575 protein-coding genes, 1 tRNA gene and 18 pseudogenes (1 of these 594 cut by a window edge) are annotated in these 662,749 nt (G+C 71.3%); 272 read left to right on the forward strand and 322 right to left on the reverse strand.

Going from position 1 to position 662,749, the window contains the following annotated elements; translation table 11 throughout:
• Nucleotides 1-82, forward strand: partial view of a threonine/serine dehydratase gene (locus ABZT02_RS00265; protein ID WP_356012657.1) — the 3' end only. Its footprint begins 878 nt before the window's first position; 82 of the gene's 960 nt are visible here — the last part of the coding sequence; its start codon lies beyond the left edge, outside the window; its stop codon occupies nucleotides 80-82.
• Between the two features lie 157 nt (nucleotides 83-239).
• A complete protein-coding gene (locus ABZT02_RS00270; protein WP_356012659.1) occupies nucleotides 240-1,874 on the forward strand; it encodes a serine/threonine-protein kinase in 1,635 nt (544 codons plus the stop codon).
• On the opposite strand, the gene ABZT02_RS00275 is transcribed toward ABZT02_RS00270, so the two are convergent.
• A complete protein-coding gene (locus ABZT02_RS00275; RefSeq protein WP_356012661.1) occupies nucleotides 1,866-3,296 on the reverse strand; it encodes a serine hydrolase domain-containing protein in 1,431 nt (476 codons plus the stop codon). The two genes, ABZT02_RS00270 and ABZT02_RS00275, sit on opposite strands and share 9 nt — an antisense overlap.
• Before the next feature lie 86 nt (nucleotides 3,297-3,382).
• On the opposite strand from ABZT02_RS00275, the gene ABZT02_RS00280 reads away from it, so the two are divergent.
• The 4 genes from ABZT02_RS00280 (at nucleotide 3,383) to ABZT02_RS00295 (ending at nucleotide 6,803) form a co-directional block, all read left to right on the forward strand.
• On the forward strand, nucleotides 3,383-4,354 hold the full coding sequence (locus ABZT02_RS00280) for an LLM class F420-dependent oxidoreductase (RefSeq protein ID WP_356012663.1): 972 nt from the start codon (nucleotides 3,383-3,385) through the stop codon (nucleotides 4,352-4,354).
• A gap of 131 nt (nucleotides 4,355-4,485) precedes the next feature.
• Nucleotides 4,486-5,514 (forward strand): hypothetical protein, encoded by a 1,029-nt coding sequence (locus ABZT02_RS00285; protein WP_356013646.1) that lies wholly within the window; start codon nucleotides 4,486-4,488, stop codon nucleotides 5,512-5,514.
• A 61-nt stretch (nucleotides 5,515-5,575) separates the two neighbouring features.
• Nucleotides 5,576-6,013: an SsgA family sporulation/cell division regulator gene (locus ABZT02_RS00290; RefSeq protein ID WP_356012665.1), complete on the forward strand. Its 438-nt coding sequence runs from the start codon at nucleotides 5,576-5,578 to the stop codon at nucleotides 6,011-6,013.
• A 97-nt stretch (nucleotides 6,014-6,110) separates the two neighbouring features.
• Nucleotides 6,111-6,803, forward strand: a complete 693-nt coding sequence (locus ABZT02_RS00295) for a DUF2238 domain-containing protein (protein ID WP_356012667.1) — start codon at nucleotides 6,111-6,113, stop codon at nucleotides 6,801-6,803.
• On the opposite strand, the gene ABZT02_RS00300 is transcribed toward ABZT02_RS00295, so the two are convergent.
• Together ABZT02_RS00300 and ABZT02_RS00305 are read right to left on the reverse strand one after the other, a co-directional pair.
• Nucleotides 6,724-7,209 carry a DUF6328 family protein gene (locus ABZT02_RS00300; RefSeq protein ID WP_356012669.1) on the reverse strand — a complete coding sequence of 162 codons (486 nt, stop codon included), beginning with the start codon at nucleotides 7,207-7,209 and terminating at the stop codon, nucleotides 6,724-6,726. The genes ABZT02_RS00295 and ABZT02_RS00300 overlap by 80 nt on opposite strands.
• A gap of 83 nt (nucleotides 7,210-7,292) precedes the next feature.
• Nucleotides 7,293-8,276, reverse strand: a complete 984-nt coding sequence (locus ABZT02_RS00305; RefSeq protein WP_356012671.1) for an aldo/keto reductase — start codon at nucleotides 8,274-8,276, stop codon at nucleotides 7,293-7,295.
• 151 nt (nucleotides 8,277-8,427) lie between these two features.
• Between ABZT02_RS00305 and ABZT02_RS00310 the strand changes: the two genes are divergently transcribed.
• Nucleotides 8,428-10,125, forward strand: a complete 1,698-nt coding sequence (locus ABZT02_RS00310; protein WP_356013648.1) for a cholesterol oxidase substrate-binding domain-containing protein — start codon at nucleotides 8,428-8,430, stop codon at nucleotides 10,123-10,125.
• Here ABZT02_RS00310 and ABZT02_RS00315 read toward each other — a convergent pair.
• The 3 genes from ABZT02_RS00315 to ABZT02_RS00325 all read right to left on the reverse strand — a co-directional run bounded on the left by ABZT02_RS00315 (nucleotide 10,122) and on the right by ABZT02_RS00325 (nucleotide 13,507).
• Nucleotides 10,122-10,721 carry a TetR family transcriptional regulator gene (locus ABZT02_RS00315; RefSeq protein ID WP_356012672.1) on the reverse strand — a complete coding sequence of 200 codons (600 nt, stop codon included), beginning with the start codon at nucleotides 10,719-10,721 and terminating at the stop codon, nucleotides 10,122-10,124. The two genes, ABZT02_RS00310 and ABZT02_RS00315, sit on opposite strands and share 4 nt — an antisense overlap.
• Nucleotides 10,718-12,193, reverse strand: coding sequence for an MFS transporter (locus ABZT02_RS00320; RefSeq protein ID WP_356012674.1), 1,476 nt, complete (start codon nucleotides 12,191-12,193; stop codon nucleotides 10,718-10,720). The genes ABZT02_RS00315 and ABZT02_RS00320 overlap by 4 nt, the downstream gene beginning before the upstream one ends.
• A 96-nt stretch (nucleotides 12,194-12,289) precedes the next feature.
• Nucleotides 12,290-13,507 (reverse strand): FAD-dependent monooxygenase, encoded by a 1,218-nt coding sequence (locus ABZT02_RS00325; RefSeq protein ID WP_356012676.1) that lies wholly within the window; start codon nucleotides 13,505-13,507, stop codon nucleotides 12,290-12,292.
• 333 nt (nucleotides 13,508-13,840) lie between these two features.
• Here ABZT02_RS00325 and ABZT02_RS00330 point away from each other — a divergent pair, with 333 nt between their 5' ends.
• The 3 genes from ABZT02_RS00330 (at nucleotide 13,841) to ABZT02_RS00340 (ending at nucleotide 15,581) form a co-directional block, all read left to right on the forward strand.
• Nucleotides 13,841-14,185 carry a tyrosinase cofactor gene (locus ABZT02_RS00330; RefSeq protein WP_356012677.1) on the forward strand — a complete coding sequence of 115 codons (345 nt, stop codon included), beginning with the start codon at nucleotides 13,841-13,843 and terminating at the stop codon, nucleotides 14,183-14,185.
• 33 nt (nucleotides 14,186-14,218) lie between these two features.
• Nucleotides 14,219-15,043, forward strand: coding sequence for a tyrosinase family protein (locus ABZT02_RS00335; protein ID WP_356012679.1), 825 nt, complete (start codon nucleotides 14,219-14,221; stop codon nucleotides 15,041-15,043).
• An 85-nt stretch (nucleotides 15,044-15,128) separates the two neighbouring features.
• On the forward strand, nucleotides 15,129-15,581 hold the full coding sequence (locus ABZT02_RS00340; RefSeq protein ID WP_356012681.1) for an SRPBCC family protein: 453 nt from the start codon (nucleotides 15,129-15,131) through the stop codon (nucleotides 15,579-15,581).
• A 21-nt stretch (nucleotides 15,582-15,602) separates the two neighbouring features.
• On the opposite strand, the gene ABZT02_RS00345 is transcribed toward ABZT02_RS00340, so the two are convergent.
• The 3 genes and pseudogenes from ABZT02_RS00345 to ABZT02_RS00355 form a co-directional block, all read right to left on the reverse strand.
• Nucleotides 15,603-16,301 carry a ribonuclease H gene (locus tag ABZT02_RS00345; RefSeq protein WP_356012683.1) on the reverse strand — a complete coding sequence of 233 codons (699 nt, stop codon included), beginning with the start codon at nucleotides 16,299-16,301 and terminating at the stop codon, nucleotides 15,603-15,605.
• 22 nt (nucleotides 16,302-16,323) lie between these two features.
• Nucleotides 16,324-16,695, reverse strand: a pseudogene (locus ABZT02_RS00350) (TetR/AcrR family transcriptional regulator); the annotation flags it as partial.
• Nucleotides 16,696-16,755: 60 nt separating this feature from the next.
• Complete coding sequence (locus tag ABZT02_RS00355) at nucleotides 16,756-17,556, reverse strand: VOC family protein (RefSeq protein WP_356012684.1); 801 nt, start codon at nucleotides 17,554-17,556, stop codon at nucleotides 16,756-16,758.
• A gap of 232 nt (nucleotides 17,557-17,788) precedes the next feature.
• Here ABZT02_RS00355 and ABZT02_RS00360 point away from each other — a divergent pair, with 232 nt between their 5' ends.
• Nucleotides 17,789-18,688: an SGNH/GDSL hydrolase family protein gene (locus ABZT02_RS00360; RefSeq protein ID WP_356012685.1), complete on the forward strand. Its 900-nt coding sequence runs from the start codon at nucleotides 17,789-17,791 to the stop codon at nucleotides 18,686-18,688.
• A gap of 28 nt (nucleotides 18,689-18,716) precedes the next feature.
• Here the strand turns inward: ABZT02_RS00360 and ABZT02_RS00365 are convergent, their stop codons facing one another.
• Nucleotides 18,717-19,199, reverse strand: coding sequence for a VOC family protein (locus tag ABZT02_RS00365; protein ID WP_356012686.1), 483 nt, complete (start codon nucleotides 19,197-19,199; stop codon nucleotides 18,717-18,719).
• A 123-nt stretch (nucleotides 19,200-19,322) separates the two neighbouring features.
• Between ABZT02_RS00365 and ABZT02_RS00370 the strand changes: the two genes are divergently transcribed.
• The 3 genes from ABZT02_RS00370 to ABZT02_RS00380 all read left to right on the forward strand — a co-directional run bounded on the left by ABZT02_RS00370 (nucleotide 19,323) and on the right by ABZT02_RS00380 (nucleotide 21,897).
• The gene (locus tag ABZT02_RS00370; protein WP_356012687.1) at nucleotides 19,323-20,546 is read left to right on the forward strand and encodes an epoxide hydrolase family protein; all 1,224 of its coding nucleotides are present in this window, start codon (nucleotides 19,323-19,325) and stop codon (nucleotides 20,544-20,546) included.
• A gap of 123 nt (nucleotides 20,547-20,669) precedes the next feature.
• Nucleotides 20,670-21,293, forward strand: coding sequence for an ATP-dependent Clp protease proteolytic subunit (locus ABZT02_RS00375; protein ID WP_356012689.1), 624 nt, complete (start codon nucleotides 20,670-20,672; stop codon nucleotides 21,291-21,293).
• 1 nt (nucleotide 21,294) lies between these two features.
• Nucleotides 21,295-21,897 (forward strand): ATP-dependent Clp protease proteolytic subunit, encoded by a 603-nt coding sequence (locus ABZT02_RS00380; protein ID WP_356012690.1) that lies wholly within the window; start codon nucleotides 21,295-21,297, stop codon nucleotides 21,895-21,897.
• 17 nt (nucleotides 21,898-21,914) lie between these two features.
• On the opposite strand, the gene ABZT02_RS00385 is transcribed toward ABZT02_RS00380, so the two are convergent.
• Nucleotides 21,915-22,343: a helix-turn-helix transcriptional regulator gene (locus ABZT02_RS00385; protein WP_356012691.1), complete on the reverse strand. Its 429-nt coding sequence runs from the start codon at nucleotides 22,341-22,343 to the stop codon at nucleotides 21,915-21,917.
• Nucleotides 22,344-22,431: 88 nt separating this feature from the next.
• On the opposite strand from ABZT02_RS00385, the gene ABZT02_RS00390 reads away from it, so the two are divergent.
• Together ABZT02_RS00390 and ABZT02_RS00395 are read left to right on the forward strand one after the other, a co-directional pair.
• Nucleotides 22,432-23,211, forward strand: a complete 780-nt coding sequence (locus ABZT02_RS00390; protein WP_356013650.1) for a class I SAM-dependent methyltransferase — start codon at nucleotides 22,432-22,434, stop codon at nucleotides 23,209-23,211.
• Between the two features lie 220 nt (nucleotides 23,212-23,431).
• Nucleotides 23,432-24,328 (forward strand): RNA polymerase sigma factor SigF, encoded by an 897-nt coding sequence (locus ABZT02_RS00395; protein WP_356012693.1) that lies wholly within the window; start codon nucleotides 23,432-23,434, stop codon nucleotides 24,326-24,328.
• Nucleotides 24,329-24,453: 125 nt separating this feature from the next.
• Here the strand turns inward: ABZT02_RS00395 and ABZT02_RS00400 are convergent, their stop codons facing one another.
• Nucleotides 24,454-24,912: an ATP-binding protein gene (locus ABZT02_RS00400; RefSeq protein ID WP_356012695.1), complete on the reverse strand. Its 459-nt coding sequence runs from the start codon at nucleotides 24,910-24,912 to the stop codon at nucleotides 24,454-24,456.
• 87 nt (nucleotides 24,913-24,999) lie between these two features.
• On the reverse strand, nucleotides 25,000-26,250 hold the full coding sequence (locus ABZT02_RS00405) for a DUF6777 domain-containing protein (protein WP_356012696.1): 1,251 nt from the start codon (nucleotides 26,248-26,250) through the stop codon (nucleotides 25,000-25,002).
• Between the two features lie 168 nt (nucleotides 26,251-26,418).
• Between ABZT02_RS00405 and ABZT02_RS00410 the strand changes: the two genes are divergently transcribed.
• Together ABZT02_RS00410 and ABZT02_RS00415 are read left to right on the forward strand one after the other, a co-directional pair.
• Complete coding sequence (locus ABZT02_RS00410) at nucleotides 26,419-27,696, forward strand: streptophobe family protein (protein ID WP_356012697.1); 1,278 nt, start codon at nucleotides 26,419-26,421, stop codon at nucleotides 27,694-27,696.
• A gap of 44 nt (nucleotides 27,697-27,740) precedes the next feature.
• The gene (locus tag ABZT02_RS00415) at nucleotides 27,741-28,154 is read left to right on the forward strand and encodes a nuclear transport factor 2 family protein (protein ID WP_356012698.1); all 414 of its coding nucleotides are present in this window, start codon (nucleotides 27,741-27,743) and stop codon (nucleotides 28,152-28,154) included.
• On the opposite strand, the gene ABZT02_RS00420 is transcribed toward ABZT02_RS00415, so the two are convergent.
• The 4 genes from ABZT02_RS00420 to ABZT02_RS00435 form a co-directional block, all read right to left on the reverse strand.
• A complete protein-coding gene (locus ABZT02_RS00420; protein WP_356012700.1) occupies nucleotides 28,155-29,132 on the reverse strand; it encodes a serine/threonine-protein kinase in 978 nt (325 codons plus the stop codon). It abuts the gene before it with no gap.
• On the reverse strand, nucleotides 29,122-29,667 hold the full coding sequence (locus ABZT02_RS00425; RefSeq protein WP_356012702.1) for a hypothetical protein: 546 nt from the start codon (nucleotides 29,665-29,667) through the stop codon (nucleotides 29,122-29,124). The genes ABZT02_RS00420 and ABZT02_RS00425 overlap by 11 nt, the downstream gene beginning before the upstream one ends.
• A 7-nt stretch (nucleotides 29,668-29,674) precedes the next feature.
• On the reverse strand, nucleotides 29,675-32,008 hold the full coding sequence (locus ABZT02_RS00430) for an FHA domain-containing protein (protein ID WP_356012704.1): 2,334 nt from the start codon (nucleotides 32,006-32,008) through the stop codon (nucleotides 29,675-29,677).
• 114 nt (nucleotides 32,009-32,122) lie between these two features.
• Nucleotides 32,123-32,533, reverse strand: coding sequence for a hypothetical protein (locus tag ABZT02_RS00435; RefSeq protein WP_356012706.1), 411 nt, complete (start codon nucleotides 32,531-32,533; stop codon nucleotides 32,123-32,125).
• A gap of 332 nt (nucleotides 32,534-32,865) precedes the next feature.
• Here ABZT02_RS00435 and ABZT02_RS00440 point away from each other — a divergent pair, with 332 nt between their 5' ends.
• Together ABZT02_RS00440 and ABZT02_RS00445 are read left to right on the forward strand one after the other, a co-directional pair.
• On the forward strand, nucleotides 32,866-33,249 hold the full coding sequence (locus ABZT02_RS00440) for a nuclear transport factor 2 family protein (RefSeq protein WP_356012707.1): 384 nt from the start codon (nucleotides 32,866-32,868) through the stop codon (nucleotides 33,247-33,249).
• 72 nt (nucleotides 33,250-33,321) lie between these two features.
• Nucleotides 33,322-33,606: a DUF1905 domain-containing protein gene (locus ABZT02_RS00445; protein ID WP_356012709.1), complete on the forward strand. Its 285-nt coding sequence runs from the start codon at nucleotides 33,322-33,324 to the stop codon at nucleotides 33,604-33,606.
• A 161-nt stretch (nucleotides 33,607-33,767) separates the two neighbouring features.
• On the opposite strand, the gene mgrA is transcribed toward ABZT02_RS00445, so the two are convergent.
• The gene (gene mgrA / locus ABZT02_RS00450; RefSeq protein ID WP_356012711.1) at nucleotides 33,768-34,763 is read right to left on the reverse strand and encodes an L-glyceraldehyde 3-phosphate reductase; all 996 of its coding nucleotides are present in this window, start codon (nucleotides 34,761-34,763) and stop codon (nucleotides 33,768-33,770) included.
• A 124-nt stretch (nucleotides 34,764-34,887) separates the two neighbouring features.
• Here mgrA and ABZT02_RS00455 point away from each other — a divergent pair, with 124 nt between their 5' ends.
• The 3 genes from ABZT02_RS00455 (at nucleotide 34,888) to ABZT02_RS00465 (ending at nucleotide 38,042) form a co-directional block, all read left to right on the forward strand.
• Complete coding sequence (locus tag ABZT02_RS00455) at nucleotides 34,888-35,766, forward strand: LysR substrate-binding domain-containing protein (protein ID WP_356012712.1); 879 nt, start codon at nucleotides 34,888-34,890, stop codon at nucleotides 35,764-35,766.
• Nucleotides 35,767-35,892: 126 nt separating this feature from the next.
• Entirely contained in the window at nucleotides 35,893-37,452 is a 1,560-nt protein-coding gene (locus ABZT02_RS00460; protein ID WP_356012713.1) for a carotenoid oxygenase family protein, read from the forward strand.
• 80 nt (nucleotides 37,453-37,532) lie between these two features.
• A complete protein-coding gene (locus tag ABZT02_RS00465) occupies nucleotides 37,533-38,042 on the forward strand; it encodes a DUF664 domain-containing protein (RefSeq protein ID WP_356012714.1) in 510 nt (169 codons plus the stop codon).
• Here ABZT02_RS00465 and ABZT02_RS00470 read toward each other — a convergent pair.
• Complete coding sequence (locus tag ABZT02_RS00470) at nucleotides 38,030-39,094, reverse strand: adenosine deaminase (protein WP_356012715.1); 1,065 nt, start codon at nucleotides 39,092-39,094, stop codon at nucleotides 38,030-38,032. The two genes, ABZT02_RS00465 and ABZT02_RS00470, sit on opposite strands and share 13 nt — an antisense overlap.
• A 55-nt stretch (nucleotides 39,095-39,149) precedes the next feature.
• Nucleotides 39,150-39,542, reverse strand: a complete 393-nt coding sequence (locus ABZT02_RS00475; RefSeq protein ID WP_356012717.1) for a VOC family protein — start codon at nucleotides 39,540-39,542, stop codon at nucleotides 39,150-39,152.
• A gap of 178 nt (nucleotides 39,543-39,720) precedes the next feature.
• Between ABZT02_RS00475 and ABZT02_RS00480 the strand changes: the two genes are divergently transcribed.
• Both ABZT02_RS00480 and ABZT02_RS00485 read left to right on the forward strand, forming a co-directional pair.
• Complete coding sequence (locus ABZT02_RS00480; protein ID WP_356012718.1) at nucleotides 39,721-40,428, forward strand: dienelactone hydrolase family protein; 708 nt, start codon at nucleotides 39,721-39,723, stop codon at nucleotides 40,426-40,428.
• 990 nt (nucleotides 40,429-41,418) lie between these two features.
• Nucleotides 41,419-41,874 carry a pyridoxamine 5'-phosphate oxidase family protein gene (locus ABZT02_RS00485; protein WP_356012719.1) on the forward strand — a complete coding sequence of 152 codons (456 nt, stop codon included), beginning with the start codon at nucleotides 41,419-41,421 and terminating at the stop codon, nucleotides 41,872-41,874.
• A gap of 4 nt (nucleotides 41,875-41,878) precedes the next feature.
• On the opposite strand, the gene ABZT02_RS00490 is transcribed toward ABZT02_RS00485, so the two are convergent.
• A complete protein-coding gene (locus ABZT02_RS00490; RefSeq protein WP_356012720.1) occupies nucleotides 41,879-42,784 on the reverse strand; it encodes an aldo/keto reductase in 906 nt (301 codons plus the stop codon).
• A 52-nt stretch (nucleotides 42,785-42,836) separates the two neighbouring features.
• A complete protein-coding gene (locus tag ABZT02_RS00495) occupies nucleotides 42,837-44,615 on the reverse strand; it encodes a TIM barrel protein (protein ID WP_356012721.1) in 1,779 nt (592 codons plus the stop codon).
• Between the two features lie 398 nt (nucleotides 44,616-45,013).
• On the opposite strand from ABZT02_RS00495, the gene ABZT02_RS00500 reads away from it, so the two are divergent.
• Complete coding sequence (locus tag ABZT02_RS00500; RefSeq protein WP_356012723.1) at nucleotides 45,014-45,808, forward strand: IclR family transcriptional regulator; 795 nt, start codon at nucleotides 45,014-45,016, stop codon at nucleotides 45,806-45,808.
• 71 nt (nucleotides 45,809-45,879) lie between these two features.
• On the opposite strand, the gene ABZT02_RS00505 is transcribed toward ABZT02_RS00500, so the two are convergent.
• The 6 genes and pseudogenes from ABZT02_RS00505 to ABZT02_RS00530 form a co-directional block, all read right to left on the reverse strand.
• Nucleotides 45,880-46,302, reverse strand: coding sequence for a PPOX class F420-dependent oxidoreductase (locus tag ABZT02_RS00505; protein WP_356012724.1), 423 nt, complete (start codon nucleotides 46,300-46,302; stop codon nucleotides 45,880-45,882).
• A gap of 61 nt (nucleotides 46,303-46,363) precedes the next feature.
• The gene (locus tag ABZT02_RS00510; protein ID WP_356012726.1) at nucleotides 46,364-47,251 is read right to left on the reverse strand and encodes an NAD(P)-dependent oxidoreductase; all 888 of its coding nucleotides are present in this window, start codon (nucleotides 47,249-47,251) and stop codon (nucleotides 46,364-46,366) included.
• A gap of 87 nt (nucleotides 47,252-47,338) precedes the next feature.
• A pseudogene (locus ABZT02_RS00515) lies at nucleotides 47,339-48,078 on the reverse strand (tRNA-dependent cyclodipeptide synthase).
• Nucleotides 48,079-48,253: 175 nt separating this feature from the next.
• A complete protein-coding gene (locus ABZT02_RS00520; protein WP_356012727.1) occupies nucleotides 48,254-49,576 on the reverse strand; it encodes an aldehyde dehydrogenase family protein in 1,323 nt (440 codons plus the stop codon).
• A 189-nt stretch (nucleotides 49,577-49,765) separates the two neighbouring features.
• Entirely contained in the window at nucleotides 49,766-50,935 is a 1,170-nt protein-coding gene (locus ABZT02_RS00525; RefSeq protein WP_356012728.1) for an RNA polymerase sigma factor, read from the reverse strand.
• Nucleotides 50,935-51,291 carry a YciI family protein gene (locus tag ABZT02_RS00530; protein WP_356012729.1) on the reverse strand — a complete coding sequence of 119 codons (357 nt, stop codon included), beginning with the start codon at nucleotides 51,289-51,291 and terminating at the stop codon, nucleotides 50,935-50,937. The genes ABZT02_RS00525 and ABZT02_RS00530 overlap by 1 nt, the downstream gene beginning before the upstream one ends.
• Nucleotides 51,292-51,385: 94 nt before the next feature.
• Here ABZT02_RS00530 and ABZT02_RS00535 point away from each other — a divergent pair, with 94 nt between their 5' ends.
• On the forward strand, nucleotides 51,386-52,432 hold the full coding sequence (locus tag ABZT02_RS00535) for an acyl-CoA dehydrogenase family protein (protein ID WP_356012731.1): 1,047 nt from the start codon (nucleotides 51,386-51,388) through the stop codon (nucleotides 52,430-52,432).
• Here ABZT02_RS00535 and ABZT02_RS00540 read toward each other — a convergent pair.
• The 7 genes from ABZT02_RS00540 to ABZT02_RS00570 form a co-directional block, all read right to left on the reverse strand.
• Entirely contained in the window at nucleotides 52,429-53,253 is an 825-nt protein-coding gene (locus ABZT02_RS00540; RefSeq protein WP_356012732.1) for an alpha/beta hydrolase, read from the reverse strand. The genes ABZT02_RS00535 and ABZT02_RS00540 overlap by 4 nt on opposite strands.
• Before the next feature lie 57 nt (nucleotides 53,254-53,310).
• On the reverse strand, nucleotides 53,311-54,456 hold the full coding sequence (locus tag ABZT02_RS00545; RefSeq protein WP_356012733.1) for an LLM class flavin-dependent oxidoreductase: 1,146 nt from the start codon (nucleotides 54,454-54,456) through the stop codon (nucleotides 53,311-53,313).
• 33 nt (nucleotides 54,457-54,489) lie between these two features.
• Nucleotides 54,490-55,674 carry an SfnB family sulfur acquisition oxidoreductase gene (locus ABZT02_RS00550; protein WP_356012734.1) on the reverse strand — a complete coding sequence of 395 codons (1,185 nt, stop codon included), beginning with the start codon at nucleotides 55,672-55,674 and terminating at the stop codon, nucleotides 54,490-54,492.
• Nucleotides 55,675-55,679: 5 nt separating this feature from the next.
• Entirely contained in the window at nucleotides 55,680-56,234 is a 555-nt protein-coding gene (gene ssuE, locus ABZT02_RS00555; RefSeq protein ID WP_356012735.1) for an NADPH-dependent FMN reductase, read from the reverse strand.
• Nucleotides 56,235-56,302: 68 nt separating this feature from the next.
• Nucleotides 56,303-57,520, reverse strand: a complete 1,218-nt coding sequence (locus ABZT02_RS00560; RefSeq protein ID WP_356012737.1) for an acyl-CoA dehydrogenase family protein — start codon at nucleotides 57,518-57,520, stop codon at nucleotides 56,303-56,305.
• A 13-nt stretch (nucleotides 57,521-57,533) separates the two neighbouring features.
• The gene (gene sfnG, locus ABZT02_RS00565) at nucleotides 57,534-58,643 is read right to left on the reverse strand and encodes a dimethylsulfone monooxygenase SfnG (protein ID WP_356012739.1); all 1,110 of its coding nucleotides are present in this window, start codon (nucleotides 58,641-58,643) and stop codon (nucleotides 57,534-57,536) included.
• Between the two features lie 123 nt (nucleotides 58,644-58,766).
• Nucleotides 58,767-58,850 (reverse strand): putative leader peptide, encoded by an 84-nt coding sequence (locus tag ABZT02_RS00570; protein WP_350760414.1) that lies wholly within the window; start codon nucleotides 58,848-58,850, stop codon nucleotides 58,767-58,769.
• Nucleotides 58,851-58,988: 138 nt separating this feature from the next.
• Here ABZT02_RS00570 and ABZT02_RS00575 point away from each other — a divergent pair, with 138 nt between their 5' ends.
• The 3 genes from ABZT02_RS00575 (at nucleotide 58,989) to ABZT02_RS00585 (ending at nucleotide 63,266) form a co-directional block, all read left to right on the forward strand.
• Complete coding sequence (locus ABZT02_RS00575; protein ID WP_356012741.1) at nucleotides 58,989-59,909, forward strand: LysR family transcriptional regulator; 921 nt, start codon at nucleotides 58,989-58,991, stop codon at nucleotides 59,907-59,909.
• 420 nt (nucleotides 59,910-60,329) lie between these two features.
• Nucleotides 60,330-61,856 (forward strand): SDR family oxidoreductase, encoded by a 1,527-nt coding sequence (locus ABZT02_RS00580; RefSeq protein WP_356012743.1) that lies wholly within the window; start codon nucleotides 60,330-60,332, stop codon nucleotides 61,854-61,856.
• A 36-nt stretch (nucleotides 61,857-61,892) separates the two neighbouring features.
• Entirely contained in the window at nucleotides 61,893-63,266 is a 1,374-nt protein-coding gene (locus ABZT02_RS00585) for a deoxyribodipyrimidine photo-lyase (protein WP_356012745.1), read from the forward strand.
• On the opposite strand, the gene ABZT02_RS00590 is transcribed toward ABZT02_RS00585, so the two are convergent.
• Nucleotides 63,241-64,263: a MerR family transcriptional regulator gene (locus ABZT02_RS00590; RefSeq protein WP_356012746.1), complete on the reverse strand. Its 1,023-nt coding sequence runs from the start codon at nucleotides 64,261-64,263 to the stop codon at nucleotides 63,241-63,243. The genes ABZT02_RS00585 and ABZT02_RS00590 overlap by 26 nt on opposite strands.
• A gap of 180 nt (nucleotides 64,264-64,443) precedes the next feature.
• Here ABZT02_RS00590 and ABZT02_RS00595 point away from each other — a divergent pair, with 180 nt between their 5' ends.
• Nucleotides 64,444-64,884, forward strand: a complete 441-nt coding sequence (locus ABZT02_RS00595) for an SPW repeat protein (RefSeq protein WP_007379839.1) — start codon at nucleotides 64,444-64,446, stop codon at nucleotides 64,882-64,884.
• A gap of 85 nt (nucleotides 64,885-64,969) precedes the next feature.
• Here the strand turns inward: ABZT02_RS00595 and ABZT02_RS00600 are convergent, their stop codons facing one another.
• Complete coding sequence (locus tag ABZT02_RS00600; protein ID WP_356012748.1) at nucleotides 64,970-65,695, reverse strand: phosphotransferase; 726 nt, start codon at nucleotides 65,693-65,695, stop codon at nucleotides 64,970-64,972.
• Nucleotides 65,696-65,725: 30 nt separating this feature from the next.
• Here ABZT02_RS00600 and ABZT02_RS00605 point away from each other — a divergent pair, with 30 nt between their 5' ends.
• Together ABZT02_RS00605 and ABZT02_RS00610 are read left to right on the forward strand one after the other, a co-directional pair.
• Nucleotides 65,726-66,277 carry a GNAT family N-acetyltransferase gene (locus ABZT02_RS00605; protein ID WP_356012749.1) on the forward strand — a complete coding sequence of 184 codons (552 nt, stop codon included), beginning with the start codon at nucleotides 65,726-65,728 and terminating at the stop codon, nucleotides 66,275-66,277.
• Between the two features lie 43 nt (nucleotides 66,278-66,320).
• Nucleotides 66,321-66,866, forward strand: a complete 546-nt coding sequence (locus ABZT02_RS00610; protein WP_356012750.1) for a hypothetical protein — start codon at nucleotides 66,321-66,323, stop codon at nucleotides 66,864-66,866.
• Here ABZT02_RS00610 and ABZT02_RS00615 read toward each other — a convergent pair.
• Nucleotides 66,859-68,298 carry a hydrolase gene (locus ABZT02_RS00615; RefSeq protein ID WP_356012752.1) on the reverse strand — a complete coding sequence of 480 codons (1,440 nt, stop codon included), beginning with the start codon at nucleotides 68,296-68,298 and terminating at the stop codon, nucleotides 66,859-66,861. The two genes, ABZT02_RS00610 and ABZT02_RS00615, sit on opposite strands and share 8 nt — an antisense overlap.
• Nucleotides 68,299-68,528: 230 nt before the next feature.
• On the opposite strand from ABZT02_RS00615, the gene ABZT02_RS00620 reads away from it, so the two are divergent.
• Nucleotides 68,529-68,792: a GlsB/YeaQ/YmgE family stress response membrane protein gene (locus ABZT02_RS00620; RefSeq protein WP_356012753.1), complete on the forward strand. Its 264-nt coding sequence runs from the start codon at nucleotides 68,529-68,531 to the stop codon at nucleotides 68,790-68,792.
• Between the two features lie 173 nt (nucleotides 68,793-68,965).
• Nucleotides 68,966-69,847 (forward strand): GNAT family N-acetyltransferase, encoded by an 882-nt coding sequence (locus ABZT02_RS00625; RefSeq protein WP_356012755.1) that lies wholly within the window; start codon nucleotides 68,966-68,968, stop codon nucleotides 69,845-69,847.
• Here the strand turns inward: ABZT02_RS00625 and ABZT02_RS00630 are convergent, their stop codons facing one another.
• The 3 genes from ABZT02_RS00630 to ABZT02_RS00640 all read right to left on the reverse strand — a co-directional run bounded on the left by ABZT02_RS00630 (nucleotide 69,848) and on the right by ABZT02_RS00640 (nucleotide 72,030).
• A complete protein-coding gene (locus tag ABZT02_RS00630; RefSeq protein ID WP_356012757.1) occupies nucleotides 69,848-70,765 on the reverse strand; it encodes an NAD(P)-dependent oxidoreductase in 918 nt (305 codons plus the stop codon).
• Between the two features lie 69 nt (nucleotides 70,766-70,834).
• Nucleotides 70,835-71,611 carry a GNAT family N-acetyltransferase gene (locus tag ABZT02_RS00635; protein ID WP_356012759.1) on the reverse strand — a complete coding sequence of 259 codons (777 nt, stop codon included), beginning with the start codon at nucleotides 71,609-71,611 and terminating at the stop codon, nucleotides 70,835-70,837.
• A gap of 41 nt (nucleotides 71,612-71,652) precedes the next feature.
• The gene (locus ABZT02_RS00640; protein ID WP_356012760.1) at nucleotides 71,653-72,030 is read right to left on the reverse strand and encodes a MerR family transcriptional regulator; all 378 of its coding nucleotides are present in this window, start codon (nucleotides 72,028-72,030) and stop codon (nucleotides 71,653-71,655) included.
• A 58-nt stretch (nucleotides 72,031-72,088) separates the two neighbouring features.
• Between ABZT02_RS00640 and ABZT02_RS00645 the strand changes: the two genes are divergently transcribed.
• Entirely contained in the window at nucleotides 72,089-73,288 is a 1,200-nt protein-coding gene (locus tag ABZT02_RS00645) for an MFS transporter (RefSeq protein ID WP_356012762.1), read from the forward strand.
• A gap of 32 nt (nucleotides 73,289-73,320) precedes the next feature.
• Complete coding sequence (locus ABZT02_RS00650; protein WP_356012764.1) at nucleotides 73,321-73,800, forward strand: nucleoside deaminase; 480 nt, start codon at nucleotides 73,321-73,323, stop codon at nucleotides 73,798-73,800.
• 602 nt (nucleotides 73,801-74,402) lie between these two features.
• Here ABZT02_RS00650 and ABZT02_RS00655 read toward each other — a convergent pair.
• Nucleotides 74,403-75,101, reverse strand: coding sequence for a chaplin (locus ABZT02_RS00655; protein WP_356012766.1), 699 nt, complete (start codon nucleotides 75,099-75,101; stop codon nucleotides 74,403-74,405).
• Between the two features lie 258 nt (nucleotides 75,102-75,359).
• On the opposite strand from ABZT02_RS00655, the gene ABZT02_RS00660 reads away from it, so the two are divergent.
• Both ABZT02_RS00660 and ABZT02_RS00665 read left to right on the forward strand, forming a co-directional pair.
• On the forward strand, nucleotides 75,360-76,946 hold the full coding sequence (locus ABZT02_RS00660; protein ID WP_356012768.1) for an alpha/beta hydrolase: 1,587 nt from the start codon (nucleotides 75,360-75,362) through the stop codon (nucleotides 76,944-76,946).
• Nucleotides 76,947-76,971: 25 nt separating this feature from the next.
• Nucleotides 76,972-77,520 (forward strand): GNAT family N-acetyltransferase, encoded by a 549-nt coding sequence (locus ABZT02_RS00665; protein WP_356012770.1) that lies wholly within the window; start codon nucleotides 76,972-76,974, stop codon nucleotides 77,518-77,520.
• Here the strand turns inward: ABZT02_RS00665 and ABZT02_RS00670 are convergent.
• Nucleotides 77,517-77,945 (reverse strand): MarR family transcriptional regulator, encoded by a 429-nt coding sequence (locus ABZT02_RS00670; RefSeq protein WP_356012772.1) that lies wholly within the window; start codon nucleotides 77,943-77,945, stop codon nucleotides 77,517-77,519. The genes ABZT02_RS00665 and ABZT02_RS00670 overlap by 4 nt on opposite strands.
• Before the next feature lie 66 nt (nucleotides 77,946-78,011).
• Between ABZT02_RS00670 and ABZT02_RS00675 the strand changes: the two genes are divergently transcribed.
• Complete coding sequence (locus ABZT02_RS00675; RefSeq protein WP_356012774.1) at nucleotides 78,012-78,440, forward strand: PaaI family thioesterase; 429 nt, start codon at nucleotides 78,012-78,014, stop codon at nucleotides 78,438-78,440.
• A gap of 64 nt (nucleotides 78,441-78,504) precedes the next feature.
• On the opposite strand, the pseudogene ABZT02_RS00680 reads toward ABZT02_RS00675, so the two are convergent.
• Nucleotides 78,505-79,206, reverse strand: a pseudogene (locus ABZT02_RS00680) (amino acid permease); the annotation flags it as partial.
• 89 nt (nucleotides 79,207-79,295) lie between these two features.
• Here ABZT02_RS00680 and ABZT02_RS00685 point away from each other — a divergent pair.
• Nucleotides 79,296-80,393, forward strand: a complete 1,098-nt coding sequence (locus ABZT02_RS00685; protein WP_356012776.1) for a chemotaxis protein — start codon at nucleotides 79,296-79,298, stop codon at nucleotides 80,391-80,393.
• Nucleotides 80,394-80,427: 34 nt separating this feature from the next.
• Here the strand turns inward: ABZT02_RS00685 and ABZT02_RS00690 are convergent, their stop codons facing one another.
• On the reverse strand, nucleotides 80,428-80,841 hold the full coding sequence (locus ABZT02_RS00690; protein WP_356012778.1) for an SsgA family sporulation/cell division regulator: 414 nt from the start codon (nucleotides 80,839-80,841) through the stop codon (nucleotides 80,428-80,430).
• Nucleotides 80,842-81,218: 377 nt separating this feature from the next.
• On the opposite strand from ABZT02_RS00690, the gene ABZT02_RS00695 reads away from it, so the two are divergent.
• Entirely contained in the window at nucleotides 81,219-82,649 is a 1,431-nt protein-coding gene (locus tag ABZT02_RS00695) for a SpoIIE family protein phosphatase (RefSeq protein ID WP_356012780.1), read from the forward strand.
• Between the two features lie 5 nt (nucleotides 82,650-82,654).
• On the opposite strand, the gene ABZT02_RS00700 is transcribed toward ABZT02_RS00695, so the two are convergent.
• Nucleotides 82,655-84,148: a hypothetical protein gene (locus tag ABZT02_RS00700; protein WP_356012781.1), complete on the reverse strand. Its 1,494-nt coding sequence runs from the start codon at nucleotides 84,146-84,148 to the stop codon at nucleotides 82,655-82,657.
• A 243-nt stretch (nucleotides 84,149-84,391) separates the two neighbouring features.
• On the opposite strand from ABZT02_RS00700, the gene ABZT02_RS00705 reads away from it, so the two are divergent.
• Together ABZT02_RS00705 and ABZT02_RS00710 are read left to right on the forward strand one after the other, a co-directional pair.
• Nucleotides 84,392-85,531 (forward strand): aminoglycoside phosphotransferase family protein, encoded by a 1,140-nt coding sequence (locus ABZT02_RS00705; protein ID WP_356012783.1) that lies wholly within the window; start codon nucleotides 84,392-84,394, stop codon nucleotides 85,529-85,531.
• Nucleotides 85,532-85,804: 273 nt separating this feature from the next.
• The gene (locus ABZT02_RS00710) at nucleotides 85,805-87,760 is read left to right on the forward strand and encodes a peptidoglycan recognition family protein (RefSeq protein ID WP_356012785.1); all 1,956 of its coding nucleotides are present in this window, start codon (nucleotides 85,805-85,807) and stop codon (nucleotides 87,758-87,760) included.
• A 114-nt stretch (nucleotides 87,761-87,874) separates the two neighbouring features.
• Here ABZT02_RS00710 and ABZT02_RS00715 read toward each other — a convergent pair whose 3' ends face one another.
• The 9 genes from ABZT02_RS00715 to ABZT02_RS00755 all read right to left on the reverse strand — a co-directional run bounded on the left by ABZT02_RS00715 (nucleotide 87,875) and on the right by ABZT02_RS00755 (nucleotide 95,237).
• Nucleotides 87,875-88,372: a hypothetical protein gene (locus tag ABZT02_RS00715; protein WP_356012786.1), complete on the reverse strand. Its 498-nt coding sequence runs from the start codon at nucleotides 88,370-88,372 to the stop codon at nucleotides 87,875-87,877.
• 152 nt (nucleotides 88,373-88,524) lie between these two features.
• Nucleotides 88,525-89,124: a hypothetical protein gene (locus tag ABZT02_RS00720; RefSeq protein WP_356012788.1), complete on the reverse strand. Its 600-nt coding sequence runs from the start codon at nucleotides 89,122-89,124 to the stop codon at nucleotides 88,525-88,527.
• On the reverse strand, nucleotides 89,121-89,729 hold the full coding sequence (locus ABZT02_RS00725) for an ABATE domain-containing protein (RefSeq protein ID WP_356012790.1): 609 nt from the start codon (nucleotides 89,727-89,729) through the stop codon (nucleotides 89,121-89,123). Before ABZT02_RS00725 ends, ABZT02_RS00720 begins: the two co-directional genes overlap by 4 nt.
• 83 nt (nucleotides 89,730-89,812) lie before the next feature.
• On the reverse strand, nucleotides 89,813-90,733 hold the full coding sequence (locus ABZT02_RS00730) for a universal stress protein (protein ID WP_356012792.1): 921 nt from the start codon (nucleotides 90,731-90,733) through the stop codon (nucleotides 89,813-89,815).
• Between the two features lie 107 nt (nucleotides 90,734-90,840).
• Nucleotides 90,841-91,083, reverse strand: a complete 243-nt coding sequence (locus ABZT02_RS00735; protein WP_356012794.1) for a DUF397 domain-containing protein — start codon at nucleotides 91,081-91,083, stop codon at nucleotides 90,841-90,843.
• Nucleotides 91,084-91,178: 95 nt separating this feature from the next.
• The gene (locus ABZT02_RS00740; protein ID WP_356012796.1) at nucleotides 91,179-92,345 is read right to left on the reverse strand and encodes a thiolase domain-containing protein; all 1,167 of its coding nucleotides are present in this window, start codon (nucleotides 92,343-92,345) and stop codon (nucleotides 91,179-91,181) included.
• Nucleotides 92,342-93,385, reverse strand: coding sequence for a thiolase domain-containing protein (locus ABZT02_RS00745; protein ID WP_356012798.1), 1,044 nt, complete (start codon nucleotides 93,383-93,385; stop codon nucleotides 92,342-92,344). The genes ABZT02_RS00740 and ABZT02_RS00745 overlap by 4 nt, the downstream gene beginning before the upstream one ends.
• The gene (locus ABZT02_RS00750) at nucleotides 93,382-94,323 is read right to left on the reverse strand and encodes an OB-fold domain-containing protein (RefSeq protein ID WP_356012799.1); all 942 of its coding nucleotides are present in this window, start codon (nucleotides 94,321-94,323) and stop codon (nucleotides 93,382-93,384) included. The genes ABZT02_RS00745 and ABZT02_RS00750 overlap by 4 nt, the downstream gene beginning before the upstream one ends.
• Before the next feature lie 113 nt (nucleotides 94,324-94,436).
• A complete protein-coding gene (locus tag ABZT02_RS00755; protein WP_356012801.1) occupies nucleotides 94,437-95,237 on the reverse strand; it encodes a crotonase/enoyl-CoA hydratase family protein in 801 nt (266 codons plus the stop codon).
• A gap of 177 nt (nucleotides 95,238-95,414) precedes the next feature.
• Here ABZT02_RS00755 and ABZT02_RS00760 point away from each other — a divergent pair, with 177 nt between their 5' ends.
• Nucleotides 95,415-97,031 (forward strand): acyl-CoA synthetase, encoded by a 1,617-nt coding sequence (locus ABZT02_RS00760; RefSeq protein ID WP_356013652.1) that lies wholly within the window; start codon nucleotides 95,415-95,417, stop codon nucleotides 97,029-97,031.
• A gap of 145 nt (nucleotides 97,032-97,176) precedes the next feature.
• A complete protein-coding gene (locus ABZT02_RS00765; RefSeq protein WP_356012803.1) occupies nucleotides 97,177-98,955 on the forward strand; it encodes a sulfatase in 1,779 nt (592 codons plus the stop codon).
• Here ABZT02_RS00765 and ABZT02_RS00770 read toward each other — a convergent pair.
• On the reverse strand, nucleotides 98,933-99,658 hold the full coding sequence (locus ABZT02_RS00770; protein ID WP_356012804.1) for an alpha/beta hydrolase: 726 nt from the start codon (nucleotides 99,656-99,658) through the stop codon (nucleotides 98,933-98,935). The two genes, ABZT02_RS00765 and ABZT02_RS00770, sit on opposite strands and share 23 nt — an antisense overlap.
• Before the next feature lie 231 nt (nucleotides 99,659-99,889).
• Here ABZT02_RS00770 and paaK point away from each other — a divergent pair, with 231 nt between their 5' ends.
• A complete protein-coding gene (paaK, locus tag ABZT02_RS00775) occupies nucleotides 99,890-101,224 on the forward strand; it encodes a phenylacetate--CoA ligase PaaK (RefSeq protein ID WP_356012806.1) in 1,335 nt (444 codons plus the stop codon).
• Here the strand turns inward: paaK and ABZT02_RS00780 are convergent.
• Nucleotides 101,190-102,686: an acyl-CoA synthetase gene (locus tag ABZT02_RS00780; RefSeq protein WP_356012808.1), complete on the reverse strand. Its 1,497-nt coding sequence runs from the start codon at nucleotides 102,684-102,686 to the stop codon at nucleotides 101,190-101,192. The genes paaK and ABZT02_RS00780 overlap by 35 nt on opposite strands.
• 63 nt (nucleotides 102,687-102,749) lie before the next feature.
• On the opposite strand from ABZT02_RS00780, the gene ABZT02_RS00785 reads away from it, so the two are divergent.
• Nucleotides 102,750-105,146 carry a penicillin acylase family protein gene (locus tag ABZT02_RS00785; protein WP_356012810.1) on the forward strand — a complete coding sequence of 799 codons (2,397 nt, stop codon included), beginning with the start codon at nucleotides 102,750-102,752 and terminating at the stop codon, nucleotides 105,144-105,146.
• Between the two features lie 3 nt (nucleotides 105,147-105,149).
• Here ABZT02_RS00785 and ABZT02_RS00790 read toward each other — a convergent pair whose 3' ends face one another.
• The 3 genes from ABZT02_RS00790 to ABZT02_RS00800 all read right to left on the reverse strand — a co-directional run bounded on the left by ABZT02_RS00790 (nucleotide 105,150) and on the right by ABZT02_RS00800 (nucleotide 108,813).
• On the reverse strand, nucleotides 105,150-106,703 hold the full coding sequence (locus ABZT02_RS00790) for an acyl-CoA synthetase (protein ID WP_356012812.1): 1,554 nt from the start codon (nucleotides 106,701-106,703) through the stop codon (nucleotides 105,150-105,152).
• The gene (locus ABZT02_RS00795; RefSeq protein WP_356012814.1) at nucleotides 106,700-107,809 is read right to left on the reverse strand and encodes a nitronate monooxygenase; all 1,110 of its coding nucleotides are present in this window, start codon (nucleotides 107,807-107,809) and stop codon (nucleotides 106,700-106,702) included. Before ABZT02_RS00795 ends, ABZT02_RS00790 begins: the two co-directional genes overlap by 4 nt.
• 152 nt (nucleotides 107,810-107,961) lie before the next feature.
• The gene (locus ABZT02_RS00800) at nucleotides 107,962-108,813 is read right to left on the reverse strand and encodes a helix-turn-helix transcriptional regulator (protein ID WP_356012816.1); all 852 of its coding nucleotides are present in this window, start codon (nucleotides 108,811-108,813) and stop codon (nucleotides 107,962-107,964) included.
• 87 nt (nucleotides 108,814-108,900) lie between these two features.
• Between ABZT02_RS00800 and ABZT02_RS00805 the strand changes: the two genes are divergently transcribed.
• On the forward strand, nucleotides 108,901-109,680 hold the full coding sequence (locus tag ABZT02_RS00805; protein WP_356012818.1) for a glucose 1-dehydrogenase: 780 nt from the start codon (nucleotides 108,901-108,903) through the stop codon (nucleotides 109,678-109,680).
• Between the two features lie 26 nt (nucleotides 109,681-109,706).
• On the opposite strand, the gene ABZT02_RS00810 is transcribed toward ABZT02_RS00805, so the two are convergent.
• The 5 genes from ABZT02_RS00810 to ABZT02_RS00830 all read right to left on the reverse strand — a co-directional run bounded on the left by ABZT02_RS00810 (nucleotide 109,707) and on the right by ABZT02_RS00830 (nucleotide 116,243).
• Nucleotides 109,707-111,278, reverse strand: coding sequence for an NAD(P)/FAD-dependent oxidoreductase (locus ABZT02_RS00810; protein WP_356012820.1), 1,572 nt, complete (start codon nucleotides 111,276-111,278; stop codon nucleotides 109,707-109,709).
• A gap of 73 nt (nucleotides 111,279-111,351) precedes the next feature.
• The gene (locus ABZT02_RS00815) at nucleotides 111,352-113,601 is read right to left on the reverse strand and encodes a serine/threonine-protein kinase (protein ID WP_356012822.1); all 2,250 of its coding nucleotides are present in this window, start codon (nucleotides 113,599-113,601) and stop codon (nucleotides 111,352-111,354) included.
• Nucleotides 113,602-113,661: 60 nt separating this feature from the next.
• Complete coding sequence (locus ABZT02_RS00820) at nucleotides 113,662-114,528, reverse strand: oxygenase MpaB family protein (protein ID WP_356012824.1); 867 nt, start codon at nucleotides 114,526-114,528, stop codon at nucleotides 113,662-113,664.
• A 9-nt stretch (nucleotides 114,529-114,537) separates the two neighbouring features.
• Nucleotides 114,538-115,752: an acyl-CoA dehydrogenase family protein gene (locus ABZT02_RS00825; protein WP_356012826.1), complete on the reverse strand. Its 1,215-nt coding sequence runs from the start codon at nucleotides 115,750-115,752 to the stop codon at nucleotides 114,538-114,540.
• 116 nt (nucleotides 115,753-115,868) lie between these two features.
• Nucleotides 115,869-116,243: a ferredoxin gene (locus ABZT02_RS00830; RefSeq protein WP_356012828.1), complete on the reverse strand. Its 375-nt coding sequence runs from the start codon at nucleotides 116,241-116,243 to the stop codon at nucleotides 115,869-115,871.
• Nucleotides 116,244-116,385: 142 nt separating this feature from the next.
• Here ABZT02_RS00830 and ABZT02_RS00835 point away from each other — a divergent pair, with 142 nt between their 5' ends.
• Nucleotides 116,386-116,763: a DUF6479 family protein gene (locus tag ABZT02_RS00835; protein ID WP_356012829.1), complete on the forward strand. Its 378-nt coding sequence runs from the start codon at nucleotides 116,386-116,388 to the stop codon at nucleotides 116,761-116,763.
• 113 nt (nucleotides 116,764-116,876) lie between these two features.
• Here ABZT02_RS00835 and ABZT02_RS00840 read toward each other — a convergent pair whose 3' ends face one another.
• Complete coding sequence (locus tag ABZT02_RS00840; protein WP_356012831.1) at nucleotides 116,877-118,616, reverse strand: glycoside hydrolase family 15 protein; 1,740 nt, start codon at nucleotides 118,614-118,616, stop codon at nucleotides 116,877-116,879.
• A 654-nt stretch (nucleotides 118,617-119,270) separates the two neighbouring features.
• On the opposite strand from ABZT02_RS00840, the gene ABZT02_RS00845 reads away from it, so the two are divergent.
• From ABZT02_RS00845 to efeB, 3 genes are all read left to right on the forward strand, one after another.
• Nucleotides 119,271-120,644 (forward strand): Tat pathway signal sequence domain protein, encoded by a 1,374-nt coding sequence (locus ABZT02_RS00845; protein ID WP_356012833.1) that lies wholly within the window; start codon nucleotides 119,271-119,273, stop codon nucleotides 120,642-120,644.
• A 627-nt stretch (nucleotides 120,645-121,271) separates the two neighbouring features.
• A complete protein-coding gene (gene efeU / locus ABZT02_RS00850) occupies nucleotides 121,272-123,305 on the forward strand; it encodes an iron uptake transporter permease EfeU (RefSeq protein WP_356012835.1) in 2,034 nt (677 codons plus the stop codon).
• Between the two features lie 62 nt (nucleotides 123,306-123,367).
• A complete protein-coding gene (gene efeB / locus ABZT02_RS00855) occupies nucleotides 123,368-124,639 on the forward strand; it encodes an iron uptake transporter deferrochelatase/peroxidase subunit (protein WP_356013654.1) in 1,272 nt (423 codons plus the stop codon).
• Nucleotides 124,640-124,827: 188 nt separating this feature from the next.
• Here the strand turns inward: efeB and acs are convergent, their stop codons facing one another.
• Together acs and ABZT02_RS00865 are read right to left on the reverse strand one after the other, a co-directional pair.
• Complete coding sequence (acs, locus tag ABZT02_RS00860; protein ID WP_356012837.1) at nucleotides 124,828-126,819, reverse strand: acetate--CoA ligase; 1,992 nt, start codon at nucleotides 126,817-126,819, stop codon at nucleotides 124,828-124,830.
• Nucleotides 126,816-127,463: an acetate uptake transporter gene (locus ABZT02_RS00865; protein ID WP_356012839.1), complete on the reverse strand. Its 648-nt coding sequence runs from the start codon at nucleotides 127,461-127,463 to the stop codon at nucleotides 126,816-126,818. The genes acs and ABZT02_RS00865 overlap by 4 nt, the downstream gene beginning before the upstream one ends.
• Before the next feature lie 565 nt (nucleotides 127,464-128,028).
• Between ABZT02_RS00865 and ABZT02_RS00870 the strand changes: the two genes are divergently transcribed.
• The 4 genes from ABZT02_RS00870 to ABZT02_RS00885 all read left to right on the forward strand — a co-directional run bounded on the left by ABZT02_RS00870 (nucleotide 128,029) and on the right by ABZT02_RS00885 (nucleotide 130,762).
• Complete coding sequence (locus ABZT02_RS00870) at nucleotides 128,029-128,379, forward strand: VOC family protein (RefSeq protein ID WP_356012841.1); 351 nt, start codon at nucleotides 128,029-128,031, stop codon at nucleotides 128,377-128,379.
• 350 nt (nucleotides 128,380-128,729) lie between these two features.
• Nucleotides 128,730-129,722: a dihydroxyacetone kinase subunit DhaK gene (gene dhaK, locus ABZT02_RS00875; RefSeq protein WP_356012843.1), complete on the forward strand. Its 993-nt coding sequence runs from the start codon at nucleotides 128,730-128,732 to the stop codon at nucleotides 129,720-129,722.
• Nucleotides 129,723-129,759: 37 nt separating this feature from the next.
• On the forward strand, nucleotides 129,760-130,359 hold the full coding sequence (gene dhaL / locus ABZT02_RS00880; RefSeq protein WP_356012845.1) for a dihydroxyacetone kinase subunit DhaL: 600 nt from the start codon (nucleotides 129,760-129,762) through the stop codon (nucleotides 130,357-130,359).
• Nucleotides 130,352-130,762 (forward strand): PTS fructose transporter subunit IIA, encoded by a 411-nt coding sequence (locus tag ABZT02_RS00885; protein WP_356012847.1) that lies wholly within the window; start codon nucleotides 130,352-130,354, stop codon nucleotides 130,760-130,762. The genes dhaL and ABZT02_RS00885 overlap by 8 nt, the downstream gene beginning before the upstream one ends.
• A gap of 101 nt (nucleotides 130,763-130,863) precedes the next feature.
• On the opposite strand, the gene ABZT02_RS00890 is transcribed toward ABZT02_RS00885, so the two are convergent.
• Nucleotides 130,864-131,562 (reverse strand): glycoside hydrolase family 75 protein, encoded by a 699-nt coding sequence (locus tag ABZT02_RS00890; RefSeq protein WP_356012849.1) that lies wholly within the window; start codon nucleotides 131,560-131,562, stop codon nucleotides 130,864-130,866.
• A 345-nt stretch (nucleotides 131,563-131,907) separates the two neighbouring features.
• On the opposite strand from ABZT02_RS00890, the gene ABZT02_RS00895 reads away from it, so the two are divergent.
• On the forward strand, nucleotides 131,908-132,891 hold the full coding sequence (locus ABZT02_RS00895) for a fibronectin type III domain-containing protein (RefSeq protein WP_356012851.1): 984 nt from the start codon (nucleotides 131,908-131,910) through the stop codon (nucleotides 132,889-132,891).
• 166 nt (nucleotides 132,892-133,057) lie between these two features.
• Entirely contained in the window at nucleotides 133,058-133,609 is a 552-nt protein-coding gene (locus tag ABZT02_RS00900; RefSeq protein ID WP_356012853.1) for a hypothetical protein, read from the forward strand.
• A gap of 44 nt (nucleotides 133,610-133,653) precedes the next feature.
• Here the strand turns inward: ABZT02_RS00900 and ABZT02_RS00905 are convergent, their stop codons facing one another.
• The 3 genes from ABZT02_RS00905 to ABZT02_RS00915 all read right to left on the reverse strand — a co-directional run bounded on the left by ABZT02_RS00905 (nucleotide 133,654) and on the right by ABZT02_RS00915 (nucleotide 137,224).
• Nucleotides 133,654-134,196: a PadR family transcriptional regulator gene (locus ABZT02_RS00905; RefSeq protein WP_356012855.1), complete on the reverse strand. Its 543-nt coding sequence runs from the start codon at nucleotides 134,194-134,196 to the stop codon at nucleotides 133,654-133,656.
• A gap of 22 nt (nucleotides 134,197-134,218) precedes the next feature.
• Nucleotides 134,219-136,234, reverse strand: coding sequence for an NADPH-dependent 2,4-dienoyl-CoA reductase (locus ABZT02_RS00910; protein WP_356012857.1), 2,016 nt, complete (start codon nucleotides 136,232-136,234; stop codon nucleotides 134,219-134,221).
• Nucleotides 136,235-136,342: 108 nt separating this feature from the next.
• On the reverse strand, nucleotides 136,343-137,224 hold the full coding sequence (locus ABZT02_RS00915; protein WP_356012859.1) for a helix-turn-helix transcriptional regulator: 882 nt from the start codon (nucleotides 137,222-137,224) through the stop codon (nucleotides 136,343-136,345).
• 128 nt (nucleotides 137,225-137,352) lie between these two features.
• Here ABZT02_RS00915 and ABZT02_RS00920 point away from each other — a divergent pair, with 128 nt between their 5' ends.
• Nucleotides 137,353-138,120, forward strand: coding sequence for an SDR family oxidoreductase (locus ABZT02_RS00920; RefSeq protein WP_356012861.1), 768 nt, complete (start codon nucleotides 137,353-137,355; stop codon nucleotides 138,118-138,120).
• A gap of 71 nt (nucleotides 138,121-138,191) precedes the next feature.
• Here ABZT02_RS00920 and ABZT02_RS00925 read toward each other — a convergent pair whose 3' ends face one another.
• The 4 genes from ABZT02_RS00925 to ABZT02_RS00940 all read right to left on the reverse strand — a co-directional run bounded on the left by ABZT02_RS00925 (nucleotide 138,192) and on the right by ABZT02_RS00940 (nucleotide 141,242).
• Nucleotides 138,192-138,560: a hypothetical protein gene (locus ABZT02_RS00925; RefSeq protein WP_356012863.1), complete on the reverse strand. Its 369-nt coding sequence runs from the start codon at nucleotides 138,558-138,560 to the stop codon at nucleotides 138,192-138,194.
• Nucleotides 138,561-138,666: 106 nt separating this feature from the next.
• Complete coding sequence (locus ABZT02_RS00930) at nucleotides 138,667-138,936, reverse strand: DUF3040 domain-containing protein (protein ID WP_356012865.1); 270 nt, start codon at nucleotides 138,934-138,936, stop codon at nucleotides 138,667-138,669.
• A gap of 21 nt (nucleotides 138,937-138,957) precedes the next feature.
• Nucleotides 138,958-140,193 (reverse strand): cation:proton antiporter, encoded by a 1,236-nt coding sequence (locus ABZT02_RS00935; RefSeq protein WP_356012867.1) that lies wholly within the window; start codon nucleotides 140,191-140,193, stop codon nucleotides 138,958-138,960.
• Nucleotides 140,194-140,366: 173 nt separating this feature from the next.
• Nucleotides 140,367-141,242, reverse strand: a complete 876-nt coding sequence (locus ABZT02_RS00940) for a hypothetical protein (RefSeq protein WP_356012869.1) — start codon at nucleotides 141,240-141,242, stop codon at nucleotides 140,367-140,369.
• A 263-nt stretch (nucleotides 141,243-141,505) separates the two neighbouring features.
• Here ABZT02_RS00940 and ABZT02_RS00945 point away from each other — a divergent pair, with 263 nt between their 5' ends.
• The gene (locus ABZT02_RS00945; RefSeq protein WP_356012871.1) at nucleotides 141,506-143,587 is read left to right on the forward strand and encodes a SpoIIE family protein phosphatase; all 2,082 of its coding nucleotides are present in this window, start codon (nucleotides 141,506-141,508) and stop codon (nucleotides 143,585-143,587) included.
• A gap of 328 nt (nucleotides 143,588-143,915) precedes the next feature.
• On the opposite strand, the gene ABZT02_RS00950 is transcribed toward ABZT02_RS00945, so the two are convergent.
• Nucleotides 143,916-145,163 carry an MFS transporter gene (locus tag ABZT02_RS00950; RefSeq protein WP_356012873.1) on the reverse strand — a complete coding sequence of 416 codons (1,248 nt, stop codon included), beginning with the start codon at nucleotides 145,161-145,163 and terminating at the stop codon, nucleotides 143,916-143,918.
• Nucleotides 145,164-145,296: 133 nt separating this feature from the next.
• Between ABZT02_RS00950 and ABZT02_RS00955 the strand changes: the two genes are divergently transcribed.
• The gene (locus ABZT02_RS00955; protein ID WP_356012874.1) at nucleotides 145,297-146,223 is read left to right on the forward strand and encodes a LysR family transcriptional regulator; all 927 of its coding nucleotides are present in this window, start codon (nucleotides 145,297-145,299) and stop codon (nucleotides 146,221-146,223) included.
• Here the strand turns inward: ABZT02_RS00955 and ABZT02_RS00960 are convergent.
• Entirely contained in the window at nucleotides 146,220-147,011 is a 792-nt protein-coding gene (locus tag ABZT02_RS00960) for a putative protein N(5)-glutamine methyltransferase (RefSeq protein WP_356012875.1), read from the reverse strand. The genes ABZT02_RS00955 and ABZT02_RS00960 overlap by 4 nt on opposite strands.
• Before the next feature lie 224 nt (nucleotides 147,012-147,235).
• Between ABZT02_RS00960 and ABZT02_RS00965 the strand changes: the two genes are divergently transcribed.
• Nucleotides 147,236-147,673, forward strand: a complete 438-nt coding sequence (locus ABZT02_RS00965; protein ID WP_356012877.1) for a MarR family winged helix-turn-helix transcriptional regulator — start codon at nucleotides 147,236-147,238, stop codon at nucleotides 147,671-147,673.
• Here ABZT02_RS00965 and ABZT02_RS00970 read toward each other — a convergent pair.
• Entirely contained in the window at nucleotides 147,670-148,380 is a 711-nt protein-coding gene (locus tag ABZT02_RS00970) for a GNAT family N-acetyltransferase (protein WP_356012879.1), read from the reverse strand. The genes ABZT02_RS00965 and ABZT02_RS00970 overlap by 4 nt on opposite strands.
• 20 nt (nucleotides 148,381-148,400) lie before the next feature.
• Nucleotides 148,401-148,508 (reverse strand): annotated as a pseudogene (locus ABZT02_RS00975) (NADP-dependent oxidoreductase); the annotation flags it as partial.
• A 169-nt stretch (nucleotides 148,509-148,677) separates the two neighbouring features.
• On the opposite strand from ABZT02_RS00975, the gene ABZT02_RS00980 reads away from it, so the two are divergent.
• The 5 genes from ABZT02_RS00980 to ABZT02_RS01000 all read left to right on the forward strand — a co-directional run bounded on the left by ABZT02_RS00980 (nucleotide 148,678) and on the right by ABZT02_RS01000 (nucleotide 153,234).
• Nucleotides 148,678-149,283, forward strand: coding sequence for a sulfite oxidase-like oxidoreductase (locus ABZT02_RS00980; protein ID WP_356012881.1), 606 nt, complete (start codon nucleotides 148,678-148,680; stop codon nucleotides 149,281-149,283).
• Nucleotides 149,276-150,046 carry a ferredoxin reductase gene (locus ABZT02_RS00985; protein ID WP_356012883.1) on the forward strand — a complete coding sequence of 257 codons (771 nt, stop codon included), beginning with the start codon at nucleotides 149,276-149,278 and terminating at the stop codon, nucleotides 150,044-150,046. Before ABZT02_RS00980 ends, ABZT02_RS00985 begins: the two co-directional genes overlap by 8 nt.
• Nucleotides 150,047-150,163: 117 nt before the next feature.
• The gene (locus tag ABZT02_RS00990; RefSeq protein ID WP_356012885.1) at nucleotides 150,164-150,748 is read left to right on the forward strand and encodes a DUF3592 domain-containing protein; all 585 of its coding nucleotides are present in this window, start codon (nucleotides 150,164-150,166) and stop codon (nucleotides 150,746-150,748) included.
• Between the two features lie 250 nt (nucleotides 150,749-150,998).
• Complete coding sequence (locus ABZT02_RS00995; RefSeq protein WP_356012887.1) at nucleotides 150,999-151,967, forward strand: acetylxylan esterase; 969 nt, start codon at nucleotides 150,999-151,001, stop codon at nucleotides 151,965-151,967.
• A gap of 100 nt (nucleotides 151,968-152,067) precedes the next feature.
• Nucleotides 152,068-153,234: a serine hydrolase domain-containing protein gene (locus ABZT02_RS01000; RefSeq protein ID WP_356012889.1), complete on the forward strand. Its 1,167-nt coding sequence runs from the start codon at nucleotides 152,068-152,070 to the stop codon at nucleotides 153,232-153,234.
• A 79-nt stretch (nucleotides 153,235-153,313) separates the two neighbouring features.
• Here ABZT02_RS01000 and ABZT02_RS01005 read toward each other — a convergent pair whose 3' ends face one another.
• Nucleotides 153,314-154,042: a class I SAM-dependent methyltransferase gene (locus ABZT02_RS01005; RefSeq protein ID WP_356012891.1), complete on the reverse strand. Its 729-nt coding sequence runs from the start codon at nucleotides 154,040-154,042 to the stop codon at nucleotides 153,314-153,316.
• Nucleotides 154,043-154,219: 177 nt separating this feature from the next.
• Between ABZT02_RS01005 and ABZT02_RS01010 the strand changes: the two genes are divergently transcribed.
• On the forward strand, nucleotides 154,220-154,627 hold the full coding sequence (locus ABZT02_RS01010) for a nuclear transport factor 2 family protein (RefSeq protein ID WP_356012893.1): 408 nt from the start codon (nucleotides 154,220-154,222) through the stop codon (nucleotides 154,625-154,627).
• Nucleotides 154,628-154,847: 220 nt separating this feature from the next.
• Here ABZT02_RS01010 and ABZT02_RS01015 read toward each other — a convergent pair whose 3' ends face one another.
• From ABZT02_RS01015 to ABZT02_RS01025, 3 genes are read right to left on the reverse strand one after another with little or no spacing between them, the layout of a single operon-like run.
• Complete coding sequence (locus ABZT02_RS01015) at nucleotides 154,848-156,077, reverse strand: RNA polymerase sigma factor (protein WP_356012894.1); 1,230 nt, start codon at nucleotides 156,075-156,077, stop codon at nucleotides 154,848-154,850.
• Complete coding sequence (locus ABZT02_RS01020; protein WP_356012896.1) at nucleotides 156,074-156,415, reverse strand: YciI family protein; 342 nt, start codon at nucleotides 156,413-156,415, stop codon at nucleotides 156,074-156,076. Before ABZT02_RS01020 ends, ABZT02_RS01015 begins: the two co-directional genes overlap by 4 nt.
• Nucleotides 156,412-157,074, reverse strand: a complete 663-nt coding sequence (locus ABZT02_RS01025; RefSeq protein ID WP_356012898.1) for a YciI family protein — start codon at nucleotides 157,072-157,074, stop codon at nucleotides 156,412-156,414. The genes ABZT02_RS01020 and ABZT02_RS01025 overlap by 4 nt, the downstream gene beginning before the upstream one ends.
• 271 nt (nucleotides 157,075-157,345) lie before the next feature.
• Here ABZT02_RS01025 and ABZT02_RS01030 point away from each other — a divergent pair, with 271 nt between their 5' ends.
• The 3 genes and pseudogenes from ABZT02_RS01030 to ABZT02_RS01040 all read left to right on the forward strand — a co-directional run.
• On the forward strand, nucleotides 157,346-158,173 hold the full coding sequence (locus tag ABZT02_RS01030) for a class I SAM-dependent methyltransferase (RefSeq protein WP_356012900.1): 828 nt from the start codon (nucleotides 157,346-157,348) through the stop codon (nucleotides 158,171-158,173).
• Nucleotides 158,174-158,397: 224 nt separating this feature from the next.
• The gene (gene rho, locus ABZT02_RS01035; protein ID WP_356012902.1) at nucleotides 158,398-159,534 is read left to right on the forward strand and encodes a transcription termination factor Rho; all 1,137 of its coding nucleotides are present in this window, start codon (nucleotides 158,398-158,400) and stop codon (nucleotides 159,532-159,534) included.
• Between the two features lie 254 nt (nucleotides 159,535-159,788).
• A pseudogene (locus ABZT02_RS01040) lies at nucleotides 159,789-160,601 on the forward strand (serine hydrolase); the annotation flags it as partial.
• A gap of 83 nt (nucleotides 160,602-160,684) precedes the next feature.
• Here ABZT02_RS01040 and ABZT02_RS01045 read toward each other — a convergent pair.
• The 14 genes from ABZT02_RS01045 to ABZT02_RS01110 all read right to left on the reverse strand — a co-directional run bounded on the left by ABZT02_RS01045 (nucleotide 160,685) and on the right by ABZT02_RS01110 (nucleotide 177,409).
• On the reverse strand, nucleotides 160,685-162,040 hold the full coding sequence (locus ABZT02_RS01045; protein ID WP_356012904.1) for a glycosyltransferase 87 family protein: 1,356 nt from the start codon (nucleotides 162,038-162,040) through the stop codon (nucleotides 160,685-160,687).
• Nucleotides 162,037-163,443: a polyprenol phosphomannose-dependent alpha 1,6 mannosyltransferase MptB gene (gene mptB / locus ABZT02_RS01050; protein WP_356012905.1), complete on the reverse strand. Its 1,407-nt coding sequence runs from the start codon at nucleotides 163,441-163,443 to the stop codon at nucleotides 162,037-162,039. The genes ABZT02_RS01045 and mptB overlap by 4 nt, the downstream gene beginning before the upstream one ends.
• Before the next feature lie 104 nt (nucleotides 163,444-163,547).
• Nucleotides 163,548-164,474 carry a glutaminase gene (locus ABZT02_RS01055; protein ID WP_356013656.1) on the reverse strand — a complete coding sequence of 309 codons (927 nt, stop codon included), beginning with the start codon at nucleotides 164,472-164,474 and terminating at the stop codon, nucleotides 163,548-163,550.
• A 1,314-nt stretch (nucleotides 164,475-165,788) separates the two neighbouring features.
• Nucleotides 165,789-167,204, reverse strand: a complete 1,416-nt coding sequence (gene aspA / locus ABZT02_RS01060; protein ID WP_356012906.1) for an aspartate ammonia-lyase — start codon at nucleotides 167,202-167,204, stop codon at nucleotides 165,789-165,791.
• A gap of 142 nt (nucleotides 167,205-167,346) precedes the next feature.
• Nucleotides 167,347-168,363: an asparaginase gene (locus tag ABZT02_RS01065; protein WP_356012908.1), complete on the reverse strand. Its 1,017-nt coding sequence runs from the start codon at nucleotides 168,361-168,363 to the stop codon at nucleotides 167,347-167,349.
• Between the two features lie 32 nt (nucleotides 168,364-168,395).
• A complete protein-coding gene (locus ABZT02_RS01070) occupies nucleotides 168,396-169,850 on the reverse strand; it encodes an amino acid permease (RefSeq protein ID WP_356012910.1) in 1,455 nt (484 codons plus the stop codon).
• Nucleotides 169,847-170,524, reverse strand: coding sequence for a FadR/GntR family transcriptional regulator (locus tag ABZT02_RS01075; RefSeq protein WP_356012912.1), 678 nt, complete (start codon nucleotides 170,522-170,524; stop codon nucleotides 169,847-169,849). The genes ABZT02_RS01070 and ABZT02_RS01075 overlap by 4 nt, the downstream gene beginning before the upstream one ends.
• 629 nt (nucleotides 170,525-171,153) lie before the next feature.
• Nucleotides 171,154-171,990 carry an undecaprenyl-diphosphate phosphatase gene (locus ABZT02_RS01080; RefSeq protein ID WP_356012914.1) on the reverse strand — a complete coding sequence of 279 codons (837 nt, stop codon included), beginning with the start codon at nucleotides 171,988-171,990 and terminating at the stop codon, nucleotides 171,154-171,156.
• Between the two features lie 93 nt (nucleotides 171,991-172,083).
• Complete coding sequence (crcB, locus tag ABZT02_RS01085; RefSeq protein WP_356012916.1) at nucleotides 172,084-172,458, reverse strand: fluoride efflux transporter CrcB; 375 nt, start codon at nucleotides 172,456-172,458, stop codon at nucleotides 172,084-172,086.
• A complete protein-coding gene (locus ABZT02_RS01090) occupies nucleotides 172,455-172,835 on the reverse strand; it encodes a DUF190 domain-containing protein (protein WP_356012917.1) in 381 nt (126 codons plus the stop codon). The genes crcB (ABZT02_RS01085) and ABZT02_RS01090 overlap by 4 nt, the downstream gene beginning before the upstream one ends.
• Complete coding sequence (gene crcB, locus ABZT02_RS01095) at nucleotides 172,832-173,287, reverse strand: fluoride efflux transporter CrcB (RefSeq protein ID WP_356012919.1); 456 nt, start codon at nucleotides 173,285-173,287, stop codon at nucleotides 172,832-172,834. Before crcB (ABZT02_RS01095) ends, ABZT02_RS01090 begins: the two co-directional genes overlap by 4 nt.
• Nucleotides 173,288-173,453: 166 nt before the next feature.
• On the reverse strand, nucleotides 173,454-174,416 hold the full coding sequence (locus tag ABZT02_RS01100) for an SMP-30/gluconolactonase/LRE family protein (protein ID WP_356012921.1): 963 nt from the start codon (nucleotides 174,414-174,416) through the stop codon (nucleotides 173,454-173,456).
• 24 nt (nucleotides 174,417-174,440) lie between these two features.
• Nucleotides 174,441-174,728 (reverse strand): ArsR family transcriptional regulator, encoded by a 288-nt coding sequence (locus tag ABZT02_RS01105; RefSeq protein ID WP_356012922.1) that lies wholly within the window; start codon nucleotides 174,726-174,728, stop codon nucleotides 174,441-174,443.
• A 659-nt stretch (nucleotides 174,729-175,387) separates the two neighbouring features.
• Nucleotides 175,388-177,409, reverse strand: coding sequence for a beta-galactosidase (locus ABZT02_RS01110; RefSeq protein ID WP_356012924.1), 2,022 nt, complete (start codon nucleotides 177,407-177,409; stop codon nucleotides 175,388-175,390).
• A gap of 198 nt (nucleotides 177,410-177,607) precedes the next feature.
• Here ABZT02_RS01110 and ABZT02_RS01115 point away from each other — a divergent pair, with 198 nt between their 5' ends.
• The 3 genes from ABZT02_RS01115 (at nucleotide 177,608) to ABZT02_RS01125 (ending at nucleotide 179,661) form a co-directional block, all read left to right on the forward strand.
• A complete protein-coding gene (locus ABZT02_RS01115; protein ID WP_356012926.1) occupies nucleotides 177,608-178,639 on the forward strand; it encodes a LacI family DNA-binding transcriptional regulator in 1,032 nt (343 codons plus the stop codon).
• Between the two features lie 217 nt (nucleotides 178,640-178,856).
• Nucleotides 178,857-179,207: a VOC family protein gene (locus ABZT02_RS01120; protein WP_356012928.1), complete on the forward strand. Its 351-nt coding sequence runs from the start codon at nucleotides 178,857-178,859 to the stop codon at nucleotides 179,205-179,207.
• A gap of 64 nt (nucleotides 179,208-179,271) precedes the next feature.
• Nucleotides 179,272-179,661 (forward strand): MarR family transcriptional regulator, encoded by a 390-nt coding sequence (locus ABZT02_RS01125; protein ID WP_356012929.1) that lies wholly within the window; start codon nucleotides 179,272-179,274, stop codon nucleotides 179,659-179,661.
• Nucleotides 179,662-180,303: 642 nt separating this feature from the next.
• On the opposite strand, the gene ABZT02_RS01130 is transcribed toward ABZT02_RS01125, so the two are convergent.
• From ABZT02_RS01130 to ABZT02_RS01145, 4 genes are all read right to left on the reverse strand, one after another.
• Nucleotides 180,304-180,693, reverse strand: a complete 390-nt coding sequence (locus ABZT02_RS01130; protein ID WP_356012931.1) for an SseB family protein — start codon at nucleotides 180,691-180,693, stop codon at nucleotides 180,304-180,306.
• A gap of 109 nt (nucleotides 180,694-180,802) precedes the next feature.
• Nucleotides 180,803-182,032, reverse strand: a complete 1,230-nt coding sequence (locus ABZT02_RS01135; protein ID WP_356012933.1) for an acyl-CoA dehydrogenase family protein — start codon at nucleotides 182,030-182,032, stop codon at nucleotides 180,803-180,805.
• Nucleotides 182,033-182,128: 96 nt separating this feature from the next.
• Nucleotides 182,129-182,671 carry a cysteine hydrolase gene (locus ABZT02_RS01140; RefSeq protein ID WP_356012934.1) on the reverse strand — a complete coding sequence of 181 codons (543 nt, stop codon included), beginning with the start codon at nucleotides 182,669-182,671 and terminating at the stop codon, nucleotides 182,129-182,131.
• The gene (locus tag ABZT02_RS01145) at nucleotides 182,668-184,137 is read right to left on the reverse strand and encodes a cytosine permease (protein WP_356012936.1); all 1,470 of its coding nucleotides are present in this window, start codon (nucleotides 184,135-184,137) and stop codon (nucleotides 182,668-182,670) included. Before ABZT02_RS01145 ends, ABZT02_RS01140 begins: the two co-directional genes overlap by 4 nt.
• 374 nt (nucleotides 184,138-184,511) lie before the next feature.
• Between ABZT02_RS01145 and ABZT02_RS01150 the strand changes: the two genes are divergently transcribed.
• Nucleotides 184,512-185,183 carry an aminoglycoside phosphotransferase family protein gene (locus ABZT02_RS01150; RefSeq protein ID WP_356012938.1) on the forward strand — a complete coding sequence of 224 codons (672 nt, stop codon included), beginning with the start codon at nucleotides 184,512-184,514 and terminating at the stop codon, nucleotides 185,181-185,183.
• Nucleotides 185,184-185,256: 73 nt separating this feature from the next.
• Here the strand turns inward: ABZT02_RS01150 and ABZT02_RS01155 are convergent, their stop codons facing one another.
• From ABZT02_RS01155 to ABZT02_RS01165, 3 genes are all read right to left on the reverse strand, one after another.
• The gene (locus tag ABZT02_RS01155; protein WP_356012939.1) at nucleotides 185,257-186,255 is read right to left on the reverse strand and encodes an aldo/keto reductase family protein; all 999 of its coding nucleotides are present in this window, start codon (nucleotides 186,253-186,255) and stop codon (nucleotides 185,257-185,259) included.
• 121 nt (nucleotides 186,256-186,376) lie between these two features.
• Nucleotides 186,377-186,790 carry a cytidine deaminase gene (locus tag ABZT02_RS01160; RefSeq protein ID WP_356012940.1) on the reverse strand — a complete coding sequence of 138 codons (414 nt, stop codon included), beginning with the start codon at nucleotides 186,788-186,790 and terminating at the stop codon, nucleotides 186,377-186,379.
• Between the two features lie 102 nt (nucleotides 186,791-186,892).
• The gene (locus ABZT02_RS01165; protein ID WP_356012942.1) at nucleotides 186,893-187,375 is read right to left on the reverse strand and encodes a MarR family transcriptional regulator; all 483 of its coding nucleotides are present in this window, start codon (nucleotides 187,373-187,375) and stop codon (nucleotides 186,893-186,895) included.
• Between the two features lie 159 nt (nucleotides 187,376-187,534).
• Here ABZT02_RS01165 and ABZT02_RS01170 point away from each other — a divergent pair, with 159 nt between their 5' ends.
• The 7 genes and pseudogenes from ABZT02_RS01170 to ABZT02_RS01200 all read left to right on the forward strand — a co-directional run bounded on the left by ABZT02_RS01170 (nucleotide 187,535) and on the right by ABZT02_RS01200 (nucleotide 195,421).
• Nucleotides 187,535-188,938 (forward strand): aminotransferase class I/II-fold pyridoxal phosphate-dependent enzyme, encoded by a 1,404-nt coding sequence (locus ABZT02_RS01170; protein WP_356012944.1) that lies wholly within the window; start codon nucleotides 187,535-187,537, stop codon nucleotides 188,936-188,938.
• Between the two features lie 167 nt (nucleotides 188,939-189,105).
• Nucleotides 189,106-189,687 (forward strand): annotated as a pseudogene (locus ABZT02_RS01175) (MMPL family transporter); the annotation flags it as partial.
• Nucleotides 189,688-189,704: 17 nt separating this feature from the next.
• Nucleotides 189,705-189,878: pseudogene (locus ABZT02_RS01180) on the forward strand (helix-turn-helix transcriptional regulator); the annotation flags it as partial.
• A 92-nt stretch (nucleotides 189,879-189,970) separates the two neighbouring features.
• Nucleotides 189,971-191,110: a hypothetical protein gene (locus ABZT02_RS01185; RefSeq protein WP_356012946.1), complete on the forward strand. Its 1,140-nt coding sequence runs from the start codon at nucleotides 189,971-189,973 to the stop codon at nucleotides 191,108-191,110.
• A 210-nt stretch (nucleotides 191,111-191,320) separates the two neighbouring features.
• A complete protein-coding gene (locus ABZT02_RS01190) occupies nucleotides 191,321-192,025 on the forward strand; it encodes a class I SAM-dependent methyltransferase (protein ID WP_356012948.1) in 705 nt (234 codons plus the stop codon).
• Between the two features lie 141 nt (nucleotides 192,026-192,166).
• A complete protein-coding gene (locus tag ABZT02_RS01195) occupies nucleotides 192,167-194,149 on the forward strand; it encodes a glycoside hydrolase family 97 catalytic domain-containing protein (protein ID WP_356012950.1) in 1,983 nt (660 codons plus the stop codon).
• A 249-nt stretch (nucleotides 194,150-194,398) separates the two neighbouring features.
• Nucleotides 194,399-195,421: a LacI family DNA-binding transcriptional regulator gene (locus ABZT02_RS01200; protein ID WP_356013658.1), complete on the forward strand. Its 1,023-nt coding sequence runs from the start codon at nucleotides 194,399-194,401 to the stop codon at nucleotides 195,419-195,421.
• 62 nt (nucleotides 195,422-195,483) lie between these two features.
• On the opposite strand, the gene ABZT02_RS01205 is transcribed toward ABZT02_RS01200, so the two are convergent.
• The 5 genes from ABZT02_RS01205 to ABZT02_RS01225 all read right to left on the reverse strand — a co-directional run bounded on the left by ABZT02_RS01205 (nucleotide 195,484) and on the right by ABZT02_RS01225 (nucleotide 202,006).
• Nucleotides 195,484-196,410 (reverse strand): TIGR03619 family F420-dependent LLM class oxidoreductase, encoded by a 927-nt coding sequence (locus ABZT02_RS01205; RefSeq protein WP_356012951.1) that lies wholly within the window; start codon nucleotides 196,408-196,410, stop codon nucleotides 195,484-195,486.
• Between the two features lie 46 nt (nucleotides 196,411-196,456).
• Nucleotides 196,457-198,154 (reverse strand): amidohydrolase, encoded by a 1,698-nt coding sequence (locus ABZT02_RS01210; protein WP_356012953.1) that lies wholly within the window; start codon nucleotides 198,152-198,154, stop codon nucleotides 196,457-196,459.
• An 85-nt stretch (nucleotides 198,155-198,239) separates the two neighbouring features.
• Nucleotides 198,240-199,220, reverse strand: a complete 981-nt coding sequence (locus tag ABZT02_RS01215; protein ID WP_356012955.1) for an ABC transporter permease — start codon at nucleotides 199,218-199,220, stop codon at nucleotides 198,240-198,242.
• A complete protein-coding gene (locus ABZT02_RS01220; RefSeq protein WP_356012957.1) occupies nucleotides 199,217-200,959 on the reverse strand; it encodes a sugar ABC transporter ATP-binding protein in 1,743 nt (580 codons plus the stop codon). Before ABZT02_RS01220 ends, ABZT02_RS01215 begins: the two co-directional genes overlap by 4 nt.
• A gap of 9 nt (nucleotides 200,960-200,968) precedes the next feature.
• Nucleotides 200,969-202,006: a sugar ABC transporter substrate-binding protein gene (locus ABZT02_RS01225; protein ID WP_356012959.1), complete on the reverse strand. Its 1,038-nt coding sequence runs from the start codon at nucleotides 202,004-202,006 to the stop codon at nucleotides 200,969-200,971.
• Nucleotides 202,007-202,291: 285 nt separating this feature from the next.
• Here ABZT02_RS01225 and ABZT02_RS01230 point away from each other — a divergent pair, with 285 nt between their 5' ends.
• Nucleotides 202,292-203,317, forward strand: a complete 1,026-nt coding sequence (locus ABZT02_RS01230) for a LuxR family transcriptional regulator (RefSeq protein ID WP_356012961.1) — start codon at nucleotides 202,292-202,294, stop codon at nucleotides 203,315-203,317.
• An 81-nt stretch (nucleotides 203,318-203,398) separates the two neighbouring features.
• Here ABZT02_RS01230 and arsM read toward each other — a convergent pair whose 3' ends face one another.
• Nucleotides 203,399-204,190, reverse strand: coding sequence for an arsenite methyltransferase (gene arsM / locus ABZT02_RS01235; RefSeq protein WP_356012963.1), 792 nt, complete (start codon nucleotides 204,188-204,190; stop codon nucleotides 203,399-203,401).
• Nucleotides 204,191-204,283: 93 nt separating this feature from the next.
• Nucleotides 204,284-204,982, reverse strand: a complete 699-nt coding sequence (locus ABZT02_RS01240; RefSeq protein ID WP_356012965.1) for an NAD(P)-binding domain-containing protein — start codon at nucleotides 204,980-204,982, stop codon at nucleotides 204,284-204,286.
• A 169-nt stretch (nucleotides 204,983-205,151) separates the two neighbouring features.
• On the opposite strand from ABZT02_RS01240, the gene ABZT02_RS01245 reads away from it, so the two are divergent.
• The gene (locus tag ABZT02_RS01245; RefSeq protein ID WP_356012966.1) at nucleotides 205,152-206,381 is read left to right on the forward strand and encodes a SpoIIE family protein phosphatase; all 1,230 of its coding nucleotides are present in this window, start codon (nucleotides 205,152-205,154) and stop codon (nucleotides 206,379-206,381) included.
• A 38-nt stretch (nucleotides 206,382-206,419) separates the two neighbouring features.
• On the opposite strand, the gene ABZT02_RS01250 is transcribed toward ABZT02_RS01245, so the two are convergent.
• The 3 genes from ABZT02_RS01250 to ABZT02_RS01260 form a co-directional block, all read right to left on the reverse strand.
• Nucleotides 206,420-208,126, reverse strand: coding sequence for a serine/threonine-protein kinase (locus ABZT02_RS01250; RefSeq protein ID WP_356012968.1), 1,707 nt, complete (start codon nucleotides 208,124-208,126; stop codon nucleotides 206,420-206,422).
• 110 nt (nucleotides 208,127-208,236) lie between these two features.
• Nucleotides 208,237-208,536 (reverse strand): Sec-independent protein translocase subunit TatA, encoded by a 300-nt coding sequence (gene tatA / locus ABZT02_RS01255; RefSeq protein ID WP_356012970.1) that lies wholly within the window; start codon nucleotides 208,534-208,536, stop codon nucleotides 208,237-208,239.
• Between the two features lie 72 nt (nucleotides 208,537-208,608).
• Nucleotides 208,609-210,318: an LCP family protein gene (locus tag ABZT02_RS01260; RefSeq protein ID WP_356012971.1), complete on the reverse strand. Its 1,710-nt coding sequence runs from the start codon at nucleotides 210,316-210,318 to the stop codon at nucleotides 208,609-208,611.
• Between the two features lie 251 nt (nucleotides 210,319-210,569).
• Between ABZT02_RS01260 and ABZT02_RS01265 the strand changes: the two genes are divergently transcribed.
• Nucleotides 210,570-210,830: a hypothetical protein gene (locus tag ABZT02_RS01265; protein WP_356012972.1), complete on the forward strand. Its 261-nt coding sequence runs from the start codon at nucleotides 210,570-210,572 to the stop codon at nucleotides 210,828-210,830.
• 69 nt (nucleotides 210,831-210,899) lie between these two features.
• Here the strand turns inward: ABZT02_RS01265 and ABZT02_RS01270 are convergent, their stop codons facing one another.
• Both ABZT02_RS01270 and ABZT02_RS01275 read right to left on the reverse strand, forming a co-directional pair.
• A complete protein-coding gene (locus ABZT02_RS01270; RefSeq protein ID WP_356012973.1) occupies nucleotides 210,900-211,646 on the reverse strand; it encodes a phosphotransferase in 747 nt (248 codons plus the stop codon).
• 176 nt (nucleotides 211,647-211,822) lie between these two features.
• Nucleotides 211,823-212,179 (reverse strand): metalloregulator ArsR/SmtB family transcription factor, encoded by a 357-nt coding sequence (locus ABZT02_RS01275; RefSeq protein WP_356012975.1) that lies wholly within the window; start codon nucleotides 212,177-212,179, stop codon nucleotides 211,823-211,825.
• Nucleotides 212,180-212,443: 264 nt separating this feature from the next.
• On the opposite strand from ABZT02_RS01275, the gene ABZT02_RS01280 reads away from it, so the two are divergent.
• The 3 genes from ABZT02_RS01280 (at nucleotide 212,444) to ABZT02_RS01290 (ending at nucleotide 215,583) form a co-directional block, all read left to right on the forward strand.
• Entirely contained in the window at nucleotides 212,444-212,710 is a 267-nt protein-coding gene (locus ABZT02_RS01280; protein ID WP_356012977.1) for a GlsB/YeaQ/YmgE family stress response membrane protein, read from the forward strand.
• 887 nt (nucleotides 212,711-213,597) lie between these two features.
• Nucleotides 213,598-213,861, forward strand: coding sequence for a GlsB/YeaQ/YmgE family stress response membrane protein (locus tag ABZT02_RS01285; protein ID WP_356012978.1), 264 nt, complete (start codon nucleotides 213,598-213,600; stop codon nucleotides 213,859-213,861).
• 333 nt (nucleotides 213,862-214,194) lie between these two features.
• Nucleotides 214,195-215,583, forward strand: coding sequence for an MFS transporter (locus tag ABZT02_RS01290; protein ID WP_356012979.1), 1,389 nt, complete (start codon nucleotides 214,195-214,197; stop codon nucleotides 215,581-215,583).
• Between the two features lie 48 nt (nucleotides 215,584-215,631).
• Here the strand turns inward: ABZT02_RS01290 and ABZT02_RS01295 are convergent, their stop codons facing one another.
• From ABZT02_RS01295 to lnt, 4 genes are all read right to left on the reverse strand, one after another.
• On the reverse strand, nucleotides 215,632-217,551 hold the full coding sequence (locus ABZT02_RS01295) for a GAF domain-containing protein (RefSeq protein WP_356012981.1): 1,920 nt from the start codon (nucleotides 217,549-217,551) through the stop codon (nucleotides 215,632-215,634).
• A 107-nt stretch (nucleotides 217,552-217,658) separates the two neighbouring features.
• On the reverse strand, nucleotides 217,659-218,459 hold the full coding sequence (locus tag ABZT02_RS01300) for a 3-hydroxybutyrate dehydrogenase (RefSeq protein WP_356012983.1): 801 nt from the start codon (nucleotides 218,457-218,459) through the stop codon (nucleotides 217,659-217,661).
• Nucleotides 218,460-218,513: 54 nt separating this feature from the next.
• Nucleotides 218,514-218,993 (reverse strand): NUDIX domain-containing protein, encoded by a 480-nt coding sequence (locus ABZT02_RS01305; RefSeq protein WP_356012984.1) that lies wholly within the window; start codon nucleotides 218,991-218,993, stop codon nucleotides 218,514-218,516.
• A gap of 68 nt (nucleotides 218,994-219,061) precedes the next feature.
• The gene (lnt, locus tag ABZT02_RS01310; RefSeq protein WP_356012986.1) at nucleotides 219,062-220,675 is read right to left on the reverse strand and encodes an apolipoprotein N-acyltransferase; all 1,614 of its coding nucleotides are present in this window, start codon (nucleotides 220,673-220,675) and stop codon (nucleotides 219,062-219,064) included.
• 231 nt (nucleotides 220,676-220,906) lie between these two features.
• Here lnt and ABZT02_RS01315 point away from each other — a divergent pair, with 231 nt between their 5' ends.
• A complete protein-coding gene (locus ABZT02_RS01315; protein WP_356013661.1) occupies nucleotides 220,907-221,932 on the forward strand; it encodes an O-antigen ligase family protein in 1,026 nt (341 codons plus the stop codon).
• A 15-nt stretch (nucleotides 221,933-221,947) separates the two neighbouring features.
• On the opposite strand, the gene ABZT02_RS01320 is transcribed toward ABZT02_RS01315, so the two are convergent.
• On the reverse strand, nucleotides 221,948-222,496 hold the full coding sequence (locus tag ABZT02_RS01320) for a hypothetical protein (RefSeq protein ID WP_356012987.1): 549 nt from the start codon (nucleotides 222,494-222,496) through the stop codon (nucleotides 221,948-221,950).
• 89 nt (nucleotides 222,497-222,585) lie between these two features.
• A complete protein-coding gene (locus ABZT02_RS01325) occupies nucleotides 222,586-223,374 on the reverse strand; it encodes an aspartate/glutamate racemase family protein (protein ID WP_356012989.1) in 789 nt (262 codons plus the stop codon).
• A 39-nt stretch (nucleotides 223,375-223,413) separates the two neighbouring features.
• On the opposite strand from ABZT02_RS01325, the gene ABZT02_RS01330 reads away from it, so the two are divergent.
• A complete protein-coding gene (locus ABZT02_RS01330) occupies nucleotides 223,414-224,610 on the forward strand; it encodes a glycosyltransferase (protein WP_356012990.1) in 1,197 nt (398 codons plus the stop codon).
• 4 nt (nucleotides 224,611-224,614) lie between these two features.
• On the opposite strand, the gene ABZT02_RS01335 is transcribed toward ABZT02_RS01330, so the two are convergent.
• Nucleotides 224,615-225,820: a TerD family protein gene (locus ABZT02_RS01335; RefSeq protein ID WP_356013663.1), complete on the reverse strand. Its 1,206-nt coding sequence runs from the start codon at nucleotides 225,818-225,820 to the stop codon at nucleotides 224,615-224,617.
• A gap of 296 nt (nucleotides 225,821-226,116) precedes the next feature.
• On the opposite strand from ABZT02_RS01335, the gene ABZT02_RS01340 reads away from it, so the two are divergent.
• The 4 genes from ABZT02_RS01340 (at nucleotide 226,117) to ABZT02_RS01355 (ending at nucleotide 230,799) form a co-directional block, all read left to right on the forward strand.
• Entirely contained in the window at nucleotides 226,117-226,554 is a 438-nt protein-coding gene (locus ABZT02_RS01340; protein ID WP_356012992.1) for a DUF6643 family protein, read from the forward strand.
• Between the two features lie 42 nt (nucleotides 226,555-226,596).
• Nucleotides 226,597-227,424, forward strand: a complete 828-nt coding sequence (locus tag ABZT02_RS01345) for an MOSC N-terminal beta barrel domain-containing protein (protein WP_356012994.1) — start codon at nucleotides 226,597-226,599, stop codon at nucleotides 227,422-227,424.
• Between the two features lie 222 nt (nucleotides 227,425-227,646).
• Complete coding sequence (locus ABZT02_RS01350; RefSeq protein WP_356012996.1) at nucleotides 227,647-228,252, forward strand: hypothetical protein; 606 nt, start codon at nucleotides 227,647-227,649, stop codon at nucleotides 228,250-228,252.
• 111 nt (nucleotides 228,253-228,363) lie between these two features.
• Complete coding sequence (locus ABZT02_RS01355) at nucleotides 228,364-230,799, forward strand: right-handed parallel beta-helix repeat-containing protein (RefSeq protein ID WP_356012998.1); 2,436 nt, start codon at nucleotides 228,364-228,366, stop codon at nucleotides 230,797-230,799.
• On the opposite strand, the gene ABZT02_RS01360 is transcribed toward ABZT02_RS01355, so the two are convergent.
• Nucleotides 230,769-233,087 (reverse strand): hypothetical protein, encoded by a 2,319-nt coding sequence (locus ABZT02_RS01360; RefSeq protein WP_356013665.1) that lies wholly within the window; start codon nucleotides 233,085-233,087, stop codon nucleotides 230,769-230,771. The two genes, ABZT02_RS01355 and ABZT02_RS01360, sit on opposite strands and share 31 nt — an antisense overlap.
• 311 nt (nucleotides 233,088-233,398) lie before the next feature.
• On the opposite strand from ABZT02_RS01360, the gene ABZT02_RS01365 reads away from it, so the two are divergent.
• Nucleotides 233,399-234,229, forward strand: coding sequence for a DeoR/GlpR family DNA-binding transcription regulator (locus tag ABZT02_RS01365; RefSeq protein ID WP_356012999.1), 831 nt, complete (start codon nucleotides 233,399-233,401; stop codon nucleotides 234,227-234,229).
• A 50-nt stretch (nucleotides 234,230-234,279) separates the two neighbouring features.
• A complete protein-coding gene (locus ABZT02_RS01370) occupies nucleotides 234,280-234,759 on the forward strand; it encodes an SRPBCC family protein (RefSeq protein WP_356013000.1) in 480 nt (159 codons plus the stop codon).
• Between the two features lie 444 nt (nucleotides 234,760-235,203).
• Here ABZT02_RS01370 and ABZT02_RS01375 read toward each other — a convergent pair whose 3' ends face one another.
• Nucleotides 235,204-236,349 carry a PLP-dependent cysteine synthase family protein gene (locus ABZT02_RS01375; protein ID WP_356013001.1) on the reverse strand — a complete coding sequence of 382 codons (1,146 nt, stop codon included), beginning with the start codon at nucleotides 236,347-236,349 and terminating at the stop codon, nucleotides 235,204-235,206.
• Between the two features lie 347 nt (nucleotides 236,350-236,696).
• Here ABZT02_RS01375 and ABZT02_RS01380 point away from each other — a divergent pair, with 347 nt between their 5' ends.
• On the forward strand, nucleotides 236,697-237,020 hold the full coding sequence (locus tag ABZT02_RS01380; protein ID WP_356013002.1) for a hypothetical protein: 324 nt from the start codon (nucleotides 236,697-236,699) through the stop codon (nucleotides 237,018-237,020).
• A 185-nt stretch (nucleotides 237,021-237,205) separates the two neighbouring features.
• Nucleotides 237,206-237,727, forward strand: coding sequence for an ATP-binding protein (locus tag ABZT02_RS01385; protein WP_356013004.1), 522 nt, complete (start codon nucleotides 237,206-237,208; stop codon nucleotides 237,725-237,727).
• A 200-nt stretch (nucleotides 237,728-237,927) separates the two neighbouring features.
• On the opposite strand, the gene ABZT02_RS01390 is transcribed toward ABZT02_RS01385, so the two are convergent.
• From ABZT02_RS01390 to ABZT02_RS01400, 3 genes are read right to left on the reverse strand one after another with little or no spacing between them, the layout of a single operon-like run.
• Entirely contained in the window at nucleotides 237,928-240,489 is a 2,562-nt protein-coding gene (locus ABZT02_RS01390) for an FtsX-like permease family protein (RefSeq protein WP_356013006.1), read from the reverse strand.
• Nucleotides 240,486-241,289, reverse strand: coding sequence for an ABC transporter ATP-binding protein (locus ABZT02_RS01395; protein WP_356013008.1), 804 nt, complete (start codon nucleotides 241,287-241,289; stop codon nucleotides 240,486-240,488). Before ABZT02_RS01395 ends, ABZT02_RS01390 begins: the two co-directional genes overlap by 4 nt.
• Nucleotides 241,286-241,579, reverse strand: coding sequence for an SHOCT domain-containing protein (locus tag ABZT02_RS01400; RefSeq protein WP_356013010.1), 294 nt, complete (start codon nucleotides 241,577-241,579; stop codon nucleotides 241,286-241,288). The genes ABZT02_RS01395 and ABZT02_RS01400 overlap by 4 nt, the downstream gene beginning before the upstream one ends.
• Before the next feature lie 172 nt (nucleotides 241,580-241,751).
• On the opposite strand from ABZT02_RS01400, the gene ABZT02_RS01405 reads away from it, so the two are divergent.
• The 4 genes from ABZT02_RS01405 to ABZT02_RS01420 are packed head-to-tail and all read left to right on the forward strand — an operon-like array spanning nucleotide 241,752 to nucleotide 244,253.
• A complete protein-coding gene (locus ABZT02_RS01405; protein ID WP_356013012.1) occupies nucleotides 241,752-242,330 on the forward strand; it encodes a TetR/AcrR family transcriptional regulator in 579 nt (192 codons plus the stop codon).
• A 14-nt stretch (nucleotides 242,331-242,344) separates the two neighbouring features.
• Nucleotides 242,345-242,740, forward strand: a complete 396-nt coding sequence (locus ABZT02_RS01410; RefSeq protein ID WP_356013014.1) for a cupin domain-containing protein — start codon at nucleotides 242,345-242,347, stop codon at nucleotides 242,738-242,740.
• Nucleotides 242,741-242,751: 11 nt separating this feature from the next.
• The gene (locus tag ABZT02_RS01415; protein ID WP_356013016.1) at nucleotides 242,752-243,336 is read left to right on the forward strand and encodes a DUF4865 family protein; all 585 of its coding nucleotides are present in this window, start codon (nucleotides 242,752-242,754) and stop codon (nucleotides 243,334-243,336) included.
• On the forward strand, nucleotides 243,330-244,253 hold the full coding sequence (locus ABZT02_RS01420) for a phosphotriesterase (RefSeq protein ID WP_356013018.1): 924 nt from the start codon (nucleotides 243,330-243,332) through the stop codon (nucleotides 244,251-244,253). The genes ABZT02_RS01415 and ABZT02_RS01420 overlap by 7 nt, the downstream gene beginning before the upstream one ends.
• Nucleotides 244,254-244,259: 6 nt before the next feature.
• On the opposite strand, the gene ABZT02_RS01425 is transcribed toward ABZT02_RS01420, so the two are convergent.
• Entirely contained in the window at nucleotides 244,260-244,787 is a 528-nt protein-coding gene (locus tag ABZT02_RS01425) for an SMI1/KNR4 family protein (protein WP_356013019.1), read from the reverse strand.
• 141 nt (nucleotides 244,788-244,928) lie between these two features.
• On the opposite strand from ABZT02_RS01425, the gene ABZT02_RS01430 reads away from it, so the two are divergent.
• Nucleotides 244,929-245,900 (forward strand): NAD(P)-dependent oxidoreductase, encoded by a 972-nt coding sequence (locus tag ABZT02_RS01430; RefSeq protein WP_356013021.1) that lies wholly within the window; start codon nucleotides 244,929-244,931, stop codon nucleotides 245,898-245,900.
• Between the two features lie 14 nt (nucleotides 245,901-245,914).
• Here the strand turns inward: ABZT02_RS01430 and ABZT02_RS01435 are convergent, their stop codons facing one another.
• The 4 genes from ABZT02_RS01435 to ABZT02_RS01450 are packed head-to-tail and all read right to left on the reverse strand — an operon-like array spanning nucleotide 245,915 to nucleotide 249,004.
• On the reverse strand, nucleotides 245,915-246,364 hold the full coding sequence (locus tag ABZT02_RS01435) for an RpiB/LacA/LacB family sugar-phosphate isomerase (RefSeq protein WP_356013023.1): 450 nt from the start codon (nucleotides 246,362-246,364) through the stop codon (nucleotides 245,915-245,917).
• 1 nt (nucleotide 246,365) lies between these two features.
• The gene (locus tag ABZT02_RS01440) at nucleotides 246,366-247,088 is read right to left on the reverse strand and encodes an NUDIX hydrolase (RefSeq protein ID WP_356013025.1); all 723 of its coding nucleotides are present in this window, start codon (nucleotides 247,086-247,088) and stop codon (nucleotides 246,366-246,368) included.
• Nucleotides 247,081-248,325: an ROK family protein gene (locus tag ABZT02_RS01445; RefSeq protein WP_356013028.1), complete on the reverse strand. Its 1,245-nt coding sequence runs from the start codon at nucleotides 248,323-248,325 to the stop codon at nucleotides 247,081-247,083. The genes ABZT02_RS01440 and ABZT02_RS01445 overlap by 8 nt, the downstream gene beginning before the upstream one ends.
• 22 nt (nucleotides 248,326-248,347) lie before the next feature.
• Nucleotides 248,348-249,004 carry an alpha-ketoglutarate-dependent dioxygenase AlkB gene (locus ABZT02_RS01450; protein WP_356013030.1) on the reverse strand — a complete coding sequence of 219 codons (657 nt, stop codon included), beginning with the start codon at nucleotides 249,002-249,004 and terminating at the stop codon, nucleotides 248,348-248,350.
• Nucleotides 249,005-249,072: 68 nt separating this feature from the next.
• Here ABZT02_RS01450 and ABZT02_RS01455 point away from each other — a divergent pair, with 68 nt between their 5' ends.
• Both ABZT02_RS01455 and ABZT02_RS01460 read left to right on the forward strand, forming a co-directional pair.
• Complete coding sequence (locus tag ABZT02_RS01455; protein ID WP_356013032.1) at nucleotides 249,073-250,215, forward strand: methyltransferase; 1,143 nt, start codon at nucleotides 249,073-249,075, stop codon at nucleotides 250,213-250,215.
• Nucleotides 250,208-250,972 (forward strand): class I SAM-dependent methyltransferase, encoded by a 765-nt coding sequence (locus ABZT02_RS01460; RefSeq protein ID WP_356013034.1) that lies wholly within the window; start codon nucleotides 250,208-250,210, stop codon nucleotides 250,970-250,972. The genes ABZT02_RS01455 and ABZT02_RS01460 overlap by 8 nt, the downstream gene beginning before the upstream one ends.
• Here ABZT02_RS01460 and ABZT02_RS01465 read toward each other — a convergent pair.
• Both ABZT02_RS01465 and ABZT02_RS01470 read right to left on the reverse strand, forming a co-directional pair.
• Nucleotides 250,950-251,801 carry a class II fructose-bisphosphate aldolase gene (locus ABZT02_RS01465; RefSeq protein WP_356013037.1) on the reverse strand — a complete coding sequence of 284 codons (852 nt, stop codon included), beginning with the start codon at nucleotides 251,799-251,801 and terminating at the stop codon, nucleotides 250,950-250,952. The two genes, ABZT02_RS01460 and ABZT02_RS01465, sit on opposite strands and share 23 nt — an antisense overlap.
• Nucleotides 251,802-251,809: 8 nt before the next feature.
• The gene (locus tag ABZT02_RS01470; RefSeq protein ID WP_356013039.1) at nucleotides 251,810-252,694 is read right to left on the reverse strand and encodes an SIS domain-containing protein; all 885 of its coding nucleotides are present in this window, start codon (nucleotides 252,692-252,694) and stop codon (nucleotides 251,810-251,812) included.
• Nucleotides 252,695-252,884: 190 nt separating this feature from the next.
• Between ABZT02_RS01470 and ABZT02_RS01475 the strand changes: the two genes are divergently transcribed.
• Entirely contained in the window at nucleotides 252,885-254,705 is a 1,821-nt protein-coding gene (locus tag ABZT02_RS01475) for a glycoside hydrolase family 15 protein (RefSeq protein WP_356013041.1), read from the forward strand.
• 59 nt (nucleotides 254,706-254,764) lie between these two features.
• A complete protein-coding gene (locus ABZT02_RS01480) occupies nucleotides 254,765-255,640 on the forward strand; it encodes a PhzF family phenazine biosynthesis isomerase (RefSeq protein ID WP_356013044.1) in 876 nt (291 codons plus the stop codon).
• Between the two features lie 3 nt (nucleotides 255,641-255,643).
• Here ABZT02_RS01480 and ABZT02_RS01485 read toward each other — a convergent pair whose 3' ends face one another.
• Nucleotides 255,644-256,609 (reverse strand): hypothetical protein, encoded by a 966-nt coding sequence (locus ABZT02_RS01485; protein ID WP_356013046.1) that lies wholly within the window; start codon nucleotides 256,607-256,609, stop codon nucleotides 255,644-255,646.
• A gap of 159 nt (nucleotides 256,610-256,768) precedes the next feature.
• On the opposite strand from ABZT02_RS01485, the gene ABZT02_RS01490 reads away from it, so the two are divergent.
• Nucleotides 256,769-259,063, forward strand: coding sequence for a heavy metal translocating P-type ATPase (locus ABZT02_RS01490; protein ID WP_356013048.1), 2,295 nt, complete (start codon nucleotides 256,769-256,771; stop codon nucleotides 259,061-259,063).
• A 229-nt stretch (nucleotides 259,064-259,292) separates the two neighbouring features.
• On the opposite strand, the gene ABZT02_RS01495 is transcribed toward ABZT02_RS01490, so the two are convergent.
• The 5 genes from ABZT02_RS01495 to ABZT02_RS01515 form a co-directional block, all read right to left on the reverse strand.
• The gene (locus ABZT02_RS01495) at nucleotides 259,293-260,063 is read right to left on the reverse strand and encodes a cupin (protein WP_356013051.1); all 771 of its coding nucleotides are present in this window, start codon (nucleotides 260,061-260,063) and stop codon (nucleotides 259,293-259,295) included.
• Complete coding sequence (locus ABZT02_RS01500) at nucleotides 260,039-260,965, reverse strand: PmoA family protein (RefSeq protein WP_356013053.1); 927 nt, start codon at nucleotides 260,963-260,965, stop codon at nucleotides 260,039-260,041. Before ABZT02_RS01500 ends, ABZT02_RS01495 begins: the two co-directional genes overlap by 25 nt.
• On the reverse strand, nucleotides 260,962-262,074 hold the full coding sequence (locus ABZT02_RS01505) for a Gfo/Idh/MocA family oxidoreductase (RefSeq protein ID WP_356013055.1): 1,113 nt from the start codon (nucleotides 262,072-262,074) through the stop codon (nucleotides 260,962-260,964). Before ABZT02_RS01505 ends, ABZT02_RS01500 begins: the two co-directional genes overlap by 4 nt.
• 168 nt (nucleotides 262,075-262,242) lie before the next feature.
• Nucleotides 262,243-262,860, reverse strand: coding sequence for a TOPRIM nucleotidyl transferase/hydrolase domain-containing protein (locus ABZT02_RS01510; RefSeq protein ID WP_356013057.1), 618 nt, complete (start codon nucleotides 262,858-262,860; stop codon nucleotides 262,243-262,245).
• Between the two features lie 177 nt (nucleotides 262,861-263,037).
• On the reverse strand, nucleotides 263,038-263,823 hold the full coding sequence (locus ABZT02_RS01515; protein WP_356013058.1) for a class I SAM-dependent methyltransferase: 786 nt from the start codon (nucleotides 263,821-263,823) through the stop codon (nucleotides 263,038-263,040).
• Between the two features lie 160 nt (nucleotides 263,824-263,983).
• Between ABZT02_RS01515 and ABZT02_RS01520 the strand changes: the two genes are divergently transcribed.
• The 5 genes from ABZT02_RS01520 (at nucleotide 263,984) to ABZT02_RS01540 (ending at nucleotide 269,984) form a co-directional block, all read left to right on the forward strand.
• On the forward strand, nucleotides 263,984-265,186 hold the full coding sequence (locus ABZT02_RS01520) for a sensor histidine kinase (RefSeq protein ID WP_356013060.1): 1,203 nt from the start codon (nucleotides 263,984-263,986) through the stop codon (nucleotides 265,184-265,186).
• Nucleotides 265,183-265,830: a response regulator transcription factor gene (locus tag ABZT02_RS01525; protein ID WP_356013062.1), complete on the forward strand. Its 648-nt coding sequence runs from the start codon at nucleotides 265,183-265,185 to the stop codon at nucleotides 265,828-265,830. Before ABZT02_RS01520 ends, ABZT02_RS01525 begins: the two co-directional genes overlap by 4 nt.
• 161 nt (nucleotides 265,831-265,991) lie before the next feature.
• Entirely contained in the window at nucleotides 265,992-267,131 is a 1,140-nt protein-coding gene (locus ABZT02_RS01530) for a GNAT family N-acetyltransferase (RefSeq protein WP_356013064.1), read from the forward strand.
• Nucleotides 267,132-267,222: 91 nt separating this feature from the next.
• Entirely contained in the window at nucleotides 267,223-268,452 is a 1,230-nt protein-coding gene (locus ABZT02_RS01535; RefSeq protein ID WP_356013066.1) for a DegT/DnrJ/EryC1/StrS family aminotransferase, read from the forward strand.
• Nucleotides 268,453-268,529: 77 nt separating this feature from the next.
• Nucleotides 268,530-269,984 carry a glyceraldehyde-3-phosphate dehydrogenase gene (locus tag ABZT02_RS01540; protein ID WP_356013069.1) on the forward strand — a complete coding sequence of 485 codons (1,455 nt, stop codon included), beginning with the start codon at nucleotides 268,530-268,532 and terminating at the stop codon, nucleotides 269,982-269,984.
• A 15-nt stretch (nucleotides 269,985-269,999) separates the two neighbouring features.
• Here ABZT02_RS01540 and ABZT02_RS01545 read toward each other — a convergent pair whose 3' ends face one another.
• The 4 genes from ABZT02_RS01545 to ABZT02_RS01560 form a co-directional block, all read right to left on the reverse strand.
• Complete coding sequence (locus ABZT02_RS01545) at nucleotides 270,000-270,620, reverse strand: DinB family protein (RefSeq protein ID WP_356013071.1); 621 nt, start codon at nucleotides 270,618-270,620, stop codon at nucleotides 270,000-270,002.
• Nucleotides 270,621-270,705: 85 nt separating this feature from the next.
• Nucleotides 270,706-272,346, reverse strand: a complete 1,641-nt coding sequence (locus ABZT02_RS01550; protein ID WP_356013073.1) for a thiamine pyrophosphate-binding protein — start codon at nucleotides 272,344-272,346, stop codon at nucleotides 270,706-270,708.
• Nucleotides 272,343-273,131, reverse strand: coding sequence for a cyclase family protein (locus tag ABZT02_RS01555; protein ID WP_356013075.1), 789 nt, complete (start codon nucleotides 273,129-273,131; stop codon nucleotides 272,343-272,345). Before ABZT02_RS01555 ends, ABZT02_RS01550 begins: the two co-directional genes overlap by 4 nt.
• 69 nt (nucleotides 273,132-273,200) lie before the next feature.
• A complete protein-coding gene (locus ABZT02_RS01560; protein ID WP_356013077.1) occupies nucleotides 273,201-274,115 on the reverse strand; it encodes a LysR family transcriptional regulator in 915 nt (304 codons plus the stop codon).
• A 132-nt stretch (nucleotides 274,116-274,247) separates the two neighbouring features.
• On the opposite strand from ABZT02_RS01560, the gene ABZT02_RS01565 reads away from it, so the two are divergent.
• Together ABZT02_RS01565 and ABZT02_RS01570 are read left to right on the forward strand one after the other, a co-directional pair.
• A complete protein-coding gene (locus tag ABZT02_RS01565; RefSeq protein WP_356013079.1) occupies nucleotides 274,248-275,060 on the forward strand; it encodes an inositol monophosphatase in 813 nt (270 codons plus the stop codon).
• Complete coding sequence (locus ABZT02_RS01570; protein WP_356013667.1) at nucleotides 275,057-275,764, forward strand: NAD(P)-binding domain-containing protein; 708 nt, start codon at nucleotides 275,057-275,059, stop codon at nucleotides 275,762-275,764. The genes ABZT02_RS01565 and ABZT02_RS01570 overlap by 4 nt, the downstream gene beginning before the upstream one ends.
• Before the next feature lie 61 nt (nucleotides 275,765-275,825).
• Here the strand turns inward: ABZT02_RS01570 and ABZT02_RS01575 are convergent, their stop codons facing one another.
• Nucleotides 275,826-276,044 carry a hypothetical protein gene (locus tag ABZT02_RS01575; protein WP_356013081.1) on the reverse strand — a complete coding sequence of 73 codons (219 nt, stop codon included), beginning with the start codon at nucleotides 276,042-276,044 and terminating at the stop codon, nucleotides 275,826-275,828.
• 307 nt (nucleotides 276,045-276,351) lie between these two features.
• Nucleotides 276,352-277,023, reverse strand: a complete 672-nt coding sequence (locus tag ABZT02_RS01580; RefSeq protein ID WP_356013670.1) for a lytic polysaccharide monooxygenase auxiliary activity family 9 protein — start codon at nucleotides 277,021-277,023, stop codon at nucleotides 276,352-276,354.
• A 244-nt stretch (nucleotides 277,024-277,267) separates the two neighbouring features.
• Between ABZT02_RS01580 and ABZT02_RS01585 the strand changes: the two genes are divergently transcribed.
• The gene (locus ABZT02_RS01585) at nucleotides 277,268-278,311 is read left to right on the forward strand and encodes a LacI family DNA-binding transcriptional regulator (RefSeq protein ID WP_356013083.1); all 1,044 of its coding nucleotides are present in this window, start codon (nucleotides 277,268-277,270) and stop codon (nucleotides 278,309-278,311) included.
• Here ABZT02_RS01585 and ABZT02_RS01590 read toward each other — a convergent pair.
• Nucleotides 278,276-282,199, reverse strand: a complete 3,924-nt coding sequence (locus ABZT02_RS01590; RefSeq protein WP_356013085.1) for a glycosyl hydrolase — start codon at nucleotides 282,197-282,199, stop codon at nucleotides 278,276-278,278. The genes ABZT02_RS01585 and ABZT02_RS01590 overlap by 36 nt on opposite strands.
• A 242-nt stretch (nucleotides 282,200-282,441) precedes the next feature.
• On the opposite strand from ABZT02_RS01590, the gene ABZT02_RS01595 reads away from it, so the two are divergent.
• On the forward strand, nucleotides 282,442-283,740 hold the full coding sequence (locus ABZT02_RS01595; protein ID WP_356013087.1) for an MFS transporter: 1,299 nt from the start codon (nucleotides 282,442-282,444) through the stop codon (nucleotides 283,738-283,740).
• A 25-nt stretch (nucleotides 283,741-283,765) separates the two neighbouring features.
• Nucleotides 283,766-285,238, forward strand: coding sequence for an L-fucose/L-arabinose isomerase family protein (locus ABZT02_RS01600; protein ID WP_356013088.1), 1,473 nt, complete (start codon nucleotides 283,766-283,768; stop codon nucleotides 285,236-285,238).
• A gap of 97 nt (nucleotides 285,239-285,335) precedes the next feature.
• Here ABZT02_RS01600 and ABZT02_RS01605 read toward each other — a convergent pair whose 3' ends face one another.
• From ABZT02_RS01605 to ABZT02_RS01615, 3 genes are all read right to left on the reverse strand, one after another.
• Complete coding sequence (locus ABZT02_RS01605; protein ID WP_356013090.1) at nucleotides 285,336-285,806, reverse strand: carboxymuconolactone decarboxylase family protein; 471 nt, start codon at nucleotides 285,804-285,806, stop codon at nucleotides 285,336-285,338.
• A 200-nt stretch (nucleotides 285,807-286,006) separates the two neighbouring features.
• On the reverse strand, nucleotides 286,007-286,708 hold the full coding sequence (locus ABZT02_RS01610; protein WP_356013093.1) for a restriction endonuclease: 702 nt from the start codon (nucleotides 286,706-286,708) through the stop codon (nucleotides 286,007-286,009).
• Between the two features lie 146 nt (nucleotides 286,709-286,854).
• Complete coding sequence (locus ABZT02_RS01615) at nucleotides 286,855-287,913, reverse strand: cellulase family glycosylhydrolase (protein ID WP_356013095.1); 1,059 nt, start codon at nucleotides 287,911-287,913, stop codon at nucleotides 286,855-286,857.
• 148 nt (nucleotides 287,914-288,061) lie between these two features.
• Here ABZT02_RS01615 and ABZT02_RS01620 point away from each other — a divergent pair, with 148 nt between their 5' ends.
• Genes ABZT02_RS01620 through ABZT02_RS01630 form a run of 3 tightly spaced genes read left to right on the forward strand, consistent with a single transcriptional unit; the run spans nucleotide 288,062 to nucleotide 290,997 of the window.
• On the forward strand, nucleotides 288,062-289,138 hold the full coding sequence (locus ABZT02_RS01620; RefSeq protein WP_356013097.1) for a LacI family DNA-binding transcriptional regulator: 1,077 nt from the start codon (nucleotides 288,062-288,064) through the stop codon (nucleotides 289,136-289,138).
• Nucleotides 289,135-289,665 (forward strand): AAA family ATPase, encoded by a 531-nt coding sequence (locus tag ABZT02_RS01625; RefSeq protein WP_356013099.1) that lies wholly within the window; start codon nucleotides 289,135-289,137, stop codon nucleotides 289,663-289,665. The genes ABZT02_RS01620 and ABZT02_RS01625 overlap by 4 nt, the downstream gene beginning before the upstream one ends.
• A 33-nt stretch (nucleotides 289,666-289,698) precedes the next feature.
• Nucleotides 289,699-290,997 (forward strand): MFS transporter, encoded by a 1,299-nt coding sequence (locus ABZT02_RS01630; RefSeq protein WP_356013101.1) that lies wholly within the window; start codon nucleotides 289,699-289,701, stop codon nucleotides 290,995-290,997.
• Between the two features lie 5 nt (nucleotides 290,998-291,002).
• On the opposite strand, the gene ABZT02_RS01635 is transcribed toward ABZT02_RS01630, so the two are convergent.
• Together ABZT02_RS01635 and ABZT02_RS01640 are read right to left on the reverse strand one after the other, a co-directional pair.
• Nucleotides 291,003-292,013 (reverse strand): alcohol dehydrogenase catalytic domain-containing protein, encoded by a 1,011-nt coding sequence (locus tag ABZT02_RS01635; RefSeq protein ID WP_356013103.1) that lies wholly within the window; start codon nucleotides 292,011-292,013, stop codon nucleotides 291,003-291,005.
• A complete protein-coding gene (locus ABZT02_RS01640; RefSeq protein WP_356013105.1) occupies nucleotides 292,006-292,437 on the reverse strand; it encodes a tautomerase family protein in 432 nt (143 codons plus the stop codon). Before ABZT02_RS01640 ends, ABZT02_RS01635 begins: the two co-directional genes overlap by 8 nt.
• Before the next feature lie 139 nt (nucleotides 292,438-292,576).
• Between ABZT02_RS01640 and ABZT02_RS01645 the strand changes: the two genes are divergently transcribed.
• A complete protein-coding gene (locus ABZT02_RS01645) occupies nucleotides 292,577-293,161 on the forward strand; it encodes a TetR/AcrR family transcriptional regulator (protein WP_356013107.1) in 585 nt (194 codons plus the stop codon).
• 38 nt (nucleotides 293,162-293,199) lie between these two features.
• Here the strand turns inward: ABZT02_RS01645 and ABZT02_RS01650 are convergent, their stop codons facing one another.
• The 3 genes from ABZT02_RS01650 to ABZT02_RS01660 all read right to left on the reverse strand — a co-directional run bounded on the left by ABZT02_RS01650 (nucleotide 293,200) and on the right by ABZT02_RS01660 (nucleotide 297,284).
• Nucleotides 293,200-293,676: a tautomerase family protein gene (locus ABZT02_RS01650; protein WP_356013109.1), complete on the reverse strand. Its 477-nt coding sequence runs from the start codon at nucleotides 293,674-293,676 to the stop codon at nucleotides 293,200-293,202.
• Nucleotides 293,677-293,754: 78 nt separating this feature from the next.
• Entirely contained in the window at nucleotides 293,755-296,985 is a 3,231-nt protein-coding gene (icmF, locus tag ABZT02_RS01655) for a fused isobutyryl-CoA mutase/GTPase IcmF (RefSeq protein ID WP_356013111.1), read from the reverse strand.
• A 131-nt stretch (nucleotides 296,986-297,116) separates the two neighbouring features.
• Entirely contained in the window at nucleotides 297,117-297,284 is a 168-nt protein-coding gene (locus ABZT02_RS01660; protein WP_356013112.1) for a hypothetical protein, read from the reverse strand.
• A 654-nt stretch (nucleotides 297,285-297,938) separates the two neighbouring features.
• On the opposite strand from ABZT02_RS01660, the gene ABZT02_RS01665 reads away from it, so the two are divergent.
• Both ABZT02_RS01665 and ABZT02_RS01670 read left to right on the forward strand, forming a co-directional pair.
• Nucleotides 297,939-300,110 (forward strand): MMPL family transporter, encoded by a 2,172-nt coding sequence (locus ABZT02_RS01665; RefSeq protein WP_356013114.1) that lies wholly within the window; start codon nucleotides 297,939-297,941, stop codon nucleotides 300,108-300,110.
• 116 nt (nucleotides 300,111-300,226) lie between these two features.
• Nucleotides 300,227-300,988, forward strand: a complete 762-nt coding sequence (locus tag ABZT02_RS01670) for a DUF2071 domain-containing protein (protein WP_356013115.1) — start codon at nucleotides 300,227-300,229, stop codon at nucleotides 300,986-300,988.
• Between the two features lie 362 nt (nucleotides 300,989-301,350).
• Here ABZT02_RS01670 and ABZT02_RS01675 read toward each other — a convergent pair whose 3' ends face one another.
• The 4 genes from ABZT02_RS01675 to ABZT02_RS01690 form a co-directional block, all read right to left on the reverse strand.
• On the reverse strand, nucleotides 301,351-301,998 hold the full coding sequence (locus tag ABZT02_RS01675) for a DUF6629 family protein (protein ID WP_356013117.1): 648 nt from the start codon (nucleotides 301,996-301,998) through the stop codon (nucleotides 301,351-301,353).
• A gap of 77 nt (nucleotides 301,999-302,075) precedes the next feature.
• A complete protein-coding gene (locus ABZT02_RS01680) occupies nucleotides 302,076-303,365 on the reverse strand; it encodes an alpha-glucoside ABC transporter substrate-binding protein (RefSeq protein WP_356013120.1) in 1,290 nt (429 codons plus the stop codon).
• Complete coding sequence (locus tag ABZT02_RS01685) at nucleotides 303,362-304,579, reverse strand: hypothetical protein (protein WP_356013122.1); 1,218 nt, start codon at nucleotides 304,577-304,579, stop codon at nucleotides 303,362-303,364. The genes ABZT02_RS01680 and ABZT02_RS01685 overlap by 4 nt, the downstream gene beginning before the upstream one ends.
• Complete coding sequence (locus ABZT02_RS01690) at nucleotides 304,483-307,425, reverse strand: tetratricopeptide repeat protein (protein WP_356013672.1); 2,943 nt, start codon at nucleotides 307,423-307,425, stop codon at nucleotides 304,483-304,485. The genes ABZT02_RS01685 and ABZT02_RS01690 overlap by 97 nt, the downstream gene beginning before the upstream one ends.
• Nucleotides 307,426-307,709: 284 nt before the next feature.
• Between ABZT02_RS01690 and ABZT02_RS01695 the strand changes: the two genes are divergently transcribed.
• Nucleotides 307,710-309,872, forward strand: a complete 2,163-nt coding sequence (locus ABZT02_RS01695; protein ID WP_356013124.1) for a serine/threonine-protein kinase — start codon at nucleotides 307,710-307,712, stop codon at nucleotides 309,870-309,872.
• 69 nt (nucleotides 309,873-309,941) lie between these two features.
• On the opposite strand, the gene ABZT02_RS01700 is transcribed toward ABZT02_RS01695, so the two are convergent.
• The gene (locus ABZT02_RS01700) at nucleotides 309,942-311,081 is read right to left on the reverse strand and encodes a S1 family peptidase (protein ID WP_356013126.1); all 1,140 of its coding nucleotides are present in this window, start codon (nucleotides 311,079-311,081) and stop codon (nucleotides 309,942-309,944) included.
• Nucleotides 311,082-311,300: 219 nt separating this feature from the next.
• Here ABZT02_RS01700 and ABZT02_RS01705 point away from each other — a divergent pair, with 219 nt between their 5' ends.
• Nucleotides 311,301-312,011 (forward strand): ThuA domain-containing protein, encoded by a 711-nt coding sequence (locus ABZT02_RS01705; protein ID WP_356013128.1) that lies wholly within the window; start codon nucleotides 311,301-311,303, stop codon nucleotides 312,009-312,011.
• Complete coding sequence (locus ABZT02_RS01710) at nucleotides 311,981-313,084, forward strand: Gfo/Idh/MocA family oxidoreductase (protein WP_356013130.1); 1,104 nt, start codon at nucleotides 311,981-311,983, stop codon at nucleotides 313,082-313,084. Before ABZT02_RS01705 ends, ABZT02_RS01710 begins: the two co-directional genes overlap by 31 nt.
• Here ABZT02_RS01710 and ABZT02_RS01715 read toward each other — a convergent pair whose 3' ends face one another.
• The 11 genes from ABZT02_RS01715 to ABZT02_RS01765 form a co-directional block, all read right to left on the reverse strand.
• Nucleotides 313,085-314,560 carry a glutamate--cysteine ligase gene (locus tag ABZT02_RS01715; protein ID WP_356013132.1) on the reverse strand — a complete coding sequence of 492 codons (1,476 nt, stop codon included), beginning with the start codon at nucleotides 314,558-314,560 and terminating at the stop codon, nucleotides 313,085-313,087.
• Between the two features lie 109 nt (nucleotides 314,561-314,669).
• Nucleotides 314,670-316,685: an alpha-xylosidase gene (locus tag ABZT02_RS01720; RefSeq protein ID WP_356013134.1), complete on the reverse strand. Its 2,016-nt coding sequence runs from the start codon at nucleotides 316,683-316,685 to the stop codon at nucleotides 314,670-314,672.
• 5 nt (nucleotides 316,686-316,690) lie between these two features.
• A complete protein-coding gene (locus ABZT02_RS01725) occupies nucleotides 316,691-317,518 on the reverse strand; it encodes a carbohydrate ABC transporter permease (RefSeq protein ID WP_356013136.1) in 828 nt (275 codons plus the stop codon).
• Nucleotides 317,515-318,426: a sugar ABC transporter permease gene (locus ABZT02_RS01730; protein ID WP_356013138.1), complete on the reverse strand. Its 912-nt coding sequence runs from the start codon at nucleotides 318,424-318,426 to the stop codon at nucleotides 317,515-317,517. The genes ABZT02_RS01725 and ABZT02_RS01730 overlap by 4 nt, the downstream gene beginning before the upstream one ends.
• Nucleotides 318,423-319,655: a sugar ABC transporter substrate-binding protein gene (locus ABZT02_RS01735; RefSeq protein ID WP_356013140.1), complete on the reverse strand. Its 1,233-nt coding sequence runs from the start codon at nucleotides 319,653-319,655 to the stop codon at nucleotides 318,423-318,425. Before ABZT02_RS01735 ends, ABZT02_RS01730 begins: the two co-directional genes overlap by 4 nt.
• A gap of 45 nt (nucleotides 319,656-319,700) precedes the next feature.
• Entirely contained in the window at nucleotides 319,701-320,645 is a 945-nt protein-coding gene (locus tag ABZT02_RS01740) for a substrate-binding domain-containing protein (protein ID WP_356013142.1), read from the reverse strand.
• A gap of 2 nt (nucleotides 320,646-320,647) precedes the next feature.
• Nucleotides 320,648-323,086: a SpoIIE family protein phosphatase gene (locus ABZT02_RS01745; RefSeq protein WP_356013143.1), complete on the reverse strand. Its 2,439-nt coding sequence runs from the start codon at nucleotides 323,084-323,086 to the stop codon at nucleotides 320,648-320,650.
• A 123-nt stretch (nucleotides 323,087-323,209) separates the two neighbouring features.
• A complete protein-coding gene (locus ABZT02_RS01750; RefSeq protein ID WP_356013145.1) occupies nucleotides 323,210-326,392 on the reverse strand; it encodes an amidohydrolase family protein in 3,183 nt (1,060 codons plus the stop codon).
• 122 nt (nucleotides 326,393-326,514) lie between these two features.
• Entirely contained in the window at nucleotides 326,515-327,114 is a 600-nt protein-coding gene (locus ABZT02_RS01755) for a hypothetical protein (protein ID WP_356013147.1), read from the reverse strand.
• Nucleotides 327,115-327,336: 222 nt separating this feature from the next.
• Nucleotides 327,337-328,665, reverse strand: coding sequence for an enolase C-terminal domain-like protein (locus ABZT02_RS01760; protein ID WP_356013148.1), 1,329 nt, complete (start codon nucleotides 328,663-328,665; stop codon nucleotides 327,337-327,339).
• A 43-nt stretch (nucleotides 328,666-328,708) separates the two neighbouring features.
• Entirely contained in the window at nucleotides 328,709-330,046 is a 1,338-nt protein-coding gene (locus tag ABZT02_RS01765) for a gluconate:H+ symporter (protein ID WP_356013150.1), read from the reverse strand.
• A gap of 178 nt (nucleotides 330,047-330,224) precedes the next feature.
• Between ABZT02_RS01765 and ABZT02_RS01770 the strand changes: the two genes are divergently transcribed.
• Complete coding sequence (locus tag ABZT02_RS01770; protein WP_356013151.1) at nucleotides 330,225-330,995, forward strand: IclR family transcriptional regulator; 771 nt, start codon at nucleotides 330,225-330,227, stop codon at nucleotides 330,993-330,995.
• Between the two features lie 258 nt (nucleotides 330,996-331,253).
• On the opposite strand, the gene ABZT02_RS01775 is transcribed toward ABZT02_RS01770, so the two are convergent.
• Together ABZT02_RS01775 and ABZT02_RS01780 are read right to left on the reverse strand one after the other, a co-directional pair.
• On the reverse strand, nucleotides 331,254-331,442 hold the full coding sequence (locus ABZT02_RS01775) for a hypothetical protein (RefSeq protein WP_356013152.1): 189 nt from the start codon (nucleotides 331,440-331,442) through the stop codon (nucleotides 331,254-331,256).
• Nucleotides 331,443-331,648: 206 nt separating this feature from the next.
• The gene (locus ABZT02_RS01780; protein WP_356013154.1) at nucleotides 331,649-332,569 is read right to left on the reverse strand and encodes an AraC family transcriptional regulator; all 921 of its coding nucleotides are present in this window, start codon (nucleotides 332,567-332,569) and stop codon (nucleotides 331,649-331,651) included.
• Nucleotides 332,570-332,900: 331 nt separating this feature from the next.
• Here ABZT02_RS01780 and ABZT02_RS01785 point away from each other — a divergent pair, with 331 nt between their 5' ends.
• Nucleotides 332,901-334,106, forward strand: a complete 1,206-nt coding sequence (locus ABZT02_RS01785) for an MFS transporter (protein WP_356013156.1) — start codon at nucleotides 332,901-332,903, stop codon at nucleotides 334,104-334,106.
• Nucleotides 334,107-334,321: 215 nt separating this feature from the next.
• Here the strand turns inward: ABZT02_RS01785 and ABZT02_RS01790 are convergent, their stop codons facing one another.
• Both ABZT02_RS01790 and ABZT02_RS01795 read right to left on the reverse strand, forming a co-directional pair.
• Nucleotides 334,322-334,657: a hypothetical protein gene (locus ABZT02_RS01790; RefSeq protein WP_356013157.1), complete on the reverse strand. Its 336-nt coding sequence runs from the start codon at nucleotides 334,655-334,657 to the stop codon at nucleotides 334,322-334,324.
• 99 nt (nucleotides 334,658-334,756) lie between these two features.
• Entirely contained in the window at nucleotides 334,757-335,452 is a 696-nt protein-coding gene (locus ABZT02_RS01795) for a type 1 glutamine amidotransferase domain-containing protein (RefSeq protein ID WP_356013160.1), read from the reverse strand.
• Between the two features lie 50 nt (nucleotides 335,453-335,502).
• On the opposite strand from ABZT02_RS01795, the gene ABZT02_RS01800 reads away from it, so the two are divergent.
• Complete coding sequence (locus ABZT02_RS01800) at nucleotides 335,503-336,447, forward strand: LysR family transcriptional regulator (RefSeq protein ID WP_356013162.1); 945 nt, start codon at nucleotides 335,503-335,505, stop codon at nucleotides 336,445-336,447.
• Nucleotides 336,448-336,498: 51 nt separating this feature from the next.
• Nucleotides 336,499-337,233 (forward strand): maleylpyruvate isomerase family mycothiol-dependent enzyme, encoded by a 735-nt coding sequence (locus ABZT02_RS01805; protein WP_356013164.1) that lies wholly within the window; start codon nucleotides 336,499-336,501, stop codon nucleotides 337,231-337,233.
• On the opposite strand, the gene ABZT02_RS01810 is transcribed toward ABZT02_RS01805, so the two are convergent.
• On the reverse strand, nucleotides 337,230-337,610 hold the full coding sequence (locus ABZT02_RS01810) for a MarR family transcriptional regulator (RefSeq protein ID WP_356013165.1): 381 nt from the start codon (nucleotides 337,608-337,610) through the stop codon (nucleotides 337,230-337,232). The genes ABZT02_RS01805 and ABZT02_RS01810 overlap by 4 nt on opposite strands.
• An 86-nt stretch (nucleotides 337,611-337,696) precedes the next feature.
• On the opposite strand from ABZT02_RS01810, the gene ABZT02_RS01815 reads away from it, so the two are divergent.
• The 3 genes from ABZT02_RS01815 to ABZT02_RS01825 all read left to right on the forward strand — a co-directional run bounded on the left by ABZT02_RS01815 (nucleotide 337,697) and on the right by ABZT02_RS01825 (nucleotide 340,931).
• Nucleotides 337,697-339,187 (forward strand): MFS transporter, encoded by a 1,491-nt coding sequence (locus ABZT02_RS01815; RefSeq protein ID WP_356013167.1) that lies wholly within the window; start codon nucleotides 337,697-337,699, stop codon nucleotides 339,185-339,187.
• Nucleotides 339,188-339,312: 125 nt separating this feature from the next.
• Nucleotides 339,313-340,521, forward strand: a complete 1,209-nt coding sequence (locus tag ABZT02_RS01820) for a serine hydrolase domain-containing protein (protein ID WP_356013169.1) — start codon at nucleotides 339,313-339,315, stop codon at nucleotides 340,519-340,521.
• A 122-nt stretch (nucleotides 340,522-340,643) separates the two neighbouring features.
• Nucleotides 340,644-340,931 (forward strand): DUF6332 family protein, encoded by a 288-nt coding sequence (locus tag ABZT02_RS01825; protein ID WP_356013170.1) that lies wholly within the window; start codon nucleotides 340,644-340,646, stop codon nucleotides 340,929-340,931.
• Here the strand turns inward: ABZT02_RS01825 and ABZT02_RS01830 are convergent.
• From ABZT02_RS01830 to ABZT02_RS01840, 3 genes are all read right to left on the reverse strand, one after another.
• Entirely contained in the window at nucleotides 340,892-341,557 is a 666-nt protein-coding gene (locus tag ABZT02_RS01830) for a response regulator transcription factor (protein ID WP_356013173.1), read from the reverse strand. The genes ABZT02_RS01825 and ABZT02_RS01830 overlap by 40 nt on opposite strands.
• Nucleotides 341,554-342,789 carry a sensor histidine kinase gene (locus ABZT02_RS01835; RefSeq protein ID WP_356013175.1) on the reverse strand — a complete coding sequence of 412 codons (1,236 nt, stop codon included), beginning with the start codon at nucleotides 342,787-342,789 and terminating at the stop codon, nucleotides 341,554-341,556. The genes ABZT02_RS01830 and ABZT02_RS01835 overlap by 4 nt, the downstream gene beginning before the upstream one ends.
• A gap of 122 nt (nucleotides 342,790-342,911) precedes the next feature.
• Complete coding sequence (locus ABZT02_RS01840) at nucleotides 342,912-343,604, reverse strand: TetR/AcrR family transcriptional regulator (RefSeq protein WP_356013177.1); 693 nt, start codon at nucleotides 343,602-343,604, stop codon at nucleotides 342,912-342,914.
• Between the two features lie 131 nt (nucleotides 343,605-343,735).
• On the opposite strand from ABZT02_RS01840, the gene ABZT02_RS01845 reads away from it, so the two are divergent.
• The gene (locus tag ABZT02_RS01845) at nucleotides 343,736-344,185 is read left to right on the forward strand and encodes a nitroreductase family deazaflavin-dependent oxidoreductase (protein ID WP_356013674.1); all 450 of its coding nucleotides are present in this window, start codon (nucleotides 343,736-343,738) and stop codon (nucleotides 344,183-344,185) included.
• A 21-nt stretch (nucleotides 344,186-344,206) separates the two neighbouring features.
• On the opposite strand, the gene ABZT02_RS01850 is transcribed toward ABZT02_RS01845, so the two are convergent.
• Nucleotides 344,207-345,478, reverse strand: coding sequence for a geranylgeranyl reductase family protein (locus ABZT02_RS01850; protein WP_356013179.1), 1,272 nt, complete (start codon nucleotides 345,476-345,478; stop codon nucleotides 344,207-344,209).
• 133 nt (nucleotides 345,479-345,611) lie between these two features.
• On the opposite strand from ABZT02_RS01850, the gene ABZT02_RS01855 reads away from it, so the two are divergent.
• The 3 genes from ABZT02_RS01855 (at nucleotide 345,612) to ABZT02_RS01865 (ending at nucleotide 348,783) form a co-directional block, all read left to right on the forward strand.
• Nucleotides 345,612-346,967 carry a dipeptidase gene (locus ABZT02_RS01855; protein WP_356013181.1) on the forward strand — a complete coding sequence of 452 codons (1,356 nt, stop codon included), beginning with the start codon at nucleotides 345,612-345,614 and terminating at the stop codon, nucleotides 346,965-346,967.
• Nucleotides 346,968-347,032: 65 nt separating this feature from the next.
• A complete protein-coding gene (locus tag ABZT02_RS01860) occupies nucleotides 347,033-347,740 on the forward strand; it encodes an MBL fold metallo-hydrolase (RefSeq protein ID WP_356013183.1) in 708 nt (235 codons plus the stop codon).
• Complete coding sequence (locus ABZT02_RS01865) at nucleotides 347,680-348,783, forward strand: protein kinase family protein (RefSeq protein ID WP_356013185.1); 1,104 nt, start codon at nucleotides 347,680-347,682, stop codon at nucleotides 348,781-348,783. The genes ABZT02_RS01860 and ABZT02_RS01865 overlap by 61 nt, the downstream gene beginning before the upstream one ends.
• On the opposite strand, the gene ABZT02_RS01870 is transcribed toward ABZT02_RS01865, so the two are convergent.
• The 7 genes from ABZT02_RS01870 to ABZT02_RS01900 all read right to left on the reverse strand — a co-directional run bounded on the left by ABZT02_RS01870 (nucleotide 348,684) and on the right by ABZT02_RS01900 (nucleotide 356,722).
• Nucleotides 348,684-349,805: a dipeptide ABC transporter ATP-binding protein gene (locus ABZT02_RS01870; RefSeq protein ID WP_356013186.1), complete on the reverse strand. Its 1,122-nt coding sequence runs from the start codon at nucleotides 349,803-349,805 to the stop codon at nucleotides 348,684-348,686. The two genes, ABZT02_RS01865 and ABZT02_RS01870, sit on opposite strands and share 100 nt — an antisense overlap.
• Nucleotides 349,802-350,878: an ABC transporter ATP-binding protein gene (locus ABZT02_RS01875; RefSeq protein ID WP_356013188.1), complete on the reverse strand. Its 1,077-nt coding sequence runs from the start codon at nucleotides 350,876-350,878 to the stop codon at nucleotides 349,802-349,804. The genes ABZT02_RS01870 and ABZT02_RS01875 overlap by 4 nt, the downstream gene beginning before the upstream one ends.
• 27 nt (nucleotides 350,879-350,905) lie before the next feature.
• Nucleotides 350,906-351,898 carry an ABC transporter permease gene (locus ABZT02_RS01880; RefSeq protein WP_356013190.1) on the reverse strand — a complete coding sequence of 331 codons (993 nt, stop codon included), beginning with the start codon at nucleotides 351,896-351,898 and terminating at the stop codon, nucleotides 350,906-350,908.
• 87 nt (nucleotides 351,899-351,985) lie between these two features.
• Nucleotides 351,986-353,653, reverse strand: a complete 1,668-nt coding sequence (locus ABZT02_RS01885) for an ABC transporter substrate-binding protein (RefSeq protein WP_356013192.1) — start codon at nucleotides 353,651-353,653, stop codon at nucleotides 351,986-351,988.
• Nucleotides 353,654-353,728: 75 nt separating this feature from the next.
• Nucleotides 353,729-354,757, reverse strand: a complete 1,029-nt coding sequence (locus ABZT02_RS01890; RefSeq protein ID WP_356013194.1) for an ABC transporter permease — start codon at nucleotides 354,755-354,757, stop codon at nucleotides 353,729-353,731.
• A 401-nt stretch (nucleotides 354,758-355,158) separates the two neighbouring features.
• Nucleotides 355,159-356,199, reverse strand: coding sequence for an NUDIX domain-containing protein (locus ABZT02_RS01895; protein WP_356013195.1), 1,041 nt, complete (start codon nucleotides 356,197-356,199; stop codon nucleotides 355,159-355,161).
• Nucleotides 356,200-356,536: 337 nt separating this feature from the next.
• Nucleotides 356,537-356,722 (reverse strand): hypothetical protein, encoded by a 186-nt coding sequence (locus tag ABZT02_RS01900; protein ID WP_356013196.1) that lies wholly within the window; start codon nucleotides 356,720-356,722, stop codon nucleotides 356,537-356,539.
• A gap of 153 nt (nucleotides 356,723-356,875) precedes the next feature.
• On the opposite strand from ABZT02_RS01900, the gene ABZT02_RS01905 reads away from it, so the two are divergent.
• Complete coding sequence (locus ABZT02_RS01905; protein WP_356013198.1) at nucleotides 356,876-358,891, forward strand: NPCBM/NEW2 domain-containing protein; 2,016 nt, start codon at nucleotides 356,876-356,878, stop codon at nucleotides 358,889-358,891.
• Between the two features lie 86 nt (nucleotides 358,892-358,977).
• Here ABZT02_RS01905 and ABZT02_RS01910 read toward each other — a convergent pair whose 3' ends face one another.
• Nucleotides 358,978-359,928, reverse strand: coding sequence for an ROK family protein (locus ABZT02_RS01910; RefSeq protein WP_356013200.1), 951 nt, complete (start codon nucleotides 359,926-359,928; stop codon nucleotides 358,978-358,980).
• A 194-nt stretch (nucleotides 359,929-360,122) separates the two neighbouring features.
• Between ABZT02_RS01910 and ABZT02_RS01915 the strand changes: the two genes are divergently transcribed.
• Nucleotides 360,123-361,172, forward strand: coding sequence for a LacI family DNA-binding transcriptional regulator (locus tag ABZT02_RS01915; protein ID WP_356013676.1), 1,050 nt, complete (start codon nucleotides 360,123-360,125; stop codon nucleotides 361,170-361,172).
• A 7-nt stretch (nucleotides 361,173-361,179) separates the two neighbouring features.
• Complete coding sequence (locus ABZT02_RS01920; RefSeq protein ID WP_356013202.1) at nucleotides 361,180-361,974, forward strand: hypothetical protein; 795 nt, start codon at nucleotides 361,180-361,182, stop codon at nucleotides 361,972-361,974.
• On the opposite strand, the gene ABZT02_RS01925 is transcribed toward ABZT02_RS01920, so the two are convergent.
• On the reverse strand, nucleotides 361,920-363,974 hold the full coding sequence (locus ABZT02_RS01925; protein WP_356013205.1) for a protein kinase: 2,055 nt from the start codon (nucleotides 363,972-363,974) through the stop codon (nucleotides 361,920-361,922). The genes ABZT02_RS01920 and ABZT02_RS01925 overlap by 55 nt on opposite strands.
• Before the next feature lie 95 nt (nucleotides 363,975-364,069).
• Entirely contained in the window at nucleotides 364,070-365,377 is a 1,308-nt protein-coding gene (locus ABZT02_RS01930) for an aldolase (RefSeq protein WP_356013206.1), read from the reverse strand.
• 191 nt (nucleotides 365,378-365,568) lie between these two features.
• Between ABZT02_RS01930 and ABZT02_RS01935 the strand changes: the two genes are divergently transcribed.
• Nucleotides 365,569-366,462 (forward strand): endonuclease/exonuclease/phosphatase family protein, encoded by an 894-nt coding sequence (locus ABZT02_RS01935; RefSeq protein WP_356013208.1) that lies wholly within the window; start codon nucleotides 365,569-365,571, stop codon nucleotides 366,460-366,462.
• Nucleotides 366,463-366,519: 57 nt separating this feature from the next.
• Here the strand turns inward: ABZT02_RS01935 and ABZT02_RS01940 are convergent, their stop codons facing one another.
• The 4 genes from ABZT02_RS01940 to ABZT02_RS01955 all read right to left on the reverse strand — a co-directional run bounded on the left by ABZT02_RS01940 (nucleotide 366,520) and on the right by ABZT02_RS01955 (nucleotide 369,696).
• Entirely contained in the window at nucleotides 366,520-367,482 is a 963-nt protein-coding gene (locus ABZT02_RS01940; RefSeq protein WP_356013210.1) for an electron transfer flavoprotein subunit alpha/FixB family protein, read from the reverse strand.
• Nucleotides 367,483-367,554: 72 nt separating this feature from the next.
• A complete protein-coding gene (locus tag ABZT02_RS01945) occupies nucleotides 367,555-368,343 on the reverse strand; it encodes an electron transfer flavoprotein subunit beta/FixA family protein (protein ID WP_356013212.1) in 789 nt (262 codons plus the stop codon).
• A 223-nt stretch (nucleotides 368,344-368,566) separates the two neighbouring features.
• A complete protein-coding gene (locus tag ABZT02_RS01950; protein ID WP_356013214.1) occupies nucleotides 368,567-369,076 on the reverse strand; it encodes a flavin reductase family protein in 510 nt (169 codons plus the stop codon).
• A 206-nt stretch (nucleotides 369,077-369,282) separates the two neighbouring features.
• Nucleotides 369,283-369,696, reverse strand: a complete 414-nt coding sequence (locus ABZT02_RS01955) for a thioredoxin family protein (protein ID WP_356013678.1) — start codon at nucleotides 369,694-369,696, stop codon at nucleotides 369,283-369,285.
• Between the two features lie 75 nt (nucleotides 369,697-369,771).
• Between ABZT02_RS01955 and ABZT02_RS01960 the strand changes: the two genes are divergently transcribed.
• Together ABZT02_RS01960 and ABZT02_RS01965 are read left to right on the forward strand one after the other, a co-directional pair.
• The gene (locus tag ABZT02_RS01960) at nucleotides 369,772-370,188 is read left to right on the forward strand and encodes a DUF4395 domain-containing protein (RefSeq protein WP_356013216.1); all 417 of its coding nucleotides are present in this window, start codon (nucleotides 369,772-369,774) and stop codon (nucleotides 370,186-370,188) included.
• A 184-nt stretch (nucleotides 370,189-370,372) separates the two neighbouring features.
• A complete protein-coding gene (locus ABZT02_RS01965; RefSeq protein WP_356013217.1) occupies nucleotides 370,373-371,101 on the forward strand; it encodes a lysophospholipid acyltransferase family protein in 729 nt (242 codons plus the stop codon).
• A gap of 42 nt (nucleotides 371,102-371,143) precedes the next feature.
• Here ABZT02_RS01965 and ABZT02_RS01970 read toward each other — a convergent pair.
• From ABZT02_RS01970 to ABZT02_RS01995, 6 genes and pseudogenes are all read right to left on the reverse strand, one after another.
• Nucleotides 371,144-371,227 (reverse strand): annotated as a pseudogene (locus ABZT02_RS01970) (cytoplasmic protein); the annotation flags it as partial.
• An 8-nt stretch (nucleotides 371,228-371,235) separates the two neighbouring features.
• Nucleotides 371,236-371,808: a transglutaminase family protein gene (locus ABZT02_RS01975; RefSeq protein ID WP_356013219.1), complete on the reverse strand. Its 573-nt coding sequence runs from the start codon at nucleotides 371,806-371,808 to the stop codon at nucleotides 371,236-371,238.
• A gap of 61 nt (nucleotides 371,809-371,869) precedes the next feature.
• Nucleotides 371,870-372,382, reverse strand: coding sequence for a GNAT family N-acetyltransferase (locus ABZT02_RS01980; RefSeq protein WP_356013221.1), 513 nt, complete (start codon nucleotides 372,380-372,382; stop codon nucleotides 371,870-371,872).
• A gap of 236 nt (nucleotides 372,383-372,618) precedes the next feature.
• Nucleotides 372,619-373,689, reverse strand: coding sequence for a low specificity L-threonine aldolase (locus ABZT02_RS01985; protein ID WP_356013224.1), 1,071 nt, complete (start codon nucleotides 373,687-373,689; stop codon nucleotides 372,619-372,621).
• Complete coding sequence (locus ABZT02_RS01990; protein ID WP_356013226.1) at nucleotides 373,686-374,435, reverse strand: SDR family oxidoreductase; 750 nt, start codon at nucleotides 374,433-374,435, stop codon at nucleotides 373,686-373,688. The genes ABZT02_RS01985 and ABZT02_RS01990 overlap by 4 nt, the downstream gene beginning before the upstream one ends.
• 83 nt (nucleotides 374,436-374,518) lie before the next feature.
• On the reverse strand, nucleotides 374,519-375,916 hold the full coding sequence (locus ABZT02_RS01995; protein ID WP_356013228.1) for a DUF6421 family protein: 1,398 nt from the start codon (nucleotides 375,914-375,916) through the stop codon (nucleotides 374,519-374,521).
• Between the two features lie 271 nt (nucleotides 375,917-376,187).
• On the opposite strand from ABZT02_RS01995, the gene ABZT02_RS02000 reads away from it, so the two are divergent.
• Entirely contained in the window at nucleotides 376,188-376,871 is a 684-nt protein-coding gene (locus ABZT02_RS02000) for a glycerophosphodiester phosphodiesterase family protein (RefSeq protein ID WP_356013229.1), read from the forward strand.
• 69 nt (nucleotides 376,872-376,940) lie between these two features.
• Here ABZT02_RS02000 and ABZT02_RS02005 read toward each other — a convergent pair whose 3' ends face one another.
• Nucleotides 376,941-377,477 (reverse strand): GNAT family N-acetyltransferase, encoded by a 537-nt coding sequence (locus ABZT02_RS02005; protein ID WP_356013230.1) that lies wholly within the window; start codon nucleotides 377,475-377,477, stop codon nucleotides 376,941-376,943.
• A 70-nt stretch (nucleotides 377,478-377,547) separates the two neighbouring features.
• Here ABZT02_RS02005 and ABZT02_RS02010 point away from each other — a divergent pair, with 70 nt between their 5' ends.
• On the forward strand, nucleotides 377,548-377,940 hold the full coding sequence (locus ABZT02_RS02010) for a VOC family protein (protein ID WP_356013232.1): 393 nt from the start codon (nucleotides 377,548-377,550) through the stop codon (nucleotides 377,938-377,940).
• A 107-nt stretch (nucleotides 377,941-378,047) separates the two neighbouring features.
• Nucleotides 378,048-379,370, forward strand: a complete 1,323-nt coding sequence (locus ABZT02_RS02015) for a diacylglycerol kinase family protein (RefSeq protein WP_356013234.1) — start codon at nucleotides 378,048-378,050, stop codon at nucleotides 379,368-379,370.
• A 6-nt stretch (nucleotides 379,371-379,376) separates the two neighbouring features.
• On the opposite strand, the gene ABZT02_RS02020 is transcribed toward ABZT02_RS02015, so the two are convergent.
• The 3 genes from ABZT02_RS02020 to ABZT02_RS02030 form a co-directional block, all read right to left on the reverse strand.
• Nucleotides 379,377-381,980: a cellulosome protein gene (locus tag ABZT02_RS02020; protein WP_356013237.1), complete on the reverse strand. Its 2,604-nt coding sequence runs from the start codon at nucleotides 381,978-381,980 to the stop codon at nucleotides 379,377-379,379.
• 124 nt (nucleotides 381,981-382,104) lie between these two features.
• The gene (locus tag ABZT02_RS02025) at nucleotides 382,105-382,644 is read right to left on the reverse strand and encodes a MarR family transcriptional regulator (protein ID WP_356013239.1); all 540 of its coding nucleotides are present in this window, start codon (nucleotides 382,642-382,644) and stop codon (nucleotides 382,105-382,107) included.
• Nucleotides 382,641-384,251 (reverse strand): FUSC family protein, encoded by a 1,611-nt coding sequence (locus ABZT02_RS02030; protein WP_356013241.1) that lies wholly within the window; start codon nucleotides 384,249-384,251, stop codon nucleotides 382,641-382,643. Before ABZT02_RS02030 ends, ABZT02_RS02025 begins: the two co-directional genes overlap by 4 nt.
• 160 nt (nucleotides 384,252-384,411) lie before the next feature.
• Here ABZT02_RS02030 and ABZT02_RS02035 point away from each other — a divergent pair, with 160 nt between their 5' ends.
• The 4 genes from ABZT02_RS02035 (at nucleotide 384,412) to ABZT02_RS02050 (ending at nucleotide 387,822) form a co-directional block, all read left to right on the forward strand.
• Nucleotides 384,412-384,942: a DUF5134 domain-containing protein gene (locus tag ABZT02_RS02035; RefSeq protein WP_356013243.1), complete on the forward strand. Its 531-nt coding sequence runs from the start codon at nucleotides 384,412-384,414 to the stop codon at nucleotides 384,940-384,942.
• 198 nt (nucleotides 384,943-385,140) lie between these two features.
• Nucleotides 385,141-385,812 (forward strand): phosphatase PAP2 family protein, encoded by a 672-nt coding sequence (locus ABZT02_RS02040; RefSeq protein ID WP_356013244.1) that lies wholly within the window; start codon nucleotides 385,141-385,143, stop codon nucleotides 385,810-385,812.
• 415 nt (nucleotides 385,813-386,227) lie between these two features.
• The gene (locus tag ABZT02_RS02045) at nucleotides 386,228-386,920 is read left to right on the forward strand and encodes an HAD-IA family hydrolase (protein WP_356013246.1); all 693 of its coding nucleotides are present in this window, start codon (nucleotides 386,228-386,230) and stop codon (nucleotides 386,918-386,920) included.
• Nucleotides 386,921-387,147: 227 nt separating this feature from the next.
• Nucleotides 387,148-387,822: a helix-turn-helix domain-containing protein gene (locus ABZT02_RS02050; protein WP_356013249.1), complete on the forward strand. Its 675-nt coding sequence runs from the start codon at nucleotides 387,148-387,150 to the stop codon at nucleotides 387,820-387,822.
• On the opposite strand, the gene ABZT02_RS02055 is transcribed toward ABZT02_RS02050, so the two are convergent.
• Nucleotides 387,810-389,312: a hypothetical protein gene (locus ABZT02_RS02055; RefSeq protein ID WP_356013251.1), complete on the reverse strand. Its 1,503-nt coding sequence runs from the start codon at nucleotides 389,310-389,312 to the stop codon at nucleotides 387,810-387,812. The genes ABZT02_RS02050 and ABZT02_RS02055 overlap by 13 nt on opposite strands.
• Nucleotides 389,313-389,407: 95 nt before the next feature.
• Between ABZT02_RS02055 and ABZT02_RS02060 the strand changes: the two genes are divergently transcribed.
• A complete protein-coding gene (locus ABZT02_RS02060; RefSeq protein WP_356013679.1) occupies nucleotides 389,408-390,076 on the forward strand; it encodes a DUF305 domain-containing protein in 669 nt (222 codons plus the stop codon).
• Between the two features lie 27 nt (nucleotides 390,077-390,103).
• Here the strand turns inward: ABZT02_RS02060 and ABZT02_RS02065 are convergent, their stop codons facing one another.
• On the reverse strand, nucleotides 390,104-390,568 hold the full coding sequence (locus tag ABZT02_RS02065; protein ID WP_356013253.1) for a DUF6214 family protein: 465 nt from the start codon (nucleotides 390,566-390,568) through the stop codon (nucleotides 390,104-390,106).
• A 188-nt stretch (nucleotides 390,569-390,756) separates the two neighbouring features.
• On the opposite strand from ABZT02_RS02065, the gene ABZT02_RS02070 reads away from it, so the two are divergent.
• Both ABZT02_RS02070 and ABZT02_RS02075 read left to right on the forward strand, forming a co-directional pair.
• A complete protein-coding gene (locus tag ABZT02_RS02070; protein ID WP_356013255.1) occupies nucleotides 390,757-392,094 on the forward strand; it encodes an FAD-dependent oxidoreductase in 1,338 nt (445 codons plus the stop codon).
• Nucleotides 392,095-392,162: 68 nt separating this feature from the next.
• Nucleotides 392,163-393,551, forward strand: coding sequence for a nucleobase:cation symporter-2 family protein (locus ABZT02_RS02075; protein WP_356013257.1), 1,389 nt, complete (start codon nucleotides 392,163-392,165; stop codon nucleotides 393,549-393,551).
• Here ABZT02_RS02075 and ABZT02_RS02080 read toward each other — a convergent pair.
• Nucleotides 393,471-393,824, reverse strand: coding sequence for a helix-turn-helix transcriptional regulator (locus tag ABZT02_RS02080; protein ID WP_356013260.1), 354 nt, complete (start codon nucleotides 393,822-393,824; stop codon nucleotides 393,471-393,473). The two genes, ABZT02_RS02075 and ABZT02_RS02080, sit on opposite strands and share 81 nt — an antisense overlap.
• A 160-nt stretch (nucleotides 393,825-393,984) precedes the next feature.
• Between ABZT02_RS02080 and ABZT02_RS02085 the strand changes: the two genes are divergently transcribed.
• Nucleotides 393,985-395,064 carry an NADH:flavin oxidoreductase/NADH oxidase gene (locus ABZT02_RS02085; RefSeq protein ID WP_356013262.1) on the forward strand — a complete coding sequence of 360 codons (1,080 nt, stop codon included), beginning with the start codon at nucleotides 393,985-393,987 and terminating at the stop codon, nucleotides 395,062-395,064.
• Nucleotides 395,065-395,348: 284 nt separating this feature from the next.
• The gene (locus tag ABZT02_RS02090) at nucleotides 395,349-395,528 is read left to right on the forward strand and encodes a hypothetical protein (protein WP_356013264.1); all 180 of its coding nucleotides are present in this window, start codon (nucleotides 395,349-395,351) and stop codon (nucleotides 395,526-395,528) included.
• A gap of 2 nt (nucleotides 395,529-395,530) precedes the next feature.
• Here ABZT02_RS02090 and ABZT02_RS02095 read toward each other — a convergent pair whose 3' ends face one another.
• Nucleotides 395,531-396,790: a PHB depolymerase family esterase gene (locus tag ABZT02_RS02095; protein WP_356013680.1), complete on the reverse strand. Its 1,260-nt coding sequence runs from the start codon at nucleotides 396,788-396,790 to the stop codon at nucleotides 395,531-395,533.
• A 5-nt stretch (nucleotides 396,791-396,795) separates the two neighbouring features.
• Nucleotides 396,796-397,440, reverse strand: a complete 645-nt coding sequence (locus ABZT02_RS02100; RefSeq protein ID WP_356013267.1) for a non-reducing end alpha-L-arabinofuranosidase family hydrolase — start codon at nucleotides 397,438-397,440, stop codon at nucleotides 396,796-396,798.
• Between the two features lie 751 nt (nucleotides 397,441-398,191).
• Between ABZT02_RS02100 and ABZT02_RS02105 the strand changes: the two genes are divergently transcribed.
• Entirely contained in the window at nucleotides 398,192-399,169 is a 978-nt protein-coding gene (locus tag ABZT02_RS02105) for a polysaccharide lyase family 1 protein (RefSeq protein WP_356013269.1), read from the forward strand.
• 38 nt (nucleotides 399,170-399,207) lie between these two features.
• Complete coding sequence (locus ABZT02_RS02110; RefSeq protein WP_356013271.1) at nucleotides 399,208-400,011, forward strand: pectate lyase; 804 nt, start codon at nucleotides 399,208-399,210, stop codon at nucleotides 400,009-400,011.
• Nucleotides 400,012-400,075: 64 nt separating this feature from the next.
• Here ABZT02_RS02110 and ABZT02_RS02115 read toward each other — a convergent pair whose 3' ends face one another.
• Nucleotides 400,076-400,834 (reverse strand): PaaX family transcriptional regulator C-terminal domain-containing protein, encoded by a 759-nt coding sequence (locus tag ABZT02_RS02115; RefSeq protein ID WP_356013273.1) that lies wholly within the window; start codon nucleotides 400,832-400,834, stop codon nucleotides 400,076-400,078.
• Between the two features lie 72 nt (nucleotides 400,835-400,906).
• On the opposite strand from ABZT02_RS02115, the gene ABZT02_RS02120 reads away from it, so the two are divergent.
• Nucleotides 400,907-402,562 carry an acyl-CoA dehydrogenase family protein gene (locus tag ABZT02_RS02120; RefSeq protein ID WP_356013682.1) on the forward strand — a complete coding sequence of 552 codons (1,656 nt, stop codon included), beginning with the start codon at nucleotides 400,907-400,909 and terminating at the stop codon, nucleotides 402,560-402,562.
• 137 nt (nucleotides 402,563-402,699) lie between these two features.
• Nucleotides 402,700-404,721, forward strand: a complete 2,022-nt coding sequence (locus ABZT02_RS02125; RefSeq protein ID WP_356013275.1) for a HEAT repeat domain-containing protein — start codon at nucleotides 402,700-402,702, stop codon at nucleotides 404,719-404,721.
• Between the two features lie 106 nt (nucleotides 404,722-404,827).
• Here the strand turns inward: ABZT02_RS02125 and ABZT02_RS02130 are convergent, their stop codons facing one another.
• Nucleotides 404,828-405,415 (reverse strand): hypothetical protein, encoded by a 588-nt coding sequence (locus ABZT02_RS02130; protein ID WP_356013277.1) that lies wholly within the window; start codon nucleotides 405,413-405,415, stop codon nucleotides 404,828-404,830.
• Between the two features lie 287 nt (nucleotides 405,416-405,702).
• Here ABZT02_RS02130 and ABZT02_RS02135 point away from each other — a divergent pair, with 287 nt between their 5' ends.
• A complete protein-coding gene (locus ABZT02_RS02135; protein WP_356013279.1) occupies nucleotides 405,703-406,788 on the forward strand; it encodes an exo-alpha-sialidase in 1,086 nt (361 codons plus the stop codon).
• A gap of 28 nt (nucleotides 406,789-406,816) precedes the next feature.
• Here ABZT02_RS02135 and araD read toward each other — a convergent pair whose 3' ends face one another.
• From araD to ABZT02_RS02170, 7 genes are all read right to left on the reverse strand, one after another.
• The gene (gene araD, locus ABZT02_RS02140) at nucleotides 406,817-407,545 is read right to left on the reverse strand and encodes an L-ribulose-5-phosphate 4-epimerase AraD (RefSeq protein WP_356013280.1); all 729 of its coding nucleotides are present in this window, start codon (nucleotides 407,543-407,545) and stop codon (nucleotides 406,817-406,819) included.
• Between the two features lie 34 nt (nucleotides 407,546-407,579).
• The gene (gene araA, locus ABZT02_RS02145; RefSeq protein WP_356013281.1) at nucleotides 407,580-409,097 is read right to left on the reverse strand and encodes an L-arabinose isomerase; all 1,518 of its coding nucleotides are present in this window, start codon (nucleotides 409,095-409,097) and stop codon (nucleotides 407,580-407,582) included.
• Between the two features lie 51 nt (nucleotides 409,098-409,148).
• Nucleotides 409,149-410,831, reverse strand: a complete 1,683-nt coding sequence (araB, locus tag ABZT02_RS02150; protein ID WP_356013282.1) for a ribulokinase — start codon at nucleotides 410,829-410,831, stop codon at nucleotides 409,149-409,151.
• Between the two features lie 103 nt (nucleotides 410,832-410,934).
• Nucleotides 410,935-411,954: an ABC transporter permease gene (locus tag ABZT02_RS02155; RefSeq protein WP_356013284.1), complete on the reverse strand. Its 1,020-nt coding sequence runs from the start codon at nucleotides 411,952-411,954 to the stop codon at nucleotides 410,935-410,937.
• The gene (locus ABZT02_RS02160; protein WP_356013285.1) at nucleotides 411,951-413,516 is read right to left on the reverse strand and encodes a sugar ABC transporter ATP-binding protein; all 1,566 of its coding nucleotides are present in this window, start codon (nucleotides 413,514-413,516) and stop codon (nucleotides 411,951-411,953) included. The genes ABZT02_RS02155 and ABZT02_RS02160 overlap by 4 nt, the downstream gene beginning before the upstream one ends.
• A 2-nt stretch (nucleotides 413,517-413,518) precedes the next feature.
• The gene (locus tag ABZT02_RS02165; protein WP_356013287.1) at nucleotides 413,519-414,661 is read right to left on the reverse strand and encodes a substrate-binding domain-containing protein; all 1,143 of its coding nucleotides are present in this window, start codon (nucleotides 414,659-414,661) and stop codon (nucleotides 413,519-413,521) included.
• Between the two features lie 403 nt (nucleotides 414,662-415,064).
• Nucleotides 415,065-416,114: a substrate-binding domain-containing protein gene (locus ABZT02_RS02170; protein WP_356013288.1), complete on the reverse strand. Its 1,050-nt coding sequence runs from the start codon at nucleotides 416,112-416,114 to the stop codon at nucleotides 415,065-415,067.
• Between the two features lie 636 nt (nucleotides 416,115-416,750).
• On the opposite strand from ABZT02_RS02170, the gene ABZT02_RS02175 reads away from it, so the two are divergent.
• Both ABZT02_RS02175 and ABZT02_RS02180 read left to right on the forward strand, forming a co-directional pair.
• Nucleotides 416,751-418,202, forward strand: coding sequence for an arabinofuranosidase catalytic domain-containing protein (locus ABZT02_RS02175; RefSeq protein ID WP_356013290.1), 1,452 nt, complete (start codon nucleotides 416,751-416,753; stop codon nucleotides 418,200-418,202).
• A 162-nt stretch (nucleotides 418,203-418,364) separates the two neighbouring features.
• Nucleotides 418,365-420,983: a LamG-like jellyroll fold domain-containing protein gene (locus ABZT02_RS02180; RefSeq protein ID WP_356013291.1), complete on the forward strand. Its 2,619-nt coding sequence runs from the start codon at nucleotides 418,365-418,367 to the stop codon at nucleotides 420,981-420,983.
• An 85-nt stretch (nucleotides 420,984-421,068) separates the two neighbouring features.
• On the opposite strand, the gene ABZT02_RS02185 is transcribed toward ABZT02_RS02180, so the two are convergent.
• On the reverse strand, nucleotides 421,069-421,746 hold the full coding sequence (locus ABZT02_RS02185) for a uracil-DNA glycosylase (protein WP_356013292.1): 678 nt from the start codon (nucleotides 421,744-421,746) through the stop codon (nucleotides 421,069-421,071).
• 170 nt (nucleotides 421,747-421,916) lie between these two features.
• Between ABZT02_RS02185 and ABZT02_RS02190 the strand changes: the two genes are divergently transcribed.
• Nucleotides 421,917-422,909, forward strand: a complete 993-nt coding sequence (locus tag ABZT02_RS02190) for a BadF/BadG/BcrA/BcrD ATPase family protein (RefSeq protein ID WP_356013295.1) — start codon at nucleotides 421,917-421,919, stop codon at nucleotides 422,907-422,909.
• 95 nt (nucleotides 422,910-423,004) lie between these two features.
• Nucleotides 423,005-423,928 carry a hypothetical protein gene (locus ABZT02_RS02195; RefSeq protein ID WP_356013297.1) on the forward strand — a complete coding sequence of 308 codons (924 nt, stop codon included), beginning with the start codon at nucleotides 423,005-423,007 and terminating at the stop codon, nucleotides 423,926-423,928.
• A gap of 79 nt (nucleotides 423,929-424,007) precedes the next feature.
• Here the strand turns inward: ABZT02_RS02195 and ABZT02_RS02200 are convergent, their stop codons facing one another.
• Together ABZT02_RS02200 and ABZT02_RS02205 are read right to left on the reverse strand one after the other, a co-directional pair.
• Entirely contained in the window at nucleotides 424,008-425,039 is a 1,032-nt protein-coding gene (locus tag ABZT02_RS02200) for a lactonase family protein (protein ID WP_356013299.1), read from the reverse strand.
• Nucleotides 425,040-425,147: 108 nt separating this feature from the next.
• Nucleotides 425,148-426,650: an FUSC family protein gene (locus ABZT02_RS02205; RefSeq protein ID WP_356013301.1), complete on the reverse strand. Its 1,503-nt coding sequence runs from the start codon at nucleotides 426,648-426,650 to the stop codon at nucleotides 425,148-425,150.
• A 199-nt stretch (nucleotides 426,651-426,849) separates the two neighbouring features.
• Here ABZT02_RS02205 and ABZT02_RS02210 point away from each other — a divergent pair, with 199 nt between their 5' ends.
• Nucleotides 426,850-427,326 (forward strand): Lrp/AsnC family transcriptional regulator, encoded by a 477-nt coding sequence (locus ABZT02_RS02210; RefSeq protein WP_355749639.1) that lies wholly within the window; start codon nucleotides 426,850-426,852, stop codon nucleotides 427,324-427,326.
• A gap of 255 nt (nucleotides 427,327-427,581) precedes the next feature.
• Nucleotides 427,582-430,386 (forward strand): beta-L-arabinofuranosidase domain-containing protein, encoded by a 2,805-nt coding sequence (locus ABZT02_RS02215; RefSeq protein WP_356013683.1) that lies wholly within the window; start codon nucleotides 427,582-427,584, stop codon nucleotides 430,384-430,386.
• Between the two features lie 33 nt (nucleotides 430,387-430,419).
• Here the strand turns inward: ABZT02_RS02215 and ABZT02_RS02220 are convergent, their stop codons facing one another.
• Entirely contained in the window at nucleotides 430,420-430,917 is a 498-nt protein-coding gene (locus ABZT02_RS02220; RefSeq protein WP_356013303.1) for an FBP domain-containing protein, read from the reverse strand.
• A gap of 70 nt (nucleotides 430,918-430,987) precedes the next feature.
• Here ABZT02_RS02220 and ABZT02_RS02225 point away from each other — a divergent pair, with 70 nt between their 5' ends.
• Nucleotides 430,988-431,557: a TetR/AcrR family transcriptional regulator gene (locus ABZT02_RS02225; protein WP_356013305.1), complete on the forward strand. Its 570-nt coding sequence runs from the start codon at nucleotides 430,988-430,990 to the stop codon at nucleotides 431,555-431,557.
• Nucleotides 431,558-431,578: 21 nt separating this feature from the next.
• Entirely contained in the window at nucleotides 431,579-432,748 is a 1,170-nt protein-coding gene (locus ABZT02_RS02230; protein ID WP_356013306.1) for a GDSL-type esterase/lipase family protein, read from the forward strand.
• Between the two features lie 81 nt (nucleotides 432,749-432,829).
• Here the strand turns inward: ABZT02_RS02230 and ABZT02_RS02235 are convergent, their stop codons facing one another.
• On the reverse strand, nucleotides 432,830-433,636 hold the full coding sequence (locus ABZT02_RS02235; RefSeq protein ID WP_356013307.1) for a LysR family substrate-binding domain-containing protein: 807 nt from the start codon (nucleotides 433,634-433,636) through the stop codon (nucleotides 432,830-432,832).
• A 58-nt stretch (nucleotides 433,637-433,694) separates the two neighbouring features.
• On the opposite strand from ABZT02_RS02235, the gene ABZT02_RS02240 reads away from it, so the two are divergent.
• Entirely contained in the window at nucleotides 433,695-434,078 is a 384-nt protein-coding gene (locus ABZT02_RS02240; protein ID WP_356013309.1) for a DUF5997 family protein, read from the forward strand.
• Nucleotides 434,079-434,153: 75 nt separating this feature from the next.
• Complete coding sequence (locus ABZT02_RS02245) at nucleotides 434,154-436,325, forward strand: hypothetical protein (protein WP_356013310.1); 2,172 nt, start codon at nucleotides 434,154-434,156, stop codon at nucleotides 436,323-436,325.
• Nucleotides 436,326-436,557: 232 nt separating this feature from the next.
• Here the strand turns inward: ABZT02_RS02245 and ABZT02_RS02250 are convergent, their stop codons facing one another.
• The gene (locus ABZT02_RS02250; RefSeq protein WP_356013685.1) at nucleotides 436,558-437,424 is read right to left on the reverse strand and encodes a fructosamine kinase family protein; all 867 of its coding nucleotides are present in this window, start codon (nucleotides 437,422-437,424) and stop codon (nucleotides 436,558-436,560) included.
• 167 nt (nucleotides 437,425-437,591) lie between these two features.
• On the opposite strand from ABZT02_RS02250, the gene ABZT02_RS02255 reads away from it, so the two are divergent.
• The 5 genes from ABZT02_RS02255 to ABZT02_RS02275 are packed head-to-tail and all read left to right on the forward strand — an operon-like array spanning nucleotide 437,592 to nucleotide 442,954.
• Nucleotides 437,592-438,926, forward strand: a complete 1,335-nt coding sequence (locus ABZT02_RS02255; protein ID WP_356013312.1) for a sugar ABC transporter substrate-binding protein — start codon at nucleotides 437,592-437,594, stop codon at nucleotides 438,924-438,926.
• Nucleotides 438,923-439,828 (forward strand): sugar ABC transporter permease, encoded by a 906-nt coding sequence (locus ABZT02_RS02260; protein ID WP_356013314.1) that lies wholly within the window; start codon nucleotides 438,923-438,925, stop codon nucleotides 439,826-439,828. The genes ABZT02_RS02255 and ABZT02_RS02260 overlap by 4 nt, the downstream gene beginning before the upstream one ends.
• Nucleotides 439,825-440,769, forward strand: a complete 945-nt coding sequence (locus ABZT02_RS02265; RefSeq protein ID WP_356013315.1) for a carbohydrate ABC transporter permease — start codon at nucleotides 439,825-439,827, stop codon at nucleotides 440,767-440,769. The genes ABZT02_RS02260 and ABZT02_RS02265 overlap by 4 nt, the downstream gene beginning before the upstream one ends.
• 26 nt (nucleotides 440,770-440,795) lie before the next feature.
• A complete protein-coding gene (locus ABZT02_RS02270) occupies nucleotides 440,796-441,704 on the forward strand; it encodes a 5-dehydro-4-deoxyglucarate dehydratase (protein WP_356013316.1) in 909 nt (302 codons plus the stop codon).
• Nucleotides 441,701-442,954: a glucarate dehydratase family protein gene (locus ABZT02_RS02275; protein ID WP_356013318.1), complete on the forward strand. Its 1,254-nt coding sequence runs from the start codon at nucleotides 441,701-441,703 to the stop codon at nucleotides 442,952-442,954. The genes ABZT02_RS02270 and ABZT02_RS02275 overlap by 4 nt, the downstream gene beginning before the upstream one ends.
• Nucleotides 442,955-443,047: 93 nt before the next feature.
• Here ABZT02_RS02275 and ABZT02_RS02280 read toward each other — a convergent pair.
• Both ABZT02_RS02280 and ABZT02_RS02285 read right to left on the reverse strand, forming a co-directional pair.
• A pseudogene (locus tag ABZT02_RS02280) lies at nucleotides 443,048-443,173 on the reverse strand (IS481 family transposase); the annotation flags it as partial.
• A 204-nt stretch (nucleotides 443,174-443,377) separates the two neighbouring features.
• Nucleotides 443,378-443,743: a VOC family protein gene (locus ABZT02_RS02285; protein ID WP_356013319.1), complete on the reverse strand. Its 366-nt coding sequence runs from the start codon at nucleotides 443,741-443,743 to the stop codon at nucleotides 443,378-443,380.
• Between the two features lie 92 nt (nucleotides 443,744-443,835).
• On the opposite strand from ABZT02_RS02285, the gene ABZT02_RS02290 reads away from it, so the two are divergent.
• The 6 genes from ABZT02_RS02290 (at nucleotide 443,836) to ABZT02_RS02315 (ending at nucleotide 453,842) form a co-directional block, all read left to right on the forward strand.
• Nucleotides 443,836-444,801 (forward strand): WYL domain-containing protein, encoded by a 966-nt coding sequence (locus tag ABZT02_RS02290; RefSeq protein WP_356013320.1) that lies wholly within the window; start codon nucleotides 443,836-443,838, stop codon nucleotides 444,799-444,801.
• Between the two features lie 252 nt (nucleotides 444,802-445,053).
• Nucleotides 445,054-446,640: an oxidoreductase gene (locus ABZT02_RS02295; RefSeq protein WP_356013321.1), complete on the forward strand. Its 1,587-nt coding sequence runs from the start codon at nucleotides 445,054-445,056 to the stop codon at nucleotides 446,638-446,640.
• Between the two features lie 146 nt (nucleotides 446,641-446,786).
• Nucleotides 446,787-447,830, forward strand: coding sequence for an NAD-dependent epimerase/dehydratase family protein (locus tag ABZT02_RS02300; RefSeq protein WP_356013324.1), 1,044 nt, complete (start codon nucleotides 446,787-446,789; stop codon nucleotides 447,828-447,830).
• Between the two features lie 127 nt (nucleotides 447,831-447,957).
• Complete coding sequence (locus tag ABZT02_RS02305) at nucleotides 447,958-449,760, forward strand: NlpC/P60 family protein (RefSeq protein WP_356013326.1); 1,803 nt, start codon at nucleotides 447,958-447,960, stop codon at nucleotides 449,758-449,760.
• A gap of 200 nt (nucleotides 449,761-449,960) precedes the next feature.
• A complete protein-coding gene (locus tag ABZT02_RS02310; protein WP_356013687.1) occupies nucleotides 449,961-452,864 on the forward strand; it encodes a glycosyl hydrolase 115 family protein in 2,904 nt (967 codons plus the stop codon).
• 207 nt (nucleotides 452,865-453,071) lie between these two features.
• Nucleotides 453,072-453,842: a LuxR C-terminal-related transcriptional regulator gene (locus ABZT02_RS02315; RefSeq protein ID WP_356013328.1), complete on the forward strand. Its 771-nt coding sequence runs from the start codon at nucleotides 453,072-453,074 to the stop codon at nucleotides 453,840-453,842.
• Here ABZT02_RS02315 and ABZT02_RS02320 read toward each other — a convergent pair.
• From ABZT02_RS02320 to ABZT02_RS02345, 6 genes are all read right to left on the reverse strand, one after another.
• A complete protein-coding gene (locus ABZT02_RS02320) occupies nucleotides 453,817-455,292 on the reverse strand; it encodes an MFS transporter (protein ID WP_356013689.1) in 1,476 nt (491 codons plus the stop codon). The genes ABZT02_RS02315 and ABZT02_RS02320 overlap by 26 nt on opposite strands.
• Before the next feature lie 107 nt (nucleotides 455,293-455,399).
• The gene (locus tag ABZT02_RS02325; RefSeq protein WP_356013330.1) at nucleotides 455,400-456,845 is read right to left on the reverse strand and encodes an alpha-amylase family glycosyl hydrolase; all 1,446 of its coding nucleotides are present in this window, start codon (nucleotides 456,843-456,845) and stop codon (nucleotides 455,400-455,402) included.
• Nucleotides 456,846-456,905: 60 nt separating this feature from the next.
• Nucleotides 456,906-460,283, reverse strand: coding sequence for a pyruvate carboxylase (locus ABZT02_RS02330; RefSeq protein ID WP_356013333.1), 3,378 nt, complete (start codon nucleotides 460,281-460,283; stop codon nucleotides 456,906-456,908).
• A 147-nt stretch (nucleotides 460,284-460,430) separates the two neighbouring features.
• Entirely contained in the window at nucleotides 460,431-461,219 is a 789-nt protein-coding gene (locus tag ABZT02_RS02335; protein WP_356013335.1) for a DUF427 domain-containing protein, read from the reverse strand.
• 14 nt (nucleotides 461,220-461,233) lie between these two features.
• Nucleotides 461,234-462,430: a cysteine desulfurase-like protein gene (locus tag ABZT02_RS02340; protein WP_356013338.1), complete on the reverse strand. Its 1,197-nt coding sequence runs from the start codon at nucleotides 462,428-462,430 to the stop codon at nucleotides 461,234-461,236.
• A gap of 42 nt (nucleotides 462,431-462,472) precedes the next feature.
• On the reverse strand, nucleotides 462,473-462,841 hold the full coding sequence (locus ABZT02_RS02345) for a MerR family transcriptional regulator (RefSeq protein WP_356013690.1): 369 nt from the start codon (nucleotides 462,839-462,841) through the stop codon (nucleotides 462,473-462,475).
• A gap of 100 nt (nucleotides 462,842-462,941) precedes the next feature.
• Between ABZT02_RS02345 and ABZT02_RS02350 the strand changes: the two genes are divergently transcribed.
• The 3 genes from ABZT02_RS02350 to ABZT02_RS02360 all read left to right on the forward strand — a co-directional run bounded on the left by ABZT02_RS02350 (nucleotide 462,942) and on the right by ABZT02_RS02360 (nucleotide 466,116).
• The gene (locus ABZT02_RS02350; protein WP_356013340.1) at nucleotides 462,942-464,015 is read left to right on the forward strand and encodes an alkene reductase; all 1,074 of its coding nucleotides are present in this window, start codon (nucleotides 462,942-462,944) and stop codon (nucleotides 464,013-464,015) included.
• 74 nt (nucleotides 464,016-464,089) lie between these two features.
• Nucleotides 464,090-465,349 (forward strand): glycosyltransferase family 4 protein, encoded by a 1,260-nt coding sequence (locus tag ABZT02_RS02355; RefSeq protein WP_356013342.1) that lies wholly within the window; start codon nucleotides 464,090-464,092, stop codon nucleotides 465,347-465,349.
• The gene (locus tag ABZT02_RS02360; RefSeq protein WP_356013344.1) at nucleotides 465,346-466,116 is read left to right on the forward strand and encodes a hypothetical protein; all 771 of its coding nucleotides are present in this window, start codon (nucleotides 465,346-465,348) and stop codon (nucleotides 466,114-466,116) included. The genes ABZT02_RS02355 and ABZT02_RS02360 overlap by 4 nt, the downstream gene beginning before the upstream one ends.
• Nucleotides 466,117-466,121: 5 nt before the next feature.
• Here the strand turns inward: ABZT02_RS02360 and ABZT02_RS02365 are convergent, their stop codons facing one another.
• On the reverse strand, nucleotides 466,122-467,276 hold the full coding sequence (locus tag ABZT02_RS02365) for a cytochrome P450 (protein ID WP_356013346.1): 1,155 nt from the start codon (nucleotides 467,274-467,276) through the stop codon (nucleotides 466,122-466,124).
• A 121-nt stretch (nucleotides 467,277-467,397) separates the two neighbouring features.
• Here ABZT02_RS02365 and ABZT02_RS02370 point away from each other — a divergent pair, with 121 nt between their 5' ends.
• The 7 genes from ABZT02_RS02370 (at nucleotide 467,398) to ABZT02_RS02400 (ending at nucleotide 475,085) form a co-directional block, all read left to right on the forward strand.
• On the forward strand, nucleotides 467,398-468,768 hold the full coding sequence (locus ABZT02_RS02370) for a hypothetical protein (protein ID WP_356013348.1): 1,371 nt from the start codon (nucleotides 467,398-467,400) through the stop codon (nucleotides 468,766-468,768).
• A 62-nt stretch (nucleotides 468,769-468,830) separates the two neighbouring features.
• Nucleotides 468,831-470,051 carry an AAA family ATPase gene (locus tag ABZT02_RS02375; RefSeq protein ID WP_356013350.1) on the forward strand — a complete coding sequence of 407 codons (1,221 nt, stop codon included), beginning with the start codon at nucleotides 468,831-468,833 and terminating at the stop codon, nucleotides 470,049-470,051.
• Nucleotides 470,048-471,316 carry a VWA-like domain-containing protein gene (locus ABZT02_RS02380; RefSeq protein ID WP_356013353.1) on the forward strand — a complete coding sequence of 423 codons (1,269 nt, stop codon included), beginning with the start codon at nucleotides 470,048-470,050 and terminating at the stop codon, nucleotides 471,314-471,316. Before ABZT02_RS02375 ends, ABZT02_RS02380 begins: the two co-directional genes overlap by 4 nt.
• A 129-nt stretch (nucleotides 471,317-471,445) precedes the next feature.
• Entirely contained in the window at nucleotides 471,446-472,345 is a 900-nt protein-coding gene (locus ABZT02_RS02385) for an amidohydrolase (RefSeq protein ID WP_356013355.1), read from the forward strand.
• A gap of 135 nt (nucleotides 472,346-472,480) precedes the next feature.
• Nucleotides 472,481-473,422, forward strand: a complete 942-nt coding sequence (locus tag ABZT02_RS02390) for a zinc ABC transporter substrate-binding protein (RefSeq protein WP_356013358.1) — start codon at nucleotides 472,481-472,483, stop codon at nucleotides 473,420-473,422.
• Nucleotides 473,419-474,219: an ATP-binding cassette domain-containing protein gene (locus ABZT02_RS02395; protein ID WP_356013360.1), complete on the forward strand. Its 801-nt coding sequence runs from the start codon at nucleotides 473,419-473,421 to the stop codon at nucleotides 474,217-474,219. Before ABZT02_RS02390 ends, ABZT02_RS02395 begins: the two co-directional genes overlap by 4 nt.
• A complete protein-coding gene (locus tag ABZT02_RS02400; RefSeq protein ID WP_356013362.1) occupies nucleotides 474,216-475,085 on the forward strand; it encodes a metal ABC transporter permease in 870 nt (289 codons plus the stop codon). Before ABZT02_RS02395 ends, ABZT02_RS02400 begins: the two co-directional genes overlap by 4 nt.
• Before the next feature lie 8 nt (nucleotides 475,086-475,093).
• Here the strand turns inward: ABZT02_RS02400 and ABZT02_RS02405 are convergent, their stop codons facing one another.
• The gene (locus ABZT02_RS02405; protein ID WP_356013364.1) at nucleotides 475,094-475,870 is read right to left on the reverse strand and encodes an AraC family transcriptional regulator; all 777 of its coding nucleotides are present in this window, start codon (nucleotides 475,868-475,870) and stop codon (nucleotides 475,094-475,096) included.
• A gap of 70 nt (nucleotides 475,871-475,940) precedes the next feature.
• On the opposite strand from ABZT02_RS02405, the gene ABZT02_RS02410 reads away from it, so the two are divergent.
• From ABZT02_RS02410 to ABZT02_RS02420, 3 genes are all read left to right on the forward strand, one after another.
• Nucleotides 475,941-476,762, forward strand: coding sequence for a phytanoyl-CoA dioxygenase family protein (locus ABZT02_RS02410; protein ID WP_356013366.1), 822 nt, complete (start codon nucleotides 475,941-475,943; stop codon nucleotides 476,760-476,762).
• A 2-nt stretch (nucleotides 476,763-476,764) separates the two neighbouring features.
• Nucleotides 476,765-477,064 (forward strand): hypothetical protein, encoded by a 300-nt coding sequence (locus tag ABZT02_RS02415; protein ID WP_356013692.1) that lies wholly within the window; start codon nucleotides 476,765-476,767, stop codon nucleotides 477,062-477,064.
• Nucleotides 477,065-477,154: 90 nt separating this feature from the next.
• Complete coding sequence (locus ABZT02_RS02420; RefSeq protein WP_356013368.1) at nucleotides 477,155-478,912, forward strand: SpoIIE family protein phosphatase; 1,758 nt, start codon at nucleotides 477,155-477,157, stop codon at nucleotides 478,910-478,912.
• 36 nt (nucleotides 478,913-478,948) lie between these two features.
• On the opposite strand, the gene ABZT02_RS02425 is transcribed toward ABZT02_RS02420, so the two are convergent.
• Genes ABZT02_RS02425 through ABZT02_RS02435 form a run of 3 tightly spaced genes read right to left on the reverse strand, consistent with a single transcriptional unit; the run spans nucleotide 478,949 to nucleotide 481,640 of the window.
• Entirely contained in the window at nucleotides 478,949-479,491 is a 543-nt protein-coding gene (locus ABZT02_RS02425; RefSeq protein ID WP_356013371.1) for a hypothetical protein, read from the reverse strand.
• Nucleotides 479,488-480,948: an ATP-binding protein gene (locus ABZT02_RS02430; RefSeq protein ID WP_356013373.1), complete on the reverse strand. Its 1,461-nt coding sequence runs from the start codon at nucleotides 480,946-480,948 to the stop codon at nucleotides 479,488-479,490. The genes ABZT02_RS02425 and ABZT02_RS02430 overlap by 4 nt, the downstream gene beginning before the upstream one ends.
• Nucleotides 480,945-481,640 carry a response regulator transcription factor gene (locus ABZT02_RS02435; protein WP_356013375.1) on the reverse strand — a complete coding sequence of 232 codons (696 nt, stop codon included), beginning with the start codon at nucleotides 481,638-481,640 and terminating at the stop codon, nucleotides 480,945-480,947. Before ABZT02_RS02435 ends, ABZT02_RS02430 begins: the two co-directional genes overlap by 4 nt.
• A gap of 158 nt (nucleotides 481,641-481,798) precedes the next feature.
• Between ABZT02_RS02435 and ABZT02_RS02440 the strand changes: the two genes are divergently transcribed.
• Together ABZT02_RS02440 and ABZT02_RS02445 are read left to right on the forward strand one after the other, a co-directional pair.
• On the forward strand, nucleotides 481,799-482,578 hold the full coding sequence (locus tag ABZT02_RS02440; protein ID WP_356013377.1) for a DUF3152 domain-containing protein: 780 nt from the start codon (nucleotides 481,799-481,801) through the stop codon (nucleotides 482,576-482,578).
• A 30-nt stretch (nucleotides 482,579-482,608) separates the two neighbouring features.
• Nucleotides 482,609-485,995 carry a S8 family serine peptidase gene (locus tag ABZT02_RS02445; RefSeq protein ID WP_356013379.1) on the forward strand — a complete coding sequence of 1,129 codons (3,387 nt, stop codon included), beginning with the start codon at nucleotides 482,609-482,611 and terminating at the stop codon, nucleotides 485,993-485,995.
• Between the two features lie 82 nt (nucleotides 485,996-486,077).
• Here the strand turns inward: ABZT02_RS02445 and ABZT02_RS02450 are convergent, their stop codons facing one another.
• Both ABZT02_RS02450 and ABZT02_RS02455 read right to left on the reverse strand, forming a co-directional pair.
• Nucleotides 486,078-486,584 carry an ArsI/CadI family heavy metal resistance metalloenzyme gene (locus ABZT02_RS02450; RefSeq protein WP_356013381.1) on the reverse strand — a complete coding sequence of 169 codons (507 nt, stop codon included), beginning with the start codon at nucleotides 486,582-486,584 and terminating at the stop codon, nucleotides 486,078-486,080.
• 228 nt (nucleotides 486,585-486,812) lie between these two features.
• Entirely contained in the window at nucleotides 486,813-488,084 is a 1,272-nt protein-coding gene (locus ABZT02_RS02455) for an MFS transporter (RefSeq protein ID WP_356013383.1), read from the reverse strand.
• 300 nt (nucleotides 488,085-488,384) lie between these two features.
• Between ABZT02_RS02455 and ABZT02_RS02460 the strand changes: the two genes are divergently transcribed.
• Complete coding sequence (locus ABZT02_RS02460; protein ID WP_356013387.1) at nucleotides 488,385-489,287, forward strand: S1 family peptidase; 903 nt, start codon at nucleotides 488,385-488,387, stop codon at nucleotides 489,285-489,287.
• 4 nt (nucleotides 489,288-489,291) lie between these two features.
• On the opposite strand, the gene ABZT02_RS02465 is transcribed toward ABZT02_RS02460, so the two are convergent.
• Entirely contained in the window at nucleotides 489,292-490,719 is a 1,428-nt protein-coding gene (locus ABZT02_RS02465; RefSeq protein WP_356013693.1) for a tannase/feruloyl esterase family alpha/beta hydrolase, read from the reverse strand.
• 354 nt (nucleotides 490,720-491,073) lie between these two features.
• Here ABZT02_RS02465 and ABZT02_RS02470 point away from each other — a divergent pair, with 354 nt between their 5' ends.
• The 5 genes from ABZT02_RS02470 to ABZT02_RS02490 all read left to right on the forward strand — a co-directional run bounded on the left by ABZT02_RS02470 (nucleotide 491,074) and on the right by ABZT02_RS02490 (nucleotide 498,197).
• A complete protein-coding gene (locus ABZT02_RS02470; protein WP_356013389.1) occupies nucleotides 491,074-492,591 on the forward strand; it encodes a PHB depolymerase family esterase in 1,518 nt (505 codons plus the stop codon).
• 203 nt (nucleotides 492,592-492,794) lie between these two features.
• On the forward strand, nucleotides 492,795-493,469 hold the full coding sequence (locus ABZT02_RS02475; RefSeq protein WP_356013391.1) for a polysaccharide lyase family 7 protein: 675 nt from the start codon (nucleotides 492,795-492,797) through the stop codon (nucleotides 493,467-493,469).
• Nucleotides 493,470-493,672: 203 nt separating this feature from the next.
• Complete coding sequence (locus ABZT02_RS02480) at nucleotides 493,673-494,299, forward strand: NAD(P)-binding oxidoreductase (protein ID WP_356013393.1); 627 nt, start codon at nucleotides 493,673-493,675, stop codon at nucleotides 494,297-494,299.
• A 59-nt stretch (nucleotides 494,300-494,358) separates the two neighbouring features.
• A complete protein-coding gene (locus ABZT02_RS02485) occupies nucleotides 494,359-495,231 on the forward strand; it encodes an aldo/keto reductase (RefSeq protein ID WP_356013395.1) in 873 nt (290 codons plus the stop codon).
• Nucleotides 495,232-495,698: 467 nt separating this feature from the next.
• Nucleotides 495,699-498,197: a SpoIIE family protein phosphatase gene (locus ABZT02_RS02490; RefSeq protein ID WP_356013397.1), complete on the forward strand. Its 2,499-nt coding sequence runs from the start codon at nucleotides 495,699-495,701 to the stop codon at nucleotides 498,195-498,197.
• Nucleotides 498,198-498,216: 19 nt separating this feature from the next.
• Here the strand turns inward: ABZT02_RS02490 and ABZT02_RS02495 are convergent, their stop codons facing one another.
• From ABZT02_RS02495 to ABZT02_RS02520, 6 genes are all read right to left on the reverse strand, one after another.
• Nucleotides 498,217-499,377, reverse strand: coding sequence for a substrate-binding domain-containing protein (locus ABZT02_RS02495; RefSeq protein WP_356013399.1), 1,161 nt, complete (start codon nucleotides 499,375-499,377; stop codon nucleotides 498,217-498,219).
• 56 nt (nucleotides 499,378-499,433) lie between these two features.
• A complete protein-coding gene (locus tag ABZT02_RS02500; RefSeq protein WP_356013401.1) occupies nucleotides 499,434-500,540 on the reverse strand; it encodes an ABC transporter permease in 1,107 nt (368 codons plus the stop codon).
• Entirely contained in the window at nucleotides 500,537-502,084 is a 1,548-nt protein-coding gene (locus tag ABZT02_RS02505; protein ID WP_356013404.1) for a sugar ABC transporter ATP-binding protein, read from the reverse strand. The genes ABZT02_RS02500 and ABZT02_RS02505 overlap by 4 nt, the downstream gene beginning before the upstream one ends.
• A gap of 136 nt (nucleotides 502,085-502,220) precedes the next feature.
• Nucleotides 502,221-505,097, reverse strand: coding sequence for a SpoIIE family protein phosphatase (locus tag ABZT02_RS02510; RefSeq protein ID WP_356013406.1), 2,877 nt, complete (start codon nucleotides 505,095-505,097; stop codon nucleotides 502,221-502,223).
• Nucleotides 505,098-505,227: 130 nt separating this feature from the next.
• Nucleotides 505,228-506,196, reverse strand: a complete 969-nt coding sequence (locus ABZT02_RS02515) for a cyclase family protein (RefSeq protein ID WP_356013408.1) — start codon at nucleotides 506,194-506,196, stop codon at nucleotides 505,228-505,230.
• 208 nt (nucleotides 506,197-506,404) lie between these two features.
• On the reverse strand, nucleotides 506,405-506,833 hold the full coding sequence (locus ABZT02_RS02520; protein ID WP_356013410.1) for a YjbQ family protein: 429 nt from the start codon (nucleotides 506,831-506,833) through the stop codon (nucleotides 506,405-506,407).
• 112 nt (nucleotides 506,834-506,945) lie between these two features.
• Here ABZT02_RS02520 and ABZT02_RS02525 point away from each other — a divergent pair.
• Nucleotides 506,946-507,224: pseudogene (locus ABZT02_RS02525) on the forward strand (hypothetical protein); the annotation flags it as partial.
• A 39-nt stretch (nucleotides 507,225-507,263) separates the two neighbouring features.
• On the forward strand, nucleotides 507,264-508,340 hold the full coding sequence (locus ABZT02_RS02530; RefSeq protein WP_356013412.1) for an NAD(P)-binding domain-containing protein: 1,077 nt from the start codon (nucleotides 507,264-507,266) through the stop codon (nucleotides 508,338-508,340).
• A gap of 13 nt (nucleotides 508,341-508,353) precedes the next feature.
• Here the strand turns inward: ABZT02_RS02530 and mltG are convergent, their stop codons facing one another.
• Nucleotides 508,354-509,202 carry an endolytic transglycosylase MltG gene (mltG, locus tag ABZT02_RS02535; RefSeq protein ID WP_356013414.1) on the reverse strand — a complete coding sequence of 283 codons (849 nt, stop codon included), beginning with the start codon at nucleotides 509,200-509,202 and terminating at the stop codon, nucleotides 508,354-508,356.
• A gap of 62 nt (nucleotides 509,203-509,264) precedes the next feature.
• Nucleotides 509,265-511,115: an ABC transporter ATP-binding protein gene (locus ABZT02_RS02540; protein ID WP_356013416.1), complete on the reverse strand. Its 1,851-nt coding sequence runs from the start codon at nucleotides 511,113-511,115 to the stop codon at nucleotides 509,265-509,267.
• A gap of 94 nt (nucleotides 511,116-511,209) precedes the next feature.
• Between ABZT02_RS02540 and ABZT02_RS02545 the strand changes: the two genes are divergently transcribed.
• Entirely contained in the window at nucleotides 511,210-511,647 is a 438-nt protein-coding gene (locus tag ABZT02_RS02545) for a MarR family transcriptional regulator (protein WP_356013418.1), read from the forward strand.
• 59 nt (nucleotides 511,648-511,706) lie between these two features.
• Here ABZT02_RS02545 and ABZT02_RS02550 read toward each other — a convergent pair whose 3' ends face one another.
• The 3 genes from ABZT02_RS02550 to ABZT02_RS02560 form a co-directional block, all read right to left on the reverse strand.
• On the reverse strand, nucleotides 511,707-513,119 hold the full coding sequence (locus tag ABZT02_RS02550) for a cation:dicarboxylase symporter family transporter (RefSeq protein WP_356013420.1): 1,413 nt from the start codon (nucleotides 513,117-513,119) through the stop codon (nucleotides 511,707-511,709).
• Nucleotides 513,120-513,286: 167 nt separating this feature from the next.
• Nucleotides 513,287-514,906 carry a peptide-N4-asparagine amidase gene (locus ABZT02_RS02555; protein WP_356013422.1) on the reverse strand — a complete coding sequence of 540 codons (1,620 nt, stop codon included), beginning with the start codon at nucleotides 514,904-514,906 and terminating at the stop codon, nucleotides 513,287-513,289.
• 56 nt (nucleotides 514,907-514,962) lie between these two features.
• Complete coding sequence (locus tag ABZT02_RS02560) at nucleotides 514,963-515,712, reverse strand: L,D-transpeptidase family protein (protein ID WP_356013424.1); 750 nt, start codon at nucleotides 515,710-515,712, stop codon at nucleotides 514,963-514,965.
• Nucleotides 515,713-515,893: 181 nt separating this feature from the next.
• Between ABZT02_RS02560 and ABZT02_RS02565 the strand changes: the two genes are divergently transcribed.
• From ABZT02_RS02565 to ABZT02_RS02580, 4 genes are all read left to right on the forward strand, one after another.
• Nucleotides 515,894-517,744 (forward strand): ABC transporter ATP-binding protein, encoded by a 1,851-nt coding sequence (locus tag ABZT02_RS02565; protein ID WP_356013426.1) that lies wholly within the window; start codon nucleotides 515,894-515,896, stop codon nucleotides 517,742-517,744.
• The gene (locus tag ABZT02_RS02570) at nucleotides 517,741-519,522 is read left to right on the forward strand and encodes an ABC transporter ATP-binding protein (protein WP_356013428.1); all 1,782 of its coding nucleotides are present in this window, start codon (nucleotides 517,741-517,743) and stop codon (nucleotides 519,520-519,522) included. The genes ABZT02_RS02565 and ABZT02_RS02570 overlap by 4 nt, the downstream gene beginning before the upstream one ends.
• Before the next feature lie 447 nt (nucleotides 519,523-519,969).
• Complete coding sequence (locus ABZT02_RS02575) at nucleotides 519,970-520,440, forward strand: DUF5709 domain-containing protein (protein WP_356013430.1); 471 nt, start codon at nucleotides 519,970-519,972, stop codon at nucleotides 520,438-520,440.
• A gap of 78 nt (nucleotides 520,441-520,518) precedes the next feature.
• Entirely contained in the window at nucleotides 520,519-520,779 is a 261-nt protein-coding gene (locus tag ABZT02_RS02580) for a type B 50S ribosomal protein L31 (RefSeq protein ID WP_020118411.1), read from the forward strand.
• Nucleotides 520,780-520,802: 23 nt separating this feature from the next.
• Here ABZT02_RS02580 and ABZT02_RS02585 read toward each other — a convergent pair whose 3' ends face one another.
• Entirely contained in the window at nucleotides 520,803-521,597 is a 795-nt protein-coding gene (locus ABZT02_RS02585) for a metal-dependent hydrolase (protein ID WP_356013433.1), read from the reverse strand.
• A 145-nt stretch (nucleotides 521,598-521,742) separates the two neighbouring features.
• Here ABZT02_RS02585 and ABZT02_RS02590 point away from each other — a divergent pair, with 145 nt between their 5' ends.
• Nucleotides 521,743-524,256, forward strand: a complete 2,514-nt coding sequence (locus tag ABZT02_RS02590) for a DUF3516 domain-containing protein (RefSeq protein WP_356013434.1) — start codon at nucleotides 521,743-521,745, stop codon at nucleotides 524,254-524,256.
• A 73-nt stretch (nucleotides 524,257-524,329) separates the two neighbouring features.
• A complete protein-coding gene (locus ABZT02_RS02595) occupies nucleotides 524,330-525,196 on the forward strand; it encodes an acyl-CoA thioesterase II (RefSeq protein WP_351992256.1) in 867 nt (288 codons plus the stop codon).
• Between the two features lies 1 nt (nucleotide 525,197).
• Here the strand turns inward: ABZT02_RS02595 and ABZT02_RS02600 are convergent, their stop codons facing one another.
• Both ABZT02_RS02600 and ABZT02_RS02605 read right to left on the reverse strand, forming a co-directional pair.
• The gene (locus tag ABZT02_RS02600) at nucleotides 525,198-526,079 is read right to left on the reverse strand and encodes a DUF6397 family protein (protein ID WP_356013437.1); all 882 of its coding nucleotides are present in this window, start codon (nucleotides 526,077-526,079) and stop codon (nucleotides 525,198-525,200) included.
• Nucleotides 526,080-526,205: 126 nt separating this feature from the next.
• Nucleotides 526,206-526,619, reverse strand: a complete 414-nt coding sequence (locus tag ABZT02_RS02605) for a roadblock/LC7 domain-containing protein (protein ID WP_356013438.1) — start codon at nucleotides 526,617-526,619, stop codon at nucleotides 526,206-526,208.
• Between the two features lie 113 nt (nucleotides 526,620-526,732).
• Between ABZT02_RS02605 and ABZT02_RS02610 the strand changes: the two genes are divergently transcribed.
• A complete protein-coding gene (locus tag ABZT02_RS02610; protein WP_356013440.1) occupies nucleotides 526,733-527,161 on the forward strand; it encodes a PPOX class F420-dependent oxidoreductase in 429 nt (142 codons plus the stop codon).
• Between the two features lie 28 nt (nucleotides 527,162-527,189).
• Here ABZT02_RS02610 and ABZT02_RS02615 read toward each other — a convergent pair whose 3' ends face one another.
• From ABZT02_RS02615 to ABZT02_RS02635, 5 genes are all read right to left on the reverse strand, one after another.
• Entirely contained in the window at nucleotides 527,190-527,795 is a 606-nt protein-coding gene (locus ABZT02_RS02615) for an ATP/GTP-binding protein (protein ID WP_355749842.1), read from the reverse strand.
• A 129-nt stretch (nucleotides 527,796-527,924) separates the two neighbouring features.
• Nucleotides 527,925-528,338 carry a DUF742 domain-containing protein gene (locus tag ABZT02_RS02620; protein WP_356013442.1) on the reverse strand — a complete coding sequence of 138 codons (414 nt, stop codon included), beginning with the start codon at nucleotides 528,336-528,338 and terminating at the stop codon, nucleotides 527,925-527,927.
• 22 nt (nucleotides 528,339-528,360) lie between these two features.
• Nucleotides 528,361-528,804: a roadblock/LC7 domain-containing protein gene (locus tag ABZT02_RS02625; protein ID WP_356013695.1), complete on the reverse strand. Its 444-nt coding sequence runs from the start codon at nucleotides 528,802-528,804 to the stop codon at nucleotides 528,361-528,363.
• A gap of 26 nt (nucleotides 528,805-528,830) precedes the next feature.
• Entirely contained in the window at nucleotides 528,831-531,356 is a 2,526-nt protein-coding gene (locus ABZT02_RS02630; RefSeq protein WP_356013444.1) for a sensor histidine kinase, read from the reverse strand.
• Nucleotides 531,357-531,419: 63 nt separating this feature from the next.
• The gene (locus ABZT02_RS02635; protein ID WP_356013446.1) at nucleotides 531,420-532,193 is read right to left on the reverse strand and encodes an MHYT domain-containing protein; all 774 of its coding nucleotides are present in this window, start codon (nucleotides 532,191-532,193) and stop codon (nucleotides 531,420-531,422) included.
• Between the two features lie 152 nt (nucleotides 532,194-532,345).
• Between ABZT02_RS02635 and ABZT02_RS02640 the strand changes: the two genes are divergently transcribed.
• Nucleotides 532,346-532,945, forward strand: coding sequence for a class I SAM-dependent methyltransferase (locus tag ABZT02_RS02640; RefSeq protein ID WP_356013448.1), 600 nt, complete (start codon nucleotides 532,346-532,348; stop codon nucleotides 532,943-532,945).
• A 6-nt stretch (nucleotides 532,946-532,951) separates the two neighbouring features.
• Here the strand turns inward: ABZT02_RS02640 and ABZT02_RS02645 are convergent, their stop codons facing one another.
• Nucleotides 532,952-533,707 (reverse strand): alpha/beta hydrolase, encoded by a 756-nt coding sequence (locus tag ABZT02_RS02645; protein WP_356013450.1) that lies wholly within the window; start codon nucleotides 533,705-533,707, stop codon nucleotides 532,952-532,954.
• A gap of 109 nt (nucleotides 533,708-533,816) precedes the next feature.
• Here ABZT02_RS02645 and ABZT02_RS02650 point away from each other — a divergent pair, with 109 nt between their 5' ends.
• Nucleotides 533,817-534,350 carry a PadR family transcriptional regulator gene (locus ABZT02_RS02650; RefSeq protein ID WP_356013452.1) on the forward strand — a complete coding sequence of 178 codons (534 nt, stop codon included), beginning with the start codon at nucleotides 533,817-533,819 and terminating at the stop codon, nucleotides 534,348-534,350.
• Between the two features lie 89 nt (nucleotides 534,351-534,439).
• On the opposite strand, the gene ABZT02_RS02655 is transcribed toward ABZT02_RS02650, so the two are convergent.
• On the reverse strand, nucleotides 534,440-535,780 hold the full coding sequence (locus ABZT02_RS02655; protein WP_356013454.1) for an FAD-dependent monooxygenase: 1,341 nt from the start codon (nucleotides 535,778-535,780) through the stop codon (nucleotides 534,440-534,442).
• Between the two features lie 62 nt (nucleotides 535,781-535,842).
• Nucleotides 535,843-536,058, reverse strand: coding sequence for a hypothetical protein (locus tag ABZT02_RS02660; protein ID WP_356013456.1), 216 nt, complete (start codon nucleotides 536,056-536,058; stop codon nucleotides 535,843-535,845).
• Here ABZT02_RS02660 and ABZT02_RS02665 point away from each other — a divergent pair.
• Together ABZT02_RS02665 and ABZT02_RS02670 are read left to right on the forward strand one after the other, a co-directional pair.
• The gene (locus ABZT02_RS02665) at nucleotides 536,057-536,353 is read left to right on the forward strand and encodes a hypothetical protein (protein WP_356013457.1); all 297 of its coding nucleotides are present in this window, start codon (nucleotides 536,057-536,059) and stop codon (nucleotides 536,351-536,353) included. The genes ABZT02_RS02660 and ABZT02_RS02665 overlap by 2 nt on opposite strands.
• Before the next feature lie 135 nt (nucleotides 536,354-536,488).
• Nucleotides 536,489-537,466 (forward strand): hypothetical protein, encoded by a 978-nt coding sequence (locus tag ABZT02_RS02670; RefSeq protein ID WP_356013459.1) that lies wholly within the window; start codon nucleotides 536,489-536,491, stop codon nucleotides 537,464-537,466.
• A 52-nt stretch (nucleotides 537,467-537,518) separates the two neighbouring features.
• Here ABZT02_RS02670 and ABZT02_RS02675 read toward each other — a convergent pair whose 3' ends face one another.
• Together ABZT02_RS02675 and ABZT02_RS02680 are read right to left on the reverse strand one after the other, a co-directional pair.
• A complete protein-coding gene (locus tag ABZT02_RS02675; RefSeq protein WP_031051366.1) occupies nucleotides 537,519-537,701 on the reverse strand; it encodes a hypothetical protein in 183 nt (60 codons plus the stop codon).
• 130 nt (nucleotides 537,702-537,831) lie between these two features.
• Complete coding sequence (locus ABZT02_RS02680) at nucleotides 537,832-538,890, reverse strand: acyl-CoA desaturase (protein ID WP_356013461.1); 1,059 nt, start codon at nucleotides 538,888-538,890, stop codon at nucleotides 537,832-537,834.
• A 232-nt stretch (nucleotides 538,891-539,122) separates the two neighbouring features.
• Between ABZT02_RS02680 and ABZT02_RS02685 the strand changes: the two genes are divergently transcribed.
• Together ABZT02_RS02685 and ABZT02_RS02690 are read left to right on the forward strand one after the other, a co-directional pair.
• Nucleotides 539,123-541,960: a DEAD/DEAH box helicase gene (locus ABZT02_RS02685; protein WP_356013696.1), complete on the forward strand. Its 2,838-nt coding sequence runs from the start codon at nucleotides 539,123-539,125 to the stop codon at nucleotides 541,958-541,960.
• On the forward strand, nucleotides 541,957-543,228 hold the full coding sequence (locus tag ABZT02_RS02690) for an SWF or SNF family helicase (protein WP_356013463.1): 1,272 nt from the start codon (nucleotides 541,957-541,959) through the stop codon (nucleotides 543,226-543,228). Before ABZT02_RS02685 ends, ABZT02_RS02690 begins: the two co-directional genes overlap by 4 nt.
• Here the strand turns inward: ABZT02_RS02690 and ABZT02_RS02695 are convergent.
• Nucleotides 543,208-544,383 (reverse strand): cytochrome P450, encoded by a 1,176-nt coding sequence (locus tag ABZT02_RS02695; protein ID WP_356013465.1) that lies wholly within the window; start codon nucleotides 544,381-544,383, stop codon nucleotides 543,208-543,210. The two genes, ABZT02_RS02690 and ABZT02_RS02695, sit on opposite strands and share 21 nt — an antisense overlap.
• A 52-nt stretch (nucleotides 544,384-544,435) precedes the next feature.
• Nucleotides 544,436-545,281 (reverse strand): patatin-like phospholipase family protein, encoded by an 846-nt coding sequence (locus ABZT02_RS02700; protein WP_356013467.1) that lies wholly within the window; start codon nucleotides 545,279-545,281, stop codon nucleotides 544,436-544,438.
• Between the two features lie 100 nt (nucleotides 545,282-545,381).
• Here ABZT02_RS02700 and ABZT02_RS02705 point away from each other — a divergent pair, with 100 nt between their 5' ends.
• The gene (locus tag ABZT02_RS02705) at nucleotides 545,382-546,062 is read left to right on the forward strand and encodes a helix-turn-helix domain-containing protein (protein ID WP_356013469.1); all 681 of its coding nucleotides are present in this window, start codon (nucleotides 545,382-545,384) and stop codon (nucleotides 546,060-546,062) included.
• Between the two features lie 51 nt (nucleotides 546,063-546,113).
• Here the strand turns inward: ABZT02_RS02705 and ABZT02_RS02710 are convergent, their stop codons facing one another.
• Nucleotides 546,114-546,458 carry a hypothetical protein gene (locus ABZT02_RS02710; protein WP_356013470.1) on the reverse strand — a complete coding sequence of 115 codons (345 nt, stop codon included), beginning with the start codon at nucleotides 546,456-546,458 and terminating at the stop codon, nucleotides 546,114-546,116.
• Between the two features lie 303 nt (nucleotides 546,459-546,761).
• Nucleotides 546,762-547,928, reverse strand: a complete 1,167-nt coding sequence (xylA, locus tag ABZT02_RS02715; protein ID WP_356013472.1) for a xylose isomerase — start codon at nucleotides 547,926-547,928, stop codon at nucleotides 546,762-546,764.
• A 182-nt stretch (nucleotides 547,929-548,110) separates the two neighbouring features.
• On the opposite strand from xylA, the gene xylB reads away from it, so the two are divergent.
• The 5 genes from xylB (at nucleotide 548,111) to adh (ending at nucleotide 554,641) form a co-directional block, all read left to right on the forward strand.
• Nucleotides 548,111-549,556 carry a xylulokinase gene (xylB, locus tag ABZT02_RS02720; protein ID WP_356013474.1) on the forward strand — a complete coding sequence of 482 codons (1,446 nt, stop codon included), beginning with the start codon at nucleotides 548,111-548,113 and terminating at the stop codon, nucleotides 549,554-549,556.
• A gap of 7 nt (nucleotides 549,557-549,563) precedes the next feature.
• On the forward strand, nucleotides 549,564-550,772 hold the full coding sequence (locus ABZT02_RS02725; RefSeq protein ID WP_356013476.1) for an ROK family transcriptional regulator: 1,209 nt from the start codon (nucleotides 549,564-549,566) through the stop codon (nucleotides 550,770-550,772).
• Nucleotides 550,773-551,083: 311 nt separating this feature from the next.
• Entirely contained in the window at nucleotides 551,084-551,683 is a 600-nt protein-coding gene (locus tag ABZT02_RS02730; RefSeq protein ID WP_356013478.1) for a peptidoglycan recognition family protein, read from the forward strand.
• Nucleotides 551,684-551,780: 97 nt separating this feature from the next.
• Entirely contained in the window at nucleotides 551,781-553,061 is a 1,281-nt protein-coding gene (locus ABZT02_RS02735; RefSeq protein WP_356013480.1) for a GAF domain-containing protein, read from the forward strand.
• Nucleotides 553,062-553,117: 56 nt separating this feature from the next.
• Nucleotides 553,118-554,641, forward strand: coding sequence for an aldehyde dehydrogenase (gene adh, locus ABZT02_RS02740; RefSeq protein ID WP_356013482.1), 1,524 nt, complete (start codon nucleotides 553,118-553,120; stop codon nucleotides 554,639-554,641).
• A 1,198-nt stretch (nucleotides 554,642-555,839) separates the two neighbouring features.
• Here the strand turns inward: adh and ABZT02_RS02745 are convergent.
• Complete coding sequence (locus ABZT02_RS02745) at nucleotides 555,840-556,817, reverse strand: M56 family metallopeptidase (protein ID WP_356013484.1); 978 nt, start codon at nucleotides 556,815-556,817, stop codon at nucleotides 555,840-555,842.
• A gap of 4 nt (nucleotides 556,818-556,821) precedes the next feature.
• The gene (locus ABZT02_RS02750; protein WP_356013485.1) at nucleotides 556,822-557,247 is read right to left on the reverse strand and encodes a BlaI/MecI/CopY family transcriptional regulator; all 426 of its coding nucleotides are present in this window, start codon (nucleotides 557,245-557,247) and stop codon (nucleotides 556,822-556,824) included.
• A 141-nt stretch (nucleotides 557,248-557,388) separates the two neighbouring features.
• Between ABZT02_RS02750 and ABZT02_RS02755 the strand changes: the two genes are divergently transcribed.
• The gene (locus ABZT02_RS02755; protein ID WP_356013487.1) at nucleotides 557,389-558,771 is read left to right on the forward strand and encodes a glycosyltransferase; all 1,383 of its coding nucleotides are present in this window, start codon (nucleotides 557,389-557,391) and stop codon (nucleotides 558,769-558,771) included.
• Nucleotides 558,768-559,490 carry a polysaccharide deacetylase family protein gene (locus tag ABZT02_RS02760; RefSeq protein WP_356013488.1) on the forward strand — a complete coding sequence of 241 codons (723 nt, stop codon included), beginning with the start codon at nucleotides 558,768-558,770 and terminating at the stop codon, nucleotides 559,488-559,490. The genes ABZT02_RS02755 and ABZT02_RS02760 overlap by 4 nt, the downstream gene beginning before the upstream one ends.
• Nucleotides 559,491-559,599: 109 nt before the next feature.
• Here the strand turns inward: ABZT02_RS02760 and ABZT02_RS02765 are convergent, their stop codons facing one another.
• Entirely contained in the window at nucleotides 559,600-561,375 is a 1,776-nt protein-coding gene (locus tag ABZT02_RS02765; RefSeq protein ID WP_356013490.1) for a hypothetical protein, read from the reverse strand.
• Between the two features lie 168 nt (nucleotides 561,376-561,543).
• Here ABZT02_RS02765 and ABZT02_RS02770 point away from each other — a divergent pair, with 168 nt between their 5' ends.
• From ABZT02_RS02770 to ABZT02_RS02790, 5 genes are read left to right on the forward strand one after another with little or no spacing between them, the layout of a single operon-like run.
• Nucleotides 561,544-562,212 (forward strand): DedA family protein, encoded by a 669-nt coding sequence (locus ABZT02_RS02770; protein WP_356013492.1) that lies wholly within the window; start codon nucleotides 561,544-561,546, stop codon nucleotides 562,210-562,212.
• A complete protein-coding gene (locus ABZT02_RS02775; RefSeq protein WP_356013494.1) occupies nucleotides 562,209-562,814 on the forward strand; it encodes a phosphatase PAP2 family protein in 606 nt (201 codons plus the stop codon). Before ABZT02_RS02770 ends, ABZT02_RS02775 begins: the two co-directional genes overlap by 4 nt.
• Complete coding sequence (locus ABZT02_RS02780) at nucleotides 562,811-563,485, forward strand: phosphatase PAP2 family protein (protein WP_356013496.1); 675 nt, start codon at nucleotides 562,811-562,813, stop codon at nucleotides 563,483-563,485. The genes ABZT02_RS02775 and ABZT02_RS02780 overlap by 4 nt, the downstream gene beginning before the upstream one ends.
• A gap of 10 nt (nucleotides 563,486-563,495) precedes the next feature.
• Nucleotides 563,496-564,158, forward strand: coding sequence for a response regulator transcription factor (locus tag ABZT02_RS02785; RefSeq protein ID WP_356013498.1), 663 nt, complete (start codon nucleotides 563,496-563,498; stop codon nucleotides 564,156-564,158).
• Nucleotides 564,155-565,531, forward strand: coding sequence for a HAMP domain-containing sensor histidine kinase (locus tag ABZT02_RS02790; RefSeq protein WP_356013500.1), 1,377 nt, complete (start codon nucleotides 564,155-564,157; stop codon nucleotides 565,529-565,531). Before ABZT02_RS02785 ends, ABZT02_RS02790 begins: the two co-directional genes overlap by 4 nt.
• A 6-nt stretch (nucleotides 565,532-565,537) precedes the next feature.
• Here ABZT02_RS02790 and ABZT02_RS02795 read toward each other — a convergent pair whose 3' ends face one another.
• Both ABZT02_RS02795 and ABZT02_RS02800 read right to left on the reverse strand, forming a co-directional pair.
• Entirely contained in the window at nucleotides 565,538-566,422 is an 885-nt protein-coding gene (locus tag ABZT02_RS02795; protein WP_356013501.1) for a hypothetical protein, read from the reverse strand.
• A gap of 152 nt (nucleotides 566,423-566,574) precedes the next feature.
• Entirely contained in the window at nucleotides 566,575-567,414 is an 840-nt protein-coding gene (locus tag ABZT02_RS02800; protein ID WP_356013503.1) for a hypothetical protein, read from the reverse strand.
• Between the two features lie 169 nt (nucleotides 567,415-567,583).
• Between ABZT02_RS02800 and ABZT02_RS02805 the strand changes: the two genes are divergently transcribed.
• Nucleotides 567,584-568,660 carry a sodium-dependent transporter gene (locus ABZT02_RS02805; protein WP_356013505.1) on the forward strand — a complete coding sequence of 359 codons (1,077 nt, stop codon included), beginning with the start codon at nucleotides 567,584-567,586 and terminating at the stop codon, nucleotides 568,658-568,660.
• Nucleotides 568,661-568,771: 111 nt separating this feature from the next.
• Here ABZT02_RS02805 and ABZT02_RS02810 read toward each other — a convergent pair whose 3' ends face one another.
• Nucleotides 568,772-569,461, reverse strand: coding sequence for a response regulator (locus ABZT02_RS02810; protein WP_356013506.1), 690 nt, complete (start codon nucleotides 569,459-569,461; stop codon nucleotides 568,772-568,774).
• Nucleotides 569,458-571,140, reverse strand: a complete 1,683-nt coding sequence (locus tag ABZT02_RS02815) for a sensor histidine kinase (protein ID WP_356013508.1) — start codon at nucleotides 571,138-571,140, stop codon at nucleotides 569,458-569,460. The genes ABZT02_RS02810 and ABZT02_RS02815 overlap by 4 nt, the downstream gene beginning before the upstream one ends.
• Nucleotides 571,141-571,374: 234 nt before the next feature.
• Here ABZT02_RS02815 and ABZT02_RS02820 point away from each other — a divergent pair, with 234 nt between their 5' ends.
• From ABZT02_RS02820 to ABZT02_RS02830, 3 genes are read left to right on the forward strand one after another with little or no spacing between them, the layout of a single operon-like run.
• Nucleotides 571,375-572,235 carry an ABC transporter ATP-binding protein gene (locus ABZT02_RS02820; RefSeq protein ID WP_356013510.1) on the forward strand — a complete coding sequence of 287 codons (861 nt, stop codon included), beginning with the start codon at nucleotides 571,375-571,377 and terminating at the stop codon, nucleotides 572,233-572,235.
• Nucleotides 572,232-573,113, forward strand: a complete 882-nt coding sequence (locus ABZT02_RS02825; RefSeq protein WP_356013512.1) for an ABC transporter permease — start codon at nucleotides 572,232-572,234, stop codon at nucleotides 573,111-573,113. The genes ABZT02_RS02820 and ABZT02_RS02825 overlap by 4 nt, the downstream gene beginning before the upstream one ends.
• A 48-nt stretch (nucleotides 573,114-573,161) precedes the next feature.
• The gene (locus ABZT02_RS02830; RefSeq protein WP_356013514.1) at nucleotides 573,162-574,256 is read left to right on the forward strand and encodes an ABC transporter substrate-binding protein; all 1,095 of its coding nucleotides are present in this window, start codon (nucleotides 573,162-573,164) and stop codon (nucleotides 574,254-574,256) included.
• Between the two features lie 200 nt (nucleotides 574,257-574,456).
• Here the strand turns inward: ABZT02_RS02830 and ABZT02_RS02835 are convergent, their stop codons facing one another.
• Both ABZT02_RS02835 and ABZT02_RS02840 read right to left on the reverse strand, forming a co-directional pair.
• The gene (locus ABZT02_RS02835) at nucleotides 574,457-575,977 is read right to left on the reverse strand and encodes an ATP-binding protein (protein WP_356013516.1); all 1,521 of its coding nucleotides are present in this window, start codon (nucleotides 575,975-575,977) and stop codon (nucleotides 574,457-574,459) included.
• Nucleotides 575,958-576,661, reverse strand: a pseudogene (locus ABZT02_RS02840) (response regulator transcription factor). Before ABZT02_RS02840 ends, ABZT02_RS02835 begins: the two are co-directional and overlap by 20 nt.
• A 395-nt stretch (nucleotides 576,662-577,056) precedes the next feature.
• Here ABZT02_RS02840 and ABZT02_RS02845 point away from each other — a divergent pair.
• Nucleotides 577,057-577,584 carry a hypothetical protein gene (locus ABZT02_RS02845; RefSeq protein WP_356013518.1) on the forward strand — a complete coding sequence of 176 codons (528 nt, stop codon included), beginning with the start codon at nucleotides 577,057-577,059 and terminating at the stop codon, nucleotides 577,582-577,584.
• Nucleotides 577,585-577,928: 344 nt separating this feature from the next.
• Here ABZT02_RS02845 and ABZT02_RS02850 read toward each other — a convergent pair whose 3' ends face one another.
• Nucleotides 577,929-579,242: a histidine kinase dimerization/phospho-acceptor domain-containing protein gene (locus ABZT02_RS02850; RefSeq protein WP_356013519.1), complete on the reverse strand. Its 1,314-nt coding sequence runs from the start codon at nucleotides 579,240-579,242 to the stop codon at nucleotides 577,929-577,931.
• A gap of 155 nt (nucleotides 579,243-579,397) precedes the next feature.
• Here ABZT02_RS02850 and ABZT02_RS02855 point away from each other — a divergent pair, with 155 nt between their 5' ends.
• From ABZT02_RS02855 to ABZT02_RS02880, 6 genes are all read left to right on the forward strand, one after another.
• Nucleotides 579,398-580,078 carry a hypothetical protein gene (locus ABZT02_RS02855; RefSeq protein ID WP_356013522.1) on the forward strand — a complete coding sequence of 227 codons (681 nt, stop codon included), beginning with the start codon at nucleotides 579,398-579,400 and terminating at the stop codon, nucleotides 580,076-580,078.
• Between the two features lie 5 nt (nucleotides 580,079-580,083).
• On the forward strand, nucleotides 580,084-580,824 hold the full coding sequence (locus tag ABZT02_RS02860) for an ABC transporter ATP-binding protein (protein WP_356013524.1): 741 nt from the start codon (nucleotides 580,084-580,086) through the stop codon (nucleotides 580,822-580,824).
• Nucleotides 580,811-581,473 (forward strand): ABC transporter ATP-binding protein, encoded by a 663-nt coding sequence (locus ABZT02_RS02865; RefSeq protein ID WP_356013526.1) that lies wholly within the window; start codon nucleotides 580,811-580,813, stop codon nucleotides 581,471-581,473. The genes ABZT02_RS02860 and ABZT02_RS02865 overlap by 14 nt, the downstream gene beginning before the upstream one ends.
• On the forward strand, nucleotides 581,470-584,121 hold the full coding sequence (locus tag ABZT02_RS02870; RefSeq protein ID WP_356013528.1) for an FtsX-like permease family protein: 2,652 nt from the start codon (nucleotides 581,470-581,472) through the stop codon (nucleotides 584,119-584,121). Before ABZT02_RS02865 ends, ABZT02_RS02870 begins: the two co-directional genes overlap by 4 nt.
• 56 nt (nucleotides 584,122-584,177) lie before the next feature.
• Nucleotides 584,178-584,924 carry a response regulator transcription factor gene (locus ABZT02_RS02875; protein ID WP_356013530.1) on the forward strand — a complete coding sequence of 249 codons (747 nt, stop codon included), beginning with the start codon at nucleotides 584,178-584,180 and terminating at the stop codon, nucleotides 584,922-584,924.
• Between the two features lie 107 nt (nucleotides 584,925-585,031).
• Nucleotides 585,032-585,868 (forward strand): ABC transporter permease, encoded by an 837-nt coding sequence (locus ABZT02_RS02880; RefSeq protein ID WP_356013532.1) that lies wholly within the window; start codon nucleotides 585,032-585,034, stop codon nucleotides 585,866-585,868.
• A gap of 106 nt (nucleotides 585,869-585,974) precedes the next feature.
• Here the strand turns inward: ABZT02_RS02880 and ABZT02_RS02885 are convergent, their stop codons facing one another.
• Nucleotides 585,975-586,913 carry a YbhN family protein gene (locus ABZT02_RS02885; protein ID WP_356013534.1) on the reverse strand — a complete coding sequence of 313 codons (939 nt, stop codon included), beginning with the start codon at nucleotides 586,911-586,913 and terminating at the stop codon, nucleotides 585,975-585,977.
• Between the two features lie 5 nt (nucleotides 586,914-586,918).
• Nucleotides 586,919-588,407 (reverse strand): annotated as a pseudogene (locus ABZT02_RS02890) (hypothetical protein).
• A gap of 300 nt (nucleotides 588,408-588,707) precedes the next feature.
• Between ABZT02_RS02890 and ABZT02_RS02895 the strand changes: the two are divergent.
• Together ABZT02_RS02895 and ABZT02_RS02900 are read left to right on the forward strand one after the other, a co-directional pair.
• A pseudogene (locus ABZT02_RS02895) lies at nucleotides 588,708-589,507 on the forward strand (hypothetical protein).
• 947 nt (nucleotides 589,508-590,454) lie between these two features.
• Nucleotides 590,455-590,721, forward strand: coding sequence for a hypothetical protein (locus ABZT02_RS02900; protein WP_356013537.1), 267 nt, complete (start codon nucleotides 590,455-590,457; stop codon nucleotides 590,719-590,721).
• 96 nt (nucleotides 590,722-590,817) lie between these two features.
• Here the strand turns inward: ABZT02_RS02900 and ABZT02_RS02905 are convergent, their stop codons facing one another.
• Entirely contained in the window at nucleotides 590,818-592,059 is a 1,242-nt protein-coding gene (locus ABZT02_RS02905; RefSeq protein WP_356013539.1) for an MFS transporter, read from the reverse strand.
• Nucleotides 592,060-592,255: 196 nt separating this feature from the next.
• On the opposite strand from ABZT02_RS02905, the gene ABZT02_RS02910 reads away from it, so the two are divergent.
• Complete coding sequence (locus tag ABZT02_RS02910; protein WP_356013541.1) at nucleotides 592,256-593,329, forward strand: AraC family transcriptional regulator ligand-binding domain-containing protein; 1,074 nt, start codon at nucleotides 592,256-592,258, stop codon at nucleotides 593,327-593,329.
• Nucleotides 593,330-593,349: 20 nt separating this feature from the next.
• Here ABZT02_RS02910 and ABZT02_RS02915 read toward each other — a convergent pair whose 3' ends face one another.
• Genes ABZT02_RS02915 through ABZT02_RS02925 form a run of 3 tightly spaced genes read right to left on the reverse strand, consistent with a single transcriptional unit; the run spans nucleotide 593,350 to nucleotide 596,986 of the window.
• Nucleotides 593,350-594,762, reverse strand: coding sequence for an aldehyde dehydrogenase family protein (locus ABZT02_RS02915; RefSeq protein ID WP_356013542.1), 1,413 nt, complete (start codon nucleotides 594,760-594,762; stop codon nucleotides 593,350-593,352).
• The gene (locus ABZT02_RS02920) at nucleotides 594,759-595,637 is read right to left on the reverse strand and encodes an SDR family oxidoreductase (RefSeq protein WP_356013543.1); all 879 of its coding nucleotides are present in this window, start codon (nucleotides 595,635-595,637) and stop codon (nucleotides 594,759-594,761) included. The genes ABZT02_RS02915 and ABZT02_RS02920 overlap by 4 nt, the downstream gene beginning before the upstream one ends.
• The gene (locus tag ABZT02_RS02925; RefSeq protein ID WP_356013544.1) at nucleotides 595,634-596,986 is read right to left on the reverse strand and encodes an NAD(P)/FAD-dependent oxidoreductase; all 1,353 of its coding nucleotides are present in this window, start codon (nucleotides 596,984-596,986) and stop codon (nucleotides 595,634-595,636) included. Before ABZT02_RS02925 ends, ABZT02_RS02920 begins: the two co-directional genes overlap by 4 nt.
• Nucleotides 596,987-597,180: 194 nt before the next feature.
• Between ABZT02_RS02925 and ABZT02_RS02930 the strand changes: the two genes are divergently transcribed.
• From ABZT02_RS02930 to ABZT02_RS02940, 3 genes are all read left to right on the forward strand, one after another.
• Complete coding sequence (locus ABZT02_RS02930; RefSeq protein WP_356013546.1) at nucleotides 597,181-597,804, forward strand: TetR/AcrR family transcriptional regulator; 624 nt, start codon at nucleotides 597,181-597,183, stop codon at nucleotides 597,802-597,804.
• A 1,080-nt stretch (nucleotides 597,805-598,884) separates the two neighbouring features.
• Entirely contained in the window at nucleotides 598,885-601,092 is a 2,208-nt protein-coding gene (locus tag ABZT02_RS02935; protein WP_356013548.1) for an MMPL family transporter, read from the forward strand.
• 275 nt (nucleotides 601,093-601,367) lie between these two features.
• On the forward strand, nucleotides 601,368-601,853 hold the full coding sequence (locus ABZT02_RS02940; RefSeq protein ID WP_356013551.1) for a LuxR C-terminal-related transcriptional regulator: 486 nt from the start codon (nucleotides 601,368-601,370) through the stop codon (nucleotides 601,851-601,853).
• Between the two features lie 22 nt (nucleotides 601,854-601,875).
• On the opposite strand, the gene ABZT02_RS02945 is transcribed toward ABZT02_RS02940, so the two are convergent.
• The 5 genes and pseudogenes from ABZT02_RS02945 to ABZT02_RS02965 form a co-directional block, all read right to left on the reverse strand.
• On the reverse strand, nucleotides 601,876-602,547 hold the full coding sequence (locus ABZT02_RS02945) for a response regulator transcription factor (RefSeq protein WP_356013553.1): 672 nt from the start codon (nucleotides 602,545-602,547) through the stop codon (nucleotides 601,876-601,878).
• Nucleotides 602,432-602,683: pseudogene (locus tag ABZT02_RS02950) on the reverse strand (histidine kinase); the annotation flags it as partial. The gene ABZT02_RS02945 and the pseudogene ABZT02_RS02950, both read right to left, overlap by 116 nt.
• A gap of 1,031 nt (nucleotides 602,684-603,714) precedes the next feature.
• The gene (locus ABZT02_RS02955; RefSeq protein ID WP_104780727.1) at nucleotides 603,715-604,053 is read right to left on the reverse strand and encodes an XRE family transcriptional regulator; all 339 of its coding nucleotides are present in this window, start codon (nucleotides 604,051-604,053) and stop codon (nucleotides 603,715-603,717) included.
• Complete coding sequence (locus ABZT02_RS02960) at nucleotides 604,050-604,427, reverse strand: type II toxin-antitoxin system RelE/ParE family toxin (protein ID WP_328771811.1); 378 nt, start codon at nucleotides 604,425-604,427, stop codon at nucleotides 604,050-604,052. Before ABZT02_RS02960 ends, ABZT02_RS02955 begins: the two co-directional genes overlap by 4 nt.
• A 296-nt stretch (nucleotides 604,428-604,723) precedes the next feature.
• Nucleotides 604,724-605,317 (reverse strand): TetR/AcrR family transcriptional regulator, encoded by a 594-nt coding sequence (locus ABZT02_RS02965; RefSeq protein WP_356013555.1) that lies wholly within the window; start codon nucleotides 605,315-605,317, stop codon nucleotides 604,724-604,726.
• Between the two features lie 199 nt (nucleotides 605,318-605,516).
• Here ABZT02_RS02965 and ABZT02_RS02970 point away from each other — a divergent pair, with 199 nt between their 5' ends.
• The 3 genes from ABZT02_RS02970 (at nucleotide 605,517) to ABZT02_RS02980 (ending at nucleotide 607,774) form a co-directional block, all read left to right on the forward strand.
• Nucleotides 605,517-606,215, forward strand: a complete 699-nt coding sequence (locus ABZT02_RS02970) for a 3-oxoacyl-ACP reductase family protein (RefSeq protein WP_356013697.1) — start codon at nucleotides 605,517-605,519, stop codon at nucleotides 606,213-606,215.
• Between the two features lie 141 nt (nucleotides 606,216-606,356).
• The gene (locus ABZT02_RS02975; protein WP_356013557.1) at nucleotides 606,357-607,310 is read left to right on the forward strand and encodes an alpha/beta hydrolase; all 954 of its coding nucleotides are present in this window, start codon (nucleotides 606,357-606,359) and stop codon (nucleotides 607,308-607,310) included.
• 44 nt (nucleotides 607,311-607,354) lie between these two features.
• Nucleotides 607,355-607,774, forward strand: coding sequence for an ester cyclase (locus tag ABZT02_RS02980; RefSeq protein WP_356013558.1), 420 nt, complete (start codon nucleotides 607,355-607,357; stop codon nucleotides 607,772-607,774).
• A gap of 1,290 nt (nucleotides 607,775-609,064) precedes the next feature.
• Here ABZT02_RS02980 and ABZT02_RS02985 read toward each other — a convergent pair.
• A complete protein-coding gene (locus ABZT02_RS02985) occupies nucleotides 609,065-609,976 on the reverse strand; it encodes a helix-turn-helix transcriptional regulator (RefSeq protein WP_356013560.1) in 912 nt (303 codons plus the stop codon).
• Between the two features lie 143 nt (nucleotides 609,977-610,119).
• On the opposite strand from ABZT02_RS02985, the gene ABZT02_RS02990 reads away from it, so the two are divergent.
• Together ABZT02_RS02990 and ABZT02_RS02995 are read left to right on the forward strand one after the other, a co-directional pair.
• Nucleotides 610,120-611,061 carry an NADP-dependent oxidoreductase gene (locus tag ABZT02_RS02990; protein WP_356013562.1) on the forward strand — a complete coding sequence of 314 codons (942 nt, stop codon included), beginning with the start codon at nucleotides 610,120-610,122 and terminating at the stop codon, nucleotides 611,059-611,061.
• Nucleotides 611,062-611,101: 40 nt separating this feature from the next.
• On the forward strand, nucleotides 611,102-611,260 hold the full coding sequence (locus ABZT02_RS02995) for an SDR family NAD(P)-dependent oxidoreductase (RefSeq protein WP_356013564.1): 159 nt from the start codon (nucleotides 611,102-611,104) through the stop codon (nucleotides 611,258-611,260).
• A gap of 256 nt (nucleotides 611,261-611,516) precedes the next feature.
• On the opposite strand, the gene ABZT02_RS03000 is transcribed toward ABZT02_RS02995, so the two are convergent.
• A complete protein-coding gene (locus ABZT02_RS03000) occupies nucleotides 611,517-611,804 on the reverse strand; it encodes a hypothetical protein (RefSeq protein ID WP_356013703.1) in 288 nt (95 codons plus the stop codon).
• Between the two features lie 152 nt (nucleotides 611,805-611,956).
• Nucleotides 611,957-612,175: pseudogene (locus ABZT02_RS03005) on the reverse strand (helix-turn-helix transcriptional regulator); the annotation flags it as partial.
• A 140-nt stretch (nucleotides 612,176-612,315) separates the two neighbouring features.
• Between ABZT02_RS03005 and ABZT02_RS03010 the strand changes: the two are divergent.
• From ABZT02_RS03010 to ABZT02_RS03025, 4 genes are all read left to right on the forward strand, one after another.
• Nucleotides 612,316-613,803, forward strand: a complete 1,488-nt coding sequence (locus tag ABZT02_RS03010) for an aldehyde dehydrogenase (protein ID WP_356013566.1) — start codon at nucleotides 612,316-612,318, stop codon at nucleotides 613,801-613,803.
• A 177-nt stretch (nucleotides 613,804-613,980) separates the two neighbouring features.
• A complete protein-coding gene (locus ABZT02_RS03015) occupies nucleotides 613,981-614,553 on the forward strand; it encodes a TetR/AcrR family transcriptional regulator (protein ID WP_356013568.1) in 573 nt (190 codons plus the stop codon).
• 23 nt (nucleotides 614,554-614,576) lie between these two features.
• Nucleotides 614,577-615,392, forward strand: coding sequence for a siderophore-interacting protein (locus ABZT02_RS03020; RefSeq protein ID WP_356013570.1), 816 nt, complete (start codon nucleotides 614,577-614,579; stop codon nucleotides 615,390-615,392).
• A gap of 190 nt (nucleotides 615,393-615,582) precedes the next feature.
• Nucleotides 615,583-617,211 carry an MFS transporter gene (locus ABZT02_RS03025; protein ID WP_356013571.1) on the forward strand — a complete coding sequence of 543 codons (1,629 nt, stop codon included), beginning with the start codon at nucleotides 615,583-615,585 and terminating at the stop codon, nucleotides 617,209-617,211.
• A gap of 334 nt (nucleotides 617,212-617,545) precedes the next feature.
• On the opposite strand, the gene ABZT02_RS03030 is transcribed toward ABZT02_RS03025, so the two are convergent.
• A complete protein-coding gene (locus ABZT02_RS03030) occupies nucleotides 617,546-617,956 on the reverse strand; it encodes a helix-turn-helix domain-containing protein (RefSeq protein ID WP_356013574.1) in 411 nt (136 codons plus the stop codon).
• Between the two features lie 105 nt (nucleotides 617,957-618,061).
• Between ABZT02_RS03030 and ABZT02_RS03035 the strand changes: the two genes are divergently transcribed.
• Both ABZT02_RS03035 and ABZT02_RS03040 read left to right on the forward strand, forming a co-directional pair.
• Complete coding sequence (locus ABZT02_RS03035; protein ID WP_356013576.1) at nucleotides 618,062-618,787, forward strand: DsbA family oxidoreductase; 726 nt, start codon at nucleotides 618,062-618,064, stop codon at nucleotides 618,785-618,787.
• Between the two features lie 363 nt (nucleotides 618,788-619,150).
• Nucleotides 619,151-619,795, forward strand: coding sequence for an NAD(P)H-dependent oxidoreductase (locus ABZT02_RS03040; RefSeq protein WP_356013578.1), 645 nt, complete (start codon nucleotides 619,151-619,153; stop codon nucleotides 619,793-619,795).
• A 1,185-nt stretch (nucleotides 619,796-620,980) separates the two neighbouring features.
• On the opposite strand, the pseudogene ABZT02_RS03045 reads toward ABZT02_RS03040, so the two are convergent.
• Nucleotides 620,981-621,126, reverse strand: a pseudogene (locus tag ABZT02_RS03045) (transcriptional regulator); the annotation flags it as partial.
• A gap of 206 nt (nucleotides 621,127-621,332) precedes the next feature.
• Here ABZT02_RS03045 and ABZT02_RS03050 point away from each other — a divergent pair.
• On the forward strand, nucleotides 621,333-622,274 hold the full coding sequence (locus tag ABZT02_RS03050) for a nuclear transport factor 2 family protein (protein WP_356013580.1): 942 nt from the start codon (nucleotides 621,333-621,335) through the stop codon (nucleotides 622,272-622,274).
• A 1,526-nt stretch (nucleotides 622,275-623,800) separates the two neighbouring features.
• On the opposite strand, the gene ABZT02_RS03055 is transcribed toward ABZT02_RS03050, so the two are convergent.
• Complete coding sequence (locus tag ABZT02_RS03055; RefSeq protein ID WP_356013582.1) at nucleotides 623,801-624,199, reverse strand: PIN domain-containing protein; 399 nt, start codon at nucleotides 624,197-624,199, stop codon at nucleotides 623,801-623,803.
• Complete coding sequence (locus ABZT02_RS03060) at nucleotides 624,187-624,438, reverse strand: type II toxin-antitoxin system Phd/YefM family antitoxin (RefSeq protein ID WP_079662466.1); 252 nt, start codon at nucleotides 624,436-624,438, stop codon at nucleotides 624,187-624,189. Before ABZT02_RS03060 ends, ABZT02_RS03055 begins: the two co-directional genes overlap by 13 nt.
• A 577-nt stretch (nucleotides 624,439-625,015) precedes the next feature.
• On the opposite strand from ABZT02_RS03060, the gene ABZT02_RS03065 reads away from it, so the two are divergent.
• Nucleotides 625,016-625,153: a hypothetical protein gene (locus ABZT02_RS03065; RefSeq protein WP_356013584.1), complete on the forward strand. Its 138-nt coding sequence runs from the start codon at nucleotides 625,016-625,018 to the stop codon at nucleotides 625,151-625,153.
• Between the two features lie 627 nt (nucleotides 625,154-625,780).
• Here ABZT02_RS03065 and ABZT02_RS03070 read toward each other — a convergent pair.
• Entirely contained in the window at nucleotides 625,781-626,638 is an 858-nt protein-coding gene (locus tag ABZT02_RS03070; RefSeq protein ID WP_356013586.1) for a helix-turn-helix transcriptional regulator, read from the reverse strand.
• Nucleotides 626,639-626,739: 101 nt separating this feature from the next.
• On the opposite strand from ABZT02_RS03070, the gene ABZT02_RS03075 reads away from it, so the two are divergent.
• The 4 genes from ABZT02_RS03075 to ABZT02_RS03090 all read left to right on the forward strand — a co-directional run bounded on the left by ABZT02_RS03075 (nucleotide 626,740) and on the right by ABZT02_RS03090 (nucleotide 629,356).
• Nucleotides 626,740-627,318 (forward strand): YceI family protein, encoded by a 579-nt coding sequence (locus ABZT02_RS03075; protein WP_356013589.1) that lies wholly within the window; start codon nucleotides 626,740-626,742, stop codon nucleotides 627,316-627,318.
• A 121-nt stretch (nucleotides 627,319-627,439) separates the two neighbouring features.
• Complete coding sequence (locus tag ABZT02_RS03080) at nucleotides 627,440-627,913, forward strand: cupin domain-containing protein (protein WP_356013591.1); 474 nt, start codon at nucleotides 627,440-627,442, stop codon at nucleotides 627,911-627,913.
• 169 nt (nucleotides 627,914-628,082) lie between these two features.
• A complete protein-coding gene (locus ABZT02_RS03085; protein WP_356013593.1) occupies nucleotides 628,083-628,346 on the forward strand; it encodes a zinc-binding dehydrogenase in 264 nt (87 codons plus the stop codon).
• A gap of 47 nt (nucleotides 628,347-628,393) precedes the next feature.
• Nucleotides 628,394-629,356, forward strand: coding sequence for an NAD(P)-dependent alcohol dehydrogenase (locus tag ABZT02_RS03090; RefSeq protein ID WP_356013595.1), 963 nt, complete (start codon nucleotides 628,394-628,396; stop codon nucleotides 629,354-629,356).
• A gap of 89 nt (nucleotides 629,357-629,445) precedes the next feature.
• On the opposite strand, the gene ABZT02_RS03095 is transcribed toward ABZT02_RS03090, so the two are convergent.
• The 9 genes and pseudogenes from ABZT02_RS03095 to ABZT02_RS03135 all read right to left on the reverse strand — a co-directional run bounded on the left by ABZT02_RS03095 (nucleotide 629,446) and on the right by ABZT02_RS03135 (nucleotide 640,321).
• A complete protein-coding gene (locus ABZT02_RS03095; RefSeq protein WP_356013596.1) occupies nucleotides 629,446-629,835 on the reverse strand; it encodes a hypothetical protein in 390 nt (129 codons plus the stop codon).
• Nucleotides 629,835-630,075: pseudogene (locus tag ABZT02_RS03100) on the reverse strand (transposase); the annotation flags it as partial. The pseudogene ABZT02_RS03100 and the gene ABZT02_RS03095, both read right to left, overlap by 1 nt.
• A 508-nt stretch (nucleotides 630,076-630,583) precedes the next feature.
• A tRNA-Ile gene (locus ABZT02_RS03105) sits at nucleotides 630,584-630,729 on the reverse strand.
• Between the two features lie 451 nt (nucleotides 630,730-631,180).
• Nucleotides 631,181-632,041, reverse strand: coding sequence for an endonuclease/exonuclease/phosphatase family protein (locus ABZT02_RS03110; RefSeq protein WP_356013598.1), 861 nt, complete (start codon nucleotides 632,039-632,041; stop codon nucleotides 631,181-631,183).
• 124 nt (nucleotides 632,042-632,165) lie between these two features.
• Entirely contained in the window at nucleotides 632,166-635,099 is a 2,934-nt protein-coding gene (locus tag ABZT02_RS03115) for a hypothetical protein (protein WP_356013599.1), read from the reverse strand.
• Between the two features lie 2 nt (nucleotides 635,100-635,101).
• A complete protein-coding gene (locus ABZT02_RS03120; protein ID WP_356013601.1) occupies nucleotides 635,102-636,970 on the reverse strand; it encodes an HSP90 family protein in 1,869 nt (622 codons plus the stop codon).
• A gap of 48 nt (nucleotides 636,971-637,018) precedes the next feature.
• Nucleotides 637,019-638,005: a hypothetical protein gene (locus ABZT02_RS03125; protein ID WP_356013603.1), complete on the reverse strand. Its 987-nt coding sequence runs from the start codon at nucleotides 638,003-638,005 to the stop codon at nucleotides 637,019-637,021.
• A gap of 118 nt (nucleotides 638,006-638,123) precedes the next feature.
• A complete protein-coding gene (locus ABZT02_RS03130; protein ID WP_356013605.1) occupies nucleotides 638,124-638,834 on the reverse strand; it encodes a gamma-glutamyl-gamma-aminobutyrate hydrolase family protein in 711 nt (236 codons plus the stop codon).
• Nucleotides 638,831-640,321, reverse strand: a complete 1,491-nt coding sequence (locus tag ABZT02_RS03135) for an aldehyde dehydrogenase (RefSeq protein WP_356013607.1) — start codon at nucleotides 640,319-640,321, stop codon at nucleotides 638,831-638,833. Before ABZT02_RS03135 ends, ABZT02_RS03130 begins: the two co-directional genes overlap by 4 nt.
• Before the next feature lie 199 nt (nucleotides 640,322-640,520).
• Here ABZT02_RS03135 and ABZT02_RS03140 point away from each other — a divergent pair, with 199 nt between their 5' ends.
• Nucleotides 640,521-641,066 (forward strand): type 1 glutamine amidotransferase, encoded by a 546-nt coding sequence (locus tag ABZT02_RS03140; RefSeq protein ID WP_356013699.1) that lies wholly within the window; start codon nucleotides 640,521-640,523, stop codon nucleotides 641,064-641,066.
• A gap of 64 nt (nucleotides 641,067-641,130) precedes the next feature.
• Here the strand turns inward: ABZT02_RS03140 and ABZT02_RS03145 are convergent, their stop codons facing one another.
• The gene (locus tag ABZT02_RS03145; protein ID WP_356013609.1) at nucleotides 641,131-642,588 is read right to left on the reverse strand and encodes an APC family permease; all 1,458 of its coding nucleotides are present in this window, start codon (nucleotides 642,586-642,588) and stop codon (nucleotides 641,131-641,133) included.
• A gap of 195 nt (nucleotides 642,589-642,783) precedes the next feature.
• A complete protein-coding gene (locus ABZT02_RS03150) occupies nucleotides 642,784-643,410 on the reverse strand; it encodes a TetR family transcriptional regulator (RefSeq protein ID WP_356013611.1) in 627 nt (208 codons plus the stop codon).
• A 356-nt stretch (nucleotides 643,411-643,766) separates the two neighbouring features.
• Between ABZT02_RS03150 and ABZT02_RS03155 the strand changes: the two genes are divergently transcribed.
• On the forward strand, nucleotides 643,767-644,183 hold the full coding sequence (locus ABZT02_RS03155; RefSeq protein WP_356013613.1) for a RidA family protein: 417 nt from the start codon (nucleotides 643,767-643,769) through the stop codon (nucleotides 644,181-644,183).
• A 63-nt stretch (nucleotides 644,184-644,246) separates the two neighbouring features.
• Here the strand turns inward: ABZT02_RS03155 and ABZT02_RS03160 are convergent, their stop codons facing one another.
• From ABZT02_RS03160 to ABZT02_RS03185, 6 genes are read right to left on the reverse strand one after another with little or no spacing between them, the layout of a single operon-like run.
• Nucleotides 644,247-645,092, reverse strand: a complete 846-nt coding sequence (locus tag ABZT02_RS03160) for a fumarylacetoacetate hydrolase family protein (protein ID WP_356013615.1) — start codon at nucleotides 645,090-645,092, stop codon at nucleotides 644,247-644,249.
• A gap of 11 nt (nucleotides 645,093-645,103) precedes the next feature.
• Nucleotides 645,104-646,033 (reverse strand): 3,4-dihydroxyphenylacetate 2,3-dioxygenase, encoded by a 930-nt coding sequence (locus ABZT02_RS03165; protein ID WP_356013617.1) that lies wholly within the window; start codon nucleotides 646,031-646,033, stop codon nucleotides 645,104-645,106.
• On the reverse strand, nucleotides 646,026-647,489 hold the full coding sequence (locus ABZT02_RS03170) for an aldehyde dehydrogenase (protein WP_356013619.1): 1,464 nt from the start codon (nucleotides 647,487-647,489) through the stop codon (nucleotides 646,026-646,028). The genes ABZT02_RS03165 and ABZT02_RS03170 overlap by 8 nt, the downstream gene beginning before the upstream one ends.
• Before the next feature lie 34 nt (nucleotides 647,490-647,523).
• On the reverse strand, nucleotides 647,524-648,330 hold the full coding sequence (locus tag ABZT02_RS03175; RefSeq protein WP_356013621.1) for an acetoacetate decarboxylase family protein: 807 nt from the start codon (nucleotides 648,328-648,330) through the stop codon (nucleotides 647,524-647,526).
• Between the two features lie 11 nt (nucleotides 648,331-648,341).
• A complete protein-coding gene (locus ABZT02_RS03180; protein WP_356013622.1) occupies nucleotides 648,342-649,532 on the reverse strand; it encodes an FAD-dependent oxidoreductase in 1,191 nt (396 codons plus the stop codon).
• A gap of 1 nt (nucleotide 649,533) precedes the next feature.
• Nucleotides 649,534-649,722 carry a ferredoxin gene (locus ABZT02_RS03185; protein ID WP_266524449.1) on the reverse strand — a complete coding sequence of 63 codons (189 nt, stop codon included), beginning with the start codon at nucleotides 649,720-649,722 and terminating at the stop codon, nucleotides 649,534-649,536.
• A 284-nt stretch (nucleotides 649,723-650,006) separates the two neighbouring features.
• Here ABZT02_RS03185 and ABZT02_RS03190 point away from each other — a divergent pair, with 284 nt between their 5' ends.
• Nucleotides 650,007-651,362, forward strand: coding sequence for a glutamine synthetase family protein (locus ABZT02_RS03190; RefSeq protein ID WP_356013625.1), 1,356 nt, complete (start codon nucleotides 650,007-650,009; stop codon nucleotides 651,360-651,362).
• 11 nt (nucleotides 651,363-651,373) lie between these two features.
• Nucleotides 651,374-652,651 (forward strand): cytochrome P450, encoded by a 1,278-nt coding sequence (locus tag ABZT02_RS03195; protein ID WP_356013627.1) that lies wholly within the window; start codon nucleotides 651,374-651,376, stop codon nucleotides 652,649-652,651.
• A 6-nt stretch (nucleotides 652,652-652,657) separates the two neighbouring features.
• On the opposite strand, the gene ABZT02_RS03200 is transcribed toward ABZT02_RS03195, so the two are convergent.
• The 5 genes from ABZT02_RS03200 to ABZT02_RS03220 all read right to left on the reverse strand — a co-directional run bounded on the left by ABZT02_RS03200 (nucleotide 652,658) and on the right by ABZT02_RS03220 (nucleotide 658,643).
• Nucleotides 652,658-654,394, reverse strand: a complete 1,737-nt coding sequence (locus ABZT02_RS03200; protein WP_356013628.1) for a trehalase family glycosidase — start codon at nucleotides 654,392-654,394, stop codon at nucleotides 652,658-652,660.
• A 68-nt stretch (nucleotides 654,395-654,462) separates the two neighbouring features.
• Entirely contained in the window at nucleotides 654,463-655,272 is an 810-nt protein-coding gene (locus tag ABZT02_RS03205) for a carbohydrate ABC transporter permease (RefSeq protein WP_356013631.1), read from the reverse strand.
• On the reverse strand, nucleotides 655,269-656,222 hold the full coding sequence (locus ABZT02_RS03210; RefSeq protein WP_356013632.1) for a sugar ABC transporter permease: 954 nt from the start codon (nucleotides 656,220-656,222) through the stop codon (nucleotides 655,269-655,271). The genes ABZT02_RS03205 and ABZT02_RS03210 overlap by 4 nt, the downstream gene beginning before the upstream one ends.
• Before the next feature lie 20 nt (nucleotides 656,223-656,242).
• Complete coding sequence (locus ABZT02_RS03215) at nucleotides 656,243-657,490, reverse strand: extracellular solute-binding protein (RefSeq protein WP_356013634.1); 1,248 nt, start codon at nucleotides 657,488-657,490, stop codon at nucleotides 656,243-656,245.
• A gap of 133 nt (nucleotides 657,491-657,623) precedes the next feature.
• The gene (locus tag ABZT02_RS03220) at nucleotides 657,624-658,643 is read right to left on the reverse strand and encodes a LacI family DNA-binding transcriptional regulator (RefSeq protein ID WP_356013636.1); all 1,020 of its coding nucleotides are present in this window, start codon (nucleotides 658,641-658,643) and stop codon (nucleotides 657,624-657,626) included.
• Between the two features lie 398 nt (nucleotides 658,644-659,041).
• Between ABZT02_RS03220 and ABZT02_RS03225 the strand changes: the two genes are divergently transcribed.
• A complete protein-coding gene (locus ABZT02_RS03225; RefSeq protein ID WP_356013700.1) occupies nucleotides 659,042-662,641 on the forward strand; it encodes a LamG-like jellyroll fold domain-containing protein in 3,600 nt (1,199 codons plus the stop codon).
• On the opposite strand, the pseudogene ABZT02_RS03230 reads toward ABZT02_RS03225, so the two are convergent.
• Nucleotides 662,640-662,749 (reverse strand): annotated as a pseudogene (locus tag ABZT02_RS03230) (MerR family DNA-binding transcriptional regulator); the annotation flags it as partial. The gene ABZT02_RS03225 and the pseudogene ABZT02_RS03230 sit on opposite strands and share 2 nt — an antisense overlap.

Raw genomic sequence — 662,749 nt, forward strand, 5'->3', positions numbered from 1 at the left:
CCGGCTGGGCCTCGTCGTGTGCGGCGGCAACGCGACCACCGCCGATGTCATGGCCTGGGCCGGGCAGTTCGGGCTGCGGTGAGAGTCCTGCCCGACTCCGCTCGTTCTACTGACTCGTGAGTCAGAAAATGAACGACCGGAAAGCGGATTCCATCGGTTGCTCTTTTGATTGAACACACCCCGCCGCACCCGCCGTACCTCTGTGAAAGGTGAGAGCCAGGGGTTCAGCGAGGGATGACATGGTCAAGGCGCACGTCTCCACACACGAGTTGGTCGCCGGACGGTACCGGCCCCTGGACGTCCTGCACCGCGAGACCAACCGGACCTGCTGGTACGGCGAGGACGCCGCGGCCGAACGCCCCTGCCTGCTCACCGAGATCGGGCTGCCGGCCGGCACGGACGAGGAGACCTCGCTGCGCACCGCCGCGGGAGTCGTCCGGATGTCCAAGACCATGCGGTTGCTCTCCCCCGGCCGGATCGCCGCGGTCGTGGACGCGGTGGCACAACAGGGCACCCTGTGGACCGTCACCGAGCCGATCGACGGCATCCCGCTGGGCGAACTCCTCGGCCGGCAGGGGACGTTCGACTACGTGCGGGCGGCCCGCATCGGCCTGGAGCTGCTGGAGGTGCTGGAGGCGGCGCACGGTGAGGGCATCACCCACGGCGAGCTGAGTCCTGGCCAGGTGTTCGTGCACCACCAGGGCTCGGTGATCGTCACCGGCTGGGGCCTGGCCGGCGCGACCCTCGCCCCACGGCTGTCTGCACCGTCGTACGCCTCCCCCGAACAGGCCCGGGACGAGCGCATCGGGCCCGCCGCCGACCTGTGGGCGCTCGGCGCGATCCTCTACACGCTGGTCGAGGGACGTCCGCCGTTCCGTGACCGCGACCGTCCCGCGGCCACCCTGAAGGGGGTCGACCGGCTCCCGCTGCGGGCGCCGGTGCGGGCCGGGCCGCTCACCCCGACCGTGCAGGGACTGCTGCGCAAGAACTCCCAGGAACGGCTGAGCCGCACTGCCGTGCGCAACGCGCTCCTCCGCGTCCTCGACGAGGATCCCGAGGCGGCCCCGCCGGAGGAGCCCAGGTCCCGGCTGCGCGTCCTGCCCGGCGTGGCCCCGGGCCGCAGCAGCCGACTGCTCATCGCGGGGACCGCCCTGGCCGTCGTCACGGTCGCCGCCGCCGTCCTCACGGTCACCAAGGCGCTGCCCGGCGACGACAGTTCGACAACCGGTGAGGCGCCCGCCCCGTCCGTGTCGGCCTCCGCCTCCGCGCCCGCCCCGGCGCCTCCGGTCCCCACCCCGTCGGTCACCGCACCCGGCAGCCGCACCGACGAGAGTTCCGGCCCGCCCCCGACTCCCGTGCCCACACCCACGCCGAGCAGGACGGCCACGCCCACCGCGGGCACGGGACTGCCGCCCGGATACAGCGAGTACCGCTCCCCCGAGGGGTTCTCCCTCGCCCTCCCCAAGGGCTGGAAGCCGCTGGGGACCTCGCGCCAGGAGGGCCTGGCCTACCGCGTCACCTTCGGCGCCTCCGGCGACCCGCGCACGCTCGCCGTGACCTACAGCAAGGCCGTCGGCACGGACGCCGTGGCCGTGTGGCGCGACGACGTGGAACCGGAACTGAAGGACCACCCGGGCTACGAGCGCCTCGGTGACATCCGCGCGACGACCTACCAGGGCCGCGAGGCCGCCGACATGCAGTGGGTCGAGGACGTCGACGGCACCCGCGTGCGCACCTTCGGCCGCGGCTTCCTCATCGGCGAGGGCCGCGGCTACTCGCTGCGCTGGACGACCCCGGCGGCCGACTGGAACGACGACGCGAACCAGGAAGCGCTGGACACCTTCCTGAGCACCTTCCGCGCGCCCTCAGACTGAGCGCGGCGCCCGCATCCGCCGCAGCGGACCGGCGTGCAGAGGCTGGGTGCGCCAGCGCGCGGTGAACGTCCGGTCCCCGAGCGAGCACGTCACCAGCAGGTGGTGCGGGGTCTCCAGGAACGCCAGGTCGACCACGAGGGTCTCCGCGTCCGTCCAGCCGCCGCTCACCGCGACGGGCAGGGGCTCGTCGACGACCGTCCAGCCGCCCTCCCCGGTTCCGAACCCCAGTTCCAGCCGTTCGCCGTCGTCGACGAGGGTCACCCGGCCGCCCGGATCCACTTCGACCGCGGTCAGGGTCGGCTGGCCGGCGCACCTACCGCCGTGGGGGGTGAAGGCGGCGGTGTGCCAGTCCTCCGCCCGGTCCGCCGGGGCGGGCTTGCCCTCGGCGGGCGGCAGGGCGAGCCGTGTCAGACGGCCGGCCAGGGCCGCGTCCGCCGCCTCACCGCCGGGCAGCGGGTCTACGCGGAAGGCGGGCAGCAGATGCTCCCAGGCCAGGTCCAGGACCTTCTGCATGTCCACGGTCTCCGAGGTGATCGCGAGCACCGCGTCCTGCTCGGGCAGCACCACACAGAACTGCCCGTAGGCCCCGTCCCCGCGGTAGCCGTGCCGGGCCATCCAGAACTGGTAGCCGTAGCCCTGCTGCCAGTCCGCCCAGCCGCCGACCAGCGGTGCCTCGTGCGCGATCTGGATCCGCGTCGCCTCGGCCACCCACGACTCGGGCAGCAGCCGCTCGCCCTCCCACACCCCGCCCCGCAGATACAGCTGGCCGAGCCGGGCGATCGCGTCGGTCGTGGCGTGCAGCCCGCTGAAACCGAGCTCGCGGCCCCTGCGGTCGGGGATCCAGGCCACCTCGCCGATGCCGAGCGGCTCGAACAGCCGGGGCCGCAGGTACTCGGTGAGCTTCTGGCCCGTGACCCGCTGGACGATCGCGGCGAGGGTGTAGGTGGCGGGCTGGTTGTAGGCGAAGACGGTGCCCGGGTCCTGGTCCGGCGGGACCAGCAGGAAGCCCCGCACCAGCTCGTCGCGGTCCAGTGCGCGTGCCCGGTCCAGCGTCTCCTCCGCATGGCCGCTGGCCATCGACGCCACATGCCGTACGAGCATCGCGCGGCTGCGCGGGTCGGTGACGTCGGCCTCGAACTCCGGGAAGTACGAGATCACCGGGTCGTCCAGCCGGATCAGCCCCTCGGCGACGGCGAACCCGGCGGCCGTGGCCGTGAAGCTCTTGCTGAGCGAGTAGAGGAGCTGGGGCCGCTCCGGGGCGTACGGGGCCCACCAGCCCGAGGCCACGACCTGGCCGTGGCGCAGCAGCATCAGGCTGTGCGGCTCGAGGTGCGGTTCGGCTTCGAGGGCGTCGAGGAAGGCCTGGATGCCGGCCGCGTCGACGCCCTGGGCGGCGGGGGTGCTCATGGGCAGGGAACTCATACGCGCATCCTCCCCCGTGCACCGCTCTTGATCGAGAGGGTCTCGGAAGCCCGTTTTCCCCTCCGGTCACCGGGGACTCGGATCCCATGGTGCAAATCGGATACACGATGATGACCGAGCAGGCCGGCCCCCGTGAGCTGGTGGGCCATGTGGTGCGGGCCGAGGAGGTGGGTTACGACTTCTCGGTGACCTCGGACCACTACTTTCCCTGGCTGCGGTCGCAGGGACACTCGCCGTACGCCTGGAGCGTGCTCGGGGCGGCCGCCCAGGCGACCTCGCGCATTCCGCTGATGACGTACGTGACGTGTCCTTCCTTCCGCTACCACCCGGCGGTGGTGGCGCAGAAGGCGGCGACCATGCAGCTGCTCTCCGAGGGCCGGTTCCGGCTGGGACTGGGCTCGGGCGAGAACCTCAACGAGCATGTGGTGGGCGGCGGCTGGCCGTCGGCCGACGTACGGCACGAGATGCTGGAAGAGGCGGTGGAGATCATCCGCGCGCTGTTCGCGGGCGGCCATGTGAACCACCGCGGAACCCACTTCGACGTGGAGTCGGCCCGGCTGTGGGACCTGCCGGACGAGCCCCCGCAGATCGGTCTGGCCGTCTCCGGCGAGCAGTCGTGCGCCCTGGCCGGCCGCCTGGCCGACCTCGTCATCGCCACGGAGCCCAAGGCGGGCCTGCTCGAAGCGTTCGACCGCAACGGCGGCGAGGGCAAGCCGCGGGTGGGGCAGCTGCCCGTCTGCTACGACCCCGACCGGGACACGGCGATCAAGCGGGCGCACTCCCAGTTCCGCTGGTTCGGCAACGGCTGGAAGGTCAACTCCGAGCTGCCGCACCCCGACTCCTTCGAGTCGGCCACCCAGTTCGTCACCCCCGACGACGTGGCGGCGTCGATCCCCTGCGGCGACGACCCCGACGCCTTCGTCGAAGCCGTACGTCCGTACGCGGAGGCCGGCTTCACCGAGATCGCGCTGGTGCAGATCGGCGGCGAGTCCCAGCCCGAGTTCCTGGACTGGTCGGAGAAGACGCTGCTGCCCGCGCTGCGCGACACGTTCGCCTGAGCGTGCGACCACCGGGGCGGTACCCGGGGGTGCAATAGGCTTCCGACCCGCACATCGTGCGGTCCGAACGAGCCTGCCCAGGAGAAGCACCCGTGACCCTAGCGATCGACCCGTCCGACACGTCCTCCGACATGACCTCCGAGGCCTCGGTCGAGACGACCGGCGCGCCCTTGTCCGACCTCGTCGCGCGGGACGCCCGCGAGTTCGGGGTGTACGCGCGGACCGGTGGATGGGCCTTCGGCCTGATGGTGGCGCGCAGCGTGCGGCCCGGCGGCCAGAGCGCGGACGAGACGCCGAAGGTGTCCGCGAAGGAGTTCGCCGAGCTCGCCGGCTGCTCGCCCGAGCGCGTCATGCGCTACTACAAGGCCTGGGACCGGGCCGCCGACGACGGCATGGTCCCGCACTTCGAGGCGCTGGCGCCGGGCCAGGACGTGGAGCTGCCGGACGCGGACGTGTGGCTCGACTACTACGTCTCCCGCAACAGCGCCGGCTCCGAGCGCGGCACCGCCATCGCCGAGGCGGCGGAGGCCGAGGGCATCCGGCCGACCAAGGCCCTGGAGGTCGCCGAGAACCCGACCGCGCTGCGCGCCGCGATCCTCGCCGACCCCTCCACCGCCCGGGCCGCGCGCAGCGCGCTGCTCGACCGGATCAAGGAGGACCCGGAGCTGCAGGCCTCGCTGGCCCGGGACGTGGTGCGCACGGACGACCTGAAGAAGGCCGTGGCCACCGAGAGCAGGGCGGCCGACCGGATCGGATACGTCCGCCAGATCGCCGAGTCCGGGCAGGTCAAGACGCCGGCCGGGCAGACCATCGACGCGCCCGTGGACCTGCGCCAGGAGGCCGAGCGCCACCTGTCCCTCCTGGAGGAGCTGGAGGAGGACGAGGACACCGGCGAGTGGGCGGCCGAGGCGTTCGACACCATGAAGTCCCTCGTCGCCGAGGCCGTGGAGGCCGACCCCGAACTCCGGGTCCAGGAACGGCGTACCAAGTTCTACAACAGCCTCCAGAAGGCCACCAAGGTGTTCGAGGAGCTGACCTTCGACGACGCCCAGGACTTCTACGAGGACGACATGGTCCAGCAACTGGAGGAACTCCAGCAGGCCATCACCTCGTGCATCACGGCTTTGCGCACCGCGAAGGGGAATCACCAGGACAGCTGAGCATCTTGGGCGTGGAAGGGGTACTAGAGGGCTCTACGTCGTTCTTCCCGGAGGCCTCCAGGTGAACCCCTTCGTCCACAGGACCGCGCACAAAACCCTGGTCGTACAGCTGCAGGCGGGCGGCACGGGCCGGTGCCCCGTGCTCGCCCACCTGGGGTACGACGCGTCGGACCCGTTCGCCGTCACCGCGGTGTTCAGCCATGACGGCCGGGTGCTGGCACGGTGGCGGCTGGACCGGGAGATGCTCGGCGAGGGTCTGCGCGGCCCGGTCGGGATCGGTGACGTGCGGCTCAGCCCCGTCTCGACCGGTGTCTGGGAGGAACTGCGCATGGAGTTCTTCGGCGACGCCCGCTCCGACGGGGGCCGTCAGCACGCCGTGGTCTTCGCCTGGGCCCCGGCGCTCGCGTCCTTCCTGCGCGAGACCCGTGAGATCGTGCCGCCGGGACAGGAGGAGGTCAGAGTGGACGACTTCCTGGCCTCGGTCATCGCGGGCGGCTGAGAACAGGGACCACCGCGTACGCGGCCTGAGTAGCCGTACTCATGCCGCCGTCCTCCCGCTGCCCGACGATGAGGGCTCCTACGACAAGGAGCACCTCATGACCGCTGTGCGACGGCCCCTGCCGGTCCTGCTCGCCTGTGCGGTGGTCGCCGCGCTGGCCCTGTCCGCCTGGGGCCCGCGCGACCGCACCACCTGGTTCCTGGAGACCGTGTGGGTCCTGGTCGGGCTGCCGCTGATCGTGCTCACATGGCGCCGCTTCCCGCTGACGGACCTGCTGTGCTGTCTGCTGGCGGTCCACGCGCTCGTGCTGATCGTGGGCGGTCACTACACGTACGCGCAGGTCCCGGTCGGCGACTGGGTGCGGGACACTTTCGGGCTGGCGCGCAATCCGTACGACCGCTTCGGCCACCTCATGCAGGGCTTCGTGCCGGCGGTCCTTGTGCGGGAGCTGCTCAGCCGCACGTCACCGCTGCGGGGCAGTCGCTGGCTGCCGCCGCTGACGGTGTGCGCGTGTCTGGCCTTCAGCGCCGTCTTCGAGATGCTGGAGTGGCTGGCGGCGGTGACCGGGGGTCAGGCGGCGGACGCCTTCCTGGCCACGCAGGGAGATGTGTGGGACACCCAGTGGGACATGTTCTGCGCGCTGATCGGTGCCACGGTGTCCGTACTGGTCATGAGCCGCCTCCACGACCGGCAGCTGGACGGACCGCGCGTCACTTCGTCGTGTAGCGGCGCCTGGTCCACAGGGGCAGGGCGAACCAGCACATCAGGTACCAGGCCACTACTGCCGTGACGAGCCAGGGCACCCAGCTGTCGTGGGTCGCGACGCGCAGGATCAGCAGCAGGGCCGCCGTCATCGTCGTCAGCAGGAGGATCAGCCCCACGAACGTCAGCCGGGAGGCGATCCGCACGGCTTGGGGTTTGATGCGCCGCCCGGAGACGAGGCGGTGCAGGGAGACCGGCCCGATCAGGGCTCCGGTGGCGCAGGAACCGAGGACGACGGTCACGATGTAGATGACCTGGTCCGTGTGGGCCAGGTCGTCGTACTTCGGGGTGAACACCACTGTGAGCAGGAAGCCGAACAGGATCTGCACACCTGTCTGCGCGACCCGTATCTCCTGGATGAGTTCGCCCCACATGCGGTCCGCGCGCTCGTCCTCGGTCTCGTCGCGGCCTGTTCGTCTCACCGTATCGACCATGCGGTCCGTGTATCCGGTGCCTGATCGTTCAAACAGCAGGGCTCGGGGGGCGACCGGAGGGCCGCTGCCGGAGCCCCGCGGGCTCACCAGCGGTGCTCGACCTGGTCCTTGATGCGACGGTCATAGAGGTCGCGGATGGCGGTGAGAGTCTGCTCGGACAGCGGCGGCAGCTTGGCTGCGGCCGCGTTGGCGCGGGCCTGCTCGGGGTTGCGGGCGCCGGGGATGACGCTGGTGACGCCGGGCTGCTCGATGATCCAGCGCAGGGCGAGCTGGGCCGGGGTGTAGCCCTCGGGCGCCAGCGCGGAGAACTCAGCGGCGGCCTCGACGCCGGTCGTGTAGTCCACGCCGGAGAAGGTCTCGCCGACGTCGAAGGCCTCGCCGTGCCGGTTGTAGGCGCGGTGGTCGTTCTCCGGGAAGACCGTGTCCTTCGTGTACTTGCCGGACAGCAGGCCCGAGGCCAGCGGAACCCGGGCGATGATGCCCACGCCCGCCTCCTGCGCGGCGGGCAGCACCTCGCGCAGCGGCTTCATGCGGAAGGCGTTGAGGATGATCTGCACGCTCGCCACCCCTGGCCGGGCGATCGCGGTGAGCGCCTCCTCGCAGGTCTCGACGCTGACGCCGTAGTGGGCGATGCGCTCCTCCTCGACCAGGGTGTCGAGGGCGTCGAACACCTCGTCGGTGGAGTAGACGGGGGTCGGCGGGCAGTGCAGCTGGACGAGGTCGACGCGGTCGACGCCGAGGTTGCGGCGGGAACGGTCGTTCCAGGCGCGGAAGTTGTCGAGGACGTAGTTCTCGGGGATCTGGTCGACGCGGCGGCCCATCTTCGTCGCCACCAGCACATGGAGGTCGGGCCGGCTGCTCAGGAACGTGGCGATGGTCTGCTCGCTGCGTCCGTCGCCGTACACGTCCGCCGTGTCGAAGAAGGTGACCCCCGACTCGGCCGCCGCCTCCAGCACCGAGAGGGCTTCCTTGTCGTCGACGTCTCCCCAGTCGGCCCCCAGCTGCCAGGTGCCGAGTCCTACGACGGATGCGTGCTGCTGCGACCTGCCGAATGTGCGCTCGTCCATGGTGTCAGTCTGTCATCAGTAGCCGAGCTGCGCGGAACGGGTGACTCCGGGGCGGGACCTGTGAATTGTTCACTCACATGGGTGACACGCTTCGACGCAGGGCATGCACGTGTCAACTTCCGCCTAGCGTGGCCCCGTGACTGATCGTTCATTGAGCAACCACCCGCGGGAAGACTCCTCCTGGTCCCGTCGCGGCTTCCTCCTCAGCGCCGCCGGCCTCGCCGCCGTACCGATTCTGCTGCCGGCCGATCCGGCGGCCGCGGCCGAGGAACTGCCCGGCTTCCCGGCGGGCGTGGCCCTGCACCGTTCGGCGTACCGGAACTGGGTCGGCGAGATCACCGCCGACGGGCTGTGGGCCTGCGCGCCCACCGGCCCGGACCAGGTGGTCGATGTCGTCAACTGGGCCTGGCGGCACGGCTGGCGGGTCCGGGCGCGGGGCTCCTCGCACGGCTGGTCGCCCCTCACCGTCACCGAGGGCACCGCGTCGGACGCGCCGGTCCTCCTCGTCGACACCGCCTCCCACCTCACCGGTCTGTCCCTGGACTCCGCCTCCGCCGTGCGGGCCGGTACCGGCGTCACGCTGGAGGCGCTGCTCACCTATCTGGAGGCGCACGGACTCGGGGTCACCGCCGCGCCCGCGCCCGGTGACCTCACCCTGGGCGGAGCCCTGGCGATCGACGCGCACGGCACCGCAGTCCCGGCCGCCGGGGAGAAGAGGCTGCCGGGGCAGACGTACGGCTCGCTCAGCAACCGCATGCTGTCGCTGACCGCGGTGGTGTGGGACGAGGACAGCGCGGCGTATGTGCTGCGCACCTTCAGCCGCGCCGAGGCGGACAGCGCGGCCCTGCTCACCCATCTGGGGCGGACCTTCGTCACCGAGGTCGTACTGCGGGTGGGCGCCAACAGCAATCTGCGGTGTGTGAGCCGGGTCGACATCCCGGCGGCCGAGCTCTTCGCGGCCCCCGGCGGTGACGGGCGCACCTTCGCGAGCTTCCTGGAGGAGGCCGGGCGGGTCGAGGCGATCTGGTTCGCCTACACGGAGTTCCCGTGGCTGAAGGTGTGGAGCGTGGCACCGACCAGGCCGCTGACCTCGCGGCGCGTGACCTCGCCGTACAACTACCCCTTCTCCGACAACGTTCCGACCCTGGTGGCGGATCTGGCGGGGCGGATGGTGTCGGACGCTGCCTGGTATCTGGCACCGGTGCTCGGGAACGCGCAGCTCGACGTGGCGACGGTGGGGCTCACGGCGACCCTGTCGGCGGACATCTGGGGTCCGTCCAAGAACACACTGCTCTACATCAAGCCCACGACGCTGCGGGTGACCGCCAACGGGTACGCGGTCCTGACGAGCCGGGACCAGGTGCAGCGAGTCGTCTCCGAGTTCACCGACTTCTACCGGGAGCGGCTCGCCGCGTACACGGCCCAGGGGAAGTTCCCGGTCAACGGGACGGTGGAGATCAGGGTGACCGGGCTCGACGATCCGGCCGAGGCCGAGCTGGCCGGCGCGCGGGCCCCGCTGCTGTCGGCGCTGCGGGCGGATCCGGCGCGTCCCGAGCGGGACACGGCGGTGTGGCTGGACATCCTGACGCTGCCGGGGACGCCGTACGCGGAGGCCTTCCTGCGGGAGATCGAGCGGTTCCTGTTCGACGGCTACGAGGGCACGCGCGTCGAGTGGTCCAAGGGCTGGGCCTACACGGACGATGCCGTGTGGGCGGACGAGGAGGTGCTGGGGACGACGATTCCCGGGTCGTTCGGTGAGGCGGTGTGGGGGCAGGCGGCGGGAGTGCTGGACCGGCTCGATCCGCACGGCGTGTTCGGCAACGCCTTCCTGGACCGCCTCTTCCGCTAGGGCGTCAAGTGGGCCTGCACCGTGGGGGCGTACCGGTCCACCAGGTCCTCCACTGCGGTCCCCCTCAGGTCGGCGCCCCGGGCGATGCCGTACATCACGCCCAGGCCCAGGAGGGTGCCCACCGCCAGTTCGGCGCGCAGGCCGGCGTCCGGACCCGTCAGGCGCTCCGCGAGGCGATCGACCACCTGAGTGCGGAAGTTGACGCGCAGGATGTCGCCGTGTTCGCCCTGGACGGGGGCGAAGGCGATCCGGAGCAGGGGGTCGGCGCCGCGTTCGATCTGGCCGGTGAGGACGTGGCGGACCATGTGGCGGCCCAGTTCGTGCAGCGGGGCGTCGAGCAGGGCCGTCGCGTCGGACTCGAAGGACATGACGCGGGCGAGGAGGGCGTCCTTGTTGCCGAAGTACTTCACGATCAACGGCGGGCTGACACCTGCGCGTTCGGCGACCGCCTTGAGGGTGATGTCGGCGTGGGGGGTGCGGGCCAGGAGGTAGCGGGCCGCCTTCAGGATGGCGGCCTTCGTCGTCTCGGCGTCCCGGCGGGCGGGCGTGGTGGCTGCGGGCGTGGCGGTGGGGGGCGTGATGCTCACGGCACTCATGCTCCCTCCATCGCCCCGTCCCGCGCGCCCCGGGTGCGCCCCTTGGCGCGGCGGGATCCCTCGGGGGTGGAGTCGCCCGGGATGGTCAGCGCCGCCGCGCAGGCCGCGAGGGCGACCGCGCCCGCCATGGCGAAGGCCAGCAGGTAGCCGTGCAGGGTGGGTACGGGCGCGCCGCCGACGAGGCTGGTGTGGTGGACCAGCACCGCCGCGACCGCCGCGCTGGAGGTGGCCTGGCCGATGGTGCGCATCAGGACGTTGACGCCGTTGGCGGAGGCCGTCTGCTCGGCCGGGACGGCGCGCAGGATCAGGGTGGGCAGGGCCGAGTAGGCGAGGGTGGTGCCGGTGGACACCACGGTCGCGCCCACGATGACCATCCAGAGATCACGGCTGTCCGCGATGCGTACCGCGTAGCCGCAGGCGATGACCGCGGCACCGAGGGCGAGGGTGATGCGCGGCCCCCGGGAGGCGGAGATGCGGGCGGAGAGCGGTGAGAACAGCAGCATGGTGACGCCGCCCGGCAGCAGGCACAGTCCGGTGGCCACGATCGACAGGCCGAGTCCGTAGCCGGTGGCCTTCGGTGCCTGGACCAGCTGGGCCGTCACCAGCGAGTTGGCGTAGAACGCGAAGCCGGTGAGCAGCGCGGCCACGTGGGACAGGCCCACGCGCGGGCGGGTGACGAGGCGCAGGTCGACCAGGGGCTGCTCAGTGCGCAGTTGGCGCCACCACCACAGGGCCAGGACGGCGACGGACACCAGGAAGAGGCCGAGCACCCGGGGGCTGCCCCAGCCCCACTGCCCGCCCTGGGACACCCCGAGCAGCAGGCTGACCAGGCCCACGGCCAGTCCCAGAGCGCCCGGGACGTCGAAGCGGCCGGGCTGGCGTACCTGCGACTCACGCACCGCCCACGACACGGCCGTGACCCCGAGGGCGCCCAGGGCGCTGGTCATCCAGAACATGGTGTGCCAGTCGGCGTACTGGACGACCATGGCGGCCAGCGGCAGGCCCAGCGCGGCACCGATACCGACGGTCGAACTCATCATCGCCACCGCGGAACCCCGGCGCTCGGGCGGCAGTTCGTCGCGCAGGATGCTGATCGACAGCGGCACCACGGAGGCGGCGGCACCCTGGAGGGCGCGGGCCGCGATGAGCACGGTGATGTCGGACGACAGGGCGCACATCACCGAGCCGGCCGTCATCAGGACCAGGGACGCCGTCAGCACCTTGCGCTTGCCGTACATGTCGCCGGCGCGGCCGAGCACCGGGGTGAGGACCGCTCCGGCCAGCAGGGTCGCCGTGACCATCCAGGAGACCGCGCCGGGCGAGGAATGGGTCAGCCGGGGCAGGTCCGGCAGCAGGGGGACGACCACGGTCTGCATGACCGCCATGAGCGTGCCGCACATCGCCAGCACCGGCACGGTGAGCCGGGTCCGCAGACTTCCGCGTGGCGGGGATATCGGGCCCTGCTGGTCCATCGGTGCTCCGGATTCACTGCGGAAAACGGCGGGTGAATGACAATTCACTTTAGCGGTGAATCGTCATTCACCCAACACCTTTCCGAGGTCGGCGGACTACTTGCGCGACGCCAGCTCCCGCGCGTGCACACTGCGCGCCACCTTCGGCCCGAGCCAGCGCTTGAACCTGCGCAGCACCTCCAGCCGCCCGGCGGCCCGGTCGATCCGGTAGTACAGCTGGGGCGGGACATAGGGCAGCAGCGGCGAGTGGCGCTGGCCGAGCAGGGCGAACATCTGCTCCGGGGGCAGGTCGATGTAGCGCGGCAGGTTCTCGTACCACTGGGCGCTGTAGCGGGCCGCGCTCTGGGCGGAGAGCAGCTCCGACTTGCGCTGCCGCTCGTAGCGGGCGAGGGCCTGCGGAAGCTCGCTGTGCGCGTGCAGGGCGTCGGCCAGGGCGATGGCGTCCTCCAGGGCGAGGGTGGTACCGGCGCCGATGGAGTAGTGGGTGGTGTGGGCCGCGTCGCCGAGGAGGACGAGGTTGTCGCGGTGCCAGGTCCGGTTGGTGAGGGTGCGGAAGTTCAGCCACTGGGCGCTGCCCGAACCGGTGGAGCGGCCGATCAGCGGGTGGCCGTCGAGGATGTCCGCGAACAGCTTCTCCAGCAGGGCGAGCCCGTCGGCCTCGTCGGCGGTGTCGAGGCCGAGGCCGGTCCAGGTCCGCGGTGCGCACTCGACGACGACGGTGCTGCGCTCGGGGCTGAAGGCGTAGCCGTAGCACCAGATCCAGCCGTGGTCGGTCTCGACGAAGGCGAAGGTGAAGGAGTCGAAGACCTTGCTGCTGCCCAGCCAGATGTAGCGGTTGCGGCCCTCTTCGGTCTCGGCTCCGAAGTGCTCGGCGTGCCCGGTGCGCAGGACGCTGCGCACACCGTCGCCGGCCACGACGAGGTCGGCGGCGGGGAGGTTCCCGTGGGTGATCTCGTGCTCGAACTCCAGCCGAACACCCAGGGAGCGGGCGCGCGCGGCGAGGATCTCCAGCAGGCGGTGGCGGCCGATGCCGCAGCCCTCGTCGCTGGGGCGCCGGGTGACCAGGTCGCGCACCCGGGCCTCGCCCTCGCGCCAGGTGACCGAGGCCTCCTCGATCGCGCGGGCCGACTCGGGGTCGTGCGCGTGGAGCTTGTCGAGCAGTCCGCGCCAGTAGGTGACGCCCCAGCCGTAGGTCGAGCCCTCCGGATCACGCTCGTGGACAGTGATGTCGTGGGACGGGTCCTGCCGTTTCAGCAGGATCGAGAGATACAGGCCGGCGGGCCCGCCGCCGACGCAGGCGACCTTCACACGCACCCCTAGAAATTACCCAAAGCGATCAATTGGCAACACAGAGTAGCAGTCGGCTGGCGTTGGCCTTTGCTTCGGATCACGTCACTTTCAGCGCGTGAGGTGGGCCACTACCGGCACCCCCACCCGCAAAGGATCATCGGATTCAGCGCCGACGCGAGAAGGAATTCCTCCGTCCGGGCTCCCGAAAGCCCTCTCGACGACAAGATCATCTTCGTTCAACGCTGTACGACATGTGGGCAATTGTCTGGATCAGAGCCAACCGGTCACGAGCGATTTCTCCCGCTCTCGGCACGGCCGATAGGCATGCGGAGTCCGTCAACTCAGGAGGCACACCGCATGCCGGAACTCACCCGCCGTACCGCGCTCACCGCGACGGCCGCCCTCGCCGCAGGAGCCGTCGCCGCCCCGCGCGCGTCCGCCGAGGAACACCACCACGGGTCACCCGAGTCCTTCGACGAGGTCTACAAGGGCCGCCGCATACAGGGCCGGTCCACCGGGGGCCACCACGGCGGCTACCGGGTGACGGTCGACGGCGTGGAGCTGCACGTGATGCGCAACGCCGACGGCAGCTGGATCAGTGTCGTCAGCCACTACGACCCGGTGCCCACCCCGCGCGCAGCCGGGCGGGCCGCCGTCGACGAGCTCCAGGGCGCACAGCTGCTGCCGTTCCCCGCCAACTGACCGCCCCCGTACGCCTCTTTGGAGCATCCGCACATGACCGTCCGGAAGAACCAGGCAACCCTGACCGCCGACGAGAAGCGACGGTTCGTCGCCGCCGTCCTGGAGCTGAAGCGCAGCGGCCGCTACGACGCGTTCGTCACCACGCACAACGGTTTCATCATGGCCGACACCGACAACGGCGAGCGCACCGGCCACCGTTCGCCCTCCTTTCTGCCCTGGCACCGCAGATTCCTGCTCGACTTCGAGCGCGCCCTGCAGTCGGTGGACGCCTCGGTGGCGCTCCCGTACTGGGACTGGAGCACCGACCGCACCCCACGCGCCTCGCTGTGGGGGCCCGACTTCCTCGGCGGCACCGGGCGCAGCCGGGACGGGCGGGTGATGGACGGCCCGTTCGCCGCGGACAGCGGCAACTGGCCGATCACCGTGCGGGTGGACGGCCGTACGTATCTGCGGCGCTCGCTCGGGAACGGCGTACGGGAGCTGCCGACGCAGGGCGAGGTGGAGTCGGTGCTGTCCATGGCGGCGTACGACACTGCTCCCTGGAACAGCGCGTCGGACGGTTTCCGCAACCATCTGGAGGGCTGGCGCGGGGTCAACCTGCACAACCGGGTCCATGTCTGGGTGGGCGGGCAGATGGCGACCGGGGTCTCCCCCAACGATCCGGTGTTCTGGCTCCACCACGCCTACGTGGACAAGCTGTGGGCCCGGTGGCAGCAGCGGCATCCGGACTCCCGCTATCTCCCGGCGGCCGGCACACCCGATGTCGTCGACCTCGACGAGACCATGAAGCCGTGGAACGACGTACGCCCCGCGGATCTGCTGGACCACACCCGCCACTACACCTTCGACACCGCGTGACAGTCGTCGTCCTACGGCGGTTTGCCCTCCGGGCCATGCGGTACCCGCGCCGCACACACCGAGAGGACGAAGGAGGGATTCACCCGTGTCGCAGGTCGAGGAGTCCATCGAGGTCGGCGTGCCGGTGCACACCGCCTACAACCAGTGGACACAGTTCGAGACGTTCCCCGAGTTCATGAGCGGGGTCGAGCGCATCGAACAGCGCACCGACACGCTCACGCACTGGGTGACCAACGTCAACGGGGTGCACAGGGAGTTCGACGCGGAGATCACCGAGCAGATCCCGGACGAGCGGGTCGCGTGGACCACGATCGCCGGCGAGGCCAAGCAGGCCGGTGCGGTGACCTTCCACCGGCTCGACGAGAGCCACACCAAGGTGATGCTCCAGATGGACTTCCATCCGGACAGCATCACCGAGAAGGTGGGCGACAAGCTCGGGTTCGTGAAGCGGCAGACCAAGGGCGACCTGGAGCGCTTCAAGACGTTCATCGAGGAGCGCGGTCAGGAGACCGGCCAGTGGCGCGGAGCGGTCATCTGACCGAGGCGCCCGGACCGGCCGCTAACCGGCCGCTTCTGTACGGCACTCCGGGTGCCCCCAGCCCTGGGCGTTCTTCGAGATCGGCTCACCCGCCGCGTAGGACCGCCCGCACAGACACCGGCCGGGGAACTTGGCCTTGATCGTGCGGGAAGACGAACCACCGCTCCGCTTGGGCGACTTGGCCCGGGCGGGGCGGTCGGTCTTTTTCGGGGTGTCCGGCGACGGCGGCGGCTTCGGGGAGCCCAGTTCGCTGCTCGCGGGCTCCTGGACGATCGCCGCCTGGCTGGCCGCGCGGTCGGCGAAGTCGTTGAGCGGGTCGCCGTCGACCTGGTGGGCGGGGACGTAACGGAACTCGACCGTACGTCCGTCGAGCAGTTCGTCGATCCGCACGACGAGGTCCTGGTTGGCGACCGGCTTGCCCGCGGAGGTCTTCCAGCCGTTGCGCTTCCAGCCGGGCAGCCAGGTGGTGACGGCCTTCATGGCGTACTGGGAGTCCATCCGGATCTCCAGCGGCACCTCCGGATCGGTCGCGGCGAGCAGCCGTTCCAGCGCGGTGAGTTCGGCGACGTTGTTGGTGGCCTTGCCGAGCGGGCCGGCCTCCCAGCGGTCGGGCGTCTCCGACTCGTCCGCGATGACCCAGGCCCAGGCCGCGGGTCCAGGATTTCCCTTCGAAGCCCCGTCGCACGCGGCCACCAGTCGTTCACGCATGCGCTCGATCATGCCATGAGCGGACGGGCGCCTCTCACCCCACCGCGACGACCGCGGCCACCACTCTGCGGACCTCCTCGCCGCCGGGTGCCGCGTCCTCCGCGTCGGCGAAGAGCAGATGTGCGGCCCTGATCAGCGTGGGGGCGAGCAGGTCCACGTCGGCGTCGGCGGGAACCCGCCCCAGTTCGCGCTCGGCGGCGAGACAGCCGGCCACCATCGCCGTGGCCTCCCGCAGTACCGGCACTCCCCCGCCCCTCGCCCCGCGCAGCCGGGCGCGCAGGGCGTCCCGCGCGATGACCAGGCCGACGATCCGCAGGGCGATCGTCCCGAAGAGGTCGGTCAGGGCGGCGGCGAGGTTGCCGACGACGTCGCCGGTTCCGGCGGACTCGCGCAGGGCTTGGGAGCGCGGCGGGAGCCTGTCGGTGCACTACACCGCCGTGGTGGTCACGGCGGTGCGCGGCACCGGCTAGGACACGTCGGAGATCTGGGGCATGTCGCCCTGGGTGGTCGTCACGTCGATGACCGAGAAGCTCGCGCCCTGCGGATCGCTGAGGGCGGCGAACCGGCCGAAGGGCGAGTCCATGGGCCCGAACCGCAGGACGGCGCCCAGCTTGGTGGCGCGGGCCACTGCGTCGTCGCAGTCCGGGACCGTGAAGTAGACGTTGATGTACGCCGGCACCTCGGGCGGGAAGTCGTCCGTCATCTTCATACGGCCGAGGACGGTGTTGTCACCGAGGTTGAACATGCGGAAGTCGATGGCGTCGTCCTGCATCTGCTGGGCGCTGTAGCCGAAGACGGCGGGGAAGAACGCGTCGGACTTCTCCGGGTCACGGGTGTAGATCTCGGCCCAGCAGAACGCGCCGGCCTGCCCGGGTGGCGCCTCGAAGCCCTCGTGGGTGCCGCCCTGCCACACGCCGAAGACGACGCCGCTCGGGTCGCGCCCCAGGCACATCGTGCCGAAGTCGCCGACCTGCGTCGGTTCCATGAGCACGTCACCGCCGTTGTCACGGATCCTGCCGGCGGTGGCTGCCGCGTCCGGCGACGCGAGATACAGGCACCACTGCGACTGGCCCTCCTGCCCCGGCATCGGCGGCACGACCGCGGCGACGGCCTTGCCGTCCGCGTAGGCCTGGGTGTAGTTGCCGTACTCCGACGACGACTCGCCGAAGGTCCAGCCGAGGACGTCGCCGTAGAAGCTCTTGGCTCCCTCGACGTCACTGAACATCGCGTCGGCCCAGCAGGGGGTTCCCTCAGGTTGTACGGCCATGATCGCGGCCTTTCCCGAATCGGTGGTCGGTTCGTCTCCACACGCTAGTCACGGGTGCGGCCGACCGCGCGCCGAACGGACGATCCCACTCCAGACCGGACAGAAGGGGCACTCTCCGCGCAGGGGGCTCGGGAGTCTCGCGGCGACTGAACCGTGCCGCGCGTCTTCCCCCCTGAGCCCGGCTGTGCTTGCCTGGGGAACCGTTTTTCGGCGACCGGGGCGGGAGTCGCGCATGCGGAAACCGTGGATCGTGGGGTTACTGACCGCAGTCCTGCTGCTCGGTGCCTGCGGCGACCCGTCGGACGGACCGGAGACCGCGCCACCGACCCCCGACGTCTCCCGCGCGGCCACCACGCATCAGCGCGCCCAGTCCTCCCCCGGCGCGTCCGCGGCCGTCGTCGCCCCGCGGGTGCTGTATCTCGGCGACTCGCTCGCCATGGAGGCGCAGCAGGTCCTCGGGCAGGAACTGCGCCGGGACCTGCGGGCGACGTACACGAGCGCGCCGTACTCGGGGACCACGTTGTGCGACTACCTGGAGGGGACCGGGAAGAAGTCGCTGGTGCCCGACCGGGACAAGGCGGCGGCGCTGGTCCGGGCGCTGCACCCGGACTTCGTGGTGCTGCAGTTCTGGGGCAACGCGTGGGGCTACACATGGTGCATGGACGGGATCAGCCATGCCGCCTCGCCGCAGAAGTACTTCACCCGGTACCGGGCGGACCTGAAGAGGCTGACCGATCAGATCGCGGCGGCGGGCGGTGAACGGCGGCCGCGGATCGTGTGGGTGGCACAGGGCCCGGACCCGATCACCCCCGACCGGGTCCGGCGCGTGAACGAACTGTACGAGGAGCAGGCCGCCGCCTCGGGCGACATCGTCGCCGACGCGGGCGCCACCGTGGCACCCGCCGGATCCCGCTACACCTGGGTGCAGTACCTGCCGTGCACCTCCTACGAGCACGAGCATCCTGCCTACTGCACCCAGCCGGACCGCGACCGCACCGCCCTGCACCTCGACAAGGACTATCTGCATTTCTGTCTGGCGCCCACCACGTCCACACCCAAGCCGTGCCCCGTCCGCTCCCCCGGCATCCTGCGGATCGCCCGGGAGATCACGCGGGTGGTCGGTTCGTCCTGAGGAGCGGCCGGGTGCGTGCGAGGCGCGCTCACTCGCCCGCGTAGGCCTTGTCCAGGGCGGCGAGGTCGAACTTGCTCATCGCCATGAACGCCTTCATCACCCGAGCCGACCTGACCGGGTCCGGGTCGGTGACCATGGCCTGGAGCCGGTCCGGCACCACCTGCCAGGACAGGCCGTACCTGTCCTTGAGCCAGCCGCAGGGGCCGGGCTCGCCACCGCCCTCGGTGAGCTTGCTCCAGTAGTAGTCGATCTCCTCCTGGTTCTCGCAGAAGACCATGAAGGAGACGGCCTCGGTGAACTTGAACTCGGGACCGCCGTTCAGCGCGAGGAACCGGTGGCCGTTCGCCGTGAACTCGACGGTCAGCACACTGCCGGCGGGCTGCGGCGCACCCTCGGGATAGCGGGCGATCTCGCCGATGCTCGAGTTCTTGAAGACGGAGACGTAGAAGTGGGCGGCCTCCTCCGCCTGCCCGTCGAACCAGAGACACGTGGTGAAGCCGTCGGTGGCCATGCCTACCTCCTGGGGCGTGGAAACGCTGTCATCGGTGTCGACCGATCCTCGCCATGGAACTCATCGGTCGGACGGCCGATTAATCCAGGTGGCCGATACATCCGTCCGAACTAGCATCCGGGCATGACGTCTGCGCCCACAGAACACACGGACCTGGTCCGGCCCTTCCGCCTCGACATTCCGCAGAGCGACCTCGACGACCTGCACGACCGGCTCGACCGCACCCGCTGGCCCGACGACCTCTCGGCCACAGGCTGGGCGTACGGCGTGCCGGCCGGCTATCTGCGCGAACTCGCGCACCACTGGCGGCACACCTACGACTGGCGCGCCGCCGAGGCACGGCTGAACGAGTGGCCGCAGTTCACGACCGTCATCGACGGGACGACCGTGCACTTCGCGCACATCCGCTCCCCCGAGCCGGACGCCACCCCGCTGGTCATCACGCACGGCTGGCCCGGCTCGATCGTCGAGTTCCTGGACGTGGTGGGCCCGTTGACCGATCCCGCGGCCCACGGCGGCGAGCCGGCGGACGCCTTCCATGTCGTCGTACCGAGCATCCCCGGATTCGGGCTGTCCGGGCCGCCCGCGGACACGGGCTGGGAGGCGGGCCGGATCGCCGACGCGTGGGCCGAGCTGATGACACGGCTCGGCTACGACCGGTTCGGCGCGCAGGGCGGCGACTGGGGCTCGGCGATCTCCCGGGAGCTGGGTCGCGCCCACCCCGAGCGGATCATCGGCGTCCACCTCAATCTGCTGCCCGGAGCGCAGGCCACCCATGAACCGACCGAGGAGGAGCTCGCCGCGCTCGAACCCGGGGAGCGGGAACGCGCCCTGGAGTCGTGGCGCCGGTGGAGCGCCTGGTCGGGCGAGGGCACCGGGTACGCCGTCCTGCACTCCACCCGGCCGCAGACCCTGGCCTACGCGCTCACCGACTCGCCGGTCGGCCAACTCGCCTGGATCGTCGAGAAGTTCCAGGAGTGGACCGACTCCACCGAGCTGCCCGAGGAGGCCGTGGACCGGGACCGGCTGCTGACCAACGTGATGCTGTACTGGCTGACCGGGACCGCCGGTTCGGCCGCCCGGATCTACTACGAGCGGGCGCACGCCACGGGCGGAAGGGCGGCCCGGCCCACCGAACCGTCGACCGCGCCGACCGCCCTCGCCGTCTTCCCGGCGGAGAACCAGGTCCCGCTGCGGCACAAGGCGGAACGCACCGACACCATCGTGCGCTGGACCGAGTTCGACCGGGGCGGCCACTTCGCGGCGATGGAGGAACCGGACCTGCTGGTGGACGACGTGCGCGCCTTCTTCCGGCACCTGCGCGAGAAGGACCGACCCCACCCCTGAGCACCCCCGGGCCGCCGCTCTGCCACCGGCGAATCTGCCACCGGCAGAGAAACCGCTTCGAGGCATCGTCCGAGGTCAACAGTGGAGTCGAGACGGCATCCCCTACGACCACGAGGACAGCCCATGACTTCCATCCGGGCCGAGGAGGGCGACACCCCTCCCACCCGCTTCGACGACCAACTGGCCGCCCAACTCCTCGCCCAGCGCATCGTGCTGCTGGGCACCCAGGTCGACGAGGTCTCCGCCAACCGGGTCTGCTCGCAGCTGCTGGTCCTGTCCGCGGAGGACCCGCGGACCGACATCAGCCTGTACATCAACAGCCCGGGCGGCTCCGTGTACGCGGGCCTCGCCATCTACGACACGATGCGGCTGATCCCCAACGACGTGTCGACACTCGCCATGGGATTCGCGGCCAGTATGGGCCAGTTCCTGCTGTGCGGCGGCGCCCATGGCAAGCGGTACGCCCTGCCGAACGCGCGGATCATGATGCACCAGGGGTCGGCGGGCATCGGCGGGACCACCGCCGACATCGAGATCCAGGCGGAGAACCTGGAGCACAGCAAGCAGACCATGGAGCGGCTGCTCGCCGAGAACACGGGCCAGACGCCGGAGACGATCGCCCGCGACGGCGACCGCGACCGCTGGTTCACGGCCGAGGAGGCCAGGCAGTACGGCATGGTGGACCGGGTCGTGGAGTCCCTCGCGGACGTCCGCCCGGCCGCCTCCAGGCGACGGATGGGACTGTGACATGGCGAACTACACGATTCCTTACGTCGTCGAGCGCACCGCGCACGGCGAGCGGTCCTCCGACGTGTTCAGCCGCCTGCTCTCGGAGCGGATCATCTTCCTCGGCACCGAGATCGACGACGGGGTGGCCAACGTCGTGATCGCGCAGCTCCTGCATCTGGAGTCGGCGGCGCCGGAGAACGAGATCTCGATCTACATCAACTCCCCCGGCGGCTCGTTCACCTCGCTGATGGCGATCTACGACACGATGACCTACGTACAGGCGCCGATCTCGACGCTCTGTGTGGGACAGGCGGCCTCCACGGCGGCCGTCCTGCTGGCCGGAGGGGATCCCGGGCGACGGCTTGTGCTGGAGCACGCGCGCGTGCTGCTCGGCCAGCCCGCCTCCGGCGGCAGCCGCGGCGCGATCTCCGACCTCGCTCTGCAGGCCAAGGAGATGGTCCGCATCCGCTCCCAGGTCGAGGAGGTGCTGGCCCGCCACACCCACCACGACATCGCGACCCTGCGCGCGGACATGGACCGCGACAAGGTGTTCACGGCGGAGGAGGCCGTGGCGTACGGGCTGGCCGACGAGGTGGTGAGCCGGCGCCTCGTGACGGTCTGAGGCGCCGGCCGCGCCCCTCAGGCCGCCAGGCACATCCCGTTGTACGGCGATCCCGGCACCGCGCGGCGGCTGCGCGCGGAGTGCCGGGTGAGCTCGCCGTGGGCCAGGGAGAGCAGGTCGCCGAGGCCGAGGCCCAGGGCGTGGGCGGCGGCCGCCAGAACCTCCGAGGAGGCCTCCTTGCGGCCGCGCTCGACCTCGGAGAGGTAGGGCATCGAGATCCGGGCCGCGTCGGCCACGTCCTTGAGCGTGCGCTCCTGGGCGAGGCGCTCACGGCGCAGGACGTCTCCGACGAGGTCACGCCACAGGGGTTCCCTGCTCTCCCTGGCGGCGTGATCCCCCGGCGGTGCGGTGGCGGGGCGTTCGGACACTGGGCGGACGGACCCCGGGCGCGCGGACTGCGGGCGCAGGGGGATCACACGTGCTTGGTTCGGCGCTTCGTTGCTCACCGGATCAGCCTAAATTCCATGGCCGCCAGGGGAAGGGTCCGGCATTCTGCCCTGGGTGGAATCGACAACGGGAGGGGCGCGAGTCCCGGTGCTGCGCGAGACGTTCAACGAAGCGGCGGAGCTGTACGACAGGGCGCGTCCGAGCTATCCGCCCGCTCTGGTCGGGGAGTTGGCCCGGGTGACGGGCCTCGCACCGGAGAGCCGGGTGCTGGAGGTGGGGCCCGGAACCGGACAACTCACCCATGCTCTGGCCGAGTTCGGCTGTCACATCACCGCGGTGGAGCTGGGCGACGCGATGGCCTCGGTGGCCCGGCGGCGGCTGGCCGGGTTCCCCCGGGTCGATGTGCGCAACGCGGAGTTCGAGCGCTGGCCGCTGCCGGCGGAACCCTTCGACCTGGTCGCCTGCGCCACCGCCTTCCACTGGATCGACCCGGCCGTCCGTGTGGAGAAGGCCGCGGACGCGCTTCGCGCCGGGGGACGCCTCGCGGTCGTCGTCACCCACCATGTGGCGGGTGGCACGACCGACTTCTTCGCCCGGGCCCAGGACTGCTACGAACGCTGGGATCCGGCCACACCGCCCGGGCTGCGGCTCCGGCCGTCCTCCGAGATCTTCTCGGACCTGGACGAGTTCCGGAACTGTCCCCGTTTCGGTGACGTCACGGTGACCCGCTTCGAACAGGACATCACCCGCACCACCGACCAGTACATCGACGTGCTCCTCACCTACTCGGGTCACCGGGCCCTCGACAGCACCCGCCGCGAGGGCCTGCTGGCCTGTATCCGGCAGCTGATCGAGACCCGCCACGGCGGCCGGGTCACCAAGCGCTACCTGCACGAACTGATCGTCGCGACCCGCGTCACTCCCTGAGGACCGTCGATTTCGCGCCACCTGTCAACTTGGTGGGCATGCGTCGTCACTCCCCGGGTACGCGCAGGACGAGGGAGCTGCGGGCGATCGGTCGGCCCGTGGCCCGGGGACGCATATGTCAGCGCTTTCCGGGTACACGGCAGGCTGCACACCATGCAGGACCCGAGACAACCCAGGCCGAAGAGGCAGACGTCGAGCCGTGACTTTCGTGGGAGAGGTAATGCATACCGTCGTCACCGCCGTGAACCGTTCGGAGGCACAGGTCGCCGAGCACGCCAGCGGGACCAGGACGGGTGGGACACCCCTGCCGGGAGTCGTAGAACCGCGGTCCGTCGCCCCGCGGGACGCACGGGAGCTGTCCCGCCAGTTCTTCCAGCGCCTGACCGAGCTCGAGGAGGGGACGCACGAGTACCAGTACGCGCGTAACACCCTCATCGAGATGAACATGTCGCTCGTACGCTTCGCGGCCGGAAGGTTCCGCGGCCGCGGCGACGACATGGAGGACATCGTCCAGACCGGCATGATCGGCCTGATCAAGGCGATCGACCGGTTCGAGGTGTCCCGCGAGGTCGAATTCACGTCCTTCGCTCTCCCCTACATCGTCGGCGAGATCAAGCGCTTCTTCCGTGACACCACCTGGGCGGTGCACGTCCCGCGGCGCCTTCAGGAGCTGCGCGTCGAGCTGGCCAAGGCCCGTGAGGAACTCGGCAGCCGACTGGACCGCGACCCGACGGTGGCCGAACTCGCCACCCTGATGAACATCTCCGAGAAGGAAGTAGTCGAGGCGCAGATCGCCTCGAACGGCTACAACTCCTCCTCCCTGGACGCCGCCCTGACCGGCGACGGCCCCGAGGGCGGCGAAGCGGTGCTCGCCGACTTCATCGGCGTGGAGGAGGACGGTCTGCGGCTCGTCGAGGACTTCCAGTCACTCGCCCCGCTGATGGCCGAGCTCAGCGACCGCGACCGGCAGATCATCCACATGCGGTTCGTGGAGGAGGCCACCCAGTCGGAGATCGGCGAGCGGCTCGGCTGCTCGCAGATGCACGTCTCCCGGCTGATCAAGCGGATCATCACGCGGCTGCGTGAGGGCATGCTGGGCGAGCTGGGCTGCGCCTGACACACACGGACAGCGTAAAAAGGCGGGTGCCGTCCCTGGACGGCACCCGTTTCGTGCTCGGCGGGCTCACACGACACTGTTGAGGTAAGCCACCCGGGCGAGGTGCGCACTGCCTCAGCGTCGCCTCACTCCTTGCCGCCGAAACCCAGCACCGCCCGCACCCGCTTGCCCACCGGTACGCGTTCCGCCACGACCTCCCGCGCCAGGACGTGCACGATCTCCAGACCGTGCCGGCCGACCCGCTCGGGATCCCGCGGGAACCTGCGGGGCAGGGCCGCGCTGCTGTCGTAGACCGTGACGGTGACCGCGGCGTCGGTGCCCTCCAGCTCAAGAATGTAGGGCCCGTTGCTGTGCCGGTCGGCGTTAGTGACCAGTTCGCTCACCACGAGGAGCACCTCCTCCTCGGTACGGTCGCCGATGGAGGCACACCACTCGGTTCTGAGTTTGCCGAGGAAGTCCGCGGCGAACGACCGCGCCTCGGCGATGCTTCCCGGCTCACCGGTGTAGTGCGCCGCCTGTCGAAGGGGTTCCACGGGCACGTCGAAACCAGTCGATATCACTGCCCCGTCCAGATGATCGATCATGCGTTTCTCTCTCGGAAGCCGGACTGGCCGGACGCTGCTGCACCAGTGCTCGTACCCTGAGCCGCACTGCGCAGTCCAGGTGATGCGTCACACCGTCCAGGCAACCGGAGTGCTGTACAGAGGAGCCGACTGTGTCGTCTCCGGCGTGGTGTCCGAGTCGAGAGGTGGCGGCGGTGCCGAGGAGTCGGGTGTGACGGGCTCGTCACTCGGGGATTCGCTGCTGGGCGGCTGCGACGACGGCGGGCTCGAGGGCGGGCTCGTGTGCGGCGAGGAGGGGGCGATCAGGGCCGGCGGGCACGGGCTCGCCGATCCTGAGGGGGATCCGGTGGCCCCGGTCGACGTGGAGACGCAGGGCGACGAAGAGGACGTCGGTGTGCTCGGTGTCGTCGGCGGGGACACGTTCACCGGCGGGGAGGGCCTGGCCGGCGGGTGGGTCTTGTGGTCCTTGCTCCCGGTGTCGCCGCGGTGCCGGGCGATCCAGTCGTGGTGATCGGGGTCGTAGATCACGAAGATGTTGATGACCGTCGTCGAGGGCGCGACCACGACCACGTTCGAGGGGTGGTACGACGCCCAGTGGTCGCCGGTGGGCCTGGGCGTGGTCTGCTGGGCGACCGGCGGGGTCAGCGGGTTGCCGCAGGCGCAGCGGGTGCGGGGCACTCCGCGGTCGTCGACGAGCACGGCGGTGCCGGCCTGGAGGACGGCCTGGTAACTGGTGGCGGCGCCGTCGCGGTAGCCGTGATTGGTGACCCGGGTGTCCATGCGCAGCTGGACGGGTGTGAGCGAGCGCAGGAAGGCGGGGACCCCGGACGGCTGAACGCCGGCGACCGAGGCGAACACCCTGTTCTTCGCCGGGTCCGCCCCGAGGGCCTTGACCTGCTTCTCGATGTCGCAGCTGGAGACGTTGCGGGTGCCGCCGTAGAGACCGGGAGCGGAGCCGTCCACGCCGCGTACGGCGTTCGCGGGCTCGGAGGCGCCGGTCGGGGAGGCGGAGACCGGCGGCACGGAGCTGTCCTTCGCGGTCGACTCGGTGAAGGGGTCGGGGCCCGTCTTGGCGGCGGCCTGGAGGAAGACCTCGCCGTTGCCGCCGGCTGTTGGGGAGCCGCCGCCACCGGAGCGGGTGAAGACGACCGCGAAAATCACGGCGGCGACGACCGCGGTGGCGATGATCGCGACCCGGGGCGCCGATCTCCACCAGGGGCGGGGGGGTTCGGGCGCGGGTGCTCCGCCGCTGCTGCCCGGGGGCTGCGAGGGCGGGCCGGAAGGCGGCTGCGAGGGGCCCGACAGCGGGCCGGAGGGCGGCCCGGTGGGGCGGCCCGACGAGGGCGGTCCGACGCTCACGAGGTCTTCTTCCCGACGCGGGATTCCTGCGGCGCGATCCGATTGCCCCGATTCAGCCGCAATTTCCGCGACACATCTATTGTCTGCATCGGTCGGGTGCCGCCCGCAAGCGGACGCGGACGGATCTCCCGGCAGGCGCGCCCTCTCCACCCTGCTTAGCGTGGCAGGGTGCACCCGCAAACCCCCTTCGACCAGGCGGTCGTCGCTCGCCACGGCTGGGTTCAGGCCCTGGCCACGGTCCTGGTCGCGCTGATCGCCATGGGGGTGGTGGCCGCGCTGGGACTGTGGGCGGCGGGCGCGTCCGGCCTTCCGGACAACGCGTTCCCGCGAGTCGTCGCGGCGAGCGTCGTCACAGCCGTCGGCGGCACGGTCAAGCTGTCGGGAAGCGCGGGAGGGCTCGCTGGCAGCAAGGCGGGACTCACCGTGATCCCCCTCTCCGTCACTCTGACCGGTGCGCTGGTGCTCGGCGCGGGCTTCCTGCGGCCGCTGCGCCACCGGGCCGTCGCCGGCGGCCGGGAACTCGCCGGATGGGCCGCCCGGATCGCCGTGCTGTGGTTCCTCGCGCTCCTCGCCCTGGCCTACGCCGCCCGTCAGACGTTCAAGCTCTCCCTCGGTGACGACACGCTGGGCGACCTGGGTGATCTCTTCGGCGTCTCCCCCGAGGTCGGCTTCACCACGGACGTACCGCGGACCCTCCTGTTCGGCCTGCTGTGGATGGCGGGCGTCCTGGTGCTGGCCCTGCTGGTCTCGAGCCGGGCTCCCCTGCCGGGGCAACTGCTGCGCCTCCAGGAGTCGGTGCGGCCCCCGGCACACGCCATGGTCGTGCTCCTGCTCGCCTACGTCCTCCTGGGCGCGCTCATCGCCCTGGTCGTCGCCGTGACCCGAGGTCATGCGCCCGAGACACTCGCGGTGATCCTGCTGGGCCTGCCCAACCTGGTCTGGCTCGCCCTGACCATCGGTCTCGGCGCCACCTGGAACGGCAGGGTGGAGGGCCCCTTCGGACTGCCCATGCCGCACGTCCTGGACGAGGTCCTGCGCTCCCGGGACACCGCCACCCTGAACCTGGGCACACTCGCCGAGCACGACGGCCGGGCCTGGTGGCTGCTGGTCGTCGACGCGGTCCTGCTGCTCTCGGTCGCGTTCCTGATGGCGGCCCGCTCCCCGGCCCGCGTCCGCGCCTGGCAGCACGCAGTCCGCCTGGCACTCGCCCTCGCCCTGACGGTCCTCATGATCTGCCTCATGGGCCGGATCTCCGCCCACTACGGCGTGTCCGTGCTCGGCATCGGCGACCTCGGCGGCGGCCTGGGCGGCAAGCTGTTCCTCACACCGCACCTCTGGTCCGCGATCGGCCTCGGCGCCCTGTGGGGCCTGGTCACCGGTTTCCTGGGCGCACTGCTGGCCCGGCCGGTGCGGCGCAAAGGGGAGATCAAACCCTCTGACGCATGACGCGGGGCGTGACAGGGTGCGCTCAGTCGAGGAAAGGGCTGCACATGGCGTTGGCTCTCGAAGACCGTCTCGCCGTCACCGAGTTGATCGCGCTGCACGGGCATCTGGTGGACGCCGGGGCCCTGGAGCGGTTGTTCGAGGTCTTCACCGCGGACGTCGTCTACGACCTGTCCGACTTCGGCCAGGGTGAACTCACCGGACTCGCCGCGATCAAGGAGGCGGCCCTGGCACTGGGCGCCGGGAACCCGGTGGCCCACCACGTCACGAACGTGGTCGTCGAGGAGGTCACCGACGACCGGGTCCACGCCCGCTCCAAAGGCCTCGCCGTCATGGCGGACGGCTCCTGCGGTTCGGTCACCTACGAGGACACCGTGGTCCGCGTCGGTGCGGAGTGGCGGATCAGCCACCGCAGGGTGCTGGCGCGGAAGCTGCCGTTGAACGGCCTGGGCCAGGACTGACTACCGCCCCCGGACCACCGGCTCCGCCCAGCGCGGCGGAGGCTTCGGGCGCGTTTCCGGCGGTTCCACGGCCCTCAGGGCGACCTCCGTCGGCGGGTGGCCGCCCGTCGCCGTCGAGCGGAGGGCGGCGACGAAGTCGAGGCAGGAGTCGTGGCGGTCGTCGGGGGTCTTGGCGAGGGCCTTGGCGAACACCGCGTCGAGCGGCGTGGGCAGGCCGGGGCGGGACTCGGAAAGGGCGGGCGGGGCGTCGTACTGGTGGGCCCACAGCAGGGCCATGTCGTCGTCGCGGCGGAAGGGCGGGTGGCCCGTGAGGGACTCGTAGACCACGCAGGCGAAGCCGTAGACGTCGCAGCGGCCGTCGACCGGGCGGCCGGAGATCTGCTCGGGGGCCACGTAGTCGAGGGTGCCGACGAACTGTCCGACCGTCGTGAACCCGGTCAGCGACAGGGACTTCTTCGTGAGGCCGAAGTCGGTGAGGTAGACGTGCTCGGGATGGTCGCTGTCGGTGCCCCGGGAGACCAGGATGTTGCCGGGCTTCACATCCCGGTGCACCAGGCCGTGCTCGTGGGCCGCGTCGAGCGCGGAGGCCACCTGGGCGGCGATCCGCAGCGCGGTGGGGAGCGGCAACGGGCCCTGGCGGTCCAGCAGATGACGCAGATCGCTGCCGGCGACGTACCGCATGGCGATGTACAGCACGCCGTCGGTCTCGCCGGCCTCGAAGACGGGGACGATGTGTGGGTGGTCGATGGCGGCGGCCACCCGGGACTCGTGGCTGAAGCGGTTGCGGAAGGTGTCGTTGCGGGCGAGCTCGGGGGCCAGCAGCTTCAGCGCCACCGTGCGGTCCAGACGCAGGTCCCGGGCCCGGTAGACGACGGCCATGCCACCGCGGCCGATCTCCTGTTCGATGCGGTAGCTCGCGACCTGCCGGCCGACCAGTTCGGAGGGGCGGCCCGAGAAGAGGCTGGTCTCATGGGCCATCGGGGGTCACCACCTGGGTGGGGGCGTGTCCGGGGCTGTCGGCGGCCGCGCGGGGCGCGTCGTCGGTGGCGTAGGTGCTGAGCCGGGTTCCGTCCGCGTAGACCCAGCGTCCGTGCTGGGCGTCGTAGAGCCACACGTGCTCCCCGTCGACGACCACCCCGATCCGCAGTCCCCGGGTGCGGCCGCGGAAGGTTTCCCCGTCCAGGCCGCCGCGGGCCAGCTCCTCGACCGCGGCCCGGTAGCCGGCGAGGGTCTCGTCGGCACGGGCCAGCAGGGGGCGTGGGTCGGCGGCGCGGGTGAGCGGGCTCTCGGGGGCGGGCGGGTCCTGCGGTACGGCGACCAGGTGGCGGCCGTCGACCCACGCCGACCAGCCGTTGGCGCACAGGACGTACGCCCAGTCGCCGCGCCGCTCGACGAGCTGGACGGGGAGGAGGGGGTCGAGGGGCACGGTGGGGCGGGCGGGGTCGGGAGCCTCCCAGGCGGGCATGCCGTATCCGGGGACGACATGGGTGGGCCGGAAGCCGGGGGTCGTCATCGGCGGCCTACTTCCGCATGACCGCGGGTTCGTGGCGGCGCAGCAGTCGGGAGACGAGGTATCCGAAGAACACCGACAGGACGACGAGCATGCCGATGTTCAGCAGCCACACGCCCGCCGAGTGCTTGAACAGCGGATCGCCGGTGAGGTCGCCGGGCACGATCCGGGCGAGGCCGATGGTGCCGGCCATCGCGCCGAGCGCCCAGCGCGAGGGCACCAGCCAGGACAGCTGTTCCAGGCCGGGCACGCCGTCGAGCTTCAGCAGGGCGCCGCAGAAGACGACCTGGACGATGGCGAGCAGCACGAGCAGCGGCATCGTCACCTCCTCCTTGCGCACCAGCGCGGACACGAGCAGTCCGAGCATCATCGCCGTGAACGCCAGCAGGGCGACGGCGATGGTGATCTCGACAAGGGGCGGCATCACCACGCCTTCGCCGCCGGGTGCGTTGAGGTCGACTCCGAGGAGGGCCACCAGGGTCAGCACGACCGCCTGCACGACCGTGATCGAGCCGAGGACGACCACCTTCGACATCAGGTACGCCGATCTGGACAGGCCGACGGCCCGTTCCCGCTGGTAGATGACCCGCTCCTTCACCAACTCGCGCACGGCGTTCGCGGCGCCGGTGAGCACGCCGCCGACGCACAGGATGAGAAGGGCGTTCATCGCGGTGTCGCGGGTGAGTTGACTCCCCGCCAGGGCCCTGGCCATGGCGCCCATGACGAAGGGGAGCGCGATCATGATGGCGAGGAAGGTGCGGTCGGCGCCGAGGGCGGCGGCGTAGCGGCGGATCAGGGTGCCGAGCTGGGCGCCGCGGCTGCGGGGCCTCGGCGGGGGCGTGATGATGACCGGCTCGGAGCGGGGCATCGGGGGCTGTGCGGTGGCCTCGTCCACGTACTGGTGGTGGAAGGACGAGTAGCGGAAGTCGCCTGCCCAGTCGCGGTCCTGGTCGCGTTCGAAGGCTTCGAAGGCCTCGGGCCACTGGGTGAAACCGAAGTAGGCGAGGGCGTCCTCGGGTGGCCCGTAGTAGGCGATCCTCCCGCCGGGTGCGAGGACGAGCAGGCGGTCGCAGACGTCGAGGCTCAGGACGCTGTGGGTGACGACGATGACCGTGCGGCCGTCGTCGGCGAGGCCGCGCAGCATGTGCATCACCGAGCGGTCCATGCCGGGGTCGAGGCCGGAGGTCGGTTCGTCCAGGAAGAGCAGGGACGGTTTGGTGAGCAGCTCCAGGGCCACGCTGACCCGCTTGCGCTGCCCGCCCGAGAGGCTGTGCACGGGCTGCCGGGCGCGCTGCTCCAGGCCGAGCTCGCGGATGACCTCGTCGACACGTTCGCGGCGTTCGGATTTCGCGGTGTCCTGCGGGAAGCGCAGTTCGGCGGCGTAGGACAGGGCGCTGCGGACGGTCAGCTGAGCGTGCAGGATGTCGTCCTGCGGGACCAGGCCGATGCGCTGACGCAGTTCGGCGTAGTCGCGGTAGAGGTCGCGGCCGTCGTACAGGACAGTGCCGTGGTCGGCGGGGCGCTGGCCGGTGAGGGCGTTCAGGAGCGTGGACTTGCCGGCACCGCTCGGGCCGACGACCGCGAGCAGGCACTTCTCCCCCACCGGGAAGGACACGTGGTCGAGCAGGGTCTTGCGGCCGTGGTCGACGGCGACCGTCAGGTCCTGGACGTCGAGGGAGACCTCACCGGTGTCGACGTACTCCTGGAGCGTGTCGCCGACCAGGCAGAACGCCGAGTGGCCGATGCCGACGATGTCCCCGGGCCCGATGGGGGCGCTCGTGACGGGCCGGCCGTTGAGGTAGGTGCGGTTGTGACTGCCGAGGTCGACGATCTCGTATGTGGCGTCGGGCAGGGCGCGCAGCTCGGCGTGGTGGCGGGAGACGACCAGGTCGTCGATGACGAGGTCGTTGTCGTCGGCGCGGCCGATGCGGACCGTGCGGGTGGGCAGCGGGCGCACGGCGGTGGGCCGGCGGAAGGTGCCGGTCAGGCCCGGCATCGAGACGGCCGAGGGGCGCTCGGGGGTGGGAAGGCCCAGCAGGACCGCGCAGGGGCCGTCGGAGGGGCTGCCGAAGCGGATCACGCTGCCGGGGCCGACGTCCCACTCGTGGACGCGGCGGCCTTCGGCATAGGTGCCGTTGGTGCTGTTCTCGTCCTCGACGGTCCAGTGGTCGGCATCGGGTCGCAGCACCGCGTGGTGCCACGAGACCCGGGCGTCGTCGATGACGATGTCGCTCAACGGGTCGCGCCCCACGTGGTAGTCGTGGCCCGGGCTCATCACCGTGGAGCCGGTGTCGGTCTCCAGGACGAGCTCGGGCGCCGTCGGTGCGACCGGCCGTTCCACCATGCCAGAATTCTACCGATTCACCCCTTTGGCCGCCCGGCGAAGCGGATCGGACGACGGAGAGTGACGAGCGGCGGCGCGATCCGGGGTGACGTGCGTGCGGAGCGGCGGCGCGGCTCAGGCCACCGGAGTGAAGAGCGTCGAGGCCATCCGGTGCATTCTCACGGCGTCCACCGACTCGGCGAGCAGTTCGTACTCCGTGGTGTCGTCGCTCGCGGCGATCCGGACCAGTCGGCCGGCCGCCAACTCGTCGGCGACCAGCTCCTGTTGGTACAGATCCGCGCACCAGGCCCGCATCACGGCGGGCACGTCGAGCACGGTGTCGGCGACGGGGACGAGGGCGCCCACCGGGAAGTACTCGGCCTCGGGCTGGGGGTCTAATCGGTCGGCGATCCACGAGGCCCGGTCGCGTAACCACCACAGGGCGAGGGCGAGGGTGGGCGCGCGATAGGTTCCGAGGGGGACGCCGATGCGCCGCCCGTCGCAGGTGCCGTACCCCGTGACATGGCACAGGAATTCGTCGTGCACGATCCACTCCCCCGCTTGCTCCGTTCGCCTGCCGGCAGGGCCTCGCTTTCCGTGCGGTTCATGTGCGGTACGCGGTTCTTGCTGCTGTACGTGACGGGCACTTCGCTCGATGTGAAGGCCCTGTCAGTCGAGTATGTTCACTACTGAAACACTGTCACCACGTCTTTTTGGCCAGTCTCCTGGCATATTCACCCCCCTTCCTGGCTGAAATCTGACGGGTACACATTCAAACGTCATGACCTGAGAAGTAATCGACGGTACCGGGCGCCGCGGGCAAGGTGGTCTCACCAGGTCCCACCAGCACAGACGACCTCGATGGAGGCTGATTTCCCATGCCCGCGAACACCGACCGTTATGAGAGCGCCGTCGCCCGCTACTTCGAAGCCTGGAACGCGCGTGAGCCGGAGGCACGCACGAAGGCCGTGGCGGCCGCCTGGGCGGTGGGCGGCGGGTACACCGACCCCCTGGCCGACGTGGTCGGCCACGACCAGATCGCCGCGGTGATGGCGGCGGCTCACGAGCAGTTCCCGGGGTTCGCCTTCCGGATCACCGGCCCTGTCGACGGGCATCACGACACCGCGCGGTTCTCCTGGGAGCTGGTGAGCGAGACCGACGGGTCGGCGCCGGTCGCCGGATCCGACGTGATCACGCTGGCCGGGGACGGCCGGATCAGGACCGTGCACGGGTTCCTGGACCGGGTGCCCACCGGTGTGTGAGGGACGGCCGCGATGAGTTTTCCCCTCGCCGGTGGTCTCCTGAAGAGCAAGCCGCCGGCGAGGGAGGACATCATGGCCACGACCGGAGAAGTGGACGCGGAATTCACCGCGGTCCTCAGCAGGAACCCGGAGAAGGGCAGCTGGACCTGTGTCCACTGGCCCGCCTCCGTCGAGTTCTTCGGCACCCGCGGACTGGTGAAGGTCCGCGGGACGATCGACGGACACCCCTTCCGGAGCTCCTTCATGGCCCTCGGGGACGGCACCCACATGCTGCCCGTGAAGGCCGAGGTGAGAAAGGCGATCGGCAAGGAGGCGGGCGACACGGTGACCGTGCACATCGAGGAGCGGACCGGCTGATCAGGGCTCCGCCACGGGGGTGTGCTCACCGAGCCGTCGGTACCGGGCTGCCGGGTCGGAGACCAGGCCGCCGTACATGCCCGCCTGCAGAGCGGGCGCCTGCCTTGGACGGGCGCCCGGTCGGTCCGTTCAGCTGCCCGCGATCACCACGGCCGCGTCGGTCACGCCTTGACGATCGCGTCGATCCTCGCCAGTTCCTCCGCGTCGAAGTCCAGGTTGGCGATCGTGCCCACGCTGTCCTCGATCTGCTTCGGACTGCTGGCGCCGACGAGCGCCGAGGTGACACGGCCGCCGCGCAGGACCCAGGCCAGGGCCAGCTGGGCGAGGGTCTGGCCGCGGCCCTTGGCGATGTCGTTGAGCTCACGGAGCTGCCCGACCAGGTCCTCGGTGAGCGCGTCCGAGTTCAGGAAGGGGCTGTCGCTCGCGGCCCGGGAGTCCTCGGGAATGCCGTCGAGGTAGCGGCCGGTGAGCAGCCCCTGCTCCAGCGGGGAGAAGACGATGGAACCGACCTGGAGCTCGTCCAGCGCGTCCAGCAGACCGCCGTCCTCGGGGCGACGGTCCAGCATCGAGTAGCGCGGCTGGTGGATGAGCAGCGGAGTGCCGAGCTCGCCGAGGATGCGGGCGGCCTCGCGGGTCTGCTCGGCGGAGTAGTTGGAGATGCCGACGTAGAGCGCCTTGCCCTGCTGGACCGCGGTGTGCAGGGCCCCCATCGTCTCTTCGAGGGGGGTGTCCGGGTCGGGGCGGTGCGAGTAGAAGATGTCGACGTAGTCCAGGCCCATCCGGGTCAGGCTCTGGTCCAGCGAGGACAGCAGGTACTTGCGGGAGCCCCACTCGCCGTACGGGCCGGGCCACATCAGATAGCCGGCCTTGGTGGAGATGATCAGCTCGTCGCGGTAGGCCGCGAGGTCGGCCTTGAGGGCCTCGCCGAACGCCGACTCGGCGGCGCCGGGCGGCGGGCCGTAGTTGTTGGCGAGGTCGAAGTGGGTGACACCGAGGTCGAAGGCGCGGCGCAGGATGGCCCGCTGGGTCTCCACGGTGCGGTCCGCCGGGCCGAAGTTGTGCCACAGGCCGAGCGAGATCGCGGGCAGCTTCAGGCCGCTGCGTCCGGTGCGCCGGTAGGGCATCTCCGCGTAGCGGTCGGGGTGTGCGGTGTACAACGCGACTCCAGAGGGGTTGGCACGGTGGGACCAGGGTGTTGAACCTGTGTCCACTCTTTCGCGACCTGGGGGCATTGGTCCAACAGAAGAATCCGATGGAATTCAGCGGATAGGCTTCTCAATCATGGAACTGCGCCATCTCCAGCACTTCGTGGCGGTCGCCGAGGACCAGCACTTCACCCGGGCCGCCGAACGGCTCCTGGTGTCCCAGTCCGGGCTGTCCGCGTCCATCCGGGCGCTGGAGCGCGAGCTGCAGACCCCGCTGTTCGTGCGGACCACCCGCCGGGTGACGCTCACCCCGGCCGGACGGGCGCTGCTGGGCGAGGCCGAGCGGATCCTCGCGCAGGTGCGTTCGGCCCACGAGGCGGTGGCCGCGGTGCAGGGGGTGCTGCGCGGGATGCTCGCGCTGGGCTCCGAGCAGTGCATCGCGGGGGTGCATGTGGCGGGGCTGCTCGCCGCGTTCCGGCGGCAGCATCCGGACGTGGAGATCTCTCTGCGGCAGGCGGGCTCGGGCGCGCTCGCCGAGGAGGTCGCCGCCGGGCGTCTGGACCTGGCGTTCGCCGTGCGGGGCACGCAGGAGGAGAGCGACCAACTACGGGCCGTACCGCTGACCAGCGAGCCGATGACCGTGCTCTGCCATCCCAGCCACCCGCTCGCGGCGGCCGGCGCGGCCGTGACCCCGGAGGACCTGGGCGGCGAGGTCTTCGTCGACTTCCACCCGGACTGGGGCCCGCGCCGCACCACCGACGCCGTCTTCGCCGAGGCCGGCGTGCGCAGGACGGTCGCGCTGGAGGTCAACGACGTGCACAGCCTTCTCGACCTGGTGGACGAGAACCTCGGGGTGGCCGTCGTTCCGCAGCACTTCCGGCACAAGCGGCCGTCACTGACGGGCCTGCCCGTCAAGGGCACCGGGGAGACCGTGTACGAGACCGTCGCGCTGCTGCCGCTCCCGCAGGCCACCAGTCCGGCCGCGCGGGCACTGATGGCTCTGCTCGACAGCTGAGCCGCCAAGGGAAAGAGGGGGCCTGACACCACCCCCAGGACGGGGCCCACCACTCCTGACCCGAGCCGTCCCACGCCACAGACTCATGACCGTCCCCGAAGACAACCCCGGTCAGGAGCAGGGAAGATGACGGATCCCACACGGACGACGGACCTCGCACGGACGACGGATTTCACACGGGCAGCGGCTCCCACACGACGGAACGTACTGCGCGGCGCGGCGGCGGTCGCGGCCGCGGGCGGACTGGCCGGCACGGGAGCGGCCGCGGGACCCGCCTCGGCGGCACCGCGCTCGACGTCGACGCGTCACTTCCCGTTCCTGGAGGGCGCCTTCAAGCCGGTTACCGAGGAGCTGACGGCCTTCGACCTGCCGGTCACCGGCCGAATCCCGCGCGAACTGAACGGCCGCTACCTGCGCAACGGCCCCAACGCGCTGGGCCTGGAGGATCCGCGCGCCCACCACTGGATGCTCGGCGACGGCATGGTGCACGGCGTCCGGCTGCGCGAGGGCCGCGCCGAGTGGTACCGCAACCGCTGGGTCCGCTCCTCCCAGGTCGCGAAGAAGCTCGGCGAGCCCTACCCGGGCCCGGTGCCACCGGACGACTTCCCGTGCAACACCCATGTGATCCCCTACCGCGGCCGGATCCTCGCGCTCCAGGAGAGCGGTCCGCTGCCGTACGAGCTCGACGACGAGCTGAACACCGTGGGCACGTACGACTTCCGGGGCACCCTGGAGGGCGCGTTCACCGCACACACCAAGTTCGACGCCCATGCCGGTGAGCTGCACGCGATCGCCTACTACCCGACCTGGGACCACGTCCGGCACCTGGTCGTGGATCCGGCGGGACGTGTCTCGCGCAGCACCCGGATCCCGGTGGCGGACGCGCCGATGATCCACGACTTCGCCCTCACCGAGCACTACGTGATCATCCTCGACATGCCGGTCACCTTCGACCCGGCGGGCGCCGAGCGCGGCGACATCGTGCCCTACGTCTGGAACGACCGGCATCCGGCACGGGTCGGCGTGCTGCCGCGCGAGGGAGGCGCGGTCCGCTGGTTCGAGGTCGACCCCGTGTACTACTCGCACACCCTCAACGCGTACGAGGAGGGCCCGAACCTGGTGGTCGACATGACCAACTTCGACGCTCCCTTTCTCGTGGCGGGCAACGGCTCGGGCGGGCCGTACTCGCCGGGCACTCCCCGCCTGGACCGCTGGACGGTCGACCTGCGTCAGGGGCGGGTGCGGACGCGGACCCTCGACGACCGCCCCCAGGAATTCCCGCGCGTCAACGAGGCGTTGGTGTCCCGCCGGCACCGCTACGGCTACTCGGCGGCGTCCGCGGAGATGGCGGTGGCCTATCAGGCGGTCGACGGCAACCCGCCGCCCGACCGGGCCTTCAGCAACGCGCTCATCAAGCACGACCTGCTGCGCGGCACCTCGCAGGTGCACCGGCTGCCCCGGGGCGCGGCGGCGAGCGAGGCGGTGTTCGTGCCGTCCGACCCCTGCGACGACAGGGCCGCCGAGGACGACGGGTACGCGATCGCGTATGTGCACAACCCCGATCGCGGGGCCTCCGACCTGGTGATCCTCGCGGCCCAGGACTTCACGGCCGAGCCGGTGGCCCGGATCCATCTGCCGGGACGGGTGCCGCTCGGCTTCCACGGGAGCTGGATTCCCGACGCGTGACACGGGAACCGTAATCCGACGCGTGACGCGGGAGCCGTAATCCGACGCGTGACGCGGCGCGATGCGCGATGGTGGATGTCATGCATGCAAAGGACATCCTCATCGACGGTTACAGCCGCATCCAGGAAGAAGTCCACGCCGCCGTCGAGGGCCTGGGCCCCGACGACCTCAACCACCGTCCCGGTCCCGACGCCAACTCCCTGGCCTGGCTGGTCTGGCATCTCACCCGCGTCCAGGACGACCACGTGGCCGGCGCCCTCGGCCTCGACCAGGTGTGGCTGACGCAGGACTGGGAGAAGCGGTTCGGCCTCGACCTGAAGCCGCGGGACATCGGCTACGGCCACACCTCCGCACAGGTCGCCAAGGTGCGGGTCGACTCCGCGGACCTGCTGACCGGTTACTACGACGCCGTGCACGCCCAGAGTCTCGAAGCCCTGCGCGAACTGACGGCCGAGGACCTGGACCGCGTCGTGGACGAGAACTGGGATCCGCCGGTCACCCTGGGCGTCCGGCTGGTCAGCGTCCTGTCCGACGACCTCCAGCACGTCGGACAGGCCGCCTATCTGCGGGGGCTGATTCAGAGCGCGTAACCCGGCAGGACGACGTCCTCGATGAGGGCCTTGCGCTCGTCGAACGGGATGAAGGCGCTCTTGAGCGCGTTCACGGTGACCGTGCGCAGGTCCTCCACCGTCCAGCCCGCGTCCTCGACCAGCAGGGACATCTCACGGGTCATCGTCGTCCCCGAAACGAGCCGGTTGTCGGTGTTGAGGGTGACCCGGAAGCCCAGGTCCTTCAGCGCCGTGATCGGGTGCTCGGCGATCGAGGTGGCCGCGCCGGTCTGGAGGTTGGACGTCGGGCACATCTCCAGGGCGATCCGGCGGTCCCGGACCCAGCCCGCGAGCCGGCCGAGCTTGCCGTCGACGATGTCGTCGGTGATCCGCACGCCGTGACCGAGACGCTGGGCGCCGCACACCTGCACGGCCTGGTGGATGCTGGGCAGACCGTGGGCCTCACCGGCGTGAATGGTGAACGGCACGCTCTCGCGGCGCAGGTGCTCGAAGGCGTCCAGGTGGTCGGCGGCCGGGAAGCCGTCCTCGGCGCCCGCGATGTCGAAGCCGACGACGCCGGCGTCCCGGAAGGCCACGGCCAGGTCGGCGGCCTCGCGCACCCGGTCGAACATCCGCATCCCGCACAGCAGGGTGCCCACCCGCACCGGGGTGCCCGCCGCGGCGGCCTTCGCCATACCGGCGGCCAGGCCCTCCTGGACGGTCTCGACGACCTCGGCCATGGTCAGCTCGCCGTTGGTGTTCAGCTCCGGGGCGTAGCGGACCTCGCCGTACACGACTCCGTCGGCGGCCAGGTCGAGGACGTACTCCTCGGCCGTGCGCAGCAGGCCCTCCCGGGTCTGCATGACGGCGAGGGTGTGCTCGAAGGTGGCTATGTAGCGCACCAGGTCGCCGGAGTTGGCGGCCTCGAAGTACCAGGCGGCGAGCTCGTCCGGGTCGGTGGTGGGCAGGGTGTGGCCGACCTCCGCCGCGAGCTCCACCACGGTGGCGGGGCGCAGGCCGCCGTCGAGGTGGTCGTGCAGGACGGCCTTGGGGAGGCGGCGGATCAGGTCGGCGTCTACGCGCGTAGCGGTCATGGCGGGGTCTTTCTTCGAACGTGGAGCGGTGGCGGGCGGATCAGGCGGGGGAGGTTCAGGCGGCGGGCTGGAGCAGGTCCCAGCGGTTCCCGTAGAGGTCCTGGAAGACGGCGACCGAGCCGTAGGGCTCGTGACGGGGCTCCTCCAGGAAGGTCACTCCCGCGGCGAGCATGCGGGCGTGGTCGCGGGTGAAGTCGTCGGTGTGCAGGAAGAAGCCGACGCGCCCGCCGGTCTGGTTCCCCACCCGACCCTGCTGGGCCTCGTTCTTGGCGCGGGCGAGCAGCAGGTCGGTGCCGCCTTCGCGCTCGTCCGGCCGTACGACGACCCAGCGGGAGCCGTCGGGGCGGGGGGTGTCCTCGACGAGCCGGAAGCCGAGGGCTTCGGTGTAGAAGCGGATCGCCTCGTCGTAGTCGTCGACGACGAGGGTGACCAGGGCGACGCGTCTCATCGGAACCTCTCGGGACGGGCGGTTGACGGGAGAGGTTATACGTAAAACCTGGGTGACGCCAGTCCGGTCCGGCGGGGCTCCTGTGCGCGGGCCGTACGGCGCGTGACAGGCTGGTGATCACCGCCGGGGTCACGGCTCCGGCGCCCCTCACCGGACTGCCGCACAGGAGTCGAGCGCCATGACCGAACTGCCGAAGTCGACCGGAGCTCCCGCTCACCAGAACGTCACCTTCCCGAGCGGCGGCACCACCGCGCACGGCTATCTGGCGCTGCCGCCGTCCGGGAGCGGGCCGGGCGTCATCGTGATCCAGGAGTGGTGGGGCCTGACCGACCACATCGCCGACGTCACCGACCGGCTGGCGGCGGAGGGCTTCGTGGCCCTCGCCCCCGACCTGTACGGCGGCAATGTCGCCCATGACAGCGACGAGGCCCTGCGGATGATGCGGGAGCTGCCGGTCTCACGGGGCGTGGAGCTGCTGTCCGGCGCGGTCGACCACCTGCTGTCGCTGGACGAGGTCACCTCGGACACCGTCGGCGCGGTCGGCTTCTGCATGGGCGGCGGATTCGTCCTCTACCTGGCGGCGGCGGACCCGCGGGTGAGCGCCGCGGTGCCGTTCTACGGTGTGATCCAGGGCGAGCTGCCCGACTTCTCGGGTCTGAAGGCGGAGATCCTGGGCCACTACGGCGAGCTCGACCAGACCATCCCGGCGGAGAGCCTCGACGTCCTGCGTGAGGCGATCCGCGAGCAGTCCGGGATCACCCCGGACCTGCGTCTCTACCCGGCGAACCACGCCTTCTTCAACAACGGGGGTCCGACGCACGACCCCGAGTCCGCCACCCGCGCCTGGGAGCGGACGGTGCCGTTCCTGCACGAGCGGCTGGGGTAGGGCCTGCGCTTTGGATCAGGCCGACTGTGGGCCGCGGCACCTTGCGCGGATCGGATCGGATCGGCTCTGAGGCGGGTGCCTTGCGCGGGTCGGGAGCGTTGTGCAAGCAGCGATTCCGTGTCGGGGCACGTCACGTGAGCGGAGCTCGGAAGCCTCGCGGGCGCGTTGGCCCCGCGCAAACCTCATGGTCCACCAGGCGGACCAGGAGGTTTGCGGGCGCCTGCGGAGTCCGCACGATCAGCCGCGAGGTGACGGGGTGGGCCCGTCGCCCCGTGCAGGGTGGACGACCGGGAACTCTGGGCCGGCCACGACCACACGGAGCCTCCAAAGCATGTCGGGTTCCGAGCCTCTGGCATGGCCACTGGCGCCGGATTACGGAAGTGGACGGCGCCCACGAGGTCCCGCCACGAGGGGCGGGGCGACCGTGCCTTCGACCGATTCGCGGCGGGCGACCCCGACGTCGGGCCCGGCCGTGACGCCAACACGGCCGGGATCTCCGAGGGGCCCGTCGAGCCACGCAGCTCCAGCCCGGTCCACCAGGCGGACCATGGAAGTCAGGCGCGCCTGCGAAGTCCGGCACACCAGCCGCGAGGTGACGGGGCCGACCCGTCGACCCGTGCACGTAGACGACCAGGAACTTCAGGCGGCCCACGACGACCAAGCAGCCGGGACCTTCGGGGGCCCGTCGGCCCCAAGCCTCCGTATGGTCCACCGGGCGAGCGGGCCATAGAGGTTGCAGGCGCCCGTGAGGACCGGCAGGCCCCGCAGGCCCGGCCGCAACGTGGCAGGCCGCGGCGTCGACAGCTGCGCGGTGGGCGACCCCGAACTGCCGGGTCAGGCCCTGACGGCAATGCGGCCGGGGCTCTCGAACAGGCGCGTCATCAGAACCGCGGCGTCGGCATGGTCCGCAGGATGGTGCCGCGTCTCGGTCCGCGGTCGTAGGGCCTTGGACCGAGGTGCCGGGGCGAGGGGGCCGGTAGCGTCCTGGACATGACGATCACCGAGAGCCGCACCCTCGAACAGCGCAAGCGCGATGTACTGGCCCGGCTGGAGCGGGAGACGGACATCTGGGTGGCCACGGCGGACGCCGAAGGGCTGCCGTGTCTGGTCGCGCTGTGGTTCGCCTGGGACGGCGCGTCCGTCTGGCTGTCCACACGGATCACCAATCCCACGGGCCGGAATCTGCGCGACGGCCGACGCACCCGGCTGGCGTTCGGGGACACCCAGGACGTCGTGCTCATCGACGGGGAGGTGCGGACGTACGGCGGGACGGACGTGCCGGTCGCGGGGATCGAGGCCTTCCGGGCGAAGACGGGTTGGGATCCGCGGGAGGACAGCGCCTCGTACGCCTTCTTCCAGGTGCGTCCGCGCACCGTGCAGGCCCTCAACGGCGTGCACGAGATGCGCGGGCGGCACGTCATGGAGGACGGCGAGTGGGCCGTCTGACCCCTCAACCGGCTTGACGATGCAGTGAGTTCAAGGTCGCCAGTTCGTCCTCGGTGAGCCTCAGCGCGCCCGCCGCGATGTTCTCGGCGAGGTGGTCGGGGTTGCCGGTACCGGGGATCGCCAGGACGTGCGGGCCCTGGGCGAGGGTCCAGGCGAGCCGGACCTGGGCGGGACTCGCGTCGTGCGCCCGTGCGACGGCGAGCACCGCTTCGTCGTGAGCGGTGGTGGCACCCTCGGCTCCGGCGTTTCCCGCGATCGCGTAGAACGGCACGAAGGCGACGCCCTGCTCGCCGCAGAGCCGTACCGTCTCGTCGGTGACCCGGTTGCGGGAGTCGAGCCCGAAACGATTCTGCACGGACACCACCGGCGCGATGGCCTGCGCCTCGGCGAGGTGCCGGGGCTCGACGTCGGAGATGCCGAGGTGCCGGATCAGGCCCTTGTCGCGCAGTTCGGCGAGGGCCCCGAAGTGCTCGGCGACGGAGTCCTGGCGCATCCGGCGGAGGTACACCAGGTCGAGGTGGTCGCGGCCGAGCTGCCGGAGGTTCTCCTCGACGTGACCGCGCAGGTCCTCCGGCCGGGCCGAGGTGCCCCACTCCCCCGTGTAGTCCCGGAAGGGCCCGACCTTGGCGGCGATGACCAGGTCGTCCGGGTACGGGGACAGCGCGCTGTTGATGATCTCGTTGGCGGAGCGCAGCGAGGAGAAGTAGAAGGCCGCCGTGTCGATGTGGTTGACGCCGAGTTCGACGGCCTTGCGCAGTACCGCGATCGACCGCTGCCGGTCGCTGGGGGTGCCGTGGTGGAAGGCCGCGCTGCCCGTCAGCCGCATCGCGCCGAAGCCGATGCGGTTGACGGTGAGATCGCCGAGTGTCCAGGTGCCTGCCGCGTCCGCGGTGATCGTTTCGGAGGTCATCGGCGGATGATGACACACCTTCGGCGCGTCACGGTCGGCACCTTCCGAACTCCTACCTCCGCTGTGCCGCCAGCCGGATGGGCGCGTTGGCCGCGCCGAACCCGGCGTAGCCGCCCGAGCGCTGCACGAACTCGAAGAAGACTCGGCCAACCGTCTCGGTGTAGCAGTGCCGGAACTCGCCGCCCCGCTCGTCGCGGTCGTAGAGGATGCCGAGCTCGCGATACGTCTCCAACTCCCCCTCGGCGAACTCGAACCGGGCCTCCAGGTCGTCGTAGTAGTTCGCCGGGACGCGCAGCAGCCCTGCCCCGGCCGCCCGGAAGCGGCGGACCCCGGCGACGATGTCGTCGACGGCGAACGCCACGTGCCGGGCCCGCGTCTCACCGTCCTCCTCCGGCGTGGGCGCGAGGTTGAGGACCAGCCGGGGCCCGTCGGAGGAGGCGGACAGGGCACGGCTGCGGAACAGGCCGTAAGGGTCGGCGAGTTCGACGGTGTCGTGGGGGCTGAGGCCCAGCACCGTGCGGTGGAAGAGCACCGACTCGTCGAAGTGGTGCCAGGGCTGGGTCAGCGCGAGGTGGTCGATGGTGAGGGCGGTCGCGGTGCCGCTCTCGGCCGTGTACCCGAAGTCGTCGGTCCAGCTCGGGAGTTCGGGGCGGCCGGTCGCGCAGAACAGGACTTCGGTGCCGTCCGGGGCCGCGATCGACTCCAGGGGGACGTCCTGTGCGGCACGGCGCTTGGGCAGGGCGGGCGCGAGCAGGGCTTCCGCCCGCCGTGCGGAGGCCGCCGGGTCCGCCGTCTCCAGGCCTACGGCGGCCAGGGTGGTGTCCGAACGGCGGCCGGTGATGCCCGCGTTGACCAGGACGCGGGCCTCGCCCTGCTCCCAGAGGTCGACCGGCTTGCCGTGATGGCGGGCGGCGCGGTGGAAGCCGAGCGCGGTGAGGAGTTCGCCGACGGGTTCGGGGTCGCTGGTGGCGAGTTCGGCGAAGGCGACGCCGGAGGGAACCACGGGGGCCGGGAGGAGGGAGACGCCGACGTTCTCCTCCAGAGCCAGCAGGGAGCGCAGTCCGTCCAGCGCCGTGCGGCCCGCGTCCGCCTGGCGGAAGACGTCGTTGAAGACCTCCAGGGACAGCGGACCGTCGTATCCGGCGTTCAGCACGTGGCGCAGGAGTCCGGCGACGTCGAATCCGCCCTGGCCCGGGAAACAGCGGTAGTGGCGGCTCCACTGGAGGACGTCCATGGCCATCAGCGGGGCGTCGGCGAGCTGGAGGAAGAAGATCTTGTCACCGGGGATGTCCGCGATGCCCTTGGGATCGGAACCCCTGGAGAGAATGTGGAAACTGTCCAGGCAGGTGCCGAGCGCCGGATGGTCCGCGGTGGCGACGATCCGCCACGCGTGGTCGTACGTGTTGACGTGCCGCCCCCAGGCCAGAGCCTCGTAGGCGACCCGGATGCCGAACTCCTGGGCCAGGTCGGCCAGTCGGCTCAGCTGCTCGGCCGCGAGGGCGTCGTCGTCCACGGCCTGCGGGGAGACGCTGGAACAGACGAGGACGGTGTCGGCGCCGAGCCTGCGCATCACCTCGAACTTGTGCCGGGCCCGCCTCAGGCTGCGGGCGAAGACCTCCTCCGGGACGGCCTCGATGTCCCGCATCGGCTGGTAGAGGTCGATGCGCAGCCCCAGGTCGGCCGTGCGGGCGGCTGTCTCCTCGGGTGCGAGAGGGCTCGCGAGGAGGTCGTTCTCGAAGATCTCGACGCCGTCGAAGCCGGCCCGTGAGGCGGCCGTCAGTTTCTCGGTGAGGGTGCCGCTGAGGCAGACGGTGGCGATGGACTTGCGCATGCTCGCTCCCGAGGTTTCCCGCGTGTTCGCCGGTCACTTCGCCGGGTCCGCTCACCGGTCCCCGGCCGGTCGTCGACCGTCTCGATCCGTCCCGGTGCCGCGAGGACTGCTGCTTCCACCGAGACTCCGAGGGACCACTAGACGGTCCTTTTGATCCGCTGTGCGGTCAGCCTAGGCTGTGTCGGCTCCTCGAACAAGGGCGCGGCGCGCTCAGGACTACGGAGCCGGTCGTACGATGGGCCATGGTTCCGCCTGCACATGCGGCGACCAGCCACCGGGCGGCGCTCCTTGGATTGCGGCCCGATTTCCTCGGCGCTGCGGTTTCCCTGGTCCGCAGAGCGGACTACGGTCGGAAACACCGTCGGCCGAGGGCCGCAGGGACCCACGGGAGGCAGCCGGTGAGCGAGGGACAGACGCGGGCGGGGGGCGACTCCGACCAGCAGGCCGGCGGGGTGCGCAGTGTGCGGCGGGCCTTCGACATCCTCACCCTCATCACCGAGGACCGGCCGGTGATCACTCTGCGGGAGATCAGCGAGTCGACCGGGCTCGCCAAGACGACCGCGCTGCGCCTGGTGCAGACACTGGAGGAGACCGGCCTGCTGGGCTCGCACCCGTCCGGCTACACCGCGGGGCCCGCGCTGTGGCGCTGGGCCTATCTGGCGCGCAGCCAGTGGGAGGTGCCGCAGGAGACCCGGAAGGTCATGCGGGATCTCGCGGACCGGCTCGGCGAGACCGTCAATCTGTTCGTCGCCCGGGGTGTCCACCGCATCTGCGTCGCACACGAGGAGAGTCCGCATCCGCTGCGCCATGTCGTCGACGTCGGCGACGAGCAGCCGCTGTGGGCCGGCGCCTCTTCGAAGATTCTGCTGCGGGGTGCCTCCGAGGCGTTCCTGCGCCGGGTCGCCGTCGCCTCACCGCAGGGCGAGGCACAGGTCGAGCGGCTGCGGACCTGGGTCGCGGAGGCGGCCGAGCGCGGGTACGCCGTCAGCAGCAGCGAGTTCGACGAGGGACTCACGGCCGTGGCGGTGCCCGTCACCGGCCGCACCGGCAATGTCGTCGCCTCCCTCTCCTTGAGCGGCCCCAGCCACCGCTTCCCCTACGAGGCCGTCGAGCGCTTCGCCACGGAGCTCGCCGAAGGCGCCCGTCTCATCTCCGACCAGGGCTTCAGCCATCCCCTGAGCAGCGACGCCTGACGCACGGGACGTGTGTACAGCAGGAGGGTGAGGGCGCGGCCGGGCACCCTCACCCCTCTGCGGGCGTACCGTCACCCGGAAGCCTGGTCGTTGTCCTTCATCTCGCCCCAGCCGTGCCAGCGCTCGACCTCGATCCACGCGCTCACGCGGCCCCGGACCCGGTTCGGGTAGGGACGGCCGCCGTAGTGGGTGGAGAGGCGGTCGATGTCGGCGAGGTCCTTGTCGTCGTACGTCTCGGCCACGCGGCCGATGAGCGTGACGTGCGTGTACCAGTTGTCGGCGTCAAGGATCGTGAGGGTGACGCGGGGGTCGCGGCGCAGGTGCTTCAGCCGGATCCGGCCCTCGTCCAGGTTGATCAGGACACGGCCGTCCTCCCAGAGGTACCAGGTGGGTGTCGACACCGGTGTCCCGTCGGAGCGCAGGGTCGCCATCACACAGGGGTTGGGGCGGCTGAGCAGTTCGACGGCCTCGGGCGGCAGCGGGGGCTTGGACATGAGCGGTCCTCCTCGGGGTCGGGTGTTCCGGTCTCGGGGTCGGGTGTTCCGGTCTCTGGGGTCAGGCCTCCTTCTCGTCGAAGCTCGCGAAATAGGCGGCGGCCATGTCCTCGTCGCCGTGGCCCTGGGCGGCGGCGCGTTCGAAGCGCTCGGCGCTGGCGGCGGCCACGTCCAGGCGGACTCCGCTCCGCTCACCTGCCTCGACGATCAGCCGGGCGTCCTTGGCGGCGGTGGAGACCGCGAACTGGGCCGGTGACAACTGGTCGTTGAGGACCAGACCCGACTTGGCCCGCAGGTAGCCCATGTCGAGGGGGCCGCCGTCGATGGCGTCGAAGAAGCCCTGCGGGTCCACGCCGAGAGCCTTCGCGAGGGCGAGGGCCTCTCCGGCCGCGTTGGTCACGGCGAGCACCCAGCTGTTGGCGACGAGCTTCAGCCGGGTCGCGCTGCCCTCGGCGCCGTCCTCGCCGGTCCACACCGTGCGGGCGCCGACCGCGTCGAACACGGGGGTGACGGCACCGCGCCCGTCGACCGGTCCGGCCGCGAGGACGAGCAGCTGACCGGCCTCGGCGGGCTGGCGGGTGCCCAGGACGGGCGCGTCGAAGAAGACCAGTCGGTGCTCGCGGGCGAAGGCGGCCAGGTCGGCGATCGCCTCGATGCCGGCGGTGGTCGACTGCACCCAGGCGGTGCCCGGGCGGAGCCCCTCGGCGGCCTGGCGCATCACGTCCAGGGCCGCGGGGCCGTCGTACAGCATGGTCAGGACGACGTCGGCGCCGCGCACGGCCTCGGCGGGGTCGGCGGCGATCTCGACACCGTCCGCGGTCAGCGGCTGTGCCTTGGCCGCGCTGCGGTTCCAGGCGCGGACGGTGTGTCCCGCGCGGGCGAGGTTGCGGGCCATCGCGGCACCCATGATGCCGGTGCCCAGGACGCTCACGGTGAGCTTGTCGGTCATGACGTCAACTCCATGCGGTGGTGCGGATGTTCTGTCGGGCACCGAGCTTGCCGGAAACGGTCCGGACGAGCCCGGCCAGGTAGGCGGTCATGACACCGGCGGGGGTGCCACGGTGACGAATCCCTGCGTGTCCACGGCAGGGAGCGGCGCGTCCGGACCGTAGAGGAGGCCGCCGAGGGCCAAGGTGGCGCGGTAGGCGACGACGGATGCCGGTACGCCGAGGACGGCCGGGGTGTCGAGGAGGAGCGGGAGCTCGCGGTCCAAGTACGCGCTCCGGCGGCCAGTTGGCCGGCGGTCGGGGTCCAGTCGGCGGGCATCGTGGTGCGCAGGACGCCGGTGACCATGCGGGTGCAGGTGGCGTGGGAAGCGGGCTGCTCCCGGTGCGCGCGGGTGATGCGCTCAAGGGCGGCACGGTAGGCCTGGGCGTCGTAGAAGTCGGAGCACCGCGCGACCCGCAGCCGGGCCGGGTCGATCCGCGCGGTGCTCACGGCGCGGGAGACCCGGTTGGCCGCCTGGCGTACGTCGCGGTGGGCGCGGGCTCGGGCGTGCCGGGGTTCGTAGCCGCGGCCGAGGTAGGTGCAGGCGACGGTGTCGGTGTCGGGGTGGGCGATCTCGATCCGGGTGAAGCGGTCGGCGGCCCAGCGCAGCAGCGCGACGAGCCGGCCCTCGGAGAAGTAACCGTTGCCGGGGCTGATCCCGAGGAACACGTGGTGTCCGGCTTCGTCGAGGCCCGCGCAGCGCTCGGAGAAGGGGGTGGCGTGGAAGCCGTCCCCCCGGCGGGCCGCGATCGAGGGTGCACAGGCCGTCGGCATCACCCAGTCGTGCATCGCCACGCTCCCCGTCCTCCGCGCAGGCAGTGCGCGATGGGTTCTCCGGTCGTCGCCCTCGAGACTAGAAGCAACCGGTGCTCTCGCTGTCCCATCGGCGTGAGAAACGCACCGATGGCCCAGCAGGTCCCAGAGCACCTGCCGGGCCTCGCGCGCCGCGCACCGCGTCCGGTGATCAGCCGAGCGGCTTCTCCAGGATCGCCTTGCGGTGGCTGAAGGTCTCGATGGAGTAGCGGCCGTGGTAGTTGCCCATGCCGCTCTCCCCGACCCCGCCGAACGGCAGGTCGGAGACGGTGAGATGGGCGAGGGGCAGGCCGTAGCCGAGGCCGCCGGAGGAGGTCTCGTCGGCGATGCGGCGCCGTGTCGTGTCGGAGTCCGTGAAGACGTACAGCGCGAGGGGCTTGTCCCGGTCGTTGATGAAGTCGATGGCGTCGTCGAGACCGGACACGGTGACGATGGGCAGGATGGGGCCGAAGATCTCCTCCTGCATCACCGGCGCCTTGGGGTCGACGTCGGCGAGGACGGTGGGCGCGATGTACTTGGTCGTACGGTCGCTGGTGCCGCCCACGACCGTGCGGCCGGAGTCGAGCAGGCCGGTCAGGCGGTCGAAGTGCCGTTCGTTGATGATGCGGCCGTACTCGCCGGAGTCGGCGGGGTCGCTGCCGTACACCGACTCGACGGCGTCCTTCAGCAGTGGCTCCAGGGCGGCCGCCGTCTCCGGGTCGGTGAGGACGTAGTCGGGGGCGACGCAGGTCTGCCCGGCGTTGAGGAACTCGCCGCGGGCCAGGCGGTCGGCGACAACAGTGAGGTCGGCGTCGCGGTCGACGAACGCCGGGGACTTGCCGCCCAGTTCGAGGGTGACCGGGGTGAGGTGCTCGGCGGCGGCGCGCAGGACGACGCGGCCGACCGTGCCGTTGCCGGTGTAGAAGATGTGGTCGAAGCGCTCGGCGAGCAGGGCCGTGGTCTCCGGGATGCCGCCCTCGACGACGGCCACCGCGTCGGTGTCCAGGTAGGCGGGGAGCAGCCGGGCGACGGCGGCGGAGGTGGCCGGGGCCAGCTCGCTGGGCTTGGCGACCACCGCGTTGCCCGCGGCGAGGGCGCCGACCACCGGGGCGAGCAGCAGCTGGGCCGGGTAGTTCCAGGGCGCGATGACGAGGACGACGCCGAGCGGGTCGTACTGCGTCCAGGCGCTCGCGTCGGCGCCGAGGTGCGCCGGGACCGGGGCGGACTCGGGGCGCAGCCAGTCGGCGAGGTGGTCCAGGGTGTGGTCGATCTCGCGGATCGTGAAGTCGATCTCGGTGCGGAACGCCTCGGTGGAGCTCTTGCCCAGGTCGGCGTGGAGGGCGGCGGCCAGTTCGGTGCCGTTCTCGGTGAGCATCTCGCGCAGGCGGCGCAGCTGGGTCGTACGCCATTCGACGGGCTTGGTGCGGCCGCTGCGGAAGGTGGCGCGCAGTCGGGCCACGACGTCGGCGGGCTGCTCGGGGGCGGGGTGGTTCACGGATGCCTCGCTGGGGTGGGCGGGCCTTGCGGCCTGGTCTCGACGGTCAGATGTATATTGCAACCTTTTCGTGGCCGGGTAAATTCCGGGCCGCCATCACTACTTTCCGGGACGAGGTCGATCACGCCTTCCGGGACGAGGTCACTCACTCCTTCCGGGGCGCGTCAGTCCCCTGCTCGTGAGACCGGGTCACAGTGATCGGCGACGGTGTTCGAGATACATACGCTCCGCCGGGTTCCCAGTGAGTTCCGCGGCCTTCGCGTAGGCGTCCGCGGCTTCGGGGGCGCGTCCGAGCCGGCGCAGCAGGTCCGCCCGGACGGCGTGCAGGACGTGGTAACCGTCGAGGTCCAGCGCCTCCACCAGGGCGAGGGCCCGCGCGGGCCCGTCGGTCTCGGCCACGGCGACCGCGCGGTTCACTTCCACGACGGGGCTTGGCGCCACGGCCATGAGCTGGTCGTACAGCCGACGGACCTGCCCCCAGTCGGTGGGCCCGTCGCTGTGGACGGCCTGGATGGCGGCCTGGATCTGATACGGCCCCGGCTGGTTCCGGCGCAGACACCGCCGTACGAGTGACTGCCCCTCGGCGACGAGCGTGGGGTCCCAGCGGCCCAGGTCCTGCTCGGACAGCGGTACGAGTTCGCCGCGGTCGTCGGTGCGGGCGGCCCGGCGGGACTCGATGAGCAGCATCAGCGCGAGCAGTCCGGTGGCCTCGGGCTCGTCCGGCATCAGCTCGGCCAGCAGACGGCCCAGGCGTACGGCTTCGGCGCACAGTTCGGGTGTGCCGTCGTAGCCCTCGTTGAAGATGAGGTAGATGACGGCCAGGACTCCCTTGAGCCGGTCGGGGAGGTCGGCGTCGTGGGGGACGCGGTAGGGGATGTGGGCGTCGCGGATCTTGGCCTTGGCGCGGACGAGGCGCTGCGCCATCGTCGGCTCGGGGACCAGGAAGGCGCGGGCGATCTGCGCGGTGGTGAGGCCGCCGAGCAGCCGGAGGGTGAGGGCGACCCGGGCCTGGGGGGCGAGCGCGGGGTGGCAGCAGGTGAAGACGAGGCGGAGCCGTTCGTCGCGCACGGGGCCCTCCTCGGGCGGTGCGTCGGGGGCGTGCAGCAGGGCGGCCTCGGCGTGGCGGGCCTGCCTCGTGGACTCGCGGCGCAGCCGGTCGATCGCGCGGTTGCGTGCGGTGGTGATGATCCAGCCGGCCGGGCTGGGCGGCACGCCGGTCTGCGGCCAGCGCCGCACAGCCGTGGTGAAGGCGTCCTGGACCGCTTCCTCGGCGAGGTCGATGTCGCCGAGGAAGCGAACGAGGACGGCGACCGCGCGGCCGTACTCCTCGCGGAAGACGCCCTCGATGTCCGGGGTCATCAGTCCTCGGACTCGTGCTGGAAGGGCCGCACCTCGATGGGCAGCGTGGTGGCCAGGGCCGCCTTGCGTCCCCACTCCAGGGCCGCGTCCAGGTCGGGCGCCTTCACGATGCAGAGGCCGCCGAGCTGCTCCTTGCCCTCGGCGTACGGCCCGTCGGTGATCAGTACGTCGCCGTCGTGCGGCCGCAGCACGGTCGAGGAGTCGGGGCTGTGCAGTCCCCCGGCGAAGACCCAGGCCCCGGCCTCCCGGAGCTCCTGGTGGAAGGCGTCGAGCCGCTTGCCGATCTCGGCCAGCACCTCGGGGGCGGGCAGCTCGTCCCAGCCCGGCTGCATGACGTTGAGCAGGTAATACCGCATGTCGCTCTCCTCCTGTGAGTCTGTCTCACCTCCTACACGAACGGCACACCCACGGATCGACACCGCGCGCGACGGGATCGGGAGAATCCTGTCCATGACCACCGCACCGCACCCCCTCCTCGCCACCGTCCGCACCCTCGCGGACGATCTCCTCGCCCCGCACGCGGCGCGCGTCGACCAGGAGGGCGTGCCCCCGGGGCACCTCGACGCGATCAGGCGCTCGGGCCTGCTCGGGATGAGCGCGCCGAAGGAGTACGGCGGTGCGGACGTTCCGGACGCGGTGGCACGGGAGGTCCAGGAGATCCTCGCCGGGGCGTGCTGCTCCACCTGGTTCGTGCAGACCCAGCACCACACGCCGGTGCGGATGCTCGCGAAGTCCGCCCTCCCGGTACGGGAGCGGCTGCTCGGGCCGCTCGCGACCGGCGAGCTGCTCGCGGGGATCGCGTTCGCGCATGTGCGCGCGTTTCCGCGGGTGCCGGTGCGGGCGACGGCCGAGCGGGGCGGCTGGCGGTTCGACGGCAGGGTGCCCTGGTACACGGGCTGGGGCCTGAACGACGTGATGCTGCTGGCCGGGGTCACCGAGGCGGACGAGGTGGTGTTCGCGTGCACCGAGGCACGCGAACAACCGGGACTGCGGGCGTCGGAGCCGATGCGGCTCGCGGCCCTCACCGCGGCCCGGACGGTGTCCCTGGAGCTGGAGGGTCTGTGGCTGCCCGAGGACGCGGTGGTACTGCGCACCCCGCAGGAGAAGTTCGCGCTGGTGGACCGGCCCCGCAACACCAATGCCTCCCCCGCCGTCTTCGGGGTGGCGTACGCGGCGCTCCACGTACTGGAAGAGGCCGGGGAGTCGGACACCGCGGTCGCCTTCCGCGGATCTCTCGACGAGGTGCGCCGACAGGCGTACGCCCTGGCCGAGCACCCCGTCCCCACTGAGCGCGTCGCCGAACGGCTGACGCTCAAGACACGGTCGTACGACGCTATGCGCGCTGTCACGACGGCGGCCGTGGTGGCCGGGGGCGGCCGGTCCATGGGCCTCGACGGTACGGCGCAACGGCTGTTCCAGGAGGGTATGTTCCTCCTCGTGCAGGGGCAGACGACCGAGGTGCGCCGCGCGCATCTGGACGCTCTGGCGCAGCTCTAGGCGAGAAAGTCGACGAGGGCCGCCGTGAGATGTGCGGGGGCGTCCTCCTGGACGAGGTGACCGGCGCCCGGGATGAGTTCGAGGCGGGCGCCCGGGATGCGGGCGACGAGATCGTGGCCCCTGCCGACGGGGATCCAGGTGTCGTCCTCGCCCCAGCACACCAGGGTCGGGACGGCGATGTCGCCGTACCTGTCCTGCACTTCGTCCGTGTAGCGCTGGTCGGCCTGGGCGATCTGGCGGTAGAAGGCCGCCTGGCCGGTGTCGCCGAGCCAGGGTTCGACGAGCCGGTCGTGGACGGCGGGATGCAGGCCGGGGCTGCTGGCCGAGCTGACGTACTCGCGGACCAAGGCCCGGTGCAGGGCGGGCGGGAGGTGGTCGAACACCTCCGAATGCTCTCCGACCAGCCGGAAGAAGGGTGTCCCCCAGGGGGCCAGCGCGACCGGGTCGACCAGGGCGAGCGAGTCGTAGCGGGCGCCGTGCAGGAGATGGGCCCGCAGCGACACCGCGCCGCCGAAGTCGTGGGCCACGACCCGGGGCCGGTCCAGCTCCCAGTGCGCAAGGAGTTCGGTGAAGACCCTTCCCTGGGCCGCCAGGGAGACGTCCTGGCCGGCGAACTTCTCCGAGGCCCCGTAGCCGGGCATGTCCCACACGAACACATGGTGGCGGCGGGACAGGGCACGGGCCACGGCACGCCACACGTACGAGGAGAAGGGTGTGCCGTGGAGGAGGACGACCGGGTCGCGGCCGGGGTCTCCGAGGCTGTCCCAGCGGACCTCACCGGAGCTGCCGCGGAAGGACCTGGTCAACTGCCAGTCGCTCACGGGCTGTTCCTCTCGACGGATGCACGGGTCGAGCCCGTGAGCGTACGTCGTGACGGCCTAGCTCGCGAACGGCACCCGCGGCGAGGGCGCGGCCCGCTCGCCGAACGGGTGCTGCCACAGGCCCTGTTCGGCGAGACGCGGCAGGACTCCCTCGCCGAACCAGTACGCCTCCTCCAGGTGCGGGTAGCCGGAGAGCACGAACTCGTCGATGCCCAGGGCGTGGTACTCCCTGATCCGCTCGGCGACCTCGTCGTGGCTGCCGACCAGCGCGGTGCCCGCGCCGCCGCGCACCAGGCCGATGCCGGCCCACAGGTTGGGGTGGATCTCCAGGCCCGCGCGGCCACCGCCGCCGTGCAGGGCGAGCATCCGCTGCTGGCCCACCGACTCGCTGCGGGCGAGCCCAGCCTGCACCGACCTGACGGTCTCGGGGTCGAAGCCCGCCAGGAGGCGGTCGGCCTCGGCCCAGGCCTGTTCGGAGGTGTCGCGGGTGATGACGTGCAGGCGGATCCCGAAGCGCGGCGTGCGGCCCTCCTCGGCCGCGAGCCCCCGCACCCAGGCGATCTTCTCGGCGACCTGCGCGGGCGGCTCACCCCAGGTGAGATACACGTCGGCGTACTTGGCGGCGACCTCGCCGGCGATGGGCGAGGACCCGCCGAAGTACACCTCGGGCACCGGGTCGGGCACGCGCGCCAGTCTCGCGTCCTCGACCTGGAGGTGCTCACCGTGCAGATCGACGGTCTTGCCCTCCCACAACCCCCGTACGACACCCAGGAATTCTCCGGTACGGCGGTAGCGGGCGTCCTTGTCGAGGAAGTCCCCGTAGGCCCGCTGCTCGTGGCTCTCCCCGCCGGTGACCACGTTGAGGAGCAGCCGCCCTCCGGTCTGCCGCTGGAAGGTGGAGGCCATCTGGGCGGCGAGCGTCGGCGAGACCGAGCCGGGCCGGAAGGCCACCAGGAACTTCAACCGCTCGGTGTGCTGGCTCACCATCGCGGTGGTCAGCCATGCGTCCTCGCACCAGGCGCCGGTGGGCGTGAGCGCCCCCACGAAGCCCAGGTCCTCGGCCGCGCGGGCGATCTGGCTCAGGTAGGCGACCGTCGGTGGCCGGTCCCGTCCGGAAACGGTGGCGGGTGTGCCGTGACCGCCTCCCACGACATGGCGGCTGTCGCCGTTGGTGGGCAGGAACCAGTGGAAGGTGAGGGACATGTAGGGTCTCCGATCGGGAAGGTCCGCTGTTGGCTAGAGGAGGCCGTGCCGGGGCGGCCGGGTGCCGTTGAGCACATACCTGCCGATGTGCTGGATCTTCCAGCGGGTCGGGTCGTGCAGGGTATGAGTGCGGGCGTCACGCCAATGCCGGTGCAGGTTCAGTGAGTTGAGGGACGAGCGGGTGCCGGACACCTCGAAGAGGGCGCTCGCCACGTCCAGCGCCGCCTGGGCCGCCTGCACCTTGGCGGCGGCGACCGCGATGGACGCCTCGGCCGCCGAGTCGTCGGTGAGGTCGGCGCGGGCGGCCTCCACGGCCCGCGCGGCTTCTCGCAACAGGGCCTCCGACGCCCGTACCTGGATGGCGAGTTCACCGAAGCGCTGGATCAGCAGCGGGTCCTCGGCGGCCGTCTCGACGCCGCTTTCGAACCAGGGGCGGCTCTTTGTCCGGACGAACTCCGCCGCCTCCGCGAGCGCTCCCCCGGCGATCCCGGCATCGATGGCGGCGTGCAGCAACTGGGCGACCGCTCCGTGGAGTTGGGGGCCTTCGAAGGTGAGGTGGTGGGGCAGGACCCGGTCGGCCGGGACCTCGACGTCTTCGAGACGGACGGTGCCGCTGGCCGTCGTACGCTGGCCGAGGCCGTCCCAGTCGTCGATCACCGTGAGGCCCGGCGCGTCCCTGGGTACGTAGGCGACGTGCAGGTTGTCGTCCTCCGCGCGGGCCAGCACCGGGATCCAGTCGGCGAACAGGGCGCCGGTGGAGTAGTGCTTGACGCCGTCGAGGCGGTACGAGCCGTTTCCCTGCGGGTGCAGTCGGGTGCGGATGTCCTGGACGTGCTTGGTGCCGGCCTCGGACTGGGCGTTGCCGAAGCGGCGGCCGGCGAGCAGCTCGGCGAAGAAGAATTTTCGCTGCTCGTCGTCGCCCTGACGGCAGATCACGTTGACGTAGGCGAAGTGGCTCTGCGGGATCTGGGCGAGGCTCGCATCGGCGGAGGCGAGCAGCCGGAAGATCTCGGCGAGGGTGGGCACGCTCACGTCCGCGCCCCCGTGCTCGGCGGGGACGGTGACGGCGAGCAGCCCGGAGGCGGAGAGACGGTCCAACTCCTCGCCGGGCAGCCTGCGTTCGGCGTCCCTGGCGGAGGCGCCCGCGCGGAGCTCCTCGGCGAGCAGCGCGGCGACGGCGAGGGCCTCCGCGTCGTCGGCGATCACATGGGCGGACATGGTCTTCAGCCCGCCGCCGCCAGGACCGGCCGCCGTCCCAGCGCGGTCGAGAACTGGTCGACGACCTGGGTCAGGGCCTCGGTCGCCACCGATGCCACGGTCAAGGCACCGTCCTCGTGCACGGTGATGTCCTTGTCGAGGGTGAACCAGCCCTGCACGATATGCGCCGCGCCCATGGAACTGAGGACCGGGCGGAGCGCGTAGTCGATGGCCAGGACATGGGCGGTGGAGCCACCGGTGGCCAGGGGCAGCACGGTCTTGCCGGCCAGCGCGTACTGCGGGAGCAGGTCCAGAAGGGCCTTGAGGACGCCGGAGTACGACGCCTTGTAGACCGGGGTGCCGACGACGACCCCGTCGGCGCGCGCGAACAGCTCGGTCGCCTCGACGATCGCCGGGTGCTTGAAGTCGGCGCCGAGCAGGGCCTCGGCGGGGATGGTGCGGACGTCGAGCGGGATCACCTCGTGGCCCTGCGCGGTCAGGCGCCGGTCGAGGTGGCGCAGCAGCCGGTTGGTGCGGGAGGAGGCGGAGGGGCTGCCGGAGACGGACAGGACGGTGGCCATGCGGTCCTCTTTCGGGGAGGAGGGGCGGGGCGCCCCCGGTTCAGGAGGGGGCGCCCCAGGGGAAGTGGTCAGGAGTACCAGGTGGGTTCGGGCAGTTCGCCTTCGAGGACCCAGCGGCCGACCTCGCGGCGCTTGTAGGCGACCGGGTCGTGGAGGGTGTGGGTGCGGACGTTGCGCCAGAACCGGTCCAGGCCCTCCGAGGTGGCCGTGGAGCGGGCGCCCGTCACCTCGAAGATCCGGCCGGTGATCTCCAGGGCCACGTCGGTGGCGCGGGCCTTGACGGCGGCCACCCGGACCTCGAAGTCGCCGCGTGTCTGTTCGCTGACCGCGTCCGGGTCGTCGTGCAGCTTCTGTCCCTCGGCGGCGACGGCGTCGGCGAGGGCCTCGGCCGCCCAGAGCTTGGCGGTGAGATCGCCGTAGGTGTCGATGACGTACGGCTCGTCGACCGCTCGCTCGAAGCCGCCGTGCAGCCAGGAGCGGGACTTCTCGCGGGTGTAGGTGGCGGCCGTCTCCAGGGCGCCGCCCGCGATGCCGAGGTAGAAGTTGACGAAGACCAGCTGAATGGTGGGGACGTTGAGGGTGTTGTAGACGCGCGGCTGGAACACCTTGTCGACGTAACCGGCCGCCGACGACCAGGGCGTGCGGACGCCGTCGAGGGTGACGCCGCCGCTCTCGGTGAGGCGCTGGCCGATGTTGTCCCAGTCGTCGTGGAAGGTCAGGCCCACGGAGTCGGAGGGCACGATCGCGAAGACGTGCTGGTCGGTGCCTTCCAGGACGCCCTCGAGGACGGTGACGTCGGAGACCTTGCTGCCGGTGGAGAAGGTCTTGCGGCCGGTGTAGACGAGGTCGTCGCCGTCCTCGGTGACGATGACGTCCTTGTCGCGCGGGTTGACCGCGCCGCCGAAGAACCAGCGGTTCCGGGAGGCCTCCGCCTCGACGTGCTCCCACTGTTCGCGGGTGCCGACCAGGCGGGCTGCCCAGAACCACAGGTAGTGGTAGCCGAGGAGCTGGCCGATGGAGCCGTCGGCCTTGGCGATCTCGCGGACAACCCGGTAGGCGGTGGGCCAGTCCTGGCCTCCGCCGCCGTGCTCGGTGGGGCCGAGGAGGGTGACGAGGCCGGCGTCCTTGAGGAGCCGCACCTCGGCGTACGGGGTGGCGCCGGCGTGGTCGCGGGCGGCGGCGTCGGTGGCGAGGACGGCGGCGACCTCGGTGGCACGGACGATCCAGTCCTGCGCGGTCTCGGGGGCGGGGCGGGCCTGCCAGTCGGTGTTCGTGGCGGTGCTCATCTCGATGGCCTCCTCAGACCTGGGCGGGGACGATCTCGGGCAACTGGGCCTCCAGCTCACGCACGAGCGGCAGTACTCGCCTGCCGAAGTACTCGACCTCCTCGTGGTAGTGCAGGAAGCCGAGCAGCAGCAGGTCGACGCCGAGCTTCTTGTAGGCGACGATCCGCTCCGCGATCTGCTCCGGGGTGCCGATGAGGCCGGTGCGGAAGCCGTCGTTGTACTGCACGAGGTCCTCGAAGGAGGAGTCCTGCCACATGCCCTTCCTGTCGCCGGTGGACTGTCCGGCCTGCTTCACGGCGGCGCCGAAGCCCTCGACGGCCTCGCTGTCGGCCTTGGCGACGATCTCCCGGAGGGTCTCGCGGGCCTCGGCCTCGGTGTCCCGGGCGATGAGGAAGCCGTTGAGGCCGAACTTCGGTGCGCTGCGCCCGACTTCGGCGGCGGACTTGCGGACGTCGGTGAGCTGCTCGACCACCCCGTCGAAGTCCTTTCCGTTGGAGAAGTACCAGTCGGAGACGCGGCCGGCCATCTGGCGTGCGGCGGTGGAGTTGCCGCCCTGGAAGATCTCCGGGTGCGGCCGCTCGACGGTGTTGAGCGGCTTGGGCTTGAGGGAGAAGTCGCGCAACCGGTAGAAGTCACCGCCGAGTTCGGCGTGGTCCTCCGTCCAGATCTTGCGCAGGGCGGTGATGAACTCCTCGGAGCGGCGGTAGCGCTCGTCGTGCTCCAGCCAGGGCTCGCCCAGAGCGGTGAACTCGCCCTTGAACCAGCCCGACACGACGTTCACGGCGAAGCGGCCCTTGGAGAGATGGTCGGCGGTGGCGCCGAGCTTGGCGAGGACGCCGGGGTGCCACAGGCCGGGGTGGACGGCGGCGATGACCTTCAGGCGCTGGGTGGCGAGCAGCAGGGCGAGGCTGAAGCTGGTCGACTCGTGCTGGTACTCGGCGCCGTAGCTGGCCATGTAGCGGACCTGGCTGAGGGCGTACTCGAAGCCGTTGTTCTCGGCGAGGACGGCTAGTTCGCGGTTGTAGTCGTAGCCCCAGTCGGTGCGCTGCTCGATCCTGCTGGTGACGAGTCCTCCGCTGACGTTGGGAACCCAGTAGGCAAATTTCACGGGCGCGGCAGGCATGCGTGACTCCTGTTGCAAAATGTTTTCGGGCACGCCGAATTCAAGGGGTGCGCGGGCGCATGGAATTCAGGCGTGGAAACTCTCGAAAAAGAGGGAGAGCGCGGCGGATCGCAGTGAGGTTGATCAGGCCGCGGCGCAACAGGAGGCGCTGGAGACGCGCGCGAGGTCGACATGGCGTCGCCGCGTGAGGTCCAGTCGCATCTTCATGCCGTCGATCGTGACAGCCGCCGACGAGAGGCGTCAAGGAGAACCCGACCGGTCTCGTATCGCGGACCATTGAATTTCACGAACGCGTGACAGGGAAACCCTTGAACCGGGCGTGAAATGGCCCGCATTCTTCGGGGCATGCGGACGGAACAGCTGGAATACATCGCCGCGGTGACCCGGCTCGGCTCACTGCGCCGGGCGGCGGAGGAACTGCGCCTGTCACAGCCCGCGTTGAGCGAGACCGTGCGGAACCTGGAGCGGGAGCTCGGGGTCGACCTGCTGGAGCGCAAGCGGTCCGGGGCGACGATGAGCGCGGAGGGCCGGGAGCTGCTGCCGCACATCGTCGGCGTACTGGAGGCGGTGGACCGGTTGCGGTCGGCGGCGGGGGAGCAGCACCGCGTCAGCCGCATGGTTCGCGTCGGCACGGTGAACGCGGCGACCGTGCCGCTGCTCATCCCGGCGGTCGAGGACTTCCGGGCCGCGCATCCGGTCACCCAGGTCGAGGTGGTCGGCGCGCAGCAGACGGAGATCCGACGGGCCCTCGCCGAGGGCGGGTTCGACCTCGGTCTGGTCAACCACCTCGACGGCGACGACACTCCGGCGGGCTTCGAGTCGACCCGGCTGCTGCACGGACGGCCGGTGGTGTGCCTGCGCCCCGACAACCCACTGGCCGCGCGGACGTGTGTGTCGGTGGACGATCTGCTCTCCCAGCCGTTGATCGCGATGCGTACCGGCTATGTCATGCACCGCTTCGTCCACCGGCTCCTCGACGGCCGCGACGCGTCCTTCGCCTACTCCACCGACGGTGCCGAGATGGGCAAGCTCATGGTGGCCGAGGGGCTGGGGGTGACCGTGCTGCCCGATTTCAGCGTGGTCGGGGATCCGCTGGAACGGCAGGGCACGATCACCCACCGGCCGATCGGGGGCGACACCACCCGGGTGCTGCTGATGCTTCAGCGCCGCAGGGCCGAGTCCGTACCGCGGGCGGCACGGGACCTGCACGAGGGGTTCGTGCGCCGGGCCCGGCAGTTGGGCGGGACACTGACCGGCTCTCCCTGAGGACTCGGGTCAGTCCTCGTCCCGCCCCGGGACCACCACGAGGAACGCGTCGGACTGGAGATCCATCACGACGGTCGCAGGTTCACCCTGCGCACGCCTCTGCGCTGCGTACTCCTCTGCCGGCCACGATCCGCGAGGAGCTCCCGCCGGAAACCGCTCCAACACCTTCGCGCCCATAGCGGCGAACACCTCCAGCGTCGATCTACGACTCGAACCGTCTTGTCTCGTACCAGTGCGGCTTCCCGCGATGTGCCCGACCATGTCCGCCGTCTCGCCCGTGCCGGACGGCCGGCCCCGGCGAGCGCCTTGTCCCCGGCCGCCCCGTCGCCCCCGCCGACCGGTTCACGACGTACCGCATCCGAAGGGGGCCATGGCACGGAAGTGACCAGCAGGGGGACCGAGCCGAAGGACCGAGGGCCGATGGAGCACGACGACACGCGAGTGGGCCTGCGCTGTCTGGTGACGGGCGCCACCGGGTACATCGGCGGCCGGCTCGTCCCGGAACTCCTCTCCGCGGGTCACCGGGTGCGCTGTCTCGCCCGCTCCCCCGACCGGCTGCGCGACCATCCCTGGGCCGACCGTGCCGAGGTGGTGGCCGGTGACGTGACCGACGCCGCTTCCGTCGCCCGGGCCCTGGACGGGGTGGACGTGGCGTACTACCTGGTGCACGCGATGAGCTCCGGCAAGGGCTTCGAGGAGACCGACCGCACGGCCGCGCGGATCTTCGCCGAGCAGGCCCGGATCGCAGGCGTACGGCGGATCGTGCACCTCAGCGGACTCACCCCGGCGGGCGTGCCCGAGGACGAGCTCTCCCCGCACCTGCGTTCCCGCGCGGAGGTGGCCCGCATCCTGCTCGACTCCGGGGTGCCGGCCACGGTGCTGCGGGCGGCCGTCGTCATCGGCTCGGGGTCCGCCTCCTTCGAGATGCTGCGCTACCTGACCGAACGCCTTCCCGTGATGGTCACCCCGAGCTGGGTGCACACCCGCGTCCAGCCCGTGGCGGTCCGCGACGTCCTCCGGGCCCTGGTCGGCAGCGCCCAGATGCCGCCGGACGTCAACCGGTCCTACGACCTCGGCGGGCCGGAGGTCCTCACCTACCGGCAGATGATGCTCAGGTACGCGGCGGTCGCCGGGCTGCCGCGCCGGGTCATCCTCCCGGTGCCGGTGCTCACCCCCGGGCTCTCCAGCCACTGGGTGGGCCTGGTGACGCCGGTGCCCGCTTCCATCGCCCGGCCGCTCACCGAGTCCCTACGGCACGAGGTGGTCTGCCACGAGAACGACATCGCCCGCCATCTCCCCGGCCCGCCCGCCGCTCCGACCGGCTTCGACGACGCCGTACGGCTGGCTCTGCGAAGGGTGCGGGAAGCGCGGGTCACCACCCGGTGGTCGTCGGCGTCGGTGCCGGGCGCCCCGAGCGATCCGCTGCCCACCGACCCCGGCTGGGCCGGCGGAAGTCTCTACGGCGACCACCGGGAGCTCCGGGTCGACGCCTCGCCGGAGGCGCTGTGGCGGGTCGTCGAGGGCATCGGCGGTGAGAACGGCTGGTACTCCTTCCCGCTCGCATGGGCGGTACGAGGATGGCTGGACCGGCTGGCGGGCGGGGTGGGGCTGCGCCGGGGGCGCCGGGACGCCGCCCGGCTGCGGGTCGGTGACTCGCTGGACTTCTGGCGGGTCGAGGCGATCGAGCCCGGCCGGCTGCTGCGGCTGCGGGCGGAGATGCGGCTGCCGGGCCTGGCCTGGCTGGAGATGGCGGTGGCGACCGACGAGGACGGCCGCACCCGCTACCGGCAGCGCGCCCTGTTCCATCCGCACGGTCTGCTCGGCCAGGCCTACTGGTGGAGCGTCTCGCCCTTCCACGCGATCGTCTTCGGCGGCATGGCCCGCAACATCGCCCGGACCGCGGCGAGTTCGGCGGCCCGCGACCCGGAGCACACCCCTGTCCACTGACCTCCCGGCTCCTCTCTGCACCCCGGAGTACGCACCATGAGCATCTCGGTCGTCCTGTTCACCTGCGATCTGCGCCTGCACGACCACCCGCCGCTCACGGCCGCCCTCGACGGCACCGAGCAGGTCGTCCCGCTGTTCGTGCGGGACCGGGCGGTGGACGCCGCCGGATTCGCCGCTCCCAACCGGCTGGCGTTCCTCGCCGACTGTCTGCGCGACCTCGATGCCGGGCTGCGCGAGCGGGGCGGCCGGCTGGTCGTGCGCTCCGGCGACCTCGTGGACGAGGTGCGCAAGGTCGCCGCCGAGGCGGACGCCGACGAGGTGCACATGGCGTCCGACGTCAGTGCGTACGCCCGCCGGCGGGAGGAGCGGCTGCGCCGGGTCCTGGAGGCGGAGGGCGTACGGCTGCACGTCCACGACACGGTGACCACGGCCGTCGCCCCCGGCGGAGTGGTCCCGGCCGTCTCCGATCACTTCGCCGTCTTCACGCCCTACTTCCGGCGCTGGTCCCAGGAGCGGCTGCGGGACCCGCTCACGGCTCCGCGGACGGTGCGGGTCCCGGAGGGAGTCGGATCCGAGCCGCTGCCGTCCCGTGCCGACCTGTCCGGGCTCTCGGAAGGACTCGCCGCGGGCGGTGAGACGGAAGGCCGCAAGCGGCTCACCACCTGGCTGCGGACCGGTCTGGCCGGGTACGAGGACGGCCACGACGACCTGGCCGGCGACGCGACCTCGCGGCTCTCCCCGCATCTTCACTTCGGCACCCTCTCCGCCCCGGAACTCGTCCACCTGGCGCGCCGCGCGGCCGGCCCGGGCGCCGAGGCCTTCGTACGGCAGCTCGCCTGGCGCGACTTCCACCGGCAGGTGCTCGCGGCCCGCCCCGCCGCGGCCGCCGCCGACTACCGCACCCAGCACGACCGTTGGCGCTCCGAGCGGACCGCCGCCGACGACATCGGGGCATGGAAGGAGGGCCGCACCGGCTACCCGGTCGTCGACGCGGCGATGCGCCAGTTGCGGCACGAAGGGTGGATGCACAACCGTGGCCGTCTGCTGGCCGCGAGCTTCCTCACCAAGACGCTGTACGTGGACTGGCGGATCGGTGCCCGGTACTTCCTGGACCTGCTGGTCGACGGGGACCTCGCCAACAACCAGCTCAACTGGCAGTGGATCGCGGGCACGGGCACCGACACCCGGCCCAACCGGGTCCTCAACCCGGTCATTCAGGCCAAGCGGTACGACCCCGACGGCACGTACGTCCGCCGCTGGGTGCCCGAACTGGCCGCGCTGGAGGGGCCCGTGGTGCACGAGCCGTGGAAGTTGCAGGGTCTGGACCGCGCCGCGCTGGACTATCCGGATCCGATCGTGGAGCTGTCCGAGGGGCTCGCCCGCTTCAGGCGGGCCCGTGGCCGCGACTGAGATCGGGCGGGGGCCCGTCCGCGTACAGAGCGGCCAGGCTTTCCAGGGCGCCCTGGAGGGTCGTCGGCCGCAGCATTCCCCGGCCGGCGCGGCCGAGCCAGCCGGGCCCGCCGAGCATCACGAGGGGGCTCCCGCGGGCGCCCTTCACACCCCACTGGGCTCCGGCGATGTGCCGGGCCAGCGGCAGGCTCGCCGTGGAGCGGGACTGCGCCCACAGGACGACGGCCGCCGGACCGAGCCGGTCCACCGCTGCGGTCAGCGCCTCCACGGGGACGGCCGCCCCGAACATCCTGGTGGGCAGGCGCAGTTCACCCAGGCCGGCCTTGAGCGCCTCCAGCGCCAGCGTGTGCTGCTCACCGGGGACGCAGGCCAGCACGACCGGCCCGGGGCCGAGCGCGCCGCCTCGCCGGACCGGCGGGCCGGCGCAGCGGCGCAGCGCGGTGGACATGTGCCAGGACAGCAGGTGCTCGACCTCGACGTAACGGTCCTCGGACGAGGCCCACTTGCGGCCCACCGCGTGCAGCGTGGGCACCATCACCTCCTGCCAGGCGACGGCGAGGCCGTGGGTCTCGACCGCCGCGGTCAACTGCTCCTCCACGGCGGGCGCGTCGAGGCGTACGGCGGCGCGGGCGAGGCCACGGCACTCCTGGCGCACATCGCCCAGGGGGAGCGGGCCGGCCGCCCGGGACCGTGCGCGGGGTGCGGATGCCGGTGTCGTCATCGGGATCGCGCCGCTGCCCGGCCCCGGTGCGGCCGACTCCTTGGCCGCGCGGGCCGCCTCGGCGGGCGGCGCCCCCGCGGAGGTGAGCCGGCACATCGCCTCCAGCACGGCGACGTCCCGCGGGGTCCAGCGGCGGTGCCTGCCGTCGGTGCGGACAGCGGGGCCGATGCCGTAACGGCGGTCCCAGGAGCGCAGCGTGGTGGGCGACACCCCGAGGCGCCGGGCCAGGGCACCCGTGGTGAGACTCGTTTCCTCGCCGTCCGTCGTGCCACTCATGGATCGACTGTACGACGCAGAACCGATGCGAGTCGCTGACCCTGTTCCCGAGCCAGCGCTGCGTCCCGGGCCGCCGCCGCCTCTACACATAAAGGAAAAGTAAGAGCAGAATGGACACATGCGGCGCTTACCGCACACCGCACCGGACGCGGTCAGGCCAGTAGTCGAAGGAGACGAGTCATGGCCAACGTCTCGCACACCAGAGGTGACATCACCAGCCACCCGGACGCTCCGGAAATGCGGGAACGCTACGCCCGCATGCTCGGCGGCCGCGATGTGGCGCTCGTGGACGGACCGGTGTTCCTGCTCGGTCTGTACTGCGCCGTGTCCCCCTGGATACTCCACTACACGACGAGCCAGCCCGCCCTCGTGACCCACAACCTCATCGTGGGCATAGCGATCGGTCTGCTGGCCCTCGGATTCACCCAGACCCCTGAGCGCATGTACGGCCTCAGCTGGGCCTTCTGCGCGGTCGGCATCTGGATGATCATCGCTCCCTGGGTCGTCGGCGACAGCCCCGACGCCGGTGTGGCGCTGAACAACATCATCATCGGCGCCCTCGCGGTGATCCTGGGGCTGATGTGCACCGTCACGGCGGCGAAGAGCGCCCCCAGGCCGTAGCGGACCCCCCCGGCACAGGAGACGGCGGGGCCGGTCCACCGGGCGTGGACCGGCCCTGACGCGTTCCACGCGCGGGGAACGCCGGTCACCCCAGGAAGGCCCCGAGTTCGCGCCGGTGGTCCGCCACCCACTTCCGCGCGGCCCGCACCTCGTCCACGGCCCCCTGCTCGCGCAGCCCGACCATGGCCCGCTCCCCCCGCAGCGCGCCCGCCTCGATCCCCCGCCGGCACCGGTCCTGCCACCACAGCACCGCGTCCAGCAGCCCGTCCCGCTCGTCGAGGCCGTAGGCGTCGCAGATCAGCCGGATGCGGCGGGCGGTCTGGCGTACGTCCGCGACGCCCGGCCCCAGGTCGAGGTACTGCCAGCACACATGGGCGATGTCGTGCGTCCGCGCGCCCGGAGCGGCCAGGTCCCAGTCGATGAACGCGGTGGGCCGCCACGCGGTGTACACGGTGTTCTTCGGCGCGAGGTCGTTGTGGCACACGACGTCCTGGTCTGCGGCGAGAGCCGTTCCGTGGGTCAGGTCGTGGAAGACCCGGACGAGTCGGGCGACCTCCGCGAGGGCCTCGTCGGTGCGGGCCGCGGCGCGCTCGCCCGGGGTCACGGCGGCCCGCCCCGCGACATGACCGAAGATCTCCCGGCCGAGTTCGTCGACACCGAGGAACCGCGGCGCGCCCCGCCAGCCCGCGCTCTCGAACAGGGCGAGCAACTCCCGCACGAAGGCCGACCGTTCGGACCGCGGGCGCCGCACGGTCTCTCCGATCCGGACGACCTCGTTGACCGCGCCGCCGCCGAGCACCGACTCCTCCATCAGACCGCCTCCCCGGGGCAGGATCGGTCCATGGACACGAACCGAACCTTCACCCTCGTCCCACCGGTGCGTCTCGAAGGCTACGGCGTCCGGCTGCGCGAGTGGGCGGACGCCGACCTCGCCGACCTGGTCGCGCTCTACGACGATCCCGAGATGGCCCGGTGGACCCCGGTGGCCTCGCCGTTCGACCTGGACGCGGCACGTGCCTATCTCGCCGATGCGCGGGAGGGGCAGGCCGAGGGGCGCAAGGTCCAGTTGGCCATCACCACCGACGGAGTCCTTCCCCGGGGTGAAGTGCTGCTGTTCCGCAGCACTTCGGACGAACGGGACCTGGAACTCGCCTACGGTGTCGGCCCCGCCCACCGGGGGCAGGGGCTGGCCGGACGGGCGGTGCGACTGGCCGCCGAGTACGGCGTCCGGGAGATCAGGCCGCGCCGGGTGGTGCTGCGCATCGACGCCGCCAACGCGGCGAGCGAGGCGGTGGCCCGGTCCTGTGCGTTCGAGCTCACGGACGAACCGCCGGTCAGGAGGGTGTCGCGGGGCCGGGAGGCCGTCCTGCGCACCTGGCGGCTGCGCACCTGAAACCCCCTCGCCCGGCGGGAACCCTGCGTGTCACTCTCGCGGTATGGATCATGCGGAGGTACTGCTCGTCGGGGGACGCGCCGGAGTCGGCAAGACGACCGTGGGCTGGGAGGTCTCGGCGCGGCTGCGGGCCGCCCGGGTCGCCCATGCCGTGATCGACGGGGACTTCATGGGCCAGGTGCATCCGGCGCCCGAGGGCGATCGCCACCGGGCCGCCATCGGCGAGCGCAACCTGAGCGCCGTGTGGGGGAACTACGCCGAGCTCGGCTGCCGGCGCCTCGTCTACGGGAACACCGTGAGCGTGCTGGAGGAGTCGGCGGGCATGTTCCGGCGGGCGATGGGGGACGACGTCCGGATCGTGCGGGTCCTGCTCACCGCGTCCGACGAGACGGCCGAACGGCGGCTGACCGGGCGGGAGCTCGGCTCCGAGCTGGAGCAGGAGCTGCGCAGCAGCGCCCGTAAGGCGCGGATGCTGGACGAGCGTGCGCCCGCCGGCACGCTGCGCGTGGTGACCGACGGGCGCACGGTGATCGACATCGCGGCCGAGGTGACGGCCGCGACCGGGTGGCTCCCGGCGCGGATCAGCTGACGTTCAGTGCCGTGTCGTCGATGACGAACGACGTCTGGAGCGTGGAGCCCTCCGTGCCGGTGAACTTGAGGGTGACGGTCTGGCCGGCGTAGCCCGCCAGGTTGAAGCTGCGCTGTGTGTAGCCGGAGCCGGCGTTGAGGTTCGAGTACGTGGCCAAGGTGCCCAGTACCGTGCCCGAGCTGTTGAGGACCTGCACCTTGAGGGTGTCGTAGGCGGTGCTGGTGGTGGTCTCGGCGGTGTCGACGTGCAGGTAGAAGCTGAGCGTGGCCGTGGTGCACGCCGACGGCACGGTCACCGACTGGGACAGGGTGTCGGTGCGCGCGGAGCCGTAACCGTCGAGCCAGGCGTAGTAGGAGCCGGTGCGGGCGGACTCGCTGCTGGAGTTGGTGATCACTCCGCTGGTCGCGGTCCAGGTCGAACTGCCGGACTCGAAGCCGTTGTTGCCGAGGAGCTGGGCGGACGTGCAGGTGGAGCCCCCGCCCCCGCCACCGCCGCTGCCGCCCCCGCCGGCCAGCCACTCAGTGGCGTTGAGGGCGAGGGCCGCGTTGGTGGCGCCGGAGTCGTTCCAGCCGTCGTAGAGGGTGTTGCCGGACTGGCCGGTGCCGTCGTCGATGGGTGAGCTGTCGCCCCAGAAGGCGACCCGGCCGCTGCCGAAGGTGCTGGTGGCGAAGAAGGCGCCGGTGTTTCCGGAGTAACCGGTGCGGTAGAGCAGGCCCTTGACGTTCGCGTTGTCGGCGGGCTTGAGGGTGGCCGTGGTGCCGCTCGCGATGAGGCTCTTGGTGACGGTTCCGAAGGAGCCGTGCAGGACGGGGTTGGTGCTGTCGCTGATCGCGCTCGGGTAGTCGGAGCTGATGCTCAGCGAGTCGATGGAGAAGCCGAACGGGTCGGTGGAGTCGACACTGTTGTTGGTCATCAGGTCGTTGAGGATCTCGACCGCGTCCTCGCCGTCGTTGTTGCGGTCGGCACCGGTGTGGTCGGAGATCATGAAGAGGCCGCCGCCGTTCTTCACGAACGTCATGATCGCCGTCTTCTCGGCGGTCGTGAAGAGCGTGTTGGGCTCGGGCAGGACCAGGGTGTCGAAGTTCGACAGGTCGGTGGCGGAGGAGCCGCCGTAAGTGAGGGCGCTCGTCGCCGTCTTGAGGCTGTAGCCGCCGGTCTTCTGGAGGGCCACACCCCAGGAGGAGAGGGCGCCGGTCCAGTCGGTCTCGGCGGCGGGCGAGGAGTCCTGGCCCAGGGGGTCGGGCTGGCTGGTGGAGACGATCCAGTCCGCGTTGCCGGCCGTCTCGGCGTGGGAGTTGTCGAAGAGGATCCGGTGCGGGGTGGCGGCGGCTGCGGGAGTGGCGGCGGCCTGCACGACGACGCCTGCGGCGACGAGGCCGACGCCGGCGAGGAGCGCGCCGAGTCTGTGGCGGGGAAGAGTGAGTCCGAGCATCCGGCATACCTCCGTGAGGAGTTGGGGAAGGGTGATGCGGGGCCGGGAACTACGCGCATAGATACGCGATCAATTTGAACCGTACATGACACCCTGAGGACTGAACAGAACGTTCCGGTTCTCCCGGCGAGGATTGACCCGGTGTTGACCCACGGTTGGGACACAGCGTGACTGTCACCGCCCCGAGCGGGCATCCGGAGTGCATCGAGCTCATCTGAGAAGGGGCGGACATGGAAGTCTCCGGCATCATCAGTGCCATCGTGATCGGCATCGTCATCGGTGTCCTGGGCCGGCTCGTGGTTCCGGGCCGTCAGCGCATCGGGATCCTGTGGACCATCCTGGTCGGCATCGTGGCCGCGCTGATCGGCTCGGCGCTCGCCGGGGCCTTCGGCGTGGCCGACACCAAGGGCATCGACTGGGTCGAGTGGCTCATCCAGATCGCCCTCGCCGCGCTCGGAGTGGCGGCGCTGGACCGTTCGAAGGCGCGCCGCTGACGGTCGTACGGGACGAAGCAGCACCCCAGCATCTGCGAGAGTGCGGCGCGCCGGAGGCTCCGGCGCGCCGCCGCGCGCAGGTCCCGTGGGCGCAAATCCCGTTGCGAACGCCGGGGCTCGGCGGCAGGCTTCACACGCCCGCCGCCCCGCCCTCCCCCGTGACGGAGACTCGCTTGTCCTTCGACATCACCCCGCTCGCCGATCCCCGGCCCGCTCCCTCCAGCCGCCGCCTGGCCTGGCTGGCCTCCGGGGACGACGGTGTCCCGCTCGGTTCCGCCTTCCTGCGGCTGTTCACGAAGGAGGGGCAGGAGCATCTCGCCGAACTGCAGCTCGCGGTGCACGGCGCCGAGCGGCGGCGGGGCGTCGGCACCCGTCTTCTGGAGGCCGCCGTGGACGCGGCGAGGACGGAGCGGCGACGGTCGGTGATCGCGCAGGCCGTACAGGGCACCCCCGCCGATCTGTTCCTGGCCGCACGGGGCTTCCGGCAGGTCCTGGCGCTCACGTACGCCCAGCTCCCGCTGGCCGACGTCGACCGTGCCGCGATCGAGGAACTCCTCGAACCTCCCCACCCCGGCTACCGGTTGACCGAGTGGGAGGGCACCGTTCCGGACGCGCTGGCGCGGTCGTTCGCCGACTCGCGGCGGGCGATGGACGACATGCCGATGGAGGGCACGGACTTCGGCAGGGTCGTCTGGGACGTGGAGCGTGTGGTCGCGGTCGCGGAGGCCGTCGCGCGACGCGGGGAGCTGCTGCACACCGTCGCCGCCGTCGACACGTCGGACGGCAGCGTGGTCGGGTTCTCCGAACTGGTCGTGCCCGGCGACGGATCGGGCGACGGCCTGCACTACGGCACCGCCGTGCTCCCCGAACACCGTGGGCGCGGGCTCGCCCGCTGGATGAAGGCCGCGGCAGTCCGCCACGCCCTCGAACGGCACCCGGGACTGGCCGGTCTCCGCACCGACACCGCGGCGAGCAACAAGCCGATGCTCGCCGTCAACGACTCCCTCGGCTACCTGCCGACCCACAAGGCCGTGGAGTACCAGCTCGACCTGTGATCACCGGGCCGTCGCGGCCCGTAGTGCGGCCAGACCGTCGCGGGCGGACGGGTACGCGGGTGCCCAGCCCAGTTCCCGCTCGGCCTTCTGCGCCGACACCCGCATGCTCGACGAGAACATCGTGTGCGCGTACGCCATCGGCCTGGTCAGCCACCGGGGCACGGACATCGGCTTCGGCAGTCCGAACTCCTCGGCCACGCACAGCAGATGGGTACGGAACCCCATCGGTGTGCGGTCCGCGATGTTGTACGCCTGCCCGGGGCGCCCGTGTTCCACCGCGGCGGCCACCGCGCGGGCCGCGTCGGTGAGTTCGACCCAGGGCAGGACCCGGCCGTGGTCGGCGGGCGCGGGCAACTGCCGCTTGCGCAGCAGGGGCAGGAGGGCGTCGGTGCCGCCGGGACCGTAGAAAAGGCCGAAGCGGAACGCGATTCCCTCCAACCCGACTGCGCCAAAGGTGAGTTGTTCCTTGGTGCGCATCCCGGCGAGGTGCCGCTCCAGCTCCGGGTCGGTGCCGCGCGGCCCGAACACGTCGTCCTCGGTGAGGGGTTGGTCGCCGAAGTCGCCGTAGCCGTATCCGAAGACCATCGACTCGGTGACGAAGCGGTGTGCCCCGGTGGCCCGGGCCGCCTCGATCAGGTGGGCGGTGCCCTCGGTGCGCAGGGCGTCGGTGGCGTACATGTCGCGGTGGCGCACGGGCGGCTTGCGCAGGGCGGTCGCCGCGTGGACGACCGTGTCGAAGTGCTGTCCGTCCACGGCACGCAGCAGAGCGTCGCGGTCCATGAGGTCGGCGCGGACGCCGTTGCCCTCGCTCCGGCCGAGTCCGGTGACCTTGTGGCCCGCATCGGTCAGGGCCCGGGCGATGTGGCGGCCGAGGACACCGCTCGCGCCGGCGAGAAGGATGTTCTGGTTCGTCGTCATGCCGGTGCGACGGATCGGGCAGGTCCGGATGTGACATCCGAACCGCTGGCTTTTCGAACCGGCCCGGTTCTACGGCTGGTACACGTGCGGCTGCGTGATCGTCAGCGGCTCGAACCCGAGGCGTTCCAGGATCGGACGGCTCGTGGCCAGCGCGTCGACCTGGAGGTAGCGATATCCGCGCTCCACGGCGGCGCGGGCGCGGTGGGCGACCAGGGCGCGGTAGATGCCGCGGCCGCGCCAGCCCTCCACGGTGCCGCCGCCCCACAGGCCGGCGAAGCGGGTGCCCGGCACGAGCTCCATACGGGCCGCGCTGACCGGTTCGTCACCGGCGAGCGCGACGACCGCGACCACGGTGTCGGGGTCGTCCCGGAGCCGGGCGAGCAGCTGATGCCGCAGCCGGGAGCTGTCGGTGCCGAAGGCCTTCTCATGCACGTCCGCCACGAGATCGACGCCCGCCCGGTCGGTGACCGGGAGGAAGCGGATCCCCTCGGGCGGCTCGACGTCCAGGGTGAGGTCGGCGACCTCGGCGATCATCAGCGTCTCCTCGGGCTCGGGCGTGAACCCGGCCGCCCTCAGCCGCTGTCCGAGGTCGAAGGGCAGATCGTGGCCGTACAGTTTCCACTCGAACTCGCGGCCGAGCCCCGTGTAGTAGGCGATCTGTTCGGCGATCGCCTTGTCCGCGCCCGCCTCGTCCAGGTCGGACCAGACCACACCGTTCCAGCCGTGCTCGGCGGCGACCTGGCGGACCACCCCGCCGACCCGCTCGACCCGGGCACCGGGACCGTCCGGCTGGGCGCCTTCGCGCATGTCCCGGTCGAAGAGGGCGAGTACCGCAACATGATCCATGTGCCCACTTCATCACCCGGACGTCTCCGCGGCAATGGCGTTTACGGCCGCCCGGACTCATCCCGCACCGCCGCCAGATAGGCGCTGAGCCGGTCGCGGTTGCGGGCCAGGCAGTCGATCCGGGCCTGGATGCGGTCGACGTGGGCCTCCAGGAGGGCGGCCGTCTCAGGCGTCAGGTGTTCGGGCGGCAGCAGGATCTCCTCCGGCCCCGACAGGTACGGCAGGATCGTGCGGATCATCTCGGTGGTGAGGCCGGAGTCCAGCAGCCCGCGGATCTGCTGGACGTCCCGGACCGCCGCCTCGCCGAAGGAGCGGTAGCCGTTGTCATGCCGCTCGGGGTGGAGCAGGTTCTGCTCCTCGTAGTAGCGCAGCAGCCTGGTGGGGACTCCGGTGCGGCGGGACAGTTCACCGATCCTCATCACGTACTCCCGGGTCGCCCTTGCCTTCACACTGATGTGAAGGTCCGAGCATGGTCACATGTCCACCACTTCCCCCGCCAGGGGCCGAGCCCTGCCCACGCCCGCCCCGCTGCCGTGGTCCGGGCTCCTCGCCCTGTCGACGGCCGCCTTCACGGCGGTGCTGACCGAGCTGCTGCCCGCGGGTCTGCTGCCCCGTATGGCCCCGGCTCTGGGCGTCTCCGAGGCCCGCATCGGCTTCCTCGTCACCGGGTACGCGGCCGCGTCCTTCGCCGCCGCCGTCCCGCTCACGGCGCTGCTGCGCGGGCTGCCGCGGCGCAAGGTGCTCGTGGGGGCGTTGTTCGGCTTCGCGGTGAGCAACGCGGTGGTGGCGCTGTCCTCGTCGTACCCCCTGACGTTCGCGGCCCGGCTGGTGGCCGGATGCGTGGGCGGGACGCTCTGGGCGATGCTCGCCGGGTACGCGGCACGGATGGTGCCGGCCGCGCGGCGCGGCCGGGCGATCGCGATCGTGCTGGCCGGGATCACCCTCGCCCTGTCCCTGGGCGTCCCGGCCGGCACGGCGCTGGCCGGGGCGGTGGGCTGGCGCACCGCGTTCGGACTTCTGTCCGGGCTCTCGGTGCTGCTGGTGGGCTGGGTGCGGTGGCGCGTGCCGGGCTTCCCCGGCGAGGCACGGCACGCGCGGGTGCCGCTCGTCCGGGTCGCCGCGCTGCCGGGCGTTCCGGCCGTCCTGTCGGTCACGCTGTTCCTGCTGGTGGGGCACCAGGTGATGTACACGTACGTCGCCCCGTTCGCGGCGCATGCCGGGTTCGGCCGTACGGGAGTGGTCCTGCTGGTGTTCGGGGCGGCGACGGTGGTGGGGGTCTGGATCACCGGGATGCTGGTGGACCGGCATCCCCGCCCGACACTTCTCGGCGCGCTGGGGCTGTGTGCGACCGTGATGCTCGTGCTGGGGCTCGCCGCCGGGGTGCCGGGCGTGCTGCTGATCTCGGTCGCCCTGTGGGGCGTCGCGTTCGGGGGCGCGCCGACGCTGATCCAGACGGCGCTGGTCGACGCCTCGGGCCCGGAGCGGGCGGACGCGGCCACGTCGTTGCAGACCACGGTGTACAACGCCGGGATCGCGGTGGGTTCGCTGACCGGGGGTGTGGCGCTGGAGGGTCTGGGCGCCGGGGCGCTGCCGTGGACCGCGCTGCCGTTGGTCGTGGTGGCCCTCGGGGTGGTCGGCGTGGGCAGGCGAAACGCGTTTCCGGCGACGCGGCGATGAGCTTAGGCTCGTGGCGAGGAGGGCCGTACGCCATGGTCGTGAAGGACACCGAATTGCCGTATCTGCGCCGCTGCGTCGAGCTGGCCGCCGAGGCGTTGGAGGCCGGGGACGAACCGTTCGGGTCCGTCCTGGTGAGCTCCGGCGGCGAGATCGTCGCCGAGGACCACAACCGCGTGGCCTCCGGTGACCGCACCCGGCACCCCGAGTTCGAACTGGCCCGCTGGGCGGCGGCGCACCTGACGCCCGAGGAACGGGCCGCGGCCACCGTGTACACCTCCGGCGAGCACTGTCCGATGTGCGCGGCCGCGCACGCCTGGGTGGGCCTGGGACGCATCGTGTACGTCGCCTCGTCCGAGCAACTGGCCGAGTGGCTCACCCAGTTGGGCGTCCCGGCGCCACCGGTGCGCACCCTGCCGGTCAACGAGGTCGCCCCCGATGTGGCCGTGGAGGGCCCGGTGCCCGAGCTCACCGAGCGTGTACGGCAGTTGCACCACCGGTTCCACCGGCGCTGACGCCCGAACTCCCGGGATGCAGCACCTCAACCCCGGTGCCTACGATCTCCAGTGGCTAGTGAGGGGAGGTGCTTGCCCGTGCAGTCGGCACGTCGGCCGATGGCCGCCCATGTCTTCCTGGTCGCCGTCGCCACCCTCCTCCACATGACGTCGCACGCACATTGGTGTGGGCCCTGAGCGGCCTCGTCGGCATCCGGCTGCACCGGCAAGCAGGCACCGCACGAACGCGCCCCCAGGCGTCACCGAAGATCCGGGCGAGCGGGCACAGGACCGGCTTGATCCCGGCCACCGTCGAAGCGCCGAGGTGAGCGCGCGCCCGACCGGCACGGCCCCGACCTGCGCCAGAGGGCCGGGGCGAGCGGGCACCGGACGTACGCGACCCCAGTCACCCTCGAAGGGCCGAGGCAAGCAGGCGGCACCCACCGTCGCCGTAGGGCCGGGCGAGCGGCGCACCCCGCAGGCACGGCCGCTCCCACGGCGCGCCCGGCGCCGCGGCCGGCACGGAGGCGGCCCAGCGGCCAACCCGTCGCCGCCGTACTGCCGAGGCGTACGACGGAGGCCGGCCCCCTGGGCGTACGGCGGGGCCTCTGGTCCGTTCTCCGTCAGCGGACCCTTCGCGGGCGATAGCGGCGGTAGACGGCGGCGCCGCCGAGGATCAGCGCGGCGCTGCCCATCGCGGCGGGCAGGGTCCGGTCCGTGCCGGTGTGGGCGAGGGCGGCGCCGGACTCCGGCGAGGTGGGGGCGGTCGGCGGCGGGCCGGGGTCGCTCCTCGACGGTGTGCCGGGCGTGCGGGTCGTCGGCGGGGCCGCGGGGTCGGGAAGGTCGTCCCCGGGCGCGTTCACGGACTCGTTGCCGACGGCCGCGTTGCCGACGCCGACCACGTTCACGGAGTTCCCGCTGACGTTGACCGGCAGGTGGACCGGGAGGCGCACCCCGTTGCCGGAGAGCACACCCGGCGAGTCCTTCCCGTCGCCCTCGGCCCGCGCCCCGTCGGCCGCCGTATCGCCACCGCGACCGGATTCCGACCCGGACCCCGCCCCGGACAGGCCGTCGCCGCCGGAGGCCTCCTCGACGCAGGTGTTGCCCGCGGCGGGGTTGAGGAGCCCCACCACATCGACGGTGTTGCCGCACACGTTCACCGGAACGTGCACCGGGAGCTGGACGGTGTTGCCGGAGATCAGCCCGGGCGAGCCTGCCGCGACACCGTCCGCCGTACCGCCGGCGTACGCCGGCATCGTCACGGCCATCGCCCCGGACGCGGCGGCGACGGCGATCACACCGTTTCGGGTGACCCGTCTCATAGGTTCCCTGCTTTCCAGACCATGGACGCGGGCACTCACCCGCACCGCGTTAAACGCAGGCGGACCATCGGAGTTATGGCTCATCGGCCTTTCACCCCATCGAGCGACATGGTTGTCGAACTTGCGGCAAAACCGACTCACGGGCATCGAGCGGGCACAGGGTAGGGCACATTCCGTGGTCCCGCTCGTCGGGAGGCGTCCCGCCCCGGGGCCGCTTATCGTGATCGAGGGCGCCGATGGGCGTCCTTGGAGGCATGGATGCTCGCCAAGGTGACGAGGCGGCGATGCGCTCTGTCCGGAGCCGTGGGACTGGCCCTGCTCGGTGCCGCCCTGCCGGCCGTGGCCGCGGACGGCTCGGGACCGGACCTGTCGCGCTTCTACCGCCAGAAGATCAAGTGGTCGACGTGCGTGGGCATGGAGACACCGCACGACCTGCAGTGCGGAAAGGTCACCGTTCCCCTCGACTACGCGAAGCCCCGCGCGGGCACCCTCGACCTGGCACTGGCCCGTTACCGGTCCACGGCCAAGCACAAGCGGGGTTCGGTGGTGCTGAACTTCGGCGGCCCGGGCGGCCCGGGCGTGCCCGCCCTCGCGGCCGGCGGCGACGACTTCATGGGCCTCACGGACGCGTACGACGTGGTGTCCTTCGATCCGCGCGGCGTCGGCAGGTCCTCGCCGGTCAGCTGCGGCGCCGGTACCGACGAGGCACTGGCCGCCACCGATGACGAGACGGCCGTCGCCCAGGATCCGCGGGCCGTGCTCGGGAGGTTGCGGGAGGCGGCCGGGCAGTGCGCCGAGCACTCCGGTCCCGTGCTCCGGCACATCGGCACGGTGAACGTCTCCCGGGACCTGGACATCATGCGCCAGGCCCTCGGCGACAAGAAGCTCAACTATCTCGGCTTCTCCTACGGGAGCCGGCTCGGGGCGGTCTACGCGGCCCAGTTCCCGAAGAAGGTGGGCCGGTTGGTGCTGGACGGTGTGGACACCCTCACCGAACCGCTGTCCGAGCAGGGCGTGGCCGGCGCGGCCGGGCAGCAGACGGCACTGGAGGACTTCGTCGACTGGTGTGTGAAGGACATCGCCTGCCCGTTCGGCACCGACGCGCGCGGTGCCCGGGAGCAGGTCGTGCGACTCGTGGCGTCGCTGGACGAGGACCCCGTGCCGACGGGGTTCGGCCCCGACTTCACCGGCCAGGATCTCGTGGGCGCCATCAGCCAGGCCCTCTACAGCGAGGATCTGTGGCCCTCGCTGGAGCGGGCGCTCGCCCAGCTGGTGGAGGACGGCGACACGGCGGGGGTCCTCGGCTTCGCGGCCGGCGGCTCCGGTTTCCTCACCCGCGCACGCCCTCCCTCCGACGACCCGACGAACGCCCCCCTCTCCGACGTGGAGGACGTGCCGCTCGACAATCTTCCGGCGGCGCTGATGGCGGTCAACTGCGCGGACGATCCCGACCGCCCCGGCGCCGACCGGATCACCGAGGACCTGCCCCGGCTGCGCGCCGCCTATGAACAGGCGTCCCCGGTCTTCGGCCGTTACCGGCTCACCGAGTACCTCATGTGCTACGGCCGCCCCAAGGGCACCGACTTCATCCGCGAGAAGGTGAGCGACGTCCGCACCCCGAAGATGCTGCTCGTCGGCACTCGCGGCGACCCCGCGACGCCGTACCGCTGGACCGTGGAGACCGCGAAGCGCCTCGGCGACTCGGCCGTCGTGCTCGACAACAAGGGCGAGGGCCATACCGGTTACGGCTCCTCCAAGTGCGTGCACCGCAAGGTCGACGACTTCCTGCTGTACGGCAACCTGCCGCCGAACGGCAGCTCGTGCGGGGCCGAGCGCGACGACTGAGACGCACTCGTTCTACGATCCCGGCATGAGTGAACGGAGCGGGACCGCCGAGGAGTTGAAGACCGCCCGGCTGTGGCTGCGGCGCCCGGTCGAAGCCGACATCGACGTGATCCTGGCCGTCCACAGCGACCCCGAGGCCTGCGCGCACAACCCGTCGGACGCCCTCACCCGGCCCGAGGAGGCGGAAGAGCTGTTCCGGCGCTGGGACAGACAGTGGGAGCAGCACGGTTACGGCTACTGGGTCGTCCGGCGCCAGGACTCCACCGAGCGAGTCGGTTTCTGCGGGGTCAAGCCCATGGAGCTGCACGGAGAGCGGGTGCTGAACCTGTTCTACCGTTTCGCCCCCGCGGCCTGGGGCCAGGGTTTCGCCGGTGAGGCCGCCACCGCGGTCACCATCTGGGCGTCCCGGTACGTGCCCGAACTCCCGCTGATCGCCCGGGTCCGGCCGGAGAACATCGCCTCCCAGCGGGTGGCCGTACGCGCCGGCCTCCACCGTGCCCGGCATCTCGACACCGAGGGATACGACGGCTTCGACTGGATCTACGTGGCGCGACCCGAGCGCTGGGCCCCCTAGGACTGCCAGTACGCGAGCCGGTGCAGTGCCGAGGCCGCCCCGCTGAAGCCGTCGTCGCCCAGCGCCTCGCGCAGTTCCGCGTTGAAGCGGTCGATCTCCGGCTGGGCGGCGCGCAGCGCGTCGGTTCCGGAGTCGGTCAACTGAAGTACGACGGCCCGGTGTTCACGCGGGTGCGCCTCCTTGGCGACGAGGCCCGCGGCCGTCAGCCGGCCGACCAGTCCGGTCACCGCCGACTCGCGCAGTCCGAGCGTGCGGGCGAGCTGCTGCTGGGTGATGCCCGGCTCGTCGTGCACGGCGAACAGCGCGCCGAGCTGGGCCGTGGTGACCCCCGCGGCGGCCAGGCAGCGCCGGTCCGCGGCGGTGCGCAGACGGTGTGCGGCCCGCTGGAGCAGGAAGTAGAGGCGTTGGTCGTCGGGCTCCGGCATGGGCCGATGTTGACAGACGGGAGGGGTTCGCGCCACTCTCACTTCACTAGTGAAGTGAGGTAGGAGATGACTCGGACCCTGGACCTGGAGCTCGCCCGGAAGGTGCTGGCGGCCCAGCCCTTCAGCACCCTGGTCGGCGCCCGCCTGACCGCCTTCGAGGAGGGCGGTGCGACACTCGAGTTCGACATCCGCGGCGACCTGCTCCAGCAGCACGGCAGCGTGCACGGCGGAGTGCTCGGCTACGCGGCGGACAACGCGCTCTCCTTCGCGGCGGGTTCGGTGGCCGGCTCCGCGGTGACCACCACCGGCTTCTCCATCGACTTCCTGCGACCGGCCCGCGGTGAACTGCTGCGCGCCCGCGCCCGGGTCGTACGGGCCGGCCGCACCCGCGTGGTGTGCCGGTGCGATCTCAGCACCGTGGACGCCGACGGCGCCGAGACCCTGTGCGCGGTGGCCCAGGGCTCGATCGCCGTACTCGCGCCGCGCACGGAGTGAGCCGTCAGAAGTCCACCAGATCCCGCACGATCGGGCAGGTCATGCAGTGCCCGCCGCCCCGGCCGCGGCGGCGCGCCTGCCGGGAGTAGACGCTGGCGCCCTCGACTCCCAGGAACACGAAGACAGTTGCCGGCATGGTGCCCTTGACCTGCTGGAACAACGTGCCCGCGTAGTCGGCGCCGGCGAAGTTGTCGGCGAAGACGGACGGCCTGAGGTAGAAGAGCGTGAGGATCACGAAGACGAGGATCGGCACGATCTTGGCGATGGTGACGATCCGGTTGATCGCCGCCGCCTCCTTCACGCCCCGGCTGATGAGCGCGAAGAACAGCCACAGGCCCGCCGAGGAGAGCACCACCGCGAGCACGGTGCCGCCCTCGCCGAGCGCCGGCGCGAGGGTGCCGATCGTCGACATGATCAGCACCCAGTACGTCACGTTGCCCACGCAGGCGCCGGCCCAGTAGCCGAAGGTCGCGAAGAAGCCCAGGTATTCGCCGAAGCCGGCCTTGGCGTACGCGTACACACCGGCGTCGAGGTCGGGGCGGCGGACGGCGAGGCTCTGGAAGACGAACGCCGGCATCAGCATGCCGGTGCCGGCGACCGCCCGGGCGATGAGCGCCCCGGCCACGCCCGTCTCCTGCGCGAACCGGCGGGGCAGGGAGAAGACACCGGCGCCGACCATGGACCCGACGACCATGGTGGTCAGCGTCGGGAGGCTCAGTTTCGCGGTGGTGGCGGGGGCCCGGGTCTCGGTGTCGCTCTTTGCCATGAGATCATCACGTTAACAATGCAATGCCTTGAATGCCCGATCGAGTTGCCCCAAATGCCTGATCGGCCGAACGGTCCTATGGTGCTGTTATGGAGCACGCACTGAGCCCTGCGACCCTCTCCGAACTGCGCCGCCCGCGCGCCTATCCGGCGGTGTCCGTGCTAACGCCGACCCACCGCCGTGAACCCGAGAACACCCAGGACCCGGTCCGGCTGCGCAACGTGGTGGCCGAGGCCAAGAAGCAGCTGGAGGCCGATCCGGCGGTCCCCCGGGAACGGCGCATCGACGTCGCCCGGCAGCTCGATCAGGCCCTCACCGAGATCGATCTGGCGCATGCCGAGGACGGACTGGTGATCTTCGCCGCGCCGGGCGAGCACCAGGTGTGGTCCCTGGCCCGTGCCGTTCCGGAGCGCGTGGTGCTCTCGGACACCTTCCTGACCCGCAACCTCGTCTCCGCGCAGGCCTCCGAGCGGCCGTTCTGGGTGCTGTCGGTCTCCGCCGACCGCGCCACGCTGTGGAACGGCGGCGTCGACCGGATCACCGAGCACCGGGCCGGCGGTTTCCCGCTGACCAGGACCCGCGAGAACTTCGACGCCGAGCGCCTGGAGCGGATCGGTGACATGCCGAGCACCTTCCGGGACGAGGACACGCGGCACTTCCTGCGGGACGTGGACACCGCGCTGGCGGGGCTCCTGCGCGAGGACCGGCGCCCGCTGTACATCACCGGCGAGACCGCGGCACTGTCCGCGCTGGCCGACGTCGGCAGTGTCACGAAGGACGCGGTGCACATCCCGCACGGCGGTCTCGCGCACGGCACCCCGGACGCGGTGTGGCAGGCGGTCGGCCCGCTGGTCGCAGCGGAGGCCCGCAAGAGCGCCGACGCGGTGACCCGCGAGCTCGAATCGGCGCGCGGGCGGCGGGCGTTCGCGGCCGGTGTCGACGAGATCTGGCAGAGCGCCCGGGAGGGCCGGGTACGCCTGCTGGCCGTGGAGGAGAACTATCGGGTGACGGTCCGCGACGACGGCGGCGACCATCTGGTCCCGGCCGAGAGCGACGACCTCGACGCCCGCGAGGACATCGTGGACGAGATCGTCGAACAGTGCCTGGAGACGGGCGCCGACGTCCGCTTCGTGCCGGACGGCACGCTGGGCGGCGCCGACGGGATCGCCGGGGTACTGCGGTACTGAGCGCGACGGCGGTCACCGAGCCGCCGTACACCGCTCAGACGCTGCCGAAGAGCGCGCTGAGCCCCCGTTCGACGGCCTCGTCGAGGGCCTCCTGTCCGGCGCCGACCACGGCGTAGGTCCCCAGCAGGAAGCCGCGCAGGGCGGGCGTGTCGAACTGGAGGAGGGCGAGGCCGTACGGCGAGTGGAACTCCACGACGGTGGTGTCCCGGCCGCACGGCCAGATGTGCACGTCGCCGCCGCCGGCCGGCCCGCGCAGCCCCTCCTCCAGCAGGGCACGGGCGAAGGTCCAGGTCACCCCCCGCCCATCCAGGGAGACTTCGGGCGGGAAGTCGACACACACCGCCAGCGGGTCGGTGGAGCCGTAGCGCAGGGTGGCGGGGACGGGCAGTTCCCGGTTCTCCGCAGTGATCAGGCGGGCGCGGGCGGGCTGCTCGAAGGTCGTGTCCATGTTCTTACGAGCTCGCAGACGCCCTTTGCATTACGTCTGAGCGAGGGTGACTTTTGTGACCTGCATCACACCTGCGTCATCAGGTCCGATACACCTGTGCCAAACTCCTTAGAACACAGGACCGTCGAACACATAAATGGACGCCGGGCGACCATCTCCCCAGCCCCTCAAGTCACGTAGGACACCTACGACTTGACACACCGAACGGCGTAGACGACACCCCCAGTACGACCACTCCGTGAAGACTGTGGCATATGCCAGAAGCACCACCGTATCGTGTGCTGCCAAATCCCTTACAGCGCGTCGCGGCCTGTGCAACAGTCGTAACGGTCCCTCCACCCCGCCTTGGTCGAACCGTCCCCGCATCGGAGTGCGTCATGCCGTCCCACCTCTCCGCGGACCGCCCCGCCGCCCAACCGCCAGGACGCGGCTCGGTCGACGCGCTCATATCGCAGGCGCGGCGGCTCAAGGGTGACGTGGACGCCGTACGACGGGACGCGCCCAGCGACGACTCGGACCCCCAGGAGCGCTGGCAGCGCGCGCTGTACGACCTCGCGCTGCACCAACTCAGCGATCTGGACGAGCACTTGGCACAACTGCGGGACGGCCCACCGCCCGTGCCGTCGGCGCCCGGGGCGGAGTCCGCCGCGCGAACCGCGCCGCCCGCTCCCCGGCGCGGCTCGTTGCTCAGCCGGGTGGGCAGCGCGGAGTGGAACCTGCTGACGGACGAGGCCAGTTGGTCCGGGGAGCTGTACGAGATCCTGGGCCGCGACCGCGCCGCTGCTCCGCTCACCCTCGACGAGCTCCCTTCCCTGGTGCTCGACGAGGACCGGCCGAAGCTGACGGTCATGGTCACGGCCTGTCTGGTCGACGCCAAGCGCATAGACGGCGAGTTCCGTGTCGTGCGCCCGGACGGCGAGGTGCGCACCGTCCACATGATGGGCGAGCCCGTGCTCGCCGCCGACGGCAGCACCGCCTCCATGTGGGCCGTGCTGCGGGACGTCAGCGAACTGCGCCGCAGTGAACGGGCGGTGAGCGAGACCCGTGACTCGTTACAACGCCACCGGCAGCGCGCGCAGAGCGAACACCGGCTCGCGGTCGAGCTGCAGGAGGCCGTGCTGCCGACGTCGCGTGGCTCCCTGCGGCTCCCGCACCAGGGCACCGAGCCCCTAGACCTGGCCGCCCGCTATCTGCCGTCGTCGTCGAGCGCCCTGATCGGCGGCGACTGGTACGACGCACTCGAACTGGCCGACGGCGAGACCCTCCTCAGCGTCGGCGACCTCACCGGCCACGGAGTCTCCGCGGCCTCCGGCATGGCGACCCTCCTCGGTGCCGTGCGCGGCATGGCGATGGCGGGCACCCAGCCGGGCCGACTGATGTCCCTGCTCAACCAGTTGCTGGACGCCACCGTGCAGCCGGCCCTCGGCAGCGCGGTCTGCTGCCGCTACCGCCCCGGGACCCGCACCCTGGTCTGGGCGCAGGCCGGACACCCCGCCCCGCTGCTGTTCCGCGGCGGGACGGGACGCCGGCTGGACTCCCCCGACGGCGTGCTCCTCGGCGCGACCTCCAAAGCCGTCTACACGCAGGCCGAGGAGACCCTCGAACCGGGCGACCTGCTCCTGCTGCACACGGACGGACTGGTGCCCGGGCGCGACAACACGGCTGCCGTGAACCGGCTCCTGGGCCTCGCTCCCCGGTTCGCCGGGGCGCGCACCGCGCAGGACTGTGTGCGGATGGTCATGGAGGAGTTCGGCGAGACCGAGCGCGAGGACGACGCCTGCGTGCTCATCGCCAAGGTGACTTCATAACAAGCTCACGCCCGTGCGCTGTTGCCACCCCTTCCCTTCGGCTTCGGCAGCGCCATCCTGATCTCCTCGCGCAGTTCGTTGATCTTCGGGTAGCTGGAGTACTCGGCGGTGAGCCGGTACATCTGGCGCAGTCGGTCCCAGGTGCGGTGGGAGGAGTTGGAGCCCATCGAGACCAGCGCCAACCGCGCGTAGCGGTCCGCCTGTTCGGGATCGTCGGCGATGAAACAGGCCGAGGCCATCGACAGGAAGTCGAAGATCTTCGACCGCTGCCGTCCGTCGACGCGCAGGGCGAGGGCCTTCTCCGCGTAGTGCTGGGCGTGCGCGGCCGCACTCGGCTCGTGCTCCGCCAGCGTGCGGTAGGCCAGGGCCTGCATGCCGTACAGGTCCTCCTCCTTGAAGGTCTGCATCCAGCTCGGTGGCGGTACGTCGCTCTTGTCGGAGACAAAGAGGTCCTCCGCCTGTCCGAGGGTGCGGCGCATCGCCTGGCCCTTGCCCATGGAGGCCTGTGCCCAGGCCTCGATGGTGTAGAGCATCGCCCGGGTGCGGGGCAGCACCTGTTCGCCCGAGCCGGACTGTGCCAGTTTCATCAGGTCGAGCGCGTCGTCGGGTCGGCCCAGGTGCACCATCTGGCGGGCCGCGCGGGAGAGCGCCTCTCCGGCGCGGGGCCGGTCACCGCCCTCTCTCGCGGCATGGGCGGCGATCACGAAGTACTTCTGGGCGGTCGGTTCGAGGCCGACGTCGTGGGACATCCAGCCCGCGAGGACGGCCAGGTTGGCGGCGACGCCCCACAGGCGCCGCTGGAGGTGGTCGGGGTGACGGTAGGCGAGCATGCCGCCCACCTCGTTGAGCTGGCCCACGACCGCCTTGCGCTGCAGGCCGCCGCCGCGGGCCGCGTCCCAGGCCCGGAACACCTCGACCGAGCGCTCCAGTTCCTCGATCTCCTGCGACCCGATGGGGGCGGCCTCGTAACGGTCGAACCCAGCGGGGTCGGCATGCAGGGGGTCGTCGAACTGGGGGGCATCGGCGGTGAGGGCCGGATCGGTGTGCAGCCAGTCGTGCATGGCACTGGTGAGTGCGGATCCCGCGGCGAGCGCGGCACCCGCGCCCACCAAGCCGCGTCGGTTGAGCATGAGGTCCATTCCCGTGAATTCGGTGAGGACCGCGGCGGTTCGGTCGGGCGCCCACGGCATGCCGTCGGGATGTTCCGCGCTCCCGTCGCGCTGCCGTTTCCCCGTACGCCCGTGCCTGACCAGACCGAGGTCCTCAATGGTCACGACACGGCCGAGACGCTCGGTGAACAGGGCCGCCAGCACCCGCGGCACCGGATCGCGCGGGATCTCTCCCATGTCGATCCACCGCCGCACCCGGGAGGTGTCGGTCGAGAGCTGGGGATGGCCCATGGCCGCCGCCTGCCGGTTGACCAGCCTCGCGAGTTCACCCTTGGACCAGCCGGCCAGGCCGAACAGGTCCGAAAGTCGGGTGTTGGGTTGTCCGCTCACGTCAAGCCCCCAGGTTCTCGGCTGAGTTGACAGTAGCCCCGGGTCAGTTGCTCCGGGACTATTCGCCAGGGTTCGCCAGGGTTCGCCAGATGGTGTGCCACGCGGCATATGCGGTGAGGTAGGAACGCGCCACCCCGACCCGGACCGCACAGGGACATTCCCCAGGGTGCACCCGGTGGTCCGGGCCGGGCAGCGCACTGCTTTCCCAGGCACAGCAGGCACACGAAGGGATCTGTCTCGCCCATGTACGCAGCATCGTCCTCCGTGTCCGCCCCGCCCCGGTCGCCGCATCTCCGCCCGGCGGGCGGTGGCCCCTACCTCGACCCCGCGCGGCCGACGGCCCCCGTACCGGGTACGGGCAGGGCACGACGCGTTCCGGGGCTCGGCACCCAACCGCTCAGCGGGAGACTCGACTTGTCCGGCCCCCAGGGCGCCCAGCTGCGCACGGCGATCGCGTCGGTGCACCGGATCTGCCCGGAGTTCGCCCCGGTGCAGGTGCTGCGCCGCAGCGGACGCTCCGTGCTCCTGGTCGGTACGACGGGACGCAGCACGGCCGTCGCCAAGTGTTTACTCGACCACTCCCCCGTATGGGCCGAGCGGATCCGGCACGAAATAGCCGCCTACCGCTCGTTCGTCCGGCACCGGCCTCCGGTGCGCGTCCCCCGGCTGATCGCGGCCGACCCGGACAACTGCACCCTGGTCATCGAGCGGATGCCCGGCCGGGTGGCGGCGTTGCACCGGCATCCCGCGGAGGCCCCGCCCCGCGCGGACATCAGGGCGGCGCTCGGCGCGGTCTGCCGGCTCAACGCCTGGCGTCCGCCCGCGGGCACCTTCGACGCCCCGCTCGACTACGCGGCCCGCATCTCCCGCTACCACGAGCTGGGGCTGCTGACCGACCGGGACATGGGCGACCTCCAGAAACTGCTGCACGGCATCGCGCACTCGGCGGGCCGGCAGGGCATGGGCCAGTTCTGCCACGGCGACGCTCTGCTCTCGAACATCCTGCTCTCACCGGCCGGTCCAGTGCTGGTGGACTGGGAGCACGCGGGCTGGTACCTGCCGGGGTACGACCTGGCGACGCTGTGGTCGGTCCTCGGCGACGCCCCGGTGGCGCGCCGTCAGATCAGCCAGATCGCCCAGTCGGCGGGCCCGGCCTCGCGGGACGCGTTCCTGGTGAACCTGATGCTGGTCCTGACCCGTGAGATCCGTACCTATGAGACGGCCGTGCAGCGTTCGATGCACGACTCGACCCCGGCGGCACCGGGCGCTGCCCACCCGGGTGCTGCGCCGTCCGGCGAGGAACAGCGGCTGCTGCTGAGGCGGCTGCACGACGACTGCCAGCTGGCCCGTCGGGCCGTGCGCGCGGCGGTCGGCACTCGCTGACGGGGACGGTGGTCCGCGGTGCGCCCTGTGGAGCGGCGCGTCGCGGACCTTCGTATGTCCCGGGTCGCGCTTTCGCGGGGACCGGTCACTGGTGTACGCCACTGACGCCCTGCAGGCCCGCGGGGCTCCCGCCGCGAAACTCCCGTGAACCCGGATTGACATGGGAAATCCCCTGCCTCTGGGCATGATTGACGGATCGTCGACAAGCCGGTAGCACTGACGCACGCCCGGCCCCGCTCGACTCGTCGCGCTCGATCGTCCCTGGAGGCTGCATTGCGAGGATCCGCCACCGACCCCACCAGAGCCACCCGGCGGGTGATCGGCACGCTGGCCGGCACCGCCCTGCTGCTGCCCCTGCTCGGCGCGGCCCCGTCATCGGCCGAGGACTCCTCGGCCGGCCTCCAGCGGGCCTTCGCCGCGGCGGCCGCCGAGTACCGGGTGCCGCAGAGCGTCCTGCTGGGTGTCTCGTATCTCCAGTCCCGCTGGGACACGCACGCCGGCGCCCCGAGCGTGACCGGCGGCTACGGCCCGATGCACCTGACCGACGCCCACACCGCGCTCGCCTCGGCGCCGCACCACAGCGAGGGCACGGAGGACGCGCGCGGCGACAGCGCCCGCGCCGCCCTGCTGCCCGACGCGAAGGTCCCGGACCCCGCCGACCTCCCCGCCCGTCTCGAGACCCTGCCGAAAGCCGCGGAGCTGACCGGCCTGAGCGCGCGGGACCTGCGTACCGATCCCGCGGCGAACGTCGCCGGCGGTGCCGCGTTGCTGGCCGCCGCCCAGAAGGAGCTGGGCGAGCCGCTGAGCCAGGACCCAGCGGACTGGTACGGAGCGGTGGCCCGCTTCTCCGGCGCGGACGACAGCGCGACCGCGGCGGCGTACGCGAACGACGTCTTCGACGTGCTGCGCACCGGCGAGGAGCGCACCACGGACGCCGGCCAGCGGATCGCCCTGGCCGCCCGGCCCCAGCTCGCCCCGGACACCGCGCAGCTCGCCCGGGCGGGCCTCAGAAAGCCGAAGGCGGGCGACACCGAGTGCCCGAAGACGGTGTCGTGCGAGTGGATCCCGGCGCCGTACCAGGAGTTCGGGGACAACGACTACGGCAACCACGACCTGGGCGACCGGCCGGCCTCACAGAGCATCAAGTACATCGTCATCCATGACACGGAGGGCACCTGGGAAGGTGTCCTCAACCTGGTGCAGGACCCGACCTATGTGTCGTGGAACTACACCCTGCGCTCGACCGACGGTCACATCGCCCAGCATGTGAAGGCGAAGGACGTGGCCTGGCACGCGGGCAACTGGTACGTCAACGCCAAGTCGGTCGGTCTGGAGCACGAGGGCTTCCTGGCGAATCCGGACGCCTGGTACACGGAGGCGATGTACCGGTCCTCGGCGCGGCTGGTGAGGTACCTCTCCGCGAAGTACGGCATCCCGCTGGACCGGCAGCACATCCTCGGTCACGACAACGTGCCGGGCCCGACGACATCGACCGTCGCCGGCATGCACACGGACCCCGGCCCGTACTGGGACTGGCGGCACTACTTCGAGCTGCTGGGCCACCCGTTCAGGGCGACCGCACCCAAGCGGGGCGGCCTGGTGACGATCCGTCCGGACTACGCCACCAACCAGCCGCAGTACACGGGCTGCGTCACCAAGGGCGAGCCCTGCGCGTCCCACGGTTCGAGCGAGGTGCGGCTCTACTCGGCGCCCGACGAGAGCTCCGCACTCATCACGGACATCGGTCTGGGCGGCAGGCCTCCGACGATCGACGTCAACGACCTGTCGTCGCGGGTCTCCACCGGTCAGCAGTACGCGGTCGCCGACCGGGACGGGGACTGGACGGCGATCTGGTACCTGGGCCAGAAGGCCTGGTTCAAGAACCCCGCGAGCAGCCCGACCGCGGTGAGCGCCGCCGGACTGGTGGTGACCCCGAAGGAGGGCCTCGACAGCGTCCCGGTGTACGGCCGCGCCTACCCCGAGGCCTCCGCCTATCCGACGGGGGTCCCCGCCCAGGCGGTGTCGCCGCTGCCGTACAAGGTGCTCAAGGGCCAGACCTACGTGATCGGTGACAAGGTGCCCGGCGAGTACTACTACGCGGTCACCTTCACGACGGACTCGCACAAGGTCGTGGTGGGGCAGGACCTGTACTACGAGATCCAGTACGGGCACCGGGTGGCGTTCGTGCGGGCGGCGGACGTCGATGTGAAGACCTCCCTCCGGCGCTAGCGAAGGCAGGTGCGCCGGTAGGGGACGTCCGGAAGGCGGCGGCTCCACTCCTCGGGAGTGGGGCCGGCGCCGGTCGCCCCCTCGGTGTCGCCACCGCAGGCAGGGACCAGACGATCAGCCCTGCTGGAAGAGCTCCGCCGGAAGAGGCTTGAGGAGGGCGTACAAGTCGTCCGTGATCGGGCGGTCCCAGGCGGCGATGGTCACCAGGACGTTGTCGCTGCGGTCGAACTGCACGCAGGAGATCCGGCTCTCGGAGAGCTTGAGGCGGCGCACGATCAGGAGGTTGTCGCCCTGCATCACCGGCACCTCCTCGGTGTCGGTGACGGTCACCTCCTCGTCGTTCTCCAGCGCGATCAGCAGCTGGGCCACTTCGAAGGGAACCTCGCCCTCGGAGACCTCGCGGGCCGGGGAGCCCTCGGGGAGGTTGCCGATGATCATCGCGGGGCCGCGGCCGCCGAAGAGGTCGTAGCGCAGGAAAACGCCCTGGCAGGTGCCGTCGGGAGCGGGCAGGAGCCCCGCGCCGAGGTTGCCGGGCCAGTCGCCCGGGTCCATGGCCAGTACGTCGAAGTCTGGACCGGCGGGGGTTGCGCTGCGGCGGCGGAGGAACGACATGCGCCCATGGTAGTGGGCGCTCACGTGGTCGTGCGGGCGCAGGTGCGTGGGGGTGGCCGCGCGGGTACCGGCACCCCTGCGGGGGGTCGCTCACCGTTCGTGGGCCGGCACTGTCCGTTCCCGGCCTGCGGCGACGGCCGTGGAAGCGCCGGCTAGAAGAGGTGTTCGTACAGCACGGCGAGGAGGTAGATCAGCCCGCCCAGGGCGGCGACCCCGGCCAGCAGGGCGCCGGAGCGCGATCCGGCTGTCGCGGCGCTGTCCCGGCCGCACAGGGTGAGCACCATGACGATCCCGACGTCGAGGAGGACGAGCCCCATCACCGTCAGGGCCGCCCAGCCGGCGACCGCCCTGAAACCGAGCGTTTCCAGCCCGGTCAGCGGCTGATCGCGCACCGGGATCGTGGCTCCGATGCGGGCGTCGACCTCGATGACCGCGTCGGGGTCGACCAACCGGCCTCCGACCGACAGGAGTTGGCCGTGGCATTCGGTGGTCGGCTTGTTGTTGTAGGTGCGCACCACGGCGCACGAGTCGACGTGCAGTCGTTCCGAAGTCCCGGACAGTCCTACGGCCCCGGCGAGCATCAGGCCCGAGTAGCCGGTCAGCATCACGCCGAGCACGAGGGTCGTGAGGGAGGCCAGGGCCGAACGGAACCGCTCGTCCCGCTGTTTCTTCTGCTTCCTGCGCCGCGTCTCGCGGAACGCCCTCAGCCGTTCGGCCCTCTTGAACCGCCGCCTGGCCGCCTTCGACGTCACGGTCCCTCCCCTTGCTTCCTGTGCCGCTCATGATGCCGTGCCACCCGGGCGCGGTTTCCGCAGGAGGGCTTGCACCACTCCTGCCGCGGATGATCCTTCAGGAAGTAGCGCACGCAGCGCGGGGCATGGCAGGCGCGCAGCCGCGGCCGGTCGGCTCCGGAGACGAACGCGATCGCGGCCTGCGCTAGCACGGCCGTGAGGTCGGCCTTTCGCGGCGACGGCCGCCGGTGTACGACGGGTTCGGCGTCGTCGGTCCAGTGCAGCACGGGGACGGTCGGGGTGCGGGCGGCTGCCGTGTTGAGGCGGGCGACGGCCTCGGGCACCGGCAGGAGGCGTGCCGCGTCGGCGGGGCTGGGCTCGCCGGGGCGGACGGCGCGGGCGAAGAGGGCGCGGACGGCGGCCCGCAGGTCACGCACCGCGGTGAGGGTCCTCTCGTCGACGACGAGGTCCGATGCGTCCGGCAGGGTCTCGGCGTGCTCCCGGACCCAGGCGGTGAGACCGGCGAGGTCGCTCAGTTCGTCGGTGACTCCGCCCTGTCCGTCGTGCCGGATGGTGAGGGCCAGGTCCAGGGCGAGACGGGTGTCGGTGTTGATCGTGTCCTGCATGCGGCTAATGCTAGATGCCGCCGTATGCATTAACAGGCTGCCATCGCGGCCGTTCTGATCCGCCGACCCGGGCCCCGCGGCTTTCAGTCCTCCGGGAGGTCCCGCGGCTCCACCGCCCCGGGCGGGACCACCGCCACCGGGCTCGCCGCGTGCAGCAGGACGGCCTGGGTGACCGACCCCATCATGCGGGCCGGTGCCAGCAGACGGCGCCGATGCCGGCCGACGACCACCAGGTCGGCGCCCTTGGAGGCCGCGACCAGCTGCCCGGCCGCGTCCCCCGGGAGCACGTACGGCTCGGCCAGGACCCCGGGGTGACGGGCCATGTGCGGGGCGAGGAAGCCCTCGGCGAGGGCGCGGGTCTCGTTCTCCACGGCCTCCTGGTCGATCTTCGGCGGGATCATCTCGCCCGGGGCCGCCCAGCTCTGCAGGGGCCACTGGTAGGCGGCGACCACCTGGAGGCGGGCGCCGCGCAGGGCGGCCTCGCCGAACGCGAAGTCGAGGGTGGCGTCGTCGGGGCTGTCGACGTGCAGCCCGACGACCACACGCGGGCCCGGCCCGGCAGGTGCCTCACCGTCGACCTCGCGCCCGGGGCGGGGCACCACGACCACGGGGCACTCGGCGTCCCGGGCGGCGGCCATGCCGTTGGAGCCGAGCAGCAGACGGGCGAAGCCGCCGCGGCCCCGGGAGCCGAGCACGAGAAGCTGCGCGGTGGAGCCCAGTTCGGGCAGCACGGCACCGGGCGCGCCCTCGGCACCGAGGTACTCCGTCCGCGGCCGGTCGGGCCGGTCCTCCAGATACGTCCGTACCCGGTCGAGGACCGGATCCTCGTCCGCGTCGGGCGCACCGGCGACGAGGACGTCGGGCTGGGCCCAGACGGCGTACTGCCGTACATGCACCACCCGCAGCGGCGCTTCGCGGCGACGGGCCGCGTCGAGCGCCCAGTCCAGGGCCCGCAGGCTGTCGTCCGAACCGTCCACCGCGGCGATCACCGGCAGGGTGCTCATGTGTTCCTCACTTCCGGAAAGCGACTTTCCCAGGTCGCGTGTCCGGAAAAACGGAAGGAACACCGCCGGCTCGGGCCGTCGGTTCTCGTCCCGCCCTGTTCTCACCCTCAGGTGAGGTCGAACTCTCCTTCCCGCGCCCCTGACACGAACGCGCCCCACTCCGCGGGGGTGAAGATCAAGGAAGGGCTTTCCGCGCGGCCGCTGTTGCGCATCGCGATGAACCCCTCGACGAAGGCGATCTGCACATCCCCCAGACCGCGGCTGCTCGAGTGCCAATCGGCGTTGCTCAGGTCCAGCTCCGGCTTCTCCCAGCCCATGAGCGGCTGCTGCTGGATGGTGGTCTCGGCCACGTCCGTGCTCCTCCCGATTGCGTCGTCCGCGGCCAGCCTAGCGATCGACCCGGACCGCCGACAGGCCACGTGAGGGGGACCTTTCGGGAGTCGATTCACGCATCAGGAGGCTCAGACCCCACGAGCCACATGGAGAAGAACTGGGATCCGCCGCCGTAGGCGTGCCCGAGTACCTTGCGGGCGCCCTCCACCTGGTGTGCCCCGGCCTGTCCGCGCGCCTGGAGGGCGGCCTCGGCGAAGCGGATCATGCCGGAGGCGCCGATCGGATTGGTGGACAGCACCCCGCCCGACATGTTGACGGGCAGGTCCCCGTCCAGTTCGGTGACCCCGGCCTCGGTGAGCTTCCAGCCCTCGCCCTCGTCGGCGAAGCCGAGGTTCTCCAGCCACATGGGCTCGTACCAGGAGAAGGGCACGTACATCTCGACGGCGTCGATGTCCCGGCGCGGGTCGGCGATGCCGGCCTGCCGGTACACGTCGGCCGCGCAGTCCTTGCCGGCCTGGGGCGACACGGCGTCCTTGCCGGCGAAGAGCGTGGGCTCGCTGCGCATGGCGCCGCCCAGCATCCAGGCCGGGGGGCGGGGCGCTCGTGCGGCGCCCGCCCGGTCGGTGAGCACCATCGCGCAGGCGCCGTCCGAGGAGGGGCAGGTCTCCGAGTAGCGGATCGGGTCCCAGAGCATGGGCGCGGCCTGGACCTTCTCCAGGGTGATGTCGTGCTCGTGCAGATGCGCGTACGGGTTCTTGAGGGCGTTGCGGCGGTCCTTGTACGCCACCAGGGAGCCGACCGTGTCGGGTGCGCCGGTGCGCCGCATGTACGCGCGCACATGCGGCGCGAAGAAGCCGCCCGCCCCGGCCAGCAGAGGCTGCTGGAAGGGGATCGGCAGGGACAGGCCCCACATGGCGTTGGACTCGGACTGCTTCTCGAAGGCGAGGGTCAGGACGGTGGAATGCACCCTGGCCGCAACCAGGTTCGCGGCGACCAGGGCCGTGGAGCCGCCGACGCTGCCCGCCGTGTGCACCCGCAGCATCGGCTTGCCCACCGCGCCGAGCGCGTCGGCGAGATACAGCTCCGGCATCATGACGCCCTCGAAGAAGTCGGGCGCCTTGCCGATCACCACGGCGTCGATGTCGGCCCAGACCAACTCGGCGTCGTCGAGGGCCCTTTGGGCCGCCTCCCGGACCAGCCCGGCGATGGAGACGTCCCTCCGGGCCGCGACATGCTTGGTCTGGCCGATGCCTACGACGGCCACGGGCTCCTTGCTCATCGGGGATCCCCTTCGAGTACGGCGACCAGGTTCTGCTGGAGACAGGGCCCGGAGGTGGCGTGGGCGAGGGCCCGGTCGGACTCGCCGCGGTGGATACGGGCGGCGGCCTCGCCGATGCGGGCGAGGCCTGCGGCCATCATCGGATTGGCGGCGAGGGCGCCGCCGGACGGGTTGACCCGCGTGGCGTCGTCGAGCCGCAGGGCCTTGCGCAGGACCACCTCCTGCGAGGTGAACGGCGCGTGCAACTCGGCGGTGTCGACGGGCCGTTCGAAGGCACCGGCCCGCTCGGCGGCCAGGCGGGTGGAGGGCGATTCGGTCAGGTCGCGCACTCCGAGCGAGTGCGCCTCGATGCGGTGGTCGATCCCGCGGATCCAGGCGGGGCGCTCACACAGTCGTCCGGCCCGCTCCCCCGCCGCGAGGACCACGGCGGCGGCTCCGTCACCGATGGGCGGGCAGTCCCCGGTGCGGAGCGGCCGGACGAGGTAGTCCCCTTGCGGCACCGGACCCTTCAGCTGCGCGCGGGGGTTGTCGGTGGCGCGGCTGCGGGCGCCGATCGCCGCCAGCTCGCGCTCGTCCGTGTCGCCCGCGTCGATGAGCGCCTGGGCCTGGAGGGCGGCGAGGGCGACGGAGTCGGGCCACAGCGGGGCGACGTAGTACGGGTCCAGCTGCCGGGTGAGCACGTCCCGGAGGGAGCCGGGCGAGGACTTGCCGTAGGAGTACACCAGCGCGGTGTCGGCGTCCCCGGACAGCAGCTTGGTCCACGCCTCGTACAGCGCCCAGGCCCCGTCCGTCTCGACGTGCGACTCGGAGATGGGCGGCCAGGCGCCGACGCCGTCGAGAGCGAGAGTGAAGGAGAAGGCCCGCCCCGCGAGGTAGTCACAGGAGCCGGAGCAGGTGAAGCCGATGTCGGCGGTCTTCAGACCGGTCTGCGCGAGGACGTCGTGCAGGACCGGCATGAGCATCTCCACCTCGGACTGTTCCTCGGTGGAGCGCAGGGTGTCGGACTGGGCGAAGGCGACGACCGCGATGTCACGGGTCACAGCAGCTCCTTGTAGGTGTCGTACTCCGCGTCGGGTTCGCCGGTCGGCCGGTAGTGGTCCGGGTAACGGCCGCCCTCGGTCCACACCGGCTCGACCCTGAGGCCCATGCGCACCTGGTCGTAGGGGATGCCGCCGATCCGGCCGTGCAGCGCGAGGTCGGCGCCGTCGAGGGCGATGTGGGCGTAGACGTACGGCACTTCGATGTCGAGGTTCTTCGCCTTGATGTTGACGATGCAGAAGGTGGTCACCGTGCCCGCCGGTCCCACTTCCACCTGTTCCGATGTGGCCACGCCACAGGTGGGGCAGGCCCCCCGCGGCGGGACGTACACCTTGCGGCAGGACGGGCAGCGCTCGCCGACGGCCCGGCGTTCGGCGAGGGCATTGATGTAGGCGGTCTGGGCGCGGCCCGGTGAGTAGGTGTAGTCGAGACGGGCCGGGGCGACGATGCCGTGGACGGGGTCCTCGAACTCCCCGGCGTGGACGGTGCCTTCGGAGTCGTCTCGGTCGTACGGCTCGAAGCAGGCGATGTCGGTGATGGCGCCGGTGCGTTCCTCGGCCCATCGGACGCGGACACGCATGCCGGTGCGGACGGCGTCGGGGTCCGAGGCGTCGAGGGCGTGCAGCAGGGCGGTGTCGGCGCCGTCGAGCTTCACCAGGACCCAGGCGAAGGGCGTGTCCAGCGGCTGGCCGCGGCGGGGCTCATGGTTCCAGGCCCAGGTCGTGACGGTACCGGTGAGGCCGACGTGGACGAGGTCGCTGATCTCCTCGGCGGTGACGGGGTCGTACTCGACGGGCGGGACCAGGGTGCGGCCGTCCCGGGTCTTCACCCCGAGGATCACGCGTTCACGGAGCCCGGTCAGGAAGGCGCTCTGGACGGGGCTGAGGGAACGGGTGAAGGGAAATTCGACGACGAGCGGCGCCTTGAGTACTTCGGCCATCGGCGCGTGCCTCCTTCAGAGGTCGGTGCGGGGGCGCCCCTTCAGGGGCGCGGGGAACTGCGCGACCAGCCACTACGGACCCGCAGCCATGAACCGGCGAAGCCGGCGCAGCGCTACGCCCGCCGGTAAACGGGCGGCCGCTTCTCCGCGAAGGCGCGAGCCCCTTCCTTGGCGTCGGCGGTGTCGAAGATCGGCCACCCCCGCTTCAGTTCGGCGGCGAGTCCGTCGGTCTCGGCCATCTCGGCCGTCTCGTAGACCGAGGCCTTGACCGCCTCGACGGCCAACGGGCCGCAGGCGTTGATCAGTTCGGCGATCTCCAGGGCCTTGGCGAGGGCCGAGCGGTCGGGGACGACGTGCCCGATCAGGCCGATGTCGGCGGCCTCGCGCGCGGTGTACGGGCGTCCGGTGAGCAGCATCTCCAGCGCGTGGGTGCGCGGGATCTGGCGTTGCAGCCGGACCGTGGAGCCACCGATGGGGAACAGGCCGCGCCTGACCTCGAAGAGGCCGAAGGTCGCGGACTCGCCGGCGACCCGGATGTCGGTGCCCTGGAGCATCTCCGTGCCACCCGCCACGCAGTACCCCTCGACCGCCGCGATCACCGGTTTGCGGGGGCGGTGGTGGCGCAGCATCGCCTTCCAGTGCAGGTCCGGGTCGGCGGTCAGCCGGTCCCGGTACTGCTCGCCGCCGGTGTCCCTGCCGGCGAGGGCCTTGAGGTCCATGCCGGCGCAGAACGAGTCGCCCGCGCCGGTGAGGACGACCGAGCGGATCGAGTCGTCCGCGTCCGCCTCGACCCAGCCGTCGTACAGGCCGACCAGCATCGGCAACGAGAGCGCGTTCTTAGCCTCCGGCCTGTTGAGCGTGAGCACCAGTGTGGCGCCCTCGCGCTGGATGTTGAGGTGTTCCGTGCCACCCATGGACCGTCTCCCCTCTGCCAGAACGAGAACAGGTTGCAGGAGGCGCCGATGCACTTCAAGAGTTTTCTGACAGACAGTCAGATTTATTCGCGCGAGCCCTTCACAGTCACGCCGCCCTTTGCTCTGATGACCGGCGAACCGTCCAACAGCCAGGCCGCCCTGGGTCAGGAGGAGCCGGTGGAGTACAACCTTGCCGACCTGTTCGAGTCGGTCGTCGACGTGGTGCCGGAACGTGAGGCGCTCGCGTACATCGACGTTCCCGGCACGGGCGCGGAGCGCCGGCTGACGTACGCGGAGCTGGACGCCGCGGCCAACCGCATCGGTCACCATCTGCTGGAAAGCGGAGTGCGAGCCGGTGACCACGTCGGACTGCACCTCTACAACGGGGTGGAGTACGTACAGACGCTGCTGGGCTGCATGAAGGCGCGGATCGTCCCGGTCAACGTCAACTATCGTTACGTGGAAGAGGAGTTGGTCTATCTCTACCGGGACGCGGACCTGGTGGGGCTGGTCTTCGAGTCCGAGTTCACGGACCGGGTGGCGGCCGCGCTGCCGCACGCGGAGCGGCTGCGGCATCTGATACGGGTCGGGGAGGCGGAGCCGAGCGGACCGCCGGCGGTGGACTTCACGGACGCCGAGGCTTCCGGGTCGTCCGAGCGTGGATTCCCGGCGCGTTCGGCCGACGACCAGTTCATCATCTACACCGGCGGCACCACCGGGATGCCCAAGGGCGTGATGTGGCGCCAGGAGGACTTGTTCTTCTCCGGCCTTGGCGGGGGCGCACCGACCGGGGAGCCCGTGAAGCGGCCGGAGGAACTCGCCGAGCGGGTCGCGGCGGGCGGAGCGGGGATCACCTTCTTCCCCACGCCCCCGCTGATGCACGGCACCTCCACACTGACCGCCCTCATCGGCTTCAACTTCGGCCAACGGGTCGTGCTGCACCGCAAGTTCGTGCCCGAGGACGTGCTGAGGACGGTCGAGCGGGAGAAGGTCAGCGCCATGTCGCTGGTGGGTGACGCGATGCTGCGGCCGCTCATCGACGCGCTGGAGGGCCCGATGAAGGGCACCGACATGTCGTCGGTGTTCAGCGTGTCCTCATCGGGCGCGATCATGTCGGACACGGTGAGCCGGCAGTTCCGCGCGCTCGTCCCGAACGCGATGCTGCTCAACAACTTCGGCTCCTCCGAATCCGGCTTCAACGGGACGGCGACCGAGGACTCCGGGCCCGAGCGCGGCTTCCGCGTCCGGGTCAACTCCCGTACCCAGGTGGTCGATCCCGCGACCCATGAACCCGTCGCCGTGGGCGAGGTGGGCCGGGTCGCGCAGTGCGGCCATGTACCGCTCGGTTACTACAACGACCCGGGGAAAACCGCCGAGACCTTCTTCGAGAAGGACGGCGAGCGGTGGGTGCTGCTCGGCGACATGGCCACCGTCGACGAGGAGGGGGTCGTCACCGTCCTCGGGCGGGGCTCGCAGTGCATCAACACGGGCGGCGAGAAGGTGTATCCGGAGGAGGTCGAGCAGGCGCTCAAGGCGCATCCGGATGTGTACGACGCACTCGTGGCCGGGGTGCCGGACGTGAAGTGGGGCCACCATGTGGCGGCCGTCGTGCAGCTGCGCGCGGGGGCGGCGCGGATGTCCCTGGACGACCTCCAGACGCACTGCCGGGCGCGGCTCGCGGGGTACAAGGTGCCGCGCCAGCTGGTGATCGCGGAGACCATCCGCCGCTCGCCGAGCGGCAAGGCGGACTACCGGTGGGCGCAGAAGGTGGCGGCGGTGGCCGCCGGCGGATGACGGTCCGATCCCGGGCCCGGTGCGATTGAACCGAGCGTGACGTGCGAACGTACTGGTGGTGGCAGGCTCGGCCGGCGGGCCCTGTTCGTCATGCCGTCGGGGCAGGACCGCACGCCACAGCAAGATCGCACGGAAGGACCACCGGGTGTCACTCTTCACTCGCTCTCACGAACTGCCGGACACCGCCGAGGACGAGGCGGAAGCGGACGGCGGGGGTGCCGCGGGGGAAGAAGTGACGGAGGAGGCCGAAGAGGTCCGGGCGGAGAACGGCCTGGTGCGCCCCGGCTGGTTCGGCTGGCGCCGCCGTTACCCCCGTACGGCTCGCGGAGTCTCCGTGGCGACGACTGTACTGGCCGGTCTTCTGCTGCTGGTCGTGCTGCTCTCCCCCGCCCGGCTCGACCGCATGAACCTCGGGGCGTTCCTCCGGTTCCCCGTCGAGGCGATCATCCTCGCGGCCGTCCTGCTGGTGCTGCCCCCGAAGGTCCGCCGGATCACGGCGGTGTTCTTCGGGATGTTCATCGGGCTGCTCACCCTCGTGAAGCTGATGGACATGGGCTTCCGCCAGACTTTGGCCCGGCCGTTCGACCTGGTCTTCGACTGGATCATGCTGGGCAACGCGACAGACTGGCTCAAGGAGACCTTCGGGCGCACGGGCGAGGTGCTCGCGATCGCCGGCGTGATCGTCCTGTTCCTCGCGGTCCTCGCGCTGTGCACGCTCGCGGTGGTGCGGTTGACGAACGTCATGTCCCGGCACCGCCCCAGGGCGGTTCTCACCACACTCGTCCTCGGCACCGTGTGGATCACCTGCTTCAACGTCGGCGTGCAGTTCGGCGGGGTCACCTTCGCCACCGACGGCTACAGCGTGTTCGTCGTCAACCGGTTCCAGAACGTGCGCAACGGACTGGGGGACGCCAAGGTCTTCGAGAAGCAGTCCGCCGTCGACGCCTTCGCCGCCACCCCTCCCGACCAGCTCCTCACCGGGCTGCGCGGCAAGGACGTCCTGTTCACCTTCATCGAGAGCTACGGCCGGGTGGCGATCGACGACCCGGCGATGGCACCGGAGATGGACGCGACACTCAAGAAGGGCGACGCGACGCTCAAGGCGGCCGGCTTCGCGTCCCGCAGCGGATGGCTCACGTCCCCCGTCACGGGTGCCGGCAGCTGGATGGCCCATTCGACGTTCCTGTCCGGCCTGTGGGTCAACAACCAGCAGCGGTACCTGAACCTCACCAACAGTGACCGCGCCACCCTCACCAGCTACTTCCAGAAGACCGATGCCTGGCGCACGGTCGGCATCGTGCCGGGTGTGCGCAAGTCCTGGCCCGAGGGCAAGTACTTCGGCCTCGACCACATCTACGACTCCACGCACCTCGGCTACAAGGGCCCCTACTTCAGCTGGACGCCGGTACCGGACCAGTTCAGCCTGGAGGCCTTCCAGAAGCTGGAGCACGGCAAGAAGAACCGCGACCCGATCATGGCGGAGATCATCCTGGCCTCCAGCCACAACCCCTGGTCGCCCATCGCCCACACGATCGACTGGAACGACCTCGGCGACGGTTCGGTCTTCGAGCAGATCAAGAAGGAGGGCACGAACCCCACCGAGGTCTGGAAGAGCCAGGAGCGGGTGCGCACCGAGTACCGCAAGGCCATCCAGTACTCCGTGGACAGCCTGACCCAGTGGATGCAGCGCTACGGCGACGAGAACACGGTCCTCGTCTTCCTCGGCGACCACCAGCCCGTCCCCACCGTGACCAAGGGCTCCACCAGCAGGGACGTGCCGGTCACGATCGTCGCCAAGGACCCGAAGGTGCTGGACCGGGTCGCCGACTGGAACTGGACGGACGGCCTCAAGCCCGCCGACAACGCGCCCGAGTGGGGAATGGACAAGTTCCGCGACCGCTTCATGACGGCGTTCGCGAAGTGACGTCCGGCGGCGACGGCGCTTCCAGGAAGGGCACGACGGCCGCCAGGAACTCCTCGGGCCTGGTTTCGTGCACCAGGTGGCCGCCGCCGAGGGTCACCAGCCGGGCGTCCGGGATCACCGAGGCCAGCAGGGCGACTTCCTCCTGAGGAATGACGCTGGTGGGACCGCCCCCGATGAGCAGTGTGGGCATGGTGATCCGACCCATGTGGCCCCACCACACAGGGTCCGGCGCGTTGCGCTGCGCGTCGGTGGCCCGCAGCATGTCCCAGTCGAACGGTGGGTCGTTGTCCGGGGCGGGGGCGGGCGGTCGAGGCGGGTCGAGGGGAACCGGCGCGGGTACGTCCTCCAGGACCAGCCGTCGTACGGCGCCGGGCGTGTGCTGCGCGAGGAGGTAGGCCACGGCCCCGCCGAGCGAATGGCCGACCACGTCGGCACGGTCCACACCCAGCGCGGCCAGGAAGCCGAGCATGTCGTCGCGCATCGCCTCGTACGCGTACCCTCCCGGCCAGTCGCTCCGCCCGTGCCCTCGCAGATCGGGCGCGTACACGCGGCGCGGGCGCTTCCCCACGGCAAGCCGCTCGGCGATCCCGGTCCAGTTCGCCCCATCCGCGCCACGGCAGTGCAACAGCAGCACGGGCGGCGCGTCCTCGGGGCCCCAGGACCGGTACGCGAGGGTGATGCCGTTCGCCTCGATGGTGTCCATGCCGGTGAACGTATCCGGAGGGTGCTCGGTCGCGGCCCCGGTCTGCCCAGGGCAGAACGCCGGCTTCCGTCAAGGGCGTGGTCGCAGGTCCACGGCCCCAGTGGGGTGAGTTCCGCTCCTCAGCGTGCGGGCCTCTTGCCTCAGCCCCGCTCGCCTGGATTACTGATCCCCAGCACCTCGACCGAATGATCGGTCGCCCGTGATGAGGTGGTGGGCGAAAGGGACGTTCCGATGGCGGATGCGGCGGAGCTGCTGGACTCGGGGGAACGGCTGGATGCCGGAGCGTTGCGGGCGGTGCAGCTGGAGCGGATGCGGGCCTCGTTGCGGCACGCGTACGAGCATGTGCCGTTCTACAGGGAGTCCTTCGACCGGGCCGGTGTCCGGCCGGACGACTGCCGATCCCTGAGCGATCTGGCCCGGTTCCCGTTCACGACCAAGGCCGACCTGCGCGAGAACTATCCGTACGGGATGTTCGCCGTGCCCCGGGATCATGTGCGCCGCATCCATGCCTCCAGCGGTACCACCGGGCGCCCCACGGTCGTCGGATACACCGAGAACGATCTTTCCCTGTGGGCCGACATGGTGGCGCGTTCCCTCCGGGCGGCCGGCGCCCGGCCCGGGGACGTGGTGCATGTGGCGTACGGCTATGGGCTGTTCACCGGTGGGCTCGGCGCACACTACGGCGCCGAACGGCTCGGCTGTACGGTCGTCCCCGCGTCCGGCGGCATGACGGCACGCCAGGTCCAGCTCATCCAGGACCTGGAGCCCGGGATCATCATGGTGACCCCGTCGTACATGCTCACGCTGCTCGACGAGTTCGAGCGGCAGGGTGTCGATCCCCGGAGCACCTCTCTGCGGGTGGGCGTCTTCGGTGCCGAGCCCTGGACGGAGGAGATGCGCCGGGAGATCGAGGAGCGGTTCGCGATCGACGCCGTGGACATCTACGGGCTGTCGGAGGTGATCGGCCCCGGCGTCGCGCAGGAGTGCGTGGAGACCAAGGACGGGCTCCATGTGTGGGAGGACCATTTCTTCCCCGAGATCGTCGACCCGCTCACCGGGGAGGTGCTGCCGGACGGTGAGAGGGGTGAGCTGGTGTTCACCTCGCTCACCAAGGAGGCGATGCCCGTCGTCCGCTACCGGACCCGGGATCTGACCCGGCTGCTGCCGGGCACGGCCCGGGTGTTCCGGCGGATGGAGAAGGTCACCGGCCGCAGCGACGACATGGTGATCCTGCGCGGGGTGAACCTCTTCCCCACGCAGATCGAGGAGATCGTCCTGCGCACCCCGGGCGTCGCGCCGCACTTCCAGCTCCGGCTCACCCGCGAGGGCCGCCTGGACGCCCTGACCGTGCGGGCGGAGGCCAGGCCGGACGCCTCACCCGAGACCAGGGACGCGGCCGCACGAGCCATCGCCGCGGCCGTGAAGGACGGCGTCGGGGTGTCGGTCGGCGTCGAGATCGTGGAACCGGAGTCCCTGGAGCGGTCCGTCGGCAAGATCCGCCGGATCGTCGACCTGCGCCCCCGTCAGCCCCTCACGACGAGAACCGGTCCCGCAGCTCCCGCTTGAGGATCTTCCCGCTGGCGTTCCGCGGCAGCTCGTCCACGAACAGCACCCGCTTGGGCGCCTTGAAGTGGGCGAGCTTCTCCCGGGCGTGGTCGATCAGTTCGGCCTCGGTGACCTCGCCGCGCGGGACGACGACCGCGGTGACGGCCTCGATCCACCGCTCGTCGGGCAGACCGATCACGGCGACCTCGGCGACCGCGTCGTGGGTGTACAGCGCGTCCTCGACCTGGCGTGAAGCGACCAGCACCCCGCCGGAGTTGATGACGTCCTTCACCCGGTCGACGATCGTGAAGTAGCCGTGCGCGTCCCGCACCGCGAGGTCGCCGGAGTGGAACCAGCCGTCCCGGAAGGCCGCCTCGGTCTCCTCGGGCTTGTCCCAGTAGCCCTCGCACAACTGCGGTGACCTGTAGACGATCTCGCCGGGCGTACCGTCCGGGACGTCCTTGCCGTCCTCGTCCACGACCCGCGCGTCGACGAACAGGACGGTACGGCCGCAGGAGTCCATCCGCCCCTTGTGCTCGTCGGGCGCGAGGACGGTGGCCAGCGGGCCGATCTCGCTCTGGCCGAAGCAGTTGTAGAAGGCCAGCTTCGGCAGGCGTTCACGGAGGCGTTCCAGGACGGGCACCGGCATGATCGAGGCGCCGTAGTACGCCTTGCGCAGCCCGCTGAGATCGCGGGTGGCGAAGTCGGGGCGGTTGGCCAGTCCGATCCAGACCGTGGGCGGGGCGAAGAGACTGTCCGCGCGGCCCTCCTCGATCAGGTCGAAGAGGCGGTCGCCGTCGGGCGCGTCGAGGATGATGTTCGTCGCGCCGACCGCGAGGCAGGGCAGCAGGAAGACGTGCATCTGCGCGGAGTGGTACAGCGGCAGCGAGTGCACCGGCCGGTCACCCGCGCTCAGATCACAGGCGGTGATCGCGCTCAGGTACTCGTGGACCAGGGCGCGGTGGGTCATCATCGCGCCCTTCGGCAGGGCCGTCGTACCCGAGGTGTACAACAGCTGGACCAGGTCCTCACCGCACGGTTCGGGTCCGTCGTACGGCGGTGTCGTGCCCAGGCGTGCCAGCAGCGACTCGTCGGAGTCCCGCAGGGCCACCGTGCGCACACCGTCCGGCAGCCGCCCCGCGAGGTCGGGATCGGCGAGGACGAGCGTGCTGCCCGACTGGCCGACGATGTACGCGAGATCGTCGCCGGTCAGGTTCTGGTTGACCGGGACATGCACCAGTCCCGCGCGGGCGCAGGCGAGGAAGGCGATCAGATACGCGTCCGAGTTGTGGCCGTAGGCGCCGACGCGGTCGCCGCGATCGAGGCCCTGGTCGAGGAGCAGGCGGGCCGCGCGGGAGACGGCGTCGTCGAGTTCCTCGTACGTCCACGACCGCTCGCCGTACTCCACCGCGACGCGCGCCGGGGTGCGCCGGGCGCTGCGCCGCAGCACCCCGTCAACCGTACTGCCGTGTCCAGGCGTCATACGGGACAACCTACCGGTTGGTACGCTCAACCGCTCCTTCCCTCAATGACGTTGGGAGGCACGATGCGCACCCGCCCCAGACGCGCCGTCATCGCGGCCGTGGTCCTGTTCGCCGCCGTCGGCACACTGCCGGCATCAGCCGCGCAGGACCCGCAGAAACAGGAACATCCGTCCCACGGCGGTCTGTCCGCCACCATCCGCTACACCGAGTACGGCATCCCGCACATCCTCGCGAGGAACTACGCGGACCTCGGCTTCGGCACCGGGTGGGCGCAGGCCACCGACGAGGTGTGCACGCTCGCCGACGGGTTCGTGACCGTGCGCGGCGAGCGTTCGCGGTTCTTCGGGGCCGACGCCGCCTCCGACTCCGCGCTCTCCTCGGCCACCAAGAACGTCTCCAGCGACCTGTATTTCCGCGGGGTGCGGGAGGCGGGAACGGTGGAGAAGCTGATGGCCACGCCTGCGCCGCGCGGGCCGAGCCGTGAGGTGAGGGAGCTGATGCGGGGCTTCACGGCGGGCTACAACGCCTGGCTGAGGAAGAACCGGATCACCGACCCGGCGTGCAAGGGCGCCGACTGGGTGCGTCCGGTGTCGGTCCAGGACGTGGCCGCGCGCAATTTCGCGCTGGCCGTGCTCGGCGGTCAGGGCCGGGCCGTGGACGGCATCACGGCCGCGCAGCCACCCGGGTCCACCACCCCGGCGACCGGCGCACCGGACGCCCGGGACACCGCCCGCGCCGCCCGTGAGCTGTTCGCCGCCGACTCGGCCGACATGGGCTCCAACGCCGTTGCCTTCGGAGGCGCCACGACGGCGAACGGCCGCGGGCTCCTGCTCGGCAACCCGCACTACCCCTGGCAGGGCGGCCGCCGCTTCTGGCAGTCGCAGCAGACCATCCCCGGCGAACTGAACATCGCGGGCGGCTCACTGCTCGGCTCGGCGACGATCTCCATCGGCCACAACGCTCAGGTGGCCTGGAGCCACACGGTGGCCACCGGCGTCACCCTCAACCTGCACCAGCTCACCCTGGACCCGGCCGACCCGACCACCTACCTGGTGGACGGCAGGCCCGAGCGGATGACCAGGCGCCAGGTGACCGTTGCCGTCAAGGACTCCGCACCGGTGACGAGGACCCAGTGGTGGACGCGGTACGGCCCGGTCGTCACCTCGCTCGGGGCCGCGCTGCCGCTGCCCTGGACGACCACGACGGCGTACGCCCTGAACGACCCGAACGCCACCAACCTGCGCGCCTCCGACACGGCCCTCGGCTTCAGCAGGGCCCGCAGCACGAGCGATGTGCTGGGCGCGCTGAAGCGCACACAAGGGTTGCCGTGGGTCAACACGATCGCCGCCGACTCGCAGGGGCACACCCTGTTCACCCAGTCCCAGGTGCTCCCCCGGATCACCGACGAGCTGGCGCAGCGCTGCTCCACTCCTCTGGGCAGGGTCACCTACCCCGCCTCGGGAGTGGCGGTCCTGGACGGCTCGCGCGGCGACTGTGCCCTCGGCAGTGATCCGGACGCCGTACAGCCGGGGATCTTCGGGCCGGCGAAGATGCCGGTCCTGAAGGACGCGCCGTACGCGGAGAACTCCAACGACAGCGCCTGGCTGGCCAATGTCGAGCGTCCGATCACCGGGTACGAGCGGGTCTTCGGCACGGTCGGGGTCCAGCGCTCGATGCGCACGCGCGGTGCGCTGCGGGACGTGTCCGCGATGGCCTCGCGTGGGCGGTTGACCGTGCGGGATCTTCAGGAAAAGCAGTTCGCCAACAGGGTGCCCGCGGGTGACCTGGTGGCGGCCGACGCGGCGAAGGCGTGTGCCGCGCTGCCTGGCGGCGCGGCAACTGGTAGTGACGGCAAGGCCGTTGACGTCAGTGGTGCCTGCGGGGTGCTCGCGGCCTGGGACCGCACCGCGAACACCGGCAGCCGGGGCGCACTGCTCTTCGACCGGCTGTGGCGCAAGCTGCCCGTGTCGCAGCTGTGGAAGGTGCCGTTCTCGGCGGCCGATCCGGTGGGCACCCCGAACACCCTCAACACGGACGCACCCGCCTTCGCCACGACCCTCGCGGACACGGTCACCGAGCTCACGGCGGCGGGCATTGCGCTGAACTCCCGGCTCGGGGAGCACCAGTTCGTCGTACGGAACGGCCAGCGCATCGCCGTCCCGGGCGGCACCGAGTCGCTGGGGGTGTGGAACAAGGTCGAGCCGGTGTGGAACCCGGCGGGCGGCGGATACCCGGAGGTGACGACCGGGTCCAGCTACATCCAGGCGGTGGGCTGGGACGGCGGCCGCTGCCCGGTGGCCCGGACCCTGCTGACGTACTCCCAGTCCTCGAATCCGAACTCGCCGCACCACAGCGACCAGACCCGGCTGTTCTCGGCGGAGAAGTGGGTGACGTCCCGCTTCTGCGAGAAGGACATCCTGTCGTCGCCCGCGCTGAGGGTCGTCCGGGTCCGGTCCTGAGGCTCACACCGGTCGCGAGCGGCCCTCCCAGTAGGGATCCCGCAGGCGTCGCTTGTACAGCTTGCCGTTCGGGTCGCGGGGCATCTCGGTGATGAAGTCGACGCTCTTCGGGCGCTTGTAGCCCGCGAGTTGTGCGGCGCAGTGGGCGAGGAGGTCGGCGGCCAGGTCCGGCCCGGGTGTGTGGCCCGGGGCGGGTTCCACCACGGCCTTGACCTCCTCGCCCCAGTCGTCGTGCGGGATGCCGAAGGCGGCGGCGTCGGCGACGGCGGGGTGCTGGAGCAGGACGGACTCGATCTCGGCGGGGTAGATGTTCACCCCGCCGGAGATGATCATGTCGATCTTGCGGTCACGGAGGAAGAGATAGCCGTCCTCGTCGAGGAGGCCGAGGTCGCCGACGGTGAAGAAGTCGCCGATGCGGTTCTTCTTCGTCTTGGCCTCGTCCTTGTGGTACGCGAAGCCGCCCGTGTTCATCTTCAGGTACACGGTGCCGAGTTCGCCGGGCGGCAGCCGGTTGCCGTCGTCGTCGAAGATCGCGAGCTCGCTGATGGGCCATGCCTTGCCGACCGTGCCGGGCTTCTTCAGCCAGTCCTCGGCGGTCGCGAAGGCCCCGCCGCCCTCGCTGGCCGCGTAGTACTCCTCCACACAGGGCCCCCACCAGTCGAGCATCGCGCGCTTCACATGGTCGGGACAGGGGGCGGCCCCGTGGATGGCGTGCCTCATGGACGAGACGTCGTAGCGCGCCCGGACCTCCTTGGGCAGTGCCAGCAGACGGTGGAACTGGGTCGGGACCATGTGCGTGTGGGTGCACTTGTGCGCGTCGATCAGCCGGAGCATCTCCTGCGGCGTCCACTTGTCCATCAGGACCAGGCGGTGCCCGATGTGCAGGGACGCGGCCGCGAACTGCAGGACGGCGGTGTGGTAGAGCGGCGAGCAGACGAGGTGGACGTCGTCGCCGAAGGGGCGGATCCCGAAGATGCCGAGGAAGCCGCCGAGGTACGCCTCCTCCGGCAGCTTGCCGGGCAGCGGTCGGCGGATACCGCGCGGGCGGCCCGTCGTGCCCGAGGTGTAGTTCATGACCCACCCGAGTTCACGGTCCGCGGGCGCCGACTCCGGTTGTCCGTCGAGGAGTTCGGCGTACGGCCGGAAACCCTCGACCTCGCCGACGGAGTACCGGTGGGTTGCCGCAAGGCCCGCCTCGTCGGCGGCCTGGCGTGCGGCTTCCCCGAACCTCTCGTGGGCGACCAGCACCTTCGCGCCGGAGTCGGCGACGATCCAGGCGATCTCGGGGGCGACGAAGTGGTGGTTGATCGGGACCAGGTAGAAACCGGCCTGGCTGGCGGCGAGGTGCGCGGTGAAGAACTCCGCGCTGTTGGGCAGGACGACGGCGAAGGCGTCCCCGCGTTCGAGTCCGGCGGCCCGCAGGCCGTGGACGAGTTGGTTGGCGGCGGCGTGGAGGCGGCCCGCCGTCCAGGGCGAGCCGTCGGGGGCGATCAGGACCGTACGAGAGGGGTCCTGCGCCGCCTGGGCCCAGAAGCCCGCGGGAGGTGTGCTGGTCACTGGCCGCTCCTTCCGGCGATGCGGTTGATGCGATCGACGGCTTCCTCGAAGCCGCGGGTGAGGTCGTCGAAGACGGCCTGGACGCTGCGCTCGCTCGTCATCCGGCCGACGATCTGGCCGACGGGCGTGCCCAGCAAGGGCTCCACCTCGTACTTCTGGATGCGCGAGACGGCGTCGGCGACCAGCAGGCCCTGGAGGGGCATGGGCAGGGTGCCCGGCCCGTCGGCGGAGTCCCAGGCGTCGGTCCATTCGGTACGGAGCTGGCGCGCGGGCTTCCCGGTCAGCGCGCGGGAGCGGACCGTGTCGCCGGAGCCGGCCGCGAGCAGCTTCTCGATCAGCTTGGGCGAGGGCAGTTCCGCCTCTGTGGTGGTCAGCCATATGGAGCCCAGCCACACACCCTGGGCGCCGAGTGCCAGTGCGGCCGCCACCTGGCGGCCGCTTCCGATGCCGCCCGCCGCCAGCACGGGCAGCGGGTCCACGGCATCGACGACCTCGGGGGTGAGGACCATGGAGGCGATGTCCCCGGTGTGACCGCCGGCCTCGTAGCCCTGCGCGACCACGATGTCGATGCCGCCCTCCTGGTGCTTGACCGCGTGCCGGGCGCTGCCCGCGAGGGCCGCCACGAGGACGTTCTGGTCGTGCGCCCGGGCCACCACGTCGGCGGGCGGGGAGCCCAGGGCGTTGGCGAGCAGCCGGATCGGGTAGTCGAAGGCGACGTCCAGCTGGTTGCGGGCGACCTGCTCCATCCAGCCCGTGATGCGCCACCCGGACACCTCGCCCTCGGCGAGTTCCGGTACGCCGTACTTGGCGAGGGTGTCCTTGACGAACTGCCGGTGCCCCTCGGGGATCATCGCCTCGACATCCGCCTCGGTCACCCCTTCGACCTTCTTGGCGGGCATGACGACGTCCAGGCCGTACGGCTTGCCGTCGACGTGGGCCTCGATCCAGTCGAGGTCGCGTTTGAGTTCGTCGGGTGCCGTGTAGCGGACCGCGCCGAGCACTCCGAAGCCGCCGGCCCGGCTGATGGCCGCGGCGACGGCGGGGAACGGCGTGAAGCCGAAGACGGCGTGCTCGACTCCCAGTTTCTTGCTCAGCTCCGTCTGCATGGCCGCAGGATGCCGCAGACCCGCGGACGACGGAAGAGGTTTTCTGATGCTCCGTCAGATTCAGGCGCGTCATGTCCGGTGGACGCGGCGCGGATCGAGGACGTCGGCAGGACGGCGGCCCGGGACCGACGGATCAGCCGGGGCCCGACGGATCAGCCGGCGACGTCCATGCGCTGGGTGCCGATCACCGACAGGAGCCGGAATGCCTCCTCGGACCGCGAACCGGGGGTGGCGGTGTAGATCACGACGTGCTGGTCGCGGTCGGCGATGTCCAGGACATCGCAGTTGACGGTGACCGGGCCGACCACGGGGTGGTCGAAGGTCTTGCAGAGCGTGGGGCCGGCCGTGACGTCGTGGGCGGCCCAGAGGCGGGCGAACTCCTCGCTCCCGTCGCGGAGTTCGGCCACCAGGCCGGTCAGCTCGGGATCGTCGGGATAGCGGGCGGAGGCGGCGCGCAGCTGCTGGACCGAGGAGCGTGCGAACTCCTCCCCGTCCGACACCCCGTACAGGCGCCGCCCTTCGGGGTGCGGGCCGAGGAAGGCCCGCCGGACAAGGTTGCGGTCGCGGCGCGAAAGGGCGGAGAAGTCCTCCATGAGGGCCGCCGCCAGGTCGTTCCAGGCGATGACCTCGTGGGTCGCCGAGATGACGATCGCGGCGGCCTGCGGCAGCCGGTGCAGCAGGTCGACGATGCTCTGGCGCACCTCACGGGACGGGCCGGGCGGCAGGCCCGGAGGGGTGCCGGCGAGGTGGTGGATGTGGTCGCGTTCGGCATCCGACAGACGCAGGGCGCGCGCCACCTGGGCCAGCACCTCGAGGGAGGGACGGGGTGCGCGGGCCTGCTCCAGCCGGGTGTAGTACTCGGTGGAGATGTACGCCAGCTGCGCCACCTCCTCGCGGCGCAGGCCCGGGGTACGGCGGCGCGGCCCGGCGGGCAGCCCCACGTCCGCGGGGGCGATGCGCTCGCGTCGGCTGCGCAGGAATTCGGCCAGTTCTCGTCGGTCCACGGTCCCAGTGTGCGCGGGCGCGGGGCTGCCCAGCCAGGTACTGCCGGTGCCTGGATGAGGATCGCCGACGGTCGCAGGCTCGTCGGCATGGACAACAACACGACCACCACTGCCCTGCTCGCCGACAAGGTCGCCTTCGTCACCGGCGCCGGACGCGGTATCGGCGCTGCGGCCGCACGACTGTTCGCCCGCGAAGGCGCCCGGGTTCTGCTCGCGGCCCGCACCGAGACCGAGCTCAAGGCGGTGACCGAGGAGATCCGCGCCGAGGGCGGCACCGCCGACTACGTCCACTGCGACCTGGCCGACCCGGCGAGCGTCCGGGCCGCAGTCGAGCGGGCCGTCGAGCTGTACGGCAGGCTCGACGTGGCCTTCAACAACGGGGCGACCATCCAGCAGCCCGGCCCCATGGACCAGCTGTCCGAGGCCGAGTTCGACCACGTCATCTCCGTCAACCTCAAGGGCCCCTGGCTGGCGATGAACGCCGAGATCGCCGCGATCCGGGCCACCGCCGGGACCGGCGCGATCGTCAACAACTCCAGCATCGGCAGCGTGATGGCCAACCCGTGGCTGCCCGCGTACGGCGCCGCCAAGCGGGCGGTCAACAGCCTGACCGCGTCGGCCGCCGCCACGTACGGCCCGGAGGGCATCCGGGTCAACGCCGTCGCCCCGGGCACCACGCTGACCGAGATGATCGACGCATGGGAGGCGAACTCCCCGGGCATCGTCGAGCAGCTCGTCGCGCAGACCCCGCTGGGCCGCGGTGCCGACCCGGCCGAGATCGCCGAGGCCGCGGCCTGGCTCCTGAGCGACCGGGCCTCGTACGTCACCGGGGTGGTGCTCCAGGTGGACGGCGGCAGCCGGGCCTGAGGGTACGGGCACTCCAGCGGGGCGCGTCAGCCGCCGAGCTCCTCCAGCACGGCCATCGCCGCGTTGTGTCCCGGCACCCCGCTCACCCCGCCGCCGCGCACCGCGCCCGCCCCGCACAGCAGCACGTTCGCGTGCCGGGTCTCCACGCCCCAGCGGCCGGTGCCCTCCTCGGCGTACGGCCAGGACAGTTCGCGGTGGAAGATGTTGCCGCCGGGCAGCCGCAGGTCACGCTCCAGGTCGAGCGGGGTCTTCGCCTCGATGCAGGGCCGGCCGTCCGCGTCCGTGGCCAGGCAGTCGGCCAGCGGCTCGGCGAGGTGGGCGTCGAGTTGGGCGAGGGTCGACTCGAGGAGTTCCTCGCGTACCGCGTCGTTGTCCCGGTCGAAGAGCCGGGCCGGAGTGTGCAGGCCGAACAGGGTGAGGGTCTGGTAGCCCTGCTCGACGAGGTCCGGGCCGAGGATCGTCGGGTCGGTGAGCGAGTGGCAGTAGATCTCGGAGGGCGGGGCTTCGGGGAGCCGGCCGGCGGCGGCCTGGGCGTGGGCGACGGCGAGCTGCTGATAGCCCTCGGCGATGTGGAAGGTGCCGGCGAACGCCTCGCGCGGGTCGACATCGCTGTCGCGCAGCCGCGGCAGCCGCTTGAGGAGCATGTTGACCTTGAGCTGGGCGCCTTCGGCGGGCGTGGGCGGCCGGTCGCCGGTGAGCGCGGCGAGTTCCCGCGGGGAGGCGTTGACCAGGACGTGCCGGGCCGCGACGGTGCCCTCGCCTTCGGCGGTGCGGTAGGTGATCTCCGCCGAGCTTCCGTCCGCGGAGATCCCCACGACCTCGTGCCCGGTGGCGAGGACGGCTCCGGCCTGCCGTGCCGCGGTGGCCAGGGCGTCGGTGAGGGCGCCCATGCCGCCGACGGGGACGTCCCAGGCACCGGTCCCGCCGCCGATCACGTGGTACAGGAAGCAGCGGTTCTGCTTGAGGGAGGGGTCGTGGGCGTCGGCGAAGGTGCCGATGAGCGCGTCGGTCAGGACCACGCCCCGGACCAGGTCATCGGCGAAACAGTCCTCCACGGCCACGCCGATCGGCTCCTCGAACAGGACCCGCCAGGCCTCCTCGTCGTCCACCCGCAGGCGCAGCTCGTCCCGGGTGGGCAGGGGCTCGGTGAGGGTGGGGAAGATCCGCTGCGCGACGCGGCCCGTCATGCCGTAGAACCGCTGCCAGGCCCGGTATTCGCCTTCACCGCCGGTGAGCCGGGCGAAGGCCTCCCTGGTGCGGCGCTCGCCGCCGCCGACGAGCAGTCCGGTCGGCCCGCCGTCGCGTTCGACGGGGGTGTACGACGAGACGTTGCGCGTGCGGACGCGGAAGTCCAGGCCGAGGTCGCGCACGATCTTCTTGGGCAGCAGGCTGACCAGGTACGAGTAGCGCGACAGCCGGGCGTCCACCCCCGCGAACGGCCGCGTGGACACCGCGGCTCCCCCGGTGTTCCCGAGCCGCTCCAGGACCAGTACGGAGCGCCCGGCCCGGGCCAGATAGGCGGCGGCGACCAGTCCGTTGTGACCCCCGCCGACGATGACGGCGTCGTACTGGCGGCGGTGTCCCTCGTGTGCAGGCATGGTTCTTCGTAACACGTGATGATCTAGGTCGGCCAGGGGTGCGCGGCAGTCGACCCACAGCCCTGCTCCCGGGTCACGGGGCTCCGGACGCCCGCTGCTGCCGCAGCACCGCGACTCTGCGGTAGAGCTCGACCGCCTCCGCGCCCCGCCCGAGCTGTTCCAGGCAGTGCGCCTCGTCGTTGCGGCTGGCGAGGGTGTCGGGGTGGTCGGCGCCGAGGACGCGCTCGCGGGCGGCGGCCACCGTGCGGTACTCGGTGAGGGCGTCCGTCCAGCGGCCGAGCCAGCCGAGGCCCACGGCGACCTCGCGGCGGCTGACCAGGGTGTCGGGGTGGTCGGCGCCGAGGACGCGCTCGCGGATCGCGCACACGTCCCGGGACTCGGCGAGGGCTTCCTCCCAGCGGCCCAGCCGGCCGAGGTTGACGCCGAGGCCGTGGCGGGCGCGCAGGGTCTCGGGGTGGGCGGGGCCGTGGACGCGGGTGCGGTCCTCGATCAGGTCGCGGTAGAGCTGGAGGGCGTCCGTGCTGCGGCCGAGGCGGCCGAGGCTGATGCCGACCTCGTAGCGGGCGGCGAGGGTGTCGGGGTGGTCGGGGCCGAGGGCCCGGGCGCGCGCCTCAGCGACCTCGTGGTAGGTCTGCAGGGCTTCTCCCCAGCGTCCCAACTGACCGAGTGCGTAGGCGACTTCGTAGCGGGTGACCAGGGTGTCGGGGTGGTGGGGGCCCAGCACCCGGGCGCGCGCGGCGGCCACCTCGCGGGCCATGCGGTACGAGTCCTCCAGGCGGCCGAGCCTGCTGAGGTTGAAGGCGAGGTTGTGGCGGCAGCGAAGGGTGTCGGGATGGTCCGGGCCCATCCCGCTCTCGCGGGCGGCGAGCACCGAGTTGTAGACCTGGTGGGCGTCGAAGTGGCGGCCCAACTGGCCGAGGACGTACGCCATTTCCTGGCGGGCGGCGAGCGTGTCGGGGTGGTCGGCACCCAGGGTGCGGGTCCTGGTCGCGGCCACGTGCTTGTACTCGCGCAGGGCGTCCGCGGCGCGACCGGTGCGGCTGAGGGTGAAGGCGACCTCGTAACGGCTGGCCAGGGTGTCGGGGTGGTCGGGGCCGAGCAGGTGCTCGCGTTCGGCGGCGACCGCGCGGTGCACCTCGCCGGCCTCGGCCCAGCGGCCCAGGCGTCCGAGGCTGAGCCCCGCGTTGTGCCGTCCGGCGAGTGCCATGAGGGCCTGCGCGGAGGGCACGGGCGGCTCGTCCGGTACGGGTTCCTGGACCCGGCCGGTGGCGGGGCGCGCGATCCATTCGCCGGTGAGACCGGCCCCGGCGTCCGGGGGTGTGGTCACCAGACCGGCGCCGGTGGCCTTGTGGCCGGTGGTCATGCCCCGGGTCCAGGACGGCAGCCGCCTCTCGCGGGGACGGGTGGTCTCGGGTGACTCGTGCGGCCGGACGTCGGGGCGCGGGGTCACCACGGTGGGCACGTACGCCGGTGTGGTGCGGCCCAGGGTGATCCGGCGGCCCAGCTCACGCGCGTCGTGCGGGCGCTGTTCGGGCTGTTTGGCAAGCAGGTCGAGGATGACTCTGTCGAGGTACTCGGGGAGTTCGGCGCGGTGGCTGCGCGGCGGCCGGGGCGGGGTGTCGCGGTGGCCGACGAGGATCGCCCAGGCGTCCTCCAGGTCGAACGGCGGTGCCCCGGTGGCGATCTCGTACAGCACGCATCCCAGGGAGTACAGGTCGCTGCGCTGGTCCACCTCCGAACCCCCAATCTGCTCCGGCGACATGTAGTGCGGGGTGCCCATCGCGATGCCGGTGCCGGTCAGCCGGGAGGTGAAGTCCACGTCGTGGCCGAGGCGGGCGATGCCGAAGTCACAGATCTTCACGGTGCCGTCGGTGAGCCGGACGATGTTCGCGGGCTTCAGGTCCCGGTGCACGATGCCCTGCTGGTGGGTGTAGGCGAGGGCTGCGGCGACCTGGTCGGCTATCTCGATGACGTCGGACACGGGCAGGGGGTGCTGCTTGTTGTCCTCCAGGAGCTGGCTGAGGTTGCGCCCCTCCAGGAGTTCCATCACCAGATAGAGGACACCGTCCGACTCGCCGAAGTCATGGACGACGGTCACCCCGCGATGGCTGAGCGCGGCGGCCACCCGGGCTTCGCGCCGGAACCGCTCCCTGAGGACGCGGGTGAAGGTCTGGTCGTGGTGCCCGCCCAGCGGCTTGAGGCACTTCACGGCGACATGGCGGCCCAGCGACTCGTCGCGTGCCCGCCACACCTCGCCCATGCCCCCGCGCCCGATCAGGTCGAGCAGTCGGTACCGCCCCTGGATGAGCCTGCTGTCCCCCATCTCCTGCGACCGCCCCCGTCGAACTCGCCCCGCCTCCCCTGGCCTGTCCAGTATGGCGACCTATCGTCCGAGTTTGTACGGGGCGGGACGGCTGCCCGGGCCGAGCCGAGCCATGGCGCGGAGAATGTGTTTGGGCGGGAGTTGCCAGCGCAGACGTGCGGGAACGCAGCGAAGCAGGGTGCCGGTGGCGCGCAACTGGCGGGTGACGGTGGTGGGTTTGGGGGCTTTCCTGCCGTACAGCTCGTGGGCGTACGGCGGCAGGGCGGCGTACGCCAGCTGCGCCACGCGCCGCCACAGCACCTCACGCGCCGGGACGAGGAGGGGGTGCGTCGGCGGGCGGAGCAGGAAGTCGTCCACTTCTCGGGCCTCGGGCGTAGCGGCGAGTTCGGGGAGCACCTTCTCGAAGTAGGCGGCCATCTCCGCCCGGTTCGCCGGTACGGCGTCGGGGTCCAGGCCCACCAGGCGGGCGCTGACCCGGTGTTCGGACAGGTAGCGGTCGGCCTGCTCGTCGGTGAGGGGGAAGCCGGAGCGGCGGGCGACCTGGAGGTAGGAGTCGATCTCGGCGCAGTGCACCCACAGCAGGAGGTCGGGTTCGTCGACGCCGTAGCGCTCACCGGAGTCGGGGTCGGTCGCCCCGAGCATGCCGTGGATCTTCCGGACCCGGGCGCCGGCCTTCTCCGCGGCCTCGGTGGTGCCGTAGGTCGTGGTGCCCACGAAGCTTGCGGTGCGCATCAGCCGGCCCCAGGCGTCGCGCCGGAAGTCGGAGTTCTGCATGACTCCGCGCACCGCGCGCGGGTGCAGGGCCTGGAGATAGAGCGCGCGGATGCCGGCGACCCACATCATCGGGTCGCCGTGCACCTGCCAGGTCACCGAGTCCGGGGTGAACAGCCCGGGATCGCCCGCCTCGAGGTCCGCTGTGTCCGCCATACGCGCAGGCTAACGCCGCACCCGCGGCATACCCAGACCGATCCACGAGATGATCTCCCGCTGGATCTCGTTGTTGCCGCCGCCGAAGGTGAAGATCACCGCCGAGCGGTAGCCGCGTTCCAGCTCGCCGTGCAGGACCTCGCCCGCCGAGCCCTCCTTCAGCGCACCGGCCGCCGCGACGATCTCCATGAGCCACGCGTAGGCGTCCCGGCGGGCCTCGGAGCCGTAGACCTTGACCGCGGAGGCGTCCTGCGGGGTGAGGGTGCCGTCCTCCACGGCGTTCACCATCCGCCAGTTCAGGAGCTTGAGCGCGTCGAGGCGGGTGTGGGTCTGGGCGAGGCGGCGGCGCACCCACGGCAGGTCGATCACGCGGCGGCCGTCAACCAGCTTGGTCTCCATGGCCCAGCGCTGGACGTCTTGCAGGGCACGGATCGCCATGGTGCCGTGGGCGGCCAGGGTGACGCGCTCGTGGTTGAGCTGGTTGGTGATCAGCCGCCAGCCCTGGTTCTCCTCACCGACCCGGTGCGAGACGGGGACGCGGACGTTCTCGTAGTAGCTCGCCGTGGTGTCGTGCGAGGCGAGGGTGTTGATGACGGTGTACGAGTAGCCGGGGTCGGTGGTCGGCATCAGGAGCATGGTGATGCCCTTGTGCGGCGGGGCGTCCGGGTCGGTGCGCACGGCGAGCCACACCCAGTCGGCGGTGTCGCCGTTGGTGGTCCAGATCTTGTGGCCGTTGACGACGTACTCTCCCCCGCTCTCGGCTTCGCTCGAGCGGGAGGTGCCCCCATCGTCCCGTACCGCGCGGGTCTTCAGGGACGCGAGATCCGTGCCCGCGTCGGGCTCGCTGTAACCGATCGCGAAGTCGATCTCACCGGAGAGGATGCGCGGCAGGAACCAGGACTTCTGCTCCTCGGTGCCGTACCGCATGATCGTCGGCCCGACGGTGTTGAGGGCCATCAGCGGCAGCGGTACGCCGGCCTGGGCGGCCTCGTCGAAGAAGATGAACTGTTCCATCGCGGTCAGGCCGCGGCCACCGTACTCCTTGGGCCAGCCGACGCCGAGCCAGCCGTCCCTGCCGAGGCGGCGGATGGTGTCGCGGTAGAAGCGTTTCTGGGCCTCGCGGTCGGTGAAGCGGGCGTGCGCGTTGTCGGGGACCAGGTCGGCGAAGTAGGTGCGCAGTTCGGTGCGCAGCCGCTGCTGCTCGGGCGTGTGGTCGAGATGCACGGCGCCTCCAGGCTCCCCGGGACCGGTCCTGACGGCGCACACCGTAGAACGTGTTCCAGAAATTGGGAACGGTCAGGAGGGGTCTCTCCGGCACCTGAGGCGCGCGAGGGGCGCACTCAGACCAGGGTCGCCATGAAGTCCGTGCACGCCCGGGCGCACTCGCGGCACGCCTTGGCGGCGTCCTCGCAACCGGCGTGCCGGTCGAGGACCTGCGCGCACTCCAGGCAGACCGACCGGCACCACTCCAGCTGGACGCGGATACCGGCCTCGTCCAGATGGTTCTCCTCGGACAGCACCCGGCATGTCGCGTCGCACACCTCGGCGCACATGATGCCCTTGCGTCGCAGTAGCTCCTGCTCCTCGGTCCCGTCCGGGTCGACCAGGCTCGCACGCAGCGCACAGGCCCGTGCGCACTCGGTGCACGCCTGGGCACACGCGAAGCGGTCCTCCAGGAATTGGAAGAGCTCCTGCTGAGAAGTCGAAGTCGTCACAAGGGGCGGGTAGCCGGGGTCCGGGCCGCCAAACCCGGAGTTCCGGGGGGTTTCCGGCACTCCGGGCCGGCCGGCGCGGGTCGCCGGGGCGGGTCGCCGGGGCGGGTCGGTTCGCTCCGAGGTCCGGGGGTACTCGCGTGGCATGAACCAAGCCCTGAACACCGAATGGATGGACCTGGCCGCGGGCCGGGGCGGCCTCGCGGCCGGAGTGATCGCGGCGGGTGTGGTGGTCGTGGCGGTGCTGATCGGCGCCTTCTTCCTGGGCTCCCGCGTCAGGCGCCGCGAGTCGCGTCCGCCCACTCCCGAGGAACAGCCGAGGCTGCCCGAGGGCGGGCCGGTCCGTGAGGTCAGCGAGCACCGGGAGCCCGACGAGGTGCCCAGGAGCGACACCCGGCTGACCCCGCACGAACTGCCCAACCACGGCAACAGCCCGACCCGGACGGGGTCGGGGCAGGAACGGCCTCGCTGGAACGAGGGCAGCAGCGGCTCGTTCGGCAGCGGCGGGCCGGGAGGCGGCTGACGCACGGCCATGTCGCGAGCCGTGCCCCGAGCCCTGTCGCGCGGCCTGTCGCTCGGCCTGTCTCGCGATGACCGTCCGAAACAGCTTTGGAACCGCTGGAGGCGGGCGCCCGCTCATTCACCGAGCCGGGCGGCCGCCTCCAGCAGCAGTGCGTGGACGAAGGCCTGCGGGAGGTTGCCGCGCAGCTGACGCTGGGCGATGTCGAACTCCTCGGCGTACAGCCCCGAGGCCCCGCAAGCACCTCGGTTGCGCTCGAACCATCGGTACGCCTCGACGGTCCTGCCCTGCTGGTGCTCGGCGAGCGCCATGACGAAGCCGCACAGCAGGAAGGCGCCCTCGGCCTCTTCCAGGGGGCGGTCGTCGTGGCGGAAGCGGTACAGGAAGTGGTCGTCGGCCAGTTCCCGACGGCACGCGGCGAGGGTGGCCCGGGTGCGCGGATCGTCGGCGGGCAGGGCACCGCGTACGCCGGGCAGCAGCAGGGCGGCGTCCACCGACGGATCGTCGGGGGTGCGCTGCCAGTGGCCGTCGGGGTGGAGGCAGGTCCGCTCGGCGGCGCCGAGGAGGGTGTCGGCCAGGTCGGTGCAGGTGTCGGCGAGCGGATGGCGGGGCGCTGCCGCGGCCACGGCCCGTAGACCGGCGACGCAGATGAGCCTGCTGTGGGTCCAGGTCCGGTCGTTCAACTCCCAGATACCCGCGTCGGGTTGACGCCACCGGTCGGAGATGGCCCGCACGGCGATCTCCACGGCCTTCCAGTGGCCCTCGTCCAAACGCCCGTGGCGTTCGGCGGCCGCGAGCAGCAGGAGGGCCTCACCGAAGCAGTCGAGCTGGAACTGCTTCCAGACCTGGTTGCCGACGCGGTCGAAGCCACCGGGGTAGCCGGGCAGGTGGAGTTCGCGCTGGGCGGGAACGGGGTCGCCGTGCACGGTGTAGGCCGGAACCAGACGGGCCCCGTCCGCGTGCAGGCGCGCGGTGACGAAGCCGACGGCGGCGTCGAGGAGGTCATGGGCGCCGACGGCGGCAGCGGCATGTCCGGCGTAGCTCTGGTCGCGGATCCACACGTACCGGTAGTCGTAGTTGCGGCCCTCCTCGGCACGCTCGGGCAGACTGGTCGTGGCCGCCGCGACCATGCCCCCGCGTTGCGTGGTGAGGCCGCGCATGACGGCGTAGGCCCGGCGCGCGTCGCGGGGGGCCACGGTGCCGTCGAGCGCGGGGACCGCCTCGTGCCAGGCGGCTTCGGTGGCGGCCCAGGCCCGTTCCGGCTTGGGCAGCTCGGCCGGGAGGGGGGACACGGCGCACTCCAGGACCAGTTCGTGCCGCTCGCCGGGCCTCAGCTCGATGTCCGCGGTCAGACCCCGCTCCCCCACGACGGCCTGCGGGGCGCCCTGCCAGCGCAGTCGGTGCCGACCAGTGCGCAGCTCCCACACCCCGTCGTCGCTACGGTGAACCGAGCCCGGGTCGACCGGTGTCGCGCCGTATCCGCTGCGCGGGTCGAGGACGACGGACACCCGGGCGGGGCCGTCCACCGCGCGCAGCTGCCGCAGCAGAACGAGCCGGTCCGCGTCGCCGGGGAAGGCCAGCGCCTCACGGCACTCGACGATTCCGTCGTCGGTGACCCAGCGGCTGCGCCAGATGAGCGTGCCCTCTTCGTAGTAGCCGCCGAAGACATACCGGCCGGCCGGAGTGACGGCGTACGCGCCCCGCCCGCCGACCAAGCTGGCGAAGACCGCCTCGTCGTGCCAGGTGGGCGCGCACAGCCACCCGATGGCGCCGTCGGGCCCGATGAGCGCCCCGCGCTCACCGTCGGCCAACAACGCGTAGTCGTGCAGTGCATGGGGCGGGAAGGGGGTGCTCATGACGCACGGGTACCCAGGGGGTGGGGAGGTCAACGGGGGGTCCGGGGGCGGCGCCGGAGGGATGGCGGCGGGTCGGCGGCGGGTCGGCGGGTCCGGGGCCAGGGGCATGCGTCCCAGCAGCTGAACGGGGCGGGGCTCCAGGAGACCGGGATCGGGGGCGGGACCGAGGCCGGACCGGACCGGACCGAGGACCGGGGCCGAAGACCAGGGGCCCGGGGCAAGGGCAAGGGCAAGGGCAGCGTCACAGCAGCGGTCATGGGGATGTCTCCTTTCACTGGTCCGGCGCCGTCACGTCGGCGGCCCAAGAAGCGTGCCGACTACTGAATCAATTCTTGATCGCACCCCCCTCCCACCGCCTCGGCCCTTCGGCCAGGAAGCGGCGCCGAACGCACGGCGGCCCTCCGCCGTTCGGCCGAGGGCCGGTCGGTTGGCCGGGCGGTCTGGCGGTCTGGCGGTCGGTCCACCTCACCCGACGAACGAGGGCTTCTTGGGCACGCTCAGGTGACGACCCGGCTGCACGCGACCCTCTCCCGCCCGAGGGGGTCAACTGCTGTTCGGATCCCAGACGTTGACCCGCCTCCTGCGCGACAGCAGAATGATCCCGCCGATTGAGAGCGCTCTCAGACATCCCGGCCCGCACCTCCGAGGAGACCCATGACCGGCAGCCCCCGCCCGCCCCTCAGCCGCCGCACGCTCATCGGGACCGGCCTCGCAGTCACGGTCCTCGCCGCGACCGGCACCGGCACCGCCCAGGCGGCCCAGGGCACGTCCGCGCCCTCCGCTCCCCGCCGTGCGCGGGCCTTCCTGGCCGCCGCCATGGACGCCTACCCGGACCACGGGACCATCCGGCTCACCCAGAGCTACACGGATCAGGCGGGACTGTTCAGCACGGCGTTCACCTACGACAACGCCCTCGCGATCCTGGCCCATCTCGCCTCCCCCGCGGGACAGTCGCGGGCCGCGGCCCTCGGTGACGCGTTGCTGTACGCCCAGGCCCACGACCCGGTGTACGACGACGGCCGGCTTCGGCAGGCCTACAACGTCGGGCCGTACACCTTCTATGACGGTTCCCCGCAGCCGGACGGGTTCGTCAAGGCGGACGGAACGGCCAACGTCGGCACGCAGTTCGGCTTCACCGGCACCGCCGTGGGTGACATGGCGTGGGCCGGTATCGCCCTCAGCGCACTCGCCGGGCGGACCGGTGAGCGGCGCTTCCTCACCGGCGCGGTGCGGATCGGCGAGTGGATCGAGCGGGTGGGGCGGACCGACGAGCCGCTGGGCGGCTACAAGTTCGGGGTCGACGGGGCCGACCAGAGACTGCCGTTCACCTCGACCGAGCACAACACCGATCTGGTCGGCCTGTTCGGGCGGCTCGCCCGGCTGACCGGGGACAAGGTCTGGCGGGAGCGTCGCGCGCGTGCGAGGGCCTTCGTCGAGAAGATGTGGGAGCCGTCGGGGGGCTTTTTCTACACCGGCTCCAACGATGGTGTGACGATCAACAAGTCGCCGATCCCGGAGGACACCCAGACCTGGACCCAGCTCGCTCTCGCCTCCCCCGCCCACTCCCGCTCCCTCGACTGGGCCGCGACCGAGCTGGCCGTACTGGACACGGCCGACCGCCCCAACAGCACGGTTCCCGCCGGCCAGTCCTACGCCGGCGTCACCTTCAGCTCCGCGAGCCTGCTGGCGAACGAGGGCGCCCCCATCGCCGACGGCCAGCCCAGGCCGGACCGCAACGGCGTCTGGTTCGAGGGCACCGCCCACCTCGCGCTCGCGCTGCGCCACCGGGGACACACCGGTGACGAGAAGCGCGCCCGCCGCCTCCTCGGCTCGATCGAGCGCGCCCAGGACCACCTCGGCGGCGCCCAGACCGTCGGCGGCACGACCCTTCCGGCCCGCTCCGGGGTCGTCTCGGCGAGCAGCCCGCTCGACACCGGTTTCGGTTTCGGCTACTACCCCTACCGGCACACCGGCGCCACCGCCTGGTACCTCCTGGCCACGGCCCGCGCCAATCCGCTGCGGGGGTGACTCCCGGCCCTCTCGCCACGGGGGCAACCGGCGGCGCGCGTCCTCGGGTTCGCTACCGCGCGCCGCTGCCGTCCCACTGAGTTCGGCCACGGCCGCACCCGCGACCGGCGCCGGCGGGTCGAGCCCGCCGAGTGACGCCCGCGGCGGTGGCGGACTCCATGAATCGCAGGTCTTCCCGCAACCCCCGCTCGGTGTTACCGACGTGCTGCGGCGCCGCCGCCCAGCCTCAAGCCGCGTCGCCTCGTGCTCGGCGAACGGACGTACGGCCCGCGCCCCGTGGCCCGTGTGTCCGCCAGGCCGCGCCGGCTTCCGCCTTGGGCCGCTCGGCGTCCCGCATACAAGCGATCGCGTCAGCCCTCGCGCACGACGTCCAAAGGCGTGGCGCCTCGGATCTCGTACGCATCCGATCGCCATCCGCCTCCCGCTCACGACACGCCACGACCGAAACGGCCCCCAACTGATGGCGATCTTTGCTGCCCCATTGCGCGGACATGACCGGATAACTGCTGATCCATGACCGGATGGCTGCCTACCTGCACTCATGATGGTCGACGTAAGTAAGGCGTGCCTACGCTAACCAGCGACGCGGCGAGCCGAGATCGACTGTCAGGAAGGGTCGCAGCACCCATGTGGGACGACGCGTTTCCGAGCTTCCTCATCGGACTGAGGGAGGGCCTGGAGGCCGGGCTGATCGTCTCCGTACTCATCGCCACGCTGGTGCGGTCCGGTGCCCGGTCCCGGCTGCCGCAGGTGTGGACGGGCGTCCTGGCCGCGATCTCGCTCGCCCTGAGTTTCGGCGCCGTACTGACCTTCACCGCCGCGTCCCTGTCCGGGACCGCCCAGGAGGCGTTCGGCGGTGCGCTGAGCGTGGTGGCGGTCGGATTCGTCACCACGATGGTGTTCTGGATGCGCCGTTCGGCCCGCACCTTCTCCGGTGAGATCAGGGAGAAAGTGACCGGGGCGCTGGGCATGGGCGCGGGCATGCTGATCGTGACCTCCTTCCTGGCGGTAGGCCGCGAGGGGCTGGAGACCGCGCTGTTCCTGTGGACCACGGCCCGTGCGGCCGGCGAGTCCACGGGCCCTCTGATCGGCGCCGGTATCGGCCTGCTGCTCGCCGCGGGGCTGTGCTGGGGGCTGTACCGCCGCGTCCTGCACATCAACCTGACGAAGTTCTTCACCGCCACCGGGGCCGTCCTCATCGTGATCGCGGCGGGTGTGCTCGGCTACGGTCTGCGCGACCTCCAGGAGGGCGGGGTGCTGCCCGGCGGGACGTCGTACGCCGTCGATCTCGGCTCCGGCGTCGACGCGGGCGCCTGGTACAGCACCCTCGTGCAGGGCTTGTTCAACCTGACACCGACCATGACCTGGCTGCAGGTCGCCGGGTACGCCGGCTATCTCGCGGTCGTGATGGCGGTGTTCCTGCGCGGCGCGCCGGGCCGGCCGACGGAACCGGCCCCGAAGACGCGGGAGACCAAGCCGGCCCGCCCGGCGCCCGCTCGCCGCCGCCCCGCCTGGGTGGTTCCCGTCGCGGTCGTCGCCGTACCCGCCGCGCTGGCGGGAGTGGCCGTCGCCCTCGGCGGTTCCCGGCCCGCCGGAGCCCAGACCGTGGCCGTGTCCGAGACGGACTGCGGCAAGGGTTTCACCGCGCCGAAGCCCGGGCGCCGGACCTTCCAGATGCACAACACCGGGGACAAGACCTCCGAGGTGTACCTCATCGACCCGGGCACCGGCGCGGTCTACGGCGAAGTCGAGGGCCTCGCCCCCGGCACCACCCGTGACCTGGCCGCGACCGTCGCGGGCGGCACGTACGCCTGGCGCTGTGTGCCCAGCAGCGGCAAGGCGGTCACCTCCCGCGCGGTCCGGGTCACGGGAGGGGGCGGAACCACGGCGGCGGTCGTCCCGGTCTCCGCCGCAGACCTGGCCGCGCCGCTGACCTCGTACAAGGCATACGTCGACCGGGGCCTCGCCACCCTCGTCACACAGACCCGACGGCTCAGCGACGACGTCAAGGCCGGCCATCTCGGGGCGGCCCGCGCCGACTGGCTGACCGCGCACCGCACCTACGCCTCGCTCGGCGCCGCCTACGGCACCTTCCAGGACTACGACCAGAAGATCGACGGCCGGCCCGACGGGCTCCCCGGCGGGGTGCACGACAAGGACTTCTCCGGCTTCCTCCGGATCGAGTACGGCCTGTGGCACGGCGAGTCCGCCAGCGAACTGGCCGCGCCCGCCCGGCAGCTCGCCGCCGACGCCGCCGGACTGCGCGAGGCGTTCCCCACCCAGGACTTCGACCCCGGAGACCTGCCGCTGCGCGCCCACGAGATCCTGGAGAACACCCTCCAGTTCGAACTGACCGGCGACGCCGACCAGGGCAGCGGCACCGAACTCGCCACCGCCGACGCCAACCTCACCGGCACCCGCGAACTCCTCACCGTCCTACGGCCGTTGCTGACCAGCCGTGCCCCGCATCTGCTGCCGACCGTCGACACGGACATCACCCGGCTCCAGAAGCTGCTCGACTCCGCGCACCGCGGCGGGGGTTGGCCCCCCGTCGACCGCCTCGACGCGGCCGCACGGGCCCGCCTGAACGGAGCCACCGGACAGCTTCTGGAGGACCTCGCGCCGGTGCCGGACCTGCTGGAGATCAGGAAGTCCGCGTGACGACCGACGACCACGACCACGAGTACAACCACGAGCACGAGCGCCCCGGAGGGAACCATCCCATGCCGTCGACCGAAGCATCAGGCTGTCCCGCGGGTGCCGGCCGCCGCTCCTTCGTGAGGACGGCCCTCGGCGCCTCGGCCGCGGGTGCCGCCCTGGCCGGTGGCGCCTTCGCCCTGAGCGCGAGCGGCGGCGCGGCCGAAGCGCAGGCCGCGGACGCGTCCGACACCGCCAAGGTGCCCTTCCACGGCACCCACCAGGCGGGCATCCTCACCCCGGCGCCGGCCGCGGCCGCGTTCGTCTCCTTCGACGTCATCGCCGACGACCGCGCGCAACTGGCCGAACTGCTGCGGACCTTGACCACGCGCGCGCGTTTCCTCACCACCGGCGGCACGCCCACCGACCTCGGCGTCGGCGCACCGCCCTCCGACAACGGCATCCTCGGTCCGGACGTCCCCGCCGACGCCCTCACCGTCACCGTGGGCGTCGGCGCCTCGCTCTTCGACGACCGCTACGGCCTCGCGAAGGCGAAGCCGCGCCGGCTCACCCCGATGCGGACCTTCCCCAACGACAACCTGAACCCGGCCCAGTGCCACGGCGATCTGTCCCTTCAGCTCTGCGCCGCCCGCCAGGACACCGTGCTGCACGCACTGCGCGACATCGCCAAGCACACCCGGGGTGCGATGCAGATCAAGTGGCGCGTCGACGGCTTCCAGAACGTCCCCCGCCCCAGCGGCGCCCAGCGCAACCTCCTCGGCTTCAAGGACGGCATCGCCAACCCGGAGGTCACGTCGGCCCGTGAGATGAACCGGCTTGTATGGGTGGGTGACGGACAGGACGAGCCGGCCTGGGCGCGCGGCGGGAGCTACCAGGTCATCCGCGTCATCCGGATGCTCGTCGAGTTCTGGGACCGGGTCTCACTGACCGAGCAGGAGCTGATGTTCGGTCGCCGCAAGGACACCGGCGCCCCGCTCGACGGCACCAAGGAGACCGACGTCCCGCACTACGCCAAGGACCCGCACGGCGCCGCGATCCCCCTCGACGCGCACATCCGTCTCGCCAACCCGCGCACCACCGCGAGCGACAACTCCCGCATCCTGCGCCGGGGTTACAACTACGATCGTGGCATCGACGACGTCGGCAACCTGGACATGGGCCTGGTCTTCTGCTGTTACCAGCAGGACGTACGGCGCCAGTTCGAGGCCACCCAGACCCGTCTGATCGACGAACCTCTCGTGGACTACATCTCCCCCACCGGCGGTGGCTACTTCCTCGCCCTGCCCGGCGTCCGCGACTCCACCGACTGGCTGGGTCGGGCCTTGCTCACGACGTGACGACCCGCCTGGCCTGGCGCGGGCCCGGCGATCCGCTCGACGAACTCGCGCGAGCCCCAATGAGGTCCGGCGTGCCCGCGCCGGCGGCCGCCCTCTCACCTCCGTGAAGCCTGCGCCGGCAAGGCCGCGCGGGCAAGCCGTCGCCCCCGCCGGGTCCGTCCATCGGGTGCCCGGCAGGGGCCGCGCGGCTACGCCTCCTCGCCTCCCGTCGAACCGGCCGCGGGCAGCCGTCCCCGGATCTCGTCCATCACCGACGAGTCCGTCAGCGTGGTGACGTCGCCGAGGTCGCGGTGCTCGGCGATGTCCCGCAGCAGGCGGCGCATGATCTTGCCGGAGCGGGTCTTGGGGAGCTCGGCGACGACCAGGATCTGCCGCGGCCGGGCGATCGGGCCGATCTCCTTGGCGACGTGGGTGCGCAGCTCGGTCGCCACGTCCTCCGCACTGGCCGATCCCGCCGACGCCGCGTCACCGCGCAGGATGACGAAGGCCACGACGCCCTGCCCGGTCGTGGCGTCGGTCGCGCCGACCACGGCGGCCTCGGCGACGGTCGGATGGGAGACGAGGGCCGACTCGACCTCCGTGGTGGAGATGCGGTGTCCGGAGACGTTCATGACGTCGTCGACCCGGCCGAGCAGCCAGATGTCTCCGTCCTCGTCCTTCTTCGCGCCGTCCCCGGCGAAGTACATTCCGGGGTACCGGGACCAGTACGTGTCGATGTACCGCTGTTCGTCGCCCCAGATGGTGCGCAGCATCGCCGGCCACGGTTCGGTGAGGACCAGATAGCCACCGGAGCCGTTGGGAACCGGCTCGCCCGCGTCGTCGACGACGTCGGCCGCGATGCCGGGCAGCGGGCGCAGGGCCGAGCCCGGCTTGCACACGCTGACCCCTGGCAGCGGACTGATCAGCTGGGCGCCGGTCTCGGTCTGCCACCAGGTGTCGACGACGGGACAGCGGTCGCCGCCGATGTATCTGCGGTACCACATCCACGCCTCCGGGTTGATCGGTTCACCGACCGAGCCCAGCAGACGCAGCGACGACAGGTCGAAGCCGTCCGGGATGTCGCCGCCCCACTTCATGAAGGTGCGGATCGCGGTCGGGGCGCAGTAGAGGATCGACACGCGGTACTTCTCGACGATCTCCCACCAGCGGCCCTTGTGCGGGGTGTCCGGTGTCCCCTCGTACAGCACGGAGGTGACGCCGTTGGCGAGCGGGCCGTACACGATGTACGAGTGGCCGGTGACCCAGCCGATGTCCGCCGCCGTCCAGAACACGTCCCGCTCCGGCTTTATGTCGAACACCGCCCAGTGCGTCCAGGCCACCTGGGCGAGGTAGCCGCCCGTGGTGTGCAGGATGCCCTTGGGGCGGGCCGTCGTACCGGAGGTGTACATGATGTACAGGGGGTGTTCGCTGTCGAACGCCTCGGCCTCGTGCTCGGCGGACTGCCCGTCCACCAGGTCGTGCCACCACACGTCCCGGCCTTCGGTCCAGTCGACGTCCTGTCCGGTGCGCCGGACCACCAGCACACTGCGTACGTCGGGGCAGGCGCTCACGGCCTCGTCCACCGCGGGTTTCAGCGCCGAGGGGTTGCCCCTGCGGTAGCCGCCGTCCGCGGTGATCACCACGCGTGCGTCGCAGTCGAGGATCCGGCCGCGCAGCGCCTCCGCGGAGAAGCCGCCGAAGACCACGGTGTGCGGGGCGCCGACGCGGGCACAGGCCAGCATCGCCACCACGGTCTCCGGGATCATCGGCATGTAGATCGCCACGCGGTCGCCGGCGTTGACCCCGAGTTCTCGCAGGGCGTTGGCCGCTCGGCAGACCTCGGCCGTCAGCTCGGCGTAGGTGATGGTGCGGGTGTCGCCCGGCTCGCCCTCCCAGTGGAAGGCGACCCGGCCACCGTGGCCGGCCGCCACGTGCCGGTCCAGGCAGTTGTAGGCGGCGTTGAGACGGCCGCCGACGAACCACCGGGCGAACGGGGCGCGGCTGAAGTCCAGCACCTCGTCCCACGGCTGTGCCCAGTCCAGCCGACCGGCCGCCGCGGCCCAGAAGGCGAGGCGGTCGGTGTCGGCCCGTTCGTATTCCGCCGCGGTGGCGTTCGCCGTGGCGGCCAGCTCGGGTGGGGGCGGGAACCGCCGCTCCTCCCGCAGCAGGTTGGAGAGTGTCTCGCCGCCGGTGTCCGTCATGCGTGGGCTCCGAAGGGACCTCGGTGGTGCGTACGGCGGGCTCCCAGGTGCTCGCCGATGTTCGGGAAGACCGGCATGACCGAGCGGTGGTAGGTGGAGTTGGTGACGCCGGCGAAGGATGCGTACCAGGCGCACACGGCCGTGACCAGCCCCAGCCAGCCGCCGGCCTTGACGGTGTTCGGGGACTGCGCGAAGTCGGCGACGCACAGGACGATGAACGTCGCGGACAGGGTGACGAACACGGCGAGGATCGCCCCTGTCGTGCGGGTCGCGGCGACTGTCATGTAGACCGTGAAGACCGCCCACACCAGCAGGAACAGACCGCTGGCCTGGTGCGCGGTGGACGCCGGCAGGTCGCCGGCGACGAACTTCGCGTAGGCGGCGTACGACAACCAGAAGGCACCGAACGAGCAGAAGGCGGTGGCTCCGAAGGTGTTGCCCTTGCGGAACTCCCACATTCCGGCCAGGAGTTGGGCCAGCCCGCCGTAGAAGAGGGCGAGCGGAAGAACGACGGCGACGAGGCTCTTGTCGGTGATGAGGTCGGCGTTGAAGGTGCTGAGAACGAAGGTCGTCGCAGCGAAGGCGGCGAGGCCGAGCGGGCCGGGGTCCGCAATGTTTCCGGTTTCGGTGGTCGGGGTGCTCATTTGCCGCTCCTCCTGTGATCTGGATCACAAGACTGTGAGATCCATTGTAGGCACCACCTAGGCACACCGGCGTCTTGCCGACGGCCGCCGTCGAGAACGGTGCCCGACTGCGTGACGGAGGGTCGCGGCCCCCGGGACCGGGCCGCTCCGGTCGCCCAGGCCGCCGTGGCACCCGGCGCCAAGGGTGTCCGCGGCTCCCTCGCCTGTAGGGGGCCGCATGCGTGCCGGCATGGAGGAACCCCTGCCGCGTTCGGCGGGGCGCTCGGACACCGGCGAGGTTCGGGGTGCGTCGGGTGGGCGTGACGTCTTCGCCGGGCGGTCGCCTGAGGCCCATGCCCACCCGGGGGGGCAGCGCCCTGATAGCCGCGGTCCGCGACGATCCGGCGGCGCGGGCCGGATCCACAGCACCTCGCCGGACCGGACCTGTCACGACCTGGACGTTCACGCCGCACGCGGAGAGGTCGCGTCCAGCAGGACGAAGTCGGGGTCGAGTCGCGGTCCGGAGGAATCGGTCACGATAGTGGGATGACGCAACCGGACAGGGCGCGAGACGCGGGAGCCAGCCATGATCAGCGGTGCGCATGTCATCCTCCACAGCCAGGACGCCGAGGCGGACCGGGCCTTCATCCGTGACGTCCTCGACTTTCCCGGCGTCGACGCGGGCGGCGGCTGGCTCGTCTTCAAGCTGCCCCCGGCCGAAGTCGCCGTGCACCCCACCGAGGGGCCGCCCCGGCACGAGTTCTACCTGATGTGCGACGACCTCGATTCCCAGCTCGACGAGTTCCGCTCCAAGGGCGTCGAGATCACCCGCCCGGTCAGCGAACAACGCTGGGGCAGGCTGACGGCGATCCGACTCCCCAGCGGCGCCGAACTTCCGCTGTACGAACCGCTGCACCCCATCGCCCACAGCCTGTGACCTCACCGCACCACTTCCCGGGCCGGTGCCGGTGGGCGACGACTGGGCAGCAACGGCCGGGCAGCGACCAACTCCCGGATCGGCCGGAACATCCGCGCACGTGACCTTCGCTGCCGCAAGGTCGATACTGCCGGGAGCAGCGTTACCACCGTCCGCCGCCGACCACCGATGGAGATCAGACGGGCCGTCGCCAAAGCCGGCACGAAGTCCGCATCGGCACTGCCCAAGGCCGCTCCCGACCACCACGGACCGCGCCACAGGCCGTCAAGATCCAATAGCAGCCGCCCCACCTGTGATCACCTGCTAAAACAGGCCATAAGACCATCCGCTGACCTCACCAGGAGATACTTATGAAGATGTTGATCAACGTCCCGGAAACCGTGGTCGCGGACGCTCTGCGCGGTATGGCGGCCGCTCACCCGGAGTTGACCGTGGACGTCGAGAACCGGGTGATCGTACGGCGGGACGCCCCCGTCGCCGGGAAGGTCGCCCTGATCTCGGGTGGCGGCTCCGGGCACGAGCCGCTGCACGGCGGGTTCGTCGGACCCGGCATGCTTTCCGCGGCCTGCCCCGGCGAGGTGTTCACCTCTCCGGTGCCCGACCAGATGGTGCGGGCGGCGGCCGCCGTGGACAGCGGGGCCGGTGTGCTGTTCATCGTGAAGAACTACACGGGTGACGTGCTCAATTTCGACATGGCGGCCGAACTCGCCGAGGACGAGGGCATCCAGGTCGCGAAGGTCCTGGTCAACGATGACGTGGCGGTGACCGACAGCCTCTACACGGCCGGCCGGCGAGGCACCGGTGCCACGCTGTTCGTGGAGAAGATCGCGGGGGCCGCAGCGGAGCAGGGACAGCCGCTGGAGCGGGTGGAGGCGATCGCCCGGCAGGTCAACGAGAACTCCCGGAGTTTCGGCGTCGCGCTGAGCGCGTGCACCACGCCCGCCAAGGGCAGCCCGACCTTCGATCTGCCGGCCGGCGAGCTGGAGCTGGGCGTCGGCATCCACGGCGAGCCCGGCCGGGAGCGCCGGGCGATGATGACCTCACGGGAGATCGCCGACTTCTCGGTGCATGCGATCCTGGACGACATGAGCCCGCGCAACCCCGTGCTCGTCCTGGTCAACGGCATGGGAGCCACCCCGCTCCTGGAGCTGTACGGCTTCAACGCCGAGGTGCAGCGGGTGCTCGCCGACCGCGGGGTCGCCGTCGCCCGCACCCTGGTCGGCAACTACGTCACCTCGCTCGACATGGCCGGCGCCTCGGTCACCCTGTGCCAGGTGGACGAGGAGATGCTGCGGCTGTGGGACGCGCCGGTGCGGACGCCGGGGCTGCGCTGGGGAGTGTGAGCCAGCGATCAACGTACCGACCACGCAAGGAGATCCAGTGCTCGACGCCGACTTCTTCCGCCGTTGGATGACGGCGACCGCCGCCTCTGTCGACCGCGAGGCGGAACGGCTCACCGCCCTCGACTCCCCGATCGGGGACGCCGACCACGGCAGCAACCTTCAGCGCGGGTTCACCGCGGTGGCCGCGACCCTGGAGAAGGAGTCCCCGGACACCCCCGGTGCGGTCCTCACCCTGGCCGGACGGCAGCTCATCTCGACCGTCGGCGGCGCGTCGGGCCCCCTGTACGGGACCTTGCTGCGCCGGACCGGCAAGGCGCTCGGGGACGCCGCCGAGGTCAGTGAGGAACAGTTCGCCGAGGCGCTGCGGGCGGGGGTGGAGGCGGTCATGACACTGGGCGGGGCCGCCCCGGGCGACAAGACCATGATCGACACGCTGGTGCCGGCCGTCGACGCCCTCGGTACCGGCTTCGCCGCGGCACGGGCGGCCGCCGAACAAGGAGCCCTGGCCACCACACCGTTGCAGGCACGCAAGGGCAGGGCGAGTTACCTCGGCGAGCGCAGCATCGGGCACCAGGACCCGGGTGCGACCTCGGCCGCCCTGCTGATCGCCGCGCTCGGGGAGGCCGCTGGTGAGTGACGGGAAGCTGGTCGGGATCGTGCTGGTGTCGCACAGCGCGGAGGTCGCCGCGTCCGTCGCGGAACTGGCGAAGGGGCTCGCGGGCGGTGGTACACAGGTGCCCGTCGCCGCGGCCGGTGGCACCGAGGGCGGTGGACTCGGTACGAGTGCGGAGCTGATCGCCGGCGCGGCCGCCGCCGTGGACCGGGGGGCCGGGATCGCCGTCCTCACCGACCTCGGCAGTGCGGTGCTCACCGTCAAGGCGCTGCTCGCGGAGGGGGACGAGCTCCCGGAGGGCACACGGCTGGTGGACGCCCCGTTCGTCGAGGGAGCGGTGGCCGCGGTCGTCACCGCGGCGACCGGAGCGGACCTCGCGGCGGTGGAGGCGGCGGCCGCGGAGGCGTACGCCTACCGGAAGGTGTGACCGCTTCCCGCACGGCGGTTGAACCGCGGTCGGGCAAAATCGCGGGGGCCCGGCGGAATCACGCGGATCCTGGCGGGGTCATTTCTCCTGCACGAGCGGGGTCATTTCTCCTGTACGAACAGTCTCGCCAGCCGCTCCCCCGTCGCGACGGCGGCGGCATGGTCCTCGATCGGCTTCACCTGCGTGTTCCTGAAGATGATGTAGGTGACGCCGGAGGGCGTGCCGCCCCCGCGTGGATCGGGACGGATCCCGAGGCCCTTCGCGGTGGCGTAGGACGCCTCGCCGATGATGTGGGCCGGGCCCACGTCCCCGACGACGGCGTACTGCACGCGGTCGCCGTACACGACGGCCGCGACCGCGCCGCCGCGCACCCCGTGCTCGCGGTAGTCCCAGATGCTGCTCGGGGCCGGCACCACGACGTAGGGCAGGAGTTCGGCGCTCAGGTAGCGGCCGTCGGACTGCTGGAAGGCGGTGGCGTCGGAGAACAGCGGGTCGGTGCGGCGGTTGCAGCGGCTGCCGGGCCGGCCGTCGCAGTCGATGTCCATGTCGGCCTTCCAGAAGACGGCGTCCCTGGTGCCGCAGACCGGGATGGTCGCGGCCGTGCCGTCGTCACTGCGGTAGCGGCCCTGCGAGACGGGTTCGCACGTCCGCACCTTGGCCAGGAGGTCGGCGGCCTCGACCGCCCCCTCGCGCCGCACCACCCGCTCGGTCCGGGCGGCGGCGGGTTCCCTTGCGGGGGACGTCGTCGGGGCGAGCAGAGCGGCACTTGCCGCGGCCAGCGTCAGCGACCGGACACGCACGATAAGGGACCCTCTCCTCGGGGGCATTGACGAACACTCAGCCCAATCTGATGCCGCTTCAGCCGAGCGGCCACCGCAGAGGGCCGGACGGGGCAGGGGCCGGGGGACCGGGCCCGACGAACCCCGGCCTCCCGGCCACCTGTACTGCGCGGGGGCAGCGACGACAGCGGCCCGCGCAACCGACATGAACTCCGGTTCCCTCGTGGGGAGTTCAGCGGTGAAGGTCTTCAGCATACGAAACGCTCCCGAGTCCGGCCCATACGGGCCGCCCCCTTGATGCGGGCATGCGACCGGCGCCATATTAGTCCGGACCATTGCCGTGGTGTTCTCCCGGGAGGCAGAGACGTGCGAGGCGCTCCCGTACCCCTGTTCCTCTGTGCCGCGCTTGTCCTCGTCGGCTCCTGCGGGTGGGGCGGACCGGACGACGACGGTGAGGGCGGCCGGCTGCCCGCCGCCCCCGTGGGCGTCACCGCCGCCGCGGGCAGCGCGACCAGTGTGCATGTGATGTGGAACGCCGCCGGCACGGGGACCGAGCGCTACGAGGTATATCGCGGCACCACAAAGGTCCAGGATGTGCCGGGGTCACAGCACATGGTGGATGTCACCAGGCTCAAGCCGGCCACCCCGTATGTCTTCACCGTGCGGGCCCGCGACACCGAGGGGCGCCTCGGCCCGCCCAGCCGGGAGGTACGGGCGACGACTCCGGCGGCCACGGCGGCCGACCGCTCGCCCCCGACCCGCCCCGGGGAGCTGCGGGGCCGGACGGCGGGCAGCCGGGCCGTCCAGCTGAGCTGGGCCGCCTCGGCGGACGACCGGCACGTGGTGTCGTACGACATCTATCAGGGCGGCACGAAGATCCACAGTGTGGGCGGCGCCCAGACGGCGGCCGTGGTCACCGGGCTGCGTCCGGGCACCCGATACTCCTTCACCGTCCGGGCCCGGGACGCGGCCGACAACCTCTCGCCGGCCGGGGACAGCGTCCGTCTGACCACCCCGGGCGGCGACGACGGCCGGTACACGGCACCGACGGACTTCCGGGCGAGCACCCGGCGGGCGGCCGACGGCGCGTACTACCTCGACCTGTCCTGGATGCCGCCCCGGACGGACGGTGTGGTCACGGAGTATCAGGTCCACCTCGACGGCAGGGCGGCCACCTCGCTGGTGTTCGGCGGGACGCCGCCGCGCGGGAGGGCGACGTACAGCTTCTATCTGGGCCGTGAGGCCGGGGAGAGGCACCGGGTGCGGATCCGGGCGCGGCTGCCCGACGGCACCTGGGGCGGGCTGTCGGTGGAGCGGTCGGTGACGACGGGCGCCGCCGCTCCCCCGTGACGGCGGCTCACCTGCCCGCCGGACGGAGCAGTGCGTCACCTGTCCGGCGGCACTCCGCATGCGGGCCGGGCCGGGGGCACATTGGCTGTCCCTGAGGCAGCACGGGCTTCCCCCACCTCGGCGGCGCCACGGATGTACCGCCAACCGTGCCGCCGGAGGGCAGTCCATGCGCACTGAACAGCTACTTCTCCGCTCCGGCCTGACCGTCGCGGCCGTCGCCGCGCTGCCGCTCGCCCTGACCGCCGGGCCGGCCGCAGCGGCTTCGGGCATCTCCGTGAGCACCTCCGGATCGACGGTCTCCGTCACGACCACCGCCTGCTCCCGCACCGCGGCCACCGGCGGCTGGGGCACGGCCTCGCTCCTCACCAGCAGCCAGGCGAACTTCAGCCAGGGCCGCCAGGTGGCCCTGTCGGGGACCACCTCGTTGCAGTCCGCGGCCTGGTCGAGCGTGAGTCCCGGGACGTACACCGTCATCGTGATGTGCGCCCGCGACAACAGCACGGCGGGCACCCAGTCGATCATCGTCTCGGGGTCCGCCACGCCCACCATCTCGGCGACGGCCACGGCCTCCCCGTCCCGCGGCGTCATGGGCGGTCTCGGCGGCGCCACGAAGGACTACGGCACCATGACGCTGGCGGTCGGCGGCGGCCTGGTGGCGGTCGGCGCGGTGGCCGCGGGCTGGTTCCTGCGCCGCCGCTCGCGGCCGTACCGCCTCTGAAGGCCCGCAACCGCCGGTCGCGACCGTAGGTCTCCCAAAAGCCTTCAGCTGTCCGGGAGTTCGGCGAACTCCTCCAGTGCCTCGGTGAGCCACTGCGTCCAGAAGGTCTCCAACTCGATGCCCGCGCGCAGGACCAGGTGCTGAAGCCTGGCCTGCGCGCTGTCGTCGCCGGGCGGGAAGTCGCGCTTCTCGATCTCCTGGTACTCGGCCAACTGCCGCCGGTGCAGGTTGAGATGGCGGCGCAGGTCGACTTCGAGGCCCTCCGTGCCGACGACGGCCGCCGCGCGCAGTCGCAGCAGCAGCGTGTCCCGGTGCGGCTTGGGGTCCTGCGCGGCGGCCGTCCAGCGTTCGAGTTCGGCACGGCCCGCGGGCAGGACCTCGTAGCTCTTCTTCTGCCCGCGGGTCGGCTGGGCCGCGGGAAGGGCCCGGATGTGGCCCTCGGCCTCCAGTTTTCCCAGCTCGCGATAGATCTGCTGGTGCGAGGCCGACCAGAAGTAGCCGATCGACTTGTCGAACCGGCGGGTCAGGTCCAGCCCCGCCGACGGCCTTTCGAGCAGGGCGGTGAGGATCGCGTGCGGGAGTGACATGGAGTCATCCTAGGGACGCCCCTCAGAGGGCGGCCGCGACCTCGGTGCCCTGCTTGATGGCCCGCTTGGCGTCCAGTTCGGCGGCCACGTCGGCACCGCCGATCAGGTGCGTGCTGCGGCCCGCGGCGACGAGCTCCTCGTACAGGTCCCGGCGCGGTTCCTGCCCGGTGCACAGCACGATGGTGTCGACCTCCAGGACCGTGCTCTCCTCGCCGACGGTGACATGCAGTCCGGCGTCGTCGATACGGTCGTAGCGCGCCCCCGGGACCATGGTGACGCCCCGGTGCTTGAGCTCGGCGCGGTGGATCCAGCCCGTGGTCTTGCCGAGTCCGGCGCCGACCTTGCTGGCCTTGCGCTGGAGGAGGTGCACGGTGCGCGGCGGAGCGGGGCGTTCGGGCGCCGCGAGTCCGCCGGGTGCCGTGTAGTCCATGTCGACGCCCCACTGGCGGAAGTACGTCGCCGGGTCCTCGCTCGCCTTGTCGCCGCCGTCGGTGAGGAACTCGGCGACGTCGAAGCCGATGCCGCCCGCACCGAGGATCGCGACCCGGTCGCCGACGGGGGCGTCGCCGCGCAGGACGTCGAGGTAGCCGACCACGCTCGGGTGGTCGACGCCGGGGATGTCGGGGGTGCGCGGGGTGACGCCGGTGGCGACGACGACCTCGTCGTAGTCGGACAAGTCCCCAGCGGCCACGGCCGTGTTGAGCCGTACATCCACGCCGTGGGCGTCGAGCTGGTGGCGGAAGTAGCGGATCGTCTCGTCGAACTCCTGCTTGCCGGGGACCCGGCGGGCCACGTTGAGCTGGCCGCCGATGTCGCTCGCGGCGTCGAACAGGGTGACCTCGTGGCCGCGTTCGGCGGCGGAGACCGCGCAGGCGAGACCCGCGGGACCGGCTCCGACGACCGCCACACGCTTGCGCAGCCGGGTCGGGGAGAGCACCAGCTCGGTCTCGTGGCAGGCGCGCGGGTTGACCAGGCAGGAGGTGATCTTCCCGCTGAAGGTGTGGTCGAGGCAGGCCTGGTTGCAGCCGATGCAGGTGTTGATGGCCTCGGGACGCCCGTCGGCGGCCTTGTTCACGAACTCCGGGTCGGCGAGCATCGGGCGGGCCATCGACACCATGTCCGCGAACCCGTCGGCGAGCAACTCCTCGGCGAGTTCGGGGGTGTTGATGCGGTTGGTGGTCACGAGCGGGATCGACACCTCGCCCATGAGCCGCTTCGTCACCCAGGTGTAGGCGCCGCGCGGGACGGAGGTCGCGATGGTCGGGATGCGGGCCTCGTGCCAGCCGATGCCGGTGTTGATGATGGTGGCCCCGGCGGCCTCGACGGCCTTGGCGAGGGTGATCACCTCGTCGAGCGTGGAGCCGCCCGGGACGAGGTCCAGCATGGACAGCCGGTAGACGATGATGAAGTCCTCGCCGACGGCCTCGCGCACCCGCCGCACGATCTCCACCGGGAAGCGCATGCGGTTCTCGTACGAGCCGCCCCAGCGGTCGGTGCGGTGGTTGGTCTGCGCGGCGATGAACTCGTTGATGAGGTAGCCCTCGGAGCCCATGATCTCCACGCCGTCGTAGCCGGCCCGCCGGGCGAGGCGGGCGGCGCGGGCGTAGTCCTCGATGGTCCGCTCGACCTCGGCGTCGGTGAGTTCGCGGGGCGGGAAGGGGCTGATCGGCGCTTGGAGGGGGCTCGGGGCGACGAGGTCCGGGTGGTAGGCGTACCGGCCGAAGTGCAGGATCTGCATGGCGATGCGGCCGCCCTCGCGGTGCACGGCCTCGGTGATGGCCCGGTGCTGCTCGGCCTCCGCGTCCGTGGTGAGTTTGGCGCCGCCCTCGGCGGGCCGGCCCTCGTCGTTGGGCGCGATGCCGCCGGTGACGATCAGGCCCACTCCCCCGCGCGCCCGCTCCGCGTAGAAGGCGGCCATGCGCTCGAAGCCGCGCTCGGCCTCCTCCAGGCCGATGTGCATGGAGCCCATCAGGACGCGGTTGGGCAGCGTGGTGAAGCCCAGGTCCAGCGGGCTCAGCAGGTGCGGGTAACGGCTCATGGGGCCCCTCCGTCGCGGTCTCGTGCCTCTCTGTTGTAGAGGACCGCGACGCCTTTATGCAACTTGTTGCACAACCGGAGAGGGGTGATCTGAGCCACGCTCACGGCTTCAGGTGTGCGCATCCTTGCCGCTCGCCTCGTCGGACTTCTCGGTGGCCGCCGCGGCCAGGCTCCCCAGCAGCGCGAGTGCCTGCTCGGACGGGCTGCCGGATTCGGCCTGGTAGACCACCAGTTGCTGACCTGGGGCGCTGTTGACGGTCAACGACTCGTAGTCCAGGGTCAGTTCACCGACCAGTGGATGCCGGAAGCGTTTGCTCTCGCGGGTCTTGCGGCGGATGTCGTGGCGGGCCCAGAGCCTGCGGAACTCCTCGCTGCGCAGCGACAGTTCGCCGACCGCGGCGATCAGCCGCGGGTCCTCGTGACCGGTTCCGGCGGCGGCCCGCAGCGCGGCCACGGTGTTCACCGCCACGGGCTCCCAGTCCGGGTAGAACGCGCGCGCCTCCGGATCGAGGAAGACCAGCCGCAGCAGATCCCCGCTGTGGGTGTGCCCGGCGAACAGCGCGCCGCCGAGGACGTTGTGGGCCAGCACCGTCAGGCAGCGGTCCAGGACCACCGCCGGAGTACGGTGCCAGCCCTCCATCATGCGCAGCAGCACAGGGCTCACCGCCTCGGGTCGCGGGCCGCCGTGGGAACGGCCGGCGACGGGACGGGCCAGCCGGTGCAGGTGCTCGACGGCGTCCTCCTCCAGGCCGAGGGCCCGTGCCAGCGCGTCGACCACCTGTGCCGAGGGATTCCGCTCGCGTCCCTGCTCCAGGCGGACGTAGTAGTCGGTGCTGACCCCGGCCAGCACCGCGACCTCCTCCCGGCGCAGACCCGCCACCCGGCGCCGGCTCCCGGCCGGCAGTCCCGCGTCCTCGGGCCGGACGAGGGCACGGCGGGCGCGCAGGAAGAGGCCGAGCCGGTTGTCACTGTCCATGCCCTCGACGTCCATGCCCTCGACCCTAGGTCCGGCCGCGGGCCCACGGGACTCCGCAAGGTGGCCGCGGTACTCCTACGATCCGCTCTCCTCGGGGTGACACGGCCTGTTCACGGGCCGGGTCTGCCCCCACCGTCGACGGCATGACACACACCTGGAACCTCAACCGCCGCGTCGCGGTCGTCACCGGCGCCACCAGCGGGATCGGCGCGGCCACGGCACGCCGCCTCGCCGTCGGCGGAGCAGGCGTCGCGCTGCTGGGCCGCCGCGAGGACCGCCTCAAGACACTGGCGGACGAACTGCGCGCCATCGCCACCGCAACGGTCCTGCCCGTCGCCGTGGACCTGACCGACGCCGCGGCGGTCAGGCGGGCGGCCACCGCCGTCACCGGGACGCTCGGCACCGTCGACCTGGTCGTGGCCAACGCCGGCGTCATGCTGGGCGCCCCCTTCGAGCGGGCCGGGACCGACGAGTGGGATCGCATGATCGACGTCAACCTGCGCGGTCTGCTGCACACCTCCCGCGCCTTCACCGACGATCTCCTCGCGGCGGCCTCCCGCGGCGGACCGGCGGACCTCGTCCACGTCGGCTCCGTGGGCGGGCATCTCCTCTTCCCCGACTGGTCCGTCTACTGCGCCACCAAGGCGGCCGTCGCCCACCTCACGCGCAATCTGCGCGCTGAACTCGGTCCGCGGGGCGTCCGCGTGAAGAACATCGAGCCCGGGGTCACCACCACCGAACTCGGCGCGGACATGCGGGACGACGAGACCCGGGCGTCCCTGGCCCGCATGCGCACCGGCCTCGACCCGCTGACCGCACCGGACATCGCCGAGGCCATCGCGTTCTCGGTCGCGGCCCCGGCGAACGTCAACGTCGCCGAGATGGTGGTGGTACCGGTGCGGCAGGGCTGATCAACGGATGGCCGGTCGCGTCCCTCGGGGCGCGACCGGCCACCACTGCGTCGTCAGGACCCGGCAACCCGTCAACGGCTCTCGAGCCGCACATGCAGCTCCTGCTCCTGGTCCCCCGACGCGGACGAGAGATCCCGCACGGTGAACATCGAGTCCAACGTCGTCCGGAGCCTCTCGATGGCCCAGTAACCGCCCTGCGCATCGGCCTCGACGGAGGACGACAACCGCGCGGGCGGCGGGCAGGAACGCGCATCGGTCACCTCGAACGTCCCCATCCACACCATCGGCCGTGACTCGTGCAACTGCTGCGGCACGTCGTCCGCACCCCGGTCCGACTCGAAGCACGCGGACAGCGTGTCGAAGACGATGCGCGCGTCCTCCGCGCTGCATCCGCTGATCTCCAGGGAGACGGACTCCTCGTGCGCTTGCTCACGATCCATCGTGGTCGCTCCTCTCGTGGCGATGACCGGACCGCCGGGTTCCCCGCGAGCCGCGCCACACCCCCAGAAAAGCACCACCTTTCCCGGAGCACTACCGGCGGCGGTGTCAGCGCGGCGGACGGTCCCGGTGCGGGTCGAACAGGGGAACGCCGATTCCGGCGAGCACCAGCCCCGCGGCCACGAGGATGCCCTCGGGCAGCGCCATGCCCGCGGCCAGGAGGCCCAGGGCCGCCGTGAGGGTTCCCCAGGCGCCGGTGCGCCGGTACTCGCGGGGCCGGGCGGGGCGGCCCGACCCCAGCGCGCGGGCGAACCGTGGGTCGTCACGCTCCAGCCGTGCCGCGAGATCGCTGAGGTGTTCGTCGTCGGGCTGGCGCATGACTCCTCCTTCACACGGCCCCTACCGTTCGGCGTCCGCCCCCACCGCGACGGAAACCGGCGGCGGTGCGATGTCATCCCCCTGCTCCCGGGCGCGACGTGCACCCAGCACCCGGGCCGGCAGATGGGCCCGCCCCGCGGCCACGGGGCCGAGAACGGCCAGGACAAGGACATACCCGGCGATGAACGGCGCCAGTCGCGCGTCGAGCCCGGCACTGGCCGCCATCGCGCCGAGGATCAGGGCGAATTCGCCGCGGGCCACGAGGGTGGTGGCGATGTCGGCGGCGGGCTGGGCGCCGTAGCCGTAGAGACGGGCGACGAGCAGGCCGGCCACCACGTTCATCACGACGGTCACGGCGGCCGCCGCTGCGACCGGTCCGGCGACGGACGTGACGACGCCGGGGTCGATGGACAGCCCGAAGGCGAAGAAGAAGATCGCGGCGAAGGCGTCGCGCAGCGGGTGCACCAGCCGGCGGATGCGGGGTCCGGAGGGGGTGCCGGCCAGGATCAGGCCCACCATGAAGGCGCCGATGGCGTCGGCGACGCCGAGTACCTCGGAGACCCCGGCGACGAGCACGGCGGCGCCGAGGAAGCTGATGACCAGGAGTTCGTCGTCCCGGACCTGGACCAGTCGGCCGATCCAGCGCGTTCCGTACCGGGCGGCGGCGGCCAGCACCAGCAGGAACCCGAAGGCCTTGCCCGTCTGGAGGAGCACCTCCAGCGGTCCGCGCGCGCCACTGACGACCGGCTGGAGCGCCGCGAGGTAGAGCGCGAGGAAGATGTCCTCCACCACGATCACGCCGAGGATCAGCCGGGTCTCGGGGCGGCCGATCCGCCCCAGATCGATGAGGATCTTGGCGACGATCGCGGACGAGGAGATGCCGAGGACCCCGGCGAGCACCAGCGCCTCCCGGCTCCCCCAGCCCAGGGCGAGGCCGAAGCCGAGCCCCGCGCCGACGTTCGCCACGAGGTAGATCCCACCCGCCGCCAGCAGACGCCGGCCGCCGGTGCGCAGGTCGTCGACGTGGAACTCCAGGCCCAGGTAGAACAGCAGCAGCACCAGGCCGAGCGCGGAGAGCATCTCGAAGTCGTGGGCGTCCTCGACCAGGACGAGGCCGGGGGTGTGCGGACCGAGCAGGATGCCGGCGAGCATGAACAGCGGGATGGTCGGCAGTCCGATGCGGCCGCCGAGGCGGGCGAGGAACGCGGCGGCGAGGAAGGCACCGCCCATGGCGAGCAGGGTGTCAGCGTGTCCCACGGGTCACCTCCCCCGGCGGCGCGGAAGGACGTGCGTGCGGTGTCTCATGGGGATGGATGCGGGATCTCCCTTGCGTAATGGGGTGTTTGTGCCACCGTCGCATCCGGTCCCCGGGCCCCGCCATCGGTGCCGACCCTCATTTCGAGGAGGGCCGGCACCCGCCCGTCAGGGGCTCAACTCCTGGTGAAGCGGTACGTCTTGCTGTCCGTCAGGACGCAGAAGCCGGGTGAGACGACGATCACCCGCAGGGTTGCGGTGCGGCGGTCGTAGTCGATGCCCTCCGCTTCGAACTCGCCCGAGCAGGAGCTCCTGAGGGGCAGTTGGCGCAGTGCCGTGACATGGCCGGAGACGTTCGCCGAGCCGGTCGGGGCGGCGGACAGGTCGATCTGGAGGAGCGGCTTGGTGTAGCCGAAGAGCGTGCCCGCCGGGTCGTCCGAGGAGCACAGGAGCTGGGTGGCGCTCAGGAAGTCGCAGCCCTGTACGTCCCGGACGGCGTGGTCGAGGGTGACGGTGGCCGCCTGCGGAAGGTTGGCCGAGGGGGAGGTGCTCGCGTTGACGCCGGGCGTGGGGAAGACCAGGAAGCGGGTCATGGTGCCCCACTCGCCGGACAGCATCCACTGCCCGTCGGGCGAGATCGCGACCCAGGAGTTGTTGAGCGCCTCGCCGGAGCTGAGCGTGTGGACGTACTCGGACCAGGTCCCGTTCGGCGCCTGCACGCGGTACATCTTCGCGGTGCCGGAGTCGGCCTGGTAGGGCTCGATGTAGTGGCCGTCGTAGGAGGCGTCCGGGTCGCCCACGTGGTTCCAGCCGCGGCTGGAGACGCCGATGGGGATGGTGCCGATGCCGGTGTACCGGTTGGCGGAGCCGGCGGGGACCTCGACCGAGGTGAGGCCCTGGCTCTCGGTGAGCGGGTTGGCGCGGTCGGAGCCGGCCTCGGTCCAGGTGCCGGCGGCGGAGGCCGGTGGGGCGGCGGCCAGCAGGGCCGTCGCGGTGAGGGTGACGAGGGCGGCGAGGACCGCGTGACAACGCTGTCTGGCGCGCAGGGGCATGGATGACTCCTGAGGCTCCTGGGGCGGGGGGTGAGGTGGCTCGGCGGACAGTCTGACGCCCCAACGGCGGTCATGTACAGGCCAATCGAATGAACAAGCGGCCTTCGTCACCCCGGCGCATTTCACCGGACGCGCGCCCTCGTGTTGAGGGATGGTGGAAGAACACGACCGCGTGGTCGCAGAGACGGTTGAGCGCGGTAGAACAAGGGGAGTCGGCACGGGGGTACGGCGTGCCGCGAGGACGGTCTAAGGCGGTTCGTGCAATGGGTGCAGCCGGAATACCCGCGTCCGAGGGTGGAGAGCCCGCGCGCGGGGCGGTACGGCCGAGCGGACTGCTCGACGAGTTGGGCATGGCCTCGGTGGTGCTGGACGCCGAGGGACGCATCGTGCTGTGGAGCCCGCAGGCCGAGGAACTGTTCGGCTACGGCGCGCAGGAGGCGCTCGGGCAGTACGCGGCCCATCTGATGATCCGCGAACAGCACGCCGACCTGGTCGTCAAGCTGTTCGCGGACGTCATGGAGACCGGCCAGAGCTGGGCCGGCGCCTTCCCCGTCCGGCGCAAGGACGGCACCACCAAACTGGTCGAGTTCCGCAACATGCGACTGCTGGACGACCACGGAGACGTCTACGCGCTCGGGCTGTGCGCCGACCAGTCGACCGTGCGCCGCCTGGAGCGGGACGTGGCGCTGTCGACACGGATGGTCTCCCAGTCCCCGATCGGTCTGGCCGTCCTGGACACCGAGCTGCGCTACGTCTCGGTGAACCCGGCCCTGGAGCAGCTGAACGGTGTGTCGGCCGAGGAACACGTCGGGCGGAAGATCGGCGAGGTGCTGCCGCGTCTCGACGTGGCCGCCTTCGAGGCCGCCGCCCGCGAGGTGCTACGGACCGGCAAGCCGCTGGTCGACCAGCACACGGTCGGCCGTACGCCCGCGGATCCCGACTCGGACCACGCCTGGTCGGTCTCGCTGTACCGCCTGGAGGACGCGCTGGGAACCGTCCTCGGGGTGGCAAGCTCGGTCCTGGACGTCACCGAGCAGCATCTGGCGACCGTGGAGGCCGAGACGGCCCGGCGCCGCCTCGCGCTCGTCGCCGACGCCTCCGCCCGCATCGGCACCACCCTCGACCTGGACCGCACCGCCCGCGAGCTGGCCGACGTGGCCGTGCCGGAGCTCGCGGACGTGGCGGCCGTGGACCTGCTGGAGGCGGTCGTCCAGGGCAGACCGAGCACCCTGCGGCCCACCGAGCCCGCCGTGATGCGCCCCCTGGCCGTCGACGCGGCCGGTGCCCCGGACGCCCTGGCCGCGGCCGATCCGCCCGGGCAGGTCGCCCGGTACGCCCCCGAGCGCCTGGTCACCGAGTGCGTGCGCACGGGGAACCCGGTTCTGGTGGCGCAGGTCGGGCCCGAGGACCTCGCCCGCATCGCCCGCTCACCGGAGGCGGCCGCGCTGCTGGCCAGGATCGGCGTGCACTCCTACCTGGCCGTGCCGCTGATCGCACGCGGCGAGGTGCTCGGCGCCCTCGACCTCAAGCGCGTCCACAACCCGGAGCCGTTCGGGGAGGACGACCTGCTGCTCGCGCGGGAGCTGGCGGCCCGCGCGGCGGTGCAGATCGACAACGCCCGCTGGTACCAGGACGCCCGCAACACCGCGCTCACCCTCCAGCGCAGCCTGCTGCCCAGCCACCCCTCCGTGACCGGCGGCCTGGAGGTCGCCTCCCGATACCAGCCCGCGGGCGCCACCGCCGAGGTCGGCGGCGACTGGTTCGACGTGATCCCGCTGGACGAGGGCAAGACCGCCCTCGTCGTCGGTGACGTGATGGGCAGCGGCATCAACGCCGCCGCGACGATGGGCCGGCTGCGCACCGCGACCAACACCCTGGCCTCCCTCGACCTCGACCCCGCCAGGCTCCTCGAACACCTCGACCGGATCACCGAGGAGCTGGACCACTCCATCGCCACCTGCGTGTACGCCGTGCACGATCCGCGGCTCGGGCAGTGCCGGATCGCCAACGCCGGGCATCTGCCTCCGGTACGACTGCGCCCCGGCCGTCCCCCCGAACTGCTGGAACTCCCCACCGGGGCGCCGCTGGGCGTGGGCGGCGTCGCCTTCTCCACGACCACCGTCGATCTCTCACCCGGTGACCGGCTCGTCCTGTACACGGACGGTCTCGTCGAGACCCGCCAGCATCCCCTCGACGAGCGCCTGGACGCGCTCCTCGACCTGCTCGACAGCCCCGACGGTCCTCTGGAGGAGGTCTGCGACCTGCTGCTGCGCACCCTGCACCAGCCGGACAACTCCGACGACGTGGCGCTGCTGATCGCACGGGTGCAGACGCCGTTGACCTGAGGGACGTACGCGCAGGGGGCCGGAGTACTCCGGTCCACGTGGTCCTGGCAACGCAGCGCGCGGGCACGGTAGGTGTGGGCGGTACGGTCACCCGCGCCGCGGCCTCGGGCGCTCCGACGGTACGACCCCGGGGCGGCCTCCCTGGTCGCCGTCGCCCTCGGCGGAGTCACCAATCAGCAAGGGAAGCCTGCAGGGCCGTGTCGTGCACGACGGGCTCAAGATGGGCGACACGGTGTACCTGACCGACAGACTCACCGACGGCGACACCGGGACCGCCGCCCAAGCCTGCACCGGCACCTGGGAGAACGACCGGCCGGGGCGGTCGGCGTCACGGGGATCCGGCGGAGAGGGGCAGGGCGTCCTGACTGACGGCGGGCGCGGCGGCGGGGCGGCGGGGCAGCAGGAGCGGGGTGGCCAGCAGCAGGAGGCCGGCGAGCGCGATCGCCTCACGGGTTCCGGTGAAGGTGGCCAGCAGGCCCCACAGGGCGGTCAGGGCCGCGGTGGTCAGCTTGCCGGTCACCGACCAGGCGGAGAGGGTGCGGACCACCCGGTCCGTCGGCGTCATCTCCAGCCGATGGGTGGAGAACACCGGGTTGAAGACGGCGCAGGAGGTGATCACCCCGAGCTCGACGGCCATCACCAGCAGCAGTCCGGCCGTACCGGGGCCGACGAAGGCCAGGCCGAGGGGCCAGCACGCGCGCAGGATGCCCGAGGTGATCAGGACGCGGTGCTGTCCGAACCGGGCGACCAGGGGGCGCGCGATCCGTGAGCCGAGCAGGCCGCCGAGACAGGGCACCGAGAAGGCGAGAGCGTACTGCCAGGGGGCGAAGCCCAGTGGGCCCAGCATGAGGACGGTCAGCAGCGGCACCGGCACCATGATCAGGGCGTTGACGAGGACCGTGTTGAAGAACAGGGGGCGCAGGACGGGGCTGGCCAGGATGTGGCGCCAGCCCTCCAAGAGGGATCCCTTCGCCGCGCCGGCGGGCTCGGGCCGTGACTCGCCGGCGCCGATCGCACGGATGCCCAGCGCCGACAGCAGGTAGCTGACGGCGTCGGCCAGCAGGGTCGTCACAGGACCGAAGAGCCCGATGGCGGCCCCGCCGAGGGGCGGTCCGATCACGATGGTGGTCCAGTTCGTGGCCTCGAACCGACCGTTGGCGACCAGCAGGTCCTCCCGGCCGACGAGGGACTTGAGGAAGGCCCCGGAGGCGGCGTTGAAGGTGATGTCGGCCGCCGCGACGACCACCGACACCAGCAGGAGCTGGACGAAACCGAGGGCACCCAGGACGTACGCGGCGGGGACGCTGAGCAGGGCGGCGAACCGGACGAGGTCCATCGCGACCATCACCGGTCTCTTGCGGCGGAACTCCACCCAGGGCCCGAGCGGCACGGCCACCGCCGCTCCGACCGCGAGCCCCGCGGCCGCCAGCGCGGACACCGCGGCGGGTCCGGCGTGCAGCACCAGGACGGCGATCAGGGGGAAGGCGCCGAACGACAGCGAGGTGCCGAACGCACTGACCGCGTAGGCCGCCCACAGCCACCCGAACCGCCGCCCCAGCGACCGTCTCCCACCCACGCCCGAAACCCCCTCGCCGACAACCTCACGTTGACCGACGCCATCCAACCGAGTGCCGGGCCCCCGATCAAACAACCACAGGCCCGGCCGGTCACAACCAGGGGTTGTGCCGGGGACGGCCTAGGCTCCCCGTATGGATCTCGACGCCGTACGCACCTTCGTCGCCGTGGCGGACGCGGGGCGGTTCCAGGAGGCCGCCGACCGGCTGGCGGTCACCCAGCAGGCCGTGTCCAAGCGGGTCGCCGCGCTGGAGAAGGACCTCGGGGCACGGCTGTTCACCCGTACTCCGCGCGGCGCCCGGCTGACCATCGACGGACAGGCGTTCCTGCCGCCCGCCCGCGAACTCCTCCGGGCCGCGGAACGGGCGGCCGCCTCGGTGCGGCCGGGCAGCCGGGCCCTGCGCGTCGACGTGATCGGCCGCCGGCTCGCCCCCGCCGAGCTGCTGCGCACCTTCCACCGCGCGCATCCCGACATCGAGCTCGATGTCGTCACCCTCTTCGACGCCGACGCGGCCCTCGCCGCCCTCCGGTCCGGCACGATCGACGCCTCCTTCCGCGCCGTCCCGCACTCCGCCGGGCAGTCGACCGACGGCATCGAGTCCGTGCGGGTCTACGACGAACCGGTGCAACTGCTCACCGGCCCCGAGCACGCGCTCGCGGGAGCCCGGTCGGTGGAACCCTCCCGGCTGGCCGGGCACCGCATCTGGATGCCCGGCCTGGTCACCGGAACGGAGTGGGGCACCTACTACGACGACCTCGCCGCCGCCTTCGGCCTCACCATCGAGGCCACCGGCCCCGACTTCGGCATCGACCCCCTTCTCGACACCATCGCCGACTCCCCGGCCCTGGCGACCCTGGTCGGCGAGCTGACCCGTCTGGTCTGGCCGGCCGGCCAGGATCTGCGCCGCATCCCGGTCCACGGGCCCGCACCGGTCTATCCCCACTCCCTGGTCTGGCGCGCCGACAACCCCCATCCGGCCCTCGCCGCCCTTCGGGCGCACCTGCACGCCACACGGCCCGAACCGCCGGGCGTGGGGATCTGGGCACCGGGCTGGGCCTAAGCCCTGGTGCCGATGACGACGTGGGCGTACAGCTCCTCCGAGGCCGCCAGGCGGGGTGCCAGACCGCTGTGCGTGAAGGCGTCGAGGGCGGCTGCGGCCTGGCGTTCGCTGGTCTCGACGAGGAGGCGGCCGCCGGGGGCGAGCCACTGCGGGGCCTCGCTCGCGACCCGGCGCAGGACGTCCAGGCCGTCCGTGCCGCCGTCGAGGGCGACCAGGGGTTCGTGGTCGCGGGCCTCGGTGGGGAGGAGGGCGACCTCTTCGGTGGGGACGTAGGGGACGTTGGCGGCGAGGATGTCGATACGGCCGCGCAGATCGGCGGGGAGGGCTTCGAAGAGGTCGCCGGTGTGGACCCGGCCGCCCGCGCCGGCGGTGTTGCGGCGGGCGCAGTCCACCGCGGCCGGGTCGATGTCGGCGGCGTGCAGCTCGACCGGACCCAGGGCGGCGGCGAGCGCGGCGCCGACCGCACCCGAGCCGCAGCACAGGTCCACGACGACGGAGGCGTCCGGTGTCAGGGCGAGGGCCTGCTCGACGAGGAACTCGGTGCGCCGGCGCGGCACGAAGACGCCGGGAGCCACGGTGATGCGCAGTCCCCTGAACTCGGCCCAGCCGACGACGAGTTCGAGAGGGTGGCCGATGACCCGGCGGTCGACCATGTCGGTCAGTTCGTCGGGGGTGCGGGCGGCGGCGAGGATCAGCCGGGCCTCGTCCTCGGCGAAGACGCAGCCCGCGGTGCGCAGCGCGTCGACGACGGAGTCGGGGGAAGTGAAGCGGGGAGAGGGTGAGGGCATGGAAAGCCGAGAGCCTTTCGAGAGCCGAAGGGCGCTCCCGCGGTCACCAGGGCCTACAGGCGGTGATCCGCGCCGGTTCGAGGAGAGAGCACCCGAGCTGACACAGCGTCGATGGGTCTCACCTCCTCGGTACCTCACGGCTGGGACCGCCCTCAGCCGGAGGGCCACCCTACCCCAGAGCGCCTTGAGTTGTACTCTGCAACCAGTACTGCGAGGGAGGACCGGTGGAAGCAGCCACAGCCGTGGAGACGATTCAGCGCGAGATGACGGTCTTCGCGCGCCGGGCGCGGGCCTCGGCGGGCCGTCTGCATCCCGAACTGTCGCTCGTGTCGTACACGCTCCTCGGGCACCTGGAGGAACGTGACGGCTGCCGGGCCACCGACCTGGCCGCCCATTACGCCCTGGACAAGTCCACGGTGAGCCGCCAGGTCGCCGCTCTGGAGCGGGCCGGCCTCATCGAACGGCGCCAGGACCCCGAGGACCACCGTGTCCAGGTGCTGCATCTGACCACGGCCGGCCGGCGCATCCTGGGCCAGGTCACCGTGAGCCGCCGCGCGGCCGTGGGCGAGCGGCTCGCGGAGTGGTCGCAGGAGGACCTGGAGCGGTTCGCCGGGTACCTCGTGCGCTACAACGCCTGGCCCGGTGCGGCTGACGATCTCTAGGCGACCGACTCCGGCAACGGCTCGGGTACCCGTGCCGCGAGGAAGGCGGTGGTGCGCCGGAGCCGGAAGCCGAGGGACTCGTAGAGCCGGATGGCATGGGTGTTGCGGGCGCCGGTGTGCAGGAACGGCGTCTCACCGCGTTGCCGTATGCCGTGGGCGACGGCGAGGATCAGCCGGGTCGCCAGGCCCTGGCCGCGGACGCCGGGGTCGGTGCAGACCGCGCTGATCTCGGTCCAGCCCGGCGGGTGCAGCCGCTCCCCCGCCATCGCGACGAGGGCGCCGTCCCTGCGTATGCCCAGATAGGTGCCCATCTCGACGGTGCGGGGCAGAAAGGGGCCGGGGCGGGTCCGGGCGATCAGGTCGAGGATCTCGGGCACGTCGGCGGGGCCGAGGCGGACCGCCTCCGGGTCGGACGCGGCGGCGAGACCGTCGTCCACCAACTGCACGCCCTCGATGTGGAAGGTGATCTCCCAGTCCTCGGGCACCCGGCCCATGTAGCCCGACAGCGGCACCTCCACGCCGGCACCCGCGAGCGCGGCGAGGTCGGCCCAGTCGCCCGCGTCGGGCTCGTCGGGCAGGGCCAGCCACGGTGAGACGTCGACGGGGTAGCGCAGGACCCGGCCGCGTTTCTCGGCGAAGCGGGCGTGCGGTCCGGTCAGGGAGGCGAGGGCGGGGTTGTCGAGGACGTGCGGTGCGTCGATGGTCATCGGGCGACCTCGATGACCGTCTTGACAGCCGCCAGAAGCCGGCCGGGCCCGGGACCCGGTCGGTCCACGTCCACGAACGCCTCGGTCTCCGGTCCGCCGTACCGCGTGACGACGTACGCCTTGGGCATCTGCTTCCTCACTCTCCTCGCACTGTCACCGGGACACCGGCCCGGCACTCCAGCGCCAAGGAGCGGCACGCGACGGCTATTCCCGGCGCCGCGCAATGTTCGTACGGCCGCGACGATGGGGGCACTGACCTGGGGCGGAGCACGCGTGACGACAGCGTACGGTTGAAGCATGAACGTCACCCGAGGCTTCACGGGACGCCCCCGCGTCCTCAACTCCGGGCTGCCACCCGGCCAGTACGACGCGGGCGACGACTGGCCCGTCCTCTCCGCGGAGGTCACCCCGGACCTGGCGCCGGCCGACTGGACGTTCCGGGTGGACGGGCTGGTCGAACAACCGCGTACCTGGGACTGGGACGAGGCGCACGAGCTGCCCGCGTCGGCCTACGAGGGTGACATCCACTGCGTGACGAGCTGGTCGAAGTTCGGGGTGCGGTTCGCGGGTGTGTCGCTGGACGCGTTTTTGAATATGGTGCGGCCACATGGGTCCGCCACCCATGCCGTCGCCTATTCGCACACCGGGTACACCACGAACCTGCCGCTCGCGGACCTGACCGGCGGGCGGGCCTGGATCGCGTGGGAGTACGACGGGAAGCCGCTGCCCGCCGAACACGGCGGTCCGGCGCGGCTGTTGGTGCCGCACCTGTACTTCTGGAAGAGCGCCAAGTGGGTCGCGGGGCTGACGCTGCTGGATCACGACGAGCCGGGTTTCTGGGAGCAGAACGGCTATCACGCGCGGGGCAACCCGTGGGAGGAACAGAGGTACTCCGGTGACTGAGGCGCTCTCCTCCCCCGCCTTCGCTCCGGTCACGCGGTTCGCGGTGCCGGGGCGTATCGCCGTCGGCGACACCGTCGCCGCCGTGTGGCAGACCGCCACGCTCACCGAGGTCCGCCGCGAGACCCCGTACGCGTCCACGTTCCGGTTCGCGGTGCCCTCCTGGCAGGGGCATCTGCCCGGCCAGCATCTGATGCTGCGGCTGACCGCCGAGGACGGCTACACGGCCCAGCGCCACTACTCGATCGCGTCGCCGCCGGAGGACTCCGGGCACATCGAGCTGACCTTGGACCATGTCGACGGCGGTGAGGTCTCGGGCTGGTTCCACACGGTGGCCGCACCCGGTGACGAGGTCGAGGTGCGGGGGCCGCTGAGTGGGTTCTTCGCCTGGCCCGGCGACCGGCCCGCGCTGCTGATCGGGGCCGGCTCCGGGGTCGTACCGCTGATGTCGATGGTCCGCCACCACCGGGCGCGCGCACTGTCCGTGCCGCTGCGGCTGCTGGTGTCGGCGCGCAGCCCCGAGGAGCTCATCTACGCGCGGGAGCTGGGCGCCGAGACGACCCCCGTGTTCACGCGGAGCGCCCCGGTCGGGGTGCCCGTGGGACGTATGTCGGCCGCACATGTGGCGCCGCTCCTGGCCGAGCAGCCCGAGGGTGGGTGGGAGGCCTATGTGTGCGGTTCCAACGGGTTCGCCGAGCATGCCTCGCGGCTGCTGGTGGAGGCCGGTCAGCCGGTGGACCGTATCCGGATCGAACGCTTCGGCTGACGGTGGCGTGTCTGCGCACTGAGTGCGTTTGTGGGCCCCTCCACACGTGAACGACGCGGATGGAGGGGTACTACATCTGTATGACCGCGCGCAGGGGTGCGTGGTGCGGAGGTCGACATGCGAACCCGGGTCCGCGGCTGGCGCTGGCGGCGCAATCCGCTCAGGCGCCGGTCGGACGTCGTCGAGGCATGGACGGTGCTGGCCGTCGCTGTGCTGATGCTGCTGGGCGCCCCGCTGATCGGTGCGGTGGTGGGCTGGTGGGCTCATGACGACGCCCGTACGGTGGCGGCCGAGCAGCGCTCCGAACGCCACCGGGTCCGGGCGGACGTCGTCGGCAGGGTTCCGGACTCGCTGCCCACGGTCGAGGGCGGCCGGGAGCGCTCCTACCGGGTGACCGTGCGCTGGACGGAGGCCGGGGGCGCCACCAAGACCGCCACGGCCCGGGTCCCGGCGGGTACCGACCAGGGCGAGAAGGTCGACGTGTGGTTCGACTCCAAGGGCCGGAGCGTGGCTCCGCCGCCGGACGAGACCGCGATCTGGCAGCACACCCTGGTGATGGGCGCCTGTGGCGCGGGCGCCACGGTCGCCGTGATCCTCCTCGGCCACTCACTCGTCCGCGGTGTGGCGGGCCGCCACCGGCTCGCCGAGTGGGAACGGGACTGGGCGCTCACCGAACCGCAGTGGACCCGTCGCCGGGCCTGAGCACGTCGGCCTCTCGGATCCGCCGCCTGCGGTGCCGACCGCGGTGGCCCGACCATTCGCGACGGCCGGCCTACTCCGCTGATCGCGCTCTCTGTCCAAGGCCAGCGGCCCTGCGTCCTTGACCAGCAGATCCACGACCGTCGCGAGGGCGGCAACCGGTCGGCCGGTGCCGCAAAGGCCTGGCGATTCGTCCGACCACACACGTACGGTGTGATCATCCGGCACTGTCCCTTCGCTAAGGCGGTCCTACATGGCCCTGTTCGACCTCCCCATCGACGAGTTGCGCGAGTACCGCAGCGAGTCCACCGAGCCCGAGGACTTCGACGCGTTCTGGTCCAAGACACTCCAGGAGGCCCGCGAGCACGACCTGGACGCCCGCTTCGAACTCGTCGACACGGGCCTGTCCACTGTGAAGGTGTACGACGTGACGTTCGCCGGGTTCGGCGGCCACCCGGTCAAGGGCTGGTTCACCCTCCCCGCCGAGGTCTCCGCCCCGATACCGGTGGTCGTGGAGTTCATCGGCTACGGCGGCGGCCGCGGCCTGCCGCACGAGCACCTGCTGTGGGCGTCGACCGGCCGGGCGCACTTCGTGATGGACACCCGCGGTCAGGGCAGTGCCTGGGGCGGCGGCGGTGGCACCGCCGACCCGGTGGCCGGCGCGCCCGCGTACCCCGGGTTCATGACCCGGGGCATCGACGCCCCCGAGAACTACTACTACCGCAGGGTGTTCACCGACGGTGTCCGCGCGGTGGAGGCGGCCCGTTCGCACCCGCTGACCGACGCGGCGCGCACGGTCGTCCTCGGCGGCAGCCAGGGCGGAGGCATCTCGATCGCGGTCGGCGGTCTGGTGCCGGACCTGGCGGCGGTCGCTCCGGACGTGCCGTTCCTGTGCGACTTCCCGCGCGCGGCGACCACGACGGACCGTCACCCGTACCGGGAGATCGGCCTCTACCTCAAGACGCACCGCGGCCGCTTCGAGGACGTCCTCGGCACCCTCGCCTATTTCGACGGCGTGCACTTCGCGAGCCGCGGCCGCACCCCGGCGCTCTTCTCGGCGGCCCTGGAGGACCAGACCTGCCCGCCCTCCACCGTCTTCGCCGCCTTCAACGCCTGGGGCCACGACGACAAGGCGATCGAGGTCTACGACTTCAACGATCACGAGGGCGGCGGCCCGTACCAGCAGGCGGCGAAGCTGCGCTGGCTGCGCTCGTACGCCTGAGTCCCGTCGGGATTCTTCCCTCCAGCCCGACCAGTCGGTATGTTCACGGGGTCCGGATCGCAGTGTCGCGGTCCGGGCTTCCGGCGACGACGGAGGGCCCATGTCCGAGTACCGGCCGGCTGTCCACGGCCACTGCGACGAGCGCTTCGCTGCCGTGCGGACGGCGTTCGAGGAGAACTTCCGGGACCGTGCCGAGCTGGGCGCCGCGGTGAGCGTCACCGTCGGCGGCGAGACGGTCGTGGACCTGTGGGGCGGTTGGGCCGACGCGGCCCGCACCCGCCCCTGGGAGCGCGACACGCTGGTCAACGTGTGGTCGACGACGAAGGGCCCGACGGCCCTGTGCGCCCACATCCTCGCCGACCGGGGTCTGCTCGACCTCGACGCACCGGTGGCCGCCTACTGGCCGGAATTCGCCGCGGCGGGCAAGGAGAAGGTGCTCGTACGACACCTGCTGTCGCACCGGGCCGGGCTGGCCGGGCTGCGCGAGCCCCACACCCTCACGGAACTCTTCGACTGGGAACTGACGACCCGGCGGCTCGCGGCGACGGAGCCCTGGTGGGAGCCGGGCACGGTGTCCGGATACCACGCGTTCACCTACGGCTTCCTGGTCGGGGAGGTCGTCCGGCGGGTCTCGGGGCTGCTGCCGGGCGCCTTCCTGGAGCGGGAGGTGACGGGGCCGCTCGGCATCGACTTCACCATCGGCCTGCCGGAGAAAGAGGCCGGGCGGGCCGCCGAGCTGGTGCGTCCACCGGCGGTGTCGGCCGGCGAACAGGCCGCGATCTTCGCCCAGTTGGCGCCCGCGGCGATCGCCGCCCTCACCAATCCCGTGGTGGGCGCCGCAGAGGCGAACACGGCCGAGTGGCGGGCCGCCGAGATCCCCGCCGCGAACGGCCACGGCACCGCCCGGGCCGTCACCGCCCTCTACGGGATCTTCGCGGGCCGCGGTTCCCACGACGGCCACCGCGTCCTGTCCCCCGAGGCCGCCGAGCGGGTCCGAGAGAGCCAGGGCAGGTGCCGTGACCTGGTGCTCGGCGCGGGGCTCGACAGCGAGACGGAGCTCGGGCTCGGCTTGTGGCTGAGCGGGCCGAACGGCTCCTACGGGCCCAATCCGCGGGCCTTCGGACACGACGGGTTCGGCGGGTCCTGCGGTCTGGCCGACCCCGAGGCGGGCATCGCGCTGGGCTATGTGATGAACCGGATGGGTCCGCACATCGCCGACGACCCTCGGAAGATGGCACTGATCGACGCCCTGTACAGCGCCCTGTGACGGGTCCCGTTCCGGGAGACGCCTCACGGTGACCAGGCGTGCCGGAAATCCCGACGGACAAGTCGGGAATCCGGACCGACTAGACCGGGCGCCTCGCCACGACCATCCGCACCCGCGGACTGCCGTCCCGGCGCAGCCCGAACTCGGGCAGGGCGTACAGCTCCACCCGGAGCCCGGCCCATTCCAGTTCCCGTCGCACGTCCCCGAGCCGGAAGTCCCGGTAGTACATGACGAACGGCGGTCGCCAGAGGGCGTTGCGCACCCGCATCACGGCGTCGAAACCGAGGAGCATCCAGTAGGCCGGAGACGACGGACGGGGTGGGGCGACGATCGGGAAGGCGAAGCAGCCGCCCGGCCGCAGCACCTCTCGGGCCTGGACGAACAGTCCGGGCAGTTCGCGTGGCAGGAAGTGGCCGAAGGCCCCGAAGCTCACGACGAGGTCGAAGGAGGCGGGAGCGAACGGCAGGGCGCGAGCATCGCCCCGTACCCACGACACGCGCGGCCCCCTGGACCTCGTCCGCTCCCGGGCCACGTCGAGCATTCCGGCACTGAAGTCGACCCCGGTCACGCTCTCGCGGCAGACCCGTGTCAGCACCCGGGCCCCGGCGCCGGTGCCGCAGCACAGGTCGAGCCCGGCATCGAAGGGGCCCATCCGCCGGAGCGCGGACGCGACGGCGGCCAGCACCGAGTCGGGCGTACGGAAGGGGGTGTGGTCGAACTTGGGGGCGAGCAGGTCGTAGCCGTGCTCGACGGACGACAGCGCCTGGACGGCGAGTTCGCGGAGGCTGGGGCCTTCTGGGCTGAACATCCGCGTCAGCTTAGGGGAACGGTGTCTCAGACGGGCAAGAGCACGCTCGCACCAGCGGATGGCGTCCGTTTCGCAGTCCGCTTCGCAGCTCGCGTCGGCCGGTCTCGATATGGACACCACTACAGTAAATGATTAGTCTCCTCTACATCTACTCAACAAATTGACCACGGAGCCTTGATGCGAGCGTTCAGACAAGCGGTGGAAGCGGGAGACCTCGGCGCTGTGGAGGCGTTGCTGGCCGAGGAGGTGGTCTTCACGAGTCCGGTGGTGTTCAAGCCGTACGCGGGCAAGGCCATCACGGCGGCGATCCTGGGCGCGGTCGTCAAGGTCTTCGAGGACTTCCGCTATGTGAGCGAGCTGAGCAGCGAGGACGGCCGTGACCACGCGCTGGTGTTCGCGACCCGGGTCGGCGAACGGGCGCTGGACGGCTGCGACTTCATCCATCTCGACGAGAACGGCCTGATCCACCGGTTGATGGTGATGGTCCGTCCGCTGTCGGGCGCGCAGGCCCTCGCGACGGCCATGGGGGCGCGGTTCGAGGAGATCGCGAAGGAGGCGGAGGCGAGGGCCGCGTCCACCTCCTGAGTTCACGCGCCCGGGTCAGGTCCCCGAGCTCGGGCTCCCGAACTCACGCGACGGTGAGAGGGCCCTCTCGGCCCCGCCGACCGTCAGCGTCACCTTCTTCCCGGGCGGCGGCGGTCCGGGGCAAGGGCCTGAGGTGTGCACGAGGGAGTGAAGCAGAGCCCTTCACTGTGCGGGGCGCTCATCCCCGCCGACAGGTCGGTGTCCCCGCTGCACAGGGCGTCTACCCGGATCGACACTCCGCGAGCCGCTTTTCGAGGAAGTGCCGCTCGGCGTCGTTCTCCACCAGCTCCAGGGCCCGCTCGTACGCCTGGGCCGCGTCGGTCGTACGGCCGCTGCGGCGCAGCAGGTCGGCGCGGGTGGCCGGGAGGAGGTGGTAGCCGCTCAGCTCGCCCTCCCGCTCCAGTTCGGCGACCAGTGCCAGTCCCGCGTCGGGCCCCTCGGCCATGCCGACGGCGACCGCCCGGTTGAGGCGGACCACTGCCGAGGGCACGAAGCGCAGCAACTCGCCGTACAACGCGGCGACATCGACCCAGTCGGTGTCCTCGGCGGTGGGCGCGGTGGTGTGGCAGGCGGCGATGGCGGCCTGGATCTGGTACGGCCCGGGACGGCCGCGCCGCAGTGCCGTCTCCAGCAGGGCGGCACCCTCCTCCACCTCCGCGTGGTCCCACGCCGTACGGTCCTGGTCCTCCAGGGTCACCAGTTCACCGGCCGCGTCCACGCGGGTCTCGCGGCGGGCGTCGTGCAGGAGCAGCAGCGCGAGCAGGCCGAGGGCCTCGGGCTCGTCGGGCATGAGGCGGGCCAGGACGCGGGCCAGTCGGATCGCCTCCGCGCACAGGTTCCGTCGTACGAGATCGGCGCCCGAGGTGGCCGCGTACCCCTCGTTGAACAGCAGGTAGATCACTCCGAGGACGCCGGGCGTGCGCTCGGGCAGCAGGTGCGCGGGCGGCACGCGGTAGGGGATGCCGGCGTTGCGGATCTTCTTCTTGGCGCGCACCAGGCGCTGGGCCATGGTCGCCTCGGGGACCAGGAAGGCCCGGGCGATCTCGGGTGTGGTCAGGCCCGCGAGGGTGCGCAGGGTCAGGGCGACCCGGGCCTCGATGTGCAGCGCCGGGTGGCAGCAGGTGAAGATCAGGCGCAGCCGGTCGCCCTGGACACCGCTGTCGTCGTACGGCTCCCCGGGTGCCGTGAGCATGGCCGCCTCCCGTAGTTTCCGCGCCCCGACCGCCTCCCGGCGCAGCACGTCCATGGCCCGGTGGCGGGCGGTCGTGGTGAGCCAGGCGCCGGGGCGGCGCGGGACGCCGTCGCGCCGCCACCGGTCGAGAGCCTGGGCGAAGGCGTCCTGCGCGCACTCCTCGGCGAGATCCCAGTCGCCGGTGACCCGGATCAGGGTGGCGACGACCTGGCCCCACTCCTCCCGGAAGGCGGCGGCGACGGCCTCTTCAGCGGTCACTCCCACACTGGCCGTACTTCCACCGAGCCGCCGCCGAGGGCCGCCGGATGCCGGGAGGCGAGGGAGATCGCCTCGTCGAGATCGGCGACTTCGATGATGTCGATGCCGGCGATGTACTCCTTCGACTCGATGAACGGCCCGTCGGTGAGCAGGACTTCGTCGCCCTGGACGCGCACAGTCGTGGCGTCGGAGGCGGGGCGCAGCCGGGCTCCGCCCTTGACGAGGTCGCGGCTGCGGACCTCCTCGATGTAGGAGGTGAAGCGGGGGTCCTCGGCGATCTCGGCGGGGCTGAGCTCCTCGCCACCGGCGGGGGTGCAGATCAGCAGGACGTACTTCATGACGTGGCCTCCGTGACGTGCTCGTGGACGATCAGCCAGCGCGGACCGGCGTTGCGGTAGCCGGTGGTGACGCGCAGCAGCTTGCCGTCGGTACGGATGAGGGCGTGGCCGAAGGCGATGCTCTCGTCGATGTGGACCCGGAACTCCAGGACCTCGCGGGTGACCGGCCCCGCCTCCGCCCGGACCTTGCGGAGCGCTTCGACGCCGGTGTACTGCCGGCCGTTCTCCACCACCTCCGCGTCCTGCGCGTAGCAGGCGAGCGTCCGCTCGACGTCCCCTGTGCGTGCCGCCTCCGTCAGTTCGGCGTCGAGGCGGCGAAGCTGCCCCTCGGCGTCCTCGTCCTCCCAGAACGGCCGTACCTCCATGGCGCCGATCGTCGCCACGGGGTGCTTGGCGGCCGCCTCGACCGCCTCCTCCAGGCTGTCGCACTCCAGGATGTCGAAACCGGCGACGTACTCCTTGGTCTCCGCGAACGGGCCGTCGGTGCTCAGCACTTCACCACCGCGCACCCGTACGGTGACCGCGTCGGCGGGCAGGGCGAGCCGGTGCCCGTGCAGCCGTACGCCACGGTCGCCGAGTTCCTCGACCCAGGGTTCGACGGGGGCCATGCCCGAGGCGTCGTTGGTGTCGTCGCCGCAGACGAGCAGCATGTACTTCATGGTTCCTCCTGGTCCTCATGAGCTTCCTACACCCGCCCGACGAACGGGACCGCCCGGAATCGACACCGGCGCGCAGAAAAAAGGGGGCCGGATCTCCGGCCCCTCTCTCCGGCCGCTCTCTTCGGCCCCCAGGCGGCCATCGGCGACAGCCCACCGACCAGCAGCCACCGCGGTTCCACCCGGGTCAGCATCCTGCTCGGCACGGGCGCGAGAGGCTGCGGGATCAGCTGGAGGAGGAGCACGAACTCCCCGTGCACGGTTGGATGGCCTCATGACGTCCGACGAGCACGCGCGGCTGATGCGGGTCAACCAGGCCAACTGGGACGCCCGCACGCCCGTCCACCTCGCCAGCCGGTTCTACGGCCTCGACCAGGACCTCGATCCGGAGCGCTGGTTCGCCGCCTTCGAGTGGGAGGACCTCGGCGAGCTGACCGGCCGGGATGTGCTCCACCTCCAGTGCCACCTCGGCACCGAGACGGTCGCCCTCGCCCGCCGTGGGGCCCGGGCGGTGGGCCTCGACTTCTCCGAGGCGTCCGTCGCGGCCGCCCAGGGGATCGCGGCGCGGGCGGGCGTGGACGTCGAGTACGTGCGGGCGAACGTGTACGACGCCGTCGAGGCGCTGGGAGCGCGGCAGTTCGACGTCGTGTACACCGGGAAGGGCGCGCTGTGCTACCTCCCCGACCTGGAGCGGTGGGCGAGTGTGATCGCTCGGCTGCTGCGCCCGGGCGGGCTGTTGTACGTGGTCGAGTTCCATCCGCTGCTCAACTCGCTGGGCCCGAAGCCGGCTCCGGGCGAGGGACCGGAACTGCTGCTGCGCCACGACTACTTGGGCGGCGACGGGCCCGTGCACCGGGACGCGACCCACACCTACACCGACGGCCCGGCTGTCGAGGGCGCCACCGCGAGCTACGAGTGGATGCACGGAATAGGAGCAGTCGTCAACGCGTTGACGGGGGCAGGACTGCGTGTCCGGCATCTGCGGGAGAGCGGCGAGTTGCCCTGGCCGCGTTGGCCGCACATGGTACGTACCCCGTCCGGCTGGTGGCGCCTTCCCGCACCGCGGATCCCGTTGCTGTACGGACTCCTCGCCACGCGCTGAGTCTCCGTGGTACCGTCCTGTCAGCACTTGTGTACGCCCGCTTCAGGGCGCCGGTGCCAGTTCTCTCTCATCTCGCCGGTCGCTGTACCGGCTTCTCCTCAGTACCTCGCAGGTCTTGTGGGTGCTGTCTTCCGCCGCCCGAAGGCGTTGTCCGCCTTCCCTCTCGCGGCTTCCCCCTCCTTCCGCATGTCTCATGCCTTCCGTCCTCGAAAGGACCGACCACCATGACGATCACTCTCGAAACCCCTCCGGTTCAGCAGCAGCCCCCGGTCCGCGCCGTCTCCGGCGTTCTCGACATCGACGCCGGCGGGAAGGGTCACCTGCGCGCCGCGAGCCTGCTGCCCTCGCCCTCCGATCTCCAGGTCTCCCCCGCGCTGATCCGCAGGTTCGGCCTGCGCAAGGGGGACGTCGTCGACGGGGTGCGCGGCGCCCAGCGCGCCCTCACCGAGGTCGCCCGGGTCAACGGCCACGGCCCCGGCCGCAACCGTCGCGCCTTCCACGACCTCACGCCGCTGCACCCGCGCGAGCGGATCCGGCTCGAACACCCGGCGTCCGGCCTGACCGGGCGGGTCGCCGATCTGATCGCGCCCGTCGGCAAGGGCCAGCGCGGGCTGATCGTGGCCCCGCCCAAGACCGGCAAGACCGTGCTGCTCCAGCAGATCGCGGCCGCCGTCGCCGGCAACCACCCCGAGTGCCGCCTGATGGTGGTGCTGCTCGACGAACGTCCCGAGGAGGTCACCGACATGCGGCGCTCCGTGCGCGGCGAGGTGTACGCCTCCACGTTCGACCGCACGCCCAGGCAGCACATCGCGCTCGCCGAGCTGGTGATCGAACGGGCCAAGCGGCTCGTCGAGGCCGGTGAGGACGTCGTGATCCTGCTCGACTCCCTGACCCGGCTGTGCCGGGCCCACAACAACGCGGCCCCCGCCAACGGCCGCACCCTCAGCGGCGGTGTCGACGCGACCGCGCTGATCGGGCCGAAGAAGTTCTTCGGCGCCGCCCGGCTCGCCGAGGAGGGCGGTTCGCTCACGATCCTCGCCACGGCCCTGGTGGAGACCGGTTCGCGCGCCGACGACTTCTACTTCGAGGAGCTCAAGAGCACCGGCAACATGGAGCTCCGCCTGGACCGCGAACTCGCCTCCCGCCGCGTCTTCCCGGCCGTCGCCGTCAACCCCTCGGGCACCCGTCGCGAGGAACTCCTGCTGTCTCCGGCGGAGTTGACCGCCGTACGAGGACTGCGGCGGGCACTCCAGAACGGCGACGGCCAGGGCAACCTCGAGACGCTCCTCCAGCGGATGCGGGAGACCCCGGACAACACGACGTTCCTACGGCGCATCCAGCCCACGCTGCCCGCCGGCTGACCGAGGCGCAGGCCCGACCGCTCCTCGTCGTCGAGGGTGAGCAGCCGGTCGAGTTCGGCCCGGTCGGGTGCCGTGGCACGTCGCCGCCGGTGACCAGGGCCGCGGCAGCCACCAGATGGCCCAGGCGCGGCGCGACCCCGTTATCGGCGGCGTGCGGCATCCGGGTGCTCGCGCGTGGCCGTCGGCCCGGGCAGCGCGGTGTACGGCCGGTCCGTTCCTAGCTTTGCGGTATGACAATCGGATTTCCCTCCCGGATGGCCGTCTCGGTCTGCGCCCTGTGCACGACGGGCCTGCTGGTGTTCGCTTCCGCGACAGCGGCCGCCCGCCCGGGCTCCGACCCCGGCGCGCCCGGCGGACCCCCGGCCACGGCCGCGTCGCCCGCCCTGCTGTACCGCTCCGGCATCCAGGTCCGGCCGCGTCCGGGCGTGCCCCCGGTCCCGGACGTGTCCGCGCTGTCGTGGGTGGTGGCCGACGCCCACAGCGGGGAGGTCCTCGCGGCGCACGACGCCCACCGCCCCCTGCCACCGGCCAGCACGCTCAAGACCCTGTTCGCCCTGACCGTCCTGCCGGTGCTGCCCGGCGGCCTCAGGCACACGGTCGGCGAGCAGGAACTCGCGGGCATCGGACCCGGAAGCAGTCTCGTCGGGGTCGCCGAGGGCCAGACCTACCAGGTGGCCGACCTGTGGCGCGGTGTCTTCCTGAACTCCGGGAACGACGCCGTGCACGTCCTGGCCGGGCTCAGCGGCGGCTGGCGTACGACGGCTGCCCGCATGCAGGCCAAGGCGCGCGCCCTGGGCGCCCGGGACACCCACGTCCGCTCCCCCGACGGCTACGACACCCCCGGCCAGGTCTCCTCGGCGTACGACCTCGCGGTCTTCGGCCGGGCGGGGCTGCGCAACGCGGACTTCGCACGGTACTGCGGCACGGCCGAGGCGAAATTCCCCGACCGGGGCGGATGGTGGTATGGCATCCGGAACACCAACCGGCTGCTGACCGGCGCCGACGGGGTGGAGCCCTACGCCGGGCTGATCGGGATCAAGAACGGCTACACGAGCCACGCCGGCAACACGCTTGTCGCCGCCGCCCGTCGGGGCGGCCGCACGCTTGTGGTGACGGTGATGAATCCTCAGTCGGGCGGTGGCTTCGCGGTCTACGAGGAGGCGCGGGCACTGCTCGACTGGGGGTTCGGCGCGGCCGGGCGGGTGGATCCGGTGGGTTCGCTGGACGCGCTGCGAGCGAAACCGCAGCCCGGGCCCGAGGCCGAGCCGGTCGCGGCGGCCGTCTCCCCGGAGGGCGGCGGGCCGGGCTGGCTGGAGACGTGGGCCATCCTGGGCGCCGCCGGACTCGGGGCGGGATCCATGACCGTGGCGCTGCGGGCCCGGGTCGGACGTTCGGCGCGCCGCTGACCCACCGGCAGCCGTAGCAGCAGGCCGAGGGTGATCCAGGTGTAGATGTTGCCGCCGAGGAAGCCGTGAATGCCCGACGCGTCGTCGAACCACAGCCAGACCACGCTGGTGCACAGCACGGCGTACAGGGCGCCCGCGATCCGCGGGTGCCCGGCACGCACGAGAACGGCGAAGGACGGCAGCAGCCACACCAGGTGGTGCACCCAGGTGATCGGGCTGACGAGACAGGCGGCCAACCCGGTCAGCGCGAACGCGGCCGCCCAGTTCCCGGCCGCAACGGCCCGCCGGGCCCGTACGGCCCACACGCCCAGGGCCAGCAGCGCGGCCACCGCCCAGACCGCGCGGTCCGGTTCGCCGAGCCGGGCCAGGACGCCCTGCAGCGACTGGTTGGAGACGTAGTCCAGCCGGCCCACCCTGGTCGTGTCCCACATCGCGTCGGTCCAGTAGAAACGCGAGGCGTCCGGCGCCACCACGGCCGCGAACCCCGTCGCCGCCACGGCCACGACCGTGGCGACCGCCGCAGCGCGCCGCCGTCCCGCGATCAGGAGCAGGCCGATGAAGAGGGCCGGCGTGAGCTTCACCGCGGCGGCCAGCCCGATCCCGGCACCGGCCCAGCGCTCCCGGCCCGTGGCGAGCAGCCACCCGTCGACGAGGACGAGCGCCAGCAGCAGAAGGTTGACCTGGCCGAAGCTGAAGGTGTCGCGCAGCGGTTCGAACAGGGCGAGCGCGCAGGCGCCCAGGACGCGGCCGTACCAGCCGTAGCGCCGCCAGTCCCGGCCGGTGAGCAGCCGCACGACCACGGCCAGCGCCACCAGGTTGAGCAGCAGGCCGACCGCGATCGCGGTGCGCAGGTCGAGCAGGGCCATCGGGAGCATGGCGACGGCGGCGAACGGCGGGTAGGTGAAGCCGTACGTCGTCCCCGGCACCCGGTAGTCGTAGAGCCGTCCGCCGTGGTGGACCCAGGTGTCGACGGCTCCGTGGTAGACGCGCAGGTCGAACCAGTCGCGCAGGAGCGGCACGGTCGCCGTGAAGACGGTGACGGCGGTGACGGCGGTGAGGACCAGCAGCAGTCGGCCGCGATCCGTGGTCGGGGCCCTCATGCCGTCCGTCCCGTCGCCGGGGGCCCGGCCGTCTGGTGGGCCTGGACCAGCACGACCAGGGCGAGCACGCCACCGGAGACGGCAAGGGCGAGTTGCCCGGCGTCGGCCGGGCCACCGCTCGGGAGGGTGGCGAGTGCGAGTACACCTGTCACGGCGGCCACCCGGTGCCGTACCGACGCGCTGGGCGCGGCGGCCGCTATGAGGAACAGTCCCCACAGGGCGTACCAGGGGCGGATCGCCGGGCCCAGGGCGGCGACGGTGGCCAGGCTCAGGCCGAGGGCGTAGACGGGTCGCGGGCGCAGGCGCAGCCATATGCGGCCGATGACGGCGACGGCGGTCACGATGCCGAGGGCGTGCCAGACCGGAACGGCCAGCGGGGCCAGGTCGCTGCCGAGCCGTTCCAGCAGGGCTCCGGTGGCACGGCCGAGGAGACTGGTGAGGGCCCAGTTCCCGGACGACACAGGGGTGTTGAGGGCGCCGATCCAGCCGTAGCCGGTGCCCGTGACGGTCGTCGCGGCGAGGGTGGTGGCGGTGGCCGAGGCAGCGGCCGTCAGGACGGCCCTCGCCGGACGGTCGCCGGCCCGGACGCGCAGCACGACGATCGCGGCGAGTCCGAGGGCGGCGGGAGCCTTGACCAGGGCGGCGAGTGTCACGAGTACGGCGCCCAGGATCGGCCACCGGCCCAGGGCGGCGACCAGGCCTAGGCCGAGCAGACCCAGCATGACCGCGTCGTTGTGGGCGCCCGCGACCAGGTGGAGCAGCACGAGCGGGTTGAGGGCGCCGAGCCAGAGCGCGGCGGCCGGGTCGGCGCCGCTGTGCCGGGCGAGGCGGGGCAGGGCGGCCGCCATGAGGGCCACACCGAGCAGGGCGACGAGCCGCATCCCGAGCAGACCGGCGGGGAGTTCTCCGCGGGACGCCTTCGCGAGGGCGGAGGCCACGCCGAGGAACACGGGGCCGTACGGGGCCCCGGTGTCGCGCCACATGGGGGCGACCTCGTCCGCGAGGGTGCCGCCGAGCAGGGCGGGGCCGTGGGCGTAGACGTCCATGTGGGCGTCGGCCATGGCGCCTTGGGCGAGGTAGCTGTAGACGTCGCGGCTGAACAGGGGCGGGGCGAGCAGCAGCGGGGCCGACCAGACGACGAGCACGGCCATGAGCTCCCTTGTGCCGGGCCGCTGGTCGGGGCTGCGCACCAGGCGGCCGAGGAGGAGCCAGGCCGCGATCAGCAGGACGACACCGAAGTAGGCGCCGACCAGGCCCAGTGCGGCCTGGGGCGAGCCCGGGGTGAGGAGTTCGCGGACGGGGAGGGCTCCCGCGGTCTCACCACCCGCGGCGAGGAAGGCGGTGCCGACCAGACCGAGGATCTGGCAGCGGCGGAGATCGACGGGGACGTTGGCGGCCGGCACGTCGGCAGCGTGTCAGCCGTGGGTGGCTGGAAGGCGACGAGGTGGCGACGGGGGTGTGACCGGTGCGTAGTCGGGTTCGGGACGGGGGATGCGCTCACCCCGCCTCAGAACACGGAGACACCCGTCAGCGTCGTGAACCTGTCCAGGGCCGCCACCCCCGCCACCGAGTTGCCCCGCTCGTCCAGGCCCGGACTCCAGACGCACAGCGTGCAGCGGCCCGGCACCACCGCGATGATCCCGCCGCCCACCCCGCTCTTGCCGGGCAGGCCCACCCGGTAGGCGAAGTCGCCCGCCGCGTCGTACGTGCCGCAGGTCAGCATGATCGCGTTGATCTGTTTGGCCTGGCTGAGGCTGAGCAGGCGGCTGTCGTCGGCGCGGATGCCGTGACGGGCCAGGAACCCGGTGGCGAGAGCCAGGTCGGCGCAGGACGCCCGGATCGAGCACTGGCGGAAGTACTGGTCGAGCAAAACCGGGATGTCGTTGTCGATGTTGCCGTACGCGGCCATGAAGTGGGCCAGGGCGGCGTTGCGGTCGCCGTGCGCGAACTCGGAGGCGGCCACCTCCTCGTCGAAGTCCAGGGCCGGGTTGCCGCTCTCCTCGCGCAGGAACGACAGCAGTTCGCCCGCCGCGTCTCCGGTACGGCTGTGGAGGCGGTCGGTGACGACGAGGGCGCCCGCGTTGATGAACGGGTTGCGTGGGATGCCGTTCTCGTACTCCAGCTGCACCAGGGAGTTGAAGGGGTTGCCGGAGGGCTCGCGGCCCACGTGCTCCCAGAGTTCGTCGCCCTCGCGGGCCAGGTCGAGCGCGAGGGTGAAGACCTTGGTGATGGACTGCGTCGAGAACGGCTCGCGCCAGTCCCCGACGCCGTACACCGTGCCGTCCAGCTCCGCGACGGCCATGCCGAAGCTGCGCGGGTCACAGGCGGCGAGCGCCGGGATGTAGTCGGCGGCGCGGCCGCGGCCGGGGGTCCGTTCGATCTCGGCGGCGATGCGCTCCAGGACCGGTTGGAACTGCGAGGACATGAGCGTCATCATGCCGCACGCCTGTCTCGGGAGCGTCTCCAGGTCTCCGTCGGATCTGCGCCCCCAGGAGCCCGGTCCCGTGTGCGGCAGCGGTACCGGCAGGAGGCCAATCAGGCATGTCTTGAGCCGAACTCCGCGTGCTGGCCCGCCGATCCCGGCCTCGCACGTCAGGGTGAGTCCGCGGTCTCCATGAATCGGGGTCCGCTCGGCCATCGAGCAGACAGGAGCGATGTTGCGCCAGCGGAAACAATGCGACGCAGCCACCGGCTTGCGGCGCTCGGCCCACCACAAGAGCGCCGGCGCGGTCGCCGGTCCGCTGCGGCGCGGTACCGCGGCCGGCCTGTGCGCGACCGCGTTGCTGCTGGCCGGGTGCAGCGCGCCCACCCCGTATGTACCCCTGCTGGAGAACCCCAAGGACGGACGAACGTTCTATCTCAGTCCTCAGGGAGACGACGGCGACGACGGTCGGACACCGCAGACCGCCTGGCGCACACTCCTGCGCGCCGATGCCCTGCGGTTCAAGCCGGGCGACCGGCTGCGGCTGAAGGCGGGGGCACGTTTTCCGGGCAGCCTGAGCATCGGTCAGGGTGACGCCGGTAACGCCCGCAAGCCTGTCGTGATCGAATCCTATGGAGTGGGTCGCGCGACGATCACGGCCCGCGGCACGCGCGCCATCGAGGTGCACAACACGAGCGGAGTCGTCGTCCGTGACCTGAACCTCGTCGGCGACGCCGCGTCCTACAGATCGCACGAGGGCATCGCCTTCGTCAATGACCTGCCCGGCAACCGGAAGCTGCCGTATGTCCGCGTCGCGGATGTCGAGGTGTCGGGCTTCCGTAATGGCCTCCGGCTGCACGGCGGCACCGAGGCATCCGGATTCCGCGACGTGGTGATCAGTGACTGCGCACTGCACGACAACCAGGACGCCGGTCTCGTGGCGGACGGTCCGCCCTTCTCCGCGAACCCGCCCGCCTACGCGCACGACGCGGTGACGGTGTCGAGGGTGACGGCGTACCGGAATGTCGGAGACCCCCTGGCGTCCGGCCGCAACACCGGCAGCGGCATCGTCCTCGGCAGTGTCCACCGTGGCACGGTGGAGCGGTCCGTCAGCCACGACAACGGGAGTTCGTCCTCGCCGGACGCCGTCGAGGGTCCCGAGGGCATCTGGACGTACGACTCGTCGTGGATGACGCTGGAGAGGAACGTCTCCTACGGCAACCACACCGGTTCCACGGTGGACGGCGGCGGGTTCGGCCCTGGGTGTGACGAGGCCTCGTGTCGGCGCGGCACCCCGATGTCGCACCGACCCGAGGAGGCCGCTCGTCAGATCGCCCGTGCCGTGCCGCTGCCGGCGAGTACCTCCGGACGCAGGAGGTCCGCCAGGCGCTCGGCCGGCAGCAGACCTTTCTCGAGAACGAGTTCCGCCACTCCCCGGCCACTGACGAGGGCCTCCTTGGCGATGTCGGTGGCGGCCGTGTACCCGATGTGCGGGTTGAGGGCGGTGACCAGGCCGATGGAGTTCTCCACCGTCCGGCGCAGTGCCTCGGTGTTGGCGGTGATGCCGTCCACACAGCGCTCGGCGAGGGTCAGGCAGGCGGCACGCAGATGGGTGATCGACTCCGAGAGGGAGTGCAGGATGATCGGCTCGAACGCGTTCAGCTGGAGTTGTCCGGCCTCCGCGGCCATGGTGATGGTGACGTCGTTGCCGATCACCTCGAAGGCGACCTGGTTGACGACCTCGGGGATCACCGGGTTGACCTTGCCGGGCATGATCGACGAACCGGCCTGTACGGGCGGCAGGTTGATCTCGCCGAGGCCGGCACGCGGCCCGGACGACAGCAGGCGCAGGTCGTTGCAGCTCTTGCTGAGCTTGACGGCGATCCGCTTGAGCACGCCGGACATCTGGACGAACGCGCCGCAGTCCTGGGTCGCCTCGACCAGGTTGGCCGCCGTGACCAGCGGGAGTCCGGTGATCTCGGCGAGGTGCCGCCGGGCCGACTCGGCATAGCCGGCGGGGGCGTTGAGCCCGGTCCCGATGGCCGTGGCACCCAGGTTGATCTCATGGATCAACTTGACGGCCTCGTCAAGACGGCTGCGATCCTCGTCCATCATGACGGCATAGGCCGAGAACTCCTGACCGAGCGTCATGGGCACCGCGTCCTGCAACTGTGTACGGCCCATCTTGAGCACGTCATGGAACTCGACGGACTTCCGCGCGAACGCGTCCTGGAGCACCGCCATCGCCTTGAGCAGTCCATGCACCGCGAACACCGTCGCCACCTTGACGGCGGTCGGGTAGACGTCGTTGGTCGACTGCCCCAGGTTGACGTCCTCGTTGGGGTGCAGGAACGAGTACTGCCCCTTGTCGTGCCCCAGCAGCTCCAACGCCCGGTTGGCGATGACCTCGTTGGCGTTCATGTTGGTGGAGGTACCGGCCCCGCCCTGGATCACGTCGACCACGAACTGGTCGTGCAGCTTGCCCTCCCGGATCTCCCGGCAGGCCTCGACGATCGCGGCGGCCTTCCTCGGCTCCAGCAGCCCCAGCTCCTCGTTGGCGAGAGCGGCGGCCTCCTTGACGGCGGCAAGGGCGTCGATCAGGTGGGGGTACGCGGAGATCGGGGTGCCGGTGATGGGGAAGTTCTCCGTGGCCCGCAGGGTGTGAACACCCCAGTAGACATCGGCGGGAACATCCCGATCCCCCAGCAGATCGTGCTCACGGCGACTGACGGCGGCGGTCATGAGGGTACGGCCCTTCTTCCAATTGGGGCTCAGGTGATTGCTTTCAGGGGCGCGGGGCGGTGTCGATGTGCGGCTCCGCCGCGCGGGCGCGACCGGCCGCAACGGGCCCCCATTCGCAAAACGACGTGGTCCGCCCGAGCTCTTAGGCGCACGCAGACACGGCAACGGGCTCCAGCGAACGAACAGGCCGCACCCGCCCGACCTCAAGGCCACCCCCGAGGAGCGCCTCGCCCTGGAACGCCGTGAGCAGATCCGGCGAGACCCCGGCACGGGCGAGCGCCGCCGCGGCGACCGGCACCCGCGCCCGATTCGCCCCGTCGGAGATCTTCACGGCAATGGCCCGACCGTCCGGAAGGGCCGCGACCTGAACCCCCTCGAAGCCGTCCTTGGCCAGCAGCCCCGGCACGGCCCGCATCAACGCGGCCACATCACGCCCCGCGCCGGACGCCATCTCGGCGTGGTCCCGCATCGCGTCGGCGACCCGCGCTTCGGGCGTCCCGGGAACCGCCGAGGTGATCCGGGCGGCGGCCCGGGCCAGCCCGTGCAGCGAGACGGAGAACAGCGGTGCACCGCACCCGTCGACGGTCACCTGGGCGATCCGCTGCCCCGTGAGGTCCTCGATGATCTCGGCGATCGCCTGTTGCAGCGGATGCGACGGGTTCAGGTACCCCTCGAGGGGCCAGTCGTTCAGCACGCACGTGTACAGCATCGCCGCGTGCTTGCCGGAGCAGTTCTGGGCGAGCCGCGAGGGCGCACGCCCCTCCCGGATCCACGCGTCCCGAACGGCCGGGTCGAACGGCATGTCGGGAACGTTGCGCAGAGCGTCCTCGGAGATGCCGGCCAGCTCCAGGATCCGCCGGGTTCCTTCGAGATGCCGCTCTTCGCCGGAGTGACTCGCCGCCGCGAGGGAGAGCAGCTCGCCGTCCAGCGGCAGCCCGGCCCGGACCATGGCGACGGCCTGGACCGGCTTGATCGCGGAGCGCGGATAGAACGCGGCCTCGATGTCGCCGAGCTGGAATGCGACCTGTCCGTCGGGGCCGAGGACGACGACGGAACCGTAGTGGATGCCCTCCACGACCCCGCCGCGTATCAGGTGGGCGACGGGTGCGTGGAGGGGCTCGCGGATCAGGGGTGCGGCCGCGACGGAACTGCTGTACATCACTTCCTGCTTCGGGAGGAGCGCCACGCGGGTCACACGTCGGCGCTGGTGGATGAGGTCTCGCCCGGCATGCGAGCGATACGGCCCCGAATGGCGAACCATCCGGCGACCAGGGCACCGACGATCAGCGGGAGGCACAGCACGGTGGTGCGGCCGGCGCCGCCGTCGGCGTACATGAGGACCAGGACGGAGGCGAGGAAGGCCAGCGTCACCAGTTCGGTCCAGGGGGAGCCCGGCAGTCGGTAACCGGGGCGGGTCAGGTCGCCCTTCTCGGTCTTCTGCCAGAAGAGCAGGTGACAGACCATGATCATGCCCCAGGTGGCGAGGATGCCGATGGCGGCGAAGTTCAGCACGATCTCGAACGCGTCGGCGGGGACGACGTAGTTGAGGCCGACACCGAGGACGCACATACCGCTGGTGAGCAGGATGCCGCCGTAGGGGACCTGGCTGCGGCTCATCACGCCGGTGAACTTCGGCGCGGAGCCGGACATGGCCATGGAGCGCAGGATGCGGCCGGTGGAGTACAGGCCGGAGTTGAGCGAGGACATGGCCGCGGTGAGGACGACGAGGTTCATGACGCCGCCGGCCGCCGGGATGCCGATGTGGGACAGGACGGTCACGAAGGGGCTCTCGCCGCCCGTGTACTTGTTCCAGGGCAGCAGCATCGACAGCAGGAGGACGGAGCCGACGTAGAAGACACCGACCCGCCACATGATCGAGTTGATCGCCTTGGGCATGATCTTCTCGGGGTTCTCGGTCTCGCCCGCGGCGACGCCGACCAGTTCGACGGAGGCGTAGGCGAAGACGACACCCTGGATGATCAGCAGCATGGGCAGCAGGCCGTTGGGGAAGACGCCGCCGTTGCCGGTGATCAGGGACGGGCCGGGGTGGTGGCCGTCGATGGGGTGCTGGGTGGCCAGCAGGAAGACGCCGATCAGCATGAACGCCACGAGCGCGCCCACCTTGATGATGGCGAACCAGAACTCCAGCTCGCCGAACATCCGCACCGAGATGAGGTTGACGGTCAGGACGACCGCTAGCGCGACGAGGGCGATCACCCACTGCGGGATGTCGGAGAACATGCCCCAGTAGTGGGTGTAGAGCGCGACGGCGGTGATGTCGGCGATGCCGGTGGTGGCCCAGTTGAGGAAGTACATCCAGCCGGCGACGTAGGCACCCTTCTCGCCGAGGAACTCCCGGGCGTACGACACGAAGGCGCCGGAGGAAGGCCGGTACAGGACGAGTTCGCCGAGGGCGCGGACGACGAGGAAGGCGAAGACACCGCAGACCGCGTAGGCGATGAACAGCGAGGGGCCGGCGTCGGCGAGGCGGCCGCCGGCGCCGAGGAAGAGGCCGGTGCCGATCGCGCCGCCGATGGCGATCATGTTGACGTGCCGTGACTTGAGGGACTTGCTGTAGCCCTCGTCTCCGGCGTCGACATGGCCGGAACGTTTCTGCACGCCGTCGTGCAGGGACTGCTCGCTCACGCCTCTGATCCGCCTTCCGTGGAACTGCCCGTGCGCGGGGAACGCACGATGTCGGTGAGGGTGGTCTCGACGCGGTCGAGATGGTGGGACATGGCCTCCACCGCGTCGTGCTCGGAACCGTCGATCAGCGCCTCGACGATCGCGCGGTGCTCCCGGTTGGACTGCTCCCGGCGGCCGCCCAGCTCGTTGAGGAAGGCCGACTGACGCGCCAGTGCGTCCCGGATCTCCTCGATGACCCGGCGGAAGACCGGGTTCTGGGCGGCCTCGGCCACGGCGAGGTGGAAGAGGGTGTCCATCGCGACCCACGCCGTGGTGTCGGTCTCCCGTTCCATCCGGTCCAGGAGGTGGGCCAGGTGGTCGAGGTTCTCCGGGGTACGGCGCCGTGCCGCGTAACCGGCGACCGGGATCTCGACGTGGCGGCGGACCTCCAGCAGGTCGCTGGCCGCGTAGTCACCGAAGGTGGGGTCCTCCACCGCGTTGGCCACGACGAAGGTGCCCTTGCCGGTCTTGGAGACGGTCAGCCCCATGGTCTGCAGAGCCCTGAGAGCCTCGCGCAGGACGGGGCGGCTGATCTCCAGGGTGCGGCAGAGCTCCGCCTCGGAGGGGAGCTTGTCGCCGATGGCGTACTCCCCGCGCTCGATGGCACCCCGCAGGTGCGCCAGCACCGCCTCCATGGCGCTGATACGTCGCGGAGGCTGACTGGCTGTCCGGCTGTCTGACAGGTTCACAGAAGTGATACTCCGGGGGGCGGGAGGGTGCTGTCAAGGGGGTGGGGGTGCGGGCGGGGACACGGAGGGCGGGGCGCGGGGGCGGGCAGGGGCGGGCACAGGAGCCAGGGGCACGGGGGCGAGGGCAGGGGGCGGGGACTGCGAGAGCCCACTCAGCGCCCCTGGGGCGGTCGGCAGGTTCGCACCCGCGTGACGGGTCAACGGGCCCACACCGTCGTGGACGTCAGCGCGCGCACCGCCGCCACCTACACCGCCCGCGCCTGCCGGCGCGCGCACCCTGCGGGCGAAACCGTGGCCGTCAGTGGCCCCACACCGCCGCCGCTGCCGGCACGCGCACCCCTGGTCGGTCAGCGAGCTCACCCCATGGACGTCAGCGGGCCCACATCCCAGTGGCGGTCGGTCGCCTGGCACCTCCGTCGCCGTCAGGGACCTCATACCCGCCCGGAACGTCGGCGGCCCCACGCCACCGTCGCCGCCGCCCGGCGGCCCGGCCCCCCGCGGCGGTCAGCCGCCCCAGGTCCCCGCCGCCGGCGGCCTCGCCCCCCCGTGGACGTCAGCCGCACCCCCCGTCGCCGTCAGCTGTCCAGCGTCCCCGTGGCCAGGAGGCCGAACAGCAGCAGGCCGACCACGATCCGGTAGACGACGAACGCGTTGAAGGAGTGCTTGGCCACGAACTTCAGCAGCCAGGCGATGGAGCCGTAGGCGACGACGAAGGAGACGCCCGTGCCGACGGCGAGCGGGGCCGCGCCCACGCCCGCGCCGAGGGCGTCCTTGAGCTCGTAGATGCCGGCGCCGGTGAGGGCGGGGATGCCGAGGAAGAAGGAGAGGCGGGTGGCGGCCACACGGTCGAGGTCCAGGATCAGGGCCGTGGACATGGTCGCGCCGGAGCGGGAGAAGCCGGGGAAGAGCAGCGCGAGGATCTGTGAGCTGCCGACCAGCATCGCGTCCTTGAACGAGGTGTCGTCCTCACCGCGCTTGTGCCGGCCCATCTGGTCCGCCGCCCACATCACACCGCTGCCGGCGATCAGGGAGCCCGCGACCACCCACAGGGAGGCGAGCGGTCCCTCGATGAGCGGCTTGGCGGCGAGGCCGACGATGACGATCGGGATGGTCGCGGCAATCACCCACCACGCGAACTTGTAGTCGTGGTGGTACCGCTCCTCCTTGTTGACGAGCCCCCTCCCCCACGCGGAGACGATCCGCACGATGTCCTTGAAGAAGTACACGAGCACGGCGGCGATCGCGCCGACCTGGATGACGGCCGAGAACCCGACGACGGCGTCGTCGTCGACGGGGATGTGCATCAGTCCCTCGACGATCTTCAGATGTCCGGTGGAGGAGACGGGCAGGAACTCGGTCACCCCCTCGACGGCTCCGAGGACGACGGCCTGACCGACGCTGATGACGCTCATGGGATCCAGTTCTTCTCAGGGGAGGGCAGGTGCGGAGGGCACAGTCTTACTACACGCGGACAAGGGTGCGCCCCACGGCTCAGGCCCCTGCGGCTACGCCCACACGGCCTGCGCCAGCGCCACGCCCACGAAGGCCGCCCCGAGACCGGCCACCACACTCGCGACCGTGTTGGCCATGGCGTACAAGCGTGCCCCGGTCTCGGTGAGCCGGAGGGTCTCGTAGGAGAAGGTCGAGTACGTCGTCAGGGCCCCGCACAGGCCGGTGCCCAGGAGGAGCTGGAGGTGGGATCCGGCCGCGCCCGCGGCCACGGCGCCGGTGAGCAGGCCGAGGATCAGACAGCCCGTGACATTGACGGCGAAGGTCCCCCAGGGGAAGACCGAGTCGTGCCGTGACTGGACCGCGCGGTCGGTGAGATAGCGCAGCGGGGCGCCGACCACGGCCCCCATGACGACCAGCAGCCAGTTCACAACGACTTCTTACCCTTCCTGTCCGCTATGTCCTGGTTCCCGTCGCGGCCGACGTACCGGATGACCTCGCAGTCGTCGAGGGTCACCAGTCCCTCGGTGACGAGTTCGTCGAGCTGCGGCAGGAACTCCCGTACGCGCGTCTCGGTGTCGACGATCACGACGGCCACGGGCAGGTCCTCGCTGAGGGACAGCAGCCGGGAGGTGTGGATCAGGGAGGAGGCGCCGAAGCCCTCGATGCCGCGGAAGACGCTGGCCCCGGCGAGCCCTGAGGCGTGGGCGCGGTGCACGATCTCGGAGTAGAGGGGCTTGTGGTGCCAGGTGTCGTTCTCACCGATGTAGACGGTCAGGCGCAGGGCGTTGCCGGTCAGCCTCGTCATGGCTGCCTCCACTTCAGGACGCGGCGGGCCGCCGTGGACGCGAGCCAGACCGCCGTGAGGGCCGCGAACAGGGTCGCGGCGAGATAGGCCAGGCCCGTGGCGGGCCGGCCGTGGTCGACGAGTTTCTGGATGTCGACGGCGTAGGTCGAGAAGGTGGTGAAGCCGCCGAGGACGCCGGTGCCGAAGAAGGGGCGGACCAGGCGGTGGGCGGCCCACACGTCGGTGATGACGACCATGAACACGCCGATGACGGCACAGCCGACGACGTTGGTCCAGAAGGTCGCCCAGGGGAAGCCGCCGGGCGGGGTGGGCCAGTGGAGGGAGAGGGCGTACCGGGCCGTGGCGCCCAGGGCCCCGCCGAGCGCGACCACCGCGACCACCGGTGCCTGGCCCTGCCAGACGGACTGGCGTGGGGGTCCGGCGGGGGCGCGCACGCTCTGCGGGGCTGTCATGGTCGTGTCTCTCCTACTCGCCGGGGCCCGGCCTGCGGGCGCGCTCGATCGCAAGTAGGGACCGTTGGCGGCGCCTTCGCCGCGGTTCGGGTACGGCGGGCCCCACCGCCGTGCCGCGAGGGTGATCGCGACCGGGGACCAGGGTAACTCGGGGGCGTCGCCGGGGTCACTTCGCGGCGGGCGGCTCGCACAGCGCGATGCCGCGCTCCCAGAGGCTGCCCAGGACCAGGTGGCCGGAGGCCTCGCAGACGCTGGTGACCATGCGGAAGCGGGAGCGGCTGCGGGCGAGGTGGTGGAGGATCTCGCCCATGTCGTCCACCGCGAGGACACCGATGCCGCCCGTGGGGCGGTAGGGGGCGTGTACGGCGACACGGGCGGCGGCCCGGCGGACGGGCGGGGCGGCGCGGTGCAGCAGGTCGAGCGGGGGTACGCGGGGCCCGGCGAGGGAGACCCAGATCGGGCCGTCGGGTCCGCCGCGCCAGATGTTGTCGGGCATGCCGGGGAGGTTCTCGGCGAGGGGTTCGGCGCGTCCGGCCCGCGGTCCGTCGAGCCAGTAGCGGGTGAGCCGGCGGGCCCCGGTCTCGGCGACCACCAGGAAGGACTCGTCTCCGCTCGCGGCCAGGCCGTTGGCGAACTGCAGCCCTTCCAGGAGGACTTCAGGGGCGTCGTCGCCGGGCACCAGGCGCAACAGGCGGCCGGTGCCGGTGTGTTCGACGATGTCGCCGATCCACTGCTCAAGGGGGTAACGGCGGCTGGAGACGGTGAAGTACACGCTGCCGTCGGACAGCGCGACCACGTTGCTGGTGAACCGCAGCCTCTCCCCCTCGACCTCGTCGGCGACCACGCGCACGGTGCCGGAGGCGAGGTCGATTCCCAGCAGTCCGCGTTCGGCGTCGCACACCAACAGGGCGCCGTCCGGGAGGAGTTCGAGGCCCAGCGGCCTGCCGCCGGTCTCGGCGAGCACCTCGACGCGGGCGGCGAGCGGCTGTGTCAGTCCGTCGATGCGCAGGATGCGGCCGTCCTCCACTCCGGTGAGAACCCGGCCGCGGTCGTCGGCGACGACGTCCTCGGGGCCGCGGCCGCCGATCGCGACGTAGTGGCGGGGAGTCAGCGTGGTGGGACGGTCCATCGGATGCCCTTCCGGTACGGGTCGCTACCAGCCCTTCTCGAACATGCGCGCCACCTCGGCGATGCGCATCTCGTCGCGACGGTAGTACGTGCGCCACCGGATTCTCTTGGTGCGCAGCAGACCGATGTTCACGAGGAGGCCGAGGTGGGTCTCCGCGACCGAGCGGGGCACCCCGAGCTTGCCCGCGACCGCGTCGGCGGTGACGCCGTCCTTGACCGGGTCGCCGTGCCGCTGCGACGGGAAGTGCGCGGCCGGGTCCTTCAGCCACTCCAGGATGTCCAGGCGCCTCTGGTTGGCCGGAGTCCTCAGCATCTCGTCCCCTCCGCCCCTCCTTCTGCGTGTGTCCACTGTCCCGCAGTCGGAGCCGCCCTGTCCCGGAGTCGCCGAGCTTGTCCGAGATGGAACTCCTTTGGAACGGAGGGCTGTTGGCACGCATGGCGATCGGGGAGGGAAAACGCCGGCGCCTCCGGAGGGGGGCACAGCTGGCCCGAAGGGGTTTGGGCCTGGTGCGGGGTTTGAGGCCTGGACCCGGGGCCGGTTCCGGGCGGCGGGACCGATCCGAGCCGCGAGGCCGGTCCTGGACCCGGGTCGGTCCTGACCCGGGCCCGATCCGAGCCGCGAAGCCGGTCCTGAACCCGGGTCGGTCCTGACCCGGGGCCGGTCCTGACCCGGGACCGATCCGGGCGGCGGGACCGATCCGGGCCGGAACCGATCCGGGCCGCGAGGCCGATTCGGGCCGCGGGACCGATCCTGCCCGGAACCGATCCGGGCCGCGAGGCCGATCCGGGCCGTGGGACCGATTCTGGACCCGGGGTCGATCCGGGCCGCGAGGCCGGTCCTGGACCCGGGCCGAAACGGACCGCGACGCCGATCCGGGCCCGGGATCCGGGGCCGTCCGCGGGCTTGCGGTCCCTCGGGGTGAGGTCCCCTCCGCCCGCGGCTCGTGGTCTCGCGGGCGGAGGGGAGTCGGTTCAGCCGTCGAGGCGGACGACCCGGACGGCGCCCGCCGGGACGGCGAGGCGACCCGAGGCACGTTCGCCGGTCAGCAGTTCGGTGCCCGCCGCGTCCAGGGGCACCTTCGCCTCCGACGCGGTGTGGTTGACCACGAAGACGTAGGAACCGGACTCTCCGTCGCGCCGGACCACCTCGACGTCGTGGGGCAGGTCGGCGCGCGAAGGGAGCCGGGCGTCCTCGGCGGCCCAGCCGAGCAGCGCGTCGAGGCCCTGGGCGGCCAGGCGTGTGGAGACGTACCAGGCGGTGCCCTCGCCGAGCCGGTGCCGGGTGACGGCCGGGTGGCCTGCGGCCAGGCCGTCGGCGTACGTCCACACGGTCTCGGCGCCGCGCGGCACCACGAACTCGGTCCACACGTCGCCGGTGAGCTCGGAGCCGTCGGGGCCGGTGACGCGGACCAGCTGGTCCGGCAGCAGCGGTGAGAACTCCTCGACGGTCAGACCGAGGACGTCCCGGAGGGCGCCCGGGTGCGGGCCCGGGTGGACGGCGTCGTGTTCGTCGACGATGCCGGAGAAGTACGACACGACGAGGGTGCCGCCGTTCTCGACGTACTCCTTGAGGTTGTTCCCCGCGGCCTCCGTCATCAGGTAAAGGGCGGGGACGACGACAAGGGGATAAGCCGACAAGTCGGCTTCCGGGTGGGCGAAGTCGACCGTGAGGTGGCGGTCGTAGAGGGCCTCGTAGAAGGCGTCGGCGCGCTCACGCGCGTCGTGGTCCACGCTGGGGCGCCAGTCGAGGTTCTGTGCCCACCAGGAGTGCCAGTCCCACAGGACGGCCACATCGGCCCGCGTGCGGGTGCCGCGGATCGCGCTCAACGAGTCCAGGCAGGCGCCCAGTTCGACGACCTCGCGCCACACGCGCGTGTCGGTGCCGCCGTGCGGGACCATCGACGAGTGGAACTTCTCGGCGCCGCGCCGGGACTGGCGCCACTGGAAGAACATGGCGCCCTCGGAGCCGCGGGCCACGTGCGCGAGGGAGTTGCGGGCCATCTGGCCGGGGGCCTTGGCGGGGTTGCGGGGCTGCCAGTTGATACCGGAGGTGGAGTGTTCGAGCAGGATCCAGGGGGACCCGCCCGCGACCGAGCGGGTGAGGTCGGCGGCCATCGCGAGGTTCACGTGAGTGCGGCGGCCGTCGGTGATGAGGTAGTGGTCGTTGGTGACGATGTCCACCTCACGGCCCCAGGCCCAGTAGTCGACGGAGTCGCACTGGCTGAGCGCGGTCATGAAGTTGGTGGTGACCGGGACGCCCGGAGAGAGCCGGTGCAGGATGTCCCGCTCCATGACGAAGTTCTCGCGCAGGGTCGCGTCGGCGAACCGCTTGTAGTCCAGCGCCTGGCCGGGGTTGCCGACGGTGGCGGCGGTGCGCGGCGGGTCGATCTGCTCCAGGCTCGTGTAGTGCTGGCCCCAGAAGGCGGTGCCCCAGGCCTCGTTGACGCCCTCGACACCGCCGTACGTCGTCTGCAGCCAGCCGCGGAAGTGGGCGGCGCAGGAGTCGCAGTAGCAGGCGGAGACGGGGACGCCGTACTCGTTGTGCACGTGCCACATCGCAAGGGCCGGGTGGTCGGCGTAGCGCTCGGCGAGCCGGGTGGTGATGTGCGCGGCGGCAGCCCGGTAGTCGCCGTTGCTGTGGCAGATGGCACCGCGGGAACCGAACGCGAGCCGGGTGCCGTCGGCCGTCGTGGGCAGTGCGTCGGGGTGGGCGCGGTAGAACCAGGCGGGCGGGACGACGGTGGGCGTGCCGAGGTCGACGCGGACGCCGTTCTCGTGCAGCAGGCCGAGGATCCGGTCCAGCCAGCCGAAGTCGTACACGCCCGGTTCCGGCTCCAGGAGCGCCCAGGAGAAGATCCCCACGCTGACCATGGTGACCCCGGCCTCGCGCATCAGCCGGACGTCCTCGTCCCAGACGCTCTCGGGCCACTGCTCCGGGTTGTAGTCCCCGCCGAAGGCGAGCCTGGTGAGGCCCCTGGGGGTGGTCTCCGGCATGGGTCTCTCCCGTTTCGATTCGTTGGGAACGTGCACACACGGCTCCTGAGGTGTGCGGCCCAAGATAACCGTACAGAGGTGACCCTTGCCAAGTGCCTTACGGGAGACTTTTCTGTGCACGATCCCAGCCCGTTCGCATCCCGTCGATGCCGTCCCTCCGCACGGGCGCCCCTCCCCGCCCTCCAGGGCCTTAGAGTCTTGACCATGAACAATGCGGGGGGCCGGCGCAGACCGCCGACGATCCACGACGTGGCCCGCGAGGCCGGGGTCTCGCGGGGCACCGTCTCGCGTGTGCTCAACGGCGGACACTACGTCAGCCCTCCCGCCCTGGAGGCCGTCAACGCCGCCATCCGCAAGACGGGGTACGTCGTCAACCGGCACGCCCGCTCACTGATCACCGGCCGCTCCGACTCGGTCGGCTTCCTGCTCACGGAGCCCCAGGAGCGGTTCTTCGAGGACCCCAACTTCAACGTGCTGCTGCGCGGCTGCACCCAGGCGCTGGCCGCGCACGACATCCCGCTGCTGCTGATGCTGGCGGGGACCGAGGACGAACGGCGCCGGATCAAGCGGTTCATCACGGCGGGCCACCTCGACGGCGTCCTCCTGGTGACCAGCCACTCCGCCGACCCGGTGGCCGAGGAACTGCACAAGGCGGGCGTGCCGGTCGTGCAGTGCGGCAAGCCCATGAGGTCCGGCTCGAAGGTGAGTTACGTGGCCGCGGACGACCGCGACGGCGCCCGTGACATGGTGCGCCACCTGCTGTCGCTGGGCCGCCGCCGGATCGGCATCGTCACCGGCCCGCTGGACTCGCCCGGCGGTGTCGACCGGCTCGCCGGCTACAAGGAGGTGCTGACGGAGGCGGGGGTCGAGATCGACGAGCGGCTCGTCGTCTCCGGCGACTACAGCCGGGCCGGCGGGGAGGCGGGCGCCGAACGGCTGCTGGCCCAGGCCCCGGACCTGGACGCCGTGTTCGTCGCCTCCGACCTCATGGCCCTCGGCGCGCTCGCGGCACTGCGCGGGGCGGGCCGCCGGATCCCGGAGGACGTGGCCGTGGGCGGTTTCGACGACTCCATCGCGGCGACGGAGGCGTCCCCCGCCCTCACCACGATCCGCCAGCCCTACGACCGCATCAGCGCCGAGATGGTGCGGGTGCTGCTGGCCCAGCTGGGTGGCGAGGATCCGGCGGCGGTCATCCTGCCCACGGAGCTGGTGCGGCGCGAGTCGACCTGAGCGGGCCTCGGACGGGTCGGTGACAGGCGTAGTCGATGTCCAGCGTGTCCCGGTCCTGACGGGTGGGTTCGGGAACACCGCTGTCGGCGCGGTGGCGCTGTGCCTCGGTTCGGGCCGATGGGGTGACCGATCAGGATCGGAGAAGCGCGCTCCCCTCCCCCGGCCTAGCGTGAAACCACCGACACGGACCGTCGGGACACACGCGAAGGAGCGCACCATGACTGCCGGCCTCAAGACGATCATCTACCCCGTCAAGGACCTGGCCGCGGCGAAGGCCCTGTTCAGCGCACTGCTGGGCGTGGAGCCGTATGCGGACGAGCCGTACTACGTCGGCTTCAAGGACGCGGGGCAGGACGTCGGCCTCGACCCGAACGGGCACGCCAGGGGGATGACCGGTCCGGTGCCCTACTGGCACGTCGACGACATCCGCGCCACGCTCGAGGCGCTGGTCGCGGCCGGGGCGGAGACGTTGCAGGACGTCCAGGACGTCGGCGGCGGCAAGCTGATCGCCTTCGTCAAGGACGCGGACGGCAACCTGGTGGGGATCACGCAGGATCCGCAGGCCTGAGACTTACTTGCATACGCACTAGTTGTACAGGCAACAATGGCCGGATCGGTGTTACCGTGCATGTATGGCGGTGAACACGGTCGGGACCGGCCTCGAGGAGCGGTGGCGGGACATCCTGTCGGTGCACGCGCGCACCATGTGCGAGATCGACCGCGTGCTGCATCCGCACGGGCTGGGCGCGAGTGATTTCGAGGTGCTCGACATCCTCGCCACCGAGTCGCCCCGGGAGGGCGACCAGTGCCGGGTGCAGAACCTCGCCGGCCGGGTGCACCTGAGCCAGAGCGCGCTGTCCCGCCTGATCGGCCGCCTGGAGAAGGACGGTCTGGTGGAGCGGTCCATGTGCGTGGAGGACCGCCGGGGTGTCTGGGTGTCCCTCACCCGCAAGGGCCGCGCCCTGCACTCCGAGGTACTGCCGCTCCAGCGCGAGGTGCTGGCGAAGATGCTGGACGACTAGGGGCACCGCTTGCACAGGCGGGTCGGTGACCCGTGGCGCGCCTCATCCGGAGCCTCGTGTGGGCCCTGCTGGACTCTGCGCATGACAGAAGTGAGCATCCCCGACCTCTGCCAGGTCGCCGACGTCGGCGAGACGACTCCCGAGCTCCGCGCCGGCTGATCGACTGCCTGACGCGCTCGGTCACCAAGGCCCGTCGCCAGGGCGTAGGGGGCGAAGTCGTGCGCGTCCCGTGGGTGGCCGAACTCGGGCCTGCCGCACACGTCGCAGCGGCGGATCAGCGGGTTCTGGGGATTCGTCCATCTGGGCCGGTTCGCGCGGCGATACCGGGAGCGCTTCGGGGTGTCCCCCTCGCAGACACTGCGCGCCGTGTGAGCCCGCACGCCCGCCGATCCGCCGCGCTTTGCGGACATGCGCCACGCGTTCCGGAGCGATGGCCTTCCGGATCGGTCCTATGGTCGGGTCACGGCGATCGCAGAGCGCGTCGGGAATGAGCAGGGTCGGCGCCGCTCATCCCTGTTGTCGCCTGCGAGAACCAGGGTGCGGCAGCGGGAGCAGGTCGCGCCCCTCTGCGGGCCCGGCCGCTCCCCCTCCGTCGCATGTGGTGGCCGGGCCCCACTGTGCGGGGTCGGCCTGCGGTCGGCCCTACGGCCGCGCCAGCAGCGTGCGCACGCCCTCGGACGTGAGCGTCAGCGGGTGCGTGGAGCTGGCGTCGATCGAGAGCGAGAGTTCGCCGTCGGGCCACTGCGCGGCGAGCGCGCCGAGCGGCACCAGACGGTAGCGGGAGACGAACGGAAGCAGTTCGGCCATCTCCGTCTCCGAGGTGAACACGGGCACCACGGGAGCGCCGTCCTGCTGCTCCAGCACCGGCAGTGCCACGGTCGTGTCCTCGTCCGCGGCGTCGTCGGGCACCGGAATGAGCACCTCACTGGTCGCGAGCGTGTCCAGCGCCGTCGCGTCCTCGGTGTTCTGCGTCAGCGCGTCCAGCGCCCGCTGAGCCGGTGTGGCGTTGTGGTCGTTGGCGGGTGTGTCCATGGCAGATCCCCTGGTAGCGGCGGTCGTGCGGCCCGCCCGCGGACATGATCGCCCGAGGGCGCGGTGCTGGTCGCGTACCCGAGCGTGCCGAGAGCATGCGTGGGGGACGTCAGGGAATCAGCGCGATGTGCTCGGAGGGCAGACCGAGGGTGTCGCACCCGACCCGCCGCACGAGAGGCTCGTACATGCCGGGTCCCACATGGGTCCAGTACGTGGCCGCGTCCCGGAAGTAGCGCTGCATCCGTTCGCCGTCGCGCGCGTGCCGGGAGCCGACCGTGCGGAACAGGATGCCCTGGAGGACGTCCCAGGCCATCCGCCCGGCGTTGAGGAACGTCAGGGCGAGCCGGTTGTCCTCGGCGGTCGTGAAGGGTGCCTCGCCGCTCACGTTGCGGCGGCAGGCCTCCATCCAGTCCTCGGCACTCTGCCTGAGGGCCGCCTCGGCCAGGTGGATCACGCCGAGGGCCTCGCCGAGGTGGCGCTGGTAGTCGTGCAGGTCGGCGCGGGTGCGGTCGGGTTCCATGAGCAGGGGGCGGGCGGCGACGATCCGGGCGTACTCGTCGGCGGCGGCGTACGCGGTGCCGATCATGACGGCGGCCAGCTCGCCGTGGAAGAAGCTGGGCGCGCGGCCCGCGTACATCGGGTTGCCGTGCAGTTCGGAGCCGACGCTGCCGCCCTGTACGGGCAGGTCCAGCAGGCTCGTCTCGCACGTGAAGTACGCGGGGATGCGGGCCTGCTCCATGCGAACGCTGTTGGATCCGGTGCCGCGCAGGCCGAGGGTGCCGCGCCAGTCGTCGAGGACCGTCCACACCGCGCGCGGGGCGACGAACAGCACGGGCGGGCCGGGCGGGTCGCCCGCGCGCAGGGTCTGGCCGAGGTAGTGGGTGGAGTAGGGGGCGCCCGAGGAGTAGGGCCAGGTGCCGTCGAGGACGACGTGGTCGGGGCCGTCGGGCTGGGCCGTGCCGACCGGCGCGACGGTGGAGGCGGCCCGGAAGTCGCCGTCGGTGCCGAAGAGTTCGTCCTGGGCCTTCTCGTCGAAGACCGTGCAGGCCTGGAGCACATGGGCGGCGGTCAGGCACAGGGCCCAGCCGGTGGAGGGGCAGCCGCGGGCGATCTCGACGACCACGCGGTAGAAGACGGGCAGTCCGAACTCGTGGCCGCCGTAGCGGCGCGGCTGGAGGATCCGGTAGAAACCGGCCCTCAGGAAGTCGTCGTGGGTGTCCTCGGGGTAGTGCGTGAGCCTTTCGGTCTCCGCCTGGCGGGTGAGCAGGGCGGGCCTGAGGGCCACGGCCCGCTCGATGATCTCCCGCTCGGTGAGGCCGGGTTCGGGTACGGCTGTCACGTTGCCTCCTGGCGGGTGGGGCCGTCCGTGATGCGCTACGAGCGATTCAACACGGCCGGGCGCCGCCCGGTACCGACCGGATATCGCCAAGTGCCGTCAGGTTCCCATCAGTTGGTCCACGGTGACGACCCGGATCAGCGGACCGTACAGCTCCATCGCGTCCAGCGCCCTGGCGTGCGAGGCGTCGTCGGCCCCGGCGCAGGCGTCGGACACCACCAGGGTCTCGACACCCGCGTCGGCGGCGGCGAGGGCTGTGGACAGAACACAGCAGTCGGTGCTGACACCGGCCAGGACCAGGCGGCCCTCGGGGCCGACGCTGGCGGCGAGTTCGGGGGTCCACTTGCCGAAGGTGGGTGCGTCCATGATGTTTGGTGCCCGGTCGGCGAAGTCGTCGGTGAGGCGCCACAGCGGGGCGTCCGGCGGCTGGAGGGCGAAGGGCCACTGCCTGTAGTAGGCCCGCCAGGCGCCGGTGGGCGTGGCGGGGGCGACGAAGCGGGTGAAGGTGACCCGGTCGGCGAATGCCGGCAGGAGGCGTCGTACGCCTGCCGCGGCCTCGGCGTAACGCGGTGCGGCCCAGGGGCTGTCGGGCTCGGCGAAGACGCGCTGCATGTCGATGACGGTGAGCAACCCTGTCGTCATACGACGCCCTCCTGTGCGCGGACCCATCGGCGGCCGAGGGCCAGGGTGCCGAGGAAGCCGAGGGCGAGCGCGGCGAGCACGCCGAGGTTGGCGTACGCCCAGGCGCCGGACTTGCCGCCGAGGCCGAACGGATCGAGGAGATAGCCCTGCCAGTCCAGCCAGCTCGCGGCCGAGTTGGTGACCAGGCCCCAGCCGAGGGCGGTGGCGAGGACCGTCAGGATCAGCGGGGTGGGCGGTGCGTCGCCGTAGCGGCCGCTCGGGCGGTAGAGGTCGGCCTCGTCGTAGTCGCGGCGGCGCAGCAGGAGGTCGGCGAGCATGATGCCGCACCAGGCGGCGATGGGGACGCCGAGGGTGGTGAGGAACCCCATGAACTGGCCGAGGAAGTCGTCGGCGAAGAACACGATGTAGACGGAGCCCGCGATCATCAGGACGCCGTCGACGAGCGCCGCCAGCGGGCGCGGGATGGTGAGACCCGCCGAGAGCAGGGCGAGGCCCGAGGAGTAGATGTCGAGGACCGCGCCGCCGACCAGGCCGAGGACGGCGACGACGGCGAACGGCACGAGGAACCAGGTGGGCAGAAGGGTGGTGAGCGCGCCGATCGGGTCGGCGGCGACGGCCGTGTTCAGGGTGGTGGACGATCCGGCCAGCAGCAGTCCGAAGACCAGCAGGAGCAGCGGGGCCACGGAGGCGCCGAAGGTGGTCCAGCCGACCACGCCCCGGCTCGACGACGTCCGGGGCAGATAGCGGGAGTAGTCGGCGGCGGCGTTGACCCAGCCGAGGCCGAAGCCGGTCATCATGAAGACCAGCGCGCCGATGAACTCCTGGGCGGAGCCCGCCGGGAGGGCACTGACGGCGCTCCAGTGGATGTGGTCGGCGACCAGCGCGACGTAGACCACGGTCAGTACGCCCGTCACCACGGTGATCACGGTCTGGAGCCGCATGATGAGGTCGAAGCCCATCACGCCGCCGACGACGGTGAGCCCCGCGACCACGACCAGGGCGATCACCTGGGTCCCCGTGCCGCCGCCCCAGCCGAGCCGTCCGAAGACGGTCGCCGTGGCCAGGGTGGCGAGGGCGCACAGCACGGTCTCCCAGCCGACGGTCAGCACCCAGGAGACCAGCGACGGGAGGCGGTTGCCGCGCACCCCGTAGGCGGCCCGGCTGAGCACCATCGTCGGCGCGGAGCCCCGCTTTCCGGCGACCGCGACGAACCCGCACAGCAGGAACGAGAAGACGATCCCGAGCACGCCGGCCACCAGCGCCTGCCAGAAGGAGATTCCGAAGCCCAGCGCGAAGGAGCCGTAACTCAGGCCGAGGATGGACACGTTGGCGCCGAACCACGGCCAGAACAGGGTCCGGGGGGTGCCCCTGCGTTCGGCGTCGCCGATCACGTCCAGCCCGTGCGTCTCCACCTGGAGCTGCCGGGCGGTGGGTCTGTTGTCGGGGGATCCCGAGGTGTCTGTCATCGTCGACCTGCCTGTTCAGACGTGTTGGGGCGACGGTAGGCAGGGCGCGCGGGTGCGTCAATCGCGCGACGCCCGCAGGAGCGTGCATTAGGACTTGACGGGCTCTCGCGCATGGCGCGGGGGCGATGTCCGCGTAGGTCTCACCCCGGGTGCGGGCCGAGGACTTTGGTGGTCCGCACCCTCGCCCCGCACCTCGCGGGCGCCACCCGCCCGCCCTTCCCGCGCGTCGTTCCCTGCGGCGTCGTCGCGGCCTGCGTGCGGGCGACGGCGGAGGCGGGGCTGGGGTAGGCCGCGGCGACCTCTCTCCACCACTTCTTCGCACCGAACCCGCCGTACGCCTGCCGGCACTCGGAGCGGTTCGGGATGATCTGCGGATGCGCCCGTTGAAGCATGGTTACACCAACCGCACCCTGAGCGACGGTGCCGTCGTGACGAAGACGTACGAGGGGCCCGATGCCGGACTCCGGCTCCAACGCGAACGCGTGCTGCTCACCCGGCTCCGGGGCCGGTTGCCCGTGCCACCGCTGCTGGCGGCGGACGGTGCGAGCCTCACCCTCGGCTTTGTGCGGGGCACGCCCGGCCAGGAACTCCTCGACTCGGGCCGAGCCGTACCGGTCCTGGTGAGCTGCGGAGAGTTGCTGCGCCGCCTGCACGACACCGAGCCGAACCTGCCCGCGGCTTGGGCGCACGAGGGCGGAAAGGTGCTCGTGCACGGCGACTTCGGGCCCCACAACGTGCTGCTGGATTGCGCCGCCCGCACCGTCACAGCGGTCGTCGACTGGGAGTTCGCCCACCTCGGGGACCCGGTGGAGGACCTGGCCTGGTGCGAGTGGATCGTACGGATGCACCACCCCGCCCAGCGCGGGGCGCTTCCGCACTTCTTCCGGGCCTACGGCGGCGAGGTGCCCGCTTGGCCGGCCCGGAAGGCCGCCATGCTCGCCCGTTGCGAGGCGCTGAGGGAGTTCTGCCACCGCTGGGAGCCGAACGGCTCCGGTGTGCGGCAGTGGCGGGAACGACAGATCGCCACCGCCGCCTGGGAGGAGTAGGCCGGGAACCCGTTCACCGGCGTCTCACCGGGTGCCTCCCGACGGGCCCACCAGGGCGGCCGGCCGTACGGGTTCAGCGGTGCTTGATGCCGGCCCGGGCGCCGGGGGCGAGGGTGGGTTCGGTGACGGGGACGTCGCCGAGGGCCTGGTCGACGGCCGTGAGGAGGTCGTCGGGCAGTTCCACGCCGGAGGCGGCGGCATTGGCGTGGACCTGGTCGGGGCGGGAGGCGCCGGTGATCGCGGAGGCGACCTCGCCGCGGCGCAGGACCCAGGCGAGCGCCAGAGTGGGCATGCTCATCCCGGCCTCCTCGGCGATCGGGACCAGGCGCTGGACCGCTTCGAGGATGGCCTCGCTGTAGACGAGGTCCTGGGAGACCGCCATGTCGGCGGAGGCGAACCGGCTGCCTTCCGGCACGGGCTGCCCCGGCTTGTACTTGCCGGTGAGCACGCCCTGGGCCAGCGGCGACCACACGATCTGGGAGATGCCGTTGGCGGCGCACAGGCCGAACACCTCGGCCTCGGGGGCCTGCCACAGCATGGAGTACTGCGGCTGGGAGGAGACGAACAGTTCGGGTCCTGCGAGGTCGATCGCCGCCTGGATCTGTTCGGGGGTCCACTCGCTGAACCCGATGTAGCGGGCCTTGCCCTGCTCGACGACCTTCTGGAACGCCTCGACGGTGTCCTCGATCGGCACGGTGGAGTCGAAGCGGTGCGCCTGGTACAGGTCGACGTGGTCGGTCCGGAGGCGGGTGAGGGAGGCGTCGATCTGCTGGGCGATGTGCGCGGGGGACAGACCCTGGTCCGCCGGGTCGTCCGACATCGGGAAGTAGACCTTGGTGGCCAGGATGTAGGAGTCGCGGGGGTGCGCGGACAGGATCTCGCCCCAGGCCGTCTCGGCGGCGCCCTGGCCGTAGGCGTTGGCGGTGTCGAAGAAGTTGATGCCCGCGTCGAACGCCGCCTCGGTGCAGGCGCGGGTCGCGTCCGCCTCGACGCCGCCGGAGTAGGTGAGCCAGGATCCGAGCGAGATCTCCGAGACGTTCAGGTCCGAGCTGCCGAGTGTGCGGTACCGCATGGTTGTCGCTCCTTGTTTCGGGCCGGCCGCCGGCTCCGGGGCAGGTTGACGAAGTCTGTCCACGCTGCTGTCCACCGGATGGATGACCATGCCACGCTCTCATCGATACGGCCGGCTTGTTTCAGTCGGCGTCGAGCTGGTGGTCGGCCCAGACGTAGCTCTCGGGCAGCAGGTCGGTGATGCGCACGGTCCGGGTGCGGGCGTCCGAGCCGACGATGACCTTGAGGTCGGGGAAGTAGTCGAGCAGGACCTGGCGGCAGCGGCCGCACGGAGGAACGACCCCGCGGTCGCGGTCTCCCACGGCGGCGATCGTGTCCAGCTCGTAGGCGCCCTGGGCGGCCGCCGCACCGATGAGGACGAGTTCGGCGCAGGGGCCTCCGGTGAAGTGGTAGGCGTTCACGGCGGTGATGATCCGGCCGTCCCGGGCACGGGCCGCGGCCGCCATGGTGTGGTTGTCGCCTCGGCAACGCGTGCGGGCGACATGCGCCGCCGCCTGGACGAGTTCGTGGTCGACGGGGTGAGTCTGCGTGGTCAACTTCTCTGCCTTCGTCGTCGGTCAGGCGACGGTGACCCGCCTGACGGGAGCATGCGAGCGACTGTCGGGGCGGGTCGCCTCCGGGGCAGCGGCCCGGGATTCTCACCCCTCGCGCAGCGCCTTGTGGATCTCACCCAGTGCACTGGTCAGCCGCGGGTAGTCGTCACCGGCCAGCGGCACGACGAAGTACCGCTCGACGACCTGCGAATGGACGGCCACGGCCTGGAGGAAAACGGTGCGGCCGTGATCGGTCGGCTCCACCAGGACGCTCCTGCGATCCTCGGGCGACGGCGCGCGGACCACGAGACCGGCCTCTTCCATGCGGTCGATCAGCCGGGTGACACCGCTGCTGGTCAGCGTGAGGTCGTCGGCGAGCTCGCGCTGTGAGACCTCTTCCCCGGGCTGTCGGCAGAGCCGGATGAGGACCTCGAACATCGTGTGCCCGATCCCGCACTCGCGCCGCAAGGCAGTGTCGATCCGCTGTTCCAGTCGGGTGGCGGCCTTGATCAGCAGCCCGAAGTCGTGCACACGGGGGCTGTTCGCCGCACGGGCGGCCTCCTCGCCCCGCCCGGTCGTGACATCCATGGTCTGAGCGCCCTCTCCTGCCGTAGGTCCTCCGCACCTGCCGCGACAGTTTACTGCTGCGTCACCTACCGATTTCTCAATTACTGAGCAGTCAATTGCTGAGTAGTCAACGAAGTCCTATGCTCGGCTCCCGACGGAGAGTCGCAGAAGGGAAGTCCCATGGACCTGCAGCACTGGCTGGGCCGAGCCACCGAGGCGATACAGGAGTGGGCCGACGGCTTCGGCCCCTTTCAGCCGCACGCCTCACTCCATGTCGACGACGACCGCTTCGCGGCCGCCTTCCACGAGTTCACGGGACGGCTGGGCGAGAACTACCCCTTCTTCCACCCGCACTACGCGGGGCAGATGCTCAAGCCGCCGCACCCGGCGGCCGTGGTCGGCTACCTCACCGCCATGCTGATCAACCCGAACAACCACGCCCTGGACGGCGGTCCCGCCACCGCGCGGATGGAGCGCGAGGTCGTCGCGCAGCTCGCCACGATGTTCGGATACGAGACACACCTCGGCCATCTCACGACCAGCGGCACGATCGCCAACCTGGAAGCCCTGTTCGTCGCCCGGGAACTGCACCCCGGCCAGGGAGTCGCCTACAGCGCCGACGCCCACTACACCCACGGCCGGATGTGCCACGTCCTCGGCATGAAGGGCCACCCGGTGCCCACCGACGACCGCGGCCGGATGGACCTCGACGCCCTGGAGGACATCCTGCGCGGCGGCGAGGTGGGCACGGTGGTGCTCACCACCGGCACCACCGGCCTGGGCGCCGTCGACCCCGTCCACCAGGCCCTGGCCCTGCGGGAGCGCTACGGCGTCCGGCTCCATGTCGACGCCGCCTACGGCGGGTTCTTCACCTTGCTCGCCGGCGCCCACGGCCCCGAGGGGATTCCCGCGGAACCCTGGCGGGCCATCGCCCGGTGCGACTCCGTGGTCATCGACCCGCACAAGCACGGTCTCCAGCCCTACGGCTGCGGTGCCGTCCTCTTCCGCGACCCGGAGGTGGGCCGCTTCTATCTCCATGACTCGCCCTACACCTACTTCACCTCCAGCGAGCTCCACCTCGGCGAGATCAGCCTGGAGTGCTCCCGGGCCGGTGCCTCGGCCGCCGCCCTGTGGCTCACCTTCCGCCTCCTGCCGCCGACCCCCGCCGGCCTCGGCCGCGTACTGGCCGCAGGCCGCCGCGCCGCCCTGCGCTGGTCCGACCTGATCACCGCCTCCGATCTGCTGGAGCTGTACCAGGAGCCCGAGTTGGACATCGTCAGCTACTTCCCGCAGGTCGAACCGGCCAGGCTGAGCGGGGTCGACGCGGCCTCGGCCCAGGTTTTGGCGGACGGCATGGACAGTGCCGATCCGGTGTTCCTGAGCACCCTCAGGGCCGACCGCGAGGCGTTCACCGCACGCCATCCGAAGATCGCCGCGGATGCCGAGGGCGCGCGCGTCCTGCGCAGCGTCCTGATGAAACCGGAGTCCGAGCACCACGTGGAGCACGTCCACTCCCGGGTCGAACAGCTCGTACGGACCGTCTCCCAGGGCTCGTCGCCCGCTCGTCCACTGCGAGCGCAGTAGAGCCAAGTGTCTACGCACGGCCAACGACGGGAGAGCGCGGGACTGCGAGCGTGAGGGTGGGCCGGGAAGGGCCGGCCCGCTCCCGTGGTGCACCCCTCGAAAGGTTCGTCGATGTCCCTCTCGCCCGCTGGTGCCACCGGCACCGGCTCGCCGTCGTCCTGGCCTGGGTGGGCCTGTTGCTCGCCCTCGGGGCCGGAGTCGGAGCGGCCGGCAGCGCCTTCGGCAACAGCCCGACCTCGCAGAACACCGACTCGGCCAAGGCTTCGGCCCTGCTGCGGCAGGCTTCCGACAGCGCTGCGGGCAAGAGCGGCAGAGTCGTCTGGCAGGCGGACGGCGCCAAGGTCACCGGGCCGGTCACCGAGCGGACGATGAACGCTGTTCCGGGGCAGATCTCCGAAGCCCCCGGTGTCGCCTCCGTGACCAGCCCGTACACCGCGGCCGGATCGGCTCAGGTGAGCGAGGACGGCAGGAAGGCCTACGCCACGGTCGCCTTCGAGCAGGACGTGAGCGACGCCCAGATCGAGCACGTCGAGCAACTCGCGACCGCTCCGGAGTCGGGTGCTCTGCACATCGCGCTGAACGGGCAGGCGTTCACCGTCAACCCCGAGCCGAACGCGGTCGCCGACGCCATGGGCATCGCCCTCGCCTTCGTCGTGCTGCTGTTCGTCTTCCGCGCGGTCTGGGTGGCTGTGCTGCCGATCGTCACGGCCATAGTCGGCGTCGGCACCTCCGCGGTCGCGGCGATGCTGCTCAGCCACGTCATCAGGTGGCAACGGGCCTCTCCAACGACGAGATCGCCGAACGCCTCTTCGTCACCCCCGTCACCGTCAAGACCCACGCCAACCGCGCCATGGCCAAACTCGGCGCCCGCGACAGGGCCCAACTCGTCGTCATCGCCTACGAGACCGGACTGGCCCGCGCCGGAGAGCGCCAAAACTGAACCCACCCGCGCATGCCGCACGTGATCATCACGCCCTACTCTTCCTCTGTTCGAACACTCACGGACACGGGTCAAGGCGGGGGAAGAGACACATGACATATCGGCGCGCGGTGATACCGGCCCTGGTCGGCGGCCTGCTGATCACCCTGTTGCTGTGGTGGGCGGGAGCGAGCGCACAGGCGCTGCAACTGCGCGGCAGCACGAGCGTGTTCGACGTGGACTCCGTGAACGAACTCCGGCGCTGGCTCATGCCCTGGTCCTACGACTCCTCGGTGGCCCTGCCGTCCGGCGGGTCCGCCGACACGGGCGGCACGGACCTGGGTGGAAGCACCCGGTACGCCGATCTGTACGCCACCGCGATGCAGATCAGATTCGTGGCCCTCTTCGCGTTCTTCCTGGCCGGCGCACTGCTGCTGCTCCGCAGGATCCCGCCGACGCGAGGCCGTACGCCGGCCACACTGCTCGCACTGTGGGCCTGGGCCCCCGTGGCCGCGACCTTGGCCGTGACGGTCTCCGCGCCCTGGCTGATCGCGTCCCGGGGGCACGGCAGCTACCGGGTGCTGCCGCAGCTCGCGGGGGTGATCGCGTCGAGCGGGCCGGTCGCCGTGTTCGCGGGCCTTGTGACGGCCCTGCTCACGGTGCTCGTGGCACGGGCCACCGCCAAGGGCGCGGACCCACTGCCCCGGCGCGAGGTGCCACCGCGCGTCGCCCGCCTGTCCGCGAGCGTCGGAACGGCGGTGGTCGCGCTGTCGGTGGTGGTTCTGTCGTACCAGTCGGTGGCGGCCTGGATCCAGACGTCCTTCAGCGGCGCGGGCCTGCTGTCCGAGCCCGGTGACCTGCTGCGCCAATGGCTCCTGCTCGGCGCCTGGACCGGCCCGGCGACCACGGCTCTCGGCCAGTGGCTGCTGTACCGGGCCGCCGACGTGCTCCTGCTGGCCGTGGTGTGGTGGTCGCTGCGGCTGCTGCCCGGCCTGCTCACCCGGACCACCGCGCCGGCGATGGCGGCGGGCGCGGTCTGCGCGACCGTGCTGGGACTGCTCACGAGCCAGGTCCTGCACATGGCGATCGACGACACCGCCGCCGTATGGGGCCCCGTGCACATGTTCTCGCCCCTCGGCACAGGCGTCCCGGCCGCCCTCACCTTCGGGGTCACGGCGGGACTCGCGGCCCTCGCGACACTGCGACTGGCCGGGGACCGGGACCCCCGGACGACGACCGCCGTCCCCGCCTGAACCCGGAACCCCCGGCCGACGACCGCTGTCCCCGCCTGAGCCCACTGCCGGCACGCCGGGATGCGCACCCACACACCCACGAGAGCACTTGCGACGACAACTCCGCCGACACGGCGCGACCCACGCCCCACACGACACCGCCGCCGACCAGGCACCGCTCCCCCACCCATCGCCGTTGTCCCCGCCTGAACCCACTGGCAGCATGCCGAGATGCGCATCAACACCGCCTACGAGGGCGCCCTCGGCGACTACTTCGCCGACAACGCGACCGACGGCCCCTACAACGCCCACACCGACCGGCCCGCCATGTTCGCCCTGGCCGGTGACGTCACCGGGCTTCGCGCCCTCGACGTCGGCTGCGGCGCCGGGCACTACATCACCGAACTGCGGGCACGGGGTGCGAACGAGGTGGTCGGCGTCGAGGGCAGCGTGACACTGTTGCGCCATGCCCGTGATCGCGTCGGCGACGACGACGCCGTCACCCTGCACCACCACGACCTGGAGGAACCCCTCGGCTTCCTGTCCGACGACTCCTTCGACCTGGTGGTCATGGCGCTGGTCCACCATCACCTGGAGGCCCGCCGGCAACTGCTGGCCGAAGTGCACCGCGCCCTGCGCCCCGGCGGAACCCTGCTGGTCTCCACGGTCCACCCGACCGCCGACTGGGTCTGGCACGGCGGCTCCTACTTCGACGAGGACCGTGTCGAGACGCGGTTCGGGGACAGCGGCACCACCAACTCCCACCGCCGCATGACGATGCAGACCTTCCTGGGCGAACTCCTCGACGCCGGGTTCGCCCTGGAGCGGTTCGTGGAGCCACGGGCCACGGAGGCCGCCCGCCGCGTCGACGAGGGCCGCTACCTCAAGACGCAGCAGACGCCGTTCTTCGTCGCCGTCCGCATGCGGAAGGGCTAGGCATTCCGGGGAGGCCCGCCCGGTCCCGCTCGCCGTCGCGGGCCCCCGATGGGCCTTCCGCAGGTCTTGACCCGAGTTCCCCGGCCACGTACAACGTTCTCCAGTAGAAAACGTTTACCCGACGGAGAGGCCGCGCCCACCATGAGAAGCACAGAGGACCGGGAAGAGCCCGCGCGGGACAGAGCCGGCACCCGAGGGGCGCTGTCGCGTCGGTGGGTGCTCAAGGGCTCGGCCGTCACCGTCGCTCTGGCCGCGGCGGAGACCGTGGCGCAGCCGGCCCACGCCGCTGACGAAACGGCCGCGGCAAGCCGCCCGCTCTGCGCGACCGCACGCATGGGCGGCAACTCCATCACGATGTCGGTGGTGAACGGAGCGCTCCGGTGGTCCGTCGACCACCGCGGCAGGACGGTCGTCGACACCTCTGTCCTGGGCCTCGAACTGGGCGACGGGACCGTCCTCGGCAACGACGTGACGGTGACCCGGAACCAGCACGGGACCGCCCGCACCACCTGGAACCCGGTGTACGGCCGCAACGCCACCGTGACCGACCACTACCAGGAACAGCGCTGGACCCTGCGGGACAGCGCCTCGGGCGTCCGCTTCGGCGTCCAGATCCGCGCCTACCGGACCGGTGTCGCGCTGCGCTACCTCCTGCTCGACGAGGGCACCGCAACCGTCTCCGACGAACTGACCACGTTCGCCTTCCCCGACGACACCACCGTCTACAGCGCCCGCGACGAGGACGCCTACGTCCCGGTGCCGCCGGGCTCCATCCCGGTCACGGGCACCTCAAGCACGGACAACGGCCCCCTCACCGACCTGCCGCTCACCGCCACCCTCACGGACGGGCTCATCGCCTGCGTCTGCGAGTCGGCCCGGCTCGACTTCCCGCGCCTGATGCTCCGTTCGACCGACGGGCAGCCGGGCACCCTGTCCGCGTTCCTGATGGAGCACACCGCCCGCGGCACCGGCCCGGTCGAGCCGACCAGCACGGTCACGACCCCCTTCGCCACGCCGTGGCGCGCGCTGGTGATCGGTTCCACCCATGCCGAACTGGTCGACAACGCCGAGCTGATACTCAACCTGGCCCCGCCCAACGCTCTCGCCGACACCTCATGGATCAAGCCGGGCAAGGTCTTCCGCTGCGAACTCAGCACCGCCGCCGGCCTCGCGGGCGTCGACTTCGCCGTGGCCCGGGGCCTGCAGTACATCGAGTACGACGCCGGCTGGTACGGTCCCGAGTTCACCACCACCGACGCGACCAGGCCCATCGCCGCCATCGACCTCCCGTCCGTCATCTCGTACGCCACGGGCAAGGGCATCGGTGTCTTCCTCTACGTCAACCGGCTCGCGCTGACCGACGCGGACTCCCTCTTCGGCCTCTACAAGAGCTGGGGCGTGCAGGGCATCAAGCTCGGCTTCATCAACGACGGCACGCAGACGATGACGGACCAGATCACCGACTGGGCCAAGACGGCCGCCAGATACCGGCTGCTGATCGACATGCACGACGACGTACGGCCGTTCGGCTACGAGCGCACCTACCCCAACTGGATCAGCCTAGAGGGCGTCAGGGGCAACGAGCAGTTCCCGACCGCCACCCACAACGTGACGCTCCCCTTCGCCCGCAACATCGGCGGCCCGATGGACTACACCATCTGCTACGGCCAGTCACGGGACAAGACGACCAACGCCCACCAGATGGCGATGGCCGCGGTGTACTACCAGCCACTCAACTTCCTCTTCTGGTACGACAAGCCGTCCAAGTACACCAACCCGGCGAACTGGCCGGGACTGCCCTGGTTCAACTCCGTCCCCACGAGCTGGGACGAGAGCCGGACCCTGGCCGGGTCGATCGGCGAGTTCGTGGCGGTCGCGCGCCGGAGCGGCGACACCTGGTACCTCGGCGCCATGACCGACGAGACGTCCCGGACGCTGTCGGTCCCGCTGTCGTTCCTGGGCGGCGGCACGTACACGGCGACCGTGTACGCCGACGGCACCCCCGGTGCCGCTCCCTATCAGACCCCGGTCGTGGTCAGTTCCCAGTCCGTCACCTCGGAGAGCACCCTGAGCATTGCCATGGCCCCGGCGGGCGGCCAGGCGGTCGTCCTGAAGCCGAGCTGACCGAGGGACAGAGCACGGAGGCGGCGGCCCCGTTCGCCGCCTCCGTGTCCTTCTCCATCAGGGAATTCGTCGTGAAGTTCGTCGTAAACGTTTTCTGATCTCCCTGGGGTGCTCTGCCTGACCGGACTCACAGGCGCGAGCCCGTGCAGTAACGTCGGAACCGTGACGGACGAGGAAGAAGGCCCATCCGGCGCCCAGGGAGCGAAGCGGGCGAAGCGGAAGAGGAGGCCGGCCGACAGGCCCAGCACCATTCGCGACGTCGCCGCGACGGCAGGGGTGTCCGTAGCAACCGTTTCCCGGACGCTGGCGGGCAACTACCCGGTGTCCGCGGAGACCAGGGAGCGGGTCATGGCCGCCGTCGACTCCCTCCACTACGTCGTGAACGTGCACGCCAAGGCACTCTCCGGCCGGGTCGCCGGACCCGTCGCCCTCGTCCTGCGGGACATCACCGGCCCCTCCCTCGCCCACGTGGCGGCGGGCGTGGAGGAGGAGGCCGGCAGCCGGGGCCGCCTCAGCCTGGTCTGCTCGACCAAGGACGACATCAAGCGGGAGGACGACCTGGTCCAGCTGATGCGGGAACAGCACGCGGCGGCGGTCCTTCTCGTCGGCGGCACCGTGACCGACGACGCCTATCACCGCCGTATGGCCGGCTACGCCAAGGCGCTGGACTCCGCGGGCTCCCGGCTGGTGCTGTGCGGCAGACCGCCCCTGCCCGCGGGCGTGCCGGCCACCGTCGTGGACTACGACAACCGCGGCGGCGCCTTCCAGGCCACCGCCCACCTGCTCGCCGCCGGTCATCGGCGGGTCCTGTTCCTCAGTGGTGCGCCGGGCTTCAGCAGCGCGGAGGAGCGGCGCCTCGGCTACCGGGACGCGCTGCGCGCCCACGGCACGCCGTACGCAGAGGAGTTGGACACGAACGGGGACTACACCCGGGCGTCGGGTTATCTGCGTACCCGGGAGGCGCTGCGCACGGGGGTCGGGTTCACCGCGGTGTTCGCGGGGTCCGACGTGGTGGCTCTGGGGGCGCTGGCCGCCCTGCGCGAGGCCGGCCTGAGCGTCCCGGACGAGGTCTCCGTGGTCGGCTTCGACGACGTCCCGTTCGCCGCCGATCTGACCCCGGCCCTGACCACGGTCCGGGTTCCGTACGAGGAACTGGGCCGCACCGCCGTACGCCTCGCTCTGGAACGCGAGGTGGGGTTCGCGTCCGACAACCACGTGGTGCTGAGCACGCAGCTCGTGATCCGGGACTCGGTGCGTCCGGCCGCCGGTTGAGGGAGCCGGTGTCGAGAAACTCCCCGCCCGCCGCAAGTCATCGCCGCGAACCGAAACCCGCCTCAGCGCTCCCCCGCCCCGCCCACCCGCCGCATCACCTCGCGGCAGAACGCCCCGACGCCGTCCGGATCGTCGATGAACTGGTTCGGTTTGACGCAGAACGTGGTGAAGCCCTGTTCCAGCTGTTCCGGTATCGAGGCGAGGGCCGCGCCGAGGTCGGCCGGGGAGCGGTCGTCGGGGAAGACGGCGGCGGTGCCGCCGATCATCTCCAGGTCTCCGGCGTCCCGGCCGGCCGCGGCCATCGCCTCCTTCAGCGCGCGCAGGTCCTCCGGGGTCGGACGGCCGAGCGGGTGGAAGCCGTGGCCGTGCTCGACGAGTCGGCGCAGGACGGGTCCGTGCAGCCGTTGCCCGCCGAACCACAGCCTCGGGCCTTCCGGGCGGTAGGCCTTGGGCTCGAAGTACACGTCCCGGAACGGGTAGTGCTCGCTGTCGTGGGAGATCGGTGACGGTCCCCATGCCTTGGCCCAGACCCGCAGGTGCTCGTCGAGGAGCCGCCCGCGTCGGCGGAACGGCACGCCGAGCGCGTCGTACTCGTCCCTGCTCCAGCTGACCGTGGGCTGGACGACCAGGCGTCCCTCGCTGATCAGGTCGAGCGTGCCGAGTTCGCGGGCGAGCAGCAGGGGGTGCCGCAGGGGTGCGAGGACGGCCGCGGCGGCGAGACGCAGGTGTGAGGTGACCGAGGCGATGGCCGCGAGCAGGAGGAGAGAGTGGGGCCAGGGGGTGAAGGGGTCCTGGTTGCCGGGGAGCGCGTAGTCGCGGGGGTTGCCCATGATGCCGGCGGCGGCCGCGTCGGGGCCGAGGACGACGTGTTCGCTGACCATGACCGCGTCGAAGCCGGCGTCCTCCGCCTCACGGGCCCAGCGCACGGCCGTCGGCAGATCGGCCCGGCCGCCGGTCAGGGTCCAGTTCTCGCTGAGGACGAGCAACATGCGGGGAGGGGATGCCAACTGTGGCTCCTGTTCTACGAGTTCGGGTTCAGCGTTCGTGGACGACGGCGCCGTCGAAGACGGTGAGGTCGACCTGTACGTCGGTGATCTCGTGCGGGTCGAGGTCCAGGAGCCGGCGGTCCAGGACGCACAGGTCGGCCGCCTTGCCGGGCTCGACGGTGCCCTTCCAGTCGTCGGCGAAGTCCTGCCAGGCGGGAGTGGCGGTGTAGGCGCGCAGCGCCTCGGCGAGCGTCACGCGCTGCTCGGGACCGCTCGTGCGGCCGCTGGCCTTGGACTCGCGCAGCATCATCGCGGCGACGCCCTGGCGCCAGTCGGGCTCGGTGATCGGTGCGTCGGAGCTCGCGCACACGCGGACGCCGGCCTCGACCGCGGTCCGTACCGGCCACTGGTAGGCGGAGCGTTCCGGGCCCACGACCTCGTCCATCAGGTCGGAGATGGTCCACTTGATGGCCGGGTTCATGTTGACGCCGTAGCCGTGCGCGGCCAGTTCCGCCAGGCTGCCGGCGCCGATGAAGTCACCGTGGATGACGTAGTGCCGGGCGTCCGGGCGGGGCGCGGCGGTGTTCGCGGCGACGAAGGCCTCCACCACCGTGTCGATGGCCCGGTCGCCGGTGACGTGCACACCGAGCTGGAATCCGGCCCGGTGCGCGACGGCGATCATCTCGCGCAGTTCCTCCACCTGGAGCGCGGGGGTGTCGCCGTGCACGCACAGGGCGCCGTGGCCGCCCTCCGGGTAGGGCTCGTTCATCCAGGCCGTACGGTTCGGCGGCACGCCGTCGGCGAAGATCTTGACTCCGATGGCGTTGAGTCGGCGCGGGTCCGCCGAGGCCGGGCGACGCAGTTCCTCGAGGCCCTTGCGCAGGTCGTCGGCGGAGCCGCCCATGGGGGCGGGCAGCAGCAACACGCTGACCCGCGCGTGGAGTTCGCCCGCCGCGACGAGGTCGGTGTACGCGGTCCAGTTGTCGGTGCTCAGGCCGCCGAAGAGGGTTCCGGTACCGCCGGGGCCGAGGCCGGGCTCGGTGTAGCTGGTGATGCCGCGTGCGTGCAGTTCGCGGACCACGCCCTGGATGGCGTGGCGGCGTTGGGCGATCGTCGGGGCGGGGAGGCCGGCCTGGAGGAGCCCCTGGGCCGCCTCGCGCAGGATGCCGGTGGGCTGCGTGTCGGCGTCGCGGTCGATGACGCCACCGGGCGGGGGTGTGCTGCCCGCGTCGATGCCGCATCGGCGCAGGGCCTCGCTGTTGGCCCACACCATGTGCGAGGAGAAGTCCGTGAGGCACACCGGGTGGTGCGGGGCGACCGCGTCCAGGTCGCGGCGGTGCGGGAAGCGGCGCGGGTCGGCCAGGCATTCGGCGAGGTAGCCGGGATCCCAGCCCAGACCGATGATCCACTCCCCCGCGTGTGCCGCCCCCGCTGCGTCTTGCACGGCGGCCGCGATGTCGGCGATCGAGCCCACGGCGGGGTGGCCGACGTCGATGGCGAAGGGCGGCTTGGTCATGCCGTAGGCGGCACCGTGCAGATGCGAGTCGTTGAGTCCGGGCAGGACGGTCCGGCCGCCGAGTTCGACGACCCGGGTGCCGGGGCCGGCCAGGGCACGCATCTCGGCGTCGCTGCCCGTGGCGACGATGTCCCCGCCCCGTACGGCGACGCCCTCGACGACCGTGAAGGCCCGGTCGACGGTGAGGACCTGACCGCCGGTCAGGATGAGCGTGGGCGCGGATCCGCGCATGGATGCCTCTTTCGGAATCGGAATCGGGATCGAGATCGGGATGGGAGTCTGGGTCGGTCTCGGAGGCAGAAGGGGATGGGGGCGGTCAACGGGCGCTGCGGGGCGCGAAGTACGCCAGTGCCGCGCCCGCCACGAGGGCGCTGCCCTGGGCCATCTGCTGCCAGAAGGCGGGCACGTCCAGCAGTGTCAGGCCGTTCTGGAGGCAGCCCAGGAACAGCACGCCGAGCAGCACGCCGAGAATCGAGCCGGAACCTCCGGTGAGCGCGACCCCGCCCACCAGTACGGCGGTGAGCACGGCCAGTTCGAACCCGCTGCCCGAGGTCCCGGCGACCACGCTGTCCAGCACCGACGCCTTGATCGCCCCGGCCAGGGCCGCCGCGACGCCCGTGATCACGAACAGGGCGAAGGGAGTACGGCGGACGTCGACGCCGGAGAGGTGGGCGGCCTCCCGGTTGACGCCGATGGCGAAGACGTGCCGCCCCGCGGGAGTGAGCGCGAGGAACAGCGCGCCGGCCACCAGCACCAGCGCGGCGACGACGACCGGTGCGGCGACGCCCGCGATCCGCGCCCCGCCCAGCCAGGCGAATCCGGTCCCGAAGCCGCTCAGCGGCAGCGGGAAGAGCTGCTGGGCCAGCCCCCGTACGGCGGTCAGCATGCCCAGCGTGACGATGAACGCCGACAGACCGAAGTAGCAGCACAGGAGACCGTTCACCGCGCCCACCACGGCTCCCGCGGCCAGCGCGCCCACGACGGCGACGACGGGCGAGTGTCCGTGCCCGGCGAGCCATCCCCCGACCAGCCCGCCGAGGGCGAGGGTGGAGCCGACCGACAGGTCGAGGTACCCGCTGATGACCAGCAGCGCGGACGGCACCGCCACGATGGCCAGGGTGGCGGCGTCGGTGGCGATGCCACGCAGGTTCGCCGGGTCGAAAAAGCTGCCCGTGGACAGCTGGAAGACCAGCACCATCGCGGTGAGCACGACGATCAGCGGCTGGCGCCGCAGGGTGGTCAGCCCGCCCGAGGCCAGCAGGCGGGGGCGGTGGAGGACGGAGTCGGCGGTGGTCATGCTGTTCCTTCGGCGGGGGCGGCGGGGGCGGTACGGGCGTCGGGAGCGGAGACTGCGTCGGTACGGGTACGGGTGTCCGGAGCGGTGGCGTCGCTGGTACGGCCGGTCGGGGCCGGAGCACCCTCGTCGGTGCCGGGAGCCGCGGCGGGAGTGCCGGCGGGGCCGGAAACCGGATGGGGGCCGGAGGCGGTCGGTGGGATGTCCGCGTCGGTGTCGCCGCTGCGGTCCGTCCGGCCCGTCTCCGGGTCGTGGATCGCCGACAGCAGGGCCCCTTCGGTGAGTTCGGCGCCGGACAGCTCCCCGACGATCCGGCCCTCGGCGACGATCAGGCAGCGGTCCGCGAGGGCGACGACCTCCTCGGGGTCGCTCGACGCGAACAGCACGGCCGTGCCCCGGTCGGCCGCCAGCGCGGACACCACCTCGTAGATCTCCCGACGGGCGCCCACGTCGACACCCTGGGTGGGTTCGTCCAGCAGCAGGACGTCCACCTGCCGGGCTTCGTTGATCCATCGGCCGAGGACGAGCTTCTGCTGGTTGCCGCCCGAGAACGCGGCGGCGGGCAGCCGGGGCCGGGCCGGTCGCAGCCCCACCGCCGCGGCGAGCGCCCCGAACACCCGGCGCTCGGTGCCCAGGGCGCGTATCCCGGCCCGGGCGAGGGGCCGTACGGAGGGCAGCAGCGCGTTGTCCTGCGCGCCGAGCACCGGGAACAGCCCCTGGCGGCGCCGGTCGGCCGGCACGAGCGCGATCCCGGCGGCGAGTGCGTCGGCGGGCCGGGCCGGGGTCACGGTGCGATCGCCGACGCGGACCGTCCCGCCGACGGCACGGCGTCCGCCGTAGAGCGTCTCCAGGACGCGGGTACGACCGGAGCCGATGAGTCCGAACAGACCGACACGTTCGCCTTCGCGGACGGTGAGGCTCACCGGCCCGAAGCCGGGGCCGCGCAGGCCGTCGACGGTGAGCCGGGGCGGGCCGGGGGGAAGTACGGACGCGTGTGGCCGCTGCGGAGGCTCATGGGCGGGCCGGCCGGCGATCGCCTCGACCAGTCGCCGCCGTGTGTGTCCCTCCCCCACCGAGTGATGGGTCACCCGTCCGTCCCGCAGCACGGTCACCGCGTCCGCGAGCCGCTCGACCTCCGACAGCAGGTGGGTGACGTAGACGATGGCGAGCCCCTGTGTGCGCAGGTCCTCGACACGTTCGGCCAGCGCGTCGCTCTCCGCGCTGGACAGGGCCGCCGTCGGCTCGTCCAGGACGAGGACGGCGGCACTGCGGCTGAGCGCCTTGGCGATCTCCACCAACTGCCGCTGCCCCATGGGCAGTTCGCCCACTCGGTCACGCGGGGAGCAGGACGCCTCGACCCGCTCCAGCAGACCTGCGGCCACCTCCTCCTGCGCGCGCCGGTCGATACGGCCGTACCGCGTCCACTCCTGGCCGAGGAAGATGTTCTCCGTCACGGTGAGCGCGTCGACCACGCTCAGCGTCTGGAAGATGACGGCCACGCCGGCGTCGATCGACTCGCGCGGGCTCAGCCGGGTGTACGACGTCCCGCCGACCTCGATCGTGCCCGCGTCCGGAGGGAAGGCGCCGCCGAGGCATTTGATGAGAGTGGACTTGCCGGCGCCGTTGTGGCCGAGCAAGGCGTGGACCTGGCCCATCGGCACGGTCAGGTCCACGCCGTCCAGGGCCCGCACCCCGCCGAAGGACTTGCTCAGTCCGCGGATGCGCAGGTTCACCGGTGTCATGGCGGCCTCTCAGGAGTTCTGGGCGAGCAAGGCGTCGATCGCCGCGGTGTCGTCCGGGCCGACCAGGGAGATCGGCACCTGCGCGCTGGGGTTGGCCTTGCCCGCGGCGACCGCTCGCGGCACGTCGACCACGGCGTTCGCGATGTCGTGCGGCGCCAGGGCGGCCGAGGCCCGGTAGAAGGTGCCCTGCTTGATGGCCAGCAGGGAGGGCACGGCGCCGTCCTGGCCGCCGACGAAGGTCTTCGCGTCGTCCTTCTTCCGGCCCGCCTGTTGGAGCGCCTTGTATCCGCCGTAGGCCGCGGCGTCCGTGACGCCGAGGACGATGTTGAGGTCCGGGTGTCTGGCGAGGATCGCGTGGGCCTTGGCCAGTCCGGTGTCGGGGTCGATGGCCTGCTCCCGGGCGACCACGTCCACTCCGGGCGCGAGCTCGGTGAACGCGTCGATCATGCCCTTGGTGCGCTCGCGGCCCAGTTCGATGGTGCTGTCGGTGAGGAAGGCGACCTTGCCCTTCCCTCCGAGCCGCTCCTCGGCCCACTTGGCCGCCGCCTCACCGAGCAGGGTGCCGCTCCTGCGGAAGCTGAAATGGATGTCGGCGCTCTGATGCTCCAGCGTGCCGCCGTACGTCACCCAGATCAGACCGGCGTCGAGGGCCGCCTTCGCGGTCGCCTCGGTGGCTTCGAAGACCATGGGGAACGACACGATCGCGGGCACCTCGCGGGCCACCCAGGTGGTGAGGTTGGTGGCCTGGGTGTCGGCGTTCGCCCCGTCGTTGGTGGTCAGCAGGGAGACGCCGTGCTTCTTCGCGGCGGCGGTGGAGAGCTTGACGAGCGTGCTGTACAGCGGAAGCTGGGTGAACGGGTAGTCCAGGCCGATCCTCCTCAGGCGGGCGCCTGTCGAGGCCGGGCCCGAAGGGTCCGTCGAGGTCGACGCGGCCGGGGCCGAACAGCCGGCCGCGGTGAGCGCGGTGGCCGCGACGGCGGCACCCGAGTAGGCGAGGAACTGTCTGCGCGAGGCCGTGGGGATCGTGGCGGACCGGCGTGTCGTCATGGCGGGGCTCTCCGAGGGGCGGGCCCGCTCACTGCGGGCGTCCGGCTGTGCCGAACAGGAAAGCCCCGGGCGCCCCGCTCCACCATCCGTACAAATACCGACCCGGCCAGTCGTACGGCAGCGGGCCGCCGCGCAGCGGTGTGCGTCCCGCCCGACGCGGTGCACCACGTCGGGCCCGGCGCGGTGCACGTCTTGCCCGGAGCCGCCCGCATCCCTATCGTGGGACACTAAATCGTTGGACCCCAAACGACTTTCCCGCCCTGAGCCGCTCCCCCGGAGGCGCGCATGCTCAGCCACCACCAGATCGCGGCGGCCACCCGTATCGGCATGCTCACCCGCGAACGCGACACCGCTTCCGCCTGTGACCAGGCGCTGCGCGAACTCGCCCGCGCTCTGCCGCTGGACGCCGCGACCCTGCTCGCGATCGACCCGCGCAGCGGAGCGCACGTCCAGGTCGCGGGCATCGGCTACACCGCCGAGATCTCCGACGCCCTGGCCGCCGAGTTCGTCACGACGCCGTGGTACCGCAATGTCGTGGGGCGGGAACTGCCGCCGTCCATCTCCGAGGACGCCGAGGATCCGGAGGAGTTCGGTCCCCGGTTCCGCCAGGGCTGGTTCTACGCCGAGCGGGTCCGCCCGGCGGGTTTCCGCGACGGGATCACGGGAGCGCTGCGGCACCACGACCGGCTCGTCGGCCTGGTCCACCTGAGCACCGAGAGCGCCGGCGCCTACGACATCGAGGCGCGCCATCTGCTCGCCTGCGTCATCCCGGCCCTGGCGGCGCTGGCCGATCCCGTGGCCCGCGCCGGTGACGCGCACGGCCTGCCGGAACGGGGGGCGGCCGGCCTCGTGACCGCCGACGCGACGCTCGACCTGCCCGGTCGCGAGCGCGCCCGGGTACTGGGGGACGCGGATTTCCAGGACCTGCTCCTCGCCTTCGCCGGCACGGGCGGCCACCGCCTGCGGCTGCTGTGGCCGGTCGAAGGCGTCTGGTACCGGGTCACCCTCCACCGCCGCCGACCGGACGCGGCCCTCCCGGCGGACGCGGTGCTGGTGCACGAGACGCCCACCGAACTGCCGTACGGGCTCAGTCCCCGTGAACTGGAGGTGCTCACCCGGGCCGCGACCGGCCAGACCAATCAGGCCATCGCGCAGGCCCTGTTCCTCTCGCCCCGGACGGTGCACAGCCACATAGAGCATCTGCTCCGCAAGACGGGCGCCGCCTCCCGCGCCGAGGCCACGGCTCTCGCGGTCCGCGACGGCCTGCTGCGCCCGGCTCCGGACCACCTCGCGTTCTTCGTCGAACGGTGAGGCGGCGCGGCCGCGCCGTTCATGGTCTGCCCCCGCGACATGGGGCCCCGCCGTCCGTGAGCCGCTTGCGCGGAGGTGTGGTCAGTGCTCGCCCCTGGCCTCGCCGACGGTGATGTCCGGGCCGACGGCGGGCTTGGCGGCGCGGACGATGGCGGAGTGCATGCCGTCGGCGACCTGGTGGGTGGGCACGATCTCGATGCCGGTGAAGCCGGCGGCCTCCAGGCCCGCGCGGTACTCGGCGAAGGACAGGGCGCCGGCGATGCAGCCGACGTGGTCCCCGCGTCGCGCCCGCTGCTCGGCGGTGAGGGCGTCGTCGGCGACGACGTCGGAGACGCCGATGCGGCCGCCGGGCCTGAGGACACGGAAGGTCTCCGCGAAGACGGCGGGCTTGTCGACCGACAGGTTGATCACACAGTTGGAGATGACGACGTCGACCGTGTTCGCGGGCAGGGGGATCGCCTCGATGGTGCCCTTGAGGAACTCCACGTTGGTGGCGCCCGCCTTCGCCGCGTTGGCCAGCGCGAGGGCGAGCATCTCCTCCGTCATGTCCAGCCCGTACGCCGTGCCCGTGGGTCCTACCCGGCGGGCGGAGAGCAGGACGTCGATGCCCCCGCCGGAGCCGAGGTCGAGGACCCGCTCGCCCGCACGCAGTTCGGCCACGGCGGTCGGGTTGCCGCAGCCGAGGGAGGCGGCGACGGCCTCGGCGGGCAGCGTGTCGCGCTCGTCCGCGCCGTACAGGGTCGAGCCGAAGTTCTCGTCGACCTCGACCGGCTCGGGCCCGCAGCAGGCACCGGCGCCCTCGGCGACCTGGACGGCTGCCGCCGCGTACCGTCGGCGGACCGCCTCCCGCAGATCGATGGAGTGCTCGCTCATGGCCCCTCCTCCTGCCCGTACGAAACGGTGATCCGAGATCGCGGTGTGGCTGAGCCCTTCTGAAGGACTCGCGCCGGATGCGTGCACCCCGGCTCAGCCGCCCGGCCGGGCCCCCTGGACGTGGAAGTTGAAGTCGCCGTGGCCGAGCGTGCCGTACAGGCGGAGCCAGATCGGCAGGAGCATCTCCACGCCGCGGGCGGAGGTGATGTCGCCCAGGTCGATGACGTTCGATTCGGGCCAGCCGAAGGAGCCCAGCAGCGCGGTGACGGCCTTCTTCGCGCCGGTGTCGTCGCCGCTGACGAACACCGTGTGCTCCCCCGCCACCCGGGCCGGCTCCACCATGACGAAGCAGTTCATGGTGTTGAGGGTCTTGACGACCTTGGCCTCGGGAAAGGCACGCTGAATGCGTTCGCCGAGGCTGTCGGTGTTGACCGGGTCCAGCGTCAGCGGCATCCCGGCGGAGTGGTCCAGCGGGTTGGCGACATCGATGAGGATCTTGCCGCTCAGGTTGGGTGCGCCCGCCGCCCGGAGGGCATGGAGGCTCTGCTCGCCGGCGGTGGTGTTGACGACTGTCTCACCGAAGGCCGCGGCCGCCTCGAAGGTCTCCAGGCGCACCTGGCCGTGGTCGGCGTGCCAGCGGGCGAACGGCGGATTGCCCATGCCGTCGGGATCGGTACGTGCGAGGGTGGCTCCCGGATCGCGGGTACCGATGACGACGTCGTGGCCGAGGGAGGCGAGCTTGTCGGCTATCGTCCGGCCGACGATGCCGGTTCCGAGGACTGCGTAACGCATGCGAGTGGTCCTTCCGGGACTCGGGCGATCGGCCGGAGGGCCGCGCCCACGACGAATCCGAGGCAAGCCGTTCACTGTCGCGTGACGACCGTAGCTGTCGAGCGGTCGGGCCGTTCCCCTCTATCGTGGAAAATCACATCATGATGGCTCGTGTCGAGGCAGGCTGCACATGAGGACACCGCAGATCGACTACGCGGCGGTATTCCGGGCCCTGCCCGGCATGGTGGCGCTGCTGACGCCCGAACTGGTGTACGTCGACGTCAACGACGACTTCGCACGCCTGGCCGGTCGCGCCCGTGAGCAACTGCTGGGCCGCTACATCTTCGACGTCTTCCCCGAGAACCCCCACGACGCGGCCGCGGCCGGGATGCGGGAGACACGGGAGTCGATGCTGCGCGCGGTGGCCACGGGCGAGCGCGACACCATGGCGGTCGTGCGCTACGACATCGAGGACCCCCAGCGGCCCGGCCACTGGCAGGAGCACTTCTGGAGCCCCGTCAACGCCCCCGTCCTCGGCGCCGACGGCAAGGTGACACTGGTCGTCCACCGGGTGGAGGAGGTCACCGAACTCATCCGCGCCCGCGGCGGACCGGGCGGCGACAGCCGGGCACGCGTCCTGGAGGCCGAGCTGTACACCCGGGCCCGGGAACTCCAGGAGGTGAACGACCGCCTGCGCCAGGCCCACGCCCGCGAACGCGAGGTCGCCCTGGCCCTTCAGGAGGCCCTGCTGCCCGCCCCCAGACCCCTGGACCACCATCAGGCGGCCGTCCGCTACCGGCCCGCCGTCGGCGCCCTCAATGTGTGCGGTGACTGGTACGACCTCGTCGACCTGCCGGGCGACCGCCTCGCCGTCGCCGTCGGTGACGTCGTGGGTCACGGTCTGGCGGCCGCCTGCGTGATGGGCCAGCTGCGCAGCGCGCTGAGCGCCGCCACCCGCGTCGCCGACGGTCCTGCCCGGGCTCTGGAGGCCCTCGGGCTGTACGCCCGCTCCGTGGACGGCGCCGAGTCGACCACGGCGGCGACGGCCTTCATCGACTGGGACGACCACACGCTCACCTACAGCAGCGCGGGCCACCTCCCACCCGCCCTGCTGCACCCCGACGGCACGGTGTCCTTCCTGGACCGGGCCACCGACCCGCCGCTGGGAGCCAGCCCCGAACACGCCACCCGTCCCGAGGCCACCTCGCCCTTCGACGAGGGCGCCACGCTGGTCCTCTACACCGACGGGCTGATCGAGCGCCGCACCGAGGACATCGACACCGGCCTGGCCCGCCTCACCGACGCGCTCACCCGCCACCGCCACGCCGGGCCCGACGAGCTGGCCGACGCACTCCTGACGGAGCTCCTCCCACCCACCGGCAACGCCGACGACACCGCTCTCGTCGTCATCCGCCTCTGAGAAAAGCCGTCGCGGCACGTCGGCGTCGGAAAGGCCCCTCAGTCGTCCGCGGGCATCACGCGGGTCACCTCGCCCTTGGTGTTCGCCTCCAGATAGCCGGACTGGTTGTACTCGTTGCTCAGGTAGACGGCCATGCCGAGGGGTGTGTCGAAGGTGTCGTTGGGCTCTCTCACCACCACGTAACGGGTTTGCGGATGGTCGACGTTGAGCTTTTTCCGGGCCTCTTCGAGGAGCGTGGGCACCTTGTCCCAGTCGAAGCCGTCAAGGCGGAAGGGCTGGTCACCGCCGGACAGCGTGCCCTTGATGATGCCCTTCTCCACGCCCCGCCCCGCGCGGTAGGTGTAGGTGTCGTACTTGCTGTCACTGCCGTCGACCATCATCTCGGCCGACACGAAGTCGTCGTAGACGGTGAAGTCGCCGAACCTGTCCCGGCCGCTCTCCTGCTTCAACGCCTTGATGGCGGTGCGGATGCCGCCGGGGGTGAGCAGGGTCGTGGTCGTGGTGTCCTTCGACTGCTGAGCCGCCGGGGCTGCTGTCGGGGAGCCGGTCGGCGCCGGTGCCGCGATGGCGGAGGACGAGGCGCCGGTGTCCGCCGTGCCGCCCGAACCGCCCGAGTCGCCTCCGAAGGGCAGCAGCCACCACATCAGGACCAGCGCGCCCGCGAGCGAGGTCCCCGAGACGCCGAGCAGAACGCCCGGTCCGCGCCGGTTCCTACGGCCCGCCCGGACAGGCGAGGTCACCGGCTGACCGGGGCCGGGGGGCGGCCCGAACCCCGCGGGGGCGCCGGCGAGGGGAGCGGTGGGCGGGGCGAAGGGCCCAGGATGCGAAGGGGCCGTAGCGGCGGGCGGGTTCAGCGGGGAGGAGGTGGGCTGGTGCCACGCGGTCACCGGACCGGTCCACCCCGACTCGATCCCGGCCAGCCGTCGGTCCAGCACGGCGGACGACGGCCGCGCCGCCGGATCCCGTACGAGCACACTCATGAGTACGTCGCTCAGGGCACCGGCCCGCACCGGCGGCGGCACGTCCTCGTTGAGGACGGCGGCGAGGGTGGCGAGGGTGCTGCCGCGGCGCAGCGGATGGTGGCCCTCCAGGGCGGTGTACAGCATCATCGCGAGCGACCACAGGTCGGAGGCGGAGCCGCCCTCGTGGCCCGAGATCCGTTCCGGTGCCATGAAGTCGGGTGTGCCGATGATGGAGCCGGTCGCGGTGAGGCTGGTCGTCTCGCGGATCGCGGCGATGCCGAAGTCGGTGAGGACGGGGCGCCCGTCGGACCTCAGCAGGACGTTGGCGGGTTTGACGTCCCGGTGCTGGATGCCGGCGTCGTGCGCGGCGGCCAGCGCGGCCAGCACGCCCCGGCCGATCCGCGCCGCCTCGGCCGGCGGCATCGGCCCATGGGAGAGCCGGTCGGCGAGCGAGCCGCCGCCGACAAACTCCATGACGATCCACGGGTAGGTGCCCTCGCCGCCGTCGACTATGTGGTGGATCGTGACGACGTTCGGATGATCGATCCGGGCCAGGGCCCGTGCCTCGCGCAGCACCCGCTCGCGCAGCATCCGCGCACCGTCGGGGTCGTACTCGGCGAGGTCCCGGTCGGGCGGGCGGACCTCCTTGACCGCGACCATCCTGTGCAGCACCAGGTCCCTGGCGCGCCAGACCGTGCCCATCCCCCCGCCGCCGAGGCGGGCCTCCAACTCGAAGCGCCCGTCGACGACTCGTCTGCCGGGGCCCTCGTCTGCCTCACTCATGGGCGGGAGCTTACGGCGACGCTGTTGGGGTCTCCCAGCGCAGGGGGCGAGTTCAGCGGCGGGTCGCCGTGGTCGCCGTCAACTCACTGAAACGGAACGGCCTACGGGCGTCAGTGGGCCTGGTCGCCCTCGGCCGTCCGATGCGCTGCCGTGGTCTCCGCGGGCGCGGGCCGGGCGGGCTCGGCCGGGACGGGCTCGGCCGGGACGGGCTCGGCCGGGACGGGCTCGGCCGGGGTGGCGGTGCTCTGCGCGGTGCCGTCCTCTTTCATGGCCTTGGCCTCGCTCTTGAGGATGCGCATCGACTTGCCGAGCCCGCGGGCGGCTTCGGGCAGCTTCTTCGAACCGAACAGCAGGATGATCATGATCGCCACGATCAGCAGGTGCCAGGGCTCCAGTCCGTTGCGCAGCATGCCGCACGTCCCTTCTCGACGCTCATTGTTGCCAGCTTGCGCAACTGTACAACCAGCGGTCCGGCTACCGCCTCACTCGTCGGAGTCCTTCTTGTTGCTCGCCGCCGCGTACGCCTGCGCCGGTGTCATCGGAACCCCGTTGAGTGAGACCGTCTTGTAGGGGCTGACCTCGGCGCATTTCTTGGCCTCGTCGGCGGTCTGCGCGTGGGCGTTGGAGACCGCGGCCCTGGTGTCGGCGGGCGCCGGCGAGGACGAGCCACCGGGAAACGTGGTGCCGCTCGACCAGTCGCTGCCGATCACCAGGGTCAGACCGGTGCCGGTGCCCTCATCGAGGTGCGAGGTGGGCAGTCCGAGCGCCTTGGCGGCCGTCTGGGCCTCGGCCTTCTGGCCGGTCCCGTAGGTGAGGGTGGTGGTCGTCGCGGGGCTCGGCGCGTTGGCGGTGGTCGTGGCGGCACTGAAGCCCTGGCCGGTGAGCGCGTTCGCGACCTCGGAGGCGCGGCCGGTGATCTCGGTGCCGTTCTCGACGGTCACGGCGATCTCCGAAGCGGGTACCGCCGAGGCCGTGGCCGTCGCGGAGGCAGCCGCCGAGGACTTCTTGCCGGAGCCGGTGGTCAGCGACTCGTCGTCGGCGATGCTGGAGAAGAGGGCCTTGGCACCCGCACCCACCACCACCCGGTTGGTGTCGTTCGGATCGGCGGCGGTCTGCATCGTGGTGAAGGTCATCCGCTTGGTGGGGACCTTGTTCACGTCGGCCGCGAGCCCGATCAGCTTCTTGACGCTGCCGAGGCCGTCGTCCACGGTGAGCGCCTTGGTGGCGGCGTCGGCGAGGTCGTAGACCGCGGTCGGGTCGGTGAGCGTGCCCGCGCTCTTGAACTTCCGGATCATCGCGCTGAGGAAGATGTGCTGGGAGACCGTACGGCCGAGGTCGCTGCCGTCCCCGAAGCCGTGCCGGGAGCGGACGAACTCCAGGGCCGCCTCGCCCTTGAGGGTGTGGTCCCCCCTGGACAGTTTCAGGTGCGAGTAGGTGTCGTACACGTTGTTGTTCACGCACACGGAGACACCGCCGACCGCGTCGGACATCTTGACCACGCCGGAGAAGTCGAGCTTCACGAAGTGGTCGATGGGGATGCCGGTGAGCTGGTGGATGGTGGCCACCTGGCATGCGGGGCCGTACCGCAGCGCGCTGTTGATCTGGCCGTAGTAGCCGGACGTGGACTGCCCGCTCCCGCTGTCCTTGCAGGCGGGGACGTCGACCATGGTGTCGCGGGGGATGCTCATGACGGTGGCGTTGGAGCGGTCCGCGGATATGTGCACCACCATCTGTACGTCCGCGTTGCCGTTTCCGCTCTGCACACCGGTCTGCGAGCAGCCGCCGCCCAGCTTGCAGTCCGCCTTGCTGGTCCGGCCGTCCGAGCCCATAACCAGGATGTTGATCGGGGTACGGCCGAAGGCGTCGGCCTTCTCCGAACCGCCCTTGCCGTTGAGCGGGACGCTGTTGATGTTGCCGTTGAGGTGCTGGTAGAACCACCAGCCGACCCCGGCCGTGCCCAGGACGAGGAGCGCCAGACACATCCCGACGATCTTCAGTACCCGCCTGCCGCGCCGCACCGGACGGGCCCGGCGACGTGACCGCCCGCCTCCTTGCGAGCGGGCCGCCGCCCGGGCCGCGGCCCGGCCGCCGGGCCGAGGTACTCCGCCCGCCTCGCCCTCCCGCTGGCCCGGCACCCGGCCGGTCCGGCTGCGCGTGGCCTGACCGCCCGGGCCCTCCCACCGGTCGCTCATCTACCACTCCCACGAAACGGTCGGGCCCCTCAGGCCGGGCCATGGAGAGGGCGGCCGGGCGTGCGCGGCGGTGTACAGGCAGGCGAGCAGGAACTTCGCCTAGGTTGCGTAGTTGCGCAATCTAACAAACCCCTGGCCCGACCAGCACGGACCCCGTCGCATTTCACATATGAGAGATCTCATGGAGGAACGCGGCAACCTCCCGGACACCTCTGCCTTCGCCCACAGCCCCTCTCGCCTTCGGCCGGCCGGTGGGCACGCAGCTTGTCGAGGCAGGACCGGGCCCGGCTGCCCGGGGGTACGCCGCACGCGAAGGCGCGCATGCCGCGCGCGCCCGGGTGCGGCTGCCGGCCAGCAACTCGTCCGTCACGCAGCTGCTTCGGTTCCGCCGCCTGCGCATCCGCTCGCAGATCCGCGACGACATCCACCACGCGTTCACCACCCTCGGCCGCGTCGTCGCCTGCCGGGCGATCTGCGCAACGCACTCCGGGGAGAGTATGGGCAGGCGATGACGGCGATGACCCGGGGGACCTGCTCGATGCGTCAGGACGCATGCGGAGCAGTACCGGGCCCGTACCACCTCACATGCGGGATCTCAGCACGTCGACCTCGCAACCCGGCTCGAACGGGTCGAAACCATGCTCGGCCAGCCAGCGAACCGCCAGCAGGCTTCGCAACGACCACCACGCGTGGATCACGTCGAGATCGATGTCGGTGCCGTAGCCGGCGATGACGTCGTCAAGGTGCTCCTCGTGTCCGAGCGTGAAGGTGGCCAGGTCGTACAGGGCATCACCCCGGCCCGCCTCGGACCAGTCGATGATGCCCGTGACCTCGTCACCGTCGACGAAGACGTGCGCGATCTGCAGGTCGCCGTGGGTGAACGCCGGAGTCCACGGCCGAAGCGCGGCCTCGGCGACCTGCCGGTTGCGGGTGACCAGGTCCGCGGGCAGGACACCGTTCGTCACGAGCCTCTCGCACTCGTCGTCGAGCTCCGCCACCAGCGCGATGATGCTCCGGCCTGCCCGGCCGAGGCGGGGCGGCAGCGGCGCGTCGTGCAACTCCCGGATGGCGGCGCCGGCCGCGGCCCATGCCGTCGGCGACCCGGTCGACGGCCCGCCGAGGCGTCCGAGCGTCGTCCCTGGGAGTGCGGCGAGCGCGAGCACGGGCGGCTTGCGCCACAGGACCTCCGGGGTCGGGACCGGGGCGAGGGACATCGCCTCGACCTCGACATCGAGGCGCGCCTGATCGACGTCCACCTTCACGAACACATCGCCGACGCGCAGGGTCGCGCGCTCGGAATGGGCGACGACGACCTTGACCTCATCCATGAGCGACCAGTATCCCGGGGCCGATCGCCGACGTCGCCGGATTTCTCACGTGCGATGACGCGGCTGACCGCGCCCCGCCCACCTCCTGGCTCGGGCCACGACACCGACCTCACCAGGCCGAAGCGCACCAGCTCTTGCCAGGAGTTCTACGAGCTGGAGTCCTACGAGCCGGAGTTTCACGAGCCGCGTGAGGCGGTGCCGTGCGCGGCCGCCGGGCCGGTACGGGCGGTCAGTTGGCCGACCATGACGCGGACGACGGTCACGATGTCCGGGTCGTCGACGTAGTAGATCTGCCGACGGCCCTCGCGGCGGGAGCGTACGAGCCCGGCGAGTTTCAGCTTCGCCAGGTGCTGGCTGACCGCGGGCAGCGCCCCGCCGACCCGGTCGGCGAGGTGGGTGACGTCGCTCTCGCCCTGGGACAGCGCCCACATGATGTGCAGCCGGGCGGAAGAGGCGAGCAGTCCGAAGGCGGCGGCCGCCTCGGTCAGCACCTCGACGGACGGATCCTCGAAGCCACCGGCGAGTGTCGCCACGGTCCCCTCCCGTCCCGCCCCGGTCACCGTCTACGCACGCGTGCTGTCTCAGTGTAAGAGGGCGCGTGCGGGTCCACGAGAGCGCCTCCACTTCTTTGGTTGCGCAATGTAATAAGTGTGTGAAAGAACATCAACGACTTGTCACCGGCGGCCGACTGATCCCATGTCTCCCTGGCACCAGTCTCTAGGCTTGCGCAATCAGGCAACCAAAGTGTCCGGGCCCGGCGGTCTCCGTCCGACCCGTCCCGACTGGAGGACCACCACGTGGGCATCATCGGCTGGATCATTCTGGGTCTGCTCGCCGGCGCCATCGCCAAGATCCTGCTGCCCGGCCGCGACCCGGGTGGCCTGATCGGCACCACCCTCATCGGGGTCGCGGGAGCGTTCGTCGGCGGCTGGCTCTCCGCGCACTTCTTCGACCGCCCGGTGGAGAGCCACTTCTTCGACCTGTACACGTGGGGCGCGGCGATCGGCGGCTCCCTGGTACTGCTGATCGGTTACCGCCTGCTGTTCGGCAACTCGCGCGACTGACCCGCGAGTTCATACGGAGCCGGGGGATGCCGTCGTCGGCCGGGGCCCCGGCCTGCCGGTCCGTCGATTGCGGCAGTCGGCGGCGAGGTACGGCAGCACGGCCCGCCTCGGAAGGACGTGCGACCGGCTCTCGCTCACGAGCCCGCTCCGCGTCGCTCTTCCCGGATGACCGGCGCAGGGCCCGACTCCCCAGCGCCAGGGGCCCAAGTGCGCGGTGAGGACCGCGAGGAGGGCGAGCGTCCACCCGCCGCGGTCACCGACGCGCCCAACTCCCTGGCCGGGGCGGCGAGGTGCGGCCCGTACCCGATGACCTGGAGAACGGCCGCCGCGGCAGCCGACACGAGCGGCGCGAGTAGGGCGACGGCGGGCCACACGGTGCAGTCGGCGACGGGAGATGTCTCGCGCGCCGCGCCTGTCTCGGACACCCCGCTCCCGGACACCGCGCATGCCTGGCCCGGCACCCGTCATCGGCGGCGCCAGTTGTCTCCTCCGCGCCGACCGCCCATGACCTCCAGAGGTGCCGCAGCCCTTCCGGTGCGGTCCCCGCGGAGGCCGAGCGCATGGCGGGCCGGCCGAAGGCGAGACGCAACGCCCTCTCGAAATCCGCCCGGTCCTTGGGGCCCGGGCCGAATGCACCGCTCTCACAACCTTCTTGGACGGCGGTCAGACGTCGACACCGAATCGGCTGCGATGCCCGCGGAGTCCCGAGGCGCAACCTGGGCCGATCCGACGAAGTACTCATGCTTCGTCCGTCCACACACGGTCGGTTGAGGCCCGAGAACCCGACCCCTGCTGCATGAAAGACCAAAGCCGTGGCCAAGGCCGTGGAGTGTGCGCCCGTTCGGCGGGCACTCGTGCGTCACCAACTACAGATGGGGTGACACCGCATGGAGATCTCAGGCGTGATCAGCGCGATTGTCATCGGCATCGTGATCGGCGTCCTCGGCCGGCTCGTGATCCCGGGGCGTCAGCACATCGGCATGCTGTGGACAATCCTGATCGGCATCATCGCCGCCTTCATCGGCACCGGCATCGCGGCAGGCCTCGGCGTCGCCGACACCAAGGGCGTCGACTGGGTCGAGTGGCTGATCCAGATCGCCGTGGCCGCGCTCGGGGTGGCCGCGCTCAGCAAGGTGAAGGTGCGCCACTGACGCCGTCGCGTCCGGAGGACGTGCGCTGCAACTCGACGTCGCCTGAGGGGTCGAGCCGACCGGCTCGACCCCTCAGGCGACGCACACCGCCCGGGCATGGTCGCCCAGGCGGCCCGAGCGCCGAGCGCCGATCGCCGATCGCCGGGAGGAACGGGCCCGCGTTGCGCGACGAGCGACGAGCTGTCCGGCGGGGCTGCCCAGAGGCAGACATGGTGGACACACGCATAGGCACCCCCGGAACTATGTTGCACCACCACATGTGCCCTTGATGTGCGCGTTCCTACGGTGTGCGGACACGTACCCGTCCCCACCGCACACGAGGAAGTGGCGCACATGGCCTCCGCAGCATCCGCTCCCCCGACACCGAGCAACCTCAAGCGCATCGTCGCCGCCAGCCTCATCGGCACCACCATCGAGTGGTACGACTTCTTCCTCTACGGCTCCGCGGCCGCCCTGGTCTTCAACAAGCTGTTCTTTCCCGACTCCGATCCGCTCGTCGGGACGTTGCTGTCCTTCCTGACGTACGCCGTCGGATTCGCCGCCCGCCCGGTCGGCGCCCTGGTGTTCGGGCACTACGGTGACCGGCTCGGACGTAAGAAGCTGCTGGTCCTGAGCCTGCTGCTGATGGGCGGGGCGACCTTCGCGATCGGACTGCTGCCGACGCACGGGACCGTCGGCACGGCCGCTCCCGTGCTGCTGACCGTGCTGCGCCTGGTCCAGGGCTTCGCGCTGGGCGGCGAGTGGGGCGGAGCCGTACTGCTCGTGTCCGAGCACGGGGACGCCAAGCGGCGCGGCTTCTGGGCCTCGTGGCCGCAGACCGGTGCGCCGGCCGGGCAACTCCTGGCCACGGGTGTGCTGTCGCTGCTGACCGCCCTCCTGTCGGACGCCGCGTTCGGCAGCTGGGGCTGGCGGATTCCCTTCCTGCTCTCCGGCGTCCTGGTGGCCGTCGGTCTGTGGATCCGGCTGTCCGTCGACGAATCCCCCGTGTTCAAGCAGGCGTTGGCGCAGGCGGAGGCACGCAAGGCGGCCCGGGACGAAGTGGCCGAGAAACTGCCGCTGGTCTCCGTGCTGCGCCACCACTGGCGCGACGTGTTGATCGCGATGGGCGCCCGCATGGCGGAGAACATCAGCTACTACGTCATCACCGCATTCATCCTTGTCTACGCCACCACGTCGGCCGGCGTCTCCAAGCAGACCGCGCTCAACTCGGTGCTGATCGCCTCGGCCGTGCACTTCGCGGTGATCCCCGCCTGGGGCGCCCTGTCGGACCGCATCGGCCGGCGCCCCGTCTACCTGCTCGGCGCGGTCGGCGTCGGGCTGTGGATGTTCCCGTTCTTCGCGCTCGTCGACACCGGCGGCTTCGGCAATCTCATCCTCGCGGTGACCGTCGGACTCATCATGCACGGCGCCATGTACGCACCCCAAGCAGCCTTCTTCTCCGAGATGTTCGCGACCCGGATGCGGTACTCCGGTGCCTCCATCGGGGCCCAGTTCGCCTCCGTCGCGGCAGGCGCCCCGGCCCCTCTCATCGCCACCGCCCTCCTCTCCGACTACGGCAGCTCCACGCCGATCGCCCTCTACGTCATCGCCGCGGCCGTGCTGACGGTCATTGCCGTCGGTGTCGCCAAGGAGACCCGCCACCGGGACCTGACCGACGTCGAGCCGGACGCCGAGCCGGAGCCGGCGGCCACGTCCCCGGCGGCCGACGCCCGGACGGCCTGAGCCCCGGCCCGCGACCGACCGGCCCCCGTACGCCCGCGCGTGCGGGGGTCAGGGCCGTGTCGGCGCCGACAACCGGTGCAGCCGCAGTGCGAGTTGGATCTCCAACGCGCGGGCGGGGCTCTGCCAGTCCTCGCCGACCAGGCGGCCCACGCGTTCCAGCCGCTGAGCGACGGTGTTCACATGGACGTGCAGCTCGTCCTTGGTGCGGGCCGGGCTCATCCCGCACGCGAAGTAGGCGTCGAGGGTGCGCAACAGATCGGTGCCCCGCCGCTCGTCGTAAGAGACCACCTGGCCGATGGTCCGGTCGACGAAGCCCGCGATGTCCCGGTCACCGGCCAGGAGCAGCCCGAGGAACCCGAAGTCCTCGGCGGCGGCACCATCTCCCGAGCGGCCCAGGAGGCGCAGCGCGTCGAGGCAGCGCCGGCCTTCCTCGTACGCGGCGGCCACGGCGTCCAGCTGGACGGCGAGGTCGCGCACCGGGGCCGAGGCGCCGACGGTCACCGCCTCATGGACTGCTGTGCCGAGGTGCCCGGCGGTGCGGCGGGCCAGTCCGGTGGCCGTGTCCCCGGCGGTGAGGGGCAGCAGCAGGACGGTGCCGCCGTCCCGGGCGGCGGCCAGGCCGTGCCGGGTGGCGGCGAGGTGGGAGGCCGCGGACCACAGGCGTCTGCGGGCGGCCGCCTCCTGGTCGGCGTCGGCCGCGGGACCGTCGAGACGGGCGGCCAGCACGACATGGGTGGCGTCGAGGTCCGCGTCCAGCCGGGCGGCCCGCTCGCGCAGCAGACGGGGGTCGCGGTCCCGGGCGTCGAGCAGGTCGTCCAACAGCTCGCCGCGCACCCGCTGTTCGGCCTCCGCGGCAGAACGCCTGGCCAGCAGGAGCAGCGAGGTGACCATCGCGGCGCGCTCCAGGGTGCGCTGGTCCACGGGATCGAGCCCCGGGTGACCGCGCAGCACCAGGGCCCCCAGGAGTTCGCCGCCGGCGGCGACGGCGGCGATCCAGTCGTCCCCCTGCCGTACGGCGTGGCCTTCGGCCCGCGAGGCCTCCAGCGCCTCGGTGGGTGCGAGCTCCGCGAACTCGACCGTGCCGTCGAGGATTTCGGAGACGGCCGCCGCCACGTCGTGCACCCCGCCACCGCGCAGCACCAGTTCGGCGAGCCGGTCGTGGACGTCGGAGGCGCGCTCGATGACACCGCTGCGGTCCCGGATGATCTCGTTGGCCCGCTCCAGTTCGGTGAGGGCCGAGCGGGTCTCGCTGAGCAGGTTCGCGGTGTCGATGGCGGCCGCGGCCAGCGCGGCGAAGGATCCGAGGAGCGCGATCTGCTCGCGCTCGAAGACCCGGGCCCGCCGGTCCGCCGCGAACAGCACACCGATGACGTGGTGCCCCAGGGTCAGCGGCACGCCGAGGATGGCGACCAGGCCCTCGTCCCGTACGCCCGAGTCGATGGTGAGGGTGTGCTGGAACCGGTCGTCCTTGAAGTAGTCGTCGGTGACGTACGGGCGGGCGGTCTGGGCGACCAGTCCGCCGAGTCCCTCGCCCATCCCGAGCCGCAGCTGCTGGAAGCGGGCGGCGACCGAGCCCTCGGTGACCCGCATGTAGGTGTCGCCCCGCGCCGGGTCGTTCAGGCTGAGGTAGGCCACGTCCGTGCCGAGGAGCGAGCGGGCGCGCTGCACGATGGCCCGCAGCACCGCGTCCAGGTCCCGGAGCCCGGCCAGGTCGTGGGCGGTCTCGAACAGGGCGGACAGCTCGGCCTCCCGCCGACGCCTGCCCTCCAGCTCGGAGCGCACCCGCAGGGCGACCGCCTTGGCCTCCTCGAGCGCGGCGATCCGCTCGGTCGGCCTTCCCTCGGCGCGGGCGATCAGCACCGGCTGTTCGTAGGCGTCGGCGGAGGCGCCCCTGGCCAGCAGTTCGAGGAAGGGTGCCTCGGCACTGCCGACCGGGCGCTCGGCGGACTGCACGTGATCGCTGGACATGCCCTCAGGATTGCTCATCGCACGCTCGCCCCGTCAGGCCTGTGGAAAACTCCGGTCCGGGCGTCCGCCCGATCTGCAGGCCCCCGGCGTGGCACGGTGCTCGCCGTTCAGTGCGCGGTCCAGCCGCCGTCGAGGACGAGCGACGTGCCGGTGACGAAGGAGGCGTGCGGGCCGCACAGGTACGCCACGGCCTCGGCGACCTCCTCCGGCTCGATGAGCCGCTTGAGCGCGCTGTCCTGGAGCAGCACCTCGGACACCACGCGCTCCTCGGGGATGCCGTGCGCCCGGGCCTGATCGGTGATCTGCCGCTCGACCAGTGGGGTGCGCACATAGGCAGGGTTCACGCAGTTCGAGGTCACGCCATGGGGGGCACCCTCGAGGGCGGCCGTCTTGGACAGGCCCTCCAGACCGTGTTTGGCGGCCACATAGGCGGCCTTGTAGGCCGAGGCGCGCAGTCCGTGCACGGAGGACACGTTGACGATCCGCCCCCACCCCTGGCCGTACATGTGCGGCAGGGCGCCGCGGATCAGCCGGAACGGTGCCTCCAGCATCACGGTGAGCACCGTGTGGAACACCTCAGGCGGGAACTCCTCGATGGGGCGCACCAGTTGGAGACCGGCGTTGTTGACGAGGACGTCGGTTCCCGCGGCGGCGTGCTCGGCGGCGTCCAGGTCGGTGAGGTCGAGGACGCGCGGCTCCACCGTGCCCGTCAGGCCCACGGAGCGCTCGGCGAGCGCCTCCAGACCGGCGGCGTCCCGGTCGACCGCTCTCACCTTGGCGCCGGCGGCTGCCAGCCGCAGCGCACAGGCGCGGCCGATGCCGCCGGCGGCGCCGGTGACGAGGGCGGTGCGACCGCCGAGGTCGAGCGTGGGGGCGTGGGGGCCCGGGAGGGCGCTGCTGCCGGTCATGCTCCGACCCTAGGCAGCGTCCGAGCCTCACCACATGTGGTCAGACCCCATACTTCAGTTGGAACTCGTAGAGTCGAACCATGTGGGTGCGTCGGTCAGCGCCTGCTTGATCCGCTGGAGCCCGAACTCGTTCAGTTCCGGGAGGGCGTCCACCGCGAACCACCCCACGTCCAGCGACTCGTCGTCGTTGACCCGCGCCTCGCCGCCCACGGCCCGGCAGCGGAACGAGATGTCCATGTACTGGCAGGTGTCGCCGTTGTCGTACGTCACGGGCTTGAGCGCCTGGACGACGATCACCCGCTCCACGACGCAGTGGACACCCGTCTCCTCCTCTACCTCCCGCACGGCACAGTCAGCGGGCTGCTCCCCCGGCTCCGGGATACCGCCGATCAGCGCCCACTTGCGGGTGTCCGAGCGGCGGTTGAGCAGCACTCTGCCCTGGTCGTCGAGGACGACGGCGCTGACGCCGGGCAGCCAGAGGAGGTCGTGCCCGATGGACTTCCGAAGGGTGCGAATGAAATCAGGGGTAGCCATGAACCGACCCTAACCGCCCTCGGTGACACCCTGGTGATCTTCCGGACGGGCGCAGGACCGGCGTACGGTCACACGTCCTGGGCGCGACGCCCGCGCAGCCCCGAGCCGATCGCCCAGCCGAGCCCGCCCGCGGCGACCAGCACCAGGGCCATCTCGGGCAGGATGCCGAGCCGGGTGGCCGGGGTCTCCGACGACCTGAGCGGCACCTTCTGCACCAGCGAGGCGGCCACGAACATGCCGGTCTTCTGGGTGATCCTCCCGTCCGGCATGATGATCGCGCTGACGCCGCTGGTCACCGGCACGGTGACGGTGCGGCTGTGCTCCACGGCGCGCACCCGGGACATCGCGAGCTGCTGGTAGGTCATCTCGCTGCGGTCGAAGGTCGCGTTGTTGCTCGGCACGGAGATCAGCTGCGCGCCGTCGGTCACCTCGGAGCGCACGGCCCAGTCGAACGCCGCCTCGTAGCAGGTGACCAGGCCGACCTTGGCGTCGGCCATCTGGAAGACGCCCGGCTTGGTGCCGCGACTGAAGTCCTGGCGGACCATGGAGGTCCAGTTCTTGTTGATCGCGCCGACGAGGGAGCGCAGCGGGAGGTACTCGCCGAAGGGCTGGATCTGCCGCTTGTCGTAGGTGTCGGTGGGGCCCTTGACCGGGTCCCACAGGATCTGCTCGTTGTACAGCTTGCCGCCCCGCTCGACGACGCCGCCGACGGAGATCGGCGCGTCGATGGCCTTGGCCGCCTGCTCGATGACCGCGGCCGCGTCGGCGTCCGCGAAGGGGTCGACGTCGGAGGAGTTCTCCGGCCACAGCACGATGTCGGGCTTCTCGATCCTGCCGGCCTTCACCTCGGCGGCCAGCCGCTCGGTCTCGCGCGCGTGGTAGTCGAGTACGGCCCGCCGTTGGGCGTTGAACTCCAGCCCCGCGCGCGGCACGTTGCCCTGGATGGCCGCGACGGTCACGGTGCCGTCCTCGGCCTTGTCGCTCACCAGCGTCCGGGCCGCGAGCGCCCCGACCACCGGTACGGCCACGCTCAGCAGGGCGACGGCCGCGGCGGGACGCCGCACGGCACCCGAGCCCCGCCGCTCGACGAGCAGGCGCACGATCTCGTAGAGGCCGAAGCCGCACAGGAGGACGGCGAAGCCCAGGACGGGCGTGCCGCCCACCGCGGCGAGCGGCAGGAAGACGCCGTCGGCCTGGCCGAACGCGATCTTGCCCCAGGGGAAGCCCTGGAACGGCGCACGCGCGCGTGCCGCCTCTCCGGCGATCCACACGGCGGCCGCCCACATCGGCGAGCCGGGCAGCTTCGAGACCGCGGCGATGCCGACGCCCACCAGTGCGATGAAGATCGCCTCGATCGCCACCAGCGCGAGCCAGGGCCCGGGGCCGACCTCGACGCCGGTCCACACCAGCAGCGGCAGCAGGAAGCCCAGGCCGAAGAGATAGCCGAGACCGAACGCCGCCTTCCAGCCGCGGCCGCGCAGCACCCAGCCGAAGACGGCGAAGGCGGGCAGGGCCAGCCACCACAGGGTGCGTGGCGGGAAACTGACGTAGAGCAGCACTCCGGAGAGCGCCGCGGCGGCGGCCGGGACGAGACGGCGGAGCCGGACGGCCCAGCGGGGGGCGGGCGCGGACTGCGGTTCCAGCCGGTCCGACTCGTCCACGGAAGTTGCGGTGACGGTCACTCCGGGAGTGTACGGCGGTTGACCTCGGCGTCCACAGCGCGGTCCCTGGTGACCGGGGCGTCGCCTACGCGCGTGTGCCGCGCAGATCCCGCACAACTCGTCCACAAATCGCCCATCAGCGGTTACGGTGTGCCGGAGTCCCTGCCGTACGGGCCGGTAGCGTCCGGGCGCCCGGGGACCACAGGTCGGGGGACCGGGGTTTCGGGGGGCGGGGTGGGTTCCACGGGGATGATGTCTGTGGCCGGTTCCGAGGAGGACGGCGACAGACGAAACGTTTCTGATGTGGTGGGCGTACTGGTGCTCGGCGCCTGTGCCGCCTGGTCGCTGGTCACGGCGGCCGCGCACGACGGGCGCCCCGAGGGGGTGCTGCTCGCCCTGCTGGCCGTCGCCGCCGGTTATGCCGCGGGCCGGATCTCGGGGGCACTGCTGCCGGTGGCCGCGCCTTGTGCCGCCGCTCTGACAGGAGTGGGCCTGGCAGTGGGGCTCCCCCGTCTCGCGCCCGGACCGGAGATCGTCGGCCCACTGGGTCACGCGGGTGCCACGGCCGCCCTGCTGACGCTCGCCACCGGTGCCGCGTGCTGCGCCGCCTGGACCACCGCCTCTCCTGCCCTGCGGTTCCTGCTGCGGCTGCTGGCGGTCGGCATCGCGGTGGCCTCGGCCGCCCTGGGTTCGGTGTCCGGGCTGGTCACCTGTACCGCGGTGCTGCTGTGCTCGCTCGCCGCGGGCGGGATGCGCCACCGCGGCCCGGGCATCGCCGGTCTCGCCCTCGCCGCGACCGCGGTGACCGGCCTGACCTGGGCGGTGGCCGGGAACGCGGTACCGGACGGGCTCGCCGCGTCACTGCGCGGCCGGCTCACCCCGCACCGGATCGACCTGTGGCACGACGCCCTCCACCTGGCCCGCGAGGACACCGCCCTCGGTGTGGGTCCGGGCCGCTTCGGCGAGCTCAGTACGACGGCCGCCCAGTCCCTGCTGCCCGACGGCAAACCGCACTCCGCACCACTTCAGATGGCCGCCGAGCAGGGGGTGATCGGGGTGCTGCTGCTGGCGGCGGCCTTCTGCTGGCTGCTGTACGCGCTGTGGCGCTCTCCTCGCCCCACTCCGGTCGTCCTCACCGCGGGCGCGGCCCTGACCGCGTTGGCGGCGATCGCCGCGGTGGGCAACGCGCTGAGCTTCACGATGGTGTCGGTGGGCGTCGGGCTCCTGGCAGGCCTGACCACGGCCCACCCGCTCGCCGACGAACCGGCGCCCAAGTGACCGATCGGCCCGCTCTCAGCGTCGCGGACCCGTTGCCGTGGGCCGCAGCCGGTCGCGGATGATGCGTACGGCGGCCTCGGCGTCGTCCACGGTGACCGTGAACGTGTGGCCGTCCCACAGTTGGAGGACCAGACCCTCGCCTCGGCGCACGACGACGGCGGTGCCCTTCTCGGGGCGCCAGCGGTAGCCCCAGCCGCCCCAGTGCCGCGGCGTGACGTGCGGGACGAACTCGGCCCCCGCGACATGGGCCAGCGGGATCCGGCGGCGCGGCACGCCGATGTGGCCGCAGCGCACCTCCAGGGAGTCCATGTCGACCCTGAGGGCGACGTGGACGAAGGCGAGCGTGAGGAAGAGGACCAGCAGTCCGGCCGCGATGCAGCCGACCACGGACATGACGAGTGGGGCCGCACCGGAGGTCCAGGCCGAGTCGACGGCGAGCTCGATGCCGAGCGCCACGATCGCGGCGCCACCGAGCGCCAGCAGCCACTGGATCCGGTTGGAGGCGCGGCCGGTCCAGACGTCGGCGTGGTGCGAGGTCTGCTCGCCGTGGGGATGGTCCCTCATGCCTACGAGATTACCCAGGTTTCGCCACGCGGGTACCTCGTCGCGCAGAGTGACTGCTCCGGGCGGGGGTTTCCGGCCGCCCGCGACGGTCAGCGGGCGGGTGTGGCCGTCCGCATGAGCCGGCCCTCGGCATAGGCCAGTGCGGGCGCGGGCAGGGCGGCGCCCTCGCGTCCGCTCAGCAGCACCGTGAGGGTGCCGGTGGCGGCGGCCTCGGGCGCGGGCTGCGCGCCGATCCGGCGCAGCGCCTGGGCGGCGACCGCTCCGGCGGATCCGTGCAGGACGAGCGGCGGGCGGCCGGGGCGCTGCACGGCGGCACGGATGCGCTCGGCGACCAGTTCGTAGTGGGTGCAGCCCAGGACGACGGTCGTCACGTCCTCGGGGGTCAGGGCGGCGGCCGCGGCGACGGCGGCGTCGATGGCGGCCTCGTCGGCGTGCTCCACCGCCTCGGCGAGGCCGTGGCAGGGCACCTCGGTGGCCGGCACACCGTCGGCGAACTCCTCGATGAGGCCGCGCTGGTAAGGGCTGCCGGTGGTGGCGGGGGTCGCCCAGATGGCGAAGGGGCCGCCGCCGGACGCCGCGGGCTTGATCGCGGGGACGGTGCCGATGACCGGCAGATCCGGTTCGAGGCGGGCGCGCAGGGCGGTCAGGGCGTGCACGGTGGCGGTGTTGCAGCCGATGATCAGGGCCTCGGGGCCATGGGCGGCGGCGGCCTCGGCGAGGGTGAGAGCGCGCCCGACGATGTCGTCCGGCGTCCTGGGTCCCCAGGGCATGCCGTCGGGGTCGAGGGAGAGCACGAGATCGGCGTCGGGGCGCAGTCGCCGTACCGCGGCGGTGGCCGCCAGCAGACCGATTCCGGAGTCCAAGAGCGCGATCTTCACCCGGCCACGATAGACGATGAGCCCTTGGGGGCCGGTTGCGTGGGGCAGACTGCGCGCGTGAGCGCCATCGCGTGGACCGCCGCCGTATCCCTCGCAGCCTGGCTGTGGCTGCTGCTCTGCCAGGGTTTCTTCTGGCGCACGGATGTGAGACTCCCGCCGGAGCGGGATCCGCGAGTCTGGCCCTTCGTTGCTGTGGTGGTGCCGGCTCGCGACGAGGCCGAGGTGCTGCCCGCGAGCCTTCCCTCTCTCCTGGCCCAGGACTATCCGGGGCGGGCGGAGGTCTTTTTCGTCGACGACGGCAGCACGGACGGCACCGGGGACCTGGCACGCGAACTGGCGCGCCGGCACGGCGGACTGCCGCTGACCGTGTCGTCACCGGGTGAGCCGCCGACGGGATGGACCGGCAAGCTGTGGGCCGTACGCCATGGCATCGGCCTGGCACGCGCGCGTGGCCCCGAGTACCTGCTGCTGACGGACGCCGACATCGCCCACGAGCCGGACAGCCTGCGGACGCTGGTCGCCGCCGCGCACGCCGGGGACTTCGACGTCGTCTCCCAGATGGCCCGGCTGCGGGTGGAGAGTCTGTGGGAGCGGCTCGTGGTGCCGGCGTTCGTCTACTTCTTCGCGCAGCTGTATCCGTTCCGGCGGATCGGCAAGCGCGGTGCGCGGACGGCGGCCGCGGCGGGCGGCTGTGTCCTGCTGCGGGCCGAGACCGCCGAGCGGGCGCGGATCCCGGACGCCATCCGGCACGCCGTCATCGACGACGTGGCCCTCGCGCGGGCCGTAAAGGGCGGAGGCGGGCACATCTGGCTGGGCCTGGCCGAGCGGGCGGACAGCGTGCGTCCCTATCCCCGGCTGCACGACCTGTGGCGGATGGTGTCGCGCAGCGCGTACGCCCAGCTCCGCCACAACCCACTGGTGCTGTTCGGAACGGTCGCCGGGCTGGCGCTGGTCTACCTGGTGCCGCCGGTCGCCGTCGTCACGGGCCTGGCGACGGGGAGTACGACGACTCTCGTTCCCGGTGCTCTCACGTGGCTGGTCATGACGGGCACGTACGTCCCCATGCTCCGCTACTACCGGCAGCCGCTGTGGCTCGCTCCCCTGCTGCCGTTCACCGCGCTCCTCTATCTCCTGATGACGGTCGACTCGGCGGTGCAGCACTACCGGGGGCGCGGCGCGGCCTGGAAGGGCCGCACCTACGCGCGCCCGGACGCCGTCGTCACCGAGGAGAGGTGAGCCCTCACTTGCGGCCCGGTGTCCAGTTCATGCCCCAGCCGTAGACCTGGTCCACCGTCCGCTGCGGGCTCACCCCGCGTTCGGGCACCAGATAGCGGGCCTCGCGCTGCACGACCAGGTCGTCTCCGGTGTTGGTGATCAGGGCCAGCGCGCACACCGTCGAGGGCACCGTGCACTCGTCGAGGGAGAAGTCGATCGTGGCGCCGTGCTGGGGCTGGAGGGTGACCGTGGCGTGCAGGTCGGCGAAGGAACGCGCGCCCTCGTAGATGGTCACGAAGACCAGGATGCGCCGGAAGTCGCGCTTGTGGTCGATGTTCACGGTGAGGTTCTCGCCGCTCGTGACGGCACCGGTGCGGTCGTCGCCGTCGAGGTGGATGTACGGCGGCTGGTGCAGGGCTCCATAGGCGTTGCCCAGGGCCTGTACGACCCCCTTGCGGCCGTCGGCGAGCTCGTACAGGGCGCACAGGTCGAGGTCGAGGTCGGCGTGCATGGCCACCGCGCGGCCGCGCTTGCTGCCCCAGCCCGAGAACTGTTTACGCACTTGCCAGTTGAGGTTCACGCGCATCGCGCCCGAGGTGCCGCCCTGTTTGGCGAGGGAGACGGAGGGAGCGGACTTGGTCAGCGTGACCTTGGAAAGTGGGACGGGCTGGGAAGAGGGGGTGGGTGGTGGTGCCACCGGTGCCACCTGTTGGGGTTCGTCCACGGTGATGCCGAAGTCCGTTGCCAGACCTTCCAGTCCGCTGTCGTAGCCCTGGCCGACGGCGCGGAATTTCCAAGCGCCCTGCCGGCGATAGAACTCCCCGAGTACGAAAGCGGTTTCTACGGTGGCACCCGTGCTGTCGAACCGCGCCGCCACGGTTCCCTGCGCCGCATCCCGCACTTCGATGTAAAGATCCGGGATTCGGGCGAAGGTCCCGCCGTCCGCGGAAGCGGCGAGTACGACGGTCTCCACCGACGGCTCCACGCGCGCGAGATCGACGAGCAGCGTGTCGGTCACCCGGCCGCCGTCGGTCCGTTTGCCCTCGTGGCGGACCGCTCCGGAGGGGTGCTGCGGCTGGTTGTAGAAGACGAAGTCGGCGTCGGAACGGACCTTTCCGCCGACGAGCAGCAGGGCCGAGGCATCCGCGACCGGGACTCCCGGGCCGGAGCGCCAGCTCAGTTCCACGCGCAGTGCCGTAGTGGGCACCGGAACGTTCGAGCCTTTCGGCATTGACATGTCCGCCCCCATCAGGTGTCGGCAGGCCAGGACGCGCCCCGGCGGTCCTTGGAGTTCTACCCGCTCAACCTATTCCCCCGGGACAGCGAACTCCCATCCGTGCGCAGGAAGATCACCGGCCAACCGCCGGTAACCCCTTCGGAACTCGGCCTTTACACGGATGGGACCTGGATTGGCGTCCCTTTTTGCCGAGTTCGCTCGCATTGGGGATCCCACGTCACTGCCGACACGGAAAACAACCCTCTTATCGGTCTCCCCAACCAGCACATCGTGGGCTTAACTTATGTGCCATGACCTCCCCCCGCTCCACTTATGGCGGCGGCTACTACTCCGCCTCCTTCCCGGACACTCCGATCTACGACTCACTCGTGGCCGAGCGGGGAACCCCGCAGATCGCCCCGATCCGGGTCCCGGCCGCGTACGACGTCCCGGCCAGTCACCTGCCGGCGCTGCCGTCCGCACTGCCCGCTCTTCCCGCGGGCCCCTCCCAGTCCTCCTACGGCTACCCGCAGATGCAGCAGCCCTCGCCGCTGCAGCAGGCGCCCGGGGCGTACATCCCGCAACAGGCCGCAGCGCCCCGCGGTTATCCCGGTCCGCAGCAGCAGCCGCGTCCGGCCGGCCCCGGCATGGGCACGGGCTACGAGGCGATGCGCCCCGCGGCTCCCCGGCCCGCTCCTGCGGCTCCCTACCAGGACCCGTACAACAACCAGCAGTACCGCGGTTACTGATTCCCCTCCCGGGCTGTCGGTGCCACCTGGCACGATGGCCTCATGGGGAATGCGCAGTTGCTGTCGATTCACATCCATCCGGTCAAGGCGTTCCGGAGTCTGGCACTCCGGGAGGCCGAGGTGGAGCCCTGGGGGCTGGCCGGAGACCGGCGCTGGGCGCTGGTCGACGACGGGGGAAAGGTCGTCACCCAACGACAGCAGCCGCGCCTCGCGCTGGCCGCCGCCGAGCTGATGCCCGGCGGCGGCGTCGTTCTGTCGGGGCCCGGCATGGATCCGCTGACGGTGCCGGTCCCGGAGCCGGGCGAGACCGTCACGCTGGACCTCTTCGGGGACAAGGTCGAGGGGGTGCCCGCCGCCGACGCGGCCGCGCACGCGTGGTGCAGCGAGTACCTCGGCGCTCGAACTCGCCTGGTGCACATGGACGACCCCGCCACCCGCCGCCCGGTCGAACCCGAGTACGCGCTGCCGGGCGAGACCGTCACCTTCGCCGACGGATACCCGCTGCTGCTCACCGCCGCGGCCTCCCTCGACGCCCTCAACTCCCTGGTCTCCGAAGGCCCGCACGCGGCCGAGGGCCCTTTGCCCATGAACCGTTTCCGGCCGAACGTGGTCGTGGGCGGCAGCGACGCCTGGGCCGAGGACGACTGGTCGCTCGTCGCCATCGGGGAGGTCACCTTCCGGGTGGCCAAGATGTGCGGGCGGTGCGTGGTGACCACGACCGACCAGGACCGGGCCGTCCGCGGCAAGGAGCCCCTGCACAGCCTGGGCCGACACCGCCGCTTCGGCGGCAAGCTCGTCTTCGGACAGAATCTGGTGCCCCGCTCCCGTGGCACGATCCGGGTCTGTGACCCGGTCACGATTCTCGAATAGGCAGCGAGCAGAGGGCCGACGCGGTCGCGACGGACAGAGTTCCGCCAAAGATCCACCCGAACCCTTCCGACGGGAACCCCGCCCCGGTGCTTGCGCGTTGGGGCTTTCATGAGGAGTTCATGAGAGGACCCGGCCGCAGGTGATTTCGCTCTCTCTTCGGCCGGTCCCGCGCGTGAACGACTCCGTCCGGGGTTATCACGGAGCGGGAAGGGGGTGCGGACGGTGCGAGCGATCAGCGGACTCTGGCGTTGGCGGCGCAACCCGCTGTGCCGTGGGACCGACCTGGCCGAGGCCTGGGTCGGCCTCCTGGCCCTGCTGTTGATCCTGGTCGTCGGACCGGTGATCGGCTCGGTCACCGGGCATGCGGCCCAGGACACGTTGCAGGGGGCGGTCCGTGAGCAGCACGAATCCCGTCGGCTGGTGACGGCGACCGTGATCCGCACACTGGACCGCTCGCCGCTGGACGCCGACCCGGAGGCCGCCTCGGGGCGGGATCTGCGCACCCGGGTGACGGCCGGCTGGACCGCGCCCGACGGCACGACCCACCGGGGCACGGTGATGGCCGGCCTCCAGAACCCGCACCGCGGCGACCACTTCGGCATGTGGACCGACCTCCACGGCCGCACAGCGGCCCGGCCGCTGGACTCCGCCACCGCCACCACCCATGCCGTCCTGGCGGGCATGGGCGCGGCCCTGCTGACCGCGGGCCTGATCGAGGGCGGCAGACGGCTCGCCGTCTGGCGCATGGTCCGTCGCAGGTACGCCCGTTGGGACCGGGCCTGGGACCGCGCGGGCCCGGACTGGGGCCGGACCGGCGCCGGCAGCTGACGGCCTCACGGCTCTGGTCAACCCACCACCCGCGCGCACGCTACGGTGGACCGGCCGAGGTTCCTCGGCAGCACGAACCCGCGTACGACGAGGTGGGGGCACAGCAAAACCATGGCACAGGGCACGGTCCAGGTGACGCACACCGGTACATCGCGGTGGCGGCGCCGCACGGGTGAGTACGCGTCGCTCGCCGCCGCCCTGGAGGCCGCGGCGGACGGCGACGTCCTCACGGTCGCGCCCGGCACCTACCGGGAGAACCTCGTCGTGCAGCGGGCGGTGACCCTGCGCGGCCCCGAGGGATCGCCCGGTTCCGTGCGGATCGCGCCCTTGGACGGGGTGCCGTTGACCGTGCGGGCCTCGGCCGTGGTGCAGGACCTGCACGTGGAGGGCCAGGACGCGGCCGCGCCCGCCCTGCTCGTCGAGGAGGGCACACCTGAGCTCGCCGATATCCGGGTCGTCACCCGGTCCGCCGCCGGCATAGAGGTGCGCGGCGGCGCACGCCCGACCGTGCGGCGCTGCACCGTCGACAACCCGGCCGGTATCGGCATCGCCGTACTGGACGGCGCGGGCGGGGTGTTCGAGGAGTGCGAGATCGTGGCGGCCGGCCAGTCGGGCATCGCGGTGCGCGGCGGTGCGCACCCTCGTCTGGAGCGCTGCCGGATCCACCACACCTCGGGCGCGGGCCTGGCGGCGACCGGCGAGAACTCCGCGCTGGAGGCGGTGGGTTGCGAGGTCTACGAGGTCCGCGGCAGCGGAGTCCAGGTCACCGGCCGGGCCACCGCGCACCTCACCGACTGCGATGTGCACCGCACCACCGGCGACGGCGTCACCCTCGACACCGACGCGGTGCTGACCCTGGCCGACTGCCGCATCCACGACATCCCGGAGAACGCGGTCGACCTGCGCTCCCGCTCGGTGCTCACCCTGACCCGCACCACGGTCCGTCAGTTCGGGCGCAACGGCCTGTCGGTGTGGGATCCGGGCACGCGCGTGGACGCCAACCAGTGCGAGATCTTCGACAGCACGGGCGACTACCCGGCCGTCTGGGTCAGCGACGGCGCCACCGCCGTACTGGACTCCTGCCGGGTGCACGACGTGCCGGACGCCCTGTTCGTCCTGGACCGCGGCTCCCGCGCGGACGTCGTCGACAGCGACATCTCCCAGGTCCGCAACACCGCCGTGTCGGTGAGCGACGGCGCCACCGCGCAGCTCGACGACTGCCGGATCCGGGACGCGGCGACCGGCGCCTGGTTCCGTGACCACGGCAGCGGCGGCACCCTCAACAACTGCACCGTGGACGGCACCCAGACCGGCGTGATCGTCACCAAGGGCGCCGACCCGACGATCGAGCGCTGCACGGTCGACTCCCCCGCGGAGGCGGGCTTCTATGTGTCTGCGGGCGGCCGCGGCAGCTTCCTGAACTGCCGGGTGACGGGCAGCGGCGGGTACGGCTTCCACGTCATAGACGGAAGCCGTTCGACGCTCAGGAAGTGCCGGACCGAGCGCTGCGCGCGCGGGGGTTACGAGTTCGCGGACGCCCCGGACGCGGCCGCCGGAGCGGGCCCCGTCGTCGAGGACTGCACGAGCGACGAGAGCGGTGGTCTGACCCCGCCCGCGGCCCGGGAGCCGGCCGTGCAGACGGAGTCCGGCTCCCCCGGTCCGCTGGGGACGATTCCCGGGCAGCGCGTCACCGAGCAGGAGCCGTCGGTCGCCCCCGCCGAGCCGGACAAGCCGTTGCGCACCTCGAAGGACGTCCTCGGTGAACTGGACGCCCTGGTGGGCCTGGACAGCGTCAAGCGTGAGGTGCGGGCGCTCACCGACATGATCGAGGTGGGCCGGCGACGCCGGGAGGCGGGCCTCAAGGCGGCCTCCGTCAAGCGCCACCTGGTCTTCACCGGCTCCCCCGGCACCGGCAAGACGACGGTCGCCCGGCTCTACGGCGAGATCCTCGCCTCTCTCGGTGTCCTGGAGAAGGGGCACCTCGTCGAGGTGTCCCGGGTCGACCTGGTCGGCGAGCACATCGGTTCCACCGCGATCCGCACCCAGGAGGCCTTCGACAAGGCGCGCGGCGGAGTGCTGTTCATCGACGAGGCGTACGCACTGTCGCCGGAGGACTCGGGCCGGGACTTCGGCAAGGAGGCCATCGACACGCTGGTGAAGCTGATGGAGGACCACCGGGACGCGGTCGTGGTGATCGTCGCGGGCTACACCGCCGAGATGGAGCGGTTCCTGTCGGTCAACCCGGGTGTGGCGTCCCGCTTCTCACGGACCATCACCTTCAGCGACTACGACCCCCAGGAACTCCTCAGCATCGTGGAGCAGCAGGCCGAGGAGCACGAGTACCGGCTGGCGCCGGGCGCCGCGCAGGCTCTGCTGAAGTACTTCACGGTGCTGCCCAAGGGCCCCGCCTTCGGCAACGGCCGTACCGCGCGCCAGACCTTCGAGGCGATGGTGGAGCGGCACGCGAGCCGGGTCGCCCAGGTGGACGACCCGACCACGGACGATCTGACCCTGCTCTACGCCGAGGACCTGCCCGAGTCGTCCTGAGAGCGCGGGCCAGGCACGTCCGGCTGGAGCCGGCCCAGCAGTCTCGCCCGCTCCTCGGCGAACACCGGGTCGGCCTGGTAGTCGGAGTGGCCGAGGATCTGCGTGGGCAGTGGATGCAGATCGGTGCGGCCGTAGGTGAGCGGGTCCTTCAGGGGCTCCCGGTCCACCTCGGGGCCGCAGTCGCCGGGCAGCAGGACCGGGCCGCCGATGGGGTCGGTCAGCCGGTAGAGGTTGCGCCAGCAGTCCACGTCGTGGTGCAGGGCGGTGAGCGCGCCCGGGCCGAAGTGGGCCGGGAACCAGCGGCCGTAGAGGCGCTCCAGCGGGGAGCCGTAGGTCAGCAGGGCGACCCGCCCCCGGACCGACGGTTCCAGCTGCCAGGCCGCGGCGGCCGCGAGCACGCTGCCCTGGGAGTGGCCGGAGATGACCAGTCGGCCGCGGGTGGCCCGGATCCAGGTCGCGATCCGCCAGGTCAGGTCCGGTACCGCGCGCTCGGCGTAGCAGGGCGGCGCGAAGGGGTGGGCGGCGCGCGGCCAGAAGGTGCCCACGTCCCAGAGGATGCCGATGGTCCGGCGCGCCGAGGGGTCCTTGTAGGCGCGGCGGCCCCACGTGACGAACAGGATGAAACCGAGGCCGATCAGCCAGGAGCCCAGCGCCTGCGCGGTCTCGGCGGCGCTCTGGACGAAGGCGTACGTCCCCTCGGTGGCCTTTGCCGGTGTCTCGCGGGATGTCAGGGCGCCGACGAGGGCTCCGGCGCCGAGCAGCAGGGTGCTGGCCGACGTCACTCCGAGCAGGCGGGGTCCCCGGTCCGTCAGTGCCGCCATCGCGCGGGTGCGGGCGATGCGGCGGGTGCGTGCCGCGTCCTTGGGCTCCGCGGGGTATTCGCTCTCGACCGCGCCCAGTTGGGCCCGGCCCGAGCGCCAGGTGCGCCGGCCGAGCCAGGCGCAGTGCCCCAGCAGCACGAGAAGGACCAGCGGGATCACGGACGCCTGCCAGGTCAGCAGGACGGGCGGGCCGAGGATCGTGGCGCCGGTGCCGTCCAGCCAGTCCGCCACGCGCTGCGAGACGCCGCCGGACATCACGCCGCCCAGGGCGCAGGCCAGCGTCGCCACGGCGGGTCCGGCCAGGCCACGCATCGCCGCGCGCGGGTCGGGATGGGTGCGGTACAGCAGGTGGGCGACGACGGCCAGGGCGACGACCAGCAGGCCCTGCACGAAGGCGATGCCGCCGAAGGTGGCGTCCCCCGACAGCCGGCCGTACGACTGCCACCCCGGCCGCTCCCACCCGGCGTACACCGCGGCGAGGGCGAGCAGGGCGAGCGCGGCGAGCGGCAGGCGCCGTACGAGATGCTCGTCGAGCTGCCGGTCGAGGTACTTCTCGCTGCGGCCGCGGCGGCACACCACCCAGACGACGGCTACGCCGGCGGCGACAAGACCGGCCTGCAGGAGCCGGCCGAGGGTGTCGAGGAGTGCCGGGCCGCCCGGTTCCCGGTCGAAGCGGGCCGCCGTCGAGCCGACCGCCGCGGCGATCGTGAGCAGGCCCGCGGCGGTGTGCGCGGCCCGCAGGCGGGCGACCAGGCGGCGGCCGTACCAGAACCCGGGCCGGCCGAGCGCGGTGCGGCCGTTGTCCTCCTCCGGCTCGCCTTCGCGGGACATGGGCTGCTGGGACTCGTAGGCGCTCCAGGTGCGGTGGGACAGGTACCAGAGCAGGCCGGTGAGCGCGGCCGGGACCAGGGCGGCGAGGGCGAGGCGGCGTCCGGGCCTGCTCCACCAGCCGGCGTCCGACACGTCGGGCGACAGGAAGCCCAGCCAGGAGTGCGACTCGGCGCACGCGCGGGTGCCCGCGCACTGCCAGGCCGCGAGGTCCAGGGCGACCTCACAGGCGGCCGCGACCAGCAGAACGGTCAGCGTCAGACCGGCGAGTCGTACCAGGAGGCCGTAGAGGCGCACGGTCCGTCTGCGGCCGCGGGCCGTGGGGCGCATCCAGTGGGCGAGGTTGACCACCATGAACGGCAGTAACAGCAGCCACAGGGCGCGGGTGCCGTTGCCGGAGGTGAGGTTGCACCAGACGTACGCCTCGGGCACCGGGCCGGTACGGCCGTCGCGCGGTCTCTTCTCGGCGTCGACGTCCTCGGCGCGCCGGAAGACGGCCGCGATGTCGTCACCGGTGATCCGCACCGTGCGCGGATCGTCGAGCATCTTCTCCGGCGTGGTGCCGCCCACTCCGTGGACCAGGAGTTCCAGGGCGGTGCCGGGTTCTTCGGGCCGGGCGGCGGAGCCGTCCGTCCCCATGATCGGGACACGTTCCACTGTTTCGCACTTCCCCCGTGACGCGCCGTCGGCATCTGTCCGTGCGGGCACAAGGATCTCCGCTCGGCGCGTCGCGCACACCACTTGTCACCGAATCTCCCCGATCCGGGTGACCACCCCGGGCACGACAGTCACCCCTGTGGCATGCGCGCGACGGGGCGGTCGGTGGCGCTCCCGGTGGGGGGCCGTGCGAGTATGGGACGTCCCGCGCACCAGGGACGGGCAAAATGTGCTTGTGGGAGAGGGTGCGCAGGGCGGGTCGGACGGCCCCAGGCGAAAGGACCGGAGCGTACGTGAGTGAGAATCAGAACCTCCTCGCGGAGCAGCGGCGTGCCCTGATCCTGGACGAGGTCCGGCGCCGAGGCGGGGTGCGCGTCAACGAGCTGACCCGCAAGCTCGGCGTGTCGGACATGACCGTGCGGCGCGATCTGGACGCGCTGGCCCGTCAGGGTGTGCTGGAGAAGGTGCACGGCGGCGCGGTCCCGGTGGTCGAGGCGAGCACCCACGAGCCGGGTTTCGAGGCGAAGTCGGGTCTGGAGCTCACCGCCAAGGAGGACATCGCGCGGTCGGCGGCGGCGCTGGTCGCCCCGGGCACCGCGATCGCGCTGTCGGGCGGTACGACGACGTACGCGCTGGCACACCATCTGCTCGACGTGCCGGATCTGACCGTCGTCACCAACTCGGTGCGGGTGGCCGACGTGTTCCACGCGGCGCAGCGCTCCACGGGCCCCCGTCAGGGTGCGGCGACCGTCGTGCTGACCGGCGGTGTGCGCACCCCGTCCGACTCGCTGGTGGGGCCGGTGGCCGACCAGGCGATCGGAGCGCTCCACTTCGACGTGCTCTTCCTCGGGGTGCACGGCATATCGGTCGAGGCCGGCCTGTCGACGCCGAACCTCGCGGAGGCCGAGACCAACCGGCGTCTCGTGCAGTCGGCCCGGCGGGTCGTGGTGGTCGCCGACCACACCAAGTGGGGCACGGTGGGCCTGAGTTCGTTCGCCTCGCTGGAGCAGGTCGACACGCTGGTGACGGACGCGGGGTTGCCGGCGTCGGCGCGCGCGGAGGTCTCGGAGCATCTGCGGCGGCTGGTCGTGGCGGGCGAGTCCGTTGACGGTACAGACATCTGACTGAGCGCCAGCTAGGGTGACCCTTCCCGTTCACACCTGGGGGGTTGCCCATGGCTCACCAACTGCGCGAGGTGGGGCTCGACTTCATCGCGACCGCGCCCGTACGGCTGGTGTTCGTGCAGCAGATGTCGGCTTCGCCTGAGGCGGTCCACCGGGCGCTCGCCGAGGACGTACCGGGCTGGGAGGAATGGTTCTCCGCGGTGACGCTGGCCCGCTCGACCGGTGACGGCTCGACCCGGGAGATCCACCTCAAGGGCGGCGGGCGCTTCCAGGAGACGATCCTCGCGGCCAAGAGTCCCGAGATGTACGCCTACCGCGTCGACGTGGCCAACGCTCCCGGCGCCCGTGCCATCGCCGAGGAGTGGCGGCTCACTCCCGCCGGGGCGGGCACCCATGTGCGCTGGACGTTCGCCGTGGACGGCACGGCGGCGTTCCGCGTGGTCGCGAGGCTCGGACGCGCGGGACTGGGGCGCGCCTTCCGGGACGCGGTCCGGACGCTGGACCGGCGGCTCGCGGCGCAGGGGTCCTAGCCGGGGCCTAGCCGGGGCCTAGCCGGGGCCGTCGAGCGGATCGGCGGCGCGCGGGGCCTGGCGGGGAACGGATCGGCGGCACTCGGGGCCTGGCGGGGGCCGTCGAGCGGAGCGTCGGCAAGGGCCCCTTTCGTCCCCCGACCTGCCCGCCGTGACCCGGCACAGGAAACCTGACCGAGCCGTCAGACGGACCGTCGGCAAGCGGCCCTTCGTCCCGCGGCCTGCCCCGCGGACCGGCTCCCGGCCTGGGTGCTGCGCCGGTGGATCCCGTCCGAGCGGGAGCGGGAGGTCGTGATCGGGGCCGGGCGCACGCGCCGCGGTGGGTGTCTGTTCCATGCCGGTGGCGGACGGCAAGGTCGTCGGAACTGCCGGCACCTCGGTCTGTCGTCCGGTGCAACGGCCGGAGGAGTTGCGGCCGGTCCGCCCGAAGCGGACCCTCTTCGGCTAGGGGCTGCCGGGAGCGACCTGGCCGGGCCAGATGCCCGTCTCCAGCAGTGCGGCGATCGCCGTCGTGTACGGCTCGATGTCCAGGCCCTGCTCGGCCAGCCACGCGTCCGAGTAGTACTTGTCCAGGTACCGGTCGCCAGGGTCACAGAGCAGGGTGACGACACTCCCCCGGCGCCCCTCGGCCACCATCTCGGCGATGATCTTCAGCGCGCTCCACAGTCCGGTCCCGGTCGAGCCGCCCGCCCGGCGGCCGATGGCCCGTTCCAGAGCGCGCACGGCGGCGACACTGGCCGCGTCCGGGACCTTCATCATGCGGTCGATCGCCCCGGGGACGAAGCTCGGCTCCATGCGCGGCCGCCCGATGCCCTCGATGCGCGAGCCGCAGTCGCACGTGACGTCCGGATCGCCGGTACTCCAGCCCTCGAAGAAACAGGAGTTCTCCGGATCGGCCACACAGATGCGGGTGTCGTGCTGCATGTAGTGCACGTACCGGGCGATGGTCGCCGAGGTGCCGCCGGTGCCGGCCGTGGCGACGATCCACGCGGGCTCCGGGAAACGCTCCAACTCCAGTTGCCGGAAGATGGATTCGGCGATGTTGTTGTTGCCGCGCCAGTCCGTGGCCCGTTCCGCGTAGGTGAACTGGTCCATGTAGTGGCCGCCCGTCTCCACCGCGAGGCGGGCGGACTCCTCGTACATGGTGCGCGGGTCGTCCACGAAGTGGCACCGGCCGCCGTGGAACTCGATGAGGCGAATCTTCTCGGCGCTCGTCGTGCGCGGCATGACCGCGATGAAGGGCACGCCGATCAGCTTCGCGAAGTACGCCTCGGACACGGCGGTGGAGCCGCTGGACGCCTCGATCACCGGGCGGCCCGGTCGGATCCAGCCATTGCACAGGCCGTAGAGGAACAACGAGCGGGCGAGCCGGTGCTTGAGGCTGCCGGTGGGATGGGTCGACTCGTCCTTGAGGTACAGGTCGATGCCCCACTTCTCCGGGAGCGGGAAGCGCAGGAGGTGCGTGTCGGCCGAGCGGTTGGCATCGGCCTGGACCTTGCGGACGGCCTCTTTCAGCCAGCCGCGATAGGCGGTGTCGCTGCGGTCGACATCGAGGGTGTCGCCGGTCCGGGTCTGCTGAGGGGTGCTCACGGCGGGGCTCCTAACACTTCGCGCCGACGGCGCGTCGCGCGGCCGATATCTCGATCATAGACACCTTCCGCACGCTTCTCACCTGCATAAACACACCTTTGAGAGCCTCAAAGACACCCTGGGGTCAGGGCGGCGCGCGGCGGCGGGGCGCATTCGGGCGAGTGCTCCGGGCGCCCCCGGTGAACTGTCATGCGTACTGGTGCTGGACGCCCGTGGCGGGCAGACTGCACCGGGCGGGACGGACGTCTCGGACGGGGGCGCGCACACTGGATCACGACAGAAGCCGGCTCTCGGCCCACGCGGGAGCGGGGGCCGGCACACCGACGCGCACAAGGGGGCGGGACGGCATGGCGGAGCCGGAGTTCACGGCTACGGGCGTGCGGATCGGGAAGAGGTTGCGCTCGCTCACCCGGGCCGGTCAGGTCCGCATCAACGACGGCAGACTGGAACTGCTCACCAGTTACGGCAGCGAGATCGACAGCGCGCCGGTACAGGCGGTGCGCGCCTCCAAGCCCTGGTTCGCCGCGGACGACCGAGCCCTCGCCGACCTCAACGGCAACCGGTATCTGCTGACCCTGGGCGAGCACGACCCCGCTCCGGGCGAGCCGGGGCCGCCGGCGGCACGCCGGTTCATCGAGGCCGTACGCAGGGCTGCGGGGCGTAGCGACTAGTTCACCGCGAGTTGCGGTACCGCACCTCCTGCGTCACGCTGGTCTCACATCACTCTGGGTTTACCGGCGATCACGCTGCACACCAGCCCGCCGGGCACGACAGCAGGCGGCCGTTTCACGCAGGCACCCGCTGGATCGATCCGAACTCCGTGTTCTTCCGGACCTCACGTCGGGGAGTCGCAGCCGTGATCAGTCACCCAAGCAGGCATTGCACGGTGGAGCTGCAAGCTCTGCCGTCGCGGATCGGCCAGGTCCGCAGAATCCTTTCCGCACAATTGCGCTACTGGCATCTGGATCCCCTCATAGACCGGGCCGTGCTCGGTGTGACGGAGCTGTTGACCAACGTCCACCGCCATGCCCAGCCCGACAAGACGTGCACCGTGAAGATCGAGCTGCTGCTCGACCGCCTCATGGTCTCGGTGCACGACCACGACCCGCGTCTGCCGGTCGTGGCCGACATCAAGGACACCGAGCCGCTCGCCACGTGCGGGCGGGGGCTCGCGATGGTCGCCGCGGTCAGCGAGAGCTGGGGCGTACGGCCGGAGGGCGAGTCGGGGAAGGTCGTGTGGTTCACCCTGCCGACCCCATCCGCCGCGCGGCCGCAGCGGCGAACCGTCCTCGACAAGACCGCGTTCAGGTTCACCGAGGTGCGGGCCGAAGGGCGCAGGCCCGAACACGCTCCCGCCCGGTCGGCCGTTGCCGGCTGACCGGGCGGTGACGGCTCCTCTTCCCGCTCCCTCGTCTGCGGAACGCTTTCGGCCGGTGTCGGGACGACGATCGTGCTCGGTCCCTCGGGCCTTCGCGCGTTCGTCGTCCCGACACCGGCGCGCCCCGCCGGCTCTCCCGCAGCCGACGCGCCCGCTCAGTGACCGTCGGTGGGCTCGTACCGGTCTCACCCGGCGATCTCTCACTCGGTGGCGATCGCCCGCAGTACATCGAGACGTGCGGCGCGCAGGGCCGGGCGCAGGCCCGCGAGGGCTCCCGCGGCGAGGCCCACCAGGGCGACCACCGCGAGTCGCAGGGGTGGCATCGCGAAGGCGAAGGAGCTGTCGCTCGTGCCGTCCGAGGCCTTGACCAGGACCCAGCCCAGGAAGGCACCGAGGGCGAGCCCACCGACCGTGCCGAAGGCGGCGACCAGGACCGACTCCCAGCGGACCATGGCGCGGAGCTGGGAACGGGTCTGGCCCACGGCCCTCAGCAGGCCCAGTTCGCGGGTGCGCTCGTGGATCGCCAGGGTCAGCGTGTTGGCGATGCCCAGCAGCGCGATGAGGACCGCGAGGGCGAGCAGCGCGTAGACCAGCGTGAGCATCATGTCGATGCCGCCGGCCGAGGACTGCGCGTACTCCTCGCGGGTCTGCACCTCGGGGTGGCCGTACCGTGCCGCCACCTTCTCCACCGCCGACTTGCCCGCGCCGGTGCTCACGCCGTCCTTGAAGGAGACCGCGACCAGCGTGTCGGAGTCCTGCGTGCGATGCGGGGCCCAGGCCGCGCGGGTGATGACGTAGTCGCCCGCCAGCTCGGACCGTCCGTAGACCGCGCGGACCGTGAAGGTGTGCTTCTCGCCGTCGGTGAAGGTGAGCCGGGTCCTGTCTCCGGTCGCCAGGCCCTGCTTCTTCGCCTCCGTTCCGGTGATGGCGATGCCGTCGGTGCCGAGGTCGCGCAGGGAGCCACGCACGGTGCCGAGGTCGAAGGTGCGCTGCAGGGCGAGCGGGTCGGTGACGGTCAACGCCCGTCCCCGGCCGTCGACTTCGGCGACGCCGCGGCCGAGGCCCACGGCCGTGTCCACCTCGGGCAGTTGCTGGACGGCTCCGGCGAGCCGGGGGCTGAGGCCGCTGCCGCCCGCCCCGAACGAGGGGGTGCTGACGGCGACATCGCCCGCGAAGGACCGGGACACGGTCTGGTCCATGGTGGCCTTCAGGGACGCCCCGAACACCGTGAACAGCGAGACCACGGCCACCCCGATCATCAGTGCGCTCGCGGTGGCGGCCGTCCGCCGGGGGCTGCGCAGGGCGTTGCGCCGGGCGAGCGAGCCGGTGACACCGCGGAGCCGGCCGAGGGGGCCGCCGAGCACGCGTACGGCCGTCGTGGAGGCGACCGGGCCGAGGACCACGAACGCGGCGAGGGCCATCACGGCACCAATTCCCGCGAGCCAGATGGACGGTGACACCAGCACGCCGGTGAGGGTGACGGCCACGGCGAGCGCGGCCAGACCGGCCCCGGTGGCGGCACGGACGCCGGAGGCGCCCGAGTGGTCGACGGCCGTCTCGCGCAGTGCGGCCAGAGGTGCGGTGCGTCCGGCGCGGACGGCGGGCAGCAGCGCGGAGCCCAGACAGACCACGACGCCGACCGCGAGCGGGAGCAGCATCGACAGCCCGCTGATGACCAAGTCCCCCTCGGGGAAGGGGAATCCGATCGCCGGGAACAGTACCTGCAGGCCGGCGGCGATCCCGATGCCGCCCGCGAGGCCCGCGGCGGAGGCGGTCACGGCCACGACGCTCGCCTCGGTCAGGGTCGACGCGGTGACCTGGCGGCGGGAGGCGCCGAGCGCCCGCAACAGGGCGTTCTCACGGGTGCATTGGGCGACGACGATCGCGAAGGTGTTGTGGATGGAGAAGGTGGCGACCAGGAGGGCCACGCCCGAGAACACCAGCAGGAAGGTCGTGAAGACGGCCAGAAACCGGCTGGAGATCATGTCGGTGTTCTCCTCGGTCGACTCCTGGCCGGTGATCGCCTCAACGCCCTTGGGGAGTACGCGAGTCAGCCGCTCGACGAGTTCCCGCTGGCTGACACCGGGGCCCGCCCGCACCAGGATGGTCGACGCCTCGCCGGGCCCGGCCGTGAGGTACTTCTCGGCGTCGGCCCGGGTCATGCCGGTGAAGGTCACCTGGGCCATGCCGTCCTCGCCGCCGAAGGTCGCGAGGCCGACGATGGTCACCTCGACGGGGTCGGGCGTACGCAGGACCGTCGTGTCGCCGATCTTCAGGCCACCCTTCTCGGCGGTGCCGCGGTTGACGACGACCTCGCCGGACTTCGCCGGCGCGCGCCCCTCGGCGAGTTGATACGGGTTGAGCTTCGGGTCGTCGATCCAGTTGCCGGCGAGGGTGGGAGGGCCCTGGCCGCCGATGGGCCTGCCGTTGGCGCCGACGAGCTGCCCGGCGCCCCGGATGTCGGGGGCGGCGGCCGCGACGCCGGGGACCTGCTCGACGGTCCTGACCAGGTCGGTGGCGACCGGCTCGCGGACCCCCTCGCTCTCCCCCGGCGTGGTGATGGCCTCGGCGCTGCGGACCACGGCGTCGGTGCCGCTGGTCGCGTTGCCGAACATGGTGTCGAAACTGGCGCGGAGCGTGTCGCCCATGACGAGTGTCCCGGCGAGGAAGGCGACACCGAGGAACACGGCGAGGAAGGTTCCGGCGAAGCGCCGCTTGTGTGCGCGCAAGGAGGACACGCTCAGGCGGAGGGAGGCGTTCACGAGGGCCCCTCCGTCCGGGTGGGCGCCTCTGTCCGCGGCGGCGCCTCGAAGGCCTTCATACGGTCGAGGACCCTCTCGGCGGTCGGCGCTTCCATACGGTCCACCAGGCGTCCGTCGGCGAGGAAGACGACCTCGTCGGCGTGGGCGGCGGCGACCGGGTCGTGGGTGACCATGACGACCGTGCGGGCCGTCCGGCGCACGGTCCTGCCGAGGAGGCCGAGGACCTCTCCGCCGGAGCGGGAGTCCAGGTTCCCGGTGGGCTCGTCGGCGAAGACGACGTCGGGCCGGCCGGCGAACGCCCGGGCCACGGCGACGCGTTGCTGCTGTCCGCCGGAGAGCTCGGCGGGCCGGTGACGGAGCCGGTCGCGCAGGCCGACGACGTCGATCAGCGCGTCGATCCACTCGGGGTCGCCCTTGCCGCCCGCGAGGTCCAGCGGCAACCGGATGTTCTCCTCGACGGTCAGCGTCGGCACCAGGTTGAACGCCTGGAACACGAATCCGACGCGGTCCCGGCGCAGAAGGGTCAGGCGGCGGTCGTCCAGGGAGCCGAGGTCGGTGTCGCCGATGTAGGCGGCGCCCTCGGTGAGCGTGTCGAGGCCGGCCGCGCAGTGCATGAGGGTGGACTTGCCGGAACCCGAGGGCCCCATGATCGCGGTAAAGCGGCCGGCCGGGAAGTCGACGCTCACCCCGTCCAGGGCCCGCACGCCGGTGTCGCCGCTGCCGTACACCTTCACGGCGTCGACCACCCGGGCGGCGGGCAGCGTCTGCGCCGGAACAGGCGGGGCGGTCGTGACGGTCATGCCGCACCGCCCTTGCCGGCCGTACGGCCGAACTGTTCGTCCAGGACGGACAGCCGCCGCCAGTACTCGTCCTCGTCGATCTCTCCGGAGGCGAAGCGGCGGCCGAGCATGGCGATCGGCGAGTCGCCGGAGGGGCCGGCGTCTGCCATGGTGTGCCACGGTCCGCGGCGGCCGCGCAGGACGGTGCGGCGCAGGACGGTGACGACGCCGAGCACGACGGCCGCCCAGATCAGCGGGAAGAACAGGATCCACGGGCCCGGGCCGCCGTCCCAGTTCGCGAGAGTCTGCATGTCGGTTCATCTCCCTGGAGTTTCTGAAGGTGTCGTTCGGTGCTGCTTCGAGACTGGCTCCGGGGAGGGGGTCGAGTCGTCGTACGGCCAGCGGCAGTGCGTGTACCTCGCCGGGAGTACGCGGCTCTGTTCCGGCTGCTCCTCATGACCCTCGACTTCTGTAACTACTAGTATGTACAGTGGGGTCATGAGCACCTCGGACCGACTGATCGAGTCCACCCGTGAGCTGCTGTGGGAACGCGGCTATGTGGGGACCAGCCCCAAGGCCATCCTGGAGCGCGCGGGCGCCGGACAGGGCAGCATGTACCACCACTTCAAGGGCAAGCCCGACCTTGCCCTGGCCGCGATCCGAAGGACCGCCGAGGAGTTGCGCGCCACCGCGGAGAGAGCACTCGGCGGCCCCGGCACACCGTACGAGCGCATCGAGGCGTATCTGCGGCGTGAGCGCGATGTGCTGCGCGGGTGTCCGATCGGCCGGCTCACGATGGACCCGGACGTCGTCGCCAGCGACGAACTGCGCGCGCCGGTCGACGAGACGATCGACTGGATCCGTGAGCGCGTCGCTGGGATCGTCGAAGAGGGCAAGGAACAGGGCCAGTTCGCGGCCTCGCTGGACGGCGAGGAGATCGCGGCGACCGTGCTCGCGACGGTCCAGGGCGGCTATGTCCTCGCCCGTGCCTCCGGCTCGCCCGCCGCGTTCGACACGGGCGTGCGGGGCCTGCTGTCACTGCTCACGCCCCAGACCGAGTAAGGGAGTTCCTCCACGTGCAGATCACCCGACAGCGCCCCGAGACCCGCCAGGGAACGGTGGAGCAGTTCACCGGGACGGTGTGGCTCGACGAGGTTGCCGCGCCACCCGCCCCGTCCCGGCTGCGGATGTTCAACGTCCACTTCGCCCCCGGCGCGCACACCGCATGGCACCGCCATCCGCACGGTCAGGTGCTGTACGTCACCGAGGGCGAGGGGCTGGTGCAGCGCAGGGGCGGTGCCGTCGAGCCGATCCGCGCGGGTGACACGGTGTGGATCGAGCCGGGCGAGTGGCACTGGCACGGGGCCGGGCCGCGCACCTTCATGACCCATCTCGCGGTCGTCGAGGCCGCCGAGGACGGTACGACGGCCGACTGGGGCGCGCAGGTCGCCCCCGAGGACCACCCCGCCTGAGGAGGCACCGGATGCACGCCATGCAGTACGAACTCACGCTGCCCGCCGACTACGACACGGACGTCATCCGCGCGCGAGTGGCCAGGATCGGGCATCTGCTCGACGACTGGAAGGGGCTCGGCTTCAAGGCGTACCTGATGCGCGAGCGCGGGGTGAACGGTTCGCCGGTCAACCAGTACGCGCCTTTCTACCTCTGGAACACCATGGAGGGCATGAACACCTTCCTGTGGGGAGGCGCCTTCCAGGGGCTGAGCAACGACTTCGGGCGGCCGTCGGTGCGGCAGTGGACGGGTCTGTCGTACGAGGAGGGCGGCGCCGCCGGCTCTCCCGGCCGCTGGGCAGTGCGGCGGCGTCAACCGGTCGCCGAGGGCCTGGAGTTGGCAGAGGTGATGGTGGACGCCGTGGCGGAGACGGAGCGGCTGGCCCGGGAGGATGGCGCGGTGTGCGCGGCGGCTGCCGTGGACACCGCGCGCTGGGAGCTCGTCCACTTCTCGCTCTGGACGCACGAGTCGCCCAAGGCCGGCGGCGAGGTGTTCGAGGTGCTGCATGTGTCGGCGCCGGGCCGGGGGCGGCTGCCGCGGAGACGACAGTGGTGAGGGCGGCCGCGGTCCGTACGGTGGCCGGTGACGTCCCCGCCGAGGGACTCGGGGTGTGCGACGCGCACGACCATCTGTTCTTCGGCAGTCCCCGACTGCCCGGGCAGGAACTGCGGAGCCTCTCGGCGGCCCGGGCCGAGCTGGTGGCGTTCGCCGCGCAGGGCGGTGCCGCTGTGGTGCAGTGGACGCCGTACGGGCTGGGGCGGCGGGCCGCCGATCTGCCACCGCTGTCGCGGGAGACCGGAGTGCGGATCGTCGCCGCGACCGGGCTGCACCAGGCCGTCCACTACGACGACGCCACGCTCGCCGGGCTGCGCGGCAGGCTGGCCGACGTGTTCGTCGCCGAACTGACCGAGGGCATCGGGGCCTCGGGGGTCCGCGCGGGGCTGATCAAGGTGGCGGGCGGTTTCCACGCCCTGGACGCGCACGCCCGCTGGACCATGTCCGCGGCGGCCGAGGCCCATCGTGCGACGGGGGCGTCGATCGCCGTCCACCTGGAGCTGGGGACCGGTGCGCTGGACGTACTGGACCTGCTCTGCGGGGAGTTGGGGGTGCCGCCGCAACGCGTGATCCTCGGCCACCTCAACCGCTCCCCCGACGTCACCGTGCATCGCCAGGCCGCGGCATCGGGCTGCTATCTCGCCTTCGACGGGCCGTCGCGCGCCCACCACGCCACGGACTGGCGCATGCCGGACGCCGTACGGGCCCTCGCCGAGGCGGGGCATGGAGACCGTCTGCTCCTCGGCGGCGACACCACGACCGCGGCCGCGCGATCGGTCGACGGGGGCCCCGGGATGCCGTATCTGCTGCGCCGGGTGCGGCCGCGGCTCGCGGCCGAGCTCGGCGAGGAACTGGTGCGACGCATCCTCACCGACAACCCCGGTCGAGCCCTGGCCGTGCAGTGGAGCGGCCCCTGACGCCGCTCACCGGCACAGGGCGTCGATGTCCTCGGAGAACGTCGGGAACTCGGACCGGGCGGCTTCGACGATGTCGCGGGTGGCGCGCCGCGGGGTTCTCGCGTGGCGCTCGGCGAGTTCGGTCAGCGCCGGGTTCGGGCGGGCGTCGTACCGCTCGTGCTCCACGACCTCCATCGGCCCCAGGCCGTCGGCCAGGACCCACAGGAAGTCGGACAGGTGCGCCGCCACCACACCGCGCTCGCCCTCCGAGCCCAGGAACACCACGGGCTGCTCGACGAGGGGCCGCCCCGGGCGCACGCGCCACAGGGCGGCGAGGCCACCGGTGCCGTCCTGCCCGAAGACCAGGTAGGCGTCGCCGTCCAGTTCGTGGTTGCCGGTCCAGTGGCGCAGCCAGTCGGTGGTCTCCTCTGCGGAGTCGAAGGTGTCGTACGGCTCGAAGTCGACGCCTTCGCCGTCGTCGTAGTCGAACGCCACGAGGGCCACGGCGGCCAGGGCGGGCGGGAAGGCGCGGTCGCCCTCGGTCGTGTCGATCATGCCCGCAGGCTGGTCCCCGCCACTGACAACGGCCCCACGCCACCGAGATGTCCACCGGGGGCCGCAGTGTGGAGTCCTGTGGTGCCGCCGGATACTCCTACCCGGCACCCTGACCCGCCTGACACCACTGATGGGAAACGTATGCGAGTCGTCGTCATCGGCGGAAGCGGCCACATCGGCACCTTCCTCGTCCCCCGCCTGGTGCGGGCCGGCCACGAAGTGATCAACGTCAGCCGTGGCACGCGCACGGCCTACACCGAGGCTCCCGAATGGCAGCAGGTTGGCCAGGTCGTCGCCGACCGGGAACAGGAGGACAGGGAGGGGACCTTCGGTGACCGGGTGGCCGGGCTGGGCCCGGATGTCGTCGTCGACCTGGTCTGTTTCACCCTGGACTCGGCCACCGCGCTGGTCGAGCGGCTGCGCGGCGAGGTCGGGCACCTGTTGCACTGCGGCAGCGTGTGGCGCCACGGTCCCGCCGACAAGCTGCCGATCTCCGAGACCACGGGCACCCCGCCCGTCGGGGAGTACGGCATCCAGAAGGACCGGATCGCCCGGATGCTGAAGGAGGAGACCGCTTCCGGGGGCCTGGTGACCACGTCCTTGCACCCCGGGCACATCGTCGGCCCCGGCTGGCACCCGATCGGCCCGCTGGGGAGCCTCGACCCGGCTGTCTGGTACACCCTCTCGGCGGGACAGCCGCTGCGGATCCCCGGCAGCGGTGTCGAGCTGATGCACCATGTGCACGCGGACGACGTGGCGCAGGCCTTCGAGCGGGCGATCGGGCACCGGGACGCGGCGGCGGGAGAGGACTTCAACATCGTGGCGCCCACCGCGCTGAACGTCCGCGGGTACGCCCGCATCGCGGCCGGCTGGTTCGGTCGGACCGCGACGCTGGAGCCGGTGACCTGGGAGCAGTTCCGCCGGACCACGGCCCCGGAGCACGCGGAGGCGAGCTGGGAGCACCTGCACCGCAGCCAGTGCCTCTCCATCGAGAAGGCCAGGTCCCTCCTCGGCTACGCGCCGCGTTACGAACCGGAGGCCGCCGTACTGGAGTCGGTGCGCCGGCTGATCGACCACGAGGAGCTGAAGGTGGCGGGTCCGCTCAGCGCCTGACCGGACGCGCGCCGCTAGGCCCGGTCGGCGTCCAGGCGTCCCACCCGGGCCACGTTCTCCCGGTCCTCGGCGTCCTGGCTCGCCTCGGCGGTGAACCAGGCGTCGAGGATCTCCTTGAGGAGCGGCTCGGAGGTGAGGCGGAGGCTGAGCGCGAGGACGTTGGCGTCGTTCCAGCGGCGGGCGCCGTCCGCGGTGTAGGCGTCCGTGCACAGGGCGGCCCGTACGCCGGGGATCTTGTTCGCCGCGATGGAGGCGCCGGTGCCGGTCCAGCAGCACACGATGCCCTGGTCGGCCGTTCCGGCGGCCACCTCACGGGCCGCGGTCTCGGAGCAGACGGCCCACTGCGGGTCGGCGCCGGGGCTCAGGGCGCCGTACGCGACGACTTCGTGGCCTCGCGCGCGCAGCTCGTCGAGGAGGGCGCGTGCGACTGGTTCGTCCATGTCCGAGGAGACGGAGATCCGCATGTCACGAGCCTACTCGGCGGTTCACCCAGCGGACGACGGGTTCCAGGTACCCCACGTGCGGACCGGCGAGGTCCGGCAGTTCGGCAGGTGAGCCGACGAGGGCGATCCGCTCGAACTCGGGGGCGCGTCCCCGTGCCGTCTCGGCGGCCACGAGTGCCTCGAAACGCTCGCGCAGCACGGGCGCGGGCAACGGCGGCGCCAGGTAGTGGACACCGACCTGTCCGTCCTCGCCGTGGGTGACCAGGCAGCGGGTGAGGTCGGCGGCCGGAATGTCGAGGCCCGTCTCCTCGGCCAGCTCCACAGCCGCGTGGCGGCGCAGTGCGTGCTCGTCGAGCGGCTCCTCACCGGTGGGTGGTTCCACCGATCCGCCGGGGAACTGCCAGCGGCCCGGCGCGGCGGTGGACGAGGACATACGGCCCACGAGCAGGCGTCCGTCCCCCGTCGGCTGCGTCACGCTCACGAACAGGGACCGCAGGGTGGTGGCGCCCGGGACGCGGCGCAGGGCGAAGTAGCGGTAGGTGACGCGGGACCAGGAGACGAGCAGGGTGCCTGGGGCCTCCCGGGACAGTCCGGCGCAGACCGCCACCGGACCGTCGAAGAGGGCCGGATTGGCCAGGACCGCCTCGTCCCACTCACGGTCCATGGCCGTCCGCGTGTCGGCCGGGACCACCGGGGGCGCCACCTCGACCAGGCGCAGCCCCTCGGCCTCCAGCAGTTCAGGCACGGGTCAGCGCACCCAGCGGATCGTCCAGCACCGGCTGCCACGCCAACTCGGCTGCTCCGACAAGGCTGTTGTGGTCCAGGGTGCAGGCCAGGATGGGGACGCCGCCGCTCTGCCCCCACAGGCTGCGGTCGGCGACGACCGCGCGCAGGCGCCCCGGGTCGGCGTCCAGCAGGGTGCGGTGGAGGCCGCCGAGGATGATCCGGTCCGGGTTGAGGATGTTGACCAGACCGGCCAGGCCCAGGCCCAGGCGGTCGATCAGCGACTCGGCCGCCCTGCGGACGGCGGGGTCGTCGTAGTGGTCGCGGACGAGGTCGTCGGCCTGCCGGAGCAGGGACTGTTCGGGGCCGGGGTCGAGTCCGGCGGCCGTGAGCAGGGCCAGCGGGTCGGCCTCGACGTCCAGACAGCCCCGGCTGCCGCAGTAGCAGGGGCGGCCCTCGGGGTTCACGGTGAGATGGCCGACTTCCAGGGCCAGGCCCGAACTCCCGGTGTGCAGCCGCCCGTCGAGCACCAGCGCCCCGCCCACGCCCCGGTGTCCGGTCGCCACGCACAGCAGGTCCCGGGCGCCGCGGCCCGCGCCGTGCCGGTGCTCGGCGAGCGCGGCGAGGTTGACGTCGTTGCCCGCGAAGGCGGGGCCGGTGATGCCGGCGGCGCGCACGCACTCGTCGAAGATGCGGCGGACGGGCGCGCCCGCGGGCCACGCGAGGTGCAGGGGGTTGAGGGCGAGCCCGTCGGGTTCGGCGACCGCGGACGGCACGGCGAGTCCGGCGCCCACGCAGCGCCTGCCGGTCGCGCGCAGCAGGTCGGCGCCCGCCTCCACGACGGAGCCGAGGACCTTCGCGGGGTCGGCGTCGACCGTCTCGCAGCCGGGAGCGGTGGCGACGATACGGCCGCCCAGACCGACCAGCGCGGCCCGGAAACCGTCGGCGTGCACCTGCGCGGCCAGCACGACAGGACCGTCCTCGGCGACCGCGAGCCGGTGCGAGGGCCTGCCCTGCGAACCGGTGGCCGCGGTGGGCCGGGCGTCCACGCGGATCAGCCCGAGCGCCTCCAGCTCGGCGGCGACCGCGCCGGCCGTCGCCCGCGTCACCCCCAGTTCGGCGGTGAGTACGGCCCGGGTGGGCGCTCGCCCGGTGTGCACGAGCTCCAACGCGGGCCCGAGCGCACCGCGCCCCCGGTCCTGCCGCGCCCTCGAGGTGGTCCCTTCCCCCGCCGGCCGGGGGTCCGCCTTGCCGCTCATGAGGGCGAGTCTCCCATGATCCCTACGCCACCTCGGCCTGGAGCCCGCTGACCCGCAGCGTGATGTTCAGCCGCCCCGTCAGCCCCAACTCGGGCGGGGCGGTGCCCGGATGCACGCGGGGCACCCCGTGGTACGCGAGTCTCGACGGGCCGCCGAACACGAACAGGTCGCCGCTGCGCAGCTCGACGTCCGTGTACGGCCTGGTCCGGGTCTCCGGGTTGCCGAAGCGGAAGACGCAGGTGTCGCCGAGGCTCAGGGAGACCACGGGGGCGTCCGCCTCCTCGTCGCCGTCGCGGTGCATGCCCATGCGGGCGTCGCCGTCATAGAAGTTGATCAGTGCGATGTCGTATCCGGAGACCTCGGTCCGCAGTGCGTCCCGCACCGCTTGCCGGCCCAGCTCGCCCAGCCAGTGCGGGAAGGGCTTCACCGGTGCCCCGTCGCCGTCGACGACCGTGCGGGCGTAGGCGTACGGGTACCAGTGCCAGCCCAGGCAGACCTGCCGTGCGGTCATCGTGCCGCCGCCCGGGGTGCGGACCGTGCGCAGTCCGGCGGGAGGGCGCGCCCACTGTCGGCAGGCCTCCAGCAGTTCGCGCTGCCGCCCCGGATCCAGCCAGTCCGGGACGTGCACCGCGCCCGGCGCGACCTCCGTACGGGCTCTGGGAAACAGCTCGGCTTCCATGGGTTCCATCCTGCCCGAGCGGGCCTGAGCTGCGGCTCCGATAGCCTGGACGCACGATGGACGACCGAATGACGACCCCCTGGGGCGAGCTCGCCCTCACCCGCTTCCCCGCGGACCCGCGTGACCGGCTGCGCGCCTGGGACGCCTCCGACGAGTATCTGCTGAGGCATCTCGCGGACGAGGAGGTGGTGCTGTCCGGCACCGTCGTCGTGGTCGGGGACCGCTGGGGCGCCCTGGTCACCGCGCTGGCGGCGCACCGGCCGGTGCAGATCACCGACTCCTTCCTCAGCCAGGAGGCGACCCGGGCCAACATCGAACGCGCCGGCGTCGCATCCGGCACCGTCCGGCTCCTCACCACGCAGGACCCGCCGCCCGGACGCGTCGACGTCCTGCTGGTGCGCGTGCCCAAGAGCCTGGCCCTGCTGGAGGACCAGCTGCTGCGGCTGGCGCCCTCGGTGCACGAGGGCACGGTCGTGGTCGGCACCGGCATGGTGAAGGAGATCCACACCTCCACGCTCCAGCTGTTCGAGCGGATCCTCGGGCCGACCCGCACCTCGCTGGCCGAGAAGAAGGCCCGGCTCGTCTTCTGCGAGCCCGAGCCGTCCCTCGTACGGCCCGACAGTCCCTGGCCGTACGGCTACGCGCTCCCGGACGGCATCGGTGCCGCCTCCGGGCGGACCGTCGTCAACCACGCGGGCGTCTTCTGCGCGGACCGGCTCGACATCGGCACCCGGTTCTTCCTCCAGCACCTCCCGGACAGCCGCGGCTCCCAGCGGATCGTGGACCTGGGCTGCGGCAACGGCGTCGTCGGGACGGCGGTGGCCCTGGCCAACCCCGAGGCCGAGGTGCTGTTCGTCGACGAGTCCTTCCAGGCCGTGGCCTCGGCGGAGGGGACGTACAAGGCGAACGGGGTGCCGGGGCACGCGGAGTTCCGGGTGGGGGACGGTCTGTCGGGGGTACCGGCGGACAGCGTCGACTTCGTCCTCACCAACCCGCCCTTCCACTCCCACCAGGCGACGACCGACGCGACGGCCTGGCGGATGTTCACCGACGCGCGCAGGACGCTGCGGGCCGGTGGCGAGCTGTGGGTGGTCGGGAACCGGCATCTCGGATACCACGTGAAGCTGCGGAAGCTGTTCGGGAACAGCCAACTGGTGGCCGGCAACCCCAAGTTCGTGGTGCTGAAAGCGGTAAAAAGGACGAGTGACTGATTCCTCGGCGCGCGACTTCTACGACTTACTGGCTCCGGACTACCACCGGATCTTCGCGGACTGGGACGCGAGCATGGCGTATCAGGCGTCGGTACTGGGCCCCCTCCTGGGGCCTGGCCCCCACCGGGTCCTGGACTGCGCGTGCGGGATCGGCACCCAGGCGATCGGTCTGGCGCTGGCCGGGCACCGGGTCGTCGGCAGCGATCTCAGTCCCGTCGCCGCCGCACGCGCCACCGCGGAGGCATCGGCCCGAGGCGCGCAACTGCCCACGGCTGCCGCGGACATGCGGCGGTTGCCGTTCGCGTCGTCCGTCTTCGACGTCGTCGTCTGCGCCGACAACTCGCTGGCGCACCTGCTGACGGCCCCGGACGTGAAGGCCGCGCTCGCGGGCATGCGGAGGGTGCTGCGGAGCGACGGCCTGCTGCTGCTCACCCTGCGGGACTACGACGAGATGCGCCGGACCAGGCCCGGCGCCCCGCCTCCGCAGGTCTCCGAGACCTCCGAAGGCCGGGTGATCACCTTCCAGCTGTGGCACTGGCACGAGGACGGCGAGCACTACGACCAGGAGCACTTCCAGCTTCAGCCCGGCGACGGGGACGACTGGGCCGTCCGCGTCCGCCGTACGACCTCGTGGGCGCTGACTCGCGCGCAGCTGACGGAGTTCGTGACCGCGGCCGGTTTCGTCGACGTGCGTCGGCACGAACCGGCCTCCAGCGGGTTCTACCAGCCCGCCCTCACCGCCCGAGCAGCTGGATGATCCGCCGGGCCGCCTCGACCATGGCGTCCCGCCCGACACTCAGGTACGTGCGCGAGTCCACCGCCTCGGGGTGAGCCGCGAGGAACTCCCGGATCGCGCCGGTCATGGCGATGTTCAGCGCGGTGCCGACGTTGACCTTGGCGATGCCGCCCGCGACGGCCGCGGTGAGTTCCTCGTCGCGCACTCCGGAGGAGCCGTGCAGGACGAGCGGGACGTCCAGGGTGGTGGCGAGGCGTTTGAGGAGGTCGTGGTCGAGGGTGGCGGTGCGCTCGGTCATCGCGTGGGCGCTGCCGATGGCCACGGCGAGGGCGTCCACACCGGAGTCGGTGACGAAGGCGCGGGCCTCGTCCGGGTCGGTGCGCGCGCCGGGGGCGTGGGCGTCCAGCGCGGGCCGGCCCGGCTTCCCCCCCACCTCCCCCAACTCGGCCTCGATCCACAGCCCTTGGGAGTGCGCCCAGTCGGCTGCGGCCCGGGTGGCGGCGAGGTTCTCGGCATAGGGCAGGTGGGCCGCGTCGTACATGACGGAGCCGAAGCCGGCGTCGGCCGCCTGGCGGAGCAGGTCGTCGCTCTGGACGTGGTCGAGATGCAACGCGACGGGTACGGCGGCGCGTTCGGCCGCGGTGACGGCGGCGCGGGCGAGCGGGAGGAGACGGCCGTAGCGGAACTTGACGGCGTTCTCGCTGACTTGGAGGACGACGGGCGCGTCGAGGGACTCGGCGCCGGCGATGACGGCCTCGACGTGTTCCAGGGTGATGATGTTGAAGGCGGCGACGGCGGAGCGGGTGGTCGCGGCGCGGGTGACGAGCTCGCCGGTGGTGGCCAGGGGCATGCCGTCTCCTAGGGGCGGGCGAGGATCACCGAGCGGGTGAGGTTTCGGGGCCGGTCCGGGTCGAGGCCGCGGGCTGTGGCGACGGCGACCGCGAGGCGCTGCACCCGGACCAGTTCGGCGAGGGGGTCCAGGGTGCCGGGCACCCACAGTCCGCCGGTCTCCCGCACCTGCTCGGCCAGCCCCTCGGGTGCCGCGCCGAGCATCCAGGTGGCGGTGCCGTGGGTGGTGATGCTGATGGGGCCGTGCCGGTACTCCATCGCCGGGTAGGCCTCGGTCCAGGCGAGGCAGGCCTCGCGCATCTTCAGTCCGGCCTCGTTGGCCAGTCCCACCGTCCAGCCCCGGCCGAGGAAGGTGAACTGCGCACACTCGACGAGGCCTTCGGGCAGGGGCGTCGAGAGCGCGGTGCGGGCGTCGGCCACGACGGAGTCGCTGTGCAGGCCCAGGTGGGCGCGGAGCAGGGTGAGGGCGGTGGTCGCGAACCTCGTCTGGACGACGGACTGTTCGTCGGCGAAGTCGAGGACGACCACCTCGTCGGCGACCGTCATGACCGGGGTGGCCGGATCCGCGGTGAGGGCGGTGGTGCGGGTGCGTCCCTTCAACCGCCCCAGCAGGTCGAGGACTTCGGTCGTCGTACCGGAGCGGGTGAGGGCGACGACCCGGTCGTACGAGCGGCCGTGCGGGAACTCCGACGCGGCGAAGGCGTCCGTCTCGCCCTGGCCCGCGGCCTCGCGCAGCGCCGCGACCGCCTGTGCCATGAAGTACGACGTGCCGCATCCGACGATCGCGACCCGCTCCCCGGCTGCCGGAAGCACGCCGGAGTGGCGTGCCGCCTCCGTCGCGGCCCGGGTCCAGCACTCCGGCTGACTGGTCAGCTCGTCCTCGACATGGGTCATGCCGCACCCTCCGTAGTTTGCTTGTTCTTGCAAGATACAGCGACGTTTCGAGCATAATCAAGCATGTGCATGCAAGGAGCGAAGGCGACCGGCGGTGCGGGGAGGCAGGGCTGCGGCTCCTCGCGGTGAGAGGGCCGTTCCCCTGACACCTGTGGCCGAACCTGCCTAGGCTGATCAGCAGGAGGCTGCGATGAGCGGATCACCCAGCAATCACCCGGGCTACCTGCCGATCGCCGAGCACGGTCTGATCGGTGACCTGCGCAGTGTGGCGCTGGTCGGGACCGACGGCACGATCGACTGGTACTGCTGCCCGTCCTTCGACGCGCCGAGCGTCTTCGCGTCGATCCTGGACGCGGAGCGCGGGGGCGCCTTCGAGCTGGCGGCGGCCGTGCCCGCGCGGACCAAGCAGTTCTACTTCCCCGACACCAACGTCCTGATCACCCGGTTCTACACCGAGGACGGCGTGGGCGAGGTCCAGGACTTCATGCCGGTCGACGGCGACATGGTGGAGACCGACCGGCACCGGCTGATCCGGCGGGTGGTGTGCGTCCGCGGCTCGATCCCGTTCCGCACCCGCGTGGCCCCGCGCTTCGACTACGGCGCCCAGCCGCACACCCTCCGCATGGTCGGGGACGTCGCGGTCTTCGAGTCCGCCAAGCTGTCACTGGGGCTGACCGCCACCGTGCCGCTGGAGACCGAAGGGGCGGACGTACGCGCCGACTTCAAGCTCTCCGAGGGCGAGTCGGCGGTCTTCGCGCTGGACCAGGTCGGCGGCGAGATCACTCCGCGCCGGTGCGCGCGCACCGAGGCCGAGGAGCAGTTCAACAGCACGGTCGCCTACTGGCGGCACTGGCTGTCCGCCTCCAAGTACCGGGGCCGCTGGCGGGAGATGGTGCACCGCTCCGCCCTCACCCTCAAGCTGCTCACCTACGCGCCCACCGGCGCCATCGTGGCCGCGCCGACCACGAGCCTGCCCGAGCAGCTCGGCGGGGAGCGCAACTGGGACTACCGCTACGTGTGGGTGCGCGACGCCGCCTTCTGTGTGTACGCCCTGCTGCGGCTCGGCTTCACCAGCGAGGCCGAGCAGTTCATGGACTTCCTCATCCGGCACGTCAGCCCGGACGGCCACGGCCACTCGGGGCCGCTCCAGATCATGTACGGCATCGACGGCCGCACCGATCTGACGGAACGTGAACTCCCCCATCTGGAAGGGCATCAGGGCTCGGCGCCGGTCCGGGTCGGCAACGCGGCCGCCGACCAGCTGCAACTCGACATCTACGGCGCCCTGATCGACTCGATCTACCTCTACGACAAGTGGGCCAAGCCCATCTCCAGCGGCCAGTGGGACGACGTGTGCACGCTGGTGGAGTGGGTGTGCGAGCACTGGGACCAGCCCGACGAGGGCATCTGGGAGACCCGCGGCGGCCGCAAGAACTTCCTGTACTCACGGCTGATGTGCTGGGTGGCGATCGAGCGGGCGATCCGCATGGCCAACCGGCGCGGCCTGCCCGCCGACCTGAACCGCTGGCGGGAGTGCCGCGACGCGATCTACCAGCGGATCATGCGGCGCGGCTGGTCCGAGACCCGGCAGGCGTTCGTCCAGCACGAGGGCGGCGACGTGCTCGACGCCGCCGTCCTGATGATGCCGCTGACCAAGTTCATCGCGCCGACCGACCCCAAGTGGCTGTCCACGCTGGACGCGCTCACCGAGGAGCTGGTGTCGGACTCCCTCGTCTACCGCTACGACCCGACGGCGAGCCCCGACGGGCTGCGCGGCGACGAGGGCACCTTCTCCATCTGCTCCTTCTGGTACGTCGAGGCGATGGTGCACGCCGGGCGGATCGACGAGGCCCGCCTGGCCTTCGAGAAGATGCTCACCTACGCCAACCATCTGGGCCTGTACGCCGAGGAGATCAGCAACACCGGTGAGCAACAGGGGAACTTCCCGCAGGCGTTCACCCACCTCGCCCTGATCAGCGCGGCGTTCAACCTGGACCGGGCGCTCGGCTGAGGAGCCGCCGCTCGTCGTGGCCCGGAATAGGTGCCGTGCGGTCCCACGTTGCCGTCGGCATGACGACGAACGCGCCGCGCCCCGAGGTCCTGCGATACACCGCCTTCTCCAGCAGCCCCGAGGGCGGCAACCCCGCCGGCGTCGTACTGGACGCCTCGGCCCTGGACGACGCCGACATGCTGGCCATCGCCGCCGAGCTCGGGTACTCGGAGTCCGCCTTCCTGACCGCGCCCCCCGAGGGGCTGGAGGGGCCGGAGGGACGAAAGTTCAGCATCCGCTACTTCAGTCCCAAGGCCGAGGTGCCCTTCTGCGGGCACGCCACCGTCGCGACCGCCCTCGCGCTGGCCGAGCGGATCGGGCCGGGAGAGCTGGTGTTCGCCACGCCTGCCGGAACCGTGCCGGTGTCGGTGGCCGAGGAGGGCGGGACGGTCCTTGCCACGCTCACCAGCGTCACCCCGCACGTGGAGGAGATCTCCGACGCCGACCTCGCGGAGGCGCTGGCCGCACTCGACTGGCCGGCCGGCGATCTCGACCCGGCGTTCCCGCCCCGCATCGCGTTCGCCGGTGCCCGCCACCTGGTCCTGGCGGCGGCGACTCGCGCGCGCCTCGCGGAGCTGGCGTACGACTTCGCGCGCCTCGAAGCCCTGATGCACCGGCTGGACCTGACCACGGTCCAGTTGGTGTGGCGGGAGTCGGCCGCCGTCTTCCATGTCCGCGACCCGTTCCCCGTCGGCGGTGTCGTCGAGGACCCGGCGACCGGTGCCGCGGCCGCGGCGTTCGGTGCGTACGCGCGTGATCTCGGCCTGGTTCCGGAGGACGCCGTCCTCACCCTGCACCAGGGAGATGACCTGGGCCGCCCCGGTGAGCTCACGGTGACCCTGCGCGCGGGCGAGCCCCGGGTCCGGGTCGGGGGCGCGGGGGCTCGCATCGGCTGAGGGTCAGTGGCCGTGCTCGCCGGACGACTCGTGCGGAGCCTCGTCCGCAGGCGCGCCGACCGCTCCTCCCGCCCTGACCGTGAACGCGGCGGTGCGCACCTTGCCCTCGTGCTTGAAGTCGAGGAAGAGCCGGTAGGTGCCGCCGCTGGGTGCCGTGGCCGTGAAGGAGATGTCCGGGCCGGCGGCGGTGGTGCCGTCGCCGGGCTCGCCGTTCGGGTGGACGTGGAGGTAGGCGAGGTCGCCGGAGCGCAGGGCGACCAGGTGGCCGTAGGCGCCGAGGTAGGGCTGGAGGTCGGTGACCGGCCTGCCGCCCCGGGCCACCGTCAGCTTGAGTTCGCGGGCGGCGCCGGGACGCAGCGCGCCGCCGAGCTTCACCTCGTAGCCGTCGGTGGCGGCGGTGGTGTTCGGTACCGGAAGGTCCTGCGGTGCGTAGGTGCCCGACACGGCCAGGTCCGCGCCGAGGGTGAGGTTCTCGGCGCCCTTCTTGTCGGGGGTGAAGTCGGCGAAGACCCGGTAGCCGCCCGCCCGAGGCAGGGACACGGGGATGCTCCAGGTTCCGTCGGCGGCCCGGGTGGGGTGCAGATGACGGTAGGTGTTGAGGTCGCGGGAGGCCACGATCAAGTGGAGTTCCTTGTCGTGCTCCCGACGGAAGGCGGTGACCGCGCGGCCGTCGTCGCCCCTGATGGCGAAGCGCAGGTCGGCGGTGCGGCCTGCCGCGACGCGCGGGGTTCGCAGGTCGAGGGTGTAGCCGTTCTCGGAGACCTGGAGCCCGCCGGCCGGGTGCGACTCGTGTTCCGAGTGCCCAGCGTCCTGCGAGCGCCCTGAGTCGCCGCCGTCCTTGTGTGCGTCATGGCGGGCGGGCGGCTCGTCCTCGACGACCGGGCCGATGCCCTGGCCCACGCCGTAGGCGGTGCCGAACGTCGCGGCCAGCGCGGCGGCGAATGCGGTGATCTTCAGTCCAGCGTGCATGACCGGCTCCTTCAGCCCGACGAGGGTTCCCGATGCACTTCACCATACCCCTGGGGGGTATCAAGTCAACCCGTTGCAGCGCTTGCTCTGCATACCCGACGGGGGTATACAGGAGACGCGTCACAGAATACCCCTACCCGGTATCCACGAGGAGCATCGATGACCACCACCGCAGCAGCCGAGACCGAGCTCGCCATCGGCGGCATGACCTGTGCCTCGTGTGCGGCGCGCATCGAGAAGAAGCTCAACCGGATGGACGGGGTCACCGCCACCGTCAACTACGCCACCGAGAAGGCCAGGGTCACCCACCCCGCCGGCGTCTCGGTCCAGGAGCTCATAGCGACCGTCGAGAAGACCGGGTACACGGCCCGGGAACCGGCACCTCCCGAGCCCGCCGCCCCCGACGAAGCGGAGTCCGACGAACTGCGGTCCCTGCGTGAGCGGTTGGTGACCGCCGTGGTGCTGGCGGTGCCCGTCATCGCCATGGCGATGGTCCCGGCGCTGCAGTTCCAGTACTGGCAGTGGCTGTCGCTGACACTGGCGGCGCCCGTGGTGACGTACGCCGGATGGCCCTTCCACAAGGCGGCCTTCACCAACGCCCGGCACGGCGCGGCCACCATGGACACGCTGATCTCGGTCGGTACGACGGCCGCCTTCGGCTGGTCCTTGTGGGCGCTGTTCCTGGGGACCGCGGGCACGCCGGGCATGAAACACCCCTTCGAGCTGACGATCGCTCGCGGTGACGGCACCGGGAACCTGTATCTGGAGGCCGCGGCAGGGGTCACCGCGTTCATCCTGGCCGGGCGGTACTTCGAGGCCCGCTCCAAGCGCAAGGCGGGTGCGGCCCTGAAGGCGCTGCTGGAGCTGGGCGCGAAGGACGTGACCGTGCTGCACCCGGACGGGCGCGAACAGACCGTTTCCGTCACGGAGTTGAAGGTCGGCGCCCACTTCGTCGTCCGTCCCGGCGAGAAGATCGCCACCGACGGGACCGTCGTAGAAGGCGCCTCAGCCGTGGATGCCTCGATGCTCACCGGTGAGTCCGTGCCGGTGGAGGTCACCCCCGGTGATGCCGTCACCGGCGCCACCCTGAACGCGGGCGGACGGCTCGTCGTCGAGGCGACCCGGGTCGGCGCGGACACCCAACTGGCCAGGATGGCCAAGCTCGTGGAGGACGCGCAGAACGGCAAGGCGGCCGCGCAGCGGCTGGCGGACCGGACCTCCGGCGTGTTCGTCCCGGTCGTGATCGCCCTGGCCCTGGGCACCCTGGGCTTCTGGCTCGGCAACGGCGCCGGTACGGCCGCCGCGTTCACCGCCGCGGTCGCCGTACTGATCATCGCCTGCCCGTGCGCCCTGGGGCTCGCCACGCCGACCGCGCTGCTGGTCGGCACCGGGCGCGGTGCTCAACTCGGCATCCTCATCAAGGGACCTGAGGTCCTGGAGTCCACCCGCAGGGTCGACACCGTCGTGCTGGACAAGACCGGCACCGTCACCACCGGCCGGATGACCCTGCTGGCCGTGCACGCGGCCCACGGCACCGACGAGGCCGAAGTCCTGCGGCTGGCGGGCGCCTTGGAGCACGCGTCGGAGCATCCGGTCGCGCGGGCGGTGGCCGACGGGGCGCTGGAGAAGCTGGGGTCACTGCCCACGCCCGAGGACTTCGCGAACGTTCCGGGGCTCGGTGTGCAGGGCATCGTCGACGGCCATGCCGTCCTCGTCGGCCGCGAGCGCCTGCTCGCCGACTGGGCGATCAAGCTGCCCGAGGAGCTCCGGCTCATGAAGGCCGCCGCCGAGTCGGCCGGCCGTACCGTCATCGCGGTCGCCTGGGACGGCGAGGGTCGGGCCCTGCTCGAAGTCGCCGACGCCGTCAAGGACAGCAGCCGTGAGGCCGTCGCCCGCCTGCGCGCGCTCGGTCTCACCCCGATCCTGCTGACCGGTGACAACCGGGCCGTGGCCGGGTCCGTGGCCCGCGAGGTCGGCATCGACCCCGAGCAGGTGATCGCTGAAGTACTGCCGCAGGACAAGGTGGACGTCGTCAAGCGGCTTCAGGCGGAGGGCCGTTCGGTCGCGATGGTCGGCGACGGCGTCAACGACGCGGCCGCGCTGGCCCAGGCCGACCTGGGCCTGGCGATGGGCACCGGCACGGACGCCGCGATCGAGGCGGGCGATCTGACCCTCGTCCGGGGCGACCTGCGCTCCGCGGCGGACGCCATCCGGCTCGCCCGCCGAACGCTCGGGACGATCCGGTCCAACCTCTTCTGGGCCTTCGCCTACAACGTGGCCGCGCTGCCGCTCGCGGCGGCCGGACTCCTCAACCCGATGCTGGCCGGTGCGGCGATGGCGTTCTCGTCGGTGTTCGTGGTCGGCAACTCGCTGCGGCTGCGTTCGTTCCGGACCGCGCGCCCAGGAACTCGGCAGGTGCGCTCTCGCGGGCGACTGCGGCTGCTTCGTGGCTGATCGCGCAGTTCCCCGCGCCCCTTACCCGGACCGTCCGCTCACGAAGCGCGGTGGACCGGTCGAAGGCGTGGGCGCTCCACGCCACCCAATCGGCGGGTGCGCTGGCCACGACGGTGACTCGCCGGACCGCCGGAGGCGTGCTGGTCGATCTGGCCGGGCATGCCGAGGTCACCTCATCCCTTCCTCGGGCTTTCTATGCCCCCCTCGAACTCCCCCTGAGCCGACCGGGTCACTCGCCGCGGTACGGCAGCGTCGTGCCCGGCAGGTTGTACTCGTCGCGTCTGCCGCACATCCCGAAGCCGCCGAGCCGGGTCGGGGCGGCCTCGTACGCGGTCGCCTCACCGAGATACGACGGCTCGCCGGACGCCAGCGCGTCGAGCTGGGCGCCGGTGCGCTCGGCGGTGGCCAGGGCGCCGGCCTGCCACAGCTCGCGCCAGTGGGGCACCCTGTCCCGCACCAGCCGGGCGGCGGCCCGCTGGAACTCCACGTACGGGGCGTTGTCGCCGTCGGCGAGGGCGCCGCGCAGCACGAGGTACCCCTCGACGGCGAGGTCCCTGCGGCGCCGGGCGGCGGCCGCCGTCTCCGGCCCGGTCCCGGGCGGGAGACGGGCCGCGGCGGCGTACCGCGCGGGGTCGGCGAGCACCTCCGGCGGGAAGGTGAAGACGGCGTCGCCGGCCTCGGGCAGGCCGCTGTTCTGCATCAGCACCGTGACGCGGAGATCACCGCCCTGGACCATGCGGTGCACGGTGCCCGCCGTGAACCAGGCGATCGAGCCGGGCTCCAGGGGGATCTCCCGGTAGCCGTCGGGGCTCAGCGTCTGCACGGCTCCCAGGCCGCCGGTGACGACGTACGCCTCCGTGCACACCAGGTGCAGATGCGGGCTGCCGCCGCACACGCCGTCGGCGGCCTCCCAGTCGTAGGCACTCAGGTGGGACAGGCCCACGGCGCCGGGCAGCGGGTGCGGGAGGCCGGGCTTCACCAGGACAGGCCTCCCAGACACGAGGAGACGCGTTCCTCGTCCCAGGCGCCGTCGGCCACGACCAGCCGGTAGCGGTACTCGAAGGACTCCCCCGGAGGCAGCTCGAACTCCTCGAAGAACGCCCAGGAGAACGCGACCGTCGGAAAGGGCTCGGAGCGCACGAACCAGTGCGACTCGTGGATCGCGGTCCCGGCGTCGAGGTTCTCGGGGGCATGCGCGAAGACGAGCGTGGAGTGGGCGTCCACGTCGTCGTGCTCGGTGGTGAAGGCGAGCCAGGGACTCTGGCTGCCCATCAGCTTGTCCGCGTCGCCGTCGGTGTCCGGGCCGAAGACCGCGCCGCCGGTGAAGTCGCGGGGGCCGCGCCACTGGAGTCCGGTGTAGCCGGCCATCTCACGGCCCGCGGTGGTGGGGGAACCGAAGCCGAGGGGCTCGGCACGGAGATTCGTGAGCCGGATCGACCAGTCGAGCGCCCAGGAGCCGGCGGTCTCGTCGACCGAGTGGACGGCCAGGCCACGCTCCTCACGCGCCCACTCCTCGCCGCCGTTCTCCACCCAGGTCAGCGCCTCGGTGACGTCCAGCCGGGCCTCGGAGGCCGTGAAGGCGGTGAAGCCGTCGTGCCGCATGGAGCCGACGCGCTCCGGCAGGGGCAGATAACCCTGGCCGTGGACATAGCAGTTGCCGCCCCAGAAGTTCTGCCCCGACAGATGGCTCGCCGTCATCTGCAGGCCCTTGTGCCAGCGGTGGTCGTTGGGACGGTAGCCGGTCACCGTGCGGCCGCCGAGGGTGCGCACCGGGTGGGCGTAGGGCTTCTGGGCCTCGAACGCCTCGGGGTCGGGTCGGTAGACGTAGCGGAGGATCTCCGTGCCGTTCGCCGCCTCGACGGCGATGTGCTCGCCGTGGACGTGGCTGACGCGGATGCTCATGCGCGCTCCTTGGGGGCCCAGTGGGGGTGATCGCCGTGCATGGCCGGGTAGAACGGGTCGCCCGGCGCGATCTCGCCCGCGTGCACGGGCTGCCCCGTGAACGCGGACTTGTAGAGCGCCGCGGCGAACTCGAGGGTGGCACGCGCGTCGGCGCCGCTGCCGGGAGGCCTGACACCGTTGTCGTACGCGTCGAGGAGCGCGCCGAGCTGGGCCGCGTGCGAACTGGGCACGTCGGCGGCGGGCCTGCGCCAGGCGTCGACGCGGTCGGCGGCCACGTGGGGGGCGGGGACGTAGGTCCAGTCCTCGTTGCGGTGGCCGTAGAGGTGGGTGAGTTCGACCGTCGCGTCGGCGCAGTCGATGCGGATGCGGCTCACCTCGTCGGGTGACAGCACGCTGTTGACGACGGTGGCGAGGGCGCCGTTCTCGAACCGGACGAGGGCCGTGGAGACGTCCTCGCTCTCGGTGTCGTGGACCAGCCGGGCCGCCATGGCGCGGATCTCCGTCCAGGGGCCGAGCAGGTGCAGGAGAAGGTCGTACTGGTGGATGCCGTGCCCCATGGTCGGGCCGCCGCCCTCACTGGCCCAGGTGCCGCGCCAAGGTACGGCGTAGTAGGCGGCGTCCCGGTGCCAGGTGGTCTGGCAGTGCGCGACCCGGGGGGCGCCCAGCTCGCCGCTCGTGATGAGCTCGCGCGCGTGGACGGCGCCGGAGCCGTAGCGGTGCTGGAAGACGACGGAGGCGTAGGCCCCGGACGCCTCCTCGGCCGCGGCGATCTCGTCGTACTCGGCGAGGGACAGCGTCAGCGGCTTCTCGCACAGCACCCAGGCGCCCGCCTTGAGGGCGGCCACCGTCTGCTCGCGGTGCAGCGACGGTGGAGTGCCGATGAGGACCAGGTCGGGGCGTACGGCGTCCAGCATCCCGGCCATGGAGGTGTACCCGGCGACCTCGCCGCCCGCGAGCTCGCGAAAGGCGTCGAGTCTGCCCTGGTCCACGTCGACGGCGGCGACCAGTTCCGTGCGCTCGGCGTGGGCCCTGAGCGCGGACAGATGGCTGCCGCTGACGATGGCGCCGGTGCCGACCACGGCTACGCGGCGGCGGGCTGGACGGGGCATACGGTCCTCCTCGAAACGTCCGGCAAGGGGACGCTGTCATGCGGGGAAAGCGCTTGCTCTCCCGAGGACGACCCTAGATCCCCGGCGATTGTCCTAACAAGACCCCGGGCGGTGATATCGGTGACCACGCCCGCCTTCCGGCGCTCCGCGTGTGCGAGAAATCCCCGGTCACAGTGTTGCGAACAGGTCGTCGAGCGGGGCGGGCACCCGGTCGGGGTCGAGGGCTTCGACGAGGACACGGCCGTAGTGGATCTTGCGTCCCTTCTTCGTGCCGAGGAAGCGCCGCAACTGCTGCTGGGCGGGGCGGCCCTGCTGGGCGGGCTGGGCCAGGAAGGTCTGGAGGGGCCGCAGGTCGCCCTCCTCGCACACGAGTTCCTTCACCCGGGCCACGCCCAGCGCGCGGATGAGTTCGTCCTCCAGGTCCGCCGCGCAGACGAAGTACCCGTCCGGTGCCGCGCCGGCCCGCTCCCAGCCCCGGGCGTAGAACGGCCGTTCCCTCTCGTCGCACAGTCCCGTCAGCCGCAGGCCCAGGCCCGACGGGCCGAGCAGCCCGGCGAAGCGGCCGACGCTCATCGCCCCGCCCATCGCCAGGACGCAGAGCCCCTCGGCGGCGAGGTTCCGGCCCCGGCTCGCGGCCAGCGCGTCGACCGCCGCCACGTCGCTCGGTCCTTCGAGCAGGACGACGGTCCGGACGGACAGCCGCGCGGCCAGTTCGTGTGCCGGGCCGCCGGAACCGCCGGCCGCCCACGCCGTGACCGCGTCCCGGAACTCCCCCATGTCAGCCATGGCACGAGTCTGTGCCCTCACCGGCCCCGGCGACAGGCAATTTCCGCCGGGGTCACCGGCTCGGCTCCCCGTGCGTCACCCGGATCTTGGACTGGCCGTGCGGAACATGCGCTCCTCAGCCGGCCGCCGTGACCGCGTCCCGGAACACGGTGCCCTTTCCCACCACACACCCCGGACTCATCGGACCGTCTCCTGGTGCGTCACCCGGATCTTGGACTGGCCGTGCGGGAGTTCCTCCCAGTCGTCCATGAAGCGGGCTCGCAGCCCGTGCTTCTCGGCCAGGGCGACGAGTGTCTCGACGCGGTAGTAGAAGTCCTCGCGGAGCACATGGTGTTCCTCGCCCTCGGTGCGGTCGAAGGTGAAGTCGAACCAGCCTTCCGGGGCGAGCACCCGGCCGACGTGGGCCAGGCACTCCTCGATCACCGGCAGCGGCGAGTGCGAGAAGACGCTGTGCGCGTGGACGACATCGAAGTGGGCGTCCGGCAGGAAGCGCAGCGTCAGGTCCCGGACCGGGGTCAGGTTCGGCAGCCGCTTCTGCAAAGACATGTCGACGACAGTGTCCTGCGCGGCGAAGAGGATGTCGGGCGAGATGTCGATCCCGTGGTAATGGCCCGGCTCCAGATGGCGGATGAAGCGCCAGCCGCCGCGCAGGTTGCCGCAGCCGATCTCCAGCATGCGGTGCTCGGGGCGCAGTCCGTGGCCGAGCAGGTAGTCGAACTGCATCGCCCCGAGCGCCAGCCAGCGCTCCCGGCTGCGGCTGCCCACGGCCGCGTCCGGATCGGTACGGGTGTCCGAGCGCATCACGGCGCGGTAGTAGGAGACGTGGTCCGGGTGCCGGCGGCGCAGCCACAGGTCGCGGGCGGCGCGGGCCACATGGCGGGGCACGCGGTCGGGGTGGCGCAGGGCGTAGCCGACACGATGGCCGAGGGCGGCACGGTTGGCGGTGAGGTTCCTGGCGGGCATCGGGAGGCCTTTCGGAGGTCTTCGCTGTGCTGCCAAGCCTCGGTGCGGCGGCCGGGGGTCCGGCTCGGTCAACAGGCTCGCGCCCCGGGGAGGTTCGGGCGACCGCCATGTCAGCCGATCGGTTGATGCGGTTCCACGTCCGGCACGTTAGACACGGAGCATGGACCCCACCGATCCGGACGAGCGCTGGCTGGGCGCGATCGTGCACGGCGCGTTCTTCCTGCTGCTGTGCTCGTCGTTCGCCCGCTTCCTGAGCCGCGACCAGGGCGGGGCGCGCACCGGCTGGGTGGTGGCGCTGTTCGCGTTCTTCTGTCTGCTGTACGTCCTCGGGCATCTGCTGGCCCCGCCGCCCCGGCCGGGACTGCCGCCCACCCGGCGTCATCTGTTGTGGCTGGGCTCGGTCACCGCCGTCTGGGTCGTCCTGCTCGTGCTCGCGCCGAGCGCCACCTGGTGCGTGATGCCCCTGCTGTTCGCGGGACTGCACGCGCTGCCGCCGAGGATCGCGGTACCGGCGGCGGCCGTGCTCACCGCGCTGGTCGTGCTCTCTGAGATACGGGTGGCCGACGGGCCGCTGAACCCCAACATGGTCGTGGCCCCGCCGGCCGTCGCCGCGGTCGCCACCGCCGTACTCGTCCATCTGCAACGGCAGGGCGCCCGGCAGCGCGTGCTGATCGAGGACCTGGTGCGCACCCGGCACGAACTCGCCGCCACCGAGCGGCGGGCCGGGGTCCTGGCGGAGCGGCAGCGGCTGTCCGCGGAGATCCACGACAGCGTCGCGCAGGAGCTGTCCAGTCAGCGGATGCTGCTCCAGGCCGCCGAACGGGTGTGGGACGCCGATCGGGACGCGGCCCGGGAGCACGTCCGGGCGGCGGCGGAGATCACCTCGCGCAGCCTCACCGAGGCCCGCCGTTTCGTGCACGACCTGGCCCCGGCCGACCTCGCGGAGCGTTCCCTCGCCGAGGCCCTGGGCGAACTCGCCCGGCGGGAGAGCGGACCGGGGCTGACCGTGGAGTTCCGGCTGGACGGGGAACAGGGGCCGTTGCCGGAGCGGGTGGCGGCGGCGCTGCTCCGGATCGCCCAGGGCACGCTGGCCAACGTACGGGAGCACGCGGCGGCGACCCGGGCCGCGCTCACGCTGACGTGGCTGGACGACCAGGTCTCGCTGGACGTCGCCGACAACGGACGGGGGTTCGAGCAGTCCGGGACCCGGGTGCCCGAGTCGTCCACGCGGGGGCACGGGCTGCCCGCCATGCGGATCCGGGCCCGCCAGGCCGGCGGCTCGCTCACCGTGGAGTCCACGCCGGGAGAGGGCACCGTGGTGTCGGCCGCCGTCCCGCTCGTCGTCAAGGAGCCCATCCTGTGAGTACGTCACCGCCCTCCTCCCTCGTCCGGCTCCTGATCTGCGACGACCATGCCGTCGTACGCGCCGGGCTGCGGGCCCTGCTCTCCAGCGCGGACGGCATCGACGTGGTCGCGGAGGCCGCGACCGGTGAGGAAGCGCTCGCCATGGCGGCCCACCTGCACCCCGACGTCGTACTGATGGATCTCCAACTCGACGGTGGCATCGACGGGGTGACGGCCACCCGGCAGTTGACGGCCGGAGGCGAGCGGGGCCCGCGGGTGCTGGTGCTCACCATGTTCGACACCGACGCCGACATCACCCGTGCCATCGAGGCGGGTGCCACCGGCTATCTCCTCAAGGCGGAACAGCCCGAGGAGCTGTTCTCGGCCATCCGTGACGCGGCGTCGGGCCGCAGCACGCTGTCCGCCCCGGTGGCCGACCGGCTGCTGACCCGGCTGCGCAGCCCACGCCCCGCCCTGTCCGTCCGCGAGCACGAGATCCTCGCGCAACTCGCCCGTGGCCTCGGCAACCGGGAGATCGCCCGGGCCCTGTTCATCAGCGAGGCGACGGTCAAGACCCACCTGGGGCGGATCTACGGCAAGTTGGGCGTCGAGACCCGGGCGGGCGCGGTGGCCGTCGCCAAGGAACGACGGCTGCTGCCGTGACCGGCGGCGGGAACCAGGCGCGTCCGATCCGCACTCTTCCGTTACGGCAGGCACCCTTGACAGCATGCGTACTGTTTGGCGACGTTTGATCCTTGCCGACACTTTCGATCGGCGGGACGCGGACGCCGCGTCGTGGGGGGAATTGGGGGGAACGATCGCCCATGCGATCCATGAGCAGTGACACGGACATAACGATCCACCGACCCGACGAGCTCGGCATCTCGCTCCGCACGGCCTGGCACCGGGCGATGGACGAGACGCCCGACTACGCCAACCCGTTCCTGGCACCGGAGTTCGCGGCAGGGATCGGCAGGCACCGCGGCGCCGCCCGGGTGGCGGTCCTGCACCAGCGCGGCGAGGCCGTGGGCTTCCTCCCGTACGAACGCGGCTCCTTCGGCGTCGGCCGGGCCATCGGCCTCGGACTGTCCGACTGCCAGGGTCTCGTGCACCGCCCCGGGGTCACCTGGGACACCGGGGCGCTGCTGAAGGCGTGCCGGCTCTCGGTGTTCGAGTTCGACCACCTCGTCGAGGAGCAGAGCCCCTTCGCCCCCTACGTCACCGGGACGTTCGCCTCCCCGGTGATCGATCTGAAGGTCGGCAGCGACAGTTACCCGGAGTGGCTGCGCGGCGCGTACCCGGGGCTCGCCAAGACCACCCTCAAGAAGGAGCGCCGGCTCACGCGCGACCTGGGTGAGATGCGGTTCGTGTTCGACGAGCGCGACCCGAGGGCGCTGCGCACGCTGATGCAGTGGAAGTCCGCCCAGTACCGCCGGACGGGCCGGATGGACCGGTTCGCGCGGCCGTGGATCGTGAACCTGGTGAAGGACCTCTTCCATGTCCGCGAGGAGCACTTCACCGGGCTCCTCTCGGTGGTGTACGCCGGTGACCGACCGGTGGCCGCGCACTTCGGGCCGACCTCGCGCACGGTGTTCGCCCCCTGGTTCACCGCGTACGACCCCGAGCTGCGGTACTACTCCCCCGGTCTGATCATGCATCTGCGGATGGCCGAGGCGGCGGGCCGGCGCGGGGCGCGGCTCATGGACATGGGGCGCGGCGACAAGGAGTGGAAGGACTGGCTCAAGACCCGTGAGCTGCGGGTGGCGGAAGGATTCGCCACCCGTCCCCATCCGGTCGCGACGGCCCACCGTCTGTGGCGCCGCCCGGTGCGGGGACTGCGCAACACGGTCAACGCCCATCCGGCCCTGCGCGAGCCCGCCGACCGCCTCCTGAAGACGGTCGGCACCCTGCGCACGTCCCGGCACCGCTCGGACTCCGACCGCGCGGTGCCGCCGGCGAGCTGACGCGAGCCCGTTCCCTCGGTTCCCGTGGGGGACGCCGACGCGTGTCCTCATCCACGGCCCTTACCCTGGCCCGTCGACACAAGGGGTGCCGATGCCGTACGGCTCGCGGCTGGCCGCGACGATGACCCGACGTCTGGGACGCGAATGCGTCTACACACCCTCGGCCCGGCTGGCCCTGTACCTGGCGCTCCGGCGCTGGTGCCGGCCGGGCGCACGGGTGCTGATGTCACCGGTGAACGACGACGTGATCCTGTTCGTGGTCCTCGCGGCCGGGCTGCGCCCCGTGATGGCCCCGGTGTCCGTGTGGGACGGCAACATCGACCCGGCCGCGGTACCGGAGTCCACCTGGCGCGACGTGGACGCGGTGCTGACGACCAACCTGTACGGAGTGCCCGACCGGGTTCTCGAACTGCGGCGCCGCTGCGAGCAGTTGGGGATTGCGTTGTTCGAGGACGCGGCGCACGCGATCGGCAGCCATGTGGACGGGCAGCCGGTCGGGACCTTCGGGAAGGCGGCGGCGTTCAGCCTGTCCAAGCACGTGGCGGGGATGGCGGGCGGCTTTCTCGCCGTCGAGGACGCGCGCACGCGCCGGCAGCTGGAGCTGCTGCGCGACGATCTCCTGACCCCCGGCCGGCTGCGTGCGGACCTGACCACGACCCTGCGTCCGCTGGCCCGGTCCGCCGTCCGGTCGCTCCATCTGGTGCGCCCGGTGTGGCGGACCATGGAGCGCCTCGGGTTGATGGAGCGCGACGCGTTCCGGATGGCCCTGCAGGCGCCGCGGCTCGCCGCCGCCGCCCGGGAGGCCCCGAGCCTGGCCGCCTACGAGCGGTGGGTCCGTGTCGATCTGCACGGCTACCGTTCCCGGCACGGCGCGCTGGTCCGCGGCCAGCTCGGTGTGCGGATGGCCCGGCTCGACGAGGACCTGGCCCGGCGCAGGGCCGGGGTCGCCCTGCTGGCGGGCACGCCGTGGGCCTCGCCCGCGTTGCGCGACCGGACGGCGCACGACGGCCCCCTCCCGCTGTTCCGGGTGCCGCTCCTGGCCCACGACCGCGACGCCCTCGTGCGGCGGCTGGTGCGGCACGACGTGGTCTGCGGGTACCTCTACGATCCGCCGCTGGACGACTACGCGGGCGCGGAGTTCGTCGAGCCCTCGCCCGATCCGGCGCCCGCCCGCTGGTTCGCCGCGCACTCGCTCCCCGCCGATCCGCTGCTGGCCCGCCGGATCGTGGCCGCGTTCACGAAGGAGCGGGTGGTCGACGCGCACCCCGCGCTGCTGCGGCCGGTCCCGGACGCCACACCGCCCCGGCTGCTGGGCCAGTGAGCTGTGGCACCCAGGCGATCGATCAGAACATCAGGGGGGTTAGCATATGAGCGCCGCCTAGCTCGAAAGAGAATTCTGTGACTGTCAAGGACGACTCGTTCACCGACTGGAAGAACCGCGAGGAGATCGCGGAATCGATGATCCCGATGATCGGGAGGCTGCACCGGGAGCGTGACGTAACGGTTCTGCTCCACAGCCGTTCCCTGGTGAACAAGTCGGTGGTCAGCATCCTCAAGACCCATCGGTTCGCCCGGCAGATCGCCGGCGAGGAGCTCTCCGTCACCGACACCCTGCCCTTCGTCCAGGCCCTCACCACGCTGGACCTCGGCCCCTCGCAGATCGACATCGGCCGGCTGGCCGAGATCTACCAGGCCGACGACCGCGGTCTGTCGGTGGCCGAGTTCACCGCCGAGGCCGTGGCCGGCGCGACGGGCGGCAACAAGATCGACCGCCGTGAACCGCGCGACGTCGTCCTCTACGGCTTCGGCCGCATCGGCCGCCTGGTGGCCCGGCTGCTGATCGAGAAGGCGGGTTCCGGCAACGGCCTCAGGCTGCGCGCGATCGTCGTCCGGGGCGGCGGCGGGCGGGCCTCGGAGGATCTCGTCAAGCGGGCCTCGCTGCTGCGCCGGGACTCCATCCACGGCCAGTTCCAGGGCACGATCACCGTCGACGAGGCCGAGAGCGCGATCGTCGCCAACGGCAACACCATCAAGGTGATCTACGCGAACGACCCCTCCGAGGTCGACTACACGGCGTACGGCATCAAGAACGCCATCCTGATCGACAACACCGGCAAGTGGCGCGACCGCGAGGGCCTCTCCCAGCACCTGCGCCCCGGCATCGACAAGGTCGTGCTGACCGCGCCGGGCAAGGGCGACGTCCCCAACATCGTGCACGGCGTCAACCACGACACGATCAAGCCGGACGAGCAGATCCTGTCCTGCGCCTCCTGCACCACCAACGCGATCGTGCCGCCGCTGAAGGCGATGGCCGACGAGTACGGAGTGCTGCGCGGTCACGTGGAGACGGTCCACTCGTTCACCAACGACCAGAACCTGCTGGACAACTACCACAAGGCCGACCGCCGGGGTCGCTCCGCGCCGCTGAACATGGTGATCACGGAGACCGGCGCCGCCTCCGCCGTCGCCAAGGCGCTGCCCGACCTCAAGGCGCCGATCACCGGCAGTTCGATCCGGGTGCCGGTGCCGGACGTCTCCATCGCGATCCTGAGCCTGCGCCTGGGCCGCGAGACCACCCGCAAGGAGGTCCTCGACCACCTCCGTGACGTCTCGCTGACCTCCCCCCTCAAGCGCCAGATCGACTTCACCACGGCCCCCGACGCGGTCTCCAGCGACTTCATCGGCTCGCGCCACTCCTCGATCGTCGACGCCGGCGCCACCAAGGTCGACGGGGACAACGCGATCCTCTACCTCTGGTACGACAACGAGTTCGGCTACTCCTGCCAGGTGGTCCGGGTCGTACAGCACGTGACCGGCGTGGAGTACCCGACCTATCCGGCGCCCGCGGTCTGATACCGCTGGTCGCGGTCAGGGCCGCCGTTCCCGGTACAGGTCGCGCAGCAGGGCGATCTCGGCGCCGTGGTGCAGGACTTCCTGGTTGACCCACCAGACGACGTCGAGGAACGGTTCCTCCGCGTCGCTGCCGTGTGGATAGGTGCAGCGGCCGACGGTGTCGAGGTCGGTGTCGTCGGTGGCGCGCAGCGCGGTGCGCCAGGCGTCGGCGGCCGTGTGGAAGGCGGCGATCGCGTCGGCGGCGGTGCCGCTCACGCGGTAGTCGTCGCGGGTGAGGCTGTGGGTGCCCGCCGTGTGGTCGGCACGCAGGAGGAGCATCTCGCTGAGATGGCTCAGGCGCCACGCGAGGGTCGTGAACGGCGGCGGCACGGGATGCGGGTGGGGCGCTGCGTCCCGGCCCCAGTCGCCGGTCCCGGCCAGGAAGGTTGCCCGCGCCCCGGGTCCGTCCGTACGCCGCCGGACCGACCAGCACTCGGGCAGCGGCTCCCAGAGGTACTCGTCGTCGGTCATCGCCGCGACCGGGGTGGGTGAGCCGTCGCCGCTGTCCATGACCGGCCCGGCGAGCCGACCGGCCAGGCGCTCGCAGGACCAGTCGAACTGGTCCAGCAGCGGGGTGAGGCGAGGTCCTGTGGTCATCGGTGCTCCCCTGGGTAATCCGGTCCGCCAGGCTGGCACACCGCGGGGCGCCCCGCCCCTGCTTTTCCCCGGGCTCGCCGCCGCCCTAGTGGCCGCGGAACGCTTCCTCCAGCCACCACGCCCCGCGGTCCCGCACCACCTTGGCGTCGATCAGCAGCGGGGCGGATCGCGGGCCGGCGACCCAGTCCTTGACCGCCTTCAGATCCGTCCGCGTGTGCACGGTCACCGCCTCGAAGCCGTAACCGCGGGCCACGGCCGCGATGTCGGTCGGCGGGAACTCGACCGTGCCGAGCGGGTGTCCGTCGGGGCCGAAGTGGTGCACCTCCGCCCCGTAGGCGTCGTCGTTGTACACGACGACGACCATGGGGAGCCCGAGCCGCCGTACGGTGTCGAGGTCGGCGGCGCCCATCAGCGCGCCGCCGTCGCCGAGCGCGGCCACCGGCAGCCGGTCGGGGCGGGCCAGGGCCGCGCCGATCGCGGTGGCGAGGCCGAGGCCGATGGACTGGTATGCCTGGGTGAAGCAGAAGCCGTCCTGGTCGGGCACCGACAGGAACATGCTCGGGTGACCCATGAAGTTGCCGGAATCGACACCGATCACCCGCTCCGCGGGGAGGATGTCGTCGAGCGCGATGCTGAGGGTGCGGGGGTCGATCCGGTCGCGGGTACTCGTGTCCTCGTACGGCACGTCGCGCCAGCGCACGCGCGTGGCGACGGCCTCGGCGATGTCGGGGGTCCGCAGGCCCCGCCGTTTCCCGCCGCAGGCCGCCAGGACGTGCCGCGCGGTGAGTTCGACGTCGCCGGTGACCCCGAGATGCAGCTCCCGGTGCGCGCCGAGTGCCGAGGGGTCGTCGTCGACCTGCACCACGGTCGCGTCGGCGCCGATCAGGGCGCCGTGCCGCATGGTCCACATGTTCAGCGCGCAGCCCCAGCCCACGATCACGTCGGCGCCGCCGATGAGTTCGGCCGCCAGAGGGGACGCGAAGCCGCCGGACACGTCGAGCGACCAGGGGTTGCCGTGGAACAGGCCGCGCGCCACGGCCGACGTCGCCGGCAGTGCGCCGCAGTGCTCGGCGAGAGCTTCGAGGGCGTCCCGGGCGGCGGGTGAGCGGGAGCCGCGGCCGGCCACGAAGACCGGCCGCCGCGCCTGCTCCAACACCCGTGTCAGGGCCGCCACTTCGGATGCGGCCGGCTCCACCGCCGGTCGCGGCGGCGGAGGTGCCGCCTGAGCGAGGGCATCGTCGGGGGCGTCCAACGCCTGTACTTCCAGAGGGAGGTTGAGGAGCACCGTGCGCCGCTCGTGCAGGGCCCGCCGCACCGCCGCGCACGCCTGTTCCACGGCGTCCTCGGCCGAGGCGATCCGCATCGGCAGCGCGCCCACAGCCGCCCCCAGCGCGTCCTGGTCGACGTAGAAGTTGGAGGTCGGCCGGGTGACCTCGGCCGCGAGCACCACGAGCGGCGTGCGGCTCTTGGCCGCCTCGGCGATCCCCGTCAGCGCGTTGGTCAGTCCGGGCCCCTGGTGGACGCTGACGGCGGCCACCGTGCCGCTCACGCGCGCGTACGCGTCGGCCATCGTCGCCGCACCACCCTCGTGGCGCGCGGCGACGAAGCGGGCGCCGGCCGCGACCATGGCGTTGGTCAGATGGAAGTTCCCGGATCCGACGACGCCGAAGACCTGCTCGACCCCGGCCGCGTACAGGGCCCGTCCGACGGCCTCCGCGACCTTCATGACCGCTCCACCAGTGCCAGCACGCGCGCGGGTGAGCCGGAGCCCGCGACGATGGGCAGCGGTCCCGCGACGACGACGCTGCCGGTGGCGGGCAGCGCGGCGAGGTTCTGGAGCTGGGTGAGGCCGTACTTGCCGCTGCCCATCAGGTAGGAGTGGCAGGGGAAGGCCGGTTCGAAGGAGTGCCCGCGCCCGGCGTCCGTGCCGACCGTCTCCACACCCAGGCCGATCACGGGTGACTCCTCGGCCACCCAGCGAGCGCACTCCGGGGACAGCCCTGGGGTGTGCGGGCCGCTCTCGTCGGCGTTCAGGAAGGCCTCCTGGGAGTGCGAGCGGGCGTCCCAGCCGGTGCGCAGGAACAGCCAACCCCCGTCCGGAAGCGGTCCGTTGTGCTCCTCCCACGCCTTGACGTGCGCCACCTCCACCAGGAAGTCGGGGTCCTTGGCCGCCTCGGCGGTGAAGTCCAGTACGGCGGCGGGGGCGATCAGCCGCTGCGGCGGGACGGACGCCACGTCGGCGAGGTCCTTCCCGGTGACCCAGTGGTTCGGGGCGTCGAAGTGCGTGCCGGTGTGCTCTCCGCTGCGGAAGTTGTTCCAGTACCAGGCCGGTCCACGGTCGTCGTACCGGCTGATCTCCTCCAGCTCGAAGATCGCCGTCTGGCCGAACTCCGGAGGCAGCTGGATCACCGGTGTCGACGACGACAGCGGCGAGGTGAGATCGACGACCTCGATCGAACCGGCGCGCAGTGCGGACACCAGCGCGGCGAGAAGGGACGGCTGCTCGGGCATGAGGGCCTCCTGAAACACCCCGGGACTGCCAGCATGTCACCGACCTCCCGTCGAAACCGGGTTCGCCCGTCAGGAGTCGGCCGGTGCGGCGAACAGGTCCTGGATGGTCTCGGTGGCCAGGTCGAGCAGCCAGGTGTGGGCGCGGTCGGTGTCGTGGCGTTGGTGCCACAGCAGGTACAGCGGGACGGCCGGCATCTGGAGCGGCAGCGGGAGTGTGATCAGGCCGAGTCGCTCGCGGGCCGTGCGGGTGACCGCGTCGGGCACGGTGACCACCAGGTCGGTGTCGTGGGCGAGTTGCAGCGCGATCGCGGCAGCGGGCGTGGCGGAGACGACACGGCGTCGGTGGCCGTGCCGGGTCAGGGCGTCGTCGACGGGGTCGCTCAGGCGTCCGCGCCGCGAGACGGTGACGTGTTCGGCGGCCGCGTAGCGCTCGACACTCGACGGACCTTCGGTGAGCGGGTGGCCGGGGCGGACGGTGACGACCAGCCGGTCCCTGCCGACCAGGCGGTGCCGGATGTCGGTGGGCGTCGGCGTACTGGAGCTTGATTCGAGGTCGACCTCGCCCCGGCGCAACTCGGGGCTGTCCCCGCCGGGTTCGGCGGGCAGCCGCACCTGGACTCCGGGGGCCTGTCGGTGCACGGCCGCGATCAGGGCCGTACCGCAGGCGGCGGTCAGGGCGTCGTGCCAGCGCACGGTGAACACCCGCTCCAAGGTGGCCAGGTCCAGTTCCTGCCGCGCGGAGAGCAGGTGGTGGGCCTGCTGCACGAGGGCGTGGACCTCGGTCCGCATGGCCAGCGCGCGGGGCGTGGGGACCATGGTGCGGCCGGTACGGACCAGGATCTGGTCACCGGTGGCCTTGCGGATGCGCCCCAGACTGCGGCTCATCGCCGGTGCGGTGACGTGCAGGCGGTCCGCGGCGCCGGTGACGCTGCCCTCTTCCAGCAGCGCGTCCAGGGCGGTGAGCAGGTTCAGATCCAGTTGCATGGGAGTAACTCTACAAGTGATCAGCATGCACTTGTTGTTAATGGTGAGGGGGCCTACCTTCGAAGTGCGGGGGCGGACAAGCCGCCCCGCGGTAGAGCGAATCCCCTGTCGCATCCTTTTGAGGAGCCCGCCATGAGCACAGCCATGCCTTTCGCCGCCCACACGACGCTGATGTCCGACGTAACCACCGCCGTCGAGGCCGCCGGGCGCACCCTGCTCGACCGGTACACCCCGCACGCCCGGGGCGTGAGCCTGAGCGGGATCGTCGAGGAGATCGACGCCAACGACGACGCGGTGCTGGCGGTGCTGCGGGAGCCGCTGCTGCGGGCCCGGCCGGGATCGCAGTGGGCCGAGGACGAGCTGGCCGGGGGCGCGCTCCCGGCCGGGGAGTGGTGGGTCGTCGACCCCGCCGAGGGCAACATCAACCACGTCCACGGCATGCCCGACTGGGCCGTCACCGCCACGCTGGTCCGCGACAACCTGCCGGTGCTCACCGTGGTCCACCTGCCGCTGACCGGTGACACCTACACCGCCGTCGCCGGTGGCGGTGCCCGCCTCAACGGCCTGCCCCTGAAGGTGTCCGCCAAGACCGACCTGGGCGCCGCGCTCGTCGGCACCGGCCAGGCCAAGCCCGGCGAGGACAAGGACACCTTCCGGCGGATCGGCGAGTCGGTCGCCGCCATGCTCACCGACGGACTCGTCGTGCGCGTGTCCGTGCCCGCCACGATGCAGCTCATCCACGTCGCCGCCGGACGCATGGACACGTTCTGGCAGTTCTCCGACGTCCGCTCCGGCCTGGTCGCCGGCGCCCTGCTGGTCTCCGAGGCCGGAGGCGTGGTCACCGACCTGGCGGGCGAGCCCTGGAACACGGGCAGCCGCGACTTCCTGGCCGCCGCTCCCGGCCTCCATGCCGCCGCGCTCGAAGTCCTCTCGCCGATCGTCTGACAGCGAAACGGACCGCCCTCGCTCTTCCCGCCCGACACCCGAAGGAGCATCACCTCATGACCAGCATCGGCATCCTGGGCGCCGGCCGCGTCGGCCGCAATCTCGCCCAGAAGCTCGCCGCGGGCGGACACCACGTCATCCTCGGCCGCCGACGCGAGGAGAACGAGGCCGTGCCGCCCGCCGAGGGCGCCCACCCCCGCGTCACCTACGCCGACCAGCGCACCACCGCCCGCACCGCGGACATCGTGATCAACGCGACACCCGGCGACAGCGCGTTGGAGCGCCTCACCGGCCTGCGCACCGAACTCGCCGGCAAGATCCTCGTCGACGTCTCCAACGCGACCCGCGACGCCGACGACGGCCTGCCCGGGGACCTCTGCTACCCCGGCAGCAGTCTCGCCGAGCACCTCCAGGCCGCCCTGCCCGACACCCGGGTGGTCAAGACCCTCAACACCATGCTGTTCATGGTCATGACCGCCCCGGAAACCCTGGCCACCCCGCCGACCGTCTATCTCTCGGGCAACGACGAGCAGGCGAAGAAGACGGTCACGGGACTGCTCGCCGACCTGGGCTGGCAGCCCGACCTGATCGAGGACCTCGGCGACATCACCACGGCCCGCGCCACCGAGGCCATGGTCCTGCTGGTGCCCCACATCCTGCGCAGACACGGCTTCCAGCCGTTCGCCGTCTCCCTCGCCCGCTGACGCCGCCGAGGAACACGACAGGCCCCGGATCATCGGATCCGGGGCCCGCGGCAGGTGTGGGTCAGTTCACGCCCACGTGGGCGTTGACGCCGAGCGCGACACCCTCGGCGCAGACGAGAGCGCCGGCGTCGGCGCAGACCTCGAGGTGCGCCACCTGGAGGTGGACACCCGCAGTGGTCGCGGCGGCGACACCACCGGAGACGTTGTCCAGGTCGGCGTCGTCGATCTCGGCGGCCTCGATGTGGGGGGTGACGTTCATGGCGCGCGGTTCCTTTCGCATGAGCAATCCTCAAGGAGGGGGGACACCGGATGGAAGCACGCCGGGCATGGACACGGCCAGTCAGCCGGACGTGCCCCACCCGACGGTCCCGTTCCCGGCTTCACCGACGTCGCGACATGGTCACCCGATCCACCGGTTCCTTCACAGGATGTGCTGCCGCGGTGCACGCCCCTTCATCGCTGTGCGGTTCCGAAGGCGGACACTCCACCACCAAAAAGCCCTGCGCGCGTGCGGCCATGACTACCCTTCGGTTTCCGCGTGGCCGACCGGTGAACGGTGTGCAGGTTCGCCGGTTTTTCGATGCGGCTCAGCCGAAGTCCACATCGCTGCACAGGAAGTACGTCTGGTCCATGTGGGACGCCTGCCAGATCGTGTAGAGAACGTGTCGGCCGCTGTAGCCGGAGGTGTTCACGTCGATCAGGTAGTTCTGGCTGGGCGCGTACCTTCCGGTCCGGGCGACCAGTTGGAGGTCGTCCCAGGTCAGCGGCTGGGTGGTGGGGTCGTAGCCCTGCCGCGTGACATAGACGAGGAAGTAGTCGGCGCCGTGGCTGGCCTGGTCGTGGAGGTGCACCGTGAAGTCGTCGGCGATGCTGCTCGTCTTCCAGGGGCCCACCGCGTCCAGGGAGTTGTACCGGCCGCCCTCGGTGCGGCCGCCGCTGCAGAGCTGCCCGTCGGGGACGACGGCCTCGAAGTCACCCGCGGAGCCGTTGCGGTACAGGCCGTTCCAGTTCCACATGGCGTTGGGGTTGTCCTGCCAGGCCTGCCAGCACATGGGGTCCTCCTGCGCCATGGCCGGGTTCTGGAAGTCGGAGCCCCAGCGCAGCCAGCAGCCGTAGTTGCGGGACGCCGGATCGACGACCGAGCCGTGGGCGACGGCCGTACCGCTCCAGGGGATCAGACAGAGGAGTACGGCGACGAGCGCGCTCAGGATCAGCTTGGGACCGCGCCCGCTACGTTTGACTTGATCATGACAAGCCATCATGCGTGCCTTCCGGGTGGGGGGACTCAACCGTTCGCGAGCGCGCCGTGGGAGCGCTCCCGCTGCCACCAACGTGCGCCTCACCCGTCCGGCCTGCAACATTCGATCGCGCCACTTTCAGGACTCCTCGGTTCCCGGGTGCGGAAAACGTTTTTTTCGCGCCCGGGGTAGACTTGCGGCGCCCATCTGGAGGAGCGTCCGAGGACCGCGTCCTTCCTGGTCGTATGGCTGCAACAGCGAGGGGGTGGACGCCATTTCGCTTCGCCCCGCCCGTATCCAGGACGTCGCGGCCGCCGCCGGGGTCTCGGTATCCACGGTGTCGAACGTCCTGAACCGGCCCGAGCGGGTCAACGCACGCACCGCCGAGCGGGTCCGTGACGCGGTCGCCGCCCTCGACTACGTCCCCCACCCGGGGGCCGCCGGTCTGCGCACCGGGCACTCGTCGTCGATCGGCCTGGTGCTGCCGGACGTCGCCAACTCCTTCTACTCACGCATCGCGCGCGGCGCCGCGGACGCGGCGTACGAACACGGCTACTCCCTCGTCCTGTGCGACAGCGGGGACGCGCCGGAGCGGGAGCAGGGCTACTTCACCATGCTCATCGAACAGCGGGCGGTCGGCGCGGTGGTGGTCCCGCTCAGCGCCGACCCCACCCGGCTGTCGCGGATGCGCGAGCGCGGTATCCCGCTCGTGCTGGCGGACCGTGCGATGCCCGCCCAGGAGGGCTGTTCGGTCTCCGTGGACGACATCGCGGGGGGCCGCATCGCCGTGCAGCACCTCCTCGACCGCGGGGCGCGCGACATCCTGGTGGTGAACGGTGAGCGCACGATCCGTCAGTGCGCCGACCGCTACCAGGGCGCCCGCCAGGCCGTACGCACCCGGCGCGAGGCCCGCCTCGGCCAGGTCGTCGCCGAGGAGATGACGGTGGCGTACGGCAGCGAGATAGCCCTCGGCCTCGACGAGCTGCCCGACGGCGTGTTCTGCACCAACGACTTCCTCGCGGCGGGGCTGTGCCGGGCGCTGGGCGAGCGCGGTGTGAAGGTCCCGGAGGACGTGCAGGTGGTCGGGTACGGCGACCTGGACATCGCGAGCTTCGTGGGCACGACACTGACGACGGTCCGTCAGCCGGTCGAGGAGCTCGGCCGGGCAGCCGTGGAGATGCTCCTGGACGAGGTGGAGGCCCGCGCGGAACACGCCCACGAGGCAAGGGTGTTCGCGCCGGGACTGGTCCTGCGGGACTCCACCGGGGCTTCCTCAGACGCGCCTTTCCAGCCTCACCGGCCCCAGTAGTCCCGAGGGAAGCTGGGAGGGGAAGGCCCAGGCGGTCGGCGTGGCCTCGGCGAGATACGGGGCCAGGGTGTTGTGGACGGTCACCTCGAGGCGGACGGTACGTCCGGCGGTGCCGCACAGTGCGAAGCGGTACGGCGCGCAGAACGCCTCACCGACGAGTTCACCGTCGACACGCACCTCGACGCTGCCGCGCACCCGCCCCAGATCCAGCACCGGGTCCGCCCCGGCCGGCACCTCCAGCGTCCGCGCGTAGGTCACGCCGCCGCTCCAGCCGCCCAGCCCCAGCTCACCCCACTCCCCCAGCGGCAGGGGCGCCGGAACCGTGCGCACCCGTACCGGTCCCCGCCAGGCGGAGCCACCGCGCAGAACGGCCGTGGGGGCGGTGACGACCTCGCACTCGGCCGCCTTGCCGAGTGGCTGGTCCAACCGCAACTCACTTCCTTCTAGCGGCAGTTCGGGTCCGCAGTCGATCCTCACCCGCCCGGGAAGCTCCAGGGGCAGGTCGAGTGACACGGTCCCCGCCGGCACGGTGAACCGGAAGCGCTGCCCGGCCTCCCGGAGATCGTCGGTGGACCGCAGCGGCAGTACGGCGGAGCCGAGTCGCGGGGCGCCGGCCAGCCACTCGGTCTCGGGCAGCGGGTGCGGCCGTACCGTGGCGCCACAGTGCTGCAACTCCCCCCAGCGGCCCTCGTGTTCGACGGTCGGCCCGTGCCACTCCCCTGTCCGGGCCTCCCAACCGGGGCCGCTGACCAGGGCGGTCGTGTCCGCCACGAGGTCGACGTAGATCCCGTCCCGCGCATCGACGCTGTCGGCCACGACGTCGAGGACGTGATCGCCACCGCCCAGGGTCAGTTCGTGGCGGAAGAACATCGGTACCGCGCCCCAGTCGGACTCGTAGTACTCCGCCTTCTCCTGCCGTGCCACGACCGTTCCGTCCAGCAGGACGGTCACGCCCACCGCGGCGCCCACGACGAGGACCGCGGCCGCGCCCTGGTCCGGGGCACTGATCCGGCCGCGGTAGGTCACACTGCCGTCCGGTCGTACGCCGTCGGGCAGACGCATGAACAGCGGGCGTGGCACGAACCCGTCCGGGTGGGAGAGGCAGAAATAGCTGCCCAGCGGGGTGTCGGCGGTGCCCGAGATGGTCTGCGGCCGGTCCTGCGCGTCGGACAGTTCGTACTCCAGCACGTTGCGGGACCGTTCGACCTCCACCCGGGCCGACGCCAGACAGCCGCCGCCCGTCTCCAGTCGACTGCCGTTCCACCACACGCGTTTGACCGCCGCCGCACCGACATGCAGGTCGGCAGGTCCTCGATGGTCGGTCTCCACGACGGCCCTGACCCGGGCGGCCGTCCCGCTCACGGGCACCGGGACTCGTACGAACTCCTCCGGCACCAGACCCTTGTTGCCGAGCAGACCGGCGGGGTCCGGGATGCCACGACTCGACGAGTACAGCGACACACCCCAGTCGGCGGAAGCCAACTCCCGCTTCCCCGCGAGGACTTGTTCGACGGCGGCACGGTCCAGAGGCGCCGGGGCCTGCGCGGAGGGCACGGGCGGCAGGACGCGGACGCGGTTGCCGTAGGTCGCCCGTGCCGGTTCCCAGGAGTCCTCGGACTCGGTCCACCGCATGGTCCAGATCTGCGGTTCGGTGAGGGAGGCTCCGGCGGGCAGGGCAAGGTCGCCCCAGGTGTTGTCCAGGGTGGGAACAAGGCGGCCCTCCCAGCCCGTCGACAGGTCGACGGACTCGGTCGGCTCCGTGAGGGACGGGGACACCGCGTGCGCCGGAGGGCCTTCGCGCCAGACGACGAGGGCGGCGGGAGCACCCTCCAGCGGCACCTCGATGGTCGAGACGCCGTCGGTGACGGTGACCTGAGCCGGGCGGCGGGTGCCCGTCGCCGGGTTCCAGACCTCGGCCTCGGCGACCGCGGCCCGCACGGTGACCGAGGAGGTCCGGGCGTACCGCGCGGGATCGATCTCGTGGTGGTCCCTCGGCGGATGCGTACGGGCGTCGGGGAACGCCCCCGTGACCAGCGCGACCGCCCCGTCGCCCTTCCTCCTGACGAGCAGCGGCACCTCCCCCGTCGCATATCCGGCGGCGTCGGCCACCGCCGCCCCACCGGCCTCGGCGTCGGCCACCCGCTCCAGGCGGGGATGGTCCAGCAGCGCGGCCACGACGGAGTCGTCACCGGCGAGCCCGGCCGCCTGTGTCGGCGGGCGGCCGACGACCACGACCCGGCCTCCGGCGTCGAGGAGTTCGGCCAGTCGGCGGGCCGTCTCGTGCTCCAGGACGCTCGCCGAGGGCAGCAGGACCGCGGTGTACGCAAGCTCCCTGATGCGCAGGGCCCCGTCTCCGGCCTTGGCGCCCTGCACGGAGGCGTCGTCGATGACGTCGAAGGAGACACGGTGGCGGTCGAGGGAGCCGACAGTGGGCCCGAGCCAGTTGTTGGTGCCGCACAGCTCCAGGTAGTGACGCTGGGTCTCGTCGACGTCGGCGTGGGCCCCGCCGAGGCGGCCGTCGCCGAAGTGCTGGACAGGGGCGTCCAGGGGGATGAGGGACTGCATGGTGGCGGTGGGGTACAGGACCGCGACGTCGGCGCTGTAGGTGCCCCAGGACAGGATCGAGCAGATCCGTGCGACGGCCCGGGAGAAGGCGGGGTACTGCCGCCAGTAGGGCTGGCGCCAGTCCGTGGACGGGGGCGCCCACTCGAACCAGCCGCCCGCGGTGCCGAAATAACTGGCGTGCGGGTTGTACAGGTTGGCGCCGCTGCGCAGGAACGGCAGCAGCCAGTCGTAGGTCTCCTCCAGCGTGCCGCCCCAGCCGGAGGAGTGGAACGACTCGATCCAGACGCGCTCGTGGCCGTAGAGGTGGGCCATCGAGGAATGGACCTTGGCGTCGCCGTGGTGGTCGCTGCCGGCGGCGCTGTACCAGCGGTGGGTGCGGAAGTAGTCCGTGTAGAGCTGCGTCGACTGGGCCGGGAAGCCGGAGCGGGCGGGGTGGCTCTGGTCGCAGCCCAGGAGCAGGCCGCGCTCCTCGTGCCAGGCGGCGAGGGGGCGGAACAGGGCCTCCTCGGTGAGTTCGGCACGGACGGCGTAGTAGTCGGCGCGGATCTTCCGGGCCCGGGTGCTGTCGTCGCCGGTGAAGAGGGCGGGGAGGTGGTCGAGGAGGTCGTAGCCGCGCCGGGTCCGGAACTCCTCGGGGAAGCGGCCGGTCCAGGAGTTGGTGGCGGGCAGTTCGTCCTGGAAGCTGCCGGCGATGACGTTGCCCAGGTACTCGGGTACGCGACGGTCGTACTCGCGGTGGATGGCGTCGAACAGGCGACCGACGGCGGCGGGGCTCAGATAGTCGAAGGCCGTGGGGACGGCGAGGACCAGACGCACCTCGGTGCCGTCGGGGGCCTCGATCCGCGCCGGGCCGGTGACCGGCAGGCGTGCGCCGTCTCCGTCGTACGCCCCCAGCAGTGTCTCCGTGCCCCGCAACGCGACCGTGCCGCCCGAGACCACCGCCCGGCGCGAGCGCAGGGCGCGGCCCGCCGCCTCGGGGTGCCGCCGGGTGATGCCCCCCTGGACGTTGGCGCCGGAGAAGCCGATCTGGTCGTAGAACCACAGGCGCATGCCCAGGTCCCCGGCGAGCTCGCAGGCGTCCGTGAAGCGGGCCCACCACTCCTCGCCGAACCACACCGGGTCGTCGGTCCGGGCACCGAAGGTCGGGCCGGCCGGTGCCAGGTTGATCACCACGAGGTTGTGGACGCCCCCCTCCGCGAACCGGCGCAGCTGCCAGGCCATCCGGTCACGGGTGACCTTCGCGCCGGACCACCACCACAGCGGGGTGGGGCCGAAGTCCCGGGGCGGGTTGTCGAACAGTCGTTGCAAGGCTGGAGAGATCACGGATGGGTCCTTCCGACTGCGGCCCGGACGCTCTCACGGATCAAAAACGTTTTACGTCCGCCTCACCGTAGGACACTCCCACGACACCCACCAGATCTGCGGTTCCGTCAGCTCGAATCCACGGATGGCCGCATGACGTCTTGTTGGAACGTTTTTACCCTCATATAGTCGCTGGACATCGGCCGAGAACAGCGACGTCCCCCTCCGCTCGGACCCCCTCTCCCCCCAGACGGAGCCGCATCATGGCCCGAACCTCGCCTGCCCCGAACCAGCCGGAACCGCCCATCGAGAAGCGCCTGTGGAAGGTCGCGACCCTCTCCGGCATGGCGTCCTACCTCGATGCCGCGCTCATCGTGAGCATCGGCGTCAACCTGGCCATCTATCGCGACGCCTACGACATGGGCGTCTGGATGGCCGGTGCGATCAGCGCCATCGTGACCATCTGCATCGCCGTCGGTTCCCTGGTCGGCGGACGGCTCGCCGACGTCTTCGGCCGACGCCGCCTCTACAACCTGGACATCCTCTGCTACGCCCTCGGGGCGATCGTCATCACTCTGGCGCCCGACGACATCACCCTTCTGGTGGGTGTCCTCCTCGCCGGTCTCGCGGCCGGTGCCGACCTGCCGACGTCCCTGGCCGTGGTCTCGGACGCGGCCCCCGACCACGCCCGAGGGCGGCTCATCGCGTTCACGCAGGTCATGTGGATGATGGGCATCATCGTGGTGGTCTTCGTCGGCTTCGCCCTGTCGGACACGGGCATGCTCGGGGCCCGCCTCATCACCGGCCATCTGGCGGTCGCCGCACTCGTCACCTGGCATCTGCGCTCCAAGCTGGAACTGGCCACCGGTCCGGACCCGGAGCAGGACCGGGTCGCGGACGAGAAGCCACTCGCGGAGCAGGGTGTCGCGCTCAGGAACGTCTGGAGCCGTGCCGCCCTCGTGCCCATGCTCGCGACCTTCGCCTTCTACGTCACCTGGGGCCTGGGAGCCAACACCGTGGGCCAGTTCACGACGTATCTGCTGGTCACCGTCAGTGGCGCCTCGCAGAGCGTGGCAACCGGCATCAACCTGGCCTGTCTCCCGATCGGCCTGCTGCTGACGCTCGCCTTCGTCCGGATCGCCGACGGTCCGCGCCGCGACCAGATGTTCTACGTCACCACGGTCCTGCAGATCGCCGCCTTCGCGATCGCCGCGCTCACCGTGGGCACCATCGTCGGCTTCCTCGTCTTCTACCTCCTCTACCAACTGACCTATCCCTTCGCGGGTGAGGCCAACTACAAGGTGTGGTCGCAGCTGACGCTGCCCGCGGACACCCGGGGCACCACGCAGGGCATCACCTACGCCGTCTCGCGAGGGGTCTTCGCCGGCGTCGCGTTCGTCACGCCCGCGCTGCTCGACCGCAGTCCCAGCCTGTTGCTCTGGGTGATCACGGGCTGCATGGCGCTGTCGGCGTTGGCGGGCCTGTACATCGTGCGCGTCCTCGTTCCCCGCGCGTCCCCGGCCGCCACCGCTCCGGCGGACCTCAAGGTCGCGCAGGCCTGAACCGAATCCTGAAGGAGCGCCGACCATGGCGACGACCGAAACCCCCACGACGTTTGCCGGTGAACGGGAGTCAGGCCTGGGCGAATTGCTCCCGCCCGTGGTCCGGCGCCGGCCGCGGATCGGACTGGTGTCCGGCGGCCTCGGCACGTACTGGCCTCAGTTCCCGGGCCTGCTGCCCCAGTTGAAGCGGTCGGCCGCGTATGTCGCCGAGCGGCTGGGGCAGTTGGACGCGGAGGTGACGGACGCCGGGTTCGTCTCCGACGCGCAGGAGGGCGCGGCCGCCGCCGAGCAACTCAGGCGGGCCGACTGCGATCTGATCGTGCTGTTCCTGACGACCTATCTGACCTCGTCGATGGTGCTGCCGATCGCGCAGCGCACGAACACCCCGGTCCTGGTCGTCGACCTCCAGCCGTCCGAGCGGATGGACCACGCCTCCTTCGACACGGGCGACTGGCTGGCGTACTGCTCGCAGTGCTCCGTGCCGGAGGTCGGCAACGTCTTCCGGCGGGCCGGTGTCCCCTTCCGGTCGGTGTCGGGCTGGTTGCGGCAGGAGTCGGCGTGGCGGCGTATCGAGCGGTGGGTGCGGGCCGCGCACGTCCGGGCCGCGCTCCGGCACGCCCGGCACGGGCTGATGGGGCACGTGTACCCCGGGATGCTCGACGTGCAGACCGATCCGACGCTGCTGTCGGCGACGTTCGGCTCGCACGTCGAGGTGCTGGAGTTCGACGATCTGCGGCACCGGGTGGAGAAGGTGACGGAGGCCGAGACCCGGGAGCGGGTGGAACTCGCCCGGCGGATCTTCACCGTCGACGACAGCGTGGTCGACGAGGACTTCGCGTGGGGAGCGACCGTGTCGGTGGCTCTCGACCGGCTGGTGGAGGACTTCGGCCTCGACACCCTCGCGTACTACCACCGGGGACTCGACGGCGAGCAGTACGAGCGGCTCGGCGCCGGCATGATCCTGGGCGCCTCGCTGCTCACCGCCCGAGGTGTGCCCACGGCCGGTGAGTTCGAACTGCGCACCAGTCTGGCCCAGTTGGCCTCGCAGAGCGTCGGGGCCGGGGGCTCCTTCACCGAGATCCAGGCGCTGAACTTCGAGGACGGGGTGGTGGAGATGGGCCACGACGGGCCCGCCCACCTCGCCCTCAGCGCCCGCGATCCGCTGCTGCGCGGCCTCGGCGTCTATCACGGCAAGCGCGGCTGGGGTGTCAGCGTGGAGTTCGACGTCCGGCACGGCCCCGTGACCCTGCTGGGCCTGGGCCAGGACGCCGACGGCAGCCTGTCGTTCATCACGTCGCAGGGAACCGTCGTGCCGGGGCCGTTGCTGAAGATCGGCAACACCACCAGCAGGGTCGACTTCGGCCGGGATCCCGGCGAGTGGGTCGACGCGTGGAGCGCGACGGGGGTCGGACACCACTGGTCGCTGGCGGTGGGTCATCACGGCGCCGACTTCGGGGCCGCGGCGAGTCTGCTCGGGATCAATCACCGGGAGGTGTGACCCGGGTTCTCACGGGAGGGACCGGCGCGCTCGGGCGGACGGGCCGAGGCAGGGCCCGGGGTCTGCAGCCCCCGGGCCGGCCACCCGGTCGTCGGGCTCAGCCGAACTGGCCGACCACGTAGTCGCCGGCCGGCTGCTGGGTCATGACGTTCAGCCGGTTGAAGGCGTTGATGACGGCGATCAGGGAGACCAGGGCGAGGAGCTGGTCCTCGTCGTAGTGCTTGGCAGCGTTCTCCCAGACGTCGTCCGGGACCCCGGCCCCGTCGGCGAGGCGGGTGCCCCGTTCCGTCAGTTCCAGCGCGGCGCGCTCGGCCTCGGTGAAGACCTTGGCCTCTCGCCACGCCGCGACCATGTGGAGGCGCTGCGCGGTCTCGCCCGCGGCGGCGGCCTCCTTGGTGTGCATGTCGAGGCAGAACCCGCAGCCGTTGATCTGGCTCGCGCGGATCTTCACCAGTTCCTGGGTCGTCATCGGCAGTCCCGAGTCCGTGACCACCTTGCCCGCGGAGGCGAAGTGCTTCAGCAGCTTGCCGGCCAGCGGGCTGGCGAAGACGTCGAGTCGGGCTTCCATGGTGTGCTCCTTCGGCCGTTGTTGATGGCTACACACCTATGACTGAATGGCCCGGCGGATTGTGACAGCCGCAGATGTGACCTGCGTCTCCCCGGGGTCTGTCGTACGGGATGAGTTTGCGGCCGGCCGTGTGTGCCCTTCGCCCACGGCAACAGCCGGCCGCCCGGCGTTCTGATCCAGCACCGAGTCGCATCCGGGCTTCAGCCGCCGTACGCCTGCTTCCAGCGGGTCCGGTGCCTGGCGTCCCCCTGGCCCCGGCCGTTCACCCCGGCCACCGACATGAGGGAAGCCCCGTTGTTCCACAGGCCGAGGAGGTCGCGGTGCACGGCGAGGATGCCGTGCTGCACCGCGAAGCTCTCGGAGGGGCCGGTGAAACGTGATGTCGTCACGAACACGGCCACGTCGGCGCCGAAGTGCACCCGGGCGCCCAGCAGATCACGCAGCTCGCGGTTCGGAATCGCCCTGCTCGGTGCGTACCGTTTGCACTGGACGACCATCGTCCGGCCGTCCGGCAGCCGCCCGAGGACGTCGGCGCCGTTGTCGCCCGCACCGCCCACCCGGCGGACCTCCGTGCACCCGTCCCGCCGGCACAGCCCCGCGACCAGTTCCTCGAACTCGGTGCCCGTCATGACGTCCACCTCGGCCAGGGTCCGCCGGCCCGCCTGCACCGCGTCCTCCTCACGCCGGCGACGGTCCCGGCCGCGCAGCAGCCGGTCCGTCCGCCACAGCCGCAGGCCGACCGCCCCGGCGGCACCGACCAGCAGGAAACCCAACAGATACGGCCACACGCTCGTCCAGAACATCACCAGGAGGACCAGCGCCACCGCGCCGCCGCCCGCGCCCCACTGGATCCTGAGCACCCGCCGTCTGCGAGCGGCCGTACTCCGTCGACGCCTGGCCACGACGGCCTCCCCCCTGCGCTCCTACCTGAAAGTCTGAGCAGCCCACGGGGGCGTGAGAAGGGCGCGAGTCGGCCATGTCCGAACGGCCGACACACAAGCCGGCCGGCCGCGGCGCCTGAAGGCACGGCGACCGGCCGGGGAACAGGTCAGCCCTTGACGGGCTTGCCGCGTCCCCAGGCCCAGGCGAGGCGGTCGGCGCCGGACTGGTTGGTGGTCTGCAGCCACGGACGGTTGGCGGGGCCGACGAGCTTCTGCACCGAGTAGATGTCGTCGGTACGCAGGCCCGGCCAGTACACCGAGCCCATCTTCAGCTCGCGGAAGGTGTCGGTGACGGCCTGGATGAAGTTGACGAAGTTGTCGTCCGGGGTCTTCACGTTGTAGTTCAGGCCGGTCGTCATCGGCGCGCCGAACTCGTCCGCCACGGTGCGGTTCGCGCAGTCACCGATGCGTACCTTCAGGTCGGCGACCCACTCGTCGTAGGTGGCGTACGACTTCCAGAAGCCGTAGTGGTGCAGCGACAGGTAGGTGCCCTTCAGACGCGGGTCGGCGCACACCGTCGTGACGTGGTCGTTGTAGCCGGCGCCGCTGACGAAGACGCGGTTGCGGGGCACCGACTTGTAGGTGTCCAGCCACTTCGCGGCGATGTCGGCCCACTGGGCGTCGGTGTAGCCGTGCGGCTCGTTCATCGGCTCGAAGTAGACCCGTGAGTTGCCCTTGTAGGCCTTGACGACGGTGTTCCACATCGGCCAGTAGGTGGCCTCGTCGTCGATGAAGCCGTCCTTGCGGTCGCCCGTGCCCTCCCAGTAGGACACGATGACCTTGAAGCCGTGGGCCGTCGCGGCGTCTATGACGCCCCGGTACGACTTCCAGTAGGAGCCGTTGACGGTGTACGGGTTGATCGGCAGCCGGACGGTGTTGGCGCCGAGGTTCGCGCGGAACGCCGAGATGATGCGGCTCGCCTTGGTGTAGGTCTGGGCGTAGGTGTCGGAGGTCGACAGGCCCGACAGCTGGAGCTCGTCGTCGGCGAAGTTGTCGCGCGGGTCGGCCCAGTTGACGCCCTTGAACTGGGTCGTGTCGGTGGTCGGCGCGGCGGCGGAGGCGGGGCTGCCGGTGAGGGTGGCGCCGCTGACCGCGGCGATCGCGACGGCGACGAGCGAGGCACGTAGCCTCGAGGCGCGACGGGTGCTGACGGGGGTCTTGCGCATCGACCAAACCCTTTCGGAACGACAGCATGTTTACGTAAACATGGTGGCGCCGGAATCGTGGCATCCGTCTCGGCGACCGTCAAGGTTTCCCACACGTAACATCCGGTGCGACAGGCAACACGTTCGTGTGCGGACGGAGGAGGCAGCAGTGGTGGAGCGAGGAGGTTCCGGTGTCCCCGGAGGCCGGCGCAAGCAGCGCGTGTCCATGGCCGACGTGGCCAAGCTCGCGGGCGTCTCCTCGCAGACCGTCTCGCGGGTCTCCAACGGTCACCCCGGGGTGATCACGTCCACCCGCGAGCAGGTTTTGGCGGCGATGCGGGAACTGGGTTACCGACCCAACAGTGCCGCGCGGGCGCTGCGGTACGGCCAGTTCAACACCATCGGCGTGATCCTGTTCAGCCTGTCCTCCACGGGCAACAGCCGGACGGTGGAGGCGATCGCCACGCACGCGGCGGCCGAGGGGTACGCGATCACCCTGATCCCCATCGACGTCCCGACGCAGGACAACGTCCTCGGCGCCTTCACGCGCATGGGTGAGCTGGCCGTCGACGCCGTCATCGTCATCATGGAGATCCATCTCCTCGACACCGGAACAGTGCAGCTGCCGCCCGGGGTGCATGTCGTCGTGGTGGACTCCGACGCCGGCGACCGCTACAGCGTGGTCGACACCGATCAGACGGACGGCGCCCGCCAGGCCGTACAGCATCTGCTGGACCTGGGCCATCGGACCGTATGGCATGTGACCGGTCCGCAGGCCTCCTTCGCGGGGCAGCGGCGGGCCCAGGCCTGGCGTGCGGTGCTGCGGGAGGCCGGGCGGCCGGTGCCGCCCGCGCTGTACGGGGACTGGTCGGCCGAGTCCGGTTACGCGGCCGGGCTCGTGCTCGCCGAACCACCGGACTGCACGGCCGTGTTCGCCGCCAACGACCAGATGGCGTTGGGACTGCTGCGCGCGTTCCACGAGCGGGGGCTGTCCGTGCCGTACGACGTCAGCGTGGTCGGTTTCGACGACATTCCCGACGCGGCGTTCTTCGTGCCGCCGCTCACCACCGTCCACCAGGACTTCGCGGAGGTGGGGCACCGCTGCGTCCAGAAGGTGCTGCAACAGATCCGCGCGGGTGAGGGCGGACAGCCCGGCACCGATCTCGTCCCGACGCGGCTGGTGGTGAGGGGGAGCACGGCCCCACCGCATGAGCCCACTGTCGAGGAACGAGGAGGACGGCTGTGATCGTCTGGGTCAACGGGGCCTTCGGCAGCGGGAAGACCACGCTCGTGGAGGAACTGCGCCCGCGGTGGCCCGAGGCACTGGTCCTCGACCCGGAGATGGTCGGCTATCTGCTGCGGGAGATCGTGGACGTGCCGACCGGTGACTTCCAGGACCTTCCGCTGTGGCGGCGGCAGGTCGCGGATCTGGCCGTCGGCCTGGTCGCGGAGTACGGGCGCCCGCTTCTGGTTCCCATGACTCTGGTGAACCCGGGTTACCTGGACGAGATCTTCGGCGCCCTCAAGGACGCGGACGTCGTCGTCCACCACTTCTTCCTCAAGGTCGCGCCCGAGGTTTTGGTGCGCCGGATCGACGCACGGAGCTTCTTCCCCGACGACCCTGCCCGGGAGGAGCGGGTGCGGGCGTGGTGCAAGGCCCGTATCGAGGCGTGCACGGCCGCGGTCGACACCCTGCCCGGTGACACCGTGTTCCTCGACGGCGAGTCGACTCCGCGGGAACTGGCCGACCAGGTACTCGCCCACGTCGGTTGACCTTGCCCCAGGGGGAGCCCGCAGCCTCGCTCCATGAGGCGAGGAAAACGGGTACTGGTCGACGTCGGGCCGCTGCGAGTGCAGGAGTTCCGGCGTTTGTGGGCGGCCGGCATCGTCACCGCCCTCGGGGCTCAACTGACCGCGGTCGTCGTGCCGTTGCAGATCTACGAGTTCTCCGGTTCGTCGGCCTGCGTGGGTCTGGCCGGTCTCGTGGGCCTCGCCCCGATGGCCGCGGCGGCGCTGTGGGGAGGGGCGCTCGCCGACGTACGGGACCGGCGCCGGGTGCTGCTGACGACCACGACCGGCATCGGGGTGACGTCGTTGCTGCTGTGGGCGCAGGCATGGACGCATCTGCGGTCGGTCGGTGTGCTGCTCGTGCTGGTCGGTGCGCAGCAGGCCCTGTTCGGCGCCAACTCCACGGTGAGCAGGGCCGTGACACCGCGTCTGGTGCGGCCCGGCCTGCTTCCCGCCGCCAACGCGCTGCAGTCGGTGGTCCTCCTGTCGGCGGGGATCGCCGGGCCGCTGCTGGCCGGTGGTCTGCTCCCGGTCGTCGGAAGCGGGACGCTGTATCTGGCGGACGCCGTCGCCGTCTGCGCGACGGTGTGGGCGGTGTGGCGGCTGCCGACTCTGCCTGCGGTCGGCGGTGGCCGGCGTCCCCAGGACCCGGTCATACGGCAGATCACGGATGGCGTACGGTTTGTGACGCGGCATCAGATATTACTGACGGTCTATCTCTCCGACTTCGCCGCCCTGTCCCTCGGTCTGCCCACGGCACTCTTCCCGCAACTGGCGGCGCGGACCTTCCACCCGTCGGACATCGGGGTGCTGTACGCCGCCGTCTCGGCCGGTGGGGTGCTGGCGGGGTTGTTCTCCGGGGCCTTCACGCGCGTCCGTCGGCACGGTGTCGCGGTGGCGGTGTCGGTCGGGGTGTGGGGGCTGGCGGTGGCGGGGTTCGGGTCGGCACGCTCGCTGGCCGCCGCGGTGGCGTGGCTGCTGCCGGCCGGCGGCGCACTCCTGGCGCTGGGCGTCTTCCGGAAGACGGTCCTGCAGACGGCTGTTCCCGACGGGATGCGCGGCCGGCTCCAGGGGATCGACACGGTGGTGGCCGTCGGAGGGCCACGGCTGGGCGACCTCCTGCACGGCACGGTCGGCGCCGCCCTCGGTGTCACGTGGACCGTGACGGGCGGCGGCGTCCTGACCGTCGTGGCGGCGATCGCCCTCCTCCTGTTCTTCCCCGGGTTCCGGCGTCATCGGGCACCGGCCGAGGGCGAACAGGAGGCGCTCGGCTCGAGGTCGTCCGCCTGTCCCCGGCCTCGACAGCGGTCGGGGTAGCCGGGTCAGACGTCGGCCCGGACGAAGACCGGCTTGGTGTGCTTCTCGGGGAGCGCGGTCGGGAGCTCCTCCCAGTCGATGACGTGGGAGACCACCTTCTCCGGTGTGACCTTGCCGGAGGCGGCGAGATCCAGGGCGTCGGGGAGGTGGGCGCGGACGTTGTCGCGGGCGACGCGCAGGGTGACGCCGGTGAGGTACATGTCGAGCAGGGGCAGTTCGCCGGGCCGGAAGTGGTTGCCGGCGCTCTCGCAGATCCCTTCCGGTGCAAGGCACTTGACGGCGAGCGCGAGTTGGTCGACCCGCCCGGTGGCCTCGACGGCGATGTCGTGACGCTGCGGGGCCAGCTCCAGGGTCTCGGCCGTCTCCGCACCGAACTCCCGGGCCAGTTCGCGGTGTTCGGCGTCGGGATCGACGTAGAGCACTTCGGAGGCGCCGAGCGCGCGGGCGATGTCGCACACGTAGAGGCCGATGCTGCCGCGGGCGACGACCAGGACGCGGGCGCCGGGGCGCTGCTTGAGGTGGGGGGCGATCAGGCGCCAGGCGAGGGACCAGTTGTCGCTGGCCGAGGCCATGGCGACCGGGTCGAGGCCGGTCGGCAGCGGGACCAGCATGGCGTCGGCGTACGGCACCCGGACCAGGTCGGAGAAGTGGCCGCCCCACTCGCCACCGATCGGGGCGCCGTACATCGCCATGTGCGGCACCGACTCGCAGTGCGCGGTCAATCCCGCCCGACAGCGCCCGCACGCACCGCAGTTGATGGACCACGGCACCACGACCAGGCCCCCGGGGGTCACGGCAGTGACGGCGTCGCCGGTCTCCACGACCCGGGCGACGCACTCGTGACCGAGGGCGAAGGGCGGCTCGATGAAGCCGTGCCCGGCGAGGATGGAGGAGTCGACGTCACAGGGCGTGGCGGCGACGGGTGCGACGATCGCCGCCCGGTCCGAGCCGAGCTTCGGGTCGGGCACCTCGCGCCACTCGACCGTGCGCCTGGCGACGTAGGTCAGCTCACGCATCGTTCCTCCCCTGCTGGGCGAGGGCCACGAGGTCGGCGTGGCGGATCACCGAGCCGCCCGCGCCCCAGGCCCCGTCGGGCTGCTCGTGGATCAGGACCCACACCCGCGGGGCCTCGTCAGCAGCGAGTCCGGCGGCGGCCAGGACGGTCTTCGTCGCCTCCTCGACCAGGCCGGCCTTGCGGCGCTCGGAGAGGGCGCCCTGCGGCACGGTGACCTCGACCAGGAAGCGCGGCGCGTTGTCCTCGGCGGTCCTCTGGGCGCCCTCGGGCAGTTCGACGAGGTAGCTCCACGCCTGAGCGCGGAAGAAGGCGGTGTCGGGGGCGCCCTCCCAGCGGAGCAGCACCGCGGCGAGGTCCTTCTGGACGCTGCCGCGCCCCTGTTCGGTCAGGGCACCGGCCGGGACGGTGAGACGGATCATCGGCATGGCATACCTCGCTCGGTTCCGTTCGGGAGACGCGACTATGACAGTCGTTATAAACGGCGATCACGGTAGACTATGACGGCCGTTATAGCCAAGACCATGACGGCCGTTACAGCCAGTGAGGTCGGAAGGGACCGCGTACGTGACCAAGCCCAGCCCGTCGGCGCGCGAGCGGATCGTCGCCGGAGCCGCCGACATGATCAGCCGGCGCGGCCTGAACGCGACGAGCATCCGCGAGATGGCCAAGCACGCCCGGGCGCCGCTCGGCTCGACGTACCACTACTTCCCCGAGGGCAAGCAGCAGCTGGCGACGGAGGCGGTCCGCTACACCGGCGAGTTGGTGGCGCGCGGTCTGCGCAAGGAGCTCCGGGCCGGGCCGGTCGCGGGTCTGCGGGCCTTTCTCGCTCTGTGGCGCAAGATCGTCGTGGACAGCGACTTCCGGGCCGGCTGCCCCGTCCTCGCCGTGTCCATCGAGGAACCCGCCGCCGAGGAGACACCGGCCGCCCTGACGGCGGCCGCCGACGTCTTCACGGAATGGGAGGGCCTGCTGGCCGCCTCCCTGCGCGAGCACGGGACCGAACCCGAGCGGGCGGCCCAGCTCGCGACGCTCATCGTCGCGGCCGTGGAAGGGACCGTGGCGATGTGCCGCGCCAAGCGCAGCACCGAGCCCCTCGATCGCACCGAGGTGCAGCTGCGGGCGCTGATCCTCGCCACGATCGGGGACTGACGCGATCGGGACTCACGCGATCGGGGACTGACGCCGCTTCAGCCGGCCAGCGCGGCACGGACGGCTTCGGCCCGGTCCTCCGTGAACACTCCGCTCCGCAGCAGCGAGAGGATGGACTGCACCCCGCCGGACGATCCCCAACTGCCCTCGTCGATCACCCGGAAGTTGACCCACCAGGCCGGCGCCGGCTTCTCCAGCCCGCAGGCGGCCGCCAGTGCGGCCAGGATGCGCTCGATGACCTCGGCACGCACGTCCGGCTGCCAGGCGGCGTCCATGACCGCGACGTCGACCGCCATCACGTCCAGCTCCGGCCCGGCATCCACCAGCAGCCGCCCACCGATGGCCATCATGTCCGGCTCACGCTCGACGAAGTGCACCTGGAAGCCGGCCCGGGCGGCCGGAGCGAACTGCCCCACCTCGGGCACGAGCACCGCGTCCGTCAGCGTCTCGGCCAACGCACGGCGCTGCTCCAGGGACAGGCGGCCCTTCGGTGCGTTGACGGTGATGATCGTCACGACACCCTCCTATGACAGTCGTTATAAGCAGGGGACGAACACTATCCCCTCTTATAACGACTGTCATACCGGTGAGAGTCAGACGTTGCGCCGGTACTGGCCGCCGACCTCGAAGAAGGCCTCGGTGATCTGCTGGAGGGAGCAGACGCGCGTGGCGTCCATGAGGACGGCGAACACGTTCTCGCCGCGCACCGCCGCGTCCTTGAGGGCGTCCAGGGCCACCCGGGCCTCCTCGTGGTGGCGGGCGTGGAAGTCCCGTACGCGTTCCAGCTGGGACTGCTTCTCTTCCTCGGTCGCGCGGGCGAGTTCGACGACACCCGGCTCGGCGGTGTCGGCATGGGGGTTGCGGAAGGTGTTGACGCCGATCAGCGGCAGGGAGCCGTCGTGCTTGCGCTGCTCGTAGAGCATCGACTCGTCCTGGATACGGCCGCGCTGGTAGCCGGTCTCCATCGCGCCGAGCACACCGCCGCGTTCGCTGATCCGCTCGAACTCCTGGAGGACCGCTTCCTCGACCAGGTCGGTGAGCTCGTCGATGATGAACGACCCCTGGAGCGGGTTCTCGTTCATCGCGAGGCCCCATTCCCGGTTGATGATCAGCTGGATGGCCAGGGCCCGGCGTACGGATTCCTCGGTGGGGGTGGTGACGGCCTCGTCGTAGGCGTTGGTGTGCAGGCTGTTGCAGTTGTCGTAGATGGCGATGAGCGCCTGGAGCGTGGTGCGGATGTCGTTGAAGTCCATCTCCTGGGCGTGCAGGGAGCGGCCGGAGGTCTGGACGTGGTACTTCAGCTTCTGGCTGCGCTCCCCGGCCCCGTACTTCTCCTTCATCGCGACGGCCCAGATGCGGCGGGCGACCCGGCCGAGCACCGAGTACTCGGGGTCCATGCCGTTGGAGAAGAAGAACGACAGGTTGGGGGCGAAGTCGTCGACGCGCATGCCGCGGGCGAGGTAGGCCTCGACGTAGGTGAAGCCGTTGGCCAGGGTGAAGGCGAGCTGACTGATGGGGTTCGCGCCGGCTTCGGCGATGTGGTAGCCGGAGATGGACACCGAGTAGAAGTTGCGGACCTGGTGCTCGATGAACCACTCCTGGATGTCGGCCATCATCCGCAGGCTGAACTCGGTGGAGAACAGGCAGGTGTTCTGGCCCTGGTCCTCCTTGAGGATGTCGGCCTGCACTGTGCCGCGCACGTTCGCGAGCGCGTGGGCGCGCAGCTCGGCCGCCTCCTCGGGCGAGGGGTGGCGACCCTCCTGTTCGCGGAACCGCTGCGTCTGCTGGTCGATCGCGGTGTTGAGGAAGAACGCCAGGACGGCCGGCGCCGGTCCGTTGATCGTCATGGAGACGGAGGTGGTGGGCGCCACGAGGTCGAAGCCGTCGTAGAGCGCCTTCATGTCCTCCAGGGTGGCCACCGAGACTCCGGAGGTGCCGACCTTGCCGTAGATGTCGGGGCGCTCGTCGGGGTCGCGGCCGTAGAGGGTGACGGAGTCGAACGCGGTGGACAGGCGGGTCGCCGGCTGGCCCTCGGACAGGAGCTTGAAGCGGCGGTTGGTGCGGAAGGGGTCGCCCTCGCCGGCGAACATCCGGGCCGGGTCCTCGCCGTCGCGCTTGAAGGGGAACACCCCGGCGGTGAAGGGGAAGTGGCCGGGCAGGTTCTCCGAACGCCAGAACCGGACCAGTTCGCCGTGGTCGGTGAAGCGGGGCAGGGCGACGCGGGGGATCTTGTTGCCCGACAGGGACTCGCGGGTCAGCTTGGTGCGGATCTCCCGGTCGCGGACCTTCACGACCTGCTCGTCGCCGGAGTAGGAGGCGATGACGGAGGGCCACGTCTCGATCTGCCGCACGATGTCGTGCGGGAGGCGCGTGCGGGCCTCGTCGAGCAGCGCGTGGACGTTCGCGGCGTCGGAGCCGGCCTCGGCGAGCTCGGCCCCGACCAGCTCCAGCCGCTGCACCCGCCGGGCGGCCTCGGCCAGCCGCTCGGTGTCGGCGTGGTAGCCGCGGACCGTCTCGGTGATCTCGGCGAGGTAGCGCACCCGGTCCGGCGGGACCACCTGCCGGATGCCGGAGGAGTGACGTACCTCGACCCGCGCCAGGGCGCCCTCGGGCAGCGGCAGCCCCTTGTCGGCGAGGAGGGAGGTGAGGTGCTGGTGGAGCGCGGTGACCCCGTCGTCGTTGAAGGTGGCCGCCGAGGTGCCGTACACCGGCATGTCCTCGGGCCGCTTGCCGAACGCCTCGCGGTTGCGGACCAGTTGGCGGCCCACGTCCCGCAGGGCGTCTTTGGCGCCGCGCCGCTCGAACTTGTTGATCGCCACCACGTCGGCGAAGTCGAGCATGTCGATCTTCTCCAGCTGCGAGGCCGCGCCGAACTCGGGTGTCATCACATACAGCGAGGCGTCGACGAACGGCACGATCGCCGCGTCGCCCTGGCCGATGCCCGGCGTCTCCACGATCACCAGGTCGAATCCGGCGGCCTTCACGACGTCGATCACGTCGGAGAGGTGCTCGGGCAGTTCGCGGCTGCCGCGGGTGGCGAGGCTGCGGAAGAACACCCGCTCGCCGTCCAGGGAGTTCATCCGGATCCGGTCGCCGAGCAGCGCCCCGCCACCGCGTCGACGGGTCGGGTCGACCGCGATCACCGCGATCCGCAGGGCGTCCCGCTGGTCGACACGGAACCGGCGCACCAGTTCGTCGGTCAGCGACGACTTGCCGGAGCCGCCGGTGCCGGTGATGCCGAGCACCGGCACGTGCCGCGTCGCCGCCGTGGCCCGCAGCTCCTGCCGGAACTCCTCGGGCAGTTTGCCGAGTTCGGCACCGGTGAGGGCGCGGGCGATCGCGAACCGGTCGCCGGCCAGGACCGCGGTGAGGTCGGCCGGCTTGCCGTCCCAGAGGTCGAAGTCGCAGTCCTTGACGACCGTGTTCACCATTCCCGCGAGACCCAGTCGCTGGCCGTCCTCGGGCGAGAAGATCGTCACCCCGCTCTCCCGGAGCCGGGCGATCTCCTCCGGCACGATCACTCCGCCGCCGCCGCCCACCACCCGGATGTGCTCCGCGCCCTGCTTCCGGAGCGAGGCCACCAGGTACTCGAAGTACTCGACGTGCCCGCCCTGATAGGACGAGACCGCCACGCCGTGCGCGTCCTCCTCGAGAGCCGCGTCCACGACCTCCCGCACCGACCGGTTGTGGCCGAGGTGGATGACCTCGGCGCCCTGCGACTGGAAGATCCGCCGCATGATGTTGATCGAGGCGTCATGCCCGTCGAACAGCGCCGAGGCGGTGACCAGGCGGACGGGGTGGACGGGGCGATGCAGATCGCTCATGGCGGAGCCTTCCCAGGACACGTCGAAGAACGCGAGCTGAGAAAATAGTAGGACGTCCTAGTAAAATTGTGAGGGTCGGGGTGAGGAGAAGCACAGGAGGACGCCGGGGTGACCGACACCCTCCGAGCGACTCAGACAGCCCGCTCCCCTTCGGCGGCGGCGGGCGCTTCAGCAACCGCCTGCTGCTCGCCACCCTCCTCGCACTGCTTCCGCACGGCGAGCTCCCTCGCCACCCTGTCCGAGTGCAGCCTCATCTCGGCCTCGGCCCGCAGATCGAACACCATTGCCTCCCGAATCATTTGACCATTGCTTTACTTGAAGATTACCCGATGCACATGATCCCTGTCACGGGCACATCCTGTTCGCACACAGGAAGTTGGCACGTCGTTCACCGTGCCGGCGCCATGCCGGGTGCGGCCTGGGGTGGTGAATGCCCGCCGTGGCGCACGGACCGAGGATCGCCTTCGTAGGCGGCGGCATGGGCGGTCTGGCCACCGTCGGGGCCGGCGGCGCGCGGGACCGACGGCCACCGTCCATGAGCAGGGCTGCTGCATCTCCGCGTGAGGGAACGGCTTCCGGTCGACTCACCCGACACCCCCGGCACGTCAGCCACAGCCGCCGGGACGTCAACCCGTCGCCCGAGCCGTAGATCCAGCCGTTGCCCACAGCGAGTCCGCGCTACGACGCCGAGGAGACACTCGCGGTGCCCGGAAACCGGTGGGTCCACAGCTCCCACAAAGGCCCCGCCCCGCGTCCCGGCGGCCGGGCGAACCGCCGACCGGCCAAACTGACTCCCGGTCAAGCGATCTTGATCGGTGATCTCTAGGATGAGAGCTCAAGACAACCATTCCGGCCGGTCCGACGGGGGGACCCAGAGGGACCGCCGGGGGTCGCCGATGCCAGGGACCGCTCCCCGGGCTGCGGTGATCTTCCTTCCCAGGAGGACCTTCCGCATGTTCCGAAGTATTGGCAACGCTGTCGTCCGACATCCCGTCTGGACGATCGTTGCGTGGTTGATCGCTGCCGTGGCGATCGTGGCCACCGCTCCGAGCCTGCCCTCGAACAGTGACGAGAGCAGTTTCCTCCCCAAGAGTTACGAGTCCATCAAAGCGGCGGAACTCCAGGAGAGGGCGTTCCCCAGCGCCTTCACCCCGTCCGCGATCGCGCTCTACCAGCGCACCGACGGCGGCAAGCTCACCGCCGCCGACCAGAAGGACGTCGCCCGGATCACCTCCGAGCTGGGCAAGAAGAAGATCGACCAGGTGCAGAAGGTCATCCCCGGCCAGCCGTCCTCGGACGGCAGGTACACCATGACCCTGGTCCAGATGGACAGCAAGAACGCCGGTCAGCCCAAACAGGCGGACGCGGCCAAGGTGCTGCGCGACGACGTCAAGAAACTCGCCAAGGGCACGAACCTCGACGTCAAGCTCGGCGGCTCGGCCGCTCAGGCCCTCGACCAGCAGGACTCGTCCAAACGTGGCGAGGCGCTGATCGGCATCGGCACCTTCCTCATCATCCTGGTGACCCTGCTGATCATCTTCCGAGCGCCGATCCTGGCCTTCCTGCCCCTGATCACCATCGGGTTGGTGTCCGCGATCGCCAACGGACTGATCGCGTACGCCACCAAGCTCTTCGGTCTCCAGGCCAACAGCTCGATCTCGTCGATCCTGATCGTCGTGCTGTTCGGCGTGGGCACGGACTACTTCCTGTTCCTGATGTTCCGCTACCGCGAACGTCTGCGCCTCGGTGACGAACCGAAACAGGCAATGATCAACGCGGTCGACCGGGTCGGCGAGGCCATCGCCTCCGCCGCCGGAGCGGTCATCATCGCGTTCCTGGCGCTGGTCCTGTCGACGCTGGGCTTCCTCAAGCAGATGGGTCCGGCGCTCGCGATCGCGGTCACCGTCACCCTGATCGCGGGCCTGACACTGATCCCGGCCGTCGTCTCCCTCATCGGCCCGAAGGTGTTCTGGCCGTCCAAGTCCTGGCAACGCGAGCCGGAGAACGCCCGGTTCGCCGCCCTGGGGCGTGGCGTGGAGAAGCGTCCGGCACTCACGGCCGCGCTCTCGGGACTCGTCCTGGTGGCGCTGTCGCTCGGGACGTTCGGCTACAACGCCACGTTCGACCTGGCGTCCGGCTCCATGCCCAAGACCAAGGAGTCGATGGTCGTCCAGGACGAGATGCAGAAGGCGTATTCGGCGGGGGCCGCCGCGCCGACCGACGTCTACCTGTCCAGCACCGACGGCAAGCCGATCGACACCACGGTCTTCGACGCGTACGTGAAGAAGCTCGGAGCCGTGGACGGTGTGGCGAACGCCCGTCTGTCGCAGTTGAACAAGGACGGCACGACCATCGACTTCACCGTCACCCTCAAGTACGAGGCGTCGACGGACAAGGCCATCGATACGGTGGGCCGGGTACGCGAAGTGGCGCACGCCGACGCGCCGCCCGGCACCGAGGCTCTGGTTGGCGGCATGTCCTCGATCTTCAAGGACATCGACACGGCGGTCAACCACGACTACCGGACGGTCTTCCCCGTCGCCGCCGCGCTGATCATGCTCATCCTGGGGCTGCTGCTGCGCAGTGTGGTCGCCCCCTGGTACCTGATGGCGTCGGTGGGCCTGGGCTTCGGTGCGACGCTCGGCGCCACGGTCTGGATCTTCCAGGAGGGCCAGGGACACTCGGGCCTGATGTTCATGCTCCCGGTGATCATGTACCTCTTCGTGGTCGCCATCGGCACCGACTACAACATCCTCATGATCGCCCGGCTGAGGGAGGAGGCCCGCGAGGGCCGAGAACCACGCGAGGCAGCCGGTATGGCGCTGCGGCACGCCGGTCCCACGGTGGCCGCGGCCGGCTTCATCCTGGCGGCGACCTTCGCCACGATGATGCTGGCCGGCAACGCCCTGCTCACGGAGATGGGCTTCGCGGTCTCCTTCGGTATCGCCGTCGCCGCCTTCGTCATGGCGATGTTCTTCACGCCCAGCCTCACCGCCCTGATCGGCCACGCCGCCTGGTGGCCGGGACACGCGGACCGGGCGAAGGAGACGCCGGCCGCCCCCGCACCGGTCTCCGGCGGTGACCGGGACACCGCGATGCAGGATCCGGCCGGTCGCCGCAACTGACACCGACGGGACAGGACGGCGTCCGCCGGGCCGCATGGCTCGGCGGACGCCGTCTTTTCGTCCCCGGCACACCACCGCCGCACCGGACACGACCGGTCTCTGCCACCCTGGACCACGTGCCGAACCCCACTCCCGTCACCCCGGACGCCCCCGCCCCCGTACGGGCCCCGCTCCTCACCCAGCAGTGGCTCGACCTCACCTTCGTCCACTGGGCCGTCGAGCCGGCGGCCGTGGCGGGGCTGCTGCCACGCGGCACGGTCCCGGACACTCACGACGGCCTCACCTACGTCGGACTGGTCGCGTTCCGGATGCACCGGGTGGGCTGGCTGGGGCTGCCGGGGGTGCCGTATCTCGGGAGCTTCCCGGAAACCAACGTCCGTCTGTACTCGGTGGACGCGCACGGACGGCGTGGCGTGGTGTTCCGCTCGATGGACGCCTCCCGGCTGGTCCCGGTGGTGATGGGACGCGTCGGCTTCCGGCTGCCGTATCTCTGGTCGCGGATGAGTGTCCGCACGGCCGGCGACACCGTCACCTACACCAGCTCCCGCCGCTGGCCCGGCCCGCGCGGCGCCCGCAGCCTGATCACGGTACGGACCGGCGAACGCATCGGGGAGCCGACCGGCCTGGAGCACTTCCTGACCGCCCGTTGGGGCATGCACAACGCCTTCTTCGGCGGCCCCGGGTCGCTGGCCTACCTGCCCAACCACCATCCGCGCTGGCCCCTGCACCGCGCCGAGCTGCTGACCTGCGAACAGGACCTCCTCACCGCGGCCGGCCTGCCCGCCCCGACCGAAGCCCCGGTCAGCGTCCTGTACTCCCCCGGCGTCCCGGTCCGCCTCGGCCGCCCGGCCCGCCCCGCGGGCATCCCCACCCCCTGACGACGATCACGGACAGCTCCTGGCGACCGCGCGGTGATCTTGGGCAGACACGCTTTCGAACCGGCCGGGCGGCGGAAGGGCGGCCGCTGCGAGTCGTCCCCCTCGCCCGGCGGGCCGTGGCACATGCGCGGTACCGGATGCCGTACGGCCGGCAGGACCGCGTTCCTCGGACATTCCCTTGTACGGCAGATCATGGCCGAGCGTGGCATGCCGCTGCCGAGGGCGTACCGGCCCCGTTGGCGGAGCCTGCGCGCAGGAACTGGTGGTACGGGAGAGCTCGGGGCGGCCGTCCGGTTGAACGTCCCTCACGTGCGGCGCAGTTGGAGGGACGCTCCCTGCGGGCGGCGCGACGACGGGCACGTCTACGGACGGTGGGCGTCCGCCGGGAGAGCCGGCCTCGGGGCCGGACGCCCGCGCACCCATCCGTACAGGACCACCGAGCAGACCGCCGCCAGCGCGCACCAGGTCGACACGAACTCCAGCCGCCACAGCAGCCAGCACACCAGGGCGCCCGCCCCGGCCAGCACGCCGAACCCGGTGAGCCGACGATCGCCGGAGAGCAGCAGCGCGCCGACCGTGGCGATCAGGTAGCCGGCGACGAGCAGTTCCGCCCTGGGCAGTCCGATGACGTACGCCATGGTGTGGCCGCGGATCTCGGCCCGGACGGGGCGGGTGGCGAGACCGTGGCCGAGGAAGGCGGCGGTCAGCGCGCCCACCGCCACGAGCGCCACCACCCGGCGTCCGGCTCGGTGTGAGGCGGCGCACCACACGCCCACCGGCACCCACACGGCGAGCACCGGCAGGGCGATGACGGCCCAGGCGACGGCGGCTGCCCCGGTCCCGCCGCCCGTGTGCCAGATCCGGGCCTCGACCAGTTGGTGGGCGCCGAGCAGCAGGGGCAGCGCGGCGAGGGGCAGGTCCGTGGCACGGCGGGTCCGGATCACACAGGCCGCCCCGACGGACGTGATGGCCGCGCCCGCCACGAGATCCGCTGTCGCACTCCAGCACATGACACCACCATGTCAGGCCGGGCCGTCGGCCAGGTACTCCGCCACGACGCGGACGGGGCCGGGCCGGTGCGGAACACTCACTCGCAGATGTGCTGCGGTGGCCGGAAGGTGCGGTCGGTGCCGGAGTCCCTGTTCACCTGGACGCGCACGGTCTCCAACTTCTGGAGCAGCGAGTCGAGTTGCCGCTGGGTCGGGTCACGGAAGAACTCCAGGACCGCTCGGTGGAAGGCGTCCCGGAGCTCGGGCGGCATCACGTCGGAGGCGTCGAAGCAGAGGACCCGGGCGCCGGAGGTGAGCAGGGAGTCGATCTTCCGCTCGACCGGCGTCGCGGAGGTCGGCCGCGACAACCCGGCCGTGTCCGGGAACAGCGGCCGTACCGCGGCATCCGCCTCCGCCCACCAGAGCTTTCGCCCGGCCGGGCTCGACAGCCGCTCCACCAGTTGCTGAGCGTCCGGGTCGTCGCTGAAGACGGCGGCCATGTCGCCCGCGACCTCGAAGACGTCCTGATATGCGGGCTGTCCGTCCAGGTATCGGGCCGACGGCTCCACCTTCACGTCGTCGCCCGTGTACACGTACCGGATGAAGGCACTCTGGTGCTCGTGCGTGCAGGAGAATCCGGGTGAGTCCAGCAGGCCACGGGGTTTCCCGTCGGCTCCCGGCACGCCCTCGAACGACGTGGTCAGGGACTGTTCCACCGACCCCCGGGAGCGCTTGCCGAGCAGCTTCGCCCAGGTGGTCCAGGCGCGCTCGACGGCCGGGTCCCGCCAGTCGAGGCGCCCCCTGGCCCACTCGTTGTAGAGAGTGGGGCCCGCCTGGTGGAGCACGAGATCCTCGATCCAGTCGGTGCCGGGCCAGCCGGAGGTCGCCTGGGAGGCGAGCCCCACGCACCAGGTGGGCTGGTCGCCGGGCGCGTCCCGTTTGCTCCACACCAGGCTTTTGAGGTCGGCCTTCAGCGGCACCCAGTACGGGCGCAGCTTGTTGTCCACGATCAGAGCCGGCACCCAGGGCGCGTAGGCACGCTGGGCGGTCTCCGCGGCGAGCGGCTTCAGCTTGTCCCGGCGGGCGTACTCGGTGAGTTCGCCGATGCTGTTGAGGACCGCCACGTCCGGCGGGTCGTCGGCCTCCAGTTGTGAGACGAGCGTCTCGCGCAGTGAACGGGTGCCCTCGTAGGTGTACGTCCGTCCGGTCCCGTCGTCCAGCGCGTCGAGGACGGCTTCGAAGGCCCTGCCCTCCTCGCCGGTCCAGGGGCCGAGCACGACCAGCGGGTCGCGGGTGTCCGACACGCAGCCGGGGACGAGGGCGAGCAGACAGGCCACGAGGAGGACACGGAGGGGGACGCGGAGGAGGACGCGCAGGACACGGCTCATGCGACGGCTCCCGGCCGGGTGACGACGAGGTATTCACGGCGGTAGGCGTGCAGCGTGCCGGCGATCACGGCCGCGCCGGCCAGGCCCGTGGGGAAGACGAACGGGGCGATGCCGTCGAGGAGGGCCAGCCGCCCGTCCGCCAGGCCCGCGTCCAGCCTGGCCCCGAGTGTCTCGATGGCCTGCGGTTCCGGTCCTGCGAAGGGCCTTTCCTCGGCGACCGTCTCCGTCCTGGGCGAGGTCCGCTTCGCCAGCGCGTCCGCGACGGGGACGGTCGCGTGCTGGGCGTCCAGGGCGAGCAGGGCGTCGACCGTCAGGAACGGTACGGCGAGCAACGGCAGGGCGGCGGCAGCGAGCGGGATGCTCAGCCGGATCCGGAAGCGGCGGCGCAGGAAGGACACCGTCCGCCACAGCCCGGTGGCGAGCAGGGCGAAGGCGAGCGCGGCGATCACCGCAGCGGCGATCGTGTCCGCGCCCCAGGCCGCCCGGTCGGCGAGCCGTGCGCGCAGCCGCCCCTCCAGGCCGGTCACCCGGTCGATGATCGAGGTCGCGGCGGAGCCGGTCGCGGCCGGGCAGTCCGGATAGGGGTTCTTGCTGGTCGCGGCTACGGACTGCGAGCAGAGCATGCTGCGCGCGTAGGTGAGTTCGGCGTCGCGCAGGACCGGGTCGGCGGTGTGGCCCTGGGCCCGGCCGATCCAGCCGGTGTAGTCGACGACCAGCGCGGACACGACCCGGAGCTTCTGTTCCTCGGCGACGGTGAGGGCTCCGCTGCGGGTCACCTGGTTCAGGCTCTGGGTGGCACGGGCGATCCGGGTCCGGTACCGCTCGCTGAGCCCGCTGAGCTCGGCCGCCCGTCCCTCGGCGAGGTTGCGCTCGGCCTCGCTCTGCGCGATGAGCAGCGAAACCCGGGCGTCCGCGAGGTCGACCAGCGCGGGCGCCGCGCGTTCCCGGATGTACGCGGAGTCGCCGCGCACACCCGCGTAGGCCCAGCCGAGCGCCCCGAAGGCCACCGCGGCGAGCAACGGCAGCGCGACGAGCCGGTCCCGCAGATAGCCGCGGTTTCGGTGTCCCCCGCCGGCGGGCCAGGCGTAGCGGTGGATACGGCGGCCGAGTTCGGCGGTTACGGCGGCGACTGCCCGCGTGAGGCGGAGGGTGTCCTGTGTGACGGCGCGTAAGCGACCGTCCGGAGCCAGTCGGCGACTCTCTTGCCGAGCCATGGGCTGTCCCTGTGGTGTCGGAAGGCGAGCGGGCGGACCTCGTACGCGCGGTCCAGGAGGATTTCGGCCACGGCCGCGTCCTCGGGGGCGGCGGAGCGGGCGGCCTGGTGGGCGAGGGTGACATAACGGCGGGACAGGTCCGCCCGCAGACCGTGTTCGTCGGATGGGAGGCCGAGCCGGGGGTCCGCGCCGGCGGACAGGGCCGCGAGGCCTGCCCCGTCGAGGGCGCCGCGGGCGAGGGCGCCCTGTACGGCCTCCCAGACCTCCACGGTCATCCGGACCCTGGCCTCCTCGTCGGTCAGGCCGTGCGCGTGGAAGAGCAGAGCGAGACGCTCCACCACCTCGCGCAACCGCTGCGGCACCTCGTCGTCGTGCCCGGCCCTGCGCACGTACTCGATGCCGATCCGCACGGCCGCGGTACGCGCGGCGGTCCGGTGCCGCGAGTGCTGTGGTACGGCGTCCAGTTCGCGTACGGCCTCCTCGCGCGCCCTTTCGCCGTCCAGCGCGAGCCGGGCCCGTGCGGCGCCGAAAGCCGCGCTGCCCAGGGACGGGTTGCGCAGCCGGACCGCCTCGTAGAAGGTCAGGGCCTCGTGCCGGCGTCCGAGGCGTTCCGCGCAGTGTCCGAGAGCCAGCTTGGGGGCGTACTCGCCCGGGATCGCCGCGTAGACCTGGTCGAAGTGCCGCCAGGCCACGTGGACTTGGTCGCGGGCGAGAGCGAGGAGCCCGTGGTGCCAGTCCAACCGCCAGTCGTACGGGGCGCGTCGGGGGCCGATCCGCGCCTCGGCCGCCCGCAGTTCCCGTGCGGCGGCTTCCGGTCCGTCGGCCGGGTTGCGCAACCGGAGCCGACAGCGCAGGAGATGGACCTCCGTGGAGTCGCGCCAGTCACCGATGTGCTGGAGCAGGGCCTCCGGGGCGGCGTCGGCGAGTCTGCTCAGCTCGGCGTAATGCTCGTCGTGGGGGTCGGGGAGCGGGACGGGCAAACGCTGGGCGACCTCGGCGGCCGAGGGCGGGGCGAACGGGGACGGCGCGTCCGGGGCGGTCCAGTGGGCGAGGGGCGGCGCGGAGCCGAGGGCGCCGTCGAGGGCGTAGGGCGACTGGAGGAAGAGCGGCGAGGGCTCGAAGGTCTCGGCACCGGTACGCAGCGATCGCAACTCACGGAACACACCGCGCAGTTGCTGCTCCATCTCCCGTGCGTCGGCGAACCGTCCCGCGGGCTCGCTCAGCGTGGCGCGGTGCAGGACACGGGCGAGCGAGAGGAGACCGAGCCCACGGGGAACGGGCGCGGTGGCGTCGCCGGGCACCCAGGGTTCCTTGGCGGGCGCTTCGCCGGCGACCGACAGAACTCGGGGCATCGGCTCCTCCGCGTCGGCACGTGCCTCCCCGGAGCCCGTGACATGGCCGACGTCCGGTGCGTCTTCGGCGTCTGACGTCTGGACGGCGTCTGGAGGGCTCGGATCGTGACGTGACCGCGGCGCAGTGAGGTCCGGTGTGCGGGCCACGCCCGACGGCTCACCGCCGCGCCGCGCCTCCCCGGCGGCCGGTCCCTGAGCGGCACCCGGCGCATCTCCGCCATCTGACCCCCGGGCGACACCCGGCGCCGCCCCACCACCCGACGTCTCGCCGACCCCCGGCACCTCCTCGATGCCCGAAACGGGCTGGCCGCCCAACACCCCGTCAGTCCCTGGCGAGTCAGCCACGCCCGAGGCCCCAGCGACACCCGACACCGCCTCGATGCCGGACACCCCCTCACCCCCCGACGCCCCCTCGGCCCCCGGTGGCTCAGCCACGCCCGGGGTCCCAGCGACACCCGGCGTCCCAGCGACACCCGGCACCCCCTCGCCACCCGGCCCCTCCCCGCCGGCCAGACCCTTCCGAACGGTCGGCGCCTCGCCCGTGGCCAATGCATCCTCGACGAAACGCGCCCGTTCGGCGGCGGACAGGGCACGCCCGCCGGTCAGTGCCACCTCAGCAGCAGCCGTTCCGGCATCCGCCCCCGTCGCCCTTCCTACGCCCTCCCCCGTCCCCCCTCCGGCACCCTCCCCCGCCACCGCTCCCAACGTCCCAAGATCCCCCAGCCGCCCCAAGTCCTCCGCCGACGTGCCGAGTCCGCTCAGGCGGCGCAGCGTTTCGCCCAGGCTGAAGAGGTCGTCCTGTTGCCTGGACTCGCCGTTCGGGCCCACGGTCGGGGCGCTGAAGCCGGTCGTGGTCATCCCCGGAGCCCCGGCCGGACGTACGCTGCCCACGTCGATGATCTTCGTCGTGGTGCCGTCGTGCATGACGTTGTCCGGCTTCAGGTCGCCGTAGACCTTGCCGGGCCGGTCGGCGTGCAGATAGGCGAGGGCGGACAGGATCCGCACACCGTAGGCGAGCACGAACTCGTGGAAGCGGTGGTCGCCGAACTCCCCCGGGTTCAGCTTCGCCCGCGCCCGCACCTCCTCCAGCGTGAGCCCGTCCACGTACTGGAGGACGAGGAAGTCGCCGACCTCGGGGTGATGGCCGTAGTTGAAGACGCGGATGATGTCGTCGTGGCCGAGGTCGACGAGGGCCCGCCGTTCCCGGGCCAGCGCGCCCGCCGCGGCCGCCGCCTGATCGGGGTGCAGCATCTTGATGGCGACCTCGCGGTTGTCGACCTTGGTGTCGAGCGCGAGATAGACCTCGCCCATGCCGCCGTAGCCGAGCGGCCGGATCAGCCGGTACTGGCCCGCGAGCAACTGTCCGGGACGCAGCGGCAGTTCCCCGGGGTCGCTGCCGGGTCCCCAGCCGCGCCCCAGCAGCGTGATGGTGGGCAGCACGGTCGGGTCGGGGTTCTCCGCGGGAAGGTCGACATGCGCGGCCCTCAGATACATCGGCGGTCCGGCGACGACAAGCGGACCGAACGACCCCTCGGATTCCGGTACTTCACCGAACGCACTCCCGCCCCGAGCCCCCTTCATGCCTCCTCAGGATAGGGGCAGGTGCCGGGATTGACCCCTTGCGTTCTCTCTGAGAACCCTGATGTCGCCGGGTTCGGCCGAAACGGCAAGGCCGGGATCGGCGTCCCCCGCAGGCCGGCGCCCCTCTAGAGTGAGGGGTTCCTGTCAGAAGAGTTGGGGCCGCAGCCGTCCTGGCCAGAAGCGGTGAAGGAGACACGGTGACCCTGCGCGAGAACGATCCGGAGTCGGTGGGCGGCTACCGGATCGAATCGCGGATCGGGACCGGCGGCATGGGCGTCGTCTATCTCGGCCGGTCGGCCTCGGGACGGGCCGTCGCCGTGAAGGTCGTTCACACGCGGTACGCCGACAACCCCGAGTTCCGGGCCAGGTTCCGGCAGGAGATCGCCGCCGCGCGCCGGGTCAGCGGCGCGTTCACGGCGCCGGTCGTGGACGCGGACCCGGAGGCGGCACGGCCGTGGATGGCCACCGCGTTCGTCCCGGGCCGTACCCTCGCGGAGCTGGTCGACGGGTCGGGTCCGCTGGACTGGCCGGCGCTGCGCCGCCTCGGCACCGAACTCGCCGAAGCACTGCGGGAGATCCATCGCGCGGAGGTCGTGCACCGGGACCTCAAGCCGAGCAATGTGCTGCTGCTGGAGAGCGAGGGCGACGACGGGGCCGTACGCGTCATCGACTTCGGTATCTCGCGCGCGGCCGACAGCGACGTCCGCACCCAGACCGGCATGGTGATGGGCTCGCCGCCGTTCATGGCGCCGGAGCAGTTCAGCCGCCCGCACGAGGTCGGTTCAGCGGTGGACGTCTTCTCGCTGGGCGCGGTGCTCGTGTACGCGGCCACCGGGCACAGCCCCTTCGAGGCGGAGAACGCCTATCTGGCCGCGTACAACACCGTGCACGGCGAGCCGCGGCTGGGGGAACTCCCGGCGCAGCTGCGCCCGTTGGTCGCGCGCTGTCTGGCGAAGGAACCCGCGGACCGGCCGACGTCGAGCGAGGTCCTGGAGAGGCTGACGGGACTCCCGGAGGAACTGCCCGAGGGGAGACCGGCCGAAGGCCCGTCCCCGGCCCGGCGGATCCTGTCGGCCGACATGGTGACCTCGCCGCTCGGCGACGCCGGGCCGGTCCGGCGCGGGCGCCGCGGCAGGAGACTGTGGGCCGCCGTCGCCGCCGTGGCACTCCTCGGCGGGGCAGGGGCCGCCGCGGTCGCCGTGGTGGACGACGAGCCGGCGAGCACGGTCGACGAGTACGACGCGCTCGCTCCGCGGACGACACCCGGCGCTACGGCGCCGGCGGGCTGGCGCCCCTGGCACAACGCGTTGGGGTCGGACGGCAAGGACCAGCCCATGGGCGTCGGCCCGTCGTGCGCTCCGGACGCGCTGGGCGTCTTCTGCGCGTCCGAGGAGGTCGCCCTGATGCGGCTGAACCCGGCGACGGGCAGCGTCGAGTGGACGAGGCCCATGAGCCGCAAGCAGGTCAGCGGCTTCTCGGTGCGCGAGCCCGTCATCCGTGACGGAGTGGTGTTCGTGTACAGCGCGGACCGCTCGCAGGGCGTCGACGCCTACGACGGAAAGACCGGCGAACGGCTGTGGCGACTCAAGGGGCCGCTCGGCGAGTTCGAGTACCTGGGCGGAGTGCTTCTCGTCCGCCTGGACCAGCTCGACTCCTCCGACACGGCACGCTACGCCGCCTACGAGCCGCGCACGGGCAGGGAGTTGTGGCGGCGCGCGGTGACCGCCACCTCGCCGAGCCCCTTCTACGACGGCCCGAAGGACACGCTCTACGCCGATCTGCGCGGCGGCGAGGGCGGCATCGCCCGCCTCGACGCGCGCACCGGCAGGACGCTGGGCAGCGTCGACGCGCCGAAGGGTGACCTGTGGCTGGCGACGGTCCATGACGGCACCGCGTACTACGCGCGCTGGGAGGACGACTCCGGTGTGTCCGCCGCCTTCTTCGTCCAGGATCTCGACAGCGGGAAGACCCGCCGGATCGACTTCCCCTGGAGCGTCGAGCCCGAGGCGCCGCCGCTGGTGCAGGGCGACACCATGTACATCTTCGACTACGGCAACGAGACCCTGCTCGCGCTCGACGTGAAGCAGGGCAAGCCGCTGTGGTCCAGCTCGCGCGACCTGCGCGTCTTCAGCGAACCGGCCTTCCACGCGGGCCGGTTGTACGTCACGATGCCGGACACCAGCATCCTGGCCCTGGACCCGAGGACCGGCAAGGAGATCGGCCGTACCGCCCGGTCCTTCGACACGGCGGGCCGCTCCTTCGAGGAACTGTCGCCGAGTTCGGTCCCGCCCTTGCTGGTGGGCAACGTGCTGTACGGGGTCACCGGCCCGGGGGTCTTCTCGGTGGCCGACGTCACCTGAGCGGGGCGCACCGGCATCGCCCGTGTGGGCCCGGCCTCAAGGCCGGGAAGACCGGGCCCACACCGGCGATCAGGCGGTGTGCAGGGTCAGGCCGTACCGGTTGAGGATCTCGTTGACGGGCTGGAACCAGGTCTCGCCGCCGCTGGAGCAGTTGCCCCAGCCGCCGGAGGTGACGCCCTGGGCCTGGTCGCCGCTGATGAACGAGCCGCCGGAGTCACCGGGTTCGGCGCAGACGCTGGTCTTGGTCATCTGGTGCACCGCGCCCTGGCTGTAGTTGACGGTCTCGTTCATGGCGAGGACCGTGCCGCAATGCCAGTGGGTGGTCGAGCCCGAGCGGCAGATCGAGGAGCCGACGGGCGCCACGTTCGAGCCGCGCACGAGCTGGTCGGAGACGGTGCCCCAGCCGAGCACGACCGGCACGGTCCACCAGCCGCTGCCGACGTTGACCCAGGCGTAGTCGTTGTCCGGGAACGACGAACCCTGGAAGTTGCCGACGTAGCTCCGGTCCCAGCCGTAGACGCTGCCGGTGTGCTGGTCGCAGTGGCCGGCGGTCACGAAGCCGCCGTAGACCGAGAAGCCGATGGAGCAGCGGACGTTGCCGGTGTAGTAGGGGTCGCCGCCGACGGTTCCGGCGGCGAAGGTGGTCGGTGCGGTGGCCACCTCGCGCACGGTGACGGGACCTGTCTCCCGGGCGCGGGCGAGGAACGCCCGGACATCGTTGTCACGCTGTCGGCCGCTGACGATGTTCACCACCACCGCGCCGGCCTTCGGGTCGGCGTGCCAGCTGCTGACGGCGTGCGGTGCGGGGAGTGCGTCGAGCCGGGCCTGGGTGGCGGAGAGTTCGCGGGCGCTGTGGGTGACGGTACGGACCGTGGCGCCGGTGGCGCGTATCTCGCGAAGGGTGGCGGCGGAGGTGTCGGGGGTGACGGCGACGGTCAGCGTGCCCTTGGCGGCGTCGAACCAGGAACCGCCGTACGAAGTGCCCGCTGTCCGGCGGACCTTGGGCTCCAGAGCCGTGGCCCGCTGCTCTGCGGCGAGCCGCGCCTCGGCTTCGGTCTTCGTGAGGTGGAAGTCCCGCTGCATCGCCGTGAGGAGTCCGGCGGAGGCGGGCTGCTTCTCGTCGGCGGTGGCCGGGACCGTGCTCGCGGTCGCGCCGGCGCCGAGCAGGAGCAGCACGGCCAGGCCCGCGCGCATGATTCTGCGTCTCATGGAGATTGCCCTTCGTCGTTCCAACGAGGTGGGGGTGGAACAGCAGAGTTCTCTGAGAGCGCTCTCAGTGGTGTGGCCCGGCAGAGACTAGCCCTTCCCGCTTGACAGGTCCATACCAATAGCGGAGTTGTCGAGATTCCGTCCGCCGCAAGGTGGATTTCCTCGGGGCTGTCCGGGGGAACTCCCCAGGAGCCCTTTCCTGTCTCACGAAGGAACAAGATGACGCGTAAGAAAGCCCTGGTGGTCCGAGGCGGTTGGGAAGGACACCAGCCGGTGAAGGCCACGGAGCTGTTCCTGCCCTTCCTGGAGAGCAACGGCTACGACGTCCGGATCGAGGAGTCGACCGATGTCTACGCCGACAGCGCCGCGATGGCCGCCACCGATCTCGTCGTGCAGTGCGTGACCATGTCGGAGATCACCGCCGAGCAGATGTCGGGACTGAGCGCTGCCGTCGAGGCCGGCACCGGTCTCACCGGCTGGCACGGCGGAATCGCCGACTCGTTCCGTGCCGCCTCCGACTATCTCCACCTGGTGGGCGGCCAGTTCGCGACCCATCCGGGCAAGGAGCCGTGCGAGCGGCGGGGCGGCGAGGAGGACAACTTCCTGTCCCACACCGTCCATCTCACCGATCTCGGCCGCGAACACCCCGTCACTGCGGGCATCGAGGACTTCGAGCTGCACACCGAGCAGTACTGGGTGCTCCACGACGACCTGATCGACGTCCTCGCCACCACCACCCATCCCGCCCGGCCGTGGCAGCCCTGGCACCGCCCGGTCACCTCACCGGCGGTCTGGACCCGTCAGTGGGGCGCCGGGCGTGTCGTGGTGACGACACCGGGGCACAGCCTCGACGTCCTGGAGAACCCGAACGTCCGTACCGTCATAGAGAGGGGCATGCTGTGGGCGACGCGCACCGCATCGGTGTCGTAGGGCTCGGCGTCATCTCCCGCGCCTACCTGGACACGCTCGCCGGCCACTCGGTCGTGCGGGTCACCGCGGTCGCCGACCTGGACGCCTCCCGGTCGGCCGCCGTCGCCGCCGAACTGCCCGGCGTACAGGCGCTGTCCGTCGGAGAGCTGCTGAGCAGCCCCGAGGTCGACACGGTGCTGAACCTCACCGTCCCCGCGGCGCACGCCGAGATCGCCCTGGGTGCCATCGCCCACGGCAAGCACGTCTACGGCGAGAAACCGCTGGCCGCCGAACTCACGGACGCCCGCACCGTCCTGGAGGCCGCGGCGAAGGCGGCGGTCGGCGTGGGATGTGCGCCGGACACGGTCCTGGGCACCGGCGTCCAGACGGCACGGGCCGCGGTGGAGGCCGGAGCCGTCGGCCGACCGCTGTTCGCGTCGGCCGTCATGGTCACCCCGGGCCACGAACGCTGGCATCCCCAACCGGACTTCTACTACACGGCCGGTGGCGGCCCCCTGCTGGACATGGGGCCGTACTACCTCTCCTCCCTGGTGCATCTGCTGGGTCCGGTGCGTGCCGTCATCGGGGCGTCCAGCCGGCTCCGCAGCGAGCGGGTCATCGGGTCAGGACCGCGCGCGGGCGAGCGGATCCCGGTCGAGGTGGACAGCCATGTCTCCGGGGTCCTCGAACACGAGGGCGGGGCCCTCACGACGCTCACGACGAGCTTCGACGGTGTCGCCACCACGGCCGCGCCGATCGAGGTCCACGGCGAGAGCGGCACCCTCACGGTCCCGGACCCGAACAACTTCGACGGCGAGGTACGGCTCCTCGCACTCGGCGAGGGCGAGAAGGGGTGGCGCACCCTCCCGCCGTCCGCGGGCTACGTCGGCGCCACCCGGGGTGTGGGACTGGTCGACTTCGCCGCCGCCGACGGACAACGGGCACCGCGCGCGAGCGGTGAACTCGCTTTGCACGTACTGGAGACGATGACCGCCCTGCTCCGTTCGTCGGCCGAGGGGCGGCGGATCGAGCTGTCGACGTCGGTGGAGCGGCCCGCACCGGTGCCGCTGACGCCTCCGGCGAAGTGGCGGTGATCAGTCCACGGGCCAGGTGTGCGCGGGCGCGTTGAGGTGCATGTAGTCCATGTACGTCATCGTCATCCGCCGCAGCGCCTCCTGGCGGTCACAGCCCGCCTTCTCCAGGTGGTGGACCGTCTCCGCCTGCCACAGGGCGCCGTTGCGGGCCGTGACGCACCGCTGCTCGATGACGCCGAGCAGCGGCTCACGCCATTCCGTGTCCATCCCGGCCAGCTCCAGGCCCCGGTGGGCGAGGGGCAGCAGCCGCCGCAACACCAGTTCCGTGACCGGCACTTCGCCCACCCCCGGCCAGTACAGGCGGGCGTCGATGCCGTCACGGGCGGCGGTGTGCAGGTTCTCCTCGGCGACCGAGAAGGACATCCGCGTCCACACCGGCCGGTCCTCGTCGACGAGGGCGCGCGTCAGGCCGTAGTAGAAGGCGCCGTTGGCGATGATGTCGGCCACCGTGGGCCCGGCGGGCAGCACCCGGTTCTCGATGCGCAGGTGCGGGCCGCTGTCGGTGACGGCGTAGATCGGGCGGTTCCAGCGGTAGATCGTGCCGTTGTGCAGGGTCAGTTCACCGAGCTCAGGAACCCCGCCGCCGTCCAGTGCCTCCTGCGGGTCCTCGTCGTCGCAGATCGGCAGGAGCGCGGGGAAATAGCGCACGTTCTCCTCGAACAGGTCGAAGACGCTGGTGATCCACCGCTCTCCGAACCACACCCGGGGCCGTACGCCCTGTGCCTTGATCTCCTGGGGACGGGTGTCGGTGGCCTGCTCGAAGAGGGGGATGCGGGTCTCGCGCCACAGCTCCCTGCCGAAGAGGTACGGCGAGTTGGCCGCGAGGGCGATCTGCACGCCCGCGACGGCCTGTGCCGCGTTCCAGTAGTCCGCGAACTCCCTGGGCGCGACCTGGAGATGGAACTGCGTGCTGGTGCAGGCGGCCTCGGGGGTGATGGCGTCGGCGTACAGGGCGAGCCGGTCCACGCCGTCCACCTTGATGTGCAGATCCTCGCCGCGCGCCGCGAAGATCTGCTCGTTGAGCAGCCGGTAGCGCGGATCGCCGGACAGCGCGGTCTCGCCGACGTCCGTCTCGCCCAGCGTCGGCAGGATGCCCACCATGATCAGATGCGCGCCAACCGCGGAGGCTCGTTCCTCGGCGTGGTTGAGGGCGTCGCGGATCTCCTGCTCCCAGGAGCCGGGGCCGCCGGAGAGGAGACGGCGGGGCGGGATGTTGATCTCCAGATTGAAGCGGCCCAGCTCGCTCGACCAGGCGGGGTCGGCGATCGCCTGGAGCACCTCGGTGTTCCGCATCACCGGGAGCCCGTCCGCGCCCACCAGGTTGAGCTCGATCTCCAGCCCGACCTGCGGCCGCTCGCTCTCGAAGCCGGACTCGCGCAGCATCTGCGCGAGAACGTCGAGGCAGGTGTGCATCTTGTCCCGGTACCGTCGGCGGTCCTCCCGCGTGAACACCAGGGCCGGCACGTCACGTCCCATCGGGCCCTCCCGAGTCCCCTCGGCGGATACCTCTCCCGTCCCAGAGTCCCACCTCTGAAGCGCCTCAAACAGTCGGCGCACGGCACCGGGGCAGTGTGCGACGCGCCGCTCACCGTACGTGCGCGCCGGCCCGCAGCCAGAGGGGGGCGGCGGTGAGGGGGATGCGGACCCGGCGCCAGGCGGGGCCGGTGATCGGCCCACCGGCGCCCGCGTACGGCAGCCACTCCCCCGGCGGGAACCACACCTGCCGCCGTCCTCCCGGTGCGTACAGCGGGGCGACGAGCAGATCCGGGCCCAGCAGGTACTGGAGGTCGGCCGCGTGGGCGTCGGGGCGGTCCGGGTGGTCCAGGGCCATGGGGCGGGCGAGCGGCTCGCCGGTGCGGACCGCGTCGGCGGCGGCCTGGTGGACGTACGGCAGCAGGCTCGTGCGCAGCCGGGCCGCGTGCAGGACCGCCGTGTACGCCTCCTCGCCGAAGTCCCAGGGCAGCCGGGACGTCATGCCGTGGAACCGGCTGAGGGGCGACAGCAGGCCGAACTGGGCCCAGCGGACGAAGAGTTCGGGCTCCGGTGTGCCGTGGAAGCCGCCGATGTCGTGGCTCCAGAACGGATGGCCGGAGAAGGAGAGCGAGAGTCCCGCGCGCAGGGTCGAGGCCAGGTCCTGCCAGCTCGCATTGGGGTCGCCGGTCCACTTGGCGCCGTGCCGCTGGCCGCCGGTCCAGGTGGAGCGGCCCCAGGTCAGGCCGTGGCCCGCGACCTCCCGGGTGACCTCGGCGACCAGGTCGTTGAAGAGGAGGGGGTAGAGGTTGTGCAGTCGGTCGCCGGTCATGCCGTCGTACGCCACCGCCTCCACGGGGACCGCCTCACCGAAGTCGGTCTTCAGGACCGAGATTCCGGTGGCCATTACCCGGCGGACCCGGCTGCGGACCCAGTCGACGGCAGCGGGATGGGTCAGGTCGAGTACGGCCGAGTCCGGGTGCGCGCCGCCCCAGACCTGGCCGGTCCACGTGCCGCCCGAAGTGGTGTGCAGGAACCAGCCGTTGCCGTCGAGCTCGGCGAAGTGCGGGCTGTCGACACTGATGTACGGGTTCATCCAGAGGGATACGTGGAAGCCCCGCGCGGCCAGGTCGGTCATCAGCCCGCGGGGGTCCGGGAACGCGTCGGTGTCCCATTCCATGTCCGACCAGCAGCCGGGGCGCTGCCAGTAGGTGTCGATGTGCAACACGTCGCAGGGGAAACCGAGTGCGCGGATGCGGCGGGCTCGCTCCCGTACCTCGTGCGCGCTGTCGCTGCTGAATCCGCCCGAGATCCAGGGGCCGAAGGCCCACTGCGGGGGCAGCAGGGCGGGGCCGGTCAGGTCGCGGTAGGCGCGCAGGCACTCGGTAGGAGTGCCGGTGATCAGGTAGTAGTCGAGTTCCTCGTCGGGGACGGTCAGCGACCAGGCGCCGGTGTTGCTGTGGGCGAGGTCGAAGGAGGCCGCACAGGTGGTGTCCACGAGGACGGCGTAGCCCCGGCTGGAGAGCAGGAACGGGACCGCCTTGTAGGAGCGGGTGCCGGTCGAGCCCTGGGCGTCCTCGACCCAGCAGTCGACCCGTTGGCCGCGCAGGTCGGGGCCGGTGAAGCGCTCGCCGAGGCCGTAGAAGTGCTCGTCGGGCTCGGTGAACCAGCTGTCGTGGTACGCCAGTTGGCCGTCGGTGAGTTCGGTGACCCCGAGGGGCAGAACGGTCCTGCGGTCGCTGGGGTCGCTCACGTCGGTCGCCTGCCGCAGGTGAGGGTGCGTCAACTCCAGGGTCAGGGGCGAGAGGTGGAGGTTCAGGCGGAGAGTCTCGAGACAGAGGGTGAGCGTGTCGGGTGATCGCTCCACCAGACAGCGGGTGCCCGTCGGCGCGGTGACGACGGACACCCGCGGTGCCGTCGGTACGCCGTCCAACCGCAAGGTGATCCGCAGGCAGTTGTCCGTCGCGGGACGCAGGCGGAGCGTGCCCGTGCGTCCGGCCGCCGTGCGTACGTCGAGGGTCACGCCGTCCTGGTCGGCGGAGGCGACGACAGCACCGGCCAGGGGATCCAGCAGGGCCGGGACCAGGGGCGGAGGCGGTGCGACCCAGGGTGTGCCGTCACGAGGATGCATGGCGTTCAGCCCCTCACACTGCCCGCGGTGAGCCCGCCGACGATGAAGCGCTGGAAGACGGCGAAGACGCAGACCACCGGGATGCTGATGAGGGTGGCGGTGGCCATCAGGGCGCCCCACGACGTCCCGTGCTGACCGATGAAGGCGTTCAGCAGGACGGTGACGGGCTGGACGTCGGGCCCCTCGGCGAGCGTGAGCCCGAACAGGAACTCCCCCCACCCGATCAGGAAGGACAGTCCCGCCGCCGCGACCACGCCGGGCACCATGAGCGGCAGGACGACCCGCAGCAGCACACCGGGCACTCCGCAGCCGTCGACCAGGGCCGCCTCCTCCAGTTCCGGCGACACGCTGCGCATCACGGGACGCAGCACGATCACCGTGAAGGGCAGCGTGAGCGTGCTGTCGGCGGCGATCAGGCCCAGGTAGGTGTCGGTGAGACCGGCCCGGCGTTCGAGGATGAACAGCGGGGCCGCCAGCACGATGGCGGGCGGCAGCTGGGCGACGAGGAGCGCGAGCACCATCACGCCCGAGCCGCGCATCCGGACCCGGGCGAGGGCGTAGGCGAGCGGGAGGCCGAGCAGGAGGGTGAGCGCGACGACCCCGCAGGAGATGACGAGGCTGTTGAGCAGGGCTCGGGTCAGCCCCTCGTAGCCCAGGGCGGTCGAGTAGTTCTCGCCGGTGAGGGGGGTGGGCGCCCACTGCGGGTCGGGGGTCTGGATGCGGTCCGGCCGGGTGAGGCTGGTCTTCACCATCCAGTACACCGGCAGCAGGAAGGCGGCGGTGATCAGCGCGGCGGCCCCGGTCCACAGCCAGGGGTGACGTGGCGGTCTCATACGGCACCCCCCGCCGGCGCCTCGTCCTCGCGCCGCAGCCGTCGTACGTACCAGGCACCCGCCAGCAGGGGTACGACGAGCAGCAGCAGGCCGGCCGCGGCTCCCTGGCCGAACCGGAAGAACGTGAAGAACACCTCGTAGACGTAGAGGGACAGCACGCGGGTGGCGTCGACCGGGCCGCCGCCGGTCATCACGAAGACGAGGTCGAAGACCTTGAAGGTGTAGAGGAGACCGAGGAGGAGGACGGTCACCGAGACCGGCCGCATCAGCGGGAGGGTGATGTGGCGGAAGCGCTGCCAGGCGTTCGCTCCGTCGAGGGCGGCGGCCTCGTGGAGCTCGGGGTCGATGGTGTGCAGTCCGACCAGGAGCAGCAGCATGTTGAAGGGCACGCCGACCCAGACGTTGGCGAAAACCACCCCCGCCAGGGAGGTGGAGGGGTCGGTGAGCCAGTCGTGGGACAGGCCGGCGGGCTTCAACAGGGCGTTATAGGCGCCGGACTCCGCGTCCAGCATCCAGCGGAAGAGGGTGCCGCTGACCACTGGCGGCAGCAGCCAGGCGACCAGCAGGAGGGAGCGCAGCAGGCCGTTGAGGGGGAAGGGGCGGGCGAAGAGCAGGGCCAGGGCGAAGCCGATCGTGAACTGGAGCAGCAGCGAGCCCAGGGTGAAGACGAGGGAGAGGCGTACGGAGTGCCAGAAGGCCGGATCGTCGACGACGGTCCGGTAGTTGTCCAGCCCGTTGAACCGCTCTGCCCCGCCCAGGAGTTGGCCCAGGTCGACGTCGTGGACGGAGGTCCACACGTTGTAGAGGAGCGGGTAGGCCAGAAAGAGGGCGAGGAAGGCCAGGCCCGGCAGGCAGAACAGGTAGCCGGTGCGGCGGCGGCGCGCGGAGGGCGAGAGGGGCTGTCTCATTGCTCGCCCAGAGCTTTGTCGATCTTTCCGGCCGCGGTCCTGGCCGCGGCCGACGGGGACGCCGATCCGGCGAGCACGGCCTGCTCCGCCTCCGCGACGGCCTGCGAGGCCTCGGCGTAGTGGGCGCCGTACTGACGTGGCCGGGCGAGGGGAAGCTGGCTGAGGAAGAGCCGCAGGGCCGGGTCGGAGGCCCAACTGCCGCGGTCGGCGAGGTCCTTGCGGGCGGGGAGTTCACCGAAGGCCACCAGGTACGGCACCAGGACGGAGGGGCGTTGGGTGTACTGCAGGACGTCCCACGCCTTGTCCAGGTGCTTGCTGTTCGCCATCACCACCCAGTTCTCGCCGCCGAGGCAGGTGGCGGCCGCCTTGTCGCGGGGCAGGGCGACGACGTTCCAGTCGAAGTCGGCCTTCTTCAGGGTGGGGATCTGCCACGGGCCGTTGATCTGCATCGCGGCACGCTGGTTGAGGAAGCGGGTGTTGACGTCCTGCTGGGTCCAGCCCACGCACTGTTCGGACAGGGAGCCCTTGGCGATCAGTTCGTCGAGGAAGGTGAGCGCGGTGGCGCCGTAGGTGCTGAAGGTGTCCAGGTCGCCGCCCGCCTGCCAGAGGAACGGCAGGAACTGGAAGACGCCCTCCTCGGTCTTGATCGCGCTCAGCGCCAGGCCGTAGCGGTCGCCGCTGGTCAGTTTCTGGGCTGCGGGGGCCAGTTCGTCCCAGGTGGTGGGGGGTTCGACGCCGGCGGACCTGAGCATGCGGGTGTTGCAGTACAGGGCGAGGCAGTTGCTGTTGTTGGGGATTCCCAGGGTCTTTCCGCCCACCTGGCAGCCGGACCACGGGCCCTTGTAGTACCGGTCGGCCTGGCCCCACTCCGCCACTCTGGAGGTGAGGTCGGCCAGCAGCCGGCTGCCGCCGAGGGTGTTCATGGAGACGTTGTCGACGATGGCGAGGTCGGGCAGGTCGCCGGAGATCGCGCCCAGGGTGATCTGCCGTTCCAGCTCGGCGAAGGGAAAGCTGCGCCGCTCGATCCGCACGTCCGGGACACCGGCCTCGATGTCCTTGATCAGACGGTTCATTCCGGGCTGGAAGTTGTCCAGAGTGAAGTAGTCCCACCAGCGCAGCGTCACCGGCCCCGACGAGTCCGAGCTGCAGGCGGCCAGACCGAGGGCGGCGGTGGCCGCCGCCGCGCCGGAGACACGCAGGAAACCGCGGCGGTCGACGGGGTACGACATGGTCTGCTCCCTGAGGTTCGATGATCGGGCACAGAAACCGACGTATCAGAAATCCAGGTCGATATCGGGGAAATCGGGGAGTTCGGTCTCGGGTTCCGAACCCGGCACCGACTGGCAGCGTCCCGTGCTCCCGCGCAGGGTGATCAGCGGTTTCAGCAGGACGTGCCGGGGAGGCGAGTCCGGTGAGCGCAGCCGCCGCGTCATCAGGTCGACTGCGACCCGGCTCATCTCCTTGGCGGGTATCTCCGCGGCGGTGAGGGGCGGGTTCACCTGTTCGGCCCAGGGGCTCGCCGCCACCCCGACGACGGAGAAGTCGCGCGGCACACTGCGGCCGTTGCGGGTGAGTCCGCGGTAGACACCCTCCAGGGCCGCCTCGTTCATGGTGACCAGCGACGTCGTCGCCGGGTCCTCGCTCAGGATGCGCTCCACGACCTGCTCCCCCGAGGCGAGGTCGTCGCCGCACAGGTAGGCATGCGGGGTGAGCAGCAGTTTCTTCATCGTCTCGGTGTAGCCCTCGTCCCCGAGCCGGGCGAAGCCGTAGCCGCTGTCGAAGAGCTGCTCGGACCGGTTGACGAAGGCGATCCTGCGGTGGCCGAGGTCGGCGAGGTGCTGGACACAGCCGCCGGCCAGTCCGGCGAAGTCCAGGTCGACCCACCCGGCCACGTCGGCCCGGTGGTTGCGGCCGATGGCCACGAAGGGGAAGCCCGCCTCGGCCAGGTACTCGACCCGGTCGTCCTCCCGGCGGATCTCCATGACGATGACGCCGTCCACCCGCCGGTCGTCGACCATCCGCGAAAAGGAGGGGTCGTCCCGGGCGCCGGCGGGCGCGAGCAGCAGGTCGTAGCCCTGCTCGGCGGCGGCCTCGGCCACCCCGCCGACGAAGGCGAGCTGCATGGTGGTGTACTCGCGCAGGCGGCCGGCGGGCGGGTAGAGGAGCCCGAGCGTGTGCGTGCCGCCGCCGGGCTCGTCGATGCCGGGTCGCTCTGCCATGGTCAGCCGGCCGGGAGGGATTGTTCGGCCCAGATGGTCTTGCCCATGGGGGTCTGGCGGGTGCCCCAGCCCTGGGTGAGCTGAGCGACCATGTGCAGTCCGCGACCGCCCTCGTCGTAGGTGCGGGCCCGGCGCAGATGCGGGGCGGTGTTGCTGGCGTCGGAGACCTCGCAGATCAGGGTCCGGTCGCGGATGAGCCTGAGGCCGATCGGTACGGCGCCGTAGCGGATGGCGTTGGTGACCAGTTCGCTCACCACCAGCTCGGTGACGAACGCCGCCTCCTGAAGCCCCCACGCGGTGAGCTGGCGGGTGGCCTGGGCGCGGGCGTCGGCGACGATCGACGGGTCGGAGGGCAGCGCCCAGGCGGCGACCTGGTCGGCGTGCAGGGCCCGGGTGCGGGCGAGGAGCAGGGCCACGTCGTCGGAGGGGCTCGCGGGCAGCAGGGCCCTCAGGACGGTGTCGCAGGTGGCTTCGAGCGAGGTGACGGGTCCGGCGAGGGCCTCGCAGAGCCGGTCGAGACCCAGACCGACGTCACGGTCCCGCGACTCGACCAGGCCGTCGGTGCAGAAGGCCAGCAGACTGCCCTCGGGCAGTTCCAGCTCGGTGCACTCGAAAGGCAGTCCGCCGACGCCGAGCAGTGGACCCGGGGTCAGCTCGACCACGTGGGCCGTGCCGTCGGGGAGCAGCACGACGGGCGGGACGTGACCGGCGCTGGCGAAGGTGCACACGCGGGACACCGGGTCGTAGACGGCGTACAGACAGGTCGCACCGATCTCGCCGCTGACGAGGTAGGGCTCGTCGGGGTCTATGTCCTCCTTGTCCGTGGCGAGGTGCATGACCAGGTCGTCGAGGTGGGTGAGGAGTTCGTCCGGGGGCAGGTCGACGTCGGCGAGGGTGCGCACGGCGGTGCGCAGCCGGCCCATGGTGGCGGACGCGTGGATGCCGTGGCCGACGACGTCCCCGACGACCAGGGCCACGCGGGTGCCGGACAGCGGCACGACGTCGAACCAGTCGCCGCCGACGCCCGCGGTGGTGCCCGCCGGCAGATAGCGGTACGCCACCTCGACGGCCGCCTGTCTGGGCAGGTCCCGGGGCAGGAGGCTGCGCTGGAGGGTGAGGGCGTTGGTGCGTTCGCGGGTGTAGCGGCGGGCGTTGTCGACGCCGACCGCGGCCCGGCCGGCGAGTTCCTCGGCGAGGATCAGGTCGTCCGGTTCGAAGGGCGGGGAGCCTTTGACACGGGTGAAGACCGCGACTCCGAGGGTGATGCCCCGGGCACGCAGCGGGGTGGCCATGACGGAGTGGATCCCGAACTCCGTCACGCGGGCGGTGCGGGTCTCGTGCCCGGCGATCCAGGCGGCGAAGTCGGGGTCGTCCAAGCCGCTGAGCACCGGTTTGCCGTCGGCCAGACAGCGGGCGGGCGGGGAGAACGGCGGGTAGGTGTCCATGCCGCCGAGGTCGATGGCGGCCTCGGGCACGTCCTCCCCTTCGGCCCTGGACTGATGGGCGACCCTGCGCAGCACCACGGCCGCGTCGACGGGGCCCGGCACCGGCTCCTCGCCGCGCAGCACGGAGTCGAGCAGGTCCACGCTGACGAAGTCGGCGAGGCGGGGCACGGCGAGGTCGGCGAGTTCCTGGGCGGTGCGGGTCACGTTCAGGGTGGTGCCGATGCAGGTACCGGCCTCCTGCAGCAGGGCGAGCCGCTGCCGGGCCGCGCGCTGATCACTGCTGTCGAACGCGGCGGTGCCCACCCCGACGACCTCACCGGTGCCGGGGTCGCGGACGGGCCAGAGCTCGATGACCCAGGCGCGGTGGTGGGTGGAGGTGAGGGGAGCGGCGACTGTGGCACCGGGGGCGCGGGACGGCTCGGGGGCCAGACACTCGTAGCGCAGGGGGACGCCCTCTTCGGCGACCCGGCGGACGCAACGGAGCAAACCTTCGTCGGCGACGGTGGGTCTCTGACGCTCGCCTTCCGTCTCGGGAGCGTGCTCCCCCGGGCCCTGCGCGACCGGGTTCCGCTGCCATGCGCCCGACGCCGTGGCGTGGGTCGAGAGCGCGATCGAGGACTGGTCGAAGGCCCACTGCACCATGGTCCGGTCGGGGCCCGGGGAGCAGGTCACGACGAAGGACCGGGCCCTGCCGTCGACGTCCAGCGACGGCTGGGCGTGCAGGGTCGTTTCGACGCGGTGGCCGTCCCGATGCCGTAGTGCCGCCGTGCCCCTCCATTCCTGGGAGCCGGTGAGGGAGAGCCCGGTCGCCTCGGGCACTCCCGCACCGAGGAGCAGATCGGTCGCGGGGCGCCCTACGACCTCCGGGGCCCGGTGGCCCAGCAGTCGTCGAGCGCCGTCGCTCCACCCTGTGACCACGCCGTCCAGGCCGAGGGTGACCGTCGCGACATCGGATGACCACCCGCTGTGACCGTTGCCTTGATCAAAAGTGGCCATTCTTGCTCTATTCGCGCGGTGAGGTGCCTCACAGACCAGGGTGCGCGCCGCACCGGAATCGGACAAGTCAGGTCCGGTGCCCCGCAGGCGTCCAGGCGTCAGACCCGCATCGCTTCGCCTCTCTCACAGCGTGGCCCCTGGATCGCAGCACCCCTCACGCCGCAGCTGCCGGCTCACCCCGAGCCATTCGGCGTCCGAGGACGCATCGGAGCGCCGCCCGGAGTCGAAGGCGTCCACGAGGTCCGTCTGCTCGAAGGGCACACCCCCGCGCAGCACCGCCACCGTTCGGATCAGGGTGTCGAAGTCGGTGAAGGGATCACCGTCCACGACCGTGAGATCGGCGAGCTTGCCCTCCTCCAGCGTTCCCAGGTCGGCGTCCGCGCCGAACACGCGGGCGGGCAGCAGGGTGGCGGTGCGCAGGGTCTCGGTCGGCGAGAGTCCGCCGCGGTGCAGCGCCCGCAGGGCGAGGTGCAGATGCAGACCGACCGGCACGAGCGGCTGGTCGGTACCGAGCGCGACCAGACCGCCGTCGGCCAGGATCCGCCGGTAGACGTCCAACTCCCTGTCAAGGGTGACCAGTTGGTCCGCAGTGGGCGGCTGGCCGGCCTGCTGACGGACCAGCGCGGTGTCCCACGGCGGCATCAGCGTGGTGACCCGGCGGTCCTCGGCGAGCACGGGGTCCGCTCCCAGCAGGGCGAGCGCCGTGAACGGGGTGGCGATCAGATGGAAGCCCGCTTCGGTGTAGATCTCCCGCACGTCCTGATAGGCGTGGCCCGTCGCGGTGGTCGCGTGCCCGAACTCCAGCCGCTGCGTGGCCTGCAGATGGGTCGTCAGATCCTGTCCGAGCTGCACGCCCGGCGTACAGAGATGACTGCCGCTGCGCACTCCGAGCCGTTCGTGGGCGAAGTCCGCGGCCTCCTTCATCATCCACCCCGGCGCGCGGACGTACGTCTTCACGAAGTCCCAGTCCAGCGCCGCCCCGCGCGCCAGCGAGCGCCGCAGACCCTCGGGAGTGCGGTGCGCGCGGCCCATGCTGTAGGCCACCCGGGCGCCGTCGAGCAGCTCGCCGGTGGCCAGCAGCCGCGGCCCGGCGAGCGCGCCCGCGGCGACCGCCTCGCGGATGCGGGCCTGCTCGTAGGCGAAGCCGCCCAGGGAGACGGCGGTCGTGATGCCGTAGGCGAGCTGGAGCGCGGTCTGCCGTCCGCCGTAGGTGCTCTGCCAGGGGTGGGTGTGCGCGTCCCACAGTCCCGGGATCACCGTGCGCCCGCTCGCGTCGACCCGGTGTGCGGCCGACCGTCCGGCGCGGTGCGGGGAGACCTCCGCGATACGGCCGTCACGGATCAGGAGGTCGATGTCCTCGCGGACGTCCGGCCCGGTGCCGTCCCAGAACCGGCCGGCGTGCACGAGGGTGTCGGCGGGACGGGGCCGCCGGTAGTCCAACGGCACTGTGACGGTACGGGCCTTGCCGCTGCGGACGTCCAGCAGGCGCAGGGTTCCGGCGGAGAGGTAGAGCAGGGTGCGGGCGTCGGCGGACCAGGAGGGGTGGTCGGCGGGCTCGGTGGTGAGACGGCGTGGCTTGCCGTCGGGGGTGCCGTCCGCGCGGACCGGGAGCAGCCACAGGGCGGACTCGGCGATGACGGCCATTCCGCGGCCGTCCGGCGACCAGACCGGGCCCGAGTCGTAGCGGTCGGACAGGGAGGTGTGCGGGGCGAGGGCGTGCAGGGCGGCGGTGCCGGTGGTGGTGTCGACGACCCGGATGAGGTTGTAGCCCTCGCGGAAGCGCTGGTTGAGCCGGTTACGGTCGCACAGGGCGACATATCGGCCGTCCGGAGACCAGCTGGGCCGGCCGGGCAGCCCGCCCGCGCCGAGCGGTGCGACGAGGGTGCGTTCGCTGCCGTCGGGCAGGTCGCGCACGACCAGGTTGCCGGACATGTCCAGGCAGGCCAGCCTGGTCCCGTCGGGCGAGAGCGCGGGGAAGACCCGGCCGCCGTGGGCGAGCACGGTCTCCTCGCCGGAGTCGAGGTCGCGGCGCCGCACGGCGAACAGTCCGTCGCGGTCGTCGCAGTACAGCAGGGCCGTGCCATCGGCTGTCCAGGTCGGCCCCGACACATAGCGGGTGGGCGGGACCTGGAGGATCTTCCGGGGCGCGCCCCCACCCGATGTCCCGGTCATCCACAGGGAGTTGAGCGCGGCGAAGGCCACGCTGCGGCCGTCGGGCGAGAGCGCGGGCAGGTGCAGGGAGCGCACGCGCCGGATGCCGACGCCCTCGAAGTCGTACGACTTGCCGCGGTAGCGGGGACGTTCCACGGGCATCGCGGCCGTGAGCGGGATCTCCTCCCCCGTCGACGACGACCTGGGGTCGACCAGGCGGAAGTGTCCGTCGGCCGCGAGCAGGAGCTGTTCGCCGTCGGTCCAGCGGGGCGGGGCGGGCAGGACGTCACCGTCGACGGTGACGGGCGCGCCGTCCACGACCAGGGTGCAGGAGGCGGTGGGTGCGGGCGTGGTGCGCAGATACGCGAGGCGGCCGCCGGGTGAGACGGCCGGGGTCATGAGCTGGGCGCCGGAGTCGTCGGTGTGCTCGACGCCGACCGGTCCGGAGCCGTCGGCGGCGACCGAGGCGACGGTGTCGGCGCGCAGGGCACCCGTGGCGGTGACGGCGGCGCGCACGAACAGCACGCGCTCGCCGTCCGCGGACCAGGTGGGGTCGAAGTCCTCCCAGGCACCGCCCTGCGCCGGGCCCTGCTGGGCGGCGCGTCCGGTGAGCCGGGTCAGCGCTCCGGAGCGCACGTCGACGACCCAGATGCGGTACGGGCTGCCGGTCACGGTGTCGCCGCCGCGCTCGGAGGCGAACGCGATCCGGGTGCCGTCCGGCGACCAGGCGGGACCGCGGTCGTCCCAGGGCCCGTCGGTGAGCCGGCGTACGTCGCTGCCGTCGGGACGCAGCGTCCAGAGGTGGAAGCCGCCGCCGCGGTACGCGCACACGACGAGGCGGCTGCCGTCGGGCGAGAACTGCGGACGGGTGGGTTCGAGGCCGGGCGCGGTGAGCGCGACCGCGGCGCCACCGGTGCGCGGGACCGACCAGAGCACGTTCTGCACTTCGGCGACGAGCCGGTCGCCGGTCGGGGAGAGCGTCGCGGAACCGCCGGTGGCGGCGGTCAGGGTGAGGGTGACCGTACGGGAGGGGGCGGCCGATGCGGGTGGGCCGGCGGCCGTGACGGCGGTGGCGGTGACGCCTGCGGCCTGGAGGAATCTGCGGCGCGAGAGCGGACCGGGCCAGGAAGTGTCGTGTGTGCCGTGGTCGTCCAAGGGAGCCTCCAGTGCGCGGGTGAGGTGCCGGACGACAAGGGCCCTTCCCCGTAGGGGGCGGTCCTGCGCCCGAACACCGTGTCCGGGAGCGGTTTTTCGCCCCCGGACATCAACCCCTCAGCTCACAGACCGTCACGCACCATCGCGGCGACGATCCGCACGTGACGGTCGGCCGCCGTGCTGGAGAACTCGTTCTCGTAGTTGAGACCGTAGGGCCAGAAGTGCCCGCCACCGGTGGACAACTTGGCCGAGGAACCGTCGTACTGCCGCACGAGGGCGGTCGCCTGAGCACCCGTCCAGGTGCCGCTGCCGCCCAGGGAGGACCAGCCCGAGCTCGTGCCCACGCCGATGGTGTGAGCGATCTCGTGCAGTGCGGTCCGCTCGGTCATGTAGCTGCGGTTGCTGCCGAAGCGGATGGTCCCGTTGATGTTGCCGTCCGCGGTGGGCACGCTCGGGTCGTAGCGGACGGTGAGGGACTTCCCCAGGTCACTGAGGTTGTTGTAGCGGGCCACCGCGGCGTTCATCGCCGAGGTGATCTGGGTGTACGCCGACTGCTGGTCCGCGGTGGGGTTGCTCGCCCGCTCCAGGGTCCAGGTGATGGTGGCCGCCGCGACCTGCTCGTGGGGTGCGGGCGCGGCGATCGGGGCGGCCTGGGCCATGCCGGAGCCGACCAGGAGCGCGGCGGCGAGCACGGCTGCGGCCGTGCCCTTTCGTAGGTTCATGGGGGGTCCTCTTGTGGGGGGTGGATCCCGGGGGTGGATCCCGGGGGTGGATCCCGTGGGGGGAAGTCGAGGCATGAACTGGAAAGCGCTTTCCGAAGTTTCCCGGATGCTAATGAGCTGTCTTGGTCATGTCAATGATTCCGGTGTCCATTCCGGTGTCCATTCCGGTGTCCATTCCGGTGTCCATTCCGGTGTCCGGCGACGGTCCTCGCCCCCTCCGCCTCAGCGCACGAGGCAGGGACGCTTGGCGTCGAAGGTCCAGCCTTCGATCAGGTACTGCATCCCCGCGGCATCGTCACGCCCCGCCGACGCCACCTCCTCGTGCAGTTCCTGTGCGGCCCGGAGCCGGTCGCGATCCAGCCGGACCCCGAGGCCGGCCGCGTCCGGGACGGCGACCTCGCCGCCGGTGATCCGCGGCGGTACGACGGTGAGCCGCTCGGTGCCCTCCTGCCAGATCCAGTGGGTGTCGAGGGCGTTGTACTCGCCCGGGGCGGCGGCACCGCAGTGCGTCATCATCGCGAGCGAGATGTCGAAGTGGTTGTTGGAGTGGCAGCCCCAGGTCAGGCCCATGGCATGGCACAGCTGGGCGACCCGGACCGACCCCTGCATGGTCCAGAAGTGCGGGTCGGCGAGCGGGATGGACACCGACTGCAGGGCGAGGGCGTGGGTCAGCTGCCGCCAGTCCGTGGCGATCATGTTGGTCGCGGTGGGCAGTCCGGTGGCCCGGCGGAACTCGGCGAGGATCTCCCGCCCGGAGTAACCGCCTTCCGCACCGCAGGGATCCTCGGCGTAGGCGAGCGTGCCGACGAGCGGACGGCACAGCTCGACCGCCTCGCGCAGGGACCAGGCACCGTTCGGGTCGAGGGTGATCCGGGCCTCGGGGAACCGCTCCTTGAGGGCGCATACGGCCCTCACCTCCTCGCTGCCCGGCAGGACACCGCCCTTGAGCTTGAAGTCGCGGAAGCCGTAGTGGTCGTAGGTGGCCTCGGCCTGGCGGACGATCGCCTCGGGGGTCAGCGCCTCCTCGCGCCGCACGCGGTACCACTCGACGTCCGCGCCGGGCTCACGGAGGTAGTCGAGGCCGGTGCGGTCCGGGTCGCCGACGTAGAAGAGGTAGCCGAGGACCCGTACGGCAGCGCGCTGTTGGCCGTCACCGAGCAGCGCGGCGACCGGAACGTCGAGATGCTGTCCGAGCAGGTCCAGAAGAGCCGACTCGACGGCGGTGACCGCGTGCACGGTCGTACGGAGATCGAAGGTCTGGGCGCCGCGGCCGCCCGAGTCGCGGTCGCCGAAGGTGTCCTGGATCGTGCGCAGGACGCGCTTGTAGTCGCCGACGCGGGCACCGACGACCAGCCTCTCGGCGTCGCGGAGGGTGCGGGTGATGGTGTCGCCGCCCGGCACCTCCCCGAGGCCGGTGCGTCCCTCGGAGTCCTCCAGGACCACGACGTTCCGGGTGAAGTACGGGGCGTGGGCGCCGGAGAGGTTGAGGAGCATGGAGTCCCGGCCGGCCACCGGATGGACGGAGAACTTCGTGACGACGGGTTGGCTCATTGCGGGGCGGTGTCCTTCCGATGAGGCGGGGGTCCGGGGGAGGTCAGACCTTGAGGGCGTCCAGCACCTGTTCCAGGACCAGTACACCGCCGAGGCCGAGGATCGCGAGCACCGTCGTGTACGTGGTGCGTGCCTTGATCGCGTCGATGACGGACAGGTTGAAGTACTCCTTGAACATCCAGAATCCCGGGTCGTTGACGTGCGAGAAGGCGATCGACCCGCAGGAGACGGCGAGCACCATGACCTCGGCATGCACCCCGCCGCCCGCGAGCAGCGGCAGTGCCACGCCTGAGGCGGTGACGACGGCGACGGTCGCGGAGCCGAGGGCGATGCGCAGAATGGCCGCGATCAGCCAGGCCAGGATGATCGGTGAGATGGACCAGCCGTCGGTCGCGTCCTTGATGTAGTCGGATATCCCGCCCTCGACGAGGACGTTCTTGAAGGCGCCGCCCGCTCCGATGACCAGCAGGATCATCGCCATGGCCTGGGCGGCCTCCCTGCACGAGGTACTGACATCCGCCAGGCTGCGCCCCATCCGCGGCCCGAACACCCACACGGCGACGAGCAGCGTCAGCAACAGGGCAATGGGCGCGGAGCCGATGAATGCGACGAAGTGCAGTCCGGCGCTGTCCCCCGAGGTGGCCAGATCGGTCACCGCGGCACCGGCGATCAGCACGACGGGCAGCAGGGCCACCGCCAGCGACCAGCCCATGCCCGGCATCTCCTCCTCCTCGAAAACCCGCTCGCTGACCAGGCCCTTGGGGATCTCGGGGTTCATCCGCCGGACGAACGGCAGGCGCGGCCACAGCAACGCGATGAACGCGCCGACCGGGACGGCGATGAACAGGCCGTAGAACAGGGTGAGTCCGACGGAGGCGTGGAAGGTGGCCGCGACGGCCGTGGGGCCCGGGTGGGGCGGCAGGAAGCTGTGCATGGTGGACAGGGCGATCGACATCGGCAGCCCCACCCAGAGCAGGTTGACCCGGGTGACCCTGACGAGGGTGAAGGCGACCGGCACGATGATGACGAAGGCGACCTCGTAGAACATGGTCACGCCGATGAGCATCGCGGACAGCACCATGGCGACCTGCACCCAGCGCGGGCCGCACACCTCGAGGAGCTTGCCGGCGATCCGCTGGGCGGCGCCGGAGTCCCCCATCACGCGGCCGACCATGGCGCCGAGCCCGATGGTGAGCATCGTGTCGCCGATCTGGTCCCCGATCCCCTCGGAGAGGACGTCCGGTATCTCCTCGAGGGCGATGCCCCGTACCAGAGCGACCCCCACCGCGACCAGGAGGAGGGCGGCGAAGCCATTCAGTCTCAGCTTCGTCATCAGCAAGAGCAGGACGAGGACGCTGATCCCGACCACGACGAGCGGCATGTGTCAGTTCTCCCTTGAACTGGCGGGGCGGTGAGGAGAGTTCACCGGAGCACCCCGTGGAGTCACTCCGCTGAACATGATCCTCATACAAAGACATCGTCTACATATGAGGACGGAGGCTAGATGCAGGGATCACCGACGGTCAATGGGTGCGCACGAATCGCCTTACGATCGGCCCATGTCGCAGCGCTCAGGCGTACCCGAGGTGAAGTCGGCCGTCCGTACCGTCGCGGTGCTCGAACTGCTCGCCGCGCGAGGCGAGCGGCCTGCGCGGTTGCGTGAACTCTCCGAGGCACTGAAGGTTCCCCGGAGCAGCATGTACGCCCTTCTGCAGACCCTCGTGGAGTGCGGCTGGGTCCGCACCGACGCGACCGGCTCCCTCTACAGCGTCGGGATCCGCGCCCTGCTCACCGGCACGAGCTATCTGGACAGCGACCTGCGGGTCCGCGCGGTGCGGCCGTATCTCGACGAGGCTTCCGACGCACTCGGCGAGACCATCCACCTTGCGCGGCTGGACGGTTCGGACGTCGTCTACCTGGCCACCCGCGAATCGCACGAGTACCTGCGCACGATCAGCCGCGTGGGCCGGCGGGTGCCCGCGCATGCCGGGGCGCTGGGGAAGGCACTGCTCGCGGAGCGCGCCGACGACGAACTCCCGCTCGGTGACGAGCCGTTGAGGGCGCTCACGGCCCACACCCATACGTCCCGGGCCACACTGCTCGCCGATCTCGCGGAGGTGCGGGCGCGCGGCCACTCGGTCGACCGGGAGGAGACGGTTGCCGGGATCGCCGGTTTCGGGTTCGCCTTGCGGTACGACACCCCTGCCGTCGACGCGATCAGCTGCTCGGTGCCGGTGTCCCGGCTCACGGGGGACCATGAGCGGCACATTGTGGCCGTGATGCGGGAGGTTCGCTCGAAGATCGAATCGGCAGTGCCGCTGCGCGGGTAGGGCCGGGGCTCATGCGACTGCGGGCCATGTGCAGCGAAGGGCTCACCCACCACATGGTCAGCCGTACCGAACTCAGCGCCCCCTACATGAGTTGGAGCACGGCCTCACCATCGCCGTCACCGGGCCGCGGCATCGGCTCCGTGGAGACCCAGGACGTCACCCCGCCCCACCACCCACCCCACCCCGCCCTGCTCGGACCCGACGCCCCGCCTGCGCCGGACCTCGCGCCTACGCCTACGCCTACGCCTACGCCTACGCCTACGAAGACCCTCGGCTCTTCTTGATGAGTTGAAGCCCGGAGACCATCCGATGGACGCCGTAGAGCATCGGACCCCAGACCACGACATACACACCCGCGCCCTGAACCTGCCCAAAGGTGACGACGGCGACGAGCAGCCCTCCGATGAACCAGACCACGCCGAGCTCGACGCAGCGCCTGCCCCTCACCTCTCCTGCGGCCCGTTGCTCCCGGGAGAGCCCACCGGGCGAAGCGGTCGAACCCCTGCGCGGCCGTACGCCGTTGTCGGTCAATCCGGTTCCCGAGTCGATGGAGGCGGCCTGGCCGGCACCCCATGCGGCCTCTATGGATGTTCGGGCCGGTCGGACGGTCCCCCGCGCCATCCGACCGGCCGTCAGTGGTGCCAGCGGGGACGTTAGCGACCCGCCGCGGTCGCGGTCTTGGAAGAATTTGCACTCCCGGAGAGAGCAACCGCCCCCTCCACCCTGCGCGAAGCCACCATCTGTCCGGGTGTGGTCCCCGCGATGGCCCGGAACTCGCGGTTGAGGTGCGCCTGGTCGTAGAAGCCGCAGGCGGTTGAGATCTCGGTCAGACTCGTGGTCCCGCGACCGAGCAACGCCACGGCATGGCGGAAGCGCAGCACCCGGGCGGACGCCTTGGGCGTGAGCCCGATCTGCTGGGTGAACCGGCGGATCAAGTACCCCTGACTCCAGCCCACTTCGGCGGCGATACGGGCGATCGGGATCACCCCCGCGCTCCCGGAGAGCAGTTGCCAGGCCTGTCCCACCTCCGGCGTGGGCCGCGGGCCGTAGTCGAGCCGGGCGAGCAGCGCCGCGTCCAGCAGGTCGAACCTGGCGGCCCAGTCCGGTGTGGCCGCCATCCGTTCCACCAACACACCGGCCTCGGCGCCCAGAACGTCCCGTATCTCGACGGCCAGGTTCGTCAACTCGCCCATCGGCATGCCGAACAGCCGGTACGCGCCCAGTGGCGTGAACTCCACCCGGATCGCCTCTTGGCCGCCGGGATGGGTACAGATCGCGGGCCGGTCCTCCAGCCCCACCACCAGCGACCCGATGCTCCCGCTGCCGCCACCCCGCACACCCAGCCGCCGCACCTGCGAGAAGGGCTCCGCAAGACTGATCAACAAGGTCGCACGCCCGGTCGGCACCAGCCGGGCCTCGTACGGTGTGGCCACCGCTTCCCAGTAACCGGCGTAGCTGCGTAAGTACGGCCGTAGCCCCGGGTGCCAGGGCCGTGTCACCCGCCACAGCCCGCCGAGCCGCGCGATCTCCACCGCCTCTGCCCCCGCCGTGTCACCCCGTGCGCCAAGAACCACTTGGAGCGCTCCTCCCACCCGCCGGGCCTGAGCAAGCCGCCTGCACAGCTCCGTGACATCCAGCATCCAACGTCACCGCGCCCGACTCACCAGTAACCGGGTGAAGTTGCGTGCAAATGGGTGCAGATCCGATGACGGTGACCAAGGAGCAGCCGCCCACCTCAGGGGTCACGTCACTGTGCGAGACGGTGACGAACGTGGCCCGAAGCGGTACGGCGGAGACGAACGCGACCCGCCCCCGGTGCACGCGTCGCGGACAGGCCCCCCTCACCCGCTCACCGCTCACCCGAACACCCTTGCCGACAATCGAGCACACGCCTACGCTGACTTTGTGCCGCCGATAAACAAAACCCGCCCACGCATCGCCGTCCCGGACAACTCGCTCACCCGACTCCGCATCGCCCTCACCGTCTTCTTCGCCCTCGACGGCTTCGTCTTCGCCGGGTGGGTCGTCCGCATCCCCGCGATCAAGGAGCAGACCGGGGCCTCCGCCAGCGCCCTCGGCCTCGCCCTCCTCGGTGTCTCGGCCGGCGCCGTGATCACCATGATGCTCACGGGAAGGCTGTGCCGCCGTTACGGCACCCACCGGCTCACCGTCGTCTGCGCCGTCCTGCTCTCGCTCAGCGTCGCCCTGCCGCCACTCACCCACTCCGCACCGGCACTCGGCGCCGTACTGCTGGTCTTCGGCGCCGCGTACGGCAGCATCAACGTCGCGTTCAACAGCGCCGCGGTCGATCTGGTGGGCGCGCTGCGGCGGCCCATCATGCCCAGCTTCCACGCGGCCTTCAGCCTGGGCGGAATGCTCGGGGCCGGGCTCGGCGGGCTGGTCGCCGGAGGTTTGTCACCCACCCAGCACCTGTTCGGCCTCACCCTGATCGGTCTGCTCGTCACGGCCGTCGCGGGCCGGACCCTGCTGCGCATCCAGCCCCCGGCACCCACCCAGGATCCGCCGCGGCACCAGTCCGCGCCCTGCCCCTCGGACACCCGCACCCGGACCCGCGGCCTTGTCATCACCTTCGGCCTGATCGCCCTGTGCACGGCCTACGGCGAGGGTGCCCTGGCCGACTGGAGCGCCCTGCATCTGGAGCACGACCTCGATGCCACGCCCGGCGTCGCGGCGGTCGGTTACTCGTGTTTCGCGCTCGCCATGACGGTCGGCCGGCTGACCGGCACCAGGATGCTCGAACGACTCGGCCAGACCCGCACCCTCGTGGGCGGCGGCACCACGGCCGCGCTCGGCATGCTGCTCGGCGCGCTCGCACCCTCCGTCTGGGCGGCACTGCTCGGCTTCATGATCACCGGACTCGGTCTCGCCAACCTGTTCCCCGTCGCCGTCGAGCGTGCGGGCAGGCTGGCCGGACCCGACGGGGTCGCCATCGCCTCCACCCTCGGCTACGGCGGCATGCTGCTCGGGCCGCCCGCCATCGGTTTCATGGCCGACTGGTTCTCCCTGCCCATCGCTCTCACCAGCGTCGCGGTACTCGCCGCCACCGCCGCGGTCATCGCAGCGCTGACCCGGCGCGCGGCGGCCGGCTGACCGCGCCGCGATCGGATCCGCGCCCTCGGCAGGCCATCGCCGTCCCCGGGGGAACAGGCCGGTGCCCCTCTGAACACCGCTTGGCGCGAAGTGCGGCCGCACTCTGCGAGGAGCGCCTGGAAACCTCGCCGAGGTCGACCGGGAAGACCTCCAGGGGCGCGGCCCACGCCCCGCCCTGTCGTCCCCGGTTCGCACGCACGACGGGCTCATCCGGATCACTCCGGATGAGCCAGCGCCTCCTTCTGCAACTGCACGGCCGCCAACAGGCTCAGCTTCGGCTCCGCCTTGCGCAGGGCCCGCACCGCCGCGACCGAGGTGAGGTCCCCCGTGAACCCGACGGCGGCCAGCCGGGAGCGGACCCAGCGAGCCCGCAGCCCGCTCTCGGAGGCCTCGGCGGTGGACTCGACGAGCGCCACGGCACGTTCCAGCCCGGGGCGTTCCTCGGGCGGGGCCCCGGCCAGCGCCTGGCGCAGGGCCGCCCCGACGACGTCCGCGTCCCGGACGAGCAGCACGAAGTTGTTCTTCTTGTTCAGTCCAGCGATTCCCGACATGCGGATCATCGTGACGGTCATGTTCCCTGTCCGCCAAGCGACTTGAGGAGCCTCAGAGGCTCCGCCCCGCTTCCCGGTCACGCACTGCGCGCGTCGCGCTCAGCCCAGCTTCTTCAGCAGTTCGGCGGCGAGCGGGGCGGAGGACGCGGGGTTCTGCCCGGTCACCAGGTTGCCGTCGACGATCACATGCGGAGCCCACGGCTCGGCCACCTCGACCTGGACGCCGGCCTCGGTGAGCCGGTCCTGGAGCAGCCACTTCGCCTTGTCGGCGAGTCCTGCCTGGGTCTCCTCGGCGTTGGTGAAGGCGGCGACGCGGCGCCCGGCGAAGACGTTGGAGCCGTCCGCCCTGGTGGCGGCGAGCAGGGCGGCGGGGGCGTGGCAGACGACTCCGAGGGGCCTGCCGCTCTCCAGGGCGCGGGTGAGCAACCGGCCCGAGTCCGCGTCGACCGCGAGGTCCTCCATCGGCCCGTGGCCGCCGGGGTAGAAGACGGCCGCGTAATCGTCGAGGTTGACCTCGTCCAGGCGTACCGGGTGCTGCAGTTCGGTGGCCGCGACGAGCACTCCGGCGATACGGTCGGCGTTCTCCTGCCCGCCGTTCAGCTCGGCCGCGAGGCTGCCCTTGTCCACGGTCGGCACGACACCGCCGGGGGTGGCCACGACGATCTCGTGGCCCGCGGCCTTGAAGGCCTCGTACGGGGCGACGGCCTCCTCGGCCCAGAAGCCGGTGGGGTGCTGGGTGCCGTCGGCCAGGGTCCAGTGGTCGGCACCGGTCATCACAAAGAGGATCTTCGACATGGTGAAACCGTAGCGCTGCTCTGTCATAGAAATCCAATAGGGTCGCGCATATGAGGGATAGGAACACCAATGGCTCAGAGGCTGCGGGGCAGACCGTCGGCGCCTCGCTGGACCTGAACCTGCTGCGGACCTTCCTGACCGTGTACCGCACCGGCTCCTTCACCGCCGCCGCCCGTCTCCTCGCCCTGTCCCAGCCCACGGTCACCACCCAGATCCGTACGCTGGAACGGCAGTTGGGCCGTGAGCTGTTCGAGCGCCGGGCGCGGGGCGTGACCCCGGCGCCGTACGCGGACGAGCTCGCCGCCCGGATCGTGCAGCCGCTGGACTCGCTCGCCGCGGTGGCGGGGCCCGTCAGGAGTTCGGCGGACGGGCCGGCCGAGCCGGTGCATCTGGCCGGCCCGGCCGAGCTGCTGTCCCGGTGCGTCCTGCCCGGTCTCGCTCCCCTGGTGGACAAGGGGGTACGGCTGCGCATCACACCGGGCCTGACCGAACCGCTCCTGGACGACCTGCGCGCGGGGCGCCACGACCTGGTGATCGCCACGTTCCGCCCACGCGGCCGCACGCTCACGGCCCTGCCCCTCAATGACGAGGAGTTCGTACTGGTCGCCTCCCCCGCCTGGGCCCAGCGGCTCGGCGCACCGGAACACCTCGCGGCCGCGCTGCACGGCGTCCCGCTCGTCGCCTACGCCGAGGACCTGCCCATCGTGCGCCGCTACTGGCGGCACGTCTTCGGCCGACGGCTGGTACGGCAGCCCGCTCTCACCGTGCCCGACCTGAACGCGGTCAAGGCCGCGGTCGTGGGGGGCGCCGGATTCACCGTGCTCCCCCGCTACCTGTGCGTCGAGGAGCTGGCGTCGGGGGCACTGATCCTGCTCGACGACCCCGAGGACCCGCCCATCAACACGGCGTTCCTGGTGCAGCGGCCCGGCACCTCCGGCAATCCGCATGTGGCGCTGGTCCGCGACCACCTCCTCCAGGCCGCCCGCGACTGGTAGTCCGGCGAAATCAGTGACCGGCAGGGCATCGTCGTCAGGCACACTCCTCGCATGGAGACAGCCGAGTTCATCCGGATCCTGGACCGCGAGGGCCAGTTGCTCGCGTCGGCCGCCGAACAGGCAGGACCCGACGCCAAGGTGCCGACCTGCCCGGAGTGGCAGGTGCGGGACCTGCTGCGGCACACCGGCACGGTGCATCGCTGGGCGACGGCGTTCGTGGCCGAGGAGCAGACCGACTTCCGCCCCTTCGACGAGGAACCGGCCCTCGACGGCGAGGAGTTGCTGACCTGGTTCCGCACCGGCCACCGCCGCCTGGTCGACACGCTGGACTCCGCCGCACCCGACGTCCGATGCTGGCACTTCCTTCCCGCACCCTCACCGCTTGCCTTCTGGGCCCGGCGGCAGGCGCACGAGACGGCCGTGCACCGCTTCGACGCGGAGGCGGCGCGCGGCGGCACCCCGGAGGAGCCCGGGCGGGACTTCGCGGCCGACGGCATCGACGAGTTGCTGCGCGACTTCCACGCCCGCGAGAAGAGCCGGGTCCGCAGCGCCGAGCCCCGGATACTGCGGGTGCGGGCGAGCGACACGGACGGCGCCGTGTGGACCGTACGACTGACCGAGGAGCCGCCCGCGACCGAGTACGGCGAGCAGGGGGACGCCGACTGCGAGGTGTCCGGGCCCGCCGCGCGGCTGTATCTGGCGCTGTGGAACCGGCTGCCGTTCCCGCGCGTGACCGGGGACGCGTCGCTCGCCGGGCTGTGGCAGGAGAAGTCCGCCGTGGGCTAGGAAGGTTCCAGCATCCGCGTGAGGACCGCGCGTTGCACCGGCAGGGCGTCACGGTGCAACGCGCGCCCTTTGGAGGTGAGCGAGACGCGTACGCCCCGCCGGTCCTCCGCGCACATCCCGCGCTCGACGAGTCCGTCCTTCTCCAGCCGGGCGATCAGCCGCGACAGCGCGCTCTGACTCAGATGGACCCGCTCGGAGATCTCCTGCACGCGGTAGGCGCAGCCGCCGTCGGCCAGGACGTCCAGCACCTCGAAGTCGCTGCCGCACAGGCCGTGTTGATGAAGAGCACGGTCCAGTTCGCACTGCGTACGCGCGTGCAGCGCCAGGATGTCCCGCCACTGTTCCGCGAGTGCCTGCTCGGGCTTCTTCGCCACCATGCGCGGCACCGTAGCAGAGAAGGTGAATTATTGCATCGGAATTAAATGTGCTTGCATTCAATGCATGCGCATGTAGTGTCCTCGGCATGACTTCTCCGCTCACCACCCCCGCGGACCCGTCCTCCGCGGTCCGCTGGACACCCAGGCTCTGGGGCACCCTGCTGGTGCTGTGCGCCGCGATGTTCCTGGACGCCCTGGACGTCTCGATGGTCGGCGTCGCGCTCCCGTCCATCGGCGCCGACCTGGGCCTTTCCACCTCGACGCTGCAATGGATCGTCAGCGGCTACATCCTCGGCTACGGCGGTCTCCTGCTCCTGGGCGGCCGGGCCGCCGACCTGCTGGGCCGGCGCCAGGTCTTCCTGGTGGCCCTGGGCGTCTTCGCGGTCGCCTCACTCCTCGGTGGCCTCGTCGACTCGGGCCCGCTGCTGATCGCCAGCCGTTTCATCAAGGGCCTCAGCGCGGCCTTCACCGCGCCCGCGGGCCTGTCCATCATCACCACGACCTTCGCCGAAGGCCCCCTGCGCAACCGCGCGTTGTCCATCTACACCACGTGTGGCGCCACCGGCTACTCGATGGGCCTGGTCTTCTCCGGCCTGCTCACGGAGGCCAGTTGGCGCTACACCATGCTGCTGCCCGCGCCCGTCGCCCTGATCGCCCTCGTCGTCGGCCTGAGGCTGCTGCCGCGCAGTGAGCGCGAACAGAGCACCGGCGGCTACGACATCCCCGGCGCCGTCCTCGGTACCGCCTCGATGCTGCTGCTGGTGTTCACCGTCGTCCAGGCACCCGAAGCCGGCTGGGGCTCGGTCCGCACGTTCGTCTCCTTCGCCGCCGTGATCGCCCTGCTGACCGCGTTCGTGGCCGTCGAGCGGCGCAGTCCGAGCCCGCTGATCCGGCTCGGCGTGCTGCGCTCGGGCGCCCAGGTGCGGGCCCAGTTGGGAGCGTTGACGTTCCTCGGCAGCTATATGGGCTTTCAGTTCCTGGTGACCTTCTACATGCAGCAGGTGCTCGACTGGTCGGCGCTGCACACCGCGCTGGCCTTCCTGCCGGCGGGCGCACTCGTGGCGCTGTCCGCGACCAAGGTGGGCACGGTCATCGACCGGGTCGGCACACCGCGGCTGATCGTGGCGGGGTTCGCGCTGATGGTCGTCGGCTATCTGCTGTTCCTGCGCATCGACCTCGCCCCGGTCTACGCGACGGTGATCCTGCCGACCATGCTGCTGGTCGGCGCCGCCTTCGCGCTGACCTTCCCGTCCCTCAACGTCCAGGCCACCAACGGCGTCGACGAACACGAGCAGGGCATGGTGTCGGGTCTGCTCAACACCTCGGTACAGGTGGGCGGCGCGCTGTTCCTCGCCGTGGTGACGGCGGTCCTGACGGCGAACGCCCCCGAGGAGGGCGCCTCCCCGCAGGCCGTGCTCGACAGCTACCTGCCCGCCCTGACGGTGGTCACCGGGATCGCTCTCGTGGGTCTGCTGATCTCACTCACGGGACTGCGCGTCCGGCGCCGGCAGGAGACCGTGGTGGTCGCCAGGTCCACATCTTTGGAGGAGGCGGAGCGCGTGGTCGCACGCGACTAGGTCGTGCGTCGCCTGTGCCGGTGCCGGGCTGGTCGTCGATGTGCTGGGCGGGTCGGGGTGTTGTCGGGGATCACTCCGGGACGAACCCCGATGCCCGGGCGGGCGCCCGCTGACAGGGTGAGGGCATGACCTCGAACCGCATTTCACGGAGGACCTTTACCGGGGCCGCCTTGTGGGGGGCGGCCGCGCCGGCCGCCCCCATGGTGCTGCCCGCGCACCGCGCCAGCGCCTCGCCCGCGCCGCCCCCACACCTCCCGCCGCTCGATCCCATTGCCCTGAAAGCCGCGATCGACGACCTGGAGCACCCGCCGTCGACCGCGGCGCAGTTACGAGTCAGCGGCGTGGCCGGCCGCTGGCGCGGCACCTCGGGCGTGGCCGACATCCGCACGCAACGGCCGGTGAGGGCACATGACATGGTCCGGATCGGCAGCATCACCAAAGTCTTCGTCGCCACGGTGGTGCTGCAACTGGTGGCGGAGGGCCGGGTCGACCTGGCGGCGCCGGTGCGGCGCCTCCTGCCGGGACTGCTGCCAGGCCGCTTCTCGGCTGTCACCGTGGCGCACCTGCTGAACCACACCAGCGGAATGCCCGACCACGTCGGCATTCCGGAGCCGGAGACCGCGGAGGAGGTGCTCCGCCACCGCTTCGACCACTGGACGCCACAGGAGTGGGTGGCGACGGCGACGCACGGGGCGCTGAAGTTCACGCCGGGCACCCGGCAGGAGTACCGCGGCATCAACTACGTACTGGCCGCGCTGATCGTCGACAAGGTGACCGGCCGCCCTTACGGAGAGGCCGTCACGGCCCGCATCCTGCGTCCGCTGGGACTGGAACGCACTGTCGTGCCCGGCGACGACCCGCACATCCATGGCCGGCACGTGCACGGATATCTACGGATGGCCGACGGCAACCTGCGGGACATCACCGCCTACGACCAGTCGTCCAGCCGAGGCGAGGGCGACATGATCTCCACCACGGTCGACGTCGAGCGGATGCTCGCCACGTTGTTCTCCGGCGCGTTGCTCCCGCCTGAGCTGCTTCAGCTGATGTTCACCCTGCCACCGGACGAGGTGCGCATGCTGGACGGCTCTCCGGCCCGCTACAGCACCGGCCTGCAGCAGGCCACCGTCAATGGCGTCGCGCTCTGGGGCAAGACCGGTGAGACGTACGGATACAAGAACGCCGCGTTCTCCACCCGTGACCTGCGGCGCGGCTTCGTGCTCGCGTACCATCCGACGACCTCCCGCAACGGCGGGGAGAGCCAGCTGGTCGCTCGGGTCGCCGATCTGCTCACCCGCAGCCCGAACGCTGAAGGCGCGGCGCTGCGGACATGACCGTACATGCTCGTCACAGCTATCGCTGATGCCCGTTCGGAGGACGGCTGCCCGCGCCGGTGCGGCACGTGCCCGGCGGATCCTGCTTGCTCCGCCGGACACACCGCTGTGAGACTCGAAGGATGGAGACTTACGGGGGCCGCCGGAGCCAGGCGGAGCGGGATGCCATCACCGTGGAGATCGGATACGCGCTGTGCAGTGCGCTGTTCGCGGCGGCGGTGCTGTTCGGAGCGGTGGCGGGACCGGCGCTGCTGTTCGAACTGCCGGGCACCATGGAGAGGGTGCTGCTGCGCGTCGGGCTCACCGTCGCACCTGTGGTCTTCATGGCGCGGGTGATCAGTGTGCTGCTGCGCTTCCGACGCGAGATGCCTCAGCCCAGCCAGCCGGGCCGCACCAACCCCGACTCGTAGGCCAGCACCACCAGTTGGGCGCGGTCGCGGGCGCCGAGCTTGACCATCGTGCGACTGACGTGGGTCTTGGCGGTGAGCGGGCTGACGACCAGGCGGCGGGCGATCTCCTCGTTGGACAGGCCGATGCCGACCAGAGCCATCACCTCCCGTTCCCGCTCGGTGAGTCCGGCGAGGGCGCCTTCGGCCGCGGGCTCCTTGGAGCGGGCCGCGAACTCGGCGATGAGACGACGGGTCACCCCGGGTGACAGGAGCGCGTCGCCGCCGACCACCGCCCGCACGGCGCGCAGGAGTTCCTCCGGTTCGGTGTCCTTGACCAGGAAGCCGGAGGCACCGGAACGGATCGCCTCGAAGACGTACTCGTCGAGCTCGAAGGTGGTGAGCATGACCACCTTCACCTCCTCCAGAGCGGTGTCCTCGGTGATGCGCCGGGTCGCGGTTAGGCCGTCGAGCAGCGGCATCCGGATGTCCATCAGGACGATGTCCGGCCGCAGTTCCCGCACCTTGCGCACCGCCTCCTCCCCGTCCGAGGCCTCACCTGCCACCTCGATGTCCGGCTGTGCGTCGAGGAGGGCCCGGAAACCGGCCCGCACGAGTGACTGGTCGTCGGCGAGCAGTACGCGGATCACCGGTCGTCCTCCTTGGCCTTCACCTTGAGCGGCAGTACGGCGAGCACCCGGAACCCGCCCTCGGGACGCGGGCCGGCCTCGATCGTGCCACCGAGTGCGGCGGCCCGCTCCCGCATTCCGGCCAGACCATTGCCGCTGCCACCCGCGTCGGCGCCGCTCGCCGGCCCGTCGTCGTCGATACGGAGCCGGAGGGCGTCCCCGTCGTGATCGAGCCGCACGCGCGCGTGCCGCGCTCCGGAGTGCCGTACGACATTGGTGAGCGCCTCCTGGACGATCCGGAAGGCGGCGAGGTCCGCGCCGGGCGGCAGTGCCGGTGCCGTTCCCTCCACCTCGACCGTGAGGCCCGCGCCCGCCGCCTGGGACACCAGCTCGGGCAACCGGTCGAGGCCCGGCGCGGGCGCGCGCGGCGCGTCACCTGGGGTGCGCAGGGTGTCGAGCACCTGGCGCACCTCGCCGAGCGCCTCTTTGCTGGCGGCCTTGATGGTGGTGAGCGCGGTGCGCGCCTGTTCGGGGTCGGTGTCGAGGAGAGCGAGGCCGACGCCGGCCTGGACATTGATGACGGAGATGCTGTGCGCGAGGACGTCGTGCAGCTCGCGGGCGATCCGCAGCCGCTCCTCGTCGGCGCGCCGCTGTGCGGCCCGGGCCCGTTCGGCGCGCTCCCGGGCCCACTGTTCACGGCGGGTGCGGGCCAGCTCGGAGACGGCGACGATGGCGACGACCCAGGCGGCGATCACGCCCTCCTGACCCCAGGGGGCGGCCGAGTCCTTGGACGGCGGCAGCCACTGGTAGAGCCAGTGGGCCACGAGGACGTGCCCGGTCCACAACATCCCCAGCGCGGTCCAGGCGGCCTTGCGATGTCCGGCCACGACGGCGCTGAAGCAGGCGAGGGCGACGGTGAGGAACACCGGCCCGTACGGATACCCGGCACCGAGATACAGCATCGCGGCGGCCGTCGTACCGAAGACGACGAGCACCGGCTGCCGATGCCGCCACAACAGCACCGCGGATCCGATCACCAGCAGGGCCCGCGCGAACGGGTCGAGCGCGGCCCGCTCGGCCTGCTGGTGCGCGGCGTAGTTCGACCCCCCGAGCACGAAGAACGTGAGCAGCAGGGTGGACGGCCAGGGCCACCGGGCGCCCTGCCCGTCGCCGCCGGCACTGCGCCACCACGCGGGCCCGTGCCACCACCGCCGCGGCGGACCTCCCTCGCGCACGCCCCGCTCACCGTCCATGACAGCCACGCTAGACGGCCCGGCCCGACCAGGACGTCCCCCGAGCGTGGTGATCACGCGTACTCCCGGCGAAGTACGGCGGCGGCTGCGGACCCCGGCACGGCCTCGCCGCACGCACACTCCTACCGGAGGCCGACCCCCCGCCCCAGCCCCCGCACCGCGTACCGGAAGAACGGCTCCCGTTCCTCCACCACCCGGTTGAACTGGCCGAAGAGTTCGAAGCCGACCAGGCCGAAGAGCTGGGCCCAGGCCACCACGAGGGCCGCGGCCGCCTGGGACGGAAGGTCCGGGGCGAGGTCGGTGGCGATGCGGTCGGCCTCGGCGTGGAGCTCTCCAGGCACCGCGGGCAGCTCCGCCAAGCCCCCGGGGCCGTGGTGGGCGTCGCGGACGATGCCGATCAGGAGGAGGCCGACCCGGGCGGCGGGCGGGACGGTGGTCTGCGGTGCGGTGTAGCCGGGGACGGGAGAGCCGTAGATCAGGGCGTACTCGTGCGGATGGTCGAGCGACCAGCGGCGGACCGCCTCGCACACCGCGACCCAGCGCTCCAGCGGGGCCGCCTCCGCGACCGCCTCGTGCGCCTGTTCCGCGCTCTCCCCCAAGGAGTCGTAGGCGTCGATGATCAGTGCGGTGAGCAGGTCGTCGCGGCTCGGGAAGTAGCGGTACAGCGCCGAGGAGACCATCCCCAGCTCACGCGCCACGGCCCGTAGCGAGAGCTTCGCCGCGCCCTCCGCCGCGAGCTGCCGGCGCGCCTCGTCCTTGATGGCGGCGGTGACTTCGATCCGGGCGCGGGCCCGGGCGCCTTGTGCGGTGCTCATGCGATCAGTCTCCCACAGATGCAGAGCAGTGCACACAATCGAGAGCACTGCTCTTGCTTTGCGTCGCCGATCCGTGCAGACTGGTCCCACCGAAAGCGAGAGCACCGCTCTCTCAACCGATGGGGGACACCATGTCGTCGCCGTACTACCTCAAGGGCAGCCCGCTCAACGTCCGCCTCAACAGCGTCATCGGCTGGCTCGCCCGGCACGGCTTCAGCCTCGCGGGTACGGCGGAGATGTCGGTGCGCGGCCGCAAGAGCGGGCGGCTGCAGCGGATCCCGGTCAACCCGCACACGTACGAGGGCGGGCAGTACCTGGTCTCGGCCCGTGGCCACTCCCAGTGGGTGCGCAACATGCGCGCCGCCGGCGGCGGGGAGCTGAGGGTCGGCCGCAAGGTGCGGGAGTTCACCGCGGTGGAGCTTCCCGACGCGGAGAAGCTCCCGATCCTGCGGACCTACCTGGAGAAGTGGGGCTGGGAGGTCAACCAGTACTTCCAGGGCGTGACTGCCAAGTCCTCCGACGAGGAGATCATCGCGGCCGCCACCGACCACCCGGTCTTCCGGATCACGGTCGCGAAGTGACCGGTGGGATCGAGTGACCGGTCAGGAGGTTGCCTCGCCCTCCGCACCGCGCTCGGCCGGACGCGGGTCCAGCGCGGCCAGCGCCCGCTGGGCCATGGGCCGGCCGCGGACGAGCTCGCCCAGTGAGGTCGCGCCCTGGGTGATGTCCTTGAACGCGTTCCACGCCGGCCGGAAACCCGTCAGCGCCGCGTGGAACAGCCCGGGCCGGCGCTCGAACGCGGTCAGCATCCGCTTGCCGACACTCATCTCGACACCGAGTCCCGCCTTGATGGCGAACGCGTAGTTCAGTGCCTGGCGCCGGGCGTCCACCGCGTCATGGGCCTCCGCGATCCTGACCGCCCACTCCCCCGCGAGCCGCCCGGAGCGCAGCGCGAAGGAGATGCCCTCGCGGGTCCACGGCTCCAGGAGCCCCGCCGCGTCACCGCACACCAGCACCCGCCCGCGCGACAGCGGCGAGTCGTCGGCACGGCAGCGGGTCAGGTGGCCGGAGGAGATGCTGGGTTCGAACCCGGCGAGGCCGAGCCGCCCGACGAAGTCCTCCAGGTACCGCTTGGTGGCCGCGCCTTCACCACGCGCCGAGATCACCCCGACCGTCAGGGTGTCCCCCTTCGGGAAGACCCAGCCGTAACTGCCGGGCATCGGGCCCCAGTCGATGAGCACCCGCCCCTTCCAGTCCTCGGCGACGGTCTCCGGCACCGGGATCTCCGCCTCCAGGCCGAGGTCCACCTGGTCGAGCTTCACCCCCACATGCGCGCCTATCCGGCTGGCGCTGCCGTCGGCCCCGACGACCGCCCGCGCGAGCAGTGTCTCGCCGCCCTGGAGGACCACGGCGACCGTACGGCGGTCGGGCACCGCCGAGCCGTGCTGCTCGACGCGCTGCACCGTGACGCCGGTGCGCAGTTCGGCGCCCGCCTTCTGGGCGTGCTCGACGAGCTGCTGGTCGAACTCGGGCCGGTTGATCAGCCCGAACAGCATCTGCTTGGAGCGCCGGGTCCGCGTGAAGCGGCCGTTGTTCGAGAACGTGACCGCGTGCACCCGGTCCCGGAACGGCAGCTCGAAGCCGGGCGGCAACGAGTCCCGCGAGGGACCGATGATGCCGCCGCCGCACGTCTTGTACCGCGGCAGCTCGGCCTTCTCCAGCAACAGCACGCGCCGTCCCGCGACCGCCGCCGCATAGGCGGCCGAGGCGCCCGCGGGTCCCGCGCCCACCACGACGACGTCCCACACCCGCTGCGCGTCGTCGTGCACGCCGTCCGCCGAAGAATCGTCCGCCGAAGAGTTCTCGCTGCTCACGATGGTCTGCTGCTCCCGATCAAGCCATTGCCGCACCTGTCTCCCGCATCCTACGGCGGGCCCGCCCACAGACCACTGTGGGAGGATCTACGGCACTCACAGGTACAACGTCGCACCCACAAGGAGCGTGCCCATGTCGTCGAATCCGGTCGCCGAGACCGTCGCCTCGCTGATGCCGAGGGCGCGGGCCGAGCTCACCGAACTGGTGGCGTTCAAGTCGGTGGCGGACTTCGACCAGTTCCCGAGGAGCGAGAGCGAGGCCGCCGCCCGCTGGATCACGGAGGCGCTCACCGCCGAGGGATTCCAGGACGTGGCACTGCTCGACACCCCGGACGGCACCCAGTCGGTGTACGGCTACCTGCCCGGCCCGGAGGGTGCGAAGACCGTCCTCCTGTACGCCCACTACGACGTGCAGCCGCCGCTGGACGAGGCCGGCTGGACGAGCCCGCCCTTCGAGCTCACCGAGCGCGACGGCCGCTGGTACGGGCGCGGGGCCGCGGACTGCAAGGGCGGCGTGCTCATGCACCTGCTCGCGCTGCGCGCCCTCAAGGCCAACGGCGGGATCCCGGTCCATGTGAAGTTCATCGCCGAGGGCTCGGAGGAGCAGGGCACGGGCGGCCTGGAGCGGTACGCCGAGGCGCATCCCGCGCTCTTGGAGGCGGACACCGTCGTCATCGGCGACGCCGGCAACTTCCGCGTCGGCCTGCCGACGGTCACCGCCACCTTGCGCGGCATGACCATGATGCGCGTCCAGATCGACACCCTTGCGGGCAACCTGCACTCCGGCCAGTTCGGCGGCGCCGCCCCCGACGCGCTGGCCGCGCTGATCCGCGTACTGGACTCGCTGCGCGGGAAGGACGGCACGACGAGGATCGACGGGCTCGTGCCGGACGCGTCCTGGGACGGGCTCCAGTACGACGAGGAGCAGTTCCGTGCGGACGCCAGGGTCCTGGAGGGCGTCGAGCTGATCGGCGACGGTACGGTCGCCGACCGCATCTGGGCCCGCCCGGCCGTCACCGTCCTCGGCATCGACTGCCCGCCGGTCGTCGGCGCCACCCCGTCCGTGCAGGCGAGCGCCCGCGCCCTGATCAGCCTGCGGGTGCCGCCGGGCATCGACACCGACGAGGCGACCAAGCTGCTCCAGGCCCACCTGGAGGCGCACACACCGTGGGGCGCGCGGTTGAGCACCGAGCGGATCGGCCAGGGCCAGCCGTTCAGGGCGGACACCACCAGCCCGGCGTACGCGGCGATGGCCGACGCGATGGCGGTGGCCTATCCCGGCCAGGAGATGCAGTACGCCGGCCAGGGCGGCTCCATCCCGCTCTGCAACACCCTCGCGTCGCTCTACCCGCACGCCGAGATCCTCCTCATCGGCCTCAGCGAGCCGGAGGCCCAGATCCACGCCGTGAACGAGAGCGTCTCCCCGCAGGAGCTGGAGCGCCTGTCGGTGGCGGAGGCCCTGTTCCTGCGCAACTACGCGGCGCACTGATCCGACGCCTCTGCTGTCGGCAGAAGGCCCTCGTCCCCGGACGGGGGCCTTCCTACGGTCGTCCCATGGACGTCATCGAACTGCTCCCGCACCTCCACCTCCTGCGCTTCCCGGTCGGCCAGGCCTATCTCTGGCGCGACGGCGAGGAGTGGACCCTGATCGACGCCGGTCCGGCGGGTTCCGCCGCGTCGATCGCCGCCCGCGTACCGGGGCGCCTTCGACGGATCGTGCTCACCCACTTCCACGAGGACCACGTGGGCGGGGCGGGTGAGTTGGCCGCCATGACCGGCGCGGAGGTGCTGGCGCACCGGCTGGACGCGCCCGCCCTACGGGGCGAAGTACCAGGCCCGCCACCGGTGTTCGAGGACTGGGAACGCCCGCTGCACGCGGAGGCTCTACGGCACCTGCCGCGAGGCGAGTTCGAGCGGCCGTCGAAGGTCACCGAGCTGTCCGGCGGCGAGCTCCTCGACTTCGGCGACGGGGCGCGGGTGGTCCACGTCCCCGGCCACACACCCGGCAGCATCGCGCTCCATCTCCCCGCGCACGGGGTGCTGTTCACGGGGGACACGGTGGCCGCGTCGCCGGTGGACGGCAAGGTGATGCCCGGGGTGTTCAACGTCGACCGGGCCCAAGTCCTCGCCTCTTACGCCCGGTTGGCGGCCCTCGGCGCGAACATGACCTGCGTCGGGCACGGCGGCCCGATCATGGGGCCATGGAATCCCTCACCCGTCTCCGCACCCACGCCGACACCGCCACCACCCTCGCCCTCCTGAGCGACCGCGATCTCACGGAGCTGGTGGCGTCCGGTACGCCTGTCGGCACCGGGATCGGCGGTCGGACGACCCTGCTGGAGGTAGACGGCGTCACGGTGTTCGTGAAGCGGGTGCCGCTCACCGACACCGAACTCCACCCGGACCACATCCGCTCCACCGCGAACATCTTCGACCTGCCGCCGTACTGCCACTACGGCATCGGGGCGATCGGCAGCCCCGGCTTCGGCGCCTGGCGCGAACTGGCCACGCACGAGATGACGACCAACTGGGTGCGCACAGGCCGCTTCTCCGGCTTCCCGCTGCTGCACCACTGGCGTGTCCTGCCCGACGCGCAGCAGTCACTTCCCGAGCAACTCGTCGATGCGGAACGGGCCGTGGCCTACTGGAGCGGCGGCCGTGCCCGCATCGAGGCCCTGCGCACCGCGTCCACGAGCCAGGCACTGTTTCTGGAGTACCAGCCGTACACCGTCCACGACTGGTTCCACGAACAGCTTCGATCGGATGACGCCGACTCGGCCTGTGCCCTCGTGGAACAGGGCCTTGAAACGGTGATCGACTTCCTCCAGAGGCACCAACTCGTCCACTTCGACGCCCACTTCCGCAACATCCTCACCGACGGACAGCAGCTCTACCTGGCCGACTACGGGCTCGCTCTGTCCGGCCGGTTCGAACTCGCACCGCCGGAACGCGACTTCTATGACAGCCACCGGCGCTACGACCGCGCCTATGCCCTCTCCTACCTGGTCCACTGGCTGATCGTCGATCAATACGGCCTCGCCCGGGACGCCCGCCAGGACTTCATCCGCGCCTGCGCCGACGGCAGACGCCCCGAGGGAATCCCCGGGGCCGCCGCCGCGCTCATCTCGCGTCATGCCCGACTCGCAGCCGTGGTCGGTGACTTCAACCGGCGACTGGAGCAGGAGAGCAGGCTCACGCCCTACCCTCACGACGACGTCGACGCGCTGTCCTCCAATGTCGTCAGCGCCGGATCGAGCACGATGTCCTCGCCCCGGGCCTCGACGCTCGGCTCCTCAGGGAAGTGACACGCCGTCAAGTGGTCCGAGGCGTTGCCCGCCAGGCGCACCAGCGGCGGCTCGTGTGTCGCGCACCGCTCCTGGGCCTTCCAGCAGCGGGTCCGGAAGCGGCAGCCGGAGGGCGGGTCCACCGGCGAGGGCACGTCCCCGGCGAGCCGGATGCGCTCGCGGCGCCGGGTGCCGTCCGGGTCGGCCTCGGGGACGGCGGACAGCAGGGCGTGGGTGTAGGGGTGCCGGGGCCGCGTGTACAGCGTCTGCCGGTCGGCGACCTCCACGATCTTGCCGAGGTACATCACCGCGACCCGTTCGCAGAAGTGCCGTACGACGGCGAGGTCGTGGGCGATGAAGACGCACGCGATGCCGAACTCCCGCTGGAGGTCCTGGAGCAGGTTGACGATCTGCGCCTGGATGGACACGTCCAGCGCCGACACCGGCTCGTCGGCCACGATGAGCTTCGGACGCAGTGCGAGGGCGCGGGCGATCCCGATGCGCTGGCGCTGACCTCCGGAGAACTCGTTGGGGTAGCGGTTGTAGTGCTCGGGGTTGAGGCCGACCGTCTCGAGGAGTTCCTGGGCGCGCTTCTTGTGACCCTGGGGCGGGTTGATGCCGTTGAGCCGCATCGGTGTCTCGACGATCGTGCCGACCGTGTGCCGGGGGTTCAGCGAGGAGTACGGGTCCTGGAAGATCATCTGGAGGTTCCGGCGGGCCTCCTTCATCCGGTTCTCCGGGGTGTGGGTGATGTCCTCGCCGTCGAACACCACCTTTCCGGACGTGGGTTCCAGCAGCCGGGTGACCAGCCGGCCCGTCGTCGACTTGCCGCAGCCGGACTCGCCGACCAGGCCGAGCGACTGTCCGGCGCCGACCGTGAAGTCGATGCCGTCGACGGCGTGCACGGCTCCGATCTGCCGCTGGAAGACGATGCCGTGGCGGATCGGGAAGTGCTTGGTGAGGCCGGTGACTTCGAGCAGGTGCTCCCCGGTGGCGGGCTGGGTGGTGCTCACGGCATGCTCCTGTTCGTTCGCCGCGGTCACTGCGCGGCCCCCGCGGCCGTACGGACGCGGATCTCTTGCCTGGTCTCCGGGGTGAGGTGGCAGGCGGCGAGATGCCGGCCGGTGCCGGGCACGGCCACCAGCTCGGGCCGCTCCACCGCGCAACGGCCCCCGGTCACCCAGCCCTTGTAGGTGCAACGGGGGTGGAAGGCGCAGCCGCCAGGAGGGTTGATGAGGCTCGGCGGGGAGCCGGCGATCGGGTTCAGCCGTCGCTCCACGTCACCGGTGATCTGCGGCATCGACTCCAACAGGCCCCAGGTGTAGGGGTGCTGGGGTTCCTTGAGCACGTCGTGCACGGTGCCGTACTCGATGCGGCGGCCGCCGTACATCACCAGGATGTCGTCGGCGATGTCGGCCACCACACCGAGGTCGTGGGTGATGAGGATGACCGCGGAGCCGAACTCCTCCTGGAGATCGCGGATCAGGTCGAGGATCTGCGCCTGGACGGTGACGTCCAGGGCGGTGGTCGGCTCGTCGGCGATGAGCAGTTCGGGGTCGCAGACCAGCGCCATGGCGATCATCGCGCGCTGCCGCATGCCGCCGGAGAACTGGTGCGGGTAGTCCCGCACCCGGCGTTCGGGCTGCGGGATGCCGACCCGCTTCAGCATCTCCACCGCGCGCTCCCGGGCCTCCTTCTTCGAGACCTGGTGATGGACCCGGTAGGCCTCGGCGATCTGCGCGCCGACGGTGAAGTACGGGTGCAGGGCGGACAGCGGGTCCTGGAAGATCATGGAGACCGTCCGTCCGCGCAGCGCGCGCATCTCGCGCTCGGGAAGGGAGACCAACTCCCTGCCGTCCAGCCGGATCTCGCCGGAGACCTCGGCACGCGTGCCCTTGTGCAGCCCGAGCAGCGCCAGCGAGGTGACCGACTTCCCTGAGCCGGACTCGCCGACGATGCCGAGGGTGCTGCCCTTCTCCAGGGTGAAGGAGACGCCGTCGACGGACTTGACCATCCCGTCCTCGGTCGGGAAGTGCACCCGCAGGTCCCGTACGTCGAGGAAGGGGGCGGCCGCGGGATCGACGTCCGCCGGCTGCGGTGAGGTCTGGAGGGACACGGGGGTTTCCTTGCTGCGGTGAGGGGCTCAGGCGAGGCGGACACGGGGGTCGACGAGGCCGTAGACCACGTCGACGACCACGTTGGCGAGCACGACGAACGTGGCCGCGAAGAGCGTGGTGCCGAGGATGACCGGCAGGTCGGAGTTCTGCACCGAGTCGACCGCGAGCTTGCCGATGCCGTTGATGCCGAACACCGACTCGGTGATGACCGCGGAGCCGCCGATCAGGGAGCCGACGTCCATGCCGAAGATGGTGATGATCGGGGTGATCGCGGCCCGCAGGCCGTGCTTGAGGACGACCCTGCCGCTGGACAGGCCCTTGGCCCGGGCGGTGCGCATGTAGTCCTCGGCGAAGACCTCCAGCATGGAGGAGCGGGTGAGCCGGGTGTACAGCGCGAGGTAGACGATGACCAGGGTGGCCCACGGCAGGATCAGGCCCTGGAACCAGGCGCTCGGGTCCTGGGTGATCGGGGTGTAGCCGGAGGCGGGCAGGATCTGCCACTTGTCGACGAACAGGTAGAGCAGCAGCAGGCCGACGAAGTAGATCTGCACGGAGACACCGAGCAGGGCGAGTCCGACCGCCGCCTTGTCGGCCGCCCTGCCCCGGCGGACCGCTGCGAGCGTGCCGAGGCCGACGCCGAGGATCAGGAAGAACACCGCGGCGCCGAGGCCCAGCGACAGGTCCGCGGGGAAGTCGTCCAGCAGGGTGCTGAGGACGGGGGTGTCGGTCTGGAAGGAGATCCCGAGGCAGGGCGCGCCGCAGTGCACGCGCACGCTCTGGTCGCCGAAGTCCCGGCCGGCGAAGAGTCCCTTGAAGAACTCCCAGAACTGGGTGAGGAAGGTCCGGTCGAGCCCGAGCGAATGCTTGATCTCGGCCAGCCGGGACGGCGAGCAGGTCTTGCCGCAGGCCAGGAGTGCGGGGTCGGACGGCAGCGCGAAGAAGATCACGAAGGTGATCACGGTGATCACCAGCAGGATCGCGGCCGCTGCCAGCAGGCGCCGGATGAGGTAACGAAGCATGTCGTGCTGGACCCTGACGTGAGAGGGGGTGTGCCCGCCGGCCGGGGCCGCCGGCGGGCACAGGAGGAGTGCGTCAGCTCTGGACGGTCAGCTCTTGACGTACGCGTGGACCAGGCTGGGCTCGGCGAGGATGGGGTCCGAGATGACCCCGCCGACCTTGGAGCCCGCGAGTTCGCTGAAGTTCATGTACATCAGCGGGACCACGGCAGCGTCCTTCATGATCTGCTCGTCCAGGGCGCCGTAGGCGGCGTCGGCCTGCTTGATGTCGGTCATCTTGGCGATCTTGTCGATCTGCGCGTTGACCGCGGGATCGTTCAGGTACGAGAGGTCCTGGTTGGACTGCGGCAGCTTCGCGATCTGCCGCCCGTCGAACAGCACGGGCAGCATGGTGGAGGCGTTCGGCCAGTCCGCGATCCAGTCGCCCCAGGTGAGGTCGTACTGGTTCTTCACGTTGTCGATGGTGCTGAAGTAGTTCGCCGCGTCGATCGGCGTGATGTTCACCGTGATGCCGATCTTGCCGAGCGAGGTCTTCACCGCGTCGGCGAAGTGCTCCTCGGTGGTGGTGTTCTCGACCGCCAGCGACATGGTGAGCTTGGGGTTGCCGGCCTGCTTCATCAGCGCCTGCGCCTTGGTGAGGTCACCCGCGGGGTTGGTGCTGTAGAGGTTGAACTTCTGGTAGCCGCCGATGCCGGGGCTGAGCATGGTGCTCGCATAGCCGCCGTACGCCGACCCGCCGAACGCGCCGCGGACGGTGGTCTTGTCGATCGCGTCCTCGATGGCCTGACGCACCTTCAGGTCCTTGACCCTGGTGGTGTTGATCGCGAGGTAGTTGATGCCGGGGGCCGGGATCTTGTACAGGCGCGACTTCAGAGACGGGTCGTCGGAGATCGTCGTCAGGTCGGAACCGGCGATCGGCCACTGCATGATGGAGGTCTGGGCGGTGCCGGCGTCGGACTTGATCTGCTGGTCGATCGCCGACTGGTCCTGACCGAGCTTCACGTCGATCTCGTTGACGTTCTGCTGCCGGATCGGGTCCGTCGACTGCTTCCAGTGGGTGTTCCGGACGAAGACGGCTTCCTTGTTCTTGGTGTACGACTTGATCATGTACGGCCCGTCGGACCAGACGTGCGTGTCGTAGGTGGCGCCCGTGTCATGGGCCTTGGGCACCGCCGACCAGCCGGGCATGGCGGTGGCCTGGTTGAAGTCCGTGACGGGCTGGTCGAGATCGAACACGACCGTGGACGCGTCCGGTGTCTGGATGGAGGCGAGCTCCTTGCCCGAGTAGGGCCCCTTGTAGGAGGAGCCGCCGACCAGCCACTGACTGGCGTACGGCGGGCCGCCGTTGATGTCGGGCGAGAAGAACCGCTCGACGCCGTACTTCACGTCCTGCGCGGTGACCGCCTTGCCGTCCTGCCAGGTGACGCCCTTGCGGAGGTGGAAGGTCCACACCGTGTCGTTCTTGCTGGGCGTTCCGGTGTCGGTGGCCAGGTCGCCGACGAGCTTGGGCTGGGAGCCGGTCTCGTCCCATCCGGTCAGGGTGCGCACGAGCTCCTCGTCCATGCTCGAACCCTCGGTGGTGTACACGCGCTGGGGGTCGAGGTGGTCGAAGTCGGCGTGGTCGAGGACGGTCAGCGTGCCGCCCTTGGTCGGGGAGCCGCTCCCGGTGGTGCTGGAGGAGCCCCCGCATGCGGTGGCCCCCAGTGCGATCGCCACGGCGGTGGCCGCGAGCGCGATCGAGCGCCTTCTGCGCGTCATGAGGTAACACTCCGTTCTTGTACGGCTGGCGGCGGCCCAGGTGGGGCCGTTGGCGCCGGTGTCGAGGGGACCGCGTCAGCTGCGGGCCGCGCGGGGATCCAGGGCGTCCCGGACGCCGTCACCGAGGAGGTTCAGCGCCAGGACGAGCATCAGCAGCAGGACTCCGGGGACGAACAGGTACGTGGGGTCCTGGAGGAAGAACTGGGAGGCGTCCGACAGCAGCGCCCCCCAGTCCGGGTTGGGCGGGATGACGCCCACGCCGAGGTACGACAGGGCCGCCTCGGTGGTGATGTTCTGCGGGACGGCCAGCGCGAAGGAGATCAGGACCGGCGCCCACAGGTTCGGCAGCAGTTGCCGGAAGAGGATGTGCCGGCGCCCGGCGCTCATGATCCGCGCGGCGTCGACGAACTCCCGCTCGCGCAGCGACAGGACCTGCCCGCGCACCAGCCGGGCGGTGTAGGCCCAGGCGAACACCGCGATGTTCAGGACGAGGACCAGCAGCCGGAGGTTCTCGTCGGTGCCGCCGTGGCTGTTGGTCTGCATCGCGTTCTGGATGACCGGGGTCAGCGCGATGATGAACAGCAGCTGCGGGAAGGCCAGCATCACGTCCATGATCCGCGACAGCACGGAGTCGACCCAGCCGCCGGAGTACCCCGCCGCCAGGCCGGCCACGACACCGACGACGGTGGACAGCACGGCCGAGGCGAAGCCTACGAACAGCGAGGTGCGCAGGCCGTAGACGATCCGGGCGAACAGGTCGTAGCCGGTGCCCGGTTCGACCCCCAGCAGGTGGGTGAGACTGATCCCGCCCAGCGCCCCGCGCGGGAAGTTGCCGGTGTCCGGGTCGATCGCCCTGCCGTCGGGGGTGATCGGCCCCCAGCCGGTGATCGCCGTCAGGACCGGGGCCAGCAGCGCGATCAGGATGAAGAGCACCGTGATCACGAACGCGGCCATGGTGACCTTGTCCCGTCTGATGCGCCGCCAGGCCATCCGGGCGGGCGAGCGTCCGGCGATCACCGTGCCGTCGCTCCGCGGGTCCGGCGACGGTTCACCGGCTTGCGTGGTGCCGGTGTCGGCGGGCATCGGCTGCTGTTGCGTCGTCATCGTGCGGACGTCCCGGGTATGTGCTGGGGCCGGCGCGGAGTGGTGGCCGTCGCCGGCGGGCGGGGTCTCGTCATAAGGCTGTTCCCTGGGGGAAAGGCTTCGGTCGCCGGCCGTTGTCGGCGCCGTGAGACTGAGCGGACTGTCGCAACACGCCGAGAGGCCGGTCAAGGCGGAAAATGACTGAAAAGGGGATTGTTTGCGCTCGTTGCCAAGAGTTGACGAGGGCGGGAAGTTTCGTTAGCTCTGACATGGAGGTATCGCGACGATTCCCTTGGCGGGTTCTCGCACTCCGCTTGCCTGACTCGAACGTGCCGCGAACGCGCCTCGGACATGCCTTGGACATGCCTTGGTCATGACGAAGCCCCGTCGGCCGTGCATGCCGACGGGGCCACACCCCGCTCTCAGCCGGTCGGAACCCCGGCTTCCAGGTACAGAGCCGCCCCGCGCTCCCGCGCCCGCAACGCCCACCTCAGTCGCTCGTAGCGCACCGGCGGCAGCAGCTCCGCGGCCTCCTCCTCGCTGGCGAAACACCAGCCGCGCAGCTCGGGGCCGGGCAGCAGGACCTGGCGTGCCTCGGTGGAGTCGAGCCGCCCGCCGTCGAAGAGGAGGCGCAGTCCGCCGTATCCGGGAGGCACGGGCGGTTCCCAGTCGACGACCAGGAGCCGGGGTACGTCGTCCAGCCGGATACCGGTCTCCTCGGCGACCTCGCGCACCCCGGCCCGCGCGGGCGCCTCACCGGGTTCGACGACACCGCCGGGGAACTCCCAGCCGGCCTTGTAGGTGGGGTCGACGAGCAGCACCCGGTCCCGCTCGTCGAAGAGGAGGACCCCGGCGGCCACCGTCTCGGCGGTGGGCTCCGGGGTCTGCACGATGTCGCACGCGGGTACCGTCCCGGCGCCGACGTCCTCGGCGATGCGGACGGCCGTCTCGTACGGGGTGAGCGCGCTGCTGTCGATCAGATGGGCGTCGGCGGTGAGCCAGGAGGCGAGGGCGGCCCGGTAGGGCTCGATGTGGTCGTACGCCCAGTGCCCCTGCCCCACCTGGCCGAGCGGCAGGGTCGGCGGGGTCTCCCGCCCGGCTATTCGCGCACGCAGGATCGTTTCCGCCGGTGCGAGGAGAATGTGCCGGACACTGATCCGGCGGGCGGCGAGGCCGCCGAAGATCTCGTCGCGGTACTCCTGACGCAGCAGGGTCATGGGGACCACGAGGGTCCCGCCCAGCTCCGCGAGCATCGCGGCCGCCGTGTCGATCACCAGGCGTCGCCAGATCGGCAGGTCCTGGAAGTCGCCGACCTCGGCGAGGTGCTTGGGCGGCAGCAGGTGCACGACCGCCGCGCCGATGTCCTCGGGGTCGAAGAGCGTGCTGTTCGGGATCAGTTCGATCAGTTCCCGTGCGGTGGTGGTCTTCCCCGCACCGAACGCGCCGTTGATCCAGACGATCACGGACTCCCCCTCTTCTGTTTGGCCCCCTGTGGCTTGCCCGTTCCACCCTGCCACGGAAACCAGCCGCAGATGAGGGCGCACGAACACGGCACCGGGGCCCCTCCTTGGAGGGGCCCCGGTGCCGTGGGGGTGCCCGGCGCCCTGGCCCTGCACGCCGATGCCGGTGGTGGTGTGGAGCCGCAGTCCGTAGGCACGGGCGGCCCGGCGCCGGCCGTGCCGTTGCCTCGGCGCCGCCTGGCTACGACCTCGACGAGGGCCGTGGGTGCCCCGGCGAGGAGTGGCCGCCTCGCGGAAGGCGGCCACCGCCGAGTCCCCGCCAGGGGCCGTGCGGCGCTCGTCAGCTGCTCTGCCCGAGGGCGGTCCCGTCCAGGCTCTCGTCGGTGACGGGGTGGTCGAGGGTGCTGAGGGTCTTGTCCACATCGCCGTGATCGCGCTCCTCGCCCATGGAGTGCGAGGGAGTGATCGCCGCGACGACGAAACCGGTGGCGAGGGAGGCGATGGCGAGCATGCTGCGCTTCTTCATGACCTGATCAACGGCACCGGACGGAATGGGTCACGCTGCCGTACGCCGCACCGCTCCCTTCCACCACAGTCCAACACGTCCTAACGTAAACGCCCACATGATGACGCGTACATGCTGTCATCACACCTTCCGCTGGTTCGGAGGAACGTAACGATGCGTCACCTTCACACCCGCACGACCCGCCGAAGGACGGTCGCCGCCCTCATGGTGCTGCTGTTCGCGGTGCCCGGGGCGGCCCCCGCCGTCGCGAACGAGGAGAGCGCGAGCTCGCCCGCTCTGGCCGACGGCCTCGCCCTCACCCCGCCCATGGGCTTCAACAACTGGAACTCCACCCACTGCCGGGCCGAGTTCGACGAGTCCATGGTCAAGGGAATCGCGGACATCTTCGTCGACAAGGGCCTCAAGGACGCCGGGTACCAGTACGTCAACCTCGACGACTGCTGGGCCCTGCCGAACCGGGACGCCGACGGCAAGCTCGTCCCGGACCCGGCCCGCTTCCCGAACGGGATCAAGGCGGTCGCCGACTATGTGCACTCCAAGGGGCTCAAGCTCGGCATCTACACCAGCGCGGGCACCAAGACGTGCAGCAACGTCGGTTTCCCGGGCGCGCTGGGCCACGAGTACAGCGACGCCCGGCAGTTCGCCGACTGGGGCGTCGACTACCTCAAGTACGACAACTGCAACAACCAGGGCGTGGACGCCAAGCTGCGCTACACCACCATGCGTGACGCCCTCAAGGCGACCGGCAGACCGATCGTCTACAGCATCTGCGAATGGGGCCAGAACAAGCCCTGGGAGTGGGCCGCCGACGTCGGCCACCTGTGGCGCACCACCGGCGACATCAGCGACACCTGGGGCTCGATGCTCTCGATCCTCAAGCAGAACCTGCCCCTGGCCTCCTACGCCGGCCCAGGCCACTGGAACGACCCCGACATGCTGGAGGTCGGCAACGGCGGCATGACGGACACCGAGTACCGCTCGCACTTCTCGATGTGGTCGGTCATGGCCGCGCCCCTGCTGATCGGCAGCGACCTGCGCTCGGCCTCCGCGGAGACCTTCGAGATCCTCGCGAACAAGGAGGTCATCGCCGTCGACCAGGACCCCCTCGGCCAGCAGGGCGCCGTGGTCTCGTCCGACGGCGGCCGCTGGGTCGTCGCCAAGGAGATGAAGGACGGCAGCCGTACGGTCGCCCTGTTCAACGAGTCGAGCAGCCCGCAGCGCATCGCCACGACCGCCAAGGCCGTCGGCCTGCCCGATGCGGACGCGTACACCGTGCGGGACCTGTGGCAGCACAGGAGCTACAACACCGCGGGCGCCATCTCGGCGACCGTCCCCGCGCACGGCACGGTTCTCGTACGGGTATCCGCCGACCGCAGGTGGCAGCAGTACCCGCCCGCCGTCGAACTCGGCCTGGACGGCGACCTCTTGGTGCAAGCGGGCCTTCCGGCCGCGCTGACGACCACGGTCACCGACCTCGGGCGCACCCCGGCCAGGCAGGTCTCCGTACGGCTGTCCGGTCCCGCGGGCTGGGCCGTGAAGGCGACCTCGCCGACCTCCGCCGCGGCCCTGTCCACGGGCCGTTCGCTGCGCACGAAGTGGTCGCTCACCGCTCCCCAGGGGACGCCGACGGGGTCGTACGACCTGACGCTCAAGGCGAGTTACCGTTCACCGACCGGTGTCCGGGTCGACAGCACACTGCCCTTCAGCGCGACCGTGGTGGTCCCGCCCCCCTCGGGCACCTCAGAGCTCGGTGATCTGCCGTGGCTGTCGGCGGCCAACGGCTACGGTCCCGTCGAACGCGACACCAGCAACGGGGAGAGCGCCGCGGGCGACGGACATCCGATCACCATCGGCTCGGTGGTGTACGCCAAGGGGCTCGGGGTGCACGCGGAGAGCTCCGTCGAGTACTACACGGGCGCGGCCTGCGAGACGGTCACCGCGCAGGTCGGCGTCGACGACGAGAAGGGCGCGAACGGCACGGTCGCCTTCGAGGTGTGGGCGGACGGCACCAAGGTGGCGTCCACCGGGGTCCTGACCAACGCCATGCCGGCCCAGCCGCTCACCGCGGACGTCACCGGCGCCCGGCTGGTCCGGCTGGTCGTCACCGACGGCGGCGACGGCATCGACTCGGACCACGCCGACTGGGGCGACGCGCGGTTGAGTTGCTGAGAACCGCCGTACGCACAGGGCGGCCGGGCCCCTCGTCGGACCCGGCCGCCAAGTGAACGTTTCTCCCGACCTCGTCGGCCCGTTCGTCAGACCGCGGCGGCCGTGTCGGCCCGCTTGGCCAGGGCCGCCGCGGCCGCCCCGACCAGTCCGGCGTCCGTGCCCATCTGCGCGGGCACGATCGTCAGACGCTGGACGAAGGACAGGGTGGCGTAGTCGGCCAGTGCCTTGCGCAGCGGTTCGAAGAGGACGTCACCCGCCTTGCCGACCCCGCCGCCGATGACCGCGATGTCGATCTCCACGAGGGTCGCGGTGGCCGCGATGCCGGCGGCCAGCGCCTGGGCCGCCCGCGCGAAGGAGGCCACGGCGACCGGATCGCCGCCCCGGGCCGCGTCGGCCACCGCGGCGGCGGACGTGTCACCGTCGGGACCGGGCCGCCAGCCGTTCTCCAGCGCGCGTCGGGCGATGTTCGGACCGCTGGCTATGCGCTCCACACAGCCGCGCCCGCCGCACGGGCACAGGTCGCCGTCGAGCTCGACGCTGATGTGGCCGATGTGACCGGCGTTGCCGGTGGGCCCCGCGTGCAGCTGACCGTTCAGCACCAGACCGCCGCCGACGCCGGTCGACACGACCATGCACAGCGCGTTGTCGTGCCCGCGCGCGGCTCCCTGCCAGTGTTCCGCCGCCGTGATGGCCACACCGTCGCCGATCAGCTCCACGGGGAGCCCGCCGGCTGCCTCCCGGACCCTGCGGACCAGCGGGAAGTCGCGCCAGCCCGGGACGTTCACCGGGCTCACGGTGCCGGTGGAGGCGTCCACCGGGCCCGCACTGCCGATGCCGAGGGCGCCTGCGCGCCCCCACAGCGGCGAGTCCGTGAGCTCACCGAGGGTCTCCTCGACGGCGCGCATCACACTCTCGCCGTCCTCCTGCGCCGGCGTGGCGCGCTGTGCCCGGAGCAGTATCCGGCCGTGGCCGTCCACCAGCGCTCCGGCGATCTTGGTGCCGCCGATGTCGAGCGCAGCCACGAGGTCGGTGTGCATCAGTGTCAGTTCTCCCCGGTCAACCTTGAGGAATGGACAGGCCGGTCTCGCGGTGGAGCGCAGGCCGACAGATTGCGGTGGACAGTGTCTCCCGCATCTGACAACGTTGTCCAGGCTCTATGCTCGACGCCACATCCTCATACAAAAACATGGACCGTCGCATCCCCGTCGACGACAGGACAGGACGCCGTATCGTGCCCGACACCCACAGCCGAGCAGACCGCCTCTCCACGACCCGGTACGGCAACCGCCCGACCATGAAGGACGTGGCCGCGCGAGCCGGCGTAGGGCTCAAGACGGTCTCACGCGTGGTCAACGGCGAACCGGGCGTCACACCCGAGACGGAACACCGGGTCCGGGAGGCCATCGAGGCCCTCGGCTTCCGCCGCAACGACAGCGCGCGCGTGCTGCGCAAGGGCCGTACGGCGAGCATCGGCCTGGTCCTGGAGGACCTGGCGGACCCGTTCTACGGTCCGCTCAGCCGTGCGGTGGAGGAGGTGGCCCGGGCCAACGGCGCCCTGCTCATCAACGGTTCCAGCGCCGAGGATCCGGAGCGCGAGCAGGAACTGGTGCTGGCGCTGTGCGCCCGGCGTGTGGACGGTCTGGTGGTCATTCCGGCCGGTGACGACCACCGTTATCTGGAGCCGGAGCTGAAGGCGGGCGTGGCCACGGTGTTCGTGGACCGTCCGGCGGGCCGGATCGACGCCGACGTCGTCCTCTCCGACAATTTCGGCGGTGCCCGCGACGCCGTGGCCCACCTCATCGCCCACGGCCACCGGCGGATCGGCTTCATCGGCGACATGCCCCGCATCCACACGGCCGTCGAGCGGCTGCGCGGATACCGGGCCGCCATGGAGGACGCCGGCATCGAGGTGGCGGACGCCTGGACGTCGCTGGGCGTCACCGACCCGGAGCGGGTGCGCCGGGCGGCCGAGGAGATGCTCCGGGGCCCCTCCCCCGTCACCGCGATCTTCACGGGCAACAACCGGGTGACGGTCACCGTGATCCGGGTCCTCGCCGGACACACCCGCCGGGTCGCCCTCGTCGGCTTCGACGACATCGAACTCGCCGATCTGCTGCAGCCGGGCGTCACCGTCGTGGCCCAGGACGCGGCGACGCTGGGGCGTACCGCCGCGGAGCGGCTGTTCCGCCAGTTGGACGGCACGCTGCTGACGCCGGAGCGGATCGAACTGCCGACGCGGCTGATCACCCGGGGCTCGGGCGAGCTGCCGCCGGCGGACTGAGCGACCGATGGACGACTTCACTCTGGAGGCACTCGGCCTGGCCGAGGCTCCTCGCGATCATCCGCTGACCTATCCCGGCGCCTGGCCGGCGGACTCCGCGCTGCTCGACGGTGACCGGCTGGTACCGCTGCCCCGCGACCGACGGTGGCACGAGGACCGCGCGCCCGTTCTCGCGGTCGGCTCCAACGCCAGTCCGGGGCAACTGCGGCACAAGATGGCCGAGTTCGGGATCACCTCCCCGATCCCGATGGTCAGGGCACGAGTGACCGGCGTCGACGTGGGCGTCTCCGCGCATGTGAGCCGTATGGGATACGTGTCCGCGTCACCCTTCGAAGCGCCGGGCGCCGTACGGGAGTTGTTCGTCCTCTGGCTGGACCCCGAGCAACTCGCGGTCGTCGACGCGAGCGAGGGGGTGCCACTGCCGAACGGCAACTACGGGCGCGCCTGGCTGCCCGGAGTGCGGGTCGAGCTGCCAGGCGGCGTCACGCTGCCGGGCGTCCACTCGTACGTCAACCGCCACGGCGTCCTGCACGACGGCACCGGCGCTCCGCGCACCCACCCCGGCCAGCGGGAGCTGCTGACCGAACTCCTCGTGGGATCGGCCAGGTTGCGGGAGCTGTTCGGCGTCACGCCGGAGGAGTTCGTGGCACGGGCCCGCGCCGACCGGCTGCTGTGCGAGGCGGGCACCCGGCTGTTCGCCGACGAGAAGCGGGTCACGGAGTCCGGCCTGGAGCGGTACGTGAGCGTTCAGCAGACCGGGAGCCCCGGCACCGGCTCGTCGTTGTTCCCGCCCTTGAGGTAGACGTCGCTGACATAGACGCCGGTGTTGCCGCTGTCGTCGTCCGTCTTCGCCCACCAGACGTTGGTCCACTGGCCGGACGTATCGCGGCGGCCCAGGTTCGACTGACAGTAGAAGTAGTTGATGCCTGCATTGAGGACACCCGCCTCGGCGCCGGAGGCGGTGTAGGACTTGGCGGTCTTCCAAACGGTGCAGTTGTACTTCCCGCCGCCGGTGGCGGTGCAGGCGGGGGCCGGTGCCGGGGTGCTGGGGTCGCCGTCCCCGGTCGTACCGCCGTCCCCGGAGTCGTTTCCGCCCGCATCGTCGCCACCCGGGCCACCGCCGTCCGCCGAGGCGGTCGCGGAGGCACGGCTCGTGGGTCCGGTACTGCCGTCCTTGCCCGGCGTCTGCTTCGCGCTCGGGGTCTTCTTGGCCTGCCCGTCGGTCAGCGCGGCGCTGCCCGGACCTTCGGCGTCGGTGTGCGCGGAGGCGGAGGCGGAGGCCTCCTCACTCGTGCCGGACGCGATCGGCCGGGCGTCGGCTTCGGCTCTGCCCGCGTTGTTCATCAGCGCGACAGCCGTGCCGGCCACCGCGAGAACGGCCGCGACGGCCGCTGCGGCGAGCAGGACGCGCCTGTTACGACGGGGCGTACGGGAGGGGGCCATGGGGGTCGTGTCACGAGACATCCCGTAGCTGTGCGCCAAAGGCTGCGGAGAGGCGGCGGATGCCCCTGAGCCGTGTGCCGGACCGCCGCCCGGAGAGGGGGTGTCGAAGCCCTGCTCCGGCGAGGCGGCCTGTCCCCCGGCACTGTCCGGGGAAGCGGACCCCACCCACCAGGGCGTCGGGGCCTCGGCCTGCCCCGTGGCACCCACGGCAGGCTGACCCGCACCGCCGTCCTGAACACCCTCCGTACCCTGCCCAGGAGTCCCGGACACGGAGGCCGCCGCTGGTCCGGTCGGCTGCGCGGCTCCCGGCACAGCTGCCGCTCTGGTCCCCGCCGTTTCGCTTTCATCGGAACCCTGGGCCGGCGCGGTCCCCTGCGCAGATCCGGGACCGGCCGATGCCCCCGGCGCCGCCGGAACGAACGGGGCGCTCTCGGCCTGCCCCGCCGATCCCGCCGTACCGCGCAAGGTCGCCGTGGGGCTGTCCGCCCCGGCCTCGGCCCCGTCGGCAACCGCCTGCAACAGCACGCGCGCCTCCTCGGCCCCCGGGCGGGCCTCGGGCCGCTTGTCCAGCAGGCGCTGGAGAACGGGGCCGAGCGGGCCGGCACGGTGGGATTCGGGGAGCGGCTCGCCGACGATCGCGGTGAGGGTGGAGAACGTCGACGTACGGCGGAACGGCGAGGCCCCCTCGATGGCCGCGTACAGCGTGGCGCCGAGGGCCCACACGTCGGAGGCCGGTCCCGGATCGGCGCCCTGGGCGCGCTCGGGGGCCATGTAGTCCAGGGAGCCGACGAGATGACCGGTGCGGGTGAGGTTGGTGGCCGAACCGTCGCCCGGGTCGTCCATCGTGGCGATGCCGAAGTCGGTGAGCAGGACGCGACCGGAGCGGTCGAGCAGGATGTTGCCGGGCTTGACGTCCCGGTGCAGTACGCCCGCCTCGTGGGCGGCGGCCAGGGCGTCCATGACCTTGGCGCCGATTCCGGCCGCCTCCCGCGGGTCAAGGGTCCCCTGCTTGCGCAGCACCTGGTCCAGGGAGGGGCCCTCGACCAGCTCCATGACGATCAGCGGGCGTCCGTCGACCTCGGCCACGTCGTGCACCGCGACGACGCCGGGATGGCGGACCCGGGCCGCCGCGCGGGCCTCGCGCTGCATCCGCAGCCGCAAATCGGCGAGTTCGGGGCCGTCCGCATCGGTGTAGGTGCGCAGTTCCTTGACCGCGACCTCACGGCCGAGCACCTCGTCGACGGCCCGCCAGACCACTCCCATGCCACCGCGCCCGAGCTGGGCCACGACACGATAACGCCCGGCCAGCAAGCGATTGGTCTCGTCCTGGCCCTTTCCGTTGGTCTCCCCCGAAGACACAGCTGCCCCGTTCCTGTGACACGTCAATGCGTGCGGTACAGACTACGGGGCAGGAGTGACAACTCCAGTCGACGGTTGCGACTGTGACAGGTCCGCTACTTCCCGGTCGAGACGGTCAGATCACCGCGCCGGGGCGCCGCGTAGCCCTCCAGGTCGGCCCGGGTCAGGCCGGTCAGCCGCGCGACCTCGCCGATGTCCAGGGCGCCGCAGTCGAGACCGCGCAGCAGATAGCCGCTGAGCGCCTTGGCGGTGGCGGGCTCGTCCATGACGTCGCCGTCGAGTCGGCCTGCGTACCGGGCGAGACGGCCTGCGGCCTGCTCGAAGCCCTCGCGGTAGAAGGCGAACACGGCCGCGTACCGGGTGGGGATGTGGCCGGGGTGCATGTCCCAGCCCTGGTAGTAGGCGCGGGCCAGCGCCCGGCGCGTCAGGCCGTAGTGCAGCCGCCAGGCGTCGTGGACCTTCGCCGTCGGGCCGACCGGCAGGACGTTCGTGGAGCCGTCCGAGACCCGTACGCCGGTGCCCGCGGCCGCTACCTGCATGACCGCCTTGGCGTGGTCGGCGGCGGGGTGGTCGCTGGCCTGGTGGGCGGCCGAGACGCCGAGGCAGGCGCTGTAGTCGAAGGTGCCGTAGTGCAGCCCGGTGGCGCGGCCCTCGGCGGCCCGGATCATACGGGCGACCGTGGCGGTGCCGTCGGTGGCCAGAATGGACTGGCTGGTCTCGATCTGGATCTCGAAGCCGAGCCGGCCGGTGTCCAGGCCGTGTGCTTTCTCGAAGGCCTCCAGGAGCCGGACGAACGCGGTGACCTGCTCGGCGTAGGTCACCTTCGGCAGGGTCAGCACCAGCCCCTCGGGCAGGCCGCCGGCCGCCATCAGGCCGGTCAGGAAGACGTCGAGGGTCCGGATGCCCCGGTCCCGGACGGCCGCCTCCATGCACTTCATGCGGATGCCCATGTACGGCGCCGCTGTGCCGTTCTCGTACGCCTCGGCGATCAGCCGGGCCGCGCGGGCCGCCGCCTCGTCCTCCTCCGCGTCCGGGCGCGGACCGTAGCCGTCCTCGAAGTCGACGCGCAGGTCCTCGATCGGCTCGTGCTCCAGCTTGGCCCGCACGCGCGCGTGGACGGGCTCGGCGAGTTCGTCGGACAGCCCGAGAACGGCGGCGAAGGACGCGGCGTCCGGCGCGTGTTCGTCGAGGGCGGTGAGGGCCTTGTCGCCCCAGGAGCGGATGGTGTCGGCGGCGAAGACGTCACCGGGGACGTAGACGGTGTGCACGGGCTGGCGGGTGCCGGGGTCTCCGGGATAGCGGCGCTCCAGTTCGGCGTCGACCGGCGCGAGGGAGGCGCTGATCTCCTCGCTGACGGCGCCCGCGAGGCTCGTCGCCACCTGCTCCTGCTGGCCCTGACCCATCCCACAGCCTCCTGTTTTCCGCTCTGCGGAATCAACAATCCGTAGAGCGAAGTTATCCGCGAAGCTTCCCGACGGTCAACACCCCGTCCACAGCTTGAGCCGCCGCGTTCATACAAGGTGCCGAGATGTCCTACGCCGTCTACCGCACTCCGGTTCGAACATTCATCCTGTCCCGTCGGGAGGGAAACAACATGTCGGACACCCACAGAATGACGCGTCGTATGGGCCTCAGAACCGCCATGGCCGCCGCCGTCACCGTGCCGCTGATGGGCATGCTGCCGGCCTCCGCCGCCAAGCCGCACCACCGCCGACTCGATGTCATGACGTTCAATCTCCGCTTCGCCAGTACCTCCGAACCCAACAGCTGGGCCGCCCGGCGCCCGGTGATGCGCCGGCTGCTCCGCCAGGAGGCCCCCACCCTGATGGGCACCCAGGAAGGCCTCTACCAGCAGCTGCTCGACATCCACTCCGACCTCGGGCCGCACTACGACTGGATCGGCACCGGCCGCGAGGGCGGCAGCCACGACGAGTCCACGGCGGTCTTCTACGACAACCGGCGCCTGGCTCCCGTCGAGCACGACACGCACTGGCTCTCCGACACACCCCAGGTCATCGGCTCGAACACCTGGGGCGCCGCCCTCCCCCGGATCGTCACCTGGGTCCGCTTCCGCGACCGGGCCGCGGGCGGACGGGAGTTCTACGTCCTCAACACCCACTTCGACCATGTGGGCCAGTACGCGCGCGTGCGTTCCGCACAGTTCCTCGGCCAGAAGATCGCCGGGTTCGACCGGGCGCTACCGGTCCTGGTGACCGGCGACTTCAACGCCGCGGCCCACGACAACCAGGCGTACGACACCCTCCTCGCCACGGGACTCGTCGACACCTGGGACGCGGCCGCCGAACGCAGCGAGCTGTACGCGACCTTCCACGGCTACCAGCCCCTCGCCCCCGACGGCGAGCGCATCGACTGGATCCTCGCCACGCCCGGCACGATCGTGCACCGGGCCGCCGTCAACACCTTCGCGAAGAACGGGCAGTTCCCGAGCGACCACCTGCCGGTGCAGGCCACCCTGACCCTGGGATGAGCCGAGGCCCCCGCGACCGCGTCGGCGGTCACGGGGGCCTCGTACGCCCGGAGCGGATCAGCCCTTGCGGGTCTTGATCTCCTCGGTGAGGGCGGGGACGACGTCGAAGAGGTCGCCGACGACGCCGTAGTCGACGAGGTCGAAGATCGGGGCCTCGGCGTCCTTGTTGACCGCGACGATGGTCTTCGAGGTCTGCATACCGGCGCGGTGCTGGATCGCACCGGAGATGCCGTTGGCGATGTACAGCTGCGGCGAGACGGACTTGCCGGTCTGGCCGACCTGGTTGGTGTGCGGGTACCAGCCCGCGTCGACGGCGGCACGCGAGGCGCCGACGGCCGCGCCGAGGGAGTCGGCGAGGGCCTCGATGATCGCGAAGTTCTCGGCGCCGTTGACGCCGCGGCCGCCGGAGACCACGATCGCGGCCTCGGTCAGCTCCGGGCGCCCGGTGGACTCACGCGGGGTACGGCCGGTCACCTTGGTGCCGGTCGCCTGCGCGGAGAAGGTCACGCTCAGCTCCGAGACCTCGCCGGCGGCCGGAGCGGCCTCGACGGCGGCGGAGTTGGGCTTCACCGTGATGACCGGGGTGCCCTTGGAGACACGGGACTTGGTGGTGAAGGAGGCGGCGAACACCGACTGGGTGGCCACCGGGCCCTCGTCGCCGGCCTCCAGGTCGACGGCGTCGGTGATGATGCCCGAGCCGATGCGCAGCGCCAGCCGGGCGGCGACCTCCTTGGCCTCGGCGGAGGACGGCACCAGCACGGCGGCCGGGGAGACGGCCTCCACGGCGGCCTGCAGGGCGTCGACCTTGGGTACGACCAGGTAGTCGGCGTACTCGGAGGCGTCGTGGGTGAGGACCTTGACGGCGCCGTGCTCGCCCAGGACGGCGGCGGTGTCGGCGGCACCGGCGCCGAGCGCGACGGCGACGGGCTCGCCGATGCGGCGGGCCAGGGTCAGCAGCTCCAGGGTGGGCTTGCGGACGGAACCGTCCACGTGGTCGACGTAGACGAGGACTTCAGCCATGGGAATGCTCTCCTGCGGATTGCGAAGGCTTAAGGGGCGGTAAGGGGGGTGAGCCTCAGCGGCCAGTGACCCTTAGATGAACTTCTGGCTCGCGAGGAACTCGGCGAGCTGCTTGCCGCCCTCGCCCTCGTCCTTGACGATCGTGCCGGCCGTGCGGGCCGGACGCTCCGCGGCGGAGTCGACCGTGGTGTAGGAGCCCTCCAGGCCGACCTGCCCGGCCTCCAGGTCCAGGTCGGACAGGTCCCAGGCCTGCACCGGCTTCTTCTTGGCCGCCATGATGCCCTTGAAGGAGGGGTAACGCGCCTCGCCCGACTGGTCGGTGACCGAGACGACGGCCGGGAGGGAGGCCTCCAGCTGCTCCGAGGCGGCGTCGCCGTCGCGGCGGCCCTTGACGGTGCCGTCCTCGACGGAGACCTCGGAGAGCAGCGTGATCTGCGGGACGCCCAGGCGCTCGGCCAGCAGGGCCGGGACGACGCCCATGGTGCCGTCGGTGGAGGCCAGACCGGAGATCACCAGGTCGTAGCCGGCCTTCTCGATGGCCTTGGCCAGTACCAGGGAGGTGCCGATGACGTCGGTGCCGTGCAGGTCGTCGTCCTCGACGTGGATGGCCTTGTCGGCACCCATGGACAGGGCCTTGCGGAGCGCGTCCTTGGCGTCCTCGGGGCCGACGGTCAGGACCGTGACCTCGACGTCGTCGTCGGAGTTCTCGGAGATCTGCAGCGCCTGCTCGACCGCGTACTCGTCGAGCTCGGAGAGCAGACCGTCCACGTCGTCCCGGTCGACGGTCAGGTCATCGGCGAAGTGCCGGTCGCCGGTGGCGTCGGGCACGTACTTCACAGTGACAACGATCCTCAAGCTCACGCCGGCTCTCCTACTGCATCGTCATTTCTCAGCTGCCTCTTGCAGGCAGCATAGGCGCCTCAAGCGGCCGATCCCGGTCGGGGCGGCTGCGCTCCGACCGCAATATTACTCACCAGTACATCCAGTTCCTGCCCGCTAAGCAAGCGCTTTGAACTGTGACCTGTGCAACGCAGCGTAATCGGAACTCGACGGCCCCGCACCAGCGGAAGCGTCGATGAGCCGATCAGTCGCGCAGGCCGTTGAACCGGCCCTGGTGGTAGAGCAGCGGCCGGCCGGCGCCCGCGGGGTCACCGAGCCGCACCTCGGCCACCACGATGCGGTGATCACCGGCGGGCACGCGTGCGTGTACCCGGCACACCATCCAGGCGAGCACGTCGTCGAGGACGGGGACACCCTCGGGCCCCTCGCGCCAGGCGGTGGGCGCGCCGAAGCGGTCGGCGCCACTGCGGGCGAAGGTGGCGGCCAGCTCTTCCTGGTGCTCGCCGAGTATGTGCACGCCGACGTGATCGGCCCGGGAGATCGCGGGCCAGCTGGAGGCGCCGGTGCCGATCCCGAAGGACAGCATGGGGGGCTCCGCGGAGACCGAGGCAAGAGAGGTGGCGGTGAAGCCGACCGGGCCGGTGTCACCGCTCGCGGTGATCACGGCGACTCCCGCCGCGTGCCGCCGGAAGACGGAGCGCAGGAGGTCGGGAGAGGCGAGCTGAGGGCTGCCGAGGTCGGACGCGGCCGTCATGCGGTGTTCCTTCTGCGAGGAGTGTCGAGCTGGACCGTGGCTGCTCAACAGGCCGGACAGCGCGCGCTCGCGGTGCGGGCGAGGTCGACGTGGACCCGTCCGAACAGAAGGAGTTCCGTAGGCATACGGTCAGGCTGACGATAGGTGCCGTGCACAGTCAAGTAGGTTCCGACATCTGGGAGATGCCTCACCGTGCGCGCCCGCCGTCAGACCGCCTCCCCGACCGCCGCTATGACGTCCGCCTTGCGCGGCTGGCCGGTGGCGCGCCGCACCACCCTGCCGTCGGCGTCGAGGACCAGCACGGTCGGCGTCTTGAGGATGTCGAGTTCGCGGACCAGGTCGAGGTTCTTCTCGGCGTCGATCTCGACGTGGACCACGCCCGGGACCATGGCCGCGACCTCGCCGAGGACCCGCCGGGTCGCCCGGCAGGGCGCACAGAAGGCGCTGGAGAACTGCACGAGCGTGGCGCGTTCACCGAGGTCCTCGCCCAACTCGGCCTCGCCGAGCCTCTTGCCGTCGTCGCGCCCGCGCACTCTCACCCTCCCGCTCCGCCGCCGTTGCAGCACCCCATAGGCGCTCGCCGTCACGAGCACCGCCACGCACACCACGAGTCCGGTCATCACCTGCACAAGCATTCACGAGACTGCAAAGATTCCCGCCTCCCGCGGGTCCGTCCGTTGCGGAATGCTTGATTCATGGACATCGATGCGAGGGGGCCGCGTTTCGGCGCGGCCGTGACGACCGTTGTACTGGCGGCCGTTCTGATCACGGGCAGCTTCTGGCTGCTGGCCTGGCAGACGCTCGCGTTCGCGCTGGGGGCGGCGGGCGGGGTAGGCCGCTCCCCGTACGGCTGGCTGTTCCGGAAGGCCGTCAGGCCGCGGATCGGGCCGCCGACCGAGTTCGAGGCACCGGAACCGCCACGGTTCGCGCAGGCGGTCGGCCTCGCCTTCGCGGCCCTGGGACTCGTGGGGTACGGAATCGGGCCAGAGTGGCTCGGACTCGCCGCCACCGGAGCGGCGCTCGCGGCAGCGTTCCTCAACGCCACGTTCCGTTACTGCCTGGGATGCGAGATGTACCTGCTCGCGCGGCGGGTGACGGTACGCACGGAGTAAAGGCGGTTTAAAAACAGCAGGACGGATCACACGGCCGACGTGACGAGAATCTCTCCCTGGGTGGGCACCAAGACTGGCTCCCCGTCCGTTCTTCGGGCACGATCTGCGAGATGCCGTAAACCTACGGCTGCGTAACTTAATGCCGGGAGCTTCCCAGGCAGAGCAGGAAGGGCTCACCCCGCCCATGGCAGAGCTTGTCTACCGCCCCGTCGTCGGATTCGCCCAGGCGCTGTTCAAGGCCTGGGACCTCAAGATCGACTGCAAGGGTTCGGAGAACATCCCGCGCTCGGGCGGCGCCGTGCTGGTGAGCAACCACATCAGCTACCTGGACTTCGTCTTCAACGGCATGGCCGCGCTCCCGCAGAAACGTCTCGTGCGTTTCATGGCGAAGGAGTCCGTCTTCCGCCACAAGGTCTCGGGGCCACTGATGCGCGGGATGAAGCACATCCCGGTCGACCGCACGCAGGGCGAGACCGCTTACGCCCACGCTCTGGAGTCGCTGCGGTCGGGCGAGATCGTGGGGGTCTTCCCGGAGGCGACGATCTCGCAGTCCTTCACACTGAAGAGCTTCAAGTCGGGTGCGGCGCGGATGGCACAGGAGGCGGGTGTCCCCCTGATCCCGATGGCCCTCTGGGGTACGCAGCGGATCTGGACCAAGGGGCACCCCCGCAACTTCAAGCGCAGCCACATCCCGATCACGATCCGGGTCGGCGAGGCGATCGAGGCTTCCCGGGACAAGTACGCCGGGGCCATCACGCGCCAGGTTCGGGAGCGGGTCAACGAGCTCCTCGAAGCCGCGCAGCGTGCGTATCCGGTGCGGCCGAAGGGGCCGGACGACACGTGGTGGATGCCGGCGCATCTCGGGGGGACGGCGCCCACACCGGAAGCGGTGCGGGAAGCCGAGGCGCGATAGCTGTTCGGCCGCGCGCCAGTGGGGACCGGTCGCGCGGTCACCGAGTCCGTGGGGCCGGACCGCGAGGTGCGTGAAGCCGGGCGCGAGGGCACGCACCTCGTCGGACACGGTCGGGGCGAGAGGCATCGCGTGCCTCAGAGTCCGATGGGGAGCGTCTTCCAGAGGTAGGGCCGGTCGGGGGCAGCCTTGAGGACGTTCAGGACGACCGGGTGCGGTTCGGCGTACAGGACCGGGTAGTCCATCTCGTGGGACTCCGACTCGGGCGTGAAGGCCAGCCGCTCGCCGTCCAGGGAGAACTGGGCATCCACACCGGGCTTGTTGCCCCGGGGATCCTGGCGGTGCCAGGCGCCGTTGAACCGCACGGCGACCAGACCGTGCACCACGTCGAACTTCTGATAACAGAGCGCGGTCGGAATGTCCTCGGCGCGCAGCAGCGCGGTCAGCGCGTGAGCCTTGGCGTAGCAGATGCCGGTGCCCTGCTCCAGGACGTCGGAAGCCCTCCAGGTGACCCGGAGGTCGCCGGAGTCCTGGGAGTGCGGGATCGTGTCGCGGACGTACTCGAAGGCCAGCCGCGCATAGGCATACGAGTCGACCGCCTCTTTGGCGAGACGCGCGGCCACCTCCCGGACGGTCGGGTGGCCATGGTCGATCACCTCGTCAGCGGCCAAGTACGCGGAAAGGTCAGGGGTGTTCTGGATCAGCTCCATGCCCGCAGAGCATAGGAAGACGATCACCCCGCAGTCAATCGATTTACGCTACTCGGTATATTTATGCAGAGTAGGAGTGCACGGTCACCACCTGGGACGCGCTCCACCGCTGCTCGACCGTGGCGAGCCTGGTCCAGCCCAGCCGTTCGTACAGGGTCGCCGCGGCGGTGTCGGACGCGACGACGTCGAGCACCGGGTGCAGGCCGCGCTGCCGTGCTTCCCGCACCACCCGGCCCATCAGCAGGGCGCCCATCCCGTGCCCTCTCGCCTGGGGGGCGACGAACAACCGCCCGACCACCGCGGTCTGTTGAATGCTCGTGCCGTTGCGCTCACTCCAGAGGGCGGGGGCCAGGTCGCCTTCGGCGCTGCGGGCGAGGCTGACGTGACCCGCCACCCGCCCGTCCAGATCGGCGACCCAACTGCCCAGCGCCGAGGCCTGCGTCAGCCAGTCACCGGGCCGGGCAGGCCAGTTCACCGGATAACCGTCGCGGCGGTGGACCTCCGCCAGTGCCCGCACACATGCTTCGACGTCGTCATCGGTCCGCGGCCGGACCCGGGGCTGGGTTTTCTCCACACCGGCATGCAAGCACAGGCGGCCTGCGGCCCGGCGCGCGCCTGCGCCTGTCCGGCGGATGAGGCCGGCGTCGCGGGTCCGGCGCGCTCTCCCTCCAAGGGGGCCCCGCCGCGTTGCCCGCCGCGGCAGCGGCTGATCGACACGACTCCCGCCGCCTCGCAGCCGGACGCGCCAGACCCGCTCGGCTCAGCCGGGATGCGGACTTCGTCGCAGCGGGCCCGATCCACCGGACAGGCTCAGCGCGCCATCTCCTCCTTGAGCGCCGCCACGAACATGTCCACGTCGTCCTCGGTGGTGTCGAAGGCGCACATCCAGCGGACGACGCCCGCGGTCTCGTCCCAGAAGTAGAAGCGGAAGCGCTTCTGCAGACGCTCGCTCACGTCGTGCGGGAGTTTGGCGAAGACACCGTTGGCCTGGACCGGGTAGAGGATCTCCACGCCGTGGACGGCACGGACGCCCTCGGCCAGGCGCTGGGCCATCTCGTTGGCGTGGCGGGCGTTGCGCAGCCACAGGTCCTTGGCGAGCAGGGCCTCCAACTGCACCGACACGAAACGCATCTTGGACGCCAGCTGCATGGACAGCTTGCGCAGATGCTTCATGTGGGAGACCGCGTCCTGGTTGATCACCACGACCGCCTCGCCGAACAGGGCGCCGTTCTTCGTCCCGCCGAGGGAGAGGATGTCGACGCCGACCGCGTTGGTGAACGTCCGCATGGGGACGTTCAGCGAGGCGGCCGCGTTGGCTATGCGGGAGCCGTCCAGGTGCACCTTCATGCCGTGCGCGTGGGCGTGGTCGCAGATGGCGCGGATCTCGTCGGGCGTGTAGAGGGTGCCGAGTTCCGTGGACTGGGTGATCGAGACGACCTGTGGCATCGCACGGTGCTCGTCGTCCCAGCCGTAGGCCTGCTTGTCGATCAGCTCGGGCGTGAGCTTGCCGTCCGGGGTGGGGACGGTGAGCAGCTTGAGGCCGCCCATGCGCTCGGGGGCACCGCCCTCGTCCACGTTGATGTGCGCGCTCTCGGCGCAGATCACCGCGCCCCAGCGGTCGGTGACCGCCTGGAGGGCTACGACGTTGGCGCCGGTGCCGTTGAAGACCGGGAACGCCTCGGCCGTGGCCCCGAAGTGGCTGCGGATGACGCCCTGCAGGTTCTCGGTGTAGTCGTCCTCGCCGTACGCGACCTGGTGCCCGCCGTTGGCGAGGGCCAGGGCGGCGAGCACCTCCGGGTGGGCCCCGGCGTAGTTGTCGCTGGCGAAGCCGCGGATCTCGGGGTCGTGATGGCGACGGGCGTCGGTCTTCGGGGGGTTCACGGCTTCTCGGTGAGCCACAGACGGTTTCCGTTCACTTCGGCGGCGGGCTTGTCCCAGACACCGACGATGGCCTCGGCCAGCTCCTTGACGTCCGTGAAGCCCGCGAACTTCGCGTTGGGCCGCTCGGCGCGCATGGCCTCGTGCACCAGTGCCTTCACCACCAGGATCGCAGCCGCGGAGGTCGGCCCCTCGGCGCCCCCGGCCTTGCGGAAGGCGTCGGCGAGAGCGAGCGTCCAGGCCTCGGCGGCGGCCTTGGCGGCGGCGTACGAGGCGTTGCCCGCCGTGGGCTTCGTCGCGCCTGCGGCGCTGATCAGCAGGTAGCGGCCGCGCTCGCTGCGCTGCAGGCCCTCGTAGAAGGCGAGGGAGGTGTGCTGCACGGTGCGGATGAGCAGCAGTTCCAGGAAGTCCCAGTCGTCAAGGCTCGACTTGATGAAGGTCTCGCTGCCGCGCCAGCCGCCGACGAGGTGGACCAGGCCGTCGACGCGGCCGAAGTCCTTCTCGATGTGCGCGGCCCAGTCGCGGGTGGATTCCAGGTCGAGCAGGTCGACCGGCTCGCCGGTCACGGTGGCGCCGCCGGAGGCGTAGCTCGCCGCGTCCACGGCCTCCGCGAGCCGCTCCGGGTCGTTGTCCGCGCCGACGACGGTCGCGCCCGCCTCGGCCAGTCGCAGCAGTGTCGCGCGGCCCGCGGGACCGCCCGCGCCGGCCACCGCGATCACCGCACCGCTGAGAGCTCCGTTCCCCACCATGTTCTTCGCCTCCTGAGCTGCCGCCGGAGCGGCCTGTGCGGCCGCCTGAACGGCCTGTGCAGTGTTCCCGGTGCCGCGCTCGCTCACGCGGCGACCCGCTCGGCGCTCGTGGCCGTGATGCCCCGGGTCGAGGCGATCACATGACGAAGCTTCTTGGAGAGGGCCTCATAGAACATGCTCAGCGGAAACTCGTCCGGAAGCACGTCATCGACGAGTTTCCGGGGCGGCAGCGACAGGTCGAGGGCGTCGGGGCCCTTGGCCCACTTGGAGCCCGGGTGCGGGGCGAGGTAGGTGGAGACGAGCTCGTAGCCGGCGAACCAGTGGACGAGCTTGGGGCGGTCGATGCCGTCGCGGTAGAGCTGCTCGATGTCGGCGCACAGCTGGTTGGTGACCTCGGGGGCGCGCTGCCAGTCGATGAACAGCTTGTTGTCGGTCCAGCGGACGACGTCGTGCTTGTGCAGGTAGGCGAAGAGGAGCTGACCGCCGAGCCCGTCGTAGTTGCGCACCCGCTCGCCGGTGACCGGGAAGCGGAACATGCGGTCGAAGAGGACCGCGTACTGCACGTCACGGGCCTGCGGGACGCCGTCGGCTTCCAGCTTCACGGCCTCCTTGAAGGCGGTGAGGTCGCAGCGCAGCTCCTCCAGGCCGTACATCCAGAACGGCTGGCGCTGCTTGATCATGAACGGGTCGAAGGGCAGGTCGCCGTGGCTGTGGGTGCGGTCGTGGACCATGTCCCACAGGACGAAGGCCTCCTCGCAGCGCTTCTGGTCGTGGACCATCGCGGCAACGTCCTCGGGCAGCTCGACGCCCAGGACGTCGACGGCCGCGTCGGTGACCCTGCGGAAGCGGGCGGCCTCGCGGTCGCAGAAGATACCGCCCCAGGAGAATCGTTCCGGCGCCTCGCGCACGGCGATGGTCTCCGGGAAGAGGACGGCCGAGTTGGTGTCGTAACCGGCCGTGAAGTCCTCGAACTTGATGCCGCAGAACAGCGGGTTGTCGTAGCGCGTGCGCTCCAGCTCGGCCAGCCACTCGGGCCAGACCATGCGCAGCACGACCGCCTCCAGGTTGCGGTCCGGGTTGCCGTTCTGCGTGTACATCGGGAAGACGACCAGGTGCTGGAGGCCGTCCGCGCGGTTCGCGGCGGGCTGGAAGGCCAGCAGGGAGTCGAGGAAGTCGGGCACCTCGAAGCCGCCCTCCGACCAGCGCAGGAGGTCCTTGACGAGGGCGGCGTGGTAGTCGGCGTCGTGGGGCAGCAAGGGCGACAGCTCCTGCACCGCGTCGACGACACGCCGTACGGAGGCCTCGGCGTCCGCGCGTGGGGGTGCGCTCTCGGCCTCGAAGTCGATCGACCCGTCCTTGGACTGCCATGGCCGGATCCGCTCCACGGCATCCTTGAGCACAGGCCATGCCGGGTGCTCCACCACCCTGGTCACGGGAGGAACCTGGTCCCCCGAAGCCGCCTGCACAAGAATTTCCGTCATGTCCCATCCTCCACGGGAGAAGCTCACGTATGGAGACCGTATACATACGAGCTTCCGCCCAGCAAGAGCGGTTACGGGAAGTTATCCTGCGCACCCCAATGGTCACCGAACTTTTTCCTGTCGAGTGCCATGAACACCGCGATTCCGGGTAAGAGATCCCGCTCCCCCACACGTCACCGCGTTCCCCCGTGTACGCACGGGTCCATCACACGGCGTAGCCGTTAGGCTGCGGCTCTGCACCGAGCCGCCGTCGACGGAAGCGAGTTGAACCTTGAACTTCCTTACCATCGGTCATCGCGGAGTCATGGGTACCGAACCCGAGAACACCCTCCGTTCCTTCACCGCCGCCCAGCAGGCCGGCCTCGACGTCATCGAACTCGATCTGCATCTGAGCAAGGACGGCGCCCTCGTCGTCATGCACGACACCGACGTGGACCGCACGACCGACGGAACCGGCCCGATCGCCGAGAAGACCCTCACCGAACTGCGCGCGCTGGACGCGGGCCGCGGAGAACGCGTCCCGGTGTTCGAGGAGGTCCTGGACGCGGTGCGGTCGCCGCTCCAGGCCGAGATCAAGGACATCGCGGCGGCCCGTGCGCTGGCCGAGGTCATGCTCCGGCGGGATCTGGTCTCCCGGGTCGAGGTGTCCTCGTTCCACGACGAGGCGATCGCCGAGATCGGCCGCCTGGTACCCGGCGTCAGGACCGCGCTGATCGGCAGCCGGTTCGGCCCGGACATCGTGGAGCGAGCCGTCGAGGCCGGCGCGGCGACCCTCTGTCTGAACATCCGCCGGCTGACCCTGGAGGTCGTGGAGGCGGCCCGCAAGGCGGACCTGAAGATCATCGGCTGGGTGGTGAACACCCAGGACCATCTGCGGCTGGTGCGGGCCCTGGGACTGGACGGCGCGACGACCGACTACCCGGAGATCAAGCGCACCGGCCGCTTCACCGCGTGAGCCGCGTGAGCCGCGTGAGCCGCGTGAGCCGCGTGCGCCGCGGACATCACGGCAATCGCGGCAGGAACGTCACACCAGCGACTTGACCAGCAGCTCGAACTGCAGGTCGTCGCGCTGCGGAACGCCGAAGCGCTCGTCGCCGTACGGGAAGGGCGTCATCTCTCCCGTACGGCGGTAGCCGCGCCGCTCGTACCAGGCGATGAGGTCGTTGCGCACGGAGATCACGGACATGTGCATCTCGGTGACGCCCCAGGTCTCGTGGGCGATCCGCTCCGCCTCGGCGATGATCACCTTGCCGAGGCCGCCGCCCTGGAGCTCGGGGCTGACCGCGAACATCCCGAAGTACGCGTAGGTGCCCCGGTGTTCGAGCTGGCAGCAGGCGACGACCTGCCCGTCCCGCTCCACCGTCAGCAACCGGCTGTCGGGCGACTTGATGACCGCGAGCACACCCTCCACGTCCGTCCGCTGCCCTTCGAGGAGGTCCGCCTCGGTGGTCCACCCGGCGCGGCTGTCGTCCCCGCGGTACGCCGACTCGACCAGCGCGACCAGCGCGTCCACGTCGGCGTCGGTGGCGTCACGGAAGGTGAGGCCGGCGGTGGTCTCCATGGGGCAATCTCCACTTCAGGGGCACGACTCGGGCACGGTCGAGAGTAACGCCCCCGATAGGCTCGCCCGCATGGTGCACGTACTGAGCGGCCGCGTCCTGCTGCGGCCCACGGATCCGGAACGTTCCCGAGTCTTCTACGGCGACCAGCTGGGCCTCGCGGTGTACCGCGAGTTCGGTACGGGGCCGGAGCGGGGCACCGTCTACTTCCTCGGCGGTGGGTTCCTGGAGCTGTCGGGACGCTCCGAGGCGCCGCCGGCCGCGGATGTCCGGCTGTGGCTCCAGGTCGCGGACGTGACCGCCGCGCACGCGGAACTTCTGGCCAAGGGTGTCGAGATCGTGCGGCCGCCGGTGCGGGAGCCGTGGGGGCTGGTCGAGATGTGGGTGGCGGACCCGGACGGCACACCGATCGTGCTGGTGGAGGTGCCGGCGGACCATCCGATCCGGTACCGGCCCGGAATCTGAGCCCGGCGTCCACCGGACGGCAGCACGCGCGGTGCCGTCCGTCGCGACGACTTGGATATGCTCCGCCGACCGCCGTGGCCCGAGGGCGTCGAGCAGTGGAGGAGCACATGAGCGTGGACGTGAACGCCCCGGCCTTTCGCAGGCAGCGATGGGCGGCCAGGACGTCCCTGGCGACGGCCGCCCTCGCGGTGCTGCTGCCCCTCGCCTACGGCGGTCTCGGCGGCGTTCTGCTGCTGGCCGCCGGGCTCGCGGGCGCGGCCGTCACCGCGGCGGCGGTGTGGTGGACGCTGACGCGGCGCGGCCCGGAGCGCTGGCTGGCGGCGGGACTCGCGTTCGCCACCCCTACCCTCGTCCTCGTCCTCTTCGTGGTCACCCTGGGGTGGGCGCTCGTGTTCGCGCCCGTGCTGTGGAGCGTGGCCGTGTGGAGCGGGCGCTACGCCCTGCGCAGCACCGGCACCCGTCCCAAGCGTATGAAGGAGCACCGGGCGCGGCCCGTGCGGCGGCCCTTCCTGATCATGAACCCCCGCTCCGGGGGCGGGAAGGTCGAGCAGTTCCGGCTGCGGGAGAAAGCCGAACACCTGGGCGCACGGGTCGTGCTGCTCGACCCGGAGGAGCACCAGGACGTGACCGCGCTGGCACGGGCGGCGGTGGCGGGGGGCGCGGATCTGCTCGGCGTCGCGGGCGGCGACGGCACGCAGGCGCTGGTCGCCGCCGTCGCCGCGGAACACGACCTGCCGTTCCTCGTCGTCTCCGCCGGTACCCGCAACCACTTCGCCATGGACCTCGGCCTCGACCGCACCGACCCCGCGACCTGTCTCGACGCGCTGACCGACGGTGTCGAACTCCGGGTGGACCTCGGCTTCGTGGCGGACCATCCGTTCGTCAACAACGCCTCTTTCGGCGCGTACGCGGCGGTCGTGCAGAGTCCCGCGTACCGCGACGACAAGATCGGCACCACTCTGGAGCTCCTGCCCGATCTGCTCACCCGTCAGCGCGGCCCGCGTCTGACCGCGCGGATCGACGCGACCACGATCGACGCTCCGCAAGCCGTGCTGGTGAGCAACAACGCCTACCGCACCGGCGATCCCGTGGGCCTCGGCCGCCGTGAGCGGCTCGACTCGGGGCTGCTCGGCATCCTCGGTGTCAGGGTGGACAGTGCGGCCGAGGCGGCGGCGCTCCTGCTCGACCCCGATCCGGAGGGTCTCGCGGTCCTTTCCGCGCGGGAGGTGGTCGTCTCCGCCGACCATCCGGAGATCGAGGTGGGCGTCGACGGCGAGGCCCTGGTCCTGCCCACCCCGGTCCATTGCCGTATCGCCCCCGGCGCGCTCCGGGTCCGCGTCCCGAGGAAACGACCTGGTGTGCCGACGGCTCAACCCCGCCTGAACTGGCGCCGGTTGCGCAAGCTGGCGGCACCGGCGGGGCGACGCTGACGTTCTCTAGAGGGGACGCGCGTCGGCCTCCGTGGGGGCGAGCGGTGTCACCGTCACCTGGTCGATGACGGGGGCGTGAGCGGAGCGCTGCCCGAACTCGTTCCTGGTGTCGCCCGCGAAGTCGGGGAGTTCGTCGGCGGTGAAGGTGAGCGTGTTGCGGCCCGGGCGCAGGGTGACCGGCACGGACAGGTCCCAGAAGTTGTTGAAGTGGAAGGTGGTCGGGAACAGGACGCGGTGCGCGGGGGCGCCGTTGACGGATATGTCGGCGTGGCGGCAGACGGGGTCGGGGTTGTAGTGGGTGGAAGGGGGCTGCTCGCCGTTGGAGTAGCGGATCGTCAGCGCGTGGCGTCCGGCGCGGTCCGCGGTGACCGTCAGGGTGAGCGCGTTCGCGGGCCCGGCACCGACGCCGTCGACCGCCTTGCCGCCCGTGGCGTACGGGTACCCGGTCACCCTCGCCGCTCCGGTCAGGACGCCCTCCTCGGCGGCGTACACGGTCGCGGGCAGCAGTCCGCGCGAGGGGGCGATCCGCAGCCGGTCGACGATCAGCCGGTCCGAAGTCCCGGTGACGGTGACCTTGTTGACGCCTCCGGCGAGGAAGAGCGGTACGGCGCCGCGCTCGACGCGCCCGATCTCCTCCCCGTTGACGCTCAACAGGCCCTCGCCGGGCCCGAGCACGTCGACGGTCATGGAGGCCTCGCCGTCGTCGGCCGCGTACGCCCAGAAGGTGACGGTGCCGCCCCGCGGGAGCACGGCGACTCCGGGCCCCGAGGCGCCGCGGTGCGCGTGGCTGACCCGGGCCCCGCCGCCGAGGTCCGCGAACTCGGCGTCGTACAGCGCGGTGTCGTCCTGGGCCCGCAGCACGACGTCCAGCTTGTCGACGGCCGCGTCGCCCTGGGTGACCCCGAGGTCGGGGTCCTGGGCCGCGAGGGTGATCCGATGGCGGCCGGCGGTCAGCTCCACCCGGGTGTCGGTGTGCCCCCATACCGCCCACTTGTAGCCGAGCGGAAGCCGCAGTTCGCGCGGGTCCTCGCCGTCCACGCGCAGGAAGACGTTGGTGGGGCCCTGCTCGCGCACCAGGTCGGCGAGGTTGTACGAGCCCGCGAACACCGCGAGGTCGTACGTCCCGTCCTGCGGGACCTCGACGTGGAAGGTGAGGACTCCGTCGGAGCCGGTACGCAGTCCGCCCACGTGGTAGCCGCCGGAGGTGGCGAACCGGTCGACGGCGGAGGGGGATCCCTCGGGCCCGTTCTTCGAGTAGCCGCCGCCCGTGTAGATCGCGTCCTCCGCCTCGTACGTCCGCCTCCAGCGCACCGCGGGCGGCAGGGACACGACCCCGTTGCCGCCCGGCGAGAGGATCACCTGGTAGGCGGACATCGCGTCCAGGTCGTCCAGGCCCAGCGTCACCTCGCCGTCGACGACCGGCAGTTCCTCGTCCCGCAGGCGCAACGGCGGGGCGCCGGCGCCCACTTGGCCGGTCCAGGGAATCTCCACGAGACGCGCGTGGACCGCGGCGCCGAACACCTCCGGGTCCACGCCCTCGAACACGACGTCCGCCGTACCGCCCGCTCCTCCGAACAGCACCCTGGCCTGACGCTTCTCACGGTCGAGTGTGGCCACGCCCTGCAGCGTGTACTGCACGTTGGGGTGCGGGGCGAGAACCCTGACGGTGTTCCCGGTCAGCTGCCCGTAGGCGTTGTACAGCCACCACTGGCCGTTGGCCTTGTTCGCCTCCACCGCCGAGTCGTTGAGGTTGCCGGCGATGTTCCAGTAGGCGAGGTCCGCGTCGACCTTCGACTCCTCGATCGCAGCGATCCACTGGATCATCTGGCCGGGGACGGAGACGTGGTAGTTGTGCGCGTACTCGTTGATGTTGACGGGCAGCGGACCGATGCCCAACTCGCGCTCCAGATCACGGTACTTGGCGACGTTCGTGCGGACCTCGGCGGGTGAGGACAGCTCGTGCCAGGTGACGATGTCGGGAAGTACGTCGTGCGACTTCGCGAACTCCAGGAAGTTGCTGACCTCGGCGTACAGCACGCAGGTGTTGGGTCCGGCGACGCGCGCGTCCGGGTCGAGGTCCTTGATGAGGCGGTAGGCGGCCTCCCAGGCGGCGAAGTAGTGGTCCGGCTCGTTCCGCCAGGAGACCTGGTCGTAGCTCCACTCCCCTTCGCCGAACATGTTGCCCTCGGGCTCGTTGAACGGCACGTACACGACATGCGACTTCAACTTCCCCAGGGTCAGGACGTGTTCGACCTGGCGGCGGATCACCTCCAGGTGCCCGGCGAGCCGCTCCTCGCCGGTGGCGCCCGGCCACTCGTACGGAAACCCCCGGTAGAAGTCGGGCAGGTAGACGTAGACGTCCTTGCCGCCCGCCGCGACGAAGGCCGGCAAAATCTCCAGGGCGTCGCCGCCGGGGTGCTGGGTGCCGTCCTGGGCCTTGGTCGTCACCGTCCGCGGGTACATGCCTTCGACCACCACGCGGCTTGGCACGCCGTCGCCGTAGAGGCCGTAGAGCGTGCCGCTCGCTCCCCCGTGGAAGGGGCCGGTCTCGGTGCCGAGGTCGATGGTGAGCTTCTCGCGGGCGGGACCTTCGGCTGCCACGGCATCCATCCTTCGTTCGACATTCCGTACGACAGTCGATGATCCGCACCGACCTGGACGAACGTAGGAAGCGCGGGAGGACCGCGTCAACAGGCAGCGGGCTTCGAAACTTCCGAAACCGCAGGTCGGGGCGTCAGGCCCGCAGCACGCCCAGGCTGCCCTCCAGCCGGCCGAGCAGCTCCCCCAGCCGGGCGGCGAGTTCGTCCCGCGCCTCGGGAGTCAGCACGGACAGTACGGCCGTCTCGTACGCCAGTTGCTCGGGCAGGATCCCGTCCACCAGCTCGCGGCCGGCGTCGGTGAGCCGGACGTGGGCGACGCGCCGGTCGCGGGTGTCGCCCCGGCGCTCCACCAGGCCCCGCTCGGTGAGCTGCTTGAGGCGCTTGGTGACGGCGGCCCCGGAGGAGAAGGTCTCGCGGGCAAGGTCGCCGGGGGTGAGCTCGTGACCGGTGCGGCGCAGCGCGCCCAGCAGGTCGAACTCGGCGCGGCTGAGGCCGGCCCGGCGCAGGGGGGCGTCCTCGGCCTGCTGGAGGAGGGCGGCGCAGCGGTTGACGCGGCCGATGATCTCCATGGGGCCGGTGTCGAGGCCGGGATGGACGGTCTGCCACTGCCGGACGACGGCGGCGACGGTGTCGTCCGTCGTCGGGTCCGCCGGTCGTCCGTTCGGTGCCGTCATGGGCGTACGCCCTCCGCTCTGTGGTGCCGGATCGTCGCGGCGAGCGTACGGTGCGCTGCCTGTTCGGCGCGCACGACCCTCTCCTGGGGCAGGGCCCGCTGCCACCATTCGCCGGACGCGGCCTCGACGGTGGCGCGCAGATCGACCAGGGCGGTGGCGAGGGCGCGGCGGGCGGAGTCCAGGGCGCCGGGCGCGGGGGGCGGCTCGGCCAGGAGGCGGGCGGTGTGTTCCCGGGCGTGCTCCACGGCGGCCAGCGACTGCTCGACGCGATCGCCCGCGCGCCGGTTGGTGACGGCTATGGCGGCGACGAATCCGACCAGCGCCCCGACGAGAGTGTCCACGACCCGCTCGGTGATCAGCCGCCCCGGCTCCTGGTATCCGGCGAACTCGGTGATGAGCAGGGCCATCGGGGTCACGCAGATGCTGCCGAGCCAGTAGTTGCGGGCGATGAGTGCCTCGGCGCCGAAGTTGAACGCGAGGCAGCACAGGACGAGCGCGGCGGGCCCGAGGTGGGCGAGCGGGACGACGGCGGCGAACACCAGGACCCCGACGAGGTTGCCGACGACCCGCTGGACGCCCCGGCTCCAGGTGAGAGTGACGTTGGCCTGGTAGAGGGAGGCCGCGGTGACCAGGGCCCAGTAGGGGCGGCCGACACCGAGCGCGAGGGAGACGTAACCGGCCAGGGCGCAGCCCAGGGCGGTGCGTACGGCGAGCGGGGCGAGCATGCGCCACACCGGGTGGGCGGGGGCGGCGAGCTCGATCTCCACGCCGAGGAGTTCGTCGTCCGGTGCCTGCGGGACCGGTGCGGTGCCGCGCAGTTCACGGGCCCAGGCACGGAGTCGGTCCGGGTCCGCGTCGGCCGGGGCGGCCAGGGCGACCTCGGCGCGGACGACGAGGCGTTCGAGGGCACGCCGGGTCCCGGAGCGGGCTCCGGCCGACAGGAGGGTCTGCCAGGCGGCCTGGACCGCGGCGTGCGCGGCTGCGCTCGCATGGGAGCGCGGGTTCTCCGCGTACGCGGCAGCCGCGTCCAGGGCGCGGGCGGTGGCCCGTCGTTCCGGGCCGTGCGGCCGGAACAGGCCCGGTGCCATACCCACCAGCCAGGCCCAGGCACCCGCCGCGAGGGCCAGGGCGAGGTGGCCGGGGACCTGGGCGAGGGTCTGCGGGGCGAACAGGGAGGCGGAACTGATGAAGGTGAGGACCACATGGCCCGGCGGGCCGATCCGGGTCGCGTCGCACACCGTCTTCTGTACGGCGGCCACGAGGGCCCCGACGGTGACCAGCACCACCGCGCTGCCGGTGAGCGAGGCGGCGACCAGGCCGACGCCGAGGCCGGCGACCATGCCGAGCACCACCCAGGCCAGGGCACGGGCCCGGGCGACGTAGGGCCGGTTGTGGGCGTAGAGGGCGCACAGCGACCCGGCCATGGTGTACATCGCCAGATCGAGGCGGCCGAGGGCCAGCAGGGTCAGGTTGGGCGGGGCGACCGCCACCACCACGCTCAGGGCGGGCTTGAACCAGATGTCGGAGGGCCTGCCGAGGCGCAGCACGCCGGCCAGCGGAAGACGGCGTACGCGCGGAGTGTCGGTGTGGGGGGTCGCACTGCTCATGAGCCAATACTTTAGCAGGTGTTTTACCTGTAAATAATATCTCATCCATGACCCTGACCTGCCGTGCTCCGCCGCACGCTCCCCGTGTACACCCTTGCGCTCGATTGCGCGCTGCATGGCCCGGGCATTCCTTGACCGACCGTCGAGCGGGGAGGTGGGCGTGCACGGACCGACTTCGCCCGGCTGGCTGCTGGTCGCGCTCTGCGCGGCGACCGGGGCGTACTGCCTGCTGCGGATGCGCAGCAGCGTCGAGGAACAGCGCCGGGCCGCGGGCGGCGAGGCGCTGATGGGCTTCGGGATGGCCGCGATGGCCGTACCCGCCGCCGTGTTCACGCCCCCTGCCTGGGCCTGGCCGCTCTACACGGCCGTGTTCGGCGCGGCCGCGCTGCGCGCGCTGTGGGCGGCACGCACGAGCACCCACCATCTGCATCACCTGGTGGGGGCGGGGGCCATGGTGTACATGGCGGTGGTGATGGCTGCCTCCCCCGGACACCACGGCGGTTCGGGAGTCCCCGTGGTGACGGGCGTACTGCTCCTCTACTTCGCGGGATACGTCCTGCTGTCCGGCGCCCGTCTGATACCGGTGGCCGCCGGTGGCGGCACCGTCGGCTGGGGCGACCGTCCCGAACTCTCGCGCGCGTGCCGGTTGTCGATGGGCATCGCGATGGTGGCCATGCTGCTCACGCTCTGACGTGCGCGGCGACGCGCCCCTCGTACGGACCGAGCGGGCGTTGCGGGTGTGGCGGTGCTCGCGGCCCGGGGAAACGAACTCCCTTGCCACGCCTCGGTGCATACACCCGTGGATGACAGGGAACCCGGCAACGGACCGTCCGGCCCGCCCCTGCCCCGGAATTCGCCTCAGACCACACAGGTCGGCGAGGATCACAGCATGCACACCCCGTCCGTCGACTCCCCGCCCCGTCCGCCGGAGCACCGGACCGCCGCCCGCGCGACCGGTGTCCTGGCCCTGTGCTCGGCGCTGCTGCTCGTGCTGGTCGTGGCCAAGTGGCATCCCCTGCTCACCGTGGACGGCGACATCGCCGACACCACCCACCGCTGGGCGGTCGACGAGCCGGGACTCACCCACGTCTTCCGCGTCCTCACCGACTGGATCTGGGATCCCTGGGCGATGCGCCTCCTGGCCGCGGTCGCGGCGATCTGGCTGGCGTGGCGGCGCAATGCCCACTGGACTGCCGCATGGCTGGTGGCCACATGTGCGCTGGGCACACTGGTCCAACAGGTCCTGAAGGCCGCGGTCGGCCGCGAACGCCCCGTCTGGCCCGACCCGGTCGACACCGCGCACTTCGCGGCGTACCCGTCGGGGCACGCCCTGACGGCCACGGTCGTCTGCGGCCTCCTCCTGTGGCTCCTCCACCACCACGGCGCCGGTCGCACCCTGTGGCTCACGGCCCTTGCCCTCGCCGTGATCTCCGTCGTGGGCGTCGGCCTGACCCGCATCTGGCTGGGCGTCCACTGGCCCTCCGACGTGCTCGGCGGCTGGCTCCTGGGCGCGATGCTCGTGACCCTCGCGGTGCTGGTCCACCAGCGGTACCGGCCGTGAGCGACGGCCCGAGCCGGGGCCACGGCCAGGCGGGCCCACCCGGGCTGCCCGCGACGCCACGGCCGGACAGCGAGGGCCCGGCCGTCCGTTCTACCGCCGACCTCGGCACCTGACTTTCCGGACGCCGGGCGGCCGAGACCTCGGAATTCTTCACCTTCGTCGTCACCCCGGCGGCTTGCTGCGGCTCGCGCCCGCAGGGTGAGCAGGTGGCCGGTGCGGCTGGCGCGAAGGTGCCGGCCGGCGGTGAGACGGGGTTGCCACCGGCCGGCGGCGCGGAGGCCCCCGGCCGTCGATGAGATCCGGGTCTGCGACGAGCGCGGGGAGCGGTCGGTCGTGCGCGGGGCGGACTTCGTCTGCGTGTTCTGCGAAAGCGAGCTCTCCGTCACACGAAAACGCGGGCCCGTAAGATCGTCCTATGGCTGCCGTCCTGTTCGACTTCTCGGGAACCCTCTTCCGGATCGAGTCCACCGAGTCCTGGCTGAGGGCTGTCCTCGACGAGGCGGGACTCGCCCTCGCCGAGGCCGAGTTGAGGCGGACCGCGCAGGAGCTGGAGAACGTGGGGGCGTTGCCCGGTGGGGTGGCGCCCCGGGTGGCGGTGCCGGACGGGCTCGCCGCCGTGTGGGGAGTCCGGGACGAGAGCGCCGAGCTGCACCGGGCCGCGTACACCGGACTTTCGCGGCTCGTCCCGCTGCCCGATCCCGCCCTGCACGACGCGCTGTACGACCGGCACATGCTCCCCGCCGCCTGGCAGCCGTACCCCGATGCCGCCGAGGTGCTGCGCGCGCTGCGCGAGCGCGGGACGAAGGTGGGCGTGGTCAGCAACATCGGCTGGGACCTGCGGCCGATCTTGCGCGCGCACGGGCTCGACCCGTACGTCGACGTGTATGTGCTGTCGTACGAACACGGCATCCAGAAGCCGGACCCCCGGCTGTTCAAGACCGCCTGCACGGCCCTCGGTGTCGAGCCCCGGGACGTCCTGATGGTCGGCGACGACCGGCGGGCGGACGGCGGCGCGGCGGCCCTCGGCTGCGCGGTGCACTTCGTGGATCATCTGCCGGCGGCGCGGCGGCCCGACGCGCTGCGGCCGGTGCTCGACCTGGTGAAGTGAGCCCCCGGATCGACGCCCCGAAGCGGCACCAGAAAGGTGTCCGAAAACGGGGTGGTCACCCCGCCCAGAAGGTCGCCTGAGGACACCATTGGGGCGTATGCTCGCCCACCCTGGACGATCCCCCGCGTCGCCCAGAGCAGGCGGCAGCCCCGACCAGGCCTTTTTCGGGCCGGTCCGGACGCGTTGAGTATAGTTGGCTGATAGCCAGTCAACGCAGGAGTTCCAGCATGTCCCCGCGCAGCGCCTCGGTCAACGAAGAGTTGCGCCGCCGTTCCCGGGAGCGGCTCCTGCGGGCGGCCCTCGAACTGGTCTCCGAGCGCGGATACGAGGCAACCACCCTCGGCGACATCGCGGACCGGGCCGGTTCGGCGCGCGGTCTGGTGTCGTACTACTTCCCCGGCAAGCGCCAGCTCGTGCAGTCCGCCGTGCACCGGCTCATGCACCGCACGCTGGAGGAGGCGCTGGAGCGCGAACCGTGCACCGAGGACGGCCGGGAGCGGATGGCCCGGGCCATCGACGCGGTCCTGGGTCTGGCCCGCGACCGGACGGTGCTGATGCGCCAGCACATGGCGGGACTGCTGGACACCGAGGGCTTCGTGGAGTGCCCCGAGCAGCAGCGCCTCGCCGAACTGCTGCGGGACACGATGGAACGGCACGGTTCGCAGACGGTCGAGACCGACTACCCGATGCTGCGCTCGCAGCTCATGGGCGCGGTCTACGCGATGGTCGTCCCGAACGTCCCGATGCCGATCACGACCCTGCGTGCCGAGTTGTTCACGCGCTACCGGCTCGACTGGCAGCAGGGCGTCCCGCCGGGTACCGAGGCACCCGACGGGACGTACGACACCGATCTGTCGCGTTTCTTCGAGACGGGCCGGGAGTCCGGGGATCAGTCGAAGTAGTCCGGCTGCGTCTGGACGTTGAGCTCTCCGAGCCGCACCTTCCTGGCCGGGTCCGTCCGCTTGTCGTTGAGCTTCAGGACGTCGAAGCCCTTGGCGATGTCGTTGGAGTAGATGTAGCCGTTGTAGTAGTACGCCGACCAGGGGCCGGCGGTCGTGAGCCGCTCGGTGGTCACCGGGCCGCGCTCGAAGTAGCCGATCTCCTTGGGGCGCGCGGAGTCGGTGAAGTCCCAGACGGAGACACCGCCCTGGTACCAGGCCTGGACCATGATGTCCCTGCCCTTGACCGGGATCAGCGAGCCGTTGTGGGCCACGCACACCTCGACGTCCGCCTGGTGGCGGGGGATCTTGAAGTAGCTGCGGAAGACGAGCTTTCGCTTGTCGCCCTTGCCGACGATGTCGTAGATGCCGTCGGCCCCGCGGTTCGGGCCGATCTCCGCGTTGCAGGTGGCCGCGCCGCCGCCGCCCAACTCGTCGGTGAAGACGACCTTGTTCGCCTTCTGGTTGAAGGTCGCCGAGTGCCAGAACGCGAAGTTCACGTTGTCCTGCACCCGGTCGATGACCTTCGGGTTCTCCGGGTCCTTGATGGAGAACAGGATGCCGTCACCCATGCAGGCGCCCGCCGCCAGGTCCTTGTCCGGGAGCACCGTGATGTCGTGGCAGCCGGTGGTCTTGGAGACGCCCGGGTTGGTGGGCGAACCGGGGTTGCCGCCGCCGTCGGGCCCCTCGCCGGGGAAGAGCACCGGGAAGCTGACGACCGCCGCCTTCTCGGGGGCGCCGCGCGGCACCTTGATGACGGAGATGCCGTCGTGCGGCGGCTGACAGTCGGGGTAGGCGGCACTCGGCGAGTACGAGGAGACGTAGATGTAGACGTTCCTGCGCTCGGGCACCAGTGTGTGGGTGTGGGAGCCGCAGGCGGTCTCCACGGCGGCGACGTACTTCGGGTTCCTCTTGTCGCTGATGTCGAAGACCTTCATGCCCTCCCACGACGACTTCTCGGTCGCGGGCTGGGTGGTGCTGCTGCAACTGCTGTCGCTGCGCGAGGAGTCTGTGGAAAGGAACAGCAGGTTCCCTGAGACGGAGATGTCGTTCTGCGAGCCAGGACAGAGGACCTGGGCGATCGTCTTCGGCGCCCTGGGGTTGCTGATGTCGAAGACGCGGAAGCCGTCGTAGTTGCCGGAGAAGGCGTATCGGCCCTGGAAGGCCAGGTCCGTGTTGGTGCCGGGCAGCGCGTCCTTGGGGATGTTGACGAGGTGCTCGATGTTGCCGGAGTGGACGATCTCGTCCTGGCCGGGTATCTCACCGTCGGCGATCGCCGCCTTCACCTCGGCCTCGGTGCTCTTGGAGACGCCCTTGCCCGTCGCCGGGCCGTCCCCGGGGTCGGGGGTAGCGGCGGCAGGACCAGCGGTCAGCAGCGCGGCCAGGAGACCCGCGGCGGCCGCGGCAACTCCCAGACGTCTGTGCCGGGTTCGGGACTCTTTTAACAGGATCACTGTTTCCTCCCTGTGCCGTTCATGTGGAACGGTTCACGCGTCACCGCAGTATCGTCTTCACCATGCACAGATCAACAGGGGGCAACGAACTCGTCATGAAAGGACCACGGGTGACCACTGTGCTTTTCCGCCGCGCGCCGTACGCGGCGGCCACCCTGGCCGCACTGGCAGCCCTGGCCCTCGCGGGCTGCGACTCCGACGCGGACCCGAAGTCCGCCTCGGCGACCGGGCCTTCGGTGCTGGTGCCCGGCAAGCCCGGCGAGGCGAACCGCACGCTGTCCGCCCAGGACGCGGAGGAACAGCGCGCCGACGACGACACCCCCAACTCGGCGGACGTCTCGTACGCACGCATGATGATCGCGCACCACGCCCAGGCCCTGGAACTGACCGGACTCGCCCCGCGGCGCGCCGAGTCGGCGAAGCTCAAGGCGCTCGCCGAGCGGATCTCGGCCGCGCAGGGCCCGGAGATCGCCGCGATGAGGGCCTGGCTGAAGGAGTACGGCCAGTCCGAGAAGAGCGAGGGCCACGCGCATGCCACGATGCCCGGCATGGCGACCGAGGCACAGCTGAGGAAGTTGCGCGGGGCGAAGGGGAAGGCCTTCGACGAGCTCTTCCTCACGCTGATGATCACCCACCACGAGGGCGCGATCACCATGGCGACGGACGTGAAGGGGCAGGGCAACAACGTCCGGATCGAGGAGATGGCGGACGACGTGGTGGCCCAGCAGACGAGCGAGATCAACCGCATGCGGGACATGCTCTGAACGGGCCGACCATGCGAACCGGTCCTGTCAGCGCCGCGCGTGACGTGGCGTCAGGAAGCCCGCGTCACGCGCCTGGGAGATGAGCCGGAGCGATTTGCGGCGGCTGTGCCCGGTCGCGCACATCACGGCGAGGACCGGGTCGGCGCCGCCCTCCTGGGCGGCTCGGTACTCCTGCGCCACCAGCCACCGCCCCTCCAGGCCACGCGGCCAGGCCGGTCGAGCACGGCGCGGTCCGCCCGCCTCGGCTTCGGGGTCCGTTTCATGAGGCATCCCGCACGCCTCGAACAGCGGCCCCTCGATCCAGTCCGCGAGCGTGCCCAGGTCGTCCAGCAACAGGGCGGGCATCGCCCGGACGTCCTCCAGGGCGACGCCCCCTTGGCCGACCACGGCGAGCGCGTCGACCCGGGCGCCGTCGGAGAAGACCAGCCGGACGTTGAACCACGCCGTCGTGACGTCGTCTTCCCGCAGTTCCCACGCGGGCCACACGGACACGCTGCCCTCCGTCGGACAACGATCAAAAAGATTCAGAAAGCAGGCTTCTGGCACACACGCAACGTAACCGCATGATCACATCCATCTGATCGGACACGCACGCCCGGATCCCTGCGGCACCCTGTCAGAGCAGTACCGGCGGTGCGATCCTGGAGGTGTCAGCAACTCCTCTCGTAAGGAGTTCCGCCGTGCTGCGTGTCGCCGTCGTCGGCTCCGGGCCCAGCGGGTGCTACACCGCCCAGAGCCTCGTCCAGCAGGACCCCGACGTGCTCGTCGACGTCCTGGACCGGCTACCGTGCCCGTACGGCCTGGTGCGCTACGGGGTGGCACCGGACCACGAGAAGATCAAATCGCTCCAGAACACCCTGCGGACGATCCTGGAGCACGAGCGGGTGCGGTTCCTCGGCGGTGTCGGGATCGGCCCCGGCGGAGTGCCGGCCGCGCGGCTGCGCGAGCTGTACCACGCCGTCGTGTACTGCGTGGGCGCCGCCACCGACCGGCATCTCGGGATCCCGGGCGAGGATCTGCCGGGCAGCTGGTCGGCGACGGAGTTCGTGTCCTGGTACAGCGCGCACCCCGACTCCACGGCCGACGGCTTCGTGACCGGCGCCCGGTCCGCCGTGGTCATCGGTGTGGGCAACGTCGCCGTCGACGTGACGCGGATGCTGGCGCGCGGGACGACCGAGCTCAGCCCGACCGACATCCCGCATCCGGCACTCACCGCGCTGGCGGCCAGCCGGGTGACGGAGGTCCACATGGTGGGCCGGCGGGGCCCCTCCCAGGCCCGTTTCACCACCAAGGAGCTGCGCGAGCTGGGTTCACTTCCGGACACCGAAGTGGCCGTACACGCGGAGGAGTTGGCGCTGGACCCTGCGTACCTCGACCCCGCCGCCCTGCCGGCACCGCAGCGCCGGAACGTGGAGGTGCTGCGAGGCTGGGCGGCCGCGGAGTCCGGGCCGTCCTCCCGCAGGATCTCGTTGCGGTTCTTCCTGCGCCCCGTCGAACTCCTCGCCGACGGCGGCCGCGTGGGCGCGGTCCGCTTCGAGAGGACGGTGCCGGACGGGCGCGGCGGGGTGCGCGGCACGGGTGAGTTCGAGGAGATCGAGGCCCAGTTGGTGCTGCGCTCGGTCGGCTACCGGGGGATGCCGGTGGAGGGACTGCCGTTCGACGCGGAGAGCGGCACGGTGCCCCACGTCGACGGCCGTGTCGTGCACGGCCGTGTCGCCGTCCCGGGAGAGTACGTGGCCGGCTGGATCAAGCGAGGCCCGACAGGCGTGATCGGCACCAACCGCCCGGACGCCAAGGAGACGGTGACCACGCTGCTCGAGGACGCCCCCACGCTGGTACGCAGGGAACTGCCCGGGGATCCGCTCGACGCGCTGCGGGCGGCGGGGGTCGAACCGGTGGAGTGGTCGGGCTGGTGCGCCATAGAACGGGCGGAAGCGGAGCTCGGCGCGTCACTCGGCCGGGGCGTGGTGAAACTTCCCGACTGGCAGTCGCTGCGCAACGCCGTCCACGGCCTCTAGCGGCGCCCTAACGAACCGGCAACACCTCCGAAATCAACAATCTGTTCAACAGGCATACAGTCTCGGACATGGCCCAAACCACCCCTGCGCACCCCGTGGACGAAGTACCCCCGGTACGGCAGCTCGCCGCCTTCGGCCTCCAGCACGTCCTCGCGATGTACGCGGGCGCCGTGGCCGTCCCCCTGATCGTCGGCGGCGCGATGAAGCTGTCGTCCGCGGACCTGGCGTATCTGATCACCGCCGACCTGCTGGTGTGCGGCATCGCCACGCTCATCCAGTGCGTCGGCTTCTGGCGCTTCGGCGTACGGCTGCCGATCATGCAGGGCTGCACCTTCGCGGCCGTGTCCCCGATGGTCCTGATCGGCACGACCGGCGGCGGACTCCCGGCGATCTACGGCTCGGTCATCGTCGCGGGCCTCGCGATCATGCTGCTCGCACCGGTCTTCGGCAAACTGCTCCGCTTCTTCCCGCCGCTGGTCACGGGCACGGTGATCCTGATCATCGGCATCTCGCTGCTGCCGGTCGCGGGCAACTGGGTGGCCGGCGGTGCCGGATCGGCCGACTTCGGCGCGCCGAAGAACATCGCGCTGGCCGTCTTCGTGCTGACGGTGGTGCTGGGCGTGCAGCGGTTCGCTCCGGCGTTCCTGAGCCGGATCGCGGTGCTGATCGGCATCGCGGCGGGCCTGGTGGTGGCCGTCCCGTTCGGGTTCACGGACTTCGACGGGGTCGGGGACGCGGACTGGGTGGGGATCAGCACGCCGTTCCACTTCGGGGCGCCGACCTTCGAGTTCTCGGCGATCGTGTCGATGCTGGTCGTGGCGCTGGTGACGATGACCGAGACGACCGGCGACCTGATCGCGGTCGGTGAGATGACGGACCGCCGGATCGAGCCGCGCTCGCTGTCGGACGGCCTGCGCGCCGACGGCCTGTCGACCGTGCTCGGCGGCGTCTTCAACACCTTCCCGTACACGGCGTACGCCCAGAACGTGGGCCTGGTCGGCATGTCCCGCGTGCGCAGCCGCTGGGTCGTCGCCACGGCCGGCGGCATCCTGGTCCTGCTGGGCCTGCTGCCGAAGCTGGGCGCGGTGGTCGCGGCGATTCCGGCACCGGTGCTGGGCGGGGCGGGCCTGGTGATGTTCGGGACGGTCGCGGCGAGCGGCCTGAGGACCCTCACCCAGGTCGACTACAGGGGCAACAACAACCTGACGGTGGTGGCCGTCTCGGTGGCCATGGGCGTGCTGCCGGTCGGGGTGCCGACGATCTACGGGAAGTTCCCCGACTGGTTCCAGACCGTGATGAACAGCGGCATCAGCGCGGGCTGCCTGACCGCGATCGTGCTGAACCTGCTCTTCAACCACCTGCCCGCGCAGGCTCGTTCAGCCGCTCCCGAGCCGGACGGACTGACGGGCGGCGGCGTCGAGAAGGGTGTCGAGAAGCCCCGGGAAGAGATCGTCTAGGTCGTCCCGGCGCAGACCGTTCATCTTGGCCGTGCCCCGGTAGATCTGCCGGATCACCCCGCTCTCGCGCAGCACCCGGAAGTGGTGGGTGGTCGTCGACTTGGTGACGGGCAGGTCGAAGTGCGAACAGGAGAGCGCGTCGTCGGCCGCGGCGAGCTCACGAACGATCCGCAGACGCATCGGGTCGGAGAGGGCGTGCAGGATGCCCTCCAGCCGGATCTCACCGCGCTCCGGGTGCGGAAGGGCACGACTGCTGACGGTGGGGGAGGTCACGGCGGCTCCACTTCTGCGGGTTTCCCGGGGGCTCCGCGGACTCGGGGGCCGCCCTCGGGAACCCCATTGTACGAGATCTATCGTAGTTTGACATCCGACGTACTACGATGCCTATCGTACGAGTCGACCACCACCGGTCCCGTGACGAATGGAGCCCGCCGTGAGCGCACTCTTCGAGCCCTTCACCCTCCGCGACGTGACGATCCCGAACCGGGTGTGGATGCCGCCGATGTGCCAGTACTCGGCCGCGCCGGACGGTCCCGGGATCGGCGCCCCGAACGACTGGCACTTCGCGCACTACGCGGCCCGCGCGGCCGGCGGCACGGGCCTGATCATCGTCGAGGCCACCGGTGTCAGCCCCGAGGGCCGCATCTCCCCCTACGACCTCGGCATCTGGAACGACACCCAGGTGGAGGCGTTCCGCCGCATCACCCGCTTCCTGGTCTCCCAGGGCACGGTCCCGGGGATCCAGCTCGCCCACGCGGGCCGCAAGGCGTCGACCGACCAGCCGTGGAAGGGCGGCGCCCCGCTCACCCCGGACGCGCGGGGCTGGCAGCCGCTGGGCCCGAGCCCGCTGGCGTACGACGCGGACCACCCGGTACCGACCGAGCTGACGACCGATCAGATCACCGAGGTGGTCGGCCAGTTCGCGAATGCTGCCCGCCGCGCTCTCGCCGCCGGTTTCGAAGTCGCAGAGATCCATGGCGCCCACGGCTATCTGATCGGCAACTTCCTCTCCCCGCACAGCAATCACCGCACCGACGAGTACGGCGGCTCGTACGAGAACCGCACCCGCTTCGCGCTGCGGGTCGTCGACGCGGTACGTGAGGTCTGGCCCGACGACAAGCCCCTCTTCTTCCGCATCTCGGCGACCGACTGGCTGGAGGAGGGCGGGTGGACCCCGGACGACACCGTCCGCTTCGCCCACGACCTGAGGACGCACGGCATCGACCTCCTGGACGTCTCCACCGGCGGCAACGCGTCGGGCGTCCGCATCCCGGTCGGCCCCGGCTACCAGGTCCCCTTCGCCGCCCGGGTCAAGGCGGAGACCGCCCTCCCGGTCGCCGCGGTCGGCCTCATCACAGACACCGAACAGGCCGAGAAGATCCTCTCCAACGGCGAGGCGGACGCGATCCTGCTGGGCCGCGAACTGCTGCGGAACCCGTCCTGGGCACGGCATGCGGCACGGGAGCTGGGCGGGGACGTACATGTGCCGAAGCAGTACCACCGGTCGGTGTGACCCTCGTTTCCGGAAAGGCCTTCGGCGCGGAGGGCGGGGGAAGTAAGCTCCCCCGCGCACGGTCGGCTCGCCGACTGCGACGGGAATGGGTCCGGCGTCCCTTTCGGGCGCGTCCGCCGGGTAACTCGGCGGCGCGTCAATCGCGACAACTTCACACGCGGCCTGCACGCCGGCAGGGCCTCAGTTGATCACCGTCAGTACAGGGTGGTCGGCCTGAGACACCTGCCATCCCGCCTGCGGCTCGCGCTCGGTCCGATCGCCCCCTCTCGGAGGAGGCCCCGAGCATGGAGTCGCGGATCGTCCTGGACATCCTGGGCGCGGCAAGCGTGGTGTCCGTGTTTCTGTACGCCCTCACCGGACTGCTCGACCAGGTGCGGGGTCTGCTGCGTTCCTGGCACGCCGTCCGGCGGGACGCCCGCGCGCTGCGCCGGAACATCCCGCCGGAGGACCGCGATGGCCGGTGACATCAACTCGCCGTACAGGCCGTTCCGTTGAGTGTGAAGCCACCCGGCGCCGCGCTGTTGCCGCCGTGGTTCGCCTGATAGCCGATGCCGACACTCGCGTTCGGCGCGATCGTGCCGTTGTACGTCGCGTTCGTCGCCGTCACCGTCCCGGAGGCCGGGGTGTACGTGGCACCCCAGCCGTTGGTGATGGTCTGGCCGGCGGGGAGGGTGAAGGCCAGTTGCCAGCCGCTGATCGCGGTCGTGCCGGTGTTGGTGATCGTCAGAGACGCCGTCAGGCCGGTGTTCCAGGCGTTCGTCGTCGCCGTCACCTTGCAGGCGCCCGGCTGGGGCTGGGGCGCCGGGCCGGAGCTGTCGAGGCCGAAGAAGGTGAGGGCGCGGGCGGCCATGCCGGTGGTGTAGAGGTTGTGGCCGACGCCCTGGAGGCTGATCGCCTCGACGGGGGCCCGGTCACCGGTGGCCCCGTAGCGGGTGCGGGTCCAGCCGGAGACCGGCGTGTCCGTGGCGGCGGGCGTCTGGCTGACGCCGAGGACGTTCGTCCACTGCTTGATCTCCTCGCCGAAGTTCGGGTAACGCAGCACGTCGTCCTCGGTGCCGTGCCACACCTGCATGCGCGGCCGGGTGCCGGTGTAACCGGGGTAGGCGGCGCGGACCAGGTCGCCCCACTGCTGGGGGGTGTGGGTGACGGTGCCGCCCGAGCAGGCGCTGTTCCACTCCGATCCGTCCGTCGTCGCGAAGCACCCGAACGGGACGCCGGAGAAGGCCGCGCCCGCCGCGAACACGTCCGGGTAGTCGCCGAGCAGGACGTTCGTCATCATCGCGCCCGAGGAGATGCCGGTCGCGTAGATCCTGCTGGTGTCGGCGGAGTAGGTGTTCACCGTCCAGTCGATCATCGACTTGATGCCGACGGGGTCGCTGCCGCCGCCCCGCTTCAGCGCCTGCGGCGAGGACACGTCGAAGCACTTGCTGGAGCGCGTGACCGAGGGGTAGATCACCACGAAGCCGTAGGTGTTGGCCAGTTGGGCCCACTCGGTGCCGTTGTACATGGCCGGTCCGGAGCCGGTGCAGTAGTGCACGGCCACGACGACCGCCGGATGTGCGGTCACGTTGTCCGGCACGTACAGGTACATCTGGAGATTGCTGGGATTCGTACCGAAATTGGTGATCTCGGTGAGGGTCGCCGCGGGGGCTGCCTCGGTGCGCGCCGACGCGCTGGGGGCGGCCACGAGCGCCGCCGCGAGTAACGACAGCAGAGCCAGCAGTATCGAGCTCAGCGGTCTCCTGGGGGTGGTGGACACGTCCTTGCCCCTTTCTTTCGTAAGGATCTGCAGGATGAGTTCGTCTGGGTCGACAGGGAGAGCTTCCAGGGCAGTCGGGAGTCGTGGCCGCTCGCGGCCAGGTCCGGGCCCTGGTAGAGGCAGCGCAGCCGGCAGGGGTCGATCGTCAGGGTCTGGCCGACTCCGTCGCGGATCGTCTCGCCGTGACTGAAGTCCTCGGTCCGGACAGCCCTGCCGTCCGGGAACGTCACGCTGTTCGAGCGGATGAGGGCGTTCGGGGTCCAGGCGCGGGAGGAGCGGCGCCAGTCGGAGCCGGTGGCCCAGGCCTCCACCGGCATCAGGTACTTCCTCGTCCCGGCGACGGGGTGGACGTTGCACGCCTCGAACAGGTCGAAGCGGTGGGGCTCACCCAGGACGATCTTGGTGCCGCGGAAGCCGTTGGGGAACCCAGCGCGGGTGGTCCGGGACCGGTACTGGGGACTGCAGTCGTCGGAGAAGAAGAGGTAGCGGTCGCTCCGGACGCAGATCGTCCAGAAGTCCAGCCGGAAGCTCGGGCGCTTGCTCTCCCTGCTCCAACTGCCCGGGTCCACCGGGTCTTTTGTCGTCGAGTACGACGGCGGACCGGTCCGGTGGACCATGCACCAGAGCCTGCGGGGCGCGAAGTACAGGACTTGGGCGCGGCCGCGTACCGGTCGCCGATGTTCGGGTCGGCGTCCAGGAAGGCCAGGGGCGCGTCGGCCGCCTGCGCCCGGTCAGTGAAGCTCGTGTGGGCGAGACTCCACGCGTCGGCGGTGTCCGCGGTCGTCATGCGGACGGGCCGGCGGTTCTTGTACCGGAAGACCGTCGGGTCCTTGGCGGAGACGATCGGAGGGTCGGCGTCCGGTTCGCGGCCGATCAGCGGACCGATGGCGGAGCGGCTGAAGCATCCCGGCAGGGGGGCGCCCCGGTTGTCCGCGTCGGCCGGGGCGGGGGCGTGAGTCGTGAGTTCCAGGGCGAGCAAGGTGAGCACCGGGCCGCTGACGAACGTACGCATGTGTGGAGTCGTCACCGACTCGCCCCTCTCGGAAGTTCTCGGAAATCTCTCGGAAGGGAAGCGTCCGGCGAGCATGGTGGCATGCACATGGCTTTCATGGAAGCGCTCCCACACGTCGAAAGAATTCGAGTGCACCGCCGCCCGCCTCCCCCGCATCGGTGGCCGAATGTCTTCTGCGCAAAGCGTTGACTAGAAAGCGCTTGCCCCCTACGTTCCGTTCAGCAGTGTGAACCGTCCTGCGGCGGCAGGGCCTCACATTGCGGAGCTGCACCTTGCATGTCGTTCAACATGACGAACATTCGTCACGTACATGTCCGACCTGGCACCACGCAGGCCCCATGAAGGGACGCACCCGCATGCGTACTCGCCCCCCACGTACACACGCGCAAAGATCCGCTCTGGCCGCCGGTGCGGCCGCGATCGCGACGGCGGCCGCCCTGGCCGTCCCGCAGCCGGCCGGGGCCGCCGAGACCTCCCCCATCGGTTTCGGCGCCGGAACGACCGGCGGAGGCAGCGCTTCCGCGGTCACCGTCTCCACGCTGAGCGCCTTCAAGACGGCCGTCACCGGCAGCACGGCGAAGGTCGTCAAGGTCAACGGCCTGATCTCGCTGAGCGGCACGGTCGACGTCGGCTCCAACACCACGGTGCTGGGCGTCGGTTCGTCGTCCGGGTTCACCGGTGGCGGGCTGCGGCTGAAGAAGGTCACCAACGTCGTGGTCCGCAACCTGAACATCAGCAAGCCCCTCGCGCCCGCCGACGGCATCGAGGTGCAGGCCTCGACGAAGGTGTGGATCGACCACAACTCCTTCTCGGCGGACCGCGATCACGACAAGGACTACTACGACGGGCTGCTGGACATCAACCACGGCTCGGACAACGTCACGGTGTCCTGGAACACCTTCAAGGACCACTTCAAGGGCTCGCTCGTCGGCCACAGCGACAACAACGCGAGCCAGGACACCGGTCATCTGAAGGTGACGTACCACCACAACTGGTTCAACAACGTCAACTCGCGTATCCCCAGTCTGCGCTTCGGCACCGGGCACTTCTACGACAACTACGTCGTCGGCGCCGAGACCGCGGTGCATTCGCGCATGGGCGCCCAGATGCTCGTGGAGAACAACGTCTTCCGCAGCACCGGAGTCGCTGTCACCACGAACCGGAACAGTGATGTGGACGGCTACGCCAACCTGCGCGGCAACGACCTCGGCGGAGCCGCCACCGAGGTCTCCCAGGTCGGCACCTTCACCACCGCTCCGTACGGCTACACCGCCGAGCCCGCCTCCTCCGTCGTCGCCTCGGTGACCGGCGGCGCGGGCGCCGGAAAGCTCTGACCACCCCCACCCCCCGACAAGGAAGAAGGATTCGGGACATGACTTCTTCGGCACGTCCACGCGCGCGCAGGCGCGCGCTGACAGGCGCCATGGCCGCACTCGGCCTCTCGGTTGGCATGATCATGGCACTCAACACGCCGACGGCCAGCGCCGCCACCTGGCCCACCGCGAACGGCAGCCAGGCGGTCTCCTCGACCATCGAGCTGTCCGGCACCAAGGACTACGGCATGAAGCGCCTGTACGGCACGGGCGACCTGGGCAGCGACAGCCAGGACGAGGACCAGGGGCCGATCCTGAACCTGGCCGCCGGCACCGTCCTGAAGAACGTCATCATCGGCGCTCCCGCCGCCGACGGCATCCACTGCGCGGGCAGCTGCACGCTGCAGAACGTGTGGTGGGAGGACGTCGGCGAGGACGCGGCGACCTTCCGCGGCTCCTCGTCGTCGAACGTGTACACCGTCTCCGGCGGTGGCGCGAAGTCGGCCAGCGACAAGGTGTTCCAGTTCAACGGCGCCGGCACGCTCAACGTCTCGAACTTCGCGGTGCAGAACTTCGGCACCTTCGTCCGCTCCTGCGGCAACTGCTCCACGCAGTACAAGCGGACGATCAACCTCAACACCATCGAGGCGACCTACTCGGGCAACAAGCTCGTCGGCATCAACACCAACTACGGCGACAGCGCGACCCTGAAGAAGATCACGATCGTGGGCGACTCCAGCAAGAAGATCGTCCCGTGCCAGAAGTACATCGGGAACAACACGGGCAAGGAGCCGACCACGAACGGCTCCGGACCCGACAGTACGTACTGCAAGTACGCGACCTCGGACATCACCTACAGGTAGCCGCTCGGCAGGTGAAGGCGGCCGTACGAAGCGTCCCCGCACGGCGCTTCGCACGGCCGCCGTGTCATGTGCGCAGGTGGCCCTGCGGGACGGTGTCCGCCAGCTCGCCCTGGTAGTCCGCGTACGCGGAGCGCAGTGCGGCGCCCGGCCAGTCGGGCGGCAGGAGCTCGGGCGGCAGCACGGGATCGGTCAGCAGCTGGCGTACGACCGCCGCGAAGCCGGTGAGCCGGTCCGCGGGCCGGTCCGCGCGGGCGACATGGGCGAGCAGTGCCCGGGAGTCGGCCGCCCAGCCGTCGAGGGGCCACAGCGCGGCGGCCAGCTCGGGGCCGGAACCGCCGGGGCGGGCCATGCAGCGCTGGGCCACCTCGTCCAGGTCGTCCGGGAGCGGTCGGAGCAGGTTGGCGGGTCGCAGCCAGACGCCCTCCCGGAGCTCGGCGAGCCGGAGGGCGGTCAGCCGCGCGCGCAGTTCGGCGCGTTCGGCCGGGTTGCGGCCCGTCGCCGTGATCACGACCATCTCCCAGTCGCCGCGCCACGCGCGCGTGCGGGGGTGCACGGAGTCGTCCTGGCGGCGCTGACGGGCGAGCAGCCGGTCGCTGAGGCCGTAGACGGTGTCGGCACGCCGCAGGTCACCGGCGCTCACCATCCGGCTGAGCGCGGCGCGCAGCGTGGAGCCGCCGACCCCGAACGGCTCCACCGCGCGGACCAGGTCCTTGACCGCCATCTCCGGGGGGTGCGCGCCGAGCAGCAGACTCAGTACGACCGACCGCGCGGACAACGGCCGCAGGTCGACCTCACCGGGCTGCTCCGACACGTTCCTCCGCATGGGCACGTACTGTACGGCTCCCTCCTTGTTGCACTATTGCTACGGTCGCAGGACAAGTGCAACATGGACTCCATGGTCTCCCTCTCCGCGCCCGAACAGGCCGCCACCCACGCCGTGACCAACCAGCCCCCTCCCCTGGCCCCGTACGACGCCTCCGACGATCCCGTCCTGCTGGAAGGGCTGCGCCGCGAGGGCGCCGACTGGGCCGAGGAGGGCCTGCGGCGGCTCGGTCTGCGGGCCGGCAGTGCAGAGGCCCAGGAGTGGGCGGATCAGGCCAACCGGCACGAGCCGGTGCTGCGCACGCACGACCGGTACGGCAACCGGGTCGACGAGGTCGACTTCCACCCGAGCTGGCATCACCTGATGCGGACCGCCGTCGCCGAGGGCCTGGCCGGCACACCGTGGGCGGAGGACCGTACCGGCGCCCATGTCGCCCGCACGGCAGGCGGCCTGGTGTGGGGACACACGGACGCCGGCCACGGCTGTCCCACGTCCATGACGTACGCGGCGATCCCGGCGCTGCGCAGGGAGCCGGAGCTGGCGAAGGTCTACGAACCCCTGCTGACCGGCCGGGAGTACGAGCCGGAGCTCAGGGTGCCCACCGAGAAGCGGGGCCTGCTCGCGGGCATGGGGATGACCGAGAAGCAGGGCGGCTCCGACGTCCGGACGAACACCACGACGGCCACGCCCACCGCGGAGTCCGGGGTGTACACCCTGCGTGGGCACAAGTGGTTCACGTCGGCGCCGATGTGCGATGTGTTCCTGGTGCTGGCGCAGGCGCCCGGCGGGCTGTCGTGCTTCCTCGTCCCGCGCGTCCTGCCGGACGGCAGCCGCAACACCTTCCGCATCCAGCGCCTCAAGGACAAGCTCGGCAACCGGTCGAACGCCTCCTCCGAGCCCGAGTTCGACCGGACCGTGGCCTGGCTGGTCGGCCCCGAGGGCCAGGGCGTCAAGACGATCATCGAGATGGTCAACTGCACCAGGCTGGACTGCGTGATGATGTCGGCGACCCTGATGCGCAAAACGCTCGTCGAGGCGGGTCACCATGCCCGGCACCGCGGCGCGTTCGGCGCCCGGCTGATCGACCAGCCGCTGATGCGCAACGTCCTGGCCGATCTGGCGCTGGAGTCCGAGGCCGCCACCACCCTCACGCTGCGGCTGGCGGGCGCAGCCGACCGGGCCGTGCGCGGGGACAGCGGCGAGCAGGCGTTCCGCCGAATCGCCACCGCGGTCGGCAAGTACTGGGTCACCAAGCGGGGTCCGGCCTTCACCGCGGAGGCCCTGGAGTGCCTCGGGGGCAACGGGTACGTGGAGGACTCGGGCATGCCCCGGCACTACCGGGAGGCGCCCCTGCTGTCGATCTGGGAGGGCTCCGGGAACGTCAACGCCCTCGACGTCCTGCGCGCGTTGCGCCGTGAGCCGGGCACCGCCCAGGCGCTGTTCGGCGAACTCGCCCTGGCCCAGGGGGCGGACGCCCGACTGGACAGGGCCGTCGCCCGCCTCGAGAGCCTGTTGACCACGGCGTCCGAGTCGAGTGCCCGCCGACTGGTGGAGCACATGGCCCTCACCCTCCAGGCCTCCCTCCTCGTCCGGCACGCCCCGCCCGCGGTCGCCGACGCCTTCTGCGCCACCCGGCTGGGCGGCGACTGGGGCCACGCCTTCGGCACGCTGCCCGACGGGGCGGACGTGGACGCGGTCCTCCGGAGGGCACTGCCGGGCGACAACTGAGCTTGTTCCGGGGCCGGTCGGCGAAATCCGGACCACCTCCCTGTCCGGATCGCTCACCGTCACACGCTGATTCCGCTTCGTTGTCCGTCCCGTGGTGCAGACTCCGATCAGTTGGTACTTCGCCTGGGGAGGACAACGTGTTCACGGGGATCGACGAGGTCGACTGGGCTTCGCTGCGGCATGCGTACGGCAGTGCGGCGGACGTGCCCGGACTGCTGCGGGGGCTCGCCTCCGCGGACCCGGTCGAGCGGGAGACCGCCCTCGACGGGATGTACGGCGCCGTGCACCACCAGGGAGACGTGTACGACTCGACCCTGGCCTGCGTTCCGTTTCTGCTCGCGCTCGCGGCGAGCGGGGAGGTCGAGGACCGGGCCGGCATCGTCGAACTCGTCGTCAGCATCGGGGCGGAGAGCGCGAGCCCGCAGGACGGCGCCGAGGGCGGACTCCGCGCGCGGGCCCGGGTCGAGGTGTGCGTCGGCGCCGAGGTGTTCGTCCGGCTGGCGGGGGACGCCGACCCCTCCGTCCGCCGGGCCGCCCCGGAGGCTCTCGTGCGGTTCCTGGACGAACCGGCCCGCGTGCTCGATCTGTTGCGGGAGCGCTGCGCGCTGGAGCGGGACGAGCGGGTCCTGCACGCCCTCACCGAGAGCCTGGGCCTTTTCGTACGGCGGCATCCCGGGCACGCGGCCGGTGCGCTGGAGTTGCTGACGGCACAGACCTCGGCGCCCCACGAACCCGGGCTGCGCCTCGCCGCCCTCGGCCGGCTCGCCGACTGCGCCCCCGACCGGCTGCCGCCCGACCTGGTGACGATCGCCGTCGCACTGCTCAGAGAGCGGTCCGCGCGGCGTTCCACCAGACGCCAGGGCGTCGACTGCCCCCACTCCGACACCCTCGCGAGCCGGCTGCGACGGCTGCGGCCCTCGGACGAGGAGGGCTCGCAGTTGCTGCGGGCCCTGCACCGCGGGCTCGGCGACCGGCTCGACGAGCGGACTGCCCTTCTGACGGGCCAGTTGACCAGTCCGGACGCCGTGGACCGGTGCAACGCCGTGTGGATGTCGGCGGGGCTGTTCCGCGAGTGGCGCGCCGACTGGGCCGAGCCCGTCGCCCTGATAGGCGCTCAACTGGCGGCGCAGGAGAGCCGGTTGCGTGACGCCGCGGTGTCGGTCCTGGAGGAGCTGTTCGGTCTGGCCGCACCCGCCGCCGACGACCTGGCCGCCCTGGTGACCTCCCGGCCCGATTTGTGGATACGGCGCAGGGAGCGCGGGACACCGGCACTGGGCGGTCCGCTCAAGGCCCTTGCCAGGAGCGGGGACTCCCGGGCGACACCGGCGCTGGCGGAGGTGCTGGCCGGTCCGGACGTACCCGACGATCTGGGCCATGTGATCGGCCATCTGGGCCCTGGAGCGGCCCCGCTCGCGCCCGCACTGCGCCGACGGCTGGGCGAGGTCGCGCCGGACTCCGCCGGAACCTTCGAACGGGCCGTGCCGCTGTTGTCGGCGCTCACCGCGCTGGGCGACGCCGAGGCCGTCCCGGAAGTGCTGCGGCTTCTGCGGAGCCTGCCGGTGCGGTCGCGGTCGCGGGACGCCGTGGTGGAGGCGGCTGTGCGCGCTCTGGAGGCGTTCGGAAGTGCGGCGCCCTCCCTGGTCGCACCCGTGCTGCGCGAGCTGCTGGAGACGGAGTACGCGGCGGTCGCCGCGCGGGCGCTGTGGTCCGTGGAAGGGGACGCGTCGGCCGTACTGCCGGTGCTGACCGGCGAGTTGGCGGACGGGAGACCTCGGCGCCGAGCGGCCGCGGGGGCGCTGGCGCGACTCGGGACGAAGGCCGGCGGGGCGCTCCCGGAGTTGCGGCGGATGATCCTGGCGGAGGATCTGTGGGAGCGGGTGTCCGCCGCGTGTGCGGTGTGGCGGATCTCCGGGGACGGCGAGCTCGCCGCGCCGGTCCTGCGGACGGCCTGGACGCACAATGCGCGCACCCGCCGAACCATCACCGCCTGCCTCGCCGCCCTGGGCCCTGACGGAGAGCCCCTTCACGCTCTTTTTCGGGCGGAACTGACGGCTCGGCGACGGCATCTGGCATCGACGTCCGGCGGACACGGCAGCCAAGACGTGCTGGACGACGAGCGGTTGGTGCGGGCTTGCGGGGAGGTGCTGGGGAGCGCGTAGGGGCCTGACCCACCGGCGGGGCGAAGAGGTCCCGGGTTGCGGTCCGCGAGGTGTCGCCCACGTCCCGTCCCGGGCGGCGTTGCCTGCACCGCAAGCCCCGCCGGTGCTACCTCCCGTCGGCCCGCCTACCGCCCCACAGCGGCCCGAAATGCGCCCAGTCCGTGTCCCACTGGTCGAGACGGCGGCGTTCCATGCGGCCGCGGAGGACCCGGCCCCCCACGAAGGGGACGGCCGCGGTGCTCAGGCCGACCAGGACGCCGATCATCGCGGCGCGGATCCGGGCCTGGCCCTCGGTGGCGGGCTGGGTCATGAGGCGGCCCCGGGCGTCGGTCCAGACGGTGACCGGGGTGCCCTGGGTGCTGCCGGGATCGACGCGCACCTGGCCCGTGTGGGCCGAGCCGTCGGCCCCGGTCCAGGCCACCTCCCCCCACACCCGTTCACCGCTCGACGTGCCCGGGTCGGCCGTGCCGGGTGCCTGGTCGGCGAGCCGGGCCACGACGGGCCGCCACTCGACGCGCTCCAGCGCCAGCTGGTGCTCGACCGCCCGGCTCACCCCCAGACCGGCGAGCACCCCGGCCACCACGGTGAGCAGCCAGGCACCGAGCACGACCCACGCCTCGACGGCGTCGGCGCGGCGTCTGAGGGGATTGCGCCGCCAGCGCCACAGCCAGACCTTGGGACCACGGAACGCCATCGAAGGCATCCTCCTCATGAGCGACGGGCGCACGAACATGCCGGACCGACCTCCCATACGGGAGAGCCGGCCTCGATGCTCACGGCGCACGGCGAGTTCTCCGTCACGACGGTGCCACCGGCCGCCACGCGCCGCGGGCATCTTGCCCAAAAGCCACCCGTCAATCGCCGCGGCCGGTTACCATCCCCGCCCTGACCTGCGATGGAGCTCCTTCCAGAGGTGACTGTCAGTGGCGGGGTGCAGACTGGCCGGTGTCTGGGACAAAGACGTCACGGAGGTTGATCGGTATGGCTGAGAAGCTGCTTGCCGTGGGGACGCGCAAAGGCCTGTTCATCGGGCGCGAGCGAGGCGGCACCTGGGAGTTCGACGAGAGCCCGTATTTCAACGCGCAGGCCGTGTACTCGGTCGCCATCGACACCCGGGGCGAGCGCCCGCGGCTGCTGGCCGGCGGCGACAGCGCGCACTGGGGTCCTTCGGTGTTCCACTCCGACGACCTGGGCCGCACCTGGACGGAGCCGGCGCAGCCCGCCGTGAAGTTCCCGAAGGACACCGGGGCCTCCCTGGAGCGGGTCTGGCAGCTGCACCCGGCGGCGGCCGAGCCGGACGTGGTGTACGCGGGCACGGAACCGGCCGCGTTGTACCGCTCCGAGGACCGCGGGGAGAGTTTCGAGCTGGTCCGGCCGCTCTGGGAACATCCGACCCGCTCGAAATGGGTGCCGGGCGGTGGTGGTGAGGGTCTGCACACCGTCCTGACCGACAGGCGGGACCCGCGCGCGGTAACGGTGGCCGTCTCCACGGCGGGGGTCTTCCGCACCAGGGACGGCGGCGCAAGCTGGGAGCCGTCCAACTCCGGTGTCTCCGCGGTGTTCCTGCCCGACCCGAACCCGGAGTTCGGCCAGTGCGTGCACAAGGTCGCCCGGGACGCGGCCGATCCGGACCGCCTGTACCTCCAGAACCACTGGGGGGTGTACAGGAGCGACGACGCGGGGGCGCACTGGACGGACATCGGCGAGGGGCTGCCGTCCACCTTCGGGTTCGCGGCGGCGGCCCATCCCCACCGCGGCGAGACGGCGTACGTCTTCCCGATCAACGCCGACGCGGACCGTGTCCCGGCCGGTCACCGATGCCGGGTCTTCCGCACGGCGGACGCGGGCAAGACCTGGGAACCGCTCACAGCGGGCCTGCCGCAGGAGGACCACTACGGCACGGTGCTGCGGGACGCGATGTGCACGGACGACGCGGACCCGGCCGGCGTCTACTTCGGCAACCGCAACGGCGAGGTGTACGCCTCGGCCGACGACGGCGACAGCTGGCGGCAGTTGGCCTCGCATCTGCCGGACGTGCTGTGCGTGCGAGCGGCGGTGGTCGCGTGATCCTGACGGGGCCGCCCCGGGCTCCTGGTCACGGTTGGGGGAGCGTCACCTCCGGGTTGCCGTAGTAGGCGTCGGGGCCGTGTTTGCGGGTGTAGTGGCGTTGCAGGAGGTGGGCGGGTGGGGGTGCGGTCGGGTTGAGGGACAGGGTGTGGAGGGCGATGTCGGCGACGGCTTCGCAGATGATCGCGTGTTCGAGGGACTTGCGGGCGGTGCTGCCCCAGGTGAAGGGGCCGTGGCCGGCGACGAGGGCGGCGGGGACCTCGACGGCCCGCTGGTCCTGGGCCTCCAGCAGGTCGACGATGACGTGGCCGGTGTTGTACTCGTAGTCCTTCGCGCACTCCTGGGCGGTGAGGTCGCGGGTGACCGGTATGGGCCCGTTGAAGGTGTCGGCGTGGGTGGTGCCCAGGACCGGGATGTCGCGGTGGGCCTGGGCGAAGGCGACGGCGTGGGTGGAGTGGGTGTGGGTGACCCCGCCGACGGACGGGAACGCCAGGTAGAGGCAGCGGTGGGTCTCGGTGTCGGTGGAGGGGCGCAGGTGGCCGCCGACGACCGCGCCGTCGGACAGGCGGACCGTCACCAGGTCGTCGATCGTCAGGGCCTCGTAGGGCACCCCGGAGGGCTTGATGACGAACACGCCCGCCTCACGGTCGACTCCGCTGACGTTTCCCCAGGTCAGGGTCGCGAGTCCGACCTGGGGGATGGCGAGGTTCGCCTCCAGGACCTCGCGGCGCAGACCGTCGCGGACGCGCACGCTCATCGGTCGTCTCCTTCGGTGCTGTTCGGGGCGGCGGTCACAGGGCCTGGGCCAGTCGGTGGTAGGCGGCGTTCCAGCGGATCTCCTTGGCGAACTGCTCGGTGCTGGTGTTCTCGTCGATGGTGAGCAGTTCGACACCGGTCATCGCGGCGAAGTCGCTCAGCGTCTCGGCGTCGACGGCCGAGCTGAGCACGGTGTGGTGCGGGGCACCGGCCAGCAGCCAGCTCTCCGCCGACTCCGCCAGCGAGGGGCGCGGCGTCCACACCGCCCGGGCCACCGGGAGCTGGGGCAGCGGCTGGCTCGGGGCGATGACGTCGACGGCGTTCGCGGTCAGCCGGAAGCGGTCGCCCAGGTCGGCCAGACCGACGACCACAGCGGGGCCTTCGGCCGCGTTGAAGACCAGACGGACAGGGTCCTCGCGGCCGCCGATGGACAGCGGGTGGATCTCGCAGCTGGGGCGGTCGGCGGCGATCGAGGGGCAGACCTCCAGCATGTGGGCGCCGAGAATGCGGGGGGTGCCGGGGCCCAGGTGGTAGGTGTAGTCCTCCATGAAACTGGTGCCACCGGATTGTCCGGCGCCCATGACCTTCATCGTGCGCAGCAGCGCGGAGGTCTTCCAGTCGCCCTCGCCGCCGAAGCCGTAGCCGTCGGCCATCAGGCGCTGGACGGCCAGGCCGGGCAGCTGGCGCAGCCCGCCGAGGTCCTCGAAGTTGGTGGTGAAGGCGGTGAAGCCGCCCTCGGTGAGGAAGGTGCGCAGGCCGAGTTCCTGGCGGGCGGCATACAGCAGCGAGTCGTGCCGGATGCCGCCCGGACGCAAGGACGGCACCACGTCGTACAACTCCACGTACTCGCCGGCCAGTTCGGCGGCCGCCTTGTCCTCGACCGCGTCGACCACGGCGACCAGGTCGTTGACCCCGTAGGTGTTCACCGAGAACCCGAACCGCAGTTGTGCCTCGACCTTGTCGCCCTCGGTGACGGCCACGTCGCGCATGTTGTCCCCGAAGCGGGCCAGCCGCAGGGTGCGTGCCGCGTGCCGGCCGGCGGCGGCCCGGGCCCAAGCGGCGACGCGCCGCACGACCCGCGGGTCCGTGCTGTGACCGGCGACGATCTTGCGGTTGACGCCGACGCGGGACTCGATGTGGGCGAACTCCCGGTCACCGTGGGCGGCCTGGTTGAGGTTCATGAAATGCATGTCGATGCTCGACCAGGGCAGCGACAGGTTGTACTGGGTGTGCAGATGCAGCACCGGCCGGTCAAGGGCGCTGAGCCCGGCGATCCACATCTTCGCCGGGGAGAACGTGTGCATCCACACGATGACGCCGACACACGTGTCGGAGGCGGTGGCCTCAAGGCACAGACGCCGGATGGACTCCGCGTCGGTGAGCACCGGCTTCCACACGATCCGCAGGGGAATCTGGGACGCGGCGTCGAGCCGCTCGGCGATCTGCCGTGACTGGTGGGCGACCTGCTGCAGCGTGTCGTCGCCGTACAGGCCCTGACTGCCGGTCAGGAACCAGATCTCCTGGCCGGTCGACGGTCCTTCGGATGCGGTCATGACGGGGTTCCTTTCGAGGGGAGCGGCGTGCGGTAGGGGCGGCTGGAGCGCTCAGGCGGACGCCTCGGCGCGGATACCGCGCAGGCGGTGCATGACGTCGTTGGTGCCGCGGCCGAAGTAGTCGTGCAGGAGCCGGTATTCGGCGTACAGGCGGTCGTAGGCCGCGGCGCGTTCGGGGTCCGGCTGGTACACGCCCCGGTCGGCCTTGCCCATGGCCCGTGCGGAGGCCTGGATGTCGGGGTACGCCCCGGCCGCCACCGCCGCGTGCATGGCCGCGCCGAGAGCCGGCCCCTGAGCCGAGCCGATGATGCTCAGCGGTCGGCGGGTGACATCGGCGTAGATCTGCATGAGCAGGGCGTTCTTCATCAGACCGCCCGCGATGATCAGTTCGTCGACCGGTACCCCGGACGCCTCGAAGGCCTCGATGATGGTCCGGGTGCCGAAGGCGGTGGCCTCCAGCAGCGCACGGTAGACGTCCTCGGGCCGGGTCGAGAGGGTCAGTCCCACGACCACACCGCTCAGCTCGTGGTCGACCAGCACCGAGCGGTTGCCGCTGTGCCAGTCCAGGGCGATCAGGCCGTGCTCGCCCACCTTCTGCCCGGCCGCGAGGGCGGTCAGGTGCTCGTGCGCGTCGCGGCCGCGGGCGGCGGCCTCCTCGGCGTACGAGGAGGGGAACCCGGTGCGCACGAACCAGCCGAAGATGTCACCGACGCCGCTCTGCCCGGCCTCGTAGCCCCACAGGCCCGGCAGAATGCCGCCGTCGACGACACCGCACATCCCGGGCACCGTGCCCTGCTGGTCCGAGCTCATGACATGGCAGGTCGAGGTGCCCATGATGGCCACCATCTGCCCCGGCTCCACCGCACCGGCGGCGGGTGCGGTGACATGCGCGTCGACGTTGCCCACGCACACCGCGATGCCTTCCGGCAGTCCCGTCCAGGCCGCGGCCTCGGCCGTCAGGTGCCCGGCCTTCGCGCCCAACGCACCGATCGGGTGCTCCAGTTTCTCCGGCACGAAGTCGGCGAAGCCGGGGGCGAGCGCTTCCAGGTAGGCCTGGGAGGGGTAGGCGCCGTCCTGGTACTGGCCCTTGTATCCGGCGGTGCAGGCGTTGCGCAGATACGTGCCGCACAGCTGCCACACGATCCAGTCCGCCGCCTCCACCCACCGCTCCATGCGGTGGTAGATCTCCGGGTCCTCCTCAAGGACCTGCAGTGCTTTGGCGAACTCCCACTCCGAGGAGATCTTCCCGCCGTACCGCTGGAGCCAGGGCTCCTTGCGTTCGGCGGCCAGCGTGGTGATGCGGTCGGCCTGCGCCTGGGCGGCGTGGTGGCGCCACAGCTTGACGTAGGCGTGCGGGCGGCCGGTGTACTCGGACAGTTCGCACAGGGGCGTGCCGTCGGCCAGCGTCGGCACCATCGTGCAGGCGGTGAAGTCGGTGCCGATGCCGATGACCTGCTCGGGCGCCACTCCGGCGCGGGCGAGGGCCGCCGGCACCGCGTGACGCAGTACGTCGATGTAGTCCGACGGCACCTGCAGGGCCCAGTCCGGAGGCAGCCGGGTGCCGTCCGGCAGTTCACGGTCCAGGACCGCGTGCGGGTACTCGTGCTGGGCCGTCCCCAACTCCGCGCCGTCGCGCACCCGGACCACCACGGCCCGTCCGGACAGCGTCCCGAAGTCGACTCCTACGACGCACGGTTCCGGGTTCCCGTTCGGCTCGTTTCCGGTGTTCACCATCAGCCTCCTTCACACAGGGGTATTCGATATGTCGATCAGTGTTCGGTCTTCCGGGGACAACGAGCCGGCGACTGCGTCCGGTTCGGTGGAGTGGGCCGAGGCGCTAAGCCCGGCTCTTGCCGAAGTAGCGGGCGCGCGCCCGGTCGAGCAGGATGGCGACGCCGAGGACCGCTCCCTGCACCACCTGCTGGTCGTACGGGCTGACCTTGAGGGCGAGCAGGCCGTTGGTGATGAACTCCAGCAGGATCGCGCCGGCCGCGATGCCGGCGATACGGCCCTCGCCGCCGGAGAGCGACATCCCGCCGACCACCGCGGCGGCGATCGCGGTCAGTTCCCAGCCCGCGCCGACGGAGGGGTCGGCCACGTTCATACGGCCGATCACCAGGATGCCGACGACACCGGCAAGGGTGGCGCTGGCGACGTAGGTGGAGGTGATCCGGCGGCCGGTCGGGATGCCCGCGAGCCGGGCGGCTTCCTTGTTGCCGCCGACCGCGTAGATCTGCCGGCCCACGTAGGTGCGCTCCAGCACGAACCAGGCGACGACGGCCGCGCCGACGAAGAACAGTGCGGGGACCGGCACTTCACCGACGTAGTACTGGCTCAGGCTGCTGAACATCGGGTCGAGGTCGTTGATGGGCGAACCGCTGGTGATCGCGAGCGCCGTGCCCTGCGCGACGGTGTAGGTGACCAGGGTGATCACGAAGGGCGGCACGTTCAGGCGGGTGACCATGACGCCGTGCCAAAGGCCGACGCCTGCGGTGATCACCAGCGTGAGCAGGATCGCGACGGGCGCGGGCAGGCCCTCGTTGACGTTCATCCAGCCGGCCAGGATGCCGGCCAGGCCGGCCAGCGCGCCCACGGACAGGTCGATGCCGCCGGTCAGGATGACCAGGGATTCACCGATCGCGAGGATGCCGACCTGCGACAGGTCGCGGCCCATCACCTGGAGGTTGCCCACCGCCGTGTACGTCTCCGCGTTGGCGGCGATCAACACGAACACCACCACGCAGGCGATGATCACGCCGGCCTCCGGGGAGGCGGCGAGTCTGCGGGCGAGGGTCTTCGCGGCCGAACGGGACGGCGGCGCGACCTGGTTCGGGGCGAGCGTGCTCGGCGCGCTCATGCTGTAACTCCGTTCGTCACTTGGTGTGTCTCGAGAGGAGCGGTACCGGCCGCGGCCGTCATGATCCGTTCCTTGGTGGCGTCGGCCCGGTCGATGACCGTGGCCACCCGCCCGTGGTTCATCACCGCGATGCGGTGGCAGATCCACAGCAGTTCCTCCAGTTCGGAGGAGGCGACCACGATCCCCATGCCCTGCTCCGCCGCCTGGTCGATCAGCTTGTAGATCTCCGCCTTCGCGCCGACGTCCACGCCACGGGTGGGCTCGTCGAGCAGCAGCAGGCGCGGTTCGGCGGCGAACGCCCGGCCGAAGATGGCGCGTTGCTGGTTGCCGCCGGACAGCGAGCCGATCGGCTGCTCCACGGACTGCATCCGCACGTTGACGTTCTCGGTGATCCTCCGCGCCTCGGCGCGTTCGCGGCCCGGGCCGAGCAGTCCGCGGGTGCTGATCCGTTTGAGCACCGAGACGACGACGTTGGACCGGATCGAGGCGAACAGGACCAGTGACTGTTCCTTGCGGTCCTCGGGGATCAGCGCGATCCCGGCCTCCACGCCGTCACCGGCGCCCCGTGGCTGGTAGGACTCGCCGCCCAGCCGCATCCGGCCGCCCGTGGCGGGCTGTGCGCCGGCGATCGTGTGGACCAGGCGGCTGCGGCCGGAGCCCATCAGCCCGGCCACGCCGAGGATCTCGCCCTCGCGCACCTCCAGGTCGACGGGTCCGAGACCGTCCGCGGTCAGGCTCTCGACCTGCAGCAGGACCGGGCTCGTCGCCGGCGGTGCCTTGGGTTCGCCCTGGGCGACCTCGCCGCCGACCATCTCGCGGATCAGCCGTTCCTCGGTGGCCTCGGCCGGTTCGAGGTCGGCGACCAGCCTGCCGTTGCGCAGCACCAGAACGCGGTCGCTGATCTCGCGCACCTCGTCGAGACGATGCCCGATGAACAGCACCGTGCCGCCGCGTTCGGCCAGTTGCCGCGCGAGGCCCAGCACCATCTCGGCCTCGACGGGCCCCAGGGAGGAGGTCGGCTCGTCCAGGATCAGCAGTTTGGGTTCGCGGCCCCAGGCCTTCGCGATCTCGATCATCTGGCGGGTCGGCACCGGAAGGGTGCGCACCTCCCGGCCGACTCCTATGGTCTCGGCGGACAGGCCGATCTCCGCCAGCATCGCCTTCGCCTCGGCCCGTTGTGCGGCGCGGTCCACCAGCACCCGGCGCCTCGACTCGCGCGGGCGGCGGCCGAGGAGCAGGTTCTCGGCCACCGACAGCTGGCCGACCAGCGGGAACTCCTGGGAGACCATGGCGACACCGAGCTGACCCGCGGCCTCGGTGGATCCGGCGACCAGGGGCTCGCCCCCGATCAGGATCTCGCCGCCGTCCCGGTGGACCGATCCGGCCAGGGTGCCCATCAGCGTGGACTTCCCGGCACCGTTCTCGCCGACCACGCCGACCACCTGGCCGGCGTACAGGTCGAGTTCCGGCAGGTCCAGGACGCGCACCGGTCCGTAGGACTTGTGCACCCCCCGTAGCCGTGCGGTGACCGCGCGGCCCGGGGCGTTCTTCGTGGCCGTCATGCTCAGCCGATCCCGAGCTTCGACTCGAGGGCCTGGTAGTCGCTCAGGTCCGACTGGGTGACCAGGCCCACGCCGGAGCTCAGGGTCGAACCGTCCTTCTCCAGGTAGGGCTTGACGAGCGCCATCGTCTTGTCCTTGCCGAGCACCTTCTCCGCGGCCAGGATGTACGCCCCGGTGTAGCCCTGCTGGTACGGCATCTGCACGACGGTGCCGGAGATCACGCCGGACTTGATGAACTTCAGCGTCTGGGCGTCGGAGTCGTCGGAGACGATGTGCACCGAGGCCGTCTTGCCCGCCGAGGTGACGGCCTGGGCCAGTGCGGGGCCGTCGTAGGAGTAGACGCCGTAGAGGCCGTTGACGTCCGGGTTGTTGGCGAGGATGGTCTCGGCGTCCGAAGTGGCCGTGCTGGCCTGGAGGTTGTCGTTGACCTTCTGGGCGACCGTGATCTTGGTGCCCTTGAGCGCGTCCTCGAAGCCCTGGATGCGCTGGGTGGCGTTGGACGCGGTGAGCGAGCCGACCAGGATGGCCACCTTGCCCTTGCCGCCGAGGACCTGCTTCATGGCGGTGCCCGCCTGGAAGCCGGCGGTGTAGTTGGGGGTGCCCAGGTAGAGGGAGGCGGCGTCGGTGCCCGGCAGCGGCGAGTCGATCGCCAGGACGCCGATGCCCTTCTGGACGTCGGTGTGGATGGTGCCCGCGGCGGAGGTCGGGTCGATCGCGGAGATCGAGTAGCCGGTGACGCCCTGCGAACGCAGCGTCTCCAGCTCGGAGTTCTGCTCGGTCAGCTTGCCGTTCGGCGGGGCGAAGTAGGTGCACTTGCTCTTCGGGATGCCGAGGTCGGAGCAGCCCTTGAGGAAGCCGACCTGACCGGCCTTCCAGTAGTCGGCGGCCACGTTCACGACCATCGCGATGTCGACCTTGGACAGGTCCTTGCCGGCCAGCGCCGACTTCAGCGCCGCGTCCAGCTTGGCGAGGTTCGCCTGGTTGAAGGTGACCGAACCGGCCAGCGCGACCGGGGCGGCGGCCTTCGTACCGGTCGAGCCGGTGGCGTCGGAGCCGCCCGCGTTCTTGGAGCAGCCGGCGGCGGCGAGCGAGAGGAGCACGGCGGTCGCGGTGACCAGGGTACGGGACCTTCTGTTTCGGATCATGGGTGATCAGCGCCCTTCTAGGCGTGTTGATGTCTGGTGGGTGTCTCGGAACAGGTGGGAACGGGTGGGAACGCTGGGAAAGCACACCGGTGCACGGGCATGCCGGTGCCGGGGAGGCGGGGACGGGTGCGGCCGCTTGGAAGCGGTACGTCGCGTAGGGCGCCGTGGTCGCCGGGCGGGGGGCTCATTCGGAGTGAGCGCGGCGAGGGCGCGGGATGCCTGACGATGACTCAGGGCTCAGGAGGGGCCGGCCGCTCGGGGCGGTGGGCCGAGGTGGAGCTGTCGTACCTCGTGGACGTCACGGCCGACCTCTCACGGTCGGTGCGGCGATGCTCAGTACGGCGTCCGGTTCAACATGCCTTGTCGGCAAGAAGGTTGGCGGCAGGGCGTTAGCGGGGGTCTGTCATGTCGGGCTTTCCGTTCGGTGTCGCGGGCGGGTCGCCGAGGTCCGCACCACGAGGCTGGGCGGGATGACGAGGTGGGGTCTGTCGCCGGACGCCGGGATCCCGGCGTCCGGATCACCGACGATCTCGATCAGCGCACGCAGGGCACGCCGGCCGAGTTCGTCGAAGTCCTGGCGGACGGTGGTCAGCGACGGGCCGAAGTACTCGGTCTCCGGCATGTCGTCGAAACCTACGACGCTGATGTCCTCGGGTACCCGGCGCCCGGCCTGTTGCAGGGCCCGCAGCAGGCCGAGGGCCATGTGGTCGTTGGCGCAGAACACCGCGGTGACCTCGGGGTCGGCGGCGATCCGTCGGCCGTGCTCGAACCCGGTACGGGCGGTCCAGTCGGCGCCGGCCAGCGCCTGGGGCACGGGAGCGCCCCGCTTCTCCAGGGCGCCGCGCCAGCCGGCCTCGCGCTCCTGCGCGTCGAGCCATGAACGCGGCCCGACCAGGTGGTGCACCGTGCGATGGCCGAGGTCGAGCAGATAGGAGGTGGCCAGTTCGGCACCCGCCTCGTTGTCCACGGCGACCGAGGCCAGCGCGGTGTGGGTGCCGCAGCCCACCGCGACCAGGGGGACGTCCGGCGGCACGTTCGCCAGTGCGCCCACCGCCGCGGTCTGCGGCGCGATGACGAGGATGCCCTCCACGCCCTGATTGCGCAGCCGGTCGACGGCGTCCAGTACCGAACGCCGGTCGAGCGTGCCGACCGCGGCCACGGTGACGAAGTACTCGTGCTGTCTGGCCGCCTGCTCGATGCCGTAGAGCATGCAAGCGGGGCCGTACAGCGTGGTGTTGAAGCTGATCACACCCAGGGTGCGGGTGCGGCGTGTCGCCAGGGTGCGGGCGGCGGCGTTGGGCCGGTAGCCGAGTTCGCGGACGGCTGCGAGCACCCGTTCCCGGGTGGTGGCCCGCACGTTCGGGTGATCGTGGAGGACCCGGGAGACGGTCTGGTGCGAGACACCCGCGATCCTGGCGACGTCCGCCATCACCGGTGCGCGATCCCCGTCCATGCTCCGCCTCCTCACGCGCCGTCACGTTTCCGATCGGTTACTTCTCCGGTGGGAGGAGCACGTCGTGCCGAATTGTTAGCGCACACAATCTGCGGGGGTCAAGGTTGTCCCGAGGTCTCACTTTCGCGTTTTTGCGACCCCTATGCCTTTCCGTCTAACCCTTCTGACCTGCCATTACCTCCCCGTTCAAGATCACTTACAGCGCGGCCGCGCACCCGGGTAAACAGACTGCACAGGTTTTGTTTCCGCACTCTTGACTGTTCAACGGTGTTGACCCGCTATTCATCCGGCCGTAAAAAGACGGGGGCGCGGAACCGATCGTTCATTCGCCGACACGCGAGAACGGCACCCGCACAGGTCGCGAGGCCGCCTCACTACACCGCTCTGACCTGCTGTGATGCGCGGAGCGACACCGACCGGCCAACGCAGTGCGCAGTCCGGCCTTCTCCCTCATCGCCCTTCCCGTGCCGCTCGACCGAGTGACGACACCCGAGAGTTCGCATTGTTAGCGCCCACATCGAGTCTCCCGGAGCCTGCGGCGCCGGACGAGAGAAGAACCAACGACGGAAGAGGTTCACAGTGAAAGCTCGAGTGACAGGCCGGCGCCTGAGAGGGCTCCTGCTGACAGTGGGTGCGGTGCTCACCCTGATCGGGGGGATCCTCGCCGGGATCGTCGGCGTCGCGGGCACGGCCCAGGCCGCTTCGTCCCTGCCCTGCGACATCTACGCCTCCGCGGGGACACCGTGCGCCGCGGCGCACAGCACCACACGAGCGCTCTACGCCTCGTACAACGGCTCCCTCTACCAGGTCAAGCGCGCTTCGGACGGCGCGACCACCAACATCGGCGTCCTCAGCGCCGGCGGCTACGCCAACGCCGCGGCGCAGGACTCCTTCTGCTCCGGCACGACCTGCGTCATCACCAAGATCTACGACCAGAGCGCGAACCACAACGATCTGACCATCGAGGGGCCGGGCGGCAACGGCGGACAGGACGTCGGCGCGATCGCCAACGCCCTGCCGGTCACGGTCGGCGGCCACGCGGCGTACGGCGTCTTCGTCTCCGCCGGCGTCGGCTACCGCGACAACAGCACCACCGGCATCGCCACCGGCAGCTCCCCCGAGGGCGCGTACATGGTGACCAGCGGCCACCACGTGAACAACCGGTGCTGCTTCGACTACGGCAACGCCGAGACGTCCGGCAACGACACCGGTAACGGCCACATGGACGCGATCAACTTCGGCACGGAGTGCTGGTTCTCGTGCTCCGGCGCCGGATCGGGCCCCTGGGTCGAGGCCGACCTGGAGAACGGGCTGTTCTTCGGAGGGAACGGAGCCAACTCGAACAACAAGGGCAACTCCAGTGAGTTCGTCACCGCCCTGGAGAAGAACAACGGTACGACGACCTACGCGATCAAGGGCGGCAACGCACAGTCGGGCTCATTGACGACCTGGTACAACGGGGCCCTGCCCAACCTCGGCGGATACACCCCGATGCACCTGGAGGGTGCCATCGTCCTCGGCACCGGCGGTGACAACAGCAACGGATCCGACGGCTCCTTCTTCGAGGGCGTCATGACCTCCGGCTACCCGACCGACGCCGCCGACAACGCCGTACAGGCCAACATCACCTCCGTCGGCTACACCACCCCGGCCGCCACCTTCCCCGTCGCCGGCACCGCCTACCGCCTGACCAACACCAACTCCGGCAAGGTGCTGGACGCGGTGCACTGCGGTACCGCCAACGGGACTTCGGTCGACATCTGGGCCTCGCTCGGCAACACATGCCAGCAGTGGAAGTTCGCCAGTGCGGGCAACGGCCACTACACCATCAGCAACGTCAACAGCGGCACGGTCCTGGACGACAAGAACTGCACACAGAGCAACGGCACGGCCGTCCAACTGTGGGCCTCCCTCGGCAACACCTGCCAGCAGTGGGACGTGACCAAGGCCGGCAGTCACTACACCCTCACCAACGTCAACACCGGCATGGCGCTCGACGTGGCGAACTGCGGGACGACCAACGGCACCGCGGTCCGCCAGTGGCAGCAGCTCGACAACGCCTGCCAGCAGTGGGACATCGCCCCCTGACCGGATGACGGAGTCACCGCGGGTCCGTCGGCCCTCCCCTCCGACGGGCCCGCGCTCGCTCCCCACCGCAGGCGGACCCACCCGCTGCGCGAGGACACCCTCCGGCTGCTCCCGGCCCCCCGTCGCTCCGTCCGTTGCACAGATGAACAAAGGAACTTCCGCATGCCCTCACAACCCGGACCGTCCCGCAGGACCGTCCTGACAGCTCTCGGTGCCGCGTCCCTGGCCGGGACCTTCGCCGCCTCCGCTCCCGCCTCGGCCGCCGAACGCTCGGGCACGACCACGGACGCCGCTGCCGTCGACCTCCCCGCCGCGGCCGCGCATTGGAGCTTCGACGAGGGCTCCGGCACCTCCGCCGCCGACTCGTCCGGCAACGCCCACACCGCCACGCTCCAGGGAGCGGCCGCCTGGGACAGCGGCAAGGTCGGCGCCCACAGCCTGAGTCTCACGGCCGGCGGCAACGCCACCGCGTCCGGGCCCGTCGTCGACACGTCCAAGGCGTTCTCGGTGGCCGCCTGGGTCAACCTCGGTCAACTGGGCGGCTACCAGACCGCCGTGAGCATCGACGGCAAGGTCGTCAGCTCCTTCTACCTGGGGCTGCGCGACGACACCGGCACCTTCGCCTTCGCCCGGCTCGACTCGGACGCCACCCAGAACGCCGCCGTGGCGGCCGCCGCCTCGGCTCCCACCGCCGGCGTCTGGACCCACCTGGTCGGCGTCAGCGACCCCTCGGCCGGTGTCACCCGCCTCTACGTCAACGGCGTCCTGGAAGGCGAGACCGCCTACACCGCGGGCTGGGCCGGCACCGGCGACACCGCCATCGGCCGGGCGCTCTACGGCGGCGGGCACGTGGACCAGTGGCACGGCCTGATCGACGACGTACAGCTGTTCCCGACCGCCCTCACCTCCGATCAGGTGGCGACGCTGGCCGGAGTGCCGGTGGAGACCACGACGCCGCTGCTGAGCGTGGACGTCGCCCACCCCGCGCACGCCGTCTCCCCCATCCTGCCCGGGCTGATGTTCGAGGACATCAACCACTCCGGCGAGGGCGGCATCTACGCCGAGCTGGTGCAGAACCGCTCGATGATGGCCGGCGACAGCGCACCCGTGCACTGGTCCGCCGTAGGCGGGACGACCCTCGCGCTCGACACCACCACGCCCCTCAACGACGTCCTCAAGCGTTCCCTCAAGGTCGTGCTGCCGAGCGGCACCGGCGCCGGCAGCCGGGCCGGGGTGGCCAACGACGGGTTCTGGGGCATACCCGTACGGCCCCGGACCACCTACACCGCCCGGCTGTTCGCCAAGGCGTCGCGCCGGATCGGCCCGCTCACGGTGACCATCGAGTCGGCGGACGGCGCGACGGTGTACGCCTCCGCGCACGTGCCGCACATCGGCACCGCGTTTCCCGACCGTCCCTTCGAACTGACCCTCCGCACCGGTTCGTCCGCCCCCGTCACCGGCGACGCGAGGCTGACCGTCACCACCGCCGACCCCGCCGCCGCGGGCGAGACCCTGTGGCTCCAGCACGTCTCCCTCTTCCCGCCCACCTACAACAACCGCCCCAACGGCCTGCGCATCGACCTGATGGAGAAACTGGTCGCCCTGAAGCCGAAGTTCCTGCGCTTCCCCGGCGGCAACTTCCTCGAGGGCAACACCATCGCGACCCGCTTCAACTGGAAGAACACCATCGGTCCGGTCTGGGAGCGCCCCGGCCACATGGACGACGCGTGGGGCTACTGGTCCACGGACGGACTCGGACTCCTCGAATACCTGGAATGGGTCGAGGACATGCGTGCCCAGCCGGTCCTCGCCGTCTTCGCCGGCTACGCGCTCAAGGGCGAACACGTCACCGGCGACGCGCTCAAGCCGTACATCCAGGACGCTCTCGACGAGATCGAGTACGTCACGGGCCCGGTCACCAGCACATGGGGCGCTCGGCGTGCGGCCGACGGCCACCCGAAGCCGTTCCCGCTGGAGTTCGTGGAGATCGGCAACGAGGACTGGTTCGACTCCTCCGGGTCCTACGACGAGCGGTTCGCGGCGTTCCACGACGCGATCAAGGCGAAGTACCCGCAGCTGAAGCTGATCGCCTCGACGTCGGTGACGAGCCGCACGCCGGACCTGATCGACGAGCACTACTACCTCGCGCCGTCCGCCGCGCAGGCCTCCACCCACAAGTACGACAACAGGGACCGCGATTCGACGAAGGTCTTCGTCGGTGAGTGGGCCGCACAGGAGGGCCGCCCCACCCCCGACCTCAACGCCGCACTGGGCGACGCCGCCTGGCTGGCCGGACTGATCCGCAACTCGGACCAGGTCCTCATGGAGTGCTACGCGCCGTTGTTCTCCCACGTCAAGGACAACGTCTGGGCGACCAACCTGATCGCCTACGACAACCTGACCAGCTACGTGTCACCCAGCTACTGGGCGCAGCAGATGCTGACGAGCAGGCTGGGCGACACGGTGCTGCCGGCCACCGCACGCGCGCTGCCCGGCCTCGCCACGGTGGCCACCCGCGCCGGAAACCGCCTCTACGTCGCGGTCGTCAACTCCGGCACGGAGAAGGTGAGCGTGCCGGTCGAACTGAAGGGCCTGGCCAAGGGAGTCAGGAAGAGCGCCACGGCCACCGTCCTGACCGGCCCCTCGCGCACCACCACGAACACGCTGACCGACCCCGCGGCGCTCGTGCCCAGGACGAGCACCGTCACCGGGGCCGCGGCGGCCTTCACCAGCACCGTGCCGCCCCTGTCCGTCACCGTTCTGGAGCTCGTCCTGACGTGACGAACGGAGTGGAGCCGCCCCCTCGGGGAACTGCTCCACGGGCGCCGGGCCCTCGCGCGGTCTGCGGAGGGTCCGGCGCTTCGTCCTACGGCAGCTGCCAGTTCACCGGCTGCGCCCCTTGGCCGACCAGCAGGTCATTGGCCCGGCTGAACGGGCGGGAACCGAAGAAGCCGCGGTCCGCCGACATCGGTGAGGGATGGGCCGACTCGATCGCCGGGAGGTCACCGAGAAGGGGACGGAGATTACGGGCGTCACGCCCCCACAGGATCGACACCAGCGGCTTCCCGCGCGCCGCCAACGCCCGGATGGCCTGCTCGGTGACCTCCTCCCAGCCCTGCCCGCGGTGTGCGCCGGGCTTGCGCGGGGCTGTCGTCAGCGCCCTGTTGAGCAGCAGCACGCCCTGCTCGGTCCACGGCGTCAGGTCACCGTTCGACGGCCTGGGCAGCCCCAGGTCGGAGTGCATCTCCCGGAAGATGTTCTCCAGACTCCCCGGCAGGGAACGCACCTCGGGCGCCACCGCGAAACTCAACCCGATCGCCATTCCCGGCGTGGGATAGGGATCCTGGCCCACGATCAGGACGCGGACGTCGTCGAAGGGCTGCTGGAAAGCCCTCAGGACGTTGGCCCCGGCCGGCAGATAGGTCCGGCCCGCCGCTATCTCGGCCCGGAGGAAGTCCCCCATGCCCGCGATACGTTCGGCCACAGGGTCAAGAGCCTTCGCCCAGCCTGCTTCGACAAGTTCATACAAGGGTCGTGGTGCCACGGCGCGTCACTCTACTGGCACACACGGACGCCCCGCATACCCAGGGAAGACGCCCCGCACGGGCCGTGCCGCAGGCGCTACTCTTCCTCCGCGTCGAGCTCTTCGAGCCGGTCGCCCAGATCACGCGGCCGGTCATCGGTCGGTCATCGGGAAGGAGGGGCGCCTCCCTCATGGCAGCCCACCGCGGTTGCGGGGACGGATTCCTCGCCGTCGACTCCGGCGGCTCCGGTCTGCGGATCGTCGTCGGCACCCCCGGCCGGGGGACCACGGCGCCGCGGGAGTCGCGGGTGCCGGTCCGGACAGGTCCGCGCGGCATCGATCCGGGGCATCTGATGGAGCAACTGGTGCCGATGGTCCGGGCGTCACTCCCCGAGGCGGGGGTGAGCGGGCTCGGCACCGCCGTCGTCGGGGCGGCCGGTCTCGCGACCCTGGGCGACGCCCTGCGGGATGAGCTTCCCGCCGCGCTGGAGCGGGAGTTCGGGGTCCGGACCGTCGCGCTCGCCGCCGACGCGGTGACCGCCTACACCGGCGCTCTCGGACCGCGCTCCGGTGCGGTCGTCGCCGCCGGTACCGGTCTCGTCGCGATCGGCACCGACCTCAAGTCCTGGCGCCGGGCGGACGGCTGGGGCCATCTGCTGGGCGACTGCGGCGGCGGCGCGTGGATCGGGCGGGCCGGCCTGGAGGCCGCCCTGCGTGCCCACGACGGGCGGCCTGGGGGCTCGACGGCGCTGCTGGCCCGGGCCGAGGAGTCGTTCGGACCGGTACGGGAGCTGCCCGGCAGGCTGTACCCGCGTACGGACCGGCCCGCCGTACTCGCCTCCTTCGCGCCCCAAGTCGCGGCGGCCTGCGCCGAGGGCGACCCGGTGGCCGGGGAAATCCTGCGCGAGGCGGCCCGGCACATGGCCGAGTCGGCGGCCGCGGTCTGTCCGGCGGAGGGCGAGACACATGTCAGCCTCATCGGTGGCTTGTTCAGGATGGGTGCCGCCCTCGTCGTACCCCTGGAGGATGAGCTGGAGCGCCTGCTGCCGCACGCGCGGCGGGTTCCGGCGGCGGGCGGGCCGTTGGAGGGATCCGTACAGATCGCCACAGAACTGGCGCGGGGTTCGCTCACCCTGCCGCTCGACGAGGCGATGTTGTACGTGGTGAGCCCAAAGAGGGGCTGAACCGGACGTAACTCATCAGACAAAACCGGACGGATACCGCTCACCTGCACCCTCCCCGAACAGGGAAGCCCAGGAAGCCAGTAACATGCGTCGCCATGAGCTCCCCCACTGGGCCCGCGTCCGGCCTGCCAGTACGAATGCCGCGACCTCGCCAGCCCGGGCGGCACCGCCGACCCGAGCCCCTGGCGGCTCCCGAGGGCGCGCCCGCGCTCGTCCTCGCGGTGCCGGGCACGCCAGGCGCGGCCACGCGCGGCCTCGCCGAGGAGGTCGTGAGCATCGCCCGCTCCGAACTGCCCGGCCTCGACGCGCGGATCGGCTACCTGGACGGGGACGACGCGGAGTTCCCCACGCTCCAGGCCGTGCTGGCCCACACCGCCGTCGAACGCACCGCGCGTTACGAGCAGGCCAAGGCCGCCGGCGTGGACGTCAGGGAGCCCGAGGGCCCCGTCGCCGTCGTCGTGCCGCTGCTCGCCGGGCCGGACAGCTCGCTGCTGCGCCGGATCCGCCAGGCCGTGATGGACAGCCGGATCGCGGCCGACCTCACCGACGTGCTGGGCCCGCACCCGCTGCTCGCCGAGGCGCTGCACGTGCGTCTGTCGGAGGCCGGGCTGGCCCGCGCCGACCGCGCTCGCCTGTTCGCCGTGACGACCGCCGCGGACGGCATCATCCTGGGCGCGGTGGGCGGCGAGGAGGCCGTGCAGGCGGCCGGGATCACCGGCATGCTGCTCGCCGCGCGGCTGGCCGTGCCGGTGATGGCGGCGGCGCTCGACCAGGACGGCTCGATCGCGTCCATCGCCGAGCAGCTGCGGTCCTCCGGTTCGCAGCAGCTGGCGCTCGCCCCGTACCTGATAGGGCCGGAGATCGACCCCGCCGTGATCGAGGAGGCCGCCAAGGAGGCCGGCTGCTCCGCCGCCGAGCCGCTCGGCCCCTACCCGGCGATCGGCAAGCTCGTCCTCGCCAAGTACACGACCGCGCTGGGCATCGCCCCGCAGCAGGCACAGGGCGCCCCGGTGCGCTGAGCGCACGCGCCGTGACCGCGACACCGAAAGGGCCCGCCCCATCCGTCGGAGCGGGCCCTTCGGCGTGCGGAGCCCGGGATCAGCCGAAGATCACACAGGACGCGGCAGGTACCTCGATCGAGCCCTCGTACCTGGGCAGACCGGTCGCCGGGTCCACGGCGAACCAGGTCACCTCGCCGGAGCGTTCGTTCGCCACGTACAGGAATCCGCCGGACTGCGCGAGGGCCCGGGGCCAGCGGCCGCCGCAGATGACCGTGCCGACCAGGCGCAGGGTGTCGCCCTCGACGGCGAAGGTGGACAGGACGTCCTCGCCCCGGGTGGCGGTCCACACGAACCGGCCGTCGGGGGACGTGACGACACCTGACGGGTACGCGTCGCCCGAAGGAGCGCCCGACAGCACAGGGACCTCACTCAGGGGCTTCAGCGAGCCTTCCTCGGCGTTCCAGCGGCACACGGTGAGGGTCGGGCTGAGCTCGTTGAGGACGTAGGCGCGGGTGCCGTCGGGGTGGAAGGCCAGGTGGCGCGGGCCCGAGCCGGGGCGCAGGGCGATCTCGCGGTGTACGTCGAGCCCCCCGTCCATCAGGGCGCACACCCGCACGGAGTCCGTGCCGAGGTCGACGCTGACGATCCACCGCCCGCTCGGGTCGGGCTGCACCTGGTGGGCGTGCGGGCCCTGCTGGCGGGACGGGTGCGGGCCCGAGCCGGTGTGCCGGAGCACGCGGGAGGGGGCGGGGGCGAGGGAGCCGTCGCGGCGCAGCGGCAGGGTGGTGACGCTGCCGGAACCGTAGTTGGCGGTGAGGACGTGTCCGGCGTGCACGGAGAGGTGCGTCGGCCCGTTCCCGTCCACCGCCACCGGCGGGCCGGCCGGCTGGGGCCGGTCGCCGGTCACCCGGTACGCGGCCACCGCGCCCTCGGCCGTCTCGCTGACCGCGTACAGCACGTCCCCGTCGGCCGACAGGGCCAGATACGACGGATCGGGTACGCCGTTCAGACCGCTCAGCACCCTCAGCGCACCCGTGCCCGGGGCCACCGCCGCCGTGACGATGCCGGGGCCTCCCGCCGCCGTGAACGATCCGATCCAGGCCCGTCGCCGCCCGCCGCCGTCTGCCACAGTCGTCCCCTCTCGGTCTGTGCCGTCGGGGCGACGGTAGCAGTCGATCAGCACCGGTCTAGACCAACCCCGGTTTCACGGGTCGCTCACGGGCATGGCGGCGTGGGTTCAGGCTCCCACCAGCGGTGAGCTCCGCAGGGGCGACCCGGTCGGCGTCCGCAGGGGCGCCGCCAGCTCCGCGAGCGCCCGCTCCAGTCCGTGCAGATGGGCCAGTGCGGGCTCCTCGGCGAGCGGACGGTCCGCCACCGGGAAGTCCCTGCCGTCCGTGAGCGCCTCCACCGCGGTCTCCACCCGTCGGCACGCGGTGGTCAGGCGGGTGTCGTGCGAGGCCTCGGGGTCGGCGGCGACGGTGACCAGGCCCCGGATCTCCCGGGCGCAGTCGTCGAGGAGGGCCAGGACGTGGCGGGCGCGTCGCTTGCGGCCCCGCAGGGGGTTGAGGGGGTGGACCAGCGGGGCCACCGAGAGGCGGACCCGGCCGAGCAGGTGCTCCAGTTCGGCCACGCGGCCGCCCGGGTCGGCGCCCGGCACACCCGCGAGGCGGGCCGCCGCCTCGGCGGTGCAGGCGTGGACGCAGCGCAGGGCGCGCTGGATCCAGGCGTCGGTCACGCTGTGAGTGGTGATCGGCAGGACGAACAGCACCGCCAGGACCGCCCCGGCCGCACCCACCCCGGTCTCCGCGAACCGCAACGCCAGCAGGCCGGGGTTCAGCACGCCGAGCAGGCCGTAGAGGAGCTCGGCGAGCAGGGTGACCCAGAGCATCATCCACGTGTACGAGACCGCGGCCGTGTAGAAGATGCCGAAGACGCAGACGGCGACCAGCACGGCCGTGGGCACCGGCGCCCCGTGCAGCGGTACGGCGAGGAGCAGACCGAGGCCGATGCCGAGCACCGTGCCGAGGACGCGGCGGAAGCCGCGCACCAGGGTCTCGCCGCGCGAGGTGGTGTTCACGAAGATCCACCAGGTGGCGCCGACGGCCCAGTACCAGCGCTGACCGGAGACCAGCTGGCCGACGACGAGGGCGAAGCCCGCCCCTGCCATGGCCTGGACCGCCTGCCGGGTGGTCGCACGGGCGAGGCCGGTACCGGCGGGCGGGACGGGCACGGGGGCCGGGGGCAGCCGGCGCTCGTAGCACCACAGGCCGAAGCGGACCGCGGCGGCGGTGAGCACGGACAGCAGGACCGCGGCGTAGAGCTCGGGCAGCCGGTCGGTGGACGCGTGCAGGAACTGCGCCACGAAGAAGGTCATGAACGCGAAGACGCCGAGGCTGTGTCCGCGCGGGCCCCAGCGCCGGGCGTACCCGCCCGCGCCGACCACGGCGAGGAAGGCGAGGTCTCGGGCGACGGGGTGGACGTGGAGCTCTGCCGCGGCGGTGAGGACGGGGAGGCCGACGGCGGGCAGCAGGGCGGTGGTGAGCGCCTGCCCCCGGACGGTGGCGTCCGTGACGGTGAACAGGGCGAGCAGCGCGGCGAGGCCGCCGGTGACGGCACCGGCGAGCGAGTGGCCCGCGAGGCCGCACACCACGACGGCGAGGCCGATGCCGAGCACCGCCCGCGCGGCGAAGCGCAGCCGGACCCGGCCAGGATCCGGCGCCGTGAACACCCTCTTCAGCACGTACCGCCCCCTGAGATTCTTGGACACCGGCATGGAAAAGGCGCCGCGGGGTTCGCAGCGCCATCGACGGGCTCATTGCAGCATCCTCACCGCTGTCGGCTCAAGCGCGGTCGAATATGCTGGGCCATCGGTACAGCGGAGACGGTCCTGGAGCGTCCACCGGAGAGCCAAAGGACCAGGCACGAGGAGGCCGAACGCCATGGCCGTGGACGAGCTCGACACCCGGATCCTGCGTTTGCTGCTGGAGCAGCCGCGGACCAGCGTGCGGGAGTACGCGCGGATCCTCGGCGTGGCGCGAGGCACCTTGCAGGCGCGGCTCGACCGCCTGGAGCGGGACGGGGTGATCACCGGCACGGGGCCCTCGCTGTCGCCTGCCGCGCTCGGGCATCCGGTGCTGGCGTTCGTGCACATCGAGGTGACCCAGGGGCGGCTCGACGACGTGGGGGACGCGCTGGCCGCCGTTCCGGAGATCGTCGAGGCGTTCTCGATCGCGGGTGGCGGTGATCTGCTGACGCGGGTCGTGGCGCGGGACAACGCTCACCTGGAGGACGTGATCCAGAAGGTGATCAGCCTGCCGGGTGTGGTGCGGACGCGCACCGAGGTGGCGCTGCGGGAGCGGGTCCCTCACCGGCTGCTGCCGCTGGTGGAGTCGGTCGGGCGCGCTGCCCGGAGTTGATCTTCGACATCCTGGACAGCGAGCCGAGCGACCACGAAGTGGGTCGGCGGACCCTCGCCCAGCGCGGCGTCCCGGACTTCACCGCGGGCTCGCCCTCTGCTTCACGATCCGAGTCGCCTGCACCGCCTGACCGGAACTCACCGCTCCGGACCCGTTGACCCTCACCCGCCTCCTCCCTATCGTCTGGTCGATCACTCGCACATCGTTCGAAATATCGTCATCCCTGTCGTGAGCGACAACGCGGAGGAGCACCCCATGGCACCGCCCCTCTCCAGACGATCACTTCTTCAGGTCGCCGCCCTCGCGGCCGCGGCCCCCGCGATCACTTACGCGCCGACGGGCCGGGCCGTCGCCGCAGCTTCGGAGGCACCGCCCGTGTGGACCGCCCAGCCCTTCGCCCTCGACCAAGTCGTCCTCGGCCCGGGCCTCTTCGCCGACAAACGCGAGCTCATGCTCGATCATGCGCGCGGCTACGACGTGAACCGGCTGCTCCAGGTCTTCCGCGCCAACGCCGGCCTGTCCACCGGCGGCGCCGTCGCGCCCGGCGGCTGGGAGGGGCTGGACGGCGAGGCCAACGGCAACCTCCGCGGCCACTACACCGGGCACTTCCTCACCATGCTGTCGCAGGCGTACGCCGGCACCGGCGAGCAGGTCTTCGCCGAACGGATCGCGACAATGGTGAGCACGCTGACCGCGGTCCGCTCGGCCCTGCGCGCCGACCCGAAGATGCTCGCCGTGACCGGGAAGTTCGGGACGGCCCAGGAGAACGTGCGCGGCTCCTACCAGTACGTCGACCTGCCGGCGGCCGTGCTCGGCGGCGCCTCCGCCCTCACCTTGTCGGCATGGGTCAGGCCGACCCACGCCGACAACTGGGCCCGCGTCCTGGACTTCGGCAACGACACCTCCAAGTACCTGTACCTGGCCGCCCGCAACGGCTCGGGCGTGCCCCGCTTCGCCATCACCGGCAGCGGGGCCGGCGGCGAACAGGGGCTCAACGGCACGACCGCGCTGCCGCTCGACCGGTGGAGCCACCTGGCGGTCACGATCTCCGGCACGACCGGCATCCTCTACGTCGACGGCACGGCTGTCGCGACGAACACCTCGATGAGCCTGAACCCTGCGGCGCTCGGCAGCCTGGCCCACCACTGGCTCGGCCGCTCCCACTACTCCGGCGACCCCGTCTTCGCGGGCGCCTTCGACGAGTTCAACGTCTGGTCCCGGGCGCTGACCGCCACCGAGATCACGGCCCTGCAGAGCAACCGGGCCGCCGCCGGCCCCGCGGGACGCGGCGACCTGGCGTCGTACGACTTCTTCGAGACCACCGGCGGCACCTTCGCCGACGCCTCGGGCCGCGGCCTGACCGCGACTCTGCGCCGGACGTGGGGCGGGCCGAGCCACCCCGGGTTCCTGGCGGCGTACCCGGAGACGCAGTTCATCCAGCTGGAGTCGATGACCGGCAGCGACTACACCAAGGTGTGGGCGCCCTACTACACCGCCCACAAGATCCTGCGGGGCCTGCTGGACGCGTACACCGCCACCGACGACGCCCGTGCCCTCGACCTGGCGTCGGGCATGGGCGACTGGATGCATTCCCGGCTGTCCGCGCTCCCCGAGGCGACCCTGCAGCGGATGTGGGGCCTGTTCTCCAGCGGTGAGTTCGGCGGCATCGTGGAGGCGATCGTCGACCTCCACTCGCTCACCGGGAAGGCCGAACACCTCTCGCTGGCCCGCCTGTTCGATCTCGACAAGCTGATCGACGCATGCGCCGCGAACACCGACACGCTCAACGGGCTGCACGCCAACCAGCACATCCCCATCTTCACGGGCCTGTTGAGGCTGTACGACGCGACGGGTGAGCAGCGCTACCTCACCGCGGCGAAAAACTTCTGGGACATGGTCGTCCCGGTCCGGATGTACGGCATCGGCGGCACCAGCACCGGGGAGTTCTGGAAGGCCTCCGGGGTGATCGCGGGCACCATCAGCGACACGACGGCGGAGACGTGCTGCGCGTACAACATGCTGAAGCTGAGCCGGACGCTGTTCTTCCATGAGCAGTCCCCGAAGTACATGGACTACTACGAGCGGGCCCTCTACAACCAGGTGCTCGGATCCAAGCAGGACAAGGCCGACGCGGAGAAACCGCTCGTCACCTACTTCATCGGGCTGACGCCCGGGCATGTCCGGGACTTCACACCCAAGCAGGGCACCACCTGCTGCGAAGGCACGGGCATGGAGAGTGCCACCAAGTACCAGGACTCGGTGTACTTCAAGGCCGCCGACGGCAGCGCGCTGTACGTCAACCTCTACAGTCCGTCCCGACTCACCTGGGCCGAAAGGGGAGTGACGGTCACCCAGGCGACCACCTACCCGAACGAACAGGGCACCACGCTCACCTTCGGCGGCAGCAGCGCGGCCTTCGGGCTGAAGCTGCGGGTGCCGTCGTGGTCCACGGCCGGGTTCCGGGTGACCGTCAACGGCAGTGCGGTGAGCGGGACTCCGGTCGCCGGGTCGTACTTCACGGTGACGCGGACCTGGAAGGCGGGGGACGTCGTCCGCGTCACCGTGCCGTTCCGGCTGCGCGTCGAGAAGGCCCTGGACGATCCGACCCTGCAGACCCTGTTCTACGGCCCGGTCAACCTGGTCGCCCGCAACGCGGCCACCAGCTATCTGCAGTTCGGGCTCTACGCCAACGCGGCCCTGTCCGGCGATCTGCTGCCGACTCTGACCCCGGTGAGCGGCAAGCCCCTGCATTACACGCTCAACGGCACCGAGTTCGCCCCCTTCCACGAGGGGACCGAGGACCCGACCCACGCCTGCTTCCGGCGCTCGGAGCCCAAGGTCGTTCTCGGCACGCTCGACTCCGGTGTGGCCAACCCCGTGCGGCCCGGCGGCGCTTCACTGCTCGACGAGATCTGGGCGGGGGCGCCCTTCGCCGACAAGAACGCGCTCGTCGCCCGGGTGCAGTCGACGGTGATCTCCTGGGTGGCGGCCGGGCTGCTCAGCCTGGCGAACGGCCGGACGGTGGTGAGCACGGCACAGCAGGCGACGTACGTCTCCTGACCTGCCGAGAATGACTCCGAGGGCACGGGCGCCTCACCCGGCGCCCGTCACCTTGGCGACGAAGGCGGCGAGGTTGGTCACCGTCCGCCGGATCTTCTCCTCCAGAGTGAGCGTCTCGTGCAGCCGCGCACCGGCGCCCGCGTCCCTCTTCCCCCGCACATACAGCGAGCAGGCCAGGTCGTCGCACATGTACGCCCCGACCGAGTTGCCCTGCTGCCCCGCCCTGCCCGCTCTCGGGGCGACCATCAGGGAGACGCCGCCGGAGTGGGTGGTCAGACACATCGAGCACATGCTGCGCCGCGCCTGCCCGGAGCCGGCCGCCGCACCGCGCAGCGCGAGGGCCGTCGGGTGGCCGTCCAGGACGGTCACCAGGTAGGCGCGGTCGGGGGCCTGCGGATCGCGCCAGCCGAGGAAGTCCAGGTCCTCCCACGGCCGGTCGGCCAGGTCACGCGGCACGGACAGCCGCTTCGCCGCGCCCTTGGTGCAGTTCACGAAGGCGGCACGGATCTCTTGCTCGGTCAACGGTTCCATAAGCTCACGCTAGTTTGCCTAAATGCTTTAGGCAAACGCATAATCGAGTCCGGTGAACGAGAGGACGGCTATGGCACGGGTAGGGCTGACCACGGAACGGCTGGTCCGGGCGGGCGCGGAACTGGCCGACGAGGTGGGCTTCGAGCAGGTGACCGTCTCGGAGCTGGCCCGGCGGTTCGACGTCAAGGTCGCGAGCCTGTACTCGCACGTCAGGAACTCCCAGGACCTCAAGACCCGGATCGCCCTGTTCGCCCTGGAGGAGCTCGCCGACCTCTCCGCCGACGCGGTGGCCGGACGGGCCGGCAAGGACGCCCTGACCGCCTTCGCCAACGTCTACCGCGACTACGCCCACGCCCACCCTGGCCGTGCCGCGGCCGCCCGGCTGAACCTCGATCCCGAGACCGCCGCAGCCAGCGCGGGCGTACGGCACGCCCAGATGATGCGAGCCATCCTGCGCGGCTACGACCTGCCCGAACCCGACCAGACCCACGCCGTACGGCTGTTGGGCAGCGCCTTCCACGGCTACGCGAGCCTGGAGGGGGCAGGCGGGTTCAGCCACAGCTCCCCCGACTCCGAGGAGTCCTGGACGCGGATCCTGGACGCCCTCGACTCGTTGTTGCGCAACTGGCCCACCTCCTGACCGACCGACAGGCTGAGGAACATGCACGACTGGATCACCACCCCCGTCACCGCCGACCTGCTGCGCGGCGCCCTCGACGTGGAGCACACCGAGCACGGGGTCCTGCCGCACCGGCTGCCCGCCCGGGCCCGCGCCCAGAACACCGACGACCAGCTGGCCATGGCCGAGTCCCAGCCCTCCGGCGTACGACTGGTCTTCCGCACCCGGGCCACCGCGCTGGAGCTGGACACCCTGCCGACCAAGCGGGCCTACGTCGGTGCGCCGCCCCGGCCCGACGGCGTGTACGACCTGGTCGTCGACGGCCGGCCGGCCGGGCAGGGCAGTGTGCGCAGCGGCAACGTCATCACCGTCGACATGACCGAGGGGACGTCCGAGGTCCGGCCCGGACCTCCCGGCACCGTCCGGTTCGACGGGCTGTCCGGCGAGGTCAAGGACGTCGAGATTTGGCTGCCGCACAACGAGACCACCGAGCTGATCGCCCTGCGTACCGACGCGCCCGTCGAGCCCGCGCCCCGCGGTGACCGACGGGTGTGGCTGCACCACGGCAGCTCCATCAGCCACGGCTCCGACGCGGCCGGCCCCACGGGCATCTGGCCCGCGGTCGCCGCGAGGCTGGGCGGCGTGGAGCTGATCAACCTGGGCCTGGCCGGGAGCGCGCTCCTCGACCCGTTCACCGCGCGGGCGGTGCGGGACACTCCCGCCGACCTGATCAGCCTCAAGATCGGGATCAACATCGTCAATCACGATCTGATGCGGCTGCGCGCCTTCGGCCCCGCGGTCCACGGCTTCCTCGACACGATCCGCGAGGGCCACCCGGACACGCCCCTGCTGGTCGTCTCGCCGATCCTGTGCCCGATGCACGAGGACACCCCGGGCCCCTGCTTCCCCGACTTCGGCGAGATCGGCGAGGGCCGGCTGCGGTTCCAGACCTTGGGCGACCCAGCGGAGCGCGCGAGCGGGAAGCTCACCCTTCAGGTGATCCGCGAGGAACTGGCCCGGATCGTGAAGCAGCGGGCCGCCGAGGATCCGAACCTGCACCACCTCGACGGGCGCGAGCTGTACGGCGAGGAGGACTCGGCGGAGCTGCCGCTGCCGGACAACCTGCATCCCGACGCGGCGACGCACCGGCGGATCGGGGAACGGTTCGCGGGAGTGGCTTTCGGGGCCGACGGGGTGTTCGCCGGCGACTGAGGCGTGCCGGGCGCGTGTGGTCGCGACCGTGCGCGCCACGACCGAGGAACCCCGGCCCAGGTGGCCCGGCCCCGGGAAGCCCTACCCCCTGCGCTTGGGCTTGCCCCGTCGCGCGCCCGCGCCCTTGGAGCCGCCCGAACCGCCGGTCCGGCCGGACCCGCCGCGGGCCCCCTTGGCCGCGCCGGAAGCTCCCCGCGCCGCGCCGCCCTTTCCGCCGCCCGTCGGCTTGCGTCCGCCACTCTTCTCGGGCCGCTGCTTGCGCTCGGGCTCCGGCTGGGTGCGGCCCCGTGAGCTGTTGACCGTCCGGCCCCGGACGATGCCGATGAAGTCCTCGACCATGTCCGTCGTCGCGTCCTCCCGCCAGGACAGGGCGATCTCGGACTGCGGGGCGTCGGTGAGCGGGCGGTAGGTGAGGTCGCGACGGTGGTGGAGACGGGCCAGGGACTGGGGGACGACCAGGACGCCGATGTTCGCCGCCACGAGGTCGATCGCGTCCGCCGTGGTGGCCGGCCGTTCGAAGGCCGGTTCGCCGGGCGGCTGCTCCCAGCCCATGACGTCGTCGAGGGGGTGGAGGACGACCTCGTCGGCCAGGTCCTCCAGGGTGACCTCCTCGGCCGCCGTCACCACGTGGTCCTTGGGGACCACGACCACCGTCGTCTCGGTGTAGAGGGGGATCGCGCTGAAGACCGTACGGTCGACGGGCAGTCGTACGAACCCGGCGTCCGCGGCCCCGTCGCGCAACACGTCGGAGACCTCGGCGGCGGTTACCTGGAGGAGCTCCAGGGACACGTCCGGCAGGCGCTCGTTCCAGATCCGCACCCACTTGGCGGGCGTCACCCCGGGGACGTACGCGAGCCGGAAGGAGGGGGATGCTGGCGAGTCTGTCACGCGGCAAGGTTACCCACTGTGGTCGGAGGTCTCGTGCGCGGCCGATAGTCTGGACTCCATGACGTCGCACCAGAGCACCCAGACGATGAAGCCCGCCACCGCGGCGAAGAAGCTGGGTGTGTACCTCCCTGCCACCCCCGCCGAGTTCCAGGAGGGTGTCGTCTCGCGCGCCGAGTTCAACGAACTCCAGGCGAACCCGCCCCAGTGGTTGCAGGACCTGCGACGCAACGGCCCGCACCCCCGCCCGGTCGTCGCCGCGCGGCTGGGCGTCTCCATCGCCGGTCTCGCCCGCGGCGGAGTCACCGAGCCGCTCACCACGGAGCAGATCGAGGCGCTGCGGGAGGACAGTCCCGAGTGGCTGGAGAAGGAGCGCGCCACGCAGGCGGAGGTCCGCAAGGAAGCGGCGCGCATCAAGGACAAGAAGCAGGGCGAGGAGTCCTGAACCGGGGGCCCGCGCAAGCCCTGGGCCCCGAAAACTCCGGTGCGCCGGATCGAACACCTCTGCGACCATTCCGGCATGGTCCACCGTCTGGAATCCCTGGTCATTCGGCATGCCCTCCGGCTGCCCGCTCCCGCGGGCCCCGCCGGTGCGGGCGACGTCGCGGCGCGGCAGTTCGACGCCGCGCTGATGTCCGTCGGCTTCAAGCTGTCCGCGGACACGCTGCGGACGTTGTCGGGGCTGTCCGAGAGCACGGTCGTCGACACCGCCGTGCCCACGCTCGCCACTGTCCGTGAGATGGCCGGCGACCATGTGCGGCACAACGTCTACTTCAAGGACTTCCCGGCGAACGTCCCGGACACCTTCGAGTTCTGGATGCGCTGCGTGCGCGAGGCCCTGGAGGACGGCAAGGCGCGCTCCGGCGTCCTCGCCCAGCTGCGCAGCGGCGTGATCAACCTGCTGACGCTGCCGTCGTACGGCAACTACCGGCACACGTACGACGAGATGCTCGCCGCGCACGACGAGCTGACGGCCGCGGTCGGTGACCGGCTGACGGTCCTGCATCTGGGCGGCGCCCTGAACGACGAGGTCACGGCCCTGTACCTGGCGCTGGCCGGCAGCACCACGCCGCTCGGCGACGAGCACCTGGCCGATCTCAAGGTGCTCGCCGAGCACTGTGCGGACGGCCCCCAGCCGGAGGCGATCCCGGTGCGGGAGAACCGTGCCGTCGTCAACGAGGCCCGGCTGAAGGCGGGTTCGGGCCTGCTCCTCGACACCGTCACCGATGTACTGCGGCTGGCCTGCGCGTTGTCGGCCGGGGACGTGTCCCTCCAGGAGCCGACCCGGTTCCGGGCGCTGTCGCGAACGGTCCGCCGGGCGCTGCTTGCGGGGCTCGACTCGGTCGTCGCGGCGGCTCCGGCCAAGCTGGCCGACGTCCTCGCACACCGCGAGGTTTTCAAACGGCTCGGTGAGCGGCTGCACCCCCACGAGTACCCCCAGTGGCCGCATGCCGCCGAGGTGTTCGCGGTGGCCAGGGGCGAGAAGAAGACGTACACCTTCGACGCCCGCGTGGAGGCGCTGCTCGGCGCGGACGACGTCGCCGGAGCGGCGGAGCTGCTCAAGTCCGCGCCCGGCAGGCTGTTCCGCGCGCTGGACCGACTGCTGCGCACCGCGCGCACGCAGGAGGAGCGGGACGCCGTGGTGGCCGCCGTCGAGCAGGCCGCTCCGGAGGTCTCCGGGCGGGTCGTCCTGTCGGTGCGTGAGTACCTGCACAACCGGGCCGCTGAGACGGGCCGCAAGCGGGTGTTCATCAACCGGGCCGGCCGCGCGCATGTCGCCGACGACACGCGTACGGCGATACCGGAGCCGGACCGGGCGCGTCTGATCACCATGCTCGATGCGGAGATCGGGCGCCGACTCCCGTCGCCGGAGCGGCTGTTGGTCGATCCCGACGTCCTCGACGTGGCGCTTCCCCTCAGCGGGCGCGCGACCTCGGCCGGGCTCGGTGTGCTGCCCCGTGGTTCGCTCTCGCCGGTCGACGGGGAGCTGCTGCGGTTCTTCGTGTACTGGAAGCAGGCGCAGCGGGTCACCGACTACGACCTGTCGGCGCTGCTCCTTGACGCGGACTACGAAACGGTGTCGTGGCTGTCGTACACCAATCTCCACGAGGTGGAGGGCGAGCACTCGGGTGACATCACCAACGCACCCGACGGCGCCTCGGAGTTCATCAACCTGCGGCTCGGGGCGGTGCGGGGCACGTACATCGTGCCGCAGGTCAACATCTACTCCGGAGAGGGGTTCGAGGAGGCCGAGGAGTCGTTCTTCGGGTTCATGCTGCGCGAGAGCGAGCAGCCGGGGCGGCCCTTCGAGGCGCGTACCGTGCGCATGAAGTCGGAGCTGCGCGGTCCCGGCCGGGTGGCGCTGCCGCTGGCGTTCCTGCGTGCGCAGGACGGGAGTTGGCACGCCAAATGGCTGCACCTGTACCTGAAGGGGCAGCCGGCGTACAACCGCGTCGAGGACAACCAGGTGTCGGTGGCGACGCTGGTGCGTGCCATCGTCGAGCGCGAGCAGCTCACGGTCGGGTACCTGACCGAGCTGATGGCGAACGGCGGTACGGAGGTGGCGACTTGGAACGGCGAATCGATGCCGGAGGGGCCCGTGACGTACATCGGTCTGGAGCGTCCCGAGGGGCTGCACCCGGACTCGGTGGTCATCACCCCTGGAAATCTGCGCGACTTGATCCCCGAGTGACTGCTAGCGTGTCGCGTGGCGAGGCCATGGAGGGGGCTTCCTTCTCAATGTGATGAGCCCTCATGGGGCTCGGATTTCCAGCCCTTCCGCTTTCCTCACCATCGACGTGGCACGTGCAACGAGGCCATGAAGGGGCTTCCTTCTATCCGGTTTTCAACCGGCTTTCCTAGAGCTCAGCCCCTTCGCTCTCCTCGTCGTCGACGTCACGCGCCCAGGCGGCCCGGACCGGTGCTCACCGTTCCAGGGCCGCCTTCGCCGTGCTGAGCGCCTGTTCCGCGTATCCCCGCCCGAACAGCACGGCGTGCACCAGCAGCGGGAACATCTGGTGCAGCCCGACGCGGTCGGCCCAGCCGTCGGCGAGCGGCGCCGCGCTCCGGTAGCCGCGCAGCACCTCGTCCAGGTGTGGGCAGCCGAAGAGGTGGAGCATCGCGAGGTCGCTCTCGCGGTGGCCGCCGTGCGCGGCCGGGTCGATCAGCCAGGCGTGGCCGTCGGCGCCCCACACCACATTGCCGTTCCACAGGTCACCGTGCAGCCGGGACGGGGGCTCGGCGGGACCCGCGAGACCGGGCAGCCGCGCGCAGAGCCGCTCGATCACCTCGGCCTCCGCGAGCGCGATCGTGCCGTCGTCCACCGCGCGCCGCAGATACGGCAGCACCCGCTGTTCGGCGTACCACCCGGGCCACTCGGCGCCTTCGGCGTTCCGCATCGGTGCGCGCCCGATGTACGCCTCCCGGGGACCACCAGGGGGCGGCGACCCGAAGGCGGGCGCCCCGGCGAGGTGCAGTCCGGCCAGCGCCCGGCCCAGATCGAGCGCCGCTTCCCGGCTCGGCCGCCCCCGCGCGATCAGGTCGGTCACCAGCCAGTGGCCGTCCTGGCCGTGCACGGTCGGCACCCGGACCGTGCCGGCCCCGGCCAGCCAGCGCAGCCCCGCCGCCTCCGCCCGGGCCTCCTCCAGGCTTTCTGCGCGCTTCACCATCACCGCCCGGCCGTCGTCGAGGGTCACCTCGGACAGCGCGCCGGACAGCGGACGTTCATGGGTCGCCTGACGGCCGGTGAGCCGCGTCGCGGCCGCACCCGGGCCGTCGCCTTGGTCGTACACCCGCGCCTCCCTGATCACTTCGTTTCGCACCAGCATTCCCCGATGGCTCGTGCACAGCCTCTGTGAAGACTCCCAGCCATGTCTTGACATACGGATGAACCAATCCGTAGCTTGGCCGATCATTTAGATTCGTGAAGCGGGTTCACGGATATGAACGGAGAGTGTCCATGGGCGATCGCCGACGACGACGCCGCCTGGCCGCAGCGGCCACCGTCGCGGGATTGATGTTCGGAACGGCCGCCTGTGGCTCCGGCTCCGACAGCGCGGCCGGCAGCGATCCGAACACACTGGAGGTCTGGACCAGGAGCAATCCGGACTCCGCCGCCACCTACGACCGGGTCTTCGCCGCCTTCACCGAGAAGACCGGCATCAAGATCGACTACCAGCCGGTCATCAACTTCGACCAGCAGCTCCAGAGCCGGGCGTCCACCAAGGACCTCCCGGACGTCATGATCAACGACACGGCGCTGATGGGCAGTTACCAGAGCCAGGGACTGCTCAAGCCCATCGCCCCCGCTTCGGTCGCGGGCGGCGACCAGATCACCGCCAAGTCCTGGGCCTCCACGGTGGGCATCGACGGGAAGCACTACGGCATCCCTTACTCCCGTCAGGCCCAGACCCTGATGATCCGCAAGGACTGGCTGAAGAAGCTCGGGCTGAAGGCGCCGACGACCTGGCAGCAGATGCTCTCCGTCGCCGAGGCCTTCGCCACCGAGGACCCGGACGGCGACGGCAGGGCCGACACGTACGGCATCGTCGCGCCGGCCAGCGCCCAGAACGGCTACGCGGCCTGGTGGGGCTCGAGCTTCCTGTGGCAGGGCGGCGCGCAGATCATCAAGCCGACAGGCGACGGCAAGTACACCCCCACCATGGACTCGGCGGCCGCGGTGAACGCCGTGACCTGGATGAAGGACAACCTCTTCTGCGGCAAGAAGGGTGTCGTGCAGCCCGGCGCGATCACCGCGGTGACGGGGACGGCCACCAACTTCCAGGACGGCAACGCCGGGATGTACATGACCGGCCCCTACAACATCACCACCTTCGACACCACGCCCGGCAAGGACAAGTACGAGGTCGTCCCCGCCCCCGCTGGGCCGGCCGGGGGTGATGTGCTGGCCGACGGCGAGAACGTCTACCTCGGCGCCAGGACCGGCAAGGACAGGCAGGAGCTGGCGCTGGCCGCGTTCCTGGTCTCGCCCGAGGGCCAGAGGATCGCCATGACCAGCGTCGACGGCCACCAGCCCGTCGTCCGCATCCCCGTCAACACCACGCTGGACGCGGCGAAGGTCAGGAACGACGCCCGCTGGAGTGTCGTACAGAAGGCCTACGAGGACGCCTCCCAGCAGTTCCCGAACGCGCCGGACTTCGCCCCGATCAAGCAGGACACCGCCGACGCGCTGAACTCGATCTTCACGTACTGCGGCGGTGACGTCCGCTCCCAGCTCAAGGAGCTGGGCGACACGCTCGCCGGTGACCTCAAGGACCAGGGGCTGCTGAAATGACCGCTACCGTACCCGCCCCGACAACGCGCGGAGCCTTCAGCAAGAAGGCCGTCGTCCCCTGGCTCTTCCTGGCTCCGGGTCTGCTGCTCGCGCTCGTCTTCAAGTTCTGGCCGATGGCCAAGGGCATCTGGCTCAGCTTCTTCCACGTGCGGCCCTTCCTCGGCGACCAGTGGATCGGCCTCGACAACTACACGAGGGTCCTGACCGACCACCGCTTCCAGGACGCCATCGGGCACACCCTGATCCTCGGCCTGGGCCAGGCGGTCGGCGCGATCCTGCTCGGGTTCGCCCTCGCGCTGCTCCTGGAGGGCCAGGCCCGTTCGCTGAAGTTCCTCCGCACCGCCGTCTTCCTGCCCGCCGTCACGGCCACCGCGGTCGTCGGCGAGCTGTGGCGGCTGATGTACTACCCGACCTCCGACGGCCTCCTCAACAGCGGCCTGCACTTCTTCGGCCTCGGGACCGTCCAGTTCCTCGACAACCCGAACATCGCCCTGTACTCGACGATGGTGATGGGCATCTGGATCTGGGCCCCGTACAACATGGTGATCTTCCTCGCCGGTCTCGCGGGCGTGGACCGCTCGCTGTACGAGGCCGCGGCGATGGACGGTGTCTCACTGTGGCAGCGGCTGCGCCACGTCACGCTGCCCGCCATCCGTCCGGCGCTCATGATCGTGCTCACGCTCGCCACGATCCGCGGGCTGCGCGTGTTCACCGAGGTCTACGTCCTGACCGGCGGCGGCCCCGCCGGGTCCACGGACGTCTGGATGACCCGCGCCTACACCCTGGGCTTCACCCGCAACGACATCGGCGGCGCCTCGGCGGCCTCGGTCGTCCTGCTCTGCGTGACGCTGCTGCTCACCGTCATGGTCAACCACCTCCGCAAGAGGGGAGAAGCGCGATGAGCGCCCCCGTCATCGACTCCGTCCGGCCGGCGGCCCCTGACACCCCGGCCGGGCGGACCACCAAGGGAGGGCGGACCACCCCGGCCCGCTTCGACACCGCCCTCGGCTGGGACGACAGGCCCGGTCTCGCCTGGGGCCTGCGCATCCTGCTCTGCGTGATCGCCCTCGCGATCTTCGCGGCGCCGTTCCTCACCATCTTCTCGGGCGCCTTCACCACCCACCCCAGCGGCTCCTCGCTGTCCTTCCTGCCGCACGACACCACGCTGTCCAACTTCAAGGTGGCCGGCGCGCAGGGCATGTGGGACTACCTCGGCAACTCGCTGGTCATAGCGGGCGGCGGGCTGCTCCTCCAGCTCGTGGTGTGCACCCTCGCCGCGTACGCGCTGGCCCGGCACCGGTTCCGCGGCCAGGCGCTGATCATGATGCTGTTCATGATGACGCTGATGCTGCCCGAGGAGGTCATCGCGATCCCGCTCTCCCTGGTCCTCGGTGACGTCCCCGTGGTCCACGCGGACCTCAAGGGCACGGTCTGGGGCGTCATCCTGCCGCTGGGCGCCTGGGGCTTCTCGGTGATGATGCTGACCGAGTTCATGCGGGACATCCCCGACGAGATCGAGGAGGCGGCCCGCCTCGACGGCGTCGGCGAGCTGCGGATGCTGTGGCAGATCATCCTGCCGCTGTGCAAGCCCGCGCTCGGCGTGGCCGGCGTGCTCGGGTTCATCATGATCTGGGACCAGTACCTGCTGCCCCTGATCGCCGCCAAGGACCCCACCGACTACACGGTCACCGTGGCCCTCGCCACCCTGCGCACCGACCCCGTGGTGGGCTCCGGTGTGGTCCTGGCCGGTGCGGTCATCGCCCTCATCCCCAGCCTGATCGTCTATCTGCTCCTCCAGCGCTCCCTGGTCACCGGCATCGCCGCCGGCGCCACGAAGGGCTGACCCCGACCCCCACGTTTGAGGGAGACATGAAGTTCCAAGGAGTGCTGTTCTTCCCGGTGACACCGTTCGCCGCGGACGGCTCGCTGGACGAGGAACGGCTCGCCCAGCACATCGACGGCGGCGTCGCGGCCGGTGCGGGCGGCGTGTTCGTCGCCTGCGGCACCGGTGAGTTCCACGCCCTGACGCCCGACGAGATCGAACGGGCCACCCGGGTCGCGGTCGAGACGACCGCGGGCCGGGTACCGGTCCTGGCCGCGGCGGGCGGCCCCACCCCGGTCGCCCGCGACCACGCCGCACGTGTCGCCCGCGCGGGCGCCGACGGCATCCTGCTGCTCCCGCCCTACCTGGTGACGGCCCCGCAGCAGGGCCTGGTGCGTTACGTCGAGGAGGTCACCTCCGCGAGCGACCTGCCCGTCGTCTTCTACCAGCGCGGCACCGCCCGCCTCACCGAGGACACGGCGGCCGCGATCGCCGAGCTCCCCAAGGTCGTCGGCCTCAAGGACGGCCTCGGCGACATCGAGCGGATGCACCGCATCGTGCGTGCGGTGCGGGCCGTGCCGGGCACGGAGGACTTCCAGTTCTTCAACGGCCTGCCCACGGCGGAGATGACCGCGCCCGCCTATCAGGGCATCGGTGTGCCGCTGTACTCCTCCGCCGTCTTCGCCTTCGCGCCCGAGATCGCCCTCGCCTTCCACCGGGCGCTCGCCGCGGGCGACCGACCGCTGATCGACACGCTCCTCGACGAGTTCTACGGCCCCCTCGTCCGGCTCCGCGACGAGGTACCGGGGTACGCCGTGGCGTTGGTCAAGGCGGGAGTGGCCCTGCGTGGCCTGGACGTGGGTGGCGTACGGGCGCCCCTGGTCGACCCGACGCCGGAGCACGTCGCGCGGCTGTCCAAGCTCGTCGACCACGGCCTGGAGGTGGTCGGCGCATGAGCGACCCGACCCGGATCAGGGAGCTGATCGTCACCCCGATCGCCTTCCGCGACCCGCCGCTGCTCAACTCCAACGGCGTGCACGAGCCGCTCGCCCTGCGGATCATCCTCCAACTCGTCCTGGACGACGGCACGGTGGGCCTCGGCGAGTCCCCCGGCGGGGTCGCCCGCCTGGAGCGACTCGAGGCCGCCGCGAAGGTCGTCGTCGGCATGGACGTCTTCGACACGACCGCCGTGTCGGCCGCCGTCGACGCCGCCCTGCTGCCCACGGTCCCTTCCTCGCACGAGCGCGGCTGGACCACCTCGGCCGTGGAGGTGGCCTGCCTGGACGCGCAGGGCAAGCTGCTCGACCGCCCGGTCAGCGATCTGCTCGGCGGGACGGTCCGGGACTCGGTGCCGTTCGCCGCGTACCTCTTCTACAAGTGGGCCGAGCATCCGGCCCTCGACGGTCGCGCCGCGGTCGGTGACGAGTGGGGGGAGGCTCTGGACCCGGCCGGCATCGTGGAGCAGGCCCGGTTGATGCAGGAGCGGTACGGGTTCAGGTCGTTCAAGCTGAAGGGCGGTGTCTTCCCGCCCGACGAGGAGATCGCCGCGATCAAGGCGCTCGCGGAGGCCTTCCCCGGACAGCCGCTGCGCCTGGACCCCAACACGGCCTGGACGGTGGAGACGTCGACCTACGTCGCCCGTGAACTCGACGGTGTCCTGGAGTACTTGGAGGACCCGACCAAGGGCATCGAGGGCATGGCGGCGGTGGCGAAGGACGCGCCGATGCCGCTGGGCACCAACATGTGTGTGATCGCCTGGGAACATCTCAGGCCCGCGATCGAACAGAACGCCATCCAGGTGCTGCTGACCGACCACCACTACTGGGGCGGCCTGCGCCGCACCCGTGAACTGGCCGCGGTCTGCGAGGCGTTCGGCCTCGCGCTCTCCATGCACTCCAACTCGCACCTGGGCATCAGCCTGGCCGCCATGACCCACGTGGCCGCGGCGATCCCGGACCTCGACCACTCCTGCGACACCCACTACCCGTGGAACCACGCCGACGACGTGATCCGCCCGGGCGTCCTGGAGTTCCGCGACGGCGAGGTCAAGGTCCCGACCGGGCCCGGCCTCGGCGTGGAGCTCGACCACGACGCCCTGGCCCGGCTGCACCGCCTCTACGTGGACTCCGGGGTACGCAGCCGCGACGACACCGGATACATGCGGCGCTTCCAGCCCGACTACGAACTCAGGCTTCCCCGTTGGTGACAGAGCCCCACTGGTGACACGACCCCTATGAGCCAGGGCGCCCGGCGAACCCGGGCGCCCTGGCGTGGTTCTCTGATGCCGGGTGCCTCGCCGGACGATGCGGGGGAAGTCGCCGGAGTGGTAGCAAGCGCCATGGTCGGTGACGACCCGGTGGACGCGGTTGATGCCGTGGGCGGCGAACCGGCCCTTCGCCCGGGCGAGGAAGGCAGCAGCCGTCGCGCGCGGTTCACATCACCGTGTAGCCGCCGGCGATTTACCCACACTTGCTGGGGCATGCGCGGGAGATGCTCATGTCAGCGGATCCGTGGGCGACGGGACGCGTCTGGCATCGCTTCACGAGCCGCGGAGGGCGTCGTCGTCCTCTCGAAGTCGGACAAGGGCAGGCAGGACACCTGTCGTGCGCGCCCGCCGCATTGTGGCCTTTCAGCCCCGCGGTGCCACGCGGATACGGTTCCCGTCAGGATCGGCTGCGAGGAAGGTCAGCCCGAACCCCAGATCACGAGGCTCGCGAAGGATCGTGACGCCCTTGGACTGCCACTGCTTGAAGATCGCGATGAGCTCGTCGGGTCCACTGTCGATGGCCAGGCACACCTCACTGGTCCGCGGGACATCCGGGGACAGATCCTCGAACTGGTCAGACCACAGAGCGAGGTCAGCGCCTGGCCCGAGGTCGAAGGTGACGTATCCCGGAGTCTCGAACGACGGCCTCATGTCGAGGAGGTCGCCGTAGAAACGCGCTGCGGCGGGAGCGTCGCTCACGTAGACGATGGACACGACGGATGTGGTCATGGTTGTTCCTTCTCGCAGGTCGTAGGTACGCATCCATGAGCCTGACCGGGATATGCGCCGCATCGTGTCGCAATTCCTGAAAAACTTGGTGTGTGACCCCAGACCGCTTCTTCTCCCTGATGCTGCTCCTCGCATCAAGGGACGCCGTGACCACACAGGAACTTGCCACGGCGCTCGGGGTGTCCCTTCGAACCATCACCCGGGACCTGAACTGGCTCCGCGACGCCGGACTGCCGGTCACCGCACAACGCGGCCGCCTCGGAGGCGTGACCATGCTGCCCGGGTCCGGTCTCGACCTCACGCGACTCACGCCGGGCGAGCGTGATCATCTGTCGCTGACCGGGCTGGATGAGAGGCAACGTGAGGAGCTCAACCCATCCGTCGAAAGCCGGCGCGCGCTCTCCAAGATCGGCGCTGCACAGTCACGTCGAGCTCATGAGCTCCTGCCGCTCACCGAAATTGTGCACGTGGACAGCCGTCCCTGGCTCCAGGCACAGACTTCCGGCACGACTCCGGCTTCGCTGCTCGGCCCAGTGCGGCGAGGTCACCGGCTACGGATCGAGTACGACAGCCCCCGTGAGTCCCGCTCACGCGTCCTGGTCGTGGATCCCTACGGGCTGCTCGCCAAGGCCGGCATCTGGTACCTCGTCGCCGACTGCGCCCGAGAGCCACGGATGTACCGACTCGAACGGATCACGGCGTGGAAAGAAGTCGACCAGCCGCGACGGATCCGCGAGAACCAGACCCTGGCCACCGTTGCTGCAGCACTCGTTGATCAGTGGGAACACAACCATGCGACAGAGGTCAGCGCCACCATCGACCAGACCCAGATCGAGCGAGCGCGACGGATCTTTGGCCAACGACTCGTCCGGGACAATCATGAGGAATCCGCCACCGGCCACAAGGTGACGATCCGCTTCCTGCATCTGGAGGACGTGCGAGCACTACTGCCGTTCGGGAACGCCATCACTGTGCACGGCCCCACCGAAGCCAGGGCTCACCTCCATGACCTCGCCACCAACCTTGCCCACCACTATGCGCCGTCACCAACGTCCTGACCCGCAACAACCAGCTGTCCCGGTCGACGGCCCCTACACAGCCGACTCGCTACTGCGTCAGACGGGTCCACGTCTGCGGCCCCACGACGCCATCGACTGGACCTCAGCCGCGTCGACCCCATGCTCGGCCTGCGCTTCATGCTCGGCCTGCACTTCGGCACCCAGGCGCTCCTCGGCGAGAAGGTCTCCCACAACCATGCGATCCGGGCCAGGTCTTGTCCTGGAAGGCCCACCCCAGGATGATCATCGGTCATGCGTCTCGGTGAACTCGGTGCTCTTGAACGCCGACTGTGGGAATCCTTCGCACGGGGCACCACCGTCGATGTCAGCGACGGCACGTCATCGGCGGAAACCGCGGTACGGGCCGACGTCATCGCAGCGCTGTTGCTGGGCGTCGGCGCCGATCCTGCCCCGGGCGACCGCCCGGCACTGCGTCTCACCGGTGCCCGCATCACGGGCGGCCTGGATCTGAGATTCGCCGAGGTTGTCGTCCCGGTCGTCCTGGCCGATTGCCGCTTCGACGAAGTGCCCCTGCTACAGGGCGCCAGGATGCGCGAGTTGGCCCTCCCCGGCAGCTCCCTGCCAGGTCTCGCCGCCGATACGGCCCAGATCGACGGCCGACTGGTACTGTCCCGCTGCCACCTGACCGGCCCCCTCCTGCTGAACCGCGCCCGGATCAACGGCGATCTGGACCTCCGCGACGCGGTGATCACGGCGCCCGGGTCCGAGTCGATATCCGCGGTCCATGTGGCCATCAGCGGCGACGCGCTGTGCACCAACCTGGCCGTCCAGGGAGGTTTCCGTATCTCCGGCGGCACCGTGGACGGGGAGTTCGACCTGGAGGGTGCCTCCCTGAGCAACCCGGGCGGCGTGGCACTGGACGCCTACCACGTCCAGATCACCGAGGACTTCACCTTCCACCCGAACTTCAGGGCGGAGGGGCGACTCATCCTGTCCGGTGCCACGGTCTCGGCAGCGATCGGCTTTTGCGGCGCCCTGCTGAACAACGCCGAGGACGTCGCGCTGGAAGCCGTCGATGTCACGGTCGCCCGCAATCTCGACCTCGGCCGGGGCCTCACCGTCGTGGGCGCCATCAACCTCGACGGCAGCCGCGTCGGTACGCAGCTCAGCTTCCGCGATGCCTCGCTCACCCATTCCGACGGCACCGCTCTGTCGCTACGGCTCATCCAGGCCCGGGAGACCGATCTGCGAACCCGGCAACCGATCGACGGCGCCCTCGACGCACGCAACGCCCAACTGGGCACCCTGTACGACACCCCTGAGACCTGGCCTGCCCACCTGCGGCTGGCCGAGGCCACCTACGACGCCCTCGCACACCCCCTGGCGGCCGCTGAACGGGTGGACTGGCTCCGGCGCAGCACCGACGGCTACCTCCCGCAACCGTACGAACAGCTCGCGACCGCGTACCGGCGGCTCGGACACGAGGACGAAGCACGCACCGTGCTGCTGGCCAAACAGCGCCATCGGCGCGGCACGCTTCCCCCGCTCAGCCGCGCCTGGGGTTACGTCCAGGACGCGACCGTCGGCTACGGCTACCGGCCTCTGCGCGCCGGCCTCTGGCTCATGGCTCTCCTCGCCTGCGGTGCGATCTTCTTCGGCGTGCATCCCCCCGCACCGCTCGAAGCCGGAAAGGCACCGCCGTTCAACGCGTTCTTCTACACACTCGACCTGCTGGTCCCCATCATCTCCTTCGGGCAGGAGGCCGCCTTTGCGCCCCGAGGCGCTGGACAATGGCTCGCTTACGGGCTGACAGCTGCCGGCTGGATCCTCGCCACGACCGTCACCGCCGGCATCTCACGGGCAATCAGCCGTCAGTGACGAACCCACCGACGACGGCGTGACTCCGGGCAGTTCGAAGGGAACCGCCCGCCTGGAGGGACGGCTGCCGTCCGAGGCCGCGGATCACCTCCCACTGAAGATCCGCCGGTGCTTCAATATCACCCCCTGGGTGGAGGAGCGAGGGCATGGGCGGAGTCCTGGTGACCGGTGGCAGCGGTTTCGTCGGCAGCCATCTGGTACGGAGGCTGCTGGAGCGCGGTTACGAGGTGCACGCCACGGTGCGCAGTCTCGCGAACTCGGCGAAGGTGCGCCCGCTGCGGGACATGCAGGGCGAATTCCCCGGCGCGCTCACGCTGTTCGAGGCGGACCTCCTCAAGGAGCGTTCCTTCGACGAGGCCATGGCGGGCTGCCGGGTGGTCTTCCACGTAGCCTCGCCGTTCTTCATGCCGGAGAAGATCAAGGACGGCCAGAAGGACATGGTCGATCCGGCTCTGATCGGCACCCGCAACGTCCTGGCCGGCATCGAGCGGACACCGACGGTGGAACGGCTGGTCCTCACCTCCACGGTCGGCGCGATCTTCGGCGACTACTCCGACGTGCGGGACATGGACGGGCAGGTCCTCTCGGAGAAGTACTTCAACACCAGCAGCACGGTGGAGAACAACCCGTACCACTACGCCAAGACGGTCGCCGAGCGCGCGGCCTGGGACGCGGAGGCCGCGCAGGACCGCTGGCGCATGGTGTCCCTCAACCCCGGCCTGATCCTGGGCCCTTCACTCGCGCCCGCCTCCGAGTCCGGCAGCCTCTTCCTCCTGGAGGAGCTCTTCAAGGGCTACTTCTTCTACGGCGCCCCGGACTTCAGCTTCACCACGGTGGACGTCCGTGACGTGGCCGACGCGCACATAGCGGCGGCGGAGAAGCCCGACGCGCAAGGCCGTTACATCCTGGCCGCGCAGACCATGACGTCGTTCCACGAGATGTCCCGCATCATCCGCTCCCGGTACCCCCGCGGCCTGCGCATCCCACGCACCGCGCTCCCCCACTGGCCCGTGCGCCTCCTGGGCCCCGCCTTCGGGCTCACCCAGGACTACATCAGCAAGCACCTCGGCATCCGCTTCCGCGTGGACAACAGCCGCAGCCTGAACGAACTGGGACTCGTCTACCGCCCGGTCGAGAAGACGGTCTTCGACCACTACGAGGCATGGCTCGCACAGCGGGGCAAGCGCTGATCCTCACCGGAAGCAGCGGCCCTACGCGACGAAGGTCACAGTTACATCTCACGCTTTTCACACTTCAATCTTCACGCGAGCCTCACAAGTTGGCTAAGTTGACGGCGAGCAGCACGACGGAAGGGGCATGACTTTCATGGCGCCGGAACGAACTTCGCGCAATGGAGGGTTCAGCCTCCCGACCAAGCGCAACTCCGCCCTCGCGACGGCCGCCATGGCCTCCGCGGCCCTCCTCTCGCAGACCGGGAGCGCCTCGGCGGACGAGGCACCGAGCCACGACGAGGTGAGCCGGCGCGTCACCAACCTCTACGACCGGGCCGAGACCGACTCCGGCACCTACAACGCCACGCGCGCGGCCGGAACGGCGTCGAGCACCCGCGGCCGTACCGCTCCCGCGACCGGCGGCGGGCGCGGGGACGGCGGCGATCCCGCCCTCGACGACATCGCCAGGCAGTGGTACGGCGCGGCCCGCGCGAAGATGGGCCCCGTGGTCGCGGCGACCCTGCCCTCCGACCGCGTCGCCGCCCGCCGCGCCGAGCCACAGCGCCGGCGCCCGGCGGACACCCCCACGGCACGCGGATCGAAGCCGGCCGAACGATCCCTGCCGGAACTCACCGCCAAACCCGTGCTCGCCCTGCCGAGCGCACCGGAGCCGGCACCGACCGCCGCCCTCACCGCCGTGCCGGCCCAGTCGCCCGCATGGGCCGCGGAGCCCGCCCCGCAGGACTTCATCGGCACCGGTGAGATCCCCGCCGCGCGCGCCCCGCAACCCGTCACCGGCACCCCGGAGTACACCCCGCAACTCTTCGCCGGGCTTCCCGAGTACACCCCGCAACTCTTCGCCGGGCTTCCCGAGTACACACCGCAACCCGACAGCGCGATCCCCACGTACACCGCGCAACCCGACCGCGGCTTCCGGGACTACACCGCTCAGGTCGGCACGGGATACACCGAGTACCGCCCGCAGTCCCCTACGGAATTCCCCCAGTACAGTCCGCAGGCCCCTACGGCGTTCCCCGAGTACAGTCCCCAAGCCACCCCAGGGCTCCCGGAGTACAGTCCCCAAGCCACCACGGGATTCCCGGACTACACCGGGCAACTCCGCGCCGTGCTGCCGGAGTCCACCGCACTTCCCGAGTACCCGGCGCAAACCACCACCGGCTTCCCGGACTACAGCGGCCAACTCGGCACCGGGCTGCCTGAGTACGCCGATCAGGCCACCGCAGGGTTCCCCGAGTACCCCGCACAGGCCACCACAGGGTTCCCCGAGTACTACGCACAACCCGCCCCGGGACATCCCGAGTACTCGGCTCTCACCGCTCCCCTCGCGACAGTCGTCGCCTCCCCGCCGGTCGACATGGGCCGGCCCGTCCCGGCAGCCCCGACCACCCCAGCCGTCACCCAGAGCATTCCAGCCGCCCCAGCCATCCCGACCCCCCGCTCCCCCGAGCCGGACTGGCAGGCACCCCAGCTCACCGCGATCCCCGCCTCCACGCCCCTGACCCTGGCCCCGGTCCCGGTCCCGGTCCCGGTCCCGGTCCCCGAACTCCCCACCGCCGACCCCGGTTACGACTCGAAGGTCATCCAGGTGCTCGCCTTCGCCCGCTCCCAGATCGGGAAGCCGTGTGTCTGGGGCGCGGCGGGCCCGGGGTCGTACGACAACTCCGGCCTCGTCCAGGCCGCCTGGAAGGTCGCCGGCGTCTCCCTCCCCCGCACCTGCGTCGGTCAGGCGAGCACCGGCACGGCGGTACCGCTGTACGCCATGCAACCCGGCGACCTCGTTTTCTTCCACGACGACTTCAGTCACGTGGGCCTGTGCACCGGCAACGGCATGATGATCCACGCGCCGGGCCCGGGGGCGTCGATCCGCGAGGAGTCGATCTACCCCACCGGCGAGTCGATCATCCGCGGCGCGATACGGCCCGCCTGACACCCGCCACGAGCCCATCCTCGTCGCCGCCATCGCACAAGCAAGCGCCACTGCCGCACTCCCTTCACGCACGCCTCTGGACGCCCCGCGAGCACCTCGCCTAGGGTTCCAGGGAAAGCGCTTTCTGGCCTGACCATGCCAACCTGGGAGTGCGTCTCGTGCCGCACCAGCAATGGACCCGAAAGTCCTTCCTCCGGGGAATGGCCGCCGTCGGCGCGGCCCCGTTCCTCCCCGGCCTGATCCCGGCGAGCGCCCACGCGGCCTCGTCGGGCCGTCCCGACTTCCCGCTGGCGGCAGGGGGCACGGCCGTCGGCATTTTCGTGGACGCGGCGGACGACCCCGCCGTCGTCCGCGCCGCGGGTGACCTCCGGTCGGACGTCGAACGGGTCTCCGGGACGAGACCCGAGCTGCTGCGCGCGCTGCCCCGAAGCGCCCCCCTGCTCGTCCTGGTGGGCACCCTCGGCGTGAGCCCCGCCATCGACCGCCTCGCCGCACAGGGCCGCTTGGACGTCTCCCGGGTGAGGGGCCGCTGGGAGGCGTCGGTGACCCAGGTGATCGAGCGTCCCCTGCCCGGCGTCGACCGTGCCCTGGTGATCGCGGGCAGCGACCGGCGCGGCACCGTCTACGGGATCTACGACACCTCGGAGCGCATCGGCGTCTCCCCCTGGTACTGGTGGGCCGACGTGCCCGTCGAGCGCCGCGACACGGTGACCGTCCCTGCCGGACCCTTCACCCGCCACGAGCCCTCGGTCCGCTACCGCGGCATTTTCATCAACGACGAGCAGAATCTGACCACTTGGTCCCACCGCACCCAGGAGACGGACAAGAACATCGGCCCCGAGACGTACCAGCGCGTCTTCGAGCTGCTGCTGCGTCTCAAGGCCAACTACCTGTGGCCGGCGATGCATCCGTACTCCGACTTCTTCAACAAGTACCGGAAGAACCCCGAACTCGCCGACCGCTACGGCATCGTCGTCGGCTCCAGCCACCCCGAGGCCCTGCTGCGCAACGGCGTCCACGAGTGGGAGCCGTGGATCGCGGAGCACCCGAACGCCGACGGCAGCGCGCCGGTGTACGACTACACGGTCAATCCCGCTGTCATCTCCGACTACTGGAGAGCCCGGGCGAGACAGAACGCCGCGTACGAGAGCAGCTGGACGCTCGGCATGCGCGGCCTGCACGACAGCGCGCTGGAGACCAGGAACGCCACCACCATCCCGGAGAAGGTCGTGGTGATGAACGACATCATCGCCGACCAGCGACGCATCCTCACCGAGGAGGTCGGGGCCGCGGCCGAGCCGCAGATCTTCATCCCGTACAAGGAGGTCCTGGACCTGTACAACGCGGGCGTCCAGGTCCCCGAGGACGTCACGCTGATCTGGCCGGACGACAACCACGGCAACATGCGCCAGCTGCCGAACGAGTCGGAGCGGGCGCGGCCGGGCGGCAACGGGATCTACTACCACCTCTCCTACTGGGGCCGCCCGAAGAGCTATCTCTGGCTGGACACGACCCAAGTGGCCAAAGTGTGGCAGGAGTTGCGGCGGGTGTACGAACACGGCACCGACCGCGTGTGGATCTTCAACGTCGGCGACCTCAAGTCGATCGAGACCGGCTTGTCCTTCGCGATGGACATGGCCTGGGACGTGGACCGCTGGGATGCCGACGACGTCGAGGGCTTCCTCGCCGAGTGGGCCGGGAGGCAGTTCGGCCGGCGCCACGCCCGTGAGATCGCCGCCATCCGCACGGAGTACTACCGGCTCGCCGGGGAGCTGCGGCCGGAGTTCGTCGCCGCGGGCCTCGTCTCCGTCGTGCACCACGGTGACGAGGCGGGGCGCCGGATGGCGGCGTACGACCAACTCCTCGCCCGTGTCCGGGCGGTGGGGGCCGAACTACCCGAGGCGTACCGGGACGCCTTCTACGAGCTCGTCGAATACCCGGTGCACGGCGCCTACTTGATGAACCTGAAGTACTACTGGGCGGACCGCAACGCGCTGGCCGTCCGGCAGGGCCGCGGGGCCGGTACCAACCGCTTCGCGGATCTCGCGCTGGCCGCGCACTCGGCGGAGGCAGCGCTCACCGGCCGGTACAACACCGAGGTGGCGGGCGGGAAATGGGACGGAATCGTCAATCCGTATCCGTCCCAGATCCCGAAGGCGCCGGGGCGCCCTGCCGTCACCAGGGTGACCCGGCAGGAGACCTCCGGGCTCGGGGTGGCGGCCGAGGGGAACGAGACCGGCGCGGCCCGCCCGCTGTCGTTCTCCTCGTACACCCGCGACCGGCGTTTCGTCGACGTCTTCAACACCGGGTTCCTGCCCCTGGACTGGGCGGCCGAGGCCAGTCACCCCTGGGTGGTGCTCAGCACCTCCGGGGGCTCGCTGACCGAGCAGCGGCGGGTGTGGGTGGAGATCGACTGGGAGCGCGCGCCGGAGGGTGCGCAGGAGGCCGTGGTCGCCTTCACGGGCGCCGGGCAGCGCTACGAGGTGCCGCTACGGGTGGTCAACGGCCGTAGACGGGCGCGCGGCTTCGTCGAGGCACACGGTTACGTGTCGATCGACGCGGCCCACGCCGACCAGCGGGTCAGCCGGGGCGGCCGCCGCTGGCGGACCGTGCGCGGACTCGGGCGTCGTACGGGAGCCGTCGAGGCCGTTCCGTCCACGGCGGCGCCGATCAGCGGTGACTTCGCGTCCCGGGCCCCGGAGTTGAGGTACCGGGTGCGGTTCAGCGGCACCGGCACCTTCCCCGTCACCGTCTTCCGGCTGCCCTCGCTGGACGAGCGCGGGCAGCGGCGGGTGGCGGTCGGACTCGACGACCAGCCGGTGACCGTGCTGTCCGGGCAGGCCGTGGCGACCGGCAACCGCGGTGACGCCTGGGCCCGCCAGGTGGAGGACGGCGTCGAGCGGCTGACCGCCACCGTGACGGTCGCCGAGGCCGGGGAGCATGTGCTGCGGATCTTCATGGTCGATCCGGCGATCGCCGTGGACCAGATCGTGATCGACACCGGCGGGCTGCCCGCGACCTATCTCGCGCCGCCGGAGAGCTACCACCCGGTGTTCCATCCGGAGCCCGCGCCGGGCCCGGGTCTGGAGGCGCCGGACCAGTAGCCCGAAGGCTTCGTGCGGGCCGCCGGTCCCCCGTGCCGGCGGCCCGCACGAGTCGCGGCCGGCGCTGCCGTCCCGTGGGGGAACAGGCGTATCCGACGGGCCGCCCTCCCCCCACTGCGGCCCGCCGGAGCTTCAATGTGCTGGAGTACATCCGAGAACGTCGATGTTGCTCGGATGAAGTGTGGGTCAGCGAGGTACGGGGCCGGTATGGGTACAACTGCGTATGAGCGGGCGCTGTCGGTCGCCGTGGCCGCGCTCCACGAACGCGACCCTGAGCGCTTGTGGCCCCTCCTGGCGGCCGAACTGCCGGTTCTGTGCGGTGGCGACGCCCTGATCTACAAGCTGGACAACTGGAACGAGAGCGAGGGCACGCTCGGGCTGTCCCCCGGTGCCGACGCGGAGTTCGGCTCGCTCGGCGCGGAGGAGACGGGACTGCTGCGCGCGGGCTACCCGTTGGCCGGGCACTACGCGGGCGGAGCGGACCGGACGCCGGTCACGGCCCGCCGGCTGGCCGGGCGTTCCTGGTCGGGGAGCCCGACCGCGCGGTTGCTCGACGACCTTCTGGACGTCGATCACGTGCTGGGGCTTCCGCTGCCGCAGTCGACCACCCCGATCACCGGGTGCATGGTGTACCGCTCCGGGCGGGACTTCAGCGACGACGAGCTGCGCCTGGCCGAGCAGTTGCAGCCGCTGCTGGCCGCCGTCGAGCAGCAGCGCCAGCTCCTGCGGCGGCTCAACGCTCCTTCCGAGGAGGCTGCCGATCTGGCGCTCACGCCCCGGGAGACGACCGTGCTGCTCCTGCTCGGCGACGCCCTGACCGCTGTGTCGATAGGCCGCAGGCTCGGGATATCCGAGCGTACGGTCCACAAGCACATCGCGAACATCTACCGCAAGCTCGGTACGCACGACCGCGTCAGCACGGTGCTGCAGGCCCAGCGGCTCGGACTCGTCCCTACGGCAGCGGCGGCCCGCCCTTGAGGCGTTCCAGGTCGGAGGGGCGGACCTGGATGACCACGACGGCGATGAGCGCGGCGAGCAACGCGAAGATCGCGGCCACGACGAAGGCGGCGGATACTCCGGCGGTCAGGACCTCGTCGCCCCAGGAGCCCGGAAGCGCACCGGTGTGTGCGAAGAGGCGGCGCTCGGCCGGGGTGGCCTGGGCGAGGAAGCGCGGGACCTGTTTCTCCGCCTCGTTGGTGCTGGCCGTGCCGAACATCGTGACCAGGATGGACAGCCCGAGCGAACCGCCCACCTGCTGGGTGGCGTTGAGGAGCCCGGAGGCCGCGCCGGTCTCCGCGGTGGGCACGTCGGAGAGCGCCATCAGGGTCAGGGACACGAACTCCATGCCCATGCCGAGGCCGAAGACGAGCATCGGCCCGAGGACACTGCCCGCGTAGGTGGAGTGCACGTCGGTCAGGGTCAGCCAGGCCAGCCCGGACGCCGCGAGGATCGCACCCCCCACCATGAACGGCTTCGGCCCGTACACGGGCAGGAACCGCGAGGCGAGACCGGCACCCACCGCGATGACCGCGCTGACCGGCAGGAACGCGAACCCGGTGGCCAGGGGGCTGAAGTTCAGGACGTTCTGGGTGAAGAGGGTCAGGAAGAAGAACATGCCGAAGATCGCGGCCGCGAGGCAGAGCATGATGCCGTAGGTGCCCGCGCGGTTGCGGTCGGCGAACATGTGCAGCGGGGTGATCGGCTGCCGGGAACGCTTCTCGATCAGCACGAACACCACGAGGAGGACCACCGCGGCGGCGAACGAGGCCAGGGTGAGCGCGTCCCGCCAGCCTTCCTGGGCGGCCCGGATGAAGCCGTACACCAGCAGCACCATGCCCGCGGTGGCGGTCAGCGCGCCGATGATGTCGAAGTTGCCGGGATGTCGCTCGGACTCGCGGATCCAGCGGGGCGTGGCGAGCGCGATGAGCAGTCCGATGGGGACGTTGACGAACAGCACCCACCGCCAGTTCAGCCACTCGACGAGAACTCCGCCGGCCAGCAGTCCGATCGCGCCGCCGCCCGCCGAGACCGCGGCGAAGACGCCGAACGCCCGGTTGCGCTCGGGTCCTTCACGGAAGGTGGTACTGACCAGGGAGAGGGCGGTCGGGGAGGCGATGGCGCCGCCGACGCCCTGGAGGGCACGTGCGGCGAGGAGTTGGCCCTCGTTCTGGGCGAGACCGCCGAGCAGCGAGGCGAGCACGAACAGCAGCACTCCGCAGATGAACATGCGGCGCCTGCCGAGGATGTCGCCGGTCCGGCCCCCGAGCAGCAGCAGCCCGCCGAAGGTGAGGGTGTACGCGTTGACCACCCAGGCCAGGCTGGTGGTGGAGAAGTCCAGGGAGCGCTGGATGTCCGGGAGCGCGATGTTCACGATGGTGATGTCGAGCACCACCATGAGCTGGCAGGACGCGATGACCAGCAACGCCATGGCGTTCCCACCGCCGCCGGAGTCCGGTGGGGTGGTCCGTGGTGCAGAACTCGCCTGCGGGTCGGTGCTCATGGTCTCCGTACGACCGTACGCCCCTGCCGTGGCCGTCACCACTTGAGCACGTGGCACCCCCAGCCCTCCAGGGACACGAACAGACCGGAGTCGGTCAGTTCGTCTCCGTCACGGTCGTACACCGCCCCGGTGAGCAGATCGGTCGCCCGGCACGCGCGGCCCCTCAGGTCGTCCCACGGCAGGGGCAGCCTCGCCTGGGCCGGGCGGTCGGAGTCGTTGACGACGACCAGGTGGCGGGCTTCGGTGTGTGTCCAGGTCCAGGCGAGCAGATGGCGGTGGGTGCCGTTGTCCCCCCGGCCCGTCGGGGTCAGCGGTTGCCAGTCTCCCCGGCGCACGGAGGCGGCTGTGGGCAGCAGTCGGGCGTAGAAGTCACGCAGGATCTCGTCGACGGGCTCCTGCGGTCTGCGCCTCAGGAAGACGGGTGGCCGCACCCGGCGGCCCTCGAACTGGCCCTCGTGCCAGAGCGTGGCGCCCGGCAGCGTCGCCACGGCCACGGCGGCCGCCCGCCCCCGGTCGCCGGGCAGGGTGGCGGCGGCCCGCGGCTCGTCGTGGTTCTCCAGGAAGCGGACAAGACCGCGCTGGTAGGAGGGGTCGGCGCTCAGGTGGGCGCGGACCGAGTCGGCGTCCTCGTGCAGCAGACGGTCGTGGAGGCGCTTGTCGTAGCAGTGGTCGAAACCCTGCCGCTGGAGGGGCCCTTCGAGGTCCCAGTAGGCCTCGGCGACGAAGAGGAGATCGGGGTGACGGGCCCGCACGCGCGGGATGACGTACGGCCAGAAGTCCTCGGCCGGGGCCGTGCCCACCCGGTCCGCCCAGGTCCTGCCGAAGACGTCGTTCATCAGCAGCATGGCCATGTCGCAGCGCACGCCGTCGGCCTGGTCGCCGATGGACACGAGGGTCGCGACGGTCGCCTCGCGCAGGGCGTCGCTGAAGGCGTTCACCTGCACGACGTCGGGCCAGGGCGGGAAGTACGGGTCGCGACCGCGGGCGTGGATCCGCCCTCCGGCCTCGATGAAGTCGGCCGGAGCGCGGACCAGGTCGTCGGCGGTGCCCTGGACGAGGCAGTCGGGGGCCGAGGTGAGCCAGACGTGGTCGGGGGCCACGTGGTTGGGGACGTGGTCGAGGATCAACCGCATTCCCCGCGCGGCCAGTTGGGCGCGAGCGGCGGCCAGTCCGTCCGGTCCTCCGAGGGAGGCGTCCACGACGTAGTCGCGCACGCAGTACGGCGATCCGGCGATGTCCGCCTCGGTGACATCGGGCAGGGCCTCGCGGAAGGAGACCCTGAGCGCCTCGTCGCGCAGGGCGATCTCCAGTCCGCCCGGGCTGCGTTCCCAGACGCCCATCAGCCACACGGTGTCGACGCCGGGCGGGGCGACGGAGTCCCACACCTCGCCGGGCACGTCGCCGAGGGTGACGGGACGGCCGTAGCGGTGGCTCAACTCGCCCAGCCAGACGAGGGTGTTGATCTCGTGGATCACTGTCATGACAAGGGCTCCTCCCTGTCACCGGGCCGCCCGCGGGGACTCCGCCGATCGCGTTCCGGCTCAGGCGAGCTCGATCAGCAGGTCACCACCCTCCACCTGCTGGATCTTGTTGATGGCGAGGCGGGAGACCCGGCCGGCCTTCGCGGCGGTGATCGAGGCCTCCATCTTCATGGCCTCGATGGTGGCGACGGTGGCTCCGGCCGCCACCTCGTCGCCCTCGTTCACGGCGAGCGTGACCACGCCCGCGAACGGGGCGGCGACATGGCCGGGGTCGGAGCGGTCGGCCTTCTCGGTGGTCGGGATGTCGGAGGAGGCCGCGAGGTCGCGGATCTGGATGGGCCGCAACTGGCCGTTGAGCGTGGACATCACCGTGCGCATGCCCCGCTCGTCGGCCTCACCGATCGCCTCAAGGGCGATGAGGAGCCGCACGCCGGGTTCGAGGTCGACGGCGTACTCCTTGCCCGGGCGAAGGCCGTAGAAGAAGTCCTTGCTGTCCAGGAGGCTGGTGTCGCCGTAGGACTGACGGTGTGTCTCGTACTCGCGGGTCGGGGCGGGGAACAGGAGCCGGTTGAGGGTCGAACGGCGGTCCTTCTCCAGGCCCGCGCGGTCCTCGGCGTTCAGTTCCTGGACGGGCTTGGCGTCGGCGCGGCCCTGCAACGCCTTGGTGCGGAAGGGCTCGGGCCAGCCGCCGGGCGGGGTGCCGAGCTCGCCGCGCAGGAAGCCGATCACCGAGTCGGGGATGTCGAAGCGGTCCGGGGTCTCCTCGAACTCCTTGGGGGTGACCCCGGCGCCGACCAGGTGGAGGGCGAGGTCGCCGACCACCTTGGAGGACGGGGTGACCTTCACCAGGTGGCCGAGGATCCGGTCGGCGGCCGCGTACATCGCCTCGATGTCCTCGAAGCGGTCGCCGAGGCCGAGCGCGACGGCCTGGGTGCGCAGGTTGGAGAGCTGCCCACCGGGGATCTCGTGGTCGTAGACGCGCCCGGTCGGGGAGGCGAGGCCGGCTTCGAAGGGGGCGTAGATCTTGCGGACGCTCTCCCAGTACGGCTCCAGGTCGCCGACGGCCCTGAGGTCGAGGCCGGTGGGCCGGTCGGAGTAGTCGGTCGCGGCGACGATCGCCGACAGGGAGGGCTGCGAGGTCGTACCGGCCATGGAGGCGACGGCCCCGTCCACGGCGTCCGCGCCTGCCTGGATCGCCGCCAGGTAGGTGGCGAGCTGGCCGCCCGCGGTGTCGTGGGTGTGGATGTGGACCGGCAGGTCGAACTCGCGGCGCAGGGCCGACACCAGTTTCGCGGCGGCCGGGGCGCGCAGCAGGCCCGCCATGTCCTTGACGGCCAGGACGTGGGCGCCCGCGTCCACGATCTGCTCGGCGAGGCGCAGGTAGTAGTCGAGGGTGTAGAGGCGCTCGTTCGGGTCGGACAAGTCCGAGGTGTAGCAGAGGGCCACCTCGGCGATCGAGGTGCCGGTGGCGCGTACGGCCTCGATGGCGGGACGCATCTGGCTGACGTCGTTGAGGGCGTCGAAGATGCGGAAGATGTCGATGCCGGTCTCGGCGGCCTCCTGCACGAAGGCGTCGGTGACCTCGGTCGGGTACGGCGTGTAGCCGACGGTGTTGCGGCCGCGCAGCAGCATCTGGAGGCAGATGTTGGGGACGGCCTCGCGCAGGGCGGCGAGGCGCTCCCAGGGGTCCTCGGCGAGGAAGCGCAGGGCGACGTCGTAGGTGGCACCGCCCCAGCACTCCAGGGAGAGCAGCTCCGGCAGGGTGCGGGCGACCGCCGGGGCGACGGCGAGCATGTCCTTGGTACGCACGCGCGTGGCGAGCAGCGACTGGTGGGCGTCGCGGAACGTGGTGTCGGTGACACCGATGGTCGGCGACTCGCGGAGCCAGCGGGCGAAGCCCTCCGGGCCCAGCTCGGTGAGCTTCTGCTTGGAGCCCGCGGGCGGCTCCGCGGTCGTGTCGACGCTGGGCAGCTTGGAGACCGGGTCGATGAGGTCGGGGCGCTCGCCGTGCGGCTTGTTGACCGTCACGTCGGCCAGATAGGTGAGCAGCTTCGTGCCCCGGTCGGCGGAGTGACGGGCCGTCAGCAGGTGCGGGCGCTGCTCGATGAACGACGTGGTGACGTTGCCGGCCTGGAAGTCCGGGTCGTCGAGGACGGCCTGGAGGAACGGGATGTTGGTGGCCACCCCGCGGATGCGGAACTCGGCTACGGCACGCCGGGCCCGGTTGACCGCGGTGGTGAAGTCCCGGCCCCGGCAGCTGAGCTTGACCAGCATCGAGTCGAAGTGGGCGCTGATCTCCGTACCGGCGTGGGTGGTGCCGCCGTCGAGGCGGATGCCGGAGCCGCCGGGCGAGCGGTAGGCGCTGATGCGTCCGGTGTCCGGGCGGAAGCCGTTGGCGGGGTCCTCGGTGGTGATACGGCACTGGAGGGCGGCGCCGTGCAGCCGCACCGTCTCCTGGGAGAGACCGAGGTCGGCGAGGGTGGCGCCGGCGGCGATGCGGAGCTGGGCCTGGACGAGGTCGACGTCGGTGACCTCCTCGGTGACCGTGTGCTCGACCTGGATACGCGGGTTCATCTCGATGAAGACGTGGTTGCCGTCGCGGTCGAGGAGGAACTCCACGGTGCCCGCGTTGCGGTAGCCGATCTCGCGGGCGAAGCGGACGGCGTCGGCGCAGATGCGGTCGCGCAGGTCCGGGTCGAGGTTGGGGGCCGGGGCGAGCTCGATCACCTTCTGGTGGCGGCGCTGCACCGAGCAGTCGCGCTCGTAGAGGTGGATGACGTTGCCCTGCCCGTCGGCGAGGATCTGCACCTCGATGTGGCGGGGCTCGACGACGGCCTTCTCCAGGAAGACGGTCGAGTCACCGAAGGCCGAGGCCGCCTCGCGCGCGGCCGCCTCGATGGACTCCCGCAGCTGGGCGCGGTCCTCGACCCGGCGCATACCGCGCCCGCCACCGCCGGCCACCGCCTTCACGAACACCGGGAGGCCGACGTCCTCGGCCGCCCTGACCAGCTCGTCCACGTCGGTGGAGGGCGCGGAGGAGCCGAGGACCGGCACGCCCGCGGCACGGGCGGCGGCGACCGCGCGGGCCTTGTTGCCGGTCAGTTCGAGGATGTCGGCGCTGGGGCCGACGAAGGTGATGCCCGCTTCCTCGCAGGCGCGTGCGAGCTCGGGGTTCTCGGAGAGGAAGCCGTAGCCGGGGTAGACGGCGTCGGCGCCTGCCTGGCGGGCGGCGCGGATGATCTCGTCGACGGAGAGATAGGCCCGCACGGGATGGCCCGGTTCGCCGATCTCGTAGGCCTCGTCGGCTTTGAGTCGGTGCAGTGAGTTGCGGTCCTCGTGGGGGAAGACGGCGACCGTCCTCGCGCCCACCTCGTAACCCGCGCGAAACGCCCGGATCGCGATCTCACCACGGTTGGCGACCAGTACCTTGCGGAGCATTCCCGTTCCCTTCGGCCTGCCGGTGACGCCCCCATGTTCTCGGCAAAGGCCCCCGGTGGCCATGAGAGTCAGGTCACGTGTCGCAGACGGTTTGGAGATGATCCGTGCAGGTACAGCGGTCGTGGGACCTCGTGCGGGCAACCGTGATCACTTCACCGTCCCGGTGAAGGGGGTCACGGGCCGCTCCAGGCGCTGCCCGTCCACGGTGATGTCGACGGCCTCGTTGAAGAACGCGAGGAGTCCCCTGACGGCGCCCACGGCCGGGAGCGGGTCGGGGTAGCTCCAGACGATGTTCGCGTGACCGCCCACCGACCAGTACTCGGCGGTGCCCTTGTAGGGGCAGCCGGTGTGGTGGTCGGTGGCTTCGAGGAGGTCGAGGCGGACGTCCTCGCGCGGGAGGTAGTACCGCGTGGGCAGCCCCGTCTCGAAGAGCAGGACGGGACGGCGGGTGTCGCCGACGAGCATCCCGTCGATCTCGACCTGGACATGGCGGCTGCTGGGCATGGCGTCGACGCGTTTGTGCGGGTCACGTGGGTGGACGAAGACCTCTTCCTCCTCCTCGTACCAGTGGTCGAGGCCGGTTCCCCAGCGCCGGAACCAGGCGAAGGCGATGTGGTCGGCCAGGTCGGCGGCCGGGAAGGTCCAGGCAGCGTTCTCGACCAGCTCGCCGTCGGCTTCGAGGTCGTAGAAGATTTGTGATCCGTTGTGACTGCCGGTCTGCGGGTTCCTCGCGGGGCGGAGCAGGTCCTCGCGGACGTCGGCGCGCGGGAAGGCGTACAGCGGCACGGGTACGTCGGGCTCCCAGACGAGGACGGGGTGCCGGCTGTCGACGACCGTGACGTCTCCCTTGCGGCCGCGCACCCAGCGCTCGCTGGGCTCCCACAGCAGGCCCTCCGGGGTGGTCCGTACGTCTCGTGCGGTGGGGAACGTGGTCATGAGCGGCTCTCCCTTCACCTCTTCAGGAAGTCTGTCAGTCCTGTCAGGAGCCGGTCGACGTCCTGCGTGTCGTTGTAGGGGGCGAGGCCGACGCGCAGGCCGCCGGTGTCGCCGAGGCCGAGGTGCCGGGAGGCCTCGATGGCGTAGAAGGAGCCGGCCGGGGCCTGGACCCCGCGCTCGGCGAGGTAGCCGTACGCGTCGGCCGTGCTGTGGTTCTCGAAGGTCAGCAGGACGGTCGGGGTGCGGTCGGCGGCCCTGGAGTGGACGGTGACACCGTCGAGCGCGGCCAGCCCCTCGTCGATCTGCGTGCGCAGGACGTGTTCGTGGGCTTCGAGGGCGGTGAACCCGGCGGCCAGCCGCTCCCGTCGGCTGCCGGTGGCCGCCGCGTCCAGCCGGTCGGCGAGGAAGTCGACCGCCGCCGTCGTGCCGGCGAGGAACTCGTAGGGCAGCGTGCCCAGTTCGAAGCGCTCCGGGACGGCGTCGGTGGAGGGCAGGAGCTTGTCCGGGCGCAGGGTCTCCAGCAACTCCGGGCGGGCGGCGAGGACTCCGTGGTGCGGGCCGAGGAACTTGTACGGGGAGCAGGTGTAGAAGTCCGCCCCCAGTTCCGCTAGGTCCACGAGGGAGTGGGCGGTGTGGTGGACGCCGTCCACGAACAGGAGCGCTCCGGCCGCGTGGACCGCCTCGGCGATCGCGGGGATGTCGGGGCGGGTGCCGATCAGGTTGGAGGCGGCCGTGACGGCGACGAGCCGGGTGCGCTCGGACAGCACGGACCGGACGGCGTCGACGGTCAACTCCCCTGTCTTCACGTCGAATTCGGCCCAGCGCACGGTGGCGCCCGACTGGACCCAGGGTCGGATGTTGGCGTCGTGGTCGAGACGGGTGACGACCACCTCGTCGCCGGGCGACCAGGTACTGGCGAGGGTGCGCGCGAAGTCGTAGGTGAGCTGGGTGGCGCTGCGGCCGAAGACGATCCCGGCCGGGTCCGCCCCGAGCAGGTCGGCCATGGCCCGGCGGGCCTCGGTGACGATCCGCTCGGCGTTGCGCTCCCCCAGCGTGATCCGTCCCCGGTTCGACAGGGGCTGCGCCAGGGCGTCGGCGATGGCCCGGATGACCGGCTCGGGGGTCTGGGTGCCACCGGGGCCGTCGAAGTGGGCGGTGCCGGCGGCCAGGGCCGGGAACTGGGAGCGGAGGGCGGCGATGTCGTACGTCACGGGGGGCTCCTCGGTCCGGCCGGTTGCGGTGGTCTCAGCCTGTCACGCCGTGTGCAGGGTTTCCCGGTGGGCCCGGTTCGTGGCCATCAGCCCGTCGAGGGCGTCCCGGGTGCGGATCAGGTCGACGATGTGCGCGGAGATCCGGTCGCGTTCCTCGGCCATCCGCACCAGCGCGGCGTCGGACGTCTCCTCGCTGGGTGACTCGACGCACGGCAGGAGTTCGGTGATCGTCCGGCTGGACAGTCCGGCCGCGTACATCCGCTGGAGGAAGATCACGCGCTCGACCGCGAACTCCGTGTAATGCCGCTGCCCGCTCGCGCTGCGCGTGCTGGTGAGCAGGCCCTGCTCCTCGTAGTAGCGCAGGGCCCGGACGCTGACCCCGGCCCGTGCCGACAACTCCCCGATGCGCACAAGTTCCTCTCTGACGGACTTGACCCTCACGTCGACGTCAGGTTTTAGCGTAACGGCGTGCCCGGCACACGGGTACGACAAATCACGAGGGAGACGTGACGTGACAACGCTTTTCACCGGATTCCGGCTCGGCGGACTGCAGCTGCCCAACCGGGTGGTCATGGCCCCGATGAGCCGGGTGCGGGCCGCCGAGGGGGGCCTGGCGACACCGTCGATGGCGCGCTACTACGCCCAGCGGGCCACGGCCGGCCTGATCGTCAGCGAGGGGGTGCAGCCCAGCCTGATCGGGCAGTCCAACCCGGGCACGCCGGGGCTGCACACCGACGAGCAGGTGGCCTCGTGGCGCCCGGTGACCGAGGCCGTGCACACCAACGGGGGCCGGATCTTCGCCCAGATCATGCACGGTGGCCGGGTGTCGCACCCGGACACCAACGGATTGCAGCCGGTCGGGCCCTCGGCCGTTCGGGCCACCGGCGAGGTGTTCACGCCCACGGGACCGCAACCCGCCCCGGTACCGCGGGCGCTGGACACCGACGAGATACCCGCGCATGCCGAGTCGTACGCCGAGGCCGCGCGCCGTGCCGTCGACGCCGGCTTCGACGGCGTGGAACTGCACGGCGCCAACGGCTACTTGATCTCGCAGTTCCTGTCCTCCAACGCCAACCTGCGCACGGACCGTTACGGCGGCTCGGTGGCCGGCCGGATCCGGTTCGCCGTCGAGGCGGCCGCCGCGACCGTGGACGCCGTGGGCGCGGAGCGGACCGGTATCCGGCTCTCACCGGGCGGTACCTTCTGGGGAGTCGAGGAGGCGGACGTACCCGAGCTGTACACCGCGCTGCTGACCGAACTGTCCGGGCTCGACCTGGCCTATGTCCATCTGGAGGCCACCGCCCCGGAGGAGACCCTCGTCGCCCTGCGCCGGGCCTGGCAGGGCGCGCTCGTCATGAATCCCGTGCTGCCGATGGGCGCCAAGCAGACCGGCCGCTCCGAGGCCGACCACTGGCTGGACCTCGGCGCCGATCTCATCAGCTTCGGCCGCGCGTTCATCGCCAACCCGGACCTGGTCGAGCGGCTGCGCACCGACCTGCCGATCGCCCCCGCCGACGAGGCCACGTACTTCCAGGGCGGCGACAACGGCTATCTCACTTATCCCGCATACCAGTACACGGCATGACGTCCGGGCGGCGAGGACGCCACGAAAGGGTAACGGGGGTCAACCGGAGGCAATGCCGGGTGGTCTAGCCCGACATGAGGATCTCTTTCCTGCTCCACAACGCCTACGCGATCGGAGGCACCATCACCACCACGTTCAATCTGGCCCAGGCCCTGGCCGAGCGGCACGAGGTGGAGATCGTCTCCGTCCTGCGGCACCGGGAGTTGCCCAACTTCGTGCTGGATCCCAGGGTTTCGCTGCGGCCGCTGGTCGATCTCAGACGGGAGAAGGAGCACCCCCTGCATCTGAGACCGGCGCGGGTGTTCCCGCGCTCGGAGTACCGGTACGGGCAGTACAGCGAGTTGACCGACCACCGCATATCCGAGGCCCTCGCCACCATCGACGCGGACGCGGTGATCGGCACCCGGCCGGGGCTGAACGTGCATCTCGCGAGCCAGGCGCCACCCCAGGTCGCCCGGATCGGGCAGGAGCACCTGACCCTGGACAACCACTCGCCCCGGCTGCGCAGCGCGCTGCGCCGGGCCTACCGCGGGCTCGACGTGCTCACCACGGTCACCGAGGCGGACGCGGCCGCGTACCGGCGCCGGATGCGGCTGCCCGGCGTACGGGTCGAGGCACTGCCCAACAGCGTGCCGGACCCCGTGCTGCCGGCCGCGGACGGCTCCGCCAAGGTGGTCGTCGCGGCCGGCCGGCTGGTCCCGGTGAAGCGGTACGACCTTCTCGTCGAGGCCTTCGCCGCGGTCGCCGCCGAGCATCCGGACTGGCAGCTGCGCATCTACGGCAAGGGCGACGAACACGACCGGCTGCGAAAGCTCATCACCGACCTCGGCCTGTGGAACAACGTCTTCCTGATGGGTGCCGCGGCCCCGATGGAGGCGGAGTGGGTCAAGGGCTCGATCGGGGTGGCCGCCTCCGACTTCGAACCCTTCGGCATGACCATCGTCGAGGCGATGCGCTGCGGGCTGCCCGTGGTGAGCACCGACTGCCCCCACGGGCCCGCCGAGATCATCGCGGACGGGGTCGACGGCCGGCTGGTGCCGGTCGGGGACCGGGACGCGATGGCGGCGGCCCTGCTGGAGCTGGTCGGGGACGACGAGCTGCGCCGCCGTATGAGCCGGTCGGCTCTGGAGAACGCGCGCCGGTTCGCTCCCGGTCCCGTGGTCGAGCAGGCCGAGCGGCTCATCGCGGAGGCCGTGTCCGCGCGGCGGGCGGGCCGGCCGGTCGTGCGGGAACGCCAGGGCGCGACGCTGACCGCCCGCAGCTCCGCCGCCAGGGACACCGCGCTGATCGCGGCCAGTGGCGCGCTGCGCCTTGTACGGAAGGTGCGGTCATGACCACGCCACGCGCTGGATGCGCGATCGACTCGCAGGGCCGGATCACCTTCGAGCTGCCGGCGGCGCCCGGGCCCGGGTTGCTGCTGAGGCTGCGTCCGAAGAAGGGGGAGCCCGAAAAGACCCTGCACGTCCTCGACCTGCACTCCGTCGGCGAGGGACGCGCCCAGGCCGTACTGGGCACGGATCCCGTGCTCCCGGAGGGACGGTGGGACGTGTATCTGCTGGACGGCTCCGAGCGCACCCGTCTACGTCCGGGCCCCCGTGACCTGCGGGCCCTGGTCGACGGGCACCTGCGGGAGCGGCCGGGGCCCCTGGCCGTGCGGGTTCCCTACGTCACCGAGGACGGCTACCTCGCGGTGCGGACCTGGCATCGGCCCGCGCACGCGGAGGCCGGCCGCGTGGACGTCACGGGCCCGGCGCTGAGGGTCGCGGCCCGGCTGCACGGCGCCTCACTGCTGGACGGCGCCGAGGTGCGGCTGCGGCGGCGGGGTGAAGGGACCGTACGCACGTTGAAGCCGTCGGTCGGAGAGGACGGCCGGAGGTTTTCGTTCACGGTCGAGGACGAGACCCTGGAGCCCGGCGTCTGGGACATGTTCGTACGGCCCGCTCCGGGAGCACCGATGATCCGGCTCGCCCGTCTCCTGGACGACGTGGCGGACCGCAAGCACGTCTTCGTCTACCCGGGGGCCACGGCTGGGAACGTCGTCGTGCGGCCGTACTACACCGTCGACAACGACCTGTCCCTGGAGGTGACACGGGCCGGCTGAGGCCCTCACCCCCACCGCACGTGCAGCGTGGGTGGCTTGCGGAAGACCAGGCCGTGCGGGGCGGTCGGGTGGTCCGGGTCGAGGCGGAGGGCGGGGAGACGGTCGAGCAGGTGCCGCAGGGCGACGCGGGTCTCCAGGCGGGCCAGGTGGGCGGCGAGACAGTAGTGGGGGCCGTGCGCGAAGGCCAGTTGGAGACGGGCGTTCGCACGGCGGACGTCGAAGCGGTCGGGGTCGGGGAAGACGGCGGGATCGCGGTTGGCGCCCGTCAGCGAGACGGTGACGAGGTCGCCCCGGTGGATCGTGGCCGGGCCGAGAGTGACGTCACGGGTGGCGTAACGGTCCACTACGGCCGCGCCGGGTTCCAGGCGCAGCGACTCCTCGATCGCGCCGTCCAGCAGAGCGAAGTCGGCCTGGACGAACGCGAGTTGGTCGGGCTGCCGGAGGAGGTGCAGCAGCGCGTTGGTGATCATCGCCTCGGTGGTCTCTATGCCGCCGAACATCAGCACCGCGGCGTTGGCGGCCACGTCCGGCAGCGCCAACCGGCCGGCTGCGGACGTCAGGAGCGAGTCGGCCCCCTGCGCGACCGTCGCCTCGACCGCCTTCCGGAGCTCCGCGTACGCCGCCGGCCCCGCGGGTTCCGCGGTTCGGCCCTCCGTGAGGTCCGAGACCGACCGCACGATGGCGTCGTACCAGGAGAGCACCGTGTCCGTGCCGGCGCCCACCAGTCCGAGTGCCTCGGTGACGACGGCGACGGCGAGCGGGCCGGCGAAGGTGCGGCGCAGTTCGGCGGCGCCCGCCGGTTCGAGTGCGGTGACGAGTCGGTCGGTCTCCCGCTCGATGAACTCGGCGAAGCCGGCCCGCACTTCACGCGGGCGGAAGGGCGCTGTGAACGGCTCGCGGTGGCGGGTGTGTTCGTCGCCGTCCAGGGAGAGCATGCTCGGGCCGACGACCTGGGCGGTCGAGAAGCGGGGGTCGTCGACGGTGAAGGTCTCGGCGTCCCGCATCACGTCGAGCGCGAGATCGCGACGGGTCACCAGCCAGCCGTTCAGCGCGGGCAGCCAGGACACGGGTTCCCGCGCGCGGAGTTCGGCCAGGCGCGGATGCGGATCACTGGCGAGTTCGGCCGTCGTGGTGGCGGCGCCGAGCGGGAATCCGATCACGCCCCAGGCTAACCCGGCGGAAAACACGTGGCAGATGCGCGTGGGGCGGCTTACGCTGCTCCACGATGACGACTCACACTCCTGAACGATTGGGGGTCCCGTCCGCGCAAGGTGAGTGCTGATGCCCACCTCGACCGCGAACGAGGACATCCGTACGTCCTTCTGGCCGCGCGTGCGCGAGTTCGCCGTGCCGGCCTCCATGATCGAGACCGCGACCGTCCGCCGCCGCGCCGGGGACTGGGCGGGGGCGTGTGCCGCCGCGGGCTTCGACGTCGATCTCAACCTCCGTGCCGTGGCGTGCGATCACGGCCGGGAGCTGGCGTCCCGGGTCCGGTCCGATCTCCGCGCCCTCGCTCCCGACCTGCTGCGCTGGCACATGCCGAGGATCGCCCCGGACGGGCTGCTGCGGCCCGGGCTCACCCTGGCACTGGCCCGGTACGAGGCCGTCGAGGGCCCTGTGCATCTCGTGGCCCGGACCGCGCCCGCCTGGGCGGATGCCGGGCAGCGGATCAGCCTCGCACTGTGGTCCCGGTCCACGACCGACGCCGTACGGCATCCGCACCCGCGCCCCCACCGACGGTTCCGCCTCGATCTGCACCGGCATCTGTGGGATGCGGGCCGGGCCGGGGAGTTGCGGGGGCGGTCCGGGGCCGATGAGCCCCCGTCTTCGTCGTCGACCGATCAACTCTCTTTTGATGAGCCGGAGTTGATGGTGCCGCACGACTGTGCCGTCGATCGTTGGGCCGCCGAGGCGCGGCTACTGCTGGCAGCCGAAGGGCGGTTGCGCGGTGACGTGTCGGTGCGGTTCGGCGGACGGCAGCGGCTGGTACTGGAGGTCACCGCGGACCACCACCTGATACGTCCCGGGCCGGCACCCTCGGCCGGCGGACTCTCCACGCTTCCCCTCCTGCCCGACGCGGCGACCTGGGTGCTGCCCGACCTCCGACTGCTGCGCGCCGGCGCGATCGAGGCGGATCGACTGCACCCCCTGGTCGCGGCCGCGTTGGCACCGGACAGCGCGGCCGGCGGACCACCCCGCACCCCCGACCGGCCCGGACAACCACGTCTCGTGGAGTGCCGGGGAGCCCGCCACCGGATCGGCCTGGTCGACGGGGTGCTGGCCCCGCTGGACCACGACCCGGACGAGATCCGGCGGGAAGAACTGCTGGTCGCGCTGACCGGCACCCCGCTTCCCTGCCTCCAGGCGATCGACGAGGCCCACCGCCGTCCGCACTGCCTGGAGGGCGTCCGCGAACGTCTCGTGCACGGCGACACCGCCGGCGCGCTGGCCGTCGTGGAAGGACTGCTCGGGCCCGAGGCCCTGCTGCGCACCGGCCCCCTGCGGGACGAACTGGAGGCGGCCGCGCTGCGGCGCATCACCTACGGCCTCTTCAGGGCGGGTCTGGCGGAACCCGGGCCCGCCAGGTTCCGACCGCGTCCGGCCGGTCGTGACTCCCGCACCCGGCGTACCCGCCCGCGTCACACGGCCTGAATCGTCCACCGGGGAAACCGTCCCCTCCTCCTGACCCACTCCTAGCCCCCAGGTGATCACACATGCCCATGAGCGCCCCTGCCCCCGCGTCCCAACTCGACATCGCCGCCGACCTGTTGGCCCTCCTGCGCGACTCCACCACCGAACCGCGCCCCGACTCCCAGCTGGAGGCCCTCACCCTGGCCGTGGCCGCCGATCTGCCCGTGCTGCTGTGGGGTGAGCCCGGCATCGGCAAGACCGCGGCTCTCACTCAGCTCGCCGCGGCCCTGGACCTGCCGCTGACCACGGTGATCGCCAGCGTGCACGAGCCGTCCGACTTCTCGGGGCTGCCCGTGGTGGGGGACGATCCCGCGACCCAGGGTGTGCCGATGGCCCCGCCGGACTGGGCGGTACGGCTGGTGCGGGCGGGCCGGGGGCTGCTGTTCCTCGACGAGTTGTCCACCGCGCCGCCCGCCGTCCAGGCCGCGCTGCTCAGGCTCGTCCTGGAGCGCCGCATCGGCACGCTGCAACTGCCGCCCGGCGTAAGGATCGTGGCGGCCGCCAACCCCCGGTCCTCGGCGGCCGACGGCTGGGAACTGAGCCCGCCGCTGGCCAACCGGTTCGTCCATCTGCAGTGGACCCACGACCACGAGGTCGTCGTACGCGGACTCGGCGGGACCTGGCCGCGGGCCACCCTGCCACGGCTCGATCCGCGGAAGCTGCCCCAGGCCGTGGAGTTCGCCCGCCGCGCGGTGTGCGGGCTGCTCGCCGCGCGGCCCACGCTCGTGCACCGGCTGCCCACCAACGAGACCCGGCGGGGCGGTCCTTGGCCGTCGCCGCGGAGCTGGGACATGACGCTGTCCCTGATCGCCTTCGCGACCGCCGCCGGCTCCGCCCGCGACGTGCTCTCCCAGCTGGTCCGGGGCACGGTGGGCGACGGTCCGGGCCTTGAGCTGCTGGCGAGCCTGGACCGGCTGGACCTCCCGGACCCGGAGGACGTGCTCGCCGATCCCGCGGGGGCCGTCCTGCCCGAGCGCGGAGACCTGCGGCAGGCCGTGCTCGACGGAGTGGTGGCGGCTGTACGCGCACGTCCGGACCGGGCCCGCTGGGACTCGGCGTGGGCGGTGCTGGCCCGGGCGCTGGAGACCGGCGCGCCGGACCTGGTGGTCGTGCCCGCGACCACGCTCGCCTCGCTGCGGCAGCAGGACTGGGAGGTGCCGGCGACGATCGAGCGGCTCGCCGGGACGGTGGCGCTGTCCCGCCGGGCGGACCGGGCGGCTGTCGCCTCGAAGCCCCGCCGATGAGCGCGGACACCCTCGAAGCGAGGGGACACCTGGACCGCGACAAGCTCTTCGCCGCCCGTCTGCACGCCGCCCGGGCCCGCCCCTACCTCGCCACCGCGCTGTTCGCCCTGCACACCGTCGAGTCGAAGCGGGTGCCGACGATGGCCGTCGACCGGCACTGGCGGTGCTATGTCTCCCCGGCGTTCGTGGACCGGATGCCGGTCGAGGAGCTGGCGGGTGTGTGGGTGCATGAGGTGTCGCATCTGCTGCGCGACCATCACGGCCGCGGTGACCGGGTCGCCCGGGAGCGCGGGCTGACCGGTGCCGGGGACCGGCTGCGGATGAACATCGCCGCGGACTGCGAGATCAACGACGACGTGTACGGTGACGGGCTGGTCCAGCCCGAAGGGGCCGTCCGGCCCTGGCGGTTGAAGCTGCCCGAGGGGCAGCTCATGGAGGAGTACCTGAGCGGGATCAGTCTCGGTGCGCTCGCCCTCGACCTGGCCTGGCTGGACTGCGGCAGCGGTGCCGACGGTCTGGAGCGCGAGTGGGATCTGGGCCCCGACGGGGCGGACGGGCTGAGCGAGCAGGAGCGGGACGCGGTCCGCTTCCGGGTGGCGCAGGGCATCAAGGCGCACCCCGGGAGCACCCCGCAGGGCTGGCAGCGGTGGGCCGAGGAGGCGTTCCATCCGCCGCAGCCGTGGCGGGACCTGCTGGGCGCGGCGCTCCGTTCGGCGGTCTGCGGCTCCGGCGCGGGCGACGACTACAGCTACGGCCGTCCGTCGCGCCGCTCGGCGGGGGTGCCCGGCGTGGTGCTGCCGAGTCTGCGCCGACGGCCGCCGCGGGTCTGCGTGATCATCGACACCTCCGGCTCGGTCAGCGACGGCGAACTGGGCAGCGCCCTGCTGGAGGTCGCCGCGATCTCCCGTGCGGTGGGCGGCCGCCGGGACCTGGTCAACGTGCTCTCGTGCGACGCGGCGGCCGGGGTCGTGCGTCCGCTGTGCCGGGCCGAGGGCATCCCGCTGGTCGGCGGCGGGGGCACCGACCTGCGCACGGGCTTCGAGAAGGCCCTGCGCTCCCGCCCCCGTCCGGACGTCGTCGTGGCCCTGACCGACGGCCAGACGCCCTGGCCGAGCGCGCGTCCCTCCTGCCGTACGGTCGTCGGCCTGTTCCCCCGGCCGGCGAGGAGCCGGGCACGACGCGAGAACAACCCCGAGTACGAGCCGGACACACCGCCCGCCTGGGCCCGCGTGGTGGAGATCGGCTCGGCGTCCGGAGGTCGGTGAGCCACCGAGCCGCGAGCGGGGCGGCCGACCCCACCGCGCCCGTGGGGTGGACGTGGAGGTGGTGGACCGCGAGATCATGGGGGTCGGCGGAGTCCGGAGCACAGCGCGGGCCTGGGTGGGAGGAACGGCATGACCAATGTCGACGTGCACCAGCATCTGTGGACTCCGTCGCTCGTGACGGCCTTGAGGGCGCGCCGCGAACCGCCGTACCTGGAGGGCTGGACGCTGTATCTGCGCGGCGAGCCGCCCTACGACCTCCCGCCCGCCGACCACGACGTGACCCTGCGCGCGGAACGCGCCGCCGCCGACGGCCTCGATCTCGCGCTCGTCTCCCTCTCGGCGCCGATCGGCGTGGAGTGGCTGCCCGCGGCCGAGGCACGGCCGCTGCTGGACGCCTATCACGAGGGCGCGGCCGCGCTGCCCGCGCCGTTCGGGGCGTGGGCGGCCGCCTGCGTGCGGGACATCGATGCCGGCGCGACGGCCGCATACCTCGACCAGGGGTTCGTCGGCCTCCAGTTGCCCGCCGACGCCCTTGTGGACGCGGCCGGTTACGCCCGGTGCGCTCCCCTGCTCGATCTGCTGGAGGAGCGCGACCTCCCGCTGTTCGTGCACCCGGGGCCCGCGGCCGGTGGCTGCGAGGGGCCCGGCTGGTGGCCCGCGATGGTCCCGTACGTCCAGCAGATGCACGCCGCCTGGTTCGCCTTCCGCGCCTACGGCCGCCCCCGCCACCCACGGCTGCGGGTCTGCTTCGCGCTGCTGGCCGGGCTCGCCCCGCTGCACGGGGAGCGGTTCGCCGCACGCGGGGGCGGCGGGGCCCAGCCGGATCCGTCGGTCTTCGTCGAGACGTCCTCGTACGGGCCGCGTGCCGTCGAGTCCGTCGCGCGTGCCCTGGGTGTGGAGGCCGTGGTCCAGGGCTCGGACCGGCCGTACGCGGAACCGCCGCAGCACCCCGGCCACGGGCTCGGCGGAGCGGCGGCGTACGCCTTCCGTATCGCCAACCCGCGGCGACTGCTGACCGGGAAGGAGTGACCGGCGACCGCACGTCCCACGACCAGGACAAGTCAATTATTGGCAACGGTTTTCACATACCGGTCGCCGGGACTGTTTACGACAATCATTTCCATCTAGCGTGACGGGGCAATCAGAACCGCGCTTGGAGGATCCATGCCCACGTCCCCGTCTTCCCGCCGTCTGGCGCTGCTCGCCGGTGCCTCCGTCGCCCTGCTGGCAGGCTGCGGCAGCTCCTCGGACTCCGGGAGCGACGGGAGCGCCTCCGCCGCCCCGGCCGCCTCGTCCAAGGTCGCCGTCGTCGCCTCCACCGACGTCTACGGCGACATCGTCTCGCGCATAGGCGGCGACAGGGTTTCCGTCACCTCGGTCATCAGCGACCCCGACCAGGACCCGCACTCCTACGAGGCCAGCACCCAGAACCAGCTGGCCCTGTCGAAGGCGAAGGTCGTCGTCGAGAACGGCGGTGGCTACGACGACTTCGTGGACCGGATGCTCAAGAGCGGCGGCAACTCCTCCGCCGAGGTGATCAACGCGGTGAAGGTGTCCGGAAGGACCGCTCCCAAGGGCGGCGAGCTCAACGAGCACGTCTGGTACGACTTCCCCACGGTCGCGAGGATCGCCGACCGGACAGCCGCCGCCCTCGGCAAGGCCGACCCCGCGAACGCCGCTGCCTACACGAAGAACGCCGACGCGTTCAAGGCCGGCCTGAAGCCGCTGGAGGCCAAGGAGGCGCAGATCAAGAAGGAGCACGGCGGCGCGGCGATCGCCATCACCGAGCCCGTGCCGCTGTACCTGACCGGGGCGAGCGGCCTGGTGAACAGGACGCCCGCGGAGTTCAGCGAGGCCATCGAGGAGGGCGACGACGTCTCCCCCAAGGTGCTCCAGGAGACCCTCGCCCTGTTCACCGACAAGCAGGTCAAGGCCCTGGTCTACAACGCCCAGACCTCCGGCCCGCAGACCGAGAGGTCCGAGAAGGCGGCCAAGGCGGCCGGCATCCCCGTGGTCCCGGTGACGGAGACCCTGCCCAGCGGCAAGGACTACCTGGCCTGGATGACCGGAAACGTCGACGCGCTCGCGAACGCACTGGCCAAGTGAGCGCGGTCATCAGCCTGCGCGGGGCCGCTCTGTCTTACGGCCCCCGCTCGGTCTGGCGCGACCTCGAACTCGACGTGCAGGCAGGAGAGTTCCTCGCCGTGCTGGGTCCGAACGGAGCCGGAAAGACCAGCTTCGTCCGGGCCCTGCTCGGCCGACAGCCGCTGTCCGCCGGGGAGTTGACGGTCCTCGGCCGTTCTCCCCGGGAGGCCGCCCGGCACATCGGGTACGTCCCCCAGCAGGCGGCCCTGTCCGCGCAGGCGATGCTCCGCGCCCGTGACCTCGTGCGCTTCGGCATCGACGGACACCGCTTCGGGCCCCGCCTGCGAACGGCCGCCGTGCGCAAGCGCGTTGACGAGATCCTCGCCTCCGTGGGCGCCTCGGCCCATGCCGACGTGCCCCTCGAGCAGTTGTCCGGCGGCGAGCGGCAACGCGTCCGGATCGGGCAGGCCCTCGCGACCGACCCCCGCATCCTGCTGTGCGACGAGCCGTTGCTCTCCCTCGACCTCCATCACCAGCGCGCGGTCACCGAGTTGGTGGACGCCCGCCGCCGGTCCCACGGCACGGCGGTGGTCTTCGTGACCCACGAGATCAACCCGGTGCTCGGGCTGGCGGACCGGGTGCTGTACCTGGCGCCGGGCGGCCATCGCGTCGGCAGCCCCGACGAGGTCCTCACCTCCGAGTCCCTGTCCCACCTGTACGGCACCCGGGTCGACGTCGTCCGGGTGCACGGCCGGGTCGTGGTGGTCGGCGCCCACGACGACCACGCGCACCACGTCCCCGAGGAGGTCCGCCCATGAGCGTCTGGCACCAGATGTTCGACTTCGAGAACTACGGCGAACTCCTCGTCCTGGTCCGCAACTCGCTCATCGCCGGAGCGGCCCTGGGCCTGGTCGGCGGTCTCGCCGGGGTCTTCGTCGCGATGCGCGACCTGCCCTTCGCGGTGCACGGCATCAGCGAGCTGTCCTTCGCGGGCGCCTCGGGGGCGCTGCTCCTGGGCACGAACATCGTGGCGGGCTCGATCACCGGGTCGCTCCTGGCGGCCGGTGCGATCGGCCTGCTCGGCACGCGCGCGCGTGACCGCAACTCGGTGATCGGCATTCTGATGCCGTTCGGACTGGGCCTGGGCGTGCTCTTCCTCGCCCTCTACAAGGGCCGGGCGGCGAACAAGTTCGGCCTGCTCACCGGCCAGATAGTCGCCGTGGACACCCCGCAGACGACCTGGCTGCTCGTGACCTGCGCGGTGGTCCTGATCGCCCTCGCGGTGATGTGGCGCCCACTCGCCTTCGCCAGCGCCGACCCCGACGTCGCCGAGGCCCGCGGGGTTCCGGTGCGCGGGTTGTCCTTCGCCTTCATGATCGTGCTCGGCCTGGCGGTCGCCCTGGCCGTGCAGGTCGTGGGCGCCCTGCTGGTGCTCTCCCTGCTGATCACCCCCGCCGCGGCCGCCGCCCGCGTCACCGCGTCGCCGGTCCTGCTGCCGCTGCTCAGCGTGGCCTTCGCCATGGCGTCGATCGAGGGCGGCATCCTGCTGGCCCTGGGCAGCAGCATCCCGATCAGCCCGTACGTCACGACGATCTCGTTCGTGCTCTACGCCGTCAGCGCCGCGGTAGGCAGACACCGGACCCGGAGCCGGGGCGCCCGGCGCACGGTTGCGGCGCCCGCCTGAGCCCCGTGTTACCCGTTCCGCTCCCGTACGGCCCGCGGTGAGGCCCCCAACTCCTTCCGGCAGGTCTTGTTGAAGGCCTGGAGGTCGGGGATGCCGACGGTCGCCGCGATCGCGGGGATGGCCAGGGTCGAGGCGATGAGCAGGTGCCGGGCGCGTTCCATGCGGCGGCGCCGGATGTAGGCGACGACGGTGTGTCCGGTGTCCTCGCGGAACAGCCGGGTCAGGTGGGTGTGCGAGACCCCGGCGGCACGGGCGATGCCGGGGACGGTCAGGGGGCCGGCCAGGCGCTCCTCGATGTGGGCGATCGCCGTCCGCAGCGCGGGGTGCCGGGTCCGGTCCTCGCCGGCGCCGGTCAGGCCGGTCGTGCGCCACAGCACCGTCCACAGTTCGGCGGCGGCCCGGGCCGGGGACTGCGCGCTCGCCGCGACCGTCCGCCGCAGCAGCCCGGTCAGCACCGCCGCGTCCGCACCGGCGTCCTGCATCACCGGCACCTGGCGCCGCTCGCCGTCGCCCGGCAACCGGAAGTGGGCGTACAGGTGCTCGCAGCGCGTGGCGTCGTAGTGGAAGTGCACCTCGGTGTCGGGTGGGACGAGGCTCACGTGTCCGGGGCGGATCGGGTGCCGGGAGCCGCCGAACTCCAGAGTGCCCGAGTAGCCGTAGAGATGCAGCTGCCACAGGTGGGGGAGCCGGAACACGTCGTGCGGGCCCGCGGAGCCGTGCACGCCGACGCCCGCGTTCTCCACGTGGGGCGGCAGGTCGAGGGCCAGGTCGACGTGGCGTGTCATGGTGGAAAATTACCAGTGGTCGTCGATTACGGCCCACGACAGCATGGGCTGTGGTTCCTACGGTTGCCGTATGTCAACCACACGACAGCTGCTGAACTCCGCCCAGGTGGCGCGGTTCGTGGCCCACGGCTTCCTGCGCCTGGACGGCATCGTGCCCCGGGAGATGAACGAGGAGGCGCTCGGGGTCTTCGCCGCCGGGCTGCCCTCCGTGCCGTACGGCACTCCCGTACCGAAGGCGTTCCCCGAGGGCTCCTTCGCCCGCCGGCTCGTCGAACTGCCCGTCGTCGCGGGGGCGTTGGAGAGTCTGGTGGGCCCGGATCCGACCGTCGACCACCACTTCGTGCACACCCGAGAGCCGCGGGAGGGCAGCGCGCAGCCGCTGCACGCCGACGCCGTCATCGATGTGCGGCACGACGCGTTCGACGTCCAGCTCATGTACTACCCGCAGGAGGTCACCGCGTCGATGGGCGGCACGCTCATCGTGCCCGGCAGCCATCTGCGCCGGGTCAACGAGTCCGACACCGGCCGCTACCAGAACCTGCGCGGCCAGACCCGGCTGACCTGCCCGGTCGGCACGGTCGTCCTGCTGCACCACGGGATCTGGCACGGCGGGCGGCGCAACGACAGCGACCTCGTCCGCCACATGTACAAGATCCGCTTCAACCCGACCGTGCCGCAGGTGCGGTTGTGGGACACGGCAGACCTGGACGCTCCCGCCGTCCGGGAGGAACTGGGGCGCGGTTTCCCCTGGTACGAGCAGGCCACCGGCCGGCTGGAGATCCTCAACCGGATCAGGCTGTGGCGTGCCCTGTCCGGCGATCCCGCGTTCGACGTCGAGTACTGGGCCACCCGCATCGCCAACCGGCCCGCCGCACGAAGGAGCCAGACGTGACCATGTCCCCCACCGTGCGCCAGCAGGTTCTCGTCCTGTACCTGGACACCTCCGCGCTCGACTCACGGGTCGTCGGCTGGGCCCGCTACGACGGCACGGGCACCACCCGTCCCACGACCGGGGACAGCGACGAGCCACCGTACGAGACGGGCCTCGCCGCCCTGGAGGACGGCTGGCGGCTCTTCCAGGCCGCGCAGCTCGTGCCGCCGTATCCGGGGACGGAGCACGAGACGTCGTTCCTCAAGCACGAGTTCTTCTTCGAGAAGCTGGTGAGCGGCGGAAAGCTGGTGAGCGACGAATGAGACGCAGCTCATAGTCTCGACGCTCGAAATGTGGTCCAATACGCCATAAGTAGGACGAATCGGACTCCGCCCTTCGAGGAATCACACCACATGACGCACCCCCGTCTGTCCGCCGGACCCGCCCCCTTCCTCTCCACGGGGACGCTCCGGGAACTGTCGGAGGCGGCCCGGGCCGCGGGGACCGGGCAGGTGCTGGACGAGCTGTGGACGGCCCGCCGGTTTCTGGACGGAACACCGGCGGCCGTCGCGGTCCTGGACGCGGATCTGCGCTATCTGTATCTCAACGACACTCTGGCGGAGTCCAACGGACTTCCCGTCGAGGAGCACCTCGGCCGTCCCATGCCGGAGGTGATCCCCGGCTCCGGGCCCTCGGCGGAGGTGGCCCGCGAGGTGCTGCGCACCGGACGGCCGCAGACGGTCGTGTTCGACGGCCGGGCTCCCGACGACACGGTGGACGTGCCCCGCTGGTGGCTCGGCGCCTTCCACCGGCTGGAGGGCGAGGACGGCGAGATCCTCGGTGTCGCCGCCGTCGTCATGGAGGTCACCGAGGACATCCGGCAGCGCGAGTCGCTCAGACGGGCCCAGGAACGTCTGGAGCTGCTGGAGGAGATCGCCACCCGGGTCGGCGGCACGCTCGACGCGGCCGAGGCCTGCCGGGCACTGACCGATGTGCTCGTGCCGCGGTTCGCCGACTACGCCGCCGTGGACGTACTCGACCCCGAAGGCACCCGCCGGGCCCCGGCCACCCCCGTTCCGGTGCGGCTGCGGCGCATGGCGGTGGCCGCCGCTCCCGGCATCCCCGAACCGCTCACCCCCGCGACCAGGAGCGGCGAGGTGATCTTCCACCAGGCCAGTTCGTCGATGTCCCAGGTGCTGACCGGGCACAAGCCCATGGTGCTCAACCGTCCCGACGACGACACCGTGCGCCTGCTCGCCCCCACGCGGCAGCGGCTGGAGCGCTACCGCGCCCTGCAACTGCACTCGGCGGCCTACCTGCCCCTCATGGTCGGCGGTGAGCCCGTCGGGGCGGTCATGCTCGGCCGCAGGGCGGACTCCCCCGAGTTCGCTCCGGACGAGGTCGAGCTTCTGGAGCTGCTGACCGCGCGGGCCGCGACGGGCATCGGCCACGCCCTGCGCTACACCCACGAGCACGAGACCGCGCTGGAGATGCAGCGCGCCTTCCTGGCCACCCCGCACATACCGGGGCCGGGCGTGGAGATCGCCAGCCGTTATCTGCCCGCCGGCCGGGGGGCCGAGGTGGGCGGCGACTGGTTCGACGCCGTGGCACTGCCCTGCGGACGCACCCTGCTCGTGGTCGGGGACGTCATGGGGCACGGGGTGCGGGCCGCCGCGGCCATGAGCGAGTACCGCTCGCTGCTCCGCGCGCTCGCCCTGCAGGGCCTCGCCCCCGACCGGCTGCTCACCGAGGCGGACCGCACCGCCCACGCGCTCGACCTGGACCGCGTCGCCACCTGTGTGCTGGCCCTGCTGGACCCCGCAGCCGGAGAAGCGGTCCTGGCCACGGCCGGCCACGTCCCGCCCCTGCTGGTGCGGCCCGGCGCCGTCCCCGAGCTCGCGGACCTGCCGGTCGGACCTCCGCTGGGCACGGGTTCCGGCGGATACGAGAGCCGGCGCTGTCCGATGCCGCCGGGCACCCTGCTGCTGGCTTACACCGACGGGCTCGTGGAGCGACGCGGCCAGGACATCGACACGGGCCTGGCCGCCCTCGCCGGCCTCCCCGTCACCGCCGGACAGGCCCTGCCGGACGTCCTGAACACCGTCCTCGACCGGCTGGCCCCGGCGAACTCGGAGGACGACGTGACACTGCTGGCGGCGCGCACCCATTGAAGACCAACCCGGCGCCGGCCAGGCTCGACGCAGGCCTCACCGATCGGGGCAGCCCTCGTCCGACCCCCTGACCCGCCGTCCGGCGCCGTCGGTCACCTCGGCGGCCAGTGCGTCGGCCGACGGGCGCGTGAGGCGGTACGCGGCGGCGGCCGTGCAGATCATCTGCCGCACCCCGGTGTCGGTCAACGTGTCCATGCCCGGCGGGAGTCGGATCGTCATCGTGCCCTCCTTCACCGTCACCGTCGGGCCGTCCGACAAGGGCTCGCCGGGGGCGCCGGCGGTGGCCGCCGGGCGGGGCGCGGAGGTCGGCAGGCCCGGCACCTCGGTGGAGAAAACGCCCAGGCGCCCCTCCCCGTCCAGCGGACCGGCGATCAGCAGCCTCAGCGCCGCCTCGGGGTCACCGGGCAGCTCGGTCGTGCGGGGCGTCGCGACGAGTGCGCCGTTCTCGACGAAGTAGACCGGCGTCATCGGGAGGGTTCCGCTCGCCGGACCGCCGGCCTGCACCACTCCGGTCGCGGGGATCCCGCAGGAGGTGAGCGCGAGGAGCATCAGCAGCGGGACGCGGCGCAGGGCCTTCATGACGGGTTCTCCTCGGGCGACTCGTCCCGCAACAGCGGAAGTTCTACGGTGAAGACGGCGCCGCCCGCCGGGTGGTTGGCGGCGCGGACGGTGCCGCCGTGGATGCGGACGTTCTCGGCGGTGATGGACAGGCCGAGGCCGCTGCCCTCGGAGCGGATCCGGGCGCTGTCCGACTTGTAGAACCGCTCGAAGACATGGGGCAGGACGTGGTCCGGGATGCCCGGGCCGCTGTCCCGAACCTCGATCACGGCCACCGCTTCGTCGGCGCTCAGGCGCACCCGTACCGGACGGGCGCCGTGCCTGAGCGCGTTGCCGACCAGGTTGGCGACGACCACGTCCAGGCGGCGCGGGTCGACCCGTCCGCGCACCGCGTCCGGTGGGGGCAGATCGGTTGCCACCGTGCCCGTCCAGCCGCGGGAGGCCAGGGTGCGGCGGATCGACTCGGCGAGGTCGATCTCGTCCAGGTGCAGCACCGCCGCGCCCGCGTCGAAGCGGGAGATCTCCATCAAGTCGTCGACGAGCCGGGCGAGTTTGACGGTCTCCTCGCTGATGAGCCGGACCGCGGTGGCCGTGTCCGGGTCCAGTCGGGCGGCGTCCTCGTCGAGGACGTCGGTGACCGCGGACATGGCGGCGAGCGGGGTGCGCAGTTCGTGCGAGACGTCGGCGGCGAAACGCCGGGCCCGGGACTCCATCTCGCGCAACTCGGCGACCGACGCCTCCAGCGCCGCGGCCGTCTCGTTGAACGTGTGGGACAGGTCCGCGAGTTCGTCCGAGCCGTTGACCGCGAGCCGGGTGTCCAGGCGCCCTTCGGCGATCCTGCGGGTGGCGAGCCGCAGTTTGCGCACCGGCACCAGCACCCCGCGGGCGGCGAGGAGCGCGAGCACGACGGCGAGCGCGAGGGCAGCGACCATGGCCCGTTCCACGGCGGTGACCAGGGCGTCGACGTACGCCTGTTCCGTGGTCTGCGGAACGACGAGGAACACCTGGACCCCCGTGGAGGTGGGGGCGGTGTCGCGGCCGCCGAAGAGAATCGACATGCCGACGACGAGGGAGGTGCGTCCGTCGCCGCGCACCCGTTGGAAGACGGTGGCCCGGCTGGAGCCGACGGCCTCGCGCAGGGCGGGCGTCACCTCGGTGAAGGGGTCTCCCGGGGCGGAGGAACCGCTGAGGTCCCCGTACGTCACCAGCACCCGCCAGCTGCCCTGCGACTCGGTGGCCGCCGTGTCGTGCGCGAACTTTCGCAACGCCGATTCGCCGGGTGGCAGGGCGAGTTCGGCGGCGTGCTGGTTGAGCTGCGCCCGCAGTTGTCTGATGGTGGCGTCCTGGCTCTGCTGGAGCACTCCGGTGCGCGCCTCGCGGAAGGTCAGGGCCCCGGTCGTGATGGCCGCGACGGAGGCGACGAGTCCGAAGGCCACCACCAGGCGGGCGCGCAGGCCCCGCAGCCGGCGCTTCCTCACGGCGCCGCGAAACGGTAGCCGAAACCGCGCACGGTGTGGATGTAGCGGGGTGCGCGGGGCGGCTCGGACATCTTGGTGCGCAGTCGTTTGACGCAGGCGTCCACCAGGCGGGCGTCACCGTGGTAGTCGTGCTCCCAGACCGCCTCCAGGAGTTGCTGACGGCTGAACACCTGGCCCGGTGAGGCCGAGAGGGTGAGCAGGAGTCGCAGCTCCGAGGGGGCGAGAGCGATCGGCTCGCCGTTCAGCGCGACGGTCAGGCCGGCCCGGTCGACGGCCAGGTCGCCGTAGGTGTCGATCTTCGGCAGGCCCTCGGCGCCGGCCGTGCTTCCGGCCGCCCGGCGCAGGACGGCCCGTATGCGCGCGTCGAGCACCCGGGCCAGGACGGGTTTGACGACGTAGTCGTCGGCGCCCGCCTCCAGACCGACAACGATGTCCACTTCGTCACCCCGAGCGGTCGCCATGATGATCGGCAGGGTCTGGTCGACGGCCCGTATCGCCCGGCACACCTCCAGGCCGGGCATGCCGGGCAGCATCAGATCGAGGACGACGATGTCCGGCCGGAAGGCCCGCAGCCGGTCCATCCCCTCCTCGCCGGTCGCGGTGGCGGCGACGTCGTGGTTCTGGCGGCGCAGGGCGAGGGCGACGCCCTCCCGCACGGCGGGGTCGTCCTCGATCAGCAGTACACGTGGCATGCGCACAGTATCCACACGACCACGACCACCAGGAGGGTTATCGGTTCGTTACCCTCCGGGCCAGGTCCGATCACATGGCGATCACATCGTGAACGACCGTGACAGCGCACAGACGAAACCCCGCCGGCCGCAGTCGCCGGATGCGCTCCGGGCGGAGCGTGAAGAGCCAACTGCTGGGCGGTCTGGCCGCGTTGGCGGTCTTCGCGGCCGTCGGTGGCGCGGTGGTGGCGTGGCTGCCGTCCGACGCGAAGACAAGGTCCACGGCTCCCTCAGCAGTTGAGGGTCCGGCGCCCCCGAGGGACATCGGGTCGCCGGAGCCGGAGTCGAGTTCCGAGGAGTCCGGCGCGCCTCCCGGTCCCTCCACGACCCCCCTCCCCCACAGCGGTCCGGGGACCTTCGTCGTCGCGCCCGGCGGGAGCGAACGGGTCGGCAAGGGCACGCCCCTGCGCTACCGGGTCGAGGTGGAGAAGGGCATCACGCTCTCCCCCGAGGACGTCGCCGCGCAGGTGGAGCGGACCCTGGCCGACCCGCGCGGCTGGACGGCCGACGGCCACTCGGCGTTCCAGCGGGTGTCCGACGGCCCCACCGACTTCGTGGTCCGCCTCGCCACCCCGGCGACCGTCGACGAGAAATGCGCCGAGGGCGGCCTCGACACCGGCGGCACGGTCAACTGCAGCGTGAACCGCGACGTGATGGTCAACCTCAGGCGCTGGGTCCTGGCCACCGAGTTCTACCGCAAGGACGTCGTCGGGTACCGCTCGCTGATCATCAACCACGAGGTGGGTCACTTCCTCGGCCACGGCCATGTCACCTGCCCCGGCGAGGGACAGCCGGCCCCGGCGATGATGCAGCAGATCAAGGGCCTGCTCGGCTGCGTCCCCAATGTCTGGCCGTACGACAGCGACGGCCGTCTCGTCACGGGGCCCTCCGTCCCGTGACGTCTTGATCCCCGACTCTCAGGAGTGCACATGGAGTTACGCGTACGCCGCAGACATGCCGCCATGGCCGCGGGGGTGGCTTCCGCGACCCTGGTCCTCGCCGGACTCCCGGCCGGCGCGGGAGCCGTCGCCGACGTCTCCGCCAGGGGCGCCCGTACGGCCTCTGCGGTGAAGACGGTCACGCTCGTCACCGGCGACCGGGTCCTGGTGGACGGCACCGGCCAGGTCTCGGGAGTGGAGCGGGCACAAGGCCGGAAGAACATGCCGTTCTCGATCCGGAACGTCGCCGGGCACACCCGGGTCGTCCCCGGTGACGCCGAACTGCTGCTGGCCAAGGGCACGTTGGACCCGCGGCTGTTCGACGTCACCCAGCTGATCAAGGACGGTTACGACGACGCGGGCCGTTCCGACCTGCCGCTGATCGTCACGTTCCGCGGCAAGAAGGCCCCCTCGACGAGTCCGTTCACCGAGGCCGGGGCGCGGATGGGACGCCAGTTGCCCGTCGTCAACGGCAGGGCGATGCGCTCGGCCAAGAAGCACGGGGCCGGGTTCTGGAAGGCCGTCACCCACAAGTCCACAGACGGCACGGCGGAGTTCACCGCCGACGCCGGCGTCGAGAAGCTGTGGCTCGACGGGAAGCGCCACGCCTCCCTCGACAAGAGCGTCCCGCAGATCGGCGCACCGACCGCCTGGGCCGCGGGATTCGACGGCACCGGGACCAAGGTCGCCGTACTGGACACCGGCATCGACACCAGCCACCCCGACCTGGCGGGCAAGGTGGTCGCGGAGCAGGACTTCAGCGGCACCGGCACCACCACCGACAAGTTCGGCCACGGCACGCACGTGGCGTCCACGGTGGCCGGCAGCGGCGCGAAGTCGGGCGGGAAGTACAAGGGGGTCGCGCCGGGCGCCCAGCTCCTCAACGGCAAGGTCCTGGACGACGACGGCGCCGGCACGGACTCCGGGATCATCGCCGGCATGGAGTGGGCGGTGGCCCAGGGCGCGGATGTCGTCAACCTGAGCCTGGGCGGCACCGACTCCCCCGGCATCGACCCGATGGAGGAGGCCGTCAACCGGCTCTCCGCCGAGTCGGACAGCCTCTTCGTCATCGCGGCCGGCAACGAGGGCGACGGCGAACGGACCGTCGGCTCGCCCGGCAGCGCCGCGTCCGCGCTCACCGTGGGCGCGGTCGACAAGTCCGACGCGCTCGCCGACTTCTCCAGCCGCGGGCCGCGCGTCGGCGACAGCGGGGTCAAGCCCGACCTGACCGCGCCCGGTGTCGCCATCACGGCCGCGGCCGCCGCGGGCAGTTCCCTGGAGGAGTGGTACCCCTCCGACATCCCCGGCTACCTCACGCTCGACGGCACCTCGATGGCGACCCCGCATGTCGCGGGCGCCGCCGCGATCCTCGCGCAGCAGCACCCCGGCTGGGGCGGCGAGCGCCTGAGGGCGGTGCTCACCGGCTCGGCGAAGCCGGGCGCGTACAGCTCCTTCCAGCAGGGCACCGGACGTGTCGACGTGGTCCGGGCACTGGACCAGGACGTCGTCACCGAGCAGGGCCCGGTCGACTTCGGCGTCCAGCAGTGGCCGCACGACGACGACAAGGCGGTGACCAAGCAGCTCACCTACCGCAACCTCGGCACCGAGCCGGTCACCCTCGACCTGTCCGTGGACGCCTACGCGGTGGACGCAAAGCCCGCCGCCGAAGGCATGTTCACCGTCTCCCCGCAGCGCGTCACCGTTCCGGCGGGCGGCGAGGCGAGCGCCGAGGTCACCGCGGACACCCGCGCCGGCACCGTCGACGGCAGCTTCGGCGGCTCGGTGTCGGCCACCTCGGCCGACGGCAAGGTACAGGTGCGGTCCGCGGTCGGCGTGGAGCGCGAGGTCGAGTCGTACTCGCTGACGCTCAAGCACACCGACGAGGACGGCAAGCCGACCGGCGACGCCCTCACCTCCGTCGCGGACCTCTACGGCGACTTCTACGCCGAGTACGCCGACGAGCAGGACGGCGAGCTGACGGTACGGCTACCCAAGGCCGACTACCTCCTCACCGGGATGATCCACCCGTCGTTGTCGTCCGACCGGCACGCGGTGCTGATCCAGCCCAGGCTGCGGCTGGACAAGGACACGACGGTCGAGGTCGACGCCCGGCAGGCGAAGCCGGTGGACATCACCGTGCCGGACCCGGCCGCCGTGAACAACGACGCCGCGGTCGCGATCGGCTACGGGCGGGGTGAAGGACAGGACGACGCCTCACTCCAGTTCCTGATGCCCACCTTCGAGGGCTCCCGGTTCGGGCGGCTCGGCCCGGACGAACCCGTGGACGGGCTGACGTCCCTGTACTCCGGCGGCTGGGCCGGCCAGGACAAGGACGGCAAGCCGGTCAACTACAACCTGGGCTGGTACCGCGAGGGCAGCCTGGACGGCTTCACCGCGAAGGTCGGGCGCAAGCAGCTGGCCAAGGTGAACCTCCAGGTGGGCGAGCCGGTCGACGGCCGGCGCGTCCAGGCCGAGGTGACCGCACACCTGCCCGACGGGCGGCTGGTGACCGGCTGGTCGGACATGCGCGGGGACCTGCCGTTCCAAAGCACCGAGTACATCCTCGACAACGGCGTGAAGTGGTCGCTGCGCACCTGGCAGCTCTCGGGAGAGGGCCGCGACTCGGTCTTCGAGAGCTTCCAGATGCGCATGCCGAAGACCTGGCAGGCAGGCCGCACCTACCAGGAGCGGTTCGCCGTGGGCGTCTTCGGACCGGTCATGAACCGGCCCGAGGACATCGGAGTCGCCAGGGGCTACCCCGGCGCGGGCCGCTCCGGGAACACCCTCAGGGCCTACCTGCCGCTGTTCGGCGACGGCTCCGGCCACTGGGGCATCAGCAACCTGGCCTCGGGGACGTCCAGGCTGGAGGCGAACGGCAAGGAGATCCCCGACGACTACGACACCCCGGTGACCGACGGTCTCACCGAGTACACGCTTCCGGCGCAGGACACCGCGTACAAACTGACGGTGGACGGCTCCCGCGACCCGGCCGTCCACGGGATCAGCACCCGCGTCCACGTGGAGTGGACCTTCCACTCGGCCACGACCCCGGAGGGTGACTTCGCCGCACTGCCGCTGTCGGCGGTCCGCTTCAGCCCCGACCTGACCCTGGCCAGTACGGCGAAGGCCGGCAGGAACTTCGAGGTGCCCTTCACCGTCGAGGGCGCGGCGGCGGGACAGCGCCCGGCGAAGCTCGCCTTCCAGGTGTCGTACGACGACGGAAGGACCTGGCAGCCCGCCAAGTCCGTCGGCGGCACGCATCTGTCGCTGAAGCACCCGGCGTCGGCGGGTTCGGTCTCCCTGCGCGCGGAGCTGACCGACCGGGCGGGCAACACTCTGACCCAGACGATCGAAAGGGCCTATCTGACCACCCCGTAACCCCCTCGGTACGCATCTCTGCCCGGGACGGCCTCGCGCTGTCCCGGGCAGAGGGCCGCCTGCGCCCGGCGCTGGCAACCGGTCAGCTTCCGCAGGCGCACCCTGCGGCCGCCTTCGCCTCGCCCGGGCTCTGCGCGGGATCGAGGGCCTGCTCCTCGGGAGTGCAGCAGGCGGTGGTGCCGCAGCAGGCGTCCGGGGAGGTGTCGGCCTTCTCCAGGGTGTCGGCGTCGGCCTTGACCACGTACACCTCCCACGGTTCCCGGCCCGGGCCGTGCACCCACACCTTGTCCTGCACGGCGTAACAGCAGGAGGTGTCGTTCTCCTCGAACGTGGCCAGGCCCGCCTCCTTCAGCCGGGTCGTGGCGGCGTCGACGTCCTCGGTGCCGGCGACCTCGACACCGAGGTGGTCCAGGCGGGTCTCCTCACCCGGCTCGCCCTCGATGAGGACCAGCTTCAGCGGGGGCTCGGCGACGGCGAAGTTGGCGTAGCCCTCACGGCGCTTGGCGGGCTCGGTACCGAAGAGCTTGGAGTAGAAGGCGATCGAGCCTTCCAGGTCGGCGACGCGCAGGGCCAACTGGACTCGGGACATGGCGGTCTCCCATCCGGGCGATGCCGTATCGACGGTTGTCGATACAGACGCTACAGCCGAGGTTGCCACCTGGATAGACGGACGTCAACATAGAAGTATGTCGAAACAAGGGGCGCTGCCGTGCGCGGGCGGTCAGGACGAGGCCCGCTGCTGACCGAGGGCCGCCCCGGTAACGACGGCGGGTGAGGACCGGGCAGCGCCGGCGCCCGGTCGGTACGCGGAAGCGGCCTACGCGCCCTCGGCCGCCGCGGTGCTCGGGGCCCGGCCGCCCGGGGCACCCGAGGTGCCGAAGCGGATGCCCTTGGCCTCCTTGCCGACGGCGCTCAGCACGATCACCAGGGCCAGGGCGGGCACCACGGTCCACGCCATCGCCGCCGGGTAGCCGTGCCGCTCGGCGAGGGCTTCCTGGATGGGGAGGTTGAGGGCGGCGATCAGGTTGCCGAGCTGGTAGGTGACACCCGGGTAGAAACCGCGGATCGCGTCCGGGCTCATCTCGGTCAGGTGCGCGGGAATGACGCCCCAGGCTCCCTGGACGCACATCTGCATGAGGAAGGAGGAGAGCATCAGCCAGCCCACGGTCGTGGACAGGACGAAGAACGGCACCACGACCAGACCCCCGGCCGCCGCGATCATGATCGTGCGCCGGCGCCCCAGTTTCTCGGAGAAGGCGCCCAGCAGCGCGCCGCCGATCATGGCGCCGATGTTGTAGACGACGGCGATGGCGATCGAGGTGTCCGGGGACAGACCCAGGCCCTTCTTGACGAAGGTCGGGTAGATGTCCTGGGTGCCGTGCGACATCCAGTTGAAGGCGGTCATCAGCGCCACGAGGTACACGAAGCGCTTCAGCACGGCCGGGTTCCTGAACACCTGGTACGCGGGGGTGCTGTTGAGCTTGACGCTCCTCTCCCACACCTCGCTCTCCTCCACCCGGGTCCGCACCCACAGGGCGACCAGGGCGGGCACCAGGCTGAAGGCGAACAACCCGCGCCAGCCGAAGGCGGGTTCGATGACGAAGAACGCCACGGCGGCGAGCAGGTAACCCAGCGAGTAGCCGCTCTGGAGCAGCCCCGACCAGAAGCCGCGCCGCTCGGCGGGGATCTTCTCCATGGCGAGGGCCGCGCCCAGTCCCCACTCGCCGCCCATGCCGATGCCGTACAGCAGGCGAAGTACCAGCAGGACGGCGTAGTTGGGCGCGAAGGCGCAGGCGAATCCGACGATCGAGTAGAAAACCACGTCGACCATGAGCGGGAGCCGACGGCCCCGCCGGTCGGCCCACATACCGAAGACGAAGGCACCGACCGGCCGCATCACCAGGGTGGCGGTGGTCAGGAACGCCATGTCGGTGAGGGAGACATGGAAGTCGTCGGCTATCTCGCTGTAGACGAGGACCACCAGGAAGTAGTCGAACGCGTCCATCGCCCAGCCCAGATAGGCGGCGACGAACGCGTTGCGCTGGTCCTTGGTGAGTCCCTTCGCCTGCTCTCGAACGGTCGTCAGCATGCCGGTCCTTCCCACGGTTCCGCAGGTGAGGCTAGGTCGGAGTGACGCGACAGACAACGCATGCACTGGCAAAGCAAGAGCCACAATTGCCCCAAGCCGAAGACCGGTTCATCGGCCGAAGGCCGTCTACCCGCGCCGGGCACGGCCGGGCACACTGAAGCGTCGGCCACTCGGCGCGGGGGTCGACTCACCCTTCGCACCCGCAACACCGCATCACCGCATCACCGCACGGAAGCACAGCACGCCCGGCGATCCGACGGGCGTCCTCCGAACCCGGCCCACCGCCCTCGGGAGGCTTCAGTGATCAGAGCACGCGGCCGTACCGACACCAGGCGTCCAGGACTGATCGCCGCGGTGGTGAGCCTGCTGATGGTGACCGCTCTCGCCGTGTCCGGCACCGGCGCGGCCGCGGCGCCCCGGGCCGGCTCCGCACCCTCCGCCGCCTCGTTGTCCGGTGCGGCCTCGGCCGTCGGACTGCTGGGGATCGCCGGGACGGCCTGGGCCGTCGACGAGCGCACCGGGACACTGCGGGTCTCCGCCGACTCCACGGTCGCGGACACGGACCTGGCCAGAATCCGACGGGCCACCGGGCGTTTCACGGATGCCGCGGCCGTCGAACGGCTCGACGGCCGGCTGCGCACCCTCGTGTCGGGCGGCGACGGCATCTACGCGTCCGCTTGGCGCTGCTCGGCCGGGGTCAACGTGCGCGCCGGCTCCACCTACTACTTCGTCACGGCCGGTCACTGCACCGACGCCCTGCCCACCTGGTACACCAGTTCCGCCATGACCACGACGATCGGCCCGACCACCGGCACCAGCTTCCCCGGCGACGACTTCGGTGTCGTCCGGTACGCCAACCCGGCCGTGCCGCACCCCGGCACCATCGGAACCGTCGATGTCACCGGGACCGCGACCGCCTACGTCGGCCAGAGCGTCTGCCGCCGGGGTGCGACCACCGGTGTCCACTGCGGCAGGGTCACCGCGCTCAACGGGACCGTCAACTACGCGGACGGAACCGTCGTCCGCGGGTTGATCCAGACCAACATCTGCGCCGAGCCGGGCGACAGCGGCGGCCCGCTCTACGCCGGCGACAAGGTCATCGGCACCCTCTCCGGCGGCTCCGGGAACTGCACCACGGGAGGAACCACCTACTACCAGCCGATCCAGGAAGTGCTGGACGCGTACGGGCTGACCGTCTACTGACGACTCAACGGGACTGAGCGCGCCGGGCCCCGGCCCCGTCCTGGTGGCCGGTTCTGTCCAGGTGGCCGGTTCCGTCCCGTCCGTCCAGGGAGCAGTCGTTCGCCGACGTCGCGACGTCCGCCCCGCCGGGCAGGGCCACGGTCCGGGAGGCGGGTGGCCGCCGGTCCGCGTCGAGCCAGCGTTCGAGGGCCGTGAACGCCGTGCGGAAGCAGGGTGCGAGAGGGCGCAGCCGGCCCGGGAACAGGTCGACCAGGGCGTCGGTGTGGGTGCCGCCCTCGATGCGGTAGTAGCGGTACAGCCCGCCTCGCCCGCTGTCGCGCACCATACGGGCGTACACGTCGGAGTCCTGACTGATCGGCAGCAGGACGTCCAGGGTGCCGTGCAGGGTGATCAGCGGCTTGCGGATCCGTCCGGTCAGGGCGATCCTCGCCACGGCCTGCCTGACCTCCTCCGGACGCGCGGTGTAGTCGTAGTCGGCGTCGCAGGCGGGCGTGCCCGTCGCGCAGTACGGCGTCCCGGCCTCCGTCGCCCCGTCGAAACCGGGGTCGAGCTCCTCGCGGTAAATGCGCTGGGTCAGGTCCCAGTAGACCTGGTGGTGATACGGCCACAGGAACTCCGACCCGGCCGGGAACCCGGCGGCGTGCAGGGCCTCCTGCGCCTGTCGGGCGCCCACGCCCCCGGCGGCGTACACCGGGTAGTGGCGCAGCGCCTCGGGAAGGAAGTCCAGCAGGGTGGGTCCGTCGGAGCGCCACAGGGTGCCCTCCCAGTCGACCCCGCCGTCGTAGAGCTCCGGATGCTTCTCCAGTTGCCGGCGCACCAGGTAGCCGCCGTTGGACATGCCGGTCACCAAAGTGCGCGACGGGGGACGGTGGTAGCGCCGGGCGACCGTGGCCCGGGCGGCCCGCGTCAGCTGGGTGAGCCGGTCGCTCCACTCGGCGACGGCGTCACCCGGCCTCTTCCCGTCCCGGTAGAAGGCGAGGCCGGTGTTGCCCTTGTCGGTGGCGGCGTAGGCATAGCCGCGGGAGAGCACCTGGTCGGCGATGGCCCGGTCGTTGGCGTACTGCTCACGGTTGCCGGGGGTACCGGCGACCACCAGGCCGCCGTTCCACCGGTCGGGCAGGCGGATGACGAACTGGGAGTCGTGCCTCCAGCCGTGGTTGGTGTTGGTGGTGGAGGTGTCGGGGAAGTAGCCGTCGATCTGGATCCCCGGGACTCCACTGGGGACGGTCAGGTCCTTCGCTGTCAGTCCGGCCCAGTCGGCCGGGTCGGTGTGTCCCGAGGCGACCGTGCCCGCCGTCGTCAACTCGGCCAGACAGGACGCTTGTTGACGCTCGGCGCCCGGTACGCGCAGTTGCGCGCGGTGTGCGCAGTGACCGCCGGGATGCTCCGCCGCGGCGGTGGCGGGCAGGGGAGTGAGCACGAAAGCGGCCACGGCGAGGGCCGCGGGAAGGCGGTGCTTCCGGGAGCCTGTCGGAGAGGTCAAGGGGCGACGCATCAGTGGGCCTCCGAGGACGCGTACAAGGATGCGCGGAGACTAAGGCGCCTCACCCGCCTCAAGACATGGGGCGGCAATCCACCGTCAGCCCGCCGGCGATGGTGCGGGACACCATCCCGGACCGAGAGGCAGGCCCTTCCCGCCCGAGCGCGAGCGCGACTATGGGCGGCCGTCACACAGCGCCCCCATCGGGCCTGGCTGTTCAGCCCATGCCAGGGCCCGCGGGTGCGCCCCCATGATGCACGGCACACCCGTCAACGGGCCCCGCCCGGACATCAGGAGGCAGTCGTCATGGGACAGTCGCACCCTCCGTACCGCCGCACGACAGACCGCCGCACGGCAGACCGCCGTGCGCAGGGCCGCCGCCTCATCACAGGGATCCGCCGCTGGGTCACCGCCGCCGCGGGGACCCTGGCGCTCACGGGCGGCCTGATCGCCGTGGGTCCACAGGCGTCCGCCGCGGGCCTGACCCAGGTCACCGGCTTCGGCACCAACCCCGGCAACCTGTCGATGTACACCTACGCGCCGGACACCCTCGCGTCCGGTGCCCCGCTCGTGGTCGCACTGCACGGCTGCACGCAGAACGCGAGCGACTACTACGCCCACTCCGGCTGGCCGAAGTTCGCCGACCGCTACGGCTTCGCGCTCGTCCTCCCCCAGACGAGCAGCGCCAACAACGCCAACTCCTGCTTCAACTGGTTCGAGCCGGGGGACAGTTCGCGCGGTCAGGGCGAGGCGCTGTCGATCAGGGAGATGGTCGACAAGGCCGTCTCGCAGTACGGCAGCGACACCCGGCGGGTCTTCATCACCGGCCTGTCCGCAGGCGGCGGCATGACCGCGAACCTGCTGGCCGCGTACCCGGATGTCTTCGCGGGCGGCGCCATCGACTCCGGCCTGCCCGCTCAGTGCGCGACCACCGTGTCCGCGGCGTACACCTGCATGTACAGCCCACCGGACCGGACTCCCGCCCAGTGGGGCGACCTGGTGCGCTCCGCCGCGCCCGCCGGCACCGTCTCCTGGCCGCGCGTCGCGATCTGGCAGGGCTCGGCCGACACCACGGTCCGGCCCGCCAACGCCACCGAGCTCCGCGACCAGTGGACCGGCGTGTGGGGCATCGGCCAGACACCCTCGCGCACGGAGAACCTGAGCGGGGACACCACGCTGACCGTCTACGACGACGCCTCCGGCCGGCCCGCGGTCGAGGTCTACTCCGTCTCCGGCATGGCGCACGGGCTCGCGGTCGACCCGGGCAGCGGCGCGGAGCAGTGCGGCGCCACCGGCACGTACTACCTCGACACCGTCTGCTCCAGCTACCACACCGCCCGCTTCTGGGGCCTCGACGGCGCCGGGCAGGGCACCGGCGCCCTGCCCGCGCCCACGGGACTGACGGTCACCGGGACCACCGACACCACTGTGGCCCTGAGGTGGAACGCGGTACCGGACGCGGCCTCGTACACCCTCTACCGAGACGGCACAAAGGTGGGCACCAGCACCTCGACCGCGTACACCGACACCGCCCTGGCCACCGGGACGACGTACCGCTACACGGTCGCGGCCGTCGACACAGAGGGTGCGGTGGGTGCGGTCTCCTCGGCGGTGCCGGCGACCACCACCGGGTTCGCGCCCACCTGCCACACGGGGAGCAACTACGAGCACACGGTCGCCGGACGTGCCCACCAGAGCGGCGGCCGCACCTACGCCAACGGCTCCGACGAGCCCATGGGGCTGTGGAACACGTACACCGGGCACACCCTCGAACAGACCGCGCCCGGCTATTACGTCGTCGCGGACTCCGGCTGCCCGGCCTGATCTCTCGGACTCCTGATACATCGGGTGTATAGGGCGGAATGCACCCCCTCGTACGCTCGAAAATCGCCTTCCCTTCCAGCAAGCATCGTCGAAGTCATTGACTCCTCCGATGTATTGGGGTTGCCTCCCGACCGGATCGTGACGGCCCCAGCTCCGGCGGTCCGACGCGGTCGACCCCACTCCCGCAACGGAAAGGACGCACCATGAACAGGAGATCCGCCTTACGGACAGCGGCCGGCCTGCTGTCCGGCGGCCCCGCGCTCGCTCTCCCCCGGTCGGCGGGCGCGGCGGTGGCCGCCGACCCGACCGACGGCTGGAGGCAGACGTCGTTCACCTACGGCTGGCAGAAGCCCTGGAACCTCGACCTGGACGAGCGGCACGCCTACAGCGGCGGAGTCCACCGGATGTGGGTGTACGCCACCGACGAGCCTTTCGAGGAGGGCAGCTCCACCGATCCGCGCACCGAGATGCGCTGGAAGGTCGACTACACCACGGGCGACCACATGTGGGACGCCGACGTCTATCTCCCCGCCGGCTCGGACGGCGCCTCCTTCGTCCAGATCCTGCGGAGCGTCCACCCCTCCGGGACTCCGGCCACCGACATCATGCTCAACGTCTACGACACGGGCGGGGGCACCGTGCGCCGCTACGACGGCACGGCCCTGAGGACCGGGGCCTACGACACCTGGTTCAACGTGAAGATCGCTCACCAGGCGAGCGCCGGAACGGGCACGGTCAAGGTCTACTTCGACGACTCCCTCGTCCTGACGGTCGCCGACCGGGGCCCGGCCACCCGCTACTTCAAGAACGGTGTCTACGACCACGGTTCGGGGCGTGTCGAGGCCCGTTTCCGCAACATCCGCTACTGGACGCGGTGAGCCCGAGGGGGCGGCACAGACCTGACCGCCGCGGAACAGCCCAGGTGTGCGCACAGCGGACCCGTCCTTGCTAACCGGATAGCTGTCCGGTACGTTCCAGTGCACCGGACAGTTGTCCACTTAGCTCACGCCGCGCCGCCCGCCCGGCGGCAGCAGCGGCAGGTCCGCCCCCGCTCACCCGCGTCCACAGAAGGTTCCCCGCCATGAATCTGCTCATCCTCGGCGCGACCGGCCCCACCGGTCGCCACATCGTCGACCTGGCCCTTCAGTCCGGCGACACGGTCACGGTGCTGGCGCGCAGGCCGGAGGCGCTGGAGGACCTGGCCGACCGGGTCACCGTGGTCGCCGGAGACGCCACCTCGCACCACGACGTCGCGAAGGCCATGATCGGGCAGGACGTCGTCATCTCGGCGCTGGGCAGGAGCACCTCCGTCCGCGCCGACGACCTGTTCACCCGCGCCGCAGCCGCCGTGATCGGCGCCGCCAAGGAAACGGGGGTTGCCCGCCTGGTGTGGCTGTCCTCGTTCGGCGTGGGTGACACCTACAAGGCGGCGAGCGTCATGCAGAAGGTCGCGTACAGCACGTTCCTGCGGAACATCTACGCGAACAAGGCGCTCTCCGAGGAGGCGATCCGCTCCAGCGGCCTGGACTGGACGCTGGTCTACCCGACCATGCTGACCAAGGGCCCCGCAAGGGGCAGTTACCTCGTCGGCGAGCGTCTCCCGATGAAGGGCAACCCGACGATCAGCCGCGCGGACGTCGCCGACTTCCTGTACAAGGCGGCCCACAGCACCGAGTGGACACACCGCGACGCCGTCATCACCGACTGACGATTGCCCCGCCCGCACCCGACGTCCCGCCCCGCGGCGATCTTCCGAACGGACCGACCATGAGCCCCGTCTCCCCCATCTCGCACGACTTCCTGCTCGGCGGCGACCTGCCGGTCAACCGCCTCGGCTTCGGCGCCATGCGCCTGTCCGCCAACGGCTTCACCGGCCCGGCCCGCGACCCCGAAACCGGTCGCGCGGTCCTGCGCCGCGCCGTCGAGCTCGGCGTCAACCACATCGACACCGCCTCCTTCTACCGCAGCGCCGACGGCACCGTCAGCGCCAACGCCCTGATCCGGGAGGCCCTTCACCCCTACCCGGCCGAGCTGGTCCTCGCCACCAAGGTCGGCCCCGCACGCGCCCCCGACGGCGGACTTCAGTTGACCACCGATCCCTCCGCCCTGCGCCCGATGATCGAGGCGAACCTCGAAACCCTGGGCGTCGACCGTCTCGACCTCGTCTATCTGCGCGTCGGCAGGATGGAGCCGCCGCACGGCGAGTCCCTCGCCGAACGCTTCGAGACGCTCGCCGCGATGCGCGAGGAGGGCCTGATCCGCCACCTCGGCCTCAGCAACGTCGACAGCGGTCACCTCGCCGAGGCCCGTGCGATCGCGCCCGTCGCAGCCGTTCAGAACAACTTCCACGCCGGCAAGCGCGACGACGCCGAGCTCCTCGCGGCCTGCGAGGAGGCGGGCATCGCCTTCGTACCGTTCTTCCCGCTCGGCGGCGGCACGAGCGACCTCGCCGCCGACCGCCTGGTCAAGGTCGCCGAACGGCACAGCGCCACGGTCCCCCAGATCGCCCTGGCCTGGCTGCTCGCCTCCTCCCCCGTCACCCTCGCCATCCCGGGCACGGGGTCCCCCACCCACCTGGCGGAGAACATGGCCGCCGGGTCGATCGTCCTCACACCGGAGGACCTCGCCGACCTCGCATGAGCGCTCCGCGCCTCCGGGGCGGCTGCCCCTGGCCGGCCTGATGGCCCACACGGCCGGGGTGGTGCCGGTCCGATCAGCGGACGCGCGGCGGACGCCGGTCCGTTCAGACCGACCGTGACGTCGGCGCGTCCGGGGCCGGTCTTCAGGAACCGGCGAGGAACGTGAGGCGCACCTTGCGTCGAGGGTTGTCCCTGTTCGTGTCCACCAAACACCGTTAGGGCAACCCCTGGTTCAGCATGAGGGCCCACGGTTGACAGGCGTGGCGAGAGGAGCTTCCGCTGGGGCGGCCGACTCGCTCTCGCTCATGATCGGGCAACCTGGCGAACGTTCCCCCGCTCCGTCCGGCCTGGGGGAACAAAATCGACTGACCCGTACCGGCCCGACATCCAGCAACAAATAGGCGCGAATGACCCTAAACTGGGAAAAGCACTCCATGGATGATCGAGGGCAGCGTGTCGGCCAACGGTATGGCATCGAGCTCGTACCCGCTCGGCGCCGCGGGTGTCGGCGAAGAGCCCGAGCGCGACGACGCATTGGTCAGGGCCGTGGTCCATGCCGTGGAGGTCACCGGAGCACACGCCGGAAGCGTGTTCCTGCTCTCCGGCGACCAGCGCTCGCTCGTCGTGGCCGCTTCCTGCGGGACACCGCCCTCCCTGCTCAGCGGGTGGCGTCGGATCCCGGTCAACAGCCGTATGCCGGTGGCGGAGGCGTGCCGCTCCGGGCGCATGGTCCACCTGGCCGGCGCGGACGAGACGATGCGGCGCTTCCCCCAGCTCTCGATCGCCCTGCCCTACCCGTTCGGCTCTGCATCGGTCCCCGTCCGGGCGGGTGAGCGGACTTTCGGCGCCATCGCCGTGGTGTGGACACCCAAGCCGGACGGGACAGGACTGTCGAGGGCGCAGCGCGGGCAGTTGCACTCCGCCGCCGACCGGCTGGGCACCGCCCTCGCCGGACTGCGGGCCCGCGGCACCCTCGGCGAGTACGACGAGCGGACGGCTCCGATACTGGTCCCGCTGCCGTCCGCTCCGGCCATCCGGGTGGGCCTGTTCGACTGGAACCTCGACACCGGAGCCCTCACCGCCGACGACGAACTGTGCGCGATCTTCGGGATTCCGCCCCGCGCGTTCGACGGTCTGGCGGCCACGCTGGCGGCCTGCATCGAGCCGGCGGATCTGCCCGGCTTTCGGTCCGCCGCCCGTGCCGCGGTCGAGGAGGGGCACCTACTTGCGCACCACCTACGTATCCTGGACGGCCGTGGTGGGCACCGCGTCGTCGAGCTGTGGGGCCGGGTGCCGGAGAGCCCCGACGACTCGGAGGTCTCTTGCCACCTGGTCGGCGCCGTGCTCGACTCCGGGAGCGGCATGGCCGCCGTGGCGGCGATCGAGCGACTCGCGGACGGTTTCTTCGCGCTCTCTCCCGACGGACGCCTCGCCTACGCCAACCACAGCCTGGAGGATCTGCTGCGGGTCCGCCAGGACGAACTGCTCGGCCGGCGCCCCTGGGACGTGCTGCCTTGGCTGGCCGATCCCGTGTACGAGGATCGCTACCGAGCCGCCGCAGTCTCCCAGCAACCGGTCTCCTTCCTGGTCCGCCGCCCACCGGACGAGTGGCTGGTCTTCTCCCTCCACCCGGGCGCTCAGGGCATGACGGGATGGGCCTCACGAGTGCGGCAGCCCCTACCGGCCGGCACCGGACCCGGTACACCGGTCACCGAGGAGGGGCCGCCCATCTCCCTGGCGCCTCCGCCCGGGGCCCCCCGCGTGGGTTCCCTCTACCGGGTGCTCACGCTGGGCAGCGCCCTCACCGAGGCGGCCACCGCGGACGAGGTGTTCGATGCCGTCGCCGAACAGTTGCTGCCGGCTTTCGGCGGCCAGAAACTGGCGATCGCCGTGGTGGAGGAACAGCGTCTGCACCTGCTCGCTCAGCGCGGCTACTCGAAACGCTTTCTCGCCCGGTTCGAAGGCACCCCGCTGCACGCCCGGCTGCCCGTGACGGACGCGCTGACCTCCGGGGTCCCGCTCTTCGTCGAGTCCCGGGAACAGCTCCGCGAGAGCTATCCCGGGCTCATGGTGGGGCACACCAACTCCTGGGCGTTCCTGCCGCTGATCGCCTCGAACCACCCGGTCGGCGCCTGCATGCTCGGCTTCGACGACATCCACCGCTTCCCCGACGAGGAGCGCGGAGTCCTCACCGCACTGGGCGGCCTGATCGGCCAGGCCCTGGAACGCGCCAGACTCTACGACGCCGAATTCGCACTCGCCCGCGGCCTGCAGGACGCGCTGCTGCCGCACCGGCTGCCCACTCTGCCGGGGCTGCACGTCACCGGGCGCTATCTTCCGGGCACCAGGGGTATGGACATCGGCGGCGACTGGTACGACGTCATCCCCACCGGCGACGAAGTCGCACTGATCGTCGGGGACGTCGAGGGGCACAACGTTCCCGCGGCGGCCGCCATGGGCCAGCTGCGCAGCGCCATGCGGGCCTTCGTCGCCGCCGGCCACCGACCGAGCGACGTCGTCGCCGGCACCAACCGGCTCCACATGGACCTCGACCCGGCGCTCCTCGCCAGCTGCTGCTACGCCCGAATCCGTCCCCGCTCGGGGATCGTGCGCATCGTCCGCGCGGGCCATCTCCCGCCCCTGCTGCGCCTGCCCGACGGGCACGCCAAGATCCTGGATGTGCCCGGCGGCCCACTGCTCGGCATCGACGCGTCGGCACGCTTTCCGGAGTCGGAGCTGCGTCTCGCTCCCGGGTCGGTCCTGGCCCTCTATACGGACGGGTTGATCGAGAGGCGCGACTCGGACATCGGCTCCGACGTCGAGCGACTCCGGGGGTCGCTGGCCCGCCTTGGCGGGGGTGGCCTGGACGATCTGGCCGACGGGCTGCTGCGGGATGCCTGCCACGCTTCCCCCGACAGGGCGGACGACATCGCGCTCCTGCTCACCGAGTACGCCCCGCCACGTTGACCGGTCCCTGCCGCCACTGTCACGTGCCCCAGATCTTCCGGTACGCCTCCCGGTATCCCGCCGGATCCCAGGTCGTGGCGCCGTGGCTGTTGTCGGCCGTGCTGATGTGGACGGGGGCCACATACCCGCTGGCCGGCCGAGCGGAGAAGGCGCGATTGAACTCGTCGACGATCTGCCAGCCCTGCAGGGACAGCGGCTCCGGCACGGTGGCCGCCTGGTACTGCTCGCTGTTGATGCGCTGGAAGGCGGAGGGGTCGCCGTCGCCGGCACCGATGTTGAAGGGCGGGCCGGAACCTTTCCTGCCGGCCGCGCGGAACGCCGGGGCGGCATCGGCGAAGTACAGGTCGTTGATGGCGACGGAGTGGGTCCATCTCTCCTGGAAGCGGGAGAGCAGTGAGGAGATCTCCCGGGGCGTGCGGCTGCCGGCGTCCGGGATCGGGATGTTCTCGTACGCCAGCAGCTTTACCCCAGCGCAGGTGGCCAGCTCCTTCCTGATCAGGTCGGACTTGTACTTGGCGAAGGGGACCGAGGCATCGGTGAAGACCACGGCCCCGGCTGTGCCGCCGGAGCTCGAGATGACCCACTGCGCACTGACTCTGGCCACGTCCTCGACTTTGGTGGTGACGTTGGTGAAGAGCTGGGGGCGCCGGCTGGGGCCGGGGGAAGCGACCGCGTGCCAGCCGATGAGCGGGATGCCTGCCGCGTTCGCACGCGCCACCTGCTGCGAGGTCGAGCCCGGGTCGAAGCCCCCGATGACGATGCCCGAGGGTCTGACGTCCACGGCCTCGCTCATCGCCGCCTGGATGCCGGCGGGGGTACCGCCACCGTCGATCACCCGGATATGCCAGCCGATGACGCGCGCGGCTCTCCGTACGCTGTCCGCGACGCCCGCGACTCCGGGATTGGTCATGGTCTGGGCGACGTAGACGATGGTCTTGCCGGGCACCGCGGTGGGACCGCTGGTCGGTCCGTTCCAGGGGATGTCGGTCCGCTCCGCCCGGCTGACGGCGGCCTCGGCCCTGGTCTGGGCCGCGGGGCAGCCGCTCGGTCCCGAGGTGGAGTGCGCCGGGCCGCTCGACGAACCGCGTTCACAGCCGGCCAGCACGAAGACCGCGGCCACCAGGGCGGTGCCGGCGGACCGCGCGTTACGGACGGTGGGGGTGTTGCGGTTGCGGTGCACGGAAGCTCCTTGCGGAGGATGCCGCCCGGGCACTCTGGCGGTGCCCGCGGCGTGGGTCATGGAGGGCTGCCCGGCGTGCCGTCGTCCTGTGTCACGGCGGGCGAATCGCGGGCGCCGACCGCGCCGGTGCGCAGTCGGCGGCGAGCGGAGTAGCCGGCCAGTCCGACGGCGAGGAGCAGGGTGCCGCCGTAGAACAACGGGACCGTCCAGAAATCGCCGCCCATCTGGGCGATGCCGGTGAGACCGACGGCGAGGACGGCGACGGCGACGAGGGTGCCCAGGGCGTTGGGGCGCCCGGGTTTGATGGCGGTGGAGCCGAGGAGGGCCCCGACGAACGCGGGCAGCAGGTAGTCGAGGCCGACGCTGGGATTGCCGATCTGCTGCTGGGCCGCGAGCAGCACTCCGTCGAAGCCGACGATCAGTCCCGACGCGGCGAAGGCGTAGACGGTGTACTTGCGGGTCGGGATGCCGACCAGGTCGGCGGCACGCGGGTTCGACCCGACGACGTACAGGTACCTGCCGAGCGGCAGCCGCTCCAGAACCACCCAGAGGGCGACCGCGAGCGCGAGCACGTAATAGGCGGGAACCGGCAGGCCGAGGAACGTCGAGTCGTAGATGTCGGTGAAGGCGGCCGGGAGGCCTTGCGGGCCGGGGACGATCCGGCCGCCGCCGGTGACCCATCCGGTCACCGCGTACATCATGCTGCCGGTTCCGAGCGTGGCGATGAACGAGTCGATCTGTCCGAATTCGACGACGACACCGTTGAGGACGCCCACGACACCCCCTCCGGCGATCACCGTGAGGCAGGCGAGCGGCCAGGGCCACCCGTCGCCCACGACGAGCTGCATCACCATGACGTGCGCCAGGCCGAGACCGTAACCGATGGAGAGGTCGAACGCGCCGGTGACGATGGGGACCATAGCGGCGAGTGCGAGGACGGCCGGGATCGACTGGTTGGACAGGATCGAGTCGACGGTGTCCCGGGTGGGAAAGGTACGCGGCAGGGTGAGGGAGAAGATCAGGAAGAGCAGGGCGGTGAGGGTCAGGAGGCCGTAGGCGCCGATGAGTTGCCCGCTCCGGCCGTGCAGTCGGGCGAGTCGCCTCGGTGAGCCCGAGCGACGCGGCCGTGGCGGGGGCCCCGCCGGAGAGGGGGAGCCGGTCACGGATTCGCCGAGGTTCCGGAGGAGGGCAGGGCCGAAGCCGCCCGCGTGAGCTCGGCGACCGTGAGGGCCGGGCCGGTCAACTCGGTCGTCACGGATCCGCGGACGAAGACCAAGGCGCGCCGGCACACGCCCGCGACCTCCTCGAAGTCGCTGGAGATGAGGAGGACCGCGAGGCCGGCGGCGAGCGCCTCGTCGAGCAGGCGGTGGATCGCGGCTTTGGCACCGATGTCCACGCTCGCCGTCGGTTCCTCGAGGATCAGCAGGCGCAGGGCCGGCTTCAGCCACCGGCCGATCATGACCTTCTGCTGGTTCCCCCCGGACAGGGTGGCGATGGCAGCCTCGCTGTCGTGCGGACGCACCGAGAACCGTTCGATCAGGGTGCCGGCCTCGGCGCGTTCGCGGCGAGGGCTGATCCAGTGCAGCGCCGACATGCCTCCCGCCCGGGGGTTGGCCAGGAGGTTCTCCCGTACGGTCAGCTCGGCGAGGCAACCCTCCCGCTGTCTGTCACCGGGGACGAGGGCGACACCCCGTGCGACGGCGTCCGCGACCGTACGGGGACGGTACGGGCGACCGCCGAGAAGGGCCCGTCCGCCGAGGAGGGGCCGGGCGCCCGCGAGGGCTCGGGCGAGGCCCATGTGTCCGGCGCCCGTGAGGCCGACCAGGCCGAGGGCTTCCCCCCGCCGGAGCTCCAGACTGACCGGTCCCGCGTCGGGGGTGCGCACCCCGTCCAGGGTCAGGATGGCCGGACCGCCGGCCGGGGTGGTGGCGGGGCGGTGAGCGGTCGGCGCCTCGCCGGTGATGGCGCGCACCAGACGGGCAGGAGTGTGGCTCGTCGGCGAGCCGTGGCTGACCAGGCGTCCGTCGCGCAGCACGGCGAAGGTGTCGGCGACCTCGTACACCTCGTCCAGGCGATGGCTGACGTAGAGGATGCCGTGCCCCCGGTCGCGCAGGGTGTGCAGCACCCGGAACAGCCGGGCGCAGTCCGCGGCGGGCAGGCGGGCGGTCGGCTCGTCGAGGACGATGAGTCTCGCCCGTGCCGCCAGGGCTCGTGCGACGGCGACGAGCGAACGCTCGGCCGGGGCGAGGCGCGAGATCGGCGTGTCGGGGTCGAGATGTCCGGCGACGACCCGCAGGGCCTCGATGCAGTGTTCTCGGGTGAGCCGCCAGGAGATCAGTCCCGCGCGGCGCGGATACCCGGTGCTCAGAGCGATGTTCTCGGCTACCGTCATCCACTCCACCAGCCCGAGATCCTGATGGATGAAGGACATGTGCCGGGAGGCGGCGTGACTCCCGAGCGGGTGCCCGGCCACGGTGACCTGCCCCGAGTCGGCGCGGTGGACGCCGGCGAGCACCTTGATGAGCGTGGACTTCCCGGCTCCGTTGGGACCAAGGAGGGCGAGGACGCTGCCGGCGTGGACATCGAGGTCGATCCCGGCGAGCGCGAGGGTTCCCCCGAAGCGCTTGGCAAGTCCGCGGACACGGACCAGAGGTTCCGCTCCGAAGGGCGGGACCGCGTACGCAGAGGTGTCGTGGGCCTCGTGCACGGACCTCTCCGGGGTTGGGCCTGGTGGGCTCTTCCTGATGTGCATCAGTGACATTAGCCGTACATATGGCACATCTTCCGGCATCCTGCCACTGTCTGTGACCCCGACGGAGCAGTGCATCGCCGGGGTCGGCGCCTCAGGCCGCCTCGATCCCGCATTCGGCCCAGATGACCTTGCCCTGCTGGGTGTAGCGCGTGCCCCAGCTCTGCGTCAGCTGCGCGACGAGGAACAGGCCGCGGCCGCCCTCGTCGGTGCCGGCCGCTCGGCGCAGGTGCGGGGCGGTGTTGCTGGTGTCGGAGACCTCGCAGATCAGGGTGCGGTCGTGGAGCAGCCGTACCCGGATGGGCCCTGCGCCGTGGCGGATGGCGTTCGTGACCAGCTCGCTGAGCACGAGTTCGAGGGCGAACGCGGCCTCGTCGAGTCCCCAGTCGGCCAGTTGCCGGGTAGCGGACGCGCGGACCTCGCTGACCAGGGCCGGATCCGCGGGCAGGTCCCAGGTGGCTATCCGCTGGGGGTCCAGGGCGTGGGTGCGGGCGACGAGCAGGGCGATGTCGTCGCAGGGATGGGCGGGGGCTACGGAGTCGAGTATCGCCTCGCAGGTCTCGTCGGGCGTGCCGTCCGCTCGGGCCAGGGTGGCGCGCAGCTGATCGAGGACCACGTCGACGTCGCGGTGACGGTCCTCGATGAGCCCGTCGGTGTAGAGGACCAGCTGGCTGTTCTCAGGGAGGTCGAGCTCGGCGGCTTCGAACGGCAGACCGCCGAGGCCGAGCGGGGGTCCGGCGGGCAGGTCGGGGAACCACACGGTGCCGTCGGGGCGGACCAGAGCGGGCGGGGGATGGGCGGCCCGGGCCATGGTGCACTGCTGTGTGGTCGGGTCGTAGATGGCGTAGAGACAGGTCGCGCCGATGATGCCCGCGTCCACGGCGCCGGGGTCCTCCCGGTCCAGGCGTCCCACGAGTTTGTCGAGGTGGGTGAGGACCTCGTCCGGGGGGAAGTCGAGTTCGGCGAAACTGCGGGCGGCCGTGCGCAGCCGCCCCATGGTGGCGGCAGAGAGCATGCCGTGGCCGACGACGTCGCCGACGAAGAGCCCGATACGGCTGCCGGACAGGGGTATGACGTCGTACCAGTCCCCTCCCACGTCGGATTCGGCGGGCAGGTAACGATGGGCGACCTCAACGGCGTCCTGGTCGGGCACACCGTGCGGGAGCAGGCTGCGCTGCAGGGCCAGGACCATGGCGCGTTCGCGCGTGTAGCGCCGGGCGTTGTCGATGGACAGTGCGGCACGGACGGCCAGTTCCTGGGCCAGCGTCCGGTCGTCGTCCCCGAACGGCGGCGAGTCCTGCGCGCGGTAGAAGCAGGCCACGCCCAGGACTGCGCCGCGGGCGACCAGGGGCACCGCGATGAGGGAGTGGACGTGGCGCAGCAGCTGTGCGGAGTGCTCAGGATCCTGCCCGAACCAGCCCGCCGCATCCTTCAGGTCAGGTTCCAGCACTGCCTGGCCGCTCGTCAGACACCGCGACTGCGGCATCGTCGGACCGTAGTCGATCTGCTTGCCGGCCGGATGGAAGGGACAGTCGTCGTGGATGCCGTGGAGCACCGTACGGCGTAGGTCATTGCGGGGATCGGCGGACTCCTCGCCACGAAGCACGGCCTCCGGCAGGTCGATGGTGACGAAGTCGGCCAGTTGCGGCACCGCCGACTCGGCGAGCTCCCGGGCGGTACTGCGCACATCCAGGGTGGTGCCTATGCGGACCCCGGCCTCGGACAACATTTCCAGGCGGCGGCGCGCGGCCAGGGCGTAGGTCCCCACGTGCGGCTCCCCCACCATCATGAGCCCCCTGGCCGGGGGCGGGGAGTCGGAGTGCTCGCCCGTCGCGCCGTCGCCGGCCGTGACGCGCTCGACGCCCACGGCGGCAGGGCCGTGCTCCGTGCCGGGAAGATACTCCGACGGCGGGGTGACGTGGAGCCGCCCGGGCGCCAGGTCGGGAACGGACCCGGAGAAGTTGAGGGAGGTGGCGACGGCAAGCTCGGCAGGGAGGCCCAGCCGCTCGTGGACCTGATGCGGGAAGGCGTGGGGCTCGCGCGGCGAGGGACCGGGGACAACGGCCTCGATGGCGAAGCCCTCCACTCCGGAGGCACTCGTCATCGGCCGGCTCACGAGCGTGACCCGACGGCCGTCGGACAGGGGCACGTCGACATAGGCCCGCTGCGCGCACGCGATCAGCTCGGCGGCCTTCTCCATGAGGATTGCCCGGTCGCGGGGGCTCATCTCCGCGGCCAGTTCCCGCGCCCCGACGCGGTGTCGAAGACCTGCGGCGGCCTCGGCTCCGCTGTCCAGGTAGGCCTGCAGCAGAGCGCGCTCACGCGAGGAACTCTGCCCCAGCAGCCGCCGCTCGATGGTCTCGGCCGCCTTGCGTATCACGGTGTCCAGCGACGGGTCCTCGGCGCTGCGCGGATAGCCGAAGCACAGGACGCCTTCGATGCGGCCGCTGAGCGGGTCGCGCACGGGAAGCGCGCGGCAGGCACTGCCCTGGGAGCGCTCGGCGAAGTGCTCGGCACCGTAGACACGGATGGGTTGGCGCTCGGCCAGGGCGAGACCGATGCCGTTGGTACCTGCGACCTTCTCGGCGAACACGAACCCGGGGACACTCTGGATGGCCGGGAGAACTCTGGCCTGCGACGCTTCTCCGAAACGGCGCAGGAGAACCGTCCCGCTCGCATCGGCGACGGAGATGTTCATCGCGCTGCCGGCGAACGTGGCCTGCAGCCGGTCGAGCACCGGAGCGGCCGCGCGGACGATCCGCCCGTCAGGATCGAAGTCCTCCCGGAAGGGAAGGTCGGACTGGTCCGGCGACAGCCCCAGGGTCCGGCAGCGCCGCCAGGAATCCAGGATCGACGTGCGCACACCCGTCTCGACCGGCTCGCCCTGCAGGAACCGCTCACGGAAACTGGCGGGCCCCGTGCCGCCTGGCGCACGCCCCGTCGGTATCGGATCTTCGCCGGCCCGGACCACGCTCCGCCTCACTCGCGCCTTCGACAGTCAACCCTTCTGAAATGTCTGATATGGACGAGGATACGGGTATTGGGGGCGCGCGTCACCGTCCACAAGGCCCCTCACACATGGTGACCGGACCGGATCGGTGTCACAGGACCGCGACCGGGCTGACGGGCGAGCCCGTCCCGCCCGGGACGTTCAGCGGCGCCACGACGAGCATGAAGTCGTAGCGCCCCGCCGTCGCGGTCGCGGCGGACAGCGCTTCCAGGTCGAGGTTGTCCAGCAGTGGCACCCCCATCGCGGCCACAGCCAGGGCATGGACCGGCGAGTGCACGCCGTCCACCGGTGAAGGCCGTACGTCACTGTCGCCCTCTCCACCGAGCAGCGCGATGCCACGCTCGGCCAGCAGCGGCAGGGCGTCCACATGAAAGCCCGCGCTGGCCGTGTCGGGGTCCCAGGCGCCGAGTTCCTCGCGGCGCCGGACGTGTCCGGAGCGCAGCAGTACCGCGTCGCCATCGCCGATCGTCACATCGAGCGCCTTCTCCGCAACGATGATGTCCTTGGCGTGCACGGCTCGCCCCGGCTCCAACCAGTGGATCCCGAGGACGACGGGCAGGTCGAGGAGCACTCCCCTCGTGACGAGGGACCCGAGCGTCGACACCGCGCCGAAGCGGGCGCCTGCGGCATCGACGACCTCGTGTGCCGTGCGGCCGTCGTAGAGCTGCCCCCGATAGGCGATATGGCACAGCGCGTCGAGATGGGTGATGCCCTTGCCGTGGTAGTCGGCGGCGATGAAGTCCTTGTGGGTGGAGGGTTCCGGCGCCTCCACGTCACCGAGGTCGGTCATGTGGTGCAGGGCAGGCTTGCGGTTGCCGGGGCCCGGCCGGGTGTTCCACGGCAGCGCCAGCGGGATGACCGTCCCGGTCCGCACGCGCGCTGCGGCCCGCCGCACATGGTCCGCGGTGACCCGGTTCCAGGCACCGCGGTCGGCCGGGGACCAGCGACCCCACGTTCGAACCGCCTCGAAGAGTGCGTCGAACTCCCGACGGGAGACAGCGGGCCCATTACCGACGCCGGTCGGCGCGGGATTCGCGGCATCGGCGGAACTCGGACTCATCTGTACTCACCGCTCCCAGGCTGGAACGGCTCCGACGGCAGGACGTCACCGGACGCGACACGGATCGGGCTTACGGGGTCTGCGCCCGGCTGACGCCGTGACACGGAGAAGCGCCGTCCTCGTGATCGGAAAACCAGCTTCACACATTCACGGGTGCTCTTGGAGGAGTGTGCCCGCAGGGGGGTGCGCCCAGAGACCGAGGTTGCAGTCAGGAGCCCGCAAGAAACGAGAAACGCACCTTCCGTTCCGCATTATCCCTGTTCGTGTCCACCAGGCACACCGACTGCCAAGTACCCAGCTCCAGCTGCCCGTTCACCACCGGCAGGGTGGCGTGCGGAGGCACGATCGCCGGGAGGACGTGGTCGCGGCCGTGGCCGGGGCTGCCGTGGCGATGCTGCCAGCGGTCGTCGGCGGGGAGCAGGGTGTGGAGGGCGGCCAGGAGGTCGTCGTCACTGCCGGCGCCGGTCTCGATGATCGCGACGCCCGCTGTCGCGTGCGGGACGAAGACGTTGAGGAGACCGTCTCGGCCTGCCGCGGCCTCCCTCAGGAAGGCCGCGCAGTCGCCGGTGAGGTCGACGATCCGCTCCGACGAACCGGAGGAGACGTTCAGGACTCGGGTGGTGAAAGCGTCTGACATGCCCCCATCCTCACCCCTCGCGCCGGATTCACTCGTCTCCCCTTCGCCATGCACGGCTCATCGCGCGATACGACGGTCCAGTCCGCGAGAGAAGGCCGGGCCGGGTCCGGGCGACGTGAAGGTCAAGTATCTATAGCCGGCCGACGCCCTCGCCGCGTCCACCTCCGGCAAGGTCGACGCGTGGGCGGTGTGGGACCCGTACACCTCGCAGATCCTCCAGGCGAAGCAGGGTCGCGTGCTGACCACCGGGGACGGCAACACCAACGGCCTGACCTTCCAGGTGGCTGCGCCGAGCGCGCTGAAGAAGGTGGACTTCGGGAACTTCGTGGACACGCGATGCAACGGCGATCCGCCGGCGTCGACCTCCGCGCCCCGCCCCTCCGAGGGTTGACACGGGAAGATCGACGGCCTCGCCACAGTTAGTAGAAATGTGAACAACACGCGCGAGGTCGAGGTAGTCGTCGCAGGCGCTGGTCAGGCGGGTCTGTCCAGCGCCTACCACCTGCGCCGCTCCGGTTTCGAGCCGGAGCGCGACTTCGTGGTCCTGGACCACTCCCCCGCCCCCGGTGGCGCCTGGCAGTTCCGGTGGCCGTCGCTGACGTACGGCAAGGTCCACGGCATGCACGCGCTGCCGGGGATGGAGCTCACCGGCGCCGATCCGCAGCGGCCGTCCTCGCAGGTGATCGCCGAGTACTTCACGGCGTACGAGCAAACCTTCGACCTGCGCGTACGCCGCCCTGTCGAGGTCCGTGCGGTGCGGGAGGGCGGTGGCGGGAGGCTGCTCGTGGAGACCTCGGACGGGGACTGGTCGACGCGGGCGCTGATCAACGCGACGGGCACCTGGGACCGGCCGTTCTGGCCGCGCTATCCCGGCCAGGAGACCTTCCGGGGGCGGCAGTTGCACACCGCGCGGTATCCCGGGCCCGAGGCGTTCGCCGGGCTGCGGGTGGTCGTGGTGGGCGGGGGCGCGTCCGGCACCCAGCACCTCATGGAGCTCGCTCCCTACGCGGCCGCCACCACCTGGGTGACCAGGAGCGAACCCGTGTTCCGGGAGGGCCCCTTCACCGAGGACGTCGGCCGGGAGGCCGTGGCGCTCGTCGAGGAACGGGTACGGCAGGGGCTGCCGCCGAAGAGTGTGGTGTCGGTGACCGGACTGCCCCTGAACGACGCGGTCCGCCAGGCGATCGCGGACGGGGTCCTCGACCGGCAGCCCATGTTCGACCGGATCACGCCCGAGGGCGTGGCATGGAACGACGGGCGGCATGTGGACGCCGACGTGATCCTGTGGGCGACCGGCTTCCGGGCCGCCATCGACCATCTGGCCCCGCTGAGGCTGCGCGAGCCGGGTGGCGGGATCCGGGTCGAGGGCACGCGCGCGGTCGCCGACGAGCGGATCCATCTCGTCGGTTACGGCCCGTCGGCGAGCACCATCGGCGCCAATCGCGCGGGCCGTGCGGCCGTACGGGACATCAGACGGCTCCTGGCCGCGCAGGCCGCCGCTGCCTGAGGCGCCGTCGACGTCATCCCGACTTGGCCGCGTCCTTCTGGTTCTTGTTGAACTCGGCCACGTTGCGCCGGTGTTCCTCGAAGCTGTTCGTGAAGCGGGTGTCCCCCGGCTTCACCGTCACGAAGTACAGCCAGTCGCCCGGCGTCGGGTTGATCGCCGCGCGCATCGCGTCTTCGCCCGGGTTGTCGATCGGGGTCGGCGGCAGACCCATGCGCTGATACGAGTTGTAGGGGCTGTCGATCCGGGTGTCGGCACCGGTCGTGCGCAGGGTGGAACGGTTCAGCCCGTAGTTGATGGTGGAGTCCATCTGCAACGGCATCCCGCGCTCCAGGCGGTTGAAGATGACCCGGGCCACCTTTCCCATGTCGGCCTCGGTCGCCGCCTCGGCCTGGATGATGCTCGCGATGGTGACGGCCTGGTAGACGTTCATCGCGTTGCGCTGTGCGCCGGCCGCGATGGGGGCGCCGTTGAACTTCTTGTTCGCGGTGTCGACCATGAAGGAGAGCAGCGCCTCGGGTGTCGTCTTCTTCCCGTTCCGCTCCAGTGGGTACGTCGCCGGGAACAGGTAGCCCTCCGGGTTGCCCTCCGCTTCGTTGGGCAGCTTGAGGTTCGCCTTGGCCAAAGACTTCTTGGTGGTGCCCGGAGGCCGGGCGAGGGCCTTGTCGACGGCGTCGTAGATCTGCCCGGCCCGCCGGCCCTCCGGGATCACCAGGGTGGTCGGCTCCTTCTGCCCCTCGCCCCGCAGGCTGAGCAGCGGCACCGCCACGGCGGTGCCGGCCACGACGGCCCCGGTCGCGATGAGGACGAGTCGGCCCCGGCGCGTCAGTCGAATCGTGCTCCGTGGCGGAGTGTTCCTGTGCATGCGGGCACGGTAACCCGCATATCGTCACAAACCAGGCATATCTTCGGCTTGTCGGTTTTGGTTCAGCTGGTCGGTTCCAGTTGTGCGTCCCCGGGTGCGGGCTCCAGCCGGGCGTCCCGGCGTACGAGCTCCGCGTACCGTCCGTCCTGCTCCAGCAGTTCCTCGTGCGTGCCGCGCTCGGCCACCCGGCCCGAGTCGAGGACCACGATCTGGTCGGCGTTCCGGATGGTGGACAGGCGGTGCGCGATGGTGAGGGTGGTGCGGTTGGCCGAGAGCGCGTCGATGGCCTCCTGCACGGCGTGCTCGGTCCCGGTGTCCAGCGCGCTGGTCGCCTCGTCCAGGATGAGGACGGGCGGGTCTCGCAGAATGGTCCGCGCGATGGCCAGGCGCTGCTTCTCCCCACCGGAGAACCGGTGGCCGCGCTCGCCCACGACCGTCTCGTACCCGTCCGGCAGCGAGGCGATGTGGTCGTGGATCTGGGCCGCCCGCGCCGCCTGCTCGATCTCCTCGTCGGTCGCGTCCGGCTTGGCGAAGCGCAGGTTGTCGGCGACCGAGGCGTGGAAGAGGTACGTCTCCTGCGAGACGACCCCGATGCCGCGCGCGAGGGTGTCGAAGTCGAGGTCGCGGACGTCGACCCCGTCGAGGGTGACCCGGCCGCCCGTCACGTCGTAGAGCCGCGGGACCAGATAGCCGAGCGTGGACTTGCCGGCGCCGGTCGGGCCGACGACCGCGAGACTGCTGCCCGCCGGGACGTCGATGTCGATGCCGTCGAGGATGGGGCCCCGCTTGTCCTCGTCGCCGTCGTGGTCGCTGTCGTAGCGGAACTCCACCTTCTCCAGGCGGACCTCACCCTTGACGCGGTCGAGGTGGACCGGGTTCTCCCGCTCGGTGATGTCGACCGGCAGGTCGAGGTACTCGAAGATGCGCTGGAAGAGCGCGAGCGAGGTCTGGATCTGGACGCCGGTCGACAGCAGGCTCACGGCCGGGCGGAACAGGCCCTGCTGGAGCGAGACGAAGGCGACGATGGTGCCGATGGAGATGTCGGGGCCGCCGGCCTGGAGGGCGATGCCCGCGGTCCAGTAGATGACGGCGGGCATCGCGGACATGACGATCCCGATGACGGCCATGCGCCAGCGGCCGGCCATGTTCGACCGCACTTCGAGGTCGACCAGGCCCTCGGACTCGTCGGCGAAGGACCGGGTGAGCGAGTCGGAGCGGCCCATGGTGCGGCCGAGCAGGATGCCACTGACGGAGAGCGACTCGGTGACGGTCGCGGCCATCGCGGCCATCTGCTTCTGGCGCTGGGTGACGATCTTCTTGCGTTCCCTGCCGACCCGGCGGCTGATCCACACGAACACCGGGAGCAGGAGCAGCGAGACGACGGTGAGGCGCCAGTCGAGGGCCACCATCGCGATGATCGTGGCGATCACGCTGGTCAGGTTGGAGACCAGGGAGGTGGCGGTCGAGGTGACGGTGGCCTGCATACCGCCGATGTCGTTGGCGATGCGGGACTGCACCTCGCCGGTGCGGGTGCGGGTGAAGAAGGCGAGCGACATGCGCTGGAGGCGGCCGTATACCGCGGTGCGCAGGTCGTGCATGACGCGCTGGCCGACCGTCGTGGAGATGAGGGTCTGCAGGACGCCGAAGATGCCGGTGAGGACGGCGCTGAGGATCATGCCCAGCGCGAGCAGGCTGAGCAGTCCGGTGCGGCCCTCGGGGATGGCCACGTCCAGCGTTTCCTTCAGCAGGAACGGAGTGGCCACGGTGACGAGGGAGGAGGCGCCGACCAGCAGGCCGACCACGGCGAGCTTGGCGCGGTACGGCTTGAAGAGCCGGAGGATGCGGCGCACCTGACGGGGCTGGTCGGTCGAGGTGCCGGGGGTGGGGGTCCAGTCGATGTGATCGCGGGGCATGGTCTCCTACGGAAGGTGAGGTGAAGCGGACTGAGGGAGCCTAGCTCATTGTTACCTATGCTCACAATGAATGAGGTCCTGATATTGTTCCCGCATGACCACGCCCGATTCCGACAGCCTGCTGGCCGAGCAGTTGCTCAGGCTCACGCGCCGGGTGCACCGCATCCAGAAGCGCCAGCTTCACGAGCGCGGTCTCGGCGTGACTCCGGCCCAGTCCCGGCTGCTGCGCACCCTCGCGCACTGGGAGAGGCCGCCCCGCATGGCCGATCTCGCGGAGCGGCTGGAGGTGGTGCCGCGTGCGGTGACGAGCCTCGTCGACGGCTTGGAGGCCGGCGGCAAGGTCCGACGCGTGCCCGATCCGGCCAACCGACGGGTGATCCGCATCGAGCTCACCGAGGACGGCGTGAAGACGCTTCAGGAGCTGCGGGACGTACGCAGGGCCGCCGCGGAGGAGATCCTGGCCCCCTTGTCGGGCGAACAGCGTGAGGTGCTGGGCCATTTGCTGGACACGTTGGCGGACGGACCGTGCTGAACGGGGCGTGGCCACCACTTTGGTGAAGTGGTGGCCACGCCCCGTTCGGAGGACCGGTGTCAGCTGACCTCGGCTACCGGATCGTCGGCGGTCCGAGCCGGTACGTGCTCCTCGGCGGGCCGAGCCGGTACGTGCTCCTCGGCGGTCCGAGCCGGTACGGGCTCTCCCTCCACCTCGGGCACGACCTCGCCGCCCAGCACCTTCCTCGCCCTGTCGATGTCCAGCGCCCCCTCCCAGCGGGAGACCGCGAAGACGGCGACGCAGTTGCCCAGCAGGTTCGTCACGACGCGCATCGAGTCCATGATGCGGTCCACGCCGAGGAGCAGGGCGACGGCTCCGGCGGGGATCGCGCCCAGCGAGGACGCCGTGGCGGACAGCGCGAGGAAGGCCGAGCCGGGGATGCCCGCCATGCCCTTGCTGGTCAGCATCAGCACCAGGACCACGGTGATCTGCTCGCCCAGGCTGAGGTCGACGCCCACCGCCTGGGCGATGAACAGCGTGCCGATGGAGAGGTAGAGCGAGGCGCCGTCGAGGTTGAAGGAGTAGCCGGTCGGCAGGACCAGGCCCACGGCGTCGTCGCGGGCGCCGGCCTTGCGCAGCTTCTGCATCACGCGCGGCATGACGGACTCGGTGGAGGCGGTGCCGAGGGCGAGCAGCATCTCCTCGCGGATGTAGCGCAGGAACTTCCAGAGGCTGAGCCCGGTGACCGCCTTGAGCGCGACGGCGAGCAGCACGATGAAGAGGGCGGCGGCCGCGTAGCACAGGACGATCAGCTTCGCGTAGGTCTCGATGACGCCGAGGCCGTACTGGCCGATCAGGACGGCCATCGCACCGAAGACCGCGATCGGCGCGAGACGCATCACGAAGCCGACGACCGCGAAGATGATCTCCTGGGCCTGCTCGATGGCGGGCAGCACCTGCGGGACCTTGGTGTGGCCGAGGTGCAGCAGTGCGGCGCCCACCAGACAGGCCAGGACGAGCACCTGGAGCAGGGAGTTCTCGGCGAAGGCGCCGATGAAACTGGTGGGCAGCGCGTTGACGATGAACTCGGTCGTCGACGGCAGGTGGCCGCCGCCCGTCTTGGCGTCGACGGCCGCGGTGTTGAGCGTGGCCGGGTCGACGTGCATCCCCGAGCCGGGCTGGATCACGTTGGCGGCGACCAGACCGATGACCAGCGCGAGCGTGCTCGCGACCTCGAACCAGATCAGCGCCTTGAGCCCGATCCGGCCGAACGCCTTCAGGTCACCGGCCTTGGCGATGCCGACGACGACCACGCAGAACACGAGCGGCGAGATGATCGTCTTGATGAGCCGGGTGAAGCCGTCGCCGAGCGGCTGGAGGTCCGAGGCGAAGCCGGGCCACAGCTTTCCGACGAGGATGCCGAGCACGAGCGCGCAGACCACCTGCGCGAAGAGAGAGGTACGCAGTATGCGTGCGACGCGTCGCGGAAGGGACGGGACGGACGGCGGCACGGGCACTCCTTGAGCGACGGGGACGCGCAGCAGTCCGGGGAGACTTCTGCGATACGGAAAGCGGCTTCCGTGGCGCTTACTCTGGAGGGCCCGTCGATCACGCGCGAGACCGTCGCGTTTCACCCGCGTAAATCACCCCACCTGTGACGCATCGCACACAACTCGCCTCAGCAGCCGCTGCGTTCCTCGGTCAGCACCCCCTGGACGGTGGTGAGGAAGCAGTCGTAGCAACCGGCCGAGCCGCGGATCCGATACCGCTCGCTCGTCGTACCGACGGCGTGCCGCTGGTCGCGCGGGACATTGATCGTGTACGTCGCGTCGCCCGCGTAGGTGTCGTCGAGCCGGTACCACCCCGTGCGGTGTCCCGCCCGCGTCATCGTGACGTCAGCGCGGTCACCGAGGGTCAGCACGGTGCGCAGCCGGTCGCCCGCACCGATGGTGGTCGTGCCGTCCATCGTGTACGTGCGGTGGGTGCGGGTGGTACGGGCCGGGCCGCGGCCGTCGACGGTGACCGATTCGTCGTCCGTCCAGGTCGCCTTGAGCGTGTCGGGGTTCTCGCCGTCGGCCCAGCGGTGGGTGGAGGTGTTGGCCAGCGAGCGGCGGACGGTGGTCGTGATCCGGCCGTGCGAGGTGTCGACGTATCCGGTGACGGTGAATCGGTGGTCACCCTCGGTGTCCACACGATGTTCCGAACCGGGCGTGTACGTCGAGGTGTCGGCGAGGTCGCCGCTGGTGTGCGCGGTGAGTTTCCCGGTGACGTGCGCGCGCTTGGCGTCCTGCCAGACGAGGACGTTCACCGGGGTGCTCCAGCCCGGCTGCCCCTCGGGAACGCCGACGACCGCGACCTCCACGCGATGCGGGCGCCCGTCGTTGAGGGCGCCGGCGAAGGGGGTCAGGTCGTATTCGATCGGCTTGATGTCGAAGGCGCGGGGGCCCGGGACGACGTACCAGAGGAAGGGATTGGACCAGCCACCGGTCCACACGGTCGGGAAGGGGGCGGCGACACCCGCGAGTCGGCCGTCCACCTTGATCTGCACCTCGCGGTAGGGGCCGCCGTCGGCCTGGCAGGAGTACGGCGCGTTCGACGGCACCGACAGGTACCAGTACTCCTCGCAGCCGCCGCCCGAGCCGGTGGCGTACACCTCGGTGACGATGCGCTCGCTGTTGCGCGGGGTGGTCAGGGTGTCCTTGTCGAGCGTCAGCACACGGTCCGGCGCCGAGGCCTCGCGCCCCTGGTAGAAGGTGAGCGTGACCTTCACGTCGATGATCCCGGTGTACGTGTCGTCGACGACGTTTCCGATGAGCATCTCGACGTCGTGGCGGGCGTGGAACGTGTCGCTGTAGCGCGTGACGTCCTTCTCGACGGACCACTCGATACCGTCGGGCGAGGGCTGCGGTGTGGAAGTACGGAAGATCTCCACCCCACCGATGTGCAGATACCCGAGCCGGTCGAACTGCCGTCCCCTGACCTTGCCCTCCATGCGCAGCACGACCTTGCTCCAGCGGTCACCGCAGCCCTTCGGCGGGGTGTAGGTGCCGGTGTACGGGGTGAAGTCGCGGAACTGCGCTTCGGCGACCGTGACGTGGCACGACCTGCCCGAGGGTCTGGTGACGGGCGGGGCGGCGGTGATGGGGTCGTGCCAGTCGGTGCCGAACTCGGCGGGGGCGTCGGCCGATCGGGGTGCCGGCGATGGGGCCTCCGCGGACCGGGCGGGTGCCGCTCCGAGCAGGGTGCTCGCCAGGAGGGTCGCTCCGGCGAGCATGGACATGACGATCTGTCTTCTCATGGCCGTGTTCTACGGCGAGTCGGGCATCTCCCGCAATGACGCCTCCCCCAACGGCCTCAGTCCAACAGGTGCGCCCTGTCCCCCATCATCACCACGGGATGCCGGTCCGGATCGAGCGTGCGCAGCAGATACCGCATCGCCTCCCTGGACACGCTGACACAGGCCGACGTACCGCGGCCGTGGTCCATATGCAGCCAGATGCCGCCGCCCTTGCCATAACCCCCGGGCCGTGTCTGGTTGTTCGGCGGGGTGCCCTCGACCCGGTTGTAGTCGATGGCGATGACGTAGTCGAAGTCGTGCCAGTAGGACCTGGGCCACCAGCGCGGGGCCGCGATGGCGGCGGACCTGGTGTACGGCAGCCGGGCCCCGGGGTCCGGGAGCGCGCCGCCCGCGTCGCTCAACGTGAACACGCCGACGGGGCTGCGTCTGTCGCCCTCGTGGTGATCGGTGGTCCAGCCCTTCTTGCCGTTGTGCGCGGGCCAGCTACGGACGCGATCCCAGCCGGGACCGCGCTTGGTGTAGAGCACGACGGTGGCGTCCGGGGAGTCCTTGTCGTCGCCGTAGACCGCGACGACCTGGCGGGAGGCGGCGGGGATGCGGCGTTGGAGACGGTCACCGACGTCAGGGATGCGGGTGGGTCGGTCCGCGGGTTTGTAGGCCGGGTCATCGGCGGGTGTGGCCGCGGCCCGGGTGCGGGTGTCACCGGTGTGTGCCGGGCCCGGGCCGCCGCAGCCTCCCAGGGGGATCAGCAGTGCTCCCAGGACCGTCGCCGTCACCACGGCACGCCGTGCGCCTGCGTCTCGCATCGCTCCATGGTCGCACCACGGTCCGGGTAGGCCGATTCCGCAGGCGCAGCCGGATCTGTGCGGCGCGGCGGAAAACCTGTTGCCTCCGACCACGCTCTGCGGCGAACCTTTCACGGTTTGCAGCCGCCGTGTGCGGCTCCCTCCCACCCCCCTGACACGAGCCACTGGGACGTCACACGTCATGCAGATCCAAGACCTTCCGTATCCCGACCCGGGAGTGCCTGACGCACGCTCGGGCTCCCGGTTCCTGTGGTGGCTCTTCAGGAACCAGCTGGGCGGACAGCTCAAATCCCTGGCCTGGGGACTGCTGCACTTCCTGTCCATCTCCGCGCTGCCCTTCTGCGTCGGCGTGGCCATCCAGGCGGTCGTCGACCACTCCGGCCGCCGACTCGCCCTGGCGGGCGGCCTGCTGGCGCTGTGCTGCCTCGGCAGCGCGCTCGGCGACACCTTCCTGCACCGCACCGCCGTCACCAACTGGATCACGGCCGCCGCGCGCGTCCAGCAGTTGCTGGCCCACAAGGCCGCCAACCTGGGCTCGGCATTGACCCGGCGGGTCGCGGCCGGCGAGGTCGTGGCCGTCTCCACCGGTGACGTCGAGAAGATCGGCTGGTTCGTGGAGGCCTGGTCACGGTTCACCGCGGCGGCCGTCACCGTCGTCGTGGTCTGCGCCGGCCTGGTCGTCTACCAGCCGGCACTCGGCTCAGTGGTCGCCGTGGGCCTGCCGTTCCTGGCCCTCGCGGCACTGCCCCTGCTGCCTCGCGCGACCAGACGCGCCGACGTCCAGCGCGAGAAGGCCGGCCGCGCCACCGAACTGGCCTCCGACACCGTCGCCGGTCTGCGGGTACTGCGTGGCATCGGTGGTGAGGAGCTCTTCCTCGACCGCTATCGCAAGGCCTCCCAGGAGGTCCGCCACGCGGCCGTGCGCAGCGCCCGGATGTGGTCCCTGATCGCCGCGATCCAGGTGCTGCTGCCCGGACTTCTGCTGATCGCGGTCGTCTGGTACGGCGTCCATCTGGCCCGGCAGGGCCGCGTCGAGATCGGCGAACTGGTCGCCGTCTACAGCTCGGTCATGATCCTCACCTATCCGCTGCGGCACTTCGAGGAGATCGCCATGGCGTACTCCTTCTCCCGGCCCTCGGCCACGCGTGCCGCCCGGGTGCTGTCGCTGGAGCGGGCCATGTCCGCCGAGGGCACCCGGGACAGGGACGGAGACGGCCTGCCCACCGGGGATCTGTACGACCCGGCCACCGGTCTGCTCGCCCCCGCCGGCCGGCTCACCGCGGTGGTGTGCGGCGACCCGGACGCGGCGGGGCTGCTGGCCGAGCGCCTCGGCGGGCACCCTTCGGAGGAAGGCACGTCGGTGCTACTCGGCGGGGTGCCGCTGGACGAGCTGCCGCTCGGCTCGGCGCGCACGGCGGTCCTGGTCCAGGACAAGGACCCGGTCCTGCTCTCCGGAACCCTGCGCGAACTGCTCGACGTGCCCGCCTCGGGAGACGTCGGTGCCCAGGAGGCGCTCGCGGCCGCCCAGTGCGCGGACGTGCTTTCCGCCCTGGCCCAGGGGTCCTTGAACGCCGAGGACCCCCTGGACGCGCGCATCACCGAACGCGGGCGGTCCCTGTCGGGCGGCCAGCGCCAGCGGCTCGCCCTGGCCCGGTCCCTGTTCACCGACCCGGAGGTGCTCGTCCTGGACGAGCCGACCTCCGCCGTCGACTCGCACACCGAGGCACGGATCGCGCAAGGCGTGCGGGACCTGCGGGCCGGGCGCACGACCGTGGTGTTCACCTCCTCGCCGCTGCTCCTGGACCACGCCGACCGCGTGGTGCTCGTGCACGAGGGCGAGGTCGTGGCGGTCGGCGTGCACCGCGAGCTGGTGCGCAAGGAACCGCGGTACCGGGCGATCGTCACCCGCGAGACGGACGAAGAGGCCGCCCTCGACGACGTACGGCCCGCACACGACGTACTGGACGAACAACACGCGCGGCAGGAACAACACGCACTGCACGAACTGGAAGAGATCGAGGAGACAGCATGATCGGCGTGGCGCCACCGGCCTACGACCCGGCGGCACCGACAACGGCGAACACCCTGCCCGTCGGAGCCACCGCGACCGTACGCGCCTACGTGGCCGAACTGTTCCACCGGCACCGCCGCGCCTTCGCGCTCCTCGTAGGCGTCAACACGGTCTCGGTGGTGGCCTCCATGGTCGGCCCGTGGCTCCTCGGCGACCTCGTCGAGCGGGTGTCGGACGGGGCCCGTGAACTCCATCTGGAGCTGACCGCCGGGCTGTTCGTCATCGCGCTGGTCGTCCAGGCGGTGTTCGTACGGCAGGTACGGCTGCGCGGTTCGATGCTCGGCGAGCGCATGCTGGCCGACCTGCGCGAGGACTTCCTCGTCCGGGCGGTCGGCCTGCCGCCGGGCGTCCTCGAGCGGGCCGGAACCGGTGACCTGCTGTCCCGGATCACGACGGACATCGACCGGCTCGGCAACGCGATGCGCGAGGCCGTGCCACAGCTGGCGATCGGCGTGGTGTGGGCGGCCCTGCTCCTCGGCGGGCTCGTGATCACCGCGCCGCCCCTGGCGGCCGCCGTGCTGCTCGCCCTGCCCCTGCTGGTCATCGGCTGCCGCTGGTACTTCAAGCGGGCGCCCTCCGCCTACCGCTCGGAGGCCGCCGGGTACGCCGCCGTGGCCGCCGCGCTCGCGGAGACCGTGGACGCCGGACGCACCGTCGAGGCGCACCGGCTGAGCGCGCGTCGCATCGAGCTGTCGGAGCGGCGGATCAAGGAGTGGACCGCCTGGGAGCGCTACACCCTGTGGCTGCGGTCGGTGCTCTTCCCGTGCATCAACGTCAGCCACGTGATGATCCTCTCGTCGGTGCTGATGGTCGGCGGGGTGTTCGTCCTCCAGGGCTGGATCGGAGTCGGCCAGCTGACGACGGGCGCGCTGATCGCGCAGATGCTGGTCGATCCGGTCGGGCTGATCCTGCGCTGGTACGACGAGCTGCAAGTGGCCCAGGTGTCGCTGGCCCGGCTGGTCGGGGTGCGGGACATCGAGCCGGCCGGTGGCGACGCCGGGCTCGCTCCCGAGGGGCGGGACGTCCACGCGGACCGGGTGCACTTCGGCTATCTGGAGGGGGTGGACGTCCTGCGCAAGGTGTCCCTGGAGGTCGCGCCCGGCACCAGGCTGGCGCTGGTGGGCCCCTCGGGCGCCGGCAAGTCCACCCTGGGCAGACTGCTCGCCGGCATCTACGCGCCCCGTGACGGCCGGATCACCCTCGGCGGGGCGGAGCTGTCCCGGATGCCCGCCGAACGGGTCCGGGAGCACGTCGCCCTCGTCAACCAGGAGCACCACGTCTTCGTGGGCTCCCTGCGCGACAACCTCCTGCTCGCCCGGACCGACGCCACGGAGGCCGAGCTCTGGGCGGCCCTCGGCGCGGTCGACGCGGACGGGTGGGCGCGCGCGCTCGACGACGGCCTGGACACCGAGGTCGGCTCGGGCGGGCTGACCGTCACTCCGGCCCAGGCACAGCAGGTCGCGCTGGCCCGGCTGGTGCTCGCCGACCCGCACACGCTGGTCCTGGACGAGGCGACGTCGTTGCTGGATCCCCGGGCGGCCCGTCACCTGGAACGCTCCCTGGCCCGAGTCCTCGACGGCCGCACCGTGGTCGCGATCGCCCACCGCCTGCACACCGCCCACGACGCGGACGTCATCGCCGTCGTCGAGAACGGCCGCATCACCGAACTGGGCAGCCATGACGAGCTGGTCGCGGCGGACGGGGCGTACGCGGCGTTGTGGAGGTCTTGGCACGGGTGAGGGGGTCGGTGGGGCGGGGCGGGGCCTGACACCCGGGGGCCGTGGTGCCGGCGCCGGGAGGCTGGGCGACGGTCGACGGGCGCTCCATCCCGTACCCCGGTGCTCCCCGCACCTGCACGACACAGCAGGCCCCCTCCGGACACCCGCACAGCACGCCCCACCCCGACGAAGGCCAGTGCGGCGCACCCCGGTCCGCCCTGCACCGCCCCGGCCCACACCCTGGTCCGCCCCTGACCGGCGCCCCCGACCGGCCCCCTCCGGCCGGCCCAGCGACCACGTGCCGTTGCGCAGTCCCGAAGGGGGGTGGAAGGCTGGACAGCAGCACCGGCTCAGGGAGCGCCCGCGGACAGCACCGTGCGACGGCGGGCGCGGCGAGTGCCCCGTGAGTCCGTGGTCCGCCCCGGGCCGCGGACGGACCGGGTCCGTCCCCTTCACCTGGAGGTACCCGTGGACAGCTCCGACGGATGGGGAGACGACGTCTACCAGCCCGACGGATCCGAGATCCAGGACGACGCGGGTCTGCTCGACGCGGAGGACACCCTGGACGAGGACGGAGTCGGCGACCCCCTCGACCGCGGTTGGTCCCCGCCGGAGAGACCGTGGGCGGTGGAGCACAGCGGTGTGACGGCCGCGGAGCGCCGGCAGGGCGAGACGCTGGACCAACGACTCGCCGAGGAGACGCCCGACCTCGCGCCGGTCGACGGTGACGGCATCGGTGACTGCGACGGCACCGACGGCGAGCTCCTGGACAACGAGGTCGGCGCGATGCGTTCCGGCCGTCTCGTGGCCCCCGACGAAGGGGCTCACGAGGACGAGGAGAGCGCGCTGGTCGCCACGGACGTGGGCATCGACGGTGCCGCGGCGTCCGCGGAGGAGGCCGCGATGCACATCGTCGACGAGGAGTCCCTGTCCGGCTGACCGTTGCGGCCGCCCGGCCGTCTCCACACCGCCCACCGCAGTACCCGTGCCGTATTCCGCGCCTCTGGAGGAGCATCCATGCAGCAGGACAAGCACCCCGACTACCACGAGGTCGTCTTCCGCGACCGCTCCGCCGGCTACGCCTTCCTGACCCGGTCCACCGCCACCAGCGACCAGACCATCGAGTGGGACGACGGCGAGACCTACCCCGTGGTGGACGTGGAGATCTCCTCCGAGAGCCACCCCTTCTACACCGGCAAGGCGCGGACGGTGGACTCGGAGGGACGCGTGGCCGCCTTCGAGCGGCGCTACGGAGGTGGGACCGGTCAGGGCAGCTGACGGCGGACGTCGGCGCCCCGGCCTCAGATGAAGTTGAGCGCCGCCGCGCAGCCCACCCCGCCGAGCAGCATGAACGCCGGCATCAGCACCTTCAGCTCGACCCAGCTGCCCGCCCGGAAGCGCATGATCTTCGGCGGGCCGATCGGGTACCAGCGCTTGCGGCCCACCGGGATGGGCCACAGGATCGGGCAACCGGAGACCGTCAGCGCGTCCCCGATGTCGTGCACGAGCGCGCCCAGCACGACCGGCAGCCCCAGCCACAGGTACTCCTGGCCCGGCTGCGGGAACAGCCAGTGCGAACCGTTGCCCGGCTTGTCCAGGACCCCCGCGACGATCCAGGCGCTGGTCGCGGCCAGCAGCCAGACCAGGACGTCGGCGCTGGAGCCCCGGGTCGCCCGCCACAGCAGGCCCTCGATGGCCAGCACCAGGTGGACGAACAGGATCGCCAGCACCGCCCAGCGGCCACCCGTGATCGCCGCCACCGAGCAGCCCGCGCCGATCAGCACCGCCCACAGCCAGGTGTGGGTGAGTGTGCGGTGGCCGCCGGAGCGGCGCGGGTCGCCCTGCTTCCTGGTGGCCTTGTAGACGGCGTACGAGAGCTTGTCGACGATCTCGCACAGGGCCCGCGAGACCGGCCCGAAGGACCGCGAGATGGTGGCCGCCTTGTGGTCGAGGTCCGGAGCGAGCGCCGCTCCCGCGCAGATCAGCGCTCCGGCCAGCAGTACGGGCCACGGCATGGTGTGCCCCGTGGCGGCGGCCGCCGCTCCTACGCCCAGCCAGGCCGCGGCGCCCGAGAGTGAGTGTGCTGGTCCCATCATCGGCGTTGTCCGCCCCATTCCTCGTGTGCCGCTGTCCAGTTGACCGGCTGCGCTGACGCCCCGTCGGCGACACAGCGTACTGGTCGTGATCTTCGGACCCGCATCCGATTCCCCCATCGGACGTCCGGGCAGGCAAGATGGGTGGGTGACCCTCATCGATCAGCTGCCGCCGACCGCCGACCCCGACGCCCTCTACGAAGCCTTCGAGTCGTGGGCCGAGGAGCGGGGTCTGACGCTCTACCCCCATCAGGAGGAGGCGCTGATCGAGGTGGTCTCCGGCGCGAACGTGATCGTGTCGACGCCCACCGGCTCCGGCAAGAGCATGATCGCGGCGGGTGCGCATTTCGCCGCCCTCGCCCGTGACGAGGTCACCTTCTACACCGCGCCCATCAAGGCGCTCGTCTCGGAGAAGTTCTTCGAGCTGTGCAAGATGTTCGGCACGGAGAACGTCGGCATGCTGACCGGCGACGCCTCCGTCAACGCCGACGCTCCCGTCATCTGCTGCACCGCCGAGGTGCTGGCGTCGATCGCGCTGCGCGACGGCAAGAACGCGGACGTCGGCCAGGTCGTCATGGACGAGTTCCACTTCTACGCCGAGGCGGACCGCGGCTGGGCCTGGCAGATCCCGATCCTGGAGCTGCCCCAGGCGCAGTTCGTCCTGATGTCGGCCACGCTCGGCGATGTCGCGATGTTCGAGAAGGACCTGACCCGGCGCACCGGCCGGCCCACGTCGGTGGTCCGCTCGGCGACCCGTCCCGTCCCCCTCTCCTACGAGTACAAGTTCACCCCGCTCACCGAGACCCTGACGGAACTCCTGGAGACCAAGCAGGCGCCGGTGTACATCGTGCACTTCACGCAGGCGCAGGCCGTGGAGCGGGCACAGGCGCTGATGAGCATCAACATGTGCACGCGCGAGGAGAAGGACCAGATCGCCGACCTGATCGGCAACTTCCGCTTCACCACCAAGTTCGGCCGCAACCTCTCCCGGTACGTCCGGCACGGCATCGGCGTCCATCACGCCGGCATGCTGCCCAAGTACCGGCGGCTGGTGGAGAAGCTCGCGCAGGCCGGTCTGCTGAAGGTCATCTGCGGCACGGACACCCTCGGCGTCGGTGTCAACGTGCCCATTCGCACGGTGCTGTTCACGGCGCTGACCAAGTACGACGGCAACCGTGTGCGCACCCTGCGCGCCCGTGAGTTCCACCAGATCGCCGGCCGCGCGGGCCGGGCCGGCTACGACACGGCGGGCTTCGTCGTCGCCCAGGCTCCCGAGCACGTCATCGAGAACGAGAAGGCGCTCGCCAAGGCGGGCGACGACCCGAAGAAGCGCCGCAAGGTCGTACGCAAGAAGGCGCCCGAGGGATTCGTCGGCTGGACGGAGAACACCTTCGAGAAGCTCATCACTTCCGAGCCGGAGCCGCTGACGTCCCGCTTCCGGGTCACCCACACGATGCTGCTGTCGGTGATCGCCCGCCCCGGAAACGCCTTCGCGGCGATGCGGCATCTCCTGGAGGACAACCACGAGCCGCGCAAGCAGCAGCTGAGGCACATCCGGCGGGCGATCGCCATCTACCGCTCGCTGCTGGACGGCGGCATCGTCGAGAAGCTCGACGAGCCCGACGCCAGCGGCCGCATCGTCCGCCTCACCGTGGACCTCCAGCAGGACTTCGCGCTCAACCAGCCGCTGTCCACGTTCGCGCTCGCCGCGTTCGAGCTGCTCGACCCCGAGTCGCCGTCCTACGCCCTGGACATGGTGTCCGTCGTGGAGTCCACTCTGGACGACCCCCGGCAGATCCTGGTGGCCCAGCTGAACAAGGCGAAGGGCGAGGCCGTGGCCGCGATGAAGGCGGACGGCGTCGAGTACGAGGAGCGCATGGAGCGTCTCCAGGACATCACGTACCCGAAGCCCCTGGAGGAGCTGCTCTTCCACGCGTACGACACCTACCGCAAGAGCCACCCCTGGGTCGGCGACCATCCGCTCTCCCCGAAGTCCGTCATCCGTGACATGTACGAACGGGCCATGTCCTTCACGGAGTTGGTGTCCTTCTACGAGCTGGCACGCACCGAGGGCATTGTCCTGCGCTACCTCGCGAGTGCCTACAAGGCGCTCGACCACAACATCCCGGACGACCTCAAGTCCGAGGATCTGCAGGACCTGATCGAGTGGCTCGGCGAGACGGTCCGCCAGGTCGACTCCAGCCTCCTGGACGAGTGGGAGCAGCTCGCCAACCCGGAGGTGATGACCGCCGAGGAGGCCCAGGAGAAGGCTGACGAGGTCAAGCCCGTCACCGCCAACGCGCGCGCCTTCCGGGTCCTGGTCCGCAACGCCCTGTTCCGCCGCGTCGAACTCGCGGCCCTGGACCAGGTCGAGGAGCTCGGCGAGATGGACGGCGAGACCGGCTGGGACGCGGACGCGTGGGGCGAGGCGATGGACAAGTACTGGGACGAGTACGACGACCTCGGCACCGGCCCCGACGCCCGCGGTCCCAAGCTGCTGCGCATCGAGGAGGAGCCGCAGCACCGGCTGTGGCGCGTCCGGCAGACCTTCGCCGACCCGAACGGCGACCACGACTGGGGCATCAGCGCGGAGATCGACCTCGCCGCGTCCGACGCCGAGGGCCGCGCGGTCGTCCGGGTCACCGATGTCGGCCAGCTGTGAGCCACAGACGAGTGGTGAGCCGTAGGCCGCCTGTGAGCCCCAGGCCAGTTGTGAGCCAAGGAGAGTCCCACCCATGACCAACCCGGCCGAGAGGCTCGTCGACCTGCTCGACCTGGAGCAGATCGAGGTCAACATCTTCCGTGGCCGAAGCCCGCACGAGTCCCTCCAGCGGGTCTTCGGCGGCCAGGTCGCGGGCCAGGCGCTGGTCGCCGCCGCCCGCACCACGGACGGCGAACGCCCGGTGCACTCGCTGCACGCGTACTTCCTGCGTCCGGGCCGGCCCGGCGTACCGATCGTGTACCAGGTCGAGCGGGTGCGGGACGGACGGTCGTTCACGACGCGCCGGGTCACCGCCGTGCAGCAGGGCCGCACGATCTTCAATCTCACCGCCTCCTTTCACAAGCCTGAGGAAGGTCCCTTCGAGCACCAGCTGCCTCCCGCCCGCAAGGTCCCGGGCCCGGAGTCCCTGCCGAACGTCGGCGACGAGATCCGGGAGCATCTGGGCGAACTGCCGGAGCAGTTGGAGCGGATGGCGCGCCGCCAGCCCTTCGACATCCGGTATGTGGACCGGCTGCGCTGGAGCGCCGAGGAGGTCAAGGACGCCGAGCCGCGGAGCGCGGTGTGGATGCGCGCGGTCGGGCCGCTCGGGGACGACCCGGTCGTGCACACCTGCGCGCTGACCTATGCGAGCGACATGACGCTCCTGGACGCCGTCCGCCTCCCGGTCCAGCCCCTGTGGGGGCCGCGGAGCTTCGACATCGCGTCGCTGGATCACGCCATGTGGTTCCACCGGCCGTTCCGCACGGACGAGTGGTTCCTGTACGACCAGGAGTCGCCGATCGCGACGGGTGGACGCGGTTTGGCCCGTGGCCGGATCTACGACCTGGAGGGACGTCTGCTGGTGTCCGTCGTCCAGGAGGGGCTGTTCCGGCCGCTGTAGGTCAGGCGCTTCTGCGGCGCAGCCAGCCCAGCAGTCCGCGGGACGGTTCCTGGGGCGCCGGCTCACGCGGTGGCAGGGCGGAGGGTGCCTGCCGGACCGCGGGGCGGGGCGCGGGTCGCAGCCGCCGCGCGTCCTCCAGGGCGCGGGCCAGTTCGGTCCTCAGCCATGCGATCTCGGCCGGGTCGTCCGCCTTCATGATCTTCTCGATCAGGTGCGCGGCGGGCGAGCCCTGCGCCCCGTGCGCGGGTGGTCCCGGCCGGAAGCGGCCCAGATGGGACCGCTCATAGGGGTCCGGGACGAGCTCCGCGATCTGGGCGGGGTCGAGGAAGGCGGCGAGGGCTCCGGCGCTCTCCCAGGGGTCTTCGGCGAGGCGCAGGAGGAATCCGCGGTGCCGTCCGCGCCAGTTGCGGGCGCGCAGGTCCACGCCCTCGTCCAGCATGTCGCGCAACCCCTCGGGCATGCGCCGTGCGGTCAGCAGCGGGGTGTTCTCCTCGACTGTCGTGAACTCCTCGAGGTCGTCGGCCAGATACAGCCACACGACGGCACGGTACCGGTTCAGATAGAAACGAACCGGCGAGAACAGGCCGAGGCGCGCCAGGCGGGTGAACCTGCCGACGGGGATGTCCATGACCTCCGCCCCCTCGGTGGTGCCCACGAGCCGTACGCGTTGACGCAGCGAGTCGGGGAAACCGGCCGTGGCCCGCAGCCGGTCGACCTCGGAACGCGTGACGCGTCGGCCCCCGCCCCCTTCGTCGGGCACCGTCCGGATCTGGCCGAGGTGTACGGCGAGGTCGAACTCGCTTCGCCTGAGGCCCAGTTCCCGCGCCGCGCGGCTGGGTGTGCAGGCATTCCGCTGGAGTTGGGTGATGGTGCTGCTCGCCATGCTGGCTCTCCCCCGTGGAGTCGTCGCTCACGCTGTGTGCGCTCGCCGTGACAGAAACCGTAGCCGGTTCGGCGAGATGCGTGACGAGCCTGTGGACAACTCCACGGGGGTCGAAGAACGCGCAGGTCAGAGGTCTGTCGCCGGGCTGCGTTCGGGTCGGCGGGCGTCCACGTCGAGGTGCTCGCCGACCCGGTTGACGAGCAGCGTCATCTCGTAGGCGATCCGGCCGATGTCGGCGTCGGAGCCGCTGAGCACGCACAGACAGCTGCCGGTCCCGGCCGCGGTGACGAACAGCACCGCGTCGTCGAACTCGATCATCGTCTGCCGTACCTTGCCCGCGCCGAAGTGGCGCCCCGACCCCTTGGCCAGGCTGTGCAGCCCGGACGAGACGGCGGCGAGATGGTCCGCGTCCTCACGGCGCAGTCCCGTGCTTGCGCCCGTCACCAACCCGTCGTTGGACAGCACCAGCGCGTGCCGCACATGGTCGACGCGCTCGGTCAGATCGTCCAGCAGCCAGCCGAGCCCCTGCTTCTGCGGCATGTGTCCCGTCTCCCCGTGTGACGTCTCCTCCTGCCCGGAAATCTCCCGGCAGGCCTTCCTCACGACCGTCAACCCTTCCCCACGACCGTCAACAGGGCAAGGAGAATGGGGACATGGCACAGAAGATGACCGATGAGGAATGGCGGGAGTTCGTCTCGCACGGCACCCGCACCGGCAAGTTGTCGACCGTCCGGGCCGACGGGAGTCCGCATGTGGCACCGATCTGGTTCGTGCTCGACGGTGACGACCTGGTGTTCAACACCGGGAAGGCGACCGTGAAGGGGCGCAACCTGGCGCGGGACGGGCGGGTCGCCCTCTGCGTGGACGACGACCGGCCGCCCTTCGACTATGTGGTGCTGCAGGGCCGGGCCCGGATATCGGAGGATCTGGACGAGGTCCGGCACTGGGCCGGGCGGATCGGGGCGCGGTACATGGGTGAGGAACGGGCCGAGGAGTTCGGCGCCCGCAACGGCGTTCCGGGGGAACTCCTGGTCCGGGTGAGGATCGACAAGGTGCTGGCGGAGAAGGCCGTCTCGGAGTGACACGCCGGTGAGCCGGCCGCGTCCGCGGTCAGCCCACCGAGTCGAGCAGCCGGGCGGTGTGCATCCGCCCGGCGTACTCGACCAGCCGGATCAGCACCTCCTTGCCCGAGTCGCGGTCCCGTGCGTCGCACAGCACCACAGGTGTGCCCTGGTCGAGGTCGAGGGCGCGCGAGACGTCGTGGGCGCCGTAGGTCCGGGCACCGGCGAAGCAGTTGACTGCCACCACGAACGGGATGTGCCGGTGCTCGAAGTAGTCCACGGCCGGGAAGCAGTCCTCCAGGCGCCGGGTGTCCGCGAGGACGACGGCACCCAGGGCCCCCTGCGACAGCTCGTCCCACAGGAACCAGAAGCGGTCCTGGCCCGGGGTGCCGAAGAGGTAGAGGGACAGGCCGGAGCGGATGGTGATCCGCCCGAAGTCCATGGCGACCGTGGTGGTGACCTTCTGGTCCACACCGTCGGTGTCGTCCACCAACTGGCCTGCCTCGCTCAGCAGTTCCTCCGTGCGCAGCGGCCTGATCTCGCTGACCGCGCCCACCAGGGTGGTCTTGCCCACGCCGAACCCGCCGGCGACCAGTATCTTCAGCGCGAGGGCGGTCGGCTCGCCGCCCTGGGCGTCGGAGTTCTCAGAGACCATCGATCACTTCTCTCGGGAGGGCCGGCAACGGGCGGCGACGTCGGTACGGGGTCGCGAAGGCAGCATCATGACAACTGGAGCTCCCCTTCGAGGGGTTGGACCACTTATTGCCCGGTTCTGAACGTTCATCTACAGCGCCCGGAGCCCTTCGATCACCTCGCGCAGAATCCGTTCGTCGGGCAGCTGCGCGGGCGGCACCGGGCGGCTGACGGTGACACAGCCGAGTTCCAGGAGGTCCCCCAGGAGCACCCTGACCACGCCCACGGGCAGGTCGGCGCCCGCGGAGAGTTCCGCCACCGACTGCGTCTCCGTGCGGCACAGGTCGATCAGGGCCCGGTGTTCCGGCCCGAGGGCCGTGTCGTCGCCGGCCCCGGGGGCGCCGACGTCGAGGGTGACGAGGGCGATCAGATCGAAGCGCACCCCGGTGGGGCCGGGTTGAGTGCGTCCGCCCGTCATCGCGTAGGGGCGGACGAGGGGCCCGGCCTCGCCGTCGTACCACTGGCTGCCCTGTTCGTACGGGATGCCCGCCATGTCCTCGGTCATCTGAGCCGACCGCCCTTCCCTCTCATCCGGCGGCGGGCGGCCGCGCGCCTACGCGCGGTGGCGTGTAGAGGTGCTCGCCGACCCGCTTGACCAGCCGTGCCATCTCGTAGGCGACCAGGCCTATGTCCGCGGTCACCGCGGTGAGGACGGCGAGACAGGAGCCGTCTCCCGCGGCGGCCACGAACAGGAAGCCGTCGTCCATCTCGACCATGGTCTGGCGCACTCCCCCGGCACCGAAGTGCCGGCCCGCGCCCTTGGCCAGACTGTGGAAACCGGAGGAGACCGCGGCGAGGTGTTCCGCGTCCTCACGGCGCAGATCCGTCGAGGCGCCCACGGCGAGGCCGTCGTTGGAGAGCACCACGGCATGCCATACCTCGCTCACCCGCAGCACCAGGTCGTCCAGCAGCCAGTCGAGTTCGCCGGACCTGCCCCACTCCCGGCTGCGGTCGACCGGGGGAACCCCCATGTCGGCCCTCATGTTCGGGTCCTGGATCATCCTCGGTCTCCTTCGCTGCGGTCTCTGCCCGCTGGGGAATCTGGGGTGGCACCGCGGCCGGGCTCCCTGCCCCCGCCGCGCGCCCAGCCGTCTCGGTAGGCCGCCATCCGGTCCCGGACGACTTCGGGTGTACGGCCGTCGTCGTCCCGGCGGGCGGCTGCCGGGGACGGTTCCTCGGAGCGCTGCTCGCGCAGCTGGGGAGCGAGGTGCGCCTGCCGTACCCGGCGGGGCAGGTCGTCGGACTCCTCCGGCTCGTCGGGCGGCCGGTGCAGACGAAGGGCGGTGACTCCGGAGGGCGGTGTGTCGGACGTTCCCCGGCCGGCCGCGGCTGTCAGGGGAGCCACCAGGGCGGGCCGCTCGGCCGGGGCGTGGACGGACTCCTGGTCGGGTTCGGCGGAGGTCACGCGCGCGTACTCGCGTTCCGTGAGCCGTTCCCGGTCCGCGGCCTTGGCGGGAGAACGTTCCGCCGCCTTGATGTGCAGCAGCGCCGTGGGCAGCAGGACGACCGCGGTGGTGCCGCCGTAGGGCGAGGTGCGCAGGTGCACCTTGATGCCGTGCCGGGCCGCGAGCCTGCTGACCACGAACAGGCCCAGCCGGTCGCTGTCGAACAGGTCGAGTGCCTCGGACTGCTCGATGCGGCGGTTGGCCTCCGCGAGCGTCTCCTTGCCCATGCCCAGACCACGGTCCTCGACCTCGACGGCATAACCGTTGCCGACGGGTTCGCCGGTGACGCGCACACGCGTGTGGGGCGGTGAGAACTGGGCGGCGTTCTCGATGATCTCGGCCAGCAGGTGGGTGAGGTCGGCGACCGCCGCGCCGACGACGGACGCGTCGGGCAGCTGACGCACCTCCACGCGCGCGTAGTCCTCGACCTCGGAGACGGCGGCGCGGACCACGTTGGTCAGCGAGACCGGCATCCGCCAGGCGCGGCCGGGGGCCGCTCCGGAGAGGATGATCAGGCTCTCCGCGTGGCGGCGCATACGGGTCGTGAGGTGGTCGAGCCGGAAGAGGTCGCTCAGTTCGTTCGGGTCGTCGGAGCGGCGTTCCATGCTGTCGAGCAGGCTCAGCTGGCGGTGCACGAGGATCTGGCTGCGGCGGGCGAGGTTGACGAAGACCCCGGAGATGCCGCTGGCGAGTTCGGCGCGCTCCACCGCGGCCCGCAGCGCGGCGCGGTGAACGGTGGTCAGGGCCTCGGCGACCTGGCCGGCCTCGTCCTCCGCGGGCGGTCCGGGCGGGGCCTCGGACCGGATGTCGATCTCGTCGCCCGCGCGCAGCCGCTCCATGGCGTCGGGGAGTTTGCGCCGGGCGATCTCCAGGGCGCTGTTGCGCAGGCTCACGAGCTCGACGACGAGGCCGCGTCCGATGCGCACGGAGATGACGAGCGAACCGGCGACGGCGAGCAGGCCGAGCAGGACCGCTGCCCCGGCGGGGGTGAGCAGACCCCGGGTGAACGGGTCGGCGCGGTGGGCGACACCGCTGCCCGCCGCCTTCTCGACGGTCCGCATGCCGTCCTGCACGCGCGTGTGTGCCGCCCGCCAGGTGGCCTCCGGTGTCGACTCGACGGCGCGGACGCCGGGAGCCGCGGCGAGTGTCCGGTCCTCGGCGGCGGTCACGGCGGCGTAGGCGCGACTCCCGGCGACCTTCTGCCAGGCGGCGCGGTCCGAGCCGCGCAGGTCGGCCACGGCGCCCTCGGTGAGGGCGCGGCGGGTGTCGACAGCCCCGGTGAACAGCCGCAGCCGCTCTCCGGCCAAGGCGCCCGCCAGCCGCGCGCTGGACAGCACGACGTCCTCCTGGGCCAGCGACTCCCCCGCGCGGGAGAACTCGAGCAGCACGCGCGCGTCGGAGCCGAGTTCGGCGTCCTGGATGCCGGTGAGGGCACCGCCCACCGCGAAGGCGCCGTCGATGGTCCTGGTGTAGCGGCCGTATGTCTCGTCCCAGCCGGCGCTGCGGTCCAGCACGGCGGCGCGTACGGTGCGCAGTTGTTCGGCGCCGGTCACGAAGGCTTCGAGCCGCTGGGCGACACCGGCGGGCAGTTCCTCGCTGTCGGCGACGGTGTTGTCGTCGCCGAGCCGCAGTCGTGCCACGGCCTGGTCGGTGCGCTGGGCGAGCCTGCGGAGGTCGTCGCTCTGCGCGGCGGACGGGTCGGTCGCATACCGGACGGCGGCGGCGCGTTCCGCCTGGAGCGCGGTCACGGCGGCGGCGACGGGAGAGCGGACGGCGTCGTCCACGCGCTGCAACTGCCGCAGCCGGGACACGTCCTGGGCGGTGCTGACGGTGGCGTACGCCCATAGTGCGAGCAGTGAGACCACGGGCACCATGAGCAGGCAGACGATCTTGGCGCGGACCGTGCGGGGGCGTATGCGCCAGTGTCCCGCGCGCGCGGGTATGTCCTCGTCCGGGGGGCCCACGGGGCCGTCCGGGCTTTCGTCGGCCGGTGGTCCGGCATGTGCGCGACGCCCGCGCGCGGGTGTCTGGTGCGGCGTCTCGGCGCCGGCTGTGGGGGTCCTACGCGGTGTACGCATGGCCTCCTCGCTCGGGAGTGGGTCGGGGGCGTGTCGTCGGGCCGTCCGGGCCCGGGTCCGCCGCTAGGAGGTGACGCTCTCGACCGTGCGCTGCGCCGAGGCGGATGCCTCGCGCTCGCCTGTCGTGGGCGACAGCGCGACGAAGGCCGAGGTCAGGAACAGGTAGGAGCCGAGTCCGACGGCGAGCGGGAAGATGAACTGCATCGCGGTCGCCCCGGGCAGGATGTCGTCGGAGGGCGAGACCCGCACGCTCACCGCGAACATCCCGGTGTAGTGCATGCTGCTGACCGCGGCGCCCATGATGAGGGAGGCGAGGGTGACGGCGACGGGCGACTTGATGTTGAGCGCCGCCCACAGGGCCGCTGTCGCCGCGACGACGGCGATGAGGACGGAGAGTCCGACGAGCACCGGGTCGTAGTGGACGCCGCCGTGCAGCCGGACGGCGGCCATGCCCAGGTAGTGCATGCTCGCCACGCCCAGGCCGGTGGTGAGTCCGCCCAGGAGGAGCGCGCGGCCCCGGTCACGGCTGTAGCCGACCGCGAAGACGCCGGCGGAGACGACGAGCATCGCCACCAGGAGGCTCGCGATGGTCAGCGGTACGTCGTAGCGGATGTCGGTGCCGCTGACGCTGAAGCCGAGCATGGCCACGAAGTGCATGGTCCAGATGCCGGTCCCGATGGCCGAGGCGGCCGTGATGAGCCAGTTGCGGCGCGAACGTCCGGTGGCTCCGAGCGCGCGCATGGTGCAGCGCAGGCCGAGCGCGGCGCCGATACAGGCCATGACGTACGAAAGTGTGGGCGTCAGCCAGCCCAGGGCTGCGTGGTCCAGGTGTCCCATGGCCAAGGGACGCTAGTCGGGGCAGGGGCGCACAAAGAGGGCGCATTTCGAAAGGTGTTGCAATATGACGCAGAGATGTGTCTGAACGATCGCGTCACGCTCGAACGTGTGCGCCGGGGCTTCATCCGTGTCGGTGAGGGATCATGCGGAACATGAGCGACGACCACACACATGTCCAGGAGTTCTTCTCGGCCCGTGCCGCCGACTGGGACAGCCGGTTCCCGGACGACGGCCCGGCCTACGCCGCCGCAGTCGCGGAGCTCGGGCTGCGCGAGGGCGACCGCGTGCTCGACGCGGGCTGCGGCACCGGGCGGGCGCTGCCGCCCCTGCGTGCGGCCGTGGGACCCTCCGGAGTGGTCCTCGGAGCCGATCTGACCCCGGCCATGCTGCACGAAGCCGTACGGGCCGGCAGGGACCGGGACGGGCGGCTGCTGCTCGCCGACGTGGCCGCGCTGCCGCTCCGCTCCCGGTCGCTCGACGCGGTCTTCGGAGCGGGCCTGATCTCCCATCTTCCCCGGCCGGCCGAGAATGTGCGCGAGTTGGCCCGGGTGGTACGGCCCGGTGGCCTCCTGGCCCTGTTCCATCCGATCGGCAGGGCGGCGCTCGCCGCGCGCCAGGGGCGTCAGATCACCCCGGAGGACCTGCGCGCGGAGCCCAACCTCCGCCCCCTGCTGGCCGGTTCGGGCTGGCGCATGACGTCGTACGCCGACGAGGACACCCGCTTCCTGGCCCTGGCCGTCCGCGAGGACTGAACGCGCTCACCCGATCCCGGCGACCACCGCAGCGAAGGCGTCCGGGTTGTCGAACATGACGTTGTGCCCGGCGCCGGGGACGGTCACCACGCGCACACCCGCCGCCTCCAGCTCCTTTCGCCCCTCCAGTTCACCGCTGAGCTCGCCCTGGAGATACACGCGGTCGATCGGCAGGCCTTCGAGGATCGCGCGCATCATGGGCGCCGATCCGCGCCTGAGCCCGGCCGCGCTGCGGTGCAGGGCGCGCGGATCGGCCAGCCGCATGGTCGCCGCCCACAACGGGCCGACCTTCTCGAGCACGCGCGCGTAGGCGCCTGCCACGAAGTCGTTCTCCTCGTAGGCGTCGATCCAGGTGCTGCCCGCCGTGTCCGGGGGCGAGGCGTCCAGGTTGGCCTCGGTGAGGACCAGCCGGGAGACGAGCTCGGGCCGCCGATGGGCGAGCACAAGCGCGACCGACCCGCCCATGCTGTGCGCGATCAGCTCGGCGCCCGTCAGCGGCGCGGCGTCCAGAGCGGCCGCAAGCGCGTCCGCGTGGTCCTCCAGGGTGTATCCGAAGTGCTCCGGACGGTCACTGATGCCGTGTCCCGGCAGATCCACGAACAGGCTGCGGCGGCCCGCGAGTTCGGGCCGGGCCGCGATGTGCGCGTGATAGACGGTCGAGACCGCTCCCAGGCCGTGCACATACACGCGTGCCGGCTCCTCGCCGGGCGTCTCGGTCCAGCGGATGCGGCTTCCCCTGCCGTCGAACTCGGCGTGCCTCATGTGTGCCCTCCCTCGGTGAGTTCTCCAGCACAATACATCGTCGCCGATGTATTGCGTAGACGAGGTAGGGCAGCAGAGATGTACAGCGCCCATGCGGCACAATGCGAGCATGCTGGAGCTCGCCATCCTCGGATTCCTCTACGACACCCCGCTGCACGGCTATGAGCTGCGCAAACGCATCACGGCGCTGGCGGGTCACGTGCGCCCCGTCGCCGAGAGCACCTTGTATCCGGCCATCAAGCGGCTGGAGAAGGCGGGGCTGCTGGCGCGTGCGCCGGAACCCGGTGCCGTGGCCGCACCTCGCCACGTCCTGACGCTCACCGACGAAGGCCGCCAGGACCTGCGCCGCCGGCTCGCGGAACCGGCGGCGCGCGACATCACCGACGAGAACCGGTGGTTCACGGTCCTCGCCTTCCTCCGGCACCTGGACGACGCCGGCGCCCAGGCGGCCGTACTGCGGCGGCGGCTCGCGTTCCTCGAGGAGCCCGCGAGCTTCTTCTACGAGGGCGACCGCCCGCTCAGCGCCGAGGAGTTGGACGATCCCTTCCGGCGCGGTGTGCTGACCATCGCCCGCGCCACGTCCCGGGCGGAACTCACCTGGCTGCGGGAGACGATCACGTCACTCGACGGGGGCTCTTCGTAGACGCAGGCCCGGTGCCGAGATTCATGATCCGAGTGAACGGTCCGAGTGAATGGTCCGAGTGGGTTGATCACCGCGGCCCCGGACCCGGGCTACTCCGGCGTCGCGGGCGGCTCGGCGGGCGTCGGCGCGGGTGGGCCGAAGAGGACGGCCCTCGCCACGGGCGGAGCGAACAGCGCGGTGACGGGTGCGGAGAGCGTCAGGACGGCACGGAAGGCCTGCCCGACGACGGGGTCGCCGGGGGCCCGCTCCTGGACGCGGCTCAGGTACCACCCCGCGACCTGGTCCGCGGGCCCAGCGTCGATCGCGGTGCCGACCGCGCCGGGCATCCTGCGGTCCGCCCCGGCGGAGATGTCCCAGGCGAGCCGGGACGCCGCGAGGAGCGCCTGCTGCACACGCCGTGTCGTGGGCGTCCGGCGCCGGTCGGCCAGCGTGTCCCGCAGGGCGACCGCGCTCATCGCGGCAACGGCCATGCCCTGCCCGTAGATCGGGTTGAAGGTGCACAGGGCGTCACCGGTGGCGAGGAGTCCTGCCGGATGGCCGGAGAGGTCGTAGCGGCGGCGGATGTTCGCGGTCCGCCGGTAGCCGAACGCCGGGGAGAGCGGTTCGGCGTCGTCCAGCCACCGGTGCAGCAGCGGATGCGGCAACCTCTTGGCGTACGTCACGAACTCGTTGTCGCCCGTGGGCGGTTCGTCGCCGCGCAGGCCCGAGACGATCACCAGATGGCTGCCGTCCTCCAGGGGCAGCGCACCGCCGGCGTGCACCTGCTCGGGGTCGGGATAGGCGTAGTAACCGCGGGTCGCGCCGTCGAGGGCGCCGTTCGTACCGCGATACACGCGGGATGCGTAGGCGAGTCCGGTGTCGATGGTCTCCTCGTGCGGACTCTGGGCACCGATCTCCGCGAGCCACTGCGGGGCCTTCGTGCCGCTGCCGGAGGCGTCGACGACCAGATCGGCCTCCAGGGAGCGGGACTTCGCGCGGTCGTCGCCGGAGCGGTCCCGCACCAGCACGCCCCGCACGCGCGTGGAGTCGCCGAGGAACCCGACCACGTCGGTCCCCTCCAGCACGCCGATCACCGGGTTTGCGAGGACCCGCCGCCGCACCAGTTCCTCGAGCTGCGCGCGGGAGCCGGTGTAGATGTGCGTCGTCGCCGACACCCGCCGGAACCAGCGGCCGCTCTGCCACAGCACCATGTCGGCCGGCATGCCCACCCGAGGCGCCCCCGCCTCGCGCAGTTCCGCCAGGAACCCCGGCAGCAGCGACTCCAGGGCCGCCTGTCCGCCCTGGAGCAGAACGTGCGGGTGACGGCCCTGCGGCACGCCGGGTCGTGGCTTCGCGCCCTCCGGGAACCGGTCGCGCTCGACGACGGTCACCCGGTCGGCGTGCCCGGCCAGGACGTGCGCCGCGAGAAGCCCCGCGAGGCTCCCGCCCACGACGACAGCATGCCGTCCGCCCCTGCCGCCTTCTCCCCAACGGCCCGTCTCTCCGGCAGAGTTCACCGGACCACCCCCTTGGTCGCCATCTCGCGAGAAATCACAAGTATCCCGTCCCGCACAGCTGGTTGACCGTTTTCCGGCCCTTCTGGGCGACAGGAGAACACCCCGCCCCGGGCCGTCCGCCCCTTCTGCGGGCAGAGTTCCACCTTTACGTTGAGTAGCAGAAAATGAACGTTCGGCAGGATCACGTCACGCAGGAGGAAGGTGGTCGGCATGTGGGACAGGGTCCGCAGGTCCAGCGCCAGATTCGTCAACTCGTTGCGCACCGAGGCGCCGACCGGCCACGAGGCCCGCACGCACAATCTGTTCGAGGCCGCCGCCGCGTACGTCTCGGCCTGCGCGGAGGACGACCAGGACCGGATCGACGAGGCCTCGGCCTGGGTCTCGCCGGAGGCGTTGTCGTTCGGGGTCAACGAGCTCGCGTGCCGGGCCGTGATCGCCCTCGCGCGGGAGCGCGACGAGTCTCCGCGTACGGTGGCACGTGCGCTCCTCGGGCTGCCGGCGGCCTGAGCGGCGGCAAGATGTGGTCGATTCGCCCCCGTCCAGCCGGAAAACTGCAGGTCCGGGTGTTCTTGGGAGTCGTGACAAGCGCCTTCCGCGCACACTAGGGTGCCCGCCGTTGGACGAACCGATGGGGAGGCTTGGATGGCCGGGACGGACGAGGACGCCGTCGCCGCCGCGGACGACGCGCTCTATGTGCTGACGGCGGTACTGCTGACGCCGGCGAAGTTCCCGAGCGTGCTGGGCGACGACTATCCGGAAGCCTGCGCGGCGCTCGGTCTGGCACCACTTGCCGACGGGTACGGCCTGGTGATCGGCCAGGACGGCAGCGGCGCCCGGTGGACCGTCGTCGTCGACGACGTCTCGCTGGTCGCCGTCGCCATCGCGTCCTGGGACTGCGGCATGGAGTACGACCTGTCGCCCGACGAGCGCACGGTCGTGGCCGCCCTGCCCGGCTGGCCGCTGGCGATCGCCGTCGCCGCGCCCGGTGTGCCGGCGCCGCACGACCCCGATCCCGAGGCCGGCGACGGCCCGCCGCTGACGCCGCCTGACACGTCGACGTGGGGCTCCGCCCAGCGGCGTCTGGGCGCCGACGAGATCGCGCTCCAGTGGGCGATGTGGCGGGACCAGATCGACGACGCGGCCTTCCGGAGCCCGAACGGCGGATCCGCGGGGGGCGACAAAGCCCCGGACGGCGAGACCATGCACGGCGGGAGCACGGACGGCGGGACCGCTGACGGCGACGCCTCAAAGGACACGGGCGCCGACATGCGCGACGAGGGGGCAGGGGGCGGCACCGCGGTACGCGCAGCCTCCGGTGGTGACGCCACCGGCCAGAAGGAAGCCCCCAAGGGCCACAGCGGCGTCCGGCGCGTCCTCGCGGAGGCCCGCGCCTACGTGGATTCGCCGCCGCCCCTCGGGCGTGTCCGGTCGTCCTTCGCGTCGGGTGACGCGCGGACGCTGCGCGCCGACGGTCCCGGCTGGTCACTGGTGGCCAGGACCGACGACATCGCGTTCGTGCTGCTCGACGACGTGCCCGGGGAGGTCCTGCCCGTGGGGCGAGGCCCGGAGCTGCCGGGGCTGCTGGAAGCGCTCGACAAAGTGGCCGTACGTCCCAGTTGAGCCGCCGCGCCGCACCGTCCGGGGCTGTGGGCTCCCGGCCGGTGCGGGTGCGTCAGCGGCCGAGTTCCTTGCGGGTGACGCGGCGCAGCCTGCGCCGCTGTGAGGGATCCAGTGTGAGGTACGCGGCGGCCGGAACTCCCAGGATGATCAGGAATGCGGCCCACCAGGGCAGCCAGATCAGCAGGAGCAGGCCGACCGCCACTCCCCCCGCGGCGATCTTCGCGTTCTTCGACATGTGCGTCGCCTCCTTCGCGGCGGTTGCCGCTCTCTGCCCAGAAAAACGGGTCCGCGCTTCCTGCAGTTCCGCATGGCGACCCTGAGACATCCCTGAGACCTGGCCCTGAGACGCCCCGGATGCGCGCCTCCTAACGGTCCGCCCGCAGCGACTCGCCCACCTCGTGCATGTGGCGCAGGGCCTGTCGGTAGGAGTCGACGAGTCCGGTCTCCGTGTAGGGGATACCCAGATCCCGGCAGTGGGCGCGCACCAGTGGCTGCGCGAGGCGCAGATGCGGCCGGGGCATGCTGGGGAAGAGGTGGTGCTCGATCTGGTAGTTGAGGCCGCCGAGGAACCAGTCGGTGACGACGCCGCCGCGGATGTTGCGGGAGGTGAGCACCTGGCGCCGCAGGTGGCCCCAGGACTCGCCGTCCGGGTCCGGCATCTCCATGCCCTTGTGGTTGGGGGCGAAGGCCATACCGAGATGCAGGCCGAACAGCGCCTGGTGGATGACCGCGAAGGCGAGCGCCTTTCCGGGGGACATGGTGGTCAGCAGCAGCGTGGCATAGGCAGCGAGGTGGCTCACCAGCAGAGTGCCCTCCACGGCACGCTCCGCCGGCGCCTGTCGGCGCAGGTCCCGGAAGCCCTGGATCTTCAGGGCGATGCCTTCGAGGAGGGTCAGCGGAAAGAACAGCCAGGCCTGGTGGCGGGTGAGCCAGCGCTTGAAACCGGTGCGTCCCTGGGCCTGTTCGCCGGTGAAGACGAGGACGTCGGCGGCGACGTCGGGGTCCTTGTCGATGTGATTGGGGTTGGCGTGGTGGCGGTTGTGTTTGTGGTTCCACCAGGAGTAGCTCATCCCGAGCAGCAGGTTGCCATGGATGAGACCGATGAGGCGGCCGGTCGTCTTGTCGCCGGTGATCTGCGCGTGGCCGGCGTCGTGTCCGATGAAGGCGGTGCGGGCGCAGAACATGGCGAGGATCGGCGCCAGCAGCAGGGTCCGCCACGAGTCTCCGGACAGGGCGACGGCCGTGACGAGACCGGCGAGGGCGAGCGCGTTGGCGGCGACGGCCCGGGCGTACCAGCCGTGCCGGCGGTCCAGGAGGCCCTGGGCCCGCACCGCGCGCAGGAGGGGCGCGAACTCGCTTGTGCCGGGCGGGGAGCCGGACGTACCGCGCGGGCGGGGTGCGACGGTTGCGGCACTCTGGGGCATCTCCGGACTCCGGCTCTCTCAGGAAGCGTGCTGACCTGAGGAAACGTACGAACCAGTGACCTGCCGCGACCATGCGGTAGCCCCCCGTTTGTGTACTGGGGTCAGCACCGGGCGCACAGGGGGGTTGGCGACACCCCCACGCCGACGTGACCCAGACCACTGCCCCGCAGGCCCACGAGGTGCTGTACCCTCGACCACCCCGACGACGTAGTCAAGTTTGAGGAGTGCCCCGATCTCTGTCCAGAAGTTCCCTGCGGCATCACCGTCCGAGATCTCCGAACTGTCCTCATGCTGCGCCGTGTTCGTGCCCGGCGACCCGGCCCGAACGGGCCGTGTCGCCTTCTGGCGGCCCGACGGCGCTCCTCCACCCCCTGTCGCGGCCGGGACGGTCGAGGACCTGGCGCTCGTGATTCCCGGCGACGGCGGTGTGGAGCTGGTGAGCCTGCCCGGGGTGCTGCTCCCGGTCCGTGCCGCACTGCCCGTCCTCACGCGTGCGCGTACCTCCACGCACGGGCACCGGGCGACCGTCTTCTGGGGCACCGCGGCCGTGCTGGCCCTGCAGTGCGTGGCACGCGGGCTGTTGTTGCCCGGCCTGTCCCCCACCGACCACGACGCCTGGCGGGTCGGTCCCCTGGGCGCCGCGGACGTCGAGCGGGTCCGCCGGCTCGCCGCGGCGATGCCGCCCGAGGCGCACGCCGCACCGCTGAGCACCGACGAGCCGCTCCGACTGCCCGATCCCGAACAGCTGCTGCGCGCCTTCCTGGACGCGGTCGCCGACGCCCTGCCCCGCTCCCCCGCGGCACCCCTGTTGACGGGCGGACCCGCTTACGCCGCCCGGGAACCGCAGTACGTGCCCGAGCAGCGCGCGTGGGCGGCGGACGTCGCCGCGGGCCACGACGCGGGCGTACGGGTGTCGTTGCGGATCGAAGTGCGCGGCCTGGCCGCTGGTGAGGCGCCCGCCTTCCGGGCCGTTCTCCAGATGCACAGCGTGAGCGATCCGACGATCGTGGCCGACGCCGCCGACGTGTGGGGCGGCGCCACCGCCTTCGGCCCGCACGCGCGGATGGACGGCCTGCTCGCGCTCCGCAGGGCAGCACGCGCGTGGCCCCCGCTCGCGCCGCTGCTCTCGGCTGCCGTCCCGGACACGGTCGAACTGGCCGACGAGGAGATCACCGATCTGCTCGGAGCGGGTGCGCGAGCCCTCTCCGACCTCGGGGTCGAGGTGCACTGGCCGAAGGACATGGCCAGAAGGCTCACCACGCGCGCGATGGTCGGTCCGCCGGACGACCACGACCGGGTGCCGTCGGACACTCCGTCGTTCCTGTCCGCCGACGCCCTGCTCGCGTTCGACTGGCGGTTCTCGCTGGGCGACCAGCAGCTCACGCGCGAGGAGCTGGACCGGCTCGCCGAGGCCAACCGGCCTGTGGTGAGGCTGCGTGACCAGTGGGTGCTGGTCGACCCGCAGGAGGTGCGCCGGGCCCGTGCCCGGCAGGACCACAAGGTGACGCCCGTCGACGCCCTGAGCGCCGCTCTGACGGGCTCCGCCGAGGTCGACGGCCACCGGGTCGACGTGCAGCCCACCGGGTGGTTGGTGGCCCTGCGGGACCGGCTGGCGGACCCGGAGGGCCAGGAGCCGGTCCCGCAACCGGCCGCGCTCACCGCGACGCTGCGGGACTACCAGCGCCGGGGCCTGAACTGGCTGGCCCGTATGACGTCCTCGGGCCTCGGCTGCTGTCTGGCCGACGACATGGGACTCGGCAAGACGATCACCCTGATCGCGCTGCATCTGCACCGGCAGACCGACCCGGCGACCGCCGGCCCCACTCTCGTGGTGTGCCCGACCTCCCTGATGGGCAACTGGCAGCGCGAGATCGAGAGGTTCGCACCGGGCACTCCCGTGCGCCGCTTCCACGGTCCGCGGCGCGAGCTCGACGGCCTGGCCGACGGGGAGTTCGTGCTCACCACGTACGGCACGATGCGCCTGGACGCGCCCCGGCTCGCCGAAGCCGCGTGGGGGATGGTCGTGGCGGACGAGGCGCAGCATGTGAAGAACCCGTACTCGGCGACCGCCCGGGAGCTGCGCTCGATCGGGTCGCGCGCACGCGTGGCGCTCACCGGAACCCCGGTGGAGAACAACCTGTCGGAGCTGTGGGCGATCCTCGACTGGACGACTCCGGGTCTGCTGGGCCGGCTCGGCACCTTCCGCACCCGGTACGCGCGGGCCGTCGAGAGCGGTCAGGACCCGGCCGCCGCGGAGCGACTCGCCCGGCTGGTGCGCCCCTTCCTGCTGCGGCGCCGCAAGTCGGATCCGGGTATCGCCCCGGAGCTGCCGCCGAAGACCGAGACCGACCGTGCCGTGTCGCTCACCCCGGAACAGACCGGGCTGTACGAGGCGGTGGTGCGCGAGACGCTGGCGGAGATCTCCGGGGCGGACAGCATGGCGCGGCGCGGGCTGATCGTGAAGCTGCTGACCGGGCTGAAGCAGATCTGCAACCACCCGGCGCAGTTCCTCAAGGAGGAGCAGCCGAGGATCGCCGGCCGTTCCGGAAAGCTGGACCTGCTGGACGAGCTGCTCGACACCATCGTCGCCGAAGGGGCGAGCGTCCTGGTGTTCACGCAGTACGTGCGCATGGCCCGTCTGATCGAGCGGCATCTGGCGGCGCGTGGCCTGCCGTCGCAGTTCCTGCACGGAGGGACGCCGGTCGCCCGGCGTGAGGCGATGGTGCGGCGGTTCCAGGAGGGTGAGGTGCCCGTGTTCCTGCTGTCGTTGAAGGCGGCGGGCACCGGCCTGAACCTCACCCGGGCCGAGCACGTCGTGCACTACGACCGCTGGTGGAACCCGGCCGTCGAGGCGCAGGCCACCGACCGCGCGTACCGCATCGGCCAGACGCGCCCCGTGCAGGTGCACCGGCTGATCGCCGAGGGGACGGTCGAGGACCGCATCGCCGACATGCTGCGCTGCAAACGGGAGTTGGCCGACGCGGTGCTCGGCCTTGGCGAGGCGGCACTGACCGAGCTGACGGACACGGAGCTGGCCGATCTGGTGGAACTTCGAGGGGGCGCACGATGACCGGACACGAGGGTGACACGGAGCGCACGTTCGCGGCGCTGCCGCCCGCGCACGGGCGGGGTTTCGCGCAGACGTGGTGGGGCCAGGCCTGGCTGCGGGCACTGGAGGACGCCGCGCTGGACTCGGGGCAGGTGAAGACGGGCCGCAGGCTCGCGCGCGCGGGCGCGGTGGGCGCGGTGTCGGTACGTCCCGGGCGCATCACGGCCGTCGTCCTGGACCGTGACCGCACCGCGCACCGCGCCGACGTCCTGCTGGGTGAACTGCCGGCCGAGCAGTGGAACCGCCTCCTCGACCTGGCCGTCGAACGGGCCGGGCACGTCGCGGCGCTGCTGGACCGCGAGATGCCGCCGCATCTGGTCGAGGACGCGGCGTCCGAAGGCATCGAACTCCTGCCGGGGATGGGCGATCTGGAACCGGAGTGCGACTGCGGCGCCTGGGACCACTGCGGGCACACGGCGGCCCTCTGCTATCAGATGGCCCGGCTGCTGGACCAGGACCCCTTCGTACTGCTGCTGATGCGTGGTCGCGGCGAGGACGCCCTCCTGGACGACCTCCGGGCGCGCAGTGCCGCGCCCGCGGAGGAGACGCTGGAACCGGAGGGCGTGGATGCCGCCGAGGCCTATGCGGCCGGCGACATCCTGCCGCCCCTTCCCGCGCCCGCGGAGCTGCCCGAGGCTCCCGGCCTGCCGCCGTCGCTGGACACCGAGGCACCACCAGGACCGGGAGTCGACCCGGTCGCCGTCCGCCACCTGGCCGCCCGGACCGCCGCAGAGGCTCATCGACTGCTCGCACAGGCTCTCAGGCAGCCGTCCGAACGCCCCGCCCACGCCTTTGAGTTGACGGCTTCTCAGGACGCCGTACGTCTTGCCGTCGCTGCTCCCGACCAGACACTGGTGGAACGGCTCGGCACCGGATCGGGGCGCGATCCGGAGTCGCTGGCGCAGGCCACGCGCGCGTGGGAGCTCGGTGGTGCGGACGCGCTGTCCGTGCTGGAGGAGGAATGGGAGCCCTCGGGGAGCCCACTCGCACGCGCGTGTGCGGCTCTCGACTCGGCCTGGGAGGAGGAGGATGAACGGCCGTCGCTCACGTCAACCGGCAACCGGTGGACGGTCGTCGGGGCGCCGACCCAGGTGCGCCTGGGGCGGGACGGGCGGTGGTGGCCGTACCGGAAGGAGCGGGAACGCTGGATACTCGCGGGTCCCGCGGCCCTGGATCCGGCAACGGCTCTGGCTTCGGCGGAGCTCGCCTCAGCCGAACCTCAGCGGTAGCCCGGTCAGACCCCGAAGGAGGGTGCTGCTGCGCCAGGTCAAGCTGTCCGGGTCGGTGGCGAAGGCGAGAGCGGGCCGGTGGCGCAGCAACAGACGCAGGGCGACGGTCGCCTCCGCCCGGGCCAGCGGGGCGCCCAGGCAGTGGTGCGGGCCGTGGCCGAATCCCAGGTGCGCGCGCGTGGTGCGGCGCAGGTCGAAGCGGTCGGGGTCGGGAAAGCGCAGCGGATCGCGGGAGGCCGCGGCGAGCGAGACCTGCACGGAGTCCCCCGCCTCGATCCGGGTGCCGTCGATGTCGAGCGGCTCGGCCGCGAAGCGGAACGCGGTGGCGTGGACGGGTGAGTTGTAGCGCAGGGACTCCTCGACCGCCGGTCCCATCAGATCAGGTTCGGCGCGGACAAGGGCGAGTTGGTCAGGGTGGGCCAACAGCGCGTGGACGGTTCCGGAAATCAGGTCGACGGTCGTCTCGTGGCCCGCGACGAGGATCAGGAACGCCATGCCGAGAATCTCCTCGGACGTGAGGTCGGCGGCTGTCACGAGGTCCCCGAGCAGGCCTGACGCCCGTCCTACGCGTGCCCGGGAGATCAGGTCGGTGAGGTACTCGGTCAGCGCGCCTCGAGCAGCGGTCGCCCTCTCGGGCGAGGTGGGCCTGACCAGTTCGTCGGACCAGGTGTAGAACACCGCGCGATCGGCCGCGGGCACACCGAGCAGGCCGCAGATCACCGCGACGGGCAGCGGCATGGCGTATCCGGCGACCAGATCGGCCGTTCCCCGCTCCGGCAGTGCGTCCAGGAGTTCGAGCGCGATGGCTTCGATCCGCGGGCGCAGCGCTGCGACGCTCCCGGCCGTGAAGCGGGCCGCCACCAGCCGGCGCAGCCGGGTGTGCTGCGGAGGGTCGGTCTGGAGCATGTTGCGGCCGACCGCGTGGCCGCCGTCGCTCCGCCAGGACGAGGAGTGCCGGATGTCGTTGCGCAGACGGGGGTCGTTCAGCGCCGCTCGCGCCGCGTCGTGGGCGACGACGAGCCAGCTCTCCCCGATTCCCGGGACGAGGACGCGATGCACGGCGCCCTTGGCCCGCAGCGCGGCGTAGAACGGGTACGGGTCCGAGGCCGGTCCATGGCCGTCCGGAACCGGCTCCCCCAGCGTGGGTGCGGGCATGGTGCTTCCTCTCGGTCGCGGTCATCAGGCTTACGGCGTCCCGCTCCGGCCTCTACCGCTCGGCGCGCCAGACCGCGTGCAGCGAGGCCGCGAGCGCTGTGGCCTGGGCATGGCCGGCCCGGGCGGCGGCGGGGCAGCGGGCGACGGAGGTCATGTCGCGACCCATGGCACGGCGCGCGGCGCGCTCCGGGGTAATGAGGGTGACGTCGGCGCCTTCGGCGGCAAGGGCCGCCGCCTGTCGTCCGGCGCCGGGATGTGGGCCCACGGCAGCGGGGATCGGGGCGATGGCCAGGACGTGGTGATGGCCGCGCGCGAGATGGATGTTGGCCGTGGCGCGAAGGCCACCGTCCATCCAGCGGCGCCCTGCCACGGTGACGGGAGGCCAGATCACGGGAACCGCGCAGCTGGCGACGACCGCTTCGAGGAGGGGCACGCCGGAGTCGGCGTCGAAGGCTGTCAGTTGCCCGGACTGGGCGTCGACGGCCGTGATCCGCAGCGCGTGGTCGGGCCATTCCCCCAAGGTGTGCAGCAACGGGCGCAACGCGTCGAACACGTCGGCCTCGGGGCCCGTACGGGCCTTCAACGCCGCGCGGCCCAGGCGCTGTACCGAGAGCTGCGGGTCACGGGAGCCCAGGGCGGCCCACAGAAAGCGCAATGTCCGGCCGAGGCCGACGCGCATGTCCACCCGGTCGGCGCCGGCCAGTTGACGTTCGTACAGCTCGCGCGCGGGCTCGCCGGCGAGGAGGCGCGACCCGAAGATCGCACCGGCCGACGTGCCGATCACGACGTCCGCGCCGGTCGGGTCGACACCGGCATCGGACAGGCCCGCGAGAACGCCTGTCATCCAGGCTCCGCCGACAGGGCCGCCCCCACCGAGGACGAGCGCCGTACTGCCCATGCCACTTCCCTCCCGCCAAATGGGGACCACTCCCCACTTGTTCGGCCGACGATAGCATCACTACCGGGGAGCACTCCCCGATAGTGCGAAGGGGCGAATCATGACGGACGACGCGACGGCGCAGGTGCGACGCCGCGACGCACGACGCAACCGGGAGTTGCTGGTCGAGGCCGCTCACGAGGTGTTCACGGAGCAGGGGCTGGAGGCACCTCTGGACGTGATCGCGCGGCGGGCGGGGATCGGGAACGCCACGCTCTACCGGCACTTCCCGAGTCGTGCCGCCCTCGTCGACGCGGTCTTCCGGGACCCGCTGGCAGGCACCATGACCGCCGGTGAGCGGGCCCGGGCCGCCACGGACCCCTGGGAGGGACTCGTCGGCTACCTGGAGGCCGTGTTCGCCGTGCTGGCCACCGATCGCGGCACGAACGACCTGATGACCACCCACCTCAAGGGCGTCGAGTCGCTGCAGGCCGTGCACGCCCACAACCGGGCGACCATGGAGCTACTGCTGCGCCGGGGCCGCGAAGCGGGAAGCATCCGCGCGGACGCCACGACGGAGGACGTCCTGTTCGCGCTGGCCGCACTCGGCCGGGCCGTCCCCTCCCTCGCCACGGCCGTAGGCCCCGAAGCCTGGCGCCGCCCCCTCGCCCTGCTCCTCGACGGCCTGCGCCCCTCGTCGACCGCCGCACCCCTGCCCTCCCCCGCGCTCACCGCGGATGAACTCGGCGAGGTCCTTCAGGGCCTGGGACCACACCGGGCGCCGCGCAGTTCCCCGGACTGAGCGGGGTCGGGACGACGGCGAGCCGAGCCGGGCTGCGGCACCGCCTCCGACTCACCCGATCACAGACGGCAGCAACGACTCCAGGTCGCTCGGGAACCCGCTCGGCAACTCGCTGGGGATGTCACTCGGGAACTGCGAGGGGAGTTCGCTCGGCAACTCGCTGGGCAGCTGCGTGGGCAGGCTGAACGACGGCTCGGGAGAACCGCTCGTGCTGGTCGACGGAGGCGGACTCTTGTCCGGCGAGTCGTCGCTGCCCGAAGCCATGAAGACCACGACGAGGGCGATGGCCACGGCCGCCGCGATCACGGCGAGCAGGGCGAACAGCGGGCTCCGGCGCCTTCTCGGACCGCTCGTGCCGGGATCGCCGATCGGACCCATCGGCTGGGTCGACGGCATACCGCCGTAAGGGTGCGGGCCGTTGCGCCCGGAGTCGTCAGGAGGTGGTCCGAAGCCACCGCCCGGAGGCGGTGTGCCGCCCGGCGGTCCGGGCGGCTGGGGCGGTACCGGCGGCATGGCCATACCGTCCACAGTCGCCTCGAACCGCTCATGGGGCGAGCCCCGCGCGGACGTTGAAACGGCCTCATGGCGTGGATCGCACGATTCCGGAACATTCCGCGCGAGGGCTGCCGCGCGGCTGCACGCGCGAGTGCCGTCGGCGGAGGCCACTCACGGCCGACGGCACACGCGCGTGGGCAACCTTCAGCCGCGCGCACCCAGCAGGTGGTCCATGGCGAGCTGGTCGAGCTGCTCGAAGGCCATGCCACGGGAGGCGGCCGCCTCCACGTCGAACTCCTCGAAGGCGCTGCGGTCCGCGAGCAGTGCCTTCAGGCCGTCGGCAGCCGTCTGCTGCGCCAGCTCGTCCAGACGCGAGGCACGCAGCGCCTCCTGGACCTGCGGGTCGGCGCGGAAGGCGGCCGCACGCTCCTTGAGGATGAGGTAGTTGCGCATGCAGCCCGCGGCCGACGCCCACACGCCGTCGAGGTCCTCGGTCCGCGGCGGCTTGAAGTCGAAGTGCTTCGGACCGGCGTAACCGGCGCTCTCCAGCAGGTCGACGAGCCAGAAGGCGGCACGCAGGTCGCCGGCGCCGAAGCGGAGGTCCTGGTCGTACTTGATGCCGGACTGGCCGTTGAGGTCGATGTGGAAGAGCTTGCCCGCCCACAGGGCCTGCGCGATGCCGTGCGGGAAGTTCAGCCCGGCCATCTGCTCGTGGCCGACCTCGGGGTTCACGCCGTACAGCTCCGGACGCTCCAGGCGCTCGATGAACGCGAGCGCGTGGCCGACCGTGGGCAGCAGGATGTCGCCGCGCGGCTCGTTCGGCTTGGGCTCGATGGCGAAGCGCAGGTCGTAGCCCTGCTCGGTGACGTACTCGCCGAGGAGGTCGAAGGCCTCCTTCATGCGGTCGAGAGCGACGCGCACGTCCTTGGCCCCGCCGGACTCGGCGCCCTCGCGGCCGCCCCATGCGACGTAGGTCTCGGCGCCGAGCTCGACCGCCAGGTCGATGTTGCGGATGGTCTTGCGCAGCGCATAACGGCGCACGTCGCGGTCGTTGGCGGTGAACGCGCCGTCCTTGAAGACGGGGTGCGTGAAGAGGTTGGTGGTCGCCATCGGCACCTTCATGCCGGTCGCGTCCAGGGCCTCACGGAAGCGCTTGATGTGACCCTCGCGCGCACTGTCCGAGGACCCGAAGGGGATCAGGTCGTCGTCGTGGAAGGTCACGCCGTGGGCGCCGAGCTCGGCCAGGCGCTGCACCGTCTCGACCGGGTCGAGGGCACGGCGGGTGGCGTCGCCGAACGGGTCCCTTCCCTGCCAGCCGACGGTCCACAGGCCGAAGGTGAACCTGTCCTCGGGGGTGGGCTGGTAGTTCATGACGCGGCTCCTTGCTGCTCCGGACTATTTCGTCATGGCGGTTTACAAATTAGTATGCACACACGTCTCCGGGAAGAGACAAGGTGTCTCCGGGTGGAGACACGAACCGCATCAAGGTCACGAGCCGCGTCACGCTCATGAGCCGCAGCAGGATCATGAGCCGCGCAACAAGGGAGAGCCCGATGTCAGCAGCCGAGGGTCCGCTCGTCGTCGGCGTGGACACGTCCACCCAGTCCACCAAGGCGCTGGTGGTCGACGCGGCCACCGGCCAGGTCGTCGCGCGCGGCCAGGCACCGCACACCGTGTCCTCCGGCGCCGGCCGGGAGAGCGACCCGCGCCAGTGGTGGGACGCGCTCTCCGAGGCCCTGCGCCAGTGCGGGGACGCAGCCCGAGAGGCCGCCGCGGTGTCGATCGGCGGCCAGCAGCACGGCCTGGTCACGCTGGACGCGCAGGGCGAGCCGGTGCGGCCGGCCATGCTCTGGAACGACGTCCGCTCGGCGCCGCAGGCCAGGCGCCTCATCGAGGAGCTGGGCGGCCCCAAGGCCTGGGCGGAGCGGACCGGAAGCGTGCCCGGCGCCTCCTTCACGGTGACGAAGTGGGCCTGGCTCGCCGAGCACGAGCCGCAGGCCCTGCGCGCCACGAAGGCCGTACGCCTGCCCCACGACTACCTCACCGAGCGGCTCACCGGCGAGGGCACCACCGACCGCGGCGACGCCTCCGGCACCGGCTGGTGGGCGTCCGCGACGGAGTCGTACGACAGCGAGATCCTCGCGCACGTGGGCCTCGACCCCGCGCTGCTCCCCCGCGTGGTCCGGCCCGGCGAGGTGGCCGGCACCGTGCGCGACGGCCATGACCTGCCGTTCTCCAAGGGCACCCTGGTCGCGCCCGGCACCGGCGACAACGCGGCCGCCGCGCTGGGCCTCGGGCTGCGCCCCGGGACGCCGGTGATGAGCCTGGGCACCTCCGGCACGGTCTACGCCGTGTCCAAGCACCGCCCCGCCGACCCGACCGGCACCGTCGCGGGCTTCGCCGACGCCCACGGCGACTGGCTGCCCCTGGCGTGCACCCTGAACTGCACCCTCGCCGTGGACCGCGTCGCCGCCCTGCTGGGCCTGGACCGCGAGGCCGTGGAGCCGGTCTCGGGGGTCACCCTGCTGCCCTACCTGGACGGCGAGCGCACCCCGAACCTGCCGAACGCCTCCGGCCTGCTGCACGGCCTGCGCCACGACACCACCGGCGGCCAGCTGCTCCAGGCCGCCTACGACGGTGCCGTGCAGGCGCTGCTCGGGGCGCTGGACCTGGTGCTCGACGAGGACGCGGACCGTTCGACGCCGCTGCTGCTGATCGGCGGCGGCGCCCAGGGCACGGCCTGGCAGCAGACCGTACGACGGCTCTCGGGACGTCCCGTCCAGGTCCCCGAGGCCAAGGAACTGGTCGCTCTCGGCGCCGCCGCGCAGGCCGCGGGACTGCTGACCGGTGAGGACCCGGGTGCGGTCGCCCGGCGTTGGAACACCGCCGCCGGTCCGGTGCTGGAGGCCGTCGAGCGGGACGACGAGACGCTGGCCAGGATCGCCGGGGTACTCTCCGACGCGGCGCCGCTGCTGGAGCGGGGGACCTCTGAGGAGTGAGGGAGGCATGACCGCACCGCTGCACGACGCCCACCCGGCGGGTCCGGGGCGCGGCCTGCCCGACACCCAGCAGGGCATGCGCCGGCGCAACCTGGCCCGCGTGATGCACACCGTGAGTGCCGAGGGACCGCTCTCGCGCGCCGCGGTCGCCTCGCGCATCGGCCTGACCCGGGCCGCGGTGTCGACCCTCGTCGACGAACTCATCCGCACGGGGCTGCTCGAGGAACTCGGCCCCGAGCGCCCCGGGCGGGTCGGCAGGCCGGGCTCCGCGCTCGCCGTCAGCGGGCGCGGGCCTGCCGGGATAGGTGCCGAGATCGGCGTGGACCACCTCGCGGTCTGCGCGGTCGATCTGCGCGGGCAGGTGCGCTCCCGGGCGGTGCGCCACGGCGCGAACCGGGGCCGCTCCCCCGAGCCGGTGATCGCCGAACTCGCCTCACTGGTCCGCCAGGTGGTGGTGGAGGCGGAGGGCGAGGGCCTGTGGCCCGCCGGTCTTGCGGTGGCGGTGCCCGGTCTGGTCGCGCGTGACGCCCGGACCGTCGTCCGTGCCCCGAACCTCGACTGGCACGACACGGACCTGGGTGCCCTGCTGCCGACGGACTTCCCGCTGACGGTGGGCAACGAGGCCAACTTCGGCGCGCTGGCCGAACTGTGGCTCGGCGCCGGCACCCCCCATGACTTCCTGCACGTCTCGGCGGAGATCGGCATCGGCGCGGCCCTGGTCGTGGACGGGCAGCTGCTGCGCGGCACCCGCGGTTTCGCGGGCGAACTCGGCCATGTTCCGGTCCGTCCGGACGGACCCCGGTGCCCATGCGGCGGGCGCGGCTGTCTGGAGCAGTACGCCGGCGAGGAGGCGGTGCTGCGGGCGGCCGGTCTGGAACCGGGCGAGGACCGGGTCGGACTCCTCGCGCAGCACGCCGCGGACGGCGACGAGGACGTACGGGGCGCCCTGCGCGAGGCCGGGGAGGCGCTCGGCATCGCGCTGACCGGGGCGGTCAATCTGCTGGACCCCGAAGCCGTGGTGCTCGGCGGTGCGCTGGCCGGGCTCGCCCCGTGGCTGCTGCCCTCCCTGCGGGACGAGCTGGCCCGGCGCACAGCGGGCCCGGCCTGTCCGGTGTCCGTGTCCGGCCTGGGGTCGCAGGGTCCGCTGCTGGGGGCCGCGCACTCGGTGGTGCGGGCCGTGCTGGACGACCCGGCGATGGTCGGCGAACGGGCCTGAACACCCGTCAACTCACCCCATCGGGTGACCGGGTTATCCACATCCTCGGCGTCGTCCACCGGAAGACCGAGCACCTCTGCGCCCAACGGGCCCCCGCCGTACCGTGATGCACGCGAGGCACGCAGCTGTCATGGACGATCGGACTTCGCGAGGTCCTGTCCGTCCGCGACACCAACCACACCCGCGTGACGGAGATCCGCAAGGAACGGCTGCCGACGGGCGAGACTCACCGCGGAGCGCACGACCGGTTCCGTGAGACCGCGGTGACCCCCGCTTGGCTGAACACCGCTGAGACGAAAGGCACTTGACCTATGGAACGCGCCAGATCGCTGCTCGACAGACGGCGGCTGCTGAAGGGGGCCGTCCTGGCCGCCGTGCCGTACGCGCTGCTTCCCGAGGCGCTGGCCGGGGCCGCCCCGCAGCCCGTCGACCACCCGCTCGCCGAGTGGCAGCCGGCCACCACGTCCAACTTCACCGCGTCGGACCGCCCCTGGTCCTACCCGGTGGACCGGGTGGTCATCCACGTCACCCAGACCTCCTACACCGGCACCCTGGACATCTTCCGCAACCCGGCGAAGGCGGTGTCCGCCCACTACGTCGTGCGGTCGGCCGACGGTCATGTCGCGCAGTGCGTACGGGAGGCGGACATCGCCTGGCATGCCGGGAACTGGGACTACAACACCCGCAGCGTCGGCATCGAGCACGAGGGATGGGTGGACCAGCCGGCCTACTTCACCGACGCCCTGTACCAGGAGTCCGCGAAGCTCACGGCGGGGATCTGCGAGAGATACGGGATCCCCAGGGACCGCGCGCACATCATCGGGCACTACGAGGTGCCGGGCACGGACCACACCGACCCGGGCCCGTACTGGGACTGGGACCGCTACCTGCGCATGGTCGAAGCCGTGTGAGCCGCGAATCGTCGGGGTGACGCCGGTCGAAGAGGTTGTCTGTGCGCGGACCGGGAGTGACGATGTTCCCAGCCGCGTCGCGTTCCGGGAGGCCGAGTTGACCGATCCATGGGTGGCCCTGGAGCCGGGGGCCGACCCTGCCGAGCGGGTCCGGCTGCTGCGGCGAGCGCACGAGACGTTCACCGAGGCGGGCACGGTGCAGCGGCCGGTGCGCCCGGTGGTGGCCGACTCGTGGCGGCGTTCCGCGCGGGCCGGTGTCGGGCCCGACGGGACGGCGGACGTCGAGCTCGGCGACGGTGACCTCGGTCCGTACCGGGCCGAGCATCCGCTGGCGCGGGTCATGCCGCTGTTCCGTGAGCTGATGGGGACCTTCGCCTCGGACGGGGAGCATCTGCTCGCGGTGTGCGACGAGCACGGCAGGCTGCTCTGGGTCGAGGGCCATGCGAGGACCCGTCGGCAGGCGGAGTGGATGAACTTCGTGCCGGGTGCGCGGTGGGCGGAGACCGCTGTCGGGACGAACGCGCCCGGCACCGCGGTCGCCGTGGACCGCCCGGTGCAGGTGTTCGCGGCGGAGCACTTCATCCGCCGGGTGCAGCCGTGGACCTGCGCGGCGGCGCCGGTGCACGATCCGCGGACCGGGCGGGTGCTGGGCGCCGTGGACATCACCGGCGGGGACGGGCTCGCGCATCCGCACAGCCTGGGCTTCGTCCAGGCGGTCGCGCGGGCCGCCGAGTCCCAGCTGGCGCTGCTCCTCCCGCAGCAACCGGCCACCGACAGGCCTGAGCTGAGCGCACTGGGCCGGGACGAGGCACTGCTGGTCGGTGGCGGCCGCAGAGTCAGGCTCAGCCGCAGGCACAGCGAGATCCTGGTGCTGCTGTCCCGGCACCCGGAAGGCCTGACCGGGGACGAGCTGTTGTGCGCGCTGTACGAGGACGAGTCGGTGACGCCGGTGACGCTGCGGGCAGAACTGGCCCGTCTGCGACGGGTGTTGGGGCCGGTGCTGCTGGCGTCTCGGCCGTACCGGCTGACCGTGCCGGTCGAGTCGGACGTGGCGGTCGTCGAGCGGCGGCTGGAGAGCGGGGCGGTCGCGGCGGCGGCGACGGGGTACGCCGGTCCGCTGCTGCCGGCGTCGCAGGCTCCGGCGGTGGTGCTGCTCAGACGCCGGGTCGCGGACGGGCTGCGGTCGGCGTTGGTGGCCCGCCGGGATCCCGACCTGCTGGCGGACTGGGCGCACGCGCCGTGGGGCGAGGACGACGTCGAGGTGTGGCGGGCCCTCGCCGCCCTGCGGCCGACGCCGAGCGTGCGGGCCCGGCTGGCCGCGCTGGAGTCGGAGCTGGCCGCGCCGACGGCAACGTGGTTGCAACGTCCGCGCTCCTAGCCTCACGCGCAGAGCTGCCCAACGGCGGGCAGCGCTGCTGAAGGAGGCTGGCCAGCATGACCCGTTACGCGGCACCCGGCACCGAGGGCGCGATCGTCTCCTACCAGGCGCGTTACGACCACTTCATCGGCGGCGAGTACGTGCCGCCGGCGCGCGGCCAGTACTTCGACAACCCGTCCCCCGTGAACGGGCAGTCCTTCACCGAGGTCGCGCGGGGCACCGCCGAGGACGTGGAGCGGGCGCTGGACGCCGCGCACGCCGCCGCCCCGGGCTGGGGCCGGACCTCGGTGACCGAACGGTCCGACATCCTGCTGAAGATCGCCGACCGTATGGAGGCGAACCTGGAGAAGCTCGCCGTCGCGGAGAGCTGGGAGAACGGCAAGCCGGTGCGCGAGACGCTGGCGGCCGACATCCCCCTCGCCATCGACCACTTCCGGTACTTCGCGGGGGCGATCCGGGCGCAGGAGGGCTCGCTCGGCGAACTCGACGACGACACGGTGGCGTACCACTTCCACGAGCCGCTCGGCGTCGTCGCGCAGATCATCCCGTGGAACTTCCCGATCCTGATGGCGGTGTGGAAGCTGGCCCCGGCCCTCGCGGCGGGCAACGCGGTCGTCATCAAGCCCGCCGAGCAGACCCCGGCCTCGCTCCACTACTGGATGAGCCTGATCGCGGACCTGCTGCCGCCGGGCGTGGTGAACATCGTCAACGGCTTCGGAGTGGAGGCCGGCAAGCCGCTCGCGTCGAGCCCGCGGGTGGCGAAGGTGGCGTTCACCGGCGAGACCACGACCGGGCGGCTGATCATGCAGTACGCCTCGGAGAACATCAAGCCGGTCACCCTCGAACTCGGCGGCAAGTCACCGAACATCTTCTTCGACGACGTCTGGGCGCGGGACGACGACTTCCGCGACAAGGCGCTCGAGGGGTTCACGATGTTCGCCCTCAATCAGGGCGAGGTCTGCACCTGCCCCTCTCGGGCCCTGATCCAGCGCGGCAACTACGCGGAGTTCCTGGAGGCGGCCGTCGCCCGCACCGAGCTCATCAAGCCGGGCCACCCCCTCGACACCGATACGATGATCGGCGCCCAGGCCTCCAACGACCAACTGGAGAAGATCCTCTCCTACCTGGACGTCGGCCGGCAGGAGGGCGCGAAGGTCCTCACTGGTGGTGAACGCATCGAGTACGACGGCGAGTTGAAGGGCGGTTACTACGTCCAGCCGACGATCTTCGAGGGCGACAACCGTATGCGGATCTTCCAGGAGGAGATCTTCGGCCCCGTCGTCTCGGTAACTTCCTTCGACGACTTCGACGACGCCCTCAAGATCGCCAACGACACGCTGTACGGCCTCGGCGCGGGCGTATGGACCCGGGACATGAACACGGCGTACCGGGCAGGACGGGGGATCCAGGCGGGCCGCGTCTGGACCAACTGCTACCACGCGTACCCGGCGCATGCGGCGTTCGGCGGGTACAAGCAGTCGGGGATCGGGCGGGAGACGCACAAGATGATGCTGGAGCACTACCAGCAGACGAAGAACATTTTGGTTTCATACAGTCCAAAGAAACTTGGGTTCTTCTAGAGTCTGAAGCCGGTTGCCTGGAGGCGTCGTTACGCTCCAGGCAACCCAGTACGTGGCCGCCCTAAGCGATCAACAAGTCACTTCACGTTACCCTTCAAGCTCCGACTGAGGCGGTCCCGGACCAGCCACGGACCAAACGGCACCCCTGTGGCACCAATTCCGAGAGGTGTCTCCAGCGTGACCGAGGGTTCGTCAGCCAGGCGGCGGCATGGTCGGCGGTGGGACGTTGCGCCGGGCTCTTCGCGAAGTCGTCGAGCGGCCCGAGAATCTCGGGGCACAGCCGGGCGGGCGGGACGCGCACGGCGTCGCCGTGCTGCTGAGCCACAAACCAGGGCGGTCGCGCCGGTGAACGGCGGGAGGCCGGTGAGCAGTTCGTACCGCGCACAACTCAACGCGTATGCATCAGAGGTGAGTTGTGCCGGTCACCCGGGGCTCGCCCGAGCGCCAGGTAGGCGCTTGGATCGAGGATCTTCCCGGTGGCCGTCAGCGAGGAGGAGGCGTCGGCGGCGAGCTTGGTTGGGGCGAGGGGGACTCGAACCCACAGCCGACGGATTATGAGTCCTTTGAGGATCTTGGCGGCCCTTGTCGATCAATGCCAATCCTGCCCGTTTTCCCAGTTCAGACGAGATTTGGCGCCTCAGTCCTTCTCGGCCCTTGTCGGCCTTTTCCGATCCTTGTGTCCAACCTCCGTCCAGAACGCGTCCCGAACTGACGTTATGGGTCGCCGCGCCGTCCGTCCTCGCAACCCGCGAGACAAGCTCCGAACCGGCCGGCAGCGGATTCCTCTTCCGGTGCGCGGACGCTCAGTCGACCGCCTGATCCCGGCCGAGGGCACCGCGGTACGTTCGCCTGGGCCAGGGGTGACAGCCACCAGTCATCCGGATCATGGCCATGCTCATGAGGCTCCGGGACCGGCGCCCCGCTCGTCACCCGCACCCGTATCGCCGAGACCGGCGGCTCCCGCATCCTGCGCCGGGTCTGCAACTGCGACCGCGGCAGGCAGTCCGAGGCCACCCAGCCCGTCTGGTCGTCGAGTCGTCATCGACTTCATCCTGCCCACCGGCGGCGACTGCTTCCGCATCCTGCCCGGCGCGTGACACCGAGGACCGGCTCGGCCGTGGTCACGACCTGACCCGCGTAGCCGACAGGGTCCGGCTCCACCACGCTACGAGCGCCGCTCCGGAACCCGGTGATCGCGTTACCGGCAGTGGCAGCAGATGTCGGGCCCGTGCCGGTGGCCTTCCGCGGACGGTGCGTTCGCAGCAGCCGCGTAGGTCGCGCACTGTGCGCTGTCCACCATCCGATCGCTGTCGGACGCGGCATTGGCGAGGCTCGCGCAGCACACGGCCAACATGAGGGCGCCCGCCACCAGCGGCAGCCTCCGGCGTGCGGGCGGCGGGGCCAGCAGGGCGCGCACCCGCTGTGGCACCACCCCGCCGGTCGCGGCCAGGGCCGCGGGGCGGGACACGCCGGTGGAGGCCAGCGCGGCACGGCCGACGGCGTGGGCGACGACCGTGCGGTCGCCGACTCGGGCCGCGGCCTCCTCGTCGGCCCAGCGTTCCAGGACGAAGTCGCCCGCCACGACCAAGGACCGCAGCAGTGGGTTCAGGGCCGCCGCGAGCCGCCACAGGCCCTGGAAGAGGTGATGGCGCCCGCGCAGATGGGCTCGCTCGTGCGCGAGCAGGGCCGCGCGCTCCCGGTCGCTGAGGCAGCGCAGCATCCCGCGGGAGACGACGACGCGTCCCGGCTTTCCGGGCAGCGCGAAGGCGATCGGGGCGTCGTCGTCCAGGACCGCCAGCTCCGTGTCCTGTGGCAGCCGGGCGCACTCCCGCCGCGCCTGGACGAGGTGACGGGTCTGCCGTACGACGGCCACGCCCAGCGACACCATGCCCGCGGTCAGCAGCAGCGCGCCGGCGGCCGCGACGACAAGGTACACCGGGTCCTCGGCGCGCAGCGCGGCCACCGACCAGCGGCCCTGCTCCGCGACCTCCGGGATCTGCGCCACACCGGTGAACGCCAGCAGGGCCAGTGCCCCCGCCCAGCCGACCGAGGTGACGAGCGCGGCGCAGGCCAGCGCCCAGGCGGTGGGACGCGGGGGCAGAAGGGGGGCCAGCCGGGGCGCCAGCACAGCGAGGACGGCCGTGACCGCGAAGGGGACGTAGACGGTGAACAACACGGCTTTACGCCCTCCCGCCGGAATGATCACCCTCGGCCCGCACATCGTGTCCGGACAGGAGCTGATGCAGCACGTGCTCGTCCTGCTCGGACAGTTCCGAGACGAAGCGGGCCAGGACCGCCTCGCGGTCGGAACCCCCCTCAAGCAGCGACCGCATGCGCTGGGCGGTGTGCGACGCCTCGTCCCGCACCGGCTCGTAGGCGTATCCGCGGCCCTCGCGGTGCCGGACGAGTATCTCCTTGTCGTGCAACCGGGACAGGATGGTCAGGACGGTTGTGTAGGCCAGGTCGCCCGGCAGCGCCTCCCGGACCTGGCCGGCGGTCAGGGGGCCGTCGGCGGCCCAGAGCGCGGCGAGGACATCGCTCTCCAGTTCACCGCGGGCTCGCCTGCCGGACGCCCCGCGGGCGCCACCGTCCTCTCGCTCCTCCACCGGATGCCTCCGTTCGCCGACCGTCCGCACAGACTACCCGGCCACCTCCTACTAGTTGTAGGAGGTATGCTCCGGGCTTCGAACTGCGAACTACTACAACTCGTAGAATTTCACTGCTCCCGTCCCCTGCGGAGGAAACCCATGCCCCACCGCGCGAGCACGGCGCCCAGACACACACTCACGGGCGCCCCTGTTCCGCAGCCCACCGCGACACCCGGCGCGGGATGGGTCACGGTCGTCTCCGCGAGCGTCGGAGCCGGTCACGACGGTGCCGCCGCCGAGCTCGCCCGCCGTCTCACCGCGCAGGGCTACACGGTGGACCGCCTTGACCTGCTGGACCTGCTCCCCGCCCACCTGGGCCGCACCGTCCAGGAGGGCTATCACCGGATGCTGGTGCGGGCCCCGTGGGCCTACCAGCGGATCTACTCCAGCACCGAGCGTGCCGGGGGCGGCGGGCCGGTGGCGCGGGCTCTGCTGCGCTCGGCACAGGACCGGGTACTGGACGCCCTGCCTCCGGGCACCGGCGCCGTCGTCTCGACGTACCCCGGGGCCAGCCGAATCCTGGGCAACCTGCGCCTGGACGGCCGGCTGACCGTGCCCGTCCTCACGTATCTGACCGACTTCTCGGTACATCCGCTGTGGGTCGCGCCGGGTGTGGACGTCCACCTCGCCGCTCACGCAGTGCCCGCCGCCCAGGCACGTGCGGCCGGGGCCCAGGACGTGCGAGTGCGCGGCCCGGTCACGGACCCCCGATTCCGGCCCTGCGACGCACGGGGGCGTGCCCGCGCCCGGGAGAGGTTCGGGCTGCCGTCCCACGCCCCGCTGGCTCTGCTGGTCGCCGGGTCCTGGGGTGTGGGCCCGGTCCGTACGGTGGCCCGGGAGCTGCGTGACTGCGGCGCCGCCGTCCCGGTCGTTGTCTGCGGCCGCAACGGTGCCCTGGCCGAGCAACTGCGCGCCGGCGGCATCGACCATGCCTTCGGCTGGGTCGACGACATGCCCTCCCTGATGCACGCCGCCGACGTCCTCGTCCAGAACGCCGGCGGGCTCACCTCGCTGGAGGCCTTCGCCTGCGGCCTGCCCGTCGCCAGTTACCGCTGCATACCCGGGCACGGGCTGACCAACGCCGCCGCTTTGGACGAGGCCGGCGCGGCCGTGTGGATACGCGACCCGGCCGACCTCAAGGCGGTGCTGTGCGAGCTGATCGACGGCCCAGTCGGACTCCGGCAACGGGCAACCGGATTCGCCCTGTTCGCCCAGTCCCCCGACGGCTGCCCGACTGCCGAGATCGCGCGCGTGCACCGGTCAGGAGCCCCCGACCGGGTTTCTGGTCCGGTTGCACACCGAACGACGCGGCGGCTCGCCGCCACGGCCGCCCTGGCGTCCCTCGTGTGCGCCGGCGCCGTCGCCACCGGGGTGGCGACGACGTACGAGGGTCCCGACCTCATCCACGCCATCAGTCACCGCCTCGACCCGGACGGCTTCCCACCGGAGCACACCTCCCCGTCGGAGGACGACCACTCGTGACCATCGCCCCGACGCTGCGCACGGCCGTCCTCGCCGCCGTACCCGTCCTCGCCGCCGCCCACGCCGCACCCGTCGTCTCCACCTTCGGACCGCTGCGCAATCGCCTCATGCCCCGTCTCTCGGGCCGCGGTCGCACCAACCACATCGCCCTGAGCTTCGACGACGGCCCAGACCCCCGCTCCACCCCGCACTTTCTACGGCTGCTCGCCGGACGTCAGGCGCATGCCACGTTCTTCCTGCTCGGCAGCGAGGCACACCGCTCCCCCGGCCTGGTCCGCGAGATCGCGGCGGCCGGTCACGAGGTCGCCGTCCACGGCTGGCTGCACCGCCCCCTGCTACTGCGTGGCCCGCGCGCCACCTATGACGACTTCCGCCGGGCCCGAGACACCGTCGCCGCGATCACCGGACGGCAGCCCACGCTCTTCCGGCCCCCGTACGGCGTCATGTCCACCGCGGCCCATCTCGCGGCCCGCCGCCTCGACCTGACCCCGGTGCTGTGGACCTGTTGGGGGGAGGACTGGACGGCACGGGCCACCCCGCACTCCGTCCACCGCACCGTCACCGCCGACCTGGACGGCGGCGGCACGATCCTGCTCCACGACTCCGACTGCACCTCAGCGCCGGGCGCGTGGCGCTCGGCGCTGGGCGCGCTGCCCCGGATCCTCGACACCTGTCAGGAACGGGGTTACGGCGTCGGCCCGCTGCGCGACCACGGCTGACCACACGAACGCCGAACAGTCGGGGTACGGGCTCGGTAACGCGCCTCGCCGACAGCTGCCGCGGCATCGCCAGGCGCGCCCGTGCGGGTACGCCCGCCTGGTGCCCTTGCTACTGGATCGCGGAAGGAGCAGCCGGGATATGGGCGGTGGTGATGGTCATCGGGGTGCCGGTGACGGCGATGAGGTAGGTACCCGGGCCGTGGCCCCCCGGCATCGCGCGGAACCCTCCCGCGGGTTTCACGTCGTACTCGGCGGAGGCGTGCGGGGCGAGCACGGCCGGGCCGGAGGCGATGGTCCACCAGTTGGAGGCACCCTGGCCGGTACGGCTCGCGAAGTGCGGGGTGAGCGCCTTACCGGTGGTGTTGACGGCCCGCACGTCGATGGCGGTGACACCCACGCGCCCGTGGTGCATGGCGAAGCTTGGCAAGAGGCTCATGCGCAGGGGCGGTGGGCTCGCCGCGGCGATCGCGACGCATACCAAGGCCGGGACGAGCAACCCACCCGCGACGACGGTCTTCGCGCGGTGGCCGGTAAGGCGGGGAAGACGTGGCTGCCAGGCGGGCGCGAAGGCGGCGGCCGGGACGGTGGCGGCGGCCGCGAGCCACAGTGGGGTCATCATCAGGAAGTAGCCATCCTGGGAGCGCGTAGCGAGGTAGAACGCGACCCATGGCAGGACGGTGAGGGCGGGGCCGAGACGCCGGACGAACAGCAGGGTGGCGACGAGCAGGCCGAGCAGGAGGAGTTGGCTGCCGTAGGAGTAGTAGTCGAGGCGGCCGCTGCCGTCGGTGAAGTAGTAGGAGATGCCCATCAGGCCCTGGCCGTGCAGGATCGCCTTCTGGTCGAGCGGCAGGAGTACGCCCTGCAGCCAGGCGGAGAAGCCCTCGACGGCGAAGTAGGCGTTGGCCGCTGCGAAGGTGAGAGCGGCGGTGGCCGCGTAGCGGGCGGTCACCGCCAGAGCCCGCCTCGGACCGAGTTCCCCGCGCCTGACGGCGTACAGGCCGATCAGCAGGAAGGGGGCGAGGAACCAGGCGAGCTGCTGGGCGGCGCAGGCAGCGCCCAGGCACGCTGCCCGCAGCACTCCCCCTGAGCCAAGACGGCCGCCCTCACCGGTTGCGGGCCAGCGGACCACCACGGGGACGAGCAACGCGAGAGCCGTGATCGCCGGGTAGCCGGCGTAGGCGTAGCGGGGCAGGAGGCCGAATCCGAGACAGACTGCGGTGGCCGCCGGCCTCCAGGGCGCCGGCAGCAGGAACCACAGCAGGACCGTGGAGACGAGCAGCGCGGCCGTGGTGATCAGGGTGGCGGCCGCCGTCGAGTGGACGAGGGCGTGCACGGGGGCCGCAAGCAGCGCAGTCAGTGGCGGGTAGCCGTAGGTGTAGTCGGCACCCCCGGACATGGTCTTGGTGATCCCGACGCGCGGTGTGCCGAACAGCCAAGGCCACGGCTGGCCGTAGACCGGACGACCGTGCAGGATCCCGTTCGCCGCCTGCGCGGTCAGCACCCCCTCGTCGCTACCCGCGTGATCGAGCAGGTAGCCGCAGATCACCAGCGCGACGGCGGTCACCAGTACCACGGCATCGACCCTGATCAGCGCGCGACGGCTCCGTACGAGAAGGCTGAGTGCGGCGCAGATGAGGATCGAGGCGTAGCAGACGGAGATGACGCCGGCGACGGCCGGACGTGAGGCCATCGCGGTCGTCCAGGCGGCCCGTGTCCCGATGAACAGGCTGATCGTGGCCACCAGGGTCATACCCCGGTGCAACTGCTGGGGGCCTGCGCCCGGGACTCCGGATGCTCGTGCCGGGGCCGGGGGTGGCGCCGTCGGGTTCGTGACCGCACGCCACAGAGTCCAGGTGCCGGTCCCTGTGCGATAGGGGTCAGCCATGACGCCCGTCTCCTCCGCCTCGGGTTCCGTTTGGGCGGCCGTTTGTATCCGGTCACCCACAGAACATCTACTACATCTTGTAGATGTAGGCTCGGCCAGTGCGGTTCCCTCCAGACCAGGTACACGCGGATGGACGAAGAATCCGTCTGCCGGAAAGGCCCCCTTACCATGACCACACCGATCCATCCTGCGTCACAGCTGGCCGTGAACGTGCTGGACGCTCATTCGCTGCTGGCGGCGTTCGGCGTACTGGGCGTCGGGGTGGTGATGTTCGCCGAGACGGGGCTGCTGGTCGGCTTCTTCCTGCCGGGCGACTCGCTGCTCTTCACGGCCGGTCTGCTGTGCACCGGCTCGGCGGAGGCGAGTGTGCACCTGTCGCTGGGGCCGCTCCTGGTCGCGGCTGCGGCAGGCGCCCTGGCCGGGGCGCAGTGCGGCTATGTGCTCGGCCGGAAGGCGGGTGGAGCGCTGCTCGCCCGTAGCCGCTCGCAGCGTCTGCGCGAGGGTGCGAAACGCGCCGAGGAACTGCTGGAGCGATACGGACACGCGAAGGCGATCACGCTGGCCCGTTTCGTGCCGGTGGTGCGGACCGTGCTCAATCCGATGGCCGGCGCGCTGGAGGTACCGGTGCGCACGTTCACGTTGTGGCAGATCGTCGGCGGCCTCGCGTGGAGCCTCGGACTCACCCTCGCGGGGTATGCGCTGGGGTCGTCGATCCCGAACGTCGACCGTTACCTGCTCCCGCTGGTGGCGTTGATCGTGCTCGTGTCGCTGATCCCCCTGGCCGCCGAGGTGTACAGGGCTCGGCGGGATGGCCGGCCCGAGGAGGGGCGCAGGTGATCATGGCTTTCGATGGGTCGTCTGTCGACGGCACCGAGTATCTGGACGTGGTGCGTCTGGCGCGGCATGCGCCGGCCTGGCTGGACGCAGCGGTGTCGTTCTGGTCGACATACGGGCTGACGGTGTTCGCCATGCTCGCGGTAGTGGGCTGGTGGTTCGCTCGACGGGGTGGGAATGCGGCTGCGGTGAGGGCGCTGGCCGTACCGGTGGTCGTGGTCGTTGCGTATGGCGTGGATGCCCTGACGAAGCTGGCGGTGCGCGAGGACCGGCCGTGCCAGAGCCTTCGAGTGCAGACCCTGGAGACGTGTCCGGCGCCCGGCGACTGGTCCTTCCCCAGCAACCACGCGGCGGTCGCCGCCGCCGCTGCCGTGGCCCTGCTGTTCGTCTCGCGTCGGCTGGGGGCGGTCGCGGCCGTGGCGGCACTGGCGATGGCGGTCTCGCGGGTGTGGGTCGGCGCGCACTATCCGCACGACGTCCTGGCAGGGGTGCTGGTCGGTGGCCTCGTCGCACTGACGGCGATGCTCGTGCTGCGACGGTGGTCGCGATCGGTGGACCGGTGGATCGGCTCGGTACGCCTGCGCCGGCTGCTGAGCGCCTCATGAATCGGCGCGACGCCGCCGACCTGGCCGGGACCGTCGGTCTCGGCGCCTGGGTGGCGTTCGGCGTCCTCACGATGGTGGTGATCGGGCAGGACGGCGCTCCGCTGTGGGCGGACGGCGGATTCCTGGCCTGGTCGCTCGGCCATCGGCCGGACGTCGCCGGGGCTCTGGCCCGAGGGGTGACCGATACCGGCAGCGGCGTCGTCCCCTACGCCCTCGCGGCGTTGGCTGGTGTGGTCGCGGGGCGAACCGCACGGCGACGGATGTGGGCCGCCGCGCTGAGCCTTGCCTGTCTGGGGGCCGGGCAGGCGCTGCGCTACGGGGTGATGGCGCTCGTCCAGCGGCCGCGTCCCGTCCGCGCCGACTGGGCGGCGTCCGCGGGCGGTTGGGCGTTCCCCTCGGGACACACCACCACAGCGGCCCTCACCGCCGGGCTGCTGATCGTCGCGGTCTCGCTGCGTGCCCCGCACGGCGCCACCCCGCTTCGTGTCGTCATCGGGTGCTGGGGCGTGCTGGTGGGCCTGTCCCGGGTCTATCTGGGCGTGCACTGGTTCACCGACGTCATCGGCGGCTGGCTGTTCGCCACCGGATGGCTCGGAGTGTGCCTGTACGCGATGACCCGGTGGCTGCCCGCATCGTTCGTCTCCGGTACGCCCCGCACGCCGGACAGTTGAACGGAGGGCCATGCGCCACAAGATCCTGGTCGTCGAGGACGATCACGCCCTGCGTGACGTGCTGCGCCGAGGCCTGCTCGACGAGGACTTCGACCCCGTACCCGCCGCCGACGGCGCCACCGCCCTGCGGCTGGCCACCGACGACATCGCGGCCGTCGTCCTGGACGTCGGGCTGCCCGACGCGGACGGCCGGGACGTCTGCCAGGCACTGCGGGCGGGCGGTTTCGCCGCCCCGATCATCTTCCTGACGGCCCGACATCACCTCACCGACCGGCTGTCCGGGTTCTCCGCCGGAGCCGACGACTACCTGCCCAAGCCGTTCCATCTCGCCGAACTCGTCGCCCGGCTGCGGGCCGCACTCAAACGGGCCTCACCCGCGGCCGTGGCCACCGCCGGAGACCTGGTCCTGGACGCGACCCGGCACAGCGCGCACGTCGGCGACGTCCACATCGACCTGTCCCCCACGGAGTTCCGTCTGCTGGCCACGCTCATGGCCGCAGGTGGGACCCTCGTGTCCCGCCGCGACCTGGTCAGGGCCGCGTGGCCGGACGGCGCCCAGGTCAGCGACAACACCCTCGACCAGTATCTGAGCCGACTGCGCCGCAAGTTGCGCGAAGCCGGCAGCGGCCTCGTCCTCACCACGACACGCGGGATCGGGCACCGGCTGTCATGAACCGGCTCGCGCGCCGTCTGGCGCCCCGCACGCTGCGTGGTCGGCTCTCGCTCGTGGCGCTGACCACCGCTGCGCTCCTGATGACCGTGCTGACCGTCGTGTTCAACACCGTCATGGACCGGCACCTCCAGCACCAGGCGGACGACGAACTACGCAACCGCGCCGCCGCCGTCGCCACCACCGTCGACACCAGCGGGCCCCGAGTGCGGGTCCTGGAGAGCGTCAACGACAGCCTTCTCGACACGAACGTGTGGATCTACACCGGGACACGACTACTGGAGAAACCCCCGTCCGCCACGGCCGACAGTGCGCTGACCCGGGCCGCCGACCGGCTCGCGGCGCGGGGCAGCCCGGTCTGCGCGACGGTGCACACCGACAACCCCCGTTTCGTCCGCCTGTGCTCCCAGCCCGTGTCCGGCCCGCGCAGCACCGCCACCGTCGTCACGGCCGTGGATCTCGCCCCTTACCGCAACTCCGCCGGCACCCTGCTGTCGGGCTCGCTGATCCTGGACGCCGTCATGCTCGCGTGCACCTACGCGCTGACGCGGCTGGCCGTCGGACGAGCGCTGCGCCCCGTGCGCACCATGACCGACCAGGCCACCCAGTGGAGCGCCGTCAATTCCGACCAGCGTTTCGGCGCCGAGGATCAGCCGGCCGAACTGGCCCGCCTGGGCAACTCGTTGGACGCACTGCTCGACCGCATCCGCACCGTGCTGCGTCACGAGCAGCAGCTGACCGGGGAGTTGTCGCACGAACTGCGCACCCCGCTCACCCGGATCGTCGTCGAGCTCGACTGGTGGCGGGCCCGGCCCCGCTCGGCCGCCGAGACCGACGCCACCCACGAGGTGATCGCGGAGGCCGCCCAGTCCATGCGCACCATCTGCGACACCCTGTTGAACGACGCCCGCGAAGGCGCACGGGACTCCACCACGGCCGTCGGTGCCACTGCTGTCGCTCCCGTGCTGCAGCGGCTGGTCGAGGACCTCGACGCACGGAAGCAACTGAAGACCGTCGTCGACGTGCCGGACCAGCAGATCGAAGCGGGCGTCGCCTCCGCTCTTCTCGAACGCATGGTCAGCCCGCTGCTGGCCAATGCCGTTCGCTATGCCGGCTCCACGGTCACCGTGTCCGCAAGACAGTTGCCCGGCGGCGTCCGCATCGCCGTCACCGACGATGGTCCTGGCGTACCGGAGAAGTTCCTCGACGATCTATTCCAGCCCGGCCGGCGTGCGGACTCCGGCGACGGGCACGACGGGGCGGGCCTGGGACTGCCGCTCGCGCGGCGCCTGGCCCGCGCCGTCGGCGGCGAGGTCTCCCACGACCCCGAGCACACACCCGGAGCACGCTTCCTGGTCGACCTGCCCGCCGGATGACGTGATTCAGCCGGCGCGCCGGGCGACCGGCTCCCGCTCCGTCATCTGCGGTGTTCTGCGCTCCTGCACGTGCGCGTACGCCATCAGAACAACCAGGACGGCCAGCAGCACGGCGGAAGATCCCGCAGTACCCAGGTCCAGGCCGCCCTTGGTGACCGGCTTGGTCAGGAGGTCTCCGGCGGTGGCTCCCAGGGGGCGGGTGAGGACGAAGGCGATCCAGAACAGCAGCACGTTCGGCACGACCGACACCTTCATCAGCAGGACGAGGAGGGCCAGTGCGCCCGTAACGAGGAGCGCGCCGCCGGCGTAACCGAGGCCTGAACTGTCGGAGAGGAAGTCGCCCAGGGAGGTGCCGAGGGTGTTGGAGACGAGGATCGCCGACCAGAACAGGGCCTCGCCGCGGAAGGTGACGATGTCCCGGATCTGGAAGGTCATCCCGGTCGCCTTCCAGACGGTGAAGATGACCAGCAGGATCGAGATGAGGATCGCGGCACCGGTCGGATAGCCCATGCCGAGGCCCTGCGGACCCCAGCCGAGTGAAGTGGCCCCTCCCGAGAGGTACTTGGCGCTCGCGTCACGGTTCATGAAATCGGACATCGTGGTGCCGGCCATGCTGGTCGAAAGGATCACCGTCCAGTAGAGGAACGGGTTGTAGTGGCTGGACCCGAGCTGGACGACCAGAGTCACCACGAAGACAAGGAACAGCGCGATCGTGGTGAGGAAGTAGCCGAGCCCGAGGGTCTGCGCGAACAGGTCGCCGGCTGTCTCGCCGAGGGTGGTGGCGGCGATCTTCATGATCCAGAACGCCAGCGTCACTTCTGGGAGCTTCTTCATCACCGACTTGGTCGTACTCGCGACGTCGAGGTCGGTGAGCATTTCCGGTTTCTGCAAGGTGGGGGGCTCCAATGCGGTCGAACAGCAGGGCGCCCGCCCGCGACACGGACAAGCACCCTGTGCGATCAGGCGACTCCGAACAGTTATCGCCGGAACCGACCCTGGCAGCGCCACCCTGAACGCATCCTGAACGACCGCAGCTTGCCTGCTCAGGCCGCGTGTCGGGCGGAGTGCTGCGGCTGCGCCACGTCCTTGCGGGTCACCGAGAGGTAGATGACCAGGCCGAGAATGACCGTGAGGAACAGCGCGCTGGTGATGACGGTGCCCAGGCCCAGGCCGCCGTCTCCGCTGGGCTGGGAGAGGTAGTCGCCGATGGACGCGCCGAGCGGACGGGTGAGGATGTAGGCGATCCAGAAGCTCCACACCGCGTCCAGACCGAGCTTGAAGTGGGCGAGGGCGACCGCGGCGATGGCCAGGCCGAACAGGACCGCGGATAGCCAGTAGCCCAGGTCCATGCGCTCCGAGACCAGGTCACCGGCCGCGGTGCCGAGGGCGAAGGTGAACAGCACGGCGAGCCAGTAGTAGGACTCGCGGCTTGTGGTGTCGATGTGGTGGATGGACAGGGTCCGCTCGCGCCGGTACCAGACCACGAAGACGATCGCGAGGATGATCGCGAAGACGGTGGTGCTGGTCTCCAGCGGTACGCCCATGTTGTCGGTGAGGTTGTCGCTGATCAGCGTGCCGACGACGCTGATCAGGGCGACGGCGAGCCAGTACACGCCCGCACGGTAGGCGGTGGTGCGGAACTGCACCACCAGGACGACCGCCAGCAGGGCGCTCATAAGCACCGACACACCGGTCAGACCGAGACCGGCCTTCTCGTTGAGCAGGTCGGCCGCGGTCTCGCCGACCGTCGTGCACAGCACCTTGATGACCCAGAAGTAGACGGTGACTTCAGGCACCTTGTTCCAGCCCAGTCGGCGACCGGAGGGCGACACCTGGGGGTCGGCCGCCGAGGGCGTGGGCGTCTGTGAGGTCTCGTATGTCATGAGGCCCGACCGTGCCACGGGATACCTGAACGCATCCTGACTGCCGTGCGTCATCGGCTGCCTCCTCCGCCTCACCCCAGCACCATGAGTGCCATGACGATTCGTGATCACGGCTCCTGCATAGCGGCGTTCCGCCCCGTCCCCTCCGCCGCCGTGGAAGAAGACCGCCTTGAACCGTCCGACTGCCTCTCCACCGCCTGCCGACCCGGTGACGGCCTGGCTGCGTCGTCGGCTCGGCCGGGCCGTCGTGCTGTCCTACGTCGCCGCCCTCCTCCTGCCCGACCCCGGCCTGTGGCTGCGTCGCGACCACACCGTGCCGATCGGCACTGTCACCGGCCTGCCCCTGAACACCGCCCCGCTACTGCTGTCCCTGCTGCTGTTCTCCGCCGGACTCCAGGTTCCCGTCCGCGAACTGGGCCGCCTGCTCCGCAAGCCGACCACCCTGCTGGCCGGGATGGTCCTCCACCTCGTGATCCCGCTCCTGGTCATCCCCGTTGTCGCGTTCGTACTGCACCGCACCCCGGACAGTGACGGGGGCAGCGGACTGATCACCGCGATGATCCTGATCGTGGCGATGCCCGTGGCCGCCGGAGCCACCGTCTGGACCGGCACGGGTGACGGTGACCAGCCCGCCATGGTGGGCCTCGTCCTCGCCTCCACGCTCCTCAGCCCGCTCACCGTCCCGCTGGTCATCACCACTTTGGTGCCGCTCCTGAGCGACGGCTACGCGGACACGCTCGCAACGACCGGACGCACGGCCAACGGCGGCTTCGCCCTCGTCACCGTGGTCCTCCCCAGTGTCGTCGGCATCCTGTTCCGTCTCGCGCTGCCGACGGCTTGGCTCAGCGGGGCCCTGCGCGTGATCGTGCCCGTGGCACTGGCCGGATCGCTCGTCCTGACCTATGTGAACGCCAGTGGTGCCCTGGCCTCGTTCCTCGCGCACCCACGCCCCCTCCTGTTCGCCGCTGCACTGGCCGTGGCTGCGCTCGTCTGCCTGTTGTCCTTCGCGTTGGGCCGGACCGCAGCACGGCTCCTGCATCTGGACGGCCCCGCCTCCTCCTCGCTGACGCTCGCCTGCGGGATGAACAACAGCAGCGCGAGCGCGGTCCTGATCGCCACCACGCTGCCCGACAAACCACACCTGCTCCTGCCCGTGCTCGCCTACGGGCTGCTGCAGAAGACAGCCGCGAGCCGGGTCGTGCGGACAGCGGGTCATCGGCACCCGCCCTGCCCTGCGTCACCGTGAACCGCCCCGGTGACGGGAGGCGACCACATCAACGCGGTGGCGGGACACGCACCTGGCGTAAGACGCTCCCAGCCCTCCGTTCGAGGGGCTCAACAAACGAGAGCGTCCCGGTCAGTGCGTGCTGCGGTAGAGGTGTTCGGGGCGGCCGGTGGCCCCGTAGCGAAGTTCGAGCCGGACCATGCCCTCCTTGACCAGGTAGGAGAGATAACGCTGAGCCGTGGCACGGGAGACTCCGGTGCGTTCGGCGGCCTCCGCGGCCGACAGTGCGTCGTGCGCGCCGCGCAGGGTCTGGTGCAGCAGGGCGAGCGTCGGCGCGGAGTGCCCCTTCGCGGGGACGCGGGGCACGGCCGGCGGCCGGGCGGCGCTGAACAGGGCGTCAACGTCGGCCTGGTCGGTCTCGGGGACCGTACCCAGGGCGTCCATACGGTGCTGGAGCTCCTGGTAGGCGGTGAGCCGCTCGGCGAGGTCGGGCGCGCCGAAGGGCTTGACCAGGTAGCCGACGGCGCCGAGTTTCATCGCGATCCGTACCGAGGTGATGTCCCGGTCGGCGGTGATCATGATGGCGTCGGGGCGGTCGCCGCCCTCGTCGCCGCTGAGCCGGCGCAGCACGTCCAGTCCGCTGCCGTCCGGCAGGAAGATGTCGAGCAGCAGCAGGTCGGGGTGCAGGTCGCGCACCGCGGTCACTGCCTCGGCCACGCTCGCCGCCTGGCCGACCACCTCGAAGCCCCGGACGCGGGACACGTAGTCGCAGTGGATGCGGCTCACCCGGAAGTCGTCCTCCACCACCAGAATCCGGATCACCAGCGATCACCTCCTGCCATACCGTCCAGTACCGGTGAAGCCGTCGAGAACAGGGCGCCCCGTGGACCTTGGGCGGTATCGGGCACCGGCAGCATCACGGTGAGGACGGCGCCAGGCCCTTCACTGACGGCGATCGTGCCGCCGTGCCGCTGCACCAGCCGGTGGACGAGCGCCAGGCCGAGGCCGCGCCTGGCGGTGCCGCGGTCCGGACGGGTCGACCAGCCGTCCTCGAAGATGGACTCGGCGGTGCCTGGCGGGATACCGGGGCCGGTGTCGGCCACCTCCACCCGCACCGCGTCGACGGCCTCGATCAGCGACAGACAGACCTCGGCACCGCCCGAGGGCGCCGGTCCGGTCGCGGACGCGTCGATCGCGTTGTCCAGCAGGTTGCCGATGATGGTCAGCAGCCGTGGCAGATGCGGCGGGTCCTCGCCGAGGGCGGAGTCCTCGCTGAGAACGATCCGCACCCCACGTTCCGCGGCCACCGTGGTCTTGGCGACGATCAGTCCCACGAGCAGCGGGTTGCCGATCCGTTCCCGTACGGATTCGGTCAGCGCCTGCTCGGCACCGGCCGTGTCGACGGCGAACTCGTAGGCGGCGTCGTGGTCGCCGATGTCCAGCAGCCCGGCCACCGTGTGCATACGGTTGGTGAATTCGTGCTGCTGGGCCCGCAGCGCGTCGGTCAGCCCGCGCACCGAGTCCAGTTCGCGCAACAGACCGATCATCTCGGTGCGGTCGCGCACGGTGACCACGGCGCCCAGCTCCCGTCCGTGCAGGGCGACCGGCATGCGGTTGACGACCAGGCAGTGGTCGTCGGTGAGCACGCTGATGTCGCCGCCCGCCAGAGTGCCGTCCAGGGCGCGGCGCAGCCGCCCGTCGGGCAGGACCTCCGCCAGCGTGCTGCCGAGCGCGGTGCCGAGTCCGAGCAGGTCGCGGGCCTCGTCGTTGACGAGCGTGATCCGTCCGTCCGGGTCGAAGGCGACGACTCCCTCGCGGATGCCGTGCAGCATCGCCTCCCGGTCCTGCAGCAGCCCCGCGATCTCCTCCAGCTCCAGCCCGAACGTCGTCCGCTTGAGCCGTCCGGCCAGCAGGAACGCGGCCGTCGAGCCGAGCGCGACGGCGATGGCGCTGTACAGGCCGAAGGTGGGAAGCTCGCGCCACAGCTCACCCAGCACATAGTGTTCGGGGATCCCTGCGGACACCTCGCCGACCAGCTTGCCGGTGGGGCCGTACAGCGGGGCCTTGCCGTTGGCGGACCGCCCCGTCGCGCCCTGGTCGGTGCCGACGTGCGTCCTGCCGTCCAGCACCACGATCCGGTCCCCCGTCGGTTCACCGACCAGCGCCGGGTCGGGGTGCGAGTGGCGGATACCGCGCAGGTCGAGCACGACCACGTACGACGCGCCCGACGCCTTCCGGATCCGCTCGGCCACCGCCTGCACCACGTCGCCTCCGCCCCCGTACTGCATGGCGTGACGGATCTGCGGTTCCGCAGCCGTGGTCTCGGCGATGGCCAGGGCCCGCTTCTCATAGGCACGGTCGATCTCGCCTCGCTGCGCGAAAGCGAACAGCACGAAACCGATCACCCCGGTCAGCCCCAGGATGATCAGCTGGTTGGCCAGAATCCGCGCGGAGAGCCGCCCTTTCCCACCGCGGCCGATCGGGATACGGATGCTCGTCACGGATGTCGCTGCCTGTCGTACGGGGCCCGGGCGCGGCCCCTGCGCCGTACCCGTGGTGGCGTGATTGTGCCCCCGGCACCGGCCTTCTGCCCACCCCCGGCCGACTGAGCAGAACGAGCAAAAGCATGGCTAACACGGCTAACGCGAGATACGGATGAAACAGCGACGTAACACCTGCCGCCCTCTAGCGTCTGCCTTCCTCGACCTCCGAGGTCAGGAAGGAGACAGCCTCAGATGGCTACGCGAAACGATGCCGCGGTGAGCCCGGTCGCCGAGAAAGCCGGCCAGGACAGCGCGCGAGTCGAGATTTCCGGACTCACCAAACGATTTCTGACTCCCGCGGGTGAGGTGTTCACGGCACTGCAGGACGTTTCGTTCACCGTGGAGCCCGGCCAGTTCTGCGCGGTGGTGGGCCCGACCGGCTGCGGGAAGTCCACGACGCTCGGCATGGTGTCCGGGCTCGACCGGCCCAGCGAGGGCTCGGTCAGGGTCGGCGGCCGTGAGGTGGACGGCGTCACCGACGGCGTCAGCTTCATGTTCCAGGCCGACGCGCTGCTGCCCTGGAAGACCGTCCTGGGCAATGTGCTGATGGGCCCGGTCTTCCGCAGGGTGCCCAGGCAGCAGGCCCAGGCCTCGGCCCGCGACTGGCTGCGCCGGGTGGGACTGACGGGCTTCGAGGACCGCTACCCGCACCAGCTCTCCGGCGGCATGCGCAAGCGCGTGGCGATGGCCGCGGCGCTGATCAACGAACCCCGGATCCTGATCATGGACGAGCCGTTCGGCGCCCTGGACGTGCAGACCAAGGCGATCATGTCGACCGAACTGCTCGGCCTCTGGGAGCAGATCCGGCCGTCGGTCATCTTCATCACCCACGACCTCGACGAGGCCGTGGCCCTCGCCGACCGGGTCGTCGTCATGACGTCCAGCCCCGGCTCGGTCAAGGCGGTCTTCGACATCGACCTGCCCCGCCCGCGCGGCTCGGTCCAGGAGATCCGTTTCCAGCCGCGGTTCATCGAACTCCAGCACCAGATCTGGGACTCGCTGCGCCAGGAGGTGGAGCGCGCCTACGCACGCACCGCAGGAGGTACGGCATGAGCACGACGTCCGCTGTTTCGCCCGCTCCCGTCAAAGTCAGCGCGCCAGCCTCGGGCGCGTCCGCCGCCAAGCGCGCTCTGCGGCGCCGCATCGCCCTGGTGTGGGCGGGCCGCGTGGGCCTCGCGGTCCTCGTCATCGGCGGCTGGCAGGCCTTCACCACCTGGGGGATCGTCGACCCGTTCTTCTTCGGGCAGCCTTCCGGCATCGCCAAACGGCTGGTTGACCTCTTCCAGAACGGCACCGAGTTCGGATCCTTCTACGCCAACATCTGGACGACGATCCAGGAGGCGCTCGCCGGCTTCGCCCTCGGGGCCGTCACCGGAGTGGTCTTCGGCGTCGCCCTCGGTCAGAGCCGCTACCTCTCCGACGTGCTCGGCCCCTACATCAAGATGGTCAACGCGATCCCGCGCATCGTCCTCGGCTCGATCTTCATCGTCGCGTTCGGCATCGGCGTACTGCCCAAGATCCTTCTTGCCGCGGTACTGGTGTTCTTCATCGTCTTCTTCAACGCCTTCCAGGGCGTGCGTGAGGTCGACCGCAACATCCTCGCCAACGCCAAGGTGCTCGGCGCCTCGCAGATGCAGATCATCCGGCACGTCATCGTGCCGTCCGCGCTGACCTGGATCATCGCCAGCCTGCACAGCGCCTTCGGTTTCGCCATCGTCGGCGCGCTGGTCGGCGAGGTGCTCGGCGCGCAGAGTGGCCTCGGCCTGGTCATCAAGACCGCGCAGAACAACTTCGACCCCAACGGCGTGTTCGCCACGATGCTCGTCATCTCGGTCATCGTGCTCGGCGCCGAGTGGCTGATCGGCAAGCTCGAACACCGGCTGCTGTCCTGGCGCCCGCCGGCCCCCTCCGAGGCCTCGAACGCCCTCTGACCCCTCTCCCCTCCCCTGTTCCACCTCACCAAAGGAATGTGGCCAGCCATGTCCAGACGACCCGTCGCCGTCGCCGCGTCTCTCCTCACCGTTCTCGCCCTCGGCGCGGTCAGCGCCTGCTCCGGCAACTCCAGCGCCAGCACTTCCAGCGGCGGCTCCGGCGGCACGCCGACCGTCAAGCTCATGGCCGGCGGCCTCGACAAGCAGATCTACCTCCCGTACCAGCTCGCCCAGCAGCTGGGCTTCTACAAGAAGTACGGCGTCAACGTCGAGCTCAGCACCGAGCAGGACGGCGGCGTCGGCGCCGAGGAGGCCATGGCGTCGGGGCAGGTGGACATGGCGGGCGCCTGGTACAACCACACCATCGAGTTCCAGGCCAAGGGCAAGGCGGTCGAGGACGTCGTCCAGCTCTCCGGTGCGCCGGGCGAGCGCGAGATGTGCACCAAGAAGTCGGGCGTCACCTCGGGCGCCGACTTCAAGGGCAAGACCCTCGGCGTCACCGACCTGGGTTCGGGAACCGACACGCTCACCCAGTTCCTGGCCGCCAAGAAGGGCATCAAGACCAGCCAGTTCCACCGGATCGCGGTAGGCGCGGGCTCCACCGCCATCGCCGCGCTGCAGAACGGAAAGGTCGACTGCGTCATGACGACGCAGCCGACGGTCGCCGCGATCCAGAAGAAGGGCGTCGGTGCCTCCGCGATCGACCTGGCCACCACGAAGGGCGCCACGGCGGCGATGGGCGGCGCCTATCCCGCGGCCAGTGTGCTCGCCCGCACCGACTGGGTGAACTCGCACAAGGACACGGTGCAGAAGGTCGTCGACGCGCTCGTCGCCACGATGCACTGGATCAACACCCACAGCGCGGCCGACATCGCGAACAAGCTGCCCGCGTCGTACGTGTCGAACCAGTTGGTTACCAAGGCCGACTACATCTCGGCCCTGGCCGAGGACAAGGGTCAGTTCCTCCCCGACGGCATCATGCCGGCCGGCGGTCCGAAGACCTCCCTGGCGACGGAGAAACTGGTCGGCAACGTGAAGGGGTCGGTGGACCTCAGCAAGACGTTCACCAACGACTTCGCCCTCCAGGCCAACAAGACCGAGGGCTTCAAGACCACCACGACCCCGGCAGGACCGAACGGCTGAAATCCCACCCGGCACGGTGCCGCCCAGGTGACATCCACCTGGGCGGCCCCATACGCCCCCTGCGAGTCGTGGCCGCGACCTCGCCGTCATGAAACATCGCACGGCTGGGCGGATCAGTCGTTGTGGATCGTCCTGCAGAAGGCCACGCAGTCGCTCTGCCCAACTCCGGCCAGAAGTCTGCGCGAAGGCCTGACCGGCTTCTACATCGGCCTCGGATGCGTGGACTCCGCGCCGCTGCTCGGCGAGGAGTGTGCTCCGCGTTCGCCGGCTGCCTCGGCCGGTCCCGCGCACGAGCCGACCGCAGCACTCGGGCACTCGGCACCGCTTCCCTGCACTGGCGCGGCGATCAGGCTCACAGTGACGAGAGCCCCGCCCGATGGACGGTTGGCCAGGCTCACCCGGCCGCCGTGTGCCGCGGCGATCATCGCGACGATGGCGAGGCCGAGCCCACCGGCACTCTTGTCGGCCGACGTGCCCGGCGGTGGCCCGGCGAGCATGGTGGGCGGGAAGCCCTGGCCCTCGTCACCTATGCACAACTTCACGGCACTGTCCGCTCGTTCGGTGCTCAGGACGATGTGGCCAGGCCCCGACGGGCCGGAGTGCCGCAGGGCGTTGTCGAGGAGGTTGTGCAGGACTTGGCGCAGCCGTACCGGATCGGCGTCGGCGGTTGCTTCGGGGGCTCCGGACGTCTCCACGGTGATCGTCGCACCGTCGGCGGTCGCGCGGGCGCGGAACGCCTCGGCCGCGTCGGTGAGCAGTCGTGCCAGGGACACCAGTTCGCGGCGCAGTGGGAGCCGACCCTGTCGGGTGCGGGCCAGGACGAGGAGGTCCTCGGCGAGCCCGACGAGCCGGTCGGTCTCAGCGGCGGCAGAATGTAGGGCGGCTTCGAGTTCGGCGCGGTCGCGCGGGCATGCCGTGGCCAGTTCGAGCTCGGCCCGCAGCAGGGCCAGCGGGGTGCGCAGCTCGTGTCCGGCGGTATCGACGAAACGGTGCTCGCGTTCCAGTGCTTCCTGGAGGCGCCCGAGCATGGCGTTGAGGGTGTGTGCGAGACGGGCCAGTTCGTCCCCGGTCGGCGGGACGGTCAGGCGCCGTTCAGGCTCGGTCTCGGAGATCGCGGCGGCCTCCCGGCGGATCCGCTCGACCGGTCGCAGGGCCGCGCCCGCCAGCAGCCAGCCCGCGTACGAGGACGCCGCCAGGGCGAGCGGCCCGCGGACGAGCAGCAGAAGCAGCAGCCGGTCCAGTGCCTCTGCACGGTCGCCGAGCGGTGCGCCGACGACGAGGACGGCGGGCCGTTCGACCGTCCCCGGCAGCCGAACGGGCAGCGCGAGCAGCCGGGCGGGGTCGTCGATGCCCACGACATGGCGGCTGAGGAAGACCGGCTTGGTGACGGTTCGTGTGGTGCCCGGCGGCAGCAGGGGCGCCGCTGCGACGGCCGGAGTCGTCTCGACGACGTCACCCCGCGGCGTGAGGATCTGGCCGAACGACTCGTCGGGGTCGATGAGTCCACTGCCCGCATCCAGCGGGGCCCGTTCACGCTGGGCCAGCGAACCGACGGTGGCCGCGGCCCGTGCGCGCAGGTCGAGGTCGACGGCGCGGGTCAGTTCCGTGCCCATCCGGGTGTAGAGGAAGGCGCCCAGCGCGGTGAGCACCATCGCCATCGCCAGACAGAACGCGAGGGTCAGGCGGAGCCGGACGGGGAGCCTAGCCAACAGAGCGCGCATGATCCGCATCGTCCTGGCGGTCGTCTCTCAGCCAGTAGCCGGCGCCCCGGGTGGTACCCAGTGACCGCCGCCCGAAGGGACGGTCGATCTTCTGCCGCAGGTAGCCCACGTACACCTCCACGACGTTCGAGTCCGCGTCGAAGGTGAAGTCCCAGACGTGTTCGATGAGTTCGGCCTTGGACAGCACCTGGCCGGGCCGCCGCATCAGGCACTCCAGCAGCGCGAACTCCTTGGCCGTCAGGGTGATCGGCGCGCCCCCGCGGGCCACGGAGCGGGTCGCCGGATCGAGGCTGAGGTCGCCGACGGTGAGAACGGCGGGCCGTTCACGGGCGCCCCGGCGCATCACAGCGCGCAGCCGGGTAGTTCGGCGAGCGCGAACGGCTTGACGAGGTAGTCGTCCGCGCCCAGATCCAGACCGCGCACCCGGTCCTCGACGGCGTCCCGTGCGGTGAGCAGCAGGACGGGCGCCCACCGGCCGGCGGCGCGGATCTCACGCAGCACACCGAACCCGTCGGTGTCCGGCAGCATCACGTCCAGGACGATCACGTCGTAGTCGGTCTCCCCGGCGTACCAGAGGCCGTCCTCGCCGGTGGCGGCCACGTCGACCGCGAAGCCGTTCTCCGTCAGGCAGCGCCTCAGCAGCTCCGCCATGGGCGCTTCGTCCTCGACCACGAGAATCCGCATGGCGCCTCCTCGCGCAGGCCCTGCTGGTGTCCAGCGTAGTGGGGGTGGCTAAGGGGACGCTGAGTCGAACCGAGCGGACCCCTCATGGGCTGGTGGGGACCATTTCAGGGTCCCCTTAGCCACTCGCGAGCAGGCTCGAAGCCACAGTTTTGACGAGGGAGTCCCGATGATCAGCAAGAGCATGAAACGCAGTGCACTGATCCTCACCGTCGCCGCCGGCTGCACGGCCACGGTCGTGCTGACGGCCTGTTCCTCGGGTTCGGGAAGCTCGAGCCACCAGTCCGCGGCACCGACGACGACCAGCCCCGCTCCCCGCAGCTTCTCGGCGACCGTCGACAACCCGTGGTTCCCGCTCCCGCCCGGCCGGACGCTGGTCTACAGCGGCATCAAGGACGGTGCCAAGTCCACGGAGTACCTCACCGCCACCCGCGAGACCGAGAAGATCACCGGCAATCCCCTGCCGTGTCGTCTCGGACCGTCTCTACACCGGCCGCACCCTGCGCGAGGCCACCCGCGACTACTACGCCCAGGACTCCGCCGGAGACGTCTGGTACTTCGGCGAGGACACCGCCGAACTCGACGCCCACGGCAACATGCTCTCCACCGAGGGCACCTGGCGCGCCGGCCGTGACGGCGCCCGCCCGGGCATCTTCCTGCCCGCCCACCCCGTACCCGGCGCCGCCGGACAGCAGGAGTACTACCCCGGCCAGGCCGAGGACCGCTTCCAGGTTCTGGACCTGATGTCCCGCGTGTCCGTCCCGTTCAAGACCTTCACCGGGGCCCTGCGCACGAAGGAATGGACGCCGCTGGAGCCCGGGGTCGTGGACAACAAGTACTACGTGAAGGGCATCGGCACAGTGAAGGAGGTCACGGTCAAGGGCGGCCCCTTCGAGGAGAACGTGTTGACGGCGGTCAGGGGCTAGGACGCGCTGGACCAGGCCGCCAGGCACGGGCGGGTGGTCACGGTCTACGGCTGGTTCTGGCGGCATGACGTGCGCGGATCTGCCTGACCACTCCGGCCACGTCCACCAGCGGAGCAGCCATGCAGGAGAGGTAGAGAAGGGTCAGCGGCTGACCGGGACGCTGCCGGACGCCCGTCCCAGGGACCGTGCCCGAGTTGAACGCCAACGACGGCTTCACGTGGTGCCAGCGCGTGACCTCCAGGTACATCAGGTACCACGAACCGATCCACACCGCCCCCGAGCCACTTCTCGATGCGCATCCTCCGAGAGTGCAGCGACCGAGAACGCGACGCAACAAGGCCATCTCAGTCAGGCGCCCCTTGTGCCTCGTCCTCATCGACAGGAATGAGCAACGTGAAAGTGGCCGGATGAGCACTGCTCAGGGAGATCCTGCCGCCGAGCGAGACGGCCAGGTCCCGGGCGAGAGCCAGGCCGATGCCCGCTCCCGGTCCGCCCCCGCGGTGTCCGCGGTCGAAGAGTCGGGCGGGCTCGCCCGCGACGGCGCCCTCGTCACTCACGTCGAAGGCGAGGGCGTCCTCCAGGTCCCGCACGGTGACCCGTACGGTCCCGCGCCCATGCACACGGGCGTTGTCGAGCAGGATGCCGAGCACCTCCGACACGGGCGCGCCTGGGACCAGCACATCGGTCGGTGTGTCCCGTGCGGCGCACTCCAGGCGTCTGCCGTCCCTGGCGAACAGACCGTGCCAGCGTTCCTCGGCGTCCCGCAGCAGTTGCCCCACCGCGATCTTCCCGGCGGCGGAGGGGGACACCTTGGCGGCACCCGACAGACGCAGCACCTCCTCCACCGTGTGGTGCAGTCGGTGGGTGGTGGCCAGTGCTTCGGTCAGGACGGGGCGCAGCCCGGCGTCGTCCTGGGCGAGGCCCGCCTCCAGGGCGAGTTGCAGACCGGTGAGCGGGGTGCGCAGCTGGTGGGAGGCGTTGGCGGTGAAGTCGCGTTCGTGGCGAAGGAGTTCGGAGAGGCTGTGCAGCATCTCGTTGTGGGTGCGGGCGACCTGGTCGATCTCGGCGATGCTGCTGCGGGCGGCGCGGGCGTTCAGGTCGCCCTCGGTCACGGCCCGGCAGTGGCGGGACAGATCCTCCAACGGGGCTGCCAGGACCCGTGCCTGACGGCGGGCCACGACGACCGCGACGGCCAGCGCCATCGCCGCCACCCCCAGCAGCACCGCCCACGCGACGAGGACGCGGTCGCTCACGGAGGCGGCGGGGGCCGAGACCCGCACGACGCCGATCACCTGCTCGGCGTGGGAGACGGGCACGGTGACCACCAGATCGCTGCCCGAGTGACCCCGTACGGCCTCTCCGCCCAGGGCGCGACGGACCGGGGCGTCGCCCGAACGGGGACCGCTGCCCGCCCGCAACCGCGACCGCAGGTCGTACAGACCGAGGTGCCCGCCCGCCGGGGGCTCAGGCAGTTCCACCGGGTCGCCGGTCACGTAGTCCGGGCTCACGCGTACGGCCCCGGCCAGGGCGGACCGCTCCAGGGTGTCGCGCTGGTCGGCGTACAGGGACGACCTGATGGCCAGGGCGAGCGGGACGGCGAGGAGGACGACGGCGACCAGAGCGGCGGTCAGGGCGACTAGCACCACGCGCTGTCTCATGACCCCATCATGCGGGCCGTTCACCTGTGCGGACGCGCTGCGCCACACGCTTTTGCCGTCCTCTAACCCGCGGCGAGCAGGGCGTTAACCGGCCTCTTCCTAGCGTCGGTGCTGTGGACCGTCCGGTCCGAGGACTCCTCTGGAGGGCAGTGGTCATGGCAGCACGCACACGGACGTACGCGGTCGTCGGACTGGCCTTCGTGGCAGCGGTGACTGCGGGCTGCTCCGGGACGGGTTCGGGTTCGGGCTCCGGCTCGACGACGTCCCCGGCCCCTCCCACGGCCGGTTCCTCCTCCGGAGGCGGAGGCGGAGGCGGAGGCGGCAGCGGCGGGCAGAACAACGCGGCGCCCACCGAGTCCAACCCTCCTGGCGACATCCCCGACAACCAGGCGTTCGTCGCCTACCGGCCGACCGGCGGTTCCTTCACCGGCTTCACCGTGAAGGTGCCCGAGGGCTGGGCCCGCACCGGCCAGGGCAGCACCACCGTGTTCACGGACAAGCTCAACACTGTGAAGATCACGGCGGTGTCCGCAGCGGGCCCGCCGACGACCCGCTCCGTCACCGACACCGTCGTACCTCAACTGCGTTCCCAGGTACCGAAGTTCGCCGCACCCAAGGTGTCGGAGGTGACCCGGCACTCCGGCCGCGTGGTCCTGCTGACCTACCAGGGCGACTCGGCGAAGGATCAGGTGACCGGCAAGGTGGTGCGGGACGCGTTCGAACGGTATGCCTTCTATCGCGCCGGGCACGAGGTGGACCTGACCCTGTCCGGGCCGGTCAAGGCCGACAACGTCGATCCCTGGCGCATCGTCAGCGACTCCTTCGCGTGGCGGTGAGCGTGATGCCAGTCGGCTCGTACGACTCCCGCGGCTCGGCCGAAGATGTGCTGGCAGCCCGCGAGTTGTACCGCTTCTACCGGGCCGGCGAGGAGGAGACGCTCGCGCTGCGCGGGGTGTCGCTGACGGTGCGGCGTGGTGAGACCGTCGCGGTCGTGGGACCGTCCGGGGCCGGAAAGTCGACTCTGCTGGCGTGCCTGGCCGGACTCGACGAGCCCTCCGGCGGCGAGGTCCGCGTGAGCGGCGTACGGATCAGCCATCGGCCCGAGACGGAACGGGCCCGGCTGCGCGCCCGGCACATCGGCGTCCTGCTGCAGACCCGCAATCTGCTGCCACACCTGAACGTGCGCGACAACGTCCGCCTGCCGCAACGGGCGCAGGGCCGCAGGGCCCCCGTCCCGGCCGAGTCCCTGCTGGCGCAGGTGGGGCTGGCCGGGCGGACACGTGCCCTGCCCCGGCAGCTGTCCGGCGGCGAGCTGGCCCGGGCAGGGCTCGCCGTCGCATTGGCCAACGCGCCCGCCGTCCTGCTTGCCGACGAACCGACCGGCGAACTGGACGGCGAGACCGAACAGTTGGTGCTTTCACTGCTGCGGGAGCGGGCCACGGAAGGCTGCGCGGTGCTGCTCGTCACGCACAGCGCGGAGGCGGTCCGGGTCGCGGACCGGGTGATCACGCTGACAGACGGCAGGGCCACCAGTGCCCCGCCGCCGCACGACCGCGAGGAGGCACCCGATGTCGTCGGATGACGTGCTCGTCAGCTGCACGGACGCGGCCCTCACCTTCGGCCGGGGAGCCCAGGCGGTCGTGGCCGTGCACGGCGCCGACCTGAAGATCCGGGCTGGGGACCGGCTCGCGGTGGTCGGCCCCTCCGGGTCGGGCAAGAGCTCGCTGCTCCATCTGATCGCCGGACTCGAACAGCCCACCCACGGCACCGTCACCCGCACCGACTCCCTCGGGCCGAACGACGTCGGCCTCGTCTTCCAGGGCGACAGCCTGATCCCCGCCCTGAACGTGGCCGAGAACACCGCCCTGCCCCTGGTCCTCACCGACCGCGCGGAGGACGAGGCCAGGCAGACCGCCCTCGCCGCGCTCGCCCTGGTGGACGCCGCCGACCTCGCCGAACGGCTGCCCGAGGAGATCTCCGGCGGCCAGGCCCAACGGGTGGCCGCCGCCCGGGTCCTGGCCCAGGCGCCTCGCCTGATCCTCGCCGACGAACCCACCGGCCGCCTCGACCACGCCGCCGGCGCCCGCGTCCTGGACGCCCTGCTGACGGCTGCCGACCACACCGATGCGGCGCTCGTCGTCACCACCCACGATCCGGCCGTCGCCGCCCGGCTCACCGTCCGGCGCCTCATGCGCGACGGACGGCTGCTCGCCCCCGAGGAGGTGTCATGATCACCGCATGGGCGCGCGGGCTGGCCCGCCACCGCACCGGCCGGCTGCTGGCCGCCCTGGCAGGCGTCACGCTCGCGGTCGCCCTCGTCGCCGCGCTCGGCTCCTTCCTCACCGCGTCCAAGGCGACCATGACCCAGCGCGCCGTACGCTCGGTCGCCGTGGACTGGCAGGTCCAGGTACAGCCCGGCGCCGACCCGAACGCCGTCCTGTCCCTCGTGCGGAAGACTCCCGGTACTCGCACCGCGCTGCCCGTCGGCTACGCCCACACGAGCGGCTTCACCGCCCGCGTGCAGGGCAGCACCCAGACCACCGGCCCCGGTGTCGCCCTCGGACTGCCCGACGGCTACCGGGCCCCCTTCCCGGACGCCGTCCGTACGCTGTCGGGCTCCTCCACCGGAGTCCTGCTGGCCCAGCAGACCGCCTCCAACCTGCACGCCGCCCCGGGCGACACCGTCGGCATCCAGCTTCCCGGTGCCGGCCTGCGCCGAGTGAAGGTGGACGGCGTGGTCGACCTGCCCCAGGCGGACTCCCTCTTCCAGACCGTCGGTGCCCCCAGCCAGTCGCAGCCGGCCGCGCCCCCGGACAACGTCGTCCTGCTACCCGCCGCCCGGTTCGCCTCCCTCACCCGCGGCGCCGGCGCCGTCACCACCCAGGTCCACGTCGCCCGCGACAACACCCGGCTGCCCTCCGACCCGGCCGCCGCGTTCTCCTCGGTCACCGGTGCAGCCCACAACCTGGAGGCCCGCTCCGCAGGCACCGCCCTGGTCGGCAACAACATCGGCGCCGCCCTCGACTCCGCCCGCCAGGACGCCCTGTACGCCCAGATCCTCTTCCTCTTCCTCGGTGTGCCGGGCGCGGTCCTGGCGGCCGCGCTGACAGCGGCGGTCGCCTCAGCCGGCGGCGAACGGCGACGCCAGGAACAGGGGTTGCTGCGACTGCGCGGACTGCGGCCCCGCCAGATCACCGGTCTCGCGGGCCTGGAAGCCGCCCTCATCGGCCTCGCCGGGGGCCTCGCGGGTCTGAGTGTCGCCGCGCTCACCGGCCGTCTCGCCTTCGGTGCGGCCTCGTTCGGCGCGAGCGCGGGGCAGTGGGTCGTCTGGTACGCGATCGCCTTCGCGCTGGGAGCCGCGGTGGCCGCCGGTGCCGTTCTCGTCCCCGCGCTGCGGGACCTGCGCTCGGTCACCGTCGCCGACGCCCGTAAACAGGAGGGCGTACGCCCCTTCCGGTCGCCCTGGTGGCTGCGGTACGGCCTGGACTTCGTGCTCCTGATCGGCTCGTGGCTGGTCTTCCGTGCCTCCTCCGGCAGCCAGTACGCGCTGGTCCTCGCCCCCGAGGGCGTTCCCAGCATCTCCGTGTCGTACTGGGCCTTCCTCGGCCCCGCCCTGCTGTGGATCGGCGCGGCCGTGCTGCTGTGGCGCCTGACCCTGCTGGTCCTCACCCGCGGCCGTCCCGTTCTGACCCGGCTGGCCCGTCCGCTGACCGCGACCTTGGCCGGGACCACCGCGGCCGTACTGACCCGGCGCCGACGACCGCTCGCCCGCTCGGTGGTGCTGCTCGCCCTGGCCGTCTCCTTCGCCGTGTCCACCGCCGTCTTCAACGCCACGTACCACCAGCAGGCCGAGGTCGACGCCCGGCTCACCAACGGCGCCGACGTCACCGTCACCGAACCGCCCGGAGCCCAGATCCCACCCGCTTCCGGAGCGGCCCTGAAGATCTCGGGTGTCCGGCACGTCGAACCCCTCCAGCACCGCTTCGCCTATGTCGGCTCCGATCTGCAGGACCTCTACGGCGTGCGCCCGGACACCATCGCCGGGGCCACCTCGCTCCAGGACGCCTACTTCGCCGGCGGCACCGCCCGGCAACTGATGCACCGCCTGGCCCAGCACCCGGACAACCTGCTGGTCAGCGTCGAGACCGTCAACGACTTCCAGCTCTCCCCCGGCGACACCGTCAACCTGCGCGTCCAGGACGCCCGCACCAAAGCCCTGCACACGGTCCCCTTCCACTACGCGGGCATCGCCAAGGAGTTCCCCACCGCCCCCAAGGACAGCTTCTTCGTCGCCAACGCCTCCTACATCGCCAAGGCAACCGGCAGCGACGCGGTGGGCGCCTTCCTCCTCGACACCGGCGGCAGCCACCAGAAGCAGATCGCCGCACAGCTGCGCAGGCAGCTCGGCACCGGTGCCACCGTCACCGACCTCACCCAGACCCGCGGCACCGTCGGCACCAGCCTGACCTCGGTCGACCTGGCGGGCCTGACGCGCATCGAACTCGCCTTCGCGGTGCTGCTGGCCGCGGGAGCCGGCGGGCTCGTCCTCGCCCTCGGGCTCGCCGAACGCCGCCGTACCTTCGCGATCGCCATGGTCCTCGGCGCGCGGGCACGCCACCTGCGCGGCATGGTCCTCACCGAGGCCCTGCTGCTGGCCGCCGGCGGCCTCGCCGGGGGCGCCCTGATCGGCTGGGCCCTGTCACAGATGCTGGTCAAGGTCCTGACCGGCGTCTTCGATCCGCCACCCGCCGGCCTCTCGGTCCCCGGCACCTACCTCGCACTCACCGGCGCTGCCGCCGTCGTCGCCATCCTCGCCGCGGCCCTCAACGGCATCCGCACCACCCGACGCCCCGCCGTGGAGGAGCTCCGCGACCTGTGAACACTCCCCGCGCACACGACGGGCTAGCCACCCTGTCCACTCCTAGGCTGTCGTCCATGCGCACGCCCGCCGCACCAGACCGCTACCGCCACCGTGTCCTCGTCGTCGAGGACGACGACACCATCGGCCGCCATCTGGAAGCCGGCCTGCGCGGCCACGAGTACGTGCCGACGTGGTGCCGTACGGGGGCGGGCGCCCTGGCCGAGGCCGCGCGGGCACCGTACGACGTGCTGCTGCTGGACCTGGGGCTGCCCGACATGGACGGTCTGGACGTGGCCCGGGATCTGCGGGCCCGCCTCCCCGATCTGTTGATCGTCGTGCTGACCGCTCGGACCGAGGACATCGACGTCATCGCCGGACTGGACGCCGGGGCCGACGACTATCTCGTCAAACCGTTCACCATGACCGTGCTGCTCGCCCGGCTGCGAGCGCATCTGCGGCGGCAGGCAGTGGCTGCCCCGGTCCGCAAGCCGGTGCGGCTGGGCGATCTGGTCGTCGACGTCTCCGCCCGACGGTGCGCGCTGCGCGGTGCCGAGATCCCCCTGCGGGCCAAGGAGTTCGACCTGCTCGCGGTACTGGCCGAGCGGGTCGGCGAGGCGGTGTCGCGGGAGACGTTGATGGCCGAGGTGTGGGACGAGAACTGGTTCGGACCCACCAAGACTCTCGACGTGACGATGGCGGGCCTGCGACGCAGACTCACCAAGGCAGTGCAGGCCGCGAGCGGTCCTGTCCGCTTGCCGGAGATCACCACGCTGCGCGGGCACGGATACCGTTTGGAACGCCCGCCGGATCCGGTGGATTGAGAAGCAACTGACGTCCGGCTCGGATGTGAGCGCCTGCCGACGATCATCCGGTAGCAGCGGTAGCGCTCGGCCGGCAGCACCGACGCGGATTGCTTGAGGTGGGGAACGTGACGTCGAGTGCTACATCCCTCGTCCCGGTCAACATCACCCTCGGCGTCCTGCTAGCCGCCCTGCTGCTGGCGGCGGCCGTGGTCGCGGGGCGGTTCCATCTCGACCCGCACCCGTACAAGAGCCGAGCCCGGGAGATCCTCGTCGCCGGACTGAGGGCCGCGGCCCAGCTCGCCGTCGTGTCGGTGGTCATCGCGTGGGCCGTCAAGTCCGTGCCAGGCCTGCTGGCGTTCCTTGTCGTGATGTTCTCGGTGGCGGTGCGTACGGCCGGGCGGAGAATCACCAGCGACCGCACCTGGTGGCTCACGGCCGCCCCGATCGCCGCCGGCGTGGTGCCGGTCGTCGCGGCACTGCTGCTGACGGGGCTCGTCCCGCTGCGAGGCATCGCACTGATCCCGATCACGGGCATCCTCATCGGCGGCGCACTCACCGTGACCGTCCTTGCCGGACGTCGCGCCCTGGACGAACTGGCCCAGCGCAACGGGGAGGTGGAAGCCGCGATGGCCCTGGGCTTCCTGGACCGGGACGCACGGATGGAGATCGCCCGCCCCGCGGCATCGGAGGCACTCCTGCCGGGCCTCGACCAGACCCGGACGGTGGGGCTGGTCACCCTCCCCGGTGCCTTCGTCGGCATGCTGATGGCAGGGGCGAGTCCCGTGATGGCCGGGGCGGTGCAGTTGTTCGTCCTGATCGCGCTCATGGCAGTGCAGTCCGTCGCGGTCGCGGTGACGCTCGAACTCGTCGCCCGCCACCACCTGCACCGCCCGGTGCCCGGCGCGCCGACCGGATCGCCACGCAAGGCAGGGCGGCCGATGAAACGGCTGCCGCGTCACTGAGGGCGGGGAGGTCCGCGGCCGGCTGGAGGGGCACCGCACGAGGACGTTCCGCTGGCGAAAGCCACGGCCGGTCACTGAGAGAGAGGCAGCGAGCCCCGCCACCGGCTCAGAGCGCCGAACGGCGGTCCAGCACCCCCAGGACCAGCAGTCCCGGTGCCATCGGCAGCCATCCGGTGAGCATGCGGTAGCCGATGACCGCCGAGATCGCCGTCTGCCCCGGTGCTCCGGCGGCCGTGAGCGCGAAGGCGAGCGCGGCGTCCAGCCACCCCAGTCCACCGGGCGTGGGAAGCAGGGCCGCCGCCCCGCTGGCAACGAGGTACGCCAGCACCACATGGCTCGTCGGCAACGCGAGACCGAGCGCGTGCACCACGGCCACGACCACGGCCGCGTGCAGCAACGCGAACGCGACCGAGCCGCCCCACAGTGCGCAGGCCCGCCCTCGGGAGCGATGCACCTCCAGCACGTCGGTCACGGCCCGCCCCACCGTCCGCCTGAGCCGACCGCTGGCCACCACCGCCAGCACGACGCTTGCCGCCGCCACCGGTGCCAGGACCAGCACGTGGGGGACCCGCGCCGGCAGCGGGACAGCGCCCGGCGACGCCACCAGCAGGACGACGCCCAGCACGCACCGGACGCCCCCGCCGGCCGCCGCCTTCACGGCCAGCGCGGTCGCCGAGCGCCTGGTGGACAGGCCGCACCGCGTCAAAAACCGCAGATTGACCAAGCTCGCCCCGGCTCCTGCGGGCAGGATGTGGTTGGCGGCGCACGCCGCGAACTGAGCGGCCACCAGTCGTCCCTTCGGCAGCCGCTCGATAACCGCCCCCTGCTGCGCCACTGCCGCGCACACCCAGGTGGCGACAGTGGCGAAGCAGGCGAGCACCAGCCACTCGCCGTCGGCGGCGGCCAGTTGGTCGGTACCGCTGTCGAGGGTGGCCCGGTGCGCCGCGAGCATGCCGCTGGCGGCGACGAGTACCGCGAGGGTGATGCCCAGCCGGACGTAGTGACGCCTGCCCGCGGTCACCATCACGCTGTCGGACACTGTCACCGCGGTCACCGCCCCTGCCGGACGAAGGGAGCGACGTAGGCATGGAGAACCCCGGCCCGCTCCATGGACCAGGTGCGCGCGTAGGCGGGCGGACGGTCGCCGGGCTGGGCGAGGACGGCGACGGTGGTCCGGTGGGCGGCCCGGGCCAGTGCGGCCGCGGTGGTGCTGGTGTCGTGGCCGTCGGTCTGGGCCGAGCCACAACCGGTGTAGAAGGCGATGAGCACGGCCTCGTAGCCGCTGAGCAGGCACGGCGGCCGCACGCCGAGCGTGTGGAGGGCTGAGGCGGTGCGGGACCAGTCGTCACGGCTCGCGGCGGAACCGTGCACGGTGTGTTCCAGGACGACGAACTGCACGGCCAGGTGAGCCGCCAGGCAGGCCGCGACGAGGCTCACGGCGACGGTGCGCACGGTCCCCCGAGTCGGGGCGCTGACCAGGTGAGCCAGGCCATGGGCGACGGGGAAGGCGAGCAGGGCGTAGGCGGGCAGCAGGAACCGGGGGGCGGCGTAGCCGATGAGGAACAGATAGGGGACGGCGGCCGTGACCGCGCAGGCCAGCGGCAGCAGGACGGGCAGGGCGCGTCGGGCCCGGACGGCGGTGACCGCGCCGAGCGCGGCGAGGACGGGCAGCGCGAACCACCACAGGGTCACCACCGGGTTGGGGGCCGGTCCGGTGCAGGGACGGCAGAGGGTACGCCCCCCGAGACTGTGCAACTGGTCGGCGACCGCCAGGTGCAGACCGAGACCGCCCTGGATGCGGGAGGCGTCGGAGAGGCGTTGCGCAAGGCCGCCGTAGCTCATGTACGCCTCGATCACCCACTCACCAGCACCGGCCAGCAGACCGGCGGCCAGCACGGCGAGGAGGCGGGGGCGGCGCAGGGCGAGGGCGAGCAGGGGAAGCACCAGGTAGACGGCGTCCATCGGGCGCATCCACGCCATCAGTGCCGCACCCGCGAACACGCCCCACCAGGCTGCCCGGTCCCCTGGGTTCGCGCGGACGCGCAGGAAGCAGCCGCCGCAGGCCAGGGCGCCGACGGCGACCCAGTAGTTGGGCATGGGCCTCCGGGCCGTAGAACAGGGTCACCCACAGGGAGGCAAACAGGGCACCCGCCAGGGCCAGGACGCGCGGCATGACGTGAGCCCGCCAGACGCGCAGGGCGAAGCAGAGGCCCAGACCGGAGAGGATCGCCAGATAGACCCGCAGAAGGGCGGTGGAGTCGGACCACGACGCGATCGGCGCGACAAGCAGCGAGATGCCGCGGGCCCGGGGCGCGCTGAAGAAGGCGGCGGGAACATGGCCGCTGACCTGGCTGACGTAGACAGTCTCGTCCCAGCCGAGACCGAGACCCGGTCGTACGAGGACGAGCTGGGCGAGCGTGAAAGCCCCCGCGACCGCCGCGAGCCACGGTTCGCCCCACCGGCGCCGAGGCCGGGCCGTCCGCAGGGGGAAGCCGGTGCGAGAGGCACCGGTCATCGTGACGTTCGAGCCGTCGGCCATCCTGCACCTTTCATCGTCACGCGTCCCGGAACCATCTTCTCCTACATCTCGTAGGAGGCCACTTCACCGTACGGCTCGCCGGTTAGAGACGGGTGAGGAGAAGTCGTCTCCCTCGCCCTTGTCCAAAGTGAGGGGATGGCGGACCGCAGCCCACGCGACAGGCCCGAACGGCGTAGCGCCGACGAGCTCGAGCGGCTTCCACAGTCCGCTCACCCCGTACCCGGACGAGCGAGCTCAAGGCATAGACCCCCCGCGCACCGTTCAGGTTGCGTTCATGCTCGAAGTGCGATCGTGCGGATCATGACCGCAGAGCCTGTCCTCGATGAACGCCCCCACGCCCCCACGCCCCCATAGGCCAACTGGCAAACAAGGTGCCGGAGGTGACCGTCTATTTCTGGATCATCAAGGTGCTGACCACCGGCATGGGTGAGACGGCGTCGGACCTCCTGGCCCGCACGCTCGGCCCGATCCCGGCGGTGGCGCTCGGCGGCCTCGCCCTGACGGCGTCCCTGGCCGTGCAGTTCGCGCTTCGCCGGTATGTCGCCTGGGCCCACTGGACTGCCGTCGTCATGGTCAGCGTGTTCGGCACCATGGCCGCCGACGTCCTGCACGTCGGCCTCGGCGTGCCGTACGCCGTCTCGACCCCGGCGTTCCTCGTCGTACTGGCCGCGGTCTTCGCCCTCTGGTACGCGAGCGAGCGGACCCTCTCCATCCACACCATCCGGACCCGGCGCCGTGAGGCGTTCTACTGGGCGGCCGTCCTCGCCACCTTCGCCCTCGGCACCGCCACGGGCGATCTCACCGCCACCGTCGGCTTCGGCTACCTGGGCTCGGTCGCCCTCTTCGCAGTCGCCATCTGCGCACCCGCCCTGGCCCACCGCTTCGGGGCCCTCGGCGCGGTGACCGCCTTCTGGACCGCCTATGTCATCACCCGCCCCCTCGGAGCCTCCCTCGCCGACTGGATGGCACTCCCCCACACCCGCGGCGGCCTCGACCTCGGCCTGGCACCGGTCACCCTCGCCTGGACGGTGGCAATCATCGGATTCGTCGGCTACCTGGCCGTGTCACCACGCGACAGGGGCGCGCACGCCGCAGCATGAGGCAAGGGCGCGCTGGGCCGTTTCCTGTACGGGCCGTTATCCCGGCACACACCTCGGCCACAGTCCCCTCGCACGGACCGCCGCACCCACACGCCGCCCCGGACAGAAGGCCGACTCGAAGATCACCAGACGGCACTTGCGATTCCTCGCGTCCAGCCAGCATCCAGAACTGGGCGTCCAGCCCCTCGAAAAGGTCGGCTACGGAGGCGTGCCCAGCACCCGGGCCACCACGTCAGAGCAGGTCAGAGCGATTCGAACTAACCCCTACGGCCCCAGAGTTGAAGTCACGAGCAGCGGTTTCCGTCCGTTGCGGCAAACCTCTGAATCAGTACGCCAGATGATACGTTTCCGCAGGTCACAGCCGTGCACAGCGGGGCGGGTGGGACTCGAACCCACGGCCGACGGATTATGAGTCCATTGGGAATCTTGACGGCCCTTGCCGATCATTGCCGATTCACGCCGTTCTTGCAGGTCAGACGTGCTGATCCGTGTCAGCCCTTTGCCGTGCTTGTCGGTCTGTTCCTGTCCTTGCGGCCCCTCAATGGCCCCTGAGAGTCAATAAGTTGAACGCTCACCACAGCAGCAGCCGCGTTCACCCCGTCCAGCCAAGGGGATAGAATCCTCGCACAGCGGATTTCCCTTCCAACGCGCAGAGGCTCCGCCCCGATACTCAGGGGCGGAGCCTCTTGAGCTGTACCGCGTGAGGGCGGATAGTCGAGCTCCCTAACGAGCAGATGTCGGCGGTGACTCCGCCTGAGACACTCGTTTCATGCTTGGCCAAGGTTGGCAATCGCAGTGGGAGCGGGTAGGCCGCCGCCTTGAGGATGTGCGGGGCCGTATACACGGGCGCGCCAAGAGGCACCGACGCCGCAGTCGACCTGGTTCTGTCGTTCCTCGAGACCGTGTATCACCTGAACGATCCAGGGAGCAGATTGACCAGTAAAGCCGTGGAGGACCTGATCAACAGCAGTCCGGTGCTCCAGGTCTGTGCAGATCTCGCCAACGGCTCGAAGCACCTCAAGCTGAACAGGACGAGGACGGGCGACCTTTCCACGACGATCGCGCGGAACGACGTCGAGGTCTCTGTCGGCACCGGGACCTCGGCGCACCGCTTCTGCATTGCGTCCGGCGGCACGGAGCACGACGCCTTGCAGATCGCCGAAAACGCTGTTGATCAGTGGAGCGGGTTCCTCTCCACGCGTGGCCTCATCTAAGTCGGGGGCAGAGGTCGATTCGAGGGCGGGCTCGGTGCCAGCGTCCGGCCGGGGCCTCGGGGCGTCTTCGACGGCGACACCCCCGTCATCGATCGCTCAGCCGAGTAGTCGAGGATCTACCCGGTCGACGGGAGGGACGCTCTCCGTGCGGGTCGGGCTCGAAGGTTGGGTGAAGTGGCGGGCGGCAGCCAGGAGAAGAACGGCCAGTGCGGCCGGTAGCGCGTAAGCGAGACGGAAGTGGCCGGTGGAGCCGAGGAGTCCGCCGACGGCGCCGCCGGTGATGACCCCGGCGTAGTTGAAGAGGTTCAGGCGTGCCAGGACCGCCTCCGAGGCCGTTGGACGCAATCGCGCGGCGGAAGCCAGGCACAGCGGAGCCAGCACAGACACCCCGAGGCCCGCCGCCCCGGAAGCGAGCACGGCGAATGGCCAGCCCGGCGCGGCAGCCAGAGCTGCCAGGGCGCCGGCGGCCAGCAGGGCCGCGGTGCGCACGACGGTGACCGTTCCGAGCTTCTGTACGAGGCGATCGGTGCCGGCTCGGCCGATGACCGTGCCTGCCTGATAGGCCGCGTACGCCAGCGGCGCGACCGTGAGGGACGCGGCGAGAGTCTGCCGCAGGTAGACCGCCGACCAGGCCGAGACGGAGGATTCGATCACGTAGACGACCAGGAGAACCAGGCCGAACGGGATGAGCCGGATCCACACGCGGTGCCCGAGCGGGGGCTGCGCGACGGCGGCCGGGGGTCCCTTGGGGGCGGGGAGGTCATGTGTGCTCATACACACGGCGAGGAGCAGGACGCTGCCTGCCTGCAGGGTCAGGCCGCCGGCCACGGGCCACTCCAGCCGGGCTGCCCCGGCGGTGAGCAGCGCCGCGACCACGCCGCCCATGCTCCATGCCGTGTAGAACGAGCCGAACACACTGCGGCCGTAGGCGCGTTCGATCTCGGCGGCCCGGGTGTTGACGCTTACGTCGAGGGCGCCGACAGCGAGCCCGAAGAGGAGGTACGCGCAGGTGACGGCAGCCTGGCCGGGGGCCCAGCCGATCAGCACCAGCGCGGCCACGGCCGTCAGCATGGCCCCGCGCATCGCGGCGACGGGACCAGCACGGCGGATCGTGGAGAGACCCAGGAAGCTGCCGCCCCCTGCCGCCAGCGCCACAGCGACCATCAAGGCGGTCGTCAGGAGAGGGGCCAGTTTCAGGTGTTCGGTGACGGCCGGGACAGTCGTGTACACGGCGGCGACACAGGCGCCCTGTGCGGCGAACGCGATGGTCGCGACCCGCCGGGCACCGATCTTGGAGACTGGGCTCCCGGACCCAGCCCGGAAGGCATTAGAGGGCATGGTGCTTTCACACCTTCATTTCCAGTGTGCGTGGGAGGGCCGACGAGTCAACGCGGTACGGATTCCGGAAACCGTAGTCAGGCGTGGAACGCGGGCGCCCGGACGCCAGGGGCCGTACAGGGGACTTGGGGGGCCAGGCCCGCGACCGGGTGGTGCCAGGCTGCCTACAGTGGTCGCCGAGGAGAAGGTGAGTGCGATGTCCCTTGCCCCCGACCCGGCGAACCCTCCGGGGACCAGCCGCAGCACATCGGCGACGATCCAGCCGAACATCCTGCGCTGTCTCGTCACAGTCGCCGACGAGCGCGGCATCGATCTGCGACCCCTGCTGAAGCAGGTCGGGCTGGACGAGACGGTCATGCGTTCCGCCGCGCTGAGGGTGTCGTACCGGCAGGGCAGCGCGGTGATCCGGCGTGCTCTCGAGCTCACCCGGGACGAGCGCCTGGGGCTGAAGGTCGGAGCGGCACAGCACCTGACCGCGTGGGGCCTGCTCGGCTTCGCTCTGATGGCCGATGACACGCTGCAACACGCCATCGAGACGGGAGTGAAATACCAGAACCTGTCCGGGGCGATGGTCGTGTGGTCGGCCGCCACGAGCAAGGAGGACGAGGCCTTCGTGCTGCGTGCCGACCTCCCCGATCCCGCCATGGACCCGGCCGTGGCGTCCTTCCTGAGCGAGGAGGCGTTCGCCTCCGTGGTCACACTGTCGCGGCTGGCCGTCGACCCGGCATTCGCGCCACGGGCAGTCGAGTTCTCCTTTCCGCCACCTCGCCAACTCGACCTGTACGGCGCCCTGTTCCGCTGTCCGGTCCGATTCGGCGCCCCGACGAACCGGATGCTCATCGACGCCACGTGGGCTTGTACCCAGATGCCCGGCCGGGATCCGGTGGCCTACGCGTCGACACTGGAGATGCTCGACGCGCAGATGGCTTCCCGCCGTGACCAGCAGGACCTGCTGGAGGTACTGGAGATCTCCGTCGCGCAGAGCCTGCCGGCGATCCCCTCCTTCGCTGAACAGGCACGGCGGCACTCGACGAGCGAACGGACGCTGCGCCGCCGACTGGCCGACTGCGGCACGACGTACGAGGCACTCGTCGAGGGAGTACGCCGGGAACGCGTCGAACAGCTGCTGCTCCGGCCGGAACTGACGTTGCGTGACATCGCCCGGCGGGCGGGATTCTCCGACGAGCGCGCGCTGCGCCGCGCGGTACGTCGCTGGCACGGTACCTCCCCGGTCCACCTGCGGGAGCAGATGCGTACGGATCGCTCCTAGGCCAGGGCCCAGGCCCGAGGTCAGTGTGTGCGGATCCAGACCGTCTTCTCCCGGGTCCACTGGTCGAAGGCGTTGGTGGACTTCTCCACGCCGCCGAATCCGGACTGCTTCCAGCCGCCGAAGGGCGTGGTGATGTCGCCCTCGCTGTAGGCGTTCACGGAGATCACTCCGGCCTCGATGCCGCGTGCCAGCCGCAGCGCGCTGTCGAGGTCGCGGGTCCAGACCGAGGCGGCGAGCCCGTACTCGGTGGCGTTGGCCATCCGCACCGCCTCGTCCTCCGAGGCGAAGGTCTGGACGGTGACGACGGGCCCGAACAGCTCCTTGGTAAGGACGTCGCTGCCGTCGGGGGCGCGGGTGATCACGGTGGGCGGGTAGTAGGCGCCGTGCGGAGGCAGACCGTGGGGCAGTCCCCCGGTATGGACCTTGGCTCCACCGGCTCGGGCGACCTCCACGGCTCCCGCTACCCGGTCGAAGGCGGCACGGTCGATGAGCGGCCCCACCTGCGTGCGCGAGTCGGACGGGTCACCGATGACGAGTTCCCTGGCCGCGGCCGTGAACCGCTCCAGGATCTCATCGGCGATACTGCGGTGGACCAGGACGCGGGAGCCGGCCGTGCAGTTCTGCCCCGTCGTCAGGAACGCGGCCTCGATCATGTTGTCGATCAGCTCGTCCCCGTAGGCGAGCGCGTCGGCCATCAGCACCTGAGGGCTCTTGCCGCCCATCTCCAGTGCGACGCGCTTAAGGTTGCTCTCTGCGGCTGCCGTGAGGATGCGGCGGCCGGTCGCGGCGGACCCGGTGAAGGAGAGCGCCCCCACGAGGGGGTCAAGGGCGAGGGCCGCCCCCGCTTCGGAACCGTACCCGGGCAGGACGGTGAGCACCCCGTCGGGCAGGCCGGCCTCGGCGGCGAGCGTGGCCAGGTGCAGGGCCGAACGCGGGGTTGCCTCGGCCGGCTTGACCAGCAGACAGTTGCCCGCGGCCAGGGCGGGTCCGACCTTCCACGCGGTCATGGCCAGCGGGTAGTTCCACGGCAGGATCGCCGCGACCACGCCGACCGGTTCGCGGCTCATGAGGCCCAGCCCGTGGGGCCCGCTCGGCGCGAGACGGCCGAAGACCTTGTCGGCCGCCTCGGCGAACCAGCGGATCGACTCGATCGCGCCCGGCACGTCGCCCGTACGGCACTCCGTGATCGGCTTGCCCGCGTCCTCGCTGTCCAGCCGGGCGAAAATCTCGGCGTCGCGTTCCATCAGGTCGGCCAGCCGCAGCAGCACCGCGGCGCGCTCCCGGACCGGCAGCCGCGACCATACTCCGGCGGTGAAGACCTGCCGGGCCCGCTCGGCGGCCTTGGCAATGTCGTCGGCACTCGCGGCGGGCAGGGTGGTGATCGGCTCCTCGGTGGCGGGGTTGACGACATGCAGCGTCTGGTGCGTGCTCATGCTTCCTCCACCAGCTCCCAGCGGCCGTCGGTCTGGCGGGCCAGTCCGCGGCGTCGTAGTTCTTCCAGATAGCGGGCCATGCCGCGATCACCGCGCTTGCGGAACAGCGGGAAGATCCTGGGCAGCAGGTTCGGTGCGAGCATCGCGAACCGCACCAGACGGGACTCACCGGTCCGGGGGTAGGCCTCCAGGCGGGGCTTGTCCAGCAGGCTCACAACGGCCGCGACGACGTCGGCGGGCCGCTGGGGCCGGTCCTGGAACTGCATGGAGTTGCCGCCGTCCACGGCCTCCTGACGCAGCATCCGGGTGTCGGTCGCCGACGGCAACACCGAGCCGGCCAGGATTCCCTTGCTCCGCAGGTCGAGGCCGATAGCGAGCATCGCGCCGCGCAGCCCGAACTTGGAAGCCGTGTAGATCGGGGTCTCGCCCAGGGGGAAGATTCCGCCGAGGGACACGGTGGTGACCACCCGGGCGTCCCGGGAAGCCAAGAGAAGGGGAATGGCGATCCTGGTGGCAATCAGCGGGGACGTCAGGTTGAGAGTGATCTCCCGCTCGATGCTCTCGACGCTCCGCACGTCGAAGCGTTCCGCGCTGGTCATACCGACGTTGTTGACGAGCACGTCGAGGCGGCCGTAGGCATCGGCGACCAGGTCGAAGAGCCGCTCCACCTGGGCGCGGTCCATCAGATCGCAGCCGATGCCCGTGTGCCCGACACCGGGCAGGTCGGCGGCGACCTTCTCGGCCCGGGCCTGGTCGATGTCGACGACGACGCAGTGGGCGCCGCCGGAGGCGAAGCGGTGGCACAGCGCGCTGCCGATGCCGCCCGCGCCGCCGGTCACCAGCATGACCTTGTCGGTGTAGTCGAACCCGCTCATGCCGCGCTGCCTTCCTTGACAGCGCGCAGGGACCGCACCTGCGGCGGCTGGCCCTCGGTACGCCAGCCCATGTCGCGCGCGACCTTGCCCAGGTACTTCACGAGCGCCCCGCTGTCGACGTAGCCGATGTGGCGGGGCGAGTCGACGAACTTCAGCCCGCCGGACAGATCCGGGCGGTCGGCGCGGATCATCTGGGTGAACCGTTCAGCGTTCCGCAGCTGGTGCCGCGCGTCGTGGATATACCCGGCGATCAGCTGCGCCTGGGTGTCGAAGAGTCGGTACGCACCGGAGTTGGTCTCCACGAAGCCGATGCCGAACAGGCCCAGGTGCTCACGTGAGAACGACGACAAGTACAGGTCGGGGTGCTGCTCGTCGCCGAAGTACTGCTGCGCGACGGGCACTTTGTGGACGTAGCCCGTGGCGAGCAGGATGAGATCGAAGTGGTCGCTCGTGCCGTCGGTGAAGTGCACGGTCCTGCCCGCGGTGCGGGCGATCCCGGGCTTGGCGGTGATGTCGCCGTGCTGGAGGTGGTGGATCAGCATCGAGTTGATGGCCGGGTGGGTCTCGAACAGCTTGTGGTCCGGCTTCGGCAGCCCCAGTCGCGTCGGATCGCCGTTGATGATCCGCAGTACGGCACCGAAGACGCGCTGCGCCAGCCACATCGGCAGATGCGGCCCGCTGTTGGCGATGGTGTCCACCGGCCGGCCGAACAGGTGCTTGGGGATAAACCAGTAACCGCGCCGCATGCTGATCACCGCGTGGTCGGCACTCCGGGCGGCGTCGCAGGCGATGTCGCAGCCGGAGTTCCCCGCGCCCACGACCAGGACGCGCTTGCCGCGCAGCTCCTCCGCGCTGCGGTAGCCGACTGTGTGCCGGACCTCCCCGCTGAACTCCCCAGGAAGGTCAGGGATGTTGGGGTGCCACTGCGAGCCCGTGCACACGACGACCTGTCCGTGCACGCTTGCCCGCCCGTCGGCCCGGGTGACCGTCCACGTGCCGTCCGCGTTCTTCTCGACGTCGGCGACCTCGACGCCGAACTCAATCCGGTCCGTCAGCCCGTAGGCATCGGCGAAGGATCGCAGGTACGACAGGATCTGCCGGTGCGGCGGGTAGTCGGCGAAGTCGTCGGGCATCGGAAAGCCGCCGAATCCCGACAGGGTCCTGCTGGAGATGAAATGGGCCGACTCGTACATCGGGCTCCCGGGATTGTCGATGTCCCAGATACCGCCGGACCCGGTGTGCCGCTCAAGATGTGTGTACGGCAGATTCCGCTCCGCCAGAGCCCGCGCGACCGCCAGTCCGGCGGGTCCCGCCCCGATCACACACGTATCAAACTGGATTTCCTTCATGAGCCTGCCTCCTCGTTCCTCCCGCTTCCGGGAGCGGGTGGAGGCAACGTATTCACCCGCCGTTTCCGCGCGAACTGACCCACGCGGCCACAGACCGGACCTCAGCGGCCGTGCCACTGCAGCATCCTCCGTCAGCGCGGCGCCTGACCTGTTCGATCGACTTGTTCACAAGACTTGGTCGCTATGATGCAGTCATGGCTCACGTTCCCGCGGCCGAGCGCCGTCCTCAGCTGATCAAAGCGGCGATCACTTTCATGACGAGGGAAGGGGTCGCGGCCGGCAGCACTCGTGCCATCGCCGCTGAGCTGGGGGTGGCTCAGGCCACGGTGCACTACACCTTCGGCACGAAGGAAGGGCTGTACCGCGCTGTCATGGAGCAGCTCACGCAGGATCTGATCGCCCAGGTCGAGGCGGCCGCTCCGGCCGATGCCGGATTCGAGGAGACGGCCAGCACGTTGGCCGCCGCTCTGTGGCGAACGGTGCGTGAGCAGCCCGCCAGCCATCAGCTCCTCTCGGAGCTGACCATGTTCGCACTGCGCACCCCCGCTCTGAGCGAGGCCCTCGACAGCCACCACCGGGGGGTGACCGAGGTGACGGCGCGACTGGTGACCGAGGCGGCCGAGCGCACCGGACAGCAGCTGGCCCAGCCCGCGGAAACGATCGCCCGGTTCTTCCTCGCCGGGTTCGACGGGCTCACGATGCAGCGCCTCTCTCATCCCGACGAGGAGGCCGAGCACACCTGCCTCCAGGCTTTCGTGTCCGCCGTGGTCGCCATGGCCGGCGGTCGGCTGGAGCTGGTGTCCGTACCGGCAAGCTGACAGCTGCCGGACGCATGCCCAGCCGGCGCGGTTCTCGGTGTGAACGGCGGCGGAGAACGCCCTCTGAGGCGCCGCGTCGACGTCGACGACACCGTTCGCCCTGCTCCAAGACGTGACCGACGTCTTCGAATTCCCGGCCCGCGGTTGCGCTCGGCGTGAGGCGTACCCACGGTGGCGACGCACTTGTGGTCGACGGCCTGGACGGCATCGGCGGCCCATGACTGCTCCTTCCTCAGATCCGATGGCAGGAGACTCGGTGGCGTCATGGTTGCCGCATCCGGCCCGGGCCGCCCTGCTCGGCGTCGTCGACGGTGCCGAGGCGCGCTCTCCGACGCCCCGGGTGAAGGAGCGCGGCACCATACCGCGTCGCTCGCTCGTCCTGGGCGGCAGCGCCGACGATCTCTGCCTTGCACAGCGAGGTCTCACAGGTCAGGCCATCCGGATCACGGGCGTTCGGGGCCCGCCACGACGGTGTCAGGGGTCACCTCGCCCCCGCCGCCTGTCCCATCCGGGGCAGGGTGACGTCCATCTCCGGCAGTGCCAGCAGGTCGGGGGCGTGCGCCCGGAGAACCACCTGACCTTGCCGTCACGCACAGAGACCCGAACCCCGTGCCCCGCGGCCTGGTACGCCGCCACACCGGCGTCCCTCGCCGACGCTGGGACGCGCATCCTGGACGGCCGCCGAGCCCATCTCCGAGCAGGCCACGAACCCGGTCGCAGGTCTCCGGGACGACCCCGGAGACCTGCCTGCCTCGACGAGCTCTCGCGTCGTGGTGAGCCCGACCGGCCCGGCACCCGGTCACGACACCGCCGCCCTCTCAGCCCCAGCTCCCGTTCGCGGCTCACGTGCCGCGCGCACGGTCCTCCGGCTCACAGCGGGCTCACGCCGAGCGTGAAAGATGTAACAGTCGAGCGACTCGATCGCTCGACTTGAGCAGGTGATAAAGTCGGCCTATCGAACACGGCACCCGTAGGCGTTTGCCCGTCACCTGACCGCATTCCCGACCGGTGTGCCCGCCGCTTCCCCCGCCCCTGTCCGCGCTCGGACCTGCGGGATCCCACCGTCCAAGGGAGTTCGTCATGGCTGTCCTGCTCCACCGGCTGGGCCACCGCGCCTACCGCCACCGAAAGCTGGTCCTGGGCATATGGCTCTTCGCCCTGGCCGCGCTCATCACCTGCGTCAGCGTCTTCAGTGGCAAGCTCGACGACCGCTTCTCGGTGCCCGGCACCGAGTCGCAGCGTGCGCTGGACAGCCTCAGCAAAACCCTTCCAGAAGTTGCGGGCGCCAATGCCCAGATCGTCTTCACCGCGCCCAAGGGCCACCAGGTCACCGAGGCGCCCTACGCCGCGGCCATCGCCCGGACCGTCACGGCGGCCGAGAAGGCACCCCAGGTCAGCGAGGTCGTCGAGCCCCGCGCCTCGGGAGCCGTCTCGGCGGACCGGACGACGGCGATCGTCCAGGTCCAGTACCCGGTACAGAACGCGCAGGTCCGCACCTCGTCCATCGACGCGATCGAGAACGCGGCCAAGGCGGCCGAGCAGGACGGGCTGAAGACCTCGGTCGGCGGTTCCGTCTACAGCAGCAAGGGCGTCCACGTCGGCCCGTCGGAGATCATCGGCGTGGCCGTGGCGCTGCTCGTCCTCGTCGTCACGTTCGGTTCGCTGCTGACCGCCGGGATGGCACTGCTGCCCGCGCTGATCGGCGTGGCCGTCGGTCTGGCCGGGCTGCTCGCTCTGGCACCGGCGGTCAGCATCTCCTCGACGGCCGTGACGCTCGCCCTGATGCTGGGCCTGGCCGTCGGCATCGACTACGTCCTGTTCATCGTCTCGCGCCACCGCCAGCAACTCGCCCGCGGAACCGACCCGAAGGAATCCATCGCGCTGGCTACCGGCACGGCTGGCAGCGCCGTGGTCTTCGCCGGCACCACCGTGATCATCGCGCTCGCCGCCCTGAGCGTCATCGGCATCCCGTTCCTGACCACGATGGGCCTCGGGGCCGCCGGAGCCGTACTCATCGCCGTACTGGCCGCGATCACGCTCGTCCCCGCCATCGCGGGATTCGCCGGCTCGAGGCTCACGCCCAAGCCCGGCAGCCGCGCCGCCCGGCGGGCCGCCGACACCGAAGGGCCCACCGGCCACACCACCATGGGCGCCCGCTGGACCAAGTGGGTCATCGCCAAACCGCTGCTGACGGTGCTGGCCGTGGCGGGCATCCTGCTGACCCTGGCCCTGCCCGCCTCAGACCTGCGCCTCGCTCTTCCCGACAACGGCTCCGCCCCGCACGCCTCCACCGAGCGCAAGGCCTACGACACGATCAGCGACAAGTTCGGCGACGGATTCAACGGCCCGCTCCTCGTGCTGACCGAGACCAAGAGCGGTACGGCTTCCGCGGGTTCACAAGCCGGTACCCAAGTGGCCCGGAAGCTGCAGACCCTCAAGAACGTCAAGGCCGTCCTGCCGCCCCAGCCCACCAGCGACCCGGCACAGAGCGTCATCACCGTCCTGCCCACGTCCGGTCCGGACAGCGCCCGCACCGGCCAACTCGTCCGCGACATCCGTGCGACGAGCGCCGACCTCCGTGCCACCACCGGTGCCTCCATCGCGGTCACCGGCACCACCGCGGTCAACATCGACGTCTCCAACCGGCTCAGCGACTCCCTCCTCCCCTTCGTCGCCATCGTCGTCGGCCTCAGCCTGCTCCTACTGATGATCGTGTTCCGTTCGCTCGTCATCCCCGTCAAGGCCGCCGTCGGCTTCCTGCTTTCGGTGGGGGCCTCGCTCGGGCTGGTCGTCGCCGTCTTCCAGTGGGGCTGGCTGTCCGACGTCCTCGGTGTGCCGCACAGTGGCCCCGTCGTCAGCTTCCTGCCGATCATCCTGATCGGCGTGCTGTTCGGACTGGCCATGGACTACGAGGTATTCCTCGTGTCCGGCATGCGCGAGGAATGGGCCCGCACCGGCCGGGCACGACAGTCGGTCACGGACGGTGCGCGCCACAGCGTTCGGGTCGTCACCGCGGCCGCACTGATCATGTTCACCGTTTTCGCCGGGTTCTTCCCGCTGGACGACTCCCTGATCAAACCCATCGCGTTCGCCCTGGCCGTCGGCGTGGCCATCGACGCCTTCGCCGTCCGTATGACGCTCGTACCCGCGGTACTGGCCCTCGCAGGGCGGGGCGCCTGGTGGCTGCCGGCCTGGCTGGGCCGGATACTGCCCGATCTTGACGTCGAAGGCACCAGCCTTCAGAAGACGGCGCCGACGGACCGCAAGGAACCCCAGCCCGTCTCCTGAATCCATCCGGTGGGCTCGCGGCGCCGACTGCATCGTGAGCCCACTCGGGACCGGACCGCCACCGCTCGAATCCCCACTCCTCCAGGCGACCCGAAGGACGAACGATGCACCGGGTACTCCTGACGGGCGGCCCCGCTCTCCTGCGGGAGGCCTAGGCGCGCGTCATCGAGGACTCCGCCCTCCTGATCGTCCAGGCGCAGATCCCCGACCTGGCCAGTGCTCTGGCCCAACTGCCTTCACTGAGGCCGGACATACTCCTCATCGACGCCATGGCCATGGCTTCTTCCCCGCGGACCACGACACTGCTGTCCCTGCGCCTGGCCGCAGCCCGGACCACGCTCGCCGTCATCGGTGAGACACCCGCCGAGGAGGCCGGTTCGCTCCTGCGCGTCGGCGTCACCGGCATCCTCGGCCAGCAGATGGAAGCGGCTGCCTTCGTGGTGGCTCTCGACCTGATCAGCCGGGGCGGGACGGTCATCTCCTCGCCATCCATGGTGACGAGGATCTCCGCCACCCCTCCCAGTCCGACACTGGATCAACTCTCCGCCAGGGAACGGCAGGTACTCGCCCTGGTCGCGACCCAGCCCGACAACGGCACGCCGGCGCGCCTGCTGGGCATCAGCCCTCTCACGGTCAAGTCCCATGTGAACCGGATCCTGCGGAAGCTCGGCGCTTCCTCCCGCGCCCACCTCGTCACCATCGCCTACGAGAGCGGACTCGTCAGCCCCGGACCGCCGACCGGCCGCCCGTGCGCGTACTAATCACCGGATCACATCTCCCCCGTTATGAGGGACCGATGGAGGCAATGCCCGTCTGGTAAGCCACGACGAGTTGGGCACGGTCGCGGGCGCCGAGTTTGGCCATGGCACGGTTGGTGTGGGTCTTGACCGTGAAGGGGGTGATGAAGAGGTGCTCGGCGATCTTGCCGTTGGCCAGCCCCGTGGCGACCAGGGTCATCACCTCGCATTCCCTCGGAGTCAGGGTGGCCAGGCGGGTGAGCAGGTGCTCGAGGATGACGGCGGTCGGCTGGGTGAGGTAACGGGACATGAGGGCCTTGGTGGCGGCCGGTGAGAGGAGGGCCTCCCCGGCCGCGACGATCCGGATGGCCTTGAGCAGGCCCGCCGGGTCGATGCCCTTGCCGAGGAATCCGCTGGCGCCGGCGTGCAGGGCCTGGGCGACGAACTCGTCCTCCTCGAAGGTGGTGAGAGTGAGGATCTTCACCCCGGCCAGGCCCTCGTCCGCACTGATGAAGCGGGTGGCCGCCGGGCCGTCCATCTCGGGCATGCGGATGTCCATCACGATGACATCGGCGCGGTGGGTGCAGGCGAGTTCGACAGCCTCACGGCCACTGCCTGCTTCGGCTACGACCTCCATGCCGGGCTCGGTGTCGATAGGGAGGCGGAAGGTGCCGCGCAGGAGGGCCTGGTCGTCGGCGAGGAGGATGCGCAGGGTCACAGGCTGTCGTCCTTGGCGGGTGCAGGGGAAGGGTGGCGTGGACGCGGAAGGTGCCGTCGGGGCGCATGGCCGTGGTGAGGGTGCCGTGGACGGCGTCCGCGCGCTCGCGCATGCCGATGAGGCCGTGTCCCGTTCCCGCGCCGTGAAGTCCCGCGCGGGCGGGGTTGGTGATGCTGTCCGGGTGCCTGGGCTTTCGCGTCCGCGAGGAGACTCCACGTGAACCCAGGGGATCCGCCGAGGAAGCACCCCACTGACCTGCGTTTCCTCAGGTAAGGGGTGCAAGCAAGTGGAGCCTAGGGGAGTCGAACCCCCTCGTCTGCCGTGTCCTCATACAGATCGGTGAGGCCGATGACGACCCCCGCAGGGCCGTTTTCTCTTCGGGCAGTTCCCCAGCACGCGACCGCGAACCAGACAGATGTACCGGCATCCGCACCGCCCTCGCTGCCGACCCGGTATTCGACTGGCCGCAATGGGATGTCGATCTCCTGCCCACACGACAGGTGATTGCGGACAGCGAATCACCTCGGAGACACCGTCGGCCAGGACCCGACTGCGCCGCCCCGGCCCCCGTACGGCCCCTGGGTTTCGTCATCGACCTCAAGCCAGCCGCCCGGACCCCGAGTGACGGCCTCGATCATCTGCTCCACCGCAGGTCAGAAGGGCTGCAACTCCTCGACCACTACCCGACCCCAAACCCACGAGCAGCGGATTCAGTCCGTTCAGGCAAAGTTGACGATCCGACAGGACAAAATGAACGTTTCCGCAGGTCAGAGGCGTGCACAGGTGGGGCGGGTGGGACTCGAACCCACGGCCGACGGATTATGAGTCCATTGGGGATCTTGGCGGCCCTTGCCGATCATTGCCGATTCACGCCGTTCTTGCAGGTCAGACGTGCTGATCCGTGTCAGTCCCGTGCAGTGCTTGTCGGTCTGTTCCTGTCCTTGTGGCCCCTCAATGGCCCCTGGGGGTCGCCGAGTTGGACGCATACCACAGCAGCAGCCGCGTCCGCCCAGCACAGCCGAGGGGCTGGACCCTTCGCGCAGCGGAGTCTCTTACCGACGCGATGATGCTCCATCCCAGACCCGGGGTGGAGCATCATCCCTGACGTCAGATGCGATCCCGTCCACCTGGCTGCGCATCGACCTGGGTAGCGGCGCGCCGATCGGGTCAGCCGAGGACGTAGCTCTCATCACCGAAGTCAGCGACGATCTTCAGCTTGCCGCCGAGCGCCTTGACGTAGGCGGCGAGGGTGTCGACCTCGCTGCGCTCCAACTGGCCCTTCTCGATGCGCGAGACACGGGCCTGGGTGACACCCATGGCTTCGGCGACCTGGACCTGTGTGGTGTGCTGCCGCTTCCGCAACTCTGCGAGGCGGTGCACGCGGGAGGCCAGGACCATCGCCTGCGCCCCCTTCTGGATCTGGTCCTTTTCGGCATCAGTGAAGGCGAAATCCTCGGCCAGGTCCCCCCAGGAGACGGCCTGCGGGTCCTTGAGGTGATCAGTCATCGTGCCCCGTCCTCTCCGTCGATTCGCTTCAGATGCTCGGCGTACGCCTGCTCCGCCTGGGGCACAGCGACGCGGTACCAGCCGGACCAGTTGCCCGCCTTGTCGCCGCCGACCAGGATCACGGCCTGGCGGTCCGGGTCGAACACGAACAGCAAGCGTACTTCCGTGGCCCCTGCCGAGCCGGGGCGGAGTTCCTTGAGGTTCGGTAGCACCGACCCCTTGATCGTATCCACCAGAGGGCGACCCAGCGCGGGGCCTTCCTCCTGAAGGGCAGTGACAGCCTGGCTGACCTGGATCAGGGTGTCGCGGTCAGTACGGCGCAGGCCGTGAAGCCACGAAAGAGCCGGCTCGACCACGACAATCTTCCAAGCCATGCATGCGCCCCATCTGCAATTTATTACACTGACAGCATACACCACTGGTGTCATAATGGCAGCCGCGGGACCGGCCCGGCCGGTCAGCCAAGAGGATGGAATCTACGCACAGCGGAGTCCATTACCGACGAGATGATGCTCCACCCCTTGCTCCCGGGGCGGAGCATCATCCCTAACGCCAAAGGGTGATTTGCCCACCGGACTATGCATGGACCTGGATCGCAACGCGCCAGTCGGATCAGCCAAGGACGCAGGTCTCATCGCCTGACTCGGCAACAAAACTTCAACTTGCTGATTCACGAGCTCGGCCAGGTGCTGAGCGCCTGGTCGGCGACGCGGTGCATGTCTTCTCGGCTGGCGCCGCCGGCGGCCTGTACGGCGAGGCCCTGCCCGACGGTGTGCACATAGCGGGCGAGGGTTTCCGGGTCGGCGGTGAGTGGCAGGTCACCCTCGGCCTGGGCTTGTTCGAACCGTTTCCGCAGGGCGGCTACTCCGGCCTCGCGGCGTTCGGCCAGGTCGCGGCGGACCGGTTCGCTTTCCGGCCCGGCGGCCAGCGCGGACTGCACCAGCAGGCAGCCGCGCGGGCAGCCGGGCGCGGTGTGGGCCTCCACGCCTCCGTGCAGCATCGCCTCGGCCACCTGCCGGGCGGTGGGCAGCTCAAGTGCCGGGGCCACAAAGGCTCCCGGGCCCTGCACATAGCGGTCGACGGCCTTGCGGAACAGCTCCTCCTTGTTGCCGTAGGCGGCGTAGATGCTGCGCCGGTTGATCCCCATGGCCTCGGTCAGCGCGGCGAGCGAGGCACCCTCGTAACCCTCGGCCCAGAACACCCGCATCGCCACCTCCAGCGCCTCGTCGGTGTCGAAGGACCGGGGCCGTCCCGTGCTGGGCATCGAAGCCTCCTTGAGAAAAAGTTCGCCGCTACGGAATGACTCCCGTGGTTGCTCAGGTTAGTGTCATCGCGCATATAGTAACCGAGCGGTTCGGTTCGTAAATGAAGTGACGCTGACATCGGAGACCCCTCTTATGAGCACCCAGCTCGCCCCCGGCACCACCCAGTCCGGCATGTGACTCCTCGAAGGCAAAACCGCCCTGGTCACGGGCGGCTCCCGGGGCATCGGTGCCGCGATCGTGCGCCGTCTGACCGCCGACGGCGCCCAGGTCGCCTTCACCTACGCCAACGCCAAGGACCAGGCCGACGCCGTGGCAGAGGCGACGGGCGCCCTGGCCGTGCAAGCGGACAGCGCGGACCACGACGCCGTCCGGGCCGCGGTCAGCCGCACCGCACAGCACTTCGGCGCACTGGACATCCTCGTCAACAACGCCGGCGTCGCCCACATGGTGCCGATCGAGGACTACCCGCTGGAGGAGTTCGACCGGATGATCGCGGTCAACGTCCGGGGCGTGTTCAGCGCCGTCCAGGCCGCCGCTCCCCACCTCGGCCAAGGGGGTCGCATCATCACCATCGGCAGCGTCATCGTCGACCGCGTCCCCTTCCCCGGCGCCACCGTCTACGCCCTGACCAAGGCCGCCGTCGCCGGCCTCACCCGCGGCCTGGCCCGCGAACTCGGTCCGCACGGCATCACCGTCAACAACGTGCAACCCGGCCCCACCACTACGGACATGACCCCTGACTCCGGCCCGTATGCGGAATCCCTGAAGCAGCTCATGCCACTCGACCACTTCGCCCAGCCCGCCGACATCGCCAGCGCCGTCGCCTACCTCGCCGGCCCCGAAGCCCATTTCATCACCGGCACCAGCTGGAACGTCGACGGCGGCATCGCCGTCTGACCGCCCACCCCGGGCGGCCGCACTGCCCCTGAACGTCCCGGGGCTCGCGCTCCACGCAGAGTTCTCGACCGGCGGAGGCCGTCGGCCTCCAGCCGCAGCGCCGCGCACAACGGCACCCACCACCACAAAGGACGCACCATAATGAACGCTTCCACCACAGCCTCCACGACCGGCCCGGCCGTCGGGTCGGAGGAGCCGCTCAGCCCCGGCTACGACGCGGCGACCAAGAACGACGCCGAGTTCAACGAGCTCTTCCGACACGGCTTCACCACCATCGACGACGTACAGATGCACTACGTCATCGGCGGCGACGGCCCGCAGGTCATGGTGCTGCTCCACGGCTGGCCGCAGAGCTGGTACGAGTACCGCCAGATCCTGCCCTCGCTGCTGCCCGGCCGCACCGTCATCGCCATCGACCTGCCGGGCCTGGGCGACTCGACCGGGAACCCGCCCTCCAGGGCCAAGACGGTCCTGGCCACCTACGTCCACAAGCTGCTCGACCACCTCGGCCACCGCGAGAACGTGCAGGTCGTCGCCCACGACTTCGGCGTCAGCGTCGCCTATCCACTGGCCGCCCAGTACCGCGAGCAGGTGTCGGGCCTGTTCCTCATGGACTACGGCCTGACCGGCAAGAACCTGAAGTTCGCCGCCATCGAGTCGATGTTCTGGCACTTCTCCTTCAACAAGCAGCGTCCCCTCGCGGAGGAACTGGTCACCGGCCGGGTCGAGACCTTCCTCACCCACTTCTTTGAGGGGATGAAGACCGCCGGCGAGAACATCTCCGCCGATGAACTGGCCGAGTTCGTGCGGCTGTACTCCCGCCCCCAGGTCCTGCACGCCGGCTTCGAGCTCTACCGGACCGAGATCCAGGACGAGGCCGACAACACCAAACTCCAGGAGACCCCGCTGACCATCCCGGTCCGCATGATCACCCAGTCCGGCCTCGCCGACATGGTCCTGCCGCCCCTCCAGGACGCCGCCCCCCACGCCACCTCCGCCGACGTCCCCGGCGCCGGACACTTCCTCCTCCACGAAGCACCCGACCGCGTCCTGGCCGAGATCAACGCCTTCTACCCCACCAACCCCACAGCCTGACCGACTTCGAGAGCCGTCACACCGAGGTGAGAGGAAAACCCCTGATGAACAGCCAACCCACTTCCGCCCGCGATGTCCCTACCCGCCTGTTCGCCGCCTTCGACGCGGGCGATATCGATGCAGTGGACACCCTGGTCTCGCCCGATCTCGTCGACCACAACCTGCCCGCAGGGGCTCCCTCGGCGATCGAGGGGATGAAGGGGATGGTCGCTGCCATGCGCGACGGGTTCACCAACCCTCACCACGAGATCGTCTACCAGGCCGAGACCGACGACGGCTGGGTCGTCTCCCAGTGGGTGGTCACAGCGACCCACACCGGCCCTTGGTTCGGACTGCCCGCGACCGGCCGTGACGTGACCTGCTCCGGCATCGCTCTCGCGCGGGTGGTCGACGGCCGGATCGTCGAGGTCCGGCACGTCGAGGAGCTGCTACAACTGCAGATGCAGATGCAGCTCACCGGCTGAGGCAGCAGCAAAGACACATCGGCGCGGCGTGAGCTGACCAGACGAGAACCCCCGGCGAAGAGTCGAAGTCGATCGCCCCATAGACCCTTCGCCGGGGGTTCTCATAGCTCAATCTGTTGCCCCGTCGGCTCCTGAAGGCCGTCTGACGACACACCGGAAGCGCCCGCTCGATTGACGCGGTGCAGAGAAAGATCAAGGCGCGGTCCCGCACACCATCACCGGCGCGAAGCTCCAGGTCCCGGTCAAGCGCATCCTGCAGGGAGCCTCGCGGAAGTATCGTGACGGCCTCCGCGTTCAGCGAGAACGAGAGCGTGTCTACCCGGGCCAGAAACGTCACGCCGCAAGGACGGTCCCACGTCGTTCCCGTCATTGTCGGCTTCGACGCCGACTCCGACACCCTGCCAAGCATCGAGGCGGACGCAGATCAACTGCTCAGGGACGCGCCGCGCACGAACTCCTCACGGCCGCACCGTTAGCGCAGGACCGCGTCCACGGCCCACCACAGAACTGACTCACCGGTCTGCGATGTCCTCACACGGGCATGATCGGCTCATGGACCGCCGAGGACCATGTCCACGGAAAGGGGATGCCAGTTGACAGCGACAGCCCCTTCAGACCTGCTGTGCGGCCCCGGCCGGCTCACCGGGCGGACCCTTCGGGAATTGGCCCGCCGACGGCCCTCCGGGGCCGACGCCCGCGCCGCCCCGGCCCCTGTACGGCCCCTGGGTCTCTACATCGGCCCCCACGGCAGTCGCCGGGACGCGAGTGACACCCTCGATCATCTACTCAGCCGCAGGTCAGACGGGTTGGAACTCCCCCAACCGCCGCCGGACTCCAAACCCACGAGCAGCGGATTCAGTCCGTTCAGGCAAAGTTGACGATCCGACAGGACAAAATGAACGTTTCCGCAGGTCAGAGCCCTGCCGAAGTGGGGCGGGTGGGACTCGAACCCACGGCCGACGGATTATGAGTCCTTTGAGGATCTTGCCAGCCCTTGTCGATCTATGCTCATCTTGGCCGTTTTCCCAGGTCAGACGCGGTTTGACCCCTCAGTCCTTCCCGGCCCTTGTCAGTCTTTCCCGATCCTTGTGTCCAACCTGCGTCCAGAACGCGTCCTGGAAGGAGGCGTTAGGCAGACACAGCGGCCGTCCTCCCAGCTCGGCAACAACTCCCGAAAGGCGAGCAGCGGATTTCCCTTCCAATGCGTAGAGGCTCCGCCCCGGCAGTCGGGGCGGAGCCTCAGCAGCTGTCTCCGTGACAGGACGTCCTCGAACCAGGCCCAACGGACGCTCATGCGGTTGCCGGGCTCGCCCCTCCGTCGGACTCCGGTGCTGCGGCGGGAACTTCCTGACCGGCCAGGTCGGGTTGGTCGGCAACCCAGCTCAGCAGCATCCTGAGGCTCTCAGCCGTCGGTGAGCCGGGCTGCGGCAGGTATGTGAGCAGTGAGCGATCGGGGCGGGCGGGCACGGTGAGCATGTGGTATTCGAACTCGAGCGTGCCGACGACCGGGTGCACGATACGGGTGACGCCCAGCCGCTTCTCCCGTACGTCGCCGGTCGCCCACAGCCGCCGAAACGGTTCGCTGCGGATGGCCAGCTCACCGACCAGTGCTGCCAGTTTGGCGTCGTCGGGTCGGCGGCCAGTGAGCAGGCGCAGCTGGGCGACCGTCTCCGCGGCGATCGCCTCCCAGTTCGCGTACCGAGCTCGGGACTCTGGGTGCAGGAACAGCTGTCGTGCTGCGTTGCGGGGCTGCGGCATGCCGCTCACGTCGAACACGGCCTCGGCCGCGGCGTTGGCCGCCAGGATGTCGAGGCGGGCGCCGAGCAGCACCGCGGGTGCGTCCCCCATAGCTTCCAGCAGCCGGACCAGCGGCTCGTCGGGTATCACTCTCGCTGCATCTCGCTTGGTTCTCGCCTGGGCGTCGGTTCGATGCGGGCGGGCCAGGTTGCGAAGGTGTTCGGTCTCCACGTCCGAGAGGGAGAGCGCCTGCGCGACAGCGTCGAGCACCTGGTCGGAGACCTGCGCGGTCCGCCCCTGCTCCAGGCGTTGGTAGTAGTCCGGGCTGACTCCGGCGAGCAGGGCAACCTCCTCGCGTCGCAGTCCCGGTACCCGCCGCCGCGTGAGGCTGGGGGGCAGCCCCGCCTGTTCAGGCGTGATGCGCTCGCGTCGGGTTCGCAGGAACTCACCGATGGTCGTCTCCATCCCATCGACGGTACGCCGCCGCCGGCAGTCCTGCCTGGCCCTGCTGGACCCAGGTAGGAGCGGACCTTCCTCGCAGCTCGCCGGTGGAAGAGCGTCAGACCTGCGTCTTCCACACGGGATGCGCGGAGAGAAGGACAGGACAGATGCGTGCAGCAGTAGTCAGGGAGTTCGGCGGTCCCGAGGCGATCGAGGTCGTCGAGGTGGCGACGCCCGAACCGGGGCCCGGAGAGGTACTGGTCAAGGTGGCCGCCGCTACGGTCAACTTCGCCGATGTCATGGTGCGCACGGGGCTCATCGTTCAGTACGGCGCCACAGCGGCACGCCCGCAGTTCGGCCTCGGCACGGATGTGGCCGGCACGGTCGCCGCGCTCGGCGAGGGCGTCACCCGATTCGCCGTCGGAGACTCAGTGCTCGGCACGCAGGAGCGACTGGACCGGCCGTTGGGCACGCAGGCCGAGTACGTCGTACTGGAAGAGTGGGAACTCGCCCCGGCGCCGGATGGAACAGACCTGGTGCCCTTGGCCACGGTCGGGCTGAACGCGACCACGGCCGACCAGGCGCTGGACGCGCTGGCCCTGGAGCCGGGGCAGTGGCTGCTGGTGTCGGGCGCCGCCGGCGGGGTGGGGCTCTTCACGGTCGAACTCGCGCGGCTGCGGGGGCTGAACGTGATCGCCCAGGCCGGACCGGCCGACGAGAAGCTCGTCCTGGAGGCAGGTGCGCAGCTTTTCGTCTCGCGCGACGACGACCTGGTGCCCACGGTGCGCCGGCTGGTGCCCGGGGGCGTGGACGGCGCGGTCGACGCGGCCAACCTGGCCGCCGGGGCGGTGGACGCCGTACGGCACGGCGGTGCGTTCGTGTCGCTGCTCAACTCCGCGCCCCAGTCGCGCCGCGAGGTGCGGATGACCAATCTGGCGTGGCACACCGACGCCGGGCGCCTGGCCAAGCTGGCGGCCTACGCGGGCGCCGGTCTGATCAGCCTGCGGGTGGCGAAGACCTATCCGCTGGAGCAGATCGCCGATGCCCACCACGCCCTCGCCGCGGGCGGGCTCCGAGGCCGGATCGTCTCGGTCCCCGACCATGAGTGACAAGAGCCTGGTCGCGAAGTAGAGATTCGAGGGGCGCACGGTGGTCCTCACCGGGGGCTCCAACGGACTGGGGCTGGGCGCTGCCGAGCGTTTCGTCGCCGAGGGCGCCACCGTCTACCTTGTCGGCCGCCGGAAGGCCGAGCGTGACCTCGCGGTCGCCAGGCTGGGCCCTTCCGGGTCGCGGTCCGCGCCGACGTGACCCTCAACCACGATCTCGACCAGCTCTACGCCACGAGTGGCCAACGCCGGCGTACCGTCGGTCGGTAGTCCGGCCGCTCATCGGTCACCTGCATGCCGCAGTCACGGCTGAGGCCCTCGGGATTCTGCTGACCAGGGTTGCCGACCGACCCGACCCGGCCGGTCAGGGTGTCCCTGCCGCAGGACCGAAGTCTGACGAAGAGACGAGTTCGGCAACCCCCTGAGCGTGGCTCGACGAGCCGTTTCGACTGCCGCCCTCAGCGTGGGGGATCTACGGCGTGTTCTCGCAGGGTGAGGAAGATCGTGTCGAGCGCGTCGAGGAGCGGCCCTTCGGCACAGGTCGACTTGGTCATGTGATCGCCGGCCCGCCCTGCAGGATGGCGAGAATCGAGCGTGCGAGCCTCAGAGGGTCGGTGTCGGGTCCCGAGCAGGCCCGCGGCGATCATGCGCTCCACCCCGGTCTGGAGCAGGCGCTGCCAGTCGGCCATCGCGTTCTGGGCTGCCGCGGCGACCTGGTCGCGGCTCCCGACAAGCTTGTTGACCATCGAGCCGATGAGGCAGCCCCAGTAGGGCTGCGCCCTGTAGTAGGCCGTGATCGCCTCGCGCTACTTCTGCCACGACTCCCAGGAGACGAGCCCCTACAGGTAGGGCCGTCGGGCGCCCAGCAACCGTACGGACTGCCATTCCTGTGAGCGCGTTGACGTGGGCGGGCCAGGTTGCGAAGGTGCTCGGTCTCCACGTCCGAGAGGGAGAGCGCCTGCGCGACATCGTCGAGCACCTGGTCGGAGACCTGCGCGGTCCGCCCCTGCTCCAGGCGTTGGTAGTAGTCCGGGCTGACTCCGGCGAGCAGGGCGACCTGGCGTGATGTGCCCACGTCGGTTTCGCAGGAACTTCCCGATGGTCGCCTCCACCTCATCGACGGTACGCCGCCGCCGGCCGCCCTGCCTGGCCCTGCCGGACCCAGGTAGGAGCGGACCTTCCTCGCAGCTCACCGGTGGACGAGCGTCAGACCTGCGCCTTCCACACGGGACGCGCAGAGAGAAAGAGGAGTTCTCCATGGCACTTCAGGATCAGTCAGCCCCCGTGGTCGAGCGGGACCTGTTCATCGGCAACGAGTGGCGTCCGAGCGCGGACGGTCGCTCCCAGTCGCTGGTCAACCCGGCGACGGAAGAGGAGTTCGGCAGGGTCGCACTGGCGTCGAGTGCCGACGTGGATGCCGCGGTGCGGGCCGCGCGGACCGCCTTCGACGAGGGGCCCTGGCCCCGGCTGTCCGTGAAGGAGCGGGCCGACTACATGCTCGCGCTCGCCGACGAGATCGAGCGGCACGCGGACGCCATCACCGAAGTGGTGACGGCCGAGACCGGGCTGGTCCTCGGCGCCGCCCGCGGCAACCCGCTGGCCTTCGCCGGCCTGCTGCGCTACTACGCGAGCCTCGCCGACTCGACCGAACTCCACGAGGTCCGCACCGGCCTGACCGGCGCCACCGCGCACATCGAGAAGCGGCCCGTCGGTGTCGTGGCCGCGATCGTGCCGTGGAACGCGCCGCTCGGCCTTGCCGCGTTCAAGCTTCCCCCCGCTCTCCTGGCCGGCTGCACGATCATCATGAAGCCGTCCGACTTCTCACCGCTGAGCGCCGGCTACGTCGCGGACGCCGCACTCAAGGTCGGCCTGCCCGCCGGTGTGATCAACGTCCTCACCGCCGGTCCCGAGCAGAGCCAGGAACTCGTCAGCCACCCGGGCGTGGACAAGGTGACGTTCACCGGATCGACAGGCGTCGGGCGCGCGATCGCCGCGGCCGCGGCGCCCACCCTCAAGCAGGTCACCCTCGAACTCGGCGGCAAGTCCCCGGCGGTGATCCTTCCCGACGCGGATCTCGACCGGATCGTCTACACGCTCACGATCAACGTCTGCAACAACAACGGCGCCGTGTGCACGAACCCGAGCCGGCTGATCGTTCCGGAGAGCCGCAAGGACGAGATCGTCGGGGCGCTGGCCGCATCGTTCGCGGGTGTCAAGGTCGGGGATCCGACCGACCCGGACGCGACGGTCGGCCCGATGATCAACAAGGCGCACTACGAGAAGGTCCTCGGCTTCTTCGAGACGGCCCGGCAGGAAGGTGCGACGTTCGCCGTCGGCGGTGGCCGCGCGCCCGGCTTCGACAAGGGCTACTACGTCCTGCCGACCATCATCACCGACGTGACGCCTGACTCCCGTGTCGCACAGGAGGAGATCTTCGGCCCGGTGACCGCGGTGCTCACCTACCGCGACGAGGACGAGGCCGAGGCGATCCGGCTGGCCAACGACACCGAGTTCGGGCTCAACGCCGCCGTCTTCAGCGCCGACGAGCAGCACGCGCTCGATGTCGCCCGCAAGATCAACAGCGGCACGGTCTCGATCAACAACGGCATCACCATCGATCTCGGGGTGCCGTTCGGCGGCGTCAAGCAGTCGGGTTACGGGCGCGAACTCGGCCCCGAGGGTCTCGACGCGTTCTACAACACGCACGCGATCTTCCTCGACGGCGAGCCGGTCGTGACGCTCTAGCGTCATATGGACCGCCCAGGTCCGACGCCACGGAGACGGACCCCGGCCAACCGGGAGTAACCGCACCGGAGGCTCTTCGACCCGGAAGGCCTCCGGTGCGCCCGACGAGTGGCCGACCCACCCTTACCGGTTTAATAAGGGTTGCCTAATCAAAGTGGTACGCTACAGTTTCGTACTGTGCAATCCCGAGCGAAGGTCAGAGAACGAGAACGCCGCATCCTCACCGTCGCCGTGGAGCTTCTCAGCGAGGTCGGCTTCGACCGGCTGACGTTCGACGCCATGGCGGCCAGGGCGGGCGTGTCCAAGACGACCCTCTACCGACGCTGGCCGACCAAGCACGAGCTGGTCATCGACGCCGTACGCCGTCGGGTGGACTTCTCCTTCACCGTGTCCGACCAGGGCGGTTTCCGCGCCGACGTGCTGGAGGCGCTGCGGCTGGTCAGTAACTGGCTCAAGCGGGACGGCGCGATGCTGCGCAACCTCGTGGACGCCGGCCGCCGTGACGCGGACCTGCGCGAGGCGACCGAACGGCAGCTCGCCCAGCCCCTCGACGGCATGTGGGAGGAGGTCATGGACCGCGCCCAGGACCGCGGTGAGCTGCGCTCCGGGGTGGACCCGTCCTGGCTCAGCGAACTGGCGCAGGGCGTGCTGCTCAATCGGATTCTCGTGGCAAACGTCCCCGTCACCGACGCGTTCCTCGAACGTCTGACGGACGAAATCCTCCTCCCCGCCTTCACCCACCCCGCCTGACCCACCCCACCGGGAGCTCCACCATGCCCCGACACGAGTCACCGACCCGGCGCAGGATGCTCCGTGCCACGGTCGCCCGCACCGAACGCACCAGCCCGAGCTTCGTCACCCTCACCCTCCAGGGCCCCGACCTGGCCGACTTCGAACCCATGGGGTTCGACCAGTCCTGCCGGTTCTTCTTCCGTCGCGACGGCCAGCGGGAACTCGCCATGCCGACCGCCTCGCACAACGGCTGGCTGGCCCAGTTCATGCTCATGCGGCCGGCCGTCCGCCCCTGCGTGCGCCTCTACACCGTGCGCGCGTTCCGCCCCGACGCATGCGAGATGGACATCGAGTTCGTCCTCCACGGCGACCACGCCGATGCCGGCCCCGCCTCCGCGTTCGCCCTGCATGCCAGCCCCGGCGACCCGGTCGGGCTGTTCCCCGAAGGAATCGGCTACCTTCCCACCCCGGCCGTCCAGTCCCACCTGCTCGTCGGCGACGAGAGCGCCGTACCAGCCCTGCTGTCGATCCTGGAACAGTCACCGCCCGATCTCACCGGGCACGCCTACCTCGAAGTTCCCACCGCCAGGGACATCCGACCCGTCCCGGCACCCGCCGGCGTCACCGTTCACTGGCTGCCCCGCGACGACCACACCGGCGTCCCGGGACAGCTGGCCCTGAAGACGGTCAGGTCCTCCTGGAAGCTCCTCCCAGGGCAGCGCGTCTACTGCTGGGTGGCGGGCGAGAGCGGCCTTCCCACCGGCCTGCGGCGCCATCTGGTCAAGGACCAGGGCGTCCCGAAGTCCGACATCTCCTTCCTCGGCTACTGGAAGCACGGCAAGAGCAGCCCCGGCTGAGCGGCATCGCCCCCTCGGATCGGCGCCCCCGCGTGCCACCGCGAGCGACGGTTCCTCCCCGCACGGCACTCGACGACGTGCCGCCGACCCCTTGGAGTTCTCCCGTGACTGCCGACAGCACCACCATGCCCCCCCCAGCCGGCCGGGTACCGACGTGTCCGGGGCTCCCCCGGGCGGGCGGCGTCTGGGCTTGGCGCTCTTCGTGATCGCCACGGCCCAGCTGATGGTGATCCTCGACGCCACGATCACCAACATCGCCCTGCCCGCCATCCAGACCGACCTGGGCGTCAGCAACGCCAACCTGGCGTGGATCGTCAACTCCTACGCCCTGGCCTTCGGCGGGCTGATGCTCCTCGGCGGCAAAGCGGGTGACCTCTTCGGCCGACGGCGCATCTTTCAGGTGGGCATCGTTGTCTTCACGATCGCCTCGCTGCTGGGCGGCCTCGCCCCGAACGAGAGCATGCTAATCGGCGCCCGCATCCTCCAGGGCATCGGCGCCGCCCTCGCCGCGCCCAACTCGCTGGCCCTGATCACCACGACCTTCCCGGCCGGCAAGTCACGCAACACCGCCATGGGCGTGTACGCGGCCATGGCGGGCGTCGGCGCCACCGTCGGCCTGCTGCTGGGCGGCGTGCTGACCGACGCGCTCGACTGGCGCTGGGTGTTCTTCGTCAACATCCCCCTCGGCCTGGCCGTCCTCGCCGGCACGAAGTCCCTCGTCGAGGCCGAGCGACACTCCGGCCGCCTGGACGTCCCCGGCGCCATCACCGGCACCGGCGGTCTGATCGCGCTCGTCTACGGCATCACACGCGGCGGCGAGCACGGCTGGACGAACGGGCTGACGCTGGCGTCCTTCGCGACGGCCGCCGTACTCCTGGCGGCGTTCCTCGTCATCGAGGTGCGCACCGCCGAGCCGATGATGCCGCTGCGGCTGTTCAAGGACCGCAACCGCTCCGGCAGTTTCGGCACGATGCTGTTCATCGGTGCGGGCCTGTTCGCCATGTTCTACTTCCTGACGCTCTACATGCAGCTGATCCTCGGCTACAGCGCCATCAGGACCGGCTGCGCCTTCCTGCCCTTCACGATCGGCATGGGGACCGCCGCCGGCCTGAGCTCCAAGCTGGTCACCCGCCTGTCTCCCCGGCTGATCGCCGGACCGGGCCTGCTGGTCGGCGCGGGCGGCATGCTCTGGTTCGCCAATCTGGAGCCCGGCTCCTCCTACGCCGGACATCTGCTGCCGGCGATGTTCGTCACCGCGGTCGGGCTCGGCCTGAGCTTCGTCCCGATGACGCTGGGAGCGGTGAGCGGGGTGGACCACCAGGACACCGGTATGGCCTCGGCGCTCCTGAACACCGCCCAGCAGATCGGCGGGGGCACTCGGTCTCGCGGTCCTGTCGACCATCTCCACCTCGGCCGCGAACGACAAGCTGCCCGATGCCGCTTCGTCCCTCTTCAGGGGCCACGCCACCAAGGACCTCCCCTTGGTCGCGAAGGCGGCCGACGCGCTGACCCACGGCTACACCATGGCCTTCATCGCCTCGGGTGCCATGTTCCTGGGCGGACTGGCGGTCACGTTCCTGGCCATCAACGCGGGCAAGCAGGAACACACCGAGGGCACGGCGCCCGTCCACATGGGCTGACCGCGGCCTCCGTCCACACGGGCCGATCCCGCACAGGGCGGCGTAACGCGCCCAGCACGCTCACGACGACGTACGGCGGAGGCGCCACACCGCGACGCCTCCGCTGTACAGGAGCGGGCACACATGACGCCCCTCATCTGGCGCTGAACGGCGCTGAAAACCTGCCGCCGTGCCGGTGAGCGCGGCCTGACGGATGTGCAGCGGCTCGTGGTCCGTGTTCCGCAGCAACCGTAGGAGGCGGTCGCGATGTCCTGAGGCCGACGATCCGGCAGCCCGCCCAACCACTCGGTGGCCCAGTGATTGATGCGCTTTAATCAGGCTGGCGGAGCAGATTCACACACTCCCTGGAAGCTGCCTAGTTTCGGTCGGCGGACACTGGCCGGTGATCGCACCGGAGGACGTCGGCGCTGCGCTGGCATGACGGTGCTGGCTGCCCGAGGCCACCCGACCTCAACACACTCTGAGCACTCAAATGGCCCACCTGTGTTGGCCGTTGCTTCGGCCTGTCAGCGGTCAGGAACGCGCAGCCGCGGTCGCGGCGGCGGCCCGATGCTCCCGGATCTCGTCGTGGTGTTCGGCGGCCCAGGTGAGCAGGGACTTGAGGATGTCGTTGAGGCTGCGGCTGAGCGGGGTGAGAGCGTACTCCACGCGAGGCGGCACCTCCGCATAAGCGGTCCGTGTCACCAGACCGTCCTGCACGAGCTGGCGCAGGGTGAGGGTGAGCATGCGCTGGGAGATGCCGGGGACCTGGTGCTGCAGTTCGGTGTAGCGCAGCGGGCCGGCCTCCAGTACGGCGATCACCAGCACGCTCCACTTGTCGCCGACACGTTCCAGCACCTGCCGGATGAAGTCCATCTGCTCGGCCGGGATGCCGGCACACGGCCCCCTGCTTGCGGCGGAACCCGTCTTGGCCGTGACCTCCATGACACACATTCCCCTCTGCCACAGACACGGATGTGCCTTTTGTACGCGCTTCCATACTGGTCCATCATGGCGCTACGCACAAACAGTAGGAATCGGAGGTGCGCCATGAAGATCGAGATCTGGGCCGAGGTCACCTGCCCCTGGTGCGGTCTGGGCAGCCACCGCCTGGACCAGGCCGTGGAGCAGTTCGAGCACGGCGACGAGGTGGAGGTGATCCACCGCTCGTTCCCCATCAGCGACAGCTTCCCCGTCGGCAGCACCCTCACCGCGCGTGAGGCCCTGGTGCAGCGGCACGGTATGGGCGAGGCCCAGATTCAGGCGACGACCCGCGCGATCGAGGCGCTGGCCGAGAAGGAGGGCCTGAGCCCCTACATCGTCCTGGACAACCAGGTCGGCAACACGAGGCTGGCCCACGCGTTCCTGGCCCACGCCTCGGCCGAAGGGAAGAACCGCGCCGCGTGGGACGCGATCTTCCGGGCGTACTTCCGGCAGGGCCGCTCCGTCTTCGGGCTCGGTGACCTGCTCGATCTGGCCGACGAGCTCGGTCTGGACCGTGAGAAGACCCGGCAGGTGCTCACGGAGGGCCGCTTCCGGCAGCAGGTGCAGGAGGAGGCAGGGCAGGCTCAGCGACTGGGCGCCACCGGGGCGCCGTTCATCGTGGTCGACGGCCGGTACGCCGTCCCGGGCGCGCAGGACACCGACAGGCTGCTCAGCGTCCTGCGCAAGGTCTGGGCGGAAGCGCATCCCGCCGTCCAGCTGCTCGAGGGCGATGCGGGGGTCTGCGGCCCGGACGGCTGCGCGGTCCCGGCCGACCACCCCGCCCACACCTGACCGACCCGCCGTGCGGGCGTCCGCGGTCACAGCAGAACGGGCCGCGCAACACCCCGCTCCGGCGATCTCACGCACACCACTGGTCCCGGACGCTGGATGCGGTCGCTCCTGCCCGGGCCTGCACGCCGGGGGTCGTTGCCGCCCCGATCTGTCAGGCCCGGCGCGACAGGCCCATCCGGCCGAGTCCGCTACGGCACACCCCGCTCGGGGCTCCGCGATGACGCGAGCCCGTCGCCGTGAACGCGGGTCGCCCGCCTGCCCGTCATGCCGACAGCTGCATCGAACAGCACGGATGTCCGGCCACGGCCCCAGCGTCACCCCTCCGATCCGATCTTGTGCACAGCCATACCGAAAGGCACCACTATGTCCTACCTGCTGCACATCGACGCCTCTTCCCTGGGCGACGCCTCCATATCCCGCCAGGTCGCCCAGTCCTTCCGCACCCAGTGGGACGGCCCGGTCGTCCACCGCGACCTCGCCCTCTCGCCCGTGCCCCACCTGAGCGCGGCGGGCATCACCGCCCGGATCACCGACCCCGCCCGGCACACCCCGGAGGAGGCCAAGGCCGCGGCGGTCCAGCAGGAGCTCATCGACGAGTTCCTCGGCGCCGGCGCCTACCTGTTCACGGTGCCGATGTACAACTACTCGATGCCCTCGTCGTTCAAGGCATGGCTGGACCAGATCATGGCCCAGGGCCACACCCTGGACTTCGTCAACGGTCCCGCCACCGCGGGCCGCCCGGCCGTACTGATCTCCGCACGCGGCGGCGGCTACGCTCCCGGCACCCCCAACCACGGCAAGGACCACCTCGTGCCCTACCTGGAAACCGTCCTGGGCGACCCCCACACCCTGGGCCTCGATCTGACCACGGTGACTCCCGAGCTGACCCTGGCGCCCCACAACCCGGCCATGGCCCCGCTCATCCCGCTCCACGAGGCGTCCCTGGCCGAAGCCCACGAGCAGGCCGGCCGGCTGGCCGAGACCGTCGGCCGCAAGACCGCAGTCTGACCAGAGCCCCGGATTTCCCGGCCTGCCGGAACGCCCCCTGAACGCCTGAGCGGTTTCCAGGGGGCCTTCCGCGAGCTGCTTCCGAAACGATGCACGTCCCCGTGCTCGCCGACTGCGGGCGGTGCCCTGTGCAACTGAGTGGTCAACCTGCACAACGAGCCGGCCGGCAGCGGTGTCTACGTCGCGCACGTGGCAATCGGCACGTGGATAGGCGAGGACGACCCCAAGGGCTTCCGTCCGCCATCCCCGAGCAGATCGCGCCCCCGGTACTGGGACCTGCGCGAGCGCCGCGACCAGGCCGAAGCCGTCGTCAACGGCCGGCCAACGCTTCTCCCGTGCGCGGGGTCCTGCTGCGGAGCGTCGATTCCGATCAGGCGACGAGCGGGCGAGCACCTTCAGTTCGTCATGGCCGATCAGCCACTACACGGACTAGAGCACGGCGGTCTCCGGTTCGTGGCGCGGCGCGTAGTCGATGAGGGTCCTGGCCTTCTCGATGGTGAGGCAGTGGCTGCGGTAGAGGTGCTCCCACGTCACGGACTCCAGAAGTGGCCGCTCGAACCAGCCGGCCGCGATCTCAGCGAAGCTGCGGACGTTCAGGGCGGTCGGGGCGACGACATTGAAGACTTCGCCCGCGCGGCCGCCTACCGGTGCTCGATCACTCGCTCAAAGCCTTGCGCGACATCGTCGGCGTGCACGCGGTGCATCGGCTCGACACCGATGCCGGGGATCTGCAGCGGCTACCCGGCCGAGAGGGCGTACCGGACGGCGGGGTCGTAGGTGCCCACCGAGTTGATCGGGCCCGGCAGCGTTGCGGCGATCAAGGGCCGTCGATGTGGCCGGGGTGCAGGGATGTGGTCACCTGGCCCCCGGAGGGGGTTTCCTCCGTCAGCATCCGGGCGATCGGGCCTTGTGGATGCCGCCGTGCTCCCTGACCCCGGCGGGGTGCCCGTGGCCTAGAGACCGGCAGCTTGCCGCTGGGGCCGGAGCGCCACAGGGAGAGCCGCGGTGCAGCAGGTGCCCAACGCCGCCGCGCAGCCGCTCGACCAGGGCGGTGGCCGACTCCAGGGTGAAGCGGACGCTTGGGCAAGTGCCTTCGGATGGCCAGTGTGCAACCGCTGCGGCGCCCCCGGCGAAGCACCTGCCCTGCAGGCGGGTGTCATGCCTGTGGCCCTCACCCGCGATGAGGTCGACGCTGACACCGGCGAGCATCACAACCACCTCACGGCTCGGGCCCGGCACGCGCCGCTCCCCGCAGGAAGGCCGGCCCGCTGCGGCGTGATGTTCGCGCGGCGGGAGATCAAGAACTTCCGCACCTCGTCCTTGGTGCTCATGACCCCCACGGGGTAGGGCCGACACGTTTCCTGGCAGGTTCTGCCGGAACCCCGAGGCCCGGCCGGCCTGCGGCGCGACCCGCCCCCGCCGTGACCTCCAAGGCGCACATCACCCTCCGGCACGGACAGGGATGTGCCTTTTGTGCGGACCTCCACACCGGTGCATCATGGCGCTACGCACAAAAAGTAGGAATCGGAGGTGCGTCATGCACACCACCTTCAACACCCCCAGGAAGGCCGCCCGCCTTCTCATCGCAACAGCGACGGTCGGCGCCCTGCTTGCCGGAGGAGCCTCCGCGGCGTCGGCGATCCCGCCGCGCCCCGCAACGGCGATACAGGCGTACGGCGCGATCCACCAGACGGCCGCGAACAAGGCGCTGGTTCTTCACTACTTCGGCCAGCTCGTCAACCGGGGGAATCTCGGCGCCATCGACCCGTTCGTCGAGCCCGGCTACATCGAGCACGACCCGACGCGCGCCACCGGCCCGAAGGCGCTCCGCGCATGGGCGAGCGGCCTGAAGACCGCCCACCCCCAGTCCCGCGCGACGGTCAAGAAGGTCATCGCCCAAGGCGACCTGGTCGTTCTGTACAGCAACCTCATCCTGGAGCCGGGCTCCAAGGGGACGGCGCTCGTCGACATCTTCCGCATCGCCAAGGGCAGGATCGCCGAGCACTGGGACGTGCAGCAGCAGGTCCCAGACAGTACGGCCAGCGGCCACGACATGTTCTCCACCCTCAGCACCCCCCGCCTCCCGGGACCGGACCCGCGCGCCTCATCCGCCTACAGCGAGAAAGTCGCGCTGGGCATGATGATCGGCCTCGCCGTCGATCACGACCTGACGGCCCTGGACCGGTACGCTGCCGCCGACTACATCCAGCACAGCCCGACGGCACTCGACGGCACAGCGTCCGCCAAGGAGACGTTCGGCAAGATCTTCGCCCAGTTCCCGGGCTTCACCGCCAGCCCCAAACGGGTCATCACCGAAGGCGACTACGTGGCGATCCACTCCCACTACAAGACCAGCGCCAAAAACCCGGGGACCTCGATCGTCGACCTCCTGCGAGTCCGCAACGGCAAGGTCGTCGAACACTGGGACGTCGTCCAGCCGATCCCGGCGACCTCCGCCAACAGCAACACCATGTTTTGACTGAGGACGCCCGGCGGGCCGACAGCGGCACCGCCGGGCATCATGCCGTCAGACCCCACGGACGCGGCCCTCTATAACGGCAGACGCCAGCCTGGCCAGAGGTTAGCGAGAACCGAACCACCCCGAGGGCGCCGTCAGAGTGCCCCGGGGTGCCGCCCAAGCGCCCAGGGCGACGCAGGAACGCGCCTGCACGGAGGCGTCGGAGCCGTGCCGGTCGGACACAGCCAGGAGAGCGTTCGGCGCGAACTCCCTGCGGAGTTGGCATGCGCCGACGAACTCGGCGCGGCTGCCAGGACGTTGAGGTCCATTCGTCCAGGGGACACCAGCGGGCTTTCACCTTGGTGGACCGTGCATCCACACGTGGCGCCGGCCGATGTCGATGGCGGCACCTCGTACTGGACGAAACCCAAGGCCACTGACCCAGAAGGCCCAGGAACTGCTCCCCCACCGTGCCGCCACATACATCCAGGCCGACGCCGACACCTTCTTCACCCTGACCGCCGACGCCATCGCAGAGACCGCCCGCCGCCACCCGGTGAGCATCGGTGAACCACACAATTCGTCGGGTGCGGCGGTCAGATTGGCCAGGGCCCGACAGACTCGTGTCGCGAAGATGACGGGAGCGACACGGCGGTCATTCGAGCATCGAGGACGGCCAACGGCCTTCGGCCAGCCGTCCTCGTCGCCTTCGACATCATGAGCTCGGGCCTCGTCTCCATACGGGCGTGAGGCCACGGTCTCAGGACGGGGACAGCGGCTCTGGGTGGCAGTGGGGGCGCTCATGGCGGCCTCAGTGATCGTGCGCTATCAGGGGCGCACGCTCCCTCGTCGAGGGGTCGGCCCCTCGCCTCCATGGCAGGCGAGGTACTCGGCGAACGGTATTTCGACATACACCGTCTGGTCGGCGACCGGCGGTCGGTTCCCCGGCCATGTCCGGTCGACCGTGCTCGGCACGGAGGAATGAGGGGCATGCAGCCTGTGGTGTTGGCCGACGTCGGGCGCTTCCGGTCGAGGGGCTGGGCGGTGAGTCATCAGGCTTAGCATTCCTCGGCCCCGACCTCCGCTTCGATCGTCTGCTCGTTCTGGACAACGGAGTCGTCCCGCTAGAGGTTTTGGCAGCTGGACGAGCTACGAGACATTCCACGCCCTGGACGCCAGGCCCGACCTCGGCGACTACTCCGCTCGCATTCGCGCCGGGACGCGACCGCGGAGCTGTACGAGCGATCAAGTGGGCTGCTTCATGCCACTGGGCGTCACTTGCAGAAGATCCACCGGCATGATCCGGGCACGCACCCTGACCTGCAGCGATCAGCTGAGCGTTTCCGGATCGGTGGGGTATGCGTTCCGGAGCGATCTCCTGGCCACCCGCCGACCCGCGGCGACGGAGTTTTCTACAAGTCCCGCTACGTCGTAGATCCTCCAAGAAGAAGGAATCGTCCTCGTGACCTGGCTCAAATAAGTCGCGCGTATCAGGCTTGCGGACCGCCATTCCTGCCCGACGTTCCTTGGTCGCCGTCCAAGGCCTGTCACACCTGACGTACCCGAACGCCGGGAAGGTCGTCAAAGCGGGCCCGCTTGTCGTAGGTGACCACGGTGCGGGCGGTGGTCAGCGCGGTGGCCGCGATGATCAGGTCGTGGGCGCCCCGGGGCTGGCCGGCCCTGCGAACATGCGCGAGCAGCCGCGCGTGCGCCCGGGCCACGTCCACGGTGTACTCCTCGACCGGGATGGTGGCGAGCACGGTGTCGACGAAGGACTGGCGGGCGATCCGATTGGTGTCGTCCGCCAGTTCCACGCCCTGGAGCAGTTCCGCCGCCGTGATGGCGGCGATAGCCGGATCGTCGTCGTCGGCCAGCGCCTGGTCGAGGGAGACCTTCTGGCGCTCGATCGCGATCAGCACGCCGGTGTCCAGGATCAGTCGCTCCACGGATCGTCCAGCGTCAGCAGGTCACGGGTGGCGGTGACGTCATCCTCGAAGGCATCGTCGAGCGTGCCGACATGACGCAGGAGAGCGTCCTTCACTGCCCGTCCCGTGGCCTTGGGCGCGGGAGCGAGCACGGCCAGGCGCTTGCCTCCGCGGGTGATCACGATGGTTTCCCCGCGTTCCGCACTGTCCAGCACGGAGGCGAAGTTCCGTGACGCTTCGGTAGCGGTCATCGTCTTCATGACCTGATTTTCTCAGAGAATCTGATGCTCGACAAGACACGTGGAGGACCGGTAGGAGTCCAGACCGGCGAGTGTCCGCCCCCCGTCCTGAACCTCGCGTCCCCTGAACACGGTTTCGTCGTGGTTCACCGCATCTCCGGTCACTGCATCATCGCAGGTCACAGCACTCGAGGTACTTCAGCTTCACGAGCTTTCAGAAGCGAAGCGGAGGGATTTTCTCTCGCATAACGAGTGGTGGGGCAGGTGGGACTCGAAACTCACGGCCGACGCATCGTTTCCCCAGGTCAGGCATGATCTGGCGCCGCAGACATTCTCCACCCTTGCTTCCTTTCCGATCCTTGTGTCCAACCGGCATCCCGAACACGGCGCCGCATGGCGTTCCACTGGGCGACCACCCTGGCGACCTTCGCCTTCGGCACTGCTCCGGGCGACCTGACCGCCACCATCGGCTTCGGCTATCTGGGCTCGGCCGCCCTGTTCGCCGCCACCATCTGCGCACCCGCTTCGGCACCCTGGGCACGGTCACCGCCTTCTGGACCGCGCACGTCATCACCCGCCCCCTCGGAGCGCCGACTGGATGGCACTCCCCCGCACCCGCGGCGGCCACGACCTCGGCCTGTCGCCCGTCTCCCTCGCCTGGACAGCCGCGATCATCGGATTCGTCGGCTACCTGGCGGCGTCCCGACACGACAGGGGCGCGCACGCCACGGCATGAGGCAAGGACGCGCTGGGCCGTTTCCTGTACGGGCCGTTATCCCGGCACACACCTCAGCCACAGCCGTCTTGCACGGACCGCCGTACCCACACGCCCCCAGGGAGAAGGCCGACCCGAAGATGACCAGAGGGCACTTGCGACTCCTCGCGTCCAGCCAGCGTCCAGAATTGGGCGTCCAACCCCTCGAAAACGTCGGCTACGGAGGCGTGCCCAACACCCAGGCCACCACATCAGAGCGGGTCAGAGCGATTCGAACTAACGCCTACCGTCCCGGAGTTGCAGTCACGAGCAGCGGATTCCGTCCGTTCAGGCACAGTTGACGATCCGACAGGACAAATTAGACGTTTCCGCAGGTCAGAGCCTTGCCGAAGTGGGGCGGGTGGGACTCGAGCCCACTGCCGACGGATTTTCCCTTCCAACGTCCAGAGGGCGGGCGGCGGGTAGCGCCGTTGACGGATCGGGCCGACGGTACGCGTAGTCGGCCGTGGTCTGCCGGGGGTGGAAAAGCCTTCGACCGGTCACGCCGATCCGGCACCCTCCTTCACACCCTGATGGCCGAGACTGCGCAGATCCCCCCGGGTACGGGCCAGGTGGCAGGGGCGAGAGCGCTATATCCCCCAGCGAAGGTCAGCCGCTCACTGCCCGCAGTGCCCCCGGCCTGCGGCCGTTGAGACGGTCCAGCGCGGTGGCCGTGGCCTGGTCGGCCGGCAGGTGCACCACCAGGCGACGGCCCTCGTCCGCCAGCGCGAGCGTCTCGAACGACAGACGCAGGCGACCTGCCTCGGGATGCTCGACCACCTCGAGCCCGAAACGGGAGGGCGGGGCCGGAACAGCGGCGAGCCGGTCGCTGAACGGCGCTCCGGCCGCCGCCGTCAGCTCGTCGGCCAGGACGGCGACATGAGGGTCGTACAGCGAGGACTCGTTGCGCAGATGGGCGACCTGCTCGTCGGCCAGCCGGTCCCACCCTGGGAACACGGCGCGGGACCGGTCGTCGGTGAACAGATACCGCACCATGTTGGGAGGGTCGCCGTCGAGCAGGCCGAGCGGACGGGCATACCGCTCGTAGCCCTGTGTCCAGGCCACGATGTCTCCCATCCGGTTGAGCAGGACGGCCGGCGCGGGCTCCAGACTCTCCAGGAGTGCCAGCAAGGTGGGGCGCACCGTGCGCTCCGGCGGTGCGGTGACCGACCGGCACAAGTCCTTGTCCTCGCCGTGTTCCCTGAGCAACCGGTGCAACAGCACACGGTCCGCCGTCGACAGCTGGAGGATGTCGCCGAGGGCGGCGAGGATCTTGGGCGAGGGGTTGCGGTCCCGGCCCTGTTCGAGCCGGGTGAGGTATTCGACGCTGATGCCGGCCAGGGTGGCGAGCTCGGCGCGGCGCAGCCCCGGCGTGCGACGGCGAAAACCCGCGGGCAGGCCCGCCTCGGCCGGGGTGAGGGCTTCGCGGCGGGTACGCAGGAAGGTGCCCAGCTCGTTGTCGTTCACCTCTCGAACGTACAACGTGCCCCGGCGCGGAGGGTGGCCCTGCCACTACTACCCTTCGGCCGGTCTCCCCTGCCCCGCCGCAGGGCCCGCACGATGAGGGCATGAGCACTGAAACCCCTGCGGAAACCACTGTCACGTCCGTCGCCGCGCTGCCCCTCACTCCCGGCGAGTGGGAACTCGACCCCCACCACTCATCGGTCGACTTCACCATCCGCCACCTCGGGATCAGCAAGGTGCGCGGCCGTTTCACCGAGTTCACGGCCGGGCTGTACGTCGGTGAGACCCTCGACGACGTGCGGGTGACCTCCGAGATCGCCCTGGCCTCCGTCGACACCGGGAACGCCGACCGCGACGCGCACACCCGCTCGGCCGAGCTGCTCGATGTGGAGAAGCGTCCGACGATGACGTTCCGCTCGACGCGGATCTCCGGGGACGGTGAGGACTGGACGTTGGCGGGAGACCTGACCATCGCGGACGTGACCCGCCCGGTCGTGCTCGCTGTCGAGTTCGGCGGGGTGGTGGACTCCCCTCTGGATCACCGGAAGCACGCCGGGTTCGAGGCGACGGGCGAGATCCGGCGCGGCGACTTCGGGTTGGACTTCTTCCCCGGGCTCCTGGGTGAGGTCATCAAGATTCGCCTGGACATGCAGTTCGCCGGCCCGCAGACCCAGGACGCCTGACCGAGCGATGTGTGGCGCACCGCGGGGCGTTCGCGCGGGCGTGACGATCGACGCACCCACTTCTTGCGACTTCGACGAGGGACCGACGACCTCGGGCCCCACGTCGGGAGGAGGACCTCACATGAGCAGTGCCCTTGTACGCAATCCAGGCGACGGCACCACCTTCCGCTACCACACGAGCGTGGTCGAACAGGTGGTGAGCAACGCCGAGACGAGCGGATTGATCAGCGTCACGCGTCAGATCGCGCGCCCCGACCAGGCGCCGCCCCTGCATACCCACAGCCAAGAGGACGAGAGCTGGATCGTCCTGTCCGGCCGCGTCCGGTTCTGGGTCGGATCGACCTCGTTCGACGAGTGCGAGGTGTACGAGGCCGAGCCCGGCGCTTTCGTCTGGGGGCCCCGATCAGTCCCCCACAGCTACCAGGCCATCACATCGACCGCGGAACTCCTCGTCATGTGCAACCCCGGAGCCATCGAAGGCTACTTCCACGAAGCCGGAGCCACCGACTCGCGCAGCAACGCCTCGCACAGCCTCATGGAGGAGTACGGCTTCGTGATCCACGGCAACCCACCCCCTGTCCCCCAGACATACTGATCACGAGTGTCGTCGACGCTCGCCAGGTTTGATCATGGCGGCGACATCCGGTGTGGTGGAAGGGCTTGTGCCGCACCACGCGGAGGTCTACGCGTCCCCAAGGTGATGCCCGGCTGACCGTTCACGGCAGGTCTATGCCCTCCTCGCCAAGGCCATCGCGGGCAGCTCAGTGCCCGGCCCTCGGCACCACGGCACCGGAACCACGTCGACTCCGGGGCCGTGCCCCGGGGCAGGCGGCAGTCGTTGGCCGGGCGCCACGAGCATGGCCAACCCCAACCCCAACGCCCAGACCCTGGCCTCCCTGGCCGAGCAGGTCGTCTCAGGCGTGCTGCGGGTAGCGGTCACCGCCACCCAGCCGCTGGAGCAGGCCGCGGAGGCGTTCGCCGCCTTCGGTGCCGGCGCCCCGGGCAAGATCGCCGTCTCCAGCTCCTGACCACCCTCGACAAAGAGGTACGACCATGCCCGCCAGGGAGCCCGCCCATGTCACCTGACCAACTGATGATGCGCGCCGTTCGGTACGACCGTTACGGAGGCCCCGAAGTGCTCTCCGTCGGTGACGTTCCGCGTCCGTCCCCCGGGCCGGGCCAGGTGCTCGTCCGGGTCCACGCATCCAGCGTCAACCCGATGGACGTGAAGATCCGCTCCGGCGGAATGCGTCTGATATCCGGGCGACGCTTTCCCAAAGGCACCGGAGGCGACTTCGCCGGTGAGGTGGCCGCACTCGGCAGCGGGGTCACCGACGTCACGGTGGGCGAACACGTGTGGGGCATCCTCAGCGACGTCTCCGGACGGACGGGTGCGGCCGGCGAATACGTCCTGGCCAAACCCCAAGCCATCAGCACCGCCCCCAGCGGCACGGACCTGGTGGCCGCCGCCGCCCTGCCCGCGGTCGGCATCACCGCACTGCGCGCCCTGCGGGACACCCTGCGCCTGCGTTCCGGCCAACGGTTGCTCGTGGTCGGCGCGAGCGGCGGCGTCGGCAGTACGGCGGTCCAGCTGGCCCACGCCTGGGGCGCCCACGTCACCACCATCGCCGGCGCCGCCAACGCCCCGTTCTGCCGCGAACTCGGCGCCGACGTGGCCCTGGACTACGCCACCACCCCACCGAACGCCCTCAAAGGGCAGTTCGACGCCATCCTCGACTGCCACGGCTCCGCTGTCCGCGACTACCGACGCGCTCTGCGCCCCGGCGGTCGCATCGCCTCGCCCACCGCCGGCGCCATACCCTTCGCCCTGCTGTCCCTCCTCCTGCCCGGTCCACGCGTACGGCTGATCATGGCCAGCCCCCGACGCGCGGACCTGAAAACCCTCGCCGATCACGTCGACAAACAAGACCTGCGTCCGGTCATCGAGCGCGTGTATCCCCTGGACGAAATCCAGGACGCCCACCGAGCCACCGAAACCGGCCATGCCCGCGGCAAGCGCGTCATCCGCCTCGTTTAGCACCTAGTACAACAGGGCTAGCTCTGGATCATCTGTAGTCGTAACCGCCTTCGGAAATGGTGCCGTCGTGCTTCCGCCTGATGAGCGCGTCACCAGATCGACCAGTGCAGTCCCTGGTCGACGGCGGTGGGAGTCGAGCCGATCAGGTTGAACAGGCGCCGGACCTCGGCGACGGTCAGGGCCACGAGTCGCCGCGTTCGCGGCCCGTGGTCACCGCCCAGGACCCCCTTTTGCGGGGTCCGGGCAACCGCGGTCTGGAACGCCAGCGCCAGCATGACCATGGTGATATGGCGATGCCAGGCGCCGTATGTGCGTACCTGGTAGTTGTCCAGTCCGGCCTGCTGCTTGGGCTTGGCTGCCTCGAAACACTCCTCGACCGGCCAGCACAATCCGATGACCGCCACCAGTTCCGGCAGTGCCCCGCGCGGGTTGCAGCAGTGGAAGTAGGCGGTCTCGCCGTCCGCGATGCTGCGGCGCACTTCGACAGCTGGGTAACACCGAGGGACTCGGCGAGTTTCGACCCTGCGGGTGGTGACGCCCAGCAAGCCATTTCGGTGGTTGACCCGCTCGTCACTGACCTGCCCGTACTGAGCGCCGCACAGGGCGTCGGCTTCCGCGGACATGAGCGCGTCGGCGAACGTCTTCACCATCGCGCGCAGCGGATCGGGACTCGCCGCGGCGAGGTTGTCCTCCGCGAGGACGTGCAGGGGCAAGATCAGCCGGTGGCCGTTCGTCTATGCGGGCATCATCCCGATGCCGGAGAAAGCCCCCGGATCAGGTCGAACCCGTACACCACTTCCCTGACGCAACCGGGGGCGACTCCGTGGTGCGATCCGGGGCCGTTTTCAGTACGGACCGTTTCTCCCCCACGCAGACCGGCCGCGTCGGCAACGGCACGATCCAGGCGAGCCCAGTTGGCACCTCACCGCGCCTGCTCCGCTACACCCCTGGGCAGAGTGGATGACTAGACACCGGAGCGACCGCTTCCGGTTCCCTCGCGTCCAGCCAGAGTCCAGAATTCAGTGCCCAACCAGCCACAGGAGCCATGTACCGCAAGTGCAACCGCTGCGAGCTGAGACATCCGCGCAGGTCAGGGGCGCTCGCACTACCGACACCGGCACCGGCACCGAGGCCGAACTCACGAGCAGCGGATTCAGTCCGTTCAGGCACAGTTGACGATCCGACACCTAAAAATGAACGTTTCCGCAGGTCAGAGGCCTGCACAGGTGGGGCGGGTGGGACTCGAACCCACGGCCGACGGATTATGAGTCCGCTGCTCGTCTTAACGGCGGGGTTCGCTTCCTCAACGCTCTTCAGCTGCCAGCGACGTCCGGAGGCCCCTACTGGACCGAACGATGCCTTTGCTACGCCCCCGTCGAAGCAAGACGGCCAGCAGCAGGTGCATCGGTGAACGACGCCCATGGAGAAGGCCGAACGGTAGGCCAGGTCATGCGTCCGAGACCAAGATCCGGACCATCCGCGGACCACGTTCTCACCCGCTCACCAGCACCGGACCGTCACCGCAGGTCAGCGAGGGTACTGCTCGTGTACCGCCAACAGACGAAGAACCTTCTCGTTTCCTACAGTCCGAAGAAACTTGGGTTCTTCTAGAGCCTCAAATGGGCGGTCTGGAGGCGCTGTTCGGGCGGGTCAACCGGTCAGGCATGCGGGGGACGTCTCCGTTCGAGGAGGGACAGACCGACGGAAGCCCGGGGCGGTGTGGGACGGGCCCGGGCGTCGTTTGCATTGTCGGCCGGAGCTCGTGTGGCAGGCATCAGTCATTCGGCCGAGCTGTCCGCACCGGGGCACTCGACAATCGGCCGTTCAGCCGAGGCGCCGACCGCCCGTGCTCGGCTTCACGTCGGCGTACACCAGGTGGTGGTCCGAGACCGGGTTCGGATGCACGCGGTGCCTGACGGGGACGTAGCCCCGCAAGAAGACGTAGTCGAACTTGCTCTGCCAGTCGGTGGTCGGCTCGCAGGTGCCGGCCGGTGAGGGATGGCACCCGGGGTCCGCGTCCACGGCCAGTTTCCACATCGGGGCGAGTTCGTAGGCGTCCGGCACGGCGTTGAAGTCTCCGATGACGATCGTGCGGTCGTGCCGGGCGACCTCTTTGGCGAGTACGCGCGCCTGGTCCGCCCGGACCGCCTCCTGGCGTCGTTCGGCGAGGTGGGTGTTGAAGACGCGGACCGGGCGGCCGCCCACCGTGGTGGTGACCTCCATGTACCCACGGTCCTCGGAGCCGCCGTCGGGATATTCTTCGGTGACGACGTCGGTCATCGGTGCCGCCGAGAGGATCGCCTCGCCGTAGCCGCCCGGGTTCCACGGTGCTCCCCCGCAACGGCCCCAGCTCTGGAGAACCGGCCCGTACTCGACGTGATAGACGAGCCCGTGCAGGTTCTCCAGATAGTCCCGGATCTTCTCGACGTCCCCCACGCACGCCTCCTGCAGGCCGACGACCTGGGGCGCGAACGTGGCGATCTCGGCCGCCCGGTCGTCGTTGCCCGTCTCGCAGGGGTTGCAGAGGTTCCACGTCATGACCCGGTTCGGTACGACGTCCTTGACCGCTTTGGGAGGCACCGACCCGGCGTCTAGGGCTCCGCTCGGGGCACTGGGGCCGGAGAGCACCATCCAGGCCACGACCATGGCACCCACGAGCAACCACGTGCCCTTTCCGAGCACCATCGCCTCCTCAGCGTGGATGGACCACCGGGCAACCGACGTCTGCTTCACGAGGTTATGACATGCGGGTCGGCCCGGGGAACGGGCACCCGGTCCAGGGGCCGGGTGCCCGCGTGCTCGTCTCCGCTCACTCCTCGTCGCGCAGCCGGGCCGCCAGGGAGGTCAGGGGCTCGGTCTCCTCGGTGTGCCCCAGGGCGGTCAGGTGGGAGACCGCGGCGTCGAGGCGGGTGAGGGCGGGGGCGGAGCGCTTGAGGTAGAGGCCCTCCACGGCGCCCGCGAGGCGGACGCACTCGGCCCACTCACCGGCCCGCTCGTCCTCCGGTCCCGGCTCGCCGAGCAGGGCCAGGGCCTTCTCCAGGGCGGCCAGCGCGTCCTCGTACGCGCCGGCGTAGGCGTTGACCCGCCCGTGTTCGTAGGCCAGGGCGCTGTCCAGGGAGCGGCCGCGCGGCTCGTACCCGGCGGCGCGGGCCTCGTCGGCGATCCGGCCGGCGTCGGCGAGGAAGGCGTGGGCGTCGGCCAGGCCCTCGGGGCCCTGCTGCTGGGCCTGCAGGCGGGCGAGTTCGCGCAGGCAGTTGCTGAGCAGTTCGTAGCGCGGATCCCGGGCATGGGCGGCGATCGCCTGGTCCGCGGCCTCGCGGGCCGGCCCGAACTCGCCTGCCTCGCCGAGGAGTACGGCCGTCTCCGCGGCGATCATGGCGTGGCTGCCCGGGTCGTCGTCCCAGCCGGCCGACTCGGCCGCGAGGGCGGCGAACTCGGCGGTGGCGGCCTTGACGTCATCCCCCGCGCGCAGTGCTCGGGCGCGGGTCAGGCGCAGTTGGGCGGCCAGCCGGTCGTCCAGCTCCCCTGCGGCGACGTCCGGTTCGACCAGCAGGGAGTCCAGCAGGGCGATGCAGTCCTCGACGCGGCCCAGGTCGAGGCTGAGCTGGGCCGCGTTGCTGTAGGTGCAGAACGCGTCGATCCGCTTGCCACGGCGAAGGTCGCCCTCCGCCGAGCGCGTCAGGTGCCGCAGCGCCTCCTCGGGGCGGCCCAGGTGCATGCATGCCTCGGCGAGGTCGCCGTGCAGGCGGGAGGTGTCGACCGTGTCGGCGGGCCAGTCGGCGGCCCGTCGCAGAGCTTCGGAGAAGTCCGTGTGCGCGGCCTGCGGGCCCCGGAGGGCCAGCTGGAGCCGGCCACGCAGGCCGAGGGTGCGGGGCAGGTGCCAGTCGGGGCCGGACGCCTTCAGCCGGTCGAGGAGGGCGTCGATCTCGGTGACGGCGGCGGGCAGGTCGCCGGAGATGGCGTGTGTGCTGGCCCGCAGCAGCAGGGCGCCGGAGATCTGCCCGGCGAGGTCGTGCCGGGTGGCGAAGTCGTGCAGGAGGTCCGTCTCGGCGAAGACCGGCGCGACGTGCTCCTCGCTTCCCGTGGTCTGCAGGCGCAGGCCGAGCGCGGTGGCCCGCAGCCGCAGCAGGCGGGCCTCCTGGTAGGGGGCGAGGCCGGTCGTCTCCTCGTGCAGGCGGACCACGGACGCGTGGACGCCGGTCAGAGCGGCCGCCTTCGTCTCGGGTTCGTCCGCGGACTCCCCGGGGATCTGGGCCGTGGCGAGCAGGGCGCAGGCGCGGGCGAACGCAGCGTGTCCGGGTTCCGCGGCGTCGTCGTAGAGGGCCGCGGCCTCCTCGTGGAGCGCTGCGGACTCGGCGAACTCGTCGTTGTTGCCCGCCCGGTTCGCCTCGTCGGACAGCAGGTCCGCGCGCAGTCGGACCAGCGGGCCCACGGCGGGGTCGTCGGGGTGGGTGTAGTCGCGGGCGGCGGCGAGCGTACGCAGCCGGGCGAAGCAGGTCTGGGCCTCCGGGTGCCCCTGCTCGTCCAACTTCCTTGCCTGGAGGATGAGTTCAGGCAGGGCGTCGGGTACGGCGGTGGCCGTGCGGGAGGCCGGAGCGGTGACCGGGGTGGCCGGGGCCACGTCGTCGAGGGCGCGGGTGCGCAGGGTCAGTTCCAGCGCGTCGAGGAGGGGTGCCCGGTCGAGGCGGGCCCTGCGGCGGTCGGTGTGGGTGGGGGTTCCGTTGCGGGCGTCGAAGCGGGTGGCGAGGTCGTCCGCGCGGCCCCGCACCTCGGCGTGCAGCCCGGCCACGGTCCAGGTGCGGCCGGGGTACCCGGCGGCGGGCAGGTGGCCGTGGCCGAGGTGCTCGACGCGCTGGAGGAGGACCTCGACGCCGGTGAGGAAGTCGAGCTGATCCAGGGGCGAGTCGACCTCGTCGAACAGGTTGCGGTTCTCGGCGAGCAGTTCCAGGCCGCGGGCCTCGTTGCCGGTCAGCGCGCAGAACTCCAGGTGGCGGCCGACCTCGCCGGACATCGCGGGGTTGCGGCGGCAGCCGCGGTAGCCGACGAGGTGCAGTTCGCGGGCCCGGTCGGCGGCGCCGGTGCGCAGCAGGGGGAGCAGCGCGTGGGAGAGGGAGCGGGCCGGCTCCTCCTGGCAGGACTCCTTCCCGTTCAGGACGGGTTCCCAGGTGCGCAGGGCCCGCCCGTCGTCGCCCGCCGCGAGGTGGAACAGGGCGCGCTCGCAGATCTCGCAGGCCTCGCAGTCGCTGAGCCGGGTGCGGGCGCGGCCCGCCCACAGCTCGAAGGCGAGGGCGGTGTCCTCGCCGACGTGAGCGGCCAGCTGGTAGGCCTGTCCGTAGTAGGGCTGGAGGCCGAGGCCGGCCTTCTCGTAGCGGTCGCGCATCTCCTGCAGCCACTGGCGCAGGCTGGCCAGGGGGATCTCGGGGAGCTGACGCAGGGCGTGGCCCACCCACTTGAACCGCCAGAACACCAGGTGGCGCAGGCGCTCGTCGAAGATGTCGGGCTGCTCGTCGAAGAGGTTGAGCAGACGGGCGAAGACGACGGGTGACTTCCGGGGTTCGGAGCCGTAGGTGTACGCCTCCTGGAGTTCGAGGAGGGCGTGCACGAGCGGGACGGTTTCTTCGAACTCCTCTGCGGCGTCGACGAGTTCCTCGGCGGTGACGGTCCGGGTGCGGCCGTAGGGGCGCTCGTCGTTGTCCTGGAGCGCCTGGTACAGCTCGTCGGTGGTCTGGATCGCGGTGGGCATCGTCAGCTGTCCTTGCGGAGGGCGTGGGCGAGGAGGTCGAGGAAGGAGCGGTTGATGAGGCTCGACTCGGCGGGCCTGAGCGGTCGGCGGGACAGCATCGCCGCCTGCCCGTAGAGGGCTTCGGCGCTGGTGCGGGCCAGCTCGGGCTCGTCGATGGTGACCGCGGTGCGTACCAGCGGGTTGAGCTGGTTGAGGATCAGCTGGGCCCGCGGTGCCTCCTGGCGCAGGGCTCCGAGGATGTCGCCCCACACCCCGCCCTGCTGCTCGCGGGCGAGCTGGGAGCGGGTGCGTTCGTGCCGCGCCTCGCGGCTGTCGAGGAGGAGGGCGGGGGCGGAGGCGGGCTGGAAGGTGCGCAGCGCCACGTCGCAGTCGAAGACGGCGAGGGCGTCACGGGCCTGGGCGAGGTACGCCGCGGCGGCCAGCTCGATCTCCCGGTCGACGGGGTCGAGGTGGGCGGTGAGGGTGGCCGGGTCGAGGTCGGCGACGCTGACCTCGGGCCGGACCTCGGGCAGCCGGTGGACCAGTGCGCGGTCGTAGGTGTAGCCGCCGTTGACGACGCCGAGCCCGGCGGCCGAGGCGATCGCCGCGACCTGGCGGAACTCCTCCACGCTCGACGTGACGAGCACCGTGCGGTGGGTGCGCGCGAACTCGTCGAGGGTGGCGTGCCCGTCGGTGGTCTCGAACGGCAGCCAGGGCAGCAGCATCCGCATGATCTCGTCGTCGTGCACCGCGAGGGACTTCACGGCCAGGTGGTGGACCTGGAGGAAGCGGCCGAGCAGTTCGGGGTCGCTGGCGGCGGCCTTGGCGATCCACGCCCGCAGGTGTTCGGCGAGCGCGTCGCGTACAGCGGCGAGGGTGTCGTCCTCGTACAGGGACTCGCGGGACGCCGTCGGGCGCAGGCTCTCGGCGTCCACGACACAGCGGACGAAGAACGCCCAGTCGGGCAGGATCTCCTCGGCCTGCTCGGACAGCAGCATGCCCTTGACGTGCACGCGGTGGCCGTGGCGGCGCCCTGCCGGTACCGCCTCGGGCAGCACACAGGCGATGCCCTTCAGGCCCACCGCCGGCAGGTCCAGCTCGATGGTGTCCAGCGGCGTGAACCCGAAGACCTCCTCGCCGTAGGCGGCCAGGGCACGTGAGCGGGCGCCGGGGGTGGGGTGGGTGCGCGCCCAGGGCGCGGGTTCGGGGTTGACGGGCACGCCCCCGGACGCGCCGGTGCCGCCCGGACCGCTTGTGCCGTCGTCGAAGGTCACCGGGTGGCGCAGCAGGGAGCCGAAGTGGCGGGCCAGTGCGTGCACTTGTGCCGGGCGGGTCCACTCGCCCGCGTCGGCGCGGGGCGTCAGAGTGACGGTGGTGCCGGGGCGGGGGCGGGCGGTGGCGGGCAGGGTGCGGACGGTGTAGCTGCCGTCGCCCCGGCCCCGCCATTCGACGGCGGGCGCGTCGGGGGTGCGGGCGGAGCGGCTGAGGACGTGGATCTCGTCCGCGACCAGGAAGCAGGACAGCAGACCGATGCCGAACTGGCCGATGAAGTCGGCGCGTTGCTCGGCGATCCGCTCGGCGCGTTTGCTGCTGCGGCCGATCGTCGCGAGGAAGGTGTGCACGTCCGCCTCGGTGAGACCGACGCCGTCGTCCTCGACGCGGACCACGGAGCCGTCGGCGTACAGGCGGATGCCGAACGCGTCCGCGGGTGCGCCCTGTGCGATGCCGTGCCGGGCGGTCAGGGCGTCCACGGCGTTCTGGAGGAGCTCGCGCAGGTAGACGCGGGGGCTGGAGTAGAGGTGGTGGGAGAGGAGGTCGACGAGGCCGCGCAGGTCGACCTGGAAGGTGCGGTCGGCGGAGGCAGGGCTCAAAGGGGTGTCGGGCAGAGTCATCGGGCAGTCCGGGGTTTAGGTCTTCGACGAGGGGGAGGCGGGGCGGACTCAGGCGCGGCGCCGGAAGCGGGCGTACGCCTTCTCCGGCTGCGCCATGTACGTCCAGGGCCAGGAGGTGTAGGCACCGTCCAGCTCGTGGAAGACACGCGGGGCCACGATGCTTTCGGCGGACAGGGCCAGGGCCATGGCGAAGATGTTGAAGTCCTCCTGCCAGCCGAGGGGCCGCTCGTAGGCGGGGTGCAGGATGCTGCACCTGGCCGCCTCCCGCAACTCCTCCTGGACCTCGGGGGTGTCGAGGTGGTCCTGGCTGTCGGACTCCACCCACTCCTCGATGTGCGCCATGGCGATCACACAGCCGAGGCGGTGCCCGTCGGGCGCGCCGGCGAAGGCCTTGCGGGCGAACGCGAGGGCCTGGCCCGGCTCGCCGCTCCAGCGGGGCTGCAGTTGGGACACCCACTCGATGTGGGTCTCCAGGTCCAGCGGGTCGCGGCGCAGGGCGGCGTCGCGACGGGTCTCGTTGACGGCGGGCCCGAGCGACATACCGCGGCCCGAGGTGAGGAGGCGGCGCCATGGGGTGACCCAGTCCGGCCTCAGCTCGGCGGCTTCGAGCAGTTGTTCCTCGGCGATCTCCAGCCGCTCGTGGAAGACGCGCCACTGTTCCTGCGTGACGTTGACGGCACGCGCGGAGGTGCGGGCCTCCCAGCCCCAGCTGATGTGCCGCGCCCCGGATATCAGCAGGGCGGTCGCCCGGTGCTCCTTGTCCTCCTCCACCGCCCGGCCGATCCAGTCCTGCACACCGTCCAGCTCGGCGAGCTCACCCAGCACCGCGTGGTCACGGCCGAGATCGAAGGGTGCCAGGGCCGCCTTGACCGCCTGCCAGTCACCGGCGTCGGCCGCTTCCACCAGCGCGAGCACCCGCGTGTCCCCGAGGGCGCGCAGCGGGTACGTCCCGTTCTTCTGCCTGCGCGGGACGGGTAGGGCGTGCGGATCCGCCGTCGGTCTCTCCCGGCCCCCACCGAACAGCTTGCCGAACATGCCGCGCCCTCCCCTGGTCCCGCGTGATCGTCCGGTGCAGCATAAGGGGCACCACTGACAGCGCTTCCACCGGGTTTTCACCAGGGCTGCACGGTTCGGCCCCGCGGGGCGGGCGCCCTCAGCGTCCGGCGCGGGCGGCCCGGACCAGGGCGTCGAACAGGCCCTGCTGGGCGGGGTCTTCGTGTGCTGTGTCCTCGGGGTGCCACTGGACGGCGGTGAACCAGCCCGGGGCGTCGCGGAGTTCGAGTCCTTCCACGGTGCCGTCGGCGGCGCGCGCGGTGACCGTGAGCCCCTCGCCCGGCCGGTCCACGCGCTGGTGGTGGTAGCAGGAGGCGTCGGTCTTCTCCGCGCCGGTGGCCCGCTCCAGCAGGGTGCCGGGCCGGATCGTCACCGGGTGCACGAGGTGCCGGTGGCCGCTGTCCATGTGCTGTTCCAGGGTGCCGCCGAGGGCCACGTTCACGACCTGGAGACCGCGGCAGATCGCCAGCAGGGGCAGGCCCGAGTCCAGGGCGGTGCGGGCGAGTTCGAGGTCGAAGGTGTCCTGGAGGTCGTCGACGTCGTAGACGGCGGCGTGGGTGTCGGGGGCGCCGTAGCGGTGCGGGGCGAGGTCGCCGCCGCCGGGGAGAAGCAGGCCGTCGAAGCGGGCGAGGCGGGCCGGGACGTCTTCGGCGGCGGGGTGGATGCTCGCCGGTTCGCCGCCGGCCCGCCAGACGGCCTCGATCAGGGCGCGGGCGCCCACCTCGGCGGCGTACCGGAGGGCGGAGGTGGTGGCGGAGAAACGAGCGGGGATCGCGATCAAGGGCCGCGCGGACCCGCTCGTACGGTTCACAGCTGGATCCAGGTCGTCTTGAGCTCGGTGTACTTCTCCAGGGCGTGCACGGACTTGTCGCGGCCGTTGCCCGACTGCTTCATGCCGCCGAAGGGGACGGTCAGGTCGCCCTCCTCGTAGCAGTTGACCCAGACCGTGCCGGCCTTCAGGGCGCGGGAGACCTTGTGGGCGGTGGACAGGTCGGAGGTCCACACGGCGGCGGCGAGGCCGTACTCGGTCGCGTTGGCGAGCCGTACCGCCTCGTCGAGGTCGTCGAAGGTGAGCACGGACAGGACCGGGCCGAAGATCTCCTCGCGGGCCAGCCGCATGCCGGGGTCGACCCGGTCGAAGACGGTGGGCCGCAGGAAGCTGCCGCCCGTCCCGGCCAGGGTGCGGTCGCCGCCCACGCGCAGCCGGGCCCCTTCGTCGAGGCCCGTGGCGATGTGGTCCGCGACGCGTGCCAGGTGGTTCTCCGAGACCAGGGCGCCCATCTCGGTGGCCGGGTCGAGGGGGTCTCCGACCCGCAGTTCCCGCGCCCGCGCGACGACGGCCTCGGTGACCTGTTCGGCGACGGAGGAGTGCACCAGGAGCCGGGAGGGGGCGGTGCACATCTCGCCCTGGTTGAAGAAGATGCCCCAGGCGGCGGTGGCCGCCGCCCGCTCCAGGTCGGGGGCGTCGGGAAGGATGATGTTGGGCGACTTCCCGCCCAGCTCCAGCCAGACGCGCTTGAGGTTGGAGTCGGCGGAGTAGCGCAGGAAGTGCCGGCCGACGGCGGTGGAGCCGGTGAAGGCCAGCACGTCGACGCCCGGGTGCAGGCCCAGCGCCCGTCCGGCCGTCGGCCCGTTGCCGCTCACCACGTTCAGTACGCCCGGCGGCAGTCCCGCCTCGGTCGCGAGGCGGCCCAGCAGCAGCGCGGACAGCGGTGCGTTCTCCGACGGCTTCAGTACGACCGTGCAGCCGGCCGCCAGCGCCGGGGCGACCTTCCAACCGGCCAGCGTCAGGGGGAAGTTCCAGGGCACGACGGCGCCGACGACACCGGCGGGTTCGCGGGTCACGAGAGCGAGGGCGTCGGGCGCGGTGTGCGGGGACTCGTCGGCGAGCTTGTCGGCGAGCTGGCCGTACCAGCGGAACGTGCCGATGAGGGCGCGGAGTTCGATGCCGTACGCGTCCGTGACGGGCTTGCCCATCTCCAGGCTGACCGTCAACGCGAGGTCCGCGCGCCGCTCTTCGAGCAGGTCGGCGATGCGCAGCAGCATCCGGCCGCGCTCGGCGGGGGCGAGGCGCGGCCACGGTCCCGCGTCGAAGGCCCGTCGGGCGGCGGCCACGGCGAGGTCGACCTCGGCCTGTCCCGCGTCCGCGACCTGGGCCAGCGCCTGGCCGTCGCGGGGCGAGACGAGGGTGAAGGCCGCTCCTCCGCCGGGGTCGTCGGCCCCGTCGATGTGATGGGCGCCGGACAGGTCGAGGGACTTGGCGCGGCGCAGCCACTCCTCGTGAGTGACGTCTGGCATGGAACACCTCCGCAATCTTATTTGGATTCAAACGATATGATCGGCAGGAGCCCCACACAAGGGGCTCGGCAACGGAAAGGAGCGCCCGCCGTGCGCGCACTCGTCCTCCTGCACGACCTCACGACCGTGACCGTCGTGCCCGCGGGGCGTCACCACGCGGGACGTCTCCTTCACGTTCCCCGCACCCGACGACTGGGACCTGGTCGTCGCGCTCGGCGCGCCCTGGTCGGTGTACGACGAGCCGGCGGTCGGCAACTGGATCGGCGGCGAACTCGCCCTGCTGCGCAAGGCCCACCACCTCGGCGTCCCGGTACTGGGCATCTGCTTCGGCGCCCAGGCCCTGGCCACCGCACTCGGCGGCTCGGTCGGGCCGGCGCCGCGCCCCGAGATCGGCTGGACCCGGATCGACAGCGACGACCGCTCGCTGATACCGCAGGGCCCGTGGTTCCAGTGGCACCACGACCGCTGCACCCTGCCGCCGGGGGCGGTGGAGGTGGCCCGCAACGAGGCGTGCGCGCAGGCCTTCCTGGCCGGTCGCAGCCTGTGCGTGCGGTTCCACCCGGAGATCGCCACAGCGGTCGTACACCGGTATCCGCACCTCGGCGGCAGGGAGCAGTGCGCGCGGCACGGTGTGGATCCGCAGGAGCTGCTCGCACGCAGCCGCGCCATGGAACGCGCGGCACGGGACGACGCCAGGCACCTGACCGACGCCTTCCTCGACCGGGTGGCAACCGCCTCGGCGTGACACCTCGCGGCGAGGCGCGGGTGCGGCCCGGTGGGGAGGTCCGGGCCGCGCCTCGCCGCGGGCGTCAACCGTCCGCGGCCGCCCTGCCCTTGGTCACCCGCGCGACCACCAGGCCGACCACCAGGACCGCAGGGACGGTGACTTGGAGCCAGATCGCGGTGGCGCGGTCACCGCCGATGAGCGTGGTGAAGTTCTCGACGATGAGCCAGAGGGCACCGGCGATACCGAGCGCGCCCAGGACAGGTGCGATCACGGTGTTCCAGGGCCGGGTGTCCGCGCCCGAGCGGCGGAAGAAGGCGACCACGGAGACCGAGGTCAGGAAGTACAGCAGCATCATCGCCAGCACCGCGACGCCGCTGAACCAGGAGAACAGGGTGAGCACCGGGTCCTTGCCCAGGAGCGCGAAGGGCATCACAAGGAGCACCGAGATCATGCTCTGCACGACGCCGGCCGTCCTCGGTGAGTGACGGCGGTTGAGGGTGGTCAGCGCGTGCGGGAGGAGCCCTTCACGGCCGAGGGAGAACAGGTAGCGGTTGGCCGAGTTGTGGAAGGCCAGGATGCCGGCGAAGAGGGAGGTGGCCAGCAGGATCGGCAGGACGTCGTCGACCCAGCCGCCGAACTGGGCGGCGATCGGCGCGAAGACGAAGCCGGTGGCGTCCCCGCTCTCCAGCGCCTTGCCCGCATCCGCCGTGACGTGGGACGCGCCGTGCGCGGAGACCAGCATCCACGAGGTGAACGCGAAGAAGCCGGTGACCACCGCGACGGACAGATAGGTGGCCCGGGGCACCGTTCTGCGCGGCTCGCGGGCCTCCTCGCCGTAGATGGCGGTGGCCTCGAAGCCGAACATCGACGCGACGGCGAACATCAGCGCCACGCCCGGGGCGCCCTGGAGCGCGGCCGAGGGCGAGAAGCTGTCGGTGAAGCCGAGCCCCTCGGGGCCGCCGCCCTTGAAGAAGGTGACGAGGGCGAAGACGATCAGGATGCTGAACTCCGCCAGCACGAACACGGCGAGGATCCTGGCGCCCATCTCGATGCCCGAGGCGCCGAGCACCTGGACGATCACCATCGTGACCAGGGTCCAGACCCACCACGCCACGGGGGTGCCGGTGTAGTGCTCGACCAGGCCGCTCACCGTGGCGCCGTACAGCCCGTACATGGCGGCCTGGATCGCGCAGTAGGCGAAGAGGGCCACGCCGGCGCTGCCGGAGCCGGCCGGGCGGCCGAGCCCTTTTCCGATGTACGTGTAGAAGGCGCCCGCGTCCACCACATGGCGGCCCATGGCGACGAAGCCCACGGAGAACAGCAGGACCACGGCGCCGGCCACGAGGTACGCGGCGGGAGTGCCGGGCCCGTTGCCGATGCCGACCGCGATGGGGACGGCACCGGCGATACCGGTCAGCGGGGCCTGGGCGGAAAGGACGAAGAACAGGATGCCCAGGACGCCGAGCGAGTTGGGCTTGAGCCTGCCTGCCGTGGATGGATCGGAAGCGGTCCGCGTACTGACCGCTGTCGGACTGTCCACTCGAATCACCTGCCGGGAGCGGGGAGGGGCGGGAAGTTGTTTCGAGCCAAACGAGTTGCCTCATGGTGGGCCGGAACTATCCGTTTGGCAAGGGGTTGGGTGAGGGTTTCCCGCCCGCTGGGTGATTTCTCGCAGGGCTGTCGTCGCGGCGGCCTCAGGAAGGGCCGGCCGTACGCGCCCGCGCCGGTCAGCGCCTCATGCGTCCGCGTCGCGGGTGCCGCCGCCGTCGGCGTCGAGCAGCCTCAGCAGGGTGCGGAGTTCCTCGATGGCGGCGTCGGTGACCTCGGGCTCGCCTAGGACGAGCTGATGCAGGACGAGGCCGTCCAGGGCGGCGAAGACGAGCCGGGCCAGCGCCCGGTCGGCGCCCGCGGGCAGCATGCGGTTCAGTTCGCGCCGGGTGGCGTCGAAGTACTCGTCGTACAGGGCGCGGATCTGCGGCAGCAGTTCGGGCCTGCGGCGCGATTCGAGCAGCAGCTCGTACTGGAAGGCCTGCTTGTCGGGATCCGCCGTGACCATCTCGGACACGCCCGAGGAGAAGTCGGCGACCTTGCCGGTGCCGGGTTCGAGCGCGCTGGTGTTCAGCGAGGTGCGGATGGTGTGGGCGAGCGTCTCCTCGATCAGCGCGTCACGCGAGCCGAAGTGGTGGACCACCAGGCCGTGAGTGACCCCCGCCTCCTCCGCGACCGCCCGGTAGGTGAGCCTGCGCAGCCCACCCCGGGCCACCACCCGTACCGCCGCGTTCAGCAGGGCCTCGCGCCCTTCGCCGTAGTGCACACGCTTGCGTGACCGTCGGCTCTGAGGGGCGTCCGCGGAATCGGTCATGACGGCGACCCTACCCGGCCACAACCATGGGAAGGCTCTTCGGCCGGCCGCCGTGACGGGCGAACACGCCGGTGGGGACAGGCGCGTTCGAGGCCGCCGAGCCGCTGATCGCCGGTCGGGCAACACGGCCCCCGACTCGCTGCGGCGCGGGGTGCGCTCACCAGGGTTTCGGTGATCGACACTGTCGGCGCGCCCCGGTTCCGCGTCCACGGGAGGCCGCTGAGCTGCTGGGTCACCTTTGGGTGCCCCGGTCACTGAAAAGTGCGTTCTTCCATGTCAGCGGCCACTCTCCTATGGTTCCTGAGTAACCACAGGAGACCACGGGTCCACGAAGCCCGTTGATGGAGGCGTGGAGAATGGCCATCACCTTGTTGAATCCCGCAGGTCTGCCGGAGATCGACGTCTACCGGCAGGTGGCGGTCGCGTCCGGTACGAAGCTGGTCTTCGTCGCCGGGCAGGTCGCCTGGGACGCCGAGGGCCGCACGGTCGGTGCGGGTGACCTCGCGGCGCAGGTCGAGCAGTGCTACCTCAACGTCGGCACCGCCTTGGCCGCGGCCGGCGGTTCCTTCGACGACGTGGCGAAACTGAACGTGCACGTCGTCGACTGGACGCCCGACAAGATGCCCCGGCTTCTGGAGGGGATCTCGCGGGCGGCCGCGAAACTGGGGGTCACCCCGGTCCCGCCGGCCACACTGCTGGGCGTCGCGGCACTGGACGTCCCCGACCACCTCGTCGAGATCGAGGCCACCGCGGTCCTCGACCGAGCAGACTGAGCACGGGGCCCCGCCAGGACGGGCGCCGCACCGCGTGATGTCGCCGACGCGGGCGCCGGACCGTCAGCGCCTGGGCGGGCGGATCCCGCGGAACTCCCAGTCGCCACCGAGCGCGGTGGACAGCACCTCCTCGGACTCGGTGGGCTGGGCGCCGACGTCGGTACGGACGGCGGTGGGGCCGGTGACGATGTGGTTGGTGAGGCGCCCCAGCCCCTCGACCTCCACCTCGACGACGTCACCGGGCCGCACGGGGCGGGAGTTGGCGGGCGTGCCCGACAGCAGTACGTCATCGGGGTACAGGGTGATGGTGCGGGCGATGTCGGCGACGAGGTAGTGCATGTCCCACTTCATCTCGTCGGTCGAACCGTCCTGTACGACCTCGCCGTTGACGTACGTCCGCAGCCTCTTGCCGTGGAAGTCCCAGTCGGTGACCAGTCCCGGGCCCAGCGGGCACAGGGTGTCGGAGCCCTTCACACGGAGCATGGACCCCGCGTCGGTGTCACGGAAGTCGTGCAGGCCGTAGTCGTTGGCGATGGTGTAGCCGGCGATGAACTCCCCCGCCTCGCGAGGGGAGATGTTCCGGGCGGTCCGCCCGATGACGATGGCCACCTCACCCTCGTAGTTGAGCCACTTGCAGCCCTCGGGGCGGACGATCGCGCCCTTGTGGGAGTTGAGGGAGGAGGTCGGCTTGTGGAAGTAGGTGGGGGTGTCCGGCAGGTCGATCCGGAACTCGTCCACGCGGCTGCGGTGGTTGAGGTGGACGGCGATCACCTTCGAGGGCACGACCGGGGGCAGGTGCCTGGCCTCGTCGGTCCTGACGCGGCGGCCGTCTCCGGCGACCAGCTCGTCGCCGTCGACGGTGACCTGGACGGCGGCGCCGTCCAGGAGGATGCGGCGGTACTCGGGCATGGTCCAGTCTCCTAGATACGACTGTGAGGGGTGCGCTGGCTCTGCTGGAGCCCGTCGCCGGTCCAGCCGTCGGCGGGCCGGTCGAACCACAGATGGACCTGGCCGGTGCCGACGGAGTTCTCGTACGCGCCGTACTGGCGGGCCCGGGCGGTGCAGGCCTGTTCGCCGAGGGCGCCGGCCATCATCAGGTAGTGGAAGAACTTCGCCTCCGGCTTGACCTTCCAGAACGCGTCCATGGTGTCGAGGACCTTGTCGTGGCGGCCCTCCTTGAACCAGGCGATGCGCTCGCGATCCGCTTCCCGGGCCTCGGGGGTGCGGATGTGCACGGGGTCGCTGGCCTCGTGGTCGCGCAGCTCGCGCAGCGGCCAGAAGGTGTGCGAGAGGGCGCCGGACGCGATCAGCAGGACACGGCGGCCCGGGGTGGCGGCGATGCCGTCCGCCAGTGCCCGTCCGAGGCGCAGGTGGTCCTCCATGTCACCGGTCTGGCAGACCCCGATCGTCACCCACCGCTTGTCCGGCAGCCCCTCCCCCAGGTACTTCCAGAGGTTGATGGTGGCGTAGTAGATCGGCAGGTACTCGTCCTCGATCGCGGTGATCCAGGTGCCGTGCCGGTCCGCGAACTTCTCGATGTTGAAGGCCAGTTCGGGGTCGCCCGGGAAGTCGTACGGCATCCTGCACATGCCGCGCGGCAGTTCCTCCGAGGTGAACAGGCCGGCCCGGCGCTGCTGGGCGGTGACCACGAACTCGACGGTGGTCGCCCAGTGGGAGTCGAGGACGACGACGGTGTCGTAGTCGTCGCGCTCGAACACCTCCCGGCGCAGCTGCTGGAGTCCGGTGACGAGGGTGATCTCCCTGCCCTCGTTCAGTTCCAGCCGCTCCTCCTCCGGGAGCACGATGGTGGGGACGTGGGCGAGCAGTCCCGCCCCGACGATCTCACCCATGGTCCTTCCACCCCTTCGGCGCGGTGACGGTGTTCTTCAGGTCGCAGTAGAAGTCGAAGCTCCAGGTGCCGCCCTCGCGGCCGACCCCGGAGTGGCGGGATCCGCCGAAGGGGGCCTGGAGGTCGCGGACGAAGAAGCAGTTGATCCAGACGGTGCCGGCGACGAGTTGCGCGCTGACGCGTTCGGCGCGCTCGGGGTCGCCGGTGGCCAGGGTGGCGGCGAGACCGAAGCGGGTGTCGTTGGCGAGCCGGACCGCCTGGTCCTCGTCGGTGAAGGTCTGGAGGGTCAGGACCGGTCCGAAGACCTCCTCCTGGACGATCTCCGAGTCCTGGGCCACATCGGTGAGGAGGGTCGGCGCGTAGTACTGGCCGCCCCTGGGGTGTCCGCCGATGACGGCTCGGGCTCCGGCCGCGAGGGCCCGCTGGACGAAGCCGTCGATCTTCGCCAGCTGGCGGGGGTGGATGGTGGGGCCGATGTCGGTGGCCTCGTCGCGGGGGTCGCCCTGCCGGAGGCGGGTTGCCTTGTCGACAAATCGTCGGGTGAACTCCTCGGCGACCGGCTCCTCGACGAGGATGCGGGTCGCCGCCAGACACACCTGACCGGCGTTGTCGTACTGCTCCACCGCGAGGTCGACCGCGAGGTCCAGGTCGGCGTCGGCGAACACCAACAGCGGTGACTTGCCGCCGAGTTCGAGGCTGAGGGGCGTGAGCTGAGGCGCGGCCGAGGCGGCGATGCGCCGGGCGGTCGGAACCGAGCCCGTGAAGCTGATCCGGCGCACGTCGGGGTGCGAGGTCAGGGCGTCGCCGATCTCGGCACCGTAGCCCTGGACGACGTTCAGGACACCGGCGGGCAGACCGGCCTCGGCGGCGATGTCGGCGAGGAGGGAGGCGGTGAGCGGGGACCACTCGGCGGGCTTGAGGACCACGGTGTCGCCGGCCGCGAGGGCGGGGGCGACCTTCCAGGTGGCCAGCATCAGCGGCGCGTTCCACGGGGTGATCAGCACGCAGGGGCCGGCGGGGTCCCAGGAGACGTGGTTGGTGTGGCCGCGGGTCTCGAAGTCGTCGTGGTCCAGCGTGAGCAACCAGTCCGCGAAGAAGCGGAAGTTGTGCGCGACGCGCGGCATCACGCCCCGGCGGTGGGAGCGCAGCAGCGCCCCGTTGTCGGTGGTCTCGACGATGGCGAGCTCTTCGATCCGCTTCTCGACGCCGTCCGCGACGGCGTGCAGGATGCGGGCGCGTTCGGCGCGCGGGGTGGCGGCCCAGCCGGGGAAAGCGGCCTTGGCGGCGGCGACGGCGGCGGCCGCCTCGGCGGGACCACCGCGGGCGATCTCCCCGAGGTCGGTGCCGTCGATGGGTGAGACGTCGGTGAAGGTGTCGGCGGAGGCGACGCGTTCGCCGCCGATCCAGTGCCGGGTGTCGACGGCGACCCCGGCCACCGTGAGGGTGTGTTCGGTCATGTCCGGTCTCCAAGTGCTGGGCGGTGTACGGGGGTCATTCGGCTCCGGAGGTTTTGGACTCCAGGAGTCGGCCGCCGTCCCAGACGACGCCGACCTGCCGGTAGTACGCGGCGATCGGCTCCCGTATCTCCAGCCGGGCCAGTTCCTCCGTCGGTGCCTCGAACAGCTCCAACTCGGCGTCCCCGAACCAGGGTTGACCGCCCTCGAAGGAAGCCGCGCCGGACTCGATCAGTTCGTCCAGCGCCAGCCCCTTGCCCTTCTCGACGGACGGCAGCCAGCGGTGGTGGGCCATGGGGTGCCCGTTGACGAACCCGTTGCCCGGGGACGGCTCCCGCAGGGTCACCACGGCCTGGGCGAGCCGGCGGTCCGCGGCGGCGAGCGTCGCCCCGAACCGTGCTCCCGCCTCGATCCGCGGAGCGGGCCCGTACGGGTGCGGGCGGGTCTGGTGGATCGACCCGAGCTTCTTCGGGTAGCCCTGGTGCAGCCCTCGCGCGATCGCGAAGTCCTTGTCGACCCAGATGTACACGCACCGGGAGTAGGTCTCCCCCCGGTAGGTGCAGCGGACGACCGCGAAGGCCTCCTTGTACTGGGCCCGCACGGGGTCGAGCAGCTCGTCCGCCGACGCCGAGCAGGACTGCCAGTCGGCCCAGATCAGGGCGACGGCGCCCGGATCCTCGTCGGCCAACTCCAGTGGCTCGGGCAGTAGTTCACGTACCCGCGCGGGATCCGTGCGGTACTCCACGGTGAGCAGGTCGCCGGAGTAGCGCCACGGCGGCGCGGGGATCAGCGACGAGGCACCGCTCGCCGTCTTGGGGTGGAAGTAGCCGCGGACAGCAGACATGACGGGGTTCCTTACGCGGTGAGGGCGGGCTGCTTCAGCAACTGGGCGCGGTAGCGGGCGGCACCGGTCGCGGCGGCGTGACCGCCGAGCGCCACGACGCCGACGAGTCGGCCGCCGGCGTGATAGCCGACCAGGACGTCACCCTCCGGGTCGCCGTCCAGGATCCGTACGTCGTCCTTGCCGAGCACGGGCGCGCCGAAGGACTGCAGCCGGAAGTCGTGCTGGTCGCTCCAGAAGGTGGGCAGCGGCGCGAAGGGCGCGGACTCGGCGCCGACGAGGGTCCTGGCGGCGTGCTTGGCGGTGTCGGTCGGGATGGACCAGTGCTCGACGCGGCGGGGTACGCCGTCGTAGCAGGCGTTGGGGAAGCGGGCGACGTCACCGACCGCGACGACGTCCGGGCGGCCGGCGACCCGCAGTCGCTCGTCGGTGAGCACACCGTCGGAGAGATCGAGCCCGTTGCCGTCCAGCCACTCGGTGTTGGCGACCGAACCGACGGACTCGACGACGACATCGGCCGCCAGCACCGTCCCGTCGGACAGGACGACCCCGGTGACGCGGTCCTCGCCGACGAAACCGGACACGCCGGTGCCGAGGACGAATCGCACTCCGCGTTCCTCGTGCCTCTTGAGCAGCACGCGTCCCAGCAGTTCCCCGAGCGGGCCGACCATGGGCAGGGCCAGCGGGTCGACGACCGTCACCTCGGCGACGCCGAGCGCCACGGCGGTCGCGGCGACCTCGCAGCCGATGAACCCGGCGCCGACCACGACCACGCGCACGCCGGGCCGGGTCAGCTCGGCCCGCAGGCCCCGGGCGTCGTCGATCGTGCGGACCGTGTGCCGGCCGGTGAGCGGGCCCGGGCAGCGCAGCCGGCGGGGCCGCATGCCGGTGGCGACGACGAGTCCGTCGTACGGGAGGACCGAGCCGTCGTCGAGCGAGACGGTCCGTTCGGCGAGGCGGGACGAGACGATCCGCACACCCAGCCGCCACTCCACGTCGGCCGCGGCCGCCTTGGGGGTGAAGGCGAGCGACGCGAAGGGCGCCTTGCCCGCGAGGACCTCCTTGGACAGCGGCGGCCGGTTGTACGGCATGTGCGGCTCGTCGCCGACGACCGTGATCCGGCCGCGCCAGCCGGCGGCACGCAGGTGCTCGGCCGCGCGCAGGCCACCCATGGAGGCGCCCGCGACGACGATGCCGGCGCCCACGTCAGTCCTCGATCCGGATCGCCTGGAGCGGGCACACGTCCGCGGCTTCCTCGACCTCGTCGCGCAGCGCGTCGTCGGGGTCGGGGACGTACAGCAGGCGGCCGTCCTCGTCCATCGAGAAGACGTCGGGGGCCGCGAAGACGCACTGGCCGTGGTCCTGGCACTTGTTCATGTCGACGACGACCTTCATGGCCGGTCCTCCTGAGGGAGCGGAAGCGAAGGGGCGAAGTGGGGCCCGGCCGACTGCGGCCGGGCCCCGGCCAAAGGGTGCGGAGACCACTGCGGAGACCGCCGAGGAGACCGCACCCCAACTCGTTTGGCTTCAAACAAGGTAGACAGACGGCATCCCCTGGTCAATACCTATCCAGGTGGATAAATTATTGGCGTCCACCCCTTGCGGGCGGGCGACCTCCTCCATAACGTTCGGGTTCAAATGAGAACCCGAGGCTGCTCCAGCCGCCCAAGGAGGCATCGGTGAGCGCTCACGACACCCCGGACATCCGCCGTCACGTCGAGCGGCTCAGCGCCGACGGCATCGACGTGGTGCGGGTGATCTATCCCGACCTCATCGGCACGGACCGCGCCCGGGACGTCCTGGTGGATCACCTGCCCGCGGCCTGCGAGCACGGCCTGGCCTTCTGCAAGGCCGTCTACCACACCACCCCGCAGGGTGACGTGGTCCCGGTCGCGGGTGGTCTGGACGCGGGGCTGCCGGACGTGTGCGTACGGCCCGACCTGTCGACCCTGTCCGCGCTGCCCTGGGAACCGGGTGTCGCCACCTGTCTGGGCGAGGTCACCGACCCGGCGACGTCGAGCCCGGCCGCCGAGTCGCCGCGCGACCTGCTGCGCGCCGTGCTGACCCGGTGCGCGGCGCAGGGGCTGCGGCCCGTCGTGGGCCCCGAGCTGGAGTACTTCCTGCTGGAGCCGGCCCCGCAGACGCCCACCGGCTGGCGCCGCGCTCCCGAGGTGTCCGGCGCCGTCTACACCGCCGGCCTGCGCGCCGACCCCGGCAACCACCTGCTGCGCACCCTGCGGCTCCTGCGCGACCTCGGCCTCGGCGTGGTCACCGGGAACCACGAGTTCGACGGGGGCCAGTACGAGATCAACCTGACCCACTCCGAGGCCCTCGACGCCGCCGACCGCGCCTTCCGCTTCAAGGCCGCGGTGAAGGAACTGGCCCGCAAGGAGGGCAACTTGGCCACCTTCATGGCCAAGCCCTTCGGGGACGCGGGCGGCTCCGGCTTCCACCTCCACCTGTCCTGCCGGGACGAGGAGGGGGACAACGCCTTCGACGATCCGGCAGGCTCCTACGGCTTGTCGGCGACCGCCCGGCACGCCGTCGCCGGGATCCTGGCCCACGCTCCCGCGCTCGCCGCCCTCGCCAACCCGACGGTCAACTCGTACAAACGCTTCGGCCCCGACACGCTCGCCCCCTGGCTGGTCGACTGGGGGCTGGACAACCGCAGCGCGATGGTGCGCATCCCGCCCGAGCGCGGCTCCGGAGCCCGCCTCGAGCTGCGGCTCGGTGACGCGAGCGCCAACCCGTACCTCATCGTCGCGGGCACCGTCGCCGCCGCCCTGCTGGGCGTCCAGGCCGGCGAGGAGCCGCCGGCGCCGCTGGAGGGTTACGGCTACGACACCGCCCGCTCCGCGGTCCTGCCCATGGACCTGCCCGCCGCCCTCGACGCGCTGGAGGCCGACACCGCGCTGACCGAGCTGCTCGGCAAGGACTTCACCACTTCTTACCTCACCTACAAGCGTAACGAGGTCGAACGCTTCCAACGGCACGTCACCGACTGGGAGTTCACCGAGTACGCCTACCACCTGTGAAGGACTCCCCGATGACGACAGCAGCCACCACCATCGAGCCGATGCCCCTCGCGGACGTCGACCTCGCGAACCTCGGCCACTTCACCGACGGGGTCACACCCTGGCGGATGTTCCACACGCTGCGCCACGAGGACCCGGTGCACTGGCAGCCCGAGGAGGCGCCCAACTCCGGTTTCTGGGCCGTCACCCGGCACGCGGACATCGCGCGCGTGGACCGGGACGCGGAGACCTTCACCTCCACGAGGTTCGTGAACCTGGAGGAGGTCGACGAGGACCAGATCAGGAAGCGCGCCTCGATCCTGGAGCTTGACGGTGTCCGGCACCGCGCCCTGCGCAGCGTGATCCAGCGCCAGTTCGGCGCGGCGGTCATCAACAGCTACACCGACTTCCTGCGCGGCCTGACCGCGAAGACCCTGGACGCGGCCCTGGCCAAGGGGACCTTCGACTTCGTCAAGGAGGTCTCGGCGGACTTCCCCATCAACGTCCTGGCCCGCCTCCTCGACGTCCCGCCGGAGGACAACCAGCAGCTCATCGACTGGGGCAACCGCATCATCGGCAACACCGACCCGGACTACGCGGACGTGCTGCTGCACAGCGCGGAGAGCGAGCAGTACCGCGATCTACCCTTCCGCTCCCCCGCCTCCCTCGAAGTCTTCGAGTACGGACGGGAGTTGGCGAGGCAGCGACGCGGCGGCGAGGGCACCGACCTGGTGTCCAAGCTGGTCAACACCACCCCGCGCGACGGTGTCCCGCTCTCCCCGCGGGACTTCGACAACTACTTCCTGCTGCTCGTGGTGGCGGGCAACGAGACCACCCGCCACACCATCACCCACTCCATGCTGGCCCTCCTCCAGCACCCCGGGCAGCTGGCCCGCCTGAGGGACGACCCGTCGCTGATCCCCACGGCTGTCGAGGAGTTCCTGCGCTGGGCCTCCCCCGTCTACCACTTCCGGCGCACCGCGACCCGGGACGTCGAACTCGGCGGCAAGCAGGTCAGGGAGGGCGACAAGGTCGTCATGTGGTACGCCTCCGGCAACCGCGACGAGGAGGTCTTCGGCAACCCCTACGACTTCGACGTGGCCCGGCAGCACAACGACCACGTCACCTTCGGCAAGGGCAGCCCGCACCTGTGCCTGGGCAATCTCCTCGCCCGCACCGAGATCCGGATCATGTTCGAGGAGCTGATCCCCCGCCTGGCCGACATCCGCCTTGTGGGTGACGTCCCCCGGGTGCGCTCGAACTTCGTCAACGGCATCAAGAAGCTGCCGGTCGAGGTCACCCTGGCCTGACCGGCCTCACTCGTCGTCCCGCTGTGCGTGGGCTTCGGCGAGGAGGAGGTAGGCGGCGGCGGTCCAGGTGTAGGCGCGGTCGCGCAGGCCCGTTCCGGCCAGGGCGTCGAAGTTCTCCGCGAAGCCGTGGTTCTCGCACAGGGTGCGGAAGCGGGCGCTGATCTCGTCCGCCAGCCGGTGATGGCCGCCGCGGCGCAAACCGTCCTCGACCAGGACCGTGGCGGGGGCCCAGATCGGGCCGCGCCAGTAGCCGTCGGGGAGGTAGTGCGGTGAGGTCGGCAGCTCGGTGGCCAGGCCGTACGGGGTCAGATGGGCCTCGATCCGGCCGGCCAGCACCTCGCTGATGTCGTCCGGCAGATACTCGCCCAGCACGATCGGCATCAGGTCGAGCAGGCTGGACGTGCCCCAGGTGTCGCCGCTGTCGACGCCCCGGGTGACGAACCGGTCGCCCGTCCAGAGCTGGTCGAGCATCGCCCGCTGCGTCTCCTCGGCGGCCCGCGTCCACCGGAGAGCGTCCTCAGGTCTCTCCAAGTGCGTTGCCAGGTCGGCGAGTTCGCGCAGTTGGAGGGTGAGGAAGGCGGCCAGGTCCGCGGTGACGACCACGCGTTCGGGGTCGAAGGTGGTGGCGTTGTCCCAGCCGCTGTCGTTGCCGTGCTGGTAGTGCGGCAGGGCGGCGCCGGGAGCGCGCCGGGCGGTGAGCCAGAACTCCGTCCAGCGTTCCAGCCGGTCGTACGTCACGGTCAGTTCCGCGCGGTCGGGAGGCGTGGGCAGTCGCCGGCGCAGATGGCCGAACGCCCAGCCGTGGATGGGTGGTTTGACGAAGTTGCGGAGCACCTCGGAGTGGGTGACCGAGTCGGGCAGCGCCCCGGAGTCGTCCTGATGGTCGAAGGGCAGCTGGAACTGGTCCAGGGCCAGCTCGGGGCAACCGGAAGCCAGGGCCAGGGCGTTGAAGCAGTGGTCCCAGCTCCAGACCTTGTCCATCCAGTGCTTGGACATCAGGACACCGGGCCGGGTGACCAGGCCGGCCGGGCGTACGGTCGCCGACCACAGGACGTAGGCGGCGAGTTCGGCGGCCGGGGTGGCGGACGAGCGCCAGGGGGCAACGGTGTCGACGAAGTCCGCGAAGGAGTTCCGCGTGGCCTCGACGACCTTGCCGAAGGCCGCCGTCGACACGTAGGGCGGGCGGGCGGTGTCGAGTTCCTCGACCGCGATCTCCCACCCGCCGTCCGCGTCCGCTGCGACGGTGACTCCCCGGTCGGCGCTGCCCAGTGCCTGGCTGCCGAACACCTCGGCCACCGTGCCGGACAGCAGGGTGACCCGGTAGCGGCGTCCGGTCTCGTAGGAGGTGAACACGTACGCGTCGGCGGCCGGTTCGCGGTAGAAGTACGTGCCGCTGAACGGGGTCAGCGTCCGGGCCGCCGCCGAGATCCGCAGCGGCGCACCCGCGCCGCGCAGCCGTACGGTGTCCGGTGTCTCGTAGGTGAGCTCCACGCGCCCGGCCGCGCCGGTCCAGGTGAGCAGGCCCGGGGTGGCCTCGATCAGGGTCTCGGCCCGCTCGCCCGTCGCGGGGTCGAGGGGGACGAAGCGCAGGACGGCGTGCATGCCGTTCTGGTGCGAGACGAGGTGGAGGTCCTCGGCGCGGGTCTTCTCCGCGAGCACCGGAGAGATGCCGAACCAGGAGCCGTGCGTGCTGAACGGGATGTCCTGGACGGAGAAGGCCGGGCCCAAGCGGTCGGCGGTCATGAAAGGAACACTCGTTTCTCGAGCAGGGATCGTCGGTGATCGTCAGGGATGGGGGTGGGCCGTGGACGTCAGTCCTTGACGGCGCCGGCGGTGACTCCGGCGGCGACGTAGCGCTGGGCGAGGACGAGGATGACCGTGGCGGGCAGGGAGGCGACGACGGCGGTGGCCATGATGGCGTTCCACTGCTGGTTGTTGTTGCCGATGTAGTGGTAGATGCCGAGGGTGATCGGCTCGTGCGCCCCGCCGTTGGCGAGGGTGCTGGCGAAGATGAAGTCGGACCAGGACCACAGGAACGCGAACAGCGACACGGTGACGATCGAGTTGCGGCTCATCGGCAGGACGATGGACCAGAAGGTGCGCAGGGCCCTTGCTCCGTCCATCTGCGCCGCCTGGATCAGCTCGCCGGGGATGCCGGACATGAACGCGGTGAAGATCAGCACGGCGAAGGGGACGGCCAGCGTGGAGTCGGCGACGATCAGGCCGGGCACCGACTGGAGCAGGCCGAGCTGGAGGTAGATGGCGTAGAAGCCCATCGCCATGATGATGCCGGGGATCATCTGGGCGACCAGCAGGAGGAAGCTGAGCACGCCCCCGCCGCGTGGGCGCAGTTTGGCCAGCGCGTAGCCGGCCGGGGCGGCCAGGGCCACGGTCAGCACGACGGTGCCCAGACCGATGACGAGGCTGGTGCCGAGGTAGGGCAACTGCTGGTCGAGGACGGCCCGGTAGCCCTCCAGCGTGCCGTGGACGGGGAACAAGTCCGGCGGGGACTTGCGCATGTCCTGGTCGCGGGTGAAGGACACGTTGAGCATCCAGTAGACCGGGAAGAGCATGATCCCGGTCAGCAGCAGACCGAGGGCGGTCTTCAGTCCTTTGCTCATGACAGCGCCTGCTTTCGCTGGACCTTCAGGTAGATCAGGCCGAAGACCAGGGCGGCGACCACGAGCAGGTTGCCGACGGCGGCGCCGGGGCCGAAGGCGGGCAGCAGGTTGCCGAAGCCGAGCTGGTAGGACCAGGTGGCGAAGGTGGTGGACGAGTCGGCCGGGCCGCCCTTGGTCATGATCCAGATGATGTCGAAGACCTTGAGCGTGTAGACGAGACCCAGGAGCAGGGTGATGGCGGAGACCGGGCGCAGCAGCGGGAAGGTGATGCTCCAGAAGCGCCGCCAGGCGTTCGCCCCGTCCAGGGCGGCGGCCTCGTACAGGCCGGCCGGGATGGACTGCAGGCCGCTGTAGAGGACGACCAGGTTGAACGGGACGCCGATCCAGATGTTCGCGATGATCACCGAGGCCAACGACCAGGTCGGCGAGGTCAGCCAGTTCACCGGACCGACGCCGACGGCGTGCAGGACGGCGTTGACGATGCCGGAGTCGCTGTTGAGCATCCACGACCAGGTCGAGGCGGACACGATCAGCGGCAGCAGCCACGGCACCAGGAACAGGGCCCGCAGGGTGGCCGAGAGCCGGAAGTTCTGGTGGAAGAAGACCGCCAGGGCCAGGCCGATGGCGTACTGGAAGAGCAGGCACACGCCGGTGAACACCACGGTGTGCCACAGGGCCGGGGCGAAGGTCGGGTCCTCGAAGACCTTCCGGTAGTTCGCCAGGCCCGTGAACGGCGCGTCGCCCCGCACGAACGAGCGCACCGTGTAGTTGCGCAGGCTCAGATCGAGGTTGCGGTACAGCGGATAGGCGTAGAACAGGACGAGGTAGAGGGTCACCGGGGCGAGGAACGCCCAGGCGGCCCACTGCGGGGAGGCGGGGCGGCGCCGCTGCTTTGGAGGGGCGCCTTCGGAGTCCGCCCGCAGGCGCGGTACTTGTGTCGTCTGGCTCATCAACTGGCCCCGCGATGTGCTCACTTGACGGCGGACTGCGCGTCGGTCAGCGCGTCCTTCGGGGACGTGGAGCCACTGAGTGCGGACTGGACGGCCTTCCACATCTGCTCGGAGATCTTGGGGTACTTGGTGCCCAGGTCGTCACTGGTGCGGCCCTTGGCGGCCTTGACCGCGTCGACCCACGGCTTCAGCTCGGCGTTCGCGGCCACCTGCTTGTCCTGGACCTCGCTGGTGGGGGCCACGTAGGACAGGGTGGTGTCGGTGTCGTACAGGTTCTGGGTGCTGGTCAGGCAGGTCGCCAGCTTCTGGGAGGTGGCGTAGCGGCCGGTGTCGTCCTGGACGGGGAGGGTGACGAACTCGCCGCCGGTCGGTGCTGCCGCGCTGCCGCCGGAGGCGCCGGGGATCGGGAGTACGCCGTACTCGAAGCCGGCCTTCTTGGCGTTGGCGAGCTGCCAGGTGCCGTTCTCCGCGAAGGCGTAGTCGCCGGTCGCGAACTCCTGCCAGCTGGTCGTCTGGGTGTTGTTGAGGACCGAGTTGGGGGCGTAGCCGCCCTTCAGCCAGTTCTTCCACAGGGTGAGCGCCGACTCGCCCTGGGCGGAGTCGAGTTGGGTCAGCTTGGCGCCCGCGCCCCAGAACCAGGGCAGGAACTGGAAGCTGCCCTCCTCGGTGCCGATCGCGGAGAACGTGATGCCCTTCTTGCCGGCCTTCTTCACCTTCTCCAGTGCCGCCGTCAGGGACGCCCAGTCCTTGACCGAGGCGATGTCCACGCCGGCTTCCTTCAGGACCTTCTTGTTGTAGTAGAGGGCCAGGGTGTTGGCGCCGATCGGGGTGCCGTACGTCTTGCCGCCCGACTGGCCGGCCGCGAGGAGGTTGGGGTCGACCTTCGAGGTGTCCAGCTTGTTGTCGTCGGTCGTGGTGAGGACGCCCGCCTCGGCCAGGGTCGAGACGACCGGGTTGTCGACGATGAGGATGTCCGGGGAGTTGCCCTGCTGGGCCGCCAGCAGGGCCTTGTTGGTCAGGTCGCTGGTGTCGAAGCCGGTCCGCTTGACCTTCACGCCCGCCTGGGTGCCGCACTTGTCCAGCAGGTTCGTCCAGGCCGAGCCCTTGGCGAACTGCGGGTACGGGTCCCAGACGGTGTACGTCTTGCTGTCGGCGCCCTCGGTGCCGCTGCTGCCGGAGCCGGAGCCGCAGGCGGTGACGCCGGTGGCGACGGCCAGGGAGATCAGCACCGCGGCGGTCGGACGGCGTCGTCTGGAGAAGCTGTTCATGGCGGGTTCCTTCGGTTTGTGGCATGCGGGTGCCGCGGCGGTGGGTCGCGCGGAGAAAAGGGCACCGCGAACGCGCCGTGGGGTGACGGGTGTTCGGGCGTGAAGCGGTGTGACGGGTGCTCGGGGGATCCGATCAGGTCTGCGGGGCCCCCGCGGGCCCGGTGCTGGCCCGCAGCGAGATCGGTGGGATGAGGAGGTGCTGCCGGGGCGGCGCGTCGGGGTGGTCCAGCCGCTCCACGAGCAGGTCGACGGCGAGCCGGCCCATCTCGGCGGCCGGTACGTCCGCCGCGGTGAGCTGCGGGGTCACCGTCTCCGCCCAGCGGTTGGCGACGACCCCGGTGACGGAGAAGTCGCGCGGCACATGGCGGCCCGCGTGGGCGAGCCCCCGGTAGAGGCCGCCGAGTGCGGCCTCGTTCAGGGTGACGAGGGCCGTGGTGGCCGGGTCGTCGTGCAGGATCCGTTCCACGCAGGCCTGGCCCGCTGCGGCGTCGTCCGCGCAGCAGTACGTGCGGACCGTCAGACCGCGTTCGGCCGCGGCCTTGGTGAAGCCGTCCAGGCCGCGCTGCGCGGACTCGTACCCCGTCCTCAGGAGTTGTTCGGGCCGGTTGACGAAGGCGATTCGGCGGTGGCCGAGGTCCGCGAGGTGGTGGACGCAGGCCGCCGCCAGCGCGGTGTGGTCCAGGGCGACGTACCAGCCGTCCTCCGGGTGGGCGGTGCGGCCGATGGCGACGGAGGGGAAACCGAGCGCGGCCAGGTGATCGGCCCGGTCGTCCTCCAGCCGGATCTCCATCAGGATCGCGCCGTCGACCCGTCGCTCCCCCAGCAGCCGCTGGAAGGAACGGTCGCTGTCGACGCCGCTGGGCGACAGCAGCACGTCGTAGTCGTAGGTCGCGGCGGCCTCCACTACGCTGCCGATGAAGTCGAGCTGCATGCCCGTGTAGTGGTTCCCGGCGGGCGGGAAGACCAGACCGAGGGTGCTGGTCCGGCCATTGGCCAGGGCGCGGGCGCTGGCGCTGGGCTGGTAGCCCAGTTCGTCGACGATCCGCTGGATCTTCCGGCGCGTGTCCTCCGACACGGGGCGCTTGCCGCTCAGCGCGTAGGACACGGTGCTGCGCGAGACACCGGCCCGCCGGGCGATCTCACCGATGTTCACGGCGACTCCTTGGGACGGGGCGACCGGCTGTCGAACCGGTTCGCATGGAAGTGAACGTAGGAACTGCCCGGCCCCCTGTCAATACCCGTGCCGTAATGCCTGACCGGGCCCGAGCGACGGTGAAATCCCTGTGTCGAAGGGATTGCTGGCCGGAAGTCCCGGTGCTAGCTTCGCCGAACCGGTTCGGCGCGGTCGGCCCAGGTGACTCCCTCACCCCTGCCGTCGTAGAGCCGCCCCAGCCCCTCTTCCCGCACACACCTCTTCCCCCTGCACCCGCCTGGATCGAATCGGTTCGACGGCGACCCGAGGCGGGCCGACCTGAACCCGCTACTCGACGATTGAGGACGCACTCCATGTCATCCGCTGACAGATCCACGCGCCGCCGGGCGCCGGCCGCCATGGCGCTGGCCCTCGGCGCGGGCCTGCTGGCCGCGCCCGCCGTGTCCGCGCACGCGGCCGAGGCGCCCGGGCCCGCCGCCCGCTACACCTTCGACCAGGACGACCTCGCCTCCGGAAAGATCACCGACAGCTCCGGCAACGGCCTGACGGCGAGCCTCGTGAACAGCGCGACGGCCCAGTCCGTGGCGGGCACGGACGGCGGCAAGGCGCTGGCCCTGCCCGGCGGGGCCCCCACCTCCGACGGCGCCTACGTCCGACTGCCCCGCGAGGTGGTCGGCGACGCGAGCGACCTGACCGTCTCCGCCCGGGTGAAGTGGAGCGGCGACAAGTCGTCCTGGCAACGGATCTTCGATCTCGGCACGGACACCAGCAAGTACCTCTTCAGCACCCCGTACAACGGCAACGGGCTGTTCCAGACCTCCGTGACCACCGGCGGAGGCGGCGCGGAGACCCAGGTCCGCGGCTACGCGCCGCTGCCCGCCGACGCGTGGCGGACGGTCACCGTCACCCTCGACACCTCCGCCGGCCGGCTCACCACCTACCTCGACGGCGTGGCGGTCTCCTCCGCCGCGACCGCCATCAAGGCCAAGGATCTGCTGGACGGTTCGGCGACCGCCGCGGGCTACATAGGCAAGTCCCTCTACCCCGACCCGCTGCTCAAGGGCGCCGTCGACGATTTCGCCGTGTGGCACTCGGCGCTCAGTGCCGAGCAGGTGGCGGGCCTGGTCGGGACGGTACCGGCCCTCCAGGACCTCTCGAAGACCTCCTTCGACGTCCGTACCACCGACGGGACCGCCCCGACCCTCCCGGCCGCCGTCCGCTCCACCTACTCCGACGGCTACGACCGCGACACACCCCTCGTCTGGGACGCCGTACCGCCCGAGAAGTACGCCGAGCCCGGGACCTTCACGGTCGCCGGAACCGCGGCCGGACGGGCGGTGCGGGCGACCGTCACCGTCGTCCGCGAGGGACAGCTCACCGTGGACCTCGGCTCGGACACCGGCGCCTTCCACGGTGGCGCCTCCGGCACCCTCTACGGCGTGTACGGACCGGACGTCCCCACCAACAACCTCATCGAGGGCATGGGCCTGCGCACGGTCTCCACCAAGGCACAGGACGGCCCGCAGCACCCCGGTGCCGACGCGCTGGACGTGGTGAAGCCGCTCGCCGACTCCACCGACGGCGATGTGTACATCTACATGACCGACATCCACCGCGGCTTCCCCTACGAGTGGCCCGGCAGCACCCCGCAGGAGAAGCTCAAGCTCTACGAGGAGAAGATCGCCAAGCAGGTCGACCAGGTCCTGAAGCTGCCGAAGCAGTACCAGGACAACATCGTCTTCGTGCCGTTCAACGAGCCCGAGGGCAACATGTTCGGCACCGGCGAGTGGAGCTACGACAAGGTCAGCTGGCTGAACGACCCGGACGACTACTTCGCCGCCTGGGACTCCGCGTACAAGCTGATCAAGGGCAAGATGCCCGACGCCCGGATCGCCGGACCCAACACCAGCGTCCTGTACGACCAGGTGAAGGGCTTCCTCACCCACACCCTGGCCGCCGGCACCCTCCCGGACGTGATCACCTGGCACGAGCTGAGCCACCCGGAGGCGGTGCGCGAGAGCGTCGCCAAGTACCGGGTGTGGGAGAAGGAGTTGTTCAAGGGCACCTCTCGCGAGGGCACCCAACTCCCCGTCAACATCAACGAGTACGCCTTCAACTACCACACCTCCGTGCCCGGCCAGATGATCCAGTGGGTCTCCGCGATCGAGGAGTCCAAGGTGGACGCCGACATCGCCTACTGGAACATCGACGGCAACCTCTCCGACTCCGCGGTGCAGTCCAACCGCGGCAACGGCCAGTGGTGGCTGCTCAATTCGTACGCCTCGATGAGCGGGCACACCGTGACGGTGACCCCGCCGTTCCCCGGCGAGAACTACACCATGCAGGGCGTGGCCACCCTCGACGAGAAGAAGAAGCAGGCCCGGCTCCTCTTCGGCGGCTCCACCGGCAAGGGGCACATCACCTTCTCCGGCGTCCAGAAGAAGCTCTTCGGCAAGAACGTGCACGCATGGGTGCGGGAGATCGAGTGGAGCGGGCAGGTCGGCGACAACTCCGGCCCGAAGCTGCTCACCGAGACCGACCTGAAGGTCGCGGACGACGGCACGGTCACCGTCGACTTCGGTGACGGCGCGCTGCCGAAGCTGAAGGAGTCCTCGGCGTACGAGATCGTCCTCAGCCCGGCCGGGAAGGCCGCGAAGACCCAGTCCCCGCCGGTGCGTTGGCAGGGCTCCTACGAGGCGGAGGACGCCGCCCACACCGGGTCCGGCTACTCGAAGAACGGCCCGGAGGGCTCCACCTCCGACGTGTCGAAGTTCTACACGTCCGGCGGCTACGACGTGGGCGGGCTGCGCACCGGCTCGGACGTCACGCTCGACTTCACCGTGGACGTGCCCGAGGACGGCACCTACGACCTGAGCGTCTTCGCCAACTCCCTCAACACCTTCGACAAGGTGAAGGAGCAGGGCCCCACCAACGTCTTCCTGCGCGTGGACGGCCAGGCCGCCGGCGAGCAGCAGCTGTATCTGCCGCTCGGCTACAAGTGGGTGGTGTGGGACCACACCGACACCAAGGTGAAGCTCACCAAGGGCAAGCACACCCTGACGCTCGCCGCGAAGAGCCTGGACGGCAAGCGTGTGACCAAGGGGGACGCCATCGTCGACCGCCTCACCCTGTCCCTGCCGAACGCTTCGGCCAACACGCAGGTGTACGAAGGTGAGTTGGCGTGGCTGGGCGGTGGAGCACAGCCCGTCTACAACGTGCCGGGCTCGGGCTCGGGCGCGGCCCGGCTCGCCAAGGGCCAGAGCGCCACGTTCTGGGTCTACTCCCCCGCCGACCGTGAGGCCACCCTGGACGTCGACACCCTCGGCGGTACCGGCGCCCGGCTCTCCGTCAACGGACACGACGTCCTGCGCCTGGCCAAGGACCGCAGCCGCGTCGCGGTCTCCCTCTCCGGTGGCGTCAACAAGGTGACGGTGACGGGCGGTTCGTCCGCCACTCTCGTCGACCGCCTCACGGCCACGCCGAGCGAGAGCGCGCTCAAGGCGCGTACGTACGAGGCCCAGGACGCGGTGCTCGCGGGCTCGGCCACGCTCACCCCGCTCCCCCTGGCCACCGACGGCACGGCGATCACCGGCATCGGCGGCGACCCGGGCAACACCAACACGGCCACGTTCACCGTCACCGCCGACCGGGCCGGCCTGTACGCCCTGCGCATCCGCTACTCCAACCCGGAACAGTCGGAGGCCACCCACTACAACCCGGACCCGCTGGCCCGCCACGCCGACATCACCGTCAACGGCGGGGACATGCGACGGGTCGGCTTCCCGCACAGCTTCCACCAGGACAACTTCTGGGAGCTGACCGTCCCCGTCACCTTGAAGAAGGGGCAGAACACGATCGCCTTCCGCTCCGAGGAACTGCCGAACTTCGACGGCACGACCTACGCCTCGGACACCTTCCCCGGAGTACTGCTCCGCTCCCAGTACGCGCCGCTGATCGACCGGATCGCCGTGGCGCCGTATGCGCGGGAGGTGCGGTGAGTTGAGCGGTACCGGCGTCGTCGTACCAGGTGATGCGGCCCTCGCGGCGAGGGGGCGGGATGAGTTTGCGTTCGCGGTAGAAGCGCAGGGTGCGCACTGTGATGCCGG

Origin of the sequence: Streptomyces sp. NPDC005402 (genome assembly GCF_040606575.1) — a bacterium.
Lineage (GTDB): Bacteria > Actinomycetota > Actinomycetes > Streptomycetales > Streptomycetaceae > Streptomyces.

Coding starts and splice junctions, on each gene's coding strand:
- ABZT02_RS00430 (WP_356012704.1), bottom strand. CDS start 32,008: ATGGTGGAACGGCCGGTCGCACCGACGGCGCCCGAGCTCGTCCTGGAG.
- ABZT02_RS01145 (WP_356012936.1), bottom strand. CDS start 184,137: ATGACAGACACCTCGGGATCCCCCGACAACAGACCCACCGCCCGGCAG.
- ABZT02_RS00460 (WP_356012713.1), top strand. CDS start 35,893: ATGACGGATCCCACACGGACGACGGACCTCGCACGGACGACGGATTTC.
- ABZT02_RS01880 (WP_356013190.1), bottom strand. CDS start 351,898: ATGCTTCGTTACCTCATCCGGCGCCTGCTGGCAGCGGCCGCGATCCTG.
- ABZT02_RS01680 (WP_356013120.1), bottom strand. CDS start 303,365: ATGAGCCGTGTCCTGCGCGTCCTCCTCCGCGTCCCCCTCCGTGTCCTC.
- ABZT02_RS00560 (WP_356012737.1), bottom strand. CDS start 57,520: ATGAGCACCGCCACGAACACCGACTGGCAGGCCCGCCCCGCCCCCGAG.
- ABZT02_RS00960 (WP_356012875.1), bottom strand. CDS start 147,011: ATGCCCTCACCCTCTCCCCGCTTCACTTCCCCCGACTCCGTCGTCGAC.
- ABZT02_RS02450 (WP_356013381.1), bottom strand. CDS start 486,584: ATGTCCCGAGTCCAGTTGGCCCTGCGCGTCGCCGACCTGGAAGGCTCG.
- ABZT02_RS00380 (WP_356012690.1), top strand. CDS start 21,295: ATGGCGAACTACACGATTCCTTACGTCGTCGAGCGCACCGCGCACGGC.
- ABZT02_RS00955 (WP_356012874.1), top strand. CDS start 145,297: ATGGATCTCGACGCCGTACGCACCTTCGTCGCCGTGGCGGACGCGGGG.
- ABZT02_RS01340 (WP_356012992.1), top strand. CDS start 226,117: ATGACCTCCCCCCGCTCCACTTATGGCGGCGGCTACTACTCCGCCTCC.
- ABZT02_RS02330 (WP_356013333.1), bottom strand. CDS start 460,283: ATGCTCCGCAAGGTACTGGTCGCCAACCGTGGTGAGATCGCGATCCGG.
- ABZT02_RS02305 (WP_356013326.1), top strand. CDS start 447,958: ATGACTTTCATGGCGCCGGAACGAACTTCGCGCAATGGAGGGTTCAGC.
- ABZT02_RS01560 (WP_356013077.1), bottom strand. CDS start 274,115: ATGCAACTGGATCTGAACCTGCTCACCGCCCTGGACGCGCTGCTGGAA.
- ABZT02_RS01195 (WP_356012950.1), top strand. CDS start 192,167: ATGAGAAGCACAGAGGACCGGGAAGAGCCCGCGCGGGACAGAGCCGGC.
- ABZT02_RS01665 (WP_356013114.1), top strand. CDS start 297,939: ATGTTCCGAAGTATTGGCAACGCTGTCGTCCGACATCCCGTCTGGACG.
- ABZT02_RS01660 (WP_356013112.1), bottom strand. CDS start 297,284: ATGATTCGGGAGGCAATGGTGTTCGATCTGCGGGCCGAGGCCGAGATG.
- ABZT02_RS00665 (WP_356012770.1), top strand. CDS start 76,972: ATGAGTGAACGGAGCGGGACCGCCGAGGAGTTGAAGACCGCCCGGCTG.
- ABZT02_RS02420 (WP_356013368.1), top strand. CDS start 477,155: ATGACGCACCCCCGTCTGTCCGCCGGACCCGCCCCCTTCCTCTCCACG.
- ABZT02_RS02120 (WP_356013682.1), top strand. CDS start 400,907: ATGGTCTCCCTCTCCGCGCCCGAACAGGCCGCCACCCACGCCGTGACC.
- ABZT02_RS02755 (WP_356013487.1), top strand. CDS start 557,389: ATGCCCCACCGCGCGAGCACGGCGCCCAGACACACACTCACGGGCGCC.
- ABZT02_RS03160 (WP_356013615.1), bottom strand. CDS start 645,092: ATGCCCGAGTACCGCCGCATCCTCCTGGACGGCGCCGCCGTCCAGGTC.
- ABZT02_RS02660 (WP_356013456.1), bottom strand. CDS start 536,058: ATGCCGACCACCTTCCTCCTGCGTGACGTGATCCTGCCGAACGTTCAT.
- ABZT02_RS02090 (WP_356013264.1), top strand. CDS start 395,349: ATGGAGTCGCGGATCGTCCTGGACATCCTGGGCGCGGCAAGCGTGGTG.
- xylA (WP_356013472.1), bottom strand. CDS start 547,928: ATGAACTACCAGCCCACCCCCGAGGACAGGTTCACCTTCGGCCTGTGG.
- ABZT02_RS00525 (WP_356012728.1), bottom strand. CDS start 50,935: ATGACCCCGGACATCGAGGGCGTCTTCCGCGAGGAGTACGGCCGCGCG.
- ABZT02_RS03200 (WP_356013628.1), bottom strand. CDS start 654,394: ATGACCGCCGACCGCTTGGGCCCGGCCTTCTCCGTCCAGGACATCCCG.
- mltG (WP_356013414.1), bottom strand. CDS start 509,202: ATGCACAGGAACACTCCGCCACGGAGCACGATTCGACTGACGCGCCGG.
- ABZT02_RS02195 (WP_356013297.1), top strand. CDS start 423,005: ATGAGCTCCCCCACTGGGCCCGCGTCCGGCCTGCCAGTACGAATGCCG.
- ABZT02_RS00400 (WP_356012695.1), bottom strand. CDS start 24,912: ATGATCGATCATCTGGACGGGGCAGTGATATCGACTGGTTTCGACGTG.
- ABZT02_RS00280 (WP_356012663.1), top strand. CDS start 3,383: ATGGTGCAAATCGGATACACGATGATGACCGAGCAGGCCGGCCCCCGT.
- ABZT02_RS00995 (WP_356012887.1), top strand. CDS start 150,999: ATGGCCCTGTTCGACCTCCCCATCGACGAGTTGCGCGAGTACCGCAGC.
- ABZT02_RS01595 (WP_356013087.1), top strand. CDS start 282,442: ATGGCCCGAACCTCGCCTGCCCCGAACCAGCCGGAACCGCCCATCGAG.
- ABZT02_RS02560 (WP_356013424.1), bottom strand. CDS start 515,712: ATGCGAGACGCAGGCGCACGGCGTGCCGTGGTGACGGCGACGGTCCTG.
- ABZT02_RS01065 (WP_356012908.1), bottom strand. CDS start 168,363: ATGTACAGCAGTTCCGTCGCGGCCGCACCCCTGATCCGCGAGCCCCTC.
- ABZT02_RS03210 (WP_356013632.1), bottom strand. CDS start 656,222: ATGAGCCAGACGACACAAGTACCGCGCCTGCGGGCGGACTCCGAAGGC.
- ABZT02_RS00635 (WP_356012759.1), bottom strand. CDS start 71,611: ATGGATCATGTTGCGGTACTCGCCCTCTTCGACCGGGACATGCGCGAA.
- ABZT02_RS02155 (WP_356013284.1), bottom strand. CDS start 411,954: ATGAGCGCGCCGAGCACGCTCGCCCCGAACCAGGTCGCGCCGCCGTCC.
- ABZT02_RS01930 (WP_356013206.1), bottom strand. CDS start 365,377: ATGGGTCAGGGCCAGCAGGAGCAGGTGGCGACGAGCCTCGCGGGCGCC.
- ABZT02_RS01675 (WP_356013117.1), bottom strand. CDS start 301,998: ATGTGCTGGAGTGCGACAGCGGATCTCGTGGCGGGCGCGGCCATCACG.
- ABZT02_RS02580 (WP_020118411.1), top strand. CDS start 520,519: ATGCAGCAGGACAAGCACCCCGACTACCACGAGGTCGTCTTCCGCGAC.
- ABZT02_RS00755 (WP_356012801.1), bottom strand. CDS start 95,237: ATGGGTGGCACGGAACACCTCAACATCCAGCGCGAGGGCGCCACACTG.
- ABZT02_RS02600 (WP_356013437.1), bottom strand. CDS start 526,079: ATGGCGAGCAGCACCATCACCCAACTCCAGCGGAATGCCTGCACACCC.
- ABZT02_RS02785 (WP_356013498.1), top strand. CDS start 563,496: ATGCGCCACAAGATCCTGGTCGTCGAGGACGATCACGCCCTGCGTGAC.
- ABZT02_RS02645 (WP_356013450.1), bottom strand. CDS start 533,707: ATGAGGCACGCCGAGTTCGACGGCAGGGGAAGCCGCATCCGCTGGACC.
- ABZT02_RS03120 (WP_356013601.1), bottom strand. CDS start 636,970: ATGACTCTGCCCGACACCCCTTTGAGCCCTGCCTCCGCCGACCGCACC.
- ABZT02_RS00590 (WP_356012746.1), bottom strand. CDS start 64,263: ATGAGTGGCACGACGGACGGCGAGGAAACGAGTCTCACCACGGGTGCC.
- ABZT02_RS01000 (WP_356012889.1), top strand. CDS start 152,068: ATGTCCGAGTACCGGCCGGCTGTCCACGGCCACTGCGACGAGCGCTTC.
- ABZT02_RS01795 (WP_356013160.1), bottom strand. CDS start 335,452: ATGTCGAAGATCCTCTTTGTGATGACCGGTGCCGACCACTGGACCCTG.
- ABZT02_RS02180 (WP_356013291.1), top strand. CDS start 418,365: ATGCCCTCACAACCCGGACCGTCCCGCAGGACCGTCCTGACAGCTCTC.
- ABZT02_RS00840 (WP_356012831.1), bottom strand. CDS start 118,616: ATGAGCACCCCCTTCCCGCCCCATGCACTGCACGACTACGCGTTGTTG.
- ABZT02_RS03060 (WP_079662466.1), bottom strand. CDS start 624,438: ATGAAGACGATGACCGCTACCGAAGCGTCACGGAACTTCGCCTCCGTG.
- ABZT02_RS00900 (WP_356012853.1), top strand. CDS start 133,058: ATGCGCACTGAACAGCTACTTCTCCGCTCCGGCCTGACCGTCGCGGCC.
- ABZT02_RS02260 (WP_356013314.1), top strand. CDS start 438,923: ATGACCGCTACCGTACCCGCCCCGACAACGCGCGGAGCCTTCAGCAAG.
- ABZT02_RS02215 (WP_356013683.1), top strand. CDS start 427,582: ATGGCACCGCCCCTCTCCAGACGATCACTTCTTCAGGTCGCCGCCCTC.
- ABZT02_RS02355 (WP_356013342.1), top strand. CDS start 464,090: ATGAGGATCTCTTTCCTGCTCCACAACGCCTACGCGATCGGAGGCACC.
- ABZT02_RS02980 (WP_356013558.1), top strand. CDS start 607,355: ATGAACAGCCAACCCACTTCCGCCCGCGATGTCCCTACCCGCCTGTTC.
- ABZT02_RS00905 (WP_356012855.1), bottom strand. CDS start 134,196: ATGTCACTCCCGCACGCGATCCTCACCGCCCTGCTCGAAAGGCCGTCG.
- ABZT02_RS02770 (WP_356013492.1), top strand. CDS start 561,544: ATGACCACACCGATCCATCCTGCGTCACAGCTGGCCGTGAACGTGCTG.
- ABZT02_RS00980 (WP_356012881.1), top strand. CDS start 148,678: ATGAACGTCACCCGAGGCTTCACGGGACGCCCCCGCGTCCTCAACTCC.
- ABZT02_RS01800 (WP_356013162.1), top strand. CDS start 335,503: ATGAGGGATAGGAACACCAATGGCTCAGAGGCTGCGGGGCAGACCGTC.
- ABZT02_RS02245 (WP_356013310.1), top strand. CDS start 434,154: ATGGTCCACCGTCTGGAATCCCTGGTCATTCGGCATGCCCTCCGGCTG.
- ABZT02_RS01725 (WP_356013136.1), bottom strand. CDS start 317,518: ATGAGACCGCCACGTCACCCCTGGCTGTGGACCGGGGCCGCCGCGCTG.
- ABZT02_RS03215 (WP_356013634.1), bottom strand. CDS start 657,490: ATGAACAGCTTCTCCAGACGACGCCGTCCGACCGCCGCGGTGCTGATC.
- ABZT02_RS02925 (WP_356013544.1), bottom strand. CDS start 596,986: ATGAAGGAAATCCAGTTTGATACGTGTGTGATCGGGGCGGGACCCGCC.
- ABZT02_RS00835 (WP_356012829.1), top strand. CDS start 116,386: ATGAACCAAGCCCTGAACACCGAATGGATGGACCTGGCCGCGGGCCGG.
- ABZT02_RS01480 (WP_356013044.1), top strand. CDS start 254,765: ATGACGACGAACGCGCCGCGCCCCGAGGTCCTGCGATACACCGCCTTC.
- ABZT02_RS00470 (WP_356012715.1), bottom strand. CDS start 39,094: ATGACCGCTACGCGCGTAGACGCCGACCTGATCCGCCGCCTCCCCAAG.
- ABZT02_RS01110 (WP_356012924.1), bottom strand. CDS start 177,409: ATGCCGGAGACCACCCCCAGGGGCCTCACCAGGCTCGCCTTCGGCGGG.
- ABZT02_RS02595 (WP_351992256.1), top strand. CDS start 524,330: ATGACCAACCCGGCCGAGAGGCTCGTCGACCTGCTCGACCTGGAGCAG.
- ABZT02_RS00750 (WP_356012799.1), bottom strand. CDS start 94,323: ATGGCCGAAGTACTCAAGGCGCCGCTCGTCGTCGAATTTCCCTTCACC.
- ABZT02_RS01140 (WP_356012934.1), bottom strand. CDS start 182,671: ATGACGACAGGGTTGCTCACCGTCATCGACATGCAGCGCGTCTTCGCC.
- ABZT02_RS02075 (WP_356013257.1), top strand. CDS start 392,163: ATGGCCCAAACCACCCCTGCGCACCCCGTGGACGAAGTACCCCCGGTA.
- ABZT02_RS01975 (WP_356013219.1), bottom strand. CDS start 371,808: ATGGAGCTGATCCAGAACACCCCTGACCTTTCCGCGTACTTGGCCGCT.
- ABZT02_RS03125 (WP_356013603.1), bottom strand. CDS start 638,005: ATGTTCGGCAAGCTGTTCGGTGGGGGCCGGGAGAGACCGACGGCGGAT.
- ABZT02_RS02265 (WP_356013315.1), top strand. CDS start 439,825: ATGAGCGCCCCCGTCATCGACTCCGTCCGGCCGGCGGCCCCTGACACC.
- ABZT02_RS01835 (WP_356013175.1), bottom strand. CDS start 342,789: ATGGACGGTGAGCGGGGCGTGCGCGAGGGAGGTCCGCCGCGGCGGTGG.
- ABZT02_RS01475 (WP_356013041.1), top strand. CDS start 252,885: ATGAGCGGATCACCCAGCAATCACCCGGGCTACCTGCCGATCGCCGAG.
- tatA (WP_356012970.1), bottom strand. CDS start 208,536: ATGCTGCGCAACGGACTGGAGCCCTGGCACCTGCTGATCGTGGCGATC.
- ABZT02_RS00705 (WP_356012783.1), top strand. CDS start 84,392: ATGTACGCAGCATCGTCCTCCGTGTCCGCCCCGCCCCGGTCGCCGCAT.
- ABZT02_RS02105 (WP_356013269.1), top strand. CDS start 398,192: ATGCGTACTCGCCCCCCACGTACACACGCGCAAAGATCCGCTCTGGCC.
- ABZT02_RS00535 (WP_356012731.1), top strand. CDS start 51,386: ATGACCACCGCACCGCACCCCCTCCTCGCCACCGTCCGCACCCTCGCG.
- ABZT02_RS01760 (WP_356013148.1), bottom strand. CDS start 328,665: ATGAGCCAACCCGTCGTCACGAAGTTCTCCGTCCATCCGGTGGCCGGC.
- ABZT02_RS01965 (WP_356013217.1), top strand. CDS start 370,373: ATGGCAGAGCTTGTCTACCGCCCCGTCGTCGGATTCGCCCAGGCGCTG.
- ABZT02_RS01435 (WP_356013023.1), bottom strand. CDS start 246,364: ATGCGGATCTCCGTCTCCTCGGACATGGACGAACCAGTCGCACGCGCC.
- ABZT02_RS00730 (WP_356012792.1), bottom strand. CDS start 90,733: ATGAGCACCCTGCCGGTGATCGCCGCGGTGGACGGTTCGGACGACAGC.
- ABZT02_RS02400 (WP_356013362.1), top strand. CDS start 474,216: ATGAGCGTCTGGCACCAGATGTTCGACTTCGAGAACTACGGCGAACTC.
- ABZT02_RS01045 (WP_356012904.1), bottom strand. CDS start 162,040: ATGAGGGCCCCGACCACGGATCGCGGCCGACTGCTGCTGGTCCTCACC.
- ABZT02_RS02570 (WP_356013428.1), top strand. CDS start 517,741: ATGATCGGCGTGGCGCCACCGGCCTACGACCCGGCGGCACCGACAACG.
- ABZT02_RS02665 (WP_356013457.1), top strand. CDS start 536,057: ATGTGGGACAGGGTCCGCAGGTCCAGCGCCAGATTCGTCAACTCGTTG.
- ABZT02_RS01025 (WP_356012898.1), bottom strand. CDS start 157,074: ATGAAGTACATGCTGCTCGTCTGCGGCGACGACACCAACGACGCCTCG.
- ABZT02_RS01205 (WP_356012951.1), bottom strand. CDS start 196,410: ATGTTGCTCGTCCTCAGCGAGAACTGGACCCTGACCGGCGGCCGGGCC.
- ABZT02_RS00940 (WP_356012869.1), bottom strand. CDS start 141,242: ATGCCCCTGCGCGCCAGACAGCGTTGTCACGCGGTCCTCGCCGCCCTC.
- ABZT02_RS00580 (WP_356012743.1), top strand. CDS start 60,330: ATGGAGCACGACGACACGCGAGTGGGCCTGCGCTGTCTGGTGACGGGC.
- ABZT02_RS02375 (WP_356013350.1), top strand. CDS start 468,831: ATGCCCATGAGCGCCCCTGCCCCCGCGTCCCAACTCGACATCGCCGCC.
- ABZT02_RS01105 (WP_356012922.1), bottom strand. CDS start 174,728: ATGCTGAGGACTCCGGCCAACCAGAGGCGCCTGGACATCCTGGAGTGG.
- ABZT02_RS01520 (WP_356013060.1), top strand. CDS start 263,984: ATGGACCCCACCGATCCGGACGAGCGCTGGCTGGGCGCGATCGTGCAC.
- ABZT02_RS02960 (WP_328771811.1), bottom strand. CDS start 604,427: ATGGCTTGGAAGATTGTCGTGGTCGAGCCGGCTCTTTCGTGGCTTCAC.
- ABZT02_RS02780 (WP_356013496.1), top strand. CDS start 562,811: ATGAATCGGCGCGACGCCGCCGACCTGGCCGGGACCGTCGGTCTCGGC.
- ABZT02_RS03010 (WP_356013566.1), top strand. CDS start 612,316: ATGGCACTTCAGGATCAGTCAGCCCCCGTGGTCGAGCGGGACCTGTTC.
- ABZT02_RS00805 (WP_356012818.1), top strand. CDS start 108,901: ATGGACAACAACACGACCACCACTGCCCTGCTCGCCGACAAGGTCGCC.
- ABZT02_RS01075 (WP_356012912.1), bottom strand. CDS start 170,524: ATGGAGGCGGTGCTGGCGCACCTGCGGGGTGCCATCGAGCGCGGGGAG.
- ABZT02_RS01445 (WP_356013028.1), bottom strand. CDS start 248,325: ATGAGCGGCAAGGCGGACCCCCGGCCGGCGGGGGAAGGGACCACCTCG.
- ABZT02_RS02360 (WP_356013344.1), top strand. CDS start 465,346: ATGACCACGCCACGCGCTGGATGCGCGATCGACTCGCAGGGCCGGATC.
- ABZT02_RS01825 (WP_356013170.1), top strand. CDS start 340,644: ATGGAGACTTACGGGGGCCGCCGGAGCCAGGCGGAGCGGGATGCCATC.
- araD (WP_356013280.1), bottom strand. CDS start 407,545: ATGAGCGTGCGCGTCCGCGACGGTCTGCGCCGCGAGGTCCTGGAGGCG.
- ABZT02_RS00575 (WP_356012741.1), top strand. CDS start 58,989: ATGCGGACGGAACAGCTGGAATACATCGCCGCGGTGACCCGGCTCGGC.
- ABZT02_RS01805 (WP_356013164.1), top strand. CDS start 336,499: ATGGAGACAGCCGAGTTCATCCGGATCCTGGACCGCGAGGGCCAGTTG.
- ABZT02_RS01535 (WP_356013066.1), top strand. CDS start 267,223: ATGCCGTACGGCTCGCGGCTGGCCGCGACGATGACCCGACGTCTGGGA.
- ABZT02_RS02540 (WP_356013416.1), bottom strand. CDS start 511,115: ATGCCCCGCGATCACATCGACTGGACCCCCACCCCCGGCACCTCGACC.
- ABZT02_RS01150 (WP_356012938.1), top strand. CDS start 184,512: ATGCGCCCGTTGAAGCATGGTTACACCAACCGCACCCTGAGCGACGGT.
- ABZT02_RS00655 (WP_356012766.1), bottom strand. CDS start 75,101: ATGAGACGGGTCACCCGAAACGGTGTGATCGCCGTCGCCGCCGCGTCC.
- ABZT02_RS00375 (WP_356012689.1), top strand. CDS start 20,670: ATGACTTCCATCCGGGCCGAGGAGGGCGACACCCCTCCCACCCGCTTC.
- ABZT02_RS01430 (WP_356013021.1), top strand. CDS start 244,929: ATGCGAGTCGTCGTCATCGGCGGAAGCGGCCACATCGGCACCTTCCTC.
- ABZT02_RS03050 (WP_356013580.1), top strand. CDS start 621,333: ATGCACACCACCTTCAACACCCCCAGGAAGGCCGCCCGCCTTCTCATC.
- ABZT02_RS00660 (WP_356012768.1), top strand. CDS start 75,360: ATGCTCGCCAAGGTGACGAGGCGGCGATGCGCTCTGTCCGGAGCCGTG.
- acs (WP_356012837.1), bottom strand. CDS start 126,819: ATGACGGACACCGGCGGCGAGACACTCTCCAACCTGCTGCGGGAGGAG.
- ABZT02_RS01600 (WP_356013088.1), top strand. CDS start 283,766: ATGGCGACGACCGAAACCCCCACGACGTTTGCCGGTGAACGGGAGTCA.
- ABZT02_RS01165 (WP_356012942.1), bottom strand. CDS start 187,375: ATGGATGTCACGACCGGGCGGGGCGAGGAGGCCGCCCGTGCGGCGAAC.
- ABZT02_RS00870 (WP_356012841.1), top strand. CDS start 128,029: ATGATCAGCGGTGCGCATGTCATCCTCCACAGCCAGGACGCCGAGGCG.
- ABZT02_RS01080 (WP_356012914.1), bottom strand. CDS start 171,990: ATGAGCGTCATCAGCGTCGGTCAGGCCGTCGTCCTCGGAGCCGTCGAG.
- ABZT02_RS01320 (WP_356012987.1), bottom strand. CDS start 222,496: ATGAGGGACCATCCCCACGGCGAGCAGACCTCGCACCACGCCGACGTC.
- ABZT02_RS01120 (WP_356012928.1), top strand. CDS start 178,857: ATGACTGCCGGCCTCAAGACGATCATCTACCCCGTCAAGGACCTGGCC.
- ABZT02_RS01955 (WP_356013678.1), bottom strand. CDS start 369,696: ATGACCGGACTCGTGGTGTGCGTGGCGGTGCTCGTGACGGCGAGCGCC.
- ABZT02_RS02710 (WP_356013470.1), bottom strand. CDS start 546,458: ATGCCGTCGACCCAGCCGATGGGTCCGATCGGCGATCCCGGCACGAGC.
- ABZT02_RS01505 (WP_356013055.1), bottom strand. CDS start 262,074: ATGCCCCGTCCAGCCCGCCGCCGCGTAGCCGTGGTCGGCACCGGCGCC.
- ABZT02_RS03135 (WP_356013607.1), bottom strand. CDS start 640,321: ATGCCAGACGTCACTCACGAGGAGTGGCTGCGCCGCGCCAAGTCCCTC.
- ABZT02_RS03000 (WP_356013703.1), bottom strand. CDS start 611,804: ATGGTCAACAAGCTTGTCGGGAGCCGCGACCAGGTCGCCGCGGCAGCC.
- sfnG (WP_356012739.1), bottom strand. CDS start 58,643: ATGCCTGCCGCGCCCGTGAAATTTGCCTACTGGGTTCCCAACGTCAGC.
- ABZT02_RS00295 (WP_356012667.1), top strand. CDS start 6,111: ATGACCGCTGTGCGACGGCCCCTGCCGGTCCTGCTCGCCTGTGCGGTG.
- ABZT02_RS02615 (WP_355749842.1), bottom strand. CDS start 527,795: ATGGTCTCTGAGAACTCCGACGCCCAGGGCGGCGAGCCGACCGCCCTC.
- dhaK (WP_356012843.1), top strand. CDS start 128,730: ATGAAGATGTTGATCAACGTCCCGGAAACCGTGGTCGCGGACGCTCTG.
- ABZT02_RS03075 (WP_356013589.1), top strand. CDS start 626,740: ATGAGCACTGAAACCCCTGCGGAAACCACTGTCACGTCCGTCGCCGCG.
- ABZT02_RS03110 (WP_356013598.1), bottom strand. CDS start 632,041: ATGGTGCTCGGAAAGGGCACGTGGTTGCTCGTGGGTGCCATGGTCGTG.
- ABZT02_RS02455 (WP_356013383.1), bottom strand. CDS start 488,084: ATGCTGACGACCGTTCGAGAGCAGGCGAAGGGACTCACCAAGGACCAG.
- ABZT02_RS01515 (WP_356013058.1), bottom strand. CDS start 263,823: ATGCCCGCCAGGAACCTCACCGCCAACCGTGCCGCCCTCGGCCATCGT.
- ABZT02_RS01770 (WP_356013151.1), top strand. CDS start 330,225: ATGTCGCAGCGCTCAGGCGTACCCGAGGTGAAGTCGGCCGTCCGTACC.
- ABZT02_RS01425 (WP_356013019.1), bottom strand. CDS start 244,787: ATGATCGACACGACCGAGGGCGACCGCGCCTTCCCGCCCGCCCTGGCC.
- ABZT02_RS02820 (WP_356013510.1), top strand. CDS start 571,375: ATGGCTACGCGAAACGATGCCGCGGTGAGCCCGGTCGCCGAGAAAGCC.
- ABZT02_RS00740 (WP_356012796.1), bottom strand. CDS start 92,345: ATGAGCAAGGAGCCCGTGGCCGTCGTAGGCATCGGCCAGACCAAGCAT.
- arsM (WP_356012963.1), bottom strand. CDS start 204,190: ATGAGCGAGCACTCCATCGATCTGCGGGAGGCGGTCCGCCGACGGTAC.
- ABZT02_RS00815 (WP_356012822.1), bottom strand. CDS start 113,601: ATGGGGGACAGCAGGCTCATCCAGGGGCGGTACCGACTGCTCGACCTG.
- ABZT02_RS00615 (WP_356012752.1), bottom strand. CDS start 68,298: ATGCTCGGACTCACTCTTCCCCGCCACAGACTCGGCGCGCTCCTCGCC.
- ABZT02_RS01185 (WP_356012946.1), top strand. CDS start 189,971: ATGACATATCGGCGCGCGGTGATACCGGCCCTGGTCGGCGGCCTGCTG.
- ABZT02_RS00610 (WP_356012750.1), top strand. CDS start 66,321: ATGGATCATGCGGAGGTACTGCTCGTCGGGGGACGCGCCGGAGTCGGC.
- ABZT02_RS00920 (WP_356012861.1), top strand. CDS start 137,353: ATGACACACACCTGGAACCTCAACCGCCGCGTCGCGGTCGTCACCGGC.
- ABZT02_RS02625 (WP_356013695.1), bottom strand. CDS start 528,804: ATGGGGGTTCCCCCGGTCGACCGCAGCCGGGAGTGGGGCAGGTCCGGC.
- paaK (WP_356012806.1), top strand. CDS start 99,890: ATGGCGGATGCGGCGGAGCTGCTGGACTCGGGGGAACGGCTGGATGCC.
- ABZT02_RS02485 (WP_356013395.1), top strand. CDS start 494,359: ATGAGCCCCGTCTCCCCCATCTCGCACGACTTCCTGCTCGGCGGCGAC.
- ABZT02_RS00300 (WP_356012669.1), bottom strand. CDS start 7,209: ATGGTCGATACGGTGAGACGAACAGGCCGCGACGAGACCGAGGACGAG.
- ABZT02_RS01360 (WP_356013665.1), bottom strand. CDS start 233,087: ATGGGGACGGACGGCTCCGCCGCCCGGCCCGAAGAACCCGGCACCGCC.
- ABZT02_RS00335 (WP_356012679.1), top strand. CDS start 14,219: ATGACCGTCCGGAAGAACCAGGCAACCCTGACCGCCGACGAGAAGCGA.
- ABZT02_RS02480 (WP_356013393.1), top strand. CDS start 493,673: ATGAATCTGCTCATCCTCGGCGCGACCGGCCCCACCGGTCGCCACATC.
- ABZT02_RS01885 (WP_356013192.1), bottom strand. CDS start 353,653: ATGACGCGCAGAAGGCGCTCGATCGCGCTCGCGGCCACCGCCGTGGCG.
- ABZT02_RS01240 (WP_356012965.1), bottom strand. CDS start 204,982: ATGCGTTACGCAGTCCTCGGAACCGGCATCGTCGGCCGGACGATAGCC.
- ABZT02_RS02470 (WP_356013389.1), top strand. CDS start 491,074: ATGGGACAGTCGCACCCTCCGTACCGCCGCACGACAGACCGCCGCACG.
- ABZT02_RS00490 (WP_356012720.1), bottom strand. CDS start 42,784: ATGACCTCCGAAACGATCACCGCGGACGCGGCAGGCACCTGGACACTC.
- ABZT02_RS03065 (WP_356013584.1), top strand. CDS start 625,016: ATGGCACTCCCCCGCACCCGCGGCGGCCACGACCTCGGCCTGTCGCCC.
- ABZT02_RS02295 (WP_356013321.1), top strand. CDS start 445,054: ATGCGTCTCGGTGAACTCGGTGCTCTTGAACGCCGACTGTGGGAATCC.
- ABZT02_RS00945 (WP_356012871.1), top strand. CDS start 141,506: ATGGGTGCAGCCGGAATACCCGCGTCCGAGGGTGGAGAGCCCGCGCGC.
- ABZT02_RS02005 (WP_356013230.1), bottom strand. CDS start 377,477: ATGGAGACCACCGCCGGCCTCACCTTCCGTGACGCCACCGACGCCGAC.
- ABZT02_RS00970 (WP_356012879.1), bottom strand. CDS start 148,380: ATGACCATCGACGCACCGCACGTCCTCGACAACCCCGCCCTCGCCTCC.
- ABZT02_RS02320 (WP_356013689.1), bottom strand. CDS start 455,292: ATGGCGTTGCTGGTCATCGCGTCCTGCCAGCTCATGGTGGTGCTCGAC.
- ABZT02_RS01950 (WP_356013214.1), bottom strand. CDS start 369,076: ATGACGGCCGCGTCCGACCTCGGCAGCCCTCAGCTCGCCTCTCCCGAC.
- ABZT02_RS02225 (WP_356013305.1), top strand. CDS start 430,988: ATGGCACGGGTAGGGCTGACCACGGAACGGCTGGTCCGGGCGGGCGCG.
- ABZT02_RS01005 (WP_356012891.1), bottom strand. CDS start 154,042: ATGTTCAGCCCAGAAGGCCCCAGCCTCCGCGAACTCGCCGTCCAGGCG.
- ABZT02_RS01860 (WP_356013183.1), top strand. CDS start 347,033: ATGGACGTCATCGAACTGCTCCCGCACCTCCACCTCCTGCGCTTCCCG.
- ABZT02_RS01820 (WP_356013169.1), top strand. CDS start 339,313: ATGACCTCGAACCGCATTTCACGGAGGACCTTTACCGGGGCCGCCTTG.
- ABZT02_RS01735 (WP_356013140.1), bottom strand. CDS start 319,655: ATGTCGTACCCCGTCGACCGCCGCGGTTTCCTGCGTGTCTCCGGCGCG.
- ABZT02_RS01010 (WP_356012893.1), top strand. CDS start 154,220: ATGCGAGCGTTCAGACAAGCGGTGGAAGCGGGAGACCTCGGCGCTGTG.
- ABZT02_RS02940 (WP_356013551.1), top strand. CDS start 601,368: ATGGCTTCTTCCCCGCGGACCACGACACTGCTGTCCCTGCGCCTGGCC.
- ABZT02_RS03115 (WP_356013599.1), bottom strand. CDS start 635,099: ATGCCCACCGCGATCCAGACCACCGACGAGCTGTACCAGGCGCTCCAG.
- ABZT02_RS02405 (WP_356013364.1), bottom strand. CDS start 475,870: ATGACACGCCACGTCGACCTGGCCCTCGACCTGCCGCCCCACGTGGAG.
- ABZT02_RS01470 (WP_356013039.1), bottom strand. CDS start 252,694: ATGACCCATGTCGAGGACGAGCTGACCAGTCAGCCGGAGTGCTGGACC.
- ABZT02_RS02835 (WP_356013516.1), bottom strand. CDS start 575,977: ATGCGCGCTCTGTTGGCTAGGCTCCCCGTCCGGCTCCGCCTGACCCTC.
- ABZT02_RS00395 (WP_356012693.1), top strand. CDS start 23,432: ATGCATACCGTCGTCACCGCCGTGAACCGTTCGGAGGCACAGGTCGCC.
- ABZT02_RS02765 (WP_356013490.1), bottom strand. CDS start 561,375: ATGGCTGACCCCTATCGCACAGGGACCGGCACCTGGACTCTGTGGCGT.
- ABZT02_RS00675 (WP_356012774.1), top strand. CDS start 78,012: ATGACTCGGACCCTGGACCTGGAGCTCGCCCGGAAGGTGCTGGCGGCC.
- ABZT02_RS01300 (WP_356012983.1), bottom strand. CDS start 218,459: ATGACCGGCAGCAGCGCCCTCCCGGGCCCCCACGCCCCCACGCTCGAC.
- ABZT02_RS00620 (WP_356012753.1), top strand. CDS start 68,529: ATGGAAGTCTCCGGCATCATCAGTGCCATCGTGATCGGCATCGTCATC.
- ABZT02_RS00605 (WP_356012749.1), top strand. CDS start 65,726: ATGGACACGAACCGAACCTTCACCCTCGTCCCACCGGTGCGTCTCGAA.
- ABZT02_RS02830 (WP_356013514.1), top strand. CDS start 573,162: ATGTCCAGACGACCCGTCGCCGTCGCCGCGTCTCTCCTCACCGTTCTC.
- ABZT02_RS02170 (WP_356013288.1), bottom strand. CDS start 416,114: ATGGACGGGGATCGCGCACCGGTGATGGCGGACGTCGCCAGGATCGCG.
- efeU (WP_356012835.1), top strand. CDS start 121,272: ATGTGGGACGACGCGTTTCCGAGCTTCCTCATCGGACTGAGGGAGGGC.
- ABZT02_RS01395 (WP_356013008.1), bottom strand. CDS start 241,289: ATGACCGTCACGACCGCCCCGCCTGTTCCGGCGCAGACGCTGCCCGCC.
- ABZT02_RS01450 (WP_356013030.1), bottom strand. CDS start 249,004: ATGGAAGCCGAGCTGTTTCCCAGAGCCCGTACGGAGGTCGCGCCGGGC.
- ABZT02_RS03030 (WP_356013574.1), bottom strand. CDS start 617,956: ATGGAGGTCACGGCCAAGACGGGTTCCGCCGCAAGCAGGGGGCCGTGT.
- ABZT02_RS00925 (WP_356012863.1), bottom strand. CDS start 138,560: ATGGATCGTGAGCAAGCGCACGAGGAGTCCGTCTCCCTGGAGATCAGC.
- ABZT02_RS00785 (WP_356012810.1), top strand. CDS start 102,750: ATGCGCACCCGCCCCAGACGCGCCGTCATCGCGGCCGTGGTCCTGTTC.
- ABZT02_RS00820 (WP_356012824.1), bottom strand. CDS start 114,528: ATGGCGGACACAGCGGACCTCGAGGCGGGCGATCCCGGGCTGTTCACC.
- ABZT02_RS01405 (WP_356013012.1), top strand. CDS start 241,752: ATGTACAGTGGGGTCATGAGCACCTCGGACCGACTGATCGAGTCCACC.
- ABZT02_RS02270 (WP_356013316.1), top strand. CDS start 440,796: ATGAAGTTCCAAGGAGTGCTGTTCTTCCCGGTGACACCGTTCGCCGCG.
- ABZT02_RS01855 (WP_356013181.1), top strand. CDS start 345,612: ATGTCGTCGAATCCGGTCGCCGAGACCGTCGCCTCGCTGATGCCGAGG.
- ABZT02_RS01940 (WP_356013210.1), bottom strand. CDS start 367,482: ATGGCTGAAGTCCTCGTCTACGTCGACCACGTGGACGGTTCCGTCCGC.
- ABZT02_RS00910 (WP_356012857.1), bottom strand. CDS start 136,234: ATGAGCCGTTACCCGCACCTGCTGAGCCCGCTGGACCTGGGCTTCACC.
- adh (WP_356013482.1), top strand. CDS start 553,118: ATGACCCGTTACGCGGCACCCGGCACCGAGGGCGCGATCGTCTCCTAC.
- ABZT02_RS02915 (WP_356013542.1), bottom strand. CDS start 594,762: ATGAGCACGCACCAGACGCTGCATGTCGTCAACCCCGCCACCGAGGAG.
- araB (WP_356013282.1), bottom strand. CDS start 410,831: ATGGTGAACACCGGAAACGAGCCGAACGGGAACCCGGAACCGTGCGTC.
- ABZT02_RS00780 (WP_356012808.1), bottom strand. CDS start 102,686: ATGACGCCTGGACACGGCAGTACGGTTGACGGGGTGCTGCGGCGCAGC.
- ABZT02_RS02380 (WP_356013353.1), top strand. CDS start 470,048: ATGAGCGCGGACACCCTCGAAGCGAGGGGACACCTGGACCGCGACAAG.
- ABZT02_RS01380 (WP_356013002.1), top strand. CDS start 236,697: ATGGCGGAGCCGGAGTTCACGGCTACGGGCGTGCGGATCGGGAAGAGG.
- ABZT02_RS00270 (WP_356012659.1), top strand. CDS start 240: ATGGTCAAGGCGCACGTCTCCACACACGAGTTGGTCGCCGGACGGTAC.
- ABZT02_RS01335 (WP_356013663.1), bottom strand. CDS start 225,820: ATGCCGAAAGGCTCGAACGTTCCGGTGCCCACTACGGCACTGCGCGTG.
- ABZT02_RS01155 (WP_356012939.1), bottom strand. CDS start 186,255: ATGCGGTACCGCACACTCGGCAGCTCGGACCTGAACGTCTCGGAGATC.
- ABZT02_RS00715 (WP_356012786.1), bottom strand. CDS start 88,372: ATGTCGTTCCTCCGCCGCCGCAGCGCAACCCCCGCCGGTCCAGACTTC.
- ABZT02_RS01550 (WP_356013073.1), bottom strand. CDS start 272,346: ATGAAGGTCGCGGAGGCCGTCGGACGGGCCCTGTACGCGGCCGGGGTC.
- ABZT02_RS00530 (WP_356012729.1), bottom strand. CDS start 51,291: ATGCGGTATTACCTGCTCAACGTCATGCAGCCGGGCTGGGACGAGCTG.
- ABZT02_RS01245 (WP_356012966.1), top strand. CDS start 205,152: ATGAGGACACCGCAGATCGACTACGCGGCGGTATTCCGGGCCCTGCCC.
- ABZT02_RS01640 (WP_356013105.1), bottom strand. CDS start 292,437: ATGCCGATGATCCGTCTCACCGTCCCGGCCGGTGCCCTGACCGAACAG.
- ABZT02_RS02565 (WP_356013426.1), top strand. CDS start 515,894: ATGCAGATCCAAGACCTTCCGTATCCCGACCCGGGAGTGCCTGACGCA.
- ABZT02_RS02825 (WP_356013512.1), top strand. CDS start 572,232: ATGAGCACGACGTCCGCTGTTTCGCCCGCTCCCGTCAAAGTCAGCGCG.
- ABZT02_RS02310 (WP_356013687.1), top strand. CDS start 449,961: ATGGCCGCCGTCGGCGCGGCCCCGTTCCTCCCCGGCCTGATCCCGGCG.
- ABZT02_RS02585 (WP_356013433.1), bottom strand. CDS start 521,597: ATGATGGGACCAGCACACTCACTCTCGGGCGCCGCGGCCTGGCTGGGC.
- ABZT02_RS00595 (WP_007379839.1), top strand. CDS start 64,444: ATGGCCAACGTCTCGCACACCAGAGGTGACATCACCAGCCACCCGGAC.
- ABZT02_RS02635 (WP_356013446.1), bottom strand. CDS start 532,193: ATGGGACACCTGGACCACGCAGCCCTGGGCTGGCTGACGCCCACACTT.
- ABZT02_RS02425 (WP_356013371.1), bottom strand. CDS start 479,491: ATGAAGGCCCTGCGCCGCGTCCCGCTGCTGATGCTCCTCGCGCTCACC.
- ABZT02_RS00795 (WP_356012814.1), bottom strand. CDS start 107,809: ATGCAGACGGAGCTGAGCAAGAAACTGGGAGTCGAGCACGCCGTCTTC.
- ABZT02_RS03150 (WP_356013611.1), bottom strand. CDS start 643,410: ATGACCGATTCCGCGGACGCCCCTCAGAGCCGACGGTCACGCAAGCGT.
- ABZT02_RS01810 (WP_356013165.1), bottom strand. CDS start 337,610: ATGGTGGCGAAGAAGCCCGAGCAGGCACTCGCGGAACAGTGGCGGGAC.
- ABZT02_RS01090 (WP_356012917.1), bottom strand. CDS start 172,835: ATGACGAGGCTGACCGGCAACGCCCTGCGCCTGACCGTCTACATCGGT.
- ABZT02_RS01125 (WP_356012929.1), top strand. CDS start 179,272: ATGGCGGTGAACACGGTCGGGACCGGCCTCGAGGAGCGGTGGCGGGAC.
- ABZT02_RS02285 (WP_356013319.1), bottom strand. CDS start 443,743: ATGACCACATCCGTCGTGTCCATCGTCTACGTGAGCGACGCTCCCGCC.
- ABZT02_RS02370 (WP_356013348.1), top strand. CDS start 467,398: ATGCCCACCTCGACCGCGAACGAGGACATCCGTACGTCCTTCTGGCCG.
- ABZT02_RS00285 (WP_356013646.1), top strand. CDS start 4,486: ATGACCTCCGAGGCCTCGGTCGAGACGACCGGCGCGCCCTTGTCCGAC.
- ABZT02_RS01745 (WP_356013143.1), bottom strand. CDS start 323,086: ATGGCCACTTTTGATCAAGGCAACGGTCACAGCGGGTGGTCATCCGAT.
- ABZT02_RS01990 (WP_356013226.1), bottom strand. CDS start 374,435: ATGGTGGGGAACGGAGCTCTCAGCGGTGCGGTGATCGCGGTGGCCGGC.
- ABZT02_RS01465 (WP_356013037.1), bottom strand. CDS start 251,801: ATGCCCCTGGCCACCACCGGCGAGCTCGTCACCCGCGCCGCGACCACC.
- ABZT02_RS01605 (WP_356013090.1), bottom strand. CDS start 285,806: ATGGAAGCCCGACTCGACGTCTTCGCCAGCCCGCTGGCCGGCAAGCTG.
- ABZT02_RS02135 (WP_356013279.1), top strand. CDS start 405,703: ATGGCTGAGAAGCTGCTTGCCGTGGGGACGCGCAAAGGCCTGTTCATC.
- ABZT02_RS00495 (WP_356012721.1), bottom strand. CDS start 44,615: ATGCGCAAGTCCATCGCCACCGTCTGCCTCAGCGGCACCCTCACCGAG.
- ABZT02_RS01700 (WP_356013126.1), bottom strand. CDS start 311,081: ATGAGACGCAGAATCATGCGCGCGGGCCTGGCCGTGCTGCTCCTGCTC.
- ABZT02_RS02650 (WP_356013452.1), top strand. CDS start 533,817: ATGCTGGAGCTCGCCATCCTCGGATTCCTCTACGACACCCCGCTGCAC.
- ABZT02_RS02390 (WP_356013358.1), top strand. CDS start 472,481: ATGCCCACGTCCCCGTCTTCCCGCCGTCTGGCGCTGCTCGCCGGTGCC.
- ABZT02_RS01815 (WP_356013167.1), top strand. CDS start 337,697: ATGACTTCTCCGCTCACCACCCCCGCGGACCCGTCCTCCGCGGTCCGC.
- ABZT02_RS01555 (WP_356013075.1), bottom strand. CDS start 273,131: ATGCCCGAGCAGCCGTCCCTTCTCGCCGCGCTGGTGTCCGCACTGCGC.
- ABZT02_RS00420 (WP_356012700.1), bottom strand. CDS start 29,132: ATGGCCCATGAGACCAGCCTCTTCTCGGGCCGCCCCTCCGAACTGGTC.
- ABZT02_RS02040 (WP_356013244.1), top strand. CDS start 385,141: ATGCACACCCCGTCCGTCGACTCCCCGCCCCGTCCGCCGGAGCACCGG.
- ABZT02_RS02690 (WP_356013463.1), top strand. CDS start 541,957: ATGACCGGACACGAGGGTGACACGGAGCGCACGTTCGCGGCGCTGCCG.
- ABZT02_RS01225 (WP_356012959.1), bottom strand. CDS start 202,006: ATGACGACACGCCGGTCCGCCACGATCCCCACGGCCTCGCGCAGACAG.
- ABZT02_RS01415 (WP_356013016.1), top strand. CDS start 242,752: ATGCACGCCATGCAGTACGAACTCACGCTGCCCGCCGACTACGACACG.
- ABZT02_RS01635 (WP_356013103.1), bottom strand. CDS start 292,013: ATGCGTGAGCTGACCTACGTCGCCAGGCGCACGGTCGAGTGGCGCGAG.
- ABZT02_RS00630 (WP_356012757.1), bottom strand. CDS start 70,765: ATGACGACGAACCAGAACATCCTTCTCGCCGGCGCGAGCGGTGTCCTC.
- ABZT02_RS02935 (WP_356013548.1), top strand. CDS start 598,885: ATGGCTGTCCTGCTCCACCGGCTGGGCCACCGCGCCTACCGCCACCGA.
- ABZT02_RS00455 (WP_356012712.1), top strand. CDS start 34,888: ATGGAACTGCGCCATCTCCAGCACTTCGTGGCGGTCGCCGAGGACCAG.
- ABZT02_RS02230 (WP_356013306.1), top strand. CDS start 431,579: ATGCACGACTGGATCACCACCCCCGTCACCGCCGACCTGCTGCGCGGC.
- aspA (WP_356012906.1), bottom strand. CDS start 167,204: ATGACCGCCGCCGTCAGTCGCCGTGAGCACGATCTGCTGGGGGATCGG.
- ABZT02_RS00990 (WP_356012885.1), top strand. CDS start 150,164: ATGCGAACCCGGGTCCGCGGCTGGCGCTGGCGGCGCAATCCGCTCAGG.
- ABZT02_RS01840 (WP_356013177.1), bottom strand. CDS start 343,604: ATGAGCACCGCACAAGGCGCCCGGGCCCGCGCCCGGATCGAAGTCACC.
- ABZT02_RS02335 (WP_356013335.1), bottom strand. CDS start 461,219: ATGACCACGTTCCCCACCGCACGAGACGTACGGACCACCCCGGAGGGC.
- ABZT02_RS02870 (WP_356013528.1), top strand. CDS start 581,470: ATGATCACCGCATGGGCGCGCGGGCTGGCCCGCCACCGCACCGGCCGG.
- ABZT02_RS01270 (WP_356012973.1), bottom strand. CDS start 211,646: ATGGATGAGGTCAAGGTCGTCGTCGCCCATTCCGAGCGCGCGACCCTG.
- ABZT02_RS00465 (WP_356012714.1), top strand. CDS start 37,533: ATGCATGCAAAGGACATCCTCATCGACGGTTACAGCCGCATCCAGGAA.
- ABZT02_RS01545 (WP_356013071.1), bottom strand. CDS start 270,620: ATGACCACAGGACCTCGCCTCACCCCGCTGCTGGACCAGTTCGACTGG.
- ABZT02_RS00695 (WP_356012780.1), top strand. CDS start 81,219: ATGCCGTCCCACCTCTCCGCGGACCGCCCCGCCGCCCAACCGCCAGGA.
- ABZT02_RS01285 (WP_356012978.1), top strand. CDS start 213,598: ATGGAGATCTCAGGCGTGATCAGCGCGATTGTCATCGGCATCGTGATC.
- ABZT02_RS02515 (WP_356013408.1), bottom strand. CDS start 506,196: ATGAGTCCGAGTTCCGCCGATGCCGCGAATCCCGCGCCGACCGGCGTC.
- ABZT02_RS02955 (WP_104780727.1), bottom strand. CDS start 604,053: ATGACTGATCACCTCAAGGACCCGCAGGCCGTCTCCTGGGGGGACCTG.
- ABZT02_RS01220 (WP_356012957.1), bottom strand. CDS start 200,959: ATGACACCGGTGAACCTGCGCATCCGCGGACTGAGCAAGTCCTTCGGC.
- ABZT02_RS00345 (WP_356012683.1), bottom strand. CDS start 16,301: ATGATCGAGCGCATGCGTGAACGACTGGTGGCCGCGTGCGACGGGGCT.
- ABZT02_RS01190 (WP_356012948.1), top strand. CDS start 191,321: ATGCGCATCAACACCGCCTACGAGGGCGCCCTCGGCGACTACTTCGCC.
- ABZT02_RS01575 (WP_356013081.1), bottom strand. CDS start 276,044: ATGCGAAAGGAACCGCGCGCCATGAACGTCACCCCCCACATCGAGGCC.
- ABZT02_RS02990 (WP_356013562.1), top strand. CDS start 610,120: ATGCGTGCAGCAGTAGTCAGGGAGTTCGGCGGTCCCGAGGCGATCGAG.
- ABZT02_RS00845 (WP_356012833.1), top strand. CDS start 119,271: ATGACCGGCAGCCCCCGCCCGCCCCTCAGCCGCCGCACGCTCATCGGG.
- ABZT02_RS02490 (WP_356013397.1), top strand. CDS start 495,699: ATGGCATCGAGCTCGTACCCGCTCGGCGCCGCGGGTGTCGGCGAAGAG.
- ABZT02_RS02855 (WP_356013522.1), top strand. CDS start 579,398: ATGGCAGCACGCACACGGACGTACGCGGTCGTCGGACTGGCCTTCGTG.
- ABZT02_RS03185 (WP_266524449.1), bottom strand. CDS start 649,722: ATGAAGGTCGTCGTCGACATGAACAAGTGCCAGGACCACGGCCAGTGC.
- ABZT02_RS00505 (WP_356012724.1), bottom strand. CDS start 46,302: ATGTCCAAGCCCCCGCTGCCGCCCGAGGCCGTCGAACTGCTCAGCCGC.
- ABZT02_RS02020 (WP_356013237.1), bottom strand. CDS start 381,980: ATGGATGCCGTGGCAGCCGAAGGTCCCGCCCGCGAGAAGCTCACCATC.
- ABZT02_RS01685 (WP_356013122.1), bottom strand. CDS start 304,579: ATGGCTCGGCAAGAGAGTCGCCGACTGGCTCCGGACGGTCGCTTACGC.
- ABZT02_RS01490 (WP_356013048.1), top strand. CDS start 256,769: ATGACCACCACCGCAGCAGCCGAGACCGAGCTCGCCATCGGCGGCATG.
- ABZT02_RS02435 (WP_356013375.1), bottom strand. CDS start 481,640: ATGCCACGTGTACTGCTGATCGAGGACGACCCCGCCGTGCGGGAGGGC.
- ABZT02_RS01030 (WP_356012900.1), top strand. CDS start 157,346: ATGACGTCCGACGAGCACGCGCGGCTGATGCGGGTCAACCAGGCCAAC.
- ABZT02_RS02315 (WP_356013328.1), top strand. CDS start 453,072: ATGGGTACAACTGCGTATGAGCGGGCGCTGTCGGTCGCCGTGGCCGCG.
- ABZT02_RS02725 (WP_356013476.1), top strand. CDS start 549,564: ATGACCGCACCGCTGCACGACGCCCACCCGGCGGGTCCGGGGCGCGGC.
- ABZT02_RS02015 (WP_356013234.1), top strand. CDS start 378,048: ATGAGCGTGGACGTGAACGCCCCGGCCTTTCGCAGGCAGCGATGGGCG.
- ABZT02_RS01740 (WP_356013142.1), bottom strand. CDS start 320,645: ATGGCAGAGCGACCCGGCATCGACGAGCCCGGCGGCGGCACGCACACG.
- ABZT02_RS02620 (WP_356013442.1), bottom strand. CDS start 528,338: ATGACCGAGGACATGGCGGGCATCCCGTACGAACAGGGCAGCCAGTGG.
- ABZT02_RS02160 (WP_356013285.1), bottom strand. CDS start 413,516: ATGACGGCCACGAAGAACGCCCCGGGCCGCGCGGTCACCGCACGGCTA.
- ABZT02_RS01345 (WP_356012994.1), top strand. CDS start 226,597: ATGGGGAATGCGCAGTTGCTGTCGATTCACATCCATCCGGTCAAGGCG.
- ABZT02_RS02190 (WP_356013295.1), top strand. CDS start 421,917: ATGGCAGCCCACCGCGGTTGCGGGGACGGATTCCTCGCCGTCGACTCC.
- ABZT02_RS02985 (WP_356013560.1), bottom strand. CDS start 609,976: ATGGAGACGACCATCGGTGAGTTCCTGCGAACCCGACGCGAGCGCATC.
- crcB (WP_356012919.1), bottom strand. CDS start 173,287: ATGACAGCCCCGCAGAGCGTGCGCGCCCCCGCCGGACCCCCACGCCAG.
- ABZT02_RS02520 (WP_356013410.1), bottom strand. CDS start 506,833: ATGTCAGACGCTTTCACCACCCGAGTCCTGAACGTCTCCTCCGGTTCG.
- ABZT02_RS01455 (WP_356013032.1), top strand. CDS start 249,073: ATGACGACCCCCTGGGGCGAGCTCGCCCTCACCCGCTTCCCCGCGGAC.
- ABZT02_RS00685 (WP_356012776.1), top strand. CDS start 79,296: ATGGAGCACGCACTGAGCCCTGCGACCCTCTCCGAACTGCGCCGCCCG.
- ABZT02_RS01865 (WP_356013185.1), top strand. CDS start 347,680: ATGGAATCCCTCACCCGTCTCCGCACCCACGCCGACACCGCCACCACC.
- ABZT02_RS02545 (WP_356013418.1), top strand. CDS start 511,210: ATGACCACGCCCGATTCCGACAGCCTGCTGGCCGAGCAGTTGCTCAGG.
- ABZT02_RS01565 (WP_356013079.1), top strand. CDS start 274,248: ATGAGCACAGCCATGCCTTTCGCCGCCCACACGACGCTGATGTCCGAC.
- ABZT02_RS00275 (WP_356012661.1), bottom strand. CDS start 3,296: ATGAGTTCCCTGCCCATGAGCACCCCCGCCGCCCAGGGCGTCGACGCG.
- ABZT02_RS03020 (WP_356013570.1), top strand. CDS start 614,577: ATGCCCCGACACGAGTCACCGACCCGGCGCAGGATGCTCCGTGCCACG.
- ABZT02_RS01580 (WP_356013670.1), bottom strand. CDS start 277,023: ATGGCTTGTCATGATCAAGTCAAACGTAGCGGGCGCGGTCCCAAGCTG.
- ssuE (WP_356012735.1), bottom strand. CDS start 56,234: ATGGCCACCGTCCTGTCCGTCTCCGGCAGCCCCTCCGCCTCCTCCCGC.
- ABZT02_RS01020 (WP_356012896.1), bottom strand. CDS start 156,415: ATGAAGTACGTCCTGCTGATCTGCACCCCCGCCGGTGGCGAGGAGCTC.
- ABZT02_RS01170 (WP_356012944.1), top strand. CDS start 187,535: ATGGACCTGCAGCACTGGCTGGGCCGAGCCACCGAGGCGATACAGGAG.
- ABZT02_RS02030 (WP_356013241.1), bottom strand. CDS start 384,251: ATGAGCAGTGCGACCCCCCACACCGACACTCCGCGCGTACGCCGTCTT.
- ABZT02_RS03040 (WP_356013578.1), top strand. CDS start 619,151: ATGTCCTACCTGCTGCACATCGACGCCTCTTCCCTGGGCGACGCCTCC.
- ABZT02_RS03090 (WP_356013595.1), top strand. CDS start 628,394: ATGTCACCTGACCAACTGATGATGCGCGCCGTTCGGTACGACCGTTAC.
- ABZT02_RS00600 (WP_356012748.1), bottom strand. CDS start 65,695: ATGGAGGAGTCGGTGCTCGGCGGCGGCGCGGTCAACGAGGTCGTCCGG.
- ABZT02_RS02300 (WP_356013324.1), top strand. CDS start 446,787: ATGGGCGGAGTCCTGGTGACCGGTGGCAGCGGTTTCGTCGGCAGCCAT.
- ABZT02_RS00550 (WP_356012734.1), bottom strand. CDS start 55,674: ATGTCCGCCCATGTGATCGCCGACGACGCGGAGGCCCTCGCCGTCGCC.
- ABZT02_RS01315 (WP_356013661.1), top strand. CDS start 220,907: ATGTCTGTGGCCGGTTCCGAGGAGGACGGCGACAGACGAAACGTTTCT.
- ABZT02_RS00725 (WP_356012790.1), bottom strand. CDS start 89,729: ATGCAGGACACGATCAACACCGACACCCGTCTCGCCCTGGACCTGGCC.
- ABZT02_RS01290 (WP_356012979.1), top strand. CDS start 214,195: ATGGCCTCCGCAGCATCCGCTCCCCCGACACCGAGCAACCTCAAGCGC.
- ABZT02_RS00440 (WP_356012707.1), top strand. CDS start 32,866: ATGCCCGCGAACACCGACCGTTATGAGAGCGCCGTCGCCCGCTACTTC.
- ABZT02_RS01905 (WP_356013198.1), top strand. CDS start 356,876: ATGCGTCACCTTCACACCCGCACGACCCGCCGAAGGACGGTCGCCGCC.
- ABZT02_RS02905 (WP_356013539.1), bottom strand. CDS start 592,059: ATGCCCTCTAATGCCTTCCGGGCTGGGTCCGGGAGCCCAGTCTCCAAG.
- ABZT02_RS03225 (WP_356013700.1), top strand. CDS start 659,042: ATGGCGCTGGCCCTCGGCGCGGGCCTGCTGGCCGCGCCCGCCGTGTCC.
- ABZT02_RS02325 (WP_356013330.1), bottom strand. CDS start 456,845: ATGACAGTGATCCACGAGATCAACACCCTCGTCTGGCTGGGCGAGTTG.
- ABZT02_RS02605 (WP_356013438.1), bottom strand. CDS start 526,619: ATGCCGCAGAAGCAGGGGCTCGGCTGGCTGCTGGACGATCTGACCGAG.
- ABZT02_RS03205 (WP_356013631.1), bottom strand. CDS start 655,272: ATGAGCAAAGGACTGAAGACCGCCCTCGGTCTGCTGCTGACCGGGATC.
- ABZT02_RS02920 (WP_356013543.1), bottom strand. CDS start 595,637: ATGAGCGGGTTCGACTACACCGACAAGGTCATGCTGGTGACCGGCGGC.
- ABZT02_RS01400 (WP_356013010.1), bottom strand. CDS start 241,579: ATGCAGACTCTCGCGAACTGGGACGGCGGCCCGGGCCCGTGGATCCTG.
- ABZT02_RS02675 (WP_031051366.1), bottom strand. CDS start 537,701: ATGTCGAAGAACGCGAAGATCGCCGCGGGGGGAGTGGCGGTCGGCCTG.
- ABZT02_RS02475 (WP_356013391.1), top strand. CDS start 492,795: ATGAACAGGAGATCCGCCTTACGGACAGCGGCCGGCCTGCTGTCCGGC.
- ABZT02_RS01900 (WP_356013196.1), bottom strand. CDS start 356,722: ATGAAGAAGCGCAGCATGCTCGCCATCGCCTCCCTCGCCACCGGTTTC.
- ABZT02_RS01910 (WP_356013200.1), bottom strand. CDS start 359,928: ATGCACACCGACCTCGTGGCTGCGCTCGACATCGGCGGCACCAAGATC.
- ABZT02_RS01890 (WP_356013194.1), bottom strand. CDS start 354,757: ATGACGACGCAACAGCAGCCGATGCCCGCCGACACCGGCACCACGCAA.
- ABZT02_RS03195 (WP_356013627.1), top strand. CDS start 651,374: ATGACGACAGCAGCCACCACCATCGAGCCGATGCCCCTCGCGGACGTC.
- ABZT02_RS00930 (WP_356012865.1), bottom strand. CDS start 138,936: ATGCGCCAGCCCGACGACGAACACCTCAGCGATCTCGCGGCACGGCTG.
- ABZT02_RS01295 (WP_356012981.1), bottom strand. CDS start 217,551: ATGTCCAGCGATCACGTGCAGTCCGCCGAGCGCCCGGTCGGCAGTGCC.
- ABZT02_RS01250 (WP_356012968.1), bottom strand. CDS start 208,126: ATGAGTGAGGCAGACGAGGGCCCCGGCAGACGAGTCGTCGACGGGCGC.
- icmF (WP_356013111.1), bottom strand. CDS start 296,985: ATGAGCGATCTGCATCGCCCCGTCCACCCCGTCCGCCTGGTCACCGCC.
- ABZT02_RS02670 (WP_356013459.1), top strand. CDS start 536,489: ATGGCCGGGACGGACGAGGACGCCGTCGCCGCCGCGGACGACGCGCTC.
- ABZT02_RS02410 (WP_356013366.1), top strand. CDS start 475,941: ATGTCAACCACACGACAGCTGCTGAACTCCGCCCAGGTGGCGCGGTTC.
- ABZT02_RS02800 (WP_356013503.1), bottom strand. CDS start 567,414: ATGACATACGAGACCTCACAGACGCCCACGCCCTCGGCGGCCGACCCC.
- ABZT02_RS02385 (WP_356013355.1), top strand. CDS start 471,446: ATGACCAATGTCGACGTGCACCAGCATCTGTGGACTCCGTCGCTCGTG.
- ABZT02_RS00320 (WP_356012674.1), bottom strand. CDS start 12,193: ATGGACCAGCAGGGCCCGATATCCCCGCCACGCGGAAGTCTGCGGACC.
- ABZT02_RS02910 (WP_356013541.1), top strand. CDS start 592,256: ATGTCCCTTGCCCCCGACCCGGCGAACCCTCCGGGGACCAGCCGCAGC.
- ABZT02_RS02640 (WP_356013448.1), top strand. CDS start 532,346: ATGAGCGACGACCACACACATGTCCAGGAGTTCTTCTCGGCCCGTGCC.
- ABZT02_RS02875 (WP_356013530.1), top strand. CDS start 584,178: ATGCGCACGCCCGCCGCACCAGACCGCTACCGCCACCGTGTCCTCGTC.
- ABZT02_RS01510 (WP_356013057.1), bottom strand. CDS start 262,860: ATGGCTGACATGGGGGAGTTCCGGGACGCGGTCACGGCGTGGGCGGCC.
- ABZT02_RS01765 (WP_356013150.1), bottom strand. CDS start 330,046: ATGCCGCTCGTCGTGGTCGGGATCAGCGTCCTCGTCCTGCTCTTGCTG.
- ABZT02_RS00305 (WP_356012671.1), bottom strand. CDS start 8,276: ATGGACGAGCGCACATTCGGCAGGTCGCAGCAGCACGCATCCGTCGTA.
- ABZT02_RS01615 (WP_356013095.1), bottom strand. CDS start 287,913: ATGCGCAAGACCCCCGTCAGCACCCGTCGCGCCTCGAGGCTACGTGCC.
- ABZT02_RS02705 (WP_356013469.1), top strand. CDS start 545,382: ATGACGGACGACGCGACGGCGCAGGTGCGACGCCGCGACGCACGACGC.
- rho (WP_356012902.1), top strand. CDS start 158,398: ATGACGATCACTCTCGAAACCCCTCCGGTTCAGCAGCAGCCCCCGGTC.
- ABZT02_RS02045 (WP_356013246.1), top strand. CDS start 386,228: ATGGCTGCCGTCCTGTTCGACTTCTCGGGAACCCTCTTCCGGATCGAG.
- ABZT02_RS03170 (WP_356013619.1), bottom strand. CDS start 647,489: ATGACCGAACACACCCTCACGGTGGCCGGGGTCGCCGTCGACACCCGG.
- ABZT02_RS01100 (WP_356012921.1), bottom strand. CDS start 174,416: ATGGACCGTCCCACCACGCTGACTCCCCGCCACTACGTCGCGATCGGC.
- ABZT02_RS01130 (WP_356012931.1), bottom strand. CDS start 180,693: ATGGACACACCCGCCAACGACCACAACGCCACACCGGCTCAGCGGGCG.
- ABZT02_RS02415 (WP_356013692.1), top strand. CDS start 476,765: ATGTCCCCCACCGTGCGCCAGCAGGTTCTCGTCCTGTACCTGGACACC.
- ABZT02_RS00545 (WP_356012733.1), bottom strand. CDS start 54,456: ATGTCCCTCACCTTCCACTGGTTCCTGCCCACCAACGGCGACAGCCGC.
- ABZT02_RS02220 (WP_356013303.1), bottom strand. CDS start 430,917: ATGGAACCGTTGACCGAGCAAGAGATCCGTGCCGCCTTCGTGAACTGC.
- ABZT02_RS00480 (WP_356012718.1), top strand. CDS start 39,721: ATGACCGAACTGCCGAAGTCGACCGGAGCTCCCGCTCACCAGAACGTC.
- ABZT02_RS01935 (WP_356013208.1), top strand. CDS start 365,569: ATGTCGGACACCCACAGAATGACGCGTCGTATGGGCCTCAGAACCGCC.
- ABZT02_RS03035 (WP_356013576.1), top strand. CDS start 618,062: ATGAAGATCGAGATCTGGGCCGAGGTCACCTGCCCCTGGTGCGGTCTG.
- ABZT02_RS02110 (WP_356013271.1), top strand. CDS start 399,208: ATGACTTCTTCGGCACGTCCACGCGCGCGCAGGCGCGCGCTGACAGGC.
- ABZT02_RS01730 (WP_356013138.1), bottom strand. CDS start 318,426: ATGAGACAGCCCCTCTCGCCCTCCGCGCGCCGCCGCCGCACCGGCTAC.
- ABZT02_RS02850 (WP_356013519.1), bottom strand. CDS start 579,242: ATGAGACAGCGCGTGGTGCTAGTCGCCCTGACCGCCGCTCTGGTCGCC.
- ABZT02_RS02165 (WP_356013287.1), bottom strand. CDS start 414,661: ATGATCCGAAACAGAAGGTCCCGTACCCTGGTCACCGCGACCGCCGTG.
- ABZT02_RS00650 (WP_356012764.1), top strand. CDS start 73,321: ATGGTCGTGAAGGACACCGAATTGCCGTATCTGCGCCGCTGCGTCGAG.
- ABZT02_RS02610 (WP_356013440.1), top strand. CDS start 526,733: ATGGCACAGAAGATGACCGATGAGGAATGGCGGGAGTTCGTCTCGCAC.
- ABZT02_RS00315 (WP_356012672.1), bottom strand. CDS start 10,721: ATGAGTGCCGTGAGCATCACGCCCCCCACCGCCACGCCCGCAGCCACC.
- ABZT02_RS00485 (WP_356012719.1), top strand. CDS start 41,419: ATGACGATCACCGAGAGCCGCACCCTCGAACAGCGCAAGCGCGATGTA.
- ABZT02_RS02240 (WP_356013309.1), top strand. CDS start 433,695: ATGACGTCGCACCAGAGCACCCAGACGATGAAGCCCGCCACCGCGGCG.
- ABZT02_RS01715 (WP_356013132.1), bottom strand. CDS start 314,560: ATGGGACGTGACGTGCCGGCCCTGGTGTTCACGCGGGAGGACCGCCGA.
- ABZT02_RS01055 (WP_356013656.1), bottom strand. CDS start 164,474: ATGACGCTCATGTCCTCGCAGTTCCAACCGGTCCTGGAGCGCATCGCC.
- ABZT02_RS00330 (WP_356012677.1), top strand. CDS start 13,841: ATGCCGGAACTCACCCGCCGTACCGCGCTCACCGCGACGGCCGCCCTC.
- ABZT02_RS01305 (WP_356012984.1), bottom strand. CDS start 218,993: ATGGCTACCCCTGATTTCATTCGCACCCTTCGGAAGTCCATCGGGCAC.
- ABZT02_RS00915 (WP_356012859.1), bottom strand. CDS start 137,224: ATGGACGTCGAGGGCATGGACAGTGACAACCGGCTCGGCCTCTTCCTG.
- ABZT02_RS02695 (WP_356013465.1), bottom strand. CDS start 544,383: ATGCCCGCACCCACGCTGGGGGAGCCGGTTCCGGACGGCCATGGACCG.
- ABZT02_RS01230 (WP_356012961.1), top strand. CDS start 202,292: ATGCTCAGCCACCACCAGATCGCGGCGGCCACCCGTATCGGCATGCTC.
- ABZT02_RS02790 (WP_356013500.1), top strand. CDS start 564,155: ATGAACCGGCTCGCGCGCCGTCTGGCGCCCCGCACGCTGCGTGGTCGG.
- ABZT02_RS00670 (WP_356012772.1), bottom strand. CDS start 77,945: ATGCCGGAGCCCGACGACCAACGCCTCTACTTCCTGCTCCAGCGGGCC.
- ABZT02_RS01485 (WP_356013046.1), bottom strand. CDS start 256,609: ATGCACGCTGGACTGAAGATCACCGCATTCGCCGCCGCGCTGGCCGCG.
- ABZT02_RS02860 (WP_356013524.1), top strand. CDS start 580,084: ATGCCAGTCGGCTCGTACGACTCCCGCGGCTCGGCCGAAGATGTGCTG.
- ABZT02_RS02965 (WP_356013555.1), bottom strand. CDS start 605,317: ATGCCCAGCACGGGACGGCCCCGGTCCTTCGACACCGACGAGGCGCTG.
- ABZT02_RS02010 (WP_356013232.1), top strand. CDS start 377,548: ATGGTGCACGTACTGAGCGGCCGCGTCCTGCTGCGGCCCACGGATCCG.
- ABZT02_RS00360 (WP_356012685.1), top strand. CDS start 17,789: ATGCGGAAACCGTGGATCGTGGGGTTACTGACCGCAGTCCTGCTGCTC.
- ABZT02_RS02130 (WP_356013277.1), bottom strand. CDS start 405,415: ATGGCGTTCCGTGGTCCCAAGGTCTGGCTGTGGCGCTGGCGGCGCAAT.
- ABZT02_RS02115 (WP_356013273.1), bottom strand. CDS start 400,834: ATGCGGAGGAACGTGTCGGAGCAGCCCGGTGAGGTCGACCTGCGGCCG.
- efeB (WP_356013654.1), top strand. CDS start 123,368: ATGCCGTCGACCGAAGCATCAGGCTGTCCCGCGGGTGCCGGCCGCCGC.
- ABZT02_RS02210 (WP_355749639.1), top strand. CDS start 426,850: ATGGCCGTGGACGAGCTCGACACCCGGATCCTGCGTTTGCTGCTGGAG.
- ABZT02_RS02975 (WP_356013557.1), top strand. CDS start 606,357: ATGAACGCTTCCACCACAGCCTCCACGACCGGCCCGGCCGTCGGGTCG.
- ABZT02_RS01370 (WP_356013000.1), top strand. CDS start 234,280: ATGGCTCACCAACTGCGCGAGGTGGGGCTCGACTTCATCGCGACCGCG.
- ABZT02_RS02630 (WP_356013444.1), bottom strand. CDS start 531,356: ATGCGTACACCGCGTAGGACCCCCACAGCCGGCGCCGAGACGCCGCAC.
- ABZT02_RS00690 (WP_356012778.1), bottom strand. CDS start 80,841: ATGGACACGACCTTCGAGCAGCCCGCCCGCGCCCGCCTGATCACTGCG.
- ABZT02_RS00585 (WP_356012745.1), top strand. CDS start 61,893: ATGAGCATCTCGGTCGTCCTGTTCACCTGCGATCTGCGCCTGCACGAC.
- ABZT02_RS02255 (WP_356013312.1), top strand. CDS start 437,592: ATGGGCGATCGCCGACGACGACGCCGCCTGGCCGCAGCGGCCACCGTC.
- ABZT02_RS00570 (WP_350760414.1), bottom strand. CDS start 58,850: ATGAAGATGCGACTGGACCTCACGCGGCGACGCCATGTCGACCTCGCG.
- ABZT02_RS00865 (WP_356012839.1), bottom strand. CDS start 127,463: ATGAGCACCCCGACCACCGAAACCGGAAACATTGCGGACCCCGGCCCG.
- ABZT02_RS00445 (WP_356012709.1), top strand. CDS start 33,322: ATGGCCACGACCGGAGAAGTGGACGCGGAATTCACCGCGGTCCTCAGC.
- ABZT02_RS02700 (WP_356013467.1), bottom strand. CDS start 545,281: ATGGGCAGTACGGCGCTCGTCCTCGGTGGGGGCGGCCCTGTCGGCGGA.
- ABZT02_RS01845 (WP_356013674.1), top strand. CDS start 343,736: ATGTCGTCGCCGTACTACCTCAAGGGCAGCCCGCTCAACGTCCGCCTC.
- ABZT02_RS00365 (WP_356012686.1), bottom strand. CDS start 19,199: ATGGCCACCGACGGCTTCACCACGTGTCTCTGGTTCGACGGGCAGGCG.
- ABZT02_RS01995 (WP_356013228.1), bottom strand. CDS start 375,916: ATGACGGAAATTCTTGTGCAGGCGGCTTCGGGGGACCAGGTTCCTCCC.
- ABZT02_RS01960 (WP_356013216.1), top strand. CDS start 369,772: ATGGACATCGATGCGAGGGGGCCGCGTTTCGGCGCGGCCGTGACGACC.
- xylB (WP_356013474.1), top strand. CDS start 548,111: ATGTCAGCAGCCGAGGGTCCGCTCGTCGTCGGCGTGGACACGTCCACC.
- ABZT02_RS01690 (WP_356013672.1), bottom strand. CDS start 307,425: ATGTATCTGAGGGCCGCGCATGTCGACCTTCCCGCGGAGAACCCCGAC.
- ABZT02_RS03165 (WP_356013617.1), bottom strand. CDS start 646,033: ATGGGTGAGATCGTCGGGGCGGGACTGCTCGCCCACGTCCCCACCATC.
- ABZT02_RS02275 (WP_356013318.1), top strand. CDS start 441,701: ATGAGCGACCCGACCCGGATCAGGGAGCTGATCGTCACCCCGATCGCC.
- ABZT02_RS02445 (WP_356013379.1), top strand. CDS start 482,609: ATGGAGTTACGCGTACGCCGCAGACATGCCGCCATGGCCGCGGGGGTG.
- ABZT02_RS00640 (WP_356012760.1), bottom strand. CDS start 72,030: ATGAGGATCGGTGAACTGTCCCGCCGCACCGGAGTCCCCACCAGGCTG.
- ABZT02_RS01790 (WP_356013157.1), bottom strand. CDS start 334,657: ATGTCGGGAATCGCTGGACTGAACAAGAAGAACAACTTCGTGCTGCTC.
- ABZT02_RS01705 (WP_356013128.1), top strand. CDS start 311,301: ATGACGCGTAAGAAAGCCCTGGTGGTCCGAGGCGGTTGGGAAGGACAC.
- ABZT02_RS02865 (WP_356013526.1), top strand. CDS start 580,811: ATGTCGTCGGATGACGTGCTCGTCAGCTGCACGGACGCGGCCCTCACC.
- ABZT02_RS01720 (WP_356013134.1), bottom strand. CDS start 316,685: ATGCATCCTCGTGACGGCACACCCTGGGTCGCACCGCCTCCGCCCCTG.
- ABZT02_RS00415 (WP_356012698.1), top strand. CDS start 27,741: ATGGCGTTGGCTCTCGAAGACCGTCTCGCCGTCACCGAGTTGATCGCG.
- ABZT02_RS00370 (WP_356012687.1), top strand. CDS start 19,323: ATGACGTCTGCGCCCACAGAACACACGGACCTGGTCCGGCCCTTCCGC.
- ABZT02_RS00770 (WP_356012804.1), bottom strand. CDS start 99,658: ATGGACACCATCGAGGCGAACGGCATCACCCTCGCGTACCGGTCCTGG.
- ABZT02_RS02680 (WP_356013461.1), bottom strand. CDS start 538,890: ATGCCCCAGAGTGCCGCAACCGTCGCACCCCGCCCGCGCGGTACGTCC.
- ABZT02_RS00510 (WP_356012726.1), bottom strand. CDS start 47,251: ATGACCGACAAGCTCACCGTGAGCGTCCTGGGCACCGGCATCATGGGT.
- araA (WP_356013281.1), bottom strand. CDS start 409,097: ATGACCGCATCCGAAGGACCGTCGACCGGCCAGGAGATCTGGTTCCTG.
- ABZT02_RS02050 (WP_356013249.1), top strand. CDS start 387,148: ATGTCCCCGCGCAGCGCCTCGGTCAACGAAGAGTTGCGCCGCCGTTCC.
- ABZT02_RS00645 (WP_356012762.1), top strand. CDS start 72,089: ATGTCCACCACTTCCCCCGCCAGGGGCCGAGCCCTGCCCACGCCCGCC.
- ABZT02_RS00475 (WP_356012717.1), bottom strand. CDS start 39,542: ATGAGACGCGTCGCCCTGGTCACCCTCGTCGTCGACGACTACGACGAG.
- ABZT02_RS02025 (WP_356013239.1), bottom strand. CDS start 382,644: ATGACGGCACCGAACGGACGACCGGCGGACCCGACGACGGACGACACC.
- ABZT02_RS01215 (WP_356012955.1), bottom strand. CDS start 199,220: ATGACCACCGCCGACTCCGTCCTCCACCGCCCCCGCCTGCTGGCCTCG.
- ABZT02_RS01920 (WP_356013202.1), top strand. CDS start 361,180: ATGGACGACTTCACTCTGGAGGCACTCGGCCTGGCCGAGGCTCCTCGC.
- ABZT02_RS02555 (WP_356013422.1), bottom strand. CDS start 514,906: ATGAGAAGACAGATCGTCATGTCCATGCTCGCCGGAGCGACCCTCCTG.
- ABZT02_RS02100 (WP_356013267.1), bottom strand. CDS start 397,440: ATGGTCCACCGGACCGGTCCGCCGTCGTACTCGACGACAAAAGACCCG.
- ABZT02_RS01355 (WP_356012998.1), top strand. CDS start 228,364: ATGGCACAGGGCACGGTCCAGGTGACGCACACCGGTACATCGCGGTGG.
- ABZT02_RS01530 (WP_356013064.1), top strand. CDS start 265,992: ATGCGATCCATGAGCAGTGACACGGACATAACGATCCACCGACCCGAC.
- ABZT02_RS00425 (WP_356012702.1), bottom strand. CDS start 29,667: ATGACGACCCCCGGCTTCCGGCCCACCCATGTCGTCCCCGGATACGGC.
- ABZT02_RS01755 (WP_356013147.1), bottom strand. CDS start 327,114: ATGAACCTACGAAAGGGCACGGCCGCAGCCGTGCTCGCCGCCGCGCTC.
- ABZT02_RS00355 (WP_356012684.1), bottom strand. CDS start 17,556: ATGGCCGTACAACCTGAGGGAACCCCCTGCTGGGCCGACGCGATGTTC.
- ABZT02_RS01500 (WP_356013053.1), bottom strand. CDS start 260,965: ATGAGCATCCGCGTCAGCCACGTCCACGGCGAGCACATCGCCGTCGAG.
- ABZT02_RS03080 (WP_356013591.1), top strand. CDS start 627,440: ATGAGCAGTGCCCTTGTACGCAATCCAGGCGACGGCACCACCTTCCGC.
- ABZT02_RS03155 (WP_356013613.1), top strand. CDS start 643,767: ATGGCCATCACCTTGTTGAATCCCGCAGGTCTGCCGGAGATCGACGTC.
- ABZT02_RS01630 (WP_356013101.1), top strand. CDS start 289,699: ATGAGGCGAGGAAAACGGGTACTGGTCGACGTCGGGCCGCTGCGAGTG.
- ABZT02_RS01260 (WP_356012971.1), bottom strand. CDS start 210,318: ATGAGCGACCGGTGGGAGGGCCCGGGCGGTCAGGCCACGCGCAGCCGG.
- ABZT02_RS01210 (WP_356012953.1), bottom strand. CDS start 198,154: ATGCGCGGATCCGCGCCCACGCTCATCCTGACCGGCGGTCAGGTCCTC.
- ABZT02_RS02730 (WP_356013478.1), top strand. CDS start 551,084: ATGGAACGCGCCAGATCGCTGCTCGACAGACGGCGGCTGCTGAAGGGG.
- ABZT02_RS02060 (WP_356013679.1), top strand. CDS start 389,408: ATGAAAGGACCACGGGTGACCACTGTGCTTTTCCGCCGCGCGCCGTAC.
- ABZT02_RS03175 (WP_356013621.1), bottom strand. CDS start 648,330: ATGTCTGCTGTCCGCGGCTACTTCCACCCCAAGACGGCGAGCGGTGCC.
- ABZT02_RS02930 (WP_356013546.1), top strand. CDS start 597,181: ATGGCTCACGTTCCCGCGGCCGAGCGCCGTCCTCAGCTGATCAAAGCG.
- ABZT02_RS00810 (WP_356012820.1), bottom strand. CDS start 111,278: ATGCCTGCACACGAGGGACACCGCCGCCAGTACGACGCCGTCATCGTC.